We start from the raw sequence: 922746 nt of genomic DNA on the forward strand, positions 1-922746 counted from the left end.
GCTATTTTAATGAGTCACTTAGGAAGACCAGATGGGAAAGCTAGTGACGCATTATCGTTAAAAAATATTTGTGATAAAGTGTCTGAAATTATTGGGGTAAATGTAAAGTTTGCATCAAATTGTGTGGGAGATGCCGCCAAAGAAGCGGTGAAAAATTTAAAGACGGGGGAAGTTTTATTATTAGAAAATCTTCGTTTTCACTCCGAAGAAGAAGCTGGCGACAGGTCTTTTGCCGAGCAATTAGCAAATTTAGGAGACATTTATGTTAACGATGCCTTCGGAACAGCGCACAGAGCACATGCTTCAACAACAATTATAGCTGATTTTTTTCCAGATCATAAATGTTTCGGATATCTGTTGGCCCAAGAAATACTAGCGATAGATAAAGTCATGAAAACTGGTGAAAAACCTGTTGTCGCTATTTTAGGCGGCTCAAAGGTATCTTCGAAAATTACCATCATCGAAAATATTCTAGACAAAGTAGACCACTTAATTATCGGTGGCGGAATGACCTATACCTTTATCAAAGCCCAAGGCGGTAAGGTTGGAAACTCAATTTGTGAAGATGACAAACAAGAATTAGCCTTATCAATTTTAAAACAAGCGAAAGAAAAGGGCGTTGAAGTTCACTTACCGGTAGATGTTTTAGCCGCTAAGGATTTTAACAATGAGGCAGAAACCAAAATAGTGGCTGTGACAGCTATTCCTGACGGATGGCAAGGTTTAGACGCAGGCCCGCAAACTTTAGAGAATTTTAAAAAAGTAATTTTGAAGTCTAAAACAATTCTTTGGAATGGTCCTATAGGTGTTTTTGAAATGCCAAACTTTGCAAAAGGAACTATTGCCATAGGTAACTTTATCGACGAAGCCACTAAAAATGGTGCTTTCTCCTTAGTAGGTGGGGGCGATTCTGTAGCTGCGGTAAAACAGTTTGGCTTCGAGAATAAAGTAAGTTATGTATCTACAGGTGGTGGTGCAATGCTTGAAAGTTTAGAAGGTAAAATATTACCAGGGATCGCTGCAATACGATAAGCAATAGTACGTTATCGATAACAAGGCCTTTATTATTTCGGGTCATTTTATGAATTATTATTTTATTTTTTGTAAAAAAAAGACGATTTTCGTCTACTGCATTATTTTAAAGGTCTTGTTATGATAAAAAAAACTCTTTTCTTCGGTTTAGTTTCTTCCTTATTGTTTGGTGGAAGTATAGTCGCTCAACAAAATGAAGCGATTAGCGTAACGGAGTTTTCAGATCAGCTTGACGATACCAACACTAAGTTGAAAAACCCGATTTCAAAAACACTTAAGAAAAAAGATTCAACCCTAAAAATTAATCCAGACGGAACTACGGATCATCCGAACTTTAAAGTAATCAACAAAGAAAATCCAAATTTACAAGACCATCCTTTAGCGGCTAAATACGATAGCCTGTGGCTAAAAGTTATGGCAGAAAGTACCGTTTTATTTGAAGAAATGTACGAAGAAGTTTCAACGCTGGAAATTGATGAAAACTTTTTAGCCACGGTAGACACGGAAACCTTAAAACTTCGATTAGAAAAATTAAATCAAAAAACACCATTTAATATAGCTTATAACCCTTCATTAGAAGGTGTAATTCAATCGTTTTTAAAAAGACGAAGAGGACTAATAGAACGTATGCTTACCTTGAGTCAGTTTTATTTTCCAATGTTCGAAGAAGAATTAGCAAACCAAAATGTGCCCCTAGAATTAAAGTATCTTGCTATTGTTGAATCGGCACTAAATCCGAGGGCTAAATCAAGGGTAGGAGCAACGGGCTTATGGCAATTTATGTATCCTACTGGTAAAATGTACGACTTAAATGTGAGTAGCTACGTGGATGAACGAAGCGATCCTATTATGGCAACAAAAGCCGCCGCTGCCTATTTGTCTAAATTACACGGTATTTTTGATGATTGGGATTTGGCGCTAGCAGCGTATAATTCAGGACCTGGTAATGTCAACAAAGCCATTAGACGTTCTGGAGGATATAAAAATTATTGGAACATAAGAGCAAATTTACCTAGAGAAACCGCCGGCTATGTTCCAGCTTTTTTAGCCACCATGTATTTATTTGAATACGCAGAGGAACATGGTTTAAAACCTAAGAATGCGGAGCGACCTTATTTTCAAACAGATACTATTCACGTAAAACGATTAATTACTTTTGATCAAATATCAAAGTTAGTTGACGTAAGTGTTGAAGAACTAGAGGTCTTAAATCCTTCCTACAAATTAAATATTATTCCTTTTGTTGATGATAAAAACTATGCGCTACGCCTACCTATCGATGCGATTGGAAAGTTCGTGGCCAATGAAGAGCAAATCTATGCTTTTGTAGAAGAAGAACTTTTAGTGGAAGAAAAGGCATTGCCTCAATTCGTAAAAACACAAGATCAGATTAAATACAAGGTAAAGAGTGGTGATTTCTTAGGTAGAATAGCCGAGCGTTACGGAGTAGGAGTTAGTCAAATAAAAAGTTGGAATGGCTTAAGAAGCAATAACTTAAGGGTGGGGCAACGATTAATTATCTACAGCAAAAACCCAGTGGCTACAGCTAGTGCCACCAAAAGTACAACGACGAAATCAACGACTTCTGACCTCACCAAAGTTCACACCGTAAAAGAGGGAGACTCCCTTTGGACAATTTCTAGAAAATATTCTGGAATTTCTGTCGATAATCTACGAAAATGGAACGGTATTAGTGGTAACAATCTAAAATTAGGCACAAAATTAATTTTGTGTGATTGTCAACCCTAAACGAAGAACATACTATGAATAATTTTAAAAGTATTGCAGTACTACTTTTGCTTGTTTGCTTTGGCGCTTGTAAAGAGGGTGCTAAAACCACGTATTTGCCTCAATCTACAGGTGCCATAAACTCTTTAGTTGTGGTCATGGATAACCAACTTTGGAAAGGTGAAGTTGGTGATAAAGTGCGGGAGCACTTCGCCGCGTCGGTCGTTGGCTTAAATATGGCAGAACCTTTATTTACCATAACATATATGCCTGAATCTGTTTTTTCTGGAGCGATTCAGAAATCAAGATTGGTATTACTTGTTGCCAAGGGTAGTGAAAGCAAAGTAGGTATAAAGAAAGACGTTTATGCAGGGCCTCAAAGCCTAGCGATTATTACGGGAACATCAGTGCAGGAAATTAATGCAAATATTGATGCTAAAGCTGAAGAAATTATAAGAACATTCAAAGATTTAGAAATCACAGAACAACAAAAACGTTTTAAAATATCCTTAAACAAGGAACTAGTATTAAAAGAAAAATTTGGAATTTCATTAGATATACCTTCTGCGTATAAGGTAGGTAGTCAAAAGGAAAACTTTGTTTGGATTGATCGACAGGTACCCAAAGGAGCCATGAATCTTATTGTTTACACGGTGCCTGAAAACGCTTTTGACAATGACACTACTTTTGTACAAGACATTCTGAGCATGAGAGATTCTATCGGGAGTATTAATATTCCTGGAGAGGATATCCCAGATAAAAAAAACTATATGGTTTCTGAAAGAAACTTTGCACCCCATATATATCCCGCCGAAATAGCCGGTTTAAAAGCGGCAGAAGTACGAGGATTATGGGAAATGAATAATTATCCCATGGGAGGTCCTTATCTGATGTATATTATCAATGATAAAGAGCGAAATAGAAAACTAATTATTGAAGGATTTATTTTTGCACCTGCTACTCAAAAAAGAGATAATATGTTTGAACTTGAAGCGATTATAAAAACGCTCAAGTTTCAATAAGACTCAAGATTTTTTGCATAAAAAAAACCCCTAAAAAACTTATTTTAGGGGTTTGCTTTTTGAAATTTATAGGCTATTGAAAAGCATATCCTGTTGAGATTCTAAAGATAAGTGCGTATGACGCAACAGCTATTAGAATAAAACAGAACCAAGCAAAAACTTTTAAGTAGTTTTTTAATAAGAAATTCCCCAAATTCTTAAATGCTTCTATATAAATTTCTCTAACGAGTAAAACATTTCTCATAATCCCCAAATTATAAATTAATAATGCCGCAAGTTCTATAATCAATGAGGATCTAAGAATTATTCTTGACAAAACGACTATAAATCGGGTAAAAGAAATAGTTGCGTATTTGTTATCTATCAACGGCTTTTTTATTCGACAAAAAGCATTTGAAGTCGTATGGAAATATATTTTTTAAAGTTTTTGTGAATGGGTATACGAGTCTCAAAAATGGAGTCCTGATTTTTCTGTGTAAACCACCTTAAGGACTACCATGAAAAAAATAAAGCTTTAGATACAACATCGAGAACGCTGTATATTTAAACCTATTGGCTAAAACAGTAGGTAATAAAAGCGCAACTACTTTAAGTGGTGTGTTGTTCATTGTTGTATTTTGACATAAACCTTAACGAATAGCTCGGCGAAAGATCAAATTTAAGCATTACGAAAGCTTTTTAAGGCATTTTTTAGTGCATCTATACCATTGCGCATGAAAGAAAATTTTATTCTTTAAAACGGCCCAAATCGCATTGAACTTCTCGTTAATTTAGGCTTTATCACTATATAGGTAATTTTCGGTAAAGAGGTATTTTTGGCCTAGGCTACACGGTAAGGTTTAATAATTTTGATCAAACATGGTATCTAGCTCATCGCTTCAAAGGCCAGTAATAGAATTCACCTAAAGTTCTAGCGGACTCTTATTTTAATTGAAGTTTAAAATAGCACCATAAAAAAAGGAGCAAAAGCTCCTTTAATAATTTTTTAGGTTCTTAACAATTACAGCATAAATAGCTTTCTAAGCAATACGATAACTCCACTAAGAAAATTGTTACGATACACTTGAATTTCTTCTCGTGAGGGTGCGTGTGTAATTTGAGCTTCCATAGGTGACATGTTTTTTAAAAATTAAACTTGGGGTTTAGTTTTTTGTTCTGATATAAACTTAATTAAAAACGCTTAGGCTTTAAAATTATTGTTGTGAAATAGCGTTAAAATGTTGTGAAATTTAAGGATTCCAAATAGTAGCATTCTAAAGCCTCATTTCAGGAATATCTCCATGAATTATTAAGTTACCCTCGGTGGCCTTTTTAATGTCCTCAACCGACACGCCAGGAGCTCTTTCAAGAAGTACAAATCCCTTATCGCTAACTTCTAAAACGGCCAAATTAGTGACTATTTTTTTTACACATTGAACACCTGTAAGGGGTAAAGAGCATTTTTTTAAAAGTTTAGACTCCCCTTCTCGGTTGGTATGCATCATAGCCACGATAATATTTTCTGCGGATGCGACAAGATCCATAGCACCACCCATGCCTTTTACCATTTTTCCAGGAATTTTCCAGTTGGCAATATCACCCCTCTCAGAGACCTCCATGGCTCCCAAAATAGTTAAATCGACGTGTTGACCCCGGATCATTCCAAAACTTGTGGCAGAGTCAAAAAACGAGGCTCCTGGCAAGGTTGTGATGGTTTGCTTTCCAGCATTGATTATATCCGCATCTTCGTCTCCTTCAAATGGGAATGGTCCCATCCCTAGAACACCATTCTCGCTCTGGAATTCAACGCTGATATCATCACGAACATAATTCGCCACTAGGGTAGGAATTCCGATACCTAAATTTACATAATACCCGTCTTTTACTTCTTTTGCGATTCTTTTCGCTATGCCTGTTTTGTCTAACATTCTTTTTGATTATATGATTTGGAAATACCTTATTTAATGTACCAATATAACAATTGGCCTTATGGAACTATCTCGTAATTATTGTAAAAATATATTTAATGTATCAATGAATAAAGTACCAACTTTTTGCTGCTTAGAAGTAGTTAGAGATTGGTACAAGTGTATCCATTGTTACATCATTTCTTGCGTACAGTGCGTTGTTCAATGCGTTTTTCATAGTTTTTTCCTTGAAAAATTCGCTGAACAAAAATGCCCGGTATATGAATTTGGTTAGGATCTAAGGTGCCCGCAGGCACTAGTTCTTCTACTTCAGCCACCGTTATTTTGGCAGCACCACACATTACGGGATTAAAATTGCGCGCAGTACCTTTAAAAATTAAGTTTCCTGCTTCGTCACCTTTCCATGCTTTTACAAAGGCAAAATCTGCCTTATAAGCTTCTTCCAGCACATACATTTTGCCATTAAACTCTCTAGTTTCTTTGCCTTCCGCTACCTCGGTACCATAACCTGCAGGAGTATAAATGGCAGGAAAGCCAGCTTGTGCTGCTCTGCATTTTTCAGCTAAGGTGCCTTGTGGTGTCAATTCTACATCTAGTTCACCACTTAACATTTGTCGTTCAAACTCATCATTTTCCCCTACGTAGGAGGAGATCATTTTTTTAATTTGATGTTTGTGTAGTAATAAACCCAAGCCAAAATCGTCTACTCCTGCATTGTTAGAAATACAGGTAATGTCTTTTATACCAAGGCTTACGAGTTGTGTAATCGCATTTTCTGGAATACCGCAAAGACCAAAACCACCTAGCATGAAGGTCATGCCATTTTCAACGCCTTTTAAAGCTTCTTGAACATTCGAAACAGTTTTACGAATCATAATTATTTTTTTAATTCAACAGCTCCTAAATTACCTAATTTAAACTAAAAAAACCCTCAACTTTTATAAAAAGTTAAGGGCTTTTCGTAGTATCTTTTATTTCAGAAGCCGAGGCTAGTTAAAAAATATTGGGTTAGCAGGTGCACAAAAAACCTGAAGTTGTTTCGTCTAGATTTTTTAAAAATCAAAATCATCTAAGTCGTCATGCGCGGGTGCGTTATTTTCTTTTTTATCCTCTTGAAATTGGGCGCAATCTAAATTAATCGACATATTTTCTGGAATTTTAAAATCACCCTCGGATACGCCTATGTCTTTATTTTGATAGTTTTTAACCATATAAAGTCCCCAGATAGGTAAGGCCATAGAGGCACCTTGTCCATAAGTAATACTTTTAAAATGCGTGGCACGTTCTTCGCCGCCGACCCAAACACCTGTGACTAAATTAGGGACAAAACCCATAAACCAGCCATCACTATTGTTTTGGGTGGTTCCAGTTTTGCCCGCGATCGGGTTATTGAGATTATAAGGATAACCAGTGATAATCTCTTTATACATTTGGTTATCTTTATTGTAACTATTTCTTAGTCTTGAACCATTGCCTCCTTCTACTACGCCACGTAATAAATCTACGGTGGCATAGGCCACATCTTTACTTAAAACATCTTTAGTTTCAGGTACATATTCATACAGTACGGTACCGTTTTTATCTTCAATACGGGTCACTAAAACAGGTTTTACATAAACCCCTTCGTTGGCAAAGGTACCAAAGGCACCCACCATTTCATACACGTTTACATCAGGGGTTCCTAAGGCAATCGAAGGCACTTCAGGAATGTCAGCTGTAATCCCCATATTTTTAGCCATATTGGCTACGGTTCTAGGACCCACCTTGTCCATTAATTGGGCGGTAATAGAGTTGACAGAATTTGCTAACGCTTGTTTTAAAGACATGCTTTTTAACGAAAACTTGTTGTCAGAATTTTTCGGGCACCACGCTTCTGGGTTGCCATGTTTGTTGGCTTCTATACAGTATTCATCATCTGGCAATAGCGTACAGGGTGACAAGCGCAATTGATCTATCGCTGCGGCATAAACAAAAGGCTTAAAGGTAGAACCAGCTTGTCGTGCGCCTTGTATGACGTTGTCATATTGAAAATGTTTGTAGTTAAGGCCGCCGACCCAAGCTTTTACATGTCCTGTTTGTGGTTCCATAGACATCATTGCTGTTCTCAAAAAAGATTTGTAATAACGAATAGAATCTGTTGGGGTCATAATGGTATCTTTTTCATAGCCCTCGCTATTCCAGTCGAAAACCACCATGGGTGTTGGTTTTTTAAACGAAGCTCTTATTTCTTTCTCCGAATTTCCGTTACTTTTCATAATTCGCCAACGCTCTGATATTTTCATAGCACGCTCAAAAATGCGTTCTATTTCATCGTCTTTTAAATCTAAAAAGGGAGCGGTTTTATTACGCTCTGGGGTATTTTGGACAAAAAACTCTGCTTGCAAGCGCTTCATGTGTTCTTTTACCGCATCCTCAGCATTTTGTTGCATTCGAGAATCAATAGTGGTATATACTTTAAGTCCGTCTAAATAAATATTCCACTTATCTCTTTCACCTTCTAATGCAGGTTTAGGATTTTTTTTAATCCAATCATTTAAAAATTTCTGTAAATGCATTCTAAAATAGGTGGCCAAGCCATCTTGATGCGATTCTGGGGAGTACCGTAACGCTAGGGGCAGCTCTTGCAACGAATCTTTTACCATTTCATCTAAATACCCATACTTTGCCATTTGCGCCAAAACCACATCTCGACGGTTTTTTGTCCCCACAGGGTTTCTTTTTGGGAGTGGGTTGTATAATGACGAGTTTTTGAACATACCCACCAACATGGCAGATTCAGAAACATTCAAATCTTTAGGTTCTTTACTGAAGTAAATTTTAGCTGCTGACCTTATACCGTCAGCATTATTGCCAAAATCATAAATATTAAAATACATGGCAATAATTTCTTCCTTGGTATATTGGCGTTCTAAACGCGTAGCGATGACCCACTCTTTAATTTTTTGAGTGTAGCGTTCATAACCACGAGCAGCAGCGCCTGTAAAAAGCTGTTTTGCCAATTGTTGTGATATTGTACTTGCACCACCTTTAGAGCCTAAATAAGCAAAGGCTCTAAGGGTGCCTCTAGCATCAACCCCAGAATGCTCAAAATATCGTGCATCTTCTGTAGCAACTAAGGCATCCACTAAGGTTTTTGGAAGCTGTTCAAAAGGAATAGGGGTACGATTATCATCTAAATAGTATTTCCCTAAAGTGACGCCGTCAGCTGATATAATTTCAGTGGCTAAATTGGTTTGGGGGTTTTCTAAACGCTCAAAAGTGGGTAGTTCTCCAAACCAACCCCAAGACGCAGATAAAAATATAAAAACTGCGGCGAGAATACCGGCGAGAAATAAAATCCAAAACCATTTTATAAATGTAAAAAAGCTTTTAGTCGGTGTTTTTTTTGATGCTTTTGCCATAGCGAATTAATTCGTTTTTTCTATTTGATACCCGACATCAGTGATGCCGTCTAGGTCTATAATGCCTTTAGCAGCGCCATTTTTTCGCATGGCATGACCTATTTTTAATGTATATACGCCTTTTACTGGAAAAACGATGTTTTCTTTATACCATAGTTTGTTTTCCTTAATACTGCCAGTGCCTTTTCCTAACCATTCGCCATCAGGCATGGTCATCTCGTACTCTAAAGTATCTGTAACGGATGCACCGTTGGGATAATTCAATTCTGCTATTAAAAAAATATTACTAAACTCGTAGGTTTCATCATTGCGCAAATTGATAAAAATATGGTGTTGTTTTAGGGTGTCTACTTCTGAGAAGCTAAATTCTAAAATAGCATCCTTATCCCATTTACCATCGGTTGTTGCTCTATATTCTGATTTAAGGACAGCCGAATCGCAAGAGACCAAAACCAAAACGGAAAGCAAACCAAAAATATACTTAGTCATTATCTGTAGGCCTTTTTTTATTATTTCGTCGCTTCTTATTTCTATTTTGATTTTTAGCCCCAGAATTTTGCGTAGGGGATGCAGTATCACTGTTCGTAGGTATTGATGCTTTAGGTTTTCTTGGTTTGTTTAAAACTGTATTCTCCTTTTGGTTTGGCGATTTAAGGGTATTGTTCTGAGGTCTGTCAGGACTATTATTTTTTCTTTTTTTATTGCGATTATTTTTACTTGGTTTCGGCTTATCAAAACGAGTAAGACTGTCTTGGCCTACCACATTTTCAAACACCTTTTCCTTTTCTTTTTCCTTTTCTTCTGAAGGAATAATCACATATTCTTCTAAGCTGCTAATTTTTTCTTTTCGTTTGTTTTTTTCTAACATTTCATTGACCTGATCTTTGGTCAAGGCATGCCAATTTGCCCAATCATCCTTGTAACAAAACCATAAGGTAGCCTTAAAAATATCTACTTTTTGACAAATGGCGAGTCCTTTTTCTGTGAGTATTTTGGTTTCTTGAGAAGGAAAATCTTTTAGGGCATCTAAATACACGTCTAGCTCATAATTTAAACAGCATTTTAGCTTTCCACATTGCCCGGCTAGCTTTTGCGGATTTAAAGAAAGTTGCTGATAGCGTGCGGCAGAGGTGCTTACGGATCTAAAATCGGTTAACCAGGTGGAGCAACAAAGCTCTCTCCCGCAAGAACCAATACCGCCTAAACGTTGTGCTTCTTGTCGGTAGCCTATTTGGCGCATTTCAATACGAATACCAAAAGCTTTGGCCATGTCTTTTATCAGCTGACGGAAATCTACACGTTCTTCTGCCGTATAATAAAACGTAGCTTTAGAACCATCACCTTGAAATTCCACATCTGAAAGTTTCATTTGAAGATTCAAAGCAATAGCTAATTCTCTAGAACGTTTTTGAATTTCTGCCTCGCGATCACGGCAAGTTTGCCAAATATCAATATCTTTTTGTGATGCTTTTCTGTACACTTTTGGCAAGTCTGGGTTGGTATACACCTCGTTCTTTTTTTTCATCTGAACTTTTACCAACTCACCAGTAAGGGTAACGATACCAATATCATGTCCAGAAGTAGCCTGTGTAGCTACTACATCGCCAATAGACAAAGAAAGATTTTCTGAATTTCTAAAAAATTCTTTTCTACTATTTTTAAAACGGACTTCCACGCCATCAAACAGTTTTTCCCCGTTTGGTAGTGACATGTTCGAAAGCCAATCGAAGACGGTTAATTTATTACACCCATCAGTACCGCAAGTTCCATTATTCTTACAGCCTTTTGGTTGCCCGTCTTTACCAGTTGAACAACTGCTACAACCCATATTTTTTATATTGAAATCTTGCCAACCATCGGAAAACAAGAAAAAAGGTTCATACTAAAATTTTAATAACCGTAAAGATAGTGATTTTTCGATGCGATGAAAATTTTAAAAATGATCATGTTTTATTTTGAAATAAGAGCTAGGTTTTTAAGGTTTTCCTTTTGGATGTAAGAAAAAAAAACAGCGCTAAAACTACCTTGTAAGGCATATGAGCGCTGCTGGGAAGTATAAACTTAATTCAAAATGTTGACTCTAGTGAATCGGTTCTGCTTGTTTAAGGCAAGCTAGCTGTTCTTTATTGTGCGCTCCAGCCGCCATCTAACACGAAACTAGTTCCTGTGATGGTTGTTGAGCTATCTTTTGCGAGCAATAGGGCCATATCTGCAATAGCCTCGAGGGGTACAAATTGTTTTACAGCTTGCTTTTTAAGCATTACTTTTTCCACAACCTCATCTTCTGTCATATGATGTGCTAGTGCCTGATCCTTTATTTGGCCCTCTACTAAGGGTGTTTTTACGTATCCTGGGCAAATAGCGTTGCAGGTAATATTAAAAGGGGCACCTTCTAAGGCTAGAACTTTGGTTAGGCCAATAACACCGTGCTTTGCGGCAACATAAGCCGACTTGAATTCTGAGGCTCTAAGGCCATGCACAGAAGACACGTTGATTATTCTGCCAAACTGCTGTTCTTTCATTTGTTTCCAGACGGCTTTAGAGGCATAGAAAACAGCATTCATATTGAGGGCAATTATAGCTTCATATTTCGAATTTGGAAACTCTTCAATAGGAGAGACAAACTGAATTCCTGCGTTATTTACTAAAACATGTAAGGTTCCAAAACTGCGAATAGTTTCTTGTACTAAATTTTCAACAGCAGTAGATTCTAGCAAATTGGCATTAGAAAAAGCCACTTTTACTTTGTATTTGTCCCCTACCTTTTTTGCTATGTCTAAGCCATTGGCTTCTAAACCGTGAAACATAATGTTATAGCCTTCTTTTGCAAATTGATGTGCAATTCCCAAACCTATACCACTTGTACTTCCTGTTATTAGGACTGTTTTATTCATCTGCTATAAATTTGTGAAGCACCAAGTTAAAGGCCTCTGGTTGGTCTATAACCACCCCATGTCTTGAGTTTTTGATGACTGCTAAACGCGCATTTTGCAATCTATCGACGTATTCTTCTTTAAAGGAAACAGGCGTGTAATCCATGTCTGAAGCCACCACGAGTGTTCTGGTGGTAATCTTATTTATCCGATTCCCTAAACCCCAATTCATTAAAGTGACAAAAGACTGGTAATAGGCATTGTAGTCGTTGTTTTTGCAACGTGTTTCAAATTCAGTTCTTAACTTTAGCTGATGATTTTCCGGAAACATATTAAAGGAAATCTCTTTGGCTAATGGTGCTAATCCTTGAGTTTCTAGAAACTCAGTTCTATTTTTTAACAAATCATCCCCAATTTTGCCCATATTGTTAAAATCTGGACCACTGTTTACAATGACTAAATTAGTAAGGTACTGAGGATATTTTGCAGCCAATTCAAAAGCGACAGCGCCCCCCATTGAAAAACCAACTACAGTTGCTGTTTTAATATTCAATTGGTCTAAAAATAACTTTACATCTTCGGCCATTAAATCTACCCCGTATGCTTCTAAGGGTTTTGTAGAGTCGCCGTGTCCTCTTAGGTCTAAGGTAATAACGCGATGTGTTTTAGAAAAGAAAGGGACTTGTGCGTCCCAATCTTTTTTAGTAGACCCTAAGCCGTGAAGCAATAGAAGTACGTCACCTTTTCCTATATCTTCATAATCAAGATCGATATCATTAACGTGTAATTTTAACATACTTTAGAAGCTTAGTTAACGTTTGATGCTTTTCTTTTAAAGAAGTTTGTTTTGTATTTTAATTCAAAAGAAACAAGGGGCGAAATCACTGGCGATGCAACAAATTCTCTTATTTCAGCATTAAACAAATTGGTGATACTAAGACCCAATGAAAGGCTTTCTGAAAAATTGTACCCTGCATTTGCATCTACGGTGAAACCTCCTAATTGCCCGTAGTTCCATGTTCTGCCAACCCTTGCATTTTCTACAATCTCATTAACACCATCTCCGTCTAAATCTTGCGTTTCGGCAGCTACATTGATACCCGAGAAAAAATCATATTTTTGAACGAATCTTCCGTACATAGCGCCATAAAATTTAGATTTTGCGTAGTGAAATCCTAAACTAAACTTGTTGTTTGGCGTGTTAATAGGCAATTCACTTTCTAAAACTTGTCCGTCTAAATTTCCGTCATTATTAAGGTCATTTTTATCCAAACTACGACCAAAATAAGAGTAGTTAAATACGGCTCTAAAATTATCATTAAAATAATAATTTAATCCAACATCAACGCCATAGGTATCAACGCTACCGAAGTTTAAGTAGCTCAAAACAAATGCGCCATTAGATCCGGGAACAAGCTCACCTATTGGAGTGTTTCCTACTAGTTCTACGGGGCTGCCCGCGGCAACATTAACTAAGGGACTAATAAAATTATCAGATTGGTTGTAGTAGGCATTGGTGTCGACAAACAATTTATCCGATAACTTACCCTTATAGCCTATTTCATAAGAATTAATTGTTTCAACCTGTAATCTTGGGATTACGGTACCATTGGCTAAGGTAAAACCCTCTCCATTCCCTAATACTAAACCTCCAAATAAGTTTCCTTTTAGATTTAAGATCGATGGCACTGCGATTCCCTTACCATAGGTAAGTCTAAAGGTTCCATCATTAATTTTTTTAGTTACTGCCAATTTTGGAATAAAGTTATTGCCATATAAATCATGGTTGTCAATTCGGCCTCCTAACAAAAATCCCCATCCAGAATCTTCTAGTTTGTACTCTAACTGGGTATAAACCCCGGTTTGACCGATATCAATTCCTCCTTGATCTAAAAGATAGGTGCCTTTCGAATCTGCCATGTCTAATTGATATTGTGCCCCTAACGTAAGGTAGAATTCATTCCAGCGATTATTATATTGTCCTTCAGCATTAAATCGTCTTGAATCATCTTTAAATAAAGCGCCACGTTGAAGCGCAATTCCTGTATCTGGCCCCGTTGGAAACCATTGTTCTGTGAAAGAACGTTCCCGAGCTTCTTCTTCAGAAAAGCCATTTTGAATAAAAGACACATAGTTTTGGGTTCTTTGGTTAATAGCGTAAGTATCTTCCGTATTACTCCAAGTATAGTAGGTATTGGCAAAAAAGTTTTTAGAGACAAATTTTAATTGAAGTTCGTCTATAGTCCAATCTTTAATTTGGTTTCGACCTGCATTGGTAATACCAATATTGCTATTAGTACTATGTCCATAATAGGCAGAAAGCTCTGATCCGGCCGTTGGTTTGAAAAAAATATTTGCACCGTATTTTTCAGCCTCAAAATCTCGATCTAAATCTAATTCCGTATAGCTATTGGTACCTACATAAACAGAATCTACATAGTCGAATTCAGTTCCTTGAGATCTTTCGAAATGAAACTTGTAGGAGAATTTATCATCAATCACCTGAGCATGTCGTAGTCTGGCTGTAACCACATTTTGATTTCCAGCGCCTATGGCAAAAGTTGTTCCTTCTGATTGTCTCGGGTTTTTTGTAATGGTACTTACTAGTCCATTATGTGCATTAGGCCCATAAAGTGTACCGTTTGGCCCTAATAATATTTCAACCCGTGCAATATCGTCTTTAGTCACAGTAGAGAACGATCCCATCGGTAATCCTGTTGCGATTAAGGTAGATAACCTGTCATCGGTAACTTGTAAATTTTTAGAATTAAAGGCAGAATTAAACCCTCTAATGTTAATACCTGTACCTAAAACACCGCTTCTTACAAAATCAACTCCTTTTTGTCTTGCCGCCAATTCACCAATATTAAAACTAGGAAATTCTTCAATATCTCTAGCACTGATAACATTGACAGTCGCTGGCACATCGGTAATTTTTTGTGGTTGCTTGTTCGCGGTTAATACAATTTCATCTAAAATACTACTTGATTCATCTAAAGAAGCGTTTAGGGTCGTGGTACTACCACCAGTGACAAGCACACTATAATTCGCCATAGCAAAACCAATATAAGAAACAGACACATCGTAAGTGCCAGCTTCTATGTTCTCTAAGGTGTAGAGACCATCAAAATTAGTCGTGGTGCCTTTCATTAAAATTTTGATCGACACAGTGGCTCCCGACAAGGGCAAACCGTTCGAGTCTGTAATTAAACCTTTGATAGTTCCAGTCTCTTGTGAACTCGCCACAAAAGAACCCATAAGTGTTAGTAATAAGAGTAGTTTTTTCATAATTCAAGTATGTTATTTATACGGCAAGCTATTGGGAAATCAAAAACTAATACGAACAAAAAGAAAAGGTTTTAAGTGTGACTTTAATGGCTTATATAGGATTAAGCATACATCAAAACCATTAATATCAAGTATTTATATAAAAAAATTAGATGTGCGACTTTAATTTTAAAAACGCTTCTGGTAAGTTGTTTGAAAGCTTATCAATAACCTTAATCATTAATTGCTTTTGGTTTTTGGTAGGTGTAATAGCTTTAAGAGGTGCTTTTATTTCATCTAGCAAGTGCTTAGAATTTATTTTGCCTTCCATATACCTTGAAAGAGATATACTCCACGATATATTTGGCACATAATTATTTTGTTTCTGTCGCTGCACTTCTTTTTCTACGAGGTCAAATTTAGAGGAAAGCTTTAGTACTTCATCGTATTTTTCTTGAATAACTAGCACATTAATATACGAGGTAAAAAAATGGTGCCAGCGATGGTTTAATACTTCATTCTTATATTTTTTCAAGAAGGTTTTTGCTGTTGATTCAGCAAGAGTATTCTTTTTAAGCTCTGCTAAAACACGAATTTGATAGGAACAATACCCAATTTTTTGATGGTAATTATGAGTTTCTCTATATAAATCTAAATGCTTTTCTAAAAGTTTAAATGCCTTTTCAGGTTTGTTGTTTCGCAGTAAAATTGCTACTAAATTATTGAGATACATAAGGGCATCGCTATTGTTTTGACGAATAGATAAATACCCATAGAATTCAGCTTCCTTAAATTCATCTTGTTTAGAATGGAGCAACACTCTACTGGCATAATAATTAGATAGTAACCGCCTAGAATACATTTCACCGTCGCTCAAATAAAAGTCAATTTGGTCAAAAATTACCTTTAACTTGTCATTTTCGTTGTAATTGGTGTACATAAACGCTAGCAAAACAAAGGCTTGATACCTGTTTTTGCCATCGATTGTTTCGTCTTTAAACACTTGTAACAACCAAGTTTCTAAATGTTTGGTTTCAATGTTATTTAAGGTATATTGATTGGTAATTTCAGTGGTTGCCGTATATAATTTCTCAGCAATGTTCTTAGCTTCAACATATTGTTTTTTATACGTTTCAATAAAATCAGCTATAATTTTATGATCTCTATACCGCATCCGCACCAACAAATAGGATTTGTACTCTTTAGCAAGATCATATAGATTTTGGAAGTTAAAATCTATGATTTTGTACCCAGAGATATAGTGCAGAAACTCTTTTTCTTCATGAGAAGCTATCGCATCGGTTAGAATCTTTTTTTTAAGAGACATAATCCATTCAATAGTTACATCAACATCAATACTTGCTAATTTTTTTTCAATCCAATTTTTAATGTAGGAATACTTTCGTTTATCAATGGAATGGTCATAAGCTGTAAGACTGTCTTGAGATAAGGCATTGGTAATTACCAGCGAAATTATGTTAAGCTTTTCCGAATCGGTAAACTGGTGTCTGGATTCAAGGTATTTAGCTTCATTGGGTAAAATGGTTTTGCTAAATTCTGTGAATTTTTTCAGTTTGCCTTTGCTCATTCCTCTATAAATTGCTGTATCCGTGAATTCACTTCTTTTGGCTTTTCATATTGAACAAAGTGACCAGCATCTTTTATAAATTCGATTTTTACGGAAGGAATTTTTTCTAAGGCTATTTTTCCTACGGCTTCAATAGTTAAGTCTGGATTGAAATATCGGTTGGGAATAAGCATGTCTTTATCCCCAAAAATCACTAAAGTTGATTGTAAAATATCTTTTAAATTTGCTGAAACGGGCTCATCTAGCATCCCTGAAATACTCTTCACAATAGCTTGGCAATGCGCTTCGAAATCTAGGGCTTCTTTTATTTGTTTTCTATCCTTTATCATTTGATGCACATCTTCCGGTTGCTTGTAAAAATTGAGGGCGTAGTTTTTTTCAATTTGAGCATCTGGAGTATTTTCAACCGATTCAAGCGTAAAAAATGCCTTCATAAAAGTAGCATTAGCAGCGGTAAACTGCTCAAGACCAGCTGGAGCAACTAAGATTAATTTCTTAATCTCATCTGGATAATTTAGGGCTAATTTAATACTCGCCTGCCCACCCATAGAATGGCCAATAAGAACGATGTTTTTTAAATTTAGTTTTCCTATAAACTGATGTACTACCTCAGCAAAATAAGAAGGGGTATAAGCGGCATCAGGCTTAGACGATTTTCCGTACCCAGGCAAATCTAATGCGATGCACGTGTACTGTTTGCGAAGCGTTTCAATATTTTTGGCCCAAGCGTCAGCATTACTGCTTAGGCCATGAACAAAAAGTAGTGTTTTCTTTCCTTTACCTTCTTTCATGTATTTTATTTCTACACCATCGATAAGGATTGTTTTGGTTGGGTACCTATAATCTGAAAGGATATCTTTCATTGGTTTTTTAGAGTTTTGAGAAAATAACGTGGCATTTATGAGTAACACTATGAATATGGTTCCAAATCGTATCATTGTTGAGATTTTAATTGGTGATAAAAAGCATGTAGTTTTTTTCTAGAAACTTTTCCTAAACTGGTTAACGGAATATCATCTAAAATAAAGATGTATTTTGGATGTTTAAATGCGACAAGTGTTGTTTTTAACTCTTCTCTAATTTGCAATACTGAAAGGGTAGTATCTGCTGAGGTTACAAATGCGATACCACATTCCCCCCATTTTTCATCCTTTACACTTAAAACCACCGCTTTTTTTATAGCCTCTATCTGTTCAAGTTGTACTTCAATTTCTTGTGGATATATGTTTTCGCCACCGGAAATATACATGTCATTTTTGCGGCCTTTCATATATAAAAACCCATCTTGATCACTGTAGGCAAAATCTCCGGTAAATAACCAGCCTTTCTTAATTTTGTTGCTTGTTTTGACCGAATTGTTCCAATAGCCAGGCGTTACAATATCACCTTTAATGCAAAGTTCTCCCACTTCATTTGGGGCAACGGTTTCACCATCTTTATCCACAATTTTTATATCTAAATAAAAGTTTGGCTTGCCAATAGAATTTGGTTTTAAGGCTGCCATTTTATGATGCAATGATGTTATGCTGGGGCCTGCTTCTGTTAAACCGTAACCTGGTCTGATATAAATATTTTTTTCGCTTTTCCAAAAACGCACTAATTCTGAGGGCACTTTTTCTCCACCAGAAATGATGTAACGTAATTTTTTAAGATTCACCTCCTTAAATACGGGGGTTTTCTGCATCATAAATAACATGGTTGGCAATGCCATGAATAAGGTGGTTTTATTCAACTCTAAAAGGCACAATATTTTTTCGGCATCAAACCTTTCTAGCATACCCACATGTGCACCCTTGTGCAATAATGGTGTTACAAAAACATTCCAGCCAGAGGTATGATATGGGGGGAGGGTGTTTATGGTTGAATCTCTGAATGTGATCCCGAGTTGCATCGAAGTATTAAGGCTGTTCCAAAACAACATTTTATTCGTGTAAAGAACACCTTTTGGAGCGCCGGTGGTACCAGAGGTATAAAAAATAAAAAGTGGATTGTCTTCTTTAATGTGGAAGGTTCTAGGGGTATGAATTTCTGAATTAAGATAATAAGTTGCTACGGTTTCAAGAGCTAACACTTTAATATTTTCAAGAGGTAACTGTGCTGATTTGCCCTTGTGGTTGCGGTTGTAAATCAATAGGCTAGGCGTGCAGTCTATGATTAGTTTTGCTATTTCATTTACAGATAAGCGATAATTGAGGGGGACTAAAATAAGCCCCATGCGTTGACAAGTCACAAAAAGCACAATATATTCTGGGCCATGTTCTGCCAAAACAGCTATTCGGTCGCCTTCTTCGAGTTTAAGTGCTGTAAATTTGTCGACCAGACGATTGGCGTAGGTATTTAGCTCACTATAGGTATAACTTTTGTTATCGTCATAGGAGGTTATAGCAATTTTATCAGGCGTATAATCTGCCCATTTAGCTGTCCAATCTGGAGTGTCCACGTGTTACTTTTTTTAAATCGATGTTATAAATAATATACCCCACAACCAGCGATATGATAATTCCGATAGCTGCCGAAACGCCAGGGTTGTTCACGGGTTCTTGCATATATGAGGTAATTCGGCCATAGTAAACCCCAAAATGAACTACAATAGCGGTAATACTTGCTATAAATACTGCTCTTGTAGAAACATGAGTCAGAAAAGTGCCAAAGAGCACAGGAACAAAAGCAGCTGCAAAATAAGCATACACACCATTTTGAGCAAAAATAGCCACACTTACCTCTGGATTTTTAATCTGTTCCCAACTCAGTAAAAAGCTCACAAGCCCTAAAATTATGATTACCACCTTATTTATGCCTATCGTGCTTTCTGTAAATTTATCTTTAAACAATGGATTTATAATATCTGAAGTAATGGTAATGGACAGGGATTGAATTAAACTTTCTAAAGTCGACAAACCCGCAGAGATTAAACCAACCACGATGATTAATCCTACACCTACCGAAAATTTAGTAACGACATAGGTGGGTATAATTTCATCCATCCTTAAAGTTTCGCCATTAACGATAAAATCTGGAAAACTGATACGAGCATATAAACCAACAATAACCACCAAAAAGAAAACAATCATAAATGAAATACCACTAAATAAATAGGTGTTTATTTTACTCGAATCTTTAAGCAATAATGATTTGGTTATAATGTGTGGCTGACAAACAATGGCAACACCAATCACAATTTGAGTGATGATGATTTCAAAATAATCACGAAATAAAAAGCTCGATGTATTTGTTGGTTTGGTTAAATTAGGGTCGATATTGTTTAATTTTTCAAAGAAACCTTGAATACCACCTGTAAAATATTCAGATCCAGAACCAATTAAAATAAGCGCCACAATACACATAATAATAGCTTGTATGGTATTGGTGTACACCATAGAGTTTGCGCCACCAAACATCATGTAGCCAAAGACAAAAGTGGTAATTCCCAAAAGCACATAAAAGGGATCTGCATTTAGTGATTTAGAAATTACTTGGGTGAGTCCAACATTGATAAGAACAATAAACGTAATCAATAGAAGTGCTATAATACCGAAGAAGAACGCATAATTTTTACTTTTATAGCGCTTCCCAATCCATTGCGCCATGGTGGTTGCTTTTACGGCATTTCCTTGTTTAACAAAACCTTTAGTGAATACAATTAGAGAAATAAAAGCAGCAATGGGGAGTACAATTCCGAAAGAAATAACACCGGAAACACCATAGAGCGCTATAAACCCAGGGTTAATAATAAATGTGGCAGCACTGGTCATAGAAGCAGCCAAAGACAAGCCAACCACCCAAGAAGGAAAACCAATATTTCCAACGGCGTAATCGTTTATATTCGTATTTTTCCGAGCACCCCGAATTACAAAAAATAAAATTACACCAGCATAAACTGCCAGCAAAATCCACATAAACGTTACCAATTGGTCTGATGCTATCATTTCACTAAAATTCTTTAAAAACAAATAACAAACTTTATAATAGGTTACGTTGGCTTATTTTTATTTCTAAAGGTGCGACTTTTTTAATTAAGTATCTTAAATATTCAATTGGCCTATTATTAACAAGTTGTAATAGGGTGTGCGACTTATATTTTTAAGCCCTAAAGCTTAAGGCTAAAAGTAGGGACTTTGTAATCTAAGCCCGAAAAAAAAAGTTGATGTAAGCTTTCTATTTTTTTGCCTGCGGCGTGTGGAATAAAACAGATGCTACGGTCAATTGTAAAGGGGTGCAACACGCAGCCCCTACTTTTTATATTTTAAAACCTCAGACCTACCTTTTTTAAAGATGAGATTACTAACTGTTTTTCCTTTTCGAAGTGCTTTTTGGGTTTCAAAGGGTAACGCATGTACTTCTTTACACGCATTGGAGCAGCAATGATCCATAGCCTTTGCACATTCCTCACACTGTATAAATAGCAAATGACAGGCTTCGTTAGCACAATTTTCATGGGTATCACAAGGTTTTCCGCATTGGTGGCATTGCGCAATAACATCATCGCTGATGCGCTCCCCTCTTCTGTGGTCAAACACAAAATTTTTCCCTTTAAATTTATTTTCAAGATTTTTGTTTTGTACCTGGCGTGTGTATTCAATAATACCGCCTTCTAATTGATATACTTGTTTAAAACCTTTGTGTTTGTAATAGGCACTCGCTTTTTCACAGCGGATACCGCCAGTGCAGTACATCACTAATTTTTTATCTTCTTTATGGTTTCTTAAATCGTGCTCAATGCTGTCTAACGAATCCCGAAACGTATCTACATCTGGTGTAATGGCGTTTTTAAAATGACCTATCTCGCTTTCGTAATGGTTACGCATATCCACCAAAACGGTATCAGGATCTTCAATAAGCTCATTGAATTTTTCGGCATCGACGTGAATGCCTATTTTAGTGACATCAAAAGTATTGTCGTCTAAACCATCAGCGACAATTTTATCACGCACTTTAACTTTAAGTTTTAGAAAAGATTTATTGTCTTGCTCAATGGCAATATTTAATCGCACGTTTTCTAAAAAACTAATGCTATCAATATGTTTTTTAAAGGCATCAAAATGCTCCGCTGGTACAGAAAGCTGAGCGTTAATACCTTCAAAAGCTACGTAAATTCGACCCAAAACGTCTAATTCGTTCCAGTTGATAAACAAGTGATTTCTAAAAAGTTGTGGATTTTTAATTTGCGCATATTGGTAGAAAGAGATGGTCAAGCGTTCTTGGCCCGCTGCTTCGATTAAAGCTTCTCTCTCCTTTGCGCTCAATGTATTGTACAGTTGCATGCTATACTAATTTTATGAGGTTAAAGAAAATATTTAATAGGCAAATTTAGTGGATTTGATAGCCTTGGGCAAGTCTTTGCAGGAAAGAAAAGGAATTTTTCGAATCTAGTGCTTAGAACATACCTAAGCATAAAAATGTAGACTTGGTGAAACGTGCTTGTTTAATAAGGCTTTCACTATTAAAAAAGACCTTGAAAGTTTCAAGGTCTTTAGAAGGTCGTTTTAATTTTCCTTTTTCATAGAACTCTAAAAAGTATAATTACGACCACCGTTGCCCATTAATCCCAAAGGGAGAATGGTATATTAATTGAGTTAGTGTAGACTAGATGCAAGAATTTATAAATGGTTGCTTCTTAAAGTAAAGTATTTTATATTTTTTAAGGAATATAAAAACTTTAAACCACTTCATTGTGTTATGAAAAAAGAAATGGTAATTTAGCTTTTTAATACAAAAAAAATGAGCGCAGAAAAAGAAGCAAAGTTAAAAGCACTAAAACTTACACTAGATAAACTCGATAAAACATACGGAAAAGGTGCCGTTATGAAAATGGGTGATAAAGTTGTTGAAGATGTTGAGGTAATACCCTCAGGATCTTTGGGATTAGATGTCGCTTTGGGTGTGGGTGGTTACCCACGAGGTAGAGTTATAGAAATCTACGGCCCCGAATCATCAGGTAAAACAACCTTAACCCTGCATGCCATCGCTGAAGCTCAAAAAAAAGGAGGCATTGCTGCATTTATTGATGCTGAGCATGCTTTTGACCGTTTTTATGCCCAGAAATTAGGCGTTGATGTTGATAATTTAATTATTTCTCAGCCTGACAATGGGGAGCAAGGACTTGAAATTGCCGATAATTTAATTCGCTCAGGGGCTATTGATATTGTAGTTATTGATTCTGTTGCAGCCTTAACGCCAAAAAGTGAAATTGAAGGCGAAATGGGAGATTCTAAAATGGGACTTCATGCCCGTTTAATGTCACAGGCACTTAGAAAACTTACGGGATCTATTAGTAAAACACATTGTACTGTAATTTTTATCAACCAATTGCGAGATAAAATTGGGGTAATGTTTGGTAGTCCAGAAACAACGACTGGTGGTAATGCACTAAAATTTTACGCCTCAGTGCGTATAGACATTAGAAGGTCTACTCAAATAAAAGATACTGACGGTAATGTTCTAGGAAATAAAACAAGAGTAAAAGTTGTTAAGAATAAAGTAGCGCCACCGTTTAAACAAACAGAATTTGATATCATGTACGGCGAGGGAATTTCTAAAGTAGGTGAAGTGATAGATTTGGGCGTGGAATATGAAATCATCAAAAAAAGTGGTTCCTGGTTTAGTTACGGCGACACCAAATTGGGCCAAGGTCGCGACGCTGTTAAAAATCTATTGCAAGACAATCTAGAACTACAAGAAGAGCTCGATGCAAAAATAAGAGAAGCTATTTCAACGGTTCAAGCCTAAGGAAAAGTCTAAAAAGGTATCTTTTTAGACGGTAAAATAGTTTTTTTATATCCTCGGATAGGATACTAATTTTTGTTTTTAAAACTATCTGTCGATATAAACCAGAAAAAATGGTGCTCTAACGCTGCCCTAAAGATACTTGCTTTAAAAAATACTACCAAAATCCCGATGAAAATCGGGATTTTAATGTTTTAAACGCAACCATTCACAATTTTATTCATCTACAAAATAAAAAACTATGAGAAATAAAGTTTTCTTTTCAGCCATCTTATTGGTTCTGTTAAGCTTTTCTGGATGTAGTCTAGAAGATCAAGAGAATTTTCATTTTATTGCTTTGCCCATAACAAGTGTAGAGTTACCAGAATCGTTTAATTTAAACGAAACCTATGAAATTAAGGTAACCTATCAGCGTACTTCTAGTTGTGCTTACTTTGAAGGTTTTGATGTAGTTAAAGAAGATACGACCATTCGTAATGTGGCTGTTATTGGTTCTATGCTTAGCGATTCTGATGATTGCGAAGAAATTTTGCAAGAAGTTGAAACATCATTTAACTTTATTGTTTTGTATAGTGACACCTATTTGTTTAAATTTTATACAGGAAAAGATGAAAATGACGAGGCACAATATTTAGAAATAGAAGTGCCAGTGAACTAAAAAGAATAACAACCACCTAAAGAACGCACCTATTTTGAGTCTAGAAGAACTCATTAAAAATTGCATAAACGGCAATCGTAAAGCACAAGAACAATTGTACCGAGATTATTCTCGCGTATTGTACAGTGTGTGTCTAAAATACTCACGAAATAAGACAGAGGCTGAAGATAATTTACATGATAGTTTTATGGTGATCTATGACAAAATAGACCAGTATACGTTTAAAGGTTCTTTTGAAGGGTGGATTAAAAGAGTTACGGTAAATACAGTACTTCAAAAATACCGAAAGGAGCCAAATTTAAGCATAGTTCCAGATCATTTAGAGGCGGAGGTTGAGGTAGAATCAGAGTATCTGGATATTGGCTTACAACAATTACTAAGCTACATTCAGGAATTACCCAACAAATACCGATTAACCTTTAACATGTTTGTTTTAGAAGGCTACTCACACCAAGAAATAAGCGAACGATTAGGAACCTCAACAGGAACTTCAAAATCTAACTTGGCACGAGCGCGCATAATTTTGAAAGAAAGAATAGAATCAGATTTAAGACAAAATGCAATTTTATAAATGAGCATTTTGAAACATAAAATAGTAATTGCATAATTTTTTTGCAGTATGAATAAAAAAAGTATAGATGAATTGTTCAGAGAACGATTCCGAGAATTTGATGAAGTTCCAGATGAAAAAGTTTGGAAAGCTATCAAAGCATCTCTAGAAAAAAAGAAATCGCGTAAAGTTATTCCTATCTGGTGGAAACTAGGCGGAATTGCTGCTGTTTTGTCGATCTTAATGGTGGCGATTAATCCTTTTGAAAAAACTACGGAAGAGTATCAAAATCAGGTAACAGAAACAAAAAGCAAAGACCCTATTGAGCAAAATCCTGGAATCAAAACCAGCGAAAAAGATGCAGACTTTAAAAATTTGGGCATTGAGCTTGTGGAGGAAAATGATCAGAATGCAAGTAAAACGGAGGAAGAAATTTTAAAGGAAGCCGCACATCCCTACGCAAATAGTGCGCAGAAAGACAAGCTTAGCAACACAAGTTCTAAAAAGGAAAAAAAGTCTTTGGTACAAAGCGATAAGAATAGCGCTTTGGTACAAGAGAATACTTCAACAAAGACGACTAAAAAAAGTGACGCCTATGCTCAGACCAAAAATATCAAGACCCATGAAGCTACTAAAGGTTCATTTAAGGATCAACTAGAAGAAAAGGAAGCATTAGCACAAAAGGATGCCAATACGAATGGCGAAACTGCTTCAAAGATTGATTTTAATGCTGAGAAATCTAAAAATTCGATGGCTTTAAATGAAGAATTGAAAATAATTGACAAAAAAGAGGCTCAAAAGAAATCTATTTTTGAAGCGATTAACGATCAAGAAGAAGTAATACTTGCGGATAATACCAATGAAAAATGGTCTGTTGGTCCAAGCGTAGCACCCGTTTATTTTAATGGTATTGGCGAAGGTTCTCCTGTACACACCATTTTTGTGCCTAACTCAAAATCTGGAAACATCAATATGAGCTATGGGGTTTCTGTGGCTTATGAAGTAAGTAAAAAACTAAAAGTACGTTCTGGTGTGCACAAAGTAGATTACGGGTATACGACCAATCAAGTTAGCTTTTCTCCTTCGGCTAGAGCAGAAACGCCACAGGTACAAAATATTGATTACGCAGCTTCTGCAAAAGGAATTGTGGTGAGTAGTAGGGTAAATCCTGATGTGGGTGGAGAATTTAGTCCACTTACAAACGCTTTTGATACTACGGCTAAAGCAGCCACCTTAGATGGTAATTTATCCCAACAGTTTGGGTATTTAGAAGTGCCTTTAGAGCTTAATTATGCGGTTTTAGATACTCGTTTCGGGATTAATGTCATCGGAGGTGTAAGCTCTTTATTTTTAATTGATAATTCTGTTTTACTCAATTCGGGAGATCAAACTACCGAAATGGGAGAAGCGAACAATATTAACGACCTTAATTTTAGCACAAATATTGGATTTGGCTTAAATTATAAGTTCTCACCAAAACTTCAATTTAATATTGAACCTATTTTTAAATATCAATTAAATACCTTCTCCAATATAGCGGGTGATTTTCGGCCTTTTTCAGTGGGTGTGTATAGTGGATTTAATTTAAGGTTTTAAATTTATTGATGTTATTGTTTCTTTGAGGGTCTTGAAACACACTGGTTTTACATCAAAACTTTTAATTGAAATATGAAAAAAATATGTTTAGCCCTATGCTTAATAGGGCTTTTTACATCTTGTGATGACGAAAATGACACTGTAAATAGCCAAGAGTATTTGGTATTTGGTCATTTTTATGGGATGTGTGTAGGGGAAGCTTGCGTGCAAACCTTTAAACTTACCGAGAGCCAATTACTGAAGGATAAGGAGAAAGATTATTCTGGAGAAAACCTACATTTTGTGGCCTTAGAAGATGAAAAATTTGAGCTTGTTAAAGACCTGATAAATGATTTTCCACAACAACTGCTTACGGAAAAAGAAACTTTTTTGGGTTGTCCAGATTGTGCCGACGGTGGCGGACTTTTTATTCAATACTCGAATAATGGGAATGTAAGAACTTGGAGAATCGACCAAGTCAAAAGCAATGTTCCTGACTATTTACATGGTTTTATGGATCGCGTTAACGCTAAGATTGCACTTTTGTTGGAATAATTTCCATTAGTTATTCGTCAAGGTCCTTAAAATCAATTCACGAACCTCTTCCGATATACTCCCTTTATGTGCTTCTCCTAAAGTTTTGGTCTCAATAAACCGAAGCACTTTAACTCTCGCTTTACCTGGTTTTCCTTTGGTGATTGTAAAGGGCAATCTTTGTTTATTATCAAAAAACACCATAGGGACTATAGGTATTTCGTGGGCTATGGCCATTTTAAAAGCACCTCCCTTAAATGCGTCTAAGACAATGTGTTCTTCAGGAACACCTCCTTCAGGGAAAATGCAAATACTAAGTCCATTAGCAAGCCTTTTCTGTGCACGACGGTATACAGCTGTTCTACTTTTGCTATCACTACGATCAACCATAATGCACACTCTTTTATAAAAAAATCCAAAAACAGGAATCTTAACCAGTTCTTTTTTTCCAACGAAAACAAAGGGGTTCGGACTCACTTTTAGCATCAACATAATGTCTAACATGCTCGTATGGTTGGCAACGAGCATGTAACTTTTGCCTCTTACGATTTGTTGCTCGCGTTTTATGTTCGGAATACAACCCATTCCGAATAAAATAAAATTCGCCCAAATGTTACGCGCAACCCAAAAAAAGTGAGGATACCACTTTTCGGAAGCGGATAAAAGTATCAAGATTGGGAATAAAAGCAGGATAGGAATAGCCACCAAGATATAAAACCAAATTTGATAAAAAACACTGCCTATTTTTTTAAAGATTTTTATCATAAAAGTAAAAGTAACAATTTTAGTGAAACTCTATTTTGGAAAAGTAGGTTAGAATTTTTTAAAGTAGCGCATTGAACGCATCTCGTTTTTTTAGCGGGTTCTTTTTTTTTTAATACAGCATCTGTTTTTTCAACCTCTTAACAGACTTTTTCAGTGGATTTTTTATTTTACCTTTGCAGGATAATTTTTTAGAACATATGGCTCGAATTTTAACAGGAATACAAAGTACAGGAACACCACATTTAGGGAATATTTTGGGGGCTATTATGCCAGCCATTGAAATGGCAAATAATCCAGAAAATGATTCTTTTCTATTTATTGCCGATATGCATTCGCTTACACAAATCAAAAATGGGGATGAATTACGAAATAATACCTATGCAGTAGCGGCTACTTGGTTGGCTTTTGGTTTAGATATCAGTAAAACTGTTTTTTATCGTCAAAGTGATGTTCCACAAACGGCAGAGTTAAGTTGGTATTTAAGTTGTTTTTTCCCCTATCAGCGCTTAACTCTTGCACATTCATTTAAAGATAAAGCAGATCGGCTAGAAGATATTAATGCAGGCTTATTTACCTATCCAATGCTAATGGCAGCTGATATTTTGCTGTATGATGCTGAAATAGTTCCTGTAGGTAAAGATCAAATGCAGCATATTGAAATGACCCGCGATGTAGCATCCCGTTTTCATGCACAATTAGGCGAAACTTTTGTTATGCCAGAGGGTAAAATACAAGAAGAAACCATGTATATACCCGGTACTGATGGTGCTAAAATGAGTAAAAGTAAAGGTAACCTGATCAATATTTTTCAGACAGATAAACAGTTACGCAAGCAAATTATGGGCATTCAAACCGATAGTACGGCGATGGAAGATCCGAAAAATCCAGACACAGATACTGTTTTCGCCTTGTATAAAATTCTTGCGAATAAGGCGCAAATTGCTGAAATGCGGGCTAATTACGAAAATGGAAATTATGGTTACGGACACGCGAAACAAGCCTTATACGAGGTTATTGTAGCGAAATTTGCAGCAGCGCGTGAAAATTTTGACTATTATATGAATCACCTAGAAGAAATTGATAAAGCGCTAGCCGTTGGCGCAGAAAAGGCAGGTATTGTTGCAGATGAAGTGCTGAAAAGAGTCCGAACAAAGGTAGGATATTAAAGCTCAAGCGCAAGTTCAAGTTCAAGTTCAAAAAAGTTAAAGTAATAAGGCCAATAAAATACAGAATTTGAAATAAAAAAGTTAAAGTACATACTTTGGATACACGTGGTGCCAAGGTAATACGACTGAAAAAGCATTAAAATTAGAAATGCGAAGTATACATATCAAATTATAAGCTTCGTTACTAGAAAATATGTTATTGAAAAACGATATAAGGCCCTAAACTAAACCTTTTTTAGCATCAACGTACAGCCATTAACTAAATTCAAAGGGCTTCAAATAATTTACCGGGTAAGGGGCGAATAAGGCCCTTCATTTCCATGGTCAACAAGGTAGAGGACACCTTAAATATAGGCAGTTTACACGTTAAAGCAATCGTATCTAACATTTGTTTGCCATTGGATTGTAAATAGGTGTAAATAAGCTGTTCGGTTTCATCTAGCTCAACAAATAGTTGTTTTTGAATGGGGCTAGATTTTTTATCCTCTAACTCCCAGTTCAATAAATAAACTAAATCTGCAGCTGAGGTTAGCATCTGTGCTTTTTGTTGTTTTATAAGGTTATTACACCCTTTGCTATATTTATCTTGAGCGCGGCCAGGCACTGCAAAAACATCGCGATTATAGCTATGGGCGATATCGGCTGTCACTAAACTTCCACCTTTTTCTGCTGATTCAATGACGATTGTAGCTTCACTCATACCGGCAATAATCCTATTCCTCTTTAAAAAATTTTCTCTTTCTGGCTCGCTAGTAGACCAAAATTCCGTGTAAAAACCTCCGTTTTTTTCGACATCAGCTTTAAATTTCGCATGAACTTTTGGGTATATTTGATTTAAACCATGTGCCAAGCAACCTATAGTTTGCAAACCGTTTTTTATCGCTGCTTTCTGCACACAAATATCAACGCCATAAGCAAAACCACTAACAATTATAGGGTTTAAAGGGGCTATATCTTCAATGAATTGTTCGCAAAAAGCCGTTCCATAACTCGTAATATTTCGAGTACCAACAATGGCTATGATTTTTCGCTGCGCTAATTCAATATTTCCTTTACTAAAAAGAACAAGGGGGCTATCAATACAATGCCTGAGATATTCAGGATAATCGGCATCCCTAAAGTAAGTAACTTTGATGTCGTTTCTTTTTATGAACTCTAATTCTGCCTCTGCTTCTTCGAGGTGCTGCTTGTCTTGTAAATGAGCGATACTAAAGGCTCCAATTCCGTCTATTTTTAATAAGTTTTGCCTTTTATCTTCAAAAACGGTAGATGGACTCCCACAATGGGAAATTAATTTTTTAGCGGTGATATCGCCGATATTGGGGATTCGCTGTAACCTTAAAGCCGCAATGGTATCACTATCAGTCATTTATATAACGTATCTTTAGACCTACAATGTACATGAAATAAAATGTTAATAAAAAGTTATGGTCAAAGTTTTACAAGCTATCTTTTTTCACAATCTTTGTTTCAATGAGATTAGAACACTACATAGAAGAATTATTATATAGGTATAATTGTGTCATCGTGCCTGAATTTGGTGCTTTTTTAACGCAAACAAAGTCCGCTTTCTTAAAAGAAGAAACGCATACCTTTTACCCGCCCACAAAACAAGTTTCGTTTAACGCACAATTGGTCTCTAACGATGGTTTACTCGTTTCTTATATGGCAGAAGCTGAGAAAACTACCTATGAGGAGATGCTGAAACGCATTAGTGCTTTAAGCAAAGATTGGAGAAACCAATTAGAAAAAGGTGAGCGATTAATCTTCACTAATATTGGTAAATTGTGGTTGAACAAAGAAGGTAAAATTTCCTTTGAGCCAGCCCTTAAGGTAAATTATTTAACCACGTCTTTCGGTTTATCCTCATGTGTTTCTGCTCAAATAACTAGAGAAGTTTTAAAAGAACAGGTAGTTTCCTTAGAAGAAGAAATTCCTTTTATGATTACTCCAGAGCAAAGAGAAAAAAAACAAATGAGGCCCTATTTAAAATATGCAGCGGTTGTATTTTTGGGATTGGCTTTAGGGTTTACTGGATTTCGTTTTTATACTGAAAATAAAGCCACCAACTTAGTGGTGCAAAAAGAAGCTCAAAAACAAGTAGCAAGAGAAATAGAACAAGCTACGTTTTTTGATGTAAGCCCCCTTGAATTACCTGTGTTAAAATTAAATGCTTCCTCCACAGCTAAAATTCAAGAGGAAATAGCTACGCAGTACCATATTGTTGCTGGAGCTTTTAAAGTGAAGGAAAACGCGGATAAAAAAATTAGTCAATTACAAACAAAAGGATTTAATGCTAAATACATTGGCGTAAATAAGTTTGGGTTTCATGTGGTAAGCTTTGATAGCTTCACTGATGTTGATAAGGCGCTAAGTTATCTTCGAAATATAAAAAATTCTGAGTCTAAAGACGCTTGGTTGTACCAAGAATAACACCTCTTTTATTTCTTAAATCTGTTATTGAGGCTATCTTTGTGCAAAATTAAAAATATGACGGCCAAGACTCCAAGTGAATCTAGAACGATAATGACAGATTTGGTTTTACCTAGTGAAACCAACCCTTTAAATAACCTTTTTGGTGGTGAATTACTAGCGCGAATGGATCGTGCTGCGAGTATCGCTGCGCGAAGACACAGCCGGAGAATTACCGTTACCGCTTCGGTAAACCATGTTGCTTTTAATCAATCTGTTCCTGTGGGCAGTGTGGTTACTGTTGAAGCAGCTGTTTCAAGAGCCTTTAAAACTTCTATGGAGGTTTATATTGATGTTTGGATGGAAGATCGCTTCACAGGCACTAAAACCAAGGCTAATGATGCCATTTATACCTTTGTCGCGGTTGATGATACGGGCAAACCTACTGAAGTACCTAAAATTATTCCTGAAACTGATTTAGAAAAAGAACGCTATGCTGCCGCACTTCGTAGAAAGCAACTAAGTTTAGTTTTGGCCGGTAAAATGAAGCCAAACGAAGCTACTGAATTAAAGGCCTTGTTCATGGCAGAATAAGTTAGTATTCTTTTTTAAAACCTGTACAGAAGACAGCAAACGTATAACATCAGTACACGGATCATAAGCGGCAATATATTTTCTTTAAAAAAACCATAATTCTTTACTTTTTAATGCGCCTACATTCGTGTATCGGTATGCTGTTTTGAACCTATGTAAAAGGAAAAATAGCTATAGGCAAAGCAGCCTTGGTATCGTCTTTATTAATATGTATTTAAACCTAAAAGGACAATTAAAAGTTTTTTGGCAAGCTACGTTTTAGCATGAAGCCAAGGAACGAAGTACTCCTTAGTAGCGGTTTCAGAAATCCTATAAACTTTGCTTTCTGGGCGAAGCCTGATACCCATTGCTCAAAATTAACGATCACAAGTTACAACTGATAAATCCATTCTTCTGGATTTAATCGAGAGGTATCTTGATATAGATAAAACTTCAGCAAGGTTTGCCTATTCATAGCATTGGTATAGATTTCTCCTAATTCGGTTTTCGCTTTTACTTTATCGCCTTTTTTTACAAATACGGTAGATAAATTGTAATAGGTACTTATAAAGTTACCATGTTTCATTTGTACGCCTTTATTTCCACCAGGAACGCTTATAATAGCAATGACCTCTCCCTCAAAAATGGCTCTAGCTTTTGACCCTTGATCAGTAGCGATGATGACCCCATTATTTTGGTGCTGTATGCCTGGATAAACAGCATCTTTATAAATCCCAAAACCAATACTTTTAATACCTTTCTCTACGGGCCAAATGAGCTTACCTTTATTTGCGGAGAAATTATTAGCGATAACTTTAGCCTCTGGGGTAAGTACAAATTTTGACGTATTTGTAGTATTCCCAGATTTTTTATTAGAACTAACAATGGCACTTTTGATTAAATTTTCTATTTGCTTGTCTATTTCACGAGCTTCTTTTTGTTTTTGTTGAATACTTGCCGTGTATTTATTTTCGTTTTTACGAATGGTACTTAATAATTCGTTTTGCGCTTCCTTTTCTTTGACTAACTCTTTTTTCGCAAGGGTATTTTCGGCCACTAGCTTATCCTTGGTTTTTCGTTGTTCGGTTAATTCAAGGTTTAAATTTTTAAGTTCTTCGGTTTTAGCAGCAATTTCTAGGCCTTGTTCTTTTCGGTAATCTGTGTATTGCTTCATGTATTGAAGCCTTTTAAAGCCTTGGTAGAAACTTTCAGAAGAAAGTAAGAACATAAGCCTACTTTGTTTTGATTTGTTTTGATACGACTTCTGAATCATGAGCGCATAATCTTCTTGTAGTGTTTTAAGATCAGCTCGCAGTTTACCAATATTTCGGATATTAGCATTTAGCTGACGGTTTAAGAGATTAGACTGTTCGTTGGTCACACGGATTAGTTGCTGACGTACAGAAATTTTTTTATCGAGGGCATTCATTTGATCTAAGACATTTCCTTTTTCTTTTTTTTCAGCAAAAAGTAAGCGATTTATCTGTTTAATTTCCTGTTGTAGTTTTTCTCTCTTCGCCTCTAAATTTTTTTGTTCGGTAGTCTGAGCAAAAATGGCTTGAGAAAACAGTAAAAAAACGATAAAAAGACCCGCTAATGCTTTATTTTTTAACATGTTATTTTAATATAATTTCTTTAAACCCTTTTGGAATATCATAAGGAAATTTTAAACGTCTATTAAATTCGATATTTTTATAGGCAATGGCAATTATACTTTGGTTCTTATCCATAGTTGCTGCTATGTCAATTTCGTTAGGGATAATTTTAGTATCAATTGCTTGGTAGTTTTTGTAGGTAATAGCTAACAAACGCCCTTTTTCTGGTTGCGCTATTTGTTGTGTTCCCATTTTAAAATTTTTAGGTTCTATTTGAAACAATATCTTGAATAAATCTAAAGCTTTTTTTGGTTTTAATTGATAATTTTCATTGGCAATTGTAGCGTCATATTTATCAGCTCTGAGATCTAAAATTGCCTGCCCTAATAATAAATTCTGAACTTTTTCAAAATCTAATTCGGTACCTAATAATTGACTTAAATAGGAAAAATCACCATCGAAATACGAGCCGTCTAATCGGTTGTAAAAAGAAACTCTTTTGGGCGTTATATAGGCTTTTACCACTCCTAGGGGCGCACTAATCCAAATCGCTTTATCTTTTTCCATTCTCAGGCTCACATTAAAACCTTGAGATGCATTTTTATCTTGGTAATCAATATCCATTTTACCAGAGATGGTTTTAAAATCTAAGGTATTGGCATAATGTGATTTAATGATATTTTTAGCATTCAAATTTTCATCTATGGTACCTGCTGTAATCACTTTTGTTGATTTACAAGACACTATAGAAACAGCAAAAACACTAAGTATTATTTTTTTTAGCACAACTATTTTTTTAAAATCCGGGGTTTACTTTTCTAAGGTACACATTTGCTTTCTCTGGGTTGTTTAAGCCAGTATAACCCACATAAAGCTCTTTGTATATTTTGTTTGCCAAGGGTATATCATCTAACATATAATCTAAAGACGCTTCTAAAATGCTTACCGCTTCACGAAATTTATTTTTTTTATTTAAGGCTAAACCTCTGGCATAGTAGAAGTAAGGCTGTGCAGGAAAATTTTCTAAAGCTTCATTGGACACTGAATCGAGAAGCTCATAATTTTTTGTTTTTATGATGTTTTCAATATTGTTTTTGTATCCCTCTATAGTTGAACTATCCTCATTTTCTTGGGTACCTGTAGTAGTGCTAAAGCTAAGGGCTTCCGTATTTTTTTCTTCTTGTTTTAGGTCCTTTAGTTTTGCATTTAAGGTATCGGTAAATATTGACCTTTTTATGGTCTTTAGGATCGAACTAGCTGCATTATAGTTTCCTTGTTGATAATACACTGTGGCAAGATTTTCTTTAAAAGCTAAGTTGTCATTAGGAATCTGATTTTTTACCGTATCCATAGTATTTCGGTTTAATTGCAACACATCAACGAAAACATATACATACCAATAGTTTTCAGGGTTGGCATTAACAGCGTTAATAGCGCTTTCTAAAGCTGCAGCATACATTTTTGTTTCTTGGTACACTTTGGCCAATTCAAAATCCACTACTTTTTTGCTAGGATCTATTTTTTTACATTCCAAAAGTAGATTGATGGCTTTGTCATAATTTTCAATACCTTTTTGCTTTAAGGCTTCAAAAAAAGTTTCTTGAAAGGTATCGGAATATGCTTCGAGAAATACTTCTGCACTATCTTCAGTTTCTATTTCTTGGGCAAAAGTAGGGCAGTAGGCTAGTAAAAGCCCTAAAAATAAAACAGAAATAAGATCATTTATTTTCATAATTTTTAATAACTAGCCTTCCGTGTTCAAAAGAAGGCTAGTGAATATCAAAGGTATAGCAAAAATTACTCCAAAACAGAATAATCTCCTATGCTAATGGCTTCAAAATGGCCATCAAAAACTACATGATTGCCAATCATAGCGTTATCTAAATTAGCATTTGTTATCTTAGAATTGGTTTGTATTAAGCTATTTTTAACGGTTGAGTTTTCAATGACTGTATTTTTACCAATAGATACAAAGGGCCCAACAGTACAATTTTTTAAGTGTACGTTTTCACCAATAAAACAAGGTTCAATGATATTGGCGTTATCTAGTTTGGCTGACTTTGCGATAAGCTGCTCACCATCTTTCTGTAAAAAACCTAGCATCCGTTGATTTGTTTCTATGGTTACGGCTTTATTACCACAATCCATCCACTCGCTAACGGCACCTGTTTTAAATATTTTACCATTGGCCATCATACGCTTAATACCATCGTTAATTTGGTATTCTCCGCCATTGATGATGTTGTTGTCTAATACATATTGTAATTCGTTCTTTAAAACCGAAACATCTTTAAAGTAATAAATTCCGATAACGGCTTGGTCACTGACAAAGGTTTCTGGCTTCTCCACCAATTCTATAATTTCGTTTTTGTCGTTTAAGTTTACTACCCCATACGCTGACGGATTAGCTACTTTTTTAGTCCAAATAACACTATCCGCATCCTTATCTAGATTAAAGTCTGCACGAATTAAAGTATCGGCATAGGCAATTACCGCTGGCCCGTTTAAAGATGGTTCAGCACACATAATGGCGTGTCCGGTTCCTTTTGGGTCTAACTGTCTGTAAATACTTGCTTTTGCCCCTAATTCGGTAGCTAAGGCCTTTAAACTTGCTACCACATCGTCTCCGAAGAAAGCAGGATCTCCTAAAATAAAGGCAATTTCCTCAATAGGTTGGTTGAGTACACCTACAATATCTGCCACCAAACGGTGTACAATGGGTTTTCCTGCGACGGGAATTAATGGTTTTGGAACGGTTAAACTGTGTGGCCTTAGTCGTGAACCACGACCAGCCATAGGTACTATAATTTTCATTTTGTTATTTCAACGATTAATGATTGTGTTTTTTTCTTAAAATGATAACGGAAAGTTTTTATACATATTTTCCTTTGCGCTCCCCTTATGGTTAAGGGGCTTTTTTATTTCACTCCCGTACTTCCAAAACCTCCTTCACCTCTTTCGGTTACGGATAACTCTTCTACTAAGGTCCATTCAGCCCGTTCGTGTTTTGCAATCACTAACTGTGCTATTCTTTCCCCATTTTCTATCGTGAAAGCTTCATTCGAAAGATTCACTAAAATCACTCCAATTTCTCCACGATAATCAGCATCAACCGTGCCTGGTGCGTTTAAAACGGTAATGCCTTTTTTAGCGGCTAATCCGCTTCTTGGTCGCACTTGGGCTTCAAAACCTACTGGTAATTCTAGGAACAAACCTGTCTTTATGATCGCACGTTCTAAAGGATTTAAGGTAATTGCTGTGGCGATATTGGCACGAAGGTCCATACCCGCGGAGGCATGAGTTTCATAATTTGGTAATTCGTGAGTTGAGGTATTAATGATTTTAATTTTCATCTTGTAAAATTTCAAGTAGGGTTATTTTTTTATAAAAAGCTGTCGTAGTTTTTCGTTTTCTAGTTTATAAAGCACAGCCATAAAAATAGCAAGTAAAATACTGCCAGTAATTAAGTTGCGTTCAAAAACATAAAATGAAAGTATAGAAAACAGAATTGAAACAGACAAATAGAATCCTATTTTTCTGAGGTTATAAGGTATTGGATAATTCTTTGTCCCAAGGTAATACGATAAAATCATCATGGTACCATAGGCCAATAAAGTCGCCACCGCAGAAGCTATATAGCCAAAATATGGAATACCGAAATAATTAATAAATAAAGTAATAACAGCACCAATTACTGAAATTAACGCACCATAGCGAGTTTTATCAGTAATCTTATACCAAACGGAAAGGTTGTGATATATACCAAGGAAAAAACTGGCCAGAATTAAAATGGGAACAACTGCCATAGCATCCCAGTAGGCTTCATTTTGAATAATAAGCACTTTTAATACGTCGGCGAATACGATAACCGCTAGTAGAATAGTACTTCCTAAAATTACAAAATAGGTGGTGATTTCAGCATAGGCCTTTTGAGGGTTTTTGGAGTTGGAATGACTGAAGAAAAAGGGCTCAATACCCAACCTAAACCCCGTAGCAAATAAGGTCATGAACACCGCCAATTTATAACAGGCGGAGTATTTTCCTATTTCAGATTCTGCAATATTTTCAGGCAATAGTCTTTCTAATAAAATACGATCAAAAACTTCGTTTATGGTAAATGCGATACCAGCGATTAAAACTGGCCAAGCGTATTTCATCATTTTTTGCCAGAGCGCAACATCAAAAACATAGCTGTTTTTAAAGTAAAGTTCTAACATTAATACAAGCGTTATACCGCTTGCAATTAGGTTTGATATAAATATGTATGAAATTTGGAAATCTGGCCTGTAAATTGCCTGAAAAATACTTTCTGGATTGTTTGAAACTATTTCTGGGAGATAAATTAACAAGAAAACATTCAAGCCTAAATTAATGCTTACGTTCGTAATTTTTATTACGGCATAACGCATAGATCTATCTGTGGCACGTAACCATGAAAATGGAATAATCACCAAAGCGTCTAAAGCCAAAATATAAATAGCATACTCAATATATTTTAGATCAATACCACTCCAGCTGGCTAGTGAATTTTGGAATACTAATGCCAAAATAAAAAACGATCCTGTCGTTACTATAATGGAAATAAGTGAGGTGGAAATTACCTTATTTTTCTCATCTGCTTTGTAAAAAAATCTAAAAAAAGCGGTTTCCATGCCATAGGCTAAAAGCACATTAAAAATAGCAAACCAAGCAAAAATTACAGAAACCTTTCCATATAATGCAGGGTTTGGCATTACTTCGGTGTAAATGGGCACCAATATAAATGATAACATTCTAGGCAATACGGTTGCTAGACCATAAACAAAGGTTTGCTTAAAAAGTTTTTTTAATGGGTTCAACCGCTGAAAAATTAAGCCATAAAAGTAGGTATTATAAGCCTGTGAACAAAGTTAGTTCATAGGTTTACTTGAATATATTAAAGCTGGCTTTTCTTTGAAGCCTGTTATTTTAGTATATTTTAGCGTATTGCTGTTATTTTCCAAATAAGAAATGACGGCCTCGTCATCCGCTAATTCAAACGGGTAGTCTATTTTTTCATCTTTCTGAGGCATTGGAGGTTGGTTTCCAACTTCTTTTCTAGGGTCAGCATGCATAATAATATCTGGCTTTGTAAACTTTTGGTTGGTAAATTTAGCCGTTATATATTGTTTGTTAGCTATCGTTTCTGTGATAACAGCACTCACTTTTCCCCTAAAATAAAGGTCTTTAAAAGTTATGTTCTCTTTTTTTAATTGATCAATAGGAATTTTCACATCAAGGCCAGAGCCACCTTCTTCTTTGCCAGCTGTCCATTTTTGAAATGAAGGCGTTTCGATAGTAAAAGGAGGATTGGTTTGTATTTTTTTTTGTGAGGCGCAACTTCCTAATCCTAGTAAAGATAAAAGGGCTATATAGAGTGATTTTTTCATGACTGTCGTCTTTTAAGTTTTATAGCTATACATATTCAAAAGTAGTGCCAAATGATAACTTTGAAGTTTGTTTGGTCAAGAAAATGACTTCTATTTTTTTAAATTTCGATAAAAACCGAAGCTTTTACAGCATCAGGCGCTTATGTTCTTTATGGTGAACCTTAAAAATTGGCTATGTAGCAAGTCGTTTTCTGCCGATAGGATTGCTAACTTATACCGCTATTCGTCTTTTAATTCTTTTACAGCATTGAGCTCCTTTCGTATTTGTTTGTAAATAAAGACGCTTAAAACCAACAAAATAAGGACCGATGAAATTACAATATATTGGTAAAAACCGGCGGATAGGCTTTCTTTAAATGCGGGTAACATCAGGATAAAGCCAAAGCTATATAGAAGTAATATGATCGGTGTGTAAATCGCATGAATGCGCACTCGATTTTTGTAGTATTTAATGATGCTTTGTTTAAAATTAGTTGCCGAAATATTTACGTTTAACTGTTTAAGCGTTTTAATGCTATGTAGTTCTAAGCCAATTCTCACTCCTAAGGAAGCCATCATTAAAAGTAAAGCAAAAGCAATAGGCGCATAGTTGTAAGCCGATATATAGATAAAGAAAACAACTAGTATAAGTACTGTAAGCGTTAACACAATATTCGTATATTTTTGTTTGTTTTTAATGGCTTTGACTTTTTCCATAATAAGTTTATGTCCTTGTTCTGGAATTTCAACAACTTTTTGATTGTTCCACTGCGATTGTAGTTCTTCAAATGAGTTCATTTTTTTATGCATTTGGTTAATTCATTTTTTATTCTGTGGATTCTTACCCTTAAGGCTTCGTGCTTGATACCCATAATGTCAGCAATCTCTTTTTGAGGAAGCCCTTCTAACTCTAGTAAAATAATACTCTTATTATCTTTTGATAATTGATCTATACAGGCATACATGCTATTCAGGTTGTTCTCTTTCGGGTCATGGGTGTTTTCATATGAAGTTTCTTCTATAGTGGTAGTATTTGATACGGGAAACCGTGTCTTGTTTCTAGAATAAAGTAAACAGGTATTCACTGTTATTCTATAAATCCATGTGGCTATGGCGGACTCTTTTCTAAACGAGGGTAAATTTTCCCATACTTTTATGAAAACCTCTTGACAAAGGTCACTTGCCAACATTTCATCTCCCTTGGCATACCCTAAACACAAGCGAAATACCTTTGGATAGTTCAACTGATAAACCTCTTTAAAAAGTGTTTCAGAATGCTTCATAAATTAATTCAGTACCAATTTAATTTCATTTAAGAGCCACTCAGGCTGATCAAACATAATAAAGTGTGCCGAGGCATCAGCAAACTTGATAGTATAATCATTCAAATGTAAGTATTGCGCTTCAAAGGTTTTTTTTACGGTCTCTAAGCCGTAGGGCTCTGTTGCTCCTAAAATAGTGACCTGAGCCTTAATTTGCTTCATGGCATCTCTTAAATCGAGTTTAAGCAAATCAGTATACCCGTAAACGTACGTGGCTCTGTCAGCCTTTATTATCCAATTTTTTAGTAATGCTCTTTTAGAGGTATTTAAAGTCATTCCTTTGGCCATTTGATCTGCCATTTGTTCAAAGCTTGTAGCATCCATAGCTAACAATTGAGTATTATATGGGTTGTCGTATACCATAGATTCACTATTGAAATTAGGCATCATCAAGGCTCCCGTAGCTGGTAATGCGTCTATAACGATAAGTTGCTCGTAAGCGTCATTTTCTGAAGCCATCCAAAGGGCTAATGTTCCACCTAAACTATGACCAACAAGCGTAGGTTTTTCAAGCTGTTGATCTGAAATGTATTGAACGATACTTTCTTTAATTTTTGGCAACCAAGGCTTTTCAATGGGGGGTATTTCTCCAAAACCAGCAAAGGTAAAAACATGACATTGGTGCGTTTTGGAAATTTCTTGAACAATGAGATCCCATACTTCTCCTGTACATGTAAATCCTGGAAATAATAATACTGGTTGTCCTTTTCCAATAACTTTTACTTCAAAAGAAGGGTTTTGAGCGTTTAACGTGATCACAAAAAGAATTAAAATTAGGGAAACAAGGTTTTTAAATGTTTTCATCGGAATATTGTTTAATTGATTTTCCTTTTAGATACATTTTTGTGCAAATGTTACAGGAAGCGGAAAATTTTTTTAATAAACACAAAAAACCCCGCTAAAAGCGAGGTTTCCAGGTAGTATTTATTAATCAGTATCAAAAGCAATAGCCTATTTTTTTTGTAGTGTAGTTGTTCGGAGTCTCCTCTCGGAATAAAAACGAATTGTTATCGCTACGTCTAATTGGCCAGAGCCTCAGTTCTATTTGAAATTTGACTTCGCTATTGCTACGTCTAATTGGCCAGAGCCTTAGTTCTATTTGAAATTTGACTTCGCTATCGCTTCGTCTAATTGGCCAGAGCCTCAGCTCTATTTGAAATTTGACTTCGCTATCGCTACGTCTAATTGGCCAGAACCTCAGTTCTATTTGAAATTTGACTTCGCTATTGCTACGTCTAATTGGCCAGAGCCTCAGCTCTATTTGAAATTTGACTTCGCTATCGCTACGTCTAATTAGCCAGAGCCTCAGCTCTATTTGAAATTTGACTTCGCTATCGCTACGTCTAATTGGCCAGAGCCTCAGCTCCTCCAACAATTTCTAAAATTTCATTGGTGATAGCTGCTTGTCTTGCTTTGTTGTATGTTAACTTCAACTGATCTCTTAAGTCTGTTGCATTATCTGTTGCCTTGTGCATTGCAGTCATACGAGCACCATGCTCACTGGCGAAAGAATCACGAATTCCTTTGTACAATTGTGTTTTCAATGATTTCGGAATCAATTGCTGTACAATCTCTAATTTTGCAGGCTCGTACACATAATCCGTATTTGTATTTACCTCTCCATCCATTGGTTTGATCGGTAAAAACTGCTCTGTTATTACAATCTGTGTTGCCGCATTTTTGAAACTATTGTATACAATTTCGATTTTATCATAAGCTCCAGAAGTAAACATTTCCATGAGCTCCTCGGCAATTAGGGCTACATTATCAAAAGTTAGTTCCTCGTAGATAGCACTATGATTTTTAACAACCGAATGTTTTTTCTTAAGGATATCATTCGCTTTTTTACCTATAGCCATAATATCAACATGCTTCCCAGCATAGGCCTGACCAGCTAAAAGTGCCGTTTGTTTAATAATGTTTGTATTAAAAGCACCGCACAAACCTCGGTTCGAAGTGATAGCCACAAGTAACACTTTATTGACTTCGCGCTTCTCTGCAAATTGACTGCCAGCATCTCCTTCTAAACTTGCACTCAAACTCTGTAAAAGTTCAGTGAGCTTATCTGAATATGGTCGCATTGCGGTAATAGCATCTTGGGCTTTCTTCAATTTGGCAGCGGATACCATTTTCATGGCACTAGTAATCTGCATCGTTGAGGATACCGATGATATTCTATTACGGATTTCTTTTAAATTTGCCATTTTTTCTAATTATGAATTCAGAATTCTCAATTAAGAATTTTTAATTATTGATACTACTATTTTTGTCAGTTCTTCGTATTTCAGTTGAAGTTGATTCGGAATTTCCATAGTGGTTTCTTCAATAATATCTAACCAATATGAAGTTTCGTCTGCTTCTTTTAATGCGATATCGAGTGTGTTTTTGAATTCATTCAATTGTGCTTACTCCTCTTTGCGATTTTCAAACATTTATCGCCAAGACTAGGTCCACATTTAATTCATTGATTTGCTATTTCAAACCCTTTCTACTCTTTTAAAATGCTACTAAAAAGAACAATTTAACAACCAAAGTAGTAACTTTTAGCTACGATCAAATTGTTCTTTTCTTTTTAACTCATAATTCTGAACTCAGAATTATTTTTTATATTTCGCTGATAAATCTTGAGCTACTGAGGTTAATACATTAATAACTTCATCGCTTAGTTTACCTGCTTTTAAATCGTCTAAAACAGGTCTGTGCTTCGCGTTTAAGAATTCTATATAATCTTTCTCAAATTCTTTTACTTTATCTACAGGAACGTTTCTTAACAAGTTTTTAGAACCTGCATAAATAATCGCTACTTGATCTTCAACGGTAAACGGATCGTTTTGTGCTTGTTTTAAGATTTCGACATTACGACGTCCTTTTTCAATGACATTTAAGGTTGCAGCGTCTAAATCAGAACCAAACTTAGCAAATGCTTCTAGTTCACGGAACTGAGCTTGATCTAGTTTTAAAGTACCTGCTACTTTCTTCATCGATTTTATCTGAGCATTACCTCCCACACGAGATACCGAAATACCTACGTTAATGGCAGGACGCACCCCTTGGTTAAATAAATCTTGCTCCAAGAATATTTGACCATCGGTAATCGAAATTACATTTGTTGGAATATAGGCAGAAACGTCACCGGCTTGTGTTTCAATAATAGGTAGCGCGGTAAGTGAACCTCCTCCTTTTACCATAGGTTTTAAAACGTCTGGTAAATCGTTCATGTCTTTTGCTATCGCATCATTAGCGATGATCTTTGCAGAACGTTCTAATAAACGAGAGTGAAGGTAGAAAACATCGCCTGGATAAGCTTCACGTCCTGGAGGTCTTCTTAATAAAAGAGAAATTTCTCTATAAGCTACCGCTTGCTTTGATAAATCATCATAGATGATTAAAGCAGGACGACCTGTATCTCTGAAATACTCTCCAATGGCAGCACCAGCAAATGGAGCATAAACCTGCATGGAAGCTGGGTCAGAGGCATTAGCAGCAACGATAGTGGTGTACGCTAAAGCTCCGTTATCTTCTAAAGTTTGAGCAATATTAGCTACGGTAGATGCTTTTTGACCTATTGCAACATAAATACAATACACGGGTTTTCCTGCATCGTAAAATTCTTTCTGATTTAAAATAGCATCAATACAAACCGTTGTTTTACCGGTTTGACGGTCACCAATAACTAATTCACGTTGACCACGGCCAACAGGAATCATGGCATCAATAGCCTTTATACCTGTTTGTAAGGGTTCTGTTACCGGCTGACGATAAATAACCCCTGGTGCTTTACGCTCTAAAGGCAAGTTATACGTTTCACCAGAAATAGCACCTTTGCCATCGATTGGTTTTCCTAAAGTGTTTACCACACGACCAACAATACCTTCACCAACTTTTATAGAAGCAATAGTTTGGGTACGTTTTACAACAGTACCTTCTTTAATATCTCTTGAAGGGCTCAATAATACCACCCCAACGTTGTCTTCTTCTAAGTTAAGAACAATACCTTGCAAACCGCCTTCGAATTCTACTAACTCTCCATATTGAACGTTAGCTAATCCGTAAACTCTTGCGATACCATCCCCGATTTGTAAAACTGTACCTACTTCGTCTAAAGAGGCTGTAGCTTCAAATCCTGATAATTGCTTTTTTAATATTGCTGATACTTCAGCGGCTTTTACTCCTGCCATGTTGTATGTATTTTAATGATAAACCCTTTGAATTACCTTAGGGCAAACTTTTTAAAGCAAAATTTTATTATATACTGTTTGTAAACTCTCTTTTTAAATTACTCAATTTACTAGCGATACTAGCATCGTACTGTAAATCACCTACTCTAAGTATAAAACCACCGAGTATTTTTTCATCTATGGTATTTTGTACTTCGACTTTTTTCCCTGTTAATTCAGCTACTTTTTGAAGAATTTTTTTCTCCAAATCATTGGTTAGTGGAACAGCTGTGGTGACAAAAGCAACACCTCGGCCTTTTAAATCCTCATTTAAAATGAGGTGCTTCTGTGCAACTTCGTACAACAAACCAATTCGTTTATTGTCGATTAATGCGTTAATTAATCCAACTGTTATCTGATGAGATTCTTTAAAAACCTCAAACAGTATATTTTTTTTATCAGAACTTTTAATCACCGGACTCTGTAACACATCTGTTAGGGCTGCACTCTCACTGATGGTTTGTACAATAGAACGCATATCTTTTTCTAAAGCTTCTAAAGCCTTGTTTTCTTGTGCTAAGTCTATGGTTGCTTTCGCGTAACGTATTGCTGCTCTAGATTCGCTCATGCTTCTAGTTTAATTTGATATCACCTAACATATCTTCAACCAATTTTAATTGCTTGTCTTTGTTAGCTAATTGTTCTTTGATCACTTTCTCTGCAATATCAAGCGATAAGGTAGCAACCTGATTTTTAATCTCTGCAACGGCAGCTTTCTTTTCACTTTCGATAGCATCTTGCGCCTGCTTGATCATTTTGTCACCTTCAACCTTTGCTTGATCTTTAGCATCATTAAGCATTTTTTCTTTTATCTCCCGGGCTTCTTTAATCATTGCCTCTCTTTCAGAGCGTGCTTCTTGCAACAAACGTTCACTGTCCGCCGTAACGTTTTGCATTTCTTTTTTCGCATTTTCTGCGGCAGCAAGAGCGTCAGCAATACCAGTTTCTCGTTCATTTAAGGAATCCATAATAGGTTTCCACGCAAATTTTACCATTAAGGCAATTAATGCCAATAATAAGACTGTTTGAATTATAAATAAACCAGGTGAAAAATCGTTTAATAATGTTTCCATTCTATTGAAAAATTAAATTTTCTTATTTTTTAATTAAACAAGTTCTGTAACCAACCGTTACAGAACTTGTTCTTGATAAATTTTCAGGCTTTTAGTTTTTACCTAAGATTAAAGCACCGAATGCTAAACCTTCTAAAAGTGCTGCAACAATAATCATAGCCGTTTGGATTTTTCCAGTCGCTTCTGGTTGACGAGCAATACCTTCCATTGCTTTTCCACCGATTTGACCAAGACCAATCCCTGCTCCGATTACTACTAAACCTGCTCCAATTAAATTGTACATAGTAAATTGATTTATATTAAATTAAAAAATAAACTCTTGTTAAATAAAATCTGCTCTTACATCTTCCGCATCAGGAACGTCGTGTCCGTGGGCGTCATGTTCATGATCGTGATCGTGTTCTGCTACGGCCATACCGATAAATAAGGCCGAAAGCATGGTAAATATATAGGCCTGTAAAAAGGCTACTAAAAATTCAATAAGCATTATCAAAAAGGACAATATAAACGATAATCCTGTTGCTCCTGCAACGCCTAAACTCTCTTTTAAGTTAAACATAATGGCAATTAAACTCATGACTACAATATGTCCAGCAGAAATGTTTGCAAAAAGACGCACAAGTAGTGAAAATGGTTTAATTAATAATGCACCAGCTAATTCTATGATTGCTAAAACTGGTTTAATCAATACTGGCACCCCTGGCATCCATAAAATATGCATCCAGTACTCTTTGTTGCCACTAATGGTATAAATAATCAAAGTAAATATAGCTAACGCTGCCGTTACCGCTAATTGACCCGTAACGTTAAAACCAAATGGTGTTAAACCTAATAAATTTAATATCCAAATGAAAAAGAACACTGTAAGTAAGTAGCCCGTGAATTTTCTGTATTTTTTTTCTCCGATATTTGGTTTTGCAATTTCGTCTCTTACATAAATAACTAATGGTTCTAAAACACGAGCAAACCCTGTTGGAATACTTTTCCCTTTTTTATATTGCCTTGCTAGACCTCCAAAACCAAGGAGCATTAACAATCCAACCAGTAGAATACCGAAAGCACTTTTGGTGATTGAAAAGTCTAAAACTTTATATCCGTTTGTAGCGTGGTGTTCCTCATCAAAACTAACCGTTGACGCTCCTGCATCTAGTTCGTATATTTTCGTATGAATTTTTGCAAATTTCACTCCTTTTCTTTCCACTAGTACCTGACCAGCATCGTCATGATGAAATTCTGAAGACATAAATGTTACTAAGCCATTACTAGACCACAAAATTACAGGAAGAGGAAAACCTATGTGTTTTCTTTCGCCCGCATCATTGGAGTATGAAAACAGATGAAAATCATGAGAATCTTTTATATGGTGTAGGATATACTCATCAACCTCTGTTTTGGTATCTACAGGACCATCATCTTCTGGGTCAGAAAATGAAAAACCTTGAATGGTAAACATAAGGACAACTAATAAAGCTACTTTACTACTATATTTTGATGCTATATTCATTATAAATAATTCGAAAATTTGCTCCTTAAAAATTTGTGCAAAGGTAATTATTAATAATAAAAATCAAACATTTTTTTATTTAATTATTACGAAACTATACTTTGCGCAAAATTCTTGAAATAAAGAACACTTCAAATGATAGAAATAAGACTACTGGGATAAGGAGAGAAATACGTTCTAGTTTGGTCATTATCATCTCTGTGAATATCAAATTCTGAAATAGAATAACAAAAAAAAATATCTTTAAAAGTAAATTGGCTAAGTATATAAAGCCCAATTGATCTTTAAATTTTGAGATATTTGAAAGCACTAAAAAAATAATGCAAATAACTAAAGAGAAGAAAAAATGAAATAGGTATACGTTTTCTATTGCTTGTGAAAGTGCAACATTAGAGCTAGCGAAATAAAAATGCTGCAAATATTGTCCACCAAAAAATAGACAAGTAAAAACAATACTATAGATTAAAATAGCTTTTACCACAATAGATCTATTTGTTGATTTTATTTACTTGTTGTATTAAAGAAAATATAGATAAAAAAATAGCTACAAGAGTAACGGTTATTTCTAAAAAAGAGAATCCAAATTTTTTATCTAACCACGTACCTAAAAGATTTCCTAGGTATATAGTTAAACCCATTTGAAGTCCAGCTCCTGAAAGTCGCGCAGCATTTTTTAATCCTTGACTTACTTTTTTAGGAGGCTTTTGTGGTTCCATTAGTGCTTGTCGCAGGTTTGTTCTGAGTAGGAAGTTTACCGCCACCCATGGTACAGGCAGCATTAAAAGTGGCCCCTGGTTCTACTGACAATTTTGCGACCGAAACAACACCTTCAATTATTGCTGATGATTTTAAGGATAATAAATCAGAAACTAAGAGTTCGCCATTAAAGCTCCCTTCAATATCTGCATTAACACATTCAACTTTTCCATGGATATAGCCATCTTTACCGATGACTACCTTACCAGAGGTTTTTACATTACCATCTAGTTTGCCATCAATTCTGAAATCTGCTTCTGAAATGATATCACCTTTAATTTTGGTGTTTTTTTCAATACGGTTGGGTTGCCCTCCTAGTTCTGCCATTGATTTAGGTTTTTTGTTATCTGAAAACATGTTCTACGGTTTTGGGGTTACTACGCGATTTTTATATGCTTGTAAATTTTTATGAATTTGTATGATCTTGTAGTTAGCGGATAAAATTACGAAATTCTCTTTGTTAACTTGGTATTCTTTGTTGTTTTTTAGCAATTCCGCAAAGCCTAAAGCAAAATCTTCACTTCTAAACCCATGGATGACCAGAAACTGATTTTCTAAATTATAAACATCAATAGATGCTGTATTCAAGTACTTTAACTCCTTTATGGCTTTTTCTACAACTTGTTTTAATGCACCTACTTTTTGGTCTTCAGTCATTTTAAATGGAAATATCAATTTCCATTGCTCTGATTTTTTGGCCAAATTTGCCTCGGCAAAATCTTTAACTGCTAATTTTGGTAATTGGTCTGCAATGATTTCTTTCGCTTTTTTGCCTTCAGGATTATTTGGGTAATTCAGGGCAACATAGTTCAAGGCCTCTTCAAAAGCAGTAAAGCCTTGAATTCTACCTATGGCGTTGGCCTTCAACAGTTCAAATTTGGGAACTATCGGATCTCCTGTATACATATTGATATTTTCCTCAGCATTGGTAATTACACTCAAGAACTCTTGATTTGTAAATTGTTTATAAAGTTGCGCATATTTAGCGTCAGGGCTATCCGCATCTCCTTCTAAAACCGCCTCAGGATTTAATAGAATTACCGCATACCTAGAATCTGGATGATTGGTAATAATATCCTCTTTCATTTGTGTCGTTAATGGACTTCCAGACGCTTCATAGATTTTAAACAAGTTGTATTTCGAAGGCAATATCAGGCGCTCCTCGGGATTGCCTTTTAAAACGGATTCTAATTTGCCGGCAGCAATTAAATTTTCTTTAAATTTTTCTTTATAAATCAATCCCAATTGATAATTAGCTAGGTTTCTTTCCGTTTTTAAACTATCAATAACCCTAACATCTGTCGGAACTTGATCAAGGTAAAAAGCTATTGAATATTTTAGATCTTCTGAATTTTCAGTAGCGCTACTTGTTGTATTTTCTGCGATGGCATCGTCTGTACCCAGAGTACTTTTCGATTTATTGGCCCAGCGCCAATTATCCTCTAAAACGCGATCTCCCCAACGCGTTTTAAAGTCTGTTTTACCGTAGCCTAAACTCTGAATATTATAAAAATAGAATTTTCCTTTGTTTTGTTTTCCTCCTTTGGTGGCACTAAAAGCATCAATTCCTTTATTTTGCCGTGCTATTTCTTTTTTAGCGGCTAGTGAATCTGCTAGTTTAAGTTTTGCAATATAGGCGCCAAAATAGGCAATTTGTTTTCCTTTAGGCATGCTATACACGGTCATGACACTATCGGCGTAACTCACAATTTCTTCGTAGTTGATCACATCTTCAAGATTGTCGAGCTTCTTTTTTATGGCACGATATTTTTTCGTGTTCTCTGGTAAATTTGAAAGTGTACTATCATAATAGGCACCAGCCGTTTTATACGCGCTTTTATCAAAATTATACTCTCCTAAATTTTCATAATTTAAAGCGTTTAATTGCGGCTTGTTTTGGGTAACTCGTAACGACTTATTAAAGTAGGCCAATGCCAAGCTGTCTTTTTCATTCCATAAGTGGTATTCGGCTATCTGCCGAAATATTTTGTCTAAAAAAGGTCTATTCTCCCTATCTTCTTCTAAGGCGGTTAAGTACTCGAATACTTCTATTTTATTTGCTGAAGTTAAGGGGGTATTTTGAATTTTCTGTAAATGTGCATTTATCATTAGTTCACGTGGCGACTTTCTGTTCAAGTCAATAACCTTGTCAAACGCATAGTTTGCGCTGTCCTTATGGCCTAATTGATTGTATAATTGTCCAATAATAAATAAGTAACGTCCTTTTTCCGTATTTACTTTTGTGTAGGCTTGGGCAATTTTTAATTGCTGCACCGCGGTATCAATTTTTGTGAGGTTGATGTATGCTTGTGCCATCATTGCCCTGGCGTCGGCATATTCTTGATCTTTTAATACTTCGTACTTAAAAAGTCGTTTAAGGTTTTTTATCGCAAGCTCATCGTTTTCTAATCGGATATTTACTTTTTCGCGCCAAATAGCGGCTTCATTTAGCTTATCACTCTTTGGATACTTTTGGAGAATATAATTAAAGGCCTCTAGTGCAGGTAAAAAGCGTTGCTCGAAATAACGGGTTTTTCCTAGAAGTAAAAAGGACTCGTCTGTCTGCGGGTTTCGTTCTTCATCCTTAATATCCATACTGTGTTTCTGTATGGCTTTTGTTGCCTTTTCTTCGGCAATTTCGAATTTTGGATTTTTGTTTTCAGAGTCTAAAATTATTTCTTCACGAATAGCTAGTCTCTCTATAGGCAATACTTCCCAGTAATTATCTTGATAGTTGGCATTTAACGCTTCTCTCCCTTCTTCAAAGGCAATATTTCCATTATAAAGTACATTGTATTTTGTATTTAACGCATGCCAATTGCGATTTACAAGAGCGTCTTTTTTAGTGGAACATGCTAAAAATAGCAGTCCACTTAGGAGTAATACTAAAATAAGTTTTAACCGGAGTTTCAATTTTTCATGTTTATCTACTAACCTAAACTAAAAAACGGCTTGATTATTATGTAGTTTACCGATAAAATATACATTATTTTATAGATGTAACTGGTGTTGGTTTTTTAAATGAACTTTTTTAACCGACCATTCGGTTTGTTTGCTCTCTCATATCAATTTTTTATAGCCTTAAAGCTGCCATTTGTCGAGAAAATCGATTCATGCAACCAAATAGAAGACACTTTTATTTGGTGTGGGAGACCAGGAAGCAGACTATGTAGTTGGTAGTTAAGATTTTGAGCATTTAAAAAAATGTAAGGATTACCATAAAGCGCAGGCTTCAATTGAATTGCTTTTTATGTCTTTTAGGCAAGAAATGAGCCAAGATATATGGGTTAAGCTCCAAAAAACACTTCCAACTCTTTCAAGGTCGCTGCCGAAGTTTTAATGTCTTTTACAAGTTCCCCTTTATTCAATACCACAATACGTTCGCAGACTTCGGTAACGTGAATTAAATCGTGGCTAGAAACTAAAACAGTCACGTTTTGCTGGGCAGCTAAATCTCTTATAATTTGTTTTAAACGAATTTGTGTGGTTGGGTCCAAATTAGCAAAGGGCTCATCTAAAATAATAACTTCAGGATTGCCAATAAAGGAAGCTACAATGCCTGCTTTTTTCTGATTTCCTTTTGATAAATCTCGTAAATATTTCGGCTGACCTAAGATCTCTCCGTGGAAAAAATCTTTAAAATTGGCGAGTAGTGCGTTTACATCGGCCTTATTTTGCCCTCTTAACTCACCAATAAAGTAAAAATACTCTTCAGCGGTTAAGTACCCAATTAAAAAGGTTTCATCAATAAACGCAGAGGTAAAAGGTTTCCAGTCTTCACTGGTATTTACTTGAACGCCGTTGTTATTAATGTGCCCTGTGCTAGGCTGAATTAAATCGAGCAATAGGCTAAAAAAGGTTGTTTTTCCAGCACCATTATTTCCAACCAAGCCAAAACTCTGCCCTTTCGGTATTTCAAGAAACGGAATGTTTAAAACGGTATTTTTAGTATAGCTTTTTGTTAGGTTTTCTACTGTTATCATAGGGTGAAAATGTTTTAGGTTTCTGGTTTAAAGTTTTTTATAAAATTCAACTACTTCACTAATCCACTAGCAAACTAGATCACTAACTACTACCTTAACTCACTTGCTTATACGCTAATAATGTTTTGTACTTTTCTTTTTTATAAATTTCTTCAATTTTTTTAAATACAAAACCTTTAAATGCAAAGCCTATAACTCCTGCCGCGGCAACGAAAATATAGCCAGCCGTTGGGCTTATGAGGTAATGTCCTAGCCCATAAATGAGTAAGGGTAATACTAATTTGGGTAAGGAAAGCAGCATGGTTTTTAGATTAAAAGACTGCTTATCGCCAAATGCTTTTTTTGAGGAGGTTAAATCGATCGGAGTTCTCGTATAGGCACCTGCCAATAGCACCATATAGGAGTTAACACCAATATTATAGGTAGCGCCCACCAAAATAGCTAAATACGCATCTATCCCAAAATATAAGTAAAATGAGGCTATAATAGTACTGAGAATCGTGGCAATGACGATTAAATACCATTTGGAGTCTAAATATTCTTTGTACTTAATGTTTTGTGACATCATAAGCGGATAATAGGCGCTATCCCAACTAGGTACAAACTGCCCAAAACTAAATAAAAATCCGCCGGAGATAAAAATACCTGCAAAAATCTTCCAAACTGGGCCATCATAGGTTTCTATGGCTCCTGTAAAGAATAAAAAGCCATAGAAAATAAACATAAAGCTTGTGATAACGGCCATTTTGGAGCGTTTATTTCGCTTAATCATTTTGATGTCATTCTTTAAAAAAGTACCTAGATTTCCAAAGCGGTTTAACCAGCTTAAATCTTCGGTTTTAGCAATAGTTTGTTTTTTTGATAAACCGGCATCTAGATATAAGTTCTTTTTAAAATGAAGAAAAGCAGCATAATATAAACTAAGGGCTAAGACCATAAAAAATAGGGACAACCAAGGTATCGTAAATAGTGCGCCAAATAAAGGGGCTGTGAATTGGGTAATATCAAAGAGTTCAAAATATTGGCTTATCCCTAAACCGGCTACAACAGCAAGTACAGGGTAAAAAATACTATCTTTATTATTGACTAAAATGTTGATAAAATTATTACTGTAAATGATGGCCATTAGGGCTACATGCCAACCGATAACACCTAAAGGATTGTAACCTTCGATAAGTAAAACTATAGAAAACGGAATAAAAAAGAAGGCATGCGACCAATTGAAAAAAGACAGTATAGTTTTTCCTAAAGAAAAATGTACCACCTGGCTTTTAGGTATAGGTAAGTAAAGTAAAGGCTTTATATTGGTGACAGGCATTTTTTGCAGCATATAGCGGAAAGCCAGATCGAAGGCGATATAATAAATGATATAGGTATTCACCACATCAAAGGGGTCGCCCATATTTTGATCTTCAATCAGAAAATAAACTCCGATACCCATTCCTATAAAAACAAGAGCCATATATAGGGCAAAAAAGCCCATGACTATTTTAATAGCGATATTACTTTTCAATGAGGCCGCCCTAAAAAATGATTTCCATTGTAGGCTAATAAAATGTTTAAACATACTAGCGGATTATTTGTACTGTTAGTGCTAAAATATAGGTTTTCGTTACAAACTATGCATTAATTTGTACTCAGGATAGGTTTCTGAGAGCAATTCTTCGGCTTTTGGAGGGATTACAAATACCATTACGTAAAATAATAGTAGTAATGAAACCGTAAAAAATGCTATCATCCCTAAGATATAAGAGTTTTCAATTTCAAAGCGAATATTGAATAGATGTATAGGAAGTTGAAAAATGGTGAAAATCCCCATTTGACCAAGTAACATTTCTTCTAAAAACCATTTGCGCTCTTTCTTCTTTAAAATGCGATTATAGTTAAACATTTTAATTGTTGATGGTATTAAAAAGAGTAGAAAAATTAATACAATAGCATAATTTTGATAGTCAACTGGAATAGTCTTTAGTACATAATATAAAAGCGTACTTAATAATAATGTCAAAGCTAATTTAGGAAGGGTAAAGTACTCCTTATAAAAACGCAGAATAATTTTCCAATACCTTTTTGAAAGTGCCTTTTGGCGTTCTGCGATGACATCTTGAAAACCGAAGACGCCAAACTTTTTAAATTCTTTATCTAGGGCATCTTGAAATGTTAGTTTAGGATTTTTAGCGATTTGCGCCTCTATTCCGTAGGCTAAATGATCGACCAATTCTGTTTGTAAATCAAAATGATATACAAAATGTGCTCTGGTGAATTTGTAGAGCTCTTGTATGTGTTCTGGTGTTAGCTTCATGCCAATTTGTTAGTATAACGTTCGGTATATTCTTTTTTGAGTTGTAGAAGTGTTGCTACTAGAGCCATTCCTAGAATCAGTAAATATGACACAAAAAGTAGGCTTAAGTTCTCATAGTCTCCAAAGAGTGTTTTACCATACCATGGATTTAAAAATGAATTGAGAATTTGAGTCACAAAAGAGGTGATAATGGTCATCCGTTCTATACCCGAATACCGTTCTTTTTTACCAAATCTAAAAATCATGGAAAAATAAAAAATAAATATCGATGTGATAAAAGCAATAGGGGCAAACTTTAAAAAAGGAGCCAAATCTATATAATTTGAAGTCATTTTTAAAGCTAAAAAACAAAGTACAAAAGTAAGAAGCGATATGGGTTTTATGGTAAAGGTACCAATGGCCTTCAACACTTTTATATCAGTTGTTTTAGTAAACTGTTTGTTTTGCTTTTGTAATTGCTTTTTATGCAACACCATATAGTTTTTAAAAGCCTTATAAAAATCTAGCTTTTCGCTTTTCATTTTATGTTCTAATGCTGAGGCTACCTGATCTAACATTTCCATACGCACATCTACAAACTCGATTTCTGAATTTTTTAGATAGGTGTCTATGGCTTGTATTTGAGTTTCGTTCAATGTCATGCCAAATACACTTTTAAAAACTGGTAATCTTTTAGAATACCTTTTCTGATTTTTTCAAAGGCCATTAATGCTGCAACATTTGAAACCATTGCTATTCCAATATATGCATTAAAAAAATATAAATTATCGAAGGCATCCAACTGTAAAACCCCAACACAGTAAACGAATAAATTAGGAAAAGAAAATACCTGCATCAAATGAATACTAGATAATAATTGCTTTCTTTTTTTTAAGCTTATACCAAAAGAAATCATTTTATAAAACTGAAACACAGAAATAGTAAACAGGGAGCCAATTAAGATTCCTTTATACGTTAATTCTTCTTCAAAAAATAGATAGAGCACATAGTAGAACAGAATGGCAAATAAAATCAGAACTAGGGTTTTTATATTTAGAAATAAGTTTAAAAATTGTTTCCAAACTTCTTTCTGATAGCTCCAATGTATTGCTTTTTGCTTCTCTTTTACCACTTTTTTACACCAAGGCAAGCGCTCCTTTAAAAAGCTATTTAAATCAGGATAGTTGTCTAGGCTCTCATATTCATTGATTAAATGATCCATCAACTCATAACGAACGTCTAGATACTTTATTCCCTTTTTTTCTAACCAGCGGTCTATGTTTTGTATGTCTTGTTTAACTAGTTTCATCATGTCCGTTGTTATTCAATACTCCAATTAGGGTTCACCAAATTTTGCATGCTTCGGATAAATTCTTCCAATTCGGCTAAGCGGTTTACGGTTTCTTTTTCTCCTTTTTCGGTGAGCTTGTAATATTTACGAAGGCGATTATCTACTTTTTCTACCTCAACATCTAATAAGCCTTCGGCTTCTAATTTGTGAAGCGCAGGGTATAGTGCTCCTTCGGTGATATTCAACTCTCCTTTTGATAGGTTTTTTACTTTTTGGGTTATTTCATAGCCATACATTTTACCTTGCTCTTCTAAAAGCTTCAAAATAATAGTGTTTAAACTGCCCTTATATAGTTTTGAATTTCCCATAATCTACTTTTAGTCTACTCCAAGGGAGGAAACTATATTCTAAATTTTTCACAAAAACCATCTCTAACCCAAATAGCTTCATTACAAAGAAAGCTGCACATAAGCCCCCCTCCTTTGGAGGGGCTGGGGGAGGCTTTACATTTAGCTAAAATACATAATTTTCTTATGTATAAGAATCTTAGGCATATAATTTTATAACTTTTCCGTTTTAAATGGGTTGCGCTTTCCTTAATTTCGCAAAAAAATTATTTTATGAGCGATTTTCATTCTCTAAAAGTTTCATCAGTACAACAACTAACCCCAAGTTCCGTTGCGATTTCATTTACTATTCCTGAACACTTAAAAGATACTTTTTCTTTTAGTGCCGGACAATATATAACCATTAGCAAAGAAATTAATGGCGTTGAGGTACGCCGGGCCTACTCCATTTCTTCAGTGCCTGCCTCTGGAAAAATTACGGTAGGGATTAAAAAAGTGGCTGAGGGTATTTTTTCGGTGTATGCGAACGAAAAAATTAAAGTGGGTGATATTTTAGAAGTTATGGAACCCGAAGGGCGTTTTGTTTTTGAACCGTCTAATAGTTCAAAAAATGTAGCTGCATTTGCTGCTGGGAGTGGTATTACGCCGATTATGAGTATTGCCGAAACAGTTTTAGAAAGTCACTTAAACAGTACTTTTGTTTTAGTTTATGGCAATCAGTCTCCTGATGAGCTCATGTTTTCTAAGGAAATTGAAGCCTTACAAAAAGCATATCCAAAGCGGTTTTTTGTACAAAAAGTATACAGTAGGGCTAAAGAGGAGGACTGTTTATTTGGAAGAATTGAAGCTTCTACGGTAAATTATATTGTAAAAAATAAATTTAATGATACTTCGTTCGATGCATTTTACCTATGTGGTCCTGAAGAGATGATCGACTTGGTTTCTGACACCTTACAAGAAGCGGGTACTCCAAAAAATAAAATTCATTTTGAGTTATTTACATCTTCAGAGACTGTAGATACCTTGGCAGAAAACTTAGATGGTAAAACACAGATTGAAATCGTAGTAGATGATGAAACATTTACTTTTACCATGGATAAAAAAATGCTCGTTTTAGATGCGGTCTTAAAAGAAAATATTGATGCTCCGTACTCTTGTCAAGGAGGAGTATGTAGTAGCTGTATTGCACGTGTCACCGAAGGAAAAGCCGAAATGGTTAAAAATCAAATTTTAACTGATAGCGAAATTGCCGAGGGATTAATTTTAACCTGTCAAGCGCATCCGTTAACGGCAAGCTTAAAGGTCAATTATGATGACGTATAGGCTCGCTCTAACTCCCTTAAGGGCTAATCACATTGTTTTAAAGCGCGTTTAAACATTGGTATAATTTAGTGAAATTTGATTCGATTTTACTCCGCGAACCTTTGCGAACCTTAGTAAACCTCTGTGATTTAAGTATTACACAGTGTTCCACAAAGGTAAAATGAGTTTCCCAGATGATTCTTCAATAATTATTCGTGTAAATAAGTGAAATTCGTATTAAGTATATCTTGACCGTCACTATCTAGACCAAGGCGCTTAGTGTGCCATTGTCTTTTCAAAAGCTTTACAAGCATGATCATAACCAATATCATAGGCTTTAATCATACCCTTGCGATCTAGAATCCCTATGTTTTCGAGTTCATTAGGGGAAATAAGAACATCACAGTCTACTAATTTATTTTTTGACGAAGCATAGATCATTAAACCCGTAACGCGACCTGTTAACTGAAATGAATTTTTTAAGTCTTTTTGCGCTAATTCTTTGGTCACGGATACATTACTGCCGATAATAAAGTCTGAGGAATGTAGTAAAGGTTCTGTCGGAAAATTATTCATGACACCACCATCAGCAAATAAATTGCCTTTTAACTCTACAGGGCTAAAGACTGGGGGTAAAGCAGCCGAGGCCAAAAGTGGTCGTATGAGTTCACCTGACGAAAAAAATTCTTCTTCGCCTTTTTGCAAATTGGTCGCTACTACATATAATTTTTTCTCTAAGGCCTCAAAAGAATTTTCAGGAAAATAGTGTTTAAATATATCGATATACCGATCGGTGTCTATAAATCCAGACTTTACAATAGTTAAAAAATTATATTTAAAAAGAGGTGTTTCTTTAAAAAAACGCATCATATCTTCCATAGAGTTGCCATTGGCGTATAAAGCGCCTACCAAGGCACCAACACTACTTCCAGAGATTGTTTTTGCCTCAATACCAAATTCTTTCATCGCTTGTAGTACACCAATATGCGCCATACCACGCACCCCACCACCAGAAAGTACCAAGCCAATGCTTTTTGAAGTGTTTAAGTTTTTATTCATTTTACCGTATCCAAAGGCTACAAATGTACAGGCTTAATCTTGATTTTGAAAAACAAATTATGCTTTGAGTTTTAGTCCGTGGTAATGTGGTACATTCGGCGTATTTAAAGGATTAAAAGTGTTGTATTTCTTGATATTTTTTGACCTTGATAATCAAGGAAACAAATCCCTGAAACATAAGGGAGTTTTTTTTTTAACTTTTTATTTAGTTTTGCTGTAAGTTAATAATTCTAGTCCGACCAAACCCAAGGTGAATTTTTATCGTATGTTTACTGTAGGCTATTTATATGAATCCTAATCAGCAATCTAAAACAGCAATTTTATGCTTTGCTAATTCCGCTCAGGAGGAGGTAAAGCACAAATACCTTCCTAAGGGAAGGGACTTATTTAACGCGCTAACGAACAACACCTTAAAGACCGTTGAAAAAACGGGTCTAGCTTATTTTCATTTTACGGAAAAGCAGCAACTAGGAGCCACGTTCGGTGAGCGCTTTAGTAATGCCATACAAGCAATTTTTGAAAAGGGGTTTCAACGGGTGATCACTGTTGGTAACGATACGCCACTTCTAAAATCACAACATATTGTTGAAGCTGTGCGGCAACTAGAATCTAAGAATGTGGTTTTAGGACCGTCTTTAGATGGCGGGTTTTATTTATTGGGAATTCACAAAACGCACTTCAATAGAGAACAATTTATAGACTTGCCTTGGCAAACGAGCAGTATTAAAAAAACACTTTTAACCTTGGTTAGATCGTACAAGGATACTCAGGTTGCTTTGCTTGCGAATTTAGGGGATATTGATGCTAAGGAAGATGTTCAGCGTCTTTTCAATTTTTCTTCAGTCCTTCCTCGGGAAATAGTACAACTTTTTATCCAAATACTTAGAGAATTTGTCAAGATTACGACGCGTTCTTTTTTAATTGTTACAGATAATAAGCATTTCATTTACTTCAATAAAGGTTCTCCTAGCTGCTAAGTATGCCATTTTACAGCATCAAAATTTTGTCTTCAACTACAAGAAAATTTTGATGTACAGCCGTGTTATGATTAAACTTTAGAACCAATTATGAATTATTTATTTACGGTGGTTGCTATTTGCTTTTCAGCAATGGCCTTCTCACAACAAACCATTTCTGGTACCGTTACTGATGGTGAAAACAACCCCTTGTCGTATGTCAACGTAGCCTTAAAGGGAAGCAACAAAGGCAGTATTACCAACGAAGACGGAAACTTTGAGATTGTTATTTCAAATGAAGGCAATACTTTAATTTTTTCAGCACTAGGGTTTCAAACCAAAGAAGTTCTGGTAAAAAATACACAAACACTAACGATTGTGCTTGTAGAAAGTTCGGAACAATTAGGCGAAGTGGTGATTACGGCATTGGGGGTAAAACGGGAGACCAAAGAGTTGGGTTACGTAGTACAAAGTATTGATGCCAAGGAAGTTTCCGAGGTAAAATCAGTTAATTTTTTAGACAATCTCAGTGGTAAGTTAGCAGGGGTAAGCATTACTCAGGGCGCAACAGGTGTTGGTTCTACTTCAAAAATTACCATTCGTGGCGAAGCATCATTTTCAAATAATAATCCACTTTTTGTGGTGGACGGTGTACCTATAAATAATAATTCAGTTTTTAATTTTAGCAATGAAGCTGCTGCTGGCTTCCAAGAAATTGATTTTGGTAATGGCGCTATGGAAGTAAATCCCGATGATATCGCAGAAGTATCTGTCTTAAAGGGTCCTAGTGCTGCGGCACTTTACGGCACAAGAGCATCAAATGGAGTGATTGTTATCGAAACTAAAAACGGTTCAAAAAGTAAAGGCCTGGGCATTAGTTATAATACTAGTTTTTTTGTGGATAGCGCTTTTCGATTGCCAGATTTTCAAAACCAATTTGGACAAGGAAATTCAGGCCAGTTTGCTTATGTAGATGGTTTGGGTGGTGGTGTTAATGACAATATATCGTACAGTTGGGGTCCTCGATTAGATCAAGGTCTATTAATTCCTCAGTTCGATAGTCCCGTTACCTTACCCGATGGCACCCTAGTTCGCGGCGCAGACACGGCATTATATAGTGGTTTGCCGATTACACCTACACCTTTTATTTCGCATCCTAATAATCTAAAAGATTTTTACAATACTGGAAGCACTTTTATTAATAATATCGCTATTTCCTCAAGTTTTGACCAAGGAAATTACCGTCTTTCGTTTACAGATTTACGAAGTGAGTCTATTATTCCGGGCGTAAATTTAGATCGACAAACACTAAGCGCACGATTAGGATTTGCCCCTACCGATAAATTGAAGATTAACGCAGCTGTGAATTATATAAATTCTCAAAGCGACAACCGTCCAAGCAATGGTTATGGTTCTGAAAATGTAAATTATGCTTTGGTAGGTTGGGGCCCTCGCTCAGCCGACATCAATAGCCTAAGAAACTACTGGCAGCCAGGTTTAGAAGGCTTACAGCAGTATTCGTTTAACTATACTTTTTTTGACAATCCCTTTTTTACCCTACTCGAAAATACCAACTCTTTTAATCGGGATCGTGTGTTTGGAAATATTGCTGCAAACTACCAAATCACAGAGCACCTAAAAGCCAGCATACGATCAGGGATGGATTATTCCAGTGAAGTACGACAGCTACGAAGAAATTTTAGTTCTAACCGCTTTAGAAATGGAGGTTATGCGGAGCATGATGTATTGTATAGAGAAATTAATACCGATTTTCTTTTAAATTATGGTCAGGTCTTTAATGATTTTAAAGTAGATGTTTCACTCGGAGGAAACCGATTAGATCAAAAGGCCTTTACAGGACAATCGCAAACAACAAGTTTGGCGCAACCAGGTATTTTTAGATTATCAAATGCCGCTTCGCCTATTGAAGTTTTTGAGTTCGAATCGAACAAGCGCATCAACAGTTTTTATGGGATTGCCAAATTTGGCTATAAGAACTTTTTATACCTCGATGTTACCGGAAGAAACGATTGGTCAAGTGCCTTAGCGACCCCTTTCTCTGTGGATAACACTTCTTTCTTTTACCCTTCTGTTTCTTCCAGTTTTATATTGTCAGAAGTTTTGGAACTTCCCCGCACTTTTTCTTTTGTAAAGTTAAGAGCGAGTTGGGCACAGGTGGGTAATGATACTAATCCCTATCAAACAACAGGAGCTTTTGTAGCACAAACGCCTTTTAATGGCCAGCCTACCTTTAGCAATCAAAATACCATTGCGAACCCTAATTTAAGACCTGAAAGTACCTCTTCGTTTGAAGTAGGAGCAGACCTTAGGTTTTTCGGGGATCAATTGCGTTTTGATATTTCGTATTACAATGCCCTTACCACCGATCAAATTATTTCATTGCCCATTGGTATATCTTCAGGATTTACCCAACAGGTAGTTAATGGAGGAAAAGTACGTTCAAAAGGGCTAGAAATTATAACAGGAATTTCGCCTATAATTTCCAATAATTTAAGATGGAATAGCACTTTAAATTTTAGCACCAATCGGGCTACGGTTGAAGATTTACCACAAGATGGCGGGCGTTTAACCTTAGCGTATTCCAGAATTTATGACAGCCAAAACCAAACGGTATTTTTACAAGTTGAAGAGGGTGGTCGAGTAGGTGACTTGTATGGTACGGGCTATTTAAAAAATGAGAATGGAGACTTTATTTTAACCAATCAAGGGCGCTATATTCCTGACAATAATTTACAAAAATTAGGAAATTATAATCCTGATTTCATGCTGGGGTTCAACAATCAATTGAACTACAAAAAGTGGGATTTAAGCTTTCTACTCGACTGGCAACAAGGAGGTATCATAGTGTCTAGAACTAGAGCCTTGGGTAATGTTGGCGGGCAATTAGCAGAGACAGCGTTTAGACCAGAAGCAGGGATTATACCGAACGGTGTGGTTAATGTGGGTACGGCTAATGCCCCTGTTTTTGAACAAAATACGCTGGCTGTGTCTGCCGAAAGTTATTACCGGCAGTTCTACGATCGCAATCATGAAGAAAATAATACCTATGATGCGTCATTTTTAAAATTGCGTCAATTTGCTGTGGGGTATACCTTCGATAATTTAAAAGTTTTTAATCAGAGCGCCAGCTTACAGCTGTCCTTAATCGGCAGGAATCTTTTTGCTATTACAGAGAATCCACATTTTGATCCTGAGCAATTATCTGTTCAAGGCCAAGGCTTTGTTGGTGGCGTAGAAGACATGTCGTACGCAACTACCCGAAGTATCGGATTTAAAGCTGGGTTCAATTTTTAAGAAAAAGCACCATGAATAAAATATATAATTTTAGAAAAAGATTGTTTTTAGGTTTCTTTAGTATCCTTGTGATACTATCATGCACAAAAGATTTTGAAGAAATCAACACCAACCCCAATGCGCCAGTAAGCATACAACCTAGCTTATTATTGCGCCAAGTTATTTATGACTATGGTGAACAGCTATCTTATGAAGGTTTTACTGCGGGTAATTTACTGGGGCAGTATACCACGGCCTTAGATTTTAACCTCTTTGATCGGCACAATTTAAAATCTCCACAATTAGGGGGTAATCCTTGGCCTATATTCTATAAAAATTTAAGGGATAACGAAATCATTTTAAACTTGGCCAGTGAAAATCAAACTTTTGCCGTTTATGAGGGGCCTTCCTTAATTTTGAAAGCCTATATGACGGCAGCTTTAACCGATTTGTTTGGTGATGTTCCCTACTCCGAAGCTTTTAAAGGAAACCAAGGAACGGTAACTCCTGGTTATGACACTCAAGAGGAAATTTATAGGGGAGCAAATGGCATATTGGCTAATTTAGACCAGGGGATTTCGGCCATAGAGCAATATACCGGTAGTATAAAATTAGAAGGAGATATTCTTTTTGATGGCGATTTAAATGCATGGATTCGTCTTGCGAACAGTTTAAAGATAAAGTACTTAATGCGAATTTCGGATAAAATAGAGGTAGAAGACCAACTCCAGGAAATTTTTAATGCAGGTAATTATATCCAAGAAAATTCCCAAAATGCAGTTTTTGATTTTAGTGATGGGGAACCTAATAATTTTAGGCTAGCACGTTTGCGCATTGGTGATTTTAACAATTTTGTGTTATCTGAAACGATGGAAGAAGTGTTACAAGATTTAAATGATCCAAGAATAGCCACCTTGTTTCGACCTTTTGGGAATAGTACTTCGGCTGACTATGAAGGTCTTTTAAATGGAATAGATGCGTCACAAACGGCTATTTCATTAGCTGATTATTCCTTAACAGGAACTATTTTTCGAGAAAATACCGGCCAGCTTGATGCAAATTTTATGACCAGCATGGAAACCCACTTTTTATTGGCAGAAGCTGCGCACAAAGGATTTATTCTTGCAGATGCCAAAACATTATATGAAATAGGCGTAACACAAGCCTTTGCCTATTGGGGAACTGATTTACCTGTGGATTATTTAACCACATCAGCAGCCTACGATTCTTCAGGCACAAATGCCCTAGAGCAAATTATTACTCAAAAATGGATTGCGAATATGATTAATGGCTATGAAGGCTGGATTGAGTACCGAAGAACCGGTTTTCCAGTCTTGAAAACACTATCAGCTAGTTTAAATGATAATTTAATTCCTGTTCGTATGCCCTATCCCGCAGAAGAAGAAGCCTTGAATGCTGTTAATTATACAAAAGCAGCAAGCGATACTGATGGCAATAGTATTAACGTAAAGGTGTGGTGGGATGAAAATTAGGGTAACAATTTTTGATTTGAAGATGAAATAATTTGAAGATTTGAAAATGCGAGCTAAATTAAATTTTAATCTTAGTACTAGTCTCTTTGAGGGGACCATAAGTGCGTTTTTACCAATAAAAAAGCCTAATAAATGGCACTAAGTTCAATCCTATTATCAGAAATTAGGGGGCTCATACCCGCTTTGGAGGTCTGGGGACTTGGAGCCAGTGGACTTCAGTGGGCCTTGATTATAGGATCAAGTTTGATTTTATTTCTTGTATCACCTTTAGCAAAAAATACCAATCAGTTTTTTAAAGCAGAGCACAAACGTAAAGCGCCCAATGGTTTTATGTTAATGGGAAGCTTAGTCATTTCCTGGATTTTTGCAAAAAGTATAACGAACGCCGCCAATTTAGGATTAGATTACGGGATTGTTGGCGGGATAGCGTACGCTGCATATTATTTATCCTTTGCTGTGGCGGGAATCATTATTTACAAAATGCGGACTCAAGGAAAATTCACCAGTATTCATCATTTTTTAAGCTCCAAATTTGGTCGAAGTGCAGTTGCTGTTTTTTCTATTTTAATTGCTTTTCGTTTATTTAATGAGGTTTGGAGTAATACGATGGTCATCGGTTCTTATTTTGGTGACATCGGTTCTAGTGCCTATTATTGGTCTATTTTGGTGTTTACCTTCTTAACCTTGGCATATGTCATAAAAGGGGGGATGAGCAGCAGTATTTTTACCGATGTCGTTCAAATGGGCTTATTTTCTATTCTATTACTCGTTATTTTAGAGGTTATTTTTAATTCAGAAGCCTCCGTTACGGTGCATGAAGTTGCTTTTTCGGGCAGTTGGACCTTTGATATGGGTTTAAATCTGCTTTTTGCCGCTGTTTTACAATCTTTAAGTTATCCTTTTCACGATCCAGTGTTAACAGATAGGGGCTTTTTGAGTAGCCCTAAAACAACCTTAAAAAGTTTCCTTTGGGCAGCTGTGATCGGGGCAGGCTGTATTATACTATTCAGTATTATTGGTGTGTATGCCCAAGCTAAAGGAATGCAAGGTCAAGCGGCCGTAGAGGTAGGAAAGGCGTTTGGCGTATGTATTCTTTTGGTCATTAATTTTATCATGATTACTTCTGCGGCCTCAACCTTGGATTCTACTTTTTCGTCTTTTTCAAAATTAGTAGCCATTGATTTGAAATTAGGAAACACGCTAAAATTTGGGCGTTGGTCTATGGTCGTTATAGCTGTTTTAGGCACCATTCCTGTTTTTTTAAATGCTGAAATTTTATCGGCAACAACCATTAGCGGAACTATGGTTATTGGTTTAACCCCAATTTTTCTATTTTGGAAGGATAAAGCACCTAAAATAAGTTTTCATTTAAGTGTTTTTTGTGGAATTGTTTTTGGATTTTTGTTAGTTTTTAATCTTTTTCCCTACCAATTAATTTTTACCAGTGGAAAATATGCTGATTTATTATGGATTAATTTTTGGGGTATTTTATCCTGTATCATCCTATATTTTGTACCTGTATGGATAAAAAAAAGAGCTATTTAGGCGCTTTAGAAGGTAAGGTGTTGGTTTTCGGAGGCGTTTATAGCAACTTACAAGCGCTAGAGGCTTTGTTGACTATTGCTCAAGAAAATAATATTGCCGCAGATCATTGTATTTGTACTGGGGATATTGTCGGGTATTGTGCTCAACCCGAAGAAACAGTTCAGCTTTTTAAAACTTGGGGAGCCCATAGTATTGCAGGGAATGTAGAAGTTCAGTTAGTAGAAGGCGCAGAAGATTGTGGCTGTGACTTTACGGAAGGCAGTCGCTGTGACGGGTTTTCAAAATTATGGTATCCCTATGCCCAATCGCGTTTGTCGAAAGATGCCATCAACTATATGGAAGGCTTACCAAACCATGTAGCCTTTGATTACGTAGGTAAAAAAGTAGCAGTTATTCACGGTGCAGTAGAAAATATATCCGAATTTATCTTTGAAACGTCATCAGTAGAAACAAAACTTGAAAGTTTTAAAGACTTGGATGCTGAGGTGATTTTAGCAGGGCACTGTGGATTGCCTTTTTCACAAGAAATTGACAAAAAACTATGGATAAACCCAGGTGTTATAGGCATGCCAGCAAATGATGGTACCTCAAGAGTGTGGTATGTACTTTTAGAAGATGTTGATGGACAACTGAAATATACACATCAGTATTTGGAGTATGATTTTCAGAAAGCTTACCAGCTGATGAAAAGTAATCATTTGCCCATGGAGTATGCGGAAACACTAGTTTCAGGACTTTGGGATAATATGGAAATTTTACCAGAAGCAGAACGAAGCTTAGCTGGAATTCCGTATACGTTTAATAAAGAAAGCATCACAATCAATCTAAAATAATATAAAATAGAACTAAAATGGCAGATTCATACTACGACCCAAAAGACCTTAGAAAATTTGGTAAAATTACCGAATGGAGCGAAGAATTAGGAACTAAATTTTTTGATTATTACGGTAAAGTCTTTGAAGAGGGCGCATTAAGTGCCAGAGAAAAATCGTTGATCGCTTTAGCCGTTTCGCATGTGGTTAAATGTCCGTATTGTATTGATGCCTATACCAAAGACGGCTTACAAAAAGGTATTACCAAAGAAGAAATGATGGAAGCTGTGCATGTAGGTGCTGCAATTGAAAGTGGGGCCACTTTAGTTCATGGCGTACAAATGATGAATAAGTATGATAAGTTATCTATGTGAAAAAACCCACTAGCGCCGAAGGGGAGAATTACTAAAATTTAAGCCTTAAAATTTCGGCAATGCTTACTTTGAAAATGTGTTGATTTAAAGATGTTATGAATATATCAATGAAAAGACGAGGATTAGGATATGTTACTAAATAAAAAATACCATCCGTAAAATATTAAGAAAAGAGAATTTTAAATAGTGTACTTGGCTTACAGTCGACGTTGGCAGATTTTTATTTCCAACTGAATACTGCATCCTGAATACGGAATACTGAAAAAATGGCTATAAAATCATTAAAAGCAAGACAAGATGAACTTGCAATTACGAACAAACAATTAGAAATATTAAACGGAGGAATTTTTGCCGACGGTGAATTGCCTTATTTTAAAGATAAAATTGCACAAATTGGGCATTTTCCTTTACGACCAAAAAAATTAGAAATCCTGCAAATCAATGTAGGGTACATGTGTAATCAGGTTTGTGAGCATTGCCACGTTGATGCGGGTCCTGATCGTAAAGAGATTATGACGCGTGAAACCATGATGCAGTGTTTAGAGGTGATAAAAAATACAGGAGCACATACCTTAGATTTAACCGGTGGCGCGCCAGAAATGAACCCTGATTTTCGTTGGTTTGTAGAAGAGGCTGCAAAAGCGGGGATTAAAGATTTTATTGTTCGTTCAAATTTGACCATTATTCGAGCCAATAAAAAGTACTACGACTTACCTGAGTTTTTTAAAAAACATAATGTTCATGTGATCTCTTCCATGCCACATTACACACGTGGTAAAACAGACAAGCAACGAGGCGACGGAGTTTTTGATAAATCAATTAGAGCCTTGCAAGATTTAAATGCCATTGGCTACGGATTGCCAGGGAGTGATTTACGTTTAGATTTAGTGTATAATCCCTCAGGAGCCTATTTACCTGGTGACCAAGCCGCCATGGAAAAGGATTTTAAAAAGGCCTTGAAAGAAGATTTTGATATTCAGTTTCACAACCTTTTTGCGATTACCAATTTACCAATTGCCCGCTTTTTAGATTATTTGATTGCTTCAGAAAACTATGAGGATTATATGTATGCTTTGGTAGAGGCCTATAACCCTGCGGCTGTAGCGAACGTGATGTGTACCAATACCATTTCGATTAGTTGGGATGGTTGGCTATACGATTGTGATTTTAATCAAATGCTCGATTTAAAAGTAGCGAGTAAAGTAAAGCATATTAAAGACTATAATGAGGATCTCTTACAAGATAGGAACATCATTATCTCTCAACATTGTTACGGGTGTACTGCTGGTGCCGGGAGCAGCTGTCAGGGAACAGTAGCTCAATAACAAGTCAATGAAGCTTCCTACAAGGCCTTAAAAGCCTTGTAGGTTGATAAAAAATACTAGCACGTGAACTTTGTTGATGCTTTGCTAAGTAGCTCTTTTTTCAGTATCGTATTTCAAAGAGTTACCCATTGTATTTTACTAGAGTAGGGATTAATACCTAATTTAGGCTGTATTGTATTCCATAGATAAGCCGATTTCACTCGACAAAAAACCTTTTTAACCGACTACCCGGTTTGTTGTTTTTTAAAAAACTTCAGTGTTAACCATTTTTACGCTACTTAGCGAATTTTAGGGTTGTTTTAACCTGATTCTTTCTAATAGCTAGTTAAAGGCCATAACTTTGTAAAAGACTTATGAGTCGGTTTACCCCAAAACCCAAATCTTATGGAAAAAAACCTAAAACGCATGGCTACCATGCATCGTATGCAAACTACCGGATTGGCATTATTCTACAAAAACGGATTTTACAAAACCAGTATCGATGATATTTTAAAAGAGTTAGATTTATCTAAAGGTGCTTTTTATTATCATTTTAAATCTAAGGAAGATTTTTTCATTAGTATTCTTGAAAATTTAGTAGTTCGTAAAGTGTACAGCATGCTTATTGAACCCATAGAAGGGCATGACAATCCATTAGAGTTGATCTCAAAATGTATTGAAGATGCTTTACAAACCGCAGAGCACAACCAAAACGATTATGGTTTTCTTTTAAATAATTTTTTAAACGAATTCAACGGAAGGAATCCAGAAATTATGAAGTATTTAAATGATATTTTAAAAATATGGGAAGTTAACTTGGTGTCTTCTCTACAAAAAGGAAAGTTTAACGGTTACGTAGATCGTCACGTAGACTGTGAAGGTGCAGCAAGTTACATTATAGCTTCGTTTTTAGGGGTGAGAAGTTTAATGGTAGAAGGCAGCGCAACTGCCTTACGTTATCGGTATATGCAACAATTACGATTTTATTTTAGAGCCTTGGCGCATAAGCAAGTGGCTTAAAAAAGTTCAAACTCACACTTCGGCCACGCTCAGTGCAAGAGTTTAAGATCAAGTTAAAAAATGATTATATGGTAAGGCGACATGCCTTTCTAAACTAATGAACTATTTCCTCAATTTTAGCAATTATTGAAGCGGGACGAATCGTTTCCATTACTTTTTCATAGCCTTCAGGAAATGTATTTCCATAAATAGAGGTAGGAATTAGAGGGTATGGATTTCTATCGGCAAGAAGTGCATTTTCCTTGGGCTGTCTAAACGGATAAAACCCGGCGTACGGATGGGTAACCCCCCATAAAGTGACAACAGGAATTCCGTAGTTCGCTGCTAAATGTGCGTTACCACTGTCCATAGCGAGCATAAGGTCAAGTTGAGAGATGATACTCAGTTCTTCTTGAAATGAAAATTTACCGGCTACATTTAGGGTATTTTTATACCTATGCTGCCAAAGTTCTAAGGCTTCTTTTTCTTTGGGGCCACCTCCAAATAACACTATTTGATAGTGCTCTGACTTTGCTAAGTTTTCAACGACTTGCTCCATGAGCTGCAACGGATACATTTTTCCTGAAAAAGCCGCAAAGGGTGCAATTCCAATTCGTTTTTTGGTATCTGAGCCTAGAAAATCTTGCGTATTTTTTGAAAGTGATTCTTTGGTCAATAAACCTGTTTCTTCCAATAGTACTTTAAATCCAAGGGAAGAAAAAACATCGGAGTATCGTTGGTGCGTAGTTTTTAAAGGACTAAATTTTTTGTTTTTTACCGCTGTTAAGGCTTTTTTCTCGCTGCGGCCTTTATCTATTTGAGCCACAGGAATGCCAGCAGCAGTAAAAAATAGCTTCAAGATGTTACTTCGCAATACATTGTGTACATCAGCAACAGCATCGATTTTTAAGGCTTTTAATTCTTTATAAAGTTGGTAAAGCCCAAAGATACCCTTGTGCTTTCCCTTTACATCAGCCTCAAATATCTGAACATTGGGCAACTGTGAAAATAGCGGCTTAAAAAAAGCTCTGGTCAATACCGTAATTTTTAGGTCTGGATGTTGTTTTTGCAATGCCAATAACACAGGAACGGTCATGGCGACATCGCCCATGGCAGACATTCTGATGACCAATAGGTGTTTCTGTGAAACCATAAATAATTAGGTTTATTTTTTTCCTCGCAAAACAGGATTCAGTTCCTCGTCATTGTACATTTTCATCTGTTTATACACTTTCATGTACTTGTTGCCTTGCTCAATATCGGTTAATAATTGATCAATAGCGGTAGACAAATCTTTTTTCTGTTCTAAAAGTATCGCTAATTTAAGCTTGCATTTATGTAAATGCTCGGCGCTGGCATCGGTACGCGATGCTTCTTCTTCCATGTGATAAATTTTTAAGGACAAGATAGACAAACGGTCTATCGCCCAAGCGGGACTTTCTGTATTGATCGTCGCCCCTTCTTTAACCGATACTGATTGGTATTTATTTAAAAAATAACTATCAATATACTCTACTAAATCTGTTCTGTCTTGGTTGCTGGCATCAATTTTACGCTTTAAAACCAAGGCATCGGAAGGATCTATATTGGGGTCTCGAATAATATCTTCATAATGCCATTGTACCGTATCGATCCAGTTTTTACGGTACAAAAGGTGTGCAATATCATCTTTTGGGTACGGATTGTCAAAAGATTGGTACACGTCATCTTTAATGTGGTAGGTGGCTATACTTTTCTCAAAAATGGTAAATGCAAATTCACTAAACATAATATAAAGCTTTGCTACAAAGATACTTTTATTCGTGAAACTTTCTTTTGAATAGTTGTGTAGAGATACGCTCCAGAAAACAATAGTTCAAAGAAGCTCAATTTTTTGTCAGATTTGAAGAACATGGGCCTAAGGGTTGATGTGTACATCAATTAATTAAAATCAATGGCTTTACATTCTGATTCTAGGCCTTGGGGTACATTACTTAAATCTGGTAATTAAGACTACGAAAGGAATTAAAATGATAAATAGTAGAACGCCTTCTTTGAGTTTGGAGCGTTTTATATTTTCAATATAATTGGTTAAAAAAACCGACACTGGAAAAAATGTCAGCAAAATAGGCGTTACGTCATTGAATGATTCGAGTAGGGTTATGACTAAACCTATAAAAAAGAAGAGCGCAATTAAGCGCATCGTATTAATGCGGCCTTTCCCTGATTTAGAAAGTTTTAAAAAGGTCAAAACAAAAAGCAGTAAGGATGCAACGATATAGATGATCAACTTAATACTACTTTGCCATTGATAGATAAAATCGTCAGCAATATTCACTGAAAACGTATAATGGTTTTCAATAAAATTAGGCTTATTAAAGAGGGTTAATACGCCCAAGCTGATCATGCCTACTACAAAAAAACCAATAAAAGGAATCACCCAATTGCGAATTTTTTTGGGTTGGTATAAGTATATGGTGATAAAAACTAACAGTAAGTATAAGATAGCCCAATCATAAAATAAGCTAGAAACCACCACCCAAATACTGGCGTCGAAAATTTTAAGTTTAATGTTTTTTAAAGATTTTATACTCAATAATTTTCTAGTGGCCAGCAATAAAAAAAAGGTACAAGGAATACTGTTGTTATCTAATAATACTTCTGGAAAAAGCACCATGAGTAAGGAGAAAAACAAAATGGCATAGGAGTTTGTTTCCGTGATTTTGTTGCGCTTTACGATAAAATTAATCACAAAAACCATACTACAAAGTAGCACTAAAACCATACTTTGTGAAGGTAGATTTTCTGAAGAATAAGGTTTTGAAAACAACATAAAAATCGTCGTCCAATAGAATAGAAACAAAAAAGCACCTATAATAATGAAGTTAAATGGTTTTGTTTTTCCAAAAATGCTTGAAATCATCTTGGGTTTTTATATTTTTGTAGGGTAAATATAATTAAGATGGAATCATTTTTTAGAGCGATTGAAGATTTATTTGTAAATATCTTGTTTGCACCCTTTGATATGTTGCGTATGATGGAGAGCTGGTGGGTTGCAAATACCTTAAACTGGATTTTTGTGATTGTAGGCTCTGTAGCCTTTGTGTATTGGATGTTGCAACTTAAAAAATACAACAACGAGACCGAGAAAGCCTCTAGAGTTAGTGCACATTCTTTTATAGGGAATGATGCTAATAATGGGTAATTTCAATTAGAAGTCATAAATGCAATCAGCTATCTATTTAGACATAGCTGATTGTATTTTATTTTTTAGATTACAAGTTAGTATCTATATCGAATTTCTATAGTATAGCGCAGTCGATGTCAGGTAGCTGAACGGATTTAAAATTTGGTAGCTGAGCGGCGTCGAAGCTACAAATCAAAACCTAGGTCTTTACGGTAATACATATGATCAAAATGCAGTTTTGCAATATTGTCATACGACTTTTTTAAGGCTTCTTTGTGATCAGCGCCAAATGCCGTTACCGCCAATACTCTTCCTCCAGAAGTCACTATTTTACCATCGCTTAGTGTAGTACCGGCGTGAAACACCAAGGCATCTTTCACCTCTGAGAAACCAGTAATTTCTTTTCCCTTGCCGTAGGCCTCAGGATAACCGCCAGAAACTGCCATAACCGTCGTCGCTGTCCGTTCATCTAAGGCTAAATCTATAGTATCTAAAGTTCCATTGGCAACAGCCAAAAACACGTCTACTAAATCATTTTTAATTCTAGGGATCACCACTTCGGTTTCAGGGTCTCCCAAACGAACATTGTATTCAATTACTTTAGGTTGGTTGTCCACTTTAATCAAACCGATAAAAATAAATCCCTTGTAGGGTAAATTATCTTTTTTAAGCCCTTCTACGGTAGGTTTAACTACCTGGTCGTGTATTTTATTCATGAACTCGTCATCAGCAAAAGGAACCGGGGAAATAGCGCCCATTCCGCCTGTATTGAGTCCGGTATCACCTTCACCAATGCGTTTATAGTCTTTAGCCGTTGGGAGTACCTTGTAATTTTTTCCGTCCGTGAGCACAAAAACACTTAATTCAATACCGTCTAAAAACTCCTCAATGACCACCGTTGTGCTTGCGGTACCAAATTTAGCATCGACCAACATGCTTTTTAATTCGTTTTTAGCTTCTTGTAAATCGGTCAGAATTACCACACCTTTTCCGGCAGCTAAGCCGTCTGCTTTTAAAACATAGGGAGGCTTTAAGCCTTCTAAAAATAGACAACCTTTTTCTAAGCTTTCCGCGGTAAAACTTTCGTAAGCAGCTGTTGGTATTTTATGACGCATCATAAATTCTTTCGCAAAATCTTTACTTCCTTCAAGGGTAGCCGCCGCTTTTTGTGGGCCGATAACGGGGATAGCCTTTAACTCAGCATCGTTCAAAAAGAAATCGTGAATACCATGTACCAATGGATCTTCTGGACCTACAATGACCATCTGTATGTTATGGGTGCCTACTGCCTTCTTAATGGCTGCAAAATCAGTTACTCCAATTTCTAAGTTTGTGGCAATAGCCGCAGTTCCTGCGTTACCAGGTGCTACAAATAATTGAGATAGTTTTTTACTTTGCTTTAATTTCCAAGCAAGGGTATGTTCGCGGCCGCCGGCTCCAAGAATAAGAATGTTCATACGAAAAGAAGATTTCCGCAAAAATACCTATTGAAGTTGAATAATGCCAGATATTATTCATCATAATTGGCCTGCCACAGCATCAAGACCGCGCTGCTTTTAGAATCAGGGGACAAGACCTTAAATTCTAAATGCGAACCATTAAATTGCTGAGATAACTATGTGTATTAATCTTTTAACAGCTGTAGTAGCTTCGAGGGCAATTAGCACTAGCCCCTTAAGTAATCAATGACAAAAAGATTTCATAACGAAGAGCCTAGACCTATTTATCTTGAATCTTGATTTCTGAATCTTAAGGAATACAATACCAGGATCAATTGATTCGGAATCTACTTGCCGTTTCCAGAGAAATCTCTATGTTCTTTTTTTTGAAGTTCTTCAGGCGATAAGGATTTAAAATAATCATAGACTATTTTAAGGCCCTCTGAACGATGCACTTTTGGCTCCCAACCCAAAATTTCTTTAGCTCGGGTAATATCTGGTTGTCGTTGCAGAGGATCGTCTTGCGGAAGGGGTTTAAAGATGATTTTTTGAGTGGTTCCTGTCAGTTTAATAATCTCTTGTGCAAATTCTAAAATAGTTGTTTCATGCGGATTACCAATATTGATGGGATCCGTATAATCACTCATTAACAAGCGATAAATACCTTCTACCTGATCATCGATATAGCAAAATGATCTAGTTTGCGAGCCATCCCCAAAAACGGTTAAATCTTCTCCTCGTAAGGCTTGTCCCATAAAGGCAGGTACTACGCGACCATCATTTAAGCGCATTCGTGAACCATAGGTATTGAAAATGCGCACAATACGCGTATCAACGCCATGATACCGGTGGTACGCCATGGTGAGCGACTCCATAAAGCGTTTCGCTTCGTCATATACGCCACGTGGGCCTATAGAGCTGACATTGCCGTAATACTCCTCGTTTTGTGGATGCACTAGAGGGTCCCCATAAATTTCAGAAGTAGAGGCTACTAAAATTCTAGCGTTTTTTTGTTTGGCTAAGCCTAGTAAATTTAAGGTGCCAACAGAACTCACTTTAAGCGTCTGAATAGGTATTTTTAAATAATCAATAGGGCTGGCGGGCGAGGCAAAATGTAAAATATAGTCTAACTCCCCACTAACATGTACAAAGTTACAGACATCATGGTGGTGAAACTCGAACTGCTTTAAAGGAAAAAGGTGTTCGATATTTTTTAGATCCCCTGTAATGAGGTTATCCATGCCAATCACATGGAACCCTTCTTTTATAAAGCGATCACATAAATGAGAACCTAAAAAACCTGCAGCGCCTGTGATGAGTATTTTTTTCATAAGTAAAGTGGTTTACTTAGCTTCTAGAATTAAATTGAAAGTCATAAAAACATCATTTCTGTTCGTTTTTTCGATTTTTTTTCTTTTTTGGACTTTCAATTTTAGTTTTAAGATGATCTACCTTTCTTTTTATTTTTATTTTTTGCTTTAGCGTAGAAAAATTATAGTTGTATCTAAAAAAAACATAGCCAAGAATAATAACAACTGTCACTAACATGATCACCATTCCAATGTTTTTTGCAGTACTGCCTAAAACAATAAAAAGCATGACAAAGATTAAATTAAAGCATCCAATAATAAAACTTGCCTGTTTATGAGATAACCCCCAATAATCAATTAAAACATGGTGTGTATGATTTCTATCAGGAGAAAATGGGCCTTTTTTTTGGGATAAGCGTATCGCAAACACTCTTGCCGTATCAAATAAAGGAACAATTAGGATACTTATGGCAATAAGAGGAGCATTTTCTAATAAAAAAGGGAGTTCCGTATAATCTTGAGGTTTAAGCGCCAGAAATTTTAGGGTTAAAACGCTTATGATAAACCCGACAATTAATGAACCCGTATCTCCCATAAAAATTTTTCTGTCAGTAGATACATTATATCCTAAAAACGCCATAAGACTGGCATTTAAAGTCAGCCCTATTAATGCATAATAATGCTCTCCTGATAAATAAAAAATTGTGGTATATATCATTAAGATTACAATTCCGACAATGGAGGCTAATCCGTCGATACCATCGATTAAATTATAAGAATTAATAATAGTAATCATCATAAAACCCGCGATACCCAAATACAAAAAGTACGGAATTTCATGAATATTTAAAAATCCATTTAAGGAATGAATGATAAAACCTTCATTTGATAAGATAAATGAGACGGCTATAGCTTGAGCGATTAATTTTGATAGTGGGGAAAGCACTACTAAATCGTCTTTTAAGCCTACTATAAACAAAATGGTTAGTCCAGGAATAATGTAGATGCCTTCTTGAAAACTACTCCAATCTTTTATGAAAAATAAGGCAAAAATTAGGGTGTAAAAAAATGAAACTCCTCCCAAGGTAGGGGTCTTTCCTACGTGAGAACTTCGATGATTGGGGTCGTCCATTAACCTTTTATACCCAACTACTTTTATAATCTTTGGTATAGTTAAATAGGTTAATAGAAAAGCACCAATATATATTAATATGGCGGTTTCTAAGAAGTGCAATTTAATGTATTAAAAATTTGAAAGTAAAAGTAGCTATTCTTTTTTTAAAACTGGTGTTTATTGCTTGACAAACTCGAGCATCTTTTTACTTAATTTTATACGATCAAAATCTGTTATCAAGCGATTAAAATTATCACTTGTTATTTTTAATTTTTTTGAAAGTTTAATCTTTTCGAGAAAATCTTTTTTATTTTCTGGCTCAAAAGTTAGGCCTACTTGGTATTCATCAACTAATTTTTTTGCTTCACCTTCAACACCTAAAAGTATAGGTTTATGCATCCCACAAAGTTCAAATATTTTTGATGGTAATACACTTTTAAAAGTATCTGATTTCTTTAAGTTTACCAAACCGATATCTATAATTGATATATACTTAGCTACCTCTTCTTTTGTCACGGAAGCTAACATGGTGATATTATCTAATTTTAAGTTTTCTTTTTGGGTTAATAACTCTTGTTTTTTGGCACCTTCTCCTAAAAATAGAAAATGAATATCTTTATCTGAAATGTCTTTAGCACATTCTAAAATAAAATCTAAACCATGGGCCATCCCATGCGTACCTATATAACCAATTATAAATTTTTCATGTAAACCTAAGTCTTGAATTAAATGTACATCTTTTTGTATAGGTTGAAAAAGGGATGTATTTACGCCGTTTTTAATAATGGATATTTTGGAAGAATCAATGTTATTTTTCTTAATTAGAACCTCTTTGAATGAGTCCGTAACTACTATAATTTTATTAGCACTTTTATACATTCGATTTTCGAGTAATTCAAAAAAGCGTATGGCAGGGTTTGTTTTCATGGCACCTACAGCTTTAATAGACTCTGGCCATAAGTCACGAACTTCCATTATCCATTTTTTTCTTTTCCAAAACGAAAGCCATCTCCCTGAAATTGCCGTAAAAAATTGTGGAGAGGTCGCAATTATTACATCTGTTTTAACGAATAATCCAGCAATAAAAGAACTAATCATAAAACTTAGGTAATCTAGAATACGTTTTAAGAAGCCTTCATTCGCAGTGATGTACGTCCAAACTCTGATCACTTTTATTCCATCAATAATTTCTTTTTGAAAAATTTTGTTCTTATAACCATCAAAAACTTTGCCCTTCGGGAAATTAGGTACACAAGTAATAACAGTCACCTCAACACCTTGTTTTACCCACTCTCTGCAATGTTCATAAGTTCTTGTTGCGGGTGCATTAACTTCTGGCGGGAAATTATCAGTTAAAAATAGTAGTTTCATTTTTACTCCTTTAGAAAAATTTTTGTAATAAGCTCTTGATCAAAATATACCTCTAATTTTTCTGCCTTATCAGTTTTATTAAAGCCCTTACAATAGTCATATTTAGTTTTTATAATTTTTATAATTTCACTTTCAAATTGTATTACAATACTATGATTAATCAAAACGCTATTGTTTTCAATAACCTCTATGGAAACAATATCTGGGTGAAAATGAAAATAAGCTACTTGGTTATTATCTATTTTTTTAGAAAAAATATCTGTTATTTCTATAGTATTTAAATTTCCAATGAAATTTCGAGTATGTAATATCCCTAATTTTTTATATCCATTATGGGTAGCAGACACTACGTTGTCTTTTTCTGTTAATGTGGTAATTTTAGCTCTATGTGCTACTCTAAAGCCATCCCAAACTTTGCTTTGTTCTTGATGATTAATTTTTACTGTATTATGATATGCTGTTTGACGTTCTCGTAAACGCTTTTCATTTTTTTCATAAGTAGAAATTCCAGGATCAACAATTATAGGTTGTTGTTTTACGTACAGCTCAAAGCTCAAGGTATCTGAATGCGCGTGACCGGGCTGATAATCAGGGCCAATATTACCTACATCCATAAAAAGTTCGTATGAATCTGTTTTAAACTTTCTATACCCTGAGTCTGACAATTTCGTTTCAGTCCATTTTAGGTCTAATTTTTTTGCATATTCAAATAATTGATCTGATTTAGGAGCTATATCGTAGGTACTATCATTAACCATTGGTATATTCCCGTTTTTATAGGTAACCATTTGGAGCCAAGAAAGCATACTTTCAGCTTTCTCTTCTAAAAAAACTAATAGTTCATTAGAGAGCCATTGATTATTTTTTAAGAGATTAAGACTGTCTAAAAGTCTGTATAAAAGTATTTGATGGTACATGGGTGACAGTTCAAAATGTCCCCCATCCTCTAAAATCTGCTCTTTTAGTTCTGTAAATAAAATTTTTTGTGCTTTATGATAGAGCTTTTCATCCTTAAAATAATAGGATCCAAATAATAGGGAAAATCCATTTTCTAATAAATGATTTCCTAACAAGTGATATTCTAAATTATCAAATAGTCTATAATAATCATTATACAATGCTTGATCAATTCTCGTTTCTGATATTTTGTTTATGGATAAAAATTTGATCCAGTTAATACCTCTTAAAGATATTGGATAAGGCTCTAGACCATCTTTTAGCGTATCATTTTCAATGTAGTCGTTAATTAATTTTAAACCTTGATCTACACTTAAGGTTTTTTGATTTAAAAAATCAAAATAATTGAGATTATAGGTCCAAAGTTTTCCATAGTCAGCATAGTTCCAGTCTATAAGGCCATGAAAATTATGTTCAAGGTTGAGAAATGAAAAACGATCAACTAAAAAACTATTTTCATTTAAAAATACAGGACCCCAATTTAAAGGTAGGGGACTATGCTTTAAAGAATTATGATATTTTTTTTTAAATAATTTATTTCGAATCTTATAGTACAGTTGAAAGCGAATTTGCTTAATTTTTAGATGTTTTACGGTGTTTAATAGTAAGTTTAGTCTATAGCTATCCATTTCCCTTGTTTAAGTGATGCAATAGCAGCAAAAGAGGCTTTGGTAGTGTTCACGATTTCAAAGAATGGAATAATAGCTTCTCCACCCTTTTGTTGTTGTTGAATTAGTTCTATAAATTGATTAAAGTGACCTTTATCTTGTTTAGAAGTTACTTTTGAACTTCCTTTAAATCCATAAGTTTTTAATTTTCTCCAATTATCCAGCACCATAGTGCGTTCTTGCGAATAAATTTCGACCCTCTCTTTAGAATATGCTTTACTACCATTAGAGAAATAATTAATTACAGCGTTTGATCCATTTTCATATTTAAGAAGAATGCTTGCATTATCTGTATTTTCTTGAGGATTTACACCTAAGGCGTTCATACACACCGAAATTACTTTACTCCCTGTAAAATAGGTGCATAAATCTATAAAATGGCATGCTTCTCCAATAATTCTCCCACCACCTACTTGCATATCATGGACCCAAACATCTGCGGGAATAAAACCAGCATTCATAGTCGCTACAATGTTTATTGGCGTATTACCATTGCCCATTAAACTTTTCATTTTTTTTGCCAAAGGCGCAAAACGTCTGTTGAACCCTACTGAAATGGTTACATTTTCGTTTTGGTATTGAGTGACAATTTCTTTGAGTTCAGTATTTGTAAGGGCAAGTGGTTTTTCAACAAAAACACTTTTTTTAGCCTTTATGGTTTCTAAAACCATTGCAGCGTGCATATTATGTTGTGTAGTTATGAATACTAAATCAACATCTTGATCTTTTAAAATTTCATGATAATCGGATGTAGAATTCGCGATATTATGACGCTTAGCCATAATGGTGGACGTTAACCCTCCGGAGCTTGCAATATATTTTACCTCAGCGCTAATTTTCTTAAGATTGGGTAAAATTGTTGAACTGGTAAAATTACCAGCACCAATGATGCCTATAACCCCCTTTTTTCCTTTAAAGTTTTTAGAAGCAATTGTAACAGTTGATATTGGTGCGACAGTACTATTATACTCAAGAATAGAGGCTATAGATCTTGAGTTTTTCATATCCCCATAAATTTTTTGATAATCATTTAGGGCAATGCGTTCTGTAATTAAAGGCTTCACCTTTAGAGTTCCTCTTGAAATAGCATTTAAAATGGCTTCAAAATTTCTTTTTTCTGTCCACCTAACATATCCAATTGGGTAATCGTTTCCTTTCTTTTCATAATTGTCATCATATCTTCCTGGTCCATAGGAGCAAGAAACTTGAAAAGAGATTTCTTTTTCATAAAAATCGGCTCTACTAATATCTAAACCTATAACACCAACTAATATTATCCTGCCGCGTTTTCTGCACATATTAGCAGACTGAGAAATAATTTCGTTACTTTTATTCGATGCCGTAATAATAACACCATCAGCGCCAATGCCATTGGTAAACGATTCAATAAATTTAACTTGGTCCGTACCTTCGCCTGGGTTTATAGCTACAATTCCTTTTTCGTTTGCGATTTTTACTTTTTCAGCATCATAATCGAAGCCTACTACATTACAACCATTTGCAAGTAATAATTCTGCTGTAACTAGGCCTATTAAACCAAGCCCAACAACAACAATTGTTTCGCCGAAAGTAGGGTTTAATAGTCGAATACCTTGCAGTCCTATAGCACCAATTACGGTAAATGTCGCTTCTTCATCGGTGACATTATCTGGAATTTTAGCCACTAAATTCTTAGGAATATTTACATATTCTGCATGATTACCATTTGACACAACACGGTCGCCAATGGCGAATTCGGTTACACCATTACCAACGCCAACTACCTCCCCGACATTACAATACCCTAAGGGTAAAGGTTGGTTTAATTTATTAAAAACAGCATCCATAGTTGGTTTAAAACCATCTGTTTTTACTTTGTCTAAAACCATTTTTACCTTATCTGGCTGTTGACGTGCTTTTTGAATAAAATTTGCTTTTCCAAATTCAACCATCATTTTTTCGGTACCTAAAGAAACCAATGATCTTGTAGTTTTTATAAGTACGCATCCCGATTTTGTCATTGGAACAGGAATTTCTTCTAATATGGTTTCTCCGTTTTTAAGGTCTTGTATAATTTGTTTCATTTCTAAAATGTCAATTTTTTCTTTTCTTCTGCGTTCGGATAATTAATTAATACAGCCTTATATTTTCCTTTAAAAACGAATATACTACCGGCGGCAAGGCCAATAACCTTGTACTTATCTACAATTTGCTTAATTTCGTCTAAACCGCTTGCGCCACCTAAAATGGTTAAAGGAAGATGAATTGCCTTTCTAATTATTTCTAATAGTTTTAAGTCGTACCCCTTCATCATACCATCTTGATCAATAGCATTTATAACAATTTCACCAACACCTAATTTTTCAAATTGAATTGCAAGTTCTTTTGGATCTTTGCCAGTTGCTTTAGTACCGTTGTGCGTATATACTTGATATTTACCTAATAAGCCTTTCTTTCTAACATCTAAAACAATAATAACACTTTGAACTCCTACTGCTTTGGCTATTTCGACTACCAAGTTAGGATTTTCAATAACCGCAGAACTCAATGCCACTTTTTCTGCACCTAGATGAATTATTTTTCTTGCATGTTCTACGGTTTTGACTCCTCCTCCGTAGCATAGTGGCATTCTAGATTCATTTGCTAAATTTTTAATCATCATAAAGTCAGGTTCACGTCCTTCCTTAGTAGCATCGATGTCTAAAACTATTAATTCGTCTACTTCTTTTTCGTTAAAAATTTTAACCGCGTTAATCGGGTCTCCAACATATTTGGAATCTTTAAACTGTACAGTTTTTACTAAACCTTTATTTCTAACCAATAAACAAGGGATTATTCGAGATCTCAACATGTTTTATAAATTAGCAAAGTTTTTAAATAATTGAATGCCATTGCTATGGCTTTTTTCAGGATGAAATTGCATCCCAAAAACATTTTCATTATATATTGCTGATGAGAAATCTTCACCATAATTGGTTCTTGAAAGGATATCATCGCTATTTTTACAAGAAAAATAGTACGAGTGTAAAAAATAAAAACCGGTTTGAAAATCTATGTTTTCAAATATTTTATGCGCATTAGTAGGATTTATAGTATTCCATCCTAAATGAGGTAAATATGGTTTTTGGGTGAACTTTGTGCTGTCAAATTTTTTCACTTCACCATCAATATAACCTAAGCCCGGTAATTCACCTTCTTCGCTTTTATTGGCGAGAATTTGCATGCCTACACAGATACCAATTACTGGAATTTTTTCTTGTAACACCAACCTATCTAATTCTTTCTTAAAGCCTGAATTTACTAATTGTTGCATAGTTTCATCAAAGGCACCGACACCGGGTAAAATCAATTTAGTGGCTTCAGCCAATTGGTCTGGAGCGTTAGCAACAAAACAATCAATATTTAGTTGTTTGTAGATGTTTAATATGGCTTGGATGTTCCCTGATCCATAATTAACAATTGTCATCATCTTTTTCCTCCTTTTTCAAGACCAAATAAGCGCATAACCTTTGCCCCAATATTATAAATATTTTCCTGAGATTTGTAATCTTTATAGGTTTTGTTTGGAGCATCTAAGTAGCTTTGTAGTTCATCTACAGCGATACCCAATTTATTTGCTACAAATTCAAAATCTTGTTTTACTGTTTCAGGATCGTAAGCTGGTTTTTTTAACTCTTCTAAAGCATCTTCCCTAGTCATTTGTCCTGTTAATATTAAACTCGAAAATTGCACCTTACGAGTGTCATATCCAAATTTTTCTGGTAGCCAATAGGCTTCATAAAATCTAGTAAATCGAGATTCAAAATGTTTTTGCGGGTATTTTTGGTAGCCAAATTTATCAACTAATTCCTGCATGGCTTCGTCTTTATGATAAGGTATGTAATCAAGAGGTCTTATCAATTTAATCCCTTTAAAATATGGTAAATAAACCTTATGCCACAAAATATTGGTAACGGGGTAGTCTTTAAGTTTTCCTGTACCATGTTGCTTATATATATCTCTTAGTTGAATAGCGTCTGATTGATAATACATCCATTCTAGAGGATTTCTAACACATTCCGTCGAGTAATTACCTCCTGTAAGAATATGCTTTATATTGTGCTTAGAAGCAAATTTATACATTGTGGCAAAAAAAGCATGATCTTGTGGTGTATCGATATGGGGAACTCCAGATTTAAAATAAGCTAATTGTAAATCTTTAATTTCTTCCCAATTAATTACTTCAGTAAATAAGTCTAAGCCCAATCCATCTACTAAGCGTTCAATATTATTAACCGCTATTTGAGAGTTCCAACCTGCATCAACATGAAAAACTAAAGGTCGTAGGCCATATTTTTCTTTCATCATGTACAGAAGGTAGGAGCTATCAATACCTCCACTCATACCCATTAAACAATCAAAATCTTTCCCTTTCCCTTCTTCTTTAATTTTAGCTACTATTTCTCTTAAAGCCTTGTCGCCTCTTTCGTCAGTATGCCATTTAGGAAGAATATCATTGTAATAGGTGTTACAATGATCACAAACCCCTTTGTTATCAAAAGTAATTTTTGAATCTGTAGTATCCATGACACAATTAGTGCATATTTGGAATTCTGTATTGCTCATTTTTATTTTTTTCATCTCAATTTGACTGAATTGAAATAGTAATATAGTTTATAACAAAGATATTTTTTCTTTTTTTTAAAAGGCTACTCATCTTGGATTATTAATTTTAGTTAACTCAATCCAAAAGGACAATAAGATATTTAGATATGAAGCAAATACATTATTATTCATTAATAACCCTATTTAAAACTTCCCATCTATTTTCTTTATAGTGATCTTTTAAAAAAAGCTCTATATCATTTTGTATTTCAAAAAAATTATTATTATAAAAATCAAGTGTTTCCTTATAATCATCAATGGTTTTGTTGGCTCTAATTATTGTATTTGGAGCTTTAATTAAATTTCTTAAATCAGCATAAACTAATGGAAGCCCTAAGGATAGTAAATTAAAAGCTCTATTACTTACAGTACAGGCCTGTACATTACCAAGATTTGGGTTATATGGTAAAATGGAACAAAATAAATCATCTGTTTTAAGTTGATCTAATGTGCTATATTTAATATATTCGAAATTATTATTTTGAGATAATCGTTGAATCATTTTATCATCTGTCTTCCCAATGGTTGGCCCTACAAACCTATAATTATAATTTGTGCTTTTCACAAGTTCTTCTAGTACTAACCAATCTAGCCTACCTACAAAACCAAAATATAAAATCGTATGTCTCTTTTTACTTGAATTTAACGGAGATTCATATTTTCTTTGACTCCAAGGAAATAGCATCGTTACATTATTTTTATAACTACTAAGCTTTCTAAATAATGGATATGATACTGTCAAAACAGCGTCTGAGTTTTCACAGGTTGTCTTGATTTGATTTCTGATTTGCTTAGTCATTCCAAACTTTGCTTGTTCTTCAAAATCATCTTCCATGATGCTTATAATCTTTTTCTCAGGCGCTAATGTTTTTAAAAAAGAGTATTCATAACTGAAGTTCATAATGAACTCGAACTCTATTTGCTGCATTATTTTTTTTAAGTAAAACTTAACAATTAAGTTGTTTAGTTTTTGAATGAATGGGAAATACCTTAATTGATGGTGAATCAATTCTGAATGCGAAAAAAAAGTAATGCCTTCCTCTTCTCTTTTTTTTATTATTAAACTTTTATAACTGTTTTTTTCAAGGTATGTGATTTCAAAATTCTTTTCCTTAAGTAATCTTGTTATTTGATGCCTTATTCTTGGGGGCTCTGACCAATTCGTTTTTGTTAAAATCAATACTTTTTTCACAATTATTTATTTTAAATAGTTTAATCAATTATATCTGCTTTTTTACAAAATTAGAGAAAGAAATATGCTATTGATATTTTAGATTTATAAAATTATTCAAACCATTTTTTTGTCCGTTCCTTTTAATAATCCGAAAGATACCAATATTAAAATAAATCCACCGTGAGTTAGTAATACTGTAGGCAAGGAAGAGCTTATAAGAGAGAAAAATAATAGAAAAAATACACCGTAAAATTTACTGCTGATATTTAATTGATTTATAATGGAAAAATATAAACCAATAATTATTGAATTTATTAACACACCATAAATTCCAAAATTCATAAATCCTTCAGATATTATTCCATTGTTTGCACCCCATTCTATTGAGTTGAAATATTTTTCACCAATAATATAAGAATGCGAATAATCATAAGGATAATTCTTAAATATTCCTGGAAAGCTTTCAGACCATAATAAAGGGTTTCCATTAAAGAAATCAAAATAAAGAATGTCCAATAATGCAGGTAAAAACATGGTTCTTCTAATTGTATGTACTGCTATAAAATCATTATTAAAAAAAACAGAAGATACCAAAGAAAGTGCACTAATAATTAATAATATCTTGATAAAATAATTAGTTTTTTTTATATAATCAAACTTGTATAGAATTAGAACAATTATTAGTCCAATAAAAACTGCTTTATGCGCACCACATAAAAAAAGGAATATCAAAGCAATAGAAGTAAAAATAATTAAAAATCTTTCTTTAAAAAATAAACCAAATACCAGCAAGGCAGGAATAAGAACTTTATTGAGCCAAGAATAACTGTAATTAGTGTACAAATTATTGATTTTAGCACTTAATAATTCCCTTGTTTCATATATATCTTTCAACAGTAAATTGTCTAGGTTAATATGCGGCCCATAAAGAATTAAAAAGGGAATTAACCCAATTAGGACAGTGTAAAACAAAGTTTTTTTTGATTGATTGAGACCAAGTGTTTTGGTTGATATTTTTATTTTTATTTTACCTATTAGCAATATTATGCCTAATAAAAGGATATGCGACAAAAAAATTCTTGCATCAATATTCGCTACATTAGTGTATAAAATTGCACTTGGAAAAACAAAAAAAAGAAGGATTAAAGAACTTTGGATATATAAAAAACCTTTCATTCTAATAGCCAGTATAATTGAACAAAACATTATAATAATAAGAAGGCTCCCTAGAAATTTGAGCCAACTAAATTTATAAGATATACCTATACTTATTTCAGCGATCTTAAAGACATATAAATATTGAATTGTGAATGAAAAACAAAGTTGTAGAACAACAAAGAGCGCTATTGCCAGTAAAAAGTTTTGAAATTTAATTTTATCAACACCAATAGTCATATTTTTCTATATTCACTATTATTTATAATCATGCAATATATAAACATAAAAAAAACTAGACCTGAATACCTATTAAACATACTTTCAAATAAGAAACTTACACTAACACTAAATAAAAACATTAAAATTAAATATTGCTGGCCGACAATCTTGTTTAAAGATACTTTTTTAAAGAGGGATAATTGCATCAAAATAATTAAAATAAAGCCTGATATACCAGTTTCTAATATAATCTGTAGATACTGATTGTGTGAATTTAAATTTTGTTCTAAAGGAGTGGTGTAGCTTTTGTTTTGATATTTTACATTTAGGACTTTCTGTACATTACTTATACCTACACCTGTTAAGGGGTATTCTTTTACTAATTCTATAGAAGCGTCCCAAGACATTAATCTTAGAGCGTAGCCAAATCTTTCAGTCGGGTTAATTTTAATACCTTCTTTTATAAAAGTATCTATCATTACTTTTCCTCTAGGGTTTTGTGAAAAGAATAATAATCCCACACTAATAGTGATAACTAATGTTAATGTTTTTAAACTTTTTTTATTGACTTTAAGAACAAAATAGTAGCAAATTATAACGAACGTAATGAAAATAGCAATCTTACTTGATAATTGGAAAATACATAGAATGAATAAAAATAAAAAGACTAAATAGATCTTATTTTTTTTCCATAATGAAAAGCTTAGTATAATTGTAATGGCAAAATTAATATAAATTGCCATATAGGTTGAATCATGAAGTATTGAAAAAAATGAGGAGAAGAAATAATTGCCATCTCGGACGACAGAGTAAAAAAAAGAAAATTCGTTATTTACTGCAGGTTGAAAAAGAATTTTACCACTTGAAAAGGAAATAGAATTATAAAACGCATTTCCATAACATATTAAAAGTGACACGAATGAACCATTTACAAAATATAGAAGAAGTTTTTCAAATTGTTGTTGATTTGTTCTTAAAGTACAAAAAACAAGAGGCATTGCTATTAAGCTCGCTCTATGTTGTACATACCTAATTTCAAAATTTTCAAATACTAAAAGTGAGATTATTATTATAAAATAGAGTAAAATTGGCCATATATATGCTGAATATAATTTGTAATATGTATTAGAAATAAGCTTTATAACTGAAACTATTACTAAGAGTAATAAGATAAGTGTAGAAATTATTTGATAAAGTGGTAAAGTAAATGAAAATATACCTAAAAGAAATAAGGAAAGCTTGTTGGGCTCATCTATGAAGATATCCTTATATTTTTTAAATAAATTCATTTTAGAAAACTACATTAAATTTTTCAGACCATAAAGTAATATTATATAGCTTCCATAAAGAAATATCGTCTATGGTATCAGGTAGTTTATCTGTTTCAATAAATTCATTCATGAACTTTGATTTTTTGATTTTCTCAATAAAACTCTGCTTGTTTTCCAACCACTTTTTATTCGGAGATTCGAAGCCAAACTTATTCTTTCGCCAAACTATTTCATCAGGAAGTTTCTCTTGAGCAACTTTTCTTAAAATATACTTAGACCAACCTTCATGCATCTTATAAGAAAAAGGTAATGAAAATGCCAGTTCAACTACTTTATAATCCACAAAAGGAACTCTAGTTTCAATTGAAAATTTCATTGAATTTCTATCCTCGTATTTCAAAAGTTTTTGAAGTTGTACTTTAGTTATTTCGAATTCTTGGAGTTGGTGTATATCTTTGTTGACGGCAGATAACTTCTTTAATAACTCGTTATTCATGAACTTTTTATACTCTTTTTTTACAAAACCGTACCTTTTTAATTGTCTTAGAGCCCTAATTTTTGCATTATTAAAATAAAAATTATATGCGAGCACCTCTGTTATTGATAACTTTGATTTCTTAGATATTTCTAAAGCACCTTTTATTTTATTAAATAGTCCTTTCTTTTGATTTAAGTAGGCCGAATAATACCTATCATAACCTAAGAGAGCTTCGTCTCCTCCTTGCCCGTCAAGAAGTACAATACATCCTTCTTCTTTTGCTTTTTTCATAACAAAATACTGCATTATTATTGATGGACTCCCAAAAGGCTCTTCCTGAGTTTCAATAACTTCATCCACAAATTTAAAAAAATCATTTATTTCAGGTTCTACAATTTTCCAATCTAAATTGCAATGTTCAACTACTTTTTTTGCAAAATAAGATTCATCTGTTTCCTTCTCTATAGATTTTGCGGTAATAGCAGTAAATTTTTTTTCCGCTTTATAAGCTTTAGCAGCCGTTGCAGCAATGTAGGAACTATCCATACCACCACTTAAACAAGTGCCTACTTTTACATCAGAACGTAGTCTAAGTTTAATAGAGTTGTCTATTGTTTCCCTGAACAACAATTCGGCTTGTTGAAAAGAAAGTTTAGCATATTCTTCATTTATTTTTAAAGAATAATATCTTTCTATTTTGAAGGTATTATCAGTTAATTCGTAAGTGAGATTAAAGCCAGGTGTTAGGGATGTTACCTCTTCAAAAAAAGTATCGTCAGAATGATGATGATAACCTAAATAAAGATAATCAAACAAAATTTGCTTGTTTACTTTTGGATTGTTTATTTGGGTTAATAGTTGTTTTATTTCAGAACCAAAGTAAAAGGCATTATTTTTATTGTAATAATAAAAAGGTTTTACTCCAAATCTATCTCTGCTACAAAAAACAACATTTCTTTTTTTATCAAAAATAGCAAAGGCCCACATGCCATTGAAGTGATCAACACATTTCTCGCCCCATTCTTTATAGGCCGCTAAAATAACCTCTGTATCAGATTCACTTCTAAATAAATAGCCTAATTTCTGTAACGCACCTCTTATCTCTAAATAATTATAAACCTCACCATTGTAGGTCATTATATAATCTTCGTTATATTCCATAGGTTGAGCTCCTAAGTCAGTTAAATCTATTATAGATAATCTTCTATGCCCGAAGCCTAAATTACCGTTGTAATAAAAACCCTCGCCATCTGGACCTCTATGTTTAATACAATTATTCATCTTTATTAAATCATTCTTATTTACAAAAGATTTATCTTTTAATATAATTCCAGATATTCCACACATTTAGTTTAATTTTTTTAAAGTATTATATTGTAAAATAAAATATATGCTATAAAGTATAATTTCATGAATGACATATACATAAAGTAATTCGATAACTTCAAATTTTAATACATAGGCAAACATCCCTAAAGTCGAGAACGTTGTTATGAAGTATAATATTTGCCAATAAGAAGCTACTTTAAGTTTGTTTGCCGCATTGAACACAGATGATAATGGACTGACAATCAATTGAATTAAAAATGAAAAAGAAAGTATAGACGCAAATGTTCCAGATTTTATCCAATTATCTCCAAAGGCAAATGAAAACAACTCCTCACCTAAAAATAGTATAATTAAACAGATGGGTATTCCAACTAATAGCAGTCCTAAAGCAGAATTTTTAAAAAAACGAATTCCTTTTGCGAACTCCCTGGCATTTATGAAGTATGTTATTTTTTGATAAAATACTTCTTTAAATGATGTGCCAACTAGACTAAGTGGAGCACTTAAAATCAATAAAGTTAGTCCTAAATAACCCAAATCCTCTTTGGTGTAAAACCAAGTTAAAATAAGCACTATACCTTGTACTGAAGCAATGTCTAAAAAAGCAGGTAGTAATCCATATTTAGGATAATCACTATATTTTTTAGCAACTTTATTAAGAGATTTAATTTTAGGGAACTCTAATGAAATAACTGATTTTTTAAATAGATAAAAAATTGAGCTTAAAACACCAATTATTTTAGCTAGAACTAGGCCGTTAAATATTGGTTTACATAATCCAAAAACAATGCTAGATGAAACATAGATTAAAGACTGTAAAACTTTTGATATAGAATTTTGTTTAAATTTTTTATAACGGATAGATAAATTTGAAAAAGCGTTCCAGATACCAAAAAATAAAACATAAAGTGGAATTAAATAGATATTGTGTCCAATTTTAAAGTCAATATTAAAAAAAGTTATTACAAGCACAACAAGCACTAGGAGTAAAGAGTATGCAAAAGTTAAATAAACGCTTAAACTAAACACTTTGACCGCTTCTGAATTCTTTTCTGGAATCATAATGGCATACTGATATCTCGCTCCCGCCCCGACCGCAAAAATACTACCGATAGCAATGAATGACGTGTATCCTGCAAAATCTTCTTCAGTATATAATCTTGTCAATATTAAAGTAGCCAATAATGGTAGTAACTGAGCAATTCCAACACCTAGCATTTGAAAAGATACATTTTTCAAAAACTCAGATTTGGAAATACTTTTAATGTTACTTTTTATATTGCTAACGGCTAATTTTAACAAATTTCTGGTCCTAAAATTATTAAATCGAACATTAATTAATTTTTTTCAAGAAAAGGATGATATTCCCCCTTAAGACCTATTGGCTCGATATTTCTGATGTTGTGTACTATTTCAATAGCTGTTTTGGCAGCTTCTAAACCGTACCCCTTACCGTCTAAAATGTCTTGATAAACCATGGTATGTAAATCTTTAAAGCCACCACTAAATTCTAACTCTTCACCATCTATGGTTATGGATCTATAAGTAGTTTGCCCTTTTTCTTTAATTTCTGTTGGTAAATAATTTGCATTTATAGATAGAAACCAACGAACTCTAGCGTTTTCGAACTCAAGATACCCTGCTGCTCTATCTTTTTCATGTACGTGAACCACATTTTCTTGGACATCTCCAAAAATCCAAGATAACATATCGTAAAAATGAACACCTATGTTCGTAGCAATGCCTCCTGATTTACTTACGTCTCCTTTCCATGAGGTAAAATACCAATGTCCTCTAGAAGTTAAATAGGTTAAATCAACTTCAAATTTGGTGTCTTTTTTAGTATTTTTAACTTTCTCTTTTAATGCTATTATAGAAGGATGTACTCTTAACTGAAGAATATTATAGATTTTTTTACCGGTGTTTTCTTCAACTTTTTTTAATTTATCCACGTTCCACGGATTTAAAACTAAGGGTTTTTCACAAATAGCATCAGCACCGCTACGCAATGCAAATCTTATGTGCGCATCGTGTAAATAGTTTGGAGAACATATACTTACAAAGTCTAAATATTTATTCTTTTCATATTTCAATTTTTCAATATGCCTATCAAAACGTTCAAACTCTACAAAAAAATCGGCATCTGGAAAATAAGAATCAATAACACCAACACTATCACCTTTATCGTATGCCGTTAAAAGGTTATTGTTTGTGTCTTTAATTGCTTTCATGTGTCTTGGCGCAATGTATCCAGCGGCACCAATAAGGGCAAAATTTTTCATTTATAAAATAGTATTTAGATGTTCTGTAATGTAATAAATTTGTTTTTCCGTTAAGTACGGATTCATGGGTAAGCTCATGATTTCATTAGATATTTGTTCTGCAATAGGAAAATCTCCTTTTTTACCTTCTAAGTATTGAAAACATTCTTGGAGATGAAGCGGCATTGGGTAATGTACAGCTGTCGGAATTCCTAAAGATTTTAGTTTTTCTTGTACCTGTTCCCGGTCTTTAACCCTTATAGAATATTGTGCCCAGACTGAAGTATTTTCGGGTGTAATTTTCGGTTTAATTATGGATGATTTAAGATTCCTTGAGTACGTTTCCGCGACGTATTGTCTTCTTATAATGTCATTACAATAATACTTTAATTTTTCGTTTAAAATTGCGGCTTGTAAGGCATCTAGGCGTCCTCCCATGCCAATGTACTTATGATAGTATCTTTTAGTTTGTCCGTGAAGCCTCAAACTATTAATTTTCTCTGCTAAATCATCATCATTAGTAAAAACAGCTCCACCATCTCCAAAACATCCTAGGGGTTTAGCAGGAAAAAAACTAGTACAGCCTATGGTGCTCAAATTACAGCTTCTTTTTCCATGATGAGTTGCTCCAAAACTTTGAGCAGCATCTTCAATAACATATAAATTATGTTTTTTTGCAATGGTATTTATTGCGTTCATATCAGCCACTTGACCAAAAAGTGATACTGGCATAATTGCTTTCGTTTTTTCAGTAATTGCTTTTTCAATTTTAGCGGGATCTATGGTAAAGCTATTTTCTTCAATATCTACAAATATTGGTTTTGCTTTTAAAAAAGCTATAGTTTCTCCAGAGGCTATAAAGGTAAAAGGTGATGTTATTATTTCATCCCCAGGCTGAATATTAAGCGCCATCATTGCTAGTAACAAAGCATCAGTGCCAGAAGAGCAGGTTAAGGAGTGCTTGGTGCCAACAAAAGAATTGAGATTTTTTTCAAAATCAGCTACGGCAGGACCCATTATAAAACTGCTATCTTTTATAACTTTCGACATAGCCTTATCAATCGCTAACTTATGCTCTTCATAAGCTAATCCTAAATTTGCAAAATCTATATTCATTCTTAACTAATTCGTATTACGCTATTATATTCTAATTTATAGCTTTGTCTACTTTCTTTACATTCAGCAATGCCTTCTTGATTAAATATGAGTTTGTGACCGTATTCGCTTACCCAACCTATTTGTTTTCCAGGATTCCCAACAATTAAAGCATAATCTACAACCTCTTTAGTTACAACAGAACCTGCACCTATCAAGGCGTATTTGCCTATTGTGTTGCCACAAATAATGGTTGCATTAGCTCCAATAGAAGCTCCCTTTTTAACTAAAGTTTTAGCGTATTGGTCTTTGCGAATTATTGCACTTCTTGGATTAATGATGTTTGTAAATACCATAGACGGTCCTAAAAACACATCATCTTCACAAATTACTCCGGTGTAAATCGAAACATTATTTTGAACTTTAACATTATTCCCCAAGACAACCTCGGGAGAAACCACAACATTTTGTCCTAAATTACAATTTTCGCCGATCGTGCTATTGGGCATTATGTGTGAAAAATGCCAGATTTTAGTGCCGTTCCCTATGAGACAGTTTTCATCAATAACTGCTGTTTTGTGTGAAAAATAATTAGGTTTCATCAATTTTTTTATTTTAGTAATTTTTTTAATCAAAATTGTGGTGATTTTAAAAAAACTCTTAATTCATTATTCCACAAAAATCTAATATTACTTTATCAGTAGATATCTTTAATTTTTTAAATTCTTTATGTGCTACCAAAAAAACAATGATATCGGCCTTCTCAATGGCACTATTGTAATCGGTAAGTTTAAATACTTTATGATTATTTATATTTGGCTCAACGATAAAGTATTCTTCATCATTGGCATTTTGCAATACTTTTTGCGCAATATATTTTGCTGGAGACTCTCTAAGATCGTCAATATTAGGCTTAAATGCAAGACCCATTAAAGCAATACTAGGTTTTCGTCCATGTTGCAATTCAAACTGTAATTTAGCATTTTGCACTTTTTCAGCGCACCAAAATGATTTATAATTGTTGATCTCCCTGGCCGTACCTATAATTTTTGACTCCATTGGATAGTCGGCCACTATAAAATAGGGGTCAACCGCAATACAATGGCCACCTACACCGCAGCCAGGTTGCAATATATTTACTCTCGGATGTTTATTAGCTAAGTCGATTAACTCCCACACGTTTATATTAGCTTTATCACAAATAAGTGATAACTCGTTTGCAAATGCTATTTGTACATCCCGAGATGAGTTTTCTACTAGTTTGCACATTTCCGCGGTTCTTGCATTGGTTTTATGTAAATCACCCTTAACAAATTTTCGATAGAAATTAACAGCCTTTTCCGTAGAAACAGAATCTACACCTCCAATAACCCTGTCATTATGTACCAATTCGTGCATAACATTTCCTGGAAGTACTCGTTCAGGACAATAGGCGATGAAGATATTGTCCTTTAATTCTGGCCGTTCTGAAAAAATTAAACTCATCATTTTTTCAGTTGTCCCGATAGGGGATGTTGATTCAATGATATAAAGGTCACCTTCTTTTAGCAAGGGTAAGACAGCTTTAGTTGCTGCTTCTACAAAAGAAATATCAGGCTCATTTTTATCTTTAAATGGCGTTGGTACTACAATGAGATATGTATTTGCTTCAACGGGTGTCGTTGATGCTTTCAGGTAACCTTCTTTAACAGCTTCAGAAACAATAAGGTCTAGCTCTGGTTCAACAATATGTATTTTACCCTGATTTACAGTTTTTACTACGCTTGGATTTACATCTACACCATGCACATAGACCTTGCTTTTAGCAATTAAAGCCGCTGTGGGTAAACCTATATACCCTAATCCGATCATGACAACTTCTGGTTTGCTATTCATTGCTATAATTTTTTAATAAATTGAACTATTTTCTCACAAGCTGTTCCATCTCCATAAGGATTATGTAACATACCCATGGAGTTATAAAAATTTTGATTGTTTAATAGCTTAGTGGCTTGTTGTACTATTTTTTCTGTGTTTGTACCAACAATCACCACTGTCCCAGCTTCAACCGCTTCAGGTCGTTCTGTAGTGTCTCTCATCACTAAAACTGGCTTTCCCAAACTTGGTGCTTCTTCTTGAACACCACCACTGTCAGTAATAATAAAATATGATTTTGTCATCAACCATACAAATGCAGGATAGGATAATGGATTAATTAAGCTTATATTATCAATGTTATCTAATAATTCATAAACTGGTTTTTGAACATTGGGATTCAAATGCACGGGATATATTATCTGAATATTTGAATTTTCAACAGCGAGTTGTTTTAGAGCTTTACAAATATTTATAAACCCCTGACCATGATTTTCTCTCCGGTGACCTGTAACCAAAATTATTTTTTTTGACTCATCAACTAACCCTTTTAAACTTTCTATTTCAATATCTAAAAACGTCTTTGAAATCACTTTTTCTGAACTGAATTTAAGGGCATCAATAACGCTATTACCTGTTACCAAAATCGAATCTTCTTTGATATTTTCTCGCAATAAATTTTGTTGAGAAGTTAAGGTTGGTGCAAAATGATAGTCGGCAATACGCCCAGTTATAGTTCTATTAATTTCCTCAGGAAACGGTGATAACTTATTAAATGTTCGCAAACCTGCTTCGACGTGGCAGACTTTGGCGCCTGAATAGAAAGCCGCTATACTTGCTGCCATAGTTGTAGTCGTATCGCCATGTACATACACGTAATCCGGTTTAAACTCTTCTAAAACTGACTTTAAATTTGTTATAATATCGGCGGTAAGTGTATATAGGTTTTGATTAGGTTTCATTAAATCTAAATCAAAATCTGGTGTGATTTCAAAAAAAGATAAAACTTGGTCTAACATTTCGCGATGTTGAGCAGTAATACATACTTTGGTCTCAAAAGTAGCATTGTGTTTTTTAAATTCTTTTACAAGTGGAGCCATCTTGATAGCTTCTGGTCTTGTCCCGAAAATTATTAAATTTTTTTTCTTCATTTACAAATATGGACTAAAACGCTTCTTTCGAGATGCAAAAGTACGATAATTCTTATGTTTAGCAATTCGAATCGAGTCTCATTTTAACTTCATTAAATACTCCCCATAACCACTTTTTAAAAGCGGCTCTGCTAATCGATGAAGCTGTTTTAGATCAATGTACCCCATTTTAAAAGCAACCTCTTCAATGGCGCCTACTTTTAAGCCTTGACGCTCTTCAATTACTTCCACAAATTGTGAAGCTTGCATGAGTGATGAAAAAGTACCCGTATCTAGCCAAGCGGTTCCTGAATCTAAGACACTGACCTTAAGTTTTCCTAATGCTAAATAGGCTTTATTAATGTCAGTAATTTCCAACTCCCCTCGTTGGCTCGGTTTTATTTGCTTAGCAATTTCTAATACGGTATTGTTATAAAAATAAATACCAGGCACCGCGAAATTTGACTTTGGTTTTAAGGGTTTTTCTTCAATAGATATGGCATAGCCATCAGTATCAAATTCAACCACGCCATAGCGCTGTGGATCGTTCACGTGATATCCGTAAATAATGCCTCCATCAGGGTTTGAATTGCTTTGTAGTAATGTGTTAAAACCGGAGCCATAAAATATATTGTCCCCCAGTATAAGAGCCACACTATCTTCTGCGATAAAATCTGCACCGATAATAAATGCTTCTGCTAGACCATTTGGATGCTCTTGTACAGCATAGCTAAACCTACACCCTAATTGACTACCATCATGTAATAATTTTTGAAATAAAGCTTTATCCTGAGGGCTTGTTATGATTAAAATATCTCTAATGCCGGCGGACATCAAAGTCGCCAAGGGATAATAAATCATCGGTTTGTTATATACGGGCATCAATTGCTTGCTAACGGCAATAGTAAGTGGGTGTAAGCGTGTACCAGAACCTCCAGCTAAAATTATTCCTTTCATGGCGCTATTTATTGTATTTGTCTAGGTACCAATCTATGGTCATTTGAAGTCCAGTTTCTAAAACTTCTTTTGGTTCCCAGGCAAGTTGTTTTTTTATTTTACTGGCATCAATAGCATATCTAAAATCATGACCTAAACGATCGGCCACAAAGCTGATTTGATCTTGATAAGATCCTTCTTTTTTTGGATGAGCTTTATCGAGGAGCGCGCAAACGGTTTCCGCGATGGCGATATTGGTATGCTCATTTGAGCCGCCTAGAACATAGGTTTCTCCAATTTCTCCTTTGTGAAATACTAAATCTATTCCAGAACAGTGGTCTAATACAAAAAGCCAATCTCTGATGTTTTTTCCATTTCCGTAAATAGGAATAACTTCATTTTTTAATGCTTTTCGAATGATGGTTGGAATTAACTTTTCATCATGCTGTTTGGGTCCATAATTGTTAGAGCAGTGCGTAGTCACTACATGTAACCCATAGGTATGAAAATAACTACGAACTAAAAAGTCTGATGAGGCTTTTGAAGCACTATAGGGACTGTTTGGAGCATAAGGGCTATTCTCAGAAAAATAACCTTGTTCTCCTAAGCTACCAAACACCTCATCTGTAGAAATATGATGAAATTTGGTTTTTTCATACCCAATTTTATAAGTGTTGGGCGCTAACATCCAATACTTTTTTGCTGCTTCTACTAAAACAAATGTGCCTTCAATATTCGTTTTTATAAAATTTGATGGATCGTTTATAGAATTGTCCACATGAGATTCCGCAGCAAAGTGGATCACGCCTTTTATGTCAAAATTTTCGAAAATAGAACCTACCAATTCACGATTGCAAATAGAACCTTTTATAAAATGGTAACGGGTATTATTTTCTACTTCTTTTAAATTCTTTAAATCCCCAGCGTAAGTCAAAAGGTCTAAATTAATTACTGAAAAAGAGGGATTTTTCTCTAGAAAATAGGGTATAAAATTGCTTCCTATAAAACCCGCACCTCCAGTGATTAAAATAGTCATTTAAGCCTCTTTTTTGTAATTTTTTAAATAGGTATTTAGCGATAACAGTAGCAAGAAAAATCCAGTGAGTACAATTAAAAATGCCGGAATCAAGAATTTATAACTATTCCAAATCCCTTTAATTTGCACGCCTTGTCTTGGAAAAGCAGAAATGACATTTAAAATACTCGATTTATTTGCCTTTTCTTCATTTAATTTTACGAGACTGTTTTTGAGCTCCTCCATTTTGTTGATCAAGGAAAGTTCTTTGTTGTCTTGCCCGCCAGTATCCCCTAGGTTAATGTTGGTGCCTTGCATCGCCTTATCGGCTTCTTTAAGCATTACCCGCTTGTACAACAGCTGCAAAGAGTCGATCTCTTTAATTTGCTTGCTATAGAGACTGTCTTGCAATTGGATATTTATATCGCTAATATCTTTCTGCAGGTTAAAGTAATCGTTTCTTGAAATGGAGCTGACTATGGCTGGTTGTATTTTTCTAGCCACACTATTGTTGCTCGCCATAACCGAAATGGTGTGGAAGCGCGCGTCAAAGGAGTTGAAATTCAAAAGATACTTTTCCATGTCAATGGCCTTTTGGGTCGTAGTATCTAAACTTCGCACAAACTTATCAAATAACAGTACTTTTTGGTTTTCATCAGAATACGATTCTACTGTAAATTCCTTGATAGAAGCAGCTTCTTTGGTATTTATATTTAAAGCCTCGGCTAGGGCCATAGAATCCTTGGCTTCTGCTAATTCATTGTAAAAATGAATGTTGTTATACAATTGTTGCACACTATTAAAGTTGGGTTCTACCACCATGGTAGATAAATACGCCGGCTCCTTATTTAAGTCTGCATAGATACCAATAGCTAAGCCTAAAAAGCCCGCAATCGCAAACTTTATAATATGTTTTTGTAGAAATACTAAAAATAAAATGAGTAGATTAAAGATGCCTTTAAAGATATCGCCAATGAAGTGAAATAACTTTTTAAAGCCATTGCCTATGATTTGAAATAGCTGTCCTAAATCTACCTCATCAGAGGATTGTTGCTGTTTTGGTATTTGGTCGTTCATTTTTTAGCCTTGCGAATTAAAAATTTGTTGTACTATTTTGTCAGTGATCAAATAGGTGGGTTTTACACCTGTGGTGCCTAAGCCTCCAGAGGCCAGGGTACTTCCTGTTTCTAATGGATTGTCAGAGGCATAATAGGCATAACGTACTTTTACATCTTCCCGAATACTTTTGCGTATTTTAGAAGCCGATTGTATGGCTTTTTGGTAATGTACGCCTTCCATTTCTAAGCCAATGGCCTTCCAAGTAGAGGTATTAAAAAACTTTAAAATATCTTTATTTTGTAAAGAGGTCCCTAAAACAGTGACCATGGTGCCTTCTAAAACTTTTAAACCGTTCCCTTCAAAATCTGCAGCGCACAATTCATTTTTAAAGGGATAATTGTCTCCAGTACCTTCAAAAATATGTGCTGATGGGATCATTAAATCACCTTTTCCACCCTCTAAAATTCCTGCTTTGCCCATAATGGATATTGATTCAATATCTAAAAATACCTCTTGGTTTTTTTTGATTTTATAGGGTTTTAATAACTCGTCTATAGTTTCATACGCTTGTTCCCCAAAGGCATAATCCATGACAAAGATAATAGGTTTTTTCTCACGAGCTAACTCTTTTTGAAATTCATAACTGCAATTAGCACTCGTCAGCTTTGCCGTATCAAAAATCTGGACATCGATATTGGTTCCTGATAGGTCGTCGATGGCAATCATGCCATTCTTTTTAGCTACGGAGATTACCTTATTGCGCAATGCAGAATTTTCAGCAGCACTTAGCTTTTCAAAAATAGCTAGGGAATTGGTATTGGGAAACTCTTTGGCTAAAGCTTTTTTAGCAAATAGCGAGTTCATGACACTGTGCATGTTGGCACTGATGATATGGATGGGTCTTTCTAATAAGCCAGCGGTTTTTAGCGTTTTCTTTATCGTATCTGCCCAGCGCTCTCCATGAATATGATGTCCTAAGCGCTCTCGCAAAGCAGGGCTAAAGGTAATAGCTCTTTTTTCACTTGAGACCTCTTCTTCTATCGCCAATTTTCCTAACCAATATATAATTTGCAGCAAACGATCAGGATTCTTTTTTGTGGCAAATTTTCCATACACCTCTAACAATTCATCAAAAGTTCTTCCTAAAACGTTGGCGGTGTGCATGATAGCAATTTCGCGTTCTGCTTGTGTCAGTTTTGACTTTGAAATGGCGTATTCTAGCTTTTGCCAGTCACGCGTAGTGGTACCCGTTTCCTCAATAATGACCCGCTTTGAAATTTTATTTGACTCTATAAATAAAAAGGTTAAATGCGTTAAAATATCATAAATATCAGATCTACCTCTGGTAATTTCGATGTTCATCTGCTCGTCATCTATGCGGTAGCAGTTTCGTCGCCGTTTTGGGGGTATAATCGCCTTAAAATGCGATTTTCCGTATCCTTCATCAGAAGTTAAATTAATAAATCTGCATTGTTCAATACCTTCGGGTAAGCGCTCTAACACATAAATTAAACCACTTAGTTCTGCCTTTTCTTCAGCAATGGTACCATATATTTCTGGGCGTAATTGTAATAAGGCATTTCTTAAGGTTTCCCCAGAAATACCCATAGGTTTATAAAAGCCTCGATTAAATAAATGACGCATGGTGATGTACATGCGTTCAATGGCATTTGTAGATTCTTGTGCCCTAGTGGTGTTTGTGCTTTTGCTCATAAATAAAATTCGTGTAAAATTACGACATAAATTTAAGTTCTTAAGGGTTCACCTGCCTGAGTCCCCATGCTATTTTTTAAAATCAGATAGTTTGTCCGCCACGCGTCGGTCATTTGAAAGGCGTTGCACTTTATTTTGCCCTCCTAATTTTCCGATAGCCTTCATATAGGCATTGAAGCCCCCTTCTTTTATGGTGGTTACTTTTAGTGTTTGGAGTATTTTACCCACTTTTAAGTCTAAATAATAACTATTTTGTTGCTGTAAAGTTTCATCGAGAACTTGAATAAATTTAGAAAAATTGCTGGGTTCTTTCTGAAACTCCACAAACCATTCGTGATACGGGAGTTCATTGTCCAAGGGTACTATTTGAGGGGCTACGGTAAACTCGTTTACTCGTGCATCAGTAGCTTCAATAGCTGCGAGCATGGCTGCTTCTACTTCTTTGCCAATAACATGTTCCCCAAAGGCTGAAATAAAATGCTTTATTCTTCCGGAGACTATAATTTTAAAGGGTTTTAATGAAATAAACTGAACGGTATCACCAATATTATAGGCCCATAATCCGGCATTTGTAGAAATAATGAGTACATAATTTACGCCTATTTCCACGTCTTTAATGGTAAGTCGGTTGGGGTTTTCATCAAAAAACTCATCAGACTTAATAAACTCATAGAAAATACCTGAATTTAGGAGTAAAAGCATGCCTTTTTCTGTTTGCGAATTCTGATAGGCAAAAAAGCCCTCGCTAGCAGGGAAAAGCTCTATACTATCAACTTTTCTACCAATTAGGTTTTCAAATTTAGCCCGGTATGGTTCATAATTAACACCGCCATAGATAAACAGATTAAAGTTTTTAAATAAATCGCCTACTTTTTTGTGACTTGCACTGTGGAGTTTTTCAAAATACATTTGCACCCAAGAAGGTATACCTGCAATCACGGTCATATCTTCATGCATGGTTTCTTTTACAATTTCGTTTACTTTGGTGTCCCAGTCTTCTATACAATTGGTTTCCCAACTTGGCAACCTATTTTTTTGAAGGTAATTGGGCACATAATGAGCCGATATTCCTGATAGCCGACCTAATTTAACACCATTTTTTTCAGTCAACACGGGACTCCCTTGTAGAAAAATCATTTTACCGTTTACAAAGTCTGCATTACCTGTTTCGTAAATATAATTTAGAATGGCATTCCGAGAGGCCTCTACCTGATGCCGTATCGATTCTTCGGTGATGGGGATGTACTTGGCGCCTGATGTTGTTCCTGATGTTTTTGCAAAATACACTGGTTTTTTTGGCCACAGGATATCACTTTCGCCCTGTACCACTCTATCCACATAGCTTTTGAGCTCCTCGTAGTCCCGGATAGGAACGTTCTTTACAAAATCAGCATGTGTTTTTATGCCATCAAAATGATGGTCTTTACCAAAGGCTGTGGGTCTTGCTTTTGCAATAAGTTCTTGAAAGAGTTTTTCTTGCGTTTCAAAAGGCCTAGACACCCATTTCTGGGAACGTTTATGAACTCTTTTGGCAAAAATTTTAGCAGCTAACGACTTTAGTGACATAGTTATTATTTAAAATCGATAAAATTTCTTGGGTTTACAGGACTGCCATTATTCCATAATTCAAAGTGCAAATGAGGTCCAGTAGAAAGCTCTCCAGTATTGCCTACCGCTGCAATGACTTCTCCAGCCTTTACCAAATCACCTTGTGATTTACTTAGTGATCCGTTGTGCTTATACACAGATAATAGGCAGTCTTTATGTTCTAAAAGAATTACGTAACCCGTTTCTGCAGTCCATTCTGAAAAAACTACGATGCCATCCGCAACCGATTTTACGGGTGTGCCTTTGGTGGCGACTATGTCAATGGCGTAATGTTTAATCGTTAAGTCGTACTCCTGAGAAATACTCCCGTTTAAGGGTGAGAACAAAATTTGACTTACATCTTTTGTGTTTTTTTCAAATAAATTGTATTTGTCTTCTAAAGCTACTTGTGCTCGTAAAACCGAATCTTCTTTTATCGGCGTTAAATCTATACTGGAAGGGTCTATTTTAAACTGCTCAAAGATAGAGTCTCTATTAATTTTGTTGTTGGTAATATCTCCCTTGAGAACTTTTCTAATATTATCTAAATACTTATTGGTATAATTTAAAACAGTCACTAGAGAGTCAGTTTTATAGGTGAGTTCTGTAGCTTGTTTTTTAAGTTTGGTCGAGGAGTATCCTGGAATATATTCTCGCAAAGGTGTAAAGGCAATCAATAAAGTGGTCAATGCAATCAGGCATACGGTAAAAAGCGAGCCTGTAATAAAAACATTAAGCCTACTTAATTTAAAAGAAATTTTTTCTTCGAAGGTATTTTCATTAAGAATAACCAAGCGATACTTATGGAGTAACTTTCGCTTAATTTCTTTTCTTTTTTTCTTTTTCTTCACCATACCTCACAAATATAAGCTTAGTATTATATTTTTTCTACAAGTTTGGAAAAATATACGTTTTTTACCCATACTAAAGTATTAAGTTTCTCGTTAGGTATACAGTACGCCAATATTATTTTTAAATATAATTAAGGTATCTTAAATATTAACACAACATCTAATACTTTTTTAGTAAATTTGTAGCTCTAAAATAAAAAATTATGATAGTATCAAATATAGTTTTGGCGATTCCGGGACCGGCCTCTATAGTATTAATTGTAGTCGCTATCTTATTACTTTTTGGTGGTAAAAAAATTCCTGAATTAATGCGTGGATTGGGTAGCGGGATTAAAGAATTTAAAGATGCTTCCAAAGATGATGATGCATCAAACAAAATAGAAGAAAAAAAGTAAACTATTTTTTAGGTTTACCAAAGCATTAACCACGTTGATTAACGTGGTTTTTTTGTGGGCAAGAGTGAGTTGCATTCTTCTGAAATAAACGTTTTGTGGGTTATTATAGAATTTGAGGAATTGAGCGTTTTTTCATCTCATGAACCTTAAATGGGAATTTTCCTTATTTTTATAATGCTTTAAAATAAGAATCTGAGTTTTTGAAATTGAGGAATAGTTTGGTTTGGTGACGAGATAAAAAAGCGCGTATAGTAGGTCAAAATAAGCTTTAAAAATGAACTAAATGCTTTGGGCAGCGACACTTAATAGGTAGATAACTTGCTTTAACATATCATTTTAACCTTGTTTTACGACGTGTTCTGAGTCATTTACAACAAATATTTAGTCATTCATCGACATTGTTGTACTATTGTTCGATATAGTATAGATGATGGCGGCTCATACGTCTTAAAGATTTAAATTGGGTTGGTGATTAGTTGTGAAAAAGAATTGATGCTAGTAAAATCACGGCATGCCATTTTTAAAAAGTAATGATGAAAAAAATACTTATAGTTCTAATTTTTCTTTCTTTCTTGGGGATAAAGGCCCAAGAAAAGAATAGGGCCAAAGAGGTGGTGGAAAATAGGACTATCAAAACGAAGGAAAAAACAAATTCTGACAGCATTCCATCAATCCCTATAGAAGAGGTTACCATAGACTTATTAAATGCTCTGAGAGATGCCCAAAATGCCGCTAAGGAAAATCCTGGTTCATCTAAACTCATTGAAAAGGCTGATTTTTATTTTGAAAAAATGTGGTATGTTGAAGCCGCCGCGTTTTATGAAATGGCCCTAAAAGATAAAAGCAATTATTCTTTTGAAGTATTAAAAAAAGCAGGTGATGCGTATTATTTTAATTCGAACATGGATAAAGCTTTTTATTATTATGATATTCTTTATAAAAATTATGAAGAATATATGTCTCCGGATAATTATTTTAAGTATGCACACACCTTAAAGGGTACCGGTAAATATGGAAAAGCGAAAAGGTTAATGCGTGTTTACCATAAAATGGAACCTAATTTTGACACTACTATAGATTTGGAAAATGAAACACCAAATGAAATTGTTTTGGATAACATACTTAACGCAGGTTTAAAGTTTGATATTAAGAATATGGAGATCAATTCTAAGAATTCAGACTTTTCTCCTATGTTTTATGAATCGGATAAAGTAGTTTATGCCTCATCAAAAGATTCTTCGGTGTATGCAACAAGAAAATACAAATGGAATGATCAACCCTTTTTAGATTTATATGTAACCACGATGAATGAGGAAACTGCAGAATTAAAAAACGCAGTTAAATTTTCAAAGAAAATAAATTCTAAGTATCATGAAGCATCAGTAGCTTTTTCTCCTGATAATGCTACCATGTATTTTACACGAAATAACTACAGTAAAAAATTAAAACGAGATGGAAATGGTATCAACCATTTAAAGCTCTATAAGTCGGTTAAGGTAGGTGAGGAGTGGTCAGAGGCCACCGAATTACCTTTCAATAGTGATTCCTATTCTACCGGTCATCCTGCCTTAAGTTCCGATGGAAAACTTTTGTATTTTGTATCAGATATGCCGGGGTGCATAGGTGAAACTGATATTTTTGTAGTGGATGTTTTGGAAGATGGGACCTATTCAGAACCTAGAAATTTAGGACCCAATATCAACACCAACAAAAAGGAATTGTTTCCATTTATCACCGATACCAAGCTGTATTTTTCTTCAAACGGCCACGTGGGCCTTGGAGGTTTAGATATTTATGAATCTTCTTATGATGTAGAAGGTTTTCAAGAAGCTATTAATGTTGGTAAACCCGTAAATAGTAATAAGGATGATTTTTCATATATCATCAATGAAAAAAATCAAACAGGATATTTTGCTTCAAATCGACCAGGCGGAAAAGGAGACGATGATATTTATTCTTTCAAAGTAGTACCCCCTGAAAAAACAACGAAGGCCACTATTGCGGGTATTGTTACAGAATTGGTCACTGGCGACTATATGCCCGAAGCCTTAGTGACGCTATTGGATGAGAACAACATTAAATTAAAAGAAATTGAAATACAAGAGGACGGAAGCTTTGTTTTCGAGGGAATAGAAGGAAATAAAAAATATGTACTGCGTACTACCAAAGACGGATTCATTGAAGACACCAAGGAGGTCTTTGCCGAGGTTGATGAAACGGTACAGATGGATGTGGCATTAAGGCGACTAGAAGAGCGTATTACTGTTGAAGAGGGCATTAGAAAACTTAAAACCGATAAGATTTATTTTAATTTTGATGCCGCTAAAATACGGAACGATGCTACTGTGGCCTTAGATAAACTTATAGGGACCATGAAGGAATACCCAAGCATGGTTATAAAAATAGAATCGCATACAGACAGCAGAGGTCCAAAAGCCTATAATCTTTATTTATCAGACAAGAGAGCAAAAGCTACTCAAGCGTATATGTTAGCGCAAGGAATCGATGCAAGTCGAATCGAGAGCGCCATAGGCTACGGAGAAGAAAGGTTACTCAACGATTGTGATGGTACCGTTAGCTGCACCAAAGAAAAGCACGAGCTTAATAGACGTTCTGAGTTTATTATTGTAAAAATGTAAAATGAGACGCCTGATTTTAACTATAAAGATGAGTAATTTAGGTGAAATTACTGTTTTAGGGCAGTAGATAAGATTATTTACATGTCATTTAACCGATTTAGGCTACCGTTCATAAGACTTACAACAAAATAGCTAGGCTTCACAACAAAAAGTGTTACAAAATAGCATACGCTCTGTATCTTTGAAATGTATTTGAGTGACGAATTTTTCCCCAAATTAATGACTTCACTAAAATACGGATCTAGTGCAAGGTTTCCCCAAAAACTCAAGCACAAGAGCTAAAGAAAATAGTAGACCCCAATTAGCCTTTAACCTACGCTAAAAGACAAAAAAACGCCTTCTTATTGAGAAGGCGTTTTTTATTAGCTATGGTTTTACCTTTTGTAAAAGTAAAACAAAAGGATTGTTACGCTATTTTAGAAATTTGCTTTTAACAATTCTCTGTTCATACGCGCGATATTTTCTAATGAAATTCCTTTAGGACACTCCACTTCGCAGGCTCCTGTATTGGTACAGTTCCCGAAACCTTCTAAATCCATCTGAGCCACCATGTTTTTAACACGATCAGCAGCTTCAACCTGCCCTTGTGGTAATAAGGCGTACTGAGATACTTTTGCACCAACAAAGAGCATTGCAGATGAGTTTTTACAACTCGCTACACAGGCACCACAACCGATGCACGTGGCAGCATCCATGGCTAGATCCGCATTGTGTTTAGAAATAAGTGTAGCATTGGCATCTTGGGTATTTCCTGAGGTATTTACAGATATGTAGCCACCAGCATGTTGAATACGATCAAAAGCGCTTCTGTCAACAGATAAATCTTTTAATACAGGGAATGCTTTTGCTCTAAAAGGCTCAATGGTGATCACATCGCCATCTTTAAACATACGCATGTGCAATTGACAGGTAGTAACACCTCTGTCTGGCCCGTGAGCCTCGCCATTGATATACATAGAACAAGATCCGCAGATACCTTCACGGCAATCATGATCAAACGCAACAGGGCTATCCCCATTGTTTATCAATTGTTCGTTTAAAACATCCATCATCTCTAAAAATGACATGTGTTCAGATATTTCTGTAACCTTATAATCGACCATTTGACCCTTAGATTTTGAGTCTTTTTGTCTCCAAATTTTTAATGTAAGATTCATATTTTTTAGTTTTTGGTTGTTCGTTGTTCGTTGCGGGTTTTTTTAAAACCAGCAACTTGCAACCATCAACTATTTGTAACTTCTTTCTTTAACTTCAATATTTTCGTAAACCAATTCTTCTTTATGCAATACAGCATCGGCAGGTTCGCCTTTATATTCCCAAGCAGAAACAAACTGGAATTCTGTTCTTCTTTGTGCTTCACCATCTTCTGTTTGGTACTCTTCTCTAAAGTGTCCTCCGGCCGATTCTTCACGAACAAGAGCATCTTTAGCAAATAGTTCACCTAGTTCTAAGAAGTCAGCTACACGACCTGCTTTTTCAAGTTCCGCGTTCATTTCATAGGCTCCTCCTGGTACACTTACGTTTTTATAAAAATCTTCTCGTAGTGCTTTAATTTCAGCCATGGCTTGTTTTAAGCCCTCTGCGTTTCGAGACATTCCACATTTGTCCCACATGATCTTCCCTAATTTTTTATGGTAATAATCAACAGAATGTGCTCCTTTATTATTTACAAGGAAATCAATTTTATCCTTTACTTCTTTCTCAGCTTCTTCAAATTCTGGCGTATCCGTAGGTATTTTACCCGTTCTGATTTCGTGTGATAAATAATCACCTATGGTATAAGGCAATACGAAATAGCCATCGGCTAAGCCTTGCATTAAAGCAGAAGCTCCTAATCGGTTAGCTCCGTGATCAGAGAAATTAGATTCACCGATAGAATATAAACCTTCAACGGTTGTCATTAAATTATAATCAACCCAAGTACCACCCATGGTGTAGTGCACTGCTGGATAGATCATCATTGGAGTTTTGTACGGATCTTGATCTACAATTTTTTCGTACATCTGAAAAAGGTTTCCGTATTTAGATTTCACTAGGGCACGACCTAATTCTATTATTTTTTCAGAAGAAGGGTTTTCAATCCCATGAATTTTAGCTTGTTCTTTACCGTAGCGCTCAAAGGAAGAGGCAAAATCTAAATAAACTGCTTCACCAGTCGCATTGACACCATAACCAGCATCACATAGTTCTTTTGCAGCTCTTGAAGCTACATCTCGAGGTACCAAGTTACCAAATGCAGGGTACTTACGTTCTAAGTAATAATCTCTTTGCTCCTCAGTAAGCTCGGTTGGTTTTTTCTTACCTTCTCGAATGGCTTTAGCATCTTCTAAACTTTTTGGCACCCAAATACGACCATCATTACGCAATGATTCAGACATTAGGGTTAATTTAGACTGGTAGTCACCAGAACGTGGAATACAGGTTGGATGAATTTGCGTATAACATGGATTTGCAAAAAATGCTCCTTTTTTATGGATTTTCCAAGCTGCGGTAGCGTTAGACCCCATGGCGTTTGTCGATAAGAAATAAACATTGCCATAACCACCTGAAGCGATAACTACGGCATGCGCTGAATGGCGTTCTAATTTACCAGTGACTAGGTCACGTGCTATAATACCTCTTGCTTTTCCGTTTACCTTTACAACGTCGAGCATTTCGTGACGGTTAAACGGTGTAATTTTACCACGAGCAATTTGTCTGTTCATGGCAGAATAGGCCCCTAACAATAACTGTTGTCCTGTTTGTCCTTTCGCGTAAAAAGTTCTAGAAACTAAAACTCCACCGAAAGAACGGTTATCTAATAATCCGCCATAATCACGCGCAAAAGGAACACCTTGAGCCACACATTGGTCGATAATATTCGTAGAAACTTCTGCTAAACGATATACGTTTGCTTCTCTAGAACGGTAATCACCCCCTTTTACGGTATCGTAAAATAAACGGTAGGTAGAATCACCATCTCCTTGATAATTTTTCGCAGCATTAATTCCACCTTGAGCAGCAATACTATGCGCTCTACGGGGAGAATCTTGATAGCAAAATGTTTTAACGTTATAGCCTAACTCTGCTAAGGTAGCAGCAGCAGAACCACCAGCTAATCCTGTACCTACAACAATAATATCGATATTACGCTTGTTGGCCGGATTCACTAAATCAATATGATCTTTATAGTCAGTCCATTTATCCTTTAATGAACCTTTGGGTACTTTTGAGTCTAATACAGACATAAGTATATAGTATTAATGATTAAAATAATGATAGAGCGCCACGATGACAAATCCTAATGGGATTAAAATAGCATAGGCTTTACCAATAGTTTGTAATTTTTCTTTTCTCATAGAGGATACACCTGATGATTGAAACGCAGAAGCAAAACCATGCATTAAGTGTAGCGATAAAAACACAAAAGAAAGCACATAAAGCCCTACTCTCAAAGGGTTTACAAATTTGTGCTGCAATTCTTCAAAATAGCGATATCCTTCACCATCCGCTAACAATCCAGACATATCCCCTTGAATGTACTTGATGTTAATTTCAGGAAACCAGAAATCGTAAAAGTGTAGGCCCATAAAGGCTAAAATTGCTAGCCCACTGTAGATCATGTTTCTACTCATCCAACTAGAGTTTGCCCCACCGTTATTTTTGGCATATTTTATTACACGTGCACTTCTGTTTTTAATCTCTAATATGAATCCCATGATGAAGTGAAAAAGGACACCAAAAATTAAAATGGGCTGCAATATATATTGCACCGCCCAGAAGGTACCCATAAAGTGCGAAGCTTCATTGAAGGCATCAGCACTGAAAACAGAAAGCATATTTATCGCTAGATGCTGAAGAAGAAAAAACATTAAAAAAAAGGCCGAAAGTGCCATAGCATACTTTCTCCCAATCGAAGATTTTAAAAATCCGCTCATTTGTCGTTTATTTTTTGACTACAAATTTAAAGCACAGACGAGTTTTTAACAAACTTTAAATGAAATACTCATCTTATTTAGAATGAAAACAAGTAATTATCTTTTGTTTAGTTTTATAGTGCTTAAAATGCTAAGTTTTTTAAAAAAACTAAACAGAAAAACACTAAGTAGGTGCTACTAAGTTTATATATTTCCTTTAATGGCAAACTAGGAAAGCTTTTTCGGTCCTTTAAGTTCAAAAAACAATCCACAAACAACAGGTTGAGGATCTTAATAAGTAGCCTAGCGGTCTATTTTTGTTAGGATGCTCTGAAAAAAAAGACTGTTTGCTTTAGATAAGGGCTCCACTTTTCAAGTACTACGATCTCTGGAAAATCTTTATTTTAAAATTCAAATCAAGGATGTATTCTTTAGGTTGAAGTTGTGTTGCCCCTGGTTTGATCTTTGGCACCAACTAAAAGCCTTTAAGTCTAAAGCACTATTCTAAATCTTTTAATTGAATGCTCAAGGCTTTTGTAGAAATTTGTACTTCTATTAAAGATAAAATAAGGGATACCATTAAACACAACAAACTAATAACAAAGACTAAGTTCGCCCAAAACTTTAGGTCTACATAAATTAAAAACATGGTAATTACTGCCAATAAAAAACTTAAAATAGCCACGGCTTGCATGTTTTTTATAATGAGTAATCGTCTGTTTAACTTTTTTACTTGTAAACTAACCGAAGGCGATGCTGTTTCTTGATATTTTTGATGCAATTGGCGTATTAAAGCGGCAATTGCTAAATATCTAGCGTTGTACGCAAGCATGGTTAATGAAATTGCAGGAAAAAGTAAGGCAGGAATACTTAAGGTTAGTTCCATCTAGTTTAGAAGTTTTACATTTTTAATTTACAATACTACTATCCGATGCTATTCTTGGGATGAATTGAATCGTGTCAATCGCTATACTATCTAGTCTCTGCTGCATTTCAAAATTAATTCGTGCAGGATAAATAATAGCATCGCTTAAGTTTTCAGAAGCCTTCCAAGTTTCGCCTAATTGTTCTAGAATAGCGTCGGTCCATCTTGACGGGTGCTTGGCATCAATCCAAATAACATCGCGATATTCTGCATCTACGAGTGCTAAATCTGGGGTCGCTGCACCGTCGAACTTTTGGCTATCTTCCTGAACAGCAGCGATAGTACCTAATACAAACATGCGTTTACGACCAGCAATATGCTTGATAAATGGTCTAAATTCTACGGGTTTATTAGCCGTCCAATCGTATTCTTTTCTAGATTCTATGACCTTTAAGGGCATTGCAGAAACTCCGGCCATACCTTCTTTTCTGGCGGCGTGATTGTAATAATACAATTTATCAGTGCCATCAGCGGGAATCATCACGCTAAAAGCTAAACTGGTACGTTCATCACCAATCGGCTCTAAACCGAACCAATGGTATAAGCCATTATAGGCTTCTGTTTTCATTCCTGAAAAATCAAAGTCAGTAACATAGGGTTGCTGATTTTGGTCTTGCGGTAAATCTGGAATTTTAACGGCTGTTTTCATATTCCAAGGTAAAGGATCTGTAAATCCTCCTAAAAACTGTAAAGACTGTGCTTCAACCCGGGAAATCTCTTCCGCTAAAGTGTTTTGACCTTTTAAATAGGGATAGTTTTTAGTTTCAGAAGGTGAAATATAAGTGCCTTTACCAATGGTCATTCGTTCTAAATAATCTGATAGGTCGTGAACGCCAGCATCTATAACCATAACCCCTCCGTAGGTAGGATAGGGAAAAAAGAATCCTTTCCATTTTATTAAACTAACTACCTGTACCCACTTTTCTTCATCGTTTTTCATGTAAAAAACATCACTAGGTTGTAGGGTAAAAAGCTGAAAAATATTGAAACGTTGTACCACTGCATTGTAGGTATTGCGACTAAAAGCCAAAGATTCGCCTATAGAAAAAGTAATCGGTATTCGGTTTTCTTTTGAAAAACGAGGAAAAGGCGACGTACTTTCTACCGTAAAAAGTTCCTCCGTATTATCATTCATACGCTGCCAGGTATATTCTTTGGCGGGTTGTACCGCCATCGTCCATTGGTTGGTACTGTCCACGCGCACTAATTGTGGCAACGAAACCTCTTGAGTTTCGCCAACCGATTCGTAGGCCATGGTTACAATATTATTGAAAGGCTGAATGCGTTCGTTTTGCGTTAAAGGCAATTCATTTAATTCTTCAATATTTAAGTTTTTGTAGACGTTGTAGGTCTGCATGTAATTGTAGAGTTCTAATTTCCAACCGAAAAACCAAAGAATGGCAAAAAACCCAACAATACCCAAGAGTATAAGTACTCTCCTTCCCGCGCTAAGGGCACTTCTAAATTTGGAAAGCATTACCCATAAAAAAAGGCCGCCTAAAAGCAATACAAAAACATACCTCCTTAAAAAAAGTAATGCAGGTTGGTAATCGTCTCTTAGAAAGAAAAGTAATAAAATTGTGAATATTCCCAGAATAATAACATTTCGTTTTTGCTTTGTTCCTTTATTCCAATAGGTTTTTATCATGATGTACGAATTACAAATTATTGTATCATTCCTTTATCCTTGAAACGGTCTCTAGCCGATTTTTTGGGTTCGCCTTCTGGCTCAGGCAATTTTGTTGGAGTTTCTGGCGGTTCTGGTTGTAACTCTTTTTTGATGTTCTCCCTAAGATCTTCCACCATGTCTTTTCCTTTTTGCAATGTCTTTTCTAGGTTCTCTTTTTTGGTTTTTTTCTGTGCAAATAAAAATGCCGAAGCGATATACGTGCCTAGTAAAGTAGCCACTATCGCAGAGGCAAAATACTGTACATAAAAAGCATTTATGGGTGTTACAAAGCTAACAATGCCGGCCGATACTGCAAATAAAAGCGTTATATATACCAATCGAATTAATAATGATTGCTCATGAAGAAAACCTTTTTTGTTCTCAGGTTTCATTTGCAAGGCCTTAGTATTAGAAATTCTATTAAGCCATCGGTATAACTTATTATTTTTTGATTCTCTCCAGTACCAAATAATTCCGAAAAGTAAGGCTATTATAAAAATGATGATTTCTAAAGTCATACCGCGTATTTTTTATTGTTTTCTAAAATTTCTTGGATCACCCAGTCTTTGTAAGAATCATCCCAATGGGTATAAAGCTGATAAAATAAGGCTTTATCGTACCAAAATAAATGTACTGGATCTTTAGGCATTATCTTCACTAACAACTTCCAAATCAATTCTTTTTCTTCTTCACGCAAAGATGAATGTGGTTCGTGTAATAGTGTGATATAGTCGTCGGCAACAAAATCAGTTATTTTCAAGGTTTTATCTAGAATTAATTTCTGAAAGTACACTTCTGCACCAGAGATTTTTTTCTGAATTTCCAGAGGTAATTGATTCAAATAGCGTTTAAACAAAAAATGGCTATCTAAAATCTCTGCTAAGGGATGCTCCGTTTTATGACTATGTTCAGCAAAAATGTGTTTTTTAATGCGTTCATATCTTGGTGATTTCATAGCCGTTTTAAAATCTTTATCAAGGAGTAAGTGTGTTACTAAGATTTCTAAAAGCTCGGTGTGACTGGTATGAAAAAGCAACACATCGTGCGTAGTATCATTAATCGCATTTTTAAAAACTTTTTCTTCCTCAAACACCAAAAGTTCTTTTAAACCTTCTTTTAATACAAAAACACCCCCAAATGCATTGGTATAAAAGGAGGTTATTTTGAGCTTTATAGGGTCTAATCGTAATTTTCGACCTCTTAAATCGCCATAGGTTTTAGCTGAGGTAAGTAATTGCTGATGCACTTCACGGTCAATAAAGTTATTATTTCTATGAAAAAGATTGATAAAAGCCTCTTGTTCCATTTGTTTTTCGTCTAACTGATTTAATAGTACGAAACTAACTTCAATCGTATCATAACGCAACAAATCAAATGGCTCAAAAAAAGTATCGATCTGCTGGTCTATGTGTAATACCAAAGCCGAATCTTTAGTAATATCTCGAATTTCTCGATGATACGCCTTAAAAACAGTTTCAAGCACATCACGATCAAAACTATGAAAAGGCATGTGCAATGGCTTTCCTTCTTGTTCTGGAGAAATGATGATCGCATTTACATTGGCATCCCCAGTGTTTAAATAATAAGCTTCCTTTTTCTCTTCAGAAATTTCTGGACTCCAACCCATGCCATCAATCGAGAAACTTTTTAGCTTTGTTGGAGGCACACCGAGCAATGCCAAACACTCGTTATACCGAATGGCTAAAGAACCGGACAGTTGCACTACTGCGCCCCCAAATAAACCTGCTGCATTTAGTTTTTCCATTCTTACTTTTATTACTTTTCTGAATCAAACAGTTTATTAGCCGCTAATTGCACTTTTAAATCGTGTACGCGTCCCTCAACTTTTCGTTTAAAATCGGTATCCGCTATGGCGGCTACATTATCTAAATACCGAACGGTTTCTTGTCTTCTAATATCCGAGAAATTAAGTCCTTGCATATTTTGCTTCATCAATCCTTTTAGCATGTTTAGTTTAGTATCGTAATCTTTTTTAAAATATAAGTCAGGCTCATTAAACCAGTCTTCAGGCAAATCAAAATCGGTTAATCGTAAGGAAATAGCACTTTGGATATTTCTAATATCTCTTGAAGAAAAGAAAGGAAATTCCTTTTGAATATTTTGATACAATTGTGCAAAAAACAAATGTTCAGTGGTACCGTGTTTGGCTTCCGTTGCTTCGTAAATTTCTAAAATTTTAGCTTCTGTTGGTTTATCGCTGTTGTTTAAAATTTCACCTAAACTCTTTGCTAATCCTTGTTCACTTAAAAATTGGTATTGCTCCGGATTTTTCATATTCACGAAATCAGGCATCGTTTTTTCAAACTTACGCCACCATAAATAATCTTGATCCATAAAATCGGGTAGGGTACGAGCACCATCAATCTTAAATCTGCCCTGTACTCGAGAAATAACGGCCTTATCGAGCATCTCTGGTAGGTTGGTAAATAAACCTATGGCGCTATTGCCATAATTAATAGCATAGGCGCCTTCTGTATAGCGTAAAAACACCCCGATAACTTCTTTAACACCAGCGGAAACCCCTTGAGCAGTTCGTTCTTGTAAATTATTCTCCGCATCATCAATGGGGGCAAAAATTAATTTGCTAGGGTCTTGCAAAGGCTTCATCCATTGTACCATTTTTTCGGCAGACCCCCCTTGAAACGTAGAAATTAAGGTATCTGGCATGGGATGGAATAAAAACGGAATGTCTAAAGTATCGCAATGTTCTTTTAATTTAGTAGCGATAGCTGCAATCAGCATACTTTTTCCTGTTCCTGGAATTCCGTAACCCATAAAAACGGGCATAAACCCTCCTAATTCTAAAAAAGGATTCTTTTTGGCTTCAAAATCGTAACTCAACATGCGCTCTGTTAAACGGCGTGCAAAATGTTTAGCGTCTCGGTTACCCACAATCTCTTCGAACTTAATGGTATTAAATTCAACACTTTTTGCCGTTCCTTCTAACACATTTTCCCAGCCTGAAACTGCAAATTCGCTTTTTTCTAGTTTGTAGGTTCTATCGGTAATCGTCTCTGTATATTCAAATGTGCTTAATCGCATTTGAATTTCGCTGAGTAAGGCTTCGAAAAATACCACGGTAAAATTAAGCACTTCAACATCGGATGTGATTATTTCAGGATGTGCTAAATACTTTTCATAATAAAAAAGTAGACAAGAAACCCCTTTTATGGGCGACATAACAGAGAGCTCTGGAATGCCTGCAAACTTATTTTTCATGACACTTAAATCGTCTTGCGTAAGTGGTTTTAATTCGTGCAAAATACGATAGGCAATGCCGTGCAGCATAAAGGCTGTTGCGGTTTGTAGTTTAGCATCATACTCGCGCCTTTGAGCAACATCTAATACAGATTTTTGTTGGTTCAAGCTTGATAAGCCCGAGCTATCAAAATAGCTGTCCTTTAACCAAATTCCTAGAGTTAGGCCTTCTTGCAAGGCAAATAAAGCATGATTTAAATGCAACGGAATCGCTACAGAATCGGTAATCAAGCGTTTTTTTAAGGCTAAAATGGTTTTAGAAACAGAAACAACGTCACTAGTATTAGTACCGTTGGCTTTAGAAAGATAGAGCAAAATAGATTCGTCTTTTTGTTCTTTATCACGCGCTTTGGCCTTACTTCCTTGCTCCCATTGTATGCCTTTTAAATAGGATGTAGCCTCATTGCGAAGGGTATCTAACTCCGCTAATTTTATTGGAAAAGTACTATTGTGCTCCATTAATTAAGTTTTAAACTACGAATCTCAATCGGATCTTGGGTTAGTGAATTGATGGTTTCTGGGATGTTATCATACAATGCTTGCATCACCCTATGTGGACAAAACAAATATTTTTTGGTGGGCTTGGCTTCCCAAACTTGTAATTGCTGTTTGTTAAAAAAGCTCCCCTCGGTAAAATTACCAGTAGATACAGCTTCCTCAACTGCAACAGAAATTGCATAGGCCGATAAGTCAAAAGTTTTATTGACAATCGCCTTGATGATCGTATGCGTAATAGCGCCTTCGCCTTTAGCAAAAACACTATGCAATGGTCCTAAATCGAACTTTCTAAGACGCTTAGGAAATAAATTACTAAGTTTTTTATCCACCGCATACGCCATCATATCGACAGAAATATCGCGATCAGCTGTATTTTCTAGCACCTTGTAAATTTCTTCTTTGTATTCTTCCAGTTTTACTTTATACAAATCAAAATACATAAAGCAGATAAAAGGTCGGTTGCTGGTTACATCATAAAAAGACCAACTGACCATGTATTGCGCATCCCTATCCTTATTTTCTACAGCTAAAATTTTTCCTTGTACAAAGCGCTTAAAAATAAACTTGCGATCAACGGAAGTATAATACACTAAACTCGCCGCTTGATGTAATTTATGGTCAGCAATAGGCTGTTTATCTTTTAAAAGCGTTTCTAAAAATTCGCTCTTCACCGTTTCTAGCTTTGGTAATTTGCTGATATGCTCTTGCTTTAGCTCTAAATCGTTATATAAGTAGCGAAACTCCAAATAATTCGGGAAACCAGATTCGGTTAAATCGATGCGCATTTTTTCGTCATCATCGAACAAATATTTTATTCTAAAAGCTTCTAAAGAATAGGTCAAAAGTTCACCATACTGCATCACAAAACTAGCCTCTATCGGAGAACATATTTTTTCATTAGCGATTTTCTCTACTAACTCGTTAAAGGCGTGATTTACAATTTTAAAATAGACTTGATACTGCTCATTTGTTTCAAGAACAGCACTATCTAAAGGTGTAACTATTTGGTTTATTGACATAGTGTACGAGCTCCAAAACCACTTCGACTTCGCTCAGTGCGACGCCCGAAGGAGCTTATTAATTTGGGCGTAAAATTAAATGAAGCCCCTAAACTCCGAAGGTAGCTTTCAAATTCGTATGATATTTTTAATGCGTAATATTAAGAATTCCCCCTTCGGGGGCTATCCCAGCAAATCATCCTCCGCTGCTTTAGGTTTTGGTGCCTCAGGAGTTGCAGGGGCCTCTTTTGAAGGAGCAGTACCATCTGTTTTGTAATACTCTTCAAAAATTTCTTTCATGTCGATCCCGTAACGGTTGGCAAAATCTTTTTGAATATCAGCATCTTTCACCCTAATTTCTTGCAAAGCCTCTGCGTAACTAGAATACACCCCTTGCATTACTTTTTCGTGAACCGGAATATTATCCATCATTTCTTGACGCGCCTTAGCACTTGCGGTATGCATAGAAGCTAAAGTCTGACCAATATGCTCGTCGGTTTTTACCCCTAAATGTTCTAAAATAGCCGCGAATTCTTGGTCTGTTCTGGCCTTTAAAGCTACAACATAACCATCATAATATTTTAAACGTTCATCGGTATCACTCTTTAATTTAGCACGGTGGGTTTGTAAATTGCTGCGTAAAGAGGTGAGCACTTTAATGGTTAAATTATGCTTATGCACAAAGCTGTCTTTACTAGCAGCAAGCGTAGTATAGGCGTTTTTTAAACCTTCTAATTCCTCTACTTTTTGTTCAATAGTAGTTACTTTTCCGATGGCTTCAGAGTATGCTGGAGACTGTTTATCGGATATTTCTTCTAGGGATTGTCGCGCTTGTTTTAAAAGGGCATATTGTTCCTCTAGTTTATCTTCTGTTTCTTGCTTTTTCTCTAAGGCTTTCGTGTGATTTTTACTCGCCTCTACGATGGCTACTTGTAATTTATCTTCTACCTCCTTAATCTCTACTTCTCTGGTTTTTAAACGGCCTACCGCAGCCTGGCTCTTATAACTCAGTTCGTTCAGTAGGGTTTGTACATCTGCCGTCTCAATACGTTCTTGAAACATGGCTTTCGCTTTCATATCAGCGCCATCTCGCGTTTTTTGTGCTGCAACAAGTTCTTCTTCACGGCTTTTGATTTTTGCTTTACGTCCCCAAAGGTTGTTCCACCAATTGTCTTTTACGTTTTCAGCATTTTCTAGCTCTACCTTAGCTCTTTCTAAAGCCTTTTGAGCAGAATCAATTACCTTTTGTTCATTGGCATTTAGTGTAGAGAATTTTTCAAAAATAATCCCTACTTCATCCTGATAGTCTGTTAAGTCTTTTATGGCATCCAATAAAGACTTTCTATCTTGTTCAGCCATGCCTACCACATCATCTAATGTGGCATTTAATATTTTTTGACGTGATTGTGGGTCGTCTTCTTGCGCTAGTTTAGACTTCATTTGATCTACGGCTTTGCCCCAGTTCACATCTACTTTCGCTTCTTTAGAGTTAGATTCGGTTTCTAATAAGTCAAAATCATCAGCCATAATTAGTGGGTAGTATTTAAAGGATTAGTATACGGTTAAATTTCGGTAAAAAAATTGAGTTTGAAAAGCTTTTAGCTATTGGTAGTGAAAAATTAAAAAATGTTACGGATGAGCGGCGAGAAAATTATTTTTTTATGGGTTTAGGTATCGATGAAATGCTTTTTAAGCAGAAACTATTAAAGTTGGTTGTTTTGTTTAGCTACTTTTTATTTCTTCGGTATAGCTTTAGCTTACACCAACAGAACAGATATTTAATTCAAAAACTAGAACTATATGAGGCCTACAAAACATTTTAGGGCATAGGTATTGGTATAATAATTGTTATTTTTGAAATTCAATAGCCAACTTCATGAAAAAGACAGGTCTCTTATTGATATTATGTTTATGTATAAGCTTTAGTTTTGCGCAACACATCGTTTGTTCTGCTCAGGACACAGCCACTTTTACGACTAAGATTAAGGAGTTTGTCAAGCTGCCAAAGCAACCTATGGGCAATACGGTAGTTGCTATTGGAAAATCGTTTTTAGGTACGCCTTATGTCGCAAAAACCTTAGAAATTGGCGAAACAGAAGTCCTGGTGATTAATTTTCAAGGGTTTGATTGTACTACGTTTATAGAAAATGTTTTGGCTTTTACAATGATGGTCAAAAAAGAACAATCAAATTTTGATGATTTTACTAAAAATTTGGAGACCATTCGGTATAAAAATGGCATATTGAATGGCTACTCATCTCGTTTACATTACTTTTCGGAATGGATTGCAAACAATCAGTTGAAGGGTTTAATTAAAGACATTACTGCTGAAATTGGAGGTACGCCGATCACCAAAGAAATTAATTTTATGAGTACCCACCGAGAATTATATCCTTTTTTAAAAGTTAATGATGCTAATTTAGAAAAAATAAAAGCCTCAGAAAACTACTTAAACAGTCAAGAAATTTGCATTTTACCGCAAGATCAAATTTCAGCCAATGAGTACTTGATTCAGTCTGGGGATATTATTGCCTTAACCACATCGATTAAAGGTTTAGACATCACCCATACAGGCATTGCTACGCGAGAAATAGATGGTCGCATTCATTTATTACATGCCTCTACTTCTGGTGCTGTGGAAGTTTCAAAATTGCCTTTAGCAGATTATTTGAAAGGGATAAAGAGTAATACAGGGATTATGGTGGCGAGGGTAAGCCTCTTCTAGCTCCCCCAAAGGAGGAGAACTCCAATGATTGTGGATTATTATTACTTTAGATTGTTAGGTTTTTTCATTCTAAACCGAGCACCCAAACCCAGCACCTATTTTTTAAAAGTTGCCCTTTTTAGCTCAGCACTCAGCAGATTCCAAGTAGGGCTAGGGGCTACTTTTTCAAGCACCAAAGTATACCACCTAGCAAATGCTGCCTAAAATCAGGATCGTCATATGCTTCAACGGTATGTCCTAAGCCCGTATAAAATGAACGGCCACCACCAAATTCATGAAACCAGGCAATCGGGTGCTGATCCCCATTTTTGCCGCCCACGTAACTCCTTTCATCTAATTTTAGCAACACCTGTACTTCAGGATTTAAATTTTTAAAATTATACCATTCATCAAAGTGTGTCCAAGTGGAATCTAGATGGGCAGTAGATTGGTGATTAGGCATACTCACAGTGAGTACCGCTTCTTGTTGTTCGGGGTGGCTTTCAAAGTAAGCACCCACCAATTTATTATACCAAGGCCATTCGTATTCGGTATCTGTAGCAGCGTGCACGCCTAAAAAGCTACCACCATCTGCTATATATTTTTCAAATACCTTTTGTTGGTCACTTCCTAAAACATCACCAGTAGTACTTAAGAATAATACTAATTGGTATTTTTTAAGATTTGCCGTTGAAAAAGCTAAAGAATCTTCGGTCTGGGTGATGCCAAAATTATGCAGAACACCTAATTCCTTCAGCGTTTCAACGCCTTTATCAATAGATTTATGCCTATACCCTGCTGTTTTTGTGAATACTAAAATTTGCGGGGTTGCGTTTTTTACTTTTGACATAGAAACCTTGAAGGGCTCGGTGTCATTTAAAACCACTTGTTGATCAATTTTTGAACTACCACAAGAGGTACATGCCACCAGGGTTAAAATTAAGCTACTTTTTAGTACTATGTTCATAAGGTTTATAAGGTTAAATGAAGTATAAATATCGTTAATTCTACGAAATGAGCTATGCCTATTTTATAAGCTATGATTAGCTGGCCAAGGCCATTAAATATTTTTTAGGGGTTGTTCCGTATTTTTTCTTGAAGGCGGCTATAAAATGACTTGAGGTGCTATAACCTACTTTTAAACCAACTTCGTTGACATTATGCTGACCGCTTTCTAACATTTTACGTGCGTAATCCATTTTATAATCAAATAAAAAACTAAAAACGGAATCCCCATAAATTTGTTTAAAACCCTCTTTTAGTTTTTTTAATGAAAGTCCTATTTCGTCAGATAATTCGGTCAGGGTTGGTGGTTCTGCCATGCGACTAATCATAATTTCTTTTGCTTTGCGGATTCTGCGAACATTGTCTTCATCTGCTAAAAAGGGACATTGATCTATGGCGGCGTCATTACTTTTATTAAAGTAGAGCGATATAAGTTCATATACTTTCCCCTTGATGTAAAGTTCCTTTATAGAGTGATGCAAATTGTAGTTCATCATCTGACTCAAAATAACGGCGATCGCTGGACTAAACGCTTCTTGGTTATAGTATTTTTTCTCCTTATTGTCATTGCTTAGAAAAGGAATATAATCAGCTTCGTTAGAAAATAAGGAATGAAATTTTTGTATCGTCATGATGATAGATACCAACCAAGAATTTGCTTGTAGTTCTAGATTTAAAGGTAAATCTACCTTAGTATTGTATAACAAAAGTGAATTCTCTTCAGGAACTTCCAAAGCATAGCGACCTTCATTAAAAATAAACTTAGCATTGCCTTTTAAACAAAAGTGAAATTGTATAAAGGAACTGTCTATTTGCCTGCTAACTGTTTGTTTATGAGTGTCATCATTCTGAATTTTTAACACGAAAAAACCGTGATCAATTAAAATTTCATCAAAGGAACCTTTAGCGATGTTTTTTTCTTCCATAGAGATTTAAAAATTAGCGGAACTATTTAGAAACGTTCTAAATAAAAATGTTTCAAAGCCTTGTATTTGCTCTAAAATTACTATAATTAAGCCAATTTACACCGAAATAGGATTAAAAAAACTTGAAACGATACTAATTGTTCCGCAAGCGTTACTTTTTTGGCTTTCATAGCAGTATTTTTGCACCCGATTGTCAGGTATTTTATGAAAGATTACCATATTTCCAAACATAATTCATTTTACACTATTGGTCTCAACTACAAAAAAGCTGATGCCGAAATACGTGGAAAATTTAGTTTAGTAGAAGCTTCTATCGATAACTTATTGATGCAAGCCAAAGCTCAAGGTATTGACGGCCTTTTGGTAACTTCCACCTGCAACAGAACTGAACTTTATGGTTTTGCGCAGCATCCTTTTCAATTGATCAAATTACTATGTGATAATACGTTAGGCACGGTTGAAGAGTTTCAAGAAGTGGCCTATGTCTACAAGAATAATGACGCCATAAGTCACCTATTTAGAGTGGGTACTGGCTTAGACAGTCAAATTCTAGGCGATTTTGAAATTATAAGTCAACTACGTCAGAGTTTTAATCGGTCCAAAAAGTTTAATATCGCGAATCCGTTTTTAGAGCGTTTGTGCAATTCGGTGATCCAAGCTAGTAAACGTATTAAAAATGACACAGAGATTTCCTCAGGGGCTACCTCTGTTGCATTTGCCTCTGTGCAATACATTTTCAAAACAATACCGGATATCTCCGATAAAAATATTTTGCTCTTTGGCACCGGTAAAATTGGAAGAAATACCTGTGAGAATTTAATAAAACATACGAAAAACTCCCAAATAACGCTTATCAATAGAACTAAAGATAAGGCGCAAAGAATTGCGGGAAAGTTCGATTTAGTGGTCAAAGATTACGGCGACCTGCAAACAGAGATTAGAAATTCTGATGTTCTCATCGTGGCGACAGGAGCACAATCGCCTACTATTTCGAAAGAGATGATTCACACCAAAAAACCCCTATTAATTTTAGATTTATCGATTCCAAAAAATGTGGCTTTTGATGTCACTGATTTACCCAATGTAAGCCTGGTACATTTAGATCAGCTTTCACAAATTACGGATGATAATTTAGAAAGAAGAAAGCAGTTTATTCCAGAAGCTGAAGCTATTATTGAGCATATAAAAGATGAGTTTATTCAGTGGTTAGAAACTCGAAAATTTGCTCCCGTCATCAAAGCCCTAAAAAAGAAATTAAAGACGATGAAAGATGAAGAACTCAACTTTCAAAGCAAAAAACTAACAGATTTTAATTCGGTTCAAGCCGATATTGTTTCTGAACGCATTATTCAAAAAATAACCAAACAATTTGCCAATCACTTAAAAGGCGATGATATTGATGCAGATAACAGTTTAGCATTAATTCAAAAAGTGTTTCAATTAGAATTAGAAACCAAATGAGTAAAACAATCCGCATTGGAACACGCGATAGTGAATTAGCACTATGGCAAGCAAATACCGTAAAAAAGCAGCTAGAAGAACAGGGATACCAAACGGTATTAGTCCCTGTAAAATCTATGGGCGACTTAGTTTTAGATAAACCGCTTCATGAATTGGGCATTACTGGGGTATTTACAAAAGCATTAGATGTGGCCATGCTGAAAGGTCAAATTGATATTGCTGTTCATTCAATGAAAGATGTGCCTACGGTTTTGCCAAAAGGCATCATTCAAGCGGCAGTTCTAAAGCGTGGAAATTATATGGATATTCTTGCTTTTAAAAACAACGAAGAATTTTTATCCCAAGAAAAAGCTACGATCGCTACGGGCAGCTTACGAAGAAAAGCACAATGGCTGAACAGATACCCAACCCATACAGTCGTTGATTTACGCGGCAACGTACAAACCCGTGCTGAAAAGTTAGACCATAACGATTGGAATGGCGCCATTTTCGCGGCAGCAGGTCTAGAACGTGTAGGCCTAGAATTTGAAAACACTATTGGTTTAACTTGGATGGTGCCCGCACCAGCACAAGGCGCAGTTGTGATTGTCGCTTTAGATAACGATGATTTTTCGAGAAAAGCTTGTGCAGAATTAAACGATAAGGAAACTCAAATTTGTACTGGTTTAGAGCGTCAATTTTTAAATATTTTAGAGGGTGGGTGTACCGCACCTATTGGAGCTTTATCGACCATTAAAGATAAAAACATAAGTCTAAAAGGTGTGTTGTTAAGTGTTGATGGAAAAAAGAAGCTAGAGGTAGAATTTACTTCTGTTCTTGGAAAACATGAAAACTTAGCAATAGCAGCTGCAGAACGTATCTTCGAGCGTGGAGGTAGAAACTTGATGCGTGAAATTGCCGGCTTAACAAAAGAACCTACTATTTTCTCTACAAAAAAATTAACAGTCGCTCAATTGGCGCAATTTAATCCTGAGATTTCGGTCGCTTCTGAAGATTTCCTGCGTATCAACTTGAACAGGATTCCGAAACTGACTTTAAAAAAAGAACTACAGAATGTCATTATTACAAGCCAAAATGCCGTTGAAGCAATTTTGGCAAGCATAAGTCCTGAGGAACTTCAATTTAAAAATATTTACTGCGTTGGGCGTAAAACCAAACGATTGATAGAAAAACATATTGGAAAGGTGACCCATTTTGAATCCCAAGGGAAAGACCTTGCCAACTATTTAGTGGAGTATTTAGAGGGCACGGACGTGACGTATTTTTGTAGTGATATTCGCTTAGATACCATACCGACTGTTTTGGAACAGAACAATATAAGCGTGCATGAAATTGAAGCATATAGCACCAAAGAGGCTCCCGTTAAAATACCAAAAAGCACGCGTGCTGTGCTTTTTTATAGTCCGTCAGCGGTGCAAAGTTATCTTCAAGTAAATACCTCAGACCTTATAGCGTATTGTATTGGAGAAACAACAGCAGAAGAAGCTAGGAAAAGTTTTTCTGAGGTTAGGGTTGCTCAAACGGCAACTATTGAGGGTGTTATTGATTTAGTGAATAAAAAATAACTACTTTTCGAGTAAACGATTAATCTAAAAATCATGTTCGACTCCATTATTCCAAAATTACCGATGCGTAATAAAATCATTACTGAGGACTATTATGTTGATCAACTAGGTTTTGAAAGGGTTAGCACTGTAGATTATGACGATTACCTAATGTTGAAAAAAGAGGCTGTTGAAATTCATTTTTTTAAGTTTACAGCGCTAAACATAAAAGAAAATTACGGGCAAGTATATATTAGAACTTCTGCTATTGATGAAGTTTACCAATCATTTTTAAATAAAGATGTAGCGATTCACCCCAATGGTTCCATACAAACCAAACCTTGGGGACAACGAGAATTTTCGCTACTTGACCCAGATAGTAATCTGTTAACTTTTGGTCAAAAAGTAGAATTGTAGACCACACTATTTTGATAATAAAGATGTATAAGACATGTTAAAAAACGATTTATTTCTAAGAGCTTTAAAGGGAGAAACTGTAGAACGTCCACCCGTCTGGATGATGCGTCAAGCAGGGCGTTACTTGCCTGAATTTATGGAAATCAAAAAAGAATTTGATTTTTTTACCCGTTGCCAAACGCCAGATTTAGCTTCTGAAATTACGGTACAGCCAATTCGACGTTATGGAATGGATGCGGCTATTTTATTTTCTGATATTTTAGTAATTCCACAAGCCATGAATATTGAGGTGCTCATGAAACCCGATTTTGGACCCTATTTACCTAAGCCTATTCGGTCTCAAAAAGATGTGGATAGCGTGGTAGTTCCTGATGTAAATATTGAGTTAGGCTACGTTATGGAAGCGATTAAGGCCACCAAAGAAAAATTAAATGATGAAGTACCTTTAATTGGGTTTGCAGGTTCCCCATGGACTATTTTATGTTACTGTGTTCAAGGGCAGGGCAGTAAAAATTTTGACAAAGCCAAGGAATTTTGTTTTACACAACCGGTAGCTGCACATCAATTATTGCAAAAAATTACCGATACTACGATTGCTTATTTAAAGGCTAAGGTAAAAGCGGGTGTTAACGCCGTGCAAGTCTTTGATTCATGGGGAGGCATGCTGTCCCCAACGGATTATAAAGAGTTTTCTTGGAGCTATATTCAACAAATTATTGATGCATTAAAAGATGAAACTCCTGTCATTGTGTTCGGAAAAGGATGCTGGTTTGCACTTGGCGATATGGCGAAATCTGGTGCTGCCGCCCTTGGTGTTGACTGGACTTGTTCTCCTAAAAATGCACGGTATTTAACAGGTGGAAATATAACCTTACAAGGTAATTTTGATCCTACTCGCTTATTATCGCCACCGGCGGATATTAAACGTATGGTAACGCAAATGATTAATGAATTTGGGAAAGATAAATATGTAGTGAACTTAGGTCATGGTATTCTACCCAATGTGCCTGTGGAAAATGCGAAAGCGTTTATTGATGCAGTGAAAGAGTATAAAGCATAAGCAAGTCCCCCAACCCCCAAAGGGGGAGTTTAATACTTTTTGGAAAGGGCTTATTAATATGTACGGGCTATACCTGCAAGATATTATGTTGTTTGCGTTTTTAAGCAAACCTGCCATTAGGTGTGAAAAATATAAACTTTGACTTAAAACTATAACTTTGATTTTTGATCTGGAATCACATACCGTTGAGGCTATACAAGCGAAAGATGCTTGGCGGATTTGTGATTTTATGGTTTCAAATTCGGATCGATTAAAACGCTTTTTCCCTAAGACATTAGAACAAAACGTAAACCCTAATTTATCTGAAATTTTTGTGGCTGAAAAACTTCAGGCGTTTCAGGATAAACAAGAGTTTCTTTTTACCCTTAAAGAAAAGGAGCATCGAACCATTATTGGATTGCTTTATTTGAAAAAAATTGATTGGACTAAAAAGAAAGGCGAACTAGCCTATTGTGTTGGTTATCAATATGAAGGAAAAGGAATTATCACTAATACTATTCGGTATATTTCTTCATGGGCATTTGATGACATGGGCTTAAAAATACTTCAAATCATTACGCATACATCGAATTTTGCTAGCCTTAAGGTTGCTGAAAAATGTGGTTTTCATTGGCAAAAAACGCTACGAAACGAACATACGCCACCTAATGAAAAGCCTTTAGATATGGAGTTATTTGAAAAATATGATGAGATGACGTTGAGCAATAGTTGATATCACCACAAATTTTAGGCAGCGAATTATAACCGTCAACCAGCGGAGAAGGTCTGACCTTAAAAAATCAATTAAAAAATACAGATGAAAGATACATTCTATACTTATATTCAAAATTTACAAGACAGCATTACCCAAGCCTTGGAAAAAGCAGATGGTAGCGCTAAATTTCAAGAAGATATCTGGGAACGACCAGAAGGGGGTGGCGGAAGAACACGCGTTATAGAAAACGGAAACGTTTTTGAAAAAGGCGGCGTTAATATTTCAGGTGTACATGGTGCTTTACCTGAAAGCATGCAAAACTATTTTGGCGTTAAAGATGCTGATTTTTTTGCTTGTGGCTTAAGTCTCGTTTTACATCCTAAAAACCCTATGGTTCCCACCGTCCATGCCAACTGGCGTTATTTTGAAATGTATGATAAAGAAGGGAACATCGTAGATCAATGGTTTGGTGGGGGTCAAGATTTAACGCCTTATTATTTGTTTGAGGAAGACGCGATTCATTTTCATGCTGTTTGTAAAAAAGCTTGCGATGCACATGACCCAGAATTCCATGAAAATTATAAAAAAAGATGTGATGCCTACTTTTGGAATGCTCACCGTGATGAAGCTCGTGGCGTAGGTGGCCTGTTTTTCGATTATTTGAAAGCAACAGATAAAATGGACATGCAAGATTGGTATAATTTTGTTACCGAAGTTGGCGATAGCTTCACAGAAGCTTATATACCGATAGTCTCCAAACGAAAAGAGTTAGCCTATTCAGAAGCACAAAGAACCTGGCAAGAAATAAGACGCGGTCGCTACGTAGAGTTTAACTTGGTCCATGACAAAGGCACATTATTTGGACTTAAAACCAATGGTCGTATCGAAAGTATTTTAATGAGTTTGCCGCCACGGGTGCAATGGGTATATGATCACCATCCTGAAAAGGGTAGCGAGGAAGAAAGGCTATTAGAAGTTTTAAAAAAACCGAAAGACTGGGTTTAAAAAGTAAAAGAGTAAGCAATAAACAGTAAACAGGTTCAGTAAGTAGTGCTTCATGCAAAAACAGTCAACGGGTTGCTTTACAACTCAAAAAAAGTAGTAACCGAAATGAAGTGTTTGAGTATCAAACCTGTCCGATATAATTTTAAGTAAAATTTAAACCTTTACTTTTTGATTGACTTTTTTCTTTTTTGCATTGCCCAAAAAAGAAACAAAAAAGTCTAGGCTGACGAAACTTTATCTAAATTTATCATTCGATGCCTAAATTTTAGGAACTCGCATTTAAAAATTTAAATGTATTTTACATTGGTTAAGCTCAAACAGCCTAAAATTCTTTACGGCATTTTCATTTCAAATTTCACAATAAATCTTCGGTATGCCAATTAAACCAGTTTTAAACATTCACCCTTAAGAACTAAAAACCATTCCAGGTTAATATTAAGAACTTTTCGAATGGTACTGTTTTAATATCTTAAAGTAAAAAAAATGACTTGTCCTTGCGGATCTTCTAAAAAATATAAGGATTGCTGTGCTATTGCACATAGCGATATTTCACGGGTAAAAACGGCAGAACAACTGATGCGTTCGCGATATACGGCTTTTACTATGGCCAATGGTGAGTATTTAATGAAAAGTCATCATTCGACTACGCGTCCTATCAAAGACCAAAAATCCATTGAAGCTTGGGCAAAATCCGTCAACTGGATTCGCTTAGAGATTCTGGAAACAACAAAAGGGAAACAATCCGATGAAGAAGGCACGGTTAGCTTCAAGGCTTTCTATTTTGAAAACGGAAAGGTTGAGCTGATTCATGAAAAATCGGCTTTCGTCAAAGAAAATGGCCATTGGGTTTATGTAGGTTTAGCAAAATAAAAAAGCGAAGACAATGTATCCTCGCTTATCTCATTTCTAAAAAGATGAAGTCTTTAAACTACTACTCCACTGTTTTTAAGTTATCATCAGAGTTACGATCTATCAACTTATTGTAAGGATCAATCCCTGCTTTTAACGGTTTTTCATCGGTGACTATCGTAAATACATTATCGCCAGATTTTAACCATTTTAATTTAAAGTACAATGGATTTTTGATGGTTACACCATCGTCATTAACTACATCTTCGCCAAATAAGCCAATATCCACTAAATTATTTTTGTCATCAACTTTGTCTTCTTTGCCCTTATCATCATAATAGATTTTCTTAGAATTTAAGGTAAAGGTAGTTTCCCATTTCCCGTTTTCCAAGGCTTTGGTTTTGGCATCCATCACTCTGTTTTCATACAATACAATCTCTTTAAAACCATCATCAACTTTATAGGTAAGCGAATCGGGTGTTACCGCATAAATGGCCTTATACAAATCTTCAGAGCTTGGATAAAAGCCTTTGTTATAAAACTTAAACTCTTCTAAAAAGTTTTTAAGCCCATTATTTACGACGTCTTCGCCCATGACATCCTGTAAATCATACATGATCATAGATCCCTTTTCATACCAAATATACTGACCGGTTTCAACATTCATTAAGGAGCGTTCTGGTTTAAAACTAAATTGGCGCCCACTCAAATAGGTATCTAGCGAATTTTTTAAGAAATCTTTTATTCCGTTTTCACCATATTCTTGTTTCATGGTCATGAGTGATGCATATTCGGCTAAAGTTTCTGAAATAATATTAGCGCCTGAGGTTTTACTTGGGGTAACAATATGGCCCCACCATTGGTGCGCTACTTCATGAGAAGTAACCCGAAATGCATAGTTATAACTATCTGCCTTTGAAAAATCAGCTACAAAACCAAAATCTTCAGAATATGGAATTGTGGTTATGAACGATTGGGCAAAATTAGAATAGGCTGGAAATTCGATCACGCGAAGTACCGCATACGGATATTCCAAAAAGTTTTTAGAGTTATAATCTAACGCTACTTTTACACCTTTGATAAAATGTTCCAAATTCTTTTTATGCTTTGGAGAATGGTAAATTTCTATCGCTACTTTTTTGCCACTAGGTGCTGTCCACGAATCTTTTTCAATGGCATAAGCGGCAGAAACAAAACTGAAAAAATAGTCGGCTTTACTTTCTAAGGAGTACTTAAAATAGCTTCTGTTACTCTCTTCCCATTTTTTGGTAAGTGTTCCTGGCGCAATGGCTGTTTGTCCTTTTGTAGTACTGACTACCGCCTCAAAAGACAAATAGTCGGCATCTTCATTGAACAAATTTGTTTTTAAAGCTAAGCTGTCTGTTCTTGGCGGATATAAATAATCTAATTCTTCCAAACCGTACTTTTTACGTACCCCATTATCTGTAAGTCCTCGTTCATAATGAAAAGAAGGAAAAATGGCATCCCTAAAAAAAGTTCCATTTGTTAATACCGCTGTTTCAGTATCAGAAGAAAAACCGTGCGTTAGTGCCTTTGTTTCTATCACCAAAGAAGCAGTGTCTTTTGGGTGTAAGCTTGTCGGTAATTTATAGATAAACATACGGTAAGCCTCATCTGAAAGAAAGGCTTGTATTTCTGTGCCATTATACACTACTCTGGTGATTTTAGTGTCGGCTATTGGAAATCCAATATTCATGAGCAAGGTATCAATAGGCGTGTCAAATTTATTGGTAACAGTAAATTCTCCTTTTGCCTCAACGCTTCTATCCTCTGGAAAAATGTCAATAAATGCTTTTAAATCGGTCACTTGAATGTGTGGCTTGCCTATATATTTACCGTATTTTTTTTCAGCATCAGCACTCAATTTTTGTCCGTAGTTACCATCTTCTAACTGGTTTAAGACTTTTAAATTGTAATAGCTATAGGCCCCTACAGAAACAAAGGCTAAAACAAAAAATAGCATTAAGGCTACTGTTTTTCCACTAAAACGCTGTTTGGCTAACTTAAAACGTTCTTTTGCAGAAGAATAGAATCCACGATTCCAAAATACAATACCGATGGTCGCTAAAATACAGGTGACTAATATCCAATATAAATTCAACCAAAATTGTCCGTATAAATAGTGTCCAAATCCGTTTAAATCACTTAAAAAAGATCCAGGTGTTCCTCCAAAAATCACTAAAGGATTCGATGTTTTAAAGGCTAAGCTTAAAAGAACTGGTAATCCGACGTAAATAAGGATAACAATAAAATGGCCTAAAAATTTATTGTTTACCAATACATGAATAAAAAATGCCAATAACAAAGTCATTACATAACTAGGGAAAATAGTTGTAAAATTATAGGTTAAATACATCCCGAATTCATAATTAAAATAGCCGTTAAACGTTTGGTATAATACGCCAACTACAATATTTAATAGGGTTAAAACAATGGCAACGCCAATTAAAGAAATAATCTTCGATAGGTATAGCGTAATGTTGCTAACAGGTAAGGCATCATAAAACTCAAAAGTTTTGTTCTGTCTTGTTCTGTGCACCGCTTCTCCGGCATAAATCACTAAAATAATTACAGAGAATAATGAGATACCACCTGAAATTTGAGCCACCATATAGCGGGTTAAAGGTAAAGACGGTGTACCGTAAATTTGGTTAGATTGATACGCAACAAACCCTGCTACTATAATTCCGATAACTATTAAAATCACAAAAACAGTTTCTTTTACAATAGACAAAAATTCTATTTTGCTTAAAGACCATAGATTTTCTCTACGTGCCTTAGCATTAAACTGCTGAATAATATTCGGGACGAATGTCGAAGGAACATACGCTTCTTTTGATTCTTTAGCCCCTTTCTTTTTAGAAGTACTTAAAAAGCCTTTGTACGAAAATTTAAATAAGGTAAAAAAGAAGATTAAAAACGCGATACCTAACCAAAGTAATCTGTTGAGGGCAAATTTACCCGTAAGGGACAATTGTGTCGTGTTTAATTCGTTGACTGTCCAATATTTAGTGATATACCCATGCGCGGTTTCACCAAACGGATCAACATACACACTTAACCACTCTGTATCTAAATTAGCTAATAATTGCCCTGAGGCGATAGTCAAAATTAAGATGACAATCCCTCCTAAATACAGGATCGACATGCGTTTAAAAAAGGTCATCAAACAGAAAAATAAACTTCCTATAAAAAAAGAATTGAAGCTTAATAAATACAGAAAAGGGAATAGATAGGAGCTTAGGTTAAACGAGGTATAGGTTCCATAATCAGGCCTGTTTAATAATGCCCCAATCCCCAATCCAATCATGGCACCAATAACAGCGGCGATATTCATGACAGTAACAATAGAAAAACTTCCCCAAAAACGACCCAGAATATAGTTTTTTTCGGATATAGGAAATGTAAAATAGGTTTGTGCAGTTTTGTGTTCTTCGTCGCGATACACAGCAACACCCATAATTGCCGCATAAAAAAATAGACTAATAACACTCATGCCCCCTAAAATTCCAACAATGGCATTTGGACTATTGGTAAATTGTGCTGTAACCGAATCTGCAAAAAACCCTAATAAAAGCGGAATAATAAACATCAAAAAAATGTAGATGTAGGTCGCTGGTCGTCGTAAGCGATATTTTAGCTCAAATAAGAATATCTCTTTCATTTGTAAATTTTTATAGTTTTTTAAAAGTCAAATGTAATTCACCAAGAAGCATTCAATGAACTTGAACTTAATATTGGCTTATTGTATGATTATACGGTTTGAGGTTGGTTGATGCTATAGAAATAAAAATCTTCTAGGTTGTTGTTGACCACTTCAAAACCTTCGCCAGGGTGTGTATCACTAAATACATTTACGTTCATGTTGCCACTACGCAAATAGGTAGAAAGCACGGTATATTCTGACTGGTATTTTTCAATTTCATCTTTTTCAATTCGCTTACGGAATACTTTTTCGTTGAGCGAGTTAGATAGTTCTTGAGGATGGCCTTGAACTACCACTGTTCCTTCATTAAAAACCGCCATATTGGTACATAAGTTTACCACATCATCCACAATATGGGTCGACAAAATAACCACAGCATCTTCGCCCAATTCACTTAATAAGTTATGAAAGCGGTTGCGCTCTAAAGGATCTAAACCAGCCGTTGGTTCATCGACAATAATTAATTTAGGATTGCCAATTAAGGCTTGTGCAATCCCGAATCGCTGCCGCATTCCGCCCGAATAATCACCTAAATTTCGTTTTCTGAAGGTATATAAATTTACTTTATTGAGCAGATCTGCAACGTAGGCTTTTCTATCTGAACTACTATGAATCCCTTTAATTTTTGCGATATGATTCAGCATCATTTCTGCCGAAACTTTCGGATACACGCCAAAATCTTGTGGCAGATAGCCTAAAACTTTTCGCAACTCTTCAGGCTGACTAAAAACATCAATGCCATCAAATTCAATGGTACCTGTATCCGCAATTTGCAGGGTAGAAATAGTTCGCATTAAGGTTGATTTACCAGCCCCGTTGGGACCTAGAAGGCCGAACATGCCTTTATGGATTTCTAGATGAACATTGTTGAGCGCTTTTGTTCCGTTTGGATACGTTTTGTTGAGGTTCTGGATAGAAAGCATAGTTTTTTGTTTAGATGGTTGCTTATTAATACTATTTGTAGCTTTATGATCAATATTGTTACAATGTAAGGTTTTTTTTAAAGCTTTTTTGCTTAGGACTATTTGTTATGGTTGGGTTATCTTTGTGAAGAAAGAAAATTTAAAATAAAACTATGTTCCCATTAATAAGAAACAGACGCCTTAGAAGTTCAGAAGCTATTCGAAGTTTAGTACGTGAAAATATTCTCACTCCAAGTGATTTTTTAGTGCCAGTTTTTGTCACGGAAGGTAAAAATGTAAAGGAAGAAATTGCTTCGATGCCTAATTATTATCGCCTAAGTTTGGATCACTTAGAAAAAGAAGTGAAAGAACTATGGCATATGGGATTAGGAGCTGTGTTACTATTTGTAAAAGTACCAGATCATCTAAAAGACAACAAAGGTACAGAAGCTTTAAACCCAGAAGGGCTTATGCAGCGTGCGATTAAAACAGTTAAAAATGCTTGTCCTGATATGTTGGTGATGACGGATGTGGCCCTAGATCCATTTTCGAGTTACGGCCATGACGGTATCGTAGCAAACGGACAAATATTAAACGATGAATCGGCTGATCTTTTGGCCCAAATGAGTGTTTCTCATGCCAGAGCAGGTGCTGATTTTGTAGCACCGAGTGACATGATGGATGGCAGAATTTTATCGATTCGTGAGGCCTTAGAAGCCGAAGGATTTATCAATACCGGAATCATGAGCTATAGCGCTAAATATGCAAGCTCCTTTTATGGCCCTTTTCGTGATGCCTTAGATTCTGCCCCAGTTGACATCGAAAATGTACCAAAAAATAAAAGTACCTATCAAATGGATTATGCCAATCGCTTAGAAGCCATTCGAGAAACGCAACTCGATATTGAAGAAGGTGCCGATATTGTCATGGTGAAACCAGGATTGTGTTATTTGGATATTGTTCGAGATATAAAAAATCAATTCGACGTACCCATTGCTGTATACCAAGTCAGTGGTGAGTATGCCATGGTGAAAGCAGCAGCTGAAAAGGGCTGGATAGATCATGATGCAGTCATGTTTGAACAATTAATGGCCATAAAAAGAGCTGGTGCTACTATTATTACCAGCTACTTTGCTAAGGATGCGGTGAGGTTGATGTAAGCCCCCTAGCTCACTTCGGCTGCGCTCAGTGCAACGCCCAAAGGGAAATATTAATAAATTGATTACTATTAAAATGTGTTGATTTGAAGATTTGTAAATGAAATATCCTAGCTCTTTTGAGCAAAAAAGCCAAGCATCCACATTTAAATAAAAGGAATACTAATGGAAGTGAAATATAAAAAATGGATTGTCTTGGGTGTTGGAGTTTGGCTGAGCCTATATTCAATATTCTGGGCGACGACTGCCTATGGATACGATGGTTTTCTAATTTCAATGATTATCATAGGGGCAATTGTAATTATTGCCTATAGATTCCAAAAAAATAACATAAATTCAAAGTTCAAATAAGAGATGTCAATACTTATTTGATTTGAAGAGGTATTGATTTGAAAATTTAAGTACACCAACCTTAATCATCAAACAATCCTAAATGTAGACCATCTGAAAATCTAACATTCCATAAAAGAATGAAAAATAGCTTCTTGTTTTTGAGTTTAATGGTGGTAACGAGTATTAATGCTCAAAATAATCCACTTTCTTACGCCTCACTTGCAGAGCTTGGTTTAGATTCTGCCTATATTTATTCGAAGGTTGATTCTATTATAACGAATGGTATAAAAAATAAGGCTTTTCCTTCTGCCCAGGTTTTAGTGGCTAAGGATGCAAAGATTGTTTTTCATAAGGCCTATGGTTTTCATACCTACGATAGCCTTCAACCGGCTGCTTTAAACGATAGGTATGATTTAGCTTCGGTGACTAAAATTATGGGGCCATTACCAGCCATCATGAAATTGGTAGAGGAAGGCAAATTAGATTTAGATCAACCTTTCAGCACCTATTGGAAACCTTGGAAAAAAAAGAAGGATAAAAAAGACCTTAGCCTTCGTGAAATTTTAGCCCATCAAGCGGGCCTTAAGTCTTATATTGTTTTTTTAAATGATGTTTTAAAAAAAAATGGGAAAATAAAATCACGGTTTGTTAAAACCGCCGCTAAAAATAGATTTCAACGCCAAGCGTATGACAGTCTATTTATAAAAGATCGATTTAACCGAAAAATGTTTCGAAAAATAAATAGATCTAAGGTTTCAGCGGATAAAAAATACCTGTACTCTGGACTTTCATTTCTGCTGTTCCCAGAATTGATATCAAAACTAACAGGCGAAAATTATCAAAACTACCTTCAAAAAAATTTTTATTCCCCAGTTGGTGCGACTACACTTACTTTTTTACCGAAAAACGAAAATTTCGCTTCTAAAATTGTCCCTACAGAAATGGACAGCGTATTTAGACATGACCTTACTCAAGGTTGGGTTCATGATGAAAATGCCGCGCTACTAGGGGGTGTTTCTGGAAATGCTGGACTTTTTGGTACGGCTACAGATTTGGCTAAAATGATGCAATTGTATTTAAATTATGGTACTTATAATGGTAAACAGGTGATTGCTGAAGACATCGTAAAAGAATTTATCAAAGTGCAATACCCTGAAAATGATAACCGGCGTGGATTAGGCTTTGACAAACCCTATTTAAACAATAAAGAACTTGCCTTTAAAGATGCCTATCCTACACCTGAAGTAAGTTCAACAAGTTTTGGACATAGTGGTTTTACCGGTACGTTTGTTTGGGCAGATCCTGAAACACAATTGGTCTATATTTTCTTATCAAATAGGGTGTACCCTACAAGAAATCAACAAAACATATATGCTCTAAATATCAGATCAGCAGTTCTAGACGTATTTTATAAGGGTATTTTACAAGTCGATTAGGGTAAGCATAGTCTGTAATAAATTGGTATCTTAGTTTTTTTAAATGGTCATATATGGGTCTTCTAATTTTCTATGCAGTTATTTCTATCTTTTTTTCATTCTTATGTTCTATTTTAGAAGCAGTGCTGTTAAGTGTTAATCCCACATTTATCAACATCAAGAAAAAGGAGAATAAAACGTACGCTTTTACCTTAGAAGAGTTAAAAAAAGATGTTGATAAACCGCTAATAGCGATTCTCACGATAAACACCATAGCACACACTGTTGGGGCTATTCTGGTGGGTGTTGAGGCAAAAGTTGCCTATGCTGAACTATATGGAACCAACCAGCAGACATTTTTAGGCTTTTCCTTCACCGAAGATCTTATGGTGGGGATAGTATCTACGGTTATGACTGTTTTAATTCTAGTGGCATCAGAAATTATTCCAAAAACCATAGGTGCCACGTACTGGAGACAATTGGCAAATTTTTCGGCCAAGACTCTTAAAATTATGGTTATCGTTTTAAAATATACGGGACTTTTATTTGTGCTGCAATTTTTTACAAAATTAGTGGGTGGGAAAGAGCATCATGGGAGTGTTTTAAGTAGAGAAGATTTTACGGCAATGACCGATATCGCCCACGAAGAAGGCGTTTTTCAAAAATCTGAATCTACTATTATCAAAAATTTATTGCGTTTTAATGAGGTACTCGTAAAGGATATTATGACCCCAAGAGCAGTCGTAAAGATCGCTTCTGAAAGCAAAACAGTGCTGGAATTTTTTAAAGAGAACCCAAAGTTGCGTTTTTCTCGAATTCCAGTGTACGATGGAAAAGTAGATAATATTACGGGGTTTGTACTAAAAGATACTTTTTTAGAAGAGATTATTAATGAAAATGGCCACGTGACTTTAGGTGAAATAAAAAGACCTTTGATTATTACGGAACGCGACACGCCCATTCCAAAATTATTTGATATTTTAATTGCTAAAAGAGAACACATTGCCTTAGTTGTTGATGAATATGGGTCCGTAAGTGGTTTGGTTTCTATGGAAGACGTTATTGAGACCTTATTAGGACTCGAAATTATGGATGAAACAGATAATGTTGCCGATTTGCAACTTCTAGCCCGGAAAAACTGGGAAACAAGGGCTAAGGAAAGTGGGGTTATTGAACAAAAACCAGAATAAACTTGAAAGAAACAGCTTATATAAATACACCTTTAGGTGTCGCTAAACTTGAAGGGGATGAAACCGGAATTTCTGAAATTACGGTTTTAGATAGTGATGAAGAAGTTACCCTTGTGATTCCCGAAGTTCTTGAAGATGCTGTTTATCAGCTGAGAGAGTATTTTGAAGGTACGCGGCAAGAGTTCAATTTAGCATTAAACCCAGAAGGTACTGATTTTCAAAAAAGAGTCTGGAATGCCATAGCTGAAATTCCGTTTGGTACTACGGTTTCCTATCTTGAACTCTCTAGAAAATTAGGTGATCCTAAAGCCATTCGAGCCGTAGCATCTGCGAATGGTAGAAATCCTATTTGGATTGTGGTACCATGTCATCGAGTTATTGGTAGCGATGGCTCCTTAACAGGTTACGCTGGCGGATTACAACGTAAGCAATGGCTTTTAGAACATGAAAGTCCCTACAAACAAGCTTCTTTATTTTAATTTTTACAAACCACCTAGTTGGTATGCCTAACTATTTTTATGAAATCAAAGCTGTTTATGTTACTTGTCGATGTTTAACAGCATTACAAATAGTCCGCTTTATGTAGTACTTCCTCAATAGTAAACAAAAACAAACTAGCTGGTTGGTGCTACTTTTTTTTTGAGAATGAAGTGTTTTTTATCAATTTCACTAGAAACGGGCTGCTACTAAGGTATTAAGAGTTCTAATTTTAGATTATATTTAACTAATTTAATAGTATAAATCTAACCCCTATTTTAAATAACTATTTACTTTCAAAAAAACAGTAACCATGTTACAGAAGATAAACCTGGAGCACATTCTTTTTTTAGATATTGAAACAGTACCAGAGCACCCTAGTTTTAAAGATTTGGATGAAGATAAAAAAGAACTTTGGACGCATAAATCTCAGTACCAACGCAAAGATGATTTTACGGCTGAGGAGTTTTACGAACGTGCAGGTATTTGGGCTGAGTTTGGTAAAATAATTTGCATTTCTGTTGGGTATTTTAAAAATAATGGCAGTAACAGAGCCTTTAGAGTCACTACTTTTTATGGAGACGAAACTAAACTGTTAACCGAATTTAAAAATTTATTAGAAGGTCATTTTGAAGGACCTAAATACCTGCTTTGTGGCCATAATGCCAAAGAATTTGATTTTCCTTACATTGCAAGGAGAATGCTTATAAACGGAATTGATTTACCTCTTAAATTAAATTTATTTGGAAAAAAACCATGGGAAATTCCTCATTTAGACACCATGGAACTTTGGAAGTTTGGCGATTATAAACACTATACTTCATTGAAACTAATGGCGAATGTACTTGGAATACCATCACCTAAAGGCGATATTGATGGAAGTATGGTACGCGAGGTATATTACGAAAACAATGACTTGGATCGGATTATTAAATATTGTGAATTAGACGTTGTTACAACGGCTCAAGTGTTTTTAAGACTCAGAAACGAGAACTTGTTAAATGACCATGAAATTATCAGTGTCTAAAAGCAAAATCGGGGGGAAGCTTGCATTTTATGACGAACAAGTCCGTATAATTTAATTTTTAATAAACTTCATAGATTGTTGCTCACCATCTTCAAAAATAGTTAACGAGTAAAAGCCAGAGGATAAATCTTCTACATCAATAGAGTTGAAGGCCGCTTTTCCTTTTTTCTGTATGATTCCATTGCTCGAAACAATACTGTAAAAGGCGCGATTACTTAATTGACCCTTAATGGTAATTTTTTCTGTAGTTGGGTTTGGGTATACTGAAAATTTAAGGTTTTCAACAAGCGATAGTTCCTGGAGCTCTAAATCAAAACTTGCTGCGGTAGCAATGCCTTTAAAAACTATATTTAGGGTTTCTGAAAAATCAGAAAAAACAGATGCAGTGCAATTGGTACGTACCTTAACATCATAGTTTTCATTTAAGGCTAAATTTTCTAGTTTCACGCTGTTCTTGTCTGTAAATAGTATTTGCCAATCTGTATCATTTTCAGCTTTGTAGTGTACTTCAAAAATAGCATCGGTGATCGCATCCCAGGCTAATTCAATACTAGAAGCCTCAGCGTTGGCCGTTTTAAAATTTTGAGGAGTTTTGGCTTCGCATTCTGTTACCTTAGCACCAGAAATAATGAGGGAGAAATTTTGAACGCCATTCGTTATTTTTCCTTTGTGACTAACGGTTATCGTATAGCTTCCACTAGCCTTGTCGATTTTAATCTTTTCAAAAGGATCAACGGTATTATCTCCTTGTATCGCTGGAGATGAAGCTTGTTTCGGGTTTAAGAGCCATGGGTAGTACGTTTCGTTATTTTTCGTTATTCTAATATCTAAATCATTAACTAATGCAGGAGTGACATCGTTTACATTTCCTTTGTTGATATAATTGCCAACAGGATCGGTCCATGAAATGGAGGCTAGTAAACTTTCGCCGTCTTTTGCATCAACAGTAACACTGTAAATTTCATTTTCTTTTAAGCTCGCTTCAATAATAAACGAAGAGTAATCGTTTGTTGTGATAATCTCTGCAGCAGTTTTGGCATTGATCACGCCCCAACCCATTTTATAATCAGGACCTGGAACGTCGACATCATCAGCACTATGTAATACTAAGCCTTTTAATGTGGCTGCTTTCATATAGCGATCGTGGAGACGCAGATAATATTCTTGTAATAAGAGCATAGTACTAGTAACGCCAGGTGCTGCCATGGAAGTTCCTGAATAGGTATCATAACTTGTGTTGCTTGCAGATTGCGTAGAAATTATATTAGCGCCACTACCAGCAATGTCTGGTTTTATTCTGCCATCATCTGTAGGTCCATGGCTGCTATAATTGGCAACATAGGCTTTTTTAAGATTGCCTTTCAAGTCAACCTCTGTTTCAACAGCGGCCACATTAATTCCGTTTTTAGAGGTAGAGAAACCAAGAAGAAGATCAAAACCCTCCGTGTTTTTGCCGGAAATTGGGGCATCATTAAAATTAAGTTTTTGCGCATTTCCTGCGGCTGTTACCATTAAATAATAAGGAGCATTATACATTATTTTATCCCAATCTTGAGATACTTGTATGTAAGCACCAAAATACCAATCGGGAACAAAATCTGGACGAATTCCATAGGAGTGATTGGATAATAGCAATCCGGCTGCTGCTGCTGCGGCTACTTCTACTTTATCCGCTTTCCAATCATTGGAAGTAGCATTCGCATTAAAAGCAACTCCTTTTGCTTTCGATTTTATGCCTTTTGATATCATAGCCCCTAAAACCATGGTGGCATGAGGACTTATGGCATCAGCCTCATCGGTAACCAGTACTCTTGAGGTATATTCTTGATGTGTTATTAATGCTTTTCCAGCATCCCAAAGACCTACATGCATACCTTTTCCACTCAAGCCTAAATTTAAGAGGCCACCATCATATAAGGTATTGGCTCTTGACACTTCACTGGCATGGTCACTAAAAGTACTATAGTACAATGGTGTACCATCGGTACCTAAATCTATTAACTCAATTTGGTTTCCATTAGCTAAGGTTTCCCTTACTTTTAAACCATTTACTTTAGCAAAATCTTGTATATTTTTTTCTATGGCTAGGTATTCACGCTTAAAATCTTGACTAAGGCTTTCCAAGCTTGTTGCTTTTTGCGTTTCATCACTACGTATAATTTCAGCTTTAGTAGGTGCTTGAGAATAAGCAAAACCGCTCATGATTAGTGCAGCGGTTACGAACAAGGAAACCCGATTTGGGAATAGGTTTTTGTAGCTCATGATTTTATTTTAGTAAGATTTGGACTACAAATATATCATATGAATGTGTATTAATCGATTAAAAACTCTTTTTTTCGATGAAATGCACTATTGTGCTAATTTTGCGTAGGTATTGTAGGCTCTTAATTATTCAATTTTAATTGAATATAAACAGGAAAATGATCGCTATAGCCCCCCATATATCTACTGCCTACGTAGGTTCTAAATGGACTCCCTTTGTATCTCCCCTTAAATTCTTTTAGAAATTCAGGATCAAAAATATTCGCTGTAGTATAGCTATGGGCTTTTTTCTTATAGTTCAAAAAGCTATGGGAAATTATAATTTGATCGAAAAGAGACCAATTAAACTTATAATTTGCACTACCTCTTTTTGTGGTCAATAATCTTTTCATGGGATGAAAAAACCGCTGCGTTTCAAGTAGTTTTTCTATACTTTCAGCTTTTGGGTCATCATTAAAATCGCCCATGATGATATATTTTGGCTGCTGATGTTTTTGCTCAATGATTTCCATAAAACTGATGATGGTCTCTGCCGCTTTGATGCGCTTATACGCTGTTTCTATTCCACCATCGCGTCTGGAAGGCCAATGGTTTACAAAGACATGTATTTCTTCTCCATTTAAGCTACCATGCACATACAAAATATCTCTAGTCATATCTTGTTGTCCGTCTAAATTATAGACCAAAAGAGGAATAGCTTCAGATGCAATAATTTCAAAGTAGTGCTTATTATAAATAAGAGCGGTGTCTATGCCTCGCTCGTCAGGAGAGTCGTAATGCAAATAGCCATAATCTTCATTTCTTAAAGCGTCAACCTTCAGTAAATCATTTAAAACTGTTTTGTTCTCCACCTCAGAGACCCCAATGAGAACCGGTAGTTTATCAGCCGTTTTTACACCAATTTTAGCAATAGTACTGGCTAATTTATGAAGTTTTGAAGTGTACCGTTCTGGGGTCCATTTTAAAAGGCCATTTGGTGTATAGTTTTTATCTAATTTATCAGCATGATGTAGCGTATCAAAAAGATTTTCTAGATTGTAGAAGGCAATAGTAAAAAGTGAATTGTGGCGACTTTTTTTAAATAAAACTGATTTGAGTTTTCTCCATGTGTTAGGTCCTAAAACTTTAGTTTTATTTTCCGTATTCATTTGTGTTTTTTCTTCTTACCCCTCTTAATTTTAATCCCTATAACCTTAAAAAACGTATAACCAGCTGTATTTTAAAACTTGAAAGCTAGGCCTAAGGCTTGTTTTTAAATAAATCGCAGGCTTTAAAAAGTTGTTTTTCAAAAATACAAAATAGCTATCTTACTATTCCGTAAATTTGTACTTTAAATTACTATATGTTAGAGCAAAAAGAAATAGATTACGAGAGAACGGTGCTTATTGGTGTTATCAATAGGGATCAGAATGAAGAAAAAGTAAAAGAGTATCTTGACGAGTTAGAGTTTCTTACCTATACCGCTGGTGGCGAAGTATACAAAAGATTTGTGCAAAAAGTAGATGTACCAAATCCGAAAACTTATATCGGTAGTGGGAAAATGAAAGACGTCGAGGCGTATGTAGAAGAACACGAAATTGGTTGTGTAATTTTTGATGACGAATTAAGCCCTGCCCAACAAAGGAATATAGAAAAACAGTTAAAGTGCAAAATTCTTGATCGTACCCACCTAATTCTAGATATATTTTCACAAAGGGCACAAACAAGTTACGCTAGAACACAAGTTGAGTTAGCACAATATGAGTACTTATTGCCTAGACTTACTGGTTTATGGACGCATTTAGAACGCCAAAAAGGTGGAATTGGAATGCGCGGACCGGGGGAAACAGAAATTGAGACGGATAGGCGTATTGTGCGAGATAGGATAACACTCTTGAAGAAGAAATTGCTTAAAATAGATAAGCAAATGGAAACACAGCGTGGTAACCGGGGTGCTTTAGTAAGGGTAGCTTTAGTAGGGTATACCAACGTGGGGAAATCTACATTAATGAATGTGGTAAGTAAAAGTGAGGTTTTTGCTGAGAATAAATTATTTGCTACTTTAGATACTACGGTGCGTAAAGTAGTGATTGGCAATTTACCCTTCCTATTAAGTGATACGGTAGGTTTTATTAGAAAACTCCCGACACAATTAGTAGAGAGCTTTAAAAGTACCTTAGATGAAGTTCGTGAAGCGGACTTGTTATTACATATTGTAGATATTTCACATCCACAATTTGAAGAACATATCGCATCGGTGAATAAAACCTTAGGAGAGATTAATAGCTCGGATAAAAAAGTTATTATGGTTTTTAATAAGATAGACCAATATGAACATGAAACTATCGATGAGGATGATTTAATTACGGAGCGAACAGAAAAACATTTTACCCTTGATGAATGGCGTAACACATGGATGCGTAAAGTAGGGGACCGTGCTTTATTTATCTCCGCTTTAAATAAAGAAAACTTAGATGAATTTAGAAAAAGAGTCTATGATGAGGTACGTGACATTCATATCACCCGTTTTCCGTATAATAATTTCTTATATCCGGAACATTTAGACGAATATTAAGCTTACATTTTTGTTCCTATGGTGGTACTCCATGAGCAGTTTGTCGGTATTTTTGTGCCGTTTAAATTTTCACTACAAAAATGTTTGGCTTCACAACAAAAATTGTTGAAAAAAGGAATACGCTTCTTATCTTTGATTTGTATTTAAGTAGCGAAGTTTTTCCCCAAATTAATAACGTTACGAAAATCAAAAAGCTAGTGCATCGATTCCCCAAAATTGATATACGGCAGCAACACTAAAAAAGTTCCCAAATTAACCATTAACCTACGCTAAAAACTAAAAAACGCCCTCTAATATAGAGGGCGTTTTTTTAGTTAATTTCAGTTTTTTTTCTAGAATGCATAGTTCAAACCTAACATCCAATAGGTCTGTAGTTTATTATCTACATTTGAAAAAGTTGGAACAGTTTGAACAGGAATAGCAGTGGCATCATACTGACCTAAAGCATAATTTAAAGCTTCTTGTTTGTTGCTTCTTAAACCAAAGTCAAAACCTACCCCAATCATTTTCCATAAGGTATACCCAAAAGAATTTGTCCAAGTTATGTTTGATAAATCTCCATTCTCATAACTTTGGAACATAGATACGTTCGATTTAAAGTTAATAGCGCCTATTTTTTTGGTATAATCAGCAACTATTTTAGCTCCTAAAGAGGACTCAAAAACAGCGTTATTATCTGCGAATACAAAGTTATAGTTTAGAGGATGAATCACCACGACTAAATCTTCAATAGGTGTCCAAGTAGCACCAATTCCTAAATCTAAATAACCAGGATTATTAAAGTTGTTCAAAAGGGTGGTTCTGTATTCTCCTAATCCAGAGACTGCAAACTTTTCAGTTAACTTACGACCGTATAATGAGGTCAATTGAAAAACATCTGTGGTTCCCTCAAACGCATCACTATCGTTAGGGTTGTCTTTATTGTCTAATTTAACCCAAGCTAAGTTTAGGTTGGCAGAATTTCTCCAAAAAAACTTTTCTTCTTTAAGGTTTGCATATGCATTAACGGTAAACCCTAGGTTTCCAGCGTCGTTATTGGGAGCTCCTTGAGCGTACCAGTTGCTAAAACTAGAAATGCTTCCTCCGATGGTACCAAAAGCTCCTTTTTTCCAACCCGGCATAGCATCAATTTTAGACTGAAGGGCATTTATTCTCGATTGGATGGCTGCAATAGAGTCTTTCTTAGGCGCTTGTTCAGCTTTTAATTCTTTAACAGTTTGACCATATCCTGCGAATAAAACAAAACTTGCAAAAAAGCTTAATAGTAATTTTTTCATAATGTAAAGGGTTTCGAGTATTTAATTTTTTGGATGGGCAAAGGTAAGAATTAGCTATAAAATAGCTCATAAAACCTTATTTTCTTTTAAATAGGGGCACAGAGGAGCATGCCTCCCCATACATCACGCTTTTTGCTACGCTTTGTATTTTTAAAGTTGCCCATAGATATGCATTTGCAGGAACAGGTTTATGACTACATCCCTTTATAATCACAGGTTTGTCTTTTAAATCTGAAACGTCGAGATTTTCTAGGATGTTTTGGTATAAGGTTGCTTCTAACTGTTCAAGATCACCAATGATTACTTTGTTGGCATGGGGCTGTAATTTAGTACTGATCAGCATATACGCCCAACCGGGAATAATAGCATCTGTACTGCAATGTAAGGCCACATAGCTGTCTTTATATTGTTCCCAATTGTGGGCTTCTAGACATAGTCTAAATTCTTTTTCGCGAAGAATAAATCCTTCATATAACCAATCTTTGATATCGATGCGCTCACGTTTGCCTTTTGGATAGTAATCTTCTAAGTCAAAAACGACCAGCTTACTTAGAGCGACTTTATTTACAATGTCTTCCATGATTAAAATTCGTTGTTCGTTGATGGTTTCTGGTGCTAAGCAATTTCAAATTTCGTATTTTTTGAACTTAAAAGTTTTTACTTACCACTACCTACTAACTACGGAATCAAAGCATCCCCAATTCTAACTTTGCTTCTTCGCTCATTAAGTCTTGCGTCCAAGGGGGATCAAACGTAATTTCTACTTCAGCGTCTTTAACAGCATTTAATGATTTTACTTTTTCTTCTACTTCTGCCGGTAGCGATTCTGCAACTGGACAGTTAGGAGATGTTAAGGTCATTAAAATTTTGACTTCATGATCTTCATTCACGAATACATCGTAAATAAGGCCTAATTCATATATATCGACAGGAATTTCTGGATCATAAATGGTTTTTAAAACCTTTACTATTTTTTCTCCTAATTCTGCCGTATCTATTGTAGTTTCTTCGCTCATGTTTTTTAGTTTCTGGTTTCTATTGTTTCTGGTTTAAGGTTATGTTGGTCGAATCATTAAAATATTGTTAGCTAAAATTAAGCATTTCAAGACTTCGGCTCCACTCTGCCACCAGTATAATTATTTTAAAATCATCAATTTAGTTCCTTAAAGCATTTAACTACCCTTTTGGGGGATGGGGGGCTTTGCTATTTGTGTTTGGTAAGCAATTGCGTATAATTTCAATTGCTTAATCATACTTACCAATCCGTTGGCTCTGGTTGGAGATAAATGTTCTTTGAGTCCAATGTCGTCGATAAATTGCGTATCGGCATCTATAATGTCTTGTGGCTTTTGATTGCTGAAGGCACGCACTAAAATAGCGATAATACCTTTTGTAATTATAGCATCACTATCGGCTGTAAAGACTAATTTATCATCCTCTAATTCTGCATGGACCCAAACCTTACTTTGACATCCCTTAATGACATTGTCATCAATCTTATATTTTTCGTCAATTAAAGGTAGGGCTTTCCCAAGTTCAATCATGTACTCGTAGCGCTGCATCCAATCTTCAAACATCGAAAATTCGTCAATAATATCTTCCTGTATTTCTTTAATTGCCATAGTCTCTTTATTTATATTCTGTGGAGAGATTTTCGTTGCACAAAAATACGATAAGATTTACTATTGAGCAGTTTCTGATAATGCTAATATTTTCTCAATTAGTTCTTTCAATTTTTCTGGAGGATTTCCATGATCAAAATTATTAGATTCATATACTTTATCTTGAAATTCAATTTTTAATTTAGCAATTGCTGCTCTATCACTAAATCTACCTTCTGATGTTGGCTTAATATTTTTAATATTCTTTAAGTTGATTTTCTCTACCATCGAACAAATTTGTGCCCAGTAGTTTTTATCTAAATCTATTGTTTTACTATTTTCTTTATTGCTGCCTTTTTCAATAGTTATTGTGGATTTATTTAATGCAATATTGACATAAAGACCTCTTGTTTCCACTTTGTATAATATGCTTGATGGGCAGCTATTTTTTTCGCTTTTATTAGCTCCACAGGCTAAAAAAAACAAGAAGATACCACTAACAAAAATAAGATTTTTCATATCAATAGAATAAAAATTAAAGCTACAAAAAAAAGGGTGTCGATTTGGACACCCTTTTTCAAAATTTATCTTTAAAACTTAGTTTACAAAACCTTCTCTAGGACCTCCCGAAACAAACAATGTTCTCATTCTATCATTTTGACCATTAGTAAACATATACATACAATCATCTTGTACATAATCCATATAGTTCATAGTCATATCTGTACTTCTACAATTAACAGTAGGGTATGATGGGCAATTATAATTTGGTGCATCTGAAGTTGGAGTGTCAGCCACAAAATCATCTCTGTTACATCTTCCATCTCCCCAAATATGTCGAAGGTTTAACCAATGTCCTACTTCATGAGTTGCAGTTCTCCCATTACCGTAGACCCCTCCAGCATTAGTTTCTCCAAAAAAGTCGGTTCCAATAACAATTCCATCAGTTGCAGCTGTTCCACCAGGAAATTGAGCATATCCTAAAATTCCACCACCTATTTCACACACCCAGATGTTTAAGTTATTTGCAGTATCTGTAGCATCGATTCCTCCTTGTGAGGCAAATTTCATAGCATCATTAGTACCCCAAGAGCTTACTGAAGAAGTTTTTCTAATTACATTTCCTCTAGTAAATGTAATATCAATATCCGCAACAGCACTAGAAAATTCAGACGGAATACCACTTGTTCTTGAGTTATTATTATTAAAATCCTCATTTAAAATAGCTATTTGAGAATTTATTTGAGCATCTGTTACCTTCCCTGGACTTGACTCAATAATATTAATCACCACCGGTATCGTAATAGCTCCTGTAAAAATAGTTGGAGTGGTTCCACCACCTCCACCAGAACCTCCACCTGGTTTTCCTTTGCTATTTGCTTTTAAGGCAATGGCTTTTCGAGTATTATACTCTATATCGTACATTTTTTTTGACAAGCTAGGATTACTTTCTAATCTATAGGCGAGGTTATTCATAGAGTGACATTTTTCAACACCTTGATCAGATTTTCCTGTTAAATTACCTTCATTTTCTACGAGCAATGTAAAATCACTCATGTCGATTTGTACTTCTTGAAGCTCATTGATATTTGAATCTATTTGATCATTTTGGCATGCATATACCATGGCGAGCGTTGCAAGCCCCAGAACTACTTTTTTCATAGAATTTTGATGTTATTTAAATTAGTTAGGCTTCAATTTATAAATTTTTAACTAATTTTTAACGAAATTTTAATTTTTTTATAACAAAATAAAATCAATTCTTTTGCCCTTCATCGATGCGAAGCAAGGTTTAAAGGGAAAGTAGTAATAAAAAAAATATAGAATTTTTTTAAAATAATTTAAGATAGCATTGCTTTTGCTCTTTTGACACCAGCGACTAGTACATCAATTTCTTCTTTTAGGTTGTAGAAACTAAAACTGGCTCTAACGGTACCTGGTATTTTAAAGAAATCCATAATAGGCTGGGCGCAATGATGTCCTGTACGAACGGCAACCCCTAATTTGTCTAAAATAGAACCAATATCATAAGGATGAATTTGCCCCACATTAAAGGAGACAACTGCTGTTTTGTTTTTGGCTGTACCGTAAATTTTTAATCCTTCTATTTCCAGTAATTTTTCGGTAGCGTAGGCTAACAGTTCATGCTCGTAGGTGGTGATAGCGTCAAAACCAATACTATTCATATAATCTAGACCTGCTCCCATAGCAATTCCGCCACAAATGTTAGGTGTTCCAGCCTCAAATTTATGGGGTAAACCAGCATAGGTGGTTTTTTCAAAAGTAACCTCAGCAATCATTTCTCCACCACCCTGATACGGCGGCAATTTATTAAGCCAGGCTTCTTTGCCATATAAGATACCCACTCCAGTGGGTCCACATATTTTATGGGCAGAAACGGTATAAAAGTCAACATCTAAAGCTTGTACATCAGCTATAATATGTGGTGCAGCTTGGGCGCCATCTATTAAAACAGCCGCGCCAACGGCATGTGCCGCTTCAATAATTTCTTGTATTGGGTTGATGGTTCCCAAAGCATTTGATACGTGATTGCAGAATACTAATTTTGTTTTATTCGAGAGTAAAGCGTGATACTTATCCATAAGCAATTCTCCGTCTAAATTCATAGGAATAACCTTCATCGTTGCTCCTGTTCGTTCACATAACATTTGCCAAGGCACAATATTTGAATGGTGTTCCATGGCAGAAACTAAAACTTCATCTCCCTTTTTTAAGAAAGAAGTGAAGCCGTTGGCCACAATATTTATGGCATGTGTGGTACCGGAAGTAAAAATAATCTCATGTGATGCTGCAGCATTAAAATGCGTTTGAATTTTTATCCGAGCTTCTTCGTATTTATCGGTAGCTTCTTGGGAAAGTGCATGAACGCCTCTATGAATATTAGCGTTGTAATTACTATAATAATCAACAATAACGTCAATCACGTGCTTTGGTGTTTGCGAGGTGGCTGCATTATCAAAATACACCAAATTTTGACCATTAACTTTCCTTTTTAGAATAGGGAAGTCTTCACGGATTTTTAAGATATCTAAAACAGTATGTATCATAGCACTAGTTTTAAAACAAAGATAATGACTATGGTTTATATAGTCGATAAAGAAATCAGGTTTAACTTTAATTAAAGATATGAGCAATAGATAGCTGAAAGGATAAGTTTCTATTTTGAGCTCCAAGTGAAAATGGGTCATCGCGAAGGTTGTTCGCAATACCTAGGTACACCCTTGGCTGTAAAAGCATATTATCGGTTAATTTGTAAGATACACCTGCAGCCAATCCATAATCTAATCTTAAATTTCCGGATGACTTAAGCTCGTCAGTAATGTTGTCTTCTTCTTTTACTTTTACGACCTGATTTAATAGAAAACCAAATTGAGGACCTGCTTCTAAAGTGAGTTTTCTGTTGAACCTAAAGCCTACAATTAATGGTAGGGATAAGAAATTATTTTGAGTATTCGTTCGTATATCAGTGCCTAATGACTGGCCGTCAGGGTTCATACTCTGTAAATCGGTGTCGAAAATAACTCCTTGACTACTATAAAAAACTTCTGGTTGAAAGTAAAAATTATCATCTACTTCAAAAACCATAAAACCTCCTAATTGAAACCCAATTCTTGGTTGAAAACCCTCGGTAAAATCCCCGTAAATAGTAGAAGCATTGGCCCCAGCTTTTACCCCAAATTTAAACTCTTGTGCCCGTACCAATTGAACAATAAGCAACAAGAGAAAAAATAAAGCGCTTTGTTTATTCATGCAGAACAATAAGAATGTACCCGCTTTTATAGGCAACAAGCGGGTACTTTAATTTTTAGACAATCTTATAAATCAAATCCTAAATTAACAGCTAACTTATTCGCTATTAACTTATTAATTCTAGTTTTTAATTCTGGAATTCGAACACTCGCTAGTACATTATTAGCAAAAGCATACATTAATAAAGCCTTAGCTTCTTTCTTGGGAATACCGCGAGATTGTAAGTAAAATAAGGCGTCTTCATCTAACTGACCAATAGTGCAGCCGTGTGAACATTTTACGTCATCCGCAAAAATTTCTAATTGTGGCTTGGTATTGATAGAGGCTTTATCACTTACTAAAATATTATTGTTTTGCTGAAAAGCATTTGTTTTTTGAGCTAATTTTTCAACGATAATCTTCCCATTAAAAACTCCCGTAGAACTTTCATCATAAATACCTTTATAATCTTGATGACTCTCGCAATTAGGTTCAATATGATGTACTAAAGTATGGTGATCTACATGTTGTTTTTCACCTAAAATAGTAACTCCTTTCATCGTAGAATCTATATATTCTCCGTTCTGATAGAAGTTTAAATTATTACGTGTTAATTTACCTCCAAAACTAAAGGTATGCACTTTTACCACGCTTTTATCTTTCTGGTTGATGTAGGTGTTGTCAATTAAAGAAGCAGTTGCAGCATCGTTTTGAATTTTATAATAATCAACAATTGCATTTTTTGCTGCAAAAATTTCAGTTACAGAGTTTGTCAATACCTCGTTTGTTGTTAAACTTTGGTGGCGTTCCATAATCTGAACCTCAGCATTTTCCTCCACAACAATTAAGTTCCGAGGTTGCAACATAATAGATGCTTCGTTGCCTGTGGCGAAATGTAAAATTTCTATAGGCTTCTTTGGCATTTTGTTTTTAGGAATATAAATGTATGCTCCTTCTTTACTAAAGGCTGTATTTAAGCTTGTTAAAGACTCGTCTTTTGAAGCTATTTTATTAAAATAAACATCGATGATTTGTTTGTACATCGGTTTATTTAAGGCCGAACTCATCAAACAAATATCAACACCATCATGGGTAGTTTCTGATAAGTTTGAACTATAAACCCCATCGATAAAAACAATTTTATAGGTGTCTATTTCGTGAATAAAATATTTTTTAACGTCTTTATATTCAAGCGTATTTACTTGTTTTGGAAAAATGCTAAAGTCTGTTTTCTGCAAAGCATTTAACGAGGTATATTTCCAAGCCTCTTCTTTTTTTGAAGGAAAGCCTTTTATTTCGAAATTTTTCATGGCTTCAACACGTACGTCATGAACAGGATTATCAATATCCACATTGTTCTCGAATGCCATGAAGGAAGAAATTAATTTGTCTTTTAACATAACTTAGTCTATTGTTTTAATGTCTAAAGTCGAATGTCATATTTATTTAAGCTTTGGTTATATTCAAATACTTAATTAATCCACTCAACATTTTAGATATGTTTTCAATTTGTTCTTTTAATTTTAAAAAATCGTCCTCACCAATATACCCTAAATCAAAAGCTAAATATAATTGTGATCTAACTTCCCCTGCTGATGCTTTCGCTACATATAAAAAATATACAAATTCTTTATCGGTATTTCTTTCAAAGCCTTCTGCAATGTTAGAAGTGATGGAGATTGAAGCCCTTCTTATTTGTTTCTTTAAGTCAAAAACTTTTATAAAAATATCATTTTCAGTAATTTGATATAATAATTTATTAAATTCTCTGCCTTTTTGCCAAGCATTTATATCTTCAAATGAATTTATTTTAGACATAAATATTTCACATTAGACTTTTGACATTCGACTTTTAAACTAGACCGTAACCTCGTTCTTTAGCCAATCGTATCCTTTTTCTTCAAGCTCTAAGGCTAATTCTTTACCTCCAGATTTTACGATTTTTCCGTCATGGATAACGTGCACAAAATCAGGAATAATATAGTCTAAAAGTCTTTGATAATGTGTAATTACGATTACAGCGTTGTCTTTACTTTTTAATTTATTAACACCGTTGGCTACAATTCTAAGCGCATCAATATCCAAGCCTGAATCTGTTTCATCAAGGATGGCTAGTTTTGGTTCTAGCATGGCCATTTGAAAAATTTCATTACGTTTTTTCTCTCCACCAGAAAAGCCTTCATTTAATGAACGTGATAAAAATTTACGGTCGATCTCTAGCATTTCCGCCTTTTCACGGATCAATTTCAGCATTTCGTTAGCTTTCATATCTTCTAAACCACGTGCTTTACGACTTTCATTAATCGCTGTCTTCATGAAGTTAGTAACCGAAACTCCAGGAATTTCAACAGGATATTGAAAAGAAAGAAAAACTCCTTTATGAGCGCGCTCTTCCGGAGCACTGTCTTCTAAATTTTCACCTTCTAAAATAACCTCCCCTTGGGTTACTTCAAATTCTTCTTTACCAGCAATTACTGAAGCTAAGGTACTTTTCCCAGAACCGTTTGGTCCCATGATTGCATGTACTTCACCCGCTTTTACTTCTAGGTTTATACCTTTTAATATTTCTTTTCCGTCTACACTCGCGTGTAAGTTGTTTATTTTTAACATATCTAAATACTATTTACCTTATTGTTTGAAATGAACAACTAAAACTATTTTTAAGTGTTCATTTTTAATTTTAAATTATCCTACAGAACCTTCTAAACTTATTTCCAATAATTTCTGCGCTTCCACGGCAAATTCCATTGGTAATTTGTTTAACACCTCTTTGCTAAAACCATTTACAATTAAGGCGATGGCTTTTTCAGTGGGGATACCTCTTTGGTTGCAATAAAACAATTGGTCTTCTCCAATTTTACTAGTCGTAGCTTCATGCTCTATTTGAGCCGTTTTATTTTTAACTTCGATATATGGAAATGTATGTGCACCACATTCATTACCCATCAAGAGTGAGTCGCACTGCGAAAAATTACGTGCATTGTCAGCTCTGCTTGAAATTTGTACTAAGCCTCTATAACTATTTTGTGATTTTCCTGCTGAAATTCCTTTAGATATAATGGTACTTCTCGTATTTTTTCCAAGGTGTATCATTTTAGTCCCAGTATCTGCCTGCTGATAGTTGTTAGTTACCGCGATCGAATAAAATTCACCTATTGAATTATCTCCTTTTAAGATGCAAGAAGGGTATTTCCAGGTTACCGCAGAACCGGTTTCAACTTGTGTCCAAGATATTTTAGCATTTTTCTCGCAGATTCCTCTTTTGGTCACAAAATTATAAACGCCACCTTTACCATCTTTACCCCCTGGGAACCAGTTTTGCACCGTAGAGTATTTTATTTCAGCGTCGTCTAAAGCAATTAGCTCTACAACGGCTGCATGTAATTGATTTTCATCGCGCGATGGCGCGGTGCAACCTTCTAAATAACTAACATAGCTACCCTCATCGGCTATTAACAAGGTACGCTCAAACTGGCCTGTACCAGCCTGATTAATCCTAAAATAGGTAGATAATTCCATGGGGCAACGAACTCCTTTAGGAATATAGCAGAAACTACCATCAGAAAATACGGCAGAATTTAAAGCTGCATAATAATTGTCTTTTTGAGGAACGACAGAGCCGATATATTTTTTTACCAATTCTGGATGCTCTTTTATGGCTTCTGAAATTGAACAAAATATGATTCCTTTTTCCGATAAGGTCTTCTTAAATGTCGTTGCAACAGAAACCGAATCCATCACAATATCAACAGCAACATTTTGCAGTTTCTTTTGCTCGTCAACAGAAATACCCAATTTCTTGTACATTTCTAATAACTGCGGATCAACATCGTCTAAGGTTTTATTAGGATCTGCTTTTTTGGGTGCTGAATAATAGGAAATCGCTTGAAAATCTGGTTTTTGGTAGTGTACGTTGGCCCATTCAGGCTCGGTCATTTCTTTCCAAATTTTAAAGGATTCTAATCGCCATAGTGTCATCCACTCAGGCTCTTCTTTCTTTTTTGAAATTGCGATAACAATCTCTTCATTTAAACCTATTGGAAATGTTTCTGACTCTATATCTGTGTAAAAACCGTATTCATACTCTTTGGTCTCTAACTCTTTCTTTAATTCTTCTTCTGTATATGCCATATCTAATGTATCAATTATTAAATGTGCTCATGGAACAATTGGTTGATTGTTACATGAGTACATTGTTACATTTAATTATAATGAAAAACTCTCTCCGCAACCACAAGTTCTTTGGGCGTTTGGATTGTTAAAAACAAAACCTTTACCGTTAAGCCCACCTGAATACTCTAAAACAGTACCTACAAGGTATAAAAAGCTTTTCTTATCCACTAAGATGCGAACCTCGTTATCTTCAAAAATTTTATCTGATTCTGTAATTTTATTATCAAATTTTAATTCATAAGATAATCCACTACATCCGCCGCTCTTCACGCCAACCCGAACGTAGTCTTTTGATGAATCAAAACCATCATCTTCCATCATGGTGATGACTCTTTTTTTTGCCGTTTCTGATACTTGAATCATACTTAATTTGGATTTAATCTAAATAATTCACAAATATAAGGTTTATGTCTCATCTTTCCATATTTCCTAACATTATTATAACTAATAAGGTAATAAAGTTTTTCTATTTGTTGAGCCAAAAGTCCAAAGATTTCGGTACTACCTGTGTTGTGATATAAATTGTTCGTAAAGTTTGCATTTGAGAAGTATGTATAACGCAATTTAGAATCTCCTACCCTTTAAGGCCCTGAAAGCTTTTGCATAAATTAATTAAAAACTTAAAAAACAAGCTTTAGTATTTAAATTCTTTCGATGTATTTTTGCAGTATGATAGAAGATAAAGAACAAAAAAGAACCAGCTTAAATGCCTTAGGGGAATTTGGATTAATAGATCATTTAACTAAAAATTTCACCATCCAACATACATCTACCCTAAAGGGTATTGGTGATGATGCGGCAGTCTTAGAATTTAAAGACAAAATGATGGTTGTTTCTACTGATTTATTGGTCGAAGGTGTTCATTTTGATTTGAGCTATATGCCCTTAAGGCATTTAGGGTATAAAGCAGTCATGGTTAATTTATCGGACATCTATGCCATGAATGCTGTAGCTACCCAAATTACCGTATCAGTGGCGGTATCTAACCGATTTCCTTTAGAAGCTTTAGAAGAATTATACGATGGCATTGCGCTGGCCTGTACAAAATATAATATTGATTTAGTAGGTGGCGATACAACATCTTCTAAAACTGGTTTGTTCATAAGTGTTACGGCTATCGGTGAAGTAGATAAAGAAGATATTAGCTACAGAAGTGGTGCAGAAGCTCAAGATTTATTGGTGGTTTCTGGAGATTTAGGGGGTGCTTTTATGGGCTTACAAGTTTTAGAACGCGAGAAAGAAGTTTTTAAAGTAAACCCGAACAATCAGCCCGATTTAGAACCCTATACCTATATTGTGGAGCGCCAATTAAAACCGGAGGCTCGCAAAGACATTGTAGAAATTTTACAACTTTTAGGTGTAAAACCTACAGCAATGATTGACATAAGCGACGGACTTTCATCTGAAATTTTACATTTATGTAAAAGTAGCCAAGTGGGTTGCGATGTGTATGAAGATAAGTTACCGCTAGACCCGACCGTAATTTCTTCGTCTGAAGAGTTTAAATTAAACAGCACTATTGCGGCCTTAAGTGGTGGCGAGGATTACGAATTACTTTTTACGATTAATCAGAAAGATTTTGATAAAATAAAAGGAAATCCAAACTTAACGGTTATTGGTTATATGACAGATGCATCGCAAGGGGCTAATTTAGTGGCTAGAGGTGGCTCAAAAGTGCCTTTAACTGCCCAAGGTTGGAACTCATTTTCGGGTGAGGATTAAGCTATGTTTACCATCATCAGCGGCATTTTAAAATTTAGGCGACAAATTTCGGAGATAGAGTGAACCGATGTCCAGTGTCATGAAAATCAGTACATTTTCATGTAGTACTCTGTAATTATTGCAAATAGCAAGAACTAAAAATTCCCGAAAACAAATAGAAATCCTAACTTTTTTATCCAAGGGCAGCGGATAAAAAAGGGCATAGGCTCCAAATATTCTCAGGAATAAATATAGAATTTCTAAATCATTTAGGATCGAAATTCACTTGCCAAGCATAATTACGCCACTTGCTGTGACGAACGATGTCTTTTTTGATATAAATTTTGAAGGGTATTGTTGATGTCTTGCAACTCTGGTGTTAGTCTTGATAAATTACCATTGGCATCCGTGGTAACTTCTTTTTGACAATGAATACATTTGTATTCTTTTATATGAGAGGTTATTTTCTTAGATACAGAATAATGGTGTCCGAATATTGAACAGCAGGCAGCATTAAATCTAGAGCCACAGTCAGAAAGTACTTTTTTCATACGTTAAGTTTTAGTGATGCAAGTAAGTTTTGGGAACTTAGGTAATGCACTTTGGTTGGTTGAATAGTTGGTTTAATTTTCTCAAAACAAAATAGAATTTTTATTTTAGAACGCCACTTTGCATCTTTTTATTGAATTCTACTCTATTTTTTCGTTGAATGGACGATACAAACCTTATTTTTTCGATAAAATACCAAAATCATCGTCAAAAAACACGTTTACCCTAGGTTAAAATCTCCTATCTTTCGCGTTTATTTTTTGACCTATGAAGAACCATAAAGAAATACTAGTTACCGCATTTGCCTTATTTTCTTTATTTTTTGGTGCAGGCAATTTAATATTTCCACCATTACTGGGCTTTCAATCCGGAAATATGTGGTGGTTGGTGGCTTTGGGTTTCTGTTTATCTGCGGTCTTAATTCCTATACTTGGGATTCTAGCACATGCCAAATTACAAGGCACTATTTTCGATTTTGGAAAAAAAGTATCGCCCACATTTAGTCTTATCTATTCTGTTATTATTTATGTTATCTGTGTTGCGCTACCTTCGCCAAGAACTGCTTCGGTAACCCATGAAATTGCAGTTTTACCTTTTTTTGATACACCCTATATCCTGACTAGTATCATTTATTTTATTTTAGTGTTTATTTTTGTGATGAACCGCAGTAAAATTTTAGACCTGTTAGGTAAGTTTTTAACCCCTACGATCATACTTATTCTCATTGCGATTATTGCCATCACCTTAGGTACTATTGATTTTAATTTTGGTACAACAGTATTTGAGAGTCCCTTTACCCATGGTATTCAAGAAGGGTATCAAACTTTTGATGCCATTGCAGCTATCGTTGTTGGCGGTGTTATTATTGTATCTATAAATTTAAAAAATAAACATGCTACCTACGAAGATAAAAAAGTACTGATACGAAAAGCAGGATGGTTAGCGGGTTTGAGCTTGTTTTTGATTTATTTGGGACTAATCCTTACGGGGGCACTTTTTTATGATGATTTTGATGCTACTATTTCAAGAACGGCTCTTTTAAGCGGTATTAGTTTAAAAACACTGGGGAATACTGCTAATTTATTAGTGAGTATTTTGGTTAGTTTGGCCTGTTTTACCACCGCTGTTGGGGTGGTAGCAGGAACATCAGATTTCGCAAAATATCTTTTCAAAGGTTCTGATAAAGCCTATTTAATCACAGCAATTTTGGGATGTCTTTTTGGGATTCTTATGGGGCAATTTAATGTCAATATGATTATAAATATTGCGATTCCTGCTTTGATGTTTATTTACCCTATTACGATTATTCTAATTCTTTTAAATGTAGTTCCCGATAAATTCGGTTCAGTTTTGGTGTTTAGAACCGTGGTAATTACCACTATTATATTTAGCGTTCCTGATTTTTTAAACAGTATTGGTAGTCCTCTTGCATCTGAAGGGGGAATACTCGAATGGATTCCTTTACAAAAATATAGTGTAGGTTGGGTATTGCCAGCTGTATTGAGTTTTATCGTGGTCAATGTAATCCCTAGTACCAAGAAAAAAGAAGTGCATAATCCTAAGTAATTTTCATTGATTACTTCAGCAATCTTCGACCTACTCCTCAAAAAAAGCAGACTAAATTTGAGGAGGTTTTATTGTGGTATACCACTAATTGCATGTCTTCAGTTTTAAGGTCAAAATACCTATTCCCTTAGCCTTCAAAAGCAAATCACTTTTAGCATGTGATCTCATAAAACTTTCATTTTACGGGATAAAAATCATAAAAATAAAATAAAAAACAAACCCTAGTCATGAATGCCTCGTAGGTAAGGCATAAACAATTAAAAAACTACAAATGAAAACAATTAAAATTTTAAAATCGCTAACACTTGCTATTGCTTTAATAACCATGAGTTCTTCTTTTGCGCAAGATACTATGATGAAAAAAGATAAAAGTAAAATGAGTATGGACACCAAAATGGTAGGTGGAGCTGAAATGTATCCTTCAAAAGATATTATTGCTAACGCAGTGAATTCAAAAGATCACACAACATTAGTTGCAGCAGTAAAAGCAGCTGATTTAGTAGCAACACTTCAGGGTGAAGGGCCATTCACTGTTTTTGCTCCAACGAACGCCGCATTTGAAAAATTACCGGAAGGCACCGTAGCAAACTTGTTACTGATGGAGAATAAGAAAACACTACAAGCAGTGCTTACCTATCACGTAGTTTCAGGGAACTATAGTGCAGCTGATATTGTCAAAGCGATTAAAAAAGGAAAAGGAAAGGCAGAATTTACTACCGTAAATGGCGCAAAATTAACCGCTATGCTAGACGGTAAGGTGGTTAAACTCATAGACAGCAGTGGAACACTTACCTCCGTTACTATTGCCGATGTTCATCAATCGAATGGCGTTATTCATGTGATTGATGCGGTAATTCTTCCCGCAATGTAGGGCGTGAACCAAAATAAAAAATAAAGTCGTTTAAAAAAGAAGTCTTTTTTATTTTCAAACTTCCATTTAATGGATGTGAATTTAAGGTCTTGTTTAAACGACTTTTTATGCCTTTGTAAAACTATTTAAAAGTTTCTAGTTGTGCCTGCACCTATTACTAGTATACTTTTTTACCCATGTATACTTTCGGATTTTCCATAATTTTTTATGATTTCTCCTTCAGCAACCAATAAATCTTTCCATTGTTTATCCACGTCAATTCCTTGACCATATTTTCTAGCAAAACCTAAAAACGTAGTGTAATGCCCAGCTTCGCTAATCATTAATTCTCGGTAAAATTTAGATAATTCTTCGTCCTTTATATTTTCAGAAAGCACTTTAAAACGCTCACAACTACGCGCTTCGATCATAGCAGAAAATAGCAAACGATCTACTAGCGCTTGCTGGCGATTGCCTCCCTTAATTCGGATTTTAAATAATTCATTTACATAACTATCTTTTCGTTCACGACCTAGTGTAAAACCTCGTTTCTTAATAATATCATATACCATCTGAAAATGCGCTAACTCTTCTTGGGCTAACAATAACAAATCAGTCACCAAATCGGTTAGTTCTGGATTGTGGGCAATAATAGAAATCGCGTTTGTAGCTGCTTTTTGCTCACACCAAGCGTGGTCTGTTAGTAATTCTTCTAGATTACCTTCCACTAAAGTTGCCCAACGAGGGTCTGTCACTAATTTCAATCCTAGCATAATTATTTTTTAAAGCTTAGAGACATCTATTTTGTAGAGTTCAGCCGCATTTTTCCATAAAATTAGTTCTTTTTTATCCTCCGGAATATTTAAGTTTTTCATGAATTTTAAATACGATTTCATATTAGAAATAGGCCAATCGGTGCCATATAGCAAGTACTTTGGATTACCAGCATAGGTAATCATTTCCTCAATTCCTTTTTTCATATATTTTTCGAACTTACTAGAAAAATCTCCTAACACCAAGCCTGAAATATCGGCATATACATTTTTATTCTTGTACACTACTTCCATACAATCCTTAATCCACGGATTTCCTACGTGGCAAATCACAATTTTTAAATCGGGATAATCCACCGCTAAATCATCAATATGGATAGGATGTGAATATTTAATTCGCCCTGTAGGAGCATAGGTATCTCCAGAATGAAACATCACAGGAACATCATATTCCATAGCCATTTCATACACTACTTTAAATCGAATATCATTAGGGTAAAAAGGCTCGTAACCCGGATAAAACTTCAAGGCTTTTACGAGTCCATTTTGCAGATATTCTGCAATTTCTCGTAAATCGTGATGATTGTAATGCAAATAACTAATGCCCGCTACAACGCCTAGATTAGGTCGTCCTGCGATAGCTTCTACCACTTGTTTAGTACTTGGTCTGTGCTCATTTACTTTATACGATGTCAAGACCAGAGAATAATCTACTTTATTCTCTAGCATGGTATCCGTTAATTTGTTTAAACACTCGTCAAGTGAGACTACCCTGTCTTCGTGATAGTTGTTGATGTGTGTATGTACGTCGATAATCATTTTTTTCTAAATTTTTAAACCTATTTAGCTATTCATCAAACTTTCAATTTCTTCTATTTCAATCGGAATATTTGCCATTAAATTAAAAGGAGCTCCTTTTTCTTGGATCACTACATCGTCTTCCAAACGAATCCCCATTTTTTCATTCGGAATATATATTCCCGGTTCTACGGTAAACACCATATTGGCCTTCATAGGTGTTTTTAGGGCCCCGTAATCATGGGTATTTAAACCTATGTGATGACTGGTTCCATGCATAAAATATTTTTTGTAGGCGGGCCAATCAGGATCTTCATTTTGAATATCGGCTTTGTCGAGTAAACCTAGTCCTATCAACTCTGAAGTCATTAACTTACCTACTTCTTTGTGATATTCAGCCCAAATGGTGCCTGGTACTAACATTTTTGTAGCCTCATTTTTTACACGAAGTACGGAACTATAAACTTCTTTTTGCCGTGCTGTAAACTTTCCACTTACAGGAATGGTACGCGATAAATCGCTCGAATAATTAGCGTATTCAGCCGCAACATCCATCAATATTAAATCACCAGATTTACATTCTCTATTATTTTCAACATAATGCAACACATTGGCATTGTTTCCTGAAGCGATTATGGGGGTATAGGCAAAACCTTTTGATTTGTTTCGAACAAATTCATGCAATAATTCGGCTTCTATTTCGTGTTCCCAAACCCCCGGTTGTACAAAAGACAAAAGGCGTCGGAAGCCTTTCTCTGTAATATTGCAGGCTGTTTGCATTAAAGCAAGTTCTTCGGGTTCTTTAAGACCACGAATCTCTTGTAAAATAGGATTGCTTTTCGCGTATTGATGTGCTGGAAATTGCAATTTACATTTTTGAATAAATCGATCTTCTCGGGTTTGTGTTTCTACGGCTTGCCTGTAATGCTCGTTGGTATTAAAATAAATGGTATTTGCCTCGGTCATGACATCAAAAAATACTTTATCAAAATCGCCTAGCCAATAAATAGTTTCGATGCCTGAAATTTCTGTGGCTCTAGATTTTGTTAATTTTTCGCCTTCCCAAACGGCAATATGAGCATTTGTTTCACGAACAAATAATATTTCTCTGTGTTTTTTATCCAGTGCTTCTGGGAATAAAAGCAAAATGGTTTCTTCTTGGTCTGCACCTGATAAATAAAAAATATCTCTATGCTGTTCAAAAGGCATGGTACTATCCGCTCCAATAGGATACACGTCGTTTGAATTAAAGACAGCAATACTTTTAGGCAACATTTGCGCCATAAACTTTTTTCTGTTTTTTATAAATAAGGAATTCGGAATTACATCGTACTTCATAGGAAACTATTTCTATTTTAAAAAAATCTAACTTTTATTACTTGTTTTCTAATCGATTTTCACCAAAAATAAGAATTTATAAACAGACCAAATAAATGTGCCTTGTTATAATGCTATTTTTTTAGCTAAGATTTACTAACTTTCCCCACACTAACTTCAATTTGTTTCAAGCATGTATAAACCATTACTTTCTATTTTATTTTTTTCTGTTTTTTTAGGCTTTTCACAAATAAGTCCAACTTCATCAGATGTGGTTGAAAAAGCACTAGCGCAGAAAGAAAATTTAGCAAAAACATCTATCGTAAAAAATATTTCGTTTGATAATATAGGTCCCACCGTGATGAGTGGCCGTGTGGTAGATGTAGATGTAAATCCTGAAAATCCGATCGAATTTTATGTGGGCTATGCTTCTGGTGGCCTTTGGTACACGAATAATAACGGAACTACTTTCACGCCTATTTTAGACAATAGTCAAACTCAAAATGTAGGAGATATTGCTGTGGATTGGAAAAATGGTACTATTTGGGTAGGCACAGGAGAAAACAATAGCTCGCGCTCAAGTTATGCTGGTATCGGAATTTTGAAATCTAGTGATCAGGGTAAAAACTGGGAGCATGTTGGCTTGTCAGATTCTCATCACATAGGACGTATTCTGATCAACGAAAATAATCCTGAAGAGGTTGTTGTTGGTGTTACAGGTCATTTGTATTCACCAAACGAACAACGTGGAATTTACAAAACGACAGATGGTGGAAAAACATGGAAAAACACCTTATTCGTTGATCCTATGAGCGGTATTATTGATGTGCAACATGCACCAAATAATTTTGAAGTTATGTTAGCATCATCATGGACAAGAGACCGAAAAGCATGGGATTTTGTAGGTAGTGGGACTAATTCAGCGATATATAAAAGTATTAATGGTGGTGACACTTGGGAAAAAGTAACCACTGAAAAGAGTGGCTTTCCAACGGGTGAAGGTGTAGGTAGAATTGGTATCGCTATGTTTGATGAAAACACCATGTATGCCCTTCATGATAGTCAATTTCCTAGAAAGGAAGAACCTAAAAAAACACAAAATACAGGATTGACAAAAGAGGACTTTAAAACCATGAGTGTTGATGCCTTTATGAAGTTAGAAGATAAAGCACTTAACGATTATCTTAAAAATAATGGCTTTCAAGAAAAATATAGAGCGCCAAACGTTAAGCAACTCATAAGCAGTGGTTCTGTAAAACCTATTGACTTGGCGAGTTACTTGGAAGATGCTAATGCGGTATCATCTGGTACGGAAGTAATTGGCGCTGAGGTTTATATAAGCACTGATGGTGGTAAATCATGGAAAAAAACGCACGACGATTATATTGATGGTTTATATTCTAGTTACGGCTATTATTTTGGTGAAATTAGGGTAGATCTACAAGATAAAAACGGTATTTATATTTTGGGTGTTCCAATTTTAAAATCGAAAGATGCTGGTAAATCATTTACTTCTATAAGTAGAGAAAATGTGCACTCAGATCATCAAGCGCTTTGGGTTAATCCAAAAATGCAAGGCCATTTACTGAATGGAAATGATGGTGGTTTAAATATGAGTTATGATGATGGTGAAAATTGGACAAAATTAAATTCCCCAGCTGTTGGCCAATTTTATGCGATCAATGTAGATAACCAAAAGCCCTATAATGTGTATGGCGGATTGCAAGATAATGGTGTTTGGGTGGGTGCAAATAATGCCAGAGAAGACAAATCTTGGCACCAGAGCGGACAATATCCTTGGAAATCAATAATGGGCGGTGACGGTATGCAAGTACAAGTTGACAATCGCAATTCAAATATCGTCTATACAGGTTCTCAATTTGGAAATTATTTTAGATTAAATCTGGAAACCGGAGATCGAAAATACCTTCAGATAAAACATACTTTAGGCGAAACACCGTACCGTTTTAATTGGCAAACTCCTATTTTATTATCTTCTCATAATCAAGATATTTTATATTTAGGAGGTAATAAATTGCACCGTTCTTTAAATAAAGGTGACGATTGGGAAACTATTTCGCCCGATTTAACTACTGGTGGAAAACCAGGAAATGTAGCTTACGGCACCTTAACGACTATCTCAGAATCACCTTTTAAGTTTGGACTGATTTACACAGGAAGTGATGATGGATTAGTACATATAACCCAGAACGCTGGTGGAAACTGGGAAACTATTTCTTATAATTTACCTAAAGATTTATGGGTAAGTCGCGTAGTGGCCTCTAAGCACAAAAAAGAGCGTGTTTACGCGACTCTAAACGGCTATAGAAATGATAATTTTACGGCTTATGTATATGTAAGTGAAAACTATGGAAAAACATGGACAGCCATAGGAACTACGATTCCTGCTTCGCCAGTAAATGTTATTTTAGAAGACAGCACTAATGAAAATTTATTGTACGTAGGCACCGATAATGGCTTGTATGTTTCTTTAGACCAAGGCGCTTCTTGGAGTGTTTTCCAAAACGGAATACCCAATGTAGCGGTTCACGATTTGGTGATACAGCCCGAAGCAAAACACTTATTAGTGGGTACACACGGAAGAAGTATTTATAGAACAGATATTGCTAAATTACAACAGATGAATGCTGCAGTATTAGCTAAAAAATTTCACGCTTTTCCTATGGATAAAATTAAACATTCTAGTCGATGGGGAAGCGCAAGAGGTTCTTGGGGAAGGGCACAAACACCTGGGGTAGACCTTACTTTCTACGTGTCAAAATCAGGAATGTATGATGCTACGATAATAGCTGAAAACGGAATTTCAGTAAGTACCACGAGCATCAATGCTGATAAGGGTTTAAATGTACTTTCGTATGATTTGGCTTTTTCAAAATCTGGAAAATCTAATTATTTAAAACAAGTTAAAACAGAATTAGTAGAAGCTAATGATGGGAAAACCTATTTGCCAAAAGGAAAATATGAAATCCAAATTCAAGGTAACGGTACCAATGAAAAAATACCTTTTGAGATAGAGTAAGTTTAGAGGAAATCATGTAGGACAACAAGTAGACCTTACCTATTTTATACAGCAGTATTTTTTAGTGAGGTCTAGCTGTTGTCCTTATCTTTAAGGGATATTTGGGCAGTTGTTTTGTATGGAATACCTAACAAAGGTTTTGTGCTTTAACTTTTATTTTTTGGTATTGAATAGTTTGTTGGCGAATAAAAGTGTCATGACTGGTGACTAGGGTGTAGGTCTATTATTTTGGACCTGCAATACCACAGCTATATCAACTATCTAAAGACAAGTTTAATGCTAGAGATTCTAATAGGCGTACCTAAATAGCCTTAATACCCGAAACTATTGTCTTGATTTTCTCGATATACTTCGGCTCGTTTTCGATCTCGCAGCATAAATTCTTCAATAACAATACTTAGTATTTCCCCCTGGGTATCGGTATCTTCAATTCGGTAGCCATTGTTTTTATAGAAAGGCTTAGATTGTAGTTTTTTGGCTTTATCATAAACGGCTAAGTACATTTTAAAATTTTTAGTATCATCTTCATGTTTACGAAATTTATACGCATAGCCAATGTAAGTTTTGTCCCGATATTGAATAATTTTCTGGGCGACAAACTCAATGGAGTCTAAGCCAACAACTAAATTTTTATTTTCAAAAAGCTGTGCTTCGGCTAATGATTTTTGCGTTTTGTAGACCTCTGGAAAAGCAGCAAGTTGTCCTTGGGTCTCAAGTTTTTTAAATAGCAGGTTTCTGCTTTCTAACGCTTTAGCCAGGGCCATTAAATTCTTAGAATTTGCTTCATTTCTTTCAGAGGCTAGTAAGGCGGCTTTGGAGGTTTTAAGATCAGCATCAGTGACAAAATCTAATTTATCAAAAAATAATTGCACCTCTTTTTCCCTGATAAAAGGATACAATAACTGAATATAATCTTCTAAAACTGCAGTGTTCTTTGCCCCAGATAAAGTATTTAAATAAGAATTAGTATTTCTTTTGGGTGCCTTACCTAATTGTCTTTTAAGTTGAATTTTAGCATCATTCAGTATCTGATTTTTGTATTTTTTATAGATTTTTGGCTTGATCATTTTTTCTGACTTTAGTTTAGCTAATAAAGAAAAAATAGGAGATTTATATTCTTCGATTGTACTATAATCAAGTATTTTAGGGTATAATTTTTTCGCTAAAGGCAAACTATCCATATAGGGTTTAAAAATCTGATAGATTTCAAAACTACTCGATACTAGCGGCAAATCTACTGCCATTAAATCTAAAAGCTGTTGCGCGGCTTTATGTGTTTTTTTCTGGGCAATGGCTTGTAGCACCTTTGCTTGTGCTGTTGAATTATTATAGGACTGTTCGTAAAAATTAGTGTAAAATTCAATACTTTCAGAAGTATCTATTTCTGCCAACTCCTGAATAAGGTAGGCTTGAATAGTTTTTTGGGGTTCTTTAAACTCAAACTCTGAAATGTAATACTTTAAGGAATCAATATGTTTGGTATCGAAATTAATAAATGGATATCCGTTTAAGGCGATACTATCATTATTTCGCAAGGCTTTAAAGAATTCAGGAGATTTATCGGTCAATAAACTTTTTCCGATGAGCGTATCCATAGGCGTGAAATGATCATAAAAGTCAGTAATAAATTTACTGGGCTTGGCTGTGGTATCTATCACTGCTTTTATTTCATACAATAAACCATCTTTAAGCACATTTTTAATTAAAATTCCCCTAGTACTTGCGGTGTCGACTAAAGTTATTTGTAGTTCTTGATACCCTTTAGGAGACGTTTTAGAAACTTCATTGATAATTTTAAAAGTTTTATCACGATATAATTTTTTACGTAAAGACCAAATAGAGTCAATACTAGGGAACATTAAAAAGTCATGTGCTTTGTTCAATTGCACAGCTATTGCCTCATTATTATTATTTTGATAGACTGTTTTTTTATTGTATCCATTATACTCCTTAAGTTCTTTTTTGTTAAAATTAGTGCTATTTGCCACAAACGGAGGTGGCTTTACATTGCTTATGGTTGTAAAATACAGAGCGGTATCTTTTACTTTTTTAAATTTTTCTGGATACCTTGGTTTTGTAAGTTGTAAAGAATTAAAATAGGTCTCGGCTTCCGTACTGTCTGTAGTAACCATACCTAGCAAATAATAGGCTTCTCCTTGCAAAGTGGTGTATAAATGCAGTTTTTTAGCACTTAAAGTATCTAGTACAGCTGAAGACTCTAAGTGGTTATTTTTAAATGAATTATAACTAGCTTTTAGGTTTAATTTTTTATAAAATCTACGTTGAATTTGCTTTAGTTCAAAAGTATCTTCTTCAATAAAATTATAATCATGAAGTGTTACTTTTTTAAGAAACCGATAGGTATTATGTATACTGTCAAAACCCTGAATAAGTCTATTTCCGCTCCTAGAAACATTTGGAAAACTCGTATAGGCAGGCATATCTACTTCAAAATCTTTATAGCTAGAGCTGGTCTCTTTTATGGTATACAGTGGTTTTTTAAATTGAATACTATTAAAAATAGTGTCACCATATTGTTTCACATAATCATCATGGCCTCCCATTTTAAAAATTATAATTTCTAATGGTGTAATGTAAATTTGGTATCGTTGGTGTGCTCCGTTTTTAAGAATGTTTTTAATATCAATGCCTTCGACTCCGTTTCTAGTAATTCTAGTTTTTTGGATGATTTTTCCAGGAATGTTTTCAAATAAAAGTTCATCTATATCGTCAATGGTATAGGCTTTGTTATTTTTTAAATGCGAGAAGGTTGGAATTCTATTGGCGCTAAAAAAGCTGCCATTGGTTACATCAGGAGAAATGTAGAAAGTATTCGAAAATTCGGCGACGGGATACAATTTGTTAGGTAAAAGAATTGAAAATAAAACATCATCTACAGATTGTTGGGTATACCTATTTTGAAAAACTTTAGTTTCAAATTGAGATTTTAATTGCGAACCATTTTGACCAGTTTTAGAGCGTAATGGCTGTACGGTATATCCCTTAGCTCTCAGTAATTCAATTACGCCTAGTTTTCCAGGTAAATGAGCCGCACCTATACCCGTAAATACTTTGGCTTTCTGCAAGACTGAATCTAACTTTTTGACCATGTTTTCGTTGCGGATATACAACATGTTTCTTAAATAATGTTCGGTATATAAACCTTGGTCGATAGAGTCTAATAAATCAATATTTCGCTCTCTATAGGCGTCTTGTACGAGTTGTACATAGTCTTTCTGTTGAAGTTTTTTTTGTAACCATTCGGCGGGTTTTTCCTTGTATGCGTTGAAACTCGCACGACCTACTAAAATTGACGATTCTTCCACATCCTCAAGGGCAACTATTGGTTTTCCAAACTTTGCACCTGCTTGGTAAATAAACATATCTAAATAAGTGTCTTCTTCAAAATTTTGGGAATATTCGTCTGTTCGGTATAGCATGCCGTTTACCATTTGATCATCAAAACCAAGGTAGGCTGCGATTTCATCCTTTTCTGGGTGTGATAGTTCAAAGGCTCTGCTGTAAAAATCTTTGGTCATAAAACTTTCTCCAAAGTTAAATCCCATGGTCATGTCGTTATCGAGCCAGGTATTAGGGTTTGACTCTAAAGCAATAACGTCACTCTTAGCTAAGGCTTCATAAAATACATCATCTAAACGAAATGCAATTTTTTTACTTACGTGCATGGTGCCATACAAATAAGAACTCTGTTCGAGGCCATTCCCAGAAATTTCCCAGAGAAGACTATTTTTTTCTTGAGCATATACTCCGCTGAAAAGTAAAAGAATAAGAAGAGTGAGGAGTAATCGCATGCGTAAAACTTGATTTTGTTTTGGTTTGTAAGTCTCGAGTTTCTTATTTATAACGGCGCTATATTGAATCTATTTTTTCGTACCAGTATTTTTTATAAAAACACGTGTTTGTGCTAAACTTTCCGGATAATTTTTCTGTAAAAAAGATATTAATTTTTCACGCACAAAAACCCGCAAGTCCCAAGCAGTGGAAGCATCTTTAGCACTCATTAAAGCCCTAATTTCAACATGTTGAGGTTGTGAATTGGTTACTTGAAGGTTATTTACCTCGCCATCCCATAAATCAGTACTTTCGAGAACACGCGTTAGTTCTTCTCTAAGCGCATCAAAAGGTAGGTTGTAATCAGTGTATAAAAAAACAGTGCCTAAAATGTCAGAAGAAGTTTTGGTCCAATTTTGAAAAGGCTTTTCTATAAAATACGTGGTGGGGACTATTAAGCGGCGTTTATCCCAAATATTAACGACAACATAGGTCAATGTAATTTCTTCTATTCTACCCCATTCTTCTTCAACAATAACCACATCATCAATTTTAATGGGTTGGGCAATGGCTATTTGAATGCCTGCCAAAATGCTGCCAATCATTTTTTGAGCAGATAATCCAAGGATAATTCCTGCAACACCAGCTGAGGCAAAGATGCTTACACCAATTTCTCGAATACTATCAAAGCTCATTAAAGCAATTCCGACAGCGAAAATGACCAGAATAAAAATAACAATTCGCTCTAAAATATTGAATTGAGTATATATTTTACGTGCTTTTAAATTGTTTGTTGCGGATACGTCATAATTCGCAATTACTTTTTGTTTTATAATTCTGATGCTCGCAATTAACACCCAAGTAATTGCAAAAATGATGAGTAAGGTGCTAATTTTTCTGATCACAAAAGTAAATTCGTTGATACCTAAATTTCTGTGGATAATTTCTAATCGAACTAGAAGGGCAAGAAATAATATAAAAATCGGATAACTAATTCTTTTGATTCCCTTTTTATCGATTAAGTATTTAGGATTTTTACCAAAATGCCTTAATATTTGTATCGTAATAAATTGAAGTAGCACAATCAATACGATACTTCCTAAAAGGTAAAATAAGGAATTAGGTTCTTTGAAAAGATTAGAAAACATCTATAATTTGTTTTTATTTTTTGTCGCGTTGGTCTAAAATAGTACTTTCAAAATAAACTAAACTAAAAATTGACTTTATCTATACCTTCATCAAGAAAGAAATGATCTGTTTTAAAGATTATACTAACCGCATGTAGTATTTTTGTAATTGAAAAAGAAAAATTAAAGTAGATGAAAGGCATTTTATTAGTCAATTTAGGTTCTCCTGAAAGTCCCACTGCAAAAGATGTAAAACCCTATTTAGATGAATTTTTAATGGATGAACGTGTAATAGATGTTCCTAAAATTCTACGAAATATTTTGGTTCGCGGTATTATTTTGCAAACAAGACCTAAAAAATCGGCCAAGGCCTATGCAAAAATTTGGTGGGAGGAAGGTTCTCCGCTGATTGTTCTCTCAGAACGTTTTACAGACAAGGTACGTCAGCAAACCGAAATGCCCGTAGCTCTAGGCATGCGGTATGGCACCATGTCGATAAAAAATGCGCTACAAGAACTTAAAGATAAAGGGGTAGATGATGTTTTATTGGTGCCTTTGTATCCGCATTACGCCATGTCGTCTTATGAAACTGTGGTTGTAAAAACCATGGAAGATCAAAAAGAGTTTTTCCCGGAAATAAAACTAACCACCTTACCTGCTTTTTATAAGAATCCGGACTACATTAAAGTACTTTCTGAAAGTATTGCAGATGGCTTGAGGGATTTTGAATATGATCATATTTTGTTTTCATACCACGGAATTCCGGAGCGTCATATTAGAAAATCAGATCCAACAAAGTTTCACTGTAAAATGGATGGACACTGTTGTACCACAAATTCTGTGGCACATCACAGTTGTTATCGTCACCAATGCTATGACACTACCGAAAGTGTTAAGTCGTATTTAGGCCTACCAGAGAGTAAAGTCAGTGTATCGTTTCAATCGAGATTAGCAGGTGATCCATGGCTAAAACCTTATACCGATTACGAGTTTGAGCGATTGGCAAAAGAAGGTAAAAAACGACTAGCCGTCATTACTCCAGCGTTTGTTTCTGACTGTTTAGAAACCCTGGAAGAAATTGCGATGGAAGGAAAGGAGCAATTCGAAGAAGCTGGTGGAGAACACTACACGCACATTCCTTGCTTAAATGACAACGATGCATGGGTACGAGTGATGGCTAATTGGGTTAATACCTGGAAAGAAACTGGTAAACTACCAGCATAATGGCAAAAGTATCCGCAGAACAATTAGGTTCTGAGCCCATAGGGAAATTACTTATAAAGCAAGCGGTACCGGCATCCATAGGAATTTTAGTCATGTCGCTGAATATCCTTGTTGACTCTATTTTTGTTGGGAATTGGATAGGATCTATTGCTATTGCAGCGATAAATGTAGTACTGCCTGTATCTTTTTTTATAGGAGCCTTGGGGATGTCTGTTGGTATAGGCGGTTCTAGTATTATATCTCGCGCACTAGGCTCAAACAATCAAGCAAAAGCCTTAAAAACCTTTGGAAATCAAATTACTTTGACCCTTTTAATTACCATTACAATGGTAATTTTAGGACTTACGTATGTGGATAGTATCATACCCGCGTTCGGGGGGAAAGGTCGTATTTTTGAACCCGCTAAAATTTACTATACCATTGTCTTGTACGGCGTACCTTTTTTAGCGCTTTGTATGATGGGAAACACCGTTATCAGAGCAGAAGGAAAGCCTAAGTTCGCCATGATTGCCATGATCATTCCTTCGGTGGGGAACTTAGTGATGGACTATATTTTTATCTACGTTTTTGATTGGGGAATGGCAGGAGCCGCATGGGCGACAACCATTGGTTATGTTTTGTGTTTTGCCTATGTTTTGTACTTTTTTATCTCTAACAATTCCGAATTAAAAATCAATTTTTCACATATTCGTTTAGACTTTCCTATTCTAAAAGAAATTAGTTCGCTAGGTTTTGTAACCTTGGCAAGACAAGCCACTACAAGCGTGGTATATTTATTAATGAACAATATATTATTTGGTTTGGGAGGCGAAGCCATGGTGGCCGTTTATGCCATTATTGGTAGAATGTTGATGTTCGCACTCTTTCCAGTATTTGGAATTACCCAAGGTTTTTTACCTATTGCAGGATTTAATTACGGTGCTGAAAAGTACGAAAGGGTAAAAGAGAGTATTTATACCGCTATTAAATATGCTGCTATTTTGGCCACTGTCGTATTTATTGGCTTGATGATTTTTCCTGCAGAAATTGCTTCTTTGTTTTTAAGCAGTAAGGAAGGAATGCCCGCCGCGGAACTCGAAGTCAATACCTTTGTTTTGGAACACATCCCCATGGCCATGCGCCTGGTTTTTGCGGCAACACCTATTATTGCTTTACAATTAATTGGTGCTGCTTATTTTCAAGCGGTTGGAAAAGCAATTCCCGCATTACTGCTAACCTTAACTAGGCAAGGTTTCTTTTTTATTCCATTGATTTTAATTCTACCCCTGTATTTTGATGAGTTCGGAGTGTGGATAGCGTTTCCAATCGCCGATTTTTTAGCCACAGTGGTAACGGGTTATTATTTGCGAAAAGAAGTGAAGAAGGAGCTGGAGGTTTAGTTTTAGTGTTCAGTATTCAGTATTCAGTGTTCGGTAAGCAGTAGCAGTTGGCAGAATTAAAAAACATTAGATTAAATCGCCAAAATATCAAACCTACACTGTATGCTGCTAACGATTACAGCCTAATTTCTGGCGTATTTTAATTGTTGCCAAGCTGACTAAATATTTCTTCCAGTGCCTTATCTAATTGGGGCTGTTTTCCTTCTAACCTATCTTTGAAGTTTTCGGATACTTGAATGTCCGGTGCAACGCCAGTTTTCTCTAAATTATCGCCATCTAAAGTATAACATCCCCAAGACGGTAGTCGGTATGAAGAACCGTCCACTAAGCCTTTTGACGAAGTAAAAACAATCCAACGATACGTTTCTACGCCTATAATTTTTCCTAAGCCTAAGGTTTTAAACCCAGCAGCGGTCATTTCGGCATCACTTAATGATTGTTCGTTAATTAATAAGATAATGGGCTTCACCGCTGGAGCAAAATTAGGCTGCGATGCCATAGCGCCATTTCGGTATTTCCACTGCAAATAAGGTTTTTGAGATAAAAATTGAAGCACTTCATCATGAACATTACCTCCTGTATTATAGCGTAAATCTAAAATAATAGCTTCTCTTTGGTTGGCTTCAGAAACCATTTCTCTTTTAAAGTTTTCTAATTCCCCACCGCTCATGTTTTTCATGTGTATATAGGCCACTTTTTTATCGCTTTTAGCATCAATATACTTTTGGTTATTAGCCACCCATTCATCGTATAATAAAGTACGTTGGGCATTGCTTGAAATAGGATGTACATTCACTTTAATTGCTGCCCCGTTTCTGTTAAATAACAATTCCATTTCATTGTCTAGTGACGCTTCTACAAAATAGGCTTCTCTATTTTTATCCGAAGTCACCTTTTCTCCATTAACAGCGATAAGCACATCGCCCTTTTGAATATTTTTACCTGTAATGTCTAGCGGACCATGGTGAATGATGCTCGTTATTTCAAACGGGTTTTCGTCCGAAAAAATTGCGCCAATAGCATTGAAGGATGAGGTATAAAACTCGTTTTCTTCTTTTCCACTAGAATTAAATCCGAAGTGTGAGGTATTTAATTCGCCCAACATATCATTAAAAAGTACTCGTAATTGCGCTCGGTTTGTTAAATAGGGTAAATAGTGGGCATATTTTTCTTTTAGCGCTGACCAATCTTCACCATGAAAATCTTGATCATAGAAATTCTCTTCGAAACCTGCCCAAGCTTCCATAAACATCTGGTTAAATTCTTCGGCTAAATTTTTTCGAAAGTTATGGTCGATATCAATTTTTTCTAATTTGTTTTTTTCAATATCCAAACTATGTATACTGCCATTTGCCAATAAAAAATAGTTGTCTTTTGATTGGGCAATTTGGTAATTGCGAATTTTTTCATCACTAACTTTTTCTATTTTATTTTTCTCAAAAGGAGTGATGACTGTTTTCCAAAGTTTAGAATCGCCTTCATCGTGATTGCTTAAGTAATAAACGTGTGTAGCTTCTTTGGTGCGAATGGTAAACGGACTTTCTTGAATTCCAAAAGACGGACTAATACTTTCTATCCTTTGCATGATTTCATCAGGATTGATGCTAATTTTAGAAGGTGCTGTTGTTGCTACTTTTTCTTTTTTAGTTCCCTTTTTTTCTTCTGCCTTTGGCTCGTCTTTTTTGAAAAGTGCTGTATATTTTTCAGATTGATAAGGATTTTCAAATTTATCCAAAGGCATTTTGTAAATCTGAGCATCTGGTACGCCATATGGGTAGCTAGGTTTTACCAAATTCGATGAAAAGTATAGCTGTTTACCATCTGGCGACCAAACAGGTTCGGTCTCTGTAACTCCAGTTTGTGTTAAATTCATAATTTTTTTATCTGCCAAACGGATCACAAAAACATCATGTTCAAAATTTCGGTACGCATTGTAAACGATGTGTGTGCCATCTGGCGAAAACCTAGGCTGTGGTGCGTATAAAGCCCAAAATTCATCAGTTACCAGAACATCACTCTTATAAGTTTTGAGGTCGAGTAGGCGAAGTTCATCTCTACCACTAATATAAACTGCTTTTGAGTTTGTAGTATCTAATTGAATATTTACATCATTTCGAGCTTCGTTGGTGTGCTGTTTTTCTGTGTCGTTACCTATGGCAGCGATACTGAATATATTGCTGTAGCCCTGGTGAGTTCTGGTAAATAAAAGCGTGGTATTGTCTTTTAACCATTTAGCTTCTAAAACACGTTCTCCCGTTTTGGTGCCAATTGGTCTAGTAAATTTACCTTTGTTATCACTCACAAATAAGGTACCTCTCGAAACAAAGGCTATTTTTTTTCCGTCTGGAGAAATATCAAAATGGGTAATGGTGTTGGAAACTTTAAAATCTTGATTTTGATTCAAAGTATTGTTGATAGGCATCAAGATATCTACCTTTTTGGTGGTTTTTAAGGCCACATCATATACATACAATTGATAATCTTTTTCAAAAACTACTGCTTTGCCATTAGCGCTGGCTTGTGGTCTTCCGATAGAAGTTTTAAAGCTCGTTAAGCCAATTTTAGTGGTATTATTAAATGTAAATAAATTGTATTCCCCCGTATGTTCATCCGATACAAAATACAACTGCCCGTTTTGGTCGAACGTTGCCCACATGTCTTTACCTTCATACGTTGTATATTCCTTATAAACCTTGGTTTTGGGGTTATATGATTTTATATTCGGATTGTACGAGCCTTTATAGCGCTTCCGATGGGTGAAATTTTTACTTTCCCAGCTTTCGTTAAAAAATAGTTCTTCGGTTTTGGGTTGTGCGGCTATGTTATGGGTGGTATTAAAGTAGTGCGAAAACAAAGCTTTTGGAGTGCCTCCGATTTTAGAAACCTGATACCCAGCGTATCTGTTATTTCTTGAAGAGGTAAAATAAATGGTTTCGGAATCCCAAGACCAGCTATCAACTTCATCTGAAGCATCATGAAAGGTAAGTTGATTAATGGCACCGCCATTTAAGGGCATGACATATATGTCTTTATTTCCAAACTGACTTGATGTAAAGGCCAGCCACTTGCCATCTGGGGAAATTCTAGGCAGACTTTCTTCTCCATCCATAGCTGTAATCCGAACCGCAAGGCCACCACGGGAAGATACTTTCCATAAATCGCCATCATAGGCGTAAATGATGGTTTCTGCATCGGGGGATAGTGTAGGGTCTGATAAAAAATAGGCTTCTTGAGCGCTAGTGTTTTGAATAAAAAGAAAAGAAAAAACGACAACGGATAAAGTAAAAAGTGCTTTCATTTAGGAAGTGCTAAGGTTACCTGTGAAAGATACAAAAAAAGTTGTTTTTTAAATTGGAATAAAAAGGAGTAGAAGTATGTGCTCTCTTTCAACTCATATGTTCTCCTAAATAGAACGTTCTGTGAACGTATAGAGATTATTCTTTTTTAACGCGATAGGTAATTTTTCTATTGGTAATTGCACTTGCTCCAAATGTTAAACTTACCGTGCCATCATCACATAATCTGCTCGTATCGGTGAAAGCCATGCTGCATATAGAGGGTAGTGTACTTCCGCTATTATCCATAAACTGACCAATAATAATATTGCTGGCTAAGGCTGTTCTGAGCGGCGAAAAAGCAGGGGCCACCGTATAATTGACAGTAGTGCCATTTGCCGTGTAGCTTATAGTACCATTTAATGAATTATAGGCGATGCTGTAAGTGGCAGAATTGGGTAAAAAATTACCTAAACTTTGGGTAATTGTTAAGGGTAAGTTCGTAGAACCGTTTATCAAATTTAGAGTAATTCCTAGGGTGTTGGCACCAATATGGTAAACTCTGAAATTTCCTCCACTAACAATATCGGCCGTACCTTCTTGATCTCTATATTCAAAATCTAATTGAAAACTGGTAAAATTAAAAATACCGCCTGTATTAGGCACTACAACATCTAATCCCGCAGAACCTCCAGATGCTGTTGAGGGTATTCGTAAACCACAGGCGGTCTGGACCGCATTGGTATTTATCGATGTAGCATTAGGACCAATAGTTGCGGTAGTTAGTGGGGTTGAATTAAAATCGAATTGAGAAATTATGTTGTTTGGGCTACCATCATCGCAAACACGGTATTCAAAGGAATCAGTGCCTATAAAGCCTGGGTTAGGAGCAAAGGTAAAACTCCCATCGCTATTTAGAACAAGGCTGCCATTGGTTGGATTGCTTATGGGCGTTGTAATAACTGAGAGACTTCCGACACCATTAGCATCTGTATCGTTATGTAAAACTCCGTTTACCGCCGAAATTACTAAATCGTTATTGAATGAACCTACGTAATTGTCCGTGTTGGCCACGGGCGATGATTTCTGAGACCAAAGTGTTGAACTAGCTATAAAAAATAGCATCCTTAAGAAATATAAAATAGCTGCTTTACTTTCCATAAGGTCAAAAGTAGTAGAAAGCTAAGTATTTAAATAAAAATTGTTGCGAACTATTCAATACCTGTTGTCGACATGAAAAATTAGGCTTATAAACACATTAAAGCTTTGTTTTTCAAGTGTTTATTAGGGTAAAATTCTTACAAAATTGTTCTTCAGTTTTAGGATTTATACAAATAAAAGCACTAGTGTTAAAACAGCTCCCCCTAAGGCAAAGTATATGCCTTTTTTAAAGATTGGCATTTTTGGAGCGTACATCCAAAATGCCGATAAAACGAAAAAGAGAAGTGCTACACCAAAAAAGATGTTGAGATAATAAAGGGGACTTTTGGTTGATGCTTTATGCAATTTTTGCATTTTATCAAGAACAAAAGGAACTTCCATTGTTTTTAGTACCGCTAGTCCTGTTTGTTGATTATAGGTGCCATTCTCAAAATAAAAAAGATCGCCTTCTACTTTTTCTAGGCTAAGCTTCCTATCTAAAGCGGTTGCCAAGGCGTCTATTTTTAAATTAGATGGAAGGATGGTTTCCGTAATAACTTCCTTTTTTAAAAGCTCAGTTTTTCTGAAAATCAAAGTAATCCCGCTAATGGCATAAACCGCCATGATACCAGATAAAAAATACCCAAGATATCTATGAATTGCTCTTACTTGAAAGGAAAATGGAGTTTTTTTCGTGGCCATATTCAATACTTAATTTATGTTTTACATGAAATAGGAGTTTAAACGACAAGGTTCTTTACCTACTTTTTTAAAATTTGAAGGCAAAAATACATCATAATTATTGTTTTTAATCAATCTAAATAAAAATAATTTAAATAATTTATGAATGGCTATTCCTCAGCTAGAAAATAGCTTCTAGCGATTTTTTTAGGCTAGATTCTACCTAATATAAGAGCGTTAAGGATGAAAAAGTTTTTTTTAGGAAGCCAGCAAAAATACAATTAGCTGGGCTTTTAATGAAATAATTTTTGAAACTAGTTCAGAAATGCACTACTAATTATTATTTCTCTTCAAGACCAAAGCATTTTTGGCAAGGTCCATACGAAAGATTTTTATGGAGATATCTTTTGCCCTAGTTTTGTTGGTGAGTGCGCAAGAACATACACTATGGTAAAATAAGTTTATTTTCTTAACATAGCCATCCTTTAAGAAGTTTAGTGAATTACATCTAAATAGGTATAACTATTGGTGGCAAATTGTTTAATTGGGTTTATTTTTTGGGGTCAAATAGCTTCATATGTGCTTTTAATGATAGCTTTTCCATAACTCCGCTCCAGTCTTCTGATCGAAAAATGTGCCTGTGCCATGCGTTGAAAATGGTGTATGAAAGCTAGGTTAATAGCTCCGCCACCCGCAGCACCAATAATTGGAACGGCTTGGGCAACAAATTTTTCCGAAACCTGAATACTAAAGCGAGAAGCAATAACCCCTAAAGCTTGTAAAAATGGGTTGGCGCTGCCCTGTAGTAGTGAGCCAGCTACTTTTCCTGCTCCTTTTGTGGCAGCTTTGACACTGGTATCTAAAGTTATTTTTGTGGCATAATAAGCAGTTTCAAGCGTATCGTCATGTTTTGATTTTCCACCTAAGGCAAATACTTGTAAACAGGCAAGTTGACTGTCTAACTCCTCTAGATTTTCTCCTTCACTTCGTGCGATATCCATGATAGAACGCATCATTAATTTGGTGGTAACCGTTAAATCAGCGGCAAAGGCAGCAATACCAAACACACCACCTAAAATGCCAGATGAAGTTACAAGAGCTTTATAGGTTTTATTTAAAGGAGCGTTCTGCTTTTGTTCTTTATTCATAGAAAATAAATTTGCTTTTACCACACGCAACAATACATCATAACTTACTTTTTGCAACCATTTTTGTTGTTTATCGGGGAGTAAGTCCACTTTTGTTTGTATCAAGTTCCCTATGCTGTTTAAACCCTTCATCGCCCAACCTATAGTTAACATTTGCTGCTTTGCTTTGGTTAAAACTTCCAGATCTTTTGCGGAAAGTTGATTTTCGATTTTTTTTTCGAGCATTTTTGTTTTATTTGTCAATTGTAAGTAGCTAAAGATACAAGTTTGTTACAAGAAAGCGCTAAGCTTTAGGCGCTGCACTGTAGGCTCGGTGTTTGGGACTTAAAAACGTTTAGAATTTCAAAGCAATTACTTACTATTATTAAAAATATCATTCGTTATACTTTGTTTAGTTTTACTTAAAGCCTATAGCTTAAGGCAAAAAGCTTATCGCTTGTAAAAACCCATTTTTCTACTTACTTTAGGCTTGACTAATTACAACTTAAATATATTATGAAATACAACCACTTAAAAATCGCTTCAGTACTGCTTATCTTGTGCTTAACACCATTGACAACAATTTCTCAAAAAAGAAAAAAAGCAAATCAAACCGAGACTGCTATTCCTCAAGAGCTATATTCTAGTTTAGAATACAGATCTATAGGCCCTTTTCGTGGAGGTCGTTCGGCTGCCGTAGCTGGTGTTCCTAATCAACCTAATCTTTTTTACTTTGGAGCTACCGGTGGTGGTGTTTGGAAAACAATGGATGGTGGTCGTGAATGGGAAAATATTTCTGACGGATTTTTTGGAGGTAGCATTGGTGCTGTTGAGATTTCACAGAGTGATCCAAATGTGATTTACGTTGGAGGTGGAGAAAAAACTCTTCGTGGGAATGTATCTTCGGGATACGGCATGTGGAAAACCGAAAATGCAGGAAAAACATGGACAGCAATAGGCTTAGAAAATAGTCGACATATTCCAAGAATTCGAATTCACCCTAAAAATTCGGAAATTGTTTTTGCAGCAGTTTTAGGAGATATTTATAAACCTACGAATGAACGTGGTATTTATAAAAGTATGGATGGTGGAAAAAACTGGCGTAAAACATTATTTGTAAATGATCAAGCTGGAGCGGTAGATTTAACTTTTGATCCTAACAATCCTAGAATTTTATATGCCTCGACGTGGCGCGCGCAACGAACTCCTTACAGTTTAAGCAGCGGTGGCGATGGATCTGCACTTTGGAAAAGTACCGATAGTGGTGAAACTTGGAAAGAAATTTCCAAAAATGAAGGTTTTCCAAGTGATACTTTAGGGATTATTGGTGTTGCCGTTTCTCCAAAAAACTCAGATAGAGTTTGGGCAATTGTAGAAAATAAAGAAAAAGGCGGCTTGTACCGCAGTGATGATGGTGGTGAAAAATGGACCTTAATCAATAGTGATCGCAGTTTACGACAACGAGCTTGGTATTACACTCGTATTTATGCCGATACTGAAAATGAAGATGTGGTCTATGTGTTGAATGTTAATTATCACAAATCAGAGGATGGAGGAAGATCTTTTAAAAGTTTTAATGCTCCTCATGGTGATCACCATGATTTATGGATTTCTCCAGAAAATGGTAATAGAATGATTATTGGTGATGACGGTGGTGCGCAAATAACCTACGATGGGGGTGAAACTTGGAGTACGTATTATAACCAACCAACGGCACAGTTTTATAGAGTAACTACCGATAATTCTTTTCCTTATAGAATTTATGTAGCGCAACAAGATAATTCCACTTTGCGTATAAAACATCGTAGCGACGGGTATAGCATTAGTGAAGACGATTGGGAGGAAACCGCGGGTGGTGAGTCTGCTTGGATTGCAGTTGATCCAAAAGATAATGATGTGGTGTATGGGGGTAGTTATGACGGTTTTTTAACCCGAGTAAATCATAAAACAAATACCACAAGAGGTATAAATGTTTGGCCAGATAACCCAATGGGTGCAGGTGCCGAGGCTATGAAATATAGGTTTCAATGGAATTTCCCTATCATTTTTAGCAAACACAATCCTAAAAAATTATATACGTTTTCAAACCATGTGCATGTCACAGAAAATGAAGGGCAAAGTTGGAAATTACTGAGTGGCGATTTAACCAGAAACGACCCAACAAAATTAGGTTCTAGTGGTGGTCCAATCACTCAAGACAATACGAGTGTAGAATACTATTGTACCATTTTTGCAGCAAATGAAAGCCCATTAAAAGAAGGTTTATTATGGGTAGGTAGTGATGATGGATTAATTCATGTGAGTAGAAATTCAGGAGAAACTTGGGATAATGTAACTCCGCCTAGTATGCCAGAATGGTCAATGGTGAATAGTATTGAACCTTCGGCTTTCGATGAGGGAACTTGTTACGTAGCCGCAACACGCTACAAATTAGGAGATTTTCAGCCTTATTTGTACAAAACAACAGACTATGGAAAAACATGGACTAAAATAACAAATGGTATTGCAAGTGAACATTTCACAAGAGTAGTTCGGGAAGACCCCAAACGCAAAGGCTTATTGTATGCAGGTACAGAAACAGGCATGTATGTTTCTTTTAATGATGGCGCCAACTGGAAACCATTTCAATTAAATTTACCTATTGTACCTATTACTGATTTAGCCGTTAAAGAAAACAATTTAATCGTAGCTACTCAAGGACGTAGCTTGTGGATGATTGATGACTTAACCGTATTACATCAATTAAATGAAGCTGATAAAGATCAGAATGCGATATTATTTCAACCCAAAGACGCATACAGAACCAAAGGGGGAGCTAGAAAACAAGCATCGAAATTAGCCGGGCAAAATCATCCGAACGGCGTGGTTACTCATTTTTATTTAAAAGAATTTAATGAAAAAGATAGTATTGCCTTAACTTATTTTAGTCAAAAAGGAGATACTTTGGCGCATTATGCTACTACAGCTAAAGAAAAAGATAAAAAATTAGACCTTAAAAAAGGTGGTAATACCCATGTTTGGGATACGCGTGGTAAAGGAGCCGAAAAATTAGATGGAATGATTTTGTGGTGGGCAAGTTTAGATGGAGCTAAAGCGGTTCCAGGTGCTTATAAAGTGACCTTGACGGTCAATGGGAATAACATGTCAAAAGATTTCAAAATAATTCCAGATCCAAGAGCTGAGGTTACAGTTGCCGAAATGCAACAACAATTTGATTTTATTAGCGACATTAATGCCACTATTGATAATGCGCATCAATCTATTAAAAAGATTCGAAAAATTAACATGCAATTAGATGCCTTTGCGAAGCAATATGCAGACAATGAAGCTACCAAAGAGTTGGTAAAAAAAGCTAAAAAAATTAAGGAAGAATTTAGTGAGGTTGAAAAAACTCTATACCAAACTAAAAATAGAAGTGGACAAGATCCTTTAAATTTCCCGATTAAGTTAACGAACAAGTTAGGCCATTTAAATAGTTTAGTAGCTATTGATGATTTTCATCCAACCGAACAAGATATCGCGGTAAAAAATGAATTAACGGCTAAAATAAATGAACAATTAAGCACTTTTAATGCCTTGATTTCTAAAGAAATTCTAGAATTTAATTCGGAATTTAACCAGTTGAAATTAAACTATTTATTTGTTGAATAAAATAAAATTAGATGATGAAAATACGATTGATTTTAACCTATTCACTGATTTTAATTGGTTTTCTTCAAGGATGGAGTCAATCTGTTGAAGAATACTTTAAGCCTTTAAAATATCGAAATATTGGTCCTTTTCGCGGAGGTCGTTCTGTTTGTGCTACCGGTGTTCATGGAGATCCATTAACCTATTATATGGGAACCACAGGTGGGGGATTATGGAAAACATCGAACGCAGGAAATCAATGGGAAAATATTTCTGATGGTTTTTTTGAAATGGGTTCAGTGGGGGCCATTGCGGTATCCGAATCTAATTCAAATATTTTGTATTGTGGTATGGGAGAACATGCCCCAAGAGGGGTTATGACTTCTTACGGCGATGGGGTATACAAATCCACAGATGCTGGAAAAACATGGAAAAACATGGGCTTAACATTCACCCAGCATATTTCCAGAATTGTAATTCATCCAAACAATCCAAATATTGTGTATGTAGCTGCTCAAGGAGCCCTACATGGACCAACGAAGGAAAGAGGAATTTATAAATCGATAGACGGCGGAGAAACCTGGAAAAATGTGTTATTCGTTAATGATTTAACGGGTTGTTCAGAACTAAGTATGGATGCTAATTATCCCGAAATTATGTACGCCACGATGTGGGAACATCAAAGAAAACCAAATATGGTTATTAGTGGTGGTAAGGGTAGTGGAGTCTACAAATCAATAGATGGTGGCGATTCTTGGTCTTTAATTCATAAGGGTTTACCTGAGGAAAAGGGAAAAATGGCAATTGCTGCAAGCCCGTCAAACTCTAATAAGGTATACCTGCTTTTAGAAAGTGATACAGAACAAGATAAAGGGGGTTTATTTGTGTCGAATGATGCCGGACTAAGTTGGAATTTGGTCAGCGGCGACAATCGACTTACCCAACGTGCATGGTATTATATTGAATTATTTGTAGATCCAAATAACGAAAATACGATATATGTATTGAGTGCTCCTGCCTTGCGTTCCGAAGATGGCGGAAAAACTTGGGAAACCTTGTCGGGTACACATGGCGATTATCACGATTTATGGATCAATCCTGAAAATTCAAAAAACTTTGTCATCGCAAATGATGGTGGTGCTGCCATAAGTTTTGATTATGGAAAATCATGGTCTCCACAGGATAATATGCCCACAGCCCAGTTTTACCGGATCAATACAGATAATTTGTTTCCGTATAACATTTATGCGGGTCAACAAGATAATTCTTCTGTAAAAATTGCAAGTTTAGCTGTCGGAAGCGGATCAATTTCAGAAAAAAACTGGACTAGCTCAGCAGGAGGGGAAAGTGCGTTTTTAGCCTTTAATCCCGAAGATCCAAGGTATGTTATGGGTGGTAGTTATTTAGGAACGATTGAAGTATTAGACACCCAAACAAACACCTCAGTTCAAGTAATGGCAGCGCCTATTCAATACTTAGGGAGAGATGCCCGTGACATGAAATATTTGTACAATTGGAATGCGCCAATCATAGCCTCCATTCATGAACCTGGTGTTTTTTATCACTGTGCTCAATTCGTATTGAGGACTAAAGATATGGGGTATAGTTGGGAAGAAATTTCACCTGATTTAACTCGAAATATCGACGAAAAACAAGGTAAAGGTGGTGGTCCTTATACCAACGAAGCTGTGGGTGCTGAAAACTACGGTACGATAGCCTATATGATTGAATCGCCTCATGAAAAAGGTGTCTTATGGACAGGCAGTGATGATGGTTTGGTTCATCTTACAAGGGATAATGGGGTAAGCTGGATGAATGTAACTCCTAAAGACTTGGGCGAAAGTCTGGTCAACGCTATTGAAGTTTCACCACACGATAAAGGAACCGCTTATATAGCTACAACAAAATACAAATTTAATGATTATACGCCCGCCATATATAAAACTACAGATTACGGCAAAAGCTGGATAAATATAAGTAAAGGATTACCGTATGGGGCATTTACTAGGGTTATTCGAGAAGACGCGGTCCGTAAAGATTTATTGTATCTGGGTACCGAAAAAGGAATTTATATTTCTTTAGATGGCGGCAAAAAATGGGAATCATTCCAATTAAATATGCCTAAAACGCCCATTTTAGATCTTAAAGTACATCAAAATAACCTTGTCGTGGCTACTTCTGGTAGATCATTTTGGGTTCTTGACGACCTATCTGTTTTGAACCAATACAAAGCCACTAAGGAGACTAAATTGTACCAACCAGCAGCGGCTTTGAACGGTTCTTGGGGAAGCCCATTAAATTCAAATGCTGAGGATTTTGATGGAACTGATGTGTTTGATGGGATTAACCCTGCAAATGGGATGGTTATTTATTATGAATTACCAGCTTTGGCCGACTCCACAAAGCTAAGCTTAGAAATTTTGAATGAAAATGGACAGTTAATTCAAAGCTTTAATACTCAAAAAGATGCAAGCTATAAGGCCTATGAAGGAGCACCACCAAGGCAAAAAGTGTTGCCTAAAAACGAAGGGTTAAACCGATTTGTTTGGGATTTAAGACATCCAACCATTCCGGGAGTACCTGAAGCCTATATCGAAGCGAATTATAGAGGGCACAAAGCTATACCTGGCACTTACACTTTAAAGTTAAGGCTTAATGATAAAGTCGTTTCTACAGAAGGAAAAATAGTACCAATGCCAAATTTTGAAGTCTCAATAGAAAATTATGTAGCATACGACGCCTTCATGAAATCCGCGGCAGCTCATGTGACCCTAATGCACTCAAAAATTAATAGACTTTTCGATGCTCAAACCAAGTTAGAACATATTTTAAAAGAAATAAAAGAGGATTCTTTAAAGAAAGAAGGTCAAAAATTAGTGGAACAACTTAAGGCTTGGGATACAACAATGGTTCAAAGAAAATCAAAGGCTTATGATGATGTCGAGAATTTCCCTAATAAATTTACAGCAGAATACCTGTTTTTAATGAATCAAACAGCCAATGATTTAGGTACTATAAATAAATCATCTAAAGAGCGAAAAGCGGAACTTGATGCCCAATGGCTAGGCTTAAACAAACAAGCCGATATTCTTTTAGAGGAGCAAATACCAGCTTTTAACGCCAAGCTTTGGAGTTCTGGAATAGGGGCAATTAGATTAAAAGAATAATGGGAGAACAGTATTTATACGTTAAGGCCTTACACCTAATCTTTGTAATTACTTGGTTTGCTGGTTTATTTTATGTTCCTCGTTTGTTTATAAACCATATTGAGGCCTCCGAAAAACCATCACCTGAGAAAGAAATTTTATCGAATACCTTTAAATTAATGACCAAGCGCCTTTGGTATATCATTACCTGGCCATCTGCGATTTTAGCAACACTTTTTGCCCTTTGGTTGCTGGTCTTATTCCCAGCATGGCTGCAACAACCTTGGATGCATGTCAAGTTAGGATTTGTATTTTTGTTGTTTATTTATCATTTAAAAAATCACCAAATGTTCTTGCAATTTCAACGTGATGAAATAAAATATACTTCAAATTTTATGAGGATTTGGAATGAAGGGGCGACGATTATTTTATTCGCGGTAGTGTTTCTAGTGATTTTAAAAACAACGATGAGTTGGGTTTACGGGGTGGTAGGCATTATTGGTTTAGGGGTTTTATTGATGTTAGGTATTAAACTGTATAAAAAAATCAGAGAAAAAAATCCGAATGCTTAGCATTTTTAGGATAAGAATGTCACTCTGGTGCAATTATTGCTATCTTTAAAAATAAGTTTCCTTTAATCAAAATTTCTTGTTCGAAAAAGTTTCTCTTAGATCCCGAATTTTTATAGCGATGATATTACTGGTGTTGGTTGCATCTGTATTAATCGCTGGTGTTACTATTTACCAATACGGAGAACAATCTAAGGATTATCACGAAGATCGCTTAGAACGCAAGGAAGAGCAGATCAAAGAGAATATTAGATACACGCTGCAACGTACAACCTATGTACCAACCACTGAAAATCTGCATTTAATTTTTAAGGATGAAATCTACCAAATTGCGGATGTACTGAATGTCAACTTTAATATTTACGATCTAGACGGAAATTTAATCAAAAGTTCACGACCTAAATTTGAAAATGATTCTGTTTCCTTGTGTCTTGACCCAGAAGTACTCAATCACTTAGAAAATAGTGTAGATGCGCGATATTTGGAGGAAAAATCAGCAGCAGGAAGCAAATTTCAAGCATCCTATACCTACATAACGGACGGTAAGTTTAAACCTATCGGAATCTTAAATTTACCTTATTTTGAAGACAATTCGTTTAATGATAAAGAACTAAAAGAGTTTTTATTGCGCTTAGGCGGGGTTTATTTATTTATGCTTTTTATTGCTATTGGCTTGGCGTATATTATATCAAAATACATTACGCGGTCTCTGCAGACCATTTCTGATAAAATGACCTCCACGTTTTTGACCAAAAGAAATGAGAAAATTCTGATCAAAAACCCTACGGAGGAAATTGGAAAACTGATTGATTCGTACAATGCCATGATTGATGAATTAGAAATTAGCGCTATTAAATTAGCGAAAGGCGAACGGGAACAGGCTTGGCGAGAAATGGCAAAACAGGTGGCCCATGAAATTAAAAATCCGCTAACACCCATGCGCTTAACAGTGCAAAGTTTTGAGCGTAAGTTTGATGTAAACGATCCAGATATAGCTACCAAAGTAGCGGAATATTCTAAAACTTTAATTCAGCAAATAGATACTATGAGTAGTATTGCCGGTGCTTTTTCGAATTTTGCTGAAATGCCGGCACAACAAAATGAAACTTTGAATGTCGTTACAATTGTAAAACTTGCTTTGGATATTTTTAATGAAAACTATATTGATTTTATTGCCAAAGAAGAGAAAATTATTTCAAAATTAGACCGTACCCAATTAATTCGAGTTATTACCAACCTCGTTAAAAATGCGATACAAGCCGTACCTGACGTTGCAGCGCCAAGAATTTTAGTTACTGTAAGTGCTGAAGGCGAATTCACCAAAATTTCTGTGGCAGATAATGGAGTTGGTATAGCGGAAGAGTTTAGAGAAAAAATATTTGAACCAAAGTTCACCACCAAAACAAGTGGTATGGGACTAGGTTTAGGAATGGTAAAGAACATCGTAGAGACATACAACGGATCCATTAGCTATACTTCAAAGCATGGAGTTGGTACTGTATTTACGGTGAGGTTTCCTAGAGTGGTTTAAACCAAATTGCAAGAATCAAGACGATTGTTGAATTAATTGCAATACCAAACATTCATGCTTTCCAAGCGATTTGCAATCATGGTGTTATTGTAAAGCGTACCTCCAAGATGAAAACCATGCTTACTAAAGGTAATATTTAATCCATAGGAAGTGGCTCTCACTAAGGAAAACAGTGTTTTACAACCTAATTCATTACTTTTTTGTTTTATTTCTTGCAGTACATAGTAAGATAAATTTTGTCCTCTGTAATTAGGATGTGTAGCGATATCAACAATCTCCATATTTGATTGTTTCACGTTAATTTGGAGTATGGCAGAAACAATCAACTCACCTTCATTAAAAAGTCCATAGAACTGATGATTTTTCTCCAACAATGTTGTTAAGTAGGCTTCATCATCGATGGGCACATCATACGATGTAAAGACTCTTTGGTGCAATTTAGCGAGTGTTGTAAGGTCTTTTTTACCTAAGGGACGAACTTCATAGCGTGACGGCAGACTCATAAAACCTTCCTCGGCGGTGCTTTTAGCCGCTTGCGCAATAGTCTTAACACTTTCAATAGTTTTTAAGGCGCGCTCGTCGTTGTGAAGCCGCTTCTTATTTAAATAATCGGCTAAAAAATAGCCATTTATTTCTCCATGGTAGAGTCCTGGTATTTTGGCTTCAATTTTATATCCATTAGTTTCAAAAAACGATATGGCAGTTTCAGGTATCTTGCCTAAAATTTTATCGTACTTATTTTGTTGAGCAAGTGCTTTTATTTTAGGAATAAAAGCGTTCAAATTATGTTCAGGACATTCCTTTACATACAAACGATTGTGTGTTTCTCCATGTTGCACAAGACTTCCTTCTAATTCTTCAATGGTATCTAACATAAATAAGATAGGGCTTTTAGTTAGTATTCTCTTATTTGGCCATCGCCAAAAATGTAGTATTTATTCGTTACAAGTTGTTTTAATCCTAAGGGTCCTCTATGGTGTAATTTGTCTGTACTTATGGCTAATTCAGCACCCACACCCATTTGTCCGCCATCCGTAAAGCGTGTTGAAGCATTTTGGTATACTGCGGCGCAATCTACCTGCTCCATAAAGAGTTGTGCTTCTTTAGCATCTTTTGTCATTATTGTTGCCGAATGACCTCCAGAATTATTGTTTATTTTTTCAATAGCCTCCTCTAAAGAATGCACAGCACCAAGGCAACATTTCATGGCTAAAAACTCTTCCTTCCAAATGCTTTCATCTGCTATTAATGGTGCATCTTTTAGCACCTTTTTGATATTTGCATCGACAAGAATGGAAACGTCATTAGCTTTTAACATAGTCGCCAAGTCAAGTATTTTTTCTTGGTAATGATCAATTTTGGTGCTAATTAATACTTTATCTAAGGCATTACAAGCCGATATTTTATCTGTTTTCGCATTCAAAATTACTTTTTTACTTTGCTCCCAATTGGCATGTTCAGAAACGTATAAAAAATTATTGCCTCTGCCGCTAACAAGTACCGCACACGTAGCATGTTCTTTTACAAAAGCAATTAATTTATCGCCTCCTCGCGGCACAATTAAATCAAGCTTTTCGGTCGGATTTTTGAGAAAGGCTTGAGTTTCTTCGCGGTTCAGTGTAAATAATTGAATGTAGTCTGTACTTAGGTTATTTTCTTCGAGCGCTTTATGCCAAAATTCAACCAACATTTTGTTGCTGTATAACGCTTCTTTACCGCCCTTTAATAAAATTTTATTATTGGCTTTAAAGGCAAGCACGGCTGCCTCAATTGTGACATCGGGTCTTGATTCATAAATAATCATGATGGTGCCAAAGGGGGCTGTTTTATTAGAAATTTTTAATCCATTATCTAATTCTTGCTTGCTTATCTCTTGGTGTACCGGATCTTCTTGAGATTTTACTTGGTCCACCGCTTTGATCATCTGGTCAATTTTCTGATCATCGATAATTAACCGATCATACATAGCTTGATCGTCTTTTTGAAAAAGATCCAAATCTCTTTGATTAGCATTTAATAATTGGATTCGGTTTTGATCTAAAATCCGAATCATGGAGCTTAATACATTGTTTTTTATAGCTGTTGTTAAAAGTTTCATTTTAAGTCGTATTTGGTAGATCTATTTTTAAAATAACACTTATTGTGGATTTCCTTTTAGGGCCACTCTAGTACCCACGTTTTTTCCGTCGATAATATCTATAATGGTTCGCTCTTTTTTTCCATTAGCAATAAATGTAGGAATGTTTTTGGCGGCAACACGCTGTGCATATTCTAATTTAGAGCCCATGCCACCTCTTCCTTCGGCTTCTCCTTTGGTGTTTTTTTGAATGTATTTATTTAAGTTTTCATCGGGATCAACGTGCGAAACTACGTTGCTATTTTCAGCATCTGGATGACCATTATAAAGGCCGTCGATATCTGTAAGAATAATTAGTTTGTCAGCATTTATCAATTCTGCTATTAAGCTTGCGAGTTCATCATTATCTGAAAACATAGACATGGTGACCGATACAGCATCATCTTCATTCGCAATTGGAATAACGCCTTCGGATAATAAACCTTCGTAACAATTAATCATATTTTGCCGATGTACGCCGGGTGTAAAATCACGTTTTGTTGGAAGTACTTGAGCACATTTCATCCCATAATCACGAAAAATATTATAGTACAAACGCATCATTCTTGGCTGCCCAATAGCGGAATATACTTGTCTTTTTTGTGTTTTATCTTTAATGGCCGACTCGCCTAAAACTTCCATTCCCGCAATTACCGAACCCGAAGAAACAAGTATCGTAATGATATCTCTTTCGTATAATTCTGCAATTTGCTTTACTAGTTTTTTGAGTACGGGTCTAACAATTCTATTATCTCTGTTGGTCATCACATTTGTGCCAACTTTGATGACTATTTTTTGTTTATACATCCTGTTTTTCTTTACCCAATTCAACCGCACGATCAAAGGCTGCAAAAGCAGCTTCTTTAATTAATTCACCTACGTTATTATCTTCCATTGAGTTTAAGGCAGCTCGTGTAGTTCCTCCTTTACTAGCTACTTTTTCCATCCATGAATTCGGTGATAAGTTATTCTGGTTAAAAAGTTCTATGGCACCTGTAAAGGTTTGGGCGACCAAGACTTTAGAAACATTGGGAGAAAAGCCCATTTGTAAGGCAGCTTCCATCATGCTTTGCATAAAATAAAAGACATAGGCCGGACCACTTCCTGAAATCCCCGTAGAAGCATCAATAAAATTTTCATCTTTAACCAAAACAGATTTTCCAGTGGTATCTAATAAACTTTCAATGGTTAATAATTCAATTCTAGAAACTTCAGGAGAGGCTACGTAAGAGGTAAGTCCTTTGCCAATTTGTGCCGGTAAATTGGGCATCGCACGAATAATTTTTGTTAATCCTGTAATTTCTTTAATCGTATCGATTTTAACACCAGCCATGATAGAGATCAGTAGCTGGTCTGAATGTATAAGGGGCTTAATCTTTTCAAACAAATCTACCGCATGATGTGGTTTTACAGCGATAAAAATGATGTCGGCTTTGGGCACACAATCTACTAAATTTCTATGTGCATCAAAGTTTGATAATTGATTTACTTCTTCTAGTTTTTCTTCAGAAGTATCGAGAACCATAATATTCTCTTTTTTAAGGAGTTTCGATTTTGACATTCCCTTTGCGTAGGTAAGTCCCATATTTCCAGCTCCTATAACAAGTACTTGCATAATGTGTTTTGTTTTTTTAAACAGTTTAGATAAACAACATACAGTCGTCACAACTTTTCACTTCACCATAATAGGTGTTTCTATATTTATGAAGCGTAGTTACTGGTAAGCCCAAAAAGTACTTCTTGATATAGGTAACTTTAGTTATTAATTTTCCCATTTTTGGAGTGTAACGATTTTCGGTTTTTGTTTCTCTTTTGATGTATACTAATTTCATTATTTTAAATTTTTGATAGGGCCTAACATACTATTTTAATAGGCTTTTCCAAGTATAAAGTGTTAAGATTTTGTTATTCCGTTTTAAGCGGCAATACCTTGATTTTAAAGGGCTTTAAAAATAACTCAAGGTGAATGTTACGTAAAAATCAAGGCTGTTAGAACCCTTTTAAAGCCTGTAGAGGCAACTCTTAAAATCTTTAGTAAATTTGTAGAATATTATAAAAGCTACAACTACAAAAATTTAGTAAAAGACAAAAACTATGAAATACGAAAACATTCTAATTGAACAAAGAGAAGCTATAGCAACGGTAATCATTAATCGCCCCAATAAATTAAATGCCTTAAACCGGGACACCATTCAAGACTTGCACGATGCATTACAAGCGCTTGATGTAGATAAAAAAATAAAAGCAATCATCATTACAGGTAGTGGTGAAAAGGCATTTGTAGCAGGAGCAGACATTGCTGAATTTTCGAATTTTTCCGTAAAAGAAGGTGGCCAACTTGCACGAAAAGGACAACAGGTATTGTTTGATTTTATTGAAAATTTAGCAACACCTGTCATTGCAGCTGTTAATGGCTTCGCCTTAGGTGGGGGCTTAGAATTAGCCATGGCATGCCATTTCAGAATTGCCAGTGCTAACGCAAAAATGGGTTTACCAGAAGTTTCACTTGGCGTTATTCCTGGGTATGGAGGTACCCAACGCTTACCGCAATTAATTGGCAAAGGTAGAGCCAACGAAATGATTATGACTGCCGGTATGATTGATGCACAAAAAGCATTGGCATACGGTCTTGTTAATGATGTGGTACCTCAGGAAGAATTACTGCCACTTTGTGAAAAAATAGCTCAGAAGATAGCGAATAATTCTCCTGTAGCTATTTCCTACGCAATAAAAGCAGTAAATGCTGGTTTTAATAGTACTATAGATGGTTATCAAGAAGAAATTAAAGCTTTTGGAGCTTGTTTTGGCACCGAAGATTTCAAAGAGGGTACAACCGCCTTTTTAGAAAAAAGAAAAGCAAATTTTAAATAGCCACAAAGAACCTAAACCCTAATCTATGCATATCAGAAACCTTTTTGTACTACTTTTTTTTGTTTTCTTTTCTTTAGCCAATGCACAAGAAATGCCCATAGCGTATACTATTGGTGAAAAATATAATGATCGCTACACCTATTCTAATTTATTAACTATAGCCCCAGATGGCAACGGAGGTACTATTTTAGTGCGTTCCTATTTTACAGGAATAATACTAAAACCCAAAGGCTATTTTATAGAGCATTACAATGAAAATTTAGAACTTGTAGCTGAGTTTAATTATAAGCTAAAAGAGGCAAATTACGTGGATGCCTTTGTGAAAAATGGAGAAGTAAATTTACTTTTTTTAGAATACAATTACGGCTTAAAAGCCTATGAATATATCGTACATAAAAGTTCGTTTACAAGGTTTAATTTTACAAAAGAAAAAATTTTAACTATCGACTCCGATCCTGTAGAGCAGCCTTTAGATCGTAACTATTACAACAGAAATTTTGCTTCAGGTTTTACCACAACGGTACTTTTTGACAAGGAAACATCTGCTTTTGCGATCAGCTCACATCATAAAAAAGGAAAAGATAATAAACATACCATTTACGTTTTTGATGTTACTTTAAAAAAACTCATAGAGTTTGATTTTTCCAGTGAAGTTGAGGAAAAGAATTATGCCTTTGAGAATTTCGTTTTATCTAAAGACAAACAACAGGCCTACTTGATCGCTAAGGCTTATTTTAAAAAGAAACGTTTTGCTATTACAGAACGTAAATTTCAATATGAATTAGTGCAGGTTTCCAATGATCGAGGAAATACTCAGTCTTTTATAGCTGCTGAAAAATTCCCAGAAGCCTTAAATCCGATACTTACAGCCGAAAAACTGGTGTGTGTAGGTTTTTATTCGAATAGAAAAGATAACAGATACAACGGAATTGCCTACTTTGATATAGACTTAAATACCCTGAACATCAAAGACAAAAAATACCATGAATTTTCTTCTCAATTTATGTTGGATAAATTTGGGAGGGATGAAGAAGAAGATGTTAAAAACCTAATTTTTAAAGAAGTGGTTGTCGATGAGGATTTTATTCTGTTTAATGCCGAAGAATATTTTGTAACCTCTAGTTTTCAAAGTGACGTTTCAGGTACTAGGCTAAAAATAAATAGGTATCACTATAATGATATTGTTAGTGTTAAACTAAGTACCAACGGTGATATGGTTTGGGCGCGAAATATCAATAAGTCCGAAGTTACTCAGGGAGATCCGGCCTATACTTCGTATTCATCCTTTACTAAGGATAAAAACACCTACTTTTTTATTAGCACAGCGAGTGAAAACCCACAGCAATTAACCGATGAACGTATTATTTTTAAACAAGGGTTAAGTCAAAACAAAAATATTTTTGTGGTGAAATTAGACGAAGCTGGTCGTATGAATTATCAAAAAATAATTGATGGAAAAGAAGCGCGATTGCCTTTAATGGTTTCTGCTCCTTTGATTCAAAAAAACGATCAAAAAATGCTCTTTTACGCGAAGCGAGGTTCTAAAAAGCAACTTATAAAAGTGCATTTTAAATAAAAAATATATGCTGAAAGCTATTCCTATACTGTACGTCTAAGTATTTAGAACAGTTAAAAAATGTACTATGAAGATAAGTATATGGTCAGATATTAGATGTCCTTTTTGCTATATAGGAAAGAGAAATTTTGAGGAAGCCTTAGCGAATTTTCCCTATAAAGATGAGGTTATTGTGGAATGGAAAAGTTTTGAGTTAGATCCAACTATGGAAACCAGGACAGATATATCGGGTTTAGCGCATTTTATGCAGGCTAAAAACGTCGATAAACCAACAGCAGAGGGTATGTTTGCCAATGTTACAACTATGGCTAAAACCGTCGATTTAGACTTCCAGTTTAACAAAATGATACCGGCAAACTCATTAAAAGCCCACCGACTCTTACATTTTGCCAAAAAATACAATGTAGCCGATGCCGCTAAGGAAGTATTATTAAAGGCCCACTTAATCGAAGGTGAAAACATAGATGATGTAGCTGTTTTAATGCAATTAGCTGAAAAAATTGGGTTAGAACCGGCTGAGGTAAAAACAATGATCGATTCAGAAGATTTTATTTATGAAGTACGCCAGGATCAAATGGAAGCTAGGAATTTAGGTATTAACGGTGTTCCCTTTTTTGTTCTGGATCATACCTATGGTATTTCTGGAGCACAACCGGTAGCAGTTTTTACTGAAACGCTAGAAAAAGCCTGGGAAAATCATCAAGAGTAAATAACCAGAGTACCAGATACCACTGGAAATACTTATGCTATTGATGGAATTTGCGATTCATTTAGCCCGTTTATTTTTTAAGGTAGTACTGCAGTAAAGGAATATTTTTTTAAACAAATACTTTTCTAAGAACACTATAGGTCAGTTTGGAAAGATCTGGAAAGTTCATTGGTTTTAGCGCTCATTTTTTTTGACTCAGATTTTAAAAATGTCAAGAATTTAAATTTAAATGTGTATTTTTAAAGGTATAAACAAATTGGTGCTATGAAATATCTTGTGGATCCCTTTAAAAAAATGTTTGAATTTCAAGGAAAATCAACGAATAAAGAATTTTGGATTTTTTTTACCGTCAATATTATACTTTTCACAGCATTAGGCTTTTTAAGAAATCCGTTGAATATTCCATTATATGTTGGCGATATATTGAGGGTAATTTTATGTATTCCTACGCTAGCCTTAGGTTTTAGAAGGTTGAATGATGCAGGGATCAACAAATGGTTATTTCTTATACCTTTTGTGAATTTAATTTTGGCAGGTCTCCCGGAAAAAAAGCAAACGCTTTCATAAGTTAGCTTTAGAAACGAGCTGACAAAAGCAAAAAAGCCACAAACTTAAGCTTAAGTTTGTGGCTTTTTTAAATTACTATAACTCCCAACCTTTACGGTAATTACCTTTGACCCATTCGTTAGCTTTTTCGTAATTCGTAACACGCATATTCGCGCCATCCCATAAAATTTTGCGTCGACCTGGATATTGAAAAGGATCCCAATCACCGATTTTTTTACCTGGTTTTAGCTCTTTATATTGATAAGCTTTAATAGCTAAATTCCCCATTAATACAGCTTCTGTTAAGGGGCCAGCCTTCGCAAAATCAGAAGAAGTTGCCGTGTTATTTAAACAACCATTCACAAAGTTCATGGCATGCCCTGAAGTATCACCTTCTATTCGTGTTAAAGTTGGTTTTGGAGGATTAAACATCCCCATAGTTTCGGAAGGTAATAACCGTGCATTTCTAGAATAGGTGTCGGTGACCAAAATACCTTTGGTGCCATAAAAAATACTTCCACCACCAGAATCACCAATAGTCTCGTCGTCTTTTAATTCGTCTGGTAAATCTGGTTTTAAACCACCATCATACCAGTTCAGGGCAATATCACCTTGCGCTTCGGTATTAAATTTTAAACGAACTATGGAAGAGGCTGGGCATGAAGCATTATAATCTGCTTCTACAAAGTCGCCCACCCAATTGGTGGTGCAGCTAGCTTCCGCTTCAGTCGGGTAGCCTAAGCCTAAAGCACTAAAAGGGGTTTCCATGATATGGCAGCCCATATCGCCTAAAGCTCCCGTGCCAAAATCCCACCATCCTCGCCATTTAAAGGGTAAGTAACCGGAATAATAAGGCCTATCCGCTGCTGGTCCTAACCATAAATCCCAATCTAATTCCTTTGGGATAGCGTCTTGGACTGTGGGTAATGGAATGCCTTGAGGCCATACGGGTCTGTTTGTCCAGCAATCTACTTTGTAAATTTTACCTAAAAATCCAGAATCTATCCATTCTTTGGCTTGTCTGCTGCCATCACTTGATGCCCCTTGGTTACCCATTTGCGTGACAATATTATTTTCTCTAGCAACAGTAGTCATTAATCTTGCTTCATTAATATTGTGGGTTAGCGGTTTTTCTACATAAGCATGTTTTTTAGCCCGCATAAACGGTAAAGCTATGGTGGCATGGGTATGATCAGGAGTAGCTACCATAATGGCATCTAGCTCGCTCAAATGATTTTCGTATACTTTTCTAAAGTCTTTATAGAGTTTTGCTTTTGGATGTAATTTTGTACTGGCTTCTATTTGGCGATTATCAACATCGCATAAGCTGACAAACTTTACCTTTTGAGTATTGGTCAAGTCTCTGATGACCCCACCCCCACGTCCTCCAATTCCGAAAGCACCCATGTAAAGGGTATCACTAGGTGGAACATGAGTTTTTCCTAGAACAAAACTGGGAACAATGGAAAATACAGCGGAGGCTGCAACGGAGTTTTTAATAAACTTTCTTCTTTGCATGATAGTTATTCGTTAGTTGAATTCGATCACTTAAAGTACAAAATTAAATTAAAGGAAGGTTTTAAAAATTTTGAAAATGATTTTGAATTTAACTAAGTATTTAAAATTCAGAGAATTATATTTTTAAAAATCTCATTCTTAAAATAGGGTTAAATTTTAAGGTTCTTTTAAAAGCGGCTGACCATTCCATTCTTGGTAAAAATTTTCAAGATAAGTAAGCATAAATTGGTGGCGTTCCTCGGCTAGTTTTTTACCTGTTTCCGTATTCATTTTGTCTTTTAGCAGCAGTAGTTTTTCATAGAAGTGATTTATAGTAGGTGCATCCGATTTTTTATAGGCTGCTTTGGTCATATTAAGTTGCGGCGGAATCTCTGGATTATAAAGCGCCCTATTTTTGAAACCTCCATAATTAAAGGCACGAGCAATACCAATAGCTCCAATAGCATCTAAGCGATCCGCATCTTGTATAATTTGTAATTCTAAGGAATTAAATTTCTTTTTCTTTTTTTCGAGGCTCGATTTAAAAGAGATGTTTTCAATGATTTGAATTACATGAGCGATTGTTTTTTTATCTACTTTTAAAGAAGATAAAAACTGTTGCGCTAGTTTTGGCCCTACTGTTTCGTCACCATTGTTAAACTTAGCATCGGCAATATCATGTAAAAGAGCACCCAAGCTTACGACCAAAATATTAATATTTTTTTCGTCTTTCGCGATGAGTAAAGAATTGCGAAAAACACGTTGTATGTGAAACCAATCATGCCCACCTTCGGCACCTTGTAATGTTTCTTCTACAAATGCAATAGTTTCTTCTACGATTTCAGTATTGGTCATTTAAAAGCGGTTACTCCCGAAGTTATTGTTTGTTCTATTTGCACCAATAATTCGTCAAAATTACCAGTATTTTCTATGGGTTTATGCACGTCTAGTGTAATATGATTGCCAAGACCGTTAGGGAATTTTCCGTATCGTAACATTTTCCAAGAATTGTTAATACTAATCGGGACAATTAATGCAGATGGGGCATTTTTCATTAAAATTTTTAAGCCTGTTGGTTGAAAGGCTTTTGGGAGCCCTGTTCTACTGCGTGTGCCCTCTGGAAAAATAACGGCACTTCTATTATGTGCTTCAATATAAGTGCCCAACTTCATAATTTGCCCTAAGGCTTGTTTACCATCTTTTCGGTCAATTAATACGGACCCACCATGCACCAAGTTGTAAGAAACGCTGGGGATACCCTTACCTAACTCTATTTTACTTACAAATTTTGGATGATACTTACGCATCCACCAAATAATTGGCGGAATATCATGCATACTTTGGTGATTGGCGACTATGATTAAGGGTTTTCCAATAGGTATTTTATGGGGATTATTAAAAGTGTATCTTGTGCCTAACAGCATAGAACACCTTAACAAGCATAAATTTAAAACACTAACTACTTTTTTTAATCCAATGTACCCAAATATATGATGACCAAGCCATTGTAAAGGATGAAAAATAAGTAAGCATACCCCAAAGGATAGTTGATACAGTATACTTAACGGATATGCTAGAAATTTTTGCATGTTACAAAAATAAAAAACCGCTCCTTTTAAAGAGCGGTTTTATTCAAATTTTTATAATAATTCTAAAACTTTAATTGCTGCGAACTATTTAACAGAATTCGTTATATGCAGCCATTAAATTCTCCGCAATAACTTCTGCTGGTCTTCCTTCAATATGATGGCGCTCGATCATGTGCACTAATTCTCCGTCTTTAAATAAAGCCATACTCGGTGACGAAGGAGGAAAAGGTACCATTAAACTTCTCGCTTTATCCACAGCTTCAAAATCTACACCCGCAAAAACGGTAACGGCATGGTCTGGTTTTTTGCTATTTGTTAAACTAAATTTTGCGGCAGGTCTAGCATTTGCTGCGGCACAACCACAAACAGAGTTTACAACAACTAAGGTAGTTCCTTTGGCATTAATAGCTTTTTCAACAGCTTCTGCGCTATGTAATTCTTCAAACCCGGCCCCAGCTAGGTCTTCTCTCATTGGTTTTATTAATTCTGCAGGATACATAATTTTTATTTTTAAGACTAATTATAATATTCATCAAAGATAACTAATTTGTTACAGTTCTTCCGTAACCTTAACGTTTCATTACTATAAATTTTGTATTTGAAAATGATATCTTTGGCAAAAATTTTTAAGAATGAAATGGATTTTATTTTTTGTCATATTTTATATTCTCCAAAAACTATTTAGTGCATCGAGAACCAAGGTTTTTTCACAAAATACAAAATCAGTTTCTCCTGCCGATTTTGAACTTAATTTACTTTCTTTATGTTCTTTGGTAATCAAGGCTGATGGAAACGTGAGTCAGAGAGAAATGGACTATGTGCAACGTTATTTTGTAAGTACGTATGGGAAAGACAAAGCCAATGCCATCTTTAGAACCTTCAATGAGGTGATTAAAAAAAGGGAAATTTCGGCACAACGTATTTGCGATTATATGAATTTGCGAACTAGTATTGAGGTACGTTTGCAGTTAGTACATTTTTTATTCGGAATTGCTCAAGCTGATGGTACTGTTAGTGCTGCTGAAATTACGAAAATAGAAGAAATAGCTAGATTTTTAAGAATTGGACAGAGCAGTTTTGAAAGTGTCAAAGCGATGTTTATTAAAAATGCAGACAACGCGTATAAAATTCTAGAAATAGAAAAATCTGCTACGGATGATGAAGTTAAAAAAGCATACAGGACCATGGCAAAAAAATACCATCCAGACCGTGTGAACACAGAAAACGAAGCCATAAAAAAAGGAGCTGAAGAAAAGTTTAAGGAAGTGCAAATTGCGTACGAAACCATTCAGAAAGAACGTGGCATCAACTAAATTAAATACTATAGTGTTTTACAAATAGCGAGAATTATGGAAAATTTTTGGTTTTACTTGAAAATGGGTTTGGAGCACGTATTAGATCTAGCGGCGTATGATCATATTCTTTTTTTAACTATTTTAACGGTGCCTTTTACGTTTAAATCGTGGAAAAAAGTAGTGTTTCTCGCTACGGTTTTTACAGTAGCGCATTGTATTTCGCTGGCATTATCAGCCTATAAAGTGATTGAGGTTAATGTAAGTATTATTGAGTTTTTAATTCCTGTAACCATTTTACTGACCGCTATATTTAATTTAAGATATTTCAAAGCAAAAGAAGCGCATAAAAATTTAGTATGGCACGGTATTGCCACTGCTTTTTTTGGTCTTATTCACGGGTTTGGCTTTTCTAATTACTTTAAAATGTTAATGGCCGAAGAAGAGGATATTATAACACCACTTTTGGGTTTTGCAACAGGAATAGAACTTTCGCAATTGGTAATTGTACTTTCGATACTCGTATTTGCCTTTATTGTGCAGTCGATATTTAAGCTAAAACAAGCCTTGTTTGTCCTAGGGATGTCTATTTTAGTGATCTTGATAACCCTTCCCATGTTACGCGAAACCTATCCTTTTTAAATTTTTATTTAAAATATATCTCTTGGTGATTGTTAGGCTTGGTGAAAGCGGGTATCTTAGTGCTTTGTTAGAGATACAATACATTTTTCTTAAATTATAAATGATAGAAGTAAAACAGAAAAAATACGATAAGGCCTATTTGCGAATGGCTAACGAGTGGGGAAAATTATCGTTTTGTAAACGAAAGCAAGTAGGAGCTATTGTGGTAAAAGACCGTATGATTATTTCCGACGGCTATAATGGTACGCCAACTGGTTTTGAAAATCATTGTGAAGATGAGGAGGGTTACACAAAATGGTATGTTTTGCATGCCGAAGCTAATGCATTATCAAAATTAGCGTCGTCAACACAATCCTGTGATGGGGCCACTTTATATATTACTTTATCACCTTGTAAAGAATGTAGTAAGCTGATTCATCAATCTGGCATAAAACGTGTAGTATACCAAAATGCGTATAAAGATGATGAAGGTCTTCAGTTTTTAAAAAAGGCAGGAGTACACTTAGTGCATCTCGCAACTATTGATGACAACTAACACTATTTTAATTTAAAAGTAAATGAAGAAAAAGCAATCCTTTATGTGGCCAACGCTTTTAGCGGGAACGCTAGCCCTTGGCGTGTTTATTGGAGGCAAACTTCATTTTAACGATACGCCCGAAAAGTTATTTACTACCAATTCAAAAAAAGATAAGCTCAATAGGCTAATCGATTATATCGACTATGAGTATGTAGACGATATTAATACCGATAGTATTGTTGATGTAGCTGTAAATAATATTTTAGATAAGTTAGATCCACATTCTGTGTATATCCCTAAGAAAAGTATGGCTAAGGTATCTGAAAATATGAAGGGAGACTTTGTAGGTATCGGGATTAGTTTTTTTATGGAAAACGATACTATTGCGGTGGTCAGAGCCATTGAGGGTGGGCCTAGTTTTAAAAATGGTATTCAACCTGGTGATCGCATTTTGATGGCAGATAATATGCCTTTATTTGGACAGGAGATTAGTAATGAAAAGGTTATTGACAAGTTAAAAGGACTTAAGGGAACTCCTGTAAAACTTAAAATATACCGTAAACAAGATGATAAAATTTTTGATATCATTCTAAAACGCGATGATATTCCGCTAAAAAGTGTAGACGCGGCTTACATGTTAACTCAGGATATGGGTTATATTAAAATTAACCGATTTGCAGAAACTACTTTTAAAGAATTTAAAACGGCACTCAATGCCTTACAAAAACAAGGAGCACGAAAACTTACCCTTGATTTACGTGATAATCCAGGAGGTTATTTAGGCATTGCAGAACAAATGGCTGATGAGTTTTTAGAAAACGGAAAATTAATTTTATTTACAAAAAACAAAAAGGGTCAGATAGATTATTCTTATGCTACCAAAAAAGGAGCTTTTGAAAATAAGCCTATCTACGTATTAATTAATGAACTTTCGGCCTCTGCAAGTGAAATTATTGCTGGTGCCTTACAGGATAATGATATTGGTACTATTGTGGGGCGTCGTTCTTTTGGAAAAGGTTTGGTGCAACGTGAAATGGAACTAGGAGATGGTTCTGCAGTTCGCTTAACGATATCACGTTATTATACACCAACGGGACGGTCTATTCAAAAAAACTACGCCAATGGAAATAAAGATTATTATCAAAAATTTATGGATCGGTATGCCAGTGGAGAATTGGTTGCTGTGGATAGCATTAAAGTAGCTGATTCATTGAAGTTTACCACCCCAAAGGGTAAAGTGGTTTATGGCGGTGGAGGTATTGTCCCTGATGTTTTTGTTCCGATTGGCACCAATGAAAATGAAGCTATTAGTTCAGTAGAGAGCGAGGTCATTATGTCGCGTTTCATCTTTGATCACTTAGAAGAAGATAGAAAACGGTATACTGCGTATTCAGAAAAAAACTTTATAGAAAATTTTAGGGTTGACGATATTCTCTTTCAAAATTACATCAGTCACATATCAAAATTTCTGGACCCGAGAGTTCCGGGAATTGATTATTACGCCTACGAAGACAAAATAAAGCTGTACCTCAAAGCAGCATTGGCAGAACAACTGTTTAATCCAAATGCTTTTGCCATTATTAAAGGGAAAGCCGATACCATGCTTAAAAAAGTTTTGGAGTTAGATGATTCCATACCAAATAAATGATAATTTTTAGACCATAACAAAAATTTATTTGGAAGAACTATTGCAGATTGTACCTCGTATTCCGCTCGATTTTACGAGCTAAAATTTAATTAAAAGCTGAATTATTAACGCCCACGACTTTTAGGAAATTCTCATTTTAAGCCTTGTTTACTTCGTAAACGTATTATTCCTCTTTTACTTTGTTTTGAATTTTTTTTGACATTAAAAAAATGACTAAGACAACAATAGCGCACAACGAGGCAACAATACCAATCAAGGCAATAGTACTATCACCTTGAAGTAAATTATCGAAATTCAGCATAGTGCTATTGTAACCTATCAATGCCACTGCAATTAGGATCAGTAAAAAGCTAATGTATTTATTCATGACTAGTTTTATAGGATTCAGATAAAAAATGTTTTATTAAAAAAGCTGATTTATGTTAGATGCAAATAACTTAACAGATATGGCCAATAAAATCACTCCAAAAACTTTACGGATAACACTCAGGCCAGCTTTTCCTAATACTTTCTCTATTTTTTTAGATGATTTTAAAACCAAATAAACAAAGATAATATTTACGATAATAGCGACGATAATATTTTCTACAAAGTACTCTGCACGTAATGATAAAATAGCCGTCATGGTGCCTGCCCCTGCAATTAATGGAAAAGCAATGGGGACTATCGATGCACTTTCGGGTTCGTCGTCTCTATATAATGATATACCCAAAATCATTTCTATAGCCAAGAAAAAAATAACAAAAGCACCTGCAACAGCAAATGAGTTCACGTCAATACCAATAAGTTTTAATATTTCTTCCCCGACAAACAAAAAGGAAACCATAATAACGGCAGCTACAATAGAGGCTTTTTCAGAATGAATGTGCCCTACTTTGTTGCGTAAGCCTATGATGATGGGGATGCTTCCCAAGATATCAATTACAGCAAAAAGCACCATCGATGCGGTGGCTATTTCTCTAAAATTAAAATGAAATTCCATACTTTTTTAAATTCTTTGCAAATTTACGGTTTAATTCAACTTTTAGATGTTTTAACGTGAAATATAATTTGTTGAGGTATCTTTGCGCTTCTTAAATCTATGTATGTTTCAAATTGGTAAAGCCTTAGTTTCAGAAGAAATTATTGAGAAAGAATTTGTCTGTAATCTGTCTGCTTGTAAAGGCGCATGTTGTGTAGACGGTGATGCAGGAGCCCCTTTAGAGGAGAAAGAAACCGAAATATTAGTTGATATTTATCAGAAGGTAAAGCCCTTTTTAAGAGCTGAAGGCATTGCCGTTATTGAAGACGAAGGTGCTTTTGTAAAGGGTGAAGATGGCGAATGGGAAACTCCCTTGGTTAACGGTAGTGAATGTGCCTATGTTGTTTTTTCGGAAGACGGCATTACAAAATGTGGCTTAGAGGAAGCCTATAATGCGGGCGCCACCAAATTCAGAAAACCAGTTTCATGTCATTTATACCCTATCAGAATTCGAGAGTATTCAGAATTTGTTGCGGTAAATTATCACAAATGGGAGATTTGTGACGCTGCTTGTTCTTTAGGATCAGCATTAGAAGTACCCATTTATAAGTTTGTAAAGGAAGCTTTAATCAGAAAGTTTGGTAAAAAGTGGTACGCAGAATTAGAGGAGGTTGCTCAAAATTTAGCTAAATAGTGGGGATAAGAACAACTACTTTAGTACCAATAGCTAGGTTGTTTTCGTCATATAAATCAATAATCGTAACATCATAAGAATTTTGATAGTCCTTTGAAAAATTTTCCAAACGTTCTTTGGTGATCGTAATACCAATAGAGTTTCGTTTCAAAACCTTATTTTCTTTTATCACTTCTGAAGCATCTCGGCCAATGCCATTATCCGTAATAGAAATTGCGATTAGATAATTGTCCTGATTCTGAATATCAATTGTTATTTGTTTTTCACCTTCTTTTGACGATAGTCCATGCCAAATAGAATTTTCTAAAAACGGTTGTAATATAAGGGAGGGAATTTTTATAGCATCTACATCTAAGCCCTCTTGAATATTTATTGTAAACCCTATTTCATTCGAGAATCTAATGTTTTCAATATTCATGTAGAGTTCTGCCGTTTCTAACTCTTCTGCTAGTGTTATTTCTTTTAGTGAAGAAGCTTCTAATATTTTACGGACTAATTTTGAAAACTTATTGAGGTAATAAACAGCATTTTTCTTTTCATTATTAATGATGTATAATTTGATGGAGTTTAATGAATTAAAAATAAAATGAGGATTCATTTGGCTTCTTAACATGCTTTGCTCCAAAGTCAGTAATTTTTTGTCATTTTTTAATTGGTATTGCTTGTAAAGTATGTATAAAATAATGACAGATAAGGCTAACAACAAAGCACTGATAAGTAGGGTGTTTTCTTTTTTTTTGAGTTTTAATTGAATTAATTCGTTTTGTCGTGCGAGTGTTTCAATTTGATTGTTTTTTTTCTCTGAGTCGTATTTAAAAATAATATCCTGTACGTAGCGAATGTTGGTTTCATTATTGATGCCGTCCTCAATAGATTTATAGGTCTTAAAAGATTGTAGTGCTTGATCAAATTTGTTTTGTTTGCTATACAATTCTGATAGAAATTCGTGTCCTAAAGCCTGAGAAAGATGCAAATCGTGCTTTTTTGCTAATAGGATACCCTCCAGTAAATTTGTTTCAGCTAATTCAAAATTACCGAGCTTTATATAGGCCCAACCCATATTAATATAAACAGAAGTGGTTATAAACTTATCACTAATAGCAATAGCTTTTTTTAAAGTAGGGTTGAGAATTCGCAAGGCTTCGTTGAGTCTATTTTGCTTGATGTAAATTTTTGCAATACTATTATTACAAATAACACGACCCCTGTCACTATTTATTTCTTCATTAAGAGCTAGCGACTTACGGTAGTAGTTAAGCGCAAGTTTTAGGTCGTTCAGCTCCTCGTAACATTCTCCTAAATTTTGGTTATTTATGGCCAAGCCCAAGGTGTTATTGAGTTCTTTTTCTAGCAGTAAGGATTTTTTATAGGTTTCAATGGCAACGGGGTATTGTTTTAAACTTTGATAAATATTTCCAATGCCGTTTAAAGAAACATTAATACTTCTTCTTAGGCCCTTGCTCGGATTTTTGACACCCTCGGCTAAAGCTAATGCTTCTTGGGCATAGTCTAATGCAGTTTTAATAGCATCCATGCGTCTGTAAACCACACTGAGCATATTAAGACTATAGACTTTTAATTCTAAATTATCAGCCTTTTTAGCGAGCTCTAAGGCTTGTTTATGAAGGTTGATGGCTTTAGCATAACTAGAGGTATTTCTATGCCAAGTACCCAGTTGATTTAAAGCATAGGATTGTCCATTAAAATATTTTTTGGCAGCAGCTTCATTGTTAAAATGCCGCATTAAAATAGTATCATACCGAGACGGCTTTAGAATGGAGTCAATATCGGTATAGGTTTTTGGTGCTGCCTTTATTAAACTATCCGCAGTTTTTTTAAATTTTAAAGGAATAGTTTGTGAAAAAGAAAAACCACTAAGCAGAAAAAAAAATGCCAGACATATAGCATTTAGATAAACAGCCCTAAAAGAGGTAAAGCCGTTGAAAATTTCTTCTTTTTTACACATAAACGAATTTAAAGTAAGTCTAAAAAGTCAGATTTTTTTTGACGAGAAACTGGGATTTTATGATTAGACTCTAATACAACATACCCATCGGTTTTTAAGAATTCTTTAATTTTGTTGAGGTTGATAATATAGGAATTATGAATTCTAAAAAAGGTTTCCTGGGGTAAAATTTCATTTACTTCTTTTAGTTTTTTGGTCAGTACAATTTTATGTCCGTCGCTAAGAAATATAGTGGTATAGTTGCCGTCTGATTCTGCATATAAAATTTGATCACAACTTAAAAACACTAATTTCCCATCTGTGTTTAGGGTTATTTTTTTTTGGATCGCATTGGCATTAAAATTTAAAAGAATTTTTTCTAATTTATCTGCAGAATAGTTCCTGGCATTGTATTTTTTGATTTTTACAATGGTATCATGTAAATCGTCAGAATCAATAGGTTTTAAAAGATAATCTATAGCTTCATTCTTTAAAGCTTTAATGGCGTATTGATTATAAGCAGTGGTAATGACTATTGGAAATTCTTTATTTTTTAGTTTTTGAATAAACTGAAAACCGTCCATGGTAGGCATTTCAATATCTAAAAAAAGACAATCAGGTGTGTTTTCGCTTTTATTTAAATGGGCTAAAGCTTCTAAAGGGTTCGTAAAAGACGCCACAACTTTTATCTCGTCACTAAAATTAGTGAGTTCCCAAGATAAACTTTGGAGTGCTTTTATTTCATCATCTACAATTACAGCTTCTAACATAAGTACCTTAAATGTAATCAAAAATAATTGTTATTGCTTGGGCCATAGCTCAATTTGTATCAATGGTTATAAATTAAGTACAATCGGACTTTAATCGTAAAATTAATTTCAATTTGTTTATAAACTGAACAAAAAGGCTAGGATTATGTCTATTTTTTTCAAATACCAATTATACACTTTTGATCACCATTGGCACAATCCTCAACTGAATGACCTATTAAAATTTATAATTTAGTTTCGGAAAATTAATAGGCCCCTGTTTAACTAGACATCAATTAAGTACAGGTAGATCATTAAACGCAACGAAAGCAGAATTTAGGAACATAATTAAATAATGGGTTATGCAAAAATCATTTATTCTATTTATTATATTAATCATAGTCATTACCATAGCCGCAATTGTAGAAAATAATAGTAATAGGAACGGCGAGGCCCCTTTAATTGCGCATACAACGCTAAAGAACTAGTAGCTTAATAAATTTTTTATGATGTATCTTAAACATTTTGGTTTGAACATTTTTACAGGCTTCTTTCTAATTTTATTATGTACTTCATATTTGCCAAAAGAAGGCGTCATTGATTATGAAATACAATCAAAGCAAATGAATGTAAGCGGGAGCTTTAATCATGAGGTATTAGGTGATTTATCTTTTAGTGAATCAACAGAAGTTAATACCAAAGGAGTTCCCTACGTAAGTTTAACTTTAAAATTAGAAAATGAATCTGAAAATAAGGTAGCTATTTTAATTTCAGAAGAAAACACCAATGAGCCTATAAATGAAGGTAGTTACCATATTGCTACTGATACCTCTAAATCTCAACACTATTCCAATGGAGTTTTCGCTTATTATAATAATATCGCGTCCAATGAATTGCCTTTTTTTACAGAAAAAGGATTGGTGGTCATTACCAATAGATCAAACAAGCTAGTTGAAGGATACTTAAATCTTGACTTAAGAAACGTTCAAGACAAAAAAATTACTGTATCTGGAAAATTTAGAGCAACTAAAAAATTACATTAAGGTACTATTTTGCACCCTAAAACTGTCAAACCAAAAACAAGTATAAAGAAACTTATGAATAACTAGTTTAGTGCTATTATAACCAAAAACCAATAATCATAATTATTGAATATTGTTAGGTTTTTAGGTTTCGGGGGGAACTTCCTAAACCAACTAATTCAGTAATAGATTTAGGTAAATTATAGCTCTTTAGATTCGTGTGGTTTGGCAGTGTGCAAAATAAAATTAATAGTTGAGTGGAAGACAAGAATACACGTTTACCAAATATTAGGTATTAAAATGATACTTCTTTACATAGGGTTTTAGTACAGCTAAGGATAGATAGGCGATAACGTACAAGGACAAAATGATATAATGATTCTCCATTACTTCTTAATTTTCATAATTGCTATCTCATATACGTTATAACTACAGCGCGCAGATGATTAAGAAAAAGTTAAATTTTTTACTCAAAAAAAACCTTCGAGTATACGTTGATACTCAAAGGTTTTTTAGTGGTACCACAACACAGATTGCAGTACTTTTTTCACCACTACATTCGGTTTAAATAGCCCAAGCTTTTCCGCCAGTTAATTCTTGTACATCAGCACATCCAATATATTCTCCTGGAATTGGCAAATAGGCGAGCACCTCTTCTGCGATGTATTCAGAAGATTTGAAGGCCCAAATGGTTAAACCTCTTAAATTGTTAGCAAAGGCAAATCTAGAAATACCTTCATCTAAATCAGCTGTTTCACCAGCGGCTATGGCTTCATGATAGGTGTTAATTAATTTGAAATTCTTTGCTTCATCTTCTTTGCTAACTTTTAATGCGCTAGCCAAAACAGAGGTTAAATCTTCACTGGTTAAATCTTCAAGCTTTTCTTTACCAGCATCTTTAAGTGCTTTATCAGTAAATTTATTCATTGCCATTTTAAAGAAATTTTGATCTTTCTCTTCCATAATCTCTTTGGCAAAGGTATCAATAAACACATGTACATTTACTTCTGAAGCAGAAGGTGTATCTGTTTTAGGCAGTATAATATCTACTAATTTTGAAAGTACGTCACCTTCTTCTTTTGATAAAAACACAGGAGTCCAAGTAGCAATATTTTGCTCTTTACAACTCTGAACTAAACTAATTAGAGTTGGTGTGGCTACGATGTAGCCTAAAGATAGGCCTAGGTTTTTGAGTGCTATTCTTCTATCCATTATATAGTTTCTTTTTTAAGTTCTTGTGCGGCGTGATTTGCAGCTCTTGCCGTAAATGCCATATAGGTCAATGATGGATTTACACAGCTTGCAGAGGTCATAAAAGCGCCATCTGTTACATACACGTTAGGTACTGCGTGTATTTGATTATTTCCATTAAGTACTGAGGTTTTTGGATCTCTACCCATTCGTGCTGTGCCCATTTCATGTATGCCCAACCCTAGTGCTCCAGGATTATCGTAGGCTTCCACATCTCTAAAACCTGCATTTTTCAACATTTCAACCGCTTGTTGTTTAATGTCTTCCCGCATTTTCCATTCATTTTCTTTGAATTCTGCATCAAAAGTCACAGTAGGTAAGCCCCATTCATCTAATTTATCATAGTCTAAGGTCATTCTGTTTTCTTCATAGGGTAAAACTTCACCGAAGCCCATAATACCCATGGTCCATCCTCCCGGCTTTAAAATGCTTTCTTTTAAATCTTTTCCAAAAGAAACTTCGGCAATGGTTTCTTCCCAATTGCCACGACTTGCACCACCTTGATACCCAAAGCCTCGTACATATTCTTTACGGTCACTGTCGCCTCCTAAATTTCTAAAACGTGGTATATAAACTCCGTTTGGTTTGCGACCTTTGTAATATTTATCATCAAAACCATCAAATTTACCATTCGCTCCAACTTGCAATTGGTGGTCCATGATGTTTCTACCTAATTGGTCAGAATCGTTTCCAAGTCCATTTGGAAAACGCTCTGATTTAGATTGCATTAATATTTGTGTTGAACCTATGGCAGATGCACACAAGAAAATTACTTTAGCATTAAAAACCAATTCTTCTTTGGTTAATCGGTCAATAACCTTAACACCAGTTGCTTTTTTAGTTTTTGGGTCATAAATAACTTCAGAAACAATCGAGTCTGGTCTCAGGGTTAAATTACCAGTACGTTCTGCTGCTGGTAAGGTTGAGGAATTACTGCTAAAATAAGCTCCGAAAGGACAGCCTCTAATGCATCTATTTCTAAATTGGCATTTGCTTCTTCCATCAAATGCTTTACTACCGGTGATATGCGCAACGCGGCCAGCGGTAACCACTCTACCTTCAAAATTTTCAGCTACTTTTTCTCTAAACTCTTGTTCCACACAGTTCAATTCCATCATCGGAAGAAATTCACTGTCGGGTAGTTGTGGTAAACCTAGGGCTTCACCACTTATACCAATAAACGATTCTACTTTACTGTACCAAGGAGCTATATCTTTATAACGAACAGGCCAATCTACACCATGTCCGTCCTTTTTGTTTGCTTCAAAATCTAAATCACTCCAACGGTAACTGTGACGCCCCCACATAATTGATCTACCACCTACATGGTACCCTCGCATCCAATCAAAGCGTTTGGTTTCATTATAAGGGTGCTCTAAATCGTTCACAAACCAAAAATTGTGAGGTGCCTGTACCGTATATCCCGTTCTGGCTTGTTTTTGTTGTTTGTCTCTTTCTTCTTTGGGTAGCCTTCCATTATTAGGAAAATCCCAATCATCTAGGTTTGCGGTTGGATAATCTTCAATGTGTGTTACCATTCTTCCACGCTCTAAAATTAGCGTTTTTAAACCATTCTCACACAGTTCTTTAGCAGCCCATCCGCCACTAATTCCGGTTCCAACCACAATCGCATCGTACGATTCTTGCTCTTCGTTATAATAAAATTTGTTCATTAAATAGAATTGTTTATTTCGTAAATTTATTAAATATAGAATTAATTTTTTACATTTAAACGCTATAATTACAACGATATTCTACTATAACGTTGTAGTAAAATGCTAAATTATTAAAATAATGTACCAAGTTTATGACAAATCGTAATATTATGAAAAAAAGTTTACTTTTGATAGTTGGGCTTTTAATTTTCGGAGTTTTATCGTGTAAAGAAAAAGAACCTAAAAAAGATCCTGAGCCTATGGAAGAAATAGCTTCAGTGGCCCAAGACCCTTTTTTTAAATTATCCTTAGCACAATGGTCTATGCATAAAATGATTCTTGAGGAGGGTGTAGATCCATATACTTTTGCTGAAAAAGCTAAATCTTGGGGATTTTCTGGTCTTGAATATGTAAGTTACTTGTACAACGAGGAATTGGAAGAAGCTAATTTTTCAAAAGAAGCTATGGATCAATTTATTGCCAAAAACAATTTAGAGAGCAAAAAACATGGGATGCAAAATCTTTTGATCATGATTGACGGCCAAGGAGATTTAGCAACAACCAATGCAATTGCCAGAAAAAAGGCAGTTGAAAATCATTACAAATGGGTCGATGCCGCTGCAGCTATGGGTTGCCATTCTATACGTGTTAATTTAGCGGGAAGTAAGGTTCCAGAAGAATGGACAGCAAATGCCGTAGACGGACTCACGCAATTGGCAAGCTACGCAAAAGACAAAAACATAAATATTATTGTTGAAAACCATGGTGGGTTGTCGTCAAATGCGGCCTTACTGGCTGGCGTCATGAAAAAGGTAAATATGGATAATTGTGGCACCTTACCAGATTTTGGTAATTTTTGTGTTCGAAGAGTCGATGGTTCTGATTACAATGGCGATTGTGCTGAAACTTACGATATGTATAAAGGTGTAAAAGAATTGATGCCATTTGCTAAAGGCGTAAGTGCCAAATCATACGATTTTGATGCGCAAGGCAATGAAACAAAAATTGATTATGCAAAAATGCTTCAAATTGTAAAAGATGCGGACTATAATGGGTATATTGGCGTCGAGTATGAAGGTAGTGTTTTAAGCGAGACCGAGGGGATTCTTGCCACAAAACAACTTTTGATACAGGCATCAGAAACACTAAGATAATTTTATGAAAGACCTATTTTATGAATTATTTGATTACAACTTTTATTGTAACAAAAATCTGATAGACAAATTTCAAACTATAGAAAGTCAGGCCACAGATAAAAGTAGTTCATTATTTAGTCATATTCTAAACGCGCATCATATTTGGAACGCAAGATTATTAAAAACGGATGTAAAATATAAAGCCTTTGACAAGCACAGTGGCACTGATTTTTCTGAGATACATTACGAAAACCAAAGAACATCTTTTGAAATTATAAGCAATCTCGAAGATTTTGATAAACGTATAGCTTATGAAAATTCGGAAGGCAAACAATTTATAAATACAACCAAAGATATTTTATTCCATATCATCAATCACTCTACCTATCATAGAGGGCAAATTGCTTTAGAATTTAGAACGAATACCATTGAACCTTTAATTTCAGATTATATTCTTTACAAACGTTAAATTAACTAATCAATAAAATAATACCATGAATTTAAAAATAAAGTTTCAACTGTCCACAATGATGTTTTTGGAGTTTTTCATTTGGGGCGGATGGTTTGTAACATTAGGCACATTTTTAGGAAATAATTTAAAGGCTACTGGGGCCGAAATGGGAATGGCCTTTTCAACCCAATCTTGGGGTGCAATTATAGCCCCTTTTATTATAGGGTTAATTGCAGATCGATATTTTAATGCAGAGCGTATTTTAGGGGTGTTACATCTAGCAGGGGCTTTCTTAATGTATCAGATGTATGGAGCAACGGAGTTTTCTACGTTTTATCCTTATGTATTAGGCTATATGATTCTTTACATGCCAACCCTCGCCTTGGTAAATGCTATTGCATTTAAACAAATGAAAGATCCGGCTAAAGAATTTTCTTTAGTACGCGTATTTGGTACTATTGGATGGATCGCCGCGGGTTTATTGATTAGTTACGTATTTTTATGGGATTCAGCAGATGCAAGAGCTGAAGGGATGCTTAAAAACACTTTTTTGATGGTCGCCATCGCTTCTACTGTATTGGGTTTATTTAGTTTTACCTTGCCTAAAACCCCTCCAGGAATAACTAAGGGCGAAAAAGTTAGTATTTCTGATATCTTAGGCCTCGATGCTTTAAAACTTTTGAAAGACAAAAACTTTCTTATCTTTTTTGTGTCGTCTATATTTATTTGTATTCCTCTTGCCTTTTACTATCAAAACGCAAATCCATTTCTTTCAGAAATTGGGATGGACAACCCTACGGGTAAAATGACCATTGGGCAAGTCTCAGAAGTATTTTTTATGTTGTTACTTCCCTATTTTTTCAAAAAGTTTGGTTTTAAGAAAACAATTTTGGTGGGTATGTTGGCTTGGACAGTGCGATACCTTCTCTTCGCTTATGGAAATGCAGGAGAATTAGCGTTTATGCTTATTATTGGAATTGGCCTTCATGGTATTTGTTATGATTTCTTCTTTGTTTCAGGTCAAATATACACGGATTCAAAAGCAGGAAAAAAATACAAGAGTGCCGCACAAGGTTTAATAACTTTAGCAACCTACGGAATTGGAATGCTAATTGGTTTCTGGATTGCAGGAAAAATTACAGACACGTATTTATTGGCAGATAATCTGCACGATTGGAAAACTATTTGGACGTATCCAGCTATATTTGCCTTAGGAGTATCAGTCCTATTTGTTCTACTTTTTAAAAATGAAACTATAGAATACAAAGAATAAACAAACAAAATGGCAAAAAAAATTAGATTAGGAATTTTAGGTGGTGGAGGTGATTCATTAATAGGGATTTTACACAGAGTAGCCTCTCAAATTAATGATAATTATGAAATTGTAGGAGCAGTATTTAATGCAGATTTTGAGGAAAGTATAGCCTTTGCAAAAAAGATTGATGTTCCCACCAATCGTATTTATCCAGATTTTGACACCTTCATTCAGGAAGAAATGAAACTTCCAGAAACTGAACGCATTCAGGTTTGCTCTATTTTAACCCCTAACTTTTTGCATTTTCCCATGGCAAAAAAATTGTTAGAAAATGGCTTTCATGTTATTTGCGAGAAGCCGATGACCACCTCTTTAGAAGAAGCAAAAATATTACAAGCAGCGCATAAAAAAGCAGGAACTGTTTTTGTTTTAACCCATACCTATACCGGATACCCCATGGTTCGTGAAATGCGAGAACGTATCAAAGCAGGTGAATTAGGGAAGATTCATAAGGTAGATGCACAATATTATCAAGGTTGGATAAATACCATTATCCATGATAAAGCGAAGCGCTCTACCGTTTGGCGTTTAGATCCTGAAAAAGCTGGAATAAGCTCTTGCATGGGTGATATTGGAGTACATGCCTTTAATATGCTTGAATATACTACAGGCTTACGAGTAAAGTCTTTATTATGTGATTTTAATTATTTGTATGAGGATAATAAAATGGATGTGGACGGCACGGTGCTTATTCGCATGGAAGACCATGTCAAGGGGCTTATCCGAAGCAGTCAAGTAGCTACAGGCGAAGAGAACGGACTGGCCATTGTTATTTATGGTGAAAAGGCAGCCTTTAAATGGGCACAGGAAAATCCGAATTACTTATATAAATTAAGTGATACCGAGCCCCTGCAAGTTTTAAAGCCGGGTCATGCCTACAATTCTAAATTATCATTAGACGGCACAAAACTTCCACCAGGACACCCTGAAGGAATTTTTGATTCTATGGCGAATATTTACAAAGGAGCCGCTAGAGCTATTCGGGGAGAAGCCTATAATGACGGAGAATTTCCAACGATGCTAGACGGGGTGAGGGGTATGAATTTTATAGAAAGTACAGTTGCATCTCATAAAAATGGAAATACCTGGATTGAACTAGAATAATACTTAAAATAATAAACGAAAAAAGCCGCTAAATAAAATGCGGCTTTTTTTTGTATCAACAGTAGCAATTTTCAAAAAAAGACTGTCTGTTAGAAGAAACATTTTTTAATTTTCTCTAGTCAAAAACTTTTTCAAATTCTTGGCACACCACAATCATACTTTCTCTGGGCTCTCTGTTGAATTCAGAAAGTTCCCGAGTGTAATACTCCCAGTGTGTTTTTTTCCAATAGGCTAAACTTTTATCACCTTCACCTTCTTTGCGAGCATAGGTTTCATCAATACTAAACATTGGTTTTAATTTTACCGCAGTAGTTTTTACGATGCATTTTGCCTTCCCATCCCAATCAGTGATGACCAGAAAATCGCCAATTTTAGGAAGCGGTTCATTTCGTAATTGCAAACCTAACAGGGAGGGTGAAGTGGCTTTTTTTATATTTTTAAGTACTAAATCTACACATTCATTAGCATCTTTTTTGTTATCACAAAAATGAATGGTCTTAGGTGCATCAACAAAAGCATCTTCTAAATGTTGATCTAAATAATCGCCCCACATGTTACGGGCAGAAGCATTGTCCATAATTATATTCTATAAGGCTAATGTACCTAATTTTAATTATTCTACCGCATCTAATGCTGTCCTTAAAGTAATTTGCTTATACCTTGAATTAGGGTTTTGTAAGTATTAAAGACGTCATCAACGGCTTAAAGGAAGTAGGTATAGGAGGTTTTTATGTCTTTAATAATGTTTGGTTAAAATTATTTTTGATCATCACGCTTTTGGTTCTTAACTATTTTAGGCATGGTAACGACTACTCTTATTTCTTTAACAAGGGCTTAAGTTTTTGCATAAAGTGGCTATTATCATGGGTACAAGCTGTTCTACTCTTTAAGCGCTATACATCCTGTTTTTCTTGTAAAGCTAAGCCTAAATCTAATTGTTATAATTTTTACGAAGAGATGCATAGAATCTTATTAAAATATGACCTTAAGGAATAGGTTTACATGCGTTTTTTTAGCTTCGCTACCTTTGATTCGATCAGTTTCTACAACGATTGCGCCTTATTCTTGTTTTTGATTCATTGTTATATTTTTATAATTATTGTATTCTTATGCTTATATTTAGGATTGTGAATAGTAAAAGGAAATTCAAAAACAAAGACTAAAATTAAAAGTAAAATATTTAAAATTTTAGTACTCAGCCTATTCAAACCTATAACACTTTAAATAAATAGTAGTTTAAGATGAAAACGATTAAAGGACCAGCAGTTTTTCTAGCTCAATTTGTAGATAAAAAAGCGCCATTTAACACTTTAGATGGCATGTGCAAGTGGGCCGCTGATTTGGGATACAAAGGCATTCAAATACCGACTTGGGAACATTTTTTAATTGATTTAGACAAAGCAGCCGAAAGTCAAACCTACTGCGATGAACTAAAAGGAAAGGTTAATTCTTATGGTTTAGAAATTACGGAGCTTTCTACTCATTTACAAGGGCAATTGGTCGCGGTTAACCCAGCATATGACTTAATGTTCGATAATTTTGCCCCTGAAAAGGTGAAAAACAATCCGAAAGCTCGTACAGAATGGGCCGTTGAAACCGTAAAAAAAGCCGCTACGGCTAGTAGAAAATTAGGCTTAAACGTACATGCTACTTTCTCTGGTGCTTTATTATGGCACACGATGCATCCTTGGCCTCAAAGACCAGAAGGATTAGTAGAAATGGGTTTTGAAGAATTAGCAAAACGTTGGTTACCTATTTTAAATCATTTTGATGAACAAGGGGTTGATGTGTGTTATGAAATTCACCCAGGAGAAGATTTACACGATGGCGATACTTTTGAACGCTTTTTGGCCGCCACCAACAATCATAAACGCGTTAATATTTTATATGACCCTAGTCACTTTGTACTGCAGCAACTAGATTATATAGCGTACATTGATCATTATCATGAGTTTATAAAATCTTTTCACGTAAAGGACTCAGAGTTCAACCCAACGGGTAAAAAAGGAGCTTTTGGGGGCTATAACGATTGGGGAAATAGGGCAGGTAGGTATCGCTCTTTGGGAGATGGTCAAATAGATTTTAAAACCATTTTCTCGAAATTAACGCAGTATGGCTGCGATGTGTGGGCAGTGATGGAATGGGAGTGCTGTATAAAAAGTCCGGAACAAGGAGCAAAAGAAGGTGCTAAATTTATTCAAGACCATATTATTGAAGCTACTGAAAAAACATTTGATGATTTTGCGGGTGGAGCCATAGACGAAAAGGTATTGAGAAAGATATTAGGAATTTAAAAGTCACTTGTATGAAAAAAATAATGATGATCTCAATGGCTGTTCTACTTTTTATAAGTTGTAAAAATAAGCCAACTAAAAATGCCGTACTAGAGGAACAAACAGAAATGGATCTAAGCATGACTGAAGCATCTAATAACGAAGAATGGATCGTACTATTTGATGGTACTTCATTTGATAGTTTTAAAGAATACCTAAAAGAAGGAGTGTCAGAGCATTGGAAAATCGAAGATAGGGCAATGGTTTTTTATCCTCCAAAAGAAAGAAAACCTAAAGAAGCATTTAATTTAATAACTAAAGATAGCTATACCGATTTTGTACTTTCATTAGAGTGGAAAATTTCAGAAGGCGGTAATAGTGGTATTTTTTGGGGAGTTAAAGAAGATGAACAACTGTCTGAAGCCTACGAAACAGGTCCTGAAATTCAGGTTTTGGACAATGAAAAACATCCCGATGCCAAAGCAGGAAAAACGCATCAGGCTGGGGCTTTGTACGATATGGTGGCACCTTTAAAAGATGCGACAAAACCGGCAGGCCAATGGAATACGTGTCTCATTACGATCAATCATAAAACCAATCAAGGTATCGTTGTTTTGAATGGAGAAGAAATTGTCACGTTTGCTGTAAACGACCCTGAATGGGGAGCCATGGTCGCCAATTCTAAATTCGCCACTTGGACCGATTTTGGTAAATATCCAACAGGGAAAATTGGTTTGCAAGACCATGGCGATGCTGTTGCTTTTCGAAATATTAAAATCAAAGAATTATAAAAAATAAATGCCCACTCAAATAAACCACTAATGAAATATTTTTATATACTCGTATTATTTGTTTTTTTTTCTTGTAAAGATGCAGGAAAGCAAAGCGTTGAAGAAGAACAGGATAGTGAAATAATTGTTTATGAAGAATATTCAGGTGAAGAACCCACTACACCAGAAGAAACAGAACTATATAAGCCTGTGCCGCCAGAAGTTCAAACATACCCAAAAAGCAGTGCGCCCAGTGATGCCATTGTGCTTTTTAATAATAATAGTTTAAATGAATGGGTGAGTGTTGAAAATCCTGAAGTACCTGCAGAATGGATTATTAATCCGGATAGTAGTTTTACAGTTAAAAACAAATCAGGAGATATTAGAACTAAAAAAGAGTTTGGCAACATTCAATTACATTTAGAATGGAGATCTCCTGCGGAGATACAGGGAGAAAATCAAAGTAGGGCGAACAGCGGCGTATTTCTTCAAGGGAGATATGAAGTACAAATTTTAGATAACAATAATAATGACACCTACGTCAATGGGCAGGTAGCCTCTATTTACAAACAGCATATTCCACTAGCAAAGGCGTCAGTGCCCAGTGGTAAGTGGAATACCTATGACATCATATACCACGCTCCCGAATTCAATAAAAGAGGCGGTAAAATTAAATCAGCGACTATTACAGTACTTCATAATGGTGTTCTAGTTCAAGATCACGTAGAAATTAAAGGAACAACGCCTTATATAGGCTGGCCAAAAAATGAGGCACATGGTAAGGCACCTATTATTTTGCAAGATCATGGCGATAACAGTAGGGTTAGTTTTAGAAATATTTGGGTACGTGAACTTAAATAGTGAAGCCTAGAAAACCTTAAAACCCTAAACCGAATTTTAAGTATCTTTGCCAAAAATTACTGCATTTTATGATTCAATCTATGACGGGGTTTGGTAAACATGTGATTCAACTCCCAAGTAAAAAAATAACCATCGAAATAAAATCTTTAAACAGCAAAAGTTTAGATTTGAATGCACGGATGCCATCGGTGTATAAAGAAAAGGAACTAGAGCTTCGTAAAACTATTGCTACTGCTTTGGTACGTGGTAAAATAGATTTTAGTTTATATCTTGAAAGTACGGGCAGCGAAACCTCTTCTGTCATTAATGAAGAAGTTGTGCGGCAGTATATGCAACAATTAAATGCTATTGCCAGCGTCAACACGGAGAAATCATTAGAAATTGCTATGCGAATGCCTGATGCATTAAAAACTGAACGCGAAGATATTGATGAACAGGAGTATAAAGCTATAGAAGAGGCACTTGAAATAGCCTTGCAGGAAATCAATTTGTTTAGGTCTGAAGAAGGTCAAGTTTTAGACGATGATTTTGTGGCACGAATAGGGACAATTACTTCATTATTACTGGAGGTCGCTGAATTGGATAAAGCACGCTTGGATACCATCCGAGAGCGCTTAGAAAAGGCAGTATCCGATTTAAAAGTAAGCCTTGATGAAAATCGTTTTGAGCAAGAACTTATTTACTATTTAGAAAAATATGATATCACGGAAGAAAAAGTGCGTCTAAAAAACCATCTTGATTATTTTATGACGACCCTTAAATCAACCGACTCAAACGGAAGAAAGTTAGGCTTTATTTGTCAAGAAATAGGCCGTGAAATAAATACCATTGGTTCAAAAGCCAATTTTGCACCACTACAGCAGGTAGTGGTACAAATGAAAGATGAGTTAGAGAAAATTAAAGAACAAATGTTAAACGTACTGTAATGAAACCAGCCGGGGCAAAAAGGTACTTTTAAACCCCATGCTGATGCGTAAATTACAAACTTCTATTCAAGAAAATAGAGGTATTACATTTTTAAAATAACATAATACCAGCATATGAAAGGCGGTAAACTTATTATTTTTTCAGCCCCTTCAGGGAGCGGTAAAACTACCATTGTTAGACATTTATTAGCACAGGAAGACTTAAATTTGGCCTTCTCTATTTCTGCAACGTCTCGTCCAAGAAGGGGGAAAGAAAAACACGGAGAACACTATTATTTTATGACGCTCTCAGAATTTAAAAAGCACATAAAAAATGAAGACTTTTTAGAGTGGGAAGAAGTATATCGCGATAATTTTTATGGTACCTTAAAAAAGGAGGTAGAACGTCTTTGGGCAGAAGGTAAACATGTAATTTTTGATATAGATGTTGTTGGCGGGCTTAGAATAAAAAAGAAATTTCCGGATCAAACCTTAGCAGTTTTTGTAAAACCACCTAGTGTTGATGAGCTTAAAATACGCTTAAAGAAAAGAAGTACAGAGAGCGATGAAAAAATAAATATGCGTATTGCAAAGGCATCGGTAGAATTAGCAACAGCACCTCAGTTCGATAAAATCATTAAAAATTACGACTTAGATGTAGCCTTACAGGAGGCTCACGATCTAGTTGCTGAATTTTTACAAGAGCATTAAAAAGTGAAAAAAGTAGGACTCTATTTTGGAACCTTCAATCCTATTCATATTGGCCACTTAGTGATTGCCAATCATATGGTCGAATTTTCAGATTTAGACGAAGTGTGGTTCGTGGTCACACCTCAAAGTCCGTTTAAAACTAAAAAATCTTTATTAGACAATCATCACCGTTACCAAATGGTGTACGAGGCTACAGTAGGGTATGATAAATTAAAGCCTAGCAACATAGAGTTTAAGCTACCACAACCCAATTACACCATAAATACCTTAGTGCATCTCGAAGAAAAGTATAAAAGCAAATATGCTTTTTCTTTAATCATGGGAGAAGACAATTTAAAGAGCTTTCACAAATGGAAAAATTATGAGGTAATCCTTGAAAATTATAACCTTTGCGTATATCCTCGAATTTCTGAAGGTGCTATGGAGCATCAATTTATAAATCATCCAAAAATTCAAAGGGTTGATGCCCCTATTATGGAAATTTCCTCTACGTTTATTAGAAAAAATCATAAAGCAGGTAAAAACATCAAACCCTTACTTCCTGAAGCTGTTTTTAAGTATCTAGATGACATGAACTTTTATAGGAAGTAGACCCTATTTTTCAGGTTTTTCACCCCATGAATAGCTTTTTTTAATACGCTCAAACGGCTACTGTGATTTTCTTGATTTTTTATGCCCCAGATATTTTTTTAAAAATCATACCTCTTCCTTATCATCGCTATTTACCAACGAAAAAATTACTGTTGCTAAATTTTTTAGATGAATCTTCATTTCAGCACTAAAAAAAGGGCACTCCTCATTTTTATGTTAATATTATTCTAAATTCACTAGGAACAAGTCTTGTTTTTCTAATTTAGAAACCGCTAATCAAACAGGCTTTTTTTGAATGGTTTTAATTTTGAGAAAGAGCCGAAGAATTAGTTTAAAAAATAAATACTTAAAAATGAAAAAACTACTACTATTTTGCGTTTGCATGTCCTTATTTTCGCTACCAAACGTACAAGCTCAAAAAAAGAAAAAAAAATCAAAAGAAGTTGTTCAACCGGCGCCAAAGCCCAAAGACAAGGATGCGATAAAAAGCTATGCTGAGGTCATTACCAAAGAAGCCATAACTGATGAAGGCTTATTTAAAACACATCAAGTAAAAAAGGCGTATTTCTATGAAATTCCGATGAGCCTATTAGAGAAAGATATGCTTTGGGTGAGTAGAATTGCTCAAATACCTACCGGTTTAGGAGGTGGTTTTGTAAATGCAGGTTCAAAAACCAACGAGCAAGTAGTACATTGGCAGCGGTATCAAAATAAAATTTTATTGAAAATAAAGTCATATGCCAATATAGCAGACAGTACAAAAGCCATCTCAAAGTCAGTTCAAGTCAACAATTATGAACCTACTTTATTTGCTTTTGATATAGAAGCTTTTAATTCAGATTCTACTGCTGTAGTTATTGATGTTACCAAGTTTTTCTCTCAAGACGTTCCAGCCATTAGCGGCCTTTCTGGCCGATTACGCACGGAGTACAAAGTTAAAAGATTAGACGCTTCTAGGAGTTTTATTAACAGTGTTAAAAGCTTTCCAAAGAATATTGAAGTTAAGCAAGATTTCACGTATGAAGCCTCTCAACCGCCGTCAAATGCTGATTCAGAATCTATAAGTCTTCAAATGAATCAGTCTATGATACTTTTACCAGAAAAACCAATGCAACCAAGATTAAACGATCCTAGAGTTGGGTTTTTTACAGTAAGCCAATATGATTACGGTAGTGATGAATTAAAGGCAGATGAAAAAACATACATTAGACGCTGGCGATTAGAACCAAAAGACCCAGAGGCTTATGCACGCGGAGAATTGGTAGAGCCGGTGAAACCAATTGTTTATTATTTAGATCCTGGAACTCCTGAAAACCTAAAAGCATACATTCGCCAAGGTATCGAAGACTGGCAAAAACCTTTTGAAACAGCAGGTTTTAAAAACGCCATTATCGCAAAAGATGCTCCAACACCTGAAGAAGATCCTGAATTTAGTCCTGAAGATATTCGGTATTCAGTAGTGCGTTATGTGGCAAGTACCACCAGAAATGCAGTAGGACCTAGTGTTTCTGACCCTAGAAGTGGAGAAATTATCGAAAGTGATATTATCTGGTATCACAATCATTTAAGAAGCTATAGAAACCGTTATTTGCTAGAAACAGGAGCAGCAAACCCATCGGCTAGAACCCTAAGTACATCAGAAGAAGAAATAGGAGAAATGATGCGAATGGTTATTGCACACGAAGTAGGCCATGCACTAGGTTTTCCGCATAATATGGGTGCAAGTTATGCCTATCCTGTAGAATCTTTAAGAGATGGTGCCTTTACTCAAGAATTTGGTTTGGCAGCTAGTTTAATGGATTATACCAGGTATAACTATGTAGCACAACCAGGTGATAAAAACATCCGTTTTGTGCGTCAAATGGGACCTTATGATCACTATGCCATCAATTGGGGCTATCGTTTTCTTCCCGAAGCTAAATCACCAGAAGATGAAAAACCAACCTTAAATAAATGGATTTTGGAAAAAGCCGATGACCCTAAATATAAATATGGGCGACAATCGAGTTCTTTCGATCCAGAATCACAAACTGAGGGAGTAGGCGATGATCCTGTCTTGGCAAGTACTTATGGATTAAAAAACTTAAAATATGTCGCAGCAAATTTACCTGCATGGACATCGGATAAAACTAATAATTACGATGATTTAGAAGAGTTATATGGCGAGCTTTTAGGAGTATATTCTCGTTTTGTGGGTCATGTGGTAACAAATATTGGGGGCGTTATCGAAAATTTAAAAACTCCAGAACAAGACGGATTTGTATATACACACTTAGATAAAAAGTCGCAGCAAGAATCAATGCAATGGTTGCAAAAAAATATATTTGAAACACCTGATTGGTTGATTGATAAAAAAATACTACAAAATATAGATCACGCGGGTTATTTTGAAAATGTAAGAGGCTTACAAGAGCGTCATCTTAATGCAATATTGAGTTTTGATCGTTTAGGAAGATTAATTGATGCCGAAACCACTAATGAGAATTATTATAGTGCTTTAGAAATGATGAAAGATCTACGCTCAGGTATTTGGAGTGAAGCTTACAGTGGCAAAAGCGCAAGTATTTACAGGAGAAATTTACAACGCTCTTATGTGGATAGAATGGGTTACTTATTAACGAATGAGGGCAGCTCAAGGCGGTCAAGTAGATCAGGTGTTGAAGGAGCCATTAGTTATGACGTTAATGTTTCTGATGTGCGTTCCTTAGCTCGTGGAGAGTTAAATACCTTACGTTCTCAACTTAATAGAGCGAAAAATACAGGAGTAAACACCATTACAAGGTACCATTATGAAGATGCTATAGCAAGAATAGATGAATTGCTTGAAGGTAGTTCCGCTAAGTAATATGTAGCTCTTTAGCAGTATTCTCATAAAGTAATCAGTGTTCAGCAGCAGTAGGCAGGTTAAATAACAATGAACTGCTCACTGCTGCTGATTACTTTTTAAGGCTTATTTTAAATATATTTCAGGAAAAAATCATCTTAAAATTAGCTTTATGCTGCAAGAATGTTTCACTTTTAGCCTACAGCCTACAGCCTACAGCCTACAGCCTACAGCCTACAGCCTACAGCCTACAGCCTACATCCTACAGCCTACAGCCTACAGCCTACAGCCTACAGCCTACATCCTACAGCCTACAGCCTACATTACTTCTGAGTAGGATCTACTTTTGCTGGTTTTACAGAGCTGTCATGCTCATTATAATAAAGTTCTAATAGATTCATAGTAGCGACTAGAAGGTCTTTTGTCTCCTGTAGCAATGAAAAATATAGCGTAGTATTTTTTGGACTGGATTCTTCAGTTCTTGTTCTGGCTACTTGTTTTTCAATTTTTTGCGACACAAGGTCATAAGCTTCTTGTTTATGCTTTAAAATAAGACCTATCTGCTCAAAAGAATTAGAATCAAAAGCGGCTTTGGTTGCTGAAAAAACATGATCGAGTTTCGCATCAATTTCCTTGAGCTCTTTTATTTGGTTATATTTTAATTTTTTATGATTGTTGTGAATGTGTTTGTGACTTACTTTGGTAATATATTCTAAGGATTGCGCCATGTCTTGCAAGTACCCTAAAATACTGATGTAAAAATTACTAGCACCTAAACTAGATTCATCTAAATTTTTTATAAAATAAAAGATGTTATCTCGGAGTTCATCAATCTCGTTAGACAATTTAGTTACCTGTTTTTTGTTCTTTTTAAGGGCATCTAAATCTTGTCTGGCTAAACCATCAATAGCATTCGTATAAATTTTATTACTTCGTTTTACAACGCTAGAAATATTGTCCGTACTTTCTGAGATGACACCTTGAATAGAACTGCTTTCCGCTCTCTTAAGACTGTCTTCGGCTTTGATTTCCTTCGTTTTTTTATTGTAGGAAATGTAATTTCGGGCTAATAATAAAAAAGCCGCAAAAAGCAATACTGCGATAGCGGCACCTTTTCCAAAGCTGATAATCGCTAAAATAATACCAGCAGTCACAAAAGCGATGATGGCTGTTCCAAACCAACCGCCAATGACATTTAAAACACCAGCAACTCTATAAACAGCGCTTTCAGCGCCCCAAGCTCTATCGGCTAAGGAACTACCCATCGCTACCATAAAGGTTACATAGGTGGTAGATAAAGGTAGTTTGTAAGAGGTTGCAATAGAAATAAGAATACCGGCGACCATTAGATTTACGGCAGCTCTAACCATATCAAAAGCAGGCATTTCGTAAGTTTTATCTTTTGCCATTTCAATAACAGGCTTACTAAAGCGTTTGTCTAGTTTGTTTTGTGCAACTTTTGGAATAAATGACGATGTTATCGTTGAAATTCCCACAGCAAACCGAACAATAGTTCTCGATAAATAATTAGGCTGAAAACGCTCTTTACCGTCACCTTCTCTGGCTAAATTAATTTCTGTTTCAGCAACATATCTGGCTTTCTTAGAAAGCCACAGGGTAGTGACCATAACAATCCCTGAAATAAATAATAAGAGCGTGGGAGTTTCTACTTTGTCAGACAAAATACTCATGCCAAATTCTGTTGCAGGTATACCTGAGGCTGCCCAAGCTTCATACGATTGCCATGCGGCTATAGGTACCCCAATAAAATTTACCAAATCGTTACCTGCAAAAGCCAAAGCCAAGGCAAAGGTACCCACACCAATAATAATTTTATAGATGTTAAATTTAGCGACATGTATTAATAGGTAAGAAAGTACAGACCATAATAAAAAGTTTCCAAGAACGAGTGTAATTGCCTTTGCCTCAAGATAATTTTTAATAGTCATTCCCTCCAAAAACTCAAATTGTTGACTTGCGTATGCGGTTCCACCAATACCTTTCATTAAAATAAAATAGGTCATGGCAGATAATGCAAATCCACCAAATACGGCACTAACCCATTTGGGCTGTCTTTCAAAATTAAAAGACAATAAGGATCTGGAAATCCATTGTACAAGGGCCCCTATAGAAAAAGCAATGACCACAGATAGTAAAATTCCCAGGACAATTTCTGTTGCTTTTTCGGTATTTATATAATTAACAACGTCTGTAAAACTGCCATTATCATTTGCAATTTTTATAAGCGCCATAGCTACCGATGCACCTAAAAGCTCAAAAACGATCGAAACCGTAGTTGAGGTAGGCATCCCAATCGTATTAAAAAAGTCTAATAAAAGAATATCAGTAATCATGACCGCCATAAAAATGAACATGATTTCATTAAAATAGAATTCGTTAGGGTTGAAAATTCCTTTCCGGGCTACTTCCATCATCCCGCTAGAAAAGATAGCCCCTAAACCTATTCCAACACTAGCCACTATCATTATGGTCTTGAACGATATGGCTTTTGAGCCAATAGCCGAATTTAAAAAGTTTACTGCGTCATTACTAACACCTACAACCAAATCAGCGACTGCTAAAACGGCTAAGGCTATTATCATCAATAGGTAAATATTATCCATCTTTTAAGAAAAAATTAGTTTGCAAATATTAAAGGAAAATACAAATATAATGTTAGGTTAAAGTTATTTTTTTATCAAAAATGAATATCTACTTGTAGGCGATACATGAGTTCATCAGGATTGTTAACAATGGTAAGATAACTTAAATCTGTTTGAACTTTTAATTTATGGCCAACAATATATTTTGAAAGTCCAACCGTATATTGATTTTCTATACGTTCACCGATGCTTATTTCATCTAAGGTAACGTTTGTATACCTTCCCGAAACTTCCCAATTATTCTCAAAAAGATACCCCGATTGAAGATTTAAACCACTACCTACCTCTACCGTGTCGCCCGTAAGCGTGCCGTCAGCATTTTTAGCAAGGGCATCATCAGCATTTCTTAAGGCATACTCTCCCATAAAAGAAAAGCCTTGGTACTTAAACATGGCATCTACAAAAAGTGAATTAATATTAGTTTCAAAAAAACCAGTATCATTTAACATATAACTACCTTGGTTACTTCTAGTTTTTACGGCGTTATTATTAAAATCATAAGTAACTGCTAAAAGTAACTTAGCTTTTTCTTCCCTTTTTAAATCAGCACCACTGTAATCTCCTCCACTTTCGAAGGTTCCAAAGGGCAAAAGCTCTAAACGGGTAGTGTATTGGTAACCTCCAAAATTACCAACCGTAATATTTCTGCCTTCACCTTGCGAAATGGCTAATATTTCACGCATTAAAAACTTCTTTGAGAGGTTTGTTTTATGCCGAAGTTGAATACCCATGTCACGATCAATATTAAAACTTCTATTTAATAAAGAACGATCTACTTGTTGCAAATTTCCTGAAGAAATAACACGTTCTATATTCCCTGGTAGTTTTGTTTGGCCTAGCCATAACTCAAAATTTTCATAAAAATTCCACATCAAAACAGCATCAAAAATATACCTAGGAGCATTACCTGTATATATAGAGCCTCCAGATATATCTTGATTGGATAGTCCTAATTCTATTTTATATTCTAATTTAGGGGAATAGGCGAAGCCATCAAATTTTAAACGTGCTCGTCGAATCGCAAAATCAGAAGGTTGATTTATGAATTCGCCATTCGTGTTTTTTTCGTAATTAAAAACACTTAAAATTTGCATTCTTGTGGCAATTTTCATGCTCCAAGTACTGTCTTTCGCTACGATATTAAAAATACCTTTCCCAAAAGAGGTGTTGGCTGTTTCTTGAGCATGGGACGCTTGGATTAAAAATAATAGTAGGACCATGGTCCTATAAGCACTATTCATGATACTTGGTTTTTGTCGGGTACAAAGAACCAAAACCAATGTTAAGTTAATGTTTTGTGAATGTTATTAGTTGACTAAATAATACAAAAAAAAGCTACCTTGGCCAAAGGTAGCTTGTGATATTCAAATACTTAGTCGACAAAAACCAATGTGTACAATGAACTCACTTTAGTCTTAAGACATGAACAAATTTCGAGAATTACTGCTAATTTAAAGTAAGCTTAAGTTTAAGGAATCATTAAGCTAATATGTTTTTTTTTACCTCTTTCGCTTTAGTTTTTCGCTTGTGTCTGCCGCTACATGTTCGGAAGTAAGGGGTTGGTGAAGTATGTTTTTTTGGCTCAATTGGTGATTAACCCTAAGCATATCATTGTTTTTTACGTGAATGCTTACTTCTTTTGTGTCGTATCCTAAAAAACTATAAACAAGGGTGTAAGTGCCTGGTGCCAGATCAGAAAACTCAAAATTACCATGAAAATTTGTTTGGGTAACTCTACAGGTGTTTTTTAATTTCACCGTTGCAAATAAAAGTGGCTCACGGTCATAATTTTCGTCAGATAAGTTCCCGGTAATAACGGCGTTTTCTTGTGAAAATATGCACACGGTACTTAAAATAAAAAAGCTAAATAGTAATGTTTTAGACATTTTAATAAATCTATGATTTCAATTACAAAGTAAAGTCATAGATGTTAATATAAGGTTAGCGCTATATTAAGGTACAGTCATGAATATACCTTTACGATGAATATGCTCGTTTTAAAAAAATGTATCTTGCACAAAAAATAAGTCAATGAATTGGGAACAATTACTTTCGTTAAAACGGCAAGGTGATACACATAAAAGATTGCGAAAAGAACAAGATGAAACTCGTTTAGGTTTTGAAGTCGATTACGATCGAATTATATTTTCATCCGCGTTTAGAAGTTTACAAGATAAAACACAAGTAATTCCACTTTCAAAAACCGATTTTATACACACCAGACTAACCCATAGTTTAGAAGTTTCGGTAGTGGGACGAAGCCTAGGGCGCATTACTGGAAAAAAAATATTAGAAAAGCATCCCTATTTAAAAGAGATACAGGGGTTTCAAATCAACGATTTTGGAGCGATTGTTGCCGCTGCTGCCTTATCGCACGACATTGGAAATCCGCCGTTCGGGCACAGCGGAGAAAAGGCGATTGGCGAATTTTTTATTTCAGGAAAAGGAGAAAAATATAAAGACCAACTTACTGCAAAACAGTATCAAGACATCATCGATTTTGAAGGAAATGCTAACGGATTTAGACTTCTAACAGCTTCAAGAGAAGGTGTTGAAGGGGGGCTAAGACTCAGTTATGGTACTTTGGGTGCTTTTATGAAGTACCCGAAAGAAAGTTTACCCAAAAAACCATCAGAACATATCGCGGACAAAAAATTTGGTTTTTTTCAAGGCGATAAAGATGCCTTTATTGAAGTTGCTCAAGAGTTGGGGTTGGTACAAACTAGAACAGGAGAAAACCTAAGTTTTTCAAGACATCCTTTGACTTTTTTGGTGGAAGCTGCTGATGATATTTGTTACACGATTATAGACTTTGAGGACGGTATTAATTTGGGTTTAATTTCTGAAGAATTTGCTTTAGAATATTTGATTAAATTGGTAAAAGACAGCATTAATACTAAAAAATACAACGCTATGGTGCATATGCAAGACCGTTTGAGTTACTTGCGTGCACTAGCGATAAATACTTTAATTGCCGATGCCGTTGCTGTGTTTTTAGAGAACGAAGAAGCTATTCTAAAGGGAGAATTTACGGTTTCTCTGTTGGATAAAAGTAACTATAAAGCACAAATTGCCGACATCATAAAAATTAGTGTCGAAAAAATTTATCAGTCTCAGGAAGTGTTGGATAAAGAAATTGCAGGTTATAAAATAATCTCAGATATTTTAGATGTTTATACGACTGCTTTGATCCATAAAAAAACAGGTCATGCATCAAACTATGATTCTCTTTTAATACAAACCTTGCCAGAAGTGTATCAAACAACAGATGATATTTCAGTGTATGATATAGTACTAAATAGTTGTTGTTACGTGGCGAGTTTGTCTGACAGTGCGGCGGTTTATATTCACAATAAAATTATGGGGAAACACTTGTAGCGTTAAAAGTCGAATGTTGAATGTCAAAAGTCAAAAAATTAAAATATCATGAAAATAAGGCTAAATTCCTTGAATTGATCACGGTAAAATGCAAAGTAACTTTTTACCATTGAAACTTATTTTTAGGAACTAACAAGCATCAACTATTGTATTAAAAATCATACAATAAACCCACACCTAAAATTTGTTTGAACTGTATTTTAGGAACTCCATTTTGAACGATAGCACCATTGGCATCTTTTTGTTCGTCAAATAAAATATCATCGTCATAGATAACATGAGTGCCAAAGCTGGTACTAATGTATTTGTTTACCTTTAAATTAAAATTCAATTCCCAATCGACATCTATATTTCCAAAACTATTTAAATAATCAGAGTATAAACTCAACCTGTGATTTAAGGTGATGTTTTTTGCAATTTCATTCTCCCAGGTATTTGTCACTAAAAACCCAAGTTCCATATATACCTTTTTACCTTCCTCAATAATATTTCCATCTATATCCCGAACAGCTCTTTTGACACCAAAGGCACCTCTGTTCGCCAATTCTTGATTTAAAACAAATGTTGCTTTTTGAGTCAAGGGTGAAATATAGAGATCAAATTTTTTGCCTTCAGGAATGTATGAAGCTCCACCTCCTAAAAACAGATAGCCTGGAGCCATAAATGAAGAAATAGGGTTTTCAGTATCTGGGTATTTAAAGCCGTTTGTAAATTGCGTATTAAAATTAGTTTTTACCGAATAGTACCAATTGCTTATGGTATCTCTACGAAAACCAAAAGTAGAGCTAAACCTAATAACATCTTCCGTTTTACGAAGCTCCCTATCTTCCTGTGCGTTTAATCCATATCGTATTTCTAAATCATTATTCCATTGTATGTATCTGAATTTGTAGTTTCTGACAAACTTGGCATGTGCAAGGCCCGTTACAGAGTTATTACCACCAGAATTCCAATTCACAAAGGCAGCCTCACTAAAGTTAAAACCAATTTTATTTTGTGAATCCCAAAATGAAGGAATTCTAAATCTGTTGTATTTATTTTTTAGAGGTTTTGTTTTTTTAAATGAGATAACCGGATTGGTTAAGTTGGCACCACGAGGAATGTTTTTGATTCTATCTTGAAAGGCTCTAATGACAATAGTATCTATTTTAATAGAATCAACTTCCTGAGTAGGAGGAATACTATCTTGCGCATTTAGGTTTAAAAAGCCAACACAAAACACCGTAAAAAGGATATAGTTTAACCTATTTAAAAGCATGAATTATATGGTTTAGATTTAAAATTAATGATGACGAATCAATTTTAGTAGCTTCATGCAATTCTGCAGTAGTGCCATGTTCAATAAAAACGTCTTCTATGCCTAGAATAGTTATTGGCTTTTGATATTTGTTGGCATTGGCGAATTCTAAAATAGCACTTCCGAAACCTCCTATTTTACAAGCATCCTCAATAGTGATGATATGCTCGTAGGTATTAAAAATTTTGTCTAGCATTATAGTGTCTAAAGGCTTGACAAAACGCATGTTATAATGGCCAATAATTGAGGATTCAGCATATTCTTTAATCACCTTTGCTGCCATATTCCCAATAGCACCCATGGTGAGAACCGCGATTTTTGTGCCAATTTTTAATTCTTGGGCTTTTCCAATTTCAATTTTTTCAAACGGAAGCTGCCACTTTTTTAACACTCCGCGACCCCTTGGGTAGCGTATGGCAATGGGGTGCTCTAGGCCTAATTGCGCTGTAAACATCATATTTCTGAGTTCTAGTTCATTTATGGGGGCGCATACTATTAAATTTGGAATACATCGTAAGAAGGCTATATCGTAGACACCGTGATGTGTAGCACCATCTTGGCCCACTAAGCCAGCTCTGTCTAAGCAAAAAATTACAGGTAAATTTTGTAGCGCCACATCATGAATTACCTGATCGTAGGCGCGTTGCAAAAAGGTAGAATAAATAGTGCAATACGGAATTAAGCCTTGAGTTGCCATTCCTGCCGCCATGGTCACAGCGTGTTGTTCGGCAATACCAACATCAAAAGCTCTTTCAGGAATTGCTTCCATCATAAATTTTAAGGAACTGCCTGTGGGCATTGCAGGAGTAATACCTACAATCTTCGTATTGATTTTTGCTAATTCGACTAACGTATACCCAAATACATCTTGATATTTAGCAGGTTCGAAAGCAGTAGAATTTTGGATTAAATCGCCTGTTTTTTTATCAAACTTTCCGGGAGCGTGATACACTACTTGATTTTCTTCCGCTTTTTGTAAGCCCTTACCTTTCGTGCTTATTAAATGTAAAAGCTTGGGTCCTTTCACTTTTTTCAAGCGCTCTAAAGTTGCTATAACTAAGGGTAGATCATGCCCATCAATAGGACCAAAGTACTTGAAGTTTAAACATTCAAAAATATTTTCGTCTTTAGCGGTACCTTTTTTAACATTGGTCAAGTATTTTTTTAAAGCACCAACGCTGGGATCAATACCAATGGCGTTGTCATTTAAAATAATTAAAATATTCGAATCGGTGGCTCCTGCATGGTTTAACCCTTCAAACGCCATGCCACTAGCAATCGAGGCATCACCAATTACGGCAATATGCTGCTTGTTAAAGTCACCTTTTATCTGTGATGCAATAGCCATACCTAAAATGGCCGAAATAGAAGTAGAGCTGTGTCCTGTTCCAAAGGCATCAAACTCACTTTCACTGCGTTTTGGGAAACCACTAATACCGTTTAATTGTCGGTTGGTTGCAAAAACTTCTTTTCTTCCTGTGAGTATTTTGTGCCCGTAGGCTTGGTGGCCAACATCCCAAATCAGTATATCCTCGGGCGTATGAAACACATAATGCAAAGCTATGGTCAATTCTACAACACCTAAGCTGGCGCCTAAATGGCCTTCTTTAGTAGCGACTATATCAATGATAAAGTCACGCAGTTCATGCGCAAGTTGGGGCAAATCTTCTTGTTTAAGCAAACGAAGATCAATAGGCGCATGTATTTTTTCTAATAAACTACCCAATGCAAAAAAGATTAATTACAAAAGTACTGATTTTGGTGGTTTATCATAAGCAACCTTTCGGTTGTTTTCTTAAATAATGCCTTAAGCTCTTTTTTAATCATCTGATAAGGTATGTGGGGGTTTTTATAAAGAACAACTTTGAACCGTATTCAATTACATTAAGTAAAAAATTGTTTACTTTTCCAAAAATTTATAAGGTTTAAATTGGTTCTATGCTACTGCCCTTCGACGATACTTATTTTATGAAAAAAGCCTTGCAAGAAGCTGAAACTGCTTTTGAAAAAGGAGAAGTACCTGTAGGTGCTATAATTGTTGTGCAAGATCGGATTATTGCAAGAGCCCATAATTTAACAGAACAATTAAACGACGTTACAGCACATGCAGAAATGCAAGCGATAACCTCGGCGGCTAACTTTTTAGGGGGTAAATATTTAAAAGATTGCACCTTGTATGTAAGTCTAGAACCTTGCCAAATGTGTGCAGGAGCTTTGTATTGGAGTCAAATTTCAAGAATTGTTTATGCAGCAAAAGATGAGCAACGTGGTTGCAGCGTTATGGGCACAAAATTACATCCTAAAACTAAAATTGAAGGAGGCGTTTTGGCTGCAGAAGCATCTGAATTATTACAACGATTCTTTAGTCAAAAAAGAAAATAATAGTATTCAAATAAAGTACAAAAGGGCAACATCAAATACTATAATTGATGTTGCCCTTTTTAATTTTTTTCAGAAATACGGTATTTAACCTATTACTTCAACTTGTGCAGCAACAATACCTTTTTTCCCTTCTTCTTCTGCATATTCTACTTTGTCACCTTCATTAAGTTCGGCGCCATTTAGAGAAGTAGCATGTACAAAAATGTCTTTTCCTGTTTTGTCGTTGGTAATGAATCCGTAGCCTTTAGATACATTGTAAAATTTTACTGTTCCGGTCATTTGAATAAAAATTTAAAATAAATAATACTACAAATGTATAATATTTTAAGAAAAATATTTAATTTATCCTAAAAAATCAATCTTTACCTTGCTGGTTATCAGTCTTTTTAAGGGTTTGATCTCGCATTTTTCGAATGTTTTCTTCATTTAGCATATAGTCTTTCAATTTCTTTCCTTGGCTTACAGAAATTAAAAATAGGGGCATAGCCACTAAAAAGATGCCTACAGTACCAAAACCAATATATTTATGTGCCAAAGGCATCTGCTCGTCTAAAATAGAAAATCCGTAAATAATACTGCCAAAAGACGCTAATAGTATAAGTGTGATGATGTATTTCATATGTTTAAAGTCAAAAGTCAAAAGTCAAAAGTCAAAAGTCAAAAGTCGAATGCCTAAGGTCACAAAAAAAATTATTTTTTTTAGAATTTTAATTATAAATAGTTTTGCCTTGAAAATATTTTTCTGCTTAAAAGCTGTACGCATTTTTTTAAAGTTCCCTTTTTGGGCCTAGGGGCTACCTACTTTGTGAAATTAATAAGTCTTCTGCGATAAGCCGTTAGTAATTTAGATTTTGAGATAAAACCAACATAGGTATTATTTTTGGTAACGGGCAAATTCCAGGCGCCACTATCTTGAAATTTTTTCATGATGTCTGTCATTTTATCCGTATTTAACTCTATGATTTCTGGTGGCGAATGCATAATATCACTAACAAAAACTTCATCATATAATTTTTGATTAAACATAATAGAGCGAATATCATCTAAAAGAATAATACCTAAAAGATGCTGATCATCAGGGTCAATGACAGGGAAAATATTTCGATTCGATTTTATTACCGCTTCGTTAACCAGATTACCCAAGGTCATTGTGGGATGTACAACCGCAAAATTAGCTTCGATAACTTTATCAATATCCATTAAAGTGAGTACGGCATGGTCTTTATCATGAGTAATCAGTTCGCCTTTGCGGCCTAATTCCATATTGTACACCGAATGTGGATGGGCATATTTAGTAATGGCATAGGAAATGGCAGCAGTAATCATCAACGGAATAAATAATTCATAACCTCCCGTAACTTCAGCGATTAAGAAAATGGCGGTCAAAGGTGCGTGCAAAACGCCAGCCATTAACCCTGCCATACCCACTAGGGTGAAATTACTTTCTGATACCTTGAAATTAAAATAACCTAGGTTATTAATTATTTTAGCGACACAGTTACCCATGATACTTCCCATAAAAAGCGTAGGGGCAAAAATACCACCCACACCACCAGCACCGAATGTAAGGGCACTGGCAATTATTTTAAAGGCAACTAGACCCATAAGCAACAATACAATCATCCAAATATTTGTGGCTTCAAATCCAAAAATATTATTGGCTAAAACTTCGGCTGTATTTCCTTGAACCAAGCTGTTGATGACATCAAAACCTTCACCGTAGAGTGGCGGAATAAAATAAACCAGCGCACCCAAACCTATTCCACCCAATAATAGTCGTTTTATAGGGGAACCAATGGTATCAAAAAGTTTTTGAACCTTTTCGTAAACCTCGGTAAAATAGATAGATGTTAATCCTGCAATGATCCCCAATACCGCAAAAAATGGAACATCACTAATTTTAAACGTATCTTCTATCTTAAAAGGCAATAAAATATCATTTCCAAAAAAAAAATACGAGGTAATAATAGCTGAAATTGAAGCGAGCAATAAAGGTAACATTGAAGCAATTGTCAAGTCTAAACTAAACACCTCAATAGCAAAGATGATTGCTGCAATAGGTGCTTTAAAGATAGATGACATGGCGCCTGCAGCGGCACAACCAATCAATAAATTTCGAGTAGTTTGGTTCATATGAAACATTCTCGAAATATTAGAGCTTATAGCAGCGCCAGTGGCTACGGTAGGACCCTCTAATCCTACAGATCCCCCAAAACCTACTGTTAGTGGTGCTGTGATTAATGAGCCAAACATTTGATATTTTCGCATAATACCCTTGTGTTTCGCAATGGCAAAAAGGGTTGAAGGGATGCCGTGACTCACTTTATGTCGAATCACGTATTTTATCACCAAATACACTAAAATGAAACCGATAATGGGGAATACAAAGTAAAAAGCTTGGTGGTAATACCGTACTAAATTCCCTTCTAGTAAAAGCTGAAAAAAGTGGGTTAAATTTTTCAGAATTAGTGCAGCAATACCAGAGGTAAAGCCAATTAAAATACTCAAAAAATAAATAAACTGGCGTTCAGAAATATGCTTGACACGCCAAACAAGAAATTTAGTAAACCAAGTTTTTTTCTTTACTGTCATTATAAAAAGAATCCCGAAATATATCGGGATTATAAGTTACGCTTTTAATGCTAATTTAAGATGTAATTCTTTTAATTGGGCATCATCAATAAAAGCAGGGGCATCGATCATCACATCTCTACCGCTATTATTTTTAGGAAAGGCTATAAAATCTCTAATGGTTTCTTGCCCTCCTAAAATAGCAACCAACCTATCCAAGCCAAAAGCTAAACCGCCGTGTGGTGGCGCTCCATATTGAAAAGCATCCATCAAGAAACCAAATTGAGCTTTAGCTTCTTCAGGGGAAAATCCTAAATGCTTGAACATGGTTGCCTGCATTTCTTTGTCGTGAATCCGAATAGAGCCACCACCAATTTCATTGCCATTTAACACCAAATCATAGGCATTTGCTTTTACCGCTCCTGGGTCAGTATCTAGTAATTCTAATTGTCCCGGTTTTGGAGAGGTAAATGGATGGTGCATGGCGTGGTAATGACCTGTTTCTTCATCTAGTTCTAACAACGGAAAATCAACCACCCAAAGTGGTGCAAATACTTCTGGATCTCGCAAACCCAAGCGTGTAGCTAGCTCCATTCGAAGGGCACTTAATTGTGTTCTTGTTTTGTTTGTTTCGCCAGACAAAACACAAATTAAATCGCCGGGTTTGGCATTTGTTGCTTTTGCCCAATTGGCTAAATCGTCTTGATTGTAAAATTTATCTACAGATGATTTAAACGTGCCATCTTCATTGTAGCGCGCGTATACCATACCTTTAGCACCCACTTGCGGTCTTCTTACCCAATCTACTAAGGCATCTATTTCTTTTCTTGTGTATGCAGCTCCATTAGGAACAGCAATACCAACCACCAATTCCGCTTCATTAAAAATACCAAAATCTTTATGTTGAGCAAGGCTATTTAATTCGCCAAACGCCATACCAAAACGAATATCTGGTTTGTCGTTGCCATAGGTACGCATGGCATCGTCATAGGTCATTCTTGGAAAAGCATCAACCGAAATACCTTTAATTTCTTTTAATAGATGTTTGGTTAAGTTTTCAAATACTGTTAAAATATCTTCTTGCTCCACGAAGGCCATTTCACAATCTATTTGAGTAAATTCTGGCTGTCTATCGGCACGTAAATCTTCGTCTCTAAAACATTTTACAATTTGAAAATACTTATCCATGCCGCCCACCATTAACAATTGTTTAAAGGTTTGTGGGGATTGGGGAAGGGCATAAAACTGACCTTCGTTCATACGGCTAGGCACCACAAAATCTCGGGCGCCTTCAGGTGTAGATTTTATTAAATAGGGCGTTTCTACTTCTATAAAACCTTGATCAGATAAAAACTTACGCACTTCCATGGTAACTTTATGTCTGAACATCAAGTTGTTTTTTACTGGATTTCTACGAATATCTAAATAGCGATATTTCATTCGGATATCTTCGCCACCATCGGTTTTATCTTCAATGGTAAAAGGGGGCACTAAGGCCTTATTTAAAACTGTAAGGGCAGTGACCAAAATTTCAATAGCTCCTGTAGGGATATTTGGGTTTTTTGAAGCACGTTCCACCACAGTTCCTTTTACTTGAATGACAAACTCACGTCCCAAACTTTGCGCTTTTTCTAGGATGTTTTTTGGGGTGTTTTCAGCGTCAAAATACAATTGCGTAATTCCATACCGATCTCTTAAATCGATATAAATCATAAAACCTTTATCTCTGATGCCTTGTACCCAGCCAGAAAGGGTAACTTCTTCACTTATTTGTGCTGTTGTTAAATCGCCACAGGTATGACTTCTGTACATGGTTTTCTTAATTTGTGCACAAATTTAATGAACTGATTTAGACTTTTCGCAAATAAGCGAAAATTAGTTGTTTTTTGTTCTATTGAATACGCTATTGAGTTATATGGTATCGCTTTAGAAAGTTCAATAGGCAAAAAGCCGATAAAAAGCCGAGAAGAGTTCTTTAAGTATTTGTTGCTAAATACCATTTAATAAGACTATTTTGAAAGTTAGCTATTGCCTCTAAATTATTTACTAAAGTACTATAAATCAGATAAATAAAGCTTTAATGTAAATTTAATGTAAAGTAAATGTTAGATTAATGCATAATAATTGTATATTTGAAAAGGTTAGAGAAAAAGAATAGGTTACCAAAAATTTAAAAATTATATCATGAAAATTATATCCTTATTTATAGCATTAATGTTCACTGCGGCATTGTCAGCACAGGAAGCAAAGCCAACTTTTACAAAGGATGGCGATAAAGTAATAGCAACCTATTTCCATGAAAATGGAGAAATTGCTCAAACAGGAGAGTTCCTAAAAGGAAAACTTCACGGAGAGTGGAATATGTTCGATGAAGCTGGAAATAAAATAGCCTCGGGAGAATACTTCAGTGGAAAGAAAACTGGAAAATGGTTTTTTTGGAAAGGTGAGGAACGTAAAGAAGTAGATTTTGAAGACAGTAGAATTGTGAGCGTAACTAAATATGATGCCAAAGGCGCTGTAGTGGTTAACTAATTACAGCCTTAAAAATAGTATTAAAAAGCCCCAAAGACAATTTTGTCATTGGGGCTTTTACTTTTATGAATTGACATTTTTTTATTTAAACCTCTAAAGGATGCAATTCTTTATTTATATTTTCTGCATTCGCCTTTGCTTTTAACCACATCTTAAACTTCATGATTAAAAAGAATAAAACGGGCACGAGAATTAAGGTTAAAAAGGTAGCAATGAGTAAACCGTAAATAACGGTCCAAGCTAATGGTCCCCAAAACACCACATTATCACCACCCATGTAAATATTAGCATCAAAATCAGCAAATAGCGTAAAAAAGTTAATGTTTAAACCAATGGCTAGGGGTATTAAGCCTAAAATAGTAGTGATCGCCGTTAGTAATACAGGACGTAAACGTGCTTTACCAGCAATAACGATACTTTCGAATAAATCATTTTCCTCCAAATAATCAGATTCGTCTAGATCTAAGGTGTTCTTTTTTCTATCGATCACTAGCTGGGCGTAATCTAAAAGTACCACCCCATTATTAACGACAATACCAGCAAGTGATATAATCCCTACCATCGTCATCATAATAACAAAAGCGCTACCAGAAATCACCAAACCACCAAATACACCAATAAAGCTTAAAAAGATGGCAATCATAATTATTGCAGGTTTTGAAACGGAATTAAACTGGAAAATCAATATAAAGAAGATTAATCCTAAGCCTGTAAAAAAGGCACCTACTAAAAAAGCCATTTGCTTGTTTTGCTCTTCAATTTGACCGGTATAATCTATTTTTATATTATCAGGTAAGTCTTCATAGCTTTTCATTTCGTTCTGGATTTGAGCTACAATGGCGCCAGCATCCGTAAAACCGGGCGATAAAGCCGAATATACGGTAACCACACGCTGCGTTGCTTTGTGCTTAATGGCACTAAAACCAGAATTATTTGTATGGGTAACGACAGTAGATAAAGGAATATCTTTTAATTTTCCGGTATTGTCTCTAAACGTAATGTTCTGATTAAATAAGGCGCTGGTATTAAAGCGATTCGCCTCATTAAAACGCACATAAATATCAAAATCATCACCGTCTTCCTTATATACACCAGCTTTAGCTCCAAAGATAGAGTTACGTAGTTGTTGCCCAACTTGCGCAGCACTAATACCCAATTCTCCTGCTTTTTTTCTATCAATTTCCACACGCATGGTGGGTTTATCTTTATTGACATCGATTTTTAATTCATCAATACCAGCTATATTTTTAGTATTGATAAATTCGCGCATTTTTTCAGCTGTTCTAATCAATTCATCATAATTATCACCTTGAATTTCGATATTAATGGGAGCACCAGCCGGCGGCCCGTTCGCATCTTTTTCAACAGAAATTAAAACACCAGGATAAATACCCACAAGTGCGGTTTGTACTTTTTGACGTAAAAACTCACTATCTTCTCCACGTCGGTATTTGTACTCTCGCATCGAAGCTGTTATTTTTGCTTTGTGTGGCATTTCGGCAGCAGAACCGCCATCGGTTTGTGGGTTACCAGCACCTTCTCCTACTTGCGATACGGCACTTTCTACTAAAAAGTTATAATCACCGTCGGTATACTCGTCATCATTGATAACCTTATAAACACGTTTTTCAATTTCTTTAGTAATTGTATTTGTTTTTTCAATATCCGTTCCTTGTGGATATTCAATATAGACGATAATTTGATTGGGTTTGTTATCTGGAAAAAACTCTATTTTAGTTCTTTGAGAATCTACTGATATACCAAAAGCAACAAAAGATAAAATTAGCAATAAAAAAGTACCAATAGTTAAAGCGTAGGGTCTCCAACCTGATAAGGCACTTCGCAATTGACGCTCATACCAATTTTCGAGTTTTACTAAGGTTTTTGTTTGGAAATTATTAGCCCAACTACGTAAGAATAAGCGGTAGGCCCATAACAATAAAGCCGTAATAACCATTAAAGTACCCAAACCTCTATAGGCACCGCCAAAAATAAAAACTACAATACCAATACTTGCCATGATAGTGGTATTTCTAATAATAGTTTTTAAAGGCATGGCTTTGTCTTCTATAGTCATGTATTGAGATACCAAAACCGAGTTAAAAAAGATAGCCACAAATAGTGATGAGCCCAAAACAACAGAAAGGGTAATGGGTAAAATCATCATAAACTCGCCCATAATACCTGGCCATAAGCCTAAAGGAATAAAGGCTGCAACGGTAGTCGCAGTTGATATAATGATAGGAAAAGCTATTTCACCAATTCCTTTTTTGGCCGCTTCATAACGGCTCATGCCTTCATCCTCCATAAGGCGGTAGACGTTTTCAACCACCACAATACCATTATCTACCAGCATTCCAAGGCCCATAATGAGTCCGAAAAGCACCATGGTATTTAAACTTTGTCCTAAAAGCTCTAAAATCATTAAGGACATAAACATTGACATTGGAATAGCAAAACCAACGAAGATGGCATTTTTAAAGCCTAAAAAGAACATTAAAACGGTCACTACCAAAATTACTCCAAAGATGATATTGTTGACCAAATCATCAACTTGGCCAATGGTAACAGATGATTGGTCGTTGGTAATTGTAACTTTTAAGTCTGGTGGAAATACATCTTTGACAGCTTTATCAACGATAACACGAATTTGTTCTACGGCCGCTACCATGTTTTTTCCTGCACGTTTTTTAACATCGAGCATTACAACAGGAGCTCCAGATTCACGGGCGTAGGTAGTTTTTTCCTCTTCTTTAAAAGCGATATTAGCAATATCTTTTAAATAAATAGCATTACCGTTTTCTGCTTTTACCACGAAATTTTCAAGATCAGACGGACTTTCAATTTCCCCAAGAATTCGTATGGTTCGCCTTTGTCCACTGGCAATTAAATTACCTGCAGACATGGTCATGTTGCCATTATTAATAGCACCTATAATATCGTTAAAAGTAACCTCAGAAGCCATCATTTTATAAATGTCAACAGCAACTTCTACTTCTTTTTCTTGAGCACCACGAATATCTACTTTCTTTATTTCTAATAGATTTTCTATTTCATCCTGTAAATATTCTCCAAATTCTTTTAATTTTTCAATAGGATAATCTCCGGTTAAGTTGATATTCAGAATCGGCATTTCTTCCGATAAACTCAATTCAAAAACATCAGGTTCTACTTTGGCGCCGTTAAAAGTGGGCCAGTCTTCACTTGAAGTCTCTGTATCAATCTCGTCTTTTACTTTTTGTTTGGCTTGTTCAACAGTGATTTTTTCATCAAACTCAACCACTACCATTCCATAATCTTCTTGAGAAGTAGACGTTATTTCGATAACATTACTGACCGTTTTTAATTTGTCTTCTAAAGGATCAATAATGAGTTTTTCAATATCTTCTGCCGTATTCCCAGGGAATACAGAGCTTACATAAATTTTCGTTTCGTTTACTTCTGGAAAATTCTCTCTGGGCATATCGAAAAATGCGGCAACACCTAAATAAAAAATCACCAAAATAAGCACATACATGGTCGTTTTATTGTTAATAGCCCATGATGAAAAACCAAATTCTTTATCGACTTGTTTCTTTTTCTTAGTCATACTTTTTTGGTTTATAAATTAATTACTTTAACTGTTTGTCCGTCTTCAACGCTACGCGCTCCTTCTTTTATAATTTCTGCGCCATTTTCAATACCTTCAAGTACTTCAATAATGTCGCCCTGTGTTCTACCCGTCTTAATAATTACCTTTTTAGCAATTCCCTCATTATTACTGCCTTTTTCATTTACAACATATACGTATTGCTCACCTTCTGCATTTTCAGAGATAATGCTTTGTGGTATTAAAAGAGCATTTTCATTGGTGTAATCGTTAATTTTTAATTTAGCAGTTAAGTTTGGTTTTATATCTTTTTCTTTCGTTGAAATACCAACTTCAACCTTAAAAGTTCTATTGGCTGGATTAATGAAGTCTCCAGCTTGCCTAACAGTGGCAAGCATTGTTTTTCCTAGTACGGGAAAATTCACTTCTACATTTTTACCCTTGGTAATGTTCCTAATATAGTTTTCAGGAACATCAGTTTCAATATACATATTGTCTAAATTTACGATACGCATTAATTGCGATTGTCCGGCTGCTACCACACTACCTTGATCGGTAATGACATCATCAATAGTCCCTGAAAATGGTGCTGTAACTCTAGTTTTAGCTATTTGTTGTTGTAATTGATCTACTGCTCTTGCTTGAGATTCATAGGTAGATTTTGCTTGTAGATATTGAATTTCACTACCAATATTTTGATCCCACAAACGTTTTTGACGCTCGAAAGTGGTTTTTGCTAATTCGGTTTGAATTTGTAATTGGGCTACTTGTTGTCCTAAACCACCATCATCAATTTTTGCCAAAAGTTGACCCTTGCTTACTTTTTGACCTTCCGTTACATAAACATCGGTTAAAATACCATTGTACTCCGGAGTGATTACAATTAGATTTTTAGTCGTTACATTCCCTTGAATTTCTAAATAGTGATTAAAAATTTCATTTTTAGCGGTAAACGTAGTAATTAAGGGTACTTTTTTTACCGTATCATATTTTGATAGAGCTTCATCTAAGCTTTTAATTTGATCTAATAAAACTTGTTGTTCCTCCACTAAGGAAACACGTTTTTCTTTTATTTTTTCTGGATTAGAAGTCGCTATGACCTCTTCTACCGTTTGTTTTTTATCATCTCCACAAGCTATGATAAGCATAGAAATACAAAGTATAGTGAATATATAGGGCTGTTTCATTTTTGAAAAAGTTTATTAAGTTTATGTTTTGTGGTTTTCCTTTAGTTATTGTTGAGTACTGTTTCTAAGGCAGTTTTAGTATTGATGACATCGACCATCGATTGTAAATGTTTGTTTTGAGCATCATACAATTGTGTTTGGGCCTGTCTTAGCTCAAAGCTTGTGGCAATACCTTCTGCATATTTAATCTGATTTTTATTTTCAATACGTTCAGCAAGTGCTAAATTTTCTTTGTTCGTTGCATACTGCTCAATAGCCAAAATATAATTGCTTTTTGATTGTTTTAGTTGCAAGCGTATTTGCTCTTCCGCTTCAGTTAATTGTGTTTTAGCTTTTTCTAAGGCAATTTTAGCTCTTTGGGTACTAGCACTTCTTTTTAAGGAACTAAAAATGGGAATACTTAAATCAAAACCTAAAACAGACGAATCGAACCATTGTGAGTCGGCGCTCAAAAAATTAAATTGATCGCTAAAAGCAGTACTGCCGTAATTTATAAAAGCGTTTAACGTAGGTAAGGCTCTACTTTTTTGAAGTTTTAATTCAAAAAAACGTTGTTCATTTAAGTTTAAAGCTAATTTATAATCCACGTTGTTGTTGATATTAAAGTCAGACTCAAGAATACTTAAATCGGTTTGTTTAAGTGTTAAATCATCTAAGTTTTCAGATAAAATTGTATTCGTATCGATAGCTATTCCCAATGTTAAGTTGAGCATCTGTAAAGTAATTTCTTGCAACCGAGTAGCATTTTTTAACTGATTTTCTACAGACGACAAAGTAATTTGCAATTGTTCTACACTTTCTTCATCACCTAAACCATTTTCAAATATTTTTCTGGTTTCAAAAAGGTTTTTTTCTAGTGTGGCTATATTTTTTTTAAATATGGCTACGCTTTCTTCTGCTAAAAGCACATTTCCATAAGCTTCAACAACGGCTTTTTTTACCTCTAAAACTGTTTTTTCTTTGTTATTAGCGCTATAACTAATGAAAGTTTTTGCCGCCTGTACACCAACAATATAAGAACCATCAAAAATTTGCTGCGATAATGTTGCTGAAATATTTGCCGTTTGAGGCTGTCCGAAAACGATGGGTATAAAAGTGCCTGGATCCCCACCTGCTAATTCTCCTGGTAGTAACGATACGGGCTGTTTAAGTTGGTTTTGGTAGCTTACAGCAGCATTAACTTGAGGTAAACCGTCAGCAATAGTCTCCCATTTTTGTTTTTGGGCATCTATAAGGTCTCTGTCGGCATTGATCGCATTATAATTATTTTCTAGCGCAAAAGCGATAGCTTCTTCTAGGGTAAAAGTTCTAGGAACTTCTTGTGAAAAGCCATTAAGCATGGTAAAAATGCCAAGTAATACTAGTAATTTAAAGTTCATTTATTCTTGGTTTGAGTTGATGAGATTGTTTAATATTTTTCTACCTTCTGGTGTAATTATGCCTCTGAGATGGTATTCCAAAAAATCGTCTTGCAATTTGTTGGTGGGAAACAGATCTGGAGGAAACAACTTAATATCTTTAATGCTAATGACCCCTGAAAAGTAAATTCTAGAAACAAAATCTATATTTAAGTTTTCACGGTAAATACCCATTGCTATTCCTTTTTTTATGTTGTTTACAACACAATGTTGCATCATCTCATACTGTTTTGACCGTATGGAAGCATAAATTTTAGGATAGTACTTTTGCAACTGATATTGGGGAGACGATTTTTCATCTTTTAAGTGCTGCATGACAAATTTTTTGATGTCTAGCAGCTCCTCAATGGGATTTTTTTGCAAAGCGCATATGGTATCGATTCCCGTTGAAATACGACAAAATAAATGTGAAGTACTTTCTTCCACCAGTTTGGTTTTGTTTTCAAAATGGGCGTAGATGGTCTTTTTAGAGATACCCATTTCATGGGCTAAATCGTCCATAGTCACACTTTTAAAACCAAGTGTTAAAAATAATTCTGTTGCTTTTTCTAAAACTTTTTCTTTCATATCGGCGCGCAAATGTACTACGGAAACTTTAAAAACAAATTAAGTTTCCAAAGTATTTACATTTATTTAACATTCGATGTTTGCATTACCTTCAAAAAGAAAAGAGATCGAGCTTTGGTTCTAACTATTGATTGGTGTACTGTTGAAGTCTATGTTAAATAGTATGAAAGAACATATTCCTTGTTCTCATACCGGCTCTTTTAATTTTTGTGACATAAGAAAGCTAGGAGCTAGTTAGAGCTTAAGGATACGTGAACTCAATAGGTTTTTTTAAAGATTAGAATATTCACCTTATTAACGTATTTTTGAAAAAAATTGTAGCATGCAAATTGTCGAAACCTACAGAACAGCATTTATTAGCTATTTAGAGTTAAAAACCAAGGAAAAAGAACCTTTGAATCTTTATGAACCCATCAGCTATATTCTGGGTTTAGGAGGTAAAAGATTAAGGCCTTTGTTGACGCTTATGACCACTGAAATTTTTGGAACCGATTATAGAAAAGCACTTGACGCTGCTTTAGCTATTGAAGTTTTTCATAATTTTTCTTTAGTTCATGATGATATTATGGATGATGCGCCTCTACGAAGAGGAAGTCTTACGGTGCATGAAAAATGGGATATTAATACGGCGATTCTTTCTGGTGATGCCATGTTAATCAATGCTTATCAGTTATTTGAGAATTATGAGGGCGAAGTTTTTAGAAGTTTGGCTAAATTATTTAGTAAAACGGCGATTGAAGTTTGTGAAGGGCAGCAGTACGATGTAGATTTTGAAACACGTGACGATGTAACCATTTCAGAGTATTTAAAAATGATTGAATACAAAACAGCTGTGCTCGTTGGGGCGGCCATGAAAATGGGTGCCATTATTGCGAATGTTTCAGAAAACACACAGCAGGATATTTATGAGTTTGGTAAAAATTTAGGAATAGCTTTTCAGTTGCAAGATGATTATTTAGATGCCTTCGGGGATCCAGAAACTTTTGGAAAGCAAGTTGGCGGTGATATTATTGAAAACAAAAAAACATTTTTATACCTTACTTCTTTAGCATCTGTTACCAAACAAGAAGCTAAAGAATTAGAACATTTATTTTCAATTCAGCCCAAAGACGTTACCGATAAAATTAGTACGGTTAAAACTATCTTTTTAAATAGCGGTGCCGCTGAACAAACTAAGAAAGAGATAGCCATGTATACTGAAAAAGCCTTTCAGGTTTTAGAGAAATTACCTATTTCGGAAGCTAAAAAAATGCTACTAAAAAAATTCGGAGAGAGCTTAATGCAACGGGAAGTTTAATTGGCATTTAAAGGTCTAAGAGGTTTAGGTTTATTGTAAATTTAAATAAGCTCAAAACCCAGTTTTTATTCTGTTTAAAAGTGCTTTCATAAAAGGCCATGGGGGTGGGCTACTAATAAATTTAAAATCTTCTAAAAAGCTGGTTTCTTCATCTAAAAATTTAAAAATCAGTTGAGGACTTCTCTTTTTGAAAAGCAATTCAAAGATAGATTGACCCAAGGCATTATTGGCAAAAAGTACATCCAACAATAACAAGTCATAAAACCAAAACTTATCTTTTTTATTAAAAGTGTTCAAGGGCTGTTCGTTTTTTAAATGTGCCACTAATTTTTTTACCTTTTTACTGGTGCTCATAAAGGTGTAGCCTGTACTCGCTTTGGTCCAACCTCCAGCAGTGCCAATATATAGAATAGTTTCTGTGTTTTTTTGAGCAAAATTAAAACAAGTCATAGGGATGCTGCCTTTCTCTGTCTCAGTTATTTCGTAATTTCTGATACCTAAATCATCGTTTAGATATTTTTTTATAGCTTCTTCATATTCGGATTTTTCGAGTAGTTTTTCAGAAAATAAAGTATATTCAACCAGTGCCTCTGTTTCGGAAAATGGCAAAATATACATAAAACGAGTATTTCCTTTCTGGGCTATGGAAAAATCCATAAAAGTAGCTGTTTTTTCATGAAAAGCTGCCTGGTCTGTTTTCACAAACCAACCTATAAAATGCTGTTGTAAAACAGGATATTTTTTTTGTAGTAGCGGTTCTTTATAATCGTAAATGCTATTAAAAACTTTTTCCGCTATATATGTAGTATTTTGGGTTTTTATGAGTTGGTGGCTAGTTGTTTTCTCTATGCTAATTACTTCGTCTTGTACGAAAGCAATGTTTTTATGCTGCGCTATTTTTCTTAGATAACTAGCATAAAAATCTTCGCCCTTAATCATCTTATAGCGATACGGGGCAATGCTGTACTCTTGTCTCAATTTTTTTCCAGCGAAGAAAATACTGTGCCACGTTCTAAAAAGTATGTCATCGAAATCACCTTCATCTTTTTCCCAAAAACACCATGTTCTGTCATTGGTTTGTTTGGCATCTTTATCTAGCAGTAAAATAGATTTCTCCTTAAAAAAGGGATCTTTTCCTATTGCATCTGCTAAAAGTAAGCCTGCGGCACCAGCGCCGATGATTATATAGTCGTAGGTTTGTATCATTCTATGAAATATGGTATTTTATGGGTAGTAATGATAGGCTTAGGTACCATTTTCTTTACTTTTTCTGTTCTTTCTATTATTGCAATAATCTCAATAGCAATATGAATACCATATAGGTTATCTGGATTTCTAATGCCCAAAAAACTTTTTTCCGTATGGGCCACTTTTACAATTCCCGATTTAAAGTTTTCACGAGATCCTTCTAGGGTAGCGGTAAAGTCCTCTTTTTCTTTGAATAATTCAGCTTCGGTATTTGACTGAATAAGGTAGATGTCACAAATATTTGCCCCTGGTGGTGGACTCAAATTACTTACAGCACTTTGGATCGACGCGTCATCTTTAATTAGTTTGGTAATTTGCGAAGCTAAATCAAAGGAGGATAAAGTAGTGTTAATGTCTTTTTCTTCTCTAGACGCTGTGAATACATAATACCATTCTTTGGTGTTTTTGGGCAGGTTTACTGGAATTATAATCCGATTTTTACCTCCCTTTACAAGGGCATTTGAAGTGCTATTGATATAAAATTTTTCGTTCTGAACGGTTTGGGTTTCTACTACTTTATGATCTATGAACTGCTCTACCGCTGGACCATAAATAGTGTCTTGTTTTTGTAAAAACCCAATTTTAGGTTTTTTATTTTTTGAGGAATTTACCACATAGGATAGGTCATAATCCACTGAATTTTTATTTTCATTTTTTATCAGCAGTTTAAAGATGCCATTTTTTGAAGCCATGAATTGTGTTTCAAAAACTTTAGTAAACTCTTCCTTAATTTTTAAAGTAGATAAACTTTCATAAACTAGTAGGCTATTTTTTTTAGCTTTTTTAGTTTTGTGAAGGGAAATCCTCAAGCTAATGGTATCCGTATCGTAAGCAGGAATATAGATTTCTTTCTGTTCATTTGGTGCAATGCTTATAATTTCATTATGCACTGATTGTGCATTTAACATAAAACACACACCAAAAATAATCAGACAACTGAAGGCTTTCATTTATGATTTTTTTATTCAAAGATACTAATTTATGCATTTGCTCTTGGTGTAAAAGGTCTCCTGTGAAAAAGGTCCTTGACCTACAAATTAGTTGTTCGAAATGAATCTTTTAAAAAATTTAGTTCAACATTTTTTAATTAGGCATGATTCATGATTTTAATTCAAAATACTTTTAGAACCAAATGAGGTAGTATTTTATACATTTTAATCTGAACTTAGCACTATGAAAAAATTACTTTTTTTAATACTACTACTTCCTATGACAATTTTTGCGCAACATAAAGTGACTTTACACATTACGAATGTTAAAAATACCAAAGGTGAAATAAGAGCAGCCCTTTACAATACTACAGAGAACTTTTTAAGGTTTGATAAAGTTTTTAAAGCTGCTGCTGTAAAGGCTATGAAAGGAAAAACTGTCTTAATTATGGAGGACATCCCTTCTGGGACTTATGCGATAGCCGTTTTTCATGATGAAAATTCCAATGAAAAATTAGACACTAATTTCATGGGTATTCCCAAAGAACCTTTGGGCTTTTCAATTGGGAAAATGAAAACCTTTGGACCTCCGAGTTTTAAAGAATGTTCTTTTGAACTCGATAGTGATAAAGAAATTACTATTGAAATTAAATAAAACTTAGATTCATGTTTTTGATACCTTCACTCTTAGGAGCACCGGTGTTTAAGGCTTTAGTTGAAAACACCAGTTTTAGAATTCATGAGATTGGTGGTCCTTTATGATGTGTGAATAAAAACTTCTTTGATTAAAATAGCCTTCTTTTTTAAAAATAGATTTTCAATATAGACCAACAAACCTTCATTTACTCTTAAAGTAAATGAAGGTTTGATCATCTAATTTTTTAGTTTCTCGTTGGTGGTATGTTAAATACTTCTATTAACGTTCGTCTTGATAGCCTTCAGGTCGTTTCCAACGAATAGGTGGAGCAGGTTCAGGCTTTATACTAAATTCTTGGGTTTTTAAAAGTCGCAGGGCTTCTTCAACGCCTTTTTCTAGTTGTGGGTCTTTGCCTGCTAATAACGATTTCGGATCTTGAATAACTTCAATATCTGGGGCAACACCATCACCTTCTACTGCCCATTCTCCATTAATGTCATAAAAACCACCTCTAGGTGCTACCATTCTACCACCATCTATAAAAGGTGGTGTATCCCAGGTGCCTACTAAGCCACCCCAAGTACGTGTGCCCACCAAAGGGCCTACTTTCTTCATATGAAACATATAGGGTAATAAATCACCTCCAGACCCAGAACGTTCGTTGATGAGCATCACTTTGGGGCCAAAAATTCCCGCTGCAGGGGATGTCCATGGTCGGTTTCCTTCTGTTTTGCTATTAAAATATCCGTAAGGCTCTCTCGTCATAATATCAATCATATAATCTGCCGCAGAACCACCGCCATTATTACGCTCGTCTATGATCACTCCTTTTTTATCTTGTTGCGAAAAGTAATAGCGATTAAAAGAGGTATATCCTCCGTTTCCTGTATTTGGTACATACACGTAAGCCAATTTTCCTCCGGAAAGCGCATCCACTTTACGACGGTTGCTTTCTATCCAATCGTACGTTCTTAGACCTCGATCGCTACGAACAGGCTTTACTAAAATTTCTTTTCCACCGCTTTGGGCAGTGGTGTTAATGGTTAAACGTGTTTCGCGACCCGCTGTTTGCTCTAAGAGCAAATACGGGTTGATAGTTCCCGTCAGGGGTTTACCATTAATAGCAGTAATGAAATCGCCTTCTTTTACCGCAATACCTGGTTGTGCTAACGGTGCTTCGGCATCAGGATTCCAGCTTTCCCCAGTGTAGATTTTTGAAATTTTGTAAAAGCCATTTTCAAGGACTAAGTCACATCCTAAAAGCCCTACCGGTACATTGTCAATATCTGGCATATCACCACCCGAAACATAAGAATGCCCAATGGCTACTTCACCACTCATAATATCCACCACATAATTCAAATCTGTCCGGTGACGTACATGTTTTATCCAAGGCGAATACCATTCGTAGATCGTGTTCCAAGGTGCTCCATGTACATTATTTACGTATAGAAAATCACGCATATAGCGCCATCCTTCTTTAAAAATTTGTTCGTACTCTGCGGTTGGATCTACCTTAATTTTGATGCTAATGGCTAAGTTATCTTTAGCTGGATCTGGTTTAGACGCCGTTTCAGTAAGCATCCAAGAGTTGTTTATATTGAGTAAAATATGCTTGCGATCATTTGAAACGACCATGGCATTAACTTTTGATGCATATTCATCGGCCTTCATTTTTTCTACATCATATTTATGTAATTTGAGACCATTTTCATTAGGCACGGCTTCTGCAATGAAAATTGTATTTTTTGGCCCTTTCGCTAAAGCCGTATAATTTCTATCCGATAATGGTAAAGCAACTATCCTGTTATAAATTCCCTCTGCATCAATAGTGACACTTACTTTGGGCGTTTTTTCTTCTTCTTTGTCTTTATCTTTTTTGTTATTTTTTGATGCGATTTCAGGAGTGCTTACCGCTTTTTCTTCATCGGTTTTGGGTAGGGTTGGCGCTTTGCCCTCTTTCGAAAGAACAATGGCATAAAGGCTTCTAGTAACATTGGTGTCATAAGAACTCATATCTAACCAACCCGATTGTAAACCGTAATTGGTACTTGCTAAAAAGTAAAGATAGGCCCCAGTTTCATCCCAAACAGGGCTGATAGCATCTGCAAGTCCATCTGTAAGTTGAATGGTTTTTTTGTTGTTTATGTTGTAAGCAAAAATAGCTTTGAAATTACTAACCAATTGTTTTGGATAGCTTATCCATTGGCTATCTGGTGACCAAACAGGATTCATAGTTCTGTTTGGGTGAGCATACGAATCTGTAGCTACTTTCTCAGCATTTCCGGTATTGAGATTCAAAACCCATATATTGTAATCTGTATCTGAATAGGCAATATAATTGGCATCAGGAGACCAGTCCGGTGTAAAATAGAAGGTGTTATTGGGTAAACTATAACTTTTTTGATTGGCTCCATCTTGATTAGCGGTTACCAGTTGATATTCGCCTGAAGCGTCAGAGAACCAAGCAATTTTGTCGCCTTTCGGTGACCAAACTGGAGCCCGATCTGCAATACCCGGAGTGTTCGTGATATTTTTCCAAGTTCCATTTTCTTTAGGAACCGTGAATATTTCACCTCGATGTTCAAAAACCGCTCTTTTCCCTGTAGGAGAAATATTGGCATTTGTAAGTTGTCTAGCACTTACATCTTCCCATCTTGGTCTAGAAAAATTCATATCTCCATTGATGGTGATCGAAAGTTGTTTTGTTTCACTTGTTTTAGGATTAAGAAGATGTAAATAACCACCTTGTTCGTAAACGATGGCACTTTTACTGGCATCTAAACTTTTAACATCGAATTTTTTATGAAAAGTAAGTTGTTTTTCTGCTTTGGTTTCAGGATCGAAAGACCAGATATTACTGGCAAAATCACGTTCTGATAAATAGTAAACCTTAGCATCAAACCAAACAGGATCTAAATGACGTTCTTGAGTGGGTTGGGGAGTTGTTATTAAATCTTTGGTTTCCATGTTAACAATCCAAATGGGCATGGCCTGACCGCCTCGATAATTTCGCCATTCAGGATCCCAAGAAGTAATAGGCGTATAGGCAATATATGTACCATCATCAGAAATTTCTCCATAAGCGGCTCTCGGAATATCAATAGCCACGGGAAAACTACCCGCTACCGACACCTTATATAATTTATTGGTCAAAGTAGGCTGACCGTCTCTGCCAGAACGGAAAAGCACTTCGCCGTCCGGTGTCCATCCCTGCACATAATCGCCATCAGGGTGGTAGGTTAATCGTTTTGGTTCTCCACCTTCAGAGGGGATTGTATACACATCAACATTGCCATCATATTCCGCTGTAAAGGCAATAGTTTTTCCGTCTTTTGAAAAATGTGGACTAGATTCGTAGCCTTCATTACTTGTTAATCGAATGGCTTGGCCACCATTGATACTCGTTTTCCACAAATCATTGGCATACACAAAAACAATTTCGGTTTCTGATGCTGTTGGTTGTCGCAGTAGTTGTGTTCCTTGCGCTTGTGAGTAAAAGGAAGCTAGTAAAATAACAATCGAGTAGATAGTTTTCATGAGTTGAAGTTTAGACTTTAAATATAAAGAAAAGATTATTGAAAAATGAATACGAAGTAAAGAATAAGGATTTACGTTTATTTAAAGACCCAAGACCCAAGACCCAAGACCCAAGACCCAAGACCCAAGAGCCGAAAACTGATATAACATTCTTATCTTTGATTAAAATTTGAAAACTATGATTTTATTAGTTCAATTTATGGGTGCCTTGTACGGAATGTTAGCTGTTCTATTTGGCGCTTTCGGCGCGCACACCTTAAAAAAGACATTGTCTGATGACCAATTAAAAAGTTTTGAGACAGGGGTCAAATACCAAATGTATCATGCTATTTTGCTAGTGATCATTGGGTACAATTTTAATTTTATAACACCCTTAGAAACCAATATTGCTTATTGCTTTATTATTGGTACATTTTTATTTTCCTTTAGCATCTACGGCCTTAGTATTAGTGCCTCAAAAAATAAAAAACTTAGAATATTGGGGCCAATAACTCCGATAGGAGGTTTGTTTTTGGTCGCAGGTTGGGGACTATTATTGTATGCTTATATAAAAGATATTTTTTAAGGCATTGCATTCCTCGAGGCCTCAGAAATTTAGCCTTCAAATAATCAAAAGCAGTTAAAAAACAGTAGGGAGACGTGATCTTCACGCGAATAGTCTAGCGGTCTTGATTCTTGTATCTTATTGGGTTCGCTTACCAGTCGACGTATTTACTCTGTTTTCTCCTCCGTTGCGGTAAAGGTTTTTATGGCGGTATTAGGTTCCATAATCGAATAGCCTTTCCAAAATTCTGGATCATAACGTGCTAAATAGGTAGGGGTAATCTTATTGTTTTCTTGAATAGCCTCAAATGTTCCAGGATTTATTTCTTGGGTATCAAAAACTACAATTTCATATTTATTTACGTTTGTAACGGCTGCATCAAAATCAAGTGAAAGTTCATTTTGTTTGTTTTTACCTTTTACAATCTTATTAAATTCTATAATTTTTAGTGGTCGTTTTGCACCTGCTAAAACACCACCTTCTTTTTCTACATACCGCAAATTATATTTATTAGCGGCATCTTTATAAAATATCATTTTTCCTTTTTCTAGATACTCATTCATAAAAACACCTAAAAGTTTAAATGATTTTAATGGTTTTACGTTTTCATAATCGGCCCGTACTACGGCAAAATCATCTGCATTAATGTATAAGGTTCCCTTATAATCTGCGCCTCCTTTGGGTTCAAAGTTTAAAACATAGACGACATCAGCTCCTAAATACGTCAATTCTTTTAACGTGAAATTATATTTTCTAGATTTTGTAATAAAATTAAGATCGGTATCTTCCATAAAAATCAAATCTTGAAAAAGCTTAGAGATTTGATTTTTTGTGCTATTGGCAAAATAGCGTTTGGCATTTTCTTTTCGTTTTTTTTCTTCTTCTATTTTTTTGTTTAAAGCATTGACGTCGCTTGAATCTATTTCCTTTCCGAAGAGTTCGTCGTTATCTATTTTCGTACCAAATAAACCTGATTTTATTTTTAAATACGAATCTGGTTTTACATTTTCTTTTAAAATTTGTTCTAGTTTTTTCTCTAAAATATCAAAATCGACTTCCGTATTTTTATCGTACATTTTAGAGGCTTTGATAAGCTCTATTTTTTGTTTGTCGGTGGATAAATTTCCTGATAAATCGGCTAAAACTTCGGTGTAATAATCAGAGCTTCTAGGAACTGAATTTATAAAATTATCTACAAATTGTTTGTCAAAGGCATCAATCGTCGATTTAAAATCTGAATAGTTGGTTCTGTTAATGTATTGATGGTAATGATCTCTAAAAAACAATCTTTTTTTAGTTAATGACGTATTGTAATTCTTTTCCAGATTATCTTCTACCAATTCAATTAATTCTTCAGCAGTGTAGTTTTTATTGGTGACAATGACGTTTTTTAGCGCAATACTCTGTGGGGCTAAAAGCACAATGCTATCCTTGAAATTTTCAATACTAATCGCGTAGGTTTTAAAACCCATACTTGATATAAATAGGGAATCTGTTGGCGCACTTTTTTTCTGAAGCAACACGCTAAAACTACCCTCGGCATTAGAAATTACACCACCTTCGTCAGCGAACTGGATGGTTGCAAAAGGAATAGGTTCTTTTGAAATCGAGTCTAAAATTTTAGCGCTTAAGGTTTGAGATTGGCCTTGTGCACTAAAATGTAAAGTACAGCATACAAAAAAGAAAGTGAAATAAAATTTCATAGAATTAGTTGGGTATTAGTGTAACAAAAGAAACGATAGATCAGAAACAATCCACCCTATTTTTGATTTTATTAAGAGCTATTTAGTACTTATTTAACGGATATTTAAAAAAAATGTCGATTCTTTAACTAAAGACGTTTCATTTTCGCAAAAGGTTGCCCGACACAGGAGAATTTTTACGTTTGAACAGAATGAAAAAGACCAATATTCAAGGCGCTACATGGGAGGTTTAACAATTTCGCTTATCGCTTTGCGATTAATGGCATCCGCAATCGCCGCAAGAATTGGATTTTTTTTGAGACGAAAAAAAACGTTTTGGTAAAAAGAATTTTTTAACAACATAGCCTACGGCAATGGCAAGGGTACAATAAACAAGTATGTGCTGTAGTGCTTCCATTTTATTTCAAAGTTTGATAAGCAATTAAGGCAACAACATAAGCAAAGGCACTCATGAATACGAGCTGAGCAATAGGCCATTTCCAGGTGTTGGTTTCTCTTTTTACAATAGCCAAAGTACTAGCGCACTGCATAGCAAAGGCATAGAATAGTAATAACGAAATGCCTGATGCCAAATTAAATAACGGTTTTTGTGTTCGAGGATTTATTTCGGCCGCCATTCTATTGGTGATGGTATCTGTTTCATCGCTACCAACACTATAAATAGTCGCTAAAGTACCCACAAAAACTTCACGCGCTGCGAACGAAGTTAATACGGCAATACCAATTTTCCAATCATAACCTAATGGCTCAACAATGGGGGTAATGGCTTTTCCCATATAGCCTATATAGGAGTTTTCTAGTTTAAAACTAGCAATTTCTTGACTTTTAGCGGTTTCAAAAAGAGCAAGCGATTTTTGAGCTAAAGAATCTTGAATCGCCATAGCATCTATGGTATACCTATTCGTAGCGACACTATCTTTTAAAGCGTTCTCATACCCTAGTAATATGCCTTTATTGTTCAAGGTATTAAATTCAGACAAGCCTTGTTGTTCAATTTTATTTTGAACAATGGTTTCTGCATTTTTAAAATTATCAGAAATACCATTAGAGCCTAAAAACCAAAGAATAATAGAAATGGCTAAAATAATTTTACCTGCACCAAAAACAAAACTTTTGGTTTTTTCAAGAACAGTGTAGGCTACATTCTTAAGTAACGGAAGTTTATAGTTCGGCATTTCCACTACAAAAAACGATTTGCTTTTGATTTTTAATATTTTATTTAAAATCATAGCAGACAAAATTGCTGCGGCGAAGCCAATTAAATATAGAAGCATTAAGGTTAATGCTTGATAACTAAGGCCAATAAAACGGCCTTCTGGAATCACCAGTTCAATAATAATTAAATACACAGGTAATCGGGCAGAACATGTTGTAAAAGGAGTTACTAAAATCGTAATTAGGCGTTCTTTCCAATTTTCAATAGTACGTGTTGCCATGATGGCAGGGATGGCACAGGCCGTACCTGAAATTAAGGGCACTACACTTTTACCACTGAGTCCGAATGGGCGCATAACACGATCCATTAAAAACACGACACGGCTCATATATCCAGTTTCTTCTAGCAAAGCGATGAATAAAAATAAGAAGGCTATTTGAGGGATAAAAATGACGATTCCGCCGATACCGGCTAAAATGCCTTCCGCCAATAAATTGGTAAAGACCCCTGGCGGTAAGCTATTTTTAACCCATTCACTTGCATTGGCAAAAAAACCTTCAATTAAATCCATTGGGTATTCGCTCCAATCATAAATGGCTTGGAAAATGGTCAATAGGATAAGAAAGAAAATAAGATAACCAAAAACCTTATGGGTGAGTATTTTGTCTAGGGTTGCCCTTAGTCCTTTGGCGGCATTAATATCTATTTTGAGCGTTTGTTTAAGAATACCATTAATATACTGATACCTTAAAATAGTTTCTTTTTGTTGTAATCTTTTTAACTCAGATTTGGTTTTAGTGGCAAATGATGCTGTATTTTGAAAAATGTTTTTTTCAATGGGCATAAAGTTTACATCCTGTGTAATCACCAGCCAAAGCTTATACACATCTTCTTTTGGGAATGTGGTTTTTAATTTTTCAAAATAACTGGGATCTATAACCGTAGTATCTATGTTAGGCTTTGTACTTAGATTTTTGTAATCAAGAATAAGATCTTTTAGGTATTCTATCCCTGTTTTTTTGCGGGTACTTACTACGGCAATTTTAGTGTCTAACTTTTCTTCTAGCAATCCTACATCAATTGAAATGCCTTTTCTTGACATTCTATCTGCCATATTGATCACTAGGATAGCCGGTATTTTTAAATCTTTAATTTGTGTAAATAATAGTAGATTTCGCTTTAAATTTTCTACATCAGCAATGACTACGGCTACATCAGGAAAATCTTTATCGTTTTTATTTAATAGTAATTCTACAGCAACACTTTCATCCAAAGAAGTGGTGTTTAAGCTGTAGGTCCCTGGCAAATCAATGATATGTGCTTTTATGCCGCGAGGAAGCTTGCAAATACCTTCTTTTTTTTCGACTGTAATTCCAGGGTAATTACCCACTTTTTGGTTTAATCCAGTGAGTTGATTAAATACAGATGTTTTTCCTGTATTTGGGTTTCCGATAAGTGCTACATTAATTTGTTTGCTCATAATAGGGCAGCATCGTCAGTTAGTTCCAATTCAATTAATTCAGCCACAGAACGGCGTATGGCAATATGCGATCCATTTACATTAATGTAAATAGGATCTTTCAATGGAGCAACCTGTATTAACTCTACCTCATTGCCAGGCAAGCAACCCAACTCTAGTAGCTTTATAGGTAAAATATCGTCGGCAAATTCCTTGATAATTCCCTTTTCTCCTCTTTTAAGTTGTGCGACCGTTTTTATCAATTTTTATTTAGATTGATTATAATTAAGACAAATGTAAGCTTAATTTAGGAAAAGAAAAAGGAAATAGTTGTTCTCTATGTACTGCTAAATCGATACCCTATTATTTTAAGCTTAAAAAAACCATTACTCCGTATCGGTATTCTCGGAAGATGCTTTTAATACTGCTAAATCTGCCAAAAGACGTTGTATTTCTTCAGGATCTGTGCCGTCGTATGTGCCGCGAATTCTACGTTTTTTATCAATCAACATAAAATTTTCAGTGTGTATCATGTCGAAAGGACCTCCATCACCATCAGATTTTACGGCCATATAGGATTTTCTTGCCAGGGCATAAATTTGTTTCTTATCGCCAGTAACCAAATTCCATTTACGATCAACAACTCCTTTTGCCAAGGCATATTTTTTTAATTGAGGGACAGAATCAATCTCTGGAGTTACTGAATGTGATAACAATAGTACGTCCTCGTCATTTAAAATTTCTTTTTGTATTTGGGCCATATGTTCTGTCATAATGGGGCATATAGTGGGGCAAGTGGTGAAAAAGAAGTCAGCGATATAAATCTTGTCTTGATAATCTTCGTTCGTAATTACTTTCCCATTTTGGTTGATAAGAGAAAAATCGGCAATGGTATGGTATTTTTTTACATGGGTAATCGATGAGTCAACCAGTTCAGGATTAAAATCTGCTGGTTGGTAAATGCGCAAAATTTTAACGGGCTGTAGCGCATTAAAAAAGAGGTACATGATGACCGCAGAAAGACCTAACATCACTACACCAAATAATTTATATTTTGAAAAGAATTGACGCATATTTTTTTTACAAAGATACTGCCCATTATTATAAATAGTAAACGCTTTTAGCACTTATGCTGCTAAATATTTCTTAAAAAAAATGGGAGAGAAATAGTTTGCTTTTTTTAGACTTTTTAAAAGCTTACTTTTGGCGCTTTAAAATACTAATTATTTCGTTAATGGATTATTTTATACAGATTCTTACCTTTATTTTAATCATATCAATTTTAGTTGTTTTACACGAATTAGGACATTACATCCCAGCAAAATATTTTAAAACCAAGGTAGAAAAGTTCTATTTGTTTTTTGATGTAAAATTTTCACTTTTTAAGAAAAAAATTGGAGAAACAGAATACGGTATCGGATGGTTGCCGCTAGGGGGTTATGTCAAAATTGCTGGTATGATTGATGAAAGCATGGATACCGAGCAACTAAAAAAAGATCCAGAACCATGGGAATTTAGATCAAAACCAGCTTGGCAACGCTTGATTATTATGTTAGGTGGTGTTACGGTAAACTTTTTTCTCGCCTGGCTGATTTATAGTGGTTTATTTTTTACGGTAGGTGATCGCTATATTCCAGCATCGAACATCAAACACGGTATTTTAGTAGATTCAATTGGGGAACGAATTGGACTTAAAACTGGAGATCAGATTTTAGAAATAGATGGTAAAAAAACAAAGAAGTTTGATGATGCAATGATCGATATTCTTCTTGGGGACAATATTACTGTAGATCGCAACGGCGAAAAAATTACATTTCCTATACCAGAAGAGGGCATAAGAGATGTTTTAGGTGCAAAAGGAAGACGCTTTTTAAGTTATAGAACGCTTTGGGTGGTTGACACTGTTATTCCGGGGAAACCTGCAGAAAATGCAGGTATTTTAAAAGGCGATAGATTAATTGCAGTGAACGATAAAAAAACAGAGTATTGGAATGAGTTTGTGCAAGAAATAAGTGCTTCGGCTACTAAATCCTTAAGTATCACTTTAGAAAGAGACGGTAGAGAAGAAATAATTGATGTAAGGGTGGGGGAAGATGGTGCTATAGGTGTAGGTCCAAAAATAGAAGATATAAGTATTACCGATGATTATACGCTTTTAGCGTCTATACCTGCGGGTTTTACAGAAACTATAAATGTCTTAACCAAGCAAATAAAGCAATTCAAAATCATCTTTAAACCAAAAACAGAGGCGTATAAAGCGGTACGTGGACCTATAGGTATCGTTGATATGATGCCGGCGAGTTGGGACTGGATGTTTTTCTGGAGCTTTTTAGCGATGTTTTCGGTGTGGTTGGCATTTGTAAATCTACTACCCATACCAGCATTAGATGGTGGGCATGTTATGTTTTTGCTATACGAGATGATCTCAGGAAGAGCACCGAGTGAAAAAGTTTTAGAGCGCGGTCAAATCATTGGTTTTGTGATTATTATGTCGTTAATGGCGGTTATTTTTGGTCACGATATTTGGGTATTGATTCAAGAGAAAATATTAAATAAGTAAGTAAATAAAAAAAAAGTAAAATTTCCTATTTCTTTTGTTTGCCTAATTTGAAAAAACATTTATATTTGCACCCGCAAAGGCGATAAAAGTACACTCCTCCTTAGCTCAGCTGGTTAGAGCATCTGACTGTTAATCAGAGGGTCCTTGGTTCGAGCCCAAGAGGGGGAGCTTAGTAAAGACAAGCCATTCAAGAGATTGAATGGCTTTCTTTTTTTAACAGGGACAACATAGGGACAACATTAAGTCCAACACTTTTTTTTAATTTTTGCTTAAGTTTATTCGTAGAAAGATGGATTTTTATGGAAAAATTGATTCAAAAATGACGGTAAGACGCATATGAAGGTACCTAACAATGCCCAAGATTTAACGAACGAGATGATTGTGGGTAACAAAAGGAGCCTGATCCTTTTCTTGTTTTTCTGTATATAATATATTCTAATTGTTTCAGCTATTGTTAGTTTTCGTTTCTTGATTGATCATTATCCAATCAATCTTGGATTGTTGTTCGCTTTTTGAGTCCCTCTTAAGACTAATTTTTTGGCTTTGTTATTCATGAGTATAGGGAGATGAATAGATTGGAGTATTATACAACATTTAGTAATAATTACTAAATTAACGTTATTCAATAATGATTAAACATTTTGTTAATTGTAATTAAAATTTTGCTAAACCTATTAAGATGGTTTATATTTGAAACAAATCAACATTATTTATAGATTATGGCAACCCAATCTAAAAACAACACATTTTCTATAATTTTCTCTGAAACGGCAAATACGCTAAAAGAAAATTTAATACGAATTTTCAGTAAAGAAGAAAATTTTTCCGATGATGATTTTTTAGTAAAACTTCAAGAAGATTCTGAACTAAAAAAGGAGCTATTTGAGGCATTAAAATCTTCTCATTCTAACGAAATTAAAATAGAGAATTTACATAATAGTAATAAACTGGAAATGGCAGACTAAATAGTTTATCTAAAATTGGAAATAGCTATTAACTCCGTTCTTCTATTTTTATTTATCCTTTTCCCGGGTATTATATTTCTTCGTTTTTACTTCACCGGAGAGTTTACAAAGCAATTTTCAAAACGTCCGATTACAGAGACAATTTATCTTAGCATATTACCTGGAATAGTTATTCAAGGAATAACTTTTTTAACCTTTCAAAAACTTGTAAATGGCAACAAAATATCCCAATACTTAGAAGCACTAAACGATTTACAATCAAATAATTTTGTATCTCTAGTTTTTGATTTAAGTACAGTAGGCTATTTTTTATTATATTATCTTTTTTTGATAGTATATGCAATACTTTTATCTACTATACTCTATAAAATTGTTAGAATTTCTGGATTGGATAAATATTCTCCAGTACTTCGTTTCGATAACACATGGCATTATTATTTCAGTGGTGAGGTAACAAAATTCACATCCTATCGTAATATAGTTGAAAAAGGAAGAATAGTTGATTTAACATATGCTGATATATTAATCAGAACGTCTGAAGACAAAACTCAATTATATCGAGGCATTCTTCGTCAGCATACTATATCTAAAGATTCAGGTAGATTAGAAGAAATATATCTAATGGATGCTTATAGATATTCAGACAAAATCGATAATTTTAAATCAATTCCTGGAAATATTTTTATTATCCCTTATGAAAATGTGCTTAATATTAATTTGACATATCTAACAAAAGAGTATCAGAATAAACTTAAGAACTTTAGGTCATTAATTATTGATATCCTGCTACTAGGAATATTAATTTTATTTCTCATTGATGTTTTTAAGCTTTATGCTGGATTGAATATAAAGAGCCAAATTTTGATTCGATTATTAGTGGCCTTTGCATGGTTAAATTTAATTTCCCTTTTTGATCGATTTTTCCCTTCTAAGGTTAAAAAGGCGAAATCCTCTTTTTATACAACCATAGCGCTATTTGTATTATTAGTGTTATCGTCAATATGGATTATAAAGATTATTTTATAACTACATTTAAATATGGTAAAACCTTCAATTTTAGTTACCCAACCCATTTTTAAGTTACCAAAATAGAGGATGAGTTATTGCTCTTCTAGGTTGTAGCCCAAGAGGGGAGCAGAGTGATAGAAAGTCATTACAGAAATATAGAGGCTTTTCTTTATGTAGTGAGGACAAAATAGGGACAAAAAATGTCAAATTCAATTTTTTCATTTGATTTCATTTATCCTTATCTTGTTATCATGGAAAGGTTAGGCGAGCAATTGGCAAGTTGGTTATATCAGAGCAGAAGGGAGCTAAAACTTCTATATCTTAAGCATGGCTCTTTAACAACCAACAGACTTTCCATTTTCCTGTTACTATTATTTTGTATTACACCGTTAACTCTTTACTTTCTTATTTCAGGTGCTACCTACTCCATTCTTCAAATTAGTGCAAGCTATATTTTTGTTGCTTTGTTGTTCAGTTTATCAATATTACTTGTGATTACCTGGTTTAAATCTGAGAAGCTATTTAAAAGCAATGTTCAGGGGTTTTCATTTTTACAATTATCTCCATCTTTAATTGAGACGGGTTTTTTTGGTTTTGACAAAAGTGATATCGATAACTTAATAAGGCTTACCAACGTGCAAAAAACGGGCATAGTATACCACCTACAGCGGATTAAAGTGATCATAGTGGAGCGGGTGAAAGTGAACCACTTGCGGCGGACGAAAGTGAACCACTAAAAATCGATTCTATTTGTAAAGCTTTAAATATCTTTTTATAAAAAGATATTATGGCCAACAAACAAATAGAAATGCGAAAAATAAAACAGATTTTCAAACTTTACAGTGAAGGAGTCAGTAAGCGTCAAATAAGCCTAATCACAGGGCTATCACGTAATACCATCACTAAATATATTGACTTTTTTAAGCGCTATGGGCTTACTAATTACGAAGTGTCTTCCATGACACTCGAGGAGCTGAACAGACTTTTTAAAACCGACCAAAAAGGTAAGAGCCAACAACTATTGACTCTAGAAACATACTTTCCTTATTTCGACAAAGAACTGCGCAAAACGGGTGTAACCAAAGAGCTACTCTGGCAAGAGTATGCTTCCAAACATCCAGATGGTTACAAACTTTCCCAGTTTAGATATTGGTACCGGGAGTGGGCTAAAGAAGTGTCTCCAGTGATGCATTTTACACACAAAGCTGGCGATAAACTTTTTATTGATTTTACAGGTAAGAAGCTTTCCATCGTAGACCGTTACACAGGTGAGATACAAGATTTAGAAGTCTTTGTTTGTGTATTGGGAAGTAGCCAATATACGTATGTTGAGGCTTGTGAGAGCCAAAAGAAAGAAGACTTTATAGCTTGTGTAGAAAATGCACTTTGGTTTTATGGCGGTGTACCACAAGCTTTAGTGCCCGATAACTTGAGGGCAGCAGTTACTAAAAGTAGTCGTTACGAACCGAAAGTAAATGAGACTTTTATAGATTTTGCTGAGCATTATGAAACGGCAGTACTTCCAACTAGAGCCTACAGACCTAGAGATAAAGCCATCGTCGAAAATGCTGTACGTATCATATATACACGTGTCTTTGCGCCATTGCGTAACCAAACGATCCATACTAAAGCTGCACTGAATAAGGCTATATTAGAACTTCTTAAAACCCATAACAGCACCTCTTTTAGGGGGCGTGAATATTCTCGCTATTCGTTATTTGAAGAGATTGAAAAGCATCAGCTCAGACCATTGCCAGCAAAACGCTATGAGATTAAACGCTACGCTAATGCAACGGTTCATAAAAACAGCCATATTTATTTTAGTAAGGACAAACACTATTATAGTCTGCCCTATCAGCATATAGGCAAGCGTATCAAAATGGTTTACTCAGATAGCGCAGTAGAGATTTACTACCAGCAGGAACTGCTTACGGTACATCCAAGAAACAAGCAAAAATATGGGTATAGCACGATAAAGGAACACATGCCTTCCCATCACCGCTTTATCAGCGAGTGGAGCAGTGAAAAATTCATTACCTGGGCAGAGCAAGTTGGTAATAATTGTAAGGTGTTAATCATTAACATATTAGAAAAGAAACAACACCCTGAGCAATCCTACAAATCGTGTTTAGGCATATTGCACCTTACTAAAAAGGTAGGCAATACACGGCTAGATAATGCCTGTAAGCGAGCATTAGACTATGGAGCGCATAACTACAATATTGTAGAGCGTATCCTTAAAAACGGCTGGGACACTTTAGATGAAGATATCGAAGATCAACCAGATATCCCAAACCATAGCAATATTAGAGGGAGCCATTATTACAAATAAATTTAAACCAAAAACAATGAATAAACAGACATTAGAACACATGAAACAACTAAGGCTATACGGCATGTACAGAGCCTTTGACAGCAGTTTATCACCACAAAGTATAAACTACACAAATGATGAACTCATCGCATATCTGCTCCAAAGCGAATGGGATGACCGCCAAAACAGAAAGATAGAACGGTTAACAAAAGCGGCACGTTTTAGATATAGTGCTGTTATGGAAGCTATCGATTTTGATGCTTCAAGACAGCTAGATAAAAATCAAATACAACGCTTTGCTAGCTGTGAGTTTATAAAGCAAAAACAGAATATCCTTATCACAGGAAGTACAGGTGCTGGAAAAAGCTATATAGCATCAGCTATTGGTCATCAGGCGTGTTCATTGGGATATAAAGTCATGTATTATAACACGAATAAACTTTTTACCATGCTTAAAACATCAAAAGCAGATGGCTCTTATTTAAAACAAATCAATAAACTAGAAAAACAAGACCTACTGATTATAGATGACTTTGGACTCAAAGCTTTAGATGCTATAAATAGGCACTCTTTTATGGAAATTATTGAAGATAGACACGGAGAACACAGTATTATTATAGCTTCACAATTACCAGTAGAAGCATGGCATGAAATTATAGGAGAACAAACCATCGCAGATGCCATTTTAGACCGCCTTGTACATAATGCACACAGAATACATATTAAAGGAGAATCGATGCGTAAAAAAATGAAAAATAAAGACTAAATTTAACCACAAATGAATCGATTTTGAGCACTTACTTTGCTATGCTCACTTTCATCCGCCGCAAGTGGTTCAATTTGACCGCCCTATCCAACCAACGGACTACCCTCAGCCCAAAAAATTGTAATCAGAGAAACTCCAAAAAATAAACAATCAGGAAATATTCGATTTATATTTACTTTTTTGGATTTGATCGTTCGTGAGGGAATCTATCGAATGGATACAAAGACTAAAGAATTGTTATACCTGCTTATTTCAGAACGATTTACTTTTCAAAATACCGAAATTAATACAAGCTCTCTTCCTTCAAGTTATTCCAAATGGTGTTCCGCTACCCAAGATGGTAGCTATGTTGATGTGCGCAAAGACATCTCAGAGGCACTAGGGATCTCCTAAGAAATCCATTTTTTTAATTTTTATAGGGAAAATATAAAGCAATCCATAAGCAATCGTTATTTCCCTATTTTTTTACTGCATTTACCGTCATATGTTTGTCCAGTACAATCATAGTAAAAGGCCTTTTACTCATTATTAATTCTTAACTCTAAAGATTATGAATGAGCAAGAAAATGTTGTGGACTTATTGCAGGATATAAAAGGCCTGCTTACCCACACTAAAAAAGTATTTAACATCGATGACCTTGTGAACTATACAGGATTATCCAAGAGTAAAATCTATAAACTTTCCCAGCTTAAACTGATACCGGCAGGAAACAACAAGCACATCCGTCAGCTATTCTTTAATAAAGAGGAAATCGATGCATGGCTTATTGGGGAGCCTAACTTATCCGATGAATTTCTAGAACAGCAATTCAATGAACAGTTGTTGCAGCATAAAAAATCTGGATTATGAAAGACCCAACTTATATCCGCGTTGGTACTTACTATTATAAGCTAGTATATGTGCCAACTATGGCTGGACATTTCAATGAAATTATTGTACCATGGACATTGGAAACAATACGCCAAGATCATGGAAGGGATTTTATTGGAACTATTAAAAAGTATGATGGATTTACCTGTCTCCCTAGCCACATTCACTTTAAAAGGGATTGCCATGGTTTCTATAACACATATGCTCCATTACCTCATAAACTTCAAGAAGGAGATTATCCCTATACGTTGCAACTCTTAAAGCATATTTTCGGTCAGCAACTGAACCTTGGGATGGATTATTTACAGCTGTTATTTCAAAAACCGATCCAAATGCTACCAATCTTGTGTTTGGTATCTAAGGAACGGTCTACGGGTAAGACCACATTTCTTAAATGGTTAAAAACGGTATTCGACAATAATTTAACTTATTTAACCAACGATAGCTTCAGCAGTCAATTCAATTCAGATTGGAATAACAAGCTGTTGATCTGCATAGACGAGGTATTGTTTAACAAAGAAGAATTGACCGAACGGATCAAGTACCTGAGCACCACCAATTTCAATAAATTGGAAGCTAAGGGAAAAGATAAAAGAGAAGTAGAGTTCTTTGGAAAGTTCATTCTTTGTAGCAATAACGAAGACAACTTTATAAAAATTGATTCCAATGAGACTCGGTTTTGGGTGTTGAAAATACCACCATTGAAAAAGGAGGTAACAGGATTTCTAGACTGTCTAGAATCCGAAATACCAGCATTCCTTTATCATTTACACCACCGAGAATTAACTAGTCCCAATAGCACCCGAATGTGGTTCTCGCCCGCTCAGATTAAGACTATGGCTTTGAAGAACTTAATGCAAAACAATGGAAACCGAGTGGAGAAGGAATTAGCCAGCATTTTTCTGAGTGCTATGGAAACCCTGGAATTAGAGGAAATAAGCGTATGTCCCTTAGATGCCCTCGAGCTATTGAACCGTACCCGAATCAAAACTGATCTCACTCAATTGAGGCATATTCTTAAGAGGGATTGGAAGCTTGTGAACCAAGAAAACTCTATGGCTTATAGAAAATTAATGATTTGGCAGGGCGGAGGAATGGGATTAACCGATGCTAAGGGAAGATACTATTCTATAAAAAAAGATTTTCTACTAAAACATTTTAGAGAATGATATTAAAGCGATGAAACGATTTTAAAACGATGATGATGAAAATGTAGTATTCATAGGGGTTTCGGATAATTTTGAACCATTCTCTAAAGAGCTGCTAATGAAAAAGAAAAAAACACACTTTATAATATACTTAATTTTGATGAAACGATGATATATAGAGTAAAGACTAGTAAAAATAAGAGTTTAGACGGTCATCAATTCTTCATCATTTTGTCATCAAAATGGAACAATCATACAAATTGGTACTAAATGATATACTATGGATAAGAAAAGAACAACTAGACTATCCTGTGAAAGAGCTCGAGCTTTTCCAATCGAAAAGGCGCTGGCAAAACTCGAGCACTTTCCGATCAGAGAAACAGAGAAAGAAGCTTGGTTTCTGAGTCCGTTCCGCTCAGAAACCCAAGCCTCTTTCAAGGTATCCAAGAAACTAAATAGATGGTACGACCATGGTCAAGGAATCGGTGGTAATGTAATCGATTTGGTTTGCCTACTCAACAATCTCTCTGTAAAAGAAACTCTCCAATGGTTGGAAGCAGATCAAATCTCTTTTTCTTTTCATCAGCAATCCTTTTTTAAAGAACAAAATAATATGGGGTTGCAAATTTTACATGCAAAACCAATATGGCATTTTGGATTATTAAAGTATTTGTTTGAACGAAGGATTTCTATTTCCACAGCTGCCCAGCTTTGCAAGGAGGTTCATTTTATGAATAAACAGAAAAGGTACTTCGCGATAGGATTGCAAAATATTTCAGGGGGATGGGAACTTCGAAATAAATATTGTAAAAGTTCTACCTCTCCAAAAGATATTTCCTATTTCAAAGACGGCAAGGATAAACTTATCATTACCGAAGGAATGTTTGATATGCTCTCTCTAATAGAAATCCATAAAAACCTCCAAGAAGAATATGATTTTTTAATATTGAACTCCACTACGTTCATAAAAAGAGCCATGACACATTTAGAGGATTATGATGAAATAGACCTCTATCTAGACAATGATTCTAATGGAAAACTCACCACTGAAAACTTACTTAAAGTATCTAACAAATTCAAAGACAAATCAAAGCTTTATGAAGGATTCAAAGATATGAACGAATGGTTAATGAACTGTTCAAAAGAATCCATGGAGCAGAGAATTCAAGATGTGTTTTTGTTGCCACAAAAACAAACTTGCTTTTCGCCCGATGGTTGCAAAGAAAATAAAAAATGAAGAAGACGTATATCAAATTTAGATGCTCTATTTACGAAAAGAAACTACTTAAAAAACGAGCAGCACGAGCAGGAATATCACTTTCTGAATACTGTCGTAATTCGGCATTTGAGAATGTAGTCATTGAACGTTTGACTCCCGAACAGCTAGCACATTATCAAATGCTCGTCAAGTATAAAAATAACTTTACCAGCATCCGTAATATGTTTAAAAAGCGAAATCCAAAACTAGCGAGCGAGGTTGCAGATTTGGCAGAACAAATCCGTAGTCATTTATACAACTTCAAAAAATAAATCATGATCGGCAAAGGAAAATCTATAGCACATACCAAAGCATCAATAGCCTATGGATGGAATCAAGAGAAGGATGCTGAAATAGTCTTTAGCCAACATATAGCAGGAGATAGTACCCAGCAGATAACGGATGAATTTAAATTGATACAGGAGCAGAATGTCCGATGCCAGAAGAACACGCTCAGTTTTATACTAAGTCCAATTCAAGAGGAGGGTAAAAAGCTTAGCAAAAAAGAATTAGGAGAATTGACTCAGAAGTTCATAAGGGAAATGAATTTAAAAGAGCAACAGGCTATTGCTTTTGTGCATAGAGATAAAGCACATACCCATGTGCATTTATATGTTAATAGAATAGGTTTTGATGGAAAAGCATACAATGACAGCTTTATTGGAAAACGAAGCCAGCTAGCGGCTGAAAACGTAGCCAAGGAAATGGGGCTCACAACGATTAAAGAAGTACGACAAGAAAAGAATATGACACTTCAACTGATACGTTTTGAGATTAAAAACATCCACCAGAAAGTTATGGAAAATGAAAGACCAAAGAATTTAGACGATTACATCAAAGCGATGAAGCAACAAAATGTAAAAGTAATTCCAACTATTAATAAGGCTAGCAAACTACAAGGATTTAGATTGGAATACAAAGGCTATAATCTAAAAGCCAGTGAAATACATCGTTCTATGTCTGGCGGAAGAATCATGGGTCAACTAAACCAAAATGCTAAGGGGTTTGGACAAACATTAAAAGTATCTAAAAGCACAGAGCTACTAGGTAAAACCGTTGAGTTAAGTACGAATCTTATAGCAAGTATCGCTAAAAGTATGATCAAAAAAGTAATCAAAAGAAGTATTGATCAAGGAATAGGAATTTAAAATAAGAAATGATGGGCTATAAAAAATTAGATGAAGTCATGGAGCTTCTAAGTGACGAATTAGACGGATTCAACAAGAGCATAACAAGATTAGAAAAGTTAACTCAAAACGTAGATAATATCAATATAAAAGCGGACACTTCAAATATTGAATATTATATTCAAGTTCATCTAAGAACAGAGAAAGAAAAAAGTCAAAAATTACACGAAGCTTTTCAAAGAATGGAAAAGCAACTTTCGAAATCACAAGTTATTCCGAAAATACAACTATGGATTCATTATGGAATGTATATGACTTCTTTTATAATTATTGGCTATTTGATATTTAAGCTTGCATAACTTGAGGTAGCTATACAAGTCAAAAAAAATTGTTCCAAATCAAAAGTAGTTTGCGCCCTATGCGTTTTTTGCTTTACGCTTATCTTCCCGAACACTACAAAAACCGCACAGGATCCAAGCGCAGATAAGTTATGGTAAGATTTGGGGTGAGCTCTGACATATTTGTAATTCAAGGCAGGATAATAATTCTTTTTTTATAAACTCAAAACTGAGATGTCAACAATTTAATATCTCGTTTATTATAATGATATTAAAGCACTTAACTCTCTTGAAACACGTAAATAGGGCTGTATATAAAGACGTGAATCGACGCTTTTTATAAGGGCCTCGAGTGTGCAATTATAATTAACTCCCAATAATTTTAGTTAAGAATATGTTAAAAATTAAAATCTTAAGGTTAAGATTTTGAGTTAATGGCAAAATACCACTTAAAAATTGGAAAATTTTTAACGAGAATTTATATTTATTATGATTCTATCAATTAATAATTAAAAATTTAACGAATTATTTAACTTACTGTTAAATAAATACTTACAATACATATTTAACATATAATTAACTTTTTGTTTTTTGCATTTTTTTAACATTTCGATTTAAATATATCTTACATTTAAATAGTAAAATTCGCACATATGAAAAAAGTTATACTTACCAGCTTCTTATTGCTTCAGATTATTATATCATACTCACAAGATAAATTAGCATTCAAGTATGATACAGCTGGAAATCAAATTTCGAGACAGCGTGTTTGTTTAAATTGTACAGCCGCACTAAAAACTAAACTTCCACAATCTGACTCTATACCTTTAATAGCGGAGAATCCAGAAGAGATAATTATAGAGTTTAAATTAAAATCTTATCCAAATCCAGTAGTGGATGACCTTTACCTTGAATGGATTAATAATCCAGAAAAGTTAGTTTCAAGAATTCAACTATTCACTTTAGACAATAGGCTCTTAATTAATCTTGAAGTTACGGAAAATCAGGGGGAACAAGTAATTAGTTTTAGTAATTATCCAGTTGGGGTATACTTAGTTTCAGTGTATTACAATGACAAAACAAAAAAATCAATTAAGATTATTAAAAAATAACGGCATATGAATAAAAACTTACTTTTGGTACTAGGGTTAATTTATACTTCATTCAGTTTCGGACAAAAGGCTGTTAACCCTTTAGATGAATTTACATATTCCCCTTTGAAAACAATTGCCACAAGCAACGAGACTAGACAGCTTGGAGATAATTTAAACGCTTTGGATGGTATCGATATGAATAGCTTAATGCGAGGAGCTTCTAGCTCTGGAATAGGAGAAACGGCTGGGGATTTATCAGTTTCTCTAACTGGGGGAGCTAGTTATAATGTGCCTATTGCTGTTCCTCCAGGAATAAATGGTGTTGTTCCTTCTATTTCTATATCCTACAATAGTCAGGCTGGTAACGGTCTTGCTGGTTTTGGTTGGAATATTTCAGGGGTATCTGTTATTACAAGAATTCCCTCAACAAAATTTCATGACGGGAATATAGACCCCGTGGATTTTAATTCCTTTGATCGCTTCAGTTTTGATGGACAAAGATTATTGTTGAAATCAGGTACCTATGGAGGAAATAATGCAGAATATCAAACTGAAAATTACTCAAATGTAAGAATAATGTCTTACGGGGTTTCGCCTTATGGAGCAAGTTATGGACCATCTTATTTTGTAATTAATTACCCTGATGGCTCAGTCGCTTACTATGGAAATAGTAGTGATTCAAAATCAAGAACGGATTATGCCATTACCTATTGGGAAAACCCACAAGGGGTGCGAATCAGCTACACGTATGTTTTAGCAGATAATAGTTTGAGCATTAGTAGAATTAAGTATGGTTCTCGATTAACTTTAAGTCCCTTAAATGAAATCCAATTTGTTTATTTGCCTAGAAAAAGACCCGAACAAGCTTATATTGGTTCAAACTCTTTTATTAGAAAAAATTTATTGAAAGAAATAAAAGTACTTACAGGTTCAACTGGATATAAAAATTATATCTTATCACATACCCAAACTTCTTTGGGGTATGATAGGCTTATAAGCGTACAAGAAAAAAACGGAGACAATACCTTATCATACACCCCAATTACTTTTAATTATAATACTACACCGGCAACAATAACCAATGATAGAAATATAGTAACCGAGCTAGGTATTGGTAATATTGAGCAGCGAAACGCAGAAACTGTTTCTCTAGATTTAACTGGTGATGGTAGAATGGATTTTATAGTATATCCAAAAGCTTCAAACCTTAAAACAAAATTCTGGGTGTTCAAAGAACTACAGTCAGGTAGTTTTAATTATCCTATTACTGTAAATTCTGGTGCTTTTGAAGCTATTTTTCCTGTCTCTTTTCTTTTTTGGAATGACAAAATATCAACTGGTCAAGGATTATCTATTATTCAAAAATCAACAACAGCTAACCAAATTAAATTTAAAGTGTATGCCAATGGAATTTCTTCACCTATTACTTATCAATATGAAAAAGTTTGGAATGCACCAACTTATTCAGAAAATAGTTATTGTGATCAACCCACCCAAACCAATTTAATACCACTTCAATACATTTCTGGAGATTTTAACGGAGATGGACTATCGGATGTCATTGCTGTAAACAAACCATACAGTTACCAGCAGTGTATTCAATCTTTACCACTACCTGGTCAAGATTGTGGTGGAGGTGGCGAACTGCCGCAAGCTCAGAGAAAGGACAGCACCCAAATTGTAAATAGCACAACAGAAATAGCAGCATTTTCTAGTTTAGATTGTTGTGAGTGCAATATTGCAACAGCAAGTTATGCTCAGGTTCATTTTATTAATTTAGATAGGCGTTTGACAACTAATTTTGCAAAATCTATAGGCTCTTTAATTGGTGGTCTTAAAAGTACAGACCAGTTAATGGGGATGGATATGAATGGTGACGGCAGAACTGATGTTGTTCATCTTACTGAAGGTAAAATTAATGTGTACACTTTAAATTCTTTAGATAATCTAGTGTTACTTTGGCAAACAACAGACACTAGAATAAAAATGATTTATCAACCAATGGTTGGTGATTACAATGGGGATGGAAAAATTGATTTTATGTACCCTACAGCTAACAATAGCAGCCTTTTTGCATTATTTTTATCCACTGGGTCTTCATTAATAAAGACAGAAAATACCTATCCATTTGTTTATAAATTAAGTTCACTTTCCTCAACGACATACACCTATACTTTAATCCCTGTAGATGCCAACGGCGACGGAAAGACTGATATTGTTGATTATAGAACAACCACTTACAACAATAGCCTTAATGGTACACAAACCTTAGTACTATACAATAATACATTTTCTACATCAAGCATTGGATTACCTGCATTTAGTACTACTACAACCAGAACTTTAACTGGCAATCTAGCACATTTACCTATACCAATTTTTCTCAGCGCAGATAAGCCCAACAGTAATTTGAATTTTGCTTCTATCAGCAACAACTTGATTACTTCGTTTGCTTTTAATCAAGACAATCGAGAAGATATGTTGATGCGATCAGTGAACAATAATGGCCTAACATACGGCATTACTTACAAAAACTTAGATCCTAGTGAATTGGGACATGATTATAGTCCAGTATATACCAAAGGCTACGATCAGGTTTATCCTTACGCTGATATTGAAGCAGTTTTGGGGGTTAAAGTAGTGAGTCAACTTCAACGAATATCTTCAGGTACACCTACACTAAATCAATATTTTAATTATTCGGGAGCGGTTTCTAATGTTGAAGGTTTAGGCTTTATAGGATTTCAAGGAGTGGCAAGGAGTAACTGGAATACGGATTATAATGATATCATTTGGAGTATATCCAAACATGATATGACACTGAGAACCGCGGTAACTAGTAGTTATTCTATGTTAAGCTACCCAAGCTTTACGGTACCTTCGAGTGGCTATATATCAAAAACCACCTACACCTATTCGAGTAGCTTATTATCAAATAAAGTATTTAAAATTTCGAATTCTTTAATGGTTACACAAAATGCGCTTGAGAATACAGTGACCACGGAATCGTTTTTGTACGATAGTTATAATAACGTTACTAAGTCAACCACGGATTTTTCTGGTCAAGGGAATACTGTTATAGACATCACCTACGCTAATGCTACCGCACCTTATTTTATTGGTCGACCGTTAACTAAAGTAGAAACAAACACCATTAATGGTAATACTTTTAGTATGGAAGAACAATACACTTACAATAATAGTCTTGTAACTAGTAAAAAAGTAAAAGGTAACGGTACTACTTTTGATATAGAAACTTATCTCTATGATAGCTTTGGTAATATGACGAGAAAAACTGTTACTCCCAATGGAGAAACATCTCGTATAGTAAATTATGAATATGATACTTCAGGGAGGTATTTAACGAAAACAACTGATGTAGAAGGTTTAATTACACTTTTTGAATACAACACCACCACAGGTACACTTAAAAAAGAGACTAATCCATATGGGCTTATAACTAATTATTTATATGATGGTTGGAATCGATTAATTACAGTTACTGATTATTTAGGCAAAAATGCGAATACCACCTATGTAGAATCTGGGTATTCTTATACAGTTACGGTATCAGCTGATGATGGTGCTAGCGCTATAAAAGTTTACGATCCTTTACGGCGATTGACAACAGAGAAGAGCAAAGATGTTTTAGGGCAATGGATTAGCAAAAGTTATCAATATGATAAATTTGATAGGGTGTGGAAAGAAAGCGAGCCTTATATTGGTTCCCCTACACAATGGAATATAACGGAATTTGATGTATATAACAGACCCACTAAACTTACAAGTTACACAGGGAAAATAACCAATATAACCTACAGCAATCTTTCAACAACTGTAAATGATGGCACTAAAACTGTTACTACGGTTAAAAATGCTACAGGGCAAATCAGCCAAGTAACCGATCCTGGAGGCACTATCAATTATACCTACTATGGCAATGGTGCAATGAAAACTGCCAATTATGATGGGGTGATTTTAACCACCGAGCAAGATGGTTGGGGTCGTAAAACAAAAACTACAGATCCGGCCGCTGGCACCTACACTTACACCTATAATGGTTTTGACGAAATACTAACCGAGACAACTCCAAAAGGCACTACGACTTATACTTATTCTGCGGTTGGGAAGTTAACTCAGAAGTCTATAGTAGGTGATTTAACCAACATGACTATTAATTATGTCTATGATGCTACCAGCAAATTATTAACTGGCATGACTTTGGTCACTACCGATGGTAATAATAGTAGTTATGCCTATACCTATGATAATTTTAAGCGTTTATTAACGACAACAGAAACTAATCCTTATGCACAGTTTACCAAAACCCTAACTTATGATACGTTTGGAAAAGTAGCTACCGAAAAAAGCGATTCTAAATTATTAGTCAACAATAAAGTAAGCTCTAAAACAATTAAAAATAATTATCAATTTGGAGGGCTAAAATCTATCACAGATAATAGTACTTTAGAAGTATTATGGAACGTTACCGCACTCAATGGAAGAGGGCAGGTAACTAGTTCTACGATGGGGACTAACCTGAGAAAAAACTATACCTATGATACGAATGGCTACTTAACTCAATTTAAAAGTGAGAAAAATATTAACGCTACCCCTGTAGCCTTAATGACTTTGGGTTTTAACTTCGATGCCCAAAAGGGGCTTTTAAATAGCCGTACCAATAGCCTTTTTAGTTGGAACGAGACTTTTACTTATGATAATTTAGACCGTCTGGTTAATTTTAACGATAATAATGGTGCTAAAAACCACACTTATGATACACAAGGGCGTATTACTGCAAATTCTAACTTAGGTACCTATTCTTACACTGGGAAATCATATCAGTTGGCTAACCTTACACTCAATGCTCCTGGACAAGCCTTGTATGCATCCACTACTCGACAAGATATTACCTATACTGCTTTTAAGAGCCCTGTGGAAATAAATGAAGCTGGAAAAGAAAAAATAAATTTCCAGTACAATGCCGCTTTGGGAAGAGCTAATATGTTCTATGGCGACACTAATAATGATAAATTATTGAGACCGCTACGGAAGCATTATTCGGCCGACGGTAGCATGGAAATTACTTATGAAAAAAACAATGGTAAAACAACGTTTGTAACCTACATAGGTGGCGATGCTTACGCGTCACCAGTAATATGGCGTTCTGAACATTCTTCAACTATTAGTGAACAGTATTTGTATTTACACCGAGATTATCTAGGTAGTATCTTAGGAATAACTGATAAAGACGGTAATTTTAAAGAAAAACGCCATTTTGATGCTTGGGGGAATTTAGTGAAATTAACAGACGGTAACAATATGGCCTTAACTAAATTTGCCATATTTGACAGAGGTTATACAGGTCACGAACATTTACAAGGGGTTGGTCTGGTTCATATGAACGGCAGACTGTATGACCCCGTGATACATCGATTTTTAATGCCAGATAATTATGTACAAGACCCTTATAATACACAAAATTATAATAGGTATAGTTATGTAATGAATAATCCCTTATCATATACAGACCCAAGTGGAGAATTTTTTCTTGAAGCTATTGCAGTTTGGAAAATTATTGGTTTAATTGGATCAGCTTTAATAGTAGGTGGTAGCTTTTTAAAACAGTATCTGGATTATAAATCAGATCAAAAATCAGCATCAGTGCCTACAGCTCCGGGTATGAGTAATCCTAACAATTCTCAAAATATTGCATCAAGTACTAGTAACCCACCTGAAACGTTTAATACTGATGTGCCTTATGGAATAAAAAATTCCTTATCTTGGCTAAACCAATTTCAAATGGGGGCTTTAAAAGGTTTTTCATCTGGATTGCAATCAAGTTGGAATTTTGCTAAGAGTTTAACAACAAGTGAAGGATGGAGTAATGTAGGTCAAGGCTTTGTTGACCTTGCTGATATGGGCAATGCATTCTCAATAAGAGGAATGCAACTGAGAACTGACATGGCGCTCTCCGCAGAAAATTTCATTTCAAGAATACCAGATATGTCTCCTGCTGAAATGGGCTATTATTATGGTTATGCAGGAGAAAAAGCTGTAGAAGCTGTTTTGTTATCAAAAGGAACAAGTGTTGCTCTAAATGGATTAAGAGGTACAACATTGGTAACTAATGCAGCAAAAAGTGCTGTAAACTATTCGGATGATTTAGTTAAAGCAGCTCAGAAGATTTATCCTAAAAAAGCAGGAAAAACCGAATTACATCATATAACTCCGAAATATTTAGGCGGAGCGAAAAACGGAGCATTAGTACCGCTGGATGGCGCTTATCACCAAGTCATTACCAATGAATTTAGAGCGTTATGGAGTTACGGTAAAAATGTACCTAGCTCAACGGAATTACAAAAAATAATGAAACAAGTTTATACCAAGTATCCATTACCACCTGGCTATTAACTTAAAAAAATTATTATGAAAGAAACATTAGAACTTAGAATAAATTACGACTTTGCCAATTTACTTTTTAAAGACAAGGAAGGTAAAAATTTAGGAACATCAGTAAAAATTATTGACTTGTCTAAAGATGATCCTCGATATATTCAAATTCCAATAATAGAAAGTCATGTTAAAAAAAAGTATGATAGAAGTTTTTTCTTTGGTTGGGAAGTAAAAAGAAAGTATAGTAAAAAGGAGTTAAATTCGGCTGAACTTTTTCACATCAAAATAAAAACAACTTTTGAACCAACAGGTGAGGAGTGTGGGACAATATTTGACGAAACTTCAGTATGTGAAATATGTGGAGCAAATAGAAAACAAGTAGGTCCATTAACTTTAATGAGAGGAACTATTCCTAAAAAGGATATTGCCAGAACAATTGCAGGAGAAATAGTAGTATCAGATAAATTTGTAACAGCTTATAAGAAAAGAGGACTTAACGGAATAAAGTTTGAAGCTGTAATTTTCACAAAAGGTAATTCAGATTATTATCAGCTTATAGCAGAAAAAAAGTTAGAATTATCTCAAAATACCATTGTAGGAATTAATCCTTTCGATTTTTCTACGAGCAATGCGGGTGAATTATACAACTGCCCTAAAGGACATACAATTGGGTTAAACTTAATATCTGAACCTCACGTATTAAGATTATCAGAAATAAATAAAACTGATTTTTATGCAAGTCGCCAAATGATTGGGGTCAATAGAGGTCTGTTAAAGCCTGAATCTATTTATTTTTGTTCTCAGGATTTTAAGAAAATGGTTGACGAAGAAAAACTAAAAGGATTCGAGTTTGAATTAACTCATATAGAATAAATTAAAGGATTACTATTATTGAGCATTTATTTCATTATACAGACCGGAATTTAATCTCGAACAATATTTTCATGATAATGGTGATTTAGTTATTAATCAAAAGAACAAAAGTACTTTTACAGTAAAGAATTGACATTTATCCCAATGATTTCTTAGCGTCTATTATTATTAATTTTAGTTTTTTTCTTGAATAAATATTACTGAATAAAGAATAGGATTAAGAGTTTAATAATTCTATATAGATCCCACTAAAACCGGAATATTAATTCAGGTATTCAGAAGAAAAAGCTGAAGAAGTTTTTTTGTTATCAAAAGGAACAAGTGTTCCTATCAAAGGATTAAGAGGTACAACTTTGGTTAAAAGTGCAGCAAAGGAGATACCACGATTAAAATGGTTAAGAGGCAATGGTGGAGAAATTAATGGATTTTCTAATTCAAAAGGAGCTGGTTATGGCGCTAGAGCTCGATTTGACTTTCATAAATTATCAAATACTTACAATTCAAGAGCAACTAGTAGAATGACTATTCCAAAATTGCTTGATGGAAAAAAATTACCTCATTGGCATAGAGGAAAAGGAAATAACATAAGATACCACAGGCCTTTGGAAATTGGGCCTGATGGAAAAAGAAGATGGTAAATATGAATAAATCAGATTTTTATAAACTTTATATACCTGCATTAATAAAAGCTTTATTAAACGAGGATAATTGGGAACAGTTTAATGTTAGGAGTCCTGAACACTTTTTAAATTTACCCGAGCAAAAAATAATTGAAGTTGAAAAATATTTGGATAAAGTAGCAGGTAAAAATAAGTTTTTAGATAGTGTTGCTTATTATTTTGATGCAAAATCTCATGGGTTTGATAAAATCAATGGCGTCAAAATTGAAATATTTAGGAATAATTTGGAAGATAAAATTTTAAAGTATAAAAAAAAATACGAAATAGATTAAAGAAGTGCAACGAAGAACGGATATGGCGCTCTCCGCAGAAAATTTCATTTCAAGAATACCAGATATGTCCGCTGCTGAAATGGGCTATTATTATGGTTATGCAGGAGAAAAAGCTGTAGAAGCTGTTTTGTTATCAAAAGGAACAAGTGTTGCTCTAAATGGATTAAGAGGTACAACCTTAGTTACAAGTGCAGTTAATGTTGGGCCTCAAGAAATTAAGTCCCTGGGAGCGGCCGCAAGAGGATTCAGCAACTTTAAAAGCATAAATCAACTAAATAAACTGGTGCAAACTGGTAAACTACCAAAGTCTATTACAAGATTTGACAAGGGTAAAATATTTGGAGAGTTAGATCATGTTCATTTTAATAATGGAGCTGCTCTAAATATTAATGGAACATGGAAACATGGTAGCAAAATCTTAACTAATGCAGAAATTAAAATACTTACTCAAAATGGATGGGCTTTACCAAAATAAAAAAACTGAATTTACCATTTTTTTGAAGAATTGGATAGATGAAGTAATCACCAATAAACTTTGGCTTAATTATAGTGATTTACATATTGATGAAGTTGATCAAATTTTCAAACTAAAACAAAATTGGATTACTGGAAGCTTGTTCTTGTTTAATTGTATTTTGCCAATATTAGACAAAGAAAAATATAATGTTTTATTAGTAATTACATTAAAATGTATTTCCAAAAAGGAGCTTTTAACTTTAAATAATCTTCAGTTATTGGAAACACAACTTGATATTACACCACCTTCATTTTATATTTTTCCTAAAGGAGAAAAAAATTATCAAAAAACCCTTGAATCTGCTACTTTTCTAAAAGAAATATCTAAAGAAATAGTTATGAATGTCTATTACACGGAAGAAAATGAGAATGATGAATACTATAGAACAGTATATATTAAAAGTTGAATTATAATTCAGGCATTATTAAAACTTTTAATGAATTTTAGGAGTCTATCACGAAATAAATATTGGATGTATGCTGGCGGATCAGTAATGGGAAAATTAAAAAGACTTGGAACAGCTGACGGTAATTTGAACATATTTAAAAACTAAAAAATGATTCTGAGAAAAATAGATTCAAATAATTTTAATAAAAACTTTGAAAGTCTTTTAGAAGAAAAAAAAGGTCCAAATGTAATAAAAGGGCGATTCGATATTGAGCCTGTTGCATTAGAAAAAAAATTAGATTTCATCATTAAATTTTTTTTCTCAAAAGGATTAATAAAAAGTTTAACATACAAGATACTTTTCTGGGAAAAAGATAGTCTTTTAATAAACTTAATGGACTTAATCAAAATAACTAAATACCAACTAAATGTATCTTATAAAAATAAAGAAGATCCAGGAGTTATATTTATAGATTCCAATACTTTTGATGAATTCGTTTTTAGATCTATTTTAATAAATCATTTTAACTATGAAATGTTAGAAACTCCTTCTTTGAACCTAAGAGTTCAAATTTGTTTAAATGAAGAAAATGAAGTAAGATTAATTGATATTTATGATGATAGAGGTTTCGATGTTTATGTTTTAAAAGGAGACTAAAATTCCACTAAGTTTTGAGTATAAAGACCTAAAGAACTTGGAAAATTAAAAGAATTTACGGGTTTAAAAGAATACGCCCTAACTTTATCGATTTTGGAACTAACACAATCTTTGAAATAAAACCTTATAACCCTAGGGCAATGTAAACTGGACAAAAACAACTTCAGATATATGAAAGAATTACAAACCATGCCTCAGTTCAAGGGGATAAATTGGAAAACTGTTTTAGATACTTATTGATATGGATAGCAAAGAATTTAAAAATTTATTTGATGAAACCGCTAAAAAGAATGGTTTTGAAAAAGCCTTTGGTGGTTGGTTTAAAGAAAGTTCAGAATGTATAACAGTACTTGATTTGCAAAAATCAAATTTTGGAAATTATTATGAATTAAATATAAAAACTTTTGTTCAAGGTATGTTCGGTAATAACTACACTAAAAATAAAAATTTAATCAAAAAACAAATAGGAGATATTTTTACAAGACAACCCAACGAATACAGTGATGTATTAGACTTTGACACGTTAATGGACCTTGATATAAGGAAAAATAAGTTAAAAGTGCTCTTTAACGAATTTATAGTCCCTTTTGCGGATAAATCTCTAACTCGATTTGGATTAAAAGAATTAGCTAAACAAGAAATAATATTTATACCTCCAGCGGTTAAGGAAGAATTATAATACGATTAAAAGCTCCAAAGAATTTTGGGGCTTTTGTTTTTGTAATCTAAAATGATAATTTTTGAAACAAAAAATCGGAGGGGAATTTTATTATAAATATTAGTTTTTACTTCCTGCCGAAATGGGTTAAGAGGTATAACTAAAGTTGCCAATAATCAATAAAAAAATAAAGAATGTTAATTCATACAATAGTGAAATTATTTAAAGTATTTTTAATTTGTACTTTTAAGAGATAATTAGAATTAATGAACTTCGAGAACAAACCACAAATAGGGTCAGGCATTTATACTGCTAGTGAGATAGCAAGTATTTTACGCGTTCCATATCGAACGATTTACACTTGGATGAATAAATATTGGGATGGAAAAATTGGTAAAGAATTTGGCTCCAAATACTCTTGGAACATTAATGGAAAACGCGCAGTGAGCTTTCATACATTTATTGAGTTCTATGTTATGATGCGTTTCTCTGAAGCTGGTGTGAAGCCAAAGCAGGTATTAGAGGCGCATGCAGAATTAAGCAAAATGTACAATACTGCTTTTCCATTTGCTCGAAAAGAAGTGCTAGGAGGAATAAAGTCTGATGGGAAACATATCTTTCTAAAAACATTAGAAGGTATAATTGAACTAAACGGAACAAAACAATTTAATCTTGGTTTAATAGAAATATTTTTTATTAATCTTGAATTTGATAAAGACAATTTGGCATCCAGATTTTGGCCAATTGGAAAAGAAAAATCTATTTTGGTAGACCCTAAAAGACGTTTTGGTCATCCAGTAATTGATGGTAAAAATATATTTCCTGAGATAATTTATAACCACCATAAAGCAGGAGATCCGATTTCTTATATAGCACACGTATATCAAATTTCGGAAGCAGAGGTAAATCATGCATTAGAATATTGTAAGGCAGCATGATAATTTACTTTGATGAAAATATGCCCAGACATCTTGCCCATGGTTTCAATACCATTCAATCCCCTGAGGGATTAAAAACAGGACATAATATTATTGTAAAATTTTTACCTGAAGCTTTCAATTATGGAGCAAATGATAAAGAATGGATTCCAAAAGTCGGAAAAGAACGTAGTTGCGTAATTACCCAAGATATAAATATTTCAAGAAGAAAGGACGAATTGGAATTATATCAAAAAAATGGTGTGGGAATGTTTTTTCTTCGGGGTCCGTCCAAAAAACAAGGTCTCAGTGTTTGGGAAATGGTACAGGCTCTATCTAAAAATTGGGATGATATCGCTAGGATAGCATCAGAGGAAAAAAGACCTTTTGCCTATATTTTCGGACTTAAAGGAGGAATGAATAGGATTAAGTGAGATAACCTATTCTTCCAGAAAACCTTCAGAGCGAGACCTTATTAGCAGATAAGAAAAGAGTTTAGCAATAATCAGTACAATTCCATTAAATTGGAAAGCGTGGTATGGATATTTAAGTCTCTTAACCATTTACGTTTTAGATGATTCAGTTTACCCTCCATTTACTTTAGGCTTTAATAAAATTTCCTTAGTTGAGCTATAACAATACCTCAAGTGCTTTATCCACAATCTGGGTGTCTAGTTCTTTTAAATAGGCCTGTGTTACGGTTAGATTCTGATGCCCTAAAGACTCACTTATGACATCTGTGGCAACCCCTTTTTGCTTGAGGCAGTTGGCAAAACTATGCCGTGCCACATAACTGCTAACATTTTTGGTGATATTACAAAGTTGTGCTAATTCCTTTAACTCCTTATTATAGATGCCTAACATTTTATGTTTTCTATCGGCTAGTTGTTTAGGGGAATAGTCCTCGCGAAAAAGTAGAGGAAAAACATACTTGTTGCCATATCCATGAATGCGATAGTAGTCTAGTATTTTTTGAACTGGGGGCATTATAGCTATAGAGAAATTACCTTTTGTCTTTGCTCTTGTATAGTAAATAACATTTGATTCAACGTCCTGCCATTCCAGACTTATCATATCGGCAAAATTCATGCCTCTGGTATAGAAGCTAAAGACAAAATAATTTTTGGTATCTATTAAGCTGTGATTTTCAGTGAGCTCTAAATTGACGATTCTCATGATCTCTTCAAAATCTAAAGCACGCTTAAACCCTTTTCCTCTAAGGTTCGATATTTTATAAGTTTTAAATGGATATAAGCTTTCCCTAATAATCCCGCGTTCTATAGCCTTATTAAATAACGACCTTATGGCTCGCATTTTTACGCCAATACCGCCGTCAGTACCGCCCCTTGATCTTAGAAATGCATCGTATTTACTCAAAAAGGAGGCGTTTACCTCTCTGAAATTTAGCTTTTTAAATTTATGATAAATTTGAACAGAAGTTTTAGCATCTTTATAAGACTTTGCGTTGCCAATACGTCCTGCAAAGGTCATTTCTTTTATGATTTCATCAAAAAATGCAAAGACATCATTTTTGACAGGATTGAAAGTAACTCTATAGTTTCTGTCAAAATCTTGTAGTGAATAATCAGGATTCTCAATTTCTAAATCAGTTATAATTTTATATGCTCTTTCCTTGAATTTTACTAAGAGTCTATTATATTGAATGTGATTAGAATTCTTTTTATTAAAATTTCCTGTCGTTTCTATCCATTGCTCCAACTTTACGCTAAAAGGAGTTTTATAGTGCCTGCATTGTCTTTCTTTTGTAACACGTAAACAAACAGGATAAGTGCCATCCGAGAGTAGTTTTTTTTTGAGAACAATCTTAAGTGTAATCATATTTTATAAATTTGGGGACAACATTTATATAATTTCTTTTGTCTGCCCTTGATTTCATAAGTTGAATTTGGTTGAAATGGGGACAACATAGGGACAACAAATGGGTGATTAAAGGTAAAAATTATAAAACCAAATGCAAAATAAAAAAACATAAAATACTGACAATCAGAATATAAGAAGCTAAATGATGCTATATGAAAACATGGCTATTTCGGCTGTTAATCAGAGGGTCCTTGGTTCGAGCCCAAGAGGGGGAGCAGAGCGATAAAAAGCCTTCAACGAAAGTTGAAGGCTTTTTTGTTGCCATATGTTTTTGGGTGAGAAGCCTGTGCCGAGCATAGTCGAGGTAAGCCCAAGTGGCAGTAGAGCGATAAAAAGCCTTTACAGAAATGTACAGGTTTTTTTATGAGCATTGGTTAAATATAGGTGAAACAAATCCATTCCATTTTTTAAATTTTACTGCTTCTAATTAGAAGGAAAGACCGGTTTCTTTATGAAAAATTTAGCCAATATGACGATCCGCTCGCAATGACGTTCTAACTTAAGCAATTTGCTATTCCCAAAGTAAAAACTCTAGCCAAATAGCTATGAATTTATTATAATCGGCAATAAAAGTAAATATGATGGGAATCATAAGTGTTTAAAAAGCAATATCTTATGGTTTTATTGAAAATTATTTCTACCTTATACAAGATTTTATACCAATCAAGGGTATACAACAAGAAATAACTTTCAAAACCAAACAAAATGAAAACTATAAAAAACATTCTACTGCTTCTCGCATTTACATTTTTGAGCTTTGCACAAGCACAAGAACCAACGGTGATCATTACTTTAACCGTGGATACTTCAGCATTGGGGGATGATCGCGATGCTCCCGGAGGCTGCACGTTTACCGTTACTCCAGCCGATAAGCTTGTTTTTAATGACCCCAACGATCCAAAAGCTTTTACCATAGCCGTAGATGAATCAGACCTTATTGAGTGGCAAGGGATTACCACCACAGGGGATGATGTAAAAATCAAGAAAATAAGCTTTATTGGAGGAACAGAGATTTTTGGTTCAAGCAACATCAACGGTCGCAATAGTAATGGAAAAGAAAAGGTAAAGGCCAAACCTAATAAAAAAACACCTCCTGGCAAAGATTATGAGTATAGCATAAACTTTAAACCGGATGGATTCAAATTTTATCAAATTGACCCCAAAATTAGGGTTGGAATTCGATAAATGACACATTTACTTACCTTAGTATTTTAGAGTAGTATTGTAATTTATGAAAAATAAGGCCTATTTAAAGTTTATTTTGGTATTGCTTCTGGGTATGTCTTGGTTTCAAGGGCAGGCACAGACCTTGCACGAATTGGTGCTAACTGTAGATACAACAATGCCAAACAGTGAAGGGAACAATTCTTTCAGTGCAGGAAATAATACTACTATTGAAAATAGCTCATTAAATCGCTTTACCATTTGGGCAGAAGTCGGTGATTCTGTACAATGGACGGCCAAGGCAGCCGGAGACTCAAAAGTTCCTGTGAAAATAATTGGTGTTAGTTACATGGGTGGTCCGCGTATTTTTAGTTCTAATACATTGACCGGAGGGGGTAATACCATTAAGGCAACCATTATTCGCGGAGGTAAGGAAGATTATGTCTACACGCTTCAATATACCCTTGGTTCGGACACAAAGGTGTATGCTGTCACCGCCCTAATAAAGACAAAAAAATAGCGATCAATGCGCAGTATATGAAGTTGTTTTTGAAATGTAAGGGATGGGCAAAAGTAGCCTTGTTCCTATGCTTTATGGTTAAGAGTATGCCTGGTTTCGGTCAAGATGAATCTCTTGCCGATAGCTTAATCCAAGTGTATGAATCAGGAAACTATGATAAGGCGGTAAAACTTAAAATATTATCTGAAATTACGGGAAACATTCCCGATCCCGATCGTATTTTGGCCTACAGCGATACCTTGATGAGGGAAGCCATTAAGCAAGATTCCACGATATATATATTTAATGCCCACTTGCAGAAAGGGAATGGGTTACAACAAAAAGGCAATTTAAGTGGTGCGTTGGAAAGTTATTTCAAGGCGGTTGATATTGCCAATAAGAATTCTGATAAAAATCAGTTGGCCATAATGTACACGGCTATTGCAGCGGTTTATGCCGGCATGGATAACCGAAAAAATGTAAGACAATACTATACTGATGCCATTGCCATTTTTAAAACTGAAAAGGATACGTTCAACTATGCGGTAGCCATGGAAAATTTGGGGGACACCTATTTGGAATGGTCCAAACCAGATTCTGCTTTACTTTATTTCAATCAGTCTGGCCCGATATTCAAAAAATTAGAAAAGAAACTTCCTTTGGCCTATAATTTAGGGAATAAGGGCCTAGCCTTTGCGCAACAAGGAAGGCCCACCATAGCCGAGGAGAATATTAAAGAGGCAGTTTCTATACTAGAAGAGTTAGGAGATTACAGGCCCATTACGACCTACCTCAACTATATGTCCGATATCTATGCCGATAAGGAAGATTGGGATGGGGCATTTGACTATGCCTTACGCTCCTTGGAGTTGGCAAAACAATACGGGTTAAAAGTCCGGATCAGTAGTGCCTATTTAAAACTGTCCGAACTGTATGAACGCACTGGGTATGCTTCAGCTTCCTTAAACTATTATCGGAAGTATATTGCTTTTAGGGATAGTGTAGTCAACATCACTGCCGTACAACAAATGGCGGATATTCGTAGAAATTCTGAAAAAGCACAGTTCAAGGCCCAATTAGATTTAACCAACCAGCAAAAAAGGACCCAAAAAGTAGTGGCCATTGCCACTGCAATTGCATTGTTCTTAATTATTCTCTTGGCCATTGGCTTGTACAGGCGCAATACGTTCATTAAACGCACCAATGCCATTATCGAGAAGGAAATGGCCCGGTCGGAGAGGCTACTCATAAATATCTTACCAGAAGAAACGGCAAGAGAATTAAAAGAGCACGGGAAGGTACAGGCCAAAAAATTTGAATCAGTCTCGGTATTGTTTACAGATTTTGAAGCTTTTACTGCCCACTCGGAACACGTAGACCCGGAGATTTTGGTAAATAGGTTAGGGTATTATTTTACCGCTTTTGATGATATTATAGAAAAATACGGGTTGGAAAAAATCAAAACTATCGGGGATGCCTATATGTGTGCGGGAGGTTTGCCTTTTCCTATAGAAGACCATGCCATTAAAATGGTAAAGGCAGCTTTTGAGATGATTCAGTTTGTAGAAGAAGCCAAGACTGAGAAGGAAACCGACTTTCCATTCAACGTGCGTATAGGCATCAATACAGGGCCGGTTGTTGCTGGGGTAGTGGGTAGTAAAAAGTTTTCTTATGATATTTGGGGAGATACGGTCAACGTGGCTTCACGAATGGAAAGTTTATCGCATTCGGGAAGAATCAACATCAGTGAAAACACCTATAATCTGGTGAGAGACACTTTTAAATGTGCCTATAGGGGCCAAATAGATGTTAAAAACAGGGGATCTATGAAGATGTACTTTGTTAATGGTCCTAAGCAATAATAATTTTGACCATGCCTGCGGTTATTAATAGCGTAGTGCAGTAATCTACGCGTCATTTTTCTAACCACTTTTTAATCGCCATCACATCACCAATCAAATCATATAGGGAAACATCATTCCATGCGGTTTCAATGCTACTACTTGCCGCAGAGTTTGGGGTACCCCTTAGCCCAGTGCACCATCCTTGGATTGCTTGTAGGAATGTTATTTGTTCTGTCCTGTGGCTCATGGGGTAAGCGTGGATAAATACTGTAATTCTAAAAAAAAGAAATAGGCAAAAGAAGCAAGTAATTTTTATACACGGCAGGCAGCCAATGCCGTACCCTAGCATAGATGACAACTTCTACTAATGAAAATGGGAGTGAGTTGATTTAAAACCAAACTCAGTACTACCATTTCTCGTACCTATAGTATGAGAATTTTTATAGCTAGTTGTATCCTATCCTTTTTATTTTTACAGGATTCTTGGGCCCAAAAAACAGATAACCTCGCATCTTTTAGAGATCTTGAAAGTGAACCTTATTTTAGGTTTAATTACGACAATGATTTTTTTGCTGCTACAGATAAGAATTATACCCAAGGCTATAGCTTTGAATTGGTTGCCCCATATTTTAGCGCCAACCCTCTCAACCATTTGTTCTATAAACCTCAAAATGTAGCATTGCGGTATGGTTTGGCCATTGAGCATATTGGATTTACACCTAGTAGCTTTGACCGTCCGGAAATTCAATTTGGGGATAGACCCTTTGCGGCAGCCATTATGCTTAAAAGTTTTATGTTGGCCACAAATCAGGAAAAAACTAGATTTACTTCTTCCTTTAATTTTGGAATTATTGGTCCAGGTGCCTTTGGCAAGGAGATGCAAGTGGGCATCCATAAAGCTACTGGAAATAAAATACCGCTGGGATGGCGAAATCAGATCAAAAATGATATGGTACTGAATTATGAAGTGGGCTACGAAAAACAACTTTTTAGATATCACCATTTGATTTCGCTACAGGCAAATGCAAATGCCAAAGTAGGTACCCTTTTTACAAATGCATCTATTGGAGTTAACACTACATTCGGAATCATAAATGATCCGTTTTCATCAGCCCAAGAAAGCAAAAGGTTTTTCTTTTATGGATACGCCCAACCAGTTTTAAATAGTATAGGGTATGACGCCACCTTGCAGGGTGGGGTCTTTAATAAGACCAGCCCCTACACCATTGCATCAAGTGAAATGGAGCGTTTTACGGGTCAATTGAACTATGGCATTGTTCTAAGAACTAAAACCCTTTATTTTGAATACTCAAGGTCTATAATTACAAAAGAATTTGAAAGTGGGGATGCTTATGGCTGGGGAGGTGTTAAGATAGGGTTTACACTTTAGGGTAAAATGGGAGTATTAATATAATAGGCTAGGGGTAGTTAGGTATGTAACTATGCCTTTTGGTGGTTCTGGTTTTTTTCTTCTTCATATGCCTTTATGAACTAAATCCGATGTGGGTATTTTATTTTCCTTACAGCCCATAATCTCATTTCATGCCCGCTTCTGAAGGTTTTAGAAATATCATATAAAGAATCAAGAACAGGACAATAAATAATCACAGATAAAAAATTCCAGCAAAATTTTCCTAAGTCGTCAGTGATAAGGAAATGAGTTAACCAAGGTTTTAGCACACTTTTTTAAGTAAAATGTACTTTTGAACTATGAAATGGCAATGGTACCCAAAGCCATGACCAAGCGATCAATATCTTTTTTGGTAATAAAAATTGCAAAGGAGAGTCTAACCGCATTGAGTCCAAATGAACTCATGGGGCGACAATCGATTCCGTAGTCATCGAAAAGGCTATTTTTTACCGTTTGAACATCTTTCCCAAGAATTTCTACGACCTGAATACCCGCAGATAAGGAGGCTAAGGCTGGTGTTTTTAAGACCAACTTTGGATGCTTTTTTATAGCATTACTAAAGTATGCCTTAAGTTCGTAGGTACGCGCTTCTATTTTTTTAGCACCTATACTATCATGATAGTCTAGCGAGGCACCAAAACCTAAAACTTCGGGTAAGTTTCGTGTATTGTAATTTTCTAGGCGGCGAATGCTAGTATCTTTATATCCACGAGCTACAATAAGTGGTTTCAGGTGTTTTTGACTTTCTTTTTTGGCGTAAAAAATACCAACTCCCTTGGGAGAAAACAGCCATTTATGGGCACTTACGGTATAAAAGTCACAACCTATATCTTTCAAATCAAAAGTGAACATTCCGGCAGCTTGTGCACCATCGACAGCAACAAGAATTCCTTTTTCATGTGCCATTTTTGAAATTTCCTTGATAGGCAGTATCATACCATTGGTATTGATCAGATGACATATAGAAATGACTTTTGTCTTGGCTGTTATCGATTTTTTGAAGACTTCTACGAGCTCGTCAACACGTTCAGGTAAAATGGGCAGTGTAGGTCGTACTAATCTGATGCCCTTACTTTCTTGCCAAACTTTCCAAGGGCTCACAGCGCTCGAATGTTCGTGGTCGGCCAAGATGATTTCATCACCTTCTTGAAGGTCTAGACTTCTGGCGATGAGATTCATACCTTCGGTTGTATTATGAATCAAGGCAATTTCTTCCTCAGAAACAGAAAAAAGTGAGGCTGTTTTTTTGCGAACGGTTTCTTTCTCTTCATCCCAACCGCCCCACATGTACTTGGAGGGAAAATCATCAAGAGTATCTCTAAACTGATTTGTTGCCTTGCGTATAATTTTTGGAGAAGCCCCTAGTGAACCATTATTAAAATACGTTAAGCCTTCGGCAAAACTAAATTGCGATTTGATGGTCTCCCAAAAGGCTTCCGATGTATCTTCTGTTTTGAACAGGCCTATGGTTTGCTGTAAATCCGCAGTTGACTTCGCCCAAATCTGTGTTGGACTTGTCATGGCGGCGGCAGTTCCTATGCCTAAAGTTCTCAGAAAATCCCGTCTATTATTTGCCATGTCTAAATATACATTTTTTTAATAATAGATCGTTTAAACAACTATTTATTATTGCTGAAAACCGGTATGCTATGGCATTCTTTGTGGAATTTTTTTCTTAAGGCCATTGGCATTGTAGGGAATAGAAATCTATAGGCAATTGAAACCACAATTGGAGTTTCGTGATTTTTGCATAGTACCTATCTAATCCCAATGGATAGAATTACAGGAAGTAAGCGTTTTTAAATTTTTGAATGAATCAGTTCATGGCGATTATCCTACCAATTAGGATATATTTAATTCCGGGTCCTAGCTTAGGACAATTTTTTGGAAACTTGAGTTCTTTTTTAGGCATGTGGTTTTTCATGCCTGCTTTCTATACTAGAAAACCATATAGGTGTTAAGCTTAAGAGGGCATTTAATTAAAGTTTAAAATAGCACAAAGTTTTACCTCTAGTTTTTGCGCGCGTAAAAACTAGAAGTATTCATGACATTTTTAACCACTTAGTATTTATGTATATTTAAGCAAGTAGTTTCCTAAGCTTAGCTATTTTTTACTCCTTCCTTAGTTTACTATTGAAAAGCAAAACCAGTTAACAATCTAAACAAGAATGCGTAAAAAACAAGGGCAAACATACCTAGGGTGAACAATGCAAAAGCTTTGAAATAATGTTTTACCACATAGTTACCTAGGTTCTGGAATGCTTCTAAATAAATTTCTTTAATAAGTATAATTGTTTTCATATTTCTGGGGGTTTTTATTTGATACAAAGGAAGGGGTATCTGTTACATCGAGGGCGATAATTCGGTCAAGAGGGATTATATAGGCAGAAATACATGCCAACTGCAATACATCGAAAAAATTGCTATTTTTAACTATAAAAGATGAATTTAGCTTAAAGGTTTAAATACATACTTAGAGGTTAAAAGGGATAGATTATAACTAAATAGACCCTAGCCAACCTCATGACAAAAATCACCTGAACTGCTTAACGAAGGGCTTACAGTGCGTAAAGTCTCCGAAATAGTTGGTAAGTCTGCATTGACAAGATGAAAGTTAAGATCGTGGTATGACTAATTTTTTTACAACTGGCGAGCCTTTCTCATACGCAACAATGGCATTATCAAAACTAAATTAGAGCATTAGAAAATCGGCATCGATGTTATAACTATGAACTAGGAATAGCTCATTTTTTGAGTTTTTAGAAATAGGTATGGCATTTATAATTCAAATCATTGCCTTAGCCAAAGAATCATACCCGAATTCTTCAAAAGGTATATTTAAAATCTTTTTTTTAACAGAATCTACTCTGGTTCTCCAAAGCGCTATTTGCAGACTATCTATCTTTGACTTTGCATGTAATAAAATAGCCAACAAAAAGAAAAACAAAGAAAATAGCGCTTTTCGTTCTTTGTAGTTGAACCTAATAAATGATTAATTATTGAATAGCAAGTTGCAGTATACGGGTATGAAAAGAGCTATTACCAAGAACAGTGGCCGAATAAAAAAGGATATGCTTTATCTTGAGCTTACAGGAAGTAAAACAACATAAAAAAATATGCGTCAAGAACACTTGGTATCCTGCAAGCAAAAATAAAAATTGGGTTAAAGAAAATTCTAAACCCTATAATAATCAGCCTTCCAGTTTTTAATCAACATTTTTATTTCTTTGTTCGATAGCTTTTCTTTCATCGCTTTTTCTACTAAAGGTAAAAACTCTTCGTCACTAGCAAAACGCAAGGCTATGATTTGTTGCATTTTTAGCTCTTCAGGGAATACTTTGCCGGTCATGACATAATACCTTAAGTTTTCTTCTGCTCTGATAGCTCTGTCTTGTGCTTTTAAAGGGAAACTGCGTACAAACCAAGCCATTATTAAGAAAATAACAGCAATTAAAACGACTAGAGATGCTAAATAAAGGTTCTCCGGAGTAGAACGATAAAGGTGGTAAATAGCCCCAATCAGTAAAGCTAATATGGCTAGAAATAAGAGGCCATGAAATCCTTTTACAAGTTTACCGTGATTTTTAAAATTTTGTGCTTCCATTTTGTTTAGTTTGTGTTAAAGATAACTTTATTAATCGTAGGCTTCTAATTTAAAAGAAAGCCACTTACAGTGTAATCAGCCTTTGTTATTTTACAACTTAGCCGATTTGTTCTCTTTATATCGCAACTCTCCAGTTGCTATGCCAATAACAGTTTTAGCCAAAATGGTGAATACGAAAGCACCTAAGGCCCAAATACCTAGAGTTAGGCCAATTTCTATACCCATATGCGCCAAAAACAAAACCAATAATAGGAAAAAAAAGATAACAAAAGTAATGTAAGGATGTAAAATAGGTTCGTTATATTTGTGTGGATATAACGATTTTATTCAAACCTACCCATTAAAAATACTGCCGTTTTCCGAATTTAAATGATACCAAAAAATAAAAAAGAAACAACTAAATGATTAGTTCTGAAAAAGCATTAGCCTTGGTTTTATCGCATAGTTCAAAAGGATTTAGAACAAGAGAAATTTCACTTAGTGATGCGCTAGATTATGTTTTAGCGGCTGATGTCATTTCTTTAATTGATATGCCTCCTTTTAGGCAATCGGCTATGGATGGCTACGCTTTGAAAATTGGGGAGACGAATAGCTATAAAATACTAGGTGAAGTTCAGGCAGGTGGCGTTAATTCACTGCAGCTAAATAAAGGCGAAGCTGTTCGTATTTTTACCGGTGCACCTGTTCCTGATACTGCAGATGCGGTGGTCATTCAAGAAAAAGTAAGGCTTAAGGCCGATACTATTTTAGTGGAAGATCCTTTGCAGCTTATGATGAACATTAGGCCTCAAGGAGAGCAAATAAAAAAAGCTGCTGTGGCATTGGCCAAAGGAACAAGCATAAAAGGAACACACATTGGTTTTTTAGCAGGTTTAGGAATTACAAGGATTGAAGTAGCGGAAAAACCAGCTATTGCTGTTGTGGTCACTGGGAATGAATTGGTACCTGCCGGTCAAGACTTAGCTCATGGTAAAATATACGAATCGAACAGTGCTATGCTTATCGCTGTTTTAAAAGAATTAGGCTATAGCAATACCACAGTTATTAGCATTAAAGACCATTTTGAAAGCACCAAAGAAGCGCTGCGCGAAACCATTGAAAAAAACGATGTTGTTATTGTTACCGGGGGTGTGTCGGTTGGAGATTATGATTTTGTGGGCAAGGCATTAAATGCTATTGGTGTACATGAAATTTTTCATAAAGTGAATCAAAAACCAGGAAAACCGATGTATTTTGGAAAAAAAGAGCATACAGCTATTTTTGGTTTGCCAGGGAACCCAGCCGCAGCACTTACCTGTTTTTATGTGTATGTGTATCCACTTTTAAAAAAATACCAAGGAGCAGAAGATGCACATCTTTTAACTATTTTGCTTCCATTGTTGAACGATTACACGGTTATCGGAGGCGATAGAGCTCAATTTTTAAAAGCGAAAATAAGCGGCACGGGTGTCGAAATTTTAACCGGGCAAAGTTCCGCTATGTTAAGTGCTTTTGGTACTGCCAATGCTTTCGTTTTTGTACCCGAGGATCGTATAAAACTAGAAAAAGGAGAAATTGTAAAAACAATTCTATTGCCTATTAAATAAACTCAGTCCTATGAACGATTATAAGATTAGAAGTAGAATTTGGATTGAAGTTGGTGATAATGTTTTAGTCGGAGAAGGCAGAATCCGCTTGTTAAAAGAAATTGAAGCAAAAGGCTCTTTGTCAAAAGCCGCAAAGTCGATTGGGATGTCTTATAAAAAAGCGTGGACGCTTATCGATGCGGTTAATAAATCGGCAAAAGAAGCCGTAGTCACGACATCGGTTGGTGGACAAAAAGGGGGAGGTACGATCATTACGCCTTATGGTAAAAATTTAATAACAGCCTTTGAGACTATAAACACTAAATGTTGGTCGTTTTTAGATGAAGAGTTTAAAGACCTAAAGGGCATATAGTCCACTTAAGTCCTCTGAAGGAGGAGAGCAAATGCTCTTAATCTTGAATTCAGTATTAAAGTATAAAAATAGCAATAAGAGATAAAGAAATAAACATGACTATTGAAATAAACTATTTTGGCATGCTAGCGGAGGTCACTGGATGTAGTTCAGAAAACATAAGGGTTTCTGAGGGCGCTATTTCCGATTTAAAAGGTATTTTAGTTGAAAAGTATCCTGAACTTCAACATAAGGATTTTAGGATGGCACAAAATCAAGAATTGGTTTCTGAAGAAACCCTGTTGACAGGACAGGAAATAGCACTCTTGCCTCCATTTGCAGGGGGGTAAGTTGACACTTTAGTGGTCCCAGAGAAAAAGTTCTTTCTGTTGAAACTAGAGTCATGGGCCTTGATCCTAGCGTATATAAATAAGGTTTTAGACTCTAAAAGCGACGCGGTCTTTAGTATTTTTTCTGACCACAAGAGGATGAAAAAATGGTAATTTAAAAATCATATATCAATTTAAAAAAATGAATTACAAGAATGTATTTATAAAAGGAGCGATTTCCTCCGAGTTTATAGCGAATTCAATCGCCAAACATCAATCTAAAACAGGTATTGGGGCGCACAATATCTTTTTAGGACAAGTACGTGCCGATCAGATAGATGGTAAGGCCGTTGTGGCTATAGAATATTCGGCCTATGAAGAAATGGCGAATAAGAAGTTTCACGAAATCCGGGAAGCAACCTTTGCAAAATTTAACCTGACCTGTATGCATATTTACCATAGTTTAGGAGCCGTAAAAACGGGTGAAATTTGTTTGTTTGTATTTGTATCATCACCACGGCGTAAAGAAGTATTTAAAGCTTTAGAATATGTTGTAGAGGCGATTAAAGCAGAAGTACCTGTTTTTGGGAAAGAGCTATTTGAAGACGAATCACACCAATGGAAAGTTAATAGTTAGCATATGGTAGACATAACACATAAAAGCAATACTTTAAGAACAGCAACAGCACAAGCCATTGTAAAAGTAAGTCGCCAAGAAACTATTGATGCGATTCTTAATAAAACCGTACCCAAAGGCGATGTTTTTGCCATGAGTAAGGCTGCGGGACTTTTGGCTGTTAAAAAAACAGCTGATTTACTACCAGATTGTCACCCTTTGCCTATCGAATTTACCGGAATTGATTATGAAATAGAGGGCTTAGCTATAAAAGTGCTGGTGACCGTAAAGACCATTTATAAAACAGGTGTTGAGGTTGAGGCCATGCATGGTGCGAGTGTTGTAGCGCTAAATATGTATGATATGCTAAAACCTATTGATAAAGGTATTGAACTGTTCCATATTAAATTAGTTGAGAAGAAAGGAGGAAAATCGAGTTTTCAGGATACATTTAAACGCGATTTAAAGGCTGTGGTTATTGTGTGTTCTGATTCTATTTCAGACGGTAGAAAAGAGGATAAATCGGGTAAAGCCATTATGGCAAAATTACAGGAATGTGAAGTTGCCATACAGGATTATATCATCATTCCTGATGAAGCCAGCATCATTCAAGAAAAAGCAAAATTCTACCAAGCCAATGGGGCGGATTTGATTATTTACACAGGCGGAACAGGTTTATCGAGTCGCGATGTAACTCCAGAGGCCTTACAACCTTTATTAGATCGAAACATTCCAGGGGTAGAAGAAGCCATCAGAAAATATGGACAAGACCGGATGCCTTATGCTATGCTTTCTAGAAGCCTTGCAGGAACGATTAAAAATACTTTAGTTCTGGCTTTGCCAGGCTCGACTAGCGGAGCCAAAGAATCTATGGAGGCTATTTTTCCTTCAATTTTACATGTTTTTAGAATTTTAAAAGGTGCGCGGCACGATTAATATGACAGCAACGAACAACATCTTGACCGATACATTTGGCAGGGAACATACCTATTTGCGTATTTCACTTACCGAACGCTGCAATTTGCGCTGTACCTATTGTATGCCTACGGATGGCATTGCGCTTTCGCCAAAGTCTCATATCATGACCTACGAGGAAATTTTTACCATCGCCAAAGAATTCGTTGCGAACGGGGTAACTAAAATAAGACTTACTGGAGGTGAGCCTTTAGTGCGTAAAGATGTGGGTTTAATTTTAGAAAAATTGGCTTCACTACCCGTAGAATTGGCGATTACTACAAATGGAGTCATCGTAGATAAATTTATAGACCAGTTTAAAAAAATTGGACTTCGGAAAATCAATGTTAGTTTGGACTCTTTGAACACCGATAAAAATACTGCTATAACCCGTAGAGATTATTTCAGCAAAGTTTACAACAACATACAATTATTAGTAAAAGAGGGTTTTGAGGTTAAGGTTAACTGTGTTTTGATAAAAGGTTTTAATGAAAACGAGATTATCGATTTTATCGAACTCACAAAGACCCAAGCCTTACAAATTAGATTTATTGAGTTTATGCCCTTTGATGGTAATAAATGGAATTTAGAAAAACTAGTTTCCTTAGAAGAAGTGTTAAAACAAGTCTATTCGCATTACGACTCAACACGTTTTATCCGTTTAAACGATGCGCCAAATGATACTGCAAAAAACTACCAAATTAAGGGATATCAAGGTTCTTTTGCCGTTATTAGTTCCGTTACGAACCCGTTTTGTGATGGTTGTAATAGAATTCGATTAACAGCAAACGGACAACTTAAAAATTGTCTTTTTTCTTCTTCAGAGTCTGATTTATTGACACCACTTCGTGAGGGTAAATCAATTGCACCAGTAATTCAAAAAGCGATATTGGCAAAGAAAAAAGTGCGGAATGGTATGGAAACTTTAGAACAATTTAAAGATCCTGATGCTCACAATAATCGAAGTATGATTGCTATAGGAGGGTAAAAAAAGGTACTAATTTTTAAAGGCCCTAGGATACTGTAAAAAAGGTATTTTTACGGAGTCTTTTTTATTGCTTTTGGGCTATAGGATAATGTCTTTATTTGTTCGGTTTATTGGAGAAATAAAGAGATAAATTCTTTTTAGTATAGTATATTTGAAGCTAAAGATGATTAAAATTGTTTAGTATGAAAAATACAAAGAGATTACCATCTTTTTTTATCGTAATGATATCATTTCTTTTCCTAAGTTCTAGCTGCGGTCAAACTTTACAAAAAGGTAAAAATAGCAGTTCTTATAGTGAAACAGTAATAGAGCAAGGAATAACAAAGAAAGAAATTATCGTTGCAGCGAACCAGACAGCTAAATATTTAGGGCTTTTTAAAGGTAAAAATGTAGCGATTGTTGCCAATAATACCTCGGTTATTTTTAGGCAAAATTCTGAAAATGCAGACAGTGCCCATTTGGTAGACTCTTTATTGTCTCTTGACGTTAAAATTGTAAAGGCTTTTGCTCCAGAACATGGTTTTAGAGGTGATGCGGATGCAGGAGCTAAAATAAAGGATGAAAAAGATCCTAAAACGAATTTGCCAGTGACTTCTTTGTACGGAGCCAATTACAAGCCTTCAGCTGATCAATTAAAGGGTGTTGATATCGTAGTTTTTGATATCCAAGACGTTGGTGCTCGTTTTTATACCTACCTTTCTACTATGCATTACGTCATGGAGGCCTGTGCAGAAAATAATATTCCTGTTGTTGTTTTGGATAGGCCAAATCCAAACGGACATTATATAGACGGTCCAGTGTTAGAAAATAAATTTGAAAGTTTCGTTGGCTTGCATCCGGTACCTATGGTTTATGGGATGACGATAGGAGAATATGCAAAAATGATCAATGGTGAAAAGTGGTTAAAAAACGGAATTCAGTGCGATTTAACCGTTATTTCTTTAAAAAATTATACCCACGAATCGTCCTATAGCTTACCCTTAAGACCATCACCCAATTTACCCAATGATAAGGCGATAAACTTATACCCTAGTTTGTGTTTGTTTGAAGGTACAAATGTAAATGCAGGTCGAGGGACAGAAACTCAGTTTCAGGTTTTTGGCTCGCCTTATCTCCCAAGAGAAACGTATCCATTTAGCTACACACCAGTATCTAATTTTGGAGCAAAAAGTCCAAAATATGTAAATGAAGAGTGCTACGGACTTGATTTAACTCGAACAGTACATCTGGCTGAAATAAATTTAAATTGGTTAATCGATGCCTATAGGGCCTCCGATGGGCAAGAACAATTTTTTAAATACCCTGAGTTCTTTGATAAATTAGCAGGTACTGACAGCTTGAGAAAGCAAATTATAGAAGGAGCATCTTTTGAAGAAATTAGAAGGGGTTGGAAAACAGGATTGGATACATTTAAGAGCATTAGAGCTAAGTATTTACTTTACGAATAAATGCTAGTAAGGAAAGGCTAAGTAGTTTTTAAGGTTTAAATACCGACATTTTTTTATTTTTAAAACAGATAGGTTCGACTAGGGTATTTTTGTCGAAGCGCTGTAATTGAAGAAGAAATCTATTTTACGACATGAAGTACATTCTATTTTTTATTTCTTTTTTACTTACATCTTTGTTGTTTTCACAAAAAGTATTTCCACCTATTTATAATTATAAAATTTTTGATTACAAGGCTGCAAGTCAAAATTGGGGAATAACTATTGATACGAAAGGTGGTGTTTATATTGCAAACAATAAAGGTTTATTACATTTTAATGGTGAGGAATGGATTCTTAACAAACTTCCCAATAGCACTATAATTCGTTCTGTTAAGGCGGTCGACGATAAAATATACACGGGGTCTTATGAAGAGTTTGGGTATTGGGAAAAGAGTGAGTTTGGAACCTTGGTATATACCTCTTTAACTCATTTAATCACGAATTATAAATTCACGAATGAAGAATTCTGGCAAATTTTAGCCTACAAAGGGGCTATTGTTTTTCGATCCTTTTCTAGTATTTACATATATAAGAATAATACGATAAAGGTTCTTGATGTACCTATCATTGTTAACGATATCGAGGTCTACGAGGATAAAATAATGGTATCAGGATCAAATGATACACTGTATCAGATAAAAAATGACACCCTTGTTTCTTTTGCAAGTTTGGCCACTTTTGACAAGACCATTATTTCTATGTTAGCCATACCTCAGGGTTTGCTTTTAGGGACAAAGTTAGAGGGTGTTTTTTTATATAAAAATGGAGAAATAAAGGAGTGGGATAGCCTTCTTAATGAGGAGCTGAAAAAGTATCAATTGAACGATATGATTTCTCTTTCTGATGGTAAAGTGGCCTTTGGGACCATTAAAAAAGGAGTTTATTTAGTGGACATCGTCCATAATTCATTTGTTAATTTAGACAGGGAAACTGGGCTACAAAATAATACTGTACTCGCTATGGCTCATGATGAAAATCAATTATGGCTGGGTTTAGATAATGGTATTGATAGAGTTAGAACAAACTCGCCCATCACTTATTACACTGATTTTTCGGGAGCTATCGGTACGGTTTATGATCTAGCACTTCAAGATAATGTGTACTATATTGGCAGTAATACTGGGGTTTACTATTTTGAAAATGATACTTTAAACTTTGTAGAAGGTACACAGGGGCATGTTTGGGATTTATTGACTGTTGATAGAGAATTATTTGCTGGCCATAATACGGGTACCTTTAAAATACATAAAAAAGCTTTAGAAAAGGTTTCCAAGATTTCTGGAGGATATCAATTAGTTAAGGTTCCAGAAAGCACTAATACCTACTTGCAAGGCACCTACGTGGGTATCTCAAAATTTGAAAAAACAGGTCAAAAAACATGGGAAGTAAACCCAATTCAAGGAATAAATTTTCCTGTTAAACAACTTTGTTTCGAATCTGCTAGTGTGCTCTGGGTAGCGCACCCTTATAAGGGTTTTTTTAGGCTTACTTTAAATAAAACTTTTGATAAAATAGAAACTATTCAAACGTTTGATGATGAAGCGATTCCCAATAACTATAATGTAAAAGTTTACAGTATTAAGAATCAAATTGTATTTTATGCAGATGGTATTTGGTATATCTATAATGCGATAGCCAACAAAATAGAAGTATTTGAAGAATTCAAAAAGTTCACGTCCAAAGAATTAATCTATAACGATGGCACCTATTTCTGGTTTATAAATAACGAAACGAAGGAGATTACTTTCACTGATTTAAGAACAACTAATTTAACGATTGCAGAAAGTATCTTGCAAAAGCGACTCATTCCTGATGCTGAAAGTGTAACTAGGTTAAATGATTCGATTTTTGCATTAACGCTTAACGACGGTTTTGCACGCGTTAACATTCATAAACTAAAGAACCAGTTAAATAATAGTTTTGTTCCAAAACCAAGTCTAAATTTTTTCAAAACTGAAAACAAACTTTACGTGCTTAGTGATACCCTCTTTAAGCTTACTAATAAAGCCGCAGAAGATATAACTTTTCAAGTTTCTGCACCTAATTTAGACAAACCTAGGTATTACTACACCTTAAATAATGGAACAAAAACACAAGCCTATGAGGTAGATCAGGGCACCATAAATTTTCAAAACTTATTTTATGGAACCTATCAAATAGAAGTTTTTACGGTGAGTATGGACGGCAAATATTCAGAACCATTACAATTTTATTTTGAGATTGCTCCTCCCTGGTATTTAAGTGTAACTAGTAAAATTTTATATGCGGTAGTATTTATTGCTGTCATATTCTTAGTTAGAGGCTACAACCGGAAAAAGCTAAAAAGAAAGCAACGAAGCTTTGAAGAGAAATTAGGACGTCAACAAGAAGAGCACTTAGCTAAATTAGAAAAAGAAAAACTAGCTAAAGAAATTAAGTTAAAACAAAAAGAACTGACAAGTACGACCTTAAATATTGCTAAAAAAAATGAAGTTATTTTAGAATTGAAGAATATGATGGTGATGAACAAAGATAAATTCACCAGTGCATCGCGTTATGGTACGGTTATAAAAAAATTGGATAAATCTGTGAATGATAAAGAAGATTGGAAACGTTTTGAAATGAACTTCAAAGAACTACATGAAGACTTTTTTGAACGTTTGTTAAAAGAGTTTCCAAAACTAACTCCAAAAGACTTAAAGCTCTGTGCTTATCTTAAGATGAATTTAAGTTCTAAAGAAATTGCACCCTTGATGGGGATCTCCTTAAGAGGGGTAGAAATACATAGGTACAGACTTCGTAAAAAACTAAATATGGAGACTTCAGATTATTTATCGAATTACTTAATTACGTTTTAAGCTTTAAATGTGCTTTTTTTAATACTACTAATTATAAATTAGGTTACGTCAAAATTAAAGTTTAAAATCGGTTTTAGTCTTCTTAACAGCTATTAAATAGGCCTTTTGTGCTTGGTCTTAAATACATCATTACTACATCACAATGTTAAAACTTTAACTTCATCGAATTTTTTCACTACTGCATGTTAATAAGAAATACAGGGGGTTTTGCCGAAAACACCGATGATGTACTTATTATGTGTACCTGAACGACCCTTATAATCCTTAAGTATTTGTTAATTTAGCAATAATCTAACTCAATTAATGAACAACTATGAAAATAAGCAATGTAATATTGACAATTTCGTTACTTCTCTTTCAGGTAATGCTATTCGGACAAAGCAATTTATCGGTCTCAGGAACAGTAACAGACGCTAGTGGTCAACCTTTACCAGGTGCCTCTATTGTGCTAAAAGGCACAACAACGGGTACACAAACAGATTTTGATGGTAATTTCACTCTTAATAATGTTAGCCCAAATGGAATATTAGTAGTGAGTTATATAGGATACACCAATAAAGAAGTCCCTATAAACAACCAAACTACATTTAATATTTCACTTGCTGAAGACTTACAGTCTTTAGATGAGGTAGTGGTTGTGGGTTATGGAACAGCAAAAAAGAGAGATTTAACCGGATCTATCGTAAGCATAAAAGGAGACGAAGTTGCCGATAAACCAGCGACAAACCCAATTGCTTCGATCCAAGGAAAAGTATCTGGATTGTCAGTAGTCAATTCTGGTAGAATTGGTCAAAATCCAGATATAAGAATTAGAGGAACAAGTAGTAGGTATAATGTGAGTCCCTTATTTGTAGTGGATGGAATATTTGCAGAAAATATTGATTTTGTTAATCCAAATGATATTCAATCTATTGAAGTTTTAAAGGATGCTTCTTCTTTGGCTATTTTTGGAGTAAGAGGTGCTAATGGTGTTATTATTGTGACCACCAAAAAAGCAAGAGGCGGGGAATTTACAGTAAATTTAAATTCGTCGATTGGATTCAAAAATTTGGTGGGTGCTCCAGATTTGGCAGACGCTGCACTTTTTAGACAATTATATGATGAACAATTAGTCGATGAAGGGTCTGCTCCATTTTCTTACTATACGGAGTTTAATGGTGATACGGATTGGGTAGATAGAATCACCAATAAATCAGCACTTTTACAAACTACAAACCTGAGCATCCAAAATGCAACGGAAAAGAATAAGCTTTCTTTTGGTTTGGGATATCGGTCTGAAGATGGTTTAATCAAGGATGAAAACTTACAAAGGATTACCATGAACTTAACGAACGAGTATTCCTTAACGGAGTCCTTTAAAATGGGTGTTACACTTAATGGACTTCAAGACAGGCTTCCTAATCAGGGGGGCTATGGCTCTGCATTGAATGCTACCCCGATTGTAGCTCCGATTCATTTTGATAGTCGCCCTGAGTTTAATGGTCTTTACAATCAATTACCAATACAAATTGGTGGTCCCCAAATAGGGAATCCAGCATTGGTTGCCGAGGTAACCAAAAACAAAGCAATCGCGCAGCGTTATCGTTTTGTAGGGAGTATGTTTGCAGAAGTCGATTTTCTAAAAAACTTCAATTTTAAGGCTACTATTTATGGAGATTATAATAATTTTAGATCGCGATCTTATACCCCAATAGTGGGGATCTATGTATCTGAGACCGATGAAATTGAAAACTTTAATGGAAACCAAATATCAAGAGTAAATCAGTCGAATGGTGTTTCATTTAATTCTCAACAAGATTACATACTTTCTTTTGCCAAAGAATATGGTAAGCACAGTGTAAATGCTACTACTGGTTTTACAACAACACAGTTTTATACAGAAAATATTTCTGGTAGTGTTCAAAGTGATCCTAATTCTTCGGTGGGTTCTATTCCAGACGATTCAAGATTTTGGTATTTGAATGTATATCCTTATGGTGATCCAGCCACCAGAACGTCAAGTTCTAGTCAATCAGATAGAGCTACATCTTCTTTTTTAGCAAGATCATTATATAACTATGACGGAAAGTATTTATTAAATGCCTCATACCGTAGAGATGCTACTTCGCAATTAGCACCTGAAAATAGAGCACAAGATTTTTGGTCATTAGGAGCGGGTTGGGTTGTTTCACAAGAAAAATTCATGGATACCTCAGGTAGTTTAAATTTTTTAAAGTTAAAGGGTTCTGCCGGCCAATTAGGGAATCAAGCCTTACCAGGAGGCACTAACTATCCTTATTATCCTGGAGTAAATCAAGGAGCAACAGCTGTTTTCGGTGATCAGGTTATTCCCGGATTTATTCAACGATTTGAAGAAAATCCTAATCTAAAATGGGAAACCGTAAAGATGTGGGAAGTGGGTCTTGAAACAAGATGGTTCGATAATAGACTAAGCTTCAACTCCAATTATTACAACAGGAAAACAGAAGATTTATTAGTTTTCGTAAATACAGGAGTAGAAAGCTTCTTTGATAATTTCGGAGAAATAGAAAATAAAGGTTTCGAATTTGAGCTTTCTTGGGATGGAAATGTGAATGAAAATTTTAGTTATTCTTTAGGGGGTAATGTAACCACTATCAATAATGAAGTTCTGTCAACCTTTGAAGATGCACCAATATTTGGGAACGGTACAGCTTCAAGAACAATTACAGGAGAAGCTATAGGTCATTTTTATGGCTATATTGTTGATGGGGTGTATCAATCAAATGCAGATATTGCTGCTTTACCACCAAGTACATTAGGTAGTTATGCTCCTGGCGATCTTAAATATAGAGATTTTGATGGTGATGGTGAGATTACACCAGCAGATAGAACCGTTATTGGTAATCCGACACCGGACCTTACCTATGGCTTTTACACCAATTTAAGGTATAAAAACTTTACTTTAAACATCGACTTTCAGGGCGTTTATGGTAATGAAATATACCGTGATTGGGGTAATGGTAATTCTTTTGCTCAATTCAACTATAGAACAGAAAGAGCGAACAGATGGAATGGCTCAGGGTCCTCTAATTGGGAACCTCGATTGTTTTCGACAGAATATAATAGATTACCTTCTACCTACATGATTGAAGATGGTAGTTATTTCAGGATTAGAAACATTCAATTAGGCTATAATTTGGACGGAAAGATTCTTGAAAAATTAAAATTGCAACAATTAAAATTATATGCAAACATTCAGAATTTGTATACTTGGACAGAGACATCAGGGTTTACTCCTGAAGCTGGTGGTTCTCCAACAGCTTTCGGTATTGATAACGGTGGTTACCCAATACCGGTAATTTCTACATTTGGTATGAGTTTAACATTTTAAAAAAAAAGTATGAAAAATATACAACTAAAAAAAGGATTAAAAATTTCTTCTTTGCTGTGTTTGTTAGTAGTCTCCTTTGCTTGCCAAGATGATTTGTTAGATAAATTACCCTTAGGTGAAGTAGCTAATAACGAGGAGTTAGGCGTTGGTGGTCAAGAAACTGCAGTTTTCGGAATTTACTCGTTATTGCGAACTAGAGTGGGTGGATGGGAACGCTACTGGTTTGGGAGCATACGTTCTGATGACGCACAAAAAGGAAGTACGCCAGGAGATGCTGCAGCATTTGGAAATACCTTTAATGATTTTCAATATATTCCAACAAGCGGGCTAAGTACCACTTGGTGGAATGGTCATTATCAAGTAATTTTCGCCTGTAACGAAGTGATAAACAATATCAGTGAATCAGGGGATACAGATGAAGGAAGTTTAATAAACGATGCAGAGGCTAGAGTAATTAGGGCTTTAATGTATTTTGAATTGCGAAGAGATTTTGGAGAGGTTCCATTGATTACTGTGACTATCGATGTTCCTTCGGATGCTTTTGCTGCCAAATCTTCTATTGCAGCTCTAGATGAGTTTATTAAAGATGATTTAATTATTGCAGAGCAAAATCTACCCTTTACCTGGAATGGTTTTCCAGGTAGAGCAACGTCTGGATTTGCTAAGTCACTTTTAGGAAAATTATATTTGTATCAGAACGATTGGGCTAATGCTTATACTAAATTTAAAGAAGTTATTGATTCTGGCATCTATAGTTTAGATCCTAGTTTGGTGAACTTATTTGAAAGAAGTGGTAACAACGGTGTAGAGTCTATCTTTGAAATTCAGCAGACCGTTACTGAAAATGGAGACTCTTTTAACAGCAATTATTTTATTTCTCAAGGGGTAAGAGGAACAGGAGTTTGGAACTTAGGTTGGGGTTTTAATACGCCTACGGCAAATCTTGTCAATGCTTTTGAAGCTGGGGATGCAAGAAAAACAAACACCATATTAGAATCTGGCCAAGATGATGGAGGTTTTGGAAGTGGAACCCTACCTGATTTTCCACCTTTAGCACAGCAATATTGGAATAAAAAGGCATACACCATGAATACTGTTCGTGCTGGTTTAGCTATCAATGGTAATCGATGGGAGAACATCAAAATTATTAGATATGCCGATGTAGTTCTTATGGCTGCAGAAGCCGGTAATGAATCGGGAGCTGCTTCACAGTCAGAAGTTTTAGACTTGATCAATAGCGTTCGTTCAAGAGCAGGTCTTGCTAACACAAGTGCTTCAGGACAGTCTGCTATTAGAGATGCCATTAAGCAAGAAAGAAGGGTTGAATTAGCCATGGAAGAATATCGGTTTTATGATTTAGTGCGATGGGGTGATGCTTCATCAACATTGGGTACTTTAGGTTACTTGCCCAAGCATGAGCTTTTTCCAATTCCTCAAGAGGCAATTGATCAATCAGGTGGCGTAATTATTCAAAACCCTAATTATTAATACATAAAGTACCAATACGATGAAAAATAAGACTTTAAAATACTTAGGATTAGCACTGCTATCAATTTTTACGTTTAGTTGTCAAGACTTAGAGCGGCCCGAATTTAGTAACTTTCTTTACGATGGTCCTGTAATTACGCTCAATACCCCTAGTCCAAGTGGAGCTACTGTTGTTCGCTCAGGCGAACCATTAGCCGCTATAACCATTAATTTCCAAGTAGAAGATGACCTTGGAATTGCCAATATCACGGTGGTTTTAGACGGTGCAGAAATAGCAAATATAAGTTCCTTTGCAAACGCTAAACTAGTAGTAGTAGACGATTTAACGAGCGAAGTAGCTACGGGAATGCACACTCTTACGATTACAGTTACCGATATTAACGATGTAGTCGCTACACAATCTGCTACCTTTGAAAAAAAGGATACACCTCCTTATTTTCCAGTATTTGAGGGAGAAAATTTTTATATGGCTTTTGATGGTGATTATTCTGAAGCTATAAGTGGTAGTGAAGCCACTCAAGTAGGTACGGTAGGCTTTACCGTTGATGCTAAGGTAGGTACAGGTGCATATGCAGGAGCAACAGACTCCTATTTAACTTACCCTGCTACTGCTTTACAGAGTCAGACTTTTAGTGCTACCATGTGGTATAACCTTAATGCTACGCCTAATCGTGCTGGAATTTTAGTTATGGGTCCTGAAGATACCGCAAATCCTAATTTCCCTAATGTACAAAATAATCGAAGAAACGGATTTAGATTTTTTCGTGAAAATGGTGCTGCAGGTTTTCAACGTTTTAAGTTAAACGTAGGTAATGGTACTGCAGATTCTTGGATAGATGGTGGAACGGCTGCTGATGTTGCAAATGATGCGGGTTGGGTGCATTTAGCCTTTACTATTTCTCCGTCGAAAGCTGTTGTTTATATCAATGGCGTTGCTGTTAGAGAGTCAACAATTTCGGGTGTAGATTTTACGGGTTGTGATTTGCTTTCTATCATGTCTGGTGCTCCTCGTTTTTCAGAATGGGGTCATAAATCTGATTTAAGTAATCTAGACGAATTACGAATATTCAATAAAGAACTTAGCCAAGAAGAAATAACTAATGTTATCGCTAATGGAAGCCAGACTTTTAAAATGTCATTTGAAAATAACTTTTTAGAGACAGTAAGTAAAACCGATGCCACCGTGGTAGGTAGTCCAGGTTTTACAACAGATGCAAAAGTTGGAACCCACGCTTATGTTGGTGCTAATGACGCTTATGTAACCTTTCCTACGGATGGTCTTTTAGGTGATGAAATTAGTGGTACTTTTTGGTATAAAATAAACAATCCTGGAACGAATCGTGCCGGTATTTTAACGATTAGCCCACCAGATCCTAATGCATCCAATCCAGATAGACCGGGCAATAGAAACAATGGTATCCGAGTATTTAGAGAAGGTGGTGCAAACCAAAGTTTAAGAGTTAATGTAGGTAATGGCACCTCTAACGGCACTGCAGTTACACCCAATGTTTTAGCCAATGGATCCGATTGGGTACATGTAGCATTTACTGTTTCACAAACTAAAGTAATAATTTATTTAGATGGTGTACTATCCGCAGAAAGAGATATTACGGGACTTGATTGGACAGGTTGCGATTCCATGTCTATTATGTCAGGAGCACCGCGGTATTTAATCTTTAACCACTTTTCTGATTTAAGTGATATGGATGAGCTTGCATTATACAATAAAGTACTTACACTAGATGAGATAATGGCGATCATGAACGCCAATTAAAACAACATAATTTAAAAGCTATAAAGCTATCTAAAAAGTATATCGCTCATTGAGGTATTATCTTCTTTTTAGGTAGCTTTAATTTAAAAAGTATATCCTAGGTTCCATGAAAAATTTAGTCAAGTTAGTTTTGAGTTTAGTTCTAGTGGCTATTGTACTTGTAGTTGAGGGGTGCAATAGTCGCAAGGCTAAATCGGATTCATCATCAGGGGTAGAGCCTACTGCTGATGATCCAAAAATGACAGATAACCAACTTTTAGATAAGGTTCAAGAACAAACCTTCAATTATTTTTGGGATGGAGCTGAACCTATTTCAGGGCTTGCTAGAGAACGAATTCACTTAGATAGTATTTACCCTTCTAACGATAGAGATATTATCACTATTGGCGGTTCTGGCTTTGGATTGATGGCTATTTTGGTAGGCGTAGAACGTGGTTTTATAAGCCGAGCACAAGCTTTAGAACGCTACGAAAAAAGTCTTTCTTATTTAGAAAAAGCAGACCGTTTTCACGGGGTTTGGCCACATTGGTTAACGCCTGCTGGGAAGGTAAAAGCGTTTAGCAAAAAAGATGATGGTGGCGATTTAGTAGAAACGGCCTTTTTATTGCAAGGTTTACTTACTGTAAAAGAATATTTTGATCAAGACACACAAAGAGAAACAGAACTTAGAAATAGGATTCAAAAACTTTGGGAAGAGGTCGATTTTACTTGGTATACGAAAGGTGAAAATACCTTATATTGGCATTGGTCTCCAAACTACGGTTGGGAAATGAACTTTCCTGTAGGCGGTTATAACGAAGCGCTTATTATGTATGTTTTAGGAGCAGCTTCGCCAACACATGCCATCTCAAAAGAGGTGTATGAGAATGGCTGGGCAGGTAATGGCGAAATTCAAAAAGATACTGTTTACTACGGTTTAAAAACCGAGATAAATCATTACGAACATAGCGATGCTCCTGTAGGACCATTATTTTGGGCACATTATTCCTATTTAGGCTTAAATCCGAAAGGTCTAAGTGATCAATATGCAGATTATTGGAAAGTAAACCAAAATCATGCCTTGATACATTACAAGCATGCGGTAGAAAACCCAAATAATTTTAAGGGTTATGGAGAAAATTGTTGGGGTTTTACCTCCAGTTATTCCATGAGAGGATATGCCGGACACAGACCCGATGCAGATTTGAGTGTTATTTCACCAACAGCGGCCTTGTCTTCGATGCCCTATACACCAAAAGAAAGTCTTGATTTTTTACGATTTATGTACACAGAACAAGACTCCTTAATTGGAAAGTATGGTCCTTATGATGCTTTTAGTTTTGAAAAAAAATGGAGCTTACCTAGATATTTAGCGATTGATCAAGGACCAATACCTGTCATGATTGAAAATTATAGGACAGGCCTATTATGGAACTTATTTATGCAGAATAAAGATGTTCAAAGAGGCTTGGATAAATTAGGTTTCATTTCTGAACCTTCCAAATATTCTATTAAACCCTAATACTTTTTTTAATTCGTCATCAAAAATACTATTTGCAAACTCACTTACGATACATGTCTAAATATTTAACATTAGTCATTTTAATTATAGGCTTTTCATGTTCAAAAGAAGGTGAACAGGCACCTACTGGGGGTTCCGAATTGCCTCTTCCAGAAGTGCAAATTACCGATGACGAATTGTTAGATCTAACCCAAAAATCAACATTTAAATACTTTTGGGACTTCGCACATCCTAATTCGGGTGCAGCGCGAGAAAGGTATCATCCATCAAACCCGGCAAATGACCAAAACACGGTGAGTGTTGGTGGCACAGGCTTTGGCTTAATGGCCATCTTAATAGGTATTGAGCGTAATTATATAAATCGAGGTGAGGCTGTTGATCGATTGAACAAAATAGTAACATTCCTAGAAAATGCGGATCGTTTTCGTGGTGCTTGGCCCCATTGGCTCGATGGCAATACGGGCAAAGTACGTTCTTTTAGTCCACAAGATAACGGGGGTGATTTAGTAGAAACTGCTTTTTTAGTGCAAGGACTTATTTGTGTCAAGGAGTATTTTAAAAATGGTTCTGATACCGAAAAAGCTTTAGCGAATAAGATCGATGTGCTTTGGAAAGGGGTAGAGTGGAATTATTATACCCAAAATCAAAATGCCTTATATTGGCATTGGAGTCCGACGAACGGATTTGCAATTAATTTGATGTTGCGCGGCTATAACGAAACGCTAATCACCTATGTGTTAGCAGCTGCTTCTCCTGACCATAGCATTTCAAAAGAAGTGTATACTAACGGTTGGGCTGCAAATGGAGCTATAAAATCAGGAAATATTAAATATGGGCATCCATTGATTGTAAGGCATCCAGGCTCTCCACTTTTAGGTGGTCCTTTGTTTTTTTCGCATTATTCATATTTAGGCTTAAACCCAAATGGTTTGGCCGATGCGTATGTAAATTATGGGGATGCAAGCATTAGCCATTCTTTGATCAACTACAATTATGCCCTTGAAAACCCGAAGAAATTTAAAGATTACGGTAAAGATTGTTGGGGCTTAACGGCCAGTTATACCCGAAATAGTACTGGAGGTATAGGCTATACAGCACATTCACCGGTGAATGATACAGGTGTAATTTCACCAACAGCAGCCATAAGTTCTATTCCTTATACACCAGAAGAATCGCTAAGTGCAATGCGATATTTTTATAAAAATAAAGACAAGTTGTTGGGCCCTGCAGGTTTTTACGATGCTTTTAGTCCACAATTCGATTTTTGGGTAGCAGATGCGTATTTAGCTATCGATCAAGGGCCTCAAATTATTATGATAGAAAACTATAGAACAGGTTTGCTTTGGAATTTGTTTATGCAAAATACGGAAGTAAAAGCTGGACTTGATAAATTAGGATTTAGCTATGCAAAATAAAATATTACTGATCGTAATTATATTTTTTACCACACTAGTTCATAGCTATGCTCAAAATAATGTATACGCAGAAGCTAGCTTTATTAAAGAACTTGATACCTTAAAGTATCGCATATTATACCCTGAAAATTTTTCAGATGCAAATACTTATCCCGTTGTTTTCTTTTTACATGGCGCAGGTGAAAGAGGAGAAGACAATCAAAAGCAATTAGTACATGGGAGTACATTATTTTCTAAAGCTGAAAACTTAGAAAACTTTCCTGCCATCATTATTTTTCCGCAATGTGCTACCGAAGATTATTGGTCAAATGCTAAAGTGAAACGAAATAAAAGACCTTTTAGGCTAAAGTTTAATTACAATAGAAAACCTACAAAAGCCATGACTTTGTTGATGGATTTGGTGGATGAAACCTTAGCCAAACCTTTTGTTAAAGCAGATCAAGTTTATGTTATGGGGCTTTCTATGGGCGGTATGGGTACCTTTGAACTTTTGCATAGAAAACCTACTGTTTTTGCGGCGGCCATAGCTATTTGTGGTGGTGGGCAAGCAAAAGGGGCTAAAGACTTTTTCAATACTCCTTTATGGGTTTTTCACGGCGCTAATGATGATGTCGTGAATCCTAAATTATCCTTGGAGATGGTTTCTGCATTATTAAAATACGGTGGAAAACCAAAATTTACCATGTATGATAAAGCCAATCATAATAGCTGGGATCCTGCTTTTGCCGAGCCTGATTTATTAGCTTGGTTATTTTCAAATAAATTAAAATAAGCGTGAAATTAACTTTTAATACATTAAAAAAGGGACTTTTTATACTAGGCTTTTTTGTTTTTTCAGGAGTAATTTCCGCACAGCAAAATACCTATTGTAATCCTGTGAATATAGATTATACTTATATGGTGTATAATTCGTATAAAGATTTGTCGTATCGTTCAGGGGCTGACCCTGCCGTAGTAAAATTCAGAAATGAATACTATATGTTCGTTACCCGATCTTTGGGATATTGGCATTCAAAAAATTTGAATAATTGGGAATTTATAACCCCGGATAAATGGTATTTTCAAGGTGCTAATGCACCTGCAGCGTTTAATTATAGAGATTCAATTTTGTATGTGGCGGGCGACCCATCAGGTCAAATGAGTGTTTTATATACTGACAATCCTAAAAAAGGCGATTGGAAAGCTACTACTGGAATTTTAAATAACCTTCAAGATCCTGCATTATTCATTGACGATAATGAGGATGCCTTTATGTATTGGGGGTCTTCTAACAGATTTCCAATTCGTGCAAAAAAGTTAGATAAGAAAAATAGGTTTAAACCTTCTGAGGAAACCTTTGAATTATTCAATTTAGCCCCTGAAAAAAATGGTTGGGAACGTTTTGGAGAAAACCATACCGATACTATTTTAAAGGGCTACATCGAAGGACCTTGGATGACCAAGCACAAAGACACCTACTATTTGCAATATGCCGCACCAGGTACAGAGTTTGATGTCTATGCAGATGGTGTTTATACCAGTACATCACCTTTGGGTCCGTTTGAATATGCACCCAACAATCCATTCTCCTATAAGCCAGGAGGTTTTATGAATGGTGCGGGTCATGGGAGTACCGTGGAAGGGCCACAAGATATTTTCTGGCATTTTGCCTCTATGGCAGTAAATGTTACCATTGGTTGGGAAAGACGTATAGGGATGTTTCCTACTTTTTTTGATAAAGATGGTTTAATGCACTCAAATACAAGATTTGGAGATTATCCACATTATGCGCCAGATGTAGCCAATAAAAACGGAGAATTTACAGGTTGGATGTTATTGTCTTATCAAAAACCAGTAACTAGTTCTTCTTCTTTGGACGGTCATATAGCCAGTAATTTAGTTGACGAAAATGTGAAAACCTTTTGGGTAGCCAAAACAAAAGAAGCTAAAGAATGGATAGAAATAGACTTACAGGAACCTTCTTTGGTAAAAGCAATTCAAGTAAATTATAACGATTATAAGTCGAACTTATACGGCAAAATCCCAGGACTATATCACAGGTATCTTATTGAAGGTTCTATAGATAAAAATACCTGGTTGCCATTGGTTAATCAAAGTAAAAATTTTAGAGACGTACCCAATGATTATAATGAAGTACATGTGGATCAAAACGTGCGCTATATCCGCTTTACAAATCATCATGTGCCTACACCTAAGCTATCAATTTCTGATATTCGCATATTTGGTATAGGAAATGGGAAAACACCAAACCCAGTAAAAAATGTAGGGATAGCTAGAAAAGAGGATCGCCGTGATGCCATGATTACTTGGGCGCCTCAAAAAAATGCTGATGGGTATAATGTGCTGTGGGGAATAGCGCCTGATAAGTTGTATAGTTCATGGTTGGTGTATGGTGAAAACTCACTAGAATTAAAAGCCTTAACCACGAACCAAAGCTATTACTTCGCTGTAGAAGCATTTAATGAGAATGGAGTTGCTGTAAAAAGTACGCCTATAAAAGTAAATTAATTAATTTTTTTTAGCCATATAGCAGATGTTTAGACTCACTGTTTTTTTTGTTTTAACGGCAAGCCTTTTTTTAGGTGTATCGGGGTGTGCAGTACAAAAAAACTCTGAAAAACAGTGGTATAAAGGAAATCTTCATGCGCATTCCTATTGGAGCGATGGCGATGAGTTTCCTGAAATGATCATGGATTGGTATAAAGTAAACAACTATAACTTTACGGTACTTTCTGATCATAACACCTTAAACGAAGGCGATAAATGGATTAGCATTTCAGAAAAAGAATATTTGCAACAAGGCTTTCAAAATTACCTCGATAAATTTGGAAAATCATGGGTAAACTATAAAATTGATAGTTTAGACAGAATCCAGGTCAAATTAAAAACCTACGAGGAATATCAGTCGCTATTTAACGAAAAAGGCAAATTCTTATTAATTCCATCCGAGGAATTAACCATGTATTTTGAGAAAAAACCCATTCACATTAACGCTACCAATATTCAACAAAAAATTGATCCAAAAAGAGGTGTTGATGTGGCATCCATCATTCAAAATAACATTGATGCAATTTTAGACCAAAGAAAAGAACTTGGTGTGCCCATAATGCCACATGTAAATCATCCTAATTTTGGGTACGGAGTTTCGGTTGAGGATTTAAAAAAAGTAAGTAATCTTAAATTTTTTGAAGTTTATAATGGGCATCCTTTAGTTCATAATTACGGTGATTCAACACGTCTTAGTGTTGAGGCTATGTGGGATATTCTAAATATCGATTACCTGCACCACAACAAACCTTTATTATTCGGTATTGCGGCAGACGATAGCCATCATTACCATCAATTTGATAAAAATTATAGTAATGCAGGTAGAGGTTGGGTGATGGTTTTAGCAGATTCTTTAAAAGCAGAAAGTATTATTGCAGCCATGGAAAAGGGTGGCTTTTATGCTTCAACAGGTGTTGTGCTAAAAAAGGTAGAAGTCAATCATAAAAAATTACATATTGAAATCGCAGCTGAAGAGCATGTAGATTATGAAATTCAATTTATCGGTGTTAAGAAAAATTCAACCGAAGCTGAAATTATCAGTACAACAAAGGCTCTGAAAGCCGAGTTGGCCATTACAGACGATTATTTATTTGTACGAGCTAAAATAATATCGAACAAAACAAATCAGAATTTTTTTGATGAAACCGAATACGAAAAAGCATGGACACAACCTTTAAAATCAATAGTACAATGAGCAAATTTATGACCTATTCTAGTGTTGTAGTTTTATATTTTTTATCCTTTTTTACGCAAGCACAAAACACTATTCCCGAAGTAGAAGCTTTATTGTCTAAAATGACGATTGAAGAAAAAATAGGGCAATTAAATTTAGTAACTCCCGGGGGAGGAATTGCTACAGGTTCAGTAGTGAGTAGCAATGTGGAAGAAAAAATTAAAGCGGGTCAAGTTGGGGGGCTATTTGGAATCGCTACTCCCGAAAGAATTAAAAAAGCACAAGATTTTGCCGTAAACAAGACGCGCTTAGGGATTCCTTTAATTTTTGGTTCTGATATTATTCATGGGTATAAAACTACCTTCCCGATTCCCTTAGGATTAGCTGCCTCTTGGGATATGGAATTATTAAAAAGAACGGCACAAATTGCTGCTCTGGAAGCCACTGCCGATGGGATTAACTGGAATTTCTCTCCAATGGTCGATATTTCTCGTGATCCCCGTTGGGGACGTACTGCTGAAGGTGCTGGTGAAGATCCGTATTTAGGTTCAGCGATTGCAAAAGCCATGGTTATGGGGTATCAAGGTGATGATTTAACCGCCGAAAATACGATGATGGCTTGTGTTAAGCATATGGCACTTTATGGAGCATCGGAAGCAGGTAGAGATTATAATTCTGTGGACATGAGTAAAATAAGGATGTACAATGACTATTTTCCTCCGTATAAAGCAGCTATTGATGCCGGTGTGGGAAGTGTAATGACTTCTTTTAACGATATAGATGGTATTCCGGCCTCAGGAAATAAATGGTTGCTCACCGATTTATTGCGAAATCAATGGAATTTTAAGGGCTTCGTGGTATCTGATTATACTTCGGTTAACGAAATGATTGCGCACGGATTAGGCGATTTACAAGCTGTTTCTGCTTTGGCTCTAAACGCTGGCTTAGATATGGATATGGTGGGAGAAGGCTTTTTAACTACCTTAAAAAAATCTTATGACGAAGGAAAGGTGAGCGAGGCACAAATTACGAATGCTTGCCGACGCATTTTAGAAGCGAAATACAAGCTTGGACTTTTTGATGATCCCTACCGTTATATTGATCAAAAACGCCCTGCAAAAGATATTTTGAGACCTGAGCATAGAAAAATTGCGCGCGAAGCGGCAACAAAATCCTTTGTGTTACTTAAAAAGCATAATAATACGCTTCCTTTAAAAAAAGATGCAAACATTGCCCTTATTGGTGATTTAGCGAATGATAAAACGAATATGTTAGGCACTTGGGCTCCTACTGGAGACTTTAAATTGTCTATTCCTATTTTAGAAGGATTTAAAAATGTAGCACCCAATGCTAAAATAAGCTACGCTAAAGGAGCAAATATTACCAATGATTCAATCATGGCTAAAAACGTGAATGTTTTTGGTACTACGGTAGTCCTTGATAAACGTTCTCCTGAGGAATTATTAGCTGAAGCTGTTGCCGTGGCAAAAAAGGCAGACGTTGTTGTAGCTGTGGTAGGCGAAGCTAAAGAAATGAGTGGTGAATCTTCTAGCAAAACTAAAATCCAAATTCCTGATAGTCAGAAGCAATTAATTCGTGCTTTAGTAGCGACCGGAAAACCAGTTGTTTTGGTTTTAATGAGTGGAAGACCCTTAGTAATCGAAGAAGAAATGGGCTTACCAGTTAGTATTTTACAAGTTTGGTTTCCAGGTGTCGAAGCTGGAAATGCTATTGCTGACGTTATTTTTGGGAATTATAATCCTGCTGGGAAATTAACAGCAACTTGGCCTGTGAATGTTGGTCAAATTCCGATTTACCATAGTATTAAGAATACAGGGAGGCCACAACCAACAGAGACTTTTTTAAAATTTAAATCGAGCTACCTAGATGCACCAAACGCCCCTTTATTGCCCTTTGGTTATGGTTTAAGTTATACAGATTTTGAATATACGGATCTAAAAGTTTCTAAAACTGAAATTGCCCAAAACGAAGCTTTATCGCTAAGTGTTACCTTAAAAAATACTGGTAACTATGACGGAGAAGAAGTTGTTCAGTTATATTTAAGAGATGTGGTAAGAAGCATTACACCTCCAAACAGAGTCTTAAAAGGATTTAAAAAAGTTTTCCTTAAAAAAGGGGAAACTAAAACAGTCACTCTTGATTTGAAGGCTGAAGATTTAAAATTCTATAATGCCAATTTAGAGTTTGTAGCAGAACCAGGAGATTTTGAAGTTTTTGTAGGAACCAATTCTAATGCAACACAAAAAGCAAGTTTTACCTTAAAATAGATGAAGAATTTTTGCCTAAATAAATTTTTATATGTGCTACTGGTACTAAACTTGTTCGGCTTTAGTGCACTAGCTCAAGAGCGTTATGTAGATGAGGTTTTTGCCGATGTTACGATGCAAACTTTTAGTTATAGAGAGAACTTAGCATTCGACTTTTATCAGGCTAAAGACGACTCTATTCATTCAAAACCCCTTTTGTTGTTGGTTCACGGCGGCGGATTTTCCGGTGGGAAAAGAGATAATCCTTTAGAAAAAAAGTTTAGTGAAGTGATGGCTAAAAAAGGATTTGCGGTAGCTTCTATGAGTTACCGATTGCTAAGAAAAGGAAAAGGCTTTAATTGCGAAACGCCTGCGCATGAGAAGATAGAAACCTTTGCATGGGCTGCGGATGATGTGTTACAAGCTACTTCCCATATTTTGGAAAATGCCGCTAGCTTAGGTGTCAATCCTCAAAAAATTATTTTGGTGGGCAGTAGTGCGGGTGCTGAAGCTATTTTACATGCGGCTTTTATGCAAAAACTCCCTGCATTTCAAAACCCGATGTATGCACATATTCGCTATGCTGGAGTGATTTCTTTTGCGGGAGCGATGCTGAATGTGGATTATATTTCTAAAGAAAATGCCGTTCCATCCTTATTTTTTCATGGTAAAAAAGACAACCTAGTTCCTTATAAAACAGCATCACATCATTATTGTGATAAAAATGCACCTGGGTATTTGGTGTTAGATGGCTCTAAAACGATTGCAAAAAGACTTCGTTATTTTGAAATTGCTCAAACTATAGCGGTTGATGCCCAAGGAAATCACGACTGGGCTAATTTGGCGTTCGCCCAAACTAACATGATTACAAGCTTTATCAATACGGCAATTTTAAACAATGGTGATCCTAAAAAAAACATTAAACTCCGACGAAAATGAAATATTTAATGAGTTCTCTAGTAGTGTTGCTTTGCTTGTTTTCTTGTAAAGTGGAAAGAAAAAAAGAGCTAATGCTAGAGAAAAAAAGACCAAATATTATTTTCATCATGTCTGACGATCACGCCATACAGGCCATTAGTGCATACGGACATGCTTTGAGTCAGCTAGCACCCACCCCTAATATTGATAGAATTGCCCAAAACGGAGCCCTTTTTAATCGTAGTTACGTCACCAACTCCATTTGCGGACCAAGTAGAGCCGTGATATTAACAGGAAAACATAGCCATATCAATGGATTTAGACAAAACGGAGATCAGTTTGATGGCAGTCAGCCAACAGTACCTAAAATGCTACAAAAAGCTGGATACCAAACCGCTATATTCGGAAAATGGCATTTGCACGGTTATCCAGAAGGTTTTGATCAATGGAAAATTATTGTAGACCAAGGAAACTATTACAACCCTGATTTTATTGAAAACGGAGATACGACGAGAATTGAGGGCTATGCAACAGATATTATCACAGATGATGCGCTAAATTGGTTGCAGAAAAAACAAAACGATACCACCCCATTTTTTTTAATGGTACAACATAAAGCTCCTCACAGAAATTGGATGCCAGCACTGCGGCATGCGAATAAATTTGATAGTATTAAATTTCCCTTACCTGACACCTATTTTCCAAACTTTGAAAATCAACAGGCAGCATCTGAGCAGTTACAAACGATTTATAAAGATATGTATGAGGGTCACGACCTTAAAATGACCAAAGCTTATGGGAGTACCGACTTAGCCCATAATCCCTGGACTACCGATTTTGAACGGATGACCCCAGCCCAAAGAGAAAAGTGGGATGCGGCGTATCTCCCTAAAAATAATGCTTTTCATAAAGCAAACTTGCACGGAAAAGAATTAGCCGAGTGGAAAGGACAGCGCTATTTACAAGATTATATGGCCACCATTGCTTCGGTGGATGAAGGTATTGGGCGTATTTTAGACTATTTAAAAGAACAAGGTTTAGATGAGAACACGATTGTCGTTTATACCTCAGATCAAGGGTTTTATTTAGGCGAAAAAGGAATGTTCGATAAACGCTTTATGTACGAGGAATCTTTTGGAACACCATTAGTAATGCAATATCCTGGTGTTATTAAACCAGGTACTAAAGTGAATGCCATGGTTCAAAATTTAGATTTTGCGCCTACTTTTTTAGATTTTGCAGGAGAAATGGATATGGCTAGAGACATGCAAGGAGAATCGTTTAAAGGCTTGTTAAATGGCACTATGAATGAAGAAGAGTTCAGAAACGTACTGTATTATCATTATTATGATTATCCGGCTTTTCATATGGTTAAAAAACACTATGGGATTAAAACCGATAGGTATAAGCTAATGCACTTTTATGATGATATTGATACTTGGGAGTTTTATGATCTTGAAAAAGATCCTAAAGAGCTTAAAAACAGTATCGATGATAGTTCTTATGCAGCAATAATTGCACAAATGCATACGAAACTCGATAGTGTTCAAAAAGCATATAAAGTAACAGAGAAAGAGTTCGAAAGAGCTCCTGAACAAAGAGTGAAAAACAACTATAAAAATTTCAAGAAATTACGTGGTACGCCAATGGAATAATTGAGGTATATAAAATATAAGCAATGCGAAAAAGTTTTAGTGTATTTTTTATGCTCCTTTTGTTTCTAAAGACTGTTTCTATTGCTCAAAAAACAGAGTTAAAAAACTGGACCTTTGCCTTGAGCAAGGACACAACCTTAGTAAAGGTAACCCTACCCCATACTTGGAACCTCAAGGATGCTTTTGACGAAGAACCCGGATATTATAAAGGTGTTGGCATCTACACTACCGATTTTGAAATTCAAGATAACACAAAGCGTTACTATATACTGTTTAAAGGCGTTAATCAAACGGCAAACGTTTGGATCAATGACCAATTTGTTGGTCAACATATAGGGGGATATACTGCTTTTCAATTTCCTATCTCAGCATTCATACAAAAAGGAAAAAATCGAATTAAAGTTGCCGTTGATAACACTTATAATGAACAAATACCACCTTTAGACGCTGATTTTACATTTTTTGGAGGCATTTACCGACAGGTGTTTATTGAAGAGGAAAAAACTATTTATTTCGCCAAAAAATTTGGGGCGGATGCCATAAAAATTGATGCTATTGTGAATACATCAACAAATGCTAAACTCAAAATTTTTGGAGAATTAGTGAACAAGGCAAAACAACAAATTACTATAAAATTTTCCCTTTTCGATGCGCTAAACAAACTTGTTTTACAAAAAAGAACCATAGGAAGATCAGATTTCGAAATAGAATCTTTGCTCTCGAAAATTGAACTATGGTCCCCTAGCAAGCCCTACTTGTACACTGCTAAAGTTGAAATTCTGCATGATGATCAGCTATTAGATACTTTTGAGCATAAAATTGGTTTTAGAAAATTTGAAGCAACGGTAAATGGATTTAAAATTAATGACAAGCCTTTAAAGTTGGTAGGTGTAAATCGGCATCAAGATTTAGAAGGTTTTGGGAACGCCGTTCCTTTAAAATTGCAAGTAGATGATTTGGTGAAAATAAAGGAAATGGGTAGCAATTTTTTGCGTTTAGCTCATTATCCTCAAGACCAAGAAATTTATAAGGCTGCAGATAGTTTAGGTCTTATTTTATGGTCAGAAACTCCAATAGTAAATAAAGTTCCTACAGGTACGGATTATCAAATGTTTGAAGAAAATGCGATAACCATGCAACGCGAGCATATTGCGCAGAACTATAATCATCCTTCCTTAGTTTTTATAGGGTATATGAATGAAATTTTTCTTCGTATGGTGTTTGATAAGCCCACTGAAAAAGTAAAAATGGAGATTATAAATAATTCCTTGAAATTGGCAAAAAAACTAGAGGCTTTAACAAGAGAGGAGGCTCCCAATCACATAACGGTTATGGCCTTACACGGAAATCAAATTTATAATGATACCGAAATTGCCTCAATTCCGATGGTGATTGGTTGGAACCTTTATTATGGCTGGTATGAAGGTGTTATTGATGAACTTGGTACATTTTTAGATAAGGAGCATATAAAATTTCCTAATCGTCCTTTAATTATTTCAGAGTACGGTGTTGGCTCAGATATAAGAATACGTAACAACAAACCTCAGAAATTCGATTTTTCTGAAGATTATCAATTGGAGTATCATCAAGGCTACTGGAATCAAGTGATGGAACGTGATTTTGTGATAGGAATGACTGCATGGAATTTCGCTGATTTTAGTTCGGAATTCAGAGGTGATACAAAACCACATATCAATCAAAAAGGCTTAGTAAATTACGATAGGACACCTAAGAATATTTTTTATTGGTATAAAACAATGTTAGATAGTTCTACTACAAAAAGTAGATTTTTTAAAGAATTTCCTGCTCATGTAAGTACATCAAATACCAAGCAAATTAAAATAATTACAAACAAAACGGTAGTACTAAAAGTAAACGATACATTATTAGACAAACTAATACCTAGAAATGGAATAATAACCCAAGAGGTTGAGTTATTAGAAGGTCAAAACTTACTTAAAGTTTACAGCGAAAGTATGGTACTTGAAGATACACTCTCTTTAGACTGGAAAAAAGTACAATTACTTCATAAAGACGATAAAATCGCTGTTAATTTTGGTTCAGAAATTTCTTTTTTAGAAGACAAAGGTCAAATTTGGATTCCAGTTGCAGATGTTCCTTTTATAAATACCAAAGAATCTACAAAAAAATCTTCAACAAGTACAAATATTAGAGGCACAGATAATGATCCAATGTATCAATCAATGGCTACTAATGTAAAAGAGATTGAAATTACAGTGCCAAGTGGAAAATATAGGATAGAGCTTCATTGGTCTAATTTTGAAGATGGAAAAAAGCTAGCCTACGAGCTTTCTAAAGAATCAAACACTTCAAATCAACACACCATATCCGATATATTATTTGTTAATAATACAAAATTGAAGCTACCAACAATTGATAAATTCAATTTCGATACAATAACGCTTGAAGTATCGCCTGCAAAGAATTCTATTAGCATAAAAGCTCCTAAAAATAATTTATTTTCCATCTCAGGCCTAATAATCACTAAATTTTAAATGGTCTTTTTATTAGCGTTCAACAAACCTTCTTTACAGCACATCCTTTTGATAAATTGCTTGTATTTTTAGCATGGAGTACTTAAAAAAGTACAATGAAACGGAATACTAATTTAAAAATAGTAAACATGAAATTACAAGATAAAAAAGTAGCCATTTTAGCAACCGACGGATTTGAAGCTTCGGAATTATTTGAGCCTTTAAAAGCTTTAAAAAATGAAGGTGCTGAAGTGCACATTATATCAAACAAAGAAGGCGAAATAAAAAGCTGGACCGATGGAGATTGGGGAAAATCAATCGCTGTGAATTCTCTAATCAAATACACTGACGAGTCTGATTATAATGCTTTGGTGTTACCAGGAGGCGTTATAAATCCTGATATTTTACGCATAGATGAAGACGCATTGCAATTTATCCGCAATTTCTTTAAAAGCCACAAACCTGTTGCAGCTATTTGTCATGCCCCGTGGCTGTTGATCAGTGCAGGGGTTATTGAAGATAGGGAAATAACCTCCTACAAGAGTATTAAGGATGATGTTTTAAACGCTGGCGCCACTTGGATGGATAAAGAAGTGGTGGTAGATAATGGCTTAGTAACGAGCAGAAACCCGAATGATTTACCCGCTTTTATTGCTAAAGTTATTGAAGAAATTAGAGAGGGAAAGCACGAGAAGCAAGTGGTAGATGTATAAGAAAATCATCAAGTAAAAATTTGAACTAATAAAATAAAAGGTCGGTAAGAAGAATTAATTCTTACCGATTTTTGAGTTATACAACTGAATTTATGGCAATTCTAGGAGAAATAATTAAGGGAGTCATTGGCTTAAAGGATACATTAACGCCTGAGGCTAACCCTATAGAAGAACAAAAAAGAGTTTTGATACATTTACTTGAAAAAGCGGAAGCCACGGCATTTGGCAAACACTATAAGTTTAGTACGCTATTAAAATCACAAGAAACTTTAAAAGATTTTTCGAAGACAATCCCATATTTTGATTACGATAAAATTAATAATGAATGGTGGTCTAGACTACATAATGGGGAAGAAAATATCACCTGGCCAGGAATTCCAGACTACTACGCGTTAAGTTCTGGAACTACGGGTAAAACCAGTAAAAAAATACCAGTCACGAATGATATGATGACCGCTATTCGCGATGCGGGAATTGCTCAAGTAGCTGCATTGGCCAACTTTGATTTGCCAGCAGAATTTTTTGAAAAAGGAATTCTCATGTTAGGAAGCTCTACAGATTTAACTAAAAAAGATCAGCATTTAGAAGGGGAAATTAGTGGTATAAGTGCCAGTAATATTCCATTCTGGTTCAGAAGCTATTATAAGCCAGGCGAAGAAATTTCTCAAATAGAAGACTGGGACGAACGCGTTCAAAAAATATCAGATCAAGCGAAAAATTGGGATATTGGTGCACTCAGTGGTATTCCTTCTTGGATAGAGTTAATGCTCGAAAAAGTAATCAAAGACCATCATCTCAAGCATATTCATGAAATTTGGCCAAACCTACACGTATATACCTCAGGAGGGGTTGCCTTTGGGCCTTATAAAAAAAGTTTTAATGCCTTATTAGGCAAGCCCATAACGGTTATAGATACCTATTTGGCATCAGAGGGTTTTATTGCTTTTCAAACAAGACCAGATACAGCCGCCATGAAATTGGCAACAAACAACGGCATCTACTTCGAGTTTATTCCGTTTGAACCCAAATACATTAAAAGTGATGGTTCTTTAACCGATGACGCTCCTTCTTTAAATCTGTCCGAAGTAGAAATAAACCAAGATTACGCCCTTGTGATCAGCACTGTTTCTGGTGCATGGCGTTATCTTATTGGTGATACTATTGAGTTTACAGATGTGGAGCGTGCCGAAATTAAAATTACTGGTAGAACAAAGTTTTTTTTAAATACGGTGGGCTCCCAATTATCTGTTCAAAAATTAGATGCTGCTGTAAATCACTTAGAGTCAATTTTTGACACTATAATTCCAGAATACACCTTAAGTGCTAAGCGTTTTGAAAATGATTTTTACCACAGTTGGTATTTAGGTTGCGATGCAAGCTTAGACGAAGAAAAGGTAGTTGAAGCATTAGACGCCTATTTAAAAGAAGCGAATAAAAATTACAAAGTAGCTCGATCTAAAGCGCTTAAAGGGGTAAAAGTGAGCTTAATTTCGCCTTCAGTTTTTCAAGAATGGAACGAGAGTCATAAAAAGAAAGGTGGGCAGGTTAAAATGGAGCGTGTCATGGGAGAAGAAAAATTTAAAGAGTGGGAAGCTTTTGTTCGTAAAAATTAATCGTCACTTTCGAGGTTTAAACCCATGTCTCTGTCTTCGACAAGTTTTAGAATTTCGTTAGGAGAAAGGTAATATTTTTTAATTCTAGCCTTATAAACCTCAGATAAATCGGTATGGTTTAAGATGAAATTTTTAGTTTCTAAAATATAACTATCCATATTTTTTTCTACCGCATAGGTGTCAGCTGCACGTTCCGCTTCTTTAATATAGGAATCTGAAAAGCTATATTTAATTCCAAACCAAATTAAATTGAGACTACTTCGATTTCTATAATCCATAATATGGCCAAGTTCATGACCAAGCCAACCAATCAGCACATTTTTAGGGATTTTGGTAACTGAAAATTGTTTCCCTTCTATTTCAAAAGTTTCACTAATGAAGATTTTATAACTTCTATTTTTTTTTCCTTTAATTAGGCTCCAAAAAGTAGGCTGTGCTTGCATAATCGATTTTTTGATATTCTTTTTAAACCTAAATTCGATTCCGGTGTGCTCCAGTTCTGGATAGTAAGAAAGTGCTTTTAAGGCCTCGGTTTTTATGGCATCGGGAATGCTATGTTTTTTATTTGTTTCTTGCATATAAATAGCGACTAAAGGTATTAAAGCACAAAAAGTGGCTAAAAGCCACTTTTTGTATTTATTTTGAATTACTCTTTTCATTTTTCTAAAACTGGTATCTGATACCTAGAGCGATATCTAAATCTAAATCGTCAGAGTAGCTATCGTTAAAACCTAATTCAGGACGTACATCTAGAGATAAAATTAGTGGAAAATCAAAATTGTATTCAATACCAATATCTCCAGCAACTAAAGCGAATGTACCATCATTTTGGCCAGAATCGAAAGAACCTAAACCAGCACCTACACCCACAAACCAATTAAATCTATTTTCAATCGGCATTACCCATTGGTATAAACCTACGAGTTTAAAAGCATCAACATTATTAGAACTTCTCCATCCTAGATCAAATTCTAGTCTATTGTTTTCTTTTAAATACCTTTGATACGAAACTTCTCCTCCAAAACCATCATTATCACCAAGACGTAAACCTAAAGCATTCTTTGAAATGGATTGAGCCTGAGCTGAAAAAGATGCCACAATTGCAAAAACTAGTACTCCTATAATTTGTTTCATTTTAACCTAATTTTATATTTGTTAGTAATACAAATGTAATTAAGATTTAAGAAGTTACTTACCTTAAACGAATTTAAAATTAGTGCAATCGTTACTCCTTACAAATACCAGTAAATTTTACAATAACGGACTCAAAAATTTGGCCATTCCTTCTAAAAATTTTTGTAGGATAGATCGGTTTTTAAATGTTTTGTAGTCTAAGGTTTCATTCTTTTCAAAATACGATTTAAACTCCTTACAAACTTTTTCAACTACCTCTTTATCATAAATCAATGCATTGGCTTCAAAATTATGTTCAAAACTGCGGTGATCAAAATTACCAGAACCAATAGATGCCAATTCTTCATCGATTAAAATTACTTTACTATGTGAAAAATCATTTCTCAAATAAATATCAACTCCGACGGCTAGCAATTCTTCAAAACTAGAGAACATACTATATTTAGCCATCAATGAGTCTGATTCTTTAGGAATGAGTAAACTTACCTTAATACCGCTTAGGGCTGCTATTTTTACGGCTTGTAAAACAGTAGTGCCCGGTATAAAATAGGGGTTGGCGATAAAGATAGATGTTGTAGCGCTGTTCATCATGGCAATGTACTGTTGCATTACAGCAGGTTGTTTAGAATCGGGCCCACTGGTCACAATTTGTAAACTTGTATCGCCCCTAGCTGTATTTTTAGGCAAGTATTTTTCATTTATTAAAAGATCTTCGTCGCTAGCGAAATGATAATCTTTAATAAAAACTCTATGAATACTATCAACTGCAGGCCCTTCAACTTGTAAATGCATATCTTTCCATATGCCAAGTCCAGTTGTTTCTATATACTTGTCAGATACATTTACACCACCGATAAACCCAATTAAACCATCAACGATGAGAATTTTTCTATGGTTTCGGTAGTTTAGGGTAAACAGTAAATTACCAAAACGCAAAGGCATTATTGGAAATGCTTTGACACCAATTTTTTTAAACCTTTTGATGATTTTATCCTTAAACGAAAAACTTCCAACCGAGTCGTATATCAATCGAACTTCAACACCTTCTTTAATTTTTTCTTCTAAAATTTCGTATAAATGATTGCTAATTTCCCCTTTTTCAAAGATGTAATATTGTAAATGAATAAAGTTTTCGGCCTTTTTAAGGGCATCAAAAATAGCATCAAAAGTTTCTTTCCCATCATTAAAAAGAGCCACTTTATTATTGGCGTAAACAGAAAAAAAACAATTTTCTTTATTTAAGTTTGATAGTTTGGAATATTTGGGATTGGCAATCTCAGAAGCTTCTTCTGAGCTTTCTAATTGACTGTAGTTTTCATTATATAATTTTCTCTTTTCTGTTTGCCGGAGTCTAAAAAACTTAAATTTTCTTCGGTTTACCCCAAATAAGTAATATAAAAGTGGTCCTCCGAAAGGAATCACAATAACCGTTAAAAGCCAACTTAACGATTTTGTAGCCCTTGAACCATGTAATATGATGCTGCCAATAGCCCAAAGTGTCACTAAACAATAAAGTATAAAAATAACTTTAGGCATAAATTTTACAATTAAAAATGAACACACAATAGTACTCATTTAATCGTAAAAATTTTAAAAACAGTGGTATACAGTTAATTAAAAAACGGATTGGGTTGTGGTTTTAATCTTTATTAATAGAAGTTTACTAATATTATTTTAGTGCTTAAAAATGAGAAAATCACATAAAAAAGGAATACAAATTATAGGAGCTGTTTTGACACTTTTGCTTGCTGTATATGCAGCATTACATTTTATGGTTAAAGTTAAAATTGAAGAAATGCTTAAAGGGGAAGTGGCCAAGAGCTTTGAAGTTCAATATAAAGATTTTGGGATGAATCTTATTTTAGGAAATGTGAGTTTGAGTGCCTTACAAGTAAAGTCAAAAGATACCAGTTTATGGATAAATCCTTTAAAGATAAACAGACTTGAAATTAAAGGCATAAATTTTTTTGAACTATACCAATCTGGAAATTTTAAAATAAATTCTGTTTTGTTCGACGCTGTTAAAGGTGATTTTGCAAAACAAGATTCAGTAAGTATTTTACAGTCAAGTACAAAAGACTTTAAAAAAGTAATTTCTATTAAAAATTTGATTTTAAAAAATAGCTATCTTACTCAAGTTGATCCTAAAAATGACAGCGTTCTAGTGAAGTTTGAAAACCTAAATGTACAACTTGAAGATTTTAAATTAGATTCAACTTCCTTAGCTTCAAAAGTACCCATCGCGTATAAAGCGTACCATCTAAATTCGGGACCTATTTATGTAAATCTTAGTCCGTTTGAAAAACTAGAAATAGACAGTTTATACACTGACCAAAATCTTGTTATTCAAGGTTTTCATTTGGTCTCAAAATATGATAAAGTAGCTTTACAAAGCAAATTAACCAAGGAACGTGATTTTATTGACCTTCAAATCCCAGTCGTCGAAATTGATGATTTTCAATGTAAGGGCTATAAAGATTCAAGTCTTTTGAGTATAAGGGCTATAGAGTTAAATGAATTATACCTAGAAATGTATCGTAATAAGTTGTTGCCTGATGATTATGAACTCAAGGAACTATTGTATAAAAAAATTGAAAACTTACCGTTCAAAATAGACATTCGCAAAGTTGATATTAAAAAGGGTGAAATAGCATATACAGAACTCGTGAACGAGCTTAGTAAAGCTGGAAAGATTTACTTTACAGCTTTGAATTCGACAATAGAAAATATATCGAACTTAAATGGGGACCCCATTATTTTTAAAAATACAGCAAATTTAATGGGTGTTTCTCCCATCACCCTTGACTGGACTTTTCGTGAAAATTCGAACAAAAATTTGATGCTCGTCAAAGGTACTGTTATGAATTTTAATACTAAGGCTATAAATTCTTTTATGATGTCTAATCTAAGAGCAAAGTCTAGCGGTACAATCCAAGAACTCTATTTTACATTTAGCGGAAATGGCTACTCCTCCACTGGAGATATGAAAATGAAATATGATGATTTTAAATTTCAGGTGTTAAAAAAAGATCGCTCTGGAGTTAATAAAGTATTAACTTTTATAGGCAATATATTCACGAATGATGGCTCAAACACCAACGATAGCGGATATCGTTTTGGCACTATTGAAACGGAACGTGATAATACCAAATCGTTCTTTAATTATATTTGGAAAAATGTAAGTGATGGGTTGGTTTCAACGCTTACTGGAAATGGAGAAAAGGAGTAGTAATCGCATTAATAAAAAAATGTATCGCGCCACATGGTTTTAATTTGTAGCCTTATTTTTAGTTAAAATTAAGTTATGGACGATATGGGAGTAATTTCAACAGATAAAAATAAATTAAGTTTATACTACAATTCTGAAGGTAGTATAGGGAAGCAATGTTATGCCTACGTACAATCTTCAGATAAAAAAGTTCTCGGAATTGACATAACAAAAACAACAGTAACACCGACACAATGGACGGAGTTGGCCGATGGTTTAAATATTAAAGTAAAAGATTTGTTAGACACTAGTCATCCAGATTTTAAACAAAAATACGGAGAAGACACTATTGCCATGGAGCCGAATGATTGGCTAAAAATATTAGAAAAAAACCCGCAATTGGTACAATTTCCTGTTTTAATTTTTGGAGAGAAATACTATCAATTAAAATCAGGCGCTGAATTCAAGAAATATTTAGAAGCGGATAGCGCTAATATTTATAAAAAGTAGCCTTTTACTTTATGTATTGTTTATGCTACAAAGAAATATTTTAACAGAAGGGTAAGTAAAAATTATCCATTTTCAGTAAAACCTGGATAACAGGTCATACCACCATCCACGAAAATAGTGGTGCCGTTGATGTATTCCGCTTCATCGGAAGCTAACCAAGCCGCAACGCTACCCATATCCTCTGGAATCCCCATTCGATCATAAGGCACAAGCTTTAAAATATTCTCCAAACCCTCTTTGGTATTCCACACCTCTTTATTAATGGCTGTTTTTGTTGCACCTGGTGCAATACTATTGCAACGAACTTTTTTAGGAGCATATCCTTGACAGATGCTTTCCATAAGCATTTTTAAGGCTCCTTTAGAAGCCGCATAATTAGCATGTCCAGCCCAAGGAATTATTTCATGAACAGAGCTTACATGTATTATTTTGCCTAAAGATTTTGATACATCCGGACGCATGCCTCGTCTTAAAAATTCATTAATGGCCGCTTTAGCACATAAAAATTGTCCCGTTAAATTTACATCTATAACTTGCTGCCATGCCTTCAAGGGCATTTTGTGCAGCGGATAGTCTTTTTGTAAACCAGCATTGGGTATGCAAATGTCAACAGTGCCAAATTCAGAAATCGTTTTCTTGAATAAAGTATCTACCTCATTCTCTTTACTAACATCACACTTAATAATAATAGCTTTTCCGCTGTTTTTACTATTTGAAATAGCGTGAGCAACTTCCTCTGCGCCTTCCTTATTCGTATGGTAATTTACAACGACGTTTGCACCTTCTGCGGCAACCGCTTTCGCAATCGCTGCTCCAATACCCGAGCTTGAACCTGTTACAACACAGGTTTGATTTTCTAGTCTTTTATTTGGTTTTTGCATAATTTGTTTAGGGTAAGTTTAAGGCTTAACATTCTCTTTTTCTTTTTTTTGGCTTTGTGAAATAGGTGTGGCTCATACCTATACAATATTGAGAAAGTTAGCTGATAAGGTATGATTATTCAGAGGTAAACAGCTATTGAAATCAATATATGAAAAAAGAACTGTTACATACCGCGATACACCTAACTCGCCGTATGTAACAGGAAATAAGTCTGATAAAGTATTACGCAGTAACTGCTAAATTCTGCTGATGATCTTGGTAGTATTTTGGGCTACAATCGTACTTTTCTTTAAATATTTTAGAAAAATAACTTCTGCTTGTTAAGCCAACTGTATACACAATTTCGGAGATGTTCAAATCGGTTGTTTTGATTAGATTTTCTGCGGTCTCGATACGAACGTTTCTAATAAAATCGGTCACTGTTCTATCATGTAATAATTTAAATCCTTCCTGCAATTTTGATGGCGACAAGCCCGATTTTTTACTTAAATATTTTAGGCTATATTGAATTTCTGGATAGTTCTGGATGAAGCTTGATACTTCTTTAATATCCTCCATTTCACTTCTGGTTAAGGTACCAAAGTTATTTTTAGTGCTCTTTAAATCTTCTTTATGTTGTTGAATTTCCATGGCTAAAATTACATGTACATTTCCATGGATCAATAAATTACGGACAACACCCTTCTGAGTTATCGCATCAATTTGTTGTAATTTTTCAGCAATCTTTAAGTTGTAAGAACCTACATAAGAAAAAATTTCTTCGCCATTTTTGGGCATAAAGGTTTTTACTAATTGCGTTTTTAATAAGTCGATGCTTTCATCTTCACTATTCACTGTAGCATCTACTTTTATATTTGAAAACTTAACTGTGTGGTCTTTTCTGAAAAACAATAAGGTATCTCTATTAGGATCACTAGAAAATATACTGGTCTGAAATTGATTTAAAAACTTTTTAGAAGTTTTTTCGCTAAAACCATAGGCTAATTGTCCTTTCGAGCAAAACATAAAGTTGATGGGGTTTGAATTCGCCGTATGGCTTTTTAGAATAGTATCTTGTTTAAAGGTTATGTCGTACTTAACAAATGAAATATCATTTTTAAATGATAATCCAGATATTTTCCCAGTAGCGATGGTATTGTCTAATTCTAAAGTATACTCTTGATGATTTTTATTTAGCTTGCCACCAAGTTCACTTTGTAATTCATTAAATAGTTGCGAAATAGAATCTGTTTTTATGTATAGCGTTTTCATAGTGTTTTGTTTTAGGGTTATTAATTGTTTCAATCGAACACTACAAAGTTCGTAAAAAGCTTAGCTTGCTATGTTACACAATTATTGGCTTATGTTACATAATTATGGGAAAACACTGTTTTTTAAGTGATATAGACCTTATTAGATGCATTAGCGCTAAGATAATATGTGTGATAGTTGTATCTGAGAACTATTTTTTAAAATGCATTTGAAGGCATAACTACATTTGAAAAAAATCACATCTAAAGAAAACGAAAGGGTTTTGAACCTGTTTAAAGAGATCTTATACTACTTTGTAGACAAGAAATTATTGACATTTTTGAATTCATCAAATGGCAAAGCAAAAGATAAAGGATCCTTTAAAAACCTATTGAGCCGGTAGATAAAAACAGAAGGCAGCACCTTTTCCGAGTTCACTTTCAGCAATAATATGGCCTTTGTGATTTTGAACAATTTTTTTACATATCGCTAAGCCAATACCTGTTCCGGAATATTCATTTTTTTGATGCAGTCGTTGAAATAGTTCAAATATTTTCTCGGAGTGTTCCTGATCAAAGCCAATACCGTTATCTAATACCGAAATGCGGTAATACCATTTTGATTTTTTTATAAAATCATCAGTAATTTCGTTTCTATTTAACTTTTTACAGGCAATTATAATCTTTGGATCTTCTATGCCTTTGTATTTTATGGCGTTCGAAATTAGGTTGTTAAAAAGTTGCTCCATCTGAAAAGGAATTGCACTTACTGTAGGTAATTCGTCAACGGTAATAGATACCTCAGATTCTTTTATTCGATCCTCAAGGTCTTCTTGCACTTTATCTAAAATATCGTGAAGGTCAACTTCAGCGAAATCGTTTTTTGATGTATTAATGCGAGAATAGGATAATAAATATTTAATTAATAATCGCATGCGCTCAGATGAGCTGTTGATTTTCTCAAAAAAATCTTTGCTTTTGTCCGACATTTTATCCAAATCATTGTCGGCTATTCTTGAAACAAACATTTGAATTTTACGAATAGGCTCTTGTAAATCATGACTTGCAACTCTATTAAATGACTCTAATTCAGCATTGGATCGTACTAATTCTTGATTTTTTTCTCTTAATTTTTGAGCTCCTTTGATCTGGCTCGTCACATCTTGAATTACACCTACTAAAGTAGAACCTTGAAAATTACCTGTTGTTTTAAAATGTTTAATTTTATTGTTTTTTGAGATTATTCGGTATGAAAAATTGACATCGTTTTTTTGTTCAAAGGCTTTTTTTAATTCAGATTCGTAATTGGCAAGATCGTCAGGGTGAATAAGTTTTTTAAATGTGCTGTGTTCTGCATTAAATTCATTAGCGTCGTAACCAAGCAAATCGAATAAATTTTCAGAAATAGTTGATGGTTCAAAATCGTTTTCTTCATAATTCCATCTAAAACTGGCAATTTTAGCAATGCGTTTGGCTTCTTTTAAGATTGAATTTTGAATATTTAATTGCTCGTTAGCAATAAGTATTTTTTGTTCATTATCTTTTTGTTTGGTGATATTACGAGATGTAACACAAATACCGTCACCTGTTTTAATAACGTAAGTATCAAACCAAAATATGTTTTCATTGAAATTGTAACTTCTTTCGTAAGATTTAACTTGGTTACTTTGAATCGCCTCTACAAAAATTTCAAAAACACCGTTTTTCATTAAAAACGGGTATACTTCTGAAATATTTTTATTCAAAATTTCAACCGGTAAATCACCGGTAGCATTTTTTACTTCTTCATTAGTATAAAGAATGGTAAAATCAATAATTTGGTTTGAAGCATCTCGTACAGGTCTAAAATAACTAACCACATTGTTTGTGCTTTTTATAACACTCTGCAGAAATTCTTCGGTATCTTTTAATTCTTCATATTGCTCCCTTAGTTTTTCATTTAAATCATTTAAGCGCGCTACAGATTCTTTTTCAAAACTAGTGTTTTTTGCCACGACTAAGAGTCCTTCAGCCATTGGTCTGATGTTTGATTCTAACCAAATTACTTCACCATTTAATTGTACTTGGCGATTTAAATTAAAAAACTTCTGTTCTGTAAAAGCGCTTATTAATTTTTCATATTCTCCGTGTAGTTTAACAAATGGCATCACTTCACTTAAAAGCTTACCTTTCATTTTTTCAGGATCTAAGTTCAAATCTATTTTATTTCTTTCGTTGGCGTATTTTACTCTAAAATCCACAACTCGATTCTCATCGTCATAAACAGGATCGTAATAATTTATAATATTTTCAGTATGAGCTAATACATTCGCTAAAAATGCTTCCGCCTTAGTTCTATTTTTGCGTTCTCTATTTATTTTTAAAAATGAAATAATAAAGACGAGCAGCGCGAAAAGACCTAATAAAAGAATCATCACAGGAGTTAAAAAAGCCTGTGACTCGTATTCCTTTTTTCGCTCTTGAAGCTGTGCGTCCTCTGTGCTGAGCATAAACTTTTTTCGTTGATTAAGTTCAGCCATGATATGTGCAACATCATCAATTTTTGAAATCAGATTTTTAGAAAGTCTGATGGTATTTCTTTGCGAATTAGGTATTAGTCCTAGGGCATTTGTTAAACTCTTCTGAAGCTCCTGAACACGTTCAAGATGATTTATTTGTACAGGACTATCGGAAACCAGCTTTTTTAAGGTTGCAAATGAATTTTCAGCATCTATAGTTAGTTTTTGAAAACTTGCATTGTAAGTTAGCGTGTCTTTTTGAAGTAAGTTTTTTAATTGGGCAGACTCCATTTCCGAATAGATAGCAAAAAGCTTGTTAATTTCTTTCTCAACCACTAAGGTGTGAGAAACAGCATCAGAAGCAGCTTTTAAAGCCGCTGTTTTAGTGTAACTTACACTTCCAAGAATAACCAGCATGCTTATGGCTGATATAATTAAAACAACATATAGTTGGGTAGAAGAAATAAATTTTTTAAAATTCATTGATACTGATTTGAGGGATTTTATTAAATTCTCAATAAAAAATTATCTCGGTTAAGCGTTGAGGTTTGGTATTGCCAATTAAGTTGTAAAACTTTTTCTATCACTGATTTTAAGTCACAGAACTTATTGGGTTTGTTAATATACACGTTGGCCCCATTGATAAAAGTTTCTTCAATATCTTTTTCCGAAGAAGAAGTAGAATAAATAGCTACAGAAACCCCATTTAGTTGGGGATTTTCTCTAATTTCTTTTAAACATTGCATTCCGTTTTTTACGGGCATATTTAGATCTAAAAAAATAATTTCTGGAAGAATAACATTGGGCAACCTCAAATAGTCCATTAATTCTTTTCCATTAATGAACAAGGATAATTTGGTCTTTATTTTAAGTTCATCTATAGCATCTTTAAATACTAATCTATCATCTTCATCGTCGTCTGCAAGGGCTACGTTTAAGGTGTTTAATGCCATATGTTGTTCCATATTATGGGGTCATCTTTCTCTCTTTTCTTTTTTTTATAATTTTTTGAAAAGTAGATGGAGTTAAGCCTGTTGTTTTTTTAAATTGCGCTGATAAGTGCGCCACACTACTATAGTTTAATTTAAATGCAATTTCAGTTAAAGTTAAACGATTTTCTACGATGTGGCTTTTTGCAATATCAATTTTCTTTAAAATAACAAAATTTTCTATAGAAGTGTACGTTGTTTCTGAGAAAATATTAGATATATAGGGATATGAATAATCAAGTTTTTCTGACAAATAAGTAGAAACGTTATATTTTTTGTAATTATTCTCATCATTAATTAACACGGTGATGGCATCCTTTATGCGCTGTACTAAGGCTATTTGCTGATCGCTAATAATTTCAATCCCATAGGTAGTGAACGCTTCTTCAATTGTTTTTAAGGTAACGTCTTTAGGCATTTTCTCTATTTCTACCTCTCCTAAACCTTGTATGGTATACTTTATTCCTATGGCATCTAATTGCTGACACAAGACTTTTTTTGATAAAATATTAAAGTCGAACTTTAAATTAATTCTCATAAGAAAAGATATACAAATAATATTATAAAATTAGTAGCACTACTAAGACTACAAATATGGTAAATTTTGTATTAGCGATAGTTGGGATACCTAATTTTTATTAAAATCTCCCTTGCACCATAAGACGTCTAGCATCTCATTTCGACTTAGAATTTTCTTTAGGAATAGCAGCGAAAAATTCTGCCAGTTCGGTATCGCTCGAAGGACTATAATTTGCTAAAACAGTTCCTTTACTTTTGTCTTTAGTATGTATAATGTAGAGGATAGACATATCGGCGGGGTTACTCATACCCTCAAACCTAAATTCTTCTTCAATATACACTTCTTTAGGAGTATACTTTTTTTTTGTTTCTAAATCAATTAAAAGCGCGTCAATTACTCTATAATTGGCGGTATAACCTAAGTTTTGGTATTTTTCGATATAAGCTTTTTCGCTTTTTGCATTTTCCATGATTTTGCAAGTTTTTAAATTAAAATGTTGTACAATTTTTAGGAGAGCTTAGGTTCTTTTGCACCTAAGCAATGACTATCTGATCCGGCGGAATATGGTTGTTTTCACTTAAAAATGAGGCTTATTCTCTAGGTGCAGATAAACGCGTTGTGCTAGTATTTGGCTTCGCTTTTAAAAGTGAGCATTCCAATAATTTAGATTGAAAAAAGGGACGAAAACCTTTTAAAATAGATTTTGTCCCTAATTTTTAAACTTTTAAAAGTTCAAATTTTAATTTTCATCAGTGTTATCGTCAATCTCATCTTCGATTTCTTCAACACCTTCTTCAATTCCGTCTCCTACATCTTCAATGCCTTCCTCGATTTTTTCTCCTGCAGTTTTTTCTTCCCTGCAACTAGTGAACGTCGAAAGGGTAATGGTAAAGAATAGAAGTAATAGGGTAAATACGAATGATTTTTTCATTTTTGTTTATTTTAGGGTTAGGTACTCTTTTACTTACTAAATATTGTCGTTATATTTTTTTTCTGCCAGTTATAAGCGATATTACCAAGAGCACTAAAAAAATAAAGAATAATATTTTTGCAATACTGGCTGCCCCTTCGGCGATGCCTCCAAAGCCAAATACGGCGGCGATAATTGCTAAAATTACAAAAGTAACGGTCCAACGTAACATAGTTTTTGTTTTAAGGTTCATAAAATTAGCGCTATGCTAACTCTGTTTAACAAAGTTGTCTTTTATTTTTATTTTCAATTAACCTAATCCGTTAATTTGTTGACCCATAAGGTGTTCTGAAACTAAAAAGAATACCCCAAGGGTATTCTTTTTAATGTTTAACTAAATTTATGTAGAGGTGCTACAAAGCACCTTCCATAATTTTTTCTTTAGATAAGGCTAATTGAATTTGATTCATTTGCTGTGTAAGAAGCGTTGTTGTACTTGGCGGTAAATTTGTTTCGGAAAGTACATCTTTATAATCATCAATGGCCGCTTTTTCTCCGCGAATCACTTCCTCTAAAATGGCTTCTTTATCATCCGAGGCGAAAAGTGATTTTACATCAATCCATGCTCTGTGTGCAGCCGCTGTAATGCTTCCCCCTTTATCTACTTTCTGACCAAAACTTGTGATTTCTGTTTTCAGTTGATGGCCAAAATCATATCGCTGTTGACTCTTATTGGTAAAAAAGGTTTTTAACAGTCTATTTTCTGTTTTTTCTGCTGCTTTTTTATACCCCTTTTCAGCATCATATGTTTTTTCTAATAGGTTGTTTAGTTTTTTTCCTATGGTCTCTGTATACGTACTCATGCTATTTTGTTTTAAAGTGAGTGAGATAATTTAATTTTTATGCTTATCTCTTTACATGCACTCCAAGTTAGGCATAAGCTATTTAATTTAATATTTCAAAAAAATATAAAATTGACGTGATTGCCAAGCTATTGAGTGGTAATTGCCATTGTTAACGCTAAAAGGCAAAAATATTTATTGCTCAGAGCGCTATTTAAAATGATCAACTTTGAAATCTATTTGCTCGAATTTGGCATGCTAAAATTCTTGGGAAAGTCTAAAGTTCTTATAGGGAAAGGGATATTAATATCATTTTGATCAAAAGCCTTTTTGATATAAATCATAGCTTCGGTTTTGGCTTTGGCAACTTCCAGAGCTGAAGTTGAATCTATCCAAAATCGCGTTTCAAAATTTATGCTACTATCTCCAAATTCTTTATAAAGGAAAATCACATTATCTTCGCCTTCAACAGAATTAAATTTTTCAGCAATGGTCTTTTTTACCAGATTCCTTACAAATTCTAAATCTGAAGAATAACCAACGCCACAATGCATGATCACTCTAGACTGTGAGGTAGACGAAAAGTTTTTTATGGGGTTTTCAAGTACTAATTTATTGGGTAAATACACTAAATTATTATCAGGTTGACGTATGGTCACCGCTCGTAAATCGATGTCTACAACTTCTCCTTCGTAATTATTGCTTTCAATCCAATCTCCAAATTTTATTTGTTTTATATAGGATAAAACTATACCAGAAAAAGTATTTGACAATGCTCCTTGTAGTGCTAGTCCAACGGCTAGACCAGCAACACCAGCACCAGCTAAAATGGTATTTAGTGTTTTACTTAAATCTAAAATTCCAAGAATTAAAAATAGCCCTAATAGAATTACAAACACTGAAATTAGTTTTGCAATTACATTTTTCATAGATTTTTGAAGGCTACTTTTACTTAATACTTTCAGCGTTAGTTTACTTAGGTATTTAGAAAGGAGCACAACAATAAAAAAGACAAGTAGAGCAATAACTATATTTGGAAGGTTTACTATGAATTGATCTAACCAGGTATCTAACCGCATTAACATTTTATCCCAGGCCTTGCTTATTTGAATTTTCATAATTTAAGGGTATTCTTTTAAAAGATTTAAATTTAAGTGATGCCTTAATAACGGTAAAAAAAATGACTTTAACAGTAAATAAAGTCGTTAAAGTCATTTTTAAAAAAACCAACCAAATCTTAATTACCTAAAATTAAAAGTATATGGCAACATCCATGTGCTTTATCACAAATTTGATTAACTGCTTTGATTTTTATCCAATTTAATTGTAATAAGAACCTTAAATTTAACTGTATAAACTTTAGAATTCATGATTAGAAATCTTATAAAATTTGTTAGGGAACTTGGCACTAAGGTGTTAAAAAGCATTGCTTTTTATCCAGTTTTACTAGCAATTTCTTTTTTTATAATTGCTTTATTAATTCTCAAAATAGAAAATTCAGAGTTTATAGCTACTATTAAACAAGAATTACCCTTTTTATTTATTTCAGATTTTGAAACAGCAAGGACTATTTTAACCACATTTATTGGAGGAATTATATCTTTAACTGTTTTTAGTTTTTCGATGGTTATGGTGGTGTTAAATCAGGCATCTTCAAATTTTTCACCACGCTTGTTACCTAATTTAGTGTCGAATAAAAAACATCAAATAATTTTAGGTGTTTACATAGGTACTTTACTGTATTTCATTTTTATATTGATAGCCTTAGGAGCAGAGGGAGTTGAGTCTAATTCGATAGGTTTGTCAACTATGTTGGCCGCTATATTCGGTGTGGTTTGCGTAGGTTTATTCGTTTATTTTATTCATAATATTTCTACAGCAATTCAAATAAATAATATCATTGATCGGATCTATAGGTCTAGTTCAAAATCCTTAGAAAAAGCATATAAAAATCAACAAAACAAAATAGCACTTAGGCACTCAGAATCAGCAGGGTTTAGGTCTATATTGAGTGATAAAACAGGTTATTTCAGTGGTTTTTATGTGAGTTTAATGGCGGAAAATTTAAAATCTAATGGATATCAGTTTAATATAACTCCTTATTTGAATCAACATATTTATAAAGGTGATGTTATTGCAGAAGTCTCAGAAAATTTATCTGATGAGGAAGAAAAGGCCTTGCTGTTTTGCTTTACCATATCAACCAACAGGCATGATGGTGATGAAGGGATTAGTGGTTTAATTAAACTTTCAGAAATAGCAGTAAAAGCCATGTCTCCAGGTATAAACGACCCAGGTACTGCCATTGAAGCCATTGTGAAAATTGGCAAGCTCTTATATACAACGGTAGCTTTTGCCAACGCCACATCTCAAAAATTAGAACAAAAAAACCTAATTATTGTAACCCATAATATTTCTGTTGATGAACTCTTACGAATTATAATACAACCTATACGGTTTTATGCGAAAGAAGACTGTATGGTGTTGTTTCAATTGATAAAGACCTTACAATATGTGCTTCGTAATCCAAAAATTTCTATAGATAACAAACACAGTTTAGAAACGGAGTTAACTAATTTAAAAATTGATATTCAGGAGAATATTAAGAATAAAGCAGATCAAAAGAAATTGTTAGAAGCTTTTTAGTATTGTATAAAATAAAAAGACCAAAACAATCCTAAAATTGTTTTGGTCTTTAAATAAGGTATGTTTCGATTTATTTAAATAACTTCTTTAAGAGCATTATTTTACCAAAATTACCAAATAATCTTAAGCCAGTTTTGAGCCAGCTATACGGACTTAAATTTTCCTGCAAATCATATTTTAAGCCTTTTAATTCTTCGATACTTATTTTTCTCTCTAAATTTAAAAGTTTTAGATCATAATCTATTTCTTCGAATGAGCTGTAATTTTTATTTCTCATGAGTCAAAATATGTTTTTGATAATTTCTGAATAATGAATTTATCGATTGTTTTGCGACTCCAATAAATGAAAAGGGCTAGCAGAAAAAAGCAAGCTCCTACAATTAAATAGCCCAATGCAATATTGTCCAAATAGTCTCCTAAGGCTACGGCGCCTGCAACAGCTATGAATATGAGTCCCAAAGCAAAAATAGAACCTATGATCGCCACTTTAAGAACGTAAGATGTAAACAATGAAATCTGTTGAAATATTTTTAATTCGTAATACTTACGAGTTGATTTCACATAGTTTCTCCCAGATTTTCCTGCTTTGCTTGTTGTTTTGTCTAAAGCGTTGATAACATCCATACAATTACGATTTCTGTAATTTTTTATTTTTTGCTTTTAATTCAGCTAATTTTTTTTCTAAGGTTGAAATGACATCTTCTGTTTTGTGACTTACGTTAGATACTATATTTTCTACTTGAGCATCTAAGCTTTCACGTTGTGAAGCTAAAGTACTGGCTGCTCTATCTCTTAAATCATGGGCCGATTCTGCAATAGAATCTCTTGTTTCTAATGCTTGATTAGCTATCCTTTCTCTTGTTTTTGACCCTTTGTCTGGGGCAAATAATATTCCAAGTGCGGCTCCTATAGCAGTACCTGCTAAAATTCCTAGTAAAGTATTACTGTTGTTATTCATGATTTTGTTTTTTTGTTATTTATAAAGATAATTGATTTTCAATTACTATTCTACGACAAAATTAAGGTTTTAGCTTTTAAAATATTGTCCCGAACAGGTTTAAGCTTGACTGTATTACTAAGATTGTAAATGAGTCAATTTAGTATTACTTAAGGTTAATGCCGCCCTACAATTTCCCTTAAATTTAAAAGGAATAACGATACACAAAAAAGCAATGCAAAAAAAAGAAAGTGATGAACAGACCAAATTTATTAAGGATCCTAAAGACGAAACACAACAATTTATACTACAAAAGAACAAGAAAACATTGATGGCTAGTGTTATCATTCTCGTATTTCTAGTGCTATTGGTGCTAGCAATTGTTTTATCTGGTCTAGCTTTTGAATAAGATAGCACGGCATACATCTAAAAAATAAAAAGAGAGATATTTTTAAAAATATCTCTCTTTTTATTTTTTAGATGACTCGCAGGTCATGTTTGGTAAATTTAATCTTGCCATTGTTCTTTAAAGGCAAATTTTTCTTGTGGAATTCGGTCTCTTTCTTCGAGTTCTTGTAGCTGTAATTCGGTAGATAGTTTTTCTAGGTCACCACCATAATATCCTAAGGCTATCGCTGAGGTTAAATGGTACCCTTCTGGGATATTAAATATTTTTTGTGCTTTTTTCCAATCAACTCCTGCCATGTGATGCAAAGCAATTCCTAGGTATTGGGCCTGCATGGTCATTCCCCCTAAGGAAAGTCCTAAATCGTGTAGGGCATGAAAATTTTCTTTCCCATCATCGGTTTCTTTTTTATAGGCTGTAAGCATTAAAAGCGGAGCGTTCTCTGCCCACTTTTTGTTAAAATCACTCAAACATGAAAGTATTTCACGGTATCCGTCCGAATTTTTTTCTGCATAAATAAACCGCCACGGTTGTACATTATTAGAGCTTGCAGACCAGCGAACGGCTTCAAAAAGTTGTTTTATATGTTGTTCTTTTAAGGCTAGGTCTTTAAACGTTCTTGGACTATATCGCTGTTTTAACAAAGCAAATATTTCATAGTCACATTCTGCTATATTTTGTAACTGAACTTGTTCTGGTGCTGTCATAATTTTTTTTGCTTTTGCTTACAAGTTTACGAGTTATTCATAGCTAAGATTAACGCTAAGCCTTTTTAGATTAATGCTTTTGATATAGGAAGTGTTAAAATTTACGTTTATAATTTTTGTGTGTTTTCAAATTCCTTTCCGAATTCATCTTTATATATTTTAAGTACAATTAAAAACAGGCTAATCAATAGCGGACCAAAAATAAGTCCAATAAATCCAAATATAGGGACGCCGACAATAACGCCAATTAGGGTAATCAGGGGGTGTACATTATCTAACTTTTTTAAAATTACTAGGCGTAATAAGTTATCTGTTGTGCCTACCACCAATATACCATAGGTTAAGATACCCCAAGCTTGAAAGTTGTCTCCAGTGGCAAGTGTAATGATAAAAACGGGTAAAATACCGATAATAGTACCGATAAAGGGAATCACAGAACCTACAAAAACAACCACTGCCCAGAAGAAGGGTTGTTCAATATTAAAGATTAAAAAGCCAATTAATGCAACAATACCTTGTGCAGCCGCTACTAATGGAATGCCAATAGCGTTAGATTTCACCATAGATTGTACATCTTTACCAATCATCTGTATACTTTTGCTTCCCATGGGGATATATTCATACAGTGATTCTTTTAATTGTTTTCTATTGGTAAGCATATAGTACAGCATAAAGTACATGATGCTTACAGCAATAAATATATTAAAAGTGCCCCCCGCAAAACTCTGTAGATTTTCCGACAACCAAGTAGACACGGCAGAGGCGTCAATCTGAGAGGTAAGATCATAGCCTATTCTATTTTCTAATACCCCTATTTGTTCTTTTCCGGCCTTAATCATTTTTTCAGAATTATCAACGGCACTTTTCACCTTATTTGTAAGCATTAAAATAATTCCTATTACTGGAATTAAAATTCCAACAACAGAAGCTAACAACAACAAGCTTACTGCCAGGTTTTTATTCCAGCCTTTTTCTACTAGTTTAGCCATCGGTTTCCGCAGCAAAACATAAATAGTTATAGCACCAAGCACCCCAGTGAGGTAAGGTAGCATGTGATAAAAAATAAGAAAACCTAATGATAAAATAAGCAGTATAATAAACAACTGCCGTATGGTTTTAGGGTTGATTGCTGTCATAAAAAAGGTTTTTATTTAATTAGGTGTTTTGGAATGATTATTTTGAGCTACATCGCTCGGTTCAATTAAGATTCCGTATTTTTTAGCATAAATATAAGTGAATTGGGCACCAAAAAAGAGAATTAAGCAAGAATAGGAAACCCATAAAAGAATTAGCACAATAGTACTTGCTGCGCCATAGGTAGATCCTGGATTGGCTTCTCCGAAATAGTAACCTAATAGTGATTTTCCAATGACAAATAATACGGCAGTAATTAAAGCACCTTTCCAAACCGTCTTCCATTTAATTTTAATGTCGGGTAAGTAGCGAAACATTAAAGCAAAAAGTATCGTTATAATCCCGATAGATACAATAAAATCAAGGAAATAAGCCACATAAAGTAATATGTTTGGGAGCATCTTTCTGATGTAATCATTTAATGCAGCAATACCCGCGGTTAGCATAAAGCTAATGAGTAATAAAAATCCAATGACTAAAATAAAGGCAAAACTTCGAGCCCTATCTGTAACTAGTTTCCACCAACTCGCATCTGGGTTTGCTTTCACATTCCAAATTTCATTCAGAGAAAGTTTTAATTGGTAAAATGCCCCAGTAGCACCAAATAACAAAGTAGCAAAACCAATAACGGTGGCAATTAGGTTTTTGTCTTTATTTAAAGTTTCGGACATCATTGTTTCAATAGACGCTGCTGCATCGCTACCTAAAGCTGATGAAATTTCATTGGTCAATTGCCCTTGAACAATTTCTTGACCCCAAACGGCACCCACAATATTTATAATAATAATTAAAAGCCCCGGTAGGGATAGCACGGAATAATAGGCAACTACCGCACTTAATCGCCATGGATTTGAAGCATCCCAAGCTTTGTACGTTGCTACAATTAAGGATGGTAAATCTTTTAGTTTAAATTTTTTGTTATTTGTTGGAGTCAAATTGTTCTGGGCTTTTTAAAAGAATGAAAAAATTTTCCGAAAAGTACGCGAAGAGTTTATACTATATTAACTGTATCCGTTTTTTTATTTCTCTTAAGAGTAGGGGCTTATGTTGTTTAAACTGTAACTAGCACAACGGGCTATTCGCATGGTTTTGCGCTTACCTCGTAGGGTCATATTTTTTGGTTGACTTTCATTGGTGATGTAAAAAAAATTCTAGATTGAGTTTTAAAAAGAGCTAAAGCTAAACACCATTGTAAAACTGATAATCATCATATAATGATAAGCTCAGGCTTCGTAACTTTAACCTTGTATAAAACAAGCCATATGGAAACGAATCCTTTAAGTCAGCATCAAAAAGTAGCGGAGTTACATGAAGATTGTACCTATTGGGTTTCGACCTTTAATTTTTTAGAGGAAGAATTAATTTTTATGAAGAAGCTCCTAGAATCCTATGTTTTTGAACCAAATACACCTAATCTTTTTGAACGTTTACAAGATTATAAGTCGCAATTAGCATCAGCAAATGTCGCATGGGCGTCTCTTAAACTAGCCGTTAAAAAACATGAAAATGAATTGGGTGGTATGCTCGAATGTAAAGATAACACCTGCGATTTAACTTTTTATGAGCAACATAAACTATTAAAGAAGCAAGTTTTGCATAGCTTTGAAACTTTTAAACTATTAAAGTCCGAAATATTTAATTACGCAGGAGGTATTCTAAAAAACAGAAAACCATAAATTTAATAAAATGAAAAATTTAATTCTTATACTATTGTCGTTGGTGCTGTCAGGTTGCGCATCGACAAAAATGATCGATACCTATAAAAATCCGGATCATGTAGTTTTTACAGCCTATAAAGTGTTGTTAGTGGGTATCACGCCTAATGAGGAAACGCGTATTGCCTTTGAAACAAAGCTTAAAAATGAATTTGAAAAGCGAAACATAGAAGTTATGAGGAGCGTTGATTTGTTTGATGTGGAGTTTACGGTTACAGCAAAAACTATGGATGAACTAGACGCTGTTGAACAGCAACTAATTGATAAAGATTTTGATGCCGTTTTAATTACAAAGCTTACAGGTACTGAGAATAAACAAACCTTTAAGCAAAGTATGGCGGATTGGGCGAGTTATAAGGGTACTTTTAGAGATGATTATATTCAATCTCAAAATGTGTATTACGACACCGATTATTTTGATGCCTTTAAAATCTATCACACAGAAACTAGTTTGTATTGCATCTGTGAAGGCAAAGATCGGTTTTTAGTTTGGCGTGGGAGTATTGATATAACCGATCCCAAAAACGTAGAACGATCTATGAATGATTATGTTAAATTGGTGGTAAACAGCATGGAAAGTCAAGATGTTATTTTTAGAAAAAAGTAAACCCCTACGAAAAATTAGGTGCGCAGGGGGGTTTGGAAAGTACTAAATCAATATGATATTTATTGTCATAATTTATTTCTTGGCCGTGCTAATAGAATAGTTTTGGTTCTCAGTAATTTTAAGTTCGGCGTTTGGAAACCCTACTAACTGAAATAATAATTTTTGTCCGTCTTCAGCAGCAATAGTAAACTGACCATCAAAATTCGTAATTGTTCCAGATTTTGAATTTTCAATAATTATAGTTACTCCCGGAAGTACCGTATCGCTAGTAAAAACCTTACCTGAAATATACGTTTTACCATCCTTGGAGATTTTTTTGGCTTCTACATAAAAGTTTTCAGCTGTTTTGGAGTTTAAATCACTGACTCTGGTTGTACTTTCATTATTAGTACCATACCCAATAATTTTGATCTCTTTTTTTGTCTCAATTTCAATTACACCATTTGCACCATTTGCGCCGTATTTTTTAATAGCAGCCTCTCCTTTTAGAACATTCATGGCATCAATATCGCCTGGTTGAATGTTATTTATGTCGCTTGTTATTTCTCCATCAACAACAAACAAAGCTTTCTCTAAAGAATTTTGGGTTTTATCTTTATTTTTTTGAGCTTTTTTAGTTATGATCTGAATAACCCCATTTTTACCCTTGTCGCCATATAGTTCAGTAGCACTTTTGTCTTTTAAAACCATTACACTTGCAATTTCATTTGGTTTTAAACCGATAGACTCAGGGTTTCCTTTTATCATTTCTCCATCAATAATATATAAGGCTTTGTCCGAAGTATTTTCAAGGAAACCAGTTTTATTCTTGGTTTTTTTGGTGGTTATTATAATTACCCCATTTTTGCCCTTATCACCATAAACTGCCGTGGCACTTTTATCTTTTAAAACACTAAGACTTTCAATAGTATCTGGGTTTAAACTTATTAGGATTGAATGCTCAGTCACTTCTCCATTAACAACAATTAAAGGTTTCTCTTCTTGATGAATATCATTCCAATTAAAACTTTTCGAACTCGCAGGCAACTCAATTTGCGCTACCTTGTTTGGGTCTTTAAAGTTTTTTTTGGAGATACTAATTCTTCCAGTTTTACCATCTTCATTTTTAAGTACTTCAACTTTTTTAATGTGCTTTATGTCAATAGCATTTAAAAGGGAGTCTGATGGGAAATCGTCAACATCAAATTCTTCACTTTGACTTGTACGAATAACGAAAGATTTCGCGCTATTAAGTTTTAGAATAGAGTCACTAGTAGATATGTTTATGGTTTCTCCGTCAGGCGAAAATAATATAAAACGATTCTCTTTTCCGGCTGGTTTATATCCAATGCCATTTAAATCACCTGACTTGTCTAAATTGATAACTAATGAAAATGGCGTAATGGGTTCATCGTCTGATACGCTATAGGCACCACTTTTTCCATCTTTGGTTGTATAGGTAGATTTTATTTTGATAATTTCCCCTATATTATTTCTTTTAATTTTTGAAAATTTAAGGGCAATCCCATTTTCTTCTAAGGCTTTACGATCACGTTCTAATTCTTCATCCGTGGAATTTTTGTCTACCAAAACCTCAAAACGTGTTTCACGTATCTCATAAGTCCATTTATTTTCATTGGTTTCCCGTTCTTTTACCTGAGCGATAGTTTCCGTATTGAAAGCAAAAAGAAATACTCCTAATAAGGGTAAAATAAGACCGTACTTCACTACATGAATTGGATTTGATGGGTTTTGATTTAACATGACGATTCGTTTTTTGATTAATGAATTAAAGAATGGATTGATGAGGTCTGTTTTTGGAGCTACTTGCCCCGATTGATGCAATAGTAAATATTGATAGGCTTTTTTGTCTGCTAGGGTATTTGCGCTATACTTATCCGCAATATATTCTAAATTTTGAGCCATAGTTTTTTTATACATCCATGAAAAAGGATTCATCCATTGAAAAATAGTGAGCCCATGTACCAACAAAATATCTAATGAGTGTTGCTGTTTAGCATGTATTTGTTCATGAATCAAAATAGCTTTTAACTCCTCTTCAGTATGCATTTTTGGGTTGTAAAATAGGATGTTGAAAAAAGAAAACGGACTCACAGTATCCGTAGTCAGGGCAAAAGTAAATTCGCCCTTTTTTGTAATCGTACATTTTTTAAACAAACGGTAAAGCGAAAACAATTGTATGATAAAGCGAATACTAAAAAAGACAACACCTATGATATAGATAATTCCTGCAATTTGCCACCAGTCTGTTTCTTCTGGAGTAATTACTTCGGTGTACGCTATGGTGTTAAAATCTATGTTTTGAAATTGTGGCGCTTCAACCCATACTATTTTTTTAAGGAAAACAAAAGGTAGCAGTAGCGCAGTGAAAATACCACCTACCAAAAATAACCGATGCGCTTCAAAAAAAGTTTCTTTGCTTAAAAAAAGTTTAAAAACCAAGAAAAAAACAGCTAGTAGCAGACAACTTTTAGCGAGATATATAAAGAAATCTTCCATTATTTTTTGTTTTCAATGTTGTGAATGATTTCTTTTAAATCTGCAACACTAATTTTTTCTTCAGCAGCAAAAAAAGAGACTAAATTCTTGTAAGAACTGCTAAAATAATCTTCTATCGCTTGGTTCATAAAGCGTTTTCTATATACTTCTTTGGTAACAATAGGATAGTATTGATGGGTATGACCAAAAGCCAAATGTGCTACGTAACCCTTTTCTTCCAAATTTCTAATCATGGTTGATAGCGTATTGTAATGAGGCTTTTCTATATGAAATTCTGCTAGAACATCTTTTACGAAGGCCTGCTTTAAATCCCAAAGAATCATCATGACTTCTTCTTCTCTATTGGTCAATTTTTTCATTTGATCATACATTCGTTTTGTTGAATGAAATCAAATATAACTAAAAAAATAGTTAGACAACTATTAAATTAGTTATTTAACTATTTATTTAGTTTTTAAAAATAAAAAGGGAGCCTTAAACAAGAGTCTAAGTTAGTGCAGTGGTAGGTTGTTTATAATGTTTTCTCTACATCATAGCCTAATGCTAATCAAAAGGCCAATAAAGAGCATAAGGCTAAAGAATAGAAAGGTAATAACTAAACTTAGAAGAAGACATTTAATTCTTTCTTTCAAAAGATATAAAGTACATAGAATTCTAATCATTTTTTGTGTTTTCGAAGACGATTACAAATGTAGCTTTGGCTCTTGTCATTAAAGATGCCAATTCGATGATTGGTTTTTTTCTGTAGCTGAATGAAAAGGAGCCAAGGTCTAACGAAAAAACGTGCTTCAATCCGCTAAATTCAGCATAATTTTTCTGTGCTTCTCTTTCGAATATAAGTGGAATTGCCTCTTTTTAATTCGCTTAGAGAAAATCAAAGGTGCTGTTGTTTAAAAAATAATTGATAATCAATGTTTTATGATATTTTAATGGGAATATTTTGGATAGGAAACACCTGTAAATTTTTAAGTGTAAAATTTTTTAAAACCCTTGTTTTTTCATTTTTTTTGTTTTCATTTGTTGTTTCAAATCAGTTTAAAAAGAAGGACTGATTTTAAAACCTTTAGTTAAAAATAATGAGTTTTATTTTTATGTTTGGTGCATTGGAAATGAGAAAGAAAAAACCAATGTTACTTTTGAAAAAAAGAAACCAAAACTTACATATTTCTTTCTTTATACCTACCATCGTGAGAAGTCAACACGACTACTTTTTTGCACCTACAACCAAGTTCCAAATACTAATCTAGAAATTGTGACATAATTTTTCTTAAAAACAGCAAGGTTTTTAAAAACAGTTTAGTAGTTTTATCGCAATTCAAGAAATTTTAAATGAATACAAAGTACATTAATCTAATAGATCAAACGTATTATTTTCCTCAAGAAGAATTTACCTTAACGGGAGAAAACCTTAATTTTCATGGTATTCCGCTTATGGAACTGGTTGAAAAATATGGTAGCCCATTAAAATTCACCTATCTACCGAAAATATCAGATAACATTAATCGAGCTAAGGGCTGGTTTAAGAATGCTATTGAAAAAAATAATTACAAAGGCAAGTACCATTACTGTTATTGCACCAAGAGCTCTCATTTTCAACCCGTATTGAATGAAGTGTTAAACAACGATGTACATATCGAAACGTCTTCGGCTTATGATATTAATATTGTTCAAATACTTAAGAAAAAGGGTAAAATTAAAGATGATACTTATGTGATTTGTAACGGTTTTAAACGTGATGAATATATTGATAACATTGGCCGTTTAATCAATGAAGGGCATCGTAATTGCATCCCCATTATTGATAATTACGAAGAGATAGAATTACTGTCAGACGTTATTAATGACACCTTCAAAGTAGGTATCAGAATAGCTTCAGAAGAGGAGCCTAAATTCGAATTTTATACCTCAAGACTGGGTATTGGTTATAAAAACATTGTTCCTTTTTACGAGAATCAAATAAAGGATAATGATAAGGTTGAGCTTAAAATGCTTCACTTTTTTATCAATACTGGTATTCGGGATAATGCCTATTATTGGAACGAGTTGGTGAAATGTTTAAAGGTCTATATCCGACTAAAAAAAATGTGTCCGTCTTTAGATAGTCTTAATATTGGAGGTGGTTTCCCTATAAAAAATTCATTGGCATTTGAATATGATTACCAATACATGATTGATGAAATTATCAATCAAATAAACATTGCTTGCCAAGAGGCAGAAGTTCCTGTGCCTCATATCTTTACAGAATTTGGTAGCTTTACGGTTGGTGAAAGTGGTGGTGCCATTTATGAAATTTTATACCAAAAACAACAAAACGATCGTGAAAAATGGAATATGATTGATTCTTCTTTTATCACGACCCTACCAGATACTTGGGCAATAAACAAGCGTTTTATCATGTTACCTATTAACCGATGGGAAGATGAATATGAACGTGTACTTTTGGGCGGTTTAACCTGTGATAGTGACGATTATTACAATAGCGAACAAAACATGAATGCTATTTATTTGCCTAAATATAAAAGAGACAAACCTTTATATATAGGTTTTTTTAATACTGGAGCTTATCAAGAAAGTATTGGAGGGTACGGTGGCTTGCAACATTGTTTAATTCCGCATCCAAAGCATATTTTAATTGATAAAGACGAACAGGGCACTATAACAACTAAACTATTTAACGAACAACAAAAAGCAGCAGATCTGCTAAAAATCTTAGGTTATGATGACAACTAGCAATTACGCGGGAATACCAGACAAATTTGCGCAATTGGAAACTGCGAAGGTGGTTTTAATTCCTGTACCTTATGACGGAACAAGTACTTGGGGGAAAGGTGCTGATAAAGGCCCCGATGCATTTTTGAAAGCTTCAGAAAACATGGAGCTTTACGACATTGAAACCGATACTGAAGTATACGAACAAGGGGTATTTTTGGCTGATCCAGTGACTGAAAATAGTTCTCCAGAAGCTATGGTTAAAGCAGTGCATGACGTTACAAAAGACTTTATTAAAAGAAATAAATTTGTAACGCTGTTTGGAGGCGAACATTCTATTTCTATTGGGAGTATTCGCGCTTTTAATGAATGTTTTGACAACTTAACCGTTTTACATATTGACGCTCATGCAGATTTGCGTGAATCTTATGAAGGTACCAAATGCAACCATGCCTGTGCCGTTCATGAAGCTAGTCAAACCACAAACCTTATTCAAATAGGTATTCGTAGTATGGATGCCATTGAAAAAACATTTATGGATGAAGAAAAAACATTCTTTGCACATGATATGGTCAATGATGAGTATTGGATGGATAAAGTAATTGATCTCATGACAGGAAACGTTTTTATTACTTTTGATTTAGATGCTTTTGATCCAAGTATTTTACCGGCAACTGGAACTCCAGAACCAGGTGGTTTATTTTGGTACGAGACCCTTGATTTTTTAAAGAAAGTTTTTGAAGAAAAGAATGTAGTTGGTTTTGATATTGTAGAACTTTGCCCAAACAAAAACGATAAATCCAGCGATTTTTTAGCGGCAAAATTGTATTATAAAATGTTAAGCTATAAATTTATGGATGAAGCTGCTGATGAAGCCTATGACAATACGTATGATGTAGACTACAAATCAGGCACTACTAACAACTCAAAATTCGAAGATGACGAAGACTAAAGGAGCAATCTCCAATTTTATTGAAAAATATTATTTACACTTTAATTCCGCAGCCCTAGTTGATGCTGCAAAAGCCTACGAAGATCAGCTAAAAAATGGTGCCAAAATGTTGGTTTCCTTAGCTGGTGCTATGAGTACCGCAGAAATAGGTAAAATTTTTGCTGAAATCATCCGTCAAGATAAGGTGCAAATTATTTCGTGCACAGGAGCAAACCTAGAAGAAGATATTATGAATTTAGTGGCACATTCGCATTACAAGCGCGTGCCTAATTACCGTGATTTAACCCCGCAAGATGAGTGGGATTTATTGGAGAAAGGCTTAAATAGAGTGACCGATACCTGCATTCCTGAAGAGGAAGCTTTTAGAAGGTTACAAAAACATATTTTTAAAATCTGGAAAGATGCCGATGATGCTGGCGAGCGTTATTTGCCGCATGAATTTATGTATAAAATGCTACTTTCAGGTGTTCTTGAGGAATATTATGAAATTGATCTTAAGGATTCATGGATGTATGCGGCTGCAGAAAAGAACTTGCCTATTATTTGTCCAGGTTGGGAAGATAGTACCATGGGTAATATTTTCGCATCCTATGTGCTAAAAGGCGAATTAAAAGCAACAACCATGAAATCGGGCATTGAGTATATGACTTTTTTAGCCGATTGGTACACTGATAATTCGAAAAACGGAATAGGATTCTTCCAAATTGGTGGCGGTATTGCAGGAGATTTTCCAATATGCGTAGTGCCTATGTTATATCAAGATATGGAGCGACCAGAAACGCCTTTTTGGAGCTATTTTTGTCAAATTAGTGATTCCACTACAAGTTATGGTTCGTACTCAGGAGCGGTGCCAAATGAAAAAATAACCTGGGGAAAATTAGATATCGATACCCCAAAATTTATTATTGAAAGTGATGCCACAATAGTTGCACCACTTATTTTTGCATACTTATTAGACTATTAAAAAAAATGGAAAATTTAAAGAGAGTTATCGTTGATTTTAAAAAGCTTACCCCTGAGGTATTAAAGCTTTTAGTAGAGAAGTATCCTGATGGGTATGATGATTTAAACATCATTTCTTTCAAGAATGCTCAAGGTGAACGTATTGAAGCTGTTGAGGTAACTACAGAAGATACCAAGTATTTGGTTAAAATTAGTGCTAAGCTAGAGACCACCATGGCCAATTATGACGAAGACGACTATGAAGATTTTGAGGATGATGATCCAGATGCAGTAGTTGATCCAGATGCTATGCCAGAAGAGGGCGAATTAGATGAAGATGAATAAACATACAAACCCATAGTTTAAACAAAAAAGACAACCAACCTACTTCAAGGTTGGTTTTTGTGTCAATATAGAGTCGTATAAAAGCTAAATTTTTTTACATTGGATAAATTAACAATTATAGGTAGTGAAGAGTGGTGTGGTTTTGAAACTTTAGGTATCCCCGCCATAAAAGCCAGAGTAGATTCTGGAGCTAAAACATCATCAATACAAGCCACGAATATAAAAGTTTTTATAAAAGGAGCGCAGGAGTGGGTGAAGTTCGAGGTAAATCCTATTCAAGACAATAGAAGTATCGCCATCAACTGTGAAGCAAAGATGATTGACCGTAGAACCATAAAAAGTTCTTCTGGGATTGCCGAGGAGCGCTATGTAATTAGAGTGCCTGTTTCGCTTGGAGACCAAACCTTTGATGTAGAACTTACACTTGCCAATCGAGATACCATGGAGTTTCGAATGCTCCTTGGTCGTGAAGCTTTAAATAATAGATATATTGTAAATCCGGCAGAAAACTGTATGGTTAAAGATTTTACCGATGCAGAAATCACCAAAAAATATGCGACCTATTTTAAAGAAAAAACTGGTTTAAAAATAGCTATTTTAGCCAGTAACCCCGAATTATACAGCAATAAACGACTTATGGAAGCGGGTGAAATGCGAGGTCATGAAATGGTGTTTTTAAATGTGGAACACGCTTACATGAAACTCGACGCCTATTCTCCAGAAATTAGGTATCGTGGTGGAAATATTTTAAATGAATTTGATGCCATTATACCACGTATTAAACCAGCAGTTACTTTTTATGCCTGTGCTTTAATTCGTCAGTTTGATAATCTTGGGGTGTATTGTTTAAATTCTGCTGAAGCCATTACCCAATCGCGCGATAAATTATTTGCTTCACAACTATTTTCAAAAAATGATATTCATATTCCCATTACTGGCTTTGCTAAATCGCCGATGGATACCAAAGACTTGATAAAGATGGTCAATGGTGCGCCTTTAATCATCAAGTTACTAGAAAGTACACAAGGTAAAGGTGTTGTTTTAGCTGAAACGAATAAAGCCGCAGAAAGCGTTATCAACGCCTTTAAAAGTGTGCAAACCAATATTTTGGTGCAAGAGTTCATCAAAGAAGCCAACGGGCAAGATATTCGTTGTTTTGTAGTGAATGGTAAAGTTATTGCCTCGATGCAACGCCAAGCAGAGAAAGGTGAGTTTAGGGCGAACATACATCAAGGGGGAAAGGCATCTATAGTAAAAATTACCCTTGAAGAGAAAAAATTAGCGATTAAAGCGGCGAAAGTATTAAACTTGGCTGTGGCTGGGGTAGATATTATTCGTTCTAATAAGGGCCCTCTATTATTAGAGGTAAACTCTTCTCCAGGTTTAGAAGGTATTGAAAACGCCACAGGAAAGGATATTGCTAATAGTATGATCATGGCTATTGAAAATAAATTAAAGGTCAGAACCTAGTACTATTTTCCTTAAAAGATGATCAAAAATTAGAGCTATAAACGATACAGTACTGCCCTGTAAAAACAAATAACCATTATTAGTATTTTTAGGGCTCTTCTTAAGTGGCAAGATTTTCTAACATTTCTTTGGTAGTTTTATCCAAATCAAACGCTGATTTCCACTCCCAATCTTCCGTGGCTTTAGAATCATCGATACTGCTTGGCCAAGAGTCTGCTATTTGTTGTCTAAAGTCTGGCTCGTACTCAATTTTAAAATCAGGAATATGCTGCTGAATACTTTCCGATATTTCAATAGGAGTAAAGCTCATAGCGGCTAAATTATACGATGAGCGTATTTTTATTTTTTGGGCATCCGCATCCATAATGGCCATTGTAGCTCTAATCGCATCATCCATAAACATCATAGGAAGCTTCGTGTCTTTTTCTAAAAAGCAGGTATATTTTTTGTCGGATAGGGCTTTATGGTAAATTTCTACAGCATAATCGGTAGTACCGCCACCAGGTAATGTTTTCCAACTGATGAGTCCTGGGTATCTAACACTGCGAACATCAACACCATATTTTTGAAAATAGTATTCACACCAACGTTCTCCTGATTGTTTGCTAATACCATAGACGGTACTAGGCTCCATAATGGTATTTTGTTCTGTGTTTTCTTTTGGTGTATTAGGGCCAAAAACGGCAATACTCGAAGGCCAAAACACTTTTGAAATCTTTTTGTCTTTTGCTAAATTAAGCACGTTAAAAAGCGAATTCATATTTAAATTCCAGGCTCTCATGGGAAATTTTTCGGCAGTTGCACTGAGCATCGCAGCCATCAAATACACCTCTTCTATTTCATAATGCATCACTACATCTTCAATAGCGGCATAGTTGGTAGCGTCTAAAAGCTCAAAAGGACCAGAAGCCATTAAACTTTCATTCCCTTCACGAATATCACTAGCAATAACGGCGTCATTGCCATATTTTTCCCGTAGCGTATAGGTGAGTTCTGTGCCTATTTGTCCGCAAGCACCAATAATTAAAATAGATTTTCGCATAAAAAATGTAATATGTGTTGCCTAGAATTAAGCCACAAAAATCGGGATAAATTTTATTTTTTAGTAGGATATTTTGCCTTATTTTCAATATGTAGCGAAGAAACAGACAGTAGGCGTAAAATCTGCTTGTTTTCAATTAGTTTTTAAAACACAACGTATTTCTTTCAGCGATGCCTTAGGTTTACGCAAATATAACTCAATTAAAATCTTTTTATTTTAGAAGTATATTTAGTGCTTTTAAAAACTACTAAAATGTGTACTTTAGCTTTATGGTAAAACAAGTGGTACTTTTTTCGTTGCTCTTACTAGGAGCTATCTCATGCGGAGAACAAAAAAAAGAGGCGATAGAGAATGATCCTACTAAGGATTTGGTAGACTTAAAAAAGTTACCCAAAAAAATAGAACCTAGTGCCGCTGCTATGGAGCTTTTAAAAGATTGGACAGAATATAACGCCTTAAATGGTGCCATATCATCTTTTTATGCTGCAGAAACTAAAGAAGATGTACTCGTGTTGGTAGATGATTTAATAGAAAAACAAAAATTATTAGAAGCGTCAACCTACCCCCTTGAATTTGATAGACCTGATATAAAGAGTAGACAGAAAGTTTTTAAAACCTATGTCTTAAAAATTAAGTCTAATATGGTTTACGATATAAACCCCAGAGAAGCCGTGATTCAGGCCATTAAGGCTTACAACGCATTTAATAATCAATTTTCTATTGTTTTAAGCAGCAAAATTGATACAGAAATACTATTTGATGAATAAGCTATTTTTTATTTTTTTATTGGTAAGTATCACCTTGTGTGGTCAAGAAAATACTGAAGAAGTTGCGATCCATACAACGCTCGATAATTGGCATAAAGCAGCCGCAAGCGCTAATTTTGACGATTATTTTGCGCTTATGACGAGTGACGGCGTTTTTATAGGGACTGATGCTACCGAAAACTGGCAAAACATAGCCTTTCGTAAATTTTCTAAGCCTTATTTTGATGCTGGAAAAGCTTGGAGTTTTTCAAGCCTAGAACGCCATATTTACCTTAATGATACCAATGATTTTGCTTGGTTCGATGAATTATTAGATACTCAAATGGAAATTTGTCGTGGTTCAGGTGTTCTCAAAAAGAGCAATGGCGAATGGAAAATTGCACATTACGTGCTTTCGATTGCCGTGCCCAATGATAAGGTCGATGAGCTTGTTTTACTTAAAAAAGAAGCTGATGGTATTTTAAAGCAAAGTTTAAAAGTTAAACAATAATCATTAAGAAGGTATTCATAAAAAAAGCAGTGTGTTTTATTTTGATAAAACACACTGCTTTTTGATTATAAAGAATTAAACTACTGCTTCTTCTTTTTTCCCGTTGTAGCCGTCTCTTTGGCTGGCTCTGGCTCAACAGTAGTTGGTGGATTTTTTCTTGCCTCTAAAGCTTGCTTACTTAAACTCGCTAAATTAAAATTTGGATCTAATTGTAAAGCTTCATCGAAAAGCGCTATGGCGCCGTCTATATTATCTTTGTCAAGATTAAAAACCACCAATCCTTTTAAATGTAAAAAGGCTGCTTTTAAAGAAGCCTCATAAGGTTGCTGACGCTCATAAAAGGCGTGCTTCATATCTTCGGTAGAATTTAAAATACCATATTCAATATCTGTTGCAGCGCCGTTAGGATTTCCAGTCTGAATTTTTAGATCAGCCAACTCATAAGCAACATAAGGGTTAGGATTTCTTTGTTGCAACACCTCAAATTGCTCTATGGCTCTTTTAGGTTGGTTTAATGCTTTTAAGGAAATAGCCTTTACCTGCACGGCTAAATCTGAGTCAGTTTCAATTTTTTCAATACCAATGGTATTTAATGCTTGCATATGCTGATCATCATTGGCATAAATAAAAGCCAAAGTGTCTTTCCGCTGCGCAGATGGTGCAATAACATTCAAGTGGGTTAAGGCATTAATAACACCATTTACATCACCTTGCAAACGCATTTGTTGGTAAAACGCTTCGTAATGTTTTTGTAATTCGGATTTTGTTTGTGCGGTTAGGCTTAACCCCATACAAAGTACTATAGCAACTACTAATTTTTTCATTATGTTAAATTCGTATTTATTGATTTTGCTAAACTATAAAAATTATTTGTAGTATGTTGTTAATACCAGTTATTGTTTGATATTACGATAAAATAAAATCATTAAACTAAAAAAGATGCCCTGGAGCATCTTTTTCTATTTGTGGTTTTCAATTAGTCGGTTATTTAAATCGCCATTTGGTTCAATTCTTTATTGGAAAATGAACGCAATAAACTGGCATAGAATGCTAAACTCTTATGATCTTGATCTAAGCACGACTTTAAAAAGTCATTCAGATTTTTGAACAATAAATTAGCACGGAAAATGGGCATGTAGGTATTCACCTTTTTTGGATCGTACACGCTATCATCCATAATAATATCCATGGCTACCCGATTTCGGTGGTAATCAATAGATACGTCAGAAGCATTGTAGTGTTTTTTTAAAATAGCTACGTGTAGGTTTTTAAACTTCTGAGAGTTTTCTCGATTTGGAGCGCTTTGTGAAATGAGGTTTTCTATCTCAGAAATAACCTTTTCTTTTAAACTTAAATTTTCCATAATAATCGAATTAAAATTACATGTCAAAGGTATGATTATATCGACCAAACGCACAGGCAGTTAACACTTTAGCCCTTTTTTTGTTGTGAAAGCAGCTATTGTTGTTGTGAGTTAATTCCTAATAGAGGTAAGAAAATTAAAACCTTTAACAGTTTTTAGAAATGTACTGTAGATAATTTTTCCTTTTTCAGAGGAATCGGTATCGTATTCAGGTATTTTTAAATTTCTCTTTAGGGCTTCGCTGGTATAATAGACTTTTTTAGTCGGGTGATCAGGATAAACTCCGTTGATTATTTGATGCCAGAAATCCTTTTCAACGACCAAGCTGATAATTCGAATACAATCGTTTCTATGAATCAGATTTACAGGGTGATGTCCGTTTTTTAAATGATCTCGTTGGGATAATACCGTTACGGGGTGACGATCTTGGCTTATTAAACCACCAAAACGTATTATGGTTGTTTGTAGGTTTTTGTCCTCTTTAAAAATACCTTCAGCCTCCAGAAGTTGTTTGCCTGAATCGCTATTTGGAATTGGCCTTGTTTCTTCTGTGATGATCCCATCAATAGCTCCATAAACGGAGGTGCTACTAATAAAAACGATGTTTTTTATTCGACTTTTTTGAATATGTTGATGTAGCATTTTCATTTTGGCAACATAATTTTCTGAATTTTTACTTCTGAGTTTTGGTGGTACATTAATAATTAAAGTCGTTACGCCTTTTAAAAACTCTGTAATTTCACCTTGAATTTGTTGTTCTGAAAGTAAAATCAAATAGGGGCTTATTTTTTCTTGTTTTAAAATTTCTAATTTATCTGGTGAGGTCGTTGTTCCTTTTACTAAAAATCCTTTTTCTATAAACGACTTTGCTAAAGGAAACCCCAACCAACCGCAACCTATAATACCAATCATACTATTCGAAATTTACAGTTTTAATGAGTAAGGTTGCATCGTTTAATACAAAAGGCATCGGAATATTATCTATTGGTCGAGCTGGTACAGTAAATTGTTTATTGATCAGTAAATCATTGGCCGCTTCGTATAAAGTTAATTGTACTTTTTCGTTTTCAGGAAGTACTAAATACAAATCTGTATACAAATTATTGCTGATGTAATGGGTTACTAATTTTCCTTTTACTCTGTTTTTTAAGAAATAATCAGATAGCGCAATTCCATTTACGGTTGCTTTCGTCAAACTAACATCATTCGTAAAAATTTCCAAGCGATTTACATCACGTTGTGGAGTAATACAAATTTGTAAATGTCGTTCCTTATCAATAATTGTATCTTTAGTAATTTCAATTTTTGGTTCAAGAATATTTTTTGATGGTGCATTAGCTACATAGGTGAAGCCAGAACCATATTTGCTACTTATAACCGTTTGATTCAAGGCTTCTGGTGTTGTTTTATCTTGACCTATAAACTGTGCTGTCCAATCCGAAACTACATGTTCATAGGTAGCCCATTGAGCTGTTTGCTTATCGGCATTAAACACATAAAGTAAACTTGTGGGTTTAGCAGTACCGTTTGAAAAACCGCTATTTAAATGTGCAACAAGCATGGCTATTAAAAATAAAAAACCTGAAAGTAGGGCAAGAAATCCTTTTCGTTTGTAACATCCGATAATTGGGAGGAGTAAAAGAAAAATAAGTGTCGTGAGAAGGGTAGAGGCCACCATCATTTTTAAACCTAGACCCACAGGAAACATTTTGACAAAAGGGGTCAAAATCCATAACGCAGGTAATGCTAAAAATACGAAGAGTAAGCCATTTGGTTTTTCTTGTTGTATCAGCACAAAAAATGAGGCTAAAAGGGCAAAAACCGGAATGATAAAGAAATTAGCACCGGGTAAATAAGCTGTTAAGCATCCACAGATGACAAGCCATAAGATAAGTGGCGCAACGACTAAGTTTTTTGTGTTAATAGCTTTGAATTTTTTATAGGTGTAAAAACATACAGCTATTGAAAATAACACAAAAGCGGTGATATAGGTGTATCCGTTATAGGGAAACCCATGAAGCATATCGGTATATTGCGGATATAGCCCTTTTAGCGCCGACCAGCTAAAATACCCAACAAAACCATTCACGATAAGTGCGATGAACATGGGCAGAAATCCTATAAGAACGTCTTTTAGAACGAGCAATTTTTTTCTGAATCCATAAAATAATAAAACCATACACAGCCCTACCGCAAGTCCAAATAAAATCCAAATCCATTCAAACGGATAGGAAACTATTTTAAAAAAAGGCACTGTAAAATAATTATAATCGTTTAAGCTTTTTAGTGTTGTTAAGTCGGCATCGCTAAAATAGGTGAGTAAGGGCATTAAATAACTGCCTTGGTGGGCTAGCGTTTTTTTGTCTAAGCGCTCGTAAGTGTCTTGGGCCGTATGATAATCGAAATGATCATCAATAAACGCAAAATTAAGACCTTCAATGTCGGCCTCTTCTCTAAAAACGGTTAAATCGGTATCATTAGGTAACATTTTGTAAATGCTGTAGACCAAGGAATTTGCTACCGGGTAATTAGGATTAGCTTTTGAAAATTCTTTAATTAAATTACCGTTACCTCTGTTCGTTTCAATCAACATATACGAAGGACCACCACTACCACGTGCTTCAAAATTTAAAACGAGACCAACTTCTTTAGCCCAAGGGTGCTTTTTGACAAATAAATTAGCGCCATTTAAACCTAATTCTTCGGCATCAGTGATCAAAATAATAATATCGTTTTTTGGCGTCTTTTCTGCCGCTAAAAAAGTACGAATACCTTCTAAAATTGTGGCCACACCACTGGCAGCATCGCTAGCGCCAAAGGATGAATGTGGACTGCTATCATAATGCGACAATAACAGTAAAGCCTTTCCTTTTTCTGATCCTTTAATCCGTGCTAAAATATTTGTTGCTTTACTCAAATTTGCCCAATCGCCAGCGGTATAGCCTTCTTGTAATGAGGGCTCTAAACCCATTTTTTGTAGTTCATCAACGATATACTGCCTAACTTCGGTATGCCCAGGAAAGCCAACAGCATGTGGTTTTGTAGACATTTTTTTAACATGAGCTAAGGCATTGTTGGTCGAAAAGGCAGTTGAACTAGGAGTAGCGTCATTTTCAAACTCGGGAACCGATAATGTAAAGCCTAGATAGGTAGCCAAGAGTATTAAAAGTAAGGTAAAAAGAGCGTTGGTATTTTTCATTGTTGACGTAGTTGGCTATTTTTAAGAGAGAATTCGAGTGATGCTATAAAAGTATAACTTTTTAATGGGATATCTAATCGTAAGTAAATAGATCATTTTGTTAGGTATCTTTAAACATATATCATAATTAGTACAATTATTAGTATTTAATATGCAAATTAATTGCTTATTATTCAAAAATATTTAGTATCTTTCGAGTTAACCTAAAAATAAATGAGATATGGGAATCAAAAGTTTTCAAGGCGCACGAAAAGTGGTGAAAAAGGAATTCGAAGCTCCCATTTTGGTGCAAGATTACATGACCAAAAAATTGATCACCTTTACGCCTGATCAATGTATCTTAAAAGTAATGGAACTTTTTACGAAGCATAATATTTCCGGTGGACCCGTATTAGATAATAATGGTTTTTTAGTAGGTATTATTTCTGAGGCAGATTGTATGAAAACCATATCAGAGAGTCGCTACTTTAATCAACCAATTTTAGAAAAAAGCGTGGAGACCTATATGACAAAAAATGTTGAAACGATTGCTCCAGATATTAGCATTTTCGATGCTGCGGGTGTTTTTCACAGGAATAATAGAAGAAGATTACCGGTGCTAAAAGACGGTCTTTTAGTAGGGCAAATTAGTCGAAAAGATATTGTGATTGCTGCACTTAAATTGAGTGGGCAGAATTGGTAGAACTCCAGAAAGTGCTAATCTTTAAAGCTGAATTTTTAAACTTGTTTTCAAAAAGGCACAAGGTATGCTATAAATGTTCTCCCAGCGGGGCTAAGGCTTTACTATTCTCGTTTCACAATCATGTATAAATCATTATCCAGAGGCAAATAGCCTAAATCATACACAAAATAATAGATAGTTCCTTTCTTTGTGGTATAAATACTGGTAAATGTATCGAAATCAAAGCCTTTATCGGAAAGTTTGATTTTAGTAGTCGTTGTTTTTCCATCTTTCAAAGGAAAACTTTCTAAAATTCTATGATTTTTTCGGAGTCTATTATTGATATTTCTGATCAGATTTTTGGTGTCTTTGTTCATTTTGTTGTGGTGCGCATTTCTACAGTAGTCCGAGCAGAATTTTTTATCCTCTCTACCAATTATTTTTTCACCACATTCAGGACACTTTTTTTCCAAGATTATTGTTTTTTAAAGTTGAATGTTATTTCTGACTTTGATCCGTCTTTATGGACCGTAACTACATGAGCATTCATTTCAGTTGCGCTAATTTTTTCATAGGTTAAGCCATCAAAATACAATTTATTTTTTTCTTTTTTAATCAGCTTAAAGTCTTGGGTTTCGTCTTTTTCTTCCCAACCCTTAAGATCGGCTCCGAAATGTTTTAATTGTAATATAAGGGAGTCCTCTTTCTCGAGAATATGGCCAATTTCATAAAAATTTACTTTACCATCAACCACTAGTCTAAAGCTAAAGAGCATGGAATTACCCATAGCCGTTGTCCAAATTTCTTCGGTGGTTCCACCAAATGCTTCGCCTTTCCAATGCCCTTGTATAAAACTAGCATCTGCCAGTGTTGCTTTGGGAGATGGGGTATTTTCTTGCCCAGTGAGGGTGTTCTGTGAGAAGCAAATAGTAGAAAAAAGTAAGGCAAGTAAGAAGGCTTTCATCATAGTCGTATTTAAATACAAACCTAAGATACAATTATTTACCCAATGGTTTAATGCACATCAATTTTATAACGGCTAAGTAAACCTTCTAAATTATCCTTTGAAAACTTTGCTTTTTTCATGCTATTTTCTTCTGGATGTATAGAAAAGTGATACGCTGTTCTGAAATCAGCTTTTTCTAAGATAGTATTACTAAAAATGGCATGCTCTAAATCGCATTGCTCAAAAATAACTTCTGTAAGATTACTATTGGTAAAATCTACGTGCTGTATTTTACAAGATTTAAAAAGTGTTTTTTTTAGTTTTAATCTCTCGAATGAGGCATAATTTAGGATGCAATTATCAAAGCTAAAAGACAGTAAAAATAGGTCGCACACGCTAAAATTTATGCCAAGAAGTTTACAGTTTTTAAAAGCACAATCCTTTATACTGGTCTCTTTTAAGTTGGCATTGCTTAAATCACAATCTATAAACTCACAGGACGAAAACGTGATGTTGCTGAGCTCTGCTTTTGAGAAAATACAAGTATCAAAAATGCAATGTTCATATTCGGCCTTTGGCAACCTATGTTCTGTATACTTTTTGCTTTTATAGGTGGCGTCAACGATAAGCGGATTGTTCATCTTGAAATTTTTGATTAGGAGGTAAAGTTTACAAGGAGCTATACCCCATCTTTGAGCTTTACCAACAGCCATTTACTTATCTCTAGCAGCTTTAAACTCGCTAGAGTCATACCATTTTGGGAATTTAGTTTCGTTAGCCAACTGCAAGCCAACATGAAATAGAAGCTGCGCATCAAACTGTATACCACTTAAGGCAGTTTCGCCGGGAATGTATTCATCCGCAGGTTGGTGGTATTTATTTTTTTGATAATCTTCCTTCATTTTTTTTACATAGTCAACACCGTATTCAAAATCTTCATGACTTCCGCTCGCATATAAGGCGGGAATGCCGATTTTAGCAAAATTAAAATGATCTGATCTAAAGAAATACCCTTTTTCTGCGTCAGGATCAGGAATAATATATCGCCCTTGTTGATCAGCGGCTGTTTTAGCGTAGGCGTCCATTTCAGAATGTCCAAAACCTGTTATGGTCAAATCTTTCATAGGACCAGGACTTGCAAGTGCATCCATATTGATGTTAGCAACCGATTTTTTAGGATCGTAAATTGGGTTTTCTGCATAAAACGCAGAGCCAAGCAAGCCTTGTTCCTCTGCCGTAACTGCAATAAAAACGATAGAACGTTTAGTAGGAGGCATTTTTTTATAGGCCTCGGCAATGGCCAATAAGCAGGCGGTTCCAGAAGCATTATCGACGGCTCCATTGTAAATAGAATCGTTTTTGACAGGTCTGCCAACCCCTAGATGATCCCAATGCGCAGAATAAATAATGTACTCATCTTTTTGATCGGTGCCAGGAATGAGCGCTACCACATTTTTCGAGACATCCTTTTTAATGGTATTGGTAATTTGAACTGATGCTTTTAATCCTAAGGCGATAGGTTTAAAGTTTTTTTGCCGAGCAAGGGTATTGTAGTTTTTATCTTCAAGAGATGAATTCTCAAATAACTGTTGCGCACTTTCCATACTGATCCAGCCTTGTACATCGGTTTGTGGGGCACTGCTTTCTAAGTTCATTTTTGCGCCACTCCAGCTGCTTTGTACTACATTCCAACCGTATGAAGCAGGTTCAGTTTCATGAATAATTAGTATGCCAGCAGCACCTTGTCGAGCAGCCTCTTCATACTTATAGGTCCAGCGACCATAGTACGTCATCGCATCGCCTTTAAAAAGTTGATTATCTCCTGACCTAAATCCAGGATCATTGATTAAAACTACTGCTGTTTTACCTTTCCAATCGATGCCTTCATAATCATTCCAGCCATATTCGGGGGCGACAATACCATATCCCGCAAAAACTAATTCTGAATCATTTAGTGCAACATTAGGGACTATTCTTTGAGTAAGTGCAACAAAATCATCCAAGTAATCTAAGACTATTGGCGTTTTGCCACCAGAAATCGTCATTTTTTCGGAAGGTGTTCCTGTAATTTCTACGAGAGGAACTTCTTGAAAAAAACTAGTTCCATTGCCCGGTTGTACTCCGAGTTTTATAAACTCTTCTTTTAAATAGTTTACAGTTTTCGTTTCACCTTCGGTAAACGGCATTCTTCCTAAAAAGTCATCAGAGGCCAATGCCGCAATATGATTCCCGATCGTAGTTTCCTGAACTTGAACATCTATTGCTTTTTCTTTTGGTTCAGACTTGCAACTTATTATGGCTAAGGTAAGTACTGAAATTAAAAGTTGTTTTTTCATAAGCTTAGTGAGTTTAAGGATTTAGAAATCAGTTATAAACTTACTACATTTTACTCTTTTTATCAACTAACGGCTTGGTTATAAATGATTTCTCTTTTATTGCCCTTGTGTATTGGGAGAACTTGGTGAGTACTATCTTTAACTTAGGTTCAATAAAGCTTGTACAAAACGGTTTTTCAGGATTTTTAACATAGTAATTTTGAACGCTTTCTTCGGATGGTTTGAAGGCTTGAAAAGGGAGTACTTGCGTTATGATTGGTTTGTCAAAATCAGTTTGAAGGTTTTTTACTAGGCGTTCAGCCATTTTTTTCTGTACTTCAGAAAAAGTATACACAGCAGACCTATATTTTTTACGCATGCTGTGATTAGACGTGCTTTTATGGGTGTGTAAATGAATTTCAATTAAGGTTTTAAGGTCTATTTGATCCCGATCAAAGTGCAGCCATACTGCTTCGGAATATGCTTCGTTTTTTCCGATTGATGCAATCCAACCTTGTTGCACATGGCGTACTCCTTTCAAATTTTGAAAAACAGCCTCTGTACACCAATGGCAGCCACCTCCAAACCCTATTTCTTGAATGTCAGTCAATGCAAATATTTTTAATCTATGGAATTTTACGAGACTATTCTTTGTGTTTAACTTACAACTAGTAGGGCTACAAGAATCAAGAATAAAGATCTAGTTTCTTGTAGCCCAACGGTCCTAATTTCGAAGCCTCGATGGCTTTACCGTTAGGAAGTTCACATGCTATAGAAAGGTATCAAATCTTTCAAAATGGCAGGTGTAGCCATTTGGTTTTTTAACTAAATAGTCTTGGTGTTCTGGCTCTGCAGGCCAAAACCTAGTCCAAGGTTCTAAAGTAGTGACTATTTTGCCTTCCCATCGGTTGGTGCTATCAACAATATTTATAATTTCTTTGGCTATGGATTTCTCCTCTTCATTTTGAAAAAATATCGCTGACCTATAGCTAGAGCCTAAGTCATTACCCTGTTGATCAATGGTTGTTGGGTTATGAATGCGGTAGAAGTAGTCTAATATTTCTCTAAAATTTGTTTCTTTTGGGTTGTAGGTGAGTTCTATACCTTCTGCATGGCCTGGATGATTAGGATAGGTAGGATGCTCGTTTAGACCACCAATGTAGCCCACCTCTGTATCGACAATTCCAGGTCGCACTCTAAATAAATCTTCCATTCCCCAGAAACATCCGCCTGCTATGTACGCTTTTTTATAATTTTCCATTTTTAAATACTGTGTATTAATAAGTTTAAATATAATTTTTTTAGACCGCTATTTTAATTGGTCTGTATATAATTTTTGTATTTTTTTTAATTGAGGTTCAATGATTGATGTGCAATAAGCGTCGTTTTTATTTTCTTCATAATAATTTTGATGATAATCTTCCGCTGGAAAAAATCTTTCAAATCTGCGTACAAGGGTTAAAATTGGTATGCTGAACCTAGGGGATAGCTCAGCAATAACGGCATTAGCACTTAATTCTTGAGATTCATCGTCATAAAATATTACGGAGGTGTACTGGCTGCCATAGCCAAAACCTTGCGCTTGAGAAGTATTTGGGTTGTGACTGCTAAAGAAAACGAATAGCAAAGATTCAAAACTGATTATTTCAGGATCAAATGTTAGCGCTATAATTTCCTTATGACCTGTTTTTCCAGAGCTTACCTCTCTGTACGTCGGTGTACCGGGAACACTACCTCCTGAATATCCAGAAACTACCTTTTCTACTCCTTTTAAGTTCCTAAAAATAGCCTCAAGACACCAAAAACAACCACCACCCAAATATGCTTTTCTATGCCGTTCCATTTTTTTACACGTACACTGTGGTTTTTAAGAGCTAAACACTAGAATATCTTTGAATCTAAACATTTTAGTTATTCGTTTGTTTGTAAGGTCATTGATTCAGAATTTATGCAATAGCGTAAGCCACTGGGTTCCGGTCCATCCGGGAAAATATGGCCTAGATGTGCATCACAAGTATTGCATAACACTTCAACCCTAAGCATCCCGAATGAGCTGTCTTTATGATATTTTATAGCATTTTCTTTAATAGGTTGGGTAAAACTTGGCCAACCAGTGCCGGATTCGAATTTTATGCCAGAATCAAATAGCGGCGTATCACAGCAAACACAATTGTATTTTCCAGCATCATGAGCACTACAAAGCGCTCCCGAATGTGGTGCTTCTGTACCTTTTTTTCTGGTAATTTTAAACTGCTCAGGAGTTAAACTATTTTTCCACTCTGTTTCTGTTTTTTCTACTCTCTTATCAGGTTCAGGACTGCCGTTTACTGAAAAACTAATTATATCTTTCCAAGTGATCATATTTTCTTTTTTTCAATTAAAATTTTCTTTTTTTAGGTGGATACCTTTGCAATTGTTAAAAAATAATCTAAAAACTAAAAAAGGTCTGACTTGCGCCAAACCTTTTTTAGAATTAAAATATTTTAAGGTTTACATCGCGGCATCTATAGCATCGGTATACACCTTTTTTGGAGAAACACCGACTTGTCGGCTTACAATCTCTCCATTTTTAAATACCAAAACGGTAGGGATATTACGAACACCATATTTTGCAGCGAATTCTTGATTCGCATCAACATCTACTTTGCCAACAACGGCTTTACCTTCATATTCATTACTAACTTCATCAATAATTGGTCCTACCATTCGGCAAGGTCCACACCACGCTGCCCAAAAATCTACAACTACTGGTTTATCACTTTTTAAGACAACTTCGTCAAAAGTTGCATCTGTTATTTCTAATGCCATTTTGTTTCTTTTTATTGATTATGCAAATTTAGTCAATTATTTTACTTTTTCCTTACTATGATTACATTCGTTTTGACTATTGTAGTATCAACTAAACTTATGTTTATATGATTCTATTTAGGTTGTTAAGTAGGAAGTGCTATAATGTGATAGCCTTATAGGGAATTAGAACTCCACTGTGTTTTAAATTAGAAAACTCTGATCTTCATTTAAAACAAACAGGACTTAAAACTTATAAAAATTCAACCTTACCGGTTTCCATATGATAAACTGCTCCCAAAATTTTAATTTGACCAGCATCTTCCATAGCTTTCATTGTAGGTGATTTAAGCCTAATGTCAGCGACTGTCTTATAGACATTTTCTGTGATAACCTTATTTACATAGGGCTTGTTTTTTGAACTGACGTCAACGCCATTTTCTGCTACCACAACAGGTTTAATCTCATCTAAAAGTTTTTGTAATGATGCCATACCCATAGCCCCTGCATCTGTACCATCAACTGCATTGTAAACTGCACCGCAAGAGGTATGGCCCATAACTATAATAACTTTAGATCCAGCCACTGCTGTTGCAAATTCCATAGAACCTAGGATATCATCATTTTCAATATTTCCAGCTACGCGAGCTACAAAAATGTCCCCAATACCTAAGTCAAAAACGTCTTCAACAGGCACTCTACTGTCTACACAAGAAAGTACTAATGCTTTAGGGTATTGACCAATAGTGGCAAGTCTGCGTTGTTCTGAGTGATCTCTGGTCGTTAAATTATTAGCCACAAAGTTTTCATTTCCTTTTTTTAATCTTCCTATAATTTCATCGGGAGACATACTTGCTTGCTCCTCAGCCGTCATGATACTTTTTATATTATTTTGGTCTGGATCTGAACTTTGTTCGATACCGTCGGCAGGCTTTTCAGGTGCTACATCTTTACATGATATAGTTGCTAATCCCAATAAGATAGCTGCTAAAAATAGTTGTTGTTTTTTCATCGTTATAATTTTTTTAAATGTTAAAAATTTGACTGATTTAAAATTGAATTGAACTTTTCTTTCCTAAGAAAGTACCTTGTCGAATTCAATGTTCAACAAATTTAATACTATTAGCAAAGCACACACAATAGATTGTGATACTTTTAACAATTAGTAGTAATACTACTAATGTTGCGATCATTTAAAATATACTCCTGAGGTTCATTGAAAATGTTATTCTTTAAAAGCTACACTGATGACTTTAAGTGCCTTAGGTTTTTTTAAAAAGCTTATTCTTGGTGTTTATCACTGAAAAAGCGTCCGTTTTTATGCCCAACGGACAAAAAACAGACGCTTTAGAAAATACAATTATATGGTTTTATTAAATAGCCTTAGCTTTATTTGTTCGAGTACATCAGAGTAGCAGGCGTGATAAATAGAGCGGTATGGTCAGTATTGAATGAAACAAACGGCTCTAATTTAGTTTATAGAGTACTTCTTGTTCTTCCAAGCTTTGCAATAGTTCACTTGAAATTTGAACCTTTTGTTTGCGACTTATCAGATCAACCTTTATTTCTTCTTGCATTTCATACACCACAAAATTTAAAGAATGTTCTCCCTTATGCAGTCGAATGGTGTCTTTTAGATTGTGGATTAGGGCTTCATCTAAGCTGTCGATATTAAGTTTAATGGTTAACTTTTTTGCATAGGTTTCCATCACTTCTTGCAACAGCATAAAACTATTGAATTGCATTCTTGGATCCCCTTTTTTTCCTGTTTCACGATTCACCCATCCTTCGCGCACAAATATTTTTACATATGCGAAAGAGTTGATCATTAAAAAATGACGAAATTTTAAATATTCTTCTCCAAAAATTCGAAATTCAAAAGTATCTGTATAATCTTCCATCGTAAAAGAAGCCCATCCTTTTCCGTTTTTAGAAATTCGATGTTGAACATCGGTAATAACGCCGGCAAATGATACCTCTCGATTTAAAATACTTTCCAGATTGTTTAGGTGTGATAAGCCTGCATTACAAAAGGCTTTAATTTCTGAATTAAAATCATCCAAAGGATGTCCCGAAATATAAACACCCACAACTTCTTTTTCTCGACGCAATTTTTCCATAGTTCCCCATTCTTCACAAGGGGGCACTATTGGTTCTGGAATTTGTACATCACTAGCATCACCAAAAAGACTCACTTGGCTAGAATTTTCATTTTCTTGAAATTTTGCTCCGTATTTTATGGCTTTTTCTAAAAAGGTAATGTTATCGCCTTCGTCGTGAAAAAATTGAGCTCTATGCGTATTTCCTAAGGAATCAAAACCACCGGCAACCGCTAAATTCTCAAATGCTTTTTTATTAGCAGCGCGTAAATCAATACGTTTTGAAACATCAAATACAGATTTAAAAGGCCCGTCTTTTTTGCGGTTTTCAACAATAGTTTCAACGGCTCCATGCCCTACACCTTTTACAGCGCCCATGCCAAAACGGACAGCTCCACGATCGTTTACAGAAAACTTGTAATACGATTCATTGACATCAGGTCCCAATACTTCAAGTCCCATTCGCTTGCATTCTTCCATAAAAAAGGTCACCTGTTTAATGTCATTCATATTGTTGCTCAGCACGGCAGCCATATATTCAGCAGGGTAGTGCGCTTTGCAATAAGCAGTTTGGTAGGCAATCCAAGCATAGCAGGTAGAGTGCGATTTATTAAAAGCATAGGCCGCAAAGGCCTCCCAATCTTTCCAAATTTTCTCAAGTTTATCTTCTGCATGGCCTTTAGCCGAAGCTTGCGCGATAAATTGAGGTTTCATTTTATCTAAGACATACTTTTGTTTTTTACCCATGGCCTTACGCAATACATCAGCTTCACCTTTTGTAAAATCGGCTAATTTTTGCGACAGCAACATCACTTGCTCTTGGTACACCGTAATCCCGTAGGTTTCGGCTAAATACTCCTCCATGGCATCCAAGTCATACTCAATTTCTTCATCCCCATGTTTACGGGCAATAAAGCTTGGGATATATTCCATGGGCCCCGGTCGGTATAAGGCGTTCATGGCGATAAGATCAGCAAAAACAGTGGGTTTTAGAGCCCTCATGTGTTTCTGCATGCCAGGAGATTCATATTGAAATATACCTACTGTTTCGCCACGTTGAAATAATTCGTAGGTTTTTTCATCATCCAAAGGAAAAGTTTCTGGATCCAGTTCGATCCCGTGTTTTGCCTTGACAATTTTTACGGTGTCTTTAATTAGGGTTAAAGTTTTTAAGCCTAAAAAATCCATTTTGAGTAAACCAGCCTCTTCCACGACCGAGTTATCAAACTGGGTACAATACATATCCGAATCTTTCGCCAAGGCAACAGGAACAAACTTGGTGATGTCGTCTGGAGTAATAATTACGCCACAGGCATGAATACCGGTATTACGAACCGATCCTTCTAAAATATAAGCCTGATTAAGGGTTTCTGCCTCTAAACCATCGCCTTCAGAAATTGAAAGCAACTGATAGATATTTTCCATATCATCCGCCCTAAACTTCTTTTTTAATTGCTCCACATCAATATGCATAATCTTATTCAGCTTAGACATCGTGGGAATTAATTTGGCGATACGGTCTGCATCTCCCAAAGGTAAATCAAGGGCACGGGCTGTATCGCGAATAGACGATTTTGCTGCCATGGTGCCGTACGTTATAATCTGTGCTACTTGGTTTGCACCGTATTTTTTGATCACATAATCCATGACCCGACCACGCCCTTCGTCATCAAAATCGATATCAATATCGGGCATCGATACACGGTCAGGATTTAAGAAACGCTCAAAAAGTAAGTCGTACTTAATAGGATCTAAATTGGTAATCCATAAACAATAAGCTACCGCAGAACCTGCGGCAGAGCCACGACCAGGACCTACAGAAACATCCATAGCGCGTGCTGCTCTGATGAAGTCTTCCACAATTAAAAAGTAGCCAGGATAGCCTGTTTTTTCAATTACTTTAAGTTCAAAATCTAGTCGTTCATCAATCTCAGGGCTAAGCTCACCATACCTAATTTTTGCTCCTTTATAAGTAATATGACGCAGAAATTTATTTTCACCGCGTTTTCCTCCATCTAATTTATCTTCTGGAACCTGAAATTCTTCTGGAATGTCAAAAGCAGGCAACAGTACGTCACGTGCAAGGGTAAATGTCTCAACCTTGTCGATAATTTCTTGAATATTGGTAATGGCCTCTGGAACATCTTTGAAGAGGGCTTTCATCTCGTCTGCAGACTTGAAATAATATTCTTGATTGGGTAAGCCGTAGCGGTAACCACGACCTCTACCTATGGGGGTCGCTTGCTTTTCACCATCCTTTACACATAATAAAATATCGTGTGCATGAGCGTTTTGTTTTTCTACGTAGTAGGTGTTGTTGGTGGCAATTAACTTCACCTGATGCTTCTCTGCAAACTGAAGTAATACTTGGTTTACGCGATCTTCATCTTCTTGACCATGACGCATGATTTCTATATATAAATCATCACCAAAAGTATCTTTCCACCAAAGCAAAGCCTCTTCGGCTTGGTTTTCACCAACATTTAAAATTTTACCAGGTACTTCACCATAGAGGTTTCCTGTCAGTACTATAATATCTTCTTTATATTTTTCAATAACCTTTTTGTCGATTCTAGGAACATAATATTTGCCATCTATAAAGGCAATGGAAGACATTTTTGCTAAGTTATGATAGCCCTTTTTGTTTTTAGCTAAGAGTACTACTTGGTAGCCATTATCTTTTTGGGATTTATTCGTGTGGTCTTCACAAACCTGAAACTCACACCCCACAATAGGTGTAATTTCTTGTTCGGGGATAAATTCATGCAAAGGCTCTTCGCCTTCTTCTAGTCGCCCTTCTTTTGTAGCTTCGTGACGAATTTGGTTTTCATCATTCCGTGTTTTTACTGCTTTGTTATGATTGATGACACCATTTACAAAATGAAAAGCACCCATCATATTTGCATGATCTGTAATAGCCACAGCAGGCATTTTTGCTTTTGCGGTAGCCTTTATCAAATCCAGAACGCTAATCGTAGATTGTAAAATGGAAAATTGGGTATGGTTGTGTAAATGTGCAAAATTTGCAGTTTCTAAAGTCTTTACATTTTCTTTAATTTCTGCTTTAGAAATACCACCAGTAGCTGATTCCCAAAGAGCATCTGCAATTTTTTTTGACGCTTCTTTTAGGTTGATGTGTTTTAATCCTATTAACTGAATTTCTTTGGGGTTTGCCTCAGAAAAATTCTTAAAATAATCAGGCTGAACATCTAATTGCTCCAGCGTGTATTGTTGCTTTCTCACTAACTCTAAAAAACAACGTGTAGTCGCTTCCACATCGGCTGTAGCATTATGCGCTTCGCCAAAAGGTTCTCCGAATAAGTACTCGTGTAGTTCTGTTAAGGTAGGCAACTTAAATTTTCCACCACGACCTCCTGGAAGCTGGCAAAGCGATGCGGTATGTTCGGTACAGGTATCTAAAATAGGTAGTTCTTGCAATGGATTTTCAACACTTAGGCGATGAAACTCAGCACCCATTATATTTAAATCAAAACCAACATTTTGACCAACAATAAATTTCGTTTTAGCCATAGCGGCATTAAACTTTTCTAAAACTTCGGCAATCGGTACTCCCTCTTTTTCTGCTAAAGCCGTAGAAATCCCGTGAATTTGTTCCGCGTCATAAGGAATATTAAAACCTTCAGGTCGTATCAAGTAATCTTGATGCTCCACTAAATTTCCCATAGCATCATGTAACTGCCATGCAATTTGTATGCAGCGAGGCCAATTGTCTACATCGGTAAAAGGCGCGTTCCAGTTTTTGGGTAATCCAGTAGTTTCAGTATCGAAGATTAAGTACATAAAAAAATCCATTTCATTTCCGAGTAGTCGGAAATCTATTTTATTTCATTCTCTTGAAAAAGGGAATCTGTTGTGCTCAAATAAATGCTTTTAAAAGCAAAAATGTCAGCTTATAAAATTAGTAAAAAGGGTTTGGGAGAAAAAATGTTATTACTAGGAGTTATTAACGAAACAAAAAATTGGTTTTAGCACAAAACAATTGTATTTTTTCCATTTAAAACTACTTTTTTGCTTAAGATAAAATATCCATTTGACCCTTCTCTTTTACACCATGTGTATATTGCTTTAGGCCTTGCGCTTTGGATTTTTGTTTTTCTCTATTTTACTGAGCCCTTAAATGTTAGTGAAATTAACACTTTAGAGAAACTAGCGTATTTGCCTTTTTATGGTATTGCAGGGGGTTTTGCGTATCTCTCCATGCTTCCTTTTCAGCAATGGCTTTTTAAGATTGGTCAAAGAAGCTGGACCTTACAAAGGGAGCTCTTTTTTTTACTTTTCTTTATGATGATGGGGCTGGTTTTATCTAGATCCGTTTATGTTTTTATTATAGTTCCCAATGAACCAAATATATATAGTCTAGCTTATTTCATCACAGGTATTTATCTTCCAACGTTAATTGCGGTGATTCCTATTGTATTTATTAGCCGCTGGGCTATTGGTAAATACAAAAATAAAAAGCTGGAAGATAAAAAAATAGTAATTAATGGCGAAGGTACCTACGAGGGCTTGCGTTTACTTCAGGAAAATTTAATCAGTATAAAATCAGACGATAATTATATAGAAGTAACCTATCTAATGAATGAATTGATGAAGAAACAGCTGATTCGAAATAAACTTTCGGTCATTGAGAAAGACTTAGCTTTTCTAGTACGTACGCATAGATCGTACTTAATTAATCCAGTACATTTTCAACGATGGGATTTGAGCAATGGAAAATTGCAAATTGTGTTAGCGGCCCAGGTAAAAATTCCGGTATCCAAAACCTACGCATCACTTGTGAAAACAACGATTAAAGATTTGGGTCTTGCGTTATAACTTTATTTAACCACAAAGTAGCATCATTTCACCCCAAACCTTACTGTATAATGGTTTTCTAGCTTTTTCTAGAATATGTTTGTGGAAACAACAAGGCTGTTTTTGCCAGCTGAAAACCTTAAACCAAATACCTATGAAAACTTTAATTTCTCTTTTTTTTGCGACAATTTTATCAGGAACTACGTATAGTCAAAAAGAAACCTGCGACTGTAAAACAGATTTAGACTTTTTGATCGTGAAGATGAAAGAAATGCCCTCCTACAAGCACCAAATTAAAAAACAAAAAAAAGAGGCTTTTTTCCAGGAGCAATACAACGCTATAGCAACGCAAATGAATGAGCCCTTAGCCGTGTATAAGTGTTATTTATTGCTGAATGAAATGATGGGTACTTTGACGGATATTCATGCCACTGTTTTATCTAACACAATTCCATTATCAAATGAAAACGCTAAAGATAGCGTTACAGTTGCTAAATTTATCGCCAGTTCTGAATTTGCGAATCATCCTAGCGCAATAAATAATTTGACAGAATTAAGAAGCGCTCTCGAGCGTAAACCAAAAGATGCACTTGAGGGTATTTATTATTACGGAGATCATCTTATCGTAGGCATTTACGCCAAAGGTGATGAAAAATATGAAGGTGTAGTCTTAGCGTCTAATGTACCCATTTGGGTACCAGGGCAGGTCTATTTGCATGTAAGAAAGAGTGGTGATAATCAATATGATGTTGCTAGTTATAATTTGACCACTAAAAAAATGTACCATATAAAAAGTATTGCTTTTGAAAATGGAAGGTTGTTTAATTTAGTTAAAGACCGTAAAACTAAAGATTATTCTCTTGTGCCAGAAGAAAACAGCGATTGGGAATATAAAGCGATCAACAAAAATACAGCGTATGTGCATTTTGGTACTTTCGACAGGGGTAGCGCGAATAAAAATATGGCTGATGTTTTTTATGAAGACCATAAAGACAATTTTAATGTTGCAAATATTATTGTTGATCTAAGAAATAATAGAGGGGGAAGTAAAAAATTGTCTGATCCTTTTTATAAATTATTCAAAAAGAGCGGAGCTAAAATTTATATTTTGACCAACCAATTTACGGGAAGCAATGGAGAGCAATTTACGGTTCAGTTAAAAAAAATAAATGGAGCACTGCATTTAGGACAGACTACCTGGGGGATAGTAAGCTACGGATTTAATTATGGACGCAGCTATACTACGCCCTCAAAATTCTTTGATGTGATGCCAACAGATATGGATTTTCACACTAAATTTTTTAAATATGAAGACGTCGGAGTAGTTCCTGATAGAGCCTTAGAAATCAATAGGAGCTGGATAGACCAAACATTAGCCTTTATTGAAGCGAAATAATTGAGAACCAACTGTTTTTATATCTAAGACGTTTTTTTTAAAATATCAATTAATAGCTATTGTAGATTTTCAAAAAAAACTTATATTTGCACCCGCTTAAAGCTAAGCGAAAATTTAGAATTAATAACCAAGGGTCGGGCACCCTACAAATTAATGTGATATGCCAGTAAAAATTAGATTACAAAGACACGGTAAAAAAGGAAAACCTTTCTATTGGGTAGTTGCAGCAGATGCAAGAGCTAAAAGAGATGGTAAATACTTAGAAAAATTAGGAATTTACAATCCTAACACCAATCCCGCAACTATCGAAGTTAATGTTGACCAAGCAGTAACCTGGTTAAACAATGGTGCACAACCAACAGAAACAGCGAAACGTATTTTATCGTATAAAGGCGTGCTTTTAAAGCATCATTTAGCAGGTGGTGTTCGTAAAGGTGCTTTAACTGAAGAGCAAGCAGAAGAAAAATTCAATGCTTGGTTAGAAGAAAAAGGTAAAATAGTGGGTTCTAAAGTTGGTGATTTAGATAAAGCTAAGGCTGATTCTAGAGCCGCTGCTTTAAAAGCAGAAAAAGAAGTAAATGAAAAACGTATTGCCGCTGCAATTCCAGAAGAAGTTGTTGAAACTCCTGAAGCTCCTCAACCAGAAACTGAAAATGCAGATACTACACCAATACCAACAGTAGTTGAAAAGGACGTTCTTGAAGAAACAGATGGTATTGCTGAAGCTCCAAGTGTTAAGGAGGTTATCGCAGATCAAAAAGAAGAGGACACAGATAAAAAAGCATAGCTTTTAAAAAACGATATGCTAAAGAAAGATTGTTTCTACTTAGGTAAAATCGTTTCAAAATATAGCTTTAAGGGCGAAGTGTTGATTAAATTAGACACGGATGAACCCGAAGAATACGAAAATTTGGAATCAGTATTTATTTCTTTAGGAAATAATCTGGTTCCATTTTTTATTAAAAAATCTAGCCTTCATAAATCAACACTACTTCGTGTTCGCTTTGAAGAACTAATAAATGAATCGGATGCGGACCGCGTTATGGGTTCGGAGATTTATTTGCCTTTAACCTTATTGCCAAAACTTACAGGTACTAAATTTTACTTTCATGAAATTATAGGCTTTACCCTTTTAGATAGTGTACACGGCGACATAGGTATCGTTGAGAGTGTAAATGATACTACTTCACAAGCCTTATTTGAAGTTAAAAAAGACGGAAAAGAACTACTTATCCCGATAAACGATCAGATTATTACCAAGGTAGATCGAGAGCTCAAAACCATTCATGTGACTACTCCAGAAGGTTTAGTTGATTTGTATATGAACAATTAAATTTTTTATTTGTCAATCTAGTTTGTCCTCTCCTTATTGGAAATTAATATGAGTATTTTCAAATTCAAACAATTCCAGTTACACCAAGATAAATGTGCTATGAAAATTGGTACTGATGGCGTGCTCTTGGGCGCCTGGGCTATGCTACCTAAAAACACTTTTTCTATTTTAGATATCGGTTCAGGAACAGGAGTTATCGCTTTAATGTTAGCACAGCGAAGTGCTGCTGAGAATATTGAAGCCATTGAGTTAGATGATGATGCTTTTGAACAGTGTACGGATAATTTTGAAAACTCTCCTTGGGCCGATCGACTATTCTGTTTTCACGCTGGGTTTGATGAATTTGTAGATGAATATACCGCTGAAACTCTCGATGAGTCAGACCTGTATAGTGTGGTTGTCTCCAATCCGCCATTTTATTCAGAAGCGGTAAGCAGTGGTAATACCTCTAGAGATGCTGCCCGCCAAAACGCATCCTTACCATTTGATGAATTGCTTTCCGGTGTATCTAAATTGTTGGCTCCTGAAGGTATTTTTTCTACGGTGATTCCTTTCAAAGAAGAAGTTGGTTTTATAGCCTTTGCTGAAAGTCAAATGCTTTTTCCTATAAGAATTACAAGAGTAAAAGGTCATAAAGATTCGGAAACCAAAAGAAGTCTTATCGCTTTTAGTTTTAAAAAAGAAGCTTTAGTTACGGATGAATTAGTGGTAGAAAATGAACGCCATGTATTTACGGATGAGTATATTGCGCTAACTAAAGATTTTTATCTAAAAATGTAACATTTAAGCATTGTGCTGTTATAAATCTTTAATTATCTTTGGTAAAAAGACAAAGCTATGCGTCCAGATTTATTTGAAGCCCCTGATTACTACAATATTGATGACCTTTTATCCGAAGAACATAAACTAGTTCGTGATGCCGCAAGGCAATGGGTAAAACGTGATGTTTCTCCCATTATAGAAGAATATGCCCAAAAAGCAGAATTTCCTAAACAAATCATCGGAGGCCTTGCAGAAATTGGTGCCTTTGGTCCTTATATTCCAGAGGAATACGGCGGAGCCGGATTAGACCAAATAAGCTACGGGTTAATTATGCAAGAAATTGAACGCGGCGATAGTGGAGTTCGTTCTACAGCATCGGTACAATCGTCTTTAGTGATGTATCCTATTTTTGCTTACGGAAATGAAGCACAGCGTAAAAAATACTTACCTAAATTAGCTACTGGAGAATTTATGGGTTGCTTTGGATTAACAGAGCCTAACCACGGTTCTAACCCCAGTGGAATGGAAACCAAATACAAAGATATGGGAGACCATTATCTTTTAAACGGTGCTAAATTATGGATTTCCAATTCTCCTTTTGCCGATATCGCTGTAGTATGGGCAAAAAATGAAGAAGGACGAATCCATGGTTTAATTGTAGAGCGTGGTATGGAAGGGTTTTCTACGCCAGAAACACATAACAAATGGTCCTTAAGAGCCTCCGCAACAGGAGAGCTTATTTTTGATAATGTAAAAGTTCCTAAGGAGAATATTCTCCTCGGAAAAACGGGACTGGGAGCCCCACTTGGTTGTTTAGATTCTGCACGTTACGGTATCGCCTGGGGAGCCATCGGTGCTGCGATGGATTGTTATGATACTGCTTTGCGCTATGCCAAAGAGCGTATTCAGTTTGGAAAACCAATTGCCGCAACGCAATTACAACAAAAAAAATTGGCCGAAATGATTACTGAAATCACGAAGGCACAATTGTTAGCGCTGCGTTTAGGGCAACTTAAAAATGAGGGACGTGCTACTACAGCTCAAATTTCCATGGCGAAACGAAATAATGTAGAAATGGCAATAAAAATAGCTCGTGAAGCACGACAGGTATTAGGGGGTATGGGTATTACGGGAGAATATAGTATTATGCGTCACATGATGAACTTAGAAAGTGTCATAACCTACGAGGGTACGCACGATATTCACTTATTAATTACCGGAGCCGACATTACAGGATTACCAGCTTTTCAATAAAACTATCAAATATATCTTTAACACAAACTTAGTATTCTTGAAAATCAAGAGTACTAAGTTTGTTCGTATATAGACTACACTAAATACATAAAATTATGAAAAGTATAAAACACCTCGGATTTATGATCATTACATTGGCTGTTTTTTCAGTACAAGGCCAAACGGTAAAAGATCAAAAAATAATTGATCATGCTGTCGAGGCTAAAGTGATGCTTTTAAAAGCAGATGAAGGTCTTCAAGCTTTTTTTGATGAATCTGCAGGCTATGTTATTTTTCCTAATGTAGGCAAAGGCGGATTTATTATCGGTGCTGCTTCTGGGAATGGGATTGTTTTTGAAGCTGGAAAAAAAATAGGAATGGCCGACTTAAAGAAATTAAATATAGGTTTTCAAGCAGGAGGGCAAGCTATTATTGAAGTCATATTTTTTGAAACGAACGAAACTTTAAATGATTTTAAAGAAGGAAAATTTTCTTTTGCTGCAGAAGCATCAGCAGTTGCGGTACGTTCAGGATTAGCTTTTAATGCCAAATATAAAGATGGTGTTGCTGTTTTTGCCTTACCCAAAGCGGGATTAATGGCAGATGCCTCTGTTGGAGGGCAAAAGTTTAAATTTCATGCTTTTGAGAAATAGCTTGTTCTATGCCACTTTATGCACGGTAACTTTAATTGATTTGCTGATAGGGGTTTTGCTTTTATCTGCATAATGATTGTAAGGCACTATCGTATTCGTTTCAGGAAAATAAGCCGCTAAATTACCTAATGGGATGTTATATGGAATTACTTTAAAATTAAAGGCGGTTCGCAAGGTATCGTCATAATTACTGCAAATATTCACCACATCGAGTTTTTCTAAGTTCCATTTTTTCATGTCGGTCTCGTTCATAAAGAGTACCCGCCTTTCATTATAAACACCTCTATAGCGATCGTCTAACCCATAAATGGTGGTGTTAAATTGGTCGTGAGAACGTATGGTCATCAACATAAATTCGTTTTCTTTTAGCTGATGCTCTGGAATTTCATTAATACTAAACTGAGCTTTACCATTTGGAAGCATGCTAAAATCTAAGTTCCGCACATTATTCGGCAAATAATAGCCAACTCCTTTTGATGCCACATTGGTGTTTTTGAAGCCTTTAATAACCGTATCAATAGTATTTCTGATAAGGTTATAATCACCAGCAAGCGCACCCCAGTGTACAGAATGATTACCGTTAAAATAGGTAGTCGCCATTTCGGCAATAATATCGGGTTCGCTTTTTAGATGCTCAGAAGCAGGTTTTAAAACACCTTTCGATTGCCTAACACGGCCCATGCTATTTTCAATGGTAACAAAGCGTTCTTTACCTTCTTTTATGTCTTTTTCAGAACGGCCATAGGTGGGTAAGATCAGGGCTGTTTTTCCTGTAACCAAATGTGATCTATTTAACTTAGTACTTATTTGTACCGTTAGGTTGCAGTTTTGTAATCCTTTAGCGGTATATTCTGTATCCGAAGCAGCCATTAAAAAGTTGCCCCCCAAGCACATAAATACTTTAGCCTTACCATCATGTAGGGCTTTTAAAGTGCCAACTACGTCAAAACCCTCTTTATCTGGAGGTGTAAAGCCTAAATGCTCCTTTATTCTTTTATTCAAATCTTTATCTACAAAATGCATGATACCAACACTACGATCTCCTTGTACATTGCTGTGGCCACGAACAGGGCAGGTACCAGCATTTGGTTTTCCAATGGCACCTTTGACTAATAGGAGATTGATATATTCTTTTATCGTGGCAACCCCATTTTTATGCTGTGTTAACCCCATTGCCCAGCATACAACAATTTTAGATTTATGTGCTAAAAGTTCAACCGCAGCGTCAATTTCAGATTCAGAAACACCAGATTGTAGCACCAAACTAGCGAGATCATATTGTTCTAGATCTGCTAATAAGCTCGTGTAGCCATCGGTATAGGTTTTGATGAAGTCATGATCAAAAATAGTTTTGTCCTGTTTACTCTTATCATATAACTTTTTTAAGATGGCTTTAATTAAAGGAATATCTTCATTAATCTTAACGGGTAAATGTACATCTGCAATATCGACAGAAGCTCCAATCCAACCTTTTATTTTCTGAGGGTTTTTAAAATTAACAAGTCCTGATTCCTCTAAAGGATTTATACTAATAATTTTACCTCCATTGGCTTTGCATTTTTCTAAAGCAGAGAGCATTCGAGGGTGATTCGTTCCTGGATTTTGTCCGGCGATAAGGACCACTTCTGCCTCATATAAATCTTCTAACTTTATAGATCCTTTACCAATTCCTAAGGTTTCTCCTAGTGCTATTCCACTAGATTCATGACACATATTTGAGCAGTCGGGTAGATTGTTTGTCCCTAATGCTCTTGCAAACATGCCATATAAAAAAGCAGCCTCGTTGCTGGAACGACCAGAGGTATAAAAAATCGCTTCATCAGGAGAATCAAGACTTTTCAATTCATCACGTATCAAGTCAAAGGCTTTTTCCCAAGAGATAGCTTCATAATGAATACTGTTAGGTCTTAGAACTAAAGGTTCTATTAGCCGACCAAATTTATTTAATTCGTAATCCGTTAGCGTAGATAGTTCTTCAACGGAATGTTGTGCAAAAAAAAGGGCGTCAATATGTTTGGTCGTTGCTTCATCGGCCAGTGCTTTCGCTCCGTTTTCGCAATATTCTGCAAATTTTGAGGCTTTTTCAGGATCAGGCCAAGCGCAACTTGGGCAATCAAATCCGTCTTCTTGATTCATTTTTAACAAGGCACCCATGGCTCGTACCACCCCCATTTCTTTAAAGGAATGTTTCAAGGCTTCTTTAACTCCTAGAGGTCCTGCTGCTACCGTTACTGGAGGTGCTAATTTGATGGTATTGAAATCTTGATTACCTCTAACGGATATGTTTCTGGTGTAGTGCTGACTCATAAAAAATGGAAGTAATAAACTATTTATGGTTTATAAAGTTACCTAATTTTTTTTTTAAGGAAGAAATAAATAAGGGATAGTGGAAAATGAATATTCTTAAAAATAGTATACTTTTATCCCAACAGGTTGATTTTTGACATGGATAGTAGTATTTTTTAATTGAATTAACCCCTAATGAAATTTAAACACCTATGAGATACTATGTATTTATTTTGAGTCTACTTTTTTTGAGCTGTAAAGACACCTCAGCTAAGAAAAAAGACACGACCCTAAATTCACCAAAAACGGAAGTACAAAGGTTTAAAACTCCAGATGAACTTTTAGGACCCCTTTTTGCCGACGTACAATTAAATCAGATTTTTGAAGATGGTAAAACCTTTGTCGATTGTGTGGCAAAGTATCCTTATGATGACATAAAGGCCAAATACGAGAATACTAAAAATCATGAGAATTTTGATCTTAAAACCTTTGTTTTAGAAAATTTTGAAGTACCCATTTCCAGAGCTTCAGATTTTACCTCAGATTCGACAAAAACCGCTTTGGCTCATGTAGTTTCGCTTTGGCCTATCCTAACAAGAGAATCCGATCAACCTATTGCAGGTAGCAGCTTAATTCCTTTACCAGAAGCCTATATTGTTCCAGGTGGGCGATTTAGAGAAGTGTATTATTGGGACAGTTACTTCACCATGTTGGGCTTGATTGAAAGCGGGGAGTTTACGCTGATAGAACATATGTTAGATAATTTTTCGTACTTAATAACTACCTTGGGTCATATTCCGAACGGAAATAGAAGCTATTACATTTCACGTTCGCAACCGCCTTTTTTTTCTCAAATGGTTGAGTTATTGGCGGCTCACAAAGGAGATTCCATATATGAAAAGTATAAAGTTGCTTTACGAAAAGAATATGAGTTTTGGATGGATGGGAGTACTGCAAGTGGCACTCCAATTCGGCATTGTGTGAGTACACCTTTAGGAATTATGAACAGGTATTACGATAAAAGGGATACGCCGCGCCAAGAATCCTACCGAGAAGACTATGTACAGGTTCAAAAAGTACATGGAGGTAAAAAGATGTATCGTGACTTACGTTCAGGGGCTGAGTCGGGATGGGATTATAGTTCTCGATGGTTCGCTGATGGAGAAACGATAGAAACTATAATTACTACCGATATTATTCCAGTTGATTTAAATGCACTTTTATATGGTTTAGAGGAAGTTTTAATAAAAGCATACCAAGACGATGCGGTCTTTGTGAACCAGTTAAAAACAAGTATGCAAAACCGAATAACCTTTTTAAATGACTTTTGTTTTAATGCAACATTTGGTATTTATGAAGATTATAATTGGGTTACTCAACAACAAACCGGAGTAAAATCGTTGGCCACTGTTTATCCCTTATTTTTTAAAATGGTAAACCAAGAACAAGCAGACGATGTGGCTGCAACTATTGAAAAGTACTTTTTAAAACCAGGAGGTGTGGTAAGCACAACAAAAACGACTGGACAACAATGGGACGCTCCTAATGGTTGGGCTCCACTGCAATGGATGACTATTATCGGTTTAGAAAATTATGGTCATCACGAATTGGCGAATACCATTGCCAAACGATGGATAGCCTTAAACGAAAAGGTATATGCAAATACTGGAAAGTTTGTCGAAAAATACAATGTGGAAGATATGACCTTAGATGCCGGTGGGGGAGAATACCCAGTCCAAGATGGTTTTGGGTGGAGTAATGGGGTTTATTTAGCACTAAAGAAGCACTTGGACGTAAAATAAAACAAGTTTTGCACTCTATACCACAATTTTACAGCGATTCACATCATTTGTTTTCGTAAAGCATAAAGTGCTTATATCTTTGAAATGAGTTAGTTAATTATAATTTTTTTCATTTTCATATAGTGTTCTCGTAAAAGAGCTCGGTCTTGATTGATTTGGGCTCTTTTTAATTTAAAAAGCCCTGTAATTTATTATTACAGGGCTTTTTGTTTTTATTATTTATGCGCTCTAATCCATTTTACCACCATCTCTCTCCGGAGATCTAGTTGTAGGCCAAGTACGTGGCTCGCCAGTTCTTGAATTTATAGGTAAAACTGCTTTTTCACGAGAGGTTTTGCTGTCGTCCTCGCTTGCCATGTAGGCCATGATAGCCGTCAAAATAGCATTGTTACGTACATCGTCAAACACAATTTTGTCATAGGTATCTAAATTTGTGTGCCACGTATAGTTCCAGTAACTCCAGCTTAAAGAACTCAAAGAAAATGCAGGAGCACCAGCAGCAACAAAACTAGCATAATCAGAACCACCACCCGCTGGTGAGCCAGGGAAGCTAGTTTCTATATGCTTTGAAATATCATTAGGTACCGCATTCAGCCATTTTCCAATATAATCATAGGCATGCAAAAAGCCCTGTCCCGAAATGTTTACCACACGACCAGTTCCATTATCTTGATTAAAAACGGCTTGAACACCTTCAATAATTTTTGGGTTGTCCTCAACAAAAGCACGAGAACCATTTAAACCTTGTTCTTCACTTCCCCATAGTCCGACTAATATAGTACGCTTTGGGTTTGGGTATATTTTTTTTAAAATACGAACAGCTTCCATCATGGTAATGCTCCCTGTTCCATTATCGGTAGCTCCGGTAGCACCATCCCAAGAATCAAAATGTGCAGACAAGATAACATATTCATCAGGTAATTCAGTGCCTTTTATTTCTGCAATGGTATTAAACGTTGGTACTGTCCCTAATTCTGTAGATTCAGCAACCACTTTTAATTGTGGTTTACTCCCGTTTTCTGTTAATCGGTATAAAAGCCCATAATCCTCTAAAGAAAGGTCAATTACAGGTATACTTTTGGTGTTGGCACTGAAAATTTTGTTCGCTCCAAAACCGTTAGACCAACGCGATTGAATAATACCTAAGGCACCTGCTTTTTCTAAAGCCTGATTGATATCTCTGGAACTAAAACCTGTTTTTTTAAGGCGTTCATTCCAAGCCTTTGTCAGTTCTTCACGATCCTTTTTCATTTTTTCGAAAGATTCAGGAGTAGCAAACTCTTCCCAATTATAATCTGGTCGGCCAGTGGGTTGTACCATAGAGACTAACACAATTTTACCTTTTGCATTCGGCAACCAACGTTGAAAAGCTAAAGAATCTGTTACTTCTGGGATTAAGATGGTTTCAGCTATGATGCCTTTTTTAGGCGTGCTTGGACTCCAAGCCAATTGCATTCCGCTTAAACTCACTACACGTGGTGAAATTAGATCTACGTGGGTAATACCGCGCTGCCAACCGCGCCATTTACCATATTCTTCCATACGAGCATCAATGCCCCATTCTTTAAATTGTTCAATAGCCCAGTCACTAGCATGTTTCATTTGTGGAGTTCCAACAAGTCTCGGTCCAACAACATCCATAAGCTCGTGCGCTAAAACTTCTAATTGTGAATTGTTTGTGCCTTCAGCAATTATTTTATCTACAGTTTCAGTGGCCGTTTGGGCAATACTAAATGTGAAAGATAAAATAAAGAATGCGAGGCTACATAGTTTGTTTTGTTTCATTTTTAAGTTGTTTATAGTTCTAACTGCCTAAGATACTGATTTTACTCGGTCTAAAAAAAGCAGTTAAAAATAAATTTTTTGCGCTAATCGAAAGGTGTTGGCATGGCATTCAATAATGACTTTGATGTCTTTAGAATACCCGCCGCCCATACTACACATTATAGGAATTTTAAGATCGAAACAAGTTTTTAATACAAATTCATCTCTCGCGCTACACCCCTCTACGGTAAGTGCGAGTGTGCCTAATTTATCACTGGCCACGACATCTACACCACAGAGGTAAAAAATAAAGTCAGGTTGTACTTCATCAATTAATTTAGGTAATGTTTGTTTTAAAGTGCTTAGATATTCCTTGTCTTCTGTCCCTTTTTTTAAGGCGATATCTAAATCTGACTCCTCCTTTTTAAAAGGATAATTACTAGCCCCGTGCATGGAAAAGGTAAACACGGAAGCATCATTCTTAAAGATTTCAGCTGTTCCATTACCTTGGTGTACATCTAAATCTATTATTAGAATTTTTGAGGCTAATTTTTTAGATTGAAGATATCGAGCGCCAATAGCTTGGTCATTGAGCATGCAAAAGGCTTCACCCTTGTTAGAATAAGCGTGGTGTGTGCCACCAGCAATATTCATAGAAATACCATATTTTAGAGCATATTCACAAGCTTTCATAGTGCCATCAGCTATGATACGTTCGCGTTCCACTAAATCTTCGGTAAGTGGAAAACCTATTTTTCGAGCTTCTTTAGGGGGTATTTTTATATTTAATAGATCATAGAAATACTCCGGATCGTGTACCGCTAAAATATATTTATCATTCGGAATTTCAGGCTCAAAAAAATTAGCGGGTTCACAGGTGCCTTCATGCACTAATTGTTGGGGTAACAACTCATATTTCAACATGGGAAACCTGTGTCCTTCTGGTAAAGAATGTGTATAGATAGGGTGATATGCAATCTTTAACAATTTGGTATTTTTTGATTAAAAATAGTTTTCATAAAAAGTAGTAGTAACAAACAATGAGTATCGCATATTTTTTTGTTTGCCTAAAGCCTTACTTTATTTATGCAATTTTAATTGAATGCGTTTACGAGGTACATCAACTTCTAATACCTTAACGATTATTTGTTGTTGTAAGCTTACATGTTCATTTACATCTTTAACAAAAGAATCGGAGAGGTTTGATATGTGAATTAAACCACTTTCTTTGATCCCAATATCAACAAAACAACCAAAATTAGTAATGTTATTTACAATCCCAGGTAATAATTGTCCTTCGTGTACATCGGTAATTGACTTTATATTTTGATTGAAGGTGAAAACTTTTGCTTTTTCACGGGTATCTAAACCGGGTTTTTCTAATTCTTTGATAATATCTTTTAAGGTGGGCAATCCTATATCTTCGGTACAATAATTTTTTAGATCGATGCTTTCTAGAGCTTTTTTATTGCCAATAAGATCCTTTATAGCTACCCCTTTATTTTTTGCCATAGTTTGTACTAAGGCATAGCGCTCAGGGTGCACTGCAGAATCATCAAGTGGGTTTGTAGCATCTTTTATACGTAAAAAAGCAGCCCCTTGTTCAAAAGCTTTTCCACCTAAACGAGGAACTTTTTTGATGTCTTGTCTTGAAGTGTAAGCGCCATTTTCATTGCGATAGCTTACAATATTTTCCGCTAATTTTGGTCCAATGCCCGAAACATAACTCAATAAGGGAATGCTCGCTGTATTAATATTTACCCCAACCGAATTTACGCAGCTTTCTACCACGGTATCTAAAGATGTTTTTAATTTTGTTTGATCTACATCATGCTGATACTGTCCAACTCCGATTGATTTTGGGTCAATTTTTACCAATTCTGCCAAAGGATCAGCCAATCTTCGTCCAATAGAAACCGAACCTCGAACGGTAACATCGTAGTTAGGAAATTCATCGCGGGCAATTTTTGATGCCGAATAGATTGATGCTCCTGCCTCGCTCACGACAAAGACTTCTATAGTATTTTTAAAATGAATACGTTTTACCAAATGTTCTGTTTCTCGTGAAGCGGTACCATTACCAATGGCAATGGCTTCAATTTTATACGCATCGGTTAAAGTACTTATTTTTTTTATGGCGCCTATAGCGTCATTTTGTGGGGGATGCGGGTAAATGGTTTCATTGTGGATTAAATCGCCTTGTTCGTTTAAACAAACTACTTTACAACCAGATTTAAAGCCAGGATCAATGGCTAAAATTCGCTTTTGGCCTAAGGGAGCACCAAGAAGCAATTGTTTTAAGTTATTTGAAAAAACCTGAATCGCATCGGCATCGGCTTTTTCTTTCGCTAACTTTAAAGTTTCGTTGGCTAAAGAAGGGTAGAGTAGGCGTTTGTAGGCGTCTTCTATCGCAATTTTAAGATAGGACGTGCTCGAATTTCTAGATTTTATAATGCGCTCTTCTATTTTTTCTAAGGCAATTTCATCATTAATTTCGATTTTTACGCGGATAAACTTTTCATTTTCAGCACGTAAAATAGCCAATAATCGGTGCGACGGGCAACGGTTTAAGGCTTCGCTCCACTCAAAATAATCACGAAATTTTTGCGCTTTTTCATCGTCTTTTTTAGTGCCGATAACTTTGGTTGTTATTTGCGCTAATTTTTCAAGCTGATGGCGCAATTGGTTACGAACATCAGTACGTTCATTAATCCATTCGGCAATAATATGTTGTGCGCCTTCAATGGCTTCGTCATCGTTGACAACAGCATCATTCAAATAATCAGACGCTATAACATCAATAGCGTCATTATTTTGTGCCATGATGATTTTTGCTAAAGGCTCTAAGCCGTTTTTTATAGCAATTTCAGATTTGGTATTTCTTTTTTTCTTGAAGGGTAAATACAAATCTTCCAAAGAAGTTAGATCTGCTGCCTGTTCAAACTTTTTTTTCAGCTCAGCCGTTAACAAGTCTTGCTCTTCAACTGATTTAATAATCGCTAATTTTCTTTTCTCTAAGGCTTCAAACTGCTCTTTAAACTTTACAATATCGCCAATTTGCACCTCATCTAAACCCCCTGTTTTTTCTTTGCGATAGCGCGATATAAAAGGAATGGTACAGTCTTCATTCAAAAGTTCAACGGTATTTTGGATGCTTTTTTCGGGAAGATTTGTTTGTTTAAATAAGTACTGGACTAATGACATAGGTTATAGATAATTTAATTAATAGTCTCTCCATTCCCAATATTAGCTGCATCAGGATTTACAAAAACTAATTTTCCATCCGTATTTTCGGTCATTAAAATCATGCCTTCACTTTCTACCCCGCGTAAGGCTCTGGGAGCCAGGTTGACCAAAACCGTTACTTTTTTCCCGATGATTTCTGTTGGGGTAAAACTTTCGGCAATACCAGAGACAATAGTTCTTACATCGATCCCTGTATCTACTTTTAAAACTAAAAGTTTGTTGGCTTTTGGCATTTTTTCAGCTTCTATGATGGTCCCAACGCGTAGGTCTAATTTTGAAAAATCTTCAAAGGTAATGGTGTCTTTTTGTGGCATGATTTGTTTGTTAGCGTTTTCATTCGCTTTTTTAGTAGCTTCTAATTTATCTAATTGTATTTGTATGGTTTCGTCTTCTACTTTGGAGAATAGTAATTCAGCCTGACCAATTTGATGGTTTGCAGCGATTAAGCTGTCTTTTGTAACGATATCAGTCCATTCGAGGCTTCGATTACCATCAGCCTCCAAACCTAGGTCACTGAGCGGAGTCGAAGTGACATTTAGGTTAAGAATACCTTTTAATTTTTTAGAAGTAAATGGTAAAAAAGGTTCGCTTAAAACGGCTAAAGCAGTAGAAATTTGAAGCGCCACGAACATAATGGTTTTTACCCGATCTTCGTCTTGTTTAATTACTTTCCAAGGCTCTTCATCCGCTAAATACTTATTGCCTAAACGCGCTAAATTCATTAATTCTTGACCTGCTTCCCTAAAGCGATAGCGTTCTAGAGAGCTGCTAATAATCTCAGGATATTTTTTAATTTCAGCTAAAGTCTCCCTATCAACCTTAGTAAAACTCCCTGCAGGGGGTACCTGCCCCTCATAATATTTATTGGTTAAGACTACTACTCTGTTAATGAAATTTCCAAAAACAGCAACTAATTCGTTATTATTTCTAGCTTGAAAATCTTTCCAAGTAAAGTCGTTATCTTTTGTTTCAGGTGCATTGGCCGTTAGGGTATAGCGTAAAACATCTTGCATATTTGGAAAATCTACCAAGTACTCGTGTAACCAAACCGCCCAGTTTTTTGAGGTGGATATTTTATGCCCTTCTAGGTTTAAAAACTCATTGGCAGGCACATTATCAGGGAGAATATAATCACCTTGGGCTTTTAGAATACTCGGAAAAATAATACAATGAAAAACAATATTATCTTTTCCTATAAAATGTACCAATTTGGTGTTTTCATCTTTCCAATACGGCTCCCAATCTTTGCCTTCACGAGCTGCCCATTCTTTGGTAGAAGATACATACCCAATAGGCGCATCAAACCAAACATATAACACCTTGCCTTCACCGCCTTCAACGGGTACCGGAATACCCCAGTCCAAATCACGCGTTACTGCTCTTGGTTTTAGTCCGTCATCAATCCAAGACTTACATTGCCCGTAAACATTAGATTTCCAGTCGTTTTTATGTCCTTCTAATATCCATTTTTTTAGAAAATCTTCATACCTATCTAAAGGCAAAAACCAATGTTTCGTTTCTTTCAACGTGGGTATAGCTCCAGAAATAGTCGATTTTGGATCTATTAAATCCGTAGCATTTAAGGTAGAACCACAGTTTTCGCATTGGTCTCCATACGCTTCCTCGTGGCCACATTTAGGACAAGTTCCCGTAACATACCTATCGGCCAAAAATTGTTGGGCCTCAGGATCGTATAATTGCTCTGTAGTTTCTTCTATAAAATCACCTTGTTGATGCATTTTTATAAAAAATTCAGATGCGGTATCATGATGTATTTGAGCAGAGGTTCTAGAATAATTATCAAAGGTAATTCCGAAATCTTGAAATGATTGTTTTATAATGGCATGGTATTTATCAATAACTTCTTTTGGTGTAATTCCTTCTTTTTTTGCTTTCATGGAGATAGCCACACCGTGTTCATCACTACCGCATACAAAAGCCACATCTTTTCCTGTTAAGCGTAAATACCTGCTATAAATATCGGCGGGGACATATACTCCTGCTAAGTGCCCAATATGTATAGGACCATTCGTATAAGGGAGCGCTGCAGTTATAGTATATCGAGAAGGATTTTTAAGTTTTTCGGACATCGAATTCTGTAATTAGACCACAAAAATAAAGATTTTTTTCTCGGGATTCCGGAACATTCTTAGAAATACAAAAGCCCTTCTAAAATGTCATTTTACGATGACAAACTAAAAGGACTTTTTCGTAAGTTAAGCTGTTGTTTTTAAGAGACCATGACAGATTTACTGAGTTTTTTATCTTGAACTCTAATTCTGTAAATATATTTTCCTGTCGCTAAATATTTTGACATGCGTTCTCGAATATTTATTTCGATACTGCCTTGTGTCATCATTTCATTGTACACCGTTCCTAAATTTTGCCCAAGTATGTTGTACAATTGTATATCTACGTGTGCTGTAAATGGCATTTCTAAATAGATATGTGGCGTTTTTTCTGTAGGATAAAAAGGCTTGTGAACAATAGCATTTAAAAGTTCAGGGGTTGGATCAATAGCAATGGGGTCTTCTGGACCATCTGGAATAACAGGATCACTATCATCATAAGCGATATCATCAAAGACCTCACCACTACAATTAAAACCTAGGTTAATAGCTTTATAGGGGTGGCCTAATAGATGTAGTTCTACTAAATTTCTAGGAACACAAAGCCATTCCGCTAAAACGGTACCATACAGGTCTCTAAAATCCATGGTGTATTCTAAATTTCCTCTTTCGTTAGGGTCTTCTAAAGAGGGGTGTTCCCCTACGAAAGCACTTCCGTTTAATCCAGAACCAAAAAATAAAGTAGGTGCTGCTTTTCCGTGATCGGTTCCATTCGATCCATTTTCAAAAATTCTTCTTCCAAATTCGGAGAAGGTCATACTTAATACTTTTTCATCTTGATTGGTAAAAGCCAAATCTTCATAAAAGTTGTTCACCGCTACCGATAAATTCGTCATTAAGCGTTCATGCGCCAAAGGTTGGTTTCCGTGGGTGTCAAAACCACCCATAGAAATCATATATACTTTGGTACCTAAATTACCTTTGATTAATCTGGCAAGTAATTTAAGTTGCCGTGCAAAGCCATTATTTTGGTATTCTACTTGGTTTTGTCCTCTTTGCGCCGCATCGAAAATTTTCCCTGCATATTCTAGAGTAGTGTTTGTCATTCCTCTTAAAAATCGCAATTGATCTCCGTACATACACTGATCAAACAAACTTTCTTCTAGACTATACTGTGATCCTGTTTCGGCAATTTGTTCTAGTTGATTGATATTATTCGTTACAAACGCATAATTGGTTTCTTGGCCTTCAAAAACTAAATTACCAAAATTTCCTATTTGAATTGCTGCTGGTGCCTCAGGTGGATTTATTAAATAATCAGGATATAATTCTTCAAAATGGCGACCCATCCATCCGGTTGGTTCTCCTGAGAATCCCGTAGTATTTAGATCGATATTTGCAAAAATATCTGAACCTGTAAAATGCGATAAACTTTGTCCTTGGTAGCCCACACCGTGTACGGCCTTAAATTGGCCTTCGCCCCATAAGGGTTCTAAAGGTTTCATATAAGAAGGTACCCCAAAGTCATCTGTTAGTTTTAATATTTTACTTTCTGGTATATAAATATTAGGACGTGCGTTGGCATACAATTCATATTGTTGAATGGGGATCACCGTACTAAGTCCGTCATTACCGCCATTTAAACGTATTAATATTAAAATATTGTCGGTTTCGGCCATACTGATAGCTGCGGTAAGCGGAGAAGGCGCTGAAGCTGTTAAGTATTGACTACCAAGAAGCATACTTCCTGAACCTGCAATTCCTAGCGCTTGCAAAAAGGAACGTCTACTCCATGCTTTATGCTCTAAGTCATGACCTTCATGTTCTTTGCCTTTATGGGGTGATGAATGGTGGGTATCGCACATAATCGTAGGTTTTATTTTAATTGAAATTCAGGTTGTCTTACTAAGTATAACAGTAATAGATATACTTGTTCTGGGGTATTATCAAAATTCAACATCGTCCAAGTTGGGTTTGTTGGGTTTTCATCCTCGTAGATATTGTTATCTTCGTACAATGCTCTGAAGGAAACAATCGCAGTGGTATAATCTTGTTCTGTTAATAGGCCTTTCGGTAATATTTTATCGATTATAGCTCTAGCTACCATATCAGGATTGTGTGTGGTTGCCCCTTGGGGTCCTGTAACTTCTATACCAAATGTTCTAAATTGCTCTTTATCCTCATTCCAAAAAACTTCTAATAGCGCTTCAGCACTAAGCCATCGACCAATTAAAAAATTAGTATTGATCCATGATCTATTTCGTTGCCAACCTGCCACGTCTACGGGATTAAAAAGCTCTTGACTTAATTGATCGCTATAGTTTATGACAGTTTCTATTGTGGTATCTGAGGCTGTAAAACCGGTTTCATTAATCAAGTTTAAGAAACAGTCAAACGGACTTTTAATAACTACCCCAATGGCTTCTTCGTCAAAAAAGTGTTGACTTGTAAACAGTTGGCTCAAAACTGGCGCAATTTCAAAATTATTAGCTACAAATGTAGCTGCCATGCCATTTATAATGGTTTCAGCATTGCCTGCCTGATCTGTCGAATCGGGGTGTACAAAAAATTCGTATAATTTTTTACAAATAAAAGTGGCTATTTCAGTATTGCGCTGTGCAAAAAGGTTATCGATAACGCCATCGTAATCAAAATTATCTGTTATACCTAAAATGGTTTTAGAGCCAGCATCAAACCTATCGGCTCTAAAAGTAACTGGTGTCCAACGGATTTCTCCGCGCTCTACGTAACCCGTTAAGGCTCGGGCTGTATCTACAATATCTTGTTCGGTGTACCCATTACCTTCTCCTAAAGTAAAAAGCTCATACAGTTCACGCCCATAATTTTCATTGGGCCTATTGTTATTATTGTAAGCGCCATCTAGGTAAAATAACATGGCGTTGGTGAGTCCAATTTCACTTATAAAGGTCTTAAAGTTACCAATAGCGTTGCGTTGTAAGCAAGTAATATACTCGTACAAGAAGGGTGGAGCATCGTAAACTCTTAATTCGGTTACAAAGTGATTGCTCCAAAAAAAACTCAATCGGTCTCTAAGATTATCCACTAAAAGCGACTTGGCGTAGTCTAGCGTAATGCCTCTGACTTGGGTATTGATGGTGCTATTTCGTAGATCATCATCTTCAGGATAATTTGCTCCCGTCCAGTTTGCCCAAGGGGGTGCTGGTAAAATAGGCATGTTGACTGCTTCGTTGATTAAGGTATTCACTAAGGCAGATGCAGTAGACCCTACGGCTTGGTTAACAGTAGCAACAGAAGCACTAAAACCAAGTCTTCTATATAAATGTTGTATTTTTTGCCTATCTAAAGGCGTTGTATATTCCGCTAGTGGCGAAGTATTACAATTGATAAAATATTCCATAATATTTTAATCGTTTAGTTCAAATTTAGGTTCGCTTTGGGGGCATTAATTACTGTAAAAAGGCTATTTGTATTTAACTTTAGCTTTTACTATAACTCAATAATTCAAATAAAATTACGTAAGTATCAGTGTTTTAGACGCCAAAAAACATATATTTTCGACGAAATACATTAATTTGGTAACATTCCTATCTAAAAAATGGCAGAACATAATGAATTTGGTAAAGTTGGAGAGCAGTTAGCTGTAGCCCATTTAATTAAAAATGGTTTCCAAATTAAATACAGAAACTATAGATTTTTAAAAGCTGAAGTAGATATTATTGCGCAAAAGGGGGCTACCTTAGCTATTGTAGAAGTAAAGTCTAGAAGTACACATTTTATAGATGATTTAAACGATTTAATTCCTCCTAAAAAGCGAAAATTATTGGTTTTGGCAGCAGACCATTATGTTGTTGAGCAGCAATTAGATGTAGATGTACGTTTTGATATTATAACCATATTTAAAAAGAACGGATCGTTTAAAATAGATCATATTGAAGATGCTTTTTATCATTTTTAGACAATTTGTTTAATTTATAACAAATTGTTATATTTGAAATCTTTAATTCGATCTAATGAAAACCATATCATCTGTTGTAGAACACTATATAAAAAAGAAACCTTTTTTACAAAGTGCTTTAGCACAAGGAATTATTAATCTTACCTCACTTTCAAGGATTATTCTTCCTGAAATTGAGGAAGAATTAGGTAAAGATATTCGCAATGGAGCCATAGTAATGGCTTTGAAAAGGCTTTCAGATGATTTAGAATATAGGGCTACCCACAAAATTGTAAAGGTTTTAAAAAATATAGGAGAAATTACAGTGCGGTCTTCCTTAACGGACTTTACCTTTTTACTTTCAGATTCAATTCTTGAAAATCAACGCTTATTGTTAAAGGAAATCAATAAAGATACAGCTGTGTTTTATACCTCTTCTAGAGGTGTAAACGAACTGAATATTGTGGTCAGCAATAGTTTAGATAAAACCGTTGAAGCCTTGTTCGAAACAGAACGTTGTACTCAAAAAGCAGAAAATTTATCATCGATTACTGTGAAATTACCCTCTGAAAATGTTACTGTTCCTGGCATTTATTACTTTATTTTTCAGCGCCTTGCTTGGGAGGGCATTATACTCTACGAAGTAATTTCTACTACGAATGAATTTACTATTTTGGTCGATGATGATCAAGTAGATGTAGCCTTTAAAACAATCAAGGATTTGAAATTGCTTTAATATCCTGCCCCAAGCTCTTCGAAGAATGGGGACTTGTATTTTCATTTATTTGCTTTCCAAAAATTCTATAAGGGCTCTGTCATTTTCAGGTTTTGCAATAATTCTTTTTTCGCTGTCCAAAATGAAATAAGTTGGAGTGGCATGAATATCATATAAGTTCGCATAGGCACTATCCCATTTTCCTAAAGCGATAAGATGTTCGAAGTTGGGTAAATGGGCTTTTTCAGAATTCCAATTTTCTGTTTCGTCTTCTAAGCCTATAGCGATAATTTTAAGGTTTGAATTTCCCTTTAATTCTTTATGTACTGCGGGGAGTTCATTTAAACAATGTCCACAAGTGCTGCTCCAAAAAATTAAAATATAATTTTCAAAGGGTTCAAGACTGCTCAATCGCCTTTCATTAACCCCGTCTTTCCAGACCATTTCTGGGGCAATTTCGCCCAGGCGAAGTCTGTTATGCGCTTCAATAGCCGTTTTTATGTCGAGATTGTTGGTAGATTCCGCTAGCTCTTTTAGGGTAGAAGAGTAGATAAAATCAGCAACTTCGTTATAGTCATACGCAATTGCGTTTTTCCATAAGTCGTGGTACAAGTAAAATTTAAAATTAGGAGATACATCGCTTAAAATAGTCGTAAAATGAGCTATATTTTTAATAATTTCATCCTCCGTTTCTTTTTTTGTCTGTGTTGTTAAGGATAGTGCCGTAAAGGCGTAGTTAGAAACTTTGTCGGTTAAAAAGCCTGAGCTTTGTAACACTGGATTTTTGAAATTAATAGCATCAAAATACGCTGCTTTTTTATTCGCTACATATTCTTGAACATTCACATAGTTGTTAGGGATATAAGGTTTGTTTGATGCAATAAAATTATAGGCTAACAAACCTTTCGCTTTCGTTTCGAACAAATTTTGATGTGCTTTTAATTTTTTAGTTGCCGCATTAAAAATAGTCGTATCTGTTTCTTGTGACGCGTAAAATTGAATAATTTCCGCTTCTATTTGCGCGAGTTCCGCTAAATAGCTATTGAGTAACATATTTTCTTCTGATTGGATAAAACCGAGTCCGTTGCTAGAATCAAAATCAACAACAACATTTTCTTTTCCATTATAAAGAATATCAAAATTAAACTCTTCCTGAGGCACCGCATACACAATTCTGTACATACCGGATTCAGCATCTTCTGGCAGGTTCAAGGTAAAAGATCCATTTTTAATGGCGCTATCTGCTACATAAACTTGGGAGTCCGGTGTAAGGCGATAGGCGATTAGCCAGGTATACTCTTCTGCAGGAGAGAAACTACCTGAAATAGTGTTTTGTGCACTTAGGTGTAGTGCATAAAGAGCCATTAAAATGAATAGAATTTTCTTCATAATTGTTGTTTTACAAAAACTGAACCAGTTTTATTTTTCTCAGCAATAAAATTTTCTAAAAACAGTTCGTGTCCCAAATTTTTAATTTTGCTTACCGCTTACCGGGCACTGAATACTGTTTACTGAACACTTTTTTCAAAAGGCTGTAAGGCCAAATACGCTTTATCAACCGAATGGATATTTTCAAAAACTAAAAGCAATCGAAGTCCGTTTCTGGTTTGTTTTTCCTTTATTTTGCCGTGTTTTGCATGCGTTTGTACAAATTGTAGTGTTTTAGAGAATGCTGTGCTTTGGTAAAATGCAGACTGTTGATCCGCAATAAAATAGCCAATCATTTTACCTTGCTTCATGACAATTTTTTCTAAACCAATGCTGTTGGCAATCCATTTAATGCGAACCGAATTCAATAAATCTTCGGCCTCAATAGGTAGTTCTCCGAAACGGTCTATCAATTCAGTTTCAAATTTTTGTAAAGCAGTTTCGTCTTTAATAAGGTTTAACTCTGTGTATAAAGTTAATCGCTCTGAAATATTATTGATGTAATCATCAGGGAATAACAATTCAAAATCAGCATCAATTTGAGTTTCTTTTACAAACACTTTTTCATGATGCCCCTCAAGCTCCTCATACAAATCTTTAAATTCGTTTTCTTTCAATTCGTCAACGGCTTCTGTGAGGATTTTTTGGTAGGCATCAAAACCAATATCATTAATAAATCCGCTTTGTTCACCGCCCAATAAATCTCCAGCACCACGTATTTCTAAATCTTTCATGGCGATATTAAAACCGCTCCCTAATTCGGTGAATTGCTCTAAAGCCTGAATTCGTTTTCGGGCATCGTTGGTCATCACATCATACGGTGGTGTTATAAAATAACAGAAGGCCTTTTTATTGCTTCGACCTACACGACCCCGCATTTGGTGTAAATCACTCAAACCAAAATTATTGGCGTTATTGATAAAAATGGTATTGGCGTTACTTACATCTAGCCCACTTTCTACAATGGTGGTAGACACCAAGACATCAAATTCACTATTGATAAAAGCGAGCATCAGGTTTTCTAGTTTTTTACCTTCCATTTGTCCGTGACCTATACCAACTTTGGCATCAGGTACCAAACGCTGAATCATTCCGGCAACTTCTTTGATGTTTTCGATGCGGTTATGAATAAAAAACACCTGACCACCACGTTGAATTTCATAGCTAATGGCATCCCGAATGGTTTCTTCGGAAAAGCGAATCACTTCACTCTGAATTGGATATCGGTTGGGCGGTGCCGTATTGATGACCGATAAATCTCTGGCCGCCATTAAACTAAACTGTAAAGTTCTGGGGATCGGCGTAGCGGTAAGCGTTAAGACATCTACATTTTCTTTGATAGACTTTAGTTTGTCTTTTACAGCGACTCCAAATTTTTGTTCCTCATCTACAATCAGTAAGCCTAAATCTTTAAATTTTACATTTTTGTTGACCAATTGGTGGGTGCCAATGATAATATCTACTTTGCCTGAGGCTAGGTTTTCAAGGGTTTCTTTCTTTTCTTTTGCCGTTCTAAAACGGTTTAAATAATCGACTGTTACCGGCATATCGCTTAAACGTTCGCTAAACGTTCTGCTATGCTGAAACGCTAATATGGTCGTTGGCACTAAAACAGCCACCTGCTTTCCGTTGGCTACCGCTTTAAAAGCAGCACGGATGGCCACCTCAGTTTTTCCAAAACCTACATCGCCACAAATTAAGCGATCCATGGGGCGTTCGCTTTCCATGTCTCTTTTAATATCTTCGGTAGCTTTGCTCTGATCGGGGGTGTCTTCATAAATGAAAGAGGCTTCTAATTCATTTTGCAGATACCCATCGGGACCGTATTGAAATCCTTTTTCAAGACGACGTTTGGCATAAATTTTTATTAAATCGAATGCAATTTTTTTAACACGCGATTTGGCTTTTTCTTTTACTTTTTTCCAAGCGCCTGAACCTAATTTGTAAATTTTAGGGGGTGCCCCATCTTTGCCGTTGAATTTTGATATTTTGTGTAAAGAATGGATACTCACATACAGAATATCACGATCTCCATAGACCAATTTTATCGCTTCTTGTTTTTTACCTTCGACATCAATTTTTTGTAAACCACCAAACTTTCCGATACCATGATCCATGTGGGTTACATAATCGCCAATTTCTAAGCGATTTAATTCTTTTAAGGTAATGGCCTGCTTTTTGGCGTAGCCATTTTTAAGATGGAATTTATGATAGCGTTCAAAAATTTGATGATCGGTATAGCAAACTACTTTTAAATCATCATCAATAAAACCTTGATACAATGAAAAAACGATAGTTTTGTAATGAACTTGCTGATTTGTAGCGGTGATTTCTTCAAAAATATCATGAAACCGTTTTGCCTGCTGTTCGGAGGAACAAAACAAGTAATTGGTATAGCCTTTTTTATGATTGCTATTAAAATCTTCAATCAATAAATTAAACTTTTTATTGAAAGACGGTTGTGGTTTGGTATTAAAACCAATGGTTTCAAAAGCAATTCCAGCAGTGTGATTACCTGTGGTTAATAAATGAAAAGAGGCCACTTCTTTTTTAAACAAATCAGCATCCACAAATAACTCTTTTGGTGTGGCGTGTTTTATTTCGGTCGATAGTTTTTTAAAAGCATCTTCTGCTTTTTCAAAAAACGAATCTAGGCGACTAAAAAGCAGGTCTAAATCTGCACTGAAAACAACCGTATTTTGGGCGATATAGTTTAGAAAACTCTCTCTGGTTTCGTTTAGGAATTTGTTCTCTACATTTGGGATAATGGCAATTTTAGTGACCTTCTCTTTAGATAATTGAGTTTCAACATCAAAGGTTCTGATGCTTTCTACTTCATCGCCAAAAAACTCAATGCGATAAGGCTCATCGTTAGAGAACGAAAAAACATCGACAATACCGCCGCGTACAGAAAACTCGCCAGGCTCTGAAACAAAATCAACCCTCTTAAATTTGTATTCGAACAATACTTCGTTCAAGAAATCGAGGGATAAGGAATCTTCTAATTTTATTTTGAGGGTGTTTTTGTCTAGATCTTTCCGAGTCACCACCTTTTCAAAAAGCGCATCAGGGTAGGTCACAATGAGCGCTGGTTTTTTTCTAGAATTGATCCGGTTTAAAACCTCTGCACGTAATAACACATTAGCGTTATCAGTTTCTTCTAATTGATATGGTCTGCGGTAGCTTCCGGGATAAAAAAGCACTTCTTTTTCTCCGACTAGCTGCTCCAAATCGTTTAAGTGGTATGCGGCTTCTTCTTTATCATTAAAAATAACTAGAAAAGGCTTGTCAGCAGCCTTAAAAGCATCAGATAAGACAAAAGACAGGGATGAACCTACGAGTCCTTTTAGTGCTAAGTTTTGTGGGTTATTTTCAAAATTGGCAATAGTAGTTTGCAATTCCAGTGAAGACTGGGAATGAGAATATAGTTGTTGAATATTATTTTGGGGCAACGGAATAATTTTCTGCAAATATAAACAACCTTGTTAAATACATAAGTTTTAAAATCCTGTAATCACGCTGTTTTTTTATGATGAACTACCATAGATTTTAAAAGATGCACAAAAATCATAACCGCTAAAACTATCGCACAAACCAAAGCTGAGATAGCAATAGCTTCCTCACTATTTTTATGCCGAGAATAAATGGCCACTAAAGACCAAACGCCTACCACCGCAAAAACAGACATCTTACGTTTCCAGAGCATCACCACATTTAATAGCAAAGCAATAACAATCATGGTGATGGTCCATTGTACTTCTGTTAAAAAACTACCCTCCCAATTAAGTTTACTCAGATAAGCTGATATGTTCGCAATAGTGGCTACCGCAATCCAACCACTATACAAGCTTATAGGCCACCAAACAAAAGCTTTTTTTGCAAGTGATGCCGTTCCACGTTCCATATTCGTATTCAAAATTATTTTTATCAATGAAACTAAAATACCTAACATGATAAGCACTGATACTGCCGTATAGTCATACACAAAAGCAATTACCCAAAGGGAGTTCAATATATTTGCTATCACAAACCAATACCCAGTTTGAGTAATAAATTCAGAAGTTTTATCGCTAAAAAAAGCCCTTTGTATTTGAAAAATAGCGTAGGCAAAGAGCGACAAAAAAATAAGTCCCCATATCGCAAAAGCATAACTGGCAGGGGTAAACAAATTTTCGTATGCTCGACTAATTTCACCGATGGTCGTGTTATTCAATCGTAAGGCTTGCGAGGCATAATTTACGGCGATGACTAAAATTACAGATAGTAAATTTAAAACTGCGAGTCGTTTTTTCATGGTTTTGATCTTTGGTTAAATTTACGATGGTTTTAAGTAGAAAATTAACTTTCAGGTATTAAAAATTAAGGGTTTTAAGTTTGATTTCGACTACTAGGAACACAAATGTTTCGCTGAGCCCTTCTGCTCAGCTCAGGACAAGCCTGTCGAAGGGAATACAGCTATGTAGTAAGGTCTTCGACAAGCTCATTAGGATACTATAGTACTCAATTGTCATCACCCCTATTTTCGAATTTTTTCTTACATAGGGAACTGACAGCATACATTCATTTAAAACTATATTGTAAGGTGGTTCTAATGGCTAAGTGGAACCGCAAAAACCGAATCCTTCGTAATCGCAAAAACTTGATGCGCTGCTGTAGGTTTTAAGGTAAAGGTTCCTGTGAATGTGCCAAATGCCGGTAAAATTAGTTGGTTTTCACTTTTAAAAAAACAAGGGAGTTTTAGGCTTTGTCTTCCTGCTCCTTGGAGTTTTATTGCTGGATGAATGTGTCCTGAAAAGTTAAACATAGTTTCTCTTTCTTCGGGGTGATGGGTGAATAAAAAATCATCTAACTCTACTTCATCACTACAATCAATACCAATTGCAGTGTAGTTTACATCAGAAATAATGTCATGATTGCCTTTAACTAATGTAATTTTTAGCTTTTGTGAGCTTACCCAATCGTTAAATAAGAGCCATTCTTGATTTAGAGAGGAATGAAACAAATCCCCTAAAAAAAATAGTTGTTTGGGTTTAAATAAGGCCAGTACCTCATTCAACAATTCAAAATTCTTAGCAATTGCTTTTTGAGGCACCGCAGCGCCAAATTTTCTAAAATGCGATACCTTACCAAAATGCACATCACTGATTAACAAAATTTCTTTTTCTTGCCACAATAGTGCCCCTGAGCAGTGCATGATAAAAGTTTGCTCGTTGATGGTAATGGTTTCTGTCATTGGGGCAAAATTAGTGATTTGAACGAAGGAAGCTGTACTTACTTCATTAAAATCGCTGTCATTTTTTTTATGCGATCGGCTAGTTTTTCACTGGATAATTTTTCTCGCAAACGGTCCGTAATAATTGGGAAAGAAAAGGGTGTTGGCTTTTTGCAGGCTTTCCATATAATGTCTTGTTCGGCAATTCGTTCTAGCGCTAAACCTAAACGACCTTGCTCTAATTGATGTTCAAAAGTTTCGCTAAACGCCTGTTGAAATAATAGATTGTCGGCTTCGTAATCGCGAAAAACATCAAATAGCAATTGAGAACTACTTTGTAAATGCTTCATTTTAATGCCTTTATTGGGGTAGCCCGTAAAAACCATTCCACTAATTACGGCAATATCTCTGAACGATCTTCGGGCCATTTCGGTTGCATTTAAGCTTTTTTGTAAATCGCTCAACATAAAATCTGTCGTAAATAGATTATTATCTAACACCTGTTGCATATCAATTTCTTGATCGGATAATAGTTCAAAACCGTAATCATTAAAGGCTAATGAAAAAGTAATGGGTGCTAATAAACTTATGCGATACCCTAACAAACTCCCCATGGCTTCGTGTACACCACGCCCTTCAAACGGATAAAAAATATGATGATAGCCATCACGCGTTTTAAAAGTTTCAATTAACAATTCATTCGGCTTAGGCACAATACTTTCTTCTCGTTGCTTATCAAAAATGTGTTTCAATGAGTTTAGTTCCACACTTTGCTCGCCTTCACTTGTGCTGAGCGAACTCGAAGTATTTGTGGAGCTAGGGGAAGCCACTTTATACAATTCTTCTCGAAGTAGTTCGGACATCTGAGCAGAAAACGTAAGTCTACCCCCCATCCAACTGGGAACTTTATTGGTTTTTTTAGTAGAATTACGCACATGCGCTTCCATGTTTTTTATGCGTATAAATTCTAAATTCCGACCTGCAAAGGTGAACACATCTCCAGGTGTTAATTTAGAAATAAAAAACTCCTCTATACTTCCTATATAACCCCCTTTTTGATACTTTACGATGATGTTGGCATCGCCCACAATGGTGCCTATTTGAAATCGGTGACGCATCGCAATTCCTTTGTTATGGACTACAAATTTACCATCGGCTTCAACTTCTATCTTTTTATATTCATCATAACTTTGCAAACTTTGGCTACCCATTACCAAAAAATTTAATAGCCACTGCCATTGGTCTTCGGTAATACCTTGGTAGCAAAAGCTGTGTTTTATTTCGCGATAAATTTCTTTGGGATAAAAGCCGTCTGAAATGGCTAATGTGGTTAAATATTGCAATAAAACATCAAAACTATTCAAATACGGCATTCGGTCCTCTACGACAGTATGTTTAACGGCTTGCTGAAGGGCAGAGGCTTCGATGAGTTCCATGGCGTGGGTAGGTAAAAAATGAATGACACTTTCCTTGCCCGGGCTGTGTCCACTGCGACCCGCACGTTGTAGAAAACGAGCTACGCCTTTTGGACCGCCAATTTGGATGACGGTTTCTACAGGGGCAAAATCAACACCCAAATCTAAACTAGAGGTGCAAACCACCGCTTTAAGACTGCCATTGCGAATGGCTTGTTCAACCCAAACACGGGTTTCTTTATTAATGCTGCCATGGTGCATGGCAATATCTCCTGCGTATTCCGGATGCTTTTCTAAGATCTTCTGAAACCATATTTCACATTGGCTTCGCGTATTGGTAAACAACAAAGTAGTTTTACTCGAATTGATGATTGGTACAATTTCTTCTAACAGGTGTAAACCTAGATGTCCACGCCAAGGAAAAGTTTCCATGGTTTTGGGGATGATGCTTTTTACGGTAATTTTTTTATCAAGTTTAGCCTTTATTAAGACCGATTTTTTGGGACTTTCTTCTAGACCTAACAACACATCACGTGCTTCTTCTAAATTTCCAATGGTAGCCGAAATACCCCATATCCTCATTTTTTTTGATACCGCTTTTAATCGCGATAAAGCCAGTTCCATTTGCACGCCACGCTTGGTGCCGAGTAGTTCGTGCCATTCGTCCACAACAATAGCTGTGCAATCTTTAAAGGTTTTTGCGTAGCCTTTAGAGGCTAATAGTAATTGCAAGCTTTCAGGAGTCGTGATCAACAAATCGGGCATATTTTTTTTCTGGGCGGTACGTTCTTTTGTAGAAGTATCTCCAGTTCTAATGCCTACGGTCATTTGTGTTCCTAAATCGGTGGCAACTCGCTCTGCAGATTGCCGAATTTCTTCGGATAAAGCCCGTAGCGGGGTAATCCAGATGGCTTTTAATCCTTTTTTATGTTTAGTGGTATACTCAGGATTGTTTTTGATGTAGTCTAAAATAATAGGAAACCAAAGCGCATAAGTTTTTCCACTGCCGGTTGGTGCGTTTAACAGTCCGTTTTTACCCTGTAAAAATGCTTTCCAAGTGTCTTTTTGGAATTGAAAGGGGACCCAACCTTGTTGTTGAAACCACTGTTCTGCAATAATATATAATTCTTCTTTGGTCATATTACGAGCGCAGCTTACCGCTTAGCGGTAGGCGAAAAGCGTTGAGCACTTTTTTATTCATTTGTTTTTAATTTATAACAGATTCCTTCGCTTCGCTGCCTATTCGATAGCTTCGTTCGGAATTTGTGACTTTAAATCTTCCAAGGTATTTGCCTCCTCAATTTTTTTATCTTGGCGCCATCTTAGAATTCTGGGAAAACGTGTGGCGATTCCGCTTTTATGTCTTTTTGAAAAGGCAATCCCCTCAAAGGCAATCTCAAAAACATGATAAGGCGTAACACTCCGTACAGGACCAAAACGTTCTAAGGTATTTTTTTTAATCCAAGTGTCTATTTTTTTAAACTCGGCATCCGTTAGGCCTGAATAGGCTTTTGCGAAGGTAACGAGTTGTTTTTCTCCATTTTCATCGTGATCCCAAAGGGCAAAGGTATAATCGGTAAAAAGGTTGCTTCGTCTACCATGCCCGCGCATGGCGTAGGTTAGAACAGCATCAATCGTTAGTGGGTCTACTTTCCATTTCCACCAATCGCCTTTTTTGCGTCCAACTAAATAAGGGGAGTCTTTTCGCTTTAACATTAAACCTTCGCTGAATTTATCTCTGGAACCTTCTCTTTCTTTAGCTACCTGATTCCATGAATCAAAATTCATAGTTTGGGATAATTGAAAAGGTAATGCTGAGATTTCTTCTGAGGTTTGGTTTTCGTAGTTGTAAGCGTTTATCAATTGCATTATATGTTCTAGAATTTCTCTTCGTTCCATAAAGGGTAACTGCCGAATATCTTTGCCTTGCCATTCTAGTACATCATAGGCTTTGAGAATTACAGGTACTTTTTTGAGTAAGGCTTTAGAAATTGTCTTTCGACCAATACGCTTTTGTAAATCATTGAAAGTACCGATATTTTTATCAAAATAGGGTAAAATTTCAGCATCAATGACCGTTCCATTAGGAATAAGGCCTACCAAGTTTTCAAACTCAGGATATTTATCGGTTACTAATTCTTCGCCGCGACTCCAGACAAAGAGTTGATCGTTTCTAAATATGGTTTGTGATCGAATTCCGTCCCATTTGTGTTCCACCGACCAATCGTTTACATCTCCTAAAAGGGAAGCTTTATTTTCTAAGGCGTAGGCCAAATAAAAAGGGTAGGGTTTTGAGAGGTAATCATTTTCGTTTTCTTCTAAAATTAAAGCTTGAAATGTGATCGAATTTGGATCCCAGTTCCCCATTAATTTATAAGCCAAAATATCTTCAGGAATACCCGTTGTTTTTGATAAGGCCTTGGTCATCAATTTTTGACTCACACCGATTCTAAAACCGCCGGTAATCAACTTGGTAAACACAAAGCGTTCGTAATAATCGAGTAGGTTCCAATTCTCGTATACGTAGTTTTTTTTCGCTGCTTCAGGTTTCTTTTTTAAAGCTATCATTTCCTGCAAAAAGCGCGTCAGACTTTTTTCGGTGCTTTGCGGCGAAGACGGAAATACTAAAGCAATGGTTTCGGCTAAATCGCCAACAATATGATAACTCTCTTCAAAAAGCCATAGTGGAATTTGAGCAAACTCCGCGGCCCAAGTTCTCAATAAGGTAGTGTTTACTGGTCTCGGTGGTCTTCGGTGTGAAAGAATGGCAATCGTCCAAACCTTGTCTTCGTCATTTGCGTTTGAGAAATAACGAGCCAAAGCGTCGACTTTAGCCGTCGTTTTATTAGTGCTATCTAAGGTTTTTATTAAGGATGCGAATTTCTTCATAGCATTTATTCAGTCGCTGTTTTTTCCTTTGTTTCATCAGTCTCTTCTTGCCCATATTGCGTTTCTTCAGTTCTAGCATCGTAGCCTAATTCTCTTAAATACCGAGAAAAAATATCCGTATATCCATGCGTACATATGATCTTTTCAGCACCTGTAGCTTTTATACTTGTCAATAAACCGTTCCAATCGCAATGGTCACTGAGAACAAAACCCTTGTCTATGGCTCGTCTTCTTCTGGCACCGCGAAAAGCCATCCAGCCACTTGCCGAACCCGTAACATACGGTACCATTTTTCGAATCCAGGTGCTGCCATGTGCACTTGGTGGGGCCAACACCATATTGCCTTGTAGGTCTTGCTTTTTAGTGGTCGCAGTGATTAGGGTAGTTTTAGGAAAATTCACCAAAGGGCGCAATACTTCAGTCATATTTTCAATAGCACCATGCGTATAAATAGATCCTATTTCAGGATTTAAAGAGTGCAGCAAGCGTTGGGCTTTTCCTAAACTATAGCCAAATAAGATAGATGTTTTTCCTTCCGCTTTATTCAAGACCCACCATTCGTTAATCTGGTTCATAACCTCATGTTGAGGTGTCCATTTAAAAGCAGGTAATCCAAAGGTACATTCAGTAATAAAGGTGTTGCATTTTACTGCCTCATAGGGGGTTGAAATGCCATCATTTTCTGTTTTATAATCCCCAGTAAATACCCAAACCTCACCTTTGTGCTCAACCCTGACTTGTGAAGAGCCAATAATATGTCCGGCAGGATGCAAGCTAAATTTTACATTGTTGATCATAAAGCTTTCCCCCCAAGCCTTTCCGGTAACAGAAATGTCGCCCAACCTGTGTTTTATAATCGGGATATTGTGAGGATGCGTAATATACGCTTTATGACCCCATCGGCTGTGATCCGCATGCCCGTGGGTAATTATGGCTTTATCGACGGGCTTCCAAGGATCTAAATATACTTTCGCCGCACTGCAATAAATGCCTTTATCGGTAAATTCAAGTAAGGGTTTTGTCATAGCAAGCACAATTTACGAAAATTTGCTAGTGAAACTAGGCGCTATTTTCTTTATCTTTTTTTTTAAATTTTAGAAAATGGGTGAAGGTATTTGGGCTGCTGCGCCCAGCAAAAAACGTTAAAATAAAACACCTATTCAATGATTACAATACTTAAAAAAAATTATCTTTGCTTGTATTAAATAAAGAAGTTATGTCGATTGTAGATTTATATAGTAGTGGAGAACATAGAAGTAATTTAGCTCATTTTGCGGCAATAGCTACATTAGCAGCGATTGACGGGGAAGTAAACCCGCAAGAAAAAGTAATGCTTGATCGTTTTGCAAGAAAATTGGATATTACTGACGCAGAATATAAAGAAGTAATGCGTGCTGAAAATAAATATGCTATTAATCCGCCATCTAGCTTGGAGGAGCGTTTGGAGCGTTTATTCGATTTATTTAGAATTGTTTTCGCAGATCATGAAATTGACGATGAAGAAAAATCCTTAGTACGCAAATATGCTATTGGACTGGGGTATTCCGCAGAAAAAGCAGACGAGGTTATCAGTAAATCTATTGCGATTTTTACTGGAAAAATAGATTTTGAGGCTTATTTGTACCTGTTGAAACGATAGAATAATTTAAAAATAAAAATTGAAAATTAGATTTGAAGATTTCAATAGATTCTATCATCTAATTTTCAATTTTTTTGTTTTCAACTATTTCATAAACTCTTCAGCTTTCTCTACCATTTTTCGGCTTCCGCAGAAAAATGGAACACGTTGGTGAAGTTCAGTAGGTTCAATTTCCATAATTCGCCTTTTACCATCACTTGCCAAACCGTTCGCTTGTTCTGCAATAAAAGCCATAGGATTGCATTCATAAAGCAATCTGAGTTTGCCTTCTGATGCGACACTGCTTTTTGGGTACATATAAATACCGCCTTTAATCATATTTCGATGAAAATCAGACACTAAAGATCCAATATAGCGTGAGGTATAGGGTCTATCTCCTTCCTCTTGCTGACAATATTTTATATAGTCTTTAACCCCTTGTGGAAAATGCGTATAATTACCTTCGTTGACCGAATAAATTTTACCTGTTTCTGGAAAATTCATATTCGGGTGTGATAAATAGAAAGTACCTAAGGCAGGGTTCAGTGTAAAGCCGTTGACCCCATCACCGGTAGTATACACAAGCATGGTACTGGTGCCATAAATAATATAACCCGCGGCAATTTGGTTAATGCCAGGCTGCAAAAAATCTTCTAATTGTACTGGTGTGCCTACTGGTGTAACACGTCGGTAAATAGAAAATATAGTACCTACAGAAACGTTCACATCAATATTAGAGGAACCATCTAAGGGATCTATTAAAACCACATATTTGTTTTGATGGTTATTATCAAAACTGTTGATACGAATAAAATCGTCTTCTTCCTCTGAAGCTATACCACAAACTATTTCGCGTTTTTTTAGGGTTTGAATAAATTTTTCATTCGCTAAAACGTCTAGTTTTTGTTGATTTTCACCTTGAATATTTGTATCCCCTGCTTCTCCGATAATATCTACCAACCCCGCTTTATTTACTTCATGGTTCACTACTTTTGCGGCGAGCCTTATCCCATTTAAAAGTCGAGATAGTTCTCCTGACGAATATTTAAAAGAATCTTGATGCTCAATAATAAACTCACCTAGAGTTTTGTATTGTCTGGTCATGGTTATACTGTTTTATAAAGTACAAATATCGACTTTTTTGTGAAACTATAACGTTTTCGTTTAAATTCAATTTTTAGAATTATAACTTTATGTTATATTTGTAACAAATTAAAAGGTATAAATCATAGTAATCTGTAAACCTGAGGTTTACAGATTCATTATTTAAATGGTAATTAAATGAAATTTTCTATTAGGAAAGCAACGAAAGAAGACATGGCGCAAGTATTGCATTTAATTCATGAGTTAGCGATTTTTGAGAAAGAAGAAAATGCTGTTGAAGTTCGTGTTGAAGATTTAGTAAAAGATGGCTTTGGCCCCACACCATTGTTTCAATGTTTTGTGGCCGAAACTTCGGAAGGTATAAAAGGCTTAGCCTTAGTGTATGCTAGATATTCTACTTGGAAAGGACCAACCTTGCATTTAGAAGATTTAATAGTAACTGAAAAAATGCGGGGTACTGGTATGGGAACAGCCTTATTGAATGAAGTTATTCGCTATGGACATGCTTTAGGCGTAAAACGAATAAATTGGGAAGTTCTCGATTGGAATGAACCCGCGATAGCTTTTTATGAAAGTAAGGGGGCAAATGTGATGCGCAATTGGGATGTAGTGCATTTAGACGAAAAAGGAATACAAAATTATATACGTAAAATATGAGAATTTTTAAGTTCGGAGGAGCTTCAGTTAAGGATGCAGCGGGTATTAAAAATGTGGTAGAAGTACTGCGTCAAGTGGGGTATGAAAATACCCTTGTGGTCATTTCGGCTATGGGTAAAAGTACCAATGCTATGGAGACTGTTGTAAATACGTATTTTAAGGACAAAACTGAAACTTCTGCTGCAATTCAAGAGGTATTAAAGTATCATAATGATATTTTGATTGATTTATTCGAGAATGAAAATCACCCTATCTTTAAAAAAATTAAAGGTTTATTCGATGAAGTTCAAGGTTTTTTAATTTGGAACAAATCGCCCAAATACAATTTTGTTTATGACCAGGTTATCGGGTATGGTGAATTAGTGTCAACGACTATTGTTAGTGCCTATTTTAATGAAATAGAGATAAAAAATAATTGGTTAGATGTTCGAGAGTTGATCAAAACAGACGATAATTATCGGGATGTGTCCATCCATTGGGAAAAAACACAAGAAAATATAACTAAAGGCATTGATAAAAAGCAATTACATATCACACAGGGTTTTATAGGGAGCGATGATAATAATTTCATGACGACTTTAGGCCGTGAAGGATCTGACTACTCAGCTGCAATTTTAGCCTATTGTTTAAATGCCACTGAAGTCACTATTTGGAAAGATGTGCCTGGTGTTTTGAACGCCGATCCACGATATTTTGAAAATGCGCAGTTGCTCAATCAAATTTCGTATCGAGAAGCTATAGAGCTGGCTTTTTACGGTGCATCGGTCATACACCCTAAAACCTTGCAGCCTTTACAACGCAAAGAAATTCCACTACACGTTAAATCATTTATTCATCCTTTGGATAAAGGAACTACGGTTGGAAAAGGAATAGGAATTGAACCAAAAATACCCTGTTTTATTGTGAAAAAAAATCAGGTATTGATGAAATTATCTTCTTTAGATTTTTCATTTATTGTAGAAGACAATATTAGTCAGCTTTTTAAATTACTGCACGATCATAAAATGAAAGTAGACTTAATTCAGAATTCTGCGATTAGTTTTTCGGTTTGTTTTGACAATAAATTTGGGAGACTTCATGAATTGCTAGATACCTTAAAAGGCAAATTTAAGGTGGTTCATCAAGAAGGTGTTTCTTTATACACCATTAGGCATTTTGATACAGAAGCAATTACCTCTTTGCAAAAAGATAAAGAAATTTTATTAGAACAGCGTGGTAAAGAAACCGTTCAACTTGTGGTAAAATAAACCACTAAGTTCTAGGCGAACTGCAGTGCCTCTATTTTAATTTATTTGTTAAATATAGCCCTTGCCCTATAAGCTTTTGTTATATTAGCGCAGCAAAAATGGCTGAGAATTATGGGTTTAGTTACCGCAAAAGAGGTTGCGAAAGCAATTAATTTAGAAAAGTATGGTTTTATCGGGACTTTCATTGGATGGTCTTTAATGAAAGTTACCAGAATTTCTAGTATTAATAAATTCTATGATTCTATAAAGCATTTAGAAGGTAAAGCTTATGCTGATGCCATTTTAGATCATTACGAGATAGATTTTGAAATTCCTGAAGATGATTTAAAACGTTTACCTAAAGAGGGTGCCTATGTTACCATTTCAAATCATCCACTTGGCGCCATTGATGGTATTATTTTAATACAATTAATGCAAAGTCAACGTCCAGATTTTAAAATAATGGCGAACTTTCTTTTGCAGCGAATGGTTCCTTTGCTTCCTTACTTGATATCCGTTAATCCTTTTGAAAGTCATAAAAATGCGAAAAGCAGCCTAAGTGGTTTTAAAACGGCACTACAGCACTTAAAAGACGGGCATCCTTTAAGTATTTTTCCTGCAGGTGAAGTGTCTACCTACAAAGATGATACGTTAATTGTAGATCGCCCTTGGGAAGAAGCAGCTATTAAACTCATCAGGCGTGCCGAAGTGCCCGTAGTACCTATTTATTTTCACGCAAAAAACAGTCGGTTTTTCTATCGCTTGGCGAAAATTAGTGATGTGTTTAGAACCGCAAAAATACCCTCAGAGGTATATACTCAGAAAAATAGACCTATAAAGGTTAGAATAGGACAACCTATTTCTGTGAAAGCACAACAAGAGCAAACTACCCTAGAAGAATATACCGATCTTTTGAGACGAAAAACCTACATGCTGTCTAATGTGTATCAAAAAGATCGATTTACAGAACGAATTAGAGAGCAAATCCCCACATCGCTAAAAATTCCGAAAGCACCCAAAAAAATAGCCTCTGCCATTCGGCCTGAGCTTATTGAGGAAGAAATTATTAAACTGCGAGAAAAAGAGTGCAGGTTATTGCAAAGTAAAAACTACGAAGTTTTTTTAGCCGTAGAAAAAGACATGCCTTACATTCTTCAAGAAATAGGCATTCAACGTGAGGTTACTTTTAGAGCCATAGGGGAGGGCACCAATAAGGCCATAGATTTAGATAAGTTTGATAGCTATTACCACCATTTATTTTTGTGGGATGACGCCGAAAAAGCTATTGTAGGCGCTTATAGAATGGGCTTAGGGGCAGAAATTTACAAAGCCTACGGTATTGATGGTTTTTATATTCAAGATTTATTTCGGGTAGAACCCGAGCTATTTCCAATGATGAGCAAGTCTATCGAAATGGGCAGGGCTTACATTGTAAAAGAATACCAACAAAAACCTATGCCTTTATTTTTATTATGGAAAGGTATTGTACATACCACCTTACGTTATCCGGAACATAAATACCTAATTGGTGGGGTCAGTATTAGCAATCAATTTTCAAATTTCTCTAAGTCGTTGATGATTGAGTTTATGAAATCGCATTATTGGGATCCCTATGTAGCGCAATATATCCACCCTAAAAAGGAGTTTAAAGTAAAATTAAAAGATGCCGATAAGGAGTTCGTTTTTGATGAAACTCAAGCTGATCTAAATAAGTTCGACCGTTTAATTGATGAGGTAGAACCAGGAAGTTTACGTTTGCCGGTATTGATTAAAAAATATATAAAACAGAACGCAAGAGTTGTGGCTTTTAATGTAGATCCACTTTTTAACAACTCTGTCGACGGCCTTATGTATATTAAAATTGCAGACCTACCGGAAAGCACCGTAAAGCCTGTAATGGAAGAGTTTCAGGCCGAACTAGAACGTAAATTAGCCAACGGCCAAGAAATGAACAATGAATAGAATAGCTTTTTTATTTGGCTTTCTACTTTCTTTACAGACATCACTACTTGCACAGCACAAAGTAGGAGGTACCGTTTTTGATTTCATTACTAAAGAACCCTTAGAGGGTGTTTCCGTTTTTTACGACGGTACGAGTATCGGTACTGTAACGGATGAAAAAGGTACTTTTACTTTAGGAACAGAAAACCCAATATCCGCTTCATTAGTCATTAGTTATATAGGTTATACATCGCAAGTATTTGAAAACGTTTCTGGCGGTTTAGGTGCTATTTATTTAAAAGAAAATGCCGTACAACTTGATGAAATAATCCTAGAACCTGATACCTGGAGCCGAGAAAAGAAATTAAATATTTTTAGGCGAGAATTTTTAGGAACTACTATTTCAGGTATTAAAGCTAAAATTATAAATGAAGATGCTATTCGTTTGTATTATAACAAACAAAAAAACAGCCTTTATGCTTTTTCGGAAGTCCCAATAAAAATTGAAAATAATTATTTAGGGTATACCATTGCTTATAATTTACAAGAATTTGAGGTTAATTTTGGAGCACCTAGTGCTTCCCCATTTTCAGGTGGGTTTACGTATACGGCAGGTACTTTATTTTTTACCGAAAAAAATCCCAAAAAAATAAAAAAACGTTTTTTAAAAAATAGGCTAGAAACCTATTTGGGTTCTCCACTTCACTTTATGCGTTCTTTATCAAAAAAACAATTACAAGAAGAAAAATTTCAAATTTTTAAAGATAAGTTTCAAATTGATCCGTATTCAGAATACCAAATAGAACCAGATGAGAATTTCATAAAGATTACACAAAAAACAGCAAAATTAAGTATGCTGTATGATGGGAAAGAACAATCTTTTATTGAAGCTAAAGAACCTACTTTTTATATTGATAGTTATGGAAATTTTTCTCCAGCGCAGATACTTTTTTTTGGTGGAATACTCGGGAAACAAAGGGTAGCAGATTTGCTGCCTTTAGATTATGTTCCTGTGAATAAATACTAAAAACAAGAAAGCCAAATCAAAAAACTGATTTGGCTTTCTATGATATTAAAAATACGCGCTTAAAACCATGGTTTTTTGCCTACTTGGTAGGTATTGTAAAATTCCGCGTCAGATTTTGTAAGGTATATGATGCCTTCCACCAAGCCTACTATAGAAACAATTGCAGTTGGAATTCCACATAAAAACCAGCCAAGCACACCACAAGCAGCCATGATGATACCTTCTTTTTGATAGCCTAAAATAAATTTGTGTACCCCTAACCAACCCAAAACAATAGCTAAAATACCCGCTAAAATTTTCTTGTTTTCACCACCAGCGCCACCAAAAGCTTCTTTAGCCCCTTCAGTAAATTCATGGGCTGTTTTTTTGGCATCATCGGCAAATTCATTTGCTTTTTCTTTGGACTCTTCGGTAAACTCTTTTGCAGTTTCCTTGGCTTTGTCGAAAGCATCTTCTGCTTTATCTCCTAAATCTTTATGGTCTTCAGACATTATTTTAAGTGTTTGGTTGTTAATACAGTAGTAAATATAATGATAATTTTTATATCAAAGAAATGCAGCATCTATAGGTTCCCAAAGTTCTAATTTGTTGCCATCGGGGTCTAAAATCCATGCAAATTTACCGTAATCGTGGGTTTCTATTTCTCCAATCACAGTAACACCTTCTTCTTTTAAAGTCTTCAAGAGTTGTTCTAAATTTTCAACTCTAAAATTCATCATAAAGGATGATGTACTGGGTTCAAAATAAGAAGTATCGTTTTTCATGGGACTCCATTGTGTAGAACAATCTTCACCTTCTTTATTTTTCCACCAAAAAGTGCAGCCATATTGGTCTGTATTTAAGCCTAAATGATTTTTATACCACGTTTTTATGGCATCAGGATCTTTTGTTTTAAAAAAAAACCCTCCTAAACCAGTAACTCTATTTTTCATTTTTTCTAATGTTTTTTTCGTACGTTTCTATCCATTTTTCAGGACTAATTTTAGCGCATAATTCTCCAATTAAAGCAAATGGGATAGCCTCTAAATTTTTAAAACGGATACAGCTTTTACCCATAGCTAACTTAGGCTTGCTGTGTTTTGGGTAGGCTTCAACAAACCAATCGTAGATTTCTTTGTCTGCATAAATTCCCATATGATATAGCGCAATGAAATTTTTTTGAGAAGCTAAATTTATAAAGGGCAAAGGGTATTCAGGATTACAATGATAGCCATCTGGATACGTACTTTTAGGAACCACATAGCCCAACATTCCGTAACTAATTTGTTCTGAAAACCCTTTAGGGAGCGAATGAAGGATGGTTTCTCTTAGTTTAGAGACCACAAATTGCCGATCTTCCGGCAGTTCATTGATATAAGCTTCCGGTGTCAGCGCATCAGATTTCATTGGCAAACTGTTTCTTTATTTTATCTACGACTACTTGAGCTAACTTTATTTTGCTTTCTGCTGTCCAACCTCCTACATGTGGTGTTAACAGTACATTTTCGGCGTGTATTAAGTACTTGAAAGCTTCTGGCATGGTGTTTTCAAATAGCTGTTCAAAAGAGGTTTTTTCATATTCTAACACATCAAGCCCGGCCCCTAAAATTTTACCTGATTGTAAAGCAGTGACCAGATCTTCGGTGACTACACATTTACCTCTTGCGGTATTCAAAAGCCAAATATTTTTCTGAAAACCTTGAATAAAATCTAGGTTGACCATGTTTATAGTTTCTTCTGTTTGAGGTACATGTAAGCTAATGACATCAGCTTTCTGTTTTAGCTCCATAATGCCTACTTGTCGCGCGTTATCGTCACCTATACCTCCTTTTAAGTCGTAACAAAGTACTTCAACATCAAAGCCTTTTAATTTTTTGGCAAACGCTTTGCCCATGTTTCCGTAACCGATAATCCCTACCGTTTTTCCATCGAGTTCTACCCCACGATTACCCTCTCTGTCCCATTTGCCGCCGCGAACTTCTTGATCCGCTTTATGTAATTTATTAAAAAGTGATAAGAGCATACCTAAGGTATGTTCACCAACGGCATTTCTATTACCTTCCGGTGCTGCAGCTAAAAAAATAGCATTGCTTTTCGCAAAATCAGTGTCTATATTTTCCAATCCAGCACCTAAGCGACCAATAAATTTTAGCTTTGTTGCTTTCTCTAAAAAAGGGCGGTCAATGCTAAACCTACTGCGAATGATGATGCCATCATACAAATGAATTTTAGCCTCAATTTCTTGTTTTGATGCGCTGTAATCTTCATCATTGGTATACCCGAGTTCCTTAAATTGTTCAATAATTAATGGGTGATTTACATCTACATGTAATATTCTCATTGTACTTATATTTTTGGGTAAAAGTTCTGACTTCTTTCGTGTAGCACGTTTCCTGTATGTGCAGTAGTTAACTTTTCAAAAAGTAACACTTCGACGACTTCATTGTTTTCTGTTTTTGGGCAGTGTTCAATGCCTTTAGGAACTACAATAATTTCGCCCGCACGTACCACCTCGGTTTTGTCTCTAAATTGCATATAAAGCGTGCCTTTTAATACTTGAAAAAGTTCATCTTCCTCGTCGTGCGCATGCCAAACAAATTCACCTTGTAATTTTGCTAAAATTACTTGCATATCATCAACAACAGCTATTTGTCGAGGATGCCATGTTTCCGTAAATAAGGCGTGTTTTTCTATGAGGTTGATGGGTTTCATAAGTTGTGTGATAAAGGAAATTAAATAAAAAAGTATCTATCGATTTAGAATATTGCTTTTTTGATTTAATTTGAAAATGTTTTTCAATATAAGAATTTATCAACTTTTTTTGCAACTTGACACTTGAACTTTTTATACGATTTAGAAGCAAATCCCCTTTTGGGGGCTAAGAGGCTTTTTATTTCTTTTTCAATTCGAACAGATCTTTTCTTCGGTCTCTTAAATTTTTAACGCTTCCAAACTGGTTTAATTCGCGTAACAAATCAATATCTACGTCACAAATTAAAATCATCTCGGTATTGGGTGTTGCTTCGGCTTTTATGCCGTTGGCAGGGAATGAAAAATCGCAAGGTGTAAACACCATCGATTGGGCGTATTGAATATCCATATTATTTACCCGAGGTAAATTGCCAACACTACCGGCGATCGCTACATAGCACTCGTTTTCTATGGCTCTCGCTTGTGCACAATGCCGTACTCTAGAATAGCCATTTTGTGTATCCGTTAAAAAGGGCACAAATAAAATGTCCATTCCATCGTCGGCTAACAAACGGCTTAGTTCAGGAAATTCTGAGTCGTAACAAATCAAGATGCCAATTTTACCACAATCGGTATCAAAAGTTTTAAACGATGACCCCCCTTGCATACCCCATACTCTTGCCTCATCGGGAGTAACGTGCAGTTTTTCATAACGTTCTGTAGTACCATCTCTTTTGCATAAATAACCTGCATTGTACAGCAAATCATTTTTAATTTCAGGCATGCTCCCTGTTATGATATTGATATTATAAGAAATAGCTAATTCTGAAAATTTCTGAACAATCTCCTCCGTATGTTTTGCCAATTCACGAATAGCGTCAGACTCTTTTAAATGGTTGTTTTCTGCCATTAATGGCGCATTGAAAAATTCGGGAAACAAAGCAAAATCTGACCGGTAACCAGAAACAGAATCGATAAAAAACTCGGCTTGTTGCATCAAGTCATCTAAATTTTTATAGCTTCTCATTTGCCATTGAATCAAGCCTAAACGGATAATTTTTTTCTTCGTCGCTGCTTTTGTATTTACTTTTTGATAGTAGATGTTATCCCATTCTAAAAGAACCGCATATTCGTTTGATGCGGCATCACCCTCCAAATACCCTTTCATGATTTTAGACGGATGGAAGTCGTTAGAAATTTGGAAATTAAGTACAGGATCATGGATCTCCTTACGTTTTACACTTTCGATGTATTCTTTGGGCGATAATTTTTCAGCGTATTTATGGTAATTGGGAATTCTACCCCCAAAAATAATTCCTCTTAAATTTTCACGCTCACAAAGTTCTTTTCTGTAATCGTATAAGCGCCTTCCTAATCGCAAGCCTCTAAATTCTGACTTGATAAATACTTCAATGCCGTAGAGCACGTCACCATCTTTTTTTAAGGTGCTAAAGGTGTAGTCTCCGGTAACCTCTTTGTAGGTGTGGGGCCTGTCAAACTGCATATAATCTACGCGCAACGATAAGGCACACCCTGCCAGTTTTCCGTTGACTTTAATGACAACTTGCCCTTGTGGAAATTCATTGATTAATAATTGTATCAAATTTTCCTTCCAATAGGAGTTGGCCATATTGGGATAGGTTTCTATCATGGCCGATTTAAGGGCCTGATAGTCATCAATGGTTAAAAATTCTAATTCTATATTTTCTATATTCTTGATCATACTTGTGTTGTAAATTAAGGCTAAAGTTGTAAAAAAAATAGTTAAAAAACGAAGGATTGATTACCTATACGCTCTTCGAAATTCGACTGTTTCACCTGGTTTTTTGTTGATGTCCTTGATGGTTTTAGAAAAATTTAATGGTATTTAGCTGTCCTCAGTTGTTGCACTTAAAATCCTAAAATAACCTTTGCTATCGAAAAATATATTAAAATCCCGATCACATCATTACTTGTCGTTATAAATGGTCCTGTTGCAATGGCAGGGTCAATGCCTCTTTTATTTAAAAAAATGGGAATAAAAGTACCAATTACGGCTGCATTTATGACCACGACAATAAGTGCTAAACCTACTGTTACAGATACTAAATATGATGTTTTAAAGCCAAAATGGCTAATTAAAATAAATACCAAGGCTAGTGCTAAACCATTCACTAAACCTAATAACATTTCTTTGAGCAATCGTCCGATAATCGTTCCTTTAATGGTGTCATTGGCTAAACCTTGCACCACAATCGCTGACGACTGTACACCCACATTACCAGCGGTGGCTTGCATTAGTGGAATAAAGGCCAATAAAATAGGGAATGTCACAAAAGCACCTTGAAAACTGGTAATAATACTTGCAGCACCCACGCCGCCAAACATTCCGATAAGCAACCAAGGCAAACGTGCTTTGGTCAGTTCCCAGATACTATCATCAGCCTCTACATCTTTAGAAATACCAGCTGCTAATTGATAATCTTTTTCGGCTACCTCTCGAATCACATCAATAATATCATCAATGGTAATTCTACCCACTAGTCGGCCAATTTCATCGATAACAGGAATAGCTTCTAAATCGTATTTCGACATGATTTTAGCAACTTCTTCGGGCTTTTCATTCACATTGACATAATCTACCTTAGGAATGTAAATTTCTTTAATATGGGTTTTGGTAGAAGTGGTTAGTAAATCTTTTAAAGATAAGCGACCTTTGAGTTTATCTTCATCATCCACCACATAAATAGAGTGCACTCGCGTTACGTTCTCGGCCTGTAAGCGCATTTCTTTTACACAGGTGAGTACGTTCCAGTTTTCGTTTACTTTCACTAATTCTTTCGCCATTAAACCACCTGCTGAATTCTCGTCATACCGCAATAGATCAACAATATCTTTTGCGTGTTCCCGATCTTCAATTTCTGAAATTACTTTCTGAACCAATTCTTTTGGAAGCTCACCAATAATATCGGCCGCATCATCCGTATCTAACTCGTCGAGCTCTTCAGCAATTTCTTTGGCAGAAAGGTTACCTAAAATATTTTCTCGAACATCTTCATCTAACTCGGTAAGAATATCCGATGTTTTATCACTATCTAGGAGCTTAAATAAATAGGTCGCATCTTTTTCTGATAATTCGTTGACGATTTCAGCAACATCGGCAAAGTGAATTTCGTCTAAAAGCACAGAAAGATCGGCATCGCTTTGACCAGCAATGAGCGTTTCAATATTTTCAATAAGTTCTTCTGTAAGTTTAAACGGCATCATGGGCAATAGTATTCGTCAAGGTAATAAAATCTGAGACCGATAGTTGTTCTGGTCGTTTGTCAAAGATAGCATCTTCTTTGAGACTATCAGAAAGGTTAAAGGTTTTTAAACTATTCCGAATGGTTTTTCTACGTTGGTTAAAGGCTGTTTTGACCACCTTAAAAAGTAATTTTTCATCACAACCTATATTTTGATTTTCTTTACGTGTTAGCCGCAAAACACCAGATTCTACCTTGGGAGGAGGATCAAAAACAGTAGGGGGCACGGTAAATAAATACTCGGCATCGTAAGAAGCTTGAACCAAGACAGATAAAATACCATAGGTTTTACTGCCTTCTGTTTCGCAAATACGTGCGGCTACTTCTTTCTGAAACATACCTGTAAATTCGGGCACTAAGGCCTTCAATTCTATAAGTTTAAAAACTATTTGTGTTGAAATATTATACGGAAAATTCCCTGTAATAGCAAACTGTTGGTCGCCAAATAGTGTGCTCACATCGTACTTTAAAAAATCGGCCTCCAACACTTGAAATTTATTTTTTCGCCCTATAAATTCGGGATGCTCCAATAAAAAACTATGATTTAAATACACAATAGATTCGGAGTCAAGATCCATCGCCACCAAATCTATCGGTTCTTTTAAAAGATATTTTGTTAAAACGCCCGTTCCAGGACCAATTTCAATGACGTTTTTATACCCTTTAAAAGTAAGTGTAGTGGCTATTTGATGCGCTATATCTTCGTCTTTCAAAAAATGCTGGCCTAAGTGTTTTTTTGCTTTAACCGGACTCTGCTCTTTTGATTTTTTAGCACTGGTAAAATTTTTCTTGAATGTTTTTTTTGCCATGGTAAAGCGTATTATTTAAAACTAGGTAAGGTGCTTTTCCAGGTGTTCTTAGCCACCTTTTAAAGGGCACTTTCTAATTCATTTTTTTTTGAAGTGGTTTTCGCGTAGGCTTACTTTTAATGCTCACTTACAATTTCTAACTCCGTTCTAAAGGCTAACATTTTATCGGCAAATAAGTTTAAACCTTCTTGTCGTAATTTGGGTGCATCTTCTTCGTAATATTTTTGCAAGGTTTCTTTTGATGTAGTCGCATATTGCACCGAATAGGTAAAACCGCCCATTTCTTCTTCAATCAGAACGCGACACATTTTAGCATTGGTAAATTTTCCTGTAGCCATCATTTGAGGAATATGCGTTTTTTGCATCCAAGAAAGCCATTGTTCGTGAATTGATTCGTCAATATTTGTGGTTACGTTATAGATGTACATATTTAGTCTAAGGTTTTAATGTCTAATGTCGAAAGTTAAAAAGGCGTGATTTAAATTTTGACAAAGATAGTTTAATAAAAAAGTTCAAGTGCAAGTGTCTAGTTCAAAAAAATTAAATAGAAGTTTTGGGTGTTACATGTTAAGCTTTAAGTAGAAATTGTCTGGAAAGCTGAGCGTTTAATGCCTTGTGTTGCCTATAATTTATTGGTTTTTGAGCGTAAACCAGAAACCAGAAACCTATTCAATGGAGTCTCCTCGCAAGCGCCTAAAGTTTTTTCTGGCTTGGGGAAAGTAGTAACTGTCTTGGTAGTTGTAGATGATTTTTTCGTAGCTTTCCTTGGCTTTGATGGCATCCTTAAATTGGTTTTCGTAAAGCTGTGCAATAGCAAAATAGGCATCATCGGCTAGAATGCCGTCGGCATAAAATTCTATTATTTTTTGATAATTAAAACGTGCCGCTTCAAAATCATTTTCTTTTTCTAATAATTCACCTTGCTTTAGAAGTGCTTCATCTTCAATTTTTTCGCCTTTATGTTCTTTTAGAATGCGCTCTAGCGTGGCAATAGCCTCTTTGTTTTTATTCTGATAGGCTAATAAATCGGCCTTGGCGTAAATTTTTAATGCTGTTTGTGTGGAATCTTCTAGCGAATTGTCAGAAATAAGTAGACTTAATTGCATGGCATCATTGGCTATCAATTGCGAAGTAGAGCTTCTGAGCACTTTTAATTGTGTAAGGGCCCAATCAAAATCTCCTTTGTAAAAACTAGTCTGTGCTACTTTAAAACGCGCATCTTGCCCTAACACGTCGTTCTTTAAGTTTTGTTGAATCTGCGTAAAATAGATCAGGGCCTGATTAAATTTTTGATCATAGACTAAAATATCGCCTAAAGTCATTTTTACATAGGCCTCACTGTAATTATTGAGCGGTAATTCGAGCGATTTTTTTAAGATGGATACTGCTTTTTCGGGGTTGTTTTGTTGAAAAGTTAAAAAATTAGCATAGGCGATTTGTAATTCTAAAGTTTGATTTCTATACCCATAGTTGGTCATCAAGGTTTCAAAAAAACTACTTACGCTAGTCATGGTGGTTGCACTTTTATCTTGTAACTGAATGTCAATTAAGTTCAATTGTGCCTTCAAGGTCATCTCATTATCCTTACTTTTTTCTACGATAAACTCAAATATTTCTTTTGCGATATCAAAAGCTTTATTTTCATTGGCTAATTCTCCTAAATCTTCAATTCGGCTTAAGGAGCTAATATCGGAGCGTTTGTAGATGGCCTTCTCTTGCGTAAAAGCACTATTAAACTGATTTTGACGCACAAAAAGCCAACTTAAAAGTTGGTTCCATAAAATATCTGGATCCTTTTGTGCATTTTTTAGCAGTATTTTTTTTAGGATGCTATTGTTTTCGTTGTCGGCTTCGGTGGTGATAAAATCATCAATATTTCGCAATACGCTAGAGGGTGAAGTATTTCCATTACGCAGTAAATTTAAGTAGGAAACATACATGTCTTCGATTTTTCCTTGCTCCCCATAAATACGCGCTAGGGGAAAATTAAAATCTAACTCGGGATTGGTTTCCATGCCAATTAAAAATGCTTTTTCGGCATAGGCCAACAGGGTGTATTTTTGAAAGCGAGCACCAACACTATAGGCAAAATTGGGGTTTTCAGGAATAGTGCTAATTGCTTTCTCGTAATAGGTTTCCGCTTCTTCATTTTTATTTTGAAGCGTAAAATTACGACCAAGTTCTACAAAATAGATGGGATGTACCCGATTCCCTTTGGTGTTATTGAGCAGTATTTTTTCGGCTTCATCGTAGCGCTCGAGCTGTTGGTAGCAGGTAATTAAATCTTCGGTAAAATCACCTCGATTGGGATTTTCTTTCACTAGTTTTTCATAAAAAACTACCGCTTTATCAAAATCACCATCATTAAGGTATTGCTTCGCCAAAAAATAATCTTGGGCAAAGGCAAAGTGTATAGCAAAAAAAGCGATAAAAAACAGGATATTTTTCAAAGGGTACTTTTTTATCAAATATACGGAGAATGTAGGAATAATGTTGAGAGGGTCTTAACTCAGCATTAAATAGTTTTTTAAGTTTTTTTTAAATACTCAATAAAGTAAGAAAATACTTATAATTATTAGCTTTTTAAGATCAAAACCTTTAAAAGTCTAAGGTTTTTGTGCAATTAAAGTTGACCTTATTTAATTATTTTAGCAACAATGATTGATTTTTCTTGATTTAACAACGCTATGAAAAAAATTACGGCCTTATTTGTCCTTGCAAGCACATTATGCTTCTCACAAAATTTTGAGAATGCAACAATTACATATGTAGTTTCCCTAAAACCTCCAATGGATCTGACAAAACTTAAAGAAGAAGCAAAAACGAACGCTCAACTACAAGAAGTATTATGGCTTTATGAAGATGCTGTTGATGTAGTATCTACCCTAAAATTCACTAAAAAAGAGGCTATTTACAGGGTCGAAGATCAATTAAAGAACGAATCTGAAAAAAAAACAAATCTAACTTATATTGGCGCAGGTTCAGAAAAAGTATATTATTCTGATCAAGATGAACTATTTACTGCTGGCAATTCAAGAGGAGAAAATCTGCGCATTATTCAAGAAAAAAAAGAATGGGAACTTTTAAAAGACAGCAAAAAAATAGGAAAATATACCTGTTATAAAGCGATACAAAGCAATAGTACTAGTAAAATAAAACCTATTGCTTGGTATACGTTAGAAATTCCTTTGCCTTTTGGTCCAAAGGACTTTGGAGGTTTACCAGGGGTAATTTTAGCATTAGAACTTGATAAATATGTATTTAATACGACCACAATAACCTTAAATAGTTCTGATTTTGAACCCATAGAAAAGCCCACTAAGGGAAAAAAAATAACCTACGCCGAATGGCGTGAAAAGGCAAAAGGTTTTTTTAATAATTGATGCAAAAATATTTGTTTCTTATAGGGTTTGCCGTGTTCCTACAAAATTTAGTATGGACCCAAAATAGTACCTTGAGCGGGGTCATAAAAGATAGTATAAACACACCACTCGAAAGTGCTAATGTCTTAGCGCGCCCAGTTTCTGATGACTTACAATTGCTTTTTACTATTACTAATGCTAATGGTAAATACCAGTTAAAATTAAAGCCTAATGAAGCGTATGATGTAACTATAGGCTATTTGGGTTTTAATCCGTTTGAGTTTAGAATTACCCTTACGGCAGACCAAGAAAAAAACATTGTTTTAACGGCAGCAGAAAACTTGTTAGATGAAGTGATCGTGATCGAAAATATTCCTGTAGTGGTAAAAGAAGATACCATTAGCTACAACCCTAAAGTATTTGTTACGGGAACAGAACGTAAGCTAAAAGATGTTTTAGAAAAATTACCAGGCATTGAAGTCGACAAAAACGGTGGCGTAAAAGTCATGGGAAAAAAGGTAAACACCTTATTGGTGGATAATAAACCTTTTTTTGGTGGGAATACCAAGCTCGGTGTTCTTAATATACCAGCCGATGCTGTTGAAGGTATTGATGCCATTGACAATTACAATGAAGTAGCTTTTTTAAAAGGTTTATCGGGATCCGAGAAATTAGCCTTAAATATAAAACTTAAAAAGAATAAAAAACGCTTTCTGTTTGGTGATGTGGAAGCAGGCCTGGGTGCAGATACCCGTTATTTGGCGCATCAGAATATCTTTTATTATAGCCCAAAAACAACCGTAAATTTTATTGGAGATGTAAATGATGTTGGTGTAAAGTCGTTCACATTCAGCGATTATATAGATTTTGAAGGTGGGATTGGAAAAATGATAAGTGACGGTAATTCACGATTTAATTTGTCAAACAACCCTTTATCTAAATTTTTAAACAACGAAGATTTTGTAACAGGGCTAAACAAATTCGGTGCTTTTAATTTTTCAAGAGCCATAAATGCTAAATGGAATTTTACAGGCTATGGTATCGTATCAAACACCAAAAATGATACTCGGGTAGAAACTTTAAAAAACTATATTACCGATGAAACAAGTACTTTAGAAAATATAATAAATACTCAAAATAGTAACCAGAGTTTTATACTCTCAAAAATTTCTTTAGACTGTAAACCAACGAGTAAAGAAGACATTTCGTATTCAGGTGTTGTGAAAACAAACAATACCGCCGATATTGGCAATTTAATTTCTACTACTTCAACTGCTCAGAATACGCTAAACACCACTCTAGAGAATAGAGCTACTCAAATAGAACAAAATTTAGAGTGGCATAAGAAGTTTTCTAAAACCCATACCATATCTTTCGCAGCGGATTATCAATATTCACAAGCAGATCCAAATAGTTTATGGCTAACAACTTTGCCTATTTTACCCAGATTAATTCCTTTGGAAGATGATACTTTTTTCAATATTCAACAGCTAAAAAATACTCGATTTAATAACCTAGAGTTACTTTTTAAGCATTACTGGGTACTGAACAAAGACCATCATATATATACAACCATTGGGAATAATCTGTTAAAGGAAAATTATAGTTCGTTTGATGTTCAAAATTTAAGTACAGGTGTTGTCAATGATTTTGGAGCTGCTGGTTTTAATAACGATTTAGAGTACAGGGTGAACGACTTTTATCTAGGCGTACAACATAAATTTCAAGTAGGAATTTTTACTGGTAAATACGGTATAAGCGCACATAATTATGATTGGACCATTACTCAAGCAAATTCAAACAGTATCAACAAATGGGTTTGGCTACCCGATGTGTCTGCGGATTTTAAATTTAGTGGTTTTGGGAATGTTAAATTTAATTATAATTTAAAAAGTACCATTGCAGCTGCGGATAGGTATGCTAATCAATTTAGATTGGTAAATTATAACACTGTTTTTAGAGGTAATGAAACCCTAGAAAACGAACTTTTCCATGCTGCGCGTTTATCGTATACTAAATTCAGTATGTTTCGTGGGTTAACTATTTTTTCGAGTATTACGTACAATTCTGCGATTGAAGCAGTTCGCAATCAAACACAAATACAAGGCATTAATCAGTTTAATACTGCTGTTTTATTACAAAATCCCGAAGAAAGATGGCTTGCGAACGCGATGGTTACGAAAAAATATGGGAAAATAAGCCTCACTTTAAATACTGATGTTTCATTCGACGATTACCAACAAATCATCAATAACGAGGTTTTTAAAAGTAAAAATCGTTCCCAAAACTATGGTGTAGAACTAAGTTCTAGTTTTAAAAAACTCCCTAATGTAGAATTAGGTTTAGACACAGGGTATAATACTTTTACCTCGGAGACCAATACCTCAAAATTCATCACAACCAGCCCACGTTTTAGTTTAGATTATGACTTTTTGGATGGTTTTATTTTCGAGTTTACCTACAACAAAACCATTTATAAAGATAACAACGAGCAACAAAATAATTATGAAATAGCAGATACATCATTATTCTATCAGTTTAAAGAAAGTCCATGGGCATTAAAAATCAGCAGCACGAATATTTTTGATGCTAATTTTAAAAACCGTAATTCCTTTTCAGACTTTGTGATTAGTGATCAGCGTATTTTTATACTACCGAGAATTTGGATGTTTTCGGTATCGTATAAATTGTAAAATTTTAATTCCCCTCTTGTGGAGGGGTTAGGGGAGGCTTTCTAGGGGGCTCTTACCCAATCCTATCAAACCCACAATAGGGCACTAGCACCTCTGGAATTGTAATCCCATCTTCGGTCTGGTAATTTTCTAAAATACCCGCTAAAACTCGTGGTAAGGCTAAAGAGCTTCCGTTTAAAGTATGTGCTAATTGGCTTTTGCCGTTTTCATCTTTGTAGCGCAGTTTTAATCGGTTGGCTTGATAGGTTTCAAAATTAGAAACAGAGCTAATTTCTAGCCAACGGTCTTGTGCCGTAGAGAATACTTCAAAATCAAAGGTTAGGGCAGAGGTAAAGCCTAAATCACCCCCACAAAGTCGTAAAATACGGTAAGGCAATTTTAGTTCACGCAATATGTTTTTTACATGTTCTACCATGCCGTTTAGGGCTTGGTATGATTTGTCAGGGTGTTCCACACGAACAATCTCTACTTTATCAAACTGGTGTAAACGGTTTAAACCACGTACATGTGCGCCATAACTACCTGCTTCGCGTCTAAAACAAGGGGTATATGCGGTATAGGTAATCGGGAACTCTTTTTCATTCAATATAACATCTCTGAAGATATTGGTAACGGGTACTTCGGCCGTCGGTATTAAATACAAATCGTCTTCAGGCATGTAGTACATTTGCCCCTCTTTATCCGGTAATTGCCCGGTTCCGTAGCCAGAGGCTTCATTGACTAGATGTGGCACTTGAACTTCGGTATAGCCAGCTTCAGTATTTTTATCCAAAAAATAATTGATCAGAGCGCGTTGTAAGCGAGCACCTTTTCCTTTGTAAACAGGAAAACCAGCTCCTGCTATTTTTACCCCTAATTCAAAATCGATAATATCGTATTTTTTGGCGAGTTCCCAATGCGGTAGGGCAGCTTCAAAAAGTGTGGGAATGGTACCTTCCTTAAAAACTTCTTCGTTATCTTCTTCTGATTTTCCTGCAACTACCGATGCGTGGGGGATATTTGGAATTTGATACAAGGCATTTTGAAGCTCCGTGCTTATGCTGTTCAAATCGTCGGTTAATTGTTTTGAAGCCTCCTTTAAATGGGCTGATTTTTCTTTTAAATCGTTCGCTTCTTTTGCTTTTCCACTTTTAAAAAGATCACCAATTTCTTTGGATAATTTGTTAGCCTCTGCTAAAGTATTATCCAATTGGGTTTGTGTTGCTTTTCTGTTTTCATCGAGCTGTAACACATTTTCTATGATCGTATCCGCTTGTAAATTACGCTTTTTTAAGGCGCTAATAAAAGCATCTTTGTTTTCTCGAATAGCATTTAGCTGTAACATGGAATTTTAATTTAAGCCTGCAAATTTACAGTAAAAAAACGAAATAATTTCGCTCCTTTACAGGGATTAAAAGAGGTTTTTAGATAAAAGACTAATTCAGCCCTATCTCTCCTTTAGAGAGCTCAGAACTACCTTATTCAGTAGTTCTGGGTGAGGATATAATTTTCAAAGCCGCTGCCTTATCTTTCGCTAATTGCGTTTTTAAAGCATCAACCGATTTAAACTTATGCTCGTCTCTAATGCGATCTAAAATAGAAACCTGAATTTTTTGACCGTATAAATCTTCATTAAAATCAAAAAAATGCACTTCAATACTTTCTTTTGAAATAGCAGTAGTGCTGCCTGTATTCGAAACGGTAGGGTTAAAACCAATATTCATCATCCCGTAAACCCTTGTGTTGTTTATTTCACTTTGTACCACGTAAACACCTTTTAGTGGAATTAATTTATAGCTTTCTTCTATAAAAATATTCGCAGTAGGATACTTGAGTTGTCTGCCTAAACCTTTGCCTTTAATGACTAGGCCAGTAAGCATATAGTTGTACCCTAAATATAAATTTGCCGTTGTAATATCGCCCTCTGCCAAAGCTTTTCTAATCTTAGTAGAACTTACAGATACATCGTCTATTTCTTGTGCAGGAATTTCATCAACTTCAAAATTAAAAGTGCTGCCAAAATCTTTTAAATCGTTGATATCGGCATTGCGGTTTCTTCCAAAACGATGGTCATAGCCGATGATGACTTTTTTACAGTGTAAACCATTTACTAAAATATCTTCAACAAATTCTGTTGCAGATAGTCTAGAAAATTTTTTCGAAAACGGATGGATCATTAAATAATCTAAACCTATTTTTTCTAGAATCTGTTCTTTTTCAGCTATGGTGTTGAGCAACTTTATATCAGCATCGTGTTGTAAAACCATCCGAGGATGCGGAAAAAAAGTAAGTACCGTACTTTTTAAATTAAAAAGTTTGGCATCATTCATGAGCCTAGTTAAAAGTTTTCTATGCCCAATGTGCACGCCATCAAAAGTACCAATGGTTACAGCGGTAGCATGTTCCTTATCGAATTTACTTATATTTTGAATAGTTACCACGAAAATAAAATAATAAAAAGGCTTACTTTTATAGTTTATTAAACAGATTTAATGACAGCAAACTTACGTTTACTTTTTGCAATTCCCATATTTTTTATTGGCTTTTGTGGGTTTTCTCAAGTAGATTACTGGCAAGAATCGAATTTAAAAAGCACTTCAGTTTTAACGACCGCAGAAAAGCTATCCATTAAGAACCCCAGAGTATTTAAACTTCAAGATAGCAATTTTAAGCAGCAATTGGTAAAGAACAAGGGTACTTCAAAAGTAGAAAAGGTAATTTATTTCCCCGATGAATTAGGTAAAATTACAGGGTTTAAGGTCGAAGAAGCGACCGTTTTTTCCCCTGAACTAGCGGCAAAATATCCTCAAATAAAATCATATAAGGGCACAAGTGTCACTAATCCCAATCAACAAATTCGCTTTAGTGTTTCACCAAATGGAGTTCAGAGTATGATGGTCGATACAAATTCGGACCAGTCGACCTTTATGCAAAAAACAGCAGATGGCTCAGCCTATATAGTGTATGCTAGAAATGGCTTAGACCCTGCGGATAAACAATTTGTCTGTGAAACAGAAGATGCTATTTCTAGTAGCATTCTAGGGCCTCAACCTTCCTTGGTCGATACACAAGTACTGAAAAAATACCGAGTGGCTATTTCGGCTACAGGAGAGTATACACAGTACCACGGGGGTACAGTAGCTAATGCATTAGCCGCCATAAATGCCACGCTTACCCGGATTAACATGGTTTTTGAAACCGATTTAGCGATTAGCTTAGAGTTGGTGGGCAATACCGATGTAGTGATTTATTCTGATGCCGCTAATGATCCTTATTCTGGAAATTTAAACGCTCAGGCTCAAGGCATATTTACCTCTGTCATCGGCGCCACTAATTATGATATTGGGCATCTTTTTAATAGGGCAAATAATGCTGGAGATGCTGGTTTTATTGGTTCTATTTGTAGAGATGCTGAAAAGGGAAGTGCTTTTTCATCGGCATTAGTTCCAGAGGGCGATTTGTTTGACATCGATTTTGTAGCGCATGAAATGGGCCATCAATTAGGGGCCAACCATACCTGGTCTTTCGAGTCCGAAGGTACTGTAGTGCAAGCAGAGCCAGGGAGCGGTACCACCATTATGGGGTATGCTGGTATTGCAGGTGCTAATAATGTGGCTGCAAATGGGCAAGACTATTTTCACTATTACAGCATTCAACAAATAACTACAAACTTAGCGCTAACCAATTGCGCTGTTGAGGTGACTCTGACCAATAATCCACCAGTCATTGACCCTTTAACTAATTATACCATTCCAAAGGGAACGGCCTTTGTGCTTTCAGGGAATGCAAGCGATAGTGACCCTGGAGATGTACTCACCTATGCCTGGGAGCAAATAGATGACGGGGTTGTTACCAATACAACGTTTGGGCCTGATAATCCGAGTGGTGCAAATTTTAGATCTCAAAAACCAACCACCGAGCCCAGCCGTTACTTTCCTAAATTATCAAGGGTAATTCAGGGTAATTTAACGCAAAGTAACCCAACGATAAACTCGGCTTGGGAGACGGTATCGAATGTGGAACGGGAAATGAATTTTGCCTTGACCGTTCGGGATAATAATAGTGGTGGTGGGCAAGTGGCGGCTGCTACCCTAAAGGTCGATGTGGTGAATAATTCCGGTACTTTTTCAGTACTTTCTCAAAATACAGCGGTCACTTATGAAGCAGGATCGGTACAAACCCTTACTTGGGACGTTGCCAATACGAACCAAACGCCGATAAATACGGCAGAAGTCAATATTTATTTATCGACCAACGGGGGACAAACTTTTCCCATTATCGTGGCAGAAAATGTAAAAAATGACGGAACTCATGATATTTTGATTCCGAATGAAGTGACCAGCCAAGCGCGATTGATGGTCAAGGCAAGTGACAACATCTTTTTTGCCGTAAATACTGCTAATTTTAGCATTACAGCGAGCCCTATGGTGTTGAGCTTTTCAAAATTAGCCTTTGATGTTTGTCAGTCTAACGATTTGATCATCCCTTTTATTTACGAAACTGATGGGACTTTTTCTGAAACGGTAAGCCTTAGCCTTACAGGACTACCCTCAGGCTTAATCGCTACTTTTTCTCCTAGTACAGTTACTGCGAACAGTACGAATATTAATCTTACGCTATCGAATACCAATAATACTCCCGTGGGTGCGTATACCTTGCAAGTCGTTGCGACGGCTGCAAGCAGCACAAAACAAGTGCCTTTACAATTGGGTATTTACAATACGGTATTTGCTCCGGTGGTGTTAACTGCACCAAGCGATACAGCAACCAACACAAGTATAGATCAATTATTTGTTTGGGAGGAAGCACCAGCAAGTACAGCCTATGATATTGAAATTGCTACAGATATGGCTTTTACGACCATGGTAATTTCAGAAACAGTAATTTTTAATACCTATAAGGCCAACGGATTATTGCCAGAAACCACCTATTATTGGCGCGTAAAACCTAAGAACGATTGTGGGGAAGGGGCGTTTAATGCGCCATTTAGTTTTACAACAGCAACGATTGATTGTATGGTGAAATTTGCAGATAATTTGCCCATCACCATAAGTGCCTCTGGGACACCAACCATTACCTCCACTATTTCTTTTACTGAAGATCTACCCGTGGCAGCTATAAATGTTGATTTAAACCTAAGCCACAGCTATGTAGCCGACCTTAAAATCACCTTAACATCACCCCAAGGAACAAAAGTGGTTTTAGTCTCTAATTCTTGTGGCGAAAATAGGAATATCAATGCTACTTTTGATGCTAGTGCACCTAGTTTTGTATGCGGTACCACACCGACAATTTCAGGAATAGTGAGGCCCTTAGGGTCTTTAGCTTCCTTTAAAGGAGAGTCGTCACAAGGCGATTGGGTTTTAGAAATAGAAGATAATGCTGGAGGAGATGGTGGCGCTTTAAATAGTTTTGGGATCCGCCTATGTGTGGAAGGACAATTTAGACCGGATGAAGATAATGATGGAGTTTTTGATGATGGTGATGATTTATGTTTGGGTACAGCCTTAGGGCAAGAAGTGAATACAGACGGATGTCCGGTATATCGTTTTGAGCCTACTAATTTTTCTGTTAGCATACAAAGTGAATCTTGTAGAGATAACAATGATGGAGCCATACAAATTGAAGCCATAGTGGGCCTAAATTACAGTGTTTTTATAACAGGAAACGGAGTCAATATAAGCGATAGTTTTACCACGAATTATGCGCAGAATGATTTGTCTGCTGGCGAATACACCGTCTGTATTAGGGGAACTAATGGCGTTATAACCTACGAAGAGTATTGTTTTGATGTTGTTATTACGCAGCCCGACGAATTATCGGTAAGCGCCAACCTAACCGCAGATGGAAAAGAAGTACGTTTAGTTTTAGCTGGGGCCTTAAATTATGTACTAACTTTAAATGGGGTGCCGCAACAAATTACGCAAGAAAGCCTTATGTTGAAACTTGAAAATGGCGTGAACACCTTAAAAGTAGCAACCGACTTAGCCTGTCAAGGGGTTTACGAAAAAACCTTTATTGTGGCTGACAAACCATTTTTATATCCAAACCCTGCGAACAGCATTACCAACTTATTTATAGGTACAGCAATTTACAATGCTAAGGTGCAAATTTTTGCCATGAACGGGAGTTTGGTCAAGGAAATTATTTTTTCAGAAGAGCAACGAACCACCTTGCCAATAGCTGTTCATAACCTGCCTATAGGCATATACCTAGTAAAACTTTCAGGCAGTGCCTTACAAGGAACGTTTAAACTAATAAAGGAATAACAAATGCGAACAAGTAGAACCGTTTTGATACCCATGCTTGCTATAAATTAATTTTCATGAAAAGAATAGTGCTACTTAGTATTTTTTATGTTTTGATAGCTTGTTCTAAAGACGAGCCCAGAAACCCAGCTCCTGCTAAGCTGATTTTTCCCTTAGAAGATTCGGAATGCACTACGGGTCAAAATATCAATCAGAACACCCGTTTAATTAATTTTCAATGGGAAGCTGCTGCCAATGCGCAGCGCTATTCTTTACAGGTTATAAATTTAAATACCAATGCGGCGCAAATGGTAAGTACCAACGAAAACGCTGTTCAATTACCGCTTGTAAAAGGGGTGCCCTACTCCTGGAGTGTAGTTTCAGAGAATACCATGGTAACAGAAACGGCGCAAAGTGAGGTGTGGCGTTTTTTTAATGCGGGTAGTCTCACCACACGAGCCCCATTTCCTACCAAAATTTTAGGACCCTTATCTGGAGTGTCTGTCGTGAAAGACGTGAATAACGAAGTTACATTAACATGGCAAGGCGCTGATGTCGATAACGATATTGAGCTTTATGAAGTTTATTTTTCAGACTTTAATCCACCCCTTATTGTAACGGGAACAACGAATGCAACAAGCCAAGAATTTAAAGTTACTGTGCTGTCAAATACGATTTATTACTGGAGTGTTAAAACCATAGACCAAGCAGGAAATTCGGCTAGTTCTGGAGTCTATAGTTTTAGAGTTTTGTGATTTTGTTTTAGCTATTGTTAAACTCGTTCATCGTCGTATTCATGCCAGCGAGTACAAAAGAATTGATTACCTCTGTAGCTTTTTCTAAACGCTCTTTAAGAGCTATTTTTTCTTCCTCGTTCCATTTACCCAGCACATAGTCTACTTGTTTTCCTTTGCCAAAATCAGCACCTACTCCAAATCGGAATCGGTTGTATTCTGAAGAATTTAAGGTGTTTTGAATATCTTTTAAGCCATTGTGCCCTCCATTACTCCCTTTAGTTTTAATGCGGATGGTCCCAAAATCTAAATTAATATCATCGGTAATGACAAGAACGTTCTCTAAAGGAATATTTTCTTTATCCATCCAAAACTTTAAAGCCTTACCACTTAAATTCATATAGGTAGACGGTTTTAATAATAGGACACTACGCCCTTTTATTTTGTGGGTGCAAACATCGCCCAGTTTTACGGTATCAAAACTTAAATTTTCTTTATGGGCCAAAGCATCAAGAACTTTAAAACCAATGTTATGACGGGTTTGGGCATATTCTGGTCCAATATTTCCTAATCCTACAATCAGATATTTTTTCATAGGGGCTATTTCTTCTGAAGAATAATTTTTTTTACTAAAAAGCGATTTAAAAATACCAAACATTGTAATTGAATTTAAAAACGCGTTTTGATTTTTTGTTTGAAACCACCCGGCATCTTTTAGATAGCCATAAAACCTTTTGGAATCTCTTAAAAGCTTTACTTGGGTGTATCAGCATAACCTGTAAAATAGACGGGTACACTAAAAAGTCAAGAAACGATGTAGCTGTAAAAATACAAAAGCATCCTAACTTTACGTGTAGGATGCTTTTGGAATGTGATACAAAAAATTTATTCTGCCGCAGACTCTTCAGTTGAAGCTTCAGCACCTTCAGCAGCACCTTCTTCTCCTTCTTCATCTTCGTCATCAGCAACAACTGCATTACGAGCAGCTTTTACCTGAACAACAGCAGTACTGTCTGGATGTAAAATGACAAAATCATTATTTAATAAAGTTTCAACAGCAATAGTACCGCCAATCTTTAATTTAGAGATATCAACATCAAAGAAATCTGGTAATTTCGCAGGTAAAGCTTTGATGGCTAATTTTCTCTTTCTAAATAATAAACGACCACCGTTTCTTACCCCTGGAGAATTACCTACCAAACGTACAGGAATATCCATAGTAACTTCTTTATCAGCAAATAACTGATAGAAATCGATATGTAAAATCGCATCTGTAACTGGGTGAAACTGAATGTCTTGTAAAACAGCGTCAAACTTAGCGCCACCTTCAATTTCAATCACTGCGGTGTGAGCGTTTGGGGTGTACACTAAATTTTTGAATGCTGGTTCATCCGCTGAAAAGTGTAATGGTTTTTCCCCTCCGTACAGTACGCAAGGAACCTTTCCAGCATTACGTAAGGCTTTTGTTGCTTTCTTGCCTACGCTTTCTCTTTTAGATCCTGTAATTGTAATTGACTTCATTATTTATATTTAACTATTAATTATTCTTTTTTTTTCACCTCTCCTTTGGAGAGGTCATAACTGGCTTTTTTGCTAGTTATAGGTGAGGCTTACATCAAAAATTTTGAACTGATTGAGGTATTGTTATGCACCCGGTCCATGACGTCTGCAAATAAATCTGCACAACTAAGTACAGTAACTTTTTTGCTATTCTTTTTTGATGGAATAGAATCGGTAATGATTAATTCTAACAATTGAGATTTTTCGATCTTTTCATAAGCATCACCTGATAGGAGTCCGTGGGTAGTAATTGCACGTACGCTTAGGGCGCCACGTTCAATCATTAAATCAGCTGCTTTTGTCAAAGTTCCAGCGGTATCCACCATATCATCAACCAACACTACATTTTTACCTTTTACATCGCCAATAAGTTCCATAACAGAAATTACATTCGCTTTCTCTCTTTGCTTATAACAGATGACAACGTCACATTCAAGAGCTTTTGAATAAGCATAAGCCCTTTTAGAACCTCCCATGTCTGGTGAGGCAATGGTTAAATTGTCTAGGTTTAATTTTTTTAGGTAAGGAAGAAAAAGTGTTGATGCAAAAAGGTGGTCTACGGGTTTTTCAAAAAATCCTTGTATTTGATCCGCGTGCAAATCCATGGTAATAATACGAGTTGCACCCGCTGCCTCCAGCATTTTAGCCACTAATTTAGCCGCTATAGGTACTCTAGGCTTATCTTTTCTATCTTGTCTCGCCCATCCAAAATAAGGCATGACAGCAGTTATATGACGAGCTGAAGCGCGTTTTGCGGCATCAAGCATCAATAACATTTCCATTAAGTTTTCAGAGCTTGGATTGGTAGATCCAATAATAAATACCCGGGTACCTCTTACAGATTCTTCGAAAGAGGGTTGAAACTCACCATCGCTATATCTTGAAAAAATAACCTTACCTAACTCGGTACCGTAAGATTTTGCAATCTTCTCAGCTAAAGCAGTACTTTGGGTACACGCAAAAATTTTAGGTTCTGGTACTTGATAAGGCATGGTTAAGCGATTGTTTTTTAGTTTATTAACTCCTAAAATTTCTTAGGGAGTGCAAATTTAGAAATTTATTTGTTTTACAGGTAGATAAATGTTTAATTTTTGATTGAAAAATGGATTTATTTTATAATTTTGCACTTTAATTGCTCAAGTGGCGGAATTGGTAGACGCGCTGGATTCAAAATCCAAATTTGAGAAGGGAAAAAAAGTATGCCGAAGTGGTGGAATTGGTAGACACGATGGATTCAAAATCCATTGCTCACAAGGCTTGCGGGTTCGATTCCCGCCTTCGGTACTAAAAAAGCTGAGATGAAAATCTCGGCTTTTTTTATGACTTGGTACAACATAGGTACAACATTTTGCTATTTTGAAGGCAACATTTTTATTGATGTTAAATTCTTCTATTTGTTTTTAAACCCTATGAATTTACTATCAGAATAATAAATTTTACTATGCCGCAACCTCGGTTCTTCGTAAGGGAAGTTTATTATCATACAATATACACGCAATTTAAACTCGTAAAATACTTCCATCAAAAGACTTCTATATAACTCCTTCTTAAATATTTGAATATCAAGCTGCTTCTTCGAGTTCCTTTTGTATGTGGGCAACCTTTTTCTGCAAGTTGTCGAGCCTCTTTTGCTGACTGTGCCTTTTCATTTTTACTAAAATGGATTCATCGTATTCAACCTGGTGTGTTACCATGGTGTAGACTATGGATGCCAGTTTGTTCCCAGTTGCAATCGCGGCCGCCTTACCGCCATTTTTAGCCCTTTGGATTCGGTAATAATCACCCAAAGGCCCTTTGCTTTTCCAAAGGCAGCTGCCACATTTCCGGAATATGTGCCCGGCGGTATTCTTTTTGTTCATCAGGTGGCTGCTAATCAGCTTTCCTCCTGATTGTTTGTTGTTGGGGACAAGGTTCAGCCATGATAGGAACTGTTTCCTTGTAGGCCATTTACTGAAATCACTTCCCATTTCCCCAAGGATGTTCAGTCCACTCAGGCTATCTATACCGTCTATTTGGGTAATGTCCACACCCAATTGTGTTTTTAGGTAACTGTCGACATCAAATTTTGGGGTGTTCTTGTTTTTCGTTTTTTTCTTTTTGTTAACGGGGTCTTTATCCTCGCCGGGAACCTCGATCGTTTCCCTTTTTTTAAGTGCCTTTTCTATATTTTCATCGCACTGCTGCATTTGTGCGTGCACGAAATGGAAGGAATCGTAGGCCTGTTGAAGTGTAAACAGGTATTCTTCCCGCCATGTCCCTTCCAGGGATTTCATTATGGTCTCCTTGCTCGCCCTGACGCACCTGTCTCTGAGCTCCGCCAATATTTCCGTGTCTCTTTCCCCGTCAAGGATTGCGCTAACAATGGACATGCCTGTTTTTCCTGCAAGATCCCTAATTACCTTGTGCAGCTTTATGTTCATCTGTTCCATGGATTTCTGCATGTGCTGGAGGTAGCGGCTGGCCTGACGGATCAGGTTCTGTCGGTGTCTGGTGTAAGTGCGCAGTTCCCGGGTATAGTTGTCCGGCTGGAAACTGTTCGACAAAAGCCCACAGCTATGAAGCTTCTGTATCCATTCCGCATCGCTCATGTCCGTTTTCCTGCCACTTACGTTCTTGACATTTCGTGCGTTTACCAGAAATACCTCGAAACCGTAGTCTTCCAAAAGGAGGAAAAGATTGAGCCAATAAATGCCCGTTGATTCCATGGCGATAGTTGTAATGCCACATTTTTTAAGCCATCTCGCTATTTGGTGCAGGTCACAAGTGAAGGCTGTGAAACGCCTTACTCTTTCAGCGTCCCTATCTTCCGGGACTGCCACCCAATGTTCCGTGCTACCGATGTCGATGCCCGCTGCATTTGGGTTCATCATGGCCATTTCGACCACTTCTTTTTTTGTCTTTTTCATTTCAGAACTGTTTTTAGGTTAAACAAAAGAGCCTCGGGTCCGCCCATTTTTACGTTCTGTAATCTTCTATAAGGGATTGCTGGGCATCACCAATGAAAAACCTACAACGGGAGGGACCAGACTACGGCAAGGGTTTGAAAACACCAATTTCTTTTAGGTCTTGACTACCCGAAGCCCATATGTAAAGTTATTGAATTTTATGACCCAAATCCTTGTTTTGGAGGTTACTACGGCATAAAGCCAATGCTCTTTCCAACGCTTATTTATTCCGTTTCCTTTTGAGCCAAGATTTTATCTTCCGTTTGGTTCCTGCTCAAATATTGTTTAATCAAAAATTTGAGTATTATGACAACAAAAGCGAGTATCACAAGAAAGAGCGGTAAAAAAATTACGGCCGCTAAGAAAGAAGTCAAAGAAAAATTGACACAAAAAGCGAGTAAGGCTATTTTGAGCAACCTTTCCTATCAGTTTTTTTTGCAAAGTAAATGACCCAGATACTGCAAAATACTATGAACGATTTTTTGAGATTGTCCGTAAAGAAACCACAAGTATCAACCGTGGTCATAATCTGAATTTTGATACACGGATTACCACAGGCGAAAAAGAAGTTTCCAAACGCAGGGCAGATGTTTTCTTTCGTTTGAAACAAGGCGAGTTTATAACTTTTGCTGATGGCGAGTATAAAAGAGTTCAATTTAAACTACAAGCGATTAAAAGGGAAATACCATATCCTCATCAACATTTCACAACTGATGAATTAAAGCTCAATTTTGAACGGATTTATAGAGAGGCAAAATCTATATTTAAGGTTAACTAAAATTAGCTAATAAAGATTTAAAAAATCCATAATAATGGGTTTAGCTTATTGCTTTAACTTAAAATTATCTCAAAACCTGATAGTAAAAAATACTATTAAGAATTATTCTAAATAATTTGGACAATACAAAAGAGGATATTATATTTGCGGCCTATTTATAATCATTCTAAATAAAATTGTAAAATGAAAATTCTATCCTTCACAGCAACTACCTTGCTATTTTACATCACGGGATTGGCACAGACCAACCCACAACAAAAAGATTCAATTAAGCAACAAACCGAACAACTTAAGGAAGTCATCGTTACGGGAAATGTATTATTGGGAAGTAAATTTGAGGCACAAAACAAAACGGGTTCTGCAACTTATATCTCAAAAGAAGACTTGAAAAAGTTCTCTTTCACCAATATCAACAGAATTTTACGCACGGTTCCAGGCATCAACATCTATGAAGAAGATGGTTTTGGATTACGCCCAAACATTAGTTTAAGAGGTACTTCGCCTGAGCGCAGCGCAAAAATTAATTTAATGGAAGATGGTGTGTTGATTGCACCCGCCCCTTACAGTGCACCAGCTGCCTACTATTTTCCTACTATTGGCAGAATGGAAGCCATAGAGGTGTTAAAAGGAAGCAGCCAAATACAGTACGGCCCCAACACCACAGGTGGTGCCATAAATATGATATCCTCTCGTATACCGGAAAAATTTTCTGGAAAAGCATCGATTGCTGCCGGAAACTATGATTCAAGAAACACCCAATTGGTCTTAGGCAATAGTTTTAAGAATTTTGGGTTTGTGACTGATTATTTCAACTACAGTTCTGATGGTTTTAAGGATTTAGACGGTGGTGGCAACACGGGTTTTGACAAGACAGATTATATGGCCAAATTTAGAGTAAACACAAATTTGGATGCCAAAATCTATCAGTCGCTATTGTTTAAAATCCAATATTCAGAAGAAGAGGCCAACGAGACCTATTTGGGACTTACAGATGCAGATTTTGAGGAAAGTCCTTTTAGAAGATACAGAGCTTCTTCAGAGGATGTGATGAACGCCAAACACCAACAGTACCAGCTTACCCATTTTATCCGTTTGTCACCATCCCTTGATATAAGGACAACAGGATACCTCAATAGATTTAAACGAAATTGGTATAAATTGGATGACGTGAATTTGGGCGAACGCGTAAGTATTAACAACATTTTGTCTTCACCAGAAAATTTTCCTTCAGAATATCAAACCCTCATGGGTAACGAGGACACCCAAATGGATGCATTAGGTATAAAGGCCAACAATAGGATTTATACCTCAAACGGAATTCAATCCATTGCTACACTAAAATGGGGTAACCAATGGGTACAGCGCTTAGAAGCGGGCATACGTTACCACGAAGATGACGAGGATAGGTTTCAATGGGTGGATAGATATGCGTTTGAAAACCAAGAATTAATACAGACTACAGTTGGTGAAAAAGGAACAGATGCCAACCGTATAAGCAGTGCCAAAGCACTGGCAGCACATTTACTATACACGGTAAAAATTGAAAATTTGACTTTGACCCCAGGGTTGCGCTATGAAAACATCACATTAACTAGAATGGATTATGGTACTGATGATCCTTTACGAACAGGTCAAAATCTATCGATTAGAGAAAACGAAGTGGATGTCTGGATTCCTGGAATAGGAGCTAATTATAGGTTCAGTAACAACATATCAATATTCGGTGGTGTGCATAAAGGTTTTTCGCCACCAAGTAATACGCCGGGGCAAAATCCTGAAGAAAGCATTAATTATGAATTGGGTTCCCGATTTAGCCTAAAAGGTTTCACTGGCGAAGTTGTGGGCTTTTACAATGACTACCAAAACCTACTTGGAAGTGATTTGGCTGCTACAGGTGGCACGGGAAGTCTTGACCAGTTTAATGCAGGTGAAGTACGCGTCAGCGGAATTGAATTTTTACTGAATTACAACCTATTATATAATAAGTCAGAAAAATTTAAACTTCCTCTATCGATTTCCTATACCCTCACGGACACAGAATTTCTGACCAGTTTTGATAGTAACGAAGATATTTATGGAGTGGTTACCATAGGGGACGAAATACCATACATCGCAAAAAATCAATTAAATGCAACTTTTGGACTAGAGCATAAGAAATTTGAAGTGAGCTTGAATTCACGATACACAAGCGCTTTCAGAACAAAAGCAGGTGCTGGAACAATCCCAGAAAACTTTAAAGTAGATTCAAATTTTATAGTGGATTTGTCTGCCCGTTATTTTATTGATGCCAATTTTACCTTGTCATCTAATATTATAAATCTCTTTAATACAACCTATGCAGTATCGAGGGTTCCAGCAGGTTTACGTCCTGGACATCCATTTGGGGTTAATTTTTCTGTCGCGTACGGATTTTAAATTCTTGAAAAGAAATTACTCAATTTTTAAAAAATAGAACCTTGCCAAATTTTGTATGGATTAGGTTCACTTACTTACCCCTTAATAAACCACTTAATCGAGTACTCTTAAGGGAGGTATGGGTGTGATATTAGTTACTTTTGTAGCCTTTATTTAACTTTTAATTACCAATACGTCGATAATTGGGGCTTAATAGTTGATTTTAGAGCAAAATACGCAGATGGCTCTAATATTTTGATAAGTTAAATCTTATTTTTTATCCCGCTTCAAGTTTTTGCACAACCTGTGCATCGATTAATTTGTATATTTGTCAAACTTTATGAAAATATTCGTTTCCATATCAATGTCGCTTCTATTCTTTTTTCAAGGGATTAGCATAGATATGGACTTTTGTGGGCCAATTAAAGAAATTTCAAGTATTATTACCCATTATCAAGACCATAAAGTTTATGGCGACTCTTTCCTTGAATATGTAGTTGAAGATTACATTGACAATGATGCAAAAAATGAAGGGCATCATAATAACCCAGTTAAGGAGAATACACCATTTCATTCCCATAATCAATGTTGTCATCCTTTAGTATTAATTAATGCGAACAACAATTCGGCTTTAACCAATCGACTAAAGTTTGAAGAGAAAAAACAGTTTAACTTACATAAAGTAAACTTCACTTCCAGATATTTGGAATCGCTTTTCCAACCCCCTAAAGTATAATTCAGTTTTTTAAGGATAGCTATATCCTTACGTGATGCTTTTCAAAGTAAGCATCACATTATAAACGCATTGCATCTAATTGCATTGCGAGGTTTAAACTGAATTAATACTTTTTCTATGATTAACAAAATCATTTCATTTTCCATTAATAACAAGTTTATTATTGGGCTCTTTATAGTGGCACTTGTAGGTACGGGCATTTGGTCTATGGCCACTATAAATCTGGGTTCTGTACCCGATATTACCAACAACCAAGTACAGGTTATTACAGTTGCCCCAAATTTAGGTACTGAAGATATTGAGCAATTTGTTACCTATCCGGTAGAATTGGCAATGGCCAATCTTCCTGACGTTATCGAGCTGCGTTCGGTATCCCGTTTTGGGCTGTCCGTGGTTACCATTGTCTTTAAAGATGAGGCAGGTACATATCTTCCCCGGCAATTGGTGCAAGAGAAATTAACCGAAGTTGCTGGAGAAATCCCCGAAGGCTTCGGCACGCCATTTATGGCACCAATAACTACAGGTCTGGGCGAAATCTACCAATACACCTTAAAATTAAAAGAGGGCTACGAAGATAAATACGATGCAATGGAGCTTCGTACCATTCAGGATTGGATTGTAAAACGTCAAATGGCATTAGTTCCCGGAGTGGTCGAGGTCAATGCTTTTGGAGGTTATGTAAAACAGTATGAAGTTGCCATAAATCCTAATAAGCTGAAAAGTTTCGGTATTACAATGAATCAGGTATTTGAAGCCTTGAAAGTGAACAATGCCAATACTGGTGGTGCTTACATTGAAAAAAACCACCAAGCCAATTTTATCCGTGGCGAAGGATTGGCACGAAGTATCGAGGATTTGGAAAACACAGTTGTGACGACTCAAAATGGAAGTCCTGTTTTAATCCGGGATGTCGCCGAAAAAGTAGGCTTTGGTAATCAGGTGCGTTATGGTGCGTTTACCCAAGATGGACACGAAACTGTTGGCGGACAAATTTTAATGCTGAAAGGCGAAAGCCCAGGCAACGTAGTCGAAAATGTGGAGAAGCGCATTGTAGAAATACAAAAATCCCTACCCGAAGGTGTTTACATAGATACATTTTTAAGTCGAAGTGAACTCATTGGAAGAACCACAAGCACCGTTGAAAAAAACCTTATTGAAGGTTCATTGATTGTGATTTTTGTGCTTGTCTTGCTTTTGGGAAGTTTCCGTGGTGGCTTGATTACAGCTTCGGTAATCCCTTTATCATTGCTTTTCGCATTTATATTGATGAAACAATTCGGAGTGTGGGCAAATTTAATGTCCTTGGGGGCAATCGATTTTGGAATCATCGTGGATGGCGCTGTAATTATAGTTGAAGGTATGGTATTCCACATTCATCAACGGATGAAGAAAACCACAACCGCCATTGGCCAACCTGAAATGGATGAAATAGCCTATGAATCGGCAAGCACGATGATGAATTCAGCATTTTTTGGTCAGTTAATTATCCTTATTGTATTTACACCAATTCTCTTTTTGACTGGTGTAGAAGGAAAAATGTTCCGTCCAATGGCATTTACTTTTGGATTTGCCGTTTTAGGAGCGATTATCCTTTGTCTTACTTATGTTCCAATGATTTCAGCACTATTCCTAAAACCTGCTAAAAATCAGAATAGTTGGTTTGCCAAATTTGAAAACAAGATTGATAGGTTCAGTGATAAAATAATGTCCGGTTTAAACAGAGGGTATGTACCATTGCTCAATTTTGCACTTCGCTTTCGAGCTGGTGTCGTGATTGGCGCAGTTGCTCTATTACTGATTGCAGGATTTATTTTCAGCAATATGGGTGGCGAATTCATACCTAAATTTGATGAGGGCGATATTGCGTTTCAGGCTTTGATAAAACCGGGGAGCAGTCTTACCGAGTCTATTGAGGCTTCAAAAAAACTTCAAAATTTAATCAATGAATTTCCCGAGGTAAAAACGGTAATTTCAAGGATTGGTGTGGCCGAAATACCAACAGACCCAATGCCTATGGACATTGCCGATAGTTACATTATTCTTGAAAAAGATAAGAGTAAATGGACTTCCGCAGATAGCAAAGAAGAACTCATAGAAAAAATTCAAGAAAAAATTTCAGTCGTTCCCGGCGTAAATTTCGTATTTACCCAACCTGTAGAACTTCGTTTTAATGAATTGCTTACAGGGGTTCGTGAGGACGTGGCAATTAAATTGTACGGCGAGGATTTAGAAGTGTTAGCCGACAAGGTACAGGAAATCGCAGCGGTCATCAGAACCGTTCCTGGAGCGGCTGACCTCAATGTAGAAGCTACAAGCGGTTTGCCACAAATGACGGTGGTGTATAACCGTGCGAAAATGGCACAATACGGTGTAACCGTTGACAAGCTGAACGATTATGTGAGTGCTTCATTTTCTGGAGAACAGGCAAGTGTGATTTTTGAAGGCGAAAAAAGGTTTGATGTGGTCATTCGGTTGGCGAAGGAATTTCGACAAGATATCAACAGTCTTAAAAATCTTTATATCGATTTACCAAACGGAGCGCAAGTGCCTTTAAAGGAGGTTGCAGATATCAGCTATAAGCCAGGACCAATGCAAATTTCAAGGGACAATACCTCTCGCCGTATTTCGGTTGGGGTCAATGTTCGTGGGCGCGATGTAAAATCGATGGTCGAGGAAATACAGCAAAAATTGGAAACACAGGTAAAATTGCCACCTGGTTATTTTGTAACCTACGGAGGTTCTTTCGAAAACCTTCAACGTGCTTCAGACCGATTGATGATTGTAGTGCCTATTGCACTTTTCCTAATATTCATATTGCTCTATTTTGCATTGAGTTCGTTCTCGCAATCACTAATGATTTATATGGCAGTGCCTTTGGCGGCCATTGGAGGTGTCTTTGCACTATTGATACGAGGAATGCCTTTTAGTATATCGGCAGGTGTTGGTTTTATTGTGCTCTTTGGAGTTGCGGTTTTAAACGGATTGGTACTGATAAACAAATTCAACGAATTAAAAGAAAGTGGAATGACAGACTTAAAAAAACGAATATACGAGGCAACACACGAACGCTTACGTCCAATTTTGCTTACGGCAACGGCGGCCATTATGGGCTTTATCCCAATGGCGATTTCTACCTCTGGCGGGGCAGAAGTGCAGCGACCATTGGCAACGGTGGTTATTGGCGGATTGATAACAGCAACATTTTTAACGCTTGTGGTCCTTCCTGTATTATATTATTGGCTCGAATCGAGAAAGGAACGAAACAATAACGATGGAGGTGTAAGTTATGTCAATAAATCAACCAACATTGTAACCGTATTATTGATGGTTGGCGGTTTGATGGCTTCTGGAACTGCATTTGCCCAAGACACCAATCCAGATGCAACAATGTCAAAGGTCTTAACAGTAAATGAGGCTGTTGCTATGGCAAAACAGAATTATCCTTCGCTTAAGGAAAGTCAAGCTTTAATCGAAAGAGAACAGGCTCTGAAAGGAACAAGTTTTGATTTAGGAAGTACCTCTTTATATACCGGTAGAGAAGACCAAGGGTTACAACAAGGAATATTGCGTACCTATGGCGTACAACAGGGCAATATTGATTTGCTTTCCGGTTTTTCAAAATCCAAATTTTATAAAGAACGGGTTAAATTGGGCGAAAAATTCTATGCTGTCAATGAGCAGCAATTGATTCGTAATGTGATGCAGGCGTATGACCTTATCAATTATAACAAAGCACAATTGCGTTTTGCGGAACAGTTGGACAGTGTTTATGCCAACTTTAGGACGGCTGCCGAATTGCGTTATGATACAGGGGAAACGGGCAAGCTGGAATTTATCGCCGCCTCTTCCGAATATCAGCAGATTCAGGTATTACGACAGCAAGCCTATGACGATATAGAAATCGCCAAAAGGGCATTGAAGCAGTATTTGGGCATCGACCAAGAAATTGAAACGGTCGGACTGCCCTACGGCACAATTAATTTTATGAGTGTTTTGGATTCAACTTCGATGGCCAACAACCCAATATTGCAGTATTCGATGCAGAATGCGGAAGTAAGCAAAGCGAATATCGGTGTGGAGAAAGCACAGTTCCTACCAAAATTCAGCATAAGTTATGATAAACTGAAATACAACGATGTGTCTGGCTTTAGCGCATATCAAGCAGGTATCAGCATTCCGCTTTGGTTCTTTCCTCAAAAATCAAGGGTTAAAGCTGCCAAGGCAGATGCAATGGTAGTCGAAAACCAGTATTTGGAACAGAAGGCAATAACTGAAAGTAGGGTTTCCCAACTTTTAAAATCTTTAGAAAAAACCCAAAAGACCCTTGATTATTATCAAGAAGGAGCTTTACTATTGGCCGAAGAACAGATTTCGACAGCTGAACTTGCTTCAAAAGAAGGCGAAATAGATTATGTGAATTATATCACGATCCTGAACAGTGCCATTCGTATAAAGCAGAGTCATTTACAATTTATAAATCAGTATAACCAACAAGCTATTGAGCTACAATATCAATTGGGCAATTTATAACCTTAAAAAAAGAGAAATGAAAAATATACTATTAGTAAGTACCGTATTATTTACACTTATGTTTATGAGCTGTAACGATGCCCAAAAATCTGAACTTGGGCATAACGAAGCTGAAGGCGTATCAAAAACCAATGAAGTTGGAGAAGATGCACACGGCGAAGAAGGCCACGTTGAAGGAGAAGAGGAAGAAGGTGGTCACAGCGAGGAAGAAGGCGTTGTCGAACTCACAAAGCAACAGGCCGAAACCATAGGTTTGGAAATGAAACCTTTGGAGGAACGCAATTTAGGGAACAACATTAAAGTAACAGGAACGCTGGAACTTTTCCCACAGGACAAGGCGAACATAAGTCCTTTTGTTGGTGGAAATGTGAGTTCCATAAAAGTAATCCCTGGAGATAACGTAAAGAAAGGTCAGGTGTTGGCATATATAGAACACCCAGATATCATTGCAATGCAACAAGATTATCAGGAAAAAAATGACGAACTGGTCTTTTTGAAACAGGATTTTGAACGTAAGCAGACCCTTTATGATAAAGGTGTTTCTTCTGGCAAGGAATTTCAGATGGCGCAGTCAAAATTTCGTTCCACAACATCCAGCGTCAATGGTTTGCGGTCCCAGTTGAGACTGTTGGGCATTAACCCGGACAAAGTGGCGGAAGGCCAAATATATTCCGCTGTTCCCATTACCTCGCCTATAAGTGGGTATGTGGATGAAGTAATGATTAGCCTTGGCGATTACGTGGCACAACAATCCAAAATGTTCTCGATAAGCGACAATTCAAAAATCTATGTCAACTTCAAAGTATATGAAAAAGACATAAAGCAAATCAAGCAGGGGCAACAGATATATTTTTCCACGGCCTCTCGTCCAGATGAACTGCTTAAGGCAACCGTTCGGTCTGTAGGTAAAACCTTTGAGACAGACCCAAAAGCTTTGGAAGTTCTGGCAGATATTGAAAACAAGGATAAAAACCTATTGCCAGGTATGTACGTGGAAGGACGCATAGTGCAGGGCGAGAAAAAGGGTTTCGCCGTTCCGGAAGCTGCCATTATAAAAGAAGGCGAGCAATCCTTCATTTTCATTTTGGATGAAGATGAAGAAATGAAAGCGGGCAAAATGAAATTCAAAATGATACCCGTAACGGTCGGTATTACTGATTTAGGCTTTGTTGAAGTCAATCTTCCTGCCGAAGTTTCAAAGGATGCCAAAGTCGTGATAAACGGAGCTTATAACCTGTCTTCGGAAATGGTCAAGGGCGAACTGGAACACGGACATTAATTCAATAACAATCAAAGGTTTTGAGTCCGAGTTTGTTATAGTCTTAATTAGTTAGTTAAAAATTAAAAAACAAGCTCGGTTCAAAATCGATTAAAACATAAAAATATTTTTAAGATGAAAGAAATAAAAGCATTTGTAAAACCGAACCGAATCCAAAGAGTCATTGAAGCACTATCAGATAATGGATTTGAAAGTATGACCCTTTCACAAGCAGAAGGTACTGGCGCATTCAAGGCAAAAGGTGCAAGACCTTCGTTGGATTTTCGTATTACCGATAGTCCTGTGGTTAAGCTGGAATTGGTCTGTCAAAATGAGGAAGCCCAAGCTGCCATTGAAATAATTTTAAAAAATGGCAAAACGGAAGAACCTGGAGACGGCATTATCTATATAGCAAATATTGAAGATGCCTTTCAGATTAAAACTGGGGATTCCTTAAAACGGTACGACCTATAAAACACTTCAGTACAAATGGAAAAAATAGTTCAACTTCTGGAAAACAAAGGGATACGACCTACGGCTATGCGCCTTATGACCTATAAGCGGTTGGCAGAGTTGAATGTGGCCATCAGCCTTGGCGACTTGGAAAAAGATTTTAAGGTCAGTGAAAGAAGTACCCTATTTAGGACTATGAAAGCGTTTGAAGAAAAAGGGATTGTGCATCAAATCGAGGATGGGACAGGGGTTATAAAATACGCCCTTTGCGAAGAAAATTGTGAATGCGAGGTCGGCAACGACCTTCATTTGCACTTTCATTGCAACAATTGTAATGAGACGGTCTGTTTAACAGAACATAAAATCCCTCACATCAACTTACCTGATGGTTATATTACCGAGGATATCAACTTGGTGGTAAAGGGTATCTGCGAAAAATGCAGTGGCAATTTGGTTTAAACGTTTGGTTTTTAAATTCAATTATCATTTATAAATAATGAGCAATGATAACAATCTATAAAAAAGAGGCTACTGTATATATGGTAGCAGAGAATAAGCTGGATGCCAAGGATTATGAAAACTTGATACCAGTCTTAACAGAACATATAACTGCCCATCCGGAAGTGTCTTGGTATATTGAAATGAAAAATTTTGAAGGTTGGACGGCAGAGACATATTGGAAGGGAATTGAATTAGACCTTCCGAATGAAAAGCATTTAAAGCGTGTTGCTTTGGTGGGTAGCGTTAAATGGCAGGAGCAATTTATCGAGGTATTGCTTCCTTTTTCAGAAGCTCATATAAAATTTTATAAGACCGAAGAAAAAGAATTGGCCAAAGAATGGATAGAAATAGAATAACATAAAAAATGGATATACTATTGATTTAAAAACAGAAACACTATGATGGACGATTGGTATTTTGGAGGAATGCACTGGATATGGTGGGGACTTTGGATAATCCTCATCTTTTTTGGATATCCTAATTCCTTACCCCACCCCGGGACAGAAACGGAAAAAGGATAGTGCGATGGAAATCCTGAGGGAACGTTTTGCACGGGGCGAAATAAGCGAGGAAGAGTTTGAACAGCGAAAAAAAATGTTACGGGAAAACAAGAAAAAATAAACTGCAATGAAACCGCCTAATGGCATACATAATCAAAAAAGAGGAGGGCAGAACAGGCAAGAATTTCTTATTGCTATTGTTTTAGGGTTTGCGGTGGGCATAATCATTATACAGCCATTGGGCATTTCTCTATTCCAGTATGACCAGAGTGGTGATACGGGCAATTGGTGGTATTTGTTCAAAAATGCAGTTGGGCAAGCTCTCGGATTTGGCGATGTGGACCAAATCCTAAAAAATATCCTGTTTGGTATTATGGGAAGCAGTCTCGCCCTGATGTTCTATACAAGAAAAACGATATTTCGACCAAACAGGGAGAAAGTCGGGGTTACTTTAATTTGTGAATTATTGGACAAAGGTGAAAACCACAAGGTAGAATTCAAAAGCACCTTGCGGTGGGACCTACGACAAGGGAAGGTCAACAAAGCCTTGGAAATGGTAGTGGCAAAGACCATTGCAGGATTTATGAATACCGAAGGCGGCCATTTGATTATAGGAGTTGACGATGAAGGCCGTATTGTGGGGCTCGAACAAGATTACGGTACTTTAAAGAAACCGGGCAAGGACGGATTTGAACAGTATATAATGCAGTTGGTGTCCTTCAATTTAGGCACGCATTTTTGCCCTTTGGCAAAGGTGGGCTTTTACCAATTTGAAGAAAAGGATATCTGTTATGTAAGGGTCCACAAATCGCGAAAACCCGTGTATTTGAACCTGGGCGACCGTTCTCATTTCTTTATCAGAACCGGGAACGGTACCCGGGAGTTGGATATGCCCGAAGCATTAGATTATATGGAAACACACTTAAATTAAACAATATGGGATTTTTAAAACATTTATTAAGAGGAAGTTATGGTCATCATTCCAACAAGCATCAACGTAAAAATAATGACCCAAGATTTGATGAACCCAAGGTTGTTGTGAGATGTACAAAATGCGGCAAAAACAATCCTGAAAATGCTTCTTTTTGTCAATATTGTGGCGAGCCTTTAGGTAAAGTAAAATGCAAAAGTTGTGAAGAACCAATACCTATGGATGTAAAATTTTGTTCTAAATGTGGCACTGAAGTATAGTTTACATTATGAGAACAAGCAAACAACTTATTGAACGGACTTAAATAATTTTTAAATATGCTCTTAAATAAAAGAATATCCATTGTCAATTTCATTAAAACCATAAAGTTTGATATTGTATTCATTGCATCATATGCTGTAGCTGTGGGTATTTTAGACCAATATGGTTTTTTGTCAAAAATTTCGATTCCAATTGGTGTTACTGCTGTTTTTGGCACCGCTGTAGCTTTACTTTTGGGTTTTCGAACCAATCAAGCCTATGAACGATGGTGGGAAGCCAGAATTATTTGGGGTGCTATTGTAAACGATTCCCGAACACTGATCAGACAATGTGTTTCATTTTTCAAAAGGAGCAACGGGCAATACGATACCTTGGTCAGGGAAATGGCGAACCGTCAAATTATCTGGAGCTATGCCCTGGGGGAATCGTTGAGAAAAACACCCTTTTCCCCCAAAGTTAAGGAATACACGGAATCTTATAAAATGAAGTCTTTTAATATTCCAAATACTTTATTGTCAGAACATTCTGAAACTTTGCTAAAAGCAAAAGAAAACGGTATGGTCAATGATTTTCAGCAGGTACAGATAGACAGTACCATAGCCAGGTTATGTGATTCTATGGGCAAGTGCGAACGTATAAAAAACACGGTCTTCCCAAAAGCACATAGCTTATTGATACATCTTATAATCTATGTGTTTGCCACAATGTTGCCATTTGGTCTGTCAGACCAATACCTGGCAGTAGAAATAAGTCTAACTATTGGAATACCTATTGTTTTTATTGCCATTGAAAAAACATCCATTCTGATGCAGGATCCTTTTGAAAACCGACCTATGGATACACCTGTAACCGATTTGGCGCAAACAATAGAAATAAACATAAAGCAAATGATAGGAGAAACAAATGTTCCCGACAAGAAAAAACCGACAGACTATTATGTTTTATAAAAAAAATTATTAACAATGGATTTTCAAACTGAAATAACGCTCTTACCAAGGTTACTTGTTGCCCTTGTACTTGGTGTTTTGATAGGGCTCGATAGGGAAATTGACGGAAATGCGGCTGGCATTAGAACGTATGCAGCCGTTTGCCTTGGGGCGGCCTTAATAACAATTATCAACTCTCACATTGATGTAGCAGACCAAACCCGCATTGTCGCCAATATTGTTTCCGGTATTGGGTTCCTTGGTGCAGGAATTATTTTTAGGGATAGCGCGAAAAATTTAATTTCCGGTTTGACTACCGCAGCTACAATTTGGGCCACTGCCGCGGTTGGTATAGCAATTGGGTTTGGTATGTACCTCATTGGAAGTATTACGGCGTTATTGCTCATTCTACTTTTGGTTTCACATCATTTTCCTTTATTGAAAAAAAGAAATAAAAATCACTAATCATGAAAAAACTAAAAATCAAAATTCCCGTAATCCTTCCGCAAGTTCCAAACGAAAAAGACACTTGTGTTGAAAGGCTTATTCAAGAACTACAGGCTAAAGAGGGCATCGAAAAAGTGCACGTTGCCGATGCAAACGGAGAGGATGTGCCACAGCTATGTTTTCATTATGACCCCGATATCATTTCCATCGACCGCATCCAATCCCTTGCAGAGCGGACTGGTGCCGAGATTACCGAAAAGTACGGGCATTTGCTCATAGAGGTTAAAGGAATCAGACACACAAGGCAGGCACGTACCATAGAGAAAAGCCTTTTGGCAATCAATGGAGTTTTGGAAGCTTCCGTTTCGGCCTCTGGAATGGTACGTCTTGAGTTTGATAAAAAGCAAACAAATTTTGATGAAATAAGCAAACAAATTAAAAAAGAAGACCTTCAGATTCAGCGGAGTGCTTCAAACGAAAATGATTACACCAAAGCATCCAGAAAAAAACAGGAGCGTTCAAAGAAGGAAGAGACTAAAGAGCAAACTTCCACAGAGGGACACGAGCACAAAGAAGGCGAGACCCACGAGGAAGGAGAAGAGCACGCCCACGGTGGTATTTTCGGTAAAAATACGGAGCTCATTTTTTCCATTATCTGTGGGGCACTTCTCGGAATAGGTTTCGGCCTTTCCTATGTAGAATCCATCCCAGATTGGGTCAGTCTTTCTTTATACATCGGTGCTTACTTTTTTGGAGGGTACTTTACGGCGAAAGAGGCCATACAGACCGTGGCCAAAGGTGGTTTTGAAATCGACTTCTTGATGTTGGTTGCCGCCATCGGTGCCGCTGCTCTGGGCGAATGGGCAGAAGGTGCCTTGTTGCTGTTCCTGTTTAGTTTGGGGCACGCCCTTGAACATTATGCAATGGAAAAGGCTCGAAAGTCCATTGCGGCACTGGCAGACCTTGCGCCAAAAACAGCATTGCTTAAAAAAGATGGTAAGACAGAAGAAGTTGGAATTGAAAAATTGGGCATTGGCGATATTATAGTGGTCAAGCCCAATAGTAAAATATCCGCAGATGGCGTCGTGGTCAATGGAAAAAGCAGCGTCAACCAGGCACCTATTACCGGGGAAAGTGTACCCGTGGACAAAATTCCCGTGGAAGATACGAGCAGGGACTATTCGGCAGACGATGATATCAAGGACGAAAATCGGGTATTCGCTGGAACTATCAACGGTAATAGCACGTTGGAAATTAAGGTAATCAAAGAAGCCAAAGACTCTACGCTGTCCCGACTCGTCAAACTGGTCAACGAGGCGCAGACCCAGAAGTCCCCTACCCAACTGTTGACCGATAAATTTGAAAGATATTTTGTGCCATCCGTACTGATACTGGTTGGCATCCTGCTCTTTGCCTTTCTGGTCATTGATGAACCGTTTAGTGCCAGCTTTTATCGTGCAATGGCGGTATTGGTAGCTGCAAGTCCCTGTGCACTGGCCATTTCAACACCAAGTGCCGTATTAAGCGGTGTGGCAAGGGCAGCACGTGGCGGCGTGCTTATCAAAGGTGGGCGACCACTTGAGGATTTAGGGGTCATTACGGCTTTGGCTTTTGATAAAACGGGCACGCTTACAGAAGGCAAGCCCAAACTTACCGAAGTAGTACCATTAGGGGATATTGAAGAAAATGAACTGTTAAAGATAGCTGTTGCTGTTGAAAACTTGAGCGACCACCCTTTGGCCAAAGCTGTCGTAAGGGATGGGAAAGAGCGTCTGAAAGGTACTGATATTAACGATGCGTCAGATTTGGAAGCGGTTATCGGAAAAGGTATCAAAGCGTCCTTGGGCAAGGATAAAATCTATATTGGAAACCTTGACTTGTACGAAGACCTCGATGAAGCAAAACCATCCGAAGAAATATCGAATAAAGTAAAAGAACTTGAAAGCGGCGGAAACACGACGATGCTTATAAGAAGGAACAAAGAATATATCGGTATCATCGCCCTGATGGACACCCCACGGGAAGCAGCCAAGGAAACACTTAAAAAATTAAAGGAAATCGGTATCAAGCGGATGATTATGCTTACGGGCGATAATCAAAAAGTTGCCGATGCCGTTGCTAAAGAAATTGGGTTGACCGATGCCTGGGGAAGCCTGTTGCCAGAGGAAAAGGTTGATGCTATTAAAAAATTAAAAGAACAGGAATCCAAAGTTGCAATGGTAGGCGATGGTGTGAACGATGCCCCGGCAATGGCAAACAGTACCGTTGGTATTGCAATGGGTGCAGCGGGAAGCGACGTGGCCTTAGAGACAGCAGACATAGCACTAATGGCAGACAAACTCGAAACTTTGCCATTTGCTATCGGATTGAGCAGAAAAGCAAAGACCATTATCAAGCAGAACCTTTGGGTAAGCCTTGGTGTTGTGGCACTGCTAATACCAGCTACCATTTTGAGCTGGGCAAACATAGGGGTCGCCGTGGCATTTCACGAGGGGTCTACTTTGGTAGTCGTGGCCAATGCTCTGCGCCTTTTGGCTTATAAAAAAGATTAGAAAAATTGGGACATAGAAGAACCTGGTTTTTTTAAAGAATATTAAATGACAAAGACGGAAAAAACATTATTGGCTAAAGGGATTCGCCCTACTCAAATGAGGTCGAAAATATACAAGTTCCTGAAAAGGAAACAAAGTGCCGTGTCCTTTTCCGATTTGGAAAAGGCCTTTGTTCAAAAGAGCGAAACCAATAAAACAGCAAACAGAACGACCTTTTATCGTAATCTCAAGATTTTTGAGGATAAAAGGCTGATTCATCAAATTAATGATGGGGTCGGAGTGGCAAAATATGCGATTTCTGATGAAAACGCCAAAGGTAAATACGGTATAGATTTACATATGCACTTTCATTGTACCGATTGTAGGAAAACAATCTGTTTACCAAATAAAATATCGGAAGAAAGCCTGCCAGAAGATTATGAAATAAACAATGTGAACCTTGTATTGAAAGGCGTATGTGAGAAGTGCTTGAAATAAAAACGCAAAGAGAAAGATGTTGCATCTTTTTGGTCGGATTGCGTTTATGTTGTTTATAGTATGTATAATCTTTTAGAAAAAGGAAAAGATTGTTTTATGGGTAGCCAAAAGAGGAATGTTGAAATGGATTAGGACATTAAGTTAAGAGCTTTGAAATATGCAAAGGAGTTCTTTCTGAACAAAAAAAAACGGATAAAAATCGAAGAATGCTTCTGCGATTTAGCAGGATAACAATGAAAAATAGGATTATGTTACAGATAATAGAATTGACCAATGACAATGTAATTGCATCCAAAGCCTATGGTAAGCTACGTAAAGAAGATATAGAAAAAATCCATCCACTTATCCACGCTATACTGGACAAGGGAATGAAAGTCCGTTGGTATTTTGAGATGGACAACTTTACGGGTTGGGACTTGCCTGGTTTATGGGAAGACCTCAAAATGGATACGGCCCACGCCAAGGACTATGAAAAAATAGCAATGGTAGGAGATAAAAAATGGCAGGAATGGATAACCCAATTTATGAAGCCTTTTACCAATGCGGAAATCAGATATTTTGATTTGGCTGATAATAAGAAGGCTAAAGAATGGATTGAGAAATGAGTTAACCCATTTTCAAAGAAGTGAGCTATTATTTATATGAAAGTGGATTACCTAAAATGTTAGGAGTTTAAATATCATTTTAAATGAGCTGTTTTTCCATAAACAAGTAGGAAAATTGTCTTAGAACTTTATTGATTGTGTCCCAAAACAGAAGAGAAAGGAGAAAAAGGAAAAAAGATGAACAACCAATAAAAGGTAACGTGACCAAAAAGGATAGGTTATACGGTATTCTTGCACTCGCCGGAATCTTTGTTGCAGTTCTTTTTATTTACTTTTTCGAAGCTATTTTCTACTTTTTTTATCTTCTTTTTTATGGTAAGTAAATATGTAGATAAAGAAATGGACTTACATCACTTAATCAGTCCGTAACTAAAATGAAAAACACCTTTTTATTAATTAGATTAAAATAACAATAAAAAAAACTATAATATGAAAACTATAACAATAATAATACCGATTGATTTTACCGAAGTCTCAAGAAACACCGTAGAATATGTATTAGCTCTGGCGAAGAAACTGCGAACCAAAATTGTTTTCGTTCACGCCTATACAGTGGCATATCCATCGAGTACACCCATGGGAATGGCAACTATGGCCACCTCAGTTGCCGGGGCCCAAGAATCACAGGAAAAATTAAATGAAAGTAAGCTTCAAGAATTTCTTGATAGTTTTCCTGAACTCACATCCATAAATTACAAAAGCTACGTTGGTTTTGGCGCGACCGTAGACGTGATTTGCCAAACCGCAAAAGATGAAAATGCCAATTTAATAGTAATGGGCACTAAAGGGGCGGACTCATCAATCGAAGAATTCTTTATAGGCACGGTCAGTGAAAAAGTTAGTCGTAATGCCTCTTGTTCGGTATTAGTTGTTCCAGAGAGCGTAAAATACGCTTCTATCAAACATTTAGGCTTGGCGTTGGATGCGGATAGTCTGGAGAATGATGTTGATTTAGACCTGTTGGTCAAGTTGCTGGAAACATTCAATGCCCATTTGCACCTTGTCCAAATCACGAATGAAAATGATACCCCCTTAAATGAAAAGGAGGTACGTGCACATTATAAAGACTTCTTGGGGCAAAAATATTTCACTTTTAGCGTTTTCCAAAACGACGACACTGAAGAAGGCATTAACAAGTTTCTTAATGAAAAACCGATTGATGTACTGGCACTTCTCTTCAGGGAACACGGATTTTTTGAGCGTATGTTAGTGAAAGGGTTAAGAAAGAAATTGGTTTTTGAATCTAACATTCCTTTGCTTGTTCTTAAATAAGTTTTTGGAACTAATTAGAAAATTAATGGCAGGCAGCTTTTATGATGCTTTTTTTAAGCAAAATGATTAATTGCATTAAAAGCAAAAGTAGAAGCTGCTTTTTTTTTAATTACAATTAAAAATGGATATTATGAATGTTAAACATTGTATTTTAATAATCTTGTTGGTTAGTTATTATAAAGTAAACGCTCAAAAAATTTATACAACTGAAGAAGGTCATATTATGATGATGACTTTGGTTGATGATAAACCCGTCAAGGCAGAAAGCCATAAATTGGCCTTATATCTTGATTATGATTCCAAAGTGGTTAATGGTGTACTTGACCTAAAAACCTTATCTACGGATATTCCAGAAATCAATACCATTTTACAAGAGGAAGAAGAACCTCTTATGCTGCGCTTTACAGGGACTATTCCATCTGAAGATTTTCTCTCAAAACAACACGACCCAATTTTATTTAATTGGTTGGCATCTGTTACATACAAAGACAAAACCTATAAATCAGTCTTTAAAACGACCCTTACCCATTTTGACCAAGGTACAACCATTTCTTGTTTGATAAGTGCTAGAGGGCAGGTTTTGGTTTCGGATACAGGATTGGACAAATTGATACAAGGTTTGGATAAAACTTTAGAAGTGCAATTTGCCCAATTGGTGTTGAGATTGGAATAACTGTAAATTCAAATAAAATTACAATCGAATTTATGAAAAAAAAGAAACTGAATTTAAGAGATTTAAATAAAACTTCATCCGACAATCACAAGCGTAATGATGGTCACAACCATAGCAGTCCGGAAAGTATAGGGAATTTTAAAATTTATGTACCAGCAATTTTCAGCTTTGTAATGCTGATTATTGGTATTGCGATGGATTATTTTGACGTAGCATTTTTTAAAGATTGGATACGTATCGTCTGGTATGCAGTCGCATACCTTCCAGTAGGTTTTCCTGTCATAAAGGAAGGTTGGAAAAGCATCAAAAATGGCGATTTCTTTACCGAGTTTTTATTGATGTCCATCGCAACCATAGGTGCATTCGCCATTGGCGAATATCCCGAAGGTGTGGCAGTTATGTTGTTTTATGCGGTAGGCGAATTGTTCCAAAGTGCCGCCGTTAAAAGAGCCAAGGGAAGCATCAAGGCTTTACTGGATGTACGACCAAATGAAGCCTTGGTCTATAGGAACAACAATTATGTTTCTGTAAATCCCGAAATCGTTGCTATTGGCGAAAAAGTGCAAGTCCGTGTGGGCGAAAAAATCCCTTTGGATGGTATTTTATTGTCCGAAAAAGGCTCGTTCAATATCGCAGCATTAACAGGCGAAAGCAAACCTGACACCATTGCAAAAGGAGAAAAAGTATTTGCAGGAAGCATAAATCTGGATGGCGTTATTGAAATTGAAACGACCAAAGAATTTAAGGATAGTTCCATTGCACGTATTCTCGATATGGTGCAAAACGCCACCGCACGGAAATCAAAAACCGAATTGTTCATTAGAAAGTTCGCAAGAATCTATACACCAATCGTTGTCTTTCTTGCGATTGGATTGACGTTTATACCCTACTTTTTTGTGGACGATTATGTCTTTAGCGATTGGTTGTATAGAGCCTTGATTTTCTTGGTTATTTCCTGTCCTTGTGCATTGGTTATCTCTATTCCGTTGGGTTATTTCGGTGGATTGGGAGCAGCTTCAAAAAATGGAATTCTCTTTAAGGGAGCTTCCTTTTTGGACGAAATGACAAAGGTAACTACGGTTGTAATGGACAAAACCGGAACCGTGACCAAAGGGGTTTTTAAAATCAAAAATGTTGTTGTAAACAATGGGGCATTGAGCGAAGCCGAAATGATGAAATACCTGATGGCGATGGAAGAACAATCTACCCATCCCATTGCCAAGGCAATTATGGAATATAAAGCCGATGGCGAAGATTTTCAAGCTTCCGAAGTAAGCGAAATAGCAGGAAAAGGATTGAAAGGAACAGTAAATGGTAAAACCGTATTGGTTGGCAACAAACCATTGATGACTTCAAACAATATCGAAGTTCCATCTGAAACCGATAACATTGTAGAATCTATCGTAATGGTTTCCATTGAAGGCAAATTTGCAGGCTATGTAATCATTGCAGACGAGTTAAAGGATGATGCACACGAAGCAATTGTACAAATTCGGGAATCTGGTATTTCAAAAATCATAATGCTTTCGGGCGATAAGGATTCCATTACGCAACAAGTCGCAAAAGAAATGGGTGTAGATTGGGCAAAAGGCGGTTTGCTTCCAGAAGATAAATTGAAGGAAGTCGAAAAACTAATGTCCGAAAACGATAACAAAGTTGCGTTCATTGGCGATGGCATAAACGATGCGCCAGTTTTGGCAGTAAGTGATGTAGGTATTGCAATGGGTGGTTTAGGTAGCGATGTCGCCATTGAGACCGCAGATGTCATTATCCAAACTGACCAACCAAGTAAAATTGCAAGGGCAATAAAAATAGGCCGTTCCACTCGAAAAATTGTCTGGCAGAATATCGGTTTGGCATTTGGCGTAAAGGCTGTGGTTTTGATTTTGGGTGCAGGCGGTCTGGCAACAATGTGGGAAGCTGTATTTGCGGATGTGGGCGTGGCTTTGTTGGCCATTCTGAATGCGGTTCGATTACAGAAGATGAATTGGAAATAGTATAAAAGAATGTCTCAAAATAGAAGAAATAGAAGAAACAAAAAAAATCGGAAATCATCGAATACCGACATCACAAAAAGAGATAAGGTCAAAGGTATTCTTATGATAATCCTTATGGTAATAGCCGCATTTCTGCTTTATTTTTTTGTGCTAAAAGGAAATATTCATAAGCATTAATGAATTAAGAGGATATAATATTCCAAGCGTTTTGTGTGGCTACAAAAATTGAATTGGAAATGATTGATAAATAGTAAAAATGATATTCTATGTCGGAAAATAGACGGAATAGACGAAATAAAAAAAGCAATAAAGTACCATCTCAAAAAAAAAGCATTACTAAAAAAGATAAAATAATTTGGATTAGTATTCTAATCGTTGTTATCGTGTTAATCTGCTTTGTACTGTTCTTGCAGTTCCTAAAATACTTTATATCTATTTAGAAACAATGCTTTTGCAATAGATGAAACGAATTAAGCAAATTCTACAAATCTTTCAGCCTAAAACGTAACAGTTTAAAGCCCTTTGATCCTGAAATTTGTACTGTACAAATAAGAATGCGATTATGGAAACTATCAACATATTTGAAACCAAAGAAAAGAACCATAAACAGGGAATAAAAGAATCATTCCCAGTTACAGGTATGACCTGCGCATCTTGCGCAGCAAGAGTTGAATCTGTTTTAAAACACACAAATGGCGTATTTGATGCAAGCGTAAACTTTGCGAACAGTTCTGTTCTTGTAGAATACGACAAAGAGTTGAGTCCTAATCAACTTCAAAATGCACTTCGCGAAGTTGGTTATTCTTTTTCGTCAGGTTCAATATGAATAGTAATGTGTGCTATTTCGGGAAGTTCATTCTGAATTTTGTCTTGTAATTTATGGGCTAAAAAATGTCCTTCTTCAACGGTTAATTTTCCGTTTACAATTGCGTGAAGCTCTACTAGATAATTCATTCCCGCTTTACGTACAAAACATTTTTCTGTTCCCTTTATTCCATTTACTGTAATCGAAATTTCACGAATATCCCCAATCAAATCATCATAGAGGTGTTCGTCCATTATTTCACCTAGTGCAGGTCTGAAAATTAGATATGCATTATACAAAATGAATGCAGAAGCAAATAGAGCAGCCCAATCATCAGCAGTTTCATAACCCTTTCCAAAATACAATGCAATTGAAATACCTATAAAAGCAGTTACAGAGGTGATGGCATCGCTTCTATGATGCCAAGCATCTGCCTTGAGTGAGGAACTTTTTATTGCTTTTGCCTTTTTTGAAACGTATCTATATGAACCTTCTTTCCAAATAATAATCACGGCAAGAACTATTAGTGTCCAAGCTTCCGGGACCTTATGGGGTGTCTGGATGTTAATGATACTTTCGTAAGCAATGACAGTTGCTGAGGTAACTAAAAAAGCGACTACCAAAAATGTAATTAATGGTTCTATTCTGGAATGACCAAACGGGTGGTTCTCATCTGGTGGACGTTGGGCGTATTTAAAACCTAACAGAACAAAAAAGGAAGAAAAAATATCAGCCGTTGATTCAATACCATCTGCAATCAAGGCATATGAATTGCCTAAAAATCCCGAAATGAGTTTTATAGCTGCTAACAATACATTACCAAAAATGCTAAAATATGTAGCCTTTATTGCTGATTTTTCATTTGTTAATGCCATTAAGTATTTTTATTTGACAAATTCCGAGCAATCAGACGATGGTTTATAAGTGCCTGCGCCTTGTTGATAGACCAAGGAAGCTCCTAAATGTCCTGTATAAAGTAAGCCGAAAAGAGCTACAATTATTAGAAAAAAGCTGATTGATTTAAATAGATTTAAAAATTTGTGTGAGATGAATTTGGATGAAATTTTAATGCCTAAACCAATTGAATAAACAATTAATGTAGCATAAGCCCACCACTGATGCTCTTGTAAAACTTTAGGGTCACAAATTTTTCTAACTTCAATAGAATACGCCAATTCTCCTGTATAAATAGCAATCCAACCACTCAACACGCCAATGCCTAGCATTATAAAAGTCATCTGTTTTATAAAAAGATGATACGATTTATTTTTAAGGAACAAAATTATTATAGCTGCTAATGAGGCTAAAAGCAAAGTGGCTATTGGCAGGTGTACAGAAAGTGGATGCCATACTTCTTCTCTCCAAATTGAAGGTATTTCTGCAATCATTAGCTTTTGTTATTCAAGAATTTTTACAGAAACAGGAACATTTTTATTTCCTTTTTTCTCTACTGTTATTTCAACTTTACCATTTTCTTTAAGGGCATCAAAAGTTGTAGTTTGTCCGTCATTAGTCATCAATTTAGTGTCGTCTGTGAAATAGAGTTCAACTAATTTGTCATCAGCAGTTCTAACATAAATTTCCTTTTCTCCTGGCTCAACTTCTTCAGCAATACCTTGATAGGTTCCTGATTCTACAACGTCTGTGTTTTTGTTTTCTCCGCAAGAGTTAAGCAAAAAAGCTCCGCCTAATAATAATCCTAAAATTAATTTTTTCATTGTTTCTGTTTTTTGATTTTTTCAAAGTTATAAAATATATCTTGTCTTGTTGTCGTAGTTCGGTTTTTTTGACTTGCTGCCAACAGAAGAAGGGCAAGATTATCACACAACACCTACGTTATGGGATGGTTATAACGCCTTTATCTGGATGCTTCACAACACCTTGAAAAAGACGTTTTCCCTACAGGAAAAATTGGACAGGATATTGTTTGATGAAATATATGTAGTGGTTTAAAGAAACATTCTATAAGGTTTATCCAGTACCTCAAACTGGTTTTTTCCCCTTCTAAAAGAAATTGAAGTATTTCAAATTTTCACAGATAAGAAATTATGGTATCTTTGTACTGGATGCAAAAACCAAATAAAATAGCGGCATTTTTCTTTTTGGGCTTATTTAGCCTAATGATGCTGCATCAGGTTTTTCCGCATTTACACCATCAGCACGAGGATTCTCATTCACATTTAGATATTGCCCATACTGGCGAGGACAATCATCACGATGATAGTTCCCAAGAGAAAGAAGATTCACCTTACGGGTTTTTTGGGTTCGTTATGGATATGCATACCCATTCCACGGTGTCCAGCGATATAGTCTTACTTGAAAGAAATACAATCGAGAAAAAGACCGTTGTTGACAAGGATGTTCTAAAGAGTGTTGTTGAAACTAAAGGATTTTTTTCAGTTGAATATAGGCAAAATAGTAAACAGCCTGTTTATTATCCGCCCAGTAATTATTTCAATTCTTATCTCTCATCCCTCGACTCACGAGGCCCACCTACCTGTTAACCCCACTTTAGTTTAATAAAATTAGACAGATACATTAATAGTATCTGCAAATTTATTATGCTTTGGTAATAGTAAGCTTCGCTTTAATTACCATTTTACCATATTTATTTTTTAAGAATTAATCCTTGGTTTGTATAGCTCAAATCCATAGATAACCTGTATGGTATTTTCATTTTTATTATTTACGACTTAAAAATATTTTAAACATAATGTTAGACAAAATCATTGCATTTTCGATAAACAATAAACTTGTTATCGGATTATTTACGCTGGCTCTAATTGGATGGGGCACATATTCGCTAACACAGCTACCCATTGATGCAGTTCCAGACATCACAGACAATCAAGTTATGGTTATTACCATATCACCCACTTTAGCGGCACAAGAAGTAGAACAATTAGTTACGTTTCCAGTAGAACAAACAATGGTTAGTATTCCTGGTATTAAGGATATGCGTTCCTTTTCTCGATTCGGGCTTTCTATAGTAACTATTGTTTTTGAGGAAAGTGTCGATTTATATTGGGCAAGGCAACAAGTTCAAGAGCGATTAACGCAGGCTGCCAAAGATATTCCTGAAGGCATCGGAAAACCAGAAATGGGACCCGTAACTACTGGATTGGGTGAAATTTATCAATATGTAATTCACACCGAAAAAGGATATGAAGATAAATATGATGCCACCGAATTAAGAACTATACAGGATTGGATTATCAAAAGACAACTATTAGGAACACCAGGTGTTGCAGAAGTGAGTGGTTTTGGTGGTTTGGTCAAACAATATGAAATTGCCATAGACCCAGATAAACTTCAAAGTATGAATGTTACTATTGAAGATATTTTTACCGCTCTGGAAAAAAACAATCAAAACACGGGTGGAGCTTATATAGATAAAGGTCCTAATGCCTATTTTATTCGGAGCGAAGGTCTGGTTAACAATTTACAAGAATTGGAAAAAATAGCTGTTAAAGTAAATAACGGCACACCAGTACTTGTAAGGGATGTTGCCAAAGTACAGTTTGGTCACGGTGTGCGCTATGGAGCGGCTACCCGAAATGGAGAAGGCGAAGTTGTTACGGGAATTGTAATGATGCTAAAGGGAGCAAACTCTTCCGCAGTTATCAATGATGTAAAAGCTAAAATTGAACAGATTAAAGAAACTTTACCCGAAGGCGTGACCATTGAGCCTTATCTGGATAGGAAAGGTTTGGTGGACCGTGCAATAGGGACTGTAACGACTAATCTTACGGAAGGTGCGTTGATAGTAATTTTTGTACTAATCCTTTTTCTTGGAAATTTAAGAGGTGGATTGATAGTAGCTTCAGTGATACCACTCTCAATGCTTTTCGCAATCGCGATGATGAAACTCTTTGGGGTTTCCGGAAACCTAATGAGTTTGGGTGCCATAGATTTTGGTCTTATTGTAGATGGGGCGGTAATTGTAGTTGAATCTGTAATGTTTGGAATTCATACCAGTAAAAAGAAGTATTCTGGAGTTGACAAGCTATCGTCTGAACAAATGGATGCCGAGGTAAAATTATCTGCTGGGAAAATGATGAATTCCGCTGCCTTTGGACAAATCATAATATTAATCGTTTACGTGCCTATTTTGGCTTTGAGCGGAGTTGCAGGAAAAATGTTTCATCCAATGGCTCAAACGGTAATGTTCGCTATTCTTGGAGCATTAATTTTATCACTTACCTATGTTCCAATGATGTCTGCCCTCGCACTGGGTCGCAAGACGGAACATAAACGGAATTTTTCCGATAAAATGATGGATTTCTTTCAGCGTATGTACCAACCTATTTTAGAAGCTGCCCTGCACGCTAAACTGTTGGTACTTGGATTGGCAGTAGGATTATTTATTATAACGCTGATAGTTTTTGCAAATATGGGTGGTGAGTTTATTCCCCAATTGGACGAAGGAGATTTTGCGGTTGAAACCCGAGTGCCTGTTGGAAGTTCCATCGACCAGATGATTGATGTTTCTCAAAAGGCGCAGACCATATTATTACGTGAATATCCAGATGAAGTGAAGCAAGTTGTAAACAAGATTGGTTCAGGGGAAATTCCAACAGACCCGATGCCCATTGAAGCAGGTGATATGATGGTTATTTTAAGTCCAAAAGCGGAATGGACAAAAGCTGGCGGAAGAGAAGAACTGGCAGCAGTGATGAAAGAATCCCTGTCCATTATCCCGAATGCTACTTTTAGTTTTCAACAACCCATACAAATGCGTTTCAACGAACTTTTAACAGGTGCAAAACAGGATGTTGTAATAAAAATTTATGGCGAAGACCTCAATATTCTTTCAGACTTGGCAAGTAACGTGGGTAGCAAAATAAAATCGGTTGAGGGTGTTGAAGATTTGTATGTGGAAGAAGTGACTGGATTACCACAGATTAATATTCAAATGAACCGCGATAAGATTTCTCAATATGGAATGAACATCGAGGACATAAATAATGCTATCGAAACTGCCTTTGCGGGTACTTCGGCAGGACTTGTTTATGAAGGGGAACGTCGATTTGACCTTGTTGTGAGATTGGACAAAAATTTCCGAACCGATATTACAGATGTGCAGAACTTATATGTTAGCACACCACAGGGAAATCAAATTCCGTTAAGTCAGGTGGCCAACATTTCATTTGAACCAGGACCTGTACAGATTCAACGTGACAATGCAAAACGTCGGATTATTGTTGGCTTTAACGTGCGTGACAGGGATGTACAAAGTATTATTGAGGACATCAAGCAAATTATGAATTCGAAGGTTGATATGCCAGCAGGTTATTATGTAACCTACGGCGGTCAATTTCAGAACTTGCAAGAGGCTAATCAGCGGTTAATAATTGCTTTACCAATAGCTTTGTTGCTGATTTTAGTACTGCTGTTTTTTACTTTCGGTTCGATGAAACAAAGTTTGCTAATTTTTACGGCAATCCCTTTATCAGCCATTGGCGGTGTCTTTGCACTAATTATAAGAGACCTGCCTTTCAGTATTTCAGCTGGAATTGGATTTATTGCCCTATTTGGTGTGGCTGTTTTAAATGGAATCGTACTGGTGGCAGAATTCAACAGACTGGATAAAGAAGGTGTAACCGATATTTATGAACGCGTCATTAAAGGAACTCGTGTGAGATTGAGACCTGTATTAATGACGGCAACTGTAGCTGCTTTAGGTTTTTTACCTATGGCGTTATCAAATTCATCAGGTGCGGAAGTACAGCGCCCATTGGCTACCGTTGTTATTGGAGGATTGATTACGGCGACTGCATTAACGCTAATCGTTCTTCCAGTCTTGTATATCTATTTTACCGAAGGAAAAGTAAAATTGAATTTAGGAAGAAAAAAAATAGCCACTACTTTAATCGTGATTGGAGGTCTATTCTTTCCAGCAATGCAACTTCAAGCACAAGAAACAAGTATGGTGCAAGAACGTGAAATTACATTGCAGCAGGCTATTGAAATGGCACTTCAGAACAATAACCGTATTAAGATTGCTCAATATGAAATAGAGGTTGAAGAAAAAGGAAAATACGGTGCTATAACTATTCCCAGAACAGAATTTTCATATTCAAGGGGCGAATTTAATACGCCTACGGTAAAGGATAATCAATACGGAGTTACACAGCGGATTAATTTTCCAACAGTGTATACCAGTCAGTTTAAACTTGCAATGGCAAGAGTTAGTAGCAGTGAACAACTAAAGGTTATAGAAGAAAATGACCTGATTGCGGATGTAAAAACAGCCTATTCCAGAGTTGTGTTTTTAATGCAGAATAAACAATTATTGCAGCGTCAAGATAGTCTATATGGCAATCTCAACCGTTCAAGTTCGATGCGTTATGAATCTGGCGAATCCACAAAATTGGAAAGTGTAACCTCGGCAACGCAATCGATGCAAATAAAAAACAAGCTTCAACAAAACGAAGCCGATATGCGTATCGCCAAAAGACAGCTTCAGGTAGTTTTAAACACAAATGATGACATTAGTATTACAGATAGTGAACTGGTTCGGCGTGAGATAGATTTAGATATTGAAAACCAGTCTGTGGAGCAAAGCCCGTTTTACGTATATTTAAAACAACAGTTAGAAGTAAGGAAAAGGGAGACCAATGTAGAAAGGAATAAAGTGTTACCCGATATTATGTTCGGTTATAATAGCCAAACATTTATTGGGGCTCAAAATAGCGGTATAGCAAACCAAAATTTTAGTGACAATGACCGATTTTCATTCTTTCAGTTAGGTATTTCAATTCCTCTTTTTCCTGGTGGACATCGTGCCAAAATTCAAACTGCCAAAATCGAAGAGTACATCGTCCAATCTCAAATTGAGTTAAATAAGACGCAATTACAAGGGGAACTACAAAATTTATTGCAAGAATATTACAAACTTCAAGGTACTTTAGATTACTATCAAAATGAAGCTCTGCCACAAGCGGAACTTATCATTGATAATTCAGAAAAGAGCTTTAAAAGCGGTGATGTTTCCTATACGCAATACTTGCAAAACCTCACTTTGGCGAACAGTATTCAAACAGAGTATCTAAACACACTATATCAATATAACCAGTCCATCATAGTAATCGAAGCCTTATTGGGCTTGTAAAAATCTTGTGATATCACATTAAAACATAAAAAAGATGAAAATTAAATTCAATACAAAAATTTTGCTACTCATTTTATCCACCCTATTTATGATGGCTTGTGGCAATAAGGATTCCGAAAAAGCGGAAGGTTCCAAAGAATCTTCAATGAATGTAGAGCAACCAGTTGCAACTGGAACCAAACAAATCACTTTTACCAAAGACCAATACAATCTTGCCGGAATTGAAACCGGTGCGATTGAAATGCGGAATTTAAGTAATATCATAAAACTAAATGGAACCATAGATGTTGAGCCTGAAAGTATGGCTTCTGTATCTGCACCTTTAGGAGGTTATTTAAAAACGGCTGGCAGATTGCCCGGTGAAGCAATTAAAAAAGGGCAAATCTTGGCAACCATTGAAAATCCTGAATTTATCCAAATCCAACAGGGCTATTTAGAAAGTTTAAGCAGACTTCAATTTCTTGAAGAAGAATTTAATCGACAAAAGAAATTGAGAGAGGAGGACATCAATTCAGCAAAAACATTTCAACAGGTTTCTTCTGATTATAAAATAACACAAGGAAGAGTGAAGGCATACGAACAGCAGCTTGCGCTTGCGGGAATAAGTAGAAGTTCTGTCCAAAATGGCAATATAACACGAACCGCAAATCTTTATGCGCCAATTTCAGGTTTTATAAAAGCGAGCAATGTAAATATTGGGGATTATGTATCACCACAGGATGTTCTATTTGAAATTGTCGATTTAAACGATATTCATTTGGCATTGAATGCCTTTGAAAAAGATTTGGGAAAGTTGGAGATTGGTCAAACCGTTAAATTTTCACTTTCTGATGACAATACCTTCAATCGTACTGCCGAGGTTTTCTTAATTGGAAAAGCGACTGGTAGTGACCGTATGACGCCAGTTTATAGCCATTTAAACAAAGAAGACAAAAAAGGATTATTACCAGGAATGTACGTAAAGGCTTGGGTAGAAAGCGGCACAAACAAGCAAAATGCAATCCCTTCAGAAGCTTTAGTTCAATATGAAGGAAAAGATTTTGTAGTTCTTCAAACCGAAGAAACCGAAGGTGGTTATACATTCAAATTAGAACAGGTTAAAAAAGGAATTGAGCAGGAAGGGTACACGGCTATAACATTTGCTGATGGTGCTACTGTTCAAAATTTTAAACCTGTTGTTAAAAACGCTTATTCCATCTTGTCTGCATTAAGAAATTCTGAAGAGGAAGAATAATTTAAAAATCAATAACAATATAAATTAAACATTATGAAAAAAGTACTTTTTATCGCAATCATTAGCTTAACGCTATTAGCATCTTGCAGAGAAACCAATAAAAATAAGGACGTAGAAACTCAAAATACTGAAACAACCTTAAGCCCAGAAGAAATGAGCCAAAGAGAAGATAGCTTGAAAATGGTAAGGGAAGAAAATCGCAGATTGGACAGCATCCAACAAGTCAAATCCCACGGGCACGCCCATTAATAACCATAGTTCCATTGCACTGCGATGTGCAATGGGACTTAAACAATTTTATTATGAAAATCAAAAATATATACGTCTTCCTCATTCTGTTTCTATACGGAGCATTTGGTTCAATGGCGTATGCTCACGGAGTAGATGAAGACACGCAAACATTTTTATTAGGAAATAGTGGTGTTGCATTTGGCCCTTTTCTTTATATAGGAGCGAAACATATGATTACAGGTTATGACCATCTGCTATTTTTGGTCGGCGTTATTTTCTTTCTGTATAAACCGAAAGAAGTGCTTTTATATGTTAGCTTTTTTACCATTGGTCATAGTACCACGTTGTTATTAGGCGTTTTAGCCGATATTAATATTAATGCATTCTTAATAGATGCTATCATTGCGCTCTCTATTGTATATAAGGGATTCGACAATTTGGGAGGTTTCAAACGTTTCTTTGGCAAACAACCTAACACGAAAGCAGCAGTTTTGATATTCGGTCTGTTTCACGGGTTTGGTCTTGCCAGTAAACTGCAAGAATTTAAGTTTGATAAAGAAGGCCTTTTTACTAACCTAATTGGGTTCAATATAGGTGTAGAAATAGGACAATTTATTGCTTTGGCAGTTGTGTTAATCCTAATAACAATTTGGAGAAGGCAACCCAGTTTTATGAAATTTTCAACAATTACAAATACAGCACTTATGGCAGCGGGTTTTTTATTGCTCGGCTTCCAATTAACAGGCTATTTTACATCTTAAAAAAAATTATTATGTCAGAAATGAAACACCCAATATTGGAAAAAAGTAAAATTATAAAGGCAACCATCATAGCATTAGTTGTTGGAGCAATTCTTTTGGTTGTTGCAGTATTACCTGCGGAATATGGTATAGACCCAACAGGGGCAGGCAAAATTTTAGGGTTTAGTAAACTCTATGTGCCTGAAAGCAATCAAACTGATGGTTTGGGAACGATGGTATCAACATCTAACCTTCCACTAATAAAACTCGAAAAAGCTGGGTCAGGACCCGATGTCGCTCGACCTATAGAGGCAGATTTTCCTGCACCCGAAGAACAATTAGCTATACGCGAGGATGAAACCAAAGTGGTAGTTCCCGCAGGAAAAGGCATTGAATTTAAAATAAATATGCTTAAATACGGAACAATGAAATATGAATGGACAACTGCCAACAACGAAGTTCTTTACTTTGATTTTCACGGCGAGGTAAAACAAAAAGAGGAGGTTAAAGAGGTTTATTTTGAAAGTTATACGATTTCAAATTCCCATAATATGGTTGGCACTTTTTTAGCCCCTTATGAAGGAAAACACGGTTGGTTTTTCAGAAATACGAGTAATGAAGATGTAACGGTAAACTTGAGGCTCAAAGGTCAGTATACATTATAACCTAAAGTCCTGCAATGGAAGGTTAATTTCTACGCCCAATTGAAACACCCTTCCATTCAGCAGGCACAAATTAAACTTTTGAACTCAATTAATATTTAGAGAATTAATGAAACTGTCAAAACTATTAGAGCCCTTCCAAGCTTTACGTAATCGTTTATTCGCAAAACTTTATTTGGCACAGACCATCAGTTTATTGGGTGATGCCTTTACGTGGGTTGGATTGGCATTATTGGCATATCAATTCGGAGAAGAAAGGGCTGCCGTCATTTTGGCGACAGCGCTTACTTTAAGAGTGACCGCATTTATTATTTTTTCGCCTTTTGCAGGCGTATTGGCAGATAGGATAAGCCGAAAGAAAATACTATACACCACACATTTTATAAGAATGGTCATAGTTGGTTGTTTGCCTTTTGTAACCGAAGAATGGCAAATTTATGTCCTCATATTTCTTATGAACGTATTCAATGCGTTTTTCAGTCCGACGTATCGGTCTATTATTCCACAGGTTGTAGATAAATCCATTTACCGTCAAGCCATAGGTTTATCGGCAGCCACTTATCAATTGTTAGGAGTTATGGGACCAGGCTTGGCAGGAATTTTAGCCATCTGGTTGGGTGCAAGGGAAATATTTTTTGTCGATGCTGCTACTTTTGTTATTGCAGGCATTTTATTATTGAGCCTTCCAAAAAGTAAGTTGGATGTAGTTCCAGACGAAATCGAGGGTAAAATAAAGCCAACCACTTGGCAAGATGTTTTAAAGGGTATTAGACTACTATTTTCCAATCAATACGTGCGCTTCGCATTATTCATTGAATTTGTTTCTGCGGTTGCTGGCGCACTTATCTTGGTCAATACCATCGTATTGGTCAAAGGTGGATTGGACCTTACAGATAAAGATTACGGAATCATTATGGCAGCTTTCGGAATTGGCGCAACCGTAGCGGCATTTGTTTCCGGAGCAATTGATAAATCCAAATCTCGACGAGTCTCATTGATTGTTGGTGCGCTCGTATTGGGAATCGCCATCAGCGCTGCCAATTATTTAAATTTTTCTATGCTATTCGTCGTCTGGATTGTTGCTGGACTTGGTCAAAGCCTCGCAGAAATCCCATCTGAAACGCTGATAGGTGAAACAGTCCCACTTGAAGAACAGGGTAAAGTCTATGGCTCTCATTTTGCGTTTTCACATCTATGGTGGGCATTTGCATATCCGTTGGCAGGTTTTTTAGGAACGACATTCCCAAATCAAAGTTTCCTTTATGGAGGCATTATTACATTAGTAATTTTGGTACTGGTGGTAACTTTTTTAAGACCTAAAAAACATTCGTTACAAAAATAATATTATGGAAGATTCTAAAAATAATAAATCCGTCATTTATCGGTGTGACGGTGTAAAATGTCGAAAGAAAAAAGGAAAGCTTTTAGATTATTATATTAAGAAATACAAGTTAAAAAATAAAATTGAGGTTGACGATATGGACTGCAACAACAAGTGCGAACAAGCACCCGTTATGCACCTTCATCCAGAGGATATATGGTTTTCGGAAAAAGATTTAGGAACAATCGTTAAAAGACATATTTTAAATAAATAATTGGTTTAAATTGGAAACAAAAACACTTTCTTACATTGGTAGGGAGGTTTTTTTATGTAATCATTTGCCAAATCCCATTCAGCACATTCCCCTGCATTACGCAAAAAAGCTTCATTCCGGGAAAAGCGCTTCCCTATAAATATCTTGGACACAACTTCAAAGCTTCCGTTTTCCATTCCACTTGACCGTTCATTCCCGAGAAAAATCGGGAAGCGATCAAACTGCATTCCAACCTACACCTTCAAAGTCAAGTCCGCTTTAAATCCTGAATAATAAGAATTAATAGTTTTCTTAATCCGTTCAGCACATTCCCCTACATTTCGCCAAAAGCTACATTTCGAGAAAAGCGCTTCATTACAAAAGTCTTGGACACAACTCCAAAGCTGCCGATTTCCATTTCACTTGTCCGCCAGTTCCCGAGAAAAGTCGGGAAGCGACCAAACTCCATTCCCTTCTACACCTTTGAAGTTAAGTCCGCTTTAAATTCCACCCAAGAACAAAAACCATTTTCAAAACCCGCTCAGCACATTGCCGCTTCATTCCACGCTCGCCTGCTGAACAACGCAGGCAAGCACTCCATTACGGGCAAAGAGCTTCACTACAGAAGTCTTGGACACAATCCCCAATTTCAGCTTTCCATTTCGCTAATCCTTTCCGCTACTCTGGAAAGGAACCCTTCATTCCAGAGCTAAAATTGTGAATTAAGTCCGCCTTTTTAATAGGAAAGCCATCGGCTTGATTTTCTTGACAGGATTTTCGGCGCGGACTTCTTGAGCCCTTACTCGAAAATCCTTAAAAACCAAACCGCTGTCTTACACATTTTAAGGGGTTTATAATGGATAAAGCCTTTATTGTTTTTCGGGTCATCGAAAAACAGGTACGTCATAACCAATTCTAACCTGCCTGCCGGCAGGCAGGTGTAAACACAGCTACTTATCTCGCTTAACTGTCGGTACGCTCAAAAGCAACTGCGCTTAAAAGAATTGCTAATGCCCTTATGGAACTTGTCAAGACTATACAAGTTTTAGTGAAAAATAAGGTTTCTACTTCCTTGAATCCCACAAAAATCGGGATTACTACGTCGCAAACACTCCTGATTTATTCCCTAAAAGTCTTGACAAAACCCACTTTATCCATTGTGCGGTGCACGAAAGAAAAGAACAAACACCCCTTAAAATTTAATCTGTTTTAAATCAATAAGGGAAATATAAATCACTTAAATATTTTATTATGAGTACTATTAGAAATCACGTACAATTGATTGTAAATGTTGGTCAAGAGCCAACCATTACGAACCTTGAAAGCGGTAAGAAAGTAGCCCGCTTCTCACTCGCTACAAACGAGTATTACAAAGACAGCAAAGGCGAAAAGCAAACGGACACCAACTGGCATACCGTAGTAGCCTGGGGAAAAACCGCTGAAATTGTTGAGAAATTTATCGAAAAAGGCAAAGAGGTTGGAATTACAGGGAAACTAAAGACCCGAACTTACACCACCGATGATGGCAACCAACGCTATGTAACGGAAGTTGTAGCTGATGAAATCCTATTGTTGGGAAGTAAAAACGACAAGTAATCTTCAAAAATTAAGAGGGCGTAACCGTCGAGAGATGCGCCCTCTTTTTTCATTATTAACTCTTTAAATCAAATTAAAATGAAAGCACAAGTTAACGAAATAAAAGAGCGATTGCAATATTTTACGGGAACAGAAATGTTCTATCAAATCCCATTATTGCGAACCCGATTTACGGACGGACTGAAATATTTATCGGAAGTAGCAGAATGTTTTTGGCTCATTACTGACACGTCCGTAATTGCAAAAAGCCTTATGAACCGAAGCGAATTTGTAACCATAGACTTCAAAAGATTGCCCAAAGAAATACAGGATTATTCTGGTTACGAAGCCGAAATAATTTACAGCGATGGCAACGACAATATTTTGAAAAAACACGGTTACAGGGCAACCGATTTTCCACTCGACGAACTGCGGTTATTTTTTGTAAATGATACCCTGATGTTACCTAGCGAATACTAAAAAATAGGACGTTATGATATATCTGAATTTTACCGATTTGAATGAGGAAACACAAGAGCGATTACTTGCCAATTCCAAAGCGGATGTTCAGAAAAAATATGGCAAGGATATAATGGATTATGCAACCAACCATAATAGCAATTTGAACAAGACGTTGGACGAAGAGGCGTTGCGGAATTTGTATTCTTATAAATACATTTTCAACATATAGTTTTTTGAAATTTAAAGCAAGCACCTCTAAAATTTTAGGGGTGTTTTTGTGTGTAATTAAACCTACATCAAGAAAAAATCACTATCTTTATTTCGCTGAAATTCAGCATTCAAATTAAAGTAAGGTTATCCACTTTTCGACTTTCGCCGATACCCTTACACATCGAAAAATAACATATCGGAAAATCATTTTCCCTGAAAATGGCAATTGGCTTTTTAGCCAGATTGTATGGATTTTTGTCCCGCGAGCGGGACGAAAAGGAATAGCAAGAGGGTAACACGCTGCGCGATGTTTCGGATTCCTTTTCGTTTTCAAATAGCTGATAATCAGCGAATTGAATAAATTTTCAAATCTTGACAATCAACGATTTGCGACAAACGGGCTGTTAACGCCCATTTTTAGGGAAGATTTTGCGACAAATCGGCGAAATATGGACTCATTTATTGGAATTAGATTTAAAAAGGAAACTGCTAAACGTTTTCAAACTTTCTCACGTACTTACTTTAAATCGCACACCGAGGCGATGGCTACAATGCTCGATTTTTTCTTCTATAATGAAATTTCGCCAAAAGAAAAATTAGGTCCAACTGGGCGAACCATCGAAGCTAAATTACTCAAAAGAATCAATGCGGTTATTGCCATAATGCGTGATGTGGAAAAGACACAAACCAAACCTACGGTAGCTATGATTCAATCACTTTTTGAAACAGAAGAACCAGAAAAAAAACCGCTGATAGTAGAAAAGAAATATGCCGAAGAAAAGAAAGAGGTACGCTTTCGCGAAAAGCAAAATCCAAGTAACAAACTATAAATATTTGAGCTATGTATATCACAATCACACCTCAAAAATTAGGGGCAAATTATTCACAAAGTTCAGGCGATTTTGTAGGCTATTTAGAGAAAGAAAATAAAGGTCTGGAACAACAGGATATGGAACACTTTTTCAATCAATATGGCGACGAGATTTCCGCAGAAGAAGTGGTAAAGGAAATTGATGGAAACACCGCAAAATTGAAAAAGAAAGAACCGAAGTTTTATTCCATAACGGTCAGTCCTTCCAAGTATGAACTGAACAGATTACAGAACAGTCGTGAAGATTTAAAAACCTACACTCGTGAGCTGATGAAAGATTATGTTGCCAGCTTCAATCGGGAAATCAATGGGCGACCGATTACGATAGAGGATATAAAATACTACGCCAAAATTGAACATCAAAGAACTTTTAAGGGGACGGACTTTCAGATAAAAGAAAACCAACCTTTCGCCACAAAAATACTTCAACTCAAAACGGATATCCGAAATATTCAAGAAGGACGAGCTGAAGGGAACACTAAAAAGATGGAAAAGGAAATTGCCAAATTGGAACGCCAAGCGCCACATCAACAAAATGGAAAACGGATAGTACAGGGAATGCCCAAAGCGGGAAACCAAAGTCACATTCATATTATTGTGAGCCGTAAGGATGCTTCAAATTCTATAAGCCTTTCCCCAGGAAGTAAACACAAAGCATCCGAAGTAGAGATGCACGGAAAAAAAGTTAAGCGTGGTTTTGATAGAGATACATTTTTCGCAAAAGCGGAAAAAACATTTGATAAGACGTTTGGATATAAGCGCAATTATGCAGAGACCTACAAAGCTAAAAAGACCTTTGTAAAGAACCCAAACCTATATTTTTCCGCTTTGTTGAAACTGCCTGCCAATGAAAAAGCATTAGCTTTTAAAATGATAAGCAAATCAGGATTGCCCATAGTGCCGAGTATTCCGGTCACGCAGGCACTATTGGCAATGAAAATATTTAACAAGCTACGACGTGGTGCGGAAGTGGCCATCAAATCAAGTTCCATCGGAATCTAACTTAAAATTATACAAATGGACAATCTCGTAACAGTACTTTTTAGTATTAGTGTAGCCAGTGTTGTTTTCTATGGAATATTTCGGATTAGCAGATATGCATTTGTCGTCAATATTCTATTGATTGGAACTCTTGCGTATTATTTAAACGAACATTTACCATTGGTGCAAATAGCACTTTATTTTGTTTGTCCTCTGATATTAATTAATATAGGAATGTATGTTTTTCTACATAAAACTGACCATCCTAAAAATGGAAATGCCAAATATCAGGTCAATTTTGCCACTACAAAAGGCAACTTTAAACTGGACAACATCAAACGTGGTGCATCAATCATTGGTTCAGCCGGAAGCGGAAAGACCGAGAGTGTTGTGTACGGATTTCTGAAACACTTTCGGAAGGAAGGGTTTTGCGGGATTATTCACGATTACAAAGATTTTGAACTCACAGAAATGGCTTATCCACTTTTTAAGGATGGCGAAATCCCATTTAAGGTCATTTCCTTCGATAAAATCATCGATAGGGTAAATCCTATTGCGCCACGTTATTTAGAGAACGAGGAAAGCGTAAACGAGGTGTCAAGGGTATTAATTGAAAATCTTTTGGAGCAAAGAGAGTCAGGAACAACTGGCACAACAAAATTCTTCAATGATGCAGCGGAAGGCTTGATTGGTGGATTGATTTGGAAATTGAAAACCACCTATCCACAGTTTTGTACACTTCCACACTTGATTGCCATTTATCAATATCTGGACACGGAAAGCCTTATCCAGTTTTTGGAAACCAATACAACATCGAGGGCAATGGCAGATGCATTTATCAGTGGAAAAGATTCTGAACGACAGACCGCAGGTGTAAAGAGCACTCTGGCCAATGCCCTAAAACGAATTAGCACACAGCGAATTTTTATGACATTGTCTGCGGACGAAGTCCCTTTAAATATCAATCACATAGAAAACCCTGCTGTGATTTCGATAGTGAACAATCCAAAATTTGAAACATCCTATTCGCCAGTCATCGCCACGATTATTCACACTATAACCAAGCAAATGAGTATTCGCAACAGTAAGCCTTCATTTCTCTTGATGGAAGAAGCGCCTACCATTCGATTGTTGAATATGCACCGTATTCCTGCGACACTTCGGAGCTATAATATTTCTACGATTTATGTAATGCAGGACAAAATACAAAATGATATGATGTATGGCGATAAAGCGAGCAAGGCAATTTTGAGCAATCTTTCCTATCAATTTTTTGGCAAGGTCAACGACCCGGACACCGCAAAATATTACGATCGCTTTTTTGAAATTATCAAAGACCCGACCAAGAGCATTAGCCGTGGCCATAATCTGGATTTTGATACACGCATTACTACGGGCGAAAAGGAAATTCCAAAGATTAGGGCAGATGTGTTCTTCCGATTGAAGCAGGGCGAATTTATTACCTATGCTAATGGAAAGGATAAAAAGGTGCAGTTTAAATTGGAAAAAATTAAGAGGGAACTTCCGGAGAATACCAAGGTGTTTTCGAAAGCAGATTTAGAGGCTAATTTTGAGAGGATTTATGAGGAGGCGCGGTCGATATTTAATTAAAGTATTCATTGACTTACAATAGAATATGATTTTAACTCTGTTAAATTTGTTAAAAAATTTATCTTTGTAGCCATTAGAGTAGCTACCTAAATGCTGCTGAATAATTATGGCAGTACAAGAAAATCAATTATCCACTTGGGCAAATCAAGGTTCAATCACAACATCGTCTAAAACCTATGAGAGCATAAAAAACTGCATAGATGGGCTTAATTGGAATCCTGATATTTCTTTACAAGGTTCATATAAAATTCAACGAATATCTACGGCAACAGCGATGTTGATATTGTAGTAGAGTTTCAAAGTACATTCTTTTCGGACACATCAAATTTAGATGCTATTGGTAAAGAAGTCCACAATTCTTTTGGGCCAGGGAAATACACGTTGGAATCTTTCAAAAAAGCAATCGTTAAAAGGTTGGAAGTTAATACCAGCTGTACCACTTTTTATTGCGCCAGATGCCTGTAATGCATAAATTAACTCAATCAGGTCTGTTTTTGAAGCAGTCCAACCAAGTCGCTCACCGTTTGATAGAGTATTCAGCTTATTCGGTATGCCGTATGACAAATCCCTTAAATTACTTAACTCTTCAACGTAATGGCTTATTAATAGGTCATAGGCCATAATTTTGGCAATTACATTATCGTGGCTTGTGGAAAATTCAGCATCTGTATAAAAATGAGAAGTGTTTGATACCAAGCTAATTTTATCATTTCCTCGCAGAAAATAGAACTCATCCAGAAGTTCAGAATCCTCTCTATAATATTTAATGAAATCTATATTCCGTCGATTACTTTCTTGTAGCCTATTTATTTCTGAATCAATAAATTCCTGTTGAGATTTTATTATTCCCGCAGGTCTATTTATCAAGAAATTGTAGAGTTTGGCATAAAATTTCAGTCTGCTATATATGTAGGGTTTATGCTTTTTAAAGAATATTATTTCATTCTTTTTATCTACGAATTCATTTTCCCTTTCACAGATGCGTAATTTCTGCAAGTATTGTCTTGAAATAGAAATACCTTGTTCAACATTGTTGAAATCGTTTAGATTAGATTCCTCAACTACTTTTATTTCCTCTTTGTAATTGTCTAGTATTATATGAATTAACTTATGCAAAATATTTTTGGGGCTTTAGATTTGGGTTAATTATCAATAAGTAATGTTTGTATGTTATATCTTTTTACGGGGGATTTTTAAAAAAGAACAGACAACCAATAGCGAGCAAAACAATGCTACCAGCAATTATGAAAGGATAGTAAAAACCGCCTGCAATCAGCCAAGTTCCTAAAACGGGGCCTAGAATCTGACCAATACTATTGGTCGAACTCTGAATAGAAATATTCCTACCAGTATTTTTCTTTGATATCAATGAAACCGCAGAGAGCAAATTTGGTGTTACCATAGCGCCTCCAGCAGCAAAAACAACGATCAATCCATAGACTAAAAATTCATTGTTAAAAAATGGAAAGGCAATCAAGGATAAACCAGATATTAGTAACCCTAAAGCAATTTGTTTCTTTGTTGATAAAAACTTCTCTCCATAAGTAGCGAACACAGGTTGTAAAACAGCCATTATTGAACCACATAGCATAAAACCAATACCAACTTGATTACTATTAAATCCTAATTCATCTTTTCCGTAGATTGAAAAGACAGTTTCAAATAGCGTCACCACAAATTGGATAACAAACGATAGCACTAGTAATACGATAAAATATTTAGTAAATGTGAACCGCAAACTCACTTTTCGTGTTGTGAACTTATGTACGCGAGCGGTGTTTTTTAACCATTTCATCACAACCAAAAGGACAATCAATCCTAGTAGTGCAGCGAATAAAAAGGGCACTGAAAATCGGTCTAAATGTAGCAGGCCTATTTTATATTTTATATGAATATCAGTTTGGGACAGAAAGCCGCCAATGACAGGGCCGAAAATAACACCAGTGCTAATGGCAACACCAGACCAGGCCATTATTTTTGTTCTACGTTTTTCAGATGTAATATCACTTAAATATGCATTGCTAACTGGAATAACTGATGACGTAAAAATTCCACCAAAAATTCGAGCAATATATAGCATTGTCAAGGATGTGGCTAGGCCAGTAAGTAATTGCATAATTACAAAACCGATTAGTCCACAAATGATAATAGGTTTCCTGCCGTATCTGTCCGATAGTTTTCCCCAAACCACTACGAATAGTAACTGAAAAAATGGATAAATGCTTGTGAGCAATCCAATATGGAAATTGATAAGGTCGGTGTCAAGATTGTCTTTTAAAGCTAATCTTTCGGTATAGTAAGGAAGGGTTGGCAATAATATACCATAGCCCAACATCACTACAAACAAACTCAATAGAATTAAAAATATCCTGTTGAGTTTTTCTTTTCTATCCATTTAATTTTTACCGATTTTTCGCTTCAATAATTGCGCATTAATAGCCACTATAATTGTACTCAAACTCATAAATACCGCTGCTACAGCTGGTCCTAAAACAAAGCCAGAAGAGTATAGAACACCTGCAGCTAATGGAATGGCCACCACATTATACCCAGTTGCCCATATTAGGTTCTGAATCATTTTATTGTACGTAGCCTTTCCGAACAAAATTAGGTTTGCAATATCTTGTGGATTGCTATTTACCAATATAATATCGGCTGTTTCGGCGGCTACATCAGTACCAGAACCAACAGCGATTCCTACATCAGCTTTGGCAAGTGCGGGCGCATCGTTTACGCCATCTCCAGTCATAGCCACAAACTCTCCTTTGTTTTGTAACTCTTCTACAATTTCTACTTTTTGGTGTGGTAGCACTTCGGCATAATAGCCATCCAACCCTAATTTTTCACTCACAGCTTTGGCTGTTTTTTCGTTATCCCCAGTTGCCATCAAAACTTTGATATTGTTCTTTTTAAATATTTTTATAGCTTCCGCAGATTCAGGTCTTATTTCGTCAGCAAGTGCAATGTATCCTGCTAGTTGTCCTTCAATTAATACAAATACAACAGTTTCAGCAGCGTCACTATAAGCATCTTCAGGAATAGTTATTTTTTCATCCCTTAAATAACCAGGACTAACCACTTTTACTTGCTTTCCTTCTACATTTGCCTCTACACCTTTACCAGTGATCGCATTAAAGTTTTCAGGCTTTGGGATTGTAATATTGTCTTCTTTAACTTTTTTAATAATCCCAACAGCAATTGGATGTTCTGAACTTTGTTCCAACGCACTTGACAGTCTTAAGATTTCATCGTTTGAATAGGACACATTTACAGATTTGATTCGAGTAACGCCAAAGTCCCCTTTGGTCAAAGTCCCTGTTTTGTCAAATAGTAAGGCGGATATCTTACGTGATTCTTCAAAGGCAGTTCTATTACGGATTAATAATCCATTTTGTGCAGATACAGCAGTAGAAATGGCAACTACAAGAGGAATTGCAAGACCCAATGCGTGTGGACAAGCGATGACCATAACGGTAACCATTCTTTCTAATGCATACACAAACGGAAAGCCTAAAATCAGCCAAATTGCCAACGTACCAAAACCAATAGCCAAAGCTATATAAGTCAACCATTTTGCTGCCCTATCGGAAAGGTTTTGCATTTTAGATTTGGTCTTTTGTGCTTCCTCAACCATCGTAATAACCTTATTGAGATAGCTGTCTTTTCCTGTATGTTCCACCTTTACCTTTAAAGTGCTATTGCCATTTACTGAACCACCTATTACCTTATCCTTTTCTTCTTTTTTTACAGGCTTGGACTCCCCTGTAAGCATTGATTCGTTTAAATAACTTGAACCTTCTACTATGATACCATCAGCTGGAACTTTCTCTCCTGGCTTTACCAAAATCACGTCATTTTTCAACAAATCTTCAAGTGGTATATCTTCAATAGTGTCGCCTTTTACCCTGTGAGCTTCGGCAGGCATTATACTAACTAAAAGCTGTAATGCTTTTGAAGCGCCTAATACACTTTTCATTTCTATCCAATGACCAACAAGCATAATAGCAATTAGTGTTGACAGCTCCCAGAAAAAGTCAACTCCTCGTAAACCAAAGACAGTTGCAGAACTGTAGAAATAGGCGACACTTATAGCCATAGATATAAGTGTCATCATACCAGGTGCACCATTCTTTATTTCGGAAACAAATCCTTTAAGAAAAGGCCAACCACCATAAAAATATACAACAGTGGAAAGTGCAAAAAGGATGTATGGATTTCCTGGAAGTAAAAATTCATAACCAAAAAATTCTTGAATCATTGGTGAGAAGAACAATATGGGGATGGTAAGCACGAGTGTTACCCAAAACCGTTGTCTAAAGTCTGCAATCATCATTTTATGATGGTCGTGACCCATTTGTCCGTGACCCGGATTATGACCCGAATGGTCTCCATCTCCATTTTTCATTTTGGAATGATCCATTTTGGAATGATCTTCTTTTTCGTGGTTCATTTTAGAATGATCCATTTTCGAATGGTCCATTTCGTTGTTTTTGTGCTGCTCGTGATTTTCCATTATAGTATTGTTTAAGTGTTATCGTAATTTTTTTCTCATTGCTTCCGATATGTTTTCGGCATAGACGCCATAAGCATCAACTAAAAGACCTTTAAGCCCTTTTTTGGAAGATATTGCATATAAAATGCTGTTATCATCGGTACTGCTCATTCCTTCAAAGCGATATATTTTATCCACATTAAAATCTTCTGGTCGAATCTCAATTTTCAGGGAAGCACATTCCAGACATTCAGGTTTTAAGTTGAAATCATAAGGGTATTCGTTTGCCTGTAAATCGTTAATAGCTTCTGAAAGGGTGTCATAATTTTTCATTTATAAGTCATTGTAAAATAACTGTTGTCTTCTTCGGTAAATTTTTGAAAGGTCAATAGACCTTGTGCATTTAATTTCTCGTTAACAGTATAATTGAGTTGCTTAATGCGAATTCCCAAGGCATAGGCCTTAATGTTGATTTTTGCTACCGTAGATCAGGTACTTTTTTCAAGATACCTACAATTTTATTCACGGGTTTTATAAGTGCTCAACCAATGATCTTCCTAATATTAAGGAAGAACAGTCACTTTGATGCTCCTGTGACTTCTGCTTAATTACTTTTAGGCAGCGATTACGTACCATACTCATAATCCAAAATGCTTTTTAATTGCTTATAGTAAATAAAATTATCATTGAGTTTTAAGTTAATGGTTTGAAAAGTCTATATCTTACAGGGTTAATAATATTTTGTGATGCTGAAAATAGAGTACAACAAATGTTAGCCAGAAGTGAAACTTTGGCTATAGAGGGAATGCAGATTAAAGTCAATCTGCGATGTAGAAAATCAAATTAAGAAGGTCTCGTTGAGAATTATAATATCTGTAGATAATAAAGGCGGCCTGTAGGTTTTAAAAGAAATGACGTTTTCTTCTAGCCCCTCGAACAGATTAATATAAGTATTAAAAAAAGTATTTATGAAAACTAAAGTATCAATCTCTAAAATTGTATTGGACTTCTTAAAGGTGTCATCTCCTTCTTTTACAATGGTTTGATTATCGCAACAACTTTTCTCTTGTATGGAAGTACATTGCTTGTAATTATTATCTTTTTTTTGTACAATCTCCATACAGGATTCTGCCTTACTAAAAAAAGCCATATCCACCAATTTATTACAGCAAAAGTGCATATCCACCGTGAAAGAAGAAGTAGAAAACAGTATAAAAACTGCTAAAAAAAAGATAGTATTTTGGTAAAAAAAGATTTCACAGTATTAATAAATTTTGTCTAACATTAAATGTTTTCGTAAATTAAATGCTGCTGTTTAACAAGCTTGTTATCAAATTTTTATGAATTAACAGCAAAATTAATTAATGCGAAGATAATTTTAAAGGTTCAACAGAAATATGATTTTTGTCATTAATGCAGATTAACTCAAAATTTAAGTTGTAAGAGCACATATATGGTTCGTGGTAAACTTGGTATGATCCCTGGGCCCGGATAGCCCGTCGCACGGCGTGTAAAATAACTTTCGTTCAAAACATTGTTGACCCCCGCTTCCAGTTTAAACCGATTATAGGTATAGGAAAAAGAAAGATCCATAATATTATAGGCAGGTATTTCACCTACAATACCACTCTGGCTTTGAAAATCCCTGGGCGAATTGGTGGCATCGGTAAACTGTTGGCCCAAATAAGTATATTGCAAACTACCCAAAAAGTCTTTATACCCAAAATTTAATCCTGTTTTTAGGTTAATACCGGGAATGAACTCCACTTTTTTGCCCTTCACATTGTTTTCTTGGGAAGAGGTGTATTTTGAATCTGTAAGGGCCAGGTTGACAAAAGTACCGAGTTTGATATCGTTTTTTTCTGTGGACAGGGTTTCCCATATATTCCAGTCCACAAAACTTTCAATGCCATAGGTAATGGCATCCCCTATGTTCCCTCTAAACCGCTCCTGTTGGATATCACTTACTTCCCGTAATATCACACCCAAACGATCTTTGTAATTTAAAAAAAATGCTCCCACATCATAGGAAAGGTATTTCTTTATTCGCCCGCGAGCCCCTATATCAAAAGTATATCCTTGCTCATCTTTGATGTTGGGATCTACGGTCAATGACGGATTGGTAATTCTAATATCATTAAAAGTAACCGAGCGGTAATTCTGGCTTATATTCCCATATAGTTCAACCGTTTTATGGGGTTTATAACTTAGCCCAACACCCAATAAAATAAAAGAACGTTCAAGATCACGGTTATCCGCCACATCTTCGTTTAAGATGGGGTTACCTGCAATATCAAAGTTGATCCGTTTAAATTCGCCCCTACTTCTAGTCTTTATATATTCAAACCGTAGCCCAGGAGTTACCGAAATTTTTTCGGAGAACTTAAAGACATTTTCGGAAAACAGGGCAAGGTTCAAGTTCGGAAACCTAAAATCGCTTTGCCTTGGGTAGTTGGGGTAGGTCTGTTCTTCAAAATTAAAATTGGCATTGCTACCGTTGCTGCCTGGCCCCTGCCGCTCTGTATTATTGGATTGATAGTACTTTCCACCAAAAAGCACCGTATTCTCTTTTCCGAAGAAATTATACCGGGTCAACAAACGGGCCTCTGCCCCCCAGTTGTTAAAATTACCTACTATCAATTCCCTTGGAGCCTCCAGATCATCCTCCTGTGAAACCCTGTTTTCGCGAAAACCAACCGATTTCCTATAGGCATCCAAGGCAAAGAGGTTGAGGCTAAAATCGGTTTTATTGCTCAAAGCGTGTTCCAATCGCATAGCATATAATTTCCAATCTACATTAAACCAGTTTCGGGTTCGGTTGCTAAACGTGGGGTCTTCCTCAAACTGTTCATCGGTAAGACCGCCCGGTTGCTGTGCCAAATAGTTTAAATAGCTTACCTCAAAGGAAATTTTGGTCCTTTCTGTAGGCGAATAATCCAAATGTACGTAGCCATTGAAGGATTCAAACTGGGAGTTGGGACGAAAACTATTTCCTTTTTTATAGTTGAAAAAAGTATAATAACCTACCTTGCCCAAGGTCCCGCCTAAACTGTTAAAACTGGTGAACAAGTTGTAAGAACCCAAGGATTGCCGGGATATCCACTCTATTTTCTTGTTGGGATCGGGTTGTTTCAGTTTAAAATTGATAAGGCCTCCAAATTGTGTCCCATACTGCAAAGATGCCGCACCGCGTACCACTTCGATCTCTGAAATGGATTCAGCCGGCGGTGTATAGTAACTTTCGGGATATCCCAGTACATCTGCAGAGATGTCATAACCATTTTGTCTTGTATTGAAGTTTGCACTGCGGTTGGGATTGAGGCCACGCCCACCAATATTCAATTGCAGTCCGGCATCGTTGTTTTCGTAGATATTGAGCCCGACTACTTGGGAGTATATCTGCCTGGCATTACCGCCGGCAAGGTTAGCGGTAAGGTTGCTTACCAATACCACTTCGCTCTTCTTGCCCGCATAAATAGCAGTTCCCTCAACGTCCCTTAATCGTTTTAGGGCGAAAAGGCGTTCTTTTCTTTGGGTTACCACTACTTCAGAAAGTTCTATGCCCAAAGATTCAAGTTCAAAGTTCAGTGACGTATCATCGGAAATGCTAACCTCGTGATCCAGTATAGCATACTCGTAGGCAAATACGGTAAAATTATAGGTCCCTTTTGGAATGTCCTGAAATTTGAAATCCCCAAAATCATTCGTGATGGTTGATTTTCTTAGAGTAGTGAGAAACACTTCGGCATTTGGGACAGGTTCGTTGGAAGCTGCAGAAACTACTTTTCCCTGAACCACATATTGTGCAAACATTGCAGAACTTGTGAAGGCAAAAAATAGGGTTGCGATTATATGTTCTTTTTTTAAATACATTTTTTTGTTTAAAAACCTTTGATTTCATCCTTAAATTCCAATATCCAGTTCTTAGGCCCAAACGACTCTTCTTGCTCCAGTAAATTTACTTTTGGGTCAATATAAGGTTGGCTCAACCTGCCATTCAGTGCCACATAACTTTCTACATAGACCGCTATATTTTTATGGCCATGGGCTGTAAAATGTTTTCCGAGCAACTGGGCGTACTGAAGGATAAAGTCGGGTTGGGTGCTCATCTGTTTTTCCTGAAATGTTGACAGAAAATCGGTATTGTCAACAAGGAAAGCTGTTCCTTTTTTTTTATCCACAATCTTAAATTGTGCATATCCGGCTTTTTCCATTAGCATTACCCGCCAAGAAAAGCGGTATCCTTCCTCGGTCCAAAAAAGCTCATTTTTATAGAGCAGATAACGCCAAGGAAAAAGTAACTGAAAGGCAATAAACAAACCCACGATAAGCATTGGAGTCTTGGTTTTGTTGCGATAGGTTTTATTGCGTATCCCAGCATCTGTCTTTTCCTTTTTAATCCTAAAAATAGTCGAAATCGTTTTCAATATTTTATGGTGGACTCCCGCATCGAAAAAAACGAGTGCGCTCACGATCATCACATAGGGGAACATACCTATGGGAAAGAGGATTCGGGTCATCAAATGAAAAATCACCACCAGACCGAAAGCTGCCCAACGGGTGGGTCTATAAAACAACAAAAACGGTATCGCCAGATCATAGGCAGCACCACCCCAGCTAAAGGCATAGTGAAGCCATTGTTGCTGCATTAAATTTCCCAACAATGGCAAGTCATATTGGGCCGGCAACCATATCTTAAGCGGCATTGCCTCAACGAGCCAGTCGCTGTTCAGTTTTGCCAGACCGGCGTAGAAATAGACAAGTGCAATCAATAATTTTATGGCATCAGTGGTCCATTTGGGGATCTGTTTATAGGCCTTATCCCTATCCCTTTGGGCATCCATTGAATAATAGGCATTTGCCGGGAGGAAGATCATTAAAAAACTAAGGCAGCTAATAAAATAATAATGGTTAAGATAGGTGGTCTTATCCATCAATTCGATATAGGTAAAGCTTAAAAAAAAAATTATGATCGCTATCCTGTATCGATAACCTAAAGCAATACAGATTGCCGCCATAGCACAAATAAAGAATAATAAATAGGTATAAACGCCCAAAGGCTGCACCCATTCAAATCCATAGTATGAAAAAAATAATTTAGGCTGAATATACAATTTGTCAATCCAGCCATTGCTCCAAAAACGGACAATACTAATAAACATCATAAGACCGAAAAAAATACGAAAGACCGCCAATGGGGCGGCCTCGGTAGTTTTATTTCGATATGTATTTAAACGCGAAACCATTGACTAATCGCCATCGGCATCTACATAATCCACATTTATGCCCAATGCCTGCAACATATCCACTTTTAAGAGGATAACGTTGCGTTGTAGCTCATCATAGGTACTTAGCATTTTGGTATTGTCAGTTTCAATCTGTAGAGCAAAATTATTGTTTAGTTCATTTGCTTGGGTTTCTGCAGCATTGAATTGAGCGTTGATAAGACTGCTAAGGTCTTCCCCATTTTTAATGCTATTCAAAAAATTGAGGTAAGTATTAAAACTTTCTCCAGTCGCATTGTTGTTAAAATATTTTCCATTAAAAAAATCTTGGCTTGCCTTAACTGCTGTTAGCAGCAATTGTTTGGAAAAATCTTTTTTATAGCGAGCCTCTACATTTTGGGGTAATGGTTGTTGGGAGAAAACACCTGCGGGTATCCCCACTTTGCCCGCCCGCAACGATTTTTCAAAATAGAAGATATAGTCGTTCGCCATTTGGTCAACAGATCCCGTTGCCGACGAACTTGTATTTGCGACAAAAACATCCCTAAAGCTGGCATTCCAATCGTCGAGTACTGTTGTGGTCAATTGCAGGATAGTCTCCGTAAGGGTGCCGAGATAATTTTTATATCCCTGGGCATTGCCGTTGACGGTATAGAAGCTTACAATTTCGGTATCTGTTGCGCCAAGGCCGTTGATCAGATAATCTATAGCAGGGAAACCTTGTACATCTATTGTAGATGGCAAAGCCAAGTCATAACTGCCAGTTTCTATAAAATTTTCTATTCTTTGGGTGTCAGAGGGGTAAATATTCAGTCGGTTCCTGTACCTTACTTCTTCGGCTTTGCCAATTTCAAACATAGAGACCTTTTGAAAGGCAATATAGGATGCGGCCCACGAAGCTCGCAAATCCTGAAGGTTTGCCTCTGTAGGCTCATTTGCAAAGACCGTTGCAGCAGTGTTCAGGTTTTCGGCCTCTGTTTTAAAAGAAGTATATGCAGGGACAATGATATTATCTGCCCAATTTAAAAGCATTGCGCCACGATCAAAATTATTGTTAGCCGGTGGCAAGTTTTCGTTCCCATTATCTTTTGAACACGCTACAATCAGCAGTCCGATACTAATAAAACTCCAAAGTTTCCAGTGTTTCATAACTATTTTTTTTAAATCAACCGATTTTTCCATCGGCGGTAAATCGGTTGATGTGGCTAATTCAATTTTTATTTAATTTGCGCTGGCAGCTTGCTCGACCGTGAAGTCAAATTTAGCGGCAATAGCTTCAGTAATACTGTCCAGTGTTGAAGGTTCAAGGTCCCAAAAACCATTGAGTCCATCCGCCAAGAGAGCAGATGTAAAACCATCAACTTCGCTTGTGCTAAAGAAGGAAGTATCTGTACTCTGGTTTCTAGTAAAACGCAAGCTAAAAACAAACCCATAACCCTCAGAAAGGTTTTGGAATGCGGCGCCAAAATCACCGTTTGCAAGCAAATTTTTTCCTTGTTGTAAATAGTATACCGCACGTATGGCAATTACCTCGGATATTTTTTGACGTATAATGGCAGCCTGGGTATCCCGTACTGTATAATCTTTTGCCACTATCGCGGCACGACCCAATTTGAATGCATCAAAAATATCGGCAGCAATGGTAGAAAAATCCGGGTCTGCGTTTACTGTGCCCAAATAATCATTCAAAAAACTATCATCGCCCCCAATGGTTACATTCGGGTTGGCTGCATCAACGGATGTTCCGTAGAGGTATCCATAGGCCTCGTCCCAATTATGTTCCATCGTGGTAAAGGTCTCTCCATCCTCTGTAATCCCATTGTCGTTGTCCGCAACTTTATTATCAGCATCAAGAACAGCTATGCTGAGATAGTTGTTAAGCATCTGATCTGCCATCAGCGCCCCAATAAGGCTTTTTGCAAACATTTGGTTGTACACAAGTCCTTTAGCGTTAACATACCGGGTTTTTGTCCCATCGGCAAGTTGACCGGCACTGCCAGCGACTGCTAGGACATCCTTGTTAGGGAATACCTCATTGACCTGACCGGAAATATAGCCATCGAATAGGTTTCTTATAGCTGCCGCTTCTGTGGTGTTTGCGCTAAAATAATCTTGGGACGCAGCCGTTTTACTGCGTACGTTTTTATCTGACGCATTTAAGGCAGCGTCTGAAAAATCTAGGTCCCCTTCCTGATGTGCATACATTGCCTGCAAGGATATCACAGTCGTGTTTTCGAAATCTGTAAAGGAATTCAGGATTTCTTCAGCCATTAAAATTCGGGTGGTCTGGCCACTAAAATCCACTGTGGATTGTCCATCTCTTTCGAAGGTGTAGTTTGAAGGCACCTCAATGTTTGAGGTTTCAGTAATCGGCTCATCATCAGAAGAACACGAAGCAAAAATAAGGCTTCCTATAATTGCGGTAAAAAACATTTTTTTCATCATTAAATTTATTTAGACTTAATATAAGTAAGTGATTATTTCAGCGACAAAAATAGAAATGAAATTTAAAAAAACAAACTTATTTAGAACAATTCTTAATAATAAATTTAAAACAGGTTTGTATTCGGCATTTTTCTAGAAATTAGATAATCTTTCATATAGATTTAGGAGAATATGTTGCATATGAAATCAAAATTATTTGTTAAATAAAGAAAATTTACTTGAAATTTTGTATTTTTGTAAAATTAATGAAGAAAATCTTTTTTAAAATATCAACATTCTCTATGGCACTGTTAGTGTTGTTGTCAACCGTATCATTTACGGTAGATAGTCATTATTGTGGAGATATTTTTGTGGACTCTTCATTACTTGGTCACGCTCAAACTTGCGGTATGGATGTTCAACAGCAATCGCAGTCATCAGAGTGTGATATTTCTAAAAAAGATTGCTGTAGTGATGAACAAATTACTATTAAAGGACAGGAAACTTTAAAAACGTCTTTTGACAAGATAGAAAAAAGCCAACAGATATTTGTTGCCGTATTTATCCACACCTATATAAATCTGTTTTTTGAACCTCAAACAGATTTCAATTCTTTTAAAAATTACTCACCTCCTCTCTTGGTCAGGGATATTCAAGTTATAGACCAAACTTTCCTTATTTGAGAGCATATTTATGATTAATTGCCATGCTATTGATTTAGCGTGGTCATAGGTATTTATTGCCTTTGGAACATTTCTTTTATTTCCAACCCAATAATCTCATAAAATGCTTAATAAACTCATAAAATATTTTTTAGAGAACAAACTGGTTACCGTTCTCATTTTAATAACTTTAATTACTTGGGGAGTTGTTACTTCTCCCTTTAATTGGGACACAGGATTCCTTCCGAAGGATCCCGTACCAGTCGATGCCATACCCGATATTGGAGAAAACCAGCAAATCGTTTTTACACAATGGCCAGGGCGTTCTCCACAGGATATCGAGGATCAGATATCCTATCCAATGACTACTTATTTATTAGGAATACCGGGTGTAAAGACCATTCGAAGTTCTTCTATATTCGGATTTTCCAGTATCTATATTATTTTTAATGATGATATAGAATTTTATTGGTCGCGTTCTCGTATTCTAGAAAAACTAAATTCGTTACCGGCAGGTCTATTACCTGATGGTGTAACCCCAACCTTGGGACCAGATGCAACTGCGTTGGGTCAAGTATATTGGTATACTTTAGAAGGCAGAGACAAAGATAACAACCCTACTGGTGGTTGGGATCTACACGAAATACGAACCGCACAAGATTTTTATGTAAAATATGGACTTAATGCCGTTGATGGTGTTTCTGAAGTTGCTTCCATTGGTGGATTCGTACAAGAATATCAGATAGATGTAAACCCAGATGCCCTTAAAGCATATAATATTCCATTGCACAAAGTAATGCAGGCTGTACAGAAATCTAACAAGGATGTAGGCGCAAAAACCATAGAAATCAACCAAGCGGAATATCTCGTAAGAGGTTTAGGATACGTTAAAAAAACAGAAGATATTGAAAAAGCCGTTGTTGCCGTTCAGGATAACGTTCCCGTCCGTATTAAAGATATTGCAGTTGTTAGTTTAGGGCCTGCTACGCGTAGAGGGGTGCTTGACAAAGGTGGGGCGGAAGTTGTAGGCGGAGTTGTAGTCGCAAGATATGGCTCAAATCCATTAGCAGTTATTAATAATGTAAAGGAAAAAATAAAGGAAATAGCTCCAGGATTACCAAAAAAGACATTGGCTAATGGAGTTGAAAGTCAACTAACCATTATTCCATTTTATGACCGTACACAACTAATACATGAGACCATTGGGACTCTAGAAAATGCCCTATCACACGAAATTCTGATTAGTATAATTGTTGTGTTAATTCTGGTACTGAATTTACGAGCTTCTATTATCATTTCGAGTTTATTGCCAGTTGGTGTATTAATGACCTTTATCGTCATGCGATATGCAGGAGTAGATGCCAATGTAGTGGCACTTTCGGGTATAGCTATTGCTATTGGGGTCATGGTCGATGTCGGGATCATCTTCATAGAAAATATTATTCGCCATCTAGAAATGCCCGAAAACCATGGAGTAAAAGGTAAGAAACTAATGCAGGTAATCTATAAGGCGACCATTGAGGTGGCATCGGCAATTACCACGGCGTTAGCTACTACAGTAGTCAGTTTTGTCCCTGTTTTTGCTATGGAATCTGCCGAAGGAAAACTTTTTAGACCATTAGCCTTTACCAAAACTTTTGCATTGTTAAGTGCTTTTGCTCTGGGTCTTGTTATACTACCAGCCTTCGCACATTTCATATTTGGCATCGACTATAACAAAAAAAGGGTTCGCAGATTCTGGGGCATCCTATTGATCGTGGCGGGGATTATATTCTCGATTTATGCCTGGATGATATTACCACTGGCTCTCAGTTTAATTGGAATAAATAATATTTTAGAACCCAGATGGTCCGAAAAATATAAGGCATTTCCCAATTACATCAATTTAGGGCTAACGATTTTCATTGCTTCTTTTTTTCTTACAGAAGAGTGGATGCCATTAGGCCCTCAAAACGGTATTATTATCAACTACTTTTTTGTTTTGTTTTTGATTGGAATTATTTTGGCAGCATTAATGGCTATTGTTCATTTTTACACACCTGTATTAAGATGGTGTTTGCAAAATAAAGGAAAATTTATGCTTATCCCTTTTGTGACGCTGTTTTTTGGAGTATTGATTTGGATTGGATTCGATAGTACTTTTGGAATTGTAGCTAAAGGCTTTGAAACTGTAGGATGGAAAAGCATTAGACAAACTTCGGGTTGGCAAGCCGCCTCAAATAGATTTCCTGGAATAGGTTCGGAGTTTATGCCATCTTTAAATGAAGGCAGCTATCTATTAATGCCAACCTCAATGCCACATTCAGGATTAGAATATAATAAGAATGTGGTAGGACAATTAGATATGATTTTGGGAAGTATTCCAGAGGTGGATTTAGTAGTTGGAAAGTTAGGTCGTGTAGAATCTGCATTGGATCCAGCACCTATTTCAATGTATGAGAACATCATCAATTATAAGCCTGAATTCATTTTAAATGAAGAGGGTCATAGGGTTCATTTTAAAGTAGATAAAAAAGACAGATTCATTACCGTTCATAAAGATACCCTAACCAATGAAGAAGCTTTGAAGCAGGGGATTACCGAAAAGGATTTAATCAAAGATGATAATGGTGAATTCTACCGTAACTGGCGGTCACAGATTAAATCGCCAGATGATATTTGGGATGAAATAATAAGAGTAACCAAAATACCAGGGGTCACTTCCGCTCCAAAATTGCAGCCTATAGAAACGCGGTTAGTGATGTTGCAAACTGGTATGCGTGCTCCTATGGGAATAAAAGTATATGGTCCTGATTTGAAAACCATTGAGGATTTTGGGATGCAATTAGAAGTGATACTAAAAGAAGTGTCATCCGTTAAGGCCGAAGCAGTATTTGCCGATCGTATTGTCGGAAAACCTTATTTGCACCTTAATATTAACAGAGATGAAATTTCAAGATATGGACTTAATGTTGAAGACGTACAACAAAGTATTGAAACCGCTATTGGTGGAATGAAAATATCTTCTACAGTCGAAGGTAGAGAGCGTTTCCCAATTAGAGTGCGTTATCCAAGAGAATTAAGGGATGACCCAGAGTCCTTAAGTAAGATATTGATTCCTACACCTGTGGGGGCTCAGATTCCACTTTCACAATTAGTCGATTTTGAATATGTAAGGGGACCACAAGCCATCAAAAGTGAAAATACTTTTTTAGTTGGTTATGTTCTTTTCGATAAACGAGAAGGCAATGCAGAAGTAGATGTTGTAAACGATGCACAAGAAGCTATTCAAAAAAGAATTGATGCTGGGGAATTAATCGTTCCTGCTGGAATTAGCTATAAATTTTCAGGTAGTTATGAAAACCAGATTAGAGCAGTAAAAAGATTGTCTATCGTAATACCCATCAGTTTGATCGTAATATTCTTGCTCCTTTTCTTTCAGTTCAAAACCGTCATTGCATCATCTATTCACTTTTCGGGCGTATTTGTCGCTTTTGCGGGAGGATTTATCATGCTGTGGCTTTATGGGCAGGATTGGTTCATGAATTTCGCTATATCAGGTGTCAATATGCGTGATCTGTTTCAAATGCATACCATCAATTTAAGTGTTGCAGTTTGGGTAGGTTTTATTGCCCTGTTTGGAATAGCCACAGATGATGGTGTTATCATGGGAACCTATATACATCAAGTTTTTGAGGAAAAAAAACCAGATACAATAGAAGGAGTAAGGGCAGCTGTTTTGGAGGCAGGTAAAAAAAGAGTTCGTCCAGCAATGATGACAGCAGCTGTGGCAATTATTGCACTCTTACCAGTTCTAACCTCTACGGGGAAAGGAGCAGATATTATGATTCCTATGGCTATCCCAACCTTTGGTGGTATGACCATACAGATTATGACCATGTTTGTAGTTCCTGTTCTCCAAGCGTATTGGAGAGAAACAGTTATTAAAAATCAAACTAAAAAATTGAAATAAAATGAAAAGGATATTTACAATACTAATACTATTTACAAGCATGGGATCGTTTGCCCAGACCTTGGAAGAATATTTCAAGGTTGCTGCCGATAATAATCCTGGACTGCTTTCTCAATACAAAGAATTTGAGGCTGCATTACAAAAAGTACCACAAGTAAGTACTTTGCCCGATCCATCACTTTCGGTGAGTGCGTTTGGTCAAATGGTTGAGACAAGGGTAGGGCCACAAATGGCTAGGTTTTCGTTATCCCAGATGTTCCCTTGGTTTGGGACATTAAAAGCACAGGGCGACGCTGCAACTTTAATGGCCGAGGCCAAGTATCAATCTTTTTTAGATGCACAGAATAAACTTTACTATGATGTGTCAGCTGCATACTTTCCTTTGTATGAACTCCAAGAATGGGCAAAAATAGAGGAAAGGAATGTTGCTATTCTAGAATCATATAAAACCATTTCCAATTCAAAATTTAAAAATGGAGCAGGAACATTGGTAGATGTTTTGCGTGTGGATATCATGTTAAAGGAGTCGCAGACAAATTTGAAAATTCTAAATAAGAAGGGAACTCCCTTGTTAGCATTATTCAATAAATTATTAAACCGTGGTGAATTAGAATCTGTTATCATCAGCGACACCTTGATTATAGACCCAATGCAATTAGCTTATGTAAAGGACTCACTTGTTGTAAACCATCCTCTTTTGAATGCACTTGAATTGAGGATAAAGGCGGGGCAGGCTTCTGAAAGAGCAGCAAGCAAACAAGGCTTACCAAAATTAGGGATAGGTTTAGATTATATAATGGTTGGGGAGCGTACTGATTTAGCACCAGGAGTTGCTACTCCACCCGATAATGGAAAGGATGCTATAATGCCAATGGTAAGTGTTACCCTTCCTATTTTTAGGCGAAAATATAGAGCGGCAGTTAAAGAGGCTCAATTAATGCAAGAAAGTTATACACTTCAAAAAACAGAAGTGACAAATTCGTTGAATTCAAATTACGAAATGGTACTGTTTGATATTCGGCAACAAACCGATTTAATTTCACTTTTTGATCAACAAATTAAGGAATCGGAGCAAGCGCTCAATCTTTTATTTAGGTCATATTCTAATTCAGGAAAGGATTTCGAAGAGGTTTTGAGAATGCAACAGCAATTACTTAGATACGACAAACTGAAAATAAGTGCGTTAACACAATATCAAATTGCATTGGCTAAATTAAATTATATCACAGCGAAAAAATAAAAGTATGAAAACAGAAACTAAAAAAATAATAAAAATAGCCTTTTCCACCTTGATTTTAGGCTTGTTTTTCGGGTCGCTATTGTTTGGGGGTTCAGAGAATAAAAAAGCTGATGAACACCAACATGATAGTGAAAATGTCAGTGAAACCATTTGGACTTGTTCCATGCATCCACAAATTAGAAAGAATGAGCCAGGCGCTTGTCCAATCTGTGGAATGGATTTAATTCCATTAGAGGAAGATAACAATTTAGAATTGGATCCTATGGCAATTAGCATGTCACAAACTGCAATGCAGATTGCAAATATCTCAACAGAAATAGTGAGTAAAATAAAACCAATCAAGTCTCTCAGGTTGAACGGTAAAGTTCAGGCAGATGAGCGGTCTGTCTATTCTCAGTCATCCCATATACCTGGACGTATAGAAAGGTTAATGGTGAATTTTACTGGTGAATACGTGAACAAAGGACAAGTTATTGCCTCCATTTATTCCCCAGATTTGGTTAATGCTCAAGAAGAGCTTTTCGAGGCCAGAAAAATTGTCGAAACACAGCCTCAATTGTTTAATGCAGCAAAGGAAAAATTAAAGAACTGGAAACTTTCTGATAAACAGATAACACTAATCCTTGAATCAGGAGTCGTTAAAGAGGAATTACCTATTTATTCGGATGTCTCTGGTTATGTAACCGAAAAGATGGTGAATCTAGGTGATTATGTTAATAAGGGTAAAGCCATATATCAAATTGCAAATCTCAGTAGTGTTTGGGTATTATTTGATGTTTACGAATCGGATATGGCATGGGTAAAAAAAGGAGATGAAGTAAGTTTCACTATCCCCTCGTTACCAGGAGAAACATTTAGGGGTAAAATTTCTTATATAGATCCCGTTATTGACCCTATGTCAAGAGTATCAAAGGCAAGAATTGAGATAAACAATAAAAGTTTAAAATTTAAACCTGAAATGTTCGTTTCCGGAATTGTTGATGCAAAATTACCTGTCAAATCAAACGTTATTGTTATTCCAAAAACCGCTGTGATGTGGACAGGTAAACGTTCTGTTGTTTATATTAAAAACACCTCTTCCAAAGGAGTAAATTTTGTGATGCGTGACGTTACTTTAGGACCATCTTTAGGAAATGGATTTGTAGTAAATGAAGGTCTGCAAGATGGAGAGGAAATAGCTGTTAATGGAACCTTTAGTATCGATGCCGCAGCACAACTGGCAGGAAAACCCAGTATGATGAATCCAGAAGGAGGGCCAGCTATGACAGGGCATAATCATGGTGGCGGGGCAATGCCTACCTCAGATGAACCACAGAAAAAACCGATTTCTAAAAAGGTCTCCGTGAATCAAAAGGCAAAAGATGTGCTAAAACCCCTTCTAACCGAATATCTAATAATGAAAGACGCTTTAACCAATGATAATTTGGATGAAGCAAAACAGGCGGGAACGAATATTCTCAAATCCATGGAGGGTATAAATATGTCCTTGTTTACCGGGGAATCGCATAGTGTTTGGATGGGGTTGAGCAGTGATTTAAAGAATACGCTTCAACATGTTCAGCATTTCAAAACACTGGAAGAGATTCGAAAAGCATTTCAACAGGTTTCAAATACTATGCTTGGTTTGGAATCCTCATTTAACCCAAATAATGAAACCCTATATGTTCTGCACTGCCCGATGGCTAATAATAACAAGGGCGCGGATTGGTTGAGCACCTCCAAAGAAATAAAAAACCCATACTATGGGCAGGCAATGCTTACTTGTGGAGAGGTTACTAAAGAAATAAAATAAATACAAAAATGAAAAAATTAGCAAAACCATTCGTATTACTATTATTAGTAACCTTTAGCTTAACAGCTTGTAATTCAAAAACGAAACAGAATAAAGAAAAAGAAACAGCTGTAGTTACACCACAAAAGGAGACAATTCAAGAAACACAACAAGAGTACCAAGTAGGTGCCAAAGTGCCAAACGATTTAGTTTGTATGGTAAACAATGCCTATATGGGAAAACCTCAAATACCAGTACCTGTAAATGGTAAGACCTATTATGGTTGTTGCCAAATGTGTGTTGGGAAATTAAATAGTGATGCTGTTGCCAGAACAGGTATAGACCCTTTTAGTTTCAAACCAATTGATAAAACGGAAGCTTATATTGTTTTAATGAAAAAAGAAGGCGAAGTAGCCTATTTTGAGTCTGAAGAAAATTACAGTAAGTTTAAAAAATCTCATTAAAGATACTACCTGAAAAAGGTGGATTTTAAAAAAAATGAAAATGAAAACAAAACTAATAATACTATTCCTACTTGCATTAACTACTGGCGTTTTTGCTCAGGAAGTGCAAGTAACTGAAGGAAATCTAAATAATCTTCCAGTACGAGAACACACGATTACCTTACGTGAGGCTACCGTAAACAAAGCAGGGAAAGAGGTTATGGGAATGACCGTTAACGGAACAATTCCTGGTCCTACCTTAGAATTTACTGAAGGAGAATACGCGGTTATTTATGTAAAAAACGAAATGAGCGAAGAAACATCGGTGCATTGGCACGGTTTGTTATTGCCTAATTTCTATGATGGCGTCCCGTATTTAAATACTCCACCTATCGAACCTGGGCATACACAGAAATACGAGTTCCCTATCAAACAATCTGGAACTTATTGGTATCATTCGCATACGATGTTACAAGAACAAAGTGGTGTATACGGTTCAATTGTGATAAAACCCAAAGAAAAAACGTTGGAATATGACAAGGAATTGGTATTGATGTTATCTGATTGGACAAACGAAAAGCCAATGAATGTTCTTCGTAATCTAAAACGAGGTAATGAATGGTATGGCATACGAAAAGGAACGGCAACACCTTTAAACCAAGTAATTGCACGTGGAGCATTTGGCGCACAGCTTAATTTCTGGCGACAACGTATGGAAGGTGCAGATATAGCAGATGTATACTATCCTGCATTTTTAATAAATGGCGAAGAAGGTATTGAGTATCCAGAATTTAAAGCTGGTGAAAAGGTACGATTGCGAATTATAGATGGTGCCGCCTCAACGTCCTTTTGGATGACGTTTGGTGGGGAAACACCTGTATTGGTTTCTTCAGATGGATTAGATGTTGTTCCTTTAGAAAGAAATAAAACATTTATAGGTGTAGCCGAAACGTATGACTTTATTGTCACGGTACCACAAGAAGGTAAGATGGAATTTAGAATTACTGCGCAGGATGGTTCTGGTACTGCATCAGCTTTTCTTGGAAAAGGCGAAGTGCTGCCAGCCGAGATTGTTGAGAGGCCAGATAAGATAGGAATGATGCAGAAAATGGCAAAGATGAATATGAAAATGGGAGCCCCCGCTTTAAAGTATCGCCCAAAAAAGGATGAACGTTTTGAGATGAAAGAAGAATATGGTATGCAGATGGGTAAAATGGAAGGTATGAAAATGGATGAAGAAATGAAGATGAACCAATCTAAAATGCCTGAAATGGATATGAGTAAGCTAAAGGATTCTTTGGGAATGGGTAAAATGGAAGGTATGAAGATGGATCATTCAAAGATGTCTGGAATGGATATGAATAAGCCAGAAGATACTACAGCAATGGGCAAGATGGACCATTCTAATATGGCAGGATTGGATATGAAAAAAGACAAGAAAATGTCTGGAACGAAAATGCCTAAAGATTCTATGTCAATGGATCAATCTAAAATGGAGGGTATGAAGATGGATCATTCCAATATGGTAGGAATGGCTATGCAGAAACCAAAAGATACTACAGCAATGGGCAAGATGGACCATTCTAATATGTCGGGAATGGATATGAAGAAAGACGAAACAATGTCTGGAATGGATATGAAAAAAGAGGATTCTATGCCAGGAATGAAGATGGAAGGAATGGATCTATTTGCCGAATACAATTATGATTATTTGAAGTCGCCCAACAAAACGACCTATGATAAGAATGTTCCCGTTAAGGAAATATTACTAAACCTTACTGGTAATATGAATCGTTACATCTGGAGTATGAATGGTGTACCATTGTCTGAGGCTGATAACATCAAAATAAATAATAAAGAAGTAACACGCATTACCTTCAATAACCTGACGATGATGCACCACCCAATGCACTTGCACGGGCATTTCTTTAGAGTACTTAATGCAAATGGAGAATACTCGCCATTAAAGCACACGGTAAATGTGCCACCAATGCAAGAAATGACTATCGAGTTTTATGGAAATAATGGCGATGAATATGGTGATTGGTTTTTCCATTGCCACATTTTATATCATATGATGGGTGGTATGGCAAGAGTAGTGTCTTATGATACACCAAGAGATCCAAGAATGGGTGAATTTCCAGCTTCAAAAATTATTGCAGAAACAGATAAATGGTATTCTTGGGGATTGGTAGATGCCGCGTCGCATACTACTGGTTTTAATTTAATGACCTCTAATATTAGAAATCAATTTAATGCCTCCTTTGAATATGGGTGGAACCAGAATCTGGAAGGAGAATTTACGTATGAACGTTATTTACATGATTATTTGAGAATTTTTGGTGGTGTTAATTTTGAGAATTCAACACGTGATAGCTTAGATGAATTTAGCACAACAGCAGTTGTTGGAGTAAGATATTTAACACCTTACTTATTCAATTTAGATGTGCGCGTTGATAGTAAATTAAGACCAAGAATTGGTCTGGGACGTAGCATAATGATATTCCCAAAACTGTCTGTATTCGGTTATTATGAATATCAAATAGATTTAGGTTTCGTAGATGACTTACCAATAAATAAAGACTTCACTTCAGAAACCGTATGGAGTGCAGGAGCAGAATATATGCTATCAAGAAATTTTTCATTAATGGGAAGTTATGATAATCGTTTTGGAGCAGGTGGCGGATTATCAATAAGATTTTAACAAAAATAATATTAACACTAAAATAATTAAAATGAGCAAATTAAAATTAACATTAGGCATGGTTGCGTTAGCATTTATGACTTTAACAGCGGTGTCTTGTAAAGATGCAAAAAAAGAAAACAATAACTCAAATGAGCACCATTCAGAAATGAGTGCTGATGAAGATCATTCAAAAATGGACCATGATAATAATGATGGTCATCACGACGGTGAGAAAACGGAAATGACAACAAATGGTATTGGAGATGGAAATGCCGAAATGGTACTAAAAGATTATTTTAATCTAAAGGATGCTTTGATAGCAGATGATAATGCAAAAGCAAAAGAATTAGGCGGGAATTTGGCAAAAAGTTTAGGGAATTTAGATGTTTCTAAATACGTAGATACACAAAAATCGGAATTAAATGAAATTATTGAAGATGCCGTAGAACATGCGGAACATATTTCAGAAAGCCCAATGGAACATCAAAGAGAGCATTTTAAAATTTTAAGTAAAGATTTAACAGATATGGTAGCCATTACTGGAACTGCGAATACTTTATATGAGCAATTTTGCCCAATGTACGATGGTGGTAGTTCTTGGTTGAGTAGAAGCGAAGAGGTTCTTAACCCTTATTACGGAAGCAAAATGCTTAAATGTGGTAAGGTGCAAAAAGAGATTAACTAAATGAAGATAGTCAAAATTATAACATTGGTTTTATTGGTAGCGTTCGTGGGGATTCAGTTTATTCCTACGACACGTAATCAAAGCGACCTTATACCTGAAACCGACTTTATGTTGGTCAATAAAGTACCTGAAACAATTCAAAAAAAACTTCAAGTATCTTGTTATGATTGCCACAGTAATAATACTAAATATCCATGGTACAATAAAATCCAACCAGTTACTTGGTTTTTAGAAAATCATATAGAAGAAGGAAAAGCTGAACTCAATTTTAACGAATGGGATTCGCTATCAAACCGAAGAAAGAAAAGTAAACTACGGTCAATTATAAAGCAGATTGAAAGTGGTGAAATGCCTTTAGAATCTTACACTTTAATACATAAAGACGCAACATTTACAGAAGCCGAAGCAGTAGAAATGATCAGTTATATAACACAATTAAAAGATAGTCTATAATAAAAATTTAAAATCAGAAAAAATGAAAAATTTAAAAATGAGTATAGCAGCAATGCTATTGTTAGCCGTTTCTTTTACCAATGCACAGGAAAAGGAAAAAATGAATCACGATCATGGAGATATGAAAATGGATCATAGTAAAATGAAAATGGACCAAATGCAAGACGCCAAAGCAGAAGCAGTTCTTGCTGATTATTTTACTTTGAAAGATGCTTTAGTTGGAGATGACACAAAGAAAGCTGCACAATCAGGCACTAAATTAGTGGCCTCTCTCAAATCATTTGATAAGAGTAGCTATACTAAAGAACAACAAGAAGAACTAGTTGATATCATAGATGATGCCACTGAACACGCTGAACATATTGTTAAAAGTGCCATAGATCATCAACGAGAGCACTTTAAAACTTTGAGCAAAGATATTACAGATATGGTATCTATTACAGGGACAAAAAACACCTTGTACGAGCAATTTTGCCCAATGTATGACAAGGGTAGTGCTTGGTTAAGCGCAAGTAACGAAGTAAGAAATCCATATTATGGCAGTAAAATGCTTAAATGTGGTAAAGTTCAAAAAACTATTCAGTAGATATTCATAGTTTAATAATCATTCCAATTTTCTGGTTTATTAGTTAACAGAAGCTTGTATGATTAAGGAGTCTGGATAGTTTTTAGTCCTGTCGTGGGAAGGAAAACAATGTTGATGCTTAGTGTTAGTTCCTTCCCAAGTCAGGCACAATGAATTTTGAAATAGTAATGTTGCTTTGTTTAATAGCAGCCTGCACAAGGGGGAGAGATTAAATCCCTAAGAATAAGAGTATCTCTCTTCCTATGTCAGGCAAATACAAACTTTGAAAAAGAGAAGTTTAGTGAAAAATACTTGATTATGAGAAGTAAGCATTTTGGCAGGAATATTAGTTAATAGCAGCAACCTTCTCATTCTCAGGTATTATTTAATATGTTCAATTGCTTTAATTAAAGTATAGAACAAATAGAGTTTATGAAACAATATTGTAAAAGTGGTTGTGACAAAAAAAGAAAATCAAACAGGTCTAATGAAGTGGTTTAATTACATGCTGTATATAGATATGGCATTTATTGTGTTGAGTGCTTTGCTGATGAAGCTAATCAATTTTATATATAGAAACCTAGTAATAACTAACTAAAATGATAGTAAATAATAACAAAGAATATATACCTGCTTTAGGCTATGATTGGCTAACAAATTTTTATGATAAGGCTATCAAATTCACAATGCCAGAGAAAGAATTTAGAAATAAATTGATTGATTATTTAAATCCAGGTAATAACGAGCAAATTCTTGAATTCGGATTTGGTACAGGTCAGAATTTGATTTTAGCAAGTGAGAGAAATATAAATACTCATTATGTAGGTTTAGATATTGATCCAAAGGTGAAATATATTGCTCAAGAAAAATTAACTAAAAGGCAAATTAATATCAAGCTTGATCTATATGATGGAACTGTTTTTCCATATGCAGATAATACTTTTGATAAAGTGTTCAGTTCATTGGTATTTCATCAGCTTGATAAAGAGACTAAAACTTCATGTTTAAATGAAATTAATAGAGTTCTTAAACCAAAGGGAGAATTAATAGTTGGGGATTGGGGTGAGCCAAAATCTAAATTGATGAGAATCTTATTTTATGTAGTACAAATTCTTGATGGATTTGAAACAACTTCTGATAATGTAAAAGGATTAATGCCACATTTTATAAGTAATACAGGATTTTCTAACGTTCAAGAATTGAGTTATATCAATACAAAAATTGGGAGCTATTGTTATTATAAAGGATTAAAAAAATAATCATAACAAAATCAAGCTAAATAAAAGAGAACAAAAGTGAAATACAAGACTTACGATTTAACATCGATTATATTTTTAGTAATGGTAACATTATTGTTTAAAGGATGTAAAAAGACAATTAATAGATAAACAATGAAAGAATGTTGTAAAAGTGGATGTGATAAAAAAACAAAAAAGACTGGATTAAGAAAGTGGTTAAATTATTTACTCTATGCAATAATTGCAATTATAGTGTTAGGAGCTTTGCTACTTCAATTATTTGATAAAAAATAAATATTCAAAAATGCAAAAAACAATTGATATATCAGAGTTCAGTAGCTTCTACAAACAGCTATTTAAGAAGCTTTTATTAACGACAATTTTGGTTGTAGTTATCTCACTGAGCTATGTCTTGTTGACGTCCCTTAATGTTACTCATCCAACCCTATCATATATTATAGTGGTGTTGGCATCTATAAAAGCTTTTTTTATTGTACGTCTAACCTTCATCCAGCTCACTAAAATAATTGGCGAAAGCCATAAACTTAGTCACGTGTTAACACTTTTTGGAGTTTTAATTCTCTTAATAGTGTTGTCATTCTCATTCGATTATCACGCCTTATATGCAACAAATGTTGATAGTTTCAAAACAACATTGACAGGAAACACATCATTAATTGGTCAATTTTTCGAGTTTTTATATTTCAGTTTAATCACTTTTTCTTCAGTTGGCTTTGGAGATATCGTTCCAATTTCTGTTGTAGGAAAAATAATAGTAATGCTAGAAGTCCTTTTAAGCTTTTTTGTTTTGGTTTTTGGTATTGCCAATATTAATAGAATACACGTGGATAAATAACCCTTATTAAAACTATAATTATGAAAGTACTAAAATTAATTACACTAGTAACTGTTCTTATTGCATCAGTCAATTTTACCAATGCACAAAATAGCAAGGATACAGCAGATAAGCAAGACGTTATCGCCGTAATGAAATCATACAAGGATGCTTTGCAAAACTTAACTACAGAGGGAACATTTGAGTTGTTTACCGAAGATTCTAAAGTATTTGAATCTGGAGGTGTAGAAGGTTCTTATGCGCATTACATTGAAAATCATCTAGGACCAGAATTGGGTCACTTTAAAAGCTTCACTTTTTCAGATTATGAAATCGATGTTCAGGTTGATGGCATTTATGCCTTTACAACTGAAACCTATTTATATACCATTGTATTAAAGCCCAATGATAAAGGCGAAAGTAGAACTATAGCTAAGAAAGGAGTAGCAACTTCCATTCTAAAGCAAATAGATGAAAAATGGAAAATTATTAAAACTCATTCTTCTTCAAGAAATAAAAAATAAAATCATATGAAACTACCAATTCTTTTTACCCTAATGTTATGTGCTCTTCTTTTTACGTCTTGTAAGCAAGATAAAAAAGAAAAAAAGAAAACTCCAGAACAATCACAAACTGAAACTACATCTAAGCCGTCAAAGAAAATATTAAGTCCACATACTTCAACTATGGCAATGATAGGTGATGCTCATATTCATATCGACTATTCATCACCTGGAGTTCGAAATAGAATAATATTTGGTGGATTGTTGGCCTACGATCAGGTGTGGCAAGCTGGCGCACATAATGCAACTTGGTTAGAAACTAATAAAGATTTAACCATTGAAGGAAAAGAGTTGAAAGCTGGCAAATACGGATTCTTTGTAATTCCTAATGAGAAAGAATGGACAATCATTTTCAATACCAATTGGGATCAACACGGTAAAGATGAATATGACGAGAAAGATGATGTATGGCAATTTAAAGTAACCCCTCAAATGTCCGAAGAAGTTCAGGAACATTTAGAATATAAGATAGTAAAGACTTCCGATACATCAGGCACAGTGAGTTTGAGTTGGGAGAAGGTCTTTGTTATATTTCCATTTGAAGTAAATTAAAATGGTAAAAAGGAAGACAGCATTAAAAATTAGAAAAGCACATCGTTATTTGGGCCTCTTTTTAGGTGTCCAATTTTTAATGTGGACTATCAGCGGGATGTATTTTAGTTGGACGGATATTGATGATATACACGGTGATCAGTTCAGGAATTTAGAGTACCAGCCTAAAGCGTTTAATAACCTAATTAGTCCATCTCAACTGGAAGTTGCCAAAGGAATCAACAGTATTGAAATGCGGGACATTAATGGTGTACCATATTACTGGATAAACCAAGAACAACTTTATAATGCCTCAAATGGAGAATTAAGGGTAGGAATTACAGAAACTGAAGCTCTGTATGTAGCCAATCAGTTTATGGACAGCTCGTTAGAGTTTAATAATGTGGTACGGATAAATGAAGTCGATAAAAAACACGAGTATCGCGAAAAACTATTGCCGGCCTATGTGATTTCTTACGATAATGATGAAGCTATCAAATCGTATGTATCTGTTAATGACGGCAAATTCCAAACCGTAAGACACCGCAGTTGGCGTTGGTTCGACTTCTTATGGATGACACATACTATGGACTATGAAGGAAGGGATAATTTCAATACAATCGTTTTAAGGGGATTTTCACTTTTAGGACTAATTACTGTATTAAGTGGATTTTTACTTTGGTACACGTCATCACAAACCATTAGAAAAATAAAAAAAAGAATTTGAAAAATAGTGAGTGATAATAGAAGAAATAGAAGGAAAAGTGAAAGAAATAAGCATCGGCCTAAAAGTGATATTGCAAGAAAGGATAAAATTATTGGATTACTATGTATACTAATCATTTTTATATTGGCAGCCGTTATTGCATATTATTATTCACTTTCTAAAGCAGGATTAAAACTATTTTAAAAAAATGAGTTCTACAATCCACATAAAAAATATGGTTTGTCCAAGATGTATCTCGGCAGTATCCAACATTTTAAAAGAGCTAACTATTCCTCATAGCTCAATTAAATTAGGAGAGGTTGAATTAACAACGCCTTTAAATGAGGAAACTAAAAACATTTTTTCTAAAGCACTTCAAGATTCAGGCTTCAGCTTAATCAACAATCGTAAAAGCCAACTTATTGAACAAATGAAAACTTTGATTGTAGATAAAATCTATCATTCAACTGTTGAACTAAATATTAAATGGGCAGACTATTTAAGTGAAAAATTGCATCTTGATTATAAATATTTAAGTTCCCTATTCTCGTCGGTAGAAAGTATCACGTTTGAGCAGTACATCATCAACCAAAAAATAGAACGGATTAAAGAACTTATAGTTTATGACGAATTAACCTTGAGTGAGATAGCTTTTAAACTTCATTATAGTAGTGTCGCGTATTTAAGCAATCAGTTTAAAAAGGTTACAGGAATGACACCTACACAGTTTAAAAAATCTGTGAATAAGAACCGAAAATCTTTGGATGATATTTGAATTTTATAAAAGAAAATAGTGCTAAAAACAATATTTGAAATAACCAAAATGGACTGCCCTTCGGAAGAAAATCTAATCCGAATGAAATTGGACGTAATTTCAGAAATTAAAAATCTTGACTTTGATATCGCTAACCGAAAACTGACCGTTTTTCACCAAGGTCAAATTGAGGAAATAGAACAATCAATTTTACAACTTAATTTAGGCGGAAAATTATTGACAACAGAAGAAACAGACCAAATCGAATTCAAAGAAGAAACAAATCAAAAAAAATTACTTTGGACAGTTCTCGGAATCAACTTTGCTTTCTTTGTTATTGAAATGGTAACAGGCTTGATTTCAAAATCAATGGGACTTGTTGCGGACAGTTTGGATATGTTAGCTGACAGTTTTGTTTATGGAATTAGCTTATTCGCTATTGGCGGCACATTAATCAAAAAGAAAAGAATAGCTAAAATTGCAGGATATTTTCAAATACTACTTGCTACAATAGGATTTTTGGAAGTTTTAAGACGGTTTTTCGGAGCGGAAAAACTTCCCGACTTTTCCACAATGATTATCGTTTCGATATTTGCACTTATAGCAAACGGAATTTGTCTTTACATTTTACAAAAGTCAAAAAGTAAAGACGAGGCACATATGAAAGCAAGTATGATTTTTACCTCAAATGATGTAATTATAAATACAGGTGTAATTATTGCAGGACTTTTAGTTTACTGGTTGAATTCTAATAAGCCAGATTTGATTGTAGGAACAATAGTCTTTATTTTAGTTATTCAAGGTGCTTTTAGGATATTAAAGTTAAGTAAGTAATAATATATAAATGCCGATATTCTTTTAATCGGTTAATTCTACAAATCATTCAGCCTAAAACATAACAGATTAAAGTCCATTAATTCTGAAATTTGTAGTCTACAAGTAAGAATAGGATTATGGAGACAATTAACGTATTTGAAACTAAAGAAAAGAACCACGAACAGGGTATAAAAGAATCATTTCCTGTTACAGGAATGACCTGCGCATCGTGTGCATCAAGTGTTGAATCTGTATTAAAACACACAGCAGGAGTATTTGATGCCAGCGTAAACTTTGCCAATAGTTCTGTTCTTGTCGAATACGACAAAGAGTTGAGTCCTAATCAACTTCAAAATGCACTTCGCGAAGTGGGTTATGACATTATCATTGATGCGGAGAATCCTTCAGAAGTACAACAAGAACTACAGCAAAAACATTATCAAGACATAAAAAACCGTACTATCTGGTCGGCCATACTTACTCTTCCCATTTTTGTATTAGGAATGTTTTTTATGCAATGGGAACCAGGTAAGTGGATTTCTTTGGTGTTAACTTTTCCAATTCTTTTTTGGTTTGGGCGTAGCTTTTTCATCAACGCTTTCAAGCAAGCCAAACACGGTAAAGCAAATATGGATACCTTGGTAGCTTTGAGCACAGGAATCGCTTTTATCTTTAGTGTATTCAATACCTTTTTTCCAGAATTTTGGTTGAGCCGTGGTATTGAACCTCACGTTTATTATGAAGCGGCTACGGTAATTATAACTTTTATTTCCTTGGGAAAATTATTGGAGGAAAAGGCAAAATCAAATACGTCTTCAGCCATCAAAAAACTAATGGGTCTTCAGCCCAAAACCCTAAAAATAATTGAGAATGGAGAAGAAAAGGAAATCCCTATTTCATCTGTACAGGTGGGTCAGACCATTTTGGTACGTCCTGGAGAAAAGATTCCTGTAGATGGAGAAGTTTCCAAGGGAAGCTCGTATGTAGATGAAAGTATGATTACGGGAGAACCTGTTCCAGTTGAAAAAATAAAAGATGAAAAAGTATTTGCAGGCACGGTAAACCAAAAAGGGAGCTTTCAATTTACTGCCGAAAAAGTAGGTGGAGAAACCTTACTATCACAAATCATTAAAATGGTTCAGGAAGCTCAAGGAAGCAAGGCGCCGGTTCAAAAGCTGGTTGATAAGATTGCCGGAATATTTGTTCCTGTCGTATTAGTCATTTCTATCATTACATTCATTGTCTGGATGTCAGTTGGTGGCGATAACGCATTTTCACAAGCCTTGTTGACCTCTGTAGCCGTGTTGGTTATCGCTTGTCCTTGCGCATTGGGCTTGGCAACACCTACCGCAATTATGGTGGGAATTGGTAAAGGCGCAGAAAATAATATTTTGATAAAGGATGCCGAAAGTTTAGAACTCGGTTATAAAGTGAATGCTATTATCCTTGATAAAACGGGTACAATTACCGAAGGAAAACCCTTAGTAACTGATATAATTTGGAAGGATAAACTTGAAAATAGCAATGAATACAAGCAAATTCTTTTGGCTATAGAAGCACAATCGGAACATCCTTTGGCGGAAGCAATAGTCAACCATTTAAAAGATGAAAAGGTTGAACAAGCTGAAATTGCTTCTTTTGAAAGTATTACAGGAAAAGGCGTAAAAGCTCAAACAGAAAACGGTTCACAATACTATGTTGGAAACCATAAATTAATGCTTGAGAAAAATATTCAAATCGACCATTCTTTAATGCAAATAGCAGAAAGTCTCGAAGAGCAGGCTAAAACGGTCATATTCTTTGGTAATGAAAAACAAGTGCTGGCGATACTCGCCATTGCAGACAAGATTAAGGAAACTTCAAAAAGGGCTATAGCAACGCTTCAAGAAAGAGGTATCGAGGTCTATATGCTCACAGGAGATAATAATAAAACCGCATCTGCTGTCGCAAAACAAGTAGGAATAACAAATTACCAAGGCGAAGTAATGCCTTCGGACAAGGCAGCTTTTGTTGAAAAATTGCAGGCGGATGGAAAGATTGTCGCAATGGTTGGCGATGGTATTAATGATTCCCAGGCTTTGGCGCAAGCCAATGTGAGTATTGCAATGGGAAAAGGTTCAGATATAGCGATGGACGTAGCAAAAATGACCTTGATAACATCAGATTTACAATCCATTCCAAAAGCGTTGGAACTATCAAAAAGAACCGTGTTGGGCATACGTCAGAATCTATTTTGGGCATTCATTTATAATCTCATCGGTATTCCAATAGCAGCAGGCGTTTTGTATCCCGTTAATGGATTTTTATTGGACCCAATGATTGCAGGAATGGCAATGGCTTTCAGCAGCGTATCTGTAGTTCTAAATAGCTTAAGACTTAAACGAGTAAAACTTTAATATTAATTATAAATTCAAATACTATGAAAACTTTAAAATTTAAAACAAATATCAATTGTGGTGGTTGTGTATCAAAAGTAACCCCATTTTTAAATAAGCAAGAAGGTGTAGAAAGTTGGGAAGTGGATACCGCTAATCCTGATAAAATCCTGACTATTGAAAGCGATGGTGCTACAGAAGAAGATGTAAAGGCTACCCTGCAAAAAGTTGGCTTTAAAGCGGAACCTGTAGATTAACACTCACGTTTAATATGGTTTATATTTTAATTTTGGTTGTGATTCTTCTGTTTGCTATTCATTTTTATCGAAAAGCGAAACGGAATAGCGTAAAGCCATTTCCAGAGCATTGGGATAAATTATTAATTGATAATGTGCTGTTTTATAGAAATCTATCAAAAGGCAGACAGCTAATTTTTCAGCGAAAAATGATGCTATTTTTAAGTGAGGTTTATATAGATGGTGTGCAGTTTGAATTGGAAGAATTGGACAAGATTTTAATTGCGGCAAGCGCAGTAATCCCTGTTTTTGGTTTTAAAGAATGGCATTACACCAACTTAAGCGGTATCCTTTTATATCCAGATTATTTTAATGAGGATATGCAATTTAGTAGTAAGGATAACTCAAGAAATATTGGTGGAATAGTTGGGAATGGACGTTTTGAGAAGCAAATGATTTTATCTAAAAAAGCCTTGTACCACGGCTTTAAAAACACAACCGATAAAAGCAATACTGGCATACACGAATTTGTGCACCTTATTGATAAGCTGGATGATAGTACAGATGGAGTTCCAGAGCGATTATTAGAACATCAATATGCATTACCTTGGTTGAATTTAATTCATAAGGAAATGGAAGCCATAAACGACAACCATTCTGATATCCGAAAATATGGAGGTACAAATCAAGCTGAATTTTTTGCAGTAGCTTCAGAATATTTCTTCGAGCGTCCAGACTTACTCAAAAAGAAACATCCTGACCTATATAAAATGTTGGTAAAATGTTTCAATCAAAAATTAGCGGATCCAATTTAAATTTAATTCCTATTTAGGAAAGACTAAATTTTTTTATTGGAAAAGATAAAGAGCGGATATTTTGTTGTTACAGATAGGTTTAGCATATTCAAAATATCCGCTAATTGATTTTTTTATTCCTTCAAAAATTTACCACACTATCTAATGCGTCATCCGCATCTCTATGCATAAAGTTAGATTGATAATTTATTGTAGTGGTAATCGATGAATGTCTGTATAATTTTTGGAGCATATTAATTGGGATTTTATCTTCCGATATATTCCCAAATGTATGTCTAGCAATATGCATAGTTACCTTTTTTGATATTTTGGCTTTATCAGCTACTGTTACCAAATATTTATTGAATTTCTTATTGGCGGTTTTTGTTTTAGCATAAACATCTTTAGCATCTTTTAAATCGGCTTTTTTCATTTCAGGAAATATAAAGTCCTCATCGCTCTGCTTGTCATTTATGTAATCTTTCAAAATTGGAAAAACTTTATCTGGAATTTTTAGGGATAATAGTTTTGAATTCTTGTTCATTCGATAGTGAAGTCTATTATCAAAAATGTCGTTCCAACGAATTTTTAATATATCAGCTACACGGATGCCAGCAAAGTAAAAACTGAAAAGCCAGAGATTTCGGGCGTGAGTTTCATTCTTGTTAAGGTTTTCAACTGACTCTAGCTCTATGACTTCATTTCGAGTAAGACCTATCTTTTCAGTTTCAGGGAACTTAATCCGTATTTTATCTGAACCGAATGGGTAAAGTTTTCTATCTACGATACCCAATTTAATGGCTCTGTTATAGATAGTTCTAATCACAATAAGATTATTTACTATCGACCTTTCTGATAGGTTGTGTTTTTTACGGAGGTAGGTTTTAAATTTCTTTAAAAAATTTTCATCAATTTCTTGAAAGGTAAGCTGCTTTGATGTGGTAAATTTTAAAACGTGATTAATTCTTGCTTTATCTGTTGAAAGCCTAGACAGCTTTTCATTTGCCTTTAAATCATCAAGAAAATCTTGTGCTACTTCGAAAAAAGTAACTGATTCCGAAGAAGCATAAAGTTTCTCTTTTATTTGATTGGCCGATATATCCTTTTTGCTCGATTGCAAATCAATCAGCATCTTATTCGCCTCAGACAGTTTAGTACTAAGCAAACCATTTAACCTATCTGAGTAAGGGTGTGATTTTCTAACTCTAATATTTTTCCCATCCCAATCATTAGGATCAATATTATGACCTATATAATGATAATTTGAGCGACGGTTTTTAGTAATACGAATACAAAGAGGACAATGCCCTTCTTTATTAGGCTTTTTCCGAAGTACTATTTTTGCATTTGATGACATATCTTAAATATTAGGATATAAAGATAATCATTTTTGGTACAACATAGGTACAACAAATTATGATTTTAAACGATATCAATTAATATTATATAAAATTAAATATATGCTAATCAGTTGATTATAATATAACTTATGGAAATTTGGCGGTAAATACGCTGGATTCAAAATCCAGTTCTTCGGAGTGTGGGTTCGATTCCCACCTTGAGTACTAAAAACCCTGTTAATCTTTTGATTTTCAGGTTTTTTTTATTCTTTTTGAGAGTATTTTCTTCTGATACTTCGCTGACTACGCCACATCTTTTGAATTATAGGATTTGAAACAGCAATTCCACGTTCATCTCGGAAAACCATTGAATTGTATTTGTTTTATGTGATACATTTTATTTTGAATTATCTTAGTGGCATGAATGTACAGTCAGAATTAGACAAAGCTACCTTATTTCAAAACTTAGAATTATTGGCAAGCCAAGTGGTTGAGGGTTTTATTAGTGGCATCCACAAAAGTCCGTTTCATGGCTTTTCTGCAGAATTTGCGGAACATAAAATCTATAACAACGGCGAAAGCACGAAGCATATAGACTGGAAACTTTTTGCGAAAACCGATAAGTTGTACACGAAGCGTTACGAAGAAGAAACGAATTTACGATGTCACATGATTTTAGACAATTCGTCTTCTATGTACTATCCTGAAATCAAAAAACTAGACATTAGCCATTTAAACAAAATAGGTTTTGGTGTTTTAGCGATTGCTGCCCTTATGCATATTTTAAAAAAGCAAAGAGATGCTGTTGGTTTAAGTATTTATGCGGATAAAGACACATTTTATACTTCAGAAAAAAGTAGTGAGCGCCACCATCAAATGTTGCTAGCCAAATTAAATGAGGTTTGTAATGCGGTAAGAGGGGCATCAGAAACCAAAACCTATACCTATTTACATTTAATTGCAGAAAAGCTAAAACGGAGAAGCCTATTATTCTTGTTTAGCGATATGTTTCAAACCGAAACAGAAGATGCCCAATTATTTGAGGCACTGCGCCATTTAAAATACAACAAACATGAAGTAGTTTTATTTCATTTACTTGATCATCAAAAAGAGGTAGCTTTTGAATTTGAAAACACGCCAAAGCGCTTTGTAGATGTTGAAACGGGGATGTCTATAGATTTGTATGCCGAAAATATTCAAAAAGCCTATCAGCAAAAAATAAGCGAATATATACAGCAACTAAAGCTAAAATGTGCACAGTATAAAATTAAATATGTGCCTGTTGATATTAATGGCGATTTTTCTACCATATTGAATACCTACATCAGCGAAAGGAAAAACTTCTTATAGGCTTAACCTTTAATACCTATACTCTTAGTGATTACAGGATGTATAAAAATGAAAAATGAAGTTTTTATGTATTAGGATCATAAAAATTATAAACTGAATAAGGTATGTAAGTCATTGATTAGTAGCGCTAATTTTAGGTTTAATCCTAGCCCTGCTATTTTTTTTTCATTAAAAAGTATTTTTTTAATGAAATTTGTTTGCGAAATTAAATAAGCGATGTATATTTGCAACCGCTTAAAGCAACGGTTCGGTAGTTCAGTTGGTTAGAATACCTGCCTGTCACGCAGGGGGTCGCGGGTTCGAGTCCCGTCCGGACCGCTAAAAGGCTTCAACGTAAAGTTGAAGCTTTTTCGGTTTATATAGTTTCGTTAAGAAATATGGTAAGGGCTAGAAGTTTATCCTGAGCGAAGCTAAGGGAGTCAGGTTCGGCTCGTCAAATAATTTTAAATCCTTGTAAATCATATATTTACGAGGATTTTTTATTTTTAGGGAACAAATAGAAGAGGTGGTAAACTCTCTTTTATTCATCATAACCTGAAGTGCTTACCCGATGTATAAATTTTTCAATATTTTCTTTAAGTGCTTTATTCATTTCTTGCCTTGTTGAGCGCCCTTTGTTTTTCTTGATCCTAAGGTTTACGTTCAAGTGCCAAATCATCAATAGTTTTATTATTGCTTATATTGTTATATCTTTTAGTATTGTTTATTGACCGTGTATTGATTTTGAAAAACCCAAAGCCTGTAAACTATTCGTAAGTAAACAAAACAAAATTTAGTACCTCTATGGAGAAAAAATTATCGGAGTTGAACAAAGCCTATCAAATTATGGATACTGCATCCGAAGTTGATTATGACGAGATCACTAAACTGGCCTCCGTAATTTGTGATTGTCCTATGTCATTGATCACTTTTTTTAATGAAGAAAAACAATTCTTTAAATCTCATTTCGGAATTGATGCCATAGAAACACCTATTGCTGATTCTTTTTGCAAATATGTCATTGAAGGGGGAGATGAGCCTATGATTGTCAATAATGCTAACGACGATATGCGATTCAACCAAAATCCGCTAGTTGTAGGGGATCCAAACATTGTTTTTTATGCGGGCTACCCCATTAAAAACTATGAGGGTATTGCATTTGCGTCTATTTGTGTGGTCGACAAAAAATCAAAGGATCTTACACTTCAACAAAAGGAAGCTTTAAAAGCATTAGCACATCAGGTCGAGCAGCTTTTAGAACTACGCAGGAGCAAAATTGAGTTGGAAAAGAAGAATTTGACCATAAGTACTAAAAATACAACTTTAGAAAATATTATTGAGGGAACAGATGCCGGAACTTGGGAATGGGACGTTCCGTCAGGCATTATTCTTCTAAATAAAAAATGGTTTCAACTGCTGGGTTATGAAGATCATAATCACGAAGCGATGACCATTGAAAAATGGAAAAAATTAGTGTTTTTAGAAGATCTAGATCGGTTTGAAAGAGGTTTAGCTGATTGTTTGAGTGAGCGCGCTGGGACATTTAATTTAAAATACCGCATAAAAGATGCAAATGCTAACTTTATTTGGGTAGAAAATAGAGCAAAAGTTACGATACGATCAAGTGACGGCAGCCCCATTAAAGTATTTGGTATTCAATTAAATATTCACAAAGAGAAAGTATTTGAAGATCAATTTGTAACTATCGCAGATAGTATTCCTGGGGCGGTTTTTAGGTATGAATTAGCTAACGACGGCAGCGATGATTTAACCTACGTAAGTCAAGGGTTTCTAGATTTGTGGGGAATCTCAGCGGAAGAAGCTATGGAAGATAATAGTCGTATTTGGAGTTTAATTTTAGAAGAGGATTTCCCAAAAGTTCAAAAATCTATAGAAGAATCTGCCCAACATATGACGAATTGGGTATCCGAATGGAGGATAAAACAACCCAATGGTGCTATGAAATGGCATAAGGGAATTGGGAAACCTTCTAAAAACCCAGACGGAAGTACGTATTGGGACTCTATTATTTTAGATATCACCGAGGAAAAGAAAATTTCTGAGAGCTTATTAAAAAGAAATGAATTTATTGAAGTAATCTTGGAGAATTTGCCAATCGGTATTGCCGTAAATGATATAAGCACTGGTCAAGCGAGTATTGTTAATCAAAAATTTTCAGAAATATACGGATGGAGTTCAAAGGATCTTACTGATGTTAATACATTTTTTGAAAAGATTCATTCCGATGACGCTAGGAAAAAAGAGATGAAGAAAAATTTCTTGGCAGACGTACAAAGTGGAGTTTCGGAAAGAATGTCTTGGAAGCGCAGGGAGATTGTACAGGAAAGCGGGGAGAAAAGAATCATAGACGCCAAAAACATTCCTTTATATTCCCAAAATATTATGATTTCAACCGTGTTAGACCATACGGAACTGTATACCAATCAGAATAGATTAAAAGAATTAAATGAACGCTTTAGATTTGCAACAAAAGCAACTTCTGATACCATATGGGATTATGACCTCATAAAAAATGAATTGTATTGGGGCGAAAACTATGAGCTTAATTTTGGAAGTAGGCCTTCAGAAGATCTTTCTCAAAATATTACTATTTGGGAAGAAAAAATACATCCCGAAGATAGGGATAGAGTAACCGAAAGTCTTAATAGTTTTATAGGGAGTTTAGAGACTAACTGGATTTGTAATTATAGATTTAAAAAACAGGATGGAACCTATTTAGAGATATTGGATAAAGGCTTTATTGTAAGAGATAGTGACGAGAAAGGTACCCGGATGATTGGCGCTATGCAAGATATCACGGATCAAAAAGTAAGAGAACAACAATTAAAATTATTTGAATCTGTCATTAATCATTCTGCCGATCCAATCATCATTACTGAGGCAGAGCCCTTGGATTATCCCAATGGTCCAAAAATAATTTATGTAAACGATTCCTTTGAAAAATTAACTGGATTTAAGGAAGAAGAAGTATTAGGGAAAACACCTCGTATTTTACAGGGAGTACGTTCAAGTCCAGAAACTCTAAAACGAATCGGAACAGATTTAAGGTCTTGGAATACGGTCGATGAAGACATCCTAAATTACACCAAAGATGGTAAAGAATTTTGGGTAAACCTTTCCATTGCGCCAGTTCGAAATGAGAAGGGCTATTGTACGCATTGGATATCTGTTCAAAAAGATATTACTCAGAAGAAGAATTTAGCCCTCTTTAAAGAGGTTTTAAGGAATATTTCTAATGTTTTCAGTAAAGAACTTAATTTCAATGATTCTTTAAGCGAGGTATCAAACCTTTTAATGAACCATTACAAGTCTGACCTTGTGGAGGTTTGGTTGCTAAATGTAAATAGAGATAAAATTTATTTGGCTGCAAATCAAGCGCAAGATTCAAAGTTTGCAGGCTTTACAAAGAACGGCTATAACTTAAAAGGTTTTAAAAAAGGGGAGGGATTACCCGGCCTTACATGGGAAAGTGAGTCAAAACAACATTGGCAATACAATCAAGATAATAAAAATTTTGTACGTGTTGAGATTGCTAAAAATTTAGGCTTGAAAAGTGCTGATAGTTTACCATTAATTTATAACGGAGAAATTATTGGAACCTTAATTTTGGGTAAAAGTTCTTTAGATCCCAATTACTTAGAGCAAGTTACGGACAATATTGCCGAATTAGGTGAATTTTTAGGGGTTGAATTGTCAAGAAAACGTTTAGAAGTCGAGTTAGATCAATTGATAAATTATGCGCCTGGCTATATTTGTAGTTTAGACGATAAAGGATGTTTAAAAAGGGTCAATGTGGCCTTTTATGAATTTTTTGATATTGAACCTATAGATTTATTTAAAATTAATTTCAAAGATCTTGTACACCCGGCAGATAGTCATTTGGTAGATGAAATTTTAAATGATATTGATGCACCCAGAAAGTCAATAGAAATGAGGTCGTTGACGAAGGATAAAAAAACCGTATGGTTTTCGTGGAGTTTTAATCCGGGAATAGAAGATGATACTTTTTATGTGGTTGGTAGCGATATTACAAAAGCAAAGGAAACTTTGGAACAAATAAAATATTCAAATGAGCGCTTTTTGAAAATTTCCAAAGCAACCCAAGATGCTATATGGGAGTGGGATATTTTAAAAAACACTTTATTTTGGGGTGATGGTTTTAAAGATCGTTTTGGACAAAATATAGCAGAAAAAGAATTGAATTTAGAAACATGGTCCTTACTGGTCCACCCAAAAGATCGCCAGGCTTTTTTTGATAAAATTACAGATTCGCTTAAAGATAGAAACGCCTCATTTTTTAAAAATGAATATAGGTTTAAAAAAAATAATGGCAAGTACGCTTATGTCATTGATAGTGCCTATATCATAAGAGGAAATAGAGGGGAGCCTATTAAATTAGTAGGAGCCATTCAGGATATTACCAATCAAAAAAAATATGAAAAATCTTTAAAGCGCTTAAACAATGAATTAACCCTAAAGGCTAAATTATTAGAAACTTCAAATACAGAACTGGAACAATTTGCTTACGTCGCTTCTCATGACCTTCAGGAACCGCTTAGAATGATAACTAGTTTTCTGTCCCTACTTGAAAAAAGATATTCTGATAGGTTAGATGAAAAAGGCAAACAATTCATTTCTTTTGCCGTGGACGGTGCCACAAGAATGAGACAAATTATTTTAGAGCTACTGGATTACTCCAGAGTGGGTAACTTATTAGAAAATTTACAAGAAATAGATATTGAGGCCTTGATAAAAGAAGTAAGTATTTTACATAAAAAGCAGATTCAAGATAGCGCGGCTCTAATTACGACTAGTAATTTACCCGTAATTAACGCCATAAAATCACCAATTAGACAAATTTTTCTAAACCTGATTAGCAATAGTATAAAATATTGCGATGCTCAGACAACGCCGAGAATTCATATTTCATGCACAGAAGAAAAGCACTTTTGGAAATTTTCGGTGAAAGACAACGGAATAGGTATTGACTCCTTATATTTTGAAAAGATTTTTATTATTTTTCAAAGGCTACACAATAGAGATCAATATTCTGGAACAGGAATGGGCTTGGCAATTACCAAGAAAATTGTAGAAAGTATGGGTGGTAGCATTTGGTTAACTTCTGAGGAGGGCAAAGGAAGTACTTTTTATTTTACACTAAAAAAGAACAGAAATGAATAAAATATGTAAGCGGTGCCCTACTAATGTTGCTATGGTAAGGGCGATGAATGGAACAACCTTTATGTATACCGTGACAAGTAGTAGGCAATTTTGAGTTTATATCCTTAAATTACCAGAAAAATTGGGTCATATGGAAAAAGATAATAAAGTTTATCATATTCTTATCATAGAAGATAATATTGGAGATCAAATACTTATTAAAGAATATTTAGAAGAGCATATTTTAGAACCTAAATTTACCAGTGCTAGTACCTTCACGGCAGCTAAAGAATTCTTGGTAAATAGTGACCTCAGTTTTGATATCATTCTTTTAGACCTATCCTTACCTGATAAAAGTGGCGAACATTTAATTCAAACGATGTTACAATTAGCTGCAGAGGTACCCGTAGTGATCTTAACAGGTTATACAGATATGCCCCTGAGCATTAGATCACTGCATTTAGGGATTTCAGATTACCTTCTCAAGGATGATTTAACTTCCTTTAGTCTTTATAAAAGTTTGTTATATAATATTCAAAAGAAGAAGTACCTACTCGATTTAAAAAAATCAGAAAAGCGGTATAGCGACCTGTTTCATTTAAGTCCGCTCCCTATGTGGGTGTGCGATGTAGAAAATCATCATTTTTTAGATGTAAACGATGCGGCAATACAGCAATATGGATATTCTCACGCCGAATTTATGGGAATGAAGTTTCAAGATATTGAAAATAAACCAAGGGAATCTAATGCCTTAATAAGCAATCCTTTAAATGGTCAAGTTTCGGGTATTAGGGAAGGTCGGCATCGCTTAAAAAATGGGACAATTATCGATGTCGAAACAACCAGTAATGAACTGCTATACAATGCTAAAAAATCTCTGGTTACCTTGGTTAATAATGTTACCGAAAAAAATATTTATATCAAAGCGGTAGAGGAGCAAAATGCGAAATTAAAGGAAATAGCTTGGATACAGTCTCATATTGTTCGTGCACCATTGGCCAGAATTATGGGTATTGTTAATTTATTGGAGGTAGATGAAAATGAGTTGAATGAAGAACAATTATTCTTATTTAAAGGACTCATAAATTCAGCTCACGAGTTAGATGAAATAATAAAGGATATCTCTTCTAAAACGGCTAAAGCTGATATTTAGTTAGGAATCTATGATGGAAACTTTAAATTACCTAGAAACATAAAATACTTGTTTTGTTATCCAGAATACTAAGGCAAAAAGCAAATTTGCCAAATTCAACCCACATAGCAATACCAATTTCTAGTAGAGCCGATAGAAAAGGAGAAAACTCCCACTACTAATTTTTTTATGCCGATAAGATTTAAAAATCTCAAGCATCAAAAGGGCCCTACTTTTAATAATTTTAAATTCATTTACGCTCGAAGCCAATCTGTAAGTGTTGAGCAGTTTAGAGTTGATAGCTGCAGGAGATATCAAAAAATTAAATTGATTTTTGGTTTGGATTTCCTTTCTTCACTAAACTATCTAAGCTGGGAGATCTTGCTAAATTTAACAAAGTTGGCTATAACGAGTAATTCTTTAATAAAATGGCTAGTAGGTGCTAATTGTCAGAATTAAGAATACACACTTTAAGAAATTTATTATCTTAGGTTATTTTTAACCAATCAATAACAAATTAGTAACTTGTTGTTAGTTGATGGTCCTTAAGAATAACCGCAAAATATTAAACTTAGTATGAATCAAGCGCAGTTGACAAATATATACCTAGATCAAAGCAAAGATCATATTTGGATATTTAACCTTGACTTTCAATTGCTTTATGCCAATAAAAGATGGTTAAGCGTAGTTAAGGAGGTAGCGGGAGTTGAAAAGAAAATTTATGATTCTGTGTTTGCAGAGGGCTTTGGTGAGGGGTACACCGAAAAATGGAAAGCTTATTACATTAGGGCTATAAACGGAGAATTTCTAGAAATTGAGGAACATTACTCTCATCCAGAAACAAATGACATACAATACGGTCAAATTACCTTAAAACCTTTAAGAGGAGAAGATCATAAGATTTTTGCAGTGGCCTGCCAATCTCGGGATATTACGAGTATCGTTAAGCAAAAATCTGAAGCAAGTCAGCTGATTGATGCTTCTTTGGATATCTTTTGTACCATTAATGAACAAGGTAATTTTGTTTTTGTCACTGCAGCCACTGCTAGTCATTGGGGGTATGAGCCTGAAGAATTAATAGGGAGCCCTTATGTAGATTTGATTCTGGAAGAAGACTTACAAAAAACCGAAGAAGTAGCGGCTGCTATTTTAGGAGGTCAGGACGTAAAATCTTTCGTAAATCGCTATAAGAAAAAAAATGGGGGCATAGCTTATAATTTATGGTCTGTAAAATGGGATAACACATCAAAACTAATGTATTGTGTAGTACGCGACGCCCAAGAAATACTTGAACAGAAAGAACAAGTGCTGCAAAGTGAACAGCGCTTTAAAGCACTGATTCAAGAGGGGTCTGACCTGATTGGAATCTTAGACGAAGAGGGCAACTATAGCTATGTAAGTCCAACGAGCACTGCGGTTTTAGGAATGGCACCTGAAGCGTTTATTGGCCGTAATGCTCTTGAGTTTGTTCATCCCGATGATGTTGAACTAACTTTAGCCAGTTTAAAAAAAGTGGTGCATGAAAATAGGGTAGTGATTCCACCTTTGCGTTTTCAAAATCACAAAAAAGAATGGAGATGGCTTGAAACGGTATTGACCAATATGCTAGATAATCCTGCCGTGAAGGGTATAGTAGCTAATTCAAGGGATATTACGGAAGAAAAAAACCTTCGCGAATTGAATCGCCAGGTGGGCAAACTAGCCAAAATAGGAAGTTGGGAGTTTGATGCAATACTTAACACTATCTTTTGGTCAGATGAAGTGCATCAAATCTATGGAACAGACCCTCGTTCCTTTGTGCCGAACGTAGATGCCGCTATTAACTTTTACAGAGAGGATTATCGCCATCTAGCACTATCAAGTTTCGAAAAATGTATTCTAACCCAAGAGCCATATACTATTGAAGCAGTTATTGTCAACTCTAATAATAAAGAAATTTGGGTACGCACCACAGCTAAAGCAGAATATAGTGATGGTGTATGCACACGTGTGTATGGTAGTTTTCAAGATATAACCGAACGTAAAGAAGCAGAAATAAGATTACAATTATTAGCTGATAATTTGCCTGGGATAGTATTTCAATATCTATTCTATCCCGATGGAACCGAGGCTTTAAAGTATGTTACCAAAGGTTCGGAACAACTCTGGGGTTATGCAGCCGAAGCGGTAGTTGAAAATAATCAGTTAATCTGGGAAAGGATACGCGCTGCTGGTGATATTGAATATGTAAGAAAAAGCATTTCTGATGCTTTAACCACAAAGGCTAAATGGACTTGTCGCTTCAATTATGTGATGCCAACTGGTGAACTTCGCACACATTTTGGCATTGGAACACCCTCTTTTTTGATTGACGGTACCATTCTTTTCAACTGCGTTCTTCTTGATATTACCCAGGAAGCAAAAAATGAAAAGTTATTAGAGCAAGTAACAGAAATTGCACGAATTGGAAGTTGGGAACTTGATTTAATTAACACTGATGGAGAAAATATGTACTGGTCCCCTATGTTATTTGACATACTAGAGCTCGATACGAGTTACAACCCTACTTTGACAGGTGGAATAGAATTCCATATTGGTGAGAGTAAAGAACGGATACAAGCAGCATTAAATAATTTAATTGCGAATGGCACTGAGTTCGTTGAGGATATATTAATCCGGACAGCGAAAGGCAATAAGCGCTGGAACAGAGCTATAGGTAAAAGCGAAACAGTAAATAATAGGCGAATCAGAATTTACGGCAGCTATCAGGATATTCATGAGCGCAAAGTGGCAGAATTAGAATTATTAAAGGCTAAAGAAAAAGCGGAAAAAAGTGATGCGCAATTTAAAGCCTATACTGAACAATCGCCTATTGCAATATATACCACGAATATTGATGGAGATTGCGTTTATGCTAATGAAACTTGGCTTCAAATGACGGGCATGAATATAAAGGAGGTCTTAGGGAAAGGGTGGATTAATGCTTTACATCCAGATGACTTAGTTGATGTTGGCAATAATTGGTATACATCTATTAAATCAAATGGTAAATGGGCTTATGAGTATCGGTTTGTAAATAAAGAAGGAAAAGTTACCTGGGTGAAGGGAACAGCAAAAGAGCTATTTAATGAAAAAAAGGAACTTGTTGGATATCTAGGAACGAATATTAATATCACCGAGCAGAAATATGCACAACAAGAAAAAGATAGTTTACAAGCAACTATAGAAAATAGTTTGAATGAAATTTACACCTTCGACACAAAAACATTTCGGTTTAACTATGTTAATAAAGGGGCCCTTTTGAACTTGGGCTATTCAAAAAGTGAAATCATAAACTTAACTCCCCTAGATATAAAACCGGACTATACGCTAGCTTCTTTTACAGCACTTATAGCGCCACTAGTTTCTAATGAAAAAGAAAAAATTGTGTTTTTTACACAGCACCAACGAAAAGATGGAAGCCAATATCCCACAGAAATACATTTACAATTAGTAGTAGAAAACAATAATAAGCGATTTTTGGCTATTGTATTGGATATCACGGAACGTAAAAAAGCAGAAGAAGAAAACAAGTTCAAAGCTAATTTACTAAGTACTGTAGGCCAGGCAGCTATAGCAACGAGCCTCGATGGTGTAGTTAAATACTGGAATACAGCAGCTCAAAATATCTATGGCTGGACACCTGAAGAAGCCATAGGAAAGAATATAATGGAACTTACTACCATTGAAACTGATAAAGAACAAGCGAACCAGATCATGGATGTGCTAAAAAAAGGGCAAACATGGTCGGGTGAATTTAAGGTACGTAATAAGAATGGCACTAATTTCCCAGCCTTTATCACCAATTCACCCATTTATAATGATAATAATATCTTGTCAGGTATCATCGGTATTTCATCAGACATTACAGAAGAAGTTAAGAATAAGGAGTTACTCAGCCAGTATACCTATGAGCTGGAACGTTCCAACGAAGAATTAGAGCAATTTGCTTTTGTGGCCTCACACGACTTACAGGAGCCTCTGCGTATGATTTCAAGTTTCATGGAACTATTACAGCGAAAATACGAAGATCAACTCGATGAAAAGGGGCACCTTTATATCGATTATGCCATAGATGGCGCAAAAAGAATGAGGCAGATTATCCTAGATCTTTTAGCCTATTCTAGAGCGAATAAACCAACGGAAGGAAAAGAAGAGGTAGACTTGAACCAGCTATACCTAGAGTATCAACAATTACGTAGACAACTAATTTCAAAAAAAAGGGCGGTCATTAAATCTGATCATCTGCCAACGCTGAACACCTATAGAGCAGCTATAACTCAAATTTTTCATTGTTTACTTGACAATGCACTTAAGTATTCAAAGGACGATCTTACACCATTAATTGTGATTCAAGTTGTAGAAAATAAAAATGACTGGAAATTTTCTATTGAAGACAATGGCATTGGAATAGATGCCGAATTTTATGAGAAAATATTTCTAATTTTTCAAAGATTACATAATAAAGATGCGTACTCTGGTACAGGAATCGGACTTACCATAGCCAAAAGACATGTTGAATTTTTAGGAGGGCGGATTTGGCTAGAATCCATGCCAGAGAAAGGATCAATATTTTATTTCACCATCCCTAAATAGGAAAATAATGAAAAAACAAAACACTAGAATTGCCCATATTTTATTAGTAGAAGATAACGAAGGAGATGTTTTACTCACCCTAGAAGCTTTTGAAGAATGTAAATTAAAAATAGAGATAAGTGTTGCGCGTAATGGAAAAGAGGCTTTAGATTTTCTGTTTCAGCAAGGCGATTTTTCAAAGGTAAAAATACCTGACCTAATTCTTTTAGATATAAATATCCCTATTTTTAATGGCCACGAAGTATTAAGACGAATCAAGTCTGATGCTCTTCTTAAAAAAATTCCAGTAATTATGCTGACTACATCGTCAAGTCAAAAAGACCTCGATGAGGCTTATGAAAACCACTGCAATAGCTATATAAAAAAGCCTTTAGAAATGAGTGGGTTTTTAGAGGCCATATTAAAAATTGAGGAGTTTTGGTTGGAGCTAACCACCTTGTCAAAATAATAGATATTCAAATCTCCTGGCTATTTTTTATAGTTTCCCCGCTACTTTTGGGTGTATGCCATATTTTTAGAAATAAACTACATTTTAGTAATATTTTCCCTACATTTATTATATCTTAACAAGTGTAGCCTAAAAAAGTGTTTTAAAAATAATCACTTTTCGTGAGTATACTATTAAATAAGTAGCTATGTATTCGAAAATTTACTTAGTCGACGATGAGGAGATTATTATCTTCATGCATAGTATTCTGCTTAGAAAAATAGGCGAGGAAGAGAAAGTATTGAGCTATACAAATCCTGAAGAAGCTTTGGATCATCTACGTTTTAATAAAGACAAATCTGAGTCTATTCTAGTATTGTTGGATATCAATATGCCAGAAATGGACGGTTTTGAATTCTTAGAATTTATGGTTCTTGAGGAAATGTCTACCAATATTGATGTGGTATTGGTCACTTCTTCCGTTTCAGAAGACGATAAGCGTTTGGCTAAGGATTTTCCAAGCTACGTTCAAGATTTTGTTTCAAAACCTTTAAATGTCGAAAAACTTCAAGAGCTGGTACATGGCTCAAAAAGTATTTCTCTTTAATTTTATATTAACCTTCCTAATTCAATAAGAAAATAAAATTGATTACGTACAGCGGAAATAAATGTGTTATTCTATGGGCTAAACCTCATAAAGCATTTAAAGTGTTTTCATCCAATAACTTACAAAACATTTGATAAAATTGCTTTCTACTTCATTTAGAAATATATGTCTTTTTTGCCTGCGAGTAATAAAGACTTTTTTAGATTTTAAAATGATTTCTTCATGGTAGAGATGCTAAACGCTACGGATTCGTTCGATGAAGTATAAAAAACTAAGTACAGACTGCTGTCCCTTTGATTCACGGTGAAATAAAATCTATTTGAAGGTATGTTTAATAGCGCTTAAAAATTTTCAAAAGAATCGAGCCCTCTATCAAGGGTCGCTTAATACAGCATAAAAGAAATAAAAATTACCCCTACCATAGCAATAGGCAGAACAATCAGCATATAAATAAAAGTAATAAAACCAGCCTTAAAAAATGCACCTATCCAATTACTTTCGTAAAAAGTACGCAAGGCCAACATTAAATAGATAATGAACGAAAAAAATAGGAGCACCTCAACCCAAATGGGGATATCTAAAAATCTATTGGCCAAAATAAGTAAGCAAAAGGTGGTGAATAAAAAGGTGAAAAAATAAAAGCTGAATACGGTATGATGGGCAAACGTACCACGTCTCCAATAAAAAACCTTTAATAATAGCGCAAACAAGGGCAGCATAAAAAACATGGCAATTGGAATGGTATCATAAAGCGCCTGAATAATTCCCCCTCCCCTTTGCTCGTATAATTTTAATAATTGTACATAAACCTTAGTCAAAAAAGCACCAGTATCTTCTTTTTTCCCCATGGCCTTTAATTTTTCAGCCTGCGGAGCCCCAATTGCAATAAGGGAGTCCAACATATTTTTTTGAAGGATCAAAGAGCTTCCAGAAATTTTTTGACTACCTACAGTAATAGAGTCAATGTTTCTAATTTCCTCAGCAGACATTCCAGCCTTTTCCTCTAATGTATTTTTAGCGGCTTCAACACCTAAAGAATCTATTTTAACGGCTAAAGAATCTAGCGCTATTGGTTGGTTGAAACCTTCCGCTATTGCTTTTGACATCTGGTCATCCACCTTTCGTATTGTAAAAGAAAAGAAAAAGAAAAAAACCACGGAAATGAAAAGGTAGAACTGTGCGGGATGCAGGTACAAGAGTCGTTTCCCATTTACAAATCGTTTGGCCAGTAGTCCTGGTTTTGTCATTAGAGGAAAAAAGCTTCTAAAAAAACGCGCATCTATAGAAAAGTAATTGTTGATTGTATTTTTAAACAGCACACCAAAAGTTAGTGTATCCGCTGTTTCTTGTCCACAATAAGGACAAAAATCGAAGGAAGTATCAATAATTTCCTCACAGTTTTTGCATTGGTCAGTGCCTTTCATTACAAATGATTTAAAGTAAGTTACAAAAAATTACTACGTATAATAATTTATCTATAATTAATTTGCAGCAACTTGAGAATTCAACAATGCCTAGAAAAGTTATTTAATGCATTTTTTTCTCTAATAATAAACGTGTACCACCCTTTTACTCCTTTTTACAACAAAAATAGTAGATATAGCTTCCTAATTTTTAGATTTATATTCGTAAACCAAACCAACTAAATAATGAAAATTTTTGTAATAGCAGTTGCGCTACTTTTTACTAGTGCTTACACCCATGCCCAAGAAGGCCTAAAAATTGGGGTTCAAGGGGGTATTCCTTTAAACGATTTTAACGATGAAGTAGGGGTAGTCCTTGGCGCAAATATTGGGTATATGTGGGCATTGGGAGAGGTAGTAGATTTGGGAATTATGGCTGGGTATACTTATGGTTTTCCTGAAAAATTTGGTACAGATAATCCATTAGTAGATTTGCCTAGTGTGCAATTTGCTCCATTGGCCATATCCACGCGCATTTGGCCTTCGAATTCTTTTTCTTTTGGAATAGATGTAGGGCAAGCCTTAGGCATAAGTCAAGGAAATGATGGGGGGCTCTATTACCGACCACAAATAGGGTTTTTAATGAGTGCCAATACCGAGCTCAATATATCCTATTCCGCTATAGTACTCGAAGAAAAAGAATGGAATACTCTTACTTTGGGTTTTTTGTTCACCATACCTTCAAAAAGGTCGTACTAATTTTTTTTGTTCACCAAACCTTTTGTAAACTCGTTTAAAGTCTCTACTTTTTCTTCGAAATCACCTTTGATTGTTTTTCTAAATTCGTTGAGGTTTTTTACTAAATCGTCGATATTGTCAGGAAGCACATCTTCAAAAAACTGACGCAATCTTTTGGCGGTCGTCGGTGATTTTCCGTTGGTAGAAATGGCCACTTTTACATTGCCTTTAGTGACAATACCACCCATATAAAAATCACAAAACGGTGGATTGTCGGCTACATTGACCAATATATTTTGTGCTCTACAATCATGGTATACTTGTTCGTTTACAGGGACATTATCAGTCGTAGCAACGACCATATGCTTATTTTTTAAAAAGCTGGGGTCGTAATTAGCCACCGTGGTTTTTATATTAAATTTTTGAATTAAGGTTAAAGTTTCTTCTCGAAACATGGGTGATACCAATTCTACATTTGCGTCTGGACTGGATTTTAGAAGGAAACTTAATTTTTCTAGTGCCACGTTTCCACCACCCACGATTAAAATATTTAAGTTTGATGTTTTTAAAAATATGGGGTATAGATTGTTGCGTTCCATGGATACTTATTTTTACTATTTTAAATAGGAAACAAAATTAGGACATATTTTTTAATACCTTTAATATGAGCTAATAGAATATATTTGACTTGGCCAATACTACACCTGAAAGCATAGATGCATACATTGCTAATTTTCTAAATGAAGTTCAGTTAGTTTTAGGAAACCTATAAAACAAGCAGTGACAGAGGCTACAGAAGCGATCAGTTACAAAATGCCTGCAATTAACGATCACGGCGCCTTTCCCACGGCACATGAAAAATTTAAGGAAGACCTAAAAGCGTTTTAAACAAGTATAGGTGGTGTACAATTTCCTTTGAATACCCCTTTGCCCTTAGCACTAATCAAGAAAATGGTCATCTTTAGAGTACAAGAAAATAGAACTAAAGGGCTGAAATAAAGTATTTTACGTTCAGTTCTTGAAGCAACATGATAATTGTCATAGTAATTGACGAGCCTACGTGTTAATTTTGGGCTAAATAAAAATTACATGTGCAGTTTAGTCCAAAAATACAATGTCCCAGGACCGCGATATACGAGTTACCCCACAGTACCTTATTGGGATTTACCTAGCTTTTCTGGTAAAAAATGGGAGTCAACTTTGTTGAAGAGTTTTGAAGAAAGTAATGCTACCGAAGGTATTAGCTTGTATATTCATTTACCTTTTTGTGAGCGTATGTGTACTTTTTGCGGCTGCCACAAACGCATTACCAAACGGCACGAAGTAGAGTCGCCATACATTAGCACCGTATTAAAAGAATGGCGTTTATATTGTGATATATTAGGGCAAAAACCACGAATTAAAGAATTACATTTAGGAGGCGGGACACCAACTTTTTTTTCACCTGAAAATTTACAAGGCTTAATTCAAGGTATTTTTAGATCTGCTGATAAAGCCGATGGCTACGAGTTTAGTTTTGAAGGGCACCCAAATAATACCACCAAAGAACATTTACAAGCCTTGTTTGATGTGGGCTTTAGAAGAGTAAGTTATGGTGTTCAAGATTATAATGAAAAGATTCAAAAAGCAATTCATAGAATTCAACCTTTTGAAAATGTGGAAAAAGTGACCAAATGGGCAAGGGAAATTGGCTATACTTCTGTTGGACACGATCTCATTTTTGGCTTACCACATCAAACCATTGATGACGTTGAGCATACGATTTTAAAAACAAAAAGTTTAATGCCTGACCGTTTGGCTTTTTATAGTTATGCCCATGTGCCATGGCTTAGTGGTAACGGACAAAGAGGCTATAAAGATGCTGATGTACCATCAGGGGAAGCCAAGCGCAAGCAATATGAACGCGGTAAAGAATTACTGGCGCAGGTGGGTTACGAAGAAATAGGGATGGATCATTTTGCCTTGCCAACCGACAGTTTGTCAAAAGCATTACATACAGGCAGTCTACATCGCAATTTTATGGGGTATACTGCTTCAAAAACTCAAGTGATGGTAGGTTTAGGCGCCTCAAGTATAAGTGATAGTTGGTATAGCTTTGCACAAAATGTAAAAGGATTAGAAGAGTATCAACATTTGGTAGAAAATAATATTATTCCGATTTATAGAGGTCATATTTTAACGGAAGAAGATAGTATTATTCGCAAACATATTTTAAATTTAATGTGCCAGTTTAAAACGGTATTAGACATTAATGACAGCACTTTAGACACCGATTTAATTATGATGAAACTTCAGGAAATGGAAGCTGATAATTTGTTAGAAATTTCATCAAATACAATAGTAGTCACCGAAAAAGGACGTGCATTTGTTCGAAATATATGTATGGCTTTTGATATGCATTTGTATCGAAAAGAACCTGAAACAAGATTGTTTTCAATGACCGTATAAAACCTTGGTTGTTCTTAGTGGATACCCGTCAAAAGAAGCACAAGAAAAAGTAGCTATTAGGCCTGTAGTGAGCAGTACATTATTATTGCATCAACTATTTCGTATGCATCAGCAAATAAATAGAAAGATTTAAACGTTACATTAAAACCTATTATAATTAGAAAAATATAATCCTATGAAAAATATAATTGTACCAGTAGATTTTTCAATTCAGTCTGAAAATGCTTTAAAAGTAGCAGCTTCATTGGCAAAAAAATACAAGGCTACTATTTTTGCTTTACACATGCTAGAGCTCAATGACGCCTATATTACCTCTTCTCAAGCTGCACATCCAGAGCAAACTGTTTTTCTGCTTAAATTGGCAGAAAAACGCTTTAATGAGTTTTTAAGTAAGCCTTTTTTAAAAGACGTAAATGTTAAGCCAATTATTAAACACTTTAAAGTATTTAGTGAAGTAAATGAGGTAGCAGAAGCGAATAATGCAGATCTTATTATTATGGGTTCCCATGGAACCGACGGCCTCATGGAAATATTTGTAGGTTCGAATACTGAAAAAGTGGTGCGAAATGCAGACATTCCTGTTTTAGTGATTAAAAACGATATGGAAGCATTCTTGCCAGAAAAAATGCTTTTTGCTTGCGATTTGGCTGATGAAAATATTAATGCTTACCAGCGTGCAAAATATATCTCCAATTTATTAAATGTCAGCCTGCATATTTTATACATCAATACACCAGGTGATAACTTTTTAAGCACTCAAGATATCGATGATAAAATTGCGAAATTTTCAAATGCTGTTGGGGCCGAATTTATCGATGTTAAAGTATACAACGATTACACCGTTGAAAAAGGTGTTTTAAATTATGCGGAAGACCATAATATAGACCTTATTGGAATTACAACGCATGGTAGAAAAGGTTTAGCACATTTCTTTCGTGGTAGCATAGGGGAAGACATTGCAAACCACTCTGTACTGCCGGTTATTACATTTAAGATATAATTATTTTCTTGGTAAAAAAGTTTCACTTATCCCGCTTTTTTAGCGGGATTTTTTATTTAGGTTTTTTTAAACCTTCAATAGCTTACCTAGTGTTTCTTATTTGCTTCGGTTCTGAAACATTTGTAGGTACAGCATAGAGCTTATTTGCCTAGCTCTGTTTTTAGCGATAAAAGCATTATCGCCCATAAACAATTCGTCAATAGTCTGAAACCATAAATTGAGCCACAAACCAAAGTGTTCTGGAGTAGTGTTGTGATTCATTTTTTCATCAACTTCGTTATGAGCTTTAATAGGGTTGCCATGATATTTTCTTTTTAAGAAAAGCTGGGTATCCCAGAAGTCGGTTAAAAGTGCTAAGTGGCTTTCCCAATCCGTTATAATACCATTAAAAATAGGGCCTAAAACCTCGTCTACACGTACTTTAGCGTAAAAGCTACGTACTAGTTGACTCACATCTTCTCTGTTCTCTAACTCTTTTAATTCCATGATTATTTCAAGGATTTTTTATTTTATCTCGGTAGCAAGCAGTTGAAAAAGAAGAGCTAGAGTAAAAAGTCTAGTTTCTTTATTCTTAAAGCGCAGCGGTCTTGATTCTTCTGCTCAAATTTCTTGTATTAGGTACAGCTTACTCATGACACTCCATATCTGCTGAAACAACTTGTGTAACGGGTGCTGGTGAAATATAAGGAATACCCAGACCTAAACCTCGTAGAATAAAAAGTGCACCAATCAACACTACAAAAACAGGAATTAATTTTTGAATTTTTTGTTTCGCTGTATTTTTTAAAAGTGCGCTAAAATAAATAGCCGTTGTCATTAACGGAATAGTACCTGCACCGAATATTACCATATATAATGCGCCTTGAAGCGCATCTCCCATAGCAATAGCGCCAAATAATGCCATATATACTAATCCGCAAGGTAAAAACCCATTTAAAAACCCTATCGTCAAAAAAGTATCAGGAGTTTTTTTCTGAAGTTCTTTTCCCAAGCTGTTTTTAACTTTCCCAACTATTTTATATACAGGTTTTGAAAAGTTGTATTTACTAAAGGTTTTGTAGGGAATTAAAATCACCACAATCATCAATACACCAATGGTAATTGATAGTTTTTGTTGCATTCCAAAAACGAATAAACCTTTTCCTAAGAGTCCAAAGACCAAACCTAGTATTCCATACGCCAATAATCGCCCAAAATGATAAATAAATATTTGAATGAATTTTTTTAGGTGATTGGTTCTATCAACAGGTAACATAAAGGCAATAGGGCCACACATGCCTACACAGTGTAGACTGCCCATTAAACCTAATATGAGTGCGGATAGAATCATTGTTTAATAAGTAATACTTTTTTTCGATAGAAATTCTTCATCTTTGTAGTTCCAAGAAACTTTAATGTCCCAGCGACCATCTAACAAACGTTTGTCAGGTACGAGCAAATTTGTGTTGGATAGACTTATAGGAAAGTCAAAATCCAATTGTTTATTAGATGGTCTGTATAGGGACACCGTGCCTTTTACTTTTTCAAATTCCAAATTTTCAGGAAATGTAACAAGTAATCCTTCTGGTGTTTTTGCAACAATTAAATTATTATTCGTGTTTATCGCATTATTTTGAGCATCTAAATCTTTTTGAAAGGTTAGCTCTTGTTTATAATACTCTTCGGTCACTAAATCGTGGTTCGATTTATCGTCCATACTCATGCGAATCACAAAAAATAAGATAAAACTTATAAATGCAGCCAATGCTAATACGATACCTGTTCCCCAATTTATTTTCATATTTATTTTTGTCTAATGTCTAATGTCTAATGTCTAATGTTGAAAGTTGTTTTGAACAATTACGTATAACCTTTATTTTTTTTACTATTCTCGAACAACGAAATTATCGATAACTTCTCGGTGCTAAAAATGCCGTTGTGGTAGTTTCAATTAATGTATCCCCACTATAAATTTCAATTTTTATTTTTTCTTTATCACTTTTTATGGCAGCGTTATTTATTTCTATAAACAAGGTGCCTTCGGCTAATTGCTGCCCTTTAACATTAAAATCTCCTTCACGTACTAATTTTATCGTGCCTTTATGCGAAACTAAAGCGAAATGAATATTATTAATATCAGTTGATGTTTTGTTCACTAATTTAAAAGTGTACACATTGCTAATTATATTCCCTTCTTTATGTTCATATAATTGGCCTGGTAATCTTAGAATGGTTGCATCTAAATCGTTTCGTAAAAATAACATTCCGATTAAAACACCGGTTAAAATTACTAAGACAGCCGTATACCCTTTTAGACGAGGTGAAAACGTAAATTTTTCTTTTTTAACAATTTCATCTTCACTAGCATACCGAATTAAGCCTTTAGGAAGGTCTACTTTTTCCATAATAGTATCGCACTCGTCAATACAAGCGGTACAGTTTACGCATTCTAATTGGGTACCGTTTCGAATATCTATCCCAGTCGGACAAACATTTACGCACTGAAAACAGTCGATACAATCGCCATGCCCTAAAGCTTCACGATCTTCATTTTTACGCCATTTTTTTCTGCCATTTTCTGCTTCACCACGCTTGTGGTCATAGGCAACCACAATTGATTTATTATCTAATAAAACACTTTGCATTCGGCCATAAGGACAAGCAATGATACATACTTGCTCTCTGAACCAAGCAAAAACAAAATAAAATACAGCCGTAAAAATTAACAGCGATACCATAGTACTTACATGTGCTAAAGGCCCATCATAAACATATTGTATCAAGCGATCACTACCAATTAAATAAGCTAAAAATACATTGGCAATTAAAAACGAGATGATAAAAAAGATAATCCATTTTAAAACACGTTTTCTAATTTTTTCCGCGTTCCATTCTTGTCGCTCTAGTTTAATTTGGGCACCTCGATCCCCATCAATCCAATATTCAATTCTTCGAAAAACCATTTCCATAAAAATGGTCTGTGGGCACATCCAACCACAAAAAATGCGTCCGAAAGCAACTGTGAAAAGAGCAATAAAGATAACCCCAATAATCATAGAGATTACAAACAAATGAAAGTCTTGTGGCCAAAATGGAAATCCAAATATATTAAAGCGACGCTCTAATACATTAAACATCAAAAACTGATTGCCGTTAATTTTTACAAAGGGTGCTGCAAACAAAAAAACGAGTAAAAAATAGCTAACATATTTGCGATATTCGTATAATTTACCACTAGGCTTTTTTGGAAAAACCCATGCTCTTTTGCCCTCCTCGTTTATGGTTCCGATGGTGTCTCTAAAATTATCTTGATCTTGCGACATTTTTTGTTGTATTTGTAGCATTAGAATACCCTATTCTGATACTATTCGGTGCGCTTGGAAGGACTGTTTTTGTTGCGATTCTATTGTGATGTAAACCTGCCCTTAATAAAAAGAGCAGGGTGGTTTTTACAAGGCTTATTAAACTATTCTATGGTAGTGCCATCTACATCTAGTGTTTCTTTAAACTCTAAGGTATCAACTTGTACTTCAATTTTTACTTTTGTAGCATCAATATCTACTCCTTCAACCTTCATGTGTGGATCTATCCATATTTCTCCTTCAGCAATTTTTGGATTTGCAGCTGTTTTTCCTTCAAAACCTAAAACATAACTGGCAACTTGCGCCATTTCAAGAGGTTTCAAGCTTTGTTTCCAAGCTACCATACCTTTACCGTCACGACCACCTTCGGATATCGTATTAAAGACATTTTTAATACCTCCACCTAAAATCCAGTTTCTATCTGTTAAGTTAGGGCCAATTCCACCACCACCATCGGCCATATGGCAGGCAACGCAGTTGCTTTCAAAAATGGCTTTACCAGCACTTAAGTCCGATGCATCCGCTAATAATTCAACCGTAGTAACATCGACCAAATCCTTAGCATTTTTCTTGTATTCTTCTATTTCAGCTTGTGCAATAGCAACTTCTGTTAAGTATTCGGCATCTTGATTGTAGTCATTAAATATGTGAAAACGCGCTAAATAAACGACAGCGAAAACGATAGACGCATAAAATAAATATACCCACCATGGCGGTAATTTATTATCTAATTCTTTAATGCCATCGTAGTTGTGATCTAGAATAATTTCATGCTCAACTTCAGCAGGTTTAGAACCAAGCAATTTTTTGTACATATTTTTAGCCCATGTCCATTCAAATCGGGTTGCTTTATGGGTTAAATAACGTTCTTTTGCTTCTTCTGAAAGGGTTTGGAACATTACATTTTCAATAGAACTCAAAATTAGCTCTATAGCTATTAATAATATTAAAACCATCAGCATAAAAAACTGAGTGATAGGGTAGGCTAAAATAGCGGGTTGTTTTCCCGAGTCTATAAAGAATTCCATCATTCCGAAAATGATAAAGAAGGCTACGGGTATTCTTATCCACCAAAGTGACGATGTGTTTTTCATAATTCTAAGTTTTGTTGGTTGTCTTTTTCCATAGGTAATTCACTTACTTCTTTAATGTATTCTTTTGAGGCTGTAAAAACCCAAAGGAATAAAACCATGAAGAAAATAAAGAAGATTAATAACGATATAATAGGGTAGGTGGCAACGCCATCTATAGTTTCCATATATCCTTTTACAAATTTGAACATGATTTCTATTTTTATGCGACAAGGTTTTTAAGCCTTGTTGGTTTGATTCAACGTTTTTTTATGGCTACAAGGAGCATTGTAAGGTGTCAGCCCCTTGTAGATTTACTTTTGAATTAGTTATTATCCGTAACTATTTCTCCGGTTTCTTTGATCTTAATATCAGTACCCAAGCGCTGTAAGTAAGCTATTAACGAAACTATTTCACGGTCGCGCATTTGTACAAACTCCATTCCGTTTTCTGCGGCATACTTTTTATCAGCTTCGTAGTTTGTTGCGAAATCAGGATCGGCATATAAGTTTTTTTCTATTTGGGTAGCTTGTGCATCCATCGACGTAATAGCGTTTTCTATGTCTTCATCTGAATAGGGTACACCAAGGGATACCATTGTTTTCATTTTAGCTTGAATATCTGAGCGATCATGTTCATCGCGAACCATCCAAGAGTATGAGGGCATAATTGAACCAGAAGAAGTACTTTGTGGATCGTACATGTGATTTAAGTGCCAATTGTCTGAATATTTGCCACCTACACGTAATAAATCTGGACCTGTACGCTTGCTTCCCCAAAGGAAAGGGTGATCGTAAACAAACTCACCTGCTTTAGCATATTCGCCATAACGTTCTACTTCACTTCTAAACGGGCGTACCATCTGTGAGTGACAACCCACACAGCCTTCGCGAATGTATAAATCACGACCTTCTAATTCTAAAGGGGTGTAAGGTTTAACACTTGTTATGGTTGGAATATTAGATTTTACCAAAATGGTAGGTATAATTTGTACCGCGCCACCAATTAAAATCGCAATAGTGGCAAAAATAGTCAACTGCACAGGCTTACGCTCTAACCAAGTATGGTAGGTTTCTCCAGCCGTTCTCTTTTTAGAAACTTTTGTTAAAGCCGCAGCTTCTGCCAATTCGTCTTCTACTTTACTTCCAGATTTAATGGTGAGTACTACGTTGTAAATCATCACACAAGCACCAACAATATACATGGTGCCACCAATAGCACGCATCCAGTACATGGGCATAATTTCAGTTACGGTCTCTAAAAAGTTCCCATAAACTAATGTCCCATCTGGGTTAAAGTCTTTCCACATTAAGGCCTGAGTAAAACCAGCAACGTACATGGGTAATGCGTATAAAATAATCCCTAAAGTACCAATCCAGAAGTGAAAATTAGCTAAACCAACAGAGGCTAAACGCGTTTTGAAAATTTTAGGCACCATCCAATAAATCATACCAAAGGCTAAAAATCCGTTCCACGCTAGCGCTCCAACGTGTACGTGAGCAATGATCCAATCACTAAAGTGTGCAATAGCATTTACGTTTTTTAAAGATAATAAGGGTCCTTCAAAAGTGGCCATACCATAACCGGTAATAGCAACTACCATAAATTTTAAGGTTGGGTCTGTACGTACTTTATCCCAGGCACCTCTTAAGGTCAATAGTCCGTTAATCATACCACCCCAAGATGGCGCTAATAACATAATAGAGAAGGCTACCCCTAAATTTTGAGCCCAATCCGGTAATGCAGAATACAATAAATGGTGAGGGCCTGCCCAGATGTATATAAAGATTAAAGACCAAAAGTGAACAATAGATAATTTATAAGAATAAACTGGTCTGTTGGCAGCCTTTGGAACAAAATAATACATTAAACCTAGAAAGGGCGTAGTTAAGAAAAATGCTACGGCATTATGGCCGTACCACCATTGTACTAAAGCATCTTGAACTCCAGCATATACAGAATAACTTTTCATTCCACCTAGGCTTACGGGTAATGCCAAACTATTAAAAATATGAAGTACGGCAACCGTTACAAATGTGGCTAAATAAAACCAAATCGCAACATATAAGTGGCGTTGCCTTCTTTTGATCATAGTACCAATAAGGTTCGCCCCGAAGGCTACCCAAACTAGTGCAATAGCAATATCTATTGGCCATTCAAGTTCAGCATATTCTTTTGAAGTTGAGTACCCAAGTGGTAATGTAATTGCAGCGGCTACAATAATTAATTGCCATCCCCAGAAATTAAAATTACTTAAAAAATCGCTATACATACGCGCTTTTAATAGGCGTTGTGTAGAGTAATACACCCCTGCGAAAATAGCGTTCCCCACAAAAGCAAAAATAACAGCGTTGGTATGTAAAGGCCTTAAACGACCAAAACTAAGCCATGATATGCCGTCAGTAAGGTTTGGAAAGATGAAAAGAAAAGCCAATAGTAGGCCTACTGTCATCCCTATAATTCCCCAAAACATTGTTGCGTAGAGGAACTTTTTAACGACTTTATTGTCGTAATAAAACTGCTGTACTTCCATAATTAATTGTTTAAACTTTTATTTAGTTGGATACTTTTTTTATTCGAGATTACGAGCGCAGCCTTGCGATCTGTTTGATTGGATTGTAATTTTTTTTCGGATGTTATAGCTTGCTTCGTAGAACTTTCTTTTACCAATTCATCATCAAAAAGCATACGAACAGATGGGGTATACGAATCATCATATTGCCCACTGCGTACCGATACAATAAAAGCAATAAAGAAAATTAGAGCAACAATAATGCTGATGGATAATAATAAATAAATAACGCTCATACCTACCTGAATTCTTGTGTAAAACTACGTTGATGATAAAAGGAATAATATGACATTTATCATCTTTCTAAAATTTATCTTAATTTTTTTCCTAATAGCGTAGTGGCAATAGTTGTAAACGCTACAATGCTAATAGAACTTAAGGGCATTAAAATGGCCGCTATAACAGGTTGTAACTGTCCGGTAACGGCAAAATATAAGCCTATACTATTATAGAGTAAAGACAAAAAAAAGCTCCATTTTATAATGGTCATTGCTTTTTTTGAAGCTAAAACATAACTGTACAATTCTTTAAATTTTGTGGCATCAAGGATACCATCACAGGCCGGAGAAAAAATGGTGACGTTTTCTGATATGGCAATGCCCACATTACTCTGCGCTAAAGCACCAGCATCATTTAAGCCATCACCGACCATCATCACTTTTTTGTCTTGATCTTGTAATGCTTTTATAAAGTGTAATTTATCTGGTGGTTTCTGATTAAAATACAGCGGCGTGAGTTTTGGCAATAAGGCTTCTAAGCGCTCTTTTTCGCCTTCGTTGTCGCCAGATAAAATAGCCAATTGTAAACTTTTTGACATTTCTTTAAAAACTTCAGAAACCCCTTCTCTATATTGATTTTTAAAAACAAAGCACCCTTTATAGGCATCATTGCTACTGATGTGAACCGTGGTAGTTTTTATATCTTCTGATGCTGTCTTGCCTACAAAATTTGCGGATCCTACTTTTATATGGCTCTTATTGAGATACCCTTCTATGCCTTTGCCTAGGTGTTCTTCATATTCGTCAAGAGTGATAATATCATGTTCCGCAAGCATGTCGTATAAACTTCTGCTTAATGGGTGGTTTGATGCTCTCAATGTGTTTTTTAAGAGTGCTTCTTCTTCCTTGCTTAACTCTAATCCTTCATACGTAACACTACTTTTTTTGGCGGTTGTAAGAGTACCTGTTTTGTCAAAAATTGCCGTATCAATTTGGGCTAATTTCTCAATAGTTTGGGTGTCTTTCAAATAGAATTTCTTTTTGCCAAATATTCGCAACATGTTCCCTAAAGTAAAGGGCGAAGCTAGCGCTATAGCACAAGGACATGCGATGATTAAAACTGCAGTAAATACATTCATAACCTTGCTCGGATCATAAAAAATCCAAAAAAGAGAAGCAGAAAAAGCAACCGTTAAAACAAATATTGTAAATCGTTTTCCGATACTATCTGTTAGTGTTTGAAATTTACTTGAGGCATCGTCTTGAAAAACTGAATTACTCCAAAGTTGGGTTAAATAACTTTGCGAAACAGACTTTAGAGCTTCCATTTCAATAGCACCCCGCAGTTGTTTTCCACCGGCAAAAATTTTGTCACCAGCGATTTTGTGCACTGGTTCTGATTCTCCAGTTACAAAACTGTAATCAATATTGGCATTTCCATGCATTAAAATACCATCAACAGGGATCAACTCCTCGTTTCGGATTAAAAGTCTGTCGCCTCTTTTAAGGTCGTGAACCTGTATGGTTTCTTCTTTTCGATCCTCTAAAATTCGAGTAACAGCAATCGGAAAATACGACTTGTAGTCTCGCTCAAAAGAAAGGAAAGAATAGGTTTTTTGCTGAAAAAATTTTCCAAGGAGTAAGAAAAAAATTAAGCCCGTTAAACTATCGAAAAAGCCAGGCCCCCATTCAAATATAATCTCTAAAGTACTACGAATAAAAAGTACTACAATTCCCAAGGCAATAGGAACATCAATATTTAATATTTTGGAGCGTAAACCTTTATACGCTGAAATAAAATAATCAATTCCGGCATAAAACACTACGGGTAATGAAAAGGTGAACATCAACCATCTAAAAACACCTTCGTACTCGTTGAGCCAATATTCTCCGCCATTGGCCTTGCTGCTCGATAGATCAAAATACTCGGGAAAGGATAAAAACATAACGTTGCCAAAGGCAAAGCCTGCAATCCCTAGCTTATAGAGTAAACTACGATCAACAGCTTTTTTCTTATTGTCAAAATCATCTAAAGAAATATACGGCTCGTAGCCAATATGTGCCAGTAAAATAACAATTTCTTTAAGTGATGTTAACTCAGAATTATAATGAATTCGAATGGTCTTTTTTGGAAAATCGACTTGAGAACTGCTTATAGTAGGGATTAACTTATTTAAGTTTTCTAAAATCCAAATACAGGAACTACAATGAATATGTGGAATATATAAATTTATAATTTGAAGCTGATGATCATTAAACTCTGTTAATCTTTCAATAATAGTAGCATCATCGAGAAAATCATACTTTCCTTCAACCACCTTTGGAGTTGCACCTGCAGCAGCCTGTAAGTCATAATAATAGGATAGGTTATTAGCTGAAAAAATATCATAGACGGTTTTACAGCCATGACAACAGAACATTTTCTCATCATGTAAAATAGGCGTATTTGAACAATCCTCACCACAGTGATAACACTTGTTTTTATGCATAATAATTTGCTTGTACCGACGACAAAGATGTATATTTACGAGTGAATGAAATATGACTTTTGTCATGTTTAACGAATTTGGTACATTGCAAGTTATCAGAATAATAAGCTAAGTATGAAAGATGGTATAGAAACTAGATGCGAGCAGTGTATTGTACGGCAGTTCAATTCGTTGCGTGCCATGAGCAAAGAGGAGTTAAAGAAAGTTTCTGATTCTAAAACATCAAAAATTGTAAAAAAGGGAGAAAGCATTTTTGAGGAAGGTGAAAAATTGAACGGGGTTTTTTGCGTTCGAAGTGGCGTTTCTAAACTGTCTAAGTTAAGCGCCAATGGGAAAGACCAAATTGTTAAATTAGCAACAAAGGGTCAAGTGCTTGGTCAGCGATCGGTTATTTCGGAAGAAGTATCTAATTTAAGCGCAAAAGCAGTGGAAGATATGGAGGTTTGTTTTATACCAAAGGAAGAAATAGTACACACCTTAAATACCAATCCTAATTTTGCTGTTGAGGTTTTAAGGCATATGGCTCACGATTTGAAAGAAGCAGATGACGTGATTGTTAACATGTCACAAAAAACAGTAAAACAACGTGTTGCTGAAGCTTTTTTGTACATGAAAAAAAATTTTGGAGTGGACGACAAAGGCTTTCTACTTTTAACATTGTCTAGAGAAGATATAGCAAGTGTTGTAGGAACTGCAACAGAATCTTGTATCAGAATTATTTCTGAATTCAAAAAGGAAAAGTATATTAAAACTTCTGGAAAACAAATTGGTATTATCAATGAAAAGGCGCTACAAGATATGATTGAGTTTTAAAAATTTTAAATTCACCTTTTAAGGTAAAGAATAGATAAGAATAAATTTTGCTTTACAGTTTGTCAGTCATAAAGTACTTCCCTTTTTTATACTTAAGCATCTAGCTTTTTTTTGCCAATAAACAAGTACTCCTTTTCCCTTATCTTTTCAAGGTATTTTCATAAGCTGATAATTATCATAGTTTTAAGAAGCCTCATCCGCTAGTTTTACACTTTATTATAAAAAAAAACAGCGCGATGAAAAACATATTAATACCCACTGATTTTTCTAAAAATGCATGGAATGCTGTTACTTATGCCATTGCATTGTACGACAATGAGGATTGTAATTTTTACTTGCTAAATACCTATACGCCTAGCATATCAAACAGCCGATTCATGGCTTCTATGGCTTATGACGAAGCTGAAATAGTACAAAATTGCTCCAAAGAAGGGCTAAATCATCTACTTCTTAAGATTAAAGCCAATTACCACAACCCTAAACATAATTTCACTACAATTTCGTCCTTCAATTTGCTGGTTGACGAAGTTAAAGAAATCATAGAACAACATACTATTGAGATGGTTATTTTAGGTTCTAAAGGAGCCTCTGGGTTGGCTGAAGTTTTTATGGGAAGTAATGCCGTACGCATTATTAAAGCGATTAAAAGTTGTCCAGTATTGGCCATTCCTGAGTATTTTAACTTCGAAAAACCTACGGAAATAGCTTTTGCAACAGATTTTAATAGGTTTTATACGCCGTCAGAACTAGAGCCAATTATAAACTTAGCAACTACTTTTAATTCTGTTTTACGGATTGTTCATGTGCAATATGAAATTAAAGCACTTACCGATGTTCAACAGTTTAATTTAAATATGCTTCGAAAGTATTTGGGTGAGGTGGAACATTACATTCATACCATTACTGAGTTGAATTCTGTTTCAAAGACACTAGAAGTTTTTGTTGCGGAATTAGACGTGCATTTGTTAGCTATGCTGAATTATCAACACAGTTATATGGAACGAATGACCCGAGAGCCCGTCATAGAAAAAGTGGCTTTTCATACGCGAACGCCATTACTTGTTATTCCAGAATTGGGAATGAGGGCGTCTTCTAAACAAAAAAAAACACAAGACTTGTTTTCTGAAAAGAACTAAATTTCGAATTAATTTTAGTTCTTTTATGATATCAGTACTACGATTAAAACCAACAATAGTCATTAAATAAAAAAGCTTTTATATATTTGCAATGTTGTGTTGTGCTTCGTAAGAAGTACAAGTTGTGGTAAATAACAATTCTAATTAGTCTTATCAATTAGTTAGAGTGTAAAAACCAGTGAAAGGCTTTCCATATTTGGAAGGCTTTTTTTGTTTATTCTAGGTATAACACACCACATTGTGATAAGGCTTATCTATAGTTTTCTTGCTGGCTTATGGGGTGATCTTCATAAAAATCATCAAAGGTTTTTGTCGTCGTATAGTTATCTCTCAAAACTTTATAAACCATAACCACGAGTAAAACTTGACCTAAAATAGTAAGGTAGAATACCCAACTAAAAGAGAAATTCATAGAAGCCATTACCGTTGCCGTGATTAACACTAAGGTAGTTACTGCGATGTAAAAATAAATTTTGTCTTTCATAACTTTTTTGGTCTTAAAGTATTGATTTATTGCCTACAGCGATAACTTTTTTCGTTAAATAAAAGTTATTTAACGTTCTGTAGTTTCTAGGTTATCATTGTTCGCTCCACCTTGACCGTAAAGCGAATTTTCTTCGTCCTTAAGGTTTTGATGGCTGTTTTGATTTTTTTCATTCCGACCCGGAACGTCTAAATCTTCTCCTGCAAAATCAATTTTTTCTTTTCTTTTTTCAAGGAGTCTATCATCACCTGTATCCATGCTTAAGCCCTTCTTTCCTAAAGCCGTTTTATCGTTGGCTGTGACATTCGGGTTGTACTTCTTAGCTTCAATCACATCTTTGTTTTTTTTCTTTTCCATTTGTATTTATGTATTAATTATTAGCTTAATATCTTGTTAAATAGTTGATCGCATTGACGCACTCCGTATAAAAATTGATGCATTAGCCATTCGCTTTGCGAAACGAGGAAAAGAACCGCTTTTTTTATTTAAAATTATCGTATTTTTAGGGAGAAAAAATAGAAACGCATGCCACTTTATCACAAATTAGGGGTTACACCTCAAAAACGACATACAATTTTCAAAAAAGAAGATGGTACCCTGCATTATGAGCAACTCTTTGGGACTATTGGTTTTGATGGAATGTCGTCCTTAATGTACCATTTACATCGGCCAACGCAAGTAAAAGAAGTAGGAGTATCCATTGATGTTTCTCCCAAGGCTGCTGTTCCCCATAACATAAAATCAAGGCTTCTAAAAGGCTTTCAGATAGCTCCTCAAGATGATTTTTTAGATAGCAGAACAACGATATTATTTAATAGTGATGTGCATATAGGCCTAGCGGCTCCTAAAAAATCAATGACAAGCTATTTCTATAAAAACACAGATGCCGATGAGCTTCTGTTTGTACACAAAGGAACAGGTACGCTTAAAACCATGCTTGGAGAAATTAGCTTTGAATATGGAGATTATTTAGTCATCCCGAGAGGAATGATTTATCAAATTCATTTTGATACGGAAGATAATCGATTATTAGTAACAGAAAGTTACCATCCTATCTATACGCCAAAACGATACCGGAATTGGTTTGGACAACATTTAGAGCATTCGCCCTTTTGTGAGCGCGATTTTAAATTGCCTGAAAACTTGCAAACCCACGATGAAAAAGGAGATTTTTTAATCAAAATTAAAAAAGAAGGCCAATTGCATCATTTAACCTATGCCACGCACCCTTTTGATATTGTAGGTTGGGATGGCTATAATTTTCCTTATGGATTCTCTATTCACAATTTTGAACCCATAACAGGTCGTGTTCATCAGCCACCACCAGTGCACCAAACTTTTGAAACCAGTGCTTTTGTGGTGTGTTCTTTTGTGCCTCGTATGTATGATTATCATCCACAAGCAATTCCTGCGCCCTACAATCATTCCAACATAGATTCAGACGAAATGTTGTATTATGTGGATGGGGACTTTATGAGTAGAAAAAATATTGATAAAGGATATATTTCATTACATCCGGCTGGTATTCCCCATGGGCCACACCCAGGAACCTACGAGGCCAGTATTGGTAAGTCGAAAACGGAAGAATTAGCAGTAATGATCGATACCTTTAAGCCCTTAAAACTAACCCAAGCGGCTTTAGATTTAGATGATGGTAAGTATTATCAGAGTTGGTTAGAAGACGCCCATTCCCCAAAGGGTTAAAGACTCTAGATTTTTTATATCAACTGTTTTCGAGGTTTATCGCATGCATTACAAAATGCACTAACGAAGCCGCTAATTTGGCGGTTTGTTGGTCTCTGTCGTAGTTTGGATTCATTTCGGCAATATCAAAACTAATTAGTTTTTTGCTGTCGATGATTGTTTTTAAGCTCTCCAAAACAATGTCAGGCGAAAAGCCCATGGGAGAAGCAGCACTTACTCCGGGAGCAAAGGCAGACGAAAATCCGTCTAAATCTACCGTCGTATACACATAGTCGACATCCTCTAAAAATTGCATTAAAATTAAATGCACATGTTCCACATGATGTAGATTGAAATTGTTATGCTCAATGTAGCTTACACCAAGTGACGTTGCTGTTTCAAACAGTTTTTTGTCATTCGCATCTTTTCGAATTCCTAAACACAAGTAATTAAAAGCAATGCTTTGTGCTTTGCAATCTTGTGCAATCTGATAAAACGGAGTGCCAGAGGTATTGCCATTTTCGGTAGAACGCAAATCAAAATGTGCATCAAAGTTTATAATCCCTATTTTTTTATCGCCGAGGTAGTTTCTAATGCCTTGATAATGCCCGTAAGCGATATCGTGACCACCGCCCAAAACAATAGGAAATAATTTTTTTGAAAGTAGGAGGCTTATTTTTTCAGCGAGTGCTTCCTGTACTTTTTCTAACTCATGAGCTACGCATTCGATAGTTCCCACATCAAAGAATGGTGTGGTACTCGCTAAGTGATTTGGAAATTTTCCTAGGGATGATTTAATGGCCGCTGGGCCTTCAACAGCACCAATTCTACCTTGGTTTCGTTTTACGCCCTCGTCGCAGGCATAGCCTAAAAGTGCAATAGATTGGGTGTCAGCTATGGTCTCAAGAGCATCAATAGCGACACATTGTACTTTTTCATGAAGGTATAATTCCTGACTTGAAATTCTACCAGTCCATATGCTTTTTGGTGTTTGTTTATACCTTGCCATTTTTAACTGAATAAATCATCTAATAAAGAATCGTTTACGAAGTTAGGCAAAGTTATTTTTAATTCAGGTGTTCGCTCCATTTCTCGTTGAATCGCGAAAATAGCTTCTTTGTTCCGGGCCCAACTTCGGCGAGAAATACCATTATTTACATCGTAAAAAAGCATGTTTTTGAGTCTTGTAGATGCTGCTTCGCTACCGTCTAATACCATTCCAAAACCGCCATTGATCACTTCACCCCAGCCAACACCACCACCGTTATGGATAGAAACCCAAGTAGCACCTCTAAAACTATCTCCAATGACATTATGAATGGCCATATCTGCGGTAAATTTACTTCCATCATAAATATTACTGGTTTCTCTGTAGGGTGAATCGGTACCGCTCACATCGTGATGATCTCGTCCTAAAATTACAGGAGCAGATAGTTCTCCTGATGCAATTGCTTTATTGAAAGCATCCCCAATTTTGGCTCTACCCTCTGCATCGGCATATAAAATACGTGCTTGTGAACCCACCACCATCTTATTCTTGTGAGCTTGCTGAATCCATGTGATATTATCCTGCATTTGTTGCTGAATTTCTTCTGGAGCTGTTTTTTTTATTGCGGTTAAAATTTGAGCTGCAATAGTGTCTGTTTTTTGAAGGTCTTTCGGGTCGCCAGATGCACAAACCCATCTAAAGGGACCAAAACCATAGTCAAAACACATAGGGCCTAAAATATCCTGAACGTAGGAGGGATACTCCCAATCTTGATTTTTATCTTTTAGTGCATCATAATTCACATAGGCTCCCTGAGAATTCTTATATACTGCCGCACCAGCTCTTGACGCTTCTAGAAGGAAGGCATTCCCATAATCAAAAAAATAGGTTCCTTTTTGAGCATGTTGGTTGATCGCTGCAACCTGTCGCTTTAAGGAGGCTTGTACTTTTACTTTAAAAAGCTCGGGGTTGGTGACCATCAGTTCGTTTGCTTTTTCAAAAGAAACATCCACCGGATAATAGCCACCTGCCCAAGGATTATGCAAAGAGGTTTGGTCTGATCCCAAATGAACAAAAATATGCTCCTCTAAAAAGCGCTCCCAGACAGCAACAATATTTCCAATATAGGCGATAGACACCACCTCTTTATTTTCTTGTGCTTTTTTTGTTCTACTGACCAAATCGTCTAAGTTGTGGACCAATACATCTACCCAACCCTGTTTGTGTCTTTTTGTGGCAGCTGCGGCATTCACTTCGGCACAAACAGTGATACATCCTGCAATGTTTCCGGCTTTGGGTTGAGCACCACTCATACCACCTAAACCAGCCGTTAAGAAAATTTTCCCAGCCGGATTTTCATCTTTTTGTAATACCTTTCTAAAGGCATTCATGACAGTAATCGTAGTGCCATGTACAATGCCTTGGGGGCCAATATACATATAGGAACCAGCGGTCATTTGACCATATTGTGTGACCCCCAAAGCATTAAATTTTTCCCAATCATCGGGCTTAGAGTAATTTGGGATCATCATACCATTGGTAACTACAACGCGTGGTGCTTCTTTGGTTGAAGGAAATAATCCCATCGGATGGCCAGAATACACATGTAGCGTTTGCTCGTTTGTCATGCAGGCGAGATACCGCATGGTTAACAGGTACTGTACCCAGTTTTGAAAAACGCTACCATTACCACCGTACGTAATTAATTCTTCAGGATGTTGAGCTACCGCAGGATCCAAATTATTCTGAATCATCAACATAATGCCTGCAGCTTGAATGGTCTGATAGGGATATTCATGAATAGGTCGAGCATACAATTCATAATCAGGGGCAAAGCGATGCATGTAAATACGACCGTAGCTATTCAATTCATGAGTAAACTCTTTGGATAGCTCTGGATGCCAAGCCTCAGGAAAATATCGCAATGCATTTCGAACAGCGAGCTTTTTTTCGGCTACTGAGAGCATATCTTTCCGCTTTGGGGCGTGACTAACCTTGTGGTTATAGGCCTTTTTGGCGGGAAGTACTGCGGGAATGCCTTGAAGTATTTGTTCTTTGAAAATCATTTTAATTTGTTTTTTGCTATCTGCTTAGCGCTTTGTTTTAAGAGTGTTTATCATACACCAGATTTCCATTTTTAAAAACCATACAAGGCTTAAACGACCCTTGATGGTATAAAATTTCATTGTAATTATCGGTATGAAATAGCGCCAAATCGGCTAGGAATCCTTCTTTAATTTCACCCCTGTCTTTTAGATGTAAAGCGGCTGCTGCACGATAGGTGATGCCTGCTAAAACTTCGGCATTACTCAGTTTTTCAAAGCTTTGTAAAATGGCCGCTTGGGTAAGTAAATCGCCCATAGGAGCAGAACCAGGATTATGGTCGCTTGCAATGGCGAGACAACAACCAGCGTCTAATAATTTTCTGGCGGGCGTAAAGGCGCAACCCAATCCCAAACTTGCACCGGGTAGGGCAGTAGCAATCACATTACTTTTGGCTAAAAGTGCAATTTCTTTATCTGTTGAGGCTTCTAAATGGTCAGCACTCAAAGCATCAAATTCTATAGCTGTCGCACTTCCACCCGTTGAAAATTGATCTGCATGCACGGTAATATCAAAACCCATAGCTTTTGCTTTGGAAAAATAGGGTCGAATATCCTCCCTAGAAAAAGCACTTTCTTCGATAAAAGCGTCAATTCTGTTCGCCAATTTTTCTTCTTTTAAAATAGGAAAAAGGCTTGAACTGATTTCAGCTAAGTACTCGGCATGACTCCCGGAAAAATCCTTAGGTTTCATATGAGCTGCTAGGCAGGTGGCAATTAAATCGATTGCAATGTCTGTATTCGCTTTTTTAATGGCACGAAGCATTTTTAATTCTTCGTTTACAGATAAACCGTACCCGCTTTTTACTTCCACCGTAGTTACACCATTTTTTAAATGTTGTTGGGCCCGTTTTATGGTTTTTTTAATGAGTTCTTCGGACGATGCTTTGCGTGTTTCGGTAACGGTATCCCATATGCCTCCACCAGCTTTTGCAATTTCTAAGTAGGTTTTTCCTGCATTTCGCATGGCATAATCTTTGGCTCTCGTTCCTCCAAAGCAAATATGCGTGTGGGCATCAATAAACCCGGGTAAGCCAACATGGTTTCCTTCTAGTTTTATATGCACTGTAGTTTTAGATGCCTCGGATACAAGTTTATCAAAATCCCCAATTTTCTGAATAATACCGTTTTCCATAAGAATCCCAACATCGGCTAAAATTTCTAGCTGTTCATCTTTTAAAGCACCTTTTAGAGGCAAATTAGCCATAGTCACTAACTGCTTAAACGGACCTATAAGTTTTAAATTCTTCATTTTTTAGATCGTTAGATTGTTCGATACTTTCATTATTAAGTGCATCGCGCTTGGCGGAATGCGTTTAGCGCACAGCGTAATTATTTCAAAACACTTCAAATTCCTCAGAATACTTGGTTTTTAAGGATACCCCTTTTTTAGCACTTACCTTTTCGATTACTTTTATGATGGTTTTATCTTGGATCATTTTGATGCCTTTTTCAATATCGTCAGAGAAAACTCGGTCTTTGTCGGCAAACGAGACCTGTTTACGCACTTCTTTATGAATTTCATCTAAAAACAAACCCGATTTCATCGGTTTTCTAAATTCAAAGGCCTGAGCAGCCGTCAATAATTCTATCGCTAATATTTTTTCTACATTTTCTAAGACTTGCAAGGCCTTTCGACCACCGATAGACCCCATACTTACGTGGTCTTCTTGTCCCAAAGACGTAGGAATGCTATCTGCACTAGACGGAAAACACAAGCCTTTATTTTCACTTGCTAAAGCAGCGGTGGTATATTGCAAAATCATATAGCCCGAATTAATGCCTGTTTCGTGCATCAATAATTTGGGCACGCCGGGGCTGTTTCCTTCTAGTGCTAAATAAATTCTTCGGTCAGAGATATTGCCCAATTCTGACGCTGCTAGGCACGCATAATCTAGGGCCATGGCCAAGGGTTGCCCGTGAAAGTTGCCACCGCTAATCGTTAAATCTTCATCAATAATAATAGGATTATCGGTGACAGAATTTAGTTCTACTTCGACCAATTCTTTTAAATGCAACCAAGCATTTCGAGAGGCCCCATGCACTTGTGGCATACAACGCAATGAATACGGATCTTGAACGCGATCACAATCAATATGGTCTTCCATAATTTCAGAACCTTTTAATAATCGTTTGATGCGCTTGGCAACATGGATATTTCCCTTGAAGGGTCGTAAGGCATGCAATTCGTTAAAAAATGGTTTTACCGAGCCTTGTAAACCTTCAATCATCATCGCACCAATAATATCGGCTTGAGATAAACAACTGTGTAATTTTTCTACCACTTTTACGGCATGCGCTGCGATAAATTGGGTTCCATTTATAAGGGCTAAACCTTCTTTTGGCCCTAAATCAACGCTAGACAGGCCCGTTCGCTCAAATAGTTCAGAAGTCGGAATTTCAGCGCCTTGAAACTGAACTTTTCCCAAGCCAATTAAGGGTAAGAATAAATGCGATAGGGGAGCCAAATCGCCCGAAGCACCAACCGATCCTTGTGAAGGTACTATGGGAATAGCATCATTTTCTATATGCCAAATAATTCTATCGATGCTGGTTTCTGAAATACCAGAATAGCCTTTTGCTAAAGAATGGACTTTTAAAATCAGCATCAATTTAGCCAGTTCTGTAGCAATAGGTTTCCCTACGCCTACACTATGGCTTTTGAGAATATTGGTTTGTAATATTTTGGTTTCTTCTTTTGATATTTTGGTGGTACATAAGGGACCAAAGCCGGTATTGATGCCGTAAACGGCATGACCCTTTGCCACAATATTCGCTACGGTTTGTGCACTTTCTTGTACTTTTTTTCTTTTGGCAGCAGTGAGTTCAAGCTTTATTTCTCCTGCTGCAATGGCCATGGCCTTGCTTACCGTGAGCCAATCTTCACCAATTAGAAATATACTTTGAGAGGATGACATACCGTATTTTTTTATTTCCTTAAAAATAATCATTAAGTTTGATACTTACCAATATCAATTTTATCAATATATAATAACTGTGAGTTATCAACTAGAACTACGTCATTTTAACTATTTTTTAGCGGTGGCCGAGGAATTACACTACCGCAAAGCAGCTGAAAAACTCTGTATTTCTCAACCTGGTTTGAGTCGGCAAATAAAACAAATGGAAGAAATTTTAGGAACGTCTTTGTTTGTTCGGGATAAGAAAAAAGTGAGTCTCACTGCTGCCGGTTCGTATTTAAAAACCGAAGTAGAATTTATCGTAAATCATTTGGCCATCACACAAAAACAGCTGAAATTAATCGCTGAAGGCAGCGTTGGAGAATTGCGAATTGGCTTTTTAGGCTCTGCGATGCAAACGGTTATTCCTGAGTTATTGGTGAGCTTACACCACCATTTTCCTGAAATTAAAACAAGCTTAGAAGAGTTGTCAAATACCGCTCAAGTAAATGCTCTTTTGAAAGATACCCTAGACCTTGGGTTTGTGCGCTTGGCGCGCGTACCTGACGAATTAGCGATAAAAACAATTTTGTATGATAGTTTCTCGCTGGTACTACCCGCATCGCACCCTATCACGCCAAACAATTTTAGATCCGTAGGGCAATTGGCTAACGAAGATTTTATTTTGTTTTCACAGGAATATAGTCCCTTGTATTTTGATACCATTATGAGTATCTGCGAAGATGCTGGTTTCACGCCTAAAATTTCCCACAAATCGGTACATGCCCAAACAATTTTTCGCCTGGTTGAAAACAACTTGGGTATTTCCATAGTACCTAGTTCGTTGCAATACGGATATAAACTAGGGGTGAAGTTTATTGAACTTAAAGAAATAGCACAAAAGGCGGAGTTATCGGTTATCTGGAAGAAGGAGAATCGGAACCCCACGATAGCGCAAACGCTTAAATTAATCTTAACGAGCGCAGAGAAATAAATCAATAGTTTTAAATTTGTTACAGCAAAAAACAGCAATGATGATACTTGAAATAATACGAAATAGAAGATCCATTTTCCCGGCTCAGTATAACGATACTCCCATAACTAAGGAGGCTATTGAAACCATTTTGGAAGCTGCCAATTGGGCGCCTACCCACCGAAAAACCGAACCTTGGCGCTTTAGAGTGCTGCAAGGCGAAACGCTAGAAAAACTCGGTTTGTTTTTATCCCTGAAATATTTAGAAACAGAGGCTAGTCCTAAAGAGTTTAAAGCTAAAAAACTGATTGAAAACCCTAAAAAAGCAGGAGCGATTATTGCGATTTGCATGCAGCGTGATCCAAATAAATCGGTACCCGAATGGGAAGAAGTTGCTGCGACGGCTATGGCAGTCCAGAATATGTGGCTTGCTTGTACCGAAATGAAGATTGGGGCCTATTGGAGTTCACCAGCGTTGACCAAATATATGGGTGAGTTTTTTGAAATGGCAGATGAAGAGGCGTGTTTGGGCTTTTTCTATATGGGAAATTACGATAAAGACATAGAAATTCCCGAAGTGACCAGAACTCCGATTGCTGAGAAAACGGTTTGGTTGTAATACTTACACTAATGTTTTTATGGTCGTATATAGTTGTTGAATAACGGCGCTCATTTTCTGAATATCGATGGTGCTGAGTACATCTTTTGACGTGTGGTAGTAGGCATTGCGATAAAACGAAGTATTGGTTATCATTACAGCTGGATAGTTTAAGTTCCAATAATTCAAATGATCCGAAAAATCAACACCGCGAACTAAGGCAGATCCTTTAAAAGATTTTGTGGGAATAAGTGTTTGTGCCTTCATTAAGGTTTCGATTTGTGACCCAAAATCGCCCCTATTTTCATTTTGTACAACGGTAATAAAATTAGCACGTGTACCGTAAACAGTGCTCATGGCTGGAATTGGATATTTTTGAGAATCAGCTGCTTCATTATAATAACCAATCATTTCCAAGCAAATCATCCCTTTTATAGGTATCTGATTATCAAATAAATAGTTCGAATGTATATAGCTTCCCATTTGTTCGGTTCTAAAAAAGGGGGGTTCTTCTAAAGTATAGGCAACAAAATCTATTCTGTATTTTAAGTTTTCTTTGGAAAGCAGACGCGCTAATTCTAACAATCCACTTACGCCACTGGCATTATCATCCGCTCCTTATTGCTCGCCAAACACATCATAATGCGTACCTATAATAATCCACTCTTTTTGATTGCTATTCAATGAACCAATCACATTTTTATAGGTTTCGTCACCTACCTTATATTCCTGAAAACTTACCGAATCACATACTTTAGCAAGTTCTGTTTGAATAAAATCGGCAATGTGGTTTAAGGTTTTTATGTTTTTGTGGTTTCTGCTTTCTGTAGTTTGGGTGATGGTTTTTAAATCATTTTTAATGCGAAGTGTATCGAAAACAAAAGTATGTTCGATTGTGGATTTATTTTGCCCTTTACAACTCGTTATAAACAAAGTAAAGCTTAGAATAAATAATAGAACTCGATAGTTTTTAAGGTTTTTTATTTTACTCATTACTATTTGTTGAAATATCATTTTGAAAAGTATTCCATTCCTCCATTAAAAAAAAGCTAAACTTATCTTTTTCATGATTTTTAATGCGATATTCTAAATCTTTATTTTCAACAAGGTAGCTAAAAAAAAGACCAACTTCTCCCTCCTTTAACTTCATTTGGTTTAGTGCAAAATCGGTATAATTAGTTTCTAAGAATTCAAAATTATTTTGTTTATTTTCACGAATAACCCCTTGTTTCATTCTTTTTGTTCTGCCGCTAATCGCGTTTACAATAGGATCTACTTGAAGAGAGCCACCTAATAGGGAGAGTAAGTGTATGGGTTTAAAATCGCCAGCCGTTGCAAGTCGCCTTTCATATTGGCTAAAAGTTTTCATTTCTTTTGGGATTATTCCAAGAGAAACGGCATTGATACTTTCATATTTAACAACTTCTACTTCTTTTAATTCGATAGATTTTTCATACATCACAATTTTAATAATTGTTGTTGACATTTCTTTAGTAGTTATAATTTTTGTTAAATCTTGCATACCTACATAAGAAATAGATAAACTATCACCAAGACTTACTTTTATGTCAAACAAACCAAACTCGTTCGAAATGGTACTATTATTTTGAGAAATATTTATAATGTTTACGCCTTCTAAGTTTTCATTATTAAAAATTATTAAACCTTCTAACCTATTGGTTTGAGACGATACAAAAAGGGAGTAAAGGCATAGAGAAAAACAAAGTATATGCTTCATGAAAGTAATCTTAGCTTCGTTTATTTCTGATGAAGAATGTCTAAAATATAATAATTAAGACTCAATTTTTTACTTTTTAACAAAGTTTAAGAACTAAACGAAAATAGCACGTTTTTATATTCCCAAGCCTTAGCAATAAAAAGCCCTAGGTAAACCACAGCGACCATAAACTTTAAAAATGTTCCTGTTAAGAAGCCTAAAAAAGAACCAAATGCCGCTTTGAGGGCAGTTTTATTATCTGCTTTATTAAAGATTTCACCCACAAAAGCACCTACAAAAGGCCAAATAATAATTCCGAAAATACCGAGAATAGGGAACACTAAGGCCACTACCAAACCTATGGTAGTGCCAATCATGCCAGATTTACTGCCACCAAATTTTTTAGTGCCGATAGCCGGAATGATATAGTCCATCACCAAAACAAGTAGGGCAATACCCAAAGTAATGCCTAAAAACCACCAATCTAGAGGAATAGCCTTGGTTACATACAATAATAAAAGGCCAAGCCAACTGATTGGTGGACCTGGTAACATTGGCAAAAAGCTTCCAAGAATACCGACAAGCATAAAAATAAAGCCCAAAATCAGTAATGCAATATCCATTGTAATTGTTTTCTATAGGACTAAGATACTCGCATTTTGTTACATGGTTCATGTGAAATAGTTAAATAATACATATTTTAAACTATTTTATTAGTTTAAACTAAATTTTTAGTTATATTTGAACTAATAAGATAGTTGAATATCAAATTAGAACCTGTTTATTTCATTTATTTAGCTATAAATTGTGACTTAAAAATGAATAGTATGATTCAGTATATAATAGAATGTATAGGGTTTCAATTGCTTTTTTTAATCATCTATGATGTTTTTTTAAAGAAGGAAACCTTTTTTCAATGGAATAGAGTGTATTTAATAGGTGCTTTTTTGGCTTCTTTAGTACTGCCATTTATAAAAATTGATGTTTTTAAAACAACAATAGCCAGTTCATTTGTTGAATTCCCTACCTATTTTCAGGGCATATTGTTAGATGAGCTAGTACTTAAAGGGGAGAACAATGCTACTTTTATCCTTTCTTTGGAACACATCATACTTTTTTCAGGAATGTTCGTGGCGCTGCTAATTTTCTGCTATAAATTATACCAAGTACATCAATTAACAAACAAAGGCACTGTTCGGTATTTAACCGATTTTACACGTGTAATTATTCAAAATAGTGAAATCGCCTTTTCATTTTTTAAGTCCGTTTTCATTGGTGATAAAATCATGGCTCAAAATCACCAGGCCATTATCGCCCATGAATTGGTGCATATTCGTCAGGGGCATTCGTACGATCTCATCTTTTTTGAATTGATGCGAGTCGTAGCTTGGTTTAATCCTTTGGTGTATGTGTATCAAAACAGAATTTCAGAAGTGCACGAGTTTATTGCGGATGCCGCAGTGGCAAAAACGCATAAAAAAGAACAGTATCAATTATTGCTAACGCAAGTATTTAGAACACAACATATATCTTTCATCAATCCATTTTTTAAATCATCATTAATCAAAAAACGAATCGTCATGTTACAAAAATCAAAATCAAGAAAGGCCTTAGCCTTAAAGTATGCATTAGTAGTACCCGCATTTTTAGCTATTTTATTTTATACCTCCTGTGAAAGTGATAGTAAAATAATAGATGAAGAGGTAGGTATGGAAACTATAACTGAAGAGTTAAGTGTGTTAGAAGTTAGCGACATTAAAAATCCTACTTCAGAAGAAGCAATTAAAATCAATCACTTTTTTAATGATTTAAGTGGAAAGGGTAATTTTATTATTAAAGATAATAAAGGAGGTTCGATAGAATACAAAATAAGTTCATCGGGAGATAACACAACTTATTTTAAAATCAAAAGGAATGATGAAGATAAGGCAGGAAATTTTCAAGAAAAAAATATGGATTTTAATGATGCTCAGTTAGACATTCCGTTTTCAGTCATTGAAAATCCACCAGTTTTTCCGGGCTGTGAAGATGCCGATGATAAAAGAGCTTGTTTTCAAGAAAAAATGTTTTCGCACATCAGTAAAAATTTTAGGTATCCTGAAGATGCTCAAGAAAATGGAATTCAAGGTAAAGTATATATAAATTTTATTATTGGAACCGATGGAAGTATTCAAAAGGTAAGAACAAGAGGGCCTAATGTGTCTTTGGAAGAGGAAGCTGAGCGTATTGTTGCAAAGCTACCAAAAATGACCCCTGGTTTGCAAAGAGGAAAAGCAGTAAATGTGCCTTTTTCAATCCCTATTACGTTTAAATTAGAGTAAATAAACAGTCAGATTGAGGTGCTACGTTGGCAATGGGATTGCGTCGCTACGCTCGCAATGAAAAATAACAAAAGAAATACAAACCAGAATGAAACAATTAACAAAAGCGGAAGAAGAGGTAATGCAAGTATTGTGGCAGTTGCAGAAATGCAACGTAGCTGCTGTGATTGAGCAGTTGCCAGAACCAAAACCTGCCTACAATACGGTATCTACTATTGTACGTATTTTAGAAAGTAAGGGTTTTGTAGCACATGAGCAAGAGGGTAAAGGTTATTTGTATTTCCCGTTGCTTAAAAAGTCGGACTACAGCAATCAATCGATAAACAAGCTAGTCGATGGTTATTTTCAAGGGTCGTTTAAAAGTATGGTGTCGTTCTTTGTGAAGAAGAATGATATGAACTTGTCAGAATTAGAGGCCATTTTAAAAGAAATTAAAAAAGAAGACTAATGCTACAATACGTTTTAGAGTGCATGGGGTTTCAACTACTTTTTTTAATCATCTACGATGTTTTTTTAAAGAAAGAAACCTTTTTTCAATGGAATAGAGCGTATTTATTAAGCACTTTTTTGGGTTCTATGATACTACCTTTCGTGAAAATTGATGAATTTTTTACGAATGTTGCCACGCCTCTAGTTGCGTATCCAAAGCTTGTTTTACATCGAACAAACGATACTATTACAGTTGCAATGCCTCAACAAAACGGATTTGACTTGCCTTGGGGAATAATGTTGCTTTTTTTAGGAATGTTTTTAGCTTCTTTAATTTTTGCTAAAAAGATGTATCATATACATCAACTGAAAAACAAAAATACCGTTGAATATATAGATAATTATAAACAATTTACCTTAAGTGATAGCGAAATTGCTTTCTCATTTTTTAGGTCAATTTTCATTGGAGATAAAATAAGTACACAGAATCGTAAAACAATCATTGACCACGAATTAATTCATGTTCGTCAAGGCCATTCCTATGATTTATTATTTTTTGAATTGATGCGAATTACTACTTGGTTTAATCCCTTGGTATATGTGTATCAAAATAGAATTTCTGAAGTACATGAATATATTGCCGATGCAGCCGTGGGAAAAAATCATAAAAAAGAGCAATATCAACTATTGCTAACGCAAGTATTTCAAACACAGAATATATCTTTTATAAACTCATTTTATAAATCATCATTAATCAAAAAACGAATTGTCATGCTACAAAAATCAGAATCAAATAGATTGTCAAAACTTAAATTTTTAATGCTAATGCCACTGTTAGTATCTATGGTGTTTTACACCTCTGCACAAACTCAGAATATACAATACAAACCTTTTGTTGCGCTTGATGAAATGGTTGTAGTAAGTTATTTAGATGAAGCCATTAATGAAGAAAGTAAATCATTTCCGACAACGATTTCAGAGCCCATACTTTCCGAAAGTCAAGGCGAATTTGATAGCTTTCCGGTATTTTCAAATTGTGAAAGTAACGGCAATACAGAAGCCTGTTTTCGAGCTTCATTTATGAAGCATATAAGCCAAGTATTTCAATATCCAGAAGATGCAAAAACCGAGAAAGTACAAGGAAAGGTGTATCTTATTTTTACTATTTCAGAAAAAGGTGTTGTAGAAAAAATCGTAAAACGTGGACCAAATGCCTCTTTAGAAAATGAAGGGGTACGGATGATTGCAGAGTTACCAAAAATGAAAACGCCAGCCATGAAAAATGGTAATGCAATAGCCGTTGAGTTTTCAGTCCCAATTAATTTTAGATTGCAATAATACAAGATATAAAGCAATGCTAGTAAACCATTCTCAACGAAATTAAAAAAGAAAACTAATGCTACAGTACGTTTTAGAGTGCATGGGGTTTCAACTACTTTTTTTAATCATCTACGATGTTCTTTTAAAGAAAGAAACCTTTTTTCAATGGAATAGAGTGTATTTAATAGGCACCTATGTATTGTCTCTGGTTTTGCCATGGATTAAGATTGAAGCACTTGCAACGAGCGTTGTAAAGCCCGTAATTGTTTATGATGACTATTTATGGACAGCCACAAGCGATTTGGAAATTGCAGTAGTGGCTGCCGAAACACCAACTTTCGAAATGCCTTGGCAAGCTGTTTTTATGTATGGTGGCATGTGCATTGCTTTATTGATTTTTGGTTATAAATGGCTTCAAATACAAGGCTTGCGAAAAGATGCAGAGGTCATTAAACTGGCTGCTTTTTCGAAAGTGATTGTTAAAAATAGCGAAATCGCTTTTTCATTCTTTAAGTCTATTTTCTTAGGCGATAAAATCGTAGCCCAAGAACACGAAAGCATTATTCAGCACGAGTTAGTGCATATTCGTCAAGGCCATTCCTATGATTTGCTATTTTTTGAACTCCTACGAATCGTCAATTGGTTTAACCCTTTGGTCTATGTATATCAGCATAGAATTTCTGAAGTACATGAGTTTATTGCCGATGCTCAGGTGGCTAAAACCCATAAAAAAGAACATTATCAACAGCTGCTAACCCAAGTTTTTCAGACAGAACATATTTCGTTTATTAATCCGTTTTTTAAAAGTTCATTAATCAACAAAAGAATTCAAATGCTGCAAAAAGCACAATCAAAAAAGATATTTCAACTAAAGTATTTATTACTGGTGCCGATGGTGTTGGGGATGTTGTTTTATACCGCCATGGCAAATACTAGCGAATTAACGAGTACCTCCGAAATTCAAGTCGTGGATGATGCTGCTTTGATTAAAAAAGTACAAGCTGAGGTAGATGAAGAGGTGTTTGAGTTTGGTTCGGTAAACGCAGCATTTTTAAATTCGGAATACATTAAAAAAGATCGTGTAGAAGATCAAATTTTAACTAAAGAAGATTTTTTTAAGAAAGAAATTTTAACCAAAATGTTTTTTGGGCTAATTGATGAGTTAAATGTCGAGAAAAATTCAAAACTTTCAAAACAAAGGATGGCAGATAGATTTCCAATGCCTTCAACATCGCGATATGAAAACTATGCCAATCGAAAAAAAGCCTTTCAGATATTAGATGCAAACTTAAAAATCTCTATATCAGCGTTTAGTAACGAAGTGATTTTACTGAACTCAAAAATTGAATATCCTACAAACTATACGCTAGTTAACGTAAAAGATGCCACTGATTTAACAGGCGATGAAATTCGAATGTTCAATGGTATTATGAATGATATTTCAAAAAATAATAAAATCGAAAATATTGTCATTACTGATGGGACTTATGATTTTCGTGTATATCAAAAAGAATTTATTCGGGTAGAGGCTTATGAAAACTTAGCCATTCCAGAAGGACAGGTGCTAAGAAATGAAGCTACCATAACCTATCGTGTTGCTGATGTTCAAAATTTAACTCCAGAGGAGAACATAAAACGAAAAGCACTCATCGATGAGGTTTTGGCTGAAAATGGGTATGATACTTTAGTAATCACCGATGGTAAATTAAAAACCATTGTTACTCATAATAGCTTGACCACTACATCAGCAGAAGTTAATGGAGTTCAAGAGACGATTGATATTCCTTTTTCGATGGTTGATGAAGTACCCATTTTTCCGGGTTGTGAAAATGCTACGGATAAAAAAGCTTGTTTTCAAGAAAAAATGTACGAGCATATCAGTAAAAATTTTCGATATCCTGAAGAGGCACAAGAAAAAGGAATTCAAGGAAAAGTATATGTAAATTTTGTTGTTGATACTGACGGTGTTATTCAAAAATTAAGAATGCGCGGCCCAGATGAGCTTTTAGAAAAAGAGGCTTTAAGAATTATAGCTCTTTTACCAAAAATGACACCCGGTAAGCAAAAAGGAGAAGTAGTGGGCGTCACGTATTCGATACCTATCACCTTTAAGTTAAATTCTAAGACAACGGATGTAGAGTTCAAAGAGAAAGTTAACAGGTACAACAAATTAGATACAGAACGTAGGCGATTATTAAAATCTGCTTCTGAAAATCATCCGACTATTAAAAATTTAGATGAGCAACTTATTCGGTTAGAATTAGCCATTAAGGATGAAAAAGAACTTCTAAAAAACAATGCAGATCAATCCTTAATTTCTTTTCAGACAGCGGATAAGAAACCTATTTTTTCAGGTTGTGAAAATGCTAGCGATAAAAATGCATGTTTTGATCAAAAAATAAGGGAACATATAAATCGCAATTTTAAGTACCCAATAGAAGCCCAGAAAAAAGGAATCCAGGGTAAAGTATATGTTCTATTTCATATTGAAACCGATGGGAACATATCAAACATTAAAATGCGTGGGCCTGACCCTATTTTAGAAAAAGAAGCAGCGCGAATAATTTCACTGTTGCCAAAGATAAAACCTGCAGAGTTTCGCGGTAAAAAAGTGAGTGTACCCTACACTATGCCCATTAATTTTGTGTTGAATGAAACGCAAAGTGATGTGACGAAATCAAAAGAAACAACCGATTTTATGTATGTGGAAGCTAGTAAAACATCAAAAAACGGTAAAACCTATATTTCAGGAAAAGTATTCGATAAAAACTCAGGACTTCCAGGAGTAAATATCACAATTAAAGATACGAATTTTGGAGCAGTGACCGATTATGATGGTGAATTCACCATTGCGGTGGAAGATGGGCAAGTACTCCTTTTTCAGTATTTAAAAATACCGAATGCCATCCTTACCGTAACAGAGAAGGATAGCTATAAAGTGAGTTCTCCTAAAGAGTAATTAAAAAGAATACCCGCATTGAAAAAAATCATTTTTATATTTTTTTGTTTAGTCGTGTTAAAAGCCGAGGCACAAGCTTCGGCTTTGGTCATTGCCGATAGTTTGTATACGATAGGAAATTTTACAGCCGCTATCAACCAATATTCTAAGGTAAATGACCAGCAAGCACAACTACAAATTGCTAGAGCCTATAATTTGGTTCGCAATTACGACAAGGCTATGGTTCAATATGAGAATTACATAGAAAACAATCCTCAAGATCAAATAGCGAATTTCGAGTTGGGTAAACTCTATGGAAAAACTAAAAAATATACCAAGGCTAAGGAAGTATTTCAAAAGCTGGTGGCTAAAAATTTAGAAAATCCTGAGTACTATTATTACCTCGCAGATACCTTTGCATCACTAAATGCTGAAACAGAAAGTATAGCACTGTACAAGAAAGCCATAGCGATAGATAGTACGCACTTACGAAGTATTTTCGAAGTGGCTAAATACCATGTTAAACTTCAGGATCGAGATTCTGTAGTTAAATATGCCGATAAAGGATTGCGTTTTTATGAAAATGATGTGTCTATCATTAACCTAAAAGCATTGGCTTTATTTAATAATGACGAATTTAAAGCCAGCATTCCCTTGTTTGAAAAAATGGTAGCATTAGGCGAAAAGCAGCCTTATATTTTTGAACGTTTAGGGAATGCCTATTTTTCATTGAATAACTTAGAAAAAGCTAAAGAAAACTACAAAACATCACTTTTTTATGATGCTTTAAATCCCAGCCCTAAAGTACTTTTTAATTTAGGAAATGTGTTTTGGGAAGAAAAGCAACTCGATAGTGCCGCAGTGTACTTTCAAGAGGCGATAGATGTACAAGTGGTATTGTTTGACAAAGAATACCAAGCTTTAGCACGGATTTATAGCGAAAAAAAAGATTTTAAAAACGCCCTGAAGTATTACAAATTGGCCCACGAGGAAGACCCTTCAAATGTTATTTATTTTTATCAAGTTTGTTTTGTGGCCGATCGCTATTATAAAGATCCAAAAGTGAAATTAAGCTATTACGAACAGCTTTTAGAAAACTATAAAGGGCAAAGAGCTTATTTTATAGAATTTGCACAACGCCGAATATCAGAACTTAAAGAGGAAATACATACGGCTTCTGAGTAAAACGATAAAAAAATCGTAATTTTCGGCAAAGATTTTTAAGGCACATGCGGAGTGTATTATTTTTATGCGGATTTTTTCTCTTTTCTTCCTGTGATTTATTTACTTCAAGAGAAGTAAAAACACAAGCCTTGGTAGCAAAAGAAATGAAAAACATCGATTTCAATGATGTGGATCAGTTTCCTCTTTTTGAGAATTGTGATGAAACCAAAGCAAAAGAAGCCAATAAACAGTGCTTTGTTGACACCCTGCTGCTTCATTTTAAGCGATCCCTAGAAGATTTTGAATTTATATTGAAAGAAGAGATGGTCGATACCCTTTATGTCGATTTTTTAATGGACAAAACGGGAACCATAGCTGTTTTAGATATCGAACATAATGCTATTGTTGACGAACAAATTCCTGAGTTTGATGCGGTAATCACACAATGTTTACTAACCCTACCCCAAGCAACACCAGCGCTAAAAAGAGGTATTCCTGTACGTGCAAAGTTTAGAATCCCTATAGTATTAAATACCAAATAAAACGCTTTTGGCCAACGAAAAAATTATTTTAGGAATAGATCCAGGTACCACCATTATGGGTTTTGGTTTGATTAAGGTAGTGAATAAAAAAATGGAGTTTCTTCAAATGAATGAACTTTTATTGACGAAGTATGATGACCATTATGTAAAATTAAAATTAATTTTTGAGCGTACTATAGAGCTCATCGACACCTATCACCCTGATGAAATAGCCATTGAAGCCCCATTCTTTGGAAAAAACGTGCAGTCTATGTTAAAATTAGGCCGAGCACAAGGTGTGGCCATGGCAGCAGGCTTATCACGAGAAATTCCGATAACAGAATACCTTCCCAAAAAAATAAAAATGGCGATTACTGGGAATGGTAATGCCAGTAAGGAACAAGTGGCTAAAATGTTACAAGGCTTATTAGGATTAAAAACCTTACCTAAAAATCTGGACAGTACCGACGGACTTGCCGCAGCCGTTTGTCATTTCTACAACGAAGGTAAGGTAGAAGTGGGTGCCAACTATACGGGTTGGAGTGCCTACATCAAACAGAATCCTAAAAAATTAAATAAGTAAAGAATAAAAGGCCCCTAGCCCCCAAGGGGAGGAACAACGACTGTTAATTTGAGGAAAAACAGCCCCATAGCGTCCAAAGGGTGAAATTCTTCTGCTGACTCAAAAGAAAATAAACTTTAAACCATGATTGAGAAACTTTCGAAGAAAGAGATTAAAGCTCCCCCTTTGGGGGCGGGGGGGGCTGGCGGCATCTACATCCACATCCCCTTTTGCAAGCAGGCTTGTCATTATTGCGATTTTCATTTTTCTACCAATTTGGAAAAAAAAGAGGTAATGATTTTGGCATTGCAGAAAGAATTGGAGTTGCGAAAAAACGAATTTGAACATACCCCTGTAGCCACGATTTATTTCGGAGGTGGTACCCCATCGGTTTTAAACATAGAAGAAATTGAGGCTATTATTGCTGCTGTTTATGCCAATCATAAGGTAATTGAGCAACCAGAAATTACCATAGAAGCTAATCCTGATGATTTGTCAGAGGCTAAAATTTTGGAACTGGCAAAAAGCCCTGTGAATCGCTTAAGTATCGGAATTCAGTCTTTTTTTGATGAAGATTTAAAATTAATGAACCGAGCGCATAATTCAAAAGAAGCCGAAGCATCCTTACGCTTAGCAACTCAGTATTTTGATAATATTTCGATAGATCTTATTTACGGAATGCCCGATATGAGTGCAGAACGTTGGGAAGAGAATATTGACAAAGCCTTATCGTTTAAAATTCCGCATATTTCGAGTTATGCTTTAACAGTAGAGCCAAAAACGGCATTGGCTAGTTTTATAAAAAAAGGATTGATTACACCTGTTGATGATGAGGTAGCTCAGGAGCATTTTAATATACTTCTAGAAAAAATGGAGGCTAACGGATTCGTAAATTACGAAACGTCAAATTTTGGGAAACCTAATTATTTTTCAAAAAACAATACGGCGTATTGGTTAGGGAAAAAGTATATCGGTATTGGGCCTTCGGCACATTCTTACGACGGAATCCGGAGATCTTGGAATATTAATAATAATGCAAAATACGTAAAAGCATTGCACAATTTAGAGCTTCCGATGGAAGAAGAAACCCTTTCAAAAACCGATCGTTATAATGAATATGTCATGACAGGTTTACGAACCATCTGGGGCGTATCTTTAGAAAGAGTTCAAAACGAATTTGGAAAAAACTACTATGAATATCTTTTACAGCAATCAGAAAATTATATTCAAGAACATTTGTTAGTACTAGAAAACAATACGCTTATGACTACCAAAAAAGGAAAGTTTTTAGCCGATGGGATTGCAGCAAATTTATTTATGATTAACTTGTCCTAACTAATTTTAGCCTTTTGAAAGCGACCATAAAACATAAAAAGCAAAGCTATGCCATTGATTTGTCTAAACCCTTAGATATTTCTATTCCACTTCATGGGAATGCTTCAAATGTCAATGCCTGGTATGTAGATGCGCCAAAAATTGAGCCGCATCGCGAAGGTGATTTTGTAGGTAAGGTGAGTGAAGGCGCGTCGACCAATTTCAATGATATTTACTTTAATCCGCATGCGCACGGCACGCATACCGAATGTGTTGGGCATATTACTGAAGATTTTCATTCGATTAATCAAAACTTAAAGCGGTTTTTCTTTTTGGCAAAAGTAATTACCATAGCGCCAGAGAAGCAAAAAGATGATTTTGTGATTTCCAAAAAGCAGTTGCAATATGCATTAAAAGAAGCGAATTGTAAAGCAGTAGTCATCAGAACAATACCCAATATCAAAGATAAATTACACAAGCAATACTCAAATACAAATCCGCCTTATTTGCTTGAAGAAGCAGCTCTTTACCTTGTAGAAATAGGGGTGGAGCATGTATTAATTGACCTACCTTCTATAGACAAAGAAAAGGACCACGGTGAATTACTAGCGCATAATGCCTTTTGGAATACCCAAGGCGAAGTACGAAAACAAGCGACCATTACCGAGTTTATTTTTGTGGATAATAGCATTAAAGATGGTTTGTATTTTCTGAACCTTCAAGTTGCACCCTTTGAAAACGATGCCAGCCCAAGCCGACCAGTGTTGTATAAACTAGAAGAAGTTTAGGCTTATTCCAAAAGATGCAGCATATTTTCGTAAATTATAGGTGTTTTTCTATACTTTAGCATAGTTTAGTTTTTAAATTACCCCGCTTGTACGGAGCGTAGCCGAAGTATTGGGGGCAAATAAGTTTATGGATTCAATATTTGATACTTTTTTAGGTTTAATTTTAGGGATAATTATCACCTACTGGATCTATTCTTTGTTTCGTAAAAAGCAGAGTAGAGAGCTCACAGAAGTACAATCGCACGTATTATTAGAAAAAATAAAGAGTGTGTGCAAGCTCATTGCCGTAGAGGGCGATTTTGCTGAAATTTATCGTTATGAAAATACCAAAGAACGGTTTCTAAGCTTGGTCAGTAGTAAAAAAAAGGCCTTGATTGTGATTAATGCGAAAGCGCAAATTGGATACGATTTAAAAAAATTAATTTTAAGTGCAGATACAACTAGCAAGAAAATTATTTTAACTAGTTTTCCAGAACCTGAAATACTTTCTATTGAACCAGAACTAGATTTTTATGATATCAAAAACGGCATGTTCAATGCTTTTACACCCAATGATTTAACCCTTTTGAATCAGGAAGCAAAGCAACATATTCGAGAAAAAATTCCGGAAAGTGGCTTAATGCAAACAGCAAAAAATGAGGCATTAGAAGCTATTTTGCTTATTGAGTCGATCGTCGAGACAATTGGCTGGAAACTAGATTACACAGCCCTAAATGGGCATTCAAAAACCGAGTTAAAAGAGCATAAAACTAAATTAAATCGGTTTTTAGAAAAATAAACCTGAACTAGTAAGTCAGTACCAATGAGCCCTAAACAGGTTTAATAAAAGCACCCTAAAACTCTTACAAACTTCTCATTTATGAATTCCCAAAGAATAATAAAACCAATTGTCAAGCTAAGTGTACTCTTGTTATTTAGCCTAAATACTTTTGGACAAACAGAAAATACTATAAAAACCTTTGATTCAAATTTTGCGCATACGGTATATTTTTGGTTGAAAAATCCGGATAATTCACAAGACTGCAAGGCGTTTGAAGTAGCACTCCAGAAATTTTTGGATACGTCTAAATTTGCTAAAACAAAATTTATTGGAAAACCACCAAAAGCTAGTAGGGATGTGGTTGATGGATCTTTTACCTATGCGCTTGTCGTAACGTTTGAATCTGCGGAAGCACAAGAAGCCTATCAAAAGGAGCCTCCACATGTATTATTTATTGAAGAAGCAAGCCAACTTTGGGAAAAAGTGCTGGTGTATGATGCTACAGGAATTTAAAACCTTGCCTATGAATATCGAAGAATTTAGATGGTACTGTATTGAAAAGAAAGGCGTTACAGAAGAATTTCCCTTTGATGCCAATACCTTGGTCTTTAAAGTGATGGGTAAAATGTTTGCCTTGTGTGCTCTGGAACGAAAACCCTCCCAGGTAAATTTAAAATGCGATCCAGAACGTGCTAGTGAACTTCGGGAAAGGCATGAAGGAAAAATAATTGAAGGGTATCACATGAGTAAAATACATTGGAATACTTTATTCCTAAACGATTTACCTTCAAAATTAATCGCAGAACTCACAGACCATTCGTATACTTTAGTAGTCGAAAAACTGACTAAAAAACAACAACAAGAACTTTCGGAGTTGTGATATGTGGAACAAAAGGTTTCCATGTTTTCTTCATATAACTACCCTCTTTTAAAGGGGCGGGTAGCGCCTCATTTTTTCCTTATCTTTGCGGCTTATTTTAGTCAGATTTTAAATGTGTGAATTAACCTCATTCTATTCCAAGAAAATAGAAGTATATCAGGAGCAACTTAAGAAAGTAAAATCACAATTGTTTGTTTCGAGCATGTTACGCCTAGTGGTCTTTATTCTAGCTGCTGTCGCGATCTACTTTGTGAGTCCTGCCACCAATTTAATTCTAGCGGTTATCGTTATTTTTATCATGGCTTTTCTGTTTTTGGTGTCTCGTCATACCGATTTAAACTATAAAAAAAATAAGCTTTTAGCGCTCTTAAAAATTAATACGACAGAATTAAAAGTATTAGATAGAAAGTTCCATGACCTACCAGATGGAAGCAATTTTAAAGACCCCATACATTACTATAGTCAAGATATAGACTTGTTTGGAAAAGGCTCTTTTTACCAGTACTGTAACCGAACGGTTTTACCACAAGGAAGTGAAAAACTAGCCCATTTATTTACAGAGAATGCTATTGAAAATATCCAAGAAAAGCAAGAGGCTATTCAAGAACTGGCTCATTTGGCCGACTGGCGACAAGAATTCTCGGCAATAGCCTCGTTGGTAAAAACCGAAACACCGTATCAAGCTATCTTAGATTGGATGAAGGCATACGAGCGTTTTTTGCCTAAAAAAATAAAGCTGCTTCCTCTACTATTTACGGCATTTTCTGTGATCATGTTGCTCTGTTATTTTTTTGTGCCTTTATCTATTTTTACCTTAATATTAGTACTTGTTCTCGGTTTAGGAATAACTGGTGTTTATGTTAAAAAGATCAATAAGCTAGCCTCGGATACGGGTAGAATTCAGACCACATTTTACCAATATCAAAAATTGATTTCAGCCATAGAAAATAGGGAGTTTACCTCTGATTTACTGAAACGTAAAAAGGAAACGATACTACAAGATCAGAAAAAAACATCAGAAATATTACATGAGTTTTCTCGAATTTTAGGAGCGCTAGACCAGCGTAATAATATGCTATTTGGGTTTTTGGCAAACGGTTTTATCCTCTGGGATATCTACCAATCTTATAAAATTGAAAATTGGATTGAAACCTATGGCAATCAGGTAGAAGCTTGGTTTACGACCATTGCTTTTTTCGATGCCTTTAATAGTTTAGCCAATTTCGCCTATAACCATCCAACCTATGTTTTTCCAACGATTCAGGAAGATACTATGGTATTAGATGCTAAAGGCGCTGGGCATCCTTTATTAGACCCTAAGAAAAGTGTTTCAAATGATATTCAGATTGGCAACGAGCAGTTCTTTATCATTACCGGAGCCAATATGGCGGGGAAAAGCACTTTTTTGCGAACGGTTTCTTTGCAAATCTTGATGGCGAACGTAGGTCTGCCTGTTTGTGCTAAAGAGCTGAACTATAGTCCCATTAAATTGATCACCAGTATGCGCACTACAGATTCGTTAACCGATGATGAATCGTACTTTTTCTCAGAATTAAAACGACTTCGGTTTATTGTAGATGAAATTAAAACAGATCGCTATTTTATTGTCTTAGATGAAATTTTAAAAGGCACCAACAGCACCGATAAGGCTATTGGCTCTAGAAAATTTGTAGAGAAACTAATAGCTTCAAAAGCAACGGGAATTATCGCCACGCACGATTTAAGTTTGTGTGAAGCTGCAACCGATTTATCGCAAGTAAAAAACTATTATTTTGATGCTGAAATCATCGATAATGAATTGTATTTCGACTATAAATTTAAACAAGGAATATGTCAAAACATGAATGCTTCGTTTCTGTTGAAGAAGATGCAGATCGTTGACTAATCTGGCGAAAAGTAGAAAGTCTAATGGTGAAAGCTAAAAAGTTCAAGCAAGAGTTCACACTTCGACTTCGTTCAGTGCAAGGGTTTCAAGTTCAAAAAATAGAAATCTGAAACCCCAAACCAAAAACCAGAAACTTTTTCAAACCTAAAATTCACTATTCTAGCACATGCAAAAAATAAATATAATTAAAGAACTTAATAGTAATTCCCCCTTTGGGGGCTAGGGGGCCTATGGATTCATTAACACAAATAGTGCTTGGCGCTGCGGTAGGCGAAGCAGTTTTAGGAAAAAAAGTGGGTAATAAGGCGATGGTATTTGGCGCCATCGCCGGGACAATTCCGGATTTAGATATTATAGCACGTTATTTTACCGATACGGTTACCGCGATAGAAGTACATAGAGGTTTTAGTCATTCTATTTTCTTTGCGATCTTCTTTGCACCTGTTTTTGGGTGGTTGGTCTATACACTACTTCCGAAGAAAGAAGCGACCTGGCGCGAATGGTCTTGGTTGTTTTTCTGGGGCTTGTTTACACATCCTATTTTAGACGCGTTTACCACTTGGGGAACACAGCTTTTTTGGCCCTTTGATACGCGATTGGCTTTTCAAAATATATTTGTGATTGATCCCTTGTATACCTTTCCATTTTTGGTGTTTTTAGTTTTAACGCTTTTTCAAAAAAGGACATCCGAAAAACGAAGAAAATTCAACAGATTAGGCTTGATAGTAAGTTCTTGTTATTTAGGGATTACGCTTATCTTAAAAGGAATATCGTACAAAAAATTCACGGAAGCTTTAGATAAAGAACAGATAAAATATTCAAAAATTGATACACGACCAGCACCTTTCAATAGCATTTTATGGCAAGCCAATATCGTTACGGAGGATGCTTATTTAATGGCAAACTATTCTTTTTTTGATTCAAAACCCATCAGTTTTGAAAGCTATCCTAAAAATCATGAATTATTGGGTAGTTTAAAAAATAACGATAAAGTTCAACGATTAATAAAAATTGCTGAAGGTTGGTATGTAATTTCTAAACAAAACAACCAACTGTATTTTAACGATTTACGTTTCGGATTAATGAGTTTAGATCCCAAAGAAAAAGACTTTGCATTCAAATATCAATTAACCAACGCGCAAGGCGATTTAGAAATTTTAGAAACACCAAGATCAGTAGCTGATGCTAAAAATTTGCTAAGCGCACTTTGGAGTCGTATTTGGGGGAATTAACTTTGCGCTTTGCGCAAAACGCCTAGCGCTATATGCAATCCGATCAAGTAGTGATACATAAAAAAGTTCAAGTAATCTAGAATTTTTTGCGCTATGCGCTATGCGCTTTGCGTCAAGCGGATAGCGATATTCAAAGATTTTTCACTTGCAAACTATGAAATGCTTCAGCTTGCAGTTTTAATAATTCCTCTGTTTTTTTCTTTTTGTAGGCGTAAACAGCTTCTTCCTCCCTAATTTCAGCATGTATTTTTGTATTTAAGGCCTCATCAGTACTCATGAGAAGTTCACGTTGTTTTACTTTTTGAGTAATCCATGATTTTACAATGCTTTCTTCCTCTTCTAATTTATAGTCATATTCGCCTTTTGGAGCTAATAATTTGGCAATAATAGGCGACGTTTCAATAGCTAAAAAGAGTAGAAAGATAAAAAATGAGGGTAGCCAGGGTAATTTGTTTAAAGCTGTAATTCTTGCCATAAGACCATCAAAACCGTCAATAATAGGTTGCGAATTGGTAACAGATTGGGAGTATTCCGTATTCAAAGCCGTTATTTGATTTTCTAAAGCTGTGATTTTTGCTGCGTTGGCTTCTTTAAGTAGTCCAAGTTCACTTAAGGCAGCGTCGTGTTTGTCGCGCTTTTCTTTATACACAGGACCTTTGCCCAAAAGCTTGGTGCCAGCAGTGCCTTCAGCTTCTGAAATATAGGTATCGTAAAGTGCATTTGTTTCCGCTTCTTTCGCTACAACTTCGGACTTTAAGGCTGCAATATCTTGATGTAAGGTTTCAATGGCAGGATTGTATTGTAATGCAATCTGGTCTTTATTGGCTAGCGTTAATTCATTCTTCTGTTCTAATAATACTTGATTGATTTCCTTTTCAAAAATTTTCATTTCCAAAGGTTTAGAAATCACAATTGCGATAATGATGGCTAGAATAATTCGAGGGGTAGCTTGGATAAGCTCACTACTGAATTTGTCTCTTTTTTTAATGGTGGATACAATAAAGCGGTCTAAATTAAAGATTAATAAGCCCCAAATGAATCCAAAGAAAACAGCGGTATATAGGTTGTCAAAAACAGTAAAAAGTGCATAACTACTGGCAATAAATGCCATAACAGCAGTAAAAAACACGGTAGCTCCAATACCTGCGTATTTGTTGCGCTCCCTTTGAGAGCATTCTTGTAAAATTTTGGCGTCTGCGCCAGAGCATAAAATAAAGAACTTTTGTAACATAATGATTTGATTTTTACCTACCAGGGGCAGGTTGATTGATTGATGATGGGTTTAAAAGTACTAATAATTCACATTCTCGTGTGTTAAAGACTTTTAAAATTACTTGTAGAACGTAATTTTGAAGTTTTTGTTACAAAAAAAGCCTTCAATTTGAAGGCTTAGGAATAATTTTTTTAATGAAATTCAGTTTTTAGTTTTAATTGGATTTTTAGAAATTAAAACTATGGGTTTATCACTATTAAAACCTTTAGAATCTATATTCAAGTTTTTATTCTTTTTTAGCAATTCTATAGCTTTATCGGAACTGATTTCTTTATCTTCATAATAAAAGGTAGCGTCTTTTTTAGCCATATCAATGAGGTGATCTAATGGTGATGCTGGAGGCGGCGGCGGTGGAGGAATACTTGATTCTTCTCCCTTTTTTACATAAGCAGACGGGATAATTTTCCCATCTTTATCAACGGTTTGCCCATACTTATTGTAATAATTTGTTTGTCCGTTTTGTTTGTTGTAAAAGTGTTTTTCATTATTAATCATAACATAACCACTTTTTTCTTTTTCTTGTGCATTGTTTTCGGGTGCTGGTGGTGGAGGAATGTTACTAGTTTCTCCTTTTTTAACTTTAGGTGGGGTAGGAGGAGGCGGCGGCGGTATTATCTCAGCATTTTTTTTCTGTTCATTGGTCATATTTTCATAAATACTACTGAAATAGCGGTATTCTTCCTTCGTAATGATGTTGTACGATCCATCAGCATTTTTAAGCGTTTTCACCCAGCTATTGTAGGCACTCTCTAAACTTTTAGATACTTCTCCTTTGTGAAAAGGTGGCGGTGGCGGCGGAATGTTACTAGTTTCTCTTTTTTTAACTTTAGGTGGAGCAGGAGGCATAGGCGGTAATTCAGGATAGTTAGTCACACTTTTCTTTTGTTTATCTGTCATTAAATTATACAGATATTCCATTCGATCTATTTCTGATTTTTTAATCGGCATAGACATATTTAAGTCGCTGTATTTAGAAGCTATCGCATTGTATTCTGAAATTTGTTTTTTTGTTGCGCCGTCTTGAAACTCACTTGGACCAACAATATTAATCGTTGCGCAACCGTATGCTTCTAAAAGGGTATTCACTTCTTTTATTACTTGTTTTGGTGTCTCATTTTTTACATGAATTTGGGCACTAACTAATTGTGAACGTTCTTCTTTGTTCAAATCAGTATTTATTTTAGATAAATAGATTTTTAATTCCTCAATAGCCACTAGTTCATTTTGAACCAATAATTTACCATTTCTATTAATCAGTATATTTATTTTCCTGTCGTTGACCGTAAACTGCTTTTGAAACCCAATTTTAGTATACAAGCTCACTTGATAGGGTTGTGGGTAACTTTTGCTACGGACGTTTTGATATGCAAAACTTGATGAATAATGTTTAAAATCATCTACATTGTAATTATTCAGTTCTCTGTTTTTAACAGGTTTTCCATCCACCCAAATGGCAAATTCTGTTTCTTTTTTCCATTTCTCTACATCTTGTGCTGTAGGAGCATTTGGTTTTGTAATATATATATAGCGTATAGTATCATTTTTTTGTTGTTCAAAATCAGTATAGTTGATTTCTTCAGAATCTTGCAGTGTAAATTCGGATTCAATAAATTGTAATGAATTAGCACTTTCTTCAGATTTCCTGACTTCCAATACTTTAGTTGCACTAAAACTGTAAAGGACCAATGCAAATAAGGGTAAAACCAATAAACTACGAAGCCATACGGCTTTTTTTGAGGTGTTTTTTTTCATGACTGTAAATCGTTTTTTGATGGATGAATAATTGATGGCATTCGTTAATGCCGTTTCTGGGCTTGCCGCATTTGATGAGAATGCCAATAAAATTTTTTGATACGTGGTAATTTCTATTCCTTTTTGCATCACCGCCTGGTCTGCTAAAAATTCGTGATTTAGTTTGATTACGTTTTTAAAGAGATAAACAAAAGGATTGAACCAGAAGAAGACCTGTACTAGCTCCATCAAAAGCACATCAATACTATGTTTTTGATGGGCGTGTGTTTTTTCATGGAGTACTACGGCTGTCGGGATTTCATTCGCAGTAAACTTTTGTTGGTTAAAAAAAATGAAATTAAAGAAGGTGTGTGGTGCTAGTTGTTCTTTTAATAGCACATGAATAATAGTTTGTTCTTTAATCTTCGTGTTTTTTTTAATTCTATTGCTGATGATAAAAAGGTTTTGAACAAATTTGAATCCAAAAACTAAGACGCCAAGTGCATAAACACTCCATAGAATAGTACTTAAATAACCGGTACGCTTGGAAATGGCTGTCGTTTGAAATTCTTCTAATTGAAAATCAAGCGGCATATGCTCAAAAGTAGGTTCAGGTGTTACATATACATATTCCGTAAAGATCAATGCTGGGATTACAAAAGCGGAACCTACGGCCGCTAATAGATAAAAGCGTTTAAAGCTGTGCATGCTTTCTCGTTCTAAAAGCAGTTTGTAAAATGCGTAGAAAATTGCCAAACAGGTGGTGACTTTTACAATATAGATCAGCATAACTATCTGTTTTTAATTTCTTTTTCTATTAAAGCTTTCAAATCTTCTAACTCCTCTTTGGTCAAAGCTGTTTCTTGGGTAAAAAACGAAGCAAACTGACTAGCGCTGTCATTAAAAAAGTTTTTGATCAATCCGTTGACGTGCTTTGAGAAATAATCTTTCTTTTTTACCAAAGGATAGTATTCCCGTGACCTTCCTAAATTATGATAGGCTACAAAACCCTTGTCCGTCATACGTTTTAATAAGGTGGCAATGGTTGTCGTGGCCGGTTTAGGATCATCGTAAGCATCGAGCAGGTCTTTCATAAAAGCCTTTTTTTGCTTCCATAAAACATTCATTAGTTCTTCTTCTGATTTTGATAGTTGCATGTCTGCTATGTTTTATAATCAATTTATATGCTTACCTCTCCTTTGGGGAGGTCAAGATTGGTTCTTTCCAATCTTGGGTGAGGCAAAGCAAATAATTTCGAGCTATATTTTTAAAGTAAGAAATATTTGAACGAAATTATTTGTTCTACAAACATAGAGTAAATATTTTAATTCTACAAGTGTAGAGTAAATTTTTATTCAATTGGATTTGAAATGAGGTATTATTTCTAATAGAATGTTTTAAGTTTACACCATTCAAAAATAAAGCATGAGTGTACTACAAGAACTAAAAGAGAGAAGCAACAATACTTGCGAATTATGTACTGGAACGAATGACTTAAAAGTGTATGAAGTGCCGCCAGTTTCTGTTGGTGGTATTGATGGGAGTCTTTTAGCCTGTAGTACCTGCATCGACCAGATAGAAAACTCGGATACTACCGATGCAAATCATTGGCGATGCTTAAATGACAGTATGTGGAGTGAGTTTGATTCTGTAAAAGTAATTGCTTGGCGGATGCTTTCTCGACTAAAAGCAGAAGGGTGGCCTAAAGATTTGCTCGATATGCTCTATTTAGAAGATGAAGTACTTACCTGGGCAAAAGCTACAGGCGAAGGCTTGGCAGAAGCCGATAAAATCACCCATAGAGATGTTAATGGCGTTATTTTAGAAAACGGCGATAGCGTGGTTTTAGTGAAAGATTTAAAAGTAAAAGGTTCTAGTATGGTGGCCAAACAAGGTACTGCCGTTCGTAGAATATCCTTAGATCACGAAAACGCTGATTATATTGAAGGTAAAGTAGATGGGCAGCAGATTGTGATTATTACCAAGTATGTGAAGAAGCTCTAAGAAAGTTCAAGTGCAAGTTCAAAAAATTATAAGTTTAAATGTCAAATTTATATTTTTGAACACAGAACACAGAACACAGAACACAGAACACAGAACACTGATTACTCTTTTCAATATCAGCCTTCAATGAACAATCGTCAACGATTTTTTTGAACCTGAAACCTTAAACGCGAAACGAGAAACTCTTTTCACCTTTTCACCTTTCAACTTTACATTTTTAATTAACTCTTCTTCCCTTTCGGATTATTTTTCTGCTTCACGCGCACAAAGATTAATTTATGTCGGCTTTTTGGGTTTTCACGCTGTTCTAATTCAAATATATCAATTGATTTAATCAGCGGAGTTAGTTTGTCGAAGCCATAGTTTCTAGAATCAAAATTGGGTTGTTTTTTTTGCAAAAGACTCCCCACATCACCAAGAAAAGCCCAACCATCGTCGTCAGAAACATCGGTAATAGTTGTTTTTATAAATTGAATGTCTTTTTTGGTAATCGTATCGATGGTATCTTTACTATCGCTTTTTTCAGTTTCATTTTCAGTGCTGCTTGTTTTTGACTTTAGAATTTCGATGTAAATAAATTTATCGCAAGCCACAATAAACGGACTAGGTGTTTTTTTCTCTCCGATACCAATAACCTTCATTCCCGCTTCTCTTAAGCGTGTAGCAAGTCGCGTAAAATCGCTATCACTAGAAACGAGACAAAATCCGTTTACTTTCTCCGAATATAGAATATCCATGGCATCGATAATCATAGCAGAATCTGTTGCATTTTTTCCAGTGGTATAGCCGTATTGCTGAATAGGCGTTATGGCATTTTCCAGCAAAAGATTTTTCCATTTTGATAAATTAGGCTTCGTCCAATCTCCATAGATTCTTTTGATGGTCGGGTTGCCATATTTAGCAATCTCCTCCATCATTTCTTTTACATAGGCCGATGGAATATTGTCACCGTCAATAAGTACTGCTAAATTTATGTTCGAATCCATTATTTTAAATTATAGGGTTGAAATTACACGAAAAAGTGGAATTAAAGCCTTGTTTGTCAACTATTCTGTTAAATAAAAAAACAAGAAACAAGGCAAGATGCTTGTTTTGCGTTAGGGATAGGAGTGGAAAACCCACAGCCACATTTTTGTGGTGAGGATTTGCAACGGATAGCCCGCCCGCTAGGGAACGCCCAAAAATTAAATCGTTCACTTAAACTATCAATTTTAAGAGCTGATTAGTCAGCGGCATGCTGTTTAGTTAATGCCGTAAAATGCTGATAGAAATAAGGAATAGTTTCTATTCCTTTTAAATAATTCCATACGCCAAAATGCTCGTTAGGGGAGTGAATGGCATCGCTATCTAAGCCAAAGCCCATTAAAATAGTTTTGCTTTTCAGTTCTTTTTCAAACAAGGCAACAATAGGAATACTGCCACCGCTGCGTTGTGGAATTGGTTTTTTTCCAAAAGTAGTTTCGTAGGCTTTTGAAGCTGCTTGGTAGCCAATGGTATCAATGGGAGTCACATAACCCTGTCCGCCATGATGTGGTTTTACCAACACTTGTACACCTTTAGGTGCAATACTTTCAAAATGAGTTTTGAATAATTCGGTAATTGCTGTCCAGTCTTGATTCGGGACTAAACGCATCGAAATTTTTGCGTATGCTTTACTCGCAATAACGGTTTTAGCACCTTCGCCCGTGTACCCACCCCAAATGCCATTCACATCTAAAGTTGGTCTAATAGAATTTCGTTCATTGGTCGTATAGCCTTCTTCGCCATAAACAGCATCAATGTCTAAAGCCTTCTTGTAGTTTTCTAAACTAAAAGGGGCTTTTGCCATTTCGGCGCGCTCTTCTTTGGATAGATTTTCTACGTTATCATAAAAACCAGGTATTGTGATATGATTGTTTTCGTCATGAAGACTAGCGATCATTTTTGATAAAATATTGATCGGATTGGCCACCGCCCCTCCGTACAAGCCAGAATGTAAATCTCTGTTTGGACCCGTAACCTCCACTTCAACATAACTTAATCCACGAAGTCCGGTGGTAATTGAGGGAACATCGTTGGCAATCATTCCGGTATCAGAAATTAAAATAATATCATTAGCTAGTTTTTCTTTGTGATTGGCCACAAAAATGGCTAGGTTACTACTCCCAACTTCTTCTTCGCCTTCAATCATAAATTTTACATTGCAAGGCAGTTGGTTGGTTTTCACCATAAACTCTAAGGCTTTGACATGCATATACATTTGTCCTTTATCATCACAAGCACCACGGGCATAAATAGCCCCGTCAGGGTGTTTGTCTGTTTTTTTGATGACAGGTTCAAAAGGAGGCGAAGTCCATAAATGAACAGGATCTGCGGGTTGCACATCGTAATGACCGTAAACAAGTACCGTGGGTAATGCAGGATCTATAATTTTTTCACCATAAACAATAGGGTATCCATCTGTTTCACAAATTTCTACTGTATCACAGCCAGCCTCTAATAAGGCTTTTTCAACAGCTTCAGCGGTGTCTAAAACGTCTTGGGTAAATGCAGGATCGGCACTTACTGAAGGCATTTTTAGCAGTTCAATTAGTTCTGATATAAAACGATTTTTATGTTCTGAAATGTAATTTTTAATGAGGTTCATGCTGTGTTTTTAAGTAGGGGCAAAATTACAAAAAAGAAGTTTTTTAAACTTAGTATTTCATAATTCATTTTTTACTTTATATTTGCACTCCTTTAGCGGAAGAAAAATATATTTTTAAGCTCATAAAGGAAACCTAATGCAGGCGTGGTGGAATTGGTAGACACGCTAGACTTAGGACATAGCGAAATATAAAGTGTTAAAATATTAAAATGCGGGCGTGGTGGAATTGGTAGACACGTCAGACTTAGGATCTGATGCCGCGAGGTGTGGGAGTTCGAGTCTCCCCGCCCGTACAAAAGCCGAAGAGAAATCTTCGGCTTTTTCCATTTAAAAAAATGTCGAAAAAAATGTCAGGTACAACATAGGTACAACATTTTGCTAATTTCAGGGCAACATTTGTATTGATGTCAAATATTTCTATTTGTTATTAAACCCTATTAATTTTCTGGTAAAATAATAAATTCTGCTAAATAGCAACCTTATTACTTCGTAAGGGGGAGTTTATTATCATACAATATAACCGCAATTTAAACTCGTAAAATACTTCCATCAAAAGACTTCTATATAACTCCTTCTTAAATATTTGAATATCAAGCTGCTTCTTCGAGTTCCTTTTGTATGTGGGCAACCTTTTTCTGCAAGTTGTCGAGCCTCTTTTGCTGACTGTGCCTTTTCATTTTTACTAAAATGGATTCATCGTATTCAACCTGGTGTGTTACCATGGTGTAGACTATGGATGCCAGTTTGTTCCCAGTTGCAATCGCGGCCGCCTTACCGCCATTTTTAGCCCTTTGGATTCGGTAATAATCACCCAAAGGCCCTTTGCTTTTCCAAAGGCAGCTGCCACATTTCCGGAATATGTGCCCGGCGGTATTCTTTTTGTTCATCAGGTGGCTGCTAATCAGCTTTCCTCCTGATTGTTTGTTGTTGGGGACAAGGTTCAGCCATGATAGGAACTGTTTCCTTGTAGGCCATTTACTGAAATCACTTCCCATTTCCCCAAGGATGTTCAGTCCACTCAGGCTATCTATACCGTCTATTTGGGTAATGTCCACACCCAATTGTGTTTTTAGGTAACTGTCGACATCAAATTTTGGGGTGTTCTTGTTTTTCGTTTTTTTCTTTTTGTTAACGGGGTCTTTATCCTCGCCGGGAACCTCGATCGTTTCCCTTTTTTTAAGTGCCTTTTCTATATTTTCATCGCACTGCTGCATTTGTGCGTGCACGAAATGGAAGGAATCGTAGGCCTGTTGAAGTGTAAACAGGTATTCTTCCCGCCATGTCCCTTCCAGGGATTTCATTATGGTCTCCTTGCTCGCCCTGACGCACCTGTCTCTGAGCTCCGCCAATATTTCCGTGTCTCTTTCCCCGTCAAGGATTGCGCTAACAATGGACATGCCTGTTTTTCCTGCAAGATCCCTAATTACCTTGTGCAGCTTTATGTTCATCTGTTCCATGGATTTCTGCATGTGCTGGAGGTAGCGGCTGGCCTGACGGATCAGGTTCTGTCGGTGTCTGGTGTAAGTGCGCAGTTCCCGGGTATAGTTGTCCGGCTGGAAACTGTTCGACAAAAGCCCACAGCTATGAAGCTTCTGTATCCATTCCGCATCGCTCATGTCCGTTTTCCTGCCACTTACGTTCTTGACATTTCGTGCGTTTACCAGAAATACCTCGAAACCGTAGTCTTCCAAAAGGAGGAAAAGATTGAGCCAATAAATGCCCGTTGATTCCATGGCGATAGTTGTAATGCCACATTTTTTAAGCCATCTCGCTATTTGGTGCAGGTCACAAGTGAAGGCTGTGAAACGCCTTACTCTTTCAGCGTCCCTATCTTCCGGGACTGCCACCCAATGTTCCGTGCTACCGATGTCGATGCCCGCTGCATTTGGGTTCATCATGGCCATTTCGACCACTTCTTTTTTTGTCTTTTTCATTTCAGAACTGTTTTTAGGTTAAACAAAAGAGCCTCGGGTCCGCCCATTTTTACGTTCTGTAATCTTCTATAAGGGATTGCTGGGCATCACCAATGAAAAACCTACAACGGGAGGGACCAGACTACGGCAAGGGTTTGAAAACACCAATTTCTTTTAGGTCTTGACTACCCGAAGCCCATATGTAAAGTTATTGAATTTTATGACCCAAATCCTTGTTTTGGAGGTTACTACGGCATAAAGCCATTCCTTCCGCCATCGCTTATTTATTCCGTTTCCTTTTGAGCTGAGATTTTAGCTTCCGTTTGGGTACTGCTCAAATATTGTTTAATCTAAATTCAAAAGCTATGTATTTACAAAATTTGCAACAGGATGAAATCTTTGTTCCATCAGAAATGAAATCCTTAAAGACTCTGACCCAGATGGAATCCCGACGAGGGCTTGAAAATGTCATCATCTCTAATGGCAAAATCGTCAATGTTGTCTCGAACAGCTATGGCCACATTCCAAATCAACTTTTCTTCAAGAAAGCTGAAGAAATGTTGACCGATGCACAATTGAACTTCCATAAACGCACCATCAACAAAAATGACAGGTCGTTCATTACTGACTTTATTATCGACGACAAAAGCCAGTTTGCCGTCAAGAACGATAAGGACGTGATACTGCCAATGCTTCGATTTAAGAACTCTTATGACGGTAGCGAAAAGACCTCTGGACACTTCGGGTTTTATAGAGAAGTGTGCTCAAACGGTCTGCACGTTTCACAAGCAGAAATCGAGTTTTCCATAAAACACAGTAAGAACAATACACACCTTATTATGCCGAGATTGAACAACCTGTTCGATAAGTTTCTGGACAATGAATTCTATACGATAACCAAGAAATTCGATAAGATGAAAGAGTTTAAACTTATCGATACACAGGAATTTGTAAAAGCAATTCTTGATAAAACGAAACTCTTCAAATATGAATGTAGCGATAAGAATAGCGACCCGTCGAAAAAGTCTCGTGAGGTCATCGAAATCTTGAACTATGAAGCCTTGTTACTCAATGAAGAACCTAATCTTTGGCTGGGCTATAATGCGTTTAATTCAGTACTTCATAATGTATTAAAGAAAAGCTTTGGCCAACAAGAACGATTGGACAAGAAATTGTTTGATGAAATTTATGAAATGGCCTAAAGCCAAAAGGTTCATCCAGTACCTTAAACTGGATTTTTTTCTTTTTCAATAATAGCTCGCTTCAAATATTTACCACTTTATTGACATAGTGGCGATAATTAGTTTTCAAATATTCGCCACTTTTTTGTACTTTTGGCAAAGTTTTGATATAGATATTATGCCAAAGATTGTAGAAAATAAGCTTATAGAAGCATTTAAAGGACGTAGTTCGTTTGATAGGGACGAACTATTTCAGTTCTATTTGGACTTTGAACCGGATTTGAAGGAAAGCACCTTTAGTTGGCGAATTTATGACCTGAAGAAAAAGGACATCATCAAAACTATTGGTCGTGGGTTGTATATCATATCCTATAAACCCAAGTATAGACCAGTACTGTCTGATAGCGTTCTAAAAATAGCAAGTAAGACCAATGAACGGTTTAAGGAAATCCAATATGCAATATGGGAAAACCAATGGCTCAATGAATTTACACAGCATCAGGTATCCAATCAAATGATTGTGGTGGAAGTGGAAAAGGAATTCACCGAATCACTATACTATTATCTAAATGATTCCTTGAAAATGGATTTTTTCTTAAATCCCGATGACAAGGAAATTGAGTTCTACATTTCTGAGAGTGCTGTCCCCGTGGTCATAAAACGTCTCGTTACCAGAGCACCGATAAGTAAATTGAAAGATAAAAAAAATGTAGTTCCAGTCGCCACGCTTGAAAAAATAATGGTGGACTTGTTTGCCGATGAAAACCTGTACCATTTTTACCAAGGCTCTGAACTCATAAATATTTATGAAAAGATACTTGAGCGATACAGTATTAATTTCACAAAGCTCTTTAGCTATGCGAAAAGACGAAAGAAAGAACAGGAAATCAAGCAATTTATGAATAACCACATACCAAATATTTTAGAGGACGTAATCAATGATTGAAAACAAAAGCTTCACAAAAGAGTGGCTGGATATTTTCCGAGCAAAAAAAGAACACAAAGGCATTAATGTGACCATTTTGGAAAAAATGGTTCACGCATTTTCTTTATTAGAACATCTAAAAATAGAAGGACTTAATTTTGTCTTTAAAGGCGGCACTTCACTCGTGCTTTTACTTGAAGAAGGCAATCGGTTTTCAATAGATATCGACATCATTTCAAGTCTAAAACGTGACGCATTGGAAAAAATCCTTGATACAGTTGTTGCCAACTCACATTTTAAAAGCCACACTTTGAATGAACGCAGAAGCTACAAAGAAGGCGTGCCAAAGGCACATTATACTTTTGAATTTGATTCGGTTTACAACCCAAACGTTCCAGGAACCATTCTGTTGGATATTCTTTTTGACAGCCCGCATTATCCAGAGCTCATAGAATCTTCCATTGAAATTCCTTGGCTATCGGTTAATGAGCCTATAATATCAATTACCACACCTTCGGTAAATTCCATCTGTGGCGATAAGCTTACTGCTTTTGCACCAGAGACCATTGGTATTCCATATTACAAACAAGACCAGCTTTTTGCAATGGAAATCTGCAAGCAGTTGTTTGATTTAGGTAAACTATTTGAAAACATTACCGATATAAACATAGTGAAGAAAAGCTTTTCCGCTTTCGCGAAAGCTGAACTATCCTATAGAAGTTCTGATGAAAATTTCAACAAAAGAAATCTTACAGAAACAGAGGTACTGTGGGATTCCATAAACACTTGCACTATAATTTCAAAAAGGGAACGAAATTCCACCGCTGAAACAAAAAAGAAATTTGAAGATTTAAACCGTGGTATTCGCAGTTTTGGTAGTGCATTTCTAATGACGGGACATTTTAGGATAGAAGAAGCAATGGCAGCTTCGGCCAGAGTTGCTTACTTGAATGCAATCCTATTGCAACCAAAAATTATAGAAATTGAATATTATGAGGGACAAGATATAAGCGAGCTTACTATTGAAAAAGCAGATTGGGCATACCTGAATAAATTGAAACGCCAGCCGGATAAGTCCATATTTTATTATTGGTATAAGGCGGTGGAAATGTTATAAATATGAAAAAAAGAAAAAGAGTTAAAACTAAAATGATTGAATTTAGAAACCCATACCATATTGAACCACCAGGGGCTTTACGTGAGATATTATCACATCCAGCAAATGAAACTGAAGTAATTGAACTTGCAGTATTTCAAGAACATCGGTATGCATTCTTCTACTGGAATAAATGGGTACGGAAAAACGAAGGTAATAATCCGCCTTGTCTAATTTCATTAGATTGGCACCAAGATTTATGCTATCCCTGTGAAACAGAAAGGAAATGGTTAGATAATTTGGATTTAGAAAGTGATGCGGAAGTATCTTTGTTTTCGTGGGCAAAACTCAATGGTCTTAATGATGGCCATATTTTAAGTGCAGCCTATCTCAATTTGATTGGGGATATTTATGTGCATTGTAGACAAGAGCTTGGTCAGAACACTTGGAAAGATGAAGAACTGATTGATACCTATGAAAACAGCCACGCAATCAAAAAATTCAAAACGTATGAAGCCTTACAAGATGCACTATTGAATTCTTCAGAAACATCTGTATTTTTTGATATTGATTTGGACTTCTTTTCAGTAAAGAATGGCTTAAGTGATGGTTCATTTGAATTTACCTACTTACAGGAAGAAGAAATACGAAGAATGCTAAACAAGGATAATCCATTAATTAACTGGATTTTTAAACGCATAAAAGGTTTCACAATTGCCACTGAACCAGAACATTGCGGTGGACTTTTGAGAAGTAATAAGTTTCTTGATTTAATTAGCGAAATCTATTTCAATCCAGAATTGTTTGCACCTAAATGTAATTGGAAATGGAAACCAAAATATTGATGATGAATTGAATCGACATTAATATTGCCATTCAGCCCATTCCCCTGCATTCCGCAAAAAGCTTCATTTCGGTAAATACGCTTCATTATAAAGGTCTTGGACACAACTTCAAATCTTCCGATTTCCATTGCGCTGAACCTGCCATAAAAATGGCAGAATCGCTTCATTCCCAATCTATATCTTTAAAGTCAAGTCCGCTTTAAACCCTACTAAATAAGGATAATTTGTTTTCATAATCCAGTAAGCACATTCCCCTGCATTTCGCGAAAAGCTACATTCCGAGAAAAGAGCTTACCTAAAAAGGTCTTGGACACAATCCCAAATTTTGACTTTCCATTACGTTTACCCGATCCGCTGCGCTGGAACGGGACGCTTCATTCCCTAGCCAAAATCGTGAATTAAGTCCGCTAAAATTGAGATAAATAATCAATCAATATCTGCGCAAAGGTAAACTCGTAAAATACACCCATCAAAAGACTTCTATATAACTCCTTCTTAAATATTTGAATATCAAGCTGCTTCTTCGAGTTCCTTTTGTATGTGGGCAACCTTTTTCTGCAAGTTGTCGAGCCTCTTTTGCTGACTGTGCCTTTTCATTTTTACTAAAATGGATTCATCGTATTCAACCTGGTGTGTTACCATGGTGTAGACTATGGATGCCAGTTTGTTCCCAGTTGCAATCGCGGCCGCCTTACCGCCATTTTTAGCCCTTTGGATTCGGTAATAATCACCCAAAGGCCCTTTGCTTTTCCAAAGGCAGCTGCCACATTTCCGGAATATGTGCCCGGCGGTATTCTTTTTGTTCATCAGGTGGCTGCTAATCAGCTTTCCTCCTGATTGTTTGTTGTTGGGGACAAGGTTCAGCCATGATAGGAACTGTTTCCTTGTAGGCCATTTACTGAAATCACTTCCCATTTCCCCAAGGATGTTCAGTCCACTCAGGCTATCTATACCGTCTATTTGGGTAATGTCCACACCCAATTGTGTTTTTAGGTAACTGTCGACATCAAATTTTGGGGTGTTCTTGTTTTTCGTTTTTTTCTTTTTGTTAACGGGGTCTTTATCCTCGCCGGGAACCTCGATCGTTTCCCTTTTTTTAAGTGCCTTTTCTATATTTTCATCGCACTGCTGCATTTGTGCGTGCACGAAATGGAAGGAATCGTAGGCCTGTTGAAGTGTAAACAGGTATTCTTCCCGCCATGTCCCTTCCAGGGATTTCATTATGGTCTCCTTGCTCGCCCTGACGCACCTGTCTCTGAGCTCCGCCAATATTTCCGTGTCTCTTTCCCCGTCAAGGATTGCGCTAACAATGGACATGCCTGTTTTTCCTGCAAGATCCCTAATTACCTTGTGCAGCTTTATGTTCATCTGTTCCATGGATTTCTGCATGTGCTGGAGGTAGCGGCTGGCCTGACGGATCAGGTTCTGTCGGTGTCTGGTGTAAGTGCGCAGTTCCCGGGTATAGTTGTCCGGCTGGAAACTGTTCGACAAAAGCCCACAGCTATGAAGCTTCTGTATCCATTCCGCATCGCTCATGTCCGTTTTCCTGCCACTTACGTTCTTGACATTTCGTGCGTTTACCAGAAATACCTCGAAACCGTAGTCTTCCAAAAGGAGGAAAAGATTGAGCCAATAAATGCCCGTTGATTCCATGGCGATAGTTGTAATGCCACATTTTTTAAGCCATCTCGCTATTTGGTGCAGGTCACAAGTGAAGGCTGTGAAACGCCTTACTCTTTCAGCGTCCCTATCTTCCGGGACTGCCACCCAATGTTCCGTGCTACCGATGTCGATGCCCGCTGCATTTGGGTTCATCATGGCCATTTCGACCACTTCTTTTTTTGTCTTTTTCATTTCAGAACTGTTTTTAGGTTAAACAAAAGAGCCTCGGGTCCGCCCATTTTTACGTTCTGTAATCTTCTATAAGGGATTGCTGGGCATCACCAATGAAAAACCTACAACGGGAGGGACCAGACTACGGCAAGGGTTTGAAAACACCAATTTCTTTTAGGTCTTGACTACCCGAAGCCCATATGTAAAGTTATTGAATTTTATGACCCAAATCCTTGTTTTGGAGGTTACTACGGCATAAAGCCATCGCACCATCAACGCTTATTTATTCCGTTTCCTTTTGAGCTGTGATTTTAGCTTCCGTTTGGGTAATGCTCAAATATTGTTTAACTAAAAAATATAAAATTATGAAACAATTATCTGTAAAACCCAGCATTTCATTAAAAGAAGCGGAAGAACATTATCAATTGAGTAGTGAAAATTACACAATTGATAGTGCAGAGACTCATTTAGCTTATTACAGAGATAAGCATCAGCTGTACTACCGAACACTTTTAAATCATTATTCAAACTAAAACCTCACATTATGGAAAATTTTAATTTTGTACAACTTGATTTTGGATTCGAGTGTGAACCCGAATCTACACAGAAAAAATCATCGAAATCAAACAAAAAGCGAAGTAACGATTTCGTTTTTAATTTTATGGATTGTCTCACCAGTCCCATCATTGTCTTTAAATCTGCTTGGAAAGATACAATACCAAGAGACATACTTAAAAACATAAAATTATCACGACTATTATGTTCAATGCAACAAGAAGAAATGGCATCGCTTACAGAAACTTTAGCATATATGATGCCCAGAACTTATGAAGCACCAATGCCTACCGAATGGGTAAATATTTATACTTGGCTAGGTCTTCAGTATGCAATTCAGTTTAAGAATAGTGGCCAATTGAATGCAATGACTGAAATCACACCAAGCAAACTTTCAGAATATGAAATGGGACGTTTGAATAGTTTGAGAAGTTGGATTTATGATAAAAGAAGAAAGGCTTTAAAAGATAGATTAAAAATAGCTGAAAAATCAGAAACAAATATATTATCTGAAAATCAAAAAGTACTTTTTGAAGAGTGAGCTAACTATTCACCCTTTTATTTAATACGAGTTTCATAAGCCATTCAGCACATTCCCCTGCATTTCGCGAAAAGCTACATTTCGGGAAAAGAGCTTCACTACAAATATCTTGGACACAATCCCCAATTTCGACTTTCCATTCCGTTAACCCTTCCCGATTCTCTGGGAAGGAACACTACATTTCCAAGCCAAAATCGTGAATAGCGTCCGCCAAATCGGAATTCCATTTAATGATTTGGTGTCGCTTCCTACATTTTTATACTTCACAAAAGCTTTTAGACCTACATCCGCACCCTCGCTGTTATACCCTTTTTTTGCCAGCAAAATACCAACATTTTGAACTTGAACAGACTGCATAAACCGTTGCGCTGCGCTTCACTTTTTATAAGTCCTTATCAATTCAAAATATTGAAACTGTATCAGCAACAAAAAAAGGTAACAGCGAGGGCGCTATGGGAAGTAAATCTAAAATAAAACTTATGAAATCTTACAAAAACATACAAAGGGAAGCGACACCAAAAAAAACAAAAAAGGAAAACGCTCAAGATATAATAAGTAAATCACTTCAAAAAAATATAAACGCAAACTGTCTGAATGGTTCAGATAGCATTTTAATTAATCTTTAAATATTTTATTATGAGTACTTTAAAAAATCACGTACAGTTAATCGGAAACGTTGGACAAGAGCCAACAATCACGAACCTTGAAAGCGGAAAAAAAGTAGCCCGTTTTTCAATCGCAACAAACGAGTATTACAAGGATGCCAAAGGCGAAAAGCAAACCGAAACTAATTGGCATACCGTTGTAGCTTGGGGCAAGACTGCCGAAATTATTGAAAAATATGTAGGTAAAGGAAAGGAAGTAGGTGTTACAGGGAAATTGAAATCTCGAAGCTACGATGACAAAGAAGGTGTCAAAAGATATGTAACCGAAATTGAAGCAAATGAAATCCTTTTACTTGGAAGTAAAAATGACAAGTAATTCTTAAAAATTAAAGAGGGCGTTCCTCTCGAAAGTTGCGCCCTTTTTCATTAAAAATCTTTAAAATTTTTATTATGAAAACTATTAAAAATCACGTTCAGTTAATCGGGAACTTTGGGCAAGACCCACAGGTTACAAATCTTGAAAATGGAAAAATTGTGGCGCAGTTCTCAATGGCTACAAATGAAAATTACGAAGACTCAAAAGGGCAGAAGCAATCGGAAACCCATTGGCATAGTATTGTGGCTTGGGGAAAACTTGCTTCAATCATTGAGAAATATGCAGTAGTAGGAAAACAAATTGCCATTGCGGGCAAATTGGCGCAACGCTCTTATGAAACCAAGGAAGGCGAAAAACGATACTATACCGAAGTTGTAGCAAGGGAAATTCTTTTGCTCGGGTCTAAAAATGGTAAGTAACCATAAAAATCCAAGAGGGCACAGATACCAGTTTTCAATTAGTTCGTGCCCTCTTTTAATTATTCACTTAAAATAAATGAACAATGAAAGCACAAGTTAACGAAATAAAAGAAGGATTGCAACATTTTCACGGTACGGAAATGTTCTATCAAATTCCATTATTAAGAACACGTTTTACAGACGGACTAAAATATCTTGCTAATGTAGCAGATTGTTTTTGGCTCATTACGGACACTTCCGTAATTGCAAAAAGTCTGATGAACAGAAGCGAGTTTATAACCATAGACTTTAAAAGATTGTCCGAGGAAAAACAAGATTTTACAGGATATGAAGCTGAAATTATTTATACAGATGGCAACGACAATATTTTGGAAAAACACGGCTATCGGGTAACTGATTTTCCGCTCGATGAACTGCGGTTATTTTTTGTAAATGATACGCTGATGTTACCAAGCGAATACTAAAATTTAAAGCTATGGTATATCTCAATTTTACAGACTTGAGCGAAGAGGCTCAAAACCGACTTTTAGAAAATTCTAAAAAAGATGTGGAACGAAAATTTGGCGATGATATTCGCAAATACGTAAGGGAAAATTATACCTGTTTTGAAACGATGATAGAGGAAGAAGCATTACGAAATTTATATTCCTATAAGTTCATATTCAACATCTAATTTTCTAAACTTAATAATCAAGCACCTCTAAATTTTGGAGGTGTTTTTGTATGCAATTAATTTTAAGTCGAGAAAAAAGCGTATCTTTATTTCGCTGAAATTCAGCTCACATAAATTCATATAGTTATCCCATTTTTAACTTTCGCTGATAGCTGTATCCATCTATATTTTACATTGAGGAATTTTCGAATTCCTAAAAGGCAATTGGCTTTTTAGCCAGATTGTATGAAATTTTTGTTCGCCTGTGGCGAACGAAAAGGAATAGCAAGAGGGTAACGGGCAGAGCCACGTTACATATTCCTTTTGGCGTATAATCCATTGATTTTCAAATACTTGAAAATTAATGGATTATATAAATTTCTTCGATTTGCGTCAAATGCCCCCACACAGTCTGTAAACAGGGATGGATTTACGTCAAACACAAAAAAAAGCGAAAGAAAATGGATTCATTCATCACCATCAGGTTCAAAAGGAAAACTGCCAAACGTTTTCAGGAATTTTCAAAAAAGCACTTCAAGACACATACGGAAACGATGGAAGCCATTCTTGATTTTTTCTTCTACAATGAGATATCTCCAAAAGAAAAATTAGGTCCGACAGGACGAACCATCGAAGCCAAGTTACTGAAAAGAATCAATGCAGTAATCGCTATAATGAGGGATGTTGAAAAGACCCAAACCAAGCCTACAGTTGCAATGATTCAATCCCTTTTTGAGACAGAACAGCCAAGCAAAAAACCTTTAATAGTGGAAAAGAAATATGCCGAAGAAAAAAAGGAAGTACGCTTTCGCGAAAAGCAAAACCTTAACAACGAAGTCTAAAATTTTAAGCTATGTACATAACAATAACACCTCAAAAAATGGGAAGCAATTATTCTAAAAGTTCGGCTGATTTTGTGGGTTATCTGGAGAAGGAAAACCAAGGACTGGAACAGCAGGATATGGAACATTTTTTTAACCAATACGGCGACGAGATTTCAGCAGAGGAAGTGGTCAAGGAAATTGATGGCAATACGGCAAAACTCGAAAAGCACGAACCACGGTTTTATTCCATTACCGTAAGCCCATCTAAATACGAACTGAAACGGTTGCAGAACCATAGTGAGGATTTGCAAAAATACACCCGTGAGATTATGAAGGATTATGTGGCTTCATTTAATCGCGAAATCAATGGGCGACCCATTACAATCGATGATATAAAATACTATGCTAAAATTGAACACCAAAGAGCCTTTAAAGGAACGGACTTTCAGATAAAAGAAAACCAACCGTATGCCACAAAAATACTTCAACTAAAAACTGAAATCCGAAATGTGCAAGATGGACGAGCAGAAGGGAATGTGAAAAAATTGGAAAAAGAAATAGGGAAACTCGAAAGAGAAGCCCCACACCAACAGAACGGAAAACGAATCGTACAAGGAATGCCAAAAGCAGGAAACCAAAGTCATATCCATATAATTGTGAGCCGTAAGGATGCTTCCAATAAATTCAGCTTGTCCCCAGGAAGTAAATACAAAGCTTCCGATGTTGAATTAAATGGTAAAACGGTAAAACGGGGATTTGACAGAGATGGATTTTTTACAAAAGCAGAAAAGACTTTCGATAGGACATTTGACTATCAAAGGAACTTCGCTGAAACTTATAAGGCAAGAAAGGATTTCATTAAGAATCCGAAAATCTATTTTGCTTCACTAATGAAATTGCCCACCAACGAAAAAGCATTGGCGTTCAAAATAATGGGGAAAAGTGGCATCCCAATGATGCCCAGTATTCCAGTCACACAGGCACAATTGGCGATGAAAATTTTTAATAGGCTACGACGTGGTGCAGAGGTGGCCATTAAATCAAGTTCCATCGGAATCTAATCTAATCTAAAACTATGCAAATGGACAATCTCGTAACGGTACTTTTTATTATTGGTTTGGCCAGTAGTGTTTTCTATGGAATATTTCGGATAAGCAGATTTGCATTTGTAGTCAATCTTCTATTGATTGGCGTTCTTGTTTATTATTTAAATGAACAATTACCATTGGTTCAAATAGCACTTTATTTGGTTTGTCCTCTGATATTAATTAATATAGGAATGTATGTTTTCTTGCATAAAACGGACACGCCTAAAAATGGAAATGCCAAATATCAGGTCAACTTTGCCACTACAAAAGGAAACTTTAAACTGGACAACATCAAACGTGGAGCATCAATCATCGGTTCTGCCGGAAGTGGAAAGACCGAGAGTGTTGTGTATGGATTCCTGAAACACTTTCAAAAAGAAGGATTTTGCGGAATTATTCACGATTACAAAGATTTTGAACTGACCGAAATGGCTTATCCACTCTTTAAGGATGGCGATATCCCATTTAAGGTCATTTCCTTTGATAAAATCATCCACAGGGTAAATCCTATTGCGCCACGTTATTTAGAGAACGAGGAAAGCGTAAATGAGGTGTCGAGGGTGTTAATCGAAAACCTTTTGGAACAAAGGGAATCAGGAACAACCGGAACAACAAAATTCTTCAACGATGCTGCGGAAGGATTGATTGGTGGATTGATATGGAAATTAAAAACTACTTATCCCCAATTCTGTACTCTTCCACATTTAATCGCCATTTATCAATATTTGGACACAGAAAGCCTCATCCAGTTTTTGGAAACCAACACCACCTCAAGAGCAATGGCAGATGCTTTTATAAGCGGAAAAGATTCTGAAAGACAGACCGCAGGTGTAAAAAGCACTTTGGCCAATGCGCTGAAACGAATTAGCACACAGCGCATTTTTATGGCGTTGTCTGCGGATGAAGTACCCTTAAATATCAATTGCCCAGAAAATCCTTGTGTGATTTCGATAGTGAACAACCCCAAATTTGAAACATCTTTTTCGCCTGTAATAGCGACCATCATTCACACCATTACAAAGCAAATGAGTGTTCGTAATAGCAAACCATCTTTTCTCTTGATGGAAGAAGCGCCTACGATACGATTGTTGAATATGCACCGTATTCCTGCTACACTTCGAAGCTATAATATTTCTACGATTTATGTGATGCAGGACAAAATCCAAAACGATATGATGTATGGAGATAAAGCAAGCAAAGCCATTTTGAGCAATTTGTCCTATCAGTTTTTCGGAAAGGTCAATGACCCAGACACAGCAAAATATTACGAACGCTTTTTTGAAATCATTAAAGACCCAACCAAAAGTATAAGCCGAGGACATAATCTTGATTTTGATACCCGTATCACTACTGGCGAAAAGGAAATACCTAAAATTCGGGCTGATGTGTTTTTCAGATTGAAACAAGGCGAATTCATAACCTATGCGGATGGAAAGGATAAAAAGATACAGTTCAAGTTAGCCATCATAAAAAGAGAGTTTCCACAAGAATCGAAACAGTTTTCTCAAGCTGATTTGGAGGTTAATTTTGAACGGGTTTATGATGAGGCGCGGTCTATTTTTAAGTAAAGAACGCATTCACTGTTAATAGAATGTAGGTTCATTTCTGTTAAATTATCGAGATAATATTATCTTTATTGTCGATATAAAAAGTTGATGGGAATTTAAAAAACATTGAGAATTGAAGAAAATAGACCTACACATTCATACAGTACAATCTATCAGCGATAGAAACTTTACGTTCCATATAGAATCATTGAAGGAATATGTTAATAAGCTTGAAATCGATTGTATTGCGATTACCAATCACAACTTGTTTGATAAGACTCAATTCGAACATATTTGCCAAGAGTTAAATATTAAAATTTTTCCAGGTATAGAAATTGATTTGGAAGGTGGTCATTTACTTTTAATTTCAGAAAATGAAAATCTTGATGATTTTGCGCAAAAATGTCAAAAAATCCAAGCACTCATTACAACTAAAGATGATTCGATTAGCTACGAGCAGTTAATGGAAGTTTTCCCAGACCTCAAAAATTATCTGTTAATCCCGCATTATGATAAAAAACCAAATATCAAGCCTGAAACTATAAAAAAATTAGGAGATAACATTTTTGCTGGCGAAGTAACAAGTTTAAGAAAGTTCAAAACTTGTATAAAAGAAGCTGATAAACTCACGCCCGTGATATTTAGTGATTGTAGATTTATTGAAAATATGACGTCATATCCAACAAGACAAACCTTTGTTGACGTTGAAGAAAATACACTTAATGCCATTAAAGGTTGCTTATATGACAAAACAAAAGTTTTCCTTTCAAAAGAGGAAGGTAATGACTTTTTTCAAGCAACTGATGATGGAATAATCTTATCAACGGGATTAAATGTTATAGTTGGAGGACGTTCTTCTGGGAAAACATATACACTTGATAAAATCTGTCAGAACTTTTATAATGTTAAATATTTGCGACAATTTTCTTTACTTCAAAATGATAAAGAAAACTTCAAGAAATTAGTTACTACAAGACATAGTTTAATAACCGAAAATTATTTGAAAGAGTTTAAAGATGTTGTTGGATAGGGCGGTCAAATTGAACCACTTGCGGCGGATGAAAGTGAGCATAGCAAAGTAAGTGCTCAAAATCGATTCATTTGTGGTTAAATTTAGTCTTTATTTTTCATTTTTTTACGCATCGATTCTCCTTTAATATGTATTCTGTGTGCATTATGTACAAGGCGGTCTAAAATGGCATCTGCGATGGTTTGTTCTCCTATAATTTCATGCCATGCTTCTACTGGTAATTGTGAAGCTATAATAATACTGTGTTCTCCGTGTCTATCTTCAATAATTTCCATAAAAGAGTGCCTATTTATAGCATCTAAAGCTTTGAGTCCAAAGTCATCTATAATCAGTAGGTCTTGTTTTTCTAGTTTATTGATTTGTTTTAAATAAGAGCCATCTGCTTTTGATGTTTTAAGCATGGTAAAAAGTTTATTCGTGTTATAATACATGACTTTATATCCCAATGAACACGCCTGATGACCAATAGCTGATGCTATATAGCTTTTTCCAGCACCTGTACTTCCTGTGATAAGGATATTCTGTTTTTGCTTTATAAACTCACAGCTAGCAAAGCGTTGTATTTGATTTTTATCTAGCTGTCTTGAAGCATCAAAATCGATAGCTTCCATAACAGCACTATATCTAAAACGTGCCGCTTTTGTTAACCGTTCTATCTTTCTGTTTTGGCGGTCATCCCATTCGCTTTGGAGCAGATATGCGATGAGTTCATCATTTGTGTAGTTTATACTTTGTGGTGATAAACTGCTGTCAAAGGCTCTGTACATGCCGTATAGCCTTAGTTGTTTCATGTGTTCTAATGTCTGTTTATTCATTGTTTTTGGTTTAAATTTATTTGTAATAATGGCTCCCTCTAATATTGCTATGGTTTGGGATATCTGGTTGATCTTCGATATCTTCATCTAAAGTGTCCCAGCCGTTTTTAAGGATACGCTCTACAATATTGTAGTTATGCGCTCCATAGTCTAATGCTCGCTTACAGGCATTATCTAGCCGTGTATTGCCTACCTTTTTAGTAAGGTGCAATATGCCTAAACACGATTTGTAGGATTGCTCAGGGTGTTGTTTCTTTTCTAATATGTTAATGATTAACACCTTACAATTATTACCAACTTGCTCTGCCCAGGTAATGAATTTTTCACTGCTCCACTCGCTGATAAAGCGGTGATGGGAAGGCATGTGTTCCTTTATCGTGCTATACCCATATTTTTGCTTGTTTCTTGGATGTACCGTAAGCAGTTCCTGCTGGTAGTAAATCTCTACTGCGCTATCTGAGTAAACCATTTTGATACGCTTGCCTATATGCTGATAGGGCAGACTATAATAGTGTTTGTCCTTACTAAAATAAATATGGCTGTTTTTATGAACCGTTGCATTAGCGTAGCGTTTAATCTCATAGCGTTTTGCTGGCAATGGTCTGAGCTGATGCTTTTCAATCTCTTCAAATAACGAATAGCGAGAATATTCACGCCCCCTAAAAGAGGTGCTGTTATGGGTTTTAAGAAGTTCTAATATAGCCTTATTCAGTGCAGCTTTAGTATGGATCGTTTGGTTACGCAATGGCGCAAAGACACGTGTATATATGATACGTACAGCATTTTCGACGATGGCTTTATCTCTAGGTCTGTAGGCTCTAGTTGGAAGTACTGCCGTTTCATAATGCTCAGCAAAATCTATAAAAGTCTCATTTACTTTCGGTTCGTAACGACTACTTTTAGTAACTGCTGCCCTCAAGTTATCGGGCACTAAAGCTTGTGGTACACCGCCATAAAACCAAAGTGCATTTTCTACACAAGCTATAAAGTCTTCTTTCTTTTGGCTCTCACAAGCCTCAACATACGTATATTGGCTACTTCCCAATACACAAACAAAGACTTCTAAATCTTGTATCTCACCTGTGTAACGGTCTACGATGGAAAGCTTCTTACCTGTAAAATCAATAAAAAGTTTATCGCCAGCTTTGTGTGTAAAATGCATCACTGGAGACACTTCTTTAGCCCACTCCCGGTACCAATATCTAAACTGGGAAAGTTTGTAACCATCTGGATGTTTGGAAGCATACTCTTGCCAGAGTAGCTCTTTGGTTACACCCGTTTTGCGCAGTTCTTTGTCGAAATAAGGAAAGTATGTTTCTAGAGTCAATAGTTGTTGGCTCTTACCTTTTTGGTCGGTTTTAAAAAGTCTGTTCAGCTCCTCGAGTGTCATGGAAGACACTTCGTAATTAGTAAGCCCATAGCGCTTAAAAAAGTCAATATATTTAGTGATGGTATTACGTGATAGCCCTGTGATTAGGCTTATTTGACGCTTACTGACTCCTTCACTGTAAAGTTTGAAAATCTGTTTTATTTTTCGCATTTCTATTTGTTTGTTGGCCATAATATCTTTTTATAAAAAGATATTTAAAGCTTTACAAATAGAATCGATTTTTAGTGGTTCACTTTCGTCCGCCGCAAGTGGTTCACTTTCACCCGCTCCACTATGATCACTTTAATCCGCTGTAGGTGGTATACTATGCCCGTTTTTTGCACCTCAGGTCTCTTATTTACTTATTATATGCCGAAGTTAAAGGTCTATTTAATAAAAATATGGATAACCGTAACTAAGGCAATCTCAATTAATTATCTTTATGGGGAATTTTGTTAAAAAAATGCCCTGATATAAAAATTGAACGAAAACAATAAAATAAATTTTGACTTTGTAAAAGAGATTAAAGAACCAGGTGTTTATCAGCTACTTTTCCCCAAGAAAGAAGTAGGGTTAGCGGTTATGGTTTTATTTCAAAAAATCGATGATAAATCACTTCCTGATGGGAAATTTATTGAGAAAGATTTGCACGATGCTTTCGCTCAAATAAGCAAAACGACTGAGAGATACCCAAAAGAAATCTATAGTGCGCACATTGAAGAACTTCAGGAATATTTTTTAGACTACAATCAAGAAACTCAAAAATATTATTTTAAGGACTATGCTTATAGGTTTTATGCTTATGCTAAAGAAACCTTAGAAGGTAATTTCAGCCCTACTCATATTGAGAAAATTTGCATTCTTCTTACAGCCTCACTAAGAAAAAGAGAAACTTTAGATGATTTAAAGTTTTGGCTTAAAACTGAATTTAAAAAATACGAACCCGATCTTAGAGAACAGGTAGATTTTTTAGATAGACAAATTATAGAATCAGTAAACAAGCTTAAGGATAATACGACAAATTCAGATAAGAAATTCATCGACCTTTTAGAAGAAGTAGAGCGCAATCTCGATAAGGCGCAAGACCAAAGTAAAGAATTAGCAGCGGCCTATTCTGAAACTAAAGTTATCCGCTCAATTTTAGAAAAGCGAGAGGACACAGATTCTGAAGCTGATGATTTAATTGTAGATGTACACTTTTTTATAAAGTATCTTAATGAAAGGCTAGATTCCATTGACAGGAAGTTAGATAGGATTCAGCCAAAAATTAGGCGATTATTTGCTATTTTAAATAGACCTCAATTTAATACTAAGGTTGAAAAGTTTCTACATTTTCTTTTAGATAAAAGTACAGTAGACAGTAAAAAGGCAACCTTATTGCCAGATAATGTTGCTAACCCTATCCTACATATAGATACACCAAATTTTACGATCGTTGAGCGAGAAAGGGAATTGTTTCCTTCAAAACCAAAGAAGAGAACTACCTATTCATCCAATACTGTAAAGATTGAGGAAAATACACAGAGCATCTTAAATGTGCTCAATCAGCAAGATTTAATCAGTAAGTGGGAAAAGCATATTATCGCTGAAATTGAATTGAGAGGAAGCATTGATTTATCAAAAACGTTTTTTCAGATAATGGAAGAAACCAATGATGGACAGATAGCAGTAAGCGCAATTTACAGTTCGATTCAGCACGCAAATAAGTCGAAGAATTTTAATTTTAAAATGAACAAGACCAAACAAACCAATACCAAAATAGAGCACATAAGTTTATGGAAGATGAACATACAGAAGACATAAGGGTACGGTTTTTAAACCACCCAGATACTCAAGATTTATTTGCATCTCTCGATTATATGCTTAAAGATGGCGTGCATTTTCAAAGGGAAGGCAGCCAAGCTAAATACTACAACTATATCTATTCTAATGAGGATAGCTTAAGAGCATATTATCAATATCTGTTTAGTGTTGAGTTAACTTTTGGTGGTACTGAAGCGAGTGGTTATTATTTTTTGGATTTCATAGGTTCTACAAGAGGTAAAATCGATGCTAGTAACAGACATCATATGAAAAGTGAGTACGTCATTATTGGATTTATTATCTACAAGATTTTCTTTATCGATAATCAAATTGATGTGGTTTCAGTAAAAGACCTTCAGAAAAAGATTAGAATAGATTACGAAGGTTTAAAACCAGGTATCTATAGACTAATTGCAAAATCTAGAAACACAAACCCAGGAAACCTTAACGATGATGCTATTGATGCAACTGTAGAATCAGCACTTAGGGAATTTAAAAAAATAGGTTGGGTTACACTTAATGATGATGATTTTGATTTGCTTCCAGCTTTCGACAGGCTCATCGCCATACACGAAGACTTGATAAATAATCTGGACGAAACATTAAATGAATTGAGATGAAACGATATCCTAGAATAAAAAGATTATCCACTTTAGGTATAGTGCATCATCAATCGTTTGATTATGAGTTTAATCCATTTAGAACAGATTTTGTAGGCGAAGGTGGTTCAGGTAAAAGTATGATTGCCGATATTTTGCAACTTATTTTTGTGGGTTCTGGTGCATTTCATTCCCCAACCGATAGTAGTGAGCCAAGACAGCCCAAAACGATGGTTTTGAGAACTGCTGGAAATGGTACAGATATGGGTTACGCATTTATCAATGTTGAGCTCGGTAAAGATGAATTTGTAATTATTGGTATTTACTTAGAAAGCACAGGAAGTTCACAATCGTTTGTAATACAGCAAGGCGATAATTTTGAGCCAGAGAGCGAACTAATTGCTTTTAATAAACCAATTGGTTTTTTAGATTTTCTAAAAGATAACAGCATCTTACCTATTGATGATTTAAAGAATCATATTTTCGATTCTAAAAGGTTAGTCTGCGAATCGTGGTCTAGACTGGGAAAGTTTCATAAACTTTTATTTGAAAATTTTATCATTCCCGTTGATTTATCTATCAACCAAGAATCCTTGAAAAGTTACGCGAAAATTATACAAGCATTTTCTAGAGAATCACTCGATATTAAAAAGAGTGAACGCATTCAAGAGTTTCTCTTCGGAAATGATAAAGAAAAAGAACTAAAGCAAGAGTTTGATAAGGCAGTAGAAGAGCTAAGTGGCGATATTAAGCAGTTTGAATCTAACAGAGAAGAAATAGATTTACTAACTCATAAGCAGACAGAATTGCAAGAACTTCTCAATCTCAAAAAAGAGCGGGACAAGGCCAATACAAATTATCTGACTACAAAATATCAGTATTTAAATCAGCAGATAGAATTGTCTAATATCAAGATGTGCAAAAAGTTAGATGCATTTTATAATAATCGAAATACATTAAGCGGGCTGAAAGATTTTGCAGAAGCTAAAGTTGAAGAACTGAAGTTAAACGTATCAGCTTTAGATGAAGCGTTTGAAAAAGCTTTGGCAATTAAAATGTTGTGGCAGGGTAAAAGTGATAACCTGAAGAAGTATTTTTCTTGGATGGAATATTTTGAAAAAACAGGGCAAGAACTATCAGAACACTATCACAACTACCATAAAAACAAACAGGATATTGAGCGAATAAAATATTTTAAATCTCAATTAAAGGAAAAAGGAATTAATCCTTTCTTTGGGAAAAACAATAAGCTGAATAAAAACACATTACTAACTATTGGCGAAACAGTAAGTAGTTTAGAAACTTCTCTTGAAGAAAAAAGAAAACTAAAAGTCCTTAATAATCTAGACGATAAAGCTTCCCTTGCACATTGGGCATTAAATCTTAAAAGAAAACTGACCTTGCAAGAGGAAAGTGTGGTTCACAAATATCAAAACGATAATATTACCACCAAAGAACCAACAAACGGAATTAATTCAAGATACATTCCTGAGCCAAAACTGTTAATTCAAAATCTACAAATCACAAAAGATGAAGCTAATGGATTTTGGCTGGATTTAAATGGTATACGAGAATACATACCGTATGTGAAAGAGCCAATATTCGATACAGGGAATTCAGATAAAATAAAGGACTATTTCACGAGCCAAAAAGCGACTTTAGATAATGACATTAAACTATTAGATCTTGAACTTAAAAATTGGAAAACGTTAAAAGAATTACTTAACAGTCTTGATAATCCTTCTGAGTATCTTTTATCTTGGGAATCAAAAGATGTAAATTCTAATTTTGATAAACACGATTTATTCGATGAAACTTCTGATGCCATTAGCCAATATTTAAAATTACTGGATGAAGATGAGCAGATAGATAAAGGGTTAAAAAAGGCAAGAAAAACATATAAGCTTGCCGACGATAATAGGTCTGATAATTCTGCGCTCATAAAAGGATTAACAACGAGTTCCAAAAAAATTGTCATTACAGATATAGATGAAGAGATTCTTCTACTATTAAAAAAGTATACATACGAGATTAAAGAATCGAATGACTTAGAAGCCATAAAATCAAAAATTAACGCTTCAGAGGATTTGTATAGTTCTTTCCTTTCTATCTTAAATGAAACATCTAGAAAAGAGGTTGCTGCAGAGGATTTAAAATTTGAAGATAAAGAGATAGATGTATTTAAAGTTGATTTAGAAAAATTGATTAATAACAATCCTGATTTTACTTCAGAAATTGAAATATCAGAAACAAGTATAAAATCAGAATTTTTAGAAGAACAGCACGGTTGTTATTCTGAATCTGAAAAACAATATGGTATTAGATATGATTTGATTGTAAAAGAATTTTTAAAGCAAAAAGAAAAGCGATACTTGGGGGAAGATGATTTTAAACAGATTTGTGCGGAAATATTACCGCCAGAGATTTTTTCAGAAAAGGATTTAGAAGATGACGAGATAATTCCACGCATTAAGCAATTGCTCGATGCAATTAATATCAAAAACAAAAAATTGAATATTAGAAAACTTCAAAAGTTGACGAGCATTATAGATAAAGTCAATAACGAGGTTAGTGAACAGATATATTACTCAAAGAAAATTAGAGATTTTATAGACTCAGACGATAAAACAATTACTGGTGGTCATAGAGCCAAATTATCCATTTACTATGAAGGTAGTTATCCAAGAACTTGGATGGAAGAGTTTATTGAGGAAATCAAAAAGGATATTAAAGTTTCTAGTGAAGGCAATTTATTTGATGCTTTACAAGGTATTTCAAATGAATTGGAAAAATTCACCTCTTTGGAAGAAAAAATGCAGGAAGCGTTTTACAAATGCGGTGGCTCTAGAAATTTGAAACCTAAAATTTGGGAATTGCTCAATCCTAAATCTTATTACGGACTAAATTTTACAATTCAATCCGTTCACGGAAAAAAGAATCCTGGAAGTACAAGTCAAACTTATGCAGCAATTGCCCTTTTGTGTATTTCTAGGCTCTCATTAATTAATAGAGAAGCCAAAGATAAGGTAAGGGATGGAATTCGATTTATGCCAATAGATGAAGCAGCTGGACTAGGAAGTAATTTTGATATGCTTTATGATATTGCAAAAGCGAATGATTACCAGATTATATCGCTATCAATTCAACCATATAAAGTTGATATGCAAAATCAGTATATCTATTTGCTTCATAATAATTTGGAAGAATCGGATAAAGTAAATTATGAGCCAGTTCCAATATTTGGGGATTTTGATAAGAATACAAACTAATTAGAAAGCTGCTAGTTCGCAGATATCAAAAATGAAAAAAAGTGTTGAATGGAAATATTTAATTGGTCTTAACCAGTTGTACAAGAATGATAAAACTAATCTTAAGATTGAGAATAATAGTTTTATTAAGCAAGTGCTGATTAAGCAGAAAAAATTAATAAAACCCAAAATGGGCAATCCTAAAATTTTGGAAGCAAAATATGGCTTTAAGGAATATTACGAAGAAGAATTTTTGGACTATTTTCAATACTATTCTAAGTTTTTTGAAAAAGCTGGATTAGAAAGTAACGCTCACAAAACGTACAACGATGATGACTTAAAAAGTTTGGCCTTTATATATTATCAAAAAGACGAACTTAAAAAGCACTTAACAACTGAATATACCTTTTCAGCAAGAGTTTTCAAAGGTAAAGGTGCAAAATACCTAACAAATAAACCCAGCTTACGTAATGCCGTATTACAGCTTTTAGAGATTGAGGAATTCCCAGAGAAAGACCCAAAAAACAGTCAATGGCGCTTTGTTGTAGATTGCGAAAATCCTAAGTTGGTTGTTATTTGCGAAAATATAGCTTGCCTAAAAGTGCCCTACGAATACAAACAGAACAACATAGAATTATGGTATGTAGGTGGTAACAATACAAATCCTTTAAAAGACATTCCTACCAAAAAAATAGAACTGCCTTTGTTTTACTTTTGCGATTGGGACCATCACGGATTATCCATTTTTTCTAGAATAAAAGGCATCTTTAAAGAAAAAGGAAAGGAAATTACATTGATTGAGCCCAATACATTAGATGATGCACTACCTGTAAATTCACCACATCATAAAAGTAAATGGCGTAAAAAGGAATTTTCAGGTTTAAAAAGTAAGGACTTTTCTGAGCAACAACAAGAAACAATCAAGAGCTTAATTCAAGATGACACTTGGGTAGAGGAAGAATCAATGAACTTGGTAGAGCTTCTTTCTATTATAAATGAAATTTAAAGAACTAATAAATATTGAGATTTGGTAGAGATAGAAAAAATAGATTCAAAACTTGTTTTAAAATACTATTCCGATTATGAGCCTACAGTATGGCTAGATAAGAAATTAGAAACAGAGCTTCCATTCAAAATTAAGCATATTTTCAATGTAAATAGTAAATCACTTCTCAAAAAGGTTGAAAATGAATATGAAGAATCTGAATACTTTTTTGAGGTTGGGGAATTGATGGATGACTACTATGGGGTGTATAGAGAAGTTTTAGGACTTGCTAATACTTTTTTCTTTCATAAATCTTTGGATATAAATCTCGATTATTTTTTTGTAAAATCTAAATCCTCACTTCTACTACAAATAGATAAACATTTAAAAGAGGATATCTATATTGGTGGTCCTAGAGAAACAATATTACCAATTGAAGAGTTTGAAAACCTTATCAAAGTGTTTCCTACTACACACGAAATTAGCCTATATCGTCAAGCGAAAGTCACATCAATCTTAAAGAATTATTTTGACCATATTTTGGATAAGGAAGAGTCTTATCAAAACTATTTAAACAAGAAAACACCCACTTATGGTAGCAACTTAAGAAAAACATTTCGAGAAGCCGATATTATCAAATATCAAACGCTTTTAGAAAAATTAATAGATATGCTTTCCAATGAAATCAAGTACTCAGAAAATCAATGGCAAGCAGAAATAATTGAAATAATATTATTGCTCTTTCCTAAGTATATTGCTGTATTTGACGAAGTAAGATTTAAGGATATCTATAATAATAAGACCAGAAGATTAGATTATGGATTAATCGACTTTATGGGAAATCTAGATATTGTGGAAATAAAAATTCCTTTTGATAAAAATATAGTGTCGGCTAATCCATACAGAGATAATCACATACCTAACAGAGACCTATCAGGAACAATAATGCAAATTGAGAAATATATTTTCTATTTAAATAAAACAGGAACGGCAGGCGAAAAGAGATTAACGGAAAAGTACAAAAGTCGACTTCCTGAAAATTTAAAAATAAAGATTACAAATCCAAATGGGATGATTATTATGGGAAGAGATAATAACCTAACGGAAAGTCAACTTTCAGATTTTGAGATAATCAAAAGGAAGTATAAAAACATAATAGATATTTTTACATATGACGATTTGATACGTAGAATGGAAATTATGTTAGCACAACTAAAACGTATATGATACTTGGGGAATTGAAGAATTTATTCTTGTTCAATGAGAGTATTAAGAGTGTGCATCCTATTTTGTTCAGTTGTACCTGTTATATGATGAAAAAAACCTGGATTATGGTTATCAGATTTAGAAATAACCTTCAAGTACAGCTGAAGATTACTTTTTTGCAAATCATTTAATTTTTCAAACTCTGTAATTATTAGTTCTTCAGAATGATTATTTATAAAGCTATGGTATTTAGAAGTTAAGCCTACAATGATATCGGAAAGCTGAATCATAACTTCTGATTTTGAATCTTTAAATACATAGTTTTTTAAAGTTCTTTTTCCATCAATAAGATTGAAGTCACCGATAATTTTTTGGATGGCATCCTCATTATCGAATGTATGGGTAGAGTTTTTAAACATATAAACCTGCTTTATGTAAAACTGGTAAAATTCTTCTATTAGCATATTATCTTTTTCTCCTCCTAGAAACGGCATTTTTTGTTTCTTACCTGAAAAGTCAAGTATTTCTTTAAGAATTTTTAAGCTCTTCTGATTTTTGATTTTTTCGTTGTTACAATTTGCTATAGCTATAATTTCTGCTATAAATTCAGGAATATCTTCCTGACTTATATTCGGATAATTAAATTTAAAAAATAGAGCTCTAGTATCATCTAAGTGCTCTCTAAGCACTTGATGCATAGTGTTTTTTAGTTCTGCAACAAATTGAGGACCACGTTCAAGCAATTCCTTGCGATTCATAATTGCAGAATCTACTATATCTACTATGGAATAATATAACAGATTGATGTTGGACAAATGGACTAATATATCTTCATCATCTATAAATTGTAAATAGGTATTTATTTTTTGAGAGTTTAAACAGTTTATAAAATCGCCACTAGCTAAATGTGTGAACTTTAACTCCTTTACATTTTTTTGCAATTTTAAAGAATCCTTAAGCTTTTTGAAGTTGAATACATTCCCGTCATCTACTATCCCACCTAAAACAAAACTACCAGTGATTAAAGTATTAAAATCTGCTTCTCTTGTATATAGTTTTCTCGGATTATTGGATTCATCATAGAAAAAATGATATTTTCCATCAAAGTTGATATGTGGTGCAAGTGATTTCTGATTGTCTCTTATTTCGTTTATAGGAAAATCCATTATGATTTTTTTATTTGGTAATTGTGTTGTAATTCATTGAAGCATAAGGATGAAAATCTGGTGTATAACTTACTAGTTCTCCATCTATAAACTTATGATGACCTATGTTTGGAAAGTATTCCATATCAATAGGGTGCTTTGCTTTTGGATTATGAAATAAGTTTAAACCTTCTCGCCAGTTTTCTTTTGTTTCTTCTGATACTTGATATTTAAATGACATCGGCTCCAAACTTTTTGGGTCTTTATGAACACAATCTCCAATACGCATAACTATTTGACCTTCTTCGGCAAAACCTGCTTGCATCCCCATACGCGTAAATTTTGCGAGAGTACCTGTAGCAGAGAATAATATAGCGCTTACATTTTCTGTTTCAGGTTGGTCGAAAAAACCTGTAGGGATTATTTCTCCCGAAGGCTTTGTGTAATTATTTGCTTTTACAGACTTAACTATATTTTTACCATTTTCATCTTTCTCAATTATTTGCTTATGGCCATATAAATATTCAGTTAGAGCGACAAAAGACCATATCATTGAGGCATCACTGTGGAAATCTGCAATAGCAAATACGAGAGGTTTATTTTTTACGTGGTCAAGTTTCCAATATTCTTTTTTAAGTTTTGAATAGAGCGCACTACCATAGCGTAGTGGCGTTTCATTTTCTAGTTTTTCTTCAATTTCTTGCAAAGTGGTGGAAGGTGGTTGTATATGTACTAATTTAGGTGGGTCGTTTTTACGTCCTAAAATAACAGCTTCTACAGCAATAGTTAAATCATCCTTTTTAATCAAGAAATCGGGTCTATTAAACTCTCTTAACATTTCAAATTCTAACTCTATAAAAGAAGCAAAGAGATAAAGCTCCCACAAACGAGCATCAAAACCATTTATAGATTGAAACTGCTCCACAAAATTTCCGTCTATGTCATCTAAATGATTTGATATTTCAATAATAGCTTGTTTTGAAGCCTTTGAACCCTTATTGTTTTTAAGATTATTGAAATACGGATGAAGTTTTTCTGGTGGTTGGTTTACCTCGAATAGTTTAAGTCCTTTAGGTGGTCCGCCTTGTTCTACAATAGTCAGATATTGAGAACTATGCCATTTCATTGAATTGGTTAGAGCTGTTATGCATTTTTCTTCGGTAGTGTAATCTGTTTTTATTTCAAAAGCCCGGAATTGCCGATTTTCATCCCGTGCCATTAGTATGTAATTATAATCTTGGTCCGTATAGTCAAGAATAACAACTCCTAAAAGTGTATTGGAATCATTGGTATAATAGTGTAGTTCTTTGGCAAGAAAATTTATAAAAGGATGCCTCGTAAAAAGCATAAAAATATCGAAGCGATTTTTATTGATTTCTATAATCTTAATAGGTGTTATTTTTTTCATACGCATTGGTTCAAGATATTGAAAGTCAAATTGTAATATCCAAAATTCTTTTAAAATCAACTAAAAAAAATCACATTACTTCCGTTTATCCCCAGCTGTCTTATTAAAAGCAATCAAATTAAACAGCTCACGCATTCTGCTTCGAACACGATTTCCGTAGCGTTCTTCCAGTTCCTCGGCATTGAGGTTTGTAGTAGCGTGAGTTTTTACTTTATGCTTAGTATTCAGATAAAGCTCATACCGAGATAAAAGCACTTCGCCCATAACGTTGAGATCCTTGCCATAAAACCTTCCAGCAGGTTCAATACCCAAATCATCAAAGCAATAAAATCGAGTATTTCCATAGTCTTCAATCGTTTTAAAACCAAGATGATTAAAACTAAAAGCCACATTCCTGCACGGAATCATTTCGTACGGTCGCTGTAAAGGAACAACGTGGCGCAGTAATCGCATCAATGTGGTTTTTCCACACCCTACGGGTCCGGAAAGCAAAATCCCTTTTTCAGGGTCTATGCCTTCCTTTTCACAATTCTCTTTGTCTTTGATAAAATAGTGGCATAGTTTGCGGATGATATCCGTATCCTCATCATAGATTCTAAAGTTCTTGCCAAAGAGTAATTTTCCTTTGGCATTTAGATAAATCAAGATTTGGTCAAAATCGTAAAGAACGCTTTGACCATCAAACTTTCCGAGCGAATATTCCACGCCACCTTCGTTAATTTTAGAGGGGTTGTCCATAATCTTTGTTTTTAGTGGTTCGCAAGTTGTCCTTGATTTGGGACGGTTGTTTTTTGTTTGGTTTGTTTTCTTCATTGAAAAGCTCGCTTCTATCCATCCAGTTCAAAGCTAAGGCTCGCCAATCTCGAATTTCTTTTCCATCGCTAGTTTGCCAATTTCGAGTTTCATAATGCTCGAAGAATTTTTTTCCTTCATCAGCATTAAAACTTTTTTCAATAAAAAAATCAATAACGGCCTGCCAGCCCTTTGGTTGTTTTATATTGTTTACTTGTTTGGTATTGTTTATAGTAGATACCAATGCTTGTCCACCTATGGGACGGTGCAAGTCCACAGCTTGTCCATTTGTGGGATGGTGGTGTCCCTCAAGCGGTACACCTCTGGGATGGTACTGTTCCGCAAGCTGTTCTAATTCGGGATGGTACTGTCCCACAACCGGTTCATCACTTGTCCCGATAATGGCCATCTTGATTTTGCTGCCTTTGTAGGGATTGTTAGATGGAAAATAGGTTAAGTATTGCCACGAATCTAACTCGACGATACATCTATGATATGTGGATTTAGAGCCTATTTTTGCACAGCGCATCAAATCCCTACGGTTCACATAGAATTCATCCATAAAGCGGCAACTGTTCCATTCTTGAAACAGCGCCATATACAGGCTGATATGTGTGGGATTAAGGCGGTCATCAAAATAGAACTTCTCAAAAGCCGCATTAAGTAGCTTTATATAGTTCATCGCTTAAGAGTTTAGACCGTGCTGTACACGATTTGATGTCATCACGCCTTGAATTTCCTCGGCATCGTAGTAGATAATGCCCCCAACTTTTGTGTATGGCAATGTTCCGTTTATGCGAAGATTCTGTAATGTCCCTGGACTGACTTGAAGCAAATCCATTACTTCGGAAGATTTTAGATATTTCTTAAGTTTTCCAGTTGCTTGTTTAGATAGAAGATTCTTAATGTCATCGAGCAATTCCATTTTGAATTCTCGAAGGTCGTCGGTGGTAATAATATTTGCTGGCATAATAGAACGATTTTAAAGAAAGGGACTATCGTTTCGATTTCAACTAATTTGATAGCCCCTGATCTGATTTGACTTTCGTTCTACAAATTTGGGATGGTTTATTGGATTTTAATCCCAAGTTGTACCCAAGTAGGGTGTTTTTATTTACTCATTTTCAATGGTTTAAATTGGTTTGATTTAGAGGTGTCACTTAAAATCATCTATGCCAAATGATAATAGATAAAATTAATTTTATTTTTTCCCAAGTAAGACCCAACTTGGGAAGAAATTTAACATTTTTAAAAATGAAAATATCAACCGTCCGTTTCTTCCATTCGCCTTAAAAGTGTTGCTTTTAGTCTATCAATAAACTTGGTTTGGTCGATTTTCCGTTCTCTTATTTCGAGAAAAGTTCTATAAACGTTACCAAGATTAAGTTCAAAAATATCTTCACAAGCTGATGCCATTTCTTTAATACCAGCTGTACCACTTTTTATTGCGCCAGATGCCTGTAATGCATAAATTAACTCAATCAGGTCTGTTTTTGAAGCAGTCCAACCAAGTCGCTCACCGTTTGATAGAGTATTCAGCTTATTCGGTATGCCGTATGACAAATCCCTTAAATTACTTAACTCTTCAACGTAATGGCTTATTAATAGGTCATAGGCCATAATTTTGGCAATTGCATTATCGTGGCTTGTGGAAAATTCAGCATCTGTATAAAAATGAGAAGTGTTTGATACCAAGCTAATTTTATCATTTCCTCGCAGAAAATAGAATTCATCCAGAAGTTCAGAATCCTCTCTATAATATTTAATGAAATCTATATTTCGTCGATTACTTTCTTGTAGCCTATTTATTTCTGAATCAATAAATTCCTGTTGAGATTTTATTGTTCCCGCAGGTCTATTTATCAAGAAATTGTAGAGTTTGGCATAAAATTTCAGTCTGCTATAGATGTAGGGTTTATGCTTTTTAAAGAATATTATTTCATTCTGTTTATCTACGAATTCATTTTCCCTTACACAGATGCGTAATTTCTGCAAGTATTGTCTTGAAATAGAAATACCTTGTTCAACATTATTGAAATCGCCAAGATTAGATTCCTCAACTACTTTTATTTCCTCTTTGTAATTGTCTAGTATTATATGAATTAACTTATGCAAAATATTTTTGGGGCTTTAGATTTGGGTTAATTATCAATAAGTAATGTTTGTATGTTATATCTTTTTACGGGGGATTTTTAAAAAAGAACAGACAACCAATAGCGAGCAAAACAATGCTACCAGCAATTATGAAAGGATAGTAAAAACCGCCTGCAATCAGCCACGTTCCTAAAACGGGGCCTAGAATTTGACCAATACTATTGGTCGAACTCTGAATAGAAATATTCCTGCCAGTATTTTTCTTTGATATTAATGAAACCGCAGAGAGCAAATTTGGTGTTACCATAGCGCCTCCAGCAGCAAAAACAACGATTAATCCATAGACTAAAAATTCATTGTTAAAAAAAGGAAAGGCAATCAAGGGTAAACCAGATATTAATAACCCTAAAGCAATTTGTTTCTTTGTTGATAAAAACTTCTCTCCATAAGTAGCGAACACAGGTTGTAAAACAGCCATTATTGAACCACATAGCATAAAACCAATACCAACTTGATTACTATTAAATCCTAATTCATCTTTTCCGTAGATTGAAAAGACAGTTTCAAATAGCGTCACCACAAATTGGATAACAAACGATAGCACTAGTAATACGATAAAATATTTAGTAAATGTGAACCGCAAACTCACTTTTCGTGTTGTGAACTTATGTACGCGAGCGGTGTTTTTTAACCATTTCATCACAACCAAAAGGACAATCAATCCTAGTAGTGCAGCGAATAAATAGGGCACTGAAAATCGGTCTAAATGTAGCAGGCCTATTGTATATTTTATATGAATATCAGTTTGGGACAGAAAGCCGCCAATGACAGGGCCGAAAATAACACCAGAGCTAATGGCAACACCAGACCAGGCCATTATTTTCGTTCTACGTTCTTCAGATGTAATATCACTTAAATATGCATTGCTAACTGGAATAACTGATGACGTAAAAATTCCACCAAAAATTCGAGCAATATATAGCATTGTCAAGGATGTGGCTAGGCCAGTAAGTAATTGCATAATTACAAAACCGATTAGTCCACAAATGATAATAGGTTTCCTGCCGTATCTGTCCGATAGTTTTCCCCAAACCACTACGAATAGTAACTGAAAAAATGGATAAATGCTTGTGAGCAATCCAATATGGAAATTAATAAGGTCGGTGTCAAGATTGTCTTTTAAAGCTAATCTTTCGGTATAGTAAGGAAGGGTTGGCAATAATATACCATAGCCCAACATCACTACAAACAAACTCAATAGAATTAAAAATATCCTGTTGAGTTTTTCTTTTCTATCCATTTATTTTTTACCGATTTTTCGCTTCAATAATTGCGCATTAATAGCCACTATAATTGTACTCAAACTCATAAATACCGCTCCTACAGCTGGTCCTAAAACAAAGCCAGAAGAGTATAGAACACCTGCAGCTAATGGAATGGCCACCACATTATACCCAGTTGCCCATATTAGGTTCTGAATCATTTTATTGTACGTAGCCTTTCCGAACAAAATTAGGTTTGCAATATCTTGTGGATTGCTATTTACCAATATAATATCGGCTGTTTCGGCGGCTACATCAGTACCAGAACCAACAGCGATTCCTACATCAGCTTTGGCAAGTGCGGGCGCATCGTTTACGCCGTCTCCAGTCATAGCCACAAACTCTCCTTTGTTTTGTAATTCTTCTACAATTTCTACTTTTTGGTGTGGTAGCACTTCGGCATAGTAGCCATCCAATCCTAATTTTTCACTCACAGCTTTGGCTGTTTTTTCATTATCCCCAGTTGCCATCAAAACTTTGATATTGTTCTTTTTAAATATTTTTATAGCTTCCGCAGATTCAGGTCTTATTTCGTCAGCAAGTGCAATGTATCCTGCTAGTTGTCCTTCAATTAATACAAATACAACAGTTTCAGCAGCGTCACTATAAGCATCTTCAGGAATAGTTATTTTTTCATCCCTTAAATAACCAGGACTAACCACTTTTACTTGCTTTCCTTCTACATTTGCCTCTACACCTTTACCAGTGATCGCATTAAAGTTTTCAGGCTTTGGGATTGTAATATTGTCTTCTTTAACTTTTTTAATAATCCCAACAGCAATTGGATGTTCTGAACTTTGTTCCAATGCACTTGACAGTCTTAAGATTTCATCGTTTGAATAGGACACATTTACAGATTTGATTCGAGTAACGCCAAAGTCCCCTTTGGTCAAAGTCCCTGTTTTGTCAAATAGTAAGGCGGATATCTTTCGTGATTCTTCAAAGGCAGTTCTATTACGGATTAATAATCCATTTTGTGCAGATACAGCAGTAGAAATGGCAACTACAAGAGGAATTGCAAGACCCAATGCGTGTGGACAAGCGATGACCATAACGGTAACCATTCTTTCTAATGCATACACAAACGGAAAGCCTAAAATCAGCCAAACTGCCAACGTACCAAAACCAATAGCCAAAGCTATATAAGTCAACCATTTTGCTGCCCTATCGGAAAGGTTTTGCATTTTAGATTTGGTCTTTTGTGCTTCCTCAACCATCGTAATAACCTTATTGAGATAGCTGTCTTTTCCTGTATGTTCCACCTTTACCTTCAAAGTGCTATTGCCATTTACTGAACCACCTATTACCTTATCCTTTTCTTCTTTTTTCACAGGCTTGGACTCCCCTGTAAGCATTGATTCGTTTAAATAACTTGAACCTTCTACTATGATACCATCAGCTGGAACTTTCTCTCCAGGCTTTACCAAAATCACGTCATTTTTTAACAAATCTTCAAGTGGTATATCTTCAATAGTGTCGCCTTTTACCCTGTGAGCTTCGGCAGGCATCATACTAACTAAAAGTTGTAATGCTTTTGAAGCGCCTAATACACTTTTCATTTCTATCCAATGACCAACAAGCATAATAGCAATTAGTGTTGACAGCTCCCAGAAAAAGTCAACTCCTCGTAAACCAAAGACAGTTGCAGAACTGTAGAAATAGGCGACACTTATTGCCATAGATATAAGTGTCATCATCCCAGGTGCACCATTCTTTATTTCGGAAACAAATCCTTTAAGAAAAGGCCATCCGCCATAGAAATATACAATGGTAGAAAGCGCAAAAAGAATATAAGAATTTCCGGGAAGTAAAAATTCATACCCAAAAAAATCTTGAATCATTGGCGAGAAGAACAATATTGGAATAGTAAGTACTAGCGTTACCCAAAATCGTTTTCTAAAGTCTGCAATCATCATTTTATGATGGTCGTGACCCATTTGTCCGTGACCCGGATTATGACCCGAATGGTCTCCACCTCCATTTTTCATTTTGGAATGATCCATTTTGGAATGATCTTCTTTTTCGTGGTTCATTTTAGAATGATCCATTTTCGAATGGTCCATTTCGTTGTTTTTGTGCTGCTCGTGATTTTCCATTATAGTATTGTTTAAGTGTTATCGTAATTTTTTTCTCATTGCTTCCGATATGTTTTCGGCATAGACGCCATAAGCATCTACTAAAAGACCTTTAAGCCCTTTTTTGGAAGATATTGCATATAAAATGCTGTTATCATCGGTACTGCTCATTCCTTCAAAGCGATATATTTTATCCACTTTAAAATCTTCTGGTCGAATCTCAATTTTCAGGGAAGCACATTCCAGACATTCAGGTTTTAAGTTGAAATCATAAGGGTATTCGTTTGCCTGTAAATCGTTAATAGCTTCTGAAAGGGTGTCATAATTTTTCATTTATTTTTATTTATAAGTCATTGTAAAATAACTGTTGTCTTCTTCTGTAAATTTTTGAAAGGTCAATAGACCTTGTGCATTTAATTTCTCGTTAACAGTATAATTGAGTTGCTTAATGCGAATTCCCAAGGCATAGGCCTTAATGTTAATTTTTGAATTAATATTATTTTCGCTATTATTAAATTTTCGGTCGTAAATTTTTATGGTACTTTTTGAGCCAAAAAAATTCAACAAGCCCGAATCAAAACTCATTTCCAGTTCTATATTTTCAAGATTTTTCAAGTCGTAGAGTTCTTTAAATTTTTTAGAAGTGGTATTAATTTCGGTTTCTTTTGATTTTGGGTTTGAAAATGGAAATGCCATTACCATTATACTGGCTTCATCAGGCTTACAGCGATAGGTTGTGGTGTATTTATCGGTCGCTATTTTGTCTTTATCAAACAATTCCGTAACCACCTTAATTTCATAGTATCCATTTTTCTCTATTGTTTTACCAGCTTCAAAAGTTTGTTTATTGAGAAAAGCACCTTTTTCATCAAAATTCTCACGAATGACCAATCTGCCTGAAATCTGCCCAATAAGCATTTCAGTTTGTCCAGTCATTGTGATGCTGAATAAAGTAATCAGTACTATGAAGATTCGACTTCTCATATATGGTGCATTAATTTCTTTACCTCTTTTGCCAGTATATCGCTTAAATCTATGCCATTGGACGGATGCGGAATGGTATTGCAGGTCACTATCTTTTCTACTCCGGAATCCAACAAATCTTGATAGGCATTACCTGAAAAAACGGCGTGAATACCAACACATATAGGTGGTCTCATCCCTGCTTTTTTCAAATGCACCACGGTTTCAATCATCGTTCGCGCCGTAGAAATAATATCATCTACCAAAATAGGTGTGGCATCTCTGTATTTGTCAACATCAGGAACAGAGACTTCTACATCACGGTCACCCTGACGCACCTTTTGTAATACTGTAAATGGTGCTCCTGCATTTTTGGCGACTTCTGAAACCCATTGTTCACTTTCAGAATCGGGACCGATAAGTACTGGGTTTTCGATGTTTTCCTTTATCCAATCTGAAATAGCATCGGCAGCGTGAATTACTTTATTTGGAATTTGATACACTTCTCCTAATGAACTAATTCTATGCAAATGAGGGTCAACCGTGGTAATGCTATCGGCAAAACCTGAAATCAATTTTCCAAAGAAACCAGAAGTTACCCCTTCGCCTTCATTAAATACTTTGTCCTGCCTCATATATGCCAAATAAGGCGCTACCAAACAGGTGCACATTGCCCCTAATGATTTGGCAGTATGACTTAAAAAATAAAGGGGCAATAGTTTTTCATCTGGTTCGTGCAAGGTGCATACCAGTACAACACATTTGTCTTTAACATCAGATAAGATACGTGTATAGGATTCTCCATCAGGGAAGTTGCGCAAAGTGGCTTTGCCAACTTCGGCATCCATTTTTGTAGCCATTAGTTCTGTGAGTTTTTCGTTTCCGGGAAGACTGAATAATATTGTTTTCATAGTTTTTTAAATTATAGTTATGATGTCATTATGGTTGTTTTTATATTCCAGAGCATAGTTGAGTTCGCCTTTGGATTCAGCATATATGGTATATAACAATTGGTCTATTTCAATTTTTTCATTTAAATGGACATTCAAAAGAATCCCTGCCGATTTAGACTGCGGTGCGCCGGAAAGCTTGGCGAGTTTTGCAATCTTCCTATTATCTATTCGCTTTAGATTCCCAGAGGTTTCTGCTCTAATTTCGGTTTTATAGGGTGCTAAAACAGGTTTTGAAAAGCGACCTTGCGCATTACAAATAGCAAGGAATTTTTTATAAGCCTGACCAGATGTGAGAATTTGATGTGCGGTTTCTAACCCTTTCCCTTTTTCTACTTTGCCAGAAAGCTCTATTAGTTCAGCGGCTAAGAGCAATGCTCTTTTTGTTAGGTCTTTGGGTGCATCAGCTTCATTTTTTAAAACTTTTAATATATCGATGGCTTCTAAAGTGGGACCAATACCTCTTCCAACGGGCTGTGTGCCATCTGTAATAACTACCTTTACGTTCAACCCAACAGCAGTCCCAACAGTTTCCATATGATTTTTTAGTTTTTGAGCCATTTCGGTACTGCGAACCTTGGCGGTTTCACCCACGGGAATATCAATGACCACGTGAGTGGAACCAGCTGCTGCTTTTTTAGAGAGTACCGAAGCAATGAGCTGCCCTTCACTATCAATATCCAAGGCTTTTTCAATTTTGATGAGCACATCATCCGCAGGACTTAATTGGGCTGTTCCGCCCCAGACAAAACAACCGCCTTCTTTTTCTACCACGGTTTTTATTTCTTCTAAAGAAAGCGTCACATTGGTCAGTACTTCCATAGTATCCGCTGTGCCTGCTGGCGAAGTGATGGCGCGTGAGGATGTTTTAGGCATTGTAAGTCCATACGCAGCGACAATAGCAACCACTAATGGGGTGGTTCTATTTCCAGGCAATCCGCCAATGCAATGTTTATCTACCACAATTTCTTTGTCCCAATTCATTTGCTTACCAGAAGCAATCATTGCTTTGGTAAGGTCAGATATTTCGTCAATATCCAGTCGGTCACCTGCACAGGCCGTAATAAATGCCGAAAGATGGATGTTGGAATAATCGCCTTCAACTATATCGGTTATGATTTCATTAAATGCTGAATAATCCAGTTTTTGATTATAAATTTTCGCCCTGACGTGGCTTAAAGATTCAATTGGTTCTAAATGGGAAACATATAATGTATCATTTGGGGAAACATTCAGTTTTTTCGCAGCAGCATCTGATAGTCCGATTTCATTGGGCAACAGAATATCAGAATTCAGGACATTAAGACTTGCTACGATTGATTTATTTGCATTGGATATTCTTATTCGGGTAAGTGCCTCAAACCCTTCTGAAATACAGACGTGGCAATCTTCGCGCATATACACTACATTTTCGTTTTGGGTATAGATTCCGAGATGTTTATATTTTAATATGTTTGAGTGTGTGTCCATATTTTATTGATTGTTGTGATTTTTCGATTTATTCTATTTCTTCGATGGTGTATAATTGCGGAATTTCTGCATCCCACCCATAGGTTTCCTTGATGCCCTTTTGTAATGCTTCTGCACTTTCTTTTTCACCGTGTACAATGAAAATCCGCTCTGGCTTATTTTTTATTTTGCGCATCCAATCCATAAGTTCAGCGTGGTCTGCGTGTGCCGAAAGCCCTTCGATTTCAGCAACTTCCATATGAAACGGCACCCATTTTCCATAGACTTTTAGTTCTTTCTCACCCTCCAATAATTTTCTACCACGTGTGCCTTCGGCTTGATAGCCCACAAAAAGCAAGGTGTTATTTGGATTTTGCGCTTGGGTTTCGAGATAGTTGAGCATTCTTCCTCCGGTTAGCATTCCACTTCCAGCAATTACGATTTTTGGTTTATTATCGGTTCGTAATTCCATAGTCTCTCGATAACTGCTTACGACCGTAAAGTGTGAACACATTTCATCACATTCATTGTCTTCCAATCGATGCCAATCCCTCGTGCGATGGAATAGTTCCAATACACTAGCTCCCATTGGGCTATCCATTATCATTTGTACTTTTGGGATTTTCTTTTCCTTAAGTAATTTCCAAAAAATCAACATCATCAATTGGGCACGTTCTACGGAAAAACTTGGAACAAATAAGCTTCCTCCTCTATTAATGGTTTCGTTGACCAATTTTTCAATCTGCGGAAGTGCTTCCACTTCATCGGGATGAAACCTTCCACCATAAGTAGATTCAATGAAAAGCACATCGGCTTTTTTTGGTTTCAGGGGTGGATAGAGCAATAAATCATTGGTTCTTCCAATATCTCCTGAAAAGACAAAACGCTTTCCGTGTACATCCAACTCAATATAGGTTGCACCAAGAATATGTCCGTTGTATTGGAAGCGAGCCCTAATACCATCAAATAACGGAATCCATTGTGATTGTGGAATTCCTTTAAAGTGTGGGATAGTTTTTTCTACATCCTTTAAATCGTATAATGGTTCTGCGGGACTATGTTTGGAATAGCCTTCCTTATTGGCACGTTCGGCTTCTTGCTCCTGTATTTTTGCACTATCATTCAAAATGATTTTTGCAATGTCCAAAGTAGGATTCGTACCATAAATGGGGCCATTGAAGCCTTGTTTTACCAATCTGGGTAAATAACCTGTATGGTCCATATGACCGTGGGTAAGCAAAACAGCATCAATATCACCTACATTAACAGGTGGGTACTCCCAGTTTTTAAGGCGTAATTCCTTTAACCCTTGGAAGAGGCCACAGTCTATAAGTATCTTTCTATCTCCTGTATCCACCAAATATTTTGAGCCAGTCACGGTGCCTGCCGCTCCCAAAAAGTGGATGTTTTTTTTTTTGTTTTTCATCGTTATAGTATTTATTAATGTCCACCACAACAGGAAGGCGTATTTCCTTTGTCTTGGTTCGATTTGCTCAATTCCGCTATTTCGTTATATAGATTGCGGGAATCCTCTTTTATTACGAGTGCCAACTTCTTTACGGATTTAGGCTCGAAGTGTACCATACCCAATAATATTTCGAGGGCTTCTTCAAGTAGTTTAGAATCATCTTCCAATGCTTGGTAAAATGGCTCTAAATCTATACGGCTCTGTTCTTTCAGTTCTTCTGTTTTCATTTGTCCTATTTATTTAGATTAAAAATTTAAGTAGTGCTCTAATGAATTTCACATAATTCTCTTGAATCTTCGAGAACCTTTTTGTGTCTTGATTTTGGCACTCCTACTTGTTCTAAAATTTTTGGGGTTTCGTGAAGCTCTTTACAGAGTACGATACCTTCATCCAATAGTTTTGTTTTTTCAGCTTTGGTAAGTGTTGTTAATGCTGTTAATGGATGCAGCCCCGATTTATCTATTCTGTCTTTTAAACCGTCACCAATTGGATAATCCCAACTTGTCAATAATAGCCCCACGCATTTACCATATTTCACCGCATCACTTGTAAATCGTGTATTGGTGTAAACGCCTCCTTTATGAAGCTTGGCTTCGTGACCTTTTTGACGTTTCCATTGTTTTTCAACATCTAAAAATCTTGAGTGGATATATAAGGGAATTTTAACGTTGCAAAAGCGACCTTGGTCACTGTGGTATTTACATTCAATCATATAATGGGTATTGTCTTTTTGGGCTATTACATCCACTTCGTGCTGAACGCAATTGCCTTGAACTATTACACCAACCTGTGTTGAAAATCCTTCGTGTGCCAGTAGTTTGCCTACTAACTTCTCAAATGGGAAGCCAGAAGGACCTAATTCCATCAGGGCTTTTTTGAGTTTGTATTTTGAAGCACTTACTCTCGACTTACCTTTTAGCATTTTAAATGCCATTTGATAGATTTTTTTGGTGGTAATGCCTTCATATAATTGGTCTTCAACTTGCCCTACTATTTGCTGAATCAATTCCTCACTTGCTTGCGAACGTCTTAATGAATTGATAAGTTTATCCACATCAAAGGCTACCACGTCGCCCGAATATTTTACTATGTTTATTGGATGTTTCATTTTTTAATATGTATGGTCATTACAGGAAGTTCTGAATGATTGGTTACACCTTCGGCAATACTTTTTGAAAATAGGCTCAAAAAACCTGTCTTTCCGTGGGTACTCATCGCAATTAAATCTGCTGGCTGATGTTTTAAAAATGTATTAATACCTGCCTCTACTGAAGATTCGTTATGAACACTCATAGAAAAGTTTTTTAAGGCGGGAAACTTTTCAAGAAATTGCTTGACAGGGTTTAATCCAGCGTTGATACTATTAAAGTCTGTTTCTGTATTTATACGTAACAAATGAATTTTAGCATCGCATTTTTCAGCTATTGAAAGCACCGCTTGAAACGGATGACTCACATCTTCTTCAAAATTTGATACGAACAGAATGTCCTTAAAGGGAAATGTTACTTCCTCTTCTTTGACCACAATAATCGGGGCATTAGCCTTTCGGACAATTTTCTCAACATTACTGCCTGTTATCTCCCGTACACGACCCTTTGTTCCGCTACTACCTGTAATGATAAAGTCGTGATGGAAATGACCAGAATGTTCCAAAATATCTTTTTGTCCTGAATCGAACTGAAGAAAGGTTCGGCATTTAAGACCTTCGTGTTCTGCTATTTTTTCGAGTTCACGTAAATTAGCCTTTGCAGTACCTATTTGCTTTAAGGTTTCTGGATAACGCTTTTCTTTGAGTTTGTCTAATTTTACCCAATCCACAGGTGTTGTCATTTGATGTAGAAAGTGTATTTCTGCATTGTATGTTTTTGCCATTTTAATCCCGAGATGTGCAGCTTTAGTACAGTTTTCAGAGAAATCGGTAGGTACAAGTATATTTTTCATAATTTTTTGTTTTAGGGTAGTTTGTTATTGTGCGGTATAGCCACCATCGATTACCAATTCAGAACCAGTCATAAACTTGGATTCATCCGAAGCTAGATAGACGACTCCATAGCCTATATCATCAGGCTCTCCCAAATGGCCAACAGGATGCAAACTTTCTAATTGCTTTTTGCCTTCTTCTACATCACCTTGAGCTTTCAGAAAATTTTCTACCATTGGTGTCCAGATATAAGCAGGATGTATAGAATTGATACGGATTCCGTAGCCTTGTCTTGCACAATGCAGGGCAGCAGATTTCGTGAATATGGTAACACCGCCTTTGCTTGCGTTATAAGCAGGTAGGTTAGGGTCCCCGATAAGTCCTTCAATGGAAGAGAAGTTGATAATGGAACCACCTTCTCCAGTTTCCTTCATACCCTTTATACCATACTGAGTACCTAAAAAAGTGCCATTTAGGTTTACATCTATGAGGTTTTTCCAATCTTCAAGGGTAACTTCTTCTACAGTTCCACCTAATCCTATTCCGGCAGAATTAACTAATATGTGTAATTTTCCGAAAGTTTTGAGCGTGGTCTCAATGACATTTTTCCATTCATCTTCTTTGGATACATCTTGTTTAATGAATATAGCCTCCCCACCGTTAGCTTTGATTTGTTGGACTACCTTTTTTCCATCTTCTTCATCTATATCTGTAACAACGATTTTTGCTCCTTCACGTGCTAATAAAATAGCACTTGATTTCCCTAGACCAGAGGCACCTCCTGTGACAATGGCTACTTTATTTTTTACTCGATTCATAATTTTAAGATTTAAGTGTTACTACTATTTTTTGCTTCTTAATCAAGAAACTTCGTTTCCTGAAACTTTGCCTTTATCAAAACAATCCAGATTATATATTGTGGTTTCAGCAATATTTGTCAATGCAGTTTCGGTTAAAAAGGCCTGATGACTGGTTATCAAAACATTGTTGAAGGTCATTAATCGGGCAATCACATCGTCTTGCAAAATGTCATCGGAATGGTCTTCAAAGAACAATCCTTCTTCTTCCTCATACACATCTATTCCGAAATACCCAATTTTTTTAGTTTTCAATCCTTCGATAACAGCTTTGGTATCGACCAATCCTCCACGACTTGTATTGATAAGCATTACGCCTTGCTTCATTAATGAAATATGTTTTGCATCAATCAAGTGTTTCGTTGAAGACGTTAGTGGTACGTGTAAGCTTATGATATCGGACTGCTTACAAATAGTTTCACAATTGGTATAGATTACATTGTAGGAATTGATTAAATTTTCATCCACAATGACATCCTGAACAAGTATTTTACAACCAAAACCGTGTAGTATTTTTACCAATACAGACCCAATTTTTCCAGTCCCGATAACGCCGACGGTTTTTCCATTGAGGTCGAAACCGGTAAGACCGTTCAATGAGAAATTCTGGTCACGAACCCTGTTGTGTGCTTTAATCAATTTTCGGTTTAATGCAAGTATGAGTGCCATTGTATGCTCTGCAATGGCATAAGGGGAATAGGCTGGAACACGTGCCACCTTCATATCCAGTTCAGCTGCTTTTGCTAAATCCACGTGATTGAATCCTGCTGAACGCAGAGCAATATATTTTACGCCAAAAGCATTGAATTTTTCAAGAATGTGTGCCGAGGCATCATCGCCCGTAAATAGACTTACTGCTTTAGAACCTGTTGCGAGAATAGCAGTTTCTTGAGTTAAACGACTTTCAAGCAGCTTTAATTGATGCTTGCCATCATTCGCTTTTACGAGATACGGCTCTTCAAACTTATGCGTGCTGAATACTGTTGTTTTCATTTCACTTTTTTTAATTTCCTAACTGTATTAAAATATATACTAACCCTACGATGACAACAGTTCCAAAAATTAGCATCACGAGTTTCCCGGTCTTTTTTGAACCTTTGAAATAGGTAATACCAAGTTTTACAATCATATTGCTTATGGTTGCTGTTATAATGACATTGGTGGCCAGCGTGAGTTTTTCTTCCAATGACCCAAATTTTGCCATACTGATAGTTATCGCATCCGTATCTGCCAATCCTGCAATTAGGGCTGAATAGTATAAACCGCTTTCGCCAAAAAATTGATTTCCATAAAAAACTGCAAACAGGATGACCACATAAATACCGCCAAACCCAAGAGCGTTCCAAATATTGAGCGGATTACCCAGATTGATAGCTGTTTTTGTGACATCTGTATTCTTTTTGATGAATAAGAGTGCGCTTATCAAGCAGATAAGGGTAAGAATAGTAAATGGAATGACTAAATTTAAAAGTATGGCACTATTGAAAATATAGGCCAGAATCGCAAGTCTGGGAAACATAATTGCGGAAGCTATAATGATACCCGCAGCATATTCTTTTGAAAGTTCTGGCGATTCTTTACTTCGCGAAGCATATATCCAAGCTACTGCGGTACTTGAAATCAATCCACCTAAAATAGCAGTAAGCAGAATACCACGTTTAGAACCTACATATTTTACAAGAAAATAGCCGATGAAATTCAGAAAAGAGACAATCACTATGATGGCTCCAATCTCAAAAGGGTTAAGCAATCCCTCTGGACCATAATCTTGATTTGGTAAGAAAGGCAAAATAAGAAGCGCAATAATTGAAAACTTAATAAAGGCGAAAAGCTCTTCGGAAGTAATATTTTTAATGAAGGTATTAAATGTCGTTTTCAACGATAACAGAGTAACTATGATAACCGCAGTAGCAACTGCTTCCTTATGCAAATGATTGGCAACCATAACACCCAAAATCAAAGTAGCGAATAATGCCATATTGGTGGTAATACCAGTCATAATATGCTTTTGTACTATGGAAAGATGACTCAAAGACAGAAACAAAAGAAATGCTGCTGCAATTATAATGACCAACCAAGGTGTATAGGTTGTGGAAAGATTTCCCAATATAAAACCAATAATGGCAACAATTGGGAAGGTTCTTATACCTGCAAAGCCTTGTTCTTCCTTCAATTTATCGTATTCACGTTCCAGCCCAAGAATAAGGCCAATGCCCAGACTGATGAGCAGTCCAAGGATGAAAGGGTTGATATTTTTAAAGGCTTCTATCATTTCTTACTTTCCAAATAATTCTAAAAGTTCATACAAATCATTATCTACTTGATGTTGCTTGACCACCTCTTCAAAAGGGGTTAGATGCAATTGATTATTTAAGATTCCTACCATTACATTTTTTTTACCTTGTAAAAGTGTTTTCACAGCCGCCACTCCAAGTCTAATGCCTAACATTCTATCTAAAGCTGACGGATTTCCACCTCGCTGGACGTGCCCAAGCCTCGTAATCCGTAAATCGACATTGGGATTGACTTCCTTTATTTTTGATGAAACAAGCTCGGCACCTAATTCATCGCCTTCTGAAACCACGACAAGGAAAGCATCTTCGCTATCGTAATTCTTAACCTTGTCCAATAGATAAATAAAGTCCTTTCCACTCTCGGGAATAAGGATGGAATCGGCACCTACCATTAACCCGGAATGAATAGCAATGTAGCCTGAATCCCTTCCCATTACTTCAACAATAAATACACGGTTGTGGGATTCGGCAGTATCTTTTATTTTATCAATATTTTCAATGGCAGTGTTTACAGCCGAATCAAAACCAAGGGTGTAATCTGCACCAAAAATATCGTTGTCTATAGTGCCAGGAATGCCTATAAACGGAATGCCGCATATTTCTGAAAAAGCTAATAGACCTTTAAAAGTACCATCACCACCAATAGCAATTAAAGCATCTATGTTATTTGCTTTTAAAGTTTGCAATGCTTTTTTACGACCCTCTAATTCCAGAAATCGTTTGCTTCGTGCTGTTTTGAGAATAGTGCCACCTTTTTGGGTTATTTTTTTTAGTTCGTGAGATTTTAATGGTATCAAATCACTATCTATCAACCCTTCATACCCTTTTCGAAAACCACTTATTTTTATGCCTTTTGCTTCAGCGGATTTGGCAATGGCGTATAGTGCAGCATTCATCCCAGGGCTATCGCCTCCAGATGTGAATACGCCTATATGTTTAATTTTATTCGTGCTCATTGGGTATGGTTTTTTTTAACTTTTTTTCAGAAATAGTAAAATCTTGAATTGTGTTCCAAACAAATTCTGCTTCTTTCAGAAAGAACTGATGGTCTCCTTCAGATGAAGTAATTATTTGTGCGTTTTTAAATTCCCTCGATAATTTTAAGGCATTTTCTAAAGGTGCAGTAGTGTCTTTTTCTCCGTGAATAAAAAGCACATCTTTATCCTTAATTTTCTTTACAATTGCATATAAATCTGTTTTTAGGATGACCTTTGTAAGAGAATAATAATAACTCATCCAATGATGCTTTTTTGCATCTTCATAGACATCATCCGTGAGGTTATCAGGCTTGAATGCACGTGACATAAATATGGGATGAATCATACAAATGTATTTTGAGAATTTGCTTGTTGAAATCCTATCTACAAAGGAATGAGAAGACATAATTTCTTTAAATTCATCAGCGTTCTTGTAAACAGGTATGCTTATAAAAATTCCTGCCTTGAACCAAGTTGGTTGCTTTTCCAATATTGCTAATGAAATCATAGCTCCCATAGAATGTCCTGCAATAATGATATTTCCATCATTGAACCCTTCTTTGTTAAGAATCAATTCAAGGGCCTGCAATTGTATTGAAAGGGAATAATCACTTTGTGGTTTTGGCGAATCACCAAAACCTAGCAGGTCGACTAAAAGTAGCTTATGCATAGTTGTAATACTTTCTAAATTGCGTTTCCAATAATGCAATGAGCCTGTTAAACCGTGTAACAAAACAAGTTTGTTTTCTCCAGAGCCTATTATTTCATAATTCAACAGTGTTTCTTTGGCATCATAAGCTGGTTGCTTACCAATCTTATAATGCTGATAGCTGGCAATAGCCACAACAGGAAGAATGAACACTATGGATATGAGTAGTAATGTCATTGTTTTGAAATTGATTTATTATCCGTTTTCTCACTAACCAAGATTGGGGTTTTACCATAGAATCTATTGAAGACCATACAGGCAGTTAAATCACCAGTTACATTTACAGCAGTCCTAAACATTCCCAAGAGTCTTTCTACACCAATGATAATGATGATGCCTTCAGCGGGTATGCCGACACTTCCCAAAACAGAAGCGAGTATAACAATACCACCTCCTGGAATGGCAGGTGTACCAATGGATGCAGCGACAATAGTTACAATGACCACTATAATATTGAGTAAACTCATTTCCAGTCCGTAAGCTTGGGCAATAAAAAGAGTTGTAATAGTTTGGTATAGTGCAGTACCATCCATATTGACGGTCGCCCCTATAGGTATGATAAAATTGCTAATAGTCTTGTCCACTTTTAGTTCTTCTTCTGCGGTTTTTAGAGATAAGGGCATCACAGCGGCAGAACTTGTGGTTGAAAAAGCCAATAATTGAACATCCCTTATTTTTTTTAGGAAATGCAATGGGTTTTTCTTTCCGAGAAGTACGATGAGTCCCAAATAGAAAATTACCAATAAAAGAAGACCGAGAAGTACTACCCCAACATAGTACGTTAAACCTGATAAAGAACTTAAACCAACACTAGAGGTAAGCTGCGCCATTAGTCCGAAAACAGCAATAGGTACTAGAAGCATTGACCATTTTACTACTGTCATACAGACTTCCTGAATGGCACTTAAAAGAAGCTTTACTGGGCGCAGTAAGGCATTTTCAAGTGATAGCACAGCTACACCAATAATGATTGTGAAAATCACAATACTTAACATTTCACCACTAACCATAGATGCTAAAGGGTTCTCTGGAAGTAAGTTTGATATGGCATCTGGAATAGTTTCAAGGCCGAAGGAAAGCTCGGGATTTTCCGTTGGAACAGCAGTAATTTCATTATGTTCAGCTAGAGCCTGTTGATGTAAAAAGCGACCAGGTCTAAAAATTTGAGATAGTATTACACCCAAACTTACCGAAACTATGGTAGTGCCTAGAAAATATAATAAAACGCCACCACCTAATTTTTTTAGACTGTCCTTTTCATTACTTGCGATTCCTGTGATGATAGAAGCCACAATCAAAGGAATCATAATCATTTGAACCAGTTTTAGAAAAAGTACGCCAGGCAATGCCAGCCAATTCCCTGCGATGTCTGCTGTTTCTTTAGTAATCCACCCGTTTTGAGGACTTAACAGCAATCCAAAACCAACACCCAAAAATAAGGCAATGATAACCTTTAGCCATAGACGACTTTCTACCAATTTTGAGAGGTAGTGATTGAATGATTTAAGTGATTTTACTTCTGTGTCGAACATTCCTTTTTATTGTTATGCAATGCTAATTTTAGTATCCAAATAAACTTTCTGAACGGATTGTAATACTTCCACGCCTTCACCGAAGGGCTTTTGAAACGCTTTTCTTCCCATTATCAATCCAGAGCCACCAGCTCTTTTATTGATAACGGCAGTTGTTATTGCCTCCACCAAATCAGACTTACCTTTAGAGCCACCACCGGAATTAATCAATCCGATTTTTCCCATAAAGCAATTAGCCACCTGCAACCTGCATAGGTCGATGGGATGTTCTGTTGTCAGCGTCTCATACATTTCATCATCATATTTTCCAAAACCGATTTCTTTGAAACCAAAGTTATTTGTAGGTAATTTTTGCTTAATGATATCTGCCTGAATGGTTACCCCAATATGATTTGCTTGCCCTGTTACATCGGCAGCAGCGTGATAATCTTCTTTTCCAGTTTTGAAAGCTTCGTTTCGGGAATAGCACCATAAAATGGTAGCCATACCTAAATTGTGGGCTTCTTCAAAAGCTTCAGCTATTTCTTTAAGCTGTCTATTGCTTTCTTCGGAACCAAAATATATAGTAGCACCGACAGCAACTGCTCCCATATCCCACGCAGCTTTTACTTTACCAAATAAGGTTTGGTTATATTTATTAGGAAATGTGAGCAGTTCATTGTGATTAATCTTTACGATAAAAGGGATTTTATGGGCATATTTCCTAGCGTTCAATCCCAAAGCACCAAACGTGGAAGCCACACCATTACAACCGGCCTCAATGGCGAGTTTTATAATATTCTCTGGGTCAAAATAATCAGGGTTTTTATAGAATGAAAAGGCCGCACTATGCTCGATACCTTGGTCAACAGGCAGAATACTCAAGTAGCCTGTGCCACCAAGATTTCCGTGGTTATACAATTGTGAAAGACTTCGTAGTACCTGCGGATTTCTATTACTTTGAGTAAATACCCTGTCTAGGCTTGTCTTACTAGGTGTTTGTAATTCGTCCTTGGTTATTTTTTCACAAACGTGATTCAAATAGAAGTCTGCTTTTTCCCCTAACAGTTGTGTAATATTTATGTCTATTTTCATTGTATTAATGATTTAATGAATTCCTAAACTTTCATTTGTTTTAGCGATAGATTTGGCACCATCTGTTTCAATTCCTGTAAGTGCTCTAATGGCATCAATAGTTTCGGGTATAACAATTGCTTGGTTGTCTACCACATAGGCGTAGAAAAGTTCATCCCCCACTACCTTCAGCATATCTTCCCATAGGGCTACTTCATACATATCGCCCCAAGGTCTTCCCATATCCAAAAACATTTCCTTGATAGTGTTGTTAGAAACTAGGCCTTTGTCATATTGAATTAGCTTGATACGACTAGATGTCTTAAAAGCATTCAGCACTTCTTCTTTCGAGGCTTGTTTTTTTAACTTCACATTCCAATAGTGCATATGGCTTAAAGTTTCTGGAACTTTTACTGCGGCAGTGATGACATCCAAATCTGGGTCAACGCTTTTAGCATCAGGACCTTGGTGGCTCGGGATGTCTTTTTCAGGAACCATCGTATTCATAATACCACCTAAATGGCTTTCCCAAGGATCTGTTGCTCTTCTTAAAAGTGTACCTCTAGCATAATCCAATAAATTGGCTCTTTTTAAAGCGGTCAACGTCCTTAAAATAGAAGTGGTGTTGCAGGAAACTACACGTGTAGCATCTAGATTTAGAGCAGACTGATAATTATTTTCAGCACTAAAGGAATGGCCTGTTGTTTCGTGTTTTTCGCCTCCGTGTAAAATAAATTTGATGTTTTGCTCTTTATAAATTGCTACATTTTGAGCCGCAATCTTTTTAGGGGTACAGTCCACAACGAGATCTGATTTTTTCAACAGGTCGTGCATATCGCCTTTTACTGAAATACCTTCGGATTTCATTCTGTCTTCTGCTTCTTGAGTTGCTGCGTAGATATCGTACTTTTTTCTCACGGCATTTTGAATGCGCCAATCGCTTATGATATCACACACGCCCGAAAGCTTCATATCGTCCTGTAGATTGATGGCATCGGCCACCCTTTTTCCGATGACTCCGTATCCTATAACTGCTATATTTTTCATATAAATTGTTTTAATTAATTATGATTTGTTGTTTTTATTATTTGTATTCTCCATTCCCATAGGCATATTGCCATCATCGTCTGTATGCGAAATCATAAAAAAACGTTCCGCAATGAGAATCAGGATAATTCCAATTGCTGCTACGATGAGCACCATTGGATCATTCAGATATTTTATATATAGAAAGGCTGCTAGTACTGCAATGTCCATTACAATGGCTATTAACGGAATGATGGGGTTAAATTTTACCTCGTTTTTTAGGTGGCGAAAAAGCCCCCAATGGATAGCGATATCCATAATGAGGTAGAAAATAGCTCCTATAGAAGCGATTCTTGTTAAATCGAAAAGGGCAGTGAGTAAAATGGCAAGGGAAACCGTGAATATGAGCGCTGGATTTTTAAAATTACCTATCCTTTTTAAAGAGGGTACTTGTTTCATATTACTCAACATCCCCAATAAGCGCGATGCCGAAAATACACTGGCGATAACCCCTGAAAAGGTTGCTACAATAGCGATTGCTATAGTAAACCATAAGCCCCATTCCCCAAAAACAGGTTCGGCTGCTGCTGCCAAAGCATAATCTTTTGCCTTTATTATTTCAGGAATGCTTAAACCGCCTGCAACAGCAAGTGCCAAGGCTACATAAATAAGTGTGCAGATAAGAATAGAAATCACAATGGATCTTCCAAGGTTTTTGTGTGGATTTTTGATGTCTCCACCTTGATTCGTTATTGTTGTGAACCCTTTATAGGCAAGGATTGATAATGCCAATGCCGCTACAAAGCCGAACCCTTGTGGTAAAGTTTCGGTATTTTGTGGGATATAGTCTCCTGTAATATCCGCAAATCCGGAAGCTACCAGACCTGCAATCGCAAGTAGTGCAATACCACCTACTTTAATAATTGCTGTAAAAGTGGCCGTTGCTCCAATTACTTTATTTCCTAGAATATTTATTATATAAGCTGTTACCAAAAGTAGAATACCAAGTATGGATGCATAACCAGCATAACTTTCTGGGAATAATCGAAGGGTATAAGCGCCAAAGGTTCCTGCAACCAAACTTTGTGCAACGACCATTGAAACATACATTAGTAAAGAATAGACACCGGTTGTCGTTCCAGGTCCATAGGATTTATTGAAAAACTTAACCACACCTCCAGAGGATGGAAAAGCATTTGAGAACTTTACGTAGGAATAAGAGCTGAAACCCACCACGACAGCTCCCGCAATAAAGGCAATCGGGAACAGATCTCCTACTAACTCCGCTATTTGTCCCATTAGAACAAATATGCCAGCACCAATCATTACACCAGTTCCTAGAGATATAGACCCTATTAAGGAAAGCTTATTGTTTTTATCTGTTGTGTCTTTCATTCGTAAATTATTTCTTTGTGTTATTAACTGAAGGTTTTGGTTTAAAATTTCTAATAATTAGGCGGTTGCTCTTTTCATATGTGAAATAGCTTACCGCCCAATTAAAACCAACCATCAATCTATTTCTAAATCCGCTTATGGATAATAAGTGTACAACTGACCATAATAGCCAAGCGAAATAACCTGCAAATTTAAATTTGCCCAAATCAGCTACTGCTTTACGTTTCCCTACTGTAGCTAATGAACCTTTGTCTTTATATTCGAAAGGGTTCACACCCTCATCCTTAATAATTTTCAATAATATATTACCTAAATATTTACCTTGCTGAATAGCTGTTTGTGCTACTTGCGGATGCCCTTTTGGCGTTTCTTCTGTAATTACAGCCGCTATGTCGCCTATGGCAAAAATGTTTTTGTAACCTTCTACCATTAAAAATGAGTCTGTTTTTAAGCGATTGCCCCTAACCACGTGTTTTTCATCAATACCTTTTGGGAACTGTCCTTTAACACCCGCCGTCCAGATTAGGTTTTTGGCTAAAATGGTTTTTCCACTTTTTGTTGTTACTATTGAGCCGTCATAATCGCTTACCGATTCATTGAATAGTACCTTTACATCCAAGTCCTTCAAATATTTCAGAGTTTTTGTAGAGGCTTTTTCAGACATCGTACTTAACAATTCATCAATGGCCTCTATCAAATAAATGTTCATAATGGAAGAAGGATATTCAGGATAATCCTTTGGAAGAATGTATTTACAGAACTCAGCCAACGCACCAGCCATTTCTACACCAGCGGGTCCACCGCCAACGATTACAAAATTGGTCAGTGCATTACGTTCTTCATCATCACAGGTAATGGCTGCTTGTTCCAAATTTTGCAGCATCATATGACGGATATTTAGAGAATCACGGATGTCTTTCATCCCAAGACTATGGGACTCGACATTGTCCATACCAAAAAAATTAGTTGTTGTACCCGTTGCCAATACGAGATAGTCGAAGTGAACTCTTCCTTTATTGGTTATAATGGTGTTTGTAGAAGGTTGGATTTCCTCGACTTCAGCTAAACGAAACAATACATTTTTATAACCACTAATTTGTTTTCTGAAAGGGAATACAATACTATCAGGTTCCAAAGCACTCGTTGCCACTTGATAAAATAAGGGCTGAAACTGGTGGAAGTTGTTTTTATCGAACAGTACCACCTGCACCTCTTTGTGTTTCAGTTTTTCAACCAACGCTAAACCTGCAAACCCACCACCTATAATAATAACACGAGGTAAATTAGAGTCTGGAAGGCAGATTTCATCTGTTACCTTGCAAGCAGATTCTTTTGTATTATTATTTAAGTGGTTAGCGTTCATATTTAATTTTTATATCATTGGTATTAGCAATAGTTTACTTTGTGTCCTTGTCTTTTACAATCATTACTGAACATTTGGCGTGTGTTGCTAAATACTGTGAAACGGAACCTAATAAAAGACGTGAAAATGCGCCTTGCCCTTGCGAACCCACTACAATCAAATCGGCATCAAAAGATTCCGCTTTTTCCAAAATTTCTTTTTTAGGAAGACCGCTGACAACATTTGTTGTTATACGAAGTGAGCTATTTTTTTCTTTCAATACTTTACCAGCTTCGGAAACAATCTTTTTCCCTATTTTTTCAGCATTGGCTATAAATTCTTGATAATACACGTCAAGAGTTACTGTTGTGGATATGAGTTCTGGGGTTGACATCGCAGGATGTTCATAAACGTTTATTATACTAATTTCACTGCCCTGTGGTAATGGAAATTTTGCAAGTTTCTTAATGGCAACCTTGCTAAAATCCGAGCCGTCTACTGCTAATACTATTTTCATAATTTGAATGTTTTATTTGATTTTATGAGTTTTCGCCAATAGATATGTTCATACAATCCAGACCAATACATCCCAAAAGTGAAGGCGAACATTAATTCTTCAATAGGAATGCCCAAGACAAGAATATGGGTCAGGTTGTCAAGATTCCAGTACAACTCCACATATTGAGGATAGAACGGAAGGATGCTTCCGAAATAAATGAAGTACAATACCGTAAACAGAATTCCCCCAACCCAAATCTTTCCTTTTAAATCTGGGCGACAATAAAGAGTCGCCAATCCACCTATGAACAAAGCTATTATGCCGCAATAAATGTGATTGAGCGACGTAAAAAGCGCCAGAAGGATGAATACAGCTGCTGGTATAAAAAGTATATAAATATGCAATCGGTGCCTGCTATGACTTCGTTCGCTATGTGGTATTTCGGCAAGTCCTCTTTTAAAAATAAGGTTGTAGAGTACAGTGCCAATTCCACCTATTGCGAAAGAGAAAATCAAACTTTCGATATCGAAGCCTGTTTTTTCGGCCAAATCAAAAAGCGAAGGTGGAAACCAATATTCTGGTACAAACAACGGTTCTGTTAAACCAAAAGGCATAGTGATTAGGCTCATTTTGAGCATTTCTTTCCTAACTCCTTTTTTGGATATATATATAACTACCCAAAGAGCAAGAATGATAAGCGACCATATGAACCAGACATACTGCATAAATCCTAAAAGGTCTTTTTACTTTTTTATTTTTATTTGCGCATTATAAAAAGCGCCAATAGAAGCGCCTATAAGCCACCAAAGGATAAAAGTTTGTACGATACCCATTAACACTTCTAATAGGGGAACATCCATTCTAATGACATTGGTGGTGTCCAAGCCGTGCAATAAGCTATTGAAAAAGATGATTGTACCTTCCCGCCCTGCTGTAGCCATTACTATCATACAGCCCAAATAAATTATGGTTCCTGTAAGACCGAAGGCAAATCCGAGTTTTTTTACGTTTAAGCGATGCATAATTTTATAGTTTAAGATTAGTTGTCCGAGTTTAAAATTCTTTTAGATTCTTCATAGTCTTCCTTGGATATTTCGCCTTTTGCATAGCGTTTTTTAAGAATATCCAGTGGGCTGTCCTTCAATGTTTTTTGATAGGGTATATCTGCTGGGATAAAGAATATCCAAGCAAGTAAGATGACCCATATAATCCACCATATTAGGTGCATTCCTCCAAAGTGTCCGTCGTATAAATGCATAGTTTTTAGGTTTTAATTGTTATTGATTAAGTTCTGTGATTGTATATCCATTGAGCTCATCGAGTTGCTTTTGCAAGTCGGCAACCGAAAGTGCTTCATTCATCGTGATACGTGTAGCTCCTTTTGGTGCCAGAAAAATTTCTGCCTTTTCGATATTGGGATGTTCTTCCAAAGTCTTCTTGACCCTTGCTACACATCCACCACAACTAATTCCGTTTATTTGAAATTTTTGTTTCATTGTATATAGTTTTTAGTGATGTTGATGTCCTTTGTGTTCTTCTTTTGTTTCCTGTTCAGAATGATTGTGGTCGCTATCCTGATGCTTATGATTATTGTGCCTTCCGTGTCCGTGTGAACCGTGGGGCATAAACAGATGGATGCCGAACATAAAAAGGATGAAAATAAATAGTGATGAACCACCTCCTATACCAAATGAGGGCGCTAAAAAGATGAACAATAGTGGTAGCCCACAACCTATGACCATCCAAATCCAGTGATTGTTTTTCATTGTTTTTGTATTTAGAAGTTAAAAATTAATGATGCTCGGTATGATCCTGTTTGTTTGGACTATTCATATTCTGCATATCCATTCCTTTTTCGCCCATCATCTTTGAGCAAGATTCCATACAGTCCTCGCTCATCATTCCTTTTTCGTGCATCATTTTCATCATTGTTCCCATCATTTTTCCGTCATTCATCATTTGGTTCATCATCGAATGCATCATTGTACTGTCCTTCATCATCATTTGCATTCCGTCTCCTTGCATCATAGAGCCCATCATTTTTTTGTTGCCCTGCATCATTGCCATTGTGTGTTGACTGCCGTGCATACTTTCCATAAACTCGGTCATATAATCGTGGTTCTCGGTAATGGCATTAAACACCTCCGTACGAGTTTCAGGATTTTCCAAAAGTGCTTGAGGATCTGCTCCTTGGTTGCAACTGCTTAAGCTTAAAAGCCCGATTGTTGATAAAACAATTAGTAATGTTTTCATAATTTTCTATTTTATTGAGTTAAACATTTATTTTTATAAACCCATTCCCAACAATCCACAAACCGTAGTTTAGGGAATGGGTTATCAGCTATTAACTGTCAGATTTAAAAAGGTTTTCAATCTTCTTTAATTTCATTTCTGTCGTGAACTTTTTCATTGTTATTCAATTTTTTTTAAACGCCATTTCTTGTTGCTGTCTTTAATGGCCACTAAATTTTCCGAAATGAATTTAGATGTTATGGTAGGTGGATTTTTATCTTCCTTATCTTTAGGCGATATGTGAATGGCCAATTGAGTTAGATGGTCAATGGCTTTTCCTTGTTTATCTATAATTACTTCAAAATAATGGTAGCTAACGATGTCTTTGTTGAAAATGTCATTATAGCCTATGGTCTCTTTTTCAACTTTTAGTACCAATGCCTTATCATATTCGAAATTGGTCGCATTCAAGAATTGAGGTGTAATGACAGTTTTTCCAGTTTTATCGATATAGCCATAATACAGTATGCCATCTTTTTGATGGGCAATCAAGCATTTTTCGTTACTGAATATGGGGTAGGTTGCATTTCCTGTTTTGGTTAGCACCAAATCATTTCGAAAATCAATGATTACTTTGCCGTCTTGGTCAATAAACCCCCATTCGTTCCCTTTTTTAATGGCAGCTACTTCATTGTTAAAAGGCGAGATGTACTCTAAATTTTCTATAGTTTGTGCAATCCCTAGAAAGGGAATTAATACCAATGTGATGAGTAGTTTTTTCATTTTAGTTTGATTTATTTTGATAAAATTAACGATTGCCTTAAGCGTTTATCTGCATAACTTTCGTTGTTATCTACATAATTTCATCGTAAAAATTTCTTTTCCAGTTTTCAGTATTTTTATAATCGGTCATACTCACTCCAATTACTTCTTTGAACTGTCTAGACAGATGGTTGACACTGCTGTAGTCCAATAAGTATCCTATATCTGAAAAGGAATGTTGTTTGAGTTGAATGAGCTCTTTAACTTTCTCTATCTTTAATTTGATAAAGTACTTTTCAATGGTTGTCTGTTGATTTGCTGAAAATAATTTACTCAATGTCTTGTATTCCCTATGAAGGCTTGATGCCAATAGTTCAGATGTTTTTACTTTGATATGTAATGGTAGCTCTTGCAATTGTTCAATTAGAATAATCTTGATTCTTTCTACGAGCATTTCTTCTTCGTTCTGCACTATTTCAAAATCATTGGCGTGAAGCACGGTTGTTACTGCATTGATAATTTCATTGTCTGTTTTATTTGGTGCTTCTACCAACAACCTTCCCAATTCCAATGAAAGTACGGTTACTTCAAGTTCCTGTAACTCCTGCATAATTACTTTTAAGCAGCGATTACAGACCATATTCTTAATCCAAAATTCTTTTGGTTTGCTCATAGTATATAATGTATTGTCATTGAGTTTTAACTCAATGGTTTGAAAGGTTAAGACCTAACAAGGTTAATGGTGTATGGTATTGTTGGGAATAGAGTACAACAAATGTTAGCCAGAAGTGAAACTTTGGCTATAGAGGTAATGCAGATTAAAGTCAATCTGCGATGTAGAAAATCAAATTAAGAAGGTCTCGTTGAGAATTATAATATCTGTAGATAATAAAGGCGGCCTATAGGTTTTAAAAGAAATGACTTTTTCTTCTAGCCCCTCGAACAGATTAATATAAGTATTAAAAAAAGTATTTAAGAAAACTAAAGTCTCAATCTCTAAAATTGTATTGGACTTCTTAAAGGTGTCATCTCCTTCTTTTACAATGGTCTGATTATCGCAACAATCCTTCTCTTGTATGGAAGCACATTGCTTGGAATTTGTATCTTTTTTTTGCGCTGTCTCCATACAAGATTCTGCCTTACTAAAAAAAGCCATATCCACCAATTTATTACAGCAAAAGTGCATATCCACCGTGAAAGAAGAAGTAGAAAACAGTATAAAAACTGCTAAAAAAAAGGACAGTATTTTGGTAAAAAAAGATTTCACTCTATAAAATTAATAAATTTTGTCCAACATTAAAGGTTTTTCATAGATTAAATGATGCTGCTTAATAAGCTTATTATCAATTAGAAGCATAATTAATTAATGCGAAGATAATTTTAAAGGTTCAACAGGAATATGATATTTGTCATCAAATATAATTTCTCTTAAAATCCATATACTACAGAAAAGTTAACTCCAAAAGGATGGCCAGGACGTAAACCTGCTGGCACACGAGATACAGCATATTTTGTATTAAATAGGTTTATGATGTTTGTTGATAGCGTAAAATTTTCATTAAGAAAATAACGAGCAGATAAGTCAACTATGAAGTTAGAATCCACTTTAAAATTTTCAGGAATAGATCCTGAACCAGCTTTAGTTCTAAATGCTCCAGTATATCGTGAATTTAGGTTTACTTCAAATTTCTTATGCTCTAGCCCAAAAGTTACATTTAACTGATTTTTTGCGATGTATGGTATTTCGTCCCCTTTGGTCACCACTCCATAAATATCCTCGTTGCTATCGAAACTGGTCAGAAATTCGGTATCCGTGAGGGTATAGGAAACCGACACAGGAAGTTTAAATTTTCCTGACTTATTATATAATAGGTTGTAATTCAGTAAAAATTCAATTCCGCTTACGCGAACTTCACCTGCATTAAACTGGTCAAGACTTCCCGTACCACCTGTAGCAGCCAAATCACTTCCCAGTAGGTTTTGATAGTCATTGTAAAACCCAACAAGTTCCCCTTGTAGCCCTTGAATGCTAAATCGGGTTCCTATTTCGTAATTAATACTTTCTTCGGCATTTTGCCCTGGTGTATTGCTTGGTGGGGAAAACCCTTTGTGTACACCACCAAAAACTGAAAAATCGTTACTAAATCTGTAGTTTGCGCCTAAACCAGGAATCCATACGTTTACCTTGTTTTCGCGAATGGATAAATCTTGCTCAGTCCTCGAAGGGTCATTGGTGCCATAGTCCATTCGGGTTAGAGTTATATTCTCATAGCGTAAGCCAGGTGTTAGGGTCAGGTTCTCAACTTTTATGGTGTATAAGAGGTGTGCAGCGAGAGCTTTTGCACCACTTATGCGGTTAGCGTCCGACCCTTTTTCGCCTACTGTCGTACGTATTAATTCATTGTTCAAGAATGCATACCTGTCCACCCATTGAAATCTGTCCTCATCATCCTCGTGGTAGCGGATTCCGGCTTCTAAAGTTTGTAACCAATCAGAACCCCATCGTAATTTGGCAATGGATTGAACACCATTTGAAGTGTATGCTCTGTTATTTGCCTTTACGCCCATAGCATCTTCTTCGGTGTTTTCGTTTCCTAAAATGGTTTGGTATTCTAATGGGAAATTCTGTGGCGATGAAAGGATATTACTAATGCTCACTCTTTCGCCTAAATTTACATCATCCAATTTGTACCAATTACGTTTGAATTTATTCAAGTAACCGGTAGTGCTTATGTCTAATGATGATGATAATCGGATAAAATGGGTAAGTTGGTATTGTTGATGCTCGGCATTCATTACATCCTCTGAAGAAGCTCTGTATCTTCTAAAGGTATTTTCTTGAAAATCTTCATCTGTCAAACCTAAGTAAGTTTCGTTTGCCTCTTCTTCAGAATACTGAATTTTAAACGTTAATGACTGATACGTTTTTGCGTCTAAATTTGAGTTAACCCTAAACTTGGCCAAATAATCAGATTTGTCAAATCCTGTATTGCCACCACCGTCAAGATTTTTAAAACCATCAGAATTATAATTAAAATAATCCGTTACAAATCCAAAGTTTTTATAGCTATCACCAATTGTTAATTGAGTACTTCTTGAATCGTAATTTCCTACAGCAATGGAAGCCCTTCCAGAAAGTTTGTCTGGAATTCGGGAAGATATCATATTTATGGCGCCACCAGTGGTACTGGGACCGTACTGAATTTGGCTGCTTCCTTTTAAAACCTCTACGGCCTGCATACGACCAATGGTAGGAAAATAATAGGCGGCAGGTGCGCTATAAGGTGCAGGGGCAATGAGCACACCATCTTCCATTAAATTGATTTTTGCACTTCGCTCAGGCGATGTGCCTCGCAAACTTATATTTGGGCGTAATCCGAAACCATCTTCTTCATAAATGTTAATTCCTGGAACTGTTTGTAATACCCTGTTGATGTTAGTATAAGAGAATTTTTTTAAGTCTTCTTCGGAAATATAGCTTGCAGAACCCGTTTTGTTTTTAACCTCAAACCTACTACCTAGTATAGTATTTCCTGAGACTACAACCTCTTTTAACTGTTCCGTTTTTTGTTGGATAGTATCTTTTTTTTGGGGATTAGTTTGTGCCCATATATTTGGGAATTGCAAAATAAGTATTAGAATAAAGAGAATTCGCATTTGCTTTAAATTATTTAGAATGAATATAAATAAAGGACAAATGTAGTAGTCTTTTTCAATTAAACAAATATTATTTAGAATAATTCTTAATAATAAAATTTAAGCAATTTAGACTCAATAATTTATAATTTGTAATGGATTAAATTCAGTACAAATCTTCAAGTGGAATCTAAATTATTTGTTAAATCAAGAAATTCTGCTAAAAATTTAATAGCTTTGTAAAATTAATGAAGAAGGTTTTTTATAAAATATCATCCGCTTGCTTAGCACTTATTGTGTTGTTGTCAACTGTTTCTTTTACTGTTGATAGTCATTACTGTGGCGATACTTTAGTGGATTCTTCTTTATTTGGCCACGTCGAAACTTGTGGTATGGAAGTTCAACAACAATCCCCGTCATCAGAGTGTGATATTTCAAAAAAAGATTGCTGTAGTGATGAACAAGTGATTGTTGAAGGTCAAGATACTTTAAAAACATCGTTCGACAAATTAGATAAAGACCAACAACTATTTGTTGCTGCTTTTATCCATACCTATATAAATTTATTTTTCGAATCTCAAGAAGATTTAAATTCATATAGAAATTATATACCTCCTCCCTTGGTCAGGGATATTCAAGTTTTAGACCAGACTTTCCTTATTTGATTTTTAAGTAATTAGAACTGTAGTCCTGCATTAATTTGTTATGGACATTTCTGCTTGTTTGTCACTTTTAAACAAGATTTATAATTACTTAATAATCATTTCTATGCTGAATAAAAGCATCAAATTTCTAATTGAAAATAAACTCGTCGCAGTTTTAATGCTCATCCTATTTATAGGTTGGGGCGTTGTAAACGCACCTTTTAGTTGGGACACCGGTTTTTTACCATCTAATCCTGTTGCAGTAGATGCTATTCCAGATATAGGGGAAAATCAACAAATTGTTTTTACCAAGTGGCAAGGTCGTTCACCACAGGATATTGAAGACCAAATTACATACCCCTTAACAACTTCCCTGCTTGGTATTCCTGGAGTAAAAACAATTCGTAGTTCTTCTATGTTTGGTTTTTCCAGTATCTATATCATTTTTGAAGAAGATATTGAATTCTACTGGTCACGTAGTAGGATTTTAGAGAAACTAAATTCACTGCCAGCAAACCTATTGCCAGATGGAGTAAATCCATCTTTAGGACCCGATGCCACAGGTTTAGGTCAAATATATTGGTACACATTGGAAGGGCGCGATGAAAAAGGAAATGTAACTGGCGGCTGGGATTTACAGGAGCTGCGTAGTATTCAAGATTACTATGTAAAATACGGATTGTCATCGGCAAGTGGTGTTTCAGAAGTCGCCTCAATTGGTGGTTATGTTCAGGAATACCAAGTTGATGTTGATCCTGAAAAAATGCGCCAATACACTATTAGCTTAAGCGATGTTGTAAAAGCAGTAAAGGAAAGCAACCAAGATATTGGGGCGCAGACACTGGAAATAAATCAAGCAGAATATTTAGTTCGTGGTTTGGGTTATGTAAAAGCTGTGGCTGATATTGAAAATGCAGTAGTTGCTTCAGAAAATTTTACTTCTATACGAATCAAGGATATCGCAAAAGTAAATTTAGGACCACAGACCAGACGCGGTATTCTGGATAAGGAAGGTGCCGAAGTTGTGGGTGGTGTCGTTGTGGCTCGTTACGGTGCAAACCCAATGGAAGTAATTAATAACGTCAAAGATCAAATAGCTGAACTTTCAACAGGATTACCAAGCAAAGTTTTAGCTGACGGTCGCACTTCACAGGTAACCATCGTACCATTTTATGACCGAACAGAACTCATTCAAGAAACACTTCATACGCTTAATGAAGCCCTTACACTTGAAATTCTGATTACAATTTTGGTCATCATTGTGATGGTGTTCAACCTGCGCGCGTCTATTCTTATTTCAGGATTATTGCCTGTTGCTGTGTTGATGGTGTTTATTGCTATGAAACTATTCAATGTAGATGCAAATATTGTTGCCCTTTCAGGTATTGCAATAGCCATTGGTACAATGGTGGATGTGGGCGTAATACTTGCCGAAAATATGATTCGGCATTTGGAAGATGAAAAATTACGCTTTAAAGAAAGTGGAATAGAATACACTACAGATGAAATTATCTATAATGCTACTGCCGAAGTTTCTGGAGCTATTTTAACAGCGGTTCTTACAACTATTATAAGCTTCATACCAGTATTTACACTAATAGGTGCTGAAGGCAAACTATTTAGACCACTGGCATTTACTAAAACAATGGCACTTTCTGCGGCCTTGGTTATTGCTCTTTTCTTGATACCACCATTTGCCGCATTCTTGTTTAGGAAAACGAATATTAGAGAACGTTCTAAATATATTCTCAACGGTTTGCTTATTATTCTTGGCATCACCGCCATTGTTTACGGCTATTGGTTAGGGCTTATCTTAATAGCCTATGGCGTTGTTGCGCTATTGAGCGTAAGAGATATTATAACAACTAAAAGAGCTAATTTATTTCACATAATTATTTCCTGCATTGCTATTGTGTTCTTGCTTGCTGAATATTGGCGACCGCTCGGTTTTGATCGGAGCATCTTAATGAACTTGATTTTTGTAGCGATTATCTGTTTTGGATTACTGGGGGTGTTTTCAATTTTCCAAAGGTATTATGACAATATATTACGTTGGGCACTTCAAAACCGATTACTGTTTTTAATCATTCCAACAACGGTGTTTATTTTAGGAGTGGTTATAATGCGAAATACTGGTAAAGAATTTATGCCATCGCTCAACGAAGGTTCATTTCTTTTAATGCCTACATCTTTACCACATTCTGGTGTAGAAGAAAATAAGCGTGTACTGCAACAACTCGATATGGCGGTTGCCACGATTCCAGAAATAGAAACAGTAGTAGGAAAATCAGGTCGAACAGAATCCGCGCTCGACCCTGCACCCCTATCGATGTATGAAAATATGATTCAGTATAAATCTGAATATATGCGGAATGAATCTGGAGAGCGCCAACGTTATAAAATGAATGATGATGGATTGTTTGTATTGAAAAATGAAAAATTCATCATCAACCCAAATAACGAAATCAGTGACGATGCAAACTACGAAGCATCTCAGCTTAAAACAAACGCAAATAATGAAGATTTAATTCCAGATGATGATGGGGAATACTACCGTAACTGGAGACCAGAAATAGTCAGTCCTGATGATATATGGAATGAAATAGTTAAGGTCACTAAATTTCCTGGAGTTACCTCTGCACCGAAACTACAACCTATCGAGACAAGATTGGTAATGCTTCAAACTGGAATGCGAGCACCTATGGGCATCAAAGTGAAAGGTCCTGATTTAAAAACCATTGAAGCTTTTGGTCTGCAATTGGAAGGTCTTTTGAAACAATCCGAAGGCGTAAAAGAACAAGCTGTTTTTGCAGACCGTATTGTAGGTAAACCTTATTTGTTAATTGATATAAAAAGAGAGCAATTGGCGCGGTACGGAATTTCGATTATGGATGTTCAAGAAGTACTTCAAGTAGCCGTAGGCGGTATGCCACTTACCCAAACAGTAGAAGGTCGTGAGCGTTATGGTGTTCGTGTTCGCTATCCAAGAGAGCTGCGTGGCAACCCAGAAGACCTTAAAAATATTTATGTACCTGTGGAAAAAGGAAGTCCTGTTCCTTTAGGAGAGTTGGTGGATATTCGCTATGAACAAGGTCCGCAAGTAATTAAAAGTGAAGACACCTTCCTTGTGGGTTATGTGCTTTTTGATAAGCTAGATGGTTTTGCCGAGGTAGATGTGGTTGAAAATGCGCAGGCTTTGTTTAAAAAGAAAATTGAGGCTGGCGAGCTAATCGTTCCTAAAGGAATCAGTTATAAATTTACAGGTACCTACGAAAATCAATTACGAGCGGAGAAAACACTTTCTGTTGTAGTGCCACTCGCACTTCTTATTATTTTCTTGATTCTATATTTCCAGTTCAAATCAGTCAGCACATCACTTATGGTATTTTCAGGAATTACTATAGCCTTTGCTGGTGGTTTCATTATGATTTGGTTATACGGCCAAGATTGGTTCTTTAATTTTAATCTTTTCGGGGAAAATATGCGAGACCTGTTCAATATGAAAACTATCAATTTAAGTGTGGCGGTTTGGGTAGGCTTTATTGCACTTTTCGGCATTGCTACAGATGATGGCGTGGTAATGGCCACCTACCTCACGCAGACTTTTAACAGAGAAGAACCAACAGACAAAAAGGGGATTCGACTGGCAACCCTTGAAGCCGCTGGCAAGAGGATAAGACCTTGTTTAATGACAACCGTAACTACCATTCTGGCACTATTGCCTATACTCACTTCTACAGGAAAAGGAAGTGATATAATGATACCTATGGCAATCCCAATTTTTGGTGGGATGATTATCGATATTACCTCTTATTTCTTGTTACCAGTGCTATTTAGCTGGAAGAAAGAATATCAATTAAAACGAGCTAAAAAATGAGATATATAATTTTAATAGTACTTGTTTTTTTCGCTTTCGCGGAAGTAAATGCACAAGATTTAGCATCCTATATTCAGGAAGCCGAAAAGAATAATCCAGAAATTCAAGCTTTTGAATTGCGCTACAACATAGCGGAAGAAAAGGTAAATGAAGCTGATTGGTTACCAAATACAGAGATTGGCGTAGGCTACTTTGTGAGCGAACCAGAAACCCGAACAGGGGCGCAACGTGCACGTTTTTCAGTAAAACAAATGTTGCCTTGGTTTGGAACCATATCAGCAAGGGAAAACTATGCTTCATCAATGGCCGAAGCCCAATTTGTTGATATAGCGATTGCAAAAAGAAAACTTTCGTTATCAGTATCCCAATCCTATTATAAACTGTATGCCATAAGTGCAAAACAGAGTATTCTGGATGAGAATATAGAACTTCTGGAAACCTATGAACGCCTTGCATTAACCTCTGTAGAAGTGGGAAAGGCATCAGCGGTTGATGTACTTCGCCTTCAGATAAGACAGAACGAGTTGATTCAGCAGAAAGAAGTGCTGGAACAAGATTATTTGGCGGAGCAAGCGCTCTTTAATAATCTTTTGAATCGTGATGAAAATATTGCCGTAGAAGTCGTAAAGCAGATGATAATTCCCGAAGAAGATGTGTTTATTTTGACTGACAATCTACAGCTTAACCCAGAACTTATTAAATACGATAAATTATATGAATCTATCGAAGAAGCCGAATTGTTAAACCAAAAAGAGAGTGCGCCCAATATCGGTTTTGGTTTGGACTATGTGCCTGTATCAGAACGTCCAGATATGAATTTTTCCGATAATGGGAAAGACATTGTGATGCCTATGGTTTCTATTTCAATCCCCATTTTCAATAATAAATATAAGTCAGTGACAAAGCAAAATGAATTGAAACAATTGGAAATAAAATCACAGAAAGAAGAGAGGCTCAATAACCTTGAAACACGTCTTGCACAAGCTATTTATAATAGAAATACAATGAGAATTAAGTTTAATGTACAAACAGACAATTTAAAGCAGGCGAATGACGCCGAAGAAATTCTCATTAAGAATTACGAAACCGGAACTATAGATTTTAACGATGTGCTCGATGTACAAGAATTGCAGTTAAGGTTTCAAATCAATTTAATCGAATCTAATAGAGGGTATTATACAGAATATGCCATCATAAATTATTTGACAAAATGAAAACAATAAAAATTATTACGCTATTACTTTTCACAACTTCAATTTTTGCCCAAGTAGGCACAAACGGAAATGATAGGAAGGAAGATGGGCGACCTGTTAAGGAGTATAACCTTACTATTGAAGAAAACGAAATGACACTTGGAGGTGTTACTGCTAATGCAATGACCATCAATGGAGGTATCCCTGGGCCTGTTTTGGAATTTAATGAAGGAGACCTTGCTATAATCAACGTAACCAATAAAATGGATGAAGAAACTTCAGTGCATTGGCACGGATTAATACTTCCCAATTTTTACGACGGGGTTCCATATTTAACTACCCCACCGATTGAGCCAGGAACAACCTTCCAATACAGGATTCCAATCAACCAATCGGGAACATATTGGTACCATTCCCACACAATGCTACAAGAACAAAAAGGTGTTTATGGGTCTATTATCATTCATCCAAAAGAAAAAACCTTGGAATATGATAAAGATTTAGTCGTGGTATTATCAGATTGGACCAATGAAAAACCAATGAATGTATTACGAAACCTTAAAAGAGGTAACGAGTGGTATCAAGTTAAAAAAGGCACAGCAGTGCCATTAAGTAGAGTCATTTCAGAAGGTGCCTTTGGTGCTCAACTTAAATTTTGGAGAGACCGTATGGAAGGAGCTGATATTGCAGACATTTATTATCCCGCATTTTTGTCCAACGGTAAAAAACTGGCAGAGTATCCGGAATTTACAGCTGGCGAAAAAGTAAGGCTTCGCTTTATCAACGCATCGGCTTCTACCTATTATTGGATGGACTTTGGCGGAGGTAACCCAATGTTGGTTTCCAGTGATGGTGTTGATGTGCAACCCGTTTCCAAAAGCAGATTTCTCTTTGGCATAGCCGAAACGTATGATGTAATTGTAACTATTCCAGAAGGAACCCTAGAAATTACTGCAACGTCTCAAGATGGCTCAGGTCATACCTCTATACAGTTAGGTAATGGTACTCTTTACCCAGCCAAAAGAATTGATAGACCTGATAAGGTAGCGATGATGAAGCAAATGTCAACAATGGATATGAAAATGGGAGCACCTGCAATGGTGGGAAACAAGAAGAAGAATACACCCGAAGTTTTAATGCAGAAGTACGGAATGAAGATGAATATGACGGACGGCGAGATGAAAATGGGGATGAACGATAAGATGTCGATGAAAGATGGCAAAATGAATGACCAAATGGATATGAAGATGGATGATACAATGGGAATGAAAAAAGACTCGATGTCAATGAGCCATAATGGAGCATCAAATAAAATGGAAGGTCATATGCACAATATGCCAATGATGCAGAAGGATTCTACTTCTTTTGATTATGAGGAGCGAAAGACATACTTCAACTATGATTTTTTAGAGGCAAAAGAAAAAACTGAATTTAAGGCAGATTTACCAGTAAATGAAGTGTTGCTTAACCTAACAGGTAATATGAATCGCTATGTATGGAGTATGAATGGGGTGCCATTATCAGAAACCGATAAGATAAATATAAAAGGAGGCGAGGTAACCAGAATTACATTAAATAACCTGACTATGATGCACCATCCAATGCACTTGCACGGTCATTACTTCAGGGTCATCAATGAAAAAGGAGAACGTTCCCCATTAAAGCATACCGTGAACGTACCACCAATGCAGAAAGTTATTATTGAATTTTATAACGAAGAGTATGGCGATTGGTTCTTTCATTGTCACGTATTGTACCATATGATGGGTGGTATGGCAAGAGTGTTTAGTTACGATACCCCAAGGGATGATAGAATGAAAGATTATCCAGTTCAGAAACTTATCGATGAGACAGACCATTATTATTCGTGGGGATTGGCTCGTGCAGGTTCAAATTTTAATGAACTCTTTTTAACGTCGAGCAATATCCGAAATGAATTTGGTTTGAGAACAGAGTTCGATTACGACCAAAATCTTGAAGCCGAAATAAGTTATAATAGGTACCTGAACGATTGGGTACGTGTTTATGCAGGAGTAAATACCGAAACGTCAACACCAGATTCTTACGATACATTTAATACCGTAGGATTGGTTGGTGTAAAATATTTTACACCTTATAGATTTAATGTAGATGTGAGTATGGACCATCAGCTACGCCCAAGAATACGTTTAGACAGAGAATTATTGATTTTTCCAAGAATTTTTCTGGAAGGCGAATACGAATACAGAGCAGATTTTGGATGGGTCAATGATTTAGAGAATAACAAATCATTTGAAAGTGAAACACAATGGTTAGTAGGGGTTGCATACATTCTTTCACGCAATTTTTCAATCCAAGCTAACTACAATAACCGATATGGATTGGGTGGTGGACTATTAGCAAGATTTTAAACAACTAAAAATTAAAAAGTTGAACTATTATTTTAATAAAACAATCAATGGAACCTTCGAAGAGGTCATAGAGAAAGTGACACAAGGATTAAAGGAAGAAGGTTTTGGAATCCTTACAGAAATTGATGTAACAGAAACACTAAAGAAAAAACTGGATATAGACTTTAAAAAGTATAGGATACTCGGAGCTTGTAATCCGCCCTATGCACATAAAGCTTTGCAAGCAGAAGATAAAATTGGAACGATGTTGCCCTGCAATGTCATAGTACAGGAAATCGAAGCAGGTATCATTGAAGTTGCGGCCGTAAACCCAATGGCATCAATGCAAGCTGTAAAAAATGAAAAATTGAATGAGGTAGCCAGCGAAATAACTGCAATGTTGGAAAACGTCATTGAAAAATTATAAGACACTATAAAAAGGCAGTAATAATAATTAATAAACACAAACTTAAATTAAAACAAAATGAGCAAATTAAAATCAACATTAGGTATAGTTGCGATAGCATTCATAACCTTAACAGTAATGTCTTGTAAAGACAACAGCAAAGAACAAAATAGCACGGATGGAGACCATTCAGAAATGAACCACGATAACAGTGATGGTCATCACGACGGCGAAAAGAAGGAAATGGCAATGAGTGGAGATAGTAATGCACAAGCGGTATTAAATGACTATTTCAACTTAAAGAATGCGTTGGTGGGAGATGATAATGGCAAAGCCAAAGAACTTGGGGCAACCCTCGCAACATCCTTAGGAAATTTTGACGCCTCACAATATACCGATACCCAGCAATCGGAATTAAAGGATATTGTTGAGGATGCAGTTGAACACGCAGAACACATTTCAGAAAGTGATATAGCACACCAGCGCGAACATTTTAAAGTTTTAAGTAAAGATGTAATAGATATGGTAGCTATAACAGGAGCAGAGATGAAGCTTTACGAGCAGTTTTGCCCTATGTATGATGGCGGTACAGCTTGGCTAAGTACTAAAGAGGAAGTGCGCAATCCATACTATGGTAGTCAAATGTTAAAATGCGGCAAAGTACAACGTGAAATTAACTAAATGAAAATTGTTAAGATTATAGCAATAATACTACTGGTAGCGTTCGTGGGAATTCAATTTATTCCCACGGAACGCAATCAAAGTTATACGGTTCCCGAAACTGATTTTATGTTGGTCAACAATGTTCCTGAAACTATTCAAAGAAAGTTACAGGTATCCTGCTATGATTGTCACAGTAATAACACCCAATACCCTTGGTACAATAAAATTCAACCCGCTGCTTGGTTTTTGGAAGACCATATTAAAGAAGGAAAAGCCGAACTTAATTTCAACGAATGGGATTCATTATCTAGCAGAAGAAAAGCAAGTAAATTAAGGTCTATTATCAAGCAGATTGAAAATGGCGAAATGCCTTTGGATTCTTACACTTTGATACATAAAGATGCTAAGTTTTCTGAAGCGGAGGCAGAAGAATTAATCAGTTTTATCACACAATTAAAGGACAGTTTATAATTAATTTAAAATAAAAAAAAGATGAAAAATTTAAAAATGAGTATAGCAGCAATGCTATTGTTAGCAGTTTCTTTTACCAATGCACAGGAAAAAGAAAAAATGAACCACGATCACGGAGATATGAAAATGGACCATAGCAAAATGATGAATAAAAATAGTGACGCAAAAGCAGAAGCTATTTTAAGTGATTACTTTAATTTAAAAGATGCTTTAGTTGCGGACGATACAAAAAAGGCAGCACAAGCAGGAACAAAATTGGTAGCCACTCTTAAAGCATTTGATATGGGTAGTTATACAAAAGAACAACAAAAAGAGCTTGCTGATATCATAGAAGATGCTACCGAGCACGCAGAACATATTTCTGAAAGTGCCATAGACCACCAACGCGAGCACTTTAAAACGTTAAGTAAGGATATTACTGATATGGTAGCTATTACGGGTACAAAAAGCACGTTATACGAGCAATTTTGCCCAATGTATGATAAAGGTAGTGCGTGGTTGAGTACAAGTAAAGAAGTGAAAAATCCATATTACGGCAGTAGAATGCTTAAATGCGGAAAAGTTCAAAAAACTATTCAATAGATAGCCTTTTGTATAAAAATATTTTCAATGTTCTGGTTTATTAGTTAACAGAAGGTTGTAAAATGATAAAGATATCTGAATAGTTTTTAAGTCCTGTCCTGGGAAGGAAAACAATGTTGATGGTTAGTGTTAGTTCCTTCCCTAGTCAGGCACAACGAATTTTGAAAAAGAAAAGTTGATTTGGTTAATAGCAGCCTGCACAAGGGAGAGAGATTAAATCCTTAAAATAATAACATCTCTCTTCCTATGTCAGGCAATTAAAAATTTATGATGAAGAGAAGTTTAGTGAAGAGTACTTGATTGTGAGGGGTAAACATTTTGGTTGGTTTATTGGTTAATAAAGGTTGCCTCTCATTTTCAAGTATTATTTAAAGGATTTTGCATATAAAAAAGGAAGATATAACAATGAAAGAATGTTGCAATTCAGGTAATAGCAAAGTGCAAAATAAAAACCCGCTAAAGAAGTGGTTCAATTATATAATGTATGCTATTATAGCCCTCATAGTTTTTTGGGCTTTAGCACTACAACTGATAGGGACTAATTAAAAAACGTAAGAGATGAAAATAAAACATTTTTTTTCAATCATTTTGGTCATTGCCTTCTTAGGTAGTTTGACCAAAGCCCTTGCCTTAAATGAAAAACGAAATAGCCTTGATGAAACTGAGTTATCGGTCAGCACAACTTCAGTTGCACAATCAGATCCTGTAAAAGCAGACTTTGATGCATTTCCCAACCTGCACCCTATGGTCGTGCATTTTCCCATAGTGCTATTGCTGTTAGCTGTGGTCTTACAGTTGATACAGCTGTTTGTTTTGAACCGGACAATGGATTGGGTCATTCTTTTAACGGTAGGTTCTGGGTTTATTGGTGCGTATGTCGCTGGAACATTTGTACATCCGCACACAGAAGGCCTTACCGAAATGGCAAAAAGCGTACTGGAACAGCACGATAAATATGCCGATTGGACACTATGGTCAAGTGCCCTTGCAGCTATTTTGAAAATAGTAAGTCTGTTTTGGGTCAAACTAAAGCGTGGTTTTGAAATAGTTGTTTTTGTAGTTATGGCTTTTTCAGCTTATTCGGTATCCGAAGCAGGTCATTATGGTTCACAGCTCGTGCATATTGAAGGAGTTGGCCCACAGGGAAAATATCTTGGCAACGAAAACGAAGAAGGTCACGGAGAAAGTGATGAACATTCACATTAACATTGAAAAATGAGGAAAGAATTTATTATTACCGCTACACTCTTGATTTTTGCGTATATCGCTTTGGTGTTTTGGCATCCCCATTCGTGGTGGATTGGATTGATTATACTTCCTTTCCTTGTACTTGGTCTTGTGGACTATTTTCAAAAATCCAATAATATTAGGCGAACCTATCCCTTGCTTGGTAGAATCACAAATCTTCTAGAGGAGCAGCGCCACGTTATCCAAGAAACATTATTGCTCAACCGCACTGAAGGTTTGCCCTTCAACTGGATACAAAAGGAAATCGTCTATAAGCGTGCGGAAGATGCCAATAAAAGTCAGCCTTTTGGAACACAAATTCCGTATGATACAGTAGGTCGTGAGTGGTTTACCCATTCCACCTATCCCTCAAAACAAACCAATGACGATTTCAGGGTTCTTATAGGAAGTTCCCACTGCTCAAAACCTTACTCTGCGAGCATCCTCAACCTTGCGGGAATGAGTTTTGGTTCCATAAGCAAAAATGCTACCCTTGCTTTTAACGGTGGTGCTAAAATAGCAGGTTTTGCTCAAAACACCGGCGAAGGTGGCTTTACGCCTTACCATCAAGAATACGGTGCAGATATTATTTTCCAGTTTGGAACGGGATACTTTGGATGTCGTGATGCAGAAGGAAATTTTGACGCCAAAAAATTCGCCGACATCGCAACCAACGATGTAGTGAAAATGATTGAAATAAAAATATCGCAAGGTGCCAAACCTGGCTTTGGAGCAATTTTGCCGGCAAAGAAGAACACAAAGGAAATTGCCAAATTCAGGGATGTGGAGCAGGGAACGGAAATTCATTCCCCAGCCTTTCATTCGGCATTCGACAATGATGTTGAAATGCTACGCTTCATTAGAAAATTGAGAAAACTCTCTAAAGGAAAACCTGTGGGAATAAAGTTGTGCATTGGTCAACAAGATGAGTTTGAAAGAATGATTAAAACCTTCGCCGAAAACCAAAATTGCCCAGACTTTATAGCCATTGACGGTGCCGAAGGTGGCTCTGGTGCTGCCCATATGGAATCCCTACATTGGGCAGGTATGCCAATAATTGAAGCCGTCCATTTCGCAAACGGCATTCTTAAAAAGTATGGGTTGCGAGATGAGATAAAAGTAATGGCAGCTGGTAAAATCATTTCGGCTTTTGATATCTATAGAATGTTGGCACTCGGCGCAGATACCTGTTATAGTGCAAGAGGAATGATGTTTGCCCTGGGCTGTGTACAATCCTTAAAATGCAACCTCGACACCTGCCCCACGGGGATTACCACAATGGTGCCTTCCCGGGTTGCTTCCATCGTTGTAGAGGACAAGAAAACCAAAGTGGCGAATTACCATAAAAACACAATGAAAGCCCTTAAAGAATTATTAGGTTCAATGGGTATTGAAAATAGAAAGGGCATACATAGAAAGTTCATTGTTAGACGAATAAACGAAACCGAGACAAAGACTTATGACGAAATTTTTATAAACCCCTCAGAGGAATGAGCGAAGAAAAAGACATAGAAACTACAGCTGCCTTTTATGGGCAACTTTTCAATAGTTCAAAGTACGTACTATTAGTAGTACTTATTGCTAGTGCTATTGGGCTATACGTCCTGCCTTATATTAACGCTTCTTACGCCGTTATTATACTCTTGAGCCTTACGCTAATAAAGATAGGATTTATCATAGCCTTATCCTTTAATCAACTGATGAAAATTATCGGACAGAGCCATTTGCTGAGCCACGTTTTGGTGTTATTCGGATTTTTAATTGTTCTGATTGTACTTTCATTTGCCATAGATTATACAGCATTACATTTTATTGATTCTGCTCATTTTAAGATAAATAATAGTTCGGGAAGTAATGGGCTGTTGGCATTTTTCGATATGTCCTATTTTAGTCTAATTACATTCTCATCTGTGGGCTACGGCGATATAGTTCCAATAACGGTTACAGCTAAGAGCTTAGTGGCACTTGAGGTGGCACTTAGATTTTTTGTACTTGTATTTGGTATTGCAAATGTGAATAGAATTCGAGTAAATAAATAACCTTTAAAACTAAAAATTATGAAAAAACTAAAATTAACAACACTCTTAATGTTGCTTGTAATGGCTACAGGCCAAGTGTACAGTCAAGATGCAGATACGGATAAAGAAGCTGTGCTTACAGTAATGAAAACATATAAGGATGCACTTCAAAACCTAACGACAGAAGGTACTTTTGAATTATTTACAGAAGATTCAAAAGTATTTGAATCTGGTGGTGTAGAAGGCTCGTATGCGCACTATATAGAACACCATTTGGGGCCTGAGTTGGGGCATTTCAAAAAATTTGAATTTTCAGATTATGAAATTGATGCGGAAGTAGATTTGCCTTATGCATTTACTACTGAAACCTACATCTACACTATCGTGCTCAATCCAGATGAAAAAGGCGAAAGTAGAACGATAAAGAAAAAAGGAGTAGCGACGTCTATCTTAAAAAAGATGGATGGTAAATGGAAGATTATTAAAACACATTCTTCGTCAAGAAATGTAAAATAAAATTTAAACTGTGAGCGAATTCTTAAAACAATGGGGCGAAGCGGCCTATACGACCACCGGATTTTTCTGGATGGCGCTTTGGGCATTCATCTTGGGATACATCATCAGTAGTATGATACAGATTTTTGTGACTGAAAAAAGGATGCAAAAAACAATGAACGAGAGTGAAGGTAAAAGTGTACTCTTAGGCACGTTTTTCGGTTTTATAAGCAGCTCGTGTAGTTTTTCGGCTTTAGCGGGCACAAAATCTATCTTTAAAAAAGGTGCAAGCTTTGTGTCTTCCATTGCTTTTCTTCTTGCATCGACCAATCTCGTAATTGAGCTTGGAATCATCATTTCCATATTTTTGGGATGGCAGTTTGTAGTCGGCGAATATGTAGGTGGAATCCTTTTAATTCTTATTTCGTGGATTTTGATACGAATAATCAATCCTAAAAAGCTCATAGAAAAAGCGCGCAAGAATTTAGAGAACGAAGATGACGATTCAATGGATGATTCTAAAGATTGGAAAAAACAAATCAAGAAAGAAGATAGTTGGGCAAGGGTTGCCAAAAAATATAAGATGGAATGGCAGATGGTATGGAAGGACGTTACCGTTGGCTTTACCATTGCAGGTATCGTCGCAGCCTTCGTTCCCGATTCTTTCTTCCAGACACTATTTATCAATAGTGGTCAAGGCAATACAGACTTTACCTTTCTTGAAATATTGGAACATATCGTTGTAGGACCTATTGCCGCATTTTTGACTTTTATTGGCTCAATGGGTAATATTCCGTTGGCGGCATTGCTTTTTGGAAAGGGCGTGAGTTTTGCAGGGGTTATGGCTTTTATTTTTAGTGATTTGGTAGTCTTTCCTGTACTTCGTATTAACGCCAAGTATTATGGGTGGAAAATGTCGCTGTTCATTTTATTCTTACTGTTTACGGCATTAATAGGAACAGCTTTGGCTCTGCATTACTCTTTCGATTTGTTGGGTATGTTGCCTGACACATCACAAGTTAAAATACAGGACAAAGAGCATTTCAAAATTGACTATACCTTCTATTTGAATATGGCTTTTCTCGCAATTTCAGGATATCTCATATACTTAGGGTTTTTCAAGAGAAAGGATGTCAAGCACTCAATGAGCGAAATGGCACCGAAAAGTCCATTGCTTGAGAGTGTTTTAAAATATGCAGCCTATATCTGTTATATATGGTTGGCAGGTGGACTGATTGTAAAATTCTTTATACCATAATTATGAAACACACTTACCACATACAAGGGATGACCTGCAATGGTTGTCGTACCAGCGTCGAGCAGAAGCTTTCGGAAGTAAGCGGTGTCACAAATGCATCTGTAAATCTTGAAAAGGAAGAAGCCATCATACAAATGCAAGGCCATATAGATGCCGCAATATTTCAAAAAGCACTTCCAGAAAAATACACCATTTCAGAAAAGAAATCCGAGCAAAATGTTTTTGCGAGTACTGGTAATGGTAACGATGAAGATAACGTTTTCTCAAAAGCGGAAACTGAAAAATCAAAACTACAACAGCTGAAACCTTTGCTCATTATTTTGGGATATATCGCTATCGCAACGGTGTTACTCAATTATCAACGGGAAAATTGGAATAGTGCGATGCTCGACTTTATGGGGTTGTTCTTTATTGTTTTTAGCTTCTTTAAAATTTTAGACTTGAAAGGCTTTCCAGATAGTTTTAGAATGTATGACCCACTTGCCAAAATAGTACCAGCCTATGCTTGGGTATATCCATTTATAGAAACAGCTCTTGGATTGATGTTCTTGATGCGTTTTGAAATACCCATCGCATTAATCGCAACCCTAATCATTTTGGGGATTACAACCGTGGGCGTAACCAAAATATTGCTGGACAAAAAATCGATACAATGCGCTTGTCTGGGTACAGCACTCAAACTACCTATGACCGAAGCTACCTTTATAGAAAACACCATTATGATTGTGATGGCACTCGTTATGTTAACAAGAATACTTTAATACACAAAATAAAACTATCACAAATGAAAAAAATCATAGTAGTACTCGGTATTATCCTTTTCGCTTCCTGTAAACAAGAAGGTAAAGAGACCAAAGAAGTTGAGGCGAAAGAGGTAGAAACAGCTTCTCAAACCGCTGAACCCGACAAGAAAAAGCCATTAAGCCCACATACATCGGCAATGGCAATGATAGGCGATGCCCATATCCATATAGATTATTCATCACCAGGCGTAAGAAATAGAATTATTTTTGGTGGATTGTTGGCCTATGACCAAGTCTGGCAGGCTGGTGCTCATATGGCTACTTGGCTGGAAACAAATAAGGACTTAAAAGTTGATGGTAAAGAATTGATAGCTGGGAAATATGGTTTTTTTGTAATTCCAAATCAGGAAGAATGGACAATTATTTTCAACAGGAATTGGAATCAACACGGTAAGGACGACTATAACGAAAATGATGATGTATTAAGGTTTAAAGTTACGCCTAAAATTTCCGAAGAAATCAAGGAACATTTAGAGTATAAAGTAAACAAAACAACAGAGAAATCAGGAACAATCTCAATGAGTTGGGAAAAAGTCACGGTTGAATTTCCTTTTGAAATAAAGTAATATGGTCAACAGAAAAACAGCGAAATGGATTAGAAAAACGCACCGCTACTTGGGTATCTTCTTAGGTATCCAGTTTTTGATGTGGACCATTAGCGGAATGTATTTCAGTTGGACGGATATTGATGAAATACACGGAGACCAGTTTAAAAAAGTAGCACCTAAGCAGAAGTCTTTTAACGATTTACTCGGTACATCTCAACTCGATACAGAGCAACCAATCCAAACTTTAGAACTATTGGAAATTGCAAACGAACCTTATTATTGGATTAATGAGACCACACTTTTCAACGCAAGTACTGGAGATATAAAAAATGGTATTACTAGAGATGAAGCAAAACAAGTGGCTACTAGATATATGTTATCAGACCTCAAAATATCAGGTATTGAACTTATTGATGAAGTTGGAGACCATCACGAATATCGTGGTCGTCCACTTCCGGCGTATGAAATTTCGTATGAAACACCTCAAAATTTAAAGGCCTATGTGGCCATTGAAAATGGCGCATTTCAAACGGTAAGACACAGGGATTGGCGTTGGTTCGATTTCCTTTGGATGACACACACTATGGATTATCAAGGTAGAGACAATTTTAACACATTAGTATTGCGAGGGTTTTCACTATTAGGGTTGATTACTGTATTAAGTGGTTTTTTACTTTGGTACACGTCATCCCCAACCATTAGAAAAATAATTAAAAAGAAACGAAAATAAGTCACACTAAAATCAATATATAATGGAAAATTCAAATCAAAATTCAAAAAAAAACAATTACACAAAATTTGTAGGTATGCTGGCGGCATCATTTGTGGCAATGTACATTACAATGTACCTAAACTCTTATCAATTAGATCACGTCTATTTTAGCCTTACTCGTTTTTATATGAGTTGCTTGGGTATTGCTGCTATGGCCATTATAATGTTTGTGGCGATGCGTAATATGTACCAAAACAAAAAGAAGAATATCGCCATTGTTTTGGGTAGCATTGTGCTATTTGTTGGTGCATTAGGATTGGTACGCGACCAGAAGTCAACGGTAGGAGACATATTGTGGATGAAAGCAATGATACCTCACCACTCTATTGCGATTTTAACAAGTGAGCGTGCTGATATCCAAGATCCAGAAGTTAAAAAGTTAGCTGAAGATATTATCAAGGCACAAGAAAAGGAAATTGCAGAAATGAAAGCAATGATAAAACGATTGGAAAATAACAAATAAATAATATTAAAATGAATAAAAACATCATTTATATAAGTGTTGCCTTGATTGTTGGCCTGTTAGGCGGCTTTCTACTATTCGGTGGAGGTTCTGCGGACAAGGCAACAAATAATGCGAAAGACACCCACGACCATTCAGAAGAAATTGCTTCTAATCAAATGTGGACGTGTTCTATGCATCCACAGATTATGCAACCAGAACCTGGGGATTGTCCCATTTGTGGAATGGATTTAATTCCAGCCGAATCTGGTGCAGATGGTCTCAATGCCAATGAAATAAAAATGACCGATAACGCAATGGCTCTGGCCAATATCCAAACATCACTTGTAGGAAAAGGACAAATGGGAAATAATTCCCTTAAATTATCTGGTAAGATAAAAGCTAATGAAGAGTCAAATGCCGTACAGGTTACATATTTTGGAGGAAGAATAGAAAAACTGTACGTTAATTCTACAGGAGAACGTGTTGGAGCAGGACAACGCTTGGCAACTATTTATTCGCCAGAATTGGTTGCTGCACAGCAAGAACTGCTTACCGCTTCATCATTAAAAGAATCGCAACCAGAATTGTATAAGGCTGTTAGGAACAAACTTAAACTTTGGAAACTTTCAGAAAAGCAAATCAACGCCATAGAAACTGCTGGGAAAGTGCAAGAAAACTTTCCGGTTTTTGCAACCGTTTCAGGAACGGTAACAATGAAAATGGTAGAAGAAGGGGATTATTTAAAGCAAGGACAACCCTTATATAAAATTGCGAATCTCAATACAGTATGGGCAGAATTTGATGCTTATGAAAATCAAATTGCATCCCTAAAAGAAGGGCAAACTATTAAAGTGACCACAAATGCTTATCGCAATGAGGTTTTTGATGCAAAAGTCTCATTCATCGACCCCTTATTAAATTCTGCGACTAGAACGGTGGTTGTAAGAGCGGTCTTGCAAAATAAGAAAGACCTCTTTAAACCGGGAATGTTTGTGGAAGGTATAATTGAGGGTACGCAAACAAGCACCGAGAATACCGTTTCCGTACCGTCAACCGCTGTTATGTGGACGGGAGAACGCTCTGTAGTCTATGTCAAAACAAACCCTAATGAAGCTATTTTTGAAATGAGGGAAGTTTTATTGGGCAATGCCAATGGCGATAGTTATACCATTCTTGAAGGTTTAAAGAATGGAGATGAAGTCGTAACTAACGGAACGTTTACCGTAGATGCCGCTGCACAATTACAGGGAAAAAAAAGTATGATGAATGCATCTGGTGGTAAAACAATGACAGGCCACGAAGGGCATTTGGGAATGCAAGAAGATAATTCTGGAGAAAATACAAATGAAGCCAACCATTCTCAAATGAAAGAAAGGATTGAAGTTTCAAACAAATTTCAGAATCAGTTAAAACAGGTTTTTGATGATTATATCCTTTTAAAAGATGCATTGGTAAATGATGATGCCAAGGGTGCTCAACAGGCAGGAAAACAAATAAACCAATCTTTGAAAAAAGTGGATATGAAATTATTATCTGATGAAAAAGCACATAACCATTGGATGACGATTCAGAAAGAACTAAAGACCTCGGCTAATTCTATTGAGAACGATTCAGATATAGCAACACAAAGAGCACATTTTAAACATCTTTCTGCGCATATGATAAGTAGCGTGCAACTTTTTGGTGTTAACGAAAATGTATATATCCAGTTTTGTCCAATGGCCGATAACAATAAGGGAGCTTATTGGATTAGTTTGGAAAAAGAGGTGCGAAACCCATATTATGGAGAGGCTATGTTAACCTGTGGCGAAGTAAATGCAACTTTAAAATAAGCGAATTATGGATTAATCAAGTAATCTGAATAAGACCATAAATTAATTTTGGTTTTATCACGGCGAACGATAATGAGTGAAAGTAGAAGAAATAGAAGAAAAAATGACAGAAAGAAACATCAGCCTAAAAGTGATATTTCAAGAAAAGATAAAATTATAGCTTTAGTTGTGATAGTATTGATTTTTGTAGTTGCTGCAATAGCTGCTGTTTATTATTCTCTATACAAATCTGGATTAAAATTATTTTGAAACAAGTACTATATGAATGAGATTATCCATATTAAAAATATGGTCTGCCCAAGATGTATCTCGGCGGTATCTAATATTTTGGAACAACTTGAAATACTGTATGTTTCTATAAAATTGGGGGAGGTTAAATTAGTTTCTTCATTAAGTGTCCAGACCAAAAATGGTCTTTCCAAAGCGCTTCAAAGTTCAGGTTTTAGTTTGATTGACGACCGTAAAAGTCAACTTATTGAACAAATGAAAACATTGGTTGTAGATAAAATCCATCATTCTTCCGAGGAGCTCGATTTCAAATGGGCAGATATTGTTACAGGCGAACTTAACTTGGATTATAAATATTTAAGTTCACTTTTTTCGTCGGTAGAAAGTATTACGTTCGAGCAGTATATCATAAACCAGAAAATTGAACGTGTTAAAGAACTTATAGTTTACGATGAATTAACCTTGAGTGAGATAGCTTTTCAACTACATTATAGTAGTGTCGCGTATTTAAGCAATCAGTTTAAAAAGGTTACAGGAATGACACCTACACAGTTTAAAAAAAGCACAAATCAGAATCGCAAATCTTTGGATGAGATTTAATTAAAGTACTTTAAAAACGAAGAGTTGTTTAAAAGTTCACAGCTACTTGTAATATTATTATTTAAGTATTTGCTTAAATAAGTAATTAACTGTATCTTTGCTCGTCTAAAGCATTAATATGAAACTAGAAATATCCTGTACAAGAGCTGAGGCTGACCATAAGCAGTTACTAAACTGTAGAACTACCATTGACGGTATGGCTAATGGTTTCGATAAAATATCGAAACTACTATCCATTTCAGGTAATGAGGTGCGCTTAAAAATCCTATTCTTATTAAATATGGAAAATGAACTATGTCCTTGTGATTTATCTGATATTTTAGGTATGAGCGTGCCAGCAGTTTCACAGCATATACGAAAAATGAAAGATGCAGGTATTATAAGCTCAAGGAGAGAAGGCCAAACATTATACTATTCATTGAATAAGGATGAGACGGATATTCTGAATAGTATTTTTAAGTCAATCAAATTAGAAAGAAAAATAGCCTAAATTTTATAATAATGAAAACAGAAAAAACATCAAAAAATGCAGCATATACAGGTTTGTTTGCTGCTGTAGCCGCATCATCTTGTTGCATACCACCAGTTATTGCATTAATTGCAGGCGTTGGAGGAAGTGCTTCCGCTTTATCTTGGATGGAAACTTTTAGACCCTATTTAATTGGTGTCGCTATAGTAGCAATTGGATATGCGTGGTATGATTATTTAAAACCGAAAAAAGCAGAGGATTGTTGTGAAGTAGATGCAAAACCAAAGTGGTTTCAAACCAAAGGATTTTTAATAGGAATTACACTATTTGCGGCTATCTCAATTAGCTTTCCATATTACTCTCACATTTTTTATCCTGATAATAAGAAAGAAGTGGTTATAGTGAATCAATCTAACATTCAAACTTTAAATTTTGAGGTTGAAGGTATGACTTGCGCTTCTTGTGAACAACACGTAACGCACGCAGTTAATAATTTAGAAGGTATTGTAAATGTAAATGCTTCCTATGAAAAAGCTAACGCAAAAGTAGAATTCGATAATTCGAAAACTACTAAAGAGGATATAGAAAAAGCAATTAATTCTACAGGTTATAAAGTAATTAATAAATAAAATTCTTAATTGTGAAAAATTATATAACCATCTTTCTTTTTGCTTTTGTAATTACTTCTTGTAAAGAAAATAAAAAAGAAACGGATTCAACCGCAGTTGAAAATAAGCTAACTACACAGGATATCGATTATCCAGTTATTAAAGTTGGCAAAGGACCAGATGCCTTATTTCTAACACCCAATAAATCATTTTTATATGTTGCAAATGTGGAGGATACATTAATTTCAGTTATTGATACCCAAACAGATAAAGTATTAAAAAACATAGAAGGCATAAGGTATCCGTGGGGTTTTGTTCAGTTAGCAGAAAGTAATTTGGTTGCTGTTAGTGGTTACGATAAGCAAGTGGTTATCATTGATTTTGACAATCATACCATTCTAAAAGAAAAATTATTTAAAACTCATATAGGTGGAATTACTGCAAATAGAAAAGGAGATTTAATTTATGTAATAGCAATAGATGACAATAAAGTGTTGCAACTGGATGCTACTAATCTCAATATATTAAAAACATTCCCTACAGGAAAAGGACCAGATGGAATAGGCATCTCGGAGAATGATTCAAAGCTGTTTGTTACCAATACGGAAGATGGAAGCATTTCTGTGATTGATATAGAAACAGGAAAAAAATCCATCATTAAAACAGGTGGAAAACCAGAACTTATACACGGAAACAAAGACCATTCACTACTATATATAAGTAATTTCTTTGGAAACAAAATTCATATTATAGATACCGAAAAAGGAGAAATTGTAAAGGAAATAGAAGGTGTAAAAACACCAGAAGAAGCAGTCTTATCCAAAGATGAAAATATATTATACGTTGTAAGTTTTGATTTGTCAGAAGTTTTCGTGTATGATGCGGTTACACTCGAAAAGCAATCTGTTACTTATAAAACAGGTAATAAACCCATTGGCGTAATGCCCGTTGGCAACAAATTATATGTTTCTAATTATGGAGACAATTCAATATCAATAATCAGTAAATAGCCTTAAAATAAATAGTTATGAAAAATATTATTTTAATTCCCGTTCTAGCTTTAATTCTATTTTCTGTTGAAGCCACCGCACAAAACAAAAACTTGGAAACACAAAAAGTCGAAACGTCTGTAGATGAACAAAATTTGACAACTATTCAGTTCAAAATAACAGGAATAACCTGTGCTGGTTGTTCTAACGGTATCTATAAAGCAGTTAAAGAGGTTGATGGTGTTACTGAGCATTCTGTTGAATACCCAGGCGACATTGCAGTTATACAATTCGATAAAACAAAGACGAGTATCGAAGCCTTAAAAGCTGTAATTGAGAAGAAAGGGTATAAAGTAGAAATACTAAAGGATAAAGCATAGATTTTAACCTTTATCATTTAACCGAACAACTAATTACAATAATGAGAGATAACGAAAACAAAGATTTAAAAACCATATCATTAGAAATAAGTGGGATGACTTGTAGCGGTTGTTCATCGCATATCGAAAAAGATATGAATAAGACCAATGGTATAGTAAGCAGCAACGTAAATCACGAAACTGGAAAAGGAGAATTTACTTTTGATACAAATAAAATGGGTAAAGAAGAATTAATCAATGCAGTAAATAGCATTGGTAATTATTCTGTTGTAAACGGTATTAAAAAAGAGGATTCTTTCTCTTCAACGTCTGATACTACAATCTCTAAAGAATCTAATAAAAATAAAAACCAATTTGATTTAATTGTTATTGGTGGTGGTTCTGCTGCATTTTCAGCAGCGATAAAAGCTGAAGGTTTAGGGCTTACGACACTAATGGTAAATGCTGGATTAGAATTTGGGGGTACTTGTGTAAATGTAGGATGTGTTCCTTCAAAAAACTTAATTAGAGCTGCCGAAACTGCATATCACGCTACACATTCTAATTTTAAGGGTATTAAACCAAGAGGTGTAGATATTGATTTTAAACAAATTATTAAAGATAAAAAAGAGTTGGTTTCGGCATTACAGCAACAAAAATATATGGATGTTGTAAGTGATTTTGAAAATCTAACAATGCTAAAGGGGTGGGCTGAATTTGCAGATAAGAATACAATTATTGTGAATGGAAAAGATAAATACAGTGCAACGAACATTGTTATAGCAACCGGAGCGACAACAAACATTCCAAACATTGAAGGATTAAATAAAGTAGGCTACTTAACTAATGTTTCTTTATTTGATTTGGAAGAAAAACCTATAAGCATAACCATTATGGGAGCTGGATATATTGGATTAGAAATAGCACAAGCTTATAGCCGATTGGGTGTAAAAGTGCGTATTATAGAATTTACAGATAGACCATTACGTACTCAAACTAGTGATATTACTGATGTTTTAGTAGAGCAAATGAAAAGTGAAGGTATTGAGATTTTACCAAATTTCAGAGCCTTTAAATTCGAAAAAAAAGGTAATGACACTATCATTCATTGCAACTGCCCTGATGGTTCAACAACTCAAGTCATTGAGAAAGGACATATTGTTGTAGCCACCGGAACAAAGCCCAATACCACTAAATTAGGTTTTGAGAATAGTGATATTAATTTAACAAAAAGCGGACACATTCTTGTTAATGAAAAAATGGAAACCAATGTTTCTAATATATATGCCGCAGGAGATGTAACAAACACACCGCCATTTGTTTATACAGCTGCCACCGAAGGAAATACAGCAGTAAACAATGCATTTTCATTGTCAAAAAGTAGTATAGATTATTCCTCTTTACCGTGGGTAGTATTTACCGACCCTCAAATCGCAGGTGCTGGAATGGATGAAATAGAAGCGGAAGCAAAAGGCATTCCTTTTGAAGTGAGTAAATTAGACTTAAAGCACGTTCCTAGAGCATTGGCAGCACAAGATACAAGAGGCTTCATTAAATTGATTCGTAATACTGAAACCGATAAGCTAATAGGTGCTAGAGTGATTGCGCCAGAAGGTGGCGAACTTATTCAACAATTAAGTATGGCGATTAAGTTTGGCATTACAGTAAAAGATTTAGCTGAAAGTTTTTACCCCTATTTAACATTAGGAGAAGGAATCAAGTTAGCAGCGATTACGTTTGGCAAAGACGTTTCTAAATTGAGTTGCTGTGCAAGCTAGTTTAGCTAAACAAGAAAATAATTTTTATATGAAAAATTACGATGTATTTATAATTGGTTCGGGAATGGCAGGAATGACCATCGCTAATAAATGCGCCTCAAAAGGCCTGACAGTCGGAATAACGGATGAATTACCTTACGGGGGCACTTGTGCATTGAGAGGTTGTGACCCAAAAAAAGTGATTATAGGCGCTACGGAAGTACGAGACTTTGCTAAAAGACTTAAAGGAAATGGTATTGATACCATACCTAAAGTCAATTGGAAGGACATTATGGCTTTTAAACAATCCTTTGTGGATGAAATGCCACCAAAAATTGAAAAAGGATATAAAAAAAACGGAATAGACACATTTCATAGTTCAGCTAAATTCTTATCAGAAAACACGTTAGAAGTTGGAAACGACAAAGTAAAAGCTAACAAAATTGTAATCGCATCAGGTTCCAAGCCAAGGGTTTTAGAATTTGAAGGTGGTCATTTTGCCAAATCCAGTGCCGATTTCTTGAATTTAGCAGAATTACCAAAATCTTTATTATTTATCGGTGGTGGATACATTGCTTTTGAGTTTGCGCATATCGCAGCTCGATGTGGAGCAGAAGTCACTATTGTACATCGTGGAGAAAACCCCTTGGAAAATTTTGAACAGGATATTGTAAAACATCTTGTTTCTGCCACAAAAGAATTAGGGATAAAACTCATTCTTAATACAGATGTTACGGCTATTGAGAAATTAGATAACCAGTATAGAGTAAAAGGTAAATCTCAAGAAAAAACAGAATATTTTGAAGCTGAAGCAGTTTTTAATTCTGCCGGCAGACCACCGGCAATATTTGATTTAAATTTAGAAAAAGCGAACATAGCATTTACCAAAAAAGGAGTTACGATAGACAAATATCTGCAAAGTATTTCAAACCCAAATATTTATGCAGCAGGCGATGCCGCAGATTCAGAAGGTTTGCCCTTAACGCCAGTTGCAGTTTTGGAAGGTCATACGGTTGCTTCAAATATCATCAAAGGCAATTCTAAAGAAATAAGTTACCCACCAATGCCAACGGTAGTTTTTACATTGCCTACAATGGCGTCTGTTGGCTATTCTGAATCGAAAGCGAAAGCGCTGAACTACAATATTCAGGTAAATTATAAAGAGGTTGGCAATTGGTTCAATGCCAAACGTTTGAATGTAGAAGAATATGCGTTCAAAACTATAATTGACGTAGAAGCCCAAACAATTTTGGGAGCGCATTTAATCGGACCACATACAGAAGAAACCATAAATCTCTTCGCAATGGCCATAAAAACAAAAATGAAGGTTAATGATATTAGAACAATGATTTTCTCATATCCAACTTTGGCTTCAGACATACCACATATGCTTTAATAAAAAATGTATGCAAACCATATAAAACCGTGAGTCATAAGTTTAAAACAAAAGAAATAGCGATGAAATTAGATAGAAAGAAACATTGGGAGACAGTTTATGAAACTAAAAGCCCAGACCAAGTAAGCTGGACACAGGAATCGCCTAAAACTTCGCTTGAATTTATACATTCATTCGGATTAAATAAATCTGCAAAAATAATAGATATTGGTGGTGGAGATAGCAAACTTATCGATTACTTACTTGATGAAGGATTTGAAAATGTGACTGTACTTGACATTTCGGCTAAATCACTCGAAAAAGCAAAAGGCCGACTTGGAGAAAAAGCAAATAAAGTAAATTGGATTGTAAGCGACATTACAGAATTCGAAACCAATATGACTTTTGATGTTTGGCACGACAGAGCAACCTTTCATTTTCTTACAACGCCTGAACAAATAACAAAATATATAAAAACTGCAAGAAAATCTGTAAACGGATTCCTGACAATTGGAACCTTTTCCAAAAATGGACCTGAAAAATGTAGCGGTCTCGAAATAAAACAATACAATGAAGACGAATTAACATTAAAGTTGAAAAATGGATTTGACAAAATTAAGTGTGTAACGGAAGACCACTTAACACCATTTGACACAACGCAGAGTTTCTTGTTTTGTAGTTTTAAAAGACAATTGAACTAAAAAATCAGTGGCTAACAAAGAACCGAGTGAATAAAACAGTATTTGAAATTACCAAAATGGATTGTCCATCGGAGGAAAATCTAATTCGAATGAAATTGGACGGCATCCCGAACATTGCGAATTTGGACTTTGATATTCCTAACCGAAAATTAACCGTTTTTCACAGCGGTAAAATTGACCAAATCGAAAAATTTATCATCGAACTGAAATTAGGTGGAAAGAAAATTTTAACGGAACAAACCGACCAAACGGACTTTAAAGAAAACACCAGCCAAAAAAAGCTACTTTGGTCTGTACTTATAATCAATTTTGCTTTTTTCATTATCGAAATGACGACAGGAATTATCTCAAAATCTATGGGGCTTGTTGCAGACAGTTTAGATATGCTTGCCGACAGTTTCGTTTACGGAATTAGTTTGTTTGCGGTTGGCGGAACATTAATAAAGAAAAAACGGATTGCCAAACTGGCTGGATATTTTCAAATCACACTTGCCGTTATCGGATTTGTGGAAGTTTTAAGGAGGTTTTTTGGAGACGAGAAACTTCCCGATTTTACAACAATGATTATCGTTTCTATTTTTGCACTTATCGCAAACGGAATTTGTCTTTACATTTTACAAAAGTCAAAAAGTAAAGACGAGGCACATATGAAAGCAAGTATGATTTTTACCTCAAATGATGTAATTATAAATACAGGTGTAATTATTGCAGGACTTTTAGTTTACTGGTTGAATTCTAATAAGCCAGATTTGATTGTGGGAACAATAGTCTTTATTTTAGTTATTCAAGGTGCTTTTAGGATATTAAAGTTAAGTAAGTAATAATATATAAATGCCGATATTCTTTTAATCGGTTAATTCTACAAATCATTCAGCCTAAAACATAACAGATTAAAGTCCTTTAATCCTGAAATTTGTACTGTACAAATAAGAATAGGATTATGGAGACAATTAACATATTTGAAACCAAAGAAAAGAACCGCAAACAAGGTATAAAAGAATCATTCCCAGTTACAGGTATGACCTGCGCATCTTGTGCATCCAGCGTTGAATCAGTATTAAAACACACAGAAGGTGTATTTGATGCAAGCGTAAACTTTGCGAGCAGTTCTGTTCTTGTAGAGTACGACAAAGAGTTGAGTCCTAATCAACTTCAAAATGCACTTCGTGAAGTGGGTTATGATATTATTATTGATGCGGAGAATCCTTCTGAAGTACAACAAGAACTTCAACAAAAGCACTATCAGGATATAAAATACCGTACCATCTGGTCGGCAATACTTACGCTTCCAATTTTTGTATTAGGAATGTTTTTTATGCAATGGGAACCTGGGAAGTGGATTTCGTTGATATTGACTTTTCCGATTCTCTTTTGGTTCGGTCGTAGCTTTTTCATTAATGCTTTTAAGCAAGCCAAACACGGTAAAGCAAATATGGATACGCTTGTAGCCTTGAGTACTGGAATCGCTTTTCTTTTTAGTGTATTCAATACTTTTTTTCCTGAATTTTGGTTGAGCCGTGGTATCGCGCCTCACGTTTATTACGAGGCAGCTACCGTGATTATCACCTTCATTTCCTTGGGAAAACTATTGGAAGAAAAGGCAAAATCCAATACGTCTTCTGCCATTAAAAAACTGATGGGCTTACAGCCTAAAACCCTTAAAATTATTGAGAATGGGGAAGAAAAAGAAATTCCTATTTCGTCCGTGCAAGTGGGTCAGACCATTTTAGTACGTCCGGGAGAAAAGATTCCTGTGGATGGAGAAGTTTCCAAAGGAAGCTCGTATGTAGATGAAAGTATGATTACAGGAGAGCCTGTTCCAGTAGAAAAATCAAAGGATGAAAAAGTATTTGCAGGCACGGTAAACCAAAAAGGAAGTTTCCAATTTATTGCTGAAAAAGTAGGTGGAGAAACCTTGCTATCACAAATCATTAAAATGGTTCAGGAAGCCCAAGGAAGCAAAGCACCTGTACAGAAACTGGTCGATAAAATTGCTGGAATATTTGTTCCGGTTGTGTTGGGGATATCTATTATCACTTTTATTGTTTGGATGTCAATTGGAGGCGATAATGCATTTTCGCAGGCCTTATTAACCTCGGTAGCAGTATTGGTTATCGCCTGTCCTTGTGCGTTAGGATTGGCAACACCAACTGCCATTATGGTGGGTATTGGTAAAGGTGCTGAAAATAATATTCTTATAAAAGATGCCGAAAGTTTAGAACTCGGTCATAAAGTGAATGCTGTCATTCTTGATAAAACAGGTACAATTACAGAAGGAAAACCTTTAGTAACTGATATACTTTGGAAGGATAAACTTGAAAATCAAAGTCAATACAAGCAAATTCTTTTGGCAATAGAAGCACAATCAGAACATCCTTTGGCGGAAGCGGTAGTTAACCACTTAAAAGATGAAAATATTGAAAAAGCTGAAATTACTTCTTTTGAAAGTATTACGGGAAAAGGTGTGAAAGCTCAAACAGAAAATGGTTCACAATACTATGTTGGAAATCATAAATTAATGCTTGAGAAAAATATTCAAATAGACGTTTCTTTAATGCAAACAGCAGAAAGTCTCGAAGAGCAAGCAAAAACAGTCATATTCTTTGGGAATGAAAAACAAGTATTGGCGATACTTGCCATTGCAGACAAGATTAAGGAAACTTCAAAAAAGGCCATAGCAACGCTTCAAGAAAGAGGCATCGAGGTTTATATGCTTACGGGAGATAATAATAAAACCGCATCTGCTGTCGCAAAACAAGTAGGAATAACAAATTACCAAGGAGAAGTGATGCCTTCGGACAAAGCTGCTTTTGTTGAAAAATTACAAGCAGAAGGAAAGATAGTAGCGATGGTTGGTGATGGCATAAACGATTCCCACGCTTTGGCGCAGGCCAATGTAAGTATCGCAATGGGTAAAGGCTCGGACATTGCAATGGACGTTGCAAAAATGACATTGATAACGTCAGATTTGCAATCTATTCCCAAAGCTTTGGAACTATCGAAAAGAACGGTGTTGGGCATACGTCAGAATTTATTTTGGGCATTTATTTATAATCTCATTGGTATTCCAATCGCCGCGGGCGTTTTGTATCCCGTAAATGGATTTTTATTGGACCCAATGATTGCAGGAATGGCAATGGCTTTCAGTAGCGTATCTGTAGTTCTAAATAGCTTAAGGCTTAAAGGAGTAAAACTTTAATATTAATTATAAATTCAAATACAATGAAAACTTTAAAATTTAAAACAAATATCAATTGTGGTGGTTGTGTATCAAAAGTGACCCCTTTTTTAAACAAGCAAGAAGGTGTCGAAAGTTGGGAAGTGGATACCGCTAATCCTGATAAAATTTTAACCATAGAAAGCGATGGTGCTTCAGAAGAAGATGTAAAGGCTACCTTGCAAAAGGTAGGCTTTAAAGCGGAACCTGTAGATTAATACCTCGCTATAATATGGTTTATATTTTAATTTTGGTTGTGATTCTTCTGTTTGCTATTCATTTTTATCGAAAAGAGAAACGGCATAGCGTAAAGCCATTTCCAGAGCATTGGCACAAATTATTAATGGAGAATGTTCTTTATTATAAAAATCTTTCAAAAGGCAGGCAACTTGTTTTTCAACAAAAAATGATGCAGTTTTTAAGTGAGGTTTATATAGATGGCGTGCAGTTTGAATTGGAAGAATTAGACAAAATTTTAATTGCAGCAAGTGCGGTAATTCCTGTTTTCGGCTTTAAAGAATGGCATTACACTAATTTAAGTGGAATCCTCTTATACCCAGATAATTTTAATGAAGATATGCAATTTAGCAGTAAGGATAACTCGCGCAATATTGGTGGGATAGTCGGGAACGGACGTTTTGAGAAACAAATGATTTTATCTAAAAAAGCATTGTATCACGGTTTTAGAAACACAACAGATAAAAGCAATACAGGCATACACGAATTTGTACACCTTATTGATAAGCTGGATGATAGAACAGATGGAGTTCCAGAGCGATTATTAGAACATCAATATGCAATACCTTGGCTGAATTTAATTCATAAGGAAATAGAAGCCATAAACGACAACCATTCTGATATCAGAAAATATGGTGGTACAAACCAAGCAGAATTCTTTGCAGTAGCTTCAGAATATTTCTTCGAGCGCCCAGATTTGCTCAAAAAGAAACATCCAGAACTTTATAAAATGTTAGTTAAATGCTTCAATCAAAAATTAGCAAATCCAATTAAAAATTAGTTTCTATTTAGGAGAGATTAAATCTGTAATTGAAAATCGTAAAGAGCGGATATTTTGAATATGCTAAACTACTTATAGCAATAAAATATCCGCTCTTCAATTATTTATTTCCTCAAAAGTTTATAACACTATCCAATGCATCATCTGCCTCTTTATGGATGAAATTGGCTTGATAGTTCAAGGTGGTTTTCAAATCACTATGGCGATATAATTTCTGTAGCATCAACGGATGAATGGCATCCCCAGCAATATTTCCAAAACTATGCCGTGCTATGTGCATCGTTATTTTCTTATTTATTTTAGCCTTTTTAGAGATTGATTTTAGATTGTCATTAAACCTCTTTGTAGCAGTTTTTCTCTTGTTATATAAATCTTTCGCATTTTCAGGGTCTGCCTTTTTCAATTCAGGGAAAACAAAATCATCATCACTTCTTTTATCGTCTCTATATTGGTCCAAAATCTTCAATACTTTTTCAGGGATTTTTAATGATAGAAGCTTTGCGTTTTTATGCATTCTATAATGCAATCTGTTATCATAAATATCCGACCATCTTGTTCGCAAAACATCAGAAACCCGCATACCAGCAAAATTGAAACTAAAAAGCCAGACATTTCTAGTATGCATTTCAGAAGGTTTGAGATTTATCAAATTTTCAATTTGTTTAATCTCTAAAATATTTAGTCCTACTTTGGTAGTTTCAGGAAATTTGATTTTTATTTTATCGCCACCGAAGGGATATAATTCTCTGCTTACAATTTTGTATTTAATTGCTCTGTTAAATAATAGCCTTACAAATACCAAAATGTTCATTATTGAGGTTTCAGACAGGGAGTACTTAACTTTTAAAGTTAACATCAGTTTTTTAAGAAAACGTTCATCAATTTCTTGAAAAGACAATTGTTTCGAATTGTGATATTTTATAATAAAGCTCAACCACGCTTTATCAGTAGATAAACGATTTAGCTTTTCTGTACTTTCTAAATCGTCAAGATGTTCTTGTGCTAATTCAAAGAATGTAGCATTGATACCGGAGGAATATATTTCCTTCTTAATTTGATTGGCAGAAGCATCTTTTTGTTCGGATTGAAGCGTAATAAGAGCATTGTTTAATTCAGAAAGTTTCAAGGATAACAAATTGTTCAAGGTTTTGAAATTTATGTGTGATTTCTTAACCCGAATATTCTTTTCATCCCAATCTTCCAATTCAATGTAGTGACCTATATATTGGTATGTTGAGCGACGATTTTTTGTAATACGTATGGCAAGAGGATACAAGCCTTCTTTATTAGGCTTTTTGCGAAGAACTATTTTAGCGTTTGATGACATAATTGACCTGTTTTGCGTACGAAAGCCAAATCAGGTACAACATAGGTACAACATTCAATTTTGAATGTTTAGTTTACCAAGAAGTTTCCCTAAAGATACAAATTTATTAGTTTCTCTGGGTACAACATAGGTACAACAAATGTTGAAATCAATTGATATTAGATGATATCAAAGAAAATGACATATTATATAATCAATTGAAAATGAGTGGCTTTGGTACTGTTTGGGCAAATGTACGCTAGACTTAGGATCTAGTGCCGCAAGGTGTGAGAGTTCGAGTCTCTCCGCCTGTACAGATGATAAGCTTCTTGGAAACAAGGGGCTTTTTTTATGCAAAATATGTATAGTATTTCATAAGTCAGGAGAGACGAGAAGCCTGTCCTGAGCGGAGTCGAAGGGAGTCTCGGAGTTTATCCTAAGCACAGCCGAGGGGCCTATACAGATGAGAAGCTTCTTGGAAACAAGGGGCTTTTTTTATGCAAAATATTTATGTTGAGAAATAGGACAGGAGAGACGAGAAGCCTGTCCTGAGGGGAGTCGAAGGGAGTCTCGGAGTTTATCCTGAGCGCAGCCGAGGGGCCTGTACAGATGAGAAGCTTCTTGGAAACAAGGGGCTTTTTTTTTGCAAAATATGTATAGTATTTCATAAGACAGGAGAGACGAGAAGCCTGTCCTGAGCGGAGTCGAAGGAAGTCTTGGAGTTTATCCTGAGCACAGCCGAAGGGCCTGTACAAAGAGAAAAGCCGACTTTAATAGGTTGGCTTTTTTAGTGATGGGTAACACAAATGGATTTTTTTAAAACTTTCATTTGAAATAATTTCAATTGGTAGTTTTTGCGATGAAGATTATTTAATTTTGTAATCAGGCATAGAAAGTAGGATGCGTTCTCTTGGTCGAGTCAAAAGGTACCTGGTATAAATGGACAATTTAAAAAATGAATTAAAATAACACTATGGATTATTTTATTATCGCGGCAATACTTGTTTTTATATCTGCCGTATTCGGCTATATTAATGTACGGTTCTTGAAGCTACCCAATGCTATTGGGCTTATGCTCATTACCATTGTTTTTACCTTGGCGGTATTTATTATTAGTTATGTCGATGATACCTTGTTGAATGCGGAGCGGTACATTATAAATCAAATTGATTTTAAGACCGTACTTTTAGATGTCATGCTTAGTTTCTTGCTTTTCGCTGGAGCTTTGCATACTAATTTTGAACAGTTAAAAGTTCAACGTTGGCCTATTTTGGTCTTTTCTACTTTGGGCGTTTTGGTATCTACCTTTTTAGTTGGAACCTTTATGTTTTATATCTTGCAATTGTTTGGGCTAGAGGTCAATTTTATCTATTGTTTGCTATTTGGGTCTCTGATATCACCAACCGACCCGATTGCTGTACTTGGCATTTTAAAACAGGCGGGAGCTCCTAAAAAATTAGAAACAAAAATTGTGGGAGAATCGTTATTTAACGATGGAGTAGGAGTCGTCGTTTTTTTGACTATTTTTCAATTGGCTTCTTCGAGTAGTATGGCAATAGACCCCTTGGCTATTTTAGAACTTTTTGGGGTTGAAGTTATTGGCGGAATTCTTTTAGGACTATTAATTGGATGGATTACCTATCGGTTAATGCGTTCCATAGACGATTACGATATAGAAGTGATTATTACCTTAGCTGCTGTAATGATGGGTACCGTAGTGGCTCAAAAATTACATCTATCTGCTCCCTTAGCCATGGTAACCGCAGGCCTGGTGGTGGGCAATGACACCGTAAGACATTCCGCAATGTCCAAAACAACAGAAACCTATGTTGACAAGTTTTGGGAACTGCTGGATATTCTATTAAATACCGTATTGTTTGTATTGATTGGGATGGAAATGCTGGTCATATCTTTTCAATTTAATTATGTTTTAGCAGGGTTAGTCGCAATCCCCGTTGTCTTGGCTTGTAGGTATTTATCATTGCTGTTGCCGATAAAGTTTTTTGAGAAAAAACTAGACTTTGTACCCAAAACTAATTTAGTAATGACTTGGGGCGGTTTACGTGGTGGTATTTCTATTGCCCTGGCTTTGGGCTTATCGCAAGAAATGCACCGAGACCTCTTTTTGGTTATTACTTACGTAGTAGTAGTATTCTCCATTATCGGACAGGGATTGACTGTTGGTAATTTAGTTAAAAAGGTAACTACAAATGCTACTTGAAACATTTGCCTAATTTAATATAGCTTAGCTGAGACCGCAGGCTCAACGATTGGCCAAGGGCTTACAAATTTCAAATTATTCTTGCAGAAGCCCAATCCAGTAGTTTTTTTACTAGAGTATTCTTGCCTTCGGCTACAAGTAGCTCACCGATACATGCTTTGTTTAGATGAGTAACCTTGAGATAAGAATGACGTGTTTGTATCTCCGTAAAATCATTTGTTTGAGAATTAGTACTGAACTATAATCCAAATATGAGAGCACTTACCTATAAGCGTTTTGATAAATTTAAAAAAAAACGGATGAAGTATTATTTTCTTAAAAGCTTGTCTTAATTGTTGCAAACGGTACAAGTGATTAATTTTCTTATGACCAGTTTCTCAATAAGCCAAATTTCTATAAATTTCGTGACCTCCTAAATACTCCCTCACTTAGTTCAATGAACTACCCATATACTAGCTTTTTGCTATTTTTTAGGTAGGGTTCTTACCCACCAATTTATTTTTACATATACATATCGCTCATTATTGAATTCCATGCTGCTAAATCAGATAGTAGTTTGTCAATTTTAATTTTGTTTATCTATAATCATTATAAGTTAAACAAATTAACAATAATTTAACCGAAACTGATTAAACCAAAGTATACTTTCGCCATCAAAGAAGCGTAAAGGATGTAAATTTTAGCACAACTCAACAATAGACTAGGCTAGAATTCCTTAGAAAAAATAGAAATAGTAATTGAAAAAAAATAGAATGAAAAATTTTTTACTGCTTGCCTCATTTTTAATTTGTTTAATAGGATACGGTCAAAGTTCCGAAGAGAATAAAACGATTACGATTACTGGAAAAGTTATGGAAGAAGGTACAAATATTCCTTTAGCTTATGCCACATTAGTACTTCAAAATATTGAAAATCCCTCAGATATTAATGGTGGTGTTTCAAATGACGATGGTGTTTTTAGTGTTGATGTACCTGCCGGAAATTATAAAGCTAGTGTAGAATATATAGGTTTTAAAACCTTTGTTTTAAAGCAAAAAGAATTTAAGGAATCGGTAAATCTAGGAACTATTAACCTCGCTGTGAATGCCGCCGAACTTGAAGGTATAGAAGTCGTAGGAGAAAGAACATCTGTTGAAGTGCGCTTAGATAAAAAAGTGTACAACGTCGGTAAAGACTTAACCAATAGTGGTGCCACGATTAGTGATGCCTTAGGTAATATTCCTTCGGTTACTGTAGATGTGGACGGAGCCATTGCACTTCGAGGAAACGGTAATGTAAGAATATTAATTAATGGTAGGCCTTCAGCTCTAGCAGGTTTTGGTTCTACCGATGCTTTACGACAATTACCGGCCGATGCTATCGAAAAAGTAGAGGTGATTACAAGTCCTTCGGCAAGGTATGATGCAGAGGGTACTGCCGGAATCTTGAATATTGTATTAAAAAAGGAAGAAACACGAGGCTTTAACGGTACCATTAATACCACTTTGGGTTTTCCTGTGGCGTCTTCATTTACATCAAACCTTAATTTAAGAAAGGATAAATTTAATTTATTTAATACCATAGGATATACCTTTCGTGAACCACCAGGAAATGGATTTTTTGACAATACCTATGTAGAAGGTACTTTCGATCGAATTATAGAAGATCGCGATATAAATAGAAGAAATAGCGGCTTTAATTTGAATTTAGGCATCGAATATTTTTTAACAGAAACATCATCCTTAACTGCGAGTGCTTTTGGAAGACTAAGTGATGGTGAAGATATCACCGAAAATAATACAATTCGCTTTATTGGTTCAGATATAAACAGTACTACTTTAAGGGTAGAAGATGAACAGGAAGAAGATAAAAGCGTACAATTTTCCCTTAATTACATTAATGATTTTAATACCGAAGGGCATAGGCTTACGGCAGACTTGCAATATTCGTTAGATAAAGAAACAAAACCTACAACGATTTTAGAGAACAATACTTTTCCTGATACACAATTAGTAGCCCGTGAAAATATTAATGAAATTGAGAAACAAAATGAATTTTTGGTGCAGATCGATTATGTTTTACCTTTAGGTGATGCACAATTTGAAGCGGGTTATCGTGGAAATTGGGAGGAGTCTGATACTGATTTTGCTTTGGAAGAATTTGATTTAGATTCAGGAGTATTTGTGCCTAATCTAGGACTTACCAATAGGTTTTTATTCAATCAGAATGTGAATGCCTTATATACGCAGTACGGTAATAAGTTTGGTGATTTTTCATTTTTATTGGGATTACGTTTAGAGAACACGCAATTAAAAGGTTTGGTTACTGGAGTGGATTTGGCTACGTTGCAAGAAGCCATTGGAGAAGGTGTTGATCTTGATTTCAATAAAAATTACTTAGGCTTGTTTCCTACTATTAATTTAATTTATGAGCTGGCAGAAACTGAAAGTGTAACCTTGGGTTATAACCGTAGAATAAATCGACCACGTGGTTATTTTATTAATCCTTTTCCTTCCAGATCAAGTCGTACCAACATATTTCAAGGAAATCCAGATCTAAACCCTGCCTTTGCAGATGCCTTCGATCTTGGATATTTAAAAAGATGGGATGAGCTGACCTTAACGTCTTCTGTTTATTATCAAAAAGAGACAGATTCTTTTGAAAGAGTACAAGAAGAAACGGGTCAAGTAACTACAGACGGTATTGTGGTCATCCGTTCAATTCCAATTAACCTTTCTACAAACGAACGTATTGGAGCTGAATTAGGGCTTCTTTATAATCCAGAAAAATGGCTTCGATTAAACGGTAGTTTTAACTTTTTTCAATTTAATTCAGACGGAGTTTTTAACGGTGTTAATTTTGGCGCAAAAAACACAAGCTGGTTTTCAAGATTTAGCGCTAAGGTAACCTTGCCAGGAAATATCGATTGGCAAACCAATGCATCATACCGTGGCCCAACAGAAAATGCACAAACAAGAAATGAAGGTATTTTCTCAGTAGATTTAGCCTTTAGTAAAGATATTTTAAATAATAATGGAACGCTTGCTTTGAGTGCTAATGATTTATTGAACTCAAGAAAAAGAATCGCATTAACTCAGACCCCTTTTTTTACTTCTGAAAGTGAATTTCAATGGCGTGAACGTCAAATTACACTCTCATTTATTTACAGAATAAATCAAAAGAAAAGTCCAGAAAAAGCGAGAGGTGAAAATCGCGATGATAACGGCGATGAAGGTGGCTACGGCTCTTAATACAACTGGTTTTGTTTAGGCCTACTATTTAGGATAGAAGACATTACATTACGTTTTAAAGTGCTTCATTCAAGACTGTAACAGTACTCATAAAAAGCCTCTCGACACCGAGAGGCTTTATTAATTAAGCCAAAAGTGCTTATTTGCGTTTCATCACCAAACTATCCGCAGGATAGTTATTTTTTAGATAAGTCATTTGGTCTTTTGCCCACGCTATAAGTAAATCTCTTTGTTCATCCGTTAAATTGGCCTCAGCATGGAGCCCCAAGTAGGTATAATCTTCTAAGGGCATTTCTTTCTTTTCAACCATTTCTATAGTTTCTTCCAATTTGTGGTTTTGAACAGCAATAGATTTTTTAGTGAATTCCGAAAAGTTTAAATGTTTTTTTCCATCAACAACATGGTCGTTAAGCCACCAAGCCACAGGTTGTACTTGAGCATACCAGGGATATTCGGTTTTGTTAGAATGACAGTCGTTACAGGCTACTTTTAAAATGTGACTTACTTCCGCTGGCACTTCATATTTTGTGGCCATCGCGTAGGTTTCATTATTCGAATCATTTAGATCAGGGCGAATAAATTGTATTACAATAAACACAATGGCAAGAGTTATTATTATTTTTTTAAACATGGCCTTGGTTTTATAAATTTATTAAAGATAGAAAATAATAAAACCTAAGTGGTTTTTCACCTTTAAAAATTTTAGAACTATTGTTGTATTTTATTTAATGCTACAAAACTAGAAGTACTTTAATTTAATAGCGCTGGGTTTTTATGTTTTTGAAATTCCTAGGCAGCATTTTTTTTGGCTTGGCTGAGGTCACTAAGGTTTTTCAAGAAGGCTAAAAAAAGAAATTTTTTATAAAATTTGAGGTATAGGTATCACACCCGTAGTGAATTTTATTTTAAAATGTTTCCTAAAAAGCAGAATTAATTTACTTTTTTTTATTTATATAAAACACTCGTAATCATATAGATACGTGGTTATCCTCAAAATGTTGATAAAATGTGGAAAACCTATTTGAGCTTACTAAAAACTAAAGCGAATAAATAATGACCTTTACATCTCGCAGAAGTATATCATTTAAAATATTGTATTGAAATATGGAAATTACACACCTCATTAAAAGAGATTTTACCAAAGAATCGTTTCAGTTGCTCAAAATTACAAGTGCCATTTTAAAGGCAATGACTGCTGTAGATCACGGCACGTTGGGAGATGCAGAGCGTATCTCAATGAACGTAAATACTGCTCTTTTAGAACGTAAAGCTTTAGATAAAAACTATTTGCCTACAGTAGAGGAAGTTCAAGATTTTGTAGAAACCAAATTAATGGAGGCTGGTTTTTTTGATGTTGCAAAATCGTATATTTTATACCGAAACGAGCAAACCTTAAAGCGTAAATCGAATATTTTCGAAAAGCGTATCAACCTAAAACCTTACGAATATCCTCAGTTATATGAATATGTTCCTGCGATAAGACATTCGTATTGGATTCATACAGAGTTTAATTTTACCAGTGATATTCAAGATTTTAAAACAGGATTAAGTGAAATAGAGCGCAGCGCTATCAAAAATACCATGTTGGCTATTTCTCAGATTGAAGTCGCGGTTAAAGGATTCTGGGGCGATATTTATCATAAAATGCCAAAACCGGAAATTGGTTCTGTAGGTGCCACTTTTGCAGAGAGTGAAGTTAGGCATGCGGATGCGTATTCTCATTTGCTAGAAATTTTAGGCTTAAACGAAGAATTTAAGCTCTTAAAGAAAAAACCTGTAATTATGAAACGGGTGCAGTACTTGGAATCTGCTTTGAAAAATGCAAAAAGTGATAATAAAAAAGAATTTTCAGAATCTATTTTACTGTTCTCTTTATTTATCGAACACGTTTCCCTCTTTTCACAATTTTTAATTATTATGGCCTTTAACAAGCATAAGAATATGTTGAAGGGAATTTCTAATGTAGTTGAAGCGACATCGAAAGAAGAACAGATTCATGGAGATTTTGGTATTGATATCATAAAAATTATTAAAGATGAAAATCCAGATTGGTTTGATGCGGAACATCATGATATGATTCAAAATATGTGCAAAGAAGCTTTTGCTTCTGAAAGCACAATAGTAGATTGGATTTTTGAAAAAGGTGAGTTAGACTTTTTGCCAAAAGACGTAGTGAACGAATTTATTAAAAATCGTTTCAATAATTCTCTTGAAAGCATAGGAGTGGATAAAATATTCGATATTGACGAAAGCCTTATCGTACAAACCGAATGGTTTGATGATGAAATTATAGGTACAAAACATGGCGATTTCTTCGTAAAGCGCTCCATTAATTATAGCAAAAGAACCCAAAGTATAACCAGCGACGACCTTTTTTAAATGAACAAATTAAGCAACACCTCAGAAAGTAAAGTAGAAAAAAATAATGAAGGCGAACAACTAGTACATGCTAGAAAAGAAGCCTTGGAAAATCACAAAAAGAAAGCAGAAAAAGGCTTTGAATGGTTGACAGACCACAGTCGTGATTTTTTAAATTCAGGTTATTTGACCCCGGGTTTAACTGCAGAGCAGCGCATTCGGGAAATTGCCGACAGAGCAGAACAAATTTTGAAGATACCTGGGTATTCAGATAAGTTTTACGGCTATATGTCCGACGGTTTTTACTCACTAGCCTCACCAGTATGGTCTAATTTCGGTAAGGAAAGAGGCTTGCCGATTAGCTGTTTTGGATCGCATGTCGCTGATGATATGGGTAATATTTTATACACCCAATCTGAAGTAGGTATGATGTCTAAGTTAGGAGGAGGTACTTCTGGGTATTTTGGAAAAATTAGACATCGTGGTGCTGAGGTAAAAAACAACGGTCAGGCTTCTGGTGCAGTTCATATCATGCAACTTTTTGAATCTATGGTGGATGTGGTGAGTCAAGGTTCTGTGCGTCGTGGACGTTTTTCTCCGTACCTTCCTGTAGAACATCCAGACATTGCTGAATTTTTAGAAATAGGAACAGAAGGGAATCCCATTCAAGAGTTGACCCATGGTGTTACTGTTACTAATGAATGGATGCAACAAATGGTGGATGGTGATGAAGCAAAACGTGCTATTTGGGCAAAAGTATTACAGCGTAGAGGAGAAATGGGGTATCCTTATATTTTCTTTAAAGATAATGCCAATAATGCTGCTGCTGATGTGTATCAGGATAAAAAGTTGCCTATTTATGCGAGTAATTTATGTACTGAAATTATGTTACCTTCAAACGACAATTGGTCCTTTGTTTGTGTACTATCTTCAGTTAACTTATTGCATTACGATAAATGGAAAAATACAGACGCTGTAGAAACAATGGTGTATTTTTTAGATGCAGTGATCACTGATTTTTTAGAAAAACTAGAGGTGTATCGTGATTCTGAGAGTCGTGAAGATCGTCAAACATTTTTGTTTATGGAACGCGCTTATAACTTCGCTAAAGAAAATCGTGCTTTAGGTCTAGGTGTTTTAGGATGGCATTCATTATTGCAATCAAGAATGTTACCCTTTAACAGCCAAGAAGCTTATAATTTGAATTCTGAAATTTTTAAAGAAATCAAAGAAAGATCTTATAAAGCATCAGAAGAATTAGCCGAAAAATTTGGTGAACCTGAAGTACTAAAGGGATATGGAAGACGTAATGCAACCTTAAATGCTATTGCTCCAACAACTTCATCTGCTTTTATTTTAGGACAGGTTTCACAAGGAATAGAGCCTATATGGTCTAATACCTACGTAAAGGATATTGCCAAAGTAAAAACGACTATCCGAAATCCTTTTCTGGTTGATGTATTAGAAGCCAAAGGTAAAAATAACACCGAAGTGTGGCATAGTATCCGTGACTATGACGGATCAGTACAACATTTAGATTTTTTAACGGATGTTGAAAAAGAGGTATTTAAGACCTATTCAGAGATAGATCAAATGGATATTATTTACCAAGCGGCAAATCGTCAAAATCATATCGATCAAGGACAGTCTGTAAACATTATTGTACATCCAGATATGCCCGTAAAAGAAATCAACAAAATACATGTTACGGCATGGAAACTAGGCTTAAAATCATTATACTATCAACACAGTATGAACGCTGCACAGAAGTTTAAACAAAAGAAAGATTGTGCAAGTTGTGAAGCCTAATTCCATATAAATAAGAATAGTAAAAAAGCCCTTAAAAAGGGCTTTTTTTTGTTTTTAATGTGTAAAAATAGACAGTAGGTATTTAATTCGGTTACATGAATGTTTTTGTCTTTAAAAAAATCCGAAGGCTGCCAAAATTAAACAAATAACAACCCCAATAAGAATAATAACTAAAACACCAACCATAAGAGTTAGGAATCCGTTAAGTACTTTAGTACTAATTGTAACATCTTCCATAATGATTTATTTTACTTAAAAGTATGAAATAAAACCCTAACAATCATTAATTTAATGTAATAAATCGACAAGCTGCACTTTAAAAGAGTTTTGAATGAATCCAAGATAAAATGAAATTTAGACGCACTTTATTCAGTTCAAGATACTAGAAATTAAGACTATTCAAAACATAACGAAAATTGAAACTAGCGTAAAAAAGTAAGCTATCGAAGTTTTATTTGCCTTGGCTCGTATTGGTTTATTTGCTTAGTCTTTTGCTAAGTTCTTCTAATTCTACGCCTTTGGTCTCTGGCATCATAAATTTAACGAAGGCCAGTTGCAAAACCATCATACCTGCAAAAAATATAAATATAGGCCAAGGATTGTCTTTAAAAATACCGTTGTCACTATCTAAAAAAATGGGTGTAATTAAGGTGATGATGGCTGCAAAAACCCAATGAACACCGGTTCCCCATGATTGTCCGGCTGCTCTAACTTTATTCGGGAATATTTCAGAAATAAACACCCAAATAACGGCACCTTGCCCAATGGCATGCGAGGCAATAAATACGAGAACAAAAATCAATAAAAGCGTAGCACTGGCTCCTGTATAAAAACACCATCCTACCATTCCTAAGCTTATAATATAGCCTACTGAACCTATGAACATCAATTGCCTCCTACCTAATTGATCAATGAGTCGAACGCCGACCAATGTAAAAATTAAATTAACGATACCAATGGAAATAGAAGCGAAGAGCGAGTCTTCACCGCCCAAACCAGCACGTTCTAGAATTTCAGGGGCGTAATATAAAACAAAGTTGATCCCAGATAATTGGTTGAAAAATGATATTAAAAAGGCCAGTATAATAGGTTTATTGTAGGTTCCATTAAATAGTTTTTCTTTCGAAAGATTTCGTTGTAAAGATTCTTTTATCTCTTTAAGCTTAGTGACAGCCAATTCTTTTGTTGAAATAGTTTCTAACACTTTTAAAGCGCCCTCGTCATCATTTTTACGAATTGCGAGCCAACGTGGACTATTGGGAATCTTTAATACCATCACCGTATAAATGATGGCTGGAATAGCTTCAACTCCAAGCATCCAGCGCCAATCATTAATGCCATCAAATCCTTTTAAAAAGTAGTTAGAAATAAAGGCGATAAAGATCCCAAAAACAATATTAAATTGATACGAAGCTCCTAATTTACCTCTATTCTCTGCACTTGATATTTCAGAGATGTAAATAGGCGCTGCTACAGATGATGCTCCAACGCCTAAGCCGCCAATAAATCTAAAGAATGAAAACAAATAAGGATCAGGTGCTAGGGCAGAACCCAAAGCAGAAATGGTATAGAGAACCCCTATCCAAAACAAGGTTTTTTTTCTCCCTATACGATCACAAGGAATACTTCCTAAAAGAGAACCAATTACCGTACCCCATAAAGCCATCGACATAATAAAAGTGCCATGAAACCAGGGGGAGGTGTTCCATAATTGTTTAATAGGTAGGTTGGCACCAGAGATAACAACAGTGTCAAAGCCAAATAAAAATCCGGCAAGAGCCGCTGTAAGTGCTATTCGTATAATTTTTGCGTTCATTAGTTCGTTGGTTTCTGTAAAACTAATGAAAAAATCAAACGAAACTTTTTATATAGTTCATAATAATGGTAGTGGCTCCTTTATTCTTCGAAATATAGCCTGTATTGATGTTTTTAGTGCTGTTGTAATACGCCTCAGAACTCAGTAGTTGCTTCATCTGCGCGCTAAACGCTTCGAGGCTAGAAATAGCTATAATTCCTTTTTGGAGGACTAAATCTTCCGCTTCTTTAAAGCCATGGTACTTAGGACCGATAAGCACAGGAATTCCAAAGACAGCTGGTTCTAGGGTATTGTGGAGCCCAGTAGCAAACCCACCACCAACATAGGCAATATCAGCATAACAATATACCTTGGTGAGTAAGCCAATGGTGTCCATAATCAAGACATCGAACTGAGAAATATTCTTAGTATCTAATTCAGAATACAAGATTACTTTCTTATTTATCGCAGCTGTTAATTTCTCGATAACTTCTTTTTTTATAGTATGTGGTGCCACTACAAATTTGATGTTTTCTTTGGAGTTATTTATGTAGCTTGTTAAAATAGCCTCATCTTCTGGCCAAGTGCTTCCCGCAACAAAACAGCGCTGTTCTTGCTTAAATTTCTCCATAAAGTCAAGATGATTATTTTGATCTAAAATTTTTAAAACACGATCAAATCTAGTATCACCGCTAATGGTCACATTTTTTAGACCAATACTATGTAGTAGTTTTTTTGAAGCCTCGTCTTGAACAAAAAAATGGGTAAATGCAGACAAACTTCTTTTTAAAAAACCACCATAAAACTTAAAGAAAACCTGTTTTTGATTAAAAATAGCAGAGACCAATAACGTGGGAATATTTTTCTGTTTTAAAACAGAAAGGTAGCTTGGCCAAATTTCATATTTCACAAAAATCACTAATCTCGGGTTTACCAACTCGATGAATTTTTTAGCGTTATGTAGGGTATCTAAAGGCAAGTAGGTCACTACATCAGCGGCTTTGGTATTTTTTTTTACTTCATAGCCTGAAGGCGAAAAAAAAGTAACTAAAATACTATAGTTTGGATATTTCTTTTTTAAGTCTTCTATGATGGGTAAGCCCTGTTCAAACTCGCCCAATGATGCCGTATGAATCCAAATCACCTCAGATGCTTCAGAAAGCTGTTGCGATAAATAGGGGTACACATTTTTTCTCCCGTCCACAAAAAGCCTTAGTTTGGGACTAAAAAAAGCGGCCATTTTTATAAAAAAGTTGGCCAGGTGTACGAAGAAATTGTAAATAAAATGCACTTTAATTTTCTTTGGGACTAAATTACACTTCTTTAGAGAATTACACGGAACTGGTCTCAACATTTTAGGTTTTAACCGAATTTAAATTGTTTTTTGATGAAGTGCCTTATTTTAAGTTTCACAGCTAGGGTATGAAAATAAATAGATAGAAGAAATGTCAATTTTTAAGCAAATGAAAAAAGTTTAAATCAGGATACTAGTTGCTTCTACTACTTTTTGTAATTTTACAAGTATAATTAAGAAAAGATGCGAAAAATTCAAATGGTTGACCTAAACGGTCAATACGAAGCCATTAAGGAGCAAGTAAATGCTACGTTTACGACAATTTTAGAAACTTCGGCCTTCATTAATGGTCCAGAAGTACATGGTTTCCAAAAAGATTTAGAGGAGTACCTAGACGTTAAACACGTAATTCCCTGTGCCAATGGTACCGATGCGCTACAAATTGCCATGATGGGGCTAGATTTAAAACCTGGTGATGAAGTGATTACCGCAGATTTTACCTTTGCGGCTACGGTTGAGGTTATTGCTTTATTGCAATTAACACCTGTTTTAGTTGATGTGCATCCTGATACGTTTAATATCGATATTAAAGCGATAGAAAAAGCGATAACTTTGAAAACCAAAGCGATTGTACCTGTTCATTTATTTGGACAATGTGCCGATATGGATGCAATTTTAGCCCTTGCAGAGAAGCATAATTTATATGTGATTGAGGATAATGCTCAGGCCATTGGCGCAACGCATACGCATGCCGACGGTAAAAAACAAAAAGCAGGTGTTATGGGCCATGTGGCAGCAACTTCTTTTTTTCCGTCAAAAAATTTAGGGGCCTATGGTGATGGGGGAGCTATTTTTACGAATGATGATGCTTTAGCCCATACCTTAAGAGGTATCGTAAATCACGGCATGTATGAGCGCTATCATCACGATGTGGTAGGTGTAAATTCTCGTTTAGATAGTTTGCAAGCAGCAGTGCTTAGAGCAAAACTGCCCTTGCTAAACAAATATAATGCTAAGAGAAGAGATGCTGCTAGAAAATACAATGCGGCGTTCAATGCCATACCCCATATCGAAACGCCAGTAACGGTAAATGGTTGTCAGGGTATTTGCGACACCTGTGATTGCCATGTATTTCATCAATATACCTTAAAAATTACCAACGGGAAAAGAGACGATTTGGTAAAATATCTTGGAGAAAAAGGAATTCCTTGTGGTGTGTATTACCCAATTCCACTGCATAAACAAAAGGCCTATCTTGATGATCGGTATAAGGATGCTGATTTTCCAGTGACCAATACCTTAGTGAAAGAAGTTATTTCATTACCCATGCATACAGAACTCGATGAAGAACAGATTGCCTATATTACAGATACGGTTATCGGTTTTATGCAGCAATAAATAGATAATTACTATAGCTTTGGGGCGTTGAGTCATAGACGAAAACACAAGTAAATGAATTGCGCATGCTAATAAGCTTATCATCCAAGGAACTGATGAATAACGAACTGCATGTGTCCCATATAATGCAAAGAATATAAACACATGAAAGTATTAGTAACCGGAGGCTTAGGGTTTATAGGTTCACACACTGTTGTTGAATTGCAAAATCAAGGTTTCGAAGTGGTGATTATTGATGATTTGTCGAACTCTTCAGAAAAAGTGCTAGAGGGTATCGTTGCAATAACAGGAAAAAAACCTTTGTTTGAAAAAATAGATTTAAAAGAAAAAGCTAAAGTAGAAGATTTTTTTAACCGACATACAGATGTGGAAGGTGTGATACATTTCGCAGCATCTAAAGCCGTTGGAGAAAGTGTGGAAAAACCGCTGTTGTACTACGAGAACAACATAAGTACCTTGGTGTATCTCTTAAAAGAATTGTCAAAAAAAGATAATGCAAACTTTATCTTCAGCTCATCGTGTACTGTTTACGGGCAGGCAGATGAAATGCCAATTACAGAAAATGCACCAGTGAAAGCAGCGGAATCTCCATATGGTAATACCAAACAAATAGGAGAAGAAATTATTTCAGAAACCTGTAAAGTGCTACCATCATTAAACGCAATAGCCTTGCGTTATTTTAATCCCATGGGCGCACATCCAAGCGCCGAAATTGGCGAGTTGCCTATTGGTGTACCTCAAAATTTGGTACCATTTATTACGCAAACCGGTATTGGTATGCGCGAACAATTGTCTGTTTTTGGGGATGATTACCCAACTTCTGATGGCACCTGCATTCGCGATTATATCCATGTGGTAGATTTGGCCAAAGCACATGTCATTGCTTTGCAGCGATTAATCGGTGGTAAAAACGGGTCAAATTACGAAGTGTTTAATCTTGGTACAGGAACAGGAAGTAGTGTTTTAGAAGTCATTAAAAGTTTTGAAAAGGTTTCAGGCAAAAAATTAAACTATAAGGTAGTAGACAGAAGATCAGGCGATATTATTTCTGCTTATGCAAATACTGAAAAAGCAAATAAAGTATTGGGCTGGAAAGCAGCATCTACTTTAGACGAGGCTATGAAATCTGCTTGGGATTGGGAGGTAAAAATTAGGAGTTAAGGTCGCCGTCGTATTTTTTTTAGCGTACAAAAGTATTTAAAGAGCGCAGAAATTATGTATATTTCTACGCTCTTTGTTTTTAAACTATCGCAAAATGAAACATAAACTACTTTTTATTGTATCCTTTTTTCTTTTCTTTTTTAGCAATGCACAGGACACCTATCTGCATTGTGGTAAAATTGTGGATGTTGCCACAGGAAAAGCACTGACTGAAAAAACCATCATAATTTCAGAAAATGTTATTAAAAGTATTAAAAACGGCTATGTGTCTGGTGCTGAAAATGATGTGATTATTGATTTAAAAGATAAGACCGTATTGCCTGGTTTCATCGATCTACATGTACATATTGAAAGTGAATCAAATCCTAAAACCTATGTAGATCGTTTTACGGATAACGAGGCTGATATTGCCTTTAAGGCTACCGGATATGCTAAAAAAACCTTGTTGGCTGGTTTTACAACAGTCCGAGATTTAGGAGGAACAGGTGTTAATATCGCCATCCGTAATGCAATAAACAAAGGTATTGTTGACGGTCCAAGAATATTTACCGCAGGAAAATCTATAGCTACCACAGGCGGACATGCCGACCCAACAAACGGGCGTAGTCACGAATTCACAGGCGATCCAGGTCCTAAAGAAGGTGTGGTGAATTCACCAGATGAGGGCAGAAAAGCAGTTCGTCAACGCTATAAAGACGGTGCTGATGTGATAAAAATAACCGCTACTGGCGGCGTGCTAAGTGTTGCAAAAAATGGTAAAAACCCACAATTTACGATGGATGAAATTAAAGCCATTACTGAAACTGCTGATGATTATGGCATGTTAACCGCAGCTCATGCGCATGGTGATGAAGGAATGCAACGAGCCGTATTAGGAGGTATTAAAACCATAGAACACGGCAGTTATATGAGCGAAGCTACTATGGATTTAATGAAACAATACGGCACCTATATGGTGCCAACCATTACGGCTGGCAAACAAGTAGCTGAAAAGGCTGAAGTACCAGGGTATTTTCCTGATGTGGTAGCTGTCAAAGCACGAGAAATTGGCCCCTTAATTCAAGGTACATTTGGGAAGGCCTACAAGAAAGGGGTGAAGATTGCTTTTGGAACGGATGCTGGCGTATTTCCACATGGTTTAAATGCAAAAGAATTTGGGTATATGGTTGAAGCAGGAATGCCCGCTATCGAAGCCATACAGTCGGCAACGATAACAAATGCTAAACTGTTAGGAATGGCCGAAGAACTAGGACAAGTGAAAGAAGGTTTTTTAGCAGATATAGTGGCGGTAAATGGAGATCCATTGAAAGAAATCTCGGTGTTGGAAAAGGTTGTTTTCGTTATGAAAAACGGAGTGGTTTATAAAAAGGAATAATTGATTCACTAATTCTCGTCAACCAATTCACGATATAGTATCGTAATTAAGCTAATGATAGTTGACTTTGTAGATAGTAAAGGTTTGTTACAGGCCTCAGTGGATGAAGACTTGTACAAAAACCTAATAGCACAAATTACCAAAGACTTTGGTTTGGCGGCTATTGCTATAGAATTGCCTTTACAGGTTTCTCCTAAAAATTTGAAGACCATACTGCATCAAAACATCTATCGACTTATGATCGATCGTTTTGCCGATTATTTAAATGTACTCTACATCATTGATGTTTCTGAAAAATCGGTGAAGGAAATACAATCTATAGACCCGATTGAAATTGCTGATCAAGTTTCTTTTTTAATCCTAAAACGAGAGTATCAAAAAGTGTGGTTTAAAAAGAAATATAGCTGATTTTTAATTAAAAATACACACGTACAAAAGGAATAAAGGCGTCAGCATAGATACTACGATCATCCTGTAGAAGGTTATATTTGATACCTACCATAAAATTCCGATTGCCATAACCAGCGCCAACAAATACAGCCGGACTCCAATAGTTATCCGTAATATCAGGTGCACCTCTTACAGCCAATTTTCTATTGATTCTAAGGGTTTCTAGTTCCGCTGAAAGCTGAATGGCAGGAATTACATTGTATAAAGAAATAAGACTACCGCCATAGGCAAACAGCGAATCATCATTTATTTTTGCATAATTAAAACTCAATTGGGTGCCTGCGGCGAATTGGTCATTGAATTGGTAAATGGCACTGGGTGAAATAGCGCCGTTGAAAAATCTGTCTCCAAAACCTAAACCAATGCCCCCGCCAAAGCGAACATTGTTCCAAAAATCACTGGAAGGGCTGTTTTGTGAAACCCCCAATTGTACTAAGAGTAGAAGAATGATATTTAAAAAGTGATTTTTTAACACGATTTTCTTTAAAACCTTCATAATTATAAAATTTCATTAATATTAGTATCGAATATAGGACTAGAATATTGAAATGTTGTATTTTTGTTTAAATTTTATTCACAGGGAAGAGAAAATTATTTATGGATAAATATTCCTTTTTAAACGCTGCACACACTTCATTTTTTGCAGAGTTATATGACAAGTATTTAATGAGTCCGGATAGTGTAGAGCCAAGTTGGCGCGCATTTTTTCAGGGATTTGATTTTGGTCAAGAAAGTTTACAAGACGAACTGGAGACCCCAACACGGAGCGAAACCAATTTTTCGCCATCCACTGCCGAAATTCCGCAATCATTGCAAAAAGAGTTTCAGGTAATTAGGCTTATTGATGGGTATAGAACCAGAGGTCATTTATTTACCAAAACAAACCCGGTTCGCGAAAGAAGACAATATTCACCAACCTTAGACATCGAAAATTTTGGACTGGCTGAAGCTGATTTGAATACGGTCTTTAAGGCTGGTGAAGTTTTGGGCATAGGCTCAAGCTCGTTGAAAGAAATTATCGACCACCTTAAACGTATTTATTGTGATGCTATAGGGGTAGAGTACATGTACATTAGAAATCCTGAATACGTAGAATGGATTCAAAACTGGTTGAATGTCAATGACAATCATCCTAAATATGATAATGACCATAAGAAGCATATCTTAAAAAAATTAAATCAAGCCGTTTCATTTGAAAGTTTTTTACATACCAAATACGTAGGTCAAAAACGATTTTCTATTGAAGGTAACGAATCTTTAATTCCTGCTTTAGACGCTGTAGTAGAAAGGGCATCAGAATTAGGGGTAGAGCAATTTGTCATGGGAATGGCACACCGTGGAAGGTTAAATGTTTTAACCAATATCTTTGGCAAGGCAGCGAAAGATATTTTTAGTGAGTTCGATGGTAAGGATTATGAGCAAGAAATTTTTGATGGTGATGTAAAGTATCATTTAGGGTGGACTTCAGATAGGAAAACCAACAACGGTACTAAAATAACCATGAACATTGCACCGAATCCGTCGCATTTAGAAACAGTGGGTGCTGTGGTTGCTGGGATTACCAGAGCAAAGCAAGATGCAAAATACAAAGATGATTTTTCTAAGGTATTGCCCATTATTGTCCATGGAGATGCTGCGATTGCGGGCCAAGGTCTTGTCTATGAATTAGTTCAAATGGCTAATCTTGATGGGTACAAAACAGGAGGAACAATACATATCGTTGTAAACAACCAAATTGGTTTCACCACCAATTATTTAGATGCAAGATCATCGACCTATTGTACCGATGTAGCGAAAGTAACCTTGAGTCCGGTATTGCATGTAAATGCTGACGATGCTGAGGCTGTAGTGCACGCTTCGTTATTTGCATTAGAATATAGAATGCGCTTTAAAAAAGATGTTTTTATAGATTTATTAGGCTATAGAAAATACGGGCATAATGAAGGAGACGAGCCACGTTTTACCCAGCCTAAATTGTATAAAGCAATTGCAAATCACCCAAATCCTAGAGATATCTACGCGGAAAAATTGTTGCAAGAAGGCGTCATCGAAAAGGATTTTGTTAGTCATTTAGAAGAGGAATATAAAGCAAGTCTAGAAGAAGAATTAGAAGATTCTAGAAAAGAAGATAAGACCGTAATTACGCCATTTATGGCGGATGAATGGAGTGGTTTTACAGCCGTTCGTGAGTGGGAAATGTTAGACACCTATGACACCACTTTTGAGAAGAAAAAATTAACTGAAATTGCGAAAGTAATTACAGAACTACCCAAGGATAAGAAATTTTTACGCAAGGTGGAAAAATTGGTCAATGATCGTAAGAACATGTTCTTCAAAACCAATAATTTAGATTGGGCTATGGGCGAATTATTAGCTTATGGTTCTTTGTTAGCCGAAGGTTTCGATGTTAGAATGTCAGGTCAAGACGTAGAAAGGGGTACCTTCTCTCACCGGCATGCTGTCATGAAAGTAGAAGAAAGTGAAGAGGAAGTAGTATTGCTAAATTCAGTGGCTAAAAAACAAGGGAATTTCACCATTTACAATTCTCTTTTGTCAGAATATGGTGTAGTTGGTTTTGATTACGGTTACGCTATGGCGAGCCCAAATACCTTAACCATCTGGGAGGCTCAATTTGGAGACTTTAGTAACGGAGCACAAATCATGATCGATCAATATATTTCTGCGGCTGAAGATAAGTGGAAATTACAAAATGGATTGGTAATGTTGCTGCCACATGGCTATGAAGGTCAAGGAGCAGAGCACTCTTCGGCCCGTATGGAACGTTATTTACAACTGTGTGCTAGAGATAATATGTATATTGCTGATGTGACTACACCAGCACAAATGTTTCATATTTTACGTCGACAAATGAAGGCGAATTTTAGAAAGCCTTTAATTATTTTTACACCAAAGAGCTTACTAAGACATCCAAAAGCAGTTTCAACAGTGGAGGAATTTGCCGAAGGAAGTTTTCAAGAGGTTATAGATGATGCCACTGCAAACGTTAAGAAAATAAAGAGTCTTGTTTTTTGTACAGGTAAGTTTTATTACGATTTGTTAGCGCAAAGAGAAGAATTAAAACGCGATGATGTAGCCTTGGTTCGTATTGAACAGCTGTTTCCATTACCTGCAGATACGATCAAAGAAATTACCAAAAAGTATACGAACGCCAAGGATATTGTTTGGGCACAAGAAGAACCCAGAAATATGGGTGCCTGGAGCCATTTAATGATGCATTACAGTGAGGCCAGTACATTTAGAGTGGCATCAAGACGCTTTTATGCATCACCTGCGGCTGGTAGCGCCGTGCGTTCAAAACGCAGACATCAACAAGTAATAGATTTTGTCTTTGACAAGACAAAAGATAACATGACAAAAACGATAACAAAACAAAATAATACAAAGTAGGATGATTTTAGAAATGAAAGTTCCTTCTCCGGGAGAATCGATAACAGAGGTAGAAATTGCATCTTGGTTAGTAAAAGATGGTGATTATGTAGAAAAAGATCAGGCAATTGCAGAAGTAGATTCTGATAAAGCTACACTGGAACTGCCTGCTGAAGAAAGTGGTATTATTACCTTAAAGGCAGAGGAAGGCGACGCCGTTGCTGTAGGTGAAGTAGTTTGTTTAATTGATACTAGTGCTGCTAAACCAAGTGCTAAGAAAGAAGATACTTCAACAAAGGAGGAGGTAAAAAAAGAAACTACTGAAAAACCTGCTTCGCCGGCAGCCAAAGAAGAAAATAAGGCTGCAAAACAAGCCCCAGCTAAAGAGTCATATGCTACAGGTACGGCCTCTCCCGCTGCAAAGAAAGTGCTGGCTGAAAAGAATATTTCAGCAGATGCAGTGAAAGGAACTGGCAGGGATGGAAGAATAACCAAAGAAGACGCTGTTAATGCAAAACCTTCTATGGGTTCTCCAACTGGCGGTACTCGTGGTGAAAGCCGCTCTAAATTATCTATGCTTCGCAGAAAAGTTGCGGAGCGCTTAGTGACTGTTAAAAATGAAACAGCCATGTTAACCACCTTTAACGAGGTTGATATGTCGCCTATATTTGAATTAAGAGAGCAGTACAAAGAAGATTTTAAAGACAAACATGGTGTAGGTTTAGGATTTATGTCCTTTTTTACCTTAGCAGTGGTAAGAGCACTGGAATTGTTTCCATCAGTGAATTCTATGATTGATGGCAAAGAAATGATTTCTTATGACTTCTGTGATATTAGTATTGCAGTTTCTGGTCCTAAAGGACTTATGGTGCCAGTAATTAGAAATGCGGAGAACTTAAGCTTTAGAGGAGTAGAAGCAGAGGTAAAACGTTTAGCGATACGTGCAAGAGAAGGAGAAATTACTGTGGATGAAATGACAGGAGGTACGTTTACCATCACCAATGGTGGTGTATTTGGCTCTATGTTATCTACGCCAATTATAAACCCTCCACAGAGTGCTATTTTGGGAATGCACAACATTGTTGAAAGACCGGTTGTAAAAGATGGAAACATTGTAGTGGCACCTATTATGTACGTTGCCCTATCCTATGATCATCGAATTATTGATGGCAAAGAGTCCGTAGGATTTTTAGTGGCCGTAAAAGAAGCTTTGGAAAATCCTATTGAGCTTTTAATGGAAAACGATGTAAATAAAGCATTAGAATTATAGTATTGTACTAATACTAAGAGCTAAAAAAATCCTGAAGATTGTTTCTTCAGGATTTTTTTCTTTTAAGACTATTTTAAATTAGTTACAGCCCATATCTTGTTTTGATTTGGCATCTGCATTTGGGAAACATAAGCCTGTGGGTAATGAGTTTGGGTTGTAGCGTTGCAAGTTGCGATCTAATAAACTTTTTTCAATAAATTCGGTGAGTAAATCAATTTCATGCTCGCTAAGGCCTAAGGGTGAAAATTCATTAGCTAATGCCACAAGTGGTACATCGTTATGCTCTTTAAGCGCATTATTTTTATAGGCAATAACCTCTTTGATACTGGTAAATGACGCCCCGTGTCCAAAAAATTCAACATCTGCTAAATTGTACAATTGAGGTACTTTAAATGTATAGTTGTCTGAAGGATTATTTGTAAAACCACCACGGCCTTTTTTGGTGGCCTCATCAACAGTTCCATGAACACCAGTACCCGATAAATCGTTCATACCCAAAGCGTAAAAGGCTTCAGAATTTAGTGCGGGACCTGAATGACACTGAAAACATTGTGCTTTCCCAAAAAACAATAATGCTCCTTTCTTTTCATTCGAAGTCATGGCATTGACATCTCCTTTTAGCCAATTTTGAAAATTAGTATCGTTCGCCAATAAGGTTCTTTCATAGGCTGCTATCGCTAGACCAGCAGTAATTAAGCTGTATCGTTCAGCTAGATCGACTTCTGGAAAAGCATCGTTAAATAATGCTTCATAGTTGTTGTCTGAACAAAAAGTTTTGTTGATATCCATTCTATGCACAGTTAAACCAGCTATAGCCTGAGTTTCTAAACCTTCAAATCCTAAATTGTTGGTCTCTTTTGGGGTTCCAGAAGTCCAGTTAGCCTCTGTTCCTATATTAGACCCAGTAGCGCCAAATTGTCCATTCCAAAGCATTAATTTTTGATAGGCTGAATTTAATACGGTAGGCGATTTTATAGGTTGAACATCAACGATATCCGCTGTAAAATCGGGCGCCATAACACGCGCTTCTCCATGCAGTCCAAAACCTATTCCACCATCACCAATACCTTGTTTAATGCCACTTTGAAAACCAGCTCCGCTGTGATGGCAGCTCGCACAAGAATAGGTTTTTTGGTGCGTTTCTTTTTTAGAATTCATACCGATTCCCGTTTCATGAAATAGTAATTTACCTAACAAAACTTTAGCGTCGGTTAAAGGGTTGTTAGGATCTGCGGGAATATTTGAGAAATCATCACTTTCGGGGAGCACAAAATAGTCCAAAGTACCGCCAAGAGCAACTAGGGTAGTCTTTAATTTTTGATCTTCAAGCTCACTCGAAATTTCAATATAATCGGTATCCTCAGCACAACTGCTAAAAAAAACCATGACGATACATAATGCAATGATGTTGTAGGTTACTTTGGAAAACATAAGATGTATTTATAAAATGTTAAAGCGAAGTTAAATAAAGCGTAAAAAAGAGCGCTATGATTTCGCTAATAAACCTATTTTATAGCTGAATAGGTGTTATTTTAAATAAATACATTTTTGATCATAGTCAATGATGGCTTTGCCTTTTTTGAGCACATCGGCACCGATAATACCATCTACGGGGAGTGCATTGTGGGCAACAAGGGCTTCATTGACATGGACGAGATCAAAAAGCACTATTTTTAATTTGGTGTAGTGCCAAGTGTCAATTTCTAAGCTGTTTTTTGTAGAAATAAGAGTTTCCATATTTGTAGCTCCAGCTCCGGCGGCTTTTATTTTCGACGCTTTCGAAGTAAGCTCGAAGTATTCGATTTTATCGAAACCCACACAGGTGTTTGATGCGCCGGTATCCACTATAAACCTGCCCAATATACCATTAATTTTTGCCTTAATTTCAAAATGATTAGTAGCGGTTAAATCAAGCTTGGTTTTAGAATATCCCTTAGCTTGTAAGAATTTTTTTAGTGTTTTCAATTTACTTTTTTTCAAAGATACTGCACTTTGTACAGCTAGAAAATGCCAGGTCTTATTATTTAAGAACTTAAATGGTAGTAAAGAAGTGTGATAATTCTATTTTTGTAGCATGATAATTACGGACACACATACGCATCTTTATAGCGAAGCTTTTGATTCGGATAGGGATGAGGTCATAAAACGCGCTATAAAAAACGGAATTCAACGTTTTTTTATTCCAGCCATAGATTCTACCTACACCGATGCCATGTTGCAATTACAAAAAGCGTATCCTGATCATGTTTTTTTAATGGCAGGACTACATCCAACCCATGTAAAGGAAGATTTTGAAAAGGAATTACAGCACATCGAGGAATTGTTGGCAAACCACACCTATTATGCCATAGGGGAAATAGGAATTGATTTATATTGGGATAAAAGCTATTTGAAACAACAACAAACCTCCTTTAAAAGACAAATTCAAATCGCTAAAAAACACAATTTACCGATTGTAATTCATTGTCGTGATGCCTTTGATGAAGTTTTTGAAGTATTAGAAGATGAAAAGTCTGATGATTTATTCGGAATCTTTCATTGTTTTACTGGAGATTATGAGCAAGCACAAAAGGCCATATCGTATGGGATGAAATTAGGAATTGGTGGTGTGGTCACTTTTAAAAATGGAAAAATCGATACTTTTTTAGCCCAGATCGACGTAAAGCACATTGTTTTAGAGACCGATTCGCCGTACCTAGCGCCTGTGCCTTATAGAGGTAAACGAAATGAAAGTGCTTATTTGATGGAAATAATAAATAAATTAGCCTTGATTTATGATTGTACAATTGCAGAAATTGCAGAAATTACTACCCAAAACTCCAAAGAAGTTTTTGGGATTTAATAGCGTTGTATGAAAAAAACAAAAATTTTACTAATCTATACAGGCGGAACCATTGGGATGATGAAGGATTATAAGTCTGGGGCATTAAAGGCATTTAATTTTGCAAAATTGCTTAAAAATATACCAGAATTAAATCAACTAGATTGTGAAATTCAAAGTCATTCTTTTGAAACACCTATAGATTCATCAAATATCAATACGGAGCATTGGGTCGCCATTGCAACTACTATCGAAGAAACATACCATGAGTATGACGGGTTTGTGGTGCTTCATGGCAGCGATACTATGAGTTATTCCGCTTCAGCATTGAGTTATATGCTTGAGAATTTGTCAAAACCCGTTATTTTTACAGGATCTCAATTGCCTATTGGTGATCTCAGAACCGATGCCAAAGAGAATTTAATTACCTCTATACAAATAGCAGCATTACGCGAGAAAGATAAAGCAGTAATTCAAGAAGTAGGCTTGTATTTTGAATATAAATTGTATCGAGGAAATAGAACTACGAAAATAAACGCAGAGCATTTTGAGGCTTTCGCTTCTTTAAATTATCCTGCACTTGCAGAGTCCGGAGTGCACTTAAAAGTTCATTATGAGTATTTATTAAAGCCTAATAAGCTAAAAAAGTTGGTGGTTCATAAAAATTTAGACACGAATGTTGCCATTTTAAAATTATTTCCTGGATTCAATGAAAACCTATTAAAAAGTGTTTTAAGTACCCCAAATTTAAAAGCCTTAATTATTGAAACCTATGGGGCAGGGAATGCTCCGACCGACCAATGGTTGATTGATCATCTAAAAAATGCAAAAAAAAATGGTGTACAAGTTATTAACGTAACACAGTGTTCAGGAGGAAGTGTTATCATGGGTCAGTATGAAACTAGCGAGCATCTTCAGCAAATGCAAGTAATTAACGGTAAGGATATTACCACAGAAGCCGCGATTACCAAGCTGATGTATTTATTAGGAATGGATGTTTCCCCAAAACTCTTTAAAACAATTTTTGAAACACCACTTCGTGGAGAAATGATTTAAAATTAACTTTTTTAATTTCGTATAGTACTTTTTTTTTTGTTAATTCGACCCCTTGAAAAAATTGTATTGAGAGAGGTGGCCGAGTGGTCGAAGGCGCACGCCTGGAAAGTGTGTATACTCCAAAAGGGTATCGAGGGTTCGAATCCCTTCCTCTCTGCTTTTAATTTTTTTAATTTTTTAATTGTAAAATTTTTTTATCTTTAACCCATTAACTAATCTAATTTAAGTTTGAAAGAAATGAAAAGATTATTCTCTATCCTAGCTGTAGCTGGGTTATTTGTTATCAACACAAATACTGTTAACGCTAATGTAACTGCAAACGCAATTACAGCAAACCTTTCTGCAACTATTGCTACTACGGCAACAATGATTCAAGATGCTGCCGCAGCAACAACTGAAGCTGAGAGAGGTTTTGTTCAAGTTTTAAAAGAAAAATTTATTGAAGGTGGCGCTGGCTTCATGGGTATCGTACTATTATGTTTGATACTAGGTTTAGCCGTTGCTATTGAAAGAATTATTTATTTAAACTTAGCAACAACCAACACTACAAAACTAAAACAAAGAGTAGAAGACGCATTAGCTTCAGGCGGTGTTGAAGCTGCGAAAGAAGTTTGTAGAAACACTAAAGGTCCTGTGGCTTCAATTTTTTACCAAGGCTTAGACAGAGCTGGTGATAGTGTTGAATCTGCCGAAAAAGCAGTTGTAGCTTATGGTGGTGTTCAAATGGGTCAACTAGAAAAGAACGTTTCTTGGTTGTCTTTATTTATCGCTATTGCACCGATGCTTGGTTTCATGGGTACGGTAATTGGTATGATTCAGGCCTTCGAGAAAATTGCTGCTGTTGGTAACTTAAGTGCTTCACTTATTGCAGGTGATATTCAAGTAGCCTTATTAACTACGGTATTTGGTCTTATTGTGGCGATTATACTTCAAATTTTTTATAATTATATCATCGCTAAGATTGATAGTATTGTAAATGATATGGAAGACTCATCAATCTCTTTGATTGATATGTTGGTAGATCACAAAAAATAAGTCGGACTTAAATACCAAGTAAAATGCATAAAATAATAAAAATAATATTAATAGTTCTCAGTATTGCAGGCTTCATATTATGGACACAGATGCCAAGTGGCGATATGATGCCCTCTGAAGCAATTGGGAGTAGTTCTATGAACTTTATGTTCATAATTACATTTATCCTATTAGCTTTTGCGGTAGTTGTGAGCTTGTTTTTCGGATTAAAGAATGTTTTTTCTTCACCAGAAGGTTTAAAAAGAACATTGATTGGCGTTGGAGGTTTAGTGGTAGTAGCCATCATTTCTTACTTCGCAGCTTCTGGAACTGATGTTGATTTAGACGCTATGAGAGCTAAGGGTTTAGAGGCTGATGAGAGCACGGTTAAAAATATCGGAACTTTCTTAAATATCTTCTTTATCTTAACTATCATCGCGGTAGGAGCAATGGTTGTTCCGGGAATTAAAAAAATGTTTAACAAATAAAAGTAAACTATTATGCCAAGAAGAGGAGCACCACCAGAGGTTAATGCCGGTTCTATGGCTGACATCGCTTTCTTATTACTTATCTTTTTCTTAGTAACTACGACTATCGAAACAGATGCTGGTTTGGATCGTATGTTACCGCCAATTGATGAAACGGATCAACCGGAGGTTATTATTAAGCAGAAGAATATTTTTACTGTTAATATCAATAGAGATGGACGGCTTTTAGTTGAGGATGAACTAACAGATATTAAAGAGTTAAGAGAAAAAGCAATTGCTTTTTTAGATAATGGAGGGGCTGCTAGTGGCACTGAAGAATATTGCAACTATTGTCAGGGTAAAAGAGATGAAACATCTTCCGATAATCCTGACAAGGCTATTATCTCTTTAAAGAATGATAGGGAAACCAAATACAATGTCTATATCACGGTTCAAAACGAGATTGTAGGTGCGTATAATGAATTGCGTAACAGAGAGGCACAGCGCTTGTATAAGCGTAATTTTACGGAAATGGAAGCAGAATATTCGAACCAAGAAACTCCAGACGAAAGAAAAGAGGTTCTTAAAGAGCGAATTAAAAGAATTCAAGAGTTATTTCCTCAAAAGTTTTCTGAAGCTGAAACCTCTACAGGTAATTAATCGAAAAAGTTAAAAAGAAAAAATATGTCAAAATTTAACAAAAAGAAAGATGCAGCGGTTCCGGCAGTGAATACAGCCTCGCTTCCAGATATTGTTTTTATGTTACTGTTTTTCTTTATGACCGTAACGGTTATGAAAGATACCTCTGTTAAAGTTCAAAATGAACTTCCAAAAGCAAGTGAAACTAAGAAATTAGAAAAAAAGGATCAAGTGATTACTATTTATGTAGGGGCACCTACTGATGAGTATCAAAAGGTTTTTGGGAAAGAGGCTAAAATTCAGTTGAATGATAAGTTCTCAAGTCCATCTGAAGTTGGTCCTTACATTTTAGCAGAAAGAGCAAAAAAATCAGAAGATTTGCAAAACGTTTTAACTACTTCATTGAAAGTTGATAAAAATGCCAACATGGGTATTATTTCGGATATAAAAGAAGAGTTAAGAAAAGTGAATGCGCTGAAAATTAATTATACAACCTTCGAAGGTGACGCATTTGATAATCTAAATAGATAATCAATATTTCTTTCAAAAAGTATAAACGCTTCAAATTTTTATTTGAAGCGTTTTTTTTTAGTACTATTCTATTTTAAAAAGTAAACTTAAGACCCCTGAAAATCTACTAAAATACATCCTTAAATTTAGTCTATTTTTCTGGCGAACCCTTGGGGGCGACCTACACATCTTTTAGGTTTATATGCCGTTTTGAATCTAGTTTATTTTAATATCTTTGGATGATGAAGAAATTAATATGTTTTTTTTTTCTAAGCATTCCCATGCTGTGTTTTGCACAAATCGAAGAAAACACATCGGTAGTAAGCTCTAATTACTTAGAAGACCAAATTTATTTGGGGCTTCATTATAATCTGCTAGGGGATAAACCTAATGCTGTTTTTCAGCGCAATTTTTCCTATGGTTTGCAGCTGGGGCTCATAAGAGATATTCCTTTAACGACGAATGGGAGGGTGGCTTTAGGTATTGGTTTGGGCTATGCGGTGAATTCGTATTATTCAAATATCATAAGCACCAAGGCTAATGGTATGATAAGCTATCAATTTGCCGAAGATGATTTTGATTATAACAGAAGTAAATTTCAAACCCATAGTTTAGAATTGCCATTAGAATTCCGTTGGCGTAATGCCACCCGAAATAGGTATAAATTTTTTCGGATGTATTCGGGCCTTAAGTTCAATTATAACTTTAGTAATTTATCAAAACTTGTAACAGATGCGGGTAAAACTAGTTTTTCAAACTCGGATATTGAAAAATTTCAATATGGTTTAATGCTTAATGTAGGTTACAATACCTTTAATTTGCATTTATACTATGCTTTAAGCGACTTTATGAAAGACAATACAGTACTTGATACTGGAGAAAGTTTATCGCTTAAACCGCTTAGAATTGGCTTAATTTTTTACTTGTTATAACCAATAAGGTATCGTAATAAATTGTGAAACGATCCCAATGATCAGACCGGTAACAAGTGTTATGGTAGTATGAGCTCTAAAGTATAACCTTGAAGAAGCTATGAGTCCTGCCATCAAAATGAGCAAACTAATAGAAAAGGTAAGATTAATTTCAAAATGAATACTTAAATTAATCAGGTACATGGTTAAGGTGCCGATGCCCAACATGTGAAGACTTCCTTTGAATTTTACAAACAGCAACATGAGGTAGGTGAACAAGGCAATAATAAGTCCAATAAAGAAATAATACAGTTCAGCGGTATAGTTGTATGGAATTACCTTATAAACGATCATTAAAAGCAACACCAAGCTAATAAAAAGGGGATACTTACGTGCCTTGGTACTGGGAAAAAAAACTGAATTTACAAAACCCATATTTCTAAGGATTAAGAAACAAATTATCGGTACCATAACGGTGAGAATAAAAATAGGAAGTAGGTTGCCAATTTTCATTGCAAACGTGGTGTATTTTTTACTGACTAAAAAATAGCTTAGCGTACCATAAATTGGAATGAATATAGGATGAAAGACATAGGAAATAATCTTATAAAAAACTTTCATTAAATTTCTTTACGCATTCGAGCTACAGGAATACTAAGTTGCTCTCTGTACTTAGCAACCGTTCTTCGTGCAATAGGATATCCTTTTTCTTTTAAAATATCGGCTAATTTGTCATCCGTAAGTGGTTTTCTTTTTGTTTCTTCTCCTATTACGGTTTCTAAAATTTTCTTTATTTCCTTAGTCGATACATCTTCACCCTGGTCATTTTTCATAGATTCTGAAAAATACTCTTTAATTAATTTGGTGCCATAGGGGGTGTCCACATATTTGCTATTAGCCACTCTAGAAACCGTAGAAACATCCATATCAATTTTATCGGCAATATCTTTCAAAATCATTGGGCGGAGCTTGCGCTCATCACCCGACAAAAAATATTCCTTTTGATAGTGCATGATGGTATTCATGGTAACAAAAAGTGTTTGCTGTCGCTGTTTTATAGCGTCAATAAACCATTTCGCAGCATCTAATTTTTGTTTGATAAATTGTACGGTATCTTTCTGGGCTTTAGATTTTTCTTTCGCATTCTTATAGCCCTCTAACATATTGTTATAATCTTTAGAGATATGAAGCTCAGGAGCATTTCTACCATTCAAGGTTAACTCTAGTTCGCCATCTACAATTTTAATAGAAAAATCAGGCACAATGTGTTCTACCATTCTTGTATTTCCTCCAGAATACGACCCACCAGGTTTAGGGTTTAACTTTTCTATTTCTGAAATTGAATTTTTAAGTTCTTCTTCGGTAATGTTGTGTTTTTGTAGTAGTTTTTGGTAATGTTTTTTGGTAAACTGTTCAAAAGATTTTTCTAAAATTTGAATGGCTAGCTCAACACTCGGATTTAGTTCTTTGCGTTTTAATTGAATAATTAAACACTCTTCTAAAGAAGTGGCTCCCACCCCAGGAGGATCTAATTCTTGAACTATTTTTAATATTTTTCGAATTGCACCTTCGTCAGTGTAGATGTTTTGTGTAAAAGCCAAATCATCTAAAATATCAGGAATAGCCCTTCTTATATAGCCGCTTTCATCGATACTACCTACAAGAAATTCGGCAATAAACCATTCCTCGTCACTCAAATAAAAGGTATTTAATTGATTGATTAAATATTGATTAAAAGAAATTCCTGCTGCGTAAGGTACCGTCTTTTCTTCATCATCGGCACTATAATTATTTACTTGGGTTCTATACTCTGGAATTTCATCATCGCTTAAATATTCATCTATATTGATATCTTCCGCATTAATACTATCGCTATCTGACTCGTCATTGTAAACATCATCCTCATAGTCATCATCAAAATTATCTAACTCTTCTTTTCCTGTTTCCAAAGCAGGATTTTCTTCCAATTCTTGTTTTAAACGTTGTTCAAAAGCCTGTGTAGGCAGTTGAATCAGTTTCATCAATTGAATCTGTTGTGGAGAGAGCTTTTGCGATAATTTAAATGATAAATATTGTTTAAGCATGTATAGGTTCTATTCTTACGTATAAATTTAAGATATTTTGATGAATATACTTTCTATTTTTAAAACTCGGCATTCTGTGGCGTTCTCGGGAAAGGAATAACGTCTCTAATATTGCCCATTCCTGTAGTAAAAAGCACTAAACGTTCAAAACCTAAGCCAAAACCACTATGTACTGCAGATCCAAATCTTCTTAAATCAAGATACCACCAAAGTTCTTTTTCGTCAATATCCAAGGCTTTCATCTTTTCTTGTAAAACGTCTAAACGTTCTTCACGTTGGGAGCCGCCCACTATTTCGCCAATTCCAGGAAAAAGAATATCCATAGCTCTAACTGTTTTTCCATCTTCATTTAAACGCATGTAAAATGCTTTTATTTTTGCAGGATAATCAAATAAGATGACCGGACATTTAAAGTGTTTTTCTACCAAATAGCGTTCGTGTTCACTTTGTAAATCTGTTCCCCAATCTTCAATCGGATATTGAAATTTTTTCTTTTTATTTGGAGTACTGTTCTTTAAAATATCAATGGCTTCGGTATAGGAGACTCTTTTAAAGTTATTTTCAGTTACAAATTTTAATTTTTCGATAAGCGCCATATCACTGCGTTCTATCTGAGGTTTTGTCTTTTCTTCCTCTAACAAGCGTTGCTCTAAAAATTGTAAATCTTCCTGACAATTGTCAAGCACATAAGTAATTACTTCTTTAATGAAATCTTCTGCTAAATCCATGTTGGCATCTAAATCATTAAAAGCAACCTCGGGTTCAATCATCCAAAATTCTGCTAAATGGCGCGATGTGTTAGAGTTTTCAGCCCTAAACGTAGGACCAAAAGTATACACTTTCCCCAAAGCCATGGCATAGGTTTCTGCTTCTAATTGCCCTGAAACCGTCAGGTTGGTTTCTTTTCCAAAAAAATCTTCTTTAAAATTAATGCTTCCATCTTCATTTAAGGGTGGTTTCTTTTGATCTAAGGTCGATACTCTAAACATTTCCCCAGCACCTTCGGCATCAGAACCAGTGATAATGGGTGTATGAACATTATAAAAACCATTCTTTTGAAAGTACTGGTGTACGGCAAAAGATAAGGCTGAGCGTAGGCGCATTACAGCGGCAAACGTATTGGTACGCACTCTTAAATGTGCTTTTTCCCTTAAAAATTCTAAAGAATGTTTTTTGGGTTGAATAGGGTAGGTATCAGGGTCAGAAGTTCCTAAAACTATGAGCTCATTTACTTGTATTTCTAAGCTTTGCCCTCTCCCTTGACTTTCTACCAAGGTACCTTTAATCTGTAGCGCAGCGCCTGTAGTAACTTTTCTTAACAAAGCTTCATCAAAATTCTCAAAAGCTACAACACATTGCATATTATTTAAGGTAGAACCGTCATTAAGTGCAATAAATCTATTGCTTCTGAATGTTTTTACCCAACCTTTGATTGTCACTTCTTGTAAAAGATGTTTTGTAGAAAGTAATTCTTTTATGCTATTCGATTTCATGTGTTTTATGGTGTTTTATAGGCGCAAAGATAGCCTTTTTGATAAAATTGATATTTTGGAGAGGTAGCTATTCTTTTGGTTTTTATTCTAATTCCTCATTTTTTGGTAAAATATCTATTTGTGGTTCTTTAAGCACCTTTTTATTGGCAATGTTGCGTTCTAATGAAAGTAATAAAGAGGGTAATAAAATTAAATTAGATAACATGGCAAAAAGTAAGGTTGCAGAAACTAAAGTACCTAATGCTACAGTACCACCAAAGCTAGAAATGGCAAAGACTGAGAATCCAAAGAACAATACAATTGAGGTATAAAACATACTGACGCCTGTTTCTCTTAGTGCTGCGTATACCGATTTCTTAATTCGCCATTGATTAGCGGTTAACTCTTGCCTATACTTGGCGAGAAAGTGAATGGTATCATCAACAGAAATACCAAAAGCAATACTGAATACCAAAATGGTCGAAGGTTTTATGGGGACCCCTACATAGCCCATCAAGCCTGCGGTAATGACTAAAGGCAATAGGTTCGGAATTAATGAAATGATGATCATCCTAAACGAGCGAAACAAATACGCCATAAATAAGGCAATAAGTCCTATGGCTAAGGCTAAAGATAAAATTAAGTTATTGACCAGATACTTGGTTCCCTTTAAAAAAATAAGGGCACTACCCGTCATATATACATTGAAACGATCTGAGGGAAATATCTTGCTAATGTTTTCTTGAAGTTTGGCTTCGATGGCTTCCATTCTATCGGTTTTTACGTCTTTCATGAAGGTAGTAATCCGTGCGGTTTGTCCTGTAGAATCGACAAAACTCTTCAATAAATTACCGTTATCTGCCGATTTTCTAGCCACATCCATGATAAACGTATTTTCTTGACTCGTAGGTAATTGGTAGTATTTAGGAATGCCGTTATAGAAGGCTTGTTTGGAATACTTTACCAAATCGACCACGGAAACAGGTCTTGATAATTCAGGAATTTCATGAACAACTTGACTTAGTTCATCAATTTTTTTTAAAGTGGGAGCCTTTAATACGCCATTTTTTCTTTTGGTATCTACTACAATTTCTACGGGCATAATGCCGTCAAACTCTTCTTCAAAAAAACGAATATCTTGAAAGAATTCTGCATTCTTGGGCATGTCTTCTATAGGACTTCCTGAAATATCAATTTGATAAATACCGATAATACTCACGACCAAAAGAACTATAGAAACCACATAAACCGATATTCTTTTTTCACGGACAATGTGCTCCATCCAATTTACAAAGCCATCAATCCATTTTTTGTTCAGGTGTTTTAAATGCTTGGTTTTTGGCAATGGCATAAAGCTATAGACAATGGGTATGACTAATAAAGAAAGTACAAATATCCCAATGATGTTTATAGAAGCTACAATTCCAAATTCCTTTAAAAGTTGACTGTCAGTGATAATAAATGTCGCAAAACCTGAGGCAGTCGTAATATTGGTCATCAAGGTTGCATTTCCAATTTTCGAGATAACCCGCTGTAAAGAAAGGGCCTGATTACCGTGTTTTTTAACCTCTTGCTGGTATTTGTTTATTAAAAAAATACAGTTCGGAATGCCAATAACAATAATCAAAGGAGGAATTAACGCAGTTAAAACTGTAATCTCGTATTGTAATAATCCTAAAATACCAAAGGCCCACATCACTCCAATAATCACAACGCACATGGATATAAATGTTGCTCTAAAGCTTCTAAAGAACAAGAAAAATATAAGCGAAGTGACGCCTAAAGCGGCAAGGATAAATTTACTTATTTCATTGATGATGCTTTGAGAATTCATTGTTCTGATATAGGGCATACCAGAAACGTATACATTCATTTCTGTTTCTTCTTCAAATACCTCAATTAAACTTTGTAAATCTTCTAAAATAAAATCTTTTCGAGCAGATGTATTGATGATATCTTTATCTAAATAAACAAGGGTTCGGATTGTTTTTGTTTGCTTGTTATACAGTAAATCTTCATAAAAGGGTAAATCATTGAACAAGTGTGATGCTAAACTATCAATTTGGGTCTTCGTCTTTGGCTCTTCTTGAATAAAGGGTTTTAGGACAAACTCTTGTTTCAGGCTGTCTTTTACTAATTCTTGTAAATTATCGGTTGACAACACAAAATCTACTTCTGGAAAAGCATCTAATTGCTTGCTTAATTTATTCCAGCGATTAAACTTTTCAGGGGTAAATAAGCTACTGTCTTTAATAGCTAAAACCACAATATTACCTTCTTCACCAAAGGTTTTTAGAAAGGATTGGTATTGTACATTTACTTCGTGATGATCTGGTAGTAGGTTAGCTTGGGAGCTAGAAAAACGCATTTTATCCCATTGTAAGGCTAAAAAAATGGTAATACCCGTAATGATTAAAAGAATTATTATTCTATTTCTAAGAATAATGTTTGCAGTTTTTGCCCAAAAACCCTTCGTTATTTTTGTAACCATGCTCTATTTTACTATTCTTGCAAAGGTAGAAAATGATTATGTGTATTTGTATAAAACACGCCTCTGAATACCTCATAAATAATAAAAAAGAGAGGTTAGGAATAAAAAAAGCAGCCCATAGCTGCTTTTTTACTTTAATTGTACTAAAAGTTTTTTAAACTTTCATTATTTCAGCTTCTTTAACGGCTAAAACCTCTTCAATTTTTCTTGTAAAATTATTTGTTAATTCTTGCACATCAGCTTCTGCATTCTTCTTTAAATCTTCTGAGGCATCATCAAGACCCCTAATTTCTTTATTGGCTTCTTGCCTCGCATTTCTAATTCCGATTTTAGCATCTTCGGCTTCTCCTTTGGCTTGTTTCGCTAAATCTTTTCTGCGCTCTTCGGTTAATGGTGGTACACTTATAATGATAAAGTCACCATTGTTCATAGGGTTAAAACCTAGGTTCGCTATTTGAATTGCCTTTTCAATTTCTTGAAGCATCTTTTTTTCCCAAGGCTGCACAGTTAGGGTTCTCGCATCTGGGGTTGCCACGTTTGCTACTTGGCTTAGCGGTGTTTGTGAGCCATAGTAATCGACCATGACACTTGACAGCATAATAGGGTTTGCTTTACCTGCTCTAATTTTTGTAAAGGCCTTTATTAAATGGTCAATGGACCCGTTCATGCTCTCTTTTGTGCTGTCTAAAATAAATGTAATTTCTTCGTTCATTGTATGCTAATTTTAAAAAATGCTAACTATAAATTAATGCCTAATTATCAACAACAGTACCAATATTTTCTCCTGAAACTAATCGCAATAAATTGCCTTTTTTATTCATATCGAAAACTACAATGGGTAATTCATTTTCTTGACTTAAGGTAAAGGCGGTAGTATCCATAACTTTTAAGCCTTTGCTAAGTACATCTTTAAAAGAAATGGTATCAAATTTTGTTGCTGTTTTATCTTTTTCTGGATCCGAAGTATAAATACCATCAACACGAGTTCCTTTTAAAATCACATCAGCTTCAATTTCTATGGCACGCAATACGGCGGCTGAATCTGTTGTAAAATATGGATTTCCTGTGCCTCCGCCAAAAATAACAACTCTTCCTTTTTCCAAGTGTCGCATGGCGCGCCTGCGGATAAAAGGCTCTGCGACCTCATTAATTTGTATAGCCGATTGTAATCTAGTTTGAATTCCTTTTTCTTCTAAGGCACTTTGTAGGGCAAGGCCATTGATAACAGTTGCTAGCATTCCCATATGATCACCCTGAACACGATCCATACCATTACTAGCTCCAGAGAGTCCTCTAAAAATGTTTCCACCTCCTATAACTATGGCTACCTCAATACCTTTGTCGACCACCTGTTTAATGTCCTCGGCGTATTCAGATAACCTAGCGGGATCAATGCCATATTGCTTTTCTCCCATTAAGGCTTCTCCACTCAATTTTAAAAGAATTCGTTTGTAATGCATAGTTTGTGTTTAATTTAAATAATTTTCCGCCGGCTTGGCCTTTGGCTATTCTCTTTACCCCCTTTTCAATAAAGTAAAGCTTTTTTATAATAGTTTCCGTAGCGGCATAATAAAAAATGAGTGGTCCCTACATTTCTTGACCACATCAATAAAACACGTATAAACTTTTAATGGTTCATTTTATGTTTGATTTAGTTAAGCTCTAGCAAAAATAATCAAAAATAATTATGACAATAGCCGATATACTAATAATTCTATTGCTAAATCTTTCTGAAAAGTAAAGCTCATCTAATTTATATTTTATAATCTTGCCAGAAAATAAGTTAAGCTTAATTAGATATTAATACAAAAAAGAATAGATCAATGAAAAAAGTTAGTTCATTTCTCTCCCTATTACTATTACTTGTTAGTTGTGGGATTACAAAGAATATTAAAACAGCAGATAAAGTAGCCATAAAAGTGAGTATGGATTTAGTGAATGTCAATGATGATAAAGTATTAGTGGCTTTAGATCCAGGGGCATTTACAAGCGATGAAGTTTCTTTTTATATCCCAAAAACTGTTCCTGGAACTTATAGCACAGATAATTACGGAAAGTATATCGAGAGTTTTAAAGCGTTTGATTATAAAGGTGCTGAATTAAGTGTTTCTAAAACGGATGAGAATACATGGAAAATCAGTAACGGTAAAAGTTTGGATCGAATATCGTACTATGTAAACGATACGTATGACAGTGAAGCAGAACAGGAAGAGGCTGTATTTTCTCCAGCAGGAACTAATATCTTGAAAGGAGAAAACTTTATGCTAAATCTTCATGGGTTTGTAGGCTATTTTGAAAACTTAGAAGAAGCAGCCTATGAAATTTTTATAAAAAAACCGACAAATTTAACAGCGACAACATCTTTAAAAGCATTAAATAATGCAACTGTAACGAGTGATGAAGATGCATTTTACGCCTCGCGTTATTTTGAAGTGACAGATAATCCTATCCTATATGCGAAATCCGATGTGGTTTCCTTTGAAGTAAGTGGTATCACTGTGAATTTGAGTGTATATTCTCCAACGGGTATTTATAAAGCTAGTGATTTAAAAGAGAGCATGTTAAATATGATGACGGCTCAAAAAGCATTTTTAGGAAATGTCAATAGCACCCAACAATACACTATTTTATTGTACTTGTCTAAAATAGAAAATGATGCCAATGGGTTTGGTGCTTTAGAACACCATACGTCTACAGTGGTTGTTTTACCAGAGCAAATGGATAAAGAACGATTAGAGCAAGCAATGGTAGATGTTGTTTCGCACGAGTTTTTTCATATCGTAACGCCTTTAAGTGTGCATTCTGAAGAAATTAAGTACTTTGATTTTAACGATCCTAAAATGTCGCAACACCTTTGGATGTATGAAGGTACCACAGAATATTTTGCTAATCTTTTTCAAATTCAACAAGGTTTAATTGAAGAGGCTGATTTTTATAATCGCATTATGGGTAAAATAAATAATGCCAAGAGCTATGATGATAGTATGTCTTTTACCATGATGAGTAAAAATGTCTTGGAAGAACCCTACAAAGCAAATTACGGGAACGTCTATGAAAAGGGGGCATTAATTAATATGGCACTTGATATTAGTTTACGAGATTTAAGTAATGGAGAAAAAAGCGTACTCTGGTTGTTAAAAGAATTATCCAGTAGGTATGGTGAAAACAAACCTTTTAAAGATGCTGACTTGTTTGCTGAAGTGGTAAGCATGACCTATCCAGAAATTGGCTTGTTTTTTAAAACTCATGTGCTGGGAGAAGAACCCATCGATTACACCAAGTATTTAGCAAAAGTTGGTTTAGAAATGGGGACTAAGGTAGAACAAAGTGGATACTTTTTGCAAGGACAAGTTCCTTTTATTGATGTTGATGCAGACAACAACGATGCTATATATGTTCGTGAGGGCATAGAATTGAATAGTTTTTTAGTTGATCTTGGGGTACAGGGCGGTGATGTAATTAAAAGTATAGATGGTGCGGCTATTACTTTAGAAAGCATTCGACCCATTATTGGTCAGAGTTTTGGTTGGACACCAGAAAAAGAAATTACCATGGTTGTAATGCGTGATGATACGGAGCTAAGCTTGAAGGGAAAGGTAGGATCACCCACGTTGAAAACTAAAACTATTGTTCCAGTCCAGAACGCTACACCAGCGCAATTAGCCCTGCGTGAAGCTTGGATGAAAGGATAAATTTTGTTACAAATGATTATAAGAAAGACTGTCTCATGATTTGGGATGGTCTTTTTTGTTTTAGGAAAGTAAGCGTAGCTAAATGACTTGCGAATTAATAAGCTCTGGTGGTTATTTATTTTTTTAGGCTTGTTCAGGATAGGCCAAGTAGGATGTTAAGTATCTACGTTTTTTCGGTTCTTGAGGTTGTATACAGTTGTTGTAAAATAAAAAAGCCGTTTTACTGAAAAGTAAAACGGCTTTTTAAATATGTATTTTGTTTGATATTATCCTAAGGTAACACGTTTAAACGAAGTTACTGCTAAACCATCTTGTGCAGAGGATACATACGTAGCTACATTTATTTTGTCATCTTTAATAAAATTCTGATCTAATAAACATTGTTCCTGATCTAAAGTAGTATTATCAGATATAAAACGTTCCATTTTCCCAGGTAAAATTTTATCCCAAATTTGCTCTGGTTTACCTTCAGCTTTTAATTCAGCTTTTGCAGCTTCTTCAGCTTTAGCCATAACCGCTGGGCTTAATTGACTCATAGAAATATAATGAGGAACATTTTTAAGTGTTTTACCTAATCTTCCTAGTTCTTCATTCTCTTTTTCAATGACTGCGATTCTAGCTTCAGTTTCTGAAGCAACAAAATCAGCGTCAAAATCCTTGTAAGATAAGGTAGTAGCGCCCATAGAAGCGATTTGCATAGCCACATCTTTACCTACTTCTTCGTTCTTTGAAGTTAAACCTACTAAAGCCGCAATTTTGTTGATATGCACATAACTACCAACATAAGGTGCTTCTAATTTTTCAAAAGCAGTAATGTCTAATTTTTCACCAATAACACCAGTTTGTTCTACTAATTTATCAGCAACCGTCATGCCACCAAAATCTGATGCTAAAAAGGCTTCCTTAGTATCAAAATGAAGTGCTTTTTCAGCAAGTTCGTTCGCTAAGGCTACGAAGTTTTCGTTTTTACCCACGAAATCAGTTTCACAACCTAAAACAATGGCAACGCCAGAAGTGTGGTCTGCATTTACTTTTGCAATAGCGGCACCTTCTGTGTTTTCTCTATCTGCTCTTTTTGCTGCAACTTTTTGTCCTTTTTTACGAAGCACATCAATAGCTTTGTCAAAATCTCCTTCAGCTTCAACTAAAGCATTTTTGCAATCCATCATTCCAGCTCCAGTGGCTTGTCTTAATTTATTTACTTCTGCGGCGGTAATTTTTACCATCTTTTATTTCTTTTTTATAATTCCCGCCTAAGCGGGAATCTTAAATTAGTATTATTTTTTAGCCCTCTTGTAGAAGAGGTTGTAATTGCTTTTTAGTCCATAGGGGGCCGAAGACTATTCTTCGATACCACCTTTGGCCTTATCTTGCCACTCTTTTAATTCGTCCCATTTTCCTTCAGCAGCCATTTTAGCTTGTTTTGGCCATGAAGCAGGATTTTTAGATACAAATTTTGGACCAGCTTCTTCTAAAATTTCTTTTAAATCATCTTCTGATTTTGCTGCTAATTTAGCAAAAGTGGTAATCCCTGAATCTTGAAATATTTGAGAAATTTTTGGACCAATACCTTCAACTTTTGTTAAGTCATCTGCTTGAACGTCAGCTTTTTTCTTAGCTGGAGCCTCTGTTTTGGTATCCTCATCTTTCTTAGCAACTTCTTTTACTTCAGCTTTTTTCTTTTTTGGAGCTTTTTCTTCGTCGCCACCTTCTTTTCCTGATTGCTTCTCTGATTTACGTTCAGATAAACCTTCAGCAATAGCGTCAGTAACGTGTGTTAAAATAGCCTCGATAGATTTTGAAGCATCATCGTTAGATGGAATAATATAGTCTAATAATCGCGGATCAGAGTTCGTATCTGCCATAGCGAAAATTGGAATTTTTAATTTGATAGCTTCTTTTACGGCAATGTGCTCACGCATGGTATCGACAATAAATAAAGCACCTGGTAAACGTGTCATTTCAGAAATAGAACCTAAGTTCTTTTCTAATTTTGCACGTAAACGATCAACTTGAAGACGTTCTTTCTTAGATAAGGTCAAGAATGTACCGTCTTTTTTCATTCTATCAATAGTAGCCATTTTTTTAACAGCCTTACGAATAGTTACAAAGTTGGTTAACATTCCACCTGGCCATCTTTCTGTGATGTACGGCATGTTTACTTTTGATACTTTTTCAGAAACGATATCTTTTGCTTGCTTTTTAGTCGCAACGAAAAGAATTTTTCTACCGGACGCCGCTATTTTTTTTAAAGCTTCATTAGCTTCTTCTAATTTTGCAGCTGTTTTGTAAAGATTGATAACGTGAATACCGTTACGCTCCATGTAGATGTAAGGAGCCATGTTCGGATTCCATTTTCTTGTAAGGTGACCAAAATGTACACCTGCCTCTAAAAGGTCTTTTACTTCAATTTTGTTTGCCATTTTTTTGTACTTAGTTTACGTTCTGTTGAATTAGCAATAAAGGAGTGGCACGTTTTTTTTTTGTGGCCTCCAATATTTAGATGCTAAACTAGTTTCCAAAAAGCTGTATGCCTTCTGGACAACAACAACTTGATTTTTAAATTTAATCTAGATTCCGAAGTCTTCGGATTAGATTTTCAATGAACTTATAAAAGGTGCTACTTGCATAGCACCTTTTAATTTTATAATGTACTGAATTAATTTCAGTAGTGTATTAACGTTTAGAGAACTGGAATTTCTTACGAGCTTTCTTCTGACCAAATTTCTTACGTTCAACCATTCTAGGGTCTCTTGTAAGTAAACCTTCTGGTTTCAAAATCAATCTGTTTTCTGCGTCTATTTCGCATAAAGCTCTAGATAAAGCTAAACGAATCGCTTCAGCTTGACCAGTAATACCCCCACCAAAAACATTTACATTTACATTGTACGTGTCATTCGTGTTAGTCAAAGTAAAAGCTTGCTTTACTTTATACTGTAATGTTGCTGTAGGAAAATATACAGCTAAGTCTTTTTTGTTGATAGTAATTTTACCATCACCATCTGAAAGATATACACGAGCAACAGCCGTTTTTCTTCTTCCTATTTTGTGAATTACGTCCATTATTTAAGGTCGTTTAAATTAATAACAGTTGGTTTCTGAGCTTCCTGACCGTGTTGAGCACCTTCGTAAACTTTTAAATTACGAAAAATCGCAGCACCTAATCTGTTTTTTGGAAGCATACCCTTTACAGATCGTTCAACGATGCTTATTGGGTTTTTAGCTAAAGCTTCAGAAGCAGTTTGAAATCTTTGTCCGCCTGGATAACCAGTATGGCGTACATAAGTTTTAGTTGCCCACTTATTGCCAGTTAAGTTTATTTTTTCTGCGTTGATAACTACTACATTATCTCCACAATCTACGTGCGGTGTAAAGCTTGGCTTGTATTTTCCTCTTAATATCTTTGCAACTTTCGAAGCAAAACGACCTAATGTTTGTCCTTCAGCATCAACCAACACCCATTGTTTATCAACAGTTGCTTTGTTCGCGGAAATTGTTTTGTAAGTTAATGTGTCCACAGTATTTTTTTATTTATTAAACACTTAAATCCCGTTTATTGGGGTGCAAATGTACATTAATAAACTTGAATTGCAAATACTTGTTTCTAAATTATTCTTTTTTTTTTAAAGTCTTTGTTTTTAGGTCTTTGAATTCACATGAAAATGCGCTAAACTTTTTTGATACTACTTATAATTTATAATTTCGCTTGTAATAATAAGGTGATTATTTCGTTTGTTATTCTGAATTGTAAATATACTTGTAATGAAACGAATTATTTTAGCCGCTATGGTATGTGCAACACTTAGCCTTTCATGTTCTGAAGATAAAAATGAGGATGCTATGATAGCATCAAATTTGGTAGGAGTTTGGGAGTTTTCTGAGTTAGATACTGCTAACGCTACCGGGAATGTGAATTTAATTAATGACATTTTAATGAATTTGGTGGCCTCTGGATGTGATATTCTGAGCTACGACTTTAAAAGCGACCAAACAGTAACGGCTTCTTATAGAGATTTTACCGAGACCGGAAGAGATGTCAATCTAGGTGGAACGGGCTTGTTGATTGAATGTCCGAGTAATGTTATCATGACTTCTGGTGTTTGGGAATTGAATGGAGATCAACTTTCTTTTATTGATACGAGTGGAAGCATTGAAACAGTGACTATTGAAATCGACGGTAATACCTTGACGATTCCTGGTGAAGTTCTCGATGAAGATAATTTAGCAGGTACCAAAGCAATCTTTATTAAACAATAAAGAAATACGACGATACCAATATATTAAGTTCCCAAAAAGCTCGGCCTACGGGCTAAGGTTTAGGGAAACATAGGAGTTAAGAACAAAAGTCAAGAGCCAAAAATCTTGACTTTTTTTAATGAGCCTCCAGCCAATTTTCTCCAACACCTATTTCTACATCCAAAGGAACACTAAGGATGTAGGCGTTTTCCATCTCTGCTTTGATAAGTGTTTTCATTTCTTCAAGCTCGGGTTTATATACGTCAAAAACCAATTCATCATGTACTTGTAAAAGCATTTTTGTTTTATACGAACCAGCCACTAATTTTTTGTGGATGTTAATCATCGCGATTTTTATAATATCAGCGGCGCTCCCTTGAATCGGAGCATTTACAGCGTTTCGCTCTGCTGCGCCACGAACTATAGCATTACTACCGTTAATATCCTTTAAATACCTGCGCCTGCCTAAAACCGTTTGCACATACCCGTTGTCACGCGCAAAATCAACAAGCTCACTCATGTAATTTCTCAATTTTGGGTAGGTTTTATAATAGGTATCTATCAAATCTTTTGATTCTGCTCTGGATAAGTCTGTCTGATTGCTTAGTCCGAATGCGGAAACTCCGTAGATGATCCCGAAATTTACTGTTTTAGCATTGCTTCTTTGTTCACGAGTAACCTGGTCAATAGGAACATTAAATACTTTTGAAGCTGTGGAAGCGTGAATATCTTCACCATTTTTAAAAGCTTCAATCATGGTCGTTTCTTCGCTTAATGCGGCAATAATTCGGAGTTCAATTTGAGAATAATCAGCAGCAAGTAAGGTGTAATTTTCATCTCTTGGAACAAAAGCTTTCCGAACTTGTCTTCCGCGTTCTGTTCGAATAGGGATGTTTTGAAGGTTTGGATTGTTACTACTTAAACGACCAGTTGCGGCGACAGTTTGCATGTAATCGGTGTGCACACGTCCAGTACTTGGCGCTACTTGATCAGGTAAAGCGTCTACGTAGGTGCTTTTGAGCTTGCTTAAACCTCTATATTCTAAAACATTTTTAATGATGTCATGATCTTTAGCCAAATACGAAAGCACATCTTCTGCTGTAGAATACTGGCCTGTTTTTGTTTTTTTAGGTTTGGCTATTAGTTTTAGTTTATCAAATAAAATATCACCTAATTGTTTTGGAGACGCTATATTAAATTCCTCACCCGCTTGCTCGTAAATGTTGGTTTCCAAGTTTTTGATGTCATTATTCAAATCTTCAGAAAGTGAGTTAAGAAATTTCTCATCCAAATTAATACCTTCTAATTCCATATCCGCTAAAACATGTAACAATGGAATTTCAATGTTATTAAATAGATCTTCGGTTTTAGCCTCGGTGAGTTCTGGCTTAAAATGTTGGGCTAATTGAAAGGTAACATCAGCATCTTCCACCGCATATTCCGTTTGCTTTTCCAAGGGAACTTCGCGCATGTTTAGTTGATTTTTTCCTTTTTTTCCGATTAATTCGGTGATGGAAACAGGCGTATAGTTTAAATAGGTTTCGGCTAGTACTTCCATATTATGGCGCATATCAGGATTTATCAGGTAATGTGCTAGCATGGTATCGAAGCATTTTCCTTTTACAGATACCTTGTATTTGTCTAAAACTTTAATATCATATTTTAAATTTTGACCTATTTTTTCTATGGCTTCGTTTTCAAAGAAAGGGCGTAATTCTTCTATGATTTTTTGAACTTCTGACTGATCTTCTGGAAAGGGAATGTAGTATCCTTTAAAAGCTTCCCAAGAAAATGCAATGCCTACTAATTCTGCGGTTAGCGGATCTAAACCTGTGGTTTCTGTATCAAAACAAACCGATGTTTGTTGTAGTAAGTTTTTTAAAAATAGTGTCATTCCCATACCGGGTGCTATACTTTGATACACATGCGATACGTCTTTAATCGTTTTTCTGCTGGAGTATTCTTGTATGGTCTCAGCAGCGGTATTTGGGTCTCCGCCAAATAATGAAAATTGTCCGCCACCGGCTTCTTTTACTTGAGCTCTTGCGGTAGGTGTACTGGTTACTTGTGTCGCTGTTTCGGTGTCTTCACCAGAGAATAGCTTTAAAAACTGATCTTTTAGTCGTCTAAACTCTAATTCTTCAAAAAGGATTTGTACTTTTTCAGCATCTGGTGTTGAAAGTTCATAATCTTTGGCATTAAAAGTTACATCACAATCAATACAAATCGTGGCTAACTTTTTTGAAAGTAAACCCAATTCGGCATTTTCGGCTACTTTTTCTTTCATTTTACCTTTTAGCTTATCGGTATTTGCTAAAAGATTCTCCATAGTGCCGAATTCTTCAAGGAATTTTTTGGCAGTTTTTTCACCCACACCAGGCAATCCAGGAATATTATCACTGGCATCGCCCATCATTCCTAAATAATCAATGACCTGTTCTGGGCGCTCTACACCAAAACGTTTTTGAATTTCTGGAATTCCCCAAATTTCTATTCCGTTACCCATTCTTGCAGGGCGATACATAAATATATTTTCAGAAACCAACTGCCCAAAATCTTTATCGGGAGTAACCATGAACACTTTATAATCTTCTTTTTCGGCCTGTTTTGCAAGTGTACCAATAATATCATCGGCTTCCCAACCTTCTAATACAACAACCGGTATATGCATGGCTTTTAGAATATCTTGGATATACGGAATAGCGATCCGGATAGCATCGGGTGTTTCAGAACGATTGGCTTTGTATTCAGGAAAAAGCTCAGTGCGTTCTGTGCTTCCGCCTTTGTCAAAACACACGGCGAGGTGATCTGGTTTTTCTCTTCGAATAACATCTAAAAGCGAATTCATAAACCCCATAATAGCAGAAGTATCCATGCCTTTAGAGTTTATTCTTGGATTTTTAATTAATGCGTAATAGCCGCGAAAAATTAATGCATACGCATCGAGTAAAAAAAGTCTTTTTTGTTCTGCCATTGTATTTCTTATTGAAGGAACTTATTCAAGAATTTCAAAACTACGAAGATTATATAAATTTTCTTCGTTGCAAGATAGTTTTGTCTTCCTTACTTTAGGGGCTAAAATATACCAAAATGTTAGTAGAAGTTTGCGCTAATTCGTTAGAATCTGCTTTGAATGCGGAGAAAGCTGGAGCAGACAGAATAGAATTGTGTGCAGAATTAGGTCTAGGCGGTATAACTCCTTCTTTTGGCTTTATCAAAACGGTAAAAGAACAAATTAATATTCCCATTCATGTGCTAATTCGGCCAAGAAGTGGCGATTTTACCTATGACCAGGCAGAATTTGAAAGTATGCTTCACGATATTCAGTTATGTATTGATTTAGGTTGTGACGGTATTGTTGCAGGAGTTTTAAATCAAAACCTAACTTTAGATCTAAAGCGAACAGCCATTTTGAAAAAGGCCTCGAAACATTTAAAATTTACTTTTCACAGAGCTTTTGATTGGATAATAGATCCTTTTGAAGCCTTATATCAATTAGAAGACCTTGGAGTAGATTGTATTTTAACTTCAGGCCAAGAGCAAAAAGCTATAGATGGTTTTAATTTACTTTGGCAATTGCAGCAAAAAGCTACCGATTGCACCATTATGGTTGGTAGTGGAATTAATAGTGCTAATGCTCTTGCATTTAAGGAGAAGGGATTTAAAGCCCTACATTTATCAGGCACCAAATTTTATCCTAAAAATGCAAATTTACCGCGATTACCCATGAGTTCTTTAAATTTTTTTCAGGAGGATAAAAAAATTATTTCAGACCTTAGTTTAATACAAGAAGTTGTACATAAGGTCAAATAAATAGCAAATGAAGTCTCTTTTTTCTGAAATACAAATACCTTTGTAAAAAAAAATGCTACGCTGGATCTTTTTTATTATTCTTTATTTCGCCTTAGGGGTCTATACCTTACAGGCTTTAAAAACGGCCTCGCGATTTCCTTGGGTACACTTTGTGTATCTAGCGCTATTCTTTTTAGTGTTGGGAAATTTTATATACCAATTTACTTTTGGCGCTAGTGATGGTAAAGTTTTAAGTGTTCCTAGAAGCTATGCTTTTGGTTTTATGTTGGCGATGATTACGTTTAACCTTATTACGGTAGTGTTTTTGTTCTCCGAGGATATTTTTAGGTTTTTGTCAGGCCTTTATCAGAAATTTTTCGGAATAGAAAAAACCTTCACATTTCCGGAACGCCGTAGTTTTCTAAGTTTAATTGCCTTAGGTATTGCAGCGGTGCCTTTTGGAGCTTTGATTTTCGGGATGTATAAAGGCAAGTATAATTTTAAAGTCTTAAAATATTCCTTAGAGTTTGAGGATCTGCCAGATGCTTTTGATGGCTACCAAATCACTCAGATTTCTGATGTGCATAGCGGTAGTTTCGATAATCGAGAGAAAATAGCCTATGCCATAGACTTGATCAATAAGCAACAGAGTGATGTGCTTTTTTTTACAGGAGATTTGGTCAATAATAAGACCGAAGAAATGCACCCTTGGAAAGATTTATTTGCTACCCTTGAGGCTAAAGATGGTAAATATTCTATTTTGGGGAATCATGATTATGGTGATTATGTGGACTGGGACTCGGAGGAAGAAAAAGAACAGAATCTAGAAGATTTAAAACAACTACAAAAAGAAATAGGTTTTGATTTGCTTTTAAATGACAGTAGATACTTGACAAGGGGAACGGATAAAATTGCGCTTCTAGGTGTTGAAAATTGGGGTAGGGGTGGCTTCAAAAAGGCAGGTGATTTAACGAAAGCGGCAAAGAATATTAAAAAAGACGATTTTAAAATATTATTGAGCCATGACCCAAGTCATTGGGAAGATATAGTACTAAAAGACGATTACCACTACCATTTAACCTTAAGCGGGCACACCCACGGCATGCAGTTTGGCATAGAAATACCTGGCTGGCTAAAGTGGAGCCCAGTCCAATGGCGCTATACCTATTGGGCGGGGGTGTACAAAGAATTGGGGCAATTTATTAATGTGAATAGGGGGTTTGGGTTTTTAGGATATCCAGGCCGTGTGGGGATATGGCCAGAAATAACCGTGATTACCTTAAAGAAAAAGGGCTTGATGTAGTTTTTTCTAGGTTTAAGAAGACAAAAGTCTCTTATCCATTTATTTTTTAACAATTTTTCTTATTTTTGAGTAACCAATACAATTTTTTCCTATGTCTAAATTTGGCGAACTTATAGAATCTAAAACTCCTGTGTTGTTAGATTTTTATGCGGAATGGAACGAACAGTCTACAGCAATGCATGCAGTGCTTCGTGACGTCGCAGCAGCATTAGGGGATAGAGGTAAAGTGATAAAAATTGATGTTGACAAGAATAAGGAACTGTCACAGGCATTACGAGTAAAAGGCTTACCGACCTTAATGATCTATAAAAACGGAGAAATGATTTGGCGTCAAAGTGGAGAGCAAGATGCCAATACGCTGATAGGTATCCTCAATGAATATATTTAAATAAAAGCATAAAAAAAACCGAGATGAACATCTCGGTTTTTTTTATGTTACTCTTGAAGTATTGGAACAGTATCTAATTCCGATTCGACGCTGTTGTCTATAGTGTTAGAGTCTATTACATCAGGATTCATGGGCTCTGAATCACGAATTAAAGAATCATCATTACCATCGACAAATCGGCTAAACTTATCGATATATTCATTAAATAGTAGTGTTTCTTTTTCCGTAATTTCACGGTCACCATTTCTGATGACAATATCAATATTTCTATTGTAGGCTTCCATGTCTGTGATAATATCATTCAGTTTTTCATACTGCTCATCGAGCGGCATACTTGCGTAAAAATTAAGTCGCTCTTGATAAATTGTTTTTAATTTCTCAAATAATTCACGTGCTTTTTTAGTTTCACCAACTTTGTAATAACCATCGACAAAAGGCTCCACAAAAGCGTGGTACTCAAAGTAATCAACAGGCATGTTGGTCATGGCAATATCAATCATTTCTTTTGCTTTGCTAATCTTGTCTTCATTGATTAATTGCTCTACCAAACGAGCAATATTACCCCTGTAAGATAAACCTTGAATTCTAGTCTGTGTGTCGTGGTAAATTTCAGAGCTCCCGGAGTTACCCCAATCCCATTTTTTAACAATGTCATACATCAATTCACTATCAATACGCCCCATTTCATAAGAACGTTTATCGAACTCGGTTTTAATAGGCACTAATTTGTACACTAAACCATCTAACTGTAAATAGTCTTTAAGCCAAATATATTCCCCATCATCGAAACTACCTCCCGAGAAATAAATTGGCCTCTTCCAATCGTTATTGGCGAGAATATCAAGCATGAGCAGACGATTTTTTGGTAGGGCACTTTTAGGAAGCTCAATGTCAATAAAATCGACAATTAAGGCAGAATCCTTTTCTTTTACCAAACCACTTTTTAATACATTTTCCTTGTTCACAGGAATGCGAATGTGGTTGGTGGGGTAAAAAACAATATCTAGGGTGTTCTCAGGATACTGACTAACATCTACATCTTGGGAAGCTGATAAAACACTACGTAATTTTGTTCTAGGCTCATCGCTAGCTACCCAGTCCATGAATGCTTTTATGTCCCAGCGAGATTCTGAAATATTTTTATTGTAAAGCTCGTCTACATTTTGGTAGTATACCACGTCTCTTGAGCCTAATCTGTATTTTTCATGCGTTAGTTGCGAAGGTATAGGTTCGCTTTCGTAGGCTTTTTTCTTCATTTGGTCAATGTACCAATCTGTTTGAAATAGACTCGTATTAATCACGCGAACATCGGTTCTATAGCCTTCTATTTCTTGCGCAAACCAAAGAGGAAAAGTATCGTTATCCCCAATGGTGAAAAGCATGGCGCCAACATTTTCTTGGGTAGATCCCAAATACGCTTTTGCAGTGCTTTCGGCCGTAAACCGGTTAGACCTATCGTGATCGTCCCAGTTTTGGTAGGCCATTAAAAATGGTACTGCGAAAAAGCAAATGACGGTAATGGCAGGTGCTAAAATTTTTGGGCTGAGTAATTTTTTAAAAGCATCAAACAACCCATAAACCCCTAGTCCTATCCAAATGGCAAAAATATAAAATGAACCTACTAAGGAATAATCGCGTTCTCTAGGTTGAAAAATGCCGGGGTTGGTGTAAAACTGTATCGCAAGTCCTGTAAACAAAAAGAATACCAAGAGCGCCCAAAACTGTTTTGGGTTTTTGCCGATTTGAAATAAAATACCAATAATTCCTAGTAATAGAGGTAAAAAGTAGTACAAATTTCGGCCTTTATTATCTAAAACTTCAGTGGGTAAGTTTTCTTGACTACCAATAGCTGGTCGCATAGCATCTATAAACGTAATACCGCTTAACCAATTTCCATTCTCATCATAACGACCTTGTTTGTCGTTTTGTTTTCCTGTGAAATTCCACATAAAATAACGCCAATACATATAGCCAAATTGAAATTCGAACATGTATTGAATGTTTTGCCAAACGGTTGGTGGTTGTACTTCTAAGTAATCACTAAATCTATTTAAAAAACCTATATATTCTTTTTCTCCAATTTCTCCTTGAGCAAAACCAGTTTTAAGTTGTGCGATAGCGGCTTTAAGTTCCTCATTATTCGTGGTGGGCTTGAAATCTAATGCGCCAAAATAACGCATGTAATTTTCTGTATTTTGTTCGCTCCACATTCTAGGTAAAAAGCCTACGTGTTTTTTATTAGGACCTTGAGTTGCATTCTTATATTTATTGACGATAATGTACTTCCCAGTTTTTTCATCTCGTTCATATTTGGGTTTTTCGTCTTTTTCTTCTCCTGCACCTGCAAAAGCATTCGAGTAATAGGCCCCGTAAATAGGACTATCAACGCTAGGGTATTGCTCTCTATTATAATAGGCCAATAAAGAACGAGCATCAGAAGGATCATTTTCATTAATCACCACATCGGCATTAGCCCTTATCGGAAGCATTAGCCATGAAGAAAACCCTAAAAATAAAAACAGTAAACATAAAACTAGGGTATTGGCTGTTTTGAAATCGTGTTTTCTAGTGTAATTTAATCCCAAATAAAAGACCGTAATAAAAATAAGTCCCATAATTACAGAACCAGAATTAAAAGGCAGTCCTATGGTGTTGATGAAAAAAACTTCACTCCACCCAAAAGCGACAAGAACATAGGTTAATGAAAATTTATAGACCAACATTAAAATAGCAACCACAATGACGTTTGCTAATAAGAAATTTTTTATGGTCGTAGTTTTGTATTTCTTAAAATAATATAATAAACCAATAGATGGAATAGCTAAAAAGCCCATAAACTGAATTCCAAAGGTTAAACCTACTACATACGAAATAAGTACAATCCATTTATCACCTCGAGGTGAATCTAAGTCATCAACCCACTTCAAGCCCATCCACAGTAATAGGGCCATAATAAAGCTGGCCATAGAATACACTTCAGTTTCACCGGCGTTAAACCAAAAACTATCGGAGAAGGTAAAAGCTAATGAACCTATAAGGGCACTGCCAAAAATGGCTATGGTTTTGCTGTTGGTCATCACCTCGTCTTGTGCCAATAACTTTTTAGCAAGATTGGTGATGGTCCAAAACATAAATAGGATTGTAAATGCACTAGAAACAACCGAAACATAATTGACCATTAAGGCTATCTTTGAGGCATCTCCAAAAGCAAACATGGCAAAAAAAGCACCTATCATTTGTAAAAGTGGTGCTCCTGGGGGGTGACCTACTTGAAGCTTAGCAGAAGTGGCAATATATTCACCAGCATCCCAAAAACTACCCGTTGGTTCTACCGTAATCGTGTAGGTTATTAATGCAATAAAAAAAACAAACCATCCTAAAATGGAGTCCCATTTTTTAAAATTCTTAGAAAACATCTATGTTCTAGTTTAACAATTACGGCGAATTTACTAATTAATATAGATATGGGATTCATTTTTTTATAAACCTTTAACATCCATTAATTTTATCAATATCGTTGCATCTGCCTGTTAGGGTATGGCTATTCAGCTTTTTAGCTTGGTGTCTTTCTAAAAATCGTAATTTGTAGTTTCTATTTGTTTTAAAAAATTTATCTGAAGTAAATCTTTAAAGCCTATTGAAAATAAGGGTTTTAGGGCTCAGGATTGATTTATTTTGCGAAAAGCGCATTAATTCTCTTTAAAATATTTGTGGATGTAAAACTTTGTTATAAATTTGCACCGCTTTTAGAGGTAATGGTCCATGGTGTAATTGGCAACACTCCGGTTTTTGGTACCGTCATTCAAGGTTCGAGTCCTTGTGGACCAACACAAATTTTAGAAAACCCTACTCTTATAAAGTAGGGTTTTTGTTTTTAAATTATTTTTTGTTTCCCTTAGTCTAGTCTTGCAGGTATAAATATAATAATATGTTGAAAAAAGTTGTATATTTGCACTGCTAAAATGATGAATAGAATATATGAGGGGACAAATTGTCCCCTCTTTTATTACTTAATTTTATGTTTAAAGAAAAAGTTACAGCCTTATTAGAAGCTGGTTTAAAAGAAAATGAATCTATTTTTTTAATAGATTTTACCTTAGGCGCTGGTAATAAAATAAACATCACTTTAGATGGTGATCATGGTGTTACTTTAAAAGATTGTATCGCCATAAGCAGGGCTATTGAACATAATTTAGACAGAGAAGAAGAGGATTTTTCGTTAGAAGTGGCTTCGGTAGGTGCTACAACGCCTATGGTAATGCCTCGTCAGTATAAAAAAAATATTGGCAGGGAATTAGAAGTCAAGACCCAAGATGCTAAATTTGAAGGTGTATTAACTGAGGCAGATGATCAGGGAATTACCTTAGAATGGAAATCAAGAGAGCCCAAGCCGGTAGGTAAGGGTAAAGTAACAGTGCAGAAAAAACAAGTTATTGGTTTTTCTGATATTCAAGAAGCAAAAGTTATTATAAAATTTTAATTGTAATTCAACATGGAAAATATTGCGCTGATCGAATCTTTTTCGGAATTTAAAGACGATAAGTTCATTGACAGGGTAACGCTTATGGCGATTCTAGAAGACGTTTTTAGAAATGCTCTAAAGAAAAAATTTGGGTCAGATGATAACTTTGATATCATTATAAACCCAGATAAAGGTGATTTAGAAATTTGGAGAAACCGTGTTGTGGTTGAGGATGGAGAGGTTGAGGAGCCTAACGAAGAAATATCGTTGAGTGAGGCACGCAAAATTGAGCCAGATTTTGAAGTTGGTGAAGATGTTTCCGAAGAAGTTAAGCTTATTCAACTAGGTAGAAGAGCCATCTTGGCCTTGCGTCAAAATTTAATATCTAAAATTCATGAGCATGATAATACCACGATCTACAAACAGTTTAAGGACTTAGAAGGTGAGATTTATACGGCTGAAGTACATCATATAAGACACAAGGTTGTGATCTTATTAGATGACGAGGGGAACGAAATTATAATGCCAAAAGAAAAACAAATCCCTTCTGATTTTTTTAGAAAAGGGGATAATGTACGTGGTATTATTGAAAGTGTTGAGTTGAAAGGGAATAAGCCTTTGATTATTATGTCAAGGACGGCGCCAGCATTTTTAGAGCAATTATTTTTTCAAGAAATACCAGAAGTTTTTGATGGTTTAATTACCGTTAAAAAAGTAGTGCGTATTCCTGGTGAAAAAGCGAAAGTGGCTGTAGATTCTTATGATGATCGTATAGATCCAGTAGGGGCATGTGTGGGAATGAAAGGTTCACGTATTCACGGTATTGTTCGTGAATTAGGAAATGAAAATATTGATGTTATCAATTGGACCAGCAATCCACAATTGTTGGTGACTAGAGCACTGAGTCCAGCGCGTGTATCTTCGGTCAAATTAGATGATGAAAAAATGACAGCTCAGGTGTATTTAAGACCTGAAGAGGTTTCAAAGGCCATTGGTCGTGGAGGTCATAATATTAGATTAGCAGGTCAGTTGACAGGTTATGAAATTGATGTATTCCGTGAAGGAGTAGAGGAAGATGTTGAATTAACAGAATTCTCTGATGAAATTGAAGCTTGGATTATTGACGAATTCAAGAAGATAGGAATGGATACTGCTCGTAGTGTTTTAGAGCAAGATATTGATGATTTAGTGAAGAGAACAGACTTAGAAGAGGAGACAATTATTGAAGTTGTTCGAATCTTAAAAGAAGAATTAGCAGATTAAGCTATATATTAGCAAGAAAATTCAAGTATAGTAACAAGTATTTATGGCAGATAATGCAACAATAAGGCTTAATAAGGTCCTAAGGGAACTGAACATTTCACTCGATAGGGCGGTAGATTTTCTGAGTTCCAAAGGTCATGATGTGGACGCAAGGCCTACCACTAAAATTTCTAATGAGGTGTATCAAGTGCTTGTGGACGGGTTTCAAACCGACATGAGCAAAAAAGTTGCGTCAAAAGAAGTTGGCGAGGAAAAAAGAAAAGAAAAGGAAGCTATTAGACAACAGCTAGAACAGGAGCAAGAAGAAAGGCGACTTGAGAGAGAAAAACGAAATGCTTCAGAGCAAATTGTTAGGGGTAAAGCCGAGATATCTGGTCCTAAAACTGTGGGTAAAATAGATTTAGATAAGAAAAAAACCGAGGCGGCGCCAGTAGTTCCTGAAAAGACGGAAAAGCCTGAAAAGCCAGCAGAAAAAATTGTAGCTGAAGAGCCTAAGAAAGAAACACCTAAAGTTGATGTGGTGAAAGCATCTTCTGAAAGGCCGAAGTTTAAGGTGGTTGATAAAATAGATTTATCTCCGGCAAAAAGTAAGGAAAAAGCAAAAGAGGACAAACCAGAGCCTCAAGCTGCCCCACCTGTTAAAGCTGAAAATAAAGACACTAAAACTCCCGATGCAGTTGCTCCTGTCGCCGAGGTTGAAAAACCAGCAGAGTCAGAGACGCTTACAACGCAATACAAGAAATTATCAGGGCCTAAAATAACGGGTGATAAAATAGATCTTTCCAAATTTGAAAAACCAAAGAAAAAGAAAGAAGTAGCAAGATCAGGTAGCGATGCCGCTGATAAAAAGAAGCGTAGAAGAAGAATAGTGAGCAGTGCTCCCGGCCAAGGTGCTAATACTGGAGGTCGACCAAATAGGCCTGGAGGAAATTCAGGACCAGGGAATAGAAGAGGACCAGTGGTGCGCGCTAATCCTGTGGCAAAAGTAGAGCCTACAGAAGAGGATGTTCAAAAGCAGGTTAGAGAAACTTTAGAAAAGCTTCAAGGAAAGTCTAAAAAAGGAAAAGGAGCTAAGTACAGAAGAGATAAGAGAGATCAGCACCGTCAACAGACAGAAAAAGATCTTGAACAGCAAGAGCTGGATAATAAAATTTTAAAAGTTACCGAATTTGTTACTGCTAACGAGGTAGCAACAATGATGGATGTGCCTACAACTAAGATTATTTCGGCGTGTATGTCTTTAGGGATCATGGTAACCATGAACCAGAGATTAGATGCAGAGACCTTGTCTATCGTTGCGGAAGAATTTGGCTTTGAAGTGGAGTTTGTTTCTGCTGAAATAGAAGAAGCTATCGAAGATCAATTAGATGCTCCTGAAGATTTAAAAGAGCGTGCTCCTATCGTTACAGTAATGGGTCACGTTGATCATGGTAAAACATCGTTGCTAGATTATATTCGTAAAGAAAATGTAATTGCAGGCGAAAGTGGTGGAATAACCCAGCATATTGGTGCGTATGGCGTTACCTTAGAAAACGATCAAAAAATTGCATTTTTAGATACACCAGGTCACGAAGCTTTTACCGCTATGCGTGCTCGTGGAGCGCAAGTAACGGATATTGCTATTATTGTAGTGGCAGCTGATGATGATATTATGCCCCAAACTAAGGAGGCTATTAGTCATGCGCAAGCCGCAGGAGTACCTATTGTATTTGCGATAAATAAAATTGATAAGCCTAATGCTAACGTTGAAAAAATCAAAGATGGTCTGGCTCAAATGAATCTATTAGTAGAAGATTGGGGTGGTAAAATTCAATCTCAAGATATTTCTGCGAAAACAGGTGAAGGTGTTAAAGAGCTCTTAGAAAAAGTGTTATTAGAGGCTGAATTACTGGAGCTTAAAGCAAATCCAGATAAATTAGCCACAGGTACCGTGGTTGAAGCATTTTTAGATAAAGGTAGAGGGTATGTTTCTACGGTATTGGTTCAGGCAGGATCTTTAAAAATTGGAGATTATGTGCTTGCGGGTACGTGTAGTGGTAAAATTAAAGCGATGCAGGATGAGCGCGGGAATAGCGTTAAGATTGCCCCACCTTCTACACCCATTTCAATCCTTGGATTGGATGGTGCGCCACAGGCTGGAGATAAATTTAATGTGCTAGAAGATGAGCGTGAGGCAAAACAGATAGCAGCAAAAAGAGGTCAATTATTGCGTGAGCAGTCTGTGAGAACGCAGCGTCATATTACGCTTGATGAAATAGGAAGACGAATTGCATTAGGAGACTTTAAAGAATTAAACATTATTCTTAAGGGAGATGTGGATGGTTCTGTGGAAGCATTAACAGATTCTTTCCAAAAACTATCAACCCCTGAAATTCAAGTAAATATTATACATAAAGCAGTTGGTCCTATTACAGAGTCTGATGTGTTATTGGCTTCAGCTTCTGATGCGGTTATTATTGGTTTCAATGTAAGACCTATGGGTAATGCAAGAACTATTGCCGACAACGAAGAAATTGATATTAGAATGTACTCTATTATCTATGATGCGATCAATGATCTAAAAGATGCGATGGAAGGTATGCTTTCTCCAGAGATTAAAGAGGAGATTACCGGTACGGCTGAAATTAGAGAAACCTTTAAGATTTCTAAAATTGGTACTATTGCGGGATGTATGGTAACTAGTGGTAAAATTCTTAGGAGCGCCGGTATTCGTTTAATTAGAGACGGAGTGGTGGTCTATACAGGGGAACTTTCTTCTTTAAAACGATTTAAGGATGATGTAAAGGAAGTTGCCAAAGGTTATGATTGTGGTATTCAAATTAAGAACTACAATGATATTAGAGAGCTCGATATTGTCGAAGCTTTCCAAGAAGTTGCCGTTAAGAAAAAGTTGAAATAAATACCAAAGAGGTATGTCGAAAAAAAAGGAAGCCAAATGGCTTCCTTTTTTTATTTTAAAATAATTTTACGCTAGGTATTATAAAAAGCGTTTTGATTTTATTTCGGATTAATAATAATAGCTGCTGGATATTTTTTTCTGACTTCATTATATTTTCTTTGGGCTTCTAAAGCTGTTTTTATACCCGTGATACGCACTCTGTAATCCACATCTACATGCACAATTTTACAAGTCCAACCGGGGAAATCAACTTCAAAATTTGATTTTTTTTGATTGGCTAAATTGTACATTCCATTATATATTTGAATTTGATATTCTTCGGTAGTAGCATCCGAAGACTTGTAGATAGCAAGTAGTTTAGATACTTTGTCGTCTTGTTGCAGTGTAATCACTCCTTCTTGGGCATTACTGTATAGCGTGAAAAAGGTGAATATCAAGATGTTGATAGTTGTTTTCATAATTTGTTATTTCAGTTTTAAAACTAGAGTGCAAAGATAATTTTTTAATTTTTAGAGAAAAGCAATCTATTTTTATTTAGAATTGGTATAAATTGCAAATTATAAATACCTTAGCATTTCGGAAATAAAGTCTATGTCGTATTTTTGCATTCGGTTTCTTGGGGTATTTTTAGTGCACTTATTAGGAAATGTAAAAACCATGCCAAGAAATGAATAGAAACAATTTTAATATGAAAAAGGTTACGTACCGCAATCAATTTTCTAAAGTTTTAGGTCTCAGTTTGTTAATCGGACTTTTGTTTTCAACAAGTCTTTTTTCTCAAGACGAAATCGCTTCTTCCGGTGATCCTGCAAAAGGTAAATCCTTGTTTAATCAAAATTGCGCTGCTTGTCATGCTTTAAATAGAAATATGACAGGTCCTGCTCTTGCCAATGTTGAAAGTCGGCTTGCAAGTGAAGAAGGTTTGGATAAGGAGTGGCTATATGCTTGGATCAAGAACAGTGCAGGTCTTATCGCTTCGGGCGATGCTTATGCTAATAAGATCTACAACGAGTACAACAAAGCAGCAATGACTGCTTTTCCAACATTGTCAAATGCGGATATCGATGATATTTTAGCCTATACGGCTGCACCGCCTCCGGCTCCTGTGGTTACTGCTGAAGCCCTTCCTGGAGAAGGAACTGCTGCATCAGGAGGTTTGTCAAACGAAGTGATACTAGGGGCTTTGGTTCTAGTTTTTGCGCTGCTTGTTATGATGTTGATTATGGTCAACATGACTTTGCGCAGAATTGCAGAAGCAAACGGTGTTTTTGTTGAGAAGGAAGCGTCTGAAAAAAGAACTCCGATTTGGAAAGCTTTTGTTCAAAATCAATTTTTGGTTTTGGTAACCGTTATTTTCTTACTTCTGGGAAGTGCATATTTTGCTTATGGCTGGATGATGCAAGTAGGTGTTGATCAAGGTTACGCCCCAATTCAACCCATACATTACTCGCATAAAATTCACGCTGGTGATAACAAGATTGATTGTCAATATTGCCATTCTTCAGCACGAGTATCTAAGCATTCTGGAATACCTTCTTTGAATGTTTGTATGAATTGTCATAAATCTATTTATGAATACAAGGGAAATCCAGAAGGTCCGTCTAAAGAAGATTTAGCCAATGGGTATACCAATGAGTTTTATACTGGAGAAATTAAAAAACTATACAAAGCAGTAGGCTGGGATGAAGAAAATCAAAAATACACAGGGGAGTCTAAGTCTGTGGAATGGGTGAGAATTCATAACCTTCCTGATTTTGCTTACTTTAACCACTCTCAACACGTAACTGTTGGTGGTATTGAATGTCAAACCTGTCATGGTCCAGTGGAAGAAATGGAGATTATGTATCAATTTTCACCGTTAACGATGGGTTGGTGTATTAACTGCCACAGAGAAACTAATGTGAAGGTAGAAGGCAATGAATATTATGAAAAAATTCATGCAGAACTTTCTAAAAAGTATGGTGTTGAAACCTTGACAGCTGCCCAAATGGGTGGATTGGAATGTGGTAAGTGTCACTATTAAAAAATTAATAAGAAGATAATTTCAGAGATATATTTATGGCATCAAACAAAAAATATTGGAAAAGTGAAGCGGAGTTAAATCCAAACGATTCCATTGTTGAGGCGCTAAGACATAATGAGTTTGTTCAAGATATTCCTGTGGATGAATTTTTAGGAGATAAGGATAACTTGGCTTCTTCATCAACGAACAGAAGAGATTTCTTGAAATATGTTGGTTTTAGTACTGCTGCTGCTACTTTAGCAGCCTGTGAAGGACCGGTAATTAAATCTATTCCTTATGTTGTGCAACCAGAGACGATAATTCCTGGAATAGCAAACTTTTACGCGACAACCATTGCAAATGGTTTTGATTTTTCAAGTGTACTAGTAAGAACTAGAGAAGGAAGACCTATTTCAATTCAGAACAACGTAGATGCTAAAGTAAATGGCGGTGCTAACGCAAGAGTCAATGCATCGGTTTTAGGTTTGTATGATAGCACTCGTTTGCAAGGGCCTATGCAAAATGGCGAAGCTATCGACTGGAGCGATTTAGATGCTGCGGTTAAGAATGGTTTAGCAGCTGCTCAAAATTCAGGCAAGCAAATTGTACTCTTAACCCAGACCTATGCTAGTCCTTCTACGGAAAGATTGGTAGGTGATTTTAAAGCGTCATACGCCAATGTGAAGCACATTTCTTATGATGCCATATCAGAAGATGCGGCATTAAATGCCTTTGAAGCTAAATACGGAGAAAGAGCCTTAGCAGATTATGATTTTTCTAAGGCAGAGGTAATCGTGTCTTTCGGTGCTGACATTTTAGGTGATTGGCAAGGTGGAGGTTTTGATAGTGGATATTCTAAAGGACGTATTCCTCAAAATGGTAAAATGTCGCGACACATTCAGTTCGAGGCAAATATGTCATTAACGGGAGCGAATGCTGATAAGAGAATTCCTTTAAAGCCAAGTGAGCAAAAAGTGGCATTGGCAAAGTTATATGCCAAATTAAATAATACATCAGTTGGCGGAAGCTTAAGTGATGCGGCTACTAAAGCAGTAGATGCTGCAGCAGCTCAAATTCGTAAAGCAGGTACTGCGGCAGTAGTGGTAACTGGTTTAGATGACCTTAATGCTCAGGCAGTTGTTTTAGCTATAAATGAACAAATAAAGAGCGCAGCTTTTGATGTTGCAGCTCCAAAATATACAAGACAGGGTAATGTAAAAGAAGTCAATACCTTAGTTGCTGATATGAAAGCTGGTAAGGTTGGTGTATTGCTTATGGATGGTGTAAACCCTGCATATTCACTACCTAATGCTTCTGACTTTTTAGAGGGACTTCAAACAGTTGGTTTATCTGTTAGTTTTTCTACCAATACAAACGAAACTACAATAGCTACGCAATATACAGGTGCTAGCTCCTATTTCTTAGAATCTTGGGGTGATGTTCAAATGAAAAAAGGACATTACGGCTTAATGCAACCAACGATTAAAGAATTATTTGATACACGTCAATTCCAATCGTCACTATTAGTTTGGATGGGAAATGACAAAACGTACTATGAATATATAAAAGAGACTTGGACTACTTCTATTTTGGGAGAGAGTGAATGGAACAAAGCACTGCATGATGGTGTGTTTTCCGCTTCAACTACTGTTTTAAGTGATCTTGATTCGGCTGTAAGTGCCATCGTTGCACCAATGTCAGAAGTTGCTGTTGATCAGGCTACAGTTGTACCTTTGGCTTCTGCTCTCCGTGACCTATCAAATGCCACGGTAGCTGATATGGAATTAAGCTTATATTCCAAAGTAGGTATGGGTGACGGTCAAATGGCGAATAACCCTTGGTTGCAAGAATTTCCAGATCCTATTTCTCGTGTTTCATGGGACAATTATGTTACCGTATCTAAAACAGATGCTGAAAAATTAGGGTTCGTTAACGAACATGTGGCGAATGGCGGTTTAGATGGTAGCTATGCAAAAGTCACTGTGGGTGGTGTTGCTGTTGAAAATGTTCCGGTTATTATTCAACCAGGACAAGCTGTTGGAACTATTGGTTTAGCCTTGGGCTATGGAAGGCTAGAAGGGATGAAAACCGAAATGCAGACAGGTGTTAACGCTTATCCGCTTTATCAGAATTTTTCAAGTAGCCAGACGGTTTCTATTGAGAAATCCGCAGGACTTCATGAGTTTGCTTGTGTGCAGTTGCAAAAAACCCTAATGGGTAGAGAAGATATTATAAAAGAAACAACCCTCGAAATATTTAATACCAAAGAAGCTCAGGATTGGAATAAAAAGCCAATGGTTTCTTTAGATCACCAAGAAGTCGCTGCTTCATCTGTAGATTTATGGGAAAGCTTTGATCGTTCTATTGGGCATCATTTTAATTTATCGATAGACTTGAATGCCTGTACTGGTTGTGGAGCTTGTGTTATTGCATGTCATGCAGAAAACAACGTACCTGTAGTAGGGAAAAAAGAGATAAGAGTGTCAAGAGATATGCACTGGCTGCGTATTGATAGGTACTATTCTTCTGAAGATACGTTTGCCGACGATATTGAAGCAAAAGATAGCACTGATGGCCTAGGTTTAGGAAACTATTTAGTGGGTGACGGAGAAGGAGATGGTTCTTTGTCTACATTCAGTAGATTAGAAGATCCTTCCTTGAATCCTCAAGTTGCTTTTCAGCCTGTAATGTGTCAGCATTGTAACCATGCACCTTGTGAAACGGTTTGTCCGGTTGCGGCAACTACACATAGTCGTCAAGGTCAAAATCATATGGCCTATAACCGTTGTGTAGGTACTAGATATTGTGCGAACAACTGTCCTTATAAAGTACGTAGATTTAACTGGTTCTTGTATAATAACAACGACGAGTTCGATTACCACATGAATAATGACTTAGGTAAAATGGTTATTAATCCAGATGTTACCGTACGTTCAAGAGGGGTTATGGAAAAATGTTCTATGTGTATTCAAAAAACGCAGAAAACTATTCTTGACGCTAAGCGCGATGGTCGCGTGATAGAAGACGGTGAGTTCCAAACGGCATGTTCTTCAGCGTGTAACAATGGGGCAATGGTATTTGGAGATATCAATGATAAAGACAGTAAAATAGCTGATCTTAAAGAGAGTAATCGTATGTATCACTTGTTAGAATATGTGGGTACAAAACCTAACGTGTTTTATCATGTGAAAGTGAGAAATACGGAAGAAGCATAAAATAAATTAAGATCAACGTAACTATACTATAAAATATGGCGTCGCATTACGAAGCACCTATTAGAAAACCTTTAGTACTTGGAAACAAGAGCTACCACGACATTTCTGTGGATATCGCTCGTCCAGTGGAAGGAAAAGCCAACAAACAATGGTGGATTGTTTTTTCTATAGCATTAGTAGCATTTCTTTGGGGTATTGGGTGTATCATCTATACCGTTTCTACAGGAATTGGTACTTGGGGATTAAATAAAACAGTTGGATGGGCATGGGATATTACTAACTTCGTTTGGTGGGTTGGTATTGGTCACGCTGGAACATTAATTTCTGCAGTACTTTTATTATTTCGTCAAAAATGGAGAATGGCAATTAACCGTTCTGCTGAGGCAATGACAATTTTTTCGGTAGTACAAGCGGGTTTATTTCCAATCATTCACATGGGACGTCCTTGGTTGGCATATTGGGTACTACCTATACCAAATCAATTTGGATCTTTATGGGTAAACTTTAACTCCCCTTTGCTTTGGGATGTATTTGCAATATCAACCTATTTATCTGTTTCCTTGGTATTTTGGTGGACAGGTTTATTACCAGATTTTGCAATGATTAGAGATAGAGCTGTAAGGCCGTTTCAGAAGAAAATATACGCCTTACTTAGTTTTGGTTGGTCGGGTAGAGCAAAAGATTGGCAGCGTTTTGAAGAAGTTTCTTTGGTTTTAGCTGGTTTAGCTACACCACTGGTACTTTCAGTACATACTATTGTATCTTTTGATTTTGCTACTTCGGTAATCCCAGGATGGCATACTACTATTTTTCCACCGTACTTCGTAGCAGGAGCTATCTTCTCAGGGTTTGCGATGGTAAATACCTTACTAATTATCATGCGTAAAGTATGTAGTTTAGAAGATTATATTACGATTCAGCATATAGAGTTAATGAACATTGTTATTATGTTAACGGGTTCTATTGTTGGTTGTGCGTATATCACAGAATTATTTATGGCTTGGTATTCTGGTGTAGAATACGAGCAGTACGCATTTTTAAATAGAGCTACTGGTCCTTATGCTTGGGCGTATTGGGCAATGATGACCTGTAATGTTTTCTCACCACAATTTATGTGGTCTAAAAAATTACGTACAAGTATTACGTTTTCATTCGCTATTTCAATAGTAGTAAATATTGGTATGTGGTTTGAGCGTTTTGTTATTATCGTAACATCCCTACACCGTGACTATTTACCGTCATCGTGGACTATGTTTTCCCCTACTTTTGTAGATATAGGTATATTTGTTGGTACTATAGGATTCTTTTTTGTATTATTCTTACTCTATGCTAGAACATTCCCTGTGATTGCGCAAGCTGAAGTAAAATCGATTATGAAATCATCGGGAGAAAAGTACAAATTATTACGTGATGCTGGAAAGCCACTTTACGAGATAAAAAATGAAGTAGTACTTAAGGAAAAAATTGTAGAGGAAAAATCACTACCACTAGATGCTGATAAAGAAAAGGTTTCCTCTTTACTTGCGGCTATAGGAGTATTTGATCCAAAATCAGATACGCCAGATGATCTTAAAATGATTAAAGGTGTTGGACCTCAAATGGAGAAAACATTAAACCAGTTAGGTATTTTTAAGTTTTCTCAGGTGTCTAAAATGACAGAAAAAGAATACGATTTGTTAGATTCTATTACGAGTTCTTTCCCTGGAAGAGCGCAGAGAGATGATTGGGCAGGTCAAGCTAAGATTTTAAATAACAATAAATAGATATGGCCTCTAAAGTTATACATGCATTTTATACAGATGACGACGTGCTAATGCACGCTGTGAAAAAGGTAAAAGAAGCGAAACATCATATTGAGGAAGTATATTGTCCTTTTCCAGTTCATGGGCTAGATAAGGCGATGGGACTGAGTTCAACCAGGTTGGCCATTACGTCGTTCATGTATGGATGTGTTGGTTTGGCTGTTGCTATTACTATGATGAATTATATGATGATTCAAGACTGGCCAATGGATATTGGTGGAAAACCAAGTTTTAGTTACATAGAAAACATGCCTGCTTTTGTACCGATTATGTTTGAGCTTACCATTTTCTTTGCAGCGCATTTAATGGTAATTACCTTCTACATGAGAAGTAGATTATGGCCTTTTAAAGAAGCTGAAAACCCAGATAAAAGAACAACTGACGATCATTTTTTAATGGAAATTGAGATTCATAATAACGAGGATGAATTAATGCAATTACTAGCGGAAACAGGAGCAGTTGAAATAAATATTTCAGAAAAGTAGTTCAAAAGAGATATGAAAAGTTTTATAAAATTAGCAATATTACTTATGGTAGGGGTGACATGTACTTCTTGTTTCGATAAGAATAGTCCAAACTACCAATACATGCCAAACATGGCTAAATCCGTGGGATACGAATCGTATCAGGAGGTAGATTTCTTACCTAACGGTATGGAAGCTAAAAAACCTGTAGATAATACTATTCCTAGGGGCAAGTTGCCGTATAAATTTGCTGACGGGCTAGAGGGTAAAGAGTTGGCGAGGCTTCAAGAAAGTCCACTCGATTCTTTGGCTTCTTTAGAAAATTTGGCAGTGGGTTCAGAATTATACGCTGTTAACTGTGCCATATGTCATGGTAGCAAGGGAGCGGGTAATGGTTATTTGGTAGAAAGAGAAAAAATATTAGGGGTTCCTAGTTACGCGGATGTCGGAAGAAATATTACCGTTGGAAGCACATACCACACTATTTACTATGGCTTAAATTCCATGGGTTCTTATGCAAACCAACTGAATGAAGAAGAACGTTGGCAGGTGTCAGAATTTGTAATGAAATTAAAAGAAGAGTTAACAAAATAATACATAGATTTTAGATATGTACACTATTTCAAATAGATTAAAGATTGCTTCGATTGTATTAATGGTTATTGGTGCTCTTGGAATTGGAGTTGGCTTTGTTTCAGCTCCAGGCTCTGTAGCTGAGGCCAAAGAAATGGTCAGCAGTCATGCAGACGATCACAGTGGTGACGCACATGCAGAAAATGCAGCGCACGAAGTACATGACGCTGAACATGATGAACATGTAATGCATCAATTACAAAATAGACCCTGGGCTGCTGTTTATGTAGCGGCATTCTTTTTCTTTATGATTGCTTTAGGGGTATTGGCTTTTTATGCTATTCAACGTGCAGCGCAAGCTGGTTGGTCTCCGCTGCTGTTTAGAGTAATGGAGGGTATTACGGCCTATTTGGTACCGGGCGGAATCATAGTGTTTATCTTATTAGCGCTCTCAGTAGCACACTTGAACCATTTATTCGTTTGGATGGATCCCGAAGTTGTGGCGCACGATGAAATCATACGCAATAAATCAGGCTATTTAAATGGACCATTTTTTCTAATTAGAGCAGCTTTCTTTTTAGGAGGTTGGATTTTTTACCGTGAATACTCTAGAAAATTGTCTCTAGCTCAAGATGAGGCTACTGATAATTCAAATTTTGTTAAAAATTTCAAGGCTTCTGCTGCCTTTTTGGTATTCTATTTGATCACCGAGTCCATGATGTCTTGGGATTGGATCATGAGCGTTGATCCGCACTGGTTTAGCACCTTATTCGGTTGGTATATTTTTGCGAGTATGTTCGTTTCGGGAATCACCGTTATAGCGTTAATTACGATCTATTTAAAATCTAAAGGTTTATTGGCTGATGTTAATAATAGCCACATTCACGATTTGGCGAAGTTTATGTTTGGGATAAGTATTTTTTGGACGTATTTATGGTTCTCACAGTATATGCTTATATGGTATTCTAATATTCCAGAAGAGGTTACCTATTATGTCACTAGAATAGCAGATTTTAAATTGCCATTCTTTGGAATGGTTGCCATAAACTTCTTGTTTCCATTACTCATTTTAATGAATAGTGATTTCAAGAGAATGAACTGGTTCGTAGTAATGGCGGGTATCGTAATTTTAATCGGGCACTATTTAGACATTTTTAACGCGATTATGCCAGCAACCGTAGGAGATCAATGGTTCATCGGTATACCTGAGATTGGTGCTGTCTTGTTTTTTGCTGGACTGTTCATCTTATGGGTGTTCAGAGCTATTTCAAAACAAGCATTGCAACCAAAACGTAATCCTTTTATTGAGGAAAGTAAGCATTTTCATTACTAGTATAAAGAAATAACATTAAATCATACAATGACTGCATTTTTAATTATAGCTGTTTTAGTATTAGTCGCAATTGCCGTTTGGCAAATGACTAAAATATTTGAATTATCACAAATACGTGCAAATAATTCTCAAATTGCCACGGATAAGGACAATAAATATAACGGATATTTAATGTTCGCTTTTTTGATCTTTATTTATGGAATTACCATTTTCAGTTTCTGGAAATATACAAAGGTATTACTCCCAGAAGCAGCTTCGGAGCATGGGCAAGATGTAGACAATCTAATGCTTTGGTCGATGGTTATTATTTTCATCGCTCAAACAATTACGCAATTTTTACTGCATTATTTCGCTTATAAATACCGTGGCGAAAAAGGTAAAAAAGCACTTTTCTTTGCAGACAATGACCGTTTAGAGTTCGTATGGACTATTATCCCTGTGATTGTTTTGGCTGGTTTGATCCTTTGGGGATTATACACTTGGACGAATATTATGGATGTCAATGACGAAGATGACCCATTAATAGTTGAGTTGTATGCGCAGCAATTTAATTGGACCGCTAGATATGGTGGTACTGATAACGTTTTAGGAGAGGCAAATGTGCGTATGATTGATATTGATCGTGCCAACATCCTAGGTTTGGATGAAGCGGACCCGAATGCGACAGATGATATTATTGTCAAAGAATTGTATCTTCCTGTAGGCAGAAAGGTAAACTTTAAAATGCGTTCTCAAGATGTTTTGCACTCTGCATATATGCCCCATTTTAGAGCGCAAATGAACTGTGTACCCGGTATGATCACGGAGTTTTCATACACCCCTATTTTCACCACAGAAGAGATGCGTTTGAAACCGGAGATTATTGATAAAGTGAAAAGAACAAATTCTATCCGAGCGGAGAAAGCTGCAAGGGGAGAAGATAATTCTGATCCTTGGGAGTTTGATTATATATTGCTATGTAATAAAATTTGTGGAAAATCGCATTATAACATGCAAATGAAAATTATAGTGGTGACTGAAGAGGAGTATAACGACTGGATTTCGGAACAACAAACTTTCGGAAAAATGATGTTGGCTTCAGCCGCACAATAAGAAAAGAGCTAAAAAAGAAAATTAATAAAAAAAATTTAGAATTCGATTATGTCAGCAACAGCACATGCACACGTAGATGATCATGCACATGACGATCATGGACATCATCATAAAGAGACTTTTGTAACAAAGTACATATTTAGTCAAGATCATAAAATGATTGCGAAACAGTATTTAATTACTGGTTTGATTATGGGCGCGATAGGTATAGGAATGTCCATTTTATTTAGAATGCAATTGGCTTGGCCAGGGGAATCTTTTCCTGTCTTTGAAGCATTATTAGGGAAATGGGCTCCTGATGGGGTTATGGATGCAGATATTTATTTGGCCTTAGTGACGATACATGGTACCATCATGGTATTTTTTGTATTAACTGCAGGTTTGAGTGGTACTTTTAGTAATTTATTGATTCCACTTCAAATTGGTGCTAGAGATATGGCATCAGGTTTTCTAAACATGATATCGTATTGGTTATTTTTTATATCCTCCGTAATCATGCTTGGTTCTTTATTTGTAGAAGCGGGGCCAGCTGCCGCAGGTTGGACGGTATATCCTCCATTAAGTGCTTTGCCAATGGCACAGCCAGGTTCTGGTTTAGGGATGACCTTATGGTTAACATCCATGGCTATTTTTATTGCATCGTCATTGATGGGGTCGTTGAATTATATAGTGACTGTAATTAACCTCAGAACTAAAGGGATGTCTATGACGAGACTACCGCTAAGTATTTGGGCATTTTTTATTACAGCGATTATTGGGGTGATTTCTTTCCCTGTGTTATTATCTGCAGCCTTATTATTGATTATGGATAGGAGTTTTGGTACTTCATTCTTTTTATCAGACATATTTATTCAAGGTGAAGTTTTACATTACCAAGGAGGTTCGCCCGTATTGTACGAGCATCTATTTTGGTTTTTAGGTCACCCAGAAGTATATATTGTATTATTACCAGCCTTAGGGATAACATCAGAAGTAATGTCAACCAATGCACGTAAACCAATTTTTGGATACCGAGCTATGGTGGCATCAATCATGGCCATTGCCTTTTTATCGACAATTGTTTGGGGGCACCATATGTTTATTTCAGGTATGAATCCTTTCTTAGGGTCTGTATTTACATTTACAACATTATTAATTGCCATCCCATCAGCGGTAAAAGCATTTAACTATATCACTACATTGTGGAAAGGTAATCTACAGTTTAATCCTGGAATGCTCTTCTCCATTGGTTTAGTATCTACCTTTATTAGTGGTGGTTTGACAGGGATTATTTTGGGGGATAGTACCTTAGATATCAATGTTCACGATACTTACTTTGTAGTAGCTCACTTTCACTTAGTAATGGGGATATCAGCTTTATATGGTTTGTTTGCTGGGGTGTATCATTGGTTCCCTAAATTGTTTTTTGGAAGAATGATGAATAAAAACTTGGGCTATGTTCATTTTTGGATAACCGCAATTTGTGCCTATGGTGTTTTCTTCCCAATGCACTTTGTGGGGATGGCCGGGGTTCCTCGACGTTATTATCAAAATACGGCATTCCCTATGTTTGACGATTTAACAGATGTTCAAGTATTAATTACGATGTTCGCTATTGTAGCAGCGTTTGCGCAATTAATTTTTGTTTATAATTTTATACATAGTATTTTTTATGGTAAAAAAGAGGGTCCAAATCCTTGGAAATCGAATACCTTAGAATGGACAACGCCTATGGAACACATTCATGGGAACTGGCCTGGTGCCATTCCAGAAGTTCATCGCTGGGCTTACGATTACAGTAAAACTGGTGAAGACGGTGAATATGTAATTCCAGGACAAGATTTTGTACCTCAAATTATTCCTCTTCAAGATGGTGAGGAAGAAATGAACCATTAGATTCGTAACAATTTATATAACCCTTTGTTTTTCAAGCAAAGGGTTTTTTTATGGTACCTATTAAAAGCACCTATTTTTTAAGTAAAATTTAGTACCTTCATTTTGCTTAAATGTATAAAGTACAAGGGTAGTATCTTCCTTTAGTAGGCTATACTTAGTGTTTTGACCGGTGTACAAATTAATAAACGCAGCCCAATGAAAATTAAATTTCAGCTTCTTTTTTTAAGTTTTTTGATAGCTTCAATAGCCTATGGCCAACGCAAACCGAAAATAAAAGGAAGCAGGGTCGTCGTAGAAGTACGTGAAGATCTAGCACCATTTACAGCCATAGAATTGAATGACAATGTAGATATTGTTCTTCAAAAATCTTCAGATTCAGGCTATAGTTTAGAGATTGACGATAATTTAGTAGACGTCTTAAAATTTAGAGTAGTAGAGGGTACGCTTTCTATAAGTTCATTTTATGACATACGATCAAAAAAGAAAATGAAAATTATCGTGTTCTATGACCAACTGAACAGCATTACACTGCGTGACGGTAAAATAGATATGGAGGATGTGATTACTACAGATGAATTATCAATCAGTACTTATGGATCTTCTAAGCTTAAACTGAATGCAGATGCCTCTTTTATTGATGTTCTAATGTTAGAAAATAGTTTTGCTGACCTTACCATAAACGCAGATACTTTAAATATAGCCTTAAAAGATAGGATTGATGCTAAAATATATGCGACTAGTAAAACCCATCGGTTAGAAATGTTTAAAAATGCACAGGTTAAAATGGAGGGTAATACCGAGGTTTTTGAAATTCAGCTTTTTGAAAGCGCTAGCCTAAAAGCTGAAAATTTAACCGCTCAAGAGGTATCGCTAAAAATTGAAGCCTCAACGAGTGCTTATGTAAATGCCTCAAACCTGATGAGTCTTGATTCTAAAGGAGCTGCTAAAACATACCTATATGGTTCAGGTAAAATTACCATCCTTAATTTTTTAGATAGTTCTCAATTATCCAAAAAGTAAAAATTGCTAGGGGCTGATACTGTTTTTTATCTTGATGTGGTCTTTTTTTAAACCTTAGAATTCCCATAAGCGAAACCTCGGATGCAGCACGTTGGTGATCACTTTAGTATAAAATAAATAAGCAATAACACGATCAAAAAAGTCTAGCTTTTTGATTCTTTTAGCGCAGCGGTCTTGATCTTGGTAGCCTTATCACGATACCTCTAAATTATTCCTTCTTGATTTGGCAATAGGTGCGGTGATCAAATGTTCAGGAATCCCAAACCCATCCACAAGCACTTCAATATGAGGCCTTAGTTCTGTACACAGGCGTTCTACACGTTGTCGTATGGCTTTAGATTTTGAACTTCCAATATACCCTTGCTCTAAGTACCAGGCAGCATCACTTCTAATTTCGTGCAGTGCGTAAAGTGTGCTTATTTTTTTAAATAGTTCTTGGTGTTTTTTATCCTTCATATTTTCAGTAAAAGAAATAAACGTATCAAAAGCTAATTCGCAACTGTAGGCTTTTCCTAAAGCTAGTAAATGCGTTTGTACTTTTAAAAAGGCGTGATAGGAAGGCACTCCTTTTTTAATATAATCTCTAATTCGCATGGCTAAGCTATACGTAAGCCTTCTGGTTCTATAGCTGAAAGCGTGTTTATGAAATTTTGGATTGTATAAATGATCAGCATCCACTTTGTTTGCGTATAATGGATTTATAGTGCTTAGTTTATCGCTCAGCTGCGTACTGAGGAGTTTTAAAACAGAAACAAAGCCATTGCTATTAAATTCAGCTTTAAAGTCAGACAGAACTCCTTTGGCAGCTAATTGCAATAAAACCGTATTGTCTCCTTCAAATGTGGTAAAAATATCTACATCGCCTTTTAAATCTGGAATTCTATTTTCAATTAAGTATCCCTTTCCACCGCAAGCTTCTCGGCATTCTTGAATAGTAGCGTTGGCATACCAAGTAATGATTGATTTTAACCCGGCAACTTGGGTTTCCACTTCACGCTTATCTATAATCGTTTCGTCGCTGTATACCTTCATAATATGCTGCAAGGCGATATCATACACATAAGCTTTTGCAACCGCTGGTGTTAAGCGTAACTGATGCGTCGGGTAATCCATCAATAAATCTTCTTGAATCTTGATACTGTCATTAAATTGTCTTCTTTCTAAGGCATGCTTTATAGCAATAGTAAGCGCCATTTTAGCACCCCCCAAGCCTGCGCGCGCCACACAAATTCTGCCTCCAACAAGAGTCCCTAACATGGTAAAAAATCGTTTATTCGGATTTTTTATATCTGAATGATAATGGCCATCTTCAGTGATGCTGCCGTATTTGTTTAAAAGGTTTTCTCTCGGAACACGAACTTGATGAAACCATATTTTACCGTTATCGACACCGTTTAGTCCTAATTTATACCCATTGTCTTCTATGGTAATACCTTTATATAAAGTATGGTTTTCATCACGAATGGGCACTAGAATAGCATGCACACCTTCATTTTTACCATTTACGATGAGCTGCGCAAAGACCGATGCCATTTTAGCGTCTAAAGCGTTGCCTATATATTCTTTATTGTCGTTTTTACCTGGTGTGTGAATAACGATGCAATCCTCTTTTGCATCATAAGTAGCCGTGGTTTTTATGCCCCGAACGTTAGATCCATGCCCAGTTTCTGTCATGGCAAAGCAGCCTAGAAGTTTAGCCGCTCCGGCATCAGATAAATACCTGTCATGATGATATGTAGTGCCTAATTTTTGAATACTTCCACCAAATAATCCAAATTGAACACCAAACTTTATCGCTAAACTGCCATCTACATACATGAGATGTTCAAAGATAAAAGCATACGATTCCATATCATTAACACCGCCATATGCTTTAGGATATGCAATGGCTCCGTATTTTTCTTGGGCTAAATAGTGCACTTGATCCAAAACTTTTGCTCTGAAATCTTCTTTTGTTCTTTGAATGTCCCAATTAAAAATAGGGTTTTTCAGTGTTTCATGAAATTTGGAAACTCCAACTGCAAACTCACCTTTTAAAATAGCATCAATTGCTGAACTATCGTAATAGTCTGAGGTGATTTCTTCAATCACTTCTACATCGAACAAATGATGGTAATGATTGGGCTGTATACCTAAATTAACTTCAATATGTTTTAATTGCTCGTTTTCTTTTTCGTCTGAATAATAGTAACCCAGCAATCGTTTTGAAAAGCTAGTTAAAGGATAAATATCGCTTTCAATTAATTTTACTTGTGCATGGTTAATGGTGCTTTTCCATGATTTAATCTCGGAATTAACGGGAGGCGTATCCGGATGTAACCAACTTATAAGTGTTTTTTTTGCGGTATGGTCTAAAGTTTCGTCGTTTTCAATAGCTTTTTTTACAACATTTATTTCTGAGGCAGATACCAAATCATCAGACCAAATCACATAAAAAAAGGGAATATAGGGGAGTATATTCGCCGTGTAGCTGGTGTTATTTTTATTCTTCATAAAAGCTGCAATTTTTTTAAGTTATGAAAATACGCTTTTATTGGTATTTAATATAAAAAATGCATGTTTTACAAGTGCATAGTTTCTACTATCTTTGTCATCTATGAATGAGAATTTAGATCCTACTAATCAGCATTTTTCTCCGGAGGAAGTTGATATCGACAGAGCTTTAAGACCGGTGAGTTTTGGCGATTTTGCTGGTCAAGATCAAATTTTAGAGAATTTAAAGGTTTTTGTTGAAGCTGCAAATCTACGCGGCGAAGCCTTAGATCACACCCTTTTTCATGGACCTCCGGGTTTAGGAAAAACTACCTTAGCGCATATTCTTGCCAATGAATTAGGCGTCGGGATAAAAATAACTTCTGGACCAGTTTTAGATAAACCAGGCGATTTGGCGGGCTTGTTGACCAATCTTGAGGACCGTGATGTATTGTTTATAGACGAAATACATCGCTTGAGCCCTATTGTCGAAGAGTATTTGTACTCTGCCATGGAAGATTATAAAATTGATATTATGATTGAGTCAGGACCCAATGCGCGTTCTGTTCAAATAAACTTAAATCCCTTTACATTAATTGGGGCTACCACACGTTCTGGATTATTAACCGCTCCTATGCGTGCTCGTTTTGGAATTCAAAGTAGGCTGCAATATTACTCTACAGAATTGCTATCGACGATTGTAACGCGAAGTGCCGAAATTTTAAAAATGCCGATAACCAACGAAGCAGCTATTGAAATCGCTGGTCGAAGTAGAGGTACGCCTCGTATTTGTAATGCTCTGTTGCGTAGAGTTCGTGATTTTGCACAAATAAAGGGGAACGGAAAAATAGATATCGAAATATCAAAATTTGCCCTAAAAGCCTTAAATGTTGATGCACATGGCTTAGACGAAATGGACAATAAAATATTACTCACCTTAATTGATAAGTTTAAAGGGGGTCCTGTTGGGATTACCACTTTGGCAACGGCTGTTTCTGAAAGTGCCGAAACCATAGAAGAAGTGTACGAGCCATTTTTAATTCAAGAAGGCTTTATCATGCGTACGCCTAGAGGTCGCGAGGTAACAGAGCTAGCCTACAAGCATTTAGGAAGAATTAAAGGGAATATTCAAGGAGGTTTATTTTAGAGAAAGCCTTTAATCTGCCTGCCAGACATTTAGTTGGGCATGTAATAAACTAAGAGTAGCGCCAACGCTCCCAGCATTAGGTAGGCGATACAATTATAGCGATAATAGATTCAGTGATTTTTATTTAAATGAAAAACCTACACACAGTGAACCGTTTAGAGGTCCTTAAGAATAGCAAGCGAATTCTTAAAAACCCTTTGCCTTTTCACAATGAAAAATTTAAGGAATTTGGACACACTTTTAAAGTTCAAACCGGTTGGAATCAAGATATTGTGTTTACGAAAAACCCCGGTTTTATAAAGCATATTCTTCAAAAGCAACACAAAGCATATCAAAAATCTACCTTACAAACTAAAGACTTAGCGAAGTATATTGGCAATGGTATATTAACCTCAAACGGGGAACATTGGCGAACGCATCGCCGTATGGTACAACCCGCATTTCATAAGAAAAAGTTAGCCAATTTAATGACGACAGTACGTGAGGCTATTTTGTCTGAAATTAAGGGCATCCCATCTCATAAAACGGTTGATGTTTATGGCTTAATGAGTAACCTTGCCTTTCAGGTAGTAGCACAATCGCTCTTCAGTAATGACAATATTCGGGAAGAAATGAACCGCTTGCAGTTTGTAACCGAGACCAATCAGCGTATGTTGATTAAAGAAATGCGTCAACCATACTTAAATTGGTGGTTTAAACTAAGTGGAAAAATAGATAAACATTTAAAATTATCTGAAGAAGCAAAACAACTTTTAGGAACTTTAATCAATAACCGACGCGATGCTACCCTTGAAAAAGACGATCTTCTAGATATGCTTTTGCAGGCAAGGTATGAGGATGGTACGCCCATGCCTCAAAAGCAATTGATCGACGAGGTATTAATTTTATTTACTGCGGGTCATGAAACTACGGCAAATGTGCTTAGTTTTTTACTGTATTTACTCGCCAAGCATCCCCAAGCGCAAGAGAAAGCATACCAAGAAGCTACAAAGGTAAATTTAGAATCAGATGCTATTTTACCTAACTTGGCGCAGCTGCCTTATATTCAAAACTGTATTGAAGAGGCTATGCGTTTGTTTCCACCTGCTTACGTAATTGATAGAGTAGCCATTCAAGATGATACTTTTGAAGACATGCACATCCCAAAAGGTACCATGATTTTGATGAGTATTTATGAGTTGCACAGGCATGAAGATTTTTGGGAAAAGCCAGATAGCTTTTACCCAGATCGTTTTAATGAAATCGATAAGAAAGTATATCAAGAGTATTACTATCCTTTTGGTGCAGGACCAAGAATGTGTGTCGGAAATAATTTTGCGATGTATGAAATGATTATTACCGTTGCCGAAATTCTAAAAAAATATACAATTACCACTGATAGTAACAAGGTAGAGATCAACCCGCTAATTTCTTTAAAACCTAAGGAAGTGCCTTTACAATTTATCCCCAGAATTTGAATAAAATAGATCGAACCAAAACAAAAAAGCCTGACTAAAATACTAATAGTCAGGCTTTTCTATGAATTCTTAATACTTACTTCAAAATTGCATTCTCGTCTGAAAATTTCTTGTAACTGAAATACACAGCACCAACAGCAAAGGCTAATAGGGATAGAAGAATCACCGCATATTGTACCATATCAATGGTACCCGCCATAATTTCTTTAACGCCAAGACCAATATTTAAAACAGGAATTAAAACCGTGCTCCATGTTAATTCTATTCCTGGCATCAGTGCCAACACTAAGGGAATAATGATTAACATAATTATAGGGGATGCCTTACTTTGTGCTTCCTTAAAAGAGGTTGCACCCGCTACTAAAGCAATAATAAACCCAGATAAAAATAGGGAAAACGGGATCAGTAATAATAAAATCATAGTGATCGACTGAATACTCAACATTTCGCCAATAGCTTCATTAAAAGCAGGCGGAATACCATCAATAAGTTTAAGTCCCACAATTAAGCCTACTAAATTCAATAAAGCAGGAATAAAACCTAATAAGGAAGCCACAATAGTTTTTCCTAGAAGTACCTTAAATTTTGAAATGGGCAACGATAAGGTAGTTTCAATTGTTTTGCGTTCTTTTTCTCCTGTTACCAGATCAACAGCCGCTAATAAACAGCCACCCCACATGGTGAGTATAAATAAATAAGGAATAAAACCACCAATTCTTTTTCCGATGACTTCTTTTTGTTCTCCGACTTCAACATAGTTTTCGGTAAACGGTGTTAATTTTTCGGTAGGAATTTCAAGAGTAGTAATACGTTGTTCCTTTAATTTGGCATTATAGCCTTCAATTAACCTAGTAACACGATTATTTACATTGTCTTTAGAGCCATTTCTAAAAATTTGTACTTCACTAGTACTAAGGCTATTCATTTTAGTATCCCAATCGGCAGGGAAAACAATAGCAGTTTGAATGGTTTCGTCATCAATTAATTGTTTAAAATCTTTTGCCTCTTCATAGACCGTAATTTTATTTAGGGTATCGCTAGAAACAATATCGTAGAAGGAAGAAGGCGCATTTACAAGTCCAATTTTTACAGATTTTTCTTGATTGCTTTTTTCAATCATTTCAGTCACCTTCATGGCGCCAAAAATTAAAATAGGCACCAATACAGTGGGTAAAACAATAGAGTTAATAATCGTTTTTTTATCTCTTAGAAGCTCGGTAAGCTCTTTTTTTATAATTATAAGTAAATCGTTCATCTTATTACGCTTCTTTTACACGGTTAATAAATTCTTGAGTTAAATTTTTTGCTTTCATTTCTCCCTTAAAGTTTTCAAAGGTATCGTTGTAAATAATACTTCCATTATTGATAATGGCAAGATCATCACACAACAAATCTACCTCACTCATGATATGAGAAGAAAAAATTACCGTTTTGTTATTTTCTTTAGATTCCCGAATAAGTTCAATGATGCTTTCGGCTGTTATTACATCAAGCCCTGAAGTTGGTTCGTCAAAAATCAGTACTTCTGGGTCATGAACAAGGGTCCGAGCAATCGACACTTTTTGTTTCATCCCGGTACTCATTTGTCCCATTCTTTTTTTTCTAAACTCGTTAATACCCAATTTTTCAAACAGATATTCTTTCCTTTCTTTTAACTGAGCTTCAGGAATTTTATATAATTTTCCAAAAAAATCAATTGTTTCATCAGGATTTAAACGCTCGTATAAACCGGTAGAACCCGTTAAAAATCCGATGTGTTTCTTAACTTCATCACTGTTTTTTAAAATATCAACACCATCGACAATAGCAGTACCCGAAGTTGGCTTAATGATGCCTGCAATCATCCTTAATGTTGTAGTCTTTCCTGCACCATTGGGGCCTAGCAATGAAAAAATTCGGCCAGGCTTACAATCAAAGGATATTTCATTGACTGCATTTACAGTAGTGGTTTCTTTTTTGAATCCTTTTTTGGTGGTTGCCGTAAAAGATTTGGTTAGTTTTTCAATATGTATCATCTAAGTTGTTTAAATTGGTACGCTTTGTTAGTAGTCAAAAATAAAAATTGTTACATTGATACTGTTTTTTTATTTTATGATGCGAATTAAAAATTAATAGTTATACTGGGTTCAAATTTATGTTTTCAAAGGAGAAATATACGCAATTAATAAAAGATGAAGCAAAAAGACTTGGTTTTTTGTCTTGTGGTATTTCTAAAGCTGATTATTTAGAGCAAGAAGCTCCACGCCTAGAAAAATGGCTGCGAAATAATAGTCACGGCGAGATGCAATACATGGAAAACCATTTTGACAAACGCTTAGATCCAAGGTTGTTGGTCGATGGTGCAAAATCGGTGGTTTCGCTACTACTGAACTATTATCCTGAGGAAACGCAAGTTGATGCTACTTTTAAAATATCAAAATATGCGTATGGCAACGATTATCATCACGTGATAAAAAGTAAACTAAAAGCGTTACAAGAATTTATTAGTGAAGAAATAGGGGAAGTTAGCGGTCGGGCTTTTGTAGATTCAGCACCTGTATTAGATAAAGCTTGGGCAGCCAAAAGCGGTTTAGGTTGGATTGGAAAACACAGTAATTTACTCACCCAAAAAGTAGGTTCATTTTATTTTATTGCTGAATTGATCATCGATTTAGAGTTGATCTACGACACTCCGGTGACCGACCATTGCGGTACCTGTACAGCTTGTATTGATGCCTGCCCAACGCAAGCCATTACCGAACCTTATGTGGTCGACGGCAGTAAATGTATCTCCTATTTTACCATCGAATTAAAAAATGAATTGCCCAATGAATTTAAAGGTAAGTTCGATGATTGGGCTTTTGGTTGTGATGTGTGTCAAGATGTTTGCCCCTGGAATAAGTTTTCAAAACCACATAATGAACCTCTTTTTAATCCGCATCCTGAACTATTGGCACTCACAAAAAAAGATTGGCAAGAACTGACAGAAGATGTTTTTAAAAAAGTATTTCAAAAATCCGCTGTAAAGCGAACTAAGTTTTCTGGTTTGAAGCGAAATATTGATTTTTTAGATTAAAAAATCAAATGGAAGAAAGGATTTAAAAGTGCAGCGCTATAGTTTTCATGACTACTTTGCACATTTTATTTAGTGTGATTTTTTAAAGTACTATTTTAAAATGCTATCTTCCATGACTATAAGGAGTAAAGGGTCAAATTTCTCCCATATATTTTGTAATTCAGAAATTAGAAGTCAATTTAAAAACCAACCAATTAAAAATGAAAATTAAAAAACCTAGTTTAAGCTTTTGGCAAATTTTTAATATGAATGTTGGATTTCTAGGAATTCAATACAGTTTTGGACTCCAACAAACAGCCATCAATCCTATTTTTTTATACTTAGGGGCATCGGAAGAAATGCTACCTATTTTAAACATTGCTGGGCCAGTTACTGGATTAATTGTACAGCCAATAATTGGAGCTATATCTGACAAAACTTGGTCTCCAAAATGGGGTAGAAGAAAACCATTTTTTTTACTAGGCGCTATTTTAGGGAGTCTTTGTTTATTTGCCTTTCCATTAAGTCCAACACTATGGTTTGCTGTTGGTTTGTTGTGGATTTTAGATGCCGGGAACAATATGGCTATGGAGCCTTACCGTGCTTTTGTCGGTGATAAATTACCAGAAAAACAGTTGAGTTTTGGGTATCAAATGCAAAGTTTGTTTGTGGGTGGGGGGATTGCACTAGCTATGATGTCTATTATTTGGTTTCAAGACTGGTTCGGTGGCGCTACAGAAATCGCTGGTGAAATTCCTAAATGGTTGTATTATTCCTTTTTTATTGGCGCTTTTTTATCGGTGGCAACTATTCTTTGGTCCGTCTTAAAAACACCAGAAATTGCTCCTTCGGATGAAGAAATGATAGAAATAAACAGCTACAGAGGAATGTCTTTCGCGGATCGTTTTAAAATGCCTTTTAGAGAAATTTCAAAAGCGGTAAAAGAAATGCCCAAATTTATGTGGAAGCTTTCTGCGGTGTATCTTTTTCAATGGTATGCCTTATTTGTGTATTGGCAGTACATAACACCTTTGTTTATGTCGACTATGAATTTTGATATTTCAACGGCGGCAGCCCAATCGGCTAAAATGAGTTTAACCTATAATATTGTGACTGCAGTAGTAGCACTGGCCCTAGTTCCACTAACCCTCAAGTTTGGTGGAAAGAAAATTTATGCATTAAGCCTTTTAGGAACTGCTTTGGCCTTATTCTCAATTCCATATATCGCAGACCCAGATCTTGTTTTAGTGCCTATGGTTTTATTTGGAATAGGTTGGGCGGCAATGATGGGAATTCCGTACACCATGGTTTCGAAAATTGTTCCTCAAAACCAACGAGGCGTTTATATGGGGATTCTAAATATGATGATTGTTATTCCTATGGGAATAGAGACATTAACTTTTGGTCCTATATTTAAATATGTATTAGGAGATAGTGCCGTCAATGCTATTTTATTTGGCGGGGTGTTTTTTGTAATAGCTGCTGTCTTGGCTTTACGATTAAACGTGGCAGTTGCTAAACAAGAATTAAATTAAAAAGGGTATAATTTTAAAAATACAGTTAGGCATTAAATACTATTTAATGCCTTTTTTCTGCATCAATCATAGCATTCTTCCGAAGATTCCATGTAAATTTGTTTTTCAATAAGCTGTATTATGAGTAAAGAATCTAAACGACGTGAGGCATTAGTGTATCATGCAAAGCCTCAACCAGGCAAAATAAAAATTGTACCCACAAAACCTTATGCAACCCAGCGCGATTTAGCCTTAGCCTATTCTCCTGGGGTTGCAGAGCCTTGCTTAGAAATAGCTAAAGACAAGGAAAATGTCTACAAATATACCTCCAAAGGAAACTTAGTTGCTGTAATATCAAACGGTACAGCCGTATTAGGATTAGGTAATATTGGTCCTGAAGCTTCAAAGCCCGTCATGGAAGGTAAAGGCTTGTTGTTTAAAATATTTGCTGATATCGATGGTATGGATATTGAAATTGATACCGAAGATGTAGAGAAATTTATCGAAACGGTAAAAATGATTGCTCCTACTTTTGGAGGAATTAATTTAGAAGACATAAAAGCACCTGAAGCTTTTGAAATAGAACGCCGATTAAAAGAAGAGCTTGATATTCCGGTAATGCATGACGATCAGCATGGAACAGCGATCATCTCAGCCGCCGCGCTTTTAAATGCACTAGAACTGACTCATAAAGGCATCGACGAAGTACGCATCGTTATTAGTGGGGCAGGGGCAGCCGCAGTTTCTTGTACACGATTGTATAAGGCTTTTGGCGCAAAAGACGAGAATATTGTGATGCTCGATAGTAAAGGGGTTATTAGGTCAGATAGAGAAACTTTATCTGTAGAGAAATTAGAATTTGCCTCGGATAGAAAAATAGATACCCTTGAAGAAGCAATGGTCGATGCCGATGTTTTTGTGGGGCTGTCAATAGCCGATATTGTAACGCCAGAGATGTTGTTGTCTATGGCTGCAAATCCTATTGTTTTTGCCATGGCTAATCCTGATCCTGAAATAGAGTATGATTTAGCCGTAAAAACTAGAAAAGATATTATTATGGCTACGGGTCGCTCTGACCATCCAAACCAAGTAAATAATGTGCTGGGTTTTCCTTTTATTTTTAGGGGTGCTTTAGATGTCAGAGCAACAAAGATAAACGAAGCTATGAAAATGGCAGCGGTTAAGGCCTTAGCAGATTTAGCGAAACAGCCAGTCCCCGAGCAAGTAAATATTGCTTATGGAGAAACTAGACTCACTTTTGGTAAGGAGTATATTATTCCAAAGCCTTTTGACCCAAGACTTATTGCCGAAATACCGCCTGCAGTAGCTAGAGCTGCTATGGAAAGTGGAGTAGCTAAAAACCCCATAGAAGATTGGGATAAGTATAAAGAAGAATTGTTGCTGCGTTTGGGCAACGACAATAAAATTGTTCGTCTACTGCATAACAGGGCTAAGATGAGTCCCAAGAAAATTGTTTTTGCAGAAGCTGAACATTTAGATGTTCTGAAAGCAGCACAAATTGCTTTTGAAGAAGGCATTGCGATTCCTATTTTATTGGGTAATAAAGAGCTCATTACCGAGCTTAAAAACGAGTTAGAGTTTGATGCTGATTTGATTATTCTTGATCCAAAAGATAAAGAATCCCTGACACAACGAGATCAGTACGCCACTAAATTTTGGGAGAATAGAAAAAGGAGTGGGGTTTCTCTGTATGGCGCAAAATCTAAAATGCGGGAGCGCAACTATTTTGCGGCCATGATGGTTTTAGAAGGGGATGCTGATGGCATGATTTCGGGCTACTCAAGAGCTTACCCAACGGTTGTGAAACCCATTTTTGAAGTGATAGGTAGGGCTTCAAATGTTAAAAAAGTAGCTACGGTAAATATTATGATTACGGAGCGTGGCCCTTTGTTTTTGGCAGACACCTCCATAAATATAGATCCAACAGCTTCCGAGCTTGCTGAAATAGCTAAAATGACGGCCAATGTGGCAACCACATTTGGTTTTGATCCGGTTATGGCGATGTTGTCTTATGCTAATTTTGGTTCTTCAAGTCATCCAGATGCAACCAAAGTGCGCGACGCCGTTAAAATTTTACATGAAACAGCTCCTGATTTAGTGGTTGATGGTGAAGTTCAGATGGATTTTGCCCTAAACAAAGACTTACATCAAAGTAAGTTCCCCTTTTCTAAGTTAGCAGGAAAAAAAGTAAATACCTTAATTTTCCCTAATCTGGAGTCTGCCAACATTACCTATAAATTATTGAAAGAATTAAATAAAGCCGATAGTATCGGCCCCATCATGTTAGGGCTCAGAAGATCGGTTCATATTCTTCAATTAGGGGCAGGGGTTGATGAAATGGTAAATATGGTGGCCATTGCCGTTATTGATGCCCAAGAAAGAGAAAAACGTAAAAAAGCGAAAGAGTAATTTTTCAGGAAGTTAAATTTTTAAGGAGTAAAAATTTTGAAGCTTTAGTGACCATAGAAGATTTTTAATTTAGCTAAGAGCCAGAACCAACAACGAGAATAGCAGTTATGATTCATCATTTAAAAGGAAAGTTAGTAGAGAAAAATCCTACACATGTAGTAGTAGAGTGTGGGGGTGTGGGTTATTTTGTCAACATCTCTTTACATACGTTTTCTAAAATTTTAGATGCTGAAAATATTAGCCTTTTTACACATCTTCAAGTAAAGGAAGATTCTCATACCTTATTTGGTTTTTATGAGAAATCTGAAAGGGAAATTTTTAGACTTTTACTGTCGGTCTCAGGAATAGGATCAAGCACGGCCCGAACGATGCTTTCTTCCATGGAGCCCATGCAAATTAGAGATGCTATAGCGACTAGTAACGTTGCCTCTATACAGTCTGTAAAGGGTATAGGAGCAAAAACTGCACAACGTGTAATTCTAGATTTGAAGGACAAAGTTTTAAAAATCTACGATATTGACGAAGTTTCAGCCACTTTAAACAATACAAATAAAGATGAAGCGTTATCTGCTTTAGAAGTTCTTGGTTTTGTGCGTAAGCAATCTGAAAGGGTTGTGGACAAAATCGTAAGTCAAGATGCTTCCTTAAGCGTGGAAGATATCATAAAGCTTTCACTCAAAAATTTGTAAGAAGTTTGAAAAAAAGGGCAAAATTAATCCTTAAATCTTCTAGATTTAGGCTACTACTGGTATCTGTAATTTTCTTTGGTGTCTCGCACATGACCTATGCGCAAGAGACAACTGAACAAGAAAATGACTCTGTACAAACAGGAATAGCACTAGGGAAACTTCAATTAAAAAATCCTAAAAGTATCCTTTCAAGGTACACCTACGATCCAAAATTAGATCGTTATTTTTATTCAGAATCTGTTGGAAATTTTGATATTAGCTATCCTATTATTTTAACGCCGCAGGAGTATCAAGCACTAGCCCGAAAAGAAAATATGAGATCTTATTTTAAAGATAAGATTGATGCCTACTCCGGAAAAAAAGAAGGAAGTGAAGAAGCAAGAAAAAATTTACTACCCAATTTCTACGTAAACAATAATTTTTTTGAGTCTGTTTTTGGAGGTAATACCATTGAAGTAATTCCTCAAGGATCTATTGCTATGGATTTAGGAGTGCTTTGGCAAAAGAACGACAATCCATCACTTTCGCCGCGCCAAAGGACAAATTTAGCCTTTGATTTTGATCAACAAATTCGGTTGAGCATGTTAGGTAAAATAGGGGAGCGGTTACAAGTAAACGCCAACTATGATACCGAAGCAACTTTTGATTTTCAAAATATAGTTAAGTTAGATTACACACCGACAGAAGATGATATTTTACAGAAAATTGAAGTTGGTAATGTAAATATGCCCTTAAACAGTTCTTTAATACAAGGAGCTCAGAGTCTTTTTGGGATTAAAACCCAACTACAATTTGGAAAAACTACAGTAACTACCGTATTTTCGGACCAACAATCTCAGAACAGTACCGTAGTAGCTCAAGGGGGAGGTACCCTAAATGACTTTTCAATTACAGCCCTTGATTACGAAGAAGACAAACACTTTTTCTTATCACAATTTTTTAGAGATACGTACGATAATGCCTTGATTAATTATCCGTATAAAAATACACCCGTACAAATTACACGTATTGAGGTTTGGGTCACCAATAGAAGCCAACAAACGCTAAATGTTCGAAATGTAGTGGCTATTCAGGATTTAGGAGAAGCACAAGCAGAAAAAACAAGAATAGGTAGGTTAAATGGTAATCCTCCTGGGTTTTTTAATAGCAGTACTGCAGGTGATTTACCTAGAAATGGAGCCAACGATTTTGACCCTAAATTAATAGATAACGGAGGAGTTTTAACAGCTCAAATTAGAGATATTGCAACCGTTGAGGCAGGTTTTAATGTGCCAGGTTATCAAATAAATCAAGGCTTTGATTATGCTATTCTAGAAAACGCAAGAAAACTAGAAGAAGTACGTGACTTTCAATTCGATCAGCAATTAGGGTATATTTCTTTAAATCAACGCTTGAGTAACGATGAGGTTTTAGCAGTGGCCTATCAATACACCTACAAAGGTCAAGTGTATCAAGTAGGTGAGTTTGCTAACGGTGGCATTGATGCCACTACCGTTTCGGGCGGTGCAAGTCCTATCATCAATAACAACACCCTAATTCTTAAATTATTAAAAAGTAACGTTACGAATGTTTCTGATCCCATATGGGATTTAATGATGAAGAACATCTATACCACAGGTGCATTTAGGCTAAGTCAAGAAGATTTTAAGTTAAATATTTTATATTCAGATCCCACCCCAAGGAACTATATTACGAAAGTAAATGACAATGGATGGCCTGCTAATTTAGAGGAACGTATTTTATTAAACCTCTTTAACTTAGACCGCTTAAATATTTACAATGATGCACAGCCTGGTGGTGATGGTTTTTTTGATTTCGTACCAGGAGTAACCGTCGATACCCAAAGTGGTAGAATTATATTTACAAAAGTCGAGCCTTTTGGAGCGTTTTTATTTGAGACCTTAGGGGGTGGAGTATACGATGTAACTAATGAGCAGGGCTATAACGAAAATCAAAAGAAATACGTTTTTAGGAGCATGTACTCCCTTACCAAGGCTGCTGCTTTAGAAGACGCCGATAAAAACAAATTTTTATTAAAAGGACGCTATAAATCCGAAGGAAATAATGGTATTCCTATTGGGGCTTTTAATGTTCCTCGTGGATCAGTTCGCGTTACTGCGGGTGGTCGCCAGTTACAAGAAGGGATAGATTACACTGTAAATTATATTGCAGGAACGGTTCAAATAACAGACCCTTCTTTACAAGCTTCAAATACACCTATTAACATATCGGTCGAAAATACAGCGGTTTTTGGACAACAAGCTAGAAGGTATACGGGTATTAATATAGAACATCAAATTAATAATAATTTTGTGCTAGGTGGTACGCTTATAAATTTAAATGAAAGACCTCAAACCCAAAAAGCAAATTATGGCTTAGAGCCTGTAAACAATACTATTTTTGGATTGAATGGCAATTTTTCAACTGAAGTTCCTTTTTTAACTAGGTTAGTCAATAAATTACCAAACATAGATACCGATGTTCCATCTAACGTATCGGTACGGGGAGAAGTCGCTTTTTTAAGTCCTGGAACGCCAAAAAATGATGATTTTAATGGAGAATCAACCACGTATTTAGATGATTTTGAAGGCGCACAATCCTTAATCGATATCCGCTCTTCTCTAGGATGGTCGTTAGCAAGTACCCCATTAGAATTTTTACCAGGGGGACAATTAGCAGGCAGTTCGCCGACTGATGATGCCAATTTAGAAAATGGATATGGGCGTTCAAAAATGGCTTGGTATTCCGTGGATCCCATATTTTATTCTATTAGAGATAGACCTTCAGGCATTTCTGATTCAGATGTTTCCTTGAATCAGACCAGACGTGTTTTTATCGATGAGGTATTTCCTGAAACCGACCAAGCGCAAGGCCAGTCCAGAGTTCAAACTACCTTAGATTTGGTGTATTACCCAAATACAAAAGGCCCCTATAATAACAATCCTAATTTTGCGACAGAACAGCCCAATCAAAAATGGGGCGGGATGATGCGTCCTTTAAGTAGTACCAATTTTGAGCAATCGAATGTTGAATTCGTGCAGTTTTGGGTCTTAGATCCTTATGTAGACGGAGTTGCAACGAGCGCAGGAGAATTAGTGTTTAACTTAGGAAATATTTCAGAAGACATTTTAAAAGACGGTCGTAAGCAATACGAAAACGGCTTGCCAGGCGTACAAAGTAATGACTTGGTGGCGCCAACATCTTGGGGTCAAGTACCCGCAACACAGTCTTTAGTGTATGCCTTTGATGTGAATGAAAATAATAGAGGTTTGCAAGATGTGGGCTTTGATGGTTTAAATGATGCTGATGAAGCATCGGTTTACTCGAACAATACAGGCGCTGACCCTGCTTTAGATAACTACCAATATTACTTAAATAGAGAAGGTGGAATATTAGAACGCTATTTAGATTTTAACAACCCAGAGGGGAACTCTCCGGTACAAGTAACCAATACCAATAGGGGTTCAACCACCTTACCTGATGTTGAAGATATTGATCGCGATTTAACTATGAATACCATTAATAGTTATTACGAGTATCGGGTTGCGATTAAACCCAACACCACTATTAATGATCAGTATGTTACTGATATTAGAGAGAATGTACTTTCGGGAAATAATATTCCTGATGGTTCTGAGGTTCGAAGCCGTTGGATTCAATATAAAATTCCATTAAGTAACTTTTCGAATGCTATAGGAGGAATATCAGATTTTAGATCCATCAGTTTTTTAAGGATGTACTTAACAGGTTTTTCAAGTGATGTATCACTGCGTTTTGCAACTCTAGATTTGGTGCGAGGTGATTGGAGAACGTATGCTAAAACATTACAACCAGGGGTTGACGATAACGTTGCTGACGATATGACCTTAGTTGATGTAAATACCGTGAACATCACAGAAAATGAGCGAAGAGAACCTATCCCTTATAAATTACCGCCAGGGGTTATCCGAGAACAATTGAACAACAACAATACCTTAATTCGTCAAAATGAGCAATCCTTATCTTTTGCGGTTGAAAATCTAGAGCCACAAGATTCAAGAGGGGTATTTAAAAATATAAATATAGATGTTCGTCAGTATAAAAAATTGAGAATGTTTATGCATGCGGAAGAGATTTCAGATTCAGATTACTTAGATGGTGAAATACCTTTAGTTGGTTTTTTAAGAATCGGAACAGATTTCTCTCAAAATTTTTATCAAATAGAAATTCCTTTATCGTTTACTGATTTTGGCGCTACGCAAGCTGAAGATATATGGCCAGAAATGAACGAATTGGCTATAGATTTAGCTGATTTGAGTAAAGTAAAATCTTTTGGCATTGCCAATCAAACCTTAAATCAGATTAGTTATTACGATATTATTGATGGCGATGCTATTCCTGTAACAGAATTTGCTCCTAGAACGCTTGGCGTTACCAGAATTGGTATCAAAGGAAACCCATCTTTAGGCAGTTTACGAAGTATGATGGTGGGTGTAAAAAACCAAAGTTCTCAATTTGCAAGGGGAGAAGTTTGGTTTAATGAGTTGCGCTTGGCAGGTTTAGATAATAACGGCGGATGGGCAAGTATTGCAGCCGTAGATTTAAATATTGCAGATTTTGCTGATGTTTCTGCCACAGGTAGCAAAAGTACTTCAGGCTTTGGAGCCGTAGATCAAATGCCAAATGAAAGAGCTCGTGAAGATGCGATATCCTATGATGTGGTGACCAACTTAAACATGGGACAATTACTTCCTAAAAAATGGGGAATTCAATTACCATTTAATTATGGGGTATCCGAACAAATGATTACTCCAGAGTTCGATCCTGTTTATGATGATTTAAAGTTAAACGATCGTATTGCAGCTGAAACAACACAGGAAGGGAAAGATCAAGTTTTACAACAAGCCGAAGATTACACCAAAAGAACAAGTATTAACCTCATTGGAGTTCGAAAAAATAGAGGGGAAGAGGCCGAGGAAAACTTTTACGATATCGAAAACTTTACCTTTAATTACTCCTACAATGAAACAAATCATCGTGATTTCGAAATAGCCAATTTACAAGAGCAAAATGTAACTACTGGCTTTGTATATAACCATAGTTTTAAACCCTTGACTGTTGCACCTTTTGTAAAAAAGGACTCACTGTTTACTGGTGCGTATTGGAAATGGTTAAAGGAATTAAATTTGAGTTTACTACCTTCTACGGTGACTGTAAATTCTAACATCAATCGAAATTTTAACCAACAACAGTTTAGAGATGTTTTGGAGCCAGGTGTTGATGCCTTAGATTTGCCACTACTGCAACAACGGAATTATTTGTTTAATTGGCAGTATGCCTTAAATTATACCTTAACAAAATCATTGCGCCTAAATATTCAGGCCTCAAATAGTAATATTGTTCGGAATTACTTTAACCAAGATAATAACTCAGCCTCTTTAATTAATCAAGAATTAGATATCTGGGATGGTTTTTGGGATATTGGAGAACCCAATAGGCATGCACAACAATTGCAATTAAATTACGATTTGCCGTTTAAATTGGTACCCGTATTAGACTTTATTACTGGGCAATACAGCTACACGAGTAATTTTGACTGGCAACGTGGTGGCGATGCATTAATTGAAGTTGCAGGAGAAACTATAAATACGGTTCAAAACTCGCACAGACATGAGTTTTCTTCGAATATGAATTTGCAGAAGTTGTATGATTTAGTAGGTCTTAAAAAGGTAAAAGGCAATGCAAAAGCCTTGGCGGTTAGCTCAAAGACAAGCGATAAAAATGAAAACACGAATAAAACAAGTCCTTTATTTAATACGTTTATAGATGTTGTCACAATGGTAAAGCGTTTAAATGTGGCTTACGAGCAAACAAGTGGAACAGCCTTACCAGGATACACCCAGTCTATTGGGTTTTTAGGAACAACAAGACCTTCATTAGGCTTTGTTTTTGGTAGCCAACAAGCCGATGTGCGTTTTGAAGCCGCAAGAAATGGATGGCTTACCACCTTTTCAGACTTTAACCAGCAATTTGTTCAAAATATTAATACGCGTTTAAATATCACAGCGACAGCCCAGCCTGTAAAGGATTTAACCATCGACTTAAGTGCAGATAGACAGTATCAAAAAAGGTATGAAGAAAGCTTTAGAATCGATGAAATTGGCCCCAATGATTATTTGTATAATAATTTGTTAGGAAACGATTTTGGCAACTTTAGTGTTTCAACAGTCATGTTAGGAACAGTTTTTAGTCAAAGCGATGAATTTACTTCAGAAACTTTTGAAACATTTAAGCAGAACCGAATTACAATAGCAAATAGACTCCTATCTGATAGAGGTCAAGCCCCAGGAGCACTAGATGCTGACGGTTTTCCAGAACAGTATGGGAAAACAAGTCAAGAAGTATTGTTACCTGCTTTTTTTGCCGCTTATACCGGACAAGGTGTAGATCGCGTAAATTTAGATGCCTTTAGAGATATTCCTATTCCAAACTGGACTTTGAAGTATACGGGTTTAATGAATATTAAATGGTTTAAGAGTAAGTTTAAGCGTTTCTCCATTAATCATGGCTACAGAGCGGCTTACAGTATCAACTCTTTTCAGACAAATTTAGAGAAAGTACAATTACTTTCTGAAGGTCTGCCAGCTGTAAATGCAGAAAATTTAGATTTATTACCAGATAACATTATAAGCAATGTAGTGCTCACCGATGAATTTAACCCTTTAGTAAAAGTAGATTTTGAAATGAAAAATTCTATGAGTGTTTTGGCAGAAGTGCGCACCAATAGAACTTTATCCTTAAGCTTTGATAATAGTTTACTTACTGAAATTAATGGGAAAGACTATACCGTTGGACTTGGTTATCGCTTTAAAGATGTACAAATGGTCACCAATATTGGAGGACAAAAAACACGGTTAAAAGGCGATTTAAACATTAAATTAGATGCCACCTTACGGGATAACATAACCTATATTAGAAATTTAGATTTAGACAATAATCAAATTACCTCAGGGCAAAATTTATTTAATGTAAAGTTTAATGTAGATTATGCACTGACTAAAAATGTGAATGCTTTATTTTTCTACGATCATTCGTTTTCTCAGTTTGCCGTTTCTACAGCATTTCCACAAACCACGATAAATACCGGCTTTACTATTCGCTATAATTTTGGTAATTAATGGCGTGCTGACCATTTCTGAATGCACCAGTACTTGTTTGTTGTAGGTTTCAGTATTGAAATTTACTAATACCAATTTACAAATTCATTTATTATAAAAAGGCCATTTTACAACAAGGCTTCTGAATGTATCAAGTTTACGAGTTTATTTTTTTAGAATTCAACATCTAAAATAGGCTTGCGATACCAAATAAGGGTAGGGCTAGGTTTTTTAATAAGGATTGAAATCGCACTTTTTTTTGAATACCTAATATTAATATTTTACATTTGTTTTCTAAACAGATAGAAATACGACATTATGAATATTCCCTCAGAATTAAAATATACAAAAGATCACGAATGGGTTAAAATAGAAGGAGATACCGCTACAGTGGGTATAACTGATTTTGCGCAAAGTGAACTTGGTGATATTGTTTATGTAGAAGTTGAGACTTTAGATGAAACCTTAGGTAAAGATGAAGTTTTCGGAACCGTTGAAGCCGTTAAAACAGTTTCAGATTTGTTTTTACCTCTTTCAGGTGAAATTATTGCCTTTAATGAAGGTTTAGAAGATAACCCAGAAGATGTAAATTCTGATCCTTACGGAAAAGGGTGGATGATAAAAATTAAAATTAGCGATAGCTCCGAAATTGATTCACTGTTAAGTGAGGCTGATTATAAGGAACTAGTGGGTGCTTAAAAAATATAGGTTTACAATTTTGTTTATAAGCTGGATGGTGTTCATTACATTACTCAGCTTATTTACGTTTAAAGGCGTCGGCAAAATAGCATCCAACCTCCAGATACCACATTTTGATAAAATAGTACACTTTATGTTTTATTTTTTAGCGACTATTTTAGGGAGCTTTGCCTTAAGGGAACTAAAAACTAAAATAAAGTTAAAAACTGCTTTGATGTACGTGCTTGGATTTTCTATCATTTATGGTACGATTATTGAGCTATTTCAGTACAGCTTTACGGAGCACAGACAGGGTGATTTTTTTGATATGGCGGCAAATTCATTGGGAGCATTCATGGGTTGGTTAGTCTCAAAACGGTTAATTAAAAAACGAATTACCTAAAAAATAAAAAAAAATTCTCGTATTTATAAATAAATAATTAAATTAGCTCACATTAAATCTTTGAACTATGGAATTAAAAAAGAATCCTAAAGCAGATATCTCAAGAAATAGCGGTCTATTTTTTGTTGGAGGTTTGGCTTTGGTAATGTTTCTTACTTGGCAAGCCTTGGAGTACAAAAAATATGACGATGTAGTAAACTACGACATTTCTCAAAATATCGATGATTTACTAGATGAAGAAGTTCCAATGACTGAACAAATAAAAACACCGCCGCCACCGCCGCCACCACCAGCTCCTGAAATAATTGAAGTTGTGGAAGATGAGGCTGATGTTCCTGAAACAGTTATTAAAGATACAGAATCGAATGAAGATGAAGTAGTTGCTGAAGTAGCTGATATTGAAGTGGCTGAAGTAGTAGAAGATTTAGACATTCCCTTCTCTGTTATTGAAGATGTGCCTATTTTTCCAGGCTGTGAAAGTGAAAAAAGTAAAGGAGCTAAAGCGTTAAGAGATTGTTTTCAAGAACAAATGTTCAAGCATATCAGTAAAAACTTTAGATATCCTGAAATTTCTCAAGAAATGGGGGTACAAGGTAAAGTTTATGTAAACTTTGTAATTCAGAAAGATGGGAGTATTGGTAGCGTTAGAATGCGTGGACCAGATAAAAACCTAGAAGCTGAAGCTGCTCGTATTATTAGTAAGCTTCCAAAAATGACACCTGGTAAGCAAAGAGGTAGAGCAGTTAGAGTACCATTTAGTATTCCAATTACCTTCAAATTACAGTAATCTATTTTTGACACTATAGAATAAACCCGAAGACATTGTCTCGGGTTTTTTGTTTAATAGCTTTAAGGGCAGGATAATTTTTATCATTGTTTCCACTAGCTTTTTTAACCCAAAACTTTTTTTACAACTAAAAATCCCGAACCTAGGCTCGGGATTTTTTTTTGGTACGTTTCTTGTATTTAACAAAATAGTAACACTTTAAACATTCCTATTATGAAAAAAAGTACAAAAAGTACTGCAACAGTCCACGGCAATGGGTTGTGCAGCGAAACGCCCCATGTTGTAAGCTCCAAAGGGAGCAAACAAGACGCAAATTTACGAAAAAACGGATTTGTTCACTTCCAGATCGGTTTAATTTTGGCGATGTTGCTCGTCTATTTTGGTTTAGAGTATGCTTTTAATAAAAAACAACCAAAGCTGATGACGCAACAAGTAGAAATTCCAGAGCTTGTTGAATTCCCTCCTACAGATTTTGTTATCGAAAAAGAAGAAGTCACTAAAAAAGTTTTTCAAAAAGCAACTAGTCTTGATGAATTTATAGTGGTTGATGACCCCGTTGAGGTTCCAAATAGTTTAGAATACAAGAACGAACCTACTAAAAATTCAGCTCCTTTAGATGTTGATGCAATTATTGTAGCGCCAAAGGATGAAGATCCTAACATCGTAATCCCGATCGCAGCTTTAGAAGATGCACCTATTTTTCCTGGCTGTGAAAATGTTCCGAAAGTGGAACGTCAAACGTGTTTTCAAGCTCAAATGCAGAAGCACATCAAAAAAAACTTCAAATACCCAGAAGCAGCAATAGCCACTGGAACAAAGGGTAAAGTTTATGTGATGTTTACCATCGGGAAACAAGGGTTTATAGAAGATGTTCAATTAAAAGGACCTGCAGAAATTCTTGAAAGGGAAGCTGCTCGAATTATTGATAAATTACCACAAATGACCCCGGGAAAGCAACATTTGAAACCCGTAAAAGTGTCGTTTAGTATCCCTATTAATTTTCAATTACACTAAAAAACTTGGTTTTTAAGAATTTAACTCGTTAGGCCTTACACCTAACGAGTTTTTTTTAGGGATACAGATCATTGCTAACACCTTGTTAAAAATACACAAACCTTTTAATTTCGTTGGAGAAATAGCAATCTGGATGTATCTTTGCACTCCAATAAACGAACCGAATGAAAACGGCAGTTAGTGCAGCAAAAGAAGCTTCTTTGTCTTTGATTTTTGCTGATTTTAAGGAAATTACCAAAGCAAGACTTTCTATAAGTGTTGTGTTTTCTGCTATTGCTGGTTACCTACTTGGGGCACCTGAGGTACACTGGTTGCCAATACTTCTCTTAGCTTTTGGTGGTTATTGTATGGTTGGGGCATCCAATGCCTATAATCAAGTGATTGAAAAAGACTTAGACGCCTTGATGAATAGAACTAAGAATAGACCTATTCCAGCGGGTAGAATGTCTGTTAATCAGGCCTTAGTGATAGCGGTAGTTTTAACCATCATCGGATTGGTTTGCTTATATATCCTGAATCCAAAAACAGCCATGTTTGGAGCCATCTCCATATTCTTATATACGAGCGCTTATACCCCTTTAAAAACAATGACACCACTTTCTGTTTTTGTCGGGGCCATCCCTGGTGCTATCCCTTTTATGCTGGGCTGGGTAGCAGCTACCAATGATTTCGGTATTGAACCAGGAACACTTTTTATGATTCAGTTTTTTTGGCAATTTCCTCACTTTTGGGCCTTAGGTTGGATGCTCGATGATGATTATAAAAAAGGTGGCTTTAAAATGTTGCCCACCGGTAAAAAAGACAAAGGAACTGCACTACAGATTATTATGTATACCATTTGGATGATCCTAATTTCTATAGTGCCTGTATTTGGGTTTACTGGAAAATTAGAATTATCTATTCCAGCTGCACTAATCGTTTTTATATTAGGGCTTGTGATGTTGTTTTTTGCTTTTAAATTATATGAAAAACGTGATAACCCCGCTGCAAAAAAATTAATGTTAGCAAGTGTAAGTTATATTACACTCATGCCCCTTGTTTATGTGATTGATAAATTTTTATAAAAAATAAATGGATTTAACAGAAAGTACATTAGAAGTAAAACAAGGCAGAGCAAAACAAATGATGCTTTGGTTTGGTATAGCAAGTCTATTAATGACCTTTGCAGGCTGGACGAGTGCTTACATAGTGAGTAGTACGAGAGAGGATTGGTTGAAAGATTTTAATTTGCCATCATCATTTTATATCAGTACGGTATTGTTAATTATAAGCAGTTTTACTTATATTTTAGCAAAAAAAGCGATGAAAGAAGGTAAATCTTCACGTTGCACTACATTTTTATACAGTACACTTGGCTTGGGTATAGCCTTTATTAGCTTTCAATTTATTGGTTTTTCAGAAATTGTATCTCAAGGGTATTATTTTACAGGACCCTCCAGCAGTGTTACTACTTCTTATATATTTTTGATAGCTATGGTGCATATTTTGCATGTAGTCGCCGGATTGATATCATTAATAGTGGTGATTTATAATCAATCTAAAGGGAAATATACCCCTACAAATTTATTGGGATTACAATTAGGAGCTACTTTTTGGCATTTCTTAGATTTACTTTGGTTATATTTAATTCTGTTTTTTTACTTTTATTAAGGTATAAAAATGGCTTAAAAAGCTTAGCTCATTAGAAATATTCGGTTTACAATTAAGAAACATTATTTTTTATACATTTTTTAAAAGCAAAAATTTTGTTTAGTTAAAAAAAATGTAAATTTGTGAAAAATTTATTAACGCTATAATATAAGTATGGATACTACGGTTACAACGGGTGAAGAAGAAAATGTATGGGGTGGTGGCAACAGGCCACTTGGAGCGAGTTATGGAAAATTGATGATGTGGTTTTTCATTGTTTCTGATGCTTTAACATTTTCGGGTTTTCTTGCAGCTTATGGTTTTACAAGATTTAAGTTTATAGAAACATGGCCTATTGCGGATGAAGTATTTACCCACGTACCTTTTGTTCATGGAAATTACCCCATGATTTATGTGGCCTTGATGACCTTTATTTTAATTATGTCATCAGTGACTATGGTTTTAGCCGTAGATGCTGGTCACAAGTTGCAAAAAAATAAGGTGATTTGGTATATGTTTTTAACCGTTATCGGTGGGGCTATTTTCGTAGGCTCGCAAGCTTGGGAATGGGCTACTTTTATCAAGGGAGATTATGGTGCTATCGAAACAAAAGGGGGTAGAATATTACAATTTGTAGATGCCAACACAGGGGATAGAGTTGCTATAGCAGATTTTGCTAAAATAATTGAAGATGAGCGAGAACAACTCACTAGAAGTGAAGGTTTTTGGTTTATGGATGAAGGGTCTTTACCAACCTATACCGTAAATGAAGTTGTACAAGGGTTTCAAGCGAGTCCAAACATCCTAGTTCGTACAGAAATGAAAGATGAAAACGGACATAAAACGATACTGTCACGAGAAGACTCTTTGCTAAAATTAAATAAAGAAGCAACCATTGTTGTAGAAGGAGCAAATCTTGTTCGCAATGAATATGGTAGTAGATTATTTGCTGATTTTTTCTTTTTCATTACGGGGTTTCATGGTTTCCACGTTTTCTCGGGAGTTATAATTAATATCATTATATTCTTTAATGTTATTTTAGGCACATACGAAAGAAGAAAGAGTTATGAAATGGTTGAAAAAGTAGCGCTATACTGGCACTTTGTAGATTTAGTATGGGTATTTGTATTTACATTCTTCTACTTGGTATAATAGATTAAAAAATAGATAAAATGGCACACGATCATAAATTAGAAATTTTTAGAGGTTTAGTTAAATTTAAGTCCAATGTTAGTAAAATATGGGGAGTACTTATATTTTTAACCCTGGTGACTACTGTAGAAGTAGTATTGGGGATTATAAAACCTGCATATTTAGTTCAATCATCCTTTTTAGGAATGCATTTACTAAACTGGATTTTTATTATTTTAACCCTAGTAAAAGCCTATTATATAGCCTGGGACTTTATGCACTTAAGAGATGAACGTAGTGCATTAAGAAGAACTATTGTTTGGACGCCTATATTCTTAGTGTCTTATTTAATATTCATTTTGCTTTTTGAAGCAGACTACATTCACGAAGTGTATTCTAACGGTTTTGTAAAGTGGAATTTTTAAATTAAAAGAACTATAATTAAGAGTTAAAAGAGACGGTTTTACGACCGTCTTTTTTTATTTTTGTACTTTAAATTTAGATGTTTAAAATTTTTCGTTTTCATCTCATTGTTATATTTAAGTTTTAAAGCAACACAGGGCTTTACTTATGTCGAATATGAGCTTTGAAACAGATAAAAAATTAGAGCGCTAAATAATAGATTAGCTTATGAAAAAGACATTTGTTTTAGTTGTTTTATTTGTGTTTCCAATAGTAGTTTATTTGTTTTTTGCTTCCGGAGTAAATAATTTTGGAAAACTTCCAGTGCTTACTGAAAATATCCAAGACGTTAGTGCGTATAACGCACAGGTAACTTTTGAAGATAAAATAACAATACTTGGTTTTTTGGGAGCTGATGTAGATCTAAAAAAGGGAAACGCCTTCAACTTAAATCAAAAAGTTTATAAGCGTTTTTATGAATTTAAGGATTTTCAGTTCATCATGATCGTACCCAAAGGAACTGAAAGTAAAGTGGAGGAATTGCAAAAAGAACTGAATGAATTAGCTGATGTAAGTAAATGGAAATTTATCTTTATTGAACCTTCCGAGATTGTTTCGGTATTTTCTAGCTTAAAAACCAATTTAGAGTTAGACGCTAGCTACAGTACCCCCTATGTTTTTATTATTGATAAAGATAAATCTTTAAGAGGGAGGGATAAAGAAGAAGATAACGCTATTTTATATGGTTTTGATGCAACTTCAGTAGCAGAAATAAACAATAAAATGATCGATGATGTTAAAATTATTTTGGCAGAATATCGCCTTGCACTAAAGAAAAATAATGCGAATCGCGATATTTAAGAACCTCAAAACTAGTTGATGTTAAACGAAAATAGCGCTGAGCATTAAGAGCTTTAAAAATATTACATGAAAAATAATTACACCTACGTTTGGGTTTCTGCCATCATTTTAATTTTTGGGATTATTTTTATTCCAAAAATTATTACTAGGCTCAAAACAGGCAGCGTAGTCGAAGCAGATCGTTTAAATCGAGCGAATAACAGCGGTGATTTGGCCTATATAGTTTTGAATGGTGAAAAAAGAAAAGTTCCTAATTTCGCTTTTACGAACCAAGATAGCTTGCTGATCACTAATGACGATTTTAAAAACAAAGTATATTTAGTGGAATTTTTCTTTACGACTTGCCCTACTATATGTCCTATCATGAATGAGAACTTAGTAGAAATTCAAAATCAATTTAAGGACTTTGATAATTTAGGAGTAGCCTCTTTTACTATTAATCCGGAGTACGATACCCCTTCGGTTTTAAAGCAATATGCAGAAAAATATGGGATCACCAATATGAATTGGCATCTGATGACAGGAGATACCAAAGCTATATACGATTTAGCCAATAGTGGGTTCAATATTTTTGCAAAACAGATGCCTGATGCACCAGGTGGATTTGAACATGCAGGAATGTTCGCTTTGGTCGATAAACAGGGATTCTTACGATCTCGTGTTGATGATTTTGGAAATCCAATTATATACTACCGAGGCACCATAGCTGAAAGGGAGGGCGAAAATGACCATGGCGAAAAGGAACAAATAGGTATTTTAAAAGAGGATATTAAAAAATTATTGGAAGAATAGTCATGGACGCACTAGAAAAAAGAGAAAAAGAATTTAATAAACTGATAACCATAGTTTCTATTATCGTTCCAGTAGTTGTGGCGATTTTATTTACGGTAAAATTACCGAATGTAAATTCATTAAGCTTTTTGCCCCCAATTTATGCAAGTATTAACGGCATAACTGCTGTTTTACTGGTTTTGGCAGTTTTCGCTATTAAAAATGGAAATCGAAAAGTACATCAAAACTTAATGACGACCTGTATTGGCTTATCATTAGTATTTTTAATCATGTACATAGGGTACCATATGACTTCAGACTCTACGAAATTCGGTGGTGAGGGCCTCATAAAATACCTTTATTATTTTATTCTAATCACACATATCATTCTTTCTATAGTGATTATCCCTTTAGTGCTTAGAACCTATGCCAAGGCCTATTTAAAAAAATTTGAGGAACATAGAAAATTAGCGAAAATAACATTTCCTATTTGGTTGTATGTGGCTATAACAGGTGTGATTGTATATATCATGATATCTCCTTATTACGTTCACGCTTAAATCTAGTATGCCATGAAGTTAAAAATTATTGTTTTACTCTTTGTAATCTTGTTCATCCCGACGCTAACAGAAGCGCAGTGTGCCATGTGCCGTGCTGTTTTAGAAAGCGAAGAAGGGCAAAGTACGGCAGAAGGTATTAATGATGGTATTGTATACTTAATGGCTATTCCATACATCTTAGTTGGAGCATTATTTTATTTTGTGTATCGTAAAATGAGGCATCAAGCCTAATTTTTTCAATCAACTACGAATCTCTAGCCTTCCATGAAACATAGGTTTACGCTACTGTTTCCTTCACTTCAGTCTGAGGTTAGCCCAATCTTTTAGGCTGTTTATAGCTCAAATTATTTTTTTAACATTTATTTAAGTCTATTGCTGTAACAGAATCTACTTTTCTATAGTCTCTTGTATAATGACTGGTTTAGAATCTTTTATCCAACTAAAGAAACAGCATGTTTGATATAGAAAGATGGCAAGAAATTTTTGATACCATACGTAAAAATAAATTACGAACTTTTCTCACGGGACTTTCCGTGGCTTCAGGGATCTTTATTTTAGTTATTTTATTAGGGTTTGGTCAGGGCATGCAAAATGGTATTGCCCAAGAATTTGAGGGCGATGCGGCTACTAGTATTTGGGTTTGGACACAAACCACCCAAAAGGAATATAAGGGCCTAAACCCAGGTAGACAAATTCAATTTAGGAATGAAGATTACAATACCATTGTGAATAAAATGGATTTGAATATTGAAAATAAATCAAAATTTTACCGTCCAAGAAGCATAACAACTACCTATGGGAATGATGCTTTAATTTATCAAGTTTTAGGGACAACTCCTGAGGTTCAGTTTATAGAAAATGAAAGCTTACTAGCGGGTAGGTTTTTGAATGAAGAGGATGAAAAGCAAGTTCGTAAAGTGGCCATCATAAGTGCCAAAATTAAAAGAGAAGCTTTTAAAAAGGTTGAAAATCCTGTTGGAGAAATCATCAAAATATCAAACATACCTTTCACCATAGTTGGTATTTATAAGGAGAAAGGTGGCGATCAAGAAGAAGATCGTATCTTCATTCCTGTGACTACAGCGCAAAGAGTTTTCAATGGTGCTGATAAGTTAGATAACTTAAGTTTTTCATTACCTCCTGTCGCCAACTTTGATGATGCAGTGGCCCAATCCATACAATTTAAAAATAAAGTAGAAACATTTTTAAAACAAAAGCATTCCGTTGCGCCTGATGATCAAGGTGGAGTAGGTATTTACAATCCTATGGAAGAAGCAAAGCGGTTTTATAGTCTCACAGGAAACATAAAATTATTTTTTTGGTTTGTTGGTGTCTGTACCATTATCGCTGGGGTTGTTGGGGTAAGTAATATTATGCTCATAGTCGTAAAAGAACGTACAAAAGAAATTGGGATTAGAAAAGCATTAGGCGCCAAGCCTTGGGCTATCATTGGGATGATTCTTCATGAATCGATCTTTGTGACCGCTATTTCAGGATTTACAGGATTAATTTTAAGTATGGGGCTCCTAGAAATTATAGGGCCGAATATAGAGGTCGATTATATCGTAAATCCATCTGTAAATTTCAACGTAGCATTAGCCACCGTATTTTTATTGGTTCTTTCAGGAGCCATTGCAGGTTTTTTTCCTGCTTGGCGTGCTGCTACTATACACACTATTGATGCCCTACGAGATGATTAACAAACAAACCAACTATGTTTAATAGAGATCGCTGGAGAGAAATCATTGAGGTATTAACGAGTAATTTGTTTAGGACTATTTTAACCGCTTTTGGTGTTTTTTGGGGGATCTTAATTTTGATTATTCTTTTAGCAGCAGGCAAAGGCTTAGAAAACGGGATTAAAACCGATTTTGGAGATATAGCTACCAACACTATGTTTATGTGGTCTCAAGCTACTTCAAAGGAGTATCAAGGACTTCCTAAAGGACGACGTTTTTCTTTTAAAATAGAGGATGTTACCGCCTTAAAAGAGAACATTTCAGAGCTACGTTTTATTTCACCACGAAACCAATTGGGTGGGTTCAGAGGAGAAAACAACGTTGTCAAAGGAATAAAAGTTGGTGCATTTAATGTATATGGTGACTATCCTGAGATTATTAAGCAAGATCCAATGAAAATAACATTGGGTCGCTTCATCAACCAGACTGATATTGATGAAAAGCGTAAAATAGCTATCATTGGCGAAGGAGTAAGGACGGCATTATATGAAAAAGAAGAAGAGATTTTAGGATCATACATAAAAATTCAAGGGGTAAATTTTATGGTGGTGGGCACTTACAAAAAAAATAGTAATAATGGTGATGGCGAAGAAGGGCAAAAAGAAATTTTTGTACCCTTTACAGCTTTTTCACAAGCTTTCAATAGAGGTAATGATGTAGGTTGGATGGCCATCACGGCGAATGATGGCTCTTCTATTACAAGTCTCAAAGAAGGCATCATTAATTTGATGAAAAAAAATAGGAAAATTCATCCTGAAGATGATCGTGCTATTGGTAATTTTGATTTGTACGAGCAGTTTAATAGGGTAGAAAGCTTGTTTACGGCTATGCGTTTAATCGCCTATTTTGTAGGTATTTTAGTTTTAATTTCGGGTGTTATTGGGGTAAGTAATATTATGCTCATAGTCGTAAAAGAGCGTACCAAAGAAATCGGTATTCGCAGAGCCCTTGGGGAAGATCCATGGTCGATTAAGCTACAAATTTTAATGGAATCTATTTTTTTGACAATTATTTCAGGTATGGGAGGAATTATATTTGGAGCCTTGTTTATTTATGGAGTAAATGCACTTTTAGATGCCGTTGGTCCTGTAGATATGTTTTTAAATCCAAGTGTAAGTTTGGGTGTGGTGCTCATTGCACTGATGATCTTAATAGTTTCTGGCTTATTTGCTGGTTTTATCCCTGCTCAAAGTGCTATTAAAGTAAAACCAATAGATGCTTTGAGGGCAGAATAACAAATAGAAATCAATCAAATGATCCGTGGTTAACGGAGATAAATCAATTTACAATGAAAAAAAGAATCACCATCATCATTTTACTTTTAATCGTGGCTTCATTTGGAGGAGCCATGTATTATTTATATCAAAAAAATGCAGAAGATCCAATTACCTATGAAACTGAGGGAGCTTCTATCCAAACCATCGTAAAAAAAACAATGGCTACCGGTAGTATTTTACCATTAGAAGAAGTGCTTATAAAACCAAATATTTCTGGAGTTATCGAAGAAATTTATGTGGAGGGTGGCGATTATGTAAAATCTGGAGATTTATTAGCCAAAATCAAAATAGTGCCCAATCTTAACGCTTTAAATGATGCTAGTAATGGTATTCAAGATGCAAAAATTAATTTAAATGATCAGAATCGGAATTATGAACGTCAAAAAACTTTATTTGATAAAGGGGTAATTTCTCAAGTAGATTTAGAACGTGCGCAAGTAACACGTGATCAGGCCAAACAAAGTTATAGTGCAGCAAACAAGAGGTATGATATTGTAAAAACTGGAACCACTAGTGGATATGGAAATTCAGCAAATACCTTGATAAGAGCAACGGTTAATGGGATGGTGTTAGAAGTGCCTGTGGAAGTCGGGAATCAAGTAATCGAAAGTAATAATTTTAATGAAGGGACCACTATTGCGGCGATTGCAGATATTGATAAAATGATTTTTGAGGGTAAAATTGATGAGTCTGAAGTAGGTAAAGTAAAAGAAAATTTACCTTTAGAAATTACTGTAGGAGCCATAGAAAATAAGGTGTTTCCTGCGGTCTTAGATTATATAGCCCCAAAAGGAAAAGCTGAAAATGGAGCCATACAATTTGAAATAAAAGGGACACTAAAAAAGCAAGATGCTGTTTTTATAAGAGCTGGTTTAAGTGCGAACGCCTCTATTATATTGGCGAGGGCAGATAGTGTCCTATCAATAAAAGAAGCTTTGGTACAATACGATGATAAAACTAAAAAACCTTTTGTTGAAAAAGCGATCGGAGAACAAAAATTTGAACGCACAGCTATTGAATTAGGTATTAGCGATGGGATTAATGTGGAGGTGAAGTCAGGAATTAATTTAAAAGACAAAATTAAAGTTTGGAATATCCTTATAAAAGAAGAAGAAAGTAATTAGATTTGAATATAAAATAAATGTTTCATTTTCATAGCGTTATATCCTTCTAAGGGTTATTTGCAAGCTTAATTTTTATTTTAACAGATATTATTTACATTATGGTGTAACAATTACAACATTTGTAAGTCTAACAGTCAATAAATAAACAAAACCTAATATGATTGAAATTAAAAACCTTCATAAATCGTATAAAATGGGAAGCAATTCCCTTCATGTATTAAAAGGAATCAACTTTTCTGTAGAAGAAGGCGAGTTGGTGGCAATCATGGGTTCATCAGGTTCGGGTAAATCAACCTTATTGAACATTTTAGGGATGTTAGATGAGTTAGACGAAGGTTCCTATACTTTAGACGGTGTTCCTATTAAGAATTTAAACGAAACCAAAGCGGCACAGTATCGCAATAAGTTTTTAGGCTTTATTTTTCAATCTTTTAATTTAATAAACTACAAAAGTGCATTAGAAAATGTAGCATTGCCGCTGTATTATCAAAAGGTTGGGCGTAAAGAACGTCAAGAAAAAGCCTTGAAGTATCTAGAACAAGTAGGTCTAAAAGAATGGGCTACTCACTTGCCTAGCGAACTATCAGGAGGTCAAAAGCAACGTGTAGCTATCGCTCGAGCTATGGCTGCAGAACCCAAGGTATTGTTAGCAGATGAGCCAACGGGGGCTTTGGATAGCACAACTTCATATGAGGTAATGGACTTAATTCAAAAAATTAACGATGCGGGTAATACCATTTTAGTGGTCACCCATGAACCCGATATTGCCGATATGTGCAAACGCATTGTTCATTTAAAGGATGGAGTCATTGTGGAGGATAAAAAAGTTAAGCAAGTAAGGGCATCACAATATGTTTAGTAGAGATAATTGGCAAGAAATTTTTGAGACGATTCAAAAAAACAAACTACGTACCTTTTTGTCTGGCTTCACTGTGGCCATAGGAATATTTATTTTTGTGGTACTTTTTGGCTTTGGCAATGGCTTGACCAATACCTTTAATAAGTTTTTTGGCGACGATGCTACGAATGTTATTTTTGTTTTTCCTGGTCGAACGACCGTTCCTTATATGGGCTATAAAGCCAATAGGATTATAGAGTTTGATAATAGTGATTTAAAAGATATTGAGAAAAATTTCGGAATGTTCATTGAATACACAACGCCCCGAATTAATAGAAGCAGTTTAGTAAAATACAATAACGAATCCAATAATTATCCAAATCGTGGGGTAGGGCCTGCACATCAATATAACGAGAAAACAATTATGATGTTTGGTCGCTATCTCAATCAAAATGATATTGAAGAGAAAGCCAAGGTCGCTGTTATCGGTAGGTTAGTTTCTCAAGATTTGTTCAAAGATAAAAATCCAATGGGAGAGTTTATCGATATCGGCGGAAGTTCTTTTAAGGTAGTTGGTGTTTTTCAAGATGACGGCGGAGACAATGAAGAGCGTGTTATTTATATTCCCTTTACAACACGACAATTAATTGAAAAGAATACGGATAAGCTCAACCAAATCATTATTGGGTTTAAACCAGAAATTGGCTATGCAGGCTCTATGGCTTTTCAAAATAGTTTAAAGAAATTCTTCCAATCTAAAAAATACATCAATCCCAAAGATGAGAATGGGATTAATTTAAGAAATGTAGCCGATCAATTACAGCAAAATCAGCAATTGGCAGTTGTTTTACAATTAATAGTTTCTTTTGTTGCTTTTGGTACTATCATCGCGGGAATAATAGGTATCAGCAATATCATGGTTTTTGTGGTAAAAGAACGTACCAAAGAATTGGGTATACGAAAGGCATTAGGGGCAACGCCAAAATCGGTTATTGGTACCATTTTATTAGAATCTATTTTCATCACAACTATTTCTGGTTTTGTAGGGATGATTATTGGGATCGCTGTCCTGAGTTCTTTAGGAGGAGCTTTAGATGACTATTTTATTACAAATCCATATATAGATATAGGGGTGGCTATTTTTGCAACTTTTATTCTCATTATTTGTGGAGGAATCGCTGGTTATATTCCAGCGAAAAGGGCTTCAAAAATCAAACCTATTGTAGCATTAAGAGACGAATAATATGAAATTTATATTTGATAGCAACACCTGGCAGGAGATTTTTGGTTCTATTGGAAAGAATAAGACTAGAACGGCAATTACCATTATTGGAGTGCTTTGGGGGATTTTTATTTATATTGCCTTGGCCGGAGCGGCCAAAGGTTTAGATAATGGTTTTGAACGAGCTTTTGAAAGTACAGCAATGAATAGCATGTTCGTTTGGGCGCAGAGCGCAAGTATGCCCTTTGAAGGTTTTAAAACAGATCGTCAATTACAATTAAAATTAGGCGATGTAACAACCTTGCAAAATAGGTTGCCTGAAATACAATATATAGCGCCAAGAAACGCCAATGGAGTTTTTGACGGTAGTCCGGCAAGTGTTATTAGAGGAACTAAATCAAGTACTTCGCCTGTTTATGGGGATTATCCTATTTATACGAAAATAGCAACCAAGAAAATATATGATGGTGGGCGTTTTATTAATGATGAAGATATCGCCCAATCCAGAAAAATTGCGGTAATCGGAGAAAGAACACAAAAAGAGCTTTATGAAGAAGGTGAAGAACCAATTGGATCTTTTTTAAAGGTGGATAATATTTATTTTCAGGTTGTTGGCGTTCATAAATTTGTTCCAGGAGGCGGTTTTGAAGGGGATACGGATATTTTTATACCTTATACAACGTTTAAAAAACTGTACAATACTGGAGATAACGTAGATTGGTTAACCATCGCAGCCTATAATGACGCCGATGTTATTCAAGTGGAAAAGGATGTAAAAGCAGTTCTAAAAAGTATCCATAGTGTTAATCCAAAAGACGAAAGGGCTTTTGGTGCTTTTAATTTAGGAGAAATTTTTAATAGAATAAGTGGTTTTGCTAAAGGATTAACGTTTTTATCGCTCATTGTAGGTGTTGCTACTATTTTAGCAGGTGTCATCAGTATCGGAAACATACTGTTGATTTCTGTCAAAGAACGCACAAAAGAATTAGGAGTTCGAAGAGCCTTAGGTGCAACTCCAGCTGAGGTCAGAAATCAAATTATATTAGAATCAGTTTTTCTAACCATTGTTGCCGGTATTTTAGGTATTATTTTAGGTGCTGGTGTACTTAGACTTATAGACTTTTTTACGCAAGACACTGATTTTCCATATACAAATCCAACATTGCCCATCCCTTATGTTTTAGGTGCTTTGGCAATCATGATAATTTTAGGTACGTTAATAGGTTTAATTCCAGCACAAAGAGCTGTAAGTATAAAACCTATAGATGCGCTTAGAGAAGAGTAACAAACGAAACCAATAAAAAGTAAATATTTTTAAAATGAAAAAAGTAGTAAAATACGTAGTAATTGTTCTTTTAGTAATAGCAGCACTTTGGGCGGCCATGTTTTTTATAAGAACCAATAGTAAATCGGCAATTACTTATGAAACTAAGCAGCCTTTTATTTCCAATATTGAAAAGAAAACTGTCGCTACTGGAAAAGTAGTTCCTGTAGATGAAATTTTGATAAAGCCGCAAATCTCTGGTATTATTGAAGAAGTTTATTTAGAAGAAGGTGTAAAAGTAAAAGCGGGAGACCTTATTGCTAAAATTAAAGTGGTTCCTAACGAACAATCCTTAAATCAGGCAAGTGGTAGAGTTCAAAATGCACAATTGAACTTAAACAATGCAAAAATTGAATATGATCGTAATAAGGCCATATTTGATAAAGGTGTTATTTCTAGCCAAGACTTCAATACTTTCCAGTTAAGATATAACCAAGCGCAACAGGAATTAAGTAACGCAAGAGCGGATTACCAAATTATTAATAAAGGTTCTGCTGCGGGTTCTTCTATGGCAAATACCATTATTAGAGCCACAGTATCTGGCACCATTTTAGAGATTCCCGTAAAAGAAGGAGATCAAGTAATTCAAAGTAACAACTTTAATGATGGTACTACTATCGCAACCATTGCGGATTTATCGAAAATGATTTTTGAAGGTAAAGTAGACGAAGGCGAGGTAGGTAAATTAAAAGTAGGCGCACCCTTAGAGATTAGCTTAGGTGCCATAAACGATAAAAAATTCAGTGCTAAATTACGTTTTATTGCTCCTAAGGGGGTAGAAGAATCGGGAGCGGTACAATTTAAGATTGAAGGTGACGTAAATGTAGACGATGATGTTTTAATTCGAGCTGGGTACAGTGCCAATGCCTCTTTGGTTTTAGAAACAAAGGAGAATATATTGGTTATTCCTGAGGCTTTATTGCAATTTGATAAATCTACTGATAAGCCTTACGTTGAAGTATCTGTTGGTGATCAGGTATTTGAAAGAAGAGAAGTAGAGATAGGTATTTCTGACGGAATTAATGTGGAAATTATTTCAGGATTAACAGAAGCCGATAAGGTAAAAGTTTGGAATAAAACAGAACCCATCAAAAAAAATACTGAAGAAGAGTCATCAAAAGCATAAGATTTCATCAATCCTAAGAAAACAATCAAAAAACAAATCACATGAAATTTAAAATAGTACTCATAGCTTTTCTTTTTTCTGTTGCCTTTATAAGTGCGCAGACAAAAAAATGGACACTTCAAGAATGTGTAGCATACGCGGTAGATAACAATTTAACCATAGAACAATTTGAGCTCGATTTAGAAACTGTAAAGATTGAAAAATCAGATGCTATTGGTGACTTTTTGCCTGGCTTAAATGCATCTAGTTCAGTGGCGGGGCAAACCGGACTTTCTTTTGATCCGACAACAAACCAAGCGGTAACGACCACTATTTTTACAGCCACAGGAGGTTTAAGTTCTAACGTTACATTATTTGATGGCTTACGTAATGTACATCGCTTAAATAGAGCTAAAATGAATGCGATATCAAGTCAATATCGTTTAGATGATTTAAAAGATGATATCCGTTTAAATGTAGCGGTTGCTTATTTGAATGTTTTATCGAACAAAGAATCTTTGCGTGTTTTCCAAGCACAATATTCATTTACAAAACAAGATTTAATTCGTACTGAAGAATTGGTAGATGCTGGTGTGGTTCCTCGAGGCGATTTGCTAGAATTAGAAGCAACGGCAGCAAATCAAGAACAGCAAATTGTAAATTCTGAAAATGCTATTTTGATTGCTAGAATTAATTTAGCCCAATTATTACAAATTACCGATTACGAAAATTTTGACATTGTCGATGAATCTTTTGATATACCGCCTTCAGAGGTTTTAACAAATTCTCCAAAAACGATATATGAAAAAGCATTAACCTTTAGAAACGATATTAAGTTTTCTGAATTAAATGTTGAACTAGCTAAAAAAGACTTGCAAATTAGCAAAGGAGCTTTATTACCTACCATTGGTGCTTTTTTCAATTATAACACTAGATACTCAAGTCAGGAACGTTTTGATGTTACCACACAAGAATTTTTTAGAGAAAGTTTTAAAGACCAATTGTGGATTAATGATGGTATTTCTTATGGAGCTCAACTAAGTATTCCTATTTTCAACGGTTTTGGTGTAAAAAACAATATAAAGCGCTCTAAGATAAATATCGATAGAGCAAATATTCAATTAGAACAAGAGAAATTAGCCTTAGAAACTACGGTAAACCAAGCCTATGTTGACGTTAAAAATCTTTCAAAAGCTTATGAAGCAGCGGGAAAAACGGTTGCAGCGCGCAGATTAGCATACGAATATTCAAAAGAACGATTTGATGTTGGCTTAATGAACTCTTTCGATTTTAGCCAAGCACAAGCTAGAGTAGATGATGCAGAAGCACAATTAATCCGTACTAAATACGATTATATTTTTAGATTAAAAGTATTAGAATTCTATTTTGGAATGCCTATTTCTTTAGATTAGTACCAAACTCTTTTTAGGTATAGCATAGTGAAACCCATAAGCAATTATTGGTTTTTTTGTTTTGCCTGATGCATGTATCTTTGCCTTATGGCAATAATTTTAAACCTAGAAACAGCAACGACTAATTGTTCTGTAAGCATAGCGGAAAACGGCAAACTCATCGCATTAAAAGAGTACAACAGCGCTGACTATTCTCATGCAGAGCAATTGCACCTTTTTATTGAATCTGCACTTAGAGATGCGAATTTAAGCCTAGCAAATATAGAGGCGATTGCTGTGAGTAAAGGCCCAGGGTCTTATACGGGTTTACGAATTGGCGTTTCGGCGGCAAAAGGGCTTTGCTATGCCTTAGATATTCCATTAATTGCAATCTCGACCTTAAAAAGCATGGCCTACCAAGCAAAAGGGGAACCCATAGATTTTATCATACCTGTTTTAGATGCGAGAAGAATGGAAGTTTATTCTTGTGTTTTTGATACCCACCTAAATGAACTTAGACCCACCAAGGCTGAGCTTATTGACGCATATTCTTTTGAGGCGTATAGTAGCCAAGGTACGGTTTTGTTGCTAGGAAGCGGTGCTGAAAAGTGTAAGGAGCCTTTAAAAAGCAAACCCAACATCAAGTATAGAACAGCGCTTATTCCTTCTGCAAAAGATATGGTAAGCCTCTCATTTAAAAAGTTCAAAGAAAACAACTTTGAAAATGTTGCTTACTTTGAACCTTATTATTTAAAAGATTTTATGCTGCAGAAAAAGCTATAGAACAATATTTTTTTTAAAGGGCAAAAAGTTTAAAAACTAATAGCATATAAAACCATTTTTTCTATTATCTCGCTTCTCGCTTCTCGCAACGAAACGATAACTATAGTTATATTTAAAACTTAACACCTAAAATTCAAAACTTTTTAAGCTTGTTTGTTGTATTGCACGACTTGTGGGAATGGAATTTCAATACCTTCTTTATCAAAGGCCAATTTGGTTTCCTCTAATACGTGAAAGTGTGCATCCCAAAAATCTTCATTTTTGGCCCAGAAGCGCAAGGTTAAATTTACGGAACTATCTGCTAAAGCATCTACGTAAACTACAGGTTCAGGATCTTTTAGGATGCTCTCTTTCGAGGCACAAATGTCTAATAATATATCTTTTGCTTTTTTAAGATTAGATCCATATCCAATACCAATGATAATTTTATCCCTGCGAGTATCTTTAGCATTGTAATTAATAATGTTATTATTCGAAAGTTGACCGTTAGGCACTATTGCTAGTTGATTCCCAAAGGTGGTCAATTTTGTGGTGAAAATTGATATTTCTTGTACGGTACCATCTACGCCTTGAGCTGAAATAAAATCCCCCACTTTAAAAGGCTTGAAAAGTAAAATGAGTACACCGCCTGCAAAGTTAGCTAATGAACCTTGTAGGGCTAAACCAATAGCCAAACCAGCTGCACCAATAATGGCGACAAGAGATGAAGATTGTACCCCAAGTTGAGTGATGACTAAAACAAAAAGTATTATTTTAAGCACAATACTGATTAAACTTTGTAAAAAAGTTTCTAGAGAAGGATCATACTCGTGCTTTTTAAAAAAGCTTTTCACCATCCTGTTGATAAACCTAATCGACCACAGACCCACAATAAATAGGATGATGGCTAAAATTAAATGTGGCAAGGAGTCCCACAGCCACTTGATGGCATTATCTATATGTATTTGATAATTTGCTAAGTCTTTCATATTTAGTTCTATTTTTAATACTATACTTCTTGAAGTACAAAGAACGTAAAATGAATAGCATATTACAACCTCATTCATGGATAGCGGTAAAACTATTGTCTTTAGAATTATTTTAAGGTACGTATGAGCTTTTCGACATTAATGGGCATAAAAAAAAGCGCAATTTGCGCTTTTTTTCTAGAATAAATCTTCCAACAGTTTTCTTTTGGGTTTTCTATGTTAATTCACCTCAAAGGTAATTTTTACATTAACCCGATAATCTACAATTTTTCCGTCTTGAACTGTTGCACTTTGTTCGTTAATATACACAGATCGTATATTTTTAACACTTTTTGAGGCCTGAGATACCGCGTTTTTTGCTGCATCTTCCCATCCCTTTTCAGAATTTGCCAAAACTTCAATTACTTTTAAAATGGCCATAATAGTTGTTTTATATGTTTCTCTGAAGATAAGAAATTTAGCATGAAATCGAAAAAATTCTTAGCCTTAAATTAGCCATTCAGAGCAACCACGTGCTGCACTTGATCTCCCATCATATTTTTTAACATATTTTCAATGCCATTTTTTAAAGTAAATGTTGACGAGGGGCATCCACTACAAGCACCTTGCAAAATTACATTGACTGTTTTACTGGGTTCATCATAAGATTTAAAAAGAATATTACCACCATCACTAGCTACAGCAGGCTTTACATATTCTTCTAATATATCGATAATTTTTTTTGAGGTATCGTCTAAATTAGCATCTTGCAATTGCGTTTTAGGAGCTTCGGCCTTTTTTTGTACAACACTTTCAGCTGTTACTACTTCATGTCCATCGGCAATGAAATTGCGAATCAATTCTCTAATATCAAAAGTTACTTCATTCCAGTCTGCAACATCATATTTAGTAACTGAAACATAATTCTCATCAAAAAAAACTTCTTTTACAAAGGGTAAGTGAAATAATTTTTTAGCTAGTGAAGAATCTTTCGCTTCATCGATATTCTTAAATTCAAAAGCGGTGGGTACAATAGCTTTATTCGCAACAAATTTCATTACCGCTGGGTTCGGTGTGCTTTCGGCATACACTGTGGCAGGTACTTTTTTAGGATCTTTATTTTCATAAACAATAGGTTCACCACTATTCAGGTATTCTACCAACTGTTGGGCAACCTCGTCTTTTACATCATCCCATGCTACAATACTAAAACGCTCCAAGGCTATAAAGTTCGATGCGATATATACGGTTTTTACAAAGGGTAGATAAAATAATTGTTGTGCTAAAGGAGAATTTTTAGCCTCGTCGATATCCTTGTATTCGTAATTAGTGCTATTCGTTATAAAATGATTGGTATCAAATTTAAGGATGGCCGGGTTATTAGTTTCGACTATCGTAATAGAAAATTCTTTCATCTCTTTCAATTTTTTACAAAAGTACGAAATGAATTAGCGTGTTTTTTTTAATCAGCACGAAATTATTTTTTTCATTTAAAAGAAGTGGATAGCCTAGATCACCAATTTTTGGTAAAAACAGTTTTTAAGAAGCCTATAACAGCTAAACCTTGACATATGTTTTTCAAGCATAAGCATATCTCTGCATAATATTGTTATATTTAACTCGTTATATTTTATATTTGAAGCTTTACAACATTTGCACTCCAAAAACATGACCCTAAAAAAACGCTATTCGTTTTTAATGACCTTCGCTTTTAGCCTTTTTACCTGGGCACAGGAAGGAATTCCAGTATATTTTGATTACCTGTCTGATAATTATTACCTGGTTCATCCTTCTATGGCAGGGATCGGTGAAGGTGGAAAAGTACGACTTACCGCCAGAAAACAGTGGTTTGATATTGATGATGCCCCTAACTTACAAACTTTAAATGCCCATTATAGGGTAGGTGATAGAAGTGGCATCGGGGCTATTTTATTTAATGATGCCAATGGGTATCATTCTCAATCAGGTTTAAAACTTACCTACGCCCATCATTTAAGATTGGGTGGGGAGATACGGAGTTTAAATCAACTATCTTTTGGTTTAAGTACTACGATTTTACAAAGTAGCTTGGATGAAAGCGAGTTCAGGTCGGTCACTCCGGACCCGGCATTAGTGGGTTCTAAAATAAGTGATGCTTATTTTAATATAGATTTAGGAATGTCTTATAATTTTCTGGAATTTTATGCACATGCCACTGTACTAAATGCCCTGAGTAGTAAAAGAAACATTTATTACAAGGATAGAACCGATAACCCTAATATTGGAATATTTGATAATTTAAGAAGGTATTTATTTTCCGTGGGCTATGTGTTTGGAAGGGATGATTGGCAATTTGAGCCATCTACCTTGTTCCAGATGACAGATTTTACCCAAGAAAAAACAATAGATATAAATGCAAAAGTCTATCGAAATATGGATTTTGGAACCGTATGGGGTGGTGTATCTTATCGAAGAAGTTTTGATGGCGCTCAGTATGCTACAGGGACAACTTTTGGTCAACAAAGGTTACAATTAATAACACCGATTGTTGGTCTAAATTATAAAAACTTTATGGTTTCTTATAATTACTCGTATCAAATGGGTGATATTCGATTTGATAATGGTGGTTTTCATCAAATTACCTTAGGGTTCGACTTTTTACAATCAGAAAAACGCTACGATTGTAAATGTCCGGCCGTGAATTATTAATAGGCATTCAGCGAATTTTTTAATCCACTAGGTCGGAATAAATAAAAATAGCAATACCAGATAAAAATAAAAAATCCTGTGGCTTTAGCACAGGATTTTTTTGCTTTCTAAGCATTATTCATCCCACTTGTAATTCTTTTTTTCTGCTTGCCTTTTAATGGCAAGCAACATCGCGTTTTCAAGTTCCCCTGTCGCTTTTTCTTGATTTTTTAATAGGTAGCTTTCGCGTTGTTTATTCAGATTTTGAATTTCAGTTTGGATGCTTGTTCTTGAGGCTTTTTTATCCGCAATGTAGGCTTCAATTTCTTTATTCGATTTTTGTTTTAATGCTGTAGGAAGTAGGTTTTTATCAATTTTTGAAACATCAAACGCTGAGTCATCAGCGGCGTCTACTAAATCCCAAGACGAATTATTGTAAAGTCTAGAGCTTTTGCTCACTGCTCTTTTAACAGCAACTGCCTCTTCAACTTCCATGGCATTCGCATCTTGTAAGGATTGTTTTTTTAGCTTAGCACTCCCTAAGGAACCGTAAGAAATATAGGTACTGTTCAATTTTGTATTTAACTGAACAATATCGGCATCATAGGGCGTGTTGATGTACGCTATTCTTTTGTTATGGTCGATGGCCATATAGTCGCCTCCGGTTAAAATTGCAGCGTCTTTCCACTGGCTAGAAATCCCTTGTTGGTAATTGCCACAGAATAGGGTGTTTACGACCACATTTTTTTCTTTGGCGTTAGCTACCGCATCTTTATAATTTAGCTTTCCTTGTGTAAAAGGCTCGTTTCCGGCAATGAAAATTAATTTAAGATGATCAGCATTTTTGCCCCAATCTAATTGGCTAAGTGATGTTTGTATAACCTTACCGCAGTATTCTTCACCACCATTAGTGCTTAAGGAGAATAACTTTTCTGATATTTCGTCTAAATCACTTGTAAAACCCAAAACTTGTTGAATATACCCTTCGTGTGAAGAAAGATCATCATTGCCATATTGATACAAAGCAATTTCTAAATTAGGACGAATATAATCGGTATATGGTGCATTTCCACAAGGTGCTTTTACGTAAGCAAATTTATTTACAATATCCCACAATTGAGATTTTGCTTGAGCTATAAGTCCGTCCATGCTGTTGCTAGTATCTAATAAAAGAGCAACTTTTACGGTATTTGTAGTATGCTTATGGGAAATAACCTGGCATTGAGCCATTAAAGTTTCTGGTATCTTATCCTTAAGGTTTAATTCGGAACCATACGTTGTACTCATCGTTAAGGCCATAATTCCAAAGCTTACTATTTTTATACTATTTTTCATAGGTCTATATTTTAAAGAATTAAATGTTATGGGATAAATCTATGCCTAAAGTTTTTTGGAAAAAATAGCCAATGAGGGAACCTGCCTTTTCAATGCGTCTAGGTGCATGATGAGTTTGTTAAAGGGCTAAAACCATGTAATATGTAGGTTAAACTCTTGTTTTTCCATTTTTTAGTATCATTTAAAACAACTAAGTTTATCCTCATATTGCATAGTGATGTATAAAGTAGTAATTGTACTAAGTATTTTCTTTTTAGGCTGTTTTACGAGTTTTTCGCAAAACAGTCCGGCAAACTATAGCTTTGAAATTAAGGGGTCTGTTACAGGAAAAGAAAATAGAGCACCAATTTCTGGGGTTCGAGTAACCACGAGTAGTGGCGGCTATACCGTAACGAATGGTTTAGGCGAGTTTAAAATTAAAGCATTTATAGGGGATCAACTGCGTTTTGAGAGTACCGAGTTTCAAACCGTTTATCACCGAATACAAGGCGATGATGATGTCGATGTATTGGTGCAAGATTACGTACAAGAGGTTAAAAGTAATACTGACATAGAGGCTCAAAGTACTATTCGATCTATATCTTTTACAGATTCTGCTAGCTATTATAAAAAAATAAATATTGATAAAAGTATCGACTTTGTCACTAAGGCAATTAGTGAAATTGGGCCAAGAGGAGACAAAAAAGCACTAGCCAAAGCCTATACCACCTTGGGAGAAATATATCAATATTACAAACAATACGATTTGGCTATTGACGCCCTTACAGCTGCATTAGCGGCTGAAAAATCAACAAAAACTGAACTCTTGTTGGCCACTAATTATTTGTTACAACAAGAGTTTTTAAACGCAGAAAATAGCTATACCAAGGTTTTAAAGAAAAAAGGAATTTCAAATGTTGAAAAAATTCAAGCATACGAAGGTCTAGGGGATGCTTTTCAGGGTTTAAAAAGAAATAAAAGTGCTATTGAGAATTACACTAAAGGCTTGGATCTCGCTAAAACGAGTGGCATTTCATCTAAAATTACAGATTTAAATTCAAAAATAGGCGATGCACTTGTGGCTGATGATAATATAGAAAAAGCTCAAGTCTACTATGGGAACTCCTTGCAACTTTCTAAGCAACAAACACCTCAAAGAGCAGTCCAAGAAAAGGAAAAGGTAGCTGATTTTTACAACCAACAAAATCAGTTTGACAAAGAGGTGGTGCTGCGAAAAAAAAGTTTAGAAGATTTAAAAGCGCTACAGCAACCAACGGCGAGAGTAGTGAAAAATGGTCCTGTTGGGATCAATTCAGATTCTATTTCTTCACAACGCATCAAATACAAAATTGGGAACGCCTATTTGCTGCAACAAAAGTATGATGAAGCGATTCCATTTTTAGAAGAAAGTATTAAAGAAGCAAATGATGATGATGATTTAATTGTTCAAAAAGATGCCACGCGTAAATTATCAGAAGTCTTTGAGTACAAGGGCGATTTTTCAAAGGCATACGAAACCTACCAAAAATATGTAGCGCTAGTTGATACGCTATATATTAGAAAGGAACAAGAAATTTCGAGAGCTGCTCGTTTCAATCGAGAAATTACAACAAAACAAAACCGAATTTCAGGCTTAGAAAAGGAGCGAGAACTGTACCAAAGTAAGTTCGATTTAGCCTTGACGAGTGAGCAACTCGTAGAACGTCAAAAGTGGTTTATCTATTCTTTAGTCTTCGGTATAGTACTTTTGGGTTTAACGACTTACTTTTTTTATCGAAGTAACAGGCAACAAAAGCTAGCCAATAACTTATTGGCTTTAAAATCGCTCCGTTCACAAATGAATCCACATTTTATTTTTAATGCTCTAAATTCTGTAAATAATTACATTGCTAAAAGTGATGAACGAAGTGCAAACAGGTATTTAAGTGAATTTTCTACGCTCATGCGCGCCGTTTTAGAAAATTCAGAAGAAGATTTTATTCCCTTAAGTAAAGAAATAGAATTGATAGAACTCTACACGAAACTAGAACATTCTCGATTTGCAGATAAGTTTGAGTATACCATAAGCGTAGAAGAACATATAGATGTTGAGGCTTATGACATTCCGCCCATGCTACTTCAACCTTATATTGAAAATGCCATTTGGCATGGTTTGAGGTATAAAGACGAAAAAGGCTTTTTGAAAATAGACTTAAAAGCAAAAGCAAAAGATGTCATTGAAATTAGCATCATTGATAATGGTGTCGGCAGAAAAAAATCTGCAGCCCTAAAAACTACCCATCAAAAAATGCAAAAGTCAAAGGGGATGGGTAATATCAAAAAAAGAATCGATATTTTAAACGACATGTATAAAGACACTGTAGATGTTTTTATAACCGACTTATATGAGGACGGGACAGGAACAAAGGTGATTTTTATTTTAAAAAAAAGATAGGTAAATGTTAAACGCAATCCTTGTAGAAGACGAAGCAAATAGCAGAGAAATTCTACGTAATTATATCTTAAAATACTGCCCAGAAGTTACTTTAGTCGGGGAGGCTTCCACCATAAAAGAGGGTTTAGCTTTGATAAAAGAAAACGATTTAGATTTGGTTTTTTTAGATGTTGAAATGCCCTTCGGCAATGCTTTTGATTTATTAGATCAAGTTGCAGACCGTACGTTTGAAACGGTTTTTGTGACGGCCTATAATCATTATGCGCTTGATGCACTGAACAACCACGCAGCCTATTATTTGATGAAACCTATCAGTATCGATGAATTAATAAAGGCGGTAGCTTATGTGAAAGAAATTAGGCAGAAAGAAAATGCGCTGGATGATAAAATTTTAAAGACGAACCTAAAAAGTGTAGAAGGAAAAATAACCTTGCCTCAGCAAGATGGTTTTCAAGTATTAAACGTTGCCGATATCATCTATTGCAAGGCCGATGACAATTACACAGAAATTTATCTAGAAAACAAAAAAATTGTGGTGAGTAAAACACTCAAATATTTTGAAGAAGCTTTATCAGAATTTCCGTTTGCTAGAATCCACAAATCGTATTTAGTGAACGTAAACGAAGTGATTAAATATGTAAAAGGTAAGGGAGGAAGTGTTATCGTATCAAATGGAAAAGAACTATTAGTATCATCCTCAAAGAAAAAAGATTTATTGGCTTATTTTGAGTAAGAAAAAGGGTATGAAAAGTTTCAGGTTTCATGTTTAAAGTTGAGCAGGAAAACAAGTTCAAGATTCAAATTCAAAAATTGTCTAAAGTCTAATGAATTTTCTTTATCAGCCTTGTTTATTTTCAATTATTAGTAATCAAAACAACAGCCAATTTAAACCTGAAAGAAATTTAAACTGAATTTTTTGAACCTTAAACTTTAAACCCTTTAAACTTGAAACAAACTTTTTTATTATGATTATAAAAACTATCAACGGAAAAACGCCTGAAATTGGGGAAGATTGCTTTATAGCTGAAAATGCTGTTATCGTGGGCGAAGTGAGTATGGGAAAACAATGTAGTATTTGGTATAATGCTGTGCTTCGCGGTGATGTTCATTTTATAAAAATGGGTGATAAAGTGAATGTGCAAGATGGCGCAGTTATCCATGCTACGTATAAAAAATCACCAACGACTATTGGGAATAACGTATCTATTGGTCATAACGCTATAGTTCACGGCTGTACCATAAAAAACAATGTTTTAATTGGGATGGGAAGTATTATTATGGATGACTGTGTGATAGAGAGCAATAGCATTATTGCTGCAGGGGCCGTAGTTACCAAGGGAACCCATGTAGCATCAGGAAGTATTTATGCAGGAATGCCAGCCAAGAAAATAAAAGATATAAGCCCAGAGCTTAGTAAAGGTGAAATAGATAGAATAGCAGAAAGCTATGTAATGTATTCGGGATGGTTTAAATAATAGATCTATTTGTGCGTAGACATAAAAAAGTTCGGTAGCTTTCTAGCTGTTTCTAAAAATTGAGGTACCTAGGGTAGGGCAGCTTTTCTTCTGCACAATAGTGTTAGAATGAAATTATGCTGTACACATCAGTTTTTTTAATTTGTAATCGACTTCTAATTCCTATTTTCTAATTTATTACTTTTGCTCTTATTAAAAATAGACAAACATGAACGCATATATATTTCCGGGTCAAGGGGCACAATTTGTAGGGATGGGTTTAGAACTTTACGAGAAATACCCCATAGCACAACAGCTTTTTGAACAAGCAAATAGTATTCTAGGCTTTAGTATCACTGATGTGATGTTTGAAGGTACGGCTGAGACTTTAAAGGAAACAAAGGTAACCCAACCAGCAATTTTCCTACATTCTGTAATCATGAGTAAGGTAATGGGGGAGTCGTTTAAACCCAATATGGTTGCTGGACATTCTTTAGGTGAATTCTCTGCGCTAGTTGCTAATGGAACCTTAAATTTTGAAGATGCTCTGACATTAGTCTCTAAAAGAGCTTTAGCCATGCAAAAAGCATGTGAATTAAAGCCAAGTACCATGGCAGCGGTATTAGCTTTAGCTGATGATGTTGTGGAAAATATATGTGCACAAGTACCTGGCATTGTCGTAGCTGCAAATTATAACTGCCCAGGTCAATTGGTAATTTCTGGAGAAGTAGATGCCGTAAATATAGCCTGCGAGCGGTTAAAAGAAGCTGGTGCTCGCCGTGCTTTAGTGTTACCTGTAGGCGGTGCTTTTCACTCACCATTAATGGAGCCAGCACGAGAAGAATTAGCGGCGGCCATAGAGAGCACTAAATTTAATACGCCTGTATGCCCTATTTATCAGAATGTGAGTACTACTGCGGTGAATACCGCTGATGCCATTAAAAAAAATCTAATTTCACAATTGACCGCGCCAGTAAAATGGACACAAAGTGTACAAAATATGATTAAAGATGGTGCCACCCTTTTTACCGAAGTAGGACCCGGTAAAGTATTACAGGGACTGGTAAAAAAAATTGACCCGAATGCAAACGCTGTCTCAGCAGAATTGGGCTAGGTATTTGATTGTCAATTTATTTACATCGATTAAGGCAGCATTTTATCTTCTAAGTTAATATCTTGATTATATTTTGACTAATATTGATATGTCTGTCACATATCGATAAATATTTTTCATTTCTTTTTAAATACTAAAATATGGAAATCAAAAAACTAAATAAACTATTTTTTAGTTACGCAGCGGCTCTTAAATTTAAAAAGAGTGTGTTGCTATTGGGTTTTTTTATGCTTCCCTTTTTAGGGTTTAACCAAGCGACGGTCGTGGTTTCTGCGATTGATAACGTGGCTACTGAGGGCACTTCAGCTGGTGATACCGGAATATTTCAAATAGATTTAGGTACTTTAAATACTACAGGAGCCAGTGTTACGGTAGAATTTGTTTTAGGCGGCACTGCAACAACAGGTGTCGATTATGAAAATTTTGGGAATAATGTGGTGATAGCCAATGGAGCAAGGACAGCACAAATAGTAGTAACGACAATAGACGATCTAGATTTTGAAGGTAATGAAAGCATAGCTCTTCGATTAACCGGTACCAGTAATGCTGCTTTCACAGTGGCAGGTAATGCCAGTAGCAATGCAAGTATTATACTGGTCGATGATGATGGGTGTTCCTCTGGAAACCTCGCACCAACGCTTAATAACCCTATAGAAACACGCTATTGTTCTGATTTTGAGGTAGATTTATCAGGTTTTATTTCAAGTGCAACACCACCAGGCACTACCTTAAGGTGGAGTACAAATCCAAGTCCAAATCCAAATAATGAAGCTTCCTTTTTACAAAGTTCCATCATTACTACGGGAGGTGATTACTACGGTTTTTATTACGGTACCTTTAACGGTGCGCCTTGTATTAGTCCTGTCGTGGCGATACCGACGATTACTTTCGACGTAAAGCCGCTTTTGGGAACCCCAAACAATAACAATCAGGCCTGTAATAGACTTCTTTCTGGTAATTTTTCATTGGATTTAGATGATACATTAGATGGTGAAACTGCGGGTGGTTTTTGGAATTTAATTGATGCGCCCAACGGCGAATCGACTAGTATAGACGGGAATAATAGAGTGAGCTATTTAAATCAGCCTGCAGGCGAGTATGTATATACCTATACACCAAATTATGCGAGTGCACCGAGTTGTACTCCTGAAAGTATAGAAGTAGTTGTTTTTGTGACAGATTGTGCCCTAAATTGTGATGCGGGAAATAGACCGCCAGAACTAAATACAGGAATACCAACAACCGTTTGTGTTGATGAAAATAACAATACTGTCGATTTAAGTGACTATACCAATACTCCCGCACCAGCTGGCACGAACCTTATTTGGAGTAGAAATAGTGATTTTAATAGAGCAGATGCCTATTTAAACAGCACAATAATCGGACAAACAGGAACCTATTATGCCTTTTTTCTTGATGAAGTAAATAATTGTGCAAGCCCTTACTTGGCGGTATCCATAATTTTTATTACCAAACCGGAAATTCTAGAATTTACCGAAAATGCACTTTGTAATGAAGGGATTATGACCTTAAGTGCAACAGCAACTTCTGGAAGTGTTATAAATTGGTATGACAGCCTCACGAGTACAACAGCATTAGAACAAAATTCAGCAAATTTCACAACACCAAATTTAACAACATCCACGACGTATTATGTTGAAGCTGTTTTAAATGGGTGTTCTTCCGATAGGCAAGCTGTAATTGCGACTATTAACAACGACCCTATTGTTCAGGCTACCGGTACTGCAATAGAAGCTTGCAATATTGTAGGTGCTGATGTATCTAATCTCATTGATCTCTTTTCTGGGCTTACACAAGAGGTTTCTGGTAGTTGGGTACTTAGCTCAGGTCCTTCAACATCCGTAGTCATTTCAACCGATGGTTTTGTAGATTTTGAAGGTTTGCCCTTGGGCACTTACACCTTTACATTTACTACAAATACTGCTGTAGCTCCTTGTTCTGAAACTTCAGCTTTGGTAACTGTACGTGTCATAGCATGTATCATAGATAGTGATGGTGACGGTTTAAGTGATGAGGATGAAATTGCAATAGGTACAAATCCAAATAATCAAGATTCAGATAATGATGGTATTTTAGACGCTGTTGAGGTAGGGGATGATATTGCTAACCCCTTAGATGGTGATGGCGATGGTATCATTGATGCCTTAGATTCTAATACTTTAGATACAGATATGGATGGTGTTGTAGATCAATTAGATCCTGCAAACACCAACCCATGTATTCCAGATAATACCGTAGGAATGTGTGATACCGATGGTGATGGTATTAGTGACGGTATTGAGATTGCGAACGGCTCTGACCCTTTAGATCCCTGTGATCCTAATTTAACGCCTAATTGTGCCCCAGACCCCATAGATTTACAAATCATAAAAACGGTAGATAATTTAAGACCTGTTGTTGATGATGAAATACTATTTACAATCACCTTGACGAATTTAAGTGCAAACAGAGTAATCAGTATTATGATCAATGAATTATTAACTACTGCTAGGGGCTTTGAATACGTTTCTCACACAGTAACCAATGGACAATATAACAGCGGTTTGGGTACTTGGAACATTGAAGAAATGCAAGCTAACGAAGAATACATACTTAGCATTACGGCCAAAGTTTTAGAGTTTGGAGATTATACGAATACAGCTGAAATTACCTCATCTTTTCCGATCGATGCCGTAGAAGAAAATAACGTATCATCCATTACCCTGGATGTCATTAGTAGAAATATTCAAGATTGTGGATTCATGTATAATCAATTTTCTCCTAATGGCGACGGTATTAATGATTTTTTAGTAGTGAACTGTATTGAAAACTACCCAAATAATACTTTAGAAATATTTGATCGCTATGGCAATCAAGTGTATAAAGCCGCCAATTATGATAATTTATGGGATGGAACAGGCAAAAATGGAGCGGTACCTAAAGGCACTTATTATTATGTTTTAAATTTAGGGTTGCGCTCAGATCTTCCAGATTCAGAAGCAGCACCCATACAAAGAGGATGGATTCAAATTATACGATAATAGCTTAAGCATTTGTAAATGAACTTTTTAAATAAAACATTTTTCTGGGTATTGCTACTCTTTATAGGAACATTAAGCTTTAGCTATGGGCAACGTGAACCTCAATATACACAGTACATGTATAATATTGGGAGTTTTAATCCAGCTTATGTAGGTTCTGTTGAAAATACTGAAATTACAGCAGCCTATAGGTCGCAGTGGGAAGGAGTACCAGGAGCGCCTAAAACCATTCGTATAGGAATTAATTTACCTTTTTCAAACGAAAAAAACGGATTAGGTTTTAATGTGGTCAATGATGAATTAGGCCCCTCAACACAGACCTATTTTGATGTTTCATATTCTTTTCAAGTGAATATTTCTGATGCAACAAAACTTTCATTCGGTGTGGATGCGGGTGGTGCTTTGTTAAATGTAGATTATTCTAAAGGCGATTTTGAAATCATTAATGAGCCACTCTTAAGTGCTAATTCGTTCAATAATTTTTATCCTACTATTGGAGCAGGGATGTTTGTTTATGGGGAAAATTGGTATACCGGTATTTCCGTTCCTAATTTTTTAACTGATATTATTTACAATGATGAGGTTTCTGTATTTATTGAAGATAAGCCCCAATTTAATTTAATAGGAGGTTATGTGTTTGACCTATCCGATGGCTTAAAATTTAAACCGGCATTTCTATTAAATTATTTAGAAGGACTTCCGCTCAACGCAAATATATCAACAAACTTTTTAATAAGTGACGTTGTAACTTTAGGGGCTTCGTATAGGTTCGATAATGCGGTTAGTGGTTTGGCTGGTATTCAGCTTTCGAATAGCACCTTTGTGGGCTATTCTTATGATTATAGCGTTAATGGTTTTTCGACCTTTAATGATGGTTCTCACGAAATAGTTCTTAAATTTTACCTAGGAAAAGATAGCGGAAACAAGCGTAAAGATGCTAAAAACGCGAAAGGGAAACCAAAACAAATTGATACGCCGAGATTCTTTTAATACTTTAGAAAATGAAATTTAAAAATATCTTATTGTTTTTTTTAATGACTAGTACAGTAACTTTTGGACAAAAGATATCAAAAGGGGATTACTACTTTTACGAATATGCGTATAAAGATGCCATTAGAGAATATAACAAGGAACAAAGTAAAAAAAAATTAAGCCATCAGCAGTACTTAAATTTAGCGGATGCCTATCTAAAAATCGGCAATTTTGAAAAGGCTTCAACACTTTATATCAGTAGCTATGAACGGGATAGCACCTTGGCAAATACCTATTTAAATAAATTATTATTGTCTGTAGCTAAAAGTGGTACTCCTGAAAAGCTGAAGAACTATGTCACAGAATTCAAATCATTTTTTAGCAAAGAATTATTAGAAAATGCAGCCTTTAATTTTGAAATATTAGCAAATAGTAAAAATGAAAGTTTAGACTTTTATATCTTCAATTGTAATCTAAATAGTGCTCAAGCAGATTTTTCACCGGCATTTTACAAAGATGAAGTGTTGTTTACAAGCGGTAGAAACAGTAGAAGCAAGTCTAAAAAGAAAATTTACGAACCTACAGGGGAAGCTTATTTAGATATTTATTCGGGTAAAATTCAGCCCGATGGTGATCTTACCGTTCCTAAGACCTTTGCTAAAATTCCATATTCGAACTACCATAAAGCAACACCATTTTATGTAGATGAGTTAGATCTACTCATTTATATGCTATCAAATGCTGACGGCGGTGAGTTGTTATTTGACAAAAACATGAAAAATACCTTAGCGATAGGTTCTGTTACTAAGAATGGAAATTTTCAATATTTATTAAGAGACTTAAGCACATCCTTTTATTATCCATTTTATGAGGCAAGTACTGAGAAACTATACTTTGCTGCCGATTTTGAGGGGGGTTACGGTGGTACGGATATATATTATGTATTTACCAATAAAGGGCAGATTATGTCTGCTCCCGTAAATTTAGGGCCTAGAATCAATTCTCCAGGCAATGAGGTAGCCCCTTATATTTTTGAAGGTAATTTATATTTTTCTTCAGATATTTTTTTCGGTCTTGGCGATATGGATATTTATACAGCTAAAATGCAGGAAGATGATATCTACAGCATTCCCGTAAACTTAGGACCAGGAATAAACAGCCCTGGTCACGACTTTGGTTTTATTATTAAAAGAAATACAGCAGGTTTTTTAGGTTATTTTTCGTCGAATAGAGAGGGAGGAAAAGGTCAAGATGATATTTACGGTTTTAAAGTAAATGAAAAGCCAGGACTTAAAACTTTGGTTGTAAAAGGACTCGTTGAAAACCCAAGCACAACTCGGGGCATAAAAAATACCATAGTTCAACTTTTAGACGAAGAAGGTAATTTTTTAAAGGAAACTGCTACCAATGATGATGGCGAATTTCAATTTGAAATACCGTTTAGAAGCGCTTACGCCATAAAGGCCATGAAAACTGGATACGGAAGTTTTTCATCATCGTTCTCATTAATTTCAGAAGAAGAACAACAGTTTTTGAATATCAGTTTGCCTTTTATAGAAGATATCGTTGAAGAAAAAGAAAACCAGACCGTTTTAAAACTTAAGAAGTTTAAATTCAATGGTAGGTCAAGTACTATTACAGAGGCAATAGCCCTAGAATTAGATAAAGTGGTGAAAATAGCACAAAGTTTTCCAACGATTAAACTAAGTATAGAATCACACACGAACAGTCGGGGGAGCGGTGCCAGTAACATTGCCCTATCAGAGGCTAGATCCAAGGCTATTAAAAGCTATTTAATTTCAAAAGGTCTTCCTGAGAATACCATAAATACTGTCGTTGGTTATGGAGAAACTAAATTAACAAATCAATGTAAGGACGGTGTTTTTTGTCTTGAGTTTTTACATGAACAAAACGTACGGTCTTATATAAGGGTCTTAAATTACGAGGAGATAAAAAAATAAAGGAGCAATCCTAGCAAACAAATGTAGCAATGCCTATTTTATTTCTATTTTTTCTCCATAAAATTTGGGTTGTTTATTGGTGAGTAAATCTATAAAGACCTTCACTCTAGCAAAATACTCTCTTACATTAACCTTTAAACCACTAGGGCTAGAAACATCTTTCGCATTAAAGCCAATGGCATTAAGCCCTTTTTTTTGAGCGATATAAATGGCTCTATCGTTGTGAAATTTTTGTGAAATTATAGTCGCATTATCTAAGCCAAAAATATGCTTAGCTCTAACCATGGAGTCTAAGGTTCTAAAACCAGCATAATCTAGAAAAATCTTTTCCGCAGGAATTCCCGCTGCGATTAAATCTTTTTTAATGGTGTTGGGTTCGTTATAATAAATGCTTCCATTATCACCACTTACCAGAATAAATTCAATTTTTTTCGCATTAAATAAAGCAACAGCAGCGGCTATTCTATTTGAATAATAGGTGTTAGGCAAGCCATTTGTTAGTTTCTTTGCTGTCCCTAAAATAATACCAACGGTGTTTTTAGGTATCTTTTGGGTAGAGGTGTAGGTTTTGCTTTTCGTTGCGCTATCAATAACATAATTAGATAAGAATAACATCATTCCGAATAAAAATAGTATACTTAGAAAAGTTAAGAGAATTTTTTTTATCATGGAACAATTCTTGTAGGATAAAGATAATTAAAAGCATTGAAGTTTAACAAGCTATACCAAAGACTATTTTGGTTTAAAAAAGTCGCCTAGAAATGAATATTATCCCTAACCAAACCTCATTAATGATAAAGAATCCTATGATGGTTCTTTTTATTCTATTCTTTTTTGCCTCATGTGTAAGTATCCCTAAATACAATGAGCAAATAGCGGGGCTTCATAGCCCAGAAGACCTAAAATCGGATGTGGACAAATCGTACAAAAAGCTTAAAAAGTTGCATCCTAAGCTCTATCAATTTGTATCCAAAGAAAGGCTAGATTTTAAATTTGATAGCTTAAAACAAAGCATCACTGCCCCCATGAGCAGTACAGATTTTTATAAGAAATTAGCTCCAGTAGTATTCGAAATTCGTCAAGGGCACATTGGTATCAGTCCGCCTTCAAAACGATATACCAAAAATGAGCGAAAAGAATTGCGCAAAAATGAATTTGAATTCTACAATTTAGATTTTGAACAAGTGGAGGATGCTTTTTTAGTGAAAGATAATTTCGGTATCGACAGTACCATTATAGGTGCTGAAGTTTTAAAAATACGTGAAGAACCTATTGAAGACTTGGTGCGTGAGTATAAAAAATATGTCTCTTCAGATGGCTACAATACTACTTTTGAGGATCGTTTTGTGGCCCTGCGCTTTTCAGGTTTATATTATAAAGACAAAGGATATTTAGACAGTCTCCCCATTACCTTAAGCAAGAACGACAGCATATTCATAAAAACATTGAGGCGAATTCCTAAAGATTCGATCAAGAATATTTTAAAAATCAGGGATTCACTCGCTGCCAAAGACTCCACGACAATAGATAAAAAAGAAGTAAAACTTAGCAAACAGGAAAAAAAAGCAAGAAAGCAAAAATTAAAGCAGAACTATAAAAATGATTTGAAATACGGCTATATTAGGCGTAAGAGTCTGCCAAAAGAAACTAAATTTTACACACGTAATTTTGATTTTATCGGTGAAGATAGCAGCATCGCCTATATGAAAATTAGTAATTTTAAAAATGGCAATTATAAGGCGTTTTATAAGGAGGTTTTTACTAAAATTGATTCTGCTGATACCAAGAATTTAATTATCGATTTAAGAGATAATACCGGTGGTCGATTGGCTGAAATAGCTAAGTTATATACTTATTTGACAGATGATGTACATCAATTTGTTGAAAAGGGACAAACATTAACACGCTTTCCTTTTCTAAAATCGAGGTTCTCAAGTGAAAACACTTTTTTAGGAAAAACCTTGGGGGTGTTAATGACACCCATAGCAGCACCTATTGAATTACTCAAGGGAAGTAAAAAAAATGGAATACGATATTATAGATTTCCTAGTTCTAAAAGGAATCTTGACCCTGACCCCTTAAATTATAAAGGAAAACTTTATGTTTTAATTAATGGAAATTCTTTTTCGGCGTCTTCTATTTTATCGACAAAATTACAAGCTACAAAACGCGCAATATTTGTGGGTGAAGAAACGGGAGGGCATTACAATGGCACTGTTGCAGGCATGTCTAAATTTGTAGCATTGCCAAATTCTAAAGTAAGTTTATCTTTTGGAATGTTGCAAATTCAAGCGCCACACCAAACTGAAATAAATGGGTATGGTATTATTCCGGATATAGAAATAATTCCCACTAAAAAGGAGCGAATCGACAATATTGACCCTGAATTAAATTGGATTTTGCAGGACATAAAGAAGTAAGGACGTATTACTAGGGAATCATTAGAGTAAGACTTGCAGTAGCCTCTAAGTTTTCACCTTTAAGTCGATGAAAATCGTACACATCACTTGGCAACTCTTAAAACATTGTTATAATGTTTAACTTTTCGTAATATTTGTTAAACATTTTGTATTTTCGTAATGAAATTATGAATTTCTTATTTACAAAATAGAAGCTATGTTTGGATTATTTAAAAAAAAATCAGAGAAAGAAGTACTGCAAAAACAATATAAGGACTTATTGAATGAAGCCTATAAACTGTCTACCGTAAATCGCAAGGCAAGCGATGATAAAACCTATGAAGCAGAGCAAGTCATGAAAAAAATTGATGCCCTCAACGAAGATTAAAAAATAGCGAATGAATTTTTTGGAAAATTTAAAATTTACGACATCAAAAGGTAAAGATACAATAGCACCTAAAGAATCTATCTATACCATTAGCATAAACGATATACACGGTACACCGCTAGTATTAGAAAAATTTAAAGGAAAGTACATTTTATTTGTAAACGTGGCATCAGAATGTGGTTTTACAAGCCAGTATTCTGACCTTCAAAAGTTGTATAAAGCTTACCAAGAGAAGTTAGTTATAATTGGTGCTCCATGCAATCAGTTTGGAGGGCAAGAGCCTGGAGATGAAAACCAAATCACATCGTTTTGCGAGCTTAATTTTGGGGTCAGTTTTCCCTTAACCGAAAAGTTGGCTGTAAAAGGCCCAAGTCAACATCCTTTATACCAATGGCTTACCGATAAAAATAAAAATGGAAAAAAGAGTAGTACGGTAAAGTGGAACTTTCAGAAATATCTTGTGGATGATACAGGGCATCTAGTGGATGTATTTTATTCGATTACAAAACCATTAAGTACTAAAATAACCAAATACTTCAAATAAGAAATTTATTTAAAATAATGGCTTCAGTTAAAAAACCAGACTATGTAGTTTTTGATGCAGATAAAGAAAAATATGATGCAGCCTTAAAACCCTATGCCACAAGTGTAGGAGCTCCGGTGATTACTACGCAAGATACCGTTTCTTGGAAAAATCGAAATATTCACCAAGTAAATAAACAAATTGGTGCAAAGTACCAGGAGCTAAAAGCGGAGTTCGATGGCTTAATGGAGCAGTTTGAGTACAATAACTTGGTGTACAGTGCTTCATTTAATTTTGAGCCTATTGTTGGTTTTACCTATTATTTATACAGAAATGCTGCGGAAGAAGCCTTCTTATCCGTAATTGCGCCTGATGAATGTAACTTTGATTATATAGGTACTTTTAAATTAAATGCGGATAAAATTTGGCAAAAAATTAAACATACAGACGAAAAATAAGCATGGATAATAATTTTACAGAACGACAAGCGGATAGAATTATAGAAATGGCTTGGGAAGATAGAACCCCTTTTGAAGCCATCGAATTTCAATTTGGATTGCCCGAAAAGGAAGTTATTAAGTTTATGCGTGCTAACTTAAAAGAATCAAGTTTTAAACGCTGGCGTAAAAGAGTAAACAGTGGTGTAAGTCAAAAACATCTAAAAAAGCGTAATCCGGAAATAAGCAGGTTTAAATGTTCAAGACAAAAAGCGATTTCAGGAAATAAAATTAGCAAGCGTTAATGGCAAAGCACATTCCAAACTTTCCTACAGACTATGACGCAATTTTACAGCGAATAGCTAATGTAAGCCCCAAGGAGTACGCAAAATCTCGAAACTATATTGATGGAGCTGTTAGCTATTTATCACCTTATATTTCAAGAGGAGTTGTTTCGACAAAGCAGGTTTTTCAATTGGTGTTAGCAAAGGGCTATGCTCCAAACTCTATTGAAAAATTTATTCAAGAGTTGGCCTGGAGAGATTATTGGCAGCAAGTTTGGAGGGTAAAAAGCAACGAAATAAACACCGATTTAAAACATGAGCAACAATCGGTTATCAATCACGAAATGCCTTCAGCTATTCTTGAAGCGACTACCGAAATTGAAGCTATAGACGAAGCTATTGCCGCATTTTATGAAACTGGATACCTGCATAACCATGTACGCATGTACTTGGCCTCCATCAGTTGTAATGTGGCCCAGAGTCATTGGAAACATCCTGCACAATGGATGTATTACCATTTATTAGATGGCGATTGGGCAAGCAATGCGCTTAGTTGGCAATGGGTGGTTGGGGCAAACAGCAATAAAAAGTACTATGCAAATCAGGAAAATATAAATAGGTATTGCCATACCCATCAAAACAATACCTTTTTAGATGTGGATTATGAGGCACTTCCTGAAATGGCGATTCCTACTGTTTTAAAAGCAACCGTACAGGCCAAATTAGTGACTCCATTACCTCTTAAAACCCCTATACAAGTAGATCAAACGAAACCTAGTTGTATTTATAACTACTATAATTTAGACCCCATTTGGCGAAAAGAAGAAGCTGTGAATCGCATTCTTTTGTTAGAACCATCAGTTTTTGAACAGTATCCAATAGGACAAAAAGCGGTCGATTTTATGTTGGCCTTGGCTAAAAACATACCTAATATTCAAGTATACGTTGGTGAGTTCACTGAATTATTGAAAGAATACCAACTTTCGAAATTATATTACAAGGAACACCCTTTAAATACAAAGTATACAGGAACAGAAGACACTAGAGATTGGATGTTTGGTGTGAAAGGGTATTATCCTTCATTTTTTGCTTTTTGGAAGAAATGTAAAAAGGAATTACGATTTTAAAAGAAAGCTTATGCATTACACAAAGCAAGAAATAGAACAATTAGATCGTGTGCAACGCATCAAGTTTATCAATGCGGTTTCAGGAGTAAAAGCAGCTAATTTAATTGGAACAATTTCTGAAAAGGGAATCACAAATGTTGCTATTTTCAATTCGGTGATGCATTTGGGTAGCGATCCTGCATTAATGGGTTTTATTTTACGTCCGGTGGGTGATGTGCCGCGCCATACCTACGAAAATATGCTAAAAAATGGTAGCTACACGATTAATCATGTCAACACTTCCATCATAAAAAAAGCACATTATACCTCTGCTAAATTTGATGATGGCGAATCGGAGTTTCGGCATTGTGCACTTACGGAAGAGTTTGTGGATGGGATAGTAGCTCCCTTCGTAAAAGAAAGTCACTTAAAAATAGGTTTAAAATATATCGAATCGATTCCCATAGAACGTAATGGCACCATCTTGGTTATCGGTGAAATAGAACATTTAATAATCCCTCAAAATGCCATTAGAGAGGCCGACGATATTGATTTATCGGAAATCAATTCTGTGGGAATCTCGGGTTTAAATACCTATTATGACCTAAAGAAGCTGGAGCGATTCCCTTATGTGAGAAGAAATGAAGTTCCAGATTTCAAGTAAAAAAAATGAAAAAACAATACCTACCAGAAAAAATATGCGTGGTTTGCGACCGACCCTTTTCATGGCGAAAAAAATGGGAGAAAAACTGGGATGAGGTAAAGTACTGTAGCGATAAATGTAGAATGCATAAAAAGACCCATGTCAAAAACTAAGCATAAAAAAGTTCATCTTATATTTCCCCATCAACTGTTTAAAGAAAATCCACTTTTTAAACACCAATATCCTATTTATTTAGTGGAAGAGTTTCTTTTTTTTAAGCAATATCCCTTTCACAAACAAAAAATAGCGTTCCATAGAGCTACTATGAAATTCTACGAAGCTTATTTAAAAGAGAATGGCTTTGAGGTGCATTATATAGCGGCACAAGATAAAATTGCAGATATTCGTGAATTAATACCCTATTTAAAAAATGATGGAGTTCAAGAAATAAATTATATCAATCCGGTTGATAATTGGTTAGAAAAACGCCTAGCCACTAGCGCCTCATCCCTAGGTATAAAACAAAATAGTTTTGAATCGCCTTTGTTCTTAAGTTCAAATGATGCTTTAAAAGATTTTTTTAAGCCTGATAAAAAAAAGTTTCACCAAACTACTTTTTACACCAATGAACGTAAAAAGCGTAATATTCTAATCGTTGGAGATGAGCAGCCAGAAGGCGGTAAATGGACTTACGATACCGAAAACCGAAAAAAATATCCAACTAAAAAGCAAGCCCCTAATATTCAATTTCCCGATACGGACGATTTTTATAAAGAAGCTAAAACCTACGTGGAAACTAATTTTTCTAAGAATTACGGAGAACTTTCAGACAGCTTTCGCTACCCAAATACCTTTGCAAAAACTGAAAAATGGTTTGCTGATTTTTTAAGCCAACGATTTTTAGAGTTCGGAACCTTTGAAGATGCCATTGTGAAGCACAATTCAATTTTGCATCACAGTGTAGTAAGCCCAATGTTAAATATAGGCTTAATTACACCAGAAGAAATAATTGATAAGGCAGTATTATTTGCAACAGAAAATGATATTCCCATAAATTCTACCGAAGGCTTCGTACGGCAAATTGTAGGATGGAGAGAGTTTATACGTGGAATTTATGTAAGTAAAGGAAGTTATGAACGCACCAAGAATTTCTGGGGTTTTAAACGCAAAATACCAAAGTCATTTTACGAGGGAACAACAGGTATTGAACCCTTAGACGATACTATTAAAAGTGTTCTTAAAACCGGCTATTGCCATCATATAGAACGCTTAATGATAGTAGGTAACTTTATGCTGTTGTGTGAATTTGATCCCGATGAAGTGTACCAATGGTTTATGGAGCTCTTTATCGATGCCTATGATTGGGTTATGGTACCTAATGTATATGGTATGAGTCAATTTTCAGATGGGGGTCTAATGGCAACCAAACCCTATATTAGCGGAAGTAATTATCTAATGAAAATGAGTAATTATCAAAAAGGAGCGTGGCAAGAAACTTGGGATGGACTTTTTTGGCGTTTTATGCACGTGCATCGAGAATTTTTCCTTTCAAATCCGCGATTAAGCATGTTGGTTAGGATGTATGACAAAATGCCTGAGGATAAGAAGAATAGTCACCAACAAAATGCAAATTTGTTTTTAAATCAGCTGTGATTTTACCTTTTGGTGATTACGATAACCTATAAAATTAGGAATATTAAAACCTATTTGGTTAAAATAGTGTTATAATGTTTAAACATTGCTTAAAATAAATAAACATTTTGTATTATTGTTAATAAAATTTAATGCTTAGTTGTCATTTTATTTGGTAAACAATGCTAGCTAAAATATGTTTGCTAACTGCTATAGTATAAAAGCGCTAGAATAGTTAGGTTATCGTATTTTTAAATTATTTGTTTTGATTTAAATCATTCTAAATAATAGGGAAAACGGTACCAAATAGAGCCTAAAACATAGCATTAAATCAATAATAATAAATTAACTATAAACGATTTAGATTTATGGATGCAATGGATAGAGCCTTAGAGTTCGAAAGCCGTAAAATGTCCGGTATGACCACAAGTGATAGAGTAGAATCATCTAGAGAGGTAAAGGCATTAATATTAGAGCTTAATGAAATATATAAGAAAGATAAAAACGAAGAGATTATGGATGTCATGAAAAGACTTACCGTGATAAAACGTAAAATTGAAAAACGTTTGTTGGGAAGACCAACAGCTTAAGCTATAATTTTTTACTCAGAAGCAAAGCGCAAAAAAAATTAATTTTTTTTGCGCTTTTTTATACTTTTTAAGCAGAAGACTTGGAGTAGGTCTTAGGGTAGTTCTGTTTCGTTTTTAGTGATATGTATAATGGCATCTCCTTGATTTACGATAGGCGATTGGTTTACACAAATCACATGACCAGAGAAGTTTGATTTTTGTATTTTATCAAAATTTCCGAAGGGATCCGACACACTTCCTAAGCTATCACCGACCTTTACATATTGCCCAAGTTGAACCGTAGGATGGAAAAGTCCAGAAAATTTGGCTCTTATCCATGTGGAATCTTCTACAAGAAACAAGGTGTCGGGTTTAGGAATTAATGAAGAGAGCTCTTTTTGAAAACTCCTAATCCCTAATTCTTGCATGACCCTTAGTGCACCGGATATACCGGTTCTGGTGATGACAGGATTAATATTTAACGATTTACCTCCCTCAAATAGCAATACTTTTTTGTCTAGCTTATAAAGGGTCTCTCTAAAAGATTTTTCTCTTTTAGCACTCTTAATAATAAAGCTAGTCCCAAAGGTTTTAGCTAATTGAAGACTTTCATGATCGTTTTTTCCAATTCGTATTTGAGGGCTATTAAAGCGGCTATCGCCTCCCGTATGAAAATCGATACAATAGCTTATGTGAGGTACAATCTCTTTCACAATATGATAGGCAAATCTGCTGGCTAATGATCCTGTACGCGTACCCGGAAAAACACGATTTAAGTCTCTTCCATCGGGGAATTCTCTAGTTTGACTTAAAAATCCGAAAACATTTACAACAGGAATACATATAACCATTCCTGCATTTGGAATATGGTATTTTTTAGCAATTATTTTCCGAACAATCTCAACACCATTTACCTCGTTGCCATGAATGCCTCCCGTAAATAAAATTGAAGGCCCTTTTAGTTTGGCTCTAGATATAATAATAGGAACTTCAATGCTGGTACCGGTATGTAATTTCGCAATATTTAAAGAAAGCTGATAGGTTTTACCAGGTAAAATAGTTTCTCCTAGTATTTTAACTTTATTACTCGGCATTTCGTTCAAGATATTTTATGATTTGTCCTGCAATATCTTTTCCAGTCGCATGCTCTATACCTTCTAAGCCTGGTGATGAGTTTACCTCTAAAATTAAAGGACCTCTAGCAGATTGCAGCATATCAACACCAGCAATACCTAATCCTAGAGATTTTGCGGCACGTATGGCAGCGTTTTCTTCCTCATCCGACAGTTCTATAATATTGGCAGATCCACCACGGTGTAAATTAGATCTAAATTCACCCTCCTTGGCTTGTCGTTTCATGGCACCAACAACCACACCATCTACAACAAAAGCTCTGATATCTGCCCCTTTTGCTTCTTTAATAAATTCTTGTACGATCACCCTGGCCTGTAATCCGTTAAATGCTTCTAAAATAGATTCAGCAGAATTTCTATTATCTGCCAACATAACGCCTAAACCTTGAGTTCCTTCTAATAATTTAATCACTAATGGGGCGCCACCCACTTTATCAATAATACCACTCACTTCTTTCGAATAGTTACTAAAAACTGTTTTGGGTAGGCCCAAACCTGCTCGAGACAGTATTTGTAAACTTCTTAGTTTATCTCGAGACCGTACCAAAGCCTGAGATTCTGTCGCCGAAAAAACTTTCATCATTTCAAATTGGCGAACTACAGCGGTTCCGTAAAAGGTAAATGAAGCTCCAATCCTTGGGATAATAGCATTAATATCAGTTATTTCTTCCCCTTTATAAATAATGCCAGGTTTCTTTTTTTCGATAACTAAATCGCATTTCGTATGGTTAATCACAACAACCTCATGGCCTTTTTTCTCACCAGCTTCTACAAGCCTTTTGGTAGAATACAAGTTTTGATTGGCAGATAATATAGCAATTTTCATGTTTTTCATGTTTTTCTAAGAAATAAGTAAAGGATATTTGGTGGTTAAAACGCGTGCACTAATCATAAATACTAAACTAAAGAATAATGCCAAGGTTCAAATTGATTTTTGGGTATAAAAATTTAAAGTACTAAAAAACTCTCATTTACCTGTGTCAAAGATACTTTTTTAAATCTAAGTTTTTTATTTGATTAGGATAAGGTAGTATTTTGTTGGGCTGATTGACCTTTAAAGGATCATCAACATTCACAAGTTCCTTATAAGTAAAAGTGGGACCATTGGCTAATTTAGAAACCATGGTAGTGCTAGATTCACAATCGCACTCAATAGCGGCTAGTGTAATAGCTACTTCACCAACTTGGATAGCATCATTACAATAGATTATTTAAATTTAAGTCGAGAAATTGACGACAAAGGTCTTCCTATTTATTTGTGAAAATCGTCAACATGCTAATGATTGTAAATTTCAAAGGGTTACTAGGAAAAACGGACCACCAATAATATTTTCAAAGATTATTTGGAAAAATAATTCCTAAATTCGTTTATCTTCAAAGATGTTGCCAAAGCCCATTGAAATGGAAATATTAAAATGGAATGTATTTTACCTGAAAACCACCTAAATTTGGAAAAGAAAGGTTTTGAAGAAAAAGGAGACAGAATAACTACTAACGAGAAATACTATGCAAAGTAAATTCTTATATATATCAATAATTCTTATTACAGTTCTAAGTCATTCAGTAATTTTGGCGCAGGACAGTTCTACTCCGAAATTAGTGGTTGGTGTTGTTATAGACCAAATGAGAGCAGATTATCTTTATAAGTATCAAAAAAGATACGGGGAAGATGGTTTTAAAAGATTATTACGGGATGGTTTCAATTTTAAGAATGCGAATGTCAACTATATTCCTTCTGAAACCGCACCAGGCCATGCATCTATTTATACAGGAACAACACCTTCCTATCATGGTATTATCGGGAATTCTTGGTTTGACAGAGAGAGCAATGCAGTTGTAGGTACTATTTCGGATGAGCAAGAAAAGATAGTAGGTTCTATCTTGGAAAATCCGTATGGAGCATCGCCCAAAAAGTTATTGGCCTCTACGATAACGGATGAGTTGAAAAAAGTAAGCAATTTTAAATCTAAGGTAATCAGCATCTCTATTAAGGATAGAGGAGCCATTTTACCAGGAGGAAAATCTGCTGATGGCGTGTATTGGCATGATTGGGAATCTAGCCCAGGTTATTTTGTGAGCAGTAGTTATTATACAGAAGAGGTTCCCAAATGGGTAACCAAATTTAATACCCAGGAAAAATCAGATGCCTATTTAAATGAAACTTGGAATACCCTTTACCCAATTGAAACCTATACCATAAGTGCCCCGGATGACAACCGGCATGAAACAACAATGGGAGGAAAGCCAAGTCCTACCTTTCCTTATGATTTCAAAGCCATGAGGGAAGAATATAGAGCAAGAGGAACTGAGTTTCAATTGTTGTGGATTTCCCCTAAAGGAAACACCTTATTGACAGAATTCGCCATTAAAGCTTTACAGGAAGAAAGGTTAGGAATGGATGAGTATACGGATTTTCTAAGTATTAGTTATTCTTTGCCAGATGTTATTGGGCATACTTTTGGTCCACAATCTGTAGAAATGGAAGATATTTATCTTAGATTAGATAGGGATCTAGCGATACTTTTTAAAGCCTTAGACGCCCAGATGGGAAAAAACAACTACACTTTATTCCTAACTGCTGACCATGGAGCCATACAAAACGTATCCTTTTTAAAAGAGCACAATCAGGATGCCGCCATCGCTAATACTATAGGCGATGGAAGAAGCTTAGAGGCTTTTCTGGATTCGAAATATGGAAATGCTTCTTGGATAACAACTGTTAACGGAAATGACATCTATTTAAATAAATCAACCATTGACGAACAAAAGTTATCCTTGCCAATGGTACAAAAGGAGGCCGCAAATTTTTTGATGACCCTCCCAGGGGTATCGTTGGCGCTTACCGCAGATGATCTTCAAACACAAGTATACGAGGAAGGAATTCGAAAAACCATGCAAAACGGATATCACGTTAAAAGGTCAGGGGATGTTTTAATATCTTATACTTCTGGAACCATAATACATCCTAATCCAAAAATTAGCGTTGAGAATGTGATGGGAACAGTACATGGATCTGGTTATTCGTATGATACGCATATACCCTTAATTTGGATGGGAAAAGGTATTAGTTATGGAGCATCAGTTAGAGAGGTTAATATTATAGATATCGCGCCTAGTCTCTCCATGCTTCTTAATATTCCTTTGCCCAGTTCCTCACAGGGCAAGCCATTGATGGAACTTTTTGAAAAGTAATAGAAAATAATTTATTTAAGCCTTCCTTTATCCAAGATTTCTGATTTAAATTTAGCCGAGTCCGCTATAATATGAAAAAAACTTTGGATATATTTTTTACATTTCTCAAATTCATCTGGGTTTTCAAAATAGACCTTATGATCTTCTAGTATGGCCAACATATTTTGCTGATTTTGCAAGAATTCATCTCGGATGGTCAACATAGTAGCATCAGATCTCTTAAAACCTCTATATAAGCGTTCTGTAACCGACGCTAATGGTAATACCATACCATTGATTTGAGACACTACAGCATAGCTGACATCGCACAATCCTGACATGTCAAAATCATAAGGGATGGGGATAGAATAGCCGTTTAGGAATAAGAGTTTTTGATTGTGCTGATAACCTGTAGAGAAATCAGTATTGCCAATCATATATTGAAAAAAGGCATTGCGAACAGAGTTTAAGGAGTCTTGTTGCAGCGGATGAACATTTCTTTTCATGGTCTTACCACCAAAACGGTCTTCTAGCTCATCCATATCCTCTATCAAAAAGGCCTTTATTCTATGTTCTTCTGTTTTTTTCGATTTCTCTTCGGTCAGTGTCAGGTCCAAAAGCCTCGTTTTAAAGTGAAAAGGAGAAACCACCTCAAACAACTTATAGGCCAATAATTCTTTTATGACATTGTCATTAGCATTTCTTTCTTTTAAACAGGGGAGCACTAATTTCAATTCTTTATTTCCCTTGAACAAGGTTTTTTTGGCATCGTCCTTTTTGATTCTAATTTTAACAGGTGTAAAATAGCATTTCTTTTGCCTAAAATTACCTCTAGCTCTTATCCTTAGTGGCAAAGTACCAAGTGTATCAGCATCGGTGTAAGTGAAGTCTAAATGTATATATGTGCTATCGTTCGTCAGTTTTTTAAGGTCACGATTACTATATGCCATTTGTAGGGGTAGTATGGTTGACGTTCTGAAAAGTTTTGAAACCTTACCCAATTTTTTATTCGTATCTTCAACCTGACCATTACAGTATAGGGATATCAAAAAACAGATTGTAAGGAGTCTAAAATTTGTTTGTATATTTCCCATATTGAATTAAACTTACACGTAAAGTAATAAAAATAAGGTGATTAAACTCTATTTGTCTTCCTTAAATCACAGAACGTTATTAGTTACGGTAATCTCTTTTGCCTCCGTGTTTCTGTCTTATCGCTTTAAGATTTTTTTTAATGTAGACCTAACCTTACTTAGTATTGCCATTATTTTTCCTTTGGTTTTTACCATAAGAGGTTCTTTTAGAAGAAGAGAAAAAGCATTGGAACATTTAAGCCAATACCGCAGTGCCATGAAAACATTACACTATTTTATTACGACTAGTATGTTGTTGGAAAACGAAGTGGCTAGTTTAAAACTATTGTTGGAAAATATTGAAAATAAAACCTTATTACATCTAAAAAGCAATGAAGGTAGCATCACAAATTTGGATAAAGAAGTTGATAAAATTTATGAATTTATTCACTCCAGAAGGAAAACTATACCTAAAAGTTTAAAGGAAAAATTGTTCAAATATATGTGTGATCTTCACGAGGCGATTGACAATTTGAATGGGATTCTTGTGCATAGAACCCCCCTGAGTCTAAAGGCTTATTGTAAAGTTTTTATATATATATTTCCCCTTATTTACGCACCTACCATCATTTTTAATATTGGGCCGACCTATAATCCATTAGCAGTTTATTTTGTTGTGCTTATCACTGAATTTATACTTATTTCACTTTATAATATCCAGGATCATTTAGAATATCCTTTTGATGAGAAAGGGTTGGATGATATTCAATTAGATCATTTTAAGGTATTGCGATAACCCAAAAATAATCTAATAATTCACAAAGAAGTGGGCGATTTTAAGCTAAGCAACCTAAAAACGAACTTACAGGTCTGCATGCAACTAGCTACTCCCTTTATTTTTTATTCGCTTTTGCACTTATTTGTACTCCAGGCGCAAATTGCCTTGTAGTGAGTCCCGTCCAAACATTTTGGTAAGAAAATAAAGGTGCTTATAGGAGTGTTATTTTTGTTTTGCCCGCTCTAGCTCAAATAAATTTGGCTCAGCACTTAAAACAAAAAGACCAAAGCTTTCACTTTGGTCTTTTCTTCATCTGTACTCGAGGCGGGACTTGAACCCGCACGGACTAATGTCCATTGGATTTTAAGTCCAACGTGTCTACCAATTCCACCACTCGAGCGTGGATTGAAGTTGAGCGAAAAAAGGGATTCGAACCCTCGACCCTCACCTTGGCAAGGTGATGCTCTACCCCTGAGCTACTTTCGCGAGTATTGTTTAATGAGCGTAGCATTCAATATAAATGCGGTTGCAAATTTAGTATAATTCTATAAAAACCAAAGAAAAATTATAGAAAAGAATTAAAAAATATTTCACGGTTTTAATTCCTAGGTTTTTTTAAATCGGAAAGCCTCATAAACAGCTATTTAGTGGCTATTCCTAAATTCTTAGGTATTTTTCTTTTTGGTTAATAGCCGCTTTATTTCGTTTAATTTCATCAAAGCTTCAACGGGTGTCAAGGTATTTATATCTAAATGCGTTATTTCTTCTTTTATTTGAAGCAAAAGCGGGTCATCTAAATTAAAAAAGCTCAACTGCATTTCGTTTTGAGTATCCTGTAGTTTCTCCGTTAGTTCTTCACTGGAATGTGATTTTTCAAGCTTCTTTAAAATTTTATTGGCTTTGTGAATTACTTGCTGCGGCATTCCAGCCATTTTTGCTACGTGAATACCAAAACTATGTTCGCTTCCACCCGGCATTAATTTTCGTAAAAACAATACATTATCTTTTAATTCTTTTACCGAAACATTGTAATTTTTAATACGTTCAAACGTAGTGGTCATTTCGTTTAATTCGTGATAATGTGTCGCGAACAATGTTTTTGCTCTTGTTGGGTGCTCGTGTAAATACTCCGATATGGCCCAGGCGATAGAAATACCATCGTAGGTACTCGTACCTCTGCCAATTTCATCTAAAAGCACCAAACTGCGTTCCGATAAATTATTTAAAATAGAAGCCGTTTCATTCATTTCAACCATAAAAGTAGACTCTCCCATCGATATATTATCACTGGCACCCACACGTGTAAATATTTTGTCTACGCAACCAATTTTAGCCGATTCAGCGGGTACAAAACTTCCCATTTGAGCGAGCAGAACAATGAGTGCAGTTTGTCGCAAAATAGCAGACTTACCACTCATGTTTGGTCCGGTGATCATAATGATTTGTTGCTCATCTCTGTTTAAGAGTACGTCGTTTGCAATATAGGCTTCCCCTAACGGCAATTGTTTTTCAATAACAGGGTGTCGACCATTTTTAATCTCCAGATCTGTGGTATCTGTTATAGTGGGTTCGTGATAATGATTTTCTTTCGCCAATTGAGCGAACCCAGAAAGGCAATCGAGCTGTGCAATTTGATAAGCGTTATTTTGAACAGGTGCAATATATTCTTGCATCCATACCACCAATTGTGAAAATAGTTGTTGCTCCAAAGCAGCAATTCGCTCTTCGGCACCCAGTATTTTACTTTCATATTCTTTTAATTCTTCGGTAATATAGCGTTCTGCATTCACCAAAGTTTGTTTGCGAATCCATTCCTCGGGAACTTTATCTTTATGGGTATTGCGTACTTCTATGTAGTAGCCAAATACATTGTTCGATGCTATTTTTAAAGACGAAATACCTGTGCGCTCCGTTTCGCGTTCTAGCATTTTGTTTAAGTAATCTTTGCCCGAAAAAGCCAAACCACGCAATTCATCCAGCTCTTCAGAATAACCTTTGGCAATGGTTGTTCCTTTTAAAATATTAACCGGTGCTTCCTCAAAAATCATTTCTTTAATTTTTGATCTTAGCATATCACAGGCTTGCAATTGATCGCTTATAAATTTTACCGAGTCATTGTCGCTATTTGCTGTTACTTGTTTGATAGGAACAATCGCTTCTAAAGAATTTTTTAATTGAACAACTTCTTTGGGACTTATTTTTCCAGTGGCTACTTTAGAAATTAAACGCTCTAGATCACCTATTTGCTTGGTATGATGTTGTAGTTTGTGTAGAATGGTTTCATTTAGGTTGAGGTATGAAACCACTTGATGCCTTCGTCTTATTTTTTCGATATTTTTCAAGGGTAGCGCTAACCATCTTTTGAGCATTCTACCGCCCATGGGCGAAATGGTTTTGTCAATAATATCTAACAGTGTAACAGCATTGTTATTATTGGCTTGATATAATTCTAAATTTCGGATGGTAAACCTGTCCATCCAAATATGTTCTTCTTCAGCGACACGTTCTAGCTTACTAATATGCTGTAATTGTCGGTGTTGTGTTTCTGAAAGATAATGCAAAGCGACTCCAGCGGCTACAACACCGTGATGTAAGTGGTCTACACCAAAACCTTTTAAACTTGTTGTCTTAAAATGATCCGTTAAGGTTTGTAAGGCGTAATCTTCTTGATACACCCAATCCTCCACAAAAAAGGTGTGAAACTGTTTGCCGAACTGTTCTATAAATTCTTTCTTATGCACTTTTGAGACTAAAACTTCATTTGGTGCAAAGTTTTGTAATAGTTTGTCTATTTGGTCTTCATTGCCCTCCGAAGTTAAAAATTCTCCGGTTGAAATATCTAGGAATGCGATGCCTATAAGCTTTCTGCCAAAATGTACCGCACAAAGAAAATTGTTGGTCTTAGCGTTTAAGATATCATCATTAAAAGCAACTCCAGGAGTAACGAGTTCAGTAACACCTCTTTTTACAATGGTTTTGGTGAGTTTTGGATCTTCTAGTTGGTCACAAATAGCTACACGCTGGCCTGCTTTCACTAGCTTTGGTAAATAGGTATTTACCGAATGATGTGGAAAACCAGCAAGCTCCGTTCGGTCGCCACCATTATTGCGGTGTGTTAAAATAATGCCTAATATCTTTGATGCTTTTACGGCATCTTCGCCAAAAGTTTCGTAAAAATCTCCGACACGGAACAGCAATAGGGCATCAGGATACTTTTTCTTGATGGTATTGTATTGGTGCATTAAAGGTGTTACCTTCTTTTTTTCTTTCTTTGCCAAAAGCGAATGAATTAGACTGTTTTTATAGCGTGTTGATTTGACCTTCAACCTTAAAACGAAAGTACTATTTTATCTAAAGGTTAAAGATTTTTGTTGATATTTTTAGATAAGTTGATAGAAATCGCCAAGGTCCTGTGATAAGTTTGTAATTTTGAAAATTGAATCCATGAAAAGAAACCTAATATGAGTAAGGATATATGCGGAAGTTAAAAAATAGCGAGTTAGATCGTTTAGATGTTGAAACATTTAAAGGCGCTAAAAAAACACCAATAATTGTAGTTTTAGACAATATTAGGAGTCTAAATAATATCGGTTCTGTTTTTAGAACAGCAGATGCTTTTTTAATCGAAAAAATTTACCTCTGTGGAATTACAGCGACACCACCACACAAAGATATTCATAAAACAGCTTTAGGGGCCACGGATAGTGTGGCCTGGGAATATGCTGAAAGTACGCTTGAGGTTTTAAAAGAATTAAAGGAAAATAATATTGAAACCATTGCCATTGAACAGGCTGAAAATGCTACTTTTTTAAATGACTATGCCATAGAGGCCACAAAAAAATATGCTCTTGTTTTTGGCAATGAAGTAAAGGGAGTAGCGCAGGAGGTGGTGACGCATTGTGATACCATTATCGAAATTCCACAATATGGAACGAAACACTCTTTAAATATTTCGGTAAGTGCCGGTGTGGTGATATGGGATTTTTGGTCTAAATTACAGCTAAAAAAAATACCCTAACTGTTGAAGTAAGGGTACTTTATATAGTTTGAGTTAGTTAGTTTTAAACCTAGTTTTTAGTGTATTTAAGAACACGAACTATGTTTAACGAGCGCAATTAAAGAAAACCTTTTTTAATGTGCAAATAAAATGTGAATATTATCTTAAATTTTAATTCCACAGGTATAGGCTACTAATTTGTCGATAATAAAATTATAATCATTTGGTGACGATACAAAGTCTAATTCGCTAATGTCAATAATTAAAATATTACGATCTTGAGCGTCTTTAATAAAGTCTAGATAGCCGCGATTAATTTTTTCTAGATAGTCTGGTGGTATATTTTGCTCGTAGTCTCGGTCTCTCTTTTTTATATTTTCAAGTAGTCGTTCTGTATTTTGATATAAATAAACGTACAAACCGGGCTTCTTTATTTCTTTATGCATAAAGTTAAACACCTTTCGATATAATTTAAACTCTTCTTCTTGTAAGGTAACTTTAGCAAAAATTAAAGATTTAAAAATATCGTAATCACTGACCATAAAACTTTTGAAGAGATCAAACTGTGAGGTGTCGTCTGTAAATTGTTGATAGCGTTCTGCTAAAAACGACATTTCAAGCGGAAAGGCGTATCGCGCCTGATCTTCGTAAAATTTTGGTAAGAAGGGGTTGTCAGCAAAACGTTCTAATATCAATTTTGCATTAAAATCTTCTGCGATTTTTGAAGCTAAGCTGGTTTTGCCTGCACCAATATTTCCTTCAATAGCAATAAAATTAAGCTTGGAAAAAAGGGCTTCTTTGGTTTTGTACAATTTTAAGGGAGTTTTTGTGATACTGCCTTTATCTTTACACATTTGAATTAAATTACGGGTATCTTTATTTAAAACAGGATGGTAAAATTGCGGAGCAATATCACTTAATGGCTTTAAAACAAATTGCCTTAATTGCAAAGAAGGGTGGGGTATGGTGATATGGTCTTGCTGGATAATTTCATGTCCATAGTAAAGCACATCAATATCAATATTTCTAGAACTATAAACCTTTGATACATGAGGTGCTCTTCCTAAATCTTTTTCGATTTTTTGAAGTGTAACTAAAAGTTCCTGAGCAGCTAGATGAGTTTCAATGGCAACGCAACAATTTAAAAAGTCTTCAGCTTCAAAACCCCAAGACGTACTTTGGTATACATTTGAAATCGCAGTTACCGGGGCTACTTTTGTCGCTATGGTAAAGATAGCAGTTTGTAGGTAAAAAAGTTTGTCGCCGAGGTTACTCCCTAAGGATAAGTAAATAGTTTTGGGTTTGTTCATAATCGCATCACAAAATAAATAAAACTATTTTACAATCATTATCTTTGCAGCGAATTTATAACAAAATTTTAATGAGATTTTTAGGAAACTTACTGGCAGCCATTTTTGGAAGCCTTATTGCCTTTGGTGTATTGTTTGGAATGTTTGTCATTTTTATTGCCCTTGTTGGCAGTGCAGATGATGTAAAGACGGTAAAAGACAATTCGGTTTTAGAAATACAAATTCAGAACCCGGTCGCTGATTATGTGGGTAGGGATGCATCAGATCCGTTTGCGGGTTTATTTCAACAATCTCAAGGCCTTGATGAAATTTTACATGCCATTGATGTAGCTAAAAATGATATTAAAATTAAAGGAATAAGCATCAATAACAACTTTGTGATTGCTGGTTATTCACAAACACAAGCCATTCGGAGTGCCTTAGAAAATTTTAAAGCAAGTGGTAAGTTTGTGTACGGTTACGCAGATGTATTAACTCAAAAAGATTATTATTTAGCCTCAGTATCTGACAGTTTATTTTTGAACAAGGTGGGTACGATGGATTTTAGAGGACTATCTTCCGAAGTTTTATTTTATAAAGATTTGCAGGAAAAAACGGGACTAAAAATGGAGGTAATTCGCCATGGTAAATATAAAAGTGCGGTAGAGCCTTATTTGGCTAACGAAATGAGTGACGCGAACAGAACTCAAATCAAAGAGTTATTACATTCTTTATGGACTTCTATGGTCAGTGAAATTGCAGTAAATAGAAAGATATCTTCAGAAAATTTAAACATCATTGCGGATACCTTAGGAGGAAGAACGCCACTTTTAGCCAAAGAATCGGGCCTAATTGATGATGTAGTATTTTTTGACGAATATGAAACTAAACTAAGAAATGCCACCAAAACGGTACAAAGTGATGCTCTGAATTATATTTCTTTAGAAGATTATATCCAGACAGCGAATAAAAAAACACTTCTAAAAGGAGATGGCAAAATAGCTATTATTTATGCCCAAGGCGAAATTCTTTATGGTGATGGTGGGCCTAATTTTATAGGTCAAGGTATTATGAATGAATCTCTTAAGAGGGCAAGAGAAGATGATGCTGTAAAAGCCATTGTTTTACGCGTAAATTCTCCTGGAGGTAGTGCTTTAACTTCAGATCTTATTTGGCGTGAGGTAGCCTTGACTAAAAAAATAAAACCTGTCATTGTTTCTATGGGAGACGTAGCTGCTTCGGGAGGCTATTATATTGCAGCAGGTGCCGATAAAATATTTGCAGAAACCACAACCATTACGGGTTCAATAGGTGTTTTTGGTACCATCCCAAACGGCACTGAACTCGCAAAAATTATAGGAATAAATGCAGAACAAGTCGGAACCAATAAAAATTCGGTTGAGTATTCTTTTTTTGAACCAATGACAGATGATTTTAGAAGCATAGTTCAAGAAGGGGTAGAACAAACGTATCAAACTTTTTTGGCTAGGGTAGCAGAAGGCAGAAATATCACTATAGCTCAGGCCGATAGTTTAGCGCAAGGCAGAGTTTGGAGTGGCACAGATGCTAAAAATAATGGTTTAATCGATGAATTAGGTGGTTTGGATGATGCCGTAAAAGCTGCGGCTCAAATGGTAAATTTGGAGACCTATGGAACCCAAAGTTATCCAAAGTATAAATCGGGCCTTGAGCGATTTATGGAAGATTTTGGTGGTGCGACTTCTACATTAAAGCAGAATTTTATCAAAAAGGAATTAGGTGATGATGCTTACCGAATTTTATTGGAATTTAAAACGGGTATCACGCGAAAAGGAGTGCAAGCAAGAATGCCGTATGTTTTGTCTATTAAGTAAGTAGCGAGATAGCCTATGGTAGCGAACGACAAAAAACTTGCTTTTAGAATATTTCTTTTTTTGGCAGGGTTATTTATAACCTCGCTGGTGGTTTCTAATTTAATATTTCAAAAGTTTTTCTTCTGGAAGCCTTTTGGTGAATTTACCATTTTTGGAGCTAGCCTTTTTGAGATCTCCGTGGGTATATTACCTTACCCGATTACGTTTTTAATTACCGATTTAATTTCTGAAATCTACGGAAAGAGAAAAGCAAATGAAGTTGTCACCGTTGGTATTTTTGCTTCTTTATTTTCTATGGGAATTATTTTAATAGCGAATTATGTACCGGCCATTTCTTCATCGCCCATCAATGATGAAACGTTTACTAAGGTATTCGCCCTTTCTCCAATTGCGGTTTTAGCCTCTATGATTGCTTATCTTTTTGCCCAATATATCGATGTGGCTATTTACCATTTTTGGAAAAAAATAACCAAAGGAAAACATTTGTGGTTGCGCAATAATTTTTCGACATTTTTATCACAATTCATTGATACTTTTACTGTGGTTGGGCTATTATGTGTATTTCAAATATTGCCTTGGAGCATGTTTAGCGGTTTGGTAATTAGTGGTTTTATTTTTAAGATAATTATAGCATTTATCGACACCCCTTTCCTGTATTTCTTCGTATATCTGTTTAGGAAAAGGTTTAAACTACAAGTAGGCGAGGAAATAGAATTAGAATATTGAATATTCAAGTGCGCTATGTTTTTTGATTGCGCCACAAATAGTTGTTATAGTATCAGTACATCAAGAAAATCAAAAGTATTTTTGTAAAACATTAAACGGTATCGTTTTAATATAAATTTATATGAAAAATAAAATTTTAAAAATAGTCGGAATAGTTTTTTTGCTAATTATCATGGTATTAGTCGCCGCTCCTTTCTTTCTAAAAGGTAAAATTGCCGATATTATCAAAAATAAAGTGAATAATAACATAACAGCTACCTTCGATTTTGAAGAGGCAGATCTATCACTTTTTTCCTCGTTTCCGAATGCTACGGTTAGGTTAAAGAATATTTCTTTAATCAATAAAGCTCCTTTTGAGGGCGACACTTTATTTTCTTCAAAAGAAGTAGCACTGAATATGTCAATCAAAGAATTATTCAAGGGAGCTGATGAATCTATTGTGATTAAAAGCCTAACCGTAGATAATGCATTTTTAAATATCTTGGCAGATGCAGAAGGAAATGTAAATTATGATATAGCCATAGAAGATGATAATACTAGTACTGCCGATGCTGATAAAAGCGAGACAAGTGATTTTACCCTTTCGATGGAATCTTACGCCATCAGCAATTCAAAAATTTTATATTTAGATAGAGAATCTGGAATACGTTTTGAAATCTTTGAAATGAATCATTCAGGAACGGGTGATTTATCTTTGGAGAAATCAGAATTAGACACAAAAACAAGTGGATTAGTATCTTTTGAAATGGATAGCACCAATTATTTGAATAGAAATCCTGTAAAGTTAGACGCTCTGATAGGGATAGATTTAAATACAAACACCTATTCATTCTTAAAAAATGAAGCTATGGTAAACCAGTTGGCTTTAGTTTTTGACGGTTTTGTAAAATTAAATGATGACAACCAAGAGGTGGATATAAGTTTTAAGACAGCTTCTTCAGATTTTAAAAACTTTTTGGCGGTTATCCCAGCTGAATATTCCAAAAATTTAGAATCGGTAACTACCACAGGTAATTTTATTGTGCAAGGTAAATTCAATGGAATTGTTGATGAGGTATATATTCCAAAATTTAAAATTGATATACAATCAGATAATGCATCTTTTAAATATGCAGATTTACCCAAGTCGGTGCGTAATGTTTATATCGATACAGAAATTACCAACGAAACAGGAATCACAGAAGAAACTTTTGTTGACATTCGTAAACTGTCTTTTATGATTGATGAAGATAGGTTTAATATGACTGCTAAAATTCAAGACTTAATGGGGAATACTAAGGTAAATTCTCATATTGATGGAAAAATGAACTTAGCAAATATTGCAAAAGCCTACCCGGTTCCGGCAGATTTAAATTTAGAAGGCTTGTTAGCACTCGATATTAATGCCGCTTTTGATATGGCATCCATCGAAAATAAACAATATGAAAAAACCAATATCAATGGAAATTTAAATTTAAAGAATTTTGTTTACAAATCGGAGGAGCTTAAAAGCCCGGTTAAAATCAATGCTACATCAGTGACATTTAACCCTAAAACAGTTACTTTAAATGAACTCAACGGGGTTACGGGTCAAACAGATTTTAAAGCCTCTGGTACTATAAATAATCTTTTGGGTTTTATGTTCAATGACGAAAATGTAGAAGGAATTTTTAATTTAAGTTCAACTACGTTTGCCGTAAATGATTTTATGGTAGAAGAGTCAACAGTTCCTACAGCTGAATCGACTGGTAAACCCACAATGGCTGCAGCTCAAGTGAAAATCCCTTCATTTTTAGATGCGACCATCAATGCCACGGCATCTAATGTTATTTACGACAATTTAAGTCTAAAAAATGTGTCAGGAACGCTGATTATAAAAGATGAGAAAGCAACTTTACAAAATATGACTTCATCAATTTTTGGTGGGAACTTAGCCTTTAATGGAGAGGTTTCTACGAAAGGAGTAACACCTAGCTTTGCGATGAAATTAGGCATGAATAACTTTAAAATTGGAGAGACCTTCAAAGCTTTAGAATTGTTTAAAATATTAACTCCAATCGCTAACGCCTTACAAGGACAATTAAATTCTGATGTGGTGATATCAGGTAATTTAAATGATGATTTTACCCCAAACTTATCTACTATTTCAGGTAATCTATTGGCGGAGCTTTTAGGAACAGAAGTGAATCCAAATCAGGCTGAAGTGTTATCGGCTTTAAGTTCTAAACTCGATTTTTTGAATTTTGATAAACTAAATCTTAATGGGTTAAAAACGGCACTTTCTTTTGAAAATGGCAGCGTAAAGGTAAAACCCTTTACTGTTAACTATCAAGATATTGCACTGGATATCGCTGGAAGTCACACTTTCGATAAAAAGCTTAATTATTCTGCAGTTATTAATGTTCCTGCCAAATATTTAGGAAAAGATATTACGAGTTTAATCGCAAAAATTGATGATTCGTCCCTTGATAATTTAACTATACCGGTCGTCGCTACTATTGGAGGCGATTATTTGAGTCCAAATGTGACTACTGATTTAACCTCTGGGGTTAAAAGTTTGACTACAAAATTAATTGAAATAGAAAAACAAAAATTAATAAGTAAAGGAAAGGACAAAGCGACAGACTTAATTGGCGGCTTACTTTCAGGAAACAAAAAAACCAAAGACTCCCTTTCAGATGCCAATACCAATACTGCTGTAAAAGGTGTTCTTGGAGGTTTGCTAGGAGGTAAAAAAGATTCAACCGCGGTTAAAATAGATTCAGCTGCAACAAATAATGGGGCGGTGAAAGATGCTGCAAAAAGTATTCTTGGTGGTCTGTTGAATAAAAAAAAGAAGCCTGAAGTAAAAAAAGATACGGTGAATTAATAGTAAGGGGCCTTAACGTTCTGATAGCACCAAAAAAAATTAATAAAGCACTATTAAACAGCATCTAGCGCCAAGCACGGAGAGCCAATAGGCCTTGATCATGGCTCTAGATGCTGTTTTTTACCCCACCTGGACCGACACATAATACCCTTCATTGCTACGTACATTAAAGACCGTATCATCTTCAAAGATTAAATATTGACCCTTAATCCCAACTAGAGTACCTTGGTACTTAGGCGTTTTATCCAAGTTTAGACTTTTAACTTTGGTAGGATACTTTAGAACCGGAAATTCTAATTGAGTTTCAATACTTTCGGTTAAATAATAAGGGAGAACCTCTTTAGGAATATGACTTTTCAGTTTCGTTCGCCATTCCGAGAGGTTTTCGTCTAAAACGTCATTTTTTAGCATTTTCCTCCAATTGGTCTTATCACTGACATATTCTTTTAAAGCAACCTCGGTTATACCTGCCAAATAACGGTTGGGAACTTCAACAATTTCAATAGCTTCATGTGCGCCCTGATCTATCCAACGAGTGGGAACTTGTGATTTTCGAGTTACACCAACCTTGACGCTGCTTGAATTTGCTAAATAAACGATGTGGGGTTGTAATTGCACCTTTTTTTCATAGTCTAAATTTCTATCTTCCTGATCTAAATGAGCGGTGCTTAATTCGGGTCGCATGATCCAATCACCAGCCGAGGGTATATCAAAAAAACAATTTTTACAAAACCCTTGTCGGTAAATAGGTTTATCTTCTCCGCAATGTAAACACTGGTACTTTAAAAAATGTATTCTAAGCTCCTTGTTTATAACCTGATTTACATTTAAGAAGTCATTGGCAAATAGCATATAGTATTGAATGGGGCTTCCTATTTCTGTTTGCATTTTTTTTAAAACACCTTCGTACAACATAAAAAACTTTAAAAATTAAACTGATAAATTTCAAAACGATTTCTTAAATTGTTCATCGAAAAACAATTTATAAAAAACGCTTAAAGATACCCAAAAATGCCCATACCCTTATTTAATTCTATTGCTTCTTGGCTGCTTAAAAAGCGTTATCATCAAATTGAACTTTTTTTAAAGTATCCTGCTGAGGTTCAGGAAGAGGTGTTGATGCAACTACTTTCCTTTGCTCGGGATACTGAATTTGGTAAAAAGCACGGTTTTAGTGGTATTTTGAGTTATCAAACCTTTAAAAATCGAGTTCCCATAATTTCCTATGAAGAACTCGAGCCCGATATTGAGCGTTCACGAAGAGGAGAACAGAATATTTTTTGGCCTACACATATAAAATGGTTTGCAAAAAGTAGTGGAACCACCAATGCAAAAAGTAAATTCATTCCAGTAAGTACAGAGGCTTTAGAGGATTGTCATTATAAATCAGGAAAAGATTTGCTCTGTTTGTACCTGAATAACAATGAAAACTCTCAGCTTTTTACAGGAAAAAGCCTGCGGCTTGGAGGGAGTAAAGAGTTATATAAAGACAACGATACTTTTTTTGGGGATTTATCTGCAATATTAATTGATAATATGCCTTTTTGGGCTGAATTGAGCAGTACGCCCAGTAATAGAGTGTCATTAATGAGTGAGTGGGAAAGTAAGCTGGCAGCCATTATAAAAGAAAGCACACAGGAAAATGTAACAAGTTTAGCCGGTGTTCCTTCTTGGATGTTGGTTTTACTTACTAATGTCATTGAGAAAACTGGAAAAGATCATTTGTTTCAAATTTGGGAAAACCTAGAGGTTTATTTTCACGGTGGGGTAAATTTTAATCCGTATCATGAACAGTATAAAAAACTACTTCCCAGAAAAAGTTTTAATTATTACGAGGTATATAATGCTTCAGAAGGGTTTTTTGCCATTCAAGACCGCAATAACTCGGATGAACTATTATTGATGCTTGATTACGGTATTTTTTATGAATTTATACCTATGGATACCTATGGAACGGAAGAACAAAAAGTACTGCCGCTTTGGGAGGTAGAAAAGGATAAAAATTATGCGATTATAATTACTACAAATGCTGGTTTGTGGCGTTATAAAATAGGGGATACCTTGAGGTTTACTTCAATAGACCCTTTTAGGATTAAAATTACAGGCAGAACAAAACATCATATTAATGTATTTGGTGAAGAATTGATTATTGAAAACGCCGAAGAGGCGCTCCGAAGCATATGCTTAAAAACAGAAGCTGAAATCAAAGATTATACAGCTGGTCCTATATTCATGGAAGGCAAAGAAAAAGGGGGTCACGAATGGATTATAGAGTTTAGAAAGCAACCTGAAAATATAGCCTATTTTACAGAACTTCTTGACAATGCGCTTAAATCCTTAAATTCTGACTATGAAGCCAAACGTTATAACAATAGCACTTTAAAGATGCCTAAAGTACATATTGCAAGAGAAAATTTGTTTTATGATTGGTTAAAGTCGAAAGATAAGTTGGGTGGACAGCATAAAATACCCAGGTTGTCTAATAAAAGGGACTATATCGATGAATTGCTTCTGGTAAACAAATAAAATAGTTTTTTTGTCATTAAAGTCTCAAGTTTACTGTAGAATTTAACCTAATTAGTTTTAAAGACTATATGTATGGCAGAGAGATTAGTAATTGTTTCAGACATGTGGGGCACCAAAAAAGGACTTTGGATAACGGCTTACCTTGGCTATCTACAACAGCATTATGATATTGTTTTTTACGATTGTCAAGAACTGGCCAATATAAATTTGGCGGTTGAAAATCAAGAGAATTTACATGAAGCGTTTGTAAATGGCGGTATCACTACGGCGGTACACCATCTTTTAAAGAGAGAAAAAGAACCAAGTCACTACTTGGCTTTTAGTACAGGCGGAACTGTTGTTTATAAAGCCGGCCTTTCTGGTTTGCCCATAAAATCGTTGTATGCCATATCGAGTACGCGTATACGACTAGAAAAAGCAAAAGCAAACTTCACTAGAAAGTTGTTATTTGGCTCAAATGATGCGAACAGGCCAAATGCTACTTGGGAAAAGGATACGGAAACGCAAATAAGTTTAGCACATAATTTTGGCCACGAAATGTATTCTGATGAGAAAATAATCAAAGAAGTATGTCAAGAATTACTGGCAAACGTGACTAAAAAGCAGTTTCAAGTTTAGGAAACTGCTTTTAATTTTTTAATCGTATCGAAAGAGAGCATTTTCTCAGCATAAGATTTGGTTACCTTTAACTCTTTTTCATCACTACTTGGAAGTGAAAACATCGCATCTGTAAAGATAGCTTCGCATAAAGAGCGTAATCCACGTGCACCGAGTTTGTATTCAATTGCTTTTTCAACGATATAATCTAAGGCTTGATCAGTAATGGTGAAGGCCACATCATCCATTTTAAAAAGCTTTTCATACTGCTTTATTATGGCGTTTTTAGGCTCAGTTAAGATGGCCCTAAGCGCTTCAGCATCTAAAGGATTCATATGTGTTAATACGGGTAAGCGACCAATAATTTCTGGAATTAAACCAAAATCCTTTAAATCTTTTGGAATAATGTATTGTAAAATATTGGTTTCATCTAATTGATCTTCTGCCTTTTTAGCACTATACCCAATAGACTTCATGTTTAAGCGCTTGTTGATAGCTCTTTCAATACCATCAAAAGCACCACCTGCAATAAAAAGGATGTTTTCTGTATTGACCTCTATAAATTTTTGATCAGGATGTTTTCTGCCACCTTTTGGTGGAACATTAACTACGGTACCTTCTAAAAGTTTTAATAAACCTTGTTGTACGCCTTCGCCAGAAACATCTCTAGTTATAGATGGATTATCACTTTTGCGGGCAATTTTATCAATTTCATCAATAAAAACAATACCGCGCTCTGCTTTTTCTAAGTTGTAATCTGCGGCTTGTAGAAGCCTAGTTAATATACTTTCAACATCTTCCCCAACATAACCTGCTTCTGTTAAAACCGTAGCATCAACAATGGCAAGAGGCACATTGAGCATTTTGGCAATGGTCTTAGCAATAAGTGTTTTTCCTGTTCCAGTTTGTCCTACCATGATGATATTACTCTTCTGAATTTCTACATCGTCTTCTTTAGAGGTAGGCTGTAACAATCTTTTGTAATGATTATAAACGGCCACAGACATTACCTTTTTGGTGCGTTCTTGGCCGATAATATAGGTATCTAAAAACTCCTTAATTTCTAAGGGTTTTTTTAATATGAGTTCAGAAGAGAGGTCTTCGTTTTTACTTTGTTTTGATTCTTCTGCTACAATGCCATGAGCTTGCTCAATGCAACGGTCACAGATATGTGCATCTAAACCTGCAATTAATAAATTCGTTTCTGGCTTTTTACGACCACAAAAAGAACATTCTAAACTTTCTTTTGCCATAATTTTGTACTATCACTGCACTATATAAACGAAAATAAATTCGTTTTAGTTTTAATTGTTGTTACTTAAGTAACTTTGCTAAATTTAGTCGTAATTATTTTTTTTCTCTTACAAGAATCTCATCAATCATTCCGTAATTTTTAGCTTCTTCTGCTTTCATCCAATAATCACGGTCACTATCATCGCGTACTTTTTCAATATCTTGATTAGAATGTAAGGCAATGACTTCGTACAATTCGTCTTTCAACTTTAAAATTTCTCTTGCAGTTATCTCAATATCACTCGCTTGCCCTTGAGCACCACCCATAGGTTGATGAATCATAACACGTGAATGAGTAAGTCCGCTGCGCTTTCCTTTTTCTCCAGCACATAATAAAACTGCACCCATGGACGCTGCCATACCGGTACAAATAGTGGCCACATCTGGCTTTATGTACTGCATGGTATCATAAATGCCTAAACCTGCGTATACGCTACCACCTGGAGAGTTTATGTAAATTTGAATATCTTTAGCTGCATCAGCACTTTCTAAAAATAGCAACTGTGCTTGTACGATATTGGCAACTTGATCATTAATTCCTGTTCCTAGAAATATAATTCTGTCCATCATTAACCTTGAAAAAACATCCATGGCAATTGCATTCATTTGGCGTTCTTCAATGATATTTGGAGTCATTCCTACGGGATACATGCTACTCATGATTTTATCATAATACATGCTGCTAATACCTTGATCTTTTATAGCGTAATTCTTGAATTCTTTTCCGTAATCCATATATTTTTTAAACTATTATTATAATAAAAAAGGTGTTGAAATAAAGCTTTCAACACCGTAAAGATACTTATTTTATCCTTGCAAAACTACCCATAAACTTCCTTAACAAAGTTTTCATAAGTAACTTCTTTTGTCTTAAGATTGGCCTTTTCCTTATAAAGGCTTATTAATTTCTGACTCATTAATTGTTCAGAAAGTCTTTTTACTTCGTCTTGGTTCGACAATACTCTAGCCGCTATATTGTCTAATTCTTCCTCAGCAGGATTTAATTGACCAAATTGTGCCATTTGAGATTTGATAAATCCTTTAGCGAATTCTTTCAATTCATCAAATTGCACCTGAAGATTATTTTCTTGGATAATTTTACCTTCGATAAGTTGGTAACGCAATCCTTTTTCTGATTTTTCGTACTCGGCAGTGGCTTCATCATCAGAAAGTACTTTCTCGCCAGTAAGTTGAATCCATTTTTTCAAAAAGTTAGCGGGTAAATTAAACTTTGTATTGTCTATGAAGTCTTCAGTAACATCATTTAAAAGCTTTTGATCGGTTTGCTGTACAAATTGTTGTTCAGAATCTTCTTTAATCTTAGCTTTTAATTCTTCTTTAGATTTGATAACATCAGGACCAAATAGTTTGTCAAATAATTCCTGGTCTAATGCAGCGGGCTCTCTTTCATTAATTTCCTCAATACTAAATGAAACATCAACATTCAAATCTTTTGCAACTTCGATTTCTATGCCCATAGATCGTGCTAAATCTTGATCTTCTTTGAATAATTTTTTGGTGTTTACACTAAGGGTATCGCCTACTTTTTTGCCCATGAAGGCCGTAATCGCTTTTTTGTCTTTTAGTTCACTAAGGGTGATGGTTGCTTTATTTTCAATTTCAGCGGCTTCATTGGTAAAGGTTCCGACAACTTCATCTTTGGCGCCCACTTCATTTTTATTGATCAATTTTCCGTATTGTTTTTGAATACGTTCAATTTGTTCATTAATCATTTTATCATCAGCCACTATTGTATAATGTATGATGGGTTTTTTTGCTTTTAAATTAATTTCAAAAGACGGTGCTAAACCTAGTTCAAATTCAAAATCGAAATCATCTGAATCCCAGTTAAAATTATCACGTTGTTTTGGTAAGGGATTTCCAAGAACATCTAATTTCTCTTCTGTAAGGTATTTGTTAAGGTTGTCTTGAATTAACTTATTTACCTCGTCAACCAATACGGCTTTACCATATTGCTTTTTGATAAGGCCCATAGGTACTTGTCCCTTTCTAAAACCAGGGATGTTGGCTTGTTTTCTATAATCTTTTAGAATAGTTTCAACCTTGTCTTGGTAATCGTCTTTTGTAACGGCTACTTTTACAACAGCATTTAATTCGTCAATCTGTTCTTTAGTGATATTCATTTATATAACTTGTTTTACATCAATAAAATGGGATGCAAAAGTACTATAAATTGTGAATTGCAACAAATTTTTAAACTACTGAATTTCAAATAGGATCCTATTTTTTGATCATTCTTTCAAAAAAGAGTAAAAAATAGATTGTAAAAATGACAAACAAAGGCTAAATAATAAGGCCCACCAAAGGCCATCCACCATAAATCCGTCAATTAAACGATCGGCCAGAAGAATCATTAGGGCATTGATGATCAAAAGAAAAAGCCCTAGGGTGAGTATGGTTATGGGTAAGGTTAAAATGGTTAGTATGGGTTTAACAATAAAGTTTAATAAACCTAAAACTATAGCCACAATAATTGCCGTGTAGTAACTATCTACAGACACGTGAGGTAAAATCTTTGATAGAATTACGACAGAAATGGCGGTTAATAAAATTCGTAATATAAGTTTCATAGGCTATTTTTTAGGATTACAAAAAAAGGTGCCCCAAAAGGCACCTTAAATATAGTTATAAATGTAATACCTAGTTAATATAAAGCCCTTTAAAATCTAGTGGATTTACTCCAGGTAAATTTGAACCGTACTTCGCATTGATCTGTTCAATAAATAAGTTCGACAATAGTGAATATCCTCTTGGCGAAGGGTGTACACCATCTAATGAAAAGGCACCGCCTGTTCCATAGGTAGCGGTAACTCGACTACCATCTTGCAGCGTAATGCCACTCGCGGCAACAGTGGTTAAGTAGGCATTTGCATCTACAAGCGCCAAATTATACTGACTAGCTAATGTTGCTATAGTTTGGTTGTATCCCGTAATAGCCGCTGCTACGGAAGCTTGCTCTTGAGGCGTTAAAACCCATTTGTCAGCTAATGGTACGGCAACACCATTAATACTTGTTGGGTTAGTAGGATCTGCTAAAGTTCCTATGAATGTTCTTGAAGGCAATACCAATAGATCATTTGCTGTTGCTTGTCTGTAGTTAGGCAGTCCTGGTAATGCTGTTAAATCTTCATCGATAATGACTACTGCATTGGTGGCACTAGCAGTAAAAGAAATAGTTCTAAGGGCGGCTTCCTCGGGGGTAATAGCGGAACCAGCCAAATATTGTTGTATTCCACCGTTGTATTGCGCATAGGCGCCATTTACTAGGGCAGCTGTTGCAGCATCTAAAGGAACCGGATTGTGTGGTACGGTCTTAAAATAGGGTATGGTAGTAACGTCTGGAATATTTGCGACTACCCCGCCAGAAACTGTTGGGCTAGCGGTCATGGCTTGTAGTATACCATTGTAAACACCAAAAAAGGTTGTGTTGTGCGTAATATCATTACTGCCATAGGTTGCAGGATTTAAATTTCCTGTTTCATTGTGGTCTTCACCGGCGCCACCAGAAGTGGCATAGCCTAAAACATCATTATTGCCAATCCATAGGGTAAAGAAGGTTGGGTTTTGACTGAGTACATCTGCTAAAACGGTTGTTGTTGGCGATGAGGCCATTCTAATAAAATAAGGATTTGCATTCGGTAATGCTTGAACATCACCATAATTTGGTGCGCCAAGGTGATAACTTTTTGCTCCAGGGACACCCATATTATTGAATGGACCTGTTAGTGGAGTAGAGATCTCAGTAGTTCCAGCGCCAGATACTGCTGTGGGGGTGGGTGACCCTGTAGTGAACGAAAGAAATAGTCGATTTCCAAAACCAGGTAATGGGGCGCCTCCTAAGGTTAATCCACCTAAGTTATCTGCCATAAAGGGAACTTTAAAGTCACCACCACCGGCTAGACTAAAGTTGCTAGCCAACATAACAGGCATACTATTTTCTTGTCCTTCTCTAAAGAGGGCGTTGTCAGAATAACCTGCCGTTAGCGAGTTACCAACAGAAACATAGGTTGTAAAATCAGCAGTACCACTTGTATATACTACGGGTGCTATACTTGTCTCTTCGATAATATCATCATCAGAGCAGGAGATAAATAACAAGCTAAAGGCAATTAATGCGAAAAATTTTTTCATGAAAATATGAGTTATAGATTAGTTGAGGTGCAAATAAATGCAGGTTATCCAAATTTAATTAAAATTATAATACTAGCAACTGTAATACCAAAAAAATTATGCATGCATAATAAATCGCCCAATTTTTTTAGGAGTTCATAAAATTATAAGAAAAGTCAAAAAATTGTTCAGGATTTTCAGCATGTAACCAATGACCTGCCTTTTCAATGGTTTTAATAGTGGCTTTCGGAAAATGTCTTTTGATTAGTGCCTGGTCTTCTGATGTAATATATTCTGATCGATCACCTCTTAAAAATAAGCAAGGACCTTCATAAGTGGCATTTGAACTTATGTTTTCCCCGACTTCTTCCATTTTTGTACTTAGCACTTTCAAGTTGAATCTGAAATCAAGAACACCTTTTTCAACCCAATATAAGTTTTTCAATAAAAATTGACGAATTCCAAAATCTTTAATGTGTTTTTTTAAAGCATCATCAGCGTCAGATCTGGAATCTAAACTTTTTACATCAATGGCATTTAAGGCATTAAGAATAGATTGATGATGTGGTGGATAGTATTTTGGCGCAATATCCGCTATGAGCAACTTAGCTATTTTTTCAGGATAGCTACAGGCGAATTGCATCGCGGTTTTACCACCCATAGAATGGCCTAAGAGTATAGTGTTTTCTAAATTATAATGCGCCATGTAGTTTTTTACATCTTCAACTAGAACATCATAATTAAAAATGTCAGATTGAAAACTTTTTCCGTGGTTTCGTTGATCTAGTAAGTGTACTTCAAAACCATTTTCTGCATAGGAGTTTCCCAGTGTTTTCCAGTTGTCAGACATGCCTAAAAAGCCATGTAGAATGAGCAAAGGTTTTCCTGTTCCTAGTATTTGAGAATGTAAAAGTTGCATTATTTTAATTTATTTAGGTACATGTTAACGACATTTTCTAGTCCAAAATATAAGGATTCGCAGATTAAAGCATGGCCAATGGACACTTCTAATAAATTTGGAATATTTTTTTTAAAGTATTGAATGTTGTCTAAACTTAAATCATGTCCGGCATTGATGCCTAAGCCAACAGTAGTTGCCATTTTTGCTGCCGTGATAAAGGCGCTCACGGCATTATGTTTTTCTGTTTCATTGGTTGCTTTACTAAAGTTTTCGGCATAACTTTCAGTATATAATTCAATCCTGTCAGCACCAATCTTAGCCGCATTTTTAATTATTGCAACCTTAGGAGCTACAAAAATAGAGGTTCTAATACCTTTTGCTTTAAAGGTAGCAATCACATCTTTTAGAAAGTCATGGTGTTTTATCGTATCCCAACCTGCACTAGACGTAATGGCATCTTCGGCATCTGGAACGAGAGTTACTTGAGTTGGGTTTATGTCTAAAACTAAATCAATAAATTTTTGATTTGGATTCCCTTCTATATTAAATTCAGTAGTGACAATACTTTTTAGGGCACGAGCATCGTTATACTTGATATGCCTTTCATCAGGTCTTGGGTGTATAGTAATGCCTTGTGCACCAAAACGTTCAATATCACTAGAAACTTGTAAGAGATTTGGCATGTTCCCACCTCTTGCATTTCGAAGTGTGGCAATTTTATTTACGTTAACGCTTAATTTTGTCATTCTCAATAGTCTTTTTATTTGGCAAAAATACAAATTAGGTATGCTTTTTGAATTATTTAATTAGTAATTTGCATGATATATACCAATATGAATTTACAATCACACATCATACGTAGCATTCCAATTTTTAAATTGACGACTTCAATGGAAGAAATTGTGCGCTTTTTTAAAGACACAACGTATTCCCATGTGGCCGTCACTGAAAATGGTAAATTTTTAGGGGTTATTTGCGAGAACGACCTTAAAGAGCTTGATGTAGCCACTAACTTAGAGGATTTTCGTCATTCATTAGAAGCTGTTTTTGTACATACAGAAACCTCTTGGCTCGATGTTTTAGAAGCTTTTTCTAGAAATGAGGCTAATCTACTTCCTGTTTTAAATGAAGATGCAGTCGTACAGGGTTATTATGAATTAAATACTATTGTTAGTGTCTTTATTGACACCCCATTTTTCTCTGAACCAGGGGGTATTTTGGTGGTGGCTAAAGGAGTGAAAGATTATTCGTTTAGTGAAATAGCTCAAATAGTAGAGACTAACAATACTAAAATTATAGGTGCCTTTATAACAGATAACAAAAATGATTTGATTCAAGTTACTTTAAAAATAGGAGCTGAGAATTTAAACGATGTTATCCAAACATTCAGACGGTACAACTATAGTATTCTTTTTGGAAATAATGATGATCAGTTTTTAGAGGATTTAAAAGAAAGATCAGATTATTTAGATAAATATTTAAACGTTTAGTGGTATGAAAGTCGCTGTTTACGGACAAGCATATTCTGATAACGCCCTTGATTATGTACTGGAATTACTCGATGAATTAAGTAGCTTAGCTGCCGAAGTTTATTTTGAAAAAGAGTTTTATCAGGTACTGCAAGTATCAGAGAAATTAAAGGTCTACCCACTTTTTACGGAAGCCAAAGGTTTAGATGATACTTTTGATATGTTGGTTAGTTTTGGTGGTGACGGTACTATTCTAAGGGCTGTTACTTATGTAAAAAACTTAAACATTCCAATTGTAGGGGTAAATACAGGCAGGTTAGGTTTTTTATCAACATTTAAAAAAGAAGATGTACGTAAAGTAGTTAAAGAATTTATTGCTGGAGCTTATACTATCGTTGAGCGTAGCTTAGTTGAGGTACACACCCATCCGCCAACACCAGAATTCAACAGTTTAAATTTTGCGTTGAACGAAGTGACCGTAAGCAGAAAGGATACAACGTCTATGATTACAGTAGAAACCTATTTGAATGATGATTTTTTGACTTCATACTGGGCAGATGGTCTTATAATTGCAACACCAACCGGATCCACCGGATATTCTTTAAGTTGTGGAGGACCCGTCATTGCACCCACCGTAAAATCGTTAATATTAACACCTATAGCACCCCATAATTTAAACGCAAGACCTTTAGTGATTTCAGATGATACTGAAATTCGGTTGAGGGTTTCGGGTAGAGAGGAGTTTCATTTAGTTTCCTTAGATTCTAGGATAGCCACCTTAGAAAATGGAACAGAAATTTTAGTAAAAAAAGCAAGCTTTACCATTAAAATGATTGAATATACTTCGGAGAGTTTTTTAAAGACATTGCGTAATAAATTACTTTGGGGTGAAGATAAGCGCAATTAGCCCGCCACAAAAACAATAAAATCTACTAAAAGTTGTTTATCAAAGGGAGAACAAGAATATAGGGATACACTTCAAATTTTTATATTTGCAAACTTTTAAAATAGATGAGAACATTTTTTTTATTACTCTTTGTGTTAACATTTTTTCAAATGTTTGGGCAGACCTATGAAATTGGCATCATGGCTGGTGGCGTAAATAATATTGGAGATGTTGGTAGATCAAATTATATTGCTCCTTCAGGAATAGGTGTCGGTGGTATTTTTAAATGGAATATAAGTAAGCGCTACGCATGGCGTGCAAGTGTCTTGTATGGAGAATTTACCGCCGATGACACAAAATCTAATATGAGTTCAAGGCAACAACGGGCTTATCTTGTAAATAATAATATTCTGGAAGCCTCTGCAGGGTTAGAATTAAATTTTGTAGACTACAACCTGCATAGATTAGGACCTGCCTTTACACCTTATTTATATACTGGAATTACTTATTTTAGATATGATTACAATTATATTGACGCCAATCAAGTCATAAATTTTGATAATCAGAGGGACGGATCATTCGCCATACCTATGATTATAGGCTTTAAATATAGACTCACAAGATCATTAATACTGGGGGGTGAAATTGGTGCTAGGTACACCTTTACGGATAATCTCGACTTTAGTAATCCAACAGATGCAAACTTAGAACCGTTAAATGTAGAATTTGGCAATATTTTTAGCAATGATTGGTACGTTTTTTCTGGGATTACCTTAACTTACGCCTTCAAAAGAAAGCCTTGTTCTGATTGTTTTGAGTAACACATATGATGACCACTATAGATACGATTGATAAAAATAAAGTGCCAAATCACCTTGCTATAATTATGGATGGTAACGGTAGATGGGCTAAAAAGCATGGAAAAATAAGAGTCTTTGGTCATGAAAATGGTGTAAAAACCGTTAAAAAAACCGTAGAGTCTTGTGCTGCAGCAGGAATCTCCTACCTTACCCTTTATACCTTCTCTACCGAAAACTGGAACAGACCCAAATTTGAAATCGATACTTTAATGCGTTTATTGGTTTCTTCTTTAAAGAAAGAATTGGCTACGTTTATGGAAAATAACATCGCTTTAAACGCTATAGGAGATCTGGATTCTTTACCCCAAAAAGCACGTAAGGAATTACAAGAGGTTATTCAGAAAACTAGTAAAAACACAGGTTTAACTTTAACATTAGCTTTAAGTTATGGTGCAAGAGAAGAAATTAAAAATGCGATACAAGCTATAAGTACCAAAGTTAAAAATAATATAATTTCTGTTGAAAATATTGATGAAACCATTATTAATAACCATCTTTACACTCACAATTTACCAGACGTAGATTTGCTTATACGTACTAGTGGAGAACATAGAATCAGTAACTTTTTACTCTGGCAAATTGCATATGCTGAGTTGTATTTTACGGATGTTTTATGGCCTGACTTTACAGAGCAACATTTGGTTGAAGCAATTTTAAATTACCAAAATAGAGAACGAAGATTTGGAAAAACTAGCGAACAACTTATCTAGAGCTGCAAAAAAGTGCAACTCTCTTCAAAAAATCACCATATTTTTATTGTTATTTAGTGTAGCGAGTTTTTCGCAAGAAACCTCTTATGACGAGGGGAAACAATATATTCTAGCAGGCTTAGAAGTAACTGGTGTTCAAAGCTATAACGAACAAACTGTTAAAACCTATACGGGTCTTCGAGAAGGGCAAGTAATTACCGTTCCAGGTGAAGAAATTAGTGCCGTTATTAATAAACTATGGAGTTTGGAGCTTTTTAGTGATATAAGCTTTTATATTACTAAAATAGAAGATGATAAAATTTATTTAGAATTAAATATATTAGAGCGGCCTACCTTAACCGATGTAACCGTATTTGGCGTTAAAAAGGGTCAGGTTGATGATATTTTAAAAGATACCGATTTAAAAAAGGGTAAAAAAATCACTGAAAATCTAATATCTAACTCTAAAAACTACCTACAAAATAAGTACAAAAAGAAAGGTTTCTTAAATACCAAGGTCAATATTGTGACCGCTATAGATACATCAGAGACCAACGCTCAAAGTATGGTGGTTACTGTAAAAAAGGGTGCTAAAGTAAAAATCAGTAGTATCAGTTTTGAAGGGAACGAAAAATTATCGGACAAGAGATTAAAAAAATCGCTTAAAAAAACAAAAGAAAAATCTTTAAAAAATATTTTAAAATTAAAAAGATCTAAATATATCCCCGAAGAATATGAGGCTGATTTGGTAAAATTAGTCGAGACTTATGCAGAAAAAGGCTATAGAGATGCGCGTATATTATCAGATACAATTATAAAAAATGGTGAGGATTTAATCGATATTAAAATTAAAGTTGAAGAAGGTAATAAATATTACTTCGGTGAAATAGATTTTGTTGGGAACTCCGTTTATACTGACCGACAATTAGCCACGGTGCTAGGGATTCGCAAAGGCGACACCTATAACGGCGTATTGTTAAAAGAGCGTATTGCCGACGATTCGAAGCCTGATCCTAACGATATCACTAGTCTATATCAAAATTTTGGTTATATGTTTTCTAGTATAAACCCAGTTGAGGTTTCTGCTGTTAATGATACCATTAATTTTGAAATCAGAATTATTGAAGGTAAAGAAACGTTTTTAAATCACGTGACTGTAGATGGTAATGATAGAACAAATGATCACGTTATCTTCAGAGAGTTAAGAACGCAACCAGGTCAAAAATACAGTAAGGCCGATATTATCAGAAGTATTCGAGAATTGGGTGCTTTAGGATTTTTTGATGCTGAAAATGTAAAACCCGATGTAATCAACCCAAATCCAAATGACGGTACTGTAGATTTAAATTATAGTGTTGTCGAAGCAGGATCTAGCCAGATAGAGCTACAAGGTGGCTATGGTGGAGGTGGTTTTATTGGAACTTTGGGCTTATCTTTTAGTAACTTCTCGATCCAAAATTTATTCAATAAAAAAGAGTATAAGCCAGTGCCTATGGGTGATGGTCAAAGTTTTGCCTTGCGTTTACAGGCGAGCCAAACCTTTAGAGTATATAGTTTAAGTTTTACAGAACCTTGGTTAGGTGGTAAAAAACCGGTTAGTTTCAGCGCTTCACTATCAAGAACGAGAAATTTTGACTTTGATAGAACGCAACAATTTAGAGGTAGGTTTGAAGTAGATAAAAGTAGAAGTTTCGCCATTACAGGGATTACCTTAGGCTTAGCAAAACGAGTACAATGGCCTGATGATTTCTTTACGATATCACATTCTTTAGGGTATCAACTCTACCAATTTAATGATTTTAATGTCACCAACTTAAATTTTGGTAACGGTAATGCCAATTCTTTGGCCTATACTTTAGGTATCTCCAGACGATCGGCGGGGTCTAATCCCATTTTCCCAACCTATGGTTCTAATTTCGAAATTCGCGCTAAATTTACACCGCCTTGGTCTTTGTTAAATGACACGGATTATAATCAGCTTAACGAAGACTTGGCCAACGCTACTACAGAGCAACAATTACAGGAAAATAATCAAGAGCGCTTTAAATGGTTAGAGTTTTATAAAGTAAACTTTAAAGGGGATTGGTATACAACCTTAGTGGGTAGAGCGAGTAACAAGTCCCTAGTACTTCGCACCAATGCAGAATTTGGATTTTTAGGAAATTATAACAATAGAAAGGGGAACGTACCTTTTGAACGTTTTTTCCTAGGAGGAGATGGTATGGGTAACTTTACGCTTGATGGTCGTGAAAACATTGGTTTAAGAGGCTATGAAAACAACTCAGTAACGCCATTCAATCCTGTGACTGGGCGCCAAGACGGTGCGGTTATTTACAACAAGTTTACCATGGAGCTTAGGTATCCATTAACCCTTAAACCATCTGCGTCTATCTATGGATTAGCTTTTATGGAAGGTGGTAACGCTTTCAACAATTTTAATGATTTTAATCCGTTTGAAATAAAAAGATCAGTTGGTGCTGGTTTGCGTATTTTTATGCCGGCTTTTGGATTATTAGGAATCGATTTTGGTTACGGGTTTGATAATGATTATAGCAATCCGGTTGGAACACCAAGCGGTTTCCAAACTCATTTCATTATTGGGCAACAATTTTAGAGCTTTAAATACGTAGCAACACCATCAAATAAAAACAATTTAATTTAATTTTGATAGTGGTACGTGTTTTAGAAGAGGTATCGTAAAATCTGGGTTTTTTATATTAAACTTTACTATTTTACCTACATTCTTAAAATATTTATTTATTTTGGCACGATATTTTCTATACCAGTAAATAGAAACGAAATGAAAACAAAAGTTCTTTTATGTATTAGTGCGATGCTTTTATCGTTAAGCTTATTTTCACAGCAGCGAGGTGTAAGAATCGCGTATGTGGATATGGAGTATATTCTTGAAAATGTAGAAGAATATCGAGAGGCAAACGAACAACTTGACGCGAAGGTCCAAAAATGGAAGTTAGAGTTGGAGCAAGAACAGAGTGCAATTGATCAAATGAAAAAAGATTTGATGGCAGAGAAAGTACTGCTAACGAACGAGTTAATTGCCGAGCGAGAAGAAGAGATTAAAATTTTAGAGAAAGAAATGTTCGATTATCAACAAGACCGTTTTGGTCCCAACGGTGATTTAATTCTTTCGAAACAACGATTAATACAGCCGATTCAAGATCAGGTTTTTAATGAAGTTCAAAAAATAGGACAGAGTAGAAATTATGACATGATTGTCGACAGATCAGCTGATTTTGTGATGTTATATGCTGATAAGAGATTAGACCTTAGTGAATTAGTATTAAATGCTATTTCAAGAACACGAAAGGTGAGTGCCGCTAAAGAAAGAGTCAATAAACGAAACGCTTTAGACGATTTTGAAGGCGAGCCAGAAGAAAGAGAAATGACAGATGCTTTAAAAGAGCGTTTATCGCAAGCAGAAGAAGCTCAAAAGGCAAGAGATAAATCGGCTGCAGAGAAGAGAGAAGAACAATTAAAACTTAGAGAAGAACGTAAAAATGCCTACGAAGCTAGGCGTAAAAAATTGTTAGAAGAGCGCGAAGCCAAGAAAAAAGAAGCAGAAGCAGAAGAAAAAGAGAAAAAAGGAAATCAATAATTTAAACTCAAAATCCTCCGAAAGGAGTACTAAACCATTTATTTAACACTCAAAAGTAATTTAAGAAAACATGAAACATTTAAGAAAAATAGTAGTAGCAGTAGTTTTATTTGTAGCAGCGTCGAGCTTTGTGAATGCGCAAAATAAAGTTGCACACATTAATGTAACTGATTTAATGTCTGCAATGCCCGAAATGAAAGCCGCAGAAGCTGAGCTTAAAAAGTTGCAAGAAACCTATGGTGCTGATATTCAAAGCTCTGTAACTGAAATGCAAAACAAATACAAGCAATATCAAAATGAAGCGGCCACAAAGTCTGATGAAGAAAATCAGAAAAGAATGGCTGAATTAGAAGGTTTTGATAGAACTATTAAAGAAGCACAACAAAAGGCGCAACAAGAACTTCAAAATAAGCAAGTGGCATTATTAGGTCCTATCTCAGATAAGGCTAAGTTAGCCATAGAAAAAGTTGCAGCAGCACAAGGTGTAAATTATGTATTAGATTCATCACAAGGTAGTGGAGTAATCGTAGCAAAAGGAACAGATTTATTGCCTTTAGTAAAAAAAGAATTAGGTTTTTAATAGCGACCTAATAACAAATTTAAAAAAATCCACTTTGTACAAAGTGGATTTTTTTTTGCTCTAGGGCATTGGTGTTTTTCTAATTTTATAACCTTTGCGAATTCGGTACTATCATTTTCGTAAACCAATAAAATTAATGTAACTTTCGATTTCATTAGGTATGTTAGGTATGAATATACAACCCATAGGTATTTTTGATTCTGGTGTAGGCGGTACCTCTATATGGAAGGAAATTAACAGGGTACTTCCTGATGAACATACCATTTATTTAGCAGATAGTAAAAATGCGCCTTATGGTGAAAAAAGTGCAGAAGAAATACTTGCCTTAAGCGAAAAGAATACCCAATTTTTAATAGCTCGGGGGTGTAAGCTAATTGTGGTAGCGTGTAATACGGCAACCACCAATGCCATTGCTTATTTGAGAGCTAAATACCCCATTCCATTTATTGGGATAGAACCAGCTATTAAACCTGCCGCATTACAAACTGTTTCCAAGAAAATTGGGATTTTAGCGACACAGGGCACCCTGTCAAGTGCGCTTTTTCACCAAACCTCAAAAGTGGTTGCGAACGGCATTGAGCTTATAGAGCAAAATGGCGAGGGTTTAGTGCCACTTATAGAACAAGGCAGGGTAGACAACCCCGAAACAAAAGAATTGCTTGAGCGGTACTTAAATCCTATGGTAGCACAAGGTGTAGATTGCATTGTTTTAGGCTGCACTCATTACCCCTATTTAATACCTGTCATCAAGTCTATTCTACCTGCGCACATACACATTATCGATTCAGGCGAAGCTGTTGCTAGGCAGACTAAGAATATTTTAGAAAGCCATTTATTACTAGCCCCAAAAAATAAGGCAACGCATCAATTTTATAGCAATGCTAAGCTGTCTATTTTAAAAGAATTTTTAACGGGCTATGAGGTTGAAATTGCGGCCCTAGATTTTTAGAAATAAAACAAATTTATTTCAATGTATAGCTTAAATAGGTAAAATCGTAGTTGTGATTTTCATCTTTAGGATGGTATTCTTCCTGACTAATTTTCCACCTGTTAAGATCAATTTCAGGAAAAAAAGCATCTGCTTCAAAGCTTTCGTGTACTCTAGTTAATTCTATTTTGGTTGCGATAGGTAACCCTAATGCGTAAATTTCTCCACCTCCAATAATATATACGATGGATTCTTTTTCAGTTAAAACTATAGCTTCCTCAAGACTATGCACCACAAAACAATCTTGATAGTTTGTCTTGTAATTTTTATCTCTTGTAATAATAATATGTTTTCTGTTGGGAAGGGGTTTTGGAAAACTTTCAAAGGTTTTTCGTCCCATAATGATAGCATGTCCTGTAGTGATTTTTTTAAAGCGTTTAAAATCGTCAGGTAAGTGCCAAAGCAGATCATTATTTTTACCTAGTGCGTTATTTTCAGCTGCCGCTGCAATTAGAGTAATAGTTTTCAATCTTCTTTTTTTTTATTTATTTGAGAAATAGGAAAGTCAGTTTCTATTTCTTTCTGTAAGGATGCAATTTTTTGCTTTTGCTTTAACACTAATTTTTCACGTTGTTGTCGTTCCCAAACTTTCCCCATGAATTTTTGAGTAAAGAACACATTAATGACATGGATGACAAATAAAAAAGCCCAAAAGGTTATAGCCCAAATAAACCAATTATAATCTGCACCGTATTTTAGTATTTTATTGATCAGGATCAAAAAAATACTTCCTACAAGGAAGATCACAAAGTGTGTATACAAACGTTTTTTTTGTTTTACACGCAACTGTGCATGTTCTAAAAGTTCGTGTTGTTCTAGATCTATTTCAGGTTTATTTTTCGCTTTAGAAAACATGTATATTAAGTATCTTTACCTTACAAAGATACTACAATTAGTATTTTAACGATTTATACGATGCAAAATATTAGTAAAGAATTCCCCATTTTAGACCAGTATATTTATGCCAATACTGCTGCTCACGGTATTTTATATGATGGTCTTTTAGACTGGCGCCAAGAACATGATCTAGATTATTTAATAGGTGGTAGTACTTTTAAAACCAAGGCCTTACAAACAATTACTGATACCCGAGTGGCTGTTGGTCAGTTTTTTAATTGTAAAAAAGAGCATGTAGCCTTGATTCCAAATTTTTCAATTGGTTTAAATATACTTCTTGAAGGCTTGGATAAAAAGCATAAGGTATTACTCTTAAATGACGATTATCCTTCTTTAACTTGGCCATTTGAAAGCAGAGGTTTTGAGTGTACGTACCTCGATATTACGGAACATTTAGAAACGAATATTTTATCAGCTATTTCAAAAGAAAATATAACGGTTTTAGCCATAAGTCTGGTGCAATGGCTCAATGGAATTAAAATTGATCTTGAATTTTTAAAGAAGTTAAAAGAAGCGCATCCTGAACTTTTAGTTATTGCGGATGGTACTCAATTCTGTGGAACCGAGTCTTTCGATTTTGATAATTCAGGGATTGATATTCTAGGTGCCAGTGCTTATAAATGGCTGCTGGCTGGCAGTGGTAATGGATTTATGCTTTTTAAAGATACAGCTAGCACTTTTTTTTCGTTAAAAACCATTGGGTTTAATAGTGTAAATGCAGACCTTACTCAAAAAGGTAATGCGCGATTCACCAAGCATTTTGAACCAGGGCATTTAGATAGTTTAGCCTTTGGAAGCTTAAAAAAGTCATTAGAATTTTTGACGGATATTGGTATGGATACCATAAGTGCAAAAAATAGCGAATTAAGTGCTTTTGCCTTACAAGAATTTTCTAAACTGGGCGTATTAGAAGATAGTGTGGTTAAGCGAAAAACGCATAGTACCATTTTTACGATTGCTGGTGATCAAAAGCTTTTCGACCAGCTTGCCTATCATAATATTATTTGTTCTCAACGAGGAAAGGGAATTCGGCTTAGTTTTCACTTCTATAATACGACAAAAAACATCAGTAAAGTTGTTGATGTCATAAAAAAATCAAGGTAAAGGTTTTGAAAATGTAAAAAAATGGAGTATTCTTTTGATAATTTCAATTTTTTGTAATTCTTATTTTGCTGAAATCGCAAATCTGAGCTAACTAGTTGGTAATCAATATTTTTATAGCGTGCTTTGCAGCTCATATAAAACACTATATTATGGCCATCACAAAACAGTATTTAAAAAGTAAACCGGTTTGTAAAGTAACCTTTACAGTTCCGGCGGAAGAAGCAGCAAAAGTATTTGTTGTTGGTGATTTTAATGATTGGAATCCAAAAAAAGGAGCTTTAAGAAAATTAAAAAATGGAACCTTTAAAGGAACTATGGATTTGCCAAAAGAAACGTCTTACGAGTTTAGGTATCTTGTTGATGATAGTTTTGTCAATGATACAGAAGCAGATCGTTACCAATGGAACGACTATGCTGGTGCAGAAAATGCAGTTTTAGAGCTATAGATTTCTAAGAAATTTTATAAAAAAGCGGAAATAAATTCTAGTTTGTTTCCGCTTTTCTATTGTTTTTTTAAATAGCTACAGCTCCTTTAATATGCGGATGCGGATTGTAATCTACAAGCGTAAAATCTTCAAAAGTAAAGTCAAAAATATTTTTCACCTCAGGGTTTAAAATCATTTTAGGTAAGGGTCTAGGTTCTCTACTTAACTGTAGTTCTACCTGCTCCATATGATTGTCGTAAATATGGGCATCTCCAAAGGTGTGAATAAAATCTCCGGGTTGGTAACCACAAGCTTGTGCCATCATCATTGTAAATAAAGCATACGAGGCTATATTAAAGGGAACTCCTAAAAATATATCTGCACTACGTTGGTATAATTGACAAGATAATTTTCCATCCGCAACATAAAATTGAAAAAAGGCATGACAGGGTGGTAAAGCAGCTTTACCATTAGCAACGTTTTCTGAAAACGATTTTGATGTATCGGGTAACACACTAGGATTCCAAGCAGAAATTAACATTCTTCTACTATTGGGATTGTTTTTTAGGGTAGCTACAACTTCTTTAATCTGATCAATTTCTTCGCTGTTCCAATTGCGCCATTGGTGACCGTAAACCGGGCCCAAATTTCCGTTTTCATCAGCCCATTCGTTCCAAATTCTTACCCCGTTTTCTTTCAAATAATCAATATTTGTATCCCCTTTTAAAAACCAAAGTAATTCATAAACAATCGACTTTAAATGTAATTTTTTGGTGGTGACCATAGGAAAACCTTCACTGAGGTCAAAACGCATTTGATAGCCAAAAACACTTTTAGTTCCCGTACCTGTTCTGTCTCCTTTTTGGTTGCCATTTTCCAAAACATGTTGTAATAAATCGTGATATTGTTTCATCCGCCCCCATGCCCCCAAAGGGGGATTTTTATATTAGTATATCACAAAAATATAGAATCGTTTCAAATTATTGCGCTTAATTAAAAGCTACTTATCAATAATTATTAACGAAATTAAAATTTATAAACTTGTTTATTTAGTTAGCGGTATTTAGCCTTATTATAGGAGTTCGCCCTTCGGGGACTAGTGAGCTTTTTTTTTTAATAGGAGTTTACGACCTAATTAAATTGTCAATTTTAAACCGTAATATTTAGAGTTCCCCCTTTGGGGGCTAGGGGGATTATCCCAAGATCATCCCAGCAATAGTCGCCGAAAGTAAGGATGCTAAAGAGCCGCCTAGAACCGCTTTTAAACCAAATTCTGACAATGTTTTTCGTTGTCCGGGTGCTAGTGATCCTATTCCCCCAATTTGAATACCAATGGAGGCAAAATTTGCAAAACCACAAAGCATATAGGTAGCCATGATAACCGATTTATTATAGGTAAAATGTGTGCCGTTAGCCACATCCTTAAGGTCTGCTAATTGAATGTATCCGATAAATTCACTTGCTGCTAATTTAATACCCAACAACTGCCCCATAAGCATCACATCTTCTTTTGCAACACCAATTAACCACATTAAAGGTGCGAAAATAGTGCCGAGTATAGACTCTAAGGATAGTTTTTGGTACGAACTGTTTGCGGCAATCCAATCGTTAACAGAAGTTACATCGCCAATGGCACCAAAAACCCAATTTATCATAGCAATAAAGGCCACAAAAACAAGAAGCATAGCACCAACATTGACAGCAAGTTTTAGTCCTTCTGTGGTTCCGTTGGCTATAGCATCTAAAAAATTATTACCTATTTTTTCATTAGAGACTTCAACATCGGTATTGATAGATTCGGTTTGTGGGTATAATATTTTTGAAATTACAATGGCTCCTGGGGCAGCCATGACCGATGCTGCTAATAAATGCTTGGCAAATTGCAACCTTAATAGTTCATCATCACCTCCTAAAAAACCAATATAGGCCGCTAATACAGCCCCGGCCACCGTGGCCATACCGCCAATCATGACCAAGAGTATTTCGGACTTGTTCATTTTCTCTAAATAGGCTTTAATCAGTAAAGGTGCTTCGGTTTGTCCGAGAAATATATTACCGGCAACACTCAAGCTTTCAGCCCCTGATATGCCTAAGCTTTTGGTTAAAAGCCATGCCAGCACTTTGACCACTTTTTGAATTATGCCTAAATAGAATAATACAGATGTTAAGGCTGAAAAGAAAATAATGGTGGGGAGTACCTGAAACGCAAAAATAAATCCGAAGGTGTCCATGTCGACCACCAAACCTTCAAATAAAAATTTACTTCCAGCCGTCGTAAATTCAAGTATTTTTACAAATACTTTTCCAATTTTATCAAAAACATATTGAATAAAAGGTACTCGGAGAACACCTATGGCTATAATTAATTGAAGTCCTAAACCAATACCTACCGTTTTCCAATTTATGGCTTTTCTGTTGGCGCTAAAAAGAAAGGAAACAAAAATGAGTACCACCATGCCCAGCATACCTCGCCACAAACTATTTAAAGAAAACCCATCGTTTGGTTTTATGACGCTTAAAGTTTCTTGGTTGATATCAGTCAGCGTTATTATTTCGGCTGATTTTGTGATACTATCAATAGGGATTGCTTCTTGGGCAAAGGATGGAAATACAATACAAAAGGCGATGATTAGAAACCAAAAGCTGTTTTTCATACGTTAAATCATTTTTATTTATTAAAAAAATAGGAACTCACGTAATTGATACGCTCTTGTAGTATTGAATATTATTCTCTTTTAGAAATTTCGTCTCGTAATTTAGCGGCTTTTTCATAATTTTCATTGGCAACTGCGCTATCGAGCTCCTTATACAGCTCTTCTGTAGAAAGTTCTGAATATCCGTCACTTGCAGAACCTGTGATCTCTACAGTTTCTCCTTCTTGAAGAATTTCGTTCACCATAATACTATCATCTGATTTTTCATCCTCCTTGTCTTTAGAAGAAAACTTAAGGAAGATACCCGCTTTGTCTAAGATTGTTTTGTAGGTGAAAATAGGGGCATTAAAGCGCAGTGCCAAGGCGATAGCATCGCTTGTTCTGGCATCAATAATCTCTTCAATTTTATCTCTTTCACAAATAATACTCGAATAAAAAACACCGTCTACTAGTTTATGAATGATGACTTGCTTTACCGTAATATCAAAACGATCTGCAAAATTTTTAAAAAGATCATGAGTTAATGGGCGAGGAGGTTTTATTTCTTTTTCTAAAGCAATAGCAATAGATTGTGCTTCAAAAGCGCCAATAATAATAGGTAATTTTCGATCACCTTCAACTTCATTTAAAATAAGGGCATACGCACCATTCTGTGTTTGGCTGTATGATATTCCTTTTATTTTTAATCGGACTAAGCTCATAAGTATTTGTAAACTGTAAAAGGCTGTTTAAATAAAGGGCATGACCAATTATCTAAACAGCCCTTTAAAGAGGCACAATTTATAAAAAATTAAGCGTTTTGTGCTTTAAATTCTTTTAATTTTTCAATCAATGAAGGAACTACTTCAAATGCATCACCAACAATACCATAATCAGCGGCCTTAAAAAAGGGTGCTTCCGGGTCGTTATTGATGACTACTTTAACTTTTGAAGAACTTACGCCGGCTAAGTGTTGAATGGCTCCTGAAATTCCGATAGCAATATACAGGTTGCTGGCAACAGGTTTCCCTGTTTGGCCTACGTGTTCCCCATGAGGTCTCCAGCCCAAATCAGAAACTGGTTTTGAACATGCCGTTGCAGCGCCAAGAACTTCAGCAAGTTCCTCAATCATTCCCCAGTTTTCAGGACCTTTTAAACCACGTCCTCCTGATACCACAACATCTGCATCGGCAATGGTCGCTTTGCCTACGACTTTATCAATTTCAACAGATTTTGTAGAGAAATGACTAGCATTTAATGTGGGACTAAAGTCTTCGATAGTAGTGGCTACTTTGTTTTCAATACTACCAAAAGCATTGTTTGAAACACCAACAATTTTTACATCCGTGGTAATTTCAGATAAAGCAAAGCCTTTGTTGCTGAAAGTGGTTCTTTTTACTGTAAACGGATTTATACTTTCCGGAGCGGCAATCACATTAGGAATATAGCCTGCTTTTAAATGACCTGCTAAAAGAGGAGCTACATATTTGGTATCTGCGCTAGAACTTAAAATTAAAACTTTTGCCCCTTCTTTTGCTGCAGCTTCTTGAATAGCAGCTGCAAATGCTTTGGCGTTAAACGTTTTTAATTCATCGTTTTTAATGTTTAAAACTTTAGAAATACCGTAGTTTCCTAAACTTTCATTCTCTGATGCATTAAAGGAAACGGCCGTTGCTGTCGTACCCATTTTCTGGGCTACTTCATGGGCATAGGAAGCTACTTCAAATGCATTTTTTTTAAATTTTCCGTTTTCTGATTCTGTATATACTAAAACTGACATATTTTCAATTTTTTTAATTTTTGTACAAAACACTTTCCGAGAAAGGTGTTTTAGATATTTGTTTCTATTTTTCTGTAAGACCTATTTTGACGACCAAATTCATTAATTCTTAAGAACCAGGGAAGCGTTTAAATAGCTTTTGCCTCGTTATGAAGTAAATCTATAAGTTCATCTACAGAAGTGACTAGTTTTACACTTCCTTTGGCAGCAGGTTTTTCAAATTTAGTGTCTTTTGTAGCATGTATAGCCGCTATAGGTTCTATAACACTTAGCTTTTTTTGACGCGCCATCATAATGCCACGCATGTTTGGAATCCTTAAATCACTTTCTTCAACCAATCCTTTTTGGCCACCAATAATTAAAGGTAAGGTGGTTGCAATTTTTTCTTTTCCACCATCAATTTCTCGCACGGCTGTAGCTTCTGTACCTTCTACCTCTAATTTAATGCAAGTGTTCACGAAATTCATGTCTAAAATACTAGCTATAATCCCAGGTACCATCCCGCCATTATAATCGATAGATTCTCTACCGGCAATCACCAAATCATAGGCACCATCTTTAATGATGGCTGCTAATTGTTCTGCAACAAAAAAACCATCGGTCGGATCTGCATTTACTCGGATAGCTTCATCAGCACCTATCGCTAACGCTTTCCGCATGGTGGGCTCAACGTTGGCACCACCAACCGTGGCGATATGTACTACGGCATTTTGCTTTTCTTTAAACCACATGGCTCTAGTAAGTCCAAATTCATCATTAGGATTTATAATAAATTGAACCCCGTTAGTGTCAAATTTAGTATCACCTTCCGTGAAATTTATTTTTGACGTCGTATCGGGTACATTGCTTATGCATACTAATATTTTCATTCTTAAAGCTTTTAAATTTTTTAAAACAGGGCTAAGATAACCAATATTTTTCAAATTTACTATGCATGCATAGTAAATTTTATAACTTTTTTTGAGTCTTTCAGGCTTTAATATGACGGATTATTTCCTATTTTTGTTCACCTTTTAAAATAATGATTTTAAGCGAGCGCGTTTTACTACTTTAAATAGTATGGAAGCGTCATTGTTTTACTTGTTTAGGGTACTTGTGATCATTAAAAAAGAATTAAAAAAAGCACATGAAAACAATACAATTTAGAGAAGCTATTTGTGAGGCGATGTCCGAGGAAATGAGAAGAGATGAATCTATTTACTTAATGGGCGAAGAAGTGGCGGAATACAATGGAGCCTACAAAGCCTCGAAAGGAATGTTAGATGAATTTGGTGCCGATAGAGTGATCGATACGCCTATCTCTGAATTGGGGTTTGCTGGAATCGGTGTTGGTTCTGCCATGAATGGCAATCGTCCAATCATAGAGTTTATGACCTTCAACTTTGCTTTAGTAGGCATTGATCAAATTATAAATAATGCTGCTAAGATTCGTCAAATGTCTGGTGGTCAATTTAATTGTCCTATTGTGTTTAGAGGGCCTACAGGCTCTGCGGGTCAATTAGGGGCAACGCATTCACAGGCTTTTGAAAGCTGGTTTGCTAATTGCCCAGGTCTAAAAGTAATAGTGCCATCGAATCCTGCAGACGCAAAAGGATTGTTGAAGGCAGCGATTAGAGATAATGATCCTGTTATTTTCATGGAGTCTGAACAGATGTATGGAGATAAAGGCGAAGTCCCTGAAGGCGATTATATTATTCCGATTGGAGTGGCAGATGTTAAAAGAGAAGGAACAGACGTCACGATTATATCCTTTGGAAAAATCATAAAAGAGGCATACAAAGCTGCTGATGAATTGGCTAAAGAAGGTATCAGCTGCGAAATTATAGATTTAAGAACCGTAAAACCCTTAGATTACGAAGCGATTCTAAAGTCGGTTAAAAAAACAAACAGAATGGTTATTTTAGAGGAAGCTTGGCCTTATGGCAATGTGGCTTCCGAAATTATATACCATGTACAATCTAATGCTTTTGATTATTTAGATGCACCTATTGAGAAAATAAACACAGCAGATACACCAGCGCCGTATTCTCCTGTTTTGTTGGCAGAATGGTTGCCAAATTACGAGGATGTTATTAAATCAGTTAAAAAAGTAATGTATAAATAAGTGTTATACGCTGTAAGTATAGACAAGCTTTACTGACAAATGCGTTGGTAGAGCTTTTTTAGTTTTTACCCCTGTTTGATACTTTATACTCCTAAGTTTCCATGAAGAATTTTTTACAATTATTGGTTTTATTAACCTCAACTTTGGTGTTTTCGCAAACCAAAATAAGTGGTATTGTGGTAGACGAAAAAGATGTGCCGGTGGCTTTTGCAAATATTATATTTAAAGGCTCTACAGAGGGGACGATAACCAATGAAGATGGTATTTTTTATTTAGAGTCTGACGCTAATTATACCACCATAACGGCTTCTTTTATTGGCTATGAAACTAGAGAAATAAGCTTAGAGAAAAAGGTGAATTACCAAATGAAAATTATTCTTTTGGAAGGTGGTGAACAGTTAAAAGAAGTAATTGTTTACTCAGGGAAACAATCCAAAAAAAATAATCCAGCTATTGATATTCTCAGAAAAATTTGGGAAAAAAGACGAAAAAATGGTGTAAAACAATACAATCAGTACAGCTTTAATAAGTACGAAAAAGTGGAGTTCGACTTAAATACCATAGATAGTGCGCTGATAAAGAATAGAATATTTAAAGGTTTAGAGTTTATTTTTCAAGATTTAGATACCTCTAGAATTACAGGAAAAACCTACCTCCCTATTTTTATAAATGAAACTTTTTCAAAGATATACGGAGATAATACTCTAAGCCAAGAAGAAGAAGATATTTTAGGGACAAAAAATTCGGGTTTTAGCAATAATCAAGCGCTAACCGCCTTTGTTGAAGATTTATATGCGGATTATGATATTTACAACAATTACCTAAAGTTTTTTGATAAAAGTTTTACGAGTCCCCTTTCAAAAACAGGTATTGATGTTTATAATTATGTGTTAACAGACAGTGCTTTTATTGATAAAAAATGGTGCTATAATATTATTTATTATCCTAGAAGAAAAAACGAATTGACTTTTAAAGGTAATTTTTGGGTGAATGATTCTACGTATGCCATTAAAAAAATAAACCTGGAGGTGACCAAAAGTGCCAATATCAATTGGGTAAAAGAGATTTATATTGAGCAAGATTTTGAGGTTCTGAATGACTCCGTGTTTTTATTGAAGCGCGATTATATGTTGAGTGATTTTAGCTTAAGCAAAAAAGAAGAATCGAAAGGTATTTATGGTAAAAGAACAACAGTCTATGATAATTATGCTTTTAATGAAGTAAAAAATGAGGGTTTTTATAAAAATTTAAAAAATAAATTTAGCACTTCGATTGTGGAGCGCGATAATTCTTTCTGGGAAGAAAACCGACTCGAAGCTTTAAATAAAGATGAAAAGGGTATTTATAAACTTTTAGATACCCTAAAAACGGTGCCAAAATTTAAAAGTTACTATAATATCGTAAGTATTTTAGGTTCGGGCTATGTTGAAATAGATAAATGGAATTTAGATATAGGTGATGTTTACAGTACATTTGGTTTTAATGATGCAGAAGGCATTCGCGTTCGTGCTGGAGCAAGAACCTATTTTGGGCAGAATGATCCTTGGCGTATTGAAGCCTATACGGCTTATGGCTTTGGCGATCAAAAATTTAAACATGGTATTTCTGCTAAATGGTTGCTAGATAAAAAAACGAGACTAATAATTTCAGGAGGTAATAGGCGCGATATTGAACAATTGGGATTAAGCCTTACGGCTACCAACGATGTTTTAGGCAGAAGCGCTGCTTCATCTTCCTTATTTTCGGTAGGTGCCAATGACCGCCTAACGAATATTGATTTATCTACCTTTGCCGTTGAGGCAGAACCCTTAACGAATTTTATGGTCAAGATAGGTGGCTCTTTACGGACCTTAAGCTCTGCACTGCCTGACGCTTTTAGTCTTGATTATGTCGATGCGACTAGTCCTACAGGTATAAATTCAGAAATAAAACAGTTTGATATCAACACCACTTTGATTTATACCCCAGGAAGGAGAACCATAGGCTATGGGGTAGAGCGTCGGAATATCAACGATACCTATAGCACGCTATTTTTGAATTATACTAAAGGTATTGAAGGGTTCTTAGAAAGTGATTTCGATTATGAAAAAATACAATTTTCCTACACACAACCATGGCAAATAGGAGGTTTTGGAAGGCTCAATAGTACTATAGAGCTTGGGAAAACCTTTGGAGAAGTACCGCTGGGTTTGCTAAATGTTGTGCCCGGAAACCAAACCTTATTTTCTATTTACGGCACTTTTCCTAACTTGAATTTTTATGAATTTGTAACAGACACCTATGCATCGGTACATTTGGAACATAATTTTAATGGGCGTTTTTTTTCTAAAATTCCTGTCATAAAAAAATGGAATCTAAGGGAAATAGTGGGTTTAAGAGGAGCTTGGGGTTCATTATCCGATGAGAATATCCTATTAAATAGTCCAACAAATATTCCGCTAATAGCACCAAACGATAAAGTATATTGGGAATATTCTTTGGGTGTCGGTAATATTTTTAAAATTTTTAGAATCGATTTTAATTTTCGAGGAAATTATTTAGATAATCCAGAAGCAAGACCATTTAGTGTTACTGGGTCGTTCGGATTTAGCTTTTAAGCTTCTTAAATCAGTTGTTTAACGATACCGATTTCGTAAATATTTTTTTAAAAAAATGGATGGAAATCGTATATCTTTCTTGAGTTTACTAGACTTGAACAAATTTAATCAAGTATCTTTGGAGCAAAATTACAGTGAAAATTATGAGTAGTACTACAGAAATAACATTTGATGTTTTAATAGAAATTCCAAAAGGGAGTAGAAATAAATACGAATACGATTTTACTTTACATAAAATTAGATTTGACAGAATGCTTTTTTCGTCCATGATGTACCCTGGTGATTACGGTTTTATACCTGAAACTTTAGCACTTGATAAAGATCCATTAGATGTTTTAGTGATGGGGTCGGAGCCAACGTATCCTATGGTGGTTATGGAGGTTAGGCCTATTGGTGTTTTTCATATGACCGATGAAAAAGGACCTGATGAAAAAATTATTTGTGTGCCTGTTTCAGACCCTATTTGGAGCAATAACCATGATATAAGTGACTTAAACCCGCACCGATTAAAAGAAATTGAACACTTTTTTCAGGTGTATAAAGATTTAGAAAAAAAGAAAGTTGATGTTGGTGGTTGGGGTGATGCTCAAGAGGCAATTGATATTTACCATCAATGCGTAAAGCGCTATGATGAAAGCGAACACAAGAAAAAGCGAACGTTTACCATTTAAGGCTACAAGAAACAAACTACAAAAAGCCACTTTTATCTTTAAAGGTGGCTTTTTTTATTTGCATCGATTTCATACATTTACCGCCAACTAATTAACAAATATTTAAAATAATTATGGAAATACTAGTAAAATTTCTGCCAGCCTTTGGTGTTTTGGCGTTGTTGTTTATCATTTGGAAAAACATGTGGGTATCTAAACAAGATGCCGGAAATGAAAAAATGACACGGATTGCAAAGAGTATATCAGATGGTGCCATGTCATTCTTAAAAGCTGAGTATAAGATTCTTTCGATATTCGTTATTGCTGTTGCCATTTTATTGTATGTAAAAGGAAGCAACGAAGTAGGATCAAACGGAATGGTAGCAGTTTCATTTATAGTGGGTGCTATTTGTTCTGCATTGGCAGGTTTTATAGGGATGAAAGTAGCTACGAAAGCCAATGTTAGAACCACTCAGGCGGCAAGAACGTCATTAGGAAAAGCTTTAGAAGTAGCTTTCGCTGGTGGTGCTGTAATGGGTCTAGGCGTTGTAGGCTTAGGTGTTTTAGGACTAAGTGGCCTTTTCGCTATTTACCAAGGAATATGGGAAGGACCAGAAAATTTAGGAATGGTATTAAACGTACTTTCAGGATTTTCCTTAGGAGCATCTTCAATTGCACTATTTGCGCGTGTTGGTGGTGGTATTTATACCAAAGCAGCCGATGTAGGTGCCGATTTAGTAGGAAAGGTTGAGGCTGGTATTCCAGAAGATCACCCGCTAAACCCAGCAACTATTGCCGATAACGTCGGTGATAACGTAGGGGATGTAGCAGGTATGGGTGCTGATTTATTCGAATCGTATGTAGGTTCTATTATTGGTACCATGGTTTTGGGAGCATTTATTATTACGCCAGATTTTGGTGGTTTAGGTGCGGTTTATTTACCATTGGTATTGGCAGCGGTAGGTATTATAATGTCTATCATCGGAACTTTCTTTGTAAAAGTAAAAGATGGTGGTAATCCACAGACAGCTTTAAATATCGGTGAATTTGGTTCTGCGTTTTTAATGGTTATAGCTTCTTATTTTATAATCAATTCATTAATTCCTGCAACTTGGATGTATGACGGAGTTGAATATACTGCAAACGGAGTTTTCTTTGCTACTATAGCTGGTTTGGTTGCTGGTTTAGCCGTGGGTAAAATCACAGAATATTATACAGGTACGGGTACAAAACCAGTAAATTCTATTGTAAAACAATCAGAAACTGGCGCTGCAACCAATATTATATCAGGTTTAGGAGTAGGGATGATGTCTACCATGTTCCCTATTTTATTTATAGCTGCAGCAATTTTAGTATCACACCATTTTGCAGGTTTATACGGTATCGCTATTGCCGCAGTGGGTATGTTAGCCAATACAGGTATTCAGTTGGCTGTAGATGCTTATGGTCCTATTTCTGATAATGCGGGTGGTATTGCCGAAATGGCTGAGTTACCACATGAAGTTCGTGAACGTACCGATAAATTAGATGCAGTTGGGAATACTACAGCCGCTATTGGTAAAGGTTTTGCCATTGCTTCAGCAGCTTTAACGGCACTAGCCTTATTTTCAGCTTTTATGAAAGTCGCTAATGTAACATCAATCGATGTTTCTAAACCAACCGTAATGGCTGGACTTTTGGTAGGTGCGATGCTTCCTTTTGTATTCTCGGCATTATCTATGAATGCTGTAGGTAGAGCAGCGATGGCCATGATTGAAGAAGTACGTCGCCAGTTCAGAGATATTCCTCAATTAAAAGCAGCGCTTGCTGTAATGCGTAAGTACGATTCTGATATGTCTAAAGCGACCCCAGAAGACAGAGCAATTTTTGATGCTGCGGATGGCTATGCAGAATACGATAAATGTGTTGATATATCTACAAAAGCATCGATTAAAGAAATGGTATTACCAGGTTTATTAGCGATTGCAGTTCCAGTAGCTGTAGGTTTCATTGGTGGTGCTGAAATGTTAGGAGGTTTATTGGCAGGGGTAACTTCTGCAGGAGTTCTTATGGCAATTTTCCAGTCGAACGCTGGTGGTGCTTGGGATAATGCTAAAAAAATGATTGAAGCCGATGGTCGTAAAGGTTCTGACGCACATAAGGCAGCTGTTGTAGGTGATACTGTGGGTGATCCGTTTAAAGATACTTCAGGACCTTCTTTAAACATTTTATTAAAATTAATGTCAGTAGTAGCTTTAGTAATTGCACCAAGTATTGCAATTACTGCTGAAGGAATGGCAGCATATACCAATGAGAAGCAAACCATAGAAACTTCTATTCAAATGAATGTTGATACTAACGATTTAGCAGAGGCTACTGTTGTTTTTACAACTACAACGAATGGAAAATCAATTACGGAAGAGAAAATTTTCAAAGGAACACAAGAAGAGGTAAAAGCACAATTAGTGGCTTTTGAAAATACAACGGTTAAAGGCCATGATGCTGATGTTGAGGTTAAAATTGAAAAAGTAGATATTAGAAAATAATCTTACTGAAATCATTTTAAAACTTTATTTTTAAACCTGCTAATAATATTATTAGCAGGTTTTATTTTTGATACGCAAAAATGTGTAGTACAGCTAATGTTTAAAAGGAACTGAGTTTATTCCGAATGCTTAGCTATAAATTTTCTTATTTTTATACCTTACTGAATCTATAATCACAAATCCATTAGCTATTTTTTCCTATCGATTTCATCTCATTTCAAGAAAAACCTATTCATAATGTCATTTTTTCAAAAAGATCCTTTACAAATTATATGTTTTGACGCCTATGGAACGGCATCACATTTTTATTTGAGAGGTCGTGCTTTGGAGGATGAAACTATAGATTTAGATAAAAAAGGATGGTTTCATTTGGTATTGAACACTTGGAAACGTTTTGAATCTGATGAAATTAAGAACATCGCATTAAACATCAGCTTACCCAATGGTACTGTTTTGAAAACCAAAACAGATCATCATGGGTATTTTAAAGTAAAGGCCGCAGTAGACGATTTAGGTGCTTTTGCAAATGAAGAGGGGTGGCTATCTTTTGAAGTGGCTTATGACGACATCCCTTTAAGGCGAATCATACATCAAAAAAATAGCTTTAAAGGTAAAATTTTGATTCCGTCAGTAAAGGCAAACTACGGTGTTATTACTGATATTGATGATACCATATTACATACAGGTGTAGTCTCAAGACTTAAATGGAAAGTACTCTACAATACCGTGTTTAAAACCGCTAAAAACCGCTTGCCACTCATAGGAGCCTCGGAGTTTTACAACCAATTACACCTTGGAAAAACCTTAGAACATGCGAACCCTATTTTTTATGTGAGTCATAGCCCTTGGAATTTATACCGCTATTTGGATTTGTTTTTAAGACAGAATAATTTTCCAAAAGGCCCTATTTTATTGCGTAGTTTTCAGTCTATTTTTAAAAGAAAATCAGAAGGAGACAAACCCCAAAAACAGCTTGAGATCTTAAATATATTAGATGCCTATCCAGATTTAGGTTTTATTTTAATTGGTGACAGTGGTGAACGTGATGCCGATATTTATAAAGAAATAGCAGCACTTTTTCCAGATCGTATTTTGGCTATTTACCTAAGAAGTGTAAATCACAAACGAAAAATGACTCGTGTAAAAGGACTTTTTGAAAATTATAAAACGACACCTGTTTTATTTGTAGAAAACAGCAATCAGGCTGTAGCACATGCAAAAGCGTTAGGGTTTATTTAAAATGACCTTTAAAAAATAGCCTAGAATCTATTGGCATAGCCGTCTTAATTCTTAATTCCCTAATCTTGATTCTTGATTCTTGATTCCTGATTTTTTTTTAAAACAATCCATTAATCTCCGCATCAATTTTATGAATAATAGCCCCTAAATCTTCAGGATTGGCTACAAAATCAAGTTGGTCTACATCGATAATTAATAATTTTCCTTTCTCGTACTTCTGACTCCAAGCTTCGTAACGTTCGTTAAGGCGACTTAAATAATCAATAGAAATGGTGTTTTCGTATTCGCGACCGCGTTTGTGAATTTGGTTCACTAGATTAGGAATAGAGCTGCGTAGGTAAATTAGCACATCAGGGGGCTGCACTAAACGCTCCATCAGCTCAAATAAACTAGAATAATTTGTAAAATCTCTATTGGTCATTAAGCCCATGGCATGCAAATTAGGCGCAAAAATATAGGCATCCTCATAAATGGTGCGATCTTGAATTATATTTTTACCAGTTTCTCGAATTTCTAGAATCTGACGGTACCGACTATTTAAAAAATAAATTTGAAGATTAAAACTCCAACGCTCCATCTGGTTGTAAAAATCATCTAAATAAGGGTTGTCAACCACATCTTCAAAATGAGGTTCCCATTTATAATGTTTGGCCAATAAGGTTGTTAATGTAGTTTTACCAGCGCCAATATTTCCTGCAACAGCAACATGCATAATGTATTCTCTTAATAGTTAATTAATGCTGTAAGCAATGGGCTTTTTGCTTTATGCTTATCGCATTTGTTGAATTTTTAAAAACCTAAAGGCTTTTCAGTATAATTTTGTAATCTCATTTCATACTTTCGACTTTCTGAAACGGGGACACAATATACAACGAATCTTGGCTTGTTAAAAATATACTTGCTGAAATGCGTGAATGTTTTAGGGACAAATTAATTTATATCCATAACCCCTAATATTTAGGATTTTAATGGTGGCATCTTTCTTCAATTTTTTGCGAAGTTTGGAAATAAAAACATCCATACTTCTGGCATTAAAAAAATCATCATCACCCCAAATTTTATTGAGGATATAAGATCGGTCTAAAATTTCATTGCGTTTATCAGCCAAGTGAAAAAGTAATTCGGATTCTCTGTGCGTTAAGGCGTATTCTTCCTTCTCGAAAGTTAAGGTCTGCTTTATATGATTAAAGCTAAAGGCGCCTAAAGATATATTTTCAACCCTTGTTTTTGCTTTTCTTGTTTTTAAAAGCGCATGTATTCGTACAATAAGTTCCTCCATACTAAAGGGTTTTTTTAAATAATCGTTTCCGCCCAGTTCAAAGCCTTCAACCACATCTTTTGTTTGCGTTTTAGCAGTTAAAAATAAAATTGGGATATGGGGATTCTCTCTTCGTATTTCTTTGGCGAGGGTAAAGCCATCTTTTTTAGGCATCATCACATCAAGTACCAATAACTGAGGATTTTCATTTTTATACAATTCGTAAGCACTAAGACCATCAGAACAATAAAGCACTTCAAAATCTCGCGTTTCCAGACTTTCTTTTACAATTAAGCCTAACGCAGTTTCATCTTCCGCATACAGTATTTTTATTTTCATCTGTTTGTAATATTTGTTTTCTAAAGGTCAAATGTAATTCGCCAATAAACATTTTGGTGGGTATCAACTTTTGTTATGGCTTATTTCATAATAGTATTTTAAAGCTAGTTGCATTGAGTTCAGAGGTTAAGGATAAGTGACCACCATGTTTTTCAATGATTTTTTTAGAATAGTATAAGCCAATACCAAAGCCTTTTACGTCGTGCTGATTTCCCTTGGGAATTCGATAAAATTTTTCAAATATTTTTTCTAAATGTTTTTTAGGAATACCATTTCCATTATCAATAATATGTATTTCTGTAGTGTTCGTAATTTGGTTTACAAGTACCTCAATAGTATCACCCCCATATTTTACAGCATTATCTATAATGTTGTTCAGCGCATTTTCAAAATGAAAAGGATCAATAATAAGCTCAAGATTTTCTGTATTCGTACTGAACTTAAATTGCTTATGAGAAGCTATAAGTTGGTGTTTTGCAACTAAGGATTTTAATAGTAAAATAATATGTACAGGTTCTTTATCTAACTTTAATTTATCGCTATCTAAGGTAGCTGTTTCGAGTAATTTTTCAACCATGATATTGAGTTTTACCAATTGTTGCTGAGATATATTTAAGTAGTTTTCTGTTTTTTCTTTATCATTTTTTTGATTGAAATTTTTTATGGCTTCAATAGCCGTAGAAACTGTAGTGATAGGTGTTTTAAATTCGTGGGTTATATTATTGATTAAATCATTTTTTACTTCAGCCAATTGTTTTTGGTTTTTAATAATCCAGATCAGATAAAATAAAGTACTTATTATCGCTATAGATAGTAATAAAGACAAGGTAATACCCGCTAAACCTCTTTTAAAAATCAGATGGCTTGCATTTTCAAAGTTTAATTGTATTTTTTGATTGGGCTTAAATAAGGTAGATTTTGAGTTCGTGGTTAGGTCTAAATCATCTATTTTTAAGGGAAACAGTTGTAATACGCTGTCATTTTTTAGTTCAACCAGTTGGTAGTTGATGACCATTTTTTTTCTAAGAAATTCATCCTTTAGTAAGGAATCTAATAGCACCAGATCAAGTGAATCTCTTGTTATAGAAAGTGTCATTTTATTCAAAAACGAGTTAAGGTCTCCCATACTATCCAAGGCTTTCTGCCCATAGATAACTTTGGTTTTAGGAAAAATTTGCGCATTTTTTATTTCTGAAATGGCATCTTGTTTTGATTTGTTATCGGAATTGGATATATCAATTTGATCAATTTTGATGCTTGTAATATTTATATTGTTATCTATAAAATTAGATGCCCTGTCCGAAGTATAGGTAGTGTCTTTATCTACATCTAAAAAAGTGACCAAATCAGTTTTACTAATTTCGGAAAAGTAGGCCTCTACACTATTATCTAATGCAATTTGTGTATCGTTAAGGTATCGCCGCTTATTAGACTTGTATTGGTCTAAGTTCCAAAATATTTGAATCCCTATAGTTATGGCAATCGTTATTGCGATGATATAGGGTAGCAATTTTGAACTGAATTTTTTCATTAAACAAAGGTAAAGATTATTACATTTTAATATTTCATCCGTTAACACACGTTAACGTTGGTTAACTATAGATACAATTTTCTAAACATACATTTGAAGTATAATTTTAACTAAAATATATTTATTATGAAAAAAATCACCTTGATTGTCTTAGTATTCAGTCTTTTGTTAACTACAGGAATAACGGCACAGCGTTCCACAGATTCAAAAACCAATATCAATTTTACAGAAATAGGGATCACAGTTCATTCTTTGGAAGAATTAGATGCTCTAGATTGGGAAAAGAATTTTTCTGTTTTTGATGGATATGATGATGATTATGAGATTCGAGCCTTCTTAAAAATTGACCATGCAGTGGTAGTTAAGGACGCTAAAACAGAACAAAATGAAGAAAAAATAGCAAGTATTAAGCATTTACAAGAAGCGATACAAAAGGTAAAAAAGGCTTTTGAAGAGAAAGGAATTTTTAATGCTAAAGCTGATGTTGCTACATTAAATAGCGATACAATTTTACAACTTCAACACTTAATAGCATCCTCTGAACATGTTCAAAAAGCCTTTTCAAAGAATACCATTGAAATTAAAAATATGAAATATGCAGTTAAGGGTTTAAAAAGTGAAAAAGAGGCCCTTATTAAAACAATGATGAGGTCAACCGAGAGTGCAAAGAAAATACTGAGTAACATCTAGAAGCGCTTTGCTGCTCTTTTTAAGTTTATGGCTAGAATATCTTTAGAGTTTAAAAGTATAGCTATTTGCTTTACCCTAGACCTAAAAAACCTGCACTTTACTAAAAGCCTACACACCTAGTTTAGAGTTTTAGTAGTTATCTAAAAAAACAACCTAAAAGCACAACAGATGAAAAAAACACTTTTAATTCAAAACACAGTTAACCTAAGAATACTTATGTGTACTACATTCTTATGGGCTTTAAACAGCTTTGGGCAAATCGAATATTACTCTACCAACGGAAAAAATAGATTAACTAAAGTAGAACTCGAAAACCAAAAGCAAGAACTGAAACAAAAATTTGGCAAAATAAGCAAGCAAGAAATTTTTGTAGACATTAAAATTAAAAATACAGAAACAAAGAAAGACTCCATCATTCAAACAATTAGTTTTGATATCCATGATGGAAAAAGTCGAGGCGGTGGCAATAAAGGGTACCTAGCTAAATTAATAGGAGAAAAATTCCCAGACTTTGAATTAAAAACGCTCTTAGGGGAGAAATTTAGTGCTTCCCAATTGAATGGTAAACCCACTATGATTAATTTCTGGTTTACAAAATGCGCTCCTTGTATTGACGAAATGCCCGTTTTAAATACCATATACGACCAATATAAAAACGATATTAATTTCGTAGCAATTACTTACGAGTCCAAAGAAACAGTATCAGCTTTTTTAAAAAAATACCCTTTTAAGTTTAAGCATTTGGTCGATGCACAATCGTTTACAGATTCATTAGAACTAAAAGCCTATCCTTTAAATTTGTTTTTAGATGCCAATGGTGTTTTGCAATATATTGAAAACGGTATTGCTTATGTGATGAAAGAAGGAGAAGAAGGTATGAAAATGGGTGATGGAAAAGATATACTGGCTATTTTAGAAAAATTGAAGCAGTAATTAAACCAAATCAAAAAATTACAGTCTTACCCTAAATATACATCAATAATGAGAAATCAATTTTTAGTGCTAGTAGCCTTTTTTGCTTTTATAGTGCCGAGTTTAGCACAAGACTTTCAGGGTAAAGCCATTTATCAATCCAAAACTTCTATGGGTGATTTTAATTTTGGAAATCGACAAATATCAGAAGACCAAAAAAAGCGAATGATGGAACGAATGAAAGATATGTTTGAAAAGACCTTTGTGCTTCATTTTGATAAATCGGTCGCAATGTATTCCGAAGAAGAAAAATTAGAGGCTATGAGTTCTGGAAGAGGCGGAGGAATGCGCTTTGGTGGTTTTGGTGGGAGTGGTAAGTTGTATAAAAACCTAAAAGATCAAAGTTTTACAAACGAAACTGAAATGTTTGGAAAAGTTTTTCTCATTAAAGATAAGCTAGAAAAACTAGAATGGAAAATGGGTACAGAGAGTAAAAAAATTGGGAATTATACCGCCTATAAAGCGACCGCGATTAAACCCGTTGATACCACAAGTTTTGAAGCCATGCGCCAAAGACGTCAAAGAGAAAATGATAAAGAAATAGCCGATAAAGAAGCAAAAAAAGATTCGACCAAAAGTAATTCTTTTTTTACAGCGGTAGAAGAACCTAAAGAAATAGAAATAACGGCATGGTTTACTCCAGAAATCCCTATTAGTCAAGGACCAGGAGAATATTGGGGTTTACCTGGTTTAATTTTAGAGGTGAGCGCGGGAAATACAGTGATACTATGCACCAAAATAGTGATGAATTCAGAGGAGAAAGTTACCCTTGAAGCACCAAAAAAAGGAAAAATAGTCTCGCAAATAGAATACAATAAGATTATGATGGACAAAATGGAAGAAATGACAGAGCAATTCAGAGGTCGTGGTGGTAGTAACAGTATTCGTATTGGAAATTAATTTTTTTTAAATAGATTTTGAATGTTGTCAGAACTGAGGTCATCCTTTTGCTAAAAAAGGTTGACCTTTTTTTATTATAGGCCTGGAGCCGTTGGTACGCCTTTATTTTGTGTTTAAAATTAGAATGCGCTACAATTTGCTGTTAAACCATTTTTCAAATAGCATTTTTTCTTCTACTTTTGCAGTCTATTAATTGAGGATGGATTTGACTGATTGCAACCTCATATACTAAACAAGATTTAGTACAAGAAAAATGCTAAAGCAGTTGTGACTAACTTTTTGTTAGTGCACTTCTTCTTTGCAACTTTTCTGCCAGCTGTCAATTCCGTTCTAGAAAGTAAAACAATATGGCTTATTTATTTACCTCAGAATCTGTTAGTGAAGGACATCCAGATAAGGTAGCAGACCAAATTAGTGATGCATTATTAGATAATTTTTTAGCATTTGATCCCGAAAGCAAAGTTGCTTGTGAAACTTTAGTCACTACAGGTCAAGTAGTGCTAGCGGGTGAGGTTAAAAGCGATACCTATTTAGACGTACAACAAATTGCAAGGGATGTTATTAATAAAATAGGATATACCAAAGGGGAATATCAATTTAGCGGCGATTCTTGTGGGGTAATTTCATTAATACACGAGCAATCAAAGGATATTAATCAAGGAGTTGACCGCGGGTCAAAAGAGGAGCAAGGGGCAGGAGATCAAGGAATGATGTTTGGTTACGCGACCAAGGAAACAGAGAATTATATGCCTTTGGCCTTAGATATTTCGCACAAATTACTACAAACACTAGCGGAATTACGAAGAGAAAATAAAGAAATCACTTATTTACGTCCTGATGCCAAAGCACAGGTCACTATTGAATATGACGACAATAATAAGCCACAACGCATTGATACTATTGTAGTTTCTACCCAACATGATGCTTTTGATGCAGATGATGAAAAAATGTTGGCTAAAATAAAATCAGATATTATTAGCCTATTAATTCCAAGAGTAAAGGCACAGTTACCAAAACATACACAAGCTTTGTTTAATGATGCCATTCACTATCATATTAATCCAACAGGTAAATTCGTGATAGGTGGCCCACATGGGGATACAGGTTTAACGGGGCGTAAAATTATTGTAGATACCTACGGCGGTAAAGGCGCTCATGGCGGTGGGGCCTTTAGTGGTAAAGACCCGAGTAAAGTAGATCGTAGTGCCGCCTACGCTGCACGGCATGCCGCTAAGAATTTAGTAGCTGCAGGAGTGGCTACTGAAATTTTGGTGCAAGTTAGTTATGCCATTGGTGTCGTAAAACCTACGTCTATTTTTGTAGAAACCTATGGTACCTCAAAAACCGGACTGAGCGACGGGCAGATTGCCACAAAAGTAGCGCAGTTGTTTGATATGCGACCTTTTGCGATCGAAGAGCGTTTAAAATTGCGAAATCCTATTTATTTAGAAACAGCTGCTTATGGTCATATGGGGAAAGAACCTGTAATTATTACGAAAACTTTTGAATCGCCATACAACGGTAAGGTTGAAAAAGAAGTGGAATTGTTTACCTGGGAAAAATTAGACATGCAAGAGCAAGTAAAAGCGGCTTTTGGATTATAAAATTATCTCTCTGTATACCTCTTTTTTCTTGGTGTAGCTGTGAAATAATTTAGGGCTAATTTTTTCACAGAGTTGCGCTGAGTGCACACAGAGCGACGCAGAGAACAATGAATGTTTATCGATAAAATCAATCGGAGTATTGAAATAGTAATAGCTATTCATTGTTTTAACAAAAACAGAAGAAATTAATAAATTTCTTCAATAATTAGGAATTTAAAAAGTTCCGTACTTATATTTGCAGTTCGTAAGTTCAAACACGTATTGAATAGTTATCAAGAAAGGTGGAGGGAATAGACCCTTTGAAACCTTAGCAACCCTTTGTTCTCCAAAAGAGACAATGAAGGTGCTACATTCTACCAAATGTGCTCAATAGCATTGGCGGCAGATAACGAAAATAATAATTACTTTTCTAGTAATTACATATTTCTTTCTTATAACTTTTTGATTTTTTGCTACTAGCATTTTCTATGCTTATGGGCATTGGACTTTTTAACTATTAGGCTCCAAGGATAGTCCTGGAGTTAACATTTAAAAATAAAAAATCATGAGTACCCAACAATTTAACACTAAGGCTTTACATGCTGGTCATGACACCACGCAAACAGGAGGAACAAGAGCAGTGCCTATCTATCAAACTTCTTCGTACGTTTTTAAAAATACCGATCATGCGGCCAATTTATTTGCCCTTAAGGAAATAGGCTTTATCTATACCCGCTTAAATAACCCTACGAACCAAATTTTACAAGATCGCTTAGCGGCTTTAGAAGGTGGAATAGGGGCGGTAGTATTTGCATCAGGAACTTCGGCCATTGCAACAGGATTATTAACGCTGTTAAAGGCTGGCGATCATCTAGTTGCTTCCAGTAGTTTGTATGGAGGAACTTTTAATTTATTGAACGTTACCTTACCGAGATTAGGCATCACCACCACTTTTGTTGATGCTTCTAACCCGGAAAGTTTTAAAGCAGCAGTACAAAAAAACACCAAAGCCTTTTTTGTAGAATCTTTAGGAAATCCAAAATTAGATGTATTAGATTTAAAAGCAATTTCAAAACAAGCAAAACTGGCTCAAGTGCCTTTTATTGTCGACAATACTGTAGCTACCCCTGCCTTATTAAACCCAATTGAGCATGGGGCCAACTTGGTGATTCATTCTTTAACGAAATATATAGGCGGGCAAGGAACCTCCTTAGGAGGCGCCATTATTGATGCAGGTACTTTTGATTGGACCAACGGGAAATTCCCTGAATTTACCGAGCCAAGTGCCGGATACCACGGTTTGGTCTACAGTGAAGCTTTAGGAGCAGCAGCATTTACTTATAAATTAATCTTAGAAGGCTTACGAGATTATGGTGGGGCTTTAAGTCCATATAATGCTTTTCAAATTATTCAAGGCCTAGAAACCTTATCGGTCCGAATTCAGCAGCACAGTAAAAATGCATTAGAATTAGCCACTTGGTTAGAAGGTAGAGAAGAAGTGGCTTGGGTAAATTATCCAGGATTAAAAAGTAATGCCTATTACGATCTAGCACAACAATACTTGCCAAAAGGACAAAGTGGCATTGTAACGTTTGGTGTAAAAGGTGGTTTTGAGGCAGCTAAAAAAGTGACGGATGAAACAAAAGTATTCTCCTTATTAGCAAATATTGGCGACACAAAATCACTGATCATTCATCCCGCCAGTACCACACATCAACAGTTAAATGCAAAACAGCAAGAAGCTGCGGGTGTACCACAAGACTTAATCCGTTTATCTGTGGGCTTAGAGGCTATTGAAGACTTAAAGGCAGATTTACAAGAAGCCTTTAAAGCACTTTACGTAGCTGTGAAATAAAACCTAAGACTAAAGAATAAAAATAAAAACTATTTAAGAAATTTGGAGGGCTTAGGGAGCTTTTTTAAGTAATCTAGTTAATTATAAATAAGACATGTTACATCATATAAAAATAAATCAATACACCAATTTCGGTGGTGTTCCTCAAGATATTAATTTGTCTTATCAAGTTTTTGGACCGCAACTACATAGTGCACCCATTGTTTTGGTGAATCATGCCTTGACAGGTAATTCTGATGTTGCGGGCAAAAAAGGCTGGTGGTCTGCTTTAATTGGTGACGGAAAATGTATCGACACCAAAAAATATACGGTACTTGCTTTTAATGTTCCAGGGAATGGCTATGATGGTTTTGTGTTAGAGAATTACAAAGATTTTGTAGCTCAAGATATCGCAAAACTCTTTTTAATGGGCCTAGAAGAACTGCATATCAAAAAGCTTTTTGCTCTTATTGGTGGTTCTATGGGGGGTGGAATCGCTTGGGAAATGATGGCCTTACATCCTAACCTTAGCACACATTTAATTCCGGTAGCTTCTGATTGGAAATCTACCGACTGGTTAATTGCCAATTGTCAAATTCAAGAACAATTTTTAGTAAACTCTAGTCAACCTGTCCATGATGCGAGGATGCATGCGATGTTGTGTTACCGAACACCAGCCTCTTTCAAGGAGCGTTTTAAACGCAGTACAAACGAAGAATTACAAGTTTTTAATGTAGAAAGTTGGCTGACACACCATGGTGCTAAATTGCAAGAACGCTTTCAGCTTTCTGCCTATAAATTAATGAATCAGTTGTTAAAGACTATTGATATTACACGCACTAATAAAGATGTCTTTACTATGATTGAACAGAGTATGACCAACATCCATATCATCGGAGTCGATTCTGATTTGTTTTTTACGGCTACTGAGAATAAAGATACTTTTAAGCAATTAGCGCAGGTAAATAGTAATGTTACGTACGGAGAGATTCATTCCCTCCATGGGCATGATGCCTTTTTAATTGAGTTTCAGCAAATGGAGCAATTACTCAAAGGTATTTTTGATGAAAACGGAAAAAGTCAACGTATAAAAATCTTAAAATTTGGAGGAAAATCCTTGGCAAATGGGGAAGGATTAGAACGGGTACTTACTATACTTAGTAACAAAGTACATCAAGGAGAAAACATAGCTGTGGTTTTATCGGCGCGAGGTAAAGGCACAGACCAGTTAGAAGCTATTTTAAAGAAAGCGGTAAAAGGTAAAGATTATATAAAAGAGTTCAATGCCTTTAAAACCTATCAGCAAAACGACTATAACGTTGATCTAGATCAAGAATTTTCTACCTTAGAAAAACTGTTTGACGGTGTAGCACTTTTAGGAGATTATAGTGCAAAAATTAAAGATCAAGTATTGGCTTTTGGAGAATTAATTTCAGGAAAGGTAGTCACGGCCTTATTGAATGAAAAAGGAATTAAAGCCCAATTAGTAGATACACGTAATTTTATAAAAACGGATGCTAATTTTGGTGATGCCAAAGTGTTAGAAGCTCTTTCAAAAGAAAACATAGTTCGCGCATATGCCAAATTTAAAGCCGACCTTATTCCTATTTTTACTGGGTTTATAGCATCAAATATTGATAATGAAACCACTACACTAGGGCGTAATGGAAGCAATTATTCGGCCGCTTTATTAGCTAATTTTTTAGATGCTGGCGAACTTCAGAATTATACCCACGTGGATGGAATATTTACTGCAAATCCAGATTATGTGCCCGATGCCAAACAAATTGAACAATTATCCTATAGCGAAGCGAATGAACTAGCCAATTTTGGAGCGACTATTTTACATGCTAAAACCATCATTCCATTAATTGAAAAAAACATCCCACTACGGATTTTAAATACTTTTAAAGACGATAATAAGGGAACTTTAATAAGCGCAAAATCTAATAAAGAAGGTATTAAATCTTTATCTGTCATTGAAAATGTAGCTTTAGTTAATTTGGAAGGTCGTGGATTACTAGGTAAAGTTGGGGTCGATGCACGAGTTTTTAAAACACTTAGTGCCAATAATATTAGCGTCAATATTATTTCTCAAGGATCTTCGGAACGTGGACTTGGTTTTGTCGTAGATGCCCATAAAGCTTTGAAGGCAAAAGAAGTATTGTTAGAAGAATTTAGCGCTGATTTTGAAACGAAAGATGTAAATATGATTACCGTAACGAGTGATGTGTCTGTGATATCTATCGTGGGTCAAGATTTAAGCTCGTTTCATAAGCCTTTTAATGAACTGATAAAAAATCAGATTATTCCTTTGCTATTTAACAATACGGTTACAGGTAAAAATGTGAGTTTGGTGGTACGTCGAAGCGATTTATACAAAGCTTTAAACGTCATGCACGGTCAGGTTTTTGGGATGAGTAAAAAGGTAAATATTGCCATTTTTGGTCATGGAAACGTGGGTGGAACACTAATTGATCAAATCTTAACATCGGCGGCAAATATCGAGGAACGAAAAGGGATTCAGCTCAATATTTTTGCGGTTGCGAACTCTAAAAAAGTACTCCTAAACAAAAAAGGAATTTCTAAAAACTGGAAAGTTAATCTTGCAGAAAACGGAATAGCATATAGCTTAGATACCATTTTTGAATTTGCTAAAGAACATCATTTAGAGAATTTAATCGCAGTAGATAATACGGCAAGTAAAACTTTTGTAAGCTCATACCAAACCATGATTGCTAATGGTTTTGATTTGGTTTCGTCGAACAAAATAGCAAACACCTTAAGCTTTAATTTCTATCAAGAATTAAGAGCTGAATTATTAAAAAATCAGAAACAATATTTATACGAAACTAATGTAGGAGCAGGCTTACCCTTAATTGATACTATTAAACTATTGCATTTGTCCGGTGAAAATATCACTCAAATAAAAGGCGTATTTTCAGGCTCTTTAAGTTATATTTTCAATACTTTTTCAGAGGTTGACAGATCATTTTCTGCTATTTTAAAGGAAGCCATGGAAAAAGGATTCACTGAACCTGATGCACGCGAGGACCTTTCAGGAAATGATGTAGGTAGAAAATTATTGATTTTAGCTCGGGAATTAGATTTAAGCAACGAATTTTTAGATATTTCTATTCAAAATTTAATTCCAGCGAACTTAAGAGATGTTAAGCTATCCGAATTCAAAAATAAATTAGGGGATTTAGATGCTATCTTTAATAAAATTAAAAAAGACCAAAAACCAAATCACGTATTGCGCTATGTTGGTGATTTGTCGGGTGATTTGCAAAAAGAAAAAGGCAATTTAGAAGTCAAACTAATTTCTGTACCTAAAGAAAGTGCCTTAGGCCAAGTAAAGGGTTCGGATTCGATCATCGAAATTTACACTGAATCTTATGGAGAGCACCCACTAGTAATTCAAGGGGCTGGGGCAGGAGCAGCCGTTACAGCTCGTGGAGTTTTTGGTGATATTTTAAGGATTATTGAGAAGGCTTAATTAGTAAGTAATTCTCAGCGAACCTCTTTTAGCTTTGTGTAACTTTGTGCAATTCCTATTTCACGGAGGTACGCAGAGATTTCACAAAGGGATACCGAGAAAAAAATAAACGTATGAAGAAAAAATTTGAAACAGAAGCCATTAGAACACAAACAGAACGTTCACAATTTTTAGAACATTCTACCCCCATGTATGTAACTTCTAGTTTTGTTTTTGAGGATGCAGAAGATATGCGGGCTTCTTTTAATGAGGAAAAGGAGCGGAATATTTATTCACGGTACTCGAATCCAAATACGAATGAATTTATAGAAAAAGTGTGTAAAATGGAAGGTGCTGAAGCAGGTTTTGCCTTCGCATCAGGAATGGCTGCCGTTTTCTCCACTTTTGCTGCGCTTTTAAATGCCGGAGATCATGTGGTGTCAGCGCGTAATGTTTTTGGATCAACGCATAGTTTATTTACCAACTTTTTACCTAAATGGAATATTACTTCTGATTATTTTGAAATAAATGATGTGGCGAGTATTGAAGAACTCATTCAACCTAGCACCAAAATTATCTATGCAGAGTCGCCCACCAATCCTGGGGTTGATATTTTAGATTTAGAAGAGCTAAATAAGATCGCCAAAAAACATCAATTAATTTTAATCATTGATAATTGTTTTGCATCGCCATATTTGCAGCAACCCATTCAGTTTGGAGCTGATTTAGTGATTCATTCGGGGACCAAATTAATGGATGGTCAAGGACGGGTTTTGGCAGGAATTACTGTGGGAAGTGCGGACTTGATAGATAAAATATATCGCTTTTCAAGAATTACGGGTCCAGCTTTATCACCTTTTAATGCTTGGGTAATTTCTAAGAGTTTAGAAACTTTAGCTGTCAGAGTAGATCGCCATTGTGAAAATGCTTTACTATTGGCGGAATTTTTAGAAAAACATCCAAAAGTAAATTGGGTAAAGTATCCGTTTTTAAAATCACACCCTATGTACGAAATAGCTAAAAAACAAATGAAAGCGGGTGGTACTGTTGTTGCTTTTGAAATAAGTGGTGGATTGGAGGCAGGTAGGCAGTTTTTCGATGCCATTAAGCTTTTATCGCTTTCTGCAAACTTAGGAGATACCCGAAGTATTGTCACGCACCCAGCATCAACTACTCATAGTAAATTAACCGTTCAAGAAAGAGAAGCGGTAAATATTACGGATGGCATGGTACGTGTGTCTGTTGGCTTAGAACATATTGATGATATTATTCAAGATATAAATCAGGCTTTAGGCGTTTGAAATATAGATATGAGTGTTGTTTTTAATGTTTAGAAAACTGTGTTTTTTGTTTATCTTCGTTTCATGCTTTCAAAAAAGACAAAATACGGCTTAAAAGCACTTACGTTCTTGGCAAAACAAGAGCCGAAGAAGCCAATTCAAATCGTTGAGATTGCTCATGCGGAGAATATTTCTCAGAAATTTTTAGAAACTATCTTATTGTCTTTGCGCAAATCTGGCTTTTTAGGAAGTAAAAAGGGTAAAGGCGGTGGTTATTATTTAATCAAAGAGCCCAAAGAAATTCAAATGACTGCTATCATGCGCGTCTTAGAAGGACCTATTGCCATGGTACCCTGCGTAAGTCTTAATTTTTACGAAACCTGCGACGACTGTCCTGACGAAAATAGCTGCGGTGTACATAAATTAATGCTTCAAGTTAGAGATGCAAATTTAGAAGTCTATAAAAACACCACGCTTTTCGATTTAGTTTCTTAAAATTTTCTCCTTTACGATTATAAATCTTTCAAAATTGATTATTCTTTTTTATCAATCTACTAAAACTATAGATTAAAATGTAATTTAAGATAATGTTGTCCGACTCACATTAAAAAAATTGTTACATTTGTTTATCCTATTAAATCTATAGAGTAATAAATAATTTTAATTTAGAATGATTACAGAGCAATTAGTTGGTGCCAAACAGAAATCAAAAAGTACTTATGAAACCGATAAAAGTTCCGAAAAACCAATTCGCAGTATTGCCAAAGCGGTAAGTTGGAGAATTATAGGCACTTTAGACACCCTTTTAATTTCCTACATACTTACAGGTAAAATTGCCTTAGCAGCTTCAATAGCTTCCATAGATTTTATAACAAAAATGGTTCTATATTTTTTCCATGAAAGACTATGGAATAAAGTAAGTTGGGGCAAATAATACTAGGATACCATGAATTTTACAACAGCACAAGTGAAAGATTTAAACATACAATTGAGAGGAATTCCACCAGTAGAAATTATTTCCTGGGCATTGCAATACGCAAAAAAGGCAGTCATTACGACCAATTTTAGACCTTATGAAGTAGCAATTTTGCATGCCGTTTCAGATGTGCAGCATGATATTCCAGTAATTTGGTGCGACACGGGGTACAATACGCCAAACACCTATACCCATGCTGATGAATTAATTGAAAAATTAAAACTGAATGTAAAATTATATGTCCCAAAACAAACCACAGCACACCGCAATGCGCTCATGGGCATCCCGTCTATAGAAGATCCAAAGCACAGTATTTTTACAGAGCAGGTGAAATTAGAACCTTTTAAAAGAGCCATGGCAGAATGGAAACCTGATGTTTGGTTTACCAACTTACGGCAAGGGCAAACTGCTTTGCGAGATACCTTAGATATATTAAGTGTTGGTAAAGATGGTGTCTTAAAAGTAAGTCCTTTTTACTACTGGTCAGACGCACAACTAGACGCCTACCTGAAAGAACATAAATTACCCAACGAACACAAATATTATGATCCCACAAAGGTTTTAGAAAATAGAGAGTGTGGATTGCACACCTAACAAATACAATTACAAGTTCAAAAATAATTTTCAACTAGACGCTAGACACTAGACACTAGAAGCCCAAAACCTAGAGCCCAATACTCAAAATGAAAGACACATCACATATAAATCCATTAGAAAACGAAGCTATTTACATCTTTAGAGAAGTAGCTGCGCAGTTTGAAAAACCTGTTTTATTATTTTCTGGCGGTAAAGATTCGATCACCTTAGTGCGATTAGCGCAAAAAGCCTTTTGGCCCGCTAAAATTCCGTTTCCTTTAATGCATATCGATACAGGGCATAATTTTCCTGAAACGATTGCTTTCCGTGATAAATTGGTCAACGAATTAGGCCTAGAACTTATTGTTCGTCATGTACAAGACGCCATAGATGAGGGGAAAGTAAAAGAAGAGTCAGGAAAATATTCAAGCCGAAATTCACTTCAAACGACCACCTTATTAGATGCTATTGAAGAGTTTAAATTCGATGCCTGTATTGGTGGTGCACGTCGAGACGAAGAAAAAGCCAGAGCTAAGGAACGTATTTTTTCGGTTCGTGATGATTTTGGGCAATGGGATGAAAAAAACCAACGCCCAGAACTTTTTGATATGCTAAACGGACAAATAGAACTAGGTCAAAATGTACGTGTTTTTCCCATTTCAAATTGGACAGAGCTTGATGTTTGGTCCTATATTGAGAAAGAAGACATCGAAATTCCATCTATTTATTTCGCTCACAAACGCAAAATATTTTTGAGAGACGGACTTATTTGGTCGCATTCGGCTTATGTATATCAAGAAGATGACGAAGAAGTATTAGAACGAATGGTTCGTTTTAGAACGGTGGGTGATATGAGTTGCACCGCAGCGGTATTTTCAGAGGCTTCTGATATTGCATCGGTCGTTCGGGAAATAAGAGATTCGACCATATCTGAGCGCGGGGCTCGAATAGATGATAAGCGCTCGGAAGCGGCTATGGAAAAAAGAAAACAACAGGGGTACTTTTAAAATTTTCTATTGAAAATTTTGCTTTAAGCTATAGGCTTTAAGCTTTAAAATATGAAATAATAATTGCCAAAAGCATATAGCTTATGGCTTACAGCCAAAACAAATGGAAGTATTAAAAATAGCAACAGCCGGAAGTGTCGATGATGGGAAAAGTACCTTAATTGGTCGAATCCTGTATGATACCAAATCACTTACCAGTGATAAACTAGAAGCTATAGAAAAAACAAGTAAACAAAAAGGCTACGATTACCTCGATTTTTCTTTAGCTACAGATGGTTTGGTGGCAGAACGTGAACAAGGAATTACGATTGATGTAGCGCATATTTACTTCTCGACGGCAAAAAAAAGTTACATCATTGCTGATACGCCGGGTCACGTGGAATACACAAGAAACATGGTAACTGGGGCTTCTACATCACAAGCAGCCATTATTTTAATTGATGCACGCAAAGGAGTCATAGAGCAAACCAACCGTCATTTTTTTATTAATAATTTACTACGAGTTAAAGATGTCGTAGTGGCGATTAATAAAATGGACTTGGTTGATTTTTCTGAAGAACGTTACGCTGAAATTAAAGCCGACTTTTCAGTATTAATGGGAAAAAGAGATTACCAAGATCAGCAGATCACTTTCATTCCCGTCAGTGCATTAAAAGGTGATAATGTGGTTCATAAATCTGAAAATATGACCTGGTACAAAGGTCAAACTTTATTGGAACATTTGGAAGATTTAGATATGGCGGCAGTCTCTAATGTAGGAACACCAAGATTCCCTGTGCAATATGTCATCCGACCCAAAACAGAAGATTTTCACGATTTTAGAGGATTTGCAGGTAAGGTGTATGGAGGCGAATTAAGTGTAGGTGATGAAGTTGTTGCGCTACCCTCTCAAACAAAATCAAAAATCAAGGAGATTTACTTCTATGATAAAAAATATCAAACGGCATCTCGGCGTTCTTCGGTGACCATTACCTTAGAAGATGAAATCAACGTAAGTCGTGGTGATATGTTGGTAAAAGTAGATGATTTACCGACCATCGATAAACAATTTACAGCTACTATTTCTTGGATGGATTCAGAGAAATTGCAAGCGGGAAATAAATATGTTGTGCAACACGGAGTCCATAAAGTTTTAGCAAAAGTAGATGCCATTCATCATAAAATTAATCCTGATTATTCGGGGATTGATAAAGGGGTGAATGCCTTAGGAATGAATGATATCGCTGAGGTAAGCTTTAAACTCAACAAAGCAATTTTTTTCGATGCCTTTAAAAAACATCGCACCAATGGTTCTTTTATTCTGATCGATACGAAATCGAACAGCACTGTCGGAGCAGGGTTTATAATAACCCCCACAGAGAGAATTTAAAAAAACAATTATTAATCATAATCTACCCAGTAAATTGCCCCTCCCTTTAGGGAGGTCGGGTGAGGGCTCATGAAAAGTTTTAGAACAGAAATAGAAAATCCAGTAGTAGAAAAAGATATCGTTGATCTAGCCAATAAAATTGAACAATTCAAAAATGGTAAGCTTGATGAAGAGAAATTTAGAAGTTTACGCTTAGCACGTGGCGTTTATGGACAGCGTCAACCCGGTGTGCAAATGATTCGTATAAAATTACCTTACGGTAAAGTTTCTTCGCATCAATTACGTAAAATTTCTGATGTTTCCGAAGAATATTCCATCGGTCGTTTGCATATTACCACACGTCAAGATATTCAGATTCACTATGTAGATTTAAATAGAACACCCGAATTATGGGCAGAATTAGAAAAATCAGATGTTACCATTCGTGAAGCTTGTGGTAACACGGTGCGCAATGTTACAGCCAGTGAAACAGCCGGGATTGATGTGGATGAACCCTTTGATGTGTCGCCTTATGCACAGGCCTTATTTGAGTATTTTTTGCGAAACCCTATCAGTCAAGAATTAGGACGAAAGTTTAAAGTATCATTTTCGGCTAGTGACGCAGACACGGGACTTTCGTATATGCACGATTTGGGTTTTATTGCTAAAATAGAAAAGGGAATTCGCGGTTTTAAAGTGATGTTAGGTGGTGGCTTAGGGTCACAACCTCGCCACGCTGATGAACTTTATTCTTTTTTGTCCACCGACAAAATAATTCCAATGATGGAAGGCGTAGTTCGCGTTTTTGATCGCTATGGTGAACGAAAAAGTAGAGCTAAAGCACGTTTAAAATTCTTGCTTAAAGATTTAGGTTTAGACGGATTTAAAAGCTTACTAGAAGAAGAACAAGTATCAGTTCCCATTAAAACTTTTCCTATTGATGCAGAAGGGTATCCGCAACCTGAAATGGTCACTATTCAAGCCCCAAAAGTGACACTTAAAGACCAGACAGCTTTTGATAATTGGAAAGCATCTAACGTAATTCGGCAGAAACAAAAAGATTATGTCGCTATCGGGATAAAGGTGTTCTTGGGTGATTTTTATTTGAAAGAAGCACGTGCCTTGGCCGATTTAGTGGAAACCTATGCAGCTTCAGAAATAAGATTGAGCTTAAGACAAAATATTTTGATTCCTTATGTGAAAGAAGAATTACTTCCCTTTTTCTATACCGAACTTCAAAAACTAGGTTTTGCCGAAATCGGATATAATAAAGCTGTTGATATTACTGCCTGCCCCGGAACAGATACCTGTAATTTAGGCATTGCCAGTAGCACCGGTATTGCTGCAGAGTTAGAGCGTATGATGAAAGAAGAATATCCTGATTATAGCAATAATCCTGATGTTGTCATTAAAATTAGTGGCTGTATGAACGCTTGCGGCCAGCACAATATGGCAAATATTGGTTTTCAAGGAATGTCTGTCCGAACTAAAGATAAGTTGGTAGCCCCGGCATTACAGGTATTGTTAGGCGGTGGTAATATTGGAAATGGAGACGGAAAATTCGCTGATAAAGTAGTAAAAATCCCTAGCAAAAGAGGTCCTGAAGCGCTCCGTATCATTTTAAATGATTTTGACGCTAATGGAGGTGCGTTAAGCTACCCGGATTATTACGCCGAAAAAGAGCAAATGTACTTCTATGATTTGTTGAAGCATTTAACCGATGTTGACCATTTAACACCAAGTGATTTTATCGATTGGGGAACTTCAGAAGACTATGTGCAAGCAATCGGCGTAGGAGAATGTGCCGGTGTAGTGATCGATTTAATTGCTACCTTATTATTTGAAAGTGAAGAAAAAATTGACAATGCTGAAAGTTGTTTGGTAGAACAAAAATGGGCGGCAAGTATTTATCACTCCTATTCGGCAATGGTGAACACGGCAAAAGCCATGCTAACGATGGAAAATGTAAAAACCAATACACACATCAGTATCATAAAAGATTTTGATGAAAAGTTTGTGGAAACCGAGCGTATTTTAGTCGAAAACGGATTTGAAAATTTAGCGCTTCAAATCAATAAGAAAAAACCCACAGAGGCTTTTGCACGGCAGTATTTGAAAGATACCAAAGAATTTCTGCACAAAGTACAAGTTTTTAGAACTCAAGAATTAGCAGAAGTAGCCCTCTAACCCCCAAAAGGGGAACTCAAATCGGTATTAAAAAAACGTCATGAGTTTTCCTAAACCATTGATTATGGACAAAAACATTTTAGATTATTTGAGTAAAAGTTCTCCCCTTTTTAGAGAGTTAAAAAGTAATAACTTCACCTTTGAAGGCGAGCCAGGCAGCATAACAGTGGTTGGCGCGGGTCCAGGCGATCCTGAACTTATCACCTTGAAGGCTATAAAGTCCTTACAAAGGGCTGATGTGATTTTGTATGATGCTTTGGTAAATCCAGAGCTGTTAAAATATGCATCTCAGGCAGAATTAATTTTTGTAGGAAAACGCAAGGACTGCTATGCGTATCAACAAGAACAAATCAACGAACTTATCGTAAGCTTAGGAAAAACAAAACATGTGGTGCGTTTAAAAGGCGGTGATCCTTTTGTTTTTGGTCGCGGAGCCGAAGAAATGGAATACGCCGCAGCACATGGTTTACAATTTGCAATGATTCCAGGAATTTCATCTTCGGTTGCCGTGCCAGCCAGCCAAAATATTCCAGTCACAAAAAGAGGCGCAGCGGAAAGTTTTTGGGTGCTAACGGGTACCACCAAAGAACATCAACTATCAACGGATGTAGCCTTGGCAGCAAAATCAAACGCTACGGTGGTCATTCTAATGGGGATGTCAAAATTATCGGCTATTCTTGAGGTATTTAAAAAGGAGGGTAAATCAGAAACTCCGATAGCGATTATACAAAATGGAACAAGAAAAGATGAAAAAATAGGGGTCGGCACCATTTCAAACATTCAAAAAGAAGTAGACAAACAGCATCTTACCAATCCGGCCATCATTATCATTGGAGAAGTAGTAAAACATAGGGCAACATTAGCCAGTGCGATTGAGAATTATAAACAGGAAGTAGCCATTGCCGTTTAGATTTTTAATCAATAGCTTTTGCAAAAAAAATGAAATTAGAAAAAATGGCAAATCGAAAGCTTAAAGTTAGGCTGAGCTTGTCGAAGACTTATTAAAAGTAGGAACTCATATTTTAAAATACTATTTGCAGGTAGTTGGTGTGAAAGTTAAAAAGAAGAACAAAAAAATTGATAAAGTAAAAATGATAAAAACAGATATACTCATCATCGGAGCAGGACCAACGGGCTTATTCACCGTTTTTGAAGCAGGCTTGTTAAAGTTAAAATGTCATTTAATTGATGCGCTTCCACAACCAGGAGGGCAATGTTCAGAAATATATCCCAAAAAGCCTATTTATGATATTCCAGCTTTTCCAGAAATTTTAGCTGGTACTTTGGTGGATAATTTAATGGAACAAATTAGGCCGTTTGAGGCAGGTTTTACCTTAGGAGAACGCGCCGAGACTTTAGATAAATTAGAAGATGGTTCCTTTGTGGTAAGCACCAATAAAGGCACCAAACACAATGCACCGGTAGTAGTTATTGCAGGGGGCTTAGGTTCTTTTGAACCGAGAAAACCACTCATTCCGAATATTCAAGATTTTGAAGATAAAGGCGTCAACTATTTTATTAAAGATCCCGAAGTATACCGCCATAAAAAAGTAGTGATTGCAGGTGGCGGTGATTCCGCTTTAGATTGGGCTATTTTTTTAGCTGATGTGGCTGATGAAGTTTCCTTAGTACATCGAAGAAACGAGTTTAGGGGAGCTTTAGATTCGGTTGAGAAAGCATCAGAATTAGCCAAATTAGGAAAAATTAGATTGTTTACAGAAGCGGAGGTGGTAGGTATTTCGGGTAGAACAGAATTAGAATCGGTGATCATTAAACACAGGGATGTTCAAAAAGGAGAATCTATTTTAGAAGTGGATCATTTTATTCCATTATTTGGGCTCTCGCCAAAATTAGGACCTATAGGCGATTGGGGCTTTGAGATAGAAAAAAATGCTATCAAAGTCAACAATGCTAAAGACTACCAAACCAATATTCCAGGAGTCTTTGCCATAGGTGACGTCAATACCTACGAGGGAAAACTAAAATTAATACTTTCCGGTTTCCACGAAGCTGCGGTCATGTGCCAGTTTGCGTATCAAATTATCAATCCCGGCAAACGCTATGTGATGAAATATACGACTGTAGGTGGGGTAGAAGGGTTTGATGGCAGTATAAAAGAGGCTAAAAAAGAGGTGGTTCAAAGTATATTGGTTTAGCTTTTTTAAAATAAGTAGTATAAGCCTTCTAGCCCTAAACTAGAAGGTTTTTATTTTATAGTTTCCTTGCTTTTACCAAGCATCTAACGTTACTTTGCATTTGTCCTAATTTCAGGATCAAAAACTATAATAAACAACAGATTGATCAGCTTTTTTTAATGGGTTTGTCCGATGAAAAGAGTGTTATTATTCCGTAAGATGCAACACATAAAAGAGGTTTTAAAACAGCGAATCTTAATTCTTGACGGGGCTATGGGTACCATGCTTCAACGTCATAAATTTACTGAAGTAGATTTTAGAGGAGAGCGTTTTAAAGATTGGGAACATCCTTTACAAGGAAATAATGACCTTTTATCTATCACGCAACCAGAAGCAATTGCTGATGTGCACCGCCAATATTTTGCGGCGGGAGCCGATATTGTTGAAACAAATACTTTTTCAGGAACTACGATCGCTATGGCCGATTATTTTTTGGAAGATTTTGTCTACGAACTAAATTACGAATCCGCTAAAATAGCCCGAAAAGTGGCTGATGAATTTACGGCAAAGGAACCAAATAAACCGCGTTTTGTAGCCGGTAGTATAGGACCAACAAACAAAACAGCGAGTATGTCGCCTGATGTCAATGACCCTGGATTCAGAGCGGTGTCATTTGATGAATTGAGAATAGCTTACAAACAGCAGGTTGAGGCTTTGTTAGATGGAGGCGTGGATTTACTTTTAGTTGAAACTATTTTCGATACGCTCAATGCGAAAGCCGCTTTATTTGCTATTGAAGAGGTGAAAGAAGAACGAAATATTGATATTCCGATCATGGTAAGTGGTACCATTACCGATGCTTCGGGTAGAACATTATCAGGGCAAACAGCCGAGGCTTTTTTAATATCTATTTCTCATATTCCAGTCTTGTCTGTCGGATTTAATTGTGCTTTAGGAGCCAGTCAGTTGGTGCCACATTTAGAAGTTTTATCGGCTAAAACAAACTATGCGGTTTCAGCCCATCCAAATGCAGGTTTGCCTAATGCTTTTGGGGAATATGATGAGTCACCAGAAAAAATGGCAGCGCAAATAAAAGAATACGCAGAAAAAGGATTAGTAAATATCGTTGGTGGATGTTGTGGAACTACTCCTGAGCATATTAAGGCGATTGCACAGGTGATTGAAAAGTTTAAACCGCGAGTCGTTGCTAGTTAATGCTTGGCATTAATTTAAATGGAAAGCACAGATTTTAAAATGTAAAAAGTTAAATAACAGATTTATTATAAAGTACAAAAATAACAATTGATGACTCAAATCAATTCACAGATACCGAGAACCGAGAACCGAGAACCGACAACTAAATATTTAAAGTTAAGCGGTCTAGAACCTCTCGTAGTCACTCCAGAAACAAACTTCGTTAATGTTGGCGAAAGAACAAATGTTGCGGGCTCTAAGAAATTTTTGAGATTAATTAAAGAAGAAAAGTTTGAAGAAGCTTTAAGTGTTGCCCGCGAACAAGTAGAAGGTGGTGCTCAGATTATTGATATCAATATGGATGACGGACTGATCGATGGCAAAGAAGCCATGGTGAAGTTTCTAAATTTGGTAATTGCCGAACCAGATATCTCTAGAGTTCCAATTATGATTGATAGCTCCAAATGGGAAATTATCGAAGCAGGTTTACAAGTGGTTCAAGGTAAATGTGTGGTGAATTCCATCAGTCTTAAAGAAGGAGAAAAAGAATTTAAGTACCATGCGAAATTAATAAAACGATATGGTGCAGCGGTTATTGTCATGGCTTTTGACGAAACAGGGCAAGCTGATAATTTTGACCGTAGAATTGAAATTGCCAAGCGTTCATACGATATCTTGGTCAATGAAGTACATTTTGCTCCAGAAGACATTATTTTTGATTTAAATATTTTTCCTGTCGCAACAGGCATGGAAGAACATAAATTAAATGCTTTAGATTTTATTAAGGCGACGAAATGGGTTCGCGAAAATTTACCCCATTGTAGCGTCAGTGGCGGTGTAAGTAATGTATCCTTTAGTTTTAGAGGGAATGACCCTGTTCGGGAAGCCATGCATTCGGTTTTTCTATACCATGCTATTCAAGCCGGAATGAAAATAGGTATTGTAAACCCTAGTTTATTGGGTGTTTATGATGATATTCCTAAAGATTTATTAGAGCGCGTTGAAGATGTAATTCTGAACAGAAGAGACGATGCCACAGAGCGTTTGCTCGATTTTGCAGAATCTGTTGTAGGCGAAGCAAAAACTAGTAAAATAGACATGTCTTGGCGTGAAGAGCCTTTGCAGAATCGAATTACAAGAGCATTGGTCAAAGGTATCGACCAATATATTATTGATGATGTAGAAGAAGCTAGGAGGAATGCCCATAAACCCATTGAAGTTATCGAAGGTAATTTAATGACGGGTATGAATGTGGTTGGTGATTTATTCGGAAGTGGCAAAATGTTTTTACCCCAAGTGGTAAAATCAGCCCGAGTAATGAAAAAAGCGGTGGCGTATCTTTTACCATATATTGAAGAAGAAAAATTACTTCATCCCACCGAAGGTGATGAAAAGGGAATAGGTAAGATTTTAATGGCAACAGTGAAAGGTGATGTTCACGATATTGGTAAAAATATTGTGAGCGTTGTTTTGGCTTGTAATAACTATGAAATAGTAGATTTAGGAGTGATGGTGCCTCCCGAAAAAATTATTAAAGCTGCCATTGAACATCAGGTAGATATTATTGGTTTAAGCGGATTGATAACGCCCTCTTTAGATGAAATGGTGTTTTTGGCAAAAGAAATGGAACGGCAGAATTTTAAAGTTCCCTTATTAATTGGCGGTGCAACAACCAGTAAAGCACATACAGCTGTAAAAATTGATACACAATATAGCAACACAGTTGTGCACGTAAATGATGCCTCTAGGGCAGTTACGGTGGTGGGTGATTTATTGAAAAAAGAGTCATCAAATGAGTATAAGAAAAACATTAAACTAGATTATGAATCGTTCCGAGATAAATTTTTAAATAGAACAAAAGCAAAAGAGTATAAAACCATTGCTGAAGCTCGTGAAAATAAGTTTCAAATTAATTGGGAAGAAACTAAAATTTCGACACCAAATCAATTGGGAATCCATGTTTTTGAGGCTATTGATTTAGAAAAGTTAGTGCCCTACATCGATTGGTCTCCCTTTTTTAGAGGATGGGAATTGCATGGTAAATATCCAGATATTTTAACGGATGATGTAGTAGGTGAACAAGCTGTAGAACTTTTTGCAGATGCGCAAAAAATGCTTAAAAAGATTTTTTCGGAAAAAAGATTAACAGCGAAAGCCATTTTTGGATTATTCCCGGCAAATGCCCTAGGTGACGATGATATTGCCTTGGAAAGTAAAGGTGAAGAGTATGTTTTCAGAACGCTCCGCCAACAATTAAAGCGTCGCGACGGTGTTCCAGACTATGCTCTGGCAGATTTTATAGCTCCTAAAAGCTCAGGAAAACAAGATTATATAGGTTGTTTTTGTGTAAGCACAGGATTTGGAGCCGATGAAATGGCAGATGCGTATAAGGATAATTTAGACGATTACAATTCTATTTTAATCAAGGCACTTGCAGATCGTTTGGCAGAAGCTTACGCTGAATATTTGCATAAAAAAGTACGAACAAAATATTGGGGATACGCTGCTGAGGAAGATTTGAATACTGAAGAATTGATTGACGAAAAGTACAAAGGAATTCGCCCAGCACCTGGTTATCCTGCTTGTCCAGATCATTTAGAAAAGTTGACGATTTGGGAATTGTTAGATGTTGAAAATAAAATAGGGGTAAAGCTAACCGAAAGTTTAGCCATGTGGCCGGCATCATCGGTTTCTGGGTATTATTTCGCGAATCCAGAAGCACGCTATTTCGGATTAGGAAAAATCAAAGAAGACCAAGTGGCCGATTTCGCAACGAGAAAGGGAATACCCTTAGCGGAAGCAACTAGGTGGTTGGCGACAAATATTGCGGAAGCCCCCTAACCCTAAAGAGGGAACAGAATAATAGGATTAAAAAAAAGTATAAATTTAAACAACCCTTTTAGCTCCCTAACTTTTGTAGAGCGCGGGGGGAGAGGCCATCATGAAAGTAACAGACCACATCAAAAACGCCAACGGAAATACACTTTTTTCGTTCGAAATTATACCGCCTGTAAAAGGTAATAGTATTCAAGATCTGTATGATAATATAGATCCTTTAATGGAATTTAAACCTCCTTTTATTGATGTAACCACGTCAAGAGAAGAATATATTTATGTAGACAAAGCAGGCCTATACGATAAAAAAATAACCCGGATGCGTCCTGGTACCGTAGGTATTTGTGCCTCTATTAAACATAAATTTAATGTAGATACCATTCCACATGTAATTTGTGGTGGCTTTACAAAAGCGGAAACAGAGTACATGTTAATCGACTGTCATTATTTAGGCATTGATAATGTTATGGCTTTGCGTGGCGATGCCATGAAAGAAGAAAAATATTTTATTCCGACCGAAGACGGGAATTGCTATGCCAATGAATTAGTGACTCAAATTCAAAATTTAAATAAAGGTAAATATTTACATGATGATGTTCAAGGAGATGATGGTCCTGATTTTTGTATCGGGGTTGCAGGCTATCCAGAAAAACACATGGAAGCACCATCTTTGAAATCTGATTTAAAACGATTAAAAGAAAAGGTTGATGCTGGAGCAGATTATGTAGTCACTCAAATGTTCTTTGATAATCAAAAGTTTTTTGAATTTGTAGCAGCTGCAAAAGCTATCGGAATTAATGTGCCTATTATTCCTGGGATTAAACCCATTGCGGTGAAGCGGCATCTACAATTACTACCTCAAATTTTTAGTTTAGACGTTCCCCAAGATTTGGTAGAAGCCGTAGAAAATTGTAAAGATAATGCAGCTGTGCGTGAGGTGGGTATCGAGTGGGCCATTCAACAGTCGAAAGAGTTAAAGGCCGCAGGAGTTCCAGTGCTACATTATTATTCTATGGGAAAATCAAACAATATTAAAGCCATTGCAAAGCAAGTTTTTTAAATAAAGCCAAAAGTTGGTCAGAGCATGGTGGTGATTCCTTATTTTTGCGCCTTGTTTACGTAGCTATGAATTTTAAAGTAGTATTAATTTTTCTAGGGATTGCTAGTCTTTGTTCATCACAAGAAATGCAAGAACAAAAACGGTTTACAGTAGATGTAAATCAGTTCTATGGTACCATTATGCGCCATAATCCAGACGTAACTCATTTAATTAATTCACATCCAGGAGGCGTAATTCTAGGATTAAGCCGAAAAACCTACGGGTTTGAAGATTGGGAACAACGCTTTAATTATCCTGATGTAGGCTATTCCTTTATTTATCAAGAATTTAATAGTGACGTTTTGGGGCGTAATTTTGGTCTCTATGCACATTATAATTTTTACTTTCTAAATCGACTTTTACAATTTAGACTTGGTCAGGGGATTGCCTACAACACGAATCCGTATGATAAAGTAGCTAATTTCAGAAACAATGCGTTTGGGACTAACCTGTTAAGTTCTACCTATTTAATGTTTAATTTTCATAAAGAGAACATTGTAAAAGGGGTTGGTTTTAAAGCCGGAGTTTCTATAATTCACTATTCAAATGCCAATGTAAAAGCCCCAAATACGTCAACCAATACGTATGCTTTTAATGCAGGTTTAACCTACGATTTAGATGGCGGTAAAGAACCAGACTATATTAAAATTGAACAGGAAAAAATTACAGAACCTATTCGTTTTAATCTCGCTTTTAGAACGGGCATAAATGAAAGTGATGTCATTAATTCAGGTCAATTCCCATTTTACATATTCTCAGGGTATGCCGATAAGCGCTTAGGAACTTTAAGTGCTATTCAATTAGGTACAGATGTGTATTTTTCAAATTTTTTAAAGGAATTGATCACCTATCAATCTATTGCTTTTCCTGAGCGAAATGTTAGTCCGGATGCAGATTATAGGCGTGTTGGTGTTTTCGTGGGGCACGAGTTGTTTTTTAATAAAACTTCTGTAATCACCCAATTAGGATATTATGTGTATTATCCTTTCGATTTTGAAGGGAGAGTGTACAATAGAATGGGAATGAAGCGCTATTTTAATAACAAAGTATATGGTGTTATCAGTCTAAAATCACATGGAGCTAAGGCCGAAGCTGTGGAGCTTGGAGTGGGAATACGCTTATAATTAAAAATTAAAAATGATTTTTGAGTTTAAAAAAAACACAAAAAATGAAGTCCAAAATTTAAATTTTTTACAACAACTCGAAACATTAAACCTAAAACTTGAAACGCTTTTGAGCTATCAACGAACAACAAAAAAATAAATTGAAAATTGTGGGGAAAATTACTGTTTTAATTTTGATTCTTACCTTGACTTTCTTCGGATGTTCTAGCGAAAATGCACCTGATTGTTTTCAGAATTCTGGTGAAATAATTCAAGAAGAAATTAGCTTGGCCGACTTTACGGCAATTACTGTGTTTGAAGGTGTTAAACTAGTGGTAAGGCAGAGTAATACACAACGGGTAGTTATAGAAACAGGAGAATTTCTTAGAAATGATATTAGTGCTGAGGTTATAGCTAATAGGCTAGTGATTCGGAATGAAAATGGCTGCAATTTTGTTCGTGATTTCGGATTAACCACGGTTTATGTGTCGTCTCCAAACATTGCTGAAATCCGCAGTAGTACAGGTTTTCCTATTACAAGTGATGGTGTTTTAAATTATCCCTCCTTAACGCTACTTTCTGAGTCTTTTACGGTCCCAGAAGCAGAAACTACCGATGGGGAATTTAATCTCGAAGTAAATACAGTCAATTTAAGTATTGTATCAAACGGCATTGCTTTTTTTGACATCAAGGGAACGACCCAAAATTTTAATATCAATTTCGCTGCAGGAGATTCACGATTACACGCTAGGGACTTGGTGGCTCAAAACATCAGTTTATTTCATCGAGGATCCAATGATATGTTGCTCAATCCACAAGAATCCTTGAGTGGGTCCATTGTAGGAACAGGAGATGTGCTTAGTTTTAATCAGCCACCTATTATTCAAGTTGAAGCCTTGTACAAAGGCAAATTGCTATTTAGAGATTGAAAAAGCCATTCCTAACATACCTGAAAGATTTTCTAGCTTTTCAACGCGTAGTTGTGGTTGATCGAGAATTAAGCAACTTAGCAACAGCAGATCAATTGTTAACACAATTAATTACTGAAAAAAAAATTCCTGGTTTAGCCATTTCTGTGCGTAAAGAAGGTAAAAGCTATTTTCAAAAAGGCTACGGTTTTGCCGATATTAAAAATAAAGTACTTGTACATCCACAAACATCAATATTTAGAATTGCCAGTGTTTCAAAACCTATTGCAGCAACGGCATTAGCACATTTGGTAGCAGATGGTTTAATTGATTTAGACGCATCATTTTATACCTATGTACCCTATTATCCAAAAAAGAAATGGGATTTTACCATACGCCAATTAGCCAATCATACGGCTGGAATTAGAAGCTATTTAGGAAAAGAATATGGTTTAAACGAGCCATATAGCATCAAAGAAAGTATTGCCATTTTTAAGGATGATGATTTGCTTTTTGAGCCGGGTACCAGGTATCAGTATTCTAGTTACGATTGGGTTTTAATTTCATTAGCCATACAAGAAATCACTGGGACCCCATTCGAAACCTATCTTCAAAAAAAGGTATTACATCCTTTAGGGTTAAAAAATACTTTTGCGCCGAATATATCAGGTGATGATGTTACTATTGCTAAGGATACTAAGCTTCATGTCACTAAATTTTACACCAAAAACAGGCTAGGTTTCCATGAAGCGATCCCCGTAAACAATTATTTTAAATTGGCTGGGGGTGGATATTTAGCCACAGCGGAAGATGTTGCATTTTTCGGACAAGCATTTTTAGATAAAAAAGTTTTAAATGATGCTGTTTTGAATCAGTTTTTAAGGTCTGAAACTCTTAATGGTAAGCTACTTTATTATGGATTAGGATGGCAAGTAAGTACAGATAAATCGGGAAGAGATTTTTACGGTCATATAGGCAATGGAGTTGGTGGCTACTCTAATTTTTTTGTTTATCCAGAGCAAAAAATTGTGATTGCAATTCTAATAAATTGTACCAACCCTGAAATACAAAACGAGCTCGATCAAGTTATTGACTATCTTTTTTTATAATTTAAGAAAGCTATTGTTGATGAGAAGAATAGCTATTTGATAAATATTAGCCTAGTTTATACTTTAATTCTCATTTTTATAGCAAAAGAACACAAGATTAAAAAAAAGATGACGGTATATTTTGATTTTTAAATATTAGTAGTACTTTAGCTGTATTAACGACCATATGACAAAGCAATATTTCTGGAACGGTTTCTTTTTTTACTTCTTTTATAAGAGAGGTACGAGACTGTTGTAGTATATTTAAAATATAGCATCAATTAAAGTCTCGTAACACACGAGGCTTTTTTTTTGGTGTCATGTTAAGGAAAAATCACTTTGAGTGGGCTTAAAAGGTTTTAATACAACTAATGCAAGTTTTAATATGAAATTAAAAATAGCCATACAGGGAATTAGGGGATCTAACCACCATCAAGTCGCTCGAGATTTTTTTGGGGAGCATATCGATTTGGTAGAATGCTTATCATTCGACGATTTGGTCAACCAAACCTTATCAGGTAGAGCAGACAAGGCCGTCATGGCTATAGAAAACTCCATAGCAGGTTCTATTATTCCTAATTATAATTTAGTATATCATAATAATTTGCACATCATTGGAGAACATTATTTGAATATTCATCATCATTTAATGGTTTTGAAAGGGCAAAAGATTGAAGATGTTAAAGAGATACATTCGCACCCCATGGCTTTACTTCAGTGTAAAGACTTTTTAAAATGCTATCCAGAAATTAAATTAGTAGAAGCTGTGGACACGGCCGAAACTGCCATGCAAATTCAAAACAAGCAATGGACAAACATCGCTGCCATTGCCCCGAAAGCAGCAGCAGAATTATACGATTTAGAAATTATAGCCTCAGAAATTCAAACCATTACAAATAATGCTACTCGATTTATAATTCTAAAAACAGAGAATAAAGTACTTCCCAAGGAAGAAATCAATAAAGCTTCGATACGTTTTGTTGCCGATCACAAGCGTGGAAGTTTGGCGGCTATTTTAAATGTGATGAGCGATTGTAATCTTAATTTAACCAAGATACAATCCTTACCCATAATAGAACGCCCTTGGAAATACGCATTTTTTGTGGACGTCACTTTTGACGCATATGCACATTTCGAAAAATCAAAATCCTTATTAGAAATCATGACAGAAGAATTCAGAATTTTAGGAGAATATAAAAATGCCTTAGCATGATCACTACAGCAGATAGATTAAAAACCGTCGAAGAATACTATTTCTCTAGAAAATTAAGAGAAGTACGTGGCTTAATGGCAGAAGGTAAGCCCATTATTAATATGGGAATAGGGAGTCCCGATTTGGCACCGTCATCGGCCATCTTAGAAGCCATGCAACAAGCTGTTTTAGATGAGGGCGCACATCAATACCAGAGTTATCAGGGTTTATTAGAATTTAGAGAAGCAATTGTTGATTTTTACGCCAAGAACTACGGGGTTTCCCTCAATGCCTTAAATGAGGTGTTGCCACTAATGGGTTCTAAAGAAGGAATTATGCATATAAGCCTAGCGTTTTTAAATCCAGGTGATGAAGCTTTAATTCCAAATCCGGGATACCCGACGTATAGCTCTGTCACCAATTTAATCGGCGCAATCCCCAAATTATATGATTTAACAGAGGAAAATGCTTGGTTCCCAGATTTAGAAGCATTGGAACAACAAGATTTATCTAAGGTTAAATTGATGTGGTTGAGTTACCCTCATATGCCCACGGGCGCCAAGGCGAGTAAACTTCAATTGAAGGCACTAGTCGACTTTGCCATCCGTAACCAAATCCTTTTGGTAAATGACAACCCCTATAGTTTTGTGCTCAATGAGGAACCAACCAGTATCTTAAGTGTTGAGGGTGCTAAGGAAGTGGCCTTAGAATTAAACTCCTTAAGCAAAACTTTTAATATGGCCGGCTGGAGAGTGGGAATGGTTTTAGGAAATGAAGCACACATCAATGCTGTGCTTAAAGTAAAAAGCAATATGGATTCAGGCATGTTTTATGGAATTCAAAAGGGGGCCATTGCAGCCTTGAAAAGTGGACAAGATTGGTTTATTGAATTTAATACCATTTATAAAAAGAGACAGCAACTGCTATTTCAATTGGTAGATAAACTAAAATGTACCTATGATAAAAATGCGGTAGGCATGTTTGTTTGGGCAAAATTACCAGAAAGTTCAGAATCATCCGAAGTATTTATCGATAAGATACTGTATGAAAAAAGCATTTTTATAACTCCAGGTACTATATTCGGCAGCAACGGTGAAGGATATATTCGGTTTTCATTATGCGTTACTGAGGAGAAAATTAAAGAAGCCATTGATAGGTTTTGATAAATAGGTTTTAAGTGTTAAATGTTGAGTTTTAAGTGAATTTTAAAAGCAACAAACAACCAACAACGAAATAAGAATGAATGTATTTGTAATAGGGATTGGGTTAATTGGTGGCTCTATGGTTAAGGATATCAAAGCATTGAATCCAGAAGCGGTAATTTACGGTATAGATACCAATGAAAAACATGTAGAGCAGGCACTTGCGACGCAACTAATAGATAAAAAGGCAAGCTATCAAGACTTGTCGATAGCGGATATCGTAATCGTGTCAGTACCCGTAGATGTTACACTTTCTGTACTTCCAAATGTATTGGATGTCGTAAATGACAATGCAGTTGTTTTGGATGCAGGGTCAACAAAGGCTTTAATTTGTGATGCGGTAGCATCGCATCCTAAAAGAAGAAATTATTTGGCTTGTCACCCAATCGCGGGAACAGAGTTTTCTGGTCCTTCTGCAGCCATTAATGGTTTGTTTAATGGTAAAACAAATATTATTTGTGAGGTAGAAAAAACAGCGTTTAAACTGCAAGAACAAGCATTAGCTATTTTTCAACAATTAGGCATGCGTATTCGGTATATGAATCCTATAGCGCATGACAAGCATATCGCCTATGTATCGCATTTATCACACATCAGTTCTTTTATGTTGGGAAAAACGGTCATCGAAAAAGAAAAGAATGAACGTGATATTTTTGATATGGCGGGCAGTGGTTTTGAAAGTACGGTGCGTTTAGCCAAAAGTTCCCCAGCAATGTGGACTCCCATATTTAAGCAGAATAAAGAAAATGTGATAGAAACATTAGAAGAATATATTCAGAATCTAGAGGCATTTAAAAAAATGATTCATGAAGACGATTATGAAGGTATTTTTCAGCAAATGAATAGTACCAATAGAATAAAAGAGATTTTAAACGGAATTCCAATTAATAAAAAATAGAACAAGGAGAAATGGAAAATTCAAAACAAATGCGTACGTGGTTAGATGATATGAAATTAGATCATCCATTAGTTATTGCTGGTCCATGTAGTGCAGAAACAGAAGCTCAAGTATTAAAAATTGCGCACGAATTAAAAGATACCGATGTAAATTATTTCCGTGCGGGTATTTGGAAACCTAGAACCCGCCCAGGAATGTTTGAAGGCGTTGGTGCTTTAGGCTTAAAATGGCTTCAAAAGGTAAAAGCCGAAACAGGAATGAAAACCTGTACCGAGGTGGCTAATGCGGCACATGTAAAATTAGCCTTGGAACATGACGTAGATTTATTATGGATTGGAGCACGCTCTACTGTGAGTCCGTTTATTATGCAAGAAATAGCTGATGCCCTAGCAGGAACCGATAAAATTGTACTTGTAAAAAATCCGGTAAACCCAGATTTAGCGCTATGGCTTGGTGGAATAGAAAGATTATATACGGCTGGAATTAAAAATTTAGGCGCTATTCATAGGGGTTTTTCTACCTACGAAAAAACAAAATATAGAAATATTCCAGAATGGCAATTGGCCATTGAATTCCAAAATAAATTTCCAGATTTACCTTTAATTAATGATCCTTCGCATATTACAGGCAATCGAGAAATGATTTTTGATGTATGTCAAACGGCATTAGATCTCAATTTTGATGGCTTAATGATTGAAACACACTTTGATCCAGAAAATGCTTGGAGCGATGCTGCACAGCAAGTAACCCCATCAAAATTAGTGCAAATTATGCGGGATTTAAAAATTAGAAAGGAATCTGATACAGAAGCTGAATACAATAACGAGCTTAGCAATTTAAGAGCTCAGATTGATGTTATTGATAGCCAATTGATTGAAACACTGGGTAGAAGAATGAAAGTATCGGATGGTATTGGTGCTTTAAAAAAACAGAAAAACGTCGCGGTATTGCAGTCTAACCGATGGAACCAGATTTTGGGCGCAATGATATTGGAAGGAGAATCTAAAGGATTAAGCGAAGAGTTTATCTTAAAGATGTTTAAAGCCATTCACCAAGAATCGATTAATCATCAGGAGAAAGTTATAAATTCATAGCTGTATTTCAATATATAGGAAACCGTTTTTTATGAAAACGGTTTTTTTATTTTCTGAACTGTAACAAATCTATAAGAAGTGTATCTTTAAGAAAAACAAAACACAAAATATGAAAAATTATATCAGCTTTTTAGCAATTTTAGTGGTCAGTAGTGGTTTTGCACAACGTACCCTAGATAAAAATATGGGTAATTTTACCGAGGTTAAGGTGTTCGATTTAATTGAAGTAAATTTAATTAAATCTGACGAAAATAGAGTGTTGGTTAAAGGTCAAAATGTCAATGACATTAATTTAGTGAACAAAAACGGAGTTTTAAAAATCCGCATGGAACTCGATAAAATTTTTAGCGGAGAAGATACTTTTGTAGAGGTGTATTATACAGATTTAGAATTGATTGATGGCAATGAAGGTGCTAGAATAACATCAAACGAAACTATTGAACAAAATACGATTGAGCTAAAAGCACAAGAAGGAGCCCAAATAAAAATAGGCTTAAAAGTAAATCATTTAGACGCAAGAGCTGTAACGGGCGGAATTATAGAAGCCTCGGGAATAGCACAAAATCAAGATGTCGTTTTAAATACGGGAGGTATTTTTGAAGGAAAAGAACTAAGAACAGAAACCACTTCAGTTAAAATTACGGCTGCTGGGGAAGCAGAAGTTTACGCCACAGAAAGTGCAGATATTTCTATAAAAGCCGGAGGTGATGTTGATGTGTATGGCAACCCTAAGCAGGTTAAAGAAAAAACTTTTGCAGGAGGTAGAATTACCATCAAGGACTAATAAATAGTGTACTTGCCATAAAGTAACAGGGGATTGAATATAATTTAATCCCCATTTTTGTTTTTAATCAGTTTAGCAATTAAAATCTATTCCATATAAAAGTCGTTATTTTGTAGTTCATAATTGGCAAACATACATAATGATAGGAATTGTATATAAATCTACTGGAAGTTGGTACACGGTAAAAGCTAAAGACGGGTGCTTTTATGAGTGCAGAATTAAAGGTAAATTTAGAATCCAAGGCATTAAAAGCACCAATCCAGTGGCTGTTGGTGACTCGGTACATTTTGATATTGAAAAAATTGGCGATGAAACCATAGGGATTATCACTAAAATTGCAGACCGCAAAAATTATATCATCCGGAAATCGGTAAACTTATCAAAACAGACACATATCATTGCAGCCAATTTAGACCAAGCGTTTTTGATGGTTACCTTAAACAACCCACCTACATCCACCAGTTTTATAGATCGTTTTTTAGTGACTTCAGAGGCGTATCATATACCTGCCATCTTGCTATTTAATAAGGTAGATACCTATTCTGAGGCCGAATTAGGGGAAGTAAAATACTTAGCTGCCTTATATCGAAATATTGGGTATACCTGTATTGGAATATCTGCCACCTCGGGAAAAAATATCGATCAACTTAAAGCCTTGATGCTTGACAAAACCAGTATGTTTTCTGGTCATTCAGGCGTAGGTAAATCTACTTTGGTAAATGCCATAGAACCAAAATTAAATTTAAAAACGAAGAAAATTTCAGAGCAACATTTACAGGGGCAACACACCACCACTTTCGCCGAAATGTTCGATTTAGATATGGGCGCTCGAATCATTGATACGCCAGGAATAAAGGGTTTTGGTATTGTAGACATGGAAAAAGAAGAGATTGGTGCTTATTTTCCAGAGTTTTTTAAACTAAAACAAAATTGTAAGTTTAATAACTGTTTACATTTAGAAGAACCCAATTGCGCTATTAAAAATGCCTTAGATACCGATGATATTGCATGGAGTAGGTACCGCAGTTATGTACAAATGATTACGGGAGAAGAAGAAAATTATAGAACAGATATTTACGGAGAGAAAAAGTGAGAGTAGTTTTACAACGAGTTTCAAGAGCAAGTGTTAGGGTTGACAATCAGCTTATTTCAGAAATTAAAAGCGGACTCCTCGTTCTTTTAGGCATTGAAAATGCAGATTCAGAAGAAGATACGGAATGGTTGATTCGAAAAATTATCAACTTACGCGTTTTTAATGATGCTGAAGGTATCATGAATAAATCCCTACTCGAAAGTGGTGGAGGTATTATAGTGGTAAGTCAGTTTACCTTACACGCCAGCACAAAAAAAGGCAATAGACCTTCCTATATTAAGGCTGCAAAACCTGAAATGGCCACACCGCTTTACGAACACTTTATAAAGCAATTAGAAACCGAATTAGGAAAAAAAGTAGGTACAGGTATTTTTGGTGCCGACATGAAAGTAGATTTGTGTAACGATGGTCCTGTGACTATTGTTATAGATTCTAAAAACAGAGAATAGCAGTTTTTTATCGAATTATTTAATGCTTTTGTAAGAAATTATCTTAATTTGGATTCACTAAAGACCAAACCAGAAGTAATGCGCTTTTTTATTTTTCTTACAACCCTAATTTTTTGTCAGTTTCTAAGCTCACAAAATCTAAACTACCCATCTTTCCTCATCGACAAAAGCCTCAAAGAAGACGCGAATGCCGTAGTTCGACACAATGAAATTTCTATAAATATTAATTCTATCGATGAATTAGTAGTCGAAAAAAGGCGCGTGGTCACTGTTTTAAATAAGCAAGGTGATGACTATGTTAACGCCAGAGAATGGTACGATGATTCTGAAAAAATCACGGCTATTCAAGCTGTGATATACGATCAGTTAGGAAATGAAATTAATAAAATAAAACAAAATGATTTTAAGGATGTAAGTGCTGTTAGTGGTGGTACAATGTATTCAGATTCTAGAGTACTTTACTTAGAATATACTCCCGTTTCCTATCCTTACACTGTGGAATTTATTGTTGAAACTAAAACAAAAAATACTGGTTTTATTACGCCCTGGCAATTTTTAGATGGGTATTATGTGAGTACAGAAAAAAGCAGGTATACCATTAGCTATGCTTCCCCAGACCTTAAACCTGTTATTAAAGAAAAAAACCTAGAGAATAGTACTGTTGTTAAAACAAATACAGAGAATAGTATTACGTATGAAGCAACGAACCTTAAAGCCATTAAATACGAAGAATTAGCGCCATCTTTTATTCAAATTAGTCCTCAAATACATCCGAGGATGGTGAATTTTAATTATGAAGGTTTTCAAGGTACTATTAATAATTGGCAAGAAGTAGGGTCATGGATGTACGCAAACCATATTGCTGATAAAGACGAACTTCCACTGCCTACTATAAGCCTTATTAAAGCATTGACAGCGAGTGCAACAAGTGATTTAGAAAAAGCAAAAATAATCTATAAATATGTGCAAGACAATACGCGATATATAAGTGTTCAGGTCGGGATTGGTGGTATTCAGCCCATTAGTGCTATTGAGGTTGATAGGGTTAAATACGGCGATTGCAAGGGCTTGACAAACTATACAAAGGCCTTGCTTAAAGAAGTGGGTGTCACATCGTACTACGCCCATGTAGAATCAGGGGATACTAAAGTAAGTTTTGAGACCGATTTTCCAGATTTGTGGGCTGGGGATCATGCGATTTTAGCGATTCCATATGAAAATAAATTGTATTGGATAGACTGCACGTCTCAAGTGCATCCTTTTGGTTTTATTGGTGATTTTACCGATGGAAGACAGGTTTTATTAATTAAGCCAGAAGGTGGCGAATTGGCAACAACTCCAGCCTATTTAAATGGAGATAATTATCAAAAAACCGAAGGGAAATATTCAATTTCAGATGATAATATAGTTCATGGTCAGGTGACGATCTTAACGAAAGGTATTCAATATGATAATCATTTTAGAATTAAAGATAAAACACCGGACGATATTGTAAAGTATTACAAGAGTATTTGGAGTTACATCAATAACCTAAATATTGATACATATACTTTTGAGAATGATATTGATACCGTTGTTTTTCGTGAAAATATAGCGATAACAGCAGACAATTACGCGACTAAAAGTGGTGATCGATTGCTTTTTTCTCCTAATTTTTTCAATAAAAATGTCTTTGTTCCTAAACGCTACAGAAACCGACAGTTTCCATTGGAAATTCAACGAGGTTATGTAGATGAGGATGAAATAACCATACAATTACCTTTGGATTATACCATTGAAGCGATTCCAGATGCTATTGATATTCTAAGTGATTTTGGAACATATACTTTAAGTTTCAAAGTCTCAGAAGATAAAAAAAGCATTTTGTACACACGTAAACTATTCATAAAAGAAGGTACATACCCGAAGGAAAGCTATGAATCTTACAGGAACTTTAGAAAAGAAGTTGCTCAAAATGATAGTTCAAAAATAGTACTGATCAAAAAATAAACCAATAAATTTAACTGAAATGAAAAACCTATTATGTTCACTATTCCTTTTATTTTTTCTTTTTTCCGTAAAAGCTCAAAATTATGATTTTGGAAAAGTATCTGAAGAAGAATTAAAGGAAAAATTTCACCCTACTGATTCATCAGCTTCTGCAGCTGTTTTATATCGTTCTCTTAACCTTACATATGAATATTCTCAATCAACTGGTTTTAAATTAGTTACAGAAGTGCGAGAGCGTATTAAAATTTACAAAAAAGAAGGCTTTAATTATGCGACGGTATCAGAATTATTATATTTGAGTGATTCTGGTACTGATAAAGAATCATTTAGAGGACTAAAAGCGTATACCTATAATTTACAAGATGGTAAAATAGATGAGAGCAAATTAAAAAGTAACGAAACTTTTACCGAAGAAGTATCAAAATATTATGAAAGAGAAAAATTCACCTTGCCTAATGTAAAGGAAGGAAGCGTTATAGAGTTTATGTACGCTATACATTCGCCCTTTTTTTATAATATAGATGAGATTGTGCTCCAATATGATATTCCCATCAAAAAACAAGAAATATCGGTGCAAATACCTGAATATTTTGCTTTCAATCCCAATGTAAAAGGGTACTTAAATGTTTTTCCAAAAGAAAGCAAAAAATCGGGTAATATTGTTTTAAACAGTAAAACGCGGAGTGGTGGATCATTTAATGAGGCGCCTAAAACCACTGTTAATAGGAATGTCATTGATTATATCATTAATATATCAGAGTTTTCCATGCAGGATGTTCCAGCTCTAAAGGAGGAACCTTATGTAGATAATATTAATAATTATAGATCAGCGGTGAATTACGAGTTGCAGTATATTAACTTTCCTGAAGAACCTATGAAAACCTATGCCACCACATGGGAAAAAGTAGCAAAAAGTATTTATGATAGTCCCGATTTTGGTAGCCAAATAAATAATACACGCTATTTCAAGGATGATTTAATCCAAATTTTAGCCAATTCATCCACTGATGTTGAAAAAATGAACAGTATTTTTTTCTATGTTCAAAAAACTATGAACTGGAATAACTATTACAGTAAATATACTGACCAAGGAGTAAAAAAAGCATTCAAGGAAAAAACAGGAAATGTAGCAGATATCAACCTAATGCTAGTCGCCATGTTAAAAGAAGCAGGTTTAAAAGCGTTTCCAGTGTTGGTAAGTACGAAAAATAACGGAATTCCAATTTTCCCTACACGAGAAGGTTTTAATTATGTAATTGCCTCCGCAGAAATAAATAATGAAATTGTTTTGCTCGATGCTACCAATAAATATGCAGAGCCTAATGTAATTCCGAATAGGGCATTAAATTGGTTTGGTAGGCTTATTAAAGAAGATGGTTCCTCTGTATCAATTCTATTAGGTGCTGCAGCTCAGTCGGGAGAAGTAAATATGATTCAAGCTACTTTGAGCAATAATGGTACGCTTAAGGGCGCAATGCGGACTATATACAATAAATATAATGCCTATAATTTTAGAAATTCTAACAACGAAATTAGTGAGGATTCTTATATAGAAAAGCTTGAAAATAAATATAATGGGATGGAAATTTCTAATTATACTTTAGATCATAAAAATGATTTAGGTGAAGCCATTACTGAAAAATTTGATTTTTATGTAGAAAATCAGGCAGATGTAATAGGAGACAAAATTTATTTTTCACCATCTTTATTCAAAACCGAAAAACTAAATCCGTTTAAACAAGAAGAAAGAAACTATCCCGTAGATTTCGGTTATGCTTGGCAAGAGCGATTAATGGTGAATGTCACGATTCCGGAAGGCTATAAAATTGAGTCAATACCAGAACCAATAGCTTTTAACTTACCCAATAATCAAGGGTCTTTTAAATACAATCTTTCAAACTCAGAGAAGGAAATAAAAATAGTGGTTACTATTGATATTAGCACTTCTATGATACCAGTACAAGAGTATAGTGCTCTAAAAGAATTCTATAAACTTTTAGTGGAGAAAGAAACAGAAAAGGTAGTTTTATCAAAAATTTAGGATTATGAATATTACCAATGCACAAAAGGCAGTTGACGATTGGATTAAGGAGCATGGTGTTCGTTATTTTAATGAACTCACCAATATGGCGCAACTTACAGAAGAAGTAGGAGAGGTGGCGCGTATTATTGCTCGCAGGTATGGTGAACAAAGTGAAAAAGAATCGGATAAAGCAAAAGATTTAGGGGAAGAACTGGCTGATGTTGTATTTGTGGTATTGTGTTTGGCAAACCAAACAGGAATAGATTTACAAAAAGCTTTTGATGAAAAATTAGCTTTAAAAACCAAACGCGATCATGATCGGCATCACAACAACAAAAAGCTCTAATTAGGCCAATTTTAGTAACTAGAATTTATTTAAAAGACTTCTTGCCCTATATTTACAGCTTCATTTGTTCAATTTAAAACTTTATTACAGCTACTATTTTGAAACTACATTTAAACTCGCCGGTAACGAATCTCATTGAGGCTACCCTAAAAATTACAGGCTCTAAAAGCGAATCTAATCGTATTTTACTGCTGCAAGCATTGTATCCGAATGTCAGTATTGAAAACACCTCAAATTCTGATGATGCTCAAGTCATGCAACAAGGTTTAAAAATTAGTGAAGGCGAGGTAGATATTCATCACGCAGGAACGGCTATGCGTTTTTTAACAGCTTATTTTGCTATGCAAGAAGGCAAAGAGGTCGTTTTAACAGGCTCGCAGCGGATGACTGAGCGCCCAATTGGTGTTTTGGTAGAGGCTTTAAAAAGCTTAGGGGCCGATATCAGTTATGTTAATAATGAAGGGTTTCCTCCTTTAAAAATTACAGGTAAAAAGATCACAAAGCAAAAAGTAACACTTCCAGCCGATATGAGCAGCCAATATATTTCGGCCTTACTATTAAACGCATCGAGCTTAGAAAACGGATTGGAAATAACCTTAGTAGGTAAAATAACTTCTGTTCCCTATATACAAATGACACTTGCTTTATTATCTCAATTAGATATTGAAAATACTTTTGAAGGGAATATCATTAAAGTTTTTCCTAAAAAAGAAGTAAGGGCTAAAACTTTGGTGGTAGAGTCTGACTGGAGTTCCGCATCTTATTTTTATAGTATTTGCGCACTAGCGGATATAGGTTCTAAAATCACCTTATCAGCCTATAAAGAAAATAGCCTTCAAGGCGATAGTGTTTTAGCAACAATTTACAAGAGTTTTGGTGTAGAAACAACTTTTAATAGGCATCAAGTCATCCTTAAAAAAATAGCCCATCATCAAACGACTGGATTACATATAGATTTAGCAAACGCACCCGACATTGCACAAACCATAGCGGTGAGTTGTTTCGGATTGGGAATGGAATGTCATTTAACTGGCTTACACACCCTAAAAATTAAAGAAACCGATCGTTTAGAAGCATTAAAAACAGAGTTGTCAAAACTAGGTGCTAAGATCTCGGTAACGGACAAAACACTTAGTTTAAATGCTTCAAACGAAATAAAGAAAAATAGAGCTATAGACACCTATAATGATCATAGAATGGCTATGGCTTTTGCCCCTTTAGCCTTAAGAACATCAATTTTTATTAATGATGCAGAAGTGGTTTCAAAATCGTATCCCGACTTTTGGAAAGATATGATTTCAATGGGTATTCAGGTAGAATGATTTGAAAATTTTTTAGTGATAAAATGTAGCAAAGAATCTCACGAAGCAATTTTAATTTTCACAAAGCACATATGATTTTTCCATAATTAGAAATTATAGAGCTAGTTCCAGGCAATTAAGCGGAACCCAATTTTTATAGTTGAACTTTTGTATTGAGCCAATCTGTAATGTCAGTTTAACCTCTTCCTATCTTACCACTAGCTCACTTTTTAGGATACAAAACCCATCATCCAAAACCTAATTACCACGTTTCCAAAATATAAACACGTATTTACTTGACAAGGCCCTATTCATAATAGTATCTTTGCAATCGCATAAACAATAACAAAAAAATCTATATGAAATTATCCGGTTTTAGCTTTGAACTTCCTGAAGAACTTTTAGCAGAATACCCATCAGAAAATAGAGATGAATCTCGATTGATGGTAATTCATAGAGAGACAGGTAAAATTGAACATAAAATGTTCAAAGACATGATTGATTATTTCGATGAAGGTGATGTCATGGTGTTGAATAATACCAAGGTGTTTCCGGCCAGACTCTATGGTAATAAAGAAAAAACAGGAGCACGTATAGAAGTTTTCTTGTTGAGAGAATTAAACGAAGAACAACGTTTATGGGATGTTTTAGTGGATCCAGCACGAAAAATTAGAATTGGTAATAAATTGTATTTTGGGGATGATGATACTTTAGTCGCTGAGGTAATTGACAATACGACGTCTAGAGGTAGAACACTTCGTTTCTTATACGATGGTTCTTATACCGATTTTAGAAAAAAATTAAAAGAATTGGGTGATACACCATTACCTAAATACATTAAAAGAGAAACTGAAGCTTCGGATGCAGAGCGCTACCAAACTATTTATGCAAAACATGAAGGAGCAGTAGCCGCCCCAACAGCAGGCTTACATTTTTCTAAGCATTTGTTAAAACGACTGGAAATAAAAGGAATTGATTTTGCAGAACTTACCTTGCATGTTGGTTTAGGTACTTTTAACCCTGTTGAGGTTGAAGATTTATCTAAACATAAAATGGATAGCGAAGAGCTTATTATTGAAGAAAAGGCTACCGAAATAGTAAACAATGCTAAAAAGCATAAAAGGAGAATTTGTGCTGTTGGTACTACGGCTATGCGTGGTTTAGAAAGTGGAGTATCTTCTCAGCAAACCTTAAACACCTACGAGGGCTGGACCAATAAATTTATTTTCCCCCCCTACGATTTCAGTATTGCGAATTGTATGATTACGAATTTTCATTTGCCAAAATCAACTTTGTTAATGATGGTTTCGGCATTTATGGGCCATGATTTAATGAAAAAAGCCTATAAAGAAGCTATTCTAGAGCAATATAAATTTTATTCTTATGGCGATGCCATGTTAATTATATAATTATTGTTTAATTAAACAACCTGCTACTGCTAGAACAAAAATTTAGCGTAGCAGGTTTTTTTTATCCTATCTTTAACCTGTGGAAACTATTCAAAAGAAAGACATTCGAGCACTGACACGTGAGCAACTTCGTGAGTTTTTTGAAGCCAACGGCGACAAAGCTTTTCGAGGTAATCAAGTGTATGAATGGCTTTGGCAAAAATCTGCTCACTCCTTTGAGGTGATGACGAACCTATCGAAGGCCACAAGAGATATGTTAGAAAGTAATTTCGTCATCAACCATATCAAGGTTGATGTTATTCAACGAAGTACGGATGGCACCATAAAAAATGCGGTTCGTTTGCATGATGATTTAATAGTAGAATCGGTTTTAATTCCTACAAAAACAAGAACTACAGCCTGTGTCTCAAGTCAAGTTGGCTGCAGTTTAGACTGTAAGTTTTGTGCTACTTCGCGATTAAAGCGCATGCGAAACTTAAACCCTGATGAAATTTATGATCAAGTGGTGGCCATTGACAATGAAAGCAGATTGTATTTTGATCGTCCGCTAAGCAACATCGTATTCATGGGGATGGGAGAGCCTTTAATGAATTACAACAACGTTTTAAAGGCTATAGAGAAAATTACATCTCCTGAAGGCTTGGGGATGTCTCCAAAGCGAATTGTAGTTTCTACTTCAGGCGTACCAAAAATGATTAAAAAAATGGCCGATGATGAGGTTAAATTTAAACTAGCTGTTTCCCTACACTCCGCAATTGATGCCACAAGAACATCTATAATGCCCTTTAACGCCAAATTTACACTCAGTGATTTACGCGAATCATTGCAATACTGGTATGCGAAAACAAAAAGTAGAATTACCTATGAATATGTGGTTTGGAAAGGTATAAATGACCAACAAAGCGATGTTGATGCCCTCGTTGATTTTTGCAAATTTGCACCTTCAAAGGTTAATTTAATAGAGTATAACCCTATTGATGATGGGCAGTTTCAACAAGCTTCTAATGCTGCCATAGATATGTATGTGCATACCTTAGAAAAAAATAATATCGCAGTAACTGTACGCCGTTCTCGTGGAAAAGATATCGATGCCGCTTGCGGACAATTAGCGAACAAATCATAAGGTGCAACCCTTAAACTAAATAGCGAACACGAGCTCAATTAATATTTTAGAATGGTTTTATCTGAATCCTTTTTGTTAATTTAGCATCTTACAATTTATAAGCCCAACTCGGGATAATTGCTAGTGAAAATAGTAGCTCAAATAAAGGAACCCATCAATATGGAAATGGAACTTTTTGAAAAAAAGTTTTATGAATCCATGACTTCAAAGGTGGCGCTATTAAACAGAATTACCCATTACATCGTGAATCGAAAAGGAAAGCAAATGCGACCCATGTTTGTTTTTCTAACGGCTAAAATGATAAATAATGGTGAAGTAAATGAGCGTACCTATAGAGGTGCCGCCGTTATTGAACTGATTCATACCGCAACTTTAGTTCATGATGATGTCGTGGATGAAAGTTACAAACGCCGCGGTTTTTTCTCAATTAATGCCTTATGGAAAAATAAAATTGCCGTTTTGGTGGGGGACTATTTATTGTCTAAAGGGTTGCTTTTGTCCATTGATAATGGAGATTTTGATTTGCTAAAAATTATATCCATTGCCGTTCGTGAAATGAGTGAAGGCGAACTATTACAAATTGAAAAAGCAAGACGGTTAGATATCACAGAAGAGGTATATTACGAAATTATACGCCAAAAAACAGCGACCCTTATAGCGGCCTGTTGTAGTTTAGGTGCTTGTGCGGTAAAACCTGAATCGGAAGAAGTAGAAATCTTTAGAAAATTTGGCGAATACTGCGGAATGGCTTTTCAAATTAAAGATGACTTGTTCGATTACGGCAACGAAGCCATTGGTAAACCTACAGGAATCGATATCAAGGAGCAAAAAATGACTTTACCTTTAATTTATGTTCTGAACACCTGTACAGCACAAGAAAAAAAATGGCTCATTAATTCTATCAAAAACCATAATAAGGATAAAAAAAGAGTCAAAGAAGTTATTGCTTTTGTAAAAAGTAATGGGGGCCTTGAGTATGCAGTACGTAAAATGCTCGCTTTTAAAGATGAGGCCTTAACCCTATTGGCACATTATCCAGATTCGGCCTATAAAAATTCATTGGAACTTATGGTGAATTACGTGGTTGACCGAAAAAAGTAACTATCTTTTTAATTTGGATCGATATTTTCTTAAGCACTGTATGCAGTAGCATGCGTTTTTTTTAATAATTTACTTTTAGATAAATAAAAAATTTGTATTTTAATTAAATATATCTATCTGATTTTCAATTTTTTGCTATTTTTTTGTTCGTTTATTTAAAAATTAGTTCAGGTATCAGGCAACCTTTTTGAAACAAAACTCGTCTAACTTTATAGAAACCTAAAGGAATGGTCTTTTGATAAAGGCTAAGAAATTTTAACTTGTGAAAATAATTCCATTTTATACCAATGAAAAGCAGCTGATAAAAAAGGCGTGCTCCGGAAATGGAGAGGCTCAAAAGCACTTGTATGAAAAGCATGCGCCTAAAATGTTAAGTGTTTGCCGGCAATATGTAAAAGATATTGCTTTTGCAGAAGATGTTATGATCACAGGCTTTGTAAAGGTATTTAAATATTTAGACACCTTTAAGTTTGAAGGTAGTTTTGAAGGTTGGATTCGCAGGATAATGGTTCGGGAAGCCATAACCCACCTTCGTAAAAATCAATTTGTAGTGTTTGATGATGAGTTATATGATCGGCATACAAACCACCAGATTGAAGTAGCATCAGCTATTGATATTGAAGAAATACAACGCCTGATAGATCAACTTCCAGAAGGCTATAAAATGGTATTTGTATTGTATGCGGTTGAAGGATATAAGCATGCTGAAATTGCAAGTATGTTACAGATTTCAGAAAGTACCTCAAAATCGCAATTATTCAAAGCAAGGCGAATTTTACAAGAACAGTTAAAGGAAACTAAAAGAATAAGCTATGGCACCAATTAAATTTGAAGAAGATATAAAAGAAAAGTTTGAGGGTCGTAGCATACCACCTTCTCCCCAAGTTTGGGAGAAAATTTCAGGTCAAATAACTACAACTCATAAAACAACTAAAAAAGGTTTTGCCTGGTACGCTATCGCCGCTAGCGTAATCGGCTTGTTGATAGCGATGCTTGTATTTTTTAACGCGGGTAAAGAAGCCATGAATCAAGAGAAGCCTGTGGTTTTTACCCCTCAAAATAGAGTTAATAAAGAATTACCACAATCAAAAGAAGAGCTTATTGAAATAATTGGCAGCTCAAGTACTATAGCAAATGCTAAAGAACCATACACAAGTACTTCTAAAAATAAAGTAACGCCGAACAATAATGAAGCCAATACGGCTCAAAATAAGGCTGCATTAGCTATAGATAAGGTAGTACATAAACCTAAATTACAATTAGAGAACAAGACTAATTTAGCTATGGATGTTTTAATTGACCAAAAAATTAATTTAGTTGTAGCGCAAGTCGATGCTTTGGCCTTACAGAATGCTACAGTTTCAGATGCCGAAATAGATGCTTTACTGCGAAAAGCACAAGAGGAAATTTTAAGACAGAAACTCTTTACAGATTCTAATAGCGTTGATGCCTTGGCATTATTACATCAAGCAGAAACAGAGCTAGATTTATCGGTTCGAGATCAGCTTTTTGAAACATTAAAAAATGGCTATTTAAAAGTAAGGACCGCTCTAGCAGATCGGAACAAGTAAAATCAATAACATTTTAACCATAAAAAAAGACTTCTTCAAATTAAAATTTGAAAAGGAGCAGGGAATAGTTTATTCATTAATCAATCATTAAAAAACAATTATTATGAACAACAAATTGAAGTACATCGCAATTTTAATAGTTGCTTTTGCCTTGCAAGTGGGCACTGCACAGGATAAAAAAAATTATGAAACCAAAGTAGAAAAATTAGAAAAGCTTAAAATTGAAATCACATCTCAGGAAAAAGAAGCCTTAAAGATTGAAATTGAAGCCATTAATAAACGTCTCGAGAAAAAGCAAATAACCGAAAGTGAGGCTCAAAGGCTAAAAGAATCAGCGGCTAAAAAAAGAGCGCTGAATATTGAAAATAGACTTAGTATTTTAGATAACCAAATAGCGCTAATTGAAAGGAATAACGGTCAAGTTCTTGAATTGGATACGCTAAATAGTGGAAGTAAAATAGAAATAGGATTTGGGCACAAAGATGATCATGACGATAAAATATTCGGAATTAAATTTAGCGATTCTAAAAAAAACTATGAATTAAAGTACGACGTTAGAACCTATTCAGATATAGTCATAGCTGTAGGTTTTAACAACGCTGTAATCGATGGGGAAATCCTTGATGATTCTCCTTATAAAATAGGGGGAAGTCGATTTTTTGAAATGGGTTGGCAATGGCGAACACGAGTTTTTCAGAACTCTAATTTTCTGCGATTGAATTACGGATTTTCTTTTCAGTTTAACGGACTGAAACCAACCGATAACCGCTATTTTGTAAACAACAATGACGAAATAGTTTTAGAAGAGTTTGATGTGGAATTAGATAAAGCAAAACTACGCATGGATAACTTAGTATTCCCGATTCATTTTGAATTTGGACCGTCTAAAATTCGTAAAAATGAGAATTCTATTCGCTATAGCTTAGATAAAAAATTTAGAGTTGGGCTAGGTGGTTATGGAGGTTTTAATTTAGGTACACGTCAAAAATTAAAGTACGAGCGCGATGGTGACAACATAAAAGATAAATTAAAAAGAGATTACAACACGAGTAATTTAATTTATGGACTAAGTGCTTATGCAGGTTTTGGTGGTACAACCTTGTATATGAAATACGATTTAAATCCTATTTTTAGAGATGCCTTAGTGGAGCAAAACAACATATCTCTAGGCTTGCGCTTTGACCTTTAAATTTTTAGAATGAGTACTTGAAAATAAGTCTAAATAAAAAACCTTACAAAGTAAGTTTACGGTATAAAACTGATAAATATTGTACTCATCAGTTGCATAGCATACAAATACCGTCTTATAGGATGAAAACCTGCAAGTTCTAATTCGCTTTTTCTGCGGAGGAGCTTGTAGGTTTTTTTTGTATTCTTAAATTTAGAGCTCACCGTAAGGTTTTTTAAACCGGTAAGAGCAAGCTCTTTGTACTAACTTATTTTTGCATGCCTAGGATGATAACTTTTTATGCTAAGGGCCTGTAAATAGAGTACACCTTCTAACTTATAAATCTGTCAAAAACAGAGCTTGTCTTACCCTCGCCATAGAGAAATTCTAATGGATGTAAACGATTATGCCTATAAAATTTTGGTTATATTTGAATCTTTTTCCATAATAAAATGGCAGCCCTTTAAAACTCAACATAAAGTAAACTTTATATATCTAATTTGATTTCAAAAGCCACCATCGACCAAGTATATGAAACCGCCCGTTTAGAGGAGGTTATTGGTGATTTTGTACAATTAAAAAAATCAGGTGCTAATTATAAAGGTTTAAGTCCGTTTACTGATGAACGATCGCCTAGCTTTATGGTAAGTCCCGTAAAGCAAATTTGGAAAGATTTTAGTAGTGGAAAAGGAGGTAATGTGGTTGCATTTTTAATGGAACACGAGCATTTTACCTACCCTGAGGCTATAAAATACTTAGCCAAAAAGTACACTATTGAAATCGAAGAAACTGAGCAAACTAGTGAGCAAAAAGTGCAGGCAGACGAACGCGAAAGCATGTATTTAGTGTCTGAATTTGCTCAAAAATATTTTTCTAACATTTTATGGGAAAGCGAACTAGGAAAAGCAATAGGACTTAGTTATTTCAAAGAGCGGGGTTTTACAGATGAAACCATCAAAAAGTTCGCTTTGGGGTATTGTTTAGATCATTGGGATGCTTTTACCAACGAGGCCTTAGATAAAGGATATCAATTAAAATATTTAGAAAGTACAGGCCTAAGTATCGTCAAAGAAAACCTAGAGAATCCTGCGAATAGCAAAAAGTTCGACAGGTTTAAAGGGCGCGTTATGTTTCCTATACAATCTATGAGCGGTCGGGTGCTTGGTTTTGGGGGTAGAATTTTAACCAACGATAAAAAAGCAGCCAAATATTTAAATTCTCCAGAAAGTGATATTTACCATAAAAGTAAAGTTTTATACGGTATTTTTCATGCAAAACAAGCGATTGCAAAAGAAGATAATTGTTATTTGGTAGAAGGCTATACCGATGTAATTCAGTTTCATCAGCGCGGTATTGAGAATGTAGTAGCCTCTAGCGGAACCGCCTTGACAGCTGAACAAATTCGATTGGTAAACCGACTTACTAAAAATATTACGGTATTGTTTGATGGTGATGCGGCAGGTTTAAGAGCTTCTTTACGAGGAATCGACCTTATTTTGGAACAAGGGATGAATGTCAAAGTCTGTTCCTTCCCAGAAGGAGAAGATCCAGATAGCTTTGCTAAAAACAATAGTTTAGACGAGGTAAATGCCTATTTAAAAACGAACGCGAAAGACTTTATTCAATTTAAGGCTTCTTTATTAATGAAGGAAGCCGCAAACGACCCGATAAAAAGGGCTGATACCGTCCGTGATATTGTCAATAGTATTTCTAAAATTCCAGATCGAATTCAAAAGGAAATTTATATTCAGGAGTGTGCTCAAATCATGAATATTTCTGAAGGCGTCTTGTTCAATACACTCGCACAGATTGGAAAAAAGGATATCGCTGATGCCAGCAAAAAAGCAAAGGACAATCAAAAAGCTTTTGAAGTGGTTCGTAACGAGGCAGTTACGCAGAAAGTAGATGTGCAGTTTGAACTAGAACGCAAGATTATTGAAATTTTACTATTATACGGCAATACATCGCAACGCTTTGAAGATTTAATTCTCAAAGAAAATGATAAGGGTGAATTAGCCTTAGAGCCTGAATTTTTAGAGGCTAAGGTGTACGAGAAAATATTTTTAGACCTACAGGACGATGAAATAGAATTGAGTAATGATAACTTTAAGCGAATTTATAAAACATTAGTTCAAGAACTTAATGAAAACGAAAACTTTACGGTTCAAACGTTCATAGCCTCTTTAGAACAAGATATGGTATCAGAAATATCTTCTATTTTAATGGAGGAAGAAAAATATATTTTGCATGATTGGGCGAGTAAAGATATTTATCCTAAGAGTAAAGATCAGGGAATTTCTCAATTGGCGAGCGAAACAATTTTAACCTTACGTTGTTTTTTAATCAAAAGAAGAATAAATACCTTACAAAATGAAACTCAGGATGTGGAAAAAGACAACCGAGAAATACTAGAGGAAATTATCAATTATATTCAACTTAATAAATTATTAAATCAGAAGCTAAATCGGGTATTATCTTAAAATAGCTACCAAAATATGTCCTACAAAAAAAACCTAGCAAAAGCTAGGTTTTTTTTGTAGGACATGTTTTATTTAGTATAATTCTAAAGCTTTCGCTTGTTGTAATAAGTCTACTAAATTATCGACATTCAATTTTCGCATTAAACGCGCTTTGTAGGTACTTACTGTTTTTTCGTTCAAATTAAGACCAATAGCAACATCTTTATTGCGTTTACCGCTGGCTAACATTTTTAATACTTCTACTTCTCTTGAAGAAAGCTTTCTAAAGAATCTTCTTGGCTTTTTGGTACCCTCGTCAAACGCAAGTCTTTGCGCTAGCTCATTAGTAATAAACATATCACCTTTACTTACTTTTCTTACAGCAGTAATAATGTAATCTAAATCAGCGCTTTTTGACAAATATCCGTAGGCGCCTGCTCGAATAGTGCTTAAGGCATAAACATCTTCCGACTGACCGCTATAGATCAAAACTTTAATATCAGGGAATTCAGATTTAATTTTTCTAAGGGTTGCAATTCCATTGATTTCAGGAATGTCCATCTCTAGCATCACTACATCAGGATTTACAGTCTTTAATTTTTCAAATAACTCTGAAGTTGTGGCCACATCTCCGATAACTTCAAAATCAGAAGCGGTGTCTAAAACAAACTTTATCCCAGTTCTAACAACAGGATGGTTATCTGCGATCAATACTTTAATCATGGTTTACTTTTTTTACGATTTATTAGCTTACAAAGAAAATGCCCATAAATTCTGACATGCAATGTAAAGTTTTTTTATCTTATTTGCCCTGTAAAAGTGATATTTTTTAATTGAAAACCCGTGTAATTTGTTATATTTTCGTTTTATTTACTAAATTATAAGATAAATGGTTATTTCAACGCCATTGGAATCTCGCAAATTGGAATCGGCAGCATCTTGTGTTTATTTGCTGTATTTAGTCTTTTATAAATTTGGAAAACCTCTTTTTCTCTTCCCTTAAAATCTTGAGAAGTTTTATTTTGATCTGCCATGGCCATTGCCCATTCTAATTCTGGATAGGACGCACCTATTTGATCTTCATCGGTTCTATCATCACCCCAAAGACCATCTGTAGGAGCTGCGTTAATAATTTCATCGTTGATGCCCAAAACTCGCGCAATTTCCCATACCTCGGTCTTTAGTAAATCAGCAATGGGGCTTAAATCAACGCCACCATCACCGTATTTGGTGTAAAAGCCTACCCCAAAATCTTCTACTTTATTACCAGTGCCAGCCACTAAATATTTATCTAAAGCTGCAAAATAGTACAAACTTGTCATTCTGAGTCGGGCCCTGGTATTTGCCAGTGACATAAACCGGTCCTCCTCATTGGCTACTTGTGGCAAAGCGGCGATTAAGCTATCAAATACTGGGGTTAAATTTAATTCAAGTCTTTTTACAGTTGTAAAATTTTCTTGTAACCAGTCAATGTGTCTTGAAGCTCTACCTACTTGATTTAATTCTTGGTGAATGGGCATTTCTAAACATAAAAGGTCTAGACCCGATTTTGCACATAAGGCTGAAGTAACGGCAGAATCAATACCTCCGGAGATTCCAATAACAAAACCATTCATTTTAGCATTCGTTGCGTAATCTTTTAACCACTTTACAATATGATTTATTATTTTTTCGGTTTGCATGGATGTTTGTTTTTCGTTAAAATCTAGTAACTTTGCACCGTAAAAATAATGTCTAAGCACTAATAAATAAAATAATTCTATACTACTTTATATGAAGAAGCTAATTTTTGTGGTTTTAATTTTTTTGTCTCTCCTTTTTATTAATTGTGGTGCAGAAGATAAAACTGCTGAAGAAATTGATAAAATAGTCTTAGATGTACAGGTCGAGCGTTTTGATAAAGAGTTTGCTTCGGCCACTCTTGAAACTTTGCCCATTTTAAAAGGAAAGTATCCCTATTTATTTCCTGCGCAATACCCAGATAGTATCTGGATGGCAAAACTAAAAGATACGATACAGATAGAATTGAATACTGAAGTCGAAAAGGCTTTTTCAAATTTTGATATTCAGAAAACCAAATTAACGAACTTATTTAAACATATAAAATATTATTTCCCGGAGTTTACAATACCTAAAGTGATTACCCTAACTTCTGACGTTAACTATGAGAATCGTGTCATTTTAACTGATTCTTTATTATTGATTGGCTTAGATAACTATTTGGGTGAAGAACATAAATTCTACCAAGGATTTCAAGGCTATTTAAAAAAGGGATTAGATGAAAAATATTTAGTATCAGATGTAGCTTCAGAGTTTTGTGGTTCAATTCTGCCCCAAAGAAGCGGTAGAACATTCTTAGATCAAATGATTTATCATGGAAAAACCCTGTATTTGAAAGATAAAATAATGGCTTTTGAGTCTGAAGAACAGCGAATCGCCTATACACCGGAACAATTAGAATGGGCTAAATTAAATGAAGAAAATATTTGGCGTTATTTTGTGGATAGAAACTTATTATATAGTACAGATAAGCAATTGCAACCTAGATTTTTAGACCCAGCTCCTTTTTCTAAGTTTCAGTTAGAATTAGATAACGAATCCCCAGGTAGAATTGGCAGGTATGTTGGTTGGCAGATTGTACGTGCTTTTATGGAAAATAACGACCTAGACTTTAAACAAATGCTGACGGTCCCTGCTGAAGAAATTTTAAAGAAATCAAATTACAAACCTAGAAACTAATGGGTATACTACACACCTCAGAAATATCATTAAAAGTAGGCTTAGACGAAAATCGTGTACCTGAAGAACTTACATGGTCTGCTCAAGATGGTGGCATAGATAACGAGGAGGCAAAAGCCATGCTACTATCTGTTTGGGATAGCAAGAATAAAGAGTCCTTAAAGATAGATTTGTGGACTAAGGATATGCCTGTGGATGAAATGAAAATTTTCTTTCATCAAACATTAGTTTCTTTGTCTGATACCTTTATGAAAGCAACCCAAGACGAGAAAATGACAGCAACTATGAAAGATTTTTGTGATTATTTCGCAGAAAAATTAGAATTAAAAAAGTAAACCTATTTATAGCCTGGTGCAGTTTTTAGGGGATCAGAAGCACCGTGATTTTTTTGGCTAAAAAACAATTCATGCAACAACAAAAACAAGAACTCAAAAAACTAATCTATGTTTATAATGCAAGTTCAGGAAAGAAAAATGCCTTTTTAGATGTTGCACATAAACTATTTAGCCCCGGTACCTATGATTGTAAGTTGTGTGCCATTACTTTCGGTACATTTCAAGAGAAAAATCTTTGGAAAAAATTTAGAAAATCGTCCAAAATTCCAATGGAATTTTTGCATAAGGATGAATTTTTGAAAGCCTATGCCTCTAAATTTGGATTTAAAACCACCTATCCAGTGGTCTTGGCTGAAACGAACTATAATTTAAAGTTTTTTATCGCCACAGATGAACTAAACGCGGTAACAAGTGTGGAAGATTTAATACAATTAGTAGCAAATCGTTTAGATTAAATCGGCCCAATTGTTTTTCTTAAAGTTTTCATTTAGGCTGTCTATATACTGTAATACCTCTTCTTGGCCAATGCCATTTGTTGAAGAAGTGATAAAGTAGTTAGGCGCTTCTTCCCAAATACTGGCTAATAATTGCTGCATATAGAGGTCAACATTTCTTTCGATAGCCTTTGGTTTTAGTTTATCGGCCTTGGTAAAAATAATTGAAAACGGAATTTGATTTTCACCCATCCATTGCATAAACTCTAAATCAACAGGCTGTGGCTCATGGCGTATATCAATCAAAACAAAGGCACTTACCAATTGTTTGCGTTCTAAAAAATAATCGGTAATGTACTTCTGAAACGTTTTTTTATCCTTTTTAGAAACTCTGGCGTAACCGTAGCCTGGTAAATCTACCAAAAACCAATTATCATTAATTTTAAAATGATTAATTAACTGTGTTTTGCCGGGTCTACCTGATGTTTTTGCTAAGTTTTTACGCTGTGTGAGCATATTTATGAGCGATGATTTACCCACATTAGATCTTCCTATAAATGAATATTCAGGTATAGGGTCTTTGGGGCAATGAGTGACTTTAGAATTGCTAATCACAAATTCTGCGGACTTTATTTTCATCGGGATACACTTTTGTGTTATGCTTTGTACAGAACCTTTATACTTTGAAGCGCTGAGGTCCTATACATTTTAGAATTAAAGAAATTGAATGTTGCTTTAGAAATTTCTTGCCTTAAGCCAAGCTTCTAGAATAGTATTAAATTCCTTAGGGTGTTCCATCATTGGTGCATGGCCGCATTTTTCGATCCAAAATAGATCTGAATCGGGTAATAATTCATGAAACTCCGAAGCTACATTAGGAGGAGTTACCGCATCGTTCTTGCCCCAAATTATACAGGTTGGCGTTAACATATGGGGTAAATCTTTAGACATGTTATGGCGGATGGCACTTTTGGCTATGGCTAAGGTTTTGACTAATTTTATTCGGTCGTTTAAGGTTGCAAAAACTTCATCAATGATTTCAGGCGTTGCCACTTCGGGATCATAAAAAACATCTTGTGCTTTTTTCTTGATAAACTCGTAGTCTCCTCTTTTCGGATACCCATCGCCCATAGCACTTTCGTAAAGTCCAGAACTACCAGTAATGACTAAAGCTTTTACTACGTTTGGATTTAGTTTTGTGTGCAAAAGGCCAATGTGCCCACCTAAGGAATTCCCTAAGAGGATCACTTTTTTAAGTTCCTTATGCTTTATGAAACCTTCTAAAAACTTTGCAAAGCTCTTTACGTTTGTTTTTAACAAAGGCATGGTGTAAATTGGTAATTCAGGTACTAAAACTTTATAGCCTAGAGAGGGAAAGTGGTCTACAACACCATTAAAATTACTAAGACCTCCTAAAAGACCGTGCAAAATAATAATGGGAGTGCCCTCGCCAATTTCAAGATATTTGTATTTCCCTTCAGTAATTAATGTTTCTTCCATTAACGCAGATTAACTTCTGTAGGGGCAAATATAAACATTTCCTAAGAAAATAAGCATACTTGTTGTAAAGAGTCTGTTTAGATGGTTTAAACACTGTTTTTATGTAGTTCGTATGCCGATCACAATCGTGCTTCAATCTTAAATTTTGTGTTTTTAAACACAAAAGAGGGTCAAATTAGGGAATTTATTAACAATGTGGTATAAAGTGGTAAATTGTGGTAATAAATTCTATATATTTGAGTTTTAAATACAAACAGGGGCTATATAGTGATCAATTTCATCGGAACATATGACTGCAAGGCAGATACAAAAGGGAGGGTAATGCTACCAGTTTCCCTGAAGCATCAAATGTCTCCTGTGCTGAGCGATGGCTTTGTGATTAAAAGGTCTGTTTTTCAACCTTGTTTAGAATTATATCCAATGAAAGAATGGAATCTTTTGATGGAGAAAATGAACAAAAAAAATAGGTTTCTAAAGAAAAATAATGATTTTATACGTCGGTTTTCTGCAGGTGTAAAGGTAGTAGAAATAGATGCCACGGGTCGATTATTGATCCCTAAGAATTTAATGGATATCGCTAAGATTTCAAAAGATGTGGTGCTGAGTTCAGCCATCAATATTGTGGAGATCTGGGATAAAGACAGTTATGAAAAGGTGTTAGAGGATACCGCTGAAGATTTTGCTGCTTTGGCAGAAGAAGTAATGGGAGGAGACGACGATGATGTATCATAACCCAGTTTTATTGCAGGAATCTGTTGATGGTTTAGCCATCAAAAGCAACGGGGTTTATGTTGATGTTACTTTTGGAGGGGGCGGACATTCTAAAGAAATATTAAAGCGTTTAGGGCCTGACGGTCGGTTATTTGCTTTTGATCAGGACGAAGATGCTTTAAAAAATACCATAGCGGATGAAAGGTTCACCTTGATTCATGAAAATTTTAGATTTATAAGTCAGTTTTTAAAGTTTTATGGTGTTAAAAAGGTAGATGGTATTTTGGCTGATTTTGGAGTGTCATCGCATCAGTTTGATGTTGCAGAACGTGGTTTTTCTACCCGTTTTGATGCGGATTTAGATATGCGCATGAGTCGGCGAAACACCGTTTCAGCTTACGAAGTTGTGAATAAGTACGACTATGATAGTTTGCGAAACCTGTTGTTTCAATATGGTGATTTACGTAATGCAAATGCAATGGCGACTGCCATAATTGCCAGCAGAGAAGAGGATGAAATAAAAACCACGGCACAATTAAAAGCGGCACTTAAACAATTTTTACCAGCTCGTTTAGAGCATAAAATAGTAGCACAGATTTACCAAGCTATCAGAATTGAAGTCAACCAAGAGATAGAAGTAATTAAGGAATTTTTAGAGCAGGTGCCTAGCTTACTAAATGAGGAAGGTAGGTTGAGTGCTATCAGTTATCATTCTTTGGAAGATAGATTGGTGAAAAACTTTATTCGATCAGGAAAGTTCGAAGGGGAGCCAGAAAAAGATTTTTATGGGAATATGAAGCTTCCCCTAAAAAAAGTGGGAGGCCTCATAGTGCCAAGCAAAAAGGAGATAGCTACCAACAATAGATCTCGTAGTGCTAAACTGAGAATTGCTGAGAAAAGTAAAATAGTGTAATTGTTTTTTAGACTATCATTAAAGAGTAATAGAAGCAATCAATTGTCATGCGAAAAGGAATATTAGACTTGTTAAAAGGAAAGTTTTTGGTCAGTGGTGAAGCCGCTCCAAAGAATTGGATTTTCATCATTTTCATTTCCTTTTTAGCTGCTGTTATGATTGCGAGTTCACATAGTGCAGATAGCAAGGTACATCAAATTGCGGCCTTGAATGAAGAGGTTAAAGAATTGCGAAGTGAGTTCATTGATGGGCAAACTGATGTTCAAAAATTAAAATTAGAATCAGAAATACTACGAAAGTTAGGTGATGATGGTTTATATCCTTCAGAAAATCCTCCTTTTAAAATAAGAGTTAAATCGGCTGAATAATGGCAGTTACAGAAAAAAACATATTGAAACGCTTGTATATCGTAGCGGGCCTGCTGTTTGTATTTGCTGTGTTCGTTGTGGTGAAACTTTTTAGTATTCAAATGACTGATGGTGACAAGTACCGTCAAATGGCTGAGGATACCACCGAAAAAGTATTTACCATTACGCCAAATCGCGGTAATTTATATTCTTCTGATGGAAGCTTATTAGCCACCTCCGTTTCTCGTTTTAATATTCGATTTGATGCGGTTACAGTTAAAGAAGCTGATTTTAAGGAAAATATTAAGCCACTTTCTCAAGCGCTTTCAAAATTATTAGGGAAACCAGCATCACACTACGAGCAACTCCTGCGAAAAGCAAAAGCAAACCAAAATAGGTATGCCTTAGTTGCCCGAGGATTAGATTATTCAGACTACGTTCAGGTTAAAAAATTTCCACTTTTCGAAAAAGGCCCCAATAGAGGTGGTATTGTGGTAGAGCAAAATACGGTTCGCGAACATCCCTTGGGGAAAATTGCAGAACGAAGCGTTGGTTACGAACGTTTTGATGATGAAGGATATGCAACAAGAGTTGGTCTTGAAGGGGCTTTTACCGATTATTTAAGCGGAATTAAGGGGAGTCGTTTAAAGCAAAAAATAGCTAAAGGACAATGGAAGCCTATTGGTATGGATAATATCGTAGAGCCAAAAGATGGTTATGATGTGTATTCTACCATAGACGTAAATATTCAGGATATCGCCCATCATGCACTCTTGGGGCAATTAGAAAAATATAAGGCAGATCACGGTTGTGTCATTGTCATGGAAACAAAAACCGGTGAGATTAAGGCAATATCTAATCTTGGAAAAACTGAAGGTGGTAAGTATTACGAACGCTTGAATTATGCCATTGGTGAATCGCACGAACCAGGTTCTACATTTAAATTAATGTCATTGGTGGTGGCTTTAGAGGATAAAGTCATTGACACAAGTTCTATTATTGATACCGAGAAAGGAATTTTTAAAGTATATAACAAAAGGGTTAAAGATTCTAAAGAAGGGGGCTATGGAGCCTTAACGGTGGCAAAAGCCTTTGAGGTTTCTTCGAACACAGCTATTGCAAAAATAATTCACAATAACTATAAAGATCAACCTGAAAAGTTTGTGAACCGCTTAATGAATATGGGGCTGAGCAGAGAATTGGGACTTCCTATAAAAGGGGAGGGCACGCCCGTCATTAGGTATCCAGGAGATAAAGGTTGGTCTGGAATTTCACTGGCATGGATGTCTCACGGCTATGAAGTATCCTTAACCCCATTGCAAACGCTAACATTTTATAATGCCATAGCCAATAACGGTGAAATGTTAAAGCCTAGACTTTTAAAGGAAGTAAAAGAATGGGATAAAACTATTTATAAGTTCGAAAAAGAAGTCATCAACCCTTCGATATGCTCAGCAGAAACAATAGGTAAAGTGCAAGCTCTTTTAAAAGATGTCGTGGAAAAAAAGCATGGTACAGGCCATGGCTTATATTCTCCTCATTTTTCTATGGCAGGAAAAACTGGTACTACCCAGAAAGATTATATTTCCAAAGACCCAAACAAACTGAAGTACATCTCCACCTTCGCGGGTTATTTTCCTGCAGATAACCCTAGATACTCTTGTATTGTAGTAATTCACGAACCTGATAAAAGTGTTGGGTATTATGGAGCTGACGTATCAGGACCGGTATTTAAATCTATCGCTCAGAAAATATATGCAACCTCTCCTTTAGTGGATGAAGTAGAAAGTTTAGAAGTAAAGAGTAGTGTATTAGATAAAAAATACCAACAATATTATACCGAAGCGAATAAAAAGCACAATAGAGTTCCTAATGTAGAAGGTATGAGTGGTATGGATGCTATTGCTATTTTAGAAAATTTGGGGATAAAAGTAAAAGTAACAGGCAACGGTAAAGTAAAGAAACAATCTGTAAAAGATGCTAATATCAGTGAAGTTGAACTAATTGTATTAGAATTATCATGAAATCTTTAAAAGACATATTGTACGGAGTGAGTTTAACCGCAGTGAGTGGTTCTACATCTGTGATGGTCAATAAAATTTGTTTCGACTCTCGATTGGTAGAGCTCGACGATGTTTTTGTGGCTATTCGCGGTACGGTTACCGATGGTCATGAATATATAGAAAAGGCCATCAAATTGGGGGCAAAAGCAATTATTTGCGAAAGCTTGCCTGAGGTTTTGGTGAATGAAGTCTCTTATATTGAAGTAGATAATGGCAACAAAGCATTGGCTATAATGGCATCTAACTATTATGAAAATCCTTCCAAAAATTTAAAATTAGTCGGTATCACTGGTACTAATGGTAAAACTACAGTGAGTAGTTTGTTGTATCAATTGTTTAAAAAAGCAGGCTTTAAAGTTGGATTAATTTCAACGATAAAAATAGTGGTCGATGATACTGAATATAAAACAAGTCATACGACGCCAGATGCTTTAACCATCAACAAGCATTTAAGTTTAATGAATACGGCAGGGGTTGAGTTTTGTTTTATGGAAGTGAGTTCTCACGGCATACATCAAAAAAGAACCGAAGGTTTAGTTTTTGAAGGTGCCATTTTCACGAATCTCTCGCACGATCATTTAGATTATCACGCTACGTTCGCAGAATACAGAGATACTAAAAAATTATTGTTTGATAACTTAAGTAAAAAGGCGTTTGTATTAACCAATATTGACGATAAAAATGGCTTGGTGATGTTGCAAAACACGAAAGCTAGAAAATATACCTATGCCTTAAAGTCATACGCAGATTATAGAGCACAGATCTTAGAAAACCAGTTTAATGGTCAGTTGTTAAAAATTAACGGGGAAGAATTGTGGTCGAAGCTTATAGGTGATTTCAATGCATACAATATGTTGGCGATTTATGCTACTGCAGATTTATTGGGATTAGAAAAGCTAGAGATTTTGCGATTCATGAGTGAACTTGATAATGTCGCTGGTAGATTTCAATATGTTATTTCCAAAGAAAAAATTACAGCCATTGTTGATTATGCCCATACGCCGGATGCGCTTAAAAATGTACTTGATACAATTAATACATTGAGGACTGGAAATGAAAACGTCATCACCGTTGTGGGGTGTGGTGGCGATAGAGATAAGTCTAAGCGCCCGGTTATGGGTCATATCGCTTCTGATATGAGTACTACCGTAATTTTCACCTCAGATAACCCCAGGACAGAACAACCAGAGGCAATACTTCAAGAGATTGAAGCAGGAGTAGAACCTCAAAATGTTCGTAAAGTACTGGTTATAGAAAACAGAGCCCAAGCCATAAAAACAGCCTGCCAGTTAGCCCATGCAAACGATATCATTTTAATAGCAGGTAAGGGTCACGAAACCTACCAAGAAACTAATGGAGTTCGGGTAGATTTTGATGATTTTCAAACGGTAAAAGACCTGTTAAAAAGTCTAGACAAATAGAAATGTGAAGTAGTAAGAGAGAACAACTCATAACGAGACAAATAGCAACCACCAACTAAAAAATAAGATGTTATATTATTTATTTGAATTTTTAGAAAAAAACTACCAAGTACCAGGTGCCGGACTTTTTCAGTTCATCACGTTCAGGGCTGCTTTGGCTGTTTTGTTGTCTTTGTTAATTGCAACGGTGTATGGTAAAAAAATTATTCTTTACCTACAAAAAAAACAGATAGGAGAAACCGTTAGAGACTTAGGTTTAGAAGGGCAAAAACAAAAGTCAGGTACACCTACCATGGGTGGTATCATCATCATCATTGCCACGCTTATTCCCGTGTTGCTTTTCGCCAAACTAGATAATATTTATGTGATGCTTTTAATTGTCACGACCCTATGGATGGGAATAATTGGTTTCATTGACGATTATATCAAAATATTTAAGAAAGATAAAGGTGGCTTAAAAGGCAAGTTTAAAGTTTTAGGTCAAGTGGTCTTGGGTTTAATTGTAGGTGCAACGCTTTATTTTCATCCAGAAGTTACCATGAAAGAGCATAGTAAACTAAACTCGTCACTCGTTTATAATGCTGAAAGGCAGATTAGTGAGGAGATTAAGTCCACAAAAACGACTATTCCTTTAGTAAAAAACAATGAATTAGACTATACCAGTTTTATTTCTTGGATGGGCGATGGCGCAGAAAAATATGCATGGTTAATTTTTATTCCCATCATTATTATTATTGTTACCGCAGTATCAAATGGCGCAAATTTAACCGATGGTATTGACGGTCTGGCAGCCGGAACTTCGGCGATCATTGTCTTAACATTAGGCATATTTACTTGGATTTCTGGAAATATTATATTCTCCAATTACTTAGACATTATGTTTATTCCACGAGCGGGAGAATTAGTAGTTTTTGTGGCTGCATTTCTCGGTGCCTTAGTAGGTTTTTTATGGTATAATGCTTTTCCAGCTCAAATTTTTATGGGCGATACGGGTAGTTTAACTATTGGAGGTGTCATTGCTGTCATTGCCATTATTATTAGAAAAGAATTATTGATCCCTGTATTGTGCGGAATCTTTTTTGCGGAATCAATCTCAGTAATGCTGCAGGTTGGGTATTTCAAATACACAAAAAAGAGATTTGGGGAAGGAAGGCGTATTTTTTTAATGGCACCGCTACATCACCATTATCAGAAAAAAGGATATCACGAAAGTAAAATTGTGACGCGCTTTTGGATTGTGGGTATTTTATTGGCGATCGTGACTATAGTAACCTTAAAAGTGCGTTAGGTCATGAAAAGATTAGTGATTTTAGGAGGAGGCGAAAGTGGGGTAGGTACTGCAATTTTAGGAAAGCAAAAGGGGTATACGGTCTTTGTTTCAGATAAAGGCAAAATAAAAGAGAAGTACAAAAAAGTTCTTGAACATTTTGGAATTGATTGGGAAGAAGAGCAACATACTGAATCCAGTATCTTGAACGCAGATCTAGTGATGAAAAGTCCTGGAATACCTGATAAAGTGGCTATTGTGAAACAGCTCAAAAGCAAAGGAGTTCCTGTGATTTCAGAGATTGAATTTGCCTCAAACTATACCGATGCGAAAATTATCGGAATTACCGGTAGTAACGGAAAAACCACAACGACTATGTTAGTCAACCACATTTTAAAAAATGAGGGTTTAAACGTCGGAATGGCGGGGAATATTGGGGATAGTTATGCAAAAATGGTCGCAGAAAATAATTTTGACTATTACGTATTAGAGATCAGTAGTTTTCAGTTAGATGGTATTGTAAATTTTAGACCGCATATCGCCATTTTAACGAACATATCACCAGACCATTTAGACCGGTATGAGTATGTATATGAAAATTATATCGCCTCAAAATTTAGAATTGCAGAAAACCAAACCGAAGATGATTATCTGATTTATGATGCAGACGATAAAGATCTTACGGACTGGCTTTCAAAACACCCGGTTAAATCCAAATTACTGCCGTTTTCTATTGAAAAGGAAGTGGTAGAAGGCGCATTTAGTTTAAACGAGAATATACAGATTATCACAAATAACGAAACACTTATAATGAAAAAAGACACTTTAGCTCTAGAAGGCAAACACAATCTTAAAAATAGCATGGCAGCCTCAACAGCGGCAAAACTTATTGGTATCCGAAAAGAAACCATTCGCCAGAGTGTAGCAAATTTTCAGGGTGCAGAACATCGTTTAGAAAGCGTGCTTAAAATTCATCATGTGGCCTATATTAATGATTCGAAGGCTACCAATGTTAACGCAACCTATTACGCCTTGGAAAGCATGAAATCTCCGACGGTTTGGATTGTAGGTGGGGTGGACAAAGGCAATGATTATAAGTCACTGATGCCTTTGGTAAGAGAAAAAGTAAAAGCCATTATTTGTTTGGGAAAGGATAACACTAAAATCAAAGAAGCTTTTGGTAACGTGGTAGATTTAGTGGTCGAAACTTTTGCTATGGACGAAGCCGTTAAAGTAGCCTATAAAATTGCTGAACGGGGAGATACCGTTTTATTATCTCCGGCATGTGCAAGTTTTGATTTGTTTACAAATTATGAAGATCGCGGCCAACAGTTTAAAGAAGCCGTAAAAAACTTATAAGAAAAGATGGAGTTTTTCAACAAAATAAAAGGAGACAAAGCTATTTGGGCCATTGTGGCGCTTTTGGCTTTATTTTCATTTTTACCAGTCTACAGCGCGAGCAGTAACCTTGTATATGTTGTTGGGAACGGTACAGGTACAACGATTAGCTTTTTGTTTAAACACGCTTTTTTACTGGCCTTAGGCTTTGCCATCATTTATGGTGTACATAAAATTCCGACGCATTTTTTTAAAGGATTGTCTTTAATAGCCATGCCCATTGTTTTATTACTATTAGTGTACACCTTGGCACAAGGAACAACCATTGGTGGTGCCAATGCAAGTAGGTGGATTCGCCTGCCTTTAATAGGCTTTACGTTTCAAACCTCAACCTTGGCAGCTGTAGTGTTAATGGCCTATGTAGCGCGGTATTTAACGAAAATAAAGGATAAAAAAATACGCTTTCAAGAGAGTATTTTACCCTTGTGGCTCCCAGTTTTTTTAGTCATAATTTTAATACTTCCCGCAAATTTCTCTACGGCCGCTATTATCTTTTTTATGGTGATGGTACTTTGTTTTTTAGGTGGGTATCCTATGAAATATTTATTGGGCATTATAGGTAGTGGGGCCTTGTTTTTAGTCATGTTTATTTTAATAGCAAAGGCCGCTCCAGATTTATTTCCAAATAGAGTTACTACTTGGGAAAACAGGATAGACAATTTTTTAAACGGTGAAGATGGTGAAGCGGATTATCAAATTGAAAAAGCAAAAATTGCGATAGCTACAGGAGGCATCATTGGCAAGGGAGCGGGAAAAAGTGTTCAGAAAAATTTTCTACCACAAAGTTCTTCCGATTTTATTTTTGCCATTATCATCGAAGAATATGGTTTAGTAGGCGGCCTCCTATTGGTCTTTTTTTACCTTTTATTATTGTTTAGAATTGTCGTTGTTGCCAACGGAAATGCTACAGTTTTTGGTAAGTTATTAGTGGTAGGTGTAGGTTTGCCTATTGTTTTTCAAGCCTTTATTAATATGGCAGTCGCTGTAGAGTTATTTCCCGTAACGGGTCAAACTTTGCCTTTAATCAGTAGCGGTGGTACCTCCACGTGGATGACCTGTTTAGCCATTGGTATTATTCTAAGTGCGAGTAATAAAGAGGCAAGTACAGAACCTAGTTCAGTGGATGACCATGAAAATAACCCTTTAGAAGTATTAAGTGGACAATTATAGATTTATACTTTCAGGTGGCGGTACAGGCGGGCATATTTACCCGGCAATCGCTATTGCAAATGAATTAAAATCGCGGTACCCTGATGCTGAATTTTTGTTTGTGGGTGCAAAGGATCGCATGGAGATGGAAAAAGTGCCTCAGGCAGGGTTTAAAATTGAAGGCTTATGGATAACTGGAATTCAAAGAAAGTTAACATTTAAAAACCTGCTATTCCCCATTAAATTAATGAGTAGTTTGATAAAGGCAAATGCTATAGTAAAAAAGTTTAAACCAGATGTTGTCATTGGTACAGGAGGGTTTGCGAGTGGCCCTTTGTTAAAAAGAGCTTCAGCTTTGGGGATCCCATGTGTGTTGCAAGAGCAAAATTCGTATGCAGGTGTTACCAATAAATTATTAGCCAAAAAGGCAAAAAAGATATGTGTGGCTTACGATGGTATGGAACAATTTTTTCCAAAAGAAAAAATTGTGAAAACAGGAAATCCTGTGCGTAGTGATCTCGCAGAAATGAAGGCGGATCGCGCCGAAGCATTATCATTTTTTGGATTAACTGCAGCCAAGCCAATAGTAGTGGTTTTAGGCGGTAGTTTAGGTGCAAGACGCATCAATCAATTGATCGAAAAAGAACTTGCTTATTTTGAAACTTTAGGAATTCAAGTCATTTGGCAATGCGGAAAATTGTACTACCAAGACTATAAAAAGTACCAGTCAACAACAGTAAAAGTTTACGATTTTTTAAATCGAATGGAGTTTACCTATGCTGCCGCGGATATCGTTATTTCAAGAGCTGGGGCTGGTTCTGTTTCGGAATTATGCATCGTGGGAAAACCTGTGATGTATATACCGTCTCCCAATGTGGCAGAAGATCATCAAACTAAAAATGCAAAAGCATTGGTTGACAAGCAGGCGGCCGTTTTAATAAAAGAAAGTGATTTAGACACTGAATTTGAAAGGCAATTTACAGCTTTATTTACCGATAAGCAGAAGCAGAAAATAATAGCTGAAAATTGTAAAAAATTAGCCATGCCCAATGCAACTGAAGCCATTGTTGATGAGATAGAGAAATTGTTGAAGTAGGCGATAGTTTTTAGTCAAAAGTCAAAAAGAAAAGAGAGGAAAGAAATGAGAAAGAAATATTTAAAGCATACTGCTTAGAGCCTAAATCAGATGAATGAAATGAATTTGAGTCAGATACAGAGCGTATATTTTTTAGGAATAGGAGGCATTGGAATGTCGGCCTTAGCTAGGTATTTTATGTTTTTAGGTAAAAATGTAGGTGGTTATGATAAAACCGCATCCCCTTTAACTTTAGAATTAGAAGCGACAGGAATGGAAATTCATTATACGGATGCGCTTTCTGAAATTGACGCTAAATTCTTAGACAAGGCTTCTTGTTTAGTGGTGTATAC

Annotated in this window: 803 protein-coding genes, 8 tRNA genes, 2 pseudogenes and 1 riboswitch (2 of these 814 cut by a window edge); of the genes and pseudogenes, 454 read left to right on the forward strand and 359 right to left on the reverse strand. The window is 35.6% G+C overall.

What is annotated here, in order from left to right; translation table 11 throughout:
• The 3 genes from pgk to GQ45_RS10760 form a co-directional block, all read left to right on the forward strand.
• Positions 1 to 1032, forward strand: partial view of a phosphoglycerate kinase gene (pgk, locus tag GQ45_RS10750; protein ID WP_047417703.1) — the 3' portion only. The gene continues 156 nt to the left of window position 1, outside the view; 1032 of the gene's 1188 nt are visible here — the last part of the coding sequence; its start codon lies off the left edge, out of view; its stop codon occupies positions 1030 to 1032.
• Between the two features lie 120 nt (positions 1033 to 1152).
• Positions 1153 to 2781, forward strand: coding sequence for a lytic transglycosylase domain-containing protein (locus GQ45_RS10755; RefSeq protein WP_047417704.1), 1629 nt, complete (start codon positions 1153 to 1155; stop codon positions 2779 to 2781).
• A 14-nt stretch (positions 2782 to 2795) separates the two neighbouring features.
• Positions 2796 to 3782, forward strand: a complete 987-nt coding sequence (locus GQ45_RS10760) for a DUF4837 family protein (protein ID WP_047417705.1) — start codon at positions 2796 to 2798, stop codon at positions 3780 to 3782.
• 73 nt (positions 3783 to 3855) lie between these two features.
• Here the strand turns inward: GQ45_RS10760 and GQ45_RS18370 are convergent, their stop codons facing one another.
• The 14 genes from GQ45_RS18370 to GQ45_RS10830 all read right to left on the reverse strand — a co-directional run bounded on the left by GQ45_RS18370 (position 3856) and on the right by GQ45_RS10830 (position 22079).
• On the reverse strand, positions 3856 to 4026 hold the full coding sequence (locus tag GQ45_RS18370; RefSeq protein WP_369798320.1) for a DUF6747 family protein: 171 nt from the start codon (positions 4024 to 4026) through the stop codon (positions 3856 to 3858).
• Between the two features lie 1009 nt (positions 4027 to 5035).
• Positions 5036 to 5689, reverse strand: coding sequence for a CoA transferase subunit B (locus GQ45_RS10770; RefSeq protein WP_047417707.1), 654 nt, complete (start codon positions 5687 to 5689; stop codon positions 5036 to 5038).
• A 176-nt stretch (positions 5690 to 5865) separates the two neighbouring features.
• Positions 5866 to 6564 carry a CoA transferase subunit A gene (locus GQ45_RS10775; protein ID WP_047417708.1) on the reverse strand — a complete coding sequence of 233 codons (699 nt, stop codon included), beginning with the start codon at positions 6562 to 6564 and terminating at the stop codon, positions 5866 to 5868.
• Positions 6565 to 6741: 177 nt separating this feature from the next.
• Positions 6742 to 9090, reverse strand: a complete 2349-nt coding sequence (locus GQ45_RS10780) for a penicillin-binding protein 1A (RefSeq protein WP_047417709.1) — start codon at positions 9088 to 9090, stop codon at positions 6742 to 6744.
• 6 nt (positions 9091 to 9096) lie between these two features.
• Positions 9097 to 9579, reverse strand: a complete 483-nt coding sequence (locus tag GQ45_RS10785) for a gliding motility lipoprotein GldH (RefSeq protein ID WP_047417710.1) — start codon at positions 9577 to 9579, stop codon at positions 9097 to 9099.
• The gene (locus GQ45_RS10790; protein WP_047420322.1) at positions 9572 to 10918 is read right to left on the reverse strand and encodes a regulatory iron-sulfur-containing complex subunit RicT; all 1347 of its coding nucleotides are present in this window, start codon (positions 10916 to 10918) and stop codon (positions 9572 to 9574) included. Before GQ45_RS10790 ends, GQ45_RS10785 begins: the two co-directional genes overlap by 8 nt.
• Before the next feature lie 295 nt (positions 10919 to 11213).
• Positions 11214 to 11984, reverse strand: coding sequence for a 3-hydroxybutyrate dehydrogenase (locus tag GQ45_RS10795; RefSeq protein WP_047417712.1), 771 nt, complete (start codon positions 11982 to 11984; stop codon positions 11214 to 11216).
• Positions 11977 to 12759, reverse strand: a complete 783-nt coding sequence (locus GQ45_RS10800; RefSeq protein ID WP_047417714.1) for an alpha/beta fold hydrolase — start codon at positions 12757 to 12759, stop codon at positions 11977 to 11979. Before GQ45_RS10800 ends, GQ45_RS10795 begins: the two co-directional genes overlap by 8 nt.
• Before the next feature lie 11 nt (positions 12760 to 12770).
• Complete coding sequence (locus tag GQ45_RS10805; RefSeq protein WP_047417717.1) at positions 12771 to 15251, reverse strand: TonB-dependent receptor; 2481 nt, start codon at positions 15249 to 15251, stop codon at positions 12771 to 12773.
• Positions 15252 to 15399: 148 nt separating this feature from the next.
• The gene (locus tag GQ45_RS10810; protein WP_047417718.1) at positions 15400 to 16818 is read right to left on the reverse strand and encodes a hypothetical protein; all 1419 of its coding nucleotides are present in this window, start codon (positions 16816 to 16818) and stop codon (positions 15400 to 15402) included.
• Positions 16815 to 17756, reverse strand: a complete 942-nt coding sequence (locus GQ45_RS10815) for an alpha/beta fold hydrolase (RefSeq protein ID WP_052188202.1) — start codon at positions 17754 to 17756, stop codon at positions 16815 to 16817. Before GQ45_RS10815 ends, GQ45_RS10810 begins: the two co-directional genes overlap by 4 nt.
• A complete protein-coding gene (locus GQ45_RS10820) occupies positions 17753 to 19258 on the reverse strand; it encodes a class I adenylate-forming enzyme family protein (protein WP_047417720.1) in 1506 nt (501 codons plus the stop codon). The genes GQ45_RS10815 and GQ45_RS10820 overlap by 4 nt, the downstream gene beginning before the upstream one ends.
• Complete coding sequence (locus GQ45_RS10825; protein ID WP_047417724.1) at positions 19233 to 20744, reverse strand: sodium/pantothenate symporter; 1512 nt, start codon at positions 20742 to 20744, stop codon at positions 19233 to 19235. Before GQ45_RS10825 ends, GQ45_RS10820 begins: the two co-directional genes overlap by 26 nt.
• Before the next feature lie 303 nt (positions 20745 to 21047).
• The gene (locus GQ45_RS10830; RefSeq protein WP_047417728.1) at positions 21048 to 22079 is read right to left on the reverse strand and encodes a rhodanese-related sulfurtransferase; all 1032 of its coding nucleotides are present in this window, start codon (positions 22077 to 22079) and stop codon (positions 21048 to 21050) included.
• 457 nt (positions 22080 to 22536) lie between these two features.
• Between GQ45_RS10830 and recA the strand changes: the two genes are divergently transcribed.
• The 5 genes from recA to GQ45_RS10855 all read left to right on the forward strand — a co-directional run bounded on the left by recA (position 22537) and on the right by GQ45_RS10855 (position 26879).
• Positions 22537 to 23544, forward strand: a complete 1008-nt coding sequence (gene recA / locus GQ45_RS10835) for a recombinase RecA (RefSeq protein ID WP_047417729.1) — start codon at positions 22537 to 22539, stop codon at positions 23542 to 23544.
• A 238-nt stretch (positions 23545 to 23782) separates the two neighbouring features.
• A complete protein-coding gene (locus GQ45_RS10840) occupies positions 23783 to 24199 on the forward strand; it encodes a hypothetical protein (protein ID WP_047417732.1) in 417 nt (138 codons plus the stop codon).
• Positions 24200 to 24233: 34 nt separating this feature from the next.
• Positions 24234 to 24770, forward strand: a complete 537-nt coding sequence (locus tag GQ45_RS10845; protein WP_047417735.1) for an RNA polymerase sigma factor — start codon at positions 24234 to 24236, stop codon at positions 24768 to 24770.
• Between the two features lie 48 nt (positions 24771 to 24818).
• Positions 24819 to 26345, forward strand: coding sequence for an outer membrane beta-barrel protein (locus GQ45_RS10850; RefSeq protein ID WP_047417736.1), 1527 nt, complete (start codon positions 24819 to 24821; stop codon positions 26343 to 26345).
• A gap of 72 nt (positions 26346 to 26417) precedes the next feature.
• Positions 26418 to 26879, forward strand: coding sequence for a hypothetical protein (locus GQ45_RS10855; protein WP_047417737.1), 462 nt, complete (start codon positions 26418 to 26420; stop codon positions 26877 to 26879).
• A 6-nt stretch (positions 26880 to 26885) separates the two neighbouring features.
• On the opposite strand, the gene GQ45_RS10860 is transcribed toward GQ45_RS10855, so the two are convergent.
• On the reverse strand, positions 26886 to 27623 hold the full coding sequence (locus GQ45_RS10860; protein WP_047417738.1) for a 1-acyl-sn-glycerol-3-phosphate acyltransferase: 738 nt from the start codon (positions 27621 to 27623) through the stop codon (positions 26886 to 26888).
• A 197-nt stretch (positions 27624 to 27820) separates the two neighbouring features.
• Between GQ45_RS10860 and trpS the strand changes: the two genes are divergently transcribed.
• A complete protein-coding gene (trpS, locus tag GQ45_RS10865) occupies positions 27821 to 28789 on the forward strand; it encodes a tryptophan--tRNA ligase (protein ID WP_047417739.1) in 969 nt (322 codons plus the stop codon).
• A 265-nt stretch (positions 28790 to 29054) separates the two neighbouring features.
• Here trpS and dprA read toward each other — a convergent pair whose 3' ends face one another.
• Positions 29055 to 30158, reverse strand: a complete 1104-nt coding sequence (dprA, locus tag GQ45_RS10870) for a DNA-processing protein DprA (protein WP_047417740.1) — start codon at positions 30156 to 30158, stop codon at positions 29055 to 29057.
• Positions 30159 to 30262: 104 nt separating this feature from the next.
• Here dprA and GQ45_RS10875 point away from each other — a divergent pair, with 104 nt between their 5' ends.
• Positions 30263 to 31222 carry an SPOR domain-containing protein gene (locus tag GQ45_RS10875; RefSeq protein ID WP_047417741.1) on the forward strand — a complete coding sequence of 320 codons (960 nt, stop codon included), beginning with the start codon at positions 30263 to 30265 and terminating at the stop codon, positions 31220 to 31222.
• 57 nt (positions 31223 to 31279) lie between these two features.
• Positions 31280 to 31795 carry an acyl-CoA thioesterase gene (locus tag GQ45_RS10880; RefSeq protein WP_047417744.1) on the forward strand — a complete coding sequence of 172 codons (516 nt, stop codon included), beginning with the start codon at positions 31280 to 31282 and terminating at the stop codon, positions 31793 to 31795.
• A 370-nt stretch (positions 31796 to 32165) separates the two neighbouring features.
• Here the strand turns inward: GQ45_RS10880 and GQ45_RS10885 are convergent, their stop codons facing one another.
• From GQ45_RS10885 to GQ45_RS11015, 27 genes are all read right to left on the reverse strand, one after another.
• The gene (locus GQ45_RS10885; RefSeq protein ID WP_047417746.1) at positions 32166 to 33389 is read right to left on the reverse strand and encodes a murein hydrolase activator EnvC; all 1224 of its coding nucleotides are present in this window, start codon (positions 33387 to 33389) and stop codon (positions 32166 to 32168) included.
• A gap of 1 nt (position 33390) precedes the next feature.
• Positions 33391 to 34155 (reverse strand): DUF4292 domain-containing protein, encoded by a 765-nt coding sequence (locus tag GQ45_RS10890; RefSeq protein WP_369798293.1) that lies wholly within the window; start codon positions 34153 to 34155, stop codon positions 33391 to 33393.
• Positions 34156 to 34165: 10 nt separating this feature from the next.
• A complete protein-coding gene (locus GQ45_RS10895; protein WP_047417748.1) occupies positions 34166 to 35101 on the reverse strand; it encodes a lipopolysaccharide assembly protein LapB in 936 nt (311 codons plus the stop codon).
• Between the two features lie 65 nt (positions 35102 to 35166).
• Positions 35167 to 36183 carry a sugar phosphate nucleotidyltransferase gene (locus GQ45_RS10900; RefSeq protein ID WP_047417751.1) on the reverse strand — a complete coding sequence of 339 codons (1017 nt, stop codon included), beginning with the start codon at positions 36181 to 36183 and terminating at the stop codon, positions 35167 to 35169.
• A gap of 104 nt (positions 36184 to 36287) precedes the next feature.
• The gene (dut, locus tag GQ45_RS10905; protein ID WP_047417755.1) at positions 36288 to 36722 is read right to left on the reverse strand and encodes a dUTP diphosphatase; all 435 of its coding nucleotides are present in this window, start codon (positions 36720 to 36722) and stop codon (positions 36288 to 36290) included.
• A 21-nt stretch (positions 36723 to 36743) separates the two neighbouring features.
• Positions 36744 to 38207, reverse strand: coding sequence for a lipopolysaccharide biosynthesis protein (locus tag GQ45_RS10910; protein ID WP_047417758.1), 1464 nt, complete (start codon positions 38205 to 38207; stop codon positions 36744 to 36746).
• A gap of 51 nt (positions 38208 to 38258) precedes the next feature.
• Positions 38259 to 38777 (reverse strand): hypothetical protein, encoded by a 519-nt coding sequence (locus GQ45_RS10915; RefSeq protein WP_047417761.1) that lies wholly within the window; start codon positions 38775 to 38777, stop codon positions 38259 to 38261.
• A gap of 219 nt (positions 38778 to 38996) precedes the next feature.
• The gene (locus GQ45_RS10920; protein WP_156125413.1) at positions 38997 to 39554 is read right to left on the reverse strand and encodes a hypothetical protein; all 558 of its coding nucleotides are present in this window, start codon (positions 39552 to 39554) and stop codon (positions 38997 to 38999) included.
• Positions 39551 to 40039: an RNA polymerase sigma factor gene (locus GQ45_RS10925; protein WP_047417768.1), complete on the reverse strand. Its 489-nt coding sequence runs from the start codon at positions 40037 to 40039 to the stop codon at positions 39551 to 39553. Before GQ45_RS10925 ends, GQ45_RS10920 begins: the two co-directional genes overlap by 4 nt.
• A 3-nt stretch (positions 40040 to 40042) precedes the next feature.
• Positions 40043 to 40882, reverse strand: coding sequence for an alpha/beta fold hydrolase (locus GQ45_RS10930; protein WP_047417770.1), 840 nt, complete (start codon positions 40880 to 40882; stop codon positions 40043 to 40045).
• Between the two features lie 539 nt (positions 40883 to 41421).
• Entirely contained in the window at positions 41422 to 42282 is an 861-nt protein-coding gene (atpG, locus tag GQ45_RS10940; RefSeq protein WP_047417778.1) for an ATP synthase F1 subunit gamma, read from the reverse strand.
• Positions 42283 to 42312: 30 nt separating this feature from the next.
• Complete coding sequence (locus tag GQ45_RS18245) at positions 42313 to 42477, reverse strand: four helix bundle protein (protein ID WP_231555188.1); 165 nt, start codon at positions 42475 to 42477, stop codon at positions 42313 to 42315.
• Positions 42478 to 42675: 198 nt separating this feature from the next.
• Entirely contained in the window at positions 42676 to 44256 is a 1581-nt protein-coding gene (atpA, locus tag GQ45_RS10950) for a F0F1 ATP synthase subunit alpha (protein WP_047417781.1), read from the reverse strand.
• Positions 44257 to 44323: 67 nt separating this feature from the next.
• Positions 44324 to 44863, reverse strand: a complete 540-nt coding sequence (gene atpH / locus GQ45_RS10955) for an ATP synthase F1 subunit delta (protein ID WP_047417783.1) — start codon at positions 44861 to 44863, stop codon at positions 44324 to 44326.
• Between the two features lie 4 nt (positions 44864 to 44867).
• The gene (locus tag GQ45_RS10960) at positions 44868 to 45368 is read right to left on the reverse strand and encodes a F0F1 ATP synthase subunit B (RefSeq protein ID WP_047417785.1); all 501 of its coding nucleotides are present in this window, start codon (positions 45366 to 45368) and stop codon (positions 44868 to 44870) included.
• 91 nt (positions 45369 to 45459) lie between these two features.
• A complete protein-coding gene (atpE, locus tag GQ45_RS10965; RefSeq protein WP_047417788.1) occupies positions 45460 to 45651 on the reverse strand; it encodes an ATP synthase F0 subunit C in 192 nt (63 codons plus the stop codon).
• Positions 45652 to 45690: 39 nt separating this feature from the next.
• Positions 45691 to 46872 carry a F0F1 ATP synthase subunit A gene (gene atpB / locus GQ45_RS10970; protein ID WP_047417791.1) on the reverse strand — a complete coding sequence of 394 codons (1182 nt, stop codon included), beginning with the start codon at positions 46870 to 46872 and terminating at the stop codon, positions 45691 to 45693.
• Between the two features lie 94 nt (positions 46873 to 46966).
• Positions 46967 to 47353: a DUF6168 family protein gene (locus tag GQ45_RS18375; protein ID WP_369798294.1), complete on the reverse strand. Its 387-nt coding sequence runs from the start codon at positions 47351 to 47353 to the stop codon at positions 46967 to 46969.
• A gap of 7 nt (positions 47354 to 47360) precedes the next feature.
• The gene (locus GQ45_RS10975) at positions 47361 to 47588 is read right to left on the reverse strand and encodes an AtpZ/AtpI family protein (RefSeq protein ID WP_047417795.1); all 228 of its coding nucleotides are present in this window, start codon (positions 47586 to 47588) and stop codon (positions 47361 to 47363) included.
• Entirely contained in the window at positions 47566 to 47985 is a 420-nt protein-coding gene (locus GQ45_RS10980) for a polymer-forming cytoskeletal protein (protein WP_047417798.1), read from the reverse strand. The genes GQ45_RS10975 and GQ45_RS10980 overlap by 23 nt, the downstream gene beginning before the upstream one ends.
• 3 nt (positions 47986 to 47988) lie before the next feature.
• Positions 47989 to 50541 (reverse strand): lipopolysaccharide assembly protein LapB, encoded by a 2553-nt coding sequence (locus tag GQ45_RS10985; RefSeq protein WP_047417799.1) that lies wholly within the window; start codon positions 50539 to 50541, stop codon positions 47989 to 47991.
• Between the two features lie 374 nt (positions 50542 to 50915).
• On the reverse strand, positions 50916 to 51611 hold the full coding sequence (locus GQ45_RS10990; RefSeq protein WP_047417802.1) for an ABC transporter ATP-binding protein: 696 nt from the start codon (positions 51609 to 51611) through the stop codon (positions 50916 to 50918).
• Positions 51612 to 51705: 94 nt separating this feature from the next.
• Complete coding sequence (locus tag GQ45_RS10995; RefSeq protein WP_047417803.1) at positions 51706 to 53178, reverse strand: DUF5687 family protein; 1473 nt, start codon at positions 53176 to 53178, stop codon at positions 51706 to 51708.
• Positions 53179 to 53223: 45 nt separating this feature from the next.
• Positions 53224 to 53913, reverse strand: coding sequence for a hypothetical protein (locus GQ45_RS11000; protein ID WP_047417806.1), 690 nt, complete (start codon positions 53911 to 53913; stop codon positions 53224 to 53226).
• Entirely contained in the window at positions 53910 to 54554 is a 645-nt protein-coding gene (locus GQ45_RS11005) for a hypothetical protein (RefSeq protein WP_047417811.1), read from the reverse strand. Before GQ45_RS11005 ends, GQ45_RS11000 begins: the two co-directional genes overlap by 4 nt.
• Complete coding sequence (locus tag GQ45_RS11010) at positions 54551 to 55204, reverse strand: hypothetical protein (RefSeq protein WP_047417813.1); 654 nt, start codon at positions 55202 to 55204, stop codon at positions 54551 to 54553. The genes GQ45_RS11005 and GQ45_RS11010 overlap by 4 nt, the downstream gene beginning before the upstream one ends.
• Before the next feature lie 8 nt (positions 55205 to 55212).
• On the reverse strand, positions 55213 to 55551 hold the full coding sequence (locus GQ45_RS11015) for a PadR family transcriptional regulator (RefSeq protein WP_047417816.1): 339 nt from the start codon (positions 55549 to 55551) through the stop codon (positions 55213 to 55215).
• A 252-nt stretch (positions 55552 to 55803) separates the two neighbouring features.
• Between GQ45_RS11015 and GQ45_RS11020 the strand changes: the two genes are divergently transcribed.
• Positions 55804 to 56853: a ferredoxin--NADP reductase gene (locus GQ45_RS11020; protein WP_047417819.1), complete on the forward strand. Its 1050-nt coding sequence runs from the start codon at positions 55804 to 55806 to the stop codon at positions 56851 to 56853.
• Between the two features lie 255 nt (positions 56854 to 57108).
• Here the strand turns inward: GQ45_RS11020 and GQ45_RS11025 are convergent, their stop codons facing one another.
• The gene (locus GQ45_RS11025) at positions 57109 to 57891 is read right to left on the reverse strand and encodes a patatin-like phospholipase family protein (protein WP_047417822.1); all 783 of its coding nucleotides are present in this window, start codon (positions 57889 to 57891) and stop codon (positions 57109 to 57111) included.
• Between the two features lie 287 nt (positions 57892 to 58178).
• On the opposite strand from GQ45_RS11025, the gene GQ45_RS11030 reads away from it, so the two are divergent.
• The 8 genes from GQ45_RS11030 to GQ45_RS11065 all read left to right on the forward strand — a co-directional run bounded on the left by GQ45_RS11030 (position 58179) and on the right by GQ45_RS11065 (position 68689).
• Positions 58179 to 58868, forward strand: coding sequence for a DUF2064 domain-containing protein (locus tag GQ45_RS11030; protein ID WP_047417825.1), 690 nt, complete (start codon positions 58179 to 58181; stop codon positions 58866 to 58868).
• Between the two features lie 90 nt (positions 58869 to 58958).
• The gene (locus GQ45_RS11035) at positions 58959 to 62162 is read left to right on the forward strand and encodes a SusC/RagA family TonB-linked outer membrane protein (RefSeq protein WP_047417828.1); all 3204 of its coding nucleotides are present in this window, start codon (positions 58959 to 58961) and stop codon (positions 62160 to 62162) included.
• Positions 62163 to 62173: 11 nt separating this feature from the next.
• Positions 62174 to 63634, forward strand: a complete 1461-nt coding sequence (locus GQ45_RS11040; protein ID WP_047417831.1) for a SusD/RagB family nutrient-binding outer membrane lipoprotein — start codon at positions 62174 to 62176, stop codon at positions 63632 to 63634.
• A gap of 132 nt (positions 63635 to 63766) precedes the next feature.
• Entirely contained in the window at positions 63767 to 65179 is a 1413-nt protein-coding gene (locus GQ45_RS11045; protein ID WP_231555189.1) for a sodium:solute symporter, read from the forward strand.
• The gene (locus tag GQ45_RS11050; protein ID WP_052188376.1) at positions 65155 to 66012 is read left to right on the forward strand and encodes a metallophosphoesterase; all 858 of its coding nucleotides are present in this window, start codon (positions 65155 to 65157) and stop codon (positions 66010 to 66012) included. Before GQ45_RS11045 ends, GQ45_RS11050 begins: the two co-directional genes overlap by 25 nt.
• A 17-nt stretch (positions 66013 to 66029) precedes the next feature.
• Positions 66030 to 66365, forward strand: coding sequence for an arsenosugar biosynthesis-associated peroxidase-like protein (locus GQ45_RS11055; protein ID WP_047417834.1), 336 nt, complete (start codon positions 66030 to 66032; stop codon positions 66363 to 66365).
• Between the two features lie 266 nt (positions 66366 to 66631).
• On the forward strand, positions 66632 to 67690 hold the full coding sequence (gene arsS / locus GQ45_RS11060; protein WP_047417836.1) for an arsenosugar biosynthesis radical SAM (seleno)protein ArsS: 1059 nt from the start codon (positions 66632 to 66634) through the stop codon (positions 67688 to 67690).
• A 384-nt stretch (positions 67691 to 68074) separates the two neighbouring features.
• The gene (locus tag GQ45_RS11065) at positions 68075 to 68689 is read left to right on the forward strand and encodes a TetR/AcrR family transcriptional regulator (protein WP_047417838.1); all 615 of its coding nucleotides are present in this window, start codon (positions 68075 to 68077) and stop codon (positions 68687 to 68689) included.
• A gap of 94 nt (positions 68690 to 68783) precedes the next feature.
• Here the strand turns inward: GQ45_RS11065 and GQ45_RS11070 are convergent, their stop codons facing one another.
• The 3 genes from GQ45_RS11070 to GQ45_RS11080 all read right to left on the reverse strand — a co-directional run bounded on the left by GQ45_RS11070 (position 68784) and on the right by GQ45_RS11080 (position 71570).
• Positions 68784 to 69821: a glycosyltransferase family 9 protein gene (locus GQ45_RS11070; protein WP_047417841.1), complete on the reverse strand. Its 1038-nt coding sequence runs from the start codon at positions 69819 to 69821 to the stop codon at positions 68784 to 68786.
• Between the two features lie 12 nt (positions 69822 to 69833).
• Positions 69834 to 70436, reverse strand: a complete 603-nt coding sequence (locus GQ45_RS11075; protein WP_047417845.1) for a DUF4254 domain-containing protein — start codon at positions 70434 to 70436, stop codon at positions 69834 to 69836.
• Between the two features lie 201 nt (positions 70437 to 70637).
• Positions 70638 to 71570: a DUF6427 family protein gene (locus tag GQ45_RS11080; RefSeq protein ID WP_047417847.1), complete on the reverse strand. Its 933-nt coding sequence runs from the start codon at positions 71568 to 71570 to the stop codon at positions 70638 to 70640.
• 39 nt (positions 71571 to 71609) lie between these two features.
• Here GQ45_RS11080 and GQ45_RS11085 point away from each other — a divergent pair, with 39 nt between their 5' ends.
• Complete coding sequence (locus GQ45_RS11085) at positions 71610 to 71852, forward strand: hypothetical protein (protein WP_047417850.1); 243 nt, start codon at positions 71610 to 71612, stop codon at positions 71850 to 71852.
• 167 nt (positions 71853 to 72019) lie between these two features.
• Here the strand turns inward: GQ45_RS11085 and purD are convergent, their stop codons facing one another.
• The 25 genes from purD to GQ45_RS11210 all read right to left on the reverse strand — a co-directional run bounded on the left by purD (position 72020) and on the right by GQ45_RS11210 (position 102449).
• Positions 72020 to 73291 carry a phosphoribosylamine--glycine ligase gene (gene purD, locus GQ45_RS11090; protein WP_047417853.1) on the reverse strand — a complete coding sequence of 424 codons (1272 nt, stop codon included), beginning with the start codon at positions 73289 to 73291 and terminating at the stop codon, positions 72020 to 72022.
• A gap of 329 nt (positions 73292 to 73620) precedes the next feature.
• Positions 73621 to 74604 (reverse strand): UDP-glucuronic acid decarboxylase family protein, encoded by a 984-nt coding sequence (locus GQ45_RS11095; RefSeq protein WP_047417857.1) that lies wholly within the window; start codon positions 74602 to 74604, stop codon positions 73621 to 73623.
• 52 nt (positions 74605 to 74656) lie between these two features.
• Positions 74657 to 75715 carry an MraY family glycosyltransferase gene (locus tag GQ45_RS11100; protein WP_231555190.1) on the reverse strand — a complete coding sequence of 353 codons (1059 nt, stop codon included), beginning with the start codon at positions 75713 to 75715 and terminating at the stop codon, positions 74657 to 74659.
• Positions 75716 to 75874: 159 nt separating this feature from the next.
• A complete protein-coding gene (locus tag GQ45_RS11105) occupies positions 75875 to 77068 on the reverse strand; it encodes a glycosyltransferase family 4 protein (protein ID WP_047417862.1) in 1194 nt (397 codons plus the stop codon).
• Positions 77069 to 77070: 2 nt separating this feature from the next.
• On the reverse strand, positions 77071 to 78654 hold the full coding sequence (locus tag GQ45_RS11110) for an alginate lyase family protein (RefSeq protein ID WP_047417865.1): 1584 nt from the start codon (positions 78652 to 78654) through the stop codon (positions 77071 to 77073).
• The gene (locus GQ45_RS11115; protein WP_047417867.1) at positions 78636 to 80756 is read right to left on the reverse strand and encodes a bi-domain-containing oxidoreductase; all 2121 of its coding nucleotides are present in this window, start codon (positions 80754 to 80756) and stop codon (positions 78636 to 78638) included. Before GQ45_RS11115 ends, GQ45_RS11110 begins: the two co-directional genes overlap by 19 nt.
• A 2-nt stretch (positions 80757 to 80758) precedes the next feature.
• Entirely contained in the window at positions 80759 to 81523 is a 765-nt protein-coding gene (locus tag GQ45_RS11120; RefSeq protein ID WP_047417870.1) for an AglZ/HisF2 family acetamidino modification protein, read from the reverse strand.
• 3 nt (positions 81524 to 81526) lie between these two features.
• Positions 81527 to 82141 (reverse strand): imidazole glycerol phosphate synthase subunit HisH, encoded by a 615-nt coding sequence (gene hisH, locus GQ45_RS11125; RefSeq protein WP_047417873.1) that lies wholly within the window; start codon positions 82139 to 82141, stop codon positions 81527 to 81529.
• Complete coding sequence (locus tag GQ45_RS11130) at positions 82138 to 83277, reverse strand: N-acetyl sugar amidotransferase (protein WP_081980973.1); 1140 nt, start codon at positions 83275 to 83277, stop codon at positions 82138 to 82140. The genes hisH and GQ45_RS11130 overlap by 4 nt, the downstream gene beginning before the upstream one ends.
• A gap of 163 nt (positions 83278 to 83440) precedes the next feature.
• Positions 83441 to 84508 carry a hypothetical protein gene (locus tag GQ45_RS11135; RefSeq protein WP_047417877.1) on the reverse strand — a complete coding sequence of 356 codons (1068 nt, stop codon included), beginning with the start codon at positions 84506 to 84508 and terminating at the stop codon, positions 83441 to 83443.
• Between the two features lie 96 nt (positions 84509 to 84604).
• Positions 84605 to 85885 carry an O-antigen polymerase gene (locus GQ45_RS11140; protein WP_156125415.1) on the reverse strand — a complete coding sequence of 427 codons (1281 nt, stop codon included), beginning with the start codon at positions 85883 to 85885 and terminating at the stop codon, positions 84605 to 84607.
• Positions 85882 to 87156 carry an O-antigen ligase gene (locus tag GQ45_RS11145; RefSeq protein ID WP_047417883.1) on the reverse strand — a complete coding sequence of 425 codons (1275 nt, stop codon included), beginning with the start codon at positions 87154 to 87156 and terminating at the stop codon, positions 85882 to 85884. The genes GQ45_RS11140 and GQ45_RS11145 overlap by 4 nt, the downstream gene beginning before the upstream one ends.
• Position 87157: 1 nt before the next feature.
• A complete protein-coding gene (gene asnB / locus GQ45_RS11150) occupies positions 87158 to 88963 on the reverse strand; it encodes an asparagine synthase (glutamine-hydrolyzing) (protein WP_052188203.1) in 1806 nt (601 codons plus the stop codon).
• Entirely contained in the window at positions 88964 to 90184 is a 1221-nt protein-coding gene (locus tag GQ45_RS11155) for a lipopolysaccharide biosynthesis protein (protein ID WP_156125417.1), read from the reverse strand.
• Positions 90185 to 90282: 98 nt separating this feature from the next.
• On the reverse strand, positions 90283 to 91227 hold the full coding sequence (locus GQ45_RS11160) for a Gfo/Idh/MocA family protein (RefSeq protein ID WP_047417886.1): 945 nt from the start codon (positions 91225 to 91227) through the stop codon (positions 90283 to 90285).
• Positions 91228 to 92322, reverse strand: coding sequence for a DegT/DnrJ/EryC1/StrS aminotransferase family protein (locus GQ45_RS11165; RefSeq protein ID WP_047417889.1), 1095 nt, complete (start codon positions 92320 to 92322; stop codon positions 91228 to 91230).
• 2 nt (positions 92323 to 92324) lie between these two features.
• Complete coding sequence (locus GQ45_RS11170; RefSeq protein ID WP_047417890.1) at positions 92325 to 92903, reverse strand: acyltransferase; 579 nt, start codon at positions 92901 to 92903, stop codon at positions 92325 to 92327.
• A 58-nt stretch (positions 92904 to 92961) separates the two neighbouring features.
• Positions 92962 to 94176: a UDP-N-acetyl-D-mannosamine dehydrogenase gene (gene wecC / locus GQ45_RS11175; protein WP_047417893.1), complete on the reverse strand. Its 1215-nt coding sequence runs from the start codon at positions 94174 to 94176 to the stop codon at positions 92962 to 92964.
• A 2-nt stretch (positions 94177 to 94178) separates the two neighbouring features.
• Positions 94179 to 95306, reverse strand: coding sequence for a non-hydrolyzing UDP-N-acetylglucosamine 2-epimerase (wecB, locus tag GQ45_RS11180; protein ID WP_047417894.1), 1128 nt, complete (start codon positions 95304 to 95306; stop codon positions 94179 to 94181).
• A 78-nt stretch (positions 95307 to 95384) separates the two neighbouring features.
• Positions 95385 to 96242: a glucose-1-phosphate thymidylyltransferase RfbA gene (gene rfbA, locus GQ45_RS11185; RefSeq protein ID WP_047417897.1), complete on the reverse strand. Its 858-nt coding sequence runs from the start codon at positions 96240 to 96242 to the stop codon at positions 95385 to 95387.
• A gap of 4 nt (positions 96243 to 96246) precedes the next feature.
• Positions 96247 to 97257 (reverse strand): dTDP-glucose 4,6-dehydratase, encoded by a 1011-nt coding sequence (gene rfbB / locus GQ45_RS11190; protein ID WP_047417899.1) that lies wholly within the window; start codon positions 97255 to 97257, stop codon positions 96247 to 96249.
• The gene (locus GQ45_RS11195) at positions 97258 to 98313 is read right to left on the reverse strand and encodes a hypothetical protein (protein WP_047417902.1); all 1056 of its coding nucleotides are present in this window, start codon (positions 98311 to 98313) and stop codon (positions 97258 to 97260) included.
• A gap of 3 nt (positions 98314 to 98316) precedes the next feature.
• Entirely contained in the window at positions 98317 to 100008 is a 1692-nt protein-coding gene (locus GQ45_RS11200) for a hypothetical protein (protein ID WP_047417905.1), read from the reverse strand.
• A gap of 69 nt (positions 100009 to 100077) precedes the next feature.
• Positions 100078 to 101574: a GH3 auxin-responsive promoter family protein gene (locus GQ45_RS11205; RefSeq protein ID WP_047417907.1), complete on the reverse strand. Its 1497-nt coding sequence runs from the start codon at positions 101572 to 101574 to the stop codon at positions 100078 to 100080.
• A 5-nt stretch (positions 101575 to 101579) separates the two neighbouring features.
• Complete coding sequence (locus tag GQ45_RS11210; protein WP_047417910.1) at positions 101580 to 102449, reverse strand: M23 family metallopeptidase; 870 nt, start codon at positions 102447 to 102449, stop codon at positions 101580 to 101582.
• Positions 102450 to 102649: 200 nt separating this feature from the next.
• Between GQ45_RS11210 and GQ45_RS11215 the strand changes: the two genes are divergently transcribed.
• Positions 102650 to 102841 carry a twin-arginine translocase TatA/TatE family subunit gene (locus GQ45_RS11215; RefSeq protein WP_047417912.1) on the forward strand — a complete coding sequence of 64 codons (192 nt, stop codon included), beginning with the start codon at positions 102650 to 102652 and terminating at the stop codon, positions 102839 to 102841.
• Between the two features lie 530 nt (positions 102842 to 103371).
• Complete coding sequence (locus tag GQ45_RS11220) at positions 103372 to 105480, forward strand: OmpA family protein (RefSeq protein WP_231555191.1); 2109 nt, start codon at positions 103372 to 103374, stop codon at positions 105478 to 105480.
• A gap of 416 nt (positions 105481 to 105896) precedes the next feature.
• On the opposite strand, the gene GQ45_RS11225 is transcribed toward GQ45_RS11220, so the two are convergent.
• The 10 genes from GQ45_RS11225 to GQ45_RS11270 all read right to left on the reverse strand — a co-directional run bounded on the left by GQ45_RS11225 (position 105897) and on the right by GQ45_RS11270 (position 118272).
• Positions 105897 to 106637 (reverse strand): succinate dehydrogenase/fumarate reductase iron-sulfur subunit, encoded by a 741-nt coding sequence (locus GQ45_RS11225; RefSeq protein ID WP_047417918.1) that lies wholly within the window; start codon positions 106635 to 106637, stop codon positions 105897 to 105899.
• A 69-nt stretch (positions 106638 to 106706) separates the two neighbouring features.
• A complete protein-coding gene (locus GQ45_RS11230) occupies positions 106707 to 108707 on the reverse strand; it encodes a fumarate reductase/succinate dehydrogenase flavoprotein subunit (protein WP_047417920.1) in 2001 nt (666 codons plus the stop codon).
• A 12-nt stretch (positions 108708 to 108719) separates the two neighbouring features.
• Positions 108720 to 109397, reverse strand: a complete 678-nt coding sequence (locus GQ45_RS11235; RefSeq protein ID WP_047417923.1) for a succinate dehydrogenase cytochrome b subunit — start codon at positions 109395 to 109397, stop codon at positions 108720 to 108722.
• A gap of 478 nt (positions 109398 to 109875) precedes the next feature.
• Positions 109876 to 110262: a DUF2721 domain-containing protein gene (locus tag GQ45_RS11240; protein ID WP_047417926.1), complete on the reverse strand. Its 387-nt coding sequence runs from the start codon at positions 110260 to 110262 to the stop codon at positions 109876 to 109878.
• Between the two features lie 22 nt (positions 110263 to 110284).
• Positions 110285 to 111949: a hypothetical protein gene (locus GQ45_RS11245; RefSeq protein ID WP_047417930.1), complete on the reverse strand. Its 1665-nt coding sequence runs from the start codon at positions 111947 to 111949 to the stop codon at positions 110285 to 110287.
• Between the two features lie 17 nt (positions 111950 to 111966).
• Complete coding sequence (locus GQ45_RS11250) at positions 111967 to 112488, reverse strand: hypothetical protein (protein WP_047417933.1); 522 nt, start codon at positions 112486 to 112488, stop codon at positions 111967 to 111969.
• Complete coding sequence (locus GQ45_RS11255; protein ID WP_047417936.1) at positions 112485 to 113735, reverse strand: DUF6638 family protein; 1251 nt, start codon at positions 113733 to 113735, stop codon at positions 112485 to 112487. The genes GQ45_RS11250 and GQ45_RS11255 overlap by 4 nt, the downstream gene beginning before the upstream one ends.
• An 11-nt stretch (positions 113736 to 113746) precedes the next feature.
• Positions 113747 to 115708 (reverse strand): AAA family ATPase, encoded by a 1962-nt coding sequence (locus GQ45_RS11260; RefSeq protein ID WP_047417939.1) that lies wholly within the window; start codon positions 115706 to 115708, stop codon positions 113747 to 113749.
• Complete coding sequence (locus tag GQ45_RS11265; RefSeq protein WP_047417942.1) at positions 115708 to 116766, reverse strand: hypothetical protein; 1059 nt, start codon at positions 116764 to 116766, stop codon at positions 115708 to 115710. The genes GQ45_RS11260 and GQ45_RS11265 overlap by 1 nt, the downstream gene beginning before the upstream one ends.
• 162 nt (positions 116767 to 116928) lie before the next feature.
• Positions 116929 to 118272 carry a hypothetical protein gene (locus GQ45_RS11270; RefSeq protein WP_047417944.1) on the reverse strand — a complete coding sequence of 448 codons (1344 nt, stop codon included), beginning with the start codon at positions 118270 to 118272 and terminating at the stop codon, positions 116929 to 116931.
• A 349-nt stretch (positions 118273 to 118621) separates the two neighbouring features.
• Between GQ45_RS11270 and GQ45_RS11275 the strand changes: the two genes are divergently transcribed.
• On the forward strand, positions 118622 to 119470 hold the full coding sequence (locus GQ45_RS11275) for an N-acetylmuramoyl-L-alanine amidase-like domain-containing protein (RefSeq protein WP_047417945.1): 849 nt from the start codon (positions 118622 to 118624) through the stop codon (positions 119468 to 119470).
• Between the two features lie 157 nt (positions 119471 to 119627).
• Here GQ45_RS11275 and GQ45_RS11280 read toward each other — a convergent pair whose 3' ends face one another.
• Together GQ45_RS11280 and GQ45_RS11285 are read right to left on the reverse strand one after the other, a co-directional pair.
• A complete protein-coding gene (locus GQ45_RS11280) occupies positions 119628 to 120416 on the reverse strand; it encodes a ThuA domain-containing protein (protein ID WP_047417948.1) in 789 nt (262 codons plus the stop codon).
• Positions 120417 to 120492: 76 nt separating this feature from the next.
• Positions 120493 to 121380 carry a helix-turn-helix transcriptional regulator gene (locus GQ45_RS11285; RefSeq protein WP_047417951.1) on the reverse strand — a complete coding sequence of 296 codons (888 nt, stop codon included), beginning with the start codon at positions 121378 to 121380 and terminating at the stop codon, positions 120493 to 120495.
• A gap of 204 nt (positions 121381 to 121584) precedes the next feature.
• On the opposite strand from GQ45_RS11285, the gene hemA reads away from it, so the two are divergent.
• The 7 genes from hemA (at position 121585) to GQ45_RS11320 (ending at position 128431) form a co-directional block, all read left to right on the forward strand.
• Positions 121585 to 122841, forward strand: coding sequence for a glutamyl-tRNA reductase (hemA, locus tag GQ45_RS11290; RefSeq protein ID WP_047417954.1), 1257 nt, complete (start codon positions 121585 to 121587; stop codon positions 122839 to 122841).
• Complete coding sequence (hemC, locus tag GQ45_RS11295; protein WP_047417956.1) at positions 122838 to 124406, forward strand: hydroxymethylbilane synthase; 1569 nt, start codon at positions 122838 to 122840, stop codon at positions 124404 to 124406. The genes hemA and hemC overlap by 4 nt, the downstream gene beginning before the upstream one ends.
• Positions 124407 to 124439: 33 nt before the next feature.
• Positions 124440 to 124802, forward strand: coding sequence for a VOC family protein (locus GQ45_RS11300; protein ID WP_047417959.1), 363 nt, complete (start codon positions 124440 to 124442; stop codon positions 124800 to 124802).
• Between the two features lie 34 nt (positions 124803 to 124836).
• Positions 124837 to 125862 (forward strand): uroporphyrinogen decarboxylase, encoded by a 1026-nt coding sequence (gene hemE / locus GQ45_RS11305; RefSeq protein ID WP_047417962.1) that lies wholly within the window; start codon positions 124837 to 124839, stop codon positions 125860 to 125862.
• Positions 125863 to 126019: 157 nt separating this feature from the next.
• The gene (locus GQ45_RS11310; RefSeq protein WP_047417965.1) at positions 126020 to 126574 is read left to right on the forward strand and encodes a GNAT family N-acetyltransferase; all 555 of its coding nucleotides are present in this window, start codon (positions 126020 to 126022) and stop codon (positions 126572 to 126574) included.
• 84 nt (positions 126575 to 126658) lie between these two features.
• Positions 126659 to 127561 carry an oxygen-dependent coproporphyrinogen oxidase gene (gene hemF / locus GQ45_RS11315; RefSeq protein ID WP_047417968.1) on the forward strand — a complete coding sequence of 301 codons (903 nt, stop codon included), beginning with the start codon at positions 126659 to 126661 and terminating at the stop codon, positions 127559 to 127561.
• A 483-nt stretch (positions 127562 to 128044) separates the two neighbouring features.
• Positions 128045 to 128431, forward strand: a complete 387-nt coding sequence (locus tag GQ45_RS11320) for a YchJ family protein (RefSeq protein WP_047417970.1) — start codon at positions 128045 to 128047, stop codon at positions 128429 to 128431.
• A gap of 61 nt (positions 128432 to 128492) precedes the next feature.
• Here GQ45_RS11320 and GQ45_RS11325 read toward each other — a convergent pair whose 3' ends face one another.
• Together GQ45_RS11325 and GQ45_RS11330 are read right to left on the reverse strand one after the other, a co-directional pair.
• Positions 128493 to 132095 (reverse strand): M1 family aminopeptidase, encoded by a 3603-nt coding sequence (locus GQ45_RS11325; protein WP_047417973.1) that lies wholly within the window; start codon positions 132093 to 132095, stop codon positions 128493 to 128495.
• An 89-nt stretch (positions 132096 to 132184) separates the two neighbouring features.
• The gene (locus GQ45_RS11330; protein WP_047417977.1) at positions 132185 to 133060 is read right to left on the reverse strand and encodes an ABC transporter ATP-binding protein; all 876 of its coding nucleotides are present in this window, start codon (positions 133058 to 133060) and stop codon (positions 132185 to 132187) included.
• 152 nt (positions 133061 to 133212) lie between these two features.
• On the opposite strand from GQ45_RS11330, the gene hemB reads away from it, so the two are divergent.
• The 5 genes from hemB to GQ45_RS11360 all read left to right on the forward strand — a co-directional run bounded on the left by hemB (position 133213) and on the right by GQ45_RS11360 (position 138638).
• On the forward strand, positions 133213 to 134199 hold the full coding sequence (gene hemB, locus GQ45_RS11335) for a porphobilinogen synthase (RefSeq protein WP_047417981.1): 987 nt from the start codon (positions 133213 to 133215) through the stop codon (positions 134197 to 134199).
• Between the two features lie 467 nt (positions 134200 to 134666).
• Positions 134667 to 135965, forward strand: coding sequence for a serine hydrolase (locus GQ45_RS11345; protein WP_081980914.1), 1299 nt, complete (start codon positions 134667 to 134669; stop codon positions 135963 to 135965).
• A 53-nt stretch (positions 135966 to 136018) separates the two neighbouring features.
• Positions 136019 to 137134, forward strand: a complete 1116-nt coding sequence (locus GQ45_RS11350) for a CNNM domain-containing protein (RefSeq protein WP_047417987.1) — start codon at positions 136019 to 136021, stop codon at positions 137132 to 137134.
• A gap of 2 nt (positions 137135 to 137136) precedes the next feature.
• The gene (locus tag GQ45_RS11355; protein ID WP_047417990.1) at positions 137137 to 137613 is read left to right on the forward strand and encodes a methylated-DNA--[protein]-cysteine S-methyltransferase; all 477 of its coding nucleotides are present in this window, start codon (positions 137137 to 137139) and stop codon (positions 137611 to 137613) included.
• A gap of 311 nt (positions 137614 to 137924) precedes the next feature.
• A complete protein-coding gene (locus tag GQ45_RS11360) occupies positions 137925 to 138638 on the forward strand; it encodes a 3'-5' exonuclease (RefSeq protein WP_047417993.1) in 714 nt (237 codons plus the stop codon).
• Between the two features lie 51 nt (positions 138639 to 138689).
• On the opposite strand, the gene GQ45_RS11365 is transcribed toward GQ45_RS11360, so the two are convergent.
• Both GQ45_RS11365 and GQ45_RS11370 read right to left on the reverse strand, forming a co-directional pair.
• A complete protein-coding gene (locus tag GQ45_RS11365) occupies positions 138690 to 140900 on the reverse strand; it encodes a S8 family serine peptidase (protein WP_047417996.1) in 2211 nt (736 codons plus the stop codon).
• Between the two features lie 122 nt (positions 140901 to 141022).
• Positions 141023 to 142048: an endonuclease gene (locus GQ45_RS11370; RefSeq protein ID WP_231555192.1), complete on the reverse strand. Its 1026-nt coding sequence runs from the start codon at positions 142046 to 142048 to the stop codon at positions 141023 to 141025.
• 194 nt (positions 142049 to 142242) lie between these two features.
• On the opposite strand from GQ45_RS11370, the gene hflX reads away from it, so the two are divergent.
• Positions 142243 to 143454, forward strand: a complete 1212-nt coding sequence (gene hflX / locus GQ45_RS11375; RefSeq protein WP_047417999.1) for a GTPase HflX — start codon at positions 142243 to 142245, stop codon at positions 143452 to 143454.
• Positions 143455 to 143786: 332 nt separating this feature from the next.
• On the opposite strand, the gene GQ45_RS11380 is transcribed toward hflX, so the two are convergent.
• The 13 genes from GQ45_RS11380 to GQ45_RS11440 all read right to left on the reverse strand — a co-directional run bounded on the left by GQ45_RS11380 (position 143787) and on the right by GQ45_RS11440 (position 154618).
• Positions 143787 to 144731: a DUF3078 domain-containing protein gene (locus GQ45_RS11380; protein WP_047418002.1), complete on the reverse strand. Its 945-nt coding sequence runs from the start codon at positions 144729 to 144731 to the stop codon at positions 143787 to 143789.
• A gap of 76 nt (positions 144732 to 144807) precedes the next feature.
• Entirely contained in the window at positions 144808 to 145311 is a 504-nt protein-coding gene (locus GQ45_RS11385) for a DUF2480 family protein (RefSeq protein WP_047418005.1), read from the reverse strand.
• A 106-nt stretch (positions 145312 to 145417) separates the two neighbouring features.
• The gene (locus GQ45_RS11390) at positions 145418 to 145747 is read right to left on the reverse strand and encodes an SUF system Fe-S cluster assembly protein (RefSeq protein WP_047418007.1); all 330 of its coding nucleotides are present in this window, start codon (positions 145745 to 145747) and stop codon (positions 145418 to 145420) included.
• A gap of 156 nt (positions 145748 to 145903) precedes the next feature.
• Positions 145904 to 146353 (reverse strand): SufE family protein, encoded by a 450-nt coding sequence (locus GQ45_RS11395; RefSeq protein ID WP_047418009.1) that lies wholly within the window; start codon positions 146351 to 146353, stop codon positions 145904 to 145906.
• 60 nt (positions 146354 to 146413) lie between these two features.
• The gene (locus GQ45_RS17625) at positions 146414 to 146851 is read right to left on the reverse strand and encodes a hypothetical protein (protein ID WP_052188205.1); all 438 of its coding nucleotides are present in this window, start codon (positions 146849 to 146851) and stop codon (positions 146414 to 146416) included.
• Between the two features lie 78 nt (positions 146852 to 146929).
• Positions 146930 to 147994: a zinc metalloprotease gene (locus GQ45_RS11405; RefSeq protein WP_047418012.1), complete on the reverse strand. Its 1065-nt coding sequence runs from the start codon at positions 147992 to 147994 to the stop codon at positions 146930 to 146932.
• Positions 147995 to 148173: 179 nt separating this feature from the next.
• Positions 148174 to 149400: an aminotransferase class V-fold PLP-dependent enzyme gene (locus GQ45_RS11410; protein WP_047418015.1), complete on the reverse strand. Its 1227-nt coding sequence runs from the start codon at positions 149398 to 149400 to the stop codon at positions 148174 to 148176.
• Positions 149401 to 149467: 67 nt separating this feature from the next.
• Positions 149468 to 150103: a porin family protein gene (locus tag GQ45_RS11415; protein ID WP_047418018.1), complete on the reverse strand. Its 636-nt coding sequence runs from the start codon at positions 150101 to 150103 to the stop codon at positions 149468 to 149470.
• 65 nt (positions 150104 to 150168) lie between these two features.
• Positions 150169 to 151482 carry a Fe-S cluster assembly protein SufD gene (sufD, locus tag GQ45_RS11420; RefSeq protein ID WP_047418021.1) on the reverse strand — a complete coding sequence of 438 codons (1314 nt, stop codon included), beginning with the start codon at positions 151480 to 151482 and terminating at the stop codon, positions 150169 to 150171.
• Between the two features lie 46 nt (positions 151483 to 151528).
• Complete coding sequence (locus tag GQ45_RS11425; RefSeq protein WP_047418024.1) at positions 151529 to 151900, reverse strand: four helix bundle protein; 372 nt, start codon at positions 151898 to 151900, stop codon at positions 151529 to 151531.
• Between the two features lie 39 nt (positions 151901 to 151939).
• Positions 151940 to 152692 carry a Fe-S cluster assembly ATPase SufC gene (sufC, locus tag GQ45_RS11430; RefSeq protein WP_047418026.1) on the reverse strand — a complete coding sequence of 251 codons (753 nt, stop codon included), beginning with the start codon at positions 152690 to 152692 and terminating at the stop codon, positions 151940 to 151942.
• 75 nt (positions 152693 to 152767) lie between these two features.
• A complete protein-coding gene (gene sufB / locus GQ45_RS11435) occupies positions 152768 to 154213 on the reverse strand; it encodes a Fe-S cluster assembly protein SufB (protein ID WP_047418029.1) in 1446 nt (481 codons plus the stop codon).
• Between the two features lie 75 nt (positions 154214 to 154288).
• Positions 154289 to 154618, reverse strand: a complete 330-nt coding sequence (locus tag GQ45_RS11440) for an iron-sulfur cluster assembly accessory protein (protein WP_047418032.1) — start codon at positions 154616 to 154618, stop codon at positions 154289 to 154291.
• 306 nt (positions 154619 to 154924) lie between these two features.
• Here GQ45_RS11440 and thiL point away from each other — a divergent pair, with 306 nt between their 5' ends.
• Positions 154925 to 155977, forward strand: a complete 1053-nt coding sequence (thiL, locus tag GQ45_RS11445; RefSeq protein ID WP_047418034.1) for a thiamine-phosphate kinase — start codon at positions 154925 to 154927, stop codon at positions 155975 to 155977.
• Between the two features lie 278 nt (positions 155978 to 156255).
• Here thiL and GQ45_RS17885 read toward each other — a convergent pair whose 3' ends face one another.
• Positions 156256 to 156507 carry a hypothetical protein gene (locus GQ45_RS17885; protein ID WP_081980915.1) on the reverse strand — a complete coding sequence of 84 codons (252 nt, stop codon included), beginning with the start codon at positions 156505 to 156507 and terminating at the stop codon, positions 156256 to 156258.
• A gap of 265 nt (positions 156508 to 156772) precedes the next feature.
• Between GQ45_RS17885 and brnQ the strand changes: the two genes are divergently transcribed.
• Positions 156773 to 158071, forward strand: a complete 1299-nt coding sequence (brnQ, locus tag GQ45_RS11450) for a branched-chain amino acid transport system II carrier protein (RefSeq protein ID WP_047418038.1) — start codon at positions 156773 to 156775, stop codon at positions 158069 to 158071.
• A gap of 271 nt (positions 158072 to 158342) precedes the next feature.
• Complete coding sequence (locus GQ45_RS11455) at positions 158343 to 158942, forward strand: fasciclin domain-containing protein (protein WP_047418041.1); 600 nt, start codon at positions 158343 to 158345, stop codon at positions 158940 to 158942.
• Positions 158943 to 159112: 170 nt separating this feature from the next.
• Here GQ45_RS11455 and GQ45_RS11460 read toward each other — a convergent pair whose 3' ends face one another.
• From GQ45_RS11460 to GQ45_RS11470, 3 genes are read right to left on the reverse strand one after another with little or no spacing between them, the layout of a single operon-like run.
• Entirely contained in the window at positions 159113 to 159694 is a 582-nt protein-coding gene (locus GQ45_RS11460) for a tRNA-(ms[2]io[6]A)-hydroxylase (RefSeq protein WP_047418044.1), read from the reverse strand.
• Between the two features lie 9 nt (positions 159695 to 159703).
• Positions 159704 to 160513, reverse strand: coding sequence for an amidohydrolase family protein (locus GQ45_RS11465; protein WP_047418047.1), 810 nt, complete (start codon positions 160511 to 160513; stop codon positions 159704 to 159706).
• A 24-nt stretch (positions 160514 to 160537) separates the two neighbouring features.
• Positions 160538 to 161830 (reverse strand): aminopeptidase P family protein, encoded by a 1293-nt coding sequence (locus GQ45_RS11470; protein ID WP_047418050.1) that lies wholly within the window; start codon positions 161828 to 161830, stop codon positions 160538 to 160540.
• A gap of 172 nt (positions 161831 to 162002) precedes the next feature.
• Here GQ45_RS11470 and GQ45_RS11475 point away from each other — a divergent pair, with 172 nt between their 5' ends.
• The gene (locus GQ45_RS11475; protein WP_052188206.1) at positions 162003 to 164849 is read left to right on the forward strand and encodes a sialidase family protein; all 2847 of its coding nucleotides are present in this window, start codon (positions 162003 to 162005) and stop codon (positions 164847 to 164849) included.
• 311 nt (positions 164850 to 165160) lie between these two features.
• Here GQ45_RS11475 and GQ45_RS11480 read toward each other — a convergent pair whose 3' ends face one another.
• Both GQ45_RS11480 and GQ45_RS11485 read right to left on the reverse strand, forming a co-directional pair.
• Positions 165161 to 168661, reverse strand: a complete 3501-nt coding sequence (locus GQ45_RS11480) for a TraB/GumN family protein (RefSeq protein ID WP_047418053.1) — start codon at positions 168659 to 168661, stop codon at positions 165161 to 165163.
• Between the two features lie 69 nt (positions 168662 to 168730).
• The gene (locus GQ45_RS11485) at positions 168731 to 169789 is read right to left on the reverse strand and encodes a mechanosensitive ion channel family protein (protein ID WP_047418056.1); all 1059 of its coding nucleotides are present in this window, start codon (positions 169787 to 169789) and stop codon (positions 168731 to 168733) included.
• Between the two features lie 171 nt (positions 169790 to 169960).
• Here GQ45_RS11485 and hemH point away from each other — a divergent pair, with 171 nt between their 5' ends.
• Positions 169961 to 170992: a ferrochelatase gene (gene hemH / locus GQ45_RS11490; RefSeq protein WP_047418059.1), complete on the forward strand. Its 1032-nt coding sequence runs from the start codon at positions 169961 to 169963 to the stop codon at positions 170990 to 170992.
• Entirely contained in the window at positions 170992 to 172371 is a 1380-nt protein-coding gene (locus tag GQ45_RS11495) for an MATE family efflux transporter (protein WP_047418062.1), read from the forward strand. The genes hemH and GQ45_RS11495 overlap by 1 nt, the downstream gene beginning before the upstream one ends.
• Before the next feature lie 139 nt (positions 172372 to 172510).
• Here GQ45_RS11495 and GQ45_RS11500 read toward each other — a convergent pair whose 3' ends face one another.
• The 4 genes from GQ45_RS11500 to GQ45_RS11515 all read right to left on the reverse strand — a co-directional run bounded on the left by GQ45_RS11500 (position 172511) and on the right by GQ45_RS11515 (position 178858).
• On the reverse strand, positions 172511 to 175669 hold the full coding sequence (locus GQ45_RS11500; protein WP_047418065.1) for a S41 family peptidase: 3159 nt from the start codon (positions 175667 to 175669) through the stop codon (positions 172511 to 172513).
• A gap of 136 nt (positions 175670 to 175805) precedes the next feature.
• Complete coding sequence (locus tag GQ45_RS11505; protein WP_047418067.1) at positions 175806 to 176807, reverse strand: Ig-like domain-containing protein; 1002 nt, start codon at positions 176805 to 176807, stop codon at positions 175806 to 175808.
• Between the two features lie 165 nt (positions 176808 to 176972).
• A complete protein-coding gene (locus tag GQ45_RS11510) occupies positions 176973 to 177488 on the reverse strand; it encodes a membrane protein (RefSeq protein ID WP_047418070.1) in 516 nt (171 codons plus the stop codon).
• 542 nt (positions 177489 to 178030) lie between these two features.
• Positions 178031 to 178858: an EcsC family protein gene (locus tag GQ45_RS11515; protein WP_255352043.1), complete on the reverse strand. Its 828-nt coding sequence runs from the start codon at positions 178856 to 178858 to the stop codon at positions 178031 to 178033.
• Positions 178859 to 179110: 252 nt separating this feature from the next.
• Between GQ45_RS11515 and GQ45_RS11520 the strand changes: the two genes are divergently transcribed.
• The 4 genes from GQ45_RS11520 (at position 179111) to GQ45_RS11535 (ending at position 187470) form a co-directional block, all read left to right on the forward strand.
• Complete coding sequence (locus GQ45_RS11520; protein ID WP_047418076.1) at positions 179111 to 182245, forward strand: sialidase family protein; 3135 nt, start codon at positions 179111 to 179113, stop codon at positions 182243 to 182245.
• Positions 182246 to 182256: 11 nt separating this feature from the next.
• Positions 182257 to 185391 (forward strand): glycosyl hydrolase, encoded by a 3135-nt coding sequence (locus GQ45_RS11525; protein WP_369798297.1) that lies wholly within the window; start codon positions 182257 to 182259, stop codon positions 185389 to 185391.
• Positions 185391 to 185942 (forward strand): CopD family protein, encoded by a 552-nt coding sequence (locus GQ45_RS11530; protein ID WP_047418079.1) that lies wholly within the window; start codon positions 185391 to 185393, stop codon positions 185940 to 185942. Before GQ45_RS11525 ends, GQ45_RS11530 begins: the two co-directional genes overlap by 1 nt.
• Before the next feature lie 118 nt (positions 185943 to 186060).
• Positions 186061 to 187470 carry a PAS domain-containing sensor histidine kinase gene (locus GQ45_RS11535; protein ID WP_047418081.1) on the forward strand — a complete coding sequence of 470 codons (1410 nt, stop codon included), beginning with the start codon at positions 186061 to 186063 and terminating at the stop codon, positions 187468 to 187470.
• Between the two features lie 32 nt (positions 187471 to 187502).
• On the opposite strand, the gene ablB is transcribed toward GQ45_RS11535, so the two are convergent.
• The 5 genes from ablB to GQ45_RS11560 are packed head-to-tail and all read right to left on the reverse strand — an operon-like array spanning position 187503 to position 191418.
• Positions 187503 to 188345 carry a putative beta-lysine N-acetyltransferase gene (ablB, locus tag GQ45_RS11540; RefSeq protein ID WP_047418083.1) on the reverse strand — a complete coding sequence of 281 codons (843 nt, stop codon included), beginning with the start codon at positions 188343 to 188345 and terminating at the stop codon, positions 187503 to 187505.
• A 20-nt stretch (positions 188346 to 188365) separates the two neighbouring features.
• On the reverse strand, positions 188366 to 189568 hold the full coding sequence (locus GQ45_RS11545; RefSeq protein WP_047418086.1) for a glutamate-5-semialdehyde dehydrogenase: 1203 nt from the start codon (positions 189566 to 189568) through the stop codon (positions 188366 to 188368).
• Positions 189569 to 189607: 39 nt separating this feature from the next.
• A complete protein-coding gene (proB, locus tag GQ45_RS11550; RefSeq protein ID WP_047418090.1) occupies positions 189608 to 190393 on the reverse strand; it encodes a glutamate 5-kinase in 786 nt (261 codons plus the stop codon).
• Positions 190386 to 191201 carry a pyrroline-5-carboxylate reductase gene (proC, locus tag GQ45_RS11555; protein ID WP_047418092.1) on the reverse strand — a complete coding sequence of 272 codons (816 nt, stop codon included), beginning with the start codon at positions 191199 to 191201 and terminating at the stop codon, positions 190386 to 190388. The genes proB and proC overlap by 8 nt, the downstream gene beginning before the upstream one ends.
• 25 nt (positions 191202 to 191226) lie before the next feature.
• Positions 191227 to 191418 (reverse strand): hypothetical protein, encoded by a 192-nt coding sequence (locus GQ45_RS11560; protein WP_047418095.1) that lies wholly within the window; start codon positions 191416 to 191418, stop codon positions 191227 to 191229.
• 262 nt (positions 191419 to 191680) lie between these two features.
• Between GQ45_RS11560 and GQ45_RS11565 the strand changes: the two genes are divergently transcribed.
• From GQ45_RS11565 to GQ45_RS11580, 4 genes are all read left to right on the forward strand, one after another.
• Complete coding sequence (locus GQ45_RS11565; RefSeq protein WP_047418096.1) at positions 191681 to 192457, forward strand: enoyl-CoA hydratase/isomerase family protein; 777 nt, start codon at positions 191681 to 191683, stop codon at positions 192455 to 192457.
• A gap of 25 nt (positions 192458 to 192482) precedes the next feature.
• Entirely contained in the window at positions 192483 to 194033 is a 1551-nt protein-coding gene (locus GQ45_RS11570; protein ID WP_047418099.1) for a hypothetical protein, read from the forward strand.
• 67 nt (positions 194034 to 194100) lie between these two features.
• Positions 194101 to 194742 (forward strand): DsbA family protein, encoded by a 642-nt coding sequence (locus tag GQ45_RS11575; protein WP_052188207.1) that lies wholly within the window; start codon positions 194101 to 194103, stop codon positions 194740 to 194742.
• A gap of 264 nt (positions 194743 to 195006) precedes the next feature.
• Positions 195007 to 195309 (forward strand): DUF805 domain-containing protein, encoded by a 303-nt coding sequence (locus GQ45_RS11580; protein ID WP_047418100.1) that lies wholly within the window; start codon positions 195007 to 195009, stop codon positions 195307 to 195309.
• A gap of 75 nt (positions 195310 to 195384) precedes the next feature.
• On the opposite strand, the gene GQ45_RS11585 is transcribed toward GQ45_RS11580, so the two are convergent.
• The 4 genes from GQ45_RS11585 to GQ45_RS11600 all read right to left on the reverse strand — a co-directional run bounded on the left by GQ45_RS11585 (position 195385) and on the right by GQ45_RS11600 (position 198873).
• Entirely contained in the window at positions 195385 to 196806 is a 1422-nt protein-coding gene (locus GQ45_RS11585; RefSeq protein ID WP_047418103.1) for a Gfo/Idh/MocA family protein, read from the reverse strand.
• A 156-nt stretch (positions 196807 to 196962) separates the two neighbouring features.
• The gene (locus GQ45_RS11590; protein ID WP_047418105.1) at positions 196963 to 197640 is read right to left on the reverse strand and encodes an HD domain-containing protein; all 678 of its coding nucleotides are present in this window, start codon (positions 197638 to 197640) and stop codon (positions 196963 to 196965) included.
• Positions 197637 to 198374 (reverse strand): 1-acyl-sn-glycerol-3-phosphate acyltransferase, encoded by a 738-nt coding sequence (locus tag GQ45_RS11595; RefSeq protein WP_047418107.1) that lies wholly within the window; start codon positions 198372 to 198374, stop codon positions 197637 to 197639. Before GQ45_RS11595 ends, GQ45_RS11590 begins: the two co-directional genes overlap by 4 nt.
• Positions 198375 to 198462: 88 nt before the next feature.
• On the reverse strand, positions 198463 to 198873 hold the full coding sequence (locus GQ45_RS11600) for a BrxA/BrxB family bacilliredoxin (RefSeq protein ID WP_047418110.1): 411 nt from the start codon (positions 198871 to 198873) through the stop codon (positions 198463 to 198465).
• Between the two features lie 133 nt (positions 198874 to 199006).
• On the opposite strand from GQ45_RS11600, the gene GQ45_RS11605 reads away from it, so the two are divergent.
• The 4 genes from GQ45_RS11605 to GQ45_RS11620 all read left to right on the forward strand — a co-directional run bounded on the left by GQ45_RS11605 (position 199007) and on the right by GQ45_RS11620 (position 202473).
• Positions 199007 to 199687 carry a TerB family tellurite resistance protein gene (locus tag GQ45_RS11605; protein WP_047418112.1) on the forward strand — a complete coding sequence of 227 codons (681 nt, stop codon included), beginning with the start codon at positions 199007 to 199009 and terminating at the stop codon, positions 199685 to 199687.
• Positions 199688 to 199723: 36 nt separating this feature from the next.
• Entirely contained in the window at positions 199724 to 200308 is a 585-nt protein-coding gene (locus GQ45_RS11610) for a HupE/UreJ family protein (protein ID WP_047418114.1), read from the forward strand.
• 100 nt (positions 200309 to 200408) lie between these two features.
• Positions 200409 to 200843, forward strand: a complete 435-nt coding sequence (locus GQ45_RS11615; protein ID WP_047418117.1) for a dCMP deaminase family protein — start codon at positions 200409 to 200411, stop codon at positions 200841 to 200843.
• A gap of 22 nt (positions 200844 to 200865) precedes the next feature.
• A complete protein-coding gene (locus tag GQ45_RS11620) occupies positions 200866 to 202473 on the forward strand; it encodes a S41 family peptidase (RefSeq protein ID WP_047418119.1) in 1608 nt (535 codons plus the stop codon).
• Between the two features lie 163 nt (positions 202474 to 202636).
• Here the strand turns inward: GQ45_RS11620 and GQ45_RS11625 are convergent, their stop codons facing one another.
• Complete coding sequence (locus GQ45_RS11625) at positions 202637 to 202840, reverse strand: hypothetical protein (protein ID WP_047418122.1); 204 nt, start codon at positions 202838 to 202840, stop codon at positions 202637 to 202639.
• A gap of 36 nt (positions 202841 to 202876) precedes the next feature.
• The gene (locus GQ45_RS11630) at positions 202877 to 203455 is read right to left on the reverse strand and encodes a MarC family protein (RefSeq protein WP_047418124.1); all 579 of its coding nucleotides are present in this window, start codon (positions 203453 to 203455) and stop codon (positions 202877 to 202879) included.
• A gap of 103 nt (positions 203456 to 203558) precedes the next feature.
• Between GQ45_RS11630 and GQ45_RS11635 the strand changes: the two genes are divergently transcribed.
• Entirely contained in the window at positions 203559 to 204128 is a 570-nt protein-coding gene (locus GQ45_RS11635; protein WP_047418127.1) for a DUF3109 family protein, read from the forward strand.
• On the opposite strand, the gene GQ45_RS11640 is transcribed toward GQ45_RS11635, so the two are convergent.
• Complete coding sequence (locus tag GQ45_RS11640) at positions 204121 to 206094, reverse strand: tetratricopeptide repeat protein (RefSeq protein ID WP_047418130.1); 1974 nt, start codon at positions 206092 to 206094, stop codon at positions 204121 to 204123. The genes GQ45_RS11635 and GQ45_RS11640 overlap by 8 nt on opposite strands.
• A gap of 8 nt (positions 206095 to 206102) precedes the next feature.
• Positions 206103 to 206843 (reverse strand): LytTR family DNA-binding domain-containing protein, encoded by a 741-nt coding sequence (locus GQ45_RS11645; protein ID WP_047418133.1) that lies wholly within the window; start codon positions 206841 to 206843, stop codon positions 206103 to 206105.
• Between the two features lie 485 nt (positions 206844 to 207328).
• Between GQ45_RS11645 and GQ45_RS11650 the strand changes: the two genes are divergently transcribed.
• Entirely contained in the window at positions 207329 to 207865 is a 537-nt protein-coding gene (locus GQ45_RS11650) for a hypothetical protein (RefSeq protein ID WP_197056951.1), read from the forward strand.
• Between the two features lie 543 nt (positions 207866 to 208408).
• On the opposite strand, the gene GQ45_RS11655 is transcribed toward GQ45_RS11650, so the two are convergent.
• Positions 208409 to 209056: a gluconate 2-dehydrogenase subunit 3 family protein gene (locus tag GQ45_RS11655; RefSeq protein WP_047418137.1), complete on the reverse strand. Its 648-nt coding sequence runs from the start codon at positions 209054 to 209056 to the stop codon at positions 208409 to 208411.
• Entirely contained in the window at positions 209056 to 210768 is a 1713-nt protein-coding gene (locus GQ45_RS11660; protein ID WP_047418139.1) for a GMC oxidoreductase, read from the reverse strand. The genes GQ45_RS11655 and GQ45_RS11660 overlap by 1 nt, the downstream gene beginning before the upstream one ends.
• 134 nt (positions 210769 to 210902) lie before the next feature.
• Between GQ45_RS11660 and GQ45_RS11665 the strand changes: the two genes are divergently transcribed.
• Genes GQ45_RS11665 through GQ45_RS11680 form a run of 4 tightly spaced genes read left to right on the forward strand, consistent with a single transcriptional unit; the run spans position 210903 to position 214756 of the window.
• A complete protein-coding gene (locus GQ45_RS11665) occupies positions 210903 to 211904 on the forward strand; it encodes a sugar phosphate isomerase/epimerase family protein (RefSeq protein ID WP_047418142.1) in 1002 nt (333 codons plus the stop codon).
• A gap of 4 nt (positions 211905 to 211908) precedes the next feature.
• Positions 211909 to 212355 (forward strand): DinB family protein, encoded by a 447-nt coding sequence (locus GQ45_RS11670; protein WP_047418143.1) that lies wholly within the window; start codon positions 211909 to 211911, stop codon positions 212353 to 212355.
• Positions 212356 to 212380: 25 nt separating this feature from the next.
• Positions 212381 to 213610 carry a nucleoside permease gene (locus GQ45_RS11675; RefSeq protein ID WP_047418145.1) on the forward strand — a complete coding sequence of 410 codons (1230 nt, stop codon included), beginning with the start codon at positions 212381 to 212383 and terminating at the stop codon, positions 213608 to 213610.
• Positions 213611 to 213619: 9 nt separating this feature from the next.
• Positions 213620 to 214756, forward strand: coding sequence for a Gfo/Idh/MocA family protein (locus GQ45_RS11680; protein WP_047418147.1), 1137 nt, complete (start codon positions 213620 to 213622; stop codon positions 214754 to 214756).
• 115 nt (positions 214757 to 214871) lie between these two features.
• Here GQ45_RS11680 and GQ45_RS11685 read toward each other — a convergent pair whose 3' ends face one another.
• Positions 214872 to 215333 (reverse strand): ASCH domain-containing protein, encoded by a 462-nt coding sequence (locus GQ45_RS11685; protein WP_047418151.1) that lies wholly within the window; start codon positions 215331 to 215333, stop codon positions 214872 to 214874.
• Between the two features lie 664 nt (positions 215334 to 215997).
• On the opposite strand from GQ45_RS11685, the gene GQ45_RS11690 reads away from it, so the two are divergent.
• From GQ45_RS11690 to GQ45_RS18020, 8 genes are all read left to right on the forward strand, one after another.
• The gene (locus tag GQ45_RS11690) at positions 215998 to 217050 is read left to right on the forward strand and encodes a sugar phosphate isomerase/epimerase (protein WP_047418153.1); all 1053 of its coding nucleotides are present in this window, start codon (positions 215998 to 216000) and stop codon (positions 217048 to 217050) included.
• An 11-nt stretch (positions 217051 to 217061) separates the two neighbouring features.
• Positions 217062 to 217820, forward strand: coding sequence for a DUF1080 domain-containing protein (locus tag GQ45_RS11695; RefSeq protein ID WP_047418155.1), 759 nt, complete (start codon positions 217062 to 217064; stop codon positions 217818 to 217820).
• Between the two features lie 30 nt (positions 217821 to 217850).
• Complete coding sequence (locus tag GQ45_RS11700; RefSeq protein WP_047418157.1) at positions 217851 to 218660, forward strand: DUF1080 domain-containing protein; 810 nt, start codon at positions 217851 to 217853, stop codon at positions 218658 to 218660.
• Positions 218661 to 218728: 68 nt separating this feature from the next.
• Positions 218729 to 219586 (forward strand): YicC/YloC family endoribonuclease, encoded by an 858-nt coding sequence (locus GQ45_RS11705; protein ID WP_047418160.1) that lies wholly within the window; start codon positions 218729 to 218731, stop codon positions 219584 to 219586.
• 114 nt (positions 219587 to 219700) lie between these two features.
• Entirely contained in the window at positions 219701 to 220276 is a 576-nt protein-coding gene (gmk, locus tag GQ45_RS11710; protein ID WP_047418163.1) for a guanylate kinase, read from the forward strand.
• Positions 220277 to 220279: 3 nt separating this feature from the next.
• Positions 220280 to 220867 carry a nicotinate (nicotinamide) nucleotide adenylyltransferase gene (nadD, locus tag GQ45_RS11715; RefSeq protein WP_047418165.1) on the forward strand — a complete coding sequence of 196 codons (588 nt, stop codon included), beginning with the start codon at positions 220280 to 220282 and terminating at the stop codon, positions 220865 to 220867.
• Between the two features lie 352 nt (positions 220868 to 221219).
• Positions 221220 to 223712: a zinc-dependent metalloprotease gene (locus tag GQ45_RS11720; RefSeq protein ID WP_047420342.1), complete on the forward strand. Its 2493-nt coding sequence runs from the start codon at positions 221220 to 221222 to the stop codon at positions 223710 to 223712.
• Between the two features lie 151 nt (positions 223713 to 223863).
• Positions 223864 to 224028 carry a hypothetical protein gene (locus GQ45_RS18020; protein WP_156125421.1) on the forward strand — a complete coding sequence of 55 codons (165 nt, stop codon included), beginning with the start codon at positions 223864 to 223866 and terminating at the stop codon, positions 224026 to 224028.
• Here the strand turns inward: GQ45_RS18020 and GQ45_RS11725 are convergent.
• The 3 genes from GQ45_RS11725 to GQ45_RS11735 all read right to left on the reverse strand — a co-directional run bounded on the left by GQ45_RS11725 (position 224015) and on the right by GQ45_RS11735 (position 228240).
• A complete protein-coding gene (locus GQ45_RS11725; protein ID WP_047418169.1) occupies positions 224015 to 226315 on the reverse strand; it encodes an inorganic phosphate transporter in 2301 nt (766 codons plus the stop codon). The two genes, GQ45_RS18020 and GQ45_RS11725, sit on opposite strands and share 14 nt — an antisense overlap.
• Positions 226316 to 226389: 74 nt before the next feature.
• Entirely contained in the window at positions 226390 to 227595 is a 1206-nt protein-coding gene (locus tag GQ45_RS11730) for a porin (protein WP_047418172.1), read from the reverse strand.
• 258 nt (positions 227596 to 227853) lie between these two features.
• Entirely contained in the window at positions 227854 to 228240 is a 387-nt protein-coding gene (locus GQ45_RS11735; RefSeq protein ID WP_052188208.1) for a carboxypeptidase-like regulatory domain-containing protein, read from the reverse strand.
• A 145-nt stretch (positions 228241 to 228385) separates the two neighbouring features.
• Between GQ45_RS11735 and dgt the strand changes: the two genes are divergently transcribed.
• Complete coding sequence (gene dgt, locus GQ45_RS11740) at positions 228386 to 229732, forward strand: dGTP triphosphohydrolase (RefSeq protein ID WP_047418174.1); 1347 nt, start codon at positions 228386 to 228388, stop codon at positions 229730 to 229732.
• A gap of 151 nt (positions 229733 to 229883) precedes the next feature.
• Here dgt and GQ45_RS11745 read toward each other — a convergent pair whose 3' ends face one another.
• Both GQ45_RS11745 and GQ45_RS11750 read right to left on the reverse strand, forming a co-directional pair.
• A complete protein-coding gene (locus GQ45_RS11745) occupies positions 229884 to 230990 on the reverse strand; it encodes a DUF3078 domain-containing protein (RefSeq protein ID WP_047418177.1) in 1107 nt (368 codons plus the stop codon).
• The gene (locus GQ45_RS11750; protein ID WP_047418179.1) at positions 230977 to 232755 is read right to left on the reverse strand and encodes a 1-deoxy-D-xylulose-5-phosphate synthase; all 1779 of its coding nucleotides are present in this window, start codon (positions 232753 to 232755) and stop codon (positions 230977 to 230979) included. Before GQ45_RS11750 ends, GQ45_RS11745 begins: the two co-directional genes overlap by 14 nt.
• A gap of 212 nt (positions 232756 to 232967) precedes the next feature.
• On the opposite strand from GQ45_RS11750, the gene GQ45_RS11755 reads away from it, so the two are divergent.
• On the forward strand, positions 232968 to 233411 hold the full coding sequence (locus GQ45_RS11755; protein ID WP_047418182.1) for a nucleoside deaminase: 444 nt from the start codon (positions 232968 to 232970) through the stop codon (positions 233409 to 233411).
• A gap of 84 nt (positions 233412 to 233495) precedes the next feature.
• Here the strand turns inward: GQ45_RS11755 and GQ45_RS11760 are convergent, their stop codons facing one another.
• The 4 genes from GQ45_RS11760 to aspS all read right to left on the reverse strand — a co-directional run bounded on the left by GQ45_RS11760 (position 233496) and on the right by aspS (position 237794).
• A complete protein-coding gene (locus GQ45_RS11760; RefSeq protein ID WP_047418186.1) occupies positions 233496 to 233690 on the reverse strand; it encodes a cold-shock protein in 195 nt (64 codons plus the stop codon).
• A gap of 76 nt (positions 233691 to 233766) precedes the next feature.
• Entirely contained in the window at positions 233767 to 234030 is a 264-nt protein-coding gene (locus GQ45_RS11765) for a hypothetical protein (RefSeq protein ID WP_047418189.1), read from the reverse strand.
• 179 nt (positions 234031 to 234209) lie between these two features.
• Complete coding sequence (locus GQ45_RS11770) at positions 234210 to 236003, reverse strand: chloride channel protein (RefSeq protein ID WP_047418190.1); 1794 nt, start codon at positions 236001 to 236003, stop codon at positions 234210 to 234212.
• 36 nt (positions 236004 to 236039) lie between these two features.
• Positions 236040 to 237794: an aspartate--tRNA ligase gene (gene aspS / locus GQ45_RS11775; RefSeq protein ID WP_047418193.1), complete on the reverse strand. Its 1755-nt coding sequence runs from the start codon at positions 237792 to 237794 to the stop codon at positions 236040 to 236042.
• A gap of 372 nt (positions 237795 to 238166) precedes the next feature.
• Between aspS and GQ45_RS11780 the strand changes: the two genes are divergently transcribed.
• The gene (locus GQ45_RS11780) at positions 238167 to 238514 is read left to right on the forward strand and encodes a toxin-antitoxin system YwqK family antitoxin (protein WP_047418200.1); all 348 of its coding nucleotides are present in this window, start codon (positions 238167 to 238169) and stop codon (positions 238512 to 238514) included.
• Between the two features lie 85 nt (positions 238515 to 238599).
• Here the strand turns inward: GQ45_RS11780 and GQ45_RS11785 are convergent, their stop codons facing one another.
• Genes GQ45_RS11785 through GQ45_RS11800 form a run of 4 tightly spaced genes read right to left on the reverse strand, consistent with a single transcriptional unit; the run spans position 238600 to position 245275 of the window.
• The gene (locus GQ45_RS11785) at positions 238600 to 242103 is read right to left on the reverse strand and encodes an efflux RND transporter permease subunit (protein WP_047418203.1); all 3504 of its coding nucleotides are present in this window, start codon (positions 242101 to 242103) and stop codon (positions 238600 to 238602) included.
• Positions 242104 to 242114: 11 nt separating this feature from the next.
• Positions 242115 to 243290 (reverse strand): efflux RND transporter periplasmic adaptor subunit, encoded by a 1176-nt coding sequence (locus GQ45_RS11790; protein WP_047418206.1) that lies wholly within the window; start codon positions 243288 to 243290, stop codon positions 242115 to 242117.
• A gap of 41 nt (positions 243291 to 243331) precedes the next feature.
• Positions 243332 to 244669, reverse strand: coding sequence for a TolC family protein (locus GQ45_RS11795; RefSeq protein ID WP_047418208.1), 1338 nt, complete (start codon positions 244667 to 244669; stop codon positions 243332 to 243334).
• Positions 244670 to 245275, reverse strand: coding sequence for a TetR/AcrR family transcriptional regulator (locus GQ45_RS11800; RefSeq protein WP_047418212.1), 606 nt, complete (start codon positions 245273 to 245275; stop codon positions 244670 to 244672).
• A 322-nt stretch (positions 245276 to 245597) separates the two neighbouring features.
• Between GQ45_RS11800 and GQ45_RS11805 the strand changes: the two genes are divergently transcribed.
• Entirely contained in the window at positions 245598 to 246572 is a 975-nt protein-coding gene (locus GQ45_RS11805; RefSeq protein WP_047418215.1) for a polyprenyl synthetase family protein, read from the forward strand.
• Between the two features lie 51 nt (positions 246573 to 246623).
• On the opposite strand, the gene GQ45_RS11810 is transcribed toward GQ45_RS11805, so the two are convergent.
• Together GQ45_RS11810 and GQ45_RS11815 are read right to left on the reverse strand one after the other, a co-directional pair.
• Complete coding sequence (locus GQ45_RS11810; RefSeq protein WP_047418218.1) at positions 246624 to 247778, reverse strand: lycopene cyclase family protein; 1155 nt, start codon at positions 247776 to 247778, stop codon at positions 246624 to 246626.
• The gene (locus GQ45_RS11815) at positions 247775 to 248770 is read right to left on the reverse strand and encodes a hypothetical protein (RefSeq protein ID WP_047418221.1); all 996 of its coding nucleotides are present in this window, start codon (positions 248768 to 248770) and stop codon (positions 247775 to 247777) included. The genes GQ45_RS11810 and GQ45_RS11815 overlap by 4 nt, the downstream gene beginning before the upstream one ends.
• Positions 248771 to 248993: 223 nt before the next feature.
• On the opposite strand from GQ45_RS11815, the gene GQ45_RS11820 reads away from it, so the two are divergent.
• Positions 248994 to 249404 carry a DUF2141 domain-containing protein gene (locus GQ45_RS11820; RefSeq protein ID WP_047418223.1) on the forward strand — a complete coding sequence of 137 codons (411 nt, stop codon included), beginning with the start codon at positions 248994 to 248996 and terminating at the stop codon, positions 249402 to 249404.
• Between the two features lie 261 nt (positions 249405 to 249665).
• Here GQ45_RS11820 and GQ45_RS11825 read toward each other — a convergent pair whose 3' ends face one another.
• Positions 249666 to 252926 carry a S41 family peptidase gene (locus tag GQ45_RS11825; RefSeq protein ID WP_047418225.1) on the reverse strand — a complete coding sequence of 1087 codons (3261 nt, stop codon included), beginning with the start codon at positions 252924 to 252926 and terminating at the stop codon, positions 249666 to 249668.
• Positions 252927 to 253104: 178 nt separating this feature from the next.
• Between GQ45_RS11825 and GQ45_RS11830 the strand changes: the two genes are divergently transcribed.
• Positions 253105 to 253491 carry a DUF423 domain-containing protein gene (locus GQ45_RS11830; RefSeq protein ID WP_047418228.1) on the forward strand — a complete coding sequence of 129 codons (387 nt, stop codon included), beginning with the start codon at positions 253105 to 253107 and terminating at the stop codon, positions 253489 to 253491.
• A 146-nt stretch (positions 253492 to 253637) separates the two neighbouring features.
• Here GQ45_RS11830 and GQ45_RS11835 read toward each other — a convergent pair whose 3' ends face one another.
• The 4 genes from GQ45_RS11835 to GQ45_RS11850 all read right to left on the reverse strand — a co-directional run bounded on the left by GQ45_RS11835 (position 253638) and on the right by GQ45_RS11850 (position 258861).
• Positions 253638 to 255173 (reverse strand): carboxypeptidase-like regulatory domain-containing protein, encoded by a 1536-nt coding sequence (locus tag GQ45_RS11835; RefSeq protein WP_047418231.1) that lies wholly within the window; start codon positions 255171 to 255173, stop codon positions 253638 to 253640.
• Positions 255174 to 255571: 398 nt separating this feature from the next.
• Positions 255572 to 257809: a ferrous iron transport protein B gene (gene feoB / locus GQ45_RS11840; protein ID WP_047418236.1), complete on the reverse strand. Its 2238-nt coding sequence runs from the start codon at positions 257807 to 257809 to the stop codon at positions 255572 to 255574.
• On the reverse strand, positions 257806 to 258051 hold the full coding sequence (locus GQ45_RS11845) for a FeoA family protein (RefSeq protein WP_047418240.1): 246 nt from the start codon (positions 258049 to 258051) through the stop codon (positions 257806 to 257808). The genes feoB and GQ45_RS11845 overlap by 4 nt, the downstream gene beginning before the upstream one ends.
• Before the next feature lie 123 nt (positions 258052 to 258174).
• The gene (locus GQ45_RS11850) at positions 258175 to 258861 is read right to left on the reverse strand and encodes an SCO family protein (RefSeq protein ID WP_047418243.1); all 687 of its coding nucleotides are present in this window, start codon (positions 258859 to 258861) and stop codon (positions 258175 to 258177) included.
• Between the two features lie 161 nt (positions 258862 to 259022).
• On the opposite strand from GQ45_RS11850, the gene rseP reads away from it, so the two are divergent.
• From rseP to GQ45_RS11975, 26 genes are all read left to right on the forward strand, one after another.
• The gene (gene rseP, locus GQ45_RS11855; RefSeq protein WP_047418245.1) at positions 259023 to 260348 is read left to right on the forward strand and encodes an RIP metalloprotease RseP; all 1326 of its coding nucleotides are present in this window, start codon (positions 259023 to 259025) and stop codon (positions 260346 to 260348) included.
• A gap of 94 nt (positions 260349 to 260442) precedes the next feature.
• Positions 260443 to 260516, forward strand: a tRNA-Asn gene (locus GQ45_RS11860).
• Positions 260517 to 261067: 551 nt separating this feature from the next.
• Complete coding sequence (locus GQ45_RS11865) at positions 261068 to 261313, forward strand: hypothetical protein (RefSeq protein WP_047418249.1); 246 nt, start codon at positions 261068 to 261070, stop codon at positions 261311 to 261313.
• Positions 261314 to 261328: 15 nt separating this feature from the next.
• On the forward strand, positions 261329 to 262339 hold the full coding sequence (locus tag GQ45_RS11870; RefSeq protein ID WP_047418252.1) for a hypothetical protein: 1011 nt from the start codon (positions 261329 to 261331) through the stop codon (positions 262337 to 262339).
• A gap of 182 nt (positions 262340 to 262521) precedes the next feature.
• Complete coding sequence (locus GQ45_RS11875) at positions 262522 to 263058, forward strand: hypothetical protein (protein WP_047418254.1); 537 nt, start codon at positions 262522 to 262524, stop codon at positions 263056 to 263058.
• Between the two features lie 50 nt (positions 263059 to 263108).
• Positions 263109 to 264653 carry an IS21 family transposase gene (istA, locus tag GQ45_RS11880; protein WP_047414181.1) on the forward strand — a complete coding sequence of 515 codons (1545 nt, stop codon included), beginning with the start codon at positions 263109 to 263111 and terminating at the stop codon, positions 264651 to 264653.
• A gap of 16 nt (positions 264654 to 264669) precedes the next feature.
• The gene (gene istB / locus GQ45_RS11885; RefSeq protein ID WP_047414086.1) at positions 264670 to 265401 is read left to right on the forward strand and encodes an IS21-like element helper ATPase IstB; all 732 of its coding nucleotides are present in this window, start codon (positions 264670 to 264672) and stop codon (positions 265399 to 265401) included.
• Positions 265402 to 265614: 213 nt separating this feature from the next.
• Entirely contained in the window at positions 265615 to 265794 is a 180-nt protein-coding gene (locus GQ45_RS11890; protein WP_047418258.1) for a hypothetical protein, read from the forward strand.
• 157 nt (positions 265795 to 265951) lie between these two features.
• Positions 265952 to 266251, forward strand: coding sequence for an AlpA family transcriptional regulator (locus GQ45_RS11895; RefSeq protein ID WP_052188210.1), 300 nt, complete (start codon positions 265952 to 265954; stop codon positions 266249 to 266251).
• A complete protein-coding gene (locus GQ45_RS11900) occupies positions 266248 to 267441 on the forward strand; it encodes a primase-helicase family protein (RefSeq protein WP_047418260.1) in 1194 nt (397 codons plus the stop codon). The genes GQ45_RS11895 and GQ45_RS11900 overlap by 4 nt, the downstream gene beginning before the upstream one ends.
• Positions 267442 to 267700: 259 nt before the next feature.
• The gene (locus GQ45_RS11905; RefSeq protein WP_081980916.1) at positions 267701 to 268657 is read left to right on the forward strand and encodes a toprim domain-containing protein; all 957 of its coding nucleotides are present in this window, start codon (positions 267701 to 267703) and stop codon (positions 268655 to 268657) included.
• On the forward strand, positions 268654 to 268950 hold the full coding sequence (gene mbpA / locus GQ45_RS11910) for a mobilization protein MbpA (RefSeq protein ID WP_047418263.1): 297 nt from the start codon (positions 268654 to 268656) through the stop codon (positions 268948 to 268950). Before GQ45_RS11905 ends, mbpA begins: the two co-directional genes overlap by 4 nt.
• 3 nt (positions 268951 to 268953) lie before the next feature.
• Positions 268954 to 269826: a relaxase/mobilization nuclease domain-containing protein gene (locus tag GQ45_RS11915; protein ID WP_047418266.1), complete on the forward strand. Its 873-nt coding sequence runs from the start codon at positions 268954 to 268956 to the stop codon at positions 269824 to 269826.
• 8 nt (positions 269827 to 269834) lie between these two features.
• A complete protein-coding gene (locus GQ45_RS11920) occupies positions 269835 to 270164 on the forward strand; it encodes a DUF6730 family protein (protein WP_156125423.1) in 330 nt (109 codons plus the stop codon).
• Between the two features lie 632 nt (positions 270165 to 270796).
• Positions 270797 to 271255, forward strand: coding sequence for a T9SS type A sorting domain-containing protein (locus tag GQ45_RS11925; protein WP_047418270.1), 459 nt, complete (start codon positions 270797 to 270799; stop codon positions 271253 to 271255).
• Positions 271256 to 271261: 6 nt separating this feature from the next.
• Positions 271262 to 277651, forward strand: coding sequence for an FG-GAP-like repeat-containing protein (locus GQ45_RS11930; RefSeq protein WP_052188211.1), 6390 nt, complete (start codon positions 271262 to 271264; stop codon positions 277649 to 277651).
• Between the two features lie 15 nt (positions 277652 to 277666).
• Positions 277667 to 278506 carry a hypothetical protein gene (locus GQ45_RS11935; protein WP_047418273.1) on the forward strand — a complete coding sequence of 280 codons (840 nt, stop codon included), beginning with the start codon at positions 277667 to 277669 and terminating at the stop codon, positions 278504 to 278506.
• A 302-nt stretch (positions 278507 to 278808) separates the two neighbouring features.
• Positions 278809 to 279144, forward strand: a complete 336-nt coding sequence (locus GQ45_RS11940) for a hypothetical protein (RefSeq protein WP_047418274.1) — start codon at positions 278809 to 278811, stop codon at positions 279142 to 279144.
• Between the two features lie 2 nt (positions 279145 to 279146).
• A complete protein-coding gene (locus tag GQ45_RS11945; RefSeq protein ID WP_156125425.1) occupies positions 279147 to 279458 on the forward strand; it encodes a hypothetical protein in 312 nt (103 codons plus the stop codon).
• Between the two features lie 4 nt (positions 279459 to 279462).
• Positions 279463 to 279933: a hypothetical protein gene (locus GQ45_RS11950; protein WP_156125427.1), complete on the forward strand. Its 471-nt coding sequence runs from the start codon at positions 279463 to 279465 to the stop codon at positions 279931 to 279933.
• Positions 279884 to 280381: a hypothetical protein gene (locus GQ45_RS11955; protein WP_156125429.1), complete on the forward strand. Its 498-nt coding sequence runs from the start codon at positions 279884 to 279886 to the stop codon at positions 280379 to 280381. Before GQ45_RS11950 ends, GQ45_RS11955 begins: the two co-directional genes overlap by 50 nt.
• A gap of 150 nt (positions 280382 to 280531) precedes the next feature.
• Positions 280532 to 281020 (forward strand): hypothetical protein, encoded by a 489-nt coding sequence (locus GQ45_RS11960; RefSeq protein ID WP_047418285.1) that lies wholly within the window; start codon positions 280532 to 280534, stop codon positions 281018 to 281020.
• 53 nt (positions 281021 to 281073) lie between these two features.
• Complete coding sequence (locus GQ45_RS18380) at positions 281074 to 281166, forward strand: hypothetical protein (RefSeq protein WP_369798321.1); 93 nt, start codon at positions 281074 to 281076, stop codon at positions 281164 to 281166.
• A 95-nt stretch (positions 281167 to 281261) separates the two neighbouring features.
• Positions 281262 to 281699: a DUF4304 domain-containing protein gene (locus tag GQ45_RS11965; protein ID WP_047418288.1), complete on the forward strand. Its 438-nt coding sequence runs from the start codon at positions 281262 to 281264 to the stop codon at positions 281697 to 281699.
• Between the two features lie 245 nt (positions 281700 to 281944).
• Positions 281945 to 282616, forward strand: coding sequence for a DUF433 domain-containing protein (locus GQ45_RS11970; protein WP_047418290.1), 672 nt, complete (start codon positions 281945 to 281947; stop codon positions 282614 to 282616).
• Between the two features lie 20 nt (positions 282617 to 282636).
• Complete coding sequence (locus GQ45_RS11975; protein WP_197056953.1) at positions 282637 to 283029, forward strand: hypothetical protein; 393 nt, start codon at positions 282637 to 282639, stop codon at positions 283027 to 283029.
• A 196-nt stretch (positions 283030 to 283225) separates the two neighbouring features.
• Here the strand turns inward: GQ45_RS11975 and GQ45_RS11980 are convergent, their stop codons facing one another.
• On the reverse strand, positions 283226 to 284434 hold the full coding sequence (locus GQ45_RS11980) for a site-specific integrase (RefSeq protein ID WP_047418293.1): 1209 nt from the start codon (positions 284432 to 284434) through the stop codon (positions 283226 to 283228).
• Between the two features lie 747 nt (positions 284435 to 285181).
• On the opposite strand from GQ45_RS11980, the gene GQ45_RS11985 reads away from it, so the two are divergent.
• The 3 genes from GQ45_RS11985 to GQ45_RS11995 are packed head-to-tail and all read left to right on the forward strand — an operon-like array spanning position 285182 to position 288001.
• Positions 285182 to 285661 (forward strand): hypothetical protein, encoded by a 480-nt coding sequence (locus GQ45_RS11985; RefSeq protein ID WP_047418296.1) that lies wholly within the window; start codon positions 285182 to 285184, stop codon positions 285659 to 285661.
• A gap of 46 nt (positions 285662 to 285707) precedes the next feature.
• Positions 285708 to 286160 (forward strand): hypothetical protein, encoded by a 453-nt coding sequence (locus GQ45_RS11990; RefSeq protein WP_047418299.1) that lies wholly within the window; start codon positions 285708 to 285710, stop codon positions 286158 to 286160.
• A 17-nt stretch (positions 286161 to 286177) separates the two neighbouring features.
• A complete protein-coding gene (locus GQ45_RS11995; RefSeq protein ID WP_047418300.1) occupies positions 286178 to 288001 on the forward strand; it encodes an adenylate/guanylate cyclase domain-containing protein in 1824 nt (607 codons plus the stop codon).
• Positions 288002 to 288053: 52 nt separating this feature from the next.
• Here the strand turns inward: GQ45_RS11995 and GQ45_RS18030 are convergent, their stop codons facing one another.
• Complete coding sequence (locus GQ45_RS18030; protein WP_156125431.1) at positions 288054 to 288230, reverse strand: hypothetical protein; 177 nt, start codon at positions 288228 to 288230, stop codon at positions 288054 to 288056.
• 183 nt (positions 288231 to 288413) lie between these two features.
• On the opposite strand from GQ45_RS18030, the gene GQ45_RS12000 reads away from it, so the two are divergent.
• On the forward strand, positions 288414 to 289373 hold the full coding sequence (locus tag GQ45_RS12000; RefSeq protein ID WP_047418303.1) for a lipid A deacylase LpxR family protein: 960 nt from the start codon (positions 288414 to 288416) through the stop codon (positions 289371 to 289373).
• 318 nt (positions 289374 to 289691) lie between these two features.
• On the opposite strand, the gene GQ45_RS12005 is transcribed toward GQ45_RS12000, so the two are convergent.
• From GQ45_RS12005 to GQ45_RS12015, 3 genes are all read right to left on the reverse strand, one after another.
• A complete protein-coding gene (locus GQ45_RS12005; protein ID WP_047418305.1) occupies positions 289692 to 290972 on the reverse strand; it encodes an aminotransferase class V-fold PLP-dependent enzyme in 1281 nt (426 codons plus the stop codon).
• A 552-nt stretch (positions 290973 to 291524) separates the two neighbouring features.
• Positions 291525 to 291695, reverse strand: coding sequence for a DUF6747 family protein (locus GQ45_RS18385; RefSeq protein ID WP_369798300.1), 171 nt, complete (start codon positions 291693 to 291695; stop codon positions 291525 to 291527).
• 874 nt (positions 291696 to 292569) lie between these two features.
• Positions 292570 to 292998, reverse strand: a complete 429-nt coding sequence (locus tag GQ45_RS12015) for a DUF6526 family protein (RefSeq protein ID WP_047418311.1) — start codon at positions 292996 to 292998, stop codon at positions 292570 to 292572.
• Positions 292999 to 293399: 401 nt separating this feature from the next.
• Here GQ45_RS12015 and glp point away from each other — a divergent pair, with 401 nt between their 5' ends.
• The 22 genes from glp to GQ45_RS12125 all read left to right on the forward strand — a co-directional run bounded on the left by glp (position 293400) and on the right by GQ45_RS12125 (position 325038).
• On the forward strand, positions 293400 to 294584 hold the full coding sequence (gene glp, locus GQ45_RS12020; RefSeq protein ID WP_047418314.1) for a gephyrin-like molybdotransferase Glp: 1185 nt from the start codon (positions 293400 to 293402) through the stop codon (positions 294582 to 294584).
• A 10-nt stretch (positions 294585 to 294594) separates the two neighbouring features.
• Positions 294595 to 294936, forward strand: a complete 342-nt coding sequence (locus tag GQ45_RS12025; protein ID WP_047418316.1) for a winged helix-turn-helix domain-containing protein — start codon at positions 294595 to 294597, stop codon at positions 294934 to 294936.
• Positions 294937 to 295031: 95 nt separating this feature from the next.
• Positions 295032 to 295265, forward strand: coding sequence for a MoaD/ThiS family protein (locus tag GQ45_RS12030; protein ID WP_047418318.1), 234 nt, complete (start codon positions 295032 to 295034; stop codon positions 295263 to 295265).
• Between the two features lie 181 nt (positions 295266 to 295446).
• Positions 295447 to 295881 (forward strand): molybdenum cofactor biosynthesis protein MoaE, encoded by a 435-nt coding sequence (locus tag GQ45_RS12035; protein WP_047418320.1) that lies wholly within the window; start codon positions 295447 to 295449, stop codon positions 295879 to 295881.
• 3 nt (positions 295882 to 295884) lie between these two features.
• Positions 295885 to 296796 carry a bifunctional molybdenum cofactor biosynthesis protein MoaC/MoaB gene (moaCB, locus tag GQ45_RS12040; protein ID WP_047418322.1) on the forward strand — a complete coding sequence of 304 codons (912 nt, stop codon included), beginning with the start codon at positions 295885 to 295887 and terminating at the stop codon, positions 296794 to 296796.
• Between the two features lies 1 nt (position 296797).
• The gene (gene moaA, locus GQ45_RS12045) at positions 296798 to 297802 is read left to right on the forward strand and encodes a GTP 3',8-cyclase MoaA (protein ID WP_047418325.1); all 1005 of its coding nucleotides are present in this window, start codon (positions 296798 to 296800) and stop codon (positions 297800 to 297802) included.
• Between the two features lie 182 nt (positions 297803 to 297984).
• On the forward strand, positions 297985 to 299250 hold the full coding sequence (locus GQ45_RS12050) for an exo-beta-N-acetylmuramidase NamZ domain-containing protein (protein WP_052188213.1): 1266 nt from the start codon (positions 297985 to 297987) through the stop codon (positions 299248 to 299250).
• 131 nt (positions 299251 to 299381) lie between these two features.
• Positions 299382 to 302126 carry a Two component regulator three Y domain-containing protein gene (locus GQ45_RS12055; protein ID WP_047418327.1) on the forward strand — a complete coding sequence of 915 codons (2745 nt, stop codon included), beginning with the start codon at positions 299382 to 299384 and terminating at the stop codon, positions 302124 to 302126.
• Positions 302127 to 302439: 313 nt separating this feature from the next.
• On the forward strand, positions 302440 to 305478 hold the full coding sequence (locus tag GQ45_RS12060; protein ID WP_047418330.1) for a TonB-dependent receptor: 3039 nt from the start codon (positions 302440 to 302442) through the stop codon (positions 305476 to 305478).
• A 9-nt stretch (positions 305479 to 305487) separates the two neighbouring features.
• Positions 305488 to 306966, forward strand: coding sequence for a RagB/SusD family nutrient uptake outer membrane protein (locus GQ45_RS12065; protein WP_052188214.1), 1479 nt, complete (start codon positions 305488 to 305490; stop codon positions 306964 to 306966).
• 19 nt (positions 306967 to 306985) lie between these two features.
• Positions 306986 to 308740: a LamG domain-containing protein gene (locus GQ45_RS12070; RefSeq protein WP_047418332.1), complete on the forward strand. Its 1755-nt coding sequence runs from the start codon at positions 306986 to 306988 to the stop codon at positions 308738 to 308740.
• A gap of 106 nt (positions 308741 to 308846) precedes the next feature.
• Positions 308847 to 310241: a glucoamylase family protein gene (locus GQ45_RS12075; RefSeq protein ID WP_047418335.1), complete on the forward strand. Its 1395-nt coding sequence runs from the start codon at positions 308847 to 308849 to the stop codon at positions 310239 to 310241.
• A gap of 53 nt (positions 310242 to 310294) precedes the next feature.
• A complete protein-coding gene (locus GQ45_RS12080; RefSeq protein ID WP_047418338.1) occupies positions 310295 to 311656 on the forward strand; it encodes a glucoamylase family protein in 1362 nt (453 codons plus the stop codon).
• Positions 311646 to 312428, forward strand: coding sequence for a prolyl oligopeptidase family serine peptidase (locus GQ45_RS12085; RefSeq protein WP_047418340.1), 783 nt, complete (start codon positions 311646 to 311648; stop codon positions 312426 to 312428). The genes GQ45_RS12080 and GQ45_RS12085 overlap by 11 nt, the downstream gene beginning before the upstream one ends.
• 2 nt (positions 312429 to 312430) lie before the next feature.
• Entirely contained in the window at positions 312431 to 314164 is a 1734-nt protein-coding gene (locus GQ45_RS12090; protein WP_047418342.1) for a family 43 glycosylhydrolase, read from the forward strand.
• A gap of 25 nt (positions 314165 to 314189) precedes the next feature.
• Complete coding sequence (locus GQ45_RS12095; RefSeq protein ID WP_047418344.1) at positions 314190 to 315398, forward strand: PHP domain-containing protein; 1209 nt, start codon at positions 314190 to 314192, stop codon at positions 315396 to 315398.
• Between the two features lie 8 nt (positions 315399 to 315406).
• Entirely contained in the window at positions 315407 to 317665 is a 2259-nt protein-coding gene (gene bglX / locus GQ45_RS12100) for a beta-glucosidase BglX (protein WP_156125505.1), read from the forward strand.
• Positions 317666 to 317698: 33 nt separating this feature from the next.
• The gene (locus tag GQ45_RS12105) at positions 317699 to 318583 is read left to right on the forward strand and encodes an alpha/beta hydrolase (RefSeq protein ID WP_231555194.1); all 885 of its coding nucleotides are present in this window, start codon (positions 317699 to 317701) and stop codon (positions 318581 to 318583) included.
• 71 nt (positions 318584 to 318654) lie between these two features.
• Entirely contained in the window at positions 318655 to 320217 is a 1563-nt protein-coding gene (locus GQ45_RS12110; RefSeq protein ID WP_231555195.1) for a sulfatase, read from the forward strand.
• 23 nt (positions 320218 to 320240) lie between these two features.
• A complete protein-coding gene (locus GQ45_RS12115) occupies positions 320241 to 322733 on the forward strand; it encodes a glycoside hydrolase family 2 protein (RefSeq protein ID WP_081980917.1) in 2493 nt (830 codons plus the stop codon).
• A gap of 128 nt (positions 322734 to 322861) precedes the next feature.
• Positions 322862 to 323425, forward strand: a complete 564-nt coding sequence (locus tag GQ45_RS12120; RefSeq protein ID WP_047420356.1) for a type 1 glutamine amidotransferase domain-containing protein — start codon at positions 322862 to 322864, stop codon at positions 323423 to 323425.
• 92 nt (positions 323426 to 323517) lie between these two features.
• The gene (locus tag GQ45_RS12125; protein ID WP_047418350.1) at positions 323518 to 325038 is read left to right on the forward strand and encodes a GH3 auxin-responsive promoter family protein; all 1521 of its coding nucleotides are present in this window, start codon (positions 323518 to 323520) and stop codon (positions 325036 to 325038) included.
• Here the strand turns inward: GQ45_RS12125 and GQ45_RS12130 are convergent.
• The 3 genes from GQ45_RS12130 to cls all read right to left on the reverse strand — a co-directional run bounded on the left by GQ45_RS12130 (position 325035) and on the right by cls (position 327747).
• The gene (locus tag GQ45_RS12130) at positions 325035 to 325697 is read right to left on the reverse strand and encodes a hypothetical protein (RefSeq protein WP_081980918.1); all 663 of its coding nucleotides are present in this window, start codon (positions 325695 to 325697) and stop codon (positions 325035 to 325037) included. The genes GQ45_RS12125 and GQ45_RS12130 overlap by 4 nt on opposite strands.
• Before the next feature lie 4 nt (positions 325698 to 325701).
• The gene (locus tag GQ45_RS12135) at positions 325702 to 326172 is read right to left on the reverse strand and encodes a hypothetical protein (RefSeq protein ID WP_047418352.1); all 471 of its coding nucleotides are present in this window, start codon (positions 326170 to 326172) and stop codon (positions 325702 to 325704) included.
• A 117-nt stretch (positions 326173 to 326289) separates the two neighbouring features.
• The gene (cls, locus tag GQ45_RS12140; RefSeq protein WP_231555196.1) at positions 326290 to 327747 is read right to left on the reverse strand and encodes a cardiolipin synthase; all 1458 of its coding nucleotides are present in this window, start codon (positions 327745 to 327747) and stop codon (positions 326290 to 326292) included.
• A 112-nt stretch (positions 327748 to 327859) separates the two neighbouring features.
• Here cls and GQ45_RS12145 point away from each other — a divergent pair, with 112 nt between their 5' ends.
• Together GQ45_RS12145 and GQ45_RS12150 are read left to right on the forward strand one after the other, a co-directional pair.
• On the forward strand, positions 327860 to 329401 hold the full coding sequence (locus tag GQ45_RS12145; RefSeq protein ID WP_047418354.1) for a hypothetical protein: 1542 nt from the start codon (positions 327860 to 327862) through the stop codon (positions 329399 to 329401).
• Positions 329402 to 329476: 75 nt separating this feature from the next.
• Entirely contained in the window at positions 329477 to 329890 is a 414-nt protein-coding gene (locus tag GQ45_RS12150; protein ID WP_231555197.1) for an arsenate reductase family protein, read from the forward strand.
• 62 nt (positions 329891 to 329952) lie between these two features.
• Here GQ45_RS12150 and GQ45_RS12155 read toward each other — a convergent pair whose 3' ends face one another.
• From GQ45_RS12155 to GQ45_RS12200, 10 genes are all read right to left on the reverse strand, one after another.
• Positions 329953 to 330771, reverse strand: a complete 819-nt coding sequence (locus GQ45_RS12155; protein WP_047418356.1) for a glucose 1-dehydrogenase — start codon at positions 330769 to 330771, stop codon at positions 329953 to 329955.
• Positions 330772 to 330994: 223 nt separating this feature from the next.
• On the reverse strand, positions 330995 to 332023 hold the full coding sequence (locus GQ45_RS12160) for an AraC family transcriptional regulator (RefSeq protein ID WP_047420360.1): 1029 nt from the start codon (positions 332021 to 332023) through the stop codon (positions 330995 to 330997).
• A 367-nt stretch (positions 332024 to 332390) separates the two neighbouring features.
• Positions 332391 to 334982, reverse strand: a complete 2592-nt coding sequence (locus tag GQ45_RS12165) for an ATP-binding protein (RefSeq protein ID WP_047418358.1) — start codon at positions 334980 to 334982, stop codon at positions 332391 to 332393.
• 23 nt (positions 334983 to 335005) lie between these two features.
• Positions 335006 to 335452: a response regulator gene (locus GQ45_RS12170; protein ID WP_047420361.1), complete on the reverse strand. Its 447-nt coding sequence runs from the start codon at positions 335450 to 335452 to the stop codon at positions 335006 to 335008.
• Positions 335453 to 335465: 13 nt separating this feature from the next.
• The gene (locus tag GQ45_RS12175; protein WP_047418360.1) at positions 335466 to 336026 is read right to left on the reverse strand and encodes an AraC family transcriptional regulator; all 561 of its coding nucleotides are present in this window, start codon (positions 336024 to 336026) and stop codon (positions 335466 to 335468) included.
• 136 nt (positions 336027 to 336162) lie between these two features.
• The gene (locus GQ45_RS12180; protein ID WP_047418362.1) at positions 336163 to 336477 is read right to left on the reverse strand and encodes a hypothetical protein; all 315 of its coding nucleotides are present in this window, start codon (positions 336475 to 336477) and stop codon (positions 336163 to 336165) included.
• Between the two features lie 270 nt (positions 336478 to 336747).
• Positions 336748 to 336939 (reverse strand): hypothetical protein, encoded by a 192-nt coding sequence (locus tag GQ45_RS12185; protein WP_047418365.1) that lies wholly within the window; start codon positions 336937 to 336939, stop codon positions 336748 to 336750.
• Between the two features lie 49 nt (positions 336940 to 336988).
• On the reverse strand, positions 336989 to 337150 hold the full coding sequence (locus GQ45_RS12190; RefSeq protein WP_047420362.1) for a DUF1328 domain-containing protein: 162 nt from the start codon (positions 337148 to 337150) through the stop codon (positions 336989 to 336991).
• Positions 337151 to 337331: 181 nt separating this feature from the next.
• Positions 337332 to 337781, reverse strand: coding sequence for a PA2169 family four-helix-bundle protein (locus GQ45_RS12195; protein ID WP_047418366.1), 450 nt, complete (start codon positions 337779 to 337781; stop codon positions 337332 to 337334).
• A 215-nt stretch (positions 337782 to 337996) separates the two neighbouring features.
• Positions 337997 to 338878 carry a mechanosensitive ion channel family protein gene (locus GQ45_RS12200; protein ID WP_047418369.1) on the reverse strand — a complete coding sequence of 294 codons (882 nt, stop codon included), beginning with the start codon at positions 338876 to 338878 and terminating at the stop codon, positions 337997 to 337999.
• Between the two features lie 250 nt (positions 338879 to 339128).
• Between GQ45_RS12200 and GQ45_RS12205 the strand changes: the two genes are divergently transcribed.
• Positions 339129 to 340406 (forward strand): DUF2254 domain-containing protein, encoded by a 1278-nt coding sequence (locus GQ45_RS12205; protein ID WP_047418372.1) that lies wholly within the window; start codon positions 339129 to 339131, stop codon positions 340404 to 340406.
• A 70-nt stretch (positions 340407 to 340476) separates the two neighbouring features.
• Here the strand turns inward: GQ45_RS12205 and GQ45_RS12210 are convergent, their stop codons facing one another.
• From GQ45_RS12210 to GQ45_RS12220, 3 genes are read right to left on the reverse strand one after another with little or no spacing between them, the layout of a single operon-like run.
• The gene (locus tag GQ45_RS12210; RefSeq protein ID WP_047418374.1) at positions 340477 to 340683 is read right to left on the reverse strand and encodes a hypothetical protein; all 207 of its coding nucleotides are present in this window, start codon (positions 340681 to 340683) and stop codon (positions 340477 to 340479) included.
• Positions 340680 to 341030 (reverse strand): hypothetical protein, encoded by a 351-nt coding sequence (locus tag GQ45_RS12215; protein WP_047418377.1) that lies wholly within the window; start codon positions 341028 to 341030, stop codon positions 340680 to 340682. Before GQ45_RS12215 ends, GQ45_RS12210 begins: the two co-directional genes overlap by 4 nt.
• 4 nt (positions 341031 to 341034) lie before the next feature.
• Complete coding sequence (locus GQ45_RS12220; protein ID WP_047418380.1) at positions 341035 to 341364, reverse strand: YtxH domain-containing protein; 330 nt, start codon at positions 341362 to 341364, stop codon at positions 341035 to 341037.
• A 214-nt stretch (positions 341365 to 341578) separates the two neighbouring features.
• On the opposite strand from GQ45_RS12220, the gene GQ45_RS18035 reads away from it, so the two are divergent.
• Positions 341579 to 341752 carry a hypothetical protein gene (locus tag GQ45_RS18035; RefSeq protein ID WP_156125433.1) on the forward strand — a complete coding sequence of 58 codons (174 nt, stop codon included), beginning with the start codon at positions 341579 to 341581 and terminating at the stop codon, positions 341750 to 341752.
• 98 nt (positions 341753 to 341850) lie between these two features.
• Here GQ45_RS18035 and GQ45_RS12225 read toward each other — a convergent pair whose 3' ends face one another.
• The 3 genes from GQ45_RS12225 to GQ45_RS12235 form a co-directional block, all read right to left on the reverse strand.
• The gene (locus tag GQ45_RS12225; RefSeq protein WP_047418382.1) at positions 341851 to 342456 is read right to left on the reverse strand and encodes a nitroreductase family protein; all 606 of its coding nucleotides are present in this window, start codon (positions 342454 to 342456) and stop codon (positions 341851 to 341853) included.
• A 107-nt stretch (positions 342457 to 342563) separates the two neighbouring features.
• Complete coding sequence (locus tag GQ45_RS12230) at positions 342564 to 343592, reverse strand: AI-2E family transporter (protein ID WP_047418385.1); 1029 nt, start codon at positions 343590 to 343592, stop codon at positions 342564 to 342566.
• Positions 343593 to 343607: 15 nt separating this feature from the next.
• Positions 343608 to 344525, reverse strand: a complete 918-nt coding sequence (locus GQ45_RS12235) for a YihY/virulence factor BrkB family protein (protein ID WP_047418387.1) — start codon at positions 344523 to 344525, stop codon at positions 343608 to 343610.
• 327 nt (positions 344526 to 344852) lie between these two features.
• Here GQ45_RS12235 and GQ45_RS12240 point away from each other — a divergent pair, with 327 nt between their 5' ends.
• Positions 344853 to 345266 (forward strand): hypothetical protein, encoded by a 414-nt coding sequence (locus GQ45_RS12240; protein ID WP_047418390.1) that lies wholly within the window; start codon positions 344853 to 344855, stop codon positions 345264 to 345266.
• Between the two features lie 10 nt (positions 345267 to 345276).
• Complete coding sequence (locus tag GQ45_RS12245; RefSeq protein WP_047418391.1) at positions 345277 to 345912, forward strand: hypothetical protein; 636 nt, start codon at positions 345277 to 345279, stop codon at positions 345910 to 345912.
• A 72-nt stretch (positions 345913 to 345984) separates the two neighbouring features.
• Here the strand turns inward: GQ45_RS12245 and GQ45_RS12250 are convergent, their stop codons facing one another.
• Positions 345985 to 348411: a M56 family metallopeptidase gene (locus GQ45_RS12250; RefSeq protein ID WP_047418394.1), complete on the reverse strand. Its 2427-nt coding sequence runs from the start codon at positions 348409 to 348411 to the stop codon at positions 345985 to 345987.
• Positions 348411 to 348770 carry a BlaI/MecI/CopY family transcriptional regulator gene (locus GQ45_RS12255; protein WP_047420363.1) on the reverse strand — a complete coding sequence of 120 codons (360 nt, stop codon included), beginning with the start codon at positions 348768 to 348770 and terminating at the stop codon, positions 348411 to 348413. The genes GQ45_RS12250 and GQ45_RS12255 overlap by 1 nt, the downstream gene beginning before the upstream one ends.
• A 970-nt stretch (positions 348771 to 349740) precedes the next feature.
• Here GQ45_RS12255 and GQ45_RS12260 point away from each other — a divergent pair.
• The 5 genes from GQ45_RS12260 (at position 349741) to rimK (GQ45_RS12280) (ending at position 354829) form a co-directional block, all read left to right on the forward strand.
• Positions 349741 to 351141, forward strand: coding sequence for a decarboxylase (locus GQ45_RS12260; RefSeq protein WP_047418397.1), 1401 nt, complete (start codon positions 349741 to 349743; stop codon positions 351139 to 351141).
• Complete coding sequence (speB, locus tag GQ45_RS12265; protein WP_047418399.1) at positions 351128 to 352072, forward strand: agmatinase; 945 nt, start codon at positions 351128 to 351130, stop codon at positions 352070 to 352072. Before GQ45_RS12260 ends, speB begins: the two co-directional genes overlap by 14 nt.
• Positions 352059 to 353036 carry a deoxyhypusine synthase family protein gene (locus tag GQ45_RS12270; RefSeq protein WP_047418402.1) on the forward strand — a complete coding sequence of 326 codons (978 nt, stop codon included), beginning with the start codon at positions 352059 to 352061 and terminating at the stop codon, positions 353034 to 353036. Before speB ends, GQ45_RS12270 begins: the two co-directional genes overlap by 14 nt.
• Positions 353037 to 353041: 5 nt before the next feature.
• The gene (locus GQ45_RS12275) at positions 353042 to 353359 is read left to right on the forward strand and encodes a hypothetical protein (RefSeq protein WP_047418405.1); all 318 of its coding nucleotides are present in this window, start codon (positions 353042 to 353044) and stop codon (positions 353357 to 353359) included.
• 99 nt (positions 353360 to 353458) lie between these two features.
• On the forward strand, positions 353459 to 354829 hold the full coding sequence (gene rimK / locus GQ45_RS12280) for a 30S ribosomal protein S6--L-glutamate ligase (protein WP_047418408.1): 1371 nt from the start codon (positions 353459 to 353461) through the stop codon (positions 354827 to 354829).
• A gap of 100 nt (positions 354830 to 354929) precedes the next feature.
• On the opposite strand, the gene GQ45_RS12285 is transcribed toward rimK (GQ45_RS12280), so the two are convergent.
• Positions 354930 to 355871 carry an NAD-dependent epimerase/dehydratase family protein gene (locus GQ45_RS12285; RefSeq protein WP_047418411.1) on the reverse strand — a complete coding sequence of 314 codons (942 nt, stop codon included), beginning with the start codon at positions 355869 to 355871 and terminating at the stop codon, positions 354930 to 354932.
• Positions 355872 to 356140: 269 nt separating this feature from the next.
• On the opposite strand from GQ45_RS12285, the gene GQ45_RS12290 reads away from it, so the two are divergent.
• A complete protein-coding gene (locus GQ45_RS12290; RefSeq protein ID WP_047418414.1) occupies positions 356141 to 356638 on the forward strand; it encodes a hypothetical protein in 498 nt (165 codons plus the stop codon).
• Positions 356631 to 357128, forward strand: coding sequence for a nuclear transport factor 2 family protein (locus GQ45_RS12295; RefSeq protein WP_047418417.1), 498 nt, complete (start codon positions 356631 to 356633; stop codon positions 357126 to 357128). The genes GQ45_RS12290 and GQ45_RS12295 overlap by 8 nt, the downstream gene beginning before the upstream one ends.
• Before the next feature lie 80 nt (positions 357129 to 357208).
• Here the strand turns inward: GQ45_RS12295 and GQ45_RS12300 are convergent, their stop codons facing one another.
• From GQ45_RS12300 to GQ45_RS12315, 4 genes are all read right to left on the reverse strand, one after another.
• Complete coding sequence (locus GQ45_RS12300) at positions 357209 to 357952, reverse strand: hypothetical protein (protein WP_047418420.1); 744 nt, start codon at positions 357950 to 357952, stop codon at positions 357209 to 357211.
• 164 nt (positions 357953 to 358116) lie between these two features.
• On the reverse strand, positions 358117 to 358491 hold the full coding sequence (locus tag GQ45_RS12305) for a hypothetical protein (RefSeq protein ID WP_047418423.1): 375 nt from the start codon (positions 358489 to 358491) through the stop codon (positions 358117 to 358119).
• Between the two features lie 111 nt (positions 358492 to 358602).
• Positions 358603 to 359403, reverse strand: a complete 801-nt coding sequence (locus tag GQ45_RS12310; protein ID WP_047418426.1) for an NAD(P)-binding domain-containing protein — start codon at positions 359401 to 359403, stop codon at positions 358603 to 358605.
• Position 359404: 1 nt separating this feature from the next.
• On the reverse strand, positions 359405 to 361690 hold the full coding sequence (locus GQ45_RS12315; protein WP_047418427.1) for a M28 family peptidase: 2286 nt from the start codon (positions 361688 to 361690) through the stop codon (positions 359405 to 359407).
• Positions 361691 to 361910: 220 nt separating this feature from the next.
• Between GQ45_RS12315 and GQ45_RS12320 the strand changes: the two genes are divergently transcribed.
• Complete coding sequence (locus tag GQ45_RS12320; protein WP_047418430.1) at positions 361911 to 362372, forward strand: CBS domain-containing protein; 462 nt, start codon at positions 361911 to 361913, stop codon at positions 362370 to 362372.
• Positions 362373 to 362473: 101 nt separating this feature from the next.
• Here the strand turns inward: GQ45_RS12320 and GQ45_RS12325 are convergent, their stop codons facing one another.
• The 11 genes from GQ45_RS12325 to dnaE form a co-directional block, all read right to left on the reverse strand.
• The gene (locus GQ45_RS12325) at positions 362474 to 362824 is read right to left on the reverse strand and encodes a hypothetical protein (RefSeq protein WP_047418432.1); all 351 of its coding nucleotides are present in this window, start codon (positions 362822 to 362824) and stop codon (positions 362474 to 362476) included.
• 2 nt (positions 362825 to 362826) lie between these two features.
• Entirely contained in the window at positions 362827 to 363318 is a 492-nt protein-coding gene (locus tag GQ45_RS12330) for a DUF6265 family protein (RefSeq protein ID WP_047418436.1), read from the reverse strand.
• A 47-nt stretch (positions 363319 to 363365) separates the two neighbouring features.
• On the reverse strand, positions 363366 to 363938 hold the full coding sequence (locus GQ45_RS12335; RefSeq protein ID WP_047420364.1) for a pentapeptide repeat-containing protein: 573 nt from the start codon (positions 363936 to 363938) through the stop codon (positions 363366 to 363368).
• A gap of 72 nt (positions 363939 to 364010) precedes the next feature.
• Positions 364011 to 365633 (reverse strand): M28 family metallopeptidase, encoded by a 1623-nt coding sequence (locus GQ45_RS12340; RefSeq protein ID WP_047418439.1) that lies wholly within the window; start codon positions 365631 to 365633, stop codon positions 364011 to 364013.
• Between the two features lie 43 nt (positions 365634 to 365676).
• Positions 365677 to 366222 (reverse strand): peptide-methionine (S)-S-oxide reductase, encoded by a 546-nt coding sequence (locus GQ45_RS12345; RefSeq protein WP_052188217.1) that lies wholly within the window; start codon positions 366220 to 366222, stop codon positions 365677 to 365679.
• Between the two features lie 159 nt (positions 366223 to 366381).
• A complete protein-coding gene (msrA, locus tag GQ45_RS12350) occupies positions 366382 to 366873 on the reverse strand; it encodes a peptide-methionine (S)-S-oxide reductase MsrA (protein WP_047418442.1) in 492 nt (163 codons plus the stop codon).
• Positions 366874 to 366921: 48 nt separating this feature from the next.
• The gene (gene msrA, locus GQ45_RS12355) at positions 366922 to 367455 is read right to left on the reverse strand and encodes a peptide-methionine (S)-S-oxide reductase MsrA (RefSeq protein WP_047418445.1); all 534 of its coding nucleotides are present in this window, start codon (positions 367453 to 367455) and stop codon (positions 366922 to 366924) included.
• Positions 367456 to 367523: 68 nt separating this feature from the next.
• Positions 367524 to 367973 carry a peptide-methionine (R)-S-oxide reductase MsrB gene (msrB, locus tag GQ45_RS12360; RefSeq protein WP_047418448.1) on the reverse strand — a complete coding sequence of 150 codons (450 nt, stop codon included), beginning with the start codon at positions 367971 to 367973 and terminating at the stop codon, positions 367524 to 367526.
• Positions 367974 to 368102: 129 nt separating this feature from the next.
• Positions 368103 to 368420 carry a thioredoxin gene (gene trxA, locus GQ45_RS12365; RefSeq protein ID WP_047418451.1) on the reverse strand — a complete coding sequence of 106 codons (318 nt, stop codon included), beginning with the start codon at positions 368418 to 368420 and terminating at the stop codon, positions 368103 to 368105.
• Positions 368421 to 368652: 232 nt separating this feature from the next.
• Entirely contained in the window at positions 368653 to 369411 is a 759-nt protein-coding gene (locus GQ45_RS12370; RefSeq protein ID WP_047418454.1) for a carbonic anhydrase family protein, read from the reverse strand.
• Positions 369412 to 369865: 454 nt separating this feature from the next.
• On the reverse strand, positions 369866 to 374299 hold the full coding sequence (gene dnaE / locus GQ45_RS12375; RefSeq protein ID WP_047418457.1) for a DNA polymerase III subunit alpha: 4434 nt from the start codon (positions 374297 to 374299) through the stop codon (positions 369866 to 369868).
• A 228-nt stretch (positions 374300 to 374527) separates the two neighbouring features.
• Between dnaE and GQ45_RS12380 the strand changes: the two genes are divergently transcribed.
• The 7 genes from GQ45_RS12380 (at position 374528) to GQ45_RS12410 (ending at position 380690) form a co-directional block, all read left to right on the forward strand.
• Positions 374528 to 375334 carry a LytTR family DNA-binding domain-containing protein gene (locus GQ45_RS12380; RefSeq protein WP_047418460.1) on the forward strand — a complete coding sequence of 269 codons (807 nt, stop codon included), beginning with the start codon at positions 374528 to 374530 and terminating at the stop codon, positions 375332 to 375334.
• Positions 375335 to 375467: 133 nt separating this feature from the next.
• On the forward strand, positions 375468 to 376709 hold the full coding sequence (locus GQ45_RS12385; protein ID WP_047418463.1) for a S41 family peptidase: 1242 nt from the start codon (positions 375468 to 375470) through the stop codon (positions 376707 to 376709).
• Between the two features lie 160 nt (positions 376710 to 376869).
• A complete protein-coding gene (locus tag GQ45_RS12390) occupies positions 376870 to 377496 on the forward strand; it encodes a 30S ribosomal protein S16 (protein WP_047418466.1) in 627 nt (208 codons plus the stop codon).
• A gap of 15 nt (positions 377497 to 377511) precedes the next feature.
• Entirely contained in the window at positions 377512 to 378042 is a 531-nt protein-coding gene (rimM, locus tag GQ45_RS12395; protein ID WP_047418468.1) for a ribosome maturation factor RimM, read from the forward strand.
• Positions 378043 to 378141: 99 nt separating this feature from the next.
• A complete protein-coding gene (locus GQ45_RS12400) occupies positions 378142 to 378822 on the forward strand; it encodes a tRNA1(Val) (adenine(37)-N6)-methyltransferase (RefSeq protein ID WP_231555198.1) in 681 nt (226 codons plus the stop codon).
• Positions 378823 to 378879: 57 nt separating this feature from the next.
• Positions 378880 to 380058 (forward strand): acyl-CoA dehydrogenase family protein, encoded by a 1179-nt coding sequence (locus GQ45_RS12405; RefSeq protein ID WP_047418471.1) that lies wholly within the window; start codon positions 378880 to 378882, stop codon positions 380056 to 380058.
• A gap of 95 nt (positions 380059 to 380153) precedes the next feature.
• Positions 380154 to 380690, forward strand: coding sequence for a YSC84-related protein (locus GQ45_RS12410; RefSeq protein WP_047418475.1), 537 nt, complete (start codon positions 380154 to 380156; stop codon positions 380688 to 380690).
• 6 nt (positions 380691 to 380696) lie between these two features.
• Here the strand turns inward: GQ45_RS12410 and GQ45_RS12415 are convergent, their stop codons facing one another.
• The gene (locus GQ45_RS12415; RefSeq protein WP_047418478.1) at positions 380697 to 382997 is read right to left on the reverse strand and encodes an FdhF/YdeP family oxidoreductase; all 2301 of its coding nucleotides are present in this window, start codon (positions 382995 to 382997) and stop codon (positions 380697 to 380699) included.
• Between the two features lie 191 nt (positions 382998 to 383188).
• On the opposite strand from GQ45_RS12415, the gene treF reads away from it, so the two are divergent.
• Positions 383189 to 384778, forward strand: a complete 1590-nt coding sequence (treF, locus tag GQ45_RS12420; protein WP_047418480.1) for an alpha,alpha-trehalase TreF — start codon at positions 383189 to 383191, stop codon at positions 384776 to 384778.
• A 228-nt stretch (positions 384779 to 385006) separates the two neighbouring features.
• On the opposite strand, the gene GQ45_RS12425 is transcribed toward treF, so the two are convergent.
• The 6 genes from GQ45_RS12425 to GQ45_RS12450 form a co-directional block, all read right to left on the reverse strand.
• Positions 385007 to 386563 (reverse strand): M20/M25/M40 family metallo-hydrolase, encoded by a 1557-nt coding sequence (locus GQ45_RS12425; protein WP_047418483.1) that lies wholly within the window; start codon positions 386561 to 386563, stop codon positions 385007 to 385009.
• 63 nt (positions 386564 to 386626) lie between these two features.
• Positions 386627 to 387529 (reverse strand): histone deacetylase, encoded by a 903-nt coding sequence (locus tag GQ45_RS12430; RefSeq protein ID WP_047418486.1) that lies wholly within the window; start codon positions 387527 to 387529, stop codon positions 386627 to 386629.
• Positions 387530 to 387622: 93 nt separating this feature from the next.
• On the reverse strand, positions 387623 to 389746 hold the full coding sequence (locus GQ45_RS12435) for a Tex family protein (RefSeq protein ID WP_047418488.1): 2124 nt from the start codon (positions 389744 to 389746) through the stop codon (positions 387623 to 387625).
• 14 nt (positions 389747 to 389760) lie between these two features.
• Positions 389761 to 391878 carry a methionine--tRNA ligase gene (gene metG, locus GQ45_RS12440; protein WP_047418490.1) on the reverse strand — a complete coding sequence of 706 codons (2118 nt, stop codon included), beginning with the start codon at positions 391876 to 391878 and terminating at the stop codon, positions 389761 to 389763.
• A 140-nt stretch (positions 391879 to 392018) separates the two neighbouring features.
• Positions 392019 to 393722, reverse strand: coding sequence for a DUF1501 domain-containing protein (locus tag GQ45_RS12445; RefSeq protein ID WP_047418492.1), 1704 nt, complete (start codon positions 393720 to 393722; stop codon positions 392019 to 392021).
• An 11-nt stretch (positions 393723 to 393733) separates the two neighbouring features.
• Complete coding sequence (locus GQ45_RS12450; protein WP_047418494.1) at positions 393734 to 395236, reverse strand: DUF1800 family protein; 1503 nt, start codon at positions 395234 to 395236, stop codon at positions 393734 to 393736.
• Positions 395237 to 395434: 198 nt separating this feature from the next.
• Between GQ45_RS12450 and GQ45_RS12455 the strand changes: the two genes are divergently transcribed.
• On the forward strand, positions 395435 to 395794 hold the full coding sequence (locus GQ45_RS12455) for a YraN family protein (protein ID WP_047418496.1): 360 nt from the start codon (positions 395435 to 395437) through the stop codon (positions 395792 to 395794).
• 55 nt (positions 395795 to 395849) lie between these two features.
• Positions 395850 to 396509 carry an aspartate kinase gene (locus tag GQ45_RS12460; RefSeq protein ID WP_047418498.1) on the forward strand — a complete coding sequence of 220 codons (660 nt, stop codon included), beginning with the start codon at positions 395850 to 395852 and terminating at the stop codon, positions 396507 to 396509.
• 45 nt (positions 396510 to 396554) lie between these two features.
• Here the strand turns inward: GQ45_RS12460 and GQ45_RS12465 are convergent, their stop codons facing one another.
• From GQ45_RS12465 to GQ45_RS12495, 7 genes are all read right to left on the reverse strand, one after another.
• Positions 396555 to 397877, reverse strand: coding sequence for a thioredoxin-like domain-containing protein (locus tag GQ45_RS12465; protein ID WP_047418500.1), 1323 nt, complete (start codon positions 397875 to 397877; stop codon positions 396555 to 396557).
• A 119-nt stretch (positions 397878 to 397996) separates the two neighbouring features.
• A complete protein-coding gene (mfd, locus tag GQ45_RS12470) occupies positions 397997 to 401368 on the reverse strand; it encodes a transcription-repair coupling factor (RefSeq protein ID WP_047418502.1) in 3372 nt (1123 codons plus the stop codon).
• A gap of 62 nt (positions 401369 to 401430) precedes the next feature.
• Complete coding sequence (locus GQ45_RS12475) at positions 401431 to 402210, reverse strand: hypothetical protein (protein WP_047418504.1); 780 nt, start codon at positions 402208 to 402210, stop codon at positions 401431 to 401433.
• 294 nt (positions 402211 to 402504) lie between these two features.
• The gene (gene pdeM / locus GQ45_RS12480) at positions 402505 to 403149 is read right to left on the reverse strand and encodes a ligase-associated DNA damage response endonuclease PdeM (RefSeq protein WP_047418506.1); all 645 of its coding nucleotides are present in this window, start codon (positions 403147 to 403149) and stop codon (positions 402505 to 402507) included.
• Positions 403150 to 403187: 38 nt separating this feature from the next.
• Positions 403188 to 405683 (reverse strand): ligase-associated DNA damage response DEXH box helicase, encoded by a 2496-nt coding sequence (locus tag GQ45_RS12485; protein ID WP_047418507.1) that lies wholly within the window; start codon positions 405681 to 405683, stop codon positions 403188 to 403190.
• A 99-nt stretch (positions 405684 to 405782) separates the two neighbouring features.
• Complete coding sequence (locus tag GQ45_RS12490) at positions 405783 to 407432, reverse strand: ATP-dependent DNA ligase (RefSeq protein ID WP_047418508.1); 1650 nt, start codon at positions 407430 to 407432, stop codon at positions 405783 to 405785.
• A 5-nt stretch (positions 407433 to 407437) separates the two neighbouring features.
• Positions 407438 to 408457 (reverse strand): ligase-associated DNA damage response exonuclease, encoded by a 1020-nt coding sequence (locus GQ45_RS12495; protein ID WP_047418509.1) that lies wholly within the window; start codon positions 408455 to 408457, stop codon positions 407438 to 407440.
• 191 nt (positions 408458 to 408648) lie between these two features.
• On the opposite strand from GQ45_RS12495, the gene GQ45_RS12500 reads away from it, so the two are divergent.
• Positions 408649 to 409071 carry a TerB family tellurite resistance protein gene (locus tag GQ45_RS12500; RefSeq protein WP_047418510.1) on the forward strand — a complete coding sequence of 141 codons (423 nt, stop codon included), beginning with the start codon at positions 408649 to 408651 and terminating at the stop codon, positions 409069 to 409071.
• An 84-nt stretch (positions 409072 to 409155) separates the two neighbouring features.
• On the opposite strand, the gene fbp is transcribed toward GQ45_RS12500, so the two are convergent.
• Positions 409156 to 410154 (reverse strand): class 1 fructose-bisphosphatase, encoded by a 999-nt coding sequence (fbp, locus tag GQ45_RS12505; protein WP_047418511.1) that lies wholly within the window; start codon positions 410152 to 410154, stop codon positions 409156 to 409158.
• A 177-nt stretch (positions 410155 to 410331) separates the two neighbouring features.
• Here fbp and GQ45_RS12510 point away from each other — a divergent pair, with 177 nt between their 5' ends.
• From GQ45_RS12510 to GQ45_RS12525, 4 genes are all read left to right on the forward strand, one after another.
• Complete coding sequence (locus GQ45_RS12510; RefSeq protein WP_047418513.1) at positions 410332 to 410811, forward strand: GNAT family N-acetyltransferase; 480 nt, start codon at positions 410332 to 410334, stop codon at positions 410809 to 410811.
• The gene (locus GQ45_RS12515; protein WP_047418515.1) at positions 410808 to 412058 is read left to right on the forward strand and encodes an aspartate kinase; all 1251 of its coding nucleotides are present in this window, start codon (positions 410808 to 410810) and stop codon (positions 412056 to 412058) included. The genes GQ45_RS12510 and GQ45_RS12515 overlap by 4 nt, the downstream gene beginning before the upstream one ends.
• Positions 412059 to 412169: 111 nt before the next feature.
• Complete coding sequence (locus GQ45_RS12520) at positions 412170 to 413999, forward strand: GNAT family N-acyltransferase (RefSeq protein ID WP_047418517.1); 1830 nt, start codon at positions 412170 to 412172, stop codon at positions 413997 to 413999.
• A complete protein-coding gene (locus GQ45_RS12525) occupies positions 413992 to 415005 on the forward strand; it encodes a carboxypeptidase-like regulatory domain-containing protein (RefSeq protein ID WP_047418519.1) in 1014 nt (337 codons plus the stop codon). Before GQ45_RS12520 ends, GQ45_RS12525 begins: the two co-directional genes overlap by 8 nt.
• Before the next feature lie 59 nt (positions 415006 to 415064).
• Here the strand turns inward: GQ45_RS12525 and GQ45_RS12530 are convergent, their stop codons facing one another.
• From GQ45_RS12530 to GQ45_RS12575, 10 genes are all read right to left on the reverse strand, one after another.
• Positions 415065 to 415496 (reverse strand): TM2 domain-containing protein, encoded by a 432-nt coding sequence (locus tag GQ45_RS12530; protein ID WP_047418521.1) that lies wholly within the window; start codon positions 415494 to 415496, stop codon positions 415065 to 415067.
• A 54-nt stretch (positions 415497 to 415550) separates the two neighbouring features.
• Positions 415551 to 415937 carry a VOC family protein gene (locus GQ45_RS12535; RefSeq protein WP_047418524.1) on the reverse strand — a complete coding sequence of 129 codons (387 nt, stop codon included), beginning with the start codon at positions 415935 to 415937 and terminating at the stop codon, positions 415551 to 415553.
• Positions 415927 to 416391 carry a DUF1801 domain-containing protein gene (locus tag GQ45_RS12540; protein ID WP_047418526.1) on the reverse strand — a complete coding sequence of 155 codons (465 nt, stop codon included), beginning with the start codon at positions 416389 to 416391 and terminating at the stop codon, positions 415927 to 415929. Before GQ45_RS12540 ends, GQ45_RS12535 begins: the two co-directional genes overlap by 11 nt.
• The gene (locus tag GQ45_RS12545) at positions 416381 to 417325 is read right to left on the reverse strand and encodes a 2-hydroxyacid dehydrogenase (RefSeq protein ID WP_047418527.1); all 945 of its coding nucleotides are present in this window, start codon (positions 417323 to 417325) and stop codon (positions 416381 to 416383) included. The genes GQ45_RS12540 and GQ45_RS12545 overlap by 11 nt, the downstream gene beginning before the upstream one ends.
• Before the next feature lie 5 nt (positions 417326 to 417330).
• A complete protein-coding gene (locus GQ45_RS12550; protein ID WP_047418528.1) occupies positions 417331 to 417696 on the reverse strand; it encodes a cupin domain-containing protein in 366 nt (121 codons plus the stop codon).
• A gap of 178 nt (positions 417697 to 417874) precedes the next feature.
• Positions 417875 to 419398, reverse strand: coding sequence for a carbon-nitrogen hydrolase family protein (locus GQ45_RS12555; RefSeq protein ID WP_047418529.1), 1524 nt, complete (start codon positions 419396 to 419398; stop codon positions 417875 to 417877).
• Between the two features lie 167 nt (positions 419399 to 419565).
• Positions 419566 to 420921, reverse strand: a complete 1356-nt coding sequence (mgtE, locus tag GQ45_RS12560) for a magnesium transporter (RefSeq protein WP_047418531.1) — start codon at positions 420919 to 420921, stop codon at positions 419566 to 419568.
• Positions 420908 to 421768 (reverse strand): 16S rRNA (adenine(1518)-N(6)/adenine(1519)-N(6))-dimethyltransferase RsmA, encoded by an 861-nt coding sequence (gene rsmA, locus GQ45_RS12565; protein ID WP_047418532.1) that lies wholly within the window; start codon positions 421766 to 421768, stop codon positions 420908 to 420910. The genes mgtE and rsmA overlap by 14 nt, the downstream gene beginning before the upstream one ends.
• Before the next feature lie 116 nt (positions 421769 to 421884).
• A complete protein-coding gene (locus GQ45_RS12570; protein WP_047418534.1) occupies positions 421885 to 422196 on the reverse strand; it encodes a DUF4286 family protein in 312 nt (103 codons plus the stop codon).
• A 237-nt stretch (positions 422197 to 422433) separates the two neighbouring features.
• A complete protein-coding gene (locus GQ45_RS12575; RefSeq protein ID WP_052188218.1) occupies positions 422434 to 424218 on the reverse strand; it encodes a tetratricopeptide repeat protein in 1785 nt (594 codons plus the stop codon).
• A gap of 237 nt (positions 424219 to 424455) precedes the next feature.
• Between GQ45_RS12575 and GQ45_RS17630 the strand changes: the two genes are divergently transcribed.
• Both GQ45_RS17630 and GQ45_RS12585 read left to right on the forward strand, forming a co-directional pair.
• Entirely contained in the window at positions 424456 to 425151 is a 696-nt protein-coding gene (locus GQ45_RS17630) for a GLPGLI family protein (RefSeq protein WP_052188219.1), read from the forward strand.
• A gap of 71 nt (positions 425152 to 425222) precedes the next feature.
• Positions 425223 to 427823 carry a carboxypeptidase-like regulatory domain-containing protein gene (locus GQ45_RS12585; RefSeq protein ID WP_197056955.1) on the forward strand — a complete coding sequence of 867 codons (2601 nt, stop codon included), beginning with the start codon at positions 425223 to 425225 and terminating at the stop codon, positions 427821 to 427823.
• A gap of 52 nt (positions 427824 to 427875) precedes the next feature.
• Here the strand turns inward: GQ45_RS12585 and serS are convergent, their stop codons facing one another.
• The gene (serS, locus tag GQ45_RS12590) at positions 427876 to 429147 is read right to left on the reverse strand and encodes a serine--tRNA ligase (RefSeq protein WP_047418537.1); all 1272 of its coding nucleotides are present in this window, start codon (positions 429145 to 429147) and stop codon (positions 427876 to 427878) included.
• 133 nt (positions 429148 to 429280) lie between these two features.
• Positions 429281 to 430243, reverse strand: a complete 963-nt coding sequence (locus tag GQ45_RS12595) for a bifunctional riboflavin kinase/FAD synthetase (RefSeq protein WP_047418539.1) — start codon at positions 430241 to 430243, stop codon at positions 429281 to 429283.
• A gap of 51 nt (positions 430244 to 430294) precedes the next feature.
• On the opposite strand from GQ45_RS12595, the gene GQ45_RS12600 reads away from it, so the two are divergent.
• Together GQ45_RS12600 and GQ45_RS12605 are read left to right on the forward strand one after the other, a co-directional pair.
• Positions 430295 to 434071, forward strand: a complete 3777-nt coding sequence (locus tag GQ45_RS12600; RefSeq protein ID WP_047418542.1) for a reprolysin-like metallopeptidase — start codon at positions 430295 to 430297, stop codon at positions 434069 to 434071.
• A 56-nt stretch (positions 434072 to 434127) separates the two neighbouring features.
• Positions 434128 to 434805, forward strand: a complete 678-nt coding sequence (locus tag GQ45_RS12605) for a fibronectin type III domain-containing protein (protein ID WP_047418544.1) — start codon at positions 434128 to 434130, stop codon at positions 434803 to 434805.
• Between the two features lie 7 nt (positions 434806 to 434812).
• On the opposite strand, the gene pth is transcribed toward GQ45_RS12605, so the two are convergent.
• The 3 genes from pth to GQ45_RS12620 form a co-directional block, all read right to left on the reverse strand.
• Complete coding sequence (gene pth, locus GQ45_RS12610; protein ID WP_047418546.1) at positions 434813 to 435442, reverse strand: aminoacyl-tRNA hydrolase; 630 nt, start codon at positions 435440 to 435442, stop codon at positions 434813 to 434815.
• 227 nt (positions 435443 to 435669) lie between these two features.
• Positions 435670 to 436305, reverse strand: coding sequence for a 50S ribosomal protein L25/general stress protein Ctc (locus GQ45_RS12615; protein ID WP_047418548.1), 636 nt, complete (start codon positions 436303 to 436305; stop codon positions 435670 to 435672).
• Positions 436306 to 436394: 89 nt separating this feature from the next.
• A complete protein-coding gene (locus GQ45_RS12620) occupies positions 436395 to 437336 on the reverse strand; it encodes a ribose-phosphate pyrophosphokinase (protein WP_047418550.1) in 942 nt (313 codons plus the stop codon).
• 209 nt (positions 437337 to 437545) lie between these two features.
• Here GQ45_RS12620 and GQ45_RS12625 point away from each other — a divergent pair.
• Positions 437546 to 437628 (forward strand) — tRNA-Leu (locus GQ45_RS12625).
• A 278-nt stretch (positions 437629 to 437906) separates the two neighbouring features.
• Here GQ45_RS12625 and GQ45_RS12630 read toward each other — a convergent pair.
• Positions 437907 to 439250 carry an IS110 family transposase gene (locus GQ45_RS12630; RefSeq protein WP_047418552.1) on the reverse strand — a complete coding sequence of 448 codons (1344 nt, stop codon included), beginning with the start codon at positions 439248 to 439250 and terminating at the stop codon, positions 437907 to 437909.
• Between the two features lie 345 nt (positions 439251 to 439595).
• On the opposite strand from GQ45_RS12630, the pseudogene GQ45_RS18250 reads away from it, so the two are divergent.
• The 21 genes and pseudogenes from GQ45_RS18250 (at position 439596) to GQ45_RS12730 (ending at position 461406) form a co-directional block, all read left to right on the forward strand.
• Positions 439596 to 440067, forward strand: a pseudogene (locus tag GQ45_RS18250) (hypothetical protein).
• A 183-nt stretch (positions 440068 to 440250) separates the two neighbouring features.
• Positions 440251 to 442482, forward strand: coding sequence for a TonB-dependent receptor domain-containing protein (locus GQ45_RS12635; RefSeq protein ID WP_047418554.1), 2232 nt, complete (start codon positions 440251 to 440253; stop codon positions 442480 to 442482).
• A gap of 343 nt (positions 442483 to 442825) precedes the next feature.
• The gene (locus GQ45_RS12640) at positions 442826 to 443197 is read left to right on the forward strand and encodes a hypothetical protein (RefSeq protein WP_047418557.1); all 372 of its coding nucleotides are present in this window, start codon (positions 442826 to 442828) and stop codon (positions 443195 to 443197) included.
• 117 nt (positions 443198 to 443314) lie between these two features.
• Complete coding sequence (locus GQ45_RS12645; protein WP_047418559.1) at positions 443315 to 447727, forward strand: CusA/CzcA family heavy metal efflux RND transporter; 4413 nt, start codon at positions 443315 to 443317, stop codon at positions 447725 to 447727.
• A gap of 16 nt (positions 447728 to 447743) precedes the next feature.
• Entirely contained in the window at positions 447744 to 449006 is a 1263-nt protein-coding gene (locus GQ45_RS12650; RefSeq protein ID WP_047420376.1) for an efflux RND transporter periplasmic adaptor subunit, read from the forward strand.
• Positions 449007 to 449120: 114 nt separating this feature from the next.
• Positions 449121 to 449459 (forward strand): P-II family nitrogen regulator, encoded by a 339-nt coding sequence (locus GQ45_RS12655; protein ID WP_047418561.1) that lies wholly within the window; start codon positions 449121 to 449123, stop codon positions 449457 to 449459.
• Positions 449460 to 449474: 15 nt separating this feature from the next.
• Entirely contained in the window at positions 449475 to 449897 is a 423-nt protein-coding gene (locus tag GQ45_RS12660) for a Fur family transcriptional regulator (protein WP_047418563.1), read from the forward strand.
• Positions 449898 to 449941: 44 nt separating this feature from the next.
• Positions 449942 to 450295: an STAS/SEC14 domain-containing protein gene (locus GQ45_RS12665; RefSeq protein WP_047418565.1), complete on the forward strand. Its 354-nt coding sequence runs from the start codon at positions 449942 to 449944 to the stop codon at positions 450293 to 450295.
• A 42-nt stretch (positions 450296 to 450337) separates the two neighbouring features.
• Positions 450338 to 450460: a hypothetical protein gene (locus GQ45_RS18310; RefSeq protein ID WP_255352047.1), complete on the forward strand. Its 123-nt coding sequence runs from the start codon at positions 450338 to 450340 to the stop codon at positions 450458 to 450460.
• Positions 450461 to 450464: 4 nt separating this feature from the next.
• Positions 450465 to 450560, forward strand: coding sequence for an SHOCT domain-containing protein (locus GQ45_RS18255; RefSeq protein WP_231555200.1), 96 nt, complete (start codon positions 450465 to 450467; stop codon positions 450558 to 450560).
• A 6-nt stretch (positions 450561 to 450566) separates the two neighbouring features.
• On the forward strand, positions 450567 to 451370 hold the full coding sequence (locus GQ45_RS12675; protein WP_052188220.1) for a helix-turn-helix domain-containing protein: 804 nt from the start codon (positions 450567 to 450569) through the stop codon (positions 451368 to 451370).
• A 5-nt stretch (positions 451371 to 451375) separates the two neighbouring features.
• Positions 451376 to 451630, forward strand: coding sequence for a zinc-ribbon domain-containing protein (locus tag GQ45_RS12680; RefSeq protein WP_047418568.1), 255 nt, complete (start codon positions 451376 to 451378; stop codon positions 451628 to 451630).
• A gap of 57 nt (positions 451631 to 451687) precedes the next feature.
• Positions 451688 to 452578: a bestrophin family protein gene (locus tag GQ45_RS12685; protein WP_047418570.1), complete on the forward strand. Its 891-nt coding sequence runs from the start codon at positions 451688 to 451690 to the stop codon at positions 452576 to 452578.
• Positions 452579 to 452593: 15 nt separating this feature from the next.
• Positions 452594 to 453022 carry an MgtC/SapB family protein gene (locus tag GQ45_RS12690; protein ID WP_047418571.1) on the forward strand — a complete coding sequence of 143 codons (429 nt, stop codon included), beginning with the start codon at positions 452594 to 452596 and terminating at the stop codon, positions 453020 to 453022.
• Between the two features lie 2 nt (positions 453023 to 453024).
• Positions 453025 to 455556 (forward strand): heavy metal translocating P-type ATPase, encoded by a 2532-nt coding sequence (locus GQ45_RS12695; RefSeq protein ID WP_047418572.1) that lies wholly within the window; start codon positions 453025 to 453027, stop codon positions 455554 to 455556.
• A gap of 45 nt (positions 455557 to 455601) precedes the next feature.
• On the forward strand, positions 455602 to 456033 hold the full coding sequence (locus GQ45_RS12700; RefSeq protein WP_047418574.1) for a Fur family transcriptional regulator: 432 nt from the start codon (positions 455602 to 455604) through the stop codon (positions 456031 to 456033).
• A 248-nt stretch (positions 456034 to 456281) separates the two neighbouring features.
• The gene (locus GQ45_RS12705; RefSeq protein ID WP_047420379.1) at positions 456282 to 456638 is read left to right on the forward strand and encodes an STAS/SEC14 domain-containing protein; all 357 of its coding nucleotides are present in this window, start codon (positions 456282 to 456284) and stop codon (positions 456636 to 456638) included.
• Between the two features lie 429 nt (positions 456639 to 457067).
• Complete coding sequence (locus tag GQ45_RS12715; RefSeq protein WP_052188221.1) at positions 457068 to 457910, forward strand: universal stress protein; 843 nt, start codon at positions 457068 to 457070, stop codon at positions 457908 to 457910.
• A gap of 130 nt (positions 457911 to 458040) precedes the next feature.
• A complete protein-coding gene (locus GQ45_RS12720; RefSeq protein WP_047420384.1) occupies positions 458041 to 458583 on the forward strand; it encodes a hypothetical protein in 543 nt (180 codons plus the stop codon).
• 32 nt (positions 458584 to 458615) lie between these two features.
• Positions 458616 to 460580: a heavy metal translocating P-type ATPase gene (locus GQ45_RS12725; protein WP_047418578.1), complete on the forward strand. Its 1965-nt coding sequence runs from the start codon at positions 458616 to 458618 to the stop codon at positions 460578 to 460580.
• 562 nt (positions 460581 to 461142) lie between these two features.
• A complete protein-coding gene (locus tag GQ45_RS12730; RefSeq protein ID WP_047418579.1) occupies positions 461143 to 461406 on the forward strand; it encodes a cation transporter in 264 nt (87 codons plus the stop codon).
• Here the strand turns inward: GQ45_RS12730 and GQ45_RS12735 are convergent.
• From GQ45_RS12735 to GQ45_RS12745, 3 genes are read right to left on the reverse strand one after another with little or no spacing between them, the layout of a single operon-like run.
• Positions 461379 to 462260, reverse strand: coding sequence for a cation diffusion facilitator family transporter (locus GQ45_RS12735; protein WP_047418581.1), 882 nt, complete (start codon positions 462258 to 462260; stop codon positions 461379 to 461381). The two genes, GQ45_RS12730 and GQ45_RS12735, sit on opposite strands and share 28 nt — an antisense overlap.
• A 9-nt stretch (positions 462261 to 462269) precedes the next feature.
• Positions 462270 to 462773 carry a DUF2231 domain-containing protein gene (locus tag GQ45_RS12740; protein ID WP_052188222.1) on the reverse strand — a complete coding sequence of 168 codons (504 nt, stop codon included), beginning with the start codon at positions 462771 to 462773 and terminating at the stop codon, positions 462270 to 462272.
• Between the two features lie 9 nt (positions 462774 to 462782).
• The gene (locus tag GQ45_RS12745; protein WP_047418584.1) at positions 462783 to 463103 is read right to left on the reverse strand and encodes a hypothetical protein; all 321 of its coding nucleotides are present in this window, start codon (positions 463101 to 463103) and stop codon (positions 462783 to 462785) included.
• A gap of 330 nt (positions 463104 to 463433) precedes the next feature.
• On the opposite strand from GQ45_RS12745, the gene GQ45_RS12750 reads away from it, so the two are divergent.
• The 15 genes from GQ45_RS12750 to GQ45_RS17635 all read left to right on the forward strand — a co-directional run bounded on the left by GQ45_RS12750 (position 463434) and on the right by GQ45_RS17635 (position 478939).
• A complete protein-coding gene (locus GQ45_RS12750; protein ID WP_052188223.1) occupies positions 463434 to 463889 on the forward strand; it encodes a hypothetical protein in 456 nt (151 codons plus the stop codon).
• 209 nt (positions 463890 to 464098) lie between these two features.
• Complete coding sequence (locus tag GQ45_RS12755; RefSeq protein WP_047418588.1) at positions 464099 to 468499, forward strand: CusA/CzcA family heavy metal efflux RND transporter; 4401 nt, start codon at positions 464099 to 464101, stop codon at positions 468497 to 468499.
• 34 nt (positions 468500 to 468533) lie between these two features.
• On the forward strand, positions 468534 to 469733 hold the full coding sequence (locus GQ45_RS12760; protein WP_047418590.1) for an efflux RND transporter periplasmic adaptor subunit: 1200 nt from the start codon (positions 468534 to 468536) through the stop codon (positions 469731 to 469733).
• 33 nt (positions 469734 to 469766) lie between these two features.
• Positions 469767 to 469982 carry a hypothetical protein gene (locus GQ45_RS12765; RefSeq protein ID WP_047418592.1) on the forward strand — a complete coding sequence of 72 codons (216 nt, stop codon included), beginning with the start codon at positions 469767 to 469769 and terminating at the stop codon, positions 469980 to 469982.
• A 53-nt stretch (positions 469983 to 470035) separates the two neighbouring features.
• Positions 470036 to 470725, forward strand: coding sequence for a HupE/UreJ family protein (locus GQ45_RS12770; protein ID WP_047418594.1), 690 nt, complete (start codon positions 470036 to 470038; stop codon positions 470723 to 470725).
• A gap of 11 nt (positions 470726 to 470736) precedes the next feature.
• Positions 470737 to 471369 (forward strand): hypothetical protein, encoded by a 633-nt coding sequence (locus GQ45_RS12775; RefSeq protein WP_047418596.1) that lies wholly within the window; start codon positions 470737 to 470739, stop codon positions 471367 to 471369.
• Positions 471370 to 471475: 106 nt separating this feature from the next.
• Positions 471476 to 472708, forward strand: coding sequence for an MFS transporter (locus GQ45_RS12780; protein ID WP_047418598.1), 1233 nt, complete (start codon positions 471476 to 471478; stop codon positions 472706 to 472708).
• Between the two features lie 4 nt (positions 472709 to 472712).
• The gene (locus GQ45_RS12785) at positions 472713 to 472961 is read left to right on the forward strand and encodes a (2Fe-2S) ferredoxin domain-containing protein (protein ID WP_047418600.1); all 249 of its coding nucleotides are present in this window, start codon (positions 472713 to 472715) and stop codon (positions 472959 to 472961) included.
• A 365-nt stretch (positions 472962 to 473326) separates the two neighbouring features.
• Positions 473327 to 473653: a hypothetical protein gene (locus tag GQ45_RS18045; protein ID WP_156125439.1), complete on the forward strand. Its 327-nt coding sequence runs from the start codon at positions 473327 to 473329 to the stop codon at positions 473651 to 473653.
• Positions 473654 to 474191: 538 nt separating this feature from the next.
• Positions 474192 to 474536 (forward strand): single-stranded DNA-binding protein, encoded by a 345-nt coding sequence (locus GQ45_RS12795; RefSeq protein ID WP_047418602.1) that lies wholly within the window; start codon positions 474192 to 474194, stop codon positions 474534 to 474536.
• A 78-nt stretch (positions 474537 to 474614) separates the two neighbouring features.
• On the forward strand, positions 474615 to 474995 hold the full coding sequence (locus GQ45_RS12800) for a DUF6876 family protein (protein ID WP_047418603.1): 381 nt from the start codon (positions 474615 to 474617) through the stop codon (positions 474993 to 474995).
• Positions 474996 to 475636: 641 nt separating this feature from the next.
• Positions 475637 to 476017: a BfmA/BtgA family mobilization protein gene (locus tag GQ45_RS12805; protein WP_047418605.1), complete on the forward strand. Its 381-nt coding sequence runs from the start codon at positions 475637 to 475639 to the stop codon at positions 476015 to 476017.
• An 11-nt stretch (positions 476018 to 476028) separates the two neighbouring features.
• Positions 476029 to 477060: a MobB family relaxase gene (mobB, locus tag GQ45_RS12810; protein WP_047418607.1), complete on the forward strand. Its 1032-nt coding sequence runs from the start codon at positions 476029 to 476031 to the stop codon at positions 477058 to 477060.
• A 15-nt stretch (positions 477061 to 477075) separates the two neighbouring features.
• Complete coding sequence (locus GQ45_RS12815) at positions 477076 to 478650, forward strand: type IV secretory system conjugative DNA transfer family protein (protein ID WP_047418608.1); 1575 nt, start codon at positions 477076 to 477078, stop codon at positions 478648 to 478650.
• A 106-nt stretch (positions 478651 to 478756) separates the two neighbouring features.
• Positions 478757 to 478939 carry a hypothetical protein gene (locus tag GQ45_RS17635; protein ID WP_052188224.1) on the forward strand — a complete coding sequence of 61 codons (183 nt, stop codon included), beginning with the start codon at positions 478757 to 478759 and terminating at the stop codon, positions 478937 to 478939.
• A gap of 38 nt (positions 478940 to 478977) precedes the next feature.
• Here the strand turns inward: GQ45_RS17635 and GQ45_RS12825 are convergent, their stop codons facing one another.
• The 9 genes from GQ45_RS12825 to GQ45_RS12865 all read right to left on the reverse strand — a co-directional run bounded on the left by GQ45_RS12825 (position 478978) and on the right by GQ45_RS12865 (position 490809).
• Positions 478978 to 479766, reverse strand: coding sequence for an RteC domain-containing protein (locus tag GQ45_RS12825; protein ID WP_081980920.1), 789 nt, complete (start codon positions 479764 to 479766; stop codon positions 478978 to 478980).
• A gap of 64 nt (positions 479767 to 479830) precedes the next feature.
• Complete coding sequence (locus tag GQ45_RS12830; RefSeq protein ID WP_047418610.1) at positions 479831 to 481045, reverse strand: MFS transporter; 1215 nt, start codon at positions 481043 to 481045, stop codon at positions 479831 to 479833.
• Positions 481046 to 483163: a copper-translocating P-type ATPase gene (locus GQ45_RS12835; protein ID WP_047418611.1), complete on the reverse strand. Its 2118-nt coding sequence runs from the start codon at positions 483161 to 483163 to the stop codon at positions 481046 to 481048. It abuts the gene before it with no gap.
• 18 nt (positions 483164 to 483181) lie between these two features.
• Positions 483182 to 483475: a hypothetical protein gene (locus GQ45_RS12840; RefSeq protein WP_031427471.1), complete on the reverse strand. Its 294-nt coding sequence runs from the start codon at positions 483473 to 483475 to the stop codon at positions 483182 to 483184.
• A 505-nt stretch (positions 483476 to 483980) separates the two neighbouring features.
• Complete coding sequence (locus GQ45_RS12845) at positions 483981 to 484292, reverse strand: hypothetical protein (protein WP_231555201.1); 312 nt, start codon at positions 484290 to 484292, stop codon at positions 483981 to 483983.
• A 275-nt stretch (positions 484293 to 484567) separates the two neighbouring features.
• Entirely contained in the window at positions 484568 to 487015 is a 2448-nt protein-coding gene (locus GQ45_RS12850) for a TonB-dependent receptor (protein WP_047418617.1), read from the reverse strand.
• Between the two features lie 8 nt (positions 487016 to 487023).
• Positions 487024 to 488388, reverse strand: a complete 1365-nt coding sequence (locus GQ45_RS12855) for an HTTM domain-containing protein (protein ID WP_047418618.1) — start codon at positions 488386 to 488388, stop codon at positions 487024 to 487026.
• 3 nt (positions 488389 to 488391) lie between these two features.
• Entirely contained in the window at positions 488392 to 489516 is a 1125-nt protein-coding gene (locus GQ45_RS12860; protein WP_047420390.1) for an imelysin family protein, read from the reverse strand.
• Positions 489517 to 489588: 72 nt separating this feature from the next.
• The gene (locus GQ45_RS12865; protein ID WP_047418620.1) at positions 489589 to 490809 is read right to left on the reverse strand and encodes a DUF4856 domain-containing protein; all 1221 of its coding nucleotides are present in this window, start codon (positions 490807 to 490809) and stop codon (positions 489589 to 489591) included.
• Positions 490810 to 491057: 248 nt separating this feature from the next.
• Between GQ45_RS12865 and GQ45_RS12870 the strand changes: the two genes are divergently transcribed.
• The 19 genes from GQ45_RS12870 (at position 491058) to GQ45_RS12960 (ending at position 512117) form a co-directional block, all read left to right on the forward strand.
• Positions 491058 to 491474: a hypothetical protein gene (locus GQ45_RS12870; RefSeq protein ID WP_047418622.1), complete on the forward strand. Its 417-nt coding sequence runs from the start codon at positions 491058 to 491060 to the stop codon at positions 491472 to 491474.
• 103 nt (positions 491475 to 491577) lie between these two features.
• The gene (locus GQ45_RS12875) at positions 491578 to 495405 is read left to right on the forward strand and encodes an efflux RND transporter permease subunit (protein ID WP_047418623.1); all 3828 of its coding nucleotides are present in this window, start codon (positions 491578 to 491580) and stop codon (positions 495403 to 495405) included.
• A gap of 1 nt (position 495406) precedes the next feature.
• Complete coding sequence (locus tag GQ45_RS12880; RefSeq protein ID WP_047418624.1) at positions 495407 to 496645, forward strand: TolC family protein; 1239 nt, start codon at positions 495407 to 495409, stop codon at positions 496643 to 496645.
• A gap of 4 nt (positions 496646 to 496649) precedes the next feature.
• Positions 496650 to 498437, forward strand: a complete 1788-nt coding sequence (locus tag GQ45_RS12885) for an efflux RND transporter periplasmic adaptor subunit (protein ID WP_047418626.1) — start codon at positions 496650 to 496652, stop codon at positions 498435 to 498437.
• 8 nt (positions 498438 to 498445) lie between these two features.
• Positions 498446 to 498880 carry a hypothetical protein gene (locus GQ45_RS18140; RefSeq protein WP_047418628.1) on the forward strand — a complete coding sequence of 145 codons (435 nt, stop codon included), beginning with the start codon at positions 498446 to 498448 and terminating at the stop codon, positions 498878 to 498880.
• A gap of 40 nt (positions 498881 to 498920) precedes the next feature.
• The gene (locus tag GQ45_RS12895; protein ID WP_047420392.1) at positions 498921 to 501563 is read left to right on the forward strand and encodes a multicopper oxidase domain-containing protein; all 2643 of its coding nucleotides are present in this window, start codon (positions 498921 to 498923) and stop codon (positions 501561 to 501563) included.
• A gap of 31 nt (positions 501564 to 501594) precedes the next feature.
• The gene (locus tag GQ45_RS12900; protein WP_047418629.1) at positions 501595 to 502230 is read left to right on the forward strand and encodes a DUF3347 domain-containing protein; all 636 of its coding nucleotides are present in this window, start codon (positions 501595 to 501597) and stop codon (positions 502228 to 502230) included.
• Positions 502231 to 502683, forward strand: a complete 453-nt coding sequence (locus GQ45_RS12905) for a heme-binding domain-containing protein (RefSeq protein WP_047418631.1) — start codon at positions 502231 to 502233, stop codon at positions 502681 to 502683.
• A 22-nt stretch (positions 502684 to 502705) separates the two neighbouring features.
• A complete protein-coding gene (locus tag GQ45_RS12910) occupies positions 502706 to 503269 on the forward strand; it encodes a DUF3347 domain-containing protein (protein ID WP_047418632.1) in 564 nt (187 codons plus the stop codon).
• Positions 503270 to 503847: 578 nt separating this feature from the next.
• Entirely contained in the window at positions 503848 to 504507 is a 660-nt protein-coding gene (locus GQ45_RS12915) for a class I SAM-dependent methyltransferase (RefSeq protein WP_047418634.1), read from the forward strand.
• A 283-nt stretch (positions 504508 to 504790) separates the two neighbouring features.
• Positions 504791 to 505342, forward strand: a complete 552-nt coding sequence (locus tag GQ45_RS12920) for a potassium channel family protein (protein WP_052188381.1) — start codon at positions 504791 to 504793, stop codon at positions 505340 to 505342.
• Between the two features lie 20 nt (positions 505343 to 505362).
• A complete protein-coding gene (locus tag GQ45_RS12925; protein WP_047418636.1) occupies positions 505363 to 505845 on the forward strand; it encodes a nuclear transport factor 2 family protein in 483 nt (160 codons plus the stop codon).
• A gap of 33 nt (positions 505846 to 505878) precedes the next feature.
• Positions 505879 to 506436 carry a DUF2911 domain-containing protein gene (locus GQ45_RS12930; RefSeq protein ID WP_255352062.1) on the forward strand — a complete coding sequence of 186 codons (558 nt, stop codon included), beginning with the start codon at positions 505879 to 505881 and terminating at the stop codon, positions 506434 to 506436.
• A 1-nt stretch (position 506437) separates the two neighbouring features.
• Positions 506438 to 507142 (forward strand): PepSY domain-containing protein, encoded by a 705-nt coding sequence (locus GQ45_RS12935; RefSeq protein WP_047418640.1) that lies wholly within the window; start codon positions 506438 to 506440, stop codon positions 507140 to 507142.
• A gap of 187 nt (positions 507143 to 507329) precedes the next feature.
• Positions 507330 to 507896 (forward strand): AraC family transcriptional regulator, encoded by a 567-nt coding sequence (locus tag GQ45_RS12940; RefSeq protein ID WP_047418642.1) that lies wholly within the window; start codon positions 507330 to 507332, stop codon positions 507894 to 507896.
• An 18-nt stretch (positions 507897 to 507914) separates the two neighbouring features.
• Complete coding sequence (locus GQ45_RS12945; RefSeq protein WP_197056957.1) at positions 507915 to 508709, forward strand: cation transporter; 795 nt, start codon at positions 507915 to 507917, stop codon at positions 508707 to 508709.
• Positions 508710 to 508828: 119 nt separating this feature from the next.
• The gene (locus tag GQ45_RS12950; RefSeq protein WP_047418645.1) at positions 508829 to 511087 is read left to right on the forward strand and encodes a cation-translocating P-type ATPase; all 2259 of its coding nucleotides are present in this window, start codon (positions 508829 to 508831) and stop codon (positions 511085 to 511087) included.
• A 23-nt stretch (positions 511088 to 511110) separates the two neighbouring features.
• Positions 511111 to 511323: a heavy-metal-associated domain-containing protein gene (locus GQ45_RS12955; RefSeq protein ID WP_047418647.1), complete on the forward strand. Its 213-nt coding sequence runs from the start codon at positions 511111 to 511113 to the stop codon at positions 511321 to 511323.
• Positions 511324 to 511337: 14 nt separating this feature from the next.
• Positions 511338 to 512117 (forward strand): zinc-dependent peptidase, encoded by a 780-nt coding sequence (locus GQ45_RS12960; protein ID WP_047418649.1) that lies wholly within the window; start codon positions 511338 to 511340, stop codon positions 512115 to 512117.
• Between the two features lie 121 nt (positions 512118 to 512238).
• Here GQ45_RS12960 and GQ45_RS12965 read toward each other — a convergent pair whose 3' ends face one another.
• The gene (locus GQ45_RS12965; protein WP_047418650.1) at positions 512239 to 513453 is read right to left on the reverse strand and encodes a site-specific integrase; all 1215 of its coding nucleotides are present in this window, start codon (positions 513451 to 513453) and stop codon (positions 512239 to 512241) included.
• A gap of 403 nt (positions 513454 to 513856) precedes the next feature.
• On the opposite strand from GQ45_RS12965, the gene GQ45_RS12970 reads away from it, so the two are divergent.
• From GQ45_RS12970 to GQ45_RS13005, 7 genes are all read left to right on the forward strand, one after another.
• The gene (locus GQ45_RS12970) at positions 513857 to 514786 is read left to right on the forward strand and encodes a DUF58 domain-containing protein (protein WP_047418652.1); all 930 of its coding nucleotides are present in this window, start codon (positions 513857 to 513859) and stop codon (positions 514784 to 514786) included.
• A 244-nt stretch (positions 514787 to 515030) separates the two neighbouring features.
• A tRNA-Asp gene (locus GQ45_RS12975) sits at positions 515031 to 515104 on the forward strand.
• Positions 515105 to 515569: 465 nt separating this feature from the next.
• Positions 515570 to 519967 carry a PAS domain-containing protein gene (locus tag GQ45_RS12980; protein ID WP_047418653.1) on the forward strand — a complete coding sequence of 1466 codons (4398 nt, stop codon included), beginning with the start codon at positions 515570 to 515572 and terminating at the stop codon, positions 519965 to 519967.
• 130 nt (positions 519968 to 520097) lie between these two features.
• Positions 520098 to 521099 carry a PAS domain S-box protein gene (locus GQ45_RS12985; protein ID WP_047418655.1) on the forward strand — a complete coding sequence of 334 codons (1002 nt, stop codon included), beginning with the start codon at positions 520098 to 520100 and terminating at the stop codon, positions 521097 to 521099.
• Positions 521100 to 521654: 555 nt separating this feature from the next.
• Positions 521655 to 525692 (forward strand): PAS domain S-box protein, encoded by a 4038-nt coding sequence (locus tag GQ45_RS12995; RefSeq protein ID WP_047418657.1) that lies wholly within the window; start codon positions 521655 to 521657, stop codon positions 525690 to 525692.
• A 7-nt stretch (positions 525693 to 525699) separates the two neighbouring features.
• A complete protein-coding gene (locus GQ45_RS13000; protein ID WP_047418658.1) occupies positions 525700 to 526140 on the forward strand; it encodes a response regulator in 441 nt (146 codons plus the stop codon).
• Positions 526141 to 526327: 187 nt separating this feature from the next.
• Positions 526328 to 526726, forward strand: a complete 399-nt coding sequence (locus GQ45_RS13005; protein WP_047418659.1) for a response regulator — start codon at positions 526328 to 526330, stop codon at positions 526724 to 526726.
• 383 nt (positions 526727 to 527109) lie between these two features.
• On the opposite strand, the gene GQ45_RS13010 is transcribed toward GQ45_RS13005, so the two are convergent.
• The gene (locus GQ45_RS13010; RefSeq protein WP_047418660.1) at positions 527110 to 528150 is read right to left on the reverse strand and encodes a DUF3667 domain-containing protein; all 1041 of its coding nucleotides are present in this window, start codon (positions 528148 to 528150) and stop codon (positions 527110 to 527112) included.
• Positions 528151 to 528375: 225 nt separating this feature from the next.
• Here GQ45_RS13010 and GQ45_RS13015 point away from each other — a divergent pair, with 225 nt between their 5' ends.
• Positions 528376 to 528888, forward strand: a complete 513-nt coding sequence (locus tag GQ45_RS13015; RefSeq protein ID WP_047418661.1) for a hypothetical protein — start codon at positions 528376 to 528378, stop codon at positions 528886 to 528888.
• On the opposite strand, the gene GQ45_RS13020 is transcribed toward GQ45_RS13015, so the two are convergent.
• A complete protein-coding gene (locus GQ45_RS13020) occupies positions 528885 to 529466 on the reverse strand; it encodes a bifunctional precorrin-2 dehydrogenase/sirohydrochlorin ferrochelatase (RefSeq protein ID WP_047418662.1) in 582 nt (193 codons plus the stop codon). The two genes, GQ45_RS13015 and GQ45_RS13020, sit on opposite strands and share 4 nt — an antisense overlap.
• Positions 529467 to 529956: 490 nt before the next feature.
• Here GQ45_RS13020 and hemN point away from each other — a divergent pair, with 490 nt between their 5' ends.
• The gene (gene hemN, locus GQ45_RS13025) at positions 529957 to 531315 is read left to right on the forward strand and encodes an oxygen-independent coproporphyrinogen III oxidase (protein WP_047418663.1); all 1359 of its coding nucleotides are present in this window, start codon (positions 529957 to 529959) and stop codon (positions 531313 to 531315) included.
• Positions 531316 to 531490: 175 nt separating this feature from the next.
• Positions 531491 to 532315 (forward strand): universal stress protein, encoded by an 825-nt coding sequence (locus GQ45_RS13030; protein WP_047418666.1) that lies wholly within the window; start codon positions 531491 to 531493, stop codon positions 532313 to 532315.
• A 96-nt stretch (positions 532316 to 532411) separates the two neighbouring features.
• On the opposite strand, the gene GQ45_RS13035 is transcribed toward GQ45_RS13030, so the two are convergent.
• From GQ45_RS13035 to GQ45_RS13075, 9 genes are all read right to left on the reverse strand, one after another.
• Entirely contained in the window at positions 532412 to 532801 is a 390-nt protein-coding gene (locus GQ45_RS13035; RefSeq protein ID WP_047418667.1) for a group III truncated hemoglobin, read from the reverse strand.
• 139 nt (positions 532802 to 532940) lie between these two features.
• Positions 532941 to 533645, reverse strand: a complete 705-nt coding sequence (locus tag GQ45_RS13040) for a sulfite exporter TauE/SafE family protein (RefSeq protein ID WP_047418695.1) — start codon at positions 533643 to 533645, stop codon at positions 532941 to 532943.
• 3 nt (positions 533646 to 533648) lie between these two features.
• The gene (locus GQ45_RS13045) at positions 533649 to 534095 is read right to left on the reverse strand and encodes a FixH family protein (RefSeq protein WP_047418697.1); all 447 of its coding nucleotides are present in this window, start codon (positions 534093 to 534095) and stop codon (positions 533649 to 533651) included.
• A 103-nt stretch (positions 534096 to 534198) separates the two neighbouring features.
• Positions 534199 to 535617 (reverse strand): cytochrome c oxidase accessory protein CcoG, encoded by a 1419-nt coding sequence (ccoG, locus tag GQ45_RS13050; RefSeq protein WP_047420396.1) that lies wholly within the window; start codon positions 535615 to 535617, stop codon positions 534199 to 534201.
• A gap of 143 nt (positions 535618 to 535760) precedes the next feature.
• Positions 535761 to 536750, reverse strand: a complete 990-nt coding sequence (locus tag GQ45_RS13055) for a cbb3-type cytochrome c oxidase N-terminal domain-containing protein (RefSeq protein ID WP_081980922.1) — start codon at positions 536748 to 536750, stop codon at positions 535761 to 535763.
• On the reverse strand, positions 536747 to 536938 hold the full coding sequence (locus tag GQ45_RS13060) for a cytochrome c oxidase subunit IV (RefSeq protein ID WP_047418699.1): 192 nt from the start codon (positions 536936 to 536938) through the stop codon (positions 536747 to 536749). Before GQ45_RS13060 ends, GQ45_RS13055 begins: the two co-directional genes overlap by 4 nt.
• Before the next feature lie 113 nt (positions 536939 to 537051).
• Entirely contained in the window at positions 537052 to 539259 is a 2208-nt protein-coding gene (ccoN, locus tag GQ45_RS13065) for a cytochrome-c oxidase, cbb3-type subunit I (protein ID WP_047418701.1), read from the reverse strand.
• Positions 539260 to 539261: 2 nt separating this feature from the next.
• Entirely contained in the window at positions 539262 to 539534 is a 273-nt protein-coding gene (gene ccoS / locus GQ45_RS13070; RefSeq protein ID WP_052188226.1) for a cbb3-type cytochrome oxidase assembly protein CcoS, read from the reverse strand.
• Positions 539535 to 539608: 74 nt separating this feature from the next.
• A complete protein-coding gene (locus GQ45_RS13075; RefSeq protein ID WP_047418702.1) occupies positions 539609 to 542005 on the reverse strand; it encodes a heavy metal translocating P-type ATPase metal-binding domain-containing protein in 2397 nt (798 codons plus the stop codon).
• Positions 542006 to 542119: 114 nt separating this feature from the next.
• On the opposite strand from GQ45_RS13075, the gene GQ45_RS13080 reads away from it, so the two are divergent.
• Both GQ45_RS13080 and GQ45_RS13085 read left to right on the forward strand, forming a co-directional pair.
• Positions 542120 to 542818 carry a Crp/Fnr family transcriptional regulator gene (locus GQ45_RS13080; RefSeq protein ID WP_047418703.1) on the forward strand — a complete coding sequence of 233 codons (699 nt, stop codon included), beginning with the start codon at positions 542120 to 542122 and terminating at the stop codon, positions 542816 to 542818.
• A 236-nt stretch (positions 542819 to 543054) separates the two neighbouring features.
• Complete coding sequence (locus GQ45_RS13085) at positions 543055 to 543954, forward strand: universal stress protein (protein ID WP_047418705.1); 900 nt, start codon at positions 543055 to 543057, stop codon at positions 543952 to 543954.
• A 250-nt stretch (positions 543955 to 544204) separates the two neighbouring features.
• Here GQ45_RS13085 and GQ45_RS13090 read toward each other — a convergent pair whose 3' ends face one another.
• Together GQ45_RS13090 and GQ45_RS13095 are read right to left on the reverse strand one after the other, a co-directional pair.
• Positions 544205 to 544438: a hypothetical protein gene (locus GQ45_RS13090; protein ID WP_047418706.1), complete on the reverse strand. Its 234-nt coding sequence runs from the start codon at positions 544436 to 544438 to the stop codon at positions 544205 to 544207.
• 69 nt (positions 544439 to 544507) lie between these two features.
• Positions 544508 to 544795 carry a hypothetical protein gene (locus GQ45_RS13095; RefSeq protein WP_052188227.1) on the reverse strand — a complete coding sequence of 96 codons (288 nt, stop codon included), beginning with the start codon at positions 544793 to 544795 and terminating at the stop codon, positions 544508 to 544510.
• Between the two features lie 168 nt (positions 544796 to 544963).
• On the opposite strand from GQ45_RS13095, the gene GQ45_RS13100 reads away from it, so the two are divergent.
• Positions 544964 to 546142 (forward strand): homogentisate 1,2-dioxygenase, encoded by a 1179-nt coding sequence (locus tag GQ45_RS13100; protein WP_047418707.1) that lies wholly within the window; start codon positions 544964 to 544966, stop codon positions 546140 to 546142.
• A gap of 19 nt (positions 546143 to 546161) precedes the next feature.
• Here GQ45_RS13100 and hutG read toward each other — a convergent pair whose 3' ends face one another.
• From hutG to hutH, 4 genes are all read right to left on the reverse strand, one after another.
• Complete coding sequence (gene hutG, locus GQ45_RS13105; RefSeq protein ID WP_047418708.1) at positions 546162 to 547130, reverse strand: formimidoylglutamase; 969 nt, start codon at positions 547128 to 547130, stop codon at positions 546162 to 546164.
• A 2-nt stretch (positions 547131 to 547132) separates the two neighbouring features.
• The gene (locus GQ45_RS13110; RefSeq protein ID WP_047418710.1) at positions 547133 to 549175 is read right to left on the reverse strand and encodes a urocanate hydratase; all 2043 of its coding nucleotides are present in this window, start codon (positions 549173 to 549175) and stop codon (positions 547133 to 547135) included.
• A 37-nt stretch (positions 549176 to 549212) separates the two neighbouring features.
• Entirely contained in the window at positions 549213 to 550463 is a 1251-nt protein-coding gene (hutI, locus tag GQ45_RS13115; RefSeq protein ID WP_047418712.1) for an imidazolonepropionase, read from the reverse strand.
• Positions 550464 to 550548: 85 nt separating this feature from the next.
• Positions 550549 to 552129, reverse strand: coding sequence for a histidine ammonia-lyase (gene hutH / locus GQ45_RS13120; protein ID WP_047418714.1), 1581 nt, complete (start codon positions 552127 to 552129; stop codon positions 550549 to 550551).
• Positions 552130 to 552208: 79 nt separating this feature from the next.
• Here hutH and GQ45_RS13125 point away from each other — a divergent pair, with 79 nt between their 5' ends.
• Entirely contained in the window at positions 552209 to 553105 is an 897-nt protein-coding gene (locus GQ45_RS13125; protein ID WP_047418716.1) for a LysR family transcriptional regulator, read from the forward strand.
• A 40-nt stretch (positions 553106 to 553145) separates the two neighbouring features.
• Positions 553146 to 553703 carry a nitroreductase gene (locus GQ45_RS13130; RefSeq protein WP_047418717.1) on the forward strand — a complete coding sequence of 186 codons (558 nt, stop codon included), beginning with the start codon at positions 553146 to 553148 and terminating at the stop codon, positions 553701 to 553703.
• Positions 553704 to 553706: 3 nt separating this feature from the next.
• On the opposite strand, the pseudogene GQ45_RS18265 reads toward GQ45_RS13130, so the two are convergent.
• The 4 genes and pseudogenes from GQ45_RS18265 to GQ45_RS13145 form a co-directional block, all read right to left on the reverse strand.
• Positions 553707 to 554288, reverse strand: a pseudogene (locus GQ45_RS18265) (M28 family peptidase); the annotation flags it as partial.
• Positions 554289 to 554300: 12 nt separating this feature from the next.
• Positions 554301 to 554675 (reverse strand): hypothetical protein, encoded by a 375-nt coding sequence (locus GQ45_RS18270; protein WP_052188229.1) that lies wholly within the window; start codon positions 554673 to 554675, stop codon positions 554301 to 554303.
• On the reverse strand, positions 554668 to 555420 hold the full coding sequence (locus GQ45_RS13140; RefSeq protein ID WP_047418719.1) for a carboxypeptidase-like regulatory domain-containing protein: 753 nt from the start codon (positions 555418 to 555420) through the stop codon (positions 554668 to 554670). The genes GQ45_RS18270 and GQ45_RS13140 overlap by 8 nt, the downstream gene beginning before the upstream one ends.
• 86 nt (positions 555421 to 555506) lie before the next feature.
• Positions 555507 to 556022 (reverse strand): DUF456 domain-containing protein, encoded by a 516-nt coding sequence (locus GQ45_RS13145; protein WP_047418721.1) that lies wholly within the window; start codon positions 556020 to 556022, stop codon positions 555507 to 555509.
• Positions 556023 to 556226: 204 nt separating this feature from the next.
• Between GQ45_RS13145 and GQ45_RS13150 the strand changes: the two genes are divergently transcribed.
• The 14 genes from GQ45_RS13150 (at position 556227) to GQ45_RS13220 (ending at position 571513) form a co-directional block, all read left to right on the forward strand.
• Positions 556227 to 557720: a M56 family metallopeptidase gene (locus tag GQ45_RS13150; RefSeq protein WP_047420406.1), complete on the forward strand. Its 1494-nt coding sequence runs from the start codon at positions 556227 to 556229 to the stop codon at positions 557718 to 557720.
• 88 nt (positions 557721 to 557808) lie between these two features.
• On the forward strand, positions 557809 to 558168 hold the full coding sequence (locus GQ45_RS13155) for a BlaI/MecI/CopY family transcriptional regulator (RefSeq protein ID WP_047418722.1): 360 nt from the start codon (positions 557809 to 557811) through the stop codon (positions 558166 to 558168).
• Positions 558168 to 559487 (forward strand): M56 family metallopeptidase, encoded by a 1320-nt coding sequence (locus GQ45_RS13160; protein ID WP_047418725.1) that lies wholly within the window; start codon positions 558168 to 558170, stop codon positions 559485 to 559487. Before GQ45_RS13155 ends, GQ45_RS13160 begins: the two co-directional genes overlap by 1 nt.
• Positions 559488 to 559545: 58 nt before the next feature.
• The gene (locus tag GQ45_RS18275; protein WP_081980923.1) at positions 559546 to 562428 is read left to right on the forward strand and encodes a TonB family protein; all 2883 of its coding nucleotides are present in this window, start codon (positions 559546 to 559548) and stop codon (positions 562426 to 562428) included.
• Positions 562429 to 562446: 18 nt separating this feature from the next.
• Positions 562447 to 563592, forward strand: a complete 1146-nt coding sequence (locus tag GQ45_RS13175) for a tetratricopeptide repeat protein (protein WP_156125441.1) — start codon at positions 562447 to 562449, stop codon at positions 563590 to 563592.
• Between the two features lie 44 nt (positions 563593 to 563636).
• Entirely contained in the window at positions 563637 to 564113 is a 477-nt protein-coding gene (locus tag GQ45_RS13180) for a hypothetical protein (RefSeq protein WP_047418728.1), read from the forward strand.
• 7 nt (positions 564114 to 564120) lie between these two features.
• Positions 564121 to 564675: a crossover junction endodeoxyribonuclease RuvC gene (gene ruvC, locus GQ45_RS13185; RefSeq protein WP_047418730.1), complete on the forward strand. Its 555-nt coding sequence runs from the start codon at positions 564121 to 564123 to the stop codon at positions 564673 to 564675.
• Positions 564676 to 564798: 123 nt separating this feature from the next.
• Entirely contained in the window at positions 564799 to 565989 is a 1191-nt protein-coding gene (gene hemW, locus GQ45_RS13190; RefSeq protein WP_081980924.1) for a radical SAM family heme chaperone HemW, read from the forward strand.
• A gap of 14 nt (positions 565990 to 566003) precedes the next feature.
• A complete protein-coding gene (locus GQ45_RS13195) occupies positions 566004 to 566756 on the forward strand; it encodes a cyclase family protein (protein ID WP_047418732.1) in 753 nt (250 codons plus the stop codon).
• A gap of 127 nt (positions 566757 to 566883) precedes the next feature.
• Entirely contained in the window at positions 566884 to 567534 is a 651-nt protein-coding gene (locus GQ45_RS13200) for a DUF4230 domain-containing protein (protein ID WP_047418733.1), read from the forward strand.
• 81 nt (positions 567535 to 567615) lie between these two features.
• Positions 567616 to 568029, forward strand: coding sequence for a Dabb family protein (locus tag GQ45_RS13205; protein ID WP_047418735.1), 414 nt, complete (start codon positions 567616 to 567618; stop codon positions 568027 to 568029).
• A 10-nt stretch (positions 568030 to 568039) separates the two neighbouring features.
• Entirely contained in the window at positions 568040 to 568396 is a 357-nt protein-coding gene (locus GQ45_RS13210) for an MmcQ/YjbR family DNA-binding protein (protein WP_047420414.1), read from the forward strand.
• A 112-nt stretch (positions 568397 to 568508) separates the two neighbouring features.
• Positions 568509 to 570281, forward strand: a complete 1773-nt coding sequence (locus GQ45_RS13215; protein WP_047418737.1) for a DNA mismatch repair protein MutS — start codon at positions 568509 to 568511, stop codon at positions 570279 to 570281.
• Positions 570282 to 570511: 230 nt separating this feature from the next.
• Complete coding sequence (locus GQ45_RS13220) at positions 570512 to 571513, forward strand: metal-dependent hydrolase (protein ID WP_047418739.1); 1002 nt, start codon at positions 570512 to 570514, stop codon at positions 571511 to 571513.
• A gap of 130 nt (positions 571514 to 571643) precedes the next feature.
• On the opposite strand, the gene GQ45_RS13225 is transcribed toward GQ45_RS13220, so the two are convergent.
• From GQ45_RS13225 to GQ45_RS13235, 3 genes are all read right to left on the reverse strand, one after another.
• Positions 571644 to 572744, reverse strand: a complete 1101-nt coding sequence (locus tag GQ45_RS13225; protein ID WP_047418740.1) for a DUF4407 domain-containing protein — start codon at positions 572742 to 572744, stop codon at positions 571644 to 571646.
• A 183-nt stretch (positions 572745 to 572927) separates the two neighbouring features.
• On the reverse strand, positions 572928 to 575306 hold the full coding sequence (locus GQ45_RS17655; protein WP_052188231.1) for a M56 family metallopeptidase: 2379 nt from the start codon (positions 575304 to 575306) through the stop codon (positions 572928 to 572930).
• A gap of 2 nt (positions 575307 to 575308) precedes the next feature.
• On the reverse strand, positions 575309 to 575674 hold the full coding sequence (locus GQ45_RS13235; RefSeq protein WP_047418742.1) for a BlaI/MecI/CopY family transcriptional regulator: 366 nt from the start codon (positions 575672 to 575674) through the stop codon (positions 575309 to 575311).
• Positions 575675 to 575942: 268 nt separating this feature from the next.
• Between GQ45_RS13235 and GQ45_RS13240 the strand changes: the two genes are divergently transcribed.
• Positions 575943 to 576521 (forward strand): alkylphosphonate utilization protein, encoded by a 579-nt coding sequence (locus GQ45_RS13240; RefSeq protein WP_047418743.1) that lies wholly within the window; start codon positions 575943 to 575945, stop codon positions 576519 to 576521.
• 221 nt (positions 576522 to 576742) lie between these two features.
• On the opposite strand, the gene GQ45_RS13245 is transcribed toward GQ45_RS13240, so the two are convergent.
• The gene (locus GQ45_RS13245) at positions 576743 to 577507 is read right to left on the reverse strand and encodes an NYN domain-containing protein (protein WP_047418744.1); all 765 of its coding nucleotides are present in this window, start codon (positions 577505 to 577507) and stop codon (positions 576743 to 576745) included.
• Between the two features lie 236 nt (positions 577508 to 577743).
• Positions 577744 to 579147, reverse strand: coding sequence for a dipeptidase (locus GQ45_RS13250; RefSeq protein ID WP_047418746.1), 1404 nt, complete (start codon positions 579145 to 579147; stop codon positions 577744 to 577746).
• Positions 579148 to 579358: 211 nt separating this feature from the next.
• Between GQ45_RS13250 and GQ45_RS13255 the strand changes: the two genes are divergently transcribed.
• Positions 579359 to 579440 (forward strand) — tRNA-Leu (locus GQ45_RS13255).
• Positions 579441 to 579737: 297 nt separating this feature from the next.
• Here the strand turns inward: GQ45_RS13255 and GQ45_RS13260 are convergent.
• Positions 579738 to 581081, reverse strand: a complete 1344-nt coding sequence (locus GQ45_RS13260; RefSeq protein ID WP_047418552.1) for an IS110 family transposase — start codon at positions 581079 to 581081, stop codon at positions 579738 to 579740.
• Between the two features lie 344 nt (positions 581082 to 581425).
• Between GQ45_RS13260 and GQ45_RS13265 the strand changes: the two genes are divergently transcribed.
• The 4 genes from GQ45_RS13265 to GQ45_RS13280 all read left to right on the forward strand — a co-directional run bounded on the left by GQ45_RS13265 (position 581426) and on the right by GQ45_RS13280 (position 585107).
• Positions 581426 to 582262 carry a DUF932 domain-containing protein gene (locus GQ45_RS13265; RefSeq protein ID WP_047420418.1) on the forward strand — a complete coding sequence of 279 codons (837 nt, stop codon included), beginning with the start codon at positions 581426 to 581428 and terminating at the stop codon, positions 582260 to 582262.
• Positions 582263 to 582419: 157 nt separating this feature from the next.
• Entirely contained in the window at positions 582420 to 583187 is a 768-nt protein-coding gene (locus GQ45_RS13270) for a DUF6577 family protein (protein ID WP_047418747.1), read from the forward strand.
• Positions 583180 to 584283, forward strand: coding sequence for a nucleotidyl transferase AbiEii/AbiGii toxin family protein (locus GQ45_RS13275; protein ID WP_047418749.1), 1104 nt, complete (start codon positions 583180 to 583182; stop codon positions 584281 to 584283). Before GQ45_RS13270 ends, GQ45_RS13275 begins: the two co-directional genes overlap by 8 nt.
• Positions 584284 to 584285: 2 nt before the next feature.
• Positions 584286 to 585107 (forward strand): hypothetical protein, encoded by an 822-nt coding sequence (locus GQ45_RS13280; RefSeq protein ID WP_047418751.1) that lies wholly within the window; start codon positions 584286 to 584288, stop codon positions 585105 to 585107.
• A gap of 510 nt (positions 585108 to 585617) precedes the next feature.
• Here the strand turns inward: GQ45_RS13280 and GQ45_RS13285 are convergent.
• Complete coding sequence (locus GQ45_RS13285; protein ID WP_047418552.1) at positions 585618 to 586961, reverse strand: IS110 family transposase; 1344 nt, start codon at positions 586959 to 586961, stop codon at positions 585618 to 585620.
• A 344-nt stretch (positions 586962 to 587305) separates the two neighbouring features.
• Between GQ45_RS13285 and GQ45_RS13290 the strand changes: the two genes are divergently transcribed.
• Complete coding sequence (locus GQ45_RS13290) at positions 587306 to 587473, forward strand: hypothetical protein (protein WP_154192220.1); 168 nt, start codon at positions 587306 to 587308, stop codon at positions 587471 to 587473.
• 11 nt (positions 587474 to 587484) lie between these two features.
• Positions 587485 to 588036, forward strand: coding sequence for a hypothetical protein (locus GQ45_RS13295; RefSeq protein WP_047418754.1), 552 nt, complete (start codon positions 587485 to 587487; stop codon positions 588034 to 588036).
• Positions 588037 to 588180: 144 nt separating this feature from the next.
• Here GQ45_RS13295 and GQ45_RS13300 read toward each other — a convergent pair whose 3' ends face one another.
• Positions 588181 to 588360 (reverse strand): hypothetical protein, encoded by a 180-nt coding sequence (locus tag GQ45_RS13300; protein ID WP_037348907.1) that lies wholly within the window; start codon positions 588358 to 588360, stop codon positions 588181 to 588183.
• Between the two features lie 312 nt (positions 588361 to 588672).
• On the opposite strand from GQ45_RS13300, the gene GQ45_RS13305 reads away from it, so the two are divergent.
• From GQ45_RS13305 to GQ45_RS13340, 8 genes are all read left to right on the forward strand, one after another.
• Positions 588673 to 589017 (forward strand): single-stranded DNA-binding protein, encoded by a 345-nt coding sequence (locus tag GQ45_RS13305; protein ID WP_047418758.1) that lies wholly within the window; start codon positions 588673 to 588675, stop codon positions 589015 to 589017.
• A gap of 74 nt (positions 589018 to 589091) precedes the next feature.
• Entirely contained in the window at positions 589092 to 589436 is a 345-nt protein-coding gene (locus GQ45_RS13310; RefSeq protein WP_047418759.1) for a single-stranded DNA-binding protein, read from the forward strand.
• A gap of 83 nt (positions 589437 to 589519) precedes the next feature.
• On the forward strand, positions 589520 to 589900 hold the full coding sequence (locus GQ45_RS13315) for a DUF6876 family protein (RefSeq protein ID WP_047418760.1): 381 nt from the start codon (positions 589520 to 589522) through the stop codon (positions 589898 to 589900).
• Between the two features lie 11 nt (positions 589901 to 589911).
• The gene (locus tag GQ45_RS13320) at positions 589912 to 590109 is read left to right on the forward strand and encodes a hypothetical protein (protein ID WP_026754830.1); all 198 of its coding nucleotides are present in this window, start codon (positions 589912 to 589914) and stop codon (positions 590107 to 590109) included.
• 440 nt (positions 590110 to 590549) lie between these two features.
• Entirely contained in the window at positions 590550 to 590930 is a 381-nt protein-coding gene (locus tag GQ45_RS13325; RefSeq protein ID WP_047418761.1) for a BfmA/BtgA family mobilization protein, read from the forward strand.
• 11 nt (positions 590931 to 590941) lie between these two features.
• Entirely contained in the window at positions 590942 to 591973 is a 1032-nt protein-coding gene (gene mobB / locus GQ45_RS13330) for a MobB family relaxase (RefSeq protein WP_047418762.1), read from the forward strand.
• A gap of 14 nt (positions 591974 to 591987) precedes the next feature.
• On the forward strand, positions 591988 to 593568 hold the full coding sequence (locus GQ45_RS13335; RefSeq protein WP_047418763.1) for a type IV secretory system conjugative DNA transfer family protein: 1581 nt from the start codon (positions 591988 to 591990) through the stop codon (positions 593566 to 593568).
• A gap of 112 nt (positions 593569 to 593680) precedes the next feature.
• Positions 593681 to 594577: a PHP domain-containing protein gene (locus tag GQ45_RS13340; protein ID WP_047418764.1), complete on the forward strand. Its 897-nt coding sequence runs from the start codon at positions 593681 to 593683 to the stop codon at positions 594575 to 594577.
• A gap of 83 nt (positions 594578 to 594660) precedes the next feature.
• Here the strand turns inward: GQ45_RS13340 and istB (GQ45_RS13345) are convergent, their stop codons facing one another.
• Together istB (GQ45_RS13345) and istA (GQ45_RS13350) are read right to left on the reverse strand one after the other, a co-directional pair.
• A complete protein-coding gene (gene istB / locus GQ45_RS13345; protein ID WP_047414086.1) occupies positions 594661 to 595392 on the reverse strand; it encodes an IS21-like element helper ATPase IstB in 732 nt (243 codons plus the stop codon).
• A 16-nt stretch (positions 595393 to 595408) separates the two neighbouring features.
• Positions 595409 to 596953 (reverse strand): IS21 family transposase, encoded by a 1545-nt coding sequence (gene istA, locus GQ45_RS13350; protein ID WP_047414181.1) that lies wholly within the window; start codon positions 596951 to 596953, stop codon positions 595409 to 595411.
• Positions 596954 to 597241: 288 nt separating this feature from the next.
• Between istA (GQ45_RS13350) and GQ45_RS13355 the strand changes: the two genes are divergently transcribed.
• The 5 genes from GQ45_RS13355 to GQ45_RS13375 are packed head-to-tail and all read left to right on the forward strand — an operon-like array spanning position 597242 to position 604623.
• On the forward strand, positions 597242 to 598564 hold the full coding sequence (locus GQ45_RS13355) for a hypothetical protein (RefSeq protein ID WP_047418765.1): 1323 nt from the start codon (positions 597242 to 597244) through the stop codon (positions 598562 to 598564).
• Positions 598537 to 599184 carry a hypothetical protein gene (locus GQ45_RS13360; RefSeq protein WP_047418767.1) on the forward strand — a complete coding sequence of 216 codons (648 nt, stop codon included), beginning with the start codon at positions 598537 to 598539 and terminating at the stop codon, positions 599182 to 599184. Before GQ45_RS13355 ends, GQ45_RS13360 begins: the two co-directional genes overlap by 28 nt.
• Positions 599181 to 602432 (forward strand): hypothetical protein, encoded by a 3252-nt coding sequence (locus tag GQ45_RS17660; RefSeq protein WP_052188232.1) that lies wholly within the window; start codon positions 599181 to 599183, stop codon positions 602430 to 602432. Before GQ45_RS13360 ends, GQ45_RS17660 begins: the two co-directional genes overlap by 4 nt.
• 31 nt (positions 602433 to 602463) lie before the next feature.
• Complete coding sequence (locus GQ45_RS13370; protein WP_047418768.1) at positions 602464 to 603417, forward strand: hypothetical protein; 954 nt, start codon at positions 602464 to 602466, stop codon at positions 603415 to 603417.
• Positions 603418 to 603438: 21 nt separating this feature from the next.
• Positions 603439 to 604623, forward strand: coding sequence for a Shedu immune nuclease family protein (locus GQ45_RS13375; protein WP_052188233.1), 1185 nt, complete (start codon positions 603439 to 603441; stop codon positions 604621 to 604623).
• Between the two features lie 20 nt (positions 604624 to 604643).
• On the opposite strand, the gene GQ45_RS13380 is transcribed toward GQ45_RS13375, so the two are convergent.
• The 37 genes from GQ45_RS13380 to GQ45_RS13560 form a co-directional block, all read right to left on the reverse strand.
• Complete coding sequence (locus GQ45_RS13380; protein ID WP_047418769.1) at positions 604644 to 605768, reverse strand: DUF3800 domain-containing protein; 1125 nt, start codon at positions 605766 to 605768, stop codon at positions 604644 to 604646.
• 10 nt (positions 605769 to 605778) lie between these two features.
• Positions 605779 to 607155 carry a hypothetical protein gene (locus tag GQ45_RS13385; RefSeq protein WP_047420425.1) on the reverse strand — a complete coding sequence of 459 codons (1377 nt, stop codon included), beginning with the start codon at positions 607153 to 607155 and terminating at the stop codon, positions 605779 to 605781.
• A gap of 75 nt (positions 607156 to 607230) precedes the next feature.
• Positions 607231 to 607893 carry an ATPase gene (locus GQ45_RS13390; RefSeq protein ID WP_047418770.1) on the reverse strand — a complete coding sequence of 221 codons (663 nt, stop codon included), beginning with the start codon at positions 607891 to 607893 and terminating at the stop codon, positions 607231 to 607233.
• A complete protein-coding gene (locus GQ45_RS13395) occupies positions 607877 to 608629 on the reverse strand; it encodes a hypothetical protein (RefSeq protein ID WP_047418771.1) in 753 nt (250 codons plus the stop codon). The genes GQ45_RS13390 and GQ45_RS13395 overlap by 17 nt, the downstream gene beginning before the upstream one ends.
• A gap of 3 nt (positions 608630 to 608632) precedes the next feature.
• Entirely contained in the window at positions 608633 to 608917 is a 285-nt protein-coding gene (locus GQ45_RS13400; RefSeq protein WP_031427468.1) for a helix-turn-helix domain-containing protein, read from the reverse strand.
• A 293-nt stretch (positions 608918 to 609210) separates the two neighbouring features.
• The gene (locus GQ45_RS13405; RefSeq protein ID WP_047418772.1) at positions 609211 to 610062 is read right to left on the reverse strand and encodes an RteC domain-containing protein; all 852 of its coding nucleotides are present in this window, start codon (positions 610060 to 610062) and stop codon (positions 609211 to 609213) included.
• A gap of 64 nt (positions 610063 to 610126) precedes the next feature.
• On the reverse strand, positions 610127 to 611341 hold the full coding sequence (locus GQ45_RS13410; RefSeq protein WP_047418774.1) for an MFS transporter: 1215 nt from the start codon (positions 611339 to 611341) through the stop codon (positions 610127 to 610129).
• A complete protein-coding gene (locus GQ45_RS13415) occupies positions 611342 to 613459 on the reverse strand; it encodes a copper-translocating P-type ATPase (RefSeq protein WP_047418778.1) in 2118 nt (705 codons plus the stop codon). It lies immediately after the preceding gene.
• Between the two features lie 18 nt (positions 613460 to 613477).
• Entirely contained in the window at positions 613478 to 613771 is a 294-nt protein-coding gene (locus GQ45_RS13420) for a hypothetical protein (protein WP_047418780.1), read from the reverse strand.
• A 6-nt stretch (positions 613772 to 613777) separates the two neighbouring features.
• Positions 613778 to 614422 (reverse strand): hypothetical protein, encoded by a 645-nt coding sequence (locus GQ45_RS13425; RefSeq protein WP_047418782.1) that lies wholly within the window; start codon positions 614420 to 614422, stop codon positions 613778 to 613780.
• Entirely contained in the window at positions 614419 to 615312 is an 894-nt protein-coding gene (locus tag GQ45_RS13430) for a ribose-phosphate pyrophosphokinase (RefSeq protein ID WP_047418783.1), read from the reverse strand. Before GQ45_RS13430 ends, GQ45_RS13425 begins: the two co-directional genes overlap by 4 nt.
• A gap of 6 nt (positions 615313 to 615318) precedes the next feature.
• Positions 615319 to 616821, reverse strand: a complete 1503-nt coding sequence (locus GQ45_RS13435; protein ID WP_047418785.1) for a thymidine phosphorylase family protein — start codon at positions 616819 to 616821, stop codon at positions 615319 to 615321.
• Positions 616822 to 616849: 28 nt separating this feature from the next.
• A complete protein-coding gene (locus GQ45_RS13440) occupies positions 616850 to 618226 on the reverse strand; it encodes an MBL fold metallo-hydrolase RNA specificity domain-containing protein (protein WP_047418787.1) in 1377 nt (458 codons plus the stop codon).
• Positions 618227 to 618240: 14 nt separating this feature from the next.
• On the reverse strand, positions 618241 to 618495 hold the full coding sequence (locus GQ45_RS13445) for a hypothetical protein (RefSeq protein WP_034886813.1): 255 nt from the start codon (positions 618493 to 618495) through the stop codon (positions 618241 to 618243).
• 38 nt (positions 618496 to 618533) lie between these two features.
• On the reverse strand, positions 618534 to 619376 hold the full coding sequence (locus tag GQ45_RS13450) for an ATP cone domain-containing protein (protein WP_034886815.1): 843 nt from the start codon (positions 619374 to 619376) through the stop codon (positions 618534 to 618536).
• Entirely contained in the window at positions 619373 to 620209 is an 837-nt protein-coding gene (locus tag GQ45_RS13455; RefSeq protein WP_034886816.1) for a universal stress protein, read from the reverse strand. The genes GQ45_RS13450 and GQ45_RS13455 overlap by 4 nt, the downstream gene beginning before the upstream one ends.
• 24 nt (positions 620210 to 620233) lie before the next feature.
• Positions 620234 to 621007: an SDR family oxidoreductase gene (locus GQ45_RS13460; RefSeq protein WP_047418791.1), complete on the reverse strand. Its 774-nt coding sequence runs from the start codon at positions 621005 to 621007 to the stop codon at positions 620234 to 620236.
• A gap of 42 nt (positions 621008 to 621049) precedes the next feature.
• Positions 621050 to 622039: a 2-hydroxyacid dehydrogenase gene (locus GQ45_RS13465; RefSeq protein WP_034886821.1), complete on the reverse strand. Its 990-nt coding sequence runs from the start codon at positions 622037 to 622039 to the stop codon at positions 621050 to 621052.
• Positions 622040 to 622049: 10 nt separating this feature from the next.
• Positions 622050 to 623318 carry an MgtC/SapB family protein gene (locus tag GQ45_RS13470; RefSeq protein WP_047418793.1) on the reverse strand — a complete coding sequence of 423 codons (1269 nt, stop codon included), beginning with the start codon at positions 623316 to 623318 and terminating at the stop codon, positions 622050 to 622052.
• 3 nt (positions 623319 to 623321) lie between these two features.
• On the reverse strand, positions 623322 to 624296 hold the full coding sequence (locus GQ45_RS13475) for an ATP-dependent 6-phosphofructokinase (protein ID WP_047418796.1): 975 nt from the start codon (positions 624294 to 624296) through the stop codon (positions 623322 to 623324).
• The gene (locus GQ45_RS13480) at positions 624283 to 625203 is read right to left on the reverse strand and encodes an alpha/beta fold hydrolase (RefSeq protein WP_047418798.1); all 921 of its coding nucleotides are present in this window, start codon (positions 625201 to 625203) and stop codon (positions 624283 to 624285) included. The genes GQ45_RS13475 and GQ45_RS13480 overlap by 14 nt, the downstream gene beginning before the upstream one ends.
• Complete coding sequence (locus GQ45_RS13485) at positions 625200 to 626558, reverse strand: dicarboxylate/amino acid:cation symporter (RefSeq protein ID WP_047418799.1); 1359 nt, start codon at positions 626556 to 626558, stop codon at positions 625200 to 625202. Before GQ45_RS13485 ends, GQ45_RS13480 begins: the two co-directional genes overlap by 4 nt.
• Positions 626559 to 626570: 12 nt before the next feature.
• On the reverse strand, positions 626571 to 627632 hold the full coding sequence (locus tag GQ45_RS13490) for a class I fructose-bisphosphate aldolase (protein ID WP_047418800.1): 1062 nt from the start codon (positions 627630 to 627632) through the stop codon (positions 626571 to 626573).
• Between the two features lie 12 nt (positions 627633 to 627644).
• Positions 627645 to 628658 carry a type II glyceraldehyde-3-phosphate dehydrogenase gene (locus GQ45_RS13495; RefSeq protein ID WP_034886831.1) on the reverse strand — a complete coding sequence of 338 codons (1014 nt, stop codon included), beginning with the start codon at positions 628656 to 628658 and terminating at the stop codon, positions 627645 to 627647.
• Positions 628659 to 628676: 18 nt separating this feature from the next.
• The gene (locus GQ45_RS13500) at positions 628677 to 630032 is read right to left on the reverse strand and encodes an APC family permease (RefSeq protein ID WP_047418802.1); all 1356 of its coding nucleotides are present in this window, start codon (positions 630030 to 630032) and stop codon (positions 628677 to 628679) included.
• A gap of 7 nt (positions 630033 to 630039) precedes the next feature.
• Positions 630040 to 631395, reverse strand: a complete 1356-nt coding sequence (locus tag GQ45_RS13505; RefSeq protein ID WP_047418804.1) for an NAD(P)/FAD-dependent oxidoreductase — start codon at positions 631393 to 631395, stop codon at positions 630040 to 630042.
• A gap of 34 nt (positions 631396 to 631429) precedes the next feature.
• On the reverse strand, positions 631430 to 631891 hold the full coding sequence (locus GQ45_RS13510; RefSeq protein WP_047418807.1) for a universal stress protein: 462 nt from the start codon (positions 631889 to 631891) through the stop codon (positions 631430 to 631432).
• A complete protein-coding gene (locus tag GQ45_RS13515) occupies positions 631888 to 632502 on the reverse strand; it encodes a lycopene cyclase domain-containing protein (RefSeq protein WP_231555203.1) in 615 nt (204 codons plus the stop codon). Before GQ45_RS13515 ends, GQ45_RS13510 begins: the two co-directional genes overlap by 4 nt.
• A gap of 114 nt (positions 632503 to 632616) precedes the next feature.
• Positions 632617 to 632895 carry a DUF5676 family membrane protein gene (locus GQ45_RS13520; protein WP_047418812.1) on the reverse strand — a complete coding sequence of 93 codons (279 nt, stop codon included), beginning with the start codon at positions 632893 to 632895 and terminating at the stop codon, positions 632617 to 632619.
• 17 nt (positions 632896 to 632912) lie between these two features.
• On the reverse strand, positions 632913 to 633131 hold the full coding sequence (locus GQ45_RS13525) for an SHOCT domain-containing protein (RefSeq protein WP_047418817.1): 219 nt from the start codon (positions 633129 to 633131) through the stop codon (positions 632913 to 632915).
• A gap of 19 nt (positions 633132 to 633150) precedes the next feature.
• The gene (locus GQ45_RS13530; RefSeq protein ID WP_034886844.1) at positions 633151 to 633369 is read right to left on the reverse strand and encodes a heavy-metal-associated domain-containing protein; all 219 of its coding nucleotides are present in this window, start codon (positions 633367 to 633369) and stop codon (positions 633151 to 633153) included.
• Positions 633370 to 633381: 12 nt separating this feature from the next.
• Positions 633382 to 633639: a hypothetical protein gene (locus GQ45_RS13535; protein ID WP_034886845.1), complete on the reverse strand. Its 258-nt coding sequence runs from the start codon at positions 633637 to 633639 to the stop codon at positions 633382 to 633384.
• A gap of 25 nt (positions 633640 to 633664) precedes the next feature.
• The gene (locus tag GQ45_RS13540) at positions 633665 to 634126 is read right to left on the reverse strand and encodes a hypothetical protein (RefSeq protein WP_047418820.1); all 462 of its coding nucleotides are present in this window, start codon (positions 634124 to 634126) and stop codon (positions 633665 to 633667) included.
• A 159-nt stretch (positions 634127 to 634285) separates the two neighbouring features.
• A complete protein-coding gene (locus GQ45_RS13545) occupies positions 634286 to 634888 on the reverse strand; it encodes a WG repeat-containing protein (RefSeq protein ID WP_047418822.1) in 603 nt (200 codons plus the stop codon).
• A gap of 70 nt (positions 634889 to 634958) precedes the next feature.
• Positions 634959 to 635540 carry an AraC family transcriptional regulator gene (locus GQ45_RS13550; RefSeq protein ID WP_047418824.1) on the reverse strand — a complete coding sequence of 194 codons (582 nt, stop codon included), beginning with the start codon at positions 635538 to 635540 and terminating at the stop codon, positions 634959 to 634961.
• 171 nt (positions 635541 to 635711) lie between these two features.
• Positions 635712 to 636023, reverse strand: coding sequence for a hypothetical protein (locus tag GQ45_RS13555; protein WP_231555205.1), 312 nt, complete (start codon positions 636021 to 636023; stop codon positions 635712 to 635714).
• Between the two features lie 272 nt (positions 636024 to 636295).
• Positions 636296 to 638524: a TonB-dependent receptor domain-containing protein gene (locus GQ45_RS13560; protein WP_047418828.1), complete on the reverse strand. Its 2229-nt coding sequence runs from the start codon at positions 638522 to 638524 to the stop codon at positions 636296 to 636298.
• A 227-nt stretch (positions 638525 to 638751) separates the two neighbouring features.
• On the opposite strand from GQ45_RS13560, the gene GQ45_RS13565 reads away from it, so the two are divergent.
• From GQ45_RS13565 to GQ45_RS13710, 31 genes are all read left to right on the forward strand, one after another.
• Positions 638752 to 639168 (forward strand): hypothetical protein, encoded by a 417-nt coding sequence (locus tag GQ45_RS13565; RefSeq protein WP_047418830.1) that lies wholly within the window; start codon positions 638752 to 638754, stop codon positions 639166 to 639168.
• 103 nt (positions 639169 to 639271) lie between these two features.
• Positions 639272 to 643024 carry an efflux RND transporter permease subunit gene (locus GQ45_RS13570; protein ID WP_047418832.1) on the forward strand — a complete coding sequence of 1251 codons (3753 nt, stop codon included), beginning with the start codon at positions 639272 to 639274 and terminating at the stop codon, positions 643022 to 643024.
• Positions 643021 to 644238 (forward strand): TolC family protein, encoded by a 1218-nt coding sequence (locus tag GQ45_RS13575; RefSeq protein ID WP_047418834.1) that lies wholly within the window; start codon positions 643021 to 643023, stop codon positions 644236 to 644238. The genes GQ45_RS13570 and GQ45_RS13575 overlap by 4 nt, the downstream gene beginning before the upstream one ends.
• Positions 644235 to 646607: a multicopper oxidase domain-containing protein gene (locus GQ45_RS13580; RefSeq protein WP_047418835.1), complete on the forward strand. Its 2373-nt coding sequence runs from the start codon at positions 644235 to 644237 to the stop codon at positions 646605 to 646607. The genes GQ45_RS13575 and GQ45_RS13580 overlap by 4 nt, the downstream gene beginning before the upstream one ends.
• Positions 646608 to 646626: 19 nt before the next feature.
• The gene (locus GQ45_RS13585; protein WP_008991354.1) at positions 646627 to 647013 is read left to right on the forward strand and encodes a DUF302 domain-containing protein; all 387 of its coding nucleotides are present in this window, start codon (positions 646627 to 646629) and stop codon (positions 647011 to 647013) included.
• Positions 647014 to 647070: 57 nt separating this feature from the next.
• A complete protein-coding gene (locus tag GQ45_RS13590) occupies positions 647071 to 647673 on the forward strand; it encodes a DUF3347 domain-containing protein (protein WP_047418839.1) in 603 nt (200 codons plus the stop codon).
• Positions 647674 to 648126 (forward strand): heme-binding domain-containing protein, encoded by a 453-nt coding sequence (locus GQ45_RS13595; RefSeq protein WP_047418840.1) that lies wholly within the window; start codon positions 647674 to 647676, stop codon positions 648124 to 648126.
• Positions 648127 to 648147: 21 nt separating this feature from the next.
• The gene (locus tag GQ45_RS13600; protein ID WP_047418842.1) at positions 648148 to 648708 is read left to right on the forward strand and encodes a DUF3347 domain-containing protein; all 561 of its coding nucleotides are present in this window, start codon (positions 648148 to 648150) and stop codon (positions 648706 to 648708) included.
• A gap of 558 nt (positions 648709 to 649266) precedes the next feature.
• Positions 649267 to 649914 (forward strand): DUF2231 domain-containing protein, encoded by a 648-nt coding sequence (locus GQ45_RS13605; RefSeq protein ID WP_047418843.1) that lies wholly within the window; start codon positions 649267 to 649269, stop codon positions 649912 to 649914.
• Between the two features lie 237 nt (positions 649915 to 650151).
• On the forward strand, positions 650152 to 651429 hold the full coding sequence (locus tag GQ45_RS13610) for an FMN-binding glutamate synthase family protein (RefSeq protein ID WP_231555206.1): 1278 nt from the start codon (positions 650152 to 650154) through the stop codon (positions 651427 to 651429).
• Complete coding sequence (locus GQ45_RS13615) at positions 651426 to 651974, forward strand: ion channel (RefSeq protein ID WP_047418846.1); 549 nt, start codon at positions 651426 to 651428, stop codon at positions 651972 to 651974. The genes GQ45_RS13610 and GQ45_RS13615 overlap by 4 nt, the downstream gene beginning before the upstream one ends.
• Before the next feature lie 18 nt (positions 651975 to 651992).
• Entirely contained in the window at positions 651993 to 652469 is a 477-nt protein-coding gene (locus tag GQ45_RS13620; RefSeq protein WP_047418847.1) for a nuclear transport factor 2 family protein, read from the forward strand.
• A 10-nt stretch (positions 652470 to 652479) separates the two neighbouring features.
• Positions 652480 to 653706 (forward strand): permease, encoded by a 1227-nt coding sequence (locus GQ45_RS13625; RefSeq protein ID WP_047418849.1) that lies wholly within the window; start codon positions 652480 to 652482, stop codon positions 653704 to 653706.
• A gap of 2 nt (positions 653707 to 653708) precedes the next feature.
• Positions 653709 to 654467: a heavy-metal-associated domain-containing protein gene (locus tag GQ45_RS13630; protein ID WP_047418850.1), complete on the forward strand. Its 759-nt coding sequence runs from the start codon at positions 653709 to 653711 to the stop codon at positions 654465 to 654467.
• Between the two features lie 23 nt (positions 654468 to 654490).
• The gene (locus GQ45_RS13635; protein ID WP_047418852.1) at positions 654491 to 655075 is read left to right on the forward strand and encodes a DUF2911 domain-containing protein; all 585 of its coding nucleotides are present in this window, start codon (positions 654491 to 654493) and stop codon (positions 655073 to 655075) included.
• A 1-nt stretch (position 655076) separates the two neighbouring features.
• Entirely contained in the window at positions 655077 to 655787 is a 711-nt protein-coding gene (locus GQ45_RS13640; RefSeq protein ID WP_047418854.1) for a PepSY domain-containing protein, read from the forward strand.
• Positions 655788 to 655809: 22 nt separating this feature from the next.
• Entirely contained in the window at positions 655810 to 656292 is a 483-nt protein-coding gene (locus tag GQ45_RS13645) for a DUF305 domain-containing protein (RefSeq protein WP_026754892.1), read from the forward strand.
• 11 nt (positions 656293 to 656303) lie between these two features.
• The gene (locus tag GQ45_RS13650) at positions 656304 to 658106 is read left to right on the forward strand and encodes an efflux RND transporter periplasmic adaptor subunit (protein ID WP_047418856.1); all 1803 of its coding nucleotides are present in this window, start codon (positions 656304 to 656306) and stop codon (positions 658104 to 658106) included.
• A 72-nt stretch (positions 658107 to 658178) separates the two neighbouring features.
• Positions 658179 to 658355: a hypothetical protein gene (locus GQ45_RS18155; protein WP_169833977.1), complete on the forward strand. Its 177-nt coding sequence runs from the start codon at positions 658179 to 658181 to the stop codon at positions 658353 to 658355.
• A gap of 12 nt (positions 658356 to 658367) precedes the next feature.
• Positions 658368 to 658934: an AraC family transcriptional regulator gene (locus GQ45_RS13655; protein ID WP_047418857.1), complete on the forward strand. Its 567-nt coding sequence runs from the start codon at positions 658368 to 658370 to the stop codon at positions 658932 to 658934.
• 118 nt (positions 658935 to 659052) lie between these two features.
• Positions 659053 to 659424, forward strand: coding sequence for a metalloregulator ArsR/SmtB family transcription factor (locus GQ45_RS13660; RefSeq protein WP_047418859.1), 372 nt, complete (start codon positions 659053 to 659055; stop codon positions 659422 to 659424).
• 11 nt (positions 659425 to 659435) lie between these two features.
• Positions 659436 to 660032: a mercuric transport protein MerTP gene (merTP, locus tag GQ45_RS13665; protein ID WP_052188234.1), complete on the forward strand. Its 597-nt coding sequence runs from the start codon at positions 659436 to 659438 to the stop codon at positions 660030 to 660032.
• A gap of 11 nt (positions 660033 to 660043) precedes the next feature.
• Complete coding sequence (locus GQ45_RS13670; protein ID WP_047418861.1) at positions 660044 to 661021, forward strand: YncE family protein; 978 nt, start codon at positions 660044 to 660046, stop codon at positions 661019 to 661021.
• A gap of 17 nt (positions 661022 to 661038) precedes the next feature.
• Entirely contained in the window at positions 661039 to 661380 is a 342-nt protein-coding gene (locus tag GQ45_RS13675) for a heavy-metal-associated domain-containing protein (RefSeq protein WP_047418862.1), read from the forward strand.
• Positions 661381 to 661421: 41 nt separating this feature from the next.
• Positions 661422 to 663137, forward strand: coding sequence for a mercury(II) reductase (gene merA, locus GQ45_RS13680; protein WP_047418864.1), 1716 nt, complete (start codon positions 661422 to 661424; stop codon positions 663135 to 663137).
• A 28-nt stretch (positions 663138 to 663165) separates the two neighbouring features.
• Entirely contained in the window at positions 663166 to 664512 is a 1347-nt protein-coding gene (locus GQ45_RS13685; RefSeq protein ID WP_047420429.1) for an NAD(P)/FAD-dependent oxidoreductase, read from the forward strand.
• A 62-nt stretch (positions 664513 to 664574) separates the two neighbouring features.
• Complete coding sequence (locus GQ45_RS13690) at positions 664575 to 665192, forward strand: class I SAM-dependent methyltransferase (protein ID WP_047420431.1); 618 nt, start codon at positions 664575 to 664577, stop codon at positions 665190 to 665192.
• A gap of 26 nt (positions 665193 to 665218) precedes the next feature.
• Positions 665219 to 666013 carry a cation transporter gene (locus tag GQ45_RS13695; protein WP_178987141.1) on the forward strand — a complete coding sequence of 265 codons (795 nt, stop codon included), beginning with the start codon at positions 665219 to 665221 and terminating at the stop codon, positions 666011 to 666013.
• 119 nt (positions 666014 to 666132) lie between these two features.
• On the forward strand, positions 666133 to 668391 hold the full coding sequence (locus GQ45_RS13700; RefSeq protein WP_047418868.1) for a cation-translocating P-type ATPase: 2259 nt from the start codon (positions 666133 to 666135) through the stop codon (positions 668389 to 668391).
• Positions 668392 to 668414: 23 nt separating this feature from the next.
• Positions 668415 to 668627 carry a heavy-metal-associated domain-containing protein gene (locus tag GQ45_RS13705; RefSeq protein ID WP_028376586.1) on the forward strand — a complete coding sequence of 71 codons (213 nt, stop codon included), beginning with the start codon at positions 668415 to 668417 and terminating at the stop codon, positions 668625 to 668627.
• A 14-nt stretch (positions 668628 to 668641) separates the two neighbouring features.
• The gene (locus GQ45_RS13710; protein WP_031427481.1) at positions 668642 to 669427 is read left to right on the forward strand and encodes a zinc-dependent peptidase; all 786 of its coding nucleotides are present in this window, start codon (positions 668642 to 668644) and stop codon (positions 669425 to 669427) included.
• A gap of 112 nt (positions 669428 to 669539) precedes the next feature.
• On the opposite strand, the gene GQ45_RS13715 is transcribed toward GQ45_RS13710, so the two are convergent.
• On the reverse strand, positions 669540 to 670754 hold the full coding sequence (locus GQ45_RS13715) for a site-specific integrase (protein WP_047418872.1): 1215 nt from the start codon (positions 670752 to 670754) through the stop codon (positions 669540 to 669542).
• 952 nt (positions 670755 to 671706) lie between these two features.
• Here GQ45_RS13715 and GQ45_RS13725 point away from each other — a divergent pair.
• Positions 671707 to 672954 (forward strand): sodium:proton antiporter, encoded by a 1248-nt coding sequence (locus GQ45_RS13725; protein ID WP_047418873.1) that lies wholly within the window; start codon positions 671707 to 671709, stop codon positions 672952 to 672954.
• Between the two features lie 752 nt (positions 672955 to 673706).
• Complete coding sequence (locus tag GQ45_RS13730; RefSeq protein WP_047418874.1) at positions 673707 to 676184, forward strand: outer membrane beta-barrel family protein; 2478 nt, start codon at positions 673707 to 673709, stop codon at positions 676182 to 676184.
• A gap of 139 nt (positions 676185 to 676323) precedes the next feature.
• Here the strand turns inward: GQ45_RS13730 and GQ45_RS13735 are convergent, their stop codons facing one another.
• Positions 676324 to 676815, reverse strand: coding sequence for a heme-binding domain-containing protein (locus GQ45_RS13735; RefSeq protein WP_047418875.1), 492 nt, complete (start codon positions 676813 to 676815; stop codon positions 676324 to 676326).
• A gap of 473 nt (positions 676816 to 677288) precedes the next feature.
• On the opposite strand from GQ45_RS13735, the gene GQ45_RS13740 reads away from it, so the two are divergent.
• Both GQ45_RS13740 and GQ45_RS13745 read left to right on the forward strand, forming a co-directional pair.
• Entirely contained in the window at positions 677289 to 678563 is a 1275-nt protein-coding gene (locus GQ45_RS13740) for a ribonucleotide-diphosphate reductase subunit beta (protein ID WP_047418876.1), read from the forward strand.
• Positions 678564 to 680351, forward strand: coding sequence for a ribonucleoside-diphosphate reductase subunit alpha (locus tag GQ45_RS13745; protein WP_047418878.1), 1788 nt, complete (start codon positions 678564 to 678566; stop codon positions 680349 to 680351).
• A 111-nt stretch (positions 680352 to 680462) separates the two neighbouring features.
• On the opposite strand, the gene GQ45_RS18315 is transcribed toward GQ45_RS13745, so the two are convergent.
• From GQ45_RS18315 to GQ45_RS13755, 3 genes are all read right to left on the reverse strand, one after another.
• The gene (locus tag GQ45_RS18315; RefSeq protein WP_255352048.1) at positions 680463 to 680588 is read right to left on the reverse strand and encodes a hypothetical protein; all 126 of its coding nucleotides are present in this window, start codon (positions 680586 to 680588) and stop codon (positions 680463 to 680465) included.
• A 238-nt stretch (positions 680589 to 680826) separates the two neighbouring features.
• Entirely contained in the window at positions 680827 to 682167 is a 1341-nt protein-coding gene (locus GQ45_RS13750; protein ID WP_047418879.1) for a sugar porter family MFS transporter, read from the reverse strand.
• 34 nt (positions 682168 to 682201) lie between these two features.
• The gene (locus GQ45_RS13755) at positions 682202 to 683386 is read right to left on the reverse strand and encodes a 3-deoxy-D-manno-octulosonic acid transferase (RefSeq protein WP_369798303.1); all 1185 of its coding nucleotides are present in this window, start codon (positions 683384 to 683386) and stop codon (positions 682202 to 682204) included.
• Between the two features lie 297 nt (positions 683387 to 683683).
• On the opposite strand from GQ45_RS13755, the gene GQ45_RS13760 reads away from it, so the two are divergent.
• From GQ45_RS13760 to GQ45_RS13775, 4 genes are all read left to right on the forward strand, one after another.
• On the forward strand, positions 683684 to 684838 hold the full coding sequence (locus GQ45_RS13760; RefSeq protein WP_047418882.1) for a DegT/DnrJ/EryC1/StrS aminotransferase family protein: 1155 nt from the start codon (positions 683684 to 683686) through the stop codon (positions 684836 to 684838).
• 144 nt (positions 684839 to 684982) lie between these two features.
• The gene (gene galE / locus GQ45_RS13765; protein ID WP_047418883.1) at positions 684983 to 685999 is read left to right on the forward strand and encodes a UDP-glucose 4-epimerase GalE; all 1017 of its coding nucleotides are present in this window, start codon (positions 684983 to 684985) and stop codon (positions 685997 to 685999) included.
• A 94-nt stretch (positions 686000 to 686093) separates the two neighbouring features.
• The gene (locus GQ45_RS13770; protein WP_047418884.1) at positions 686094 to 687374 is read left to right on the forward strand and encodes an amidohydrolase family protein; all 1281 of its coding nucleotides are present in this window, start codon (positions 686094 to 686096) and stop codon (positions 687372 to 687374) included.
• 54 nt (positions 687375 to 687428) lie between these two features.
• A complete protein-coding gene (locus tag GQ45_RS13775; RefSeq protein WP_047418885.1) occupies positions 687429 to 687782 on the forward strand; it encodes a hypothetical protein in 354 nt (117 codons plus the stop codon).
• A gap of 7 nt (positions 687783 to 687789) precedes the next feature.
• Here the strand turns inward: GQ45_RS13775 and GQ45_RS13780 are convergent, their stop codons facing one another.
• Entirely contained in the window at positions 687790 to 688320 is a 531-nt protein-coding gene (locus GQ45_RS13780; RefSeq protein WP_047418887.1) for a hypothetical protein, read from the reverse strand.
• A 101-nt stretch (positions 688321 to 688421) separates the two neighbouring features.
• On the opposite strand from GQ45_RS13780, the gene GQ45_RS13785 reads away from it, so the two are divergent.
• Together GQ45_RS13785 and odhB are read left to right on the forward strand one after the other, a co-directional pair.
• Positions 688422 to 691232, forward strand: a complete 2811-nt coding sequence (locus GQ45_RS13785) for a 2-oxoglutarate dehydrogenase E1 component (protein WP_047418888.1) — start codon at positions 688422 to 688424, stop codon at positions 691230 to 691232.
• Between the two features lies 1 nt (position 691233).
• Positions 691234 to 692481, forward strand: a complete 1248-nt coding sequence (odhB, locus tag GQ45_RS13790) for a 2-oxoglutarate dehydrogenase complex dihydrolipoyllysine-residue succinyltransferase (RefSeq protein WP_047418889.1) — start codon at positions 691234 to 691236, stop codon at positions 692479 to 692481.
• A gap of 78 nt (positions 692482 to 692559) precedes the next feature.
• Here odhB and GQ45_RS13795 read toward each other — a convergent pair whose 3' ends face one another.
• Entirely contained in the window at positions 692560 to 693912 is a 1353-nt protein-coding gene (locus GQ45_RS13795) for a cytochrome-c peroxidase (protein WP_047418890.1), read from the reverse strand.
• Positions 693913 to 694008: 96 nt separating this feature from the next.
• Entirely contained in the window at positions 694009 to 694446 is a 438-nt protein-coding gene (locus GQ45_RS13800; protein WP_047420433.1) for a TIGR02281 family clan AA aspartic protease, read from the reverse strand.
• A gap of 109 nt (positions 694447 to 694555) precedes the next feature.
• Here GQ45_RS13800 and GQ45_RS13805 point away from each other — a divergent pair, with 109 nt between their 5' ends.
• From GQ45_RS13805 to GQ45_RS13840, 8 genes are all read left to right on the forward strand, one after another.
• The gene (locus GQ45_RS13805) at positions 694556 to 695323 is read left to right on the forward strand and encodes a TatD family hydrolase (RefSeq protein ID WP_047418891.1); all 768 of its coding nucleotides are present in this window, start codon (positions 694556 to 694558) and stop codon (positions 695321 to 695323) included.
• A 9-nt stretch (positions 695324 to 695332) separates the two neighbouring features.
• Positions 695333 to 696358, forward strand: a complete 1026-nt coding sequence (locus tag GQ45_RS13810; protein WP_047418892.1) for an asparaginase — start codon at positions 695333 to 695335, stop codon at positions 696356 to 696358.
• 69 nt (positions 696359 to 696427) lie between these two features.
• Positions 696428 to 696515, forward strand: a tRNA-Ser gene (locus GQ45_RS13815).
• Positions 696516 to 696595: 80 nt separating this feature from the next.
• Entirely contained in the window at positions 696596 to 697393 is a 798-nt protein-coding gene (locus GQ45_RS13820; RefSeq protein ID WP_047418894.1) for a MotA/TolQ/ExbB proton channel family protein, read from the forward strand.
• Positions 697394 to 697416: 23 nt separating this feature from the next.
• Complete coding sequence (locus GQ45_RS13825; RefSeq protein ID WP_047418895.1) at positions 697417 to 697860, forward strand: hypothetical protein; 444 nt, start codon at positions 697417 to 697419, stop codon at positions 697858 to 697860.
• A gap of 12 nt (positions 697861 to 697872) precedes the next feature.
• The gene (locus GQ45_RS13830) at positions 697873 to 698499 is read left to right on the forward strand and encodes a biopolymer transporter ExbD (RefSeq protein WP_047418896.1); all 627 of its coding nucleotides are present in this window, start codon (positions 697873 to 697875) and stop codon (positions 698497 to 698499) included.
• Positions 698500 to 698523: 24 nt separating this feature from the next.
• The gene (locus tag GQ45_RS13835; protein ID WP_047418897.1) at positions 698524 to 699009 is read left to right on the forward strand and encodes a biopolymer transporter ExbD; all 486 of its coding nucleotides are present in this window, start codon (positions 698524 to 698526) and stop codon (positions 699007 to 699009) included.
• A gap of 218 nt (positions 699010 to 699227) precedes the next feature.
• Positions 699228 to 699920, forward strand: coding sequence for a porin family protein (locus GQ45_RS13840; protein WP_047418898.1), 693 nt, complete (start codon positions 699228 to 699230; stop codon positions 699918 to 699920).
• Here the strand turns inward: GQ45_RS13840 and GQ45_RS13845 are convergent.
• The 6 genes from GQ45_RS13845 to pyrH all read right to left on the reverse strand — a co-directional run bounded on the left by GQ45_RS13845 (position 699915) and on the right by pyrH (position 707406).
• Positions 699915 to 700520 carry a hypothetical protein gene (locus GQ45_RS13845; protein WP_047418899.1) on the reverse strand — a complete coding sequence of 202 codons (606 nt, stop codon included), beginning with the start codon at positions 700518 to 700520 and terminating at the stop codon, positions 699915 to 699917. The genes GQ45_RS13840 and GQ45_RS13845 overlap by 6 nt on opposite strands.
• Complete coding sequence (gene rpoN, locus GQ45_RS13850; protein WP_047418900.1) at positions 700520 to 701983, reverse strand: RNA polymerase factor sigma-54; 1464 nt, start codon at positions 701981 to 701983, stop codon at positions 700520 to 700522. The genes GQ45_RS13845 and rpoN overlap by 1 nt, the downstream gene beginning before the upstream one ends.
• Before the next feature lie 59 nt (positions 701984 to 702042).
• Complete coding sequence (gene asnS / locus GQ45_RS13855) at positions 702043 to 703476, reverse strand: asparagine--tRNA ligase (RefSeq protein ID WP_047418901.1); 1434 nt, start codon at positions 703474 to 703476, stop codon at positions 702043 to 702045.
• A gap of 82 nt (positions 703477 to 703558) precedes the next feature.
• Complete coding sequence (locus tag GQ45_RS13860) at positions 703559 to 705946, reverse strand: RND family transporter (protein WP_047418902.1); 2388 nt, start codon at positions 705944 to 705946, stop codon at positions 703559 to 703561.
• 154 nt (positions 705947 to 706100) lie between these two features.
• Positions 706101 to 706658 carry a ribosome recycling factor gene (frr, locus tag GQ45_RS13865; RefSeq protein WP_047418903.1) on the reverse strand — a complete coding sequence of 186 codons (558 nt, stop codon included), beginning with the start codon at positions 706656 to 706658 and terminating at the stop codon, positions 706101 to 706103.
• A gap of 40 nt (positions 706659 to 706698) precedes the next feature.
• Positions 706699 to 707406, reverse strand: a complete 708-nt coding sequence (gene pyrH, locus GQ45_RS13870) for a UMP kinase (protein ID WP_047418904.1) — start codon at positions 707404 to 707406, stop codon at positions 706699 to 706701.
• A gap of 363 nt (positions 707407 to 707769) precedes the next feature.
• Here pyrH and GQ45_RS13875 point away from each other — a divergent pair, with 363 nt between their 5' ends.
• Positions 707770 to 709638: a peptidase M61 gene (locus GQ45_RS13875; RefSeq protein WP_047418905.1), complete on the forward strand. Its 1869-nt coding sequence runs from the start codon at positions 707770 to 707772 to the stop codon at positions 709636 to 709638.
• Positions 709639 to 709904: 266 nt separating this feature from the next.
• On the opposite strand, the gene tsf is transcribed toward GQ45_RS13875, so the two are convergent.
• From tsf to rplM, 4 genes are all read right to left on the reverse strand, one after another.
• A complete protein-coding gene (gene tsf / locus GQ45_RS13880; RefSeq protein ID WP_047418906.1) occupies positions 709905 to 710864 on the reverse strand; it encodes a translation elongation factor Ts in 960 nt (319 codons plus the stop codon).
• A 114-nt stretch (positions 710865 to 710978) separates the two neighbouring features.
• Positions 710979 to 712061, reverse strand: coding sequence for a 30S ribosomal protein S2 (gene rpsB, locus GQ45_RS13885; protein WP_047418907.1), 1083 nt, complete (start codon positions 712059 to 712061; stop codon positions 710979 to 710981).
• A 253-nt stretch (positions 712062 to 712314) separates the two neighbouring features.
• Positions 712315 to 712701 carry a 30S ribosomal protein S9 gene (rpsI, locus tag GQ45_RS13890; RefSeq protein WP_047418908.1) on the reverse strand — a complete coding sequence of 129 codons (387 nt, stop codon included), beginning with the start codon at positions 712699 to 712701 and terminating at the stop codon, positions 712315 to 712317.
• Complete coding sequence (rplM, locus tag GQ45_RS13895) at positions 712701 to 713156, reverse strand: 50S ribosomal protein L13 (protein WP_047418910.1); 456 nt, start codon at positions 713154 to 713156, stop codon at positions 712701 to 712703. The genes rpsI and rplM overlap by 1 nt, the downstream gene beginning before the upstream one ends.
• A gap of 244 nt (positions 713157 to 713400) precedes the next feature.
• Between rplM and GQ45_RS13900 the strand changes: the two genes are divergently transcribed.
• Positions 713401 to 713895 carry a lipocalin family protein gene (locus tag GQ45_RS13900; protein WP_047418911.1) on the forward strand — a complete coding sequence of 165 codons (495 nt, stop codon included), beginning with the start codon at positions 713401 to 713403 and terminating at the stop codon, positions 713893 to 713895.
• A 115-nt stretch (positions 713896 to 714010) separates the two neighbouring features.
• Here GQ45_RS13900 and polA read toward each other — a convergent pair whose 3' ends face one another.
• A complete protein-coding gene (gene polA, locus GQ45_RS13905; RefSeq protein ID WP_047418912.1) occupies positions 714011 to 716848 on the reverse strand; it encodes a DNA polymerase I in 2838 nt (945 codons plus the stop codon).
• Between the two features lie 116 nt (positions 716849 to 716964).
• On the opposite strand from polA, the gene GQ45_RS13910 reads away from it, so the two are divergent.
• The 3 genes from GQ45_RS13910 to GQ45_RS13920 all read left to right on the forward strand — a co-directional run bounded on the left by GQ45_RS13910 (position 716965) and on the right by GQ45_RS13920 (position 719357).
• A complete protein-coding gene (locus GQ45_RS13910) occupies positions 716965 to 717687 on the forward strand; it encodes a copper homeostasis protein CutC (protein WP_047418913.1) in 723 nt (240 codons plus the stop codon).
• Positions 717688 to 717739: 52 nt separating this feature from the next.
• Positions 717740 to 718969: a metallophosphoesterase gene (locus GQ45_RS13915; protein WP_047418915.1), complete on the forward strand. Its 1230-nt coding sequence runs from the start codon at positions 717740 to 717742 to the stop codon at positions 718967 to 718969.
• A gap of 91 nt (positions 718970 to 719060) precedes the next feature.
• Positions 719061 to 719357: a co-chaperone YbbN gene (locus GQ45_RS13920; RefSeq protein WP_047418916.1), complete on the forward strand. Its 297-nt coding sequence runs from the start codon at positions 719061 to 719063 to the stop codon at positions 719355 to 719357.
• A 47-nt stretch (positions 719358 to 719404) separates the two neighbouring features.
• Here the strand turns inward: GQ45_RS13920 and GQ45_RS13925 are convergent, their stop codons facing one another.
• Complete coding sequence (locus GQ45_RS13925; RefSeq protein ID WP_047418918.1) at positions 719405 to 722773, reverse strand: DUF2723 domain-containing protein; 3369 nt, start codon at positions 722771 to 722773, stop codon at positions 719405 to 719407.
• Between the two features lie 340 nt (positions 722774 to 723113).
• Between GQ45_RS13925 and GQ45_RS13930 the strand changes: the two genes are divergently transcribed.
• From GQ45_RS13930 to infB, 4 genes are all read left to right on the forward strand, one after another.
• Positions 723114 to 723185 (forward strand) — tRNA-Gln (locus tag GQ45_RS13930).
• A gap of 190 nt (positions 723186 to 723375) precedes the next feature.
• Positions 723376 to 723837 carry a ribosome assembly cofactor RimP gene (rimP, locus tag GQ45_RS13935; protein ID WP_047418919.1) on the forward strand — a complete coding sequence of 154 codons (462 nt, stop codon included), beginning with the start codon at positions 723376 to 723378 and terminating at the stop codon, positions 723835 to 723837.
• Between the two features lie 12 nt (positions 723838 to 723849).
• Positions 723850 to 725082 carry a transcription termination factor NusA gene (nusA, locus tag GQ45_RS13940; RefSeq protein ID WP_047418921.1) on the forward strand — a complete coding sequence of 411 codons (1233 nt, stop codon included), beginning with the start codon at positions 723850 to 723852 and terminating at the stop codon, positions 725080 to 725082.
• Positions 725083 to 725125: 43 nt separating this feature from the next.
• Positions 725126 to 727981: a translation initiation factor IF-2 gene (gene infB / locus GQ45_RS13945; RefSeq protein WP_047418922.1), complete on the forward strand. Its 2856-nt coding sequence runs from the start codon at positions 725126 to 725128 to the stop codon at positions 727979 to 727981.
• 98 nt (positions 727982 to 728079) lie between these two features.
• Here the strand turns inward: infB and GQ45_RS13950 are convergent, their stop codons facing one another.
• Complete coding sequence (locus tag GQ45_RS13950) at positions 728080 to 728439, reverse strand: hypothetical protein (RefSeq protein WP_047418924.1); 360 nt, start codon at positions 728437 to 728439, stop codon at positions 728080 to 728082.
• 230 nt (positions 728440 to 728669) lie between these two features.
• Here GQ45_RS13950 and GQ45_RS13955 point away from each other — a divergent pair, with 230 nt between their 5' ends.
• The 9 genes from GQ45_RS13955 (at position 728670) to GQ45_RS13995 (ending at position 741357) form a co-directional block, all read left to right on the forward strand.
• The gene (locus tag GQ45_RS13955; protein WP_047418925.1) at positions 728670 to 730004 is read left to right on the forward strand and encodes a c-type cytochrome; all 1335 of its coding nucleotides are present in this window, start codon (positions 728670 to 728672) and stop codon (positions 730002 to 730004) included.
• Between the two features lie 35 nt (positions 730005 to 730039).
• Positions 730040 to 733198 (forward strand): TAT-variant-translocated molybdopterin oxidoreductase, encoded by a 3159-nt coding sequence (locus tag GQ45_RS13960; protein WP_047418927.1) that lies wholly within the window; start codon positions 730040 to 730042, stop codon positions 733196 to 733198.
• Between the two features lie 35 nt (positions 733199 to 733233).
• Positions 733234 to 734961: an NrfD/PsrC family molybdoenzyme membrane anchor subunit gene (nrfD, locus tag GQ45_RS13965; RefSeq protein WP_081980927.1), complete on the forward strand. Its 1728-nt coding sequence runs from the start codon at positions 733234 to 733236 to the stop codon at positions 734959 to 734961.
• A gap of 2 nt (positions 734962 to 734963) precedes the next feature.
• Complete coding sequence (locus GQ45_RS13970) at positions 734964 to 735485, forward strand: DUF3341 domain-containing protein (RefSeq protein ID WP_047418929.1); 522 nt, start codon at positions 734964 to 734966, stop codon at positions 735483 to 735485.
• 12 nt (positions 735486 to 735497) lie between these two features.
• The gene (locus GQ45_RS13975; RefSeq protein WP_047418931.1) at positions 735498 to 736058 is read left to right on the forward strand and encodes a cytochrome c; all 561 of its coding nucleotides are present in this window, start codon (positions 735498 to 735500) and stop codon (positions 736056 to 736058) included.
• Positions 736059 to 736074: 16 nt separating this feature from the next.
• Entirely contained in the window at positions 736075 to 737370 is a 1296-nt protein-coding gene (locus tag GQ45_RS13980; RefSeq protein WP_047418932.1) for a hypothetical protein, read from the forward strand.
• Between the two features lie 27 nt (positions 737371 to 737397).
• Positions 737398 to 738462 carry a cytochrome c oxidase subunit II gene (locus tag GQ45_RS13985; RefSeq protein WP_047418934.1) on the forward strand — a complete coding sequence of 355 codons (1065 nt, stop codon included), beginning with the start codon at positions 737398 to 737400 and terminating at the stop codon, positions 738460 to 738462.
• Positions 738463 to 738510: 48 nt separating this feature from the next.
• Positions 738511 to 740337 carry a cbb3-type cytochrome c oxidase subunit I gene (locus GQ45_RS13990; protein ID WP_047418936.1) on the forward strand — a complete coding sequence of 609 codons (1827 nt, stop codon included), beginning with the start codon at positions 738511 to 738513 and terminating at the stop codon, positions 740335 to 740337.
• Positions 740338 to 740532: 195 nt separating this feature from the next.
• Complete coding sequence (locus GQ45_RS13995; protein ID WP_047418938.1) at positions 740533 to 741357, forward strand: GIN domain-containing protein; 825 nt, start codon at positions 740533 to 740535, stop codon at positions 741355 to 741357.
• Positions 741358 to 741549: 192 nt separating this feature from the next.
• Here the strand turns inward: GQ45_RS13995 and GQ45_RS14000 are convergent, their stop codons facing one another.
• Positions 741550 to 743850 (reverse strand): acyl-CoA dehydrogenase, encoded by a 2301-nt coding sequence (locus GQ45_RS14000; protein WP_047418940.1) that lies wholly within the window; start codon positions 743848 to 743850, stop codon positions 741550 to 741552.
• A gap of 103 nt (positions 743851 to 743953) precedes the next feature.
• Here GQ45_RS14000 and ruvB point away from each other — a divergent pair, with 103 nt between their 5' ends.
• Both ruvB and GQ45_RS14010 read left to right on the forward strand, forming a co-directional pair.
• Positions 743954 to 744976, forward strand: coding sequence for a Holliday junction branch migration DNA helicase RuvB (ruvB, locus tag GQ45_RS14005; RefSeq protein WP_047418942.1), 1023 nt, complete (start codon positions 743954 to 743956; stop codon positions 744974 to 744976).
• A 128-nt stretch (positions 744977 to 745104) separates the two neighbouring features.
• Positions 745105 to 746433 (forward strand): cytochrome P450, encoded by a 1329-nt coding sequence (locus GQ45_RS14010; RefSeq protein WP_047418943.1) that lies wholly within the window; start codon positions 745105 to 745107, stop codon positions 746431 to 746433.
• A gap of 76 nt (positions 746434 to 746509) precedes the next feature.
• Here the strand turns inward: GQ45_RS14010 and GQ45_RS14015 are convergent, their stop codons facing one another.
• The gene (locus tag GQ45_RS14015; protein WP_047418945.1) at positions 746510 to 747688 is read right to left on the reverse strand and encodes an ABC transporter permease; all 1179 of its coding nucleotides are present in this window, start codon (positions 747686 to 747688) and stop codon (positions 746510 to 746512) included.
• Positions 747689 to 747692: 4 nt separating this feature from the next.
• Positions 747693 to 748448, reverse strand: a complete 756-nt coding sequence (locus tag GQ45_RS14020; protein WP_047418946.1) for an ABC transporter ATP-binding protein — start codon at positions 748446 to 748448, stop codon at positions 747693 to 747695.
• A gap of 119 nt (positions 748449 to 748567) precedes the next feature.
• Here GQ45_RS14020 and queG point away from each other — a divergent pair, with 119 nt between their 5' ends.
• The 26 genes from queG (at position 748568) to tsaB (ending at position 780275) form a co-directional block, all read left to right on the forward strand.
• On the forward strand, positions 748568 to 749488 hold the full coding sequence (gene queG / locus GQ45_RS14025) for a tRNA epoxyqueuosine(34) reductase QueG (protein WP_047418948.1): 921 nt from the start codon (positions 748568 to 748570) through the stop codon (positions 749486 to 749488).
• A gap of 200 nt (positions 749489 to 749688) precedes the next feature.
• Positions 749689 to 751002: an MFS transporter gene (locus GQ45_RS14030; RefSeq protein WP_047418950.1), complete on the forward strand. Its 1314-nt coding sequence runs from the start codon at positions 749689 to 749691 to the stop codon at positions 751000 to 751002.
• Positions 751003 to 751122: 120 nt separating this feature from the next.
• Positions 751123 to 753411, forward strand: a complete 2289-nt coding sequence (locus GQ45_RS14035; RefSeq protein WP_047418951.1) for an NADP-dependent malic enzyme — start codon at positions 751123 to 751125, stop codon at positions 753409 to 753411.
• Between the two features lie 107 nt (positions 753412 to 753518).
• Positions 753519 to 754100 carry a Holliday junction branch migration protein RuvA gene (ruvA, locus tag GQ45_RS14040; protein WP_047418953.1) on the forward strand — a complete coding sequence of 194 codons (582 nt, stop codon included), beginning with the start codon at positions 753519 to 753521 and terminating at the stop codon, positions 754098 to 754100.
• 5 nt (positions 754101 to 754105) lie between these two features.
• Positions 754106 to 761257, forward strand: a complete 7152-nt coding sequence (sprA, locus tag GQ45_RS14045) for a cell surface protein SprA (protein WP_047418955.1) — start codon at positions 754106 to 754108, stop codon at positions 761255 to 761257.
• 297 nt (positions 761258 to 761554) lie between these two features.
• A complete protein-coding gene (gcvH, locus tag GQ45_RS14050) occupies positions 761555 to 761935 on the forward strand; it encodes a glycine cleavage system protein GcvH (RefSeq protein WP_047418957.1) in 381 nt (126 codons plus the stop codon).
• 34 nt (positions 761936 to 761969) lie between these two features.
• The gene (locus GQ45_RS14055) at positions 761970 to 762317 is read left to right on the forward strand and encodes a VanZ family protein (RefSeq protein ID WP_081980928.1); all 348 of its coding nucleotides are present in this window, start codon (positions 761970 to 761972) and stop codon (positions 762315 to 762317) included.
• Between the two features lie 67 nt (positions 762318 to 762384).
• Positions 762385 to 763104 carry an energy transducer TonB gene (locus GQ45_RS14060; protein ID WP_047418960.1) on the forward strand — a complete coding sequence of 240 codons (720 nt, stop codon included), beginning with the start codon at positions 762385 to 762387 and terminating at the stop codon, positions 763102 to 763104.
• Between the two features lie 213 nt (positions 763105 to 763317).
• Complete coding sequence (locus GQ45_RS14070) at positions 763318 to 764118, forward strand: energy transducer TonB (RefSeq protein ID WP_052188235.1); 801 nt, start codon at positions 763318 to 763320, stop codon at positions 764116 to 764118.
• A 164-nt stretch (positions 764119 to 764282) separates the two neighbouring features.
• Positions 764283 to 765182, forward strand: coding sequence for a heme o synthase (gene cyoE / locus GQ45_RS14075; RefSeq protein WP_047418964.1), 900 nt, complete (start codon positions 764283 to 764285; stop codon positions 765180 to 765182).
• A gap of 7 nt (positions 765183 to 765189) precedes the next feature.
• Complete coding sequence (locus GQ45_RS14080; protein WP_047418965.1) at positions 765190 to 765768, forward strand: cytochrome c oxidase subunit 3; 579 nt, start codon at positions 765190 to 765192, stop codon at positions 765766 to 765768.
• A gap of 153 nt (positions 765769 to 765921) precedes the next feature.
• Positions 765922 to 766899, forward strand: a complete 978-nt coding sequence (locus tag GQ45_RS14085) for a cytochrome c oxidase subunit 3 (protein WP_047418967.1) — start codon at positions 765922 to 765924, stop codon at positions 766897 to 766899.
• Between the two features lie 20 nt (positions 766900 to 766919).
• Positions 766920 to 767303 carry a cytochrome C oxidase subunit IV family protein gene (locus tag GQ45_RS14090; protein ID WP_047418969.1) on the forward strand — a complete coding sequence of 128 codons (384 nt, stop codon included), beginning with the start codon at positions 766920 to 766922 and terminating at the stop codon, positions 767301 to 767303.
• 205 nt (positions 767304 to 767508) lie between these two features.
• Positions 767509 to 768141 carry a hypothetical protein gene (locus tag GQ45_RS14095; RefSeq protein ID WP_047418970.1) on the forward strand — a complete coding sequence of 211 codons (633 nt, stop codon included), beginning with the start codon at positions 767509 to 767511 and terminating at the stop codon, positions 768139 to 768141.
• 66 nt (positions 768142 to 768207) lie between these two features.
• Entirely contained in the window at positions 768208 to 768933 is a 726-nt protein-coding gene (locus GQ45_RS14100) for an SCO family protein (RefSeq protein WP_047418972.1), read from the forward strand.
• 2 nt (positions 768934 to 768935) lie between these two features.
• A complete protein-coding gene (locus GQ45_RS14105) occupies positions 768936 to 769472 on the forward strand; it encodes a DUF420 domain-containing protein (RefSeq protein WP_047418974.1) in 537 nt (178 codons plus the stop codon).
• A 12-nt stretch (positions 769473 to 769484) separates the two neighbouring features.
• Positions 769485 to 769703: a hypothetical protein gene (locus GQ45_RS14110; protein WP_047418976.1), complete on the forward strand. Its 219-nt coding sequence runs from the start codon at positions 769485 to 769487 to the stop codon at positions 769701 to 769703.
• Between the two features lie 221 nt (positions 769704 to 769924).
• Complete coding sequence (locus GQ45_RS14115) at positions 769925 to 771172, forward strand: ABC transporter permease (RefSeq protein WP_047418978.1); 1248 nt, start codon at positions 769925 to 769927, stop codon at positions 771170 to 771172.
• Positions 771173 to 771186: 14 nt separating this feature from the next.
• Positions 771187 to 772446 (forward strand): ABC transporter permease, encoded by a 1260-nt coding sequence (locus tag GQ45_RS14120; protein ID WP_047418980.1) that lies wholly within the window; start codon positions 771187 to 771189, stop codon positions 772444 to 772446.
• 53 nt (positions 772447 to 772499) lie between these two features.
• Entirely contained in the window at positions 772500 to 773612 is a 1113-nt protein-coding gene (locus GQ45_RS14125; protein ID WP_047418982.1) for an efflux RND transporter periplasmic adaptor subunit, read from the forward strand.
• Between the two features lie 157 nt (positions 773613 to 773769).
• A complete protein-coding gene (locus tag GQ45_RS14130; protein ID WP_047418983.1) occupies positions 773770 to 774471 on the forward strand; it encodes an ABC transporter ATP-binding protein in 702 nt (233 codons plus the stop codon).
• Positions 774464 to 775693 carry an ABC transporter permease gene (locus GQ45_RS14135; protein WP_047418984.1) on the forward strand — a complete coding sequence of 410 codons (1230 nt, stop codon included), beginning with the start codon at positions 774464 to 774466 and terminating at the stop codon, positions 775691 to 775693. The genes GQ45_RS14130 and GQ45_RS14135 overlap by 8 nt, the downstream gene beginning before the upstream one ends.
• Position 775694: 1 nt before the next feature.
• A complete protein-coding gene (locus GQ45_RS14140) occupies positions 775695 to 776957 on the forward strand; it encodes an ABC transporter permease (protein ID WP_047418987.1) in 1263 nt (420 codons plus the stop codon).
• A gap of 34 nt (positions 776958 to 776991) precedes the next feature.
• A complete protein-coding gene (locus tag GQ45_RS14145; protein WP_047418988.1) occupies positions 776992 to 778122 on the forward strand; it encodes an efflux RND transporter periplasmic adaptor subunit in 1131 nt (376 codons plus the stop codon).
• 41 nt (positions 778123 to 778163) lie between these two features.
• Entirely contained in the window at positions 778164 to 779513 is a 1350-nt protein-coding gene (locus GQ45_RS14150; protein WP_047418990.1) for a TolC family protein, read from the forward strand.
• Positions 779514 to 779600: 87 nt separating this feature from the next.
• On the forward strand, positions 779601 to 780275 hold the full coding sequence (gene tsaB, locus GQ45_RS14155; protein ID WP_047418992.1) for a tRNA (adenosine(37)-N6)-threonylcarbamoyltransferase complex dimerization subunit type 1 TsaB: 675 nt from the start codon (positions 779601 to 779603) through the stop codon (positions 780273 to 780275).
• 143 nt (positions 780276 to 780418) lie between these two features.
• Here the strand turns inward: tsaB and GQ45_RS14160 are convergent, their stop codons facing one another.
• From GQ45_RS14160 to GQ45_RS14170, 3 genes are all read right to left on the reverse strand, one after another.
• A complete protein-coding gene (locus tag GQ45_RS14160) occupies positions 780419 to 781243 on the reverse strand; it encodes a mechanosensitive ion channel family protein (RefSeq protein ID WP_047418993.1) in 825 nt (274 codons plus the stop codon).
• 219 nt (positions 781244 to 781462) lie between these two features.
• Positions 781463 to 781663: a dodecin family protein gene (locus GQ45_RS14165; protein ID WP_047418995.1), complete on the reverse strand. Its 201-nt coding sequence runs from the start codon at positions 781661 to 781663 to the stop codon at positions 781463 to 781465.
• 71 nt (positions 781664 to 781734) lie between these two features.
• Positions 781735 to 782637: a NifU family protein gene (locus GQ45_RS14170; RefSeq protein WP_047418997.1), complete on the reverse strand. Its 903-nt coding sequence runs from the start codon at positions 782635 to 782637 to the stop codon at positions 781735 to 781737.
• Between the two features lie 253 nt (positions 782638 to 782890).
• On the opposite strand from GQ45_RS14170, the gene GQ45_RS14175 reads away from it, so the two are divergent.
• Positions 782891 to 783910, forward strand: a complete 1020-nt coding sequence (locus GQ45_RS14175; protein WP_047418999.1) for a type IX secretion system membrane protein PorP/SprF — start codon at positions 782891 to 782893, stop codon at positions 783908 to 783910.
• A 114-nt stretch (positions 783911 to 784024) separates the two neighbouring features.
• Here the strand turns inward: GQ45_RS14175 and GQ45_RS14180 are convergent, their stop codons facing one another.
• Positions 784025 to 785224 carry a VWA domain-containing protein gene (locus GQ45_RS14180; RefSeq protein WP_047419000.1) on the reverse strand — a complete coding sequence of 400 codons (1200 nt, stop codon included), beginning with the start codon at positions 785222 to 785224 and terminating at the stop codon, positions 784025 to 784027.
• Between the two features lie 217 nt (positions 785225 to 785441).
• On the opposite strand from GQ45_RS14180, the gene GQ45_RS14185 reads away from it, so the two are divergent.
• From GQ45_RS14185 to GQ45_RS14215, 7 genes are all read left to right on the forward strand, one after another.
• A complete protein-coding gene (locus tag GQ45_RS14185) occupies positions 785442 to 787637 on the forward strand; it encodes a histidine kinase (protein ID WP_047419002.1) in 2196 nt (731 codons plus the stop codon).
• Between the two features lie 4 nt (positions 787638 to 787641).
• A complete protein-coding gene (locus GQ45_RS14190; RefSeq protein WP_047419003.1) occupies positions 787642 to 788370 on the forward strand; it encodes a LytTR family DNA-binding domain-containing protein in 729 nt (242 codons plus the stop codon).
• A 232-nt stretch (positions 788371 to 788602) separates the two neighbouring features.
• Positions 788603 to 789112, forward strand: a complete 510-nt coding sequence (locus GQ45_RS14195) for a gamma carbonic anhydrase family protein (protein WP_047419006.1) — start codon at positions 788603 to 788605, stop codon at positions 789110 to 789112.
• Positions 789113 to 789320: 208 nt separating this feature from the next.
• Complete coding sequence (gene fabD / locus GQ45_RS14200) at positions 789321 to 790205, forward strand: ACP S-malonyltransferase (RefSeq protein WP_047419008.1); 885 nt, start codon at positions 789321 to 789323, stop codon at positions 790203 to 790205.
• 140 nt (positions 790206 to 790345) lie between these two features.
• Positions 790346 to 793246 (forward strand): gliding motility-associated C-terminal domain-containing protein, encoded by a 2901-nt coding sequence (locus GQ45_RS17665; protein WP_052188236.1) that lies wholly within the window; start codon positions 790346 to 790348, stop codon positions 793244 to 793246.
• Between the two features lie 18 nt (positions 793247 to 793264).
• The gene (locus GQ45_RS14210) at positions 793265 to 794236 is read left to right on the forward strand and encodes a type IX secretion system membrane protein PorP/SprF (protein WP_047419009.1); all 972 of its coding nucleotides are present in this window, start codon (positions 793265 to 793267) and stop codon (positions 794234 to 794236) included.
• An 11-nt stretch (positions 794237 to 794247) separates the two neighbouring features.
• Entirely contained in the window at positions 794248 to 796179 is a 1932-nt protein-coding gene (locus GQ45_RS14215; protein WP_047419011.1) for an OmpA family protein, read from the forward strand.
• A gap of 33 nt (positions 796180 to 796212) precedes the next feature.
• Here the strand turns inward: GQ45_RS14215 and GQ45_RS14220 are convergent, their stop codons facing one another.
• On the reverse strand, positions 796213 to 796848 hold the full coding sequence (locus tag GQ45_RS14220) for a vancomycin high temperature exclusion protein (protein ID WP_047419013.1): 636 nt from the start codon (positions 796846 to 796848) through the stop codon (positions 796213 to 796215).
• A 92-nt stretch (positions 796849 to 796940) separates the two neighbouring features.
• Here GQ45_RS14220 and GQ45_RS14225 point away from each other — a divergent pair, with 92 nt between their 5' ends.
• The 10 genes from GQ45_RS14225 (at position 796941) to GQ45_RS14265 (ending at position 804181) form a co-directional block, all read left to right on the forward strand.
• Positions 796941 to 798599 carry a S41 family peptidase gene (locus tag GQ45_RS14225; protein WP_231555207.1) on the forward strand — a complete coding sequence of 553 codons (1659 nt, stop codon included), beginning with the start codon at positions 796941 to 796943 and terminating at the stop codon, positions 798597 to 798599.
• A gap of 196 nt (positions 798600 to 798795) precedes the next feature.
• Positions 798796 to 798966: a Lacal_2735 family protein gene (locus GQ45_RS18070; RefSeq protein ID WP_047419015.1), complete on the forward strand. Its 171-nt coding sequence runs from the start codon at positions 798796 to 798798 to the stop codon at positions 798964 to 798966.
• Between the two features lie 10 nt (positions 798967 to 798976).
• Positions 798977 to 799510 (forward strand): glutathione peroxidase, encoded by a 534-nt coding sequence (locus tag GQ45_RS14235; RefSeq protein ID WP_047419017.1) that lies wholly within the window; start codon positions 798977 to 798979, stop codon positions 799508 to 799510.
• Positions 799511 to 799527: 17 nt separating this feature from the next.
• Entirely contained in the window at positions 799528 to 799947 is a 420-nt protein-coding gene (locus GQ45_RS14240; protein ID WP_047419018.1) for a DUF2452 domain-containing protein, read from the forward strand.
• A 2-nt stretch (positions 799948 to 799949) separates the two neighbouring features.
• Complete coding sequence (locus GQ45_RS14245) at positions 799950 to 800231, forward strand: TIGR03643 family protein (protein WP_047419020.1); 282 nt, start codon at positions 799950 to 799952, stop codon at positions 800229 to 800231.
• Positions 800231 to 801337 (forward strand): FAD-binding domain-containing protein, encoded by a 1107-nt coding sequence (locus GQ45_RS14250; RefSeq protein ID WP_047419021.1) that lies wholly within the window; start codon positions 800231 to 800233, stop codon positions 801335 to 801337. Before GQ45_RS14245 ends, GQ45_RS14250 begins: the two co-directional genes overlap by 1 nt.
• A gap of 10 nt (positions 801338 to 801347) precedes the next feature.
• On the forward strand, positions 801348 to 801980 hold the full coding sequence (locus GQ45_RS14255; protein WP_047420444.1) for a flavin reductase family protein: 633 nt from the start codon (positions 801348 to 801350) through the stop codon (positions 801978 to 801980).
• 5 nt (positions 801981 to 801985) lie between these two features.
• Complete coding sequence (locus tag GQ45_RS17895) at positions 801986 to 802132, forward strand: DUF2256 domain-containing protein (protein WP_081980929.1); 147 nt, start codon at positions 801986 to 801988, stop codon at positions 802130 to 802132.
• Entirely contained in the window at positions 802119 to 803612 is a 1494-nt protein-coding gene (locus tag GQ45_RS14260) for a cryptochrome/photolyase family protein (protein WP_047419023.1), read from the forward strand. Before GQ45_RS17895 ends, GQ45_RS14260 begins: the two co-directional genes overlap by 14 nt.
• A gap of 347 nt (positions 803613 to 803959) precedes the next feature.
• On the forward strand, positions 803960 to 804181 hold the full coding sequence (locus GQ45_RS14265) for a hypothetical protein (RefSeq protein WP_047419024.1): 222 nt from the start codon (positions 803960 to 803962) through the stop codon (positions 804179 to 804181).
• A gap of 92 nt (positions 804182 to 804273) precedes the next feature.
• Here GQ45_RS14265 and GQ45_RS14270 read toward each other — a convergent pair whose 3' ends face one another.
• Complete coding sequence (locus GQ45_RS14270) at positions 804274 to 805254, reverse strand: succinylglutamate desuccinylase/aspartoacylase family protein (protein WP_047419026.1); 981 nt, start codon at positions 805252 to 805254, stop codon at positions 804274 to 804276.
• Positions 805244 to 806119, reverse strand: a complete 876-nt coding sequence (gene rimK, locus GQ45_RS14275; RefSeq protein ID WP_047420446.1) for a 30S ribosomal protein S6--L-glutamate ligase — start codon at positions 806117 to 806119, stop codon at positions 805244 to 805246. The genes GQ45_RS14270 and rimK (GQ45_RS14275) overlap by 11 nt, the downstream gene beginning before the upstream one ends.
• A gap of 680 nt (positions 806120 to 806799) precedes the next feature.
• On the opposite strand from rimK (GQ45_RS14275), the gene pafA reads away from it, so the two are divergent.
• On the forward strand, positions 806800 to 808485 hold the full coding sequence (pafA, locus tag GQ45_RS14280) for an alkaline phosphatase PafA (protein ID WP_052188237.1): 1686 nt from the start codon (positions 806800 to 806802) through the stop codon (positions 808483 to 808485).
• Between the two features lie 11 nt (positions 808486 to 808496).
• Here pafA and GQ45_RS14285 read toward each other — a convergent pair whose 3' ends face one another.
• Positions 808497 to 809513 (reverse strand): hypothetical protein, encoded by a 1017-nt coding sequence (locus tag GQ45_RS14285; protein ID WP_231555208.1) that lies wholly within the window; start codon positions 809511 to 809513, stop codon positions 808497 to 808499.
• Between the two features lie 82 nt (positions 809514 to 809595).
• Between GQ45_RS14285 and GQ45_RS14290 the strand changes: the two genes are divergently transcribed.
• The gene (locus GQ45_RS14290) at positions 809596 to 810333 is read left to right on the forward strand and encodes a hypothetical protein (RefSeq protein ID WP_231555209.1); all 738 of its coding nucleotides are present in this window, start codon (positions 809596 to 809598) and stop codon (positions 810331 to 810333) included.
• 298 nt (positions 810334 to 810631) lie between these two features.
• On the opposite strand, the gene GQ45_RS14295 is transcribed toward GQ45_RS14290, so the two are convergent.
• From GQ45_RS14295 to mutS, 3 genes are all read right to left on the reverse strand, one after another.
• Positions 810632 to 810715 (reverse strand) — tRNA-Leu (locus tag GQ45_RS14295).
• A 14-nt stretch (positions 810716 to 810729) separates the two neighbouring features.
• Positions 810730 to 810801, reverse strand: a tRNA-Gly gene (locus GQ45_RS14300).
• Between the two features lie 179 nt (positions 810802 to 810980).
• Entirely contained in the window at positions 810981 to 813593 is a 2613-nt protein-coding gene (gene mutS / locus GQ45_RS14305; protein WP_047420456.1) for a DNA mismatch repair protein MutS, read from the reverse strand.
• Between the two features lie 197 nt (positions 813594 to 813790).
• Here mutS and GQ45_RS14310 point away from each other — a divergent pair, with 197 nt between their 5' ends.
• Positions 813791 to 814333, forward strand: coding sequence for an RNA methyltransferase (locus GQ45_RS14310; protein WP_047419028.1), 543 nt, complete (start codon positions 813791 to 813793; stop codon positions 814331 to 814333).
• Positions 814334 to 814476: 143 nt separating this feature from the next.
• Here GQ45_RS14310 and folK read toward each other — a convergent pair whose 3' ends face one another.
• Positions 814477 to 815622 carry a 2-amino-4-hydroxy-6-hydroxymethyldihydropteridine diphosphokinase gene (gene folK / locus GQ45_RS14315; RefSeq protein ID WP_047419030.1) on the reverse strand — a complete coding sequence of 382 codons (1146 nt, stop codon included), beginning with the start codon at positions 815620 to 815622 and terminating at the stop codon, positions 814477 to 814479.
• A 71-nt stretch (positions 815623 to 815693) separates the two neighbouring features.
• Here folK and sppA point away from each other — a divergent pair, with 71 nt between their 5' ends.
• The 3 genes from sppA to GQ45_RS14330 all read left to right on the forward strand — a co-directional run bounded on the left by sppA (position 815694) and on the right by GQ45_RS14330 (position 821028).
• Entirely contained in the window at positions 815694 to 817454 is a 1761-nt protein-coding gene (sppA, locus tag GQ45_RS14320) for a signal peptide peptidase SppA (protein ID WP_047419031.1), read from the forward strand.
• Positions 817455 to 817469: 15 nt separating this feature from the next.
• Positions 817470 to 818180, forward strand: coding sequence for a queuosine precursor transporter (locus GQ45_RS14325; RefSeq protein ID WP_047419033.1), 711 nt, complete (start codon positions 817470 to 817472; stop codon positions 818178 to 818180).
• 121 nt (positions 818181 to 818301) lie between these two features.
• Positions 818302 to 821028 carry an AsmA-like C-terminal region-containing protein gene (locus GQ45_RS14330; protein ID WP_047419034.1) on the forward strand — a complete coding sequence of 909 codons (2727 nt, stop codon included), beginning with the start codon at positions 818302 to 818304 and terminating at the stop codon, positions 821026 to 821028.
• 120 nt (positions 821029 to 821148) lie between these two features.
• Here GQ45_RS14330 and GQ45_RS14335 read toward each other — a convergent pair whose 3' ends face one another.
• Entirely contained in the window at positions 821149 to 821943 is a 795-nt protein-coding gene (locus GQ45_RS14335) for a DUF2797 domain-containing protein (protein WP_047419035.1), read from the reverse strand.
• Between the two features lie 96 nt (positions 821944 to 822039).
• Between GQ45_RS14335 and GQ45_RS14340 the strand changes: the two genes are divergently transcribed.
• Together GQ45_RS14340 and GQ45_RS14345 are read left to right on the forward strand one after the other, a co-directional pair.
• Positions 822040 to 823554 (forward strand): GH3 auxin-responsive promoter family protein, encoded by a 1515-nt coding sequence (locus tag GQ45_RS14340; RefSeq protein ID WP_047419036.1) that lies wholly within the window; start codon positions 822040 to 822042, stop codon positions 823552 to 823554.
• Between the two features lie 72 nt (positions 823555 to 823626).
• On the forward strand, positions 823627 to 824172 hold the full coding sequence (locus GQ45_RS14345) for a hypothetical protein (protein ID WP_047419037.1): 546 nt from the start codon (positions 823627 to 823629) through the stop codon (positions 824170 to 824172).
• On the opposite strand, the gene clpX is transcribed toward GQ45_RS14345, so the two are convergent.
• The 7 genes from clpX to GQ45_RS14380 form a co-directional block, all read right to left on the reverse strand.
• Positions 824169 to 825404: an ATP-dependent Clp protease ATP-binding subunit ClpX gene (gene clpX / locus GQ45_RS14350; RefSeq protein ID WP_047419039.1), complete on the reverse strand. Its 1236-nt coding sequence runs from the start codon at positions 825402 to 825404 to the stop codon at positions 824169 to 824171. The two genes, GQ45_RS14345 and clpX, sit on opposite strands and share 4 nt — an antisense overlap.
• Positions 825405 to 825498: 94 nt before the next feature.
• Positions 825499 to 826179, reverse strand: coding sequence for an ATP-dependent Clp endopeptidase proteolytic subunit ClpP (gene clpP / locus GQ45_RS14355; RefSeq protein WP_047419041.1), 681 nt, complete (start codon positions 826177 to 826179; stop codon positions 825499 to 825501).
• An 86-nt stretch (positions 826180 to 826265) separates the two neighbouring features.
• Positions 826266 to 827588, reverse strand: a complete 1323-nt coding sequence (gene tig / locus GQ45_RS14360) for a trigger factor (protein WP_047419043.1) — start codon at positions 827586 to 827588, stop codon at positions 826266 to 826268.
• A 108-nt stretch (positions 827589 to 827696) separates the two neighbouring features.
• Positions 827697 to 828035: a phage holin family protein gene (locus GQ45_RS14365; protein WP_047419045.1), complete on the reverse strand. Its 339-nt coding sequence runs from the start codon at positions 828033 to 828035 to the stop codon at positions 827697 to 827699.
• A 70-nt stretch (positions 828036 to 828105) separates the two neighbouring features.
• Complete coding sequence (locus GQ45_RS14370) at positions 828106 to 829596, reverse strand: G-D-S-L family lipolytic protein (RefSeq protein WP_047419047.1); 1491 nt, start codon at positions 829594 to 829596, stop codon at positions 828106 to 828108.
• Between the two features lie 127 nt (positions 829597 to 829723).
• Positions 829724 to 830494 (reverse strand): alpha/beta fold hydrolase, encoded by a 771-nt coding sequence (locus GQ45_RS14375; RefSeq protein WP_047419049.1) that lies wholly within the window; start codon positions 830492 to 830494, stop codon positions 829724 to 829726.
• Complete coding sequence (locus GQ45_RS14380) at positions 830494 to 831222, reverse strand: pyridoxine 5'-phosphate synthase (protein WP_047419051.1); 729 nt, start codon at positions 831220 to 831222, stop codon at positions 830494 to 830496. Before GQ45_RS14380 ends, GQ45_RS14375 begins: the two co-directional genes overlap by 1 nt.
• 87 nt (positions 831223 to 831309) lie before the next feature.
• Here GQ45_RS14380 and GQ45_RS14385 point away from each other — a divergent pair, with 87 nt between their 5' ends.
• The 8 genes from GQ45_RS14385 (at position 831310) to murI (ending at position 839525) form a co-directional block, all read left to right on the forward strand.
• Positions 831310 to 831966, forward strand: a complete 657-nt coding sequence (locus GQ45_RS14385; RefSeq protein WP_047419053.1) for a CBS domain-containing protein — start codon at positions 831310 to 831312, stop codon at positions 831964 to 831966.
• A 4-nt stretch (positions 831967 to 831970) separates the two neighbouring features.
• Positions 831971 to 832852 (forward strand): NAD kinase, encoded by an 882-nt coding sequence (locus GQ45_RS14390; RefSeq protein ID WP_047419054.1) that lies wholly within the window; start codon positions 831971 to 831973, stop codon positions 832850 to 832852.
• A 104-nt stretch (positions 832853 to 832956) separates the two neighbouring features.
• Entirely contained in the window at positions 832957 to 833652 is a 696-nt protein-coding gene (locus tag GQ45_RS14395; protein ID WP_047419055.1) for a DUF6089 family protein, read from the forward strand.
• Between the two features lie 8 nt (positions 833653 to 833660).
• Entirely contained in the window at positions 833661 to 834401 is a 741-nt protein-coding gene (locus GQ45_RS14400; protein ID WP_047419058.1) for an isoprenyl transferase, read from the forward strand.
• Positions 834373 to 836994: an outer membrane protein assembly factor BamA gene (gene bamA / locus GQ45_RS14405; RefSeq protein ID WP_047419059.1), complete on the forward strand. Its 2622-nt coding sequence runs from the start codon at positions 834373 to 834375 to the stop codon at positions 836992 to 836994. Before GQ45_RS14400 ends, bamA begins: the two co-directional genes overlap by 29 nt.
• 186 nt (positions 836995 to 837180) lie before the next feature.
• The gene (locus tag GQ45_RS14410; protein WP_047419062.1) at positions 837181 to 837996 is read left to right on the forward strand and encodes an OmpH family outer membrane protein; all 816 of its coding nucleotides are present in this window, start codon (positions 837181 to 837183) and stop codon (positions 837994 to 837996) included.
• 70 nt (positions 837997 to 838066) lie between these two features.
• A complete protein-coding gene (locus tag GQ45_RS14415; RefSeq protein ID WP_047419064.1) occupies positions 838067 to 838576 on the forward strand; it encodes an OmpH family outer membrane protein in 510 nt (169 codons plus the stop codon).
• Positions 838577 to 838745: 169 nt separating this feature from the next.
• Complete coding sequence (gene murI / locus GQ45_RS14420; protein ID WP_047420458.1) at positions 838746 to 839525, forward strand: glutamate racemase; 780 nt, start codon at positions 838746 to 838748, stop codon at positions 839523 to 839525.
• 13 nt (positions 839526 to 839538) lie between these two features.
• Here murI and GQ45_RS14425 read toward each other — a convergent pair whose 3' ends face one another.
• On the reverse strand, positions 839539 to 840033 hold the full coding sequence (locus GQ45_RS14425; protein WP_047419066.1) for a dihydrofolate reductase: 495 nt from the start codon (positions 840031 to 840033) through the stop codon (positions 839539 to 839541).
• The gene (locus tag GQ45_RS14430; protein ID WP_047419068.1) at positions 840030 to 840419 is read right to left on the reverse strand and encodes a 2TM domain-containing protein; all 390 of its coding nucleotides are present in this window, start codon (positions 840417 to 840419) and stop codon (positions 840030 to 840032) included. The genes GQ45_RS14425 and GQ45_RS14430 overlap by 4 nt, the downstream gene beginning before the upstream one ends.
• Positions 840420 to 840479: 60 nt before the next feature.
• Here GQ45_RS14430 and GQ45_RS14435 point away from each other — a divergent pair, with 60 nt between their 5' ends.
• Positions 840480 to 841565, forward strand: a complete 1086-nt coding sequence (locus tag GQ45_RS14435) for an aminotransferase class V-fold PLP-dependent enzyme (protein WP_047419069.1) — start codon at positions 840480 to 840482, stop codon at positions 841563 to 841565.
• A gap of 149 nt (positions 841566 to 841714) precedes the next feature.
• Positions 841715 to 842011 (forward strand): isoamylase early set domain-containing protein, encoded by a 297-nt coding sequence (locus tag GQ45_RS14440; RefSeq protein WP_047419071.1) that lies wholly within the window; start codon positions 841715 to 841717, stop codon positions 842009 to 842011.
• A gap of 67 nt (positions 842012 to 842078) precedes the next feature.
• Here the strand turns inward: GQ45_RS14440 and GQ45_RS14445 are convergent, their stop codons facing one another.
• The 5 genes from GQ45_RS14445 to GQ45_RS14465 form a co-directional block, all read right to left on the reverse strand.
• Positions 842079 to 842903 carry a thymidylate synthase gene (locus tag GQ45_RS14445; RefSeq protein ID WP_047419073.1) on the reverse strand — a complete coding sequence of 275 codons (825 nt, stop codon included), beginning with the start codon at positions 842901 to 842903 and terminating at the stop codon, positions 842079 to 842081.
• 280 nt (positions 842904 to 843183) lie between these two features.
• Entirely contained in the window at positions 843184 to 844644 is a 1461-nt protein-coding gene (locus GQ45_RS14450) for a NupC/NupG family nucleoside CNT transporter (protein WP_047419076.1), read from the reverse strand.
• A 71-nt stretch (positions 844645 to 844715) separates the two neighbouring features.
• Positions 844716 to 845345, reverse strand: a complete 630-nt coding sequence (locus tag GQ45_RS14455) for a bifunctional nuclease family protein (RefSeq protein WP_047419077.1) — start codon at positions 845343 to 845345, stop codon at positions 844716 to 844718.
• 89 nt (positions 845346 to 845434) lie between these two features.
• Positions 845435 to 846403 carry an electron transfer flavoprotein subunit alpha/FixB family protein gene (locus tag GQ45_RS14460; protein ID WP_047419079.1) on the reverse strand — a complete coding sequence of 323 codons (969 nt, stop codon included), beginning with the start codon at positions 846401 to 846403 and terminating at the stop codon, positions 845435 to 845437.
• Positions 846404 to 846531: 128 nt separating this feature from the next.
• Positions 846532 to 847272: an electron transfer flavoprotein subunit beta/FixA family protein gene (locus tag GQ45_RS14465; RefSeq protein ID WP_047420460.1), complete on the reverse strand. Its 741-nt coding sequence runs from the start codon at positions 847270 to 847272 to the stop codon at positions 846532 to 846534.
• Positions 847273 to 847529: 257 nt separating this feature from the next.
• On the opposite strand from GQ45_RS14465, the gene GQ45_RS14470 reads away from it, so the two are divergent.
• From GQ45_RS14470 to GQ45_RS14490, 5 genes are all read left to right on the forward strand, one after another.
• Entirely contained in the window at positions 847530 to 848507 is a 978-nt protein-coding gene (locus GQ45_RS14470) for a pyruvate dehydrogenase complex E1 component subunit beta (protein WP_047419081.1), read from the forward strand.
• A 101-nt stretch (positions 848508 to 848608) separates the two neighbouring features.
• Positions 848609 to 851104: a DUF5686 and carboxypeptidase-like regulatory domain-containing protein gene (locus GQ45_RS14475; protein WP_047419083.1), complete on the forward strand. Its 2496-nt coding sequence runs from the start codon at positions 848609 to 848611 to the stop codon at positions 851102 to 851104.
• A gap of 143 nt (positions 851105 to 851247) precedes the next feature.
• Positions 851248 to 851775 (forward strand): inorganic diphosphatase, encoded by a 528-nt coding sequence (locus GQ45_RS14480; protein WP_047419085.1) that lies wholly within the window; start codon positions 851248 to 851250, stop codon positions 851773 to 851775.
• Positions 851776 to 851888: 113 nt separating this feature from the next.
• Positions 851889 to 854279, forward strand: a complete 2391-nt coding sequence (locus GQ45_RS14485) for a sodium-translocating pyrophosphatase (protein ID WP_047419087.1) — start codon at positions 851889 to 851891, stop codon at positions 854277 to 854279.
• 237 nt (positions 854280 to 854516) lie between these two features.
• Complete coding sequence (locus GQ45_RS14490; protein WP_047419089.1) at positions 854517 to 855518, forward strand: App1 family protein; 1002 nt, start codon at positions 854517 to 854519, stop codon at positions 855516 to 855518.
• A 97-nt stretch (positions 855519 to 855615) separates the two neighbouring features.
• Here GQ45_RS14490 and GQ45_RS14495 read toward each other — a convergent pair whose 3' ends face one another.
• The 3 genes from GQ45_RS14495 to GQ45_RS14505 form a co-directional block, all read right to left on the reverse strand.
• Positions 855616 to 856230 carry a deoxynucleoside kinase gene (locus tag GQ45_RS14495; protein WP_047419090.1) on the reverse strand — a complete coding sequence of 205 codons (615 nt, stop codon included), beginning with the start codon at positions 856228 to 856230 and terminating at the stop codon, positions 855616 to 855618.
• 207 nt (positions 856231 to 856437) lie between these two features.
• Entirely contained in the window at positions 856438 to 857115 is a 678-nt protein-coding gene (locus tag GQ45_RS14500) for a response regulator transcription factor (protein ID WP_047419092.1), read from the reverse strand.
• Positions 857116 to 857200: 85 nt separating this feature from the next.
• Positions 857201 to 858646: a cell wall metabolism sensor histidine kinase WalK gene (locus GQ45_RS14505; RefSeq protein ID WP_047419094.1), complete on the reverse strand. Its 1446-nt coding sequence runs from the start codon at positions 858644 to 858646 to the stop codon at positions 857201 to 857203.
• 126 nt (positions 858647 to 858772) lie between these two features.
• On the opposite strand from GQ45_RS14505, the gene GQ45_RS14510 reads away from it, so the two are divergent.
• From GQ45_RS14510 to dnaG, 39 genes are all read left to right on the forward strand, one after another.
• On the forward strand, positions 858773 to 859336 hold the full coding sequence (locus GQ45_RS14510) for a hypothetical protein (protein WP_047419095.1): 564 nt from the start codon (positions 858773 to 858775) through the stop codon (positions 859334 to 859336).
• A 168-nt stretch (positions 859337 to 859504) separates the two neighbouring features.
• Positions 859505 to 860269, forward strand: coding sequence for a TlpA disulfide reductase family protein (locus GQ45_RS14515; protein WP_047419097.1), 765 nt, complete (start codon positions 859505 to 859507; stop codon positions 860267 to 860269).
• Between the two features lie 48 nt (positions 860270 to 860317).
• Entirely contained in the window at positions 860318 to 861208 is an 891-nt protein-coding gene (locus tag GQ45_RS14520) for a GLPGLI family protein (RefSeq protein ID WP_047419099.1), read from the forward strand.
• Between the two features lie 347 nt (positions 861209 to 861555).
• On the forward strand, positions 861556 to 862812 hold the full coding sequence (metK, locus tag GQ45_RS14525; RefSeq protein WP_047419100.1) for a methionine adenosyltransferase: 1257 nt from the start codon (positions 861556 to 861558) through the stop codon (positions 862810 to 862812).
• Between the two features lie 266 nt (positions 862813 to 863078).
• Positions 863079 to 863204: riboswitch (SAM riboswitch) on the forward strand.
• Between the two features lie 152 nt (positions 863205 to 863356).
• Positions 863357 to 864646: an O-acetylhomoserine aminocarboxypropyltransferase/cysteine synthase family protein gene (locus tag GQ45_RS14530; RefSeq protein WP_047419102.1), complete on the forward strand. Its 1290-nt coding sequence runs from the start codon at positions 863357 to 863359 to the stop codon at positions 864644 to 864646.
• A 94-nt stretch (positions 864647 to 864740) separates the two neighbouring features.
• A complete protein-coding gene (thrA, locus tag GQ45_RS14535; RefSeq protein ID WP_047419104.1) occupies positions 864741 to 868124 on the forward strand; it encodes a bifunctional aspartate kinase/homoserine dehydrogenase I in 3384 nt (1127 codons plus the stop codon).
• 113 nt (positions 868125 to 868237) lie between these two features.
• Positions 868238 to 869404, forward strand: a complete 1167-nt coding sequence (locus GQ45_RS14540; protein WP_047420462.1) for a PLP-dependent aspartate aminotransferase family protein — start codon at positions 868238 to 868240, stop codon at positions 869402 to 869404.
• A gap of 63 nt (positions 869405 to 869467) precedes the next feature.
• A complete protein-coding gene (locus GQ45_RS14545; RefSeq protein WP_047419106.1) occupies positions 869468 to 869878 on the forward strand; it encodes an Rrf2 family transcriptional regulator in 411 nt (136 codons plus the stop codon).
• A gap of 175 nt (positions 869879 to 870053) precedes the next feature.
• Entirely contained in the window at positions 870054 to 870317 is a 264-nt protein-coding gene (locus tag GQ45_RS14550; RefSeq protein WP_047419107.1) for a DUF2061 domain-containing protein, read from the forward strand.
• Between the two features lie 12 nt (positions 870318 to 870329).
• Positions 870330 to 870953 (forward strand): phosphoadenosine phosphosulfate reductase family protein, encoded by a 624-nt coding sequence (locus GQ45_RS14555; RefSeq protein ID WP_047419109.1) that lies wholly within the window; start codon positions 870330 to 870332, stop codon positions 870951 to 870953.
• Between the two features lie 89 nt (positions 870954 to 871042).
• Positions 871043 to 871942: a sulfate adenylyltransferase subunit CysD gene (gene cysD, locus GQ45_RS14560; protein WP_047419111.1), complete on the forward strand. Its 900-nt coding sequence runs from the start codon at positions 871043 to 871045 to the stop codon at positions 871940 to 871942.
• 103 nt (positions 871943 to 872045) lie between these two features.
• A complete protein-coding gene (locus tag GQ45_RS14565) occupies positions 872046 to 873311 on the forward strand; it encodes a sulfate adenylyltransferase subunit 1 (RefSeq protein WP_047419113.1) in 1266 nt (421 codons plus the stop codon).
• Between the two features lie 69 nt (positions 873312 to 873380).
• Positions 873381 to 875477, forward strand: coding sequence for a HEPN domain-containing protein (locus GQ45_RS14570; RefSeq protein WP_047419115.1), 2097 nt, complete (start codon positions 873381 to 873383; stop codon positions 875475 to 875477).
• Positions 875478 to 875541: 64 nt separating this feature from the next.
• On the forward strand, positions 875542 to 876387 hold the full coding sequence (cobA, locus tag GQ45_RS14575) for a uroporphyrinogen-III C-methyltransferase (protein ID WP_081980930.1): 846 nt from the start codon (positions 875542 to 875544) through the stop codon (positions 876385 to 876387).
• Between the two features lie 181 nt (positions 876388 to 876568).
• Positions 876569 to 877633: an NAD(P)/FAD-dependent oxidoreductase gene (locus GQ45_RS14580; protein WP_047420467.1), complete on the forward strand. Its 1065-nt coding sequence runs from the start codon at positions 876569 to 876571 to the stop codon at positions 877631 to 877633.
• A 198-nt stretch (positions 877634 to 877831) separates the two neighbouring features.
• Positions 877832 to 878827, forward strand: a complete 996-nt coding sequence (locus GQ45_RS14585) for a homocysteine S-methyltransferase family protein (RefSeq protein ID WP_047420469.1) — start codon at positions 877832 to 877834, stop codon at positions 878825 to 878827.
• 90 nt (positions 878828 to 878917) lie between these two features.
• Complete coding sequence (gene metH, locus GQ45_RS14590; RefSeq protein ID WP_047419117.1) at positions 878918 to 881647, forward strand: methionine synthase; 2730 nt, start codon at positions 878918 to 878920, stop codon at positions 881645 to 881647.
• 100 nt (positions 881648 to 881747) lie between these two features.
• On the forward strand, positions 881748 to 882701 hold the full coding sequence (gene metF / locus GQ45_RS14595; RefSeq protein WP_047419119.1) for a methylenetetrahydrofolate reductase [NAD(P)H]: 954 nt from the start codon (positions 881748 to 881750) through the stop codon (positions 882699 to 882701).
• A 125-nt stretch (positions 882702 to 882826) separates the two neighbouring features.
• Positions 882827 to 883864 (forward strand): acyloxyacyl hydrolase, encoded by a 1038-nt coding sequence (locus GQ45_RS14600; RefSeq protein WP_231555210.1) that lies wholly within the window; start codon positions 882827 to 882829, stop codon positions 883862 to 883864.
• Between the two features lie 149 nt (positions 883865 to 884013).
• The gene (locus GQ45_RS14605; RefSeq protein WP_369798304.1) at positions 884014 to 884772 is read left to right on the forward strand and encodes a head GIN domain-containing protein; all 759 of its coding nucleotides are present in this window, start codon (positions 884014 to 884016) and stop codon (positions 884770 to 884772) included.
• The gene (locus tag GQ45_RS14610) at positions 884769 to 885860 is read left to right on the forward strand and encodes a serine hydrolase (RefSeq protein WP_047419123.1); all 1092 of its coding nucleotides are present in this window, start codon (positions 884769 to 884771) and stop codon (positions 885858 to 885860) included. Before GQ45_RS14605 ends, GQ45_RS14610 begins: the two co-directional genes overlap by 4 nt.
• A gap of 364 nt (positions 885861 to 886224) precedes the next feature.
• Entirely contained in the window at positions 886225 to 887052 is an 828-nt protein-coding gene (locus tag GQ45_RS14615) for a prephenate dehydratase (RefSeq protein ID WP_047420472.1), read from the forward strand.
• Positions 887049 to 888194: a pyridoxal phosphate-dependent aminotransferase gene (locus GQ45_RS14620; RefSeq protein ID WP_047419125.1), complete on the forward strand. Its 1146-nt coding sequence runs from the start codon at positions 887049 to 887051 to the stop codon at positions 888192 to 888194. Before GQ45_RS14615 ends, GQ45_RS14620 begins: the two co-directional genes overlap by 4 nt.
• 76 nt (positions 888195 to 888270) lie before the next feature.
• Positions 888271 to 889131: a prephenate dehydrogenase gene (locus tag GQ45_RS14625; protein ID WP_047419127.1), complete on the forward strand. Its 861-nt coding sequence runs from the start codon at positions 888271 to 888273 to the stop codon at positions 889129 to 889131.
• Positions 889132 to 889142: 11 nt separating this feature from the next.
• Positions 889143 to 890225, forward strand: a complete 1083-nt coding sequence (locus tag GQ45_RS14630; protein ID WP_047419128.1) for a bifunctional 3-deoxy-7-phosphoheptulonate synthase/chorismate mutase type II — start codon at positions 889143 to 889145, stop codon at positions 890223 to 890225.
• Positions 890226 to 890334: 109 nt separating this feature from the next.
• Positions 890335 to 891009 (forward strand): head GIN domain-containing protein, encoded by a 675-nt coding sequence (locus GQ45_RS14635; RefSeq protein WP_047419130.1) that lies wholly within the window; start codon positions 890335 to 890337, stop codon positions 891007 to 891009.
• A gap of 139 nt (positions 891010 to 891148) precedes the next feature.
• On the forward strand, positions 891149 to 892102 hold the full coding sequence (gene rsgA / locus GQ45_RS14640; RefSeq protein ID WP_047419132.1) for a ribosome small subunit-dependent GTPase A: 954 nt from the start codon (positions 891149 to 891151) through the stop codon (positions 892100 to 892102).
• Positions 892099 to 892551 carry a D-aminoacyl-tRNA deacylase gene (gene dtd, locus GQ45_RS14645; RefSeq protein WP_047419134.1) on the forward strand — a complete coding sequence of 151 codons (453 nt, stop codon included), beginning with the start codon at positions 892099 to 892101 and terminating at the stop codon, positions 892549 to 892551. Before rsgA ends, dtd begins: the two co-directional genes overlap by 4 nt.
• A gap of 48 nt (positions 892552 to 892599) precedes the next feature.
• A complete protein-coding gene (locus GQ45_RS14650; protein ID WP_052188240.1) occupies positions 892600 to 894540 on the forward strand; it encodes a DUF3857 domain-containing transglutaminase family protein in 1941 nt (646 codons plus the stop codon).
• A gap of 19 nt (positions 894541 to 894559) precedes the next feature.
• A complete protein-coding gene (locus GQ45_RS14655) occupies positions 894560 to 896581 on the forward strand; it encodes a DUF3857 domain-containing protein (RefSeq protein WP_047419136.1) in 2022 nt (673 codons plus the stop codon).
• A gap of 4 nt (positions 896582 to 896585) precedes the next feature.
• Positions 896586 to 896909, forward strand: a complete 324-nt coding sequence (locus GQ45_RS14660; protein ID WP_047419138.1) for a nucleotide pyrophosphohydrolase — start codon at positions 896586 to 896588, stop codon at positions 896907 to 896909.
• Between the two features lie 98 nt (positions 896910 to 897007).
• Positions 897008 to 898231 (forward strand): 3-phosphoshikimate 1-carboxyvinyltransferase, encoded by a 1224-nt coding sequence (gene aroA / locus GQ45_RS14665; RefSeq protein ID WP_047419141.1) that lies wholly within the window; start codon positions 897008 to 897010, stop codon positions 898229 to 898231.
• A gap of 338 nt (positions 898232 to 898569) precedes the next feature.
• Positions 898570 to 899619 (forward strand): tRNA preQ1(34) S-adenosylmethionine ribosyltransferase-isomerase QueA, encoded by a 1050-nt coding sequence (gene queA / locus GQ45_RS14670; protein WP_047419142.1) that lies wholly within the window; start codon positions 898570 to 898572, stop codon positions 899617 to 899619.
• Between the two features lie 79 nt (positions 899620 to 899698).
• Positions 899699 to 900742, forward strand: coding sequence for a 23S rRNA (adenine(2503)-C(2))-methyltransferase RlmN (gene rlmN / locus GQ45_RS14675; protein ID WP_047419143.1), 1044 nt, complete (start codon positions 899699 to 899701; stop codon positions 900740 to 900742).
• A 123-nt stretch (positions 900743 to 900865) separates the two neighbouring features.
• A complete protein-coding gene (locus GQ45_RS14680) occupies positions 900866 to 901843 on the forward strand; it encodes a polyprenyl synthetase family protein (RefSeq protein ID WP_047420476.1) in 978 nt (325 codons plus the stop codon).
• A 262-nt stretch (positions 901844 to 902105) separates the two neighbouring features.
• On the forward strand, positions 902106 to 902669 hold the full coding sequence (locus tag GQ45_RS14685; protein ID WP_047419145.1) for an RNA polymerase sigma factor: 564 nt from the start codon (positions 902106 to 902108) through the stop codon (positions 902667 to 902669).
• Positions 902656 to 903414, forward strand: a complete 759-nt coding sequence (locus GQ45_RS14690; RefSeq protein WP_047419147.1) for a hypothetical protein — start codon at positions 902656 to 902658, stop codon at positions 903412 to 903414. The genes GQ45_RS14685 and GQ45_RS14690 overlap by 14 nt, the downstream gene beginning before the upstream one ends.
• A gap of 103 nt (positions 903415 to 903517) precedes the next feature.
• A complete protein-coding gene (locus GQ45_RS14695; protein ID WP_047419149.1) occupies positions 903518 to 904603 on the forward strand; it encodes a hypothetical protein in 1086 nt (361 codons plus the stop codon).
• Between the two features lie 479 nt (positions 904604 to 905082).
• The gene (dnaG, locus tag GQ45_RS14700) at positions 905083 to 907062 is read left to right on the forward strand and encodes a DNA primase (RefSeq protein WP_047419151.1); all 1980 of its coding nucleotides are present in this window, start codon (positions 905083 to 905085) and stop codon (positions 907060 to 907062) included.
• A gap of 72 nt (positions 907063 to 907134) precedes the next feature.
• Here the strand turns inward: dnaG and GQ45_RS14705 are convergent, their stop codons facing one another.
• Both GQ45_RS14705 and nadE read right to left on the reverse strand, forming a co-directional pair.
• Positions 907135 to 907764, reverse strand: a complete 630-nt coding sequence (locus tag GQ45_RS14705) for a response regulator transcription factor (RefSeq protein WP_047419153.1) — start codon at positions 907762 to 907764, stop codon at positions 907135 to 907137.
• 170 nt (positions 907765 to 907934) lie between these two features.
• Entirely contained in the window at positions 907935 to 908723 is a 789-nt protein-coding gene (nadE, locus tag GQ45_RS14710; protein WP_047419155.1) for an NAD(+) synthase, read from the reverse strand.
• Between the two features lie 91 nt (positions 908724 to 908814).
• Here nadE and gldB point away from each other — a divergent pair, with 91 nt between their 5' ends.
• From gldB to GQ45_RS14725, 3 genes are all read left to right on the forward strand, one after another.
• Positions 908815 to 909780 carry a gliding motility lipoprotein GldB gene (gene gldB / locus GQ45_RS14715; RefSeq protein ID WP_047419157.1) on the forward strand — a complete coding sequence of 322 codons (966 nt, stop codon included), beginning with the start codon at positions 908815 to 908817 and terminating at the stop codon, positions 909778 to 909780.
• Entirely contained in the window at positions 909780 to 910115 is a 336-nt protein-coding gene (gene gldC / locus GQ45_RS14720; protein ID WP_047419159.1) for a gliding motility protein GldC, read from the forward strand. Before gldB ends, gldC begins: the two co-directional genes overlap by 1 nt.
• A 71-nt stretch (positions 910116 to 910186) precedes the next feature.
• A complete protein-coding gene (locus GQ45_RS14725) occupies positions 910187 to 910570 on the forward strand; it encodes a hypothetical protein (RefSeq protein ID WP_047419161.1) in 384 nt (127 codons plus the stop codon).
• Here the strand turns inward: GQ45_RS14725 and yihA are convergent.
• Both yihA and GQ45_RS14735 read right to left on the reverse strand, forming a co-directional pair.
• Positions 910562 to 911188, reverse strand: a complete 627-nt coding sequence (yihA, locus tag GQ45_RS14730; protein WP_047419162.1) for a ribosome biogenesis GTP-binding protein YihA/YsxC — start codon at positions 911186 to 911188, stop codon at positions 910562 to 910564. The two genes, GQ45_RS14725 and yihA, sit on opposite strands and share 9 nt — an antisense overlap.
• A gap of 96 nt (positions 911189 to 911284) precedes the next feature.
• Positions 911285 to 912049, reverse strand: a complete 765-nt coding sequence (locus tag GQ45_RS14735) for an alpha/beta fold hydrolase (protein ID WP_047419164.1) — start codon at positions 912047 to 912049, stop codon at positions 911285 to 911287.
• A gap of 267 nt (positions 912050 to 912316) precedes the next feature.
• Between GQ45_RS14735 and mraZ the strand changes: the two genes are divergently transcribed.
• The 10 genes from mraZ to murC form a co-directional block, all read left to right on the forward strand.
• Entirely contained in the window at positions 912317 to 912781 is a 465-nt protein-coding gene (mraZ, locus tag GQ45_RS14740) for a division/cell wall cluster transcriptional repressor MraZ (protein WP_047419166.1), read from the forward strand.
• On the forward strand, positions 912768 to 913673 hold the full coding sequence (gene rsmH, locus GQ45_RS14745; protein WP_047419168.1) for a 16S rRNA (cytosine(1402)-N(4))-methyltransferase RsmH: 906 nt from the start codon (positions 912768 to 912770) through the stop codon (positions 913671 to 913673). Before mraZ ends, rsmH begins: the two co-directional genes overlap by 14 nt.
• 47 nt (positions 913674 to 913720) lie before the next feature.
• Entirely contained in the window at positions 913721 to 914041 is a 321-nt protein-coding gene (locus tag GQ45_RS14750; protein WP_047419169.1) for an FtsL-like putative cell division protein, read from the forward strand.
• Positions 914041 to 916044 (forward strand): penicillin-binding protein, encoded by a 2004-nt coding sequence (locus GQ45_RS14755; RefSeq protein ID WP_047419171.1) that lies wholly within the window; start codon positions 914041 to 914043, stop codon positions 916042 to 916044. The genes GQ45_RS14750 and GQ45_RS14755 overlap by 1 nt, the downstream gene beginning before the upstream one ends.
• On the forward strand, positions 916041 to 917504 hold the full coding sequence (locus GQ45_RS14760) for a UDP-N-acetylmuramoyl-L-alanyl-D-glutamate--2,6-diaminopimelate ligase (RefSeq protein WP_047419174.1): 1464 nt from the start codon (positions 916041 to 916043) through the stop codon (positions 917502 to 917504). The genes GQ45_RS14755 and GQ45_RS14760 overlap by 4 nt, the downstream gene beginning before the upstream one ends.
• Before the next feature lie 67 nt (positions 917505 to 917571).
• A complete protein-coding gene (gene mraY, locus GQ45_RS14765) occupies positions 917572 to 918792 on the forward strand; it encodes a phospho-N-acetylmuramoyl-pentapeptide-transferase (protein WP_047419176.1) in 1221 nt (406 codons plus the stop codon).
• A 3-nt stretch (positions 918793 to 918795) separates the two neighbouring features.
• On the forward strand, positions 918796 to 920130 hold the full coding sequence (murD, locus tag GQ45_RS14770) for a UDP-N-acetylmuramoyl-L-alanine--D-glutamate ligase (protein ID WP_047419178.1): 1335 nt from the start codon (positions 918796 to 918798) through the stop codon (positions 920128 to 920130).
• A 6-nt stretch (positions 920131 to 920136) separates the two neighbouring features.
• Positions 920137 to 921339: an FtsW/RodA/SpoVE family cell cycle protein gene (locus GQ45_RS14775; protein WP_047419179.1), complete on the forward strand. Its 1203-nt coding sequence runs from the start codon at positions 920137 to 920139 to the stop codon at positions 921337 to 921339.
• Positions 921326 to 922414, forward strand: a complete 1089-nt coding sequence (murG, locus tag GQ45_RS14780; protein WP_047419181.1) for an undecaprenyldiphospho-muramoylpentapeptide beta-N-acetylglucosaminyltransferase — start codon at positions 921326 to 921328, stop codon at positions 922412 to 922414. The genes GQ45_RS14775 and murG overlap by 14 nt, the downstream gene beginning before the upstream one ends.
• A 99-nt stretch (positions 922415 to 922513) precedes the next feature.
• Positions 922514 to 922746 carry the 5' portion of a UDP-N-acetylmuramate--L-alanine ligase gene (gene murC / locus GQ45_RS14785; RefSeq protein ID WP_047420477.1) on the forward strand. The gene runs 1114 nt beyond the window's last position, so the window shows 233 of its 1347 coding nt (coding positions 1–233); its start codon is at positions 922514 to 922516; its stop codon lies beyond the right edge, outside the window.

It is taken from the genome of Cellulophaga sp. Hel_I_12, assembly GCF_000799565.1.
In the GTDB taxonomy this organism is placed as follows: Bacteria; Bacteroidota; Bacteroidia; order Flavobacteriales; family Flavobacteriaceae; genus Cellulophaga.

Excerpts from the sequence above, each read along its gene's own strand:
- GQ45_RS14020 (WP_047418946.1), bottom strand. The coding sequence starts at position 748,448 with ATGATACATATTGAAAAACTAACCAAATCTTTTACGGCAACCACCAAA.
- GQ45_RS12915 (WP_047418634.1), top strand. The coding sequence starts at position 503,848 with ATGATAGTAAATAATAACAAAGAATATATACCTGCTTTAGGCTATGAT.
- GQ45_RS13295 (WP_047418754.1), top strand. The coding sequence starts at position 587,485 with ATGGAAAATTTTAATTTTGTACAACTTGATTTTGGATTCGAGTGTGAA.
- GQ45_RS14445 (WP_047419073.1), bottom strand. The coding sequence starts at position 842,903 with ATGAAACAATATCACGATTTATTACAACATGTTTTGGAAAATGGCAAC.
- GQ45_RS14055 (WP_081980928.1), top strand. The coding sequence starts at position 761,970 with ATGGTGTTCATTACATTACTCAGCTTATTTACGTTTAAAGGCGTCGGC.
- GQ45_RS11595 (WP_047418107.1), bottom strand. The coding sequence starts at position 198,374 with ATGCAAAAATTTCTAGCATATCCGTTAAGTATACTGTATCAACTATCC.
- GQ45_RS17895 (WP_081980929.1), top strand. The coding sequence starts at position 801,986 with ATGAAAAAACAATACCTACCAGAAAAAATATGCGTGGTTTGCGACCGA.
- GQ45_RS11275 (WP_047417945.1), top strand. The coding sequence starts at position 118,622 with ATGAAAAAGACAGGTCTCTTATTGATATTATGTTTATGTATAAGCTTT.
- GQ45_RS11110 (WP_047417865.1), bottom strand. The coding sequence starts at position 78,654 with ATGGATAGCTATAGACTAAACTTACTATTAAACACCGTAAAACATCTA.
- GQ45_RS12510 (WP_047418513.1), top strand. The coding sequence starts at position 410,332 with ATGAAATTTTCTATTAGGAAAGCAACGAAAGAAGACATGGCGCAAGTA.
- msrA (WP_047418442.1), bottom strand. The coding sequence starts at position 366,873 with ATGGAAAATTATAAAAAAGCGTACATAGCAGGCGGATGTTTCTGGGGA.
- GQ45_RS11230 (WP_047417920.1), bottom strand. The coding sequence starts at position 108,707 with ATGTCTGTATTAGACTCAAAAGTACCCAAAGGTTCATTAAAGGATAAA.
- GQ45_RS14085 (WP_047418967.1), top strand. The coding sequence starts at position 765,922 with ATGGATACTACGGTTACAACGGGTGAAGAAGAAAATGTATGGGGTGGT.
- GQ45_RS13335 (WP_047418763.1), top strand. The coding sequence starts at position 591,988 with ATGCAAATGGACAATCTCGTAACGGTACTTTTTATTATTGGTTTGGCC.
- GQ45_RS12655 (WP_047418561.1), top strand. The coding sequence starts at position 449,121 with ATGAAAGAAATAAAAGCATTTGTAAAACCGAACCGAATCCAAAGAGTC.
- clpP (WP_047419041.1), bottom strand. The coding sequence starts at position 826,179 with ATGGATTACGGAAAAGAATTCAAGAATTACGCTATAAAAGATCAAGGT.
- gldB (WP_047419157.1), top strand. The coding sequence starts at position 908,815 with ATGAAGAAGCTAATTTTTGTGGTTTTAATTTTTTTGTCTCTCCTTTTT.
- GQ45_RS13475 (WP_047418796.1), bottom strand. The coding sequence starts at position 624,296 with ATGAGCACGAATAAAATTAAACATATAGGCGTATTCACATCTGGAGGC.
- GQ45_RS12190 (WP_047420362.1), bottom strand. The coding sequence starts at position 337,150 with ATGTTACGTTGGACCGTTACTTTTGTAATTTTAGCAATTATCGCCGCC.
- GQ45_RS12205 (WP_047418372.1), top strand. The coding sequence starts at position 339,129 with ATGATTAGAAATCTTATAAAATTTGTTAGGGAACTTGGCACTAAGGTG.
- queA (WP_047419142.1), top strand. The coding sequence starts at position 898,570 with ATGAAATTATCCGGTTTTAGCTTTGAACTTCCTGAAGAACTTTTAGCA.
- GQ45_RS14165 (WP_047418995.1), bottom strand. The coding sequence starts at position 781,663 with ATGGCCATTTTAAAAGTAATTGAAGTTTTGGCAAATTCTGAAAAGGGA.
- GQ45_RS12570 (WP_047418534.1), bottom strand. The coding sequence starts at position 422,196 with ATGTACATCTATAACGTAACCACAAATATTGACGAATCAATTCACGAA.
- GQ45_RS14485 (WP_047419087.1), top strand. The coding sequence starts at position 851,889 with ATGGAAATACTAGTAAAATTTCTGCCAGCCTTTGGTGTTTTGGCGTTG.
- ccoN (WP_047418701.1), bottom strand. The coding sequence starts at position 539,259 with ATGGAAGTACAGCAGTTTTATTACGACAATAAAGTCGTTAAAAAGTTC.
- GQ45_RS12760 (WP_047418590.1), top strand. The coding sequence starts at position 468,534 with ATGAAAATTAAATTCAATACAAAAATTTTGCTACTCATTTTATCCACC.
- GQ45_RS14580 (WP_047420467.1), top strand. The coding sequence starts at position 876,569 with ATGATAAAAACAGATATACTCATCATCGGAGCAGGACCAACGGGCTTA.
- GQ45_RS14220 (WP_047419013.1), bottom strand. The coding sequence starts at position 796,848 with ATGATAAAAAAAATTCTCTTAACTTTTCTAAGTATACTATTTTTATTC.
- GQ45_RS12250 (WP_047418394.1), bottom strand. The coding sequence starts at position 348,411 with ATGGAAGATTTCTTTATATATCTCGCTAAAAGTTGTCTGCTACTAGCT.
- GQ45_RS11815 (WP_047418221.1), bottom strand. The coding sequence starts at position 248,770 with ATGAAAGCCTTCAGTTGTCTGATTATTTTTGGTGTGTGTTTTATGTTA.
- GQ45_RS13915 (WP_047418915.1), top strand. The coding sequence starts at position 717,740 with ATGCTACGCTGGATCTTTTTTATTATTCTTTATTTCGCCTTAGGGGTC.
- GQ45_RS13395 (WP_047418771.1), bottom strand. The coding sequence starts at position 608,629 with ATGAACTATATAAAGCTACTTAATGCGGCTTTTGAGAAGTTCTATTTT.
- GQ45_RS11360 (WP_047417993.1), top strand. The coding sequence starts at position 137,925 with ATGTTACAGAAGATAAACCTGGAGCACATTCTTTTTTTAGATATTGAA.
- GQ45_RS11510 (WP_047418070.1), bottom strand. The coding sequence starts at position 177,488 with ATGGCCACGAAAAAAACTCCATTTTCCTTTCAAGTAAGAGCAATTCAT.
- GQ45_RS13500 (WP_047418802.1), bottom strand. The coding sequence starts at position 630,032 with ATGAAAGACACAACAGATAAAAACAATAAGCTTTCCTTAATAGGGTCT.
- hemA (WP_047417954.1), top strand. The coding sequence starts at position 121,585 with ATGAAAGATTACCATATTTCCAAACATAATTCATTTTACACTATTGGT.
- tsf (WP_047418906.1), bottom strand. The coding sequence starts at position 710,864 with ATGGTAAAAATTACCGCCGCAGAAGTAAATAAATTAAGACAAGCCACT.
- GQ45_RS12165 (WP_047418358.1), bottom strand. The coding sequence starts at position 334,982 with ATGAATTTTAAAAAATTTATTTCTTCTACCCAACTATATGTTGTTTTA.
- GQ45_RS12135 (WP_047418352.1), bottom strand. The coding sequence starts at position 326,172 with ATGAAACAAATTATAGGAGTACTAGTTTTTGCAATTGTGGCATCTTTT.
- GQ45_RS12495 (WP_047418509.1), bottom strand. The coding sequence starts at position 408,457 with ATGACAAAACCCTTACTTGAATTTACCGATAAAGGCATTTATTGCAGT.
- GQ45_RS18270 (WP_052188229.1), bottom strand. The coding sequence starts at position 554,675 with ATGAGTAAAATAAAAAACCTTAAAAACTATCGAGTTCTATTATTTATT.
- GQ45_RS11935 (WP_047418273.1), top strand. The coding sequence starts at position 277,667 with ATGAAAGAAACATTAGAACTTAGAATAAATTACGACTTTGCCAATTTA.
- GQ45_RS12885 (WP_047418626.1), top strand. The coding sequence starts at position 496,650 with ATGAAAACAGAAACTAAAAAAATAATAAAAATAGCCTTTTCCACCTTG.
- istA (WP_047414181.1), top strand. The coding sequence starts at position 263,109 with ATGGCCAACAAACAAATAGAAATGCGAAAAATAAAACAGATTTTCAAA.
- GQ45_RS13675 (WP_047418862.1), top strand. The coding sequence starts at position 661,039 with ATGAAAAATATTATTTTAATTCCCGTTCTAGCTTTAATTCTATTTTCT.
- trxA (WP_047418451.1), bottom strand. The coding sequence starts at position 368,420 with ATGGCATTAGAAATAACAGATGCAACTTTTGACGAAGTTGTCTTAAAA.
- GQ45_RS12340 (WP_047418439.1), bottom strand. The coding sequence starts at position 365,633 with ATGAAAAAACAACTTTTAATTTCAGTACTTACCTTAGCCATAATAAGT.
- GQ45_RS11565 (WP_047418096.1), top strand. The coding sequence starts at position 191,681 with ATGAAATACGAAAACATTCTAATTGAACAAAGAGAAGCTATAGCAACG.
- GQ45_RS12540 (WP_047418526.1), bottom strand. The coding sequence starts at position 416,391 with ATGAAATCTGATGCGCTGACACCGGAAGCTTATATCAATGAACTGCCG.
- GQ45_RS10975 (WP_047417795.1), bottom strand. The coding sequence starts at position 47,588 with ATGGAACCACAAAAGCCTCCTAAAAAAGTAAGTCAAGGATTAAAAAAT.
- rimK (WP_047420446.1), bottom strand. The coding sequence starts at position 806,119 with ATGAAAATTGCTATATTATCTGCCAATCAAAACTTGTATTCTACCAAA.
- GQ45_RS14380 (WP_047419051.1), bottom strand. The coding sequence starts at position 831,222 with ATGACAAAATTAAGCGTTAACGTAAATAAAATTGCCACACTTCGAAAT.
- GQ45_RS13220 (WP_047418739.1), top strand. The coding sequence starts at position 570,512 with ATGGATTCATTAACACAAATAGTGCTTGGCGCTGCGGTAGGCGAAGCA.
- GQ45_RS12965 (WP_047418650.1), bottom strand. The coding sequence starts at position 513,453 with ATGTCATCAAATGCAAAAATAGTACTTCGGAAAAAGCCTAATAAAGAA.
- GQ45_RS12315 (WP_047418427.1), bottom strand. The coding sequence starts at position 361,690 with ATGAAAAATACCAACGCTCTTTTTACCTTACTTTTAATACTCTTGGCT.
- GQ45_RS12870 (WP_047418622.1), top strand. The coding sequence starts at position 491,058 with ATGAAGAAAATCTTTTTTAAAATATCAACATTCTCTATGGCACTGTTA.
- GQ45_RS13760 (WP_047418882.1), top strand. The coding sequence starts at position 683,684 with ATGCGAAAAATTCAAATGGTTGACCTAAACGGTCAATACGAAGCCATT.
- GQ45_RS12475 (WP_047418504.1), bottom strand. The coding sequence starts at position 402,210 with ATGAAAAAACGACTCGCAGTTTTAAATTTACTATCTGTAATTTTAGTC.
- GQ45_RS12330 (WP_047418436.1), bottom strand. The coding sequence starts at position 363,318 with ATGATGAAAGCCTTCTTACTTGCCTTACTTTTTTCTACTATTTGCTTC.
- GQ45_RS11920 (WP_156125423.1), top strand. The coding sequence starts at position 269,835 with ATGATGGGCTATAAAAAATTAGATGAAGTCATGGAGCTTCTAAGTGAC.
- ccoG (WP_047420396.1), bottom strand. The coding sequence starts at position 535,617 with ATGTCGCAAGATCAAGATAATTTTAGAGACACCATCGGAACCATAAAC.
- GQ45_RS13020 (WP_047418662.1), bottom strand. The coding sequence starts at position 529,466 with ATGGAACGCAACAATCTATACCCCATATTTTTAAAAACATCAAACTTA.
- GQ45_RS11095 (WP_047417857.1), bottom strand. The coding sequence starts at position 74,604 with ATGAAAAAAATACTCATCACAGGCGCTGCAGGTTTTTTAGGTTCTCAT.
- GQ45_RS11245 (WP_047417930.1), bottom strand. The coding sequence starts at position 111,949 with ATGATAAAAACCTATTGGAATAAAGGAACAAAGCAAAAACGAAATGTT.
- GQ45_RS18275 (WP_081980923.1), top strand. The coding sequence starts at position 559,546 with ATGCTACAGTACGTTTTAGAGTGCATGGGGTTTCAACTACTTTTTTTA.
- GQ45_RS13575 (WP_047418834.1), top strand. The coding sequence starts at position 643,021 with ATGAGATATATAATTTTAATAGTACTTGTTTTTTTCGCTTTCGCGGAA.
- GQ45_RS12085 (WP_047418340.1), top strand. The coding sequence starts at position 311,646 with ATGCAAAATAAAATATTACTGATCGTAATTATATTTTTTACCACACTA.
- GQ45_RS11065 (WP_047417838.1), top strand. The coding sequence starts at position 68,075 with ATGGAAAAAAACCTAAAACGCATGGCTACCATGCATCGTATGCAAACT.
- GQ45_RS13030 (WP_047418666.1), top strand. The coding sequence starts at position 531,491 with ATGAAAAATATAATTGTACCAGTAGATTTTTCAATTCAGTCTGAAAAT.
- atpE (WP_047417788.1), bottom strand. The coding sequence starts at position 45,651 with ATGTACAATTTAATTGGAGCAGGTTTAGTAGTAATCGGAGCAGGGATT.
- GQ45_RS17655 (WP_052188231.1), bottom strand. The coding sequence starts at position 575,306 with ATGCTGATCTATATTGTAAAAGTCACCACCTGTTTGGCAATTTTCTAC.
- GQ45_RS11690 (WP_047418153.1), top strand. The coding sequence starts at position 215,998 with ATGAAAACGATTAAAGGACCAGCAGTTTTTCTAGCTCAATTTGTAGAT.
- yihA (WP_047419162.1), bottom strand. The coding sequence starts at position 911,188 with ATGAAAATAAAGTCCGCAGAATTTGTGATTAGCAATTCTAAAGTCACT.
- GQ45_RS13100 (WP_047418707.1), top strand. The coding sequence starts at position 544,964 with ATGCCACTTTATCACAAATTAGGGGTTACACCTCAAAAACGACATACA.
- frr (WP_047418903.1), bottom strand. The coding sequence starts at position 706,658 with ATGAACGAAGAAATTACATTTATTTTAGACAGCACAAAAGAGAGCATG.
- GQ45_RS12785 (WP_047418600.1), top strand. The coding sequence starts at position 472,713 with ATGGAAGATTCTAAAAATAATAAATCCGTCATTTATCGGTGTGACGGT.
- GQ45_RS12755 (WP_047418588.1), top strand. The coding sequence starts at position 464,099 with ATGTTAGACAAAATCATTGCATTTTCGATAAACAATAAACTTGTTATC.
- proB (WP_047418090.1), bottom strand. The coding sequence starts at position 190,393 with ATGTATAAACAAAAAATAGTCATCAAAGTTGGCACAAATGTGATGACC.
- GQ45_RS13435 (WP_047418785.1), bottom strand. The coding sequence starts at position 616,821 with ATGGACACACACTCAAACATATTAAAATATAAACATCTCGGAATCTAT.
- purD (WP_047417853.1), bottom strand. The coding sequence starts at position 73,291 with ATGAACATTCTTATTCTTGGAGCCGGCGGCCGCGAACATACCCTTGCT.
- GQ45_RS12030 (WP_047418318.1), top strand. The coding sequence starts at position 295,032 with ATGACTATTGAAATAAACTATTTTGGCATGCTAGCGGAGGTCACTGGA.
- hemN (WP_047418663.1), top strand. The coding sequence starts at position 529,957 with ATGTGCAGTTTAGTCCAAAAATACAATGTCCCAGGACCGCGATATACG.
- msrA (WP_047418445.1), bottom strand. The coding sequence starts at position 367,455 with ATGGAACGGCATAGAAAAGCATATTTGGGTGGTGGTTGTTTTTGGTGT.
- GQ45_RS11045 (WP_231555189.1), top strand. The coding sequence starts at position 63,767 with ATGGCACTAAGTTCAATCCTATTATCAGAAATTAGGGGGCTCATACCC.
- GQ45_RS14125 (WP_047418982.1), top strand. The coding sequence starts at position 772,500 with ATGAAAAAAAGAATCACCATCATCATTTTACTTTTAATCGTGGCTTCA.
- GQ45_RS14695 (WP_047419149.1), top strand. The coding sequence starts at position 903,518 with ATGAACAACAAATTGAAGTACATCGCAATTTTAATAGTTGCTTTTGCC.
- GQ45_RS14570 (WP_047419115.1), top strand. The coding sequence starts at position 873,381 with ATGAAAAGTTTTAGAACAGAAATAGAAAATCCAGTAGTAGAAAAAGAT.
- murI (WP_047420458.1), top strand. The coding sequence starts at position 838,746 with ATGAATATACAACCCATAGGTATTTTTGATTCTGGTGTAGGCGGTACC.
- GQ45_RS13845 (WP_047418899.1), bottom strand. The coding sequence starts at position 700,520 with ATGAAAGTTTTTTATAAGATTATTTCCTATGTCTTTCATCCTATATTC.
- GQ45_RS13710 (WP_031427481.1), top strand. The coding sequence starts at position 668,642 with ATGGTTTATATTTTAATTTTGGTTGTGATTCTTCTGTTTGCTATTCAT.
- GQ45_RS10855 (WP_047417737.1), top strand. The coding sequence starts at position 26,418 with ATGAAAAAAATATGTTTAGCCCTATGCTTAATAGGGCTTTTTACATCT.
- GQ45_RS11620 (WP_047418119.1), top strand. The coding sequence starts at position 200,866 with ATGAAGAAAAAGCAATCCTTTATGTGGCCAACGCTTTTAGCGGGAACG.
- GQ45_RS14530 (WP_047419102.1), top strand. The coding sequence starts at position 863,357 with ATGAGTACCCAACAATTTAACACTAAGGCTTTACATGCTGGTCATGAC.
- GQ45_RS13570 (WP_047418832.1), top strand. The coding sequence starts at position 639,272 with ATGCTGAATAAAAGCATCAAATTTCTAATTGAAAATAAACTCGTCGCA.
- wecC (WP_047417893.1), bottom strand. The coding sequence starts at position 94,176 with ATGAATAGCAAACCAGAAGTTGTCATGATCGGATTAGGGTATATAGGT.
- GQ45_RS10825 (WP_047417724.1), bottom strand. The coding sequence starts at position 20,744 with ATGATAGCATCAGACCAATTGGTAACGTTTATGTGGATTTTGCTGGCA.
- GQ45_RS13580 (WP_047418835.1), top strand. The coding sequence starts at position 644,235 with ATGAAAACAATAAAAATTATTACGCTATTACTTTTCACAACTTCAATT.
- GQ45_RS12520 (WP_047418517.1), top strand. The coding sequence starts at position 412,170 with ATGGGTTTAGTTACCGCAAAAGAGGTTGCGAAAGCAATTAATTTAGAA.
- GQ45_RS14385 (WP_047419053.1), top strand. The coding sequence starts at position 831,310 with ATGAATTTACAATCACACATCATACGTAGCATTCCAATTTTTAAATTG.
- GQ45_RS11205 (WP_047417907.1), bottom strand. The coding sequence starts at position 101,574 with ATGTCACTAAAGTCGTTAGCTGCTAAAATTTTTGCCAAAAGAGTTCAT.
- GQ45_RS14240 (WP_047419018.1), top strand. The coding sequence starts at position 799,528 with ATGGCTTCAGTTAAAAAACCAGACTATGTAGTTTTTGATGCAGATAAA.
- GQ45_RS12320 (WP_047418430.1), top strand. The coding sequence starts at position 361,911 with ATGGGAATCAAAAGTTTTCAAGGCGCACGAAAAGTGGTGAAAAAGGAA.
- GQ45_RS12175 (WP_047418360.1), bottom strand. The coding sequence starts at position 336,026 with ATGAGAATTAATTTAAAGTTCGACTTTAATATTTTATCAAAAAAAGTC.
- GQ45_RS14190 (WP_047419003.1), top strand. The coding sequence starts at position 787,642 with ATGTTAAACGCAATCCTTGTAGAAGACGAAGCAAATAGCAGAGAAATT.
- GQ45_RS14250 (WP_047419021.1), top strand. The coding sequence starts at position 800,231 with ATGGCAAAGCACATTCCAAACTTTCCTACAGACTATGACGCAATTTTA.
- GQ45_RS14195 (WP_047419006.1), top strand. The coding sequence starts at position 788,603 with ATGATTATAAAAACTATCAACGGAAAAACGCCTGAAATTGGGGAAGAT.
- GQ45_RS11900 (WP_047418260.1), top strand. The coding sequence starts at position 266,248 with ATGAAAGACCCAACTTATATCCGCGTTGGTACTTACTATTATAAGCTA.
- GQ45_RS11745 (WP_047418177.1), bottom strand. The coding sequence starts at position 230,990 with ATGCTTTTAAATAGGTTAAACTATATCCTTTTTACGGTGTTTTGTGTT.
- GQ45_RS11330 (WP_047417977.1), bottom strand. The coding sequence starts at position 133,060 with ATGCTTTCTATCCAGAACCTCAACAAAACGTATCCAAACGGAACAAAA.
- GQ45_RS11835 (WP_047418231.1), bottom strand. The coding sequence starts at position 255,173 with ATGAAATTTTATTTCACTTTCTTTTTTGTATGCTGTACTTTACATTTT.
- rseP (WP_047418245.1), top strand. The coding sequence starts at position 259,023 with ATGGATTATTTTATACAGATTCTTACCTTTATTTTAATCATATCAATT.
- GQ45_RS11790 (WP_047418206.1), bottom strand. The coding sequence starts at position 243,290 with ATGAAACAGCCCTATATATTCACTATACTTTGTATTTCTATGCTTATC.
- proC (WP_047418092.1), bottom strand. The coding sequence starts at position 191,201 with ATGCAAGTACTTGTTATAGGAGCTGGAAATATGGGACTTACCTACGCA.
- GQ45_RS10770 (WP_047417707.1), bottom strand. The coding sequence starts at position 5,689 with ATGTTAGACAAAACAGGCATAGCGAAAAGAATCGCAAAAGAAGTAAAA.
- GQ45_RS11455 (WP_047418041.1), top strand. The coding sequence starts at position 158,343 with ATGAAAACAATTAAAATTTTAAAATCGCTAACACTTGCTATTGCTTTA.
- GQ45_RS13385 (WP_047420425.1), bottom strand. The coding sequence starts at position 607,155 with ATGAAAAAAATAACACCTATTAAGATTATAGAAATCAATAAAAATCGC.
- GQ45_RS13250 (WP_047418746.1), bottom strand. The coding sequence starts at position 579,147 with ATGAACCTCATTAAAAATTACATTTCAGAACATAAAAATCGTTTTATA.
- GQ45_RS10785 (WP_047417710.1), bottom strand. The coding sequence starts at position 9,579 with ATGACTAAGTATATTTTTGGTTTGCTTTCCGTTTTGGTTTTGGTCTCT.
- GQ45_RS11780 (WP_047418200.1), top strand. The coding sequence starts at position 238,167 with ATGAAAATTATATCCTTATTTATAGCATTAATGTTCACTGCGGCATTG.
- GQ45_RS18140 (WP_047418628.1), top strand. The coding sequence starts at position 498,446 with ATGAAAAAATTAGCAAAACCATTCGTATTACTATTATTAGTAACCTTT.
- GQ45_RS12295 (WP_047418417.1), top strand. The coding sequence starts at position 356,631 with ATGAATAAGCTATTTTTTATTTTTTTATTGGTAAGTATCACCTTGTGT.
- GQ45_RS14130 (WP_047418983.1), top strand. The coding sequence starts at position 773,770 with ATGATTGAAATTAAAAACCTTCATAAATCGTATAAAATGGGAAGCAAT.
- gldC (WP_047419159.1), top strand. The coding sequence starts at position 909,780 with ATGGGTATACTACACACCTCAGAAATATCATTAAAAGTAGGCTTAGAC.
- sppA (WP_047419031.1), top strand. The coding sequence starts at position 815,694 with ATGAGATTTTTAGGAAACTTACTGGCAGCCATTTTTGGAAGCCTTATT.
- GQ45_RS12675 (WP_052188220.1), top strand. The coding sequence starts at position 450,567 with ATGAAACCGCCTAATGGCATACATAATCAAAAAAGAGGAGGGCAGAAC.
- GQ45_RS11345 (WP_081980914.1), top strand. The coding sequence starts at position 134,667 with ATGAAAAATAGCTTCTTGTTTTTGAGTTTAATGGTGGTAACGAGTATT.
- GQ45_RS13425 (WP_047418782.1), bottom strand. The coding sequence starts at position 614,422 with ATGAGAAGTCGAATCTTCATAGTACTGATTACTTTATTCAGCATCACA.
- GQ45_RS11735 (WP_052188208.1), bottom strand. The coding sequence starts at position 228,240 with ATGTCTAAAACATTACTATTTAGCTTTTTTATTTTAAGTACCGTGTGC.
- hemC (WP_047417956.1), top strand. The coding sequence starts at position 122,838 with ATGAGTAAAACAATCCGCATTGGAACACGCGATAGTGAATTAGCACTA.
- GQ45_RS12850 (WP_047418617.1), bottom strand. The coding sequence starts at position 487,015 with ATGTATTTAAAAAAAGAACATATAATCGCAACCCTATTTTTTGCCTTC.
- GQ45_RS11220 (WP_231555191.1), top strand. The coding sequence starts at position 103,372 with ATGATGAAAAAAATACTTATAGTTCTAATTTTTCTTTCTTTCTTGGGG.
- GQ45_RS12300 (WP_047418420.1), bottom strand. The coding sequence starts at position 357,952 with ATGAAAAAATTAGTAGTTGCTATAGTACTTTGTATGGGGTTAAGCCTA.
- GQ45_RS11070 (WP_047417841.1), bottom strand. The coding sequence starts at position 69,821 with ATGGTTTCACAGAAACACCTATTGGTCATCAGAATGTCTGCCATGGGC.
- GQ45_RS14030 (WP_047418950.1), top strand. The coding sequence starts at position 749,689 with ATGAAAATTAAAAAACCTAGTTTAAGCTTTTGGCAAATTTTTAATATG.
- GQ45_RS11395 (WP_047418009.1), bottom strand. The coding sequence starts at position 146,353 with ATGGCAATTAAAGAAATACAGGAAGATATTATTGACGAATTTTCGATG.
- GQ45_RS12225 (WP_047418382.1), bottom strand. The coding sequence starts at position 342,456 with ATGACAGCACCAGAACAAGTTCAGTTACAAAATATAGCAGAATGTGAC.
- hemB (WP_047417981.1), top strand. The coding sequence starts at position 133,213 with ATGTTCCCATTAATAAGAAACAGACGCCTTAGAAGTTCAGAAGCTATT.
- GQ45_RS14270 (WP_047419026.1), bottom strand. The coding sequence starts at position 805,254 with ATGCCGAGTAATAAAGTTAAAATACTAGGAGAAACTATTTTACCTGGT.
- GQ45_RS14390 (WP_047419054.1), top strand. The coding sequence starts at position 831,971 with ATGAAAGTCGCTGTTTACGGACAAGCATATTCTGATAACGCCCTTGAT.
- GQ45_RS14255 (WP_047420444.1), top strand. The coding sequence starts at position 801,348 with ATGCATTACACAAAGCAAGAAATAGAACAATTAGATCGTGTGCAACGC.
- GQ45_RS14440 (WP_047419071.1), top strand. The coding sequence starts at position 841,715 with ATGGCCATCACAAAACAGTATTTAAAAAGTAAACCGGTTTGTAAAGTA.
- hemW (WP_081980924.1), top strand. The coding sequence starts at position 564,799 with ATGATTGAGAAACTTTCGAAGAAAGAGATTAAAGCTCCCCCTTTGGGG.
- feoB (WP_047418236.1), bottom strand. The coding sequence starts at position 257,809 with ATGAGCAAACAAATTAATGTAGCACTTATCGGAAACCCAAATACAGGA.
- GQ45_RS13275 (WP_047418749.1), top strand. The coding sequence starts at position 583,180 with ATGATTGAAAACAAAAGCTTCACAAAAGAGTGGCTGGATATTTTCCGA.
- GQ45_RS11050 (WP_052188376.1), top strand. The coding sequence starts at position 65,155 with ATGGATAAAAAAAAGAGCTATTTAGGCGCTTTAGAAGGTAAGGTGTTG.
- GQ45_RS10840 (WP_047417732.1), top strand. The coding sequence starts at position 23,783 with ATGAGAAATAAAGTTTTCTTTTCAGCCATCTTATTGGTTCTGTTAAGC.
- GQ45_RS11995 (WP_047418300.1), top strand. The coding sequence starts at position 286,178 with ATGAAGTTGTTTTTGAAATGTAAGGGATGGGCAAAAGTAGCCTTGTTC.
- rfbB (WP_047417899.1), bottom strand. The coding sequence starts at position 97,257 with ATGACTATTTTAATCACTGGAGGTGCGGGTTTTATAGGAAGCAATTTT.
- rpoN (WP_047418900.1), bottom strand. The coding sequence starts at position 701,983 with ATGCTTAAACAATATTTATCATTTAAATTATCGCAAAAGCTCTCTCCA.
- GQ45_RS14510 (WP_047419095.1), top strand. The coding sequence starts at position 858,773 with ATGAAAAAAATCACCTTGATTGTCTTAGTATTCAGTCTTTTGTTAACT.
- GQ45_RS13565 (WP_047418830.1), top strand. The coding sequence starts at position 638,752 with ATGAAGAAGGTTTTTTATAAAATATCATCCGCTTGCTTAGCACTTATT.
- GQ45_RS12745 (WP_047418584.1), bottom strand. The coding sequence starts at position 463,103 with ATGAAAAAATTAATTTTAGGATTATTATTAGGCGGAGCTTTTTTGCTT.
- GQ45_RS14625 (WP_047419127.1), top strand. The coding sequence starts at position 888,271 with ATGAATGTATTTGTAATAGGGATTGGGTTAATTGGTGGCTCTATGGTT.
- GQ45_RS11030 (WP_047417825.1), top strand. The coding sequence starts at position 58,179 with ATGAATCCTAATCAGCAATCTAAAACAGCAATTTTATGCTTTGCTAAT.
- GQ45_RS11930 (WP_052188211.1), top strand. The coding sequence starts at position 271,262 with ATGAATAAAAACTTACTTTTGGTACTAGGGTTAATTTATACTTCATTC.
- GQ45_RS13910 (WP_047418913.1), top strand. The coding sequence starts at position 716,965 with ATGTTAGTAGAAGTTTGCGCTAATTCGTTAGAATCTGCTTTGAATGCG.
- GQ45_RS11160 (WP_047417886.1), bottom strand. The coding sequence starts at position 91,227 with ATGAAAAATTTTGCCCTTATTGGTGCCGCTGGATACATTGCGCCAAGA.
- GQ45_RS18310 (WP_255352047.1), top strand. The coding sequence starts at position 450,338 with ATGATGGACGATTGGTATTTTGGAGGAATGCACTGGATATGGTGGGGA.
- GQ45_RS11760 (WP_047418186.1), bottom strand. The coding sequence starts at position 233,690 with ATGACCGGAACAGTAAAATTTTACAATGTATCTAAAGGCTACGGATTC.
- GQ45_RS14410 (WP_047419062.1), top strand. The coding sequence starts at position 837,181 with ATGAAAACAAAAGTTCTTTTATGTATTAGTGCGATGCTTTTATCGTTA.
- hemE (WP_047417962.1), top strand. The coding sequence starts at position 124,837 with ATGTTAAAAAACGATTTATTTCTAAGAGCTTTAAAGGGAGAAACTGTA.
- GQ45_RS11225 (WP_047417918.1), bottom strand. The coding sequence starts at position 106,637 with ATGAATCTTACATTAAAAATTTGGAGACAAAAAGACTCAAAATCTAAG.
- GQ45_RS11785 (WP_047418203.1), bottom strand. The coding sequence starts at position 242,103 with ATGACTAAGAAAAAGAAACAAGTCGATAAAGAATTTGGTTTTTCATCA.
- GQ45_RS13875 (WP_047418905.1), top strand. The coding sequence starts at position 707,770 with ATGAAAAAAGTTAGTTCATTTCTCTCCCTATTACTATTACTTGTTAGT.
- GQ45_RS11980 (WP_047418293.1), bottom strand. The coding sequence starts at position 284,434 with ATGATTACACTTAAGATTGTTCTCAAAAAAAAACTACTCTCGGATGGC.
- GQ45_RS12840 (WP_031427471.1), bottom strand. The coding sequence starts at position 483,475 with ATGAAAAATTATGACACCCTTTCAGAAGCTATTAACGATTTACAGGCA.
- GQ45_RS14750 (WP_047419169.1), top strand. The coding sequence starts at position 913,721 with ATGCGAAAAGGAATATTAGACTTGTTAAAAGGAAAGTTTTTGGTCAGT.
- GQ45_RS11265 (WP_047417942.1), bottom strand. The coding sequence starts at position 116,766 with ATGTCAATAAACCAAATAGTTACACCTTTAGATAGTGCTGTTCTTGAA.
- hemF (WP_047417968.1), top strand. The coding sequence starts at position 126,659 with ATGAAAGATACATTCTATACTTATATTCAAAATTTACAAGACAGCATT.
- odhB (WP_047418889.1), top strand. The coding sequence starts at position 691,234 with ATGATTTTAGAAATGAAAGTTCCTTCTCCGGGAGAATCGATAACAGAG.
- GQ45_RS13985 (WP_047418934.1), top strand. The coding sequence starts at position 737,398 with ATGACTGCATTTTTAATTATAGCTGTTTTAGTATTAGTCGCAATTGCC.
- GQ45_RS12055 (WP_047418327.1), top strand. The coding sequence starts at position 299,382 with ATGAAGTACATTCTATTTTTTATTTCTTTTTTACTTACATCTTTGTTG.
- GQ45_RS13785 (WP_047418888.1), top strand. The coding sequence starts at position 688,422 with ATGGATAAATATTCCTTTTTAAACGCTGCACACACTTCATTTTTTGCA.
- GQ45_RS11755 (WP_047418182.1), top strand. The coding sequence starts at position 232,968 with ATGCTACTGCCCTTCGACGATACTTATTTTATGAAAAAAGCCTTGCAA.
- GQ45_RS13795 (WP_047418890.1), bottom strand. The coding sequence starts at position 693,912 with ATGTTTTCCAAAGTAACCTACAACATCATTGCATTATGTATCGTCATG.
- GQ45_RS13315 (WP_047418760.1), top strand. The coding sequence starts at position 589,520 with ATGAAAGCACAAGTTAACGAAATAAAAGAAGGATTGCAACATTTTCAC.
- GQ45_RS12720 (WP_047420384.1), top strand. The coding sequence starts at position 458,041 with ATGAATGTTAAACATTGTATTTTAATAATCTTGTTGGTTAGTTATTAT.
- GQ45_RS13970 (WP_047418929.1), top strand. The coding sequence starts at position 734,964 with ATGGCCTCTAAAGTTATACATGCATTTTATACAGATGACGACGTGCTA.
- GQ45_RS12160 (WP_047420360.1), bottom strand. The coding sequence starts at position 332,023 with ATGAAAACGCTATACATAAAAACAGATTCTATTTCGCAACTATTTAAT.
- GQ45_RS14630 (WP_047419128.1), top strand. The coding sequence starts at position 889,143 with ATGGAAAATTCAAAACAAATGCGTACGTGGTTAGATGATATGAAATTA.
- GQ45_RS12555 (WP_047418529.1), bottom strand. The coding sequence starts at position 419,398 with ATGATCAAGAATATAGAAAATATAGAATTAGAATTTTTAACCATTGAT.
- GQ45_RS14520 (WP_047419099.1), top strand. The coding sequence starts at position 860,318 with ATGAGAAATCAATTTTTAGTGCTAGTAGCCTTTTTTGCTTTTATAGTG.
- GQ45_RS11350 (WP_047417987.1), top strand. The coding sequence starts at position 136,019 with ATGGGTCTTCTAATTTTCTATGCAGTTATTTCTATCTTTTTTTCATTC.
- GQ45_RS12185 (WP_047418365.1), bottom strand. The coding sequence starts at position 336,939 with ATGAAAAAATCATTCGTATTTACCCTATTACTTCTATTCTTTACCATT.
- GQ45_RS12210 (WP_047418374.1), bottom strand. The coding sequence starts at position 340,683 with ATGAGAAATAAAAATTACAGCTCATTCGAAGAAATAGATTATGATCTA.
- GQ45_RS13700 (WP_047418868.1), top strand. The coding sequence starts at position 666,133 with ATGGAGACAATTAACATATTTGAAACCAAAGAAAAGAACCGCAAACAA.
- GQ45_RS10990 (WP_047417802.1), bottom strand. The coding sequence starts at position 51,611 with ATGATAACAGTAGAAAACCTAACAAAAAGCTATACTAAAAATACCGTT.
- GQ45_RS12485 (WP_047418507.1), bottom strand. The coding sequence starts at position 405,683 with ATGACCAAAGAAGAATTATATATTATTGCAGAACAGTGGTTTCAACAA.
- GQ45_RS12305 (WP_047418423.1), bottom strand. The coding sequence starts at position 358,491 with ATGGAAAATTTAAGTTTAAAAGAAAAGGTTATTTCTGAGATAGAAAAC.
- GQ45_RS10900 (WP_047417751.1), bottom strand. The coding sequence starts at position 36,183 with ATGAAAATTATAGTACCTATGGCTGGTCGTGGTTCACGACTAAGGCCA.
- GQ45_RS12260 (WP_047418397.1), top strand. The coding sequence starts at position 349,741 with ATGAATACAAAGTACATTAATCTAATAGATCAAACGTATTATTTTCCT.
- GQ45_RS12735 (WP_047418581.1), bottom strand. The coding sequence starts at position 462,260 with ATGGCATTAACAAATGAAAAATCAGCAATAAAGGCTACATATTTTAGC.
- GQ45_RS13265 (WP_047420418.1), top strand. The coding sequence starts at position 581,426 with ATGTATTTACAAAATTTGCAACAGGATGAAATCTTTGTTCCATCAGAA.
- GQ45_RS13805 (WP_047418891.1), top strand. The coding sequence starts at position 694,556 with ATGATAATTACGGACACACATACGCATCTTTATAGCGAAGCTTTTGAT.
- GQ45_RS13010 (WP_047418660.1), bottom strand. The coding sequence starts at position 528,150 with ATGAAAGGCACTGACCAATGCAAAAACTGTGAGGAAATTATTGATACT.
- GQ45_RS12015 (WP_047418311.1), bottom strand. The coding sequence starts at position 292,998 with ATGGAAGCACAAAATTTTAAAAATCACGGTAAACTTGTAAAAGGATTT.
- GQ45_RS11215 (WP_047417912.1), top strand. The coding sequence starts at position 102,650 with ATGATAGTATCAAATATAGTTTTGGCGATTCCGGGACCGGCCTCTATA.
- fabD (WP_047419008.1), top strand. The coding sequence starts at position 789,321 with ATGAACGCATATATATTTCCGGGTCAAGGGGCACAATTTGTAGGGATG.
- GQ45_RS14690 (WP_047419147.1), top strand. The coding sequence starts at position 902,656 with ATGGCACCAATTAAATTTGAAGAAGATATAAAAGAAAAGTTTGAGGGT.
- GQ45_RS18155 (WP_169833977.1), top strand. The coding sequence starts at position 658,179 with ATGAGTGAAAGTAGAAGAAATAGAAGAAAAAATGACAGAAAGAAACAT.
- GQ45_RS12545 (WP_047418527.1), bottom strand. The coding sequence starts at position 417,325 with ATGAGAATATTACATGTAGATGTAAATCACCCATTAATTATTGAACAA.
- GQ45_RS13450 (WP_034886815.1), bottom strand. The coding sequence starts at position 619,376 with ATGAAACATCCAATAAACATAGTAAAATATTCGGGCGACGTGGTAGCC.
- GQ45_RS13560 (WP_047418828.1), bottom strand. The coding sequence starts at position 638,524 with ATGCGAATTCTCTTTATTCTAATACTTATTTTGCAATTCCCAAATATA.
- dprA (WP_047417740.1), bottom strand. The coding sequence starts at position 30,158 with ATGACTGATAGTGATACCATTGCGGCTTTAAGGTTACAGCGAATCCCC.
- GQ45_RS12855 (WP_047418618.1), bottom strand. The coding sequence starts at position 488,388 with ATGGTTTCGCGTTTAAATACATATCGAAATAAAACTACCGAGGCCGCC.
- GQ45_RS11730 (WP_047418172.1), bottom strand. The coding sequence starts at position 227,595 with ATGAATAGTGCTTATAGGACCATGGTCCTACTATTATTTTTAATCCAA.
- GQ45_RS13325 (WP_047418761.1), top strand. The coding sequence starts at position 590,550 with ATGGATTCATTCATCACCATCAGGTTCAAAAGGAAAACTGCCAAACGT.
- sufD (WP_047418021.1), bottom strand. The coding sequence starts at position 151,482 with ATGTTAAAAGACAAATTAATTTCTTCCTTCATGGCATTCGAGAACAAT.
- GQ45_RS11985 (WP_047418296.1), top strand. The coding sequence starts at position 285,182 with ATGAAAACTATAAAAAACATTCTACTGCTTCTCGCATTTACATTTTTG.
- GQ45_RS12035 (WP_047418320.1), top strand. The coding sequence starts at position 295,447 with ATGAATTACAAGAATGTATTTATAAAAGGAGCGATTTCCTCCGAGTTT.
- GQ45_RS11325 (WP_047417973.1), bottom strand. The coding sequence starts at position 132,095 with ATGAAAGAGATATTCTTATTTGAGCTAAAATATCGCTTACGACGACCA.
- GQ45_RS12780 (WP_047418598.1), top strand. The coding sequence starts at position 471,476 with ATGAAACTGTCAAAACTATTAGAGCCCTTCCAAGCTTTACGTAATCGT.
- GQ45_RS12730 (WP_047418579.1), top strand. The coding sequence starts at position 461,143 with ATGGAAACTATCAACATATTTGAAACCAAAGAAAAGAACCATAAACAG.
- GQ45_RS14000 (WP_047418940.1), bottom strand. The coding sequence starts at position 743,850 with ATGAAGAATAAAAATAACACCAGCTACACGGCGAATATACTCCCCTAT.
- pdeM (WP_047418506.1), bottom strand. The coding sequence starts at position 403,149 with ATGACAGAAACCATTACCATCAACGAGCAAACTTTTATCATGCACTGC.
- GQ45_RS12530 (WP_047418521.1), bottom strand. The coding sequence starts at position 415,496 with ATGTCTGAAGACCATAAAGATTTAGGAGATAAAGCAGAAGATGCTTTC.
- speB (WP_047418399.1), top strand. The coding sequence starts at position 351,128 with ATGATGACAACTAGCAATTACGCGGGAATACCAGACAAATTTGCGCAA.
- GQ45_RS11665 (WP_047418142.1), top strand. The coding sequence starts at position 210,903 with ATGACAAATCGTAATATTATGAAAAAAAGTTTACTTTTGATAGTTGGG.
- GQ45_RS13830 (WP_047418896.1), top strand. The coding sequence starts at position 697,873 with ATGCCAAGAAGAGGAGCACCACCAGAGGTTAATGCCGGTTCTATGGCT.
- GQ45_RS11055 (WP_047417834.1), top strand. The coding sequence starts at position 66,030 with ATGGCAGATTCATACTACGACCCAAAAGACCTTAGAAAATTTGGTAAA.
- GQ45_RS11035 (WP_047417828.1), top strand. The coding sequence starts at position 58,959 with ATGAATTATTTATTTACGGTGGTTGCTATTTGCTTTTCAGCAATGGCC.
- GQ45_RS11235 (WP_047417923.1), bottom strand. The coding sequence starts at position 109,397 with ATGAGCGGATTTTTAAAATCTTCGATTGGGAGAAAGTATGCTATGGCA.
- GQ45_RS11130 (WP_081980973.1), bottom strand. The coding sequence starts at position 83,277 with ATGAGCAATACAGAATTCCAAATATGCACTAATTGTGTCATGGATACT.
- GQ45_RS13080 (WP_047418703.1), top strand. The coding sequence starts at position 542,120 with ATGAAAGATGGTATAGAAACTAGATGCGAGCAGTGTATTGTACGGCAG.
- GQ45_RS13400 (WP_031427468.1), bottom strand. The coding sequence starts at position 608,917 with ATGCCAGCAAATATTATTACCACCGACGACCTTCGAGAATTCAAAATG.
- GQ45_RS13590 (WP_047418839.1), top strand. The coding sequence starts at position 647,071 with ATGAGCAAATTAAAATCAACATTAGGTATAGTTGCGATAGCATTCATA.
- GQ45_RS11120 (WP_047417870.1), bottom strand. The coding sequence starts at position 81,523 with ATGTTGAGATCTCGAATAATCCCTTGTTTATTGGTTAGAAATAAAGGT.
- GQ45_RS11020 (WP_047417819.1), top strand. The coding sequence starts at position 55,804 with ATGAGCGATTTTCATTCTCTAAAAGTTTCATCAGTACAACAACTAACC.
- GQ45_RS12765 (WP_047418592.1), top strand. The coding sequence starts at position 469,767 with ATGAAAAAAGTACTTTTTATCGCAATCATTAGCTTAACGCTATTAGCA.
- thrA (WP_047419104.1), top strand. The coding sequence starts at position 864,741 with ATGTTACATCATATAAAAATAAATCAATACACCAATTTCGGTGGTGTT.
- GQ45_RS11700 (WP_047418157.1), top strand. The coding sequence starts at position 217,851 with ATGAAATATTTTTATATACTCGTATTATTTGTTTTTTTTTCTTGTAAA.
- GQ45_RS12445 (WP_047418492.1), bottom strand. The coding sequence starts at position 393,722 with ATGTGCGATACCCACCATTCATCACCCCATAAAGGCAAAGAACATGAA.
- GQ45_RS11670 (WP_047418143.1), top strand. The coding sequence starts at position 211,909 with ATGAAAGACCTATTTTATGAATTATTTGATTACAACTTTTATTGTAAC.
- GQ45_RS13285 (WP_047418552.1), bottom strand. The coding sequence starts at position 586,961 with ATGAAAAAGACAAAAAAAGAAGTGGTCGAAATGGCCATGATGAACCCA.
- GQ45_RS12065 (WP_052188214.1), top strand. The coding sequence starts at position 305,488 with ATGAAAAATATACAACTAAAAAAAGGATTAAAAATTTCTTCTTTGCTG.
- GQ45_RS12875 (WP_047418623.1), top strand. The coding sequence starts at position 491,578 with ATGCTTAATAAACTCATAAAATATTTTTTAGAGAACAAACTGGTTACC.
- GQ45_RS13160 (WP_047418725.1), top strand. The coding sequence starts at position 558,168 with ATGCTACAATACGTTTTAGAGTGCATGGGGTTTCAACTACTTTTTTTA.
- GQ45_RS13520 (WP_047418812.1), bottom strand. The coding sequence starts at position 632,895 with ATGCATCGCTTAAACGTAAAAAAACTCGGATTTGCCTTCGGTCTTACA.
- GQ45_RS12740 (WP_052188222.1), bottom strand. The coding sequence starts at position 462,773 with ATGATTGCAGAAATACCTTCAATTTGGAGAGAAGAAGTATGGCATCCA.
- GQ45_RS10830 (WP_047417728.1), bottom strand. The coding sequence starts at position 22,079 with ATGCAACTGTACAATACATTGAGCGCAAAGGAGAGAGAAGCTTTAATC.
- GQ45_RS12775 (WP_047418596.1), top strand. The coding sequence starts at position 470,737 with ATGTCAGAAATGAAACACCCAATATTGGAAAAAAGTAAAATTATAAAG.
- GQ45_RS13615 (WP_047418846.1), top strand. The coding sequence starts at position 651,426 with ATGAGCGAAGAAAAAGACATAGAAACTACAGCTGCCTTTTATGGGCAA.
- GQ45_RS12680 (WP_047418568.1), top strand. The coding sequence starts at position 451,376 with ATGGGATTTTTAAAACATTTATTAAGAGGAAGTTATGGTCATCATTCC.
- GQ45_RS13740 (WP_047418876.1), top strand. The coding sequence starts at position 677,289 with ATGGAAATTACACACCTCATTAAAAGAGATTTTACCAAAGAATCGTTT.
- GQ45_RS12240 (WP_047418390.1), top strand. The coding sequence starts at position 344,853 with ATGGAAACGAATCCTTTAAGTCAGCATCAAAAAGTAGCGGAGTTACAT.
- GQ45_RS14775 (WP_047419179.1), top strand. The coding sequence starts at position 920,137 with ATGGAGTTTTTCAACAAAATAAAAGGAGACAAAGCTATTTGGGCCATT.
- metF (WP_047419119.1), top strand. The coding sequence starts at position 881,748 with ATGAAAGTAACAGACCACATCAAAAACGCCAACGGAAATACACTTTTT.
- GQ45_RS14080 (WP_047418965.1), top strand. The coding sequence starts at position 765,190 with ATGGATTTAACAGAAAGTACATTAGAAGTAAAACAAGGCAGAGCAAAA.
- GQ45_RS13085 (WP_047418705.1), top strand. The coding sequence starts at position 543,055 with ATGAAAAACATATTAATACCCACTGATTTTTCTAAAAATGCATGGAAT.
- GQ45_RS13470 (WP_047418793.1), bottom strand. The coding sequence starts at position 623,318 with ATGATAGAAGCCTTTAAAAATATCAACCCTTTCATCCTTGGACTGCTC.
- pafA (WP_052188237.1), top strand. The coding sequence starts at position 806,800 with ATGCAAAGTAAATTCTTATATATATCAATAATTCTTATTACAGTTCTA.
- GQ45_RS11560 (WP_047418095.1), bottom strand. The coding sequence starts at position 191,418 with ATGAAATTAGTATACATCAAAAGAGAAACAAAAACCGAAAATCGTTAC.
- GQ45_RS14265 (WP_047419024.1), top strand. The coding sequence starts at position 803,960 with ATGGATGCAATGGATAGAGCCTTAGAGTTCGAAAGCCGTAAAATGTCC.
- GQ45_RS11285 (WP_047417951.1), bottom strand. The coding sequence starts at position 121,380 with ATGGAAGAAAAAAACATCGCTAAAGGTTCCTTTGATGAAATTTTAATT.
- GQ45_RS12060 (WP_047418330.1), top strand. The coding sequence starts at position 302,440 with ATGAAAATAAGCAATGTAATATTGACAATTTCGTTACTTCTCTTTCAG.
- GQ45_RS13605 (WP_047418843.1), top strand. The coding sequence starts at position 649,267 with ATGAAAATAAAACATTTTTTTTCAATCATTTTGGTCATTGCCTTCTTA.
- GQ45_RS11105 (WP_047417862.1), bottom strand. The coding sequence starts at position 77,068 with ATGAAACTACTATTTTTAACTGATAATTTCCCGCCAGAAGTTAATGCA.
- GQ45_RS11585 (WP_047418103.1), bottom strand. The coding sequence starts at position 196,806 with ATGCAAAGAAGAAAGTTTATTAAAAACTCCGTTGCAGCCTCCGCTGTA.
- GQ45_RS13650 (WP_047418856.1), top strand. The coding sequence starts at position 656,304 with ATGAATAAAAACATCATTTATATAAGTGTTGCCTTGATTGTTGGCCTG.
- hutI (WP_047418712.1), bottom strand. The coding sequence starts at position 550,463 with ATGAAGAATTTAAAACTTATAGGTCCGTTTAAGCAGTTAGTGACTATG.
- GQ45_RS12880 (WP_047418624.1), top strand. The coding sequence starts at position 495,407 with ATGAAAAGGATATTTACAATACTAATACTATTTACAAGCATGGGATCG.
- GQ45_RS14245 (WP_047419020.1), top strand. The coding sequence starts at position 799,950 with ATGGATAATAATTTTACAGAACGACAAGCGGATAGAATTATAGAAATG.
- GQ45_RS13015 (WP_047418661.1), top strand. The coding sequence starts at position 528,376 with ATGAAAATTTTTGTAATAGCAGTTGCGCTACTTTTTACTAGTGCTTAC.
- GQ45_RS13305 (WP_047418758.1), top strand. The coding sequence starts at position 588,673 with ATGAGTACTTTAAAAAATCACGTACAGTTAATCGGAAACGTTGGACAA.
- GQ45_RS10995 (WP_047417803.1), bottom strand. The coding sequence starts at position 53,178 with ATGTTTAAACATTTTATTAGCCTACAATGGAAATCATTTTTTAGGGCG.
- GQ45_RS12640 (WP_047418557.1), top strand. The coding sequence starts at position 442,826 with ATGTCGCTTCTATTCTTTTTTCAAGGGATTAGCATAGATATGGACTTT.
- GQ45_RS14450 (WP_047419076.1), bottom strand. The coding sequence starts at position 844,644 with ATGAAAAACAGCTTTTGGTTTCTAATCATCGCCTTTTGTATTGTATTT.
- GQ45_RS11945 (WP_156125425.1), top strand. The coding sequence starts at position 279,147 with ATGAATAAATCAGATTTTTATAAACTTTATATACCTGCATTAATAAAA.
- GQ45_RS12515 (WP_047418515.1), top strand. The coding sequence starts at position 410,808 with ATGAGAATTTTTAAGTTCGGAGGAGCTTCAGTTAAGGATGCAGCGGGT.
- GQ45_RS13320 (WP_026754830.1), top strand. The coding sequence starts at position 589,912 with ATGGTATATCTCAATTTTACAGACTTGAGCGAAGAGGCTCAAAACCGA.
- GQ45_RS11905 (WP_081980916.1), top strand. The coding sequence starts at position 267,701 with ATGGATAAGAAAAGAACAACTAGACTATCCTGTGAAAGAGCTCGAGCT.
- tig (WP_047419043.1), bottom strand. The coding sequence starts at position 827,588 with ATGAATATCACTAAAGAACAGATTGACGAATTAAATGCTGTTGTAAAA.
- GQ45_RS12150 (WP_231555197.1), top strand. The coding sequence starts at position 329,477 with ATGGACGATATGGGAGTAATTTCAACAGATAAAAATAAATTAAGTTTA.
- GQ45_RS12695 (WP_047418572.1), top strand. The coding sequence starts at position 453,025 with ATGAAAAAACTAAAAATCAAAATTCCCGTAATCCTTCCGCAAGTTCCA.
- GQ45_RS12455 (WP_047418496.1), top strand. The coding sequence starts at position 395,435 with ATGGCAGAACATAATGAATTTGGTAAAGTTGGAGAGCAGTTAGCTGTA.
- GQ45_RS12715 (WP_052188221.1), top strand. The coding sequence starts at position 457,068 with ATGAAAACTATAACAATAATAATACCGATTGATTTTACCGAAGTCTCA.
- infB (WP_047418922.1), top strand. The coding sequence starts at position 725,126 with ATGGCAGATAATGCAACAATAAGGCTTAATAAGGTCCTAAGGGAACTG.
- msrB (WP_047418448.1), bottom strand. The coding sequence starts at position 367,973 with ATGATCACTTGGAAAGATATAATTAGTTTTTCAGTAAACGGCAGTCCT.
- GQ45_RS13240 (WP_047418743.1), top strand. The coding sequence starts at position 575,943 with ATGAGTGTACTACAAGAACTAAAAGAGAGAAGCAACAATACTTGCGAA.
- GQ45_RS14500 (WP_047419092.1), bottom strand. The coding sequence starts at position 857,115 with ATGAAAATAAAAATACTGTATGCGGAAGATGAAACTGCGTTAGGCTTA.
- GQ45_RS10805 (WP_047417717.1), bottom strand. The coding sequence starts at position 15,251 with ATGAAAAAACTACTCTTATTACTAACACTTATGGGTTCTTTTGTGGCG.
- asnB (WP_052188203.1), bottom strand. The coding sequence starts at position 88,963 with ATGTGTGGAATATCTGGAATTATATTAAAAGATAAATCTTTTGTAAAT.
- GQ45_RS13550 (WP_047418824.1), bottom strand. The coding sequence starts at position 635,540 with ATGAGCAAACCAAAAGAATTTTGGATTAAGAATATGGTCTGTAATCGC.
- GQ45_RS13780 (WP_047418887.1), bottom strand. The coding sequence starts at position 688,320 with ATGAAGGTTTTAAAGAAAATCGTGTTAAAAAATCACTTTTTAAATATC.
- hflX (WP_047417999.1), top strand. The coding sequence starts at position 142,243 with ATGTTAGAGCAAAAAGAAATAGATTACGAGAGAACGGTGCTTATTGGT.
- GQ45_RS11830 (WP_047418228.1), top strand. The coding sequence starts at position 253,105 with ATGATTTTATTAGTTCAATTTATGGGTGCCTTGTACGGAATGTTAGCT.
- queG (WP_047418948.1), top strand. The coding sequence starts at position 748,568 with ATGTTTTCAAAGGAGAAATATACGCAATTAATAAAAGATGAAGCAAAA.
- GQ45_RS11625 (WP_047418122.1), bottom strand. The coding sequence starts at position 202,840 with ATGAATAAATACATTAGCTTTTTACTGATCCTAATTGCAGTGGCATTG.
- GQ45_RS18030 (WP_156125431.1), bottom strand. The coding sequence starts at position 288,230 with ATGAGCCACAGGACAGAACAAATAACATTCCTACAAGCAATCCAAGGA.
- GQ45_RS14620 (WP_047419125.1), top strand. The coding sequence starts at position 887,049 with ATGATCACTACAGCAGATAGATTAAAAACCGTCGAAGAATACTATTTC.
- cysD (WP_047419111.1), top strand. The coding sequence starts at position 871,043 with ATGAAAGACACATCACATATAAATCCATTAGAAAACGAAGCTATTTAC.
- GQ45_RS12335 (WP_047420364.1), bottom strand. The coding sequence starts at position 363,938 with ATGAACAATCCGCTTATCGTTGACGCCACCTATAAAAGCAAAAAGTAT.
- GQ45_RS11280 (WP_047417948.1), bottom strand. The coding sequence starts at position 120,416 with ATGAACATAGTACTAAAAAGTAGCTTAATTTTAACCCTGGTGGCATGT.
- GQ45_RS11080 (WP_047417847.1), bottom strand. The coding sequence starts at position 71,570 with ATGATTTCAAGCATTTTTGGAAAAACAAAACCATTTAACTTCATTATT.
- folK (WP_047419030.1), bottom strand. The coding sequence starts at position 815,622 with ATGAACAAACCCAAAACTATTTACTTATCCTTAGGGAGTAACCTCGGC.
- GQ45_RS12000 (WP_047418303.1), top strand. The coding sequence starts at position 288,414 with ATGAGAATTTTTATAGCTAGTTGTATCCTATCCTTTTTATTTTTACAG.
- GQ45_RS13655 (WP_047418857.1), top strand. The coding sequence starts at position 658,368 with ATGAATGAGATTATCCATATTAAAAATATGGTCTGCCCAAGATGTATC.
- GQ45_RS13525 (WP_047418817.1), bottom strand. The coding sequence starts at position 633,131 with ATGCATTTATACGACGGACACTTTGGAGGAATGCACCTAATATGGTGG.
- GQ45_RS14370 (WP_047419047.1), bottom strand. The coding sequence starts at position 829,596 with ATGAAAAAATTTTTCGCATTAATTGCCTTTAGCTTGTTATTTATCTCC.
- GQ45_RS12465 (WP_047418500.1), bottom strand. The coding sequence starts at position 397,877 with ATGAAGAAAATTCTATTCATTTTAATGGCTCTTTATGCACTACACCTA.
- GQ45_RS12245 (WP_047418391.1), top strand. The coding sequence starts at position 345,277 with ATGAAAAATTTAATTCTTATACTATTGTCGTTGGTGCTGTCAGGTTGC.
- GQ45_RS11425 (WP_047418024.1), bottom strand. The coding sequence starts at position 151,900 with ATGTCTAAAATAAATTCATTTGAAGATATAAATGCTTGGCAAAAAGGC.
- GQ45_RS14555 (WP_047419109.1), top strand. The coding sequence starts at position 870,330 with ATGAATTTTACAACAGCACAAGTGAAAGATTTAAACATACAATTGAGA.
- GQ45_RS14505 (WP_047419094.1), bottom strand. The coding sequence starts at position 858,646 with ATGAAAAAATTCAGTTCAAAATTGCTACCCTATATCATCGCAATAACG.
- GQ45_RS13040 (WP_047418695.1), bottom strand. The coding sequence starts at position 533,645 with ATGATTCTATCCGCACTCATATTAGGTTTAATGGGCAGTCTACACTGT.
- rpsI (WP_047418908.1), bottom strand. The coding sequence starts at position 712,701 with ATGGACGTAATTCACAAAATAGGAAGAAGAAAAACGGCTGTTGCTCGT.
- GQ45_RS14395 (WP_047419055.1), top strand. The coding sequence starts at position 832,957 with ATGAGAACATTTTTTTTATTACTCTTTGTGTTAACATTTTTTCAAATG.
- GQ45_RS10920 (WP_156125413.1), bottom strand. The coding sequence starts at position 39,554 with ATGAACTCATTTGAAGAACTACAATCGCAGTGGAACAATCAAAAAGTT.
- galE (WP_047418883.1), top strand. The coding sequence starts at position 684,983 with ATGAAAGTATTAGTAACCGGAGGCTTAGGGTTTATAGGTTCACACACT.
- GQ45_RS14725 (WP_047419161.1), top strand. The coding sequence starts at position 910,187 with ATGCAACAACAAAAACAAGAACTCAAAAAACTAATCTATGTTTATAAT.
- GQ45_RS13055 (WP_081980922.1), bottom strand. The coding sequence starts at position 536,750 with ATGAAAAACACATCGTCACTTTGGTGGATAAGAATACCCGTAGCCTTC.
- GQ45_RS14105 (WP_047418974.1), top strand. The coding sequence starts at position 768,936 with ATGGACGCACTAGAAAAAAGAGAAAAAGAATTTAATAAACTGATAACC.
- GQ45_RS11200 (WP_047417905.1), bottom strand. The coding sequence starts at position 100,008 with ATGAGCAAAAGCACAAACACCACTAGGGCACAAGAATCTACAAATGCC.
- GQ45_RS12620 (WP_047418550.1), bottom strand. The coding sequence starts at position 437,336 with ATGCCTTATCAAGTACCAGAACCTAAAATTTTTGCGTGTACCCAAAGT.
- GQ45_RS12415 (WP_047418478.1), bottom strand. The coding sequence starts at position 382,997 with ATGAGTCAGCACTACACCAGAAACATATCCGTTAGAGGTAATCAAGAT.
- GQ45_RS11085 (WP_047417850.1), top strand. The coding sequence starts at position 71,610 with ATGGAATCATTTTTTAGAGCGATTGAAGATTTATTTGTAAATATCTTG.
- GQ45_RS11470 (WP_047418050.1), bottom strand. The coding sequence starts at position 161,830 with ATGAAGTACGATGTAATTCCGAATTCCTTATTTATAAAAAACAGAAAA.
- GQ45_RS11440 (WP_047418032.1), bottom strand. The coding sequence starts at position 154,618 with ATGATTCAAGTATCAGAAACGGCAAAAAAAAGAGTCATCACCATGATG.
- GQ45_RS12910 (WP_047418632.1), top strand. The coding sequence starts at position 502,706 with ATGAAAAATTTAAAAATGAGTATAGCAGCAATGCTATTGTTAGCCGTT.
- sufC (WP_047418026.1), bottom strand. The coding sequence starts at position 152,692 with ATGTTAAAAATAAACAACTTACACGCGAGTGTAGACGGAAAAGAAATA.
- GQ45_RS12285 (WP_047418411.1), bottom strand. The coding sequence starts at position 355,871 with ATGCGAAAATCTATTTTAATTATTGGTGCTTGCGGACAAATAGGCACA.
- GQ45_RS11965 (WP_047418288.1), top strand. The coding sequence starts at position 281,262 with ATGGATAGCAAAGAATTTAAAAATTTATTTGATGAAACCGCTAAAAAG.
- rimM (WP_047418468.1), top strand. The coding sequence starts at position 377,512 with ATGCTAAAGAAAGATTGTTTCTACTTAGGTAAAATCGTTTCAAAATAT.
- GQ45_RS14415 (WP_047419064.1), top strand. The coding sequence starts at position 838,067 with ATGAAACATTTAAGAAAAATAGTAGTAGCAGTAGTTTTATTTGTAGCA.
- hisH (WP_047417873.1), bottom strand. The coding sequence starts at position 82,141 with ATGATGACAATTGTTAATTATGGATCAGGGAACATCCAAGCCATATTA.
- GQ45_RS12800 (WP_047418603.1), top strand. The coding sequence starts at position 474,615 with ATGAAAGCACAAGTTAACGAAATAAAAGAGCGATTGCAATATTTTACG.
- GQ45_RS11960 (WP_047418285.1), top strand. The coding sequence starts at position 280,532 with ATGATTCTGAGAAAAATAGATTCAAATAATTTTAATAAAAACTTTGAA.
- bglX (WP_156125505.1), top strand. The coding sequence starts at position 315,407 with ATGACCTATTCTAGTGTTGTAGTTTTATATTTTTTATCCTTTTTTACG.
- GQ45_RS10915 (WP_047417761.1), bottom strand. The coding sequence starts at position 38,777 with ATGAAAAAATCACTCTATATAGCCCTTTTATCTTTACTAGGATTAGGA.
- GQ45_RS11705 (WP_047418160.1), top strand. The coding sequence starts at position 218,729 with ATGATTCAATCTATGACGGGGTTTGGTAAACATGTGATTCAACTCCCA.
- ccoS (WP_052188226.1), bottom strand. The coding sequence starts at position 539,534 with ATGAGCGTTATTTATTTATTATTATCCATCAGCATTATTGTTGCTCTA.
- GQ45_RS12960 (WP_047418649.1), top strand. The coding sequence starts at position 511,338 with ATGGTTTATATTTTAATTTTGGTTGTGATTCTTCTGTTTGCTATTCAT.
- GQ45_RS14455 (WP_047419077.1), bottom strand. The coding sequence starts at position 845,345 with ATGAGCTTAGTCCGATTAAAAATAAAAGGAATATCATACAGCCAAACA.
- tsaB (WP_047418992.1), top strand. The coding sequence starts at position 779,601 with ATGGCAATAATTTTAAACCTAGAAACAGCAACGACTAATTGTTCTGTA.
- GQ45_RS13360 (WP_047418767.1), top strand. The coding sequence starts at position 598,537 with ATGGAAGATGAACATACAGAAGACATAAGGGTACGGTTTTTAAACCAC.
- GQ45_RS14100 (WP_047418972.1), top strand. The coding sequence starts at position 768,208 with ATGAAAAATAATTACACCTACGTTTGGGTTTCTGCCATCATTTTAATT.
- ruvA (WP_047418953.1), top strand. The coding sequence starts at position 753,519 with ATGATTCATCATTTAAAAGGAAAGTTAGTAGAGAAAAATCCTACACAT.
- GQ45_RS13280 (WP_047418751.1), top strand. The coding sequence starts at position 584,286 with ATGAAAAAAAGAAAAAGAGTTAAAACTAAAATGATTGAATTTAGAAAC.
- GQ45_RS14150 (WP_047418990.1), top strand. The coding sequence starts at position 778,164 with ATGAAATTTAAAATAGTACTCATAGCTTTTCTTTTTTCTGTTGCCTTT.
- GQ45_RS11465 (WP_047418047.1), bottom strand. The coding sequence starts at position 160,513 with ATGATTATCGACGTACATACACACATCAACAACTATCACGAAGACAGG.
- GQ45_RS12200 (WP_047418369.1), bottom strand. The coding sequence starts at position 338,878 with ATGAAAATTCAAATAAGCAAGGCCTGGGATAAAATGTTAATGCGGTTA.
- GQ45_RS11615 (WP_047418117.1), top strand. The coding sequence starts at position 200,409 with ATGATAGAAGTAAAACAGAAAAAATACGATAAGGCCTATTTGCGAATG.
- GQ45_RS11675 (WP_047418145.1), top strand. The coding sequence starts at position 212,381 with ATGAATTTAAAAATAAAGTTTCAACTGTCCACAATGATGTTTTTGGAG.
- GQ45_RS13490 (WP_047418800.1), bottom strand. The coding sequence starts at position 627,632 with ATGAAAATAGACATAAATATTACACAACTGTTAGGGGAAAAAGCAGAC.
- GQ45_RS12155 (WP_047418356.1), bottom strand. The coding sequence starts at position 330,771 with ATGCAAAAACCAAATAAAAGACTAGAAAATCAAACCTGTGTTGTAACA.
- GQ45_RS12130 (WP_081980918.1), bottom strand. The coding sequence starts at position 325,697 with ATGAAAAGAGTAATTCAAAATAAATACAAAAAGTGGCTTTTAGCCACT.
- hutH (WP_047418714.1), bottom strand. The coding sequence starts at position 552,129 with ATGTCATCCTCTCAAAGTATATTTCTAATTGGTGAAGATTGGCTCACG.
- GQ45_RS13685 (WP_047420429.1), top strand. The coding sequence starts at position 663,166 with ATGAAAAATTACGATGTATTTATAATTGGTTCGGGAATGGCAGGAATG.
- GQ45_RS11895 (WP_052188210.1), top strand. The coding sequence starts at position 265,952 with ATGAATGAGCAAGAAAATGTTGTGGACTTATTGCAGGATATAAAAGGC.
- GQ45_RS13215 (WP_047418737.1), top strand. The coding sequence starts at position 568,509 with ATGTGTGAATTAACCTCATTCTATTCCAAGAAAATAGAAGTATATCAG.
- GQ45_RS13440 (WP_047418787.1), bottom strand. The coding sequence starts at position 618,226 with ATGAAAAACAAAAAAAAAAACATCCACTTTTTGGGAGCGGCAGGCACC.
- GQ45_RS12490 (WP_047418508.1), bottom strand. The coding sequence starts at position 407,432 with ATGAAGAAATTCGCATCCTTAATAAAAACCTTAGATAGCACTAATAAA.
- GQ45_RS12525 (WP_047418519.1), top strand. The coding sequence starts at position 413,992 with ATGAATAGAATAGCTTTTTTATTTGGCTTTCTACTTTCTTTACAGACA.
- GQ45_RS11605 (WP_047418112.1), top strand. The coding sequence starts at position 199,007 with ATGAAATGGATTTTATTTTTTGTCATATTTTATATTCTCCAAAAACTA.
- GQ45_RS10930 (WP_047417770.1), bottom strand. The coding sequence starts at position 40,882 with ATGAAAACATTTAAAAACCTTGTTTCCCTAATTTTAATTCTTTTTGTG.
- GQ45_RS11025 (WP_047417822.1), bottom strand. The coding sequence starts at position 57,891 with ATGAATAAAAACTTAAACACTTCAAAAAGCATTGGCTTGGTACTTTCT.
- GQ45_RS12940 (WP_047418642.1), top strand. The coding sequence starts at position 507,330 with ATGAGTTCTACAATCCACATAAAAAATATGGTTTGTCCAAGATGTATC.
- GQ45_RS13145 (WP_047418721.1), bottom strand. The coding sequence starts at position 556,022 with ATGGATATTGCATTACTGATTTTGGGCTTTATTTTTATGCTTGTCGGT.
- GQ45_RS11610 (WP_047418114.1), top strand. The coding sequence starts at position 199,724 with ATGGAAAATTTTTGGTTTTACTTGAAAATGGGTTTGGAGCACGTATTA.
- aspS (WP_047418193.1), bottom strand. The coding sequence starts at position 237,794 with ATGTACAGAAGTCATACCTGTGGCGATTTAACAACAGCACAAATAAGT.
- GQ45_RS11000 (WP_047417806.1), bottom strand. The coding sequence starts at position 53,913 with ATGAAGCTAACACCAGAACACATACAAGAGCTCTACAAATTCACCAGA.
- GQ45_RS13960 (WP_047418927.1), top strand. The coding sequence starts at position 730,040 with ATGGCATCAAACAAAAAATATTGGAAAAGTGAAGCGGAGTTAAATCCA.
- GQ45_RS13860 (WP_047418902.1), bottom strand. The coding sequence starts at position 705,946 with ATGGTTACAAAAATAACGAAGGGTTTTTGGGCAAAAACTGCAAACATT.
- GQ45_RS13110 (WP_047418710.1), bottom strand. The coding sequence starts at position 549,175 with ATGATTTTCAAAGAACAAATACTTCAAGGCATTCCCGCAGTACTTCCC.
- GQ45_RS12180 (WP_047418362.1), bottom strand. The coding sequence starts at position 336,477 with ATGGAAAATGCAAAAAGCGAAAAAGCTTATATCGAAAAATACCAAAAC.
- fbp (WP_047418511.1), bottom strand. The coding sequence starts at position 410,154 with ATGACCAGACAATACAAAACTCTAGGTGAGTTTATTATTGAGCATCAA.
- nusA (WP_047418921.1), top strand. The coding sequence starts at position 723,850 with ATGGAAAATATTGCGCTGATCGAATCTTTTTCGGAATTTAAAGACGAT.
- GQ45_RS14330 (WP_047419034.1), top strand. The coding sequence starts at position 818,302 with ATGAAAAATAAAATTTTAAAAATAGTCGGAATAGTTTTTTTGCTAATT.
- GQ45_RS14760 (WP_047419174.1), top strand. The coding sequence starts at position 916,041 with ATGAAATCTTTAAAAGACATATTGTACGGAGTGAGTTTAACCGCAGTG.
- GQ45_RS14495 (WP_047419090.1), bottom strand. The coding sequence starts at position 856,230 with ATGCATGTTGCTGTTGCAGGAAATATTGGCGCTGGTAAAACTACATTA.
- GQ45_RS12290 (WP_047418414.1), top strand. The coding sequence starts at position 356,141 with ATGGTAAAACAAGTGGTACTTTTTTCGTTGCTCTTACTAGGAGCTATC.
- GQ45_RS12550 (WP_047418528.1), bottom strand. The coding sequence starts at position 417,696 with ATGAAACCCATCAACCTCATAGAAAAACACGCCTTATTTACGGAAACA.
- GQ45_RS13545 (WP_047418822.1), bottom strand. The coding sequence starts at position 634,888 with ATGAAAAAACTACTCATCACATTGGTATTAATTCCCTTTCTAGGGATT.
- GQ45_RS18035 (WP_156125433.1), top strand. The coding sequence starts at position 341,579 with ATGCAAAAAAAAGAAAGTGATGAACAGACCAAATTTATTAAGGATCCT.
- GQ45_RS14140 (WP_047418987.1), top strand. The coding sequence starts at position 775,695 with ATGAAATTTATATTTGATAGCAACACCTGGCAGGAGATTTTTGGTTCT.
- GQ45_RS13380 (WP_047418769.1), bottom strand. The coding sequence starts at position 605,768 with ATGGATTTTCCTATAAACGAAATAAGAGACAATCAGAAATCACTTGCA.
- GQ45_RS11015 (WP_047417816.1), bottom strand. The coding sequence starts at position 55,551 with ATGGGAAATTCAAAACTATATAAGGGCAGTTTAAACACTATTATTTTG.
- GQ45_RS12145 (WP_047418354.1), top strand. The coding sequence starts at position 327,860 with ATGAGAAAATCACATAAAAAAGGAATACAAATTATAGGAGCTGTTTTG.
- GQ45_RS12400 (WP_231555198.1), top strand. The coding sequence starts at position 378,142 with ATGAAAATTGGTACTGATGGCGTGCTCTTGGGCGCCTGGGCTATGCTA.
- istB (WP_047414086.1), top strand. The coding sequence starts at position 264,670 with ATGAATAAACAGACATTAGAACACATGAAACAACTAAGGCTATACGGC.
- GQ45_RS11500 (WP_047418065.1), bottom strand. The coding sequence starts at position 175,669 with ATGAAAGCACTTTTTACTTTATCCGTTGTCGTTTTTTCTTTTCTTTTT.
- GQ45_RS12310 (WP_047418426.1), bottom strand. The coding sequence starts at position 359,403 with ATGATTGGTATTATAGGTTGCGGTTGGTTGGGGTTTCCTTTAGCAAAG.
- GQ45_RS11650 (WP_197056951.1), top strand. The coding sequence starts at position 207,329 with ATGATGTATCTTAAACATTTTGGTTTGAACATTTTTACAGGCTTCTTT.
- GQ45_RS13595 (WP_047418840.1), top strand. The coding sequence starts at position 647,674 with ATGAAAATTGTTAAGATTATAGCAATAATACTACTGGTAGCGTTCGTG.
- GQ45_RS14635 (WP_047419130.1), top strand. The coding sequence starts at position 890,335 with ATGAAAAATTATATCAGCTTTTTAGCAATTTTAGTGGTCAGTAGTGGT.
- GQ45_RS11590 (WP_047418105.1), bottom strand. The coding sequence starts at position 197,640 with ATGACCAATACTGAAATCGTAGAAGAAACTATTGCATTTGTAGAAGAA.
- GQ45_RS14035 (WP_047418951.1), top strand. The coding sequence starts at position 751,123 with ATGAGTAAAGAATCTAAACGACGTGAGGCATTAGTGTATCATGCAAAG.
- GQ45_RS13510 (WP_047418807.1), bottom strand. The coding sequence starts at position 631,891 with ATGAAAATAGTATTAGCAGTAGACGGCTCGGATTTTAGCAAGGTTGCC.
- rfbA (WP_047417897.1), bottom strand. The coding sequence starts at position 96,242 with ATGAAAGGAATAATTTTAGCTGGAGGTTCTGGTACACGCTTACACCCA.
- GQ45_RS14545 (WP_047419106.1), top strand. The coding sequence starts at position 869,468 with ATGCTTTCAAAAAAGACAAAATACGGCTTAAAAGCACTTACGTTCTTG.
- GQ45_RS14015 (WP_047418945.1), bottom strand. The coding sequence starts at position 747,688 with ATGAACGATTTACTTATAATTATAAAAAAAGAGCTTACCGAGCTTCTA.
- GQ45_RS11365 (WP_047417996.1), bottom strand. The coding sequence starts at position 140,900 with ATGAGCTACAAAAACCTATTCCCAAATCGGGTTTCCTTGTTCGTAACC.
- GQ45_RS14120 (WP_047418980.1), top strand. The coding sequence starts at position 771,187 with ATGTTTAATAGAGATCGCTGGAGAGAAATCATTGAGGTATTAACGAGT.
- GQ45_RS10885 (WP_047417746.1), bottom strand. The coding sequence starts at position 33,389 with ATGTTAAAAAATAAAGCATTAGCGGGTCTTTTTATCGTTTTTTTACTG.
- GQ45_RS12985 (WP_047418655.1), top strand. The coding sequence starts at position 520,098 with ATGGAAAAAGATAATAAAGTTTATCATATTCTTATCATAGAAGATAAT.
- GQ45_RS11820 (WP_047418223.1), top strand. The coding sequence starts at position 248,994 with ATGAAAAAATTACTTTTTTTAATACTACTACTTCCTATGACAATTTTT.
- GQ45_RS14170 (WP_047418997.1), bottom strand. The coding sequence starts at position 782,637 with ATGAAAGAATTTTCTATTACGATAGTCGAAACTAATAACCCGGCCATC.
- GQ45_RS12220 (WP_047418380.1), bottom strand. The coding sequence starts at position 341,364 with ATGAATAACAACAGTAATACTTTACTAGGAATTTTAGCAGGTACTGCT.
- GQ45_RS12070 (WP_047418332.1), top strand. The coding sequence starts at position 306,986 with ATGAAAAATAAGACTTTAAAATACTTAGGATTAGCACTGCTATCAATT.
- moaA (WP_047418325.1), top strand. The coding sequence starts at position 296,798 with ATGACAGCAACGAACAACATCTTGACCGATACATTTGGCAGGGAACAT.
- GQ45_RS10810 (WP_047417718.1), bottom strand. The coding sequence starts at position 16,818 with ATGAGCAAAGGCAAACTGAAAAAATTCACAGAATTTAGCAAAACCATT.
- GQ45_RS14600 (WP_231555210.1), top strand. The coding sequence starts at position 882,827 with ATGCAAGAACAAAAACGGTTTACAGTAGATGTAAATCAGTTCTATGGT.
- GQ45_RS11170 (WP_047417890.1), bottom strand. The coding sequence starts at position 92,903 with ATGAAACCTAATTATTTTTCACACAAAACAGCAGTTATTGATGAAAAC.
- GQ45_RS14655 (WP_047419136.1), top strand. The coding sequence starts at position 894,560 with ATGAAAAACCTATTATGTTCACTATTCCTTTTATTTTTTCTTTTTTCC.
- GQ45_RS13455 (WP_034886816.1), bottom strand. The coding sequence starts at position 620,209 with ATGAAAAATATACTTGTACCTACCGATTTCTCTGAAAACTGTACTAAA.
- GQ45_RS12630 (WP_047418552.1), bottom strand. The coding sequence starts at position 439,250 with ATGAAAAAGACAAAAAAAGAAGTGGTCGAAATGGCCATGATGAACCCA.
- GQ45_RS11210 (WP_047417910.1), bottom strand. The coding sequence starts at position 102,449 with ATGGTGAAGAAAAAGAAAAAAAGAAAAGAAATTAAGCGAAAGTTACTC.
- GQ45_RS11485 (WP_047418056.1), bottom strand. The coding sequence starts at position 169,789 with ATGTTTTCTAATCTTTTCAAAGAACCTAATTCCTTATTTTACCTTTTA.
- GQ45_RS13415 (WP_047418778.1), bottom strand. The coding sequence starts at position 613,459 with ATGGAAAATCACGAGCAGCACAAAAACAACGAAATGGACCATTCGAAA.
- GQ45_RS14235 (WP_047419017.1), top strand. The coding sequence starts at position 798,977 with ATGAATTTTTTGGAAAATTTAAAATTTACGACATCAAAAGGTAAAGAT.
- GQ45_RS17665 (WP_052188236.1), top strand. The coding sequence starts at position 790,346 with ATGGAAATCAAAAAACTAAATAAACTATTTTTTAGTTACGCAGCGGCT.
- GQ45_RS13820 (WP_047418894.1), top strand. The coding sequence starts at position 696,596 with ATGAAAAGATTATTCTCTATCCTAGCTGTAGCTGGGTTATTTGTTATC.
- GQ45_RS10755 (WP_047417704.1), top strand. The coding sequence starts at position 1,153 with ATGATAAAAAAAACTCTTTTCTTCGGTTTAGTTTCTTCCTTATTGTTT.
- GQ45_RS12835 (WP_047418611.1), bottom strand. The coding sequence starts at position 483,163 with ATGGAAAATCACGAGCAGCACAAAAACAACGAAATGGACCATTCGAAA.
- GQ45_RS11990 (WP_047418299.1), top strand. The coding sequence starts at position 285,708 with ATGAAAAATAAGGCCTATTTAAAGTTTATTTTGGTATTGCTTCTGGGT.
- GQ45_RS18070 (WP_047419015.1), top strand. The coding sequence starts at position 798,796 with ATGTTTGGATTATTTAAAAAAAAATCAGAGAAAGAAGTACTGCAAAAA.
- GQ45_RS14340 (WP_047419036.1), top strand. The coding sequence starts at position 822,040 with ATGCCCATACCCTTATTTAATTCTATTGCTTCTTGGCTGCTTAAAAAG.
- GQ45_RS14660 (WP_047419138.1), top strand. The coding sequence starts at position 896,586 with ATGAATATTACCAATGCACAAAAGGCAGTTGACGATTGGATTAAGGAG.
- GQ45_RS12795 (WP_047418602.1), top strand. The coding sequence starts at position 474,192 with ATGAGTACTATTAGAAATCACGTACAATTGATTGTAAATGTTGGTCAA.
- polA (WP_047418912.1), bottom strand. The coding sequence starts at position 716,848 with ATGGCAGAACAAAAAAGACTTTTTTTACTCGATGCGTATGCATTAATT.
- GQ45_RS13735 (WP_047418875.1), bottom strand. The coding sequence starts at position 676,815 with ATGTTTAAAAAAATAATAATAACTCTTGCCATTGTGTTTATTGTAATA.
- GQ45_RS17885 (WP_081980915.1), bottom strand. The coding sequence starts at position 156,507 with ATGAAAAAAGTACTTTCTGACTGTGGCTCTAGATTTAATGCTGCCTGC.
- GQ45_RS13635 (WP_047418852.1), top strand. The coding sequence starts at position 654,491 with ATGAAAAAAATCATAGTAGTACTCGGTATTATCCTTTTCGCTTCCTGT.
- GQ45_RS13075 (WP_047418702.1), bottom strand. The coding sequence starts at position 542,005 with ATGCATAAAAACAAGTGTTATCACTGTGGTGAGGATTGTTCAAATACG.
- mobB (WP_047418607.1), top strand. The coding sequence starts at position 476,029 with ATGTATATCACAATCACACCTCAAAAATTAGGGGCAAATTATTCACAA.
- dut (WP_047417755.1), bottom strand. The coding sequence starts at position 36,722 with ATGAAAATTAAAATCATTAATACCTCAACTCACGAATTACCAAATTAT.
- GQ45_RS13090 (WP_047418706.1), bottom strand. The coding sequence starts at position 544,438 with ATGAAAGACAAAATTTATTTTTACATCGCAGTAACTACCTTAGTGTTA.
- GQ45_RS11795 (WP_047418208.1), bottom strand. The coding sequence starts at position 244,669 with ATGAACTTTAAATTACTAGTATTACTTGGCATTTTTACCATGCTTAAT.
- GQ45_RS13485 (WP_047418799.1), bottom strand. The coding sequence starts at position 626,558 with ATGTTCGACACAGAAGTAAAATCACTTAAATCATTCAATCACTACCTC.
- GQ45_RS11115 (WP_047417867.1), bottom strand. The coding sequence starts at position 80,756 with ATGAAACAAATTATACAAGACCTTAAAAACGGAGAAACCATATTAGAA.
- dgt (WP_047418174.1), top strand. The coding sequence starts at position 228,386 with ATGAATTGGGAACAATTACTTTCGTTAAAACGGCAAGGTGATACACAT.
- GQ45_RS13460 (WP_047418791.1), bottom strand. The coding sequence starts at position 621,007 with ATGAATCGAGTAAAAAATAAAGTAGCCATTGTCACAGGAGGTGCCTCT.
- GQ45_RS14225 (WP_231555207.1), top strand. The coding sequence starts at position 796,941 with ATGAATATTATCCCTAACCAAACCTCATTAATGATAAAGAATCCTATG.
- GQ45_RS14160 (WP_047418993.1), bottom strand. The coding sequence starts at position 781,243 with ATGAAAGACTTAGCAAATTATCAAATACATATAGATAATGCCATCAAG.
- GQ45_RS12025 (WP_047418316.1), top strand. The coding sequence starts at position 294,595 with ATGAACGATTATAAGATTAGAAGTAGAATTTGGATTGAAGTTGGTGAT.
- GQ45_RS12980 (WP_047418653.1), top strand. The coding sequence starts at position 515,570 with ATGGAGAAAAAATTATCGGAGTTGAACAAAGCCTATCAAATTATGGAT.
- GQ45_RS12665 (WP_047418565.1), top strand. The coding sequence starts at position 449,942 with ATGATAACAATCTATAAAAAAGAGGCTACTGTATATATGGTAGCAGAG.
- mbpA (WP_047418263.1), top strand. The coding sequence starts at position 268,654 with ATGAAGAAGACGTATATCAAATTTAGATGCTCTATTTACGAAAAGAAA.
- GQ45_RS12970 (WP_047418652.1), top strand. The coding sequence starts at position 513,857 with ATGAATGTACAGTCAGAATTAGACAAAGCTACCTTATTTCAAAACTTA.
- GQ45_RS11240 (WP_047417926.1), bottom strand. The coding sequence starts at position 110,262 with ATGGAACTAACCTTAAGTATTCCTGCCTTACTTTTTCCTGCAATTTCA.
- GQ45_RS18315 (WP_255352048.1), bottom strand. The coding sequence starts at position 680,588 with ATGGAAGATGTTACAATTAGTACTAAAGTACTTAACGGATTCCTAACT.
- metK (WP_047419100.1), top strand. The coding sequence starts at position 861,556 with ATGGCTTATTTATTTACCTCAGAATCTGTTAGTGAAGGACATCCAGAT.
- GQ45_RS12895 (WP_047420392.1), top strand. The coding sequence starts at position 498,921 with ATGAAAACAAAACTAATAATACTATTCCTACTTGCATTAACTACTGGC.
- GQ45_RS17635 (WP_052188224.1), top strand. The coding sequence starts at position 478,757 with ATGGCAGTACAAGAAAATCAATTATCCACTTGGGCAAATCAAGGTTCA.
- GQ45_RS12955 (WP_047418647.1), top strand. The coding sequence starts at position 511,111 with ATGAAAACTTTAAAATTTAAAACAAATATCAATTGTGGTGGTTGTGTA.
- GQ45_RS13745 (WP_047418878.1), top strand. The coding sequence starts at position 678,564 with ATGAACAAATTAAGCAACACCTCAGAAAGTAAAGTAGAAAAAAATAAT.
- GQ45_RS12995 (WP_047418657.1), top strand. The coding sequence starts at position 521,655 with ATGAATCAAGCGCAGTTGACAAATATATACCTAGATCAAAGCAAAGAT.
- ablB (WP_047418083.1), bottom strand. The coding sequence starts at position 188,345 with ATGTTAGATACCATTGAAGAATTAGAAGGAAGTCTTGTGCAACATGGA.
- GQ45_RS12435 (WP_047418488.1), bottom strand. The coding sequence starts at position 389,746 with ATGTCATTAGTCCAGTACTTATTTAAACAAACAAATCTTCCCGAAAAA.
- GQ45_RS14475 (WP_047419083.1), top strand. The coding sequence starts at position 848,609 with ATGAAGAATTTTTTACAATTATTGGTTTTATTAACCTCAACTTTGGTG.
- GQ45_RS11390 (WP_047418007.1), bottom strand. The coding sequence starts at position 145,747 with ATGAGCGAAGAAACTACAATAGATACGGCAGAATTAGGAGAAAAAATA.
- cobA (WP_081980930.1), top strand. The coding sequence starts at position 875,542 with ATGGACAAAAACATTTTAGATTATTTGAGTAAAAGTTCTCCCCTTTTT.
- GQ45_RS11865 (WP_047418249.1), top strand. The coding sequence starts at position 261,068 with ATGGCAACCCAATCTAAAAACAACACATTTTCTATAATTTTCTCTGAA.
- GQ45_RS10795 (WP_047417712.1), bottom strand. The coding sequence starts at position 11,984 with ATGAATAAAACAGTCCTAATAACAGGAAGTACAAGTGGTATAGGTTTG.
- GQ45_RS14210 (WP_047419009.1), top strand. The coding sequence starts at position 793,265 with ATGAACTTTTTAAATAAAACATTTTTCTGGGTATTGCTACTCTTTATA.
- GQ45_RS11385 (WP_047418005.1), bottom strand. The coding sequence starts at position 145,311 with ATGGAAGACATTGTAAATAAAGTCGCTCTAAGTAAGCTGGTCGTTTTT.
- GQ45_RS14470 (WP_047419081.1), top strand. The coding sequence starts at position 847,530 with ATGAAAACAATACAATTTAGAGAAGCTATTTGTGAGGCGATGTCCGAG.
- nrfD (WP_081980927.1), top strand. The coding sequence starts at position 733,234 with ATGGCGTCGCATTACGAAGCACCTATTAGAAAACCTTTAGTACTTGGA.
- GQ45_RS13180 (WP_047418728.1), top strand. The coding sequence starts at position 563,637 with ATGCGGAGTGTATTATTTTTATGCGGATTTTTTCTCTTTTCTTCCTGT.
- GQ45_RS11410 (WP_047418015.1), bottom strand. The coding sequence starts at position 149,400 with ATGATACATACTGTTTTAGATATCTTAAAAATCCGTGAAGACTTCCCT.
- GQ45_RS14010 (WP_047418943.1), top strand. The coding sequence starts at position 745,105 with ATGAAAAACCTACACACAGTGAACCGTTTAGAGGTCCTTAAGAATAGC.
- GQ45_RS14460 (WP_047419079.1), bottom strand. The coding sequence starts at position 846,403 with ATGTCAGTTTTAGTATATACAGAATCAGAAAACGGAAAATTTAAAAAA.
- GQ45_RS11505 (WP_047418067.1), bottom strand. The coding sequence starts at position 176,807 with ATGGAAAGTAAAGCAGCTATTTTATATTTCTTAAGGATGCTATTTTTT.
- GQ45_RS14135 (WP_047418984.1), top strand. The coding sequence starts at position 774,464 with ATGTTTAGTAGAGATAATTGGCAAGAAATTTTTGAGACGATTCAAAAA.
- GQ45_RS17630 (WP_052188219.1), top strand. The coding sequence starts at position 424,456 with ATGAAAAAAATTACGGCCTTATTTGTCCTTGCAAGCACATTATGCTTC.
- GQ45_RS14095 (WP_047418970.1), top strand. The coding sequence starts at position 767,509 with ATGAAAAAGACATTTGTTTTAGTTGTTTTATTTGTGTTTCCAATAGTA.
- GQ45_RS14180 (WP_047419000.1), bottom strand. The coding sequence starts at position 785,224 with ATGAAAAATAGTATAAAAATAGTAAGCTTTGGAATTATGGCCTTAACG.
- glp (WP_047418314.1), top strand. The coding sequence starts at position 293,400 with ATGATTAGTTCTGAAAAAGCATTAGCCTTGGTTTTATCGCATAGTTCA.
- GQ45_RS12935 (WP_047418640.1), top strand. The coding sequence starts at position 506,438 with ATGGTAAAAAGGAAGACAGCATTAAAAATTAGAAAAGCACATCGTTAT.
- GQ45_RS11720 (WP_047420342.1), top strand. The coding sequence starts at position 221,220 with ATGAAAAAACTACTACTATTTTGCGTTTGCATGTCCTTATTTTCGCTA.
- GQ45_RS12460 (WP_047418498.1), top strand. The coding sequence starts at position 395,850 with ATGAAAACCATATCATCTGTTGTAGAACACTATATAAAAAAGAAACCT.
- cls (WP_231555196.1), bottom strand. The coding sequence starts at position 327,747 with ATGAGTACTATTGTGTGTTCATTTTTAATTGTAAAATTTATGCCTAAA.
- GQ45_RS11075 (WP_047417845.1), bottom strand. The coding sequence starts at position 70,436 with ATGTTTAGTGAATTTGCATTTACCATTTTTGAGAAAAGTATAGCCACC.
- GQ45_RS11695 (WP_047418155.1), top strand. The coding sequence starts at position 217,062 with ATGAAAAAAATAATGATGATCTCAATGGCTGTTCTACTTTTTATAAGT.
- GQ45_RS13755 (WP_369798303.1), bottom strand. The coding sequence starts at position 683,386 with ATGGCCGCTTTTTTTAGTCCCAAACTAAGGCTTTTTGTGGACGGGAGA.
- hemH (WP_047418059.1), top strand. The coding sequence starts at position 169,961 with ATGAAAGGCATTTTATTAGTCAATTTAGGTTCTCCTGAAAGTCCCACT.
- GQ45_RS13660 (WP_047418859.1), top strand. The coding sequence starts at position 659,053 with ATGAAACTAGAAATATCCTGTACAAGAGCTGAGGCTGACCATAAGCAG.
- GQ45_RS13210 (WP_047420414.1), top strand. The coding sequence starts at position 568,040 with ATGAATATCGAAGAATTTAGATGGTACTGTATTGAAAAGAAAGGCGTT.
- GQ45_RS12450 (WP_047418494.1), bottom strand. The coding sequence starts at position 395,236 with ATGGAATATTTTATCAATTGTAATACTTCGCCACTAGCGGAATATACA.
- GQ45_RS12705 (WP_047420379.1), top strand. The coding sequence starts at position 456,282 with ATGTTACAGATAATAGAATTGACCAATGACAATGTAATTGCATCCAAA.
- GQ45_RS11630 (WP_047418124.1), bottom strand. The coding sequence starts at position 203,455 with ATGGAATTTCATTTTAATTTTAGAGAAATAGCCACCGCATCGATGGTG.
- GQ45_RS12685 (WP_047418570.1), top strand. The coding sequence starts at position 451,688 with ATGCTCTTAAATAAAAGAATATCCATTGTCAATTTCATTAAAACCATA.
- GQ45_RS11195 (WP_047417902.1), bottom strand. The coding sequence starts at position 98,313 with ATGAACGACCAAATACCAAAACAGCAACAATCCTCTGATGAGGTAGAT.
- GQ45_RS13995 (WP_047418938.1), top strand. The coding sequence starts at position 740,533 with ATGAAAATTAAATTTCAGCTTCTTTTTTTAAGTTTTTTGATAGCTTCA.
- GQ45_RS13630 (WP_047418850.1), top strand. The coding sequence starts at position 653,709 with ATGAAACACACTTACCACATACAAGGGATGACCTGCAATGGTTGTCGT.
- GQ45_RS14175 (WP_047418999.1), top strand. The coding sequence starts at position 782,891 with ATGACCCTAAAAAAACGCTATTCGTTTTTAATGACCTTCGCTTTTAGC.
- GQ45_RS14060 (WP_047418960.1), top strand. The coding sequence starts at position 762,385 with ATGGAATTAAAAAAGAATCCTAAAGCAGATATCTCAAGAAATAGCGGT.
- GQ45_RS11570 (WP_047418099.1), top strand. The coding sequence starts at position 192,483 with ATGCATATCAGAAACCTTTTTGTACTACTTTTTTTTGTTTTCTTTTCT.
- GQ45_RS13515 (WP_231555203.1), bottom strand. The coding sequence starts at position 632,502 with ATGAGCCTAATCACTATGCCTTTTGGTTTAACAGAACCGTTGTTTGTA.
- GQ45_RS11600 (WP_047418110.1), bottom strand. The coding sequence starts at position 198,873 with ATGTATCCTGCAGAATTAATAAAACCAATGAGAGAAGACCTAGCTGGG.
- GQ45_RS12930 (WP_255352062.1), top strand. The coding sequence starts at position 505,879 with ATGTTATGTGCTCTTCTTTTTACGTCTTGTAAGCAAGATAAAAAAGAA.
- GQ45_RS13390 (WP_047418770.1), bottom strand. The coding sequence starts at position 607,893 with ATGGACAACCCCTCTAAAATTAACGAAGGTGGCGTGGAATATTCGCTC.
- rsmH (WP_047419168.1), top strand. The coding sequence starts at position 912,768 with ATGATGTATCATAACCCAGTTTTATTGCAGGAATCTGTTGATGGTTTA.
- GQ45_RS10850 (WP_047417736.1), top strand. The coding sequence starts at position 24,819 with ATGAATAAAAAAAGTATAGATGAATTGTTCAGAGAACGATTCCGAGAA.
- treF (WP_047418480.1), top strand. The coding sequence starts at position 383,189 with ATGAGATACTATGTATTTATTTTGAGTCTACTTTTTTTGAGCTGTAAA.
- GQ45_RS13955 (WP_047418925.1), top strand. The coding sequence starts at position 728,670 with ATGAAAAAGGTTACGTACCGCAATCAATTTTCTAAAGTTTTAGGTCTC.
- GQ45_RS11635 (WP_047418127.1), top strand. The coding sequence starts at position 203,559 with ATGTTTCAAATTGGTAAAGCCTTAGTTTCAGAAGAAATTATTGAGAAA.
- GQ45_RS12405 (WP_047418471.1), top strand. The coding sequence starts at position 378,880 with ATGCGTCCAGATTTATTTGAAGCCCCTGATTACTACAATATTGATGAC.
- GQ45_RS11680 (WP_047418147.1), top strand. The coding sequence starts at position 213,620 with ATGGCAAAAAAAATTAGATTAGGAATTTTAGGTGGTGGAGGTGATTCA.
- GQ45_RS11475 (WP_052188206.1), top strand. The coding sequence starts at position 162,003 with ATGTATAAACCATTACTTTCTATTTTATTTTTTTCTGTTTTTTTAGGC.
- GQ45_RS11320 (WP_047417970.1), top strand. The coding sequence starts at position 128,045 with ATGACTTGTCCTTGCGGATCTTCTAAAAAATATAAGGATTGCTGTGCT.
- GQ45_RS14550 (WP_047419107.1), top strand. The coding sequence starts at position 870,054 with ATGATTACAGAGCAATTAGTTGGTGCCAAACAGAAATCAAAAAGTACT.
- GQ45_RS13420 (WP_047418780.1), bottom strand. The coding sequence starts at position 613,771 with ATGAAAAATTATGACACCCTTTCAGAAGCTATTAACGATTTACAGGCA.
- GQ45_RS12605 (WP_047418544.1), top strand. The coding sequence starts at position 434,128 with ATGAAAAGAATAGTGCTACTTAGTATTTTTTATGTTTTGATAGCTTGT.
- recA (WP_047417729.1), top strand. The coding sequence starts at position 22,537 with ATGAGCGCAGAAAAAGAAGCAAAGTTAAAAGCACTAAAACTTACACTA.
- GQ45_RS12600 (WP_047418542.1), top strand. The coding sequence starts at position 430,295 with ATGACAGCAAACTTACGTTTACTTTTTGCAATTCCCATATTTTTTATT.
- GQ45_RS13205 (WP_047418735.1), top strand. The coding sequence starts at position 567,616 with ATGAATTCCCAAAGAATAATAAAACCAATTGTCAAGCTAAGTGTACTC.
- GQ45_RS13130 (WP_047418717.1), top strand. The coding sequence starts at position 553,146 with ATGATACTTGAAATAATACGAAATAGAAGATCCATTTTCCCGGCTCAG.
- GQ45_RS13640 (WP_047418854.1), top strand. The coding sequence starts at position 655,077 with ATGGTCAACAGAAAAACAGCGAAATGGATTAGAAAAACGCACCGCTAC.
- atpG (WP_047417778.1), bottom strand. The coding sequence starts at position 42,282 with ATGGCAAATTTAAAAGAAATCCGTAATAGAATATCATCGGTATCCTCA.
- GQ45_RS11530 (WP_047418079.1), top strand. The coding sequence starts at position 185,391 with ATGGGAGAACAGTATTTATACGTTAAGGCCTTACACCTAATCTTTGTA.
- GQ45_RS13270 (WP_047418747.1), top strand. The coding sequence starts at position 582,420 with ATGCCAAAGATTGTAGAAAATAAGCTTATAGAAGCATTTAAAGGACGT.
- GQ45_RS12075 (WP_047418335.1), top strand. The coding sequence starts at position 308,847 with ATGAAAAATTTAGTCAAGTTAGTTTTGAGTTTAGTTCTAGTGGCTATT.
- GQ45_RS11955 (WP_156125429.1), top strand. The coding sequence starts at position 279,884 with ATGCAGAAATTAAAATACTTACTCAAAATGGATGGGCTTTACCAAAAT.
- GQ45_RS11260 (WP_047417939.1), bottom strand. The coding sequence starts at position 115,708 with ATGGAGCACAATAGTACTTTTCCAATAAAATTAGCGGAGTTAGATACC.
- GQ45_RS14490 (WP_047419089.1), top strand. The coding sequence starts at position 854,517 with ATGTCATTTTTTCAAAAAGATCCTTTACAAATTATATGTTTTGACGCC.
- GQ45_RS12215 (WP_047418377.1), bottom strand. The coding sequence starts at position 341,030 with ATGGATGTTATCAACGCTTTAGACAAAACAACAAGCAAAGCAGGAAAA.
- GQ45_RS14185 (WP_047419002.1), top strand. The coding sequence starts at position 785,442 with ATGTATAAAGTAGTAATTGTACTAAGTATTTTCTTTTTAGGCTGTTTT.
- rimP (WP_047418919.1), top strand. The coding sequence starts at position 723,376 with ATGTTTAAAGAAAAAGTTACAGCCTTATTAGAAGCTGGTTTAAAAGAA.
- GQ45_RS11040 (WP_047417831.1), top strand. The coding sequence starts at position 62,174 with ATGAATAAAATATATAATTTTAGAAAAAGATTGTTTTTAGGTTTCTTT.
- GQ45_RS11800 (WP_047418212.1), bottom strand. The coding sequence starts at position 245,275 with ATGAAAGAAAAAGTTTTAGAAAAAGCAACAGAATTATTTTTAACACTT.
- GQ45_RS12170 (WP_047420361.1), bottom strand. The coding sequence starts at position 335,452 with ATGGCATTAAACACCTTAAACGTAGCCCTTGCAGACGACGATGAAGAT.
- GQ45_RS12370 (WP_047418454.1), bottom strand. The coding sequence starts at position 369,411 with ATGAAAAAACAACAACTATTTTTAGCAGCTATCTTATTGGGATTAGCA.
- GQ45_RS13715 (WP_047418872.1), bottom strand. The coding sequence starts at position 670,754 with ATGTCATCAAACGCTAAAATAGTTCTTCGCAAAAAGCCTAATAAAGAA.
- GQ45_RS13235 (WP_047418742.1), bottom strand. The coding sequence starts at position 575,674 with ATGCAACTATCAAAATCAGAAGAAGAACTAATGAATGTTTTATGGAAG.
- GQ45_RS11495 (WP_047418062.1), top strand. The coding sequence starts at position 170,992 with ATGGCAAAAGTATCCGCAGAACAATTAGGTTCTGAGCCCATAGGGAAA.
- GQ45_RS12195 (WP_047418366.1), bottom strand. The coding sequence starts at position 337,781 with ATGAGTACGTATACAGAGACCATAGGAAAAAAACTAAACAACCTATTA.
- GQ45_RS12700 (WP_047418574.1), top strand. The coding sequence starts at position 455,602 with ATGACAAAGACGGAAAAAACATTATTGGCTAAAGGGATTCGCCCTACT.
- gmk (WP_047418163.1), top strand. The coding sequence starts at position 219,701 with ATGAAAGGCGGTAAACTTATTATTTTTTCAGCCCCTTCAGGGAGCGGT.
- GQ45_RS14755 (WP_047419171.1), top strand. The coding sequence starts at position 914,041 with ATGGCAGTTACAGAAAAAAACATATTGAAACGCTTGTATATCGTAGCG.
- GQ45_RS13430 (WP_047418783.1), bottom strand. The coding sequence starts at position 615,312 with ATGAAAACAATATTATTCAGTCTTCCCGGAAACGAAAAACTCACAGAA.
- GQ45_RS11250 (WP_047417933.1), bottom strand. The coding sequence starts at position 112,488 with ATGACTTTAGAAATCATCATTTTTATAATAGCCTTACTTTTCGGAATT.
- atpB (WP_047417791.1), bottom strand. The coding sequence starts at position 46,872 with ATGAATATAGCATCAAAATATAGTAGTAAAGTAGCTTTATTAGTTGTC.
- GQ45_RS11300 (WP_047417959.1), top strand. The coding sequence starts at position 124,440 with ATGTTCGACTCCATTATTCCAAAATTACCGATGCGTAATAAAATCATT.
- GQ45_RS12650 (WP_047420376.1), top strand. The coding sequence starts at position 447,744 with ATGAAAAATATACTATTAGTAAGTACCGTATTATTTACACTTATGTTT.
- GQ45_RS13155 (WP_047418722.1), top strand. The coding sequence starts at position 557,809 with ATGAAACAATTAACAAAAGCGGAAGAAGAGGTAATGCAAGTATTGTGG.
- GQ45_RS13600 (WP_047418842.1), top strand. The coding sequence starts at position 648,148 with ATGAAAAATTTAAAAATGAGTATAGCAGCAATGCTATTGTTAGCAGTT.
- GQ45_RS10760 (WP_047417705.1), top strand. The coding sequence starts at position 2,796 with ATGAATAATTTTAAAAGTATTGCAGTACTACTTTTGCTTGTTTGCTTT.
- rsgA (WP_047419132.1), top strand. The coding sequence starts at position 891,149 with ATGATAGGAATTGTATATAAATCTACTGGAAGTTGGTACACGGTAAAA.
- GQ45_RS11575 (WP_052188207.1), top strand. The coding sequence starts at position 194,101 with ATGAAGATAAGTATATGGTCAGATATTAGATGTCCTTTTTGCTATATA.
- GQ45_RS12500 (WP_047418510.1), top strand. The coding sequence starts at position 408,649 with ATGTCGATTGTAGATTTATATAGTAGTGGAGAACATAGAAGTAATTTA.
- GQ45_RS13990 (WP_047418936.1), top strand. The coding sequence starts at position 738,511 with ATGTCAGCAACAGCACATGCACACGTAGATGATCATGCACATGACGAT.
- GQ45_RS10790 (WP_047420322.1), bottom strand. The coding sequence starts at position 10,918 with ATGGGTTGTAGCAGTTGTTCAACTGGTAAAGACGGGCAACCAAAAGGC.
- clpX (WP_047419039.1), bottom strand. The coding sequence starts at position 825,404 with ATGGCAAAAGAAAGTTTAGAATGTTCTTTTTGTGGTCGTAAAAAGCCA.
- GQ45_RS11875 (WP_047418254.1), top strand. The coding sequence starts at position 262,522 with ATGTCAAATTCAATTTTTTCATTTGATTTCATTTATCCTTATCTTGTT.
- GQ45_RS12690 (WP_047418571.1), top strand. The coding sequence starts at position 452,594 with ATGGATTTTCAAACTGAAATAACGCTCTTACCAAGGTTACTTGTTGCC.
- merTP (WP_052188234.1), top strand. The coding sequence starts at position 659,436 with ATGAAAACAGAAAAAACATCAAAAAATGCAGCATATACAGGTTTGTTT.
- GQ45_RS12255 (WP_047420363.1), bottom strand. The coding sequence starts at position 348,770 with ATGAAAAAATTGACCAATAGAGAAGAAGAAGTCATGATGATTCTTTGG.
- metG (WP_047418490.1), bottom strand. The coding sequence starts at position 391,878 with ATGTCCGAAAAACTTAAAAATCCTTCTCGATATACTATAACTGCAGCG.
- GQ45_RS11525 (WP_369798297.1), top strand. The coding sequence starts at position 182,257 with ATGATGAAAATACGATTGATTTTAACCTATTCACTGATTTTAATTGGT.
- GQ45_RS14310 (WP_047419028.1), top strand. The coding sequence starts at position 813,791 with ATGCGGAAGTTAAAAAATAGCGAGTTAGATCGTTTAGATGTTGAAACA.
- GQ45_RS11415 (WP_047418018.1), bottom strand. The coding sequence starts at position 150,103 with ATGAATAAACAAAGCGCTTTATTTTTTCTCTTGTTGCTTATTGTTCAA.
- GQ45_RS11975 (WP_197056953.1), top strand. The coding sequence starts at position 282,637 with ATGCCCAGACATCTTGCCCATGGTTTCAATACCATTCAATCCCCTGAG.
- GQ45_RS11640 (WP_047418130.1), bottom strand. The coding sequence starts at position 206,094 with ATGTGTAAAAAAGAAGAAATTTTCAACGGCTTTACCTCTTTTAGGGCT.
- GQ45_RS13225 (WP_047418740.1), bottom strand. The coding sequence starts at position 572,744 with ATGTTACAAAAGTTCTTTATTTTATGCTCTGGCGCAGACGCCAAAATT.
- GQ45_RS12725 (WP_047418578.1), top strand. The coding sequence starts at position 458,616 with ATGAAAAAAAAGAAACTGAATTTAAGAGATTTAAATAAAACTTCATCC.
- GQ45_RS13730 (WP_047418874.1), top strand. The coding sequence starts at position 673,707 with ATGAAAAATTTTTTACTGCTTGCCTCATTTTTAATTTGTTTAATAGGA.
- rpsB (WP_047418907.1), bottom strand. The coding sequence starts at position 712,061 with ATGGCAAACAAAATTGAAGTAAAAGACCTTTTAGAGGCAGGTGTACAT.
- GQ45_RS11145 (WP_047417883.1), bottom strand. The coding sequence starts at position 87,156 with ATGAATTTATTTAAAAAATATAAGGATATCTTCATAGATGAGCCCAAC.
- pth (WP_047418546.1), bottom strand. The coding sequence starts at position 435,442 with ATGTTTGGTATTTTTAAATCGCTTTTTAGTAAAAAAAATTATTCTTCA.
- GQ45_RS11535 (WP_047418081.1), top strand. The coding sequence starts at position 186,061 with ATGATATTACTGGTGTTGGTTGCATCTGTATTAATCGCTGGTGTTACT.
- GQ45_RS11725 (WP_047418169.1), bottom strand. The coding sequence starts at position 226,315 with ATGGATAATATTTACCTATTGATGATAATAGCCTTAGCCGTTTTAGCA.
- GQ45_RS12645 (WP_047418559.1), top strand. The coding sequence starts at position 443,315 with ATGATTAACAAAATCATTTCATTTTCCATTAATAACAAGTTTATTATT.
- GQ45_RS14375 (WP_047419049.1), bottom strand. The coding sequence starts at position 830,494 with ATGCAACTTTTACATTCTCAAATACTAGGAACAGGAAAACCTTTGCTC.
- GQ45_RS13140 (WP_047418719.1), bottom strand. The coding sequence starts at position 555,420 with ATGAAGCATATACTTTGTTTTTCTCTATGCCTTTACTCCCTTTTTGTA.
- GQ45_RS13260 (WP_047418552.1), bottom strand. The coding sequence starts at position 581,081 with ATGAAAAAGACAAAAAAAGAAGTGGTCGAAATGGCCATGATGAACCCA.
- GQ45_RS13370 (WP_047418768.1), top strand. The coding sequence starts at position 602,464 with ATGAAAAAAAGTGTTGAATGGAAATATTTAATTGGTCTTAACCAGTTG.
- GQ45_RS13540 (WP_047418820.1), bottom strand. The coding sequence starts at position 634,126 with ATGAAAACATTACTAATTGTTTTATCAACAATCGGGCTTTTAAGCTTA.
- GQ45_RS12535 (WP_047418524.1), bottom strand. The coding sequence starts at position 415,937 with ATGAAAAATAGAGTTACTGGTTTAGGAGGGTTTTTTTTTAAAACAAAA.
- GQ45_RS13775 (WP_047418885.1), top strand. The coding sequence starts at position 687,429 with ATGATAGTTGACTTTGTAGATAGTAAAGGTTTGTTACAGGCCTCAGTG.
- hutG (WP_047418708.1), bottom strand. The coding sequence starts at position 547,130 with ATGGCAAGGTATAAACAAACACCAAAAAGCATATGGACTGGTAGAATT.
- GQ45_RS12805 (WP_047418605.1), top strand. The coding sequence starts at position 475,637 with ATGGACTCATTTATTGGAATTAGATTTAAAAAGGAAACTGCTAAACGT.
- GQ45_RS13535 (WP_034886845.1), bottom strand. The coding sequence starts at position 633,639 with ATGAAAAACAATCACTGGATTTGGATGGTCATAGGTTGTGGGCTACCA.
- GQ45_RS13645 (WP_026754892.1), top strand. The coding sequence starts at position 655,810 with ATGGAAAATTCAAATCAAAATTCAAAAAAAAACAATTACACAAAATTT.
- GQ45_RS13825 (WP_047418895.1), top strand. The coding sequence starts at position 697,417 with ATGCATAAAATAATAAAAATAATATTAATAGTTCTCAGTATTGCAGGC.
- GQ45_RS10860 (WP_047417738.1), bottom strand. The coding sequence starts at position 27,623 with ATGATAAAAATCTTTAAAAAAATAGGCAGTGTTTTTTATCAAATTTGG.
- murD (WP_047419178.1), top strand. The coding sequence starts at position 918,796 with ATGAAAAGATTAGTGATTTTAGGAGGAGGCGAAAGTGGGGTAGGTACT.
- GQ45_RS13750 (WP_047418879.1), bottom strand. The coding sequence starts at position 682,167 with ATGAACGCAAAAATTATACGAATAGCACTTACAGCGGCTCTTGCCGGA.
- GQ45_RS14215 (WP_047419011.1), top strand. The coding sequence starts at position 794,248 with ATGAAATTTAAAAATATCTTATTGTTTTTTTTAATGACTAGTACAGTA.
- GQ45_RS13445 (WP_034886813.1), bottom strand. The coding sequence starts at position 618,495 with ATGAAAACAGAAGAACTGAAAGAACAGAGCCGTATAGATTTAGAGCCA.
- GQ45_RS13005 (WP_047418659.1), top strand. The coding sequence starts at position 526,328 with ATGTATTCGAAAATTTACTTAGTCGACGATGAGGAGATTATTATCTTC.
- wecB (WP_047417894.1), bottom strand. The coding sequence starts at position 95,306 with ATGAAGAAAAAAAATTTAATAATTTTCGGGACAAGACCAGAAGCTATC.
- GQ45_RS12410 (WP_047418475.1), top strand. The coding sequence starts at position 380,154 with ATGAAAAGTATAAAACACCTCGGATTTATGATCATTACATTGGCTGTT.
- GQ45_RS11480 (WP_047418053.1), bottom strand. The coding sequence starts at position 168,661 with ATGCGATTACTCCTCACTCTTCTTATTCTTTTACTTTTCAGCGGAGTA.
- GQ45_RS12865 (WP_047418620.1), bottom strand. The coding sequence starts at position 490,809 with ATGAAAAAAATGTTTTTTACCGCAATTATAGGAAGCCTTATTTTTGCT.
- GQ45_RS13900 (WP_047418911.1), top strand. The coding sequence starts at position 713,401 with ATGAAACGAATTATTTTAGCCGCTATGGTATGTGCAACACTTAGCCTT.
- GQ45_RS13245 (WP_047418744.1), bottom strand. The coding sequence starts at position 577,507 with ATGGATTCGAACATAAATTTAGCAGTACTTATTGACGGTGACAATATT.
- GQ45_RS11010 (WP_047417813.1), bottom strand. The coding sequence starts at position 55,204 with ATGATGAAACTAGTTAAACAAGACATACAAAACATAGACCGCTGGTTA.
- GQ45_RS18020 (WP_156125421.1), top strand. The coding sequence starts at position 223,864 with ATGCTGCAAGAATGTTTCACTTTTAGCCTACAGCCTACAGCCTACAGC.
- GQ45_RS14465 (WP_047420460.1), bottom strand. The coding sequence starts at position 847,272 with ATGAAAATATTAGTATGCATAAGCAATGTACCCGATACGACGTCAAAA.
- nadE (WP_047419155.1), bottom strand. The coding sequence starts at position 908,723 with ATGCAAACCGAAAAAATAATAAATCATATTGTAAAGTGGTTAAAAGAT.
- GQ45_RS10780 (WP_047417709.1), bottom strand. The coding sequence starts at position 9,090 with ATGGCAAAAGCATCAAAAAAAACACCGACTAAAAGCTTTTTTACATTT.
- GQ45_RS13060 (WP_047418699.1), bottom strand. The coding sequence starts at position 536,938 with ATGTTCAAATTTGTAAAAGGATATATGGAAACTATAGATGGCGTTGCC.
- GQ45_RS14540 (WP_047420462.1), top strand. The coding sequence starts at position 868,238 with ATGAAGAAAAAATTTGAAACAGAAGCCATTAGAACACAAACAGAACGT.
- GQ45_RS13200 (WP_047418733.1), top strand. The coding sequence starts at position 566,884 with ATGGATTCAATATTTGATACTTTTTTAGGTTTAATTTTAGGGATAATT.
- GQ45_RS13530 (WP_034886844.1), bottom strand. The coding sequence starts at position 633,369 with ATGAAACAAAAATTTCAAATAAACGGAATTAGTTGTGGTGGATGTGTA.
- GQ45_RS13465 (WP_034886821.1), bottom strand. The coding sequence starts at position 622,039 with ATGAAAACAACAGTATTCAGCACGCATAAGTTTGAAGAGCCGTATCTC.
- GQ45_RS11660 (WP_047418139.1), bottom strand. The coding sequence starts at position 210,768 with ATGAACAAATTTTATTATAACGAAGAGCAAGAATCGTACGATGCGATT.
- GQ45_RS14705 (WP_047419153.1), bottom strand. The coding sequence starts at position 907,764 with ATGATTAAAGTATTGATCGCAGATAACCATCCTGTTGTTAGAACTGGG.
- GQ45_RS14260 (WP_047419023.1), top strand. The coding sequence starts at position 802,119 with ATGTCAAAAACTAAGCATAAAAAAGTTCATCTTATATTTCCCCATCAA.
- GQ45_RS11545 (WP_047418086.1), bottom strand. The coding sequence starts at position 189,568 with ATGAAACTTTTAACAACAGCTATAAAAAACAATGTATTAAGCTCCATG.
- GQ45_RS14090 (WP_047418969.1), top strand. The coding sequence starts at position 766,920 with ATGGCACACGATCATAAATTAGAAATTTTTAGAGGTTTAGTTAAATTT.
- GQ45_RS12905 (WP_047418631.1), top strand. The coding sequence starts at position 502,231 with ATGAAGATAGTCAAAATTATAACATTGGTTTTATTGGTAGCGTTCGTG.
- GQ45_RS13410 (WP_047418774.1), bottom strand. The coding sequence starts at position 611,341 with ATGGATAGAAAAGAAAAACTCAACAGGATATTTTTAATTCTATTGAGT.
- GQ45_RS11770 (WP_047418190.1), bottom strand. The coding sequence starts at position 236,003 with ATGACAGTAAAGAAAAAAACTTGGTTTACTAAATTTCTTGTTTGGCGT.
- GQ45_RS13505 (WP_047418804.1), bottom strand. The coding sequence starts at position 631,395 with ATGAACGCTAACCACTTAAATAATAATACAAAAGAATCTGCTTGCAAG.
- atpA (WP_047417781.1), bottom strand. The coding sequence starts at position 44,256 with ATGGCAGGAGTAAAAGCCGCTGAAGTATCAGCAATATTAAAAAAGCAA.
- GQ45_RS13495 (WP_034886831.1), bottom strand. The coding sequence starts at position 628,658 with ATGAAAAATATAGCAGTTATAGGATACGGAGTCATCGGAAAAAGGGTG.
- pyrH (WP_047418904.1), bottom strand. The coding sequence starts at position 707,406 with ATGCATTACAAACGAATTCTTTTAAAATTGAGTGGAGAAGCCTTAATG.
- GQ45_RS11270 (WP_047417944.1), bottom strand. The coding sequence starts at position 118,272 with ATGGCTGATGATTTTGACTTATTAGAAACCGAATCTAACTCTAAAGAA.
- GQ45_RS12845 (WP_231555201.1), bottom strand. The coding sequence starts at position 484,292 with ATGGCTTTTTTTAGTAAGGCAGAATCCTGTATGGAGATTGTACAAAAA.
- GQ45_RS13950 (WP_047418924.1), bottom strand. The coding sequence starts at position 728,439 with ATGAAAACAACTATCAACATCTTGATATTCACCTTTTTCACGCTATAC.
- GQ45_RS13000 (WP_047418658.1), top strand. The coding sequence starts at position 525,700 with ATGAAAAAACAAAACACTAGAATTGCCCATATTTTATTAGTAGAAGAT.
- cyoE (WP_047418964.1), top strand. The coding sequence starts at position 764,283 with ATGAAAACGGCAGTTAGTGCAGCAAAAGAAGCTTCTTTGTCTTTGATT.
- GQ45_RS10880 (WP_047417744.1), top strand. The coding sequence starts at position 31,280 with ATGACGGCCAAGACTCCAAGTGAATCTAGAACGATAATGACAGATTTG.
- GQ45_RS14145 (WP_047418988.1), top strand. The coding sequence starts at position 776,992 with ATGAAAAAAGTAGTAAAATACGTAGTAATTGTTCTTTTAGTAATAGCA.
- GQ45_RS18385 (WP_369798300.1), bottom strand. The coding sequence starts at position 291,695 with ATGAAAACAATTATACTTATTAAAGAAATTTATTTAGAAGCATTCCAG.
- GQ45_RS10775 (WP_047417708.1), bottom strand. The coding sequence starts at position 6,564 with ATGATTCGTAAAACTGTTTCGAATGTTCAAGAAGCTTTAAAAGGCGTT.
- ruvB (WP_047418942.1), top strand. The coding sequence starts at position 743,954 with ATGAATGAGAATTTAGATCCTACTAATCAGCATTTTTCTCCGGAGGAA.
- GQ45_RS18255 (WP_231555200.1), top strand. The coding sequence starts at position 450,465 with ATGGAAATCCTGAGGGAACGTTTTGCACGGGGCGAAATAAGCGAGGAA.
- GQ45_RS13975 (WP_047418931.1), top strand. The coding sequence starts at position 735,498 with ATGAAAAGTTTTATAAAATTAGCAATATTACTTATGGTAGGGGTGACA.
- GQ45_RS11655 (WP_047418137.1), bottom strand. The coding sequence starts at position 209,056 with ATGGATAGAAGAATAGCACTCAAAAACCTAGGCCTATCTTTAGGCTAC.
- GQ45_RS17660 (WP_052188232.1), top strand. The coding sequence starts at position 599,181 with ATGAAACGATATCCTAGAATAAAAAGATTATCCACTTTAGGTATAGTG.
- GQ45_RS11915 (WP_047418266.1), top strand. The coding sequence starts at position 268,954 with ATGATCGGCAAAGGAAAATCTATAGCACATACCAAAGCATCAATAGCC.
- GQ45_RS12095 (WP_047418344.1), top strand. The coding sequence starts at position 314,190 with ATGTTTAGACTCACTGTTTTTTTTGTTTTAACGGCAAGCCTTTTTTTA.
- GQ45_RS11405 (WP_047418012.1), bottom strand. The coding sequence starts at position 147,994 with ATGAAAAAAGTAGTTCTGGGGCTTGCAACGCTCGCCATGGTATATGCA.
- GQ45_RS12830 (WP_047418610.1), bottom strand. The coding sequence starts at position 481,045 with ATGGATAGAAAAGAAAAACTCAACAGGATATTTTTAATTCTATTGAGT.
- GQ45_RS14070 (WP_052188235.1), top strand. The coding sequence starts at position 763,318 with ATGAAAAAAAGTACAAAAAGTACTGCAACAGTCCACGGCAATGGGTTG.
- GQ45_RS12635 (WP_047418554.1), top strand. The coding sequence starts at position 440,251 with ATGAAAATTCTATCCTTCACAGCAACTACCTTGCTATTTTACATCACG.
- GQ45_RS13725 (WP_047418873.1), top strand. The coding sequence starts at position 671,707 with ATGGATTATTTTATTATCGCGGCAATACTTGTTTTTATATCTGCCGTA.
- GQ45_RS11165 (WP_047417889.1), bottom strand. The coding sequence starts at position 92,322 with ATGAATATAGATTTTGCAAATTTAGGATTAGCTTATGAAGAGCATAAG.
- GQ45_RS11255 (WP_047417936.1), bottom strand. The coding sequence starts at position 113,735 with ATGGAAAAACTAAATGCAGCAGGTTTATTTGGGGGCGCAGTAGTGCAA.
- GQ45_RS10815 (WP_052188202.1), bottom strand. The coding sequence starts at position 17,756 with ATGATACGATTTGGAACCATATTCATAGTGTTACTCATAAATGCCACG.
- GQ45_RS14400 (WP_047419058.1), top strand. The coding sequence starts at position 833,661 with ATGACCACTATAGATACGATTGATAAAAATAAAGTGCCAAATCACCTT.
- GQ45_RS12050 (WP_052188213.1), top strand. The coding sequence starts at position 297,985 with ATGAAAAATACAAAGAGATTACCATCTTTTTTTATCGTAATGATATCA.
- GQ45_RS13555 (WP_231555205.1), bottom strand. The coding sequence starts at position 636,023 with ATGGCTTTTTTTAGTAAGGCAGAATCTTGTATGGAGACAGCGCAAAAA.
- atpH (WP_047417783.1), bottom strand. The coding sequence starts at position 44,863 with ATGAGCGAATCTAGAGCAGCAATACGTTACGCGAAAGCAACCATAGAC.
- GQ45_RS14565 (WP_047419113.1), top strand. The coding sequence starts at position 872,046 with ATGGAAGTATTAAAAATAGCAACAGCCGGAAGTGTCGATGATGGGAAA.
- asnS (WP_047418901.1), bottom strand. The coding sequence starts at position 703,476 with ATGAAATCGAATAGCATAAAAGAATTACTTTCTACAAAACATCTTTTA.
- GQ45_RS11765 (WP_047418189.1), bottom strand. The coding sequence starts at position 234,030 with ATGAAATACATCATCACACTTATACTATTAGCGTCTTTTGGCAGTATT.
- GQ45_RS13925 (WP_047418918.1), bottom strand. The coding sequence starts at position 722,773 with ATGTTTTCTAAGAATTTTAAAAAATGGGACTCCATTTTAGGATGGTTT.
- brnQ (WP_047418038.1), top strand. The coding sequence starts at position 156,773 with ATGAAGAACCATAAAGAAATACTAGTTACCGCATTTGCCTTATTTTCT.
- serS (WP_047418537.1), bottom strand. The coding sequence starts at position 429,147 with ATGTTACAGCTAAATGCTATTCGAGAAAACAAAGATGCTTTTATTAGC.
- istA (WP_047414181.1), bottom strand. The coding sequence starts at position 596,953 with ATGGCCAACAAACAAATAGAAATGCGAAAAATAAAACAGATTTTCAAA.
- GQ45_RS13045 (WP_047418697.1), bottom strand. The coding sequence starts at position 534,095 with ATGAAAATAAATTGGGGAACAGGTATCGTATTAGCATTGGCTGCATTT.
- arsS (WP_047417836.1), top strand. The coding sequence starts at position 66,632 with ATGGCTATAAAATCATTAAAAGCAAGACAAGATGAACTTGCAATTACG.
- gcvH (WP_047418957.1), top strand. The coding sequence starts at position 761,555 with ATGAATATTCCCTCAGAATTAAAATATACAAAAGATCACGAATGGGTT.
- GQ45_RS12115 (WP_081980917.1), top strand. The coding sequence starts at position 320,241 with ATGCGAAAAAGTTTTAGTGTATTTTTTATGCTCCTTTTGTTTCTAAAG.
- GQ45_RS11370 (WP_231555192.1), bottom strand. The coding sequence starts at position 142,048 with ATGAATACGGAAAATAAAACTAAAGTTTTAGGACCTAACACATGGAGA.
- GQ45_RS10980 (WP_047417798.1), bottom strand. The coding sequence starts at position 47,985 with ATGTTTTCAGATAACAAAAAACCTAAATCAATGGCAGAACTAGGAGGG.
- mobB (WP_047418762.1), top strand. The coding sequence starts at position 590,942 with ATGTACATAACAATAACACCTCAAAAAATGGGAAGCAATTATTCTAAA.
- GQ45_RS14615 (WP_047420472.1), top strand. The coding sequence starts at position 886,225 with ATGAAATTAAAAATAGCCATACAGGGAATTAGGGGATCTAACCACCAT.
- merA (WP_047418864.1), top strand. The coding sequence starts at position 661,422 with ATGAGAGATAACGAAAACAAAGATTTAAAAACCATATCATTAGAAATA.
- GQ45_RS12110 (WP_231555195.1), top strand. The coding sequence starts at position 318,655 with ATGCTAGAGAAAAAAAGACCAAATATTATTTTCATCATGTCTGACGAT.
- GQ45_RS14735 (WP_047419164.1), bottom strand. The coding sequence starts at position 912,049 with ATGGAAGAAACATTAATTACTGAAGGGAAATACAAATATCTTGAAATT.
- GQ45_RS14335 (WP_047419035.1), bottom strand. The coding sequence starts at position 821,943 with ATGTTGTACGAAGGTGTTTTAAAAAAAATGCAAACAGAAATAGGAAGC.
- moaCB (WP_047418322.1), top strand. The coding sequence starts at position 295,885 with ATGGTAGACATAACACATAAAAGCAATACTTTAAGAACAGCAACAGCA.
- istB (WP_047414086.1), bottom strand. The coding sequence starts at position 595,392 with ATGAATAAACAGACATTAGAACACATGAAACAACTAAGGCTATACGGC.
- GQ45_RS13980 (WP_047418932.1), top strand. The coding sequence starts at position 736,075 with ATGTACACTATTTCAAATAGATTAAAGATTGCTTCGATTGTATTAATG.
- GQ45_RS14325 (WP_047419033.1), top strand. The coding sequence starts at position 817,470 with ATGGTAGCGAACGACAAAAAACTTGCTTTTAGAATATTTCTTTTTTTG.
- GQ45_RS11520 (WP_047418076.1), top strand. The coding sequence starts at position 179,111 with ATGAAATACAACCACTTAAAAATCGCTTCAGTACTGCTTATCTTGTGC.
- GQ45_RS11380 (WP_047418002.1), bottom strand. The coding sequence starts at position 144,731 with ATGAAAAAATTACTATTAAGCTTTTTTGCAAGTTTTGTTTTATTCGCA.
- GQ45_RS10960 (WP_047417785.1), bottom strand. The coding sequence starts at position 45,368 with ATGGAAACATTATTAAACGATTTTTCACCTGGTTTATTTATAATTCAA.
- GQ45_RS14345 (WP_047419037.1), top strand. The coding sequence starts at position 823,627 with ATGGCAGAGAGATTAGTAATTGTTTCAGACATGTGGGGCACCAAAAAA.
- GQ45_RS10800 (WP_047417714.1), bottom strand. The coding sequence starts at position 12,759 with ATGTTAAAATTACACGTTAATGATATCGATCTTGATTATGAAGATATA.
- GQ45_RS12770 (WP_047418594.1), top strand. The coding sequence starts at position 470,036 with ATGAAAATCAAAAATATATACGTCTTCCTCATTCTGTTTCTATACGGA.
- GQ45_RS13810 (WP_047418892.1), top strand. The coding sequence starts at position 695,333 with ATGAAAAAAACAAAAATTTTACTAATCTATACAGGCGGAACCATTGGG.
- GQ45_RS12120 (WP_047420356.1), top strand. The coding sequence starts at position 322,862 with ATGAAATTACAAGATAAAAAAGTAGCCATTTTAGCAACCGACGGATTT.
- GQ45_RS11140 (WP_156125415.1), bottom strand. The coding sequence starts at position 85,885 with ATGACTATTGGTGTTGATAAAATTAAATTTCAAAACTTTTTACTGGCA.
- GQ45_RS13620 (WP_047418847.1), top strand. The coding sequence starts at position 651,993 with ATGAAAAAACTAAAATTAACAACACTCTTAATGTTGCTTGTAATGGCT.
- GQ45_RS12860 (WP_047420390.1), bottom strand. The coding sequence starts at position 489,516 with ATGAAACACTGGAAACTTTGGAGTTTTATTAGTATCGGACTGCTGATT.
- GQ45_RS12750 (WP_052188223.1), top strand. The coding sequence starts at position 463,434 with ATGGTATCTTTGTACTGGATGCAAAAACCAAATAAAATAGCGGCATTT.
- GQ45_RS11805 (WP_047418215.1), top strand. The coding sequence starts at position 245,598 with ATGCAAATTGTCGAAACCTACAGAACAGCATTTATTAGCTATTTAGAG.
- GQ45_RS14435 (WP_047419069.1), top strand. The coding sequence starts at position 840,480 with ATGCAAAATATTAGTAAAGAATTCCCCATTTTAGACCAGTATATTTAT.
- GQ45_RS12080 (WP_047418338.1), top strand. The coding sequence starts at position 310,295 with ATGTCTAAATATTTAACATTAGTCATTTTAATTATAGGCTTTTCATGT.
- GQ45_RS13690 (WP_047420431.1), top strand. The coding sequence starts at position 664,575 with ATGAAATTAGATAGAAAGAAACATTGGGAGACAGTTTATGAAACTAAA.
- GQ45_RS11580 (WP_047418100.1), top strand. The coding sequence starts at position 195,007 with ATGAAATATCTTGTGGATCCCTTTAAAAAAATGTTTGAATTTCAAGGA.
- GQ45_RS12660 (WP_047418563.1), top strand. The coding sequence starts at position 449,475 with ATGGAAAAAATAGTTCAACTTCTGGAAAACAAAGGGATACGACCTACG.
- GQ45_RS14110 (WP_047418976.1), top strand. The coding sequence starts at position 769,485 with ATGAAGTTAAAAATTATTGTTTTACTCTTTGTAATCTTGTTCATCCCG.
- GQ45_RS13310 (WP_047418759.1), top strand. The coding sequence starts at position 589,092 with ATGAAAACTATTAAAAATCACGTTCAGTTAATCGGGAACTTTGGGCAA.
- GQ45_RS14365 (WP_047419045.1), bottom strand. The coding sequence starts at position 828,035 with ATGAAACTTATATTACGAATTTTATTAACCGCCATTTCTGTCGTAATT.
- GQ45_RS10925 (WP_047417768.1), bottom strand. The coding sequence starts at position 40,039 with ATGAAGCATTCTGAAACACTTTTTAAAGAGGTTTATCAGTTGAACTAT.
- GQ45_RS14515 (WP_047419097.1), top strand. The coding sequence starts at position 859,505 with ATGAAAAAAACACTTTTAATTCAAAACACAGTTAACCTAAGAATACTT.
- GQ45_RS12005 (WP_047418305.1), bottom strand. The coding sequence starts at position 290,972 with ATGGCAAATAATAGACGGGATTTTCTGAGAACTTTAGGCATAGGAACT.
- GQ45_RS13150 (WP_047420406.1), top strand. The coding sequence starts at position 556,227 with ATGATTCAGTATATAATAGAATGTATAGGGTTTCAATTGCTTTTTTTA.
- GQ45_RS18370 (WP_369798320.1), bottom strand. The coding sequence starts at position 4,026 with ATGAGAAATGTTTTACTCGTTAGAGAAATTTATATAGAAGCATTTAAG.
- trpS (WP_047417739.1), top strand. The coding sequence starts at position 27,821 with ATGGCTCGAATTTTAACAGGAATACAAAGTACAGGAACACCACATTTA.
- GQ45_RS13840 (WP_047418898.1), top strand. The coding sequence starts at position 699,228 with ATGATGAAGAAATTAATATGTTTTTTTTTTCTAAGCATTCCCATGCTG.
- GQ45_RS11645 (WP_047418133.1), bottom strand. The coding sequence starts at position 206,843 with ATGTTAGAAGCTGTAATTGTAGATGATGAAATAAAAGCACTCCAAAGT.
- GQ45_RS13770 (WP_047418884.1), top strand. The coding sequence starts at position 686,094 with ATGAAACATAAACTACTTTTTATTGTATCCTTTTTTCTTTTCTTTTTT.
- sufB (WP_047418029.1), bottom strand. The coding sequence starts at position 154,213 with ATGGCATATACAGAAGAAGAATTAAAGAAAGAGTTAGAGACCAAAGAG.
- GQ45_RS12230 (WP_047418385.1), bottom strand. The coding sequence starts at position 343,592 with ATGACAGCAATCAACCCTAAAACCATACGGCAGTTGTTTATTATACTG.
- GQ45_RS12950 (WP_047418645.1), top strand. The coding sequence starts at position 508,829 with ATGGAGACAATTAACGTATTTGAAACTAAAGAAAAGAACCACGAACAG.
- GQ45_RS12270 (WP_047418402.1), top strand. The coding sequence starts at position 352,059 with ATGACGAAGACTAAAGGAGCAATCTCCAATTTTATTGAAAAATATTAT.
- GQ45_RS10895 (WP_047417748.1), bottom strand. The coding sequence starts at position 35,101 with ATGAAAATAAATGATCTTATTTCTGTTTTATTTTTAGGGCTTTTACTA.
- GQ45_RS11825 (WP_047418225.1), bottom strand. The coding sequence starts at position 252,926 with ATGAAAACTATCTACTCGATTGTTATTTTACTAGCTTCCTTTTACTCA.
- rsmA (WP_047418532.1), bottom strand. The coding sequence starts at position 421,768 with ATGGCAAAAAAAACATTCAAGAAAAATTTTACCAGTGCTAAAAAATCA.
- GQ45_RS11850 (WP_047418243.1), bottom strand. The coding sequence starts at position 258,861 with ATGCGTCAATTCTTTTCAAAATATAAATTATTTGGTGTAGTGATGTTA.
- GQ45_RS11810 (WP_047418218.1), bottom strand. The coding sequence starts at position 247,778 with ATGATACAAACCTACGACTATATAATCATCGGCGCTGGTGCCGCAGGC.
- GQ45_RS17625 (WP_052188205.1), bottom strand. The coding sequence starts at position 146,851 with ATGAAAAATCTTATTTTTGTTAGTGGTATCTTCTTGTTTTTTTTAGCC.
- GQ45_RS11685 (WP_047418151.1), bottom strand. The coding sequence starts at position 215,333 with ATGGACAATGCTTCTGCCCGTAACATGTGGGGCGATTATTTAGATCAA.
- GQ45_RS10875 (WP_047417741.1), top strand. The coding sequence starts at position 30,263 with ATGAGATTAGAACACTACATAGAAGAATTATTATATAGGTATAATTGT.
- mgtE (WP_047418531.1), bottom strand. The coding sequence starts at position 420,921 with ATGATGCCGTTTAAACTTACAGAAGAACTTATTGAAAATATTGAAACG.
- GQ45_RS11890 (WP_047418258.1), top strand. The coding sequence starts at position 265,615 with ATGGATACAAAGACTAAAGAATTGTTATACCTGCTTATTTCAGAACGA.
- GQ45_RS14585 (WP_047420469.1), top strand. The coding sequence starts at position 877,832 with ATGCAACACATAAAAGAGGTTTTAAAACAGCGAATCTTAATTCTTGAC.
- GQ45_RS12425 (WP_047418483.1), bottom strand. The coding sequence starts at position 386,563 with ATGAAACAAAACAAACTATGTAGCCTCGCATTCTTTATTTTATCTTTC.
- GQ45_RS13920 (WP_047418916.1), top strand. The coding sequence starts at position 719,061 with ATGTCTAAATTTGGCGAACTTATAGAATCTAAAACTCCTGTGTTGTTA.
- GQ45_RS13705 (WP_028376586.1), top strand. The coding sequence starts at position 668,415 with ATGAAAACTTTAAAATTTAAAACAAATATCAATTGTGGTGGTTGTGTA.
- GQ45_RS11005 (WP_047417811.1), bottom strand. The coding sequence starts at position 54,554 with ATGACATTGAACGAAACTCAAATACAAGCCATAGACACCTATCTAAAA.
- metH (WP_047419117.1), top strand. The coding sequence starts at position 878,918 with ATGACTCAAATCAATTCACAGATACCGAGAACCGAGAACCGAGAACCG.
- GQ45_RS13290 (WP_154192220.1), top strand. The coding sequence starts at position 587,306 with ATGAAACAATTATCTGTAAAACCCAGCATTTCATTAAAAGAAGCGGAA.
- GQ45_RS12900 (WP_047418629.1), top strand. The coding sequence starts at position 501,595 with ATGAGCAAATTAAAATTAACATTAGGCATGGTTGCGTTAGCATTTATG.
- mraY (WP_047419176.1), top strand. The coding sequence starts at position 917,572 with ATGTTATATTATTTATTTGAATTTTTAGAAAAAAACTACCAAGTACCA.
- GQ45_RS12390 (WP_047418466.1), top strand. The coding sequence starts at position 376,870 with ATGCCAGTAAAAATTAGATTACAAAGACACGGTAAAAAAGGAAAACCT.
- GQ45_RS13035 (WP_047418667.1), bottom strand. The coding sequence starts at position 532,801 with ATGGAATTAAAAGAGTTAGAGAACAGAGAAGATGTGAGTCAACTAGTA.
- GQ45_RS12385 (WP_047418463.1), top strand. The coding sequence starts at position 375,468 with ATGAAAACTTTAATTTCTCTTTTTTTTGCGACAATTTTATCAGGAACT.
- GQ45_RS12125 (WP_047418350.1), top strand. The coding sequence starts at position 323,518 with ATGGCAATTCTAGGAGAAATAATTAAGGGAGTCATTGGCTTAAAGGAT.
- GQ45_RS11460 (WP_047418044.1), bottom strand. The coding sequence starts at position 159,694 with ATGCTAGGATTGAAATTAGTGACAGACCCTCGTTGGGCAACTTTAGTG.
- GQ45_RS12925 (WP_047418636.1), top strand. The coding sequence starts at position 505,363 with ATGAAAGTACTAAAATTAATTACACTAGTAACTGTTCTTATTGCATCA.
- thiL (WP_047418034.1), top strand. The coding sequence starts at position 154,925 with ATGATAGAAGATAAAGAACAAAAAAGAACCAGCTTAAATGCCTTAGGG.
- dnaE (WP_047418457.1), bottom strand. The coding sequence starts at position 374,299 with ATGTACTTAATCTTCGATACTGAAACTACTGGATTACCCAAAAACTGG.
- GQ45_RS14115 (WP_047418978.1), top strand. The coding sequence starts at position 769,925 with ATGTTTGATATAGAAAGATGGCAAGAAATTTTTGATACCATACGTAAA.
- GQ45_RS14480 (WP_047419085.1), top strand. The coding sequence starts at position 851,248 with ATGAGTAGTACTACAGAAATAACATTTGATGTTTTAATAGAAATTCCA.
- GQ45_RS12815 (WP_047418608.1), top strand. The coding sequence starts at position 477,076 with ATGGACAATCTCGTAACAGTACTTTTTAGTATTAGTGTAGCCAGTGTT.
- GQ45_RS13095 (WP_052188227.1), bottom strand. The coding sequence starts at position 544,795 with ATGGAAAAGAAAAAAAACAAAGATGTGATTGAAGCTAAGAAGTACAAC.
- GQ45_RS12275 (WP_047418405.1), top strand. The coding sequence starts at position 353,042 with ATGGAAAATTTAAAGAGAGTTATCGTTGATTTTAAAAAGCTTACCCCT.
- GQ45_RS12920 (WP_052188381.1), top strand. The coding sequence starts at position 504,791 with ATGCAAAAAACAATTGATATATCAGAGTTCAGTAGCTTCTACAAACAG.
- GQ45_RS13835 (WP_047418897.1), top strand. The coding sequence starts at position 698,524 with ATGTCAAAATTTAACAAAAAGAAAGATGCAGCGGTTCCGGCAGTGAAT.
- GQ45_RS12615 (WP_047418548.1), bottom strand. The coding sequence starts at position 436,305 with ATGAAGTCAATTACAATTACAGGATCTAAAAGAGAAAGCGTAGGCAAG.
- GQ45_RS11925 (WP_047418270.1), top strand. The coding sequence starts at position 270,797 with ATGAAAAAAGTTATACTTACCAGCTTCTTATTGCTTCAGATTATTATA.
- GQ45_RS13480 (WP_047418798.1), bottom strand. The coding sequence starts at position 625,203 with ATGACATTACTACTCATATCCATAGTGTTCATTCTTCCTGTTGTGGCT.
- GQ45_RS14430 (WP_047419068.1), bottom strand. The coding sequence starts at position 840,419 with ATGTTTTCTAAAGCGAAAAATAAACCTGAAATAGATCTAGAACAACAC.
- GQ45_RS11100 (WP_231555190.1), bottom strand. The coding sequence starts at position 75,715 with ATGGACGACCCCAATCATCGAAGTTCTCACGTAGGAAAGACCCCTACC.
- GQ45_RS11970 (WP_047418290.1), top strand. The coding sequence starts at position 281,945 with ATGAACTTCGAGAACAAACCACAAATAGGGTCAGGCATTTATACTGCT.